This is a genomic window from Candidatus Clostridium radicumherbarum, assembly GCF_045310525.1.
GTDB classification, from domain to species: Bacteria; Bacillota; Clostridia; order Clostridiales; family Clostridiaceae; genus Clostridium_AT; species Clostridium_AT radicumherbarum.
In genome coordinates, this window is the sequence record NZ_JBJHZY010000002.1 from 115,343 (window position 1) to 847,816 (window position 732,474).

Sequence of the window (732,474 nt, forward strand, 5' to 3'; positions counted from 1 at the left end):
GTGAGATGAAGGTTTTTTTATTTATTAGCTAAGTATAGGAGGTTAAAGCCCTAAATGGGCTTTAACGAATAATTATCGAATGGAACGAGAGAGCCTAATTGCTCAGTCGTAACCACTAAAGGGAGGAATTAGAATGGCAAATTATAGTACAGCCATAGATAAAAAATGGCAAAAAAAATGGGAAGAAACAGAGCTTTACAAGTTTGATTATAAAAATGAGAAGAAAAAATTATATGTACTTGAAATGTTCTCTTATCCATCAGGCAGTAACCTTCATGCAGGACACTGGTTTAATTATGGTCCTGTAGATTCCTGGGCAAGAATGAAAAGGATGCAGGGCTATAATGTGTTTCAACCAATGGGCTTTGATGCTTTTGGCCTTCCTGCTGAAAATTATGCAATTAAAACAGGAATTCATCCAAAGGACTCAACATTAAAAAATATTGAAACCATGGAAAGGCAGCTTAAAGCCATGGGAGCCATGTTTAATTGGGATAATGAAGTTGTTACATGTTTACCCGAATATTATAAATGGACTCAATGGGTATTTTTAAAGCTTTATGAAAAAGGCTTGGCTTATAGAAAAAAGGCCCCTGTTAATTGGTGCCCTAGCTGTAACACAGTACTTGCAAATGAACAGGTAGTTGATGGACATTGTGAACGCTGCGATACTGAGGTTACAAAGAAGGATCTTACCCAATGGTTCTTAAAAATAACTGATTATGCAGATGAACTTTTAGATAAATTAGATACCTTGGATTGGCCTGAAAAAACTAAAGCTATGCAGAAGCATTGGATAGGCAGATCTACCGGTGCTGAGGTTAATTTTAAGGTTTGTGATTCTGACCTTGATTTTAATGTTTTTACTACTAGAGTTGATACCCTATTTGGTGTTACCTATGTGGTTCTGGCTCCAGAAAATGAGCTTGTAGATAAACTTACCACATCTGAAAACAAGGATGCAGTTGAGGAATATAAAGAAAATGCCAGAAAGCAAACTGATATAGAAAGACAATCCCTAACTCGTGAAAAGACAGGAGTATTTACTGGAAGTTTCGCAACAAATCCCATTAATGGAAGAAAGGTTCCAATTTGGGTTGCTGATTATGTGTTGGCTACTTACGGAACTGGCGCAGTTATGGCTGTTCCTGCTCATGATGAAAGAGATTTTGAATTTGCAACAAAATTCAAACTGCCTATTGAAAGAGTTATTGAAGGTGGAGATAGCCTTCCATTTACAGAATACGGAAGACTGGTAAACAGTGGAGAATTTAATGGTTTAACCACAGAAGAAGCTAAAAAGGCAATTGTCAATAAGCTTGAATTATCTTCCTTAGGTTCTTCAAAGGTAAATTATAGACTGAGAGATTGGCTTGTTTCAAGACAGAGATATTGGGGTGCACCTATTCCTGTAGTTCATTGTGAACACTGTGGAATAGTTCCAGTTCCTGAAGATCACCTTCCAGTAGAATTACCTTATAATGTAGAATTCGCACCAGATGGCAAGTCTCCACTTGCTAAAAGTGATGAATTTATGCATACCACTTGCCCAAAATGCGGCGGTGAGGCTCTAAGGGATCCTGATACCCTTGATACCTTTGTAGATTCTTCCTGGTATTTCTTAAGATATGCAGATAATAAAAACGTTGAAGAAGCCTTCAATTCAGAGCTGATTAATGAAATACTACCTGTAGATAAATATGTTGGTGGACCTGAACATGCTTGTATGCATCTTTTATATGCTAGATTTGTTACAAAGGCTCTTAGAGACATGGGATACTTAAACTTTGATGAACCCTTCCTTTCACTTACTCACCAAGGTTTAATACTTGGGCCAGACGGCCAAAAGATGAGTAAATCTAAGGGTAATACTATAAATCCTGACGATTATATTTCAGAATATGGCTCAGATGTTTTTAGAATGTATCTTATGTTTGGCTTTGGCTATACAGAAGGAGGAGCATGGAGTGATGATGGCTTAAAAGCCATTGCAAGATTTGTGGATAGAATTGAAAGATTGCTTGAGTCTTCAAGAGAAGTAATCAATGCAAAGGACAATAAAACTACTATAGACAAAGCTGAAAAAGAATTAAATTTCTGGAGACATTCAGCAATTAAAGGTGTAACGGAAGATTCAGAAATACTTCAATTTAATACTGCCATAGCAAGAATAATGGAGTTTACTAATGCTCTGTCAAAGTATCTAAATGAAGAGAAAAAAAATGGAGAATTTTTAAAAGAAACAATTATAGATTTAATTAAGCTTTTAGCACCATTTGCCCCTCACTTTAGCGAAGAACAATGGAGCCTTACTGAGATGAATTATTCAGTCTTCAATGAGAGTTGGCCAAAATTCCATGCTTCTGCTTTAATAAAAGATGAAATTGAAATAGCTATACAAATAAATGGTAAAGTTAAGGCTAGAATCAATGTTGCTTCAAATCTAGGGGAAGATGAAATTAAAAAATCTGCCTTAAACAACACTGAAATTAAAGAAATTCTTGCAGGAAAAGACATTGCCAAAGTCATAGTTATAAAAGGAAGGTTAGTTAATATAGTTGCTAAATAAATATTTTAGAACCTTATAGTACAATTAAAAATCTAAGACGCTGAAATAGTTTCAGCGTCTTCTTTATATAAAAATTTATTTGTATTTGTCCAAAACCTTTTCTGTAGCTTGCAGGAGATTGTTTAAATCATAAACCTCTCCTTCTTCAATAAGCTTATTTAAATGCATTTGAAACCTTGTAGATTCAGCCATTTTACCTATTGAACTTAAAGTTAAAATGTTATTCATTATATTTGAAATTAAATTTGACTTTACCTCAAATAACTTTTGTGCATCTTTAATTTCATCTTTAATTTCTAACATCATCTGATCTAAGTTAAAAGCAGCATCAGCGGCATTTTTTAACTTCTGCCTTATATAATCTGGTATCTCATGTTTATATTTATAATTTAATGAATGTTCAACTGTAGCCCAAAAGTTCATTGCAAGAGTTCTTATCTGAAGTTCAGCAAGGATATCCTTTTGTCCTTCTGCAAGGTTAACAGGATATTTTATTATCATATGATAGCTTCTGTAACCGCTAGTCTTATAATTAGTCACATAATCTTTTTCATACATTATTTGCATATCTTTTCTGTTTCTAATAAGCTCAACAACTTTATTAACATCATCAACAAACTGACACATAATCCTTATGCCTGCTATATCTTCCATTTCGTATTCTATGCGGTCTAGAGGTATATTAAATTTATTAGCCTTTTCAAGAATGCTTGCTATTTCTTTAACTCTTCCTGTAACAAGTTCAATTGGGGAATATTCATTTCTTCTTCTAAGCTCGTTTCGAATACTCCTAAATTTTATTTTAAGCTCATCAACAGCTTGCTCATAAGGTATTAAAAAAGTCTTCCATTCTTTAATTGCCATATCCATCGTCACCCTTTACAAAAAACTTCTCATATATATTATATTATATTTCTATAAATTAACAACTACAAATAGTTTAATAATTTTTTTATTACCTGCTTATTCAAACCAATAGATTATTATATTTTATTTGATATAATAGAACTAGTAGAAAAATTTATTTGACAAGGATGATGCAAATGAGTGACAAAATATTTTCTGGTTTAGAGGGCCTTGGCTTCGATGATATAAGTGATGTAAGCCTTTATAAAACAGATAAAGAAAAAGGGAAACAGGATGACAAAGAGAAAAAAGAAGATGAACCTAAAAATTATTTATATGACGTTACTGTAACCTGCCCTGTTTGCGGAAATAAATTTCAAGCAAGAGCTGTGAAAAGTTCTGCTTATAGAAGGCAGAAAAGTGACAGCGACCTTCATGTTCGATACTCTTTAATAAACCCATACTTTTATGAAGTATATCTTTGTAATGTTTGTGGATATTCTGCCATGAAACAAGATTTTGATAGAATTAGAGATTACCAGAAGGAAATTATACAAAAGAAAATAGCTCCAAAGTGGCGAGGAAGACGTTATCCTGAGGTTTATGATAATGATATTGCAATTGAAAGGTACAAGCTTAGCCTTTTAAACAATGTCGTGATGGAGGCTAAAACCAGCAAAAAGGCACTTAATTGTCTTAGGATAGCATGGATGTATAGGCTTAAGGAAGATGATGAAAATGAACAACTTTTTTTAAAGCAAGCCTTAGAAGGTTTTAATGAAGCATATTTAAGTGAGGACTTTCCTATCTGCGGAATGGATAAGTTTACAATGATGTATTTAATTGGCGAGCTCCATAGAAGAACTGAAAATTTAAATGAGGCTAATCTATGGTTTAGCAAGGTTATAACAACCCCATCCGTGCCCCAGAAGATAAAGGATATAGCTAAAGACCAAAGAGATTTAATTAAAGAAGCATTAGAACGCCCCATAGAAGCTGCTGAAGAATCAGAAGAAGAAGATAATAAAAAAACCGGTTTTTTCTCAAAGTTATTTAAATAATATGAAATTCTAGACATAAAAATACAGCATGTATTAGCTTTAAAGCCAGTACATGCTGTATTTTACAATTAAATATAAATTATGAGATCTACAATATTTTAATGGGATCAAAGTTTATGTAATCTGCTGAAGTTAGTATGTATTCTACTCCATCCAGGTTTCCTTCTAATATATTACTAAAATTTGGGCCGTGAATATGACCATAAAATACTTTCTCAACTCCATATTCTTTGAAAATTTTAGTAAACTCTGTCTCCGTAGAATTTTCATTGGTAGGAGGATAATGTACCATAACCAATAGTTTTTTGTATCCACCCTTTATAGCTGAATCTAAGGACAGCTTTAATCTAATAATTTCTCTATCATAAATTTTCCTATCATGACTTGTGAAATTCTCTCCAGGAGATACCCAACCTCTAGTCCCGCATATAGCATAGTCCTCATAAGAAAAATAGTTATTTTGAATAAAGTTCATATCCTCATATAATTTGTTAAGTTTAGAAATACTTTGCCACCAATAATCATGATTACCCTTTATTAATATTTTCTTACCTGGAAGATTGTGAATCCACATTAACTCCCTTAAACCCTCTTCCATTTTTATAGACCATGAAATATCACCTGCTATTAAAACTGTATCCTCATCTCTAATTTTTAAATGCCAATTTCTTTCAATTTTTTCATCATGTTTATACCACTGATCTCCAAAAACATGCATTGGCTTTTCTCCACCAAGTGCCAAATGCAGATCAGAAATTGCATAAAGGCTCATTTAGTCAACTCCTTTCGGTGGTCATCTTTTACTTCTATCCATATCCATAACATATACTATTATTTTAGCCACCGCTTCATATAATTCAGGAGGTATGCTTTCTCCTACATCCACATTTGCAAGAAGCTCAGCCATTTCCTTATTATATACAATTGGAACATTGCTTTCTTCTGCTTTTTTTATTATATTCTCGGCAATAATACCCATGCCTGCTGCTGTTACAATAGGGGTATCATAATTATTCTCATACTCAAGAGCAGCCGCCTTTTTAATGTTTTTCATTTTTAACCATCCTCTTAAACCTTAACGTTAATACTACTTAGGCTGCTGTCATCGAAAAAATCCCTGCAAGTTATTACATTGACTCCTAAGTCTCTTTTTTCTATATTTAAAAAGGTATTATAGCCTAATTCCTTAAGTTCATTCATTATTCTATTTTTGCCAGATGAAAGTAATTTAATCCAGTTTTCATCACATTTAATTGTTACATTCATATTTTGCTCTTTTACTTTCATATAGGCATCCACAACACCTATATTGCCCGTTTTTACACTTACTACCATACTGACATTTTTAGAATCTATTTTCTTTCCGGTTTTCCTATCATCTTTGATTAATAGCTTACAGTTATATTCCTCTCTATTCAAATTAATAGGAATATCTAAATAATAGTATTGATTTGAAATAGAATTAAAAACTTTAAAATCATTAATATTATCCTTTAATCCCTGTATTACTTTGTCCATTAACTCAGGCTTAGTTTTATCAATTTTATCTATAACTTCTTTAATTATATTTTTCATAGTCTCTGTTTTATTAGAAAACTCTTCTTTAACTATGTCTTCTAATTGATTTTTGACTAAGCTTATATTATCCTTCGATGAACTTTTAAAAGCTGTTACCTTATCTTCTACATCTTTATTTTCGCTGTTTTTTTCTAAGTTAATTACCTTATCTTTATCAATATCCGAATTTTTTTCACTTAATGCTTTAAAACTTTTATCAATTTTCTCAAATTCACTTTCCAGAGTTTCATTATTTTTATCCGATATTATATTGTTACTATCTTTATTTCCATTATCAGCAGTTTCTATAGTTTTTGGATTAATGTTGTCAAAGCTATTATCTTTTCCCTTAAGGTTTATTAATTTATTCATTTCCTTATTAGGCATGTTTTCTTGAAGCAGTTTTTTTATCCCATCAAAGAGGCTTGATTCTTTAGAATTTAAACTGCTGCTTTCATCCTTTAATTTTAATTCCTGAAAAAGCTTATTAATTTCTTCCTTTGCATTCGGTGCTTCTTTAATTCTAAGCAGAAGATTAGATATATCTTCTTCATGATTACCATTTATGTTCATCTGTTTACTTATTCCATATAGTTCTTTATAAATTGTTGAAGGCTCATTGTTTACTCTTAAGAAGCTTTTAATATTTTCTTCAGTTAAATCTATATTATTTTCAAGCATAGTTAATATTTCATCTTCTGAAATATTTTTTAGTGCATTAAAGAATCTATATAGAGTATCTTTAATTTTAATGCCTTCAGCAGAATCAGGCTCTATATTTTTACTATTTATAAATTTAAGTATAAAATTATCAGCTTCATCAGTATCATTAAGAAGCTTATCTCTAAAATCAAAAATAGTTTTAACCTTAGATATGTTTTCTTTCGTTAAAGGCATATTATGTTTTATCATATTATTTAAAATATCGTAATCTTCTTTATCTACATCAATTTTACTTTGCAGTAATAGATCTTCAATAGTATTCTTATCTAATTCATCCTGATCCTTACTTGAATTTACAAGCTTAATTTGAAGCTTACCGTCAGAAAACCCTTCTACCTGAAATTTTACTAAACCTTCAGGCGCAAATTCTAGCGGCATTTGAAGTTTTGCCGGAAATTGCCATCCATCTAATAATCTTAGTATAAGCTCTTTACTCAGTTCACCAGTTGAAACAATCTTTGCAGAAAAAACTTGCCCAACTTCAAATGAAAGCTTACTTGATATTCTCTTAGGATTAATATTATAGGCACCAATTATATTGCTAATACCCGACATTGCTTCACCACCTAAATTTACATTTGATATATAATTATCGTTAAAACTATGAAATACTTAATCATCATAAAAGGAATTAGACACTGAAATAGCAGAATTTGCGAAATCCACTGAGGAACTATTATAAATACACATTTATTAATACCTTCAGTTTATTCTGTAAATATGACCTAATTTTCAGTGTCTAATTTTATATTTTTATTCTAAAACTATTTTGTTGTAATTTTTCTTTCCTCTTTTCACCAGCATACCATCTTCTGAAAAATGCTCTTCTGTAACAATAAAGTTTACATCTTTTACTTTTTCATCATTAACAGTAAGTCCACCCTGCTGTATGAGTCTTCTTCCCTCTCCCTTTGATGGAAGTATTTTTACTTCTACTAATATATCTAATATGCTAGAACCTATTAACTCCTTTGAAATAGAGGAAGTTGGTACATTCGACATATCATTGCCACCTGAAAACAGTGCCTCTGCCCCAGATTTAGCCTTTAAAGCCTCATCTTCTCCATGAATTAGCTTAGTAACTTCAAATGCAAGAACCTTCTTAGCTTCGTTTATTTCAGCATCTTTAAGAGATCCTAATCTTCTAACTTCCTCCATAGGTAAAAATGTTAAAAGTCCAAGACACTTTTCTACGTCCGCATCATCTATATTTCTCCAATATTGATAGAAATCATAAGGTGAAGTTTTTTCCTTATCTAGCCACAGTGCTCCTTTTTCTGTTTTACCCATCTTCTTGCCTTCGCTGTTAGTTAATAAGGCACAGGTCATTGCAAAGGCAGGTTTATTTTCCTTTCTTCTAATTAGATCAGCCCCAGCTATCATATTAGACCATTGATCATCCCCACCTAACTGCATGATGCAGCCATATCGTCTATTTAATTCTAAAAAGTCATAGCCCTGCATAAGCATGTAATTAAATTCTAGGAAGGAAAGCCCCTTTTCAAGCCTCTGCTTAAAGCATTCAGCTGTCAGCATCCTATTAACTGAAAAATGAACTCCTACCTCTCTAAGAAAATCAACATAATTAAGATCTAAAAGCCAATTGGCATTATTTTCAAGTATAGCCTTGCCATCACTAAAGTCAATAAGCCTTTCAAGCTGCTTCTTAATTGATTCAGCATTATTGGCTATTTCTTCTTTTGTAAGCATCTTTCTCATATCAGTTTTACCAGAAGGATCTCCAACCATAGCAGTTCCTCCACCAACTAAGGCAATAGGTCTATGCCCTGCTCTTTGCATATGTGCCATCATCATCATTGCAATAAAATGACCTACATGTAAGCTATCTGCTGTTGGATCAAAGCCTATATAAAAAGTTATCTTTTCTTTTTCTAATAATTCCTTAATTTCTTCTTCATGAGTTAATTGCTTAAGAAAACCACGTTCTACTAATACGTCATATACACTAAACATTATAATCTCTCCTTCGTTTCTTCGCTTTATCTTATAATAGTATATATTTAAAACATTATTTAATCAATATTTGCTGTATACTAATTGAAGTTTATGATAAAATCATAGTTATAGATAATAAGCTTCTTACATTATTATCTAATAGAATCATGTTTGCTGCATTAATAAAAATATGCTATTGAAGCTTAAAGTTATATATAAAGGAGTGTTTACTATGCAGAGCTGGGTCTTTAAATCCTTGGTATTAAGTAATGAGATAAATTTAAACAAGTTAGCAGCTCATTTTGGTATAAATCATAAATATAAATGGGAAGACCCCCTGGTGCTGAGTGATAGTGCATTAAAGGGAATTATAAAAGGTGTAGAAAACAAGTGGGTTTACATATATTATTTTGGTTCTATGGTTTTTGTAAACATGGAACATCATGAAATAATGGATGTTACAAATTATATTAAAAAGATAGATCCTAATTTAAAAAATAACGCACCGGATAATTATATTGATGAATATAGGCTTGAGATATCACCGGAATATGAATATATGCTATATAATGACCTCATGACATCAAATGAATTTGCACCCTATTATCTTGATATATTGTCTGTGGTACTGGCAAAATCTACAGCACTTAGGAAAATAGAAAATGATACGGAAAAGCTCCTTGATAGCATTGAGGATGTCATAAATTACCTTGATACTGGCAAATTCAATATGTCTGATGAACAAATTGCAAAAATTTCAGCACAGGTTCTCAGGTTTAAGTATCATACTATTTCAAACCTTATGCTTCTTGATAAGCCAAAATCTGCCTGGGACAATGAAGACATAGAAAATTTCTTTGTTCAAGCTACTGAGCTCTTCGAATTTAAGGAAAGATATGCAAAGATTACTGGTAAAAGTGAAATCCTTCGAGATATAACAGATGTATTTGCTACATTATCTCATGAAAAAAGAGGTACTAAACTTGAAATTATGGTAATTATACTCATTCTTTTTGAACTAATTATAGGAATTTTAGAGTTTATTTATAGATTGCATTAATAAAAAAAGGCTGCATTTTAGCAGCCTTTTTTTTCTATGCAACATATTTTTTGATAAATTCCGGCATTTCCCGCTCTTCTTCATTAACATTTATATAGAAATCAACATTATTTTCAAGAGAAAGTTTTTCTAATTGCAAAAATAAATGTGCCGCATCACTTACAACGCCAGATACAATATTGAATAACCCATCAACATAAATGGTATCAACATCATAATCCTCCGAAATAATGCCGCACAAGAATCCGTAAAAACAGTTAAAATCTTTTAAGCCATATTCACCAGTTGAAATAAATCTAATTTTTTTGTCTAAATCAAAAAGTCTTCTTCTGTCACAATCAATATAAACTACATGTCCATTAGCCTCTAAAATTCTGTCATTTGCCAAATTAATCAGTGCTTTAGTTTTTCCTGAACCTCTTTTATTGCAGAATACATGAATCATGATTACCACCCCTTCAAGTTTTTTTTAGGTGCTATTTTCTACATTATATAATATTCAGAATATTTATTCAATATTCTGAATCATAATGTTTCTTAACAAATTGTTAACTTTAATTATGATCTATATACATTAGTTTTTATAGAAAAATTATACTTACTTCTATTTACTATTCTTATCATATTGTGGTGAATATATACATTATTTTCTTATATTATTATATTATATTAATTGTATTAAAAGACGGTGTAAATCCACCGTCTATGGTATATTTTTAATCATGTATTACGCTCCAATTATTATTAACCTCAGCCTCTATTAAGCCTCTATCCATAATGTAGTTTGCAATTAATTCTGAAACATCAGTTGTCATGTCTTTAATCACTGGCTTATTTTGGAACATTTCATACTCACCGCCACCGCCGGCCCTGTAATTATTCATGACTACATCATATTCCTTTCCCATTTCCAAGGGAAATCCTTTGTAATCCAGTTTAACAACTCTTTCTCCAATTGGCTTTGATATATTTAAAATATAATCAATGCCTTCCCACATATCATAATTATAATGCTGAATCTTATTGTTAAAAAACTCAGGATTTACCTTTATTTCTACGCCATTAAAGGTCTCAAAATAAGAAGCACTTCTTTCTAAGGCTGCCTTAATATCCTTTCCCATAATTCTAACTACTCTTAAGGTATTAGGATATATATAATTAGAAACTATATCTCTCATGGTAACTTCTGAAGGCAACCCTGGAGAATAGTTATCAAAAAGTGCTGTATTTGAAATGGAAGCTCCTGAATAGTACATTTGAACTTTATTTATAAACTCAATAAGTGCACTATCTTTTATCCTTATCTCCATAGGATCCTTTACAAGCATATCACCCTTAATCTTCCCAATTGGCATATCAAGCCATTTTTGAGTTTTCTCTTCATCTGTGATTACAATTTTAAGCAACTTAATATCAGTTTCAATATCTTTGGTACTTAAAAGCTTTGAAGATTTACTTACAATGCTCCACTCGTCTTCTCTCTTTTCAAATAAAATATCTATTTTTCCTAGGTGCGTTCCATTGGCACCTGGTTGAAGAACAAGTACACCATTAATAAACTTGTCAGATATTAACCTATGCTGATGACCAGTTAAGAGTACATCAATTCCCGGAACTTGCATACATAGTTCATATGCTTGATTTTCTCCTGTTAAGTTTTCTGCAGCTTCTCCAGTATCAATATCTCGTTCTATACCTCCATGGTATGAAACTAAAACTACATCAACCTTTTCTACCTCTTTTAAATGTTTAACAAGCCTTTCTGCATGAATTACTGGGTCTTCAAACTCAATACCTTCAATATTTATGGGATTCTCCCAATTGGGGATATACTTCGTGGTTAATCCAATTATAGCAACCTTTAATCCATTAGAAAATTCTTTAATAATATACCTCTTACCTGAATAGGGTTGTTTATTTACCTTAAAAACAGTATTTGATGAGAGCCATGGAAAGCTTGAATCTTTCATAGCACTCTCTAGAATTTCCTTACCATAATTAAATTCATGATTACCTATAACTGCAGCATCATAATTTAAATAATTTAATACCTTTATAGCTGGGTTTATATCCCTGCTGTCTATTCTTGCATAATGATATGTAATTGGTGTTCCCTGCAGCAAGTCTCCATTATCTATAAGCATAGTAAAGGGATTAATTAATCTCTCCTGCTTTATTAGAGTAGAGATTTTAGCAAGTCCTGCATCACACTTTTCATTTGTACCATAATTTATAGGAAATATACTGCCATGAATATCGCTTGTTTCTAGTATTGTTAATTTAATAATTTCTTTATGCCCCTTCATTTATCCATAAACCCTTTCCATTATATAGGAGTTTGCATTATATTAACTATATTATAATCATTATACATATAATAAACAACTAAATTAATCTTAGAAAAATTATTGCTTACAATATTTCCCTAAACAAATATTATATTATATATTCCCTTATGTATTACCTTGTATGTCAGGTGAACCTTCAATAGTTTCATCTATTTGAAGTTTAAGTTCTGCTATCTTTAATACATTTTCCACTTTTACATTTGGATACTTTCTTTCAAATTCCTCCTGTATATCAAAAATATCTAAATTTTCTTCTTTATATTTATTAAATAAAATTTTACAAGCCTCTTCAATATTTGATTTAGATTTCTCTTTAATTTTCTCCAATTCCCCATTACTAAAACTTATTTTTTTCTGAACTGACCCCATAGTAGTTTTAAGTTTTATACTTTTATTAAGGTAAATTGTTTCTCCGTCATAAGTTAGATTAGTTTTTGTTTTACTATTTAGAATTCTTAAGGTTACAAATCTATCAGGAACATCAGGATTAGTAATTTCAAGACTACCTGAAGCTAAATTATTCATTAGAAAATTATAACCTAAACCTAAGGTTTTGGGCATAAAATCAACCATCTTATCATTCTTAATTATTGTTCCTCCCTCTATTTCTATAATATCCTCCAATTGATCTTTTTTTAAGTCTATAGCCGTAACAATTCCAGTTCTGCTTCCAATTAATCTTTTATTTAGATAATCATTAACTGGAAGCTTAATAGCTCTTGGGGAAGATCCCACATTTTCTATTAAATCATGAATATAAATACCTATATATTCTTCTGATTTAATTTTAGCACCAAGTATTCTATCAGGTGAAGTCATTAACACGGCAATGTACGGTCTTACCAAAAACTGCTGCTCTCTATCAATGATGTCAATAAAATTGTCTATACCATACTTAGCTGCACATTGAGTGAACATAATAACTTTATTTTGTGTATAATTTAACCTTAAACTTGATGATAAGTTTATATCATTTAAAGCTTCAAAAACTGTTTTTCCTGTTCCTTTAAATAATAATCGTTCTCCCTTTTCTGATCCGCTTTGTGTTGTTCTTGTAGGCTTAAATGCTTCTAAATATATTATGGGCATATTATTTTTATCAACATCAATAATTACAGTAGTTACAAATAAGAGCCTATTAACATCATCATAACCTTTGCACCCGTTAAAAAATAAAGTAAAACTTAAAAAAAGTAATAAAATTATCTTTTTCATTTTGTTTTATCCTCATCTAAAATATTATTTGATATTTTATTTAAATCTCCTCTTAATAAAAGATCTTCAAATTTATACTGCTTAAGGGTACCTAAAGGAAATAAAAAAGGGTAACCGCAGCTATTTAAGCCTGCCATATGAGAAACAAATATGCAAAAGCCTATATAAAAGCCAGGAAGCCCTAATATAGTAGATGAAACAATAATTACTATAGACCAAAAAAATGTTACTCCATATAAATTAGGAATTAAAAAAGAACTTATTGATGCAATTGCTACTATGATTAGCGTAGTTTGTGAGGCAATGTTAGCACCTACTGTTGCATCGCCTAATATCAGCGAGCCCACTATGCTCATTGATAATCCTATTGGCTGAGGAAGCCTTATGCCAGCTTCCCTGCTAAGCTGAAAAAAAACCATCATAACCAGTACTTCTACTACTGTTGGAAAGGGAACTCCTGCCCTTGCTATAGCAAGTCTAAAAATAAAACTATAGGGAATTAAAGAAAAATGATGGGTAACTATAGCTACATAAAACCCTGGAAGTAAACTTGCCATTATAAATGCAAACCATCTAAATATTCTAATTCCATTGGCAAAATATTTATTAGAAGTATAATCATCTGTGACTTCAAAGTTTTCAATAAAAAAATGCGGTACTGTAGCAACAAAGGGACTGCCATCTACAATTATCCCCACCCTTCCCTCACATATTCTAGAAGCAATTTTTTCTGGTTTTTCGCTATAGCCCACAGTGTCAAAAAGTGTATATTTACATTGAAATTGTTCTTCAATATGATTAGATAATATTGGTCCATTAACTTTTATAGAATTAACTTGTTTTTTTACATAATTTAAAAGCTCTGGTGGTACTTTGTTTTGAATATAAGTAAGCACAACTATTGTCTTTGTTGAATCACCAACAAGAATATTTTCAAATTTTAAATTAGTATCCTTTATCCTTCTTCTAAGCAGTGATACATTATCAATAAAAGGTTCATTAAAGCCCTCTCTTGGGCCTTTTATATTGGTTTCAGTTATAGGCGTTGTTATGCTTCTCTTGCTGTATTCCTTTGCCTCACAATATATTACCTTACTATAAAAGCTAAAGAAGATGACCACATTACCTGATAAAATACTAATCAGAGCCTCCTCCTCCGAGTTTATGTCTCCAACTGTATCAGCCATTATGATTTCTTTTTTTACTTCTTCGATACTATTTTTTATGAATTTAGCTTCTTGTAGAGGAGCAACAATATACTCACTAATAAATTTACAATTACATAGAGTCTCCGCAAAAACCAAAGTTATTAAGCCCCTAGGACATTGTATTTCTCTATATTTTATATCAAAATTATGATCTAGCTTCTTTCTTATGCTGGCTAGCATTTCAATTCCGTTCATACCACCACCACCTTTTAAGAATAAATGTAATTTATTCTATTATTCGTAATAAAAATGAATAGTATTCTTATGAAGGGCAATAATTACTAACATTAAGACTTGCTATAACTATGTAATACTTTGTAAGTTTATATGTGAGGTTACATATATGGATAAATTCACTTCCAAGCATGTTGCCTTTTTTATATTGGGCACGGCGGTAATATCCCTAAAAACTTATCCTGCAATTTATATGAAAAGTGGTGGTAAAGACTCATGGGTGGCAGTTATTATTTCTTCTCTGCTAATAATTTTCTACTTTTTATATATTTTATATATTTGTAAAAAAACAAATAACTACAATATTTGTGACATTTATAAGAAGGCTCTTGGTAATATACTTGGAACCTTATTCCTACTTTTTTTTGTTATGACTTTAATATTGACCTTAGTAGAAAGCTCCTCCGTAGAAGCAAGTTCAATGCATACTAATATGCTGATACTTAATCCACCTTGGTCCTTACTTGTGCTTTTCATTTTTCCTGCATTATACACCATAAAAAAAGGCAAGGTAGCAATTATTATAGTAACCTTAATAGGTATAACCTTAATTATGTTTGCAGGGATAAATCTTAGTATTCTAACTGCAAAGTATAAACAGTTAAAATATTTATTTCCTATATTCACCAATGGAGTTACCTTAGGATTTATTTTTTCTTTAATAAAGTCTTTTGGCATGTATGGCGGTTTAGGGATTGTTTTACCATATCTTAATGAAATTGGAGATAAAGTTAAATTAAAAAGAGATTCCTTAATAGGCTTAATTATATTAGTTCAAATGGAAATTATTGCTTCCACAGGAATTATAATGACCTTTAGTATCAATAGAGCTAATAATATATCCTATCCAAAACTTATTCAAACCCAGCTAGTAAGCCATTTTGGTTTTTTAGAAAATGGTGAGCTTTATGTTATGCTTCAAATAGTAGGTGGATGGTTTATAAAATATATTTTATCCTTTTTTGCAATACTGCTTATTCTAAAACAACTGAAGATTAAGAATAAATATATGGATTATATCCTAACAATAGTAGTATTTATAATAAGTTATTACTGTTCAAAGAACTTATTTACACTATTTAAACTTTTAGATTATTATACATATATTTGCCTTCTTAACTATATTATAATTCCTACCATTGTCATTACCATTTTCTATATAAGAACAAAATCAGCTGAAGCTAAAGGTATAAAGCCTGCATAAGTATGATATGCTCTTTGTGGTATGTAGCTAATAAAACTAACTGCTACAAGGTTGCATATCAGCAAAATGCAGGCTTTATATTTTTATTTCAAATTAATAATTGGCTCTTCATATAATATTGTGGCATTTTTTCTTGAATAGGTTTTAAAATCAATTTTTTTAAAGTCTTTATAGCTATTCAAAATATTTATATCAGTAATCCAAAGCTTTTTTTCTTTGTCTATAGTTAATTCAAATTCATATTCATTAAAGCCAGGATTACTTTTATCCAATGCATAACACGATTTTTGGCAAATTGCTTTTATTTGCTTTAATAGAAGGTCAAGTTTACATCCAACTGGCAAAGCTTTTTTTAGTATATTCAAGTATTTTTCCTCTGAGGCATCCAATATCTTATTTAAAAGGATCTTATTTTTTCCCATTAAAAACTGAAGGGAAGAACACTTCCAATTTACTGCATCAGCTTTTTTCATGGTTACTTGTATATTATTAAGTAACTCATTTGTATTGATATAACTGATACCTTTTTGAAGAAAATAATCATCTACGGATACTTCCTGTAATTGAAATAGTTCCTTAAGTTCACTTCGACAATATAATATTTTTTTTATGAGTTGTAGTTTTTTGTTTTCCATAATTGTAATGTGATCATCTGCAGCTTCTAAAAAGAAAATTGGAGCATTTATACTGAAGTCTATGGGCCTTAAAATAACCCTCTCATATTCTTGTGTGAAATTTATGATTTCACGGTAATTATTAATTTTTTTAACAGGAGGAACATATTCTGAAAGCTCCTCTAACTTATTAATGAGCATGTATGCTTCATATTTATTAAAGCTAATTGTATTTAATAATTTGTCTTTTGTATTTATAAATGTTCCTTCTTTTAATTTGTTATTAATCATAAAATAACTTTTATAAATTTTATCATAAAGATGTACATTATTTCCTATTTTTTCCTGAGTTTCTGTTTTTATAAGCATAAGCTATCCCACCCCTATCAAAAGAGAATCTTATGCAAAGCATGTTGTATAAGATCTTATAGTAAATATCTTAAGTTATTTTTATTCATATTAGTTCAAGGAATATTTTTCCTATAATAGTTTATTTTGAATAGTAAATTATGTTACCAGATGGTTTTAATTGTAAAACAATTAATCTTAGGTTTATAAATTTAAAGCGTAAGCATAAAGCACTCATTTCTGAGTGCTCTATTTTATCCTTAGAATAAAAAGAAAGTTAAAGCTAATAATGCTAGTGGCGATATATCATTTCTTCTTCTACTTCTGCAGCAACATCTACAGCAGCAAGATCTTCTACCCATGAATGTCACCCCCAATTATATTGCTTGTCCATATATGATATAAGTTTTATTTAACTTTTGCTACAATAAATACTTCTGTATATCATCAAACTTTACTTGCAATGCATCACATGAACCGAAGTAAAAAAATGCAATGCTGTATAAAAGATTATCAGCATTGCATTAGGTTAAATTGTTATTAAAAATAAATCTTAAAATTAACGTCTGCGGCTCTCAGAACCATGGGCTATTGCCTTAGTTGCATGAACTGTTCCATGTGGGTGTTGCGGTGGAGCATAGATAGAATACATCTTAAGGGGTTTATTACCAGTGTTTTTTACGTTGTGCCATGTACCAGCAGGTATGAAAATTGCAAATCCATCATAAATTTTTCTTTGATAATTCAAGTTATTTTTACTAGGGCCCATTTGAGCAAGTCCTTGGCCATCTTCAACTCGTAAAAATTGGTCAACTGTTGGATGAATTTCTAAGCCTATGTCTTCCCCTGGCTTGATGCTCATTAATGTAAGCTGCAAATGTTTCCCCGTCCATAAAGTTGTACGATAATTATTATTTCTCTTAGTTGCCTCATCAATATTAACTACAAATGGTTCTGGTCCATAGTCCTTCAATTGAGCAGGGTCATTTTCCTCTGCTGTACGTGAATAATCAAAGGTTGAGTCATAATTTGCATTATCTTCATAAGGATAATATTGATTGTTATATTCTCTGGAAAAGTTTTGATTATATATTAGCTGATCACAGAGATATGGACATTGATATGTTCCATTGGCACAATAAGAACATGGATAGTTGTTATAATCATTGTACATAAATGTTTATTCCTTTCAAAGTATTACCATATTATATTATGCATTTTGCTTAGTAGGTGTGCAATTTGTTAAGAAGTAACAATTTTAGAGAAACAGCATAATATGTACTGGGACAAGTCATTCAACTATTTTAATATAATAAGGAGGGCTACAATATGCCAGATGGATTTGGTCTTGCAGGTGATTTAGCACGTCATATTGGACAAACAGTTACAATTTTTACAACCAGCGGTGGAGAATCTGGAGAAGGATTTACAGGAGTTCTTGCATCAGTTAGTAGAGGTTTTGTCAGATTAATTATTAATCTTGGTTCTGCTCCAGGATGTGCATTAGGTAATTGTTGTACAGATGAAAGAAGAAGGAGCACATCAAGAAGAAATACTGGAAATAATGAATTCTCAAATGAGTTTGATGAGATGAATAATGAAAGTATTAGAAATACAGAAATAAGGAGAACTACAGACAGATTCGATTGCAGTGGTAGAACACTTGGGGCAATAGTTGACATTCCAATAGATAGAATTGCAGCATTCGTTCATAACGCAGTTGGAAGCACTGGGTGGTAATAAATATATACCTTTATTATTATAAAATTCAGCTTAGAGGAATATTTTTCTCTAAGCTTTTTAAATTTTAGGAAATCTTATGTGTCAAATTTTAAGCTAACAGAATAATATATTAATGTAGGTAAATTTAATGGAGGTTAATCAATGTATTACAGAAATGATGCACTAGAGCCTAACAATTTTGATTCAAAAGAAATTAATGCTGAAAATAATCAACAGGACCGTCATAAACAAACAGATAAAAATTATATGGGAATGCCTTATAATATGTTTCCAATGTCTCAATGCCCATGGATGCAAACTTGCCCAATGAAGGAAACTTGTCCAATGATGGGAGAATCGAAAATGATGCCTCAAATGGATCCTGGTGACCCAGATCCACGTTTCCCACATTTTCACCATTTTCATCACCATTTTCATCATCATTTTTTCCATCCTCATTTCCCACATCATCACATGCGTGGATTTTAGAATAGAAAAAATTTAATAATTATATTATTTTTTAGTTCCAAAAAGATTACCTAATAATAAAAGCACTATCAAGTTTTTAATTCAATAGTGCTTTTATTTTTATTATGTCAATATAAAAAAATAAAGCCCTGATTATCAGAGTTTTATTATCCTTAATTTTATGTGGGCTATATTTTGCACACCACCCATAACACAAATTCAAGAGAAATAAAAAGCAGCTGGTGGATTAAGCAACCAGCCACTTTAATTTCTTGTCTTCAGTTTATAACCTTCAAACTTGATAAAAAATGCTTATACCTTGAACAAAAATATTACTACCAACTACATGTTCTTCTACGGCGTCTCCTTCTTCGACACCTAATACAGCAGCATCTAACACAACAACATCTTACGCAGCAACATCTGTCAGTACATCGTCTATCAGTGCGGCCTCTGTCAGTGCGGCCTCTATCTGAAATAAATCTATCAGAGAAAAGTCTATCTAAAAATCTTTCACTTTCAAATCTGCGCCTCAAAAACATCACCTCCTTTATATAGCTTGTCCTAGTAGCATAATATATTATTGATGTGAATTTTGTTACTAAGAAAGCAGCTGGATAGAGGACCTAACCAACTGCCTTAATAATCGGGAGTCATTTAATGTTTTTACCAGATTAAACTACATTTTAACTCTTATAAAAAATACTCCAAAAATAAAAATAACATATAAAAAAGCATTTAGTGATAACTTTTTTGCGGTCATACAACCTCTTTTTAATGTTGACCTTATAATAAAGATAGACATAAAAGTTATTACTGCTGCAAGCAAGAGGGACTTATCTAACATCCATGGAGTAAAAATTATACCTAATGCGCTGGGCACCGTAGCCTGTATCATCATAGAACCACTGATATTTCCAAGAGCCAAATTTTCTTTTCCTTGCCTTACCCATATTAGTGCATTTAATATTTCGGGTAATTCAGTTGCTACTGGACTTAATAGTAACGAGACTATATGGGGTGATACCCCAAGTGAAATACTTAATGTTCCTAGATTATGTACAAACATTTGTGAACCAATAAAAATTAGTATTAGAGATATTATTGTTTGAAGCAATATCAATGTTTTCTTTGGTTTTATGCTTTTAGGACTAAATCTCAGCGGTTCTAATTCTTCAGCTATATCAGCAGTGTCAGTATTCATTTCTTTGTAAAAGTATATCCCATAAGCTATTAAAAACAAAATACCCAACCATGGCTTTATTGTGAAAGCTACAAGGCCTAAACCTATTTTAAACACAAAAATGCTCATAAACCAAGTTTGGTCTTTTGCTAATTTTTTATAATTAACATTAATACAACTTCCAGATTTTCTCGTGCCACTAAAGATTAGTATACAAATACCTACAACAGCATATGCAAGTGTACTTAGAACAAGAGGTCCACCTAGCGCTGCTCCAACACCAATATCCTTTTGACTTGCATTTACGCCAAAAACTACTGCTATAAAAGTTACTATGCTTTCAGGAAGGGCAGTACCAAAGGCTGCAAGAATGGAGCCTACCGCATTCTGAGAAATATTGAATGTTTTACCCACCCATTCAACTCCATTTACAAATAGCTCACAACTAAAGTAAATTATTAGTGCTGAAGCAATCATAATTAAAAGTGTAATATACATATTATTCCTCCTTAACAAAAAAATAAAAAGACTCCCAGCGTACTAAAGTACGCTAAAAGTCTCGCTTCGCATTTTTGCGGATATTGCCAGGCTTCTTGCCAATATGTTGACAATATCTATCAAACTACTCCCTTTTAACTTTACAACATTTATTAATATGTATCACTAAGAGTTATAATAACAAAATAAAATTAAAAAGTAAATATCTTACTTAAATGATAATCATTTTCAATAGAAACTAAAATACATCGTAAGCCATACTACATGCGATATATTAATCAAAATATACAATCCTAATCCTGCATTAATAATAACAGCTGCTATCCTTATTTGTTTTTCACTTGCTAGCTTTAATCGGTGATATAGAAAGTATAAAAGCACAGCAGGAATGAAAGTTTTAACTGCTATGCTTATTAATGGAGCTTGTATTATATTTTGCATAAATATATTTACTTCTACACAGAAGCCAATATTAATGAGTATTAATGTGGCTAACACATCTGTAATATTTAATATGGTCAAGGCGATAAACTTCATTTTTATGCCGTATAGTAAATCTTCTACTGCTAACATAACAATCTCCTTTAAATTTATTATTTATATTATGATTAGTTTTGCATCCTTTTAAACTTCATCATCTGTATAATATTATAAAAACCTCTGAAATTACTCAGAGGTTTTGCTTTTTTACATATAAAATTTTAACCATTATTAATAATATATTCAATATCGCTGCATTTCTTACAGACTAAAGCTACGGTACCATCACCGCAGTTTCTGAATTGAAAACTTTCTAAGGGTTTGTCTGTTATAATATCTTCTACATTTCCGCATTTACATATAAGTTTCGTAAAAATCACTCCTTCTGTTAAACTATTATACCATACTTGATGAAAAATTGATATTTGGTTTACATCTTTCAAAAGCATGCCATAATGATTTATTATATGCAAACATCTGTTTGCAGTCAAGAGAAAAAATAAAGCCCTACAAAAGTAAAAAGCAGTCGGAAATATTAACAACCAACTGCTTTATATGTAAAAATTAGAAGGGGGACATTACTATTCTACATGTTTATTATTAAGCCAATGTTAAAATAATAAATATTATTGTTAATTAATCTTGATTAATTTATAAATATAGCAGCTGGAAAGGGGGCTAACCAGCTGCTATGGAATGGTATTTATTTTATGGGGGTAATTTGTTTTTTTAGTATATTTATATATTAACTGCGATTTGTGACAATTATATGTCGATAATAAATATTATTTGTTAATAACTTTTGAATAATCTGCAAATAAAAAGAAGCTGCTAAAAACGTCGTCAAAACTTTTTTACGGAGTTGCATTAATAAACTTTTTAACTAAAAATAAATAATATATACTAGTATATACATTAGCAAGATAACCATTCATTGTTCCGAAATATGCTACCACCCTTAATTTCTTTAATTGTTCCATAGGATCTTCTGCTATGTGTGAATAATGTAGGAAAATAAAAAAATACCAAGACCTACAAAACTGTAAATCTTGATATTTCAACATTTCTGGTGCACCCAACAGGAGTCGAACCTGCGACCATTGGATTCGAAGTCCACTACTCTATCCAGCTGAGCTATGGGTGCTTAAAATTTGGAGCGGAAGACGGGACTCGAACCCGCGACCTTCACCTTGGCAAGGTGACACTCTACCATTGAGTCACTTCCGCATATTGGTGCAGATGACAGGAATCGAACCTGCATGCCGTAGGCGCTAGATCCTAAGTCTAGTGCGTCTGCCAGTTCCGCCACATCTGCGTTATTTTATTTTGGTGGCTCACCGGGGAATCGAACCCCGGACACCATGATTAAAAGTCATGTGCTCTACCGACTGAGCTAGTGAACCATCTTGGTTGGGATGGCAGGATTCGAACCTACGGATACAGGAGTCAAAGTCCTGTGCCTTACCGCTTGGCGACATCCCACTATCTGGGGTGGACGATGGGACTCGAACCCACAACAGCCGGAACCACAATCCGGTGCTCTGCCAATTGAACTACGTCCACCATATGGTGCGGCTTAAGGGATTCGAACCCCTGGCCTACTGCTTAGAAGGCAGTTGCTCTATCCAACTGAGCTAAAGCCGCATAATCTGGAGCGGGTGAAGGGAATCGAACCCTCGTAGCTAGCTTGGAAGGCTAGAACTCTACCATTGAGCTACACCCGCATAGAAATAAAAAAAGTTACTTAAATAAATAGATAACTTTTAAAGTGGTCGGGGTGACAGGGATTGAACCTGCGACCTCATGGTCCCAAACCACGCGCGCTCCCATCTGCGCTACACCCCGGTATATGGTGCACCATCAGGGACTCGAACCCAGGGCCCACTGATTAAGAGTCAGTTGCTCTACCAACTGAGCTAATGGTGCATATATGGTGCGGCTTAAGGGATTCGAACCCCTGGCCTACTGCTTAGAAGGCAGTTGCTCTATCCAACTGAGCTAAAGCCGCATTTGGAGCGGGTGAAGGGAATCGAACCCTCGTAGCTAGCTTGGAAGGCTAGAACTCTACCATTGAGCTACACCCGCATAATTTGGAGCGGAAGACGGGACTCGAACCCGCGACCTTCACCTTGGCAAGGTGACACTCTACCATTGAGTCACTTCCGCATATTGGTGCAGATGACAGGAATCGAACCTGCATGCCGTAGGCGCTAGATCCTAAGTCTAGTGCGTCTGCCAGTTCCGCCACATCTGCATTATTTTATTTTGGTGGCTCACCGGGGAATCGAACCCCGGACACCATGATTAAAAGTCATGTGCTCTACCGACTGAGCTAGTGAACCATCTTGGTTGGGATGGCAGGATTCGAACCTACGGATACAGGAGTCAAAGTCCTGTGCCTTACCGCTTGGCGACATCCCATTACATGGGGTGGACGATGGGACTCGAACCCACAACAGCCGGAACCACAATCCGGTGCTCTGCCAATTGAACTACGTCCACCATATGGTGCACCATCAGGGACTCGAACCCAGGGCCCACTGATTAAGAGTCAGTTGCTCTACCAACTGAGCTAATGGTGCATATTTGGTGCGGCTTAAGGGATTCGAACCCCTGGCCTACTGCTTAGAAGGCAGTTGCTCTATCCAACTGAGCTAAAGCCGCATTTGGAGCGGGTGAAGGGAATCGAACCCTCGTAGCTAGCTTGGAAGGCTAGAACTCTACCATTGAGCTACACCCGCATAATTTGGTCGGGGTGACAGGGATTGAACCTGCGACCTCATGGTCCCAAACCACGCGCGCTCCCATCTGCGCTACACCCCGGTATCTCGGAAGTACTTGTTCAACTCCCGACGACATAGACTATTCTACACGATATAATTTAATTCGTCAATACCTATTTTCATTTTTTTTAAGTTAGCTCTCTGATACAGATTTTTATATCATCTTTATCAATATTAAGAAGAGCATAGCTTTTATATCTATTCCTTGGCAGTGCTAGACTTCCTGGATTAATAAACCATATTCCCTCTTCATACAGCTCAACAGCTTCATGTGTATGACCAAATAATACTATATCTGCTCCTACTTCCTTTGCCTTATATTTAAGCCTTAATAAGTCACTTTTCACACCATATTTATGGCCATGAGTAATAAATACTTTCTTACCATTAAGTTCCTCCAGCCTCTCACTTGGCACAAAAGCAGAAAAATCACAATTTCCTCTCACGTTAATAATACTACCCTTATATCCCTTCCTAAGCACCTCTACATCCTCCACGTTATCCCCTAGATGTATTATCAAGTCTGCAGCTACAATTTGCTTTAAAGCGTGATTTAACTCATAAGAATGCCTATGAGAATCGCTAAGTACAGCTATTTGCATTAAAGTTTACTCCTTTTTAATTCTACCTTAAGTTTTTCTAGAGCTCTTGCTCTATGGCTGATCCTATTCTTCTCTTCTTCAGTTAATTCACCAAAGGTTTTATTATACTTTGGATAATAAAAAAGCGGATCATAGCCAAACCCGCTATTTCCTGATTGTGCCTCCTTAATAAAGCCTTCAACTTCTCCTTGAACCTTTATTATTTTATCTTCACTTAAGATAAGTACTATTGCGCTTACGAAATGCGCTTTTCTTTCTTCCATTGGCTTTCCTTCTAAAAGCTTCAATAATTTTTCATTATTCTTCTTATCATTACCATGTTCTCCAGCAAACCTAGCAGAAAAAACCCCTGGAGCTCCATTTAAGGCATCAACCATAAGCCCTGAGTCATCAGATAAAACCATAGCATCCTTGCCTATTTCAAAAATTTCACTAGCTTTTTTAAGTGCATTTTCCATAAAAGTACTTCCATCTTCAACAACATCAATATCTATTCCAGCTTCTCTTAAAGATATTACTTCAATTGGGAATTCCTCTAATATGGCCTTAATCTCCTTAACCTTGTGAGCATTATTGCTTGCAATAATTAATTTTTTCATTTGCTTTCTCCTGTCCCTATCCATAAACAATCTGTTTTAAGTGCGTCCTTCTGTGCCTGCAGCATTTGTTTTATTCCCTTTTCTCCAAGCGCCAATAGTTCATCTAAATCCTTTCTAGAAAAAGGGCTCTCTTCTCCAGTTCCCTGCACTTCTATAAATTGACCTTCATCTGTCATGACTACATTCATATCCACTTTAGCATTTGAATCTTCAATATAACATAAATCTAACATTTTAACATCACTTACTATTCCTACGCTTACCGCAGTTACAAAATTTCTTATTGGATAAACCTGAAATGGAGTATGTTTGTGAAGCTTATTTACTGCATCTACCATGGCAACAAAGGCTCCTGTAATAGAAGAAGTTCTTGTTCCTCCATCTGCTTGTATTACATCGCAATCTATCCATATAGTTTTTTCACCAATGGCTTTTAAATCAACAACAGATCTTAAGGCCCTTCCTATAAGTCTTTGAATTTCCATAGTTCTGCCATCAATCTTTAATCTTGAAATATCCCTTGGTTTTCTCACTTGAGTTGCCCTTGGAAGCATATTATATTCTGCAGTAATCCATCCTTCTCCTGTCCCCTTTAAAAAAGGAGGTACTTTATCCTCTAAGGAGGCAGTACATATTACTTTTGTATCTCCAACTTCAATGAGAACTGAACCCTCTGCATGTTTTATATAATTTCGGGTTATTTTAACGGGCCTTACTGAATCATTCCTTCTATTATCATGTCTCAATTTTATTACCTCCAATAAAAATCATCAATTATGGATGCTTCCATAAAGAAAAATTTAATCCTTTTTATTTATACGATTTTGTTTAAATTATTTATAATTACTTAATAAATCCTCCAAGCTAAAAAGTTCGTCTCTTTCTGGCGGCTGTACTTCTATTTCAAAGCCTTTATAATCAACTAAAATACCTTTGTCCTTAGTAATATTACCTATAATTGCAGCCTTAATTCCTTTTTTGCTTAGCTTATTTATAAGCTCTGGCCCATTTTTAGTTGTAATAAGCATACTTCCAGAAGATATAAATCTTAAAGGGTCAATGTTAAGCTTATTGCATATCTTTTTTGCAACATTACTTAAAGGCATCTTTTCTTCATATACTCTAAAGCCAACATTACTAGCATCCGCCATTTCCCACAGTGCTCCTAATACACCGCCTTCGGTTATATCATGCATGGAATTTACTCCAAAATTTCCTGCTATTATACCTTCATCAACCACGCTAATATTTTCTATATACGTTTTTACTTCTTCTGCTTCTTCAGCTGTGATTATATCCTTAATAAATGGAAAATAATCGTTGACAATTATAGAGGTTCCCTCCATGGCCAAATTTTTAGTTACAATTATGTCATCATCTATTTTAGCACCACTTGTTGCAACTGCAATACCTTTCTTCCCCTTACCTATGGCAGTACAGGATACTATAAGTTTATTAACAGCTCTTGTTATTTCAGTATGACCACCTAGGATTTCAACATTTAATTTTCTGCATTCTTCATTTATTTCTTTCATTAAATCCTTTAATTCCTCTAATGTTGTCTTCTCAGGCGCAAGAATGGTTACAAGAATTCCTATAGGCTCAACGCCGCAGGAGGCTATATCATTGCAATTAATATGTACAGCAAGTTTTCCAATGTCACTTTCAGCTCCTGTTATAGGATCAGTTGAAACAATGCATTCAAAGTCTCCATATTCTATAACACTGCAATCTTCACCTACCCCGCTTTTAATCCTGACATCTTTTCTATCCACACTCTTATTACTATTTATTATTTCTTTAAGATCATCCCAATTTAATTTTCCAACTTTCATAAAAATCTCCTTTCTTTTTAGGTGGTCAAGCACTATTTTCCAAATTAAATCATATTATTTATATAAGGATTAATTTATGGTGGTGTATAGTTTGAAGTATATAGGTCCTTTTTTAAGGATGAATACCCTTAAAAGTAATATCATTGAAAAACAATTATTTTTCCTAGCAAAAGAATCATTAAAATATTTAGTTTTAAATTCCAAATGTGGAATAACTATTTCCTCTAAGGATCTAAAGATAAAAAATGTACCTAATTTTGATATTAGCACAATTGGTTCTTTTTCTCCACTTTTATGTATATATAAAAAAGGGAGTCCTAAATTAATAAATATCGGAGGCGGCCTATGCTTTGATGAAGACAGCCTGAAAAAAGAAATAAACATAGAAGGAAATTCACTAATGACCTTAGGTATTTTAGAATTAATAGATTATTATAAGAAGTTTGAGGGCATTGATAATAAAAAGCATTCTCTAGGAAACGTCTATTTATTGCTGGCAAAAAAGCAGCTCGAATTTTATGCTGCAAACTTCAGGAACATAGAAGGCTTATTTGTGGATAAAAAGCATACAGATGGAAACTCCTTGGAGGAATACAAATTTGAAGAAAAAAATAAAAAGTTCAAGTTTTCTGATCAAGCTTTCCTAATGGCTGCTTACTATAAATATTCTTTATTTGATGACAGTGCACTTGGTAATGAATATAAATCCTTTGCTTTAGATATCTTTAATATGTTTAATGAGTTAAAAGACGAACTCTATCTTAGCTCCTATGAGGAATTAACCAAACTTTCTTTTGCGATAAATCTATTTTACAGTTATAGTAAGCTGCCTGAGGCAAAACTATTATTTCTTGATATAATGGAATTCATATTAGAGGGCCGCAAAGATATCCTTCCTGATAAACTTAAAAATGAGCTAGAAACTGATTGCTTGTTCTTCATAAATTGCTTAGTTATCTATAAAGATACTGAAATTATAAAGTTCAAGGATACTTGTGATAATATTCATAATAAACTTCTGGAATTATATATGCCAGAAAAGGGACTTTTTTTAAAGGCAGAAGATAAAAAAGAATCACTTTATTCAAGCCTTGAAATTGTACTTTATCTATTATCCATTTTAAGTTATATGAAGTTTTTTGGTGAAAGTAAAGATGGTAATATGATTGCCGTAGATGTATATAAAAGACAGCTTATAGATTCAGGCATTATATTAAGCTGGCCTGTAAGCCCTGATTTAGACGACGTAGAAAGATATAGAAACTTCACCTCAAAATCTGAGGACATCATTGATGAACAGGAATTTAGAATGCCAAATGTACCTGCTCCTGATAGCGTAGATTTAGCTCCTATATTTATTAAAAATATATCCTATAATAAAAAGAAAGAAAGCTTTACTCAAAGCAAGCTTACCTTTGACAGCAGCAAGAATATGTTTATTTATTTGCTCATTATTTATTTAAATAAATTTACAGCTGACAATCCTTAGGTAATAATCTTCTTAATTAGTTAAAATAAAAGCTCCCAGAATAATAGGGAGCTTTTAGTTATTTGTATTGTCTGTATCATCTATAAAAGCCTTATCAAGTTTAACATTGCCTTCTTTTAAAATATAAATCCCTTTTATGTCTGATTTTTTGCACAGAATCATATTCTGAAAAAACAAGGGAATATTGGGCATTTCATTAAGTAGTATTGTCTCTCCATTTTTTATATAGTCTAATCTTTTTTGCTTATCTCCTTCTAATTTAGCCTTAAAAATAAGCTCATCATACTGGCTATTATTATATCCAAAAATATTTGACTTAGAAGTTGAAATCCATGGTTCTAGAAAAGATACTGCATCATTATTAGAGGATGTATATTCATTTAAAGCTATATTGAAATTGCCATTTACTAAAAGGTCATTAAACCCTTCTTCACTTAAGCCTTTGCAATCTAAATTAATATCTAATACCTCTTTGATATTCTTTGCTACAGCATCTGCAATTCGTTTATTTTCATCATTATCTAAATATATAAAACTTACTTTTTCTTTTTTATCATATTTGCTATTTGTAAGAAGTTCTTTACTAAGTGTATCATCATTTTCTTTTTTTATATATTTGCTTGCATTAAATACTTGTGAACTTGCAGTATCCTCCTTTGGAACATAAGTGAAAGCTGCTCTTGCAGTACTATTTAAATTATTTTCAGCTATTTTTTCTCTATTAATAGCTAAGCTTAATGCTCTTCGGAAGCTGATATCATTAACAATTCCTGATTTTTTGAAATTAAAATTTAAACTCCACCCAATGTTAACTGGTATAGTTTCTTCCTCTCCATTAATAATAAGATTTTTAATCTCACTAACAGGAGGATTTAAGAATAAATTGATTTTATTATTTTTAAAACTTGCCATAGCATTTTCAGTACTTACATTTGTGGTAATATATAATTTATCTGATTTTACATCATCTTTGCCATAATAGTTTTCATTCTTTAATAGTGTTAAACCTGCACTATTATCTACGCTATAAAGGCTAAAGGGGCCGGTATAATTAATACTCTTATATGCATTTTTCCAGTCCTTTAAATTAGTATCAATAATTCTAAGAGCAAACACTGGTTCGCTTAATATTTGCAGCAAGGAATTTGAAGGTGAATTTAGTCTTAATTCAAGAGTCTTTTCATCAACAGCTCTAATTGCAACTCCGCTAAAGCTTTTCTTACCATTATTATAATCTTGTGCGCCAAATATACTATATAATTCAATAGCATAATTATTCTTAAGTTTAGGATTTAATATATCTTTAAAAAAAGTTACAAAATCTTCAGCAGTTATTTCCTTTCCATCATTCCATTTTGCATTATCCCTTAACTTAAAGGTATAAGTAATATTATCCTTGCCTTTAGTAACACTTTCTGCTATCCCTGGAACTACATCTCCATTTTCATTTTGCTTTACAAGGCCTTCGAATAAGGCAAGAAGAATATCTTTGTCGCAGCTGCTGCTTGAATTTAATTGTAATAGATCCTCCGGATACTTATTGATACTATAAACTATATTAGTTTTTGTCTTATTATCTAATATAGTAGAAGTTGTCTTTTTTTCAACGCAACCACTTGCGAATATAAGCATGATTATTAAAATCAATATAAAACAAAACTTGCTTTTCATATGTAGTTCTCCCAAAAACTAGCTTAAATATTTTTATTAATAATTATAGTCATTATTTCAAAACTTAATCAAACTTAAGTTATTTGGGAAGATATTTATAGAAATTTAATTTTTTAATCATAAAATCATCCTTAGCTTTGCCTATTAGTCCAAGATTGTTTTTAATAAAAATGAGGCTGTCTTCAAGTATTAAGTCCTTTTTATTTAAGCTAAATCTAAGGTTTTTTTTATTTTTCCTTTCAAATTTACCTGTGGTTATATAAAATCCCTTATTTGCCTTAGTTTTATCAAGTTCATTTAAAAATAAATCTATTTGTTCTAAAGTAACCATATCTGTTTTATGATACTTAAGCATTACAACTTGATTATGACCGCTGAGCTTTAATTTAAGAAGGTAGTTAGTTTTAATTATTGTTTCCCATTGAATATTATAATTCCAGCATAGTTTACTCAAATTTTGAAATATTGTTTCTATATCTATCATCTTTAAAATTGTACTTGCTTTCTCTATTTCATCCTTTTTCAGCTGATAATAAAGAGAATCAAGTATATTAGCCATTCTGCCTCCTATTAAATTGATTTATCTCATACACTATATTATATGTATTTTATTTAATTTCTTAACAAAAATTCCTTATAAGAATTATTTAATTTTCCTCAAATTTCATATTTGTGTTATAATGTCTTTGTATTTATAATTAGGAGGGGTCTAGTTATGCTGCTTGTTATTGAACTCTTTGGAATACTTACAATGTTTACAATAGTATTTGTCCTGGTATGGGGATTTATTATTTTAAATCAGATTTTCGGTCAATTAAGATATAAAAACTATCTTATGGAAAAACTTATTCAAACCATTAGTCTGCAAAATAAAGTTGTTACTAAAAAAGAACAAGCTCAACCTGAGGATAATATAGCTGAAACTTAAGTTTAAAAATCTTTTTTAAGAAGGTAAAATTCAAACTGTTAAAGAAATACTAAGTACTAGATCGTAATAACTAAAGCCGCTGAGAACACTTATAAGGAATTTATGATGATTCCTTATGTATTCTCAGCGGCTTAATATATTCACATGGTCTATAATTTACTTAACTCTTCTTCCACTAATTTATTAGCTATTTGTGGATTTGCTTTGCCCCTTGTTTCTTTCATAACTAAACCAACTACAAAGCCAACAATTCTAGTTTTACCGCTTTTAAAGTCCTCTACAGCCTTAGGGTTGTTTTGAAGTACCTTAACAACAGCTTCACGAATAGCTCCTTCATCATTATTTTGAACAAGTCCTTTTTCTTCAACTATGGTACTAGGAGCCTTTCCAGTGTCAAACATTTCTTCTATTACTTTTTTGCCAATGTTATTAGATATAGTTCCTGAATTTATGAGCTTAATTAGCTGTGCTAGTGACTCTGGAGTAAACTTTAAGTTTTCAGGACTTACATTTTTTTCATTCATGAGTCTAGAAATATCACCCATAAGCCAATTTGATGCTGATTTTGCATCTTCGCTTAATTTAGCGCTAGCTTCAAAGAAATCAGCTAAGGCCATAGATAAAGTTAAAACAGAAGCATCATATTTTGGTATTTCAAATTCCTTAACAAACCTTTCAGCCTTTTCATGTGGAAGCTCTGGTATAGTGCTTTTTATTTCTTCAATCCACTTGTCACTAACATTAAGTGCTACCAAGTCTCCTTCTGGGAAGTATCTATAGTCATTAGCCTGTTCTTTGTTTCTCATAACTATAGTTTCACCTTTAGCATCGTCCCATCTTCTGGTTTCTACAAAAAGTTTTTCTCCACTGTTTACTGCCTTAAACTGTCTTTCATATTCATAGTTTAAAGCTTTTTCAAGTGCCTTAAAGGAGTTCATGTTCTTAATTTCAGACTTAACTCCAAAGTCCTTGCTGCCCTCTGGTCTTATGGAAATATTTCCGTCACATCTTAAGGATCCCTCTTCCATTTTAACGTCAGATACTCCAATTGAGCTTAAAATGCTTTTAAGCTTTTGAAGATAAAGTGTAGCCTCCTCTGGAGATCTTAAATCTGGTTTAGATACAATTTCTATAAGAGGAACTCCTGCTCTATTATAATCTATTAAAGTTCCAGCAGCTGTGTGTAATAGCTTCCCGGCATCCTCTTCAATATGAATTCTTTCTATCCCAATTTTTTTCTTTTCACCGCTTTGGAGCTCAATTTCAATATATCCTTCATAACATAGTGGAATCTCATCCTGTGTAATTTGATAATTTTTTGGATTATCTGGATAAAAATAATTTTTTCTATCCATTCTGCTTATATTATGTATTTTACAATTTAAGGCAAGTCCTGCCTTTACCCCATACTCCACTACCTTTTTATTAAGCTGGGGCAGGGAACCAGGTAGTCCTAGACATATAGGACAAACATGTGTATTAGGCTGTCCCCCAAACTCAGTAGAACAACTGCAGTAAATTTTTGTATTTGTTGAAAGTTCTGCATGAACTTCTAAGCCAATGACTGTTTCAAATTTCATATGTATTTTTTTCTCCTTTCAGTCGAAAACACGGGGCAGTTTAAGATTACTCACTCCCGCTCGCAAACTACCCGTAAAAGTCCATTTAGGACTTTTACCTCCTTTCAATATATTACCTGCATTAAATATTTGGTATAAGTTTGTGCCAATTTGTTGACTGTTCATAGCTATAAGCAAGATTAAATAAAGTATCCTCTCTAAAATAATCTCCTATAAACTGCAGTCCAACAGGTAAACCAGAAACCATACCACAAGGTACTGAAATTGCTGGAATTCCTGCAATATTTACAGGTACGGTATATATGTCAGATAAATACATTGAAAGTACATCATCCACTTTTTCTCCAATTTTAAAAGCAGTTGTTGGAGTAGTAGGTGAAACTACTGCGTCAAATTCTTTAAACACCCTTTGAAAATCCTGCTTTATTAAATTTCTTACCTTTAATGCCTTTTTATAATAAGCATCATAGTAACCTGCTGATAAAGCATAGGTACCAAGCATAATTCTTCTCTTAACTTCCTTGCCAAAGCCCTCATTTTTAGATTTATAATAAATATCAATAGAATCCTCAAACTCTTTAGCTCTGTGTCCATATCTAATTCCATCAAACCTTGCCAAATTTGATGAAGCTTCGGCGCTTCCTATAATGTAATATGCAGCAAGGGCGTACTCTGAAAGAGGAAGTGAACATTCTGAAACCTCTGCTCCGTTCTCTTTAAGTACCTCTATAGCCTCTAATACAGCCTTTCTAACTTCTTCATTTAAGCCTTCGCCAAAGAATTCCTTTGGAATACCTATTTTCTTACCCTTAAGATCTTTAGTTAGGCTGTTTTTATAATCCTGAACTGGCACCTCTGCAGTGGTTGAATCTCTATAATCATATCCTGCTAAATGCTGTGTTAATAGTGCACAGTCCTCAACATCCCTAGCAATAGGTCCTATTTGGTCAAGTGTAGAACCAAAGGCTACAATACCATATCTTGATATTCTTCCATAGGTTGGCTTTAGTCCAACAACTCCGCACAATGCTGCTGGCTGCCTAACAGAACCCCCTGTTTCAGAACCAAGTGAAAGTGGTGCTTCGAAGGCTGCAACTGAAGCTGCTGCTCCACCAGATGAGCCTCCAGGTACCCTTTGTAAATCCCAAGGGTTTTTAACTAGCTTAAATGCACTGTTTTCATTGGAAGAACCCATAGCAAACTCATCCATATTAAGCTTTCCAAGAACAACTGCATCTTCCTTTTTTAAGTTTTCAACAATATGAGCATCATATGGAGCTATGTAACCCTCTAAAATCTTAGAAGCACAAGTATTTTGCATTCCTTTTACGCTTATATTATCTTTAATTGCAATAGGAACTCCACCAAGTGCACCTATACTCTTACCATCACTAATTTTCTTATCTAATTCCTTTGCCGTTAAGCGTGCCTCTTCCTTGGCTACGTATAGATAGGCTCCAAGGCTAGCATCAACTGCGTCTATTCTATCTAGATAGCTCTCAGTTACTTCTTCTACCTTAACTTCTTTCTTATCTATTAGCTCTTTTATTTCATGAGCCTTAAGCTTATGTAATTCCATAAAATTCTCTCCTTTATTCTATAACCTTAGGCACTAAGAAATACTCTTCAAGCTTACTTGGTGCATTATTTAATACTTCACTAAGTTCCATTGATGGTTTAACTTCATCATCTCTAAGACGGTTTTCAATATAGTAGGGATTTACTATTATTTCTACATCTTCAGTATCAAGTTCATTTAATTTTTCAATATATTGAAGTACACTATTTAAATCCTTAATAAGCCCTTCTTTTTCTTCCTCTGAAAAGCTAAGTCTTGCAAGGTCTGCAACATATTCTACATCTTTCTTTGTAACTGACATATTTCCACCTCTTCCTACATACAAGTTAATATTTACTATTTTACCACAAAAAAATAATTTTAGGCTATTCATAATATAATTTTCTTAAGTAAATCCTTATTTTCGGTATATTTTTTTCTTAAGCCAAAGCTGATATTATGAAGCCTAAAAAAAATCTATTGAAAAAATAAAAATATATCAATAAAAATGGCATCCATATGATATGGATGCCATTTATCTTTTAATTAACCTTCATAAATCTAAAAAAAACTGCCACAAATGCCATGGAAAAACAAATTATAGTATAAATTACATCCTTAAAACTAGTCTTTAAAGATATAATTTTAATTCCCCACATAATCATAGTAAAAAACAAGCACCATTGCAGGGCATAATATCCATAAAAATATTTTATGTATGCAAAATGATAGGTAGATACCATAGTAAATATCAAGGCAAGCATAGTAATTGTTACACCTATCCAACCTAACAAATTTATGGCTTTTTTCATCTTAGCCGCCTCCGAAATAATTATAAGGTTAATATTTTAACCATTGTACAAGCTTTATATTAAGACAAAAATTAATAAAAGTAAAGGTTATTTCTATGTATTTACAAATAATTTACAACATTGAGTTAAACTCTTCTTCTGTAAGCACCTTTACACCAAGTTCTACAGCCTTATCATATTTTGAACCTGGTTCCTTACCAACTAGCACATAATCAGTTTTTTTGCTAACACTACCAGCCACCTTAGCTCCAAGTGTTTCAAGTTTTTCTTTTATTTCAGTTCTGCTAAAGCCTTCTAAGCTGCCGGTTACAACTATAGTCTTACCATTAAACACATTATTAATGGAGGTAGTTTCTTCAAAGACTGGTTTTATCCCTAGTTCCAAGAGCTCATTTATATTCTTTATTATTTTTTCCTCTTTAAAGAAATCTAGTACACTTTCAGCTACTATATCTCCTATATCCTGCACTGAAACAAGCTCTTCAAAGGAAGCCTTTTGCAGTGCCTCTAAAGACTTAAATTTCTTTGCTAAATCCGTAGCAGTTTTTTTGCCTACATTAGGTATGCCTAGAGCATATATAAAAGAAGATAAGTCGCAATTTTTACTATTCTCAATAGCCTTTAATAAATTATCAGCCTTCTTATCCCCAAACTTCTCTAAGGTAAGCAGGTCTTCTTTCTTCAACCTATATAAGTCAGCAATTGATTTTAAATCAAGCTTTTCAAAAAGCTGCTCTGCGGTTTTCTCGCTAAAGCCTTCTATATTAATAGCCTCTCTACTTCCAAAATGAACTATACTCTTAACCATTTGAGGCTTACAGGATAAGGTATTTTCACAAAAATAGTGGACACCTTCCTGAATTAATTCACTTCCGCAGGCTGGACAATACTTAGGTACTTCAATTTCAATGCTGTCATTAGTAGTCTCTTCTACTGTGCCCATTATTTCCGGGATAACATCATTAGACCTTCTAACAAAGACCTCACTGCCTATTCTAACTCCCTTTCTTCTTATATCGTCAATATTATTTAAAGTTGCCCTTTTTACAGTTGCCCCTGCTAGTTCAACTGGCTCAAGAAGTGCAGTTGGAGTAACCCTGCCGCTTCTTCCTACATTCCATTCAACCTCTAATAGCCTTGTAGTTGCCTCCTGTGCTTCAAACTTAAAGGCTATTGCCCACTTAGGAAACTTTACTGTATAGCCTAAAAGCTCTCTAGTTCTAGTATCATCTATAACAATAACCACACCATCTATATCATAGCCAAGGTCCAGTCTTATTCCCTCAATATAATTAATTTCCTTTTCAATTTCCTCCAAGCTGTAACATTCCTTTAAATACTCATCTACTGGAAAACCTTTATCCTTAATGAAGTTCATCATAGATATATAATTTTCGAAAGGCTCACCTTCAGTATAGCCTATATCATAAAAAAAGGCAGACAGGTTTCTACTTGCAGTTTCCTTTAAATTAAGATTTCTAAGTGCTCCTGCAGCACCATTTCTTAAATTTTTTAGTGGTACCGCTGCAGAGGCATTATATTTGTCAAAGGCTTTCTTCGTCATCATAGCCTCACCATGAACTTCAAAGCTAAAATCATTTTCTATTTTTAATGGAAGACTTTTTATAGTTTTTGCCTGTGCTGTAACATCTTCTCCTACACTACCTGTACCTCTAGTAGCTGCTTTTATCATGATTCCTTCTTCGTCATAGGTACAGTTTATAGTAAGCCCATCAAATTTTTTTGTAAGTACATATTTAAGCTTCGGAAGTTTTTCTTCACTTGAAGCGTTATATTCAGCTATAAACTTTCTATTTCTATTGTCCCATTCTCTTAGTTCTTCAATACTTTGAGCTTTATCAAGACTCCAAAGCCTTGCCTTGTGGGTATACTTTTGAAATTCAGATAAAGTTATATCTCCAACTCTTTGGGAAGGTGAATAGGTCAGTATGAAACCTGTCTCTTTTTCTAAATTTATAAGTTCATAATACTTTTCATCATATTCCTTATCTGACATAGATGGATTATCAAGCACATAATAATTATAAGCTTGCTTATTAAGTTCTTCCGTAAGTTCGTGAATCCTATTTATTTTATCTTCTCTATCAGACATGTAAAAACCTCCGGTATTGAATAATTAATATATGAATTATTATAGCAAATAAATACATTATTATTATGTTTATTAATATATTAAGTGTACACGTTCCGCATCTACTTTATTCTGTAAACAAAGGAAACGTCCCTCTGCCACCTGCCATTATAACAATTCGATTGGAGCTACACTTAGCATAAAGGTCTTAATTCCTTGTGTATCAAAGGCAATTGTAAGCCTTACATCGCTTCCATCCTTAGCTGCACTTACTATAGTACCGACTCCAAATTTTGAATGTCTAACCTTTCTACCAAGAGTTGCCTCTGACATGCTAATTGCACCTTGTGCTACAGGCTTATTAGTACTAGTTACAGCCGCACTGGCTAAATTATAATTCATGGCTCCTTGACCTACAGATCTAACAGAATTATTTCCAAACCCATTAGAATTGAATCTGCCTGTGTTTATCCCGCCATTACTGCTTAAGCTTTTGCTTCCTACATATTCCTTTAGATGCAAAGGAACTTCGTTTAAGAAATCAGAAGGTGAATAGGCCACAGTTCTTCCAAACACCCTTCTCACTTCTGCTGAAGTCATATATAGCTTTTCCTTTGCCCTAGTAATTCCAACATAGCAAAGTCTTCTTGACTCCTGCATTTCACTGTCATTATTAAAGGACATCATACTTGGGAATATGCCATTTTCCATACCAACCATGAAAACAACTGGAAACTCTAATCCTTTCGCACTATGAAGTGTCATCAATGTAACACTGTCAGCCTCTTCATCAAAATTATCTATATCTGAAACAAGGGTAACTTTCTCTAAGAAGGAAGATAAGGACTTATCCTCATTGCTCTGCTCAAAATCAACAGCAGCTGATACAAGTTCCTTTAAGTTTTCAATTCTGCTTTGATCTTCTATATCCTTAGAATTCTTAAGTTCATTTAAATAACCTGTGTCCTCTAATATTAGTTCAATAAGCTCAGAAACCTCAAGTTCGTCTTTTTTTACCATAAAATTATTTATAAGACTTGTAAATTTATTAATAATAGATATATTTCTCGATGTTAAACCTGGTACATACTCAGCATCTAAAAGAGTGCTGTAGAGTGGTTCTTCATTATTATTTGCCACCTCTTGAATTTTAGAAACAGTAGCATCACCTATACTTCTTTTAGGTACATTAATAATTCTTTGAAGGCTGATATCATCAAGGGGGTTATTAATAAGCCTTAAGTAGGCTAAAATATCCTTTATTTCTTTTCTGTCATAGAACTTAAGTCCGCCAATCAGTCTATAGGGTATATCTGCTTTTATAAAGCTGTCTTCAAATATACGAGATTGTGAATTCATTCTGTAGAGTACAGCAAAATCAGTATACTTTCTTCCTTCTTCCCTTACAATTCTCTTTATTTCAGAAGCTATAAAGCTTCCCTCATCATTATCAGAAAAGGCCCTGTAGATTTTAATCTTATCTCCTACCTCTTGGGTGGTTCTAAGTTCCTTATCTTTTCTTTCTATATTATTTTTAATTACCAAGTTTGCAGCATTTAAAATGTTTCCCTTTGATCTGTAATTTTGCTCGAGCTTAATTACCTTTGACTCAGGATAGTCCTTTTCAAAGTCCAGGATATTCCTAATATCTGCTCCCCTCCACTGGTAAATGCATTGGTCGTCATCCCCCACCACGCAAATATTCCTGTGAGCTGCAGATAGAAGCCTTACAAATTCGTATTGAGCAAAATTTGTATCCTGATACTCATCCACCATAATATATTTAAACTTTCTCTGATAAAACTCAAGTACATCCCCATGTTCCTTAAAAAGCTGAACAGTTTTAAATATGATATCATCAAAATCCAAGGCATTATTTTGCTTAAGCTTCTTTTGATAAAGCAAATATACATCAGCTATTTTATTCATTCTAAAATTACCTTGATTATCTCTTTTAAATTTATCTGCAGTAATTAATTTATCTTTAGCTGAGCCAATTTTATTAATAACTTCCTTTTCATCAATATCTTTATCATTGATATTTAATTCAGACATACATTGTTTTACCAAGGTTTTCTGATCATAGGTATCATATATTACAAAATTTTTATTATAGCCTAATTTATCAATTTCTCTTCTTAAAATTTTTACGCAGCTGGAGTGGAAGGTTGAAACCCACATATTTAAGGCTTCTTCTCCGATTAGTGCTCTTACTCTTTCCTTCATTTCCTGTGCAGCTTTGTTAGTAAAGGTTATGGCAAGTATTTGTGAAGGATAAACTCCTAAATCTTTAATCATATGTGCAATTCTATAAGTTAAAACCCTGGTTTTACCTGAGCCTGCACCAGCTAATATAAGCAGAGGTCCATTAACCGTAGTTGCTGCCTCATATTGTTCTTTATTTAAAAGCTTTTGTAAATCCATACTTTCTAATCTCCTTAAATATATAAACACTAGTTCTTATTATGCATTATTAATTATATCATATTTTAGCCGTATTAATACAAAAAGTATCAGCAGAATACTTTCTTCCACTGATACTTTTAATCATAATTATTTTATAAACTATTTATCTTTCCAATTTAATCTTTCAAATACAATATTATATCCATCGCTTCCATAATTTAAGGATCTATTGACTCTGCTTATTGTAGCGGTACTTGCTCCCGTAGAACTAGCAATATCCAAATAAGTTCTCTTTTGCTTTAGCATTTTGGCAACCTGTAATCTTTGTTCAAGATCTTTTATTTCGTTGATAGTGCAAATATCGTCTATGAACTTATAAACTTCTTCTCTATCTTTTAGACTAAGTATTGCATCACAAAGAAAATCCATATCCTTACTCTCAAGTTTAGATTTATATTCTCCCATCCGAACAGCCTCCAATTTCTTAAGTTAATCCCAAGCAATATTTAATTTAAATTAATTTATGATGAACTAAAAAATATTAAACGTTTACTTATTATCATTTTACCATGTAGTAAAACTATATTCCAGTGATATATTAATTTATTATTATAGTAATCAATTTATTTTATTAAAATGATTTATTTTAGACAAACAAAAACAGCCCTTGGGGCAGGGCTGTTTTTAATAAATAAAAAGGGGGCTATTTAATTCCTTTTATTTATCCTTGCATTGTTATTATATTAAAAATGAAATTAAAATGCAAGAGTTTTTGCAATTTTATTTGTGAACTATTTGTTAAATGAATGTTAATCCTTCATTTTTTTGTTAATATTTTAATTTTTAAGCATATTATAATTTATTTAAATTTTTTTTAAAATATCTACCTCTTCTTCAGTAAGTTCTCGACAATCTCCTTCAAATAGATCTTCAGGAAGTAAAATGGGACCGAAACTTATTCTTTTTAAAAAGACCACATTTTTTCCTAAGCTATTAAACATCCTTTTAACTTGATGAAATTTTCCTTCTTGTAAGGTAACTTTAACTTCAGAGCCATTTTTATCAGCTTTTAATATTTCAAGCTTTGCAGGCAAGCATTTATAGCCGTCATCAAGAATAACACCTTTATTAAAAGATATAATATCACTTTCAACTACTTCCTTATCTATTTCAGCATAATAAACCTTATCTACATGCCATTTAGGAGAAATAAGTCTATGGTTAAGTTCACCATCATTAGTCAAAAGTAAAAGTCCAACGGTGTCCTTATCTAATCTTCCAACTGGAAAGGGCTCAAATATTTTATATTCCTCATCTAGTAAATCAATTACAGTTTCATCATATTTGTCAAAGGTGGCGGATACTACTCCTGCTGGCTTATTCATTAACAAATAAATATATTTTTTGTATCTAACTACTTCCCCAGAAACCACAATACTACTTTTTTCCGGTTCAAACTGATATGCACTATCCTTTATAATTTCATTATCTATTTCTACCTCTCCAGCCTTTACAAGAGCCTTTACTTCCTTCCTGCTGCCATAACCCAAATTTGCTAAAACCTTATCTAATCTTTCCATTAAAATACCTCTCATTGATTTTACTATTCAAAATTAATTTATAATTAAAAATTAATTATTATAGATGTTTTCACAGATGAAAAACTGAATTAATTCTTAATTAATTAGACCAAGTTGTAATCAATATATATTATATCCTATTTAAAAAAACAAAACAGCCAAAAGTGGCTGTTATTTATTATTTGCGTAATATTGCATAACTTTTTTTACATAGTCCTTAGTTTCCTTATAATCCGGAACTCCATTGTATTTTGCAACTGCTCCGGGTCCTGCATTATAAGCAGCAAGAGCAAGTTCCTTCGAATTTCCGTACATATTCAATAGGTTTCTTAAATATTTAGTGCCGCCATCAACATTTTGTTCTACATTATAAGGGTCTGAAACTCCCATGGAAGCTGCTGTGGAAGGCATTAACTGCATAAGCCCCTCTGCTCCTGCACTTGATTTGGCATTGGGATTGAAATTTGATTCCTGCTTAATTACAGCCAAAATTAAATCTTTATCAACACCATACTTCTGGGCTGCTTTAGCTGCTGCAGCATCAATAGAACTATTATTAGTTTTTATATCATCATTAATATAGCCTTGTAGATCTCCTAAAAGATTATTTATGGGCATGCCATTGCCATAACCTAATTTGCTTAAATCAATATCCGATAATCCTAATAAATCTGCACTGCTATTATTATTTTGCATCGCACCAGTTAAGCTTTGCAAAACCAGCTGAAAAGAATTAGAGTCCTCTCCTAAAGTATTTTTAAGCAGCATAGACATTAATTGCAGCTGTAAGTATGCTTCAGCATTATTTTCAACCTTCAAAACTTTCACCTCTTATTTCTTCATAAGTATTCTAAATATTCTTCATCAAAATTAGGATATATTTCATAAGTTATCTCTATCCCACATTAAATTCCTGCAACGAATAATCCTCATATACACATTTCTTATAACTGCTTTTACAAAGTGCAAGTATTTTATAATTACCAGCAGCAAAGGGAATAAAGGTATAATTATTATTGCGGCTTAAATCCTGGGCCAAAATCCAATCCCCTTTTTCCATAAGGTAGAATTGGTATAATACTTCTTTTCCACCTTCAGAATCAGCTGTAAAAGTAATAGCCTTATTGACATAAAGATTATTTTTATCAAATTTTATTTGAGTATTTGTAATGGGCAGAGCTTCAGAGATATTAAAACGTACATCTTTTTTGCTGTCAAATTCTGCTTCACTGTCTTCGTTCTTTGCAAATACTTCTAAGGTATAAGCTCCGCTGCATTTTGGCCTTAAATCATACTTACTATATTTATCGAAGTTTGTTTCCTCAACTTTATGGCCATTAATACTAAGCACATATTTGAACAAGGTTTTTTTGGTGTTTTGAGCTATAACGCTGCAGGAAATTAAATCACCAACCAGATAATGCTCCTTAATAGGTATAAGTATCTGTTCGATTAATGCAGGTATATAGTTAAAAACTTCTATATAAATTATAGTATGACTATCATATAATCTATTTGAATATTTATCTTTTACTCTAACTTCAACTTCATAAGTCCCTTTTTCATTTTGAGAAAAATCTACCCAATTGCATGTACCATAATTTATACTATAAATTTCTTTTCCATCCTTTTTTTCTATGAATCTATATCTTAAATCAGTTCCTCCTGAAGCAACTGCCCTTATATTTAAAACCTCTCCTTTTAGGATTTTATTGCCCTTATCTAAAAGAACATTATTAATAACTATTGGATCTAAGCAAAGCTCTTCTACCTTAAAATTCATAGAAGATACTGCTTCAAAATCACCAATGTAAGCTGAATCTTTTACGTATACCTCTAATTTGTATTCACCTGCTTTTTCACAGTTCCATGTATAAGTATTATTTCTTGTATAGCCTGAATCTTCACTTAGATTACCATCAATTTTAAATTTGTATTGTAGTTCCTTACCCCCGTTTACAATAGCTTTTAAAGTAACTATAGTACTGCAGATTTGAGGAGAATTTAAATCTGTGGTAAAGCTATTAATAACTATGTCTTTGTATTCCTTAATTGTATAATTTAAGATTGCTCTATCATCATATTCCTTTTGGGAATACATATCTTTTGCAAGACATAAAAGTTTATACTCTCCGCTTATATTTTCAACGAAATTAACCATTCTTTTTGTTGAATAATCTTGTATGCAGGTAGCTATGCCCTCATCATTAATTTTAATAAACTTGTACAATATCATTCTTTGGTCATCCTGCACAGCTTCAACTTGAAAGACCAATTCATTTCCAACATACAAATCAGATATCAAGCATTTAAAATCTGTAATTTCTAATTTCTTTAATTGTTCCACTTTAAATTTTACTTTTTTACTATCATCACACTTATCTTTGGAATCAAGTGTCTTACATTCAACTAAAATTTCCTGTTCTCCTGAGTCCTTAACACTCCAAATTAAATTATTATCCGCACTATAATCTTTAATAATTTCATAACTTCCGTTTTTATTAATCCAATATCTAAAGACTACTGGCATCTTATTTGCTTCTACTGTTAAATTAAGCTTTTCTCCTAGAGTAAGCTTTTCTTTCTCTAAATAAATATCTTTAATTAATTTTTCTGCTTTTAAACCAACGATATAATCCACCTTTGTAACATAATCAAAGGCTTTTGTGGTTTTGACTCTCTTAGCTTGTACCATTATTGTGTATTGAGCTTCTTTCTTAGGTTTCCAAAGGATACTGCTCTCTTTACTATAATCCCTTAATGTTTCCCAGGTTCCATCTACTCCTAATAAAAATTTATATAAGAGATTTTCCTCTGGTTTTTCTATTACCTTTATATTAATACCAGCAATTTCTTCCCCTGAGTTTTGTGCTTCAAAACTTAATACTATTTCGTTCATCAAATCTCATCCCCTGTTAAAATAATACCTCATTTAATTATATATTATAACAATATTCCATAATTTACTATAAAATTTTAGAAATATTTTTACTTTTATAAGTGTATAGATTAAGTTATAATTTTAAGTATAACGATTGCACAATAAGTGAGGTAAAATAATGTTTAATGCGGTAGTAACTGATTTTAATTCTATCAAAATAATAATGGACGACTTCAAAGGCCTTGATAAAAATAATATTTCAATTAAAAATAATGAGAGATTAATAGATATACTTGAAATAAAGGAAAATAATGAAGGCTTAATTTTAACCTTAAAGGAAGCTTTAAATATTAAATCTAAATGTATAGTCATCATTAATAACCTTGAAGTTAAAGCTATTTGCAGGGAAATCTTTTGCAGCGCTAACTTCAATAATAAGTATGCTGCAAATGAAGCTTTGGGATGCTTTTACTCTAAAGAAAAGACCTCTTTTAAGCTTTGGTCTCCTGCAGCAGAGAAAATAAATTTACTTTTATATAAAAATGGAGATATTGAAATTCCAGAATCACCAATAAGATATGCAATGGTAGAGAAGGATGGACTTTGGAGCTTAACTATTTCAGAAGATTTAAAAGGTAGTTTTTATACTTATGAAGTTAAGGTTTATGGAAGACTTAATGAAGCTGTAGATCCTTATGCAAAGTCCCTTGGAGTTAATGGAAATAGAGGTGCTATTATTAATATAGAAGACACTAATCCACTAGGCTTTGAAATGGACATATCCCCCTTCATTGAAAACTTTACTGATGCCATAATTTATGAAACATCTATAAGGGATATTTCTATGCATCCTGAAAGCTTCGTTATTAATAAAGGAAAATTTTTAGGGCTTGCAGAGGAACATACAAGGTCTAGGAGTAACTTAACAACAGCCTTAAGCCATATAATAGAGCTTGGTATTACACATGTTCAGCTAATGCCAATATATGATTTTAGCTCTTTAAGCACTGATGAAAAGAATCCTATTAAATATAATTGGGGTTATGATCCACAAAACTTTAATGCTCCAGAAGGAAGTTATTCAACTGACCCTTATAATCCCTATACTCGAATTCATGAGCTTAAGACCTTAATACAGACTCTTCATAAAAACGGTCTGGGTGTAATTATGGATGTTGTATTTAATCATGTATTTAATCAAAAGACGGAGAATCTGGAAAAAATATTTCCTAGTTATTATTTTAGAATGCATGAAGATGGGAAGCCATCAGATGGAAGCGGCTGTGGTAATGACACTGCCTCAGAGCGTTTCATGATGCGAAAATTCATTATTGATTCAGTGTATTATTGGGCAAAGGAATATCATTTGGACGGATTTCGATTTGATTTAATGGGGCTTCACGATGTAACTACAATGAACGCTGTTAGAGAAAAATTAAATACTTTAAATAGACCAATAATGCTCTATGGTGAAGGTTGGATGCTGAATACTCTTTTAAAGGATGAATTTAAGGCCAATCAAGAAAACGCATGTAAAATGCCACATATAGGTCACTTTAATGATACTATAAGAAATTCAGTTCGTGGAAGTGTATTTATTAAAGAGGAACAAGGCTTTATTAGCGGTAAACTCGGCTTAGAAGAGAAAATAAAGGAATGCACCTCTGGCTGCATTGATTATGCTAATACAGGAAAGTCTCTTTTCAATACACCAGACCAAGCTATAAATTATGTTTCAGCACATGATAATAATACCCTTTGGGATAAGCTTAATTTCTCAAACCCTGGTGCTGATGAAGAAGCTTTAAAAGCTATGCAAAAACTTGCTAATGCTATTGTAATTACCTCACAAGGTATCCCATTTATTCATTCGGGCGCAGAGTTTTGCAGAACAAAATATGGAGTAGAAGATAGTGTACGTTCAGTGGATAAAATAAACTCACTAGACTGGGATAGAAAGGCTAAATACCTAGATGTTTTTAATTATTATAAAGGTATAATAAATTTAAGAAAAAGCCATCCTGCCTTTAGAATGAATAATGCAGAACAAATAAGAAAAAGCTTAGAATTTATCGCTAACACTCCTATAAATACAGTTGGATTTATGTTAAAAAATCATGCTAATAATGATGATTGGAAGGATATTCTTATAATTTATAATGCAAATAAAACTACGGTAAATATTACAATTCCTGAAGGTAGCTGGAATTTAGTAGTTGATAACGTAAATGCAGGAACCGAAATTATAAGAACAATTAACGGCAGTAATGTAGAAGTAGAAAAAATAAGCATGTTTGTATTGTACCGCTAAAAAAAGTAGCCGCTGGTAATATATTTTTTTACCAGTGGCTACTTCCTTGTTTAGGAATTTATTAGTTTAAGAAGATTTCTATAAAGTCTTTCATCATCTTCTTTATTTCTTTTTTTAGGGTTTGAAGTTTTTCCTCCTGACCTTCTTACCTTAGCTGATATATGCCTTTCAAATAATAGCTTATCAATATTATTATTATCATAAATATAGCCCTTGGGGCTTATTGCAAAGCACTTTTTGCCTAGTACCATTGCGGCAACTCCAAAATCCTGCGTAACTACAATATCTCTTTCCTTAGCTTCATTAGCCACAGCCATATCCACGCTTTGAAAGCCGCTGTCCATGTATTTTATAGTACTATAACTGCTGTTAAGCACATGGTTTATATCGCAGTACATTATTATTTCTAAGTCATGCTCTTTCCCTAAACTCTCAATAATATCCTTTCCAGGACATGCATCAGCATCTACTATGATTCTCATAAAGCACCATTCCTATAGTCTTTTTTCAAGTTCTGCCTTCATTGCTTCATAGCCTGGTTTTCCTAGCAAAGCAAACATATTCTTTTTGTAAGCTTCAACACCTGGCTGATCAAAAGGATTTACTCCATTTAAATAGCCACTTATTGCACAAGCTTTTTCAAAGAAGTAAACTAAATAGCCAAAGTAATAAGGTGTTAATTCAGGGATGTTTACAATAATATTTGGAACTCCACCATCGTTATGTGCAAGCACTGTTCCTTGGAAAGCTTTTTTATTTACAAAATCCATAGTTTTTCCTGCAAGGAAATTGAGTCCATCTATGTTTTCTGCACTTGCTTCAATTACAACTTCTTTTCTTGCCTTTTCAACATTTATTACAGTTTCAAATATATTTCTAAGTCCTTCTTGTATATATTGACCCATAGAATGAAGATCTGTTGAAAAATCCACAGCTGCAGGGAATATACCCTTGTTGTCTTTACCTTCACTTTCACCATAAAGCTGCTTCCACCATTCATTAAAATAATGAAGTGCTGGCTCATAGTTTACAAGTATTTCAGTGGCTTTTCCCTTTCTATATAGTGAATTTCTAGCAGCAGCATATTTATAGGCATCATTAGCATTTAAATCTGAATTACTGTAGGCTTCTCTGGAATCTGCAGCACCCTTCATCATTTCATCAATATTAATACCTGCTGCAGCAATAGGCAAAAGTCCAACAGCTGTAAGTACAGAATACCTTCCACCTACATCATCTGGAATAACAAAGGTTTCATAGCCTTCAGCATCAGCTAAGGATTTTAGAGCTCCCCTAGCTTTATCAGTAGTAGCAAATATTCTTTCCTTTGCTCCTTCTTTTCCATATTTCTTCTCAACATAATCTTTAAAGATTCTAAAAGCTACAGCTGGCTCAGTAGTAGTACCAGATTTTGAAATTACATTTACAGACAGGTCAAGTCCTTCAATAGCTTCAAGAAGATCGGTAATGTATGTTGAACTAATATTATTTCCTACAAAGTATATTTGTGGTGTGGTTCTCTTTCCCTTTGGCAAGGTATTATAGAAGGTATGCGATAAGCTTTCTATAGCTGCTCTAGCACCTAAATAAGAACCCCCTATACCTATTACTATAAGTACATCTGAATTCCCCTTAATCTTTTCAGCTGCCTTTTTTATTCTTGAAAATTCCTCTTTATCATAATTAACAGGTAAATCAACCCAGCCTAAAAAATCCCTGCCTGCACCAGTTCCATTATGAACCATATTGTGTGCTTCTTTCACCATAGACTGCAGATTTGAAATTTCATTATCGTTTAAAGTTGGTTTTAATTTACTTAAATCTAAGCTTAAATTTTTACCCATACTATTTTCCTCCTTATATAGATTATTAATTCCACTAAAAGAAATTTTAGACTAATAAACTAAATAAATCAATATGATATAAAAAGTTATTAGACTTTCACAATTATTAATCAATATTTTTTAATGTTTTACTAAACTTATCAGCATTTATTTGAATAAACTAGATTTATTTGTATTTCTACATATTATAATTGCTTTATAAAATCAATTTATGCAAAAAATGATAAAAGGCTTAGAAAGTTCTAAACCTTTTATCCTGCATTTTAAGCTGTTACCTGCTTATTATTTTCATTACTTAATTTCATCTTATTAAACTTCTCAAACCAGCTTTTTACACTTTCAAATATAATTACTACAAGCATAACCACTAGTATTGATGTAAGTACTGCTAGTATTGTATTTCCTTGTGGAATGTAGTTAGTAAATATATTTACAAAGGCTGCATAAAGTGCAGTAATAGTTATAAAGGCTAATGGTGCAACAGTTACCCATATATATTTTCTCTTTCCTAAATCTATAAGGAAGGAAGTACCTACTGCTAAGGCTATAGCTGCCATCATCTGATTAGCTATACCAAACAGAGGCCATATAGTAGAGATATTACCTGTATATAATAGATATCCCCAAGTACAGGACATTAATAAACTGAAGATTATAATATTTGTCCAAGAATTTCTTTCTTTAAATTTAGGGTTAATATTTGCAAATAAGTCTTGCATTAAATATCTTCCTATTCTATTTCCAGCATCAATTGTAGTCAATATAAATAGTGCTTCAAACATTATGCAGAAATGATACCAATATGATAGCAAGGATTCAAGTCCTGGTATTTTATAAAATACATAGGCCATACCAACTGCTAGTGAAACAGATCCACCTGGTCTACCTGCTAAGGTTTCTCCTACCATTTTTGAAAGCATTGGTAATTCTTTAGGTATCATATGAAGTTTTGCAAATAATGCTGGTGCTGAGTTTATTGCAAAATAATCTGCTGTTGGAAGTGCTGTGGCTGCAATTAATGCCATAAGAGCTACAAAGGCTTCTGTAAGCATTGCACCATAGCCTATTGCCAAAATATCTTTTTCGTTACTTACTAACTTTGGAGTTGTACCTGAACTTATTATGGCATGGAAGCCAGATAATGCCCCACAAGCTATGGTTATGAACAGGAATGGATATACCTTTCCTGGAATTATTGGTCCACCGCCATTAACAAACTGAGTAACAGCTGGCATTTGTAATACAGGTCTAACTATTATTATTCCTAATGCAAGAGCACCAATTACGCCTAGTTTCATATAAGTACTTAGGTAATCTCTTGGAAGTAGTAATAACCATACTGGTAATACTGCAGCAAAGAATCCATAAATAACAAGTATAATTGATAATTGCTTTTGATCAAGAGTTAATATGTTTCCTAATAGAGTATTTTGTAAATGTGGTCCAACTACTACAGCGGCAACGATTAAAATCATACCTATAAAAGTAGCTTCTCCAATTTTTCCTGGTCTAAAAAACTTAAGATATAATCCCACGAGCATTGCAATTGGAATTGTTGACCCAACTGTGAAGGCACCCCAAGGGCTTTTGTATAGTGAATTAACAACTGGAATACCTAGTCCAGCCATAGTTATTATTAAAATAAATATTACTGCTATAGAAGTTATTATTCCCATTTTAGGACTAATGTGCTTTTTAGCTATTTCTGCGATAGATTGTCCATCATGTCTTACTGATGCTAGAAGTACAACCATATCGTGAACTCCTCCGGCAAGCACTGCACCAATCAAAATCCAAAGTGTTCCTGGAAGCCATCCAAATTGAGCTGCTAGAACAGGTCCTATTAATGGTCCCCCTCCAGCTATAGCTGCAAAGTGATGCCCAAAAAGTATTAATTTGTTTGTTGGAACATAATCTTGTCCATCATTATGTTCAACTGAAGGTACAGTTCTAGTTTCATCTAAGGTTAAAACCTTAGCTGCAAGAAATGCACCATAAAATCTGTAAGCTAGCATAAGCACTAATGCACCAATAATAACTAGTACGATTGAATTCATTTTTCTTCCCCCTCAAATGATATCTTTAATTATAATTGCATGTCTAACTGCTGCTTAAATAATATAACGTTTTCAGTTTTAATGATATTGTTTTCAACTGAAAGGAAGAAATTAAGGGTTGTACAGAAATCTATAGATATTGAATATACATAAAATAATTGTAATGAAAAAAAGAACTTTTATATTTTAATGCAAAAAATATACCTAATTCAAAAGAACTAGGTTTAATTTTCAAAAAATTATTTCTTTTATTTCTTTTATTTTTTCTTTGCTCACAGGTATCTCAGCTTTATTTGCATCATTTATTACAACCCAGTAAGTGCCTTTAAACCATGGAATTACTTCTGTAATTTTATCAAGATTTACTATATAGCTTTTATGGATTCTCATAAACTTTTCTCCAAGCTTATCCTCAAGCTGAGATAGGTTAAACTCACACATAAAAGTGCCTTCACTTGTATAAGCTTCAGAAGTTCCTTGTTTTGCCTTAATATAATAGATTTTGTCAAAGCCTATTACCTTAAACCGTCCTTCATATATTACAGTAAGCTTATTTATTTTCCTTTTGGAAAGCATATTAACGGTTTTTGTTATTTCAACATCAGACTGTTTTTTATCCATCAACAGTCTTTCTATTCTCTGCAGGGATACCTTTACTCTTTCTTCATCAAAAGGTTTTAATATATAGTCAACAGCTCCGCATTCAAAGGCTTTTACTGCATATTCGTCATAGGCTGTGGCAAAAACTATAAGTGGTCTTTTACTAGTATTATCAGTATTTAATAACTTTTCAGCAACATCAAACCCTGTTATCATACCTAGATTTATATCAATAAATACAGCATCTGGCTTAAGTCTATTTATATCTTTCATAAAGGTATCTGCATCATCATAGGCACCTAAAACTTCACAAATGCTATGCTTTTCTAAGATATATTTCAATTCATCAACTATTGCTTTTTCGTCATCAAGTAACATTACCTTCATAATAAACTTCCCCTTCTGCCTTAGGCGGTACTTTAATAGTTATTGTAGTGCCTCTACCTTCTACACTTTCAATTAATGGAGCATATTCCTCTCCAAATATAGATACTATTCTTTGAATAACATTTTTAAGTCCTATGCCTGTGGTATTACCTTCCGTTATTTTTTGAAGCTCAAAAGGAGTAACACCAATTCCATCATCTGATACTTTAATTTGGCAGTAATCGTCTATTTTTTTTATTTGAATATATAAAGTACCACCACCTGCTTTGGGTTTTATACCATGCTTTATTGCATTCTCAATGAGGGGCTGCAGGGTAATTGGCGGCACTAGATAGTTTAAACAGCTTTCATCTATATCAGTCTTTATTTTAAGCTTTTCACCATATCTTGCTTTTTCAATTTCTATATAATCGCTTATTTGTGTCAATTCTTCTTTAAGGCTTATTAATCTATCAGTTTTTTGAATATTATATCTAAAAAAGTTTGAAAACTTTAATAGTAAATTTCTTGCCAAATCTGGATCCGTCCTAATTAACGAACTGATTGTGCTTATTGTATTAAACAAAAAATGTGGATTTATCTGTGCCTGCAGGGCTTTTATTTCAGCTTCCTTTGCCAAGCTTTCCTGATGTTCTATTTCATTAAGTTCCAGTTGCGTGGAAAATAAGCTCCCTAGACTCTTCGTAAGCTGAATGTCATAAGGGGTTATGGAATGTTCCTTGTCTTTATAAATTTTTAATAGTCCAACAACTTTATTCATCTTTATTAATGGAACAAGCACCACTGAAGAAAGACTGCACTTATGATTCTTACAAGCAATTTCCTTCTTCGTATTTGCTGCTACTAATTTTCCAGTTTGAATTGCTTTTAAACTAAGCTCTGTACCAAAGGGTTCTCCTACCTTGTGATGGTCACTTCCTAGACCAACAAAAGCTAATATTCTATCTTTATCTGTAATGCTTACTGCTGCAGCCTTTGTAATTTTATAAATAATTTCTGCAGTTTCTTTCGCAGTATATTCATTTAATCCCTGTCTTAAATAGGGTAAAGTTTCATCAGCAATACTTAAGGCCTTTTGAGCTTGAACTGCAGCTGCAAACTCAAATTCTCTGTGAATATAATCAATAATAAGCATAAAGGCACATACTGCTCCAGTATTAACAATTATCATGGGCATGGATATAAATTTAACCGCCTGCAGCGCATGTGTGAAGGGCTTAGCCAGTAGTAAAACCAATGCCATTTCTAAGCATTCCACAATAATAGTTACAATACCTGCATATCTCCAAGATACATTATTTCCTTTGTGCCTATATACCAATGATCCAATAACACCTTGAAGTATAGCAGCAATTCCGCAGGCTAAGCTTGTAAAGCCACCCATGAAATATCTATGTATTCCAACAATTATTCCAGTTGCAATACCAACAACAGGACCACCTAGAATACCTGCAGTTAAAGCGCCTACTGCTCTTGAATTTAAAATTGTATCATCTAACCTTATACCGGTATAAGAACCGGTTATCCCTAATATAGAGAAAAATATTATCATTATTATTTTATCTCTAGTTGTAAAGTCTCCAATAAAGATTTTTCTAAAGACTTTTGTGGTAGATAAAATAAAAATTATTATAATTATTATGCTCATTCTTTGTGCTAAGTAGACTATAAGCATTGTAATGCCTCCATTTGAAATGGTTAAGTTTTTTAAGCTTATTGCTTTAAAAGCTGCAATAAAATACTTTTTACATTATAGCAAATCTAAATGTAATTGTCTAAAGGCCATTTTGAAAAGTTGATAAGTGTCATATTACATCTAACTTTGTATGCTATTTTAATCCCTTCTATATTGCTTAAATTAATTAAAAAAACCAATCATAAAACATTAATTATGAAAGTATAATTTAAAGATAATTACTCAAAACGGTGGTACAATGTCAGAATTTAGTTCATTCAGCCCAAAGGATCTTTCCATTCTAGCAAGTGTAGTAGCAATTGCCATAGCTGAAAATAGGACACCTGCTGATATAAATATAATCGGTAACTTATTTACCGCAATTGGTAGCCTACTACTAACTATGGCAGCTCAAGAAGAATCACTAAAATCTTCCGGTGTTAATCAAAATCAAACTAAATGATATAAATTAAACGTTGCAACTAATATAATGACCACAAAAAAATAAAATGGGGTCAAATGTAGGTCAAAGCGCTACATAAGCCCCAAATGTTTAGGTATTTTTCTGCCTATTGCTTTATAAGAGCCATGGCATCAGAATTTAATATTTCTTTTGCAGCTTCAGATATACGGCAGCTCATCGGCGGATTATTAAGAAGCTTTAAGAAATCCTCCATATGATTTACAGCTTGCTCCTGTTTCTTTTCATTGAAAAACTTTTCTGCCTGAGTCAAACTATTGTTTAATTGTGGTACTAAAGGCCCAACTAATTCTTCTGACTTTTGATATCCATCGATAAGCCTTCTTATAGAAGCGACGCTTGTGGTAACCTTAACTACAGCTTTACTTGACTCTACAGTTATTCCATTAAGAGTTACTGAAGCATAAATGTCTGTTATTCCCACATTCTTAGCTGTTACTACGCCATTTTCTACTGAAGCTACCTCAGGATTTGTAGAGATGTAATTAACTGTTGCATTAGTCAGATCAACAGGAGTGCTTCCCTTACCAAATCCTGCTAAACTGATATTAGCGGTCTGGTTTCTCTCAAGGTTTGAATTGTCCAATGACAATTTTACACTGTTGAGTGGAGGCTTATCGGTCATAAGTGCTGCATAGATTCGCGCGCTAATAGGGCCAAAATCAGGAATTGTATAATTTTCATACCCCTCAAATCCGTTTGGAGGATTGTCTACTGGTGAATGCCTTTCGTTAGTAAGTATGGTAATGGTCATATTGTAAACCGGGTCGATGATTGTCAAAGTTCCAGTCCATCCCTGGTGCCCATAGGTGCTTCTGCTTGGTCCCCAATTAAAATAGAAATAAGAAGATGACTTTGAAGCCAATCTCCATCCCTGTCCATAAGTTGATGAATCCAAGGAGCTTTGTGTGCCGGAGACACTATAAGGTGCAGTAAACTGATCGGCAACTTCCTTCGTGAAGACCTGTGTTCCGTTATAAATGCCACCGTTGAGCATAAGTTGAGTTATAACGGCCATATCCCCTGTGGTAGAGAACAATCCTGCATGGCCGGATACTCCTCCCATTGTGTACCAGGCTTTTTCATCATGAACTTGGCCTTGAAGAGTGTATTTTCTAATATTTACAGGTGAACCATCCTCCATAGTTCCGAAATTGATATATCCATCACGAGTATTTCCATTTAACTCTGTTGCAGCAATTTCTGATTGCGAGAAACCTTTAGTTAACGGATTAAAAACTGTGTGTGATATTCCAAGCTTGCCGTAGATTTCATTTTCAACATATTTGTCTAAGGGCATTCCTGTAATTTGTTCAACTAGGAGGCCTAGTATCATAAAGTCGAGATCGCTGTAGATAATGTTTGTTCTAGGCTTGTATTGTAAAGGAGTTTTACAGATTTTATCTATTATCCCGGTACGATTTGTGATGTCACTGCTTTGATACCATAAATCTCCTGCTACAGTTTTGTTAGGATATTGTGGGTCAGGAATATTTCCAGCACCATGATGCAGTAAATCACGTACTGTTACATTTTCTTTACCTGTTACAGGTGTCTTAGGAAGTCCTCCGGGTCCGCCAAGAGTCCAGTTACCTGTGTATTCTACATAACTGTCTCTATAATTTTCCCAGCCTGGAAAGGTGCTTATTGGCTGATCAAGATTTAATTTGCCTTCAGAAACAAGCTTCTGGACTGCATAGTTAGTTGCATACATCTTAGTATTGGATGCCAAATCCCACAAAGAGTTTACTGTTGCTCTCTCCCATTGAGATTGAGGTAAAAGCTGAGCTGGCTGATAAACTCCATTTACAAATGGAGTATTATATTTTTTTAGATATCCGTATGCGGTATTTTTCACAGTTTTGCCATCCTTTGTTATGATGACTGCAGCACCAGGAAAACCATCGTTAATTTCATTGTTTATATAATCGTCAACCTTTTTTAGCTTTTCTGAATCAAAACCAACCTGTTCTGGAAAAGCAGTTGTGGTTATTTGATCGTAGGCTACATCCTGCCTTTTCAGCAAGTAATTGTTATTGTTATAAGACAAAGCTCCTATTTGAAATAACCTTTCCATATATGGCAGTGATAAATAATATTTATTATCCTGCTTAAATCCATCTACATCATTAAAAACCACATCTGTATAGTAAGTTAGCATACTAGTAGTAACATTAGCACCTATTCTGTTGGTATCAACATTTATTTCAAAATAGTCTTTATCGCGGTAAATAGTTAATATATCAACAGTTCCTTTTGCTGCACCGTCAAATTTATAACCATTTTTCCCATATTTGTAGGTCAGGTTTAATAAATTTGGTAAGTCCTCAACAGCAACGTATGCCTTATTGTTTTTGTTAACTATAAGGTCTGGATTTATGAGTTGTGGTTCACTGTATACTCTGGCATCTCCATCCTTAAGCCATACTTCTGCAACACCATTTTTTGCTCTAACATATTTTTTGTCATTTGGAAAAACACTATCCTCTTTTACTGTAAGACCTATGTAAGCATCATCTGCTGTGTTTGCAAAGCTGAAAGTCATTTTTAGTCCGTACGCATCTGTAGTTTTTTCTGACACTGTGCCTGGAACTTGTCCATTCAATAAAGCTGTTTCTATATTTCCAGTATATTTATTATCCAGCCTGTGATAATGGACAATGAGTTTTGTGCTGCCTGTTGCAGCAAAAATTGAAACAGATGGGATAATTGTAAATAACAGGGCTATAATTGTAAATACCGAGACCAGTTTCTTTTTTGTATGCATCTTTACACCTCTTTCTTGAATTTTTTTGATTTGTTTGATTTTTTTAAAATTCGAGCATAGGTGATTTTCACACCTAAATGTTAACCTTTACAGAGATAGTAAGTTCAACCATCTATCATGTATCTAATTTTACATTTGGCATTTTAATAATCCCTCCTTCTATATAGAAAGTTTTTAAAAATAAAAGAGCCCAAAAAATAAAATTATTTTTTGGGCTCATGCTTGACATTACTCAATAACACGCCTCAAATTGTCTGGATATTAATGATTTGAAACTCTTGATAATTATATTTTTCGGTACTGCAGTTCTTAATTTATATTATAGACTTATTTCCAGGTTATGTGAATATATTTATAATTAATTTCTTATTTTTACAAATATTTATATTTATATAGGAGAATAGGATTAAAAAAATGATTATTTACGTATGATTTAAGAAAGATTGGGAAAGTAAAATAATCAGAATAGAATAAGCTTTTCGCTTTTTTAAAACCATTAAATACCAAGTCATATGACAAATCAATTAAAAATATTATTTTAAACAGCAAAACAAAAGTCCACAAAACCTTATTTTATAAGGCTTGCGGACTTTAAACATTCTATTCCCATTCAATAGTAGCTGGTGGCTTAGAAGTTATATCATAAACAATTCTATTTACTCCATTTACTTCATTAACTATTCTTCTTGAAACCTTATCTAATACTTCATAAGGTATTCTTGCCCAATCTGAGGTCATACCGTCTGAGCTGGTTACTGCCCTTAAGGCTACTGTATGGCAATAGGTTCTTCCATCACCCATAACCCCTACTGACTGAATGTTAGGAAGGCATGCAAAGTACTGCCATATTTCATTTTCTAACCCATTTATTGAAACTTCTTCTCTAAAGATTGCATCTGCCTCTCTTACAATGCTAAGCTTCTCTTCTGTAACTTCTCCAAGTACTCTAATAGCTAGACCTGGACCTGGGAATGGCTGTCTCCATACTAGGTAATGTGGAATGCCAATTTCCTCTCCAACTTTTCTAACCTCATCTTTAAAGAGTTCTCTAAGTGGCTCAATAAGCTTAAAGTCAAGATCTTCAGGAAGCCCTCCTACGTTGTGATGACTCTTAATAACTGCTGAAGTGCCAGTTCCGCTTTCAACTACATCAGGATATATAGTACCTTGAACAAGAAAGTCAATTTGTCCAAGCTTTTTAGCTTCTTCTTCAAAAACTCTAATAAATTCTTCTCCTATTATCTTTCTCTTTTTTTCAGGTTCACTTACACCCTTCAATTTTCCTAAGAATCTATCCTGAGCATTAACTCTTATTAAATTCATATCAAACTGCTTTTTAAATATAGCTTCTACCTGATCCCCTTCATCTTTTCTTAAGAGACCATGATCAACGAATACGCAGGTAAGCTGTTTTCCTATTGCTTTGTGCACAAGCACTGCAGCTACAGAAGAGTCAACTCCCCCAGAAAGGGCACAAAGTACCTTTTTGTCTCCAACTACTTCTTTTATTGCTTTAATCTTTTCTTCTGCAAAAGAGGTCATAGACCAATCAGCCTTTACTTTACAGATTTCAAATAAGAAGTTCTTAATCATTTGCTGCCCAAAAGGTGTGTGTTCCACTTCTGGGTGAAATTGTACCCCATAAAGCTTCTTTTTTTCATTTTCCATAGCAGCTATCTCGCAGCCCTCAGAATTAGCTATGATCTCAAAGCCTTCCGGTACCTCTGAAACATAATCTGTATGGCTCATCCAGCATTTTTCATTTAAGGCAATGTTCTTAAAAAGACTTTTATCATTGTCTAATACAATATTGGCTTTGCCATATTCTCTAGTTTTTGCACTATTAACCTGGCCACCTAAGCTGTTAGCCATTAATTGATGTCCGTAGCAAATACCAAGCACTGGAACTCCAAGCTGAAAGATTTCCTTATCAATACCAGGTGCCTTGTCATCATAAACGCTATTTGGTCCACCAGTAAAAATAATACCTTTTGGTTCCTTAGATTTGATTTTATCTATAGTATAGCTATTTGGAATTATTTCGCAGTATACTCCGCATTCTCTAACTCTTCTTGCTATAAGCTGATTATATTGTCCGCCGAAATCTACTATTAATATTAATTCTCTCATTGAAATCCTCCTTTACTTAATTTACACTGTAGTTTGGTGCTTCTTTTGTAATTACTATGTCATGAGGATGGCTTTCTCTAAGGCCTGAAGCTGTTTGTACTACAAATACAGCTTTGTCATAGAGTTCATTAAGATTTTTAGCTCCGCAGTAGCCCATTCCTGAACGAAGTCCTCCAAGTATTTGGAATATTGTTTCTGTTACAAAGCCCTTATAAGGAACTCTACCTTCAATTCCTTCTGGTACAAGCTTCTTATTTCCCTCTTGGAAATATCTGTCCTTACTTCCACTTGCCATAGCACTAAGTGAACCCATACCTCTATATACTTTATAACTTCTTCCTTGATAAACTTCTGTATCTCCAGGTGATTCTTCGCAGCCTGCAAACATTGAACCCATCATAACTACCTTTGCACCAGCAGCCAGTGCCTTTACTACATCACCAGAATATTTTATTCCGCCATCAGCTATAACTGGAACCCCATATTTATCAGCTTCTTCTACGCAGTCCATAACTGCTGTAAGCTGAGGAACACCAACTCCAGCAACAACTCTTGTTGTACATATAGAACCAGGCCCAATACCTACCTTTACACAATCTGCTCCTGCTAATATTAGAGCTTTTGTTGCATCTGCTGTTGCAACATTTCCTGCAATAATTTGGAGTTCTGGATACAATTCTTTTATTTTTCCTACAGCTTCAAGGACTCCTGTTGAATGTCCATGAGCAGTATCTATTGTAATTACGTCTACATTTGCTTTAACTAAAGCCTCAACTCTATCAAGCATATCAGCAGTAACTCCTACAGCAGCACCGCATAATAGTCTTCCCTTCTTATCTTTTGCAGCATTGGGGAATTTTATAGCTTTTTCAATATCTTTTATTGTTATTAGCCCTCTTAGATTATTTTCATTATCTACAAGTGGAAGTTTCTCAATTTTATGCTTCTTAAGTATTGCCTTTGCTTCATCTACTGTTGTATTTTCATGAGCTGTAATTAGATTTTCTTTGGTCATCACTTCTTTAATAGCTCTAGTAAAATTAGTTTCAAAAACAATGTCTCTATTAGTAATAATTCCAACAAGCTTTCCATCGATAGTTATTGGAACTCCTGATATTCTGTACTTACTCATTAAAGCCTGGGCATCTTCAATTGTGTTATCAGGTGAAAGTGAAAATGGATCAGTAATTACACCATTTTCTTGTCTTTTAACTTTGTCCACTTCTATAGCCTGTTTTTCAATACTCATATTTTTATGAATTATACCAATACCGCCTTCTCTAGCCATAGCTATAGCCATTTTTGCCTCAGTAACAGTATCCATACCTGCACTCATAAGTGGAATATTAAGTTTAATTTTCTTCGTTAAATAAGTATTTAAAGCTGTATCTCTTGGTAATATTTTAGATTCTTGTGGAACTAAAAGTACATCATCAAAGGTATAAGCTTGTTTTAATATTTTTGCCATAACACAACTTCCTTTCATTAAATTAAGATTAGTTCAAAAACTTTAAATAACAAAAAAACATGCTCCCCACAAAAAATGTATAAGTGAAGAAAGCATGCTTTTAAAGCATAACAATCTAACACTCATAGTCGGAAATTTACGGCTTCCGGTAGATACTTCCTGCCATATTCAGGGGATATACGAGTTAAAATTGCAATATTTGATTTATTTCTCTTATTTTAATGAAAGATTTATGTTTTGTCAATGGAAAATTATATACTTTAAAATGTAATCCTTTTCTAGTTTGCTTGTGTTTATTTTCAAGTAATTAATGCTAAAAACCACTTAAATACCATGTAATTATTTGTTCACCATATAACATAGCTGCAATAGCACCTAAGGCAATATAGGGTCCAAATGGTATATAATCCTTTCTAGATTTTTTCTTTGAAATAATAAGTATAGCTCCAATAATGCCTCCAAATATAAATGAGAAGAATAAAGCAACTACCGTTAATTTTAATCCAAGAAAGACACCACAAAGCAGACATATTTCTACATCTCCCCAGCCCATGCCATTAGTAAGAAGTATAATAATAGTTATAACACCTCCACCAAGCAGTGCTCCCCAAAAATACTGCATAAAACCATATCCCAGGAAATACCCAACAGTAGCAAAAATAACTCCTGTAATTATTCCGCTAATGGTGGTTTTAAAATATACATCAGTGGTGTCATAATCAATAAGTCCAATGATAATTAAAAAACTGCTGAGCACTATGTATTTTATAAAAATAAAGCTAAATCCATAAATAATAAATAAAGCAGCATATAAAATTCCTGTCATTAACTCAACAACTGCATATCTTGCTGAAAAGTGCTGTTTGCAGTATCTGCACCTGCCTCCTAAAAATAAATAACTTAATACAGGTATCATATCAATAGCCTTAAGTCTTGTATTGCAATTTCCACAGCTGGAAGGTGGAAAAATAACAGACTTACCTGCAGGTATTCTATAAATACATACATTAAAAAAGCTGCCAAATATTGACCCGAGTATAAACACATATAGTATAAGTATAAAATTAAACATTTAATAAACACCCCATCTTTGCTTGATTATACTTTATAAGTTTTATTTTATCAAGAAAAGAACAGTTCCACAGAACTGTTCTAAATATATTATGATCTTAGTCTTGATAGTATAATAGACCGCCTGGTTCAGAAGTCATAGTCACAACTTCGGTAGTTGAAGGTGTAGCTGAAAGGTATTTGTAAAATCAAAAACATGAATAGTAAAAACTATTGCATAGTCCATTTTGTTGAGGAATTATATTTCACTGTATAGTCATAGGTATTTCCATAGCTCTCAGTACCCCCAAAAGTTACTCTGAATATTACCTGAGCCCCGTCGAGTGTACTATCTGAAGATATAGCAACTGTCTTTGTACCTGTTATTACTGCTTGAGGGTTTGTAACACCAACTGAACTTACAATAAATACATTCGTTATTTCTCTTCCAAAACTTATCCCCAAATTATTTTCCGTGTTTATTGTTAACTCTTGAGCAACAGGCTTAAGTAGTATGGCCATATAATCAGTTGCTGTTTTAAAGTATATTGCATCCCTTTTAGTCTTTAGTGTCGTGTTCCCTGTTGTTCCAGCAATTACCCCTCCAGTGCTTAGATGTAGGTCCATGCTAATGACCTCAGAATTTATATTATAGGATTGCCCCCGGTTCTCAGCCATTATATTGAAGCTCAAAAGCTTGAAGGGTGAAAGAGATGTAAATTCTACACTTCCGGGATGTCCTATTGGGATTGTTTTAGTAAAGTACTTATTTATATGAGTTATTGTATTATTGGTACTGTCAAAATAAATGTAGTTCTCATAGGGCTGTATATCGGAAAGTGGTGGTATGTCTGCATCATCCAAAATTTTTATTTCCGTTGAATACCTTATTTGTTGAGTGATGTAGTCTGAAGCAAGTCTTATGCTGCTTTGTATATCTGACTGCCTTGTTCCCCTGATGAAGGTAGTGTTCCCGACGCCAAATAGTGAGTATATACCCATTAGAACTATAGATAATATCGCTATAGTTATTATGAGTTCCAAAAGTGTAAGGCCCTTTTTACTCTCTGTTATCAGTTTCACCATACTTACACCTCCCTAGGGGATCAGGGAGGTAAGTTCTACGTATCTCTGTCCACCCTGATAGAAAACTGCAACTGTTATCCTTTTATATAAAACTGAGTTAATTGTAACGTTCTCAATAAAATATTTGCTTTCAATGCCTGAACTGAATGTATGAAGATCAGCAACCGAAGCTGCGCTGCTGCTCATTCCATTCAAGTCAGGATCTGTGGCGTAATTTATTCTTCCCGCACTGCACGCAGAATCAATGGCGGATTGTGCCTTTACTACGGCTTTGCTTTTGTTTCCCATTGTAAAAATATTTATATATCCATTAGAGAACATGCTCAGAAAAGAGACCGCGATTATACCCAGAATAGCAATGGAAATTATCACCTCAATAAGAGTTAAACCCTTTCTTATTCCCTTAAATTTCATTATTTTCACCTGCCCTACTTTTTGTTCCAGATATAGCCCGAACTGCTTGGTGATTGCCTAAACATTCCATTCAGAGCCTTGATTGCCGCATCATCATCTGCTAATTTAATAAAGTTCTTATAGCTTCCCGTTTCGCCGGCAGTTGGATTATGAAGGTCAACTCCACTTTTAAAAAAGTAATATCCCTGATTTAAAACTGGTACTATATCATCATCCCTTAATACAGGTCCGCCAAAATAAACAATTCCATACTTTGCTCCTGGATCGAACTGCGATGAGTAGGTATTGTGGAGATTTGAAGTATTAGTCCCAATGAAGGAAGAATAGCGGGCAAAATCTTCAAAACCCACATTACCAGAATATGCAAGATTGCCTATTCTGTTTGACATAACCGGATCTGTCATTGAAAATACAACAGGATCCTTGGTTTTGTTCAGCATTACTCCACTTTCAAAATAGATCACCTCTGCATCAAAGGTTATGGGAATGGAATTAGTAACCTGTTTAAAGCTGAGGCTTTGTCCAGCCTGTGTGTAGTTTCTGAAATGAAGGATTGATGCCTGATAAATGGAGGATCTGCTGGAACCCTGTGGCGATTGAACTGGTTTACCCTCAAACATTACTCCCTTGCCAAGATAATTTGTGCCTGTGGTTATTCCCTTTATAAGATTAACACCGTTAACCCATTCTGTAGGGTTAAGTGTCATCGAAATACCGGAGTTGATCTTAACAATATAGGTGACTAATTCTGTGGAATTGGGGCTTCCGGCTGTTATCCCCGTGGATTTTATCTTAACCTCTCCTGGATCCGTGCTTTCAAAGTTAAGGGAAAACTTGCCGCTCTCCCCAATTTTAAATGCTGTAGCGCTTGTATTTAATGATGCTACCTGCGTATTAAGTTCAGATGCTAGTACCCCAAGATCGGAATAGATCTTAGTATTCAGCTTATTCTTAATCAGCTCCAGGCCTACATACACACCTGAACGTCCTAAATAATGGGCCTGAACCCTGCTCTTCTGCCAGGATGCATTTTTAGTTTCTGACACTCCAACACTAAGAAGGGCTGTTCCCAGTATTACCAGTATTCCCATGATAATTATAACAGTGACCAATGCCACTCCTTTTTTACGAAATTTCTGCATAAAACCCCTCCACTTTTTACAAATCTGAAATATAATTACTATTTCATTTTAACTCATATTATCTTCATTTTGTATCAAGCTTTACGCTGTTCCAATTTTATTCATTCTTAATTAAAAGGGTTAACTTTGCTGTAATTTCCATTGTTGAAATCATAATTATTCTTAATAGTTGTGCCATCTTTAGCATAAAGAATGTTTGCATTTATTTCAACTGTAAGACCTTGTTTTCCCTTGCTTGAAAAATTCATGCTAGTTATATCAGCTATTCTCCCTGCAGTCTCTAAGGTATTAATAAAGGCAGTAGTGCTGGTAAAGTCTCCAGTGATATTTATAACAACTGGTATTGCCATTATCTTTTGGAGTGATGTATTTGCTGATGTATTTTGCTGATTATTTGCCTGAGTAGCATTAGTATTTTGATTTCCTTTTATTGCAGCGTTTCCATTAGCTCCATTTGTCTGTTTTTTGTAATCAATTTCTTTTCCAATAGTAAGGCTATTAATGATTACATCATTATCATCTGCATATTGTTTAATATCTCTTTCAATTTGTGCTGTCATGTTACTTTTAGGCATTAGTTTTAGATAATTATTATAATTTGCCTTAAGTTTTTCTAACTCCGAAGTCATTTTCTTATTACTTACAGCCATTATTTTTGAAGCATTTAGCTGCTGCTGATAATTTTCTATACTATTTTGAACTGTTCCTATCTTACTTGTTAATGGTTCAATGATGAAATTATAATACACATAGCCTACTACTACTATTGCTAGTAATGACAATAAAATTTTCTCACTTTTATTTAACCCATTCATTTTACTTCCTCCTCTACACTTGCGATAATTAAGGTGAAAGTATATACTTTATTCTTATCTTCTCTAGTTATATTTGTAACACTGCTGTTACTAAATTCCTTGGATTCCTGAAGATTTGCTTCAAATTCATTAATTGAATTATAGTCTTTAGCTGTAGCACTAATATTTATAGTACCAGCATTATATACCAAGTTTGAAATAACAATATCCTTTGGCATATACTTTATAAGACTCATAAAAACAGGATAAGCAGGTTCTTTTTCCTTTTGTATTTTGCTTACTAGATCAATATATTCCTTATAAGAGGCAGTTTCATTTCTCAATTTAGTGTTTTCTGTAATTACAGGTTTGGCCATGTTAACTTGAGCTTTCAAATTAGCTTCCTTATCATTAAGATTATTAAGATTAATATTTAGTAAAACAACCCCTGCAGTTAAAATTGAAACAATTATAAATACAATGAAGCCTATCTTAATGAAGGTTTTCCTTTGTATCCTCTTTTCTTTTATGTTATTAGGAATAAGATTAAGTTCCCGCATAGCTTACTCCTTTCTAAGCAACAATCCAATATTATTAACATAATATTTAAGACTGAAGTTCTTTGGAAGCTTTGTTTTTATGCCAATTTCATTTGAATTGTCAACAATTTCTACATTAGTTTTGAAATATTCTTGGACGTAATTATCTATCCCTTTTATTTCTGCACCCTCACCGATAATATATATTATATCTAAGGATTTATTAGTTTTTCCTGTAGTATAAAACTGAATAATTTTGTTAAATGAATAAAATATCTCATTGAAAATAGACTTTACTGAAAAATCCACTGAACTCTCTTCTTCTTGATAAAAATTAAATACTCTAATAAAGTTTTTCACAGATTCCTCAGTCCTAGATTTTCCAAAAGGAAATACTATTTCAGCTGCATCTTTTATTCCAAATAGAACTTCTCTTTCAATAAAAAGCCTGCCCTTTTCAAGGATTGTAAAGTTGCTGTTGTAGGTACCAATTTGTATAATCCCTATACTTTCCATTTCTTTTTTTTGTTTATGTACATTCCTAAAAACCCTGCTGACATTATTAGGTGCTATATCTATAGCATCTAAGTTCATTCGCAATTTACTTGCAAGCGCCACATATTTATCAGTTTTCTCCTTTGGTATAGAAACTACCATAACCTTATATACCTTTTTTTCTTTTGTGTTAATTTTGTCCAATATTTCATAATCCATATAGTAGTCCTTGCCCTCTTTGGGCAAGTATTGTGCAGTCTCCCATTGAAGTGTTTTAAGGATACCCCTATTATCCATAATAGGAACTTCTATGTGTCTAACTACAATGTCCTGACCTTGTACAGTAAAGGAAATCCTCTTTGTCCTGACGCTATTATTTTTCATAAACTCGGAAATCACCCTAGAAAGCTTCTGAATATTTATAATGTTGTCTTGATCAAAGGCCTCTTCAGGAGTTTCTATCATACCGCAGAGCTTAACCTTATTTTTTGAGCCTACTAATACTTTAATAAATTCATGTCCAAGCTCCACAGCCACTAATTCTTTCTCAAACATTAAATCACCACTTTCATTGCCTATTTATAATGAATAAAATTTTCATATAAACATTTTCATAAATATATTTAAAACATAAAATGTATTGTAATCAAATTCAGTTAGTTAGGCTTTAATGACGGCACCACTATATGTCTTCTTAAGTACCGCCATTAAAAGCCTTTACATAGTCAATTATCTTATGTATTATGGCTTATAAAATAATTCCTTTAAAATAAAATAAAGATAGTAAGAAATATAAGCCATAGTTCTCCAGCCTTTATACATAGATGATAAGGTCGGTTACACTATTAGCTCCCTACAACCCAAGTGTCCACGTACGGATTGTATTTCTTTGCTACCTTAGAATATTTATAATATTTTTATGAATTCTTTTCTTGAAGTTAATATTTCAAAAACTTAGTTTAGTGTTCACAACCCTTGGGAGCCTTTCGATAAGGCTTTCCTACAAGCTTGCTACTGTTCGTAGTTCACAATTTGTTCATGATCCCCGGGGGTTTTTGCGAACAAAATGAGCTTGCTAATTTTCTATGTGTAACCAGGTCTCAATCATTGCTCTAAAATTAACAAATTATTTATTTATGGTACCACTGTTGTAGTAAAGGCGCCATCTGCTCCTCTTACTGATTTATACTTACCATCATTAGTTACATAAGTAAACGCAACATGATTATTATCACTAGTAAGAGCAATGCCAGAAACTGTTCCATTTGTTCCTGCTATTACTTTAACAACAGCATCAGTAACTTTTGTTATATCACCATTATTCTCAACCAGTGTTGAATCTGCTGCAGTAGCCCAGTTTTTAGCTTCAACTAATGCCTGACTTGAACGTGCCTTATCCTGGAATCCAGTAAACTTTGGAATCATCACTGCTGCCAAAATACCAAGTATTGCGATAACAACAATAAGTTCAATTAGAGTGAATCCTTTCTTTTTTCTTTTACTCATCATTTTTTCCTCCTTTTTAATTAACATATTTTGTTTCCTCCTTATTTATATTTGAAAACCTTAACGGTTATTCATTCTACTGACTAGCAATTGCACCATACATATCAAATATTGGCAAAATCATAGCTAATACTATAAAACCTACACCTATTCCTAAGAAAACTATAATTAGTGGTTCTATTAAGGTGGAAAGGTTAGCTGTAGCATTATCTACTTCATTGTCATAAAACTCAGCAGTTTTTTCCATAATTGAATCAAGGGTTCCTGCTTCTTCACCTATTTTCATCATTTGAGTAAGCATTCTGGGAAAAACTCCTCGGCCTTCCAGGCTTGCTCCAATAGTTTGTCCTTTTTTTACAGCTTCAGTTGTGCTCGTAAGTAATTTACTAGCCATTTTGTTACCTACAACCTTTGTACATATATTTATTATTTCAAGCACTGGCACACCGCTTGAAAGTAAGGTGCCAAAGGTTCTTGTAAATCTTGCAGTGACTATTTTAGTTAAAATACTTCCAAAGATAGGCAGCTTAAGCTTAAGCATGTCTACTCTTTCTCCAAATTCCTCATTAGTTTTTATTATTACTCTTGCTATTATAATTAAGAGAACTACTGTTACCATTAATATTAGACCATATTTTTTCATAAAGTCTGCTAAGCCCATTACAATAATTGTAGGAAGTGGTAACTTTCCCCCTGCACTTGTTATCATCCCTACAAAGGTAGGAAGTACAAATATAAGCAATAAATTTACTACAATTATGGCAACAATACATATAACTAGCGGATAGGTTAAGGAACCCCTTATCTTTTTTTGTAGCTTATAGCTTTTCTCATAGTAATCAGCCATTCTAAGCATTACTTTTTCTAAGGTACCACTTACTTCTCCAACACTTATCATATTGACAAGCATTTCTGGAATATCTTTATATTTTCTAAGAGCATCTGATAAGCTGCTGCCTTTTTCAATATCGCTATGTACTACTCTCAGTATATTTCTTAATTTCTTATTTTCAGTCTGTTCTCCCACTACGTCAATTGCTCTTAAAATATTCATTCCTGCAGATACAGTAAATGAAAATTGTCTACAAAATATAGAAATACTTTGCAAAGGTACTCTTCTATATTCTGAAATGTTTATGTCTAAGGATTTATTTAATAACTTTATACTTTGAGGATAATAATCTCTTTCTCGAAGGCTCGCCCTTACCAAGTTTTCATTATCAGCGTCTATTTTGCCCTTGATTATGTTTCCATCTATTGTTCTTGCTTCATATTGATAACTAGGCATAACTTCCTCCTTTCTAGGTTTCTTTAACCTAACAAGCTTTTATTATTCTTTTAGATATGCCACCCTCATTAGCTCATCCATTGAAGTTATCCCTTTAAACACGTGGCCTGAACATGCATCTCTTAAGGTTCTCATTCCATTTTTAATTGATAAATCTCGAAGTTCATCAGTACTGCAGCCCTTTATTATCATTTCCCTGTGTTCTCTTGTAATTTCCATTATCTCGTATATTCCAACACGGCCTTTATAGCCAGTATTACCACAGAGACTGCAGCCTTTTGCTCTTTTTAGTTTTATATTCATATTCTGATTAATACCAAGAATATTTTTCTCATATGTAGTAGCCTCATATTGCTGAGCGCAGTTGGTACATAGCTTTCTTACTAGTCTTTGTGCAATAACTCCACTTACCGAAGAAGAAATAAGATAAGGCTCAATACCCATATCTATAAGTCTTAAAACTGATGATGGAGCGTCATTTGTATGTATTGTACTTAGAACCAAGTGACCTGTTATAGCTGATCTTATGGCTATTTCAGCAGTTTCATTATCTCTTATTTCACCTATCATTATTATATCAGGGTCTTGTCTTAGTATAGACCTAAGTCCTGCTGCAAAGGTTAGTCCAATCTTTGTATTGACACTTACCTGATTAATTCCATCCACAAGATATTCTACGGGGTCTTCTACAGTAATAATATTCTTATTTTCTGTATTCAGTTCACTAAGCATAGTATAAAGGGTTGTTGATTTTCCACTTCCTGTAGGTCCTGTTACCAGAATTATCCCGTTCGGGGTCCTAATAAACTTATCTAGCTTTTTCATTTCCTCAGGATCAATTCCTAAATTTTCTTTTTTAACAAGGAAGTTGTCCCTGCTTAGTATTCTAATAACTACCTTTTCTCCATTAACCTTTGGTAAAATAGAAACTCTAAGGTCAACTAGCTTTCCATCAATGGAAGTCATTATTCTTCCATCTTGAGGAAGCCTTTTTTCTGCGATATTAAGGTCAGCTAGAATCTTGATTCTAGTTATTAATGCACCTAAGGTATCTACCGGAGTTTTAAGAACTTCAAATAGATCTCCATCAACTCTGTACCTTACCCTTACATATTTATCAAAAGGTTCAATATGAATATCGGAGGCTCTGCCTCTTACAGCGTTTTCAATAATACTATCTACAAGCCTTACAACTGGAGCATTCTTTATCTCTTCGGCTGCATCTTCTTCTTCCTTTGTTTCAACCTTGCTGGATAGCTGCTCCTTTGATAAATCATCTGCAGCCTTCATAACATATTGTGAGGAGTAGTACTTTCCAATTGCCTCCTTTATCTCCGCTTCAGAGGCAATAAGAACTTCCACATTAAAGCCTGAAGTAATTCTCACATCATCTATAGCTATTATATTCAGCGGATCACTCATTACTACTTGAATTTTATTATTTTTAATAGAAATAGGTATTATGATATGTTTATTAGCTAGCTTAGCCGATATAGCCTTTACAGCCTCTTTGTCCACTTCAAGTTTATCAAAATTTACTCTCTTAACTCCTAATTGGATTTCAAGTGTTTTTAGCAAATCATTTTCTGATATTATTCCCTCATCAACAAGGAGTTTACCTAATCTTTTTCCAGTTCTTTTTTGTTTCTCAAGTACATCCTCAAGTTGCTTTGGAGTTATCATCCTTGCTTCGACAAGTAAATCTCCTAATCTTTTTTTAATGTTAAATTCCATATTTTTACCTCATATAAAGTGAATATAATATCTAATTAATTAATGTTATTGTTATGCATAAATTCCATAATTAACTATAAATCTAGTGCAGATATATATATTATATTATCTTATATCATCAAGTATTACAATAAAATGAACTGTGTTTTTTGATGGAAATTTTAATACATTTTCTGACATAGTTTTTATTTATTACCTTACTCAATGTTATTTAAAAATTGTTATTCACTGTATTTTAAGCATAAAAAAAGAGCCCCAAAGGGCTCTATTATTTTAGTACATTCCATCCATTCCCATTCCGCCAGCAGGCATTGCTGGAGCTGGGTTCTTTTCTGGTATATCAGCTACAACACTTTCAGTTGTAAGGAAAGTAGCTGCTACAGAAGCTGCATTTTGAAGTGCACTTCTTGTTACCTTAGTAGGATCAACTATACCAACTTTAATCATGTTAACATATTTTTCATGTAATGCATCGAAACCTATACCTGGTTCACTATTTCTAACTTTCTCAATAATTACTGAACCTTCAAGACCAGCATTAGTAGCTATTTGTCTAACTGGTTCCTCAAGTGCCTTAGTTATAATGTTTAAACCAACCTTAACATCAGCTTCCTCTGAATCAAGCTTAGCTACTTCTGGTATTACATTGATAAATGCAGTACCACCACCAGCTACAATACCTTCTTCTACTGCTGCCTTAGTAGCTGCTAAAGCATCTTCGATTCTAAGTTTTCTTTCCTTAAGTTCAGTTTCAGAAGCAGCACCAACTTTGATTACTGCAACTCCTCCAGCAAGCTTAGCTAGTCTTTCTTGCAGCTTTTCTTTATCAAAATCTGAAGTAGTTTCTTCTATTTGAGCCTTTATTTGTGCTACTCTAGCATGGATTTCATCCTTACCGCCTTTTCCATTAACTATTGTAGTGTTTTCCTTAGAAATTTTAACACTTTCAGCTCTACCAAGCATCTCTAAAGTAACTTCTTTTAAATCTCTTCCTAATTCTTCAGAAATTACTTCACCGCCAGTTAATATAGCTATATCTTGAAGCATTTCCTTTCTTCTGTCGCCAAAACCAGGAGCTTTAACTGCTACACAAGTAAAGGTACCTCTTAACTTATTAACAATTAATGTACCAAGAGCTTCTCCTTCTATGTCTTCTGCAATTATTAAAAGCTTCTTTCCTTGTTGAACAATTTGCTCAAGTATTGGAAGAATTTCTTGTATGTTAGAGATCTTCTTATCAGTTAATAGAATATATGGATCATCTAATATAGCTTCCATTTTCTCAGTATCTGTAACCATGTAGGAGCTTACGTAACCTCTGTCGAACTGCATACCTTCAACAACGTCTAATTCAGTTCCCATTGTCTTGGATTCTTCAACAGTAATAACGCCTTCGTTTCCTACCTTTTCCATAGCATCTGAAATTAACTGACCAATTTCTTCATCACCAGCAGAAATAGAAGCAACTCTAGCTATATCCTCCTTGCCTTCAACTGGTCTTGAAATCTTCTTAATTTCTTCTACAGCCTTATCAACTGCCATTTTAATACCACTTCTAATAAGCATTGGATTTGCACCGGCTGTAACATTTTTTAAGCCTTCTCTAATTATTGCTTGTGCAAGTAAGGTAGCTGTTGTAGTTCCGTCACCAGCAACATCATTAGTCTTTGTAGCAACTTCTTTTACAAGCTGTGCTCCCATATTTTCAAATGGATCTTCAAGTTCAATTTCTCTAGCAATAGTAACACCATCATTAGTAATAAGTGGTGCTCCAAATTTCTTATCTAATACAACGTTTCTTCCCTTTGGTCCAAGTGTAATTTTAACTGTATTTGCAAGGGTATCTACGCCTTTTTGCATGGATCTTCTTGCTTCTTCACCATAAATAATTTTCTTAGCCATTCCTATCCCTCCAATTTATTATTCAACTATAGCTAGTATGTCATCTTGTTTAACGATAGTGTATTCTTCACCATCAACTTTAACTTCTGTACCGGAGTATTTGGAGCATAGAACTTTATCTCCTACTTTTACTTCCATTCTTATTTCCTTGCCATCAACCATTCCTCCAGGTCCAACAGCAACTACTAAGGCTTCTTGAGGTTTTTCCTTAGCTGCACCAGTAAGAACTATGCCGCTCTTTGTTTTTTCCTCAGCCTCTAATTTTTTAATAACAACTCTGTCACCAAGTGGTCTAACTTTCATTTAAACCCCTCCTTAATGTATTTTTATTTATTATTAACATCATGTTGTTAGCACTCGGTATCGTCGAGTGCTAATATAATTATAATATAGTTAATAGTAATTATAAAATCAAGTCCCACCAGAACTTATCTATAACCAATTAGAAAGAAAAAGAGTGGATTATCTAGTTTTAGATTATTTTTTTACATTATTTCTTCAAATTTCATTATTAATCTTATATATAAATAATTTTACATAGTAATATTATCCAAGCAATTACTATTATAATCAAATTAAAAAGAAATATTCTTATAATTTTTGAATTTATTTTAAATATAATCTTACTGCTTAGTTAAGCCGTTGACTAAAATATTTAAATTCTATAAAATAAAATGTATATTAATAATGCACGGTATAAGGATTTCGGGAGGCACAATAATTAATAATTGTTGTGTGCTAGTATGGAATACGAGGAGGTTAAAGCCCTAAATGGGCTTTAACGAGTAGTTTACGAGCGGGAGTGAGTAGTTTCAAACTACTCAGTGTTCCGACTTAAGGGAGGAAACAAATGAGTAAGAGTTTTAGTAAATTTATTACAATTATTTTATCCATCTGCTTAACTTTATTTCTAATTTCTATTGCGGTTAAAGCAACCTTGGCCTTTAGGCAGCTTTATTTTTATGATATTGACCATTTAAACATTGCCAAGGACTATGGAATGTCTAAAGATGAAATCATGAAAAACTACAACATACTTATAGACTACACACAAAACAAGAACATTGCTAAGCTTCATATGCCATCTTTTCCAATGTCAGTACAAGGTGAAATTCATTTTACAGAAGTAAAAGCTCTATTTATGAAATTTAACTATCTTATGTACATAACTGGTGTCATCAGCATAATAGGGATAATTTTAATGATTAAGGAGAAAAGTTATAAATATCTGAAATATAGCTCTGCTTTACTTTTAGGACTTCCTATTATTTTAGCAATACCTTTTGCCATTAATTTTGATAAAAGCTTTACCATATTTCACGAAATATTTTTCAAAAATAACTATTGGGAATTTGACCCCGTTAAGGATCCAATAATCAATGTGCTTCCTCAAGAATTTTTCTTTCATTGTGCAGTTATGATTTTGTTACTACTAGCAATTTTTAGTTTAATAAGCTATGTAATTTATAAAAAAAACAATAAGTCTAAAAAGAGGGATTTATTTTATAGCTAAATAAAGGTAAAAAGATAGCTTTAAAATATAAAATACACCATTAGAGTATATTTTATATTTTGAAGCTATCTTTAATTTTCTATAATATTATTAGAAATCCTCTTGTTTTTCATTTCAGTTATAATAAATAGTGCCATTCCAAGTATTTCTGTTATGTCACCAATGCTGGCAATACCTGGCTTAGGAAACCTAATAGGAATAATATCCGCTAAAAAATAAAGTTTGGTGTTTTTATCAGTTAATTTATACAACCCCTGCAGAGCTACATCACCATGATAACCAAAAGCCTTTACTATTTCTTGTCTTACTGGCATTACTCCACCATTAGCAAAAATAACAACTGCATTAAGCATTGCACCAATTCCTAATAACAAAAGCCATTTGTTTCTTCTATTTGCATAAGTAAATATTAGTAAAAGTGCGTACATAATAACATCACTTAAATAGGTTAATATTCCTATGTGCAAATATCCCTTTTTTATTAATGTAAGCTGAATAAATTCCATAAAAAACGATATAAATACAAAGCTTATAAACTTAACCTTTGCGGCATCTATATTCTTAAGTCTACCATTTAAAGCATATCCAACAATTATGGCTATTATAAATGCTAAAAGAAACATTCTACACCGCCTTCTGATTTTTATGCTTCTCTAATATTTTTGTATAGGCATCTACAACCTTTGGATGAAACTGGCTTCCTCTAAACTTATTTATTTCAGCCATAATTTCTTCCTCACTTAATGCTTTCCTATAGGGCCTATCAGTTGACATGGCATCAATGGAATCTGCCAATTGAACTATAAAAACGTCTAAATTAAGGTCATTGCCACTTTTCCCATCTGGATAACCCTTTCCGTCATATCTTTCATGATGATTACGAACTATTGGTAATATATCTTGTAAATTTTTAATATCCTTAAGAATGTTGTAACCTATTCCTGGATGACTCTTAATTATTTCATATTCTTCGTTTGTCAGTTTTCCCGGTTTATTTAAAATTTTATCATCTATTCCTATCTTACCAACGTCATGTAAAAGTGACGCAATACGTATTCTTTCAATTTTCGTATCGCTGTATTTTAATTCTTTAGCAATTCTGCTGGAAATTTCGCAAACCCTTTTAGAATGACCTTCTGTATATTTATCTCTAGCTTCCATGGCATGCATTAAAGTGTCTACAGTTTGTATGTATTGATTTTTTGATTCTAAATATAGAGAGAAGGTGTATCTTACTAGAACTATTGGGAAGATTACTAATAGTACACCTATGTAATTGTATTTGTTAAACATATATGCTAGAACAATTCCAAAAGGTGTCATTATAACACTATTAAGAAGACTTAACCTAATAATGTTTATAAAAAAGAATAAACCTTTTTTATTATTTAATATGGAAAATAATATTGAAATTAAAAGAGTATTTAATACGAGATAAATAATGCTATATATAATTACTAAAGGAATCTTGCTCCATATACTACTAAGATCAAAATTTCCACCTAAACTTATATAAACTAATCCTCCATACATCATGGGTATAATTTGAGCACAGTAGTTAAATAAAACCTTATAAAAAGGTTCCTTGAATATATTATGATATTTACCATCTACTTTTTTAAAAGTTAACGAAAAGCCTATAACTATTATAATATTTCCGACTAATGGTCCAAATAATATAAAAGAAGCTACCAATACTGCAAGACTAGTACTTAATGCCATGTCTTTATACACAATCCTAAAGTTTTCTGATACAGCTAATACAATTGAAAAAAAAATTACCTTCATATAATTTTGTTGAACAATATGGAAAGCATTACTTTGATACATAAATATTATAGTAGCTATAGTAAAAATATATAATGAAGCTAAAAATACTTTAAGTTTTAATGGTATATCTTTCATAATATCCCCCTATATATATATAAAGACCGGTCATATCAGTGATTTAGTACCAACTCCAAACTGATCCACCTGCAGCTAAAAGTGCAAGTATAGCCAAGAATAATGGCATAAGCTTTTTCATTTCACATTCCCCCTATTGTAAAATTAACAGCATTCCGCTAAGAACTGTCATATTTCACTCCGCTAAGGGTAAAGAAAAAAAATTAACCGGTCTTTATTGGCTGTGTTAAATAGTGCCTCGTAAAATCATTCTGTTAACTGCGTCTAAGGCTGCTCTGGCAATTGCCTCGTTGGTATCTTGTTTAACTATTGCAGAACCTATTAAGGTTTCCTCAGTTTCATTTAAAACCATATTAATAATAACTGTAACATAACTTATATCTCTACTTGAATGAATATAAACGTCTTCAACATTAAATAAATAAGCTTGTCCTAAAATAGCTTCAATAGAACGCACTGTTGCAGCGGCAACTATTTTTTTTCTATTAGCTGCAGTTTTTATACCACTAGTCTTTTCTGAAAACTCTTCTCCGTCATGAATAAGGTATACAGCACATTCTAAGGCATTTCCATCTATTTTAAAGTCTATACCACTATACTTTATCCTTCTTATATGTGGAGCCTCGTCAGTATGTATTTGTGCAATACTTATTATCTTTCTATCAATTCTATAATCAAAGGCAGCTAGAAGTGAGGATTCTATATCTCTAACTATCTGCTTTGGAGCTCTTAAAGTATTTCCTAATATATGAACTTCTTGCAAGTTTTCTTCATCAATTACAAGCTTTGTGTTTAAGACTCCATCAATCTTACTAATAAGACTTTCTATTTCAGTAAAATCCATCTTGCGACCCCCATACATTTTACAATTTTATCTAAATTGTAGCACATTTAGTAATCAAAAACAATAATGCCTTATATTAAAACAATAATCTTTTTTAAGTAACCTTTTTTGTTAATCTTCTTATTATCTGTTCGCCTTTAAAGACACCAAATATAAATAATATTGTCATAACAATTGAAATAACAATGAGCATAATTTTATTCCCTACATAAATTTTGGCTCCAAAATATGCAGATATAAATATACCTGGTATTCTTCCTAAAGTAGAATATAGCAGAAAGTCCCGAAAGCTAATCTCAGAAATACCACATATGTAGCCAAGTACATCCTTTGGTATTCCAGGTATTAGATACAATAAAAAAACGACATAATTCATGCTTCCTAGCTTTAATACTTTGCTAAAAAAGGTCAATTGCTTTTCTGAAATTATTTTTTTTATTAAAGGTCTGCCGTATAATCTAGCTATACCATAAACAAGCCCGCTTCCTAAGGTTATACCTACTAATGATAATAGCCCTCCAAGAAAGGTTCCGTATATGTATCCTCCGGCAATTTGAATTACTTCTCCAGGTATAAAGAAAGCAATAACCTGCAGCATTTGAAGTCCTAAAAAGGCAAAAATGCTATACCTGCCATAAGATAAAATAATTTCCTTAATTTTCTTCGGACTCTTAAGGACATCAAAAAATCTTGAGTAATATTCGTAGCCAATATATATTACAAATATGGCAACTATTGATAAAATTATATAGGCTCTTTTTTGGTATAAGAAATTGAAACCATTTTTGATTGCTTTCTTTATTTTATTTAACATAATTCACCTTTTGTAATAAAGTACATTACACTACAATATACTTAAATTTTAATATTATTTTCTCTTGCATAATAAAATAAATATTGCTGAGAAAAACCTGAAAGCTCCCCAAATTTATTTCTTGCAAATTCTCTAATTTTTTTTAGTGAAACATCTGGTGCCAAATAAAAATGCTGCATTGCTCTTTTAACCCATATATCTACAGGAAATGCAGAGTATTTGCCCATTGAAAAAAGCATAATACAATCTGCAACCTTAGGACCAACACCACTAAATTCTTGCAATGCCTCATGACAGCCATCATCATTTTGTGCCTTAATCCAGTCTAAATCATATTCAAAATTACTTTCATTATTTACCGCATTAATTTTCTCCACTGTATCAGCAATGTATTTAGCTCTAAAACCAGTGCTGCAAGCGGCAAGATCAGCTGCAGTTGCTTTAGAAAGTTGCTTTAAGGTAGGAAAAGTATAATAGGTTTGATCCTTATATACTATAGCATTTCCAAATCTTCTGCTTATATTATCAATGGCTTTTTTAATCATAGGAATTCTATTATTTGAGGAAATTATAAAGGAAATGACAAGTTCAAAAGGCTCCTGCTGCAGCAGTCTAATTCCATGCCCAAATTCTACCGAAACCTTTAGGAGGCTATCTTTACTTAATATCTCCTTTATATTAGAATAATCTCTTTCTAAATCGAAATAATCCTTCCAGATTTCATAAAATTCCTTTTCATTAGTATTATAAATCAAAACATCTTTATCCTTTTTCTCAACCTCTATTACTCTGCCATAGGCTATTCCTATATAGTTCCCATTTTCTTGCCTATTCCACCTAAAACACTGTCCACAATCAAATATATGTGCAAGCTCAAAGTTTTTTATATCTTTAAGAATAACTCCATTATCAAAGTTCTCTAATCTTGAATAATCCATATTCCACCTCAATCTACAAATTTTGTCCTTCATACTACGAAATTTACTTTCAATAACTTAAGTATATAATTAATAATGACTATTATCAACAAAAAAAGGACAGCACATACTGTACTGTCCATTTACTTATTCTTCTATTTTGATAAAAATTCGTCTATTGCCTTTGCTGCTTTTTTACCTGCACCCATAGCCAAAATTACTGTAGCAGCTCCTGTAACTGCGTCGCCGCCTGCGTATACTCTTTCCTTTGTAGTAAGTCCTGTATCCTCTTCAGCAATAATACACTTTTTCTTATTTATATCTAAGCCTTCAGTAGTGGAAGATATTAATGGATTTGGTGAAGTTCCAAGAGACATTATTACAGTATCTAAATCCATAATAAATTCTGAATCAAGAATCTCAACTGGCTTTCTTCTTCCTGAAGCATCAGGCTCTCCAAGCTCCATTTTAACGCACTTCATTCCTTTAACCCAGCCCTTTTCATCTGCTAGTATCTCAGTTGGGTTTGTAAGCATGTCAAAGATAATTCCTTCTTCTTTAGCATGATGAACCTCTTCAACTCTTGCTGGAAGTTCTGCTTCAGAACGTCTATAAACTATATGAACCTCTGCACCAAGCCTTAATGCAGTTCTTGCTGCATCCATGGCCACATTACCGCCGCCAACAACTGCTACTTTATTTCCTACTTTTATAGGAGTAGCATAATCTTCCTTAAAAGCCTTCATTAAGTTGGTTCTGGTTAGAAATTCATTAGCTGAAAATACGCCGTTAGAATTTTCACCTGGAATTCCCATAAACTTTGGAAGCCCTGCTCCTGAACCAATGAAAACAGCATCAAAGCCTTCATTTTCTAGTAGTCCATCTATTGTTACCGTTCTTCCAACTATAACATTAGTTTCTATTTTAACTCCAAGCTTTTTAACATTTTCAATTTCCTTCTTAACTACAGTTTCCTTTGGCAATCTAAATTCCGGAATACCGTATACTAATACTCCACCTGGTTCGTGAAGAGCTTCAAAAATAGTAACCTCATAACCTAGCTTAGCTAAGTCTCCTGCACAGCTTAGGCCTGAAGGACCACTACCTATTACCGCAACCTTTTTTCCTTTTTTACTGCTTGTTTCTGATAAGTCTATGTTATTTTCACTAGACCAATCTGCTACAAATCTTTCAAGTTTTCCAATTGCCACAGGCTCTCCTTTAATTCCTAAAATGCATTTGCCTTCGCATTGCGTTTCTTGCGGACATACTCTTCCACATACTGCAGGAAGTGAGCTTTGTTTTGCAATTACCTTTGCAGCCTTTTCAAAGTCACCTGACTTAACATGCTGAATAAATTCTGGAATTCCTATAGTAACCGGGCACTCAGTAACACACATTGGATTCTTACAATTTAGGCATCTTGATGCCTCCTGCATTGCTTCTTCCTCTGTATATCCCAAACAAACTTCTTCAAAATTTGTCCTTCTTACTTCTGGATCTTGAACTTTTATTGGAGTTTTCTTCATTCTATCCATCACTTTTCCCCCGTCTATCTATTTGTTATCACTGCAGCTGCAGCATCCGCCGCCGCTGTGACTTTTTCTAAATTCAGACTTTGCCTCTTCTGTCTTATACATTGTCTGTCTTCTCATAGCTTCATCAAAGTCTACTAAATGAGCATCAAATTCCGGACCATCAACACAAGCAAATTTTGTCTCACCACCCACAGTGACTCTGCACGCACCGCACATCCCTGTTCCATCAACCATAATTGGATTTAGGCTGACTATGGTATGAATGCCTAACTCTTTAGTAAGCTTAGAAACAAATTTCATCATTATCATAGGTCCAATAGCAACTACCATATCATAATGTTTGCCTTGATTTAATACTAAGTCTTTAATTAAATCTGTAACCATTCCCTTAAAGCCATAGGAACCGTCATCTGTTGCAACAAAAACATTACCTGCAACCTGCTTCATATCCTCTTCTAAAATAAGCAAGTCCTTTGTTTTACTTCCCATTATAACATCTGCTTTAATTCCTCTTTCATTAAGCCATTTAACTTGAGGGTATACAGGAGCTGCACCAACCCCACCAGCAATAAACATAATTTTCTTTTGTTTTAAGGTGTCAATATCTTCATGAACCATTTCAGAAGGCTGGCCAAGTGGTCCTACAAAGTCACTAAAGCTCTCACCAATTTCGTATTCAGCCATTTCTTTTGTTGAGGTTCCCATACTTTGAAATACTATAGTAACAGTTCCTTTTTCTGAGTCATAATCACAAATGGTAAGGGGAACTCTCTCACCCTTTTCATCCATCTTAACTATTACAAATTGTCCGGGTTTTGCTGCCTTTGCTACTCGAGGTGCATCAACATCCATTAAATATATATTGGGTACTAAAAGTCTTTTTCCTACTATCTTGTACATAAAATCCTCCTTGTATTCCTTATAATTTATACAACAATTTTTAATTGCTCTGCTAATTGTATTTCATGTATTTATAAAGTTATTTATGATTTAATTGTCTTATTATGTCTATTGCAAACGTTTTTTGTCAGATTAAGATAAGCAGCAGTTATATTATATAATAAAATATTTAATTTTCAAATATAAAATTAACTTTAGGAAATATTAGTCATATTATTTTTGATTGATTAGTCAGTCAACTTTATAATACAATGTTATTATAGCATATTATTTTTTTTATGCATTATAATTTTTACTATATTCATAGATATATTTATTTTGCAGCATCAAAAAAAGCAGTGTTGTATGTTGTGCTTTTTCAGTAATTTATCTAAATAAGTTTTCAGGGCAGCTTATTTGTAGGAATAATATAAAAAGACAAAGAATAATCAGTCATTAATTATTCTTTGTCTTTTTATGCTTTTTATTAAATTTAAGCAAATTTATTTATAATTAAAGAAGCCCTTACCTGTTTTTCTCCCTAGATATCCAGCTCTTACATATTTTTTAAGTAAGGTATGTGGTCTATATTTAGGATCTCCAGTTTCATTATATAATACTTCCATAATAGCAAGTACAATATCATTTCCAATAAAATCTGAAAGTGTAAGTGGTCCCATAGGATGATTTGCTCCTAGCATCATTGCCTTATCAATATCCTCTGCAGAGGCAGTTCCTTCTGCCAGTACTCCTATTGCCTCATTTAGCATAGGTACTAAAATTCTATTTACTACAAATCCAGGAGCTTCTTTTACCTCCACAGGGTCTTTTCCAATTGCTGTAGAAAGCCCTTTTACAGCATTGAAGGTTTTTTCTGAGGTTGCAATACCCTTTATTACTTCTACAAGCTTCATTACTGGAGCTGGATTAAAAAAGTGCATGCCTATGAATCTGTCTGGTCTGTTGGTTGCTGATGCAATTTCAGTAATAGAAAGTGAAGATGTGTTTGTAGCAAAAATAGTTTCAGCTTTACAAAGCATATCCAGCTCTTTAAAAATACTTTTCTTTATTTCCATATTTTCTATAGCTGCTTCAATTATAAGGTCACAATCTTCAGCAAGCTCTAAAGCAGTTGTGCCAGATACTTTGCAAAGAATATCCTCCATAGCATCAAGAGTAAGCTTACCCTTATCTACGAGCTTTGAAAGGTTTTTCTTAATTCCAAGAAGTCCTCTGTCAACAAACTCATCTTTTATATCTCTTAAAATTACCTCATAGCCTTTAGATGCAAAAGCTTGAGCTATACCGGCCCCCATTGTGCCAGCTCCTAATACAAATATTTTTTCCATAGTACCCCCCTAAAATAAATTAAATTAACCATTTAATACACCTGATATCAATACCAATATAGTGTTACTTTAGCGAAGCTGCTTGATTTGTTCTGTGAGCTCTGGAATTATCTTGGCATAGTCGCCTACAATGGCTAAATCTGCAACCTTCATAAGAGGTGCATCAGCATCCTTATTGATTGCTATAATATAATCACTTTCCTGCATTCCAGCTAAATGTTGAATTGCACCTGATATACCGCAGGCAATATATACATTTGGCCTAACAGTCTTACCTGTCTGCCCAACTTGGTAATTCTTATCCATCCAGCCATTTTCTACTGCCGCACGGGAAGCTCCTACTGTACCACCTAGGGCATCGGCAAGTACCTTTAAAATTGCGAAATTTTCCTTGCTGCCAATTCCCCTGCCCCCTGAAACAATAAAGTTTGCTTCACTTATGTCTACTACATCTTTAGCTGTTTTAACAATTTTCTCAACAATAGTCTTGATATCTTCTTGTTCTAATTCTACATTAATAATTTCAATATCGCCACTACTATTTTCTGACTTTTGTAACTTCTCAAACACTCCTGGCCTTACTGTTGCCATCTGTGGCCTATGGTCTGCACATTCAATGGTAGCCATTAAATTGCCCCCAAAGGCTGGCCTTGTCATCATAAGGTTTTTAGTGTCACTATCTATATCAAGTCCTGTGCAGTCTGCTGTAAGTCCAGTGCTAAGTCTTGCAGCAGCCCTAGGGCCCAAATCTCTTCCTATATATGAAGCCCCTATTAATATTATCTCAGGTTTTTTAAGCTGAACTAAATCGCATAAAACCTTTGTATAGCCGTCAGTTGTATAATTTTCAAGTAGTGGATGTTCTATAATCAAAACTTTATGCGCCCCATAGGCTGTTAGCTCTTTACCTAAAGCTTTCACTTCATGACCAATAAGAACTGCTGTTAATTCAGTATCTAATTTTTCGGCAATCTCACGGCCCTTCCCAAGGAGCTCTAATGAAACCTTTTGAAGGATGCCGCCTCTCTGCTCTGCAAATACCCATACACCTTTATAATTAGTCTTATCCACCTTTAATTCCCCTCCTTTTATATAAAGTGCTTTTCCTTAAGCTTTGCTATTGCAAGACTTACAGCTTCTTTAGGAGGCATATTTATTACCTCTCCTTTACCCTTAGCCTCTTTAGTCATTGACTTTCTAACCTTAGTTGGTGAACCTAAAAGTCCAAGCATGGATTTATCTAAATCAATATCATTTGCGTTCCAAACTTTAATTTCTTTTTTAAAGGCCCCATAAATATACTTAATATTCATATATCTAGGTACATTTAATTCCTTAATTGCTGTTAATAGTACTGGTGTCTTCACCTTTATAATTTCATAGCCATCTTCTAAAGCTCTTCTAACTTTTAGTTCCTTTCCTTCAAATTCCACCTTTTCAACATAAGTAACTTGAGGAAGCTTTAAATGCTCAGCTATTTCAGGCCCAACTTGAGCTGTATCCCCGTCAATAGCCTGTCTTCCTGCAAATACAATATCATAAGGAATCTTTTTAATTGCCACCGCAAGTGCTCTAGAGGTAGCTAAGGTATCAGCCCCTGCAAAAGCCCTGTCTGTAATTAATATTGCCTCGTCAGCCCCCATAGCAAGGGCTTCTCTTAAAGCTTTTTCAGCTTGGGGCGGCCCCATGGAAATAACAGTAACATTAGCATTATATTTTTCTTTTAATACTAAAGCCTCTTCAAGTGCATTTTTATCATCTGGATTTATAATAGAAGGCACACCTTCTCTTATAAGTGTTCCAGTAATCGGATCTATCTTAACTTCATTTGTATCTGGTACCTGTTTAATGCATACAATTATATTCATAATAAACCCCCATTTCTACTGTTAATGTAGTGCACTTCCTGCAATAACCATCTTCTGAACCTGTGAAGTGCCTTCGTATATCTCAGTGATTTTAGCATCTCTCATCATTCTTTCCACTGGATAATCCTTTGTATAGCCATAGCCTCCAAAGATTTGCACAACCTTTGTGGTAACCTCCATGGCTGTTTCAGAAGCAAACAGCTTTGCTCTTGCAGCCTCTACAGAATATGGTACGCCAATATCCTTATTTAGGGCAGCCTTATAAACAAGAAGCCTGGCAGCTTCTATTTTTACATCTAAATCAGCAATCATCCACTGAAGTCCTTGAAAAGCACTTAAGCTTTTCCCAAATTGCTTTCTTTCCTTCATATATTTTAAAGCTTCCTCATAAGCACCTTCTGCAATTCCAAGGGCTTGTGCAGCTATACCTATTCTTCCACCATCTAAGGTTTTCATTGCAATACCAAAGCCCTTACCTTCTTGGCCAACTAGATTTTCTTTTGGCACGATACAATCTTCAAAAATAAGTTCAGTAGTTGAAGAAGCTCTTATTCCAAGTTTATTTTCTCTTTTGCCTATAGAAAAACCATTATAGCCTTTTTCAATTATGAACGTCGATATTCCTTTTACACCCTTACTTTTATCTGTCATTGCAAAAATTACAAAGGTATCTGCAGCTCCTCCATTAGTTATGAAGATTTTAGAACCATTTATTACGTAATGATCTCCTTCAAGGATAGCTGTAGTCTGCTGACCTGCAGCATCTGTACCTGCATTTGGTTCAGTAAGACCAAAGGCACCAAGTTTCTCCCCTTTTGCAAGGGGTATTAAATATTTCTCCTTCTGCATAGCATTTCCAAACTGATGAATTAAGCCAGCACAAAGAGAAGTATGCGCTGAAAGTATAACCCCTGTTGATCCACAAACTTTAGATAATTCCTCAACTGCAATTATATAAGAAAGATTGTCTCCTCCAGCTCCTCCGTATTCTACTGGAAAAGGTATGCCCAACATATTATATTTCGCCATCTTTTTTACATTTTCCATTGGAAATCTTTCAGTCTCATCTATTTCGGCAGCAATTGGTTTAACCTCATTTTCTGCAAATTCCTTAACCATTTGTCTGACAAATTCCTGTTCTCTAGTAAATGTAAAATCCATACATTTCCCCCCACTTCATACAAATCTATAATTGAAGATGATTATTGAAATTTCCCTTAAGGACAATTCATACTCTTCTTCATTTTCCTTGTAAATATTAATTATTAACTATTAGAAAACTTCTTGCTTCTCTTTTCTAAAAATGCTTCCATGCCTTCTTTCTGATCATTTGTTGAAAAACACTCGCTAAAGATATCCGCCTCATACATTATTGCTGTGTCTATGTCCACTTGCATACCATTATTAATTGCTGATTTGCATAGTTTTATAGCAATAGGCGCATTGGCAGCTATTGTATTAGCTAGATTTTTCGCCTCTTCCATAAGTATTTCTGGTTCTATGAGTTTATTAACAAGGCCAATTCTATAAGCCTCATTTGAATCTATGACTTTTCCTGTATATAGTAGTTCCTTGGCTATTCCCATTCCAACCAGTCTTGATAATCTCTGAGTTCCACCAAAGCCTGGAGTTATACCTAGTCCCACTTCTGGCTGACCAAATTTTGCCTTAGTAGAAGCAATTCTAATATCACAAGCCATAGCAAGTTCACAGCCTCCTCCTAAAGTGAAACCGTTTAACACTGCTATGACAGGTTTCTCCATGTTCTCTATCTTCCTAAAAACCTTATTACCAAACATACTGAACTTTCTTCCTTGCAATACATTTAAATCCTTCATTTCTGAGATGTCTGCCCCTGCAACAAAAGCCTTTTCTCCAGCTCCTGTAATTAATACTACGTAAATGTCCTCATCTTTAAGTAGATCGTCTATAGTTTGATCTAGTTCAAAAAGTGTTTCTGAATTTAATGCATTTAAAGCTTTAGGTCTGTTAATAGTCACAATAGCAATATGATTTTCCTTTTCAAATATAATATTATTCACCCATATCCCCCCAATAAACTTCACTATGTTAAAATATTAACAAAAGTGTATAAAAATAATTGAAGCATTTGCTCCAATTATCATTATACACTTTTAATTTTCATCTTTCAATTAAATGAGCGTATTATTTTTAATATTTGTAAAAGTTTAATTTTTCTGATAAGTTTATTCTTCGTTTCTATCCTTCAATAAATAGGAAAGAGTAAGCAAGCTTTCACTTAAATGTACATTTTCAACTACAACATCCTCAGGAATTTCTAAATCTGTAGGTGCAAAATTCCAAATAGCTTTAACTCCATTTTGAATTAAGGCATCACAAACCTTTTGTGCACTATTTTTAGGAACACATATTATTCCAATATCAACTTTATTTTTGTGCAAAAATTCAGGAAGAGTATCAATATCTTTAATTTCAACATCTCTTATACTTAATCCAGTTAGCTTAGGATTTGCATCAAAAATACCTATTAGAGAAAAACCTAACCTATCAAATCTAGTGTAATTAGCTATGGCTTGACCTATGTTACCAGCACCTATAATTATTGTGTTGTAATCTTTTGTCAGTCCTAAAATTGAACGTATTTCATTGCTTAAATCTTTTACATTGTAACCATAACCCTGCTGACCAAAATCACCAAAGCAATTTAGGTCTTGCCTTATTTGTGAAGCTGTAAAGCCTATCTTTTCACTAAGCTCTTTAGATGATATTCTATCGATATCATTTTCTAATAATTCTTGTAAATATCTATGATATTTAGGTAGTCTTTTTATAACGGCCATTGATATATTATTTTTCTTTTTATCCATTGTTTTCCTCACATCCATTAAGTTATTTGTTTAATAATTTATACTTTATAGTATTACCTAATTTTTTTTTACTGTCAATATTTTTGTAAATAAGTAATAAAACAATAGTAAAGCTTTATGCCCCTTTTAAATATTTCTATAACATAGTACAATATACACTAATGGATGAAAAAATTTTGGAGTGATTAAAGTGATAGTTTTAAGTTGTAAGGAAATAAATAAAAGCTATGGTATTGAGGTTATATTAAATACAATTACTTTTAATATAAATGAAGGTGAGAAAGCAGGTTTAATAGGTGCCAATGGTGCTGGAAAGTCCACACTTTTTAAAATTCTAACGGGTCAGTTTGAACAAGATAAGGGCGATTTATTTATTGATAAGAATAAGAGGATTGGCTACTTATCTCAGCACTTAGCCTTAGAAAGTACTAATTCTATTTATGATGAACTCTTAACAGTATTTAGCGAACTTATTGAAATGGAAAATAGAATAAAGGAGTTAACTGAAAAGTTAAATGAGCCCTATGACAGCTCAAGAAAAGAATATCATGAAAAAATTATTCATGAATACACCTCCTTATCAGATCTTTATAATAACAGAGGTGGTTTTACCTATCAAGCAGATATCAATAGAGTTTTTAAAGGTCTCGGTTTTATTGAAGAGGATTTTAATAAAAACATAAATATCTTAAGCGGCGGTCAAAAAACAAGAGTTGCACTTTGTAAACTGCTATTAACTAGCCCAGATATCCTTTTACTAGATGAACCTACAAACCATCTTGATTTAGATGCTATTGAATGGCTTGAAGAATATTTAAAAAATTATAAAGGAACAGTTATTGTAATTTCCCATGATAGATTTTTCTTAGATTCTATAACTAATAAGACTCTTGAACTAATTAACGGGCATGTAAACAGCTATAATGGAAATTATACTGCTTTTGTAGAATTGAAAAAGAAAAATTATGAAGTTCAGCTTAAGGCTTTTAATATTCAGCAAGCTGAAATTAAAAGGCAGGAAGAAATAATTGAACGCTACCGTTCTTTTAATAGAGAAAAAAGTATTAAGGCTGCTGAAAGCAGAGAGAAAGCACTTGATAAGATTGTAAGAATTGAGGCGCCTGATAAAGAAAAAAAAGCTGCTAAAATTATCTTTGAAACACAAATAAAATCTGGCAATGATGTTCTGTATATTGAAAATTTAAGTAAAGCCTTTAGTGAAAAGCTTTTGTTTAAAAACTTGGACCTAGATATTAAAAGAGGAGAAAGAACAGCATTAATCGGAGAAAATGGGAGAGGAAAAACCACCTTATTTAGAATTATTATGGATAACCTTGAAAAAGATTCAGGTGTTAAGGTTCTCGGCAAAAATGTTTTTATAGGCTACTACGATCAGGAGCAATCTAATTTGCATTCTGAAAAAAGTGTTATAGATGAAGTTTGGGATGATTTCCCTAATATGACTACTACAGAGCTTAGAAATGCTTTAGCAGCATTTTTATTCACAGGTGATGATGTATTTAAGAACATTGATACACTTAGCGGTGGGGAAAAATGCAGAATAAATCTATTAAAACTAATGCTGTCTAAATCTAATTTCTTACTTTTAGATGAACCTACAAACCATCTAGATATACCCTCTAGAGAAGCTTTAGAAGAATCCATACTTACTTATGATGGTACAGTACTGGTTATTTCCCATGACAGATATTTTTTAAATAAGGTAATTAATAAAATTTATGAACTTAAAGAAGATGGAGTTAAAGAATATTTAGGTAATTATAGCTACTATATAGAAAAAAAGAAAAATCCTTTAAGATTTGAAGAAGAAATAGCAGCACAGGGAAAAACTAAGACTCAAATTCAAGATGAAAGAAAGAAAAAAAGAGAACTGGAAAAGCAGGAAAAAGAAAAACTTTTAAAAGTTAAAAATATCGAAGCCGAAATAAGCAGCAATGAAAAAAAATTAGCAGACTTACAAGACCTTCTTTGTCTTAAGGAAACTTATTCAAACCCGCAAAAAAGTGAAGAGGTAAATAAGGAAATCGCCGCTGCAAACAGTATTTTAGAACAGTTATATGCCGATTGGGAACAACTTATATAATGCATGAATAATTTAATTACGACTGATATTTTAATATATAAATCTTTATCATAGTTTAAATATGAAAAATAATCACATACTATAATTGCAGGCATTATAAGGATGGTGATTAAGCTATGGGAAGAAAAGAAAATGAGCATCAGGAACCCTCAACTGGTCCTAACAGTTGTAAATATCATTCAAGAAGTGCAGCCTATAAACAAGATAACAAGGCTCAAGAAGAAAATACTAAAGAAAAGTTCAAAAATAATAGTAAGTAAAAAATTAAAGAAGGATTCTTCCTTCTTTAATTTTTATTACTCAGATGTTGATAAGCCCCATATTTTTTATAAAAAAATGTGGGGCTTAGTATATTTATAGCAAAATCTAAAAAATCAAAAAATAAATTATCGGAATAATTACTGCTGGAAGAAAATTTGCAACCTTTATTTTTGTTAGTCCAAGCATGTTAAAGCCAAGTCCCATTATGAGCACACTTCCCACTGCAGAAATTTCAGTTATTATAGCTGTCTGCGTTAAAATGCCTTGTAAATAGGAAGCTCCAATTGTTATAATTCCTTGGTATAAAAAGACTGGAATTGCCGATAAAGCTACTCCAATTCCTAAAGTAGAAGTAAACATTATTGCTGAAATACCGTCCAGCACAGACTTTGTAAAGAGTATACTATGATCTCCCTTTAAGCCGCTGTTTAAGGAACCAACAATGGCCATAGCTCCAACGCAATAAACTAAACTTGCTGTTACAAAGCCTTCAGAAATTTTCCCGCCTTTTCCTTGAAGCTTGCGTTCTATTGAATCTCCTAATTTAAATAATCTTGCATCTATATCAATGGCTTCACCAATAAGTGCCCCTATAACTATAGAACAGATTACCACCAGCATATTTTGAGATTTTATGGCTCCTGATATTCCTATTACCAAAATGCAAAGGGCTAAGCCCTTAATAATTGTTTCATTAATTTTCTTTGGAATCCCGCCTTTAAGAATAAAACCAACAAGGCTTCCTCCAATAATAGCTAAAGCATTTACAATAGTTCCTAACACCCCATCACGACCCTTGCTTCTTATCTATAGTTTGTAAACTGCATGTCAATTCCAAAGTCTTTACCCTTAAGTAAACCTATAATAGCCTGCAAATCATCCTTGTCCTTTGCAGAAACTCTTACTTGATTTTCCATGATTTGAGCCTGCACCTTAAGCTTACTATTTTTAATTTCTGCTACTATTTCTTTAGCCTTTTCCTTTGAAATTCCTTTTACAAGCTTTCCATTTTGTTTAACAGTACCCATAGTGGCTTTTTCTATTTTGCCCAAATCTAATGCTTTTGGAGATATTCCTCTTTTTACAAATTTAGCTTTTAAAATTTCAATAACAGCTTTTAGCCTAAATTCATCATCAGAGCTGACTTTTATTTCATCATTATTAACTTCAATTTCTGTTTTGCTTCCTTTAAAGTCATATCTCTGCTCTATTTCTTTCCTTGCTTGATTAACAGCATTGTCAACTTCTTGCATATCAACTTCTGAAACTACATCAAATGAATATGTACTTGGCATAAAAAATTACCTTCCTTTCCTTTTTCCATATGTTACTATAAATATATTAATCAAATTTTCATAGTTTAGCAACTAAAATTAACAAAATCTATTTATTTAAAAAAATTATCCAATATTTTCTATCTTCTTCTAATAATTGTATATATTTTTTATAATATAACTTTTAAGGTATATTGAATTTTATTATTGGTGTGATATAATTATTATTGAGCAAAGCTCATATATTTTTGGGTTAATTTTTCAAGGCACTTCTACCCCTTTAATCATTTTAAGGGAATGTGATCTATGAACAAATTAGTCCCTATGATTAAAGGAGGATTTTTAACATGGCAGATAGAAACATCGTTTGCAAAGATTGTGGAAAAGAATTTGTATTTACAGAAGGCGAGCAAGCTTTCTATAAGGAAAAAGGATTTGAAAATGATCCAGTAAGATGCCCAGAATGTAGAAGAGCTAGAAAGAACGAAAAGAATCAAAGAGAAAGAAGATTCTAATTTAGAGAGGTAGAGATACCTCTCTTTTAATTTTTGTATAAAAAATGGCTGTATCAAATTAATCATTATGATTATTTTGATACAGCCATTTTACTTAGAAAATTAAAGTTTGTTTTTGAAAATATTAGCTCTTTTCAAAGCCTTAATTAATGGAATTGAAAGTACAATTCCTGCTGTTATTTGAATTATATTTCCTGGTATATCTCCTAATGCAACAGCAAAGCTGCCATAAATAAGTCCTCCAGCAATATAGTAACCTAGTATCATCCAAAGTCCTGCAATTATAAAACCCAGAATGTTATTAAAGAGTTTTTCTCCATTATAGTCATTTCTAAGTGCTATAGAAGCTGCTATATAAGCCATAACACCCTTTATAACAAATGTAAATGGAGCCCAAATTGCATATGGTGATAATAAATCAAATAATCCCATTCCAAGAGCTGCAGCTAAAGCAGCCTTCTTTTTCCCAAGTAATATTGCTCCCGCAAATACAATAGTGTCTCCTAAGTGCAGTACTGCCTTTGTACCTACTGGTATTTCAATAGCATAAGTTACTACAAAAGCCATAGCTGCCATAAGTGCAACTTGTACGATATCAATAGTTTTTATTCTTGACTTTATTTGGCTCTTTTCCATGTCAAAATCCCACCCGTCCTTAATTAATATTAGTAATATGATGCATCTTAATTTCATTATACACAGAAAAATCTAATTTCAAAGTGTATGGATACACAAATAATAAAAAAATAAAGATTTTGTTATAATTAGTCGAATTGTTGTAAATACTATTTATATACAAAGGAGTTTAAAGCCCTAAATGGGCTTTAACGAGTAGTTTTACGAGCGGGAGCGAGAGGGCTTAATTGCTCCGTGTTTCCCACTGAAGGGAGGAAATTTAAATGGCTGTTTTGCGCTGGATAGGTGGCTTTGTAGTATTATTCTGGCTTATAGGACTAATATTCAGAATAGGCGGAAGCATGATAAATCTATTATTAATTGTAGCGGCGGTAGTATTTATTATTGACGCCATATTTGGCAGAAAAAAATCTGTGTGATAAAAAAGAAAAACCTTATTATTAAAAATGGTTTTTCATCAATTTAAAAAATGAAAGACATTGAGTCTTTCATTTTTTTATCCATTATTTTCTTAAGCATTAGCAAATAGTTGATTTATTCATGGACATAGGTACTTTGTTTTTATTCATTATTCTTTGCAATATCAGAAAGTATTAAACCTTTGTTATGCTCTAAAGCCCAGCTTATAGCCCAATCACTTTGGAATATTAAAAGATTCCTGTCTTTAAAATCCTTAACCTTCTTAGTATCACTAGTTAAATTTAGGCCTTCAAGAGCTATTTCAGTATTTTCAATCCATCTTATATATTTATAAGAAAGCCTATCCATTTTTATATCTACACCGTATTCATGCTTTAATCTATATTCAAGCACTTCAAATTGAAGTACTCCAACTACGCCCACGATGATTTCCTCAATACCAATGTGAAGCTCCTTAAATACTTGTATTGCGCCCTCTTGTGCAATTTGTGTTATACCTTTAATAAATTGTTTTCTCTTCATGGTATCAATAGTTCTAACTCTAGCAAAATATTCAGGTGCAAAGGTTGGAATTCCCTCGAATTTAAATTTTTTTGAATTTTCACAAAGGGTATCTCCAATGCTGAATATTCCAGGATCAAAGACACCAATTATGTCTCCAGCATAGGCTTCTTCCACAATTTCCCTATCCTGTGCTAAAAATTGCTGAGGCTGCGCCAGCTTTATCTTATTTCCAGCCTGAACATGGTAAACCTCCATGCCCTTTTTAAATTCTCCTGAGCATATTCTCATAAAAGCTATTCTATCTCTGTGTGCTGGATTCATATTAGCTTGTATTTTAAATACAAAGGCAGAAAACTCAGGACTGAATACATCTATTTCACCTTGATCCGACTGTCTTGGAAGTGGTTCTGATGTTAAATCAAGGAATACCTTCAAAAATGGCTCTACTCCAAAATTGGTTAAAGCACTTCCGAAGAATACTGGTGTAAGTTCTCCATTTCTTACCTTTTGAACATCAAACTCATCACCAGCTATATCTAACAGCTCTATATCTTCTATTAGTTTATTATGAAGGGCTTCTCCAAGTAAATCCTTGAAAACACCATCTTCTATATTGCCTTCTAAGGATTCTACCTGAGTCTGACCATGATTTCCACCATTAAAGGCCTGCACCATTTTATTTTCTCTTTCATAGACTCCCTTAAATTCAGCTCCTGTACCAATAGGCCAATTTACTGGGTAGGATTTTATTCCTAGTTCATTTTCTATATCCTCTAGTAGTTCGAAGGGATCTTTAGTTTCTCTATCCATCTTATTAATAAAAGTGAAAATTGGTATACCCCTAAGGCTGCATACATGGAAAAGCTTCTTAGTCTGCTCTTCTACTCCCTTTGCACCATCAATTACCATTACAGCACTATCAGCAGCCATAAGGGTTCTATAAGTATCTTCACTGAAGTCTTGATGTCCTGGAGTATCAAGTATATTAATACAATAACCATCGTAATTAAACTGCATTACAGAAGAAGTTACTGAAATACCTCTCTGCTTCTCTATTTCCATCCAGTCTGAAACTGCATGCTTAGCTGCCTTTCTAGCCTTAACAGAGCCTGCCATTCTTATGGCCCCCCCGTATAAAAGGAGTTTTTCTGTAAGTGTAGTCTTACCTGCATCTGGGTGAGAAATTATCGCAAAGGTTCTTCTTCTTTCTATTTCTTTTATAAAGTCCGCCATTTATATCCATCCTTTCTTGTTTAATAAATTAAATATGCAAAAAGTCTGTATGAAGGCAGACCTTAGATTTAATATTTATTATATACAAACGTCTTAAATTATATCAGTTTTTAAAATTCTTTTCAAATAATTTTTACCAAATCCTCTTGTGAACATTTACATTACAGTTTATTCCATTCATTTTTTTAGTTTGAATGCTATAATAATTATGGAATAAATATATTGTACTTTATACAGGAGTCTAAACAATTTTTAATTGTTTAGTGCGCAATATAGTAGGGGTGATAAAATGTATAAATTAATTGCAATAGATATGGATGGCACATTATTAAGAGAAGATAAAACTATTTCAAAAGAAACCTTAAGAGCAATAGATAGAGCCAAAGCTAAAGGAGTTAAAATTGTTCTTTCATCAGGAAGACCAATAGATGGAATTAGAAGGTACTTAAAAGAGCTTGATTTAATGCGTGACGAGGATTACGCTATAGCATTTAATGGAGCCTTAATTCAAGCTACTAAAACAAATGAAATTATTGCAAAAACACTAATGAAACTAGAAGATGTTTCTTATTTATATGAGCTAAGTAAAAAATTAAAGGTTAATATTCATATTCTAACTGAAAATTCCTGCCTAACACCCAAGTGGAACCCCTATAGTCAAATAGAAAAAGATATTAACGGCATTCCACTTGAAGTTATTGATTTTAATAATTTACCTTACGATACAACAATTGTTAAAATAATGATGGTGGATGATCCAGAAATTTTAACAGAAGCTATAACAAAGCTCCCCAAGGAGGTTTATGAGAAATATTCAGTACTTAGAAGTTCTCCATATTTTCTTGAGTTCTTAGATAAAAAGGTTAATAAGGGCTATGGTGTAGCTCTGCTTGCTAACAAATTAGGAATAAGAAGTGATGAGGTTATATGTATTGGAGACGCAGGTAACGATATTCATATGCTTCAGTTTGCAGGTCTAGGAGTTGCAATGGGAAATGCCTACCCTGAAGTTAAAAAAGCAGCTGATTATATTACCTTAAGCAACGAAGAGAATGGTGTAGCCCATGTTATAGATAAATTTGTTTTAAATAATGAAAAGGCAAGCTAAAATAAATATAAAAATAGTGTTAAAAATGTGTAAAGCATTAACAACACTATTTTTTATTTTAAGCAGCAGCCTTTTTACTTTGTTTTATAGCATATAATCTAAAGGCTGTAAGTAGTGCACCACTGGCACAAATTAAGCCTGCTCCTATGTATACCCACTTCATGCCATAGATAAAAATATCATCTCTTCCTTGTATATAGTTGACTACATGATAACCAGCCTTATTGCTCATTCTATTGTATAATAAGGTAGTAGAAAATGAAATTCCAACAACCATGCCTAAATTTCTAACTAAGGCATTAATGCTTCCAGCAATACCTAATTTATTTCTTGGTACTGTAGACATTATAAGTGAATTGTTCGGAGATTGAAATAATCCATTACCTACAGACATTATGCTTACATAGATAATTAAGAGTAAGATACTGGAATTAGCAGTTAAACTGGATAATAAAAATAAGCCTAAACTTGTAAATACAAGTCCTAAAAAAGTCAGGAACTCTGACCCTATCTTATCAGATAAATATCCGCTTACAGGTGCGGCAACGGATAGAACTAATGGATATACCGCCATTAAGATTCCTGTAACTGAAGCTGATAATTTTTGTGCATCCTGCAAATAAAAGGGTTGAATAATATTAGTACAGCTAATTGCTATAAAAGATATAAATCCACAGAATATACTTAAGGAAAAAAGCTTATCATCAAATATTGAAAGCTGAAGAAGAGGGTCAGTAATCCTTCTCTCAATAAAAATAAACATTATAAAGGTTACCACTGAAATTACTAATGCAATTATAATTAAAGGATTACCATATCCAGAAGTTTGCCCTTCAGTGATTGATCCAAAAAGCAGAACTATGCTTATAACAAAGAATATTGCCCCTTTTAAATCTAACTTTTCATCTAATGCCTTTCCTTTACCTGGAAGTATCTTAAGTCCCATAATAAAGGTTATTATACCTATAGGCACATTAATTAAAAATATATATTCCCAGCTAAAAGCTGATACTATAAAGCCTCCAAGGGGTGGACCAACCATAGTTCCAAGGGCTACAAAGGTTCCTGAAATACCTAACGCCCTGCCCCTCTCGGTACTTGGGAAAACTTGAGTTATGATTCCTTGATTAGCTGACATAGTAGCTGCAGCTCCAATACCTTGGAGTACCCTAGCTGCAACTAAAAATGATAGGGAGCTTGTTATTCCACACATTAAGGAACCAAAGGTAAATACTATAATCCCAAACTTAAAAACCTTTATTTTGCCTTTAATATCTCCTAGTCTTCCAAAAATTAAAATACTTGCTGATACGACAATTAAATAGCTTGTCACAACCCATTCAATGGATGCCATGCTTACATTGAGCCTTTCAGACATTTTAGGTAAGGCTACATTTACAATGCTGCTATCCAAGCATGCCATAAAGGTTACCAAAACCACATTAAAAAGAATTATCCACCTATTTTTATAAATTTTTTCATCGATATTTTCCATGTACAAAATTACCTTTCTTAAAATATTATGCTTATCTTAGTATCCCTAATATCTTTCCTTAAGATACAACTTTATAAAAATAATACATTAAAAAGTATATCATAAAAACAACATTATTTACTAATAAAAAACTTGAAAAAGATTATTTTTGAATTTCTATTAAAAAACCTTGGCAATATGATTAAATAACCATATTACCAAGGTTTCTTTAAAGATTTTGATTAAGCTGATAGATATTATTTTACCTAGCTACTGGTATAAAGCCTATTTTCTTTTGCATTTTTGATAAGGTTTTTCTTGCAACATAATTAGCTTTTTCTGCTCCAGCTTTATAAATGCTTTCTAGGTATTCCTTGTTAGATAGCAGCTCTTTTACCTTAATTTGAATTGGTTCTAATTCATCTACAATTGCTTCTGCTACATCCTTTTTAAACTGAGCATAGCCTTGGCCTTCGTATTTCTTTTCAATAGCTTCAATTGTTTCGCCTGTAATTGTGCTTAAAATTGTAATTAAATTTTTGACTCCAGGCTGCTCATCACAGTATTTAACAACTCCAATGCTGTCTGTTACAGCTCTGCTTATTTTCCTTCTAATTACCTCAGGAGGATCCATAATTAAAATGAAGCCATTAGGATTATCATCTGATTTAGACATTTTCTTTAGTGGATCCTGAAGACTCATTATTTTAGCTCCATTTTTGGCTATATAACCCTCTGGAATTACAAAGGTTTCACTATAGGAATTATTAAACCTTTGTGCTATATCCCTTGCGATTTCAAGATGCTGTTTTTGGTCGCTTCCAACTGGTACTAGATCGGTTTGGTACAATAATATGTCTGCTGCCATTAATACAGGATAGTTAAGTAAGCCTGCCGATATAGATTCACCATATCTTTGAGATTTATCTTTAAACTGTGTCATTCGATTAAGTTCACCAATGTAGGTGTTGCAATTTAATAACCATGCTGCTTCACTATGTGCCGGAACATGAGATTGAATAAAAATTGTATTTTTCTCAGGATTTATTCCAGCAGCAATATATATTGCCATTACTTCTAAGGTTCTTGTTCTTAAATCTTTTGGTACCTGTTTAACAGTTATAGCATGTAAATCAACTATGCAAAAATAACAGTCATAATCATCTTGAAGCTTTACCCAGTTTTTAACAGCTCCTATATAATTTCCTAAGGTTAACTCACCTGAAGGTTGAATTCCACTAAAAATTACTTTTCTTTTTTCTTCCACAATAGAAACCTCCTCAATTTAAATTAATTATCTTTGTTTTCACACAACAAATTGTAGCTTATAATATAGCTTTTTATAACTTTTTACATAAAGTTTATTCTTTATTAATTCTAATTTTTTAATTTAAAAAACGCCCTATAGTTTCTCAACCATAGGGCGTAATATACGCGGTACCACCTAATTTAAAAGCAATGCTTTCCTCATTACAGATACAAAAAATATCCTGCCTTTGTAACGTAAGACTAACGTGAAAGACTACTAAAGGTTCATCTTCAACCTAAAAGACCCATTCAGCTTAAGCATAATTACTGTAATCTCACCCACACAGCTCTCTTTAAATTTGTTTTTAAGCCTACTTACTTCTTTTTTAAACGGCAATATATATTATTTACTTTATGATATGCCTAAATAAAAAGATTGTCAATTGTAATCTTGACAATCTTTTAAAATTTATAACCTATTATTTTTTCCAAAGACCATGAAGATTACAGTATTCTCTTGCAAATAGAACATCTTCTTCAAGCTTAAAATATGCCTCAGGCTTTTCACCTGGTTTTAAATATTTTCTATAAACTTTATTAGCTGTAACAACTTCAATCCATTCAATATAATGAGTTTCTATCATTGGATGCTCTACAGAACCGATTTTAACAACTACTCCGTCATCTACCTTTTCAATAACTGGAATATGTTTTTCTAGGGCTGCCTCAGTGGTGTTCTCTACCAAAAGTTTCATTGGCTGATTGCAGCAGGATAAAGTTCCGCCTGAAGGATGAACCACTTCAACTATGTTTCCACATATCTCACATTTGTAAATTTGATTTAACTCTGTCATTAAAATCCCTCCAATTTTTATTTTTTGAAAATTTTAATATTTTAGTTTATAACTATTTTATACATAATATATACACTATTCAATAGATAAATTGTTAATTTTCTATATTTATTGGAAAAAGCAAGTAAACTATACCACATATAAAATTATTTAATCATTGAATATATAAAGAAAGGGCTGAAACCTGAAAGTACATTATATTAATTACTTCAGCTTCAGCCTTCTTAATGCATTTAGTTTTTATAATCTTTTAGGGTCAATTAATTATCACTTCAACTTTATGTTCCCCTTCTTCAAAATGTGGAATTAATTCCTGCTCTATTAGCTTTCCATCCACATATAATTCATTTTTATCCCCTCTTTTAACTAGGATGTTATAGCTGCAATTGTCTTTTTTAAAGTTTAGTTCATATTCCTTCCATTCCTTTGGTACAGAAGGCTCAATGGTAAAGCCCTTATCACCCTTAAGCTTAAGTCCAAGTATTCCTTCTATTCCAACCCTGTACATCCAGCTGGAAGATCCAGTATACCAGCTCCAGCCGCCTCTGCCTTCATGGCCGACCGTGTTATATACGTCTGCAGTTATAACATAAGGTTCTACCTTATATCTTAAACAATCAAGATAGGATTTAGTATGATTTATAGGATTTATCATGTGATAAATCTTCCAGGCCTTATTCCCATAGCCTAGTTTAGCCATGGCAAGTGCTACCCAAGTGGCAGCATGGGTATATTGGCCGCCGTTTTCTCTTACTCCAGGTACATAACCCTTTATATAGCCAGGTTCTAATTTTGAATTATTAAAGGCTGGTGTTAAAAGCAGTACAATGCCTTTATCCTCCTTAACTAAATTTCTTTCTAGTGCCTCCATAGCAACTTCTCTTCGGCCTTGCCTTGCTGCACCGGAAATTACTGACCAGGATTGGGATAGAGAATCAATTTGACACTCATCATTTTCCATAGAACCCAGCGGCGTTCCATCATCAAAATAAGCCCTCCTGTACCAGCCTCCGTCCCATGCATTTTTTTCTAGATTTACAGCTAAAAAGTTTTGCATTTCATCATACTTTTCTGCTCTCTCATCATCCTTTTTATATTTGCATAAATCCTTGAAACCATCAAGAATGCTGTAGAGAAACCAGCCAAGCCAAACACTTTCACCTTTTCCTTTATTCCCAACAGTACTCATTCCATCATTCCAGTCTCCGCTTCCCATAAGTGGAATATTGTGAATGCCGAACTTTAGAGAGACATCTATAGCTTTTATGCAGTGCTCATAAATACTGCCTTTTTTATCTGATGGAAGCGTTACTTTATATCTTTCGTCCTCTCCCTCCTTTAAGGGTTCTTCTTCTAAATAGGTGGTTTCTTCATCCAAAATACTGTAATCACCTGTGTTCTTAATATAATCAATAGTTACATAAGGCATCCATAATAAGTCATCTGAAAATCGAGTTCTTATTCCACTATTAACTACTGGGTGCCACCAGTGCTGTACATCACCCTCTAAAAATTGCCTTGTAGAGCTCTGAAGAATCTGCTCTTTAGTAATTTCAGGTTTTAAGTAGCCTAGAGCCATGGAATCCTGCAGCTGATCTCTAAAGCCTATGGCACCGCCAGATTGGTAAAAACCTGTTCTAGACCAAAATCTACAAGATAAGGTTTGATATATTAGCCACCCATTTAGCATTAGATCCATAGTCTTATCCGGCGTTTTAACCTGTATCCTGTGCAAGAGCTCCTTCCAATATTCCTTTACGCGAGTAAGCTCCCCACTCGCAACTTCAAAGTCCTCGTAAGTTTTAGTTATAGCTTTTATATGTTCTAAATCCTCATGTTCACCTAGCATTATTACTAAGTTAACTTCCTCACCTGAACTTAACCTTACCTTAGAATTTGCGGTAAGGCATGGGTCATAGCCGGAGCCCACTTTATTTGATAATGCATTATAACTTAAAGCCTGCGGGTTTTCTATGCTTCCACACCTTCCCATGAATTCTGTTCTGCTTCCAGTAAAACTTACTTCTTCTCCTCCAGCAATTTTTAAATAGCAAAAGCCCTTTCCAAAATGCTCACTATAGGGGTTTTGACCATAGATAAAATCCTTATTCTCCTCTAAATAGGTAGATATATATTGTGCTGTCTGCTGAGGATATACTCCTAAAGTAAGCTGAGCATAATAGGTTAACGAAAGCTGCCTTTCCTCCTTAGTATTGTTTTTTAACTTTATTAAGCACAGCTTAACACTTTCATAAAGAGGTACAAAAGCTGTCATTTCCCCAATAATACCCTTAGCCTCATGAACAAAATTAGAGTAGCCAAAGCCATGTTTAATAATATATTCACCCTCATCTCTTTTGGGCTTTGGTGTTATTCCCCAAATATCACCTGTCTCTTCATCCCTAATATATACTGCTTCAGTAATTGGATCTGTAACAGGATCGTTGGACCAGGCTGTAAGCTTATTTTCTCTGCTGTTTTTATTCCAAGTATAACTTACTCCACTTTCACTTATATGAAAGCCAAAATCCTTATTTGAAATAACATTTATCCATGGAGCAGGGGTATTTTTATAATCCTTTAATATTATTGTATATTCCTCAGTTTCTACGTTAAAGCCTCCAAGTCCGTTGAAAAACATTAAATCCGGCACCTCATAATTATAGGGTAGAATATTATAGCTTTGCTCCTTTACTACAAGCTTTTGCATTTCATCTTCAATTTCAGAAGCTCCATTTATTTGCTGAAGCAAGCTTCCTTTTTCAGAATCAATAACAAGTCTAGCTATAGCCCTTAGTAAATCGATGTCCTCAGCTGCCATTGTAGTCTTACTGTGCAGAAATACTCCTCCAGGTTTATTTTGTTTATCTCTAAGGTGCCCTGATGCTAAAATATCTCTAATGGAATCCTGCAGTGGCTGAAGATAAATGGTATTTTGAATGTTAACAATGACTATATCTATTTTCAGACCCTTAATACTCCAATATTCATGAGCATGCAGTACCTGCTTTATAGTATCTAGGTCGACCTCATTTCTAATAAGCACTAATACTATAGGTAAATCACCTGATATCCCATAAGGCCATAGGGCTGGCTGAGCTTTTTTAATATTTTTAATAAAAGCTTCTCTTTCTCTAAGATTTGGATTTAAGAATAATATCTTAGAGGCCATCAGCTGATATAAATTGGCTTGAGTAGACTTTATGCCAAGATAATTCATTTCAACTTGTGTTTGTGTCCAAGCAAGTTCAAAAACTCGATTAATATTATTATATTCATTATATTTTTTTGCAAGTTCTATAGATTCTTCCCTGGTTTCGCAAACAGCAGTAGTGTAAGCTACTTTTACAGTTTCTCCAGGTTTTATTTTCACTCTCTTCCTTATGCTTAGTATTGGATCTAAAACGGCACCAACTGTGTTCTTTAGCACAGTTTCATTGTCCATGGCCTCAGGAGCTTCTATATTTCTACACCTTCCTAAAAAATTTTCTCTGTTAGTTTCATATTGTACAGTTCCAATACTTTCGCCAAACACTGCACAAGTTTGAACTAAGTGAGGCTTCTTTTGTCCCTTTGCCCTAGGCCTTCTATTTGCAATTAGGCAGCAGGGATTATCAATATACTCAGTTCTAATAAAAAGATTACTGAAGGTAGGGTGTACAATATCAGCATTTAAAGGTGCCAAGGTAACTTCACAGTAGCTGGTTATTTCCAAGGTTCTGGAATGCTGACTATGATTAGTAAGTGTAATTCTTCTGACTTCAGCATTATCTTCCTGAGAAACGGCAATCTCTGTATGAGTGTCTATACTGCCATCTTTTCTTATAAACTCTGCCTTATCTAAGGAAAATACAGCTTCATAGCTTTCACCCTCCTTTCTAACAGGTTCATAGGAGGAACTCCAATATTCATTGGAATTCAAATTTTTTATGTAGAAAAATAGCCCTGTATTATCTAAGGTAACATCCTCTCTCCATCTATATGCTGTCATATCTTCAAGTTTTCCGTACCCACTGCCGCTGTTAGTTATCATTAATGAGTAGCTTCCATTTGATAAAAGATGTGCTTCCGGCATATCAGTTTTAGCAGTTTTAAAGCTTCGAAAAGCGATGTTATGATTATTATGATTTGTACTAAGGCTATCAAATTGCTGTTCTCTATCATAAACAATCTTATTAGATATTCTTTCTTGCAGCAATAATTCAGTAGCTTTAACATTTGGTATTCTATGAAACCTTTCCCTAAGTGTGTTTCCATTAAGCACATTATCAAGTGACATAAGGCTCATACCTTCATGATGCACCATAAAATTTTTAATTAAGGCTTTAGCTTTTCCATTCGGCATTCTTTCCTTTGTGTAATCTACAGCCTCATAAAAGCCATACCTTCCCTCCAGGCCTTCAGTTATGAGCCTTTTAATATTATCCATTGAACCTAAAAGGTCAATTTGCAGAGTTAATATTGTTGAATAAGGTGAAACCACAAGCTCATTTGATAAACCTCTCTTTAAGCCTATTCCTGGAACACCAAAGGCTTTATACTGGTAATTTTGTGCTGGATCAAAGGTATAGAAGGCTGATTCAGATATACCCCAGGGAATTTTTCTACTGCTGCAGTAGTTCTTTTGACCTTCAATTACAGCTAAATAAGTTTCATTTAATAAGGTGTCAGGATAGTTTTTCATAATTAAAAGAGGCATAAAATATTCGAACATTGTACCGCTCCAGGAAACTAGTCCCTTACTCTTTCCCATAATTGTCATCGCCCTATTTAGCTTAAACCAATGTTTTTGCTCCACATCACCTTTTGCTATAGCTATAAAACTTGCCTGCCTAGCCTCGGAGGCAAGTAAATCATAGTAGGAGTTTCCCAAGGTATCCTTTTCTACATCATAACCGATGGAAAAAAGCTGTCTTTTTTTACTATACAGCATTTTAAAATCAGTTCCATCAGCCATTAAATTTAACCTGCTTTTTAAAGCATTAATTTTTTCAAGGAGTTTAACTGCCTCTTCTTTGCTGTTTTCTAATAATGACCTTATCTTTGCTTTGCTATTTTTATCTGAAGAATCCTTTATTTCTTTAAAAAGCTTATCAATTTCACATGGTATATCATTAAGAGGTACAATGACTGGTAGGCTTATTAGCCTTTCGGTAAGCTTTAAGCCATCAGCTAGTATATTTTCTCCATGATCCCCCACTTTATCATTTATACCTGTAGCCCATGGAAAGAATCTTTCAATTTCATTTAGATAATTATTTATGGAAGCTTTAAGTTTAGGAGTCCAATATGCCCCCTCATAATCCTTTAAGCCTTCAGCCTCATTTATCTTATCTAAAACACTTAAGAGAAACCTTTTCCATGAAATTAAATCTAAATTTATATTCTTTGAAGCCTCAATAATTTCGGTATAGAAATTTTTATGTTTTAGTTCCTCCTCACAAAGATAAATATTATCCACTATGCCTTGTATTTTTTCCACAGTAATAACAGGTTCATGTACATATTCCCCCAGGCTTTCTGAGGTAACCCATAAATAGCCAACTAAATTGCCACTGTCAACTGTTGATACGTATCTAGGATAAAGGGGCTCCTTTGTTATGGTGTCATACCAATTATAAAAATGCCCCTTATAACCTTTAAGGCTTTCCATACTTGTAATTATGTTATCAAGTCTTTCAGTAAATTCTATTATTCCTATGTAACCTAAATCATAAGCAGCTAAGTTGCTGGTTAGCCCCATTCCCATATTAGTTGGTGAGGTTCTATGTGCCACCCCATTAGGAGGTGCCTCCTGATAATTATCGGGAGCCAAATAATTATTTTCTGCATTTACAAAGTCCTCAAAATAAGCCCAGGTTTTTCTGCTTAACTTTCTTAAAAGCTTTACCTCTTCTTCCTTTAAAGTGTATTCTTTTGCTTTTAATTCTTTACTAATGTAGTAGGCTATTATAGGACTTAAAAACCATAAGAAGGTTGAAGGTATGGTCAAAAGTCCAGATTCTAATGACACTCTAAAAGCCAAAATTTCTATAATAATTGCAATTAAGCTGCCAGGCCACATTGAATTAATAAAATTATTCATATTTTTCCCAAGTTTAGCTTCCACATCAGCAGCAGTTTGCCATTCTAATAACTTTTTTTTGCTAATTAATAATCTATATAGAGTTCTAATAATGGCATCCAGCATTAAATAGGCCTGATAAGGCAAAAAACAAAAAATCAAAAACACTTGTTCAATTGCAAGCTTACCTGTATTTACCCTTCCAGACAGACTTATTCCCTTAATTGGAGAAACAACTGATTCTGAAACATCAAATAGTATAGGGCATAGTACAGCTAAAAAAGCGACAATATTCCATGTCTCCCCTTTAGGCAAAATTGTAAAGGATAAAATAATTAAAATGATAATTGAAGGTGCAAGCAAGCTTCGCCTTAAATTATCAACAATCTTCCATCTTGAAAGTAAATCAAGTGGAGATTTCTTTGTTATCCACCTTAATATTTGCCAGTCTCCCCTAACCCATCTGTGAAGCCTCATTGAACTTGAATTATAAAAAGCAGGATAGCCGTCCATAAGTTCTATATCTGATACAAGTGCCGCTCTCACATAAGAACCTTCTAGTAAATCATGACTTAAAACTGTATTATCAGGAACTTCATCCATTAGCATAAAATTAAATACATCTACATCATATATGCCTTTCCCAGTGAAGATTCCCTCTCCAAATAGGTCTTGATAAACATCTGAAACAGCAGTTGTATAAATGTCGATGCCGGTTTCTCCAGAAAAGACCTTAGAAAACATAGTCTTGTTAGCAGCTAAGGTGCCCACACTTATTCTTGGCTGCATAAGACCATTTCCTCGAAGTATGCATTTTTTATCATAATCAATGTAAGGCCTGTTTAGCACATGGCTCATAGCACCAATAAGTCTTTTGGCAGTATCTCTAGTAAGCTTAGTATCAGCATCTAAGGTAATAACATACTTAACCTTTAAAAGTTCAGTTAAATCTCCGCTTATAACATTATAGCTTGTTGTATTATCACCTCTTAAAAGAGCATTAAACTCCATAAGCTTACCACGTTTTCTCTCATATCCAAGCCAAATACCCTCTTTTTCATTAAATTGCCTAAATCTATTAAAGAAATAAAAAATATCACCATTTTCTCCAGCATATTTTCTGTTTAATTCCTTTATTGCCTTTAGTGCTGCTTCATTTATTTCATTATCATTTTCCTCATGTTCTTTCGCACTATCTTTAAAGTCTCCTAGTAATGCAAGATATAGATTTTTTTCATGATTTGCAAGAAAATAGACTTCCATATCATTTATAAGCTCATATACCCTTTTTACGCTGCTTAGTAAAGTAGGAATTACTACTACTGTTCTGCTGCTGTCAGGAATACCTTCCTTGAAATCAAGCTTTGGTACAAACTTTGGTGTTATTAGATGGTTTATGCTCCAATTAAATATTGAAATTACTATTTCACTACAGGGTATTAATACAGCAAAAAATGCTGCAGCAAAGCGCCAGCTATAAATAGGTAACCTTAATTCGTAGTCTCCTATTAAAATAACAAGAAAACATAACAATACTGTGCAAAGAATTATATTTCCTATATAAAAATTTATTTTCTTTTTCTTAATAAACCTCCCGAAGCTTCCAAAGCCCCAGTCCTTGTAATTAATTAACTTTTTTAAATCCTCTATGCCCTCATCTATAAGATAGTAGCCAACATGCCTTACATAATCCTCATGAGTCTCAGGCTTCTCTGCACATTCCATAGCCTTTTTAGCTACATAAGCCTCTGAATTGTTTGAGTGTTTAGCTATTTTTTCAACTCTATGTCTGTAATTATCCCTGGACTCAAAATCCATATCTTCATATGTACCTAAAGGATCCTTTCTGAGTTCCTTTTCAACAAAGGAAAGCCTTTCGAAAATTTCCCACCAATTGAGAGCTACAACTTCTCTGATGCTGGTTATTGAATTTCCCATTGAAATTTGAAAATGCGCCTGCTTTTGATGTTCAGTATTTATGATTTTCTCAGCTGTAGTTTCCTTAACTTCAAGCCTTTTATCCAGCCAGCTGTATATATCAGAATTATCTACTCCATTATCTCTTAAAACCTTAATGAAGCTTTCAGTTAAATGGGAATTAAAGCTTATTTCACTTTCCTCTAGTTTGTTTAGCTCTTCTTCTAGTTTTCCAGAGTTAACTGCAGTAATAAGTCTGTCAGCCAGTAATTCACCTTTTAATTTTTCTTCTTCGGTATAAATAATATTTTCAGATATTTTACTTATATTTTGAATTAGTGCAATTCTAATCATTATCGGAAGAGCCCATAGTTCACCCATAAGTAAAATAGTATTTTTCTGATAGGCATTAATGAAACCTTCAATAGTATCTTCATCCAGCCTTCCATCTGAATGAGAAATAAGCTCCACAGCAATATGATAGGCTCTCGGATACCCCTTCATAATACCTCTCTTAATAATAGGGAGACCTTTATAATAAGCTGCGGGCATATTATGTTTAATATCCTTATATTCTTTTTCTATTAAGTAAAGATTATCAAGCATCCATTCAGCGGCAGGAACTATCTCATTATTATTTTTTACCTGTTTATCTATATATTCATATGTCTTAATTATCTGTTCATAGCTTTTATCTAAGCTTTTAATAAGCTTTCTTTTGCAATTAGATTTTTTTAACACGTCGGAATAATATTGAGAAATCTCTAAGGCGTGTCTTTCTAATTCTTCTTTGTTAATACTAATGGTTGGAACGTCTTCCATCAAGTTATGTTCATCTATATCTCTGTTTCTAATTAATATATATAGTATAAACAACCCTATGAATATTACTGCTGTTGTATAAACATAGAACATTCCATCAGCTCCTAACTTTTTTAATGCAAAACTTAGTATGCCCGATAAAATTAAAAAATATGAAGAAGCATAATAGATTTTTGTAAAATCTATTATGCTTCTTTATAGTGAAGCTCATTTTTTTAAGTTCCCATTATAAAGACACTCAATTATATTAATAAATGTAACCCCGCTTACTTTATATAATAAGCTAACCATCTAAAAAATCTCCCTATATTTCTAAAAGAGACTATATTGCATAATATTTCAGTAAGCTTTCCAAACTTTCTATAAAATAAATTAAATGCTAAAAATGGTATCCATTGTTTTTTAGATTTTGGTAGCCTTTTCATTATATTTTTGAAAGTGTACACTTCTTTATAAATCCATAGATAGCCATTATATAATTCTTCTGCTGTTATATTCTTGGGTTGATACACTACATGGGCAGTATTATAATTAGATAAGTTAAAATCTACAATCCTATTTTCCTCTATTAATGATGAGTATAACTTTGTACCAGGGTATGGGGTAAGGATATGTGAGGTTACTGTTTCAATCTTGTTTTTGACTATCCAATCTAATGTACTCTTAAAAACTGAGACATTATCTTCATCTAATCCGAAAACAAAACTTGCATTTATCATTATTCCTCTTTTGTGGATTTCATCAACAAGTTTCTCATATCTATTCACACTATTTTGCACTTTATGGACACTATCTAATGACTTACTATTTATACTTTCAAAACCAATAAATAGGCTTTGACAACCTGCCTCTTTCATTGCGTCTAATAATTCATGCATTTCCAATATATTAGAAGTAACCGCTGCATTCCACTTTAGTTTAAGAGGTTTTATTTCCTCTAATAATTTTTTTGTCCATTTGGGATTTCCAATAAAATTATCATCAATAAACATTATGTGTCTTGTTTTTAGTGCATTAATGTCTTTTATTACATCGTCTATAGGTCTGTTAATACAAGTTTTAAGTACATTTTTGCAACTATTATAACAGAAATCACATTTAAAAGGACATCCCCTACTTGTACTAATTATGTTAGTATATAAATACTTTTTATTATCAATAATGTCATAAGCAGGTGATACCATTTCTTTCCCAATAAAATTTTCCATATCATAATACATCTTCTTAAGTTCATTATTTTCTTTATCCTTAAGGATTTTTGCCCACACTCTCTCAGCCATTCCTACACATATTGCGTCAAAACTATTCAGAGCCCCATCTGGATCTGCTGTAATATGTATACCTCCTGCAATTACAGTTACTCCACGCTTTTGGAACTCCTTTGATATTTCTAATGCTCTATTCATAACATCAACAGTAACGGTTATTCCTATCAACTCTACAGGTTCATCAAAATCTATCTTTTCTACATTTTCATTTTGAATAATAACTTCATGTCCTTTTGGCGTAAGGTTTGCTATTGTGAGTAATGCTAAAGAAGGCGACATTCTAGTTTTTAGTTTTGTATCCATAGGTCTTGGCAGCATTTCAGGTTGAATTAATTTAATCTTCATATATTATCTCCTCAAATAAAATGGGAAATAGGTGTGGTATGAGCGCAGCATATAAAACACTAAAAATAACAACTATCTTTGCATTTAGTTTTACAAAATGACATCTCATCTTACTATTGAGTTTCACATTAATTTCTATGTTTAGAATAACATATAAATTATCGATTATCAATAAATTTTTATTGATTATTGATTTAATAATCAATTATATTTATTTAGAAAAAAGAAAGCTCCAATCAATGTATAACAACGACTGGAGCTTAAATAATAACATACTATGTTGTCCTGATGTTAAGACTTTTAAAGGTAATAACCAAAATAGAAACAACTTTTTATCTCAGAAAAGCTGCTATATCTCATTACTTAATAAATCTTCATAAGTTTGTCTCCTACAAACAAGGCGAGTTTTACTTTCATTAACGAATACTACTGCGGCCTTAGGTATTTTATTATAATTGCTGGACATGGAATATCCATAAGCCCCAGTTGACAAAACTGCTAAAATATCTCCACTTTCTGCTTTAGGTAAACTTACATCGCTTAAAAGTATATCACCTGATTCGCAGCATTTTCCGGAAATCGTAACCTTTTCTGCTAATCTATCTTCAGCTCTATTAGCAAGCAGGCACTCGTACTCAGCCTTATATAGTGCAGGCCTAATGTTATCTGTCATTCCACCATCTACTGCTACATATTTTCTTATGTCTTCTATTTCTTTTATGGAACCTATGGTGTATAAGGTAGTTCCAGCTTTTCCTATTATAGATCTACCTGGCTCAATAGTAAGGCTGGGCATGTTAATATTTAAAGCCTTTGCAGTTATCTCTGCCTTATTAATAATAGAGGAGCAAAAATCCTCTATACTCTTAGGCTTATCCCCTTCCCTATAATGAATACCAAAGCCGCCTCCTAAATCTAATTCTTTTATCTCATAATGAAGCTTTTCTTTAATATCTGAAATAAGTTTTAACATAATCTCAACTTCGTCCTCGTAGGGCTCAATATCAAAAATCTGTGAGCCTATATGAGAGTGAAGTCCAATAAGCTCTATATTAGGCAGTTCGATGGCCCTTCTTACTGCGTCTAAAGTATCATTATTTAAAATGGAGAACCCAAATTTTGAATCTATTTGCCCTGTTTTTATATAGTCATGGGTATGGGCTTCTATACCTGGAGTTATCCTTAAAAGTATCTTTTGTATTTTATTATAAGTTCTAGCTATTTCATTTATTTTTTCAATTTCGAAATAATTATCTACTACAAACTTTCCCACCCCATTTTTTATGCCAAGTTCTATTTCTTCTATGGTTTTATTATTTCCATGGAAATATACTTTTTCTAATGGGAAACCACTTTTTAAAGCTGTATAAAGTTCTCCACCTGAAACCACATCAAGGCAAAGACCTTCTTCCTTTATTAACTTGCACATAGCTAAGGTTAAAAAAGCTTTTCCAGCATAGGCAACTCTATTCCCAGCTTCTAATGCCTTAAAAGCACTGAGGTATCTTTTACATTTAGTTCTTACAAAAGCTTCATCTATTACATATAAAGGAGTACCATATTCATTAGCTAATTTAACTGTATTTACTCCTCCTATAACTAACTCATTATTTTCTATTTTTACATTTCCAAAAAACTGCATAGGGTGCCTCCTTAAAATATTTAAAGGTTGAATTCTTCTGCAACAATATTTATGGCTTTAAGCTTGTCATCTTGTTTAATAGCACAGGTAATTCTTATTTCTGAGGTAGTTATCATTTTTACCTTTATATTATTCTTACTAAAAAGCTTGAACATCTTCGCAGCAACTCCTGAAGTAGTTTTCATTCCAATACCCACCATAGAAAACTTTGTAATATCTTCATCTATACTAATACAATCTTTTTTAGCATAAATTTTTACCACTTCCATGCTTTCCTTTAAATCCTCTTTAGGAACTGTAAAGGAAATATTTACTCTTTCATTTATAGGTGAAGTCTGACTTATCATATCGATGTTTATTCTTCTGCTTGCTAAAGCTTCAAAGAGATTTGATAATACATTTATATCATAGCTAATGTTTTCTATAGTTATTGCCACATCATCATCACTAGTAGCAAGGCCTGTTACAGCTTTTCCTTCCATATTCATTTTATTATTAACCTCCTTAATTACTGTTCCTTTAATATCACTATTACTAAGGCCTACATAAATTGGCACACCATATTTTTGTCCCAGCTCCACTGATCTTGAGTGCATTACTTGAGCACCAAGGCTTGCAAGTTCAAGCATTTCCTCATAATCGATTTGTTTTATTTTATTTGCTTTGCTATATTTTCTAGGATCAACACTGTATATTCCATCAACATCAGTATATATTTCGCAGATTCCATTCAATTTAACTGCTATAGCAACAGCTGTGGTATCAGAGCCCCCTCTTCCTAAAGTAGTAATATCTCCTTCTTCATTTATTCCTTGGAAACCAGCTACAATCACTATTTTATCTTCCTTCAAACTGTTTCTAATTTTACTTCCATCAATATCGTCTATTAAGGACTTACCATAATTTCCAATAGTTTTTAAACCAATTTGATAGGCTGTATAACTTATAGCATCATATCCTAAGTCCTTAAGTGTCATAGCAAGAAGGGAGGAAGAAATCATCTCTCCAGTTGAAAGCAGTGCATCCAGCTCTCTTTTGTCAGGATTATCTGTTATTTTCTTTGCTAAAGCTATAAGCTCATCAGTAGTATCTCCCATTGCAGATACTACAACTACAAGGCTCTCTCCTTTTTCCTTGCGTTTTATAATACTAGAAGCAACCTGCTTTATTTTTTCAATTGTTCCCACTGAACTTCCGCCATATTTTTGAACCACAACCCTCATATTTTGTCCTCCTTTGAATCTTTATGCAATAGATTTTTGCTGGATAAAAAAATAAATGCAGCAAAGGAACACCCTTGCTGCATTAAATACAATAGTATTTTACAACTCTGTGTACCTTGTAGCTCTCCACTATTTTCATAGTGACAACAATACATATATTTTATGTATTGCCAGGGAATATATCTGTCGATATATTTCCTTCGGCCATAGCTCCTTTTACCATACATTTTCGCGTACCCGCTCCGAATGGCTACTAATAGTTACGGCGCCTCTACCCTAGGCAGATATTTAATTGTAATTTAAATTAATAATCTTAAATTGTACTTTATCATATTAAATCAGAAAATGCAAGTATAAAATATCTTAGTTGCATTTACAAAAATAATGTAGCACGAGAAACGTCCCCGTGCCACATGCCGCATTTTTAAATTTTATAGAATTCTTCAAAGGATTTTACAACATAGCTGTGGTCCATCACTCCTCCAAGCTCCCTGACAGAGTGCATTGCAAGTATTGGAGTACCCATATCCACTGAACGAATTGCAAGATGTGTGGAGGAAATTGGCCCTATAGTTGAGCCTCCTGGTGAATCAGAACGATTAACAAATCTCTGCACAGGAACTCCAACATTTAAGCATATTTGCTCATAAACTGCTGCTGTGTTGCTGTCAGTAGTGTAGCTTTGGTTTGCAGCTAGTTTTATTACTGGTCCCTTGTTTATTAGGGGTCTATTAACAGGATCTGCTTTTTCTTCACTGTTTGGATGAAGTGCGTGTGCTAAGTCTGCAGATATCATAAAGCTTCTTGCAATAGCTCTGAAAAAGTCCTCTCTACTACCACCTAAGGAAAAAACTATTCTTTCTAGGATATTAGAAAGCACCTCAGAATCTGCTCCCTGCTTTGTGTGGCTCCCTACTTCCTCATTGTCGAAGGCTATCATAACATTAGTAGCCTCAGAAGCCTCCGCATTTGTAATTGCCTTAATTCCAGCATGGATCATAGCTAAATCATCCAGCCTGGAACTGGATATAAATTCATTGTTTAAGCCTATTATTTTCCCTTTTTCAAATTCATAAAGGAATAAATCAAAATCCAATATATCCTTCATATCCACCTTTAGCTCATTTGCAATGACGCTTATAAGATAATTATTCTTTTCAAATTCATCATTTACCATAGCTATAATTGGAAGAGTATCCTTTTGTCCATTTATTTCATAGCCTTTGTTTACATTTCTATTAATATGTATAGCTAAGTTAGGTATTATTAATATAGGTCTGTTTATATTAATAAGCCTTGTTTCAGGATTAAGTACGTTTTTACCCTTTAAAATAACTCTTCCAGCAATTGAAAGCGGCCTATCAAACCAGGTACTTAATATTGGTCCTCCATAAATTTCAGTATTAAGCTTAACGTAATTATTTTCAGATACTATTTCTGGTCTTGGCTTAATTCTAAAACTAGGTGAATCAGTATGGGCTCCAATTAATTTAAAGCCATTATCTTCTATGTTTCCTTTCCCAACTACAAAGGCAATGATTGCTGAATCATTTTTAGTTGTGAAATATTTTCCACCTTTACTAAGCTTCCATGCTTCTTCTTCTTTTAATTCTGCAAAACCCTTTTCTAATAAAGTATTCTTTACACTCAAGGCAGCATGAAAGGCAGATGGACTTTCATAAATAAAATCAATTAACTCTTCTGCAAGTTTTAATTCCTGCTCCATTTTTAATTCCCCCTCTGTATTCCTTATATTGTACACAGATATTATTAATATTTGTGCCCTCTGGATTCCTTTTGTACCAATGGCTTTTATAGACCTATTATTACATAATGTTAGCTTTTAACGCAAATTATATTAAAAGTATAACAAATAAATATATATTTTTTCTACCCATTTAATAAATTTGTTCTCATCTTTGGTATAATATACTATATTTAAAATTTAAAAATCAACTAGCCAAATAGTGAAGTTTATCTAATATGCTTGAGACAGGAGTGCATAATATGTTTTCAAAATTTTTAATTTCAAAATTTATAAAAGATTATAATAATATAAAAAACGAAAAGGTTAGAAGTGCCTATGGATACTTGGGAGGGATAGTTGGCATAGCTTTAAATGCTCTTTTATTTTTAGTAAAGTTTTTCGTAGGACTAGTAACTCACAGTATAGCAATTACGGCTGATTCCTTTAATAATTTAACTGATACGGCTTCATCAATTATAACCATAGTTGGCTTTAAGCTCTCTAACAAGCCAGCTGATGAAGAGCATCCCTTTGGGCACGGTAGAATAGAATACTTATCTGCACTTGCAGTATCCTTTTTAATTATGCTTGTAGGTTTTCAATTTATAAGAGAATCCTTTAATAGAATATTACATCCTACTGAAGTTCATTTTTTATTTTTACCTTTTACATTAATCTTAGCTTCAGTAATAGTTAAAATCTGGCTTAGCAGTTTTAATAAGTTTATTGCAAATTCCATTGGCTCTAAGGCGTTAAAGGCTTCTTCCTTTGATGCCTTAGCTGATGTTATAGTTTCAAGTATAACATCCTTATCACTCTTACTTTCAAGATGGGTTTCCTTTCCTATAGACAGTTATCTTGGAGTGGTTGTGTCCTTATTTATATTGTATTCAGGTTTTTCACTTACTAAAGATACCTTAAATCCATTACTTGGAGAGGCTCCAGATCCTGAATTAGTAGAAAGTATTAAAGCTGGAATTTTGAAATACGACCATATAAGTGGTGTACACGATTTGGTAATTCATAATTATGGCCCCAGCCGCTGCATGGCTTCTATTCATGCAGAAATTCCCTGTGATATTTCTGTTGTAACAATTCATGAAATAATTGATAAAGCTGAAAAAGAGCTTTCAAAGGAGTTAAATATTTATTTAGTAATTCATATGGATCCTATTAATACCGAAAGCAAGGAAGTTAATAAGGCAAGGGAACTTATAGAGGAAATTCTAAAAAACTATTCAGAAGTTAGATCCATGCATGATTTCAGAGTGGTTGGAGAAGGGGAGTATAAAAATTTAATATTTGATTTGGTGGTAGAACAAAGTAGAGGTTTCAGTAATGAGTCTCAGGATAAGTTAAAAAAAGCTATAGATACAGAGGTTAAAAAATATTATCCGGAGTATAATGCAAAGATTACAATTGACAAGGAGTTTACGGTTTTATAGTACAAAATAAGTAATAACTCATATGGATGTCACTAATATAAATATTTAGATAGCTGCTCTTTAATGCCGTGCATTCCTGCTCTGCAGGTTTTAGTTTCCTATAAATTATTATTTATATTAGACATGGTGCGGCAGCTATGACACCATAATGTTAATTAACTGTTTGTTACATCTATTAGCTGAAAATTATTTTTATTTGCTTCTAACTTCTTAATTATGCTTAATTTTCTTTTATAATTTTTGCTTTCTTTTTCTATATTTATATTAATATAAAATTTCTCAATAAGAGCATCTAACACCTTCATAAATTCATCATAGCAATCAAAGGGATTAGAGGGATAATATTCAAGTCTTAAATCTTTATTAATAAATCTAATTCCACTTTCAGTACTTTCCACTAATATATTAATTTTATCATTTTTATATTGTAATAGTCTTCTTGCTAAGTTTAGACTTCCTGCTTTATCTATATTAATAGTCCTGCCGCAGGAGGTACATAACATTATCTCCATTGAAAACCTATTTGACTTTGATTTATTATGACAATATGGACAAGTATAAAAAATGCCGACTCCACTGACCCTTATTACTTTTCTAAGTCCGCTGCTTATTAGTTTATAGTTCATTATATTGTATAACTTATTATAATCACTGCAATTAATTTTAGGTATAAAGTTTTTTCCCTGCTTATTTTGAAAGGTCAAATTGTCTCCCTTATCAATAAGTTTTTCCATAATTACTTGGCATTTATTTTTTAGAGCAGTTTTCACTATGGTATTAGCAACTTTATTTAACATATCCTCAGTAATGCTACCTAGTATATCTTCATAACCTTCACAAATTAAACTGCTTTTATGATCAACTACAGCATAATTAATGGCATTTTCATTTCCCCTGCTTATCCCCATATAATTTACTGTTTCTACCATATCTATATTTTTAACTATATTTATAGATAAAAAGTATTCCTTCTTACGCTTTATAAGCCTTGCAGTTTTTAAAATTTCAGGATTGTAAATTGCATCTTTTAAATACTTCTCCTGCCATTTGCCAAAGGCCAATGGGAAAATCACATAGGTTTTTTTAACAGTAGCTTCTTTGTATACTTCCTTATTTTTATCCAAGTACTTAAGCTCATTATTATAAGCTTTTTCTGTCTTTATTCTTTTTTCATTTCTAACATTCATTAAATATATTTTTGCATAATACCTATCTCTTTCAGCATCATATAATAAGCTGTAATTTCTCACTTTAGAATATCTGCAAAAGAATATAGGTCTAATATTTGAACCATTTGATGCAGGAAAGCTTACACCTGAATTTTTTGATCTTAAACTAAGAAAGCCGGCTAGGGTAAATGAAAAATCTAATTTGAGGGAATCCTTAAAGGGTTCTACATTAAATATATTCAATTCCTTTAAGATATCTTTACCTATCCATTTAGTTATGTTATTTGCCCTATAATTACCACTATAATCTTTATAATTTTCCTCAATAAAATCAATTTCTTTTGAAGCTTTATCCATTAAATATTCATAAGCTCTAGTGTAATTCTCTAAAGCCTCTTCAATTATTTCTCGCTTAAGTAAACTAGGCTTAAATAACTTAAGCTCTATAGTTTTCATAGCTACATTCATATAATAATCACCACTTAGAAGTATTCTACAATTACACTTTTTCCTAAACTTTTAAGGTAGTTTTCCATATCATTAACAAGTTTAAGCTTCATCCCTAAATTCAAAGGAAATTCAGGATTTTGATGTGCTGGGTTTATTGCTCTACCTACAAAAAAATGGATAGATGTACTTTCTTCTAATAAAAGCTTGGCAAGTTTAGAAGCTCCGTCTTCCTTATTAATATCAACGAGATCTTCCATTATATTATCAGAGGAAATATATTTTTCAGCATATTCAAGAGCCTTATATAAAGTAAGCACACCTTCAGTAGTTAATTCCACCCCTTCTATTTTTGCCGTTGGCGGTATAGAGGGATCTATATAATTAAAACTTGTAATAATTTCTTTCTCTATTACTCTGCTGACAATTTGTGCAGTGGTACCTCCACAAATTACCTTTTTGCCCTCCTCCTTCATAAATTTATTTACAACATAATCATCAAGATTTTTATCTAGCGGAGGACCAACTAAAATATTTACAGGGGATGCGTTACGAACCTTAACAGCTACAACAGTTGTATCATCACCTGGCTTTCCAGAATACAAGCTGTCGCAGGCAGATAAAATTATATTTGAAATATTTTTCACTGAAATATTCTTCTTATAAATTTGTTCTGTATAATCCTTAAGGTTATCCCACTGCCAGCCTAAATTAAGACACTCTCCTATACCAGCATGAATTGCACCATCAGTTACTAAAACAAGAATATCCTCAGGTGCAACAATAAATCTGCTTTCTTTAATTAACTTTCCATTAACATCTCTATTTATTTTTTCTATAGCCTCAAACTTTCCCCTTTTAAGTCTTATTATGGAGGGATTATCAAACTCCACTAAATAAGCCTCTCCATCTTCATAGATTTGAAGTATTGAGAAGGTTGAATAGGCTAAATCTCTTACTTTGCAAACAGGTAGTGTAGAAGCAATAGTTTCTACGGCTTCCTCAAGGCTTGACCCCATAGAAAGCATTGTTCCTATTATTTTACTAGTTAAGGTTGCAAGAATATTAGCTTTGACTCCACTTCCAAGCCCATCAGCCAGTACAATTATTACAGAATCCTCATTTCTAATTACCTCAACCTTATCTCCACAAAGTTCTTCTTTATATTTTTTTAAGCTAGCATAATCAACATCAACAAAGATACTCATTTATCTTCACCCATGTCCGTTTGTATTGATTTCTTTAATTTTGTGAGAGCTACCTTCGTCTCTGCTGTAGTTTCACCTAAAAGACTTGCTATTTCTTGTGCCACCCTCATTTGTTTATCGATAACCTTTTGTGCAATATCTACAGTTTCATTTCTTACTTTCTTTATCTTTTCTAGTTGTTTTTCTTCTTTTGTTATGTCCTTCATTATTATAATTATCATATTATTTTCTTTTAAATATAAAATAGACTGTTCCACTACAACATCATATTTTAAATATATATATTTACTATTTAAAATATTAGCTTTTGTGTCATTAACGGTAATAATATCTATACAATCTAAAACTTCAAAAATATTTCTATTTTGAAGTTCCTCATATTCCAATTTAAAAAGCTTTCTTGCAGCCATATTGACTTCCTGAATTGTAAGATCCTCAGACAAAGCAAAAATAGCGTTTGGAGTTGAACCTATTATAACATTTGATATAGATTCTGCTCTTTCCCTCATATATGGAACACACATATGAAGCTCAGCTTTTTTGTTATAAACTGCAATAGCCTTATCTCTGCAGCTGCTATATCCACAGGCGCCGCAATTTAATTCCTGCTCTTTTGTGAATTTGCCTACTTTTCTTAAAATATCTCTAATTATACTTTCATCAGGTATAATATAAGATTCTGATCTATCCTTAAAATTTTTTACTAAATCAACCTTTGTTTCATAGGTATTTAATCTGCTAGGCTTAGAACTTGATTTATTAATATATTCAAGCAGCCTTTCTCTAAGTCCTAAAAAACCGGGGTTATCAGAATTCATGCAGGCCCCGCCTAAACAAGCCCCACTGCAGCTATTCATTTCTATGAAATAGTCCTTAACTTTTCCTTGTTTTATTTGTTCTAAAACATCTATGCAGCGATCTATTCCATCAAATTTTAGCATTTTGTATTTATATTCTCTTGTATTTCCAAGTGACTTAATTATGCCTCCAGGGGCAGGATAGTATCTTGCATTAAAATTAAAATGTACATCTTTAAGCTCTGCTTCTTCTTGAGTATCAAAGTTTAAATTTTCATCATTTATCCACTGCTCTAATTCCTCAAAGGTTACTACTGCGTCTACCACAGCCTCCTCATGAAGTTCCCTGCCTTCTTCCTTTTTAGAAAGGCATGGACCAACAAACACCACTTTTATCCTTGAGCCATATAGTTCTTTAAGCATTTTTGCATGAGCTATCATCGGGGATACCACTGGTGCCATTTGATCAATTAGTTCTGGATAATGTTTTTCAATTAAATTAACTACAGTAGGACATGCTGTAGTTATAATATTTCTCATATGATCTTTTTCCAAAAGTTTTTTATATTCAATTGATACTACAGCAGCTCCAACAGCTGTTTCTTCAATATATGCAAAGCCAAGTTTCTGAAATACAGAATAAGCCTGTTTTAAATCAGATAAATTAAAAGCTGCTGCAAAGGAAGGAGCTATACTCGCATATACTTTCAGCTTCTTATTCACAAAGCTCTTTACCTTGTCCACATCATTTCTAACGCTCTTAGCATTCTGAGGGCATACCTGCAGACACTTTCCGCAAAAAATGCAGCCTTCTTCAATTACTTGTGCATGATCATTTTTTAAGGAAATTGCTTTAACGGGACAACTTCTTATACATTTATAACAATTTTTACAATTAACTTCTTTAAATTGTATTGTATTCATAAATCCTCCATAATACATGCAGACTTACCTACAAAACAATAATAAAACATTGAAGTTCTTTAGTCAAATTTTTATCAAAGGTAATAAGTAATATGGCAGCAATTATATGGCTGCCACTAAATATTCCTTCTCTACTTTTCTTGTTTTAAGTTCATAATAATAACATGGATACTTCTCTAAATTATATTCTTCAGGCTTTTTATAAAAAACAAAGCCAGTAAGTTCGCACATGCATTTACTTACCTTAAGGCTCTTAACATGAGCTGTTTTATAATAATTACATTGATCACAATATAACATAATTATCGCTCCTTATTTTAATTTTCTTTATTAAATGAATTTGTATTTACCCTTAATTGGATAATAACAATTGTTAAAATTTCTTTCAAACAACTCTATATTTTTTCATTTTATAAATTTTTATTAATTTATTATTAGATACGGTTTTTTAGAATATTTTCTTTTAAGCCTTATTATATGCGGATTTATTAATAGAATACATGAAAATACCATTGATAATTTTAACTATAAAATTTTAATTTGATAAATAAATAACAAGGTGTTATACTTTTTGTATATTAATTACTGTTAGAGGTGAGATATATGACCATAACTGTATGTATAGGCAGCAGCTGTCATTTAAAGGGCTCTTATGACATAGTTCATATGCTGCAAAAGCTTATCAGTGAACATAATTTAGAAAACAAGGTTGAAATTAAAGCTTCCTTTTGTCTTGGTGACTGTAAAAATGGTGTATGCGTAAAAGTGGACGAAAGCCCTATTATATCTGTGAAAAAGGAAAATGTTAATGATTTCTTTAATGATTACATAGTTAAAAGCATTTAACAGCCTTTGTTTTAAGTTTGACTTCTTTAAAAAGCCTTAGAGCTAATTAATGAGATTTTGTATTTACCCTATAAAATCAATTAAGAGAGAAGTGAAGTCATGCGAAATTTTGAAAGTGATGTTCAACTTATAAAGCATGAAGTTTTAAAGGAAGTTGTTAAACATACTTTACAAGGTGATATTAAAAAGAAATATAGAGCAATTGCTAAAACTATTATCCCAGGTCCAAAACCCCGAACCCGCTGCTGCATTTATAAAGAAAGAGAAATTATTGTTGAAAGAGTAAAGCTTGCAATGGGTGGCAATAAGAAAAATAAAAATATTATAGAAGTAATAAATATAGCCTGCGATGAATGTCCTATTAACCGTTTTACAATAACTGAAGCTTGCAGGGGCTGTCTTGCTCACAAGTGTTCTGAAGCTTGCCCCGTAGGTGCAATTTATAATGTAAATCAAAGATCCTATATTAATACTGATAAATGTATTGAATGCGGCAGATGCAAAAGTGTATGCCCTTATAACGCAATTTCTGATGTAATGAGACCTTGCAGGCGAGCTTGCAGTGCAAAGGCCTTAAGCTTTGACGAAAACAAAAAGGCTGTTATAGATAATGATAAATGCATAGAATGCGGCACTTGTGTTTATCAATGCCCTTTTGGTGCTATAATGGATAAGTCTTTCGTATATCCAGTAGTAAATTTATTAGAAAAAACTAAGAGTGATAAGGAGTTTCATGTATATGCTGTTATTGCACCAGCAATTTCAAGTCAATTTACTTATGCAAGTATAGGACAAGTAGTTACTGGTATTAAAAAGCTTGGTTTTCATGATGTTGTTGAAGTTGCATTAGGAGCAGATATAGTTGCCCTTCAGGAAACGGAGGAATTTGCTCATAATGCTGAGAATAAAAAACCTATGACAAGCTCCTGCTGTCCTGCTTTTGTAAGTTTTATTAAAAAGAACTATCCTGAGCTTATGCCTATGGTTTCTACCACTGTTTCACCAATGATAGCTATATCAAAGCTCATTAAAAATATTGATGATAAAGCTAAGGTTGTTTTTATAGGTCCCTGCACTGCAAAGAAAGCCGAAATTAATGAGAAAGACATTAAAGGCATAACTGATTATGTAATTACCTTTGAAGAACTGGATGCAATGCTTGATGCCTACAATATTAATATTGAAGAATGTGAAGATACCCCTTTAAATAATGCTTCCTTCTTTGGAAGAATATTCGCTCGCTCTGGTGGACTAACTGAAGCAGTTAAAAATATTATTGAAACAAAAAACTTAGAGGTAGAATTTAAACCAATAAGCTGCGATGGATTACAAGAATGTGATAAAGCACTTAAACTCTTAAAATTTAACAAGCTAGCCTCAAATTTCATTGAAGGAATGGCCTGCACTGGAGGCTGCATCGGAGGAGCTGCTTCACTGTGTCATGGTACAAAGGACAAAAACGAAGTTGACAAATATGGTAAACTTGCATTTGAAAAACAAACTGCAGATTCTTTAAGAGTATTTAAATTAGATAAAATAAATTTAAAAAGAAAATATAAATAAAATTTATTTATAAAATGATAATTTCTCCTTAATTAAATTGTATCAATTTACGAAATCATCATCAATACATTTTATAGAATTTTTAAAATATTTCGAACATTAAGTTTAATAATGAACAATAAATGTTACAGATTTTAATATCTGTAACATTTTTTCATTATATTCATAAAATGAATTGATAAGCAATATGTAGCTCAGTATATGTAAGGAGGTTTAAATGAATAATTCACCATATTTTTGTCCTTTTCCCATTTCCCAAAACTATTATGAAAATGAAAATCTGAGAAGTTTTAATGATTCTAATGAAACTTATGAGAATGAAACCTTTGAAAACAACGAATCCCAAACTACACCCGCAGTTAATGATGCAGATGCCCCTATAGATGAAATGAATAATGTAAAAATTGGCTATAGTATTGGAAACATAATAATTGCACCTTCCCGTGACAGATGGAGCAGATGGCAAAATCTAGGCGGAGCTTTAGCTTCAGCTCCTGCGGCATCTTCTTGGGCTCCTAATAGACTTTATGTATTTGCTGCTGGAACTAATCATGCCTTATATCATAAGTGGTGGAACGGTTCTCGTTGGAGCAGCTGGGAAAGCCTTGGTGGGAGAATAACTTCAGCTCCTGCTGCAATTTCTACAAGAAACAATAGAATAAATGTATTTGCTAGAGGTACCGATAATGCTATGTGGCATATATTCTTGGACGGTTCTAGATGGAGTAACTGGGAAAGTCTAGGCGGATCCTTAACCTCAGCACCCGCAGCTGCCTCTTCTTCACCTGATCGAATAGATACCTTTGTTCGAGGCACAGACAATGCTCTCTGGCATAGATGGTGGAATGGCTCTCGTTGGAGTAATTGGGTAAGCCTTGGTGGAAGATTATTTTCTTCTCCTGCTGCTGTTTCCTGGGGAAGAAATAGAATTGATGTATTTGCACTTGGTCAAAATAACCGCCTGATTCATATTTGGTGGAATGGTTCTAGGTGGAGCAGATGGGAAAACCTTGGTGGAAGAATAACTTCAGCTCCTGCAGTTTCTTCTAGAGCTAGCAATAGACTGGAGGTATTTGCAAGAGGTCTAAATAATCAAGTGATTACCATGTCATGGAACGGCTCTCGCTGGAGTAATTGGAGGAGTATTGGCGGAAATATAACCTTGAGTCCAGCTGCAGTTTCCTGGGGGCCAAACAGAACCGACGTCTTTGCAAGGGGAAGAAATAATTCCTTATGGCATATTGGGAGAACCTAAAAGAAAGAATAAACCCAAAGCCTAAGTGTTGTTCGTCTGAATGAAATGAATTAAGGTCAACACTTGGCTTTGGGTTTATTTAAGCTTTGAACTTCTTTTGCAGCGATTCATAGATGCAGCATATTTTATATATTGCAGCTATTTTCCTTATCTTATTTTTCAGCTATTTTTCCTACTGGAGCAATATAAATTACAAACTCATCTTCACCATCAAGCTTTAATAATTCATTAGCCTTTTCCTGATTATAGTCTCCAACAGCAACAGTACCGCAGCCAATAGCTTCACTTGCTAAATAAAGATTTTGGCATAAGTGTCCGGAATCTTGAAGTATTGTTTTATGGGCAGCAATGTCATATTTCCACTCAGTTCTATAAGGAATGCAGCTCCACATAAAGATAACAGGTGCAGTACTTACATAACTTTGTCCTGAAACAGCATCAGTGACCTTTGTCTCCATGTTATCTTCATTAAATAAATAAACAAGCTTATGTTCTATTGGTAAGTATCTATATATTCCCTGTTTTAACCCCTCTACCTTATTAATTACTAAATAAGTTTCAAAGGGATGACATGCACCACCGGATGGAACAGGTCTAAAACTAGCAAAGTTCACCTTTCCAACAACCTTTTTAATTCCTTGAGTTACCCAGAGTAAGAATGAAAGTTCCTTAACTGTAAGACCTCCCTTTTCATAAACTCTGCTGCTCTTTCTATCCATTAAGCAGTCAAATATACTACTCTTTGTTATTACACTGTTATCTACCTTTGGAAGAGTGATCATTTCATGTCCTTCTGGAACCTCCTTTTGTATTAGAGGCTGCTTAATCTTCTTTTGCTTATCTGTTTCAATATCCTTTAAGGAATTAAAATTAGCCTTAAGCCATTGTCTTTGTGCTTTATTTTTATCCATAACATACTCTCCTTCATTTTAACTCTTCATTTTCAATATATTCTAAATTAATAATATAAACTTGTCAATTTTATTAATCTTACAACGGAAATCATTCCTCATTATAAATTTTTATTTTATATTTAAAATTATTAATTTTTCTGTATTTCCTTAATTTATAATTTGAAAATTCTTTGTGAAAAGTACCTTGCACCTTTTTAGCTGTTTCCGCATAAAATATATTGATTTTAATTTATAGGAGTGTGAATTATGAAAGGAAGAACCACTGATCTATTCCCAGGTGGCAATACCTCCAAGGGATTTTATTCCTTCTATAGGTATATATTAGGTCAAGATGAAGCAAGAAGGATAATTTGTATAAAGGGTGGACCTGGAACAGGGAAATCTTCACTTATGAAAAAGATAGCAGCCCATTTTAATGAGAAAGGCTATGACATAGAATATCACCACTGTTCCTCAGATAATAATTCTCTAGATGGAGTAGTAATAAAAGGAATTAATGTAGCAATACTTGATGGTACTGCACCACATGTAGTTGACCCTGTAAACCCGGGAGCAGTGGATGAAATATTAAACATGGGCGAATGCTGGAATGAGGAAGGCTTTACACAATATAGAAAAAATATTATTGACATAAATAAAGAAGTAGGAAAAACCTTTAGAAGAGCATATAGATTTATAGCTGCTGCTAAAGCTGTACATGACGACTTAAGCAATTATAATAATGAAGCCTTAAATAATGGTAAGTTAAATAAGCTAATGGAAGAATTAAAAGATAAAATATTTAAGACTCCAGTTACAGGTAATGCTTATGAGAGGCACTTATTTGCTACAGCCTTCACCCCAAATGGAATAATAACCTATGTAGATTCTATTCTTGATGGTTATAAGGAAGTGTATGTTTTAAATGGTGGACCAGGTACGGGTAAAACTGATGTTTTGGAATATTTAACAAAGGAAGCTTTAAAAAGAGGGCTTTCAGTTCAAATATTCCATGATCCTTTAATTCCAGAAAGACTTGAGCATATTATTATTCCTGAGCTAAGCACAGCAATAGTTACCTCCAATGAAATAAACCAAAAGAAATTTATAGGAAAACAAATTTATATGGATAATCTATTAAATTCTTATATAATTAATAAAAATAAAGAAGAAATAATCTATGATACAAAGCTGTTCTATGAGCTTTTAAATAAAGGGCTTAAGCTTATAGCATCTGCAAAGGTTCTTCATGATCAAATGGAAACCTATTATATTCCAAATATGAATTTTGATAAAATAGATGAGATAACAAAAAAGCTTATAGAAAAGCTAGAGGGTTATGAAAAAGAGTTCAAAGTAAGTGAGCAATAATCTAATCCTTAAGTACATGGCTATGTTACAATTAATTCAATGATATATAAAAAATAGCTTCAAGAGCAAGGAATTTATTCTTTGCTCTTGAAGCTTATAATGTGAAAAATTTTACGGCTTCAAAACCAATATTAAATTAAATTAATAGGATTTTAATGTCTATTTTGACCACTTATTAATAAGGGCCTGCGCATCAAGGTTTAAAGCTTCCATAGCTGAATCTGATATACGGCTGTCCATTGGAGGATTATTAAGATGCTTTATAAAGTCTCCCATATGATTTACAGCCTGATCAACTTTTTGTTCATCAATAAACTTTTTAGCCTGTGTAAGGTTATTAGTTAACTGTGGTACCAATGGTCCTACTAAATCTTTTGAATTAGTATAATTATTTATTAGTCTTGCAATGGATTCAGCACTTGTATCTACAGTAACAGTAATTTTGTTTGACTCTACCTTTATACCATCGAGGGCAACTACAGCATATACTTCTGCAGTGCCTACATTATGGGCAGTTATCAAGCCATTTTCAGTAGATACTACTGCTGGATTTGTGCTTAAATATTCTATCTTAGCGTTAGAACCGGTTAAGTCTGCAGCCTTTCCGTTGGAAAGTAATGCCTCAGTAATGTTTAATTTAGAGGTATCATTTCTTTCAAAGCTAGTTTTATCAGCTGAAATTTTAACACTAGATAGTTCCACTACGTTAAACTTAATGGAATTAGTATTCATTATCACACCATTTGAAGTTACCTTTGCAGTTATGTTGGCAATTCCTGCATCTACTGGTGTAACTGTTCCGCTGCTGTCTACCTTTGCAACACTCTCATTATCACTTGTGAACTGTACCTGCGTTCCATCCTGCTTCAAAAGATCAATTGTAGTGCCATCCTCAGTAACTGTATTTACTGAAAGCTTTGCAGTATCCCTGCCATTATTCAATTCTGTCTTATCAGAGCTTAGAAAAGCAGCCGAGTATAGCTCAAATTCGTAAATTCTTGTAGCCTTATCAGTGCTATTTGTAGGCTTAGTTACATAAAGTCTTGCATATCTAGCAGTTACAGGAGTATTCAGCATTCTGTTAGTTATATTAGCTCTATTCCCTGTTACAGTATCTGCATCAGTCCATGTATTTCCATCAGAACTTACTTGAAGTTTAAAGTCTTTTGTATTCCAATCTGTGCTTTCTCCACCGAAACCTGCATGTTTAACTACCCATCTATTAATTGTATACTCTTTACCTAAGTCTATCGTTAACCACTTATCATCGGTCTTGGTTCCATCAGGAAGAGTAGTTTGTGCTGCCTGACACCACTTTGTTTTTCCATTTCCATCTACGCCAAACTTAGGAAGCTCATTATTGTTCGTAGCTCCTGTTGCAGTTGCAGCTGCATTTAATGCTAGGTCTGGTCCTAAATAGGTTAATAGTGCTTTAACATTTATAGGATCTGTTCCTATAGTAACTGTAGTATCGCTTGACTTCTTATCTGCTACAGGTCCTTCCCACTCTTTAAACATATATCCTGCAGGAACAACTGCAGAAATGGATACCTGTGTACCTTCAGGATAGCTTCCTGCACCTGATCCGTTTTCTACTGAAAGTGGATAAGTCTTTGCAGCTTCTTTTACATCGTAAAGCGGAGCAGCTGACTTTGTATTTTCATTTTTGTTGTTTGCTGCAGTTATAGCAAATATTAAAATATTACTGTTGTTTGGAAGAGTTATGGTGTTATCGCCTTCTGGCAAATCAATCTTATACTTAAACATGTAATCAAAATCATAGGCGCTATTTCCAGGTGCAGAAATAGGTGATGAAGGTGTTTTAACATTTGGATTATGAGTATGAGTAGCTACCCAAGCCACATCGTCACGCTTAATACCCATATAAGTTCCTGCAGCTAAGTTATCCCATCCGCCTACATTCTGTTTATAATCTTCTATCTTTACATTTACAGGATTACCGTTAACTTTGAAGCTGTCTGTTAAATCTCCTGCAGTGGAGGCAGCAAGCACATATAACTGCTTATAACCGGTTGGTATTTTTATTTCCTGACCGCTGCTTACTACCGCATTATTTTGTCCATCTGCAGTAGGCCCTGTCTTAAAGCTTATTCCGCCGCTTTTTATTTCAGCTGGTATAAGTTCTGCAGGAATTGAATTTCCCAGTGTGTCTAGGGTTCCATCTGCCTTATTTCCATCAAAGCTTACAACGTCTTTATTATAAGGCAATGCCACGGAAGTTGAGGTTGGCGCATTTTCCTTAACTGACGGTGCAGCTAAAGTTATTGCAAAGGATTTAGGTTCATATTTTGTCATGTTAAATTTTAATTTGCCATTTTCTACTACAGCAGGTCCTATATTATCTTCATTTCCATTTACTTCTCTTGCGCTAGCTATACCGCTGCCCATAGATAAAGTAATGTCTGAAATCGGGCTTCCGCTCGTTTCCTGAACTCTAACTATATACTCATTGCTGTTTTCAGCTTTTTTAATAGCTTTAACAGTTACATTAGGATTGCTTATAGTTAAGAAGGATGTTTCTTTACCTAAGTTTCCGCCATGATTTACAGTTTGGAAGGCCTTTAATTGCTGATTAAGTCTTTCACCCTGAGTTACAGTATTTCCATTTACATAATTTCCGCTGTGTCCATAAATAGAATACATAAATCTATTTTCGCCAAAGTCCTGCACATCCTGCTTGTTAGCACCATAGGAACCTTGAGGGGTGTGTATTAAAGTAAGCCTAAGCAAATTATCTGCTGGCTTATCCCAGCCATATTTGCTGTCATTTAATATACTTACTCCATAGTCTCCTGAATTATCAGTAATATCTGCCCACTCCTGTGCTGGAACTTCATATTCGTTTGCAGTGTTATTCCCTCTTTGAATTGTTCCAAGTCCAAGGTCATAAGTAGCCTTAGGATTAGAAGCAGTAAGTGGGAAGGATACCTTTAAATTTGTAGCCTTGGTATTCCAATTTACATTATTATCTACATCTACTCGCTGTGCATCATCACCAGCACTCAATCTTATAGTCTGAGTAAATACAGAACCTAAAGTATTACGTGTAACCTTAAGTGCTACTCTTGCAGGTCCGTTTTCAACTACTTGAATGTCAGCAGGACCACCTACATATGCCTTTGGAGCAGCACTTAAATCACTAAGTTTTACTTCCCAAGAAGGCCATGTAGTAGAGGTGTCATTAAGCAGTTCAAGTCTTGATGGAGCAGAAAGAAGTTCTTTATTGTTTACTTTATCATAAACACTTGCTATATCTCCATCAGTATTAATAGTAACTCTATAGGAATTGTTCTCCAATGTAGAATTACTAACACTTAAACCTGTAGACATATTGCTTGCTGTAGAAGAAGGCTTTACATCATAAGTCTTATAGCCTACAGAAGGCATGTCTGCAAGAAATAAAATAGTGGCAGTGTTTCCCTCTGTTGCTTCAATTTGTGAAGGTACTTCCTTTCCCTCTGGGTCAAATACTTTTACTGCTTTTGGGGCTGCTTCTGGGAAGCTTACCTTTGCCTCAACTACATCCTTTCGTGCTTTTGAAACTGGGTTATACACTACTACAGGAATTCCAGATACTTGAGTATCCATTGCATTGGCAACTGCTCCCACACCGTTTGTAAGTTCCTGAGCAAACTGATTCAAAGATAATACATAATCGTTCCATGAGAAGTTGTATGCTGAAGGTATACTTGTACCAGTTAAATCATCATGGAATTGATGCCATAAAAAACGCTGCCAAGCTGTGTTAAGCTGTTCCTGAGGGTAAGGTGCTCCTCCCAGCCAATCTGCCATAACACTTGTTCTTTCTGTAGCATCTGCAAGAAGTTCATCTTCTCTGTTGAATCTTTTAGACACTGCTTTTGAGGTATAGGAGCCTGTACCGTGCTGTATAGCAACAAGCTCACCATCAAAGGAAGGCAGCTTGTCTGCCAGTCCCTGATCAGCTATGTCTCTATACATCTGATCTGCTGGTGCACTAACAACATTAACACCTGTTGTTGGATTTGTACCATTTTTAATATCTTGTTCTACATAATTTACTGAACCATCTGTTGGAGATCCACCGGTATCTCCTGTTCCATAATATTTATAGGCAGCATATACTCCAAAGTTACTTCCATTAGCATTAACTCTATTAACCCAGGTAGTATCACTGCTTACAGGCTTAGTTATGGAGGAGGAGTAACTTCCTGGATTTAATGCGGATATTAAGTATTTTCCATCTGGCCCATACCATCTTCCTATATCAAAAGGAATACCATTTGCAGAGCCCCAGGTTAGCTTCTGGGTTGAGAAGCCTGTTAATCCCATATGAGATGCAATGGATGGAAGAGCATAGCCAAATCCAAAGCAATCAGGCAGGAATATATCAGTACTTGTTTTCCCAAATTCTTTTTTGAAATACTGATTTCCATATAGAATATTACGCATTACAGCCTCTGGAGACGGAACATTAACATCCCCTGCATCCCAGGAACTTCCTGTAACATACCACCTGTTGTTTGCAATATAGTTTTTCAGTTGTTCATATTGAGCAGGAAAGTATTCCTTTGCAAGGGCATACCTGAAGGCTCCCTCAAAACTGAACTTATAGTCCGGATACTTTTCAAATAAATTGAAATTATTCACCAATGTCTTTGGAACATAGCTGTTAATGGTTGTTCTTATATCCCAGTTCCATTGGGTGTCAAGATGTGCAGTAGCTACAGTATAAACGGTTTTGTCTTTAGTTAGGTCATAAGCGTATAAATTAGTAGTGAACAGTGAAGATGTTAAGCAGGTTGATAAGGCAGTTGCTAAAGCAGCTTTTTTCTTTAGTTTTCTTTTAGCCTTTCCCATTTTTATTCCTCCTTTTAGTCGGAAACACTGAGTAATTAAGATTACTCGCTCCCGCTCGTTATCACTGGATAGTCTAGATTGCCGATTACTCATCGGCAGACTACCCGTTTAAGCCCATTTAGGACTTATACCTCGTTAAAGTCCCTTTAAGACTTTAACCTCCTTGATTAAATATTAATTGTTTTTTCATTTTGAACTATGTATTAAGGTAAATAAAAAGCCGCTCTTTATGGAAATTATGACTCTATCCTCAGGAGCGGCTCTAATCAGTATTTAATCTTATTATTAGCTACTTAGACCACTTATCAATAAGGGCCTGTGCATCAAGGTTTAAAATTTCCTTGGCAGAAGCTGATATGCGGCTGTCCATTGGAGGATTATTAAGGTGTTTTATAAAGTCTCCCATATGAATTACAGCCTGATCAGCCTTACGCTCACTAATAAAATTTTTAGCCTGTGTAAGGTTATTGCTTAACTGTGGTACTAGTGGTCCTACTAAATCATTTGATTTAGTAAAGCCAGCAATCAATTTTTCTATGGATGCAGCACTTGTATCTACAGTAATAGTAATTTTGTTAGATTCCACAGTTACACCATCAAGTGTTACTTTAGCATAAACTTCAGCAGTACCAACATTTGCTGCTGTTATAGCACCTGTGTTTTTATCAATTGCTGCAACCATAGGATCACTTGTAAGATACTCTACTGTTGTTTTAGTAATGTCAGTATCGGTGTCATTATCTAATTTTGCAGTAACAGCTGCTTTTGCAGTGTTGTTTCTTTCAAGAGTTGTGTTATCAACTGTTATTGCAGCACTTCCAAGTTTTACTTTAAAGTTTACTTTGTAGGTACCTACTGTTAATCCATCATCTGCAGTAACAGTAATTGTTGCAGTTCCTGGGAACTTGCTAGCCTGAGTTACAACTGCATATGCATTTGGGTCATCAGTTGTAACTGTAACCTTAGGTGCAGCTGTGGTTGAAGCAGGAAGCGGTACATTATACTCTAACGTACTCTTATCAAAATTTGCTAAAGGAGTATCTCCTATCTTTATAGTGCTTAAACTAGTATTATGAGATAAGGTATCAGGATCCACTAGATTTACTAAGGACACTGCAAATATCTTAGCTCCGCTCTTATTTGGCAACGTTATACTTGTAATTTGTTTTGAGCTGTCTACAACAATTGGTTGAATAAACAAATTTGTAGCCGGCCCGGTTATACCGGATTTAGTGTATATTCTATGATCCATAGAATATACTACCTTTTCGCTTGAGCTTGGGCTTTGACACCAGTCAGTAAAGTTCAATGATTTAGTTGTATTTGTTCCATCAGAATAATTCACTTTTATACTAACACCAGATTGCGTTCCCGCACCGGATTCAATTAGGTATATTCTATTAGCAGCCGTAGCAGTAGGCAGGGTTATAGTTTGACCTACACAGGAAACTATATTCTTATCAGTGTCTGCCATAGATCCAAGCATAAATTTAATATTAGCATAATTAATAACTGATGGCATTACAGCAGCGTCATAAGCCCATCCAACTGTATCAAACATACCTTCTGCTGGTTTATCAGGTGTACTTGCACCATCAAGATTGAAATAGCTAGATAAATCTACAGAGGTAGATTTATTTTGGAATACCTTAAAGCTTGTTTCTTGTGAAGCTTTACCTTCTCCTAAGATGTTATATGGAATAACTGTAAAGTAATAAGTTTTTCCTATAGATAGATTATTAACAGTTACGGTATTTGCCATTACTCCTGTGATTACATTGTCATATACCCCTGACTTTGTACCATATTTTACAGTAATGTTGTCTGTATCTTTGGCAAAATTAAGATTCAATACAGCAGAAGTGTCATTTTGCACTATACTTGTAATTTGTGGTGCTTCAGGCACAGCTTGTGGAAAATCTTTATCATCGCCATACACTTGAAGTTCATAGATTCTCGCTGCTACATCTGATGTATTTGTAGGCTTTGTAGCTTCAAATCTTACATATCTTCCTGTTACTGGTGTAGATAATATATCTTCAGTAATATTATCCTTGTTTCCAGTTCGTGTAACAGCTGTAGTCCAATTTGTATTGTCGCTGCTTACTAAAATTTTGTATGCACTAGTATTCCAATCAGTAGTTTCTCCACCAGCTGCTGCATGATAAATCTTGAAGCCATCGATTGTCTTATCAGTGCCCAAATCGATAGTATTCCAGTGTACTTTAGTTGTCCCATCGTTGTAGCACCATTTTGTTGATATATTACCATCGTTGATAAGTGAAGCTGCCTCACTTGCATTCATTTGACCATCAGCTGTTGTAGGTCTAAATAAAGCAATATTAGCTCCAGCATATACTGAGTTTATATTAGATAGAGGACCGATATTACCTGCCTCATCCTGAGCACATACAGCATAATAGTACTTATTTACACTTGCAAAATCTGAATCAGTATACTTAGTATCAGCTGTATTTGCAAGTAATTTAGCATCTGAAAGATCTTCTTTAGTTGCCCTGTAAATGAAATAATTAACAACACCTACATTATCGCTAGCTGCATCCCAGGTTAAATTTATTGAAGGATTATAATACTGTTTAGTTCCTGCTGCTTTTAAATTGTTAACCTTGGAAGGTGCCTGCTGATCTGCAGATATTACTACATTTCCATCTACAAAAGACATTGCAGCAATTTTAATAGCTTTTGAATCAGGGAGAGTTATATTCTTTATTGTCTTGGATGAATCAAGAACCATTTTATAAACATACAGGTTATTATCTATATCAAAGGTATTTCCATTTGGTGTATGTGTATGTGATAGGTTAAGTCCTATAGTATCCTTAATATAAGTCTTTTGAGCATAACCTACAGTGTCCTGCCAGCCCGCAAAACTAAAGGTTCTTGTTGAAGAAGTTCCATCTGTATAGTTGACTTTAAATTCTCCAATACCAACTCCTGCTGTAGAATTTCCAAGCATGAATAAGTATTGGTGTTTTCCGGCATTAGCAGTTTCAATTGTCTGGCCTGTTGCCTGAACAATATTTTTATTCCCATCTGCCTTTGGTCCAACATTAAATGTTACATCCTCACTGGTAACCTTATCAGGCATTAAATCTGCGGAATAGGTTTCACCATTTCCATTTAGATTTCCATCTTTTCTATTTGAATCAAAAGACATACCGTCTAAATTGTAGTAAGTTGCAAGGTCTACAGGTTGAGTTTGAGGTTTTTGATCTTTAAACATATCAACGGCATTAAACTTAACCAAGAATGTTTTTATTTCATACTTATTTAGTGTAGTTGAGAAACTCTTTCCGCTAACCTCAGGAGCAGCTGCACCTGCAATTGTGTCTTCAATTAAGTTAACTTCCTTTGCACCAGAAATTGCGGCTGGAAGAGTAACATTAACCTTTGTATTATCCTTTCCCTCTGTCTCAACAAGCCTTACAATATAACTGTTTGACCTATCTTCATTATTCTTTTGGTCTATCTGTCTTGTCTCTGCCTTCTTAAACACTGAAAGAACAGCATTGTTATCATCTGAGGCTGCCTTAGCAAAGGATGCTGATGCTGCTAAGTCACCTGAATGATTTGTAACTGCAAAACTTGAAATAGGATAATTGTACTCATAGGATTTTGCTTCAACGTCTGCAGTCTTCCAATCTCCGCTGTGTGGATAGAAGGAATATTTTATTTCTCTATTTCCTATATCAGTTGCTCCACCTCTATTGTCTATTGGTGATCTTAAGAGAGAAAGACGCAGCACACCATTTGGACAATCCCATCCCTCTTTACTATCACTTAATACAGCAACTCCAAAACCATCCTTGGACATGTCAGCAAACTTATAGCCTTCAACTTCAAACATGCCTTTTGTATTGGCAGCAGGTCTGCTTATTGTGGAATAAGCAATATCATAGGTAACATTTTGTGGATGTACACTCATTGGAAATGCTACCTTAAGCATGGTTTGCTTTTCATTCCAGTTAACTTTAAGATCTAAATCTATTCTGTTTGTAGTATTATAAAGAGTTATATACTCATCAATTGTTGAAAGTCCTGATGGAGAAACCTTAGAAACCTTGAAAGTAGCCTTTGTAGGACCATTCTCAACTAAGGTTACAGGTGCGGTTACAGCATTAACTTCCGTTGGAGTAGCTGACATATCGTCGTAATCAATATTCCATGATTCATATTCTCTTGGAGTATCAGCCAAGAATTGAAGTCTGTTAAACTGCTGACCAGCATCCACCACTTCTTTATTATTCTTTTTATCAAATATGCTTGCTATATTTCCTGTAACAGGATCTATACTTACCTTAAAGAATTGGTTTTCAAAGGTCTTATTTGCAGCATCAACTTTAATTGTTGATGAGAAATCTGCACTCTTTTTCTCTACAGCTCTGTAAATGGAATAACCTAAAGCCGGAATAGATGCTTCAAATGCTATAACTGCTTTATTTCCGCTCTTGTTTATTACTTGATTTGGTATCTCATTACCATTAACATCAAGTATAGTTATACTGCTGTCTGGAGATGATAAATTCACATCAGCTTGAACTGCATCTGTCCTGTCCCAGGATAATGCATTATAAAGCAATATTGGCTGACCATCACCTTGAGTATTTATCCTATTTGCAATTCCATTTATTGCAGTATTTTTTACGCTGTTTAATTCATTTAGGGCTATTTCTGCATCATTGAAGGCATCAGCATATACTGGTGCTATAGCAGATCCTGGAAGTACGTCATGGAATTGATTAAGTAGGGTCTTTTGCCAAGCGGCATTGATCTTTTGCTGAGGATATGCTGCTGAACCTAAAATTGAAGCAACAGAGCTAAATTTTTCTGCTTGTTCAGCTGTTTCTTCTGAATAGCGATTATATTTCTTCATTGGATCTGCTGTTGTCATTACGCCTCTATGATATTCAAAATACAGCTCATTATCTACGTTGGGCATTACTGTATTTTTATCTTTTACCTGCTGATCCAGACTTTTTAGAGTTTCAGCTGTTGTTGACATTTTTATTGTTGGATAAGAAGAATTGGTATTGATATTTCTGATGTTATTTATATCACTTTGTGTTGGACCTCCACCGTGGTCACCTGAACCATAAAGTACAAGGCTTGAGTTAAGGCCTAAACTTGAAGTATAGTTTAAGGTATTTGCTAAATTTGAACCACTAATTGAACCTCCGCTTAGGGAATAATCATTGGTTGGTTTATAACTAGTTACTGTGCTTCCATCCGGAGCTGTCCAGTTAAAATATTCATAGGGCCATTTATTTGTATCCTGCCAATTAAGCTTTGTGGTTACAAAATAGTCCATACCGCTTTTTTTAAGTATTTGAGGCATATTGTAATTGAAGCCAAAGACATCAGGAACCCAGCCAATATTAGGCAAAATTCCGTAATTGTCTCTAAAGTAATTTTGGGCAAGCAAGGATTGTCTTACTAAAGATTCACCGTTTGTATTATTTAAATCTGGTTCAATAACCTGTCCTCCTACAATTTCCCACTGACCATTTTTTACCTTAGCATCAATTCTTGCTGCTAAGTCAGGGTAGTATTCCTTTGCCCATTGATAAAGCTGAGAAGAAGATTGGCTGAAACGATAATCAGGGTTAGCATCCATTAAATCCAAGGCCCTTTTAAAGGTATCCGGGATTACTGTGCTGATTGTTTCGGCATATCTCCAATTCCATGCCGCATCAATATGTGCGTTGCCTATCATATTTACTGTAGAAGTTTTATCATATGCTTGAACAGTACCAGCAGGGAGTGTTGTAAGCAGCATTGATGCTGCCATCCCTGCACCCATAAGCTTTTTTATTCCTTTTTTCATACTATCCTCCCATTTTTAATTTACATACGCAGCTATACTGCATATATACTGAAACAAAAAACAATTTATAGAGGTAAAATACATTGGGTAACTTTTAGTCACCTCCTTCATTTTTAATAAAATACTTTACTGAAGCTTCTCGTTGTAAATTTATTTTAAGTTTTTCTTAAAAGTATCCCATTTGTCCATGTTGCTCTTACTTGCTGTAAGTTTTTCTCTTAAAGCTGTATCACTATAGGGTACAGAGCACACCTTAGCTCTAAGAGCATATTCCTTTAATAAATTGTAAATAGTTGGAGAAGTATTTTTTATAGTCTCCTCTGTAGCTTTGTCTGCAAATACAGCTCCTTCTTTTTCTGCTTCCTTGGAAAGTTTCACTAAGTCAGCATCCTCGGTTATATCAAATTGATACAACTGATTTTCCAATGCAAACCAGGTATATAATTCAAGCTCATAATCATTTAATCTTTTTACTATCTCTTTATCATCTTCATTTTTATTAGCCATTGTACTCCATAGGGGTAAAATTTCACTTCCATTTAAATATTTATTTACAAAGCTATTAGCATCCTTTCCTAAAAGTTTGCTGACAATTTTTTCAACTGTTACAGTAGTATCTCTGCTATTTTCCATTATGTAACTAATAATATTATTCTGCTTACCAGTTTTTTTGCCCACTAAATCCTCCATATAGCTTACAGTTAATGGCATCTGAGTATAATGAAGAAATTCTATCCTTGCAGGTGAACCCTGAAGCTGCACTTCCTGAAGAGGAATAAGAGATAGATTTTGTGGATCCTTTAATTTCATATAGGTATATCGTTCAAATAGATAGCCTATCTCCTTTTCAGGAGATATTTTCAAACTGGTTTTTATATTATCAGGAAGACTTTCTAATGCCATATTTTCATAATAGGTCGCAAGACCTTCATAGAATTCTAATAGAGGCGCTTTAAGATATCTGTCAGAGGGAATTTTAGATTCAAAAAATGAATGAAAAACTCTATGAGATAGTAACTGCCAATCTCTCTTATTTGCAGGATCGAATGTGCTGGCTACGTTTTGTGTACATAAGCCTCCAATAATATAGTTTTTATTTTCCTCATTTTTTCTAAGTAATACAATTGAGTAATTATCCATGTCATAATTAAATAGTTTAGTGTAATAATTATATAAATTTTCTATTCCCTTTTTTGCATTTTCATCGTAGTACTGTTCAGCATTATTATCTATATAAACGGTGTAGCCTTTTCCCTTGGAATCTAAATGCACATCCTTTTTAAAATTTCCAAAAGTAAAAGTTCCCTGTCTGATTTCATATAAATTCATCCAAGAAGGTTTATTTATTTCAGTTAGGGCATTATCACCTTTTTTTGCAAAAGGTATAATAGCTTCCCAAGTATTTGGTGTTAGGCACCTTACTGAAATTTTATTAATTATATCCTCCTTGACACTGTCATAATTAAGAGCTCTGAGAGGTAAAGCCAATACCGATTCACCTGCAAAGGTCAGCATATCTTGATAGGCTTGTCCATTATCTCCATGCTTACCTGCCCCACCTATAGTTACCTTATAGGAATAATTGAGATATTTAGCGCCATCGCTTAATTTATCCATGACTACAATACCATTTTCACTTTTAAAATTTACACTTCTATTTAAATCATCTGTACATTTCTCATCACTTGTAAGCATACTTCCTTTGACTAATGCAAAGGTTTTGCCATTACCTTTATTTAATGGCATAATTTTTACATTTACATTCATTATTTTTTCTTCTACAGAATATGGGCTCACAGTGTATTCTAATTCTATTTTTCTAGGATAACTGTAAATGGCGTATATGGCTATACAAGCTATTAAACACAGCAAAAATGTAATTAACTTAAACTTATAGTTTTTTTTCAACTTTATTTCTTTTTGCTTTCTTTTAGTTTTTCCCATGTTTTCCCCCATACTATTTAGAATTTATTTTAAAAGTATAAAGGGCAGGAATCAGCCTGTAGCTTTACTTCCCGCCCTGTATCTTTAAGACATATTTAATTAACTATTGGTTTAATATTTTAACCGCATCTTCTACAATAGCCTTAGGATTTTTTATAGCTTTTTGAGCCTCGGCTCTAAAAATTGGCTTATTTTTGAAACGTTTTTCTTCTTTTACTGCAACGTCTGCTGCAAAAATAACTAGATCAGCACTATCCACTTCCTTTTGTGTTATTTTATTTTCTATTCCTATAGAGCCTTGAGTTTCCACTTTTATTTGATGTCCCATACTTTTAGCCGCCTTTTCTAAGGCTTCTGCAGCCATATAGGTATGTGCTATTCCTGTGGGGCATGCTGTAACTGCAACTATTTTCATCTTTATCCTCCATAATAAATAAATATTACATTCCTAAGCCTTCGCTTTCTTCAACTTCCTGGGAAACTGGTTTCTTTAATGCATTAACTAGTAGCGATGTTACTGTAATGCCTACTAAAACAGCTATAATAAACATAACCTTGTTATCAACAACTGGTAATACAATTGGCCCTCCATGTGGTGCGTGATCAGCTACCTTACCTAAAGCAGCCACTGCTGCACCTATAGATGAACCTATCATTATTGATGGAATAACTCTTAATGGATCGGCTGCTGCAAAAGGTATAGCTCCTTCTGTTATCCCTATAAGTCCCATAGCAAGAGCACCTTTACCAGCTTCTTTTTCAGTCTCTGAATATTTCTTAGGTGCTAATAGTGTTGCTACTCCCATTCCAAGTGGTGGAATACATATTGCGGCTGCAACAGGTCCCATAACTGTAGATATACCTTCCGTAATCATTGCCGCTCCAAACATAAAGGCAACCTTATTTACTGGACCACCCATATCAAAGGCAATCATTGCTCCCATGATTAATGCTAAAAATACTGAACTTCCTTGACTCATGCTCTTTAATCCATTTGTCATGCTTGCCATTAAAGAACTTATTGGACCACCTAAAACATATATCATAAGTCCGCCAACTATTAATGAAGTTAATAGTGGAATAACGAATATTGGCATTATTGGTCTTAGATTTTTATTAACTTTCCATCCTTTTATCCATCTAGCAATATAACCAGCTAATAGACCAGCTATGATACCTCCTAAAAATCCTGCTTTTATGTTGTTAGCTAAAACACCACAAACCATACCAGGTGCTATACCAGGTCTGTCTGCTATACCATAAGCTATGAAGCCAGCTAATATTGGTACCATTAGCGAAAATGCAGCAGAACCGATATCCATCATATTTTTTAATACTGGAGCGGTAACAACGGCGCCTTTTCCTGGTTGTACTCCACTTAGAGCTATTGAGAAAGCAATAAGCACACCACCTATAACTACTATAGGTATCATGTAAGAAACTCCTGTCATTAGATACTCACGAAGTCTTTTAAGCTCGTCATTCATTTAAAATTACCCCCTGTTTAAATTTTTATTGCAAACCCTATAAAAATTAACTTCTAAGGGTCTTCAACCTTTTTAACTAACCTACTTCTATTTCTGACAAGGTATTATAAATTTCCTGCTTTGTCTGAGCCCCCCTTAATTTTTTTACAAAGTCTTCATCCATTAATTTTCTAGATAGCTGAGCTAGTATCTTAAGATGCAAATTTTCAGTATTTTTTTCCGGCACTCCAAGTAAAAAGATTAAATCCACCAGTTCATTATCTATAGAACTCCAATCTATTTTTTTATTTAGCTTTGCAAAGGCAACAATTGCTTCGTTAACTGTATCAGATTTACCGTGGGGTATAGCTATTCCATTTCCGACTCCTGTACTGAATTCACCTTCTCTATTTAAAACGCATTTATAAAATTCTTCTTCCGAACTAATTTTATTTTCTGTTTTAATTAAGGTAATAAGTCTTTTTATTGCTTCACTTTTATCCTCTACATCCATATCTGGTACAATAAGATTTTTATTTATCAACATATAAAAACTCCTCCATTATGCTATAGATCTCTTCACTATTCTTTGCCTTCTTTAAAATATCTCTGTTTTTATCATTTTCTATAAAGTTATATAAGCTTCTCACCCACTTTTTTGCTCTTTCTCTATCCTCTGTTTTTATGCAAAGAAGAAATATGGTGTCAACTTTCTCACTTCCCCAGGTAATAGGTTCCTTTAGCCTATTTACAGCTAGACATGAGTGATTAACAAATTTTGTATCTCCATGAGGGATTGCTATTCCCCAGCCTATTTCCGTTGGCGAAAGCACTTCCCTTTCAAAGACACTGTCCACAAATTCTTCCTGAATATAATCAGACTGTATTAAATCAGTGCACATCTCTCTAATTAATGCTTCCATATCCTTAAGGGTGCTGCTTAGCTTAATTAAACTTTTATCAATAATTTTAGGTGATGGATGATATTCAAAATCTTCCTTCGAGAAGTCTTCTATAAATAATTCAATCCTTCTTATATCATTTTGATTAAGCAGAGGGCTTATCATTAAAACTGGTTTAGTACATTCCACTGGAACAGTTGATATCACTAAATCAATATCTTCTGTTTTTCTACGCTTAAGCTCAATTATAGATATAACATCCACAATATCTATTTGCCTGAAGCTCCTTTCCAGCCTAGCGGAAATAAACTGTGATGTACCAATACCACTGGCGCAAACCACTAATACTTTAATAGGATTCTTATTGCGTTCAACTGCTGCTGCCAAATGAAGACATATATATCCTATCTCTTCCTCAGGCATTGTAATGCCTAAATACCTTTCAAAGATTGTATTTGTCATCCAAGCTGCTCCAAATATTTCAATGTAGTTTTCCTTAATTTCCTTAAGTATTGTATTATGCAAGGTTAGTCCATATTTTAATCGATTTATTGTAGGCCTAAGATGAAGTATCAATCCATTTAATAATTGTTTATCGCTGCTTAAATTAATGTGTAAAGCCCTTTGAGATACATTTATTATCTCCTTGGCCATTATAACTGCTAGCTCGCTTTCACTTTCATTCTCAAAATTGAAACCTATTTTACTGCTTTTGCCTTCCAAAAGCTTTGTCCCTAAAATATGAAGTAAGATATAGCCAATTTCTGATTCTGGAAGCTTTATATTAAAGGAGTTTTGAATATCAAGTGCAATTTGCAGTGCTGTTTCATATTCTTCATTTTCTTTTAGAGCACATAGCATTTCATCAGACAGCTTGACATCCTTTTCTTCATTTAATCTCTTAATTGCAATTGCAATATGTATAATCAAACTTACAAAGGCCTCATCTGAAAATTTAAAGTTTAATTTGGCCTCTGCATTAGTGACTATCTTTTCCAATATCCTATAATCAATATCTACCAGCTCCTTCAATTTAGAAATTGAGGTATAATCTATTATTCCATCATAGTCCTCGTAAATAATTTCCCTTAAAATATTATTGTATTCCTTATCGCTATCTAGAAGGCTTGCAATGGCCTTTCTTAAGTCCTCTTCCTTCCCGGTTACTTCTATGCCATAGTTGGTTTTTCTAATAAGCCTAAGCTTAAAGTTGGAAAGCCATTTATCCACTTTCTCTAAATCTTTTAAAAGTGTTGCTCGGCTAATATAGAGACTATCAGAAAGTTCTTTCATAGTAATTGAAGTTTTACTCATAAATAAAGCCTTTAAAATATAGTTCAGCCTATCCTCAGGTGAGTAAGGCTCTATGTAATTGATACTACTTCTTATATTATTTAAAACTTCTAATTTTTTTTCTTCTAAGCCCTCAATGGCTATACCAACACCAGGTTTCTTATTAAGAGTTAAATTTGACTCCTTAACAATTTTTTCTATTTTAAATAAATCATTTCGTATGGTTTTATTAGAAACCTTCAAATTTTCGGCAATAAAGTCAACGGATATGTAATTTTCACTTTTTAATATAAGTTCTAATATTTTAAATATTCTATCCATCACAATTCACCTTTTACATTTATTTACTGTTGCAATTTTATTATATCGTTTTCATCCAATTATATCAATATTCCCAGACAACCCATTTGTTTCCACAACATTGTGGTAAAACTGTACTAATAAAAAAATATGAGCAGTAATTAGTTTAATCTAATTGCTGCTCACACTTTTTCACTTTAAATTATCCTCAATATTCATTTTACTTTTAATTATGTATAAAGGCCGTCCTTTTATTTCATCATTCATTCTAGAGATATATTCTCCTACTACCCCTAGCGAAAGCATTTGAACCCCGCTAAAAAAGGTAATTGCAACCATTATAGATGTCCATCCACGCTCTACGTTTCCCGAGGCTATCTTAATTATTAATGAATATATCAATACAACGAAGGACAAAGCAACTGATAATATGCCTAAGTGTGTAATAATTTTTAAAGGCTTATTTGAAAAACCAATTATTCCATCAGTAGCAAATTTTATCATCTTTTTAAAGGGATATTTGGTTTCTCCAGCAAAGCGTTCATTTCTTACATATTCAATTGCTATTTGATTATAGCCTATCCAAGAAATCATTCCCCTAATGAACCTATTTTTCTCTGGCATTGCCAAAAATGCATCTGCTACCTTGCGATCTATTAATCTAAAGTCCCCTGTATCACTAGGGATATCAATATCAGACATTAAATTTAAAAACTTATAGAAATATTTTGCGGTAAATAATTTGATCCAGGTTTCCCCTTCTCTCTTTTTTCTCTTTGCATATACAACTTCATAGCCTTGTTTCCAAAGAACAATCATATCCTTTATAAGCTCTGGCGGATCCTGAAGATCAGCGTCTATAATTACTATTGCATCCCCATGTGCCATTTCAACTCCAGCAGTAACAGCAGCCTGATGCCCAAAGTTTCTTGCAAAATTTATTACCTTTACTCTGTTATCCTTTAATGCAATCTCTTCCAAAATTGCTTGGGTATTATCCTTACTGCCATCATTAATAAATATAAGTTCATAGTCTTGTTCATTTTTCTCCATTTCTAAGGTAAGCCTTTTATAACATTCCCCTGCAACAGCTTCTTCGTAGTACATAGGTATAACTATAGATAGTAAAAACCCCTCCACACTTAATCTCCCCTTTAAAAGTCTTTTTTATATTTAAAATGTAATATGTTTCTTAACTGGTATTTTGCAGCCATTCCCATTTTTAGCTGCAAAAATCACAATTAACCATGCTGCTATAAAGCTGTATCTTTCTTGGGTTTCTGTAATCAGATAAAGAAGTACAAACCCTCCAAAAAGTATAAAAAAGAAGTTCATTTTTTCAAAGTCCTCATACTCCCTTTTATACAATGCCTTAAGTATTCTTATTAATAGGGAAATATAAATTAAGTTAATAAAAATATTAATTTCCGATTTTGCATATTTCATAAAATTTGCTGCATTTGTATTGTCAGCATCCTCTACAGACCAGCCATATGCACCGAAATCTCCCAGCCCCCATTGCGTTGAAAGCTTTACTACATAATGAAAAATCACCTTATATATAGGAGTCTCTGTAAGTCTTTGTATTATAATTTCTTTTGAAGCCTTTTTAATAGCTTCTGGGTCAAAATTAAACTCATATGGAATAATAGCGTCCTCTTTATTCCATCTTCCAAAATGCTCCATATTTGTGCCTTTAAGAATAGAAGTAATAGCTGGTTCCTTTGAATTCCATAAATGAACTTCAGTGATTCCTGCTGAGAGTAATGACTGACTAACTACAAATAATAGTAATGTAAAACTTAATATTATTTTTACTGATGACTTTAAGCCTTCTTTAAATCCCTTATTAATCAATAAATATATTGCAAATGCAATTAAAAAAACTTCTCCTACCATTCTAAACATATTACCTATTGATAGTGTAAGTCCGCAAAGAAGCAAGAAAGTATTTCTATTGTTCTTTAAAGCTTTTAAAAATAAATAAACACTTAGCAAATAAAAAGGTAACGCAATATTCTCAGACATAGCCTCTGAAGTATACATTATATACGGAGGAAATACTGCTATAATCATTGAACCAATAATTGCGCTTTTCTTTCCAATGGCTTCTTTAATAACAAGATACAATAAAAAAACAGAAGCAGTTTCATAAATTATATTTAATAGTTTAATTAGAGGTTGTGGATTATTTGTAAGGTGATAAAATAATGAGAAATAAAACACAGTAATAGTATCATGAGCAAATCTAGCAAAATAAGAATTATCTTTAAACATATAAAATTGACCTTTAGCTGCATCAGCTGCAGATCTATACATTAATCCAAAATCTGAGGTAGGATTTGTAGGAATGTATATTACCCACAATATCCTAATTATTAAAGCTGCTATAACAATATAAACTATAACTTTTTCATTATTAAAATCTAATACTTCAATAATTTTATTTTTATATTTTCTATATATTATAAAAATAAAAAAATAGAGTGCTATTGTTAAAACGCAATATACCTTATTATTACTAATGTAAAAGAAGTAACCAACATAAAGTATAGACATGATTAAAGCAAAGAAAAGAACAATCATAACAGCATAATTTAGAAATCTGCTAAAGTATCTATTAAACATCAGTAACCCCCTAGTAAAATAATTCCCTATAATACATTCCTCTATAATATTTTTCTATTATTTACACTCTTAAACAATTTATACTTTTTTATACTATGTATAATAACATATTTTCTGAATTCTGGATACATTTTAGTTATATATATACATTTAGTGAATATTGTGTCAATATTTTGCTTAGACATAATTTACATGAAACTAAAAGTTAAATGCCCCCTTATTGATATATAAAATATAAATAAGGGGGTATATTTGACTCTCTTTCTCTATAAATTGAAAAACAGCATCATTAGTCATAAGTAAAGCATCCTGCTTTTCATAATATTATTAATTTCTAGTGTCTAATGACATTTCCTCAATCTCTTCTCCAATATCTATGGATAGTTTTATTTCTTCCGGAACATCATGCCAGTCTAATTTTACTTTTCCATTTTTCAGCAGTGTATTCATATAGTCATCTATATCCAACATGATTTTCTTCATAGCATAGGTTTTATATATGATACAGGGATTGCTTTCATTAAATAATTCAATACTTTTAGTTATAATCTTTTCTTCCTTAAGAGGTAATGAAGCTAATATGCCTTGAAAAACTACTTGTCCATTCTTCCCTATAAGAATTAAATTTTTAAATGCCATAGTTAATTCCACCTTTTAGAATTATGATTCAATGACTTCTTACTGTACTGCATTATAGGAATATCAGCCTTAGCAAACTTTCTCAGCCTACTCCAAGTATGCATAACTATTCCTAATAATATAATAGGGAATGCCACACCTAATGTGTAAGAAAACACCTTTGCTAACTTATTCCAAGTCAAAATGCTCACATTGATTTCTGCAAACATATCGATATAGTGAGAATCTATATTAGAAACCTGACTGTACATTATTAAAAGTCCTATGACCGCAGATATTAAATATCCATAACTACTGTTAAGTACATTTGCCAAACTTTTTAGAAATGATCTTGAAATCCTGGAAAATTTCACTTTACCATAAAACAATTTATTCATTGCTGCTTCTAAAATATTGTATAACAAATATATACTAAATAAGGTAAATGTAATCTTAAATATTGATATATATGATTTATTGCAGATTAGCGGAAGCTGCCCTTGCAATATAATTATATTCGTCATAAACATCCCTATAAAATAAGTTAATGTTATAAGTAATTTCTTTTTCTTTTTACTATCAATAAAATAAATATAACTTAAATAGCATAACAAGATTAAATAGAAATTTATGCTATCCCCAAGCCCGGACATGAAAATGTTAAAGGCCTTTGTCAACCTTTTTTCTATTGTTCCACTTCCATTATCGCTGACTCCATTTTTCTCAGTTTTATCTCCTGTATTTACCGTTATATTTCCACCATTGGGTACTTTCCTTCCATTTATAATGGCATCTATATCTTCCAATAGTTTTTTACTGATATCTGAATCATATCCTGCATAATAGTAAGTCTCATTGATGAATATACTTGGTACAGACCCTTTAGCAGCTGCCGGTATATTAACTTTATTCTCCAAATCCATTAAATGTGGTGCAGCGGTGCCATCATCGATTTGATAGATTCTCATGGCTACCTGCTCCTTGTGATATTTCTTATATATAATTTCAGGAAGCTCAGGTTTTAGCCTTGCACAACGGCTGCACCAGCTTGCTGTAAATATTTCAAGCCTTATAGGAGCTTTATTAAATTCCTCATTTGTATATATAGGAACATTTTTCAAATTAGTCAGTAACCCCGAATCTTCTGCAAAGACATTGACTCTCACTCCTATAAAAAATATAATAGAAGCTAACAAAAAAACTCCTTTCCTCCACCTATTCACTTAGATTTCCTCCAATCCATCTAACAGATGATCTTGACTAGCTTCGTAATGCTTGTCTAGAATTATACACTCTAAATAACCGATAAGAAATTCAATAACGTATAGCTGCCAAGAACAAGCATAATCACAGCTGTTATAAGCTTTATAATCCACATATTATCCAGTACAACTTCGGACATTGACATAACTTCTCTGCCTTTATATACAAGAAAGCTTAAAATTAATATAGGTATTATGAATCCAATGTTAAATACTACCAAATGTAATATCTTAATTATACCCAGCTCCATATTTACGGACATTAATGTTACAAGATAGATTTGACCGGTACATAATAATTCAGAAAGTGTCACTAAAAATCCCAGAAGAAATGCTACTAAATACCTAAATTTAAATAGTGCAATTTTACGAATTAAGTTGTGAATGAATTCTTTATTTTTAGACGGAAGCTTAAGTTTGATATCTTTTAGGTTATCTAGTTTTGCATTTATAGCATCGGCAATATTGAAGTATGCAAAAACAAATGCAAGTAGTGAAGCCAAAGCAAATAGTACAATATTTAAATATTTTACATACCTGGCATAGTAGATTATCTTGAGCAGCCCCAAACCCGCCAAAAAGTATGATAAAAAAGAACCTGCTGCAAACAAAATTCCTACTAACAACACATTTGATTTCCGGTCCTTAATTGAAATCACAAAAATTAAAAAGAAAAACAGCATTGATAAAGCACATGGATTTATTCCATCTATCATTCCTGCAATTAATAAAACTATAAAACCGATAGTTCCTCCTGAATTCCTGATGTTATTTACTATCAGGCTTTCCAAACTATCATTTGTCAAAACCCCTTGAAGATTTCCGAAGATTGTGAACTTACTACTTAAAAATATAATTGATCCAATCAAGAATAAAATAAAGAATAAGGCAATAAATTTCAAAGCCTTTCCGCTCATATCTGTTGTTCCTCCATCTATCTCTTTATATTAGTATCTGATTTTGTACAAGATTTTCAAGCATTTCCTTCCAGATCCAACGAGTTTTATCCACATATTACCATATATTTGAATTATAGCATATGTGAAAATCTGTGTAAAATTGATTTTTCATTAGATAACTGGAGGCACTATCAAACAATAAGCTCCAAGGCTTCTTTGGTGGTGTAACAAGTTAGTCATTCAAAGTAGAGGCTGTAGATGAAGTAAACCAATACTTTCCACAACCTCTTTAATTTTTTATCTTAATTCTATAGCTACAGTATTTATTGTTCCATCAGCTTGGTCAATCCTGATTTGGTAAGTACCTGCAGTTAAATCCTTAGTACTAAGATTAAAGATATACTGATTGCTTGCACTGTCATATCTGAATTTGTTTTCTTCTGAAGCGCCAGAAGTAGAAGTTGCTGGGTTTTCAGGTCCTACTTTGTTATCAACAACTTTTGCAATATACAATTTTGCAGTTGCATCAGCTACACAAGCATCTTTTGCATCCTTAAGCTGGAATTTTACAGGTATGGTGCTTCCAAGCTTGAATATCTTTGAGCCATCGCTATTTATTGGATCTAATACACCACTATAAACATATTGTACATTATATGTTATAGTCTTTGTTGCAATGTTGCCTGCATTATCCGTTGCTGTGAAAGTCAATGTTTTAGGTCCGATTTTGCTTGTATCTAATTTAGAACCGCTTGTTATACCTCCGGAAGCAGATGCCACTCCAGAGAGATTATCTGCTGCAGTCCAGGATACTGTTATATCTTGATTTAACTTAACAGCATCACCATCTTTTATTCCGGTAATGTCAAATGTTGGTGCTGTAACATCCGCTGTGATATCTATACTTGCTTCACGGGTTATTCCATCCTTAGTCACAGTTACTTTTATTATAGCCTTTCCGTCACCTTTTGCTGTAACCTTTCCATTTTCGTCTACCACAGCAATATTCTCGTCACTACTTGTAAATACTTTTGCAGCTCCACTAAGGTCTGCTGCTTCACCACTTACTACCGTGCCTGTTACACTAAGGTTTGCAGTATCCTTAGCTCCAATTAAGGTCTTATCTGTAGTTAAACTTACATCCTTTAAAGCAGCTTTTATCATGGCATTAGCCCAATCTCCATGGTCATTATTTATTCCATCTACGCCATTTGTTGCAACAAGCTTTAATAATTTTACTCCGGTAATATCTACATTTACAGGTATTGCAGGATCCCCTACTGTCATAGCAGGGCTTTCCCAAAGCTTAGTGCCATCTCCCCATACCTGGAATATTACAGAGGTTGGAGTCCCTGTCTTGCCGATTACTTCATCATCAATACCAACTGCGGCAGTAAATCTGCTGAAATTCTTGCCTATATGGTACTCAATTGTTGATACAGCATGCACACCTAAACCTTTTGCATATTTTACACCATTTATAGTTATAGTATTGCCGTCACCAGAAGCGGATTCACCGTTGCTCCTATCCTTTTCAACCGGTCCCCAAGCATTAATAGAACTTAACCAGTTTATATCACTTAAAAAAGCATCGTTCTTTGGTGCAATAGGTAAGGTGGTAATTTGTATTGTCTTAGAATATTCTCCGGTCTTATTGTCTTCACCATAGGTATAATTTGCAAATACCTTTATACCTGTAGTTCCTGTGGAAGAATTATAGTCCGCAGGTCTTGCAGCCTTCCAGGTTACTGTTACCTTCTGTCCTGCCTCTATACTGTCAAAAGAAGCTGGAGTTTGAGCTTCTGCAGACCATCCTTGAGGAAGCACTAAGCTAGCAGTAAAGTTTTTGAGTACAGCTAAACTTGTATTTGTAAAGCTGACAGTAACATTTCCGCTGCTTCCTGCATCTATACTGTCTGAGGTAACGGTCTCTAGCTTAACTTGTGCCGGAACTGCTTTAACAAATGCATTTGCCCAATCTGCATGGTCATAATTGATGTCATCCCCACCATTTGTAACAATAAGTTTCAGCATCTTTACTCCTGTAATATCTACATCAACCGCTTTGGCAGCCACTCCACCTTTTACGATACCGCTGTCATAGAGCTTAACACCGTCTCCAAATACCTGGAATACTACTGATCCTCTGCTTCCGACTTCAGAGTCTATACCAACAGCTGCAGTAAATCTAGAGTAATTTCCACCTAAATAATACTGGGTATCTGCTTCTGCATGCAGTCCTAAACCTTTTGTATAGGTTATGCCTCCTATTTTTATAGTATTGCCGTCAATACTCTTATCTTTCTTGACGGTACCCCATCCAACCTTGTTGCTAGTCCAAGTTAAATCACTCAGATATGCATCATCAGTTGGAGCCGGTGCAGGTACAGTAACCGTTGTCTCTGTAGAGAGACTTCCGCTATGATTTATACCATAAGCATAGCTCATATTAGCTTTAATGCTTGTGGCTCCAATCTGTGCATCAACAGGTACTGTGAAGGTCCATTGCACACTTAAGGACTGACCAGGTGCTAACTTATCAAAGGTTACAGGAGTTACAGCATTAAATGTCCATCCTGTTTGGCCTGCTAGATTTATGTTAACATTGCTGACTTCTGCAGTACCATTATTTGTTACTGTAGCTGATAGTTTACCTGATTTTCCTGTTTCTAATAAAGTGTCACCTGTGAAAGACATACTTAAAAGCGGTGATATTTCCTCATTTCCCTGAGCCTTGCTGATTCTGTACATTGCAACTCCATGTGATGGAACACTGGCACTTATAACTCCTGATGTAAGCATATCTGTATGGCTCCATAAATCACGTAACTTATAAGCAGCAGCTGATTCGATACCTATTTCCTGTGGAGTTGTGCTTATAGTTGCAGCAATGGCAGCCCTATTGAACAATACAACGGCTACATCACCATTTGCCAAAGGCTTAGCAAATACTTCCTGGTCACCATAATCATGAACCTTAACTCCCTGTTTTCCAAGTGAATCCTGATCCACTGCAATAACTTCCTTATTTAAAAGTATTTCTTTTGTTGCAGCAGACATATTAGCTAAATCATTACCGGTTATTAGCGGAGCAGCCATTATAGACCACAGACTAAAGTGCGAGCGGTATTCTGTGGTTGTCATACCGCCATTACCAACTTCCAGCATATCCGGATCATTCCAGCCGTTAGGACCTGCATATTGAGCAAGAACAGCATTTTGATCCGTAATGCTTGTCATGCTTGACCAATTATCACTTATATCACCGGTGGTTCTCCAGAGTTGCCCAACATTCTTACCCCATAGCCAAGGTTGACTTGATCCCCATTCACAAAGGCTGAATATAATTGGTCTTCCCGAGTTCTTTAATGCATCACTCATCCAGGAATACTGTTCTTCTGCTCTTTGCGCAGAAGTTGACATCGGATTATAAATGGTAATAGTATTCTCACCGGATTTTAAATCCACACTGAATGCCTGAGTTTGCACAGTACTCCAATTCCCACGTATTCCAGGGAAAAAGTGCTTAGTCCCTATGGCACCGTTTACACTAGTGTAGGCTATTCTGTTGTTATAATCACCATTAATGTAGGAAACCTTTACTGTGTATGTTCCATCTTCAGGTACAATAACTTTATTAAAGGTCAAAGTGCCTTTGTTATTTCCGATATTGCTGACTTTTTTTCCATTGGAGGTTCCAGTTGCAGTTACAACCTGGGCTCCACCTGCTAATGTATTCTCAACTGCCTCAGCCTCGTAGGAAGCTGTAAATGTTCCCTTAGTTATATCAATTTTATCAATATCCGGTGCATATTGACTTACAAATTCATTGTTGCACCAATCATATTTTAAGTAGTCAACTCCCCATTCTGCAAATGCTTTGGCAGTTGCTTCTTCATGCAATAGGGATGATGCCAAGCCCATGCAGGTTTTTGTTCCATTAGAAAGATAAATTCCAAGCTTTAAACCTTTGTTGTGTATATAATCTGCCAAAGGTTTGATACCATTTGGAAACTTCTTATAATCTATCTTTGGAACCCCATTTTCGTCCACTTCAGAGGTCATCCATCCATCATCCAAATTTATATACTCGTATCCAGCATCCTTCATACCTGAAGCCACCATGGCATCTGCCATACCTTTAATTAAATCCTCAGTAATGTTTCCACCGTATTTATTCCAGCTGTTCCACCCCATTGGTGGTGTTTCAGCAGTGGCCACACTTTGTGTCTGCGTCTCTGCCTTTACCTTTAGAGTTGGTGTTAAAATTCCCAGGTTTAGCTGAGTAATAGCTAGTGCTACAGTCAAACCTAAAGATAGAAATTTTTTCATTAAACAGTCCTCCTCAATTTTCTATGAATTTAAACAATACTCATAATACATATGCAAATGGTTTTCCTTCGTATTGTAGTCCTGTGAACGGCTTATGCTTTGTTTTTCAATAAATTCCCCTCATTTGTAGAAAACCTTTTCTATTTTCACCTCCTTTAACCTTGATATATTTTTATAAGCTTCAATTAATAAGTTTTAGTCTTACCTCTTTATTTTTACACCAATTTCTTCCTATTACAATATTTTATTTACGATTACATTATGTAAATAGCCCCATTTTTTGACTTGAAATGCCGCGAGAAGAATCATATTTATATATATAAATAGATATATTGCCCCATCCTGCTATAAAAAATGTTTATTTGCTTACATCAGTATTTAAAGAAAATAACCCCCAACTCCCACTTTCCCTGTATTACAAAGAAGCTGGAGGCGAGGGTTTATAACACTAATATAAAAGCCAAAGGCCATCATATTGACATAATAAAATATCAACATGATGGCCTTTATTTATAAATTGCTCATAAATTGAAAAATAGCATCATTAGTCATAGGTAAAGCTTCGTGTCCAAAGTCGCTATATATCCTTAATTCTTTTTTGCAGCAAAGTCTATTATATATAGCAAATTGTGTTGATGGAGGGCATATATTATCTAATAATGTTGCTGTAAATAATACTTCGCTTTTAATGTTTTTAGCTAAATTTTTTACATCAATATAGCCTAATTTAGTAAATATCTCATCTTCTCTTTTATGTAGTGGGTCAAAAAACCTAAAATAATAATTTAATTCCTCATAGGCCTCTTTTGCAAGATCCATTTGCCACACTCTCTTATAATCGCTTAAAAATGGATAAACTGGTGCTATTTTTTTAATCCTAGGTTCTAAAGCGGCACAAGCTATGGTTAAGCCGCCACCTTGAGAATAGCCAGTAACACCAACTCTGTTTGAATCTACATCTTCCATATCCATAACTATTCTTGCAAGTTGTGCAGTATCTAAGAATACATGTCTAAACAATAAATTAGATGACTTATCTTCAAGTCCCCTAATTATATGTCCCCCATAAGTGACACCGTTAAAATCACCTATATCTTGTGAAAGTCCTCCTTGTCCTCTGCAATCCATAGCTACTACAGTATAACCCATAGCTACATAAGGAAGCTTATCTACCCAATCACCAGAGTTTCCTCTATAACCATGAAACATTATAAGTGCAGGATGCTTTTCTTTTACATTTTTAGGCTTTAAATATTTAGCATGTATTCTAGCACCTTTGACTCCAGTGAAATACATATTGAAGCAATCTGCATAAGATGTTTTAAAATCACTAGGAATAAATTCTACGCAAGGCTTCACTGAATCTAGTTCTTTTAGTGCTTCAGCCCAATATTCATCAAAATCCTTTGGGCAAGGATTAATTCCTTTATACTCTCTTAGACTCTCTAAATCCATATCTAACATTGGCATTATTTAATCACCTCTAAAGATTTATTTTATTTGTATAAAAATAGGCATAGACTGCATTAAAAAGTGCAGCTACACCAAAATGTTATTTCTATTTATATTGTTTTAAGCAGAGTATTTTTCAACTGCCCTAATAATTTTTTCATATATAGCTTTTATTCTAGGTAAATCTTCTTCATCAATTGGCTCTAAGGGAAGTCTTGTGGTTCCAACATCTATTCCTCTTAATTTAACGATTTCCTTTGCAGCACCATATAGTGATGGAAATGAAAGTAAATCTCCAATTATTTCGTTTATAGCGTATTGTACTTCCTGAGCTTTGTCAATATCACCCTTTGAATAATATTCTTCGGCCTTTAAAAACAGCTCTGGCATGACCCCATAGGTACCACCAATTCCAGAATCTGCACCCATGATTCTGCCTGATATATATTGCTCATCAGGGCCATTAAATACTAATAAATTTTTTCCACCTATAGCTTTAAATTTTTGAATATCATAAGTACTCATGCTGCTATTTTTAATTCCGACAACCTTAGGATAAGATAACATCTTTTGTAATAGATTAATTGAAAGGTCATAGCCTGTGGTTTGTGGAATGTTATATATAATAAATGGAAGGTCTGCACTATCCATTATATTTTTCCAATGTAGTTCAATGCTTCTTTCAGGTATCTTATAATATACATTTGGAACAGCAGATAGGGCATAAGCTCCTACCTTTTCTGCATGTTTTGAAAGTTCAATACTATCTTTTGTTGCAGCAGCGCCTACATGAACAATAATCTTTAATTCAGAGCCCACTTCGCTCATTACTGCTTCAAGCATCTTTTTTCTTTCCTCCACAGTAAGAAGAAATCCTTCTCCAGAACTTCCACCTACATATAATCCCTTAACACCTTTATCTGCATAAAATCTAGCTAATTTTTTAGTAGCTTCTTCGCTTATATTGTTGTCTTTATCGAAACAAGCATAGAATGCAATGAATATTCCTTTTAAATCTTCTCTATTAAAATTCATAAAATTTACACCATCCTCTATTAAATTTTAGCCCTTTACAGCTCCCATAGTAATACCTTGTGTAAAGTAATTTTGGAAAACTATAAATATTATAATCATTGGTAATGAGGCAATTGCTGCACCTGCCATAATTGCTCCATAGTTTGTAGTAAATTCTTGCTGCATTAGTGCAACACCCAGTGGCAATGTCATCATTTTAGAACTTCTAATTATTATAAGCTGCATAAAATAATCATTCCATGAAGAAATAAATGTAAAAATAGCCAAGGCTCCAACTCCTGGTTTTACTAGTGGTATAACTACATTTATAAAAGTTCTTATTTCTGAGGCACCATCAATTTTTGAAGCTTCTAGAAGCTCTCCTGGTATGCCTTGTGAAAACTGCTTCATTAAAAATACTCCAAAGGGCCAGCCTGCTGCAGGAAGTATAAGAGCTTGGTAAGTGTTTATCCAATGAAGCTTAGATAGTATTGTAAAAAGAGGTATCATTACTACTTGCTTAGGAAGCGCCATAGCAATTATTAGTGACCAGAATAATATATTCCTACCTGGAAACTTTTTCTTTGCAAGTGCATATCCAGCCATAGTTGCAGTTAAGCATACAACAATCATAGTACAAAAGGATATAAAAAAGCTATTAAAGGTCCAGCTAATAAGTGGGTTTTTTGCAAGTTCCTTAAAGTTTTCTAAAGTAGGATTAGCAGGAAACCACTGCGGCGGTATTTGTATTGTTACATTTTGCGGCTTAAAAGCTCCAGTTACTATCCAATAAAAAGGAAACAAAAATATAATTGTAAGAACAATTATTATACTCATAAAAATTATTCCACGTGCTGAAAACTTTGTTTTTATCTTCAAGAAATTCACCTCCATATTTTAGTAATCAACTTCATTTCCAAAGAATTTGTACTGTATTATTGATATAACCATTATTATAACTGCAAGGACAACACCCATTGAGGATGCTAAGCCATATTTATTCAGGGTAAAAGCTCTTTCATAAACTAGATACATAATAGTTTCTGTTGAAAAAGCGGGCCCACCAGAAGTTAATAGCTGAATTATAGAAAAGCATTGGAAAGAATTAATTGTAGTTATAATAACTATATATAAGGTTGTTGGCATAAGTAATGGCCATGTTATTTTTCTAAATATCTGCCAAGATGTTGCACCATCAATTTCTGCTGCTTCTACATATGAAGCTGGTACATTTCCTAAGGCAGCAACATATAAAATTATTGGTTGCCCTACGGATAAGGTAATTAACACAGCGATTATGCATTTTAAGGCTGTACTTGGATCTCCCAGCCACCCTATGGGCTGCATGCCAATCTTTCCGGTTAAATAATTTAATATTCCATAATTAGGGTGGAAAATCCATCCCCATACTACAGTTATACTAACTACTGAAGCCACTGTAGGAAGGTAAAAAACTCCTCTAAAGAAAGATCGAATGCCGGTTGGTTTTTTATATATATTAACAGATACAAATAATGCAATAAGTATTACAAAGGGTACAGTTCCTAAAACTATTAATAAAGTATTTACTAAGGATTTCTTGAACACCTCATCCTGAAGTAAAGACCTGTAATTATCAAGCCCAATAAATTTAAAATTTCTAAGTGAATAATCAAAAAAGCTTATATAAATACCTTTAATCATTGGATAAACAACAAAAGTAATAAATAAAACCAGCATTGGTGCAAGGAAAAGGTAAGCTGAAATCCACTCTTTTACATCGGATTTACTTATTTTTTTCTTAATGGCCCTGTTGGTTTCTACTTTTGCAGGAATTTGTTGCATGTAACCACCTCCATTAAAATTATATGGAGTGGTTTTACCCACCCCATATTATTAACTACTTTTTTGTTAAGGTTGCGTTAGCCTTAGTAACAAAGTCATCTAAGCCTTTTTGTGCCGTTGTTTGTCCAAGTAATACTTGCTGCAGCATTGGGAAATAATAGGTTCTCATTTCAGCAAAACCTGGAACAGCATTATAATAGGTTCCTAAATATTTTATCATACTTTCACTATACTTTGCTTCTGCATCATTATATAAACCTGTTACTGAAGATCTTACTGAAAAACCACCTGTAGCAACTAAATTTTCTTTAAAAGTAGATGGATCATTTGCAATAAAATCTACAAGTTTTTTAGCTGCTTCAACTTTATCCTTATCTTTGTTATCAAAAATTCCTATTCCTCCAACAAAAGCTTCAAGGAAAGGTTTTTGCGAAGCACTTGGTGTTGGATATGGTACATACACTTCCTCAAAAGGAGCTGATTTCTTTGCCTGACTTGATGCCTTAAGTACTGGATTATATAAAATAGATACAGCTATCTTTTGTTGTAAGAACATATCAATCATATCATTAGAGGTAAGAGCTTCTCCACCTTTTAATGTTAATCCAGATTTTACTGAATCAACAATCCATTGAAGTGCTTTAACGTTATCAGCACTATTTATTGTATATTTGGATAAATCGCTTGCGATTACTTGACCACCACCCATATTTGCAATATAAGGTCTTGTTCCTTGGTCTCCAGCGCTAGACTTAGCATAAACTGCAGATGGTGCTGCTATTCCTGGAACCTTTTCCTTTATTGCCTTTAAAAGCGCATAATATTCATCATCTGTCCATAATCTATCTGGTTTATTTAATGGAAGCATGCTTGTAAGTCCTGCTTTGTCTAACATAGTTTTATTAAATACCATCATATTAGGTGCAGTATTAATTGGATACATATAATAGTGTCCATCTAATTTACATGCGTCAGTAATTGCCTGGGGAACATCCTTCTTAAAGTTATCTGTAAACATATCATCTAATGGTGCCATTACACCGTTTCTAGCATAGTCTATTATTCTACCTGGATAGTCATAAACTAAATCTGGGGCTGAATTTGATGCTATTGCAGTATTAAGTTTTTGTGGACCGCTTGCAAAGTCTATCATTTGAAGATTGACCTTAATATTAGGATACTTTTTGTTAAAGTTTTCAATAATCTTTTTCTCATAATCTCCTGCTGTGCCTGATTGATAATTTGGATAATCCCACCAAGTTATTTCCACTTGCTTATTATTTGTTGTTTTTGAAGTATCAGTAGATTGGGTCTTGCTGCAACCTGTAATAACAGTTGCTGCCGTAGTAATAGCTAGAACTAATGATAATAATTTAATATTTTTCATTTTTTCCCCCTTAATAAATATTTATTTTAGTTATTTTTTGAAATAACATGTTGTTTAAAGTGAGACTTCTTTAACTGTGTCTACAAATTTTTTAGTTATGAGTTGAGGTCTTGTTATTGCACCGCCAACAACTACTGACCAGGCTCCTGCCTTTAAGCATTCTGCTGCATAATTTGGAGTATCAACATTTCCTTCTGCAATTATTGGAATTGTTAAAACCTTACTTAATTCTTCTATTAATTTAACATCTGGTTTAGGTCTATCTAAAGTATAATCTGTATACCCGCTTAGTGTGGTTGAAACCATTTCAAAGCCAAGTTTTTCAGCTTCAATTGCTTCCTCGTAGGTAGATATATCTGCTAGTAACATTCCATTATATATTTTTCTAATCTCTCTAACAAATTCTTCAAGTGATTTACCATCTGGCCTAAGTCTTTTGGTAGCATCAACTGCGATTATTTCAGAATTAGCTGGAAGTAGGTCTTTGACTTCCTTAATAGTAGGAGTTATAAAAACATCATAAGTCCCATATATCTTTTTATTAATAGCTATAAGTGGCAAATCTATATTCTTTTTTATTTCAATACAATCCTCTTTTGAATTAGCTCTAATTCCCACAGCTCCGCCTATTTGAGCTGCCCTTGCCATCCGTGTCATAATAACTGAACTATGAAGCGGTTCATCTTCTAAAGCTTGGCAAGATACAATCAAACCTCCTTTTATTTTATTAAGTACATCCTCCTTAAAATCTTCCATCTTACCCTCCTGTATTCCTTAATTGTACACAACAATTATCAATTGTTGTGTCTCCTGTATTCCTTACTTGTAGAAAACAATTATTTGTGGAGTTTCCTATTTTTCTTTATTTTCAAGACAATCATATATTTTTCTAGAGAAATCATTTCTTACTTTTTTAATTATAATCAAGTAATTTTGAAAACCTTTACTTTATGTTCTCTGTCTAACTGTTAAATTAATTATAGCACCTTGTTTTATTTTTGTCTATACAAAGATAAAATTATATATACAATATTTTGATTATATATATAACACTATCCTTGTATATACAATAATAAAATTATAATTAAAAAAGGACATTTGCAAAATATTTAAATATTATGCAACCATCCTTTCAAATTAGCGATTATTATTAAGTATTATCATATCAAAAGAATATCTCTCATGATGATAAATAGTTTTTGTGTATTCAACAGGATTTTCATCCTCATTGTATATTATCTTAAAAGATACAAGTCCAACTCCCTTAGACTTGCCTAAGAGCATATCCGCTTCTTTTTTACTTATATTTATAGCTTTTATATTTTGTTTCATGTAGTTAAAAGCCACATTATATTCTTCCTTCATTATTGTATAAAGAGAACATTCTATTAAGTTATATTTAGTAAGACCTGGAAAATATTTTTCAGGAAGATAACAATATTCTATGGCCATAGGTTCATTATTTGCTAGCCTTAGTCTATTTAAAAAATAGACCTTCTCATCCTCTCTTAATTTAAGCTTTAGCCTAACTTCTTCATCTGGAGTTATTTTTTCAAAGAATATGACTTTGCTGCTAGGGGTAAGTCCTCTTTTTTTCATGTCATCACTAAAGCTTTCAATTTCTATCTTTTTTTCAATTAGCTCTTTTGATACGAAGGCACCTTTCCCTCTTATTCTATATAAAACACCTTCATAAACAAGATTAGAAATTGCTTGCCTTATAGTCATTCTGCTTACTCCAAAAAGTTCTGTTAGTTCTCTTTCAGTTGGAAGTGCTTCACCTTTCAGATAAACACCTTCCTTGATCTTTTGTTTAATAAGTTCCTCTAATTGAGCATAAATTGGAACTATTGAATTTTTATCTACCATATAATAACTCCTTTTCCAAGTGCTTTTTACAAATTATATTCTAACCTTAATAACTACTTTTTTAACTTTTAATTTTTCTGCAGCTTTAATGCCTGGCAAATGGGCATCCTCTGGAAAGAAAACAAAAAATTCCTTACTTCTAAGAAGAAGCATTTCTCCATCTCCATCTAGCAGAATATAATCACTTTCCCTATTGTAAGGTGTTGAAGTGGTAAGATTATCTATATTGCAATAACCAACCATCTCCTGCCCATAAACCATGTACTGTATATCAATATATTTTTGATGTGCCTCATATTTTACATTGTCTAATTCCTTAGTTTCATACTCTTGTACTAAAGCATATACATGATCACCATCTATTTCATACTTTCCTGGTAACAGCTCATTTAAACCTTCTCTATTTAAGAATTTAAATGCTTTTATAAAATTAATATTAAGATTTTCATACCTTTGTACATCTTTAATATTAGCAAATATCAATTCAATTACCTCTTTTACTTTAACTTTCTTCAAATCAGCCTAATTTTTGTAATTTAATTATATACTGTCAAAATTAACTTGTATATACATATCTATAATGTAAATACAAGTTAATTTATTTTATCCTACTATAGACAAATGTGCTGCCCCTAATATTCCAGCATTATTCCCGAGCTTTGCACCTATGACTTTGACCTTCTTATAGTTTTCCATTAGATATTTTGGCAGATTTTCATTTATATAATCAATTATATAATTTCTAGCCATTATTCCGCCTCCAAGCACTATTAGAGAAGGATTAAAAATGTGAACTATGCTAACTAGTCCTATAATTATCTCATACAACCATTCATGAAGTATTCTTTGAACAACTAAGTTTCCTTCTTCCAAGAGCTTAAAAATTATTCTCCCATCCACATATTCAATATTTAATTCCTTTTTCACCTTGTTTACTAATGCTGTAGTAGATGCGTAAGCCTCATAACAGCCTTGACCACCACAAGTGCAGTTTTTTCCACCGACATGAGTTATAATATGCCCAAATTCACCGGCAGACCCAAAAGCCCCTTTATAGACTTTACCTTCTTCAATAATAGCTCCTCCGATTCCTGTGCCATAAGCTAGACATAAAAAGCTTTTGTAGTTCTTAGCGGCTCCGTAGTAGGCTTCACCTATTGCTGCTGCATTTACATCATTTTCTACTGCAACTGGTATTTCATACGCCTGTTCTATTCTTCTTTTAATCTTCATTCCTGTCCAGCCCGGAATATTCTCTGTTGCAAATATGATTTTGCCTTCAAGAGTATCCACCTGACCAGCAGTGCTTATTCCAATCTTGTCCAGATTCTTATATTCTCCAATTACATTTAAAATTCTATTCATCAAAGCTTCACCACCCTCATTAGCTAAGGTAGGTATTTCTCTACTTTCATAAATATCTCCATATTCATTTATAATACCAATCTTAATAGCTGTACCACCAATATCTATACCTAAAATTTTCATTATTACCTCTCAAATAATATAATAACTTACTTAGAGTATAGCATTTGTTTTATTTTTTGTCTAGACAATAGAACTTCTATATATACAAAAATAAGATACAGTTATCTAGTTAAATAAAATTAATAAATGAGCATATAGTTAAATTTAGGAATACCTTATTTCTTTTTATTGGAGCTATTGTATTTGTATAAATTGCAAAGTAATATTATAATTTTAATGTAATTATTAAATTGAAGGAGATATTAAAATGTCCTTTTATAATGAAATACTTAATCATGTTGGATATGGAGGATATAACTCAATGAAACAAAATAACTCTATTATTATAGATGCTGTTGTAGGTGCTGGTAAGTCTGCGCTTATGCAATTATTAGAAGAAGAAAGAGGTTTTAAAGCTTTCCCTGAACCGGTAGTGGATAACCCTTTGCTGGATGATTTTTATCATGACAGGCAGCGCTACAGCTTTCCATTACAAATTTTCTTTCTAAATAAGCGCTTCAAACATATTAAGGAAGCTGCAGAGATTAAAAATGCAATTATGGATAGAAGTATTTATGGAGATGCGATTTTTTCTAAGCTGCTTCATGACAATAATGAAATGTCTACTGTAGAATTTGAACTATACTGTGAACTGCTGCAAAATATGCTGGAACATGTTCAAAAGCCCAAATTGATGATTTATCTTGAAATAAGCACAGATGAAGCCATAAAAAGAATAAATAAAAGAGGCCGAGCTTATGAGCTAATAGTTGAAAGAGATTATTGGGAGCACCTTAATAGGGAATATAGAGCTTATTTTTCACAGTATGATATATCTCCTCTGCTAACCATAAATGTCGATGGGCTTGACTTTATTGGAAATGAAAAGGATAAGGCCTATGTTCTAGGCTTAATAGATAATAAACTGAAGGAAATTGAAGGTAAAATTTAATCCTTTTATGTTACATAATTAAGGTAGTCGCAAAATGACTATTATAATACGAAATTTGGATCAAATATATAAAATTAACTTTTATATATTTGATCTATTTTTCTTATTAGTATATATTTTGCTACTGCCCCTAATTCATAGTGTTCTTATCTTGATAAAGCTGAAATAAATGATATTGATAATTATTGATTCATGGAAGCTGTAACAAATTCAGCAAATTCTCTGCCGAATTCAATGCATTCTTCTAAGTCCCTCTCATCAGGCATAAATTTTATTTTTAATCCTTCCTGTACAACTTTTATTTTAGCCTTTTGTAAATAATCAGTAAGGAGCTTTGGACTTTCTCCGCTCCAGCCATAGCTTCCAAAGGAGGTTCCTATTTTATTAATAAACTTAAGTCCCATTAAATCTTCAATAACAGGCGTTAAGGAGGTTAATAGTCCATTATTTACTGTTGAGGAACCTAGTATTACACCTTTAGACTTAAACACTTCTGCCATTACATCATTTCTATCAGCAGTGGAAATATTGAAGATCTTATAGCTTATTCCTGCCTGGCCTATTCCCTTACCTATAAATTCTGCCATTTTATGAGTTGCACCCCACATTGAATTATAGATTATTACCGCACTGTTTTCTGATTTACCACTGGCCCATTCATAGTATTTTTCTACAATCTGCATAGGATCCTTTCTCCATATTATACCGTGACTCGGCGCTATAATTTCAATAGGCAGCTTTAGCTCTTTAAGAATTTCTATTTTTTTAGTTACCATCTTACTAAAAGGAGTTAAAATATTTGCATAGTATTTCAAAGCTTCTTGATAGACCTCAGCTTCATCAACTTCATCATTAAAAATTCCTGAGGAAGCAAAATGCTGGCCAAAAGCATCATTAGAAAATAATATATTCTCACCATCTAAATATGTAAACATACTGTCTGGCCAATGGAGCATAGTAGCTTCAACAAAGGTTAAATTATTCTTTCCGATATTTAATTTTTCCCCGTTTGAAACTATCTTTAAATTCCAATCTTTATAATAATGTCTCTTAATACTTTCTTCGCCCTTTTTAGAAACTATAATAGTTGCATTTGGAATATATTCCATTATAGCTGGAAGTGCACCTGAGTGATCTGGCTCTAGATGATTCATAACTACATAATCTATTTCCTTAATGTCTACAACTTCACTTAAATTCTCTATAAATCTATCTGTCAGGGGCTCCCAAACAGTATCTATTAGAACAGTTTTTTCATCTTTGATTAGATATGAATTATAGGTACTACCTCTATGGGTAGATAGCTCATAACCGTGAAAATGTCTCACCTTCCAATCTGTTGCACCAACCCAGTAAACATTATCTTTTAACTTTTTCATAGCTTCAGCCTCCTTACACACTTCTTATATTTTTATCCACTTAAGCATAATTTATGTAAAAATCCAAGAATTAAAAATATCTCAAGTTAGAAAGCAAATTCTAACTTGAGATATTTTTTAAACTGAACGCTTTTTAATTATTTCTGCATATTTATAAAAACTATCCTTTTTTATACGCTGCTGTGTTTCAAAGTCTACATATACGATACCAAATCTCTCTGAGTATCCATGTGCCCATTCAAAGTTATCTAAAAGAGACCAACAATAATACCCAGCAACATTTAAGCCCAATTCATTCATTTTTGCTACTGCCTGTAGATGGCTTAATAAATAATTAATTCTTCCTGTGTCGTGAACATGTCCATTAAGAACAATATCTCTAAAGGAGGACCCATTTTCCGTAATATAAATAGGTAAATTAGTATATTTCTCTCTGACCATTTTTATTAAATCAATAAATTCATCAGGTGATATATCCCATCCCATGTCTGTTTTAGCATAGGAGGAATAAGCAGCGCTGCACAGGGAAAGAGCCAATGAATCAAATTTAACTAATGAGCGATTATAGTAGTTTACTCCTAAGAAATCACACTTTTCGCCTATAATATCAAAGTCACCCTCTTTTATAAAGGTAAAGTCTGAACAGCGTGATGAGTATAAGTTTACTATATCTATGGGATAACTTCCTTTAAATATAGGCTCCAAGAACCATCTGTTAAAAGTACCATCCATATTATTTGCAGCTAGTTTATCGGAAAAGCTACCACTGGCTGCATATGCTGGTGTAAGGTTTAGTGTAATGCCTATTGGCTTTTTAAAACCTAATTTATGATAGGCTTTTACTGCCATTCCATGGGATAAAAGTAGATGATGTGCAACCTTTAAAGCTGCAGATATGTCCTTTTTACCAGGTGCATGTTCACCAATGGCATTTGATAAAATTGAAGTACACCAAGGTTCATTATGAGTAATCCACATGTCTACTAGTTCATTAAGTTCTGTAAAACATTTTTCTGCATACTCTGTAAATAAATCAGCTGTATTTCTAACTTCCCAGCCTCCCATATCCTGCACCCACTGTGGTAGATCCCAATGATATAGTGTAACTGCAGTTTTAATACCTTTGCTTTTAAGCTCTGTAAGTAAATTTTTATAGAATTCCATTCCCTTCGGATTATATTTACCATACTCAGGAAATATTCTAGGCCAAGCTATAGAAAGCCTGTAAGAGTCTACACCTAAGTCCTTAATTATTGAAACATCTTCTTTATAGCGATGATAGTGATCACAAGCCACAGTACCATTATCCATATTAAAAACATTGCCTTCAGTTTTTGCAAATGTGTCCCAAATAGAAGGGGTTTTGCCGTCCTCATTATAAGCGCCTTCTATTTGATAAGAGGAAGTAGCTACACCAAAAATAAACTCTTTATTAAAATTCATATTTTTCCCTCCTGTATTCCTTGTACTGGGTAACCTGAACTCGCCACTTCCATTGGCTAGGTTACCCGTAAAAGTCCATTTAGGACTTTTACCTGTAGTCCTTATCTTTTTATATCCTCATGCAGCTGTTTCTTACTATTAATTTGGTAGGAACTCTATTTTCAAGATCTTCCTCAATAGGTCTGTTTTCAATTAGTTTAATCAGTATATCAGCTGCTTTTTTGCCAATTGTTTCTCTGTCCTGTTCTATTGTAGTAAGTGAAGGTGATGTAAGCCCTGATACTCGTAAATTATCGAAACCAACAACAGATAAATCCTCAGGAATTCTAAAGCCCTGCGCTTGAAAAGTAGTCATTGCAAATACTGCAGCCTCATCATAGGCTATATAAACAGCAGTAGGTAAATCCCCTATACACTGCTGCAATAGCTTACTAGCTGCTCTTGCGCCTGATTCTGGGACATAATCTTCAGCTTCAACAACATAATTAGGATTTTCTTCAAGTCCTTTTAATTTTAAAAATTCCTTATAAGCTGCATAACGTTCCTTACCAGCAACACTATAAAGAGGACAAGCTATATGGGCAATTTTTCTATGACCAAGAAAATAAAGATATTCCAAAGCCTGCATTGTGCCCATCCTGTTGTCTGAAATTACAGTATACTTTCCTGGGTACACCATTTCTACAGATACGCATTTAAGATCGCTGGATAGAACACATTGAATTTCATGTGTATGTGTAGCTCCAGCTGCAAGAAGTACTCCATCAACACCTCTGTATAAGCAATGTTCAAGATAGGATTCTTCCTTATTTCCTATCTTTTTATTAACAAAGAGCACATCATAGCCGTATTCCCAAGCTCTGCTTTGGAAGCTTTGCAAAATCCCGCTAAAATGGGGATGTGCTATACCTGTTCCTACATCTTCAGATAAAAGCACTCCAATAAGCCAAGTTTTTCTTGTAGCTAAGGCTCTTGCATTTGTATTGGGTATATATTCAAGCTCTTCTGCAGCATCCATTACTTTTTTATAGGTCAATTCGTTAACGCCATTATAGTTGTTAAATACCTTAGATACAGTAGCAGGTGAACAACCTGCTAGTTTTGCTACATCATATATTGTTACCACAATCTTCTACCTCGGTTCTTAAATTATATCTTACATTATATACCATGCAAATTTGTACTTCAATCTAATACCTTATACTTAAAATAATAGAAATCTGCATAGGAACTGTTACTTTCTAAGTCCTGAGAACTCATACCTACAAAGGCACCGGTAAAGCCCATAGGATCAGCATATTCATCAGATATGATGCTTGAATCAATTTTACAGGGTATTACCTGCCATTTTAAATCCTCTTTTGCATAAGAAAAGTATCCAAATCTATTTTTTACTGTAAGCTTTAAATAGACCTTCCCATTTCCTACAGGTATTTCTTTATCTAATAAAGGCATTGAAAAATTATTTTTATTAAAGCTAAGTATTGCTAATGACTTTTCTCCAAGTTCCTCATTATAAGCAAGCCTCAAGTAATACTGGTTTTCTTCATCATAGCGGTAAATAAGTCCTGCCATCTTTTGAAAATGATCGAAGGGCAAAGATAGGCAGGTTTCAACTTCAAAACTAAAAGCTGTCTGTCTTCTTACAAGCATATTCTGATTATGTACTGAGGATAAAGATTCCTTACCATATAATCTCAATATGTCATCTTTAAGAAGTTCATATTGTGCTGGAACACGCAGAGACATAAAATCATTTTTAAAGCTTTCATCATTAAAATTATATTTAATTTCTTTTTTTTCTAATTTTTTACCATAGCCCTCAAAGCTTTCTGGAGGAAGCATTGTAAAGTCTTTAAGATAAGGCCAGGCATCCTTCCAAACAACTTCAGCTATGGAGGTTTCTCTTCCAAGTGGGCATCGCATACTTTCATCAATAGGACGACCGCAGAGAAAAGCTGCGAACCATCTTCCATCAGGTCCTTCACATATGCTTCCATGTCCAGCTTTCTTAATATAAGAATTAAGAGCACCCTTAGAACTTACCAAATGTTTATTTGGATGAAGCTCAAATGGTCCTTCGATGCTTTTCGACCTTGCTGCAGTAACTGCATGATCATAGGAGGTACCTCCTTCTGCAGTAATAAGATAATAATAATCCTTTACTTTATAAAGATGAGGTCCTTCTACCAAGCCTCTATCAGAGCCTCTAAAAATCTTTACTGGTTTTGAAATAGGTTTTAAGGTTTTAGAATGGAGTTCAGTAAGCAGAATACCTGTAAATTGAGCGTCTCCCTGCTTTCTATAATCCCATTCCATATTAACTAAATATTTTCTTCCATCGCTGTCATGAAAAAGTGATGGATCAAAACCTGAACAGTTTACAAATACGGGGTCACTCCAGGGACCCTCAATACTTTCTGCTGTTGTAATATAATTTGGTGTATCTTTAAATGGACTAAAGGTCCATGTTTTTACATCTGTAAACACTAGGTAAAATAAGCCCTCAGAGTAGCTAAGACAAGGAGCCCAGATTCCTCCTGATTTAGGATTGCCCCTCATATCAAGCATATGAATATTATTAAGTGGTGCAGGGATACTGCTCCAATTTGCCAAGTCCTTTGAGTGGCTTATACAAACTCCTGGAAAATATTCAAAAGTAGAATTTGCAACATAAAAGGTTCCATCCACACAAATTATACTTGGATCTGGATGAAAGCCTGGAAGTACTGGATTTTTAATCATAATAGCACCAACCTTCTGGATAGTTTATTCTTTTACTGCTCCCATAGCTATTCCATTTACAATATACTTTGAAAAAATAGCATAAACAACTATTATTGGCACAATTGATACCGCAAGACCGAGATAAATACTGCCATATTCAGTTCTATAGGTATCACCTCTTAAGGTTTGTACAAGCATTGGCAAGGTGTAGAGCTTCATCTTTGATATCATGATGAAAGGTGTAAAGAAGTTGTTCCAAGATGCAACAAAGGCAAATATACCCATTGTGAAGGCGCCTGGTTTTGCAATTGGAAGCATTATCTTATGAAATATTTTCAATTCACTACAGCCATCTATTCTAGCAGCATCAATTAAGTCTCTGACAATTACAGCATCTAGATACTGTTTTGCAAAGAATATGGAGCCCGGTGCAGCAATTGCAGGTAAAATAAGTGGAATATATGAGTTAATTAATTTTAAATTCGACATATATCTATAGAAACCAATTATTGATACCTGTGTAGGTAATAGAACCAAAATAATTACAAAGCCATAAATCAACTTATTATATGAAAAATCGTAAACATGAATAGCATAGGCAAACATCATAGAGAAATATACTGTTAGAACAGTAACTGAAACAGAAATTTCAATGCTGTTTAAGAATCCACGTGAAATACTAAAGCCTCTGCCTGTAAGTGTATGCCAATTTCTTATAAGATTATGACCCGGAATTAAGCTGATTCCCTGCTGTATTTGAGCAGTAGTACGGGTAGAATTAACTAGTAATATCCAAAGAGGTAAAACACATATAACTAATAAAATAATTAATACAGCGTATACGAAGATTCTTAATAGTCTTGTTTTCATTTTATAACTCATGCTGTTATATCCCCCTTTACTGCTTTTTTAGCTGTACTTTTACCACCTTTAGGTTCTCTATCTCTAAGCAATCTTAATACTATTAGAGCTGCAATGCCTGTTACAATAAATATTATTATACCAACGCTGGCTGCTGCTCCAATATGGCCTTTGCTGCTTGAAAACTTCATATACATAAGCACACTCATAGTCATAATTGAACCATTTGGCGAACCTCTTCCATCAGTCAGCATGTATGGAATATCAAACATTTGCATACCACCTACTAAGGAAGTAACTAATGTATAAACAAGAATTGGTCTTAAGAGGGGCAGCGTTATTTTACTGAACATTTGCATACCGCTTGCACCATCAACCATTGCTGATTCATAATAGCTTGGGGAAATAGAAGTCATACCTGCCATAAGAATAATAAGGGTAGACCCAAACCACATCCACCACTGTACAAAAACAACGATTCCTTGTGTCCAACCGGTGCTTCTAAAATAATCAACAGCACTGTTTACAATTCCTGAACGTACAGTTATCTGATTAACAGGACCATAAAGTGAAAATAGATTGAAGAATAATACAGCTATAGTGGCTGGCATTAAAAGATTGGGTAAATAGTAAATAGCACGCCAAACCCCTACAAATTTTAGTTTAAGTCTAGTACTGGTAAACCAGACAGATAAAAGCATTGCAAAGCCGATCTGAGGAATAAAATTAAGCAGCCATATCTTCCATGTGTTTCCTAAGGCCTGAAGAAAGTAATTATCTTGAAATAGAGTTTTAAAATTATCAAGTCCTACGAACTTATAGCCATCACCCATAAGTGTCATATTCGTAAAGCTTAAATAAAAAGTATAAATCAAAGGATAGAAACTAAATGCTAAAAAGCCTATTATAAAGGGAGCAGTAAATAAATAGCCATAGTAATTCTTATTTATTTTACTGCTGCGTTTTTTTAATTTAGAAGTGCTATTTAACACGGCAAAACTTCCTTTCTTTAAAAATGAAACTTCTTAAATAACTTTATCTATTAAGGATGTAGATTATTAAAATTAATTTAAACTCTTTATATTTCTTAATATTATTGATAAAATCTGCGATGCTGCATAAGCACCGCAGATTTTCTTTATAATAAATAAGCTTAATCTACCTTTAAATCAGGTAAGGCATTTTTAACAGCATCCTTAAATTGCTTTACAGCCTCGTCCTTTGTAGCTTTTCCTGAAGCATAGTTAGTCATAGGATCATTTAAAGCACGCTGAATAGCATCATCTGAAGCTTGGATTAACTTAAGACTAATATTAGGTGCTATTTGTGCAAAGTTCTTATAGGAGTTTTGTCCAGCTAAGAATTTACTAGTTGTAGCATTATCAAACTCAGGTATTATTGCATTAACTACCTTTTGACTTGATACAAAGTCTCCAGCGCCTTGAGCTAGCTTATCACCTATAGTTGGATCTATTTTCTTTAAATAATCATTTGTGTAGACACCAGTTGCCCAATTTTTAAGAGTAGATTCATTTAAGGTACAGAATTTTATAAATTCCTTAGCTAAGTCCTGGTTCTTAGAATCTTTTAATGCACCTAAAAAAGTTCCGCCCCATTGATAAGGCATTGGTCCATCTATGCAAGCCCAGTCGCCAGAAGTATCTTTTCCAACTTTAGCAGTTTTGTCAGCATTGTCCTTAGGAGCAGCATTTGACATTAAAACATATGGAAGTCCCCAAGTAGGAAGCAGGTAACTAAATACTTGTTTTGCATTACCTTTTGCATCTACTAGAGAATCGTTCATTCCAGCAAACCAGCCTTCCTGCCACTGTGTTGCCTGAGCTTCATAACCATTTTGTCTGAAGGATTTTGCCATATCTAAAAGTTCATTAACCTTGGGATCGATTACAAGCTTGTTATCAACAACCCATGGAGACTTACGATTTGCAAAGTATAAATTAGCAAAGTCACCTGTAGAAGCAACCATATAGGTATTTCCATTGGACTTTTCTTTAACTGTCTTAGCTGCTGCTTCAAACTTACTCATATCTGAAACTAGTGCTTGAATTTTAACTGGGTCATCAGTCCCAAAATATTGTTTAGCAAGGCTTCTTCTATAGAACATTGCACCAGGAGTAGCCTGATAGGAGTATGCTTTTGTTTTACCCTGATAAGTTCCGATATCTAAAGTAAATTGGTATGTTCCAAGGTCTTTAGCTGTAGGTAATAAATCTGATAGGTCTGATAAATAATTACTTTCAACATATTCTCTTACAAAGGAAATTTCTAGTGAAACAACATCAGGTACATCTCCTGACTGAAGTGTTGATTTCAGTTTTGTTTGGAATTCGCCATTTGTCATTGGAATCATGGTGTATTCTATTTTTACGTCTGGATGTTCTTTTTGGAATGCCAAAGCCATGGTTTTTACTTCATCAGTAAAAGACCAAACCTTAAGTGTCTTAGTAGCAGTACCAGGTTTGTCAGTGCTTGGCCCATTTGTAGCAGCTGAATTAGAGCAGCCTGCAAACAGACCTACTGTCATTAGACAAGAAAGTGCTAATGCAAGAGTCCTTCTTTTCATTTTTTACCACCCCATAAAAATAATTTTAAACTAATGTCAATTATGGAAACCGGTTTCATTCCATAATTAAATATTATCATAGTTGCTTTTATTTTACAATATATTTTTGTAATTTTCTTAATAATTTGTTAATACTTCAAAAATCGGCTTTATATCTCAAATGTATATTAATAAGTTGTTGAAAAAATAACATGCGTCAATAATTTATATGTCAAATAATTAACAAATAATGTAAGCCTATATTATATGTTTCGAAACCGCTTTCTATGACTGTTTTCTATAAATTCTTAACTTCTTTCCTTCTTTTTAGAGAGAACATCAAAGGCCACAGCCCTTAAAAGTACAAAGCCATTAATAATCATCTGCATATCGCTGCCTACATCATAGAAATACATTTAATCCCTCTTAACCGATTTACAATATTAAATATTATAAATAATTTATCAATTAATAATCAATATAAGAAGAAAAATGTTTAGAAAGAGAAAGAAGCAGCTAAGTAAAAATTACTCAGCTGCTTTATAAGTTACATATTATAATAAATTTATGTAAAATCTTTTATTATATCATTAACATAATTAACATATTTAGTACTAGCTTTAATATTCATGTTTTGAAATGCGATACCATCAAATAGACTTAAGCCAAAATCATTAAAGAATTCTTCCTCATCGCTTAAATAATCTGAAGTTCTTTCAAGCAATTCATTCTCTTTAGTTTCATTAAAATCAAAGTAATAATAAATGTTGTAATCTTTGGTTATCTCCATTATCCTATTTAGACAATCAGGTGAAATTATGATCCCAAGTATCCATCTTTTTGCCTTGGTGCTGCCGGAAACTTTCATAGCTATACCTAGAACCTTAACTGCTTCATCCTCCTTTATTATCTTTTCTTCATATGGTATATTTTGTTCATCAAGTGAAAGCTTTAATTTCTCAAGGGAGCTATTAAGTTCCTTATACTGAAGCTTCGAATCTATAATAGTCAAACACAAGTTGTTTCCCAATAATTTCTCCAAAAGACTCTCTTTAAACTCTTCAATATTTTTAAGCTTGTTGTAATTAATGTTAAAATCTGACACTTCATTTGCATTATCAATTTTAACCTTTAATTTACTATTATTAAAGATACTCATCTCAATCTCCTTAGAATATAAGTACCCTCTATATTAGAAGGTAAAAAAAATTATTAATTTTTATTTTATATCTATTAAAGTCTTTCAAATGAACCTTATCCAAATTCAATTTACTATTTTTTTAATTATAGCACATAATGAAATTATAAAATATGTCTAACATAATTTTAACAAAATAATTAGTAATCAGAGCAAACTAAAGAGTTCTTCCTTATTTCTAGGTACCTTACCATCTGCAGATATCTTCTTACAGTTACAAAGAGTTTCAAACATGTCAAGTATTAATGGTTTTTGCAGATAACATTCATCTATTAGATAATCATTTGAAAAAATCTCATAGGGGGTGCCTTCCTTATATATTTCACCGTCTTTCATAACAATAATATAGTCAGACCAGGAATATGCCAATTCTACATCATGAGTTGATAAGATGACAGTTATACCTTTTTCATTAAGCTCATCAAAGATACTAACAATCTGTTTTGCATGCAGAGGATCAAGACTTGAAGTAGGTTCATCAAATACTATAACTTCCGGTTTCATTACAAGAATATCTGCAATTGATACTCTTTTCTTCTGACCATAGCTTAAAAAATGCACAGCTTTTTCCTTGTAATCATACATTCCTACATTTTTTAGAGCTTCATCAACTCTAGTTTTAACATCAGTATTATTTAGTTTTAGATTCATAGCACCAAAGGAAACTTCCTGATAAACACTTGCTGAAAAAAGCTGATTTTCAGGGTCTTGAAAAACTATACCTACTTTTTTTCTTAGCTCCAGTAATGACTTTTGATTATATTCTACTATATTTCCTTTATAAACTAAACTACCTTTACTAGGTCTCAACACACCATTTAAGTTCAAAAAAAGCGTTGATTTACCTGAGCCATTTACACCTATAAAGGATACCTTTTTACCCTTTTCAATTTTTAAATTTATGTTATTGAGAGCTTGAGTTCCATCTGGATATTGAAAGCTTAAATCTTTTGTTTCTATTATGTATTCCTTCATTAAAAAATGACTCCTTTGTTTCTTTAGAATATTTTACCAATGCCAATTGCTATTAAAAATATTTCTAGGAAAATTATGATAACTATATTTTTACTTGAAAACTTATAGTTGTTTTCAAGTAGATTAATTTCACCTTCATAACCTCTTGATTCCATTGCGATGTAAACATCCTGAGAACGCTTATAGGAGCGTATAAATAATGAGGTAATAAGTTGTCCTAAAGAATTATAAGAAAGTTTTATTGTAGAATATCCGAGTCTTGAACATTGTGATATAAAAATCATATTAGCTGTATCTAATAGTACGAAAATAAATCTATATATAAGGCTCATAAGTTCAATAAAAAGCTTAGGCATTTTAAGTTTTTTTAATACTGCTAAAATCTCGAAAACAGGAGTTGACAATGTAAGAAAATATAAACAGGACACTGAAGCAAGTGCCTTAAAAAAAATTCTTAAAGCAGTTACGAGACTATCTACTGATGTACCAAGTTTTAAATTAAATATGTTGAAGCTGAATAGTAATTCACTATTACTTTGAACTATATTTATAGCTATTGTAATGATTCCAATAATCAAAAATGTCATTGGTAGCAATATTAATTTCCAATAGGTTTTTACTGATAGTTTACCTATGCATATTGTTATGGCTGACATAAGTAATAATGTTATTATTGAAACAATTATGTTATTTAAACAAATACAAACTATCATAGTAAACATAGAGAAAATAAATTTCTCCATAGGGTTTATTTTTCTTAGTTCTGATATGTAAGATAGCTTATCTATAGAAATCATTGTTTCTCACTTTCAACTTTCCTTGATTTACCTCTTAAATAACCAAGGTAATAGCATACTACTCCCGAACCAATTGCTGCCTGTAGTGCAAATAGAAGGCTTTCAATTTCACTGCTTGGCGGCTGCCAAATTGGAGAAGACCAAGGTTTATAATTTACATCAATCTTAGTAATTTCAGCTTTTGCCTGATCATCAGAGCCTCCAAATTTTGCATTTTTTATAAACATTAGAGGAAGAACCGCTATGACTATTACTAAAAAAGCTAATATTAAATTTTTCCTTAGCATATTGTTATCTTTTTTGTCTTTAGCCATAGCCATTATGCCTCCTTTGATATTACATCTAATTCTATAAGTTCTTCCTTGTTGTAATTATATAAAAGATTAAAAATGATCACTGTTAATATTCCTTCGCTTATTGCAAGGGGAATCTGAGTTACAGCAAATATACCCATAAACTTTACCATTGAAGCTAAAATTCCTCCAGTTTTATCAGGAAAAGCTAATGCAAGTTCAATTGAAGTTACAATATAGGTCATTAAGTCCCCTAGCATGGCTGCAGTAAATACTGCTATTGATTGCGATACCTTAAGCTTCTTTAATAGCTTATAAAGAAAATAAGATACTAGTGGTCCGACCACAGCCATTGAAAAGGTATTAGCACCTAAAGTAGTTATTCCTCCATGAGCAAGAAGCAGAGCCTGAAAAATGAGAACTATAAGGCCTAAAATACTCATTACTGCTGGTCCAAAAAGTATAGCTCCAAGGCCAACTCCAGTTGGATGCGAACAGCTGCCTGTAACAGATGGTATTTTTAATGCAGATAAAACAAAGGCAAAGGCACCTACCATAGCTATCAGCATCTTGACTCTAGGATTTATTCTTACCTTTTCTTTTATAGAAAAGTAACCTACTACAATAAAAGGTATACATAAAACACCCCAAGCAATACACCATTTTGGAGGAAGAAAACCTTCCATAATATGCATTGCAAATACACCCTTAGGAATAAATGTTAATGCTAGAAAGATACCTAATGAAATTTGATATTTTTTTGGCATAATACACCCCGTCTTTTCTCGACTTTTTAAAGCGCCTAAAGAAACTTCATTAATCCGACTATAGTTCTAAAGTTCTAAAGACCTCTAAGAACTTATTTATGTGATGCTCCTCATGTAATACACACAAAAACATAGCTTCATACTGAGAAGGTGCTACGTAAATGCCCTTTGATAACATATGCTTGTAATACGATGCAAATATTGCTTTATTACAGGTTAAGGCATCACCATAATTTTTAACTGTTACATTATCAGTAAAGAAAATAGTCATCATAGCCCCGCATCTATTTATAACAACCTTTATTCCTTTTTCTTCAGCAATTTCAGAAATGCCTTTTTCTAAGGCTTCCCCCAGCTTATTCATTTTTTCATAAAGATCCTGGTTTTCATATAATTTTCTTAAGGTAGTAAGTCCAGCTGACATTACTACTGGATTGCCTGACATTGTACCTGCTTGATAAACAGGACCTAATGGTGAAAGATACTCCATAATATCTCTTCTTCCGCCATAAGCTCCTGATGGAAGACCGCCGCCCATTATCTTTGCAAAGGTTATTAAATCTGGTTTAACCTCAAAATAAGCTTGTGCACCTTTGTAGGAAGCTCTAAAACCTGACATTACTTCATCAAATATTAACAGAGAATCATGTTTTTTACATAGTTTATCTAATTTATTCATAAATTCATTATCCGCTTTTATTACTCCCATATTTCCAGCAATAGGCTCAATAATTACTGCTGCAATATCATCGCCATAAACCTTATATATACTTTCCACAGACTCTATATCATTGTACTGTGCAATTAAGGTATTACTAATACTTTCCGTAGTTACCCCTGCTGATCCAGGAATGCCTGCAGTCATCACTCCTGAACCAGCACTTACTAAGAAACCATCATAATGTCCATGATAGCAGCCAGCAAACTTTATTATTTTACTTTTTCCAGTATAGCCTCTGGCAAGTTTAATAGCACTCATAGTTGCTTCTGTACCTGAATTTACCATTCTAATCATTTCAACATTTGGTACAGTATTGCAAATGTGCTCTGCAAGTTCTAATTCCAGTTTAGTTGGTGCACCAAAAGCTATTGCTTTTTCTGCAGTTTTTCTGATAGAATTAACCACATCTTCGTCACAGTGACCAAGTATCATAGGTCCCCAAGCTCCAACAAAATCAATATATTCATTTTCATCTTCATCATAGATATAAGGACCTTTTCCAGTCTTTATTACTGGAGGTATCAAATCAAGATCCTTAAGTGATCTTACAGGACTATTTACTCCCCCTGGCATATATTCTTTTGATTTTAAAAATATTTCTTCATTTCTCATTATTCTCTCTCCTGTTACTTCATAAAATTAATATTACATCGCTAGCTAAATTTAACATTAGTTTGCATTAAGAAATATTCTTTCAATAAGTTCTAAACATTCCTTACTTTTTCCCTTTAGCGTTTCTTCCTTTAATACTTCTATAGCTTTGTTAATATAGGCATCTGAAGTGCTTTTTAAAAGTGTTTCTGCCAAAATGTTTTTATCTTGGGTGTAGGACTTTCTTTTGAAACTATTAAATCTATTTTTATAAACTAAGTCTCCCTGTATTTTTAACATTTTTATATTAGGAACAATAGTCTCTATGCTTTTCCACTGAATAAATTGTTCTATATGTTTTTTTAATATGTATTTACTGCTTTCCATTAAAACTTTTCTTTTCTCCTTGTTTTCAGCATCCATGGTACTAATATCATCTATATTAAAAACCTTAATCCAAGGCATTTCAGCTGCATCCTCAGATACATCTCTAGGAATTGCTAAATCAAAAATATACTGCGTTTTTTCATATGCAAAATCATCCTTTGAGATAATTGGATTCTCTGAAGAAGTTGCTGTTATTATGCAGTCAACCTTTGAAATAAAGTTATTTTTCTCATTAATATTTATAATTTTAATATTTTCAGCCTTAATCTGGATTTTTTCTGTATTCCTTACTGCAATATATATAATTTCATACTTAATTGAAGTTATATATTTATAAACTAATTGATTAATATTTCCAAAACCTATTAGCATAAAACTTTTAGCTCTCAATTTTTCAGCTTGCTTAACAGCTATAGAAGCTGAAGATACTGGTATACTATAAAGCTTGGTTCTATTTCTGAATTCTTTACCGCAGGAAACTGCATTTTCAAATAACCTTATTAAAATACTTGAAGCAGCCTTAGATTTTGTTGATATTTCAATAGCATTTTTAACTTGTCCTAAAATTTGATCTTCACCTAAAATTTTTGAATGGAAACCACAACTTACCTCAAACAAATGCTCTACTGCCTTTCTTTCACTGATGTTAAATATGAAATTTAAATACTTCTTGTCCCAATTTAAGGCTTTAAAAACATTTTCAGTTAAGCTCTCATCAATTAAGTCAGTAACTAAATACAATTCTGTTCTATTACATGTAGAAATTATTACTGCCTCATTACAAAAAACCTTTAGCCTTTGCAGACTTTCATCAACATTATCTTTTGTAACCGATAACTTTTCCCTTACATCTACTGTTATATTACTTCTAAGTCCGATTAACTGAAGCATAATTTTATCACCTGATTTTTTTAATTTATTTCAATTCTATTTTATTCATAAAACATCTTTAGAATAATATCTGCTTTTCCAAGCTCATAAAAATAATAAAAATCTTCGCTTGAAATAAAGCTTAAAACATTATCTTTAATATTACTATTTCTAAGTTTTTCTCTTAAGCTGCTTACATAGCTTACATAAGAATCATATTTACTTATGCCTTTTAAAATTTCATTTCCTATAAATCTAGAGGTAAATGGACTAGCATTTTTTATATTTAAGCCAAAGCATATTTTTTGACTATTCCTTTGATAGGGTGTTATAAAGTTTCCTTGTCTATAGTTACTGCAGGTAAGATAGATCTTGTAGTACTCTTCACAGTCCTTTTTGATTTCTTCCTCTGCTATGCCTTTTGGTAAGGCTATAACAACTAAATGTTTATCTTCCAAATAAGCTTTTTTATAGCTTCCATTTATTAAATTAACATTTTTCATATTCTTAAATTCTTCAAATTCATAACCAAATTCTTCAGCAACTACAACAACGCTGCAGCCCTTCTCAGAAAAAGTTTTACACTTTATGTAAGCACTACGCTTCCCACCAACGATTAGTACATTAATTTTATTTGAAAGTAAAGCCATATAAGTATATTCAGGTTCTAAAGCCTCACTTGTAATTTTATCTTCAATCATCTTTTTTTACTTGTCCTTATTTAAAATTAAGATTTAATATCAACAGTATTTACTGTATATATTTTATAAGCATCTTTATATTTATTATGTCTTTTTACATAATTCATTTTTTCTTCATCCTCAAAGATTATGCCTAGACAGTCTCCACTATGAGCCCCTATTACACCGAGACCTCCGTAATTACTGCTCACTTCAATAATATCCTCAAGAAAATCATACCTTAATCTATGCTGATTTCTTATAATGCTTTCAGTAGAAACAGTTCCAATTTTCCTTATATCTTTTTCTATTAATCCTTTTTTTAAGGCTGGAATTAAGTCTTCTATGTTTTTTTGCGGCAAAATTGCCCTTTTGTTAAACTCTATGGTATTTACAATATTACTGCCTTCAAATACCAAAATACTAAACTTAAGATATCTGCCAAGTACTTCATAAAAGCTTCCGGCTTTATAATCAAACATCGTCATTTCTTTAAATAATATACTGTCTGTAGGTTCTATTTTAATACATTCTTTTATTAGCTCAACTTCATTAAACTGCTTGTTAAACAGCTTTAAGAGTGCATAGTAAAGTGCACACAAGTCAGCAGTGCTGCTGGCAAACCCTTTGCCCTTTGGTATTTCAGAGCATATTTTAAAATCTAAAGTTTTTTCGTAACTTTCATAACCCCAGCTAGTAATTATATTATTTAAAAATACAGCTGACTTTTCATATTTGTATTTATTATTTGGTTTTGTACTTTCAAATACTTTAACCTCTGTATATAAATTAATTGGACAAGAAACAAGAATATCTTGTCCTTGTGCACTGCCCTGTATTATTTCCCCTATGCTGCCTGGGTAACAAGCTGTAGCTTCCATATTATCTTGCAGCTCCCTTTATTAAAGTTTTAAAGATTGCAAAGGATATTTTTAAAGCCTTACGTTAACACCTTTTACTTTTATCATTGAATTTTAAATTTAGTTTTTCTTCTATATATCTTACAAGTTCTTCTTCCTTATAAAAAACCTTGTTGTAAACTACTTCATCTCTTTCTATAACAAAAGCTTTTATCTTGCTGTCTGCAGCTGCTTTTAGCTTTTCATAAGTGCCGCCTTGAAGGCCGCTGTCTTTAAGTACAATTGCCTTAGCATCATATTCCTTTAAAAAGCTTAAATTAAGCTCATAGCTTATGGGACCTTTAATTGCTACAATATCCTCTGTTTTTATGCCAAGTGAAAAACACTTTTCCATTACCTTAACTGAAGGTAAAACTCTATGAACAATTCTGTTTTTAAGCTTCATCTCAATAAACTTTTCTATATTTCTGCTACCTGTGGTATTTAATATTGTACCTTCAACCATTGAAAGCTTTTCCTTTAGCTCTTCATAGTTTTTTACCTTAATTACTTCACCCTCACAATTATCAGCTACTGCTGGCCTTTCATATCTTAAGTATTCTATATTAAGCCTACTGCAAGCTTCTATAGCATTTTGGGTAACAACTATTGCAAAGGGATGAGAAGCATCTACTAAAAGTGTTATGTCGTTACTTTTAAGACATTCTACTAAATCCTCTAAGTTTAAAGGCTTTGTATTTAAAATCTTATATCTATATTCCTTAAGAAGCTCTCCGCCGTATTCCGTAGCAGTTGAAACAAAAATATCCTCAGTAAATTTATTTAAGAGTGCAAGAATTTTTTTGCCCTCAGAGGTGCCTAATATTAATCCAATCATAATTTATAGCCTCTTGGAGTAATGAATTTTCCATCCTTTATATAGCTTTGACTGTTTCCAATTATAACTATGGAAAGCATGTCTACTTCCTTATCCAAGAAGGTATCTAGAGTAAATAAACTTATCTTTTGGCCTTCCCTTAAGGCATTTTTTACTACAGCTACAGGCGTTTCTCCGCTTCTATATTCTTTAATAATTTCTATACACTCCATTAAATAATGAGGTCTGCCTTTACTTTTAGGATTATACAGAGATATTATAAAATCAGCCTCTGCAGCTAACTTAACTCGTTTCTTAATAAGTTCATAGGAGGTCATTAAATCACTTAAGCTAATGGAACAGTGATCATGCATAAGAGGTGCTCCAACTATTGATGCTGCAGCTGAGGAGGCTGTAACTCCTGGTATTATTTCTACCTCTTCCTCTTTTCTAAGCTCCAATATAAGTCCAGCCATGCCATAGATTCCAGCATCCCCTGTACTTATAACAGAAACTGTATTGTCCCTGCAAAGCCTTAAGGCCTCTTTACATCTTTCTTCTTCTCCCATCATCCCTGTAGAGAAAACTGTTTTTTCATTTATTAATGGTTTTATAAATTCTATATATTTTGTATATCCAACTATTATGTCACTTTCTTCAATTGCCTCCTTTGCACTTTGGGTCATGTGTGATAGACCCCCTGGCCCAATACCTATTACATATAACTTACCCATAGCTTTCTCCTTCCACTGGTTACAAGGGGCAACTTAATCGTGCTCGCTGCCCTACACTTTTCCGATACAAAGTGTCATTCCTTCTATACATAGTTTGCCTGTTTGTAGTTTTGCTCCGCATAACTCTGTACAGGGCTCACATACTGCCCTTACACCAACACTTTTAAAAACAAAGTTGCTGCCCTTATACTTATTCTGAGCTTCTTCTATTTCAGCCTTGGTAAATATCTTTAGGTCAGCATCTAAATATTTGCTAAGAGCTAAAATAGCTTTTTCATCCTTTTTAATCTCAATAGTAGCTATTGCTTTTACTGCTCTCTTATCAATATTGTATTCAGCAAGTTTTTGTAGTACTATGTCTTTCATTTTTTCTACTGGATAGTCCTTTCTGCAGCCAATACCTAAGATTATATTCTTTCTTATTAGCTTTAAAACTTTTAAAGCACTGTAATTTTTATCTTTAGCTTTATTACCTACTACAACTACTCCCTGAACATCCTCTAAGTCAGATGTGTAGCCCCTTGGTAGATTTATTAAGTTATCATCATCAATGAAAGCTGCCTTTTTATCATCTACAAGCAGTGCAGCAATATCTTTAGCTGCTTTCATATTGTCAATTATAAGTCCATTTTCTTTTGCTAATATATCAGGTGCTTTTATTCCTAAGCTGTCTGTTGCTGTTGTAATTATGGGTTCTGCACTTAAATATTCAGAAAGCTTCAGTGTTAAAGCATTTGCCCCGCCTAAATGTCCGCTTAAAAGACTAATTACATACTTTCCAAAAACATCAATTACTAGTACCGCAGGATCTACTTCCTTATTTTTAATAAAAGGAGCTATTGCTCTTACTGCTATTCCAGTAGAGGAGATAAAGATTATTGCCTCATAATCCTCTATAAGCCTTTTAGTCAGCTCACTAATATTAAAAGTCTCACCTTGATTTTTTTTATATAAATCAGCTTCATATAATTTATTAAGCTTATCAGCAATAATATGTCCCTTAGAATTAAAGCTTACTACTGCTGTTTTCATCTTTTGCCTCTCTAAACATATGTGTAAAGCTTTTATCATATAACCTGCTTTTTTCATAGCTGCAAGCTATAAAATCACCAACTAGAATTTGAGCACATTTTTTTATATTCACTGCCTTTACCTTTTCTGCAATATCCTCAAGAGTACCTATTATTACCCTTTCGTCCTCCCAAGTAGCTCTTTCAACAACTGCTATGGGAACATTTCTTCCATAGCCCTTCCTAAGCTTCTCAATTACCTTATCTATCATACTAATAGATAGAAAGATTGCCATAGAGGCACCTATGCTTGCTAATTTTTCTATATTTTCCTTTTCAGGTACTGGCGTTCTGCCTTCTATTCTTGTAAGAATAACTGTCTGGCTTACTTCTGGAAGAGTAAACTCCTTCTTAATTGACGCTGCAGCAGCTGTAAAGGAACTAACTCCAGGTATTACTTTATAATTAATATTTAGCTTGTCTAGTTCATCCATCTGCTCCTTTATAGCACCGTAAATGGCAGGATCTCCAGTGTGAAGTCTAACAATTGTTTTTTCTTCCTCTTCACCCTTCTTTATTACAGCAATAACCTCCTCTAAAGTCATGCTGGCAGAATTGTGAATTTCTACAGAAGCCCTGCAAAATTTCAAATGCTCAGAGCTTACTAAGGAACCTGCATATATAACTATATTAGCCTCAGCTAATATGTCTCTTCCTTTAACTGTTATTAAGTCCACATCTCCGGGACCTGCGCCTATAAAATAAACCATAACCTCACCTCTTAACTCCTTTATTTTCAGTAATTATGGAATCTCATTTTCTAAAAAAATTGCAAATATTAAAATAGAAACACTTTACTTTTTATTTGCAATAATTAAAGACATATACTCCCTATTTTTGAGTATTTCCTCTCTATTTCTAAGGACCTCTTGACCATCCCTGCCAGCTTTTTTTATATAAACATAATTAAAACCTCTTTTCTCAAGGGTATTAAGTATTTCCTCTTCCAGCTTATAAACCTTCATTACTACAACATGCTTTTCATCCTTAATGGTATTTATCTTATTTCCAGGCAAAATAAGAAGAGGTTCATCTCCAATTACAAGAGGCTCTTTTGCAAGGCTTGCACAGGCGCAAAAGGAGGTTATGCCTGGTATAGTTTCAGTTTCATAACCCATTTCCTCAATATATTTTAAAAGATATATATATGTACTATAAACAAAGGGGTCACCTAAAGTTAAAAAGGCAACATCCTTGCCCTTCTTAAGCCTATCTTCTATAGTCTTAAAGGCCTCATAAATTTTTCCTTCCTGCTCCTCTCCTCCCATTGGAAAGTGCTTAACTATTACCTCTGCATCCTTATTTATATACTCCTTAGCAGTTTCCAGCGCTATGCTACTTCCTCCTGCCATGCCGCTTGGGGCAACTATTATACTGCAATTTTCAATTGTCCTTACAGCCTTTAAGGTTAAAAGCTCCTTATCCCCAGGACCTACACCTATTCCATATAACTTTGCCATAAAATAAACCTGCCTTTCTTAGACTCTTTTTACTGCAGTTAAAATAAAAATAGGATTATTAGCCATTAGCATATAGCTTTTACCCTTAGTCTTACTAATTGCTAGCTGTAAGCATTCTATCTCATAATTAAGTGTTTTTAATTTTTCGCTGGCCTTATAAAAATTATCTATAGTTATAAAATTAAGTACCATATTTTTACCTGGTTTAAGCACTCTACTATATTTATCTATAATTGCCTCAATATTTCCACCACTGCCTCCTACAAATACTGCATCAAATTCTCCAGAAACTTCTGAATCTACTGCTTCACCAGGAATTATATTTAAATTAACCGCATTAAATTTTTCTTTGTTTTTATAAAGAACTTCTAAAGCTTCCTTATCCTTTTCAATTGCATAGACTTCCTGAGTTTCAGATATTAAAGCCATTTGAATCGCTACTGACCCAGTACCGGCACCAATATCCAAAGCTCTATAGCCTTTTTCTATTCCAAGCTTTGCAATACTTACAATTCTTACTTCTTCCTTAGTCATTGGGCAATTGCCTCTAATAAATTCTTCATCCTTTATGTAAATCATTTTCTATCACCACCACAGATAATTCACTGAATCTATTATTCATCAATTCTTCAGGATAGCCTGTTGAAATTTTCTCATCACTATAGGATAAATTTTCTCCTACATATACTTTAACCTTAAGCTTTTCCTCATAAAGCTTTTTGCATATAGCTTCCGGAGAATTTACCCTGTCTGTAAGCCATATAGAAACAGCATTTTCCTCTACCTTTTCTATAAAAGCTTCTTCCCTGCCATGAAGACTTCCTAAAAAGCTTCCCTGCCAGCATTTATTAAGTTTAGCTATAAGATACTGGAAGGAACTAATGCCAGGAATTACTTCAATTTGTCCATTATAATTTTTCCTGATGTAGTCTAATATTCCATAAAAGCAAGGGTCACCTGAGGCTACTATGGAAATTTTTCTATGTTCATTTTCTGTAAGCAGCTCCAAGGTTTCTTTTAAATCCTTTGCAGAAAGTTTTGGTACAGCTATAAAATCAATACTTTTTAAGGCTCTCTTAAAGCCTATTATTAAGTCAGAGCTTTCTAGAATTTCCGTTGCCTTTAAAAGCATATAGTCTTTGCTGCCTGGACCTAATCCAACTATATAAATCATTTATTTCACCTCCTGCTGTCATAAAGAACTCCTTTATCCATAGAAAACATAATTACTTCAGCCTTTAGACTATTATAGGTAAACTGCTCGATTCTATTTTTAACCTTTTCACCTATACTCTTATAAATATCCATATATCTATCTCCAAGAAGCTTTATTGCTCCTTCTGTAGTTTTTTCATTATAGACCTCTTTTACAAGTCTTGTATCCGCACCCATTAGTGCAAGCTCAAGTGCCATAACCTCAAGCCTAACATCACAAACTCTGCTGTGAGTATTAAAGCAGCCTGCCGCAATTTTACATAGCTTTCCTATATGTCCAACTATAATGATTTTATTAATGCCAAGTTCAAGGCAGCTGTTTAAGGCAAAACCTACATAATTTGACATAGTAACTATTTTGTTTTTATCTATATTAAGGCTTATTGCCTTATCTTCACCCATGTTGCCAAATACTAAAACCAAGTCCTTACAGCCTTCGGCACTCTTTTGTCTTATTTCAAGCTTTACAGACTCCTTTAGGGCCTCCTCTGACATAGGTGTTACTATTCCCGTAGTACCTAGAATAGAAATTCCCCCTACTATATTTAGTCTTGGATTAAAGGTCTTCTTAGCAATTTCTTCTCCCTTTGGAACAAAAATAGTTATTTCTACCCCTTTATCCTCTGGAAGGACCTCCTTAACAGCCTTTTCGATCATTACTCTAGGTACAGGATTTATTGCAGCCTCTCCTTTTTTAACATAGAGTCCTTCGCCCTTTACAACTCCTACACCTATGCCGCTCTTTAAAAAGTAGCCACTTTCTTTCTTTTCTGCTCTAGCCCAGATTTCAAGGCCATGGGTAACATCTGGATCATCTCCGCCATCCTTTATAATGCAGCATTCCACATAGTTTTCTCCCTTAATTACCTTCTCAATTGTTAGAAGTAATTCTATGCCTTTTGGGGTTTTAAGCTTTATTTCCTGTAATTCTGTTTTATTATAAAGCATAAAAGTTGCAGCTTTAGCAGCAGCCGCTGCAGAAGAACCAGTGGTATAACCACATCTTAATTTCTTCCCATCGCAATTTACATATAAATCCAGCATTTTATTACCTCTTATAAAGCATATACATAAGTGCATTTACAATAGCTGCAGCCACTGTACTTCCGCCTTTTCTTCCTCTTATGGTCATTAAGGGTAAATTAAGCTTTTCTATTTCTTCCTTGGACTCCGCAGCTCCCACAAAACCAATTGGTGAAGCTATAATAAACTGAGCCTTTGACTTTCCTTCCAAAATAAGTTCTTTAAGTCTATAAAGGGCAGTAGGTGCATTTCCAAATACAAAGAACTCTACCCCATCTTCCACTGCCTTTTCAACTGCCGCCATAGAACGGGTAATTCCTCTTTCTCTTGCTATTTCTGCTATATCTTCTCTGTCTACAAAGCACTGAGCACTACATTTTAAAGCCTTTAAAGCCTTCTTATTTATTCCTGACATAGCCATATTTGTATCTGTATATATTGTTATGCCTTTACTTAATAACTCTAAGGCCTTATCTATTGCACCTTCCCTTATGTAAAGCAAGTCCTTATATTCAAAATCTGCTGTAGTATGAATTACTCTTTTAACTATACTAAGCTCTCTTTCAGAAAAATTATGTTCACCCATCTCCTGTCCTATTATTTCAAAGCTTCTTTTTTCAATATCCATAGGTAATTTTATATACTCTGACATTTTTTTCTCCTTAAGATTATCTCAATAAACTATTAAGCATATCCATATTTCCAAAGAAGTGTACATGCCCGTAGGCAGCTAAGGTATTATTTTTCAAAAATCCACAGGTCCACTGCTTTATGGAGTCATCATATGCTTCTTTGGTTAAAGTATATATTTTATTCTCATTAATACTTACATTAGACTTATGAAACTCATGGCAATTAATTTTTAATCCCTGTGAAAGAATAGAATTTTTTGAGGTAACCTCAATTGAGGCATAACCAAAGTTTTGTAGTCTTTCAGTCATAAATGACTTTCCCTTAAAAAAGCCAACTGTTTCTTTTCCTTCTATCTCCTCAGTTAAGTACATGAGTCCACCACATTCAGCATAGCACTTAGTACCACTTTCTAAAGCTATTTTTATACTATGAAGCATGCTTTTATTATTACAGAGCTCATTAATAAAGACTTCTGGATAACCTCCCCCTAAATAAATAAAATCTATATTATCAGGAAGCTTATTATCCTTAAGTGGGCTGAAAAATATTACCTCTCCAGCTTCCTTAAGAAGTTCTATACTCTCCCTATAATAAAAGCTAAATGCCTTATCACAGGCAACAGCAGTTCTTAAGCCCATATTATTAATATGAAACTCATCCTTAAAGCTCATAGCCTCAGTAAAATACTCCATAAGCTCATCAATATTTACGTATTTTTCAAGTAAATTAGCACAGAGCTCAACTTTATTATCTAAATCTCCAATTTCACTGCTTTGAATTAAACCTAAATGTCTGCTTTTTATATTTAAATTCTCATTATGAGGCAGATATCCAAACACCTTAATGCTGCATTGTTTTTCTATAGCAAGCTTTAAAAGCCTATAATAACCTTCACTAATATTGTTTAAAATTACACCAGCTATATTTACCTTACCAAAACTTTTAAGTCCATTTATTTCCGCACAGAGGGTAGCTACTTGAGCCTTTGGAGATAAGACTAGGACTATTGGTAGGTTTAATACCTCTGCCAAATGAGCAGTAGAATACCTTGGAGTTATATCCTTACCATCATACAAGCCCATAACCCCTTCAATTATCCCAACATCTCCTTCTCCTCTTGAAAAGCTTGCTTTAACTCCAGTTTCGTCCATTAAATATAAATCTAAGTTTCTTCCAGGTATACCAGTTATATGACTATGGAAGGCGTTATCTATATAATCTGGGCCGGCTTTGTAGCTTTGAGTTTTAAACCCCCTATTTTTTAAAGCCTTTAAGAGTCCTAAGGTTACCGTAGTTTTGCCGCCGCCGCTTGTATTTGAGGATACTACCATACACTTCATTGCCTTATCTCCTTTAAAATTATGTAAGTATCATATTAAGGTATTTTCTAGTCATAAAAGTATTTGACTATTTTAATACTATTAAAATTCAATTCCCTTTCTAGGCGAAACACCTTTAGAGTAATAATGTTTTATCTCTCTCATTTCAGTAACTAAGTCTGCTTTTTCAGCTATTTCCTCTGGTACATTTCTTCCAGTTAGTACTAATTCAACGTTTTCGGGTTTATGTTTTATAAGTTCCAAAACCTGCTCCTTTGAAACAAGTCCATTAGATAAAGAACCCATTATTTCATCCATTATTAGCAAATCACAATTATCTTCCTTTAAAGCTTCTAAGCAAAAATTAAAGGCGGTTTGTATTTCTTCCTTAAGCTCTTTTTTTTCTTCATCATTTAAGGTCCAAAAAAATCCTCTTTTCTTTTCGAATCTGAAAATTTTAAAGTTAGGATCTAGCTTTTTAATACTTTCAAGCTCACCTGTGTGCATGGATTTTAAAAACTGTACCATATATACCCTAAGTCCTTCACCTGCAGCTCTTACTCCTAGACCAACAGCAGCAGTGGTTTTTCCCTTACCATTTCCGGTATAAACTTGTACATATCCCTTTTTTAATTGACCCTGAGACTTTTCTTTTACAGCTTTTTCACCATTTAAATTTAATTCCATAGTTATTCCACCTTTCTAAATATGGTGTAGTGCGGTGGCCATACTTTAACCACGCAACCATCCATTAACTTTTTTATATTTTTTTATAATTTTATTTGCATTAAAATTTGAAGTAATTTGTCATTTAAATTTCTATCCTTTATTGCAAGACGTACATAGCTTTCGTTAAGTCCCTTAAAGCTGCCTGCCTTTCTAATTACTATACCTTTCTTCATGCAGTAATTATAAAGCTCATTCTCAGTTATTCCTTTTAGCTTGCATAATAAGTAATTTGAAAAACTGTTATATATCACATCAACAAATGCTAGCTTTTTTAAATTTAAAGTAAAATAACTCCTCTCAATTTCTATCCACTGTAGCGATTTTTTTATGTATTCTTCATCCCTTAATACATACTTTACTGCAAGTTCTGCAAAGCAGTTTATATTCCAAGGATTTTGCTTTTGCTTTATTAGCTCTAAAAGGCTTTTATTTTTACTCATACCATAGCCAAATCGTACTCCTGGCATTGCGAAGAATTTAGTTAAGGCTCTTATAATAAAAATACAATCATATTCTTTTATTTCTTCAGAAAAACTATAGTTAGCATTACCAGTAAATTCTATAAAGGCTTCATCAATAATTACTGTTTTTCCTTCCCTTTCTGCATAATCCAAAATCGCTTTAAATTTTGTTTTATTTATAATGTTACCATTTGGATTATTGGGATTTCCTATTATTAAAGCCTCAGTATTTTTAAGCTTCTTTAAAATATCTTCATAGTCAAAATCCATATCTTCCTTAAGATAGGAATTTTCTATTTCACATTCCCACTTTTTTGCATCTGCTTCATACTCAGCAAAGGAAGGCACTACTATTAAAATGCTTTTTAAGCAGCTTATAACTAAATCAATAATTTCTGCGGCTCCATTACCTAATACAAAATGCTCTTCATTTATACCTGTATAATTTTTCAGGCAATTAAATACCTCTCTGTATTTTATATCAGGATATCTTTCCATGCATTTAATAGCCTCATTAATATTATCAATAAAAACCTTTGGAACACCTAAGGGGTTTATATTTGAACTAAAGTCTATAAGCTCAATTCCCTTTAGAAGTCCTTCGGAGTATATATCTCCGCCATGAATCATGCTATTACCTCCCTGGAATTTTCTCAACAATCTACTTTATGCTTAGCAGCAAAATTACATAAATACCAATTAGTATTAGCTCAGCTCCATACATTAACTTAATTACTTGAAGGATATGAATTGGTTGTAGGTCCTCTTTTTTATCCCCAATAGTTGGCTTGTACATCAATTCTCCAAAATAACTGTTTGTGCCTCCAAGCTGAATTCTCATGGCTCCTGCAGCAGCTGCCTCAGGATAAGCACAGTTAGGGCTTTTATGATTTTTCCTGTCTCTAAGCATTATTCTAAAGCTTTTAGTAAAATTTCCACCAACTATAGGTGAAACAATGGAAATTAATACTCCGCTAATTCTGGCTGGAATTAAATTAAATAAATCATCTGTTTTAGCAGGAAAATAGCCTATAAACCTGTATTTATCATTCAAATATCCAAGCATTGAATCCATAGTATTAATTCCTTTATACAACATAGCAAGTGGTGCTCCACCTATCATTGCAAACAACAGTGGCGCTATAACTCCATCTGAAGTATTTTCTGCAACAGTTTCAACATCTGCTCTTATAATTTCAGATGCATTTAGGCTCATTGTATCTCTTCCTACTATATAAGAAAGCTTCATTCTTGCCTCTTCAATATCATTGTTTTTGAGAGCTTCATATATTTTGCCTGCTTCCTTATGGAGACATTTAGCTGCTAAGGTAGTCCAAATAATTAATATGTTTAGAATATGATATATTAGTGGCAAAGCTTTAGTGAGTTTTAATAATGCAAAAGGTATTAGGAAACTAATTCCTCCAACTATAATGACTATTATTCCGCCATAGTATCTTAAAGCTTTTTCATCCTTGGCAGCTGCTCTAAACTTTTTTTCCAGAAAGCTTATAAGCTTTCCTATATATATTATTGGGTGAGGAAACCAATACGGATCACCTATTATAAAATCAAGCACTACAGCTAAAATAATATCTGTCATATTTTAATTCCCATAAGCTTGTATATACCTTCAATGTCAATAGAATTTCTTACAATATCAGCAAGCTTATCTAATTCCTTTTCCCTAATGTTTTCATAAATCTGTGATTTTTTAAAAGTTAAGCCTTTTTTCTCTCTTAACCCGTTGAGAATATATTGTCTAAAATAGGTGCTGTCAAAAATCCCATGGATATAGGTTCCAAAAATATTTCCCAGTTTATTAGCTGCACCGTCCTTATAACACATCTTCTCGCCATTTTTATAACTAAGATTAAAAAGTGCTTCAGTTTCTTTGCCATAGGTGCATATTCCCATGTGTATTTCGTAGCCATAGATTTCAAAACTTTGCATGTCCTTATCACTTATGTAATTATGATTATTTACTTTTAGGCTGTTAGAATTTAAAGAAGCTTTAACCCTAGTAGTAACCTTTTCCTTTTCAAATATAGTATCTATATCTAAAAGCTTTAAGCCTTCTATTTCCTTTAAATCTGTTTCAACTGCATAAGGATCCTTAATAGTATTTCCAAGCATTTGGTAGCCTCCGCAAATACCAATTATATTTCCTGTTTTGCTGTACTCTTTTATTTTTTCCTCAATTCCGTTCTCTCTTAGTGTAAGTAAATCCTCTATGGTATTTTTACTTCCTGGTATTATAAGCAAGTCTGGATGTGAAAATTCCTCTGCAGTTGTTATAAATCTAATAGAAACATCCTCTTCTATTTTTAGTGCATCTAAATCAGTAAAATTTGATATGTGAGGAAGTTTTATAACTGCTATATCAATTGGTGCTGTTACCTTTTTATTAAATTCTACGGCTCCATCCTCATCTTCTAGGGCAAGGCGAAAATATGGAACCACGCCAAAGCATGGAATATGAATAATATCCTCTAGCATATCAATTCCGGGCTTTAGAATATGCACATCACCCCTAAATTTATTAATAATTGTGCCTTTTACTCTCCTTTTTTCCTCATCAGTTAAAAGCAGTAAAGTACCTGCTAAGGAAGCAAAAACTCCGCCCTTATCGATATCTCCTACAAGAAGTACAGGCGCATCTACGAGTTCAGCCATACCCATATTCACTATGTCTCTATCTCTTAAGTTTATTTCTGCTGGGCTTCCAGCGCCTTCCATAACTATTATGTCAAAGTTCTTCTCTAAATCCTCAAACTGTTTTTTAAGCATATCCCTAAATTCCAGTTTCATATTATGGTATTCCACGGCAGTTGAATTACAATATACTTGCCCATTTACAACTACCTGGCATTTTTTATCAGAGGTAGGCTTTAGAAGTATTGGATTCATATATACTTCAGGTTCAAGGCCACAGGCATAGGCCTGTAATACTTGAGCCCTTCCCATTTCCTTTCCATCTAACGTAATATATGAATTTAAGGACATATTTTGAGATTTATAGGGTGCAACCCTGTACCCATCCTGCTTAAATATTCTTCCTAAGGCTGCTACTAGTATACTTTTTCCTACAGAAGAAGCTGTGCCTTGAATCATAATTTTAGCCATATTATCTCCCCTTTTTTGTCTCGCCTATAGTTATATAGTTTCCTAAGATAGAATCCTCAACATGCTTAGCAAAAATATCCTTAATTATCTTATTTTCACCTAAGCCATGAAGATAAAGTTTTACTTTAAAACCTTCCTTTTCTAAAGTACTCTTCCAAGAATCATTGTTATCTGAAGCCATGTCATTCATGCAGTGATCTCCTGCCACTATCATTAGGGGCATAAGAGTTACTTCCTTAACACTATGTTTTTTTAAATAAAATATTATGTTATCTAAAGTAGGGTATCCTTCCACAGTCCCAATATAAGCATTGTTAATCCCTTTATCTTTTAAAACAAATTGTAAACAGGCGTAGCAGGCATTAGCAGGATGTGCAGTGCCATGACCCATAAATACTACGGAACCGTCCTCTGGAAGCTGTAATTTTATGGCCTCTGCTGCAAGTGAATAATCATCTGGGATTTCTTCAGAATTTCCTTTATAATAAAGTATTGGCCTTCCAAGTTCTAATTTTTCAAATACCTTTTTATCCTTAAAAGCTTTTACAATCTTATTTAAGTAATCATACTCTTCACCAGGTATTATATGTAAAGACTGTACAATTACCACCTCATAACCTTCTTTCTCCAAATTCTCTAAGGCTTCTTCAGGAGTATCTATATAAATTCCATCTCTTTTTCTAAGTAAGTTGATTATCATATGTGAGGTAAATGCTTTTCTTATTTCATAATCTTTAAATCTAATACCAACATACTCCTCTATACTGTCTAGAGTTAATTTTCTAGTTTCCTCATAACTCGTCCCAAAGCTTACTAAAAGTATTGCCTTTTTATTTTCTTTTGATAAATTTATTTCTTCCATGTTATTTCTCTTACCTTAACCATTTAGAAGCTTCCAGTGCAAAATAGGTAATTATCATATCAGCTCCTGCTCTTTTTATTGAGAGCAACATTTCCATGGCTACCGCTCTTTCATTTATTACACCCATTTTAGCTGCTGCCTTAACCATAGAATATTCTCCGCTTACATTGTAGGCAGCAATTGGATGGTTGAATCTGTCTCTTGCCCATCTAATCACATCAAGATATGACATTGCTGGTTTCACCATAACTATATCTGCACCTTCATTAATATCATCTTCTATTTCAAGCATAGCTTCTCTTATATTTGCAGGATCCATTTGATAACCCTTTCTGTCCCCGAACTGAGGAGCTGAGTCAGCTGCCTCTCTAAATGGACCATAAAAGGCAGAACTATATTTTGCACTATAGGCCATAACAGGTGTATTTTCAAAACCATTATTATCAAGGGTTTTTCTAATAAACTCTACTCTACCATCCATCATATCTGAAGGAGCAACCATATCCGCTCCTGCCCTTACTTGTGAAAGTGCTGTAGCCGCAATGTATTTCAAGGTTTCATCATTATTGACCTTACTGCCACATAAAATTCCACAGTGCCCATGGCTTGTATATTCGCACATACAAACATCAGTGATTATATAAGTAGAAGGTGATATTTCCTTAATTTTTCGTACAGCCCTTTGAATTATTCCATTTTCATCGTAGGCTGAGCTTCCCTTTTCATCCTTATAATCTGGTATCCCAAATAAAAGTACACCTCTTACACCGCATTCATTTACTTCATCAATAACTTCCTTTAATCTATCTAATGACCAGTGATAATTTCCTGGCATAGAGGCTATTTCATTTTTTTTATTTTCTCCCTCAACTACAAAAATCGGATATATAAAGTCCTTTGAATTAAGCACTGTTTCTCTTACCATATCTCTTATTGCTATACTGTCTCTTAATCTTCTATGTCTTCTAAACATTGTCTTTAACCACCTTTATATTATTTAATTTATAGGTTTCCCTGCTGGCCTTGGCAAGCTTTAACCTTTCTATTATCCCATCCGTTGTGTATTCTTCTGCAACCATTGCATCTATATTAAATTTGTCTAGCTCTTTTTTAGTAATAGGACCTATGGCTATACAAAGCTTTTCTCTAATAAGTTCTACTCCTACCATATCAACTAAATTCCTAACTGTTGAAGGACTTGTAAAAGAAACTACATTGCAATTTTTAAAGGTTTCTACATTTTTCAAATCGCCTTTAATGACCTCATAGCTCTGCACTTCATCTATGCTGCAGCCTTTTTCTCTAAGTGCATCCGCAAGATAGGCTCTAGCATTTTTTGACCTTGGAATTAATATTTTATCCTGAGGCTTTACATCTTTACTTAAGCTATTAAATAAATCCTCTGCAACAAATTCCTGGCAGGTTATCTCAGGCACTATTCCCCTGCTTCTAATGGTCTTCTCTGTTGCTAATCCAATTGCAGCAAACTTAGCCTTTAGCTTTCTTATATCAAACTCAATATCCTTTAAATAATCAAAGAATATGTTGACTCCATTTACACTTGTTAGCACAATATAGTCATATTCAGGTAAATTATTAGTATAGGGTTTAAGGTTTTCACAAGTATTTTTTATTTTAATTGAGTTTATTTCAGTAACCTCTGCACCAAGTTCCAGTAATTTTTCACTAAAAGCTCCTGCCTGTTCCTTAGAACGTGTAACACACACATTTAAACCAAATAAAGGCTTTTTTCCATACCAATTTAAATAATTATTTAGCTCCACTACCTTACCCATAACGATTATACAGGGAGACTTCAAACCAGCCTCCTTAACTTTTATATATATATCTTCAAGCCTTCCAATAACACCTCTTTGCTTTGAGGTACTTCCTTTCATAACTACTGCACATGGAGTGCTTTTATCATAGCCATGATCTATAAGTTTCTCAGATATACTCTTTAGGCTTTCAAGACCCATTAAAAAAACTAATGTTTCCTTAAGCTTTGCTACTGCTTCCCAATCTATATTTAAGCTTTCTGCACTTTTACCAGTAAATACGTGAAAGCCTTGGGATACCCCCCTATGTGTTATGGGAATACCTGCATAATTAAGAACTGCTATCGGAGAGGTAATTCCTGGAATAGTTTCAAATTCTATATTCTCTTTTAGGAGACTTAAAGCCTCTTCTCCACCTCGTCCAAAAACATAGGGATCTCCACCCTTAATTCTTCCTACAGTATGTCCAGCTTTAGCCAGTAAAACAAGCATTTCGTTAATTTCATCTTGAGTTTTATAATGGCAGCCAGGCTCTTTTCCGCAATAATAAATTTCACAATTATCACTTATATATTTAAGAATACTAGGGCTGGCCAATCTATCATAAAGTATAGCTGTACATTTTTTTAAAATTCTTATTGCTTTTAATGTAATAAGCTCTTCATCACCTGGACCTGCACCTATTAAATAAACTTTACTCATCTTTTTCCCCTATCCTCTATCCTTGTTAATACTGATAGCTTAATTCAGTTGTATTCATACGAACTACATTAAACTATTAACCCTTTAAAATCTTTTTTGCAAGAGCTTTTCCTAGTTCCAAGTAATCCTCTAAGCTACCCGTTATATCTTTTTTAACAAGTCTTGTTCCTATATCAAATATGCCAACAATATTTATGGTATCTCCCTCAATAACAGCATACGCACCTAGGGATGAATGACAGCCGCCATTAAGTTCCCTCATAAAGCTTCTCTCAGCCTCTACGCATAACCTAACATTTTTGTTGTCAAGGCTTTTAAAAACAGAGTAAGTCTTACTTTCCTTTAACACCTCTATACCCAAAGCCCCCTGTCCCACTGCTGGAACAACTTTATTAATATCAAAATACTCTGCTATTTTATGTTCTAAATTAAGCCTTTTTAGCCCGGCAGCAGCTAAAATGATTCCATCTAAGCCTTGACTTTCTATTTTATTTATTCTCGTCTCTATATTTCCTCTTATAGGTACCATTTGAATATCAGGTCTAATAAGCCTCAACTGTGAAATTCTTCTATTGCTGCTTGTTCCAATAATGGCTCCCTTAGGAAGTTCTTTAAATTTAAGTCCTTCCCTTGAAACAAGAACATCCCTAGAGTCTTCCCTTACAGGCATTGCTGCTATTTCAAAAACCTCATTGATTTCAAATGGAACATCCTTCATACTATGTACGGCGGCATCTGCCCTGCCATCAATAAGAGCTAATTCTATATCCTTAGTAAATAAGCCCTTATCTCCTATTTTATCAAGACTTAAGTTTAAGATTCTATCTCCAACCGTATCTAGAAGATACATTTCACCTTCTACCCCATGTCTGGATTTTAGCATTTGAATAATTTCTTCAGTTTGAATTTGTGCCAAGGAACTTTTTCGGCTTCCAATTTTTAAATTCAACTTAATACCTCCAAATAACTTTTTTATAATAAAAAAAGGCTGTGAGCCTTCAAAATTGTTACCTTCAAAATAAAAAAACCGACATTACGTCGGAAATTTACTTGAAAAATATCTCTCCCACCGAAAGCTTTGTTAACTGTAACATAGGCAGGTCTCCTGGCTTGTGCATCATTCTCCCTTTAACCTTCCTCCATTTAAGTATTATCAATTTTCTTCTACTTAAATCTAGAGTGGTATACTAAAGTTTGTCTTCACTTACAGTAGCGTGTGGGCTGCTGCGGATTTAAACCGCATTCCCTTTTCACCTGATAACAGGCACCTAAGTTATTATTTACTTGTAACCTTAGCTTACCTTATATTAATAATTATGTCAATGACATTGTGTAAGTGCTAAATATATTTGCTCATTAGTTTAATACATCTTTTCTCAATTTTCAAACTCTTCTTCATATATTAATGTGGTTATAGATATGTATTTTTACAAAGGCTTAATAATTTCTACACAAAACTGCCGTATTAAGAATATAAGATATATATATCGAAGCTTTAGTAATATATGTAGTTTATTATTTGTTTTATCGCAATTAATAAAAAATTTTGAAATCACTATTTTAAGAAAGAGGTTAATAATTATGAATATAGCATTTTTCTTAACTCCAAAATCAGATGTTGTTTTTGAAAAATCCACGAATACCATGAGACAGGCTATTGAAAGAATGGAATATCATACTTTTACCGCTATTCCTATATTAGATGACAAAGGCAGATATGTTGGAACCCTAACGGAAGGCGACCTTCTTTTGAAGCTAAAAGATGACTCAAATTTAGATATAAAAAACACCTCAAAAATAAAGATTTCTGAGATTCCAGTACACTCTAATATTAAACCAGTGCATATTGATGCTAATATAGAAGATTTAGTTGCAACTTCAATAAACCAAAACTTTGTACCAGTGGTAGATGACTATAATGTATTTATAGGAATAATAAAAAGATCAGATATAATATCTTATTTTTACGAGAAAATGTATAAGGTATTTCGGAATAGTATCTTTTTTAAAGATAAAAAAGTTTATGCACTTTGATACCTTTATTAGAACCCACATTGAAAATGTGGGTCTCATTTTTATATTTTATTAATTATAGAGTTTTGTTTACTAATGTAATTTTATTAAGTCTCTATAAACCTGCTTTAAGTTATAGTACGCCCCCTCACCAAATATTTCCCATCTTAACCAATCATCAAGCCATATAACAGCTGGAGTTATTATAAACCACAAAATAGTGTAAGTAAGACATACTTGTCCCCTGATATTTCCATAATGCTTTGAATAATCCCAGATATTTAATTTAAGCCAAATATTTAAAACAACACCGGAAACAAACTCAATTGAAACAATTATTAAGGTTCCAAGCAGGCACTGCTGCCAAATTTTAAACTTATGCCGCTTTGGAAATTCATTTAGTAACCCTATAAGAACTGCACATAAGCCCCCCACAAAGAGCATTGAAATATTTGTCCAACCTCTCCAAAAACCCTCAGCAGTAAAATACATCATACCCATAATAAAGCCTAAGACAGCTAGCTTCTTCATCTTATGCACCTCCTAAGTTTTCAATTATTTGCACCTGTAATTTACATAAATAGTATTACCCTCTTAATACTACTTAATTTATTGTTTTATTATTTTGATAATTATATAATGTTAGTAATAATTTTAAAGGAGGTTTAAAATTAATGGCATATATTACTTGTAACTTTTCTTCAGAGGTGCTTGGCATTAATACATCTATTAATGTGATCCTGCCCCAAAATAAGACTTCTCAAATGAGTAAAGAAGGGCCCTTAGCTTCTAATAAATATAAAACCTTGTATTTGCTTCATGGATTAACTGGGGATCATACTGATTGGCAGAGAAAGACTTCTATAGAAAGATATGTAGATTCAATGGGACTTGCTGTTGTAATGCCTGATGCTGGAAGAAGTTTTTATACAGATATGAAGTATGGAGATAAATATTTTACTTACATAGCAGAAGAATTACCGGAGATAGTAAGACAATTTTTTCCCTTAAGTGAGAAAAGAGAAGATAACTTTGTAGCTGGACTTTCTATGGGAGGCTACGGAGCATTTAAAGTTGCCTTAAGCTGTCCTGAAAAATTTGCTGCTGCAGCAAGCCTTTCAGGAGCACTTGGTATTGCAGAAATTGTTGCTCAGGTGGATGATAATGATAAGGCTGGATTCTATAATATTTTCGGTGACTTGGATTTATTAGCAGGAAGCGAAAATGATCTTTATCACCTTGCAAAAAAGCTTTTAGCATCCAATGGGCCAAAGCCAAGATTATATCAATGCTGTGGTATAGAAGACTTTCTCTATGAAAATAACCAAAACTTTAGAAACTTTATTGCTGGAACTAACTTTGATTATACATATAATGAAGGCCCTGGTGAACATACCTGGGATTATTGGGATGCAGAAATACAAAAGATTTTAAAGTGGCTTCCTTTATAAGATTGAGAAGTAGGTTAATGGTGCAGCTCACAATTAACCTACCTCAACTTGCCACATTATATAAATTTATAGATGGTAGTATGCTTATACTCTTCCTTTGCCCTAAGAATTGGAGAAGGGAAATGCTTTATATTTATGGAATTAGTGAAAAATTGAGTTTCTAGGCATAAGCCGCTGTAATTTGAATATTTGGCTCCCTCTTTTCCTGGACCCTCTACAGCCTCTTCTATGAAGTTTCCAGTATAAAACTGTACTCCGGGCATAGTGGTGTATACTTCCATAGTTCTTCCACTGTTTTCATCCACTACTTCACTGGTCTTTATTAAGCTTTCATCCTCTCTGTTAATAATAAAGTTATGATCATAACCCTTTGCAAAAACTATTTGCTCATAACTGCTATTTATTTCATCGCCAACTTTTTTAAGCTTAGTGAAATCCATTGGAGTTCCTACTACGCCTCTAAGTTCTCCAGTAGGTATGGAATCTTTATAAGCTGCTGTAAATTTATCAGCATTTATATAAACCTTATGGTTTAAAATATTACCAGAAGCATGTCCTGATAAATTAAAATAAGAATGATTAGTAAGATTTACAATTGTATCTTTATCAGTAAGGGCAAAATAATCTATTTTAAGTGAATTATCATCAGTCAGGGTATATGTTACCTTAACCTCTAGATTTCCAGGATAGCCTTCTTCCATGTCCTTGCTGATATAACTTAGTTCTAAACTTTCACTTTCAAGGACTCTAGGCTCCCATATAACTTTGTCAAAGCCTTTTAAGCCCCCATGCAGGTGGTTTGAACCATTATTTACTTTAAGCTTATATTCAGTACCGTTAAGATTAAAGCTTCCCTTTGCAATTCTATTAGCGTACCTTCCAATAATGGCACCAAAATATGGACCTTCCTTCATATAGTCTTCTAATTTATCAAACCCAAGAACTACATCATCAAAACTGCCCTTGTCATTTGGCAGCTTAAGTGAACGAACTATGCCACCAAAATTAATAATTTCAACTGCTGTTCCCTTTGAGTTAGTTAATATAAATGAATAAACTTCTATACCATCTGCCATGCTTCCAAAATATTTTTTTTCAATACTCAATTAAACCCCTCATTTCTTTAACTTTTATAATAATTATACTTTTATACAAGCCTTAATTCTAGGAAAGTAATTGAAAAAATGAATATAATTTTAATATATACTTTTTCTAATTGACATCTTATAAAAAAATAATAAAATTTAACTATGCAAATAAATTTAGGAGGCTTTAATAAATGGAAAATAGCAATCAATATGCCTATGATAATAAAGAAGATTTAGTAAAAAAAATACTAGACAATGACACAGACCTTGCTCACTGCCAAATAGATGAGGAACTAATTCATGAATTATTAAGTGGAAAGATATCTAAAAATATAAACAATATCCACGATGAAAATTTAAGTTTAGGGCAGAGAACTGCTGATAAAATAGCTACTTTTGGCGGAAGCTGGACTTTTATAATAAGCTTTGGCGTTGTCCTCTTTCTATGGATTGTAATAAATACAATTATTTTATTTTCTCATCCCTTTGATCCCTATCCCTTTGTATTTTTAAATCTTGTGCTTTCATGTTTAGCTGCGATTCAAGCGCCCATTATTATGATGAGCCAAAATAGGCAATCAGAAAAGGATAGACTAACTGCTAATAATGATTATTTAGTAAATCTAAAATCAGAACTAATTATAGAAGATTTACATTATAAAATTGATGAAGTCATGGAAGCAAAAACTGAAATAGCAAGCTTAAAGGAAGAAATTAAGGAATTAAAAGCTGCGAATTCTGAAATATTGTCCTTATTAAAAAACAAATAATTCTATTTATTTTTAACCACTAATTAAAACATAAATACAAAAGCGCAGAAGTGATTCTTATCAGATGTTACTTCTGCGTTCTTTGTCTAAACTAATTTTTTAAAGGTATCCTTTAAAATTCCATATAAACTGCTGTATACCTTGTATAGTCTTTCATATTCTAAAAAGTTATTTTGGTTTGGATCTACACTTTCAGTAACCTTTATAAGTTTACTGCAGGCCTCATTTACTGAATTAAAGCTTCCTCCTGCCACAGAAGCTAGTATGGCAGCACCATAAGATGGTCCATCCACAGAATTTATCATATCTATTCTTGCCTCAAATACATCAGCAAGGATTTGTCTCCAAAGCCTGCTCTTTGCACCGCCGCCGCTCACTCTAACGTCATTAATAGGAATATTTAATGCCTTAACGAGCTCTAAGGAATCCTTAAGTCCAAAGGCAACACCTTCTAAAATAGCTCTTGTCATATGGGCTCTGGTATGTGTAATACTAAGTCCTATAAAACAGCCTTTAGCATTTGCATCACTATATGGGGTTCTTTCGCCAATTAAATAAGGTAAAAATATTAAGCCATCACTGCCAGCAGGTATTTTTTCAGCTTCCTTTAAAATTTCCTCAAAGGACTTTGAGATATCTTTATTTATTTCCTCTACCCACCATTTTAAGCAGGAAGCAGCCGAAAGCATAACGCCCATTACATGCCATTCATTATTAGCATGGCAGAAGGAATGAAGCCTATTTTCATCATCTACCTTATATTCCTTTTGAGCTGCAAAAATAACTCCAGAGGTACCCATGGCCACAGAAATAATACCTTTTTCTACAGTACCTGTTCCTACTGCACCAGCAGCCTGGTCTCCGCCGCCGCCAGCTACAAGAGTTCCTTCTAATAGGCCTGTAGAGTTTGCTGCTTCTTTATTAATTGCACCTGTAATTTCGAAGGACTCAAAACACTTTGGCATTACTCCTTCTGAAATATCAAGTATATTAAGCATTTCCTTTGACCAGCATCTATTTTCCACATCAAATAAAAGTGTACCTGAAGCATCAGAAACATCTGTAGCATACTCTCCAGTAAGTTTAAATCTTAAATAATCCTTAGGCAGCAGTATATGCCTTATTTTATTATAAATTTCTGGATTATGTTTTTTAACCCACAGAATTTTAGGTGCTGTAAAGCCTGTTAAGGCCTTGTTTCCAGTATATTTTGAAAGCTTTTCTCTGCCTACAAGTTCTGTAATATAATTACACTCCTTTTCAGTTCTTTGATCGCACCATAAAATTGCAGGAAAAAGCACCTCATCCTTTTCATCCAGCGCAACTAAGCCATGCATTTGTCCGCTAAAGCCTATAGCTTTTATGGTTTTATTATCTATATTATTTTTTTCAATAAGCTCTTTAATTCCATCTCTTGTAGCATTCCACCACTCCTCTGGATTCTGCTCTGCATAGCCCGGCTGAGGATAATAAACAGGGTAATCCTTGGATAAGCTGTAAGTAACCTTTCCTTCCTCTTCCATAACAATAATCTTAACTGAGGAAGTACCTAAATCTATTCCTAAATAATTCATTTTCTTAGCCCCCTCACAATAATATATTAATTAAGCTAAAAGCCAAAACTCTGAAAAATAGGTATCAAAGCTGCTCCTAATATATTCGAGTCTTCACCAAGACTTGAAAATAATATTTCTACGTCCCCAATTTTATAAAATTCATTATTTTTAAAAATCAGTTCAATAAGTTTATCTTGAAAAATGCTTGAATACTTGCTAATTTCTCCGCCAATAACAATATAATCTGGGTTAAAAATAAAAATAAGATTCCCTATACCCTCAGCTAAATCTTCTAAATATCTATTCATAACCTTTATTGCATCATTGTCATGTTCTTTGTATTTTTCTATAATTTCTCTAATGCTTAATGCCTTTATTTCACTTACTTCATTAAAATCATTTATAAGAGCTCTATTAGAAGCATAAGTTTCAAAACAGCCCTTTTTCCCACAGCTGCACTGTCTTCCACCCTTATTAATAGTCATATGACCTATTTCTCCGGCTCTTCTACTTTTGCCCTTATAAATTCTTTCATTTATAATAAGTCCGCCACCGATACCTTCTGTTATAGAAACATAAATTAAATTATTTAAATTCTTTGCTATACCTAAATTGGATTCAGCTAAGGCACCTGCATTGGCCTCATTCTCAAGAAAAACTGGTAAATTAAAATAGTCAGCAAGCTCCTTAAAGCACAAATTTTTAAGTTTAAAATTTGGTGCAAGCTCTAATTCTAATTTATCTTCATTTACTGTTCCAGGAAGTGAAATACCAATGCCTAAAACCTTGTTTTTTATATTTTCACGTGAATCTAATAGATCCATAATTAGATTCTTTATGTCCTCTAATACCTTTACCTTTTTTATTGACCTTTGAAAGAGTTTATTATCTTCTAAGATTCTACCGTCCAAATCTGTAATTATAGCTCTTATGTGATTTTTCTCTAAATCTATTCCAATGCTATATCTAGACTCAGGTAAAAACCTTATTATTACAGGTTTCCTGCCTCCTGTAGAAGTAGCCATACCTGCCTCTTCTACTAAACCCTCTTCAAGAAGTTCGCCAACAATTGTTGTTACTGTAGGAACACTAATATCTAGTTTACGGGAGATCTCAAGCTTTGTAAGTTCCCTTTCCTGAGCCAAAAGCTTTAGTATACTTTTCTTATTTGCAGTTTTTATTTCACTGTGATCCATAATAATCTCACTTTCTAGATTTATTACGACTTAAAGTATTAGGTGCTTATGATACAAAATAAGATGAACCGCAGAAAACGCTGATGATCTCTTATAATAATAACCATTTCGCGTCTTCTGCTGCATTAATCGTCTAGTAATAAGGTTTTAATTCTACAAGTCGTAATTTACCTTTTAGTTAAAGATATGTTGATTTACTATTGCTTCAAGCATCTCTTGTCTTCCTGATTTATTTACAATGCTTGGATTATTTAATGCGTAAGTTTCTAAAGCTTCAAAATCAACCTTATCTTCAACTATAGCTTTTCCAATTCCTTCTGTAAAGCTTTTATATCTCTCTGCTACAAAGTTCTCCAATTCCTTGCTTTCAAGTAACCCATGTGCAACTTTTAACCCCTTAGCAAGAGTATCCATACCTGCAATATAAGCAAGGAACAAGTCCTCCATCTCAAAGGAAGCTCTTCTAACCTTGGCATCAAAATTAAGTCCTCCTGGAGCTATTCCTCCTGCTTTCAGAACCTCATACATTAGCATAGTGGCATCATAAATATTTGTAGGAAATTGATCAGTGTCCCAGCCTAAATTGGGGTCTCCTTGATTTATATCAAGGCTTCCAAGTATTCCATTAACTCTAGCTACAGCTACTTCATGCTGGAAGGTATGTCCTGCAAGTGTAGCATGATTTGCTTCGATGTTAACCTTAAAGTATTTTTCAAGGTCATATTTCTTTAAAAAGGCCATTACTGCTGCAACATCAAAGTCGTACTGATGTTTTGTTGGTTCCATTGGCTTAGGTTCTATTAAAAATTGACCTGTAAATTCAATTTTTTTTGCATAATCTACTGCCATGTGAAAAAATCTAGCTAAATTATTTTGTTCAAGCTCTAAGTCTGTATTTAATAGGGTTTCATAGCCTTCTCTTCCTCCCCAAAATACATAATTTTCTCCACCTAGTTCTTTAGTTACCTCCAAGGCCTTTTTTACTTGAGCTGCAGCATAAGCAAAGACATCAGCATTACAGGTAGTAGCAGCACCATGAACAAATCTCGGATTTGTAAACATATTGGCTGTACCCCACAGAAGCTTCTTGTTATATTTTTTCATAAGCTCCTTACAATAGCTCACCATTATATCAAGGTTTTTGTTGGTCTCTGCAAGATTTTTACCCTCTGGTGCTATGTCTCTATCATGAAAAGCGAAGTAATCTATACCCATTTTATCCATAAATTCAAAAGCCGCTTCCATTCTCATTTTTGCCTTAGCCATTGGGTCCTCCTCAGCGTTCCAAGGTCTTTCCATGGTCCCGATGCCAAAGGGATCTGCCCCTTCACCAGTTAAGGTATGCCAGTAAGACATAGTAAATCTTAAATGCTCCTTCATAGTTTTGCCATCAATAACTTTCTCAGGATTGTAATACTTAAAGGCAAAAGGATTCTTAGACTTCTCACCTTCAAATTTGATCTTTGCTACCTTTTCAAAATACTCACCCATTATAACCCATCTCCTTATATTAATTATTTGTAATCATTTTCATTCGTTTACTATTATTTTACTTTTTTTAAAAAACTTTTTCAAGTAGTTTTAAAAAGTATTTTAATAACTTTCTAATCTGCTGCTTAAGTCTAAAAAAAGCAAAAAAAAAAGTTTTAACCATCCTATTCAATAGATGTTTAAAACCTTCGTTATTTTTATTTATTTACTGTCTTTTTATTAGGAGCCATTATCATGGTCATATTGCTTCCTTCTAATTTTGCCGACTTCTCAATTATACCGACTTCACCTATTTTAGAAGCAAACAGTTCCATTATTTCAAAACCTACACTGGTATTATTATGTTGTCTTCCTCTAAATCTTATGGAAACCTTAACTTTATCTTCAGCAGCAAGAAATTTCTTAGCATTATTAGCTTTAATATCTATATCATGTTCCTCGATAGTAGGACTAAGCCTCACTTCTTTAATGTCAACAACTTTTTGATTCTTTTTTGCTTCCTTTTGTTTTTTAGCCTGCTCATAAAGGAACTTATTATAATCCATTATTCTACATACTGGTGGTTTAGCATTTGGTGAGATCATGACTAAATCCAAGTCTCTCTCTATTGCCATCCTTAATGCTTCTTTTGTTTTAATAATTTGACTTTCTTCTCCTGTTTCACCAACAAGCCTAATCTCAACTTCTCTAATACCCTCATTAATGTTTAAATCTTTATTAATAATTAAACACCTCCAAATTTTTTGTATATATTAATATTTTATTTATAATCCTTAATTATGTTATTATTATAACCAAAAATTACAATTAAATATTTCTTTTTCTTGATTTTAATCATTTTAGTATACTGTATTTCTAAATAAATAGCAAGTCCTTGTGCTTTATTACCAGAAAAGTATAACTCTTTCAATAGTATAATAGCTTTTTCATATTACCTTTTGGATCTATAAGTCATTCCATTAACTATATCTAAATGTGCCTGAGAGACTGAAGGACACACTGTACATATTGTATCTATAATATAGTCAATATTCCCATCTTCTATAACCTTTGCAGCAATTTCATCAACCTCTATTTTCTCACTGTTCAAGGCCTTGAATATAGTATCTACTATTGGAGCCTGAACAGCATCAATACTTTCTAAGCACCCCTCTGAAAAGTATACTACCCCTTCATGAATAACTAACTGTCCATAAACATATTCTTTATTCATTATCTTTGTTTCAGTTCCAGAAGTAACGGCACATTCGTGGGTGGTATGTTCGATATGTTTTAAATTAAACCTATCGTTATTTTCTTTTCTCGTTAAAACACATCTTTCACCAAGCTCTAGCAGCCTAGCTTTTAAATGCTCTGAAAAATTGTCTCCAAACTCAGCTATAAATTGTTTCATTGATAATGTTTTTTTCATATTATAAATTCTTCTCATAAAAATCCTCCTTTCACTGGTAAGCAGGCAGCTAAAATCACTGACAGCCTTATGTGTTTAGTTTTATATACGATAAAAAACCACCTAAAAAGGTGGTCTGAATTCAAGCTATCTATATAAAAAGATAAATATTATAATTTTATAACGTTTGAAGCTTGTGGTCCTCTTGCGCCTTCTTCAACATCAAATTGAACTTTTTCGCCTTCTTCTAGATTTTTTCTAGCAGAATCATCTTGAATTGCACTGAAGTGAACGAATACATCTTTTTCACCTTCAACTGAAATAAATCCATAACCTTTTTCTGAATTAAACCATTTAACTGTACCAGTTTTCATATATAGTCCTCCTAAGGCAGAACACCTTATTCTTGATAAATCTAAAATTTTATATCAACAGTGTTTCACTACCAATTTTTAATTATACCATTTTAAATTTAAAATGCAAGCCTTTTTAAAAACTTCGACTTCCAGGTTTAACGTACTCCTTTCCTTCTTTGCAAAGGGGACAAGCTTCTTTCTCATAGGCCTTAATATTTAACTTTACAGCACTAAAAATTGGAAGTGGTGCTGCTGAAACACTTCTATCTGCTATGCAAGCAATTCCCACAACTTCTCCACCATATTGCTTAATTAATTCAGCCACTTCCATGGAGGACTTAGCCGTGGTTACAACATCCTCAGCAATTAGTATCTTTTCACCTGCTGCTATTTCAAAGCCTCTTCTGAGCTGCATAATCCCATCCACTCTTTCAGTGAATACAGCTGGCTTTCCAAGCTGCCTGCCTAGTTCATAGGCAACTATTATTCCTCCCATAGCTGGTCCAACAACTAAATCAAATTCTATACCTTTTAGTTTTTCAGCTACTGATTTTAAAACCTCTTCTGCTTTATCTGGATACATAAGCAGCTTTGCACACTGACAATATTTATCACTATGTTTTCCTGAGGACAATAGAAAATGTCCTTCAAGTAATGCACCTGTTTCAGTTAATATATCAATAATTTTATTTTCCAAAATAATTCCTCCTTTTAGTCGGAACACGGGGTAATTTAACCTCGTTCGCTCCGCTCACAAATTACCCGTCAAAGTCCATTTAGGACTTTGACCTCCTAAATTATCCCTCTAATTTCAGATAAATTCTTGATTCCTTGTGATTCCATAAATTCTCTTAAATCTTCAATAATTTCTAAGCCCGCATTAGGTTTAATAAAATTAACCGTCCCTATTTGCACTGCTGTGGCTCCAGCCATTATAAATTCAATTGCATTCTTATAATTCATAATTCCGCCAATTCCTACTATTGGAATATCAACTGCTCTTCGCACCTCATAAACCATTCTTAAAGCTATAGGTTTAACTGCTGCTCCTGAAAGTCCTGCAAAAACATTATCAAAAACTGGTTTTCTTTTATTTATATCTATTGCCATTCCCTTTAAAGTATTTATTAAGGAAAGTGCATCTGCACCAGCCTCACAGCAGCTATAGGCCATTTCCACAATATCTTCAGCATTTGGTGATAGCTTTACCATAAGCGGCTTTTTGCAAACTGACTTTACTTCTTTTACAATAGAATAAGCTATATCTGATTTTATGCCAAATGCCATTCCTCCGCATTTCACATTTGGACATGATATATTAAGCTCAAGCATATCAATATTAGTGTTATTTAATTTCTCTGCAGCCGCTAAATATTCTTCTAAGGATGCACCGCCTACATTTGCAATTATCTTCGTATTATACTTCTCCATCTTAGGAAGCTCATATTCTATGAAATGATCCACACCTGGATTTTGAAGTCCAACGCTGTTTAGCATGCCTGAGCTTGTTTCATATACCCTTCTTCCACTGTTACCTTCTCTTTTATACAGAGTTAAACCCTTTGTACAAATGCCTCCAAGCTCTCCTACATTATAAAGCTCATTAAATTCTTCTCCAAAGCCAAAAGTTCCTGAAGCTGCAATTATTGGATTTTTAAAATCTAGTCCACAAAAGTTCACCTCAAGCATTAAGCATCAAATCCTCTCCTAAAAATACAGGTCCTTCCTTGCAGGTTCTCTTATTACCATATATTGTACTGCAGGTACATACAAGGCAAGCTCCAAGGCCGCAAGCCATAAATCTTTCCATTGAAACATAAATTGGTACCTTATGCATTTTGCATGACTTTATAAGCTTTAGCATCATAGGTTCAGGTCCGCAGGACAGTACTACGTCATATTTTGAAGCATCAAACATTTCAGTTACATATCCCTTATGTCCTATTCTCCCGCTTTCAGTTGCAATATAAATCTTGTTAGCAAAGGACTCCAAACCTTGAATACCGTAAATATCATTTCTAAAGCCGCAATATAAATCTATTTCACAATTATAAAGGCTCTTTACAAGCAGCTTCATAGGAGCTATCCCCATTCCTCCTGTTACTATTGCAATTCTGCCACTAATTTTATCTATGTCAAAGCCATTACCCAAAGGGCCTAAAAGCTGTATACTATCATCTTCTTGAAGCTTACTCAGCACTTTTGTACCTTTTCCCTTAGCTTCATATAAAAAATAAATCCCTTTTTCATTAACCTCGTGTATGCTAATGGGCCTTGGAAGGAGGGTCTCCCCTTCTAAGACGCTTAGCATATAAAACTGTCCTGGTTTTACTTTATAATCCCCTTCAATATTAAGCAGAAACATCCCACTTGATACCTCAACATTACTAAGCACTTTGCCTGTTGTATATTTTAAACCCATCTATCTCTCTCCTTATTTTTAAGGCTTCCTCTCTTGCACATAGGTCAAAATCTAGTTCTCTTCCTTCCTGATTCTTATAGGCTAGTAATATACCTCTTGAAGAATTTACAATACCTCCATTGCCATTTTTTAAATAAGGTGCCACATCCTTTGCGCTTCCCCCTTGCGCCCCATAGCCTGGAATTAGAAAAAACATATTATGAAACTTTTCTCTTAGCTCTCTTGCTTCTTCTATATGTGTACATCCAACAACAGCGCCAATGTTACTGTAACCACATTGTCCTACATATCCATCAGCCATAGTTTTTATTTTATCCCCCACAATTTCATAAACCTTATTTCCATGCTCATTTTCAATATATTGAAGATCATAAGCTCCTGAGTTAGAGGTCCTCATAAGTGGAAAAACTCCTTTTTCTCCACTGCTTACATAGGATAAATAAGGTTCTATACTATCCATTCCCATATATGGATTCAAAGTTACAAAATCACACTGAAAGTCTCCTTCAAAGTGAGCCTTAGCATACATCCTTGCAGTGGCAGCAATATCTCCCCTTTTTATATCTCCAATTGAAATTCCACCTATACTTTTTATATATTCAAGGGTTCTTTGATAAACCTTAAGTCCCATTATTCCCATTGCTTCGTAATAAGCTATCTGCAGCTTATAGCATGCTGCTGTATCAAATGTAGCATCTATGATAAATTGATTGTACCTAAATATTGCATGCTCTAAAAAACTATATTTATTCAAGAATTCTTTAGGTATATACTCTACTGCAGTGTCTAGCCCGATGCAAACAGGGCCTCTTTTTTCTACGCTTTCATACAGTCTATCTATTATCATTTTAAAACCATCCTTTCACTTATTTACTATAAACAACCTTTCCGCCCTTAATGGTACTGGTTATAACTCCCGTAAGAACTTTTCCATTAAAAGGAGTGTTTTTTCCCTTTGAAACGAAGTCTTCTTTTTCTACCTTATAGCTTTGGTTAATATCAACAAGTACTAAATCAGCCTCACAGCCTATCTTTATTTCACCCTTATTCCTATTAAGAAGCTTGGCTGGATTTCTTGACATAAGCTCTGATAATTTATTAAGGGAAATATGTCCTTCAGCTACAAGCTTTGTATAGCACACAGAGAAGGCTGTTTCCAAACCAGATATGCCATTTGCTCCCTTCTTTTTATCTTCAGAGCTGTGAGGTGCATGGTCAGTAGCAATAGCATCTACATATCCTTCTTTAATTGCCTTTATTAGATAATTAATGTCCTCATCTTCTCTAAGGGGTGGATTTACCTTATATTCTGCATCCTTTGTTAAAGCTAAGTGATGAGGAGTAACCTCACAGGTTAACTTTACTCCATCCTGCTTTGCCTTTATTACATATTCCATTGCTTCCTTTGTGCTGACATGAGCTATATGAAGTCTGCAGCCTGTATATTTTGCTAAGGTAATGTCTCTCCAGGTCATGGTATTTTCTGCAAGCCTAGTGTCTATTTTAGTTAATTCTTCACTTTCAGCATGAGTTATTACAATTAGATCCTTCTCTTTTGCCTTTATCATGGCCTGAAGCATTAATTTGCTGTTTGCCACACCCTTGCCATCATCTGAAAGCATTTTGACTTCATCGCTTAGTCTGTCTAAATGACTTATGTCCGAACCCTTAAGATCCTTAGTTACAGAAGCACTTTGATGTATGTCTATAAGCCTTATTGCCCTGGCTTTTTCCAGCACATAATTTACAGTTTCCATTTCACTACAGACAGGCACTGTATTTGCCATAAGGTTAATCGTAGTGTATCCTCCTCTAACAGCTGCTAGACTTCCTGAATGTATATCCTCCTTGTAGGTTTGACCAGGATCCCTGAAGTGGCTGTGCAAGTCTGTAAAGGCTGGCATTAGAATCAAGCCTTCTCCATCTATAGTTTCGCATTTTTTATTAAGCTCTAAGCCTATTTCCTGTATAACCCCAAAATTTATATATATATCCCCCTTAAAATCCTGACTCCAATCTACTATTCTTGCATTTTTAATTAAAAGCTCCATTCTCTAGACCTCCTTGTATTCCTCTGAAATGGGCTCACCTCTCATTGGCTAGGTTATCAGTTATGCTGTATGCACTTCATCACAATACTCACATCTATACTCACCTTTTTCCCTATCTACAAGGTAAAAGCTTTGAGAAATATTGAGTTCAGTATTGGTTATACATCTGGGATTTTTACACTTTATTACTTCCTGTACCTTTTCAGGGAGCTCAAGCTTAAATTTTTTCGTAATAACTTCATTTTCTATTATGTCTACAGTTACATTTGGACAAATAAGTCCAAGCACCCGTATGTCAATATCAATTGCATTTTCTATTTTAATAATATCTTTTTTAACACATTTTTCACTTTCAGCATTCATTATTAGCGCTACAGTAAAATCTGCATTATCAAGTCCTAAATAATTAAATATCTTAATTCCAAAACCTGCTTTTATGTGGTCAATTACAATTCCGTTTTTTATACTATTTATAGTTAACATATTAAATCACCCCCAAGAGCTTAGCTATAAGCGCCATTCTAACATACATTCCGTACTTGGCCTGCTGAAAGTAGCGGGCTCTCGGATCATTGTCCACCTCGTAAGCTATTTCATTAACCCTTGGAAGAGGGTGAAGAATTATTAAATCCTTTTTTGCATTTTTTAACTTATTCTCATCTACTATATAGCTGTCTTTAAGCCTTATATATTCCTCTTCATTAAAGAATCTTTCCCTTTGAACTCTTGTCATATAAAGGATATCAAGCTTGTCTATAACATCTTCCATTCTTGAAGCTTCTATAAAACTTATATTATTCTTTTGTAATACTTCTTTTCTTATGTAATCTGGAATTTTTAATTCTTCTGGTGAGATTAGAATGAATTTATTGTTCTCATATCTTGAAAGTGCCTTTATAAGTGAGTGAACTGTTCTACCAAATTTTAAGTCTCCGCAAATACCGATAGTATGGTTATTAAGATCATTCTTTATAGATTTGATGGTTAATAGATCTGTTAAGGTTTGAGTTGGGTGCTGATGACCTCCATCACCGGCATTAATAACTGGAATATTAGAGTACATTGCAGCTGCCTTTGGTGCTCCTTCCTTTGGATGTCTCATAACAGCAATATCAGCATAGCAACCTACTGTTCTAATAGTATCTGCAACACTTTCACCCTTTGCTACAGAGCTTGAATTTGGTTCTGAAAATCCAATTACCTTGCCACCAAGTCGAAGCATTGCAGCCTCAAAGCTAAAGCGGGTTCTAGTACTTGGTTCATAGAATAATGTGGCTAAAAGTTTACCTTCACAGAGCCTAGTAAACTTTTCTGGAGATGAAATGATTTCTTCTGATAGGCTGAAAATTTCTTCTAATTCCTCTAAAGTAAAATCCATGGGGTCAATTAAATTTCTTCCCTTTAACATATATTTTCCTCCCTTTTTAACCTCGCAGGGCTAAATTAAAAGATTTTTTGCATTAAAAAATGCCCTCCAATAAGTGGAAGGCATAGTTATACAAAGTTAATAAAAGTATACAACTATTTCTACTATCCTTCCTGGTCTCTCTGGACCAAACTTAAAGGCTTTATAAGATAATAGCATATACTATGCATTTTAGCAATAGTAATTTTTATACCAGCAAGCATAAATGAGAAGTCTTTTAAATTTGAGCCTCCTAGAAATTATGATTCTGTACTTACATTTTCCTGAGCTTCTTCTTTCTTTATATCTGCTTTAATTAGTGGAAGCTTATATTTCTCTCTTATAATATTTTCTATTTCTACAGCAGTGTCATGATTATCTTTTAAATATAACTTTGAATTTTCTCTGCCCTGACCTAATCTGATGCCTTTATAAGAAAACCATGCGCCCCCCTTTTGGACTATATCCTCATCCACAGCTATATCTATCAAATTGCCTTCCTTAGAAATACCCTCATTGAACATTATGTCGAATTCAGCTTGTTTAAAAGGAGGAGCCACTTTATTTTTAGTTACCTTTATCCTGCTTCTATTTCCAATTACGTTATCACCGGCTTTGATAATATCAATTTTTCGAATATCCAATCTTATGGATGAATAAAACTTAAGTGCCCGTCCACCTGTTGTAGTCTCAGGATTTCCAAACATAATTCCTATTTTTTCTCTTAATTGATTTATAAATAATACTGTGCAGTTTGATTTGTTAATAGCTGCAGTAAGCTTTCTTAAAGCTTGAGACATTAGTCGAGCTTGTAGACCAATATGGGAATCCCCCATTTCTCCGTCAATCTCAGCTCTAGGTACAAGTGCTGCTACAGAATCAATAATAATTACATCTATTGCATTTGATCTTACAAGTGTTTCTGTTATCTCTAAGGCCTGTTCTCCGGTATCCGGTTGACTTACTAAAAGCTCATCTGTATTAACTCCCAATTTCCTTGCGTAAGAAGGGTCTAATGCGTGTTCAGCATCAATAAAAGCAACTGCTCCGCTTATCTTTTGTGCTTCTGCAGCTATTTGCAGTGTAACAGTTGTTTTACCAGAAGATTCTGGTCCATATATTTCTATTATTCTGCCCTTAGGAACTCCGCCAACGCCAAGTGCAATGTCTAAGGCTAAGCAGCCAGTTGGTATGACTTCAATATCCATTTTTGCTGCTGTTCCAAGCTTCATAATAGAACCCTTTCCAAATTGCTTCTCTATCTTATTCATGGCAGCTTCTATAGCCATAATTTTTTCATTATCAATACTCATTTATTATCAACACCTTTAATAAAATCTTTCTTTTTTATTATTAATCATCCTCAGATATCAAACTAGTTACCTTTTCATGTATAGCTTCATAGTCAGTATTCGAAGACATTGCCAATTCTGTAAACAATATATTTTCAATAAATTTCAAAAGTTTATTGTCTTGTTCGTGGAGTTTCTTACCATTAACTTCAGTTTTATGCTTTTTGCGAAGGAGAGCATTTAGCACTTTGGAAATTTCTTTACGGTTTCCTTTTTTAACAATTTCATAATATATTTCACTTCGCTGACTGCCTATTTCTACCCAACTTACACCTGGCAGTTTAAAAGATTCCAAGATTTCTTCTGCCTCATACTTATCAATAAGTTCAAGCATGGTTACCTTATTATTATCTACAGGGGTACTTATTTTTAATTTACAATCATCAATTGGATGTAAAATATAATAGTTACGGGTAATCCCTGAATAAGTTTTTTCACAAATATCATCAATATGACAAATACCATGTACGGAATAGATTATTAAATCTCCTATATTAAACATTTTTTTGCAATCACTCCTCGTTTAAAATTTAATTCTTCAGACCATATATCAATTATTATTCTATCTTAAAATCAATGTCGTTGTAATCGTTTACATATCTGCCTTTGAAAAATTTACTTCCCTGATTCTTATTAATTTATGCATAGAATAATGAAGAAAAATAATAGTGAACAATTAGTATTTTAGCACATTAAAACTGCTTAATGTAAGTAAAATTTTTTGTGCACAGCCTATCTTTACTATGAAGCAGGCAAATATCCTACTTTACCCTCTAAGCTGTCTTACCTTTAATTGTCTTGCTTAAATTAGAAAAAAAGTCAATAAAGGTGAAGCTTTACCTTTATTGACTTTTTACACTTTAATTTATTTCAATTGAATACTTGTTTATTTTTTACCTATATCTTTTCTATAGTAAATACCTTTAAAATCAATGACTTTAATTTCTTTGTAGGCCTTATCTGCTGCCTCTTCAAAGGTGTTTCCAATACAAGTAACACACAAAACTCGGCCCCCTGTCGTTAATAGCCCCCTATCACTTTTCTTTGCACCAGCAATAAATACCTTTCCTTTAACCTTCTCAGTTCCATTAATTGAAAAACCTGTATTATATTCACCTGGATAACCTTCAGAAGCAGCAACGATGCAGCAGGAATACCTATCTTTCCAGGCAATTTCAGTATTATGCAAAGCTCCATTTATCGCTTTATTAATTATATCCATAAAGTCACTTTCCATTAAGGGTAATACAGCCTGAGTCTCCGGATCTCCCATCCTTACATTATACTCTAATAGGTAAACTCCTTTTTCATTTATCATAACCCCGAAAAATATAATCCCTATATAATCCATATTTTCGTCTCTTATACCCCTTAGAGTAGGAGCTATAATGTCATGCTTAAAACTTTCATACATCTCATTTGTAAAGTAAGGATTTGGTGAAACTGCACCCATTCCACCGGTATTTGGACCTTCATTATTTTCATAAATAGTCTTATGATCCTTGGCTGAAAGCATTGGAATAATTGATTTTCCATCTGTAACAGCTAATATGGAAGCTTCAAAGCCTTTTAAATATTCCTCAATAACTAGCTTTTTCCCTGCGCCCTTAAATATATCCTTTATCATAAAGCTTTCTATAGTTTCTTTAGCTTCTTCATAGGAATTACAAATTACAACGCCCTTTCCAGCAGCAAGACCATCTGCCTTTACAACTATTGGAAAGGAACAGCTTTGTAAATATTCTTCTGCTGTTTTATAATCTTCAAAAACCTCATAAGCTGCTGTTTTAACCTTGTACTTTTTCATAAATTCTTTAGCATAGGCCTTGCTGCCCTCAAGCATAGCTGCTTTTTTTGAGGGTCCAAATATTTTAAGTCCTTTTTCCTTAAATCTATCTGCAATCCCGTTAATAAGTGGTGCTTCTGGACCTACAACAGTTATATCTATGTTATTTTTCTCAGCAAAGCTTAAAAGTCCATCTATTTCTGTTATATCAACATTCTCACACTTGTCTTCCATGGCAGTGCCGCCATTACCTGGAGCACAATAAATTTTATGAACCTGTTGACTTTGTGCCAATTTCCAAGCTATAGCATGTTCTCTACCGCCGCTTCCAATTAATAATACCTTCATACTTCACCTCCAATTAACAATTAACAATTAAGAAATAAAGTTTTCTATCCGGAAAAATATCCTTAATTTGTTCATAAAATAGATTCCAAAGCAATCTACTTTATCATTTTGTTCTTGTTATAACTTTTAATGTTTAAAATGTCTTATTCCAGTAAAGACCATTGAGATTCCATATTTATTGCATTCTTCAATAGAATCCTTATCACGTATTGAGCCACCTGGCTGGACTATAGACTTTATATTATATTTTGCTGCTTCCTCTACTACATCGCCAAAGGGGAAGAATGCATCAGAGGCAAGTACTACCCCATTCTTTGCCCTGTCAAGTGCCTGTACAGCTGACCATATTCTATTTGTCTGCCCCCCTGCAATTCCCTTTGCAGTTTTATCCTTTACAACTACAATTGCATTTGATTTAACGTATTTAGCAACCTTCATACCAAAAATCAATTCCTCTAATTCCTCTGAACTAGGAGCTTTATCTGTAACACAGTTTATTTCATCTATTAATTCATTATCCCTATTTTGTACAAGCATTCCACCATCAACAGAAACAAATTCAAGGCTATCTGCTGGTTTTATGCTGCAGCTAATAACTCTTAAATTTTTCTTCGAATATAGGATTTCCAGTGCATCTTTATCAAAATCTGGAGCTATAACAATTTCTAAAAATATTTTTACTAATTCCTCTGCAGTAGCCTTATCCACAACTTTATTAAAGGCAACTATGCCTCCAAAGATTGAAACCTCATCACAGGAATAGGCTTTGACATAAGCTTCCTTAGCGCTTTCTCCAAGAGCAACTCCACAAGGGGTATTATGCTTAACTGCACAGCAGGCTGTTTCTTCAAATTCATTTACTACTTTCCAAGCTATATCCATATCCTTAAAATTGTTATAGGATAGCTCTTTACCATGAAGCTTAACAAAGTTTTTCATGGCCCCTGTACCACAGGCTGCTTCGTAATAGGCTGCAGCTTGATGAGGATTTTCTCCATATCGTAAAGCAGTATTCTTTTTATAGGATATAGTAAAGTACTCTGGATATTTATCTTCTAATAAGAAATTACTTATAGCTGCATCATAAGCTGCTGTTAAATTGAATACTTTTCCAGCTAAAGTTTTTTTTGTATTAAAAGAAAGCTCCTTTTGTTCTTTTATTTCATTAATTACACTTTCATAATCTTTAACATCACTAAGAACAATTACATCTTTAAAATTCTTAGCTGCCGCCCTAAGCATGCTTGGCCCGCCAATATCTATAAATTCAACCTTTTCTTCAAAATCAATATTCTCATCTACTTTTTCAAAGAAGGGATATAAATTAACTACTACTAAATCTATTGGAATAATACCTTTCTCCTCTAGTTTTCCCATATGTTCTTCATTATCTCTAATGGCAAGGATTCCACCATGAATGAAGGGATGAAGAGTTTTGACTCTGCCATCTAATATCTCCTCAAAGCCCGTTACTTCTGAAACTTCAGTTACATTAATATTATTTTCTTTTAAATATTTATAAGTTCCCCCTGTTGATATTATTTCAACACCATTATTAACGAGAAATTCTGCTAAATTTAGTAAATTAGTTTTATCATAAACACTTATTAATGCTCTTTTCAAATTTCTGCCTCCTTATTCAAAACTTTTTATAACCTCTGATAGAGCCTTATGTTCCTCAATAAGCACTCTCTGTTGAAGCATCTCTGCTGTATCCTCTGGAAAAACAGGAACTACTCTTTGAGAAATTATTGCACCAGTATCTATACTTTCATCCACATAATGCACAGTACACCCTGAATATTTAACGCCATAGCTTATGGCACTTTCATGTACCTTTATTCCATACATTTTCGGTCCGCAAAAGGCTGGTATTAATGAGGGATGAATGTTTATAATTCTATTCTTAAAACAGTCTATTATTTCTTTATCCAAAATTGATAAAAAACCAGCCAGTACAATTAGATCAACTTTACCTAAGGTGATCTTAAGTATCTCTTTTGAAAGTACAGTACCATATATTTTCTTATCAAATACATAAGTTACTATGTTTTTCTTTCTCGCTCTTTCTAGCCCATAAACCCCTTCTTTATCGCTTATTACCATTTCAATGCTGCAATTTAAGTAGCCTGAAGCAATGTTATCAATTATCGCTTGAAGATTGCTGCCATTGCCGGAGATAAAAACTGCTATTCTAAGCACAATCCTTCGCCTCCAGCTTCTACATAACCTATATTATAAGCCTTAAGTCCAAGCTTTACTAAAGCCTCAATTACATTTTTCACCTCTGAATTTTTAATACAAAGCACAAAGCCAATGCCCATATTAAAGGTATTAAACATGTGTTTTTCATCTGCGCCAAGGCTTATAAGGTGCTTAAAAATATCTAAAACAGGGAAGCTATCTTTTTTAACAACAGCAGTATAATTATCCTTAAACATTCTTGGTATATTTTCATAAAAACCGCCGCCAGTTATATGAGCCATGCCTTTTATATCAAAGCTTTCCATAAGCTTTAATATTGGTTTTACATATATTTTAGTAGGTGTTAAAAGCTTCTCTCCAATTGGTCTTCCATTATATTCTTCCTCAATATCTTTTATAAGCTTTCTTACTAAGGAGTAACCATTACTGTGAATTCCAGAGGCTTCTATTCCTATAAGTGCATCCCCTGCTTTTATATCACTTCCATCTATTATTCTATCCTTTTCTGCAACACCAACTGAAAAGCCTGCTATATCATACTCTCCATCTCTATAAAAACCAGGCATTTCTGCGGTTTCACCACCAATTAAGGCGCATCCTGCCTGAAGGCATCCATCAGAAACTCCTTTTACAAGCTGCTCTGCTACTGTAGCTTCAAGCTTTCCACATGCTAAATAATCTAAGAAAAACAGCGGCTTTGCACCATGGCAAAGAATGTCATTAACACACATTGCAACACAATCTATTCCTACTGAATCATATTTCTTCATTTTAAAGGCTATATCAAGCTTTGTACCTACTCCATCTGTTCCAGATACAAGTACAGGATTTTTATAATTTCCAAGTTCAAACATTCCTGCAAAACTTCCAAGTCCATTTAAAACTCCAGGTATATAAGTTCTTTTAGCATGGTTTTTAATTAAATCTACTGCCTTATAGCCTTCTTCTATATTTACTCCAGAATTTTTATAATTCAACATAATTCCTCCTTATTTATCAAAGTTATTCTAAATGTTCCTTTGAAGCTTCTATTGGTGCAGCTACAGGATATATTCCATTAAAGCAGCCAAGACAGAACCTATTTACTCCTCCAAGTGAGTCTAGAAGCCCCTCTAAGCTAAGATAGGTTAAGCTGTCTGCACCTATTTCTTCCTTAATCTTTGAAAGCTCAAATTGCGCACCTATAAGTTCTTTTCTATAAGGAGTATCTATTCCAAAATAGCATGGATATTTAACCACTGGAGAAGCTGCCCTAAAATGCACCTCTGTAGCTCCAGCTTTTCTTAAAAGTTCTACAAGCCTTTTACTAGTTGTCCCTCTTACAATAGAATCATCTATAAGAACAACCCTCTTTCCGGAAATATTTATTTTTAAAGGGTTAAGCTTTACTGCAACAGCTTTCTCTCTTATACTTTGAGATGGGGCTATAAAGGTTCTTCCTACATATTTATTTTTTACAAAGCCCATACCATAAGGAATTCCAGAAGCCTTTGCATAACCCATAGCTGCTGCCATGCCAGAGTCTGGCACGCCTATAACCACATCAGCCTCCACTGGATTCTCTTTATACAATCTTTCCCCAGCTTTATATCTTGCTTCATAAACATTTATACCATCCATTATACTGTCAGGTCTTGCAAAGTATATATACTCGAAAGAACATATTTCATGTTTAGCTCTCTCGCTAAAATCAATAGATTTTAAGCCATTTTCATCTATAATAACTATCTCTCCCGGCCTTACATCTCTGATAAGTTCTGCACCTACAGCATCTAGGGCACAACTTTCAGAACATAGTATATAATTGTCATTTAACTTTCCAATACAAAGAGGTCTTATACCATTGGGATCCCTTACTCCTATAAGCTTGTCTCCTGTTAAAATTACTATGGCATAGGAACCCTTAATTGCCTGAATAGCGTCCACAACAGCTTTTTCTATTCCCCTTTTAGCTCCTCTTGCAATAAGATTTAAAATAACTTCAGAATCATTGGTAGTTTGGAAAATACATCCACCGTCCTCTAAAAGCTCCCTTATTATATCTGCATTTACCAGGTTTCCGTTATGAGCAATAGCTATAGAACCAAGCTTGTACTTTCCTATTATTGGCTGAGCATTAACTACGTTGCTTGAGCCAGTGGTAGAATAACGAACGTGTCCAATAGCTAAATTTCCCTCTAGGGGATCAATTAAATCCTTATTAAATACTTCAGAAACTAATCCCATAGCCTTATAGCATTCAATTTCACTATTTTTTGCTACAGCTATACCTGCACTTTCCTGCCCTCTATGCTGAAGTGCATAAAGTCCATAATAGGTTATAGAAGAAGCTTCTATAGGTTCTTTACCAAAAATACCAAATACTCCGCATTCTTCTTTCAGCTTATCATCCTCAAACATCATATTATTTTTCTCCACTAATTCTTTTTAATATTTCAACATAAGCTTCTTTTACGTTACCTAAATCTCTTCTAAATCTGTCCTTATCAAGCTTCTCATTTGTAACAGCATCCCAAAATCTGCAGGTATCTGGAGATATTTCATCAGCTAAAATAATTTCTCCCTCTTTTGTCTTGCCAAATTCCAGCTTAAAATCTATTAATTTTATGCCCTGCTTTAAGAAAAACTCCTTTAGCAATTCATTAATTTTAGCAGTCATTTCGTATATAAGTTTAAGTTCCTCAAAGGTTGCTATACCCATTGCTACTGCATGATAATCATTAATTAATGGATCTCCTAAGGCATCATTTTTATAGCTAAGTTCAAACACTATAGTTTTAAGCTCTGTACCTTCTGCTAGACCATATCTTTTAGCCATGCTTCCTGCAGCAACGTTTCTTACAATTACTTCTAGTGGAACTATATCCACCCTTTTGCAAAGCTGCTCTCTGTCGCTTAATTTTTCTATAAAATGAGTTCTTACTCCACTTTCTTCTAACAGCTTAAAAAGCATTGAGGTTATAGTGTTGTTAAATATACCTTTATCTTCAATTTGGCCTTTTTTCTCACCATTGAACGCTGTTGCATCGTCCTTATAATAAACTATAACCTTCTCACTATCCTCTGTTTTATATACCTTCTTTGCCTTTCCTTCATAAATCATTTCTAATTTTTCCATTAAAATTCCACTCCCTCATTATTTTCTCTTATAAATTTTTCTTTTAAATTTGCTCTATATAACTTTAATTTTTCCTTTATTTCCGGGTACTTTAATGCTAAAAACTGTACTGCCAGCATTCCTGCATTGTAGCTGTTATTAATACCAACTGAAGCAACGGGAATTGATTTTGGCATCTGAACTATGGAAAGTAATGCATCCATGCCATTAACTGCTGCATTTATAGGAACTCCTATAACTGGCAAGGTGGTATGTGAAGCGATAACTCCAGGTAAATGTGCTGCAAGCCCTGCTCCAGCAATAATTCCTTCACAGCCCTCCTCTTCTAGCTCTTTAATAACTTCTAAAAGTCTTTCAGGAACTCGATGAGCAGATAAAATAAAGGCCTTGTATTCAATACCAAATTCCTTTAAAGCCTCTGCAGCTCCCTTCATAATATCCTTATCCGACTTGCTTCCAAAAATAATAGCAATCATTACTAAAACCTCCAGCTTTAAAATTATAAGAAATAATTAATTCCTGCTTCAAAAATCTTCTGTTCATTAATTTCAGGTATATTTTTATAAAGGCCCATGCCTCTTCTCTCACTGTGAGCCATTTTGCCAAGTATTCTTCCATCTGGACTTGTTATAGCTTCTACAGCATAATAAGAACCATTAGGATTATGCTCAATGTCATAGGTTGCATTACCTTTAAAGTCCACATATTGAGCAGCTACTTGTCCATTATTTATAAGTCTTTTAATTTCCTCTTCACTGCACACAAAACGTCCTTCACCATGAGATACCGGCAGAGTGTGTATTTCTCCTAATGCTGCATTACTAAACCAAGGTGAAAGCTTTGAAACCACCTTTGTTCTAACCATGCAGGATACATGCCTTCCAATAGAATTATGAGTTAGAGTTGGGCTATTCTCGGATAATTCTCTAATGTCTCCATAAGGCACTAGACCAAGCTTTATTAGTGCCTGAAAGCCGTTGCATATACCCAGCATAAGCCCGTCTCTTTCATGTAATAGTCTCATCACAGCTTCTTTAATTCTTTCATTTCTGAGTATTGCTGTTATAAACTTACCAGAACCATCAGGCTCATCTCCAGCACTAAAGCCTCCAGGCAGCATCATTATCTGCGTGTCATCAATATACTTAACCATTTTATCTATAGCTTCTTCTATATCTTTGTGATTTAAATTTTTAAATACAAAGGACTTCACATCTCCTCCTGATTTTTCAAAGGCCCTTTGTGAGTCATATTCACAATTTGTGCCAGGGAAAACAGGAATAAATACCTTAGGTTTTGGAACCTTAATAATTGGTGAATTATTTAAGCTTTTTTCAAAACAAATATTTTGAAGTACCTCTTTATCTTCATGAACTTTTGTAGGAAATACTTCTTCTAATGGATTTGTATAGCTTTCTAAGGCTTCATTAAGTGAAATTATTTCTTCACCAATTTGAATTTTTTCTTCATCTATCGTGAAACCTAGATCTTCATATCCAGTTCCCTTTAGAAGCTCACTTATATTTACCTCACCGTCTAGCTCTAAGATTATTGAGCCATAATCTGGACAAAGTAATGTACTGCTGGAAAAGGATTTTGAAAATTGAAACCCTATTTTATTTCCAAAACACATCTTGCTTATTGCTTCACTTATACCTCCTGCTTTAACAGAAATTGCAGAAAGGATTTTACCTTTTGTATTAAGTTCTATTACTTTTTCGAAATTGCTCTTCAGCTTATTAAATACAGGAAGTTCTTTATCATCACGTTCTGCCTTTAATAAAACCACTTTACTGCCTGCTTTCTTAAATTCTGGTGACAAAACTGAATTTACATCACTTAAGCAAACTGCAAAGGCTACTACAGTTGGAGGCACATTTAGCTCCTTAAAGCTGCCTGACATACTGTCCTTTCCCCCTATTGCCGGTACCATCAGTTCTTTTTGAACATAAAGAGCACCTAGAAGAGCAGAGAAGGGTTTCCCCCATTTTGCTGAATCTTTACCCAGTCTTTCGAAATATTCTTGAAGAGAAAGCCTAGCCTTCTTATAATCTCCTCCTAAGGCGGTTATTTTCGTCAAAGCTTCCATTATTGCATATACCGCACCATGAAAGGGACTCCATTTACCAATTTTTGAATTATATCCAAAGCTCATTAAGGATACAGTATTGGTATCACCTTTTAATACTGGAATCTTTGCTGCCATTCCTTCTGCAGGAGTAACTTGATATTCTCCCCCATAAGGCATCAGTACTGAAGCAGCTCCAATAGTGCTGTCAAATCTTTCACCTAATCCCTTTTGCAGGCATATATTTAAGTCCTTTAAATTATTAAGCCAATCCTCTTTTAAATTTTTAATAATGTAGTTAGAATTATTAAAGTAGTTTTTCTCCTCCAGAGGAGCTTGTACTGCTACATCAATATTTTGTTTTGCACCATTTGTATCTAAAAAACTTCTAGCTATATCAACTATATATTTACCCTTCCAAAGCATTTTAAGTCTTTTTTCCTCAGTAACCTTTGCCACAATTACAGCTTCAAGATTCTCTTCCTTAGCAAGAGAAATGAAATTCTCTGCGTCCTCCTTAGCTGTAACTACTGCCATTCTTTCTTGAGATTCTGATATAGCAAGCTCTGTACCATCAAGTCCTTCATATTTTTTAGGTATTAAATTTAAATTTATTAATAAACCCTCTGCAAGTTCTCCAATAGCAACAGAAACTCCCCCTGCTCCAAAGTCATTACAGCATTTAATAAGCTTTGCCGCTTCAGGGTTTCTAAAGAGCCTTTGAATCTTTCTTTCAATAACAGGGTTTCCCTTTTGAACTTCTGCACCACAGCTAATAATTGAAGCTTCATTATGTTCTTTAGAAGAACCAGTAGCCCCGCCACAGCCATCTCTGCCAGTTCTTCCGCCTATTAAAATTACCACATCATTAGTCACAGGTGCTTCTCTTCTAACATTTTTCTTTGGTACTGCACCAATAACTGCTCCAACTTCCATCCTTTTTGCTACAAAAGCTTCATCGTAATGTTCAACTACTTGTCCAGTTGCTAAACCAATCTGATTTCCATAGGAGCTGTAACCCTCTGCAGCCCCTAGTGCTATTTTTCTTTGAGGCAGCTTTCCCTTAATTGTAGCCTCTATTTTAGCCCTTGGGTCTCCACTGCCTGTTATTCTCATTGCTTGATAAACATAGGCTCTTCCAGAAAGAGGATCTCTAATTGCTCCGCCAAGACAAGTAGCTGCCCCTCCAAAGGGTTCAATTTCTGTAGGATGATTGTGAGTTTCATTTTTAAACATTACAAGCCACTTTTCTAGTTTCCCTTCCACATCCACATCCACTTCAATACTGCAGGCATTAATTTCTCTAGAAACTTCTAAATCCTCAAGGAGACCCTTTTGCCTCATCTCCTTCATTGCAATAGTTGCAATATCCATAAGGCAAACTGGTTTTACTTTGTTTTTATAAACATTAGCTCTGCTATCTAAATATCCTTCATAGGTATCTTTTATAGGTTCAGTAAACTTATTTTTTTGAATCCTTACATTTTGAATATTGGTCATAAAGGTAGTATGTCTACAGTGATCTGACCAATATGTGTCAATAACCTTTAATTCTGTTATACTTGGATTTCTCTTTTCCTCATTTTTAAAGTAATCTCTTGCAAAGCTTAAATCCTCTATGGTCATTGCAAAACCATAATTAACCCTAAGCTTATTTAATTCATCCTCATTTAAATCAATAAAGCCTTCAAGGATATCCACTTCATTCTTAACTTGAACCTGCTTATTAAGCGTTTTTGGTTTTGACATTTCAGCTTCCCTAGAATCTATAGAGTTAATACAGTAATTCTTAGCTTTATCAAATTCCTCCTTAGAAATAACTCCCTTTAAAACTATTACCTTAGCAGTTTGAATTTGCACTTCATCTATGCTTAAAAGCAGTTGAATACACTGCAAAGAAGAATCAGCTCTTACGTCATACTGCCCAGGTAAATATTCATAGGCAAAAGCTATATCTCCTTCATCTATGTTTAAGTCCTCATAAGAATAATCAAGAGCGGCCTCGGAAAGAATATAATTCTTAACTACCTCAAACTCTTTTTCTGATATTCCACTAATATCATATCTGTTAATTACTCGAACTGCTGTAAGGCCCTTAATCTTAGCATTATACTTTAAGTCCTTAAGGAGACTTTGAGCTTCCACAGCAAAACTTGGCTTCTTCTCAACAAATAACCTTATTAATTTGTTTTCCATAGACAACACTCCTCTGCAAAATAAAAAATTCCAACACAGACTTAGGTAAGTCCATGCTGGAATTAAATAAAAAGACACATAACAAATAAAACTTAGTATATTTAGATAACTTTAATAAAAGCTGTCTAAACATAAGCTTTAATTTCCAGGACTCACCCATAGCCAGAAAATTTACGGTTTTCTCGTAGAAACTTTCGAACCCTATCATCGAAATTATATGGATGAATTATTAAGTTGTTTGATAAATACATAATAACATCTTAAATTACAAATTACAACATTCCTAACAAAATTATTTTTAATATTCGTATAATAACGAACTTTAACATTTGTGTAAATTCTATAATTCGTATTTTCTATGCCTTTTGCATATATCTTTAGCTATATAGAATTATGATATCTTGTACATCATAATTAGGTAACATTTGTAAAACAAACTAGAAATGCATGTGGGATTATATGGTATAATACTTATAGAAATAATTTTTAATACTTTTTATTAAAGGAGAAATCATATACATCACATTCTCTATTTGTATTAAATAATTCATTTAAATTTATATTTTGCTATAAAGACAGAAGAAAGGCAGGAATAACTATGAATCAAAAAGAAAGAATGCTTTCTGGTCTTCCATATAAGGCATGGCTAGACGGACTGGCTGAAGAACGAATGGAGAATAAAAAGAAGATATACGAGTATAATCATTGTAAGCCAGATGAAAGTGCGAAAATTGATAGTTTAATAAGAGATATTCTTGGTAAAGCAGGTAAAAGTGTATATATTGAAGCCCCCTTTCATTGTGATTATGGGAAGAATATTGAAGTCGGAGATAATTTTTTTGTTAATTACAACTGCACTATTTTAGATGTGGGAAAAGTAATAATAGGTAATAATGTACAATTTGCTCCAAATGTTTCGCTTTATACAGCAGGTCATCCCATACATCCTGCTTCTCGAAATTCTGGATATGAATACGGCATTGGTATAACTATTGGAAATAATGTTTGGCTTGGAGGTAATGTTGTCGTTAATCCTGGAATACATATTGGCAATAGCGTTGTTATAGGTTCTGGAAGTGTTGTTACCAAAGATATTCCTGATAATGTAATAGCAGTAGGAAATCCTTGCAAGGTTATTCGTGAGATAACAGAAGAAGACCGTAAGTATTATTATAAAAATTATGAATTTGATGTTGATGATTATAAGTAATAAAATTCCCACGTATGAATCAGCGATGGGTCTTCATATTATTTATTCGATCTCGTAAAATATTCATTTTAACTTCATCTTCTTTAAAAATCCTCTTTGGTAAAATCTGCGCAATATACTCTGTTTCATACAACAGAAAAGCTGTTTTTAGCTCCTTTGCCTTAACTAGATCGGACCATAATACCCTATGTTCTGTACTCTCATTTTGTATAATATAACAGTCTTCATAAATGCTATAGGTATATTCCTGCTTAAATGAGGCATCTTTTTCAAAGCTTTTTACCAATTTAAAGTAAAGCATAATCGGTAGAATAATTGCTAAGAAAAGTCCAATAAAAAGTCTTATTAATGCATTGCTGCCATTAGATATTGGAGCAATTATGTAGCTTATAATAAGAAGAATGCCAATAGCAGCCATTATAATAACTGTAGGAGAGGTGTAATAAAGCTTGTAATTAATTGCGATATATTCTTCCTTTGTAAAAGAAACTTGTAACTGAAGCAGCGGTGTTTGTTCTAAAGAAATTGAAGCATCATTGATAGTTTCAAAAGAGCTGTACTCAGGCTCCTCTTGAGAAACCTTTTCAAGGGGATAATGTTTTAATTTTAATTTTTTCTTATCAATGTTATGTGTAAGAGTGTTAAATACAAGCCCTAATTGTTCAGAATCGGCTAAACATCTTCTTGGTATGATAAAATACTTAACTGGTGAAGTATATATAACAAAACAGGGTTTTAACTCCAAAACTTTATAAATATCCTTCCACAGAACAGAGTTATTTCCTTTTGAAGAAGATATGATTAACTTATCTTCTTCAAATTCAAAACATAGTGGATCTTTCAAAAAATTGTTTTTTTTCATGGATTTTTTTAAGGTGTAATACTGCAAGTAGAAAGGTAAATGAGTGAAAGCTACGAACATAATAATGACGATAATAGAAGGCAGTATAATCAAAGGATTATTATCCCCGATTAAAAATATATAAGATAACACCATGACAATACATAATAAAGGTAATATGAATCCTGAGAATATATAATTGAATTTTCCTAGTATCCCACGGTAAGTTATAGAGAATACAAATGCTTTCAAATCCTTAAAAGTGTACTTTACAATAATCTTTTTCTGACTATCCATTTGATATCCCTCCTTAAGAATATATAGTATTTCCAATGGTTAGAATCATTTTTACTTAGATATTACTATTTTCGTCTTGGGGTGGATTTACTTTAGGAAAAGCATACATAAAGAATTATAATGTGAATAATGAAAAAACAATTAACAAGGAGGTATTATTGTGATTTGTCCATTTTGTGGAAGAGAAATGAGTATAGGAACACTGGATACGCCCTCAGGTTTTGGGAATATTGAATGGTATCCTGAAGCAGAGAAAAGTTACTTGGATAAAGCATGTAATAGTATAACTGTTCGGAGTTCTGCAAAATTTGAGTTTCCAATAGCAAATCTATGTTTTCATTGTCATAAATTGATAATAGACGTTCCTGAAAGAGCAAATTTTAAATTTACTGAGGAGTACTAATCATAAATTTAATTAATAATATAATAAGGTTTTGCCAAAGCAAAACCTTATTTTTTATTAAGTCTATCTATCGTATCCTTCTGGATGATTCAAATGCCAATTCCAAGCTGTTTTTATAATAGTTTCAAGAGAAGCAAATTTTGGCTTCCAGCCAAGTTCATCTATGGCCTTTTGTGAGGAGGCTATTAGAACAGCAGGATCCCCAGCACGCCTTGGTGCAACTTCAGCCTTTATTTCTCTTCCAGTTACCTTTCTTGTAACTTCTATAACTTCTTTAACAGAAAAGCCTTTACCATTTCCAAGATTAAAAATTCTGCTTTCTCCGCCTTTTCTTAATCTGTCAACTGCTAAAAGATGTGCCTGTGATAAATCCATTACGTGAATATAATCTCTTACACAAGTTCCATCCTCAGTATTGTAGTCATCTCCAAATATCATTATCTTTTCTCTTTTTCCTAGAGCTGCCTCAATAATTAAGGGAATAAGATGAGATTCAGGTCTGTGGTCTTCACCTATTTTTCCACTTTCGTGAGCTCCTGCTGCATTAAAATATCTTAGAGCAGTATATTTTATTCCATAGGCATTGTCACACCATTTTAGAATCTTTTCTACAGTAAGCTTAGATTCTCCGTAAGGATTGGTTGGAAAGGTCCTATCACTTTCTAATATAGGAGTACTTTCAGGTTCACCATAAGTTGCAGCTGTAGAAGAAAATACTATGTTTTTAACTCCATAATCCTTCATGGCTCTTAATAAACTTAAGGTTCCGCCTACGTTGTTTTCAAAATACTTTAAAGGCTCTGTTACACTTTCGCCAACAAGTGAATCAGCAGCAAAGTCAATAACTGCATCAATATTATTTTCAGTAAATACTTTATCCAAAACTGACCTATCCCTTAAATCTCCTTCATAGACACTTCCGCCTAAAATAGCCTCTCTATGACCCTTTTGAAAATTATCAAGAACTACAACTTCTTCTCCTTTTTCAAGTAGTGCAGCAACCATGTGACTGCCTATATATCCTGCTCCACCACATACTAAAATAGCCATATTAAAAACCTCCAATTATTTATAAATTTTAATTGTTTTTTATTTACCTGCTGTAATACCACATTATTTAGAATTCATTTTAATTCTAAATAAATATTTCATTCTTTATTCTAATAACATTTCTAATTACTATATTACCTCATGAGTTCCTTTGTAAGCTCCGCTTAAATAAAAGCTTGGTTCATAACCTATATTATTAGCATAGCCTTCTTTAACTTCGTGAGTAAAGCTCTCCACCTTATCCTTTTCTACAAGGGCAATGGCACAACCACCAAAGCCGGCACCTGTCATTCTTGCTCCAATGCAGCCAGCTGCCTTTAAGGACTCAGAAACTAAAGTATCTAGTTCCACCCCTGTAACTTCATAAAGATCTCTTAAGGAATTATGAGATTCTGTTAGAAGCCTTCCAAAATCCATTAGCTTACCTTCATTTAAATAACTGAAGGCTGCTTTTGTTCTTTCATTTTCGTATACTGCATGTTTTGCTCTATTTCTAACATTAATTTTAGTAATCTTATTTTCTAAAAGGTTAAACTCTTCTCTAGTTAAATCACAAAGAGCTTCTATAGGTTTTTCCACTTTTAGTATAGCTAGGGCTTCCTCACATTCAGCTCTTCTTTCATTGTATTTTGATTCATTAAGAGCTCTTCTCTTATTTGTATTCATAATAACAAGAGTAAACTCTCCCAGTTCAACCTTAGCATAATTATACTTTAAGGTACCGCAGTCTAATAATATAGCTTCATTTTCCCTTCCCATTCCCACTGCAAATTGGTCCATTATTCCGCAATTCACACCTACAAAGCTGTTCTCAGCCTTTTGAGAGATTTTAACTAATTCAACTCTATCAGCTTTTCCCCCATTAAATAAGGTATCAATAATAACTGCAGTAAGCACTTCTAGAGAAGCTGAGGAAGATAGTCCTGCGCCATTAGGGATATTTCCGCTAATAAGTATATCCATCCCTCCAAGCTTAAAGCCTTGATTTTGCATAACCTTCATAACACCCTTAGGGTAATTAGCCCAATCATCTTCCTTCTTATAAACTATATTATCTAATTCCACATTAACCTTTAAATCAAAATTTGTAGAAGCAAAGTTTACACTTTTGTCCTTTCTTGCTCTTACTAATCCATAAGTTCCAAACTCTAAAGCACAAGGAAACACATATCCGCCATTATAATCGATATGCTCTCCTATTAAATTTACTCTTCCTGGGGAAAAAAACTCTCTAATTTCTCCCTCTCCATAAAGCTCAACAAACTTCTTTTTTAACTCTTCTAACATCAAAACCCCTCCACAAGTTATAATTTTTTAATATACAGTTCCAAATTTTATTTCTTATTTACACTACACCACAGCAGTAAAACCTAGCTTGTTCATAAATCTTGTAAAGCCTTGAATACCGGCTTCATTTCTCTTATAAACTCCAGAATCTAAAAGCACCTTAAGGAACTTGCTTCCTACTTCGCTCTTTAAAATTTCCTCTGCTCTTTCCTTCGTGCAGCTTGTTCCATACTCTTTAATAAGTTCTTTTATCCAAACTGCATGTTTATGAAGCATATGCTTTTCATCTTCTACAGCAGCTTCTAGTGTAAGTAAATCACCTTGTAATACTTTTTCAATTTCCTTAAGCTCAGTGTTTAATCTTCCAGGAAGAACTGCAAGTCCCATGACCTCAATTAAGCCTATATTTTCCTTTTTTATATGATGGAGCTCCTTATGTGGATGGAAAATACCATCTGGGAACTCTTCACTAGTTCTATTGTTTCTAAGAACAAGGTCTATTTCATACTGTCCTTCCTTATTAATTCTAGCTATAGGAGTAATGGTATTATGAGGTACCTTTTCTCCATTTACCTCTGAATGTGCATAAATATCAACTTCCTTGTCAGTATAATTTCTCCATTCCTTTAAAGTCCTCATTGAAAGTTTTATTAGTTCTTCTTTATTAAAGGAGGAAAGTCTAATAACTGACATTGGCCATTTTACTATTCCTGCCTTAACATTTTTATATTCTTCATTTGTAAAATAAGTTTCTATAGATGCCTTAGCCATAGGAAACTCATGCCTACCGCCTTGAAAATGTTCATGGCTTAAAATTGATCCGCCAACTATTGGTAGGTCTGCATTTGAACCTATAAAATAATGGGGCAGCTTTTCCACAAAGTCGAACAGCCTAATAAAGGTTTTATCTGATATTTGCATTGGTACATGGTTCTCATGAAAAACTATGCAATGTTCATTATAATAAACATAGGGTGAGTACTGTAAATACCAATTTTCATTATTCAATTCCATTGGAATAACTCTATGATTTTGCCTTGCTGGATGATTCACATGTCCTGCAAACCCCACGTTCTCAAGGCACAATAGGCACTTTGGATAATTTGCTTGTGGTCTTAATTTTGAGGCTGCTATTTCCTTTGGATCTTTTTCTGGCTTGGATAAATTAACTGTTATTTCTAAAGCTCCATATTCACCATCCGAGAGCCAGTATAAATTTTTTTCAATTCTGTCCATTCTTATATAATTTGACGCTTTAGATAAGGCATAAAAGTCATCTGTAGCTTGCTTATTTCCTGCTTCAGAATAAGTTTTATAAAATTTTTGTACCACTTCTGACTGTCTTGGCATTAAAAATCCCATAATTTTTGCGTCAAGTAAGTCTCTGTTAGTAGTTGTATTCTCCTCTATAAGTCCAATATTAAAAGAGTAATCTAAGAGCTTTTCTAATATTTCCACTGGACTTTCAAGTTCCTCAAAAGCTATCTTTCCTGTATAGGGTTCCTCAAGTTTAAATAAATCAAGTAACAGATTTCTGCTTAAAATTAAATCCAACTGCTCTATCATCTTATGCCTTAAAGCAAACTGCAGCAGTCTTTCCACTTCGTAAGCAGCATTTATATTTTCCATTGTACCACATCTCCTGATCTGTATAAATTTATAAAATAATTATGGCCGAGCAATAATAGAAAACCTTTTCTATTACATTAATATAAATGAGTTTAAACCCATTCATATTTATAAGCTATTAATTTTACTGCAGCTTTCTCTAATAACTAAGTTCGTATCTAGTATAAGCTTTTTTCTGCTTTTACTGCTGTTTTCAATTAAATCTAAGAGCTCAGCTGCTGCCCTTGCCCCTATTTCCTTCATGTTTAAATCTACTGTGGTGAGCTTTGGCTGTGTTATACTGGCAAGCAAAGTGTTATCAAAGCCAATAATTGAAAGCTCCCTTGGAACCTTGATACCAAGCTTGTTACATGCATTAATTATACCTACAGCCATTAAGTCATTACAGGCGAAGACTGCAGTTGGTCTATCTTCTCCAGTTAAAAGTGATTCCAGCTTTTTTTGAGTTCTTTCAACAACCTCAATACTGTTTCCTCTTCCAACATTTACAATTTTCTCATATTGAAGCTTTTCTTTTTCTATTATATTCTCATATATTTTCTGCTTAATATCATAAGAAAAGCTCTTGTGCCCTCTGAGGAAGGCAATTTTCCTATGTCCAAGTTCCAGTAAATAATTAAAGGCCTCAATTGTTCCAACTTCTTCATCATAGCAAACAAAGCTGCATTTATTACTAGCTGCAGAGCCGCTAATAATTATAAGCGGCAGAGATTTTGAAAGCTTATCGTAAACACCCTTTTTTAAATTCTCTATTGTTGGATCAATTATTATAATGCCATCTACTTGTCTGCCTATGTGTTCTTCAACAAGTTTAAGCTCCTTTTGTGCTTCACCTTCAGTGTTAGAAAGAGAAATGCTATAACCCTTGCTTTTCACAGCCTCATCAATAGCTTCTACAATAGTTGGGAAAAATAAATTTGTTATCCCAGGAACAATAATCCCTATCATAGAACTTTTTTTGGTAATAAGGCTTCTTGCCATAACATTTGGCTTGTAGTTAAGTTTCTCAATGGCACTTTCTATTTTAACTCTAGTCTCTTCTTTAACAGGATAGTTATTGTTTAATACCCTAGAAACAGTTGTAATTGATACCCCGGCTTCTTTGGCAACATCATTAATTGTTATTGACATATCCTCACCCTTTAGAAAACCTTTTCTATAATTTGATTGTAACATATAGGAATTCTAAATTCAATACTAAGTAAATTTAATTTATTAAAAAATTTAGACAATAAAAAAGCCAATTTAAAACATAGAGATTAGATAAATGCACTATGTTATAAATTGACTTTTACATTATATATACAAAATTTTAAATAAGACTATAATTTTATCTGGATATGCTGCCATTTGGCTTTTTACTTTATTTATACAAGGGCAAAATTTAAGTATTTTCCCATAGCAGCTATTTGGTAAACTAGTCCATCGATCATAGCATAAAAAATTAATAGTAGTATTCTTCCTCTCCAAAATCACTAATTAATTCTATTATCTTTTCAGTAACCAGAGTGAAGATCTTTTCTCCCTTTTTCTTTGTTGCCAGGGTTGCATCACCAGTCAGTGCATTTTCAAATAACACCTTTCCTCTATCTTTATAGAAAACCTTCATACGCGGTTTTTTATCGTTCTTCATGGCATTGTCCATTTGTACGAGCGTTTCATCGTAGTATAAAATTGCAGAAGTTTCATCTTCGCCGCCATGACCTTGTCCTTCTGTAATAGTAAGTATTTCCTTGGAAAAGTCAAGCCACCAATTTATAATAATTACATCCATACCAAGCTGCATAAGCCGTTCTGCTGCAAGATTCAGTGCATTAATATTTCCTCCATGGCCATTTAATAGAACAAGCTTCTTAATTCCATTATCAAAAAGGCTCTTACAAGCATAATACACATAATTTGCCATAACCTCAGATGGTATATGGATTGTGCCGGCATAGATAGACAAATCATAGCTTTGGCCAAATGGAATTTCAGGGGCTATCCAAAGCTTATCACCCATTTTTTCATTGATTTTACTACAAAATAGTCGTGGTGAAAACACATCAGTTCCTAGAGGAAGATGGTGTCCATGTGCTTCCACAGAACCTATAGGCATAATAGCCATATTTGCTTTGTCCAAATTTTTCTTAAAGTCATCACTTGTATATTCTACTAAATACATTATAATCACCAACTTTTATTAAATATTATTCACAACTTTAGCTACAAACCTTTGTAAATACTGCTCGTTTAGTAAAAAGAAGATTAATTTTGAGCATAATAGTCCAAAAATAATTCCTGCCATTACGTCAGATGGATAATGCAGACACAGATAAATTCTTGACAGTGCAATTAGAAATGCTATAAATAAAAATATTAATCTATACTGAGTAAAATATACTGATAATACTCCCGAAACAGCAAAAGAAGAAAAGGTGTGTCCGGAAGGGAAGGAATAGGAAATTGGCTTTGATATTGAGGGTACTATATTGTTATGGGAATTAAAAGGTCTTGCTCTTCTTACAATATGTTTAATAATGCCCTCTCCTATAATTGTACTTATAATTAAAGTTACTAGTACAATTTTTCCAATATCCTGCTGATTATCCAAAATTAGTCCCATTGCAATTATAATCCAAACTACTCCTAAATTTCCGAGATCAGTCATTATTGGCATTAGAAAATCTAAAAACTTACTTTCCAAATGTCTATTTATAAATAATAATCCGTTTATATCAAATTTATTAATTTTTTTAGGAATATTATATTTCAATGCCCCACCTTCTTTACCCTTATTATTTTAAATATCATTTTTATATTATTTTAATATAAAAGTAAAACAAATAATAGATAAAAAATTGTAAAATAACAAAACTTAATATTTTTATAATAAATATTTAATATGGGCAATAAAACTGTTATAAAACACATCCTAAAATCAATAAAAACGAATCATATAGTCCATGGGCAATTCCTACCAATAATGTTGAGCAGTTTTTTACTTTGAACCTTGCAAATCCGAATATTTCTCCAATCAATACTGTGATAATTACCTGTAGAAAGTCTTGTCCATTTGGAAAATGCCAAATACCGAACACTATTGCTGATATAACTACAGCCCATACCTCTGAATTTAAAGCAGCTTAATTAAATCAATAGCTTAAATTGAAATTCTTTTAATTTAATAAGAATATATTGGTATTATTTTTATATCTAAGATATACTAATAGTGAAAGCTTTTTGTTTATTATGAAATAAATGGAGGTATTTTTGTGACAGATAAAAATAGAAATGTTTTAAAGTATAGAAAATTTGCTTTGGGTTGTCTATTTACTTCTATATTATTAAGTATATTAGCCCGAATTTTATCTTTTAGCGGCTCCTCAGTGTTAACAAAAATATTTCTATATCCAGGAATAGCACTATTAATAAGTTTCATTATTATATCTTTTGTTTTCTGGAGATGTCCCCGCTGTAAAGAAAGATTACCTATAAGATTTGATTATAAAAATAATGTTGATGAAGTTTTATGTCCTTATTGCAATATGAATCTCCTACATGATGATGTTAATAATAGATAAATTATAAAGATAAAGGTGGAATTGAAGCAAAAGGAGGATATGCCTAAGGCATAATATTCTTTTAAATATAAAAATAACTTTATTGATGATTCTGATTTTGAAAAGATCAGGGTAATTATTCAGAATGAGATGAAGGAAAAGTATGAGAAGTAAAAATTCTGGTATTTCTTTTATAAATATACCAGAACTTTTATTAAATTAGATGTTATTTAAAAATTCTTTATATAAAGGAGTAATATTTTATTTAATATAAATTGTAACTTAATTATGGTGCTCATTTTGCCAATTAATATCAATTCAATAAATTAATTATATCTTTTGGTGGTAACAGATTTGAAAGTGGCGATAAAGGAGATCCTTTACCGTCATCAATATATAAATTTACAGTTTCTGATTCGGTTAGTGGCATTAGCAATTTAACATATTGCTTAATAGGTGGAAGAAATTGATCATAAAATTGTGTATGTTTAGGTTCTTGATAAATGAATTCTAAAACCATCTCTTTTTCCTCTATCGTTTTTAAGGTTTCTGCGGTACTGATACATTTGAGTGGATATAAGTTGCTTACAAATCTTTCATTAGATAAATCTAATACCTGATTATATAAGTTATCATTACTAGTTACTGTTTTTATTATCTTTCCCTTATCTATCAAAAGTATCTTGTCTGGTAGTTCAAAATACTTATATTGCTTATTATTAATTTTATTTTGAGCTAATAATTTATTTTGATAATTATTTATGATATTTGATTTTGATAAACCTACAATAGTAATACAAAAAATTAATCCAACTATGAAAATTTTATCAATGTGTCTCATAATATCACCTCTTAATATCAATACGAAAATATATATACAAAGTTCTAACAAATTTAAGCATATAGCCAAAATTTAAAAAGGTCTTGCCCATAGGCAAAACCTTTTAACAACTCTACTTTTCTTTATAAACAACACCGCCTGTTGCTTGATTTGTTGGAGTTATTGTAACTTCACAGATTTGTACATGTTCTGGAACTGATGCTGCATATAGTGCTACATCTGCAATATCATCAGCTGTAAGTGCCTTAATTCCTTCATAAACCTCCGAAGCCTTATCCTCATTTCCGTGGAACCTTACAACACTAAAATTAGTTTCTACCATTCCAGGTTGGATGTTTGTTACTTTAATAGGGGTATCCACAACATCCATTCTTAAACCATCACTAATAAACTTAACTGCTGCCTTTGTAGCGCAGTAAACGGCACCATTTGGATAGGCGAAAATACCCGCAGTAGAACCAATGTTAATAACATGGCCTTTTCTGTTTTCCACCATAATTGGAACTATCTTTCTAGTCATGTACAAAAGGCCTTTAATATTTGTATCTATCATTGTATCAAAGTCTTCTATGCTTCCTTCTTGAAGCTTTTCAAGTCCTAACGCAAGCCCAGCATTGTTTACAAGTATATCTATATTCTTAAGTTCTTTTGGCAGGCTTTCACAAACCTTATCTACAGCATTTTTATCTCTTACATCAAGCTCATAAGCATAGACCTTTGCCCCATAGGTCTTCTCAAGCTCAGCTTTGAAGTCATTAAGCTTTTCCATATTTCTTGCACAAAGCAGTAATACTGCTCCTTCCTTTGCAAACTTTCTTGCAATGGCATTACCAATTCCGCTTGTAGCACCTGTAATGAAAACAATTTTATTTTTTTGCATAATTATTCCCCTTTTTAGTTTAATTTAAATTGGTCTACAATTTCTCTCATGGATTTTGCTTTATAATTAAGTCTTTCAGCTGATGCTGCTACTTCTTCTGAGGATGCATTCATTTCCTCCATAGAAGCTGTGATTTCTTCTGAGGAAGCAGATACCTCTTCAGCTGAGGCTAAAACAGTATCCATATTATTTATTATAGCATTCTTTTCCTTATCTATATTTATTACAGATCCATTAATATTTTCTATTTTCGGTAAAATATCCTCCACAGCATTTACGATTTTCTTGAAGGATTCTATAGAGTTTCCAATAATATCAATCTGGCTATTTAGCTTATCATTAACATTTTCGGTAGTATTTATAACTATATTACTCTTCTCAGATATCTTGCTGACTAAACTGCTTATGTCTTCAGAGGATTCCTTAGCCTTTTCTGCAAGCTTTCTTATTTCATCTGCCACAACAGCAAAACCTTTTCCAGATTCTCCAGCTCGAGCAGCTTCAATTGCTGCATTTAATGCAAGAAGATTTGTCTGCTCTGCTACATCCATAATTAAATTAGTAATTTCATTTATCTTAGATATATCTTGTCCAAGGTTTAAAACCTCATCCTTTGTTTCCTTAAAGCCAACGCCGATTTCTTCAATAGATTTTGCAACTAAATTCATATCTTTGTTGCTTTCGGCTGACATTTGATTAATTTTTTTTGCATTATCGTCCACGTCATCCACAGCATTAACAATTTTAACTATATCATTACCAAATTCATTCAAAGTATCATTTACCTCTGATACTTCTTTTGCTTGATTATTAGCACCACCTGCAACCTCCTGAATTGTTGATGCTACTTCTTGTGATGAAGATGCCATTTCTTCTGAAATTGCAGAAAGTGTCTCAGATTGGTTCATTATATCTTCTGAATTTTCTTTTATTTTTTTTATCATTGATGATATATTTTCCACTAACTGCAGTAGTTGTTTATTCATTTTCCCAAATTCATTTCTGCTGTCATCTTCTATTTTAATTGCGAAATCTCCATTAGAGACTTTAATTAAATTACCACCTATTTCTTTAATAGACATACTGATTGTTTTTGTTATCAAAATATATAATATTAATAAAATTAAAAAGGTGCCTAATGCAATTATAATAAATACATTTCTAGAATTATTAAAGATTAGACTCCCTTGATTATTAAGATTATCTGCCTCATCCACATTATATTTAACCAAATCTCCAAGCCTTGTAATTGTGGCATCAGCAATTTTTGAAGCTGCTTTTGACTCTTCTTCTGTTGGTTTTGTATCTATTGTTATTTTTGAACTTAAAATATTCCATTGCTGCATATAGCTAGAAATGTCATTTTTTACATCCGACATTATCTTTTTTTCATCATCTGACATATAGCCTTGATCTAATTGCTTTAAAATATTATTTATTTCTGAATAATATCCATTTATTGCTATACTTGTGTCAGCTTTATTACTGTACTCTGCACTAACTACTTTCATATTAATAAATATAAAGTCTCTTCTTATATCAGCAACCTTTGTAGATGGAAGTAACCTGTCCATATACATTTTATCCATGTTACCTTTAATTTGATTCATATCATTAATACCAATAATCGATATAGAAAGTATTGATATCAGAGCAAATATAGATAATAAGCGAACTGCGTTAGTAACTTTAAAGTTTTTAAAAAAATTCATTTTATACTCCCCCATGATCTATAAGTTAGTGTAAGGTTTAAATTGAAGTATCAATACTGTTGGTTTTGCTAGATTAAAATTACTTCTTAATATAGTTAATAAATTTTAATAATATCACCTATATCTTACACTTATTACTATAAAATATCAATATAATACAATTTTTAGCATATAGTGACACACTTTTGAATAAATAAAAGTAATGGCATCCATATAACTTATTACTTATTTTTGAATAAGTAATAAGTTATATGGATGCCATTTAAAATATATAATCTAATTTTTAGAATAAAACTCAAGAACCTTTGAATATTTAACTTCTACAGGAACCTCTTCTGTATTTGGAAGTTTTATAAGCCTGCCTGCAAAATGTCCCGGATCCTTTTCCATATAATTTACAGCCAGTCCAGAAGCTATGAAGTTAGATGCAAAGGTTTCTACCTTTTGAGACTTTTCACTTAAGGTTATAACATCACCTACACTTACTTTGTAAGAAGGAATATTAACCCTTTTGCCATTTACAAGTATATGTCCATGCCCAACCATTTGCCTTGCTTGTCTCAACGTTGATCCAAACCCTAATCTATATGCCACACTGTCAAGTCTTCTCTCTAGACTTTGAATTAAAATATCTTCAGACTTTTCTTTTGATTTTAATGCATCAAATACTGCTTTTTTAAATTGCTTCTCTAATACACCATAGTATGCCTTTAATTTTTGTTTCTCTAGTAACTGCTCTCCATACTCAGAAAGCTTGTTTTGTTTTTTTACACCCCTCTGTAAAGCCTTTGGGTGATTAAATACATTTACGCCTAGATGTCTTGCTAATTTAAACCTAGGTCCCATAAATTTCGCCATTTTTTACCTCCAATAATTGCAGGGCATATAATTAGTATCAACAGCCCTAATATTTTTTATCGCGGTAGTAATTTGGCGCCAGTCAGCCGTAAGTATATAATACCATATTGAAATCAAATTGTAAATGATAATATTTATCATTTGTAGAAATAAAGAAAAGTATACCTATCAATTAACAACATGTTTAATCTATATTTCATTTATTAATTAAATGATATACTTTAAACCTTATATTTATAATAATTTCATGTAATTTGTTACTTAGATAACACTATAGCTTATCCATATATTCTTCCACTAAATATAAAAATACAGTTACTCCGAGCAAATCAGCACTGCCTCCTGGGCTTATATTTCTCTCTATAAATTCATCACATAATGCATCTATCATCTCTTTGCCTTTAATAGTCCTCATTCCGCCATTATGAATTATTTCCTTAGCTTTCTCCTTTACTTCCTCCAGCACCTTAGGATTATGGCGATGGATTATTGTTGAATCATTGCATATTTGCATAATTCCAATTAAGGTATTAACTAATCTGTCATTTTCACTTAGGTCTAAGGATTCTTTATAGTAATCTAATGAAAAGTTAAAAACTGCAGGAATGCCTTTCTCCACTTCTCCGCGGACACCTTCATTTTTATATTTCATATACAGCTTTTCACCATGAGATAAATTGTTATTATCCTTTAATACAAAAAGCTCCTTTTCAACAATACCTGCTGTCATCTCTTTAATAATATTTTGTATTTCGTAAAAATCCTTTTTATTATAAATAGCCTTTGTAGATGCGGCACAGGCTATACCCATTAAAAACAGCATACCTTTATGAGTATTTATTCCATTTGTTTTATTGAACATATCCTTTTCAGCTTCTATGCCGATACCTCTTATAGAATCAAAAATACTTTTACTGCTCTTATCTGAATAGCCCTCCTCAGCAAATAATACAAAATATTTACTAAGTGCTGCTATGCTATCTATAAAAGTATAATAATTCATATCCTTATGTGCCCCATTAGATATGGGTGATACTAATCCTGGAGAAGGGTAACAGCTGACTTCGTAAAGCATTGCCTGTACAGCAAAGCTGCTAATAGTTTGAGATGCTTCCTTTAATGTAATTACTTTCTCAATTTTCATGTCTTAACTCCTGTGACAGCTGCAAAACCATTAAACTTCCAGCTGATATTCTATATTTATACTCTATTATAATTCATTTTTTTAATGGTATCTATATAACTACTTATTTTCTATTCAATATATCAAATATTGAGTTATGTTAATTACTTAAGTATAATTAAATAAAAAGACATAAGGAGGTAATATTTCCTATGCAGTTATATTTTATTTTATCTCTAATCGCCTCAGTTCTAGTTGTGATTTTTGCTGTTATGAACGCTGGGGCGGTTCCTGTGAGAGTTTTTTTTGCCACCTATGATTTTTCCCTGGCATTAATTATTTTTATTTCTACAGCCTTTGGCGCAGTAATTGCAGCAATGCTTGGCTTAGTGAATCAATTTAAGCTAAAAAAAGAAATAAAAAAACTTAATAATGATAACCAGGTACTTAAACAAGAAAATCAAAAATTAAAAGATGAAAAAGTACAATAAATGAAAATGGCATGTGTGCATATCACTCATGCCATTTTCCATTCACAAAACAAATATGTAATAAGTCTTTTGGATTCCATTTTATTAAAATCTAAGTGATAAGCAGCTTAATCCGCCGTCAAGCTTTCTATACTCAGAGGTATCAACAAGAATTATCTTGTATCCTGCGGCCTCAACAGCTTCCTTTACTGCAGGATAGCCTTCAGGTACAATTACAATGTCGTTAACCCAGATGCAATTTGCTGCATAGACTTCCTCTTCAGGAATTATTATTTTATTAAACTCTTTAAATTCTTCCTTATCAATGAATTCTCCGCTTACCAGCATATTATTGTTTTCAATATAGTTGACACCTGTTTTTAAATGAAGAACCTTTTCTAAAGGAACAATAGAACCTGTAAGTCCATGCTTATTTAAGGCTTTAATAAATTGTTCTGCCCCCTCTTTATTTGTTCTAGCAGACAGCCCAATATAGAAATGATCACCTACCATCATTATGTCCCCGCCCTCTAAAGTTCCAGGATTTTTTATATATTCTATTTTACCTTCAGGGTAGAATTTTTTAATTATAGCAATAATGCCCTTTGTTTCTTCATTTCTACTTTTAGCACCAGGGTTAGTGATGATAGCACATTTATGTGATAAGACAGCAACATCCTCAACGAAGCATGAATCAGGAAAAGCTTCATCAGCCTCAAGCACGGTTACAATCACCCCACAATTTTTGAGAGCTTCAATATATGCATCATGCTGCTTTAGAGCAAGTTCATAGTCAGGCTTGCCCAATTCTGGTGCAGAAGTAATGCCTTCTACCATAGATTTTGATGGTCTTTTTACAATAACATTTTTAAACATTTTTTATCCCCCCAAAACTATTATATTTTCCCCACAGAAAACCTGATTTAAGAGTATTAGTAATCAAAAAAGTATATGTAAAAAATTAATAATACTTTTTTAAATACAATTTATTATACTTAAATCATATATCTTTAAATTTCACTAAGCAATACAGTTTTTATGCCTTTAAAAAAAAAAATGACAGCCAAATAACTAATATGTCATATGGCTGCCATTATATTATATCTTAAAACTTAAAGCTAATCTGCTTAACTTATCGGCTATTTCTGCCTGACTTTGAGCGGTGTTTGCAACTTGTTCAATAGCTTTATTGGTTTCATTCATGCTTGCTAAAATTGCTTCTGAACTTTCAGTATTATTTTGCATATTTCCTGCTATTGTCTGTACCACACTGGATATTTCTTCTGTAGATGCATTTAATTCCTCAGTCATAGATGCAATATTCTGAGACAATTCATTAACATAAACTGCGTCTTTCTCATAATTGTTTCCAGTATCAATTAATAGATCATAATCTTTTCTTACCCTGCTATCAATATAATCTAATACATCCTTTGCATTAACTGATAGATTATCTACAGCCTCCTGCACATTTGAAACCACATTTTGGATTTTTCCTACATATTCTGAGGATTGCTCTGCTAACTTTCTTACCTCATCAGCTACAACAGCAAAGCCTTTTCCCTGCTCACCTGCCCTAGCTGCTTCTATGGCTGCATTTAAAGCTAATAAATTAGTCTGCTCAGCAATTGAAGCAATAGAATTAGCAATTATATTAATTTCACTAACAACTTTGCCTTTTTCTATAGCATTTATAATATTTCTTTGTTTTTCTTCGTATAAATCATCAGCTATATTTTTAGATTCAAATCCCTTTTGCTTTATCACAGAAGCTCTCTCTTTAATCTGGATTGATTCTTCGCTGCTTTCCATAGAATTTGTGGCTAATTGGGTAATCCCCGAATTAACTTCATCCATAGTCGCTGATAGTTCTTCAGTAATTGCATTTACCTCTTGTATATTCTGTACAATAATTGATGTACTCTGATCAATATTTTGAAAATTTGTTGTCATTTCTTCCATAGTTGCTGATAATTCTTCACTTGAAGCTGTAACTTCTTGAGATTGCTCTATTATGTTTTGAATCATTAATTTAACATTTTCTTTAGCAGTATTTAAAGCCTTTATTAATTTTCCTAGTTCATCATTGGTTTTAACTTCCAAGTTTAGTGTTAAATCGCCCTTCCCCATAGCCTCTGCAAAATCTAGTCCTGTTTTTATTGCTTTAGATATGTAAATTGCCAGCACTAATCCAACTGCAACTGCTAAAATTAGTCCAAAAGCAATAAGAGAATACATTACTATAAGTGCCTGGCTATAATAGGCTTTATTACTAGCATCAGCCTGTTTCGCCATTTCCTGATTTTTTGTAATTAATTCATCAAGCTTACTAAACATATTTTTTCTAACATCAGTTAATCCAGTAAGTCCACTAATTGCTTCGTCATATTTGCCCCGCTGCACTGAATCTAAGACAATTGTTCTTTTAGTTCTATAGTTATCCATTAAAGTATTAAAATCATTAAAGGTCTTTCGAAGATCCTCTGAGAGAGGTCTTTTACCGTAATCATCAATATATTTTGTATTTATATTTTTTAATGAATCTACTTGATTTATGGCATTTCCTGTTTCCGCAGCATCCTTAGATAAAGCTGCAATTTGAATATTTTCACTTATTTCTAACAAATTTTCTTTTATAAGATGTAACTCATCTATACTTTGAAGATTATAGCTATAAATTGTCTCTGCATTTTTTTCAATTTTACCTATACCGTAATTGGCCATAATTCCAACAATTCCAAGCAAAACAGCAATGGATATAAATCCAGCTAGTAATTTAGCTTTAATTGATAAATTTCCTATAAATTTCATCCATATTCCCCCAATATTCAATATCATTAACAAAATATTCATATACGATGCTATTATTACATTTTTCGCTATATTTTGTCAAATTAAAACCTTCCAGTGATAAAATAAATACAAGCAACATGAAATTAAAAAATACATCATGTTGCTTGTACTCTATAACAAAAATTAATTACATTTATATTTTTTGCTAAAAAGATAATTGGGGTTTAGCTTCTAGCACAATTACAATGTCTCTTAAGTAATAAGTCATATGGATACCATCATTTCATTTCCAATGTTAATAGCATTTCTTTTACGTCTAAGCCTCCAGCATACCCCACCAATTTTCCATTAGACCCAATAACTCGATGACAGGGTATGAAAATTGCGATTGGATTCTTGTTATTTGCCATACCAACAGCACGGCTTGCTTTCTCATTTCCAACTTTTATGGCTACATCCTTATAGCTATAAGTTTTGCCATATGGAATTTCCTGCAGTACCTTCCATACCTTTTTCTGAAATTCAGTACCCTCCGGTGCTAGTGGTAAATCAAATACTTGTCTTTTCCCATCGAAGTATTCTTGAAGCTCTTTGTATGCTTTTTTTAGTAAAGCTGTTTCAGCAAGGTTTACATCCTTAGGAATTATTTCTCCAAAATCAACACGTGTAATTGCAGTACCATTTTCAACAATTCCTATTTTCCCAATTTTAGTTTCGTAATAAAATGCATTATTCATCTACAAGCACCTTCCCAAAAATGTAATATACCACTTATTTTCAGTTTGTTTTAAAAATTTAAGTCTCTCTTTTTATAAAATACATAGGTCACATTTACTGATGCAGCTATTATAACTAAGGATAGTATAACATATAATTGGTCAAAACCTCCACCATACATTAGTTTTTGAGTTTTAAATATTTAAAGGCCGTAATATACTTAAGTCCGCTGAGATTGCTGTTTATATGAGTTACCATAGAAAGTATATCAAAGAATAGTGTATAAAATAATATACCGTAAATATACAAAATTAACCAATTAATGTATAATAGGATTAGGTTATAAATTTAAGCATATAATTACCTAAAAACGGAATATGGAACTTCAATATTTATCTTGATATTCCTACGATTATTTTATTAAAGGAGAGATTATAAATGTTTAAAAAAGGAATTGCTTTTATTTTATTTTTTTTAGTAATTCTGACAGGATGTACGGCTAAACCTTTGACAAATAATCAAAATAAGTCAATTCCATTTAAGTATCTTTATGCTGGCTTTGTATTGCAAACTAATACTGAACAAAGTAATAGTGATAATGGGTTTCCTGTAGGGACAATTGTTTTTAACACAAATAAAGAATGGATGGACTTTATAAACAAATATTTTATTGATAAAAATTCTGTAAATCATGATTTTAAATATGCTGATATGTCTTATAGGCTTCCTGGCGATAAAGTAGATTTTACAAAGGAATCTATAATTTATAATTCAGCGCTTAGTGCTAAAAACGATGTTTATGTGGAGGCATATCAAATATATAAGATAGAAATAGAGAAAAATCAGCCTAAGGTTATTATGAAGGATCTAGATAATAATTTAAGTATTAGCACTGCATGTTTGAATGGTTACCAAAGATATATTATTCTTGTTTCTGTATATAAATCCGACTTACAGAAATAGTAACTATTCTGCAGGATTGGATTACTAATAATAATATTCCATTAACAACACCTATTAATTTATAATCATTAGATGTATAATAAGGTTAAATTAATGCATTCTAAAGATAAAGGTAGGTGTGTTTTTATGAAACCTGTAACGATGTTTATAACTGATTGGTGTCCACACTGCAAAAGGGCACTATCTTGGATAGATGAACTAAAAAAGGAAAATCCAAAATATTCAAGTATTGAAGTAAAGGTAATTGATGAGGAACGGCAGCCTGAAATTGCTAAAAAGTACGATTACTACTACGTTCCAACTTACTACATTGATAAAACTAAAATTTTTGAAGGTGGTACTACGAAGGATGTAATTCGAAAGGTCTTTGAAAGAGCTAGTGAATGATTTGATTAAATATAAGTAGTTGAAAATAGCCTTAAAAAAATGAAATTTAGCATCAATTAAAGAGGGGAATTTACCCCTCTTTAATTTTATCTTTATATTCAGTACCCCAAGCTATCATGGCATCAAGAACTGTTTTCAAACTATAGCCAGTTTCAGAAAGGGTATATTCCACATGAGGTGGTACCTCTGCGTATACCTTTCTAGTTAGGATACCCGTTGCTTCCATTTCCCTAAGATTTGCAGTCAAAACCTTTTGAGAAATATTACCCACAGATTTTTTCAGTTCTCCAAACCGTTTTGTTCCATCTAGAAGATCACGGATAATAAGTACTTTCCATCTATCACCAATTAAAGATAAAGTCATTTCAACAGGACAAGCTGGCAGTTCTTTAGTCATTTAATTATTCCTCCAATTTTCAATAGTATCCTTTTAGTAACTATAGCACTTTAAGGTGCTTACTTTACAATTACACTATACAGCAATTATACTTATGCTAATAAACAAAGTCAATGTAGATAAATGCTTATGGAATAGCATTTTACATTTGACAAATAAATTTTATAAAGGAAAGTGAGGTCATTAAAATGACAAAAAAATTAACAATAGCTATAATCGGTGCTGCTGGTAAAGAAGGTAGCTTGCTGGTAAAGGAAGCTATAGCAAGAGGACATGAAGTTACTGCTATAGTACGTAATGCAAGTAAGGTAGATGCGCCAGAAGCAAAGGTTCTTGAAAAGGACTTATTTAAACTTAATTATGAGGATTTGAAGAAATTTGATGTGGTTATAGATGCCTTTGGCGCATGGACAGAAGATACATTACCATTACATCAGAGTTCTCTAAAATATTTAGCGGACCTTCTTAGTGGCAAGCCTAATCGTCTTTTGGTTGTTGGTGGTGCTGGAAGCCTTTATGTTGATCCTCAGCACAAAACTCGTCTTATTGATACTCCTGATTTTCCAGATATGTTCAAGCCTTTAGCTTCAATTATGAGTGCTGCTTTTGATGCTTTAAAGGTTAGAAATGATGTAAATTGGACTTACGTAAGTCCATCTGCAAATTTTGTAGCTGATGGTATTCGTACAGGGGAATATATTTCTGGCGGTGAGGAACTAATGGTTAACTCCATTGGTGAAAGTGTAATCAGCTATGCGGATTATGCTATAGCTATGATTGATGAAGCTGAAAATGCTACTCACCTAAAAAAACGTTATACAGTAGTTTCTAAATAACTAAAATTTACAGAAAAATACCCTGCTTGCTATTTAAACAAGCAGGGTTTTTAATTCAGCTTTATTCAGCACTCTTAAGAGATTCAATCATGTCTATCTTATCGAACTTTCCGTACATAGCAATATTTACAATGGCAGAAAATAAAATGGTAAGTAAAACTGAATATAGGAAATAAATTGGATCTATTGTTTTATAAAACATCATTACATTTGTTTCAGCAGCATTTAAAACAAAGCTGTTTAATATTATTCCAAAACCAATTCCAACTATGCTTCCTATAATAGTTAATAGAATGTTTTCCCTATATATATAGGCTGCAAGCTCGTTATTGTAGAACCCTAAAACCTTTATTGTGGCCAATTCTCTTTTTCTTTCACTGATATTGATATTTGTAAGATTATAAATTACAACAAAGGCCAGCACCCCTGCTGATATTATTAAGATCAATACCACTGAATTTATACTATTCATGCTCTTGTTGTAGTCTAGATGGACATTGTTTTTAAAGCTTACAGAACCTACATCTTTAATAGCTATAATTGCTTTTGAGGTTTCATTTTCCGAATTTTCAGAGGTATCCTTTATAAGACCGTAAAAACCGTTAAACTGTGCATTTTCACCTGTTATCTGCTTATAATAATCAGGGCTCATGTAAATAAAATGAGATAGATAATGCTCTGTTATAGCCGATATTTTTGTTCTTATTACCTTATCATTTATGGTGATTTCAATTGTATCTCCAATCCTTTTATTAATTAGGTTTGAAAGCTTTTCTGTAATTATTACTCCGCTGTCATCAAGCTTTAAGGACTTGCTATTTATTGTAAGATCAATATAATTGTTAAGCTCATCCTTATTTTCTGGAACTACTATATAGGCATCTTGGTTTTCATTATTTTTATTCTTAACTGTGGCATTTTTGGAATAGGTAAACAATATTGATTTTACATTTGAAATATCCATTACCTTGTTTTCTATATTATTTTTATCAGCCTCATCTATGGATTTTGTAAAGGAGGTTGTCATATCATATTTATAAATCTTACTAAATTGCTTTCCCATTGCATTTGTAACGCCGCTTCTTAGGCCGAAGCCTGTTAACATCAGCCCTGTACAAGCTGCAATTCCTATTACTGTCATAAGAAGCCTCTGCTTATATCTAAATAAATTCCTTGCAGTAACCTTTTCTGTAAAGCTTAGTCTTTTCCATATAAAGCTTATCCTCTCAAGTAAAATGGTTTTCCCTGACTTAGGTGCCTTTGGTCTCATTAAGGAAGCTGGAGCTTCTCTTAATTCCTCTAAGGTTGAAGCAACAGTCGCTACAGTAGTAAACAGCACAGCTATTAAGGAAGCCTGCAGAGCAAAATCATAATTAAAGGAAGTAATTACATAAGGTATAGTATATAGGGATTGATAGGCATTCATAATCAGCGGCGGAAATAGTCTAAAGGCAAAGGATAATCCTAGTAAGCTTCCTGTAAGACTTGCAATTAGTGCATAAATTAAATAATGGGACACTATTGCAAATCTAGAATATCCAAGTGCCTTAAAAATTCCTATTTCAGTTCTATTCTCTTGAACCATTCTTGTCATAGTTGTAAGGCTTACAAGAGCCGCTACTAAGAAAAATATAAGGGGAAATGCCTTTCCTATATTGCTAATTCTATCGCTGTCTTGTCTATAGGTTTCATATCCTATATTTGCAGACCTTCCAAGTACATAAATGCTTGGCATTTTAATATCTTTAAGCTTATCCTTATTTTTTTGGATTTCGGCTTCAGCATCGCTAAATTTAGTATTTGCCTTAACTTCTTCATCCTTTAACTCCTTACTATTCTTATCAAGCTCCTTTTGTCCGTCCTCAAGCTTTTTTCTAGCAGAACTTAGTTTATTTAACCCATCCTGCTTTGCACTATTTAATTCTGCTTCGGATGCTGCTAATTTATCCTTATTTTCTGAAATCTGTGTACTTGCATTATCAAAGTTATTTTTAAGTTCATCAAAATTAAAAAAGGAATTAATTTGTACTAAGGCACCATCAGCTTTTAATGCGCTATACATGCTATAGAAGTCTTTACCTTTAATGTCCTTTTCATATACTCCATTTAAGGAGTTGTACTGCAGAATATAACTTTCATTTTGCGGATCCGAGTCTAGGAGCATCTTTGCCTCATTTACCTTGGCTTCAATGCCTTTAGAAATATTAGCTGCTGCCTCTGAAATTCCTGAATTAAGGGAAGCATCACTTACTGAAAGCTGATTTTTGCCTTCTGACAATTGCTTTTGTCCATCAGCTATTTTCTTATTAAAAAGTGATTCATTATTTTTAAGCTCAATCTTCCCCTGATCTAATTTCTTTTGCGCCGCCTCAATAGCTTTATAACCTTCAGCAAATTTATCTGCAGCCTCTTTTTTCGAGGTTTCTAATTTTGCTTCTGCATCATTTATTTTACTTTCTGCATCCTTTAACACTTCATCATATCTAATTTTACCTCTATCAGCACCAATGTCCTTAAGCTTTTGTTCTATTTCATCTGCAGCATTTTTATAGTCCTCATTATTTAAGAGGCTGGTATTAGAAGTAATGCTGCTCATTTTTACATAGATTTCTGAATAGACATCGCTTTTAAACACAGTTGGTAGTATATAAACAAAACCTCTTACTGAGCCATTTCCAACTGAGCTAAGCTGTCTTTGTGCTGAAGAATACAGTGGAGACTGGGCTGTTCCAACTATTTTAAATTTATTATTATTAAGATCATCTAAAATGCTGGTGTCCTTGCCAGAATTAAGCTCTATTTCGTCTCCAATTTTCAGCTTATTATCCTTAAGAAATTTATCTTCAACAATAGCTTCACTACTATTTTCAGGCATTCTTCCATTAACAACTCTCATAATATTCATGCCGTCTTTAGCTGGTAAAGAATTAACGTTTAGCACTAGAGAATGCTTATCTTTTTCAAATACAGCATCTATCGAATGTGAACCCTCAGCTGCCTTTATACCCTTTAACTTTCCGATTTCCTGCACATCCTCTTTAGTTAGACCAAGAGTTGAAATTAATTTAAAATCCATAAGGTTGTTTTGGTTGTAGTAATAATCAGCAGAAATTTTCATATCTGGACTAGTAGCCCGCACACCAGCATAAAATGCTACTCCCACAGCTATAATTATTACTATGGATAAGAACCTAGAAATAGTCTTTTTTATATCTCTAATTAAATTTTTTATAAAAGTCAGTTTCATAATATCACTCTTAACTTCCTATCAACTTTATAAGTAAACTTACATCTAATTAACAAACTCTTTTTAATAGCACTTAGTACTCTCTTTAATTGAAAAACTTTTGTTTACCACTCGATACTCTCAATTGGTACTGGATTAGGGTTTTTCTTAACACTTGCAATTTTGCCGTTTTTAACAGTTATGACCTTATCAGCAATTGGAGTTATAGCTGAATTATGAGTAATAACAATAACTGTCATATTGTAATTCTTTGAGGTATCTGATAAGAGCTTTAGTATTGCCTTACCTGTGTTATAATCTAGTGCTCCTGTAGGCTCATCACAAAGCAGCAATTTAGGATTCTTGGCTAAAGCCCTTGCTATAGAAACTCTCTGCTGCTCTCCTCCAGAAAGCTGAGAAGGAAAATTGCTCATTCTCTCCATAAGTCCCACATCTTTAAGTACCTCTTCAGGCTTCATTGGTTTTTTGCAGATTTCCACTGCAAGCTCCACATTTTCAAGAGCATTTAAGTTTTGAACTAGATTATAAAACTGAAACACGAAGCCAATATCCTCACGTCTGTATTTTGTAAGCATTTTTTTATTATATTTACTTATTTCATTTCCATCTACGTATATGCTGCCGGAAGATACCTCATCCATACCTCCAAGAAGGTTTAAAATAGTAGTCTTGCCTGCACCGCTGGCACCAACTATAACTACGAATTCACCCTCTTCAATAGAAAAGGACACATTATCCACTGCTTTAATAATTACTTCACCCATTGAGTAGATTTTTTCAACATTTTTTAGTTCTATAAAGCTTTCCATACTATTCTCCTTTAATGGCATCCATATGAGTTATTACCTATTTTGTGAACCGCGGTTCTCTTTTAGTCCAAAAAAATTGTTACTTCCGTAACAGTTAATTTAATATTTCTATAACTTAATGCTTTTATTGATACTTTATATTCATAGTCTCACATGCTTTTTATACTTCATGTTTTTGTACTTTCATACTAAATTTTTCTTTTTCTATGCTTCTCTAAAGTTTAGCTTACTGTTAATATCCTTAAAAAGAATATCTATCATATTGATAATAAGTTCCCTGACTTCTCTGCCATCCTCTTTTTCTCTTAAAATTATAGAAATACTTTCCACAATATTGTTGGAAATAAGATAAATAATAAAGTTATCTTTAAGTTCTTTATTTTCAAGAGACAACTCATACTTGGATTTTTCAGTAACAATTCTTGTTATGAAATCAATAAAAGTACCTTTGCAATTCTCATATTTTGAGCCCTCACTTTTATTGAGCAATATAGTTAACTCAACACTATTTTCTTGAAAGATCTCCATTATTTTTTCCATAAGTTCATAAAATATGTTTTCTGTATTGTCATCAAATTCCACCTTATTAAACTGATTTGTATAATCCATCAGCTTAAGGTATACAGGTCCAATAAGACTTTCAAACAAATCGTCTTTGCTTCTAAAGTATTTATAAAAATTACCTACTGATGTAGCAGAGTTTTTAGCAATATCCCTTATAGACGCGCCTTTATAGCCCCTTAGCTTAAACTCCTTTAAGGCCTCTTCGGTTATTTTCTTTTTAATTTCCTCTTTCAAATATTGCATTAGAAAACCTCCGTTCTCTTTTAGTTTAATATAAGCAATGAAAACTGTCAATAAATTTAATTCGCAAAAAACACTACATATAAAAGTTTATTTAAGTTCATGAAGCTTTTTCAAGATAAAAAGCATATGTTTTTTTTCTTCTTCTATTAGATTATTAAACAAATTGTATTCCTCTGTATTCTTTTTAAAATTTTTTATAATTTCACTGTAAGTATCTATACCCTTCATTTCTATTGAAAAAGCAAAGTTGAAAAATTCCTTTTCTTTCCCAAAATTTATATTTTTATTATTATTTTTAATAAATTCCTCTTGCTCTTTAATTATCTCTTTAGCTTTCTCGCTTAAATCAAGATTAACATTTTCAATGTTTCCAAATAACTCCTTAATTATCTCTTTATGCATTTCTTCCTGCTTAGCAAAAGTTATAACTGTTTCCTTAATCCTATCCTCACAGAAACCAGCTAGCTCTTCATAAAACACTCTTGCGTTTTCTTCTATTTGAATCATATTTTGATAAAATTCATTAAGTCCCATTATATCTTCTCCTACTCTAATAATGTCATGTTGCCCTCCGAGATAAGTAATGGAGGTTTTTGAACATCTTCTTTTTCCAGGCACTCTGAACTTAACATATACCTGTTTTATAATAGCTTAAAGCAGCCATTTTAAAACAGGTATATTTTATATTTTAAAGCTAATGCCTCATTTTACTGTTTATTATCGCTTGCAAAAGAGGTTCTTTTTATATAACCCCAATTCTTGCTTCCTTTTTTAAAGTTAAAGAAAGCCTGTACACGCCAAAATACTGTTAATTGTCTATAAGAAAGTTGCTCAAAGAAACTATAAAATATTAATTTTATAATCTCAAAGGCCTTGTTATACCTTTTATAAGAAAGTTGTTCTAACAAAATTGCAAAAAGTGAAAATAGTAGGCCATATAAGTATGCCATTAAAAATACAAAAATGAAGAATTTTGATAGGATTCCAAAAACTATAGAAAGAATTAATATTATATACCCCATTGTTTCTATTACTGGTCCAAGCATTTCAACTAGTATAAAATATGGCATGGACAGCATACCTACTATACCATACTTAGGATTAAATAACATTTTCTTATACTTAAGCAATGAATCTATAAGCCCCCTATGCCATCTAACCCTTTGACTTCTAAGACTGCTTAAATTGGCTGGTGCCTGTGTCCAGCATACTGCATCTGAGGTAAAATCTATTTTGTATTGAAGCTTATTCCGTCTGTAATATTCATGAAGCTTTAAAGTTAACTCCATATCTTCACCTATGGTTTTACTATACCCTCCAACTCTAGTTACAGCTGACTTTTTAAAAACCCCAAATGCACCTGAAATTATTAGTAAAGCATTAATTCGTTCTAAGCCTATTCTGCTGCTTAGAAATGCTCTAAAGTATTCTACAATTTGAAATACAACAATAGCCTTTCTAGGAAGCTTAGCTTTTTGCAAATTTCCATCCTTAAAGGTACAGCCATTAGCAATTCTAACTATCCCCCCTACTGCTATAGTTTCTTCATGTTTTAAAAATGGTTTAACTATCCTTAATAAAGCATTTTTTTCAATTATACAATCTGCATCTATTCCGCAAAATAGAGGATATCTTGCTACATTTATTCCTGCATTTAGTGCATCTGACTTCCCTCCATTTGCTTTATCTACAACTACTAAATTAGTTATTTCAAAAGATCCATAAACCCCCTTAATTTCTTCACATGGAATTTGCATATTAACTTCTAGGTCTATTTTTCTTAAGTTAAAGTGATTAATTACCCTGCTTAAAGTTTCATCCTTTGAACCATCATTAACTAATATTATTTCAAATATTGGATAATCAAGGTCCAAAAGAGATTTTATATTATCTATTATAGTTTCTTGCTCATTATAGGCAGGAACCACTATAGAAATTGGTTTTGTATAATTGCTGATTATAGTAATATCATTATTAGCAACATTTATAAATTTTCTAAGTCGTCTTGTAGATAATACTATTAAAACAATATAAAGCATACTGATAATGAAAAAATAGGTAAGTAAAAAAATACTAATTACATTAATTATCTTTATTAATATATCCATCTATTATCCTCCTATATTCTTTACTGTTTCATAAATATCTTTGTTAGAATTAAGAAAATAATATGCTAGTGCAGAGGCATCTTCATCATTTTTATCTATAGACAATTCAATTAATGTATAAATTCCTTCTTCACCCATTGAAGATATAGCCTTAGCTGCATTAAACCTAACCCACCATTCCTCATCTCTTATCATATAAATTAGCTTGTCCTTAATCAGTTTTGAATCAAAGTTAGTCATTCCCTTTGTTATAGCAACCCTAACTTCCCATTCATTTTCTGACATAAACATGTCATAAAGCTTATCTATATATATTTGATTTTTACTGCTGCCTATAGCTGTTACAGCAGCTATTCTTACCTCTTTTTCGTCCTGTAAGAATTTTAGAAGCCTGTCAGAATATACTTCTGTTTTTAATTCTTCTCTGCCAGTTAAGATTTTTAAGAAGATTATTTTCCCAATTTCACTTTCTTCCCTTTCTAAAAGCTCAAACCACTCTTCAAATTTTAACTTAATTCTATTTAATATTTCAATAATTCTATCACTTAATATATCCGAATTTACTAATTTGTGAATTATAAAATACTTTTTATACTGCTCGACATTTAACATTGACAGTCCAAAATAACAGGTATACTTAATATCTAAGTCTTCCGAGTTTGAATACTGTAAAAGCATTTCATAGGCAGAAGCCACTTTCATAAATGCTAGCTTTCTTAGGTATTTTAAATTTGGACTTCTCTTAATTTTATTAATTAAAAATAAATCTAGTTTTAATTCTTCTATAATTTCACTAATGCTTTTACTATCCTTTTCCGAATACTCAATTAATATGTCAATAGCAATCATTTTTCTATAAGTACTATTTGTTACAGCTTTTAGCTCAAGTAAGTCTCCAGCTTCTTCTATATGTTTGGAAATAAGTGAGCTTATTTCAGCCATAATTTTACTATTTCTTTTTTCTACAATCTTTGTTTTAATAATTTGATAAAATATAGCTATAAGTATAAAAGCATTAATAACTAATAAAACATATATATTTATAAGTATAAAAGCTTGCATATTATTAGAAAACATAACCTATCACCACCTTATTTATTTTATCCAAGTAGGAAAACTTATTTTTCTTCATTTTCATAAATATCCTCCTTAATACTTACTGAAGGCATCTTTAAGAATAAAGTAAGACTGTTTTAACCTTTCATGATATACTGGAGTTTCCCAAGTCTTTAAATTATATAGCTTCATATCTACATTTTCACTACTATTATCCCTTTTTACACTAACACCAGCATAAATTCCATCAATTTTAATTGGTGAAATTCCACTTTTATGTAGGTCGTCAATAATCATCTTTGAAGAAGGATCCATAAAGTTCAGAAGCTGCCATGGTATTCTTACTTCTATTACATTATCCTTTACATAAAAATCAGCAAGTGAATTATAATCTTTGCTGCTAGGATTGCCATTACCATAGTTAAGCTTTCCGGTGTCAACCCTCTGAAATGGCACTACTATCTTGTCCTCGGGCAATGTTAAAGGTCTGCTTATGCATAAATACATCTGTGTAAAAATACCGCTATCCTTTGTATCATAATTTTTGTCTTCTGGAATCATATTAAGTTTTTTGTTATATAAATAGTAAAAACTATTATAATATGAGTCAACCATTATTCTTGAATTTTCTTTGCCGTCAATAACTATTGCAAAATCAGCAGCTCTTCCAAAACTTATATTATATTCTTTAAAGCTACTGTTTCCTTGATTTTGTATAGTATCAATAGGTATTATTACCTTGTCTTTACTGAAATCAAATTTATTAGCCTTTACCATAAAATAGACATAGGCTTCATCTGATTTTATATATAGCTCTGCATCTTTACTTTTAGAAATAGGAGTATCATTTTTAAAGTTATCAATATTTCCGTCTATATTGCAAATTGAAGTTTTATTGCCAGGATCAAAGGCAAGTAAACCAAAATGCTGCTCATTAGTTTCTACATTATCCCAATAAGGTCTTCTATCTGCTAAATCAAAGTCCATAGTATTCCAAGTTTTCTTAAACCATTCATCTTGCCAAGCAAAAACCATTCCTCCTGCATAACCCTCATCATAAATATCCTTAAGCATTGAGGACTCCATTTCACCTTGTTCAGCTTCAGTAATATTTCCTTGATTAAATCCGGTATATATATTTTTATGTGCTATTCCTCTACTAGAAGGTACTCCAAATTCTGCCACAAGTACAGGCATACTATGTTCTTTTCTAAGGTCCCTTAAATAAGCTTTATAGGTGTCTATTTTTCCTTTGTCATCTTTAAAGTTAGCATAATCCTTTTGATAAACTATACCATCAGGATAATATGGGTAAATATGATAGGAAGCAAATAACCCTGTTTTAAAGGTATCTTTCTTTTTTATGTGCTCCATATTTACTGATACCTTATCTTCATTTTCATTTGGTTCATTAGGGTGTTTAAGCATGTCTGTTGTAATCCAATTAGTAAAACTTACAGGCCTTTGCATTTTATATTTCCCTGTTTCATAGTCAATAGCGCTATCTCCAACTTCACATAATAAGGCTTCAAATGGAGAAGCTCCTTCTGTATATAGATATTTTCCATCAAACTTATTCTTGTCCTTATTTTTCTCATTTGTATTTATAACAAAGTCAGGATCCCATTCTATTCCTAATATAAATCCCATTACATAAGGGGATATGTCCTTCTCATATTTTCCGCCAGCATAGCCTGGAACTTTAGTAATAGTCTTATTGCCATGAATTAAATCTATTATGGTTTTAGTATCTTCAATGAACTTATCTTTAATTTTGGGATCATAACCATTATTTATATTAGCTATATCCTCTTCATTAACCCATATTCCTTGGAACAAATATAGGGGTTTTGGTGAATTTTGGTTAAATTCATACAGTGCATCGTAAAATTCAGGAGTTAGAATGGTATAAACTCTTATAGCATTAGCATTCATATCGCTAATTTCTTTAAACCATCTTAAATAATCCTCTTTAGTTATTCCAAATTCACCAGGAAAGCTTCCAGGTTTTCCTGAGCCAATATTCACTCCTTTTATAAACTCCTTATCCCATTTGTTATCTTTATAGCTATAAAAATTCTTTGAATCAACTTTAGATATGTACCTAATAGACTCACTATCTATAAACATATTATTATTCTTATTTTTGCTGTTATAAAACTTAATACCAACTACAGCAGCGGCAATTATAACTATTATGATTATGACTATTATGAAAGTTTTTTTCTTTATCTTCCCATTCATAAATTCACCTCTTAAATCTTAAACATTATTTTGTTAATACTTTACTTTTTTCATATGCTTTTACTATGAATCTTTATATGTTTATTAATTCATTTTATTGATAATGATTATTGTAAAATAATTATATCCTATTTAATAATTTCTCTCAAGTAATATTTTGAAATTTCTAAAAAATAAAAAAATGGCATTTATATGAGTTGTAATAACTCATATAAATGCCATTTTTTTATTATTAAATCTCATTTATAGCATGGTAAACTGCATCTTCATTATTAGTGTAGGAAGATACGTTGTCCCACTCTTTTAATAAACTTATGTCTGAGTTTTTCACAGCAATTCCTATACCTGCATATTTTAACATTTCGATATCGTTAAAGCTGTTCCCCATTGCTAAGATATTTTCTCTTTTAATATTTAATAGTTCTGCTATCATCTTAAGAGCTTTTCCCTTAGATATTCCTTTTGGAATTACGTCTAAAGCGAAAGGTGCTGATGTAGTAATAGCAGCATCTACGTCTCTTAGTTCATCATCAATTGCACCATTAATATCTTCATTATAATAGATGATGATCATATTTACATCTTCTTTAATATTTTCGCTTAACTTTCCAACAACCTTGTAATTAATATTTCTGCTCTTAGAAAAATCAATAGATCTCTTGTCAGGCTCTTTTATATACAAAACGTCATCAATATAAACCTTAACGTATAAATCTCTTTCTTCTCCGTATCTTATAACCTTCAATGCCTCTTTTAAAGGAATTTTATCGGTAAAAACCTCTTTTCCCCCTGGGATAATTATCCTACCTCCGTTATAAGCCACAATAGGTATATCTATATCTAAATCTTCTCTAACTAAATCGGCAGCTTTATAAGGTCTTCCCGAAACTAAGGCAATTTTTATTCCTCTATTAAATAAATTTTTTAAAGTTTCTTTTGTTCTTTGAGATATATCAAGATGGTTATTAAGCAATGTACCATCTAGGTCCAAAGCAACTAATTTAACGTTTTTCAAATTACAGCTGTCCTTAGTCACTTATGCTCCCTCCCCCTGTTGATTAAAGCATTAGTAGTTTTTGATTGCGTCCGCTAATGAAACAGCTTTTGTATCTGGTACTACTTGGAAAAATACTTCAATACCTTTACTTTGAATATCTTTTAGTACATCAAAATCAGTTGATTTAACTGCTACATTTGGTATTACAAATTTAGATTCCTTAGTTTTTGCAATTCCGCCAAGGTTCAATTTCTTAATAGGAAGTCCCTTGTCTATAACATCTTTTACATCAGCAATTGTCTTAAATAAGAGTATTGCCTTATGCTTTTCAAAATTCGTTGTATTCCAGTATTCAACAACTTCATCATTACTTAATACCTTTATTGTCATTCCTGAATTTGCAGTTGACATCATATATATATCTTTCATAAATGGATCTTTTGCTGTAGCGTTATCCACAACAAATAATGCATTTGTTCCCATTCCCTTTGACCACTTTGTCATTACCTGTCCATGAATAAGTCTGTCATCAATTCTAGCTAATACTACTTCACCCATTAATAATCACTATCCTTCCATATTAATCTCAAATTTTTTTATTCCTTCTGTGCCAGAATTAATCATTAAACTCATTAGATCATCTAATTCATTAGATTCTCTGGATTGTAAAAATTCTATTAGCACGAGCATATTTACGCCTGTAATTAGTTTAATATTATTATACTTCTTTAGCAAGTATAAAGCTACATTAGATGGACTTCCTCCTAATATATCTACCAATAATATTGTATCCATATCAGCCTTTTGGTTTTCAAGGATTATATTTTCTGCTGTACTTCTAAGTTCATCAACGCTTTCCCCTAGACTAAGGCCTAAAGCTTTTACATCTTCTTGTTCTCCCATAATCATCTCAACGCTATTTAGTAACTCTTTACCAAACAGTCCATGAGTAATTATTAGTCCAGCTTTTTTCTTCATATACTTTCGCCTCTTCTCTATATATTGTATATCATGTAATATCTTAAGCATGATTTAATTGTCTCCCTTCCAATTAAAGAATATTCCTTATGAAAGGGAGACATGTATTCTATTTTTTTAATTTTATATTATCTTATAGAATTCTTAAAACTGCAAGAATTGCTAAAACTACTGAAAGGCCAACAAGTGCTCTTGTAATCTTCAAGCCCTTCTTATCGAAGTATAGATAAACTCCACCAACAGTTAGTAATGGTAGTAAACCTGGAAGTATTGAATTTAAAATGTCTTGGAGCTTGAATGCCTTTCCAGAAATAGTCCATGCATAGGTAGCGCTTACTTTAACATAAGAAGCTGCTAAAATTCCCATCATGAATAAGCCAAGTATGGATAAGCCACTTATAATTTTTCTCATGTTCTTGCCGCCGATAATTTCAGATGCAGCAGTACGACCTAATTTAAAACCAAGTGTTGTAAAGTAATTTCCATATAAAAAGGTTACAAGAGTAAACATAATCCATGGGAATAGTGCACCCATAGCGCTTCCTGCCTGAGCCCAAGGTAGTGCAATTGCTATAAATATATACTGAACAGTACCTGAGTCTATGGCATCGCCTATACCTGCTAGAGGTCCCATTAATCCTATCTTTGTGCTATTTATTACCTCTGGTGTAACTGCTTCTTCTTCTCTTCCTTCTGCTAAAGCCTTAGCTCTAGCTTCTTCTAAAGATGAAGTTATTCCAAGGATAGTTCCACCGCCCCATTGAGCCTGAGTATTAAAGAATTGAGAGTGTCTTTCATATCCTTCTCTTAAGTCTTCCTTATTCTTATAGAGCTTTCTTAAAATAGGTGTAATAGCCCAAAGGAAGGAAGGTGCCAGCATTCTATCGTAAGTATGTGGAATTTCATTTGCATACCACCATCTAAACCAGCTCTTAGTTAAATCTCTCTTAGTAATTTCCTCAGGAGCTTCTCTTTTTCTATCTATAGTTTCTGCTACTTCAGAATCTTGAACTTTTATTCTTTTTTCGTCACTCATTTTAATCTTCCCTCCTTTTATTAAGCTTCTCTTGTAGTAGTTACAAGAGTGAATAGATATGCAACAATTACTCCAATAAATGCAAAGGTAACTGTGTTAATCTTAAGAGTTTGCAACATAACTGCCATGAAGTATGCCAATAAGAAAAATACAAGATATTCTTTTTTACCTATTACCTTTAGAATTAATGCAATACCTAATGCAGCAAGTCCACCACCTATTACATCAAGAACATGGAATAAAAGGCTTCCGGAAAGTGATGATGTAAAGCTAGCTATTACTGGTGCTCCAAAATAAAGAGCTATGAATACTGAAGGTATAAATAATACAAAACTTATTAATATTGGTATAATAATAATTGATAATGTCAGTCCTCTATCATTAGTTTCAGATGCATACTTATCTGTTAGACGTATAACAAATGTGTTAAGCAGGAATCTAGTCTGATAAAGGTAGTTTCCAAGTAAGCCTACAGGTACTGCTACTGCAATAGCAGCTGTTGGTTTTAAGCCTGCTAATATTGCAACTGGTACTGCTATAGCTGTTGCTACAGAAGGTTCAGCTGGCATAGCTCCTCCTGGAGCAATCATTCCCATATAAATTAATTGTATTGCAGCAGTAATTATCATTGCTTGAGGTACATTCCCCATAACAACACCAACCACCAAACCAGTCATCAATGGACTGAATCTAAGATTCAATGTTGCATAACCAAGACCACGTGATTCAACAAGAGCAACCCAAATAGCAATTATTAATGCTTGTGCTACACTTAAACTATGTCCCATTTTTTTATCCTCCTCATATTTTTAACTTAGTTTTTTAATATCTGAAAATTTGTGTAAAGATAAATGATAATGCCTAATTGCCACCCCCTTTTTATTTAATATTAGCCTTATTATTCTTAATTTATTAATCCGTTAAGTTTATCGTTTACACAAATTTGTGCAGTCTTTTCTATTCCCAATCCTTAGTATGGAAGATTCCTTCTTTATCAATTCTTTCATAAGTATGAGCCCCAAAGAAGTCTCTTTGTGCTTGAATAAGATTAGCTGAAAGATTTTCTTCAATCATACTGTAGAAATAATCTAAAGCTGTATTAATTACTATAACTGGCACATATGAATCCTTTGCAATAGTTGTGATGTCCTTTATTGAATCTAATTTTTCCATAAGAAAATCCAAGGACTTTTGATTATTTAAAAGATTAACATTTGTTTTGTCTTCATCAATAATGCTTCGATAGGAATCCAACATTTTTGATCTTATTATGCAGCCGCCTTTCCATACCTTGAGAACTTCTGAAAGATTAATATCAAATTGGTAAGCTTTAGAAGCATCTGCCATTAGCCATAAACCCTGTGAAAATAATATGAAATTTGTAAAAAGCAAGGTATCCTTCAATTCCTTTATAACCTTGTCCTTCTTATAAGAAGTTTCAGGGTATGCTTTTAATACTTTTTTTGATAAATTTGTTCTCTCTCCTTTAAAGTATGAGATTACTCTTTCTTCTACAGCAACTGTTAAAGAAGGTGTTGGTATTCCAAGATCAAGAGAAGTTTGTGCAGTCCACTTTCCAGTTCCCTTTTGACCTGCTTTGTCTAAAATTAAATCTACCAATGGTTTTGAAGATTCTTTGTCCTTATATCTCATTATTTTGTATGATATTTCCATTAGAAAGGAATTTAATTCTCCAATGTTCCATTCTTCAAATATATCTCCAATTTCTTCTGCTGATAATTTAAGAGCCTTGCGCATTATATCGTATACCTCAGAAATGGCCTGCATCATACCATACTCTATTCCATTATGAAGCATTTTTACAAAATGTCCTGCAGAACCGTTTCCAATATATGCACAACATGGCCCGGACTCTGTATTTGCTGCAATTTTCATAAGCAGCTCTTCAACTAAATCATAAGCTTTCCTTGAACCGCCAGGCATTAGAGAAGGCCCCTTTAAAGCTCCTTCCTCACCGCCAGAAACTCCTATTCCCAGGTAATCAATCCCATTATCTTTTAATTTCTTAAGTCTTCTATCAGTATCATGGAAATAAGAATTCCCACCATCCATAATTACGTCTCCCTCGTCAAGCAAGGGAAGTAACTGGTCTATCATATCATCTACTGGTTTTCCAGCTGTTATCATAAGAAATATTTTTCTTGGTTTCTTTAATGATTTTACAAATGATTCAATATCATAATATGCTGAAATATTTTTGTCTTTAGCTTCATTTTCCATAAAAGACTTTGTTTCATCTGGGGTATAGTTATAAGCTGATACGCAGTAGCCTTTGTCTTCTACATTTATTAAAAGACTTTTACCCATTACTCCAAGTCCAACTAAACCAAAATCATTCATCTTTATGCCTCCTTTTAGCTTACTTTAATAACTCCTTGTTAATAACATTATCAGGATTTTCTCCTCTAAGCACTCTTTCAACATCACTAACCACCTTATCACCCATGCCTTTAAGGCACTCATAAGTGTAAGCTGAGGTGTGTGGTGTTATTACAACATTTTTATAGGTTAGAAGCGGGTGATGTTCATCTATTGGTTCATTTTCAATCACATCTGCACCTAAGGCTCCTATAATGCCTTCATCTAAAGCCTTTAATAAGCTATTTTGCTCCATAAGCTCTCCTCTGGCAGTATTAACTATAATTACTCCCTTTTTCATAAGAGAAAACTCTTTTTCAGAAATCATATGATAGCTATTTTTATCTATAGAAGCATTTAAGGAAATTATATCTGCATTCTTGAGCAGCTCTTCTAATGAAACTGGCTCTGCTCCTTTTGCTCTTATTTCTTCATCAGTTAGGTTTGGATCATAAGCTATAAGTCTTGCATTAAATCCATATTTTAATATTTCACCTACTCTGCTTCCAATGTTCCCTAAACCAATTACTCCAGCTGTTTTATTCTTGATTTCATAGCCCATGAAATTGGCTCTCTCTGCCCATTTACTTTCCTTTACCTTTAATGATGCAGGTATAACTTGTCTTAAAATAGTCATTAGTAAAGCAACTGCATTTTCTGCCACAGCTTCTCTCTCAACAGGGGCATCAACCTTTGTAACAAGGGTTCCTTTCTCTGTAGCGGCATTTACATCAATGTTGTTGTAACCGATGCCATGACGTGTAATTAATAAGGTCTTATCTTTATAGTTAAAGAATTCATGATTATATAATGCAGTAACACTTGCTATAATAATGGAATATCCCATAAGCTTTTCAGCTAATTCCTTGCCACCCATGTCCTTTGGTAAGTCAAACCTGTCTACTTTACCTAAAGTCTTTAATCTTTCAATATGTTCCGGAAAAATTCTGCCAAAACTACTGGAATTAACAATTGCAATATTTGTGGTCATTTTATTGCCTCCTTCTGTCTTATAGCATTTTTAGTATTGTCTAATTTTAGATATAAATACTAAAGTGATTATGAAAATTATTTTTACATTTTCAATGTTTATGAAAAAAATTTATTTTCTTTATTATATATTACGTGAAAAAAAATATCAACTATTGTTAAAAAATAAATAATATTTTTAATAGTTATATTTTTCCATGACCTTATAGTGAATAAAAATGATGTAATTTATTTTCATAAATTCATATTGCATATAAAAAATTTTTAAAATATAATTAATTTGTTGTTAGTAAATTATCAATAAAAAAAGATTTCAACTTAGAATATAGTTATAAAAAATTTGTATGAAGGTGATGGCATGAAACCTGTACTTAATGTAATTCTTCAAATTAAATCTCAATATAATACCTTTAATGAAACGGAAAAAAAAGTTGCTGATTATGTTATTAATAATACTAGAGAACTCATTTACTCTACCATAAGCCAAGTAGCAGAAAGGCTTCAGGTATCTGATGCTACAATATTTCGTTTCTGTAAAAAAATAAATTTAAATGGCTTTCAGGAGCTTAAGATTACTTTAGCCACAGAATTTACTGAAGGACTTGATAATAATTATGCAAACGAACAAATAAATGAGAATGATACCGAACAAACCATTGTCAATAAAGTATTTAATGCAAACATTACTGCTTTAAATGATACCTTAATGTCTATTAATTCAAAGCACATTGAAGAAGCAAGTGATGCTATATTGGCAGCAGATCAAATAGTATTTTATGGTAATGGTGGTTCTGGCATAGTAGCAATGGATGCTCATCATAAATTTTTACGAACTGGATTAAAAGTTTCAGTTTACACAGATAATCACCTGCAGCTAATGTCTCTTGCTCAGCTTTCAGAAAAAGATCTTATAGTAATAATTTCTCATTCAGGTTCTAATTTAAATATGATAAACTTATTGGATATTGCTAAAGATAATGGTACAAAGTCCATTGCAATTACATCTTTCTCTAAATCTCCAGTTAGTGAAAAAGCCGACATTGCTCTTAATGCTATTTCTCAAGAAACTGGATATCAATTCGAAGCTTTTGCATCTAGAATTGCGCATCTAACTATAATTGATGCCCTATATATGAGTGTTGTGTTAAAAAGAAAAGATTTAACCCATGCCGCTACACAAAAAATGAGAAATGCAATTTCTTATACTAGAATGTAAAATTAATGGCATGCATATGAGTTATTACTTATTAGGAAAATACGTAATAACTCATATGCATGCCATTTTATACAATTAGTATTTAATAATCAAAATTATTAATCATATCACTGCCATTTCTATAAATTTTTCTGCCAAAGGAGAAATATACCTATCCTTTACCCATATGGCTGCTATTTTGGTTTTTAACTTTTCACACTTTATTTCTTTGTAAATAAGATTTCTGTTATCAGCTAGTTCAAAGGCGGACTTTGGAACAATAGCTACTCCAAGCCCAGCGTTTGCCCATAAAAGCGTTGTTCTAGCATCCTCATTTTTACAGAATATCTCTGGTTCAAAACCATACTCCATACAGGTTTCATAAATTAATTGTTCAAACCTTTTATAAATGATTAAAGGTTTATTTTTTAGTTCACTAATAGTTATTTGACTATTATCTAAGTCCCAATTGTGTTCCTTTGGTATTGCAGCTATCATAGGTTCAGCTTTTGCAAATTTACACTGGAAATTTAAAGAATTAAAAGGTGTTCTAACAATTCCTACTTCAATGATTCCTTTATTTAAAAGGTCAATAAGTTTAAAAGTATTCCCTTCATAAATTTCAAACTTAATTCCAGCATGTTCCTTGTGAAACTCAGAAATTTTCTCATTTAAAAGTATAGCACCTGAGGAAGAAACGGTACCTATGGATAAGGTTCCCTTTAGACCCTTACTGAAATCATTTATTTCATTTACAGTGGAATTGGTTAGCTCTATGATTTGCCGTGCCCTATTCATAAGGATTTTCCCAGTGTCAGTTAGCTTAATATGCCTTGAACCTCTCTCAACAAGCTTTACTCCAAGTTCTTCTTCTAAAAGCTTCAATTGCTGACTTAAGGGTGGTTGTGCCATATTCAGTTTTTTGGCTGCAGAAGTAATTTGACCTTCTTCAGCAATAGTGAGGAAATATTTAAGCTGTCTTATATCCATAAGAATCTCCTTTATTGGCATATGTTTTTAATATATTACATATATGTAACAGATATTTTTAATATAGTAACCCCTATGCTATAATCATAGCCGTACAAGGATAAATAGGCAATATACTTTTAGAATTTATATTACAGTGGAGGATGGTATTTTGTTAAAACTTGCAGCCTTTTTAAAGCCCTACAAAAAAGAATGTATAATTGGTCCAGCTTTTAAACTTTTAGAAGCAATATTAGAATTACTTCTGCCCACAATTATGGCACTAATTATTAACAATGGTGTGGATAAACAAAATATAACATATGTACTTAAAATGGGTATGATTATGCTGCTAATGTCAATTCTCGGTTTTTGCAGTTCTCTCATTTGCCAGTATTATGCAGCACGCACTTCTCAAGGCTTTGGAACAACCTTAAGAAATACTATTTTTAGGCATATATCTTCCCTTTCTTATACTGAAATTGACAGCTTTGGTACAGCTTCCTTAATAAATAGAATTACCAATGATGTAAATCAGCTTCAGCTTGCTGTTGCAATGCTTATCCGTCTAGTTATTAGAGCACCCTTTATATGTATAGGCGCAATCATAATGGCAATGATACTAGATCTTAGGTTATCACTAATACTATTTGCTGCCACACCTGTTTTTGCCCTTATTTTGTATTTTGTTATAAGTAAAGCTTCACCGCTTTACCGTAAATATCAACAGAAGCTTGATAAAATTGCGCTAATACTTAGGGAAAATCTCTCAGGAGTAAGAGTAATCCGTGCCTTTGATAAAACTGAAAATGAAAAGCAGCGTTTTTTTGCTGCCAATGATGATTTAACTGAAACAGCTATTAATGTTGGTAAAATATCTGCATTGCTTAATCCAATGACTTCCTTTGTAATGAATACAGTAATAATAGCTATATTATGGGCAGCAGGAATACATATAAATACAGGAAGGCTATCACAAGGAGCAATTATTGCCTTTGTGAATTACATTACACAAATACTACTGGCACTTATGGTGGTGTCAAATCTAGTGATTATTTTTACCAAGGCAATTGCTTCAGCAGGACGAGTAAATGAGGTTCTGGATGCAGTAACTTCAATACCAGACAAGACTCTAGAGGTTTCTTGCAGTACTAAAGGAAATACACTAGCTAAAACAGCTGTTTCATATGCAGCTAGCACTATGAACATTTTAAGTAACACTAATGCCAATAGATTAAATGATGCAGTTATTCAAGCTGAAACTGCTCCATCTATTGAATTTAATAAAGTTTCCTTTTCTTACAGCAATACAGGAGATATGGCTCTTGAGGATGTTTCCATAGCCATTAAACCAGGGGAAACCCTGGGACTCATAGGCAGCACAGGCTCAGGGAAATCTACCTTTGTTAACCTTATTCCAAGATTTTATGATGCTGTAAAGGGTAATATATTTGTAGAGGGAGTCAATGTTAAAGCTTACAGTCTTAAGAAGCTGCGCAGTAAAATTAGCATTGTACCTCAAAACCCATTGCTATTTACAGGAACTATAGCTGAAAATATACGCTGGGGTAAACAAAACGCCACTGAGGAAGAAATTATAGCAGCTGCAAAGATTGCACAAGCTCATGAATTCATATCAAAGCTGCCTGATGGATATAATACAAAGGTATCCCGAGGAGGATTAAACTTTTCAGGAGGCCAGAAACAGCGATTAACTATAGCCAGAGCTGTTGTAGCAAAGCCAAGTATATTAATACTTGATGATGCTGCAAGTGCCTTAGACTTTGCCACGGATGCTGCTTTAAGAAGGGCTATTAGAGAAAGCAGTAAGAACATGACGGTGCTCATTGTTTCTCAAAGAGTAAGTACAATAAAGCAAGCTGATAAAATTATTGTATTTGATGATGGACATATGGTTGGTATAGGCACACACAAAGAACTTATGGTAAGCTGTGAAGCCTATAGAGAAATATGTCTTTCACAGCTTTCAAATGAGGAGGCACATGTATGACATTAAAAAGAATTTTAAAATATCTAAATAATTATAAAATTTACTTATTTGGAGCACTTACATCTGCAATTTTAAGCGTGACAGCTAGCTTAATTGGCCCCCTTTTAATAGGCAGAGCTATCGACTATATGGCTGGATTTGGATCTGTAGATTTTAAAGACATATTAAAAATTTTAATTATTTTGGGACTAACCTATGTTTGTGGAAGCCTGTTTTTGTGGCTTTTAACATATTTTACAAATTGTATTTCCTATAAAACAGTTAATGCTATGCGCCATGAGCTAATGGAAAAAATTAATTCTTTGCCATTAAAATTCTACGATACCAATGCACACGGGGATACCATAAGCCGTTTTACAAATGATATTGATTTAATTTCGGATGGATTGCTGCAAGGCATATCAGCTCTACTAGCAGGTATTGTTACCATCCTAGGTGCAGTAGGCTTTATGCTTTATATAAGTCCCATTATGGCCTTAGTTGTGCTTTTGTCTGCTCCAGCTTCCTTTCTAATGGCAAGATTTATTACAAAACGTTCACAGCAAATGTTTAAGACTCAGGCAAAAAGCTTGGGGAAATTAAATGGCTATGTGGAGGAAATTATTGGAGGACAAAAGATTGTAAAGGCATTTAATTATGAAGAGCAATCTTTTAATGAGTTTAAGGAAATTAATGATGAGTTATATGCATCAGGGGTAAAATCCCAATTTTATAGCTCCTTAGCTAACCCTACAACTCGCCTTGCAAACAATTTTACCTATGCTATTATAGGGGTAATAGGAAGCCTTTTAGCTATTTTGGGAAAAATTACAGTTGGTGATATAACAAGCTTCCTTATATACTCAAATTTATTTGCAAAGCCCTTTAATGAAATAACTGGAGTATTTACTCAAATACAAGGGGCTATTGCCTCAGCCCAGCGTATATTTTATATACTTGATATGCCCTCAGAAAAATCTGATGATAAAGCTTCCCAAAAGCTTAAACATAGTGAAGGTAATATAAGCTTTAATAATGTTAACTTTTCATATACTACTGAGGTTCCTCTTATAGCAAATTTTAACCTAAAAGTTAAGCCTGGCAGCAGAATTGCAATAGTTGGGCATACTGGTGCAGGTAAAACTACTCTAGTAAATCTACTTATGAGATTTTATGAGATTAACAGTGGTACAATAACTATAGATGGCATTGATATTAAAGACATTACACGCAGCAATCTGCGCCGTAATTTTGGCATGGTACTTCAAGACACCTGGCTATTTGCAGGCAGTATAAGGGATAACATTGCTTACGGAAGGCCTAATACTTCAGAGGAAGAAATTATTGCTGCAGCTAAGGCAGCAGATGCCCATGGCTTCATAAGACGTCTACCAAATGGCTATAACACAATGATTACTGATGCCGGTGAAAATTTGTCACAAGGGCAAAAACAGCTTCTCACTATTGCAAGAGTGATGCTTGTTAATCCCCCAATGCTTATTTTGGATGAAGCTACAAGTAATATTGATACTAGAACTGAATTACACATACAAAAGGCCTTTATGAAAATGATAGAAGGAAGAACAAGCTTTGTTATAGCTCACAGACTATCAACAATAAAAGAAGCAGATCTTATTTTAGTCATGGACAAGGGCAATATTGTGGAAAGCGGAACCCATCAAGAGCTGTTAGATAATGGCGGCTATTATAAAAAGCTTTATTACAGTCAATTCGCACCTGTTTAAATATCCAGCATTATACTTACTTTACTTATGTCCTTTTTTATTTTAGGTGAACAATTTACCATGAAAACTTTAATTGCTGGTATTTTAATTACTGCCGGCACATTTGTAATGATATTTTAGAGTAGTGGCAAAATGGCATTCACATGAGTTATACTTTAACTCATGTGAATGCCATTATTATTTTATTAGATTATCTCAATTTACCCATTTGGCTTATAACCATATTGTAATATTGTCCCTTTTTAGCCATAAGACTTTCATGATTTCCTCTTTCTAATATTTGTCCATCCCCAATTACCATAATACAGTCTGCATCTCTAATAGTTGACAAACGGTGCGCTATTAGAAAGCTGGTGCGGTGTTTCATTAGGCTTAATAAGGCACGCTGAATATCCTTTTCAGTTTTTGTATCAACGCTGCTGGTTGCCTCATCTAGAATTAATATAGGGCTATCGCAGAGCACTGCTCTTGCAATGGCTAAAAGCTGCCGCTGTCCCTGGCTTAAATTATCTTGAGCCCCGGATACCATAGTATTGTAGCCCTGAGGTAATTTAGTAATAAAATCATGAGCACGAGCAAGTTTTGCTGCCTTAATAACTTTCTCATCAGAGGCATCACTTTGAGAATAGCGAATATTGTCCATAATTGTACCTGTAAAAAGGCAGGTGTCCTGCAGTACCACTGAAAAGCACTTTCTAAGGCTATTTCTTTTTAAATTTGTAATTGGTTCATTATCAATTAAAATTCTGCCACTGTCTGCATCATAAAAACGTGTTAAAAGATTTACAATAGTAGTTTTTCCAGCACCTGTTTCTCCTACTAATGCAACCACTTCTCCACTCTTTACCTTAAAGCTTACATTCTTTAATATAGGATTAGCTTTGTTGTAAGAAAAACATACATTTTCAAAGGCAACCTCACCTTTTGGCTGCTTTATATCAATAGAATCTTCAATGTCTGAAGGCTCCTCTTTATTATCCAGAATTTCAAAAACACGTTCTGCACCTGCAAGTGCGGATTGAATGGTATTAAACATACCAGCAACAGAATTAAGGGGTTGTGAAAATTGCTTGGAATAACTCATGAAGCTAACAACTGTACCTACTGAAAGTCCATAGCCTACCGACAATATACCACCAACAATAGCAACCAATGCAAAGATAAAATTGTTAATAACATTCATAAGCGGCATCATATACCCAGACCATATTTGAGCCATTTTACTGCTTTCATATAGCTTTTCATTAGTTTCTCTAAACTGGCTTAGAACCTCCTTCTGACGGTTAAAGGCCTTTACCATTTTTAGCCCCAATATATTTTCCTCAATTACTCCGTTAAGTGCACCAAGACTTTTCTGCTGTGACAAAAAATATGCACGGCTTCTGGTTGCTATTATACGGGTTAAAAGTACTACAAAAGGAATGCATAATAAAACCACAAGTGTAAGAGGCACATTTAGTGTAATCATAACTACAAAAGAGCCCACTAAGGTTAAAACACTTGATAATAGCTGTGTGGTAGTTTGCGCAATGGTGGAGCTAATATTGTCCACATCATTTGTAATTCTGCTCATGGTATCACCATGAGATCGTGTATCATAAAATTGCAATGGAAGCTTTTGCATCTTTTCAAAAAATTCTGTACGAAGTACAAATACCAATCTTTGTGAAACCTTAAGCATAATTACTCCATTAATAGTAGAAATGATCCAATTAGCTGCATATAAGGATATAATTATGAGTAAAAGCCATTCAAGCGTTTTTGTATCAACTGTTCTAGTTGCAATTTTAAAGCTGTTAAAGGTTTTTCCTGTATAATAAGGAATTGCAACAGAAATTAAGGATGAAAAAACTGTAAGCAGCATAGCTAAAAATATAGTTTTTCCAAAGCGCATATAAATTTGTACAATTCGCATTAGTGTACCTTTTGCATTTTTAGGTTTTGCAGTTGGTGCAAATCTATTTCCACCACCTCCACCTGGTCTTCCACCAAGAGAAGGAACCTTAGCCTGCTGGTTTGTAAATTGCTGTGACATAATTTCTAGTCTCCCTTACTGCTTTCTATTTGAGTTTTATAAATATCTCGATAAATCTCACAGCTTTCCATTAGCTCAGTATGGGTACCATATCCAACCTTAATCCCATTATCCATAACTAAAATTTGGTCTGCAAACATAGCTGTTCCGCAGCGCTGAGTAACGGTAATTACCGTTTGACTTCTTGTTTTAGAATTTATATTTTCTCTTACCTTAGCTTCAGTTACTGCATCAAGAGCACTAGTAGAATCATCTAAAATAAGCACAGATGAATTTTTAAGTATGCCTCGAGCTATTGAAATACGCTGCTTTTGTCCGCCTGAAACATTTACTCCGGCACTTCCTAAAAGGCTATCATAGCCCTCAGACATATACTCTATAAACCCTGCCTCAGCCTTAGCTGCCGCCTCATGCAGTTTTTCTAATGCAGCATCTTTGTCACCCCATCTAATATTCTCAGCAACAGTACCTGAAAAGAGCATAGGCTTTTGAGGAACAATAGCAATATTATTACGAACTACATCAATATTTAGTGCTTTAATATCATTGCCATCAAACAAAATTTTACCGCTATTTACATCATAAAAGCGAAGTAGCAGCCAAGCAATTGTAGATTTGCCGCTGCCTGTTGGGCCTATTATTGCAAGGCTTTGCCCCCTTTTAATTGAGAAGGATAAATCTTTAATTGCAGGTACACCACTTCCATTAGGATATGCAAAAGTGACATTTTTGAATTCAATATTCCCATTTAAATCTTTAATTTCACCACTGTGAGTAAAATCTCCATCACTTTCAATTATTTCTTTAATGCGCATTGTAGAAGCCTTCGTTCGCACAAAGGTATTAAATACGTTTGTTATCATAATTAAAGAGGTAAGAATTTGTGCCATATAAATTGTAAAGGCTGAAATATCACCTGGTTTTGCAAAGTTTAATGAAAAGAGCCTGCTTCCAATAAATATAACAATAACTGTACCAATTCCGACTACAAGTGTCATTAAAGGCGATACTAATGTAATAACCATTTGTGAGGCTATACCTTTTTCCATTAAGTTTTCATTTGCATTTTGAAATTTATCAGTTTCCTTGTCATAGGTTCCAAAGGCCTTAACTAAGCGTACTCCTATAAGATACTCCTGCACAGCGGAATTTACCTTATCCATAGCTTTTTGCAATTTATAAAACCTTGGATAGCTTAAGCTCATACTAATTATAATAAGAATGGTAACTACTATTACTACACCGTAAATTATAAGACTTAACCTGAAATTAAGCAGGCTTGCAAGTACTATACTGCCAATACAGGTAATAGGTGCTTTTAAAAAGATTCTCATTATTCCATTAACAAACTGTACTATTTGGGTGGTGTCGTTGGTCATACGTGTAATAAGTGAGCCGCTTTCAATTTTATCTGCACTTACTTCAGAAAAATTCACAATTTTTTCAAATAAGTCATATCTTAAATCTGCCCCCATGCGCTGAGATACAGTGCTTGCCAATATGCTTCGTGTTACAGCAAAGCAGGCTCCAATTACAGTAACAATAAGCATAAGGGCACCCCAGTAATAAACACCTGATAGCGCCCCCTGCTCAATTCCGGTATTAATGATATTTGACATAAGGGTAGGACCAAGCAAGTCGCAGATTGCCTCAAAGGCAACACAAAAAACAGCTATTAAAAAGGGAATTTTATATTTTTTGAAATACTTACTATATAAATTCATATTAATTATCCTCTTTTTCGTAAAAGTTATTAGTTATATATCTGAAACATAGTTAAATTCTATCTTGTTTTCTGCATTATGAATCTGACATTTTAACAAAAGAATATATGCTGTTATCAGTATAGTATTATTCTATAATAAATCCTATTCTTTTATCATTCAAGCTAATAAGGTGCAAATCTGTAATTGTTAATATTTTTTTAACCTTTATAATGGTGATTTTTCAATATATAAAGGGTAATGATGAATGGCATCCACATGAGTTACTACTTATTTAAAAATAAATGCCACCAGATTATAAATCTGGTGGCAGCCATATGACTTATTACTTATTCAAGGATATATTTGTGCTTGGCAATTTTTTTGTCTTAATATATTGTATCATAGCAGGTGTTACAAGCACAGCAATTTCCGGAAGTACATGAGGCAGCATATTGTCCATAGTTTTTGGCATTAAATCCGGCATCTGCTGTCTCATAAAATCAGGCATTTCAATCATGGTTTCAACTTCACGCAGCATATCCGGCATTACCTTTGGCATAAGCATTGGCATTAAAAGAGGCATCATCTTTGGCATTAATGGTTTAAATACCTTATCCATACCTGGTACTTTTACTAAGCCCATCATACCTCTTAATGGAGCTGGTAAAGCATCCATCATATTTGGAATAAGCTTAGTCATTAATTTAGCCATATTAGGTACCTGCATTAATGCTATTACCTTTTCAAATACACTCCACATTTCAAGGGCATAAGGAGTATAATCAGGAAGATCAATTCCAAGACCCTTTGCTGAAATAGCTGCAAGATCTTTAACTGGAAAATCAATATTATTTTCCTTTGCAGACACCCTCATTTGGAACTGACAGCAAGGGCATAGTGCAACAATTGCATCCGCACCAGTAGCCACAGCTTCATCCAGCTTTTTCTTGCCCAGTAGATTGGAAGTAGGATTTGGCTCACTTATACGTGTAAGGACAGAACCACAGCATAGTGAATTTTCCTTATTATGCTCCATTTCTACTAGTTCAACGCCAGGAATAGCCTTAAGCATTTCTCTTGGTGGCTCATAAACCCCACCAGCACGTCCAATATGACAGGAATCATGAAAGGTCAACTTCATATTTACAGGTTTTGTAAACTTCAATTCACCCTTTTTAAGTTTATCAACTATAATTTCTGAGTAATGTTTTGCTTTAAAATTATATTCAATACCTAATTTCTTTGCCCACTCTGGATAAATATTATTCCAGACTAACCAGCAGGCAGGACAAGAGGTAACAACAGTTTTTGCTTCATGTTCCTTCATATGTTTTACATTATGTCTTAGAATTTCCTCAAAAACATCCCATCTTCCTGATACCAGCATTGGTATACCACAGCAGGCCTCATCCTTCCCAAGAGTAGTAAACTCAACTCCTGCTGCATCTAATAATCTAACAGAAGCTTGACTGATATCATTTTCAACAAAAGCTGCTGTACAACCTGCAAAGTATGCTATATCAGCCTTATCCTTTATTTTAGGCTTAATATCTTCAGGTATCCATTTATCTCTATCCTTTGAAAAATTGGCCCAGATATTTTTTTCCTTTCTCGCACTGGATGCCATTAGCTCAAAAGCTGGAAAGGTCATTTGCTTTCCTGTATTAACTAATTCTCCACGCATTGCACCCCATGAAGGTTCAATTGGTAAATCAAGTTGGCAAACAAAATCACAGCGCTCACAGGTGGTACACATAAGAAATTTATCTGTCATTTCCTGATCAAATTTATCCTTACCTTCTGCGACCCTTCTTATAAAGGCCCATTTCCCCCTAGGACTGCTGGACTCCCATCCCTTGCCATCATAAAGCGTACATACATTTCTGCAATATCCGCATTTTGCACAGGAATAAGCGTACCATACAACATCACCTGGAACTCCTTTCTTAGACTTCCACTCTTCCTTTAATTTAGGTTTTATTCTATTCCCAACCATTCTAACCATAGGTTCAAACATTAAGGTCATAGTAATCATTTTGTTCATAAGCCAAATGCCTGAAAGCTTCCTTGGATTAAATATATCTTTCGGATCCATTTCCTTCTTAAAATTCTTCCACTGACTTATCTTCGTACCATGGACCTTATTAGCCTCACTAGCAAGATATAAACCAGAAGCATAAGCTCTTCCACCATAGCTTTTTGCAATCTTAAGTATAGATAAAGATAAAGTAAAAGCTAAATTAAAGGTAAATTTTCTAACATCGTGAGGAATTAGGCATAAAAGCACCACTTCGTTTTTACTTATCATAGTAGCTTCAATAAAAACTAAGGGTTTAACTAATGCATTAATCTCATTAATAACCATTGAAGCAGCACTTAATGGAACTAATACTTCAGCTGGAACGATTGAAGGCCCTATTCTTTTTATCTTCATAGGGTTAAATCTATCTTCCCATTCATGCTCGCTTATTTCACGTGAAAGCATTTTCGCTCCTGTTTTTTCAGTGAGTTCCGTAAGCTTTTTTTGAGTTTCCTTTGCTAGAGATTCTCTACAGGCAGCCATTATTATATAAGCTTCAGGAAGTATAGGCCTCTTCTCTATATGACCTTGATGTGTTTTAGGAGGCACTTTATTTTTAAGGGTTGAAGCTGTTGGGTTAAAAAATCCAATATGCCACAGAGGAACATTGTTTTCTCCAATTAGCTTTATAAGCTCTTGTACCATGGATGGTGTTTCAGCTTTAATCGCAAAAGGAACATATTTTTCAAATGCCTTGATTCTTAAGGTTATACTAGTTATTATTCCTGTGGTTCCCATAGCACCACTTACTAGTGAAAGTTCCTTACTTTGTAAAACCCTCTTTGTTCCATCTGGCAAAATAACTGCTGCAGACTCAACATTGTTTTCGAACCATCCATAAGAGTAGCTTCCAATGCCGCCGCCGCCCTGAGCTAGCCATCCACCAACTGTTGCAGCTGGAGCACTAGTTGGCATTAATCTTACAGAAAGATTTTTAGCATTTAGCCTAAATTCTAAATCTTTCCATATAAGACCTGGTTCAACAGTAACTGTATTATTTTTCTCATCAATTGCAATAATTTTATTAAAGTGAATTAACTCTAAAACAACACTTCCTTGAACTGGCACAACACCACCGTAGCCCGATGAAGCAGCTGCACGAGGTATTATTGGTACATTATACCTATTAGCCCATTTTACTACTTCTATAACTTGTTCTTCATTTTGAGGCTGAACAATGACATCTGGAGTTGTCTTCCCTACCAAAAGTTTTGGCATTGATGGTAGTTCACCCATATCTTCTTCATAAAGATGACGTTCTCTGATGTCGCTGTTAATTCTTAGTGACTCAATTTTTTTAAGTTCCTCAATTGCTTCATCCATTAATCCTTTATTTTTTTCCACCAAAATCCCACCTTAAATCGTTATCAGTTTAATAATACACTTTTTGTTAGTATATTTCAATATCGTAATATATAGATATATAGATTAATTTAATAACATTCACATTACTTATTACTTATTTAAAATAAATGCCACCAGATTAAAAATCTGGCGGCATCCACATGACTTATTACTTATTTAATTTTACCACTTGCCTAAACTCATATGACCTGCAAGTTCAGTCTTGCATCTCTGCTTAATAATCCATGCCTCATTTTTAGCTTGATTAAAGGCAGCTACACATTTTGGATCTAAGTTATCTTCAATACCTTCCTTGCTAAGAGCTATTATCTTCTCAGCTAAAGTAATTATTTCCATGTGTATTCCATTTGTCTTGTCCGAACGATATATTTTCCCAGCAGCTTCTTCACTAAGCTCTTCAAACTTATCTGGTCCTACACCACACTTAGGACACTTTTCCGGAGCTGCCTCACCTTCAAATATAAACCCACATACTGAACATTTAAATAATTTTTTCATAATCTTTTCCTCCATATCATAATTAATATTTTTCTTAATTTATTTACAATTTCATTTTTAATAATTATTTCTAATTAATAACTATTATCTATTTGATGTTTTCATTATTGCACTAATTCTCTTTTATGTCAATATATTTTTTGTATTTTTTAATGTCTTTCGTATTATTTAGTATTTTATATCTAATAAAAATAATACTCATACATATTTTTAACCATTTTACACATAAAAAACTCCCCTTTCGGTGTCAGATTTTTTATTATTTCATCTGTACACCTTAAGGAGAGCATATCATTATCTGGATGACCTATGGTACTATTTTAGAAATTTACTTCTGTGCCGTAATATGTGCACTTAAGCAGTTTTTCCATTTCAGCTGGAGTAATTGGCCTTGGATTTGAACCTGTACAAGCATCACCTACGGCAAGTTCAGCAATCTTAGCAACCTTTTCATTAAACTCTGCCTCGTTAATTCCAAATTCTTTTAAAGTCTTTGGAATGTTAAGTTTTACATTGTATTCGTCAATTTTTTCACATAGTTTTGCAGTAAGCTCTTCATCTGTTGCTCCTGTAAGTCCCACAGATTTAGCTATATCTGCATATCTGGAAGTTCCATTCTTTGCATTATACTTAATTACATATGGTAAATATATTGCATTTGCACAGCCATGAGGAATGTGACCTGTAGAGAAGGCAGCTCCGGTTTTATGTGCCATGGAGTGTACTATACCTAAAAGCGCATTTGAAAAGGCCATTCCAGCTAGACATTGAGCATAGTGCATTTGCTCTCTTGCGCCCATATCTCCTTTATAAGAATCTGGTAAATAATCAAATACCATATTTATAGCTTTTAATGCTAGTGGATCTGTGAAAGGACCATAGCAGGTAGAAACATAGGCTTCAATTGCATGTGTAAGAGCATCCATACCGGTATAAGCTGTAAGCTTTGCAGGCATTGTTTCTGCAAGGTCTGGATCAACTACAGCTACGTCTGGAGTAATGTTAAAGTCAGCAAGAGGATATTTAATACCCTTTGCATAATCTGTTATTACAGAGAAAGCAGTAACCTCTGTTGCAGTACCTGATGTAGATGGAATTGCTAAAAATTTAGCCTTTTGTCTTAAGGTTGGTAAGCTAAAGGGTTTGCATATATCTTCAAACTTTGTATCAGGATATTCATAGAAAATCCACATAGCTTTTGCAGCATCAATTGGAGAACCACCACCCATGGAAACAATCCAGTCAGGTTCAAATTCTCTCATTACTTCAGCTCCGCGCATAACAGTTTCAACAGATGGATCTGGCTCTACATTTTCAAATAACTTTACTTCCATACCTGCTTCTTTTAAATAACCAACAGCTTTATCAAGGAACCCAAAGCGTTTCATTGATCCACCGCCAACAACTACAATTGCTTTTTTGCCGCTTAAAGTTTTTAAAACTTCCAAGCATCCTTTTCCATAATACAAATCCCTTGGTAATGTAAATCTTGCCATTATTTTTACCTCCAATATATTTAATGAATTAATTAATTATTATTTGTTATTATTTTAACAAAGTTTTGCAGTTTTTGCAATATAAAAAAGCATCAAAATTAATTAGGTACCTTAAAATATTTCTTGACTTAGTTATCAAAACAGTTTATATTAAAATTATAGTTAGGTACCTTATTATATTTTGAGGAGGATTCAAATGGACAACAATACTCTTGATGAAAAGGATGAAAAAATAATTATTTCATCGAATGAATTACTATTTGCACTAAACAAATTTATAAATATGTACCAAAGAAGCTTATATCAAACACGAGTTCATTATACACCTTATCGTGGTCAGGTCAGACTTTTAAATATTATAGCTCAAAACGATGGATTGAACCAAAAAGAACTTACTGAAATATTGGATATCAGAGCAGCAACATTATCAGAGCTTCTAGATAAACTTGAACGTTCAAGCCTTATTAACAGAACAAAAGATGAAGTGGATAAACGTAAAATGCGAGTATTTTTAGCCCCTAATGGAATAGAGTTTTTAAAAAAATTTGAAAATCAGAATGATTTTTCAGAAGAAATATTTAAAAATCTATCCAGTGAAGAAAAATACTCATTTTATAATACCATTAAAAAGCTTTGTACTCATTTTGAAGCTCAGGCAATCCTTGAAGATTATGCTTTAAATGAACCATTACCACCTCACCTGAGAGGACATGTTCCACCACATGAAAGAAATGAACATAATTCAAATTCTCTTGATACAAAGACAATCCTTGAAGATTGTGATTTCAGTGAACCATTACCACCTCATCTGAAAGGACACGTTCCACCACATGAAAGAAATGGGCATACCCCAGATCTTCCATTAAACCATGACAAATAAAATGTATTTACATCATAAATCAAAATATAAGCTCTTTGCTAGATTTGTGCATAAAAAAGAAACTTTTACAAAACAATATCTAATTTGCTCATGCATTATAGATATTATTACAACATTTATTCCTATTATTGTTGCTTTGTCAAATCACCAATTCATATTTATTAAATGACCATAACCTATCTCGGTGGTTTAAATGAACATTTTTAATTATTTAATTGGTCCTAAAAAATATAGATATTATTATATATAAAATAATTAGAGAGGATTTATCTGTAATGAAAACTGTCTTAAATACTTTGTATGGATTTAAATCATTTTTATTAAATGAAAATTACGAATTTTTGATTAATATATTAACAAAAATAAAAGAAGTCTTGAAAAATGATTGGTTTTTATCCATTTCCTTATTTGCTGCTATTATAACTTCATTCTTCAACACTCCAAATTGGAGATACTTGGATTTCAAAGTGATTATTTGCTTGTTTGAATTGATGATTATTGTGAAAGCTTTTGAAGAATATTCCTTGATTAACCATATATCGTTATTGATTTTGAATCGGTGTAAAAATGAAAGAATTTTACTCCAGGTTTTGTGCTTATTTGCTTTTGTATCAGCCATGTTTCTAACAAATGATGTAACATTGATAGCAATTATCCCAATCATAATTAATATCTCTAGGAGAAGCAGTTATAATATTATTTTACCAACTATTCTTATAACAATTTCAGCAAATCTTGGAAGCTGCGCAACACCAATTGGGAATCCTCAGAATTTATATATTTTCTCTCATTACAAATTGCCTGTTGAGACCTTCTTTTCTTATTCATTACCGATTTGTATTGTAAGTTTGTTCTTACTAATTTGTATAACCTTCTTTATTAGACCTAAACGAATTTTTTTTACCATGAATGAAACACCAATACTTGAAAAAAAAATAATCGTGTTTTCAGCATTATTTGTTTTACTGATATTTAGTATTCTTGGTGCTATACCATATCTTGTAATTTTACCCATTTTAATATTAGTAACACTAGCTTTAAATAAAAGTTTATTTATAAAACTTGACTACCAGCTGTTAATTACTTTTATTTGTTTTTTCATTTCAGTAGGCAATATATCAAATATTGCTATAATACGAAGTTACCTAACATCTCTAACTCATACACCAGCAACTATTTATCTGTCTGCATTGCTATTAAGCCAAATCATAAGTAATGTGCCAAGCAGTATTCTGCTTGCACCATTTACATTCAACTGGCATGCATTATTTTATGGAGTAACTATTGGTGGACTAGGAACACCTGTTGCTTCTCTTGCAAGTATTATTTCTTACAAGATGTACATCCTTGAATATCCTTATAAAAAGAGAGAATATCTATTGAAGTTTATTTTATTAAACTTTTTTTGTCTATCAATTATAGGTTTAATTTTTTATAGCTATACTAAATAGAATTAAATTAAAACATAGCTACTAAACAATATCGTGAATAAGAGATCTAGGCTATTACAACTATGTTCTTAGCGGATGTAGCATACATGTAAAAAATAGGCCACATGATGGATATAAATTCCTCAATGTAGCCTATTCTTTTTTCATTAGTAGTTAGTGAACATTATCAGATTATACTATTGTATCCTTAATTTTAGTATTTTCAATTTTATAGGAATAGGTTGTACCATCTTCTTCAACTGAAACCTCTATAAGGTAAAAGTGAAAAATATATATTAACAATAAATTCTAACCTAGTACAGAAATCTGCTTAAAAAATTATTTAAATCATTGATTGCAGCATCGTCATTACTTTCAATAGCATTTTGTATGCAATTATTTACATGATCCTGTAGTATCAGTTTTGATACGCTTTCAAGAGCTGATCTAGCAGCAGATACTTGGATTAGTATCTCTCCACATTCTTTCTTTTCCTCTGTCATGCGTTTAACTGCCTGAAGTTGTCCTATTATTCTAGATAATCTATTTCCTATTTGTCTTATTTTATCTTCGTCGTATTTTTCCATGGATCTTACCTCCATTTTAATTTTAATATTGACGTAAAACAAATTATAAAATTATGAATATGAGACTTTTATTCCATAGTGATTTGGAGATACATCTATACTTTCAGCTTCTTTAAAGCCGGCCTGTCTACATAACTCAATCATTTCCACTTTAGATATTCTCTCATGAACAGGAGGCCCCATCTTCATTTCTTTTTTATCCCAATCAATTATTAATAAATACCCGTCCTTTTTTAAAACTCTTTTTACCTCCTTAAAATACTTTATTTTATCTTCAACCTCGTGAATTACATTTCCTATTAATACATACTTTACAGAATTATCTTCAATGGGAAATGAATATTCCTTACTTTCCTTAAACTCTATGTTTCTTCTTCCTTCAGCATTTTCTTTTGCAATTTTTAAAATCTCAGGCATTATATCTATGCCAATAACCCTATTGTTTTTAAGAATTTTGGCTGCTGGGATTGTAAAATAACCTATACCACACCCAACATCTAAAAGTACCCCATCATCTTCAATATTAAATTTTTTCAAGGTTTGCTCAGGAGGCATTGTTCTTCTTCTTTCCGGATTATCTAATTTTTCAATGTTTTTAACGTTAAATTTATGCATTTTATCCCTTCCTTTATTCAACTATCCATTTATGTGACATTACATCTAAAAACAAAATTAGTATTTGCTTGTTTAATAAATCCTATAATAGCATAATAGCAAAAAAGTGATAACCTCAATTTCTAGTTATCACTTTCTGACCGAAAATATTTACAAAACTTTTTTATGAGATAATTTATCTAAATAGGAAACTGCATTTAATGCTGCTACCTGACCTTCTCCCATGGATTTTAGATACTGATATGGCTTTCCTACAACATCACCAGCTGCATAGCATCCAGGTAAGTTGGTTTCCATATCCCTATTTACCTTAATATGCCCCTCTTCAACTAATAATCCAGGTACTAATTGATCCGGTGATATATTATCTCTTAAAATAAATACTCCATCTGTTTCTAATTCAATATTTTTTAATATAACTTTGCTGACATTATTATCACCAGTTATTTCTAATGGTTTATCATTTATGATTTCTATATTATTATTTAAATCATATTCACCTTTAAACATAGGTATAAAATAAACCTTAGAAGCTAGTTCACTAACATAGTTTGCTTCTTCTATAGATTCCTTATTATAACCTATTATAGTAACTACCTTGTTCTTATATAATGGAGCATCGCAGGTTGCGCAATATCCAACCCCTCTACCAAGAAACTCACTTTCACCTTTAAATGGCTTCCCAAATGACACTCCTGTAGCTAAAATTAAAGATGCAGCCTCATAGGTTTTATCGTTAATCATTAATGCATAATAATCTCCCATAGCATATATGCTGTCAACTCTTTCATAGGTTATCTGAATATCCATTTTATCTAAATGTTCTTTAAACCTTTCAGTTAAGCCCTTACCGCTGATTCCATAAAAGCCAACATAATTATTTATTTGAGGTGCAAGGTACAGCTTATTGCTTAAATTCTCGTATCCAAAAATTATTATCTTTTTATTTCTGATATTTGCATTGATTGCTGCTGTTATTCCTGCAGGCCCGCTTCCTACAATAGCTATATCATATCTATCACTCATCTTATTATTCACCTCATAAAAGCATTACTTTGACAAACTAAATATATTCTTTCTTTTATATATTTATATGTTTTTGAAGTTTAGCTAAAATAGGCCCCTTTGGCATAAATCCAACAAATTGATCAATAGCCTTACCATTTTTAAATATTATAACTGTTGGAATGCTAAAAACATTATATTGCATTGCAATATCTTGATTTTCATCAACATTTAGTTTCCCAACTATAGCTTTACCTTCTAATTCACTACCAATCTCTTCAATAACTGGCCCAAGCATTTTACATGGTCCGCACCATGGAGCCCAAAAATCTACTATTACTGGAGTATCACTGTTTATTATTTCATTAAAATTTGATTGATTAATATTCATTCCTAAAATTCTCCTCCTTGTATATAGAAACATAAGAATGTCTATATATTATACGTTCTATTTTATACGTATACGGGGTATATGTATATATTACAACTTTATATTTAATTCGTCAATACCCATATTTATTAAGAATAAATTAATGGCATCCATATGAGTTATTACTTATTAATAAGTAATAACTCATATGGATGCCATTTAGGTTTAGCAAGATGATGATCTTGCTCCTCTAATAACAAAGCCTCTTTCAAACCAACTATTTGCATAGTCAACAACTGAGTTACGTACATGATCTTCAAGATTTGAATCATATACAACAGTAATTCCCTGTGATTCTACAACAACATCATTCGGCTTCTTTAACTCATCCAGAGTTAATTCTAATCTTGGACCGCCTCATCCAAATCCTCCAAATACTATTCTAAGCATTTGATTATCAGAGTTTTTCTTTTTCTCTATAATCTCTTTGAGTTTTACAGCAGCTATTTCTGAAACCTTTACCATTTTGTTTTCACCTTCCCTTTGTCACATCATCACTAATTAATGCAACTATTACTTAAATCAAATTATGTACCCCCGTATGGTATATTCTAATTTTATTATTTTTCTCATAAAGTGTCAACATATTATTTTTAATTAATTACTTTATTAAATAAAATGCAAGCATCATAAATATAGATACTAGTCCAAAGGTAAGATTATATCCTAGTAAATTAATAAATAGTCCACCTGCCAAAGGAAGAAGTACAACTAAAATATTTAATGTTCCTCGTATTCCAAGATACAACATTCTTTTTTCAGTAGGAGCAATATCCAATATATAAGATTCAAAACCTACGTATCTGCCGCTAGTTATTACTCCAATAAATAAGAAGATAATAATATAAGCTAAAGGACCAAGAGTTTTAATAAGCAGTGCTAAAATCGGAAGGCTACCCCCAACTAGAATACAAAGCCTTATTACTGTTTTAGAACCAAATTTTCTAGATACATAAGCCCAAATAAGATTTGACATAATGCTTCCAATTTCTTTTGATATAACAAAGAGCCCAATATAATTCATATAATTCATAAATGAATTTTTAATAAACATCATATAGAAAGGCAGGATCATTAAACTGAAACTTGTTACATTCTCAGTAATAATAAATCTTAGAAACCTTTTATCTCCTTTAAGTATATTAAAAATATTTTTAACAAGATTATTTTTGTCATCAGCTATTTTATTATCAATCTCTGAGTAAGGCTCATTAAGTCTCCAAAACCCTAAAGTTCCAATTGTTAATCCCATTCCTCCAATGAAAAAACTTAAGGCATAGTTAACTGGAAAACCAAGGGTATTAGGTCTAAAAATCCAGGCTACTAAAAAACCTCCAATAAGCGAGGCAATTCCACCTACGAATTCTCTTGTAGCGTAAAATTTTCCTCGTCTTTCTGAAGGCAAAAGTTTCCCAACAATATCTGAATATGCAATACCTGCAAAACCACCACTTATAGAAAACAAGAATAGTAGAAAATAGAGACTAATTAAAACAATAAATTTATTACTATTACCAAAGACCAAAGTAGCTGCAGCAACTCCAAAAAAGCTTATACCTCTCATGTATATTCCAATTATTAAAAATATTTTTTTCTTCACAAATCTCCTTAAATAATTACTAAATAAAAGATTGAATATCAAAGGTGCTCCAAGCATTATAGAATATAAGGCTCCAAAGGCAATAGTATTATTTGTTAGATTAGAAACCAAAGCAGGTAACACCGTGTTTATTTCAATCATAGCCATAGTTAGGTCTATAAAAAAACCGTGCCACATAAATGGCATATATATATTTCTATATTCTTTATTGTAAATTGAGCTCCTGCAAAATTTCGTGATTTTCATTATCTTTTCTCCTACAAAGAGATTTTTTAATAAATAGATATATTTATATGTTTACTTTTGAGAAACATCGAATATACCCTATATGGGTATAATTATAACATTCAATATTATCCTGTCAATGAAAATAATAAACCCAAAAAGAAAAAAAGAGGAATGTCCTATGACACCCTCCGTTCAATCTTTTGATAGTACACAAGAAATTAATTGCTTGGTGCAGTAAAGCAGCCTCTTCCTTGGCCATTACCCATCATTCCAATTCCTTGACCTCTTCCATGGCCTTGTCCTTGGCCAAAATTCTCAGTGCAATTTTGAATATTAGTTTTTAAATTTGCTTTAATATCTTCTCCCTCTTCCATAGTAATTGTTCCTTTAGCTACAGCACCATCTATGGCCTTTGACTTATTATCCAGTAGAGCTGCTTTTAACTGTTCCTGAGTCATGCCCTTTTCAGCTGCTAATTCATAAGGCGTTTTACCTGAATTTATTGCATTTGTAATATCTGTATCAGATAAACCCAGCTTATTTTTTAGGATATTTCTTATATAATCATATCCTCTCATTGATGTTATTCTCCCTAGCCCCAGTCTTTGATTAGATGAAACTGCATTAATAGTGTTATCAGTAGATGCAGCATATGCAGTTGCTCCCATACCTATTGCCAAAGTAAGTACTAAGGCAGAAATAATGTTTCTTTTTTTCATTCTCAATTCCTCCTTTAGTCGGAAACACTGAGCAATTAAGCTCTCTCGCTCCCGCTCGATAATTGCTCGTTAAAGTCCATTTAGGACTTTAACCTCCTTTTAATATGTTTACCACTCTATGGTACATCTTTATAGTATCCAAAAGTTTTGGTTAAATATTGGTGTAATTGTGATGGAATTGCAAATTTAATAGTTATCATGTAAATTAATATCTATTGCTGTATTTTTCATATAAACCTTTATATAACTCTACATGCAGTTTTACATCAGGAATTAAAATAATTTCACAAATTCATCACATTTAAAACAATCTTTAGTCAAATGTATAAAATACAATTATAATATTAATAAGCTATTAAATAATAAGGAAGGTTCTTTTATGAATAAAAAAATACTTATTGTTGAAGATGAAACTAAGCTTTCTGATGTAATGACTATATATTTAAGAAAAGAAAATTATGATGTGGTTTGTGCTTCTAATGGTAAAACCGCTGAAGATATATTAGCTGATGAATCCTTTGATCTAATAATTCTTGATATTATGCTTCCAGGGAAAGATGGCTGGGCACTCTTAAGAAAAATCAAGGCCATAAGTAATACTCCAGTTATATTAACAACTGCAAGAGGAGAGGAAGATGATAGAATCTTTGGCTTAGAATTAGGAGCTGATGACTACATGGTTAAACCAATCAGTATGAGAGAACTGGTTTTACGCGTCAAATTAAGAATTAATACCAAAAATAGTAAGCAGAAATCTTTAAGTTTTGGGGATTTAACAATCTTAGAAGAAAGCAGAGAAGTTGTGGAAAATAATTATCCTATTTATCTAACTCCAAAAGAATTCGATCTTCTGCTATTCTTAAGTAAAAATACAGAAAAGGTTTTTAATAGAGAGCAGTTATTAAGTATGGTATGGGGATATGATTTTATGGGAGATTCTCGAACAGTTGATACTCATATAAAAAAGCTAAGAGAAAAAATAAATTTTTGTGAAACTCATCTTCAAACTGTCTGGGGAATTGGATACAAGCTTATGCCCTAAACAGATAGAAATTCCTTAACACCATGAAAGGAGTATTTATGGATAAAATCACAATAAAACTTACAAAATATTTCATGCTTATAATTGCTTCAATTGTTGCCTTATGCCTCATAACAAGCAGTATATTCTTATCTAAATTTTATATTAATCAGCAGTATGACACTTTAGAGTCCTCTGCTAAGGAAATATATAATTCATTAAGCAATAAAGAACAAATTACTGATACAAATATTAGCGCAGTACTTATAAATGGAAACAATATTACATCCTTAACTCACGGCAAATCAGGCATGATGCCATTTTTACGTTCTACAAGTGAAAATAACTTTAATACTAAAGGAGTTTTTCAAAATGGCATGGGCACGGAATTCTTATACTATAAACTACAAACTAATTTAGGGGATATTGTGGTTTTCCAAAACAATCAGTATTCTTCAGATTATTTAAAAATAGTTTACATTATTTTGTTTTTTATATTTATATCTTCAATTTTACTTTCCATACCCATAATATCTTATGTGGGAAAAAAATTTACAAGACCTATACTAAAGTTACAAAAGGTAGCCTCTTCAATCTCAAAGGGTAACTTTGATGTAGACTGCAAAGTTAATACTAATGATGAAATAGAAGCATTATCAAGTAGTCTTAGCCAAATGGCTGCTGATTTAAAAAAGAAGTATCAACTTCAAAGAGATTTTATTGCAAATGTATCTCATGATTTTAAAACTCCCTTAAGTGTAATTAGAAGCTATAGTGAAGTAGTTTCAGATGGAATAGTTGATGAAGAAACTTCTAAAAAATACGCTGGTGAAATTATTAAAGAAGCTGATAGATTAAACTCCCTAGTTATGGATCTACTGCAGCTTTCAAAGCTTCAAGATGGTGCTTTTTCCCTTACTAAGGAATTATTTAGTTTATCTGAACTTATACAAAATTGTGTTAATAAATTTTATCCTCTAATTAATAAAAAAAATTTATCCTTTGATATTTCTATTGAACCTGTAGAAATTTATGCAGATAAAAAGTATCTTGAAAGAGTTTTATATAATTTTATTGATAATGCAATTAAATTTAGCTCTGAAAATAACAAAATCGAAATCTATACCACTCTCACAAACAGCACTTTAAAATTATCTGTAAGGGATTATGGATTAGTAATCGAGAATCAATTACAAGAAGATATTTGGGATAAGTATTATAAAAATTCACAAAGCGGCGGTATGGGTTTAGGCCTTCCAATCTGCAAAGAAATTTTAAAAGCACATGGTTTTCAATATGGAGTCCATAGTTCTGCTTCAGCTGGCACTGAATTCTATTTTGTTATAAGAATATAATGGCATCCATATGACTTATTACTTATTTATGCAGCTTCATGGGAGCCTTGTATTATTAATGAATTTATTATTCCTATAGCAACAACATAGCAGCACTGAAGTCCATAAACAACGTCATTTAATAGGCTTGGACACTCTTTCATATACTGCCTATGCTTTAATTCAATAAAGTCTATTATAGAAACATTTATGTTATTGTAGGCTTTAAGATCCAAATTATTGTTTATAACTTCTAAAGGACTAGATACATATTTTCTTAATTCTCTATCTAAATTTAATTCATAAAAGAAATGAACCGGCATCTTATCAATCCTTTTATTGTTATGAGGATAGCAAAAATAATCAGTAATATAATGAAGTACAACACCTAGTTCAGCTGAAAAATGCTTAAGTTGTTTTGAATTAACAGGAAGTGGCGTATTTTGAAGTGCTAAGATCATATCTGATATAATTTCAAATGATTCGTTTTTATAATGTGGTATAGCAATTAATTTAGGTGCAAAATCAGGTTTCATGCAACCATACCTTAGGTCTCTAAGCTCCAGTCTAAATCCAAGGTTGTCTAAAATATATTTATGAATAGTTTTACCAATTAGATTATGACTATAGACAAGCACAAATATCACTCCCTTAAATACATTTCTAAATTTATTACAGTTTAAGTATAGAAGAGAGTTAATAAGTTCACATTAAAATTATGTTAATTGATTATTAAATTTAATAGTAATTAAAGCTATAAAAATATAGCTTTAATTACTATTAGTAAAAAATACTAACCGGTATCTTAATCTCCCATAATAACATCCATAACATCTCGCCGCATACTAAGTGGTACATCTTTTGTAGGTTTTCCTAAGCGAACCAGCATTTGAATAGTACCTCCACCTGAGGCAAATTCGCGTTGAATACTGTTGTAGGGTTCTTTCATTTCTGGAAATTCCTCTAGAACCTGACTTAAGGGCTGCATAACTAGACCTAAACCATGAGCTTCAAGTATAAATCTGCTGTACAGCATACCGCTTTTCACCTGACTCTCTCGACTATTATCCTTTGTAGTAATCATTGCATAAGCAGGTGTATTGTCAACTGACTTCTTGGTAGATTGAATAAACGTATCTGAAGCAGTTTTCCCGCTGTTCATGGAAGGAAAAAGAGTTACCATACCTTGCATAATGTGTACCATAATCCCTGAAGTGCCTTGTCCCTCCACTGAAAAGCCATAACGGTACTTATTTTTTTCATACTCGTTACCCCTAAAAATAACTCTTGATTCCTCCATAACTCGACTTACACCTGCTTCAATGTTTGCCCCCTTCATTGCATAGCCAGCAAGTTTATCAAGATTTGTTTTGTCTTGATAAATCTTTATGGACATATTTGCATCTGTATTTATAGCCTCCAATTGCCTTACCTGATCAGAGGTTAATTTGGCTTGCTGGTAAGCCTCCCTATTTGTATCAGGGAGAAATATGGAATCATATTGAGAATTGTTTTGAGGCTTAGCCTTTGCAATCGTAATTTTTGCAACAGGTTTTGTTTTCATACTTTCAGACAGTTTTTCCTCATTATAATCCCCCTCTGGAAATAAATCTATTGAAGTTTCATATCCTAATTCATCTCCAGCCACTTTCACATATTCCAAAAATGTACCTTGGGTAATCATCATTTGTCGTGAAAGAGGATCTACCTGATTTGTTAGCCGGTCACTGTCTGCATATAAATAAAATATCTTTGGATCATTCTTGTCCAGTCGGACTTTCCAAGGCTGCATATTATGCCCATTTGCTGCTAATAACCCATGGGCTACAAGGCGAATTCTTGGATCCTCAAATTTTTGTGAGTAAGTCTTTTGCCAAGGTTCTAAATATTTCTGTGATTGAAAAATACCGCTTATAAATAATAAAGAAATAAAAGTAAGTATTAATAATATCCCAATGCTGAGAAAAATAATAAGCATAGTTTTTTTCACCTTCCTTCCACTCATTAATGAATACCTCCAGTTTGTATTGACCTAATTACAAGATTAAATGCTTCTGATATCAATTCTTCTGATGTGGTATTATGATAATTCCTAATATAATTTTCCTTTTTCTTTGCGATATTAAACACGCCAATCATGCAAGCCCATAAAGCCAGGGCAGTTTTTATAACATCCAAATCATTGCGGAAAGAACCTTCTGCAATGCCATTTTCCAGTGCTCTTATCAAATATCTAAGTACTTCTTCTCCAAGTGCATAACATTCTTCTCTTGATTTATCTGGAATGCCCTTTTGAAAATCAAGTTCACCATTTTCATACTCCATAATAGCCTTAAAATATTCCGGGTAATCCTTGCTGAACCCATAAAGGATCAATGCCATCTGTCTTATTTCTTCAATGGCATTTATAGCTTTTTCTTTTTGCAATTTGTTTTTCAACATATTAATTAGAAGCTTATAGCCTTTAATCATTATTTCAAAGTATATCTGTTCTTTACTATTGAAATAAACATATACGGTTCTTTTACTAAATTCAGCCTCTTTGGCCACATCATCCATGGTAGAATTATCATATCCTTTTGTAAAAAAGATTCTCTCTGCAGCTTCAATAATATCCTTTCTGCGTATTTCCTTTTCTTTTTCCTTTCTTTCATTTATTCCCAAGAATTTCACCCCTTAAGTTCAATATGTTGCAATAAAGTAAACTGTTAGTTTACTTTATTTTATGATTAATATTATCTAATGTCAATATATAAATTACAATAATTAATTAAGTTGACCTCTGCAAGGTAAAATGATAAATTATGAAAAATGGCAATATATGAAAGATTATTATATCAATTATTTAGTTTGCAATAAAAAAAATATAGATTGAATACTCTGTCCAAGAATTCAATCTATAGGTCTTTTTTTATAAATTATTTTATTTAAAGCTATATTAGTAATATTTTTCAATACAGTTTATCTGTTCAATTAGCCAAGTTTGTGCTTAAATCTTTTGCTTCATAGGCCTCATCACATGCAAAGATAAGAAATACTGAAGCTGCAATTGTTGCTAAAATAATCACCGCAGCCATTAAATAATAATACTTCATCAAATCAAGCAAGATACCAAAAATAAGTGAGCCCAAGGGAATTGCGCCTTGAGAAAACATCCCAAGTATAGCGAAAAACCTTGATCTCATTTCTTGTGGCACAAGATTTTGAAGGTTGGTTGAAATCGGCGTGTTTACAAAGGCATTAAAAATGCCCATAAATGCAGCACAAGTAGCAATGAATGTAAATAGTTTTAGGCCTGCACCGCCTAAAAAACTTACCGATACCGGGAAAATTGATAAGCTAAATATTAAAGATACTATTGTTTCTATAATAAGTCCCAATCTCATAAGCTTTTTTAGACCAAGATTTTTGAATTTTATTGAAATTGCTACATTACCAATTAGTATTCCTACAGTAAAAAAGCCCATAACATAGCCATAATACTGGGAACTAAAGCCAATTCCTTTTTTTAGGGCATAAGGCATTACAATGTCAAATATTGGAGCTAATAAAAAATTCGAAATCATTGCAAAGCTAAAGAGCTGTATCAGTCCCTTCTTTAGTCTTATGAATTTTAGAACTTCAATATTCTCATTTAAAAACACCTTTGGGTTTATCTTCTCTTTTACTACATTAACATGTTTATAGATAATTAATAAAGTTAGGAATCCTGATATAAAAAAGGAAGAACCGTTGATGATGAATACCATCTTAATACCCCAAATTCCATAGATTACTCCACCTAAGGCAGGTCCTAATATATATGCCGCTGCATCCAGTCCCCCCTTTAAGGAATTACCCTCAATTAACTGTTCACTGGATATTAAATCAGGTAGCAATGCCTGTGAGGATGAATTAAATATGCTGTCCATAATTGAAATAAATACCTGTAATGCAAACAAAGTGTATATACTAAATTCTCCCATCATTGCAAGAAAGCCCATGATGCATATAAGAGCTCCTCTTCCAATATCCGTAGCTATCATTACGTTTCTTCTGTTTTTTCTGTCTCCTATAATTCCGGAGAATGGTGCAGTTAAAAGCATAGGAACTAATGTCAAAACTGAGAAAACCCCCATAAGGGTCCCAGAGCCTGTCTTATCAAGTATATAAAGCGGCAGCGCTATCATCTGCACTCCACTGCCTGTATAAGAAATAAACCTTGCAATTAAAAATAACCATAAATTCTTCTTCCCCATAAACCCACCTATTCTTGTAATTTCAACTACCAACAGTAGTGATATAAATTATAAATTCCTCATTATTCTATTATAATATTTTTCATTTCATAATTATAGTAATTTTGTAACAAAGTTATATAATTTATAAAAATAAAACAGTAGACATGCTCCATTAAAATAGTGAAACATGTATAGAAACCACATCAGTTCTTTTTATATGCAAATTAGTATTATAAAAGTATTACAGCAGAAGTATAAATATGGTCTTTTAGAGTAATTGTTATGGCAATTAATTACGAATTATAATTAACTCATAGAGAAAACTTAGTAATAATTTAATATATAAGGAGGAGAAATCCATGAAAATTAATACTGATTTACTACATGCTCATCAGATGCATGATCCTGTAAACGGCTCACATGTAAGTCCGCTTTATCAAACATCAACCTTTGTTCTTCCAAATTTTGATGAAGCAGTGAGACTCAATCAGAACATAGACCAAGGATTTGTATACAGCAGATTTGGGAATCCTACAGTGGATGAATTTGAAAAAAAGATGGCTCATCTTGAACATGCTGAGGCTGCTTTAGGTTTAGGTTCTGGACTTGGTGCTATATCAACTGCAGTGATGTCACTTATTAAGGGGGTAGACCATATTATTTTCGGTGACGTAATATATGGCTGCACCTTTGCATTATTTACAAAGATCCTCCCTCTTTTTAATGTAGATTATACAATTGTTGATACAACTGATGTATCAGCTGTTGAAGCAGCAATAAAGCAAAACACATCGATGGTATACGTAGAAACTCCGGCAAATCCAGTTCTTAAAATAAGTGATATAAAAGCAATAGCCACTGCAGTGCATAAACATGAAGGCATAAAACTTGTTGTTGATAGTACTTTTGCATCGCCATATCTTCAAAATCCTATTGATCTTGGAGCTGATTTAGTTGTTCATAGTGCTACAAAATATCTTTGCGGTCACGGAACAGTAACAGCAGGAGTTATTGCAGGAAGCAAGAAATTAATAGACAGAGCAAGAATGCCATATCTTCAGTGTTTTGGAGCGGTGCTTGATCCATTTGCAGCTTGGCAGATTATGCAAGGAATCAAGACACTGGGTATAAGGATGGAACGACACTGTGAGAATGCAATGAAGGTTGCTGAATATTTGTCCGTACACCCAATGGTGGAAAAAGTATATTATCCAGGATTAAAGTCACATATTGGTCACGAAATTGCTAAAAAACAAATGAGGGGCTTCGGCGGCATGATGAGTGTTGATCTTAAGGGTGGAATTTATTCTGCTAGGATAGTTATGAATTCAGTAAAAGTAATTAGTCTTGCAACAAGTCTTGGTAATGTCGATTCTTTAATACAGCATTCACCGACTATGAGTCATTTTGATATGACACCTGAGGATAGACACAAGGTTAGCATATTTGATGGTCAGATTAGGCTTTCTGTAGGTATTGAAGATGCTGATGACTTAATCCAAGATCTTGAACAAGCTCTTAATAAAATAAAGTAAGAAATAGTCATAAAAATACAGGGGAGATTACCTTAGGTGGTAATCTCCTCTGCATTTTATATCCTTGAATAAGTTTGTATTAACTGCAGCCTGTTTTTTACTGCGAGCTTGGCAAATATATGGTTTATATGCTTTTTCGTTGTATTTATGCTAATGTGAAGTTCATTACTTATCTCAACAGTATCAAGATTCTTAATAATAAGTTTTACTATGTCTATTTCTCTTGATGTGAGGCCTAGTCCAATTAATTTAAGAGTTTTGTCCTCAGCTAAGAATGAGGGCTCTTTAAGTTTATTTTCGCGTATTAACCTTATTTCAATATGCTTCTTTAATATATCAAGTATATATATTTCCTTGTCAGAAAAATCACCTTGCTCATCGGTTCTGAAAAGGGCAAGTTCAGCCATAAGACTACCTTTATCCGTAACTATTATGCCCCCTCCATAGAAAAGATCATGCGGATGCATAAATGATTTGTAAATATCAGATTCTGTAAGTAAAGATTCAGGAATAAGGTCCGAGTCCCTAAAAGCAATTGTACGTCTAGTATTAACAGCAACTCTTCCAAACCTTGAGCTTTTAAACATGCTTTTATATCCCGAAAAAAACTCTTCATCTGCATTCATCATTATGGGATCTGACATTACTATGTTGCTATTTTCCTCAGATAATAGATAAAAAATCGCCTTTTCAAATAAAATAAGAGGCTTTAGTGCTTCAAGAAAATAATTACACATGAATTTCAAATCATCGGTGGAATGTATAATAATTAATATATCATTTACTCTTAGCCATTCTTTATTATCTAACATTAACTTAACCCCCATATTTTTTTATATAATAAGCTGTTTTATAATATTAATTGAAAGTAGGATTAAAACTTTATTGTCACAAGGATCAAATAAAATAGTTCTATATATCGAAACATTTCTTTACATCACTATTGTATTATAATTTTTGCTGTAAATACATTCCTTTTTTAGTGTTACAAAGAAACTCTCAACACAAGAATTATCATATTGGCATCCTGACCTGCTCATACTATATTTAATTCCATTACTCTCAAGAATTTCATAGTAGTTTTGTAACAACATATATAATTTATAAAAATAAAACAACAGACATGCTCCAATATGGAACATGTCTGCTGCATTAAAAAATTTGTGTTATTAAATAATTCTCTTTTTTGATACTAAATTGATGAATTATATGGCATTCTTTTATATCTTACAACTATAAGAAAACAGTCAACCATAATACCAGTTGTACAACAGGCAATTATAGTTCCTATTCCTGCAACACCACCTAATAACAAACCTGATATTGTAAAAGTAATATCTATGATTGTTCTTCCTAAAATATAAGGAACCTTAAATTTATTTACAAAGAAATAAATTATGGCGTCAATACTATGCATTCCTTTTTGATATTGAATCAATATGGAATAACATAATGCAAAGCATAGCTGCGCAATAAGAATCATACCAATTTTCATTATAAAAGTATAAGTAGGTATTACTAAGGATTGAATAAAAGGGTAAACAAAGTCTATGGCATAACCTACAGTTAGTGTGAAAATTACAGTTGTAAGACCAATTTTTTTACGAGAAATTAGCAATGCTAACAACAACAATATGCTGTTACAGATACGGCTTGCTGTACCAAAGGAGATGTTGAAACTCTTATGAAGCCCTTGTAATAATACGGTTAAAGTATCTGAACCAAGTCCGCATTCAACAAATATAGCTACACCGATACCTGTTAATAATATAGAAATTAATACAACGCTAAAGGTGATACATAACTTCCTGACATTCATAATTACTCGCTTAGGTCTTCGCCATTGGTTTCAATTACTTTTTTCATCCAGTGGTAGCTGTCTTTTAAATAACGCTTGCCGCTACCTTTTCCATAATCATCAATATCAACATAAATAAAGCCATAACGCTTGCTCATTTCACTGGAAGAGCAGCTAACTATATCAATTGGGCCCCAAGCATAGTAACCTCGTAAATCAACTCCGTCTTTTATTGCCTCTTTCATTTGCTCAATATGTGCTTTATAGTAATCAACACGGTATGGATCATGAATTGTGCTATTGTCTTCTAATTTATCATGATAACCCACACCATTTTCAGTAATATATATTGGACACTGATAACGATCATAAAATAAATTTAAGAGTGTACGAAGGCCTATTGGATCAATACTCCAACCCCATGGATTAGCAGGTAATTCGGGATTCCTGTAGTCCCCTTGTCCATTTTTTGCACTTTCAGCATCACAGATCCTTGTGTAGTAATAAGAGAAGGACATATAGTCTGCAGTATTTTTCAAGGCTTCTTCATCGCCTTCACCGAATTCCACATGGATATTATTGTCCTCAAAATAACGGAAGGCATAACCAGGATAATAGCCACGTAATAATACATCTGAAAAGAAATATTCCATCTGGTTCTTTCTAAGAGTTGCAAATACATCTTCTGGTTTACAGGTTGCAGCATATGCTGGTCCTCCGCATAACATCATACCAATTTGATAATTAGAGCCTACTTCATGAGCATATTTAGTTGCTAAAGCACAAGCCACCATTTCATTATGGACTCCTTGGTATTTTGCACTTAGTAAATCATCTACCACATCTTCTGCAATTCCTAAATGGTTGAAGGATTCATGAACAATTAGGTTAATTTGGTTAACAATAATCCAATACTTAACTTTACCTTTGTAACGATCAAAGAGGGTTTTACAATATCTTACGAAGAAATCAATAGTTTCTCTTGAATACCACCCTTTATAAGCAGTTGTTAAATGTAAAGGCATTTCATAATGGGATATTGTAATCATTGGTTCCATGCCATTTTTAATAATTTCATCAATTAAATTATCATAAAACTTTAATCCTGCTTCATTTGGCTCACTTTCATCTCCCTTAGGATAGATTCTAGCCCAGTTAATTGAGGTACGAAAAGTTTTTAAGCCAAGCTCTGCTAATAATTTTAAATCTTCTTTATAAGTGTGATAAAAATCTATACCCCATCGTTTAGGAAATATGCGATCTTTACTTTCTAATGCTTCCTGTACAAAAGTTGAAGTTACTTCTTTATTATATTTTTTATCTAATGCAATACTATCAACAAATTCGTTGATATCAGCAATACATAATCCTTTTCCATCTAAATCATAGGCACCTTCTAGTTGATTGGCAGCAACGGCGCCCCCCCATAGAAAGTTCTTTGGAAACCCTGTTGGTACTCTATTCATGTTATTTTTCCTCCTTTAAAAAGCGCCTCCCTACTTGCTTTAGAAGACGCTTTATTTTTTATTTTTCTAATGCAGCTATTCTTTTTTCATAGCTTTCAAAAATTTTAATCATTTGTTTAGCAATATTAATCTCACTATTAATTGTCATAAGTGTATCTTGAGCATGGGCAAACAATATTGAATATTTACTTTCTTCTCCAGCACATTCTGCTTGAATAACATCGGTTTGTATTTTATGTGCTTCGGTAATTTTTGTTTGAGCATCCTCCATATTCTTTTTTGCTAATGTAAAGTCGGAAATAGCAATGGCATCTAATGCTTCCTTGCACATTTTACGTGCATCGCCTGCATTTAAAATTATCTGCATTGCTGCTTGTACTCTTTCTTCTTCCATGTATTATGTCTCCTTTATAAATTAAGCATATTAATTTGCAGCCTCTTGAGTTTCATAAGCTTTAACTTCTTGAGCCTCGTAGGCTTTAAAAAATGGATACCATATAGCTGTTGAAATAACAATGTTTACAATTAATAATATAATACCCCTAATTGATTCTGTTGTAAGCCAAGTTGCAATTGGGAACGGACAATACCACATCTCAAATTGTATAGTTGGAATTGGTGCAAAATGAATTACTTTTGTAAAGATATAAGTTACTAAAGGCAGTATAATCCCTTGAAGCCACATTGGAACCATTAATATTGGATTCCAGGCTATAGCTCCAAAAACTACAGGTTCATTTATATTAAAAATACCTGGCACAAGACAAGCTTTTCCTAAAGCACTTAATTTCTTTGATTTTGAACGCATTAGCATTATAACAAGTGGTAATGTACAAGCAATACCCCCAACCCAAAGATATGCTGAATATACAGTACTGCCAGTAACAAGATTTAAATTGGATACTGTAGCTGTACCTGCTTTTGCTAAGGCAATATTAGTAGTTATTGCTGCTAAAAAAACTGGTTGTACAACTGGTGTCAGTACCCAGCTTGAAATACCCATAGAATATAAGAAGCAAAATATAAACATAAGAAGAATAAAACCAAATGGTGATTCAATAAAATTCGATAATGGCATAAAAATTGAAAGTATGATGTGATATATGTCAACCTTCATAAGCAATACCACAATCCAGCCTGTACATACAACAATAGCAATTGGCAGCATTGCATCAAACCAAGACCTTACGAAATCCGGAATTGCTGAATCCTCTTTAAAAAATGAAAATTTACCAAATAAACTCATAATATATCCCGTATAAATTCCACAGAATATCGCAACAAACATTCCGCCAGCTCCTAAGGCATCATGTCCAAAACCAATTACTTTATCAATCTCAACTTGCGGTGTTATAACAATTAAGAACAACACTAAACTACTCATAGCAGCAATAAAACGCTGCTTACGAAGACGTTTCTTTTCCATCAAATTGAAAGGAATTAAAAAAGCAACAAACAAAGATATTTTTCCCATGGTCCATGAAAATGGAGTCCAGAAGCTTGGTAAGCTTGGGAAATAATCATTTAGAATTGCTAATAAGCAGAATACAGATCCCAAGAAAATAAAGGGTAACGTCTGCATAATAGAATCCTTAATTGTAACAACCCATACATTATTATTAATTTTGCTCATTTTTGGAGAAAAACTATTTTCAAGCCAATAAGTAAATTTTTTCATTAAAATGGCCCCCTTTTTATTTTATTTAATTAAATATTGATAAAAGATGATCTAAAGCTTTATTACCATCAAGGGTAGAATAATATTCCGGTTTCATTAAAATGGCCTTTACTGGTGCACCTTGTAAAATATCATCAATTTCGTCAAGTAAATAAGCCAAGTGTGGACCGATCATTAATGCATCCATTTCATCAATGTAATTTTCTATTTCAGATTCACTTCTTGCTTTAATAGAGATATCCATAGCTCTTTCTTTTGCTGCTTTTCTCATATTAGCAGCCATAAAACCACTGCTTGCACCTGATCCACATACTAATAAAACATTTAATTTTTTCATTTTTATCATCCTTCCCTTCAGCTGAATAAGTTAATAGTTAAATAGCTTAAAATAACGTTACACTCAGTGTATGATTACATTATTGCCTATCAGTATAGCCAATTCAAATAAATATTTACACCTTAAAAGTGCAATCATTTGTTGCACATTAGGGGTGCAAAATATTATTTGACGATTTTAAATTAGTATTATAAACTACAAATTAATAAAGTGTAGAAAAATATGAATTGTTACTACAAAGGTGAGGGATATTGTATTTTGAATGCAAAATCATTGAAATTATTAAGTTATTTACAAAGCCAAGATGACTGGATAACATCTTCACAATTATCTTTAAAGTTAAATGCTTCTTTACGCAGTATTAAGAATTACATTTCAGAAATTAAAAAGGTTAACACTGACTTAATTATTTCATCAAGAAATGGATATAAAGTAAATAAGCCTGAATTACAAGCTTTTTTAAAGACTATTAATTCTTCAATCCCTCAAACACCTGAAGAACGAATTGATTATATTATAATAAAGCTTGTTAAATCTATTGAGCAAGCTATTGATATTTATGACCTTAGTCAGGAAATCTATATTAGCGAAGCTACTCTAAAGGTTGATTTGCATAAAGTTAGGCATAAGTGCAATGAATTTGGCTTGACTTTAATAATTTGCGGTAACAATATTTCTTTAGAGGGATTAGAAAAAAATAAACGAAGAATTATGAATTCAATTTTTTATGCTAAATTGAACAAAAATCCTATGGATATCAATACCATACAAAATGTCTTTGTAGATTATGATATAGAGCAGATAGAAGCGATTATTGTAAACGTATTTAAAAGGTATCATTATTTTATTAATGATTATTCTTTAATTAATTTGATTTTACATGTAACCATAACAATCGAGCGAATTAAAAGCAATTATATTTATGATCATGTAGAAAAAAATAACAAACTAATAATTAAGCAGCATGAAAATAAAATAGCTCGGGAAATAGCTAGGGAATTAGAAATTGCATATCAAATAACATATAATGAGAACGAAATATATGAATTAACACTGCTAATAATAAGTAATGCTACCAATTTGGATTATAAAAGTGCTAATAAACTTAATCTAAATTACTTAGTTGGCGAAGAATGTATGGAACTTGTAAAGGATTTGGTTCAATATATTAATAATTATTACTATATTGATTTCAATGAATCTGAATTTCTGCTGCGTTTTGCTTTACATATTAAAAATCTACTTGTTCGCAGCAAAAGCAATCATTACAGTAAGAATCCTTTAACTGAATCTATTAAAAGTAATTTCCCTTTAATTTATGACTGTGCAGTTAATATTTCCTATAAAATTAAAACTTACACAAACTGTGAAATTAATGAAGATGAAATTGCTTATATTGCCTTACACATTGGTGCGGCCATGGTAAATCAGAAAAGCTTACAAAATAAAATTACTTGTGCAATTCTTTTTCCTCAATACTATGATTTAGATATAAAATTAGGAGAGAATATATCTTCAGCATTTCATGATTCTTTACTAATTAAATATATTGCTACAAAGGAAAAAGAGCTACAAAACGTTCCTGTTGATTTTATTATTTCCACCATTCAATTTAAAAGTTTTACAGCTTTACCATCCGTAATTATAAATACATTTTTAACAGAAAGAGATCGTAAGCTAATCTCAAACAAAATTGAGGAAGTAAAGAAAAATAAACAGAAATTACAATTTTTGAATTACTTGTATATGTTTTTTAATGATTCCCTCTTTCTTAAAGACAAGTATTTTAATAGCGAAAATGAAGCCATTGAGTTCATGTGTAATGAAATGCAGTTGAAAGGTTATATAAATTCAAATTTTAAGCAAGAAGTGTTTGAACGGGAATCAATGTCATCTACAGCCTTCAATGGCATAGCAATACCTCATTCTATGCACATGGATGCCATTAAAACAGGTATGTTTGCAATTGTTAATCAGCATACTATGAAATGGGGAAAGCAACAAGTAAATATTATTTTCTTATTGACCATTAATAAAGATGAGAAAAAAGTATTTAATGATATGTTTGATTCTTTGACAACAATTTTGTCCGAAGAAGTTAATTTAAAGAAACTAATTCATTGTAATTCATTTGAGGAATTCATTAATACATTAGTAGAATGTGTTTAAAAGTCCGCCATATTTCAGGCGGACTTTTTTTCTGCTATGTAGGAACATTAGAGTCAAGTGCCTTATAATTTTCCCATAGACATCATAATAAAGCCGCAGAAAGCAGCATTATCAGATTGCATTGAAACATGAACTTCATTTTTCATTTGATTGATTTGCTCTCGATAAGCTTTATAGAACTCAAAAGTTGGTTTTGGGCTGTATTTAATGCCCTCCAATTCAAAGATCTCAATTATCCATTTAACTGTTGTAGGTTTAATTAAAACTTCCACAGCTGGTCGATAATATACTGGGCAGACAGTTAACAAGGGCCATTTCGCAATCTTATATTCATTTAGTAGAGCTGTCATCATTTCGAACCCAAATTTTTGATCACCATGTAAGAATTCTTTAAGTCCATGGGATAACCGTTCTTTCTCATTCTCATTCATGGCCTTTACCAGGTCTCTAAACTTAGGCTTTTCGAAAATTGAAACCAAAGAAGACTGACTGACTACCTTATTCATGGAATCAATAATTCTGCTTGGACTTTCAAATTGCTCAATTGTAAAACTCTCCTGTGCTAATTTATTCATTTTCTCTACCTTATGCTTCTTTGCTATTTCAAGCACTTTGGGATTATTAAAGCCACCGGGGTATTGCATTAAAAATCTCTCCTCGGCCTCTTTCAATTTTTTAATGTTCAACTTAATCACCTCCGTTGGATGAGTATATGTTCTTATTATACACCTAATAGCATCCACATGACTTATTCCTTATTTTTTTAAAAAAACATTAAATCATATAATTGAGGTAATTAAATAAATGCCACCAGATCTTCTACAATCTGATGGCATCTTATTTAAATGCAAGTTAAAGCAAGCTTTTATAGGCACTTCTTAAAGATATTTTCAATATCCTGCTGATTTAAAGGTTTGAATCCAGGCATAACCCCGCCCCCGCATGCTTTCTTAGCCATTATACTAAAGTTCTCTTCATCAATACCTATTTCACTGAAAGTGCTCTTTAAACCCAGGGTGTTAAAGAAGAAGTCAGATAGCATCTCAATACTCTTCTTGGCAACAGCCATTGTCTCCATATTCTTATCAATACCAAATACATTGCACCCAAACTGATAAAATTTTGATACTGTTGTTTCATCCAATGTATATTCCATCCATCGAGGTGTTAAAATGGCAAGTCCTAGACCATGAGTAATATCGTAAAAGGCTGAAAGTTCGTGCTCAATTGGATGGCAGGTCCATGCCTGTCTCTTACCACCATTTATAAAACCATTAATGGCCCAGGAAGAAGTCCACATTAGGTTTGCACGAGCTTCGTAGTTCTCAGGTTCTTTCATTGCAATTGGAGTGTATTTGATGATAGTTTTCATTAATGCTTCAGCCACAGAGTCTAACATGTTCAAATCCTGATTCATGTTAAAGTACACTTCTATAATATGGGACATTATATCTGCTGCACCACAGGCAGTCTGATAGCTGCTTACTGTGTAAGTATTAGTTGGGTCAAGGAAAGATACTTTTGGAAGCAGCATTGGATGCATATAACCAATTTTATCTTTTGTCTCAAGATTACTGATAACACCACCTGCATCCATTTCAGAACCTGTTGCAGATAGTGTAAGCACAGTAACTATAGGCAGACAATTGGTAACTGGTGCTTTGCCTGTAAGTATATCCCATGTATCCCCATCATAGAATGTTCCTGCTCCTATGAACTTAGTAGCATCAATGGTAGAACCGCCTCCTACAGCCAGCAGCACATCTATTTTTTCTTTCTTACAGATTTCTGCACCTTTATTAACTGAGGTAATACGAGGATTTGGCTCAATACCCGAAAGCTCGAATAGTTCAAGTCCAGCATCTTTTATTTCTGCTACAATTTTGTCATATAAGCCAATTTTCTTAATAGAACCACCACCATAGGTTAAGAGTACGCGTCTACCATACTTTTTTAGTTCTCCTCCTAAGTTTCCAAGTTGGTTTTCTCCAAAGTATACCTTAACAGGTACATCATAAATAAAATTATTCATATAATTAACTCCTCTCTAATTTAAAATCAAAATGTTCTGCTTTATTATTCTTAAGCATTTGCCTTATCATAATCTTCATCAGATACTGGTTCCAGCCACTCAGCAGGTCCTTTTGAAGCATCAGCTTCTACTGCTAAATGGGCAAACCAACTGTCTTTTGCAGCCCCATGCCAGTGTTTAACATCTGCTGGTATATTTACCACATCTCCTGCATGTAATTCCTGTGCTGGCTTTCCACATTCCTGATAATATCCTTTTCCACCTGTTACAAGTAAAACTTGCCCACCTGGATGCTTATGCCAGCTGTTGCGGCATCCCGGTTCAAAAGTCACATTGCCAATAGGACAAGGCATACTTGTAAGCATTTGTAGATGCACTGTTCCAATAAAGTTATCACTTTTAAGTACCTCTCCTATTGGGAAAATTACACTATTCTTTAAAGCTTTTATTTCACTCATTTCTTTACTCCTTTCAGTCGTAAACACTGGGCAATCTAGCATGCTCATTCCCACTCGCAGCTTGCCCGTAAAAGTCCATTTAGGACTTTTACAACTCATTTAAATAATTGATTGCACTTAAGGTTCTCGGATAACCGATGTAGGGCAAGAGATTTGTAATAACAGTTAATAGCAATTGTTTTTCATTTCCTACATTTAAGTTTGCCATGATGTGCCCCTTCGCCTGAGGTTCACACCCTCCCATTGCTATGAGCATAGAAAATGTAAGCAGTTCTCTTGTCTTAATATCAAGTCCATTTCTTGTATAATAGTCTCCAAAACAGTTGCCTGATAAATATTTTTGAATATGAAGCTGACTTTCCGGAGAATTTTCATACATCTTATTAATTACTTCTGCACCAACAATTTCTTTTTGTACTTTCAATCCTTTCTCCATTCTGGTATCAGGATTTATAGTTGACTGCCCCTTTAATGGAAGCTCTATGCCTCTACTTGTAAGAACCTCATTTGCTGCGTGAATGAAATCAAAGGACTTTGCAATACCGCAGTAGGGCACGGACTGATAAACTATTTCTTTGATTTCTATTGGAGTGACTCCTACATTTAAGGCTGCTCCAAGCATTACCTTATATTCACTTAAGGTCTGCATGGCTATCATTGCTGCTAAGATTACTTTCATTCGTAACTTTACATCTAATTTTCCGTACTGAAGAACTTCATCAAAGGCGAAGTTATCAAATAATTCTATAAGCTCAGGATCAGTTACTTTTAGCGTTGACTTATGATTTGGAAACAATTCTTCATGGTTTTTATTTGCAGCTTCAGTTATGCTCATAATTTATCTTCTCTTTTCTTAAAATTATTTTTGAATCTATCTGCTTAACCCAGTTAAATATTCCACAGTTTCTGGATTATAATGTGAAAAGAATGCACTCTCTTCTTTATCTAACTTAGCTACCATATCCATATCATTCTTTGATAATTCAAAGTCAAATATATCAAAGTTTTGTTTCATCCTTTCCTTGTGCACTGATTTCGGAATTACCACTACACCTCTTTGTATGAGATATCTTAAAATAACCTGGGCAGTGGATTTTTTATATTTTTCACCAATAGTTTTCAAGGTTTCATTTGTAAACATACCATTTCTTCCTTCAGCAAAGGGTCCCCAGGATTCAATCTGTACTCCATATTTTTTCATGATTTCCTGTGCTTTTGCCTGTTGGTTAAATGGATGTGTCTCAACCTGATTGACTGCAGGAACAACTTCATTAAACTGTATTAAATCAATTAATCTGTCCGGATAGAAATTACTTACCCCGATGGCTCTGATTTTCCCCTCTTTATACAGTTCTTCCATAGCTCGATAGGTTCCATAATAATCATTAAATGGCTGATGAATTAGCAGCAAATCCAAATAATTAAGCTGTAGTTTTTTCAGTGATTCTTCGATAGATTTCTTTGCCTTTTCATAGCCAGCATTGGAAATCCATACTTTTGTAGTAATGAAAAACTCTTCCCTAGGTATACCACTTTTTTTTATTGCACTTCCTACAGCCTCTTCATTGCCATATGCTTGAGCAGTATCGATGGAGCGGTATCCAACACTAATTGCATCCAATACACATTTTTCGCATTCTTCTTGATCTTGGATCTGATAAACTCCAAACCCTAGAATTGGCATTGTTACGCCATTGTTTAATTTTACATATTCCATAATATTCACCCTTTTATCAATTAATAATTTCTTTTGTCTCTATTTCTGAAGCCACTTAAAAATTTCTTTTTCAGAGTGCTGCACATTACCCCCTTTAATTGGAAGACCTTTTTCCACCTTAGCACTAGTGCAAAGCTTTTTAATATCATTTTCACTGCGTCCCATTCCGCTTCCTTCATGGGTGCAGAACGGAATGATTGTCTTTCCTGAAAAATCATAGGCTTCTAAGAAGGTAAACACTGGCATTGGCATAGTGCCCCACCAGTTGGGATACCCTAGATATATCACATCATAATCATCCATGTCGTGAGCCTTTCTTGTTAACTCAGGTCTTGCGTTTTTACGGAGCTCTTCCTGAGCTACCCTTGTGGACTCATTATAATCCGTTGGATAAGAGCTTACGGCCTCAATATGAAACATATCACTTCCTGTTATTTTCTGAATCATGGTAGCTGCAACTTCTGTATTTCCTACTGTTAAATTTACAATGCTGCCATTAACATAGTTGTTACCTTTTCTTGAAAAATAAGCTATCAAAGATTTTTTACTCATAATTCCTATCACTCCTTTCCCGTCTATCACCACTCTACTCCTTGGAGTTAACTCTAAGTCAAGTGTTATTTATCACCTGATTTTTTTAGGCTTTCTTCTTTTTTCAATACTCTTTCTTCATATCCATCTATTTTTTTATTCAGACGCTCTAAGGTTTGCTGCATTTCTTTAACTTTTTCAGATAACTGACTGTGTTGTTCAATTAAAAGCTCTTTTCTAGCCTTAATTGTAGAATTTCCTTGCTGGAACATGGTTACATACTCTACTAAAGTTTCAATAGATAGTCCTGCAGCACGCATACATTTAATAAAATTAACCCATTCGCAATCTTCTTCCGTATAATCCCTGATTCCACTTGCATTTCTATTCACTGGAGGAATCAGACCAATTCGCTCGTAATAACGGAGCGTATCAGCTGATATAGCATATTTTTTACTTACTTCTGCAATGGTCATAATAAATTCTCCTTTTTCTAAATGTAGTTTTATCACTTTACGGCAAAGCAATACTTTCTTTTTATTGTTTGAAATATAATGAGCATCAGTTTGCTTAGCTTATCTTTCTTTTGATGCAACACAATTGTAGCTTATTTAATTATTTATCCAAATTATGATACTTTATATTCTTTTTGCCCGCATTGTTCCTTCATTCTAACTTTACCATCGGCTCTTAAAAACCAACGGGCAAAGTTAAAGACCAAGATTGCCAGTGCAGTAGATAAGGAGCTGATCCATGTGATTGCCATTATAGACCATCTCCCTACTACGATTCCCCCAATACCTGCACCCAAGGCAAATCCAAGCTGTACAAAGGTGCTGTTCAGACTAAGCACTATTCCAGAAACTTCAGGAGCAAGTGATACTAAATTGAAGTTTTGAGTCGGTCCAAAGGTCCAGCAAGCTATCTCCCAAATCATAAGCATTATAATAGTTACCACCGCCAATCCAGAACCTATAGATACCAGCACAAGGGTGATAACTTGAAGGAGCATAGCACTAAATATTGTGCGGGTGATACCAATCCTATCCGCCAATATTCCGCCAAGCTTGGACCCAATCAAGCTTCCTATTCCCAATATCATAAGAATAATGCTTATTTTATTTTCAATCATAGGCATAGCTGCCCTTAGAAATGGGGTGATATAGGTATCAATAATTGAAAAGCCTATAAACACCAATAAAGTCACACTAAGCATAAATGCTATTCTCGGATTCTTTAAGATGGCAAGTCTCTTAACAAGCGGCACAGATGCTTCACCTTCGAAAGCTGGAATTGTTCTCCTAATAATTAATAATGCAAGCAAAGTAAAGACTCCGATAATCCAAAATATTGTCTTCCAATTATATGCACCTGCTGCAATTCGTCCCAATGGAACTCCAAATACAAGAGATGAGCTAAAGCCCATTGCGACGTTGGACATAGCACTACCTTGACGTCCAGGTGCAGCTAACTTCGCAGCTATCCCATAAGCATTAACAAGGAATACACCTGTTCCAATCCCAAGTATACCGCGAGCCACCATTAGGAATCCAAAGCCTGGAAGTAACAGCATAGAAGCAATCCCTATTAATATGATTGCAAGTGCCATTAATAGCTGCTTACGCTGATTCATCTTAGCTATGGCCACAATAACTAGAGGCGTACCTATGGCATTACTAAGAGCGTATACAGTAACAAGTTGTCCAGCAGTGGATACAGATACGTTTACTGAAGCAGCGATTTTATCTAGCATTCCCACTATGCTAAATTGAGTAGTACCAACTATGAAGCAAATAATAGTGAGCATGTATATTTTCCAATTGTTATTAATTTTATTTTTCATTAAGTCTAGATTCTCCTATAATTATATTTTATAAGACTCGCTTTATTTGTAAGAAGCTTCATAAATAGCTATACAGTCTTCAATACTCAGTTCACATCTGTCAGCTAAAAACAGTCCACCCATTGCATCATTTGCATTATGGGCAAAGCTTTCAAATTCCTCTGGTTTGATGCCATAATCGGACATCTTAATATCATTAACACCGCATTCCTCCTGTAACTTAGAAAGCATTGTAATGAAATCCATAGGTTCTTTTGCATCATCCATACCCATTGCTTTTGCCATACGTATAAAACGGTCATCACAAACATGTTTGTTAATGAAATGAGTAAAATATGCTTTACTAAGTATAATAAGTCCTGCTCCGTGGGGTAAATCCTGATGGTATGCTGACATGGCGTGTTCTAAAGAATGTTGACTAGAAGTTGTCCCCACACACATTACCACTCCGGACAAGTTATTCGAAAAAGCAACCCTTTCTCTTGCCTCCATATCATTTCCGTCTTTTACTGCTCTTGCAAGATAGCGGCTTACATTTTCAATTGCAGTTATAGCATACATATCACTCATTAAATTTGTTTTATTATTAATATATCCTTCCATGCTGTGAGATAAGGCATCCCATCCCTGAAAAGCTGTGAATTTTGGTGGTACTGATTTCATCAGCTCTGGATCAACAATAGCAAACACTGGAAATAAAGCATTGTCCTTAATGCCCACTTTTTCTTTTGTTTCTTCATTTGTTATTACTCCACCTGCATCTGTTTCGGATCCAGTTCCTGCTGTTGTTGTAATTGCTACTATAGGAAGAGGCTTATTTTTAATTGCATTTCTTTTTCCTGTTCCTGATTGTACATAGTCCCAGAGGTCTCCGGGATTTGTTGCCATGATTGCAATTGCCTTTGTTGCGTCCATGGGGCTTCCTCCACCTAATGCTACAACAAAATCACAGCTATTTTCTTTTGCAAATGCAGCTCCAGCCATGACTGTTGATTTAAGCGGGTTAGGCTCAACCTTATCAAACACAACTGCTTCCACTTCTGCCAGTTTTAACTGTTCTTCTACTCTGGTAAGGTAGCCATTGGCTTTGGTTGATTTTCCTTTAGATATCACTATCATTGCCTTTTTGCCTGGCATAACCTGATCCTTTAGATTGTTTAACTGACCTGCTCCGAATAAAGTTCTTGTTGGTATATACATATTAAAACTCATATTAAATCCTCCAATTTATAGATGTAATAAAACAAAAATAACATTTGCTATTCCAATAGTTTATAATGTACAAATGTGCAGCCTTTAACGAATGAAATTTGTAAATGTGGCTTCTTCCCTTTCGGGCAAAGCAATTCCTGCTTTTATTCCTGCTTCCTTGCATTTTAGGAAGAACGCCATATTTCTTCCAAGAGTTCTCATAGTCTGAAGTCCTTCTAAATCCTGTTTTACCTGCTCTGGAGTTGCGCCATGTACCATATTCCAATACTGCGAAGAAATAATTGGCATCTGCATCAGCCCGAAATACTTATTCAGTTGGTCATAAGTTGCTGTAGTTCCAGCCCTTCTAGCTGATACTACACATGCTGCGGGTTTCAGATAAAATGACTGTCTGCCTCCATTTAAATCCGTATAAAATACACGATCCATAAAAGAAGAAATTTCTCCGCTGGCAGCTGCAAAGTGTACCGGAGAACCAAATATATAACCATCAAAATCTCCAGCTATTTCAAGAAATTCATTTACCTTGTCATTAAATACACATTTGCCTGTATTCACACAGCTTTTGCAGGCAATACATCCAGCTAATGGCTTTGTTCCAACTTGAAATATTTCTGTATCTATTCCTTCAAGCTTTAAGGCTTCTGCAACCTCATTCAATGCTGTATAAGTGCATCCTTTTGCATGTGGACTTCCATTTACTAATAATACTTTCATAATTTTTGCCTCCACTTTTATACTTTTATTTCTTTGTTTATTCATACTCTATCACTTGAAGTGAACTCCAAGTCAAGAACTTTTTTGCTGCAAATTTAAAATGAAAAAGTAAAACAATTTTAAACTTTATTTGAAAAAGATAATCTATTTTCCCCTGATTATACAAATCCATTCACAAAATACCTATAAAAAAAGCCAGTTAAAGTGAGTAACTGATCACCTTAATTGGCTTTTTAACATCTAAATAACATAAATCCTTATTTTTAGTGAATGGCTTATCACTTAATCGGATTATCTTTATATTTGTTTTTATTTCACACTCTATTGATGTCGTCTAGTAGAGCCTCTCTAACCTCAATTTACAAGTATTTTGCAGTAATTGACGCCTTGCAGTTTTTAAGTTCAGCAGGTACTCCTTCAAAAAGAATCTGTCCGCCTTTGCTGCCGCCCTCAACACCTACGTCAATAATCCAATCAGCATTACGAATTACATCCAGGTTATGTTCTATTACAATAACTGTATTGCCCTTATCAACAAGATGGTCAATAATGGCCAAAATACTTGTAATATCGGACATATGCAAACCAGTTGTAGGCTCATCCATTATATAGATATTACCCTTTTTACTTAATTCCTTAGCAAGCTTTAGGCGCTGACACTCTCCACCAGAAAGGGTATCTAAAGGCTGACCCAGGGTCATATAATGCAGTCCCACATCAACTAAATGCTTCAGCTTGTTTTTTATTTCTTTTTGGGTGAAAAATTCAACAGCTTCTGCAATAGTCATATCAAGCACGTCGACAATGGATTTGCCATTGTACTTATACTCCAAAACTTCCTGCTTAAACCGTTTGCCACCGCATTCCTCACAGATGGTTTCAACTGAATCCATAAAGGAAAGATCTGTTTCAATATATCCTCGCCCATTACAAGCCTCACATGCACCCTCTGAATTATAGCTGAATAGTCCGGCACTTACCTTGTTTTCTTCTGCAAATAATTTGCGTATTTGATCCATTATACCTGTGTAGGTGGCTGGATTTGAACGTAGATTTGCGCTGACTGCAGACTGGTCAATAATAATGGCATCTTCATATTGCTTAGCAAAGACACCATTAACAAGGGTGGACTTACCAGAACCTGCAACACCTGTAACAACAGTGAATATACCTTTAGGTATTCTTAAACTCACATTTTTTAAATTGTGTAAGTTACTTTTTTTAGTTTGAAAGTATTCATTGCTTATCCTCGGGTTGTTCTTAATGGGCAGTCTCCTCCCCATATATTCTCCTGTAAGTGTCTTGGATTTTAAAAGGTCGTTAAAGCTTCCTTCAAACATGATCCTACCGCCATTTGCACCGGCTTTAGGCCCAACATCAACAATATAATCTGCTGCCTTTATTACATCAGGGTCATGTTCAACCACAATAACCGTATTGCCTTTATCCCTGAGTTTAACCAGCAGTTCATTAAGTCTATGTACATCTCTGGGGTGTAATCCAATACTTGGCTCATCAAAAATATACATTGCATCCGTCAAACTACTTGTAAGATGTTTTACCATTTTTACACGTTGGGATTCTCCGCCTGATAAAGTAGAAGTTTCCCTATCTAAGCTTACATAGTCAAGGCCTATTTGAATTAAATCATTTAGACGCTCACTCAAATTCTTTATAATAGGTTTCACCTTGGGATCATCAATTTTTTTAATTAATTCTAGAAGTTCATCTACCTGCATAGCCGTAAAATCAGCTATTGAATACCCCATTATTTTTGATGATAAAGCACTTTCATTATAGCGTCTGCCACTGCAATCAGGGCACTGCTCTTCAGTTGTAAAAGGAGCAATTTTCTTCTGTGAGGCCTCCGATTTTTCGTACTCGGTTTTGATGAACTGACTTATGAATCTCTCAGCAAGACCAGCATAGGTGGTGTTAATTCCTTCCAAGAGGACCGACTTTATTTTTTCAGGTTTATGGTATACAAGCTTATGGTATTCCTCTTCTGTAAAATCCTTAATCTTCTTATCACAATCAAAAAAGCCAGATGCAGCATACATTTTCCACTGCCAATTACCAGGCTTATAACCCGGCAGCAAAATTGCCCCTTCGTTTAAAGACTTTTCTTTGTCCAAAGCTTTGTTAGGATCAAGGGTAACAATCCTGCCGATACCTTCACAGGTCTTGCACATTCCATTAGGGTCATTAAATGAAAAATGATTGGATGGACCTATATGGGGCTTTCCTATTCGTGAAAATAAAAGCCTTAGTAATGGATTGATATCTGTTATTGTTCCTAGAGTTGAACGTGAGTTACCGCCAATCCTCTTTTGGTCAACAATAATGGCTAAAGACAGATTTTCAATTGCATCAACCTCAGGATGACCATACTTTGGTAAAAAACCTTGAACAAATTTACTGAAGGTTTCATTTAATTGCCTGCCAGCTTCCTGAGCGATGGTTTCAAATACAATTGAAGATTTACCTGAGCCTGACACTCCAGTAAAAATTGTTATCTTCTTTTTGGGAATTTTCAAGTTGACATTCTTTAAGTTATTCGCACGTGCACCTACTATTTCGATAAACTCCTGTTCCATCTTTTGTCTCCTTTACTGAGTTTTTCAGATTTGCTTATATCAAGTATACTATTAAACATTAATGGTATCCACATGAGTTATTATTTATTAAAAATATTAAAGGCATCCACTTGACTTATTACTTATTTTGCTCATTTTTGAGTTTATATAAGTCATATGGATGCCATTATTATTATTTTAAATTTATTATATTGTCAACTACATTTTGTGGAACTGCCCCTGTTCCGCCAAGTATATATTTCATTTTTGCACTGCTTACATACTGTTTTAAAAAATTTCTATAATCTATATCGCTTAGATTCATACCTTTGTCTACAAGGAATATTCGCGAATTAAAATTTGATGCTAAAATTGACCCCGCTAGAGCATCAGGAAAATCTGCTCCAGTTGCAAAAAATACATGAGACCAATCATAATTTAAACTATAGTTTATAGATCCTATAGTACTGTTAATCTTATAGTTTGTGTCATACCTATTATTGCCACCAAACCTTTGAGGGTTTGGTAGAGAGCTTAAAACTTGATTCGAAATTACCCCGCTTCCACCAACTACTATTGTCTTTGAATAGTTTTCATATATTCTTTTATAGGAATTAATAAAATCTATTGTAGATTTAGGTATATTATTTTTATCTGTAAGCAATATTGGAGCCTGCATTTCAGCTGCCAATGGTGCTATTGATAATGCATCTGGAAAATCATTCCCTGTTGCAACAATGAAAGTGCCTCTAGACCCTACTTCATTTGCAATAGCAGTTGAAGTTTCATATCTATTGTTTCCCTGAATTCTTATACATTTTAAGCCACTTGAAGTTAGTGTATTCTCAATATCCTTTGACACTGCACCTACACCTCCAATAATATATACCTCTTGAGCCTTCAGCCTTTTTATCTCATTAAAAACCTGCGGATTTAAAGACTTTGAATTAGTAAGGAGAATTGGTGCATTATACTTTCTAGCCAAAGGAGCTGCACATAAGGCATCTGGGAAATCATCACCTGTTGCAAGTATTATATTATTTGCAGTATCAAAGCCTTCTTTTGAAATTTCAACAGAAGTAGAATATCTGTCATTGCCTGCTAATCTTTTTATTCCTCCGTCAGTGCTGAAGTTAAATGAATAGTCCTTATCCATTCCTACCCCATCTTGGCTTATTACACTATTATATGGAACATTTAAAGTAAAATTAGTTAAAGCAGGTAAAACACCAGTTCCAGAACTAATCATTATCTCATCATTTATTCCATTTTCGTCGCTTATTACTTGTATCCCAATATTACTAGTAACATTAGTCGTTTTATTCGTTATAGAAATAGTATGTGTTGTATAATTATTGGTTATAGCCCAGCTATCCAAAGGTCTATCGAATTTTAAAATAATTTTTGGATTTACTGGCATCGGTGATGTTTGAAGATTATCCGGTGAAATACTAATAATTTTTGGAGCAGGAATTGTGCAGTTGATATTTACCTGTTTTTCACTTACATTGGAAAATATATCTTTAACACCTATATTTACATTATTAATTCCAGACCTCAATTGATATGGTATTTCTGTATACATACCTACCTTTGATGGATATACTTGTCCATTTAGTAACACTATATTTCCAGGGTATGTTATAACTCCAAAAGTTTGTGTGCTTTTATTCTGCGTGGTGTCACTATCCGGAGATAAATTCATAAAAGGTTTCGGGTAAGAATCGAGAACTATATTACCCGTGATAGTTCCTGTATTGTATAAGTTTCCGATAGTACCTTGTCTTGAGGATGGATCAAGTTCTAATTTATTAAGAATGTAAATATTACCTGATACGTTTATTGTGCCGTAATTTACTATTCCTCCATAAACAACTAGGTTACCCTTTACATTTAGAGCAGAATTAGGGTTGATTACAAGAGTACTAGAACCTGCTATAAAAAGGTCTCCATCATATGACTTTTCACCATCAATCCATTTATTGCTTCCAAAATACTGTTTTACATTTTCATTTATTGTGCCTAGGCTTCCAGTTGAGAAAGTTAGCCTAATATCATCTGGATACTCAATTCCCGATAATTTTCCTGTTATGTCTCCATACCCTCCTGGTATTAGTAAATTATATACTTGACTATAGCTAAGTCCATCATTAAATTTTACAATAAGTTTGTTGCCTAGAACTGTAGCTGTTGTGTTAATCCTATTGTTCTGCGCATTTGTAACTTCCACCATATTTGAATTAATAATATTTATATCCTGATCGAAGTTAAGTGTAATATCATTTACAAGCGGCAGGTTCATTTCTCCATCCTCTATGCTTGTGGATATAAGCATGGGCCTTCTTGTAATATGGGCAGTATCCATGGTTTCAATATATGAAGGACCATTAAAATCTGCTGTTAATGCAATTAGCTTATTTGAGTTATAAAATGTTTTACCAATGGAATGATTCGTATGAAATGACCCAATTGTCGTTAGCGAATCATAATCATATATATTATATCCACCATAAAATACTCGGTCATCCATATTAAATGCCATTCCATTAAATTCGCCGCCAGAGGATAATTTTTTATAGTTTAACAGATCTCCTCCAATATCCTTGCTGCAGGTCAATATTTCAGCTGGTGATGTATAAAGAAATTTCCCATCTGGAGAAAGCATCAAATTGGGGTTAATTACAGATGTATTATCATCTTTATACTCATATTTTTTGCCGATTACCCCGTTACTTACAGGATATGCATATACATCCAAATTTGTTTGGCCACTGCCGGCAGTCCAAGTATTATAAATTACATTATTGTAGCTATTAAATAGTAGCTTTCCCGTCATACAATACAACTGACTTGATATTTCCTTCTGAGTATTTGGATCATAGCTCTCAATTTCAGAACCATAACCTGAAGTCCCACCTGATATGTAAATATAACCCTGATTATCAGTTGTTATACCATAAGGTTCTATGTCAACAGCAAATTGCTCTTTTGCTGTTGGATTCTGTGTATTGAATGCAGCTGTGTCTATTAGAGTAATTGCTCCAGGTAAAGCTGTGTCACTTTTAGGATTATGAGGACCGTTTATCAATGTCACATACAACTGATTTCTAGCTATCACAATGTGCTCAGGCTGCATATTAAACTGAATGTAACTGCTTTGTTTTGTAATATAATTGTAGGCTACTACTCTTTTATTCGTCATGTCTGTGATATATAATACAGGCTGCGTATCATCCTGTACTGCGTCTGCAGCATTGAACCCTAAATTATTGGAATCTGTTGAAGAATATTTAGGCAAACTATTAGCACTTACTTTAGTTACCGGCTGTAGCGTAATGATTAATATTATAGTTAAAAATATTGCAGTAAATCGTTTTATAGATCTTTGCAAAGTTACCCCCCCTAGATTTGTATATCACTGTAAACAATTTCTAATATAATTAAATCAATATTTATATAAAACCACAATATATTTTTAACGGATTAATTGCAAAATAGTGGCAAAGTGACATCCATTTTTAAGCCTTCGCTCAAATATCCCTATCTCTATTACTCTATAACCAACTTTTACTCAATTCTCCTTAATTCCGACTAAAACTTTAGCTCCAAATGCAAAATTTCCTCAGACTATCAGTCTGAGGAAATTTTTTACCTTGCCATGCCGAATATTGCACCTGAAATGAAAGGTATAAGCCATATAATCCAAACAACAATACTTAATTTGTGGAAGTTTGCCTTGGCTTTTGCATCGTTCTTAACCAATACTACAGTTGCCCAAAGTGCATGGAAAAGCATCAAAATAATTGCAAGCAAACCTGTAATGCCGTGGAAATTCAGTTTGAATCCGACTGACGCAATCTTGCTCATTATTGTTGTTCCTGTAGTGTCAAATATCAAGCCTAAATAAAACACAGCCAAATGCCATTTCTTAAGTTCCCCTTGAACCTTTTCACTCCATACACCTATGGTATAGAACACAAGAGCCATTGAAATTGTAATTATTGCGGAAATTAACATAATAAATTCCTCCTTTTAGTCGGAAGCACTGAGCAATTAAAAACTCTCGCTTCCGCTCGAAAATTGCTCGTTAAAGGTCATTTAGACCTTTAACCTCCTAAAATTAATCATTAATTTATTTTTTTGTTTTTCAACATTAATGATAAAATTAAGCCTGTTAAAGCTATTAAGACTGTTGCTATAAAAAGCTTGCTGAACCCGCTGTTCAAAGTGTTTTGGAAGGTTGCAATCTTTTTATTATTTTTATATTATCGCTCCTCTTGAACATTGTTCATTTTGAATTAAAAAAATATCCAAAAACTTAAAATTATAATAGCTTTCATTATTGCTGCATACATAATACACCTCCCCGTTGAGATATAAGTCTAATCTATAATTAAGCAAATTTAAACGAACAACGTTCATTTAAATTTATATTAAAATCATATCTATATGATATGATTTGTTAAAGCAGTTCTTTAAGAAACAGTTCAAAGTACAAATAACAGCATCTGAACTTAACTATAAATCTTACTGTTTCATATGCTTCTAAATTAATTTGAATATTTTTACCTTATTTTTTATTCAAAATATCTTTATTCAGATGAACTATGTTCATTTTATAATATTTTATAGAGTTTGTCAACATAATATCAGAAATAAAAAATAATGATATTCCCTCAATAACTTCTAGTATGAGGGAATTCAAAGATAAATTCATTTTAACCTAACCTTGCCTTTTCCAACGCAGCAAGATCAAACTTTTTCATTTTTAAAAATGCTTCAGTAACACATTTCACTTCTTCTTTTGTACCTTCCTCCAATATCTCCTTCATATTAGCAGGTACAATCTGCCATGAAAGCCCAAATTGATCTTTTACCCAACCACACTGTTCAGCTTCCGGAACAAAGGAAAGTTTATCCCAATACTTATCAATCTCATGTTGACTATCACACATAACCATAAAGGAAAAGGCTTCGTTAAAAGTAAAATCTTCACCAAAACCATGATCCATAGCAATTAATTGAGTTCCAAGGATATTAACCTCTGCATAGTTAACCTTTGCTCTAGTATCCGTTGCTTCACCATCTTCATAATAGTTAATAAAGCCTTTACTTGAATTTTCAAAAACAGAAACATAATAGTTAATAGCATCTTCGGCCTTACCACAGGCTATTCCGGAGAATAATAAAGTTGGCCTTATTTTTTGCTTATGTTCTTCAATATTCGGAACTAACATAAGCTGCCAGTTGACGTTAAACTTATCCTGCACCCAAGCATACCTCTTGCTGAAGGGATACTCTCCAAGGGGCATTAGTTCTGTTCCCTTAGAAGATAATTCAGTATGTAATCTATCCACCTCTTCCGAAGTGGCACAAGCTACCATTAAAGATACTGATGGATTTAGCTTAAAATACGGCCCTGCACTTATTGCTGAGAATCTAAGATTAGCAAGCTTAAAATCTACAAGTTCTGAATCGCCTGAAGGTGTATCCGAAATAGTTGCAATGTTAATTATTCTAGAGTCCTCAAACAAGCTAACATACCATTTTGCAGCCTCCACCGCCTCTTTATCAAACCATAAATGTGGAATTATCCTTTGCATAATATCGCCTCCTCATTACATTTTATAGCATTATTATCCCACAAAAGGTCGGTAACTTGCAAAGAATTATCTTTGAATAATGGTATCCATATGAGTTATTACTTATTTCGAAATTAGATGGCATCTCCCTAATAAAAAAGTCCCCCAAACTCTTTAGTCTGAGGGAGCATATTAAAAGGAAAAGCTATATAATAGTCCAGTTTAAATAACTTTTTTTGCATAGGGTATCAGGCGAATAAGATAGGCAGCTCCGAAACAGAGTGGTAAACCAACAATTGCTGCCAGGCAGAACTTTAACTGCGGCAGCATCTGCAAGCCGCGCATAGCCAGTATCAGGAAAACAATAATCGGCACGTGAATAAGGTATACTGTGAAGGAATGTTGTGAGAGAAACTGGCCGAATTTTTTTCCACCGTTGACAAAGCGGCGGAAGAAAGTAATTAATGCCATGCTCATTCCTACTGCGAAGATAGAATCCCAGAGCGCAAATACGGCAGACTGCCAGCTGCCATGACCTATGAAGGCGCTACCCCCACCGATAATCGCTACAGGGAACAATATAATCGTCGCAAGTACTGCAAAAACGAAGCCCAACTGGCCCAGGGAACCCTGTATGGACCGTAGCCAGTCCCTTTTAAATGCCACCATTCCTATAAGGAAAAAGCTCAGGTATTGCGGCAGATATCCAAGGGACGGAAAGCCTATTACAAAGGTTCCGTAGGGAATAAGGAAACGAATTAGGTAGCTCACTACTGCCAAAGCAACCATGAAGATCGTAACAGTACCAAGTGTAAGTGTCTGACGGTTTAAAGCAGTCGGATGCTCAGATTTCTTATTAGCAATCCTTTTCCAAGCCAGGTAACCAAGGTCGAATATAAGAAGCATTACTACAAACCACATTGGCCCCATAGAAAAGAGGCTGCCCGTTAAATCCCCCGCAAGCGCCTGCTGCATATGGGTGCTAATTCTAGAAATTGGACTTAATATGAACGCATAAATAAGCGTAGGGACTCCAAGTCTCAGTAGCCTGTCCTTTAGGAATTGACTAGGTCCCTTACGTTCATAGGACCCGGGGGTGAAATACCCTGAGAGCAGGAAGAGTAGACCCATAAAATATGCCTGGTTAAGCATCATAAACAAATACAACGTGTTGTTGATTTCTGCTATGTGCTGCAGTACTACAAGGACAACCATCCATGTGCGCAGGTTGTCTACAAAGTACAGACGTTTCCCCGGTTCTTCTACGGTCAGGCTTACCGCATGGTTTCCCTCGGTAAGTGCACAGGATAGAATACATGAAAGAGAAAGCAATATAAGCCCTAGACAAAAACCGATGGTAACAATCATACCCAGGTTGGAAGTTAGATTCTGCCCCGTCTGTTGTAGAACATTCGTTTTTCTCGTAAGGACAAAGAGGAGGACGAAAATTAAATAAAAGGGTAAGTTAGAAAAAATATATACCTTAGAGAAGGAAAATTTAAAATACAGTGGAAATATTACCGCGGTCATCAGGCATGCATAAAGGAAGCCAACTGATATATAGGTCAGAACTTCAAGGCCGTTCATACCCTTATTAGTGAAAATAGAAACACTAAATGCCACTATAGCCGCAATGATACCATTTAGAACGATGATGCACAGGGCGTACAGGTATCTTCCTATGACAACTTCGGATTTCCTAAGGGGTAATATTCCATATAGTTTTTCCAGATTGTCTTTTTCATATATATTAAAGTACTGACCAGTAATTGGAGTAGAAACCACCATGATAATCAGGGCACCATAAATGGGTACCTTTGTAAGAAAGGCGAATAAAACCCCTATAATGTCAATAGCGAACATGGGATAGCGCGACTTCATTATATTGTGATCCAGCTTTATGGATTTGAGAATATTATTCATAGTATCTCTCTCCTTTACTTATTGACACTAAAATCTCGTCTATAGAGGGTGTTTCCGTAACAATCTCTGGAGCTAGATTTTTCATCTCAGAAATCGGTAGCATCCCAGCAAATCCCGCTATATTTGTGGTAAGCCCAATAGTTTTTTCCTTCAGTGAATCTGTAAGGTCATGAGGCCCACCTCTTACAATGCAAAAGCTTTCCATCAAATCATCCTTTGTTCCAGAATAAAAAATATTTCCATGCTCAATTATAGTTATATAATCGGCGATCTTTTCAAGATCCGAGGTTATATGTGTTGAAAAAAGTATGCTCTTTTGTCCGTCGGCAATATATTTTCCCAATATTTCAAGAAGCTCGTCACGGGCAACAGGATCAAGCCCGCTGGTGGGTTCATCAAGTATTAAAAGCTTAGCCTCATGTGACATTGCAACAGCAAGCATCAGCTTCATTTTCATACCACGGGATAGTTCTTTTACCATTTTGTTTATAGGCAAGTGAAAGTCTTTTAGGTATTGATTAAATAGTTTGCTGCTCCAGCTCATATAGAAGCCTTTTAGGGCTCTTTCTACTTCTCTTACTTTCCAGCTGTCAACAAAATAAGTATCGTCAAAAACTACTGCAATGTCCTGCTTGATTTTCTGCTCGTCCTTCACATTATCCAAGCCAAAAATTTTTATTTTACCGCTATCCCTGTTAACCATATTAAGGATCAGCTTAATTGTAGTAGTCTTACCGGCACCGTTTTGCCCCACAAAACCCATAATATAACCCATTGGTAAAGAAAAAGAGACATTATTCAATGAAAATTCTTTGTATCTCTTACACAGTTCTTGTATTTCAATGGCATTATTCATATAAATCCCCCCCCAACATAGATTTAAATATTTCCAATAATTCATTTTGTGGCAATTTAGCTATCTTGGCAGCATTTATAGCAGCCATAAATCCATCTTCAATTTTACGAAGCAGCTGTTCACGTACAAGCTCACTGTCCTTCGGAGAAACAAAACAGCCTTTACCTTGTATATTTACAATAAAACCTTCCTGCTCTAAATCAGAATAAGCTCTTGTTGTAGTAACTACGCTTATTTTTAATTCACTGGCAAGCTGCCTAATGGATGGAAGCATTTCTCCTTCATTTAATTCATCGCTAAGTATGGCTTCCTTAATTTGTTCTTTAATCTGTTCATAAATTGGCTTTCCAGATGTATTTCTAATAATAATCCGCAATACAAAATCACCCTTCATCACGCTGGACGTGTCTTTATTTATTTATTGTCTTTAGTGTATTAACTGTATTTATCACATAATAACACTTGCTTTATTGTATGTCAATATTTTTGCTTTTATACTTGTTATCGCCTACCATATCTTCAATCTCTCATTTCTTATTCTGCCTTTACATTTGTATAAATATTTGTATAAAAATAAGACCACCAATCAAGGTTAATAACCCTCAATCAGCAGTCGTAATTTTTCTTATCATGGAATAGGAGTTGATTCAAAAAAGTAAGAAATTAATGAATAAAATACAATGTTCTCCTACGCAGTTTCATCTAGAGATAAAAGAGTCTTGTGATGGATTCCAGGTTAACCTTTCAACATATATTTGATCTTCAGCTACCACCATCATTAGGAATGTCCATGCAGGTACATAAGTACCCCAAATCAGGTTTTCCTTCCAAAGTATAAATTCTTTAAATTCAGGATGGAAAATGGAGTATGCAACGAACATGTCACTAATAAACATTAAGCATCCTGCCAACGCTATTAACCATGCTGACTTTTTAGAGAAATATCCTCTGTACATTGTGGAAACCATGGTTATTCCTGCAAAGCACAGTACAATTCCGGTAATAATCGCAGCTGGATACATAAAGCCTTTTGCATATTGTTGAAGGGATAAAAAAACATATGTGAAAATGCCAACAAAGGGAATTGACGTGATCAATTCAGCTTTTCCTATTTTGAAATTTCTATTAAACGCTGCTATTAAACACAGATATGCCACTATAAATCCAAGCATTCCATAAAGTTCACTGTTGTTAATAGACTGTGCTAAAGTCTTCGCATATACAAAATAATAATCTGAAATAATCGTAAATAAGAATGCCAGTACTATAAGTTTCTGTTCTTTATATCTCTTTAACATCACAACAACAGAAAGGAACATGGTCACCCTAACAGCAAACATTAAGTATAAAGCTGGTGCACCATTCTGATATAACATGCGGAATAAGAGAATTAGAACTGTCAAAGGTAAATACACAGAAAGCAATATTCGTTGGCTATTTTTCATTTCAGTCCCCCCAATAAATTATAAACTTCATTTTTAAGTGTTTTCTGGCTCCATCGCCTTGATAGATCCCAATCTATTAATTATTCTATGATATAATTTTACACTATATATATATCTGCACCTCTTATCATAAGCTATTGCTTCCATTCTTCCAAAAAATCAAGAATATAATTACTTGGCATAGCCATCCCGTAGATATGCTGCCGAAATATGTTCTTGCTTCCACCCAAATTTATTCCCACAATTTGCAGGTTTTCGTTAAGTAAAGCACTGCCGCTGCTTCCTTCGGATATTACAGATGTATGCCTAATAATTGGATACTGCATTTTTCCCGCTTCATCACCAAAGGGAATTGGTTTTATGCTGCTTATCTTTCCAGCAGTAACAATATTTCTTTTACCATATGGATTACTCATTGATGCCACTATGTCTCCATACTTAGGTGCTTCATTCGAAATAGGCAGTACGGTGTAGACTTTATCAGTAGTAAAACTAATTATGGCTAAATCATATTTATTATTTGAGTATTCGATTACAGCTTCGGGAAATTGCTGATAATAATTGGCTACTCCCTGAAATTTTCCTCCTTTTCTTAATGAATCTGCAAAATCCAGGTCATCGTATCTTATAACAATAACCTGAGTTTTATCAACATTGTCAAGTTCTTCAATCACATGCTCGGCTGTAAGAGCATAGTACTTATTGCCTTCCTTACGGATAATAACTCCGCTGGCACCTGCCGAAACCGCAGTGGAACTGCTGTTTCCATCATTCCTGTACTTTAGTTGAACTATCTTTATATTTGCTGAAAGTGCATACCTGGTAACTTTTTCTATTAATTCACCATTGGTCGATTGGTTTAAGAACGCTTTAATTGAGGGAAGGAAAAGGGAAATGAGCAGTATAAAAACGACTATTGAAATATTGAGTAATATTTTTTGATTTCTTTTCATATATATCCTCTTTCTATCAATTTTAATAACCATTCAGCTTCGCCAAAATACATTTTATAGAATTATTATCCCACAAAATGTCAGTAATTTGCAAAGAATTATCTTGGGAATAATGGCATCCATATGAGTTATTACTTATTTCAAAGTTAGATGTCATCTCCCTAAAAAAATGAACCTCTTTAGCTTACTTTACCTACCCTGCAATATAACTGCACTAAGATGCGATAAATAGCCTCTGAGTTGCCTTGATTAATAGCTAAACCCAGCATAAAATATTATTGTAGCTACAAGAAAAGAGGTGTTCCTTTGAAGATATTAATCAATGAGGGCTTTCCCGAAACCGAGATCGTTATAAACTGTAATAGTGCAAATGAGGAAATTTTAAAAATGGTATCTATTTTGCGTAGCTTTGATAACAAGCTAACGGGCTTAAAGGATGGAAAAACATATATCATTGACAGCAGTGATGTGTTTTATTTTGAATCCGTTGATAAACAAAGCTTTATTTATACTGCAAATGATGTATACGAAGCAGCGTTAAAACTATATGAAATTGAAGAGCGTCTATCTGGAGCAGGATTTTTCAGAAACTCAAAATCACAGGTAATAAACATATCAAAAGTATTATCGCTTCGCCCTGATTTCGGAGGTCGCATTGAGGTCACACTGCAAAATGGCGAAAATATAATTGTTTCAAGACAATATGCTAAGAATCTTAAAGAAAGGTTGGGATTGTAGTGAAAAAGTTTATGGGTTTAGTTTTTTCTATAAAGGCTTTTGCATCAATGATTTTTACAGGGTTAATACTTGCATACATGGCTGCAGGATGGCTTTATTCCACTTACAAACATGTATCTTTTATTTATACTGTTCCTTTAATTTTTATTGTTCAGGCTCTTATATTGGCATTGGCTATCTCTATACTATGGTATTTTATATTTACGGATGCAGTTTTTAAGAAACTGCGATATTCAATTAGATTAATGGGGTTTGTTTTATTACTTATTTTAGTATTGACAGGATTTCTTATGATGTTTTTTGCCCATCATACAAATTGGGCAAAGCTCTGGCTTATTGTTGCAGGATTTTTTGTTTGTATCACCGCAGGAATATCTATTTTAGGCGAATTTTATTTTAGAATTACTGGTAAGCGGTATACTGAAATCCTCGAAAAATACAAGGAAAAGATGGTCAGCGAAAAATAATAAAGTAACAACAAAATAAAATTATATCATTATTCAGCAATCATAGGATTTTTGTATGGTTGCTTTTTTGTAAGATGTACAAATCAACTGTAAAACACAAAAAATACGGGCTGAAAAATATACTTTTTCAGCCCAATTTTTGTTCATTTTATGCTCCAAAACCACATCTTTCATTCTCCACATTTATGATGTTATATTCCATAGTAATGGATGGCAATTTCTATCTTGGTATATCTCTTTTGCCAAGGCCTATAATACCAATAAGCACAAATATTATTGCAGCTGCTAGGTATCCGAAAACGGAAGCATCAAAGGCTTGATACGGAATTCTTGGTGTTCCGATAAAAGGTATAATATTTAACGCCCATTGAGGAAGCTTCAAAGCATCACTTAGTAAAACAGCAAAATACATCATTCCATAGATAAACCAGGTTACCGGAATAGTAGCACGTGGAATTATGCCAAAGAGCAGAACCACTACGCTGGTAATCGCCATGATTCCTGGCAGATAAATCAATGCATCAATTGCTAGCCTACCTACCTGTGACATATCATTTGCAGCTGCCCCGTAGGACAAACCGAAGGAGGCGCCGCCAAGCATCAGTAGTAAAGCTGTTACAAGAGTTCCTACAATAAATCTATCTAAAACCATTCTGCTCCGTGATATTCCTCCGGCAAGCTGTGATTCAAGCAAACCTTTTGCCTCATCAGAACGTAGTCCTGTCATAATCAGCATTGGTAACACCACGCTGACAAGCCCGATGAAGCACAGAAGTAATCCCATCAAAGCATCAATACCGCTGCCCTTAAGCATTGGGACATTGGCATCGGCAAACAGGCTGAGCATGGATTTTGCAACGGAACCGAACATGAGCCCAGCAATTACAATACCAATAGACCAACCGATAATACTGCCTTTATAAAGATGCAGAATGAGACCCCAGGAACGGCGCATAAGCGGTGTAGCTTCAGATTTTCCCTTTTTCTCTTTAAGTACGCCAGAACCGTAATCTCTACGCGATTCGATAACATATGCAACTGCAATAAGAGCTGCAGTGAGTATGATTATCGGGATAATCAGCCAGCCTCTGTTATATGCCCAAGGTTCCATTTTTTCGCCCCAACCGATGGGGGATAGCCATGTAAGAGTATCATTGCTGCCCATATCGCCGATCATACGCATACAATAGAAGACCATAATAATGATTGAACCGCTGGAATTTGCAATGCTTGCACTTGCCGATAACTGATTAGTCAAAGCGCCGATTCCCACACCCAGCCATCCGATTGCAGTAACTGACAAACCTAATATTAAAGATCCGGTTACTCCTTTGCCGGGGGGATCCAATTTAAGTGCAATACTAGCTATAGCGGTAAGTATGCCAATTACCGCACATAATAGAAGTGCTCCGCTGACAACTGATGCAAGTGTAGAATGTATTCCGAAAGGTCTTGAACGGAATAGCTCGGTACGACCGTTTTCTTCATCGGCTCTTGCACCTTTTGTAACCTGAAATACCATACCAATTCCAAGTGTCAAAGCCGAGAACATCCAGATCTTGGTCCACACAGCACCACCAATAGTAGCCATATTACTGATTTTACCAATCATAGCCACCATTCCGGCAGTAGAACCCACAGCAGCGAACTCATTAAGCTTCGCTTGAGTATCAAACATTGATTTGTAATATACACCCACATATGCAATAAGGAAAACGATTGTTGCAATCCAGACAATATATCGGACAAGATTGTGTTTTAAAGTAAAACGAAAATATTTCCCGAATCCTGCAAGTGTATTTTTCGGTGTTACTGCGGTACTTGAAACGGATTTGCTCATTTACCACTCACCGTCCCATCCCCACTCTTATAATGGCTTAAGAACAGATCCTCCAGACTCGGTGGATTGACAGTAAGGCCTATCGGATCCATTGCAGCAATTTGCCCTAACACAGCTGGCATAGCCTCATTGTCTAAAGAGAAGGAAATATGCTGCCCTTCAACACGGAAATCATGAATTCCATTAAAGCTTCTAAGTGCAGAGGCGTCTTTCTTTAAAATAACCGAAATATGAGTGCGTGTTAGATGGCGCAATTCTGCAAGTGTACCGGATTCTACAGTGACACCTTCCTTAATGATGGTGATTGTGTCAGCAAGCTTTTCTACTTCTGAGAATATATGTGAGCTCAGTAGAACAGAGCGTCCTTCTTTCTTGATTTCCTGGATGCAGTCAGTAAATGCAGCTTCCATAAGCGGATCAAGTCCTGATGTTGGTTCATCTAGGATAAGCAGCTCAGCACGAGAAGCCAGCGCAGCAACCAAAGCCACCTTCTGGCGGTTACCTTTTGAATATGTGCGGGCTTTCTTTGTGGGGTCAAGGTCAAACTTCTCAATCATTCTCTTTTTGCGTTCAGGTTCCAGGCCGCCTATTAAAGAACTCAGAACGTCGATAACCTCGCCGCCTGTCAGCTTTGGCCAAAGAGCAACATCACCTGGAACATAGACTAGCTTCTTGTGAAGCTCCACTGCATCCTTCCAAGGATCGCCTCCAAACAATGAAATTGTGCCCTTATCAGATCTTAAAAGACCGAGCAAGATACGGATTGTAGTGGTTTTACCGGAACCGTTGGGACCCAAAAAACCTAAAACCTTACCTTGTGGTACTTCAAGGTTAAGACCTCGCAGGGCCTGTACTTTTCCGAAACTTTTGTGTAATTCGCGAACTTCGATAACATTCATAGTCTTGATCCTCCTCCAATAATTTTAACTCTTAAAAAAGCATTTTTTTAATATTTCTAGATAGGTTCCCATTTCAGTAACCATATCAGAAAATTCATCTTCACCCATTGTCTTGAACTCAGGGATTTTACTGTTTGCATAACCTTCAAGTGCCCATACTATTAAATTAATTGCTTTTTGATGGTCAACACCATCCCTTACATTTGACAAATCCACGTTGTCATAAATTCTCGGAAGATTGATTTCCATCAGCTTCTGATTTCTATCAGCTACTTCATTTCTGACTTCACCATCAGTTTCAGAATAAGCAGTTAAGAAAAATTTGAAAATCAGCGGATATTTTCGGAAAAGCTCAAGCTTTGTAAGAGCTGCCATCCGCATTTTTTCCAGAAAATCCTTCTCATCAAGCCATAATTTTTGAAAATATTCCTCTTTCATAATTTCCATTAAATAATCGTATAAGAAAAGATAAAGCTGCTTCTTATTTTTGAAATAATGAAAAAGAAGGCCTTTTGAAATTCCGGCTTCCTTGACTATTTCATTTGTTGACGCGTTTTTAAAGCCCTTTTGTGCAAACTCATTAATAGCCGCGTTCAGGATTCTCTCCCGTTTTTCGGGTTCCAAATTTAAAAATTTTGAGATCACTATCACACTTCCTTTGTTTTGACCCTTTTGGTCAATAATAGCATAATTGACCACAGTAGTCAATAGATAAATAAACTTTTTACTTTTATTTCCAAATCTATTACAGCTACCAAGCAGCGCCAAATATTCTGGAAAACAGCTGAAGTCAATCTTGTTAATTATTTTGATTACAATTTAGAAATGTGAGGATTTAGCTAGAAAAATTGCATTAGAAATATAACTTTTTATGAATAATAGTCCTAGTTTAGCGTTTTCATATCTTGCTTCGATACGCCTTCATCGCGAATAGGTAAGCAACAACCATGATACCGACACACCAAGCTAGGGCTATCCATATATCGTTTCCTACGGGTTCGGAGTTCAGCAAAGCGCGTATGGTCTCCACGATTGACGTTACAGGCTGATTCTCAGCAAAAACACGGATGATTTTGGGCATCGTTTCGGTGGGCACAAAAGCTGAACTGAGAAAGGGTAGGAATAGCAGTAGATATGAGAACGAGGACGCGCCCTCCATAGACTTTGCAGTGAGCCCCGGAATGACCGCGATCCATGTCAGCGCAAGTGTGTATAGTGCGAGTATTCCCGCTGCCTCGAGCCAGTTAAGTATTCCCGCACTTGAACGGAAGCCCATAATAAGCGCAACGAGGATAATAATAACCACCGTAAGCATGTTGGACACAAGAGAGGTCAGCACATGACTCCACAGCACCGACGAGCGGCTGATAGGCATGGAATTGAACCGCGAGAAAAGCCCTTTCTGCATATCCAGAAACAGCCGATAGGCGGTGTAGGCTATTCCGGACGCGATAGCCATCAACAGTATGCCCGGCAGTTGGTAATTAATATAATTCACATCAGCGCCCAAACTCATTTTTACCGCGCCGCCGAACACATAGACAAACATAAGCATCATCGCAATCGGCGTTAGTGCCACCGTAATAATCGTGTCCGGGCTGCGCAATATGTGCTTCATTAAGCGCTCGGTCAGAACAACTGTATTGTTTTTCATTTTGTTTGACCTCCTTTACCGATGATCGCGAGGAAAATCTCCTCAAGTGTCGGCTGTTTTTCGATATATTCTTTCTTTGCGGGTGGGAACAGCTTTTTGAGTTCTTCAAGCGTCCCGTTAGCAATAATTTTGCCCTCCTTCAGGATCGCGATTTTGTCGGCAAGCTGTTCAGCTTCATCCAGATACTGCGTCGTAAGCAGAATCGTCACGCCGCTGCCGGCAAGCTCCTTAACGGTTTTCCAGACCTCAAGCCGCCCCTCAGGGTCAAGCCCAGTCGTAGGCTCGTCGAGAAAGATGATGGCTGGCTTTCCCACAAGGCTCATGGCGATGTCAAGCCTGCGTACCATGCCGCCGGAGTAATTGCCTACCCGTTTGTTTACCGCATCGCTTAATCCGAAACGTTCAAGCAGGTTGTCGGCGGTCTGAGAGGGATTTCGTATCCCCCGGAGTTTGGCAATCAATATAAGGTTTTCCCGCCCAGTGAGAATGCCGTCCACGGCGGCGAACTGCCCGGTGAGGCTGATAGATTGACGCACCTTGTCAGGCTGCGAAGCTACGTCAAAACCGTTCACTGTCGCGTTTCCCCCGTCGGATTTCAGAAGTGTCGAAAGGATGTTGATGGTGGTGGTTTTGCCCGCACCGTTGGAGCCAAGTAGAGCGAAAATCTCACCTCGCTTCACTTCAAAATCGACACCCTTTAGGACTTCTGTGTCCTTGAAAGACTTTCGCAGACCTCTGACTTCGATTGCTTTTTCCATCCTGATATCCCCCTTTTACTTTGTTTTATCCGTAACCTTTTTCATGGCCTTGTATACTTTTTGGTCAACAGATTCTTGATAGATGTCAGCGTAAGTTTTTGAATCTTTGATTAGATCATCGCAGAAAGCAGCTACGTCATTGCCCGTCACTTCAAGTACGCCTTTCCCCAAAGCAGCGCCCTCTTCAAAAAGATCGATAATCCCCGAGAGCAAACCCGTCCCCTCGGTTAGCTCAACAGGGCCGACCTTGAAGAGATATTTTTGAATCTCTTTATAAACAAGCTGATAATCTTGCGGGAGCACTTTGACACGTGCCACGTGCGCTCGCCACTTTTTTTTGCCTTCGATGATATCTTGTATGCTCATTTTATCCTCCTATTTACCTAATTTTTTTGAGATATTATTGTTGAGTTGCTGGCGCCACTTGTCGCGATAAGACTTTGCCCCTTCTTCGCCGGCCAGCGCTGAACAAAAGCCTTTGATATCGTCACCCAAAACCTCTTGGACACTTTGACCCTCCGCAGCCGTTTCTTCGAGCAGGCCAAGCACACCGTCAAGAATTGGCATTAGGTTGCGACCGGTGAAATCTGAGTGCTTCCAAAGATTGGTATTAATTTTTTCCCATGCCGCTTGATAATCAGTCGGTAGATTTTTGGCTCGCGATTCAAAAGTTTTCAATTCTTTTGTCATATCGCTGCCTGTGATTTTCTCCCAGAAATTCATTATATTTTCCCCTTTAACTCATTAATTTTTGATGATACGAACTCCCATTTTTCCCAAAACTTCCGTAGTTCCTTACGCCCTGCGTCGTTGAGCGCGAAAAACTTTCGCGGCGGCCCCATATCGGATGGTTTTTTCGTAATTTCCACCAAATTGTTTTTCTCAAGCCGCACCAAAATGGTATAAACTGTCCCATCCACAACGTCCGAGAATCCAAGGGCGTTCAGCCTCCGCGTGATCTCGTAACCGTAGATTTCCTCGTGGCTGATGATTTCAAGAACACAGCCTTCCAGCACGCCTTTGAGCATTTCCGTAAGGTTCTCCAATGTAATTCCTCCTTTTAGTGGTCAAGCACTGAGTAGTTTAGACTACTCGCTTCCTCTCGCTTTCACTGGCTAGTCTAGATTGCCGATTACTCATCGGCAGACTACCCGTATAAGCCCATTTAGGTTTTATACCTCGTAAAAGTCCGTTTAGGACTTTTACATCCTTGCTATTCTGTATAACTTGTATTCAGTATTACTTATTACTAGTATATAGTAACACAGAATAGTGTGGTTGTCTAGAGGTTTATTTTTTAGAAACTAAAATTCTCCCAACGAACATGTTACCGATGAGATTTATACAAAAAAACTGCCACTATCGTGACAGTTAACTATTATAATCAAATATTTTAAAGGGCTGAATTATAATTTTACCACCAAAGTACAGCTTCTTTTAATTTGACCACTTGAAGTTTTCTATTCCAGCACCAAGCTCAAAATGATATTTTGCTATTCCTAGATCAAGCTTTGCATAAAATCCCATGCCAGCTTTTGCGGTGACTTTATTCCCATCAAGAATAAAAAGAAATTTCTGCTGATTCATGGCGGTAGGCGCCAGCTGTGCTGCTTCCATTCCGCTGCGGAACCAATCAGGCATATTACTATTTACTCGACTTAATTCTTCTATACTCTTCGTTTTATGTGGAACGCCATCCTTGTCAAAGTACCCCAAAGAAATAACACAAATAAGCTTCTCGTCCTTATCTATTGCAGCACTGCACTTGCTTTTACTATAACTCATTGCTACCCAACAGGAACCTAGTCCAAGTTCTGTAGCCTTCAGAACAATTTTTTCACCATAATATCCTATTTTTTCATCAAAATCTTTAGACTTTTTCCCTATCAGTGCTATATAGTTTTTCACATTGTTGAATTTACCGTAATGTGCCATAAAGCCGTCAAAGGCATTGGGCTCATCAAGGCATAACTGGATATGTAAACCACTATCTTTATTACATTGATCAATAAGCATATGAAGTTCCTTTACAACATTAGGCTCAATTTTTCTGTTGTTATAGGTTCGTACCGAATGACGTGCTTTCATTGTTTCAAAAATATCCATACTAATTCTCCTATTTAATAAGATTTGTAGTCAGTTTTAAGCTAATTTCCAGTAGATAAACTAACTACAGAAAAGTAAAACTACTGGAAATCATATTGATAATGATGCTGGCATACCCTTATTTGCTAATATCTTTTTAGGAATTAGCTTCACATATTTCTTGTGGATAGCCAGTTTGAGCAGCCTTTTGCACAATTGCATGCACATGATTTATAAGGTCAGCTATTTTTCCCCATTCACTCTCATTTGCATCTACGTAATAAAAATTCATGGTACCCTCTCGGTGCATATTTATAATCCTTGCGTCCTTTAGTATTTGCAGATGATGAGAAATGCTTGGTTTTCTAATACAAAAATCGGATTCAACCTTATTTATATACATAATTATTCATATTATATATAATAGAATAAATTACATCAAGAAATTGATCAACGATTAATTAGTTCTTAAATAAGCATAATATTAATAATTTTTATAAAAAATGCCTCTGGTTCAGTTCAGACTGTACCGGAGGCATATAAATTATTATTTAATAGACACTCAAATAGGGGTATTAAGCCCTATGTTTACAATGACGCAGAGAACATTATCCCTCATTTGATTTATACTTATTTACTCAGTGGTGCTCCAGGGTGAAGAACTGAATCTTTTAATGGCACAGTTTTGTCACGTCCGAGGTACATCTGATAATACGGTGGTATGCTGTTAATTTTGTTAATAACAGCTTTCTTGAAAGCAGGAAGCATTGATGGATCAACATTTGGCAGATCTTCTTCCTTGACAGCACCCTTTATTCCGTTGAACTTCTTTGCGCGTTCGATCATGTAACGAACATCGTAACGGGAAGGATTGACCTCAATAATATCCTTATCCAAATTTAGAAGTTTATAAACTCCCTCAAGTCCAGTACGAACGGAAGTTTCAACTGTGAATACAACATCATCATCGACCTCTACAAACTGACCTAAGAATGCTAAATTAGTGCATCCATCAGGTACAACTCTTGGACGATCACTTACCTTCCGTGGCATAAACTGACTTGTAACATAAGGCATCATGGCAGTAGACATATAAGTATGAGCTAGAACTTGGTCTTTAATATCAAGCATACCAAGATGATACAGAAGTTCTGTCAGTATCTCATCACCGGTGCAGTCGCACATAGGCTTTTTAATATAGTTGCCAACGTTCTCACCATACAGGCCATAGCCCCAGCCGACTTCCTCATCGTCAGCCTGATATGAAAAAAAAGGCTTGTGATGTATTTCAAAGGATATATCCCAATTGGAATCCTTGAATGTCATCAGGCCACCAGTGCCTGCTGGGCTTCCGGACATCTCTTCAATTCTTTTAAAAAACTCAGGATAGCCCTTTACAGTCGGGAAGAAAGAAAGCCATTTTGTTCTGTCGATATCACCGAGGAATTTTTCTGGGTGACCAAATTTTTCGTCTTTTTTGGCAAGGTTCTGCCAGATAGTAAAGGTGCCCATGTCTTTTATGTCGCGGTTTGTAGGAGCAACAGTCTTGTTGTCACCAAAGCAGCTGTTTTCGCTTATTGAGCCGTTCGTTACAAATACTAAATCCTCAACGCCGACACGTATGGTCTTTTCGGTACCATTCTGGTTCATTAGGATAGCTTGTACCGTATTACTGTGAGCATCCATATCTAAATCATATACTGAGCAGCTGTTAACATAGTTTACACCCTTGTCAATGAGCCACCTTTCAACTGGGAGAATAATAGCATCATACTCGTTATATTTTGTATGGATAAAGCCCTCCAGATATTCATGGCGGTTTACGAATGTAAATCTCTGCCAGTAACGTCTGCACTCAATAACACTGTGGTAGTGCTTAAAAGCTAGCTGACTATGGAAGCAAGTCCAAAAGTTAGTTTTAAAGAAAGCTTCGTCAAAGAATTCATCAAGCCTTTTATCGGCAAGCTCTTCTTCGGATGAAGCAACAATCTTGTTCATAGCTGCAACATATTTTGGTTCAAGCTTATATTCATGATAGTGGCTGTCTATCTCTCCCTGATTTATGATAACACGGGACTCGGTGTGTATAGGTTCATCCCTGTTGAAGTCTACGATATCGTCAAGCACGGTACGTCCTTCGTTTTCTAGAGAAGGTATTTTGCTGCACAGATACCAGAGACACTCCATATATGGTTCAAGTTCACGCTCACCACGACAAAGATAGCCTTGTTCGTTTCTGGTTCCGTCCATTGAACCGCCCATGACTGGTTTCTTTTCATAAATGGTGATGTTCTTTCCTGGCATCTTGGCATCGTCAATCAAAAAAGCTGCAGTGGCAAGTCCGGCAATACCTCCTCCTACGATATGCGCTTTACGTCCATTAATCCCCGCTGGCTTGTGAGGATGATACATAGTTGTGTAAATATTCATAATAATATAACCCTCTTTCATCTTTATATTTTATTTGTAAGACATCGTCTTGTATATAATGTAAGTCATGAGGATTATTAAAACAATTTACAAATAAGGGGGAATGTAAACATTTTTTACACACCCCCTTATTTGTAAATTATGATCATTTTGCGTATTTTTTTAATGCTTTTTCAAAATCACCTTTTATTAATACAGCCGTTTGCTCTACTATATCTTCTGGTTTTTCTTTCATCCCATCCTTTAGCCACTCAAAAATGAGTGCTATAAAAGCTAGACTATAAAAATGTGCAATAAAATTTTTGTGTTTCTGATCAACAGACATTCCAATAGCTTGCCGTTCCACTACAGCAATAATCTGATCATAGATTACAGTATACATATATCTTTCTAAGGAATCACGATTAGTAGATCGATAGGTGTTTTGCACTAGAACTTTATTATTGAGAATGGAAATTAGCACCTGATAAAAGCCCCGCTGCCAGGTATCATAATCCTTCTTTTCTGCAAGTGATTTTTCAGTAGCCTGTAAGTAAATCCATTCAACAAGTTCATATATATCATAAAAATGGTTATAGAAAGTCTGTCGCGTTAGTCCACATTCATCAACAAGATCCTTTACAGTTATTTTGTCGATTGGTCTTTTTTGTAGCATAACTATTAAAGTATTTGCTAGTAAAGCTTTCGTCTCATTATGCAAAGTAGTAACCTCCCTTAATTGTCGGTATACATAAGATATTATACTTTAAGCTGAGGTGTAGTTCTATACATTTAGGCTAAGAATCTGCAAGAACTGATTAGTATCATTGCCATTTCTACCTTTACAATTTTATTGTTTTTGTTGCAACATTTTCACAAAATGCACTATCATGCTCAACAAACAAAATTGTAGATTCATGTTCAATTAACAATTTCTCAATTTGCATACGAGAAATTACATCAATAAAATTCAATGGTTCATCCCAAATATACAAATGTGCCCGTTCACACAAACTTTTTGCAAGCAAAACCTTTTTCTTCTGTCCTCCACTAAAATCCTCCATATTCTTTTCAAATTGTCCTCTTGAAAAATCAAGTTTTCTAAGTATCGATTTAAATAAACTCTCATCAATACAGTGTTTATCTGCATACTCAGATAAGTTACCATTTAAATCTGAAGTATCTTGTGAAACATAGGAAATGTTTAACTTATTATTCTTTCTTACAATTCCACTATGGGGGATGTCTTCTCCATAAATTAATTTCAATATACTAGATTTTCCGCTGCCATTCTTTCCTTGAATAGCAATTCTTTCTCCTTGCTCAATAGTGAAGCTTACTCCCTCACAGATAATTCTATCATCATATTCAATTGCAACATCCGTAAGTTCTACAAGCTTTTTATCATGGAAAGTAAGCGGTACTATTTTTAAACTTTCATTTGATTCAATATTTTTAAGAAGCTTTGATTTTTCCTCAATCATATTTTGTTGTCTAGTTTCTATATTTTTAGAACGCTTCATCATTTTTGCAGCTTTATGTCCAACATATCCTTTATCTAATTTGCTTCCAGAATTAGTAGTTCCATGCTTGGTGCTTTCAACGCTATCTGACCACATAGATGTACGTTTTGCCGAGCTGGACAGTCTGTTAATATCCTTTTTCAATTTTTCGTTTTCTGCTAGCTCAAAGCCATCTTGTAATTCTTTATTTCTCCACCATGAAGAAAAATTTCCTTTTTGTATTTCAATATTACTTTTATTAATAGACAAGATATGGTCAACACAATTATCCAAAAAATACCTATCATGTGAAATCAGAATAAATCCTTTCTTTTTTTTCAAGTAATTACTTAGTTTTTGCCTAGCTTCAGCATCCAAATGATTGGTAGGCTCATCAATAAGTAATAAGGAGTTCTCCTTCAAAAACATAGCAGCCAACAATGCTTTGGTCTGTTCTCCTTTAGATAGCGTATAAAACTGTCTATATAAAGCATCGTAGTCCATATCTAATAAAGATAATTCTTTTATTATTTCCCAATCCATTGAATTTGGACTAATCTCCCTTATGACATCTATGGTGAAATTACTTTGTTCCTGCACCTCATAAGGAAAATATTCAAAAGTCACATCAGCTGAAATGTTTCCATTATATTCGTATTTCCCAAGCAAAAGATTTAGAAAAGTAGTCTTTCCTCTTCCGTTTCTTCCAGTAAAGCCTAACTTCCAATCGGTATCAATTTGAAAACTTACATTTTCAAAAATATTATCATAGCTACCTTCATAAGCAAAGGTTAGATTTGTAATATTTATTAAAGACATATTTTTGTCCTCCTCTGTATTTAATAGTATAAATAACAAAGTCGGAACAATAGGCGACCATGTTATTACTCCATATAAGTGTTGCCTGCAGTATCCGACTTTATATGGAGATTATCATGTGTTAGCAAAGTGTCTTTATTTATCATAATATTATTTATCCTCCTTATTCGAATTATTTATAAAAAAGTAAGAGCCGCAAGAATTAATTATTCTTACAGCTCATAGATATACGTAGTTAAGCTAAAAATTATAGCATAACACAAGTGTATATATTAAGAGAAAAATAATAACTTTCTTGCATAAGTACAACAAAACAAACAGAATTCACCTGTTTATCTTTGTATTAAATGTACTTTAAAAATTAGCAAGAAAAATTAATCATTTTTTCACCTCAAATTTCAAATTTTCTATCAGTATACTATTATACATCGGAAAAGTCAATAAAGAGTGAATCAAGAAAATCTATTTCTTCTCTATATTCATAACACACTCCATATGCCTTGAACGGTTAAAAAAGATGCCATTTGAACCTGGTGGGACCTTTGCGGAAAGATATATAGAATAAAATAAATGTCTTTTTTAAAACTTAATCAATAAAACTTTTCTGCTGTAAAAGCTTTTTTGTTACATCCCACAGCTGGTTCTGCATTTTGATATCTCCTCCAGGATACCCCAGCGAACGCATTAATCTCCTTCATACTTGAGCCCTTCATATTTTTATTTTAATTTCATTATAATTAATATTTGTCTAGAACAACCATATTATAGCATTTTGGTTTTTAATGAGTGAGCTTAAACAGGGAACTGTATATAAGTGTGCAAACGTGCTATAATAAAATTTAAGATATCATTTTGTTTTTCGTAGAAAGGAGATAATTTAATGAATAAGGTGCAAACGGATCGAATCCATACAGGAAAAGGCTTTATAGCTGCCTTAGATCAAAGTGGCGGAAGTACTCCAAAAGCACTTCTTCAATATGGAATTAAGGAAGACAACTATTCTAATAAAGAAGAAATGTTTAACTTAGTGCATGACATGAGAAAACGGATTATAACAAGTACTACATTTACTTCCGAGTATATTTTGGGCGCCATTTTATTTGAGAACACAATGGACCGTACCGTTAATGATTTATTTACTGCTGATTACCTTTGGGAGAAGAAGGGCATCGTTCCTTTTTTAAAGGTTGACAAAGGACTGGCAGCTATTGAGAATGGTGTTCAGCTTATGAAACCAATCTCGGATTTGAACAATCTTTTAAAGCGGGCTGTTGAAAAGAACATTTTCGGAACCAAAATGCGCTCTGTTATTAAAGATGCCAACTACGTAGGAATAAAAAAGGTGGTTGAGCAACAATTCGAGATTGGTAAACGAATCATTGAGGCCGGGCTGGTTCCAATTATTGAACCTGAGGTGGATATTCACAGCCCGGATAAGGAAGAATCCGAAAAAATATTGAAGCATGAAATTTTTAATCAATTATCTAGTCTTAGACAAGATGAAAAAGTCATGCTTAAGCTATCCATACCAACAAAAGATAATTTCTTTAGCGATTTAATGAGTGATCCTCATATTGTACGGGTTGTGGCTTTGTCCGGGGGATATACTCAAATTGAAGCTAATGAAAAGCTATCACGTAATCAAGGATTGATCGCCAGCTTTTCGCGTGCTCTATCTCAAGGCCTGACAGCTCAGCAAACGGTTGAAGAATTTAATGGGACATTGTCAAGCTCCATTAAAGCTATTTATGCAGCATCAATTTCATAATGGTTTTACCGGATCTCCCTTCTATTTAATTAGAAAATAAAATAGAAGGGAGATTCGACATTTTTTGTTTCAAAACCACAACATTTTGTGGTCAAACCGTCTTATCTCTTCTTATCACCACAATACGTCATCATTGCTACACACTCAACGTGAAATGTTCCCGGGAACATATCCACTGGCTGAATTTCATTAGTTTCGTAGTTCAATTCCTTAAGTATTCCTAAATCTCTAGCTAAAGTTGCCGGGTCACAGGACACATAAACAATTCTCTGAGGCTGCATTTTGCTTATAGCCTCTAATAGACTTTTTTCACAGCCTTTTCTAGGAGGATCCACCACAACCACATCAGCACTTATTCCATGATCAATAAGCTCTGGAATTACCTTTTCAGCTTGCCCTACAAAGAATTCTGCATTAGTAATATTATTTTCTACTGCATTTTTCTTTGCATCCTCAATAGCCTGAGGTACTATTTCAACTCCATAAACCTTCTTGGCCTTTTGAGATAAAAATAGAGATATGGTTCCAGTCCCGCAGTATGCATCAAATACTGTTTCATTACCAGTTAAGTTAGCATATTCAAGAGCCTTCTTGTATAAAATCTCAGTTTGGACAGGATTAACCTGGAAGAAGGACAGAGGTGATATATTAAACTTAAATTGCCCAATATAATCAGTAATCTTATCTTGTCCCCATAAGGTTATATTTTTATCCCCAAGAATAACATTTGTTTTCTTAGGATTAATATTTTGCACAATACTTTTTATGCCTTCTATATTTTTAACCAAAATATCTATGAAATCTTTAGAATTAGGCAGTTTTTCTTCCTTGGTAATTAGAACTACCATAATTTCGCCAGTTTTGAAGCCTTTTCTCACCATTATATGCCTAATAAGCCCGCTGTCAGAATTTTCATCATAGGTCCTAACATTATATTTTGTTATCCATTCTCTAGTAAGCTTAACTACCTTATCTGCAGCTTCATCTTGAATAAGGCAGCTATCCATATCAATGATATCATGGCTTCTTGGAGCATAAAAACCTATTTGAGCCTTTCCATCTGCATATCCTACAGGAAGCTGCACCTTATTTCTATATCTAAAAGGCTCCTTCATTCCTAAAGCATCATGGACAACAACATTATAGAGCTTTCCAATTCTCTCCATAACCTCTTTTACTCTTTGAGTTTTAAATGCAAGCTGTGCTTCATAGGTCATGTGTTGAAGCTGGCAGCCGCCGCACTTTTTATATATTCCGCACTTAGGCTCAATCCTAAATTCAGACGGCTTTATAATCTCAATTAGCTTACCATGGGCATAGCTCTTTGCTACCTTTACTATCTTTACTTTAACTGTTTCACCTTTTAAAGCTCCCTGCACAAATACAGTAAAATCATTGATTTTACCTACTCCCTCGCCTTCAAAGCCAAGTGATTTTATTTCTATAATATATTCCTTATTTTTTTCAACTGCTATATTTTCAGCCATATTTTCTCCTTCGCAAAGGTGGCAGAGGGACGTTTCTGCTGCAACCTAATATATAAGATAGTGCAAGGTTCAATGTGTCGCAAGAGACATCCCAGCCCAAGCTAATGTGACAAGAGAAACGTCCATGTGCCACCACCACCTAGTCAAGTTTTTTCTTAAATCTTACAATACTTATTATAAGTAAAATTAATCCTAATGCAAATAGAAGAGCAACATCATTAAACAAATATTCCATTCCTACGCCCTTTGTTATTATACCTCTTAATATATTCAAGAAATAAGTTAAGGGAAGAACATAGCCGATAAGCTGTATTATTTTCGGCATAGCTTCTCTTGGAAATACAAAGCCTGACAAAAGAACACTGGGTAAAATCGTAACTACGCTAAGCTGCATTGCCTGAAGCTGAGTTTTAGAAACCGTTGATATAAGTATTCCAATGGCAAGAGCACATATTACAAAGCCGGCTCCTAAGAATAATAATAGTCCAAGACTACCGTGAATAGGCACATTAAACCACATCATTCCAAGTGCTAAGGAGAACAAAAAGTCTAAGAAGCCAATCATAACATAGGGTACAAGCTTTCCAAGTATAAGCTCAGTGGACTTTATTGGAGAGACAATAAGCTGCTCTATAGTTCCTCTTTCTCTTTCACGTACTAATGCAAAGGCTGTTAACAATACAGTTATATTCTGCATTACAAGCCCTACTAGCCCTGGTATTGTATAATTTTGATTTCTAAGGCTTGGATTATAAAGCACTTTTGTACTTACATCAATCCCGCCAAGCTGAGGTTTTTGTGATAACTTCTCACTTAAACTTGACATTACCTTTAGCCCCTGACTTTGTCCTGCCAAAACCCCATTGCTAAAAGCAGTTCGCGCTGTTGTAGGATCTGATCCATCTATTAAAAGCTGAATAGTAGGTTTCTCTTTGTTTAATAACTGGGTTGAATAATCAGGAGGAATTATAATAGCTGCATGAGCTGTACCGCTGTTTATTTCCTTTTCGGCAGTATCCACACTGTTGACCTCTTCCTTAATATTAAAATATAAAGTATTTTGGAAGCTTTTAATAAGTTCTCTGCTTTCAGCGGTTTTACTTTGATCCAGCACAACGGTTGAAATATTTTCAAGCTGAGTTGTTACTGCGTAACCAAATAAGAGTATCATCATTATGGGCATTCCAATAGCTATTCCAAAGCTTGCCTTATCTCTTTTTATTTGTATAAATTCCTTCTTTATAATAGACTTAAACCTCTGGAAATTCATCCCCATCACCTATCTTCCTTTATAATGCTTTTAAGCTCTTCAAAGGAGGCTTCTATTTTTTGATTCGTTGACTTTTCCACATATTTAATAAACACATCCTCCAAGTTGTTTACCTGTTCTCTTTCAATGAGCTCCTTAGGTGTGCCAGTAGCCATTATTTTACCATCAAATATAAAGCTTAATAAATCGCAGCTAGAAGCTTCATCCATATAATGAGTGGTAACTAGAATAGTTATTCCCTGCTTTGCTAAAGTATAAATCATCTCCCAAAATATCCTTCTTGATACGGGATCAACCCCAGCTGTAGGCTCATCAAGCACTAATAACTGAGGCCTATGAATAAGAGCACTACCTAGAGCCAGCCTCTGCTTCCAGCCCCCTGAGAGATTCTTAGTTATATTCTTTTCTCTTCCATTTAAGCCTGCCATAGCAATGATTGCCTTTTTTCTTTCTTCTCTAAGAGTCTTAGAAAGGCCATAGATGCCTGCATAAAAATCAAGGTTTTCATTAACAGTAAGGTCCTCGTAAAGGCTGAATTTCTGAGACATATAGCCAATATTTTGCTTAATTTTCTCTGCTTCTTTTTTTACATCGTAGCCAAGAACCTCTGCTGTACCTTTTGTAGGAGTAAGTACACCGCAAAGCATTCGTATTGTTGTGGATTTCCCTGAGCCATTAGGCCCTAAAAAGCCAAAGATTTTACCCTTAGGTACTTCAAAACTAATACCATCTACTGCAGTAAAACTGCCAAAATTCTTCGTTAAATCCTTTACTTCTATTGCATTCATTTTATCACCACATCCACCATCATACCTGGATATAAATCAGCAGCATCACTTAAACTAATCTTTACTTCAAACACAGTTTTATCCTTGTCGCTTTTACTTTCCGTGTTTTTAGGAGTAAATTCAGATTGAGGTGCTATAAATACAACCTTGCCATCTGCTAATTTTTTATCATTATAGTATATTGGTAAGCTGTCACCGAGCTTAACAGCATTTCTCTTTGCTTCTTCTACGTATACCTTAATATATTTATCCTTAAGATTTATTACCTTGGCAATATTCATTCCTTGAGCAGCCATTTCTCCTTTGTGAATAAATACATCTGAAACTGTACCATCAATTGAAGAAGTAATAGTGGCTTTTGAAATTTGAAGCTGAATTAAATCTACAGAAGCCTGTGCCTGATCCACCGCTGCCTGCGCCTGCTGCTTTATATTATCCGAAGCTTTGCTTGGCAAATCATCAAGCTTTAACTTTGCCATAGTTAGGTCTGCTTCTGCCTGCTTTTTCTGAAGCGCAAGAGCAGATGTATCCACAACTGCAATTTTATCACCGCTTTTAATTATATCTCCCTGCTTAATGGATAAATCACTTAACTTACCATTTGTCTCTGATGGAATATATACACTTTCAGCCTCAACTGTAGCTGTGTATTTATTGGTATCATCAGCTTGCTTTGCTGTGCAGCCTGTAATGGTAGCTAAAAATGTACAGGTCATTAATAAGGCTATTAATTTTTTCACCGTTACCCACTCCCTTTAATAAACTTTCATATTTATAATTAATTCTATTTCTTATTTGCTATGCCATATAAAAATATATCCAACATTATATCCAGCTGCTTATCATCCTCAACTGAAATTAGCTCTGGTATGAATTGTTTTTGTACAATAAACATTCCCATCATCCCAAGTAAGGATCTTATAGTAATATTTATGTCTAAATCTTTAAAAATCCCCTTTTCCACACCTTCTTTAAAATATAAAGATAAAAGGTCCTTGCCCTTTATAATAATATTATTAACAAAGGCTTCTTTTAAATCCTCATGATATTGAATTTCTGTTAAAACTACCTTAACCATATCAAAATATTTAAGAGCAATAGCAAGTCTATCCTTTAAAAGATATTTAAGCATTTCTCTTTCATTTAAATGCTTATTATTTTCAAAGATTTCTGTTAGCCTCTTGGACATTATTTTTTCACCCATAACAGTAACCATCTTTACCATTACCTTAGTTAGGATATCCTTTTTGGTTTTAAAATATCTAAATATAGTTCCTTCAGCAACTCCTGCTTCTTTTGCGATTTCACTAGTGGTTGCAGCACTGTAGCCCTTATCAGAGAATATCTTAACCGCAGCCTCTAGTATTTCCTCTTCCCTATTTCCTCGAGTCAAGTTATCACACTCCTTTAATTATGTAAAATACAAATATTAAATTACAAAATTTATCTAATGAGTCACTCCAAGTATTTTATTTATTAATGATAAATAAAATATGAGTGATTACTCACTTTTATTATAATTCCAATATTTACAATAGTCAATAATGTAGTTCATTAACAGAAAACTTTATTTACTTAAATAAAATTTAAATTAATTTGATAGAGTGGTCATCTTTTAGAATTATATAGCAAGGTGTTAAAAAATAAGAAAATATGATATAATTACCAATAAATTAATTCAACATGGTACTTAAATATGAATTAAACATAATTTAATGCTTGGGAGGTGGTTGTATGAATGAAAGTGACATTTGTGACATTACAGATATTTTATTATTAAATTTTAAAAGGAGATGTTTTCATGAGTTACAACCCCGAAATACCCAGAAATCATTATGACAATTATGGCGACAGAGAGTGGACTAGACTTGAAAGGGACTCACAGGGAGAACTTTTATATAATGTTCATTTAGATATTTTAAAGAGGTATATAAAACCATCGGATTGCGTATTTGAGATCGGAGCAGGGTCTGGAAGATATACGAAAGATATTGTAAAAATGTGCAAAGAACTTACTGTTGCCGATATATCATCTCATCAAGTTGAATTTAATAAAGAAAAGATGAAAGAATTATCATTGTATAATCGTATTAAAGATTTTTTAATACTAGATGTAGTTAATATGCCAACTATGAAGAATGAATCATTTGATTGCATAGTTTGTATAGGAGGTGTTATTAATTATTTGCTTGAAAAGGAATTAATGGGAATAGAAGAAATGCTTAGAGTATTAAGACCAGGAGGCAAACTGATTATCGGAGCCATGAGTTTCATAGGTTCATCATTATTTTATTTAGATGGTATCAGAGAGGAAAAAAACTTATTTGGAATTGAAGCAACTAAATGGTTATTTGATACAGGGGTTCAAGATGAACAACATTATCCTGTCCCAAGTAAGCACTATGTACATATGATGAGAAGTTCTGAAATGGATACTCTCTTTTCAAATTTTCCAGTAAAAGTTATAGAAAAAAGTTCAGCAGGTTTGTTTTCTCAATCAAGAAATGATGCGTTAGAAAATGCAAGACAAGATAAAGAGCTTTGGGAGCTTATTGTAAAGCAAGAGATTGAATTTACAAAACTGCCAGGAACTCTTGATTGCGGAATGAATATCATTTATGTAGTAGATAAATCCAAATAAATTACGTCATTAACAGCTACTAATAAGCATAACATTTAGTTAAGATGATTCTCTATCTTCATATATTATGGCATAATAGAAAATATTGCATTTCAAAAAATGAGTATGATTAGCCTGTGCTTTATTTTAGCATAGGCTTTATTTTTATTGCTTTGATAACTCCAATAAATGTATAAAAACAATGGTAAAATAAAGCGTCTCTTCTGTATTAAATTTGGAACTTTTTCTGTAATTAATCCGTCTCACTATATAAATATATTAGGAGAGCGATAAAATGAAAAGAAGGTTAATTATACCAGAAACTATAATCTTAGTATTGGCAATTACTTCAGCGATTCTTACATATAATGGAGGAAGGTTCAAAGTACCTGCTTATAAAGATATAAAATCTGTAAAAATAATACCTCCAACTTTAGGTAATGTCAGACTAGGAGAATATAAAGACTTGTACTTTGATTTGAACAAAAAAGAAGATAAATATATGGTCAATAATATTTTAAATTGGCTAAAGTTAGGGCGAATAATGGGTAATGCCAGTAATGAGGCTATCTCTAATGGAAGTACGCCAGCATATTTCATGATAGAATTGAAAAACGGAACAGAAATATTTATAAATTCGTCTGTGAGCGAAGGCTATATAAATAATCAAAAATTAATACCATCACAAAATATTAAAGGACAGGTTACTATTCGTACTAATCCTTCAAAACGGGAGGAAATTAGACTATTATCGCCTGAATTAAAATCTTTTATTGAGAGTGGATGGAAAGACTTTTTCGACTATACCAAATAATATGACTTTGTGATGTGACTGGCATCTATGTTGAAAATATAATTAAAATCACATTCATAGTGAAATGTTATAGGAGAGTTACTTCGCATTTTTCTTTTATAACGTCACAAGCAATAAGCGTTTGTGACGTTTTTAATGGTGGTGAAATAGGATAAAGGTATATAGGTTTATTACTACTTATGTTATAATTGGTGTAATATAGAAATAAAAAAATAGCTAACTATAATAAGGGAGGGTGGAATATGGCAAAGTATGAAACGACTGTTGTTGGCCAATTTGAGGAAGTGGTCAATCGTCTACAAAAGGATATTGGTAATAGTGGAATATCTATGAATTTAGTTGACGAAAGCAGTTACACTACTGGAGATACTAAAATAGCAGTTCAAGTTTACGATAAATATTTTGCGAGAAATGGAAACAGAGCAAGTTTAAGCCTTACCATAGTGGGCAATGGTAGCAATATCTTTATTTCAGCAATCGGTGCTGGAGGAGGAAAGGGCGTTTTTTTTAACTTTAGTCTTGGTGCAGAAGATGATATGGTGGCAATAGTAGAAAATAGTATAGAACAAATGAAATAATTCCTACTTTTTATCTTACCATATGCAAAAGAAATTTGTGACCGTTCCAGATAGTTAAGGGAGGATTTAAATTGAAATACCCATGCTTAATTTTAGACCACGATGATACAGTAGTTAAAAGTACACCCGACATTCATTACCCATCCTTTATAAATGCCCTAAAAGCCTTAAGACCAGATATGAGTTCTTTGAGTCTTGAAGAATTTGTCTCATATTGTTTTAGTCCTGGTTTTTCAGAGCTATGTAAGGATGTTCTAAAATTTAGCAAGGAGGAGCAAGATTACCAATATAAAATATGGAAAAGTTATACGAAAGAAAAATCCCCTGACTTTTATCCAGGTTTTCCTGAACTAATAAAAGAATATAAAAAATTGGGCGGCATAATATGTGTCGTTTCTCATTCAGAAAGTGAACAAATTTTAAGAGACTACACTTTACATTGTGATTTGAGTCCAGATTTAATATTTGGTTGGGAATTAGAAGAGTACCAGAGAAAACCAAATCCTTATCCAATTATTGAAATTATGAGAAGATTTAATTTAGACACCAATGATATATTGGTTTTAGATGATTTAAAGCCTGGATTAGATATGTCAAGAAGTTGTAATGTAAAATTTGCAGCAGCAGGATGGTCTCACATAATTCCCGAAATAGAAGATTACATGAGAAATAATTCAGATTACTATTTTTCAACAGTAGAAACATTTAAGAAGTTTCTATTATCCACAGATTAGCAGCAAATTGTATTCTTATATTGTTAAGCAGCTGTATTATAAAGCGAGCCAATGATAATTTAGATTTTATAGGAGTGATTTGAATGAAAATCAAAATAATAAGTATGCTTCTTGTGTTTCTGCTAAGTATTTCAATTACTGGGTGTTCTAGCAGTAATTTAAGTACAATCAGTAGTACAAGTAGTGCTAGTAATACAAATAGTGTAAGTAGTACAAATAATTCAAGTAGTACAAATAGTAACAAAATCACTGGCACCAATGTTTCAACAAATCCTTCTTCTACTTCTATAGAGGGTAAAAGTGAAAATACAGAAACTCAGGTTTCAACTTATAATCCTATATTGGCAGTATTGCAGAATAAGGCTGAATTTTTTAGTACAGATAACAAGAAAAATTTATACTTAAATGATTTTTTAACTAACATAGAAATTTATGGAACCATCTTCAAAGTAACGCATTTTACGGTACTGGACATGGACAGCGACAATAAGCCTGAAGTTGTTCTTGAATTGTCAGTTGGTAACGAGCCACAGTTTTATGAAATTTTGCATTATATGAATGGTATAGTTTATGGATACCTTATTGTATACAGAGGTTTAGAAGAATTAAAAGCAGATGGAACATTTCGTTTCTCAAACGGTGCAGCAGATAATGGCTGGGGAAAATTGAGCTTTGAGGCAAATGCCCCTAAAACTGACACATTAGGATACAGTAAGTCAAGTCAAGGTGATGCTAACTTAACCATATCATACTTCATTAATAATAAACCAGTTACAAAAGAATCCTTTGATTCTTTTGCAAATGAACAATCAGGGAAAAAAGCTGCAGTTTGGTATGAATTTTCTCAAAAGAATATTGAAACTATACTTACTACAAACCCATAACGTATTTTATTTTTGTATTAATCTATATAGAAAAATAAAAGTAATTAGAGTAAGTGAAGAATAATCATATATACATTTTATTCAAAATATAATGAGGTGTCTTTATGAGAGATAATAAAGAGCTTCCCCAGGAAAGCATCATTTCAGGAAAGGATGATTCCAAGTCAATTGAAAACAAATTAAATAATATTAATAAATCCAAAATAAGAAAATTTAAATCTGCACTTTTCCCCATAATAGCTTTTGTAATTCCTACTCTTCTTTTTTTTATACTTTCTCTTTTCCTTAATGAAGCGGGAAACAAGATTGCAGAAAAAGTAATTATATTTACATTTTTAAACTTGTTTATTTATGGAATATCATGGATCATCACCGGGAAATCAAGGGTTTCATTTACTAATGGAAGGCTCAGTGCACTTATTTTCCTAATTATGCTAATTACCCTATGCATAAATTTTCAATTCATCAATATGACCAATTCAGTACTTGCAAAGGATTATGGCAATGATGTTTTTGCCAAGCTAAAGGTATATTCGAAAATATATAACCAAAATAAAAATTCTTATAAGCAAAGTAATGATCTAAGCAGCTACAATACTTCCTTTTTATCTGTAACCCATAAAAATATTACGATTTATTACAACTCTGAACTTCAACCGGCACTGCCGTTAATAGAAGCTTATTTGGATGATGCCATTTCAGAAAATAATAAAATCTTTCCTAATGTTGCAATTTCTCCAATATCAATTAGATTTGATTATAACAAGGAGATATTCAGTAAAAGAAACCCCGGCTTTACAAATATGGACGGATTATATATTGATGATGAAGAAACAGCATATATTTATATAAATGATTGTTACAAAGATGCCCTAGCTCTTGGAATTAAAAGCGCGAATTTGAAAAATACTATACTTCATGAATATGCTCATCATTTTTATCTTGATTTTATGAAACAAAATCAATTACCATGGAAAAGCATCCCAGCATGGTTTGATGAAGGAATTGCCTCATATATGGGCGAAGAAGGAGGAGGGATAGATCCGCCAAAGCTTATGGTAGATCTCGATAAACTAGAAACAGAAAAGCAATGGGAAAATTATTGTAATGAAACTAATGTATATGCAGAAGGCTATTATGCGGTAGACGAACTGATTTTATTAAAAGGCAAGAATATAATAAAAGATATATTGCTAAAAACCAAAAATGAAGATTTTACTACTGCTTTTAATGATGTTGTTGGTTTTTCTGTTGAAGATTATGAAAAGAGCCTTCAAACAGATGCTAATAATGATTGGAAAAAATATTTTAAAATGGCTACTCCCTCTCCTTTTCCAGACTTACATTGGGATTTAAGGATTGAATGTCTAGAAAACTATATAAAATCCAAGCCTGATAACATAAATGCCCTGCTTGATCTGGGTGAATTATATGAGAATAAAGGTGAACTGGACAAGGCTAAGAAAGCAATAAATATAGTTCTGGAAAAAGAACCAGATAATTCTCTTGCCAAACATAGGTTATCCCTCTTAAAAAAAGAAATTGCTGATAAGCAATTATCTAAAGATAAAGCAGTAAATTAAAGTAAATATATCTTTTAGGGATTAATGTACTTTTATATAGTTCAATAAAATCTTCTTATCTGACGTATATATACAAGTTTTACGATATATATATTTTAAAATAATGTTTAATAAGAAAGGATTGATTGTGTTGAGAAAGTTTATATTGTTTATATTGTTTCTTATTTCAATTTTGGCAATCTTTATTCTATGGACATTATTTGATTTAAACATCATAAAATTTGGGTATGAATACAAACATAAAATTTTAACTAATCCGTCAGAATTTATTTCTTTCATAAAACAAAATAATTTGGCAATAAAGGTTTTTGCCTCAACCTTTATTGGGGTAGTAGTTTGGGGTATAGGACTAAGCGTGAGGAGAAAATAAAGAACAAGCAAACTATTCTTAATGATAGTTTATTTAATAATAGAACGCAGCAAAGGCAGCTCTGAAAGCTGCCTTTTAAATTCAATAAGTAATAACTCATGTGGATGCCATTATTAAATTTTTAAAAACTCCCTTGTACGCTCTACAGTAGGATTATTGAAGATTTGCTCGGGGGTTCCCTCTTCTGCAATAACTCCTTTATCCATAAATACAACACGGTCTGATACTTCTTTTGCAAAGCCCATTTCGTGAGTAACTACCAGCATGGTGAGGCCGCTTTGAGCCAGTTCCTTCATAACCTTTAGAACTTCCCCAACCATTTCAGGATCCAGTGCTGAGGTTGGTTCATCGAAAAGAATAACATCAGGTTCCATTGAAAGTGCTCTAGCAATGGCTACACGCTGCTTTTGACCGCCTGATAGCTGCTTAGGCTTAGCATTGACATACTGCTCCATGCCTACAATCCTTAAATATTTTAAAGCAACCTTTTTGGCTTCTTCCTTTGAGCGCTTCAGTACTTTTATCTGTCCAACCATGCAGTTATGCAAAACATTGTGATTGTCAAATAAGTTAAATTGCTGAAATACCATACCTAGCTTTGTACGATACTCATTTATATTATGCTTGTCATCTAAAATGTCTTCTCCACTGTAGATAATTTCGCCGCTAGTTGGCTTTTCCAAAAGATTAATACAGCGAAGAAGTGTTGATTTTCCTGAGCCAGAGGAACCTATTATGCAGACCACTTCTCCCTTTTTTACTGAGAAATCTATGTCCTTTAATACCTCATGAGTCCCAAAGAATTTACTTAAATGCTGAACCGCAATTACATTTTCCATTTTCTAAGTCTCCTTTTTATAAATCCTTGCACCTATATCTGCATCTGATTAGCATACATAGTGTAATTTTCTGGTCCGTCTAATTTCTTTTCTATAAAACGTAAGATTCTTGTTACTGTAAAGGTCATTATAAAATACAGAATACATGCAACGAAAAAGGATTCAAAATATCTAAAATTATTTCCTGAAATTGACTTTGTCTCGAAATAAAGCTCTGTTACAGATATTACGTTAAGCACTGATGTATCTTTTATATTGATGACAAATTCATTACCCATTGCTGGCAAAATATTGCGAATTGCCTGGGGCAGTACAACATTAAGCATGGTTTGAAGATGTGTCATACCAATAGCCTGAGCCGCCTCAGTTTGTCCCTTATCAATTGAAACTATTCCTCCACGGATAATTTCAGACATGTAGGCACCAGTATTAATAGAAACAATAAATATTGCTGCTGTTAATCTGTTCATATCTATTCCAAAAGCTAAGGCAGAACCATAGTAAATTACCATAGCTTGTACAATCATTGGTGTTCCACGGAATAATTCTATATATATGAAGAGAACAGCATTAATAACTTTAAGAATTACCTTTTTTATACCTCTTTCAGGCATTGGAATAGTTCGTACAACGCCTACTATAAGGCCAATAAAAAAGCCTAATATAGTACCAATCATTGAAATCAAAAGTGTCATGCCAGCTCCACGAAGGAGCATTGGCCAGTTATCTTTAATAATTCTTATTACCCATTGAAAACTCATTTTTAATCACTCCTGCTTTATTGTGCAGGGCAGCTTGTCCAATCTAATATCTATACTACAAACTAAGCCGCCTCTATAATGCCTTAATAAGTTTTGTACTGTTTATTTTGCTGCTGGTTGATTCTTAATAGCAGTATCCATGATAGATTTTTGCTGATCTACAGGAATAGTAGCTAGAATTTTATTGATTTTTTCAGTTAAATCGCTGCCCTTTGCAACACCTACTGCAATTGCTGTATCGTCTGGTGATGTAACAAAGCCATTTTTGAACTCTACCATTTTAAAAGCCGAGTTTGCTGCAGAAGCACTAACCCCTTCTGGACGTTCTGAAACATATCCGTCAATCATTCCAGATTGAAGAGCAACTCTCATTGCGGGGAAGTTATCCATAGCAGGTTGCTTTTGAACACCCTTAATTTGATCGATTACTGAATAGTGGAAGGTATTTAATTGAGCAGTTACCTTTGCCCCGCTGAAATCTTGTATTGATGCAGCATTGTCATACTTTCCGCCTTTTTTAACCACCATAACTAAATCTGATTTATAATAGTTATTTGTAAAATCTATAGTCTCTTTACGTTTTGCAGTTGGTGACATACCTGCAATAATTGCATCTATTTTACCTGAAGTCAAAGCTGGTACCAGGCCATCCCATTCAGTTTTAACTACCACTAATTTTTTTCCAAGACCATCTGCAATTTTCTTAGCTATCTCAATATCATAGCCTCCTGCATACTCTGAGCTGCCATCTATTTTAACAGCACCATTTGAACTATCTGATTGTGTCCAGTTAAAGGGTGCATATCCACATTCAAGTCCAATTCTAAAGGTTCCAGCATCATTTGCTGCCTGTGCCTTTGTATCCTTTGAGGTATTGCTTGTCCCGCATCCTCCTAAAACTAATACTGCTGTTAGTGACATTGCCATTAATGACCAAAATTTTCTTTTCATTTTACATATCTCCTTTTTCTTATATTTTCTGCTTTTGCAGTTAAAAAAGGCTAATCTTTCATTTGGATTTTCATATTTCTCATTTCGGTCTTTTTTTGAACAAAAAAAGACCTGAGGTAACCTCAGGTCGCAATGTGCACACTTGCTCCTAAACCCCTTCATTTCCCAAATGAGATAGCACAACTCAATAAACCGGGTAGTCTATTGAGACAGTCCTGCAGCTCTTAACTGCAGACCCAGCAAATAATATAGAGAATATTATAAGCTTCGGCGATGAATCCTTCTCCCTAGTTTCAATGTTTCTCAAGCTCCACTAAGGACTATTAAGCACCGCGCCTCTACCCCACCGTAAAAGTGAGGTCTTATTAAATTATAAAACTACTTTATAACAATATTTTAAATCTGTCAACAGTTTGTTGTAAAATATTGTCAAATGTAACTGTTTACAAATAAAATTTTTAGAACTTTTTTTCTTTTAATAATATATTTTGTAATTATTTCTTCATTTTTTTATTATTTTCATTACTCTTTATCTAACTTCACTTTAATGATATTTCATTAATTTTTATAAGTATCATTAACATAGGTATTATATTATTAGTAGTAGAAGCAGTGCTATTGTTGATTAATTTAGTTCTAATATTCTCTATTTTCTAAAAGTCTCACATTGGGTTCCTTCAGTTGAACTAGCATCCGGTCCGTGTACCTGTACGTGTGAGGCTGAGCAGGCTCTGTTATCATTATATGTACAATTAAGAGCATCACATTTAATTACAGGACTCATTTCAATTGAGGTATTAGTAAACACCTGCTTAACTTCACCTGGAATATTCATATTAGTAAGATGAGTAAAAGCATTTTTAATACCTTTTTCAGCAAAGGTATTGCACATTGTTTCTGCACTGCTGTAAGCGCTGCTGCCTATAACATGAATTTGGTTTGCTGAGCAAAGCCCAGTCATATTATGCACGCAATTAAGGGCACTGCAGCTTAAATCACCATTCATAAATAAAACCACCTTTCTCAATATCATTAGCCATATTTTGCACAATAATGAAAAATTTATTCTATTTAATGAATAGTAATTTTATAAAATAAATTATAAAGCAATGTAGATAATGGGGAAATTTAAATAAATTTAACAAAAAAAATAGCAGCTTAAGCTGCCAAGTAATAAAATGAATCAGTTGCACTAACATGCATTCTTTTATTTTTACCAATTATTAAATTAAATATACTACTTTTTAATATAATCCTTAATTATGATTTTAACAAATATAAACATGGCAGGAAGGCCATAGGCAAGCATTCCTACATGTTGTAACTGTGCTCCCCCACTTGGAAAAATAAGACTTATGCCTTCACCGAACATACTTGCACCCACATATATCATGAGTATTGAAATAAGATCAAATAGTAAGCCCATGCTTAACTTTATGCTTGTCTTATAGAAGACGAACATGACTAGTAAGGACATTGCGAAACCTATTAATGCACCAATAATTATAGCTAAAGTACCGTCTGTTAAAAGAGGAATAATAAAAATTATTATCTCAAGAGTTTCTCTAAATACTGTTAAAAAGGAAAATATGAATAAACCCAGTCCTGTAAGTTTAATATTATATCGTTCTTCAATTGGCAAATTATAATTTTTCTTCTGCCTTCTCATCCAGATAATATAATACACAACAATGGCAGAAAGGAAAAGCATAACTGAACCATTAAAGAGCTCTTTTGTATATCCGCTTAAGTATGCAGTTTGATTATACAGGAAAAAACTTGCAAGTAAGCTTAGGGCAAGGCCACCAAGAACACCAGAATATATATACTTAGTAAGTTCTCTTTTGTCTAGCTTAACAACATAGGTAGTTAATGCTGTTAAAACTATGAGCATTTCAATGCACTCTCTTAGAGTAATTATACTTACGTTCATCATCTTACATCCCTCCTTTTATATATACTTGATACATTATAAGCAGGAGGCATTATTTAGGTGACAAAAAAAGAAAGCAGAAGCCTTCTTTTTAATTTTACAATTCTTATTTTGTAACAGAGTCTGAACTTGGCTTAATATCCTCATAAATAAATTTATGAAGCTGATCTGTTGTTAGCTTTAAATCTGTTCCAAGGTAATATACGTTATTTATCATTAAATTTTTCCAATTGCCGTCTGCAGGGAACCTCTCTTGGTCTATGGTCTTCATGCCTGAGGATAAAATACCTGCACCAAGGGAAACTATTTCTCCTTTAGAGATGCTTGTTTCAACATATGGCAATAATGTGGAAACTAGTGATGGATACTTTGTTATTCCTGCCTCTTGTACTTTAGTTAGTATTTGAGTCAGAACCTTTCTCTGCCTTTCCGTCCTTTCAAAATCATTTCCTATATATCTTATTCTGCTGTAGGCCACAGCCTGAAGTCCATTTAAATTAATGCTTCCTGCGGTGGTTACAGGAGTAACTTTTTCCTTTTCAATATTAGTAACTTCCTTCATGTAGCCGTTTATGTAGGGGAGTTCCTCATTTCTCACATCAATATTGACTCCACCTAAGGCATCAATTATCTTTTCCAGGCTAAAGAAGTCTACAGTAACATAATCCTTTATATTAAGATTAAAGTTTTCATTTAAGGTCTTAATAGCCAGCTGCGGTCCCCCATAGGCATAGGCATGGGTTATTTTAGTCATTCCATGGCCCGGAACGTCAACGTAGGTATCTCTCATAATGGAGGAAAGCTTAATTTTATTATGGTTATAGTCAATAGAAGCTATTATAATTGAATCAGAACGGCTGGCTTCATCCTTTGATCTTCTATCTAAGCCAAATAAAGCGATGTTTACTACATCCTTCTTAGGATCTTCCTTTTCAATTTGCTGTACTGCCTCCTCTTTTATACCAAGAGAACTATTATCTTTTGGCAGTTCTGTACTCTTAACTTTATTTAAGAGTGAATAGGAATAGATACCTATTCCGGCAAATAAGGCTGCAAAAACAATAATAACTGAAATAATTATCCTTTTTCTTTTTCCATTTTCCTTCATTCTATTACTCCTATTTTATAGTCTTAATATAATCAGAAATAACCTGACTAAGCTTTTGATAGCCCTTTTCATTTAAGCTTAAATTATCTATGGTATACTGCTTTAGGTTATTTTCTGTTATGCCGCTTTTATTAAAGGCATCCAATACTAAAATATTATATGTGCTGCAAACAGCTTTAATGCCTTGTACATAATCCTCCATTTTATAGCCTGCTTTATTGGGATTTGGATATACTGGCTCATTCATAAAAGTCCCTCTTTTTAGAGGTGTGATGAAGACTATGTTAGCATCTGGTTTTGCTTTTAATATATCATTTATAACCTTCTTTACGTTTCCATAAAAAGTAGCTTGAGTATCATTATCCTCAATTGTTCCTAGAGGTGTATTATAAGCAAAGTCATTTGTACCAGCAAGAACAGTTATAAGATCCATATCTTTTAATTTTTCTGCTGATATATTTGAGGTTAAATCCTTCATAACTCTATTGGCAGCTGCATCATTTATTACCATATCCATACCAGTCATAGCTTTTACTTTTAATTGATAATTATTTGCTGCAGACATTCCATCCCCAATAGTATACCATTTTTTATTTTTCCATCTGTCATTATCAAAGTTTCCCAAGGCTTTGACACCTTTGTATGTACTATTACTTAAAACAGCTGTGGAAACAGGCTTAGATGCAGCCTCAGTATTATTTTCATTGCTGTTAACAGCTGGAGGATTATTTTTAGAAATATCCTTCTGCAAAGATGTAAGCTCCATAGTTAATTTATTTTGTTTTTTCTGTCCTATGCCAACTACAAATATTAGAGATAATACCAGAATTACAATTATAGTAAGCATAAAAGCACTGTGATTCACTACTTGTTTCATTAATTAAATTGCCCCCTATCCCCATATTATGTAAAGCAGTATAAATACCTTACTTTAAAGATATACGCTTACAATATGGTAATAATTATAAAAAAATACCCTGCAGGTAAAATTCAGCCAAAGTTATACTTAATAAAGAGAAATGCTGCAATCTTCATTAAATAGGCTTTAAATAAACTTTTTCAGGGTAGCTTATATTATTAAATTATTTTCTTAAACCCCAGAAATCAAATCTCTTCTTGTTTGGCTTAATATCTAAAACATCAACTTCTTTACCTTCTATAATTTTATATTGATTTTCATCCATCCATGCATAAAGCTCTGGATTCTTGTTCTTAATTATTTCTAAAGCATCTGCAAGCCTTGTAGTTCTGCGCTTATCATCATGGGCGTCGCTGCCTATTAGATGGATCATGTTTCTCTCTACTAAATTCAATGCAAAGGTCTGAATATCCTTGCCATAGATGCCTGTTAAGCTTCCGGAATTTATCTGTGCAAGGGTTCCTTGCTCTATGAGATTTTTAAGGAGACCCTCATCCTTCATTATTTTAAAATTTCTTTCTGGATGAGCAATTATAGGCATAGCTCCCTGGAGCCTAAGTTCATAAAACACTTCATCAGTATACATTGGGAACTGCTGCATAGGAAGTTCAATTAAAACGTAAGGGGTTAAATTAATCCCCCATATTCTTTTTTCGCTGTAATACTTTGGCAGCTCCGGATGTAAATATAATTCAAGACCTGGTAGAATATTGATAGAAATATTCTTAGTTTTAGCAAGGTTTATTATGCTTTCAAGCCTTTCATAGTAGTGCTTCTTATTCTGCTCCAATTCCTCCGGTATAAAATGCGAGGTAGCACATATAAATTCTGTACCTTCCTCTGCTGAAAGCTTAAGCATATCGAAGGACATGTCATAATTTTTAGAGCCATCATCAAGATAAGGTAGAATGTGACTGTGAAAATCTATCATTAAATTTCACTCCTGTGAATTTTATTTATACTCATAATTGTAGTAATAATAGGATCTTGAGTTATTTGGAATTTTATTTATTACAACTCCTATAAGCTTGCCGCCTACTTTACTTATTAGTTCTTTAGCAGTAACTAAAGCCTGTTTCTCAGCTTGCCTAAAGCTAGCTACAAAAACAACACCATCACAATAAGTAGCTAAAATCTGAGCATCTGTAACTGCTAAAACCGGAGGAGCATCAAATAAAATAACATCAAACTGACCTTTAAGTTCCTCAATTAAGGCTCTCATTTTCTTACTGCCTAAAAGCTCGGCTGGATTTGGAGGAATTGGCCCGCTGGTTAACACAAAGAAGTTATGAATATTAGTAGTTCTTATGGCTTCAAGAAAGCTTTTTTCTTTAGCTAATAAAGTTGTCAGCCCATCCTGATTGGAGATTCCAAGCTTCTTATGAATTGTAGGCTTTCTAAGGTCACAATCTATTAAAAGTACCTTCTTACCACTTTGAGCCATGGTTATTCCAAGATTTGAAATAACTGTACTCTTGCCTTCTCCAGGCTGAGTGGAAGTAATAACTAATGTTTTCAATTCCTCATCAAGGGAAGAAAATTGTATGTTAGTTCGAAGTGTCCTAAAGGCCTCAGCAGCGTGAGATTTAGGATTCTTTATTGAAATCATATCATTAAGCATACGTTCACCTCATTATTTTTCAACATCTGTAACAAAGGGGATTGTCCCAATAACTGGAATACCTATAAGCTTTTCTACATCCTCAGAGGTCTTAATGGTATTATCCAAATATTCTATTAAAAATACTACTCCTACTGAAACCATTAATCCAAGCAAAAAGGCAATAGCTATGTTAAGCTTTGTCTTTGGGCTGTCTGGAGAAATTGGAAGCTGAGCCTTGTCCAATATTCCAACATTATCGGATTTTGTTACATTCTTACTTACATCTTTTAAGGATACTGCTAGTTGATTAGCTATATCCATAGCTTGTTTTGGATCCTTTGATTTAACAGTTATGGTTAAAAACTCTGTAGTTCCCTGAGGAGCCGCTGTTACCATGTTTTGAAGCTGATCAGTGCTAAGCTTTAAGTTAAGATTTTGAATTACATCTTCTGCTACAGTTCTTGATTTAACAAATTCGCTATAGGTTTTTACCAGTTGCTGATACATCATAACATCATTGTAACTCATTGATGGGCTTTTTGAAGCATCTGTGCTTGTTTCCTTTTGTATTATAACTGAAATATCTGCCTTATAAGTTGGCTTTATTATAAAATAACTTACTATACCGCTTATTAAAGCAGCAGCTAAAGTGATTACAACTATTAAAGTCCATCTCTTCTTTAATATATTTAAATACTCAATTAATTCCATTGCCTTCCTCCTAAGCATTCAATATTACAAATAACCAACTTTTATTATATAATAAAATTGTCGGATTTTAAAGATTTTTCTCATAAAATATGTATAAATATAAAAAGGTATCCAATTAGATACCTTTTTATAAAATAGCTATGCGGTTTTGTTTAAGGCCTTCTTAAACAAGCAGCAATCCATTGAAGGTACATTTCTTATATACAGCTTTCCATCAGAAATAAGATAATTGTTGTCTGAATAAACCTCAGTTGCTACACCATCTGCCTCATGAATATAGGCTTGGCTTTCTAAATCACAATAGAATTTTGCGCCCTTATTCTCAAAATTAAATACCGCTATATACATGTTTTCAGTGCCTGTAAGGAGTAATCCAAATACTTTGTTTCTTCCTGCATAGGGTATAACAGCGAAATTATTTCCTATGTCTAAAGCCATTGCCAATAGATTTTTATTTGCTAAAGAATTAATATTAGCACCTGAAAGGATAATTGTCATAAGTTCATTTATTTTCTTATTACTTGTGGAGAAGCTTTTATGGCTGTAGGAAATAATTCTCTGCATTAAAAGTTTAAAGAAAAAGTCATAATTTATATTGTTATTATCCTTTTTAGTCAATTGACTTAATAATCCCTTGTGCTCCTCAAAGTCGAATATTCTATTTTCTACAGTAACCTTAAAGTTTAATAAGCCTAGTGGATAGTCATCAGAGAAAAATCTATATTCTTCAAATCGACTCTTAATAAAGGTTAACAGCCTGCTTAATTCATAATGAGCATTAAAAAGCTTATGTTCCTCAATTATGCTTATATACTGCCCTATGCCATTTATATCTAGTAAACTTACTTTGTTAATTACTGCATTGGCATTGGAGAAAACCTTATTTCTACCCTCTTCAGTTGATATGTCCACTGCATAAAGCTTCTTTTTGTTTACTTTAAGATATACGGGCTTATTATCTATTTTAAGGGTGCTGCTATTTACCTTATAAGTATAAAGGATACTATATACACTCGAACTTTCTAATTTTGCTTTAAGGTCATTATCATTTCTTAAATCATTATTAATAAGCATTTTGTCCATGAAGCTATTAAAAAGCGGAAAAATATCCTGACCTTCTGTAATAAATAAAGAATCCAGCATAAGTTCTTCCTCATGCTTTAATTCATAATTTATAAAATTATATACTGCCTCTACATGAAACTCATTTTTATTTAATACATTTTCTATATTATTTCTAGAGTATCTAGAGCCTAGGAAACCAAAAAATCTACAATTATTATTTTCATTGTCTATTAGGGTTTCAAATAAGTAGGATTGTATTCTTTCACTTTCGTTCACTCTATCAATATGTACACTGCTCATTTTTTCATAAATTGTCTTAGGGTTTATAATAATATTAGTTTTCTTAAAATCTCTCGTGGAGAATAATTCTAGATGCAGTTTATTTAATAGAATACTAGCACTTCCAATATTTTTAATGGATACCTTTAGTTCCTCATTACTTCTCTCAAAATATAAACTAATGCACTCATTAATTATAGAGCTTGTACTAATTTCCTTTAAATTAACTACAGAAGTAATTAACTTATTATTAACTTCCAATTTGTATTTTATTTCACTCATAGTCATACCTCGTCAAATTATAATATTGTCCAACTAGATTATAGCAAATCAGCCTGCATAAGTTAACTATTACTATTAGCAAATTAAACCATTAATCAACAATTTGTGTTATTTTCTATGTCGAAAATATTCATAAGTTGTAAAGTTTCTTAAAGTTACTTAAGAAATTAATGTAAAATTAAGAACTAAAGAAAATTTTATTTAGTTACCATTGCCTGTAAGTCCATGGCATTTTGAATATCTACATTTGAGAGTATAGCCTGTTTAACATGTGTTTTCTGATCTTTTGTAAGTGTGTTGTAGTACTTTTGGGTTTCATTAATATCTGCTGAAAAATTATAGGAAGGATTACTAATTACCCTTTGAACCGCTGTCTCCATCATGTTCATAACCTTAATTTCCTGGGAAGACTTAAGTGACATAGCTGCAGTAATTAGCTGGCTATTTAAAAGCCTTAATTTCTTATTATTATCAGCTTCAGGAGATGGTTTTTGTACACTATTACTTGAACCATTATTGCTGCTTGAATTATTATTGCTGTTTGCATTACTAGAACTATTTGTACCGCTGGAGGTATTGCTTGCAGTGTCAATATTCAGCATATTTCTAAATAATTCTGTAACTATATTTTTAGAACTATTATTCCCACCTTTTGCAGTAGCATTTGGATTTTCCTTGCTTGTTACAAGGCTCACTAAAAGCAAATTATCCTTAACTTTAAGTTCATTTATTTTTAGGGGCAAAATATTACTAAGCTGAATTTCTCCATTTATAAAGCAAATGCTGCTGCTGTTATATTTTTTTGCCATTGAAAACAAAAGCCCTTTAGGTATGGGAAGCTTGCCTAGCTTAATAGAAGTTAATTTATATACATATTTATTATTTTCATATGAGAGTGTCCCATTTGTGCTTACAGTTAGGTTTATATTATTAATACTAAATGGGGCAAATAAAGAAATATTGCTGCCCTCTATATCAGAATAAATGTCCTTTACTTTTAAGGGACCACTACTAAGTTTATTTTTAAAATATAAATTAATAAGTGCGTTTGTATCTTCGTTATCAAGGACTAGCTTTCCATTTCCTGTGGCAACTTTCACCTTTTCTAGAGTCTCTAATTCGGCTGATTTTTTACTAGAAAACTTTGGAGAACTAAATGTAAAAAAGGTTAATGCTGCAATAAGTAAAAGGAAAACGGATAAGCCTAAAAAAATATAATTTTTCTTTTTCCTCATGATCCACTCCTAAAATTTAAGTTAAATAAAATCCCCTGAAAAAATCAGGGGATAAAATAGCTACTTTATTGTAATAACTAAAGTATATTTTTTAACACTTCCTGAATTATCAGTTAAGGTTAATTGTGCACCATTTAATATGGTCTTTATGTTTGAAGTTAATACTCCATCATTAGGATTGTAGCCTGCTGCAGTCATAGCATTAAATATAATGTTTCCAAAGTTATCAGTTTTTCCAATTTTATTAACCATGAAATTAACCTTACTTGAGGTTAAAGCAGCATCCATTAAATCTTGTGACAATACTGCACTTCCTGAATCAACCTTTTGCACCGCAACAGGAATTACAAATTCAATTGTACCGGTTCCACCTGCTGTAGTAGGTTCAGTAATAGTTCCGTTAATAGTTACATTATCAGCCGTATTTTTTAAGCTAACTGACTTTAAGGCAGGAGCTGCTATCTTATTTACAACTTGAGTTACAATTGTATCAGGAACAACTGCACTTCCGCCAAGTGCTATAACCTTTGTATTTCCCATAATACTTGGATTTATGACATCAGCTAAGGAAGTATCTAGTGTTTTATAAACTAATACCATTGGTGAAGCTGTTTTTGCAGCTACAGGTGAACCTGATAAAGCATCTGCAAATTCGTCACCATTTGGACCATCTGCATTTGCTAAAAATACAGTATTGTAATTAAGTAAGCTCTTAAATTCACTTAAAACAGCAGCATTTGTTCCAAATCTATTTGCCCCGCCTAATCTCTTAGCACTTGGAAGAGTATTTTTTACAGAGTCAGTAATAACTCCAGTACCGCCAACTACATAAGTTTGTGCTATTGTGTTAGCTTTTATAAAAGATGAAATTTGACTTGGTACACTATATTTGCCTGTTAAAAGTATTGGCATACCTAAGTTTGCTGCTATAGGAGAAATTGATAAGGCATCCGGGAAATCAGAACCAGGAGCGACTGCTACATTTGTTATAGTTCCTAGTTTTGATTTTAATGCTGCTGCTACAGCTGCTGAGGTTCCATATCTATCACTTCCAGATAATCTAGTGATTTTAATACTTAGTGCCTTTAGCTGATTTTCAACATTTACTGATACTGCACCAGTTCCACCAATTATAAATACATTTTTAACCTTTAGGTCCTTTAGTAATGTAATTACATCTGGATCTAAACCCTTTGGAGCTGTTAAAATTGTAGGAGCATCATAAGCCTTTGCTAGTGGTGCAGCACAAAGTGCATCCGGAAAATCTATTCCGCATGCAATTACAGCATAATCAGAGCTTGTCCAATTTGCTCTTGCAACTGCTATAGCTGTATGATACCTGTCAGAGCCATAAAGTCTGGTACTTTGTGAAGCATCTGCTGCAAATACCTTGTTCACTGGAAGTACTGGGCTAAATGCCATGCAGCTTACAATTGCAGCTGCAATTAATCTTCTTGCGTTCTTCATTTATAAACCCTTCTTTCTAATATAAACTCAACTCCTATATTATAGCATGATTTACATAAAATTAGGAAATTATTATGTAAATAATTAAAAAAATGTGGCAGGAGAAACATCCCCATGCCACATCTTTCATATTACCAGCTCTTCACAAGAGCATTGGCATCAGAATTTAAGATATCTTTTGCTTCTTTAGAAATATTGTCACTCATAGGAGGATTGTTAAGATGTTTTATGAAATCACCCATATGCTTTTTAGCTTGATCTAATTTATTCTCCTTGTAGAATTTTTCAGCTTGCTCTAGACTGTTACTCAATTGAGGTACTAATGCTCCTGAAAGCTTTCCATTAGTTATATAATCCTTCATCAAACCATTAATGGAATCAAAGCTTGTAGTTACCACAACTGTAACTTTATTAGACTGAGCTGTTACGCTGTCAATGGTCACTGATGCATAAATATCTGCTGTTCCTGTATTCTTAGCTGTTACTATTCCATTTTCTACTGAAGCTACCTCTGGGTTAGAGGAAGTAAAGGTGATTGCAGCCTTTGCAAGGTCAAGAGGAATACCATTTAAATAAGCTGCTGTTAAACTTATGTTTGCAGTCTGATTTCTCTCTAAGGAAGAATTGCTTAGAGTCTCATTAATTGCCATAGGATAACTTAATCCAAAGCCAGTTCTATAAATATAGGTTTTGTTATTGTAGCCAGCTACTCCATCAGGTATGTCTGTAGGCAGTTTTCCACTTGGGTTAATTAGACCAAAGATAGCTCTTATACCAGATACCAGATTTGGCTGGTTTGCATATCTGCCATAGGTAGCTACATAGGCACCTACATTTGGTATAGACATAATATCATAGGGGTTAACCATTGAGAGTGCAACAAGAGGTGCATTTTTACTGATTAAATTATATGCAATTACATTCTGAGGGAATAAAGTATAGTAGTTATATCCTGGTGTAGTGCTGTTTTTATCATAACCATAGGTTCCTAATATTACATAATTAGCACTGTCTATAGCACTTTTCATAGCTACTGAAAGTGTACTGCTGCTATAGTTAAAGGACTTAATAGTAACACCAGTGAGGTTTCTTGCCTTAAATACCTCCTCCATTGAATTTACCAAAAGAGTAGTTCTGTCGGATAGTGGAGTGAATATTACTACAGTATCATTACTTTTTAAGTTAAAAGGTAACATATTATTATCATTTTTAACTAAGGTTACAGCTTTATTTGAGGCTTCAGTTTCAATTGCCTTGTGCTCAGCTGAACCAACTACTTTAAGTGCATCAGAAACCTTTTGGTCTGTTGTTCTGGTGTCAGTATTACCAGCTGGATTATATATATCTCTTTTTATTTTTAAAGCAATAATTCTTTGAGCTGATTCATTAATTCTTGCTACTGAAATTTCTCCATTGTTTACTGCATTAATAACTCCCATAAATACTTTATCAAGATTTCCGATTTGATTTGTATTTGTAACAGTTGCAGGCATAAGTAAAATATCAGTACCAGCCTGTATAGCCATTATTGATGCTTGTACATCGCCGAAATTTTGTGTAATGGCTCCCATGTTCATGGCATCAGTTGTAATAACGCCTTTAAAGCCCATTTCAGTTCTAAGTAAGTCAGTCAATACTTTATGGGAAAGGGTTGCAGGCAGATTAACGGTGCTGCCATCCTTGGCAGTAACTGTAGAATTATCAACAGCTGGGAATACAACGTGTGCTGTCATAATCATGTCGATTCCATTATTAATAGCAGTCTGGAAAGGTACTAAGTCCAAGTTGTGAACCGTGGCTAAATCGTGTGTTACAACAGGCAGTCCAAGGTGTGAATCTGTTGAAGTGTCACCATGGCCTGGAAAATGCTTTCCTGTAGCGCCTACACCAGCATCATGAAGCCCATTTATATAGGCGGTTCCCATTTTTGCTACAAGGTTTGGGTCTCCTCCAAAGGATCTTACACCGATGACAGGATTAAAAGGATTTATGTTACAGTCAAGATCCGGTGCAAAATCTTCATTTATACCTATAGCTTTCAATTCTTCGCCAGTTGCCTTACCAACCTTATAGGCTTCCTGAGGGTCATTGGTTGCCCCTAAAGCCATATTTCCTGGCATAACAGTACCTTGCCCTAGTCTTACAATTGATCCGCCTTCCTGGTCGGTGGTTGTAATTAATGGGATTTTAGCTCCTGTATTTTGCATGACAGGTGCAGCACTCTGCAGGCCGTCAATAAGCCTTACAGATGCATCTGTAGTTTTTACATTATTGGCAAATAATATTACTCCTCCAAGATGATACTGTTTAATGATATTTCCAACCTCATCATTATACACAGTAAGGTCACTGCCATTCCAGGTTCTGAAATCTGGCATAAACATTTGACCAACCTTTTCTTCTAGAGTCATATTTGCAACTATTGCAGCAGCTTCTTCCTCTGGTGTCTGTGCAGCAGCCTTTGTAATTCCATTACTTGAAAGCATGGGTTGTACATTTAAGACAAGCATTGAAGCCGAAAGAAGAGCAGTTATTAATTTTTTTGAATTTTTCCACCTAGACATTTTTAAACCTCCAATTAAATTTTTAATTAATACTCTCAATCATAAATTCATCATTAGTTATAAAACGTTTTCACCAAGATGAAGTGCTTGTCCACAAAATCGGCATCCCTCCCATCGCAATTACCTAATATTATAATGTGAAATAGAAAGAGTTATTAAATAAAAAAAGCCAAAAGAAAGTAATTGTTTTCTTTTGGCTTATGCCTTCAGTTAAGAAGTAACACGCCTTAATAATGTATTATTCATTTTCATACATTATTATATCATTTATTGAAAATATTGTAAATATAACTTTAAAAAAATCTAATTTACTAATTTTTTATCATTTCTAATTTAGAATAAATCAATATGTGCGTTGCCGTTAATAATGCTTATATTTTTAGTAACACATATAAGTAACCCATCATATATTTACCTTGCAGGCATATAATATATGGTCTAATTAATTGCTTTGCACAATTTATTACAAAATGCCGATTATTTATGCGGGGGTGAATTATCTTTTAAAAGAATTGAACTCTCTTTTATATCTTAATTCATTATTTAGGAGGTGATTATATGAAAAAGAAAGGTTTTTTTATATCATTAATAACAAGTTTAATGATGATTTTTTCTTTTTCAATTCCAACTTATGCAGATGTACAAAATGTACAAAATGGGCAAAATGGAACAACGCTTATTAATGCAAATGTAACTGCTGCTCCTTCTTGGGAGAGAGTTTTTGATTGGAGCATTAACAAATCTGTTACTCCAAATGTATGGAATTTGTTTCAAGGGGACACTGGTACCTCCAAATATAACATTGCTGTAACAAAAGGCACTGGAATAGATTATAAAAAAATTACAGGCATTGTAACTGTAACAAATGGGGGTGCCGAATCTACTGAAAATCTATCCATAACAGTAAGATTGACTAATCCTTCTGGTTCAGTGCTGTATTTATCAGTACCGGTTGATATAAGTGGAAATCCCGTTCTTGATCCAGGTGAAACAGGGAACTACAGCTATACAATTGATTATCCAGCTGCAAATCTTAGTTTAACTTACAAAGTTACGGCAGATATTACAATAACCAATCACTCTGGAAGTTTAGGAACCCCAAAGGGACCAAGTCCCAGCAGTGACGGTTTTAGCTTTCCTTCAAGCCCTGTCCTAGTGAATGATGTTATTCACGTAGATGATACTAATGGTAGCAGTTATTTGTTCAACACAAGCGGAAGTGTGTCTTATGATAAGACCTTCTCAGCTTTAGACAAAGGGACTAATGTAAATACAGCAACAATAAAAGAAACAGGTGCGGATTCAACAGCAAGTGTAACTGTTAACACCTATGCACTTGATGTATCAAAAACTGCAAACACTGCATTTACAAGGACCTATACCTGGACAATAAATAAAACAGGAGACCAATCAGAAATTACATTAGCATTAAATGAGATCTTCCCAGTTAATTATAAAGTTACAGTGGATGGGAAGTATACTGACATCAATTGGAAGGCCGCAGGAACTATAAGTGTACACAATCCTGCTCCTATGGCTGCTGTAATAAACAGTATAAGTGATATTGTAGCTCCTGATATTGCAGCATCAACAAATTTTGGAGTAACCTTCCCGTATATACTGGATGCCGGTGCAACCCTAAACGGTACCTACAGTGCTAACCTGCCGGATACAGCAGATAGAATTAATACTGCATCTGCAGTACTTCAAAACTATGCTTATGATTCAAATGGCAATACTGCACCAAATGGTACAACAGCCTTTTCAGGTACAGCCAATGTTAGTTTTGCCAATGCTTCTATAAATCTAGTAGATGAGAGTGTAAATGTAACTGATAGCCTTGCTGGAACTTTGGGAACATTATCTTATACTGATGTGCTGCCAAAAACCTATACCTATTTATGGACAGTTGGTCCTTATGCCAGCAGTGGAGACTATACAGTTAACAACACTGCAACCTTCACTACGAATGATACAGGCATTACTGGAAGTTCAAGCTGGAGTGTTATCATCCACCTTCCAAGCCACGGTGCAACCTTGACAATTGGTTATTGGAAAACCCATGCAGGCTTTGGTCCTCAAAAGGACGTAGTGACACAATATCTTCCAATATGGCTTGGTACGCCTAATGGAGCAAAGAGTGTTAATGTTACTTCAGCTTCTCTGGCTGTAAAGTATCTAAGCATGAACGGAGATGCCTCCAACGGAATAAATAAGCTTTACGCTCAGCTTCTTGCAGCTAAACTTAACATTGCAAATGGTGCTGATGGAACTGTTATTAATAAAACAATAGCAGCTGCTGATGCCTTCCTTTCAACCAATAATAGCTCTAGCTGGAGCAGCCTTTCTAAAACTAATAAAAACTTAGTATTAGGATGGGCTTCAACACTTGATAACTACAATAATGGTTTAATGGGAGTACCGCACGCAGTAGAATAAATAATAGAAAAAAATAAAACAGCTGATGAGAATTGCAAAAATAAATAATAAAAAGAGCTGTTAATTAAAATAAATAAAATTGCCATTAAAAAGGTACTGGATTAACTCCAATACCTTTTTTACTACTTATAGACTGACACAATTAATTTCCTGCTTAAAGTTAATGTATCTGTTGTTTTACTTAAGCTTACAGATGTTACATCTGCGCTTGTTCCATTAATATTAAAGTTACCATAACTTAAATCTTGATACTTGTTTGTAGAAGTATCTGTTCCACTTAATCCACTAGCAGTATTCCATACCTGCATAATGTTATTTGCATTATCAAATAAAACTATTTCTTCAATCTTCCAAGTTCCTGCTTCATCACTGTTTGTAATTATTTTACTTCCTACATATACGCCATTTTTTAAAGATAAAAAAATAGATTCTACCTTGTTTGTGATTGGTGTTCTATACGTAATATATATACTCTTTATTCCTGATATATCATCCGTGGCATTTACAGTAAAATTTATTGTATCTCCTACTGTTGCATTTTGCTTATCTATTGTTAAACTTTGAAATACTGGAGATGTTACATCTGCGCTTGTTCCATTAATATTAAAGTTACCATAACTTAAGTCTTGGTACTTATCTGTAGAAGTATCTGTTCCACTAAATCCACCAGCAGTATTCCATACCTGCGTAATGTTATTTGCATTATCAAATAAAACTATTTCTTCAATCTTCCAAGTTCCTGCTTCATCACTGTTTGTAATTGTTTTACTTCCTACATATACGCCATTTTTTAAAGACAAATAAATAAATTCTGCCTTATTTGTGATTGGTGTTCTATAAGTAATATATATACTCTTTATTCCTGATATATTATCCGAGGCATTTACAGTAAAATTTATTGTATCTCCTACTGTTGCATTTTGTTTATCTATTGTTAAACTTTGAAATACTGGAGATGTTACAACTGCAGTAATAACAGTTATATTACAATTGGCAGTTTTATTTCCATCTATTGTAGTTGCTGTAATTGTAGCTGTTCCTGCTCCAATTGCCGTTACTTTTCCTGCTGCATCAACTGTCGCTACATTACTATTTGATGTACTCCACTGTACATTCTTATTTGTAGCATTTGATGGTGATACTGTAGCTATTAAAGTGTCTGTATCACCTACTATAAGTGTGCTCGTAGTTTTGTTTAAACTTACTGAAGATGGAATAACTATGTTACCATTTATAACATTAGTAAGTACATCCAATACATTTCCACTAATGGCGCCAGTTCCACCTAAAATAGTTACATTTCTTACACTTTGACTCTTTATAAAATTAAGAGCATCTGATGTAATTGAATTTTTATCTGATAATATAATTGGAGCATTATTTTTAGCTGATAATGCTGATCCACTCAATGCATCGGGAAAATCATTTCCTGTTGCTAAAAAAACTGTACCAGTACTTAAATTTCCTACAAATTGATTATTAATAATTTGATTAGTTTCATATCTATTTTTTCCACCAAGTCTCTTACTATTTGGTACACTTGAAGATACTGTATCTCCTAAGACTCCTGTTCCTCCCACTATATATGAAACTGGTATACTCTTACCTTTAATAAATGATGCAATACTTGGATCTAATCCATCTTTCGGTGATAATAAAATAGGCATAGCCTTAATTCCTGCAATTGGAGCTATTGATAGTGCATCTGGAAAATCCAAACCTGTTGCTACTATAATTCCATTGCTTGTACCCAATTTTTCCGCAACTAATTTTGATGTTTCATATCTATTAATTCCACCAATTCTGGTAATATTAACTCCCATATTTTTTAGCTGGTTTTCTACATTTGTACTTATAACACCTGTCCCTCCAACTAAAATTGCATTTGCAGCTTTTAATCTTTGTATTTCAGCTATAGTATCTGAACTTAGTGCATTCTTTTCTGTCAGTAATATTGGAGCATCATATGATTTTGCTAATGGTGATGCTGATAATGCATCTGGATAATCTGCTCCAGTGGCTAAAATAACTGTATTAGCCTGCGCCCAACCGGACTTACTAATAGCCAATGAAGTTTTATATCTATCATTACCTGATAGCCTTGTAGTTCCTATATTAGCGTCCTGTGCAAAAACCTGAGTTACGTTTGAAACCCCACACAATAAAGAAACACTTAATATTACTGAAAAAATTCTTTTGTTTTCTAACATATAATCGTTCCCCCATTTAAAATTTTACAAACACTTTTACATATTACTACCAAAATTAGTATCTTCAATAATATATCAAATTTTTATGCTTTCTTCAATTTTTTTCAATTTCCAAAATTTCTACCCCTTTAACTTTTATTATATTTTGATAATATGATTACAAAATTTTTTTATAAGCTTATTGACATTTTCTTTAATATATACGATAATTAATATCAATAGATAATAATTATTAATTAGCTTTAAATTATACATATTTACTATTAAATGCATAGTCTTAAAGCTAAATCATAGGAGGTAAATTTATTATGTCATTAATAGGAACTGAAATAAAACCATTTAAAGCGGAGGCTTATCAAAATGGAAAATTCGTGGAGGTTACAGAAGCAGATTTTAAAGGAAAGTGGAGTGTTGTTTGCTTCTACCCTGCAGACTTTACATTTGTATGTCCTACTGAATTAGAGGACTTACAGAACAATTATGATACATTAAAGAGCCTTGGAGCTGAAGTATACTCAGTTTCAACAGATACTCACTATACACATAAGGCATGGCACGACAGCTCAGAAGCTATAAGTAAAATCACTTACACTATGGTTGGTGATCCATCACATACACTATCAAGAAACTTTGATGTACTTATAGAAGCAGCAGGTAATGCTGACCGTGGTACTTTTATCATAGACCCAGACGGTGTAATTCAAGCTGTTGAAATCAATGCTGGAAACATAGGTCGTGATGCAAGCATATTAGTTAACAAAATTAAAGCAGCACAGTACGTAAGAAATAATCCTGGTGAAGTTTGCCCTGCTAAATGGAAAGAAGGAGCTGCAACACTTAAGCCAAGCCTTGATCTAGTAGGAAAGATCTAATAAAGGGGGTAAAAACATGATACTGGACGCAGATATAAAAACCCAATTAGCTAAATATCTACAGCTTATTGAAAGCGATGTGGTTCTGAAAGTAAGTGCTGGGTCCGATTCAGTATCTAATGACATGCTAGCTCTTGTAAAGGAGCTAGCTTTAATGTCATCTAGGATAACTGTGGAGGAAACTAAGCTTGCAAGGACACCAAGCTTTAGTGTAAATCGGGCAAGTGAAAATATAGGGGTAACCTTCGCAGGTGTTCCTTTAGGCCAGGAATTTACATCCCTTGTGTTGGCTCTACTACAGGTCAGCGGTAGGGCTCCAAAGGTTGATGATAAGGTAATTGAACAAATTAAAAACATTAAAGGTGAATACCACTTTGAATCCTACATCAGTTTAAGCTGCCACAACTGTCCTGATGTGGTTCAGGCACTGAATATCATAAGCATTATCAATCCTAATATTACTCATACTATGATTGATGGTGCAGTTTTCAAAGAGGAAGTAGAAAGTAAAAATGTTATGGCTGTACCTACTGTTTATATGAATGGCGAATTCTTCAGCAGCGGCCGTATGTCCATAGAGGAGATACTTGAGAAGCTTGGCAGTGGATTTGATGCTTCAGAATTTGAAAGTAAAGAACCCTTCGATGTACTTATTGTTGGAGGCGGCCCTTCAGGAGCCAGTGCAGCTATCTATGCAGCACGTAAAGGCATCCGTACAGGGATTGTGGCTGAACGCTTCGGCGGTCAGGTGCTGGAAACTATGGGTATTGAAAATTTCATAGGTTTAAAATATATCGAAGGCCCTAAGCTGGCAGCAAGCCTTGAAGAACACGTTAAAGAATACGATATTGATATTATGAAGGCTCAGCGTGCTAAGGGCATAATCAATAAGGATTTAATAGAAGTGGAACTCGAAAATGGAGCCGTTTTAAAAAGCAAAACCATAATCATCTCAACAGGTGCCCGCTGGCGAAATGTAGGTGTACCTGGTGAAGTGAAATTCAAAAATAATGGTGTGGCCTACTGTCCTCACTGCGACGGTCCCCTATTTAAAGGAAAAGATGTAGCAGTTATCGGCGGTGGCAATTCCGGTATTGAAGCAGCCATAGATTTGGCTGGAATAGTTAATCATGTAACAGTACTTGAATTTATGCCGGAACTGAAGGCTGATGCTGTACTTCAGCAGCGCCTTTACAGCTTGCCTAATGTTACTGTTTATAAGAATGTTCAAACAAAGGAAATAACAGGTACTGACAAAGTAAATGGTATTACCTTCACAGACCGTGCTACTGGTGAAGAACGTCATATTGGGCTTCAGGGTGTGTTTGTTCAGATAGGGCTTGTACCAAATACAGATTGGCTTGGTGATACGGTGGAGCGCAACCGAATAGGTGAAATAGTTGTAGACAAATATGGTGCAACAAATGTACCAGGAATATTTGCTGCAGGCGACTGCACCAATAGTCCATACAAACAGATTATTATTTCTATGGGTTCTGGTGCAAGTGCAGCCTTAGGCGCCTTCGATTATATAATACGAAACTAATTTTTAAATCATCACTTTAATAAACTCTAAATGCTGATAAAACCATTTCAATTTATATATTGAAATGGTTTTATTTTTATGAGAGGCCTACATGGAGCAGCATCTCTTTAAAAGTTACTTACATATTTTTCAAATAAGACAAATAGTATTATAATAAAGTTAATGGACTATTCATTTAATGTTATTAATGTTACAACAAAGCTAGAACTAAAAAAAGTTAATTTTGGATTTTAGGATGTTTCTTTTAGAATGTGGAGGCGAGCTTTATGAGAAGCAGTGAATTTATTATTATAATGAAGGATGGACAGGAAAATCATATCTACAAGTGGGAGCCAGAAGAGGATATAAATGTATTAGGAGTAATTCAGCTAGTACACGGTTCCTGCGAACATGCTAAAAGGTATATTAATTTTGCACAATTTTTGACAGACAAAGGTTATGTGGTTTATGCAAATGATCTAAGAGGACACGGTTTATCAGTTAAAAGCAATGATGACTTGGGATATTTTGCAGAAAAAAACGGGTGGCATATTCTTGTTGAGGATTTGAATGAGCTAACAAAGTTTATAAAAAAAGAGCAGGAAAGCTTAAAATTTTTTATTTTAGGACATAGCATGGGATCTTTTCTAGTAAGGCATTATGCAATAGAATATGGCACAGAAATTAATGGATTAATAGCAATTGGTACAGCACATAATCCTAGGGCAATGCTGAAGTTTGGAAAGTTTTTAGCGGAAAGAAGTATAGAAAAAAATGGTGGTAAATATAGAAATTATACATTAAATAGGCTATCCTATGACTCTTTCTGTAATCAATTTAAGCCTATAAGAACGAAGCAGGACTGGCTTTCTAGTGACGAAAAAGTAGTGGATAGGTTTATAGCAGATGAAAAGTGCGGCTTTGTGTTTACATCCAGTGCCTTTAGAGATATGTTTGATGGTCTGCTTTTTATTACTGATAAAAATAATATTATAAAAACCCCGAAAGATCTGCCTATTTTTCTCATTTCAGGAGATAAAGATCCTGTAGGGCGTAATGGTAGGATGGTTAATAAAGCCTATGAGGAATATAAGAAAGTCGGCATAAATAACATACAGATGAAACTTTATAAAAATATGAGACATGAAATTTTAAATGAAATAGGAAATGAAAAAGTGTATGAAGACATTATTAAATGGATTAACAGCCAGATATAATAAAATAGTCAGCGTAAATAGCTTATTTATTTAAAGCTATTTACGCTGACTATTTTATTAAGAAAAGAAGTCCCATTTTCTATTCCGCTTGATTTAAAATATTCCATTGCTGAAGCGCCTACATCAGATAATGTAGTTCGATGCCCAATAAATCCTTCCTTAATATATTTTCCATAAACAAGAATTGGTACATTTTCTCTTGTGTGATGACTGTGGCCAATAGTTGGATCATTGCCATGATCAGCCATAACAATTAATATATCATTACCTTCTAGCTTGTCCATAATATGTCCAATATATTTATCTGCAACCTGTAATTTTTCTGCATATCTTTCTACATTTTCTGCATGCCCTGCTAGATCTGTTTCTTGTACATTGGTGCAGATAAACCCAGATTTAATTTTATCCATTTCATTAATTGTAAGTTTCATAACTTCTTCTGTATCAACACAAGATATGCTTTTACCATAATTATTTTCGACTATGTCTGCTACCTTTCCTAAAAGTACTGCAGGTATTGCTTTTTTCCCTAAAATTGTAGGCACTTGAACTTCTGGATTTATTCCGTAGCCTAAATGAATTACTTGATAGCCTTCATTATAAACCCCTGATTTTGGTGCATTTATGCCAATAAACTTATCTTCCTTTTCTTCTACAGCTGCTAAAATATTCTCCATAGTAACATTTGTTCCTCCAAAAGGAATTACCCTGGATACTTCTACAACCTCACGAACTAATTTCCCAATCTTAAGTACTTCACTATAAGGTATTAAATCCAATGAAGCCGTTAGATTATATATTTGTCCAAAATCAGCTTCAATATTATCTGCAACTGTAACACAGCCATTTACAAGTAAAAACTTAAGCTTGTCTCCTTTATACTCTACTTTATAACCAGCATTCACCAGTTTCTCATAAACTCTATCAATAGATTTTGAAAAAGGCTCTTTTATTGGCTTTTTAGGTTTTGTTCCCATTATTTCCTGATGACCATAGAAGGTATCAGCTCCATAATGCATTAAGCTAGAGATTCCATAGACCGCTTTAGGATTTTTCTTCATAAGCTCAGTTTCTCTTCCTAAGGTATTCATAATACCTAAGGTCTCTAAATTAGGCAGCTTTAAATGAGGAATACTATCAAGTATATGACCAAAAGTGTTTGAGCCCACATCCTCCGGCCTTACTATCTTTGCATCCTCCATTGCCCCTACACCAAAGCTATCTAAAACAATCACAATAAACCTATTCATATAACCGCCCTCCTTCCAGCAGTTTTCCTTGGCTGTCATATATACCGACAAGTTCAGGTTTACCACTCTGAATTCCTTTTATTACAGCTACTCTACTTCTTGTTACAAAAATTTGAGTTCTAAAGGACATAATAACTGTATCACCTACAGAAGCCTTATTTTCTAGAGTGAAATAGTAATCTATACTTTCAGGAGCCAGAGTTCCAACCTTATATTTTTTAGAATCTTTTATGCTTTTTCCTACTAAAGCATTTTCCATATGCGATCTTCTATAGTGCCCACCACCATAACAAAAGCTTTCATTTCCTAAGTTATGTGAAATCTCGCTTACATAAACTATAGCCGGTCTCTCAACTTGTTCACTTACTGCATGGATAGGTGTTGTTCCTAAAAGTCCATGCCCAGGCTCTCCATGTGTCCCGCCAAGCCTTGCTATGTTATCCATATTAATGCAGCAAGTAGCTGAAGGCATGTTCATTTGCTGTATTTTAATTCCAAGCTTTTCTTCTAATAATTTCTTGGCTTTTTGCAAAGTGTAGACATTAGAGGTTTCCTTTATACTACCAATTGCACTATTATATAAGAAGCAAGGAAATGAAGTTAACCCCGCTAATTTTAAATTTGGAAGGCTTATTATTTCGTCAGCTGCCTTTAATAATTCCTCTAAATAGAAGCCTCCATATTGTGCAGGATAAAGTATATCTCCTTTATCAATCACCCTAATCATTATCTTTTGTGTAAATCCAAGTTTAACAGCTGCCTCTGATACCTCTTTAGCTTTTTCCAAGGAATAAACAGTAATAAATTCTGGTTTTGACTTAAGTATTGCTTCTATCTTATATTTTGGTATTTGAACTAAGTGTCCTACATGACCAAGCTTTATACCATTTGAAGCTAAAGTTTCTGCTTCTCTATAATCTACTGCTACGGCACCTTCATATCCCAGCTTTATTAATTCTTTTGATATATAGGGATTTCTTCCAAATTGTTTGGTCATAAAATATAGCTTTATATTATTTTTATCTGCTTCATTTTTTATTTCCCTGGCATTTCTTAATATAGTGTCTAAATCTAATATATAAGTGTCAGGCTCTATTAAACCCTCGCTGTGCAGTTTAAATGCAGTTTCTATAAGTTTTGGGTTTCTCTTTAATGCGGTTTCTAAAAACATCTGTTTTCCTCCTTCCAGTCTTAAATACGGGTAGCCTAAACTCATAATGCTGTTTCAAAATACCCGTCTTCAAACCTTCCTTATAGAGACTTTGCTAATGCTTCTCTTAAAATTCTAATAACTGTATCTGCTCCAGAACGCATAGGATTAATTCTAATCATTCTAGTTTCTAAGGTACTGTCTGCTGCTCTGAAGGTTCCTGATACTCTATAAAACATTGGTACAAATTCATACCTTGATTCTGCTCCTACTGGGTTTGGTGCTGCTCCAAGTTTTTCAGCCTCTTCAATAACCTTTTGAGCAATAGGTTTTTCTAATTCTACTAACAGTACTTTTGATTGAGCGTTTGCTAAAAAAGCACTTTTAACTTCTTTTACTTCTCCAAGGTTTAATCTCTCAACAAGCTCATTGTTTACTTCTCCTTGCAGGGCTAGGGCTACAGGTGCGTAAGTAAGTCCTCTTAAAACTGCCATTGCTTCATGCCCCTGTACCTGACCGCCGCCGGAATAATTGCTCTTTATTATTTTATCTATGTAGCTTTTCTTTCCTACTACACAGCCTATTCCTTCAGGCCCAAGCAGTTTAAACATTGAAAAAGCTGAAAGATCTGCTCCAAGCTGAGCACCAATCTTTTTTACTTTCATTACTACATAGTTATCATCCGTAATAATAGGAACTTCTCCTAAATTTTCGCGAATTTGCTTTATTACCTCTTCAATATCATAGCAATCTTCTATTTTTTGTCTTGTGTATTGTATAAGAACTCCATCAATTTTATTTTCCTTTAAAGTCCTTATAAGTTCTTTACTGTTATTAAAATCCGCTTTAATAGTATTCAGTCCCATGCTCTCTACCGTAACTCCTGTTGTGGGATATATAGGAGCATCATGAATAAGAAGAGTTTCATTGGCCTTCATTATGCTATAGAGTCCCCACCTAATAGCAGCAGTTCCCGCACCCCTTACTAATACGGCAGCCTCCTGTTCAAATATGTCAGCTAATACACACTCAGTTTTAAGGGTTGTTCTAGGCTTATTTAGTCCTTGTACTACTCCTAAGTCCCCAAGTGATAATATCTCAGTACCCTTGAAGTATCTTGTTACTGCATCAACAACCTTAAACTGAAGTTTCTTTGCTTCTTCTAATGTTATAGATTCTAATGGATAAGTTTTCATAATTTTGGCCCCTTTCTGTCATAATTGCCATATAGCCTAGCCTCTTAAATAAGATTTATAATCTGCATTTTGAAGCGAATCTATCTATTTAAGAATCTCTCTTGCATTTTTAATAAGCATATTTTCTATGTCACTTTCAGCTATTCCATTTTCCTTAATAAAGGGAATAAAATAATCTAAAAGATAGCTATAGCCAAGGCCACCTTTATTTTTCAAATGAGACTTTCTTGTTATGTCCATTGACATGACTACCCTATTTGAAAGCCCTCTTTTGCAAATTTCCTTAAGCATTACAAGTCTTTTTTCTTCAGGCATATAATTAACCTTTCCTATTGTATCAAAGGCTACATAAGCGCCTTTATCAATTAGCCTTAGTATATAATCAAAATCACCGCTTAGGTCAACATGTCCAATAATGACTTTATTTAAATTTGCTCCATTTTCCCTTAGTATCTCCAATTGTTCAAGCCCTAAAGTTCCAAGAGTAGTGTGAGTGGATATAGGTTTCCCTGTTTCATCTTGAACCCTGGCCCCCAAAGAGAGAAGCATCCTTTCAATAGGTGTAATTTTATCTTTGCTTGTTCCTATTTCTCCTATTACCTGTGCTTTTATATTTGTGTCATCTATTCCTTCAATAATTTCCTTTAACATAATATCTTTTAACTCATGCTCAGATAGCCTATAAACTTCTTCTGGCAGAAAAGGTTCTTTATAATAACCAGTTGAGAAAATTATATTTACTCCTGTCTCTTCCTTAACCTTTAGAGCATATTCAATATTTCTACCCATACCTCTATTAGTAACATCCAGGACATTAGCTACTCCTTTTTTCTTAAGTTCCTTAAATTCCTCTATAGTTTCATCTAATAAATCAAGTTTGCAGTCTAAATCTTTTTTTACCCCAGATAAATCTATGGTTACATGTTCATGCATATAGGTAATTCCTTCTTGCAATTTCATCTTTACCTCCTTTAGTTATTTACAGCGAAAATATAAGGTTTTCCTGTTTTCTCTTATAGGAATCCTTAAAATACCTGTAATAAAGCTCTGGCAGTTTGTATAGGTCACTTAAGCTTTTAGCAATTTCAATAGCAGTTAGACCTTCATCTATTCCCTCTCTGGAAGTTATAACAATTCCTGATGAAATCTCGGAGGAAGGTAAGGTAACTGCTGTAGCATTTATCATATTTGCTATTTTTACCATATACTTTCCACCTAATCCTTGAATTCTTGAGGCTAAATCTCCAAAGCCTCCAAATACAGAGTCTCCCATACCTAACAAATCTATGGGGCCTTCATAGGTTATAAGAATATTGTATTTTTTTAATAACTCTTTTACCCTAATTATTGAAATTTCCCTCTGCGTAAAATCAGGAAACTCCTCTTCACTTACTGAAACACCTAATTTATTTAATCTATCATAAACTAAATTTAATTTCTCTCTCATATCGCTGCCATCTGGAAGCGTAATATTTCCCTTTTTACATATAGCAATATTAATATCATTAATACTACCTTTTTTACATTTTATTTCTGCCATCTCTTTTACTGCAGCTTCTGCTTTTTCAAGATAATGACTTATAACACCTATACCCGGCACAAAGCTTATGCCATCTGTTGAAACTCTATTTGACAAGCCCTTTAATCCCATTCCCTTTGCCATAATTGAGTACAAATTTAAACTTAAGGCAGGTGCTAGTACCGAACCTCCGCCATCTGTACCGATACCTAAATCATTAATTCCATAAAGCACATTTATTGCAGTACAGCTTGAGGAACCAGTCATAATTTTCCCGGTAATAGGATTTAATATATTCATATCTACAGCTCTTCCGCCTACAGCCATACTATCAATTGTATGCCATAAGTACTTTTTACTATCAATAAGCCTTTTAATAAACATTCTATTAATTTGAACTGAATTTTTCACTCCTAGGGTATATACCTTTGAGCCCTTACTAAGTAGCTCCTTTGCTTCTACAAGCATATCCTCATTTACATCTATTATTGTTTTATTTTTGTAATTTAATGCCTTAATGGTTGCCCTGGATAACCTGAATAATTCATCTAAAAGCAATTCATTCATAATTTTTCTCCCCGTCAAAGAGTTATTATAAAATGGAGGCCTTTAGCCCCCATTTATTATTTCCAATATAAACCTAATACAGCTAAAACATTAACAAGAATTCCTACAAAAATTGCTCCTACTGGACCAACAGCCATACTTACTATTGGTTTTTTTGCTGTTTGATTTAATACATAGATACCTGCTACTACAAATAGCCCAAGTCCAGGAGCCATAGCTTGAGCTGCCATCATACCACCAACAAGCAGTGCTATTTCTAGAAGCTTAGACATAGCTGTTCTAATATTATCTCCACATTTTCTAACACCTGGGAACTTGTCCAACATTTTTGCAAGTATATCTAAAAGCATAACTTCTGCACTAATAACAACACCGCCAAGAACAAATGCCAGTATTGGATTCTTAACAAGCAAACCTACAACAAATACAAAAGTCATTCCAGCTGGCCCATAAACACCAGTTGCTATAGCTGTTGTAGCTACTAGCGGAATAAACCCTATACCTCTTGCAAAGGCAGTCATAGCTGCTTCTAGATGCTGTCCTTTAGCTAATAGATTTAAAGATATTGGATCTCCAGCTACAATACCATAGCTTGTAGCTGCTGCAATTAAGCCTCCTATTGCAGCTAAGTAAGGAAGGTTTTTCTTTATTTTCTTAACTCTTTCACTAAAAATAGCTGTTAAATCCACAGTAGTTGCGTTTGGATCAACTTTTTCATTCATTGCAAAGATTAACATAATAATCATACCTGCAAGAAGTGCCATTCCTTCTGGGCTCAAAGCTACAGCACCAGAGCCAATTTTAAACTTTCCATAATATTGTACATACTGTCTAACTAAGAAGGAGATTACTAAAGTTATTCCACCTTTTAAAATACCATATTGGTAAGCTACAACTATTGCTGGAAAAGCTGCGAAGGCTGCAACAATTGGAGTACCAACTTGTCCAAGTTGTGGTAAGAAATTTATTGGTAAAAGCTTAAATATATTTACAATAAACTGCAGTCCAGCTACTATACCAATTCCGTATACTGCTCCAACTACGCCAGAAATAACCATACCTTTTTTGCCATCTGGAGACCAAGTACCAATAATATCTGTACCAAGTAAAATACTATGAATTAGTATAATACTTGCAGCAATTGATACGGGAATACCAAAGCCAATAACAAGTCCAAAGCCTAAAGCAAAGCTTGTAGCTGCTATGGCCTTTTTGTCCATTCTGCCTTCAAGGTATTCAGGAACAATAGGTCTAAGACCGTCATTAAAAACTGCAACACCTTTGTTTGCTAAAATTGACGCTAAAGCACCTATTAAAGCAACAATTAAAAATTTCATAATGATTCCCCCTATTTATTTAATATTTTATTCATGATAACAGGTATAACCTGTTCAGCATGCTGTGGTGTAAAGCCAAAAGCCTTTTTCCCAGACTCAATCTCTTTTATAATTTCTTCATCAGTCTTTCTATTACCAGGCATGGAAACAGTAGAACAAAGATTCATCCCTAGAAGTGCTATAGCCATTGCAAGAGCTCCGCCACCTCAAGTGTTACAAGCTCCAAAATAATAATCAGCTTGATTAGTCTTAATTGCCATAGCTGCTTCAATATCAGATTTGATTGTTAATGTGATATCCTCTCCTCCTATTTTTTTTATGATATCAGCCACTCTTTGCTTGTCAATTTGTCCACCAACTACTATCCTTAGCATTTAAAAAACTCCTTTCATATAATTTATATATTTATATATTCTTTAATTATTTGATTCAAACAATGCACAAAGATGCATCATAATAAAAGTTTCTTCATTTATAGGTATTTCTATTGCAGCCTCTTTCATTATGTCCTTAAATATATTTTTACATTGCTCATATTGACAGTGATTTTTTATTTCCTTATAGGTTTCTTCTTCTATACCATCTACTAGTTCATTTTTCTTTATTCTTTCTAAGGCTATAGAAAGATGAGTAATTAGCATAGCACCATTCTCTTCCGTTAATTCTATTTCCCATTTATTCTTAAACATCTTTATTATTCTTAATAGAGCGTCATAGGTTTCCTCAGAAATTTGCCCAGCATTTTTAAGAATATCTAGTCTCATACTTAATTCCATAGTCCATCCTCCAATGTACAATATTTTGTATTTTGAGAGTAAAAATTTTTTGTTTTATTTATATCTTAAAATAAATTCTAATAGTTAGGGATTATTTCCCCTATTACTACTTCTTTTTGGCAGGTTCTAACTCTATCACGGTTTATAAACTGCTGGAGTAAATTCTTTATACCATAATTGTTTTTATTAACGATTATAACAGCTTCAGTGTCCTCACCTAAAAATTCATTTGTAGTTAGAGGATAATATTTCATATTTCTTTTCTTTTCAATTATTTCATCAATATTCCAAACAGCTGCATCGATTTCTCCCAGCATTAGCTTCTTCACTACCTGATTATATGGTAAATCAATTATCTCTACAACTTTATCCTTGCATTGTGAAAGTGTAAGTAAATAATGGTCAATAGAGCTTCTATCAACCCCTATTCTCATGCCATTTTCAACAGTTCTTTTATAAGGATCTTTAAACACCATACCATGCTCATTTACATAACTATATTCCCCAAACTCTAGTGCTATATCAATAACTCCTCCATTCCTAATACTATGATTAGCTGCAAGCCTAGAAACAACTGCAAAATCATAACGACCTGTACTTAATGCATTAATTCTATTTTCTGCACCTCTCATATAGGCAAGACTAAAGGGAAATTTTCTTTTTTCGGCTTCCTTATAAAGAGCCGTAGCTAGCCCTTCATAAAGTTTGGAATAGGGAAGCGGCATAGCTCCCATTATGGTGCCAAAATCAGTAAAGTTCCAAAGCATTTCATAATCTATAAAGCTAATAAAGCTGCCAAGATGACCTCTTGCCTCAATACTTATAGCCTTTGATTCTTCTAATAGCTTTAAAGCAGATTGAACAGTACCCCTAGCGGTTTCATACTTAGCAGAATATTCTGCAATAGTACTTATTCTGTCTCCTTCCTGCATTGTTATTAGCTCTCTTGACAATTTTATTGCTACTAGACCATTTTTTTGCATTAGTTGTGATTTAATATCCATAACAGCACCTTAATGTACAATATTTTGTATTTTGATATTATAATAGCACAACTTAATATCGTTTTCAAGGGACTAAATAAATATTCTGTTATGTAAAAAAACAAAGGTTATCAACTTTTCTTTATCCCACCTTCTGATAGTCACTGCTTTTCTTTGTTTATAAATTATTAAAATGTAATTAACAGTTAATATTTATTATTGTCACATTACTGACATAACAAGAAGATAATATTAACATAGCAAGACAAGAGTTACCCCTCATAAATTAATATAAAATATAGTAGAGCAGTTGAAAAGCCCCTCTTTCAACTGCTCTACTATATTTTGCTATCTTAATAATTCCAATACATTCATGACCTATAAAACACACTGAAGATGCTCTTTATAGTGTTAATGTTTCATTGGCTCAAATATATTTAGTTTTTTATCTTTTATAATTGGCATGCTAGTCATATATTTTAATAAGATAAAATATCTATAAATATATCTTGTAAAAAGGTGGTGCTTAGGATGATAATTTTTAAAGTACTTAAGTGGATGGTTGAAATAGTAGTTTGTTTTATATTAGTTATTTTTGCAGTATTTGTTTTTATACCTGCATCCAATCCCAATAACATGGACAACAATAAAGGTATAATGCCATTTTCATTAAATAATAATGATATTACTTATAACAGTGATAATAATAAAAACAACAATAATCCTAATAATAAACAAGTTAATCCAGGTTTAACTGATGAACAAAGAAAAGAAGTACTTGAAAGAGCAAAAGCCATGACAGAGGTAAAATGGATTCCAAGCCATAACTTGATTGATAAATATGGATATTACGTATTTATAAAAGGGAAGACTTATTATGGTATACCCTATAGCATGGATTTATACCAGACTAAGTCTCCAGAGGACTTTCTGAATAAAATAAAAGGGAGTAATACATTATACGGCAACGACTGCTCAGGGTTTGTTAGTGCTGCTTGGGGGGTAAGAAGACAGACTACATTGTCTCTTTATAATGCTGTTAAAAATGGAACGAAAATAGATGGACGAACTGTGTGCGAAATTTCCTGGGATGAATTAAGGCCTGGAGATGCGTTACTTATCGATAACGGAGAGGGGAAAGGCCATGTCATGCTGTATATAAGCACTGATAATAAGAAAAGTGATAACATAAACGTGTATGAACAAGACATACAAACCATAATTCCTTTTGAACCAATTCCGGTTGCCAGAAAAGATGAGAGGTCTATAAGCACAATTACGAAAGAAGGATATATACCTATAAGGCTTGTTTAGGAACGTACAAGTACCACATATTAAGTAGAGCAGCTGAAAGGTCCCCCTTTTCAACTGCTCTACTATATTTATTATCACTATACTTTAATTAAATATTTTTCATATAAATTTATCTTCTTACATAATCCTGTGTAGTACTTATTTACTCTTTATTATTTAAAGCTCATACTTATTCCTTTAAATATATGCACTACTGCTACAGCACCGGAATCTGGTCTTCCAAGTGATTTTTCTCCATAATAAGCCGCTCTTCCATGCACTGATTTTAATTGCTTTGTGTATTCAACTCCAGCTTCTGCTGCTTTGTATGCTTTTTCAAAGGCTTCCTTTAAGCTAAGTCCACTCTTTGAAGCTTCAGCTAGTGCTTCCACTGCAGGATTCAAGGCATCCAGCATGGTTTTATCCCCTAGATTAGTTTTTCCTTTTTCCATTACTCCTTTTACTGCAGCTCTACCTACAGCTGCTAAATCCTCCAGGGTTAACTCTTCTTTACCTTTAGCCTCTTTTGCTCCCTTTATAAGGCATATCGATATCAAAGTTCCCATAGTGGATGGAACATTTGTATTCATAGTCATTCCAAGTTTCATAAGTACATTGCCCATATCAGCAGCTTCTATTTTATCAAATTCATTGTAAAGACAGCCAAAACCATTAGTCATAGTTAAACCTAAGTCGCCGTCTCCCATAGCTGAATCTAGTTCTGTTAGGTAATCCTTTGCTTCATTCATTGCATTTACTATGTTTCCTAATATATCTTTAACAAATGGCTTTTTTATTGCTTCCATGCTTATTCCTCCTTTTAGTCGGAAGACGGAGCAATTAAGGCTTGCTCGCTCCCGCTCCCTAATTGCTCGTTAAAGCCCATTTAGGGCTTTGGCTCCGCCCACGGGGCAACTTAACTCACTCGCTCCCGCTCGTAAGTTGCCCGTTAAAGCCCATTTAGGGCTTTAACCTCCTATGATTATCTAAATTGTTGGAAAAATGGTGAGTAAGCATTAAAATCTAACAATTCTTCCAGTTCCTTATCTAATTTTAATAATGTTATAGACATACCAGCCATTTCAAGGGAAGTAGCAAATTCTCCAATATATGGCCTATATACCTTTATTCCATTTTTCTCTAATATGCTGTGAGCCTTTTTATAAGCAATATATAGTTCTTCCTTTGGGGTAGCACCTAAGCCATTTACCAATATTGAAACATTGCATCCCTCTTCAAATCTCATGTCTTCTAGTATCTTATTTAGCATAACTTCTACAACATCATCCACTGGCTTAAGTTCACTTCTTTTAATTCCTGGCTCTCCATGGATTCCCATACCTATTTCCATTTCATTTTCACCTATGGAGAAAGTAGCTTTACCTACCTCTGGAACTATACATGGAGTAAGAGCAACACCCATAGTTCTTGTATTGTCTACTGCCTTTTGAGCTAGTCTCTTTACTTCTTGTAAATTATACATCTTTTCTGCAGCAGCTCCCGCTATTTTGTATGCATAGAATAATCCAGCCACTCCTCTTCTGTTTGCTTCCTGTCCCTTAAGAGCTGAAGCTACATCGTCTGTTACAAGCACTTCTTCAACTTCTATATCATCCATCTCTACCATATCTTTAGCCATACCAAAGTTCATTATGTCTCCGCCATAATTACCATATAGATGAAGTACTCCTGCTCCATTGTCTATTGCTTTATCTACCTCATACATGCATTCTGCGCTTGGTGATGCAAAAACATTTCCTACAGTTACTCCGTCTGCTAGTCCATATCCAACATATCCAAGGAAGGTTGGAAGGTGGCCAGAGCCACCTCCTGTAGCTATAGCTACCTTACCTGGCTTCTTTTCATCGGCTCTTACTATACATCTAAAATTATCATTTACCATTTTTAAGCTGTCGCTGTGAGCTGCTAAAATGCCTTCTATAGTCTCTCTTGCAAAATCTTCTGGTTTATTAATTAGTTTCTTCATAGCTCTATCCTCTTTTTACTTTATCAAATTTTATTTCTGAAGGGTAAGCCCAGCTTTGAAGCTCGCTTTGTGGCAGTACATTAGGCTCTTTTCCTCCGTTAATAAGTAATGCTCTAAAGTAAACTTCAGCTATTTCTTCTACATAGTGTGCATTTAAAAGTGTATCATCTGGATCTGAACCTACAACAACTACTCCATGACTTTCAAGTAATATTGCATTTGACTGCTTTAATGGCTCTATTAAACTTTCTGCAAGTTGTCTTGTACCAGGTCTTCCATAAGGAGCTACTGGAATTCTTCCTCCATAGGACATTCCTTCATATACAACAGCTGGGATTTCCTTTCTTAATACTGCAAAGGAAGTAGCAAATCTTGAGTGAGTGTGCACTACAGAATTTATATCTGGCCTTGCCTTATATGCTTCAAGATGCATCATTACTTCACTAGAAGGTCTTAAGCCTGTTTCCATCTCTATTACATTGGCATCTACATCTATAACACATATATCTCTGTAAGTTAGCTTTTCTCTTGCTATACCTGCTGGTGTGATTACCACGTATCCAGTTTCTTTATCTCTAATACTAAAATTACCTGATTTGTGCTTGCACAATCCTGATCTATCTGCTTCCTGCGCTATTTCTACTACTTTTTTCTTTAATTCTTCTAACATAATGTATGCCTCCTCAAAATTACAAGTTATTTACCCACGCTTGTCTTAATATTTCTCTTATGCTTCTATTCTTTCATCCATTTTCTTCATGTACTTTATATAGAAGAAGAAGCATGCAGCAAGCACTGCTAGTACAACTACTCCAAAGAATTCACCATGAATTACATTAAATCCATGTGCAAGTCCCCATCTTAATGCCGGTATTTCAAAGGAGAACCAGCTCATAAATTGTCCATTTGGAACTTGGATGCTGCCTGTTGCTTTAGCAAGGTTAGTTACTGTTCCTGCAAAGCTTGTTCCTACTAGTAAGAAAATAGGAGTTGTTACTATGCATAATATAATCATTCTTATAATATTTCCTCCAGTTACTATCATAGCTGGAACTACTAGTGAAATATTTATTATTGAACCTAAAGGTAATACGTTGTTTGAACCTGTTTTTGCCATAACAACTGCTAGTATTAATTCTATTGGAACGATTAATATTGCAACGACCCAGATTTCTGATAATCCAGCAAGAAATGGCCAGTCAAGTCCAATGTAGAGCTCTCTATCTTTGAATTTCTTCTTCATGAAATCGCCAACTGCGTCTGCTATAGGTGCTAATGCTTGCATAAATAACTTAGCAACCATTGGGAAAAGTACTAATGCTGTAGCAACTTGAACTGCAGTATTTAATATACCTTTAAGATCATACTTTGCAAATATAGCAATTAGTGCACCAACTATAAAGCCCATAACACTGTTTTCGCCAAACACACCAATCTTTTCTTTTAATTTAGCTGCATCTATATTACTCTTATTAAGTCCAGGTATAAAGTCAAGTAATCTATTAATTGGAGCTAATACTACACCTGTTAATGTCATACAGTGAGTACATGCAATTCCAGGTATTTTAGTTAATTCATATAACTGCTTTTGTGTTATATCTGCATTCTTAAGTTCTAAAATCGCTTGTATTGAAGCACCGACAAGTCCTAATGCAATGCTTCCAGTAACTGCTGCAATTAGTGTTGCTGTAAAAATCTTACCCCAAACATTCCATAAGTCTACGTTTAAACAGTTTGTCCAACCTAATATTAACATTACTATATTTATTCCTATGCAAATTGGGAAAAGTAGTAATGCATATGGCCATGCCCAAGCAATCGCTGACATTGGAGCCCAACCTGCATCAATTGCATTTAACTGTATTCCTGTATTTTTTACAAATGCACTAGCCGCAGGACTTATTGCACCAAACATGAAGTTTATAATTTCACTCATTCCAGTAAATGCTATACCTAAAGTTAAACCAGCTATAATTGCCTTTTTAGGTTTCATCTTCATACTAAGACCAAGAATTATCATAATAATTGGGAGAAACACCGCTGCACCTAGGTTAAGGATATAATGTATTATTGCGCTCATTTATATTAACCTCCTAAAGTTTGTTTATATTTTTACTTTTTTGTGATAAAATAAAATAACATATTTTTTTATTTTTATATTTATATTTATTTTTATCTCCTGGATTTAATCTATTATTTCTTGGAGATATTTTTTTATATTTTTCTATGCATTTTGATACTTACTTTGCTTTAACTATTTCTTTTAGCTTTTCAAATTCAGCATCGATTCCCATACCTGTTAAGAATGGTATTCCGCTTAGTGTTGGTTTTCCCCACTCCTTTGTCTTTAATGGAACTATAGATACATAAATGTCACATTGGTCTATTATGCTTTCCAGTGACTTGATGTCCACAGCTTCTACACTTACTGGTAGATTTTCATCCTCGCACATACTAGCGATTTTTGATGCTACTGTTTGTGATGTTGCTACTCCTGATCCGCAAGCTACAAAGATTTTTTTAATTTTACCCATAATTTTTTCCTCCCTTTAATTTTTATATAATTAATTTTTAATTATATCTTAGTTATCTTTTTCCAATACATTCTTAATAGTTAGGTATATATCATGCTTTTCTTTTGCATTATATATTTCTAATAGAGTTTCTTCCTTTGAGAATATTGACATTAGCTTACTTAAGGTTATAACCTGTTGATCTGGATTTTTAATAGCTAGCATGAAAATCAGCTTAGCCTCTACATCGTTTTCACCTGAACCCATCTCTTTAAATACCACTGGCTTTTTTAGCTTTGCCACAAGAATAGCTGGCTTTTCTACATGTATTGCATAAGTATGTGGTATTGCTACGCTTACTCCTGGAGTATTAAGTCCTGTAGGAAAGGTTTCTTCTCTTTCCAGTAGTCCATCGATATAAGTTTCTTTTACATATCCCTTTTCTCTTAGTATTGTTCCTAGGCCCCTTAGTAATTCTTCTTTGTTATTAGCTCCATAATCCATTAATATTAAATCTTCATGTAATAAAGCTACATTTTCTTCCATGAAATCATTCTCCTTTAGCTAATTTTCTTTGTACCTATATTCTTAGCAAATACCGTGCCAACTTTAGTGCATAGGTTTACAATTCTGAATTTTGAAAATGTTTACTTAAAAAGTTATGCACTATAATTTTAAAAAAACTATAGTGCATAACTTTTAACCATTTCTTATGCTATTAATAATGCTTTTATATACTGCATATGGTACATTAAATTCACCATTGCCTATTCCAAGTCTTATGTCAGCTCTATTACCTCCATGAAAATCAGTTCCTCCAGAAGCCAACAGCTTGTACTTTTCTAAAAGATAATCTGCAAACTGCTCATCCTCTAGAGTAAAGCTTGGGTAATATTTTTCAATTCCATGGAGCCCTAAATCCTTTAAATTTTTAATTTCTTTTTCCATATCTGACTTTCTAAGACCACCGAGGCCAATATTTTTATTATAATGTGCTAAGAAAGATCTGCCGCCCGCCTTTTTTATTATATAAATAGCTTCTTCAGCACTTAGTATTTCTTCTTTCTTGTATGGAATTGGATCCAGATATTTATCCCATACCTCTTGAGCACTACTACATAGCTTCTCTTCCATAAAGTATCTATGGATGTCATATCTATCTAAGTTCTTCTTTAAACTTCTTTTTATCAAAACCTCGATGCTTATAGCTATGCCCTTCCCCTTTAGTATTTCTAGAATTTCACCTACACTCTTCTCCCTAGCTGTCCTAATTCCTTTATAAACCTTTAGAAATTCCTCATTGTATATATCTATGCCAAGTCCCAATATATGCAGTAATCTGCCTTCACCATAGGATACACTTAATTCTACTCCACTCAAGTAATCTATAGAACATTTCTCTGCTTCCTCCCTAGCTTCCTCATTTCCTTCAATGCTGTCATGGTCCGTTATAGAAATAGCACTTAATCCTGTTTTTTTTGCAATATTAATAATTTCTTTAGGGCTATTTGTTCCATCTGAATTATAGGTATGTACATGTAAATCAATGCCATTCATAGTATATTCAAGCTCCTTTCAACTTTTATTTAAATAATTTAACAACTATTGTTGTCACAGTATAAAAATTAATAACAGGTATATTTCATAAAATTGCATTTGTATTTACAATTTAATTATATTATGATAAAAATGAATATAATAGCAAGGAAAATTTTATGCTTAAGGAGGTGAATGTTGTGAAGATAGCTTTATGGTACATTTCCGTATTTGTTGCATTAGTGCTTTTTCTATTATCACTAGTATATAAAAACTTTTACCTAGCAATCATAGCCTTTGCTGTAGCACTATTCCTAGAAAGGTACACTAAAAAAATACCACCTCCTAAGGCCTTTGATAAGTTTAAAAGTACTAACTTTAAGAAGAAAAAATAGTAGGTGATATTTTGAAAAACATCGATGCAGTAAACGATTATATAACTAATAAACTAACTCTAGACTACATTAATGATTGCATAAAAAATCAAAACTATTTTGGAGTATATACAAGTGATATAGAAAAGAATCTGCATATTGTAAGAAATAATGCCAGCACTATTTTAAATACTCTTTTTAAACAGAATAAACTTGTAAAAATAAATTCAAGACCTGTTTCCTTTTTTCCAAAAGCTATTTTAGCTTCTTTAAATTTGATAAATAGTGAAGAAACAAACCTTGTATATAGCCTGCAAGATTTTAAGACCTTGCTTAGCTCACTCAAATCTGGGGAAGCCACAGGCAAAAGTGAAGATAATATCTCTGAAGACCCCTTCACTCAATTAGTTGGTGCTAACAACAGTCTTATAAATCAAATCGGACAAGCTAAAGCTGCGCTTATGTATCCTCCAAAAGGACTTCACACTTTGCTGCTTGGAGAAAGCGGTGTTGGTAAGAGCACCTTTGCCTCCTCCATGTATGAATATGCTAAAGTAAATAAAGGCTTAGATGAAGGTTCTTTTCCTTTTGTAGCTTTTAACTGTTCTGACTACTTTAATAACCCTCAGCTTTTACTTTCTGAGCTTTTTGGACATGTTAAGGGCTCCTTTACTGGTGCAAATTCTGATAAAGAAGGCTTAGTAGCCAAAGCAAATGGTGGTATCTTATTCCTTGATGAAGTGCACAGACTTCCTCCTGATGGACAAGAAATGCTTTTTTATCTTATTGATAAAGGACAGTATCACAAATTAGGAGAATCCGGTAATACAAATAAGAGCAATGTGATGATAATTGCTGCCACTACTGAAGAACCAAATGAGGCACTTTTAACAACTTTTTTAAGGAGAATTCCTGTAGTAATAACCCTGCCCTCATTTAGAGAAAAGGCTATAGAGGAAAAGATGGAGATTATAGAAACTCTCTTTTATTATGAGTGCATAAATCTAAACAAAGATATTAGAATTTCCCCGGAGGTTTTAAAAGCCCTAGCCCTATATCCATTTAAGGGTGGTAATATAGGACAGCTGAAGTCAGAGATAAAGCTAGTTTGTGCAAAGTCATTTTTAAATTACATTAAAAATAAAAATAACATTTCAATAGAGTTTGAAATGCTTAGTAAAGATATTATTGATTATGTTTTTAGCAATAATAAAATAAATATTAACGATAAAAACTATATGGATATGATTAATGAATACTTAGTTTTATTCCCTGGAAATAAACGATATTCTTATGTAGAAAAAGCAAACGATAACATATATGATAAGATAAATGACTATATAAAGAAGCTTAAAGATTCTGAGCTTAGTAGTCAGCAGTTTGATTTAAAAATCGAAAACTTAATTGATGAACATTTTAAATATATGCTTAATAATATTAGTGCAGCAGGACTCAATAAGAGTACATTATACAAGGTAATACCAAAAGAAGTAGTTGATTTATCTGCTGGCCTAATAAATATAGCTGAAGAAGAACTAAACGTTAGCCTTAATCCAAAATTTATTTTTGCCTTTGCTTTTCACATAAATGGTTTACTACAAAGAATCAGAGAAGGAAAGCTAATAGTTAATTCCAATATACTCAAGGTAAGATCTGAATATCCTAGCGAATATAATGCTTCTAAAGTTCTAATAAAAAAAATCAGTGACACCTTTGGTGTAATAGTGCCCGAGGATGAAAAAGGATTTTTATCAATATTACTTGCAAACAACAAACTAGACTCCTGCATTGATTCAAAAATAGGTATAATAGTTATCTGCCACGGCCAAAGCACTGCATCCAGCATGGCAGAAGTAGCTAATAAGCTGCTTAACACCAACATTGTAAAAGCTATAGATATGCCTTTGGATTCTAGTGTTGACAGCATTTATAATGCGCTGAAGAATACTGCCTTAGCTGCAAATAAAGGACATGGAATCTTGCTTGCAGTAGACATGGGTTCGCTATGTAATTTTGGAGATAAACTAGAAAGGGAAACTTCAATAAAGATAAAAACAATAGCTAACATCTCTACCCTTCTTCTTTTAGAAGCTGTGAGAAAAATAATGTACAGCAATGACGATTTAGACACTATATATACCTCACTAGCAGCAGTTGATACTATTACAGCTGTAAGTGCTTCTGAAAAAAAGAAAGCTATTGTTACCTTATGCGTAACAGGGCAAGGCACAGGCATGATGGCTAAGCAGATATTATGTCAAAATCTTGATGAAAAATATAAAAAGGGTATCGAATTAATAGTTACAAACTACTCAGAAGTAAAAAATAATATAAAAAGCCTTACAGACAAATATGATATTTTAGCCTTTGTAGGAAGCATAAATCCTAATATCGGTATACCTTACTTTCCAATTAATAAAATTTTAAGTTCTCAGTTTAAAGAGGAATTTTCAAAATATCTAGATACAAAAATTCAGGGCACAAGCCATAATCAATCTTACGAAAAGAATGTATTTAAAAGTGTTTATGAGCTTTCTAAGGATATGCTGGAGCAATACTTAAAATTTGTTAATCCAAAGATTGCAGTAGCCAATATTAAAAATTTTATCATTAAAATGGGCCTTGATGATTCTATCAGCAATAAGGACAATATAATGGACTTAATTCTTCATATGGGCTGTATGCTGGATAGATGTATTCACGGCGACAAGGTCAGATTTGATAATGTTGAAGAGTTTAAGCTGAATAACCCAAAGCAATTTGCAGCTGCAAGAGAAGCCTGTGACATACTTGGTGCAGAATACGATATAGACATCAATGATGATGAGGTGTGCTATATTATAAAAGTCATTAATAAATAAGCTGTTTATTAACTCAACTTTCGCAGTAACCTCTTTGTTTATAAATTATTTAAAAGTAATTAACAGTTAATATTTATTATTGTCACATTACTGACATAATGAAAAGCTAATATATAAACATAGCAAGACAAGAGTTCCCCATTATAATAAATATTATTTTTTAAGCAGCTGATTAGTCCCCCTTTTCAGCTGCTCTTTATTTTTTCATTTATCTATTCCTTTAACATTTATTATATTTTGATAATATGAGAATAAAGGTATATCCAAACCATATGCCTTAACTTCGTATTTTTTATGAAGTCCCAATCCCCAATAAATATCTTCAGACAAAAATTTTAATTCTAGCAAACTATTAGTATCTTGAAATATTTTTATTTTACCATCTTCAGTTTGAGAATATATTAAATACTTGTCAGTGTTATTACTTTTTATTATTCTTTTATTTGTAATGGTTACTATATAAGTATTTCTCAAAAAATGCGGAAAAACCATAATTACACCTATAATTACTATAATACTAATTATTACTGCTCCAATCCTAAATTTAATAAAATTATTATTTCTAAAATGATAATTACTTCTTTTTATCATGTACTCTCCTTAATATTAATAATTTTATTCTCTTTAATACTTATTCCTTTTCTTTTAACATTATTATATTGTAGGTGTAAATATTTAGATAAAATTAGAACCCTGCAATATATATCCTTATAACTGTACATATTATTTATGAGTTTATAAACCTCTTTACATCAGTTAATTCTATATTTTACAACAATAATATAATAAATTGTAAGAATAAAAAATAACTTCAACTTGCAAAAAGCTGAAGTTATTTTTTATTTAATATAATTTATATATAACATTGACGCATGTAAGGCATATATATTTTAAGAAAACATATTCTAAACTCTGTTTGCACTTCCACAAACTTCAATTTTATGTTTAATAATTTCTTTCATTGCTGCTTTAGCAGGTGTTAAGTATTTTCTTGGATCACTTTCATCTGGATTTTCCTCAAAATATTTTTTAATTGCATTTGAAAAAGGAATTTTTAGGTCTGTGGCAATATTCACTTTGTTTATACCAAGCTCTATAGCCTTTCTTACCAACTCATCTGGGACATCGGATGCTCCGTGAAGTACTAAAGGAATATCCACAATTGCTCTTATCTTTTTTAATCTTTCAAAATCTAGCTTAGGCTTCCCTTTATATAAGCCATGTGCTGTCCCTATTGCAACAGCCAACGAATCAATACCAGTTCTCTTAACAAATTCAACAGCACTATCCGGGTCCGTATAAGCAGCATCTTTATTATCAACTACCAGATCGTCCTCTTTCCCGCCTAGCATTCCAAGCTCTGCTTCCACAGTTGCTCCATAAAGGTGTGCATATTGGACAACAGCTTTTGTAATTTTAATATTTTCTTCAAATAATTCACGAGACGCATCTATCATACATGACTTAAAGCCTGTATTTATATTCTTTTTAATCTCTATTGGATTTTCAAAGTGATCTAAATGGATTGACATAGGTATATCATATTTATTAGAAGCTGTTTTGACAATAGAAACAACATATTCTGCCCCTGCATAATCGATGGTTCCTGGTGTTCCAGCAAGAATTACAGGAGACCTCATTTCAAAAGCAGTTTCTACAACCACCTGAATAGTTTCCAGATTATGAATATTAAAAGCAGGAACTGCATAATGATCCTTCATTGCGTTTATCAAAATATCTTTTGTAGATAAAATTTTATTCATTCTGAACCTCCACTTTAATTAATGTAATGATGTTTCTGCAAGTAAAATTGACCCTCATGTTATGGATTTGTTGCATATATATAATCTTCTATGCAATCAATTATTATACCCTTTAATAGAGCTTCTGGATCATTTTTAAGTTTGTTATTTCTTATTTTTTCATACTGCAAAGGCATAAACTGCTTAATCAGTGTCAATGGAATTTCTCTTGTTCTCAAATTATCTATTAGTAACTTAACTGATTCCTTTACATCTTCTAAAGGAAGATAATATCTGCATCTATCTGAATAACTATACTTTCTAGCAAACCTTACTTTTTCTGAAGTACCATGGTAATGCTTTTGCCAGTTATCAGGCTTTTTCAACATTTGCTTATCAAGTGTTTCAATAAAATTCGAGAGTTGAATTTCAGGATTATACCTAAACAATTCATTTTCCATATAATTCAAAGAATATAACCCTTCTCTAAGAGCAAATGTCAGAGCAGGCCCAACTTTTAATATAGCAATACCATCTTGTACCATAGCTTTTAAAGAATTTGCAGTTTGATAATCTGTAGAATGGCCTTCAAATACAAAATTGGGATACTTTTTAAGTGTCTCTATCAAATTCTTTGCTTCTTCCCTATTGTAATCATGAACAGATTCATCCCCAAATTCTACGCCAGGCTGTACAACCACTGCAATGACATATTCCCAAGCCTCTATCAAATTATTCATAACAAATGCTTCTTTAAAAGTATCAACGGTATTTTCAAAGTCAGACACCTTTGTAACACTCACCAAATCCTCTTCTTCCTGACTTCCCCCTGGAATAGGCACCTCACTTCCAATTATGTAAACAGGATGTATAGCGCCAGCATCTTTTTTTATTAACTCTCCAAAAGCTTTTTCTGCTTCTAAGCAAAGTTTAGATCCTCTTTCTGCTATAATTTTTGTATTAAACTGAGCAGAATTATTGTCTTCCTTCAATTTCATACTTGTATCTATGTGTATTTTTGTAAAACCTGCAAGTACATATTCTCTAATAAGTTCTGCAGACTTTTGCATTGCTTCTATAGTATTTTCATTCTGCCATGTAAGTGGGCCTAAGTGATCTCCACCTAAAATTATTTTTTCCAGTGGAAATTTAACCTTTTCTGCAATTGAATAAACAAACTCTTTAAAGTCTTTAGGCTTCATCCCAGTATATCCACCAAATTGATTTACCTGATTAGCAGTAGCTTCTATTAATGCATAATCACCATTGGAAAGTGCTCTCTCTAAAACTGCTTCAATTACATATTCATTTGCACTGCAAGCCGAATATATACCTTTTTTAATGCCTTTTTTTTGACTTTTTACTATTTCTATCAATGGGTTTACATTACTCACAATACTCCTCCTGACTATTATTCTAAATGCCTTAATAAATCTAAAGGCTGACTTAATGTTAAATCAAACTTTTCTATCTCTTCTTTACTCCCAAAACCGTAAGCTGCCCCAACAGTAATAATATTATTTGCATCTCCTGCTTCATAATCTTTACACTTATCGCCCATAATTATAAAGCCACCCTTTGGACCGCCTTTTATTATTTCTTCTACCATTTTTATTTTCTCTGGTTGATTACATTTTATATTGTCAAAAAAAGAATATATATTACTGTTTCTCAATGCAAAATTCACGTGCTGAGTTGATCCCGTGCTAGCAATAAAAAGATTATATCCTTTTAACTTTAATACACTTAGCATTTCCATTACTCCTGGAAAAAGAAGCTTTTCTTTTAATTTTTCCATAATAATATGTTCTTTCTCACATACTAATTGGGCATATTTTTCTAATAAATCTTCTTCAGCTTCTGGATATAATTTAGGAAAAAAATCACAATTTGCCCAACCTATTAAGCCTGTAATTTTTTCAGCATGAGGAATAGGTAAATCAAATTCTAATGCAGCTTCCTGACATGCTTGTACAGCTATTTGAGCTGTATTAATAAGCGTTCCATCCATGTCAAATATTATATTTCTAACCTTTTTTATTTCTTGTAATAAATCTAGTTTACTCACCATTGAAAACTAACTCTCCTTCAATATAAGTTGCATGAACCTTTAATTCCCTAATGATATACCTATTTATTTTCACATAAAATATTTTTATTACTTTTTAAATTTAAAATTCAAAATTTATTTAGTGTATTTATGAATAAATACACCTTTAACAACCCTGTTAACTGTACCATCAGGTCTTGGATTATCTGGTGAAATAGATAATCTAAGTGAGTTTAATAATCCAAACACTTGTCCAAACAGCATATAATTAAATATTGTATAAACTTCTGGAACTTCTTCTCCATTTACTTCTATATATTTATCACATAAACTATTTAATTCTTCATTTTTAGCATAACTTACAACTGCTAATTTATGATTTCCAGTATCACCATGAATTTCTCTTATAAGATCCATATCATAAAGGTTAGTATATTTATTAGTAGAATTCATAAATATAACTAAAGTATCATCATTAATTATTGATTTAGGGCCATGTCTAAATCCTAATACAGATTCGCAAACAGTAACTACTTTTCCACTTGTAAGTTCTAAGTCTTTAAGAGCCATTTCTTGTACTAGTCCTTTTAGTATTCCAGATCCTAAATAAACTACTCTTGATGCATTAAAATCTACTAATTCTTTTACATCCTCCCAATTATTTTCTAAAATTGAGTTTCCTTGATTAACTACTGTATCAACATATTTTTTATTTTGTTCTAAGTTATTAATATCAAATATTAATAATGATGCTAATAACATACAACTAAAAGAACTTGTCATTGCAAAACTCTTATCATTTGAAAGTTCTGGCATTAGTACACAAAGATTATCATTACTTGAAGCTGCTTTCTTTGCAAGTTCTCCATCTTTATTACATGTAATAACTAATTGTGCTATGTCCTTTACATTTTCTTCAAATATATCATAAACTCCAACACTTTCAGGACTATTTCCTGATCTAGCATAAGATACAAGGATTGTTGGTACATCTTCTTCTACAAATTCTGCTGCATTTGATACTAAATCGGTTGTAGCTATAGCTTCTACTCTTAATTTTAACTTTTTTGCTAAGTATAAATAAATTGTATCTCCAACATAGTCTGAAGTACCAGCTCCAGTTAAAATTATTCTAGTATTACTTTTTAATTTTCTATTTAAAAAATCTTTTATTCTTTCTTCATTTTCTTTTACTATATTGTAAGTTTGTTCCCACAACTTAGGTTGTTGTCTTATTTCTGTAGCAGTATAAACTGCTCCTAGTTCCTTAATTTTGTCATCGCTCATTCCAAATAGCATTTTAATACCTCCTCATATAATTTGATTTTTAGATATCTATAAAAACAGTTATATTGCTGTTCTTTGATAATTAATACATTGGATTTTCTATTAATTCTTTATTTTACAAATTTTCAAGTCTATTAAACTAATTTTCTTAAAATATTACCTTATATTTTTTTCATTTTACTAAAGGCAATAATATTAATAATTCCTATATAAAAACTATACATTGCCCCTAATACGCTTAATGTTAAAAATAATGTATTAAAATTTTTTTGTATTGCATTCAAAACAATAAGAACACTTAACAAAGCATAAGCACCTGCTCTCATTACTGTTTTTTCTTTTTCCTTACTATTAATAATACTTTCTAAATTTGAAGTCTTACGTTCTCTTTTAAATTCTTTAATTACCTTTAGATTCTTTAGAAAGAAGACTCTAAAGTATAGTTCCACTAAAACTATGGCTCCAATTCCAACTAGAAAGGTATTCTGCAAAGATTTAAAATAATCTCCAAGCAAAATCATAACAATAAATATAATTGAGTATCTATAATAAAAAAGCTTAAACTTTGATTCTAATTGCTTAGATACAATATAACCATTTTTATCAAAGATATTATAATAAACTATATCTCCATATTTATCCAAGTATAAGTTGTTTCCAGATAAATTTACATCATTCTTTTTCACTTTAACATCTCCTTTCCTAAACAATATGTTTGATGTACTGAATAGTCATCATTAAGAATTACTAAATCACTATCATATCCAACCCCTATTCTTCCTTTGCGTTTATCAATCCCTAAACACTTGGCTGGATTTATAGTACAGGAATTAATAGCATAATTAAAAGGTACCATAGCTTCTTCAACTAATATTCTAAGTCCATCATTCATCTTTAATGTAGAACCAGCTAATCCTTTTGTTTCTACTAAATGAGCACTTCCATCTTCATAAATTTCTATTTCATTTCCTCCAAATATAAATTTAGAACCTGGCTCATATCCCTTAGCCATTAAAGCATCTGTAATCATAATTCCATAATCTGGTCCCTTTGCATTGAAAAAATTGTATAGAGCTGCAGTTGTAGAATGATTTCCATCACAAATTATTTCACCATACATTCCTTTAACCCTTAGTGCTGCTCCTACTAGTCCATTATTTCTATGATTAAATGATGTCATCCCATTATAAACATGAGTTTGTGATCTGGCTCCATGAGCAAAAGAAATTATTGCATCTTCATATGTTGAAGCTGAATGTCCTATACTTACTACTACATCATTATCAAACAAATATCCTGTAAGTGAATAATCTTCATCTGTTTCAGTTGCCAAAGTTACATATTTTATTAATCCTTTTGCTGCCTTTTGATAACTTTGAAATTCTTTAATAGTAGGCTTAACTATATATTCTTTGGGCTGAGCTCCCTTATATTCCATATCAAGATAAGGGCCTTCAAAGTGAATTCCTAATATTTCTGCTCCTTCATATCCTTCTTCCACTACTTTTGCAATATTACCTAAAGCCTTAGTAAGTACTTCTTTGCTTTGAGTTATAGTAGTAGGTAATATTGAAGTAACTCCTTCATTTGCAATCTTCTTCGTCCAATTTCTTAATCCTTGCTCATTTGCATCATTTGTATCAAAGCCATATGCTCCATGGCAATGCACATCTATAAACCCTGGTAGAATTCTCTTTCTACCATAATCATAAGCACCTTCTTTTTCTTTATATGTATAAATATTAACTATTTTATTATCATCAATCTCAATTTGTGCTGGTATAAATTGATCTGCAATCCAAACTCTTTTACTTTGTATTAACATACATATACCTCCTTGCGTAAGTTATTTTAATTATACATGAGTTTATCAATCTAATATTTGCACTTTTTAACAGACATATTACATCTTTCACCACTCTAATTGAAATTAAATTACTCTTCATTATAATTATAATGGAGAGTAATAATTTATTATTTATATGTACAATCTATTTTAGGAGATGGTAAAATGATAGGGTTAATAATTAGTGGACATGGTAACTTTGCATCAGGATTACACACATCTTTAAAGCTAATTGCAGGTGAACCTTGCAATGTAGAATTTGTTGACTTTGAAGGAAAAGATTCAACAGAAGATTTAAAGAAAAAATATTATGCTTCATTAAAAAACTTAGATAATTGTGAAAGTATTTTGGCTCTTAGCGATTTAGCTGGAGGTTCACCCTTTAAAACCTTAGTTGAAGTTAAAACAGAAATAGAGAAACCAATGGAAGTAATCGGTGGAACAAATTTACCTATGCTTCTTGAAATATCTATGACTAGAGATATTATAAAAGATTTACATTCATTATCTGAATCAGCAATTGAAGTAGGTAAAAGTGGTGTTGTAAAATTTAAACTTATAATTCATAAAGATGAAGAAAGTGAGGATGGCATTTAATGATGATAAATTGGGAAGTAGTTCTGTGGACCTGTATCACCGTTGCAGTATTAGTTGGTATAGGTGCTTTAATACTAATATTTATATCTGCAAGAAACCTAAAAAAAAGGACTTCTGCACTTAAAGATGTACATGTTGAATTAAAACCAGGTATGAATGTAATGTTTTGCGGTGGGATTTATGGTAAAGTTGTATCTGTAGGAAAAGAAAAAGTAGAAATTGAAATTGCTAAAAATACAGTTATAAGTATATCTAGATATTCAATTCAAAATATTGTATAAATCATAAAATAAAGAGCTGTCGCAAAACAGCTCTTTTTCATTTAAATAAAGTTTGTGCATATTCACTAGGACTTATTTCATAATGTTGTGTAAATGCTCTTGAAAAATAATGTATAGAGTTAAAACCTAACATAAATGCTATTTCACTAATAGTATGTTTGTTTTCCTTAATTAATTGCTTACTCTTTGCTAATTTCAAATCATTAATATATTTCTTCGGTGATGTATTTAAATTTTCTTTAAATAGTGTTTGCAAAGATGACCTTGAAACTGAAAATGCAACACAAAGTTCTTCTATAGTTATTGGAGTATAAACTTTCTTATCTATATATGCTAATATCCTTTCTAATAATTCATCTTGAAAATGCTGATGTGGCTCTTTTGGTAGCTTAATATCATCAATGTCCAAATAATCATATTGGAATAATCTAATTATAATTTCATGAAGATTACTTAAAATAAGATTTTCTGAATATGGCATTGTACTTGACATATCTTTTGATAAGGTTCTTATAGCCGTATATAATTCCTTTCTGCAATGAAATACTCTATTACATATTAAACTAGAGTCATCACATTCCATATCAAAAACAATTGTTAAATACGAACAAGATGAATCATTATTTACAGATTGTGTATGGAATTGATTTTTACCATATATAATTAAATCAGATGAGTTTATTGTATAATCAACTCCATCAATAGATGTATTTAAGGTTCCATTATCTACAAATGTTAATTCAAATAAATTATGTCTTTCTCCTTTAAAATTATAATGTGGGCTTTTAATTGTATAATAATAAGCAATTATTTCAGGAATATTTATAGTAGACAATATTCTATTATAAACATATGGACGATTTAAAAATTCAAGTTTAAGGTTATATCCACATGGTATTATTAAATTAAAAGTGGTCTGATTAGTCATTGGAACAATATTGAAATACATATTTGGCTTGATTTCTAATTTTCTATGTATTGCAAATAATTTAAAATCACCGTTACTTGAATCGCTTATTAATATAGATGCCATGCCATCAATAATTTCTATGTATGTTGCTTCTGAAAAATTATATAAGCTAGAAATAACCTTATCACTAGTTACAATTTGCTTTAATATTAGATCCCCTTTTTCTACATCCTTAGCGTCATCATAAATATAACCATACTTTCTAAATTTAGCACTAGTTGTTTTATCAAACATATTAAATCACCCCATTATAAATTGTATGATTATTTTACTATATATATTGTAATAAATATCTTACATCAAACTATTAACTATGTTTTTACACTATTATAAAACTATTAATATATACCATATAATATCACTAAAATCATACTTTTACAAAACTAAAATAAACTCTATCTTGTAAACGTTGTTAAAAAAAATAAAACAAGTACTAAAAAGTATAAAGATTCCTATTTGTATATAGTGTATAATCCTATTAACGAAAACAAAATGTTTTCAAAAAAGGAGGTGATACTATGCCAAATATTATATTAACAAGAATAGACAATAGATTAATTCATGGACAAGTTGCAACTCAGTGGTGTGGTTCTATTGGTGCAAATTTAATCCTAGTTGCAAATGATGTTGTAGCTGGAGATAAACTAAGACAAGGTTTAATGGATATGTGTGCACCATCTTATGCTACAACTCGTTATTGGACATTAGAAAAAACTATAAGTACAATTCATAAAGCTAATGCTAGACAGCTTATATTTATAGTTTGTGAAACTCCTTCTGATGTGTTAAAGCTTGTTGAAGGTGGAGTTCCAATAAAGAAAGTTAACATTGGAAATATGCACATGGCAGAAGGGAAAAGGCAAGTTGCTGGTTCTGTCGCAGTAAATGACAAGGATGTAGAAGCATTCAGAAAGTTAAGAGAACTAGGAGTAGAGCTTGAAATAAGAAGAGTTCCTACTGAAAGCTCAGAGAATATTGAGAAAATATTTAAATAATCAAATAATATAGGGGGGAATGCCAAATGGATTTTAATATTATACAAATTCTATTGGTTGCAGTCTTTGCATTTATAGCAGGTATTGACCAATTCAGTTTCTTAGAGTCATTATATCAACCAATCGTATCAGGAGCTGTTATTGGTGCAATTCTTGGAGATTTACAAACTGGACTTATTGTAGGTGGAACTTATCAATTAATGACAATTGGAAATATGCCTGTCGGAGGAGCTCAACCTCCAAATGCTGTTATAGGAGGAATAATGGCAGTAGTATTTGCTATTTCCTCTAAATTAGAACCAGCTGCTGCAGTTGGACTTGCAGTTCCTTTTGCATTAATAGGACAATATTGTGTTACTTTACTATTCACAATTATGTCACCATTAATGTCAAAAGCTGATAAGTATGCTGAAAAAGCAGATCCAAAAGGTATTGTAAGAATTAACTATTTAGCAATGGCTGCTTTGGGAGGATTTTTTGCCCTTGTAGTTGTTATAGGATTAGTCGGCGGTAACGCTGCTGGTGCTAAATTAACAGCACTATCAACACAATATGCTTGGATCATGGGTGGTCTTAGTGCCGCTGGTAAAATGATGCGTTATGTTGGATTTGCAATCTTATTACGTATTATGTTATCAAATGACTTATGGGGAATTTACTTTGCAGGTTTTGCACTTGCAACTATCATAGGTAAAATAGACGGTTTAGGTGGATCAGCATTATTATTAATTGCACTCATTGGAATTGCCGTATGTATTTACGACTTCCAAATTAATGTAAAAATGAAGTCTGTTACAGCAAATATAGGAATAGGAGGAGATGACGAAGATGGAATCTAATAATACATTATATAATGATTTAACTCCTGCCAAACAACTTGATAAGAAAACTCTAAACAAAATGGTTTGGCGTTCATTATTCTTACAAGCTTCATTTAACTATGAAAGAATGCAAGCTGCTGGCTGGCTATATGGAATATTACCTGGATTAGAAAAGATTCATACTGATAAAGATGACCTTGCAAAATCTATGAAACACAACTTAGAGTTCTTTAATACTCATCCATTCCTTGTAACTTTTGTTATGGGTATAATTTTATCATTAGAGGGACAAAAGGCTGATACTAATACTATCCGTGCTGTCCGTGTTGCTGCAATGGGACCTTTAGGGGGAATAGGAGATGCTATTTTCTGGTTCACATTAGTTCCAATTACTGCTGGTATCACTGCTAATATGGCTATTGGTGGATCTTTAGCTGGTCCAATACTATTCTTATTAATATTCAATGCTGTTCAATTTGGAATTAGATATTGGTTAATGCACTGGTCATATAACTTAGGTTCAAAAGCAATTGATATTTTAACTAGAAATGCAAAAGAATTTACACGTTCAGCTTCTATGCTAGGTGTATTCGTAGTTGGAGCCCTTACTTCAAACTATGGTGCAACAAAATTAGGTATTGTAATACCAAATGGAAAAGCTCCAATCGATATACAAAAGATATTAGACGGTGTTCTTCCTCAAATGCTTCCACTACTCTTCACATTAGGTTTATTCTTCCTAATTAAAAAGAAGAAATGGACTCCAGTTAAATGTATAGGTTTATTACTTGTAATTGGTCTAATTGGTGGATTCTTTAAAATATGGGGTTAATATAACTTATAAAAAAAGAAGATGCTATTTAAAATGGATTCTATAGAATGGACAGTTAGAAAAAAGGGGCATAAAGCCCAACTTCATACTGACTCTATTCTATAGGGTCTTTTTTTAGCTGATTAGTCCCCCTTTTCAGCTGCTCTTTATTTTTCTATTTTTCTATTCCTTAAGCTTTTATTATATTTTGATAATATGAGAATATAGGTACATCCAAACCATATGCCTTAACATCGTATTTTTTATGAATTCCCAAGCCCCAATATATAAAAATTTTAATTTCAACAAATATTAGTATCTTTAAATATTTTTTTATGACCATCTACAGTTTGAGAATATATTAAATACTTGTCAGTTTAGTGGGATTGTTTATGCTTGCTACAATTTACCGAGAATCTTTACGAGTATGCAACGTAACTGGATTACTACTTGAACTTATAATGAATTGAATTCTTATATTGTTCATATAATTTTTCATTCAATTCATCTCCACCATCAATGTTTGCACTATAAAATATTGGTGGATTTTTCATGCCTTTCTTAACTAAATTTTGAGCCGTAGCTGCTATAATAGAGTTTAATAGAGTTGCGCCAATAACTGTAGAAGTGGGACCTACCTTTTGCTCTAAGCCTTCTAGAGCGACACATGCATCACCAATATCACCATGATTGTCAAGAACTATATCGCAAAATTCATAAAGATTATTTCCTGAATGATGTCTTGATGAAACAGATTTTGAATACTCCAGGTTTGTTAGTCCTACTATTTTTACGCTTTTCTCCTTCGCTGCAATAGCTAATTCAATGGAAACAGGATTTCTCCCTGAAACAGAATGAATTATAAGTAGATCATCCTTCATGAAATTGATTTTACTTGCCAATATTGTTCCATACCCAACACATCTTTCCATCTTGCTTGTTATTGTAATTGGAGAAGTATCTAGCATGATTTCTCTTCCGAATATTGGATTGATCATCATAAGACCGCCTGCTCTGTAATACATTTCTTCGCTTAAAATTCCTGCATGACTTGCACCAAAGGTATAGATGGATCTTTTTTCTAAGATCGTTTTTGTGATCAGCTCAACACACTTTTCCATATTATCTTTTTCTTCAATTTCTATAGTTTTGATAAGCTCCAAGATCCTATCAACATAATCAAAATTCATTTTAACCCTCCTCGTATACAGTACATAAAGATTACTAATCTTTATGCCTCCAAAGAGAAGACATTTCAAAATGAAATGTCTTCTTTAAAAAATTATTATTTTAGTTTAGGATATCAATTTAGCAATTAATCCTTCAATAATTCCCCACAATGAGAAGTCCTGACCGCCATATACAAGCATCCATGATTGAATAGTGTGGCTGAAGAAGTATGAACCAAATCCAACTAGGAATACCATTATAATTCCGCTGACTGCTGCACCAACGACACTGCCTCTGATTCCGCCTGTTGCATTTCCAATGATAGAAGCAGTTCCTATTTCAAAGAAACAGGTGAAGGTTAGAGGAATGATAACCGTTGGGAACATGCCGGCTGTTAAAATAATTGTAACAACTGAAGTAATCATAGCTACTATGAATCCAAGAATTAAAGCATTTGGTGCATATGGAAATACGATTGGGCAGTCAAGTGCAGGAATAGCACCAGGAACAACCTTATCAGCTATACCTTTAAATGCTGGAACGATTTCTGAAATCAACATACGTACACCTTGAAGCAATACGGTAACACCAACTCCAAAATAAATTGCATGTGTAAAAATATAAGTGAATATACCAGTTTTCGCGCCTTCAAAACCCCAAACTTTTGCTGGATTAAAACCATTGGCGCTTAGAACAATTGCCATAACAATATACGTTATACAAATAGTAATTGAACCAGTAATTGATACTTCTCTGAAAAAGCCTAATGATTTAGGGAATTTTAAGCTTTCAGTAGACTTTGACTTATCACCTATTACTCTACCAAGAGATCCGGATATTACAGACAATATTGTTGTTGGATGTCCTATAGTAAAGGAATCGTCACCAGTAACTTCTTTAACAAATGGACGCATTAAATTTGGAGAAACTAACATGTATGTTGCAGTAAATATCGTAGCAAGTATAATTAATTTAGATCCGGTTAATCCAGCATCGACTCCTGCTGCTATGAATACGAATGGGAACCAGTATAGCATGTGTCCTGTTAAGAATACGGATTTCCATCTTGTAAAACGTGCAAATAAAATATTAATAAGGAATGCAACTACCATTACAATACCAATTTGAGTACCATATTGTGCTCCGATATCTACTGAGGTTGCAGCTTTTGCTTGTGGAAGTATTGTATTAAATGCTTTTGCCAAACCATCAATAGAATTTCCGGTAACTATACCGGTACCAGCAGATAAAACGAAGAATCCAATTGCTGTCATCATTGTTCCACGAACAACTTCTGTAAATGATTTTTTCTGTAATAATAAACCTATTAATGCTATAAGAGCTAAGAATATTGCGCCTTGACCGAAAATCTCGTTAATTATGAAATTTAACACTGACATAAATTAACCCCCCTTATTTTTTCAGCGTTTCAAAATAGGATAAAACATTTCCCTCAACTTCAGCTTGATTCATAAAGTTATCGATGCTAACAACAGGTACTTTTGCTCTGTCAATAATTCTTTCAGCTAGCTCTGTTGAAATAAATATAACGTTGCAGTTATTAGATAAACAAGTTCCAACATCGCCGCAAAATACTTCTGCCTCCAGCTTGTGTTTCTTTAGAATGCTTTCTATCTTCATTCTGAGCATTAATGAAGACCCGCATCCAAATCCACAAACTGTTTGAATTACTACCCTGTCCACTTTATCCCTCCTTTCTAATTTGATATAAAATGCATAAACATTAAAGTCCTATTCATTTATTAGTGAGTAAATTTCCTGTTCACTTTCACAGGAGGCAATTCTATCAATCATTCCTTCTATCATAAGCTTCTCAGCTACTGCTTGAAGAATGCTTATATGTGAATTACTATCTGTACTTGCCAAACATAATATTACATTTACAGGGTCATTTACACTGCCAAAATTAACTGGATTTTTAAGATTAATAATTGATACGGCATCCTCTAGTACAGCCGGAGACGGCTCTGCATGTGCCAATGCAAGCCCTGGTGTGATAACTATATACGGTCCCATATCTATAACAGCTTTTATCATATTGTCAACATATTCTCTTTTTATCTTTCCACTTTTTAATAACAGATACCCTGCTATTTCTATTGCTTCCTCCCAATCCTTAGCTTCAGCCTTAACCTTAATATTCTCAAAATTAATTAGCTCATTCATACTATCCCTCCAAACTATGCATATTGAGAATAATATCTGTCGTTATTCTTTTGGATTTTAACCTCAACAAATTTAATTCATTTTCAAAAATATATAACAGCTTTAACAACGAGTCTTCATTTTTGTTCTTAACTCCAAGAACAACTAGGTTTCTAACTACCTTACTATTTTTACTACCAAATATAATTGGATCTTTTAATATCAATATTGCAGTACAGTTTTCATTGATTCCATCTTCTGTTCCTGCATGAATAAATGCTGTTTCAGGTACTAAAACCATATAGGTTCCAAACTGTTCTACTGCTTCTATCATTTTATTAATATATCTCTGTTTTAATTTGCCTTTATCAAGCAGAGGCTTTGCTGCCAGTCTGATTGCATCCTCCCAAGTCTTGCAGGAGTCAACAATTTGAATATCTTCCCTGGCTACGTAATCCCTCATATATGTCTGCACTCTTTCTTCCTTTTCACAATTTGCATAAGATTTAATAAAATGATTGCACATCATTGCATAGGAAAGCTGGAACAGACGATTCTTTATGAAATCCACATCTTCAGGATAAAGTAAAGGATTAACCGTTATGGATGGAATATCATTTACATGATAATCGTTTGTAGAAATAATTAGATTAACTTCATTTTTGCTAACATAATTCTTTGCATCCCTTTCCGGCAAAGGCCCAACAATTTTACATTCCGGAATAGCCTGCAAGATTCTTGTCTTTAAAATAGACGAAGTAGCTATACCAAAGGAGCAAACCAAAAGTACAGTCATCTTTGACTTTGTCATAAAGCTATCTTCATAGGCTGATGCAATATACATTGCAATAAATGCAATCTCATTTTCATCAAATTCCAAATGGAATCTTTTTTCACATTTTAATAACTGCTTCTTGGTAAATTCATATATAAGTGGAATACTTACTTTTATTTGAAACAGGAGTTCGTTTTGTATTGTTATTTTATTTCTAATGCGATATATAGCGACTCTTAAGTGAAGGGTTAGGCCGTGAATAAAGCATTCCATGCTGCTATTATCCAAAGGCTGAATTTCTTGCAGTTCTTCAAACAGATATTTTGATATTATATTTGCTTCATCCATGTCATCATGATAGACTTTTAAGTTATAAGGGTTTTGTTCTGTTATCTTTGCATTCATTAACAAACTACAGAAGTAGGCTTTATCACCCATTGAGTATGTATAGCCACATAAGGCCTTAATTAAATTTTCATACTTAGTGCCTTCCTCATGTTCATGCAAAATGTTGCCACCATCAATTCTAAGCAGTGAATACTCAAGCAGAAGCTGTATGTTCGCTGCCTCAGCAAATCTTACATTAAGTTTATTTTCAACTAGCTCCATTATCTCATTCGCAGTTTTATCAAACTCCATTAATCTGGAATTTTCCATAACAACGTTCACTATTACTTCATCTGAGATTAATGAGGACAATATATTTTCAAAACATTTACGAATTCTATTTTCGACTCCTGAGACTTTAATGCCCTTACCTTGAATTTTATGAATTTCAACACCTTCCCTTGTAAACTCTTTCTCAACCTGCTGGAAATCAGAAATTACTGTTTGTCTACTTACACAGCAGGCATTAGCCAGCTGATCAAAGGTATTAATAGGATTACATAACAAAAGTAATGAAATAATTGAAGATCGTTCATAATTATCTAGGGTTCTAAAATTTAGTGAGTTCAGACCCCTTCGCAAATTAGAGATTTCTGAATCATCAGCACTAAGCTTTATACCTTTGCTTGATTTTCTATCAACAATTATTTTTGAACCTGATAGAAATGAATCAATAAAAGAAAAATCATTTTGTATTGTTCTAGGACTAACACTAAACTTAACTGCTAGTTGCTTAATTGTTACATACTGCCTTTGAGAACATAAATAAATTAAAATATCCTTTTGCCTTTTTGTTAATATCATTTCATTATCTCCTTGATTATATGATAAACGGTTAAAAACATCCGTTCAATACTAATAACCAGCAACCATTATAGCAATTATTATATTATTTGAGATTGATCTTGTGTCTAAATTATTTTCTATTAAGCAATATATGATATGTTAAACGTAAGCTATAAATTACCTAATGTATACCTATAATAAAAGTGCCATCCGATTGAGGATGGCACTAAATTTCTTAACTATTCTTTTTACAGTATTCCTGAATCCATGGATTCCAAGGAAGAAATTCTTCTAAGAACTCATACTATATTTCATATTAATATCAAGAATAATAAAAATTTCAAAATAATCTCCTACAATTATGTCGCGATTAGTATGTAATGGAGTTGCTTCGTCACTTTTATTTTCTGTTTTTCAGAATATTGGAACGGCTATAGTTATAATGACAATATCAGGAATTACCTTGCCCTTTATGAGCTATGGCAGAAGGTCAATATTAGCAAACTTTATTTCCGTTGATTTAGTATTAAGTTTAGGAATGAAGAAGAGTAAAATAAATTTTTAGCCTTTAAGGACTAGCTTAATACTTTAAAGAATGACTTCGAGAGCAAGCAAAAAACATTGTCTCCGGGGATCTAAATGTACCACCCCGGGGACCTTTGTTTTTAATACCCATTAAGGTAATCTATTTCGTTAGCCAGTCTTCTCTGCGTATCCCATTTTGCTTTTAATACCCATGTAAATCATCTAAGCTATAACCTTGAGTTAGCCCAATATGCCATTTAATATTTTTATCCATGGCTGAATAAAACAATTTATAGACTCCATCCACCTTTACAAAGGTAGATCTGTAAATTTGTTTATTGTCAAAGGCTAGACTATCATTGGTTGCTTGCAAGATAACCTTTGATCTGCCAAAATTTACTCCGTCCTTTGAAACGCTCCAGAAAAGAATTCTATTGTTTTGATTCATTTCCTCTTTCTTAGCCCCACAAAATACAGCTTCATAGCCTAAGTCCGTATGAACTACATCTATATGCCAGGGCACATAGGTATCCGTTAAATTGAAGTTAACTTCAACAGGGTTTGTCCAAGTCGAGCCCCCATCTGAGCTCTCTATATACATGCATTTATATTCCTCACTTATATACCACATTTTATATTTATTGTCTTCCCAAATAATTGCAGGGCTTAAACACTCTTTATTTTTAAAAGAAATTATAAATTGTGGAGTTGACCAATGGATTCCGTCTGCAGAAGTTATTTTATAAATTCTGTCTTCTTGATTTCTTAAAGTAAGCCTGTACCAAAGCTCTAATTCATTTGTACTCTGATTAAATACTAAGTGCGGATCACTATTATGTTGAGTTCTATCTGGAGGCAATGGAGTAAGAGGATTAACTAGTCCTCTTGGTACTTGCCACTGAGTACCTGTATTTGAAACAACTATTGAAGGATTTTCCCAGGTATCTACACCATTAGGGTAAGGTGTCATTACCATCCAGTATTTCCACCCATTCCATCCATCTTGAAAATATAATACCTTAGGATGTACAGCTTGATTACTTCCTTCATATGTTGGGATGTTTAAAGGATTTCTAGCATTAGGACCCTGAGGTGCAGTTTCAACTATGTTGCTTGGAACAACAGCTTCTCCACCAAGTAAATTTAAATTTTTAATAAATGGTTTTATAGATTTATAAAAATTCTTTGTTACCTCTTCTCCTTTTATATTAGTTAAAATAATAGGCGCTGAATTAATACCAGCGAAGGAAGAACAGGAAAGTGCATCAGGAAAATCTTCTCCTGTAGTAATAAAAACTTTACTTAGATTCAATACATCACTAAAGGTATTTAATACATTCACATTAGTTTCATATCTGTTTTTACCATATATTCTAGTACAATTAGGCAGCTGGTTATATACATTATCACTAATTAGAGTTGGTCCACCAATTACATAGGACTTTGTTATATTATTGTTGACTAAATAATTCATGAAGTCACTGCTAATGCTATCTTTTTTTGTAAGTATAATAGGATCTCCTCTTTTAGCAGCGATAGATGCTACAGATAGCGAATCTGGAAAATCATCTCCTGTAGTAACAAAAGCCTCTTTAGGATTATCCATAAACTTAGCTACCTGAATGGAGGTTTCATATCTATTGCTTCCAGCAATGCGGATAGTATTTATGTTCATTTTTCGAATTTCATTTTCTGTAGCTACTGATACTACACCTTGTCCACCTATAATATATACATTTTTAGGTTTAAGCCTTGTAATTTCATTTTTAGTAAAGCTATTTAAGGAATTCTTATTAGTTAATAGAATTGGAGCATTTAGTTTAGCAGCTAAAGGCGCAGCACATAGGGAATCTGGAAAGTCTTCTCCTGTGGCTAAAATTACATTATCTGAAGTATTACTCCACCCATATTTACTTATTATGCTTGAAGTTTCATATCTATTTGCTCCTGCTAGTCTTTTAATAGCTATATTGTTTTGAACTGTATCTGCAGATACCTTCCCTGTAAAGGCCGCAGAAATCAAAACTGAACTAATAAAAATTGTAATACTTTTATTAAATAAAACTCTTTTTCTATTCATTTTGCCCGTCCCTCTATAATTAACCCCTATGGGTTTACTTTATTGTAATTACTATAGTGTATTTTTTTACCCCTCCAGATTTATCGGTTAATGTTAATACTGAACCATTTAATAATGTTTGTATGTTTGAGGCTAAGATTCCATCAGCTGGATTATAACCTGCGGAAGTTACAGCATTAAATATTAATTGTCCGAAGTCATCACTTACTTTTATATTAGAAACTGTTTTATTTATATTTGGAGAAATTAAAGATGCAGAGCTTAAATCTTCAGATAAAACAGCGCTTCCAGTATCAAACTTCTGCAATGATGAAGGAATTGTAAACTGCACAGTACCAATACTAGAATTAGCTGAAGGCTCTTTTATTACTGCATTTATAGTTACATTACTAGCTGTATCTTTTAGTGCTATTGACTTTAGCACTGGGGCAGCAGCCTTACTCACTAATAAGTCCACAATTGATTGAGGTACCACCGCTGTACCGCCAAGTGCTATAACCTTTGTATTTCCCATAAGTCTTGGATAGATAAAGTTACCAATAATATCAGGCAAAGATTTATACACTAAAATCATAGGTGAAGCAGTCTTTGCAGCTGCAACTGAACCTGATAATGCATCAGCAAACTCATCATTAGAAGTTCCATCTGCTACAGTTACATAAATATTATTGTAATTAAGTACACTATCAAACTGATTTAATACAGCTGCATTAGTAGCATATCTGTCGGCTCCTCCAAGTCTTATTGGACTTGGAAGCTTATTTTTTACTGCATCACTAACTACACCTGCTCCTCCAACCACATAGGACTGGGTTATAGAATTAGCACTTAAAAATTGAGATATTTGACTGGGCATACTATTTGTATTTGTAAGTAGTATTGGCATACTTAAATTTGATGCTATAGGAGAAATTGATAGTGCATCTGGAAAATCAAGACCTGTTGCCACAGCTACCTTTGTAATACTGCCTATCTTTGACTTTAGTTCTTCAGCTACTTTTTCTGAAGTTCCATACCTATCGCTGCCACTAATGCGATTAACATCTATATTAAGATCAGTAATCTGTTTTTTCACATTATCAGATACAGCGCCAGTTCCTCCTACTATAAATACTGTTTTTACCTTTAAATTATTAAGTAGTGTTACAACATCTGGATCTAATTTACTAGGTGCTGTTAACAATATGGGAGCATTATAAGCCTTTGCTAAAGGGCCAGCACAAAGTGCATCAGCAAAGTCATCTCCTCTTGCTATAACAGCGTAATCAGAGGTTGTCCAATTTGCTTTAGCCACCGCTATGGCTGTGTGATATCTGTCAGCACCAAAAAGTCTTGTGTACTGAGATGAATCAGCAGCAAGCACCTTGACTTCTGAAACCATTGAATTTAGAATTAAACAGCTTATAGCAGCTGCAATTAATTTATTGCCTCTTTTCATCTATTAAACCTTCTTTCAGTTAGGCTATTATTGTACTCCCATATTATAGCATAATATTCAGCTTAATGGTAAATTAGTATAAGAATTTTTTAAGGTATTAACTTCCACTTTAAAGCTACAGCTCTCGATTATTCTTTCTTCTTCCCTAAAGGGCTTAATGAGGGTATTTAAAATTCATATTTGCTAAATAATAAATATAGTTTAACAGTTTATAAATTATTAAAATCTAATTAACAGTTAATATTTATTATTATCATGATATTGTCATAATTCAAAGCTATTATATAAACATAGCAAGAAAAAATTAATTCCCCATAATAAATAATTAAGAGCAGCTGGTTAGTCCCCCTTTCCAGCTGCTCTTTCATATTTTCTATTAAAACAAAATTTCACAATTTGGCAGTGCAGTTTTTAGTTTTTGTTGGTCTACAGCACTTATTTGATTGCCAGTTAAACCAAGGTCCAGTAAATTAGTTAATCCAGTTAAGGCATTAATATCACTTATTTGATTATTCATTAATTCAAGTTGATGTAAATTAGTTAATCCCCTTAAAGCACTGATATCACTTATTTCATTATTACTTAAATATAGTTCCTGTAAATTAGTTAATTCTTTCAAAACACTAATATCACTTATTTGATTGTCAATTAATTTAAGATACTTTAAATTAATTAATCCTTTCAAGGCACTAAAATCACTTATTCGATTACTATCTAAATATAGGTCCTGTAAATTAGTTAATTCTTTTAATGCACTAATATCACTTATTCCATTTAAGTCTAAATTAAGAAACTGTAGATTAGTTAATCCGTTCATAGCACTAATATCGCTTATTTGATTATTCTCTAAATCAAGTGTCTGTAAACTTGATAGGTTTTCAATTCCACTAATATCACTTATATTCTTATTGTATAAATGTAGATATGTAATATGAGCAACATCGCTTTTAAATATAGTACCTGTTGGTTTATTTATAGCATTTCTTACCGCTTGTTCTAAATTCTTATCTTTAAATGTTACTATATCAGTTACAGTAATAGTACAGCTTGCTGCCTTATTTCCATCTATAGTAGTTGCTGTAATAGTTGCTGTTCCTACCCCTATTGCTGTTACTTTTCCTGCTTCATCTACTGTGGCTACATTACTATTTGATGTACTCCACTGTACATTCTTATTTGTAGCATTTGATGGTGATACTGTAGCTATTAAAGTATCTGTATCATCTACTGTAAGTGTATTCATAGTTTTGTTTAAACTAACTGATGATGGAATAACTATGTTACTATTAATAATATATGACTATCAAGATAAGTCAGTAATTTTTCATTTTTAAAGGAACCTAACATTTGGGGTGCACTTCAATTGAGGTTCCTTTCGTTCGCTTATTCAAAAGATTGTTCATGAACTGATATAAATACTTGTATCGACCTAAGGATTTTGAGAGAGTTTTGAATACGTCCTTTAACGCTATAATCAATTATCGAAGTATCATAATCATAAACAATATCTAATTTATAACCCTTCTCGCCGTGGCGTAATCTGTCCGGGTCATCGGAGATATTTTTACAACATCCCCTGTGTGTGGACTATTTATAAAAGTATTATTACCAAGATATATACCTACATGAACTGGCGCTGTCAGACTTCCAAAAAATACAATATCTCCTGGCAATAAATTCTCCCTCGAAATCTCATTCCCGACCTTGACCTGGTCATAAATAGTTCTTCCTACCGTAATGTTAAAATGAGCAAATATATATTGTACGAAGCCTGAAGCATCGAAGCCATTTGGCGAATTACCACCCCACAAATAAGGTGTCCCCAGAAAGTTATAAGCATAAGAAATTACCATATTAGCAGGTACAGATGGATTTATTACTGGATTTTGAACTGTAATATTGCAACTTGCTGTCTTATTTCCATCTACTGTAGTTGCTGTAATTGTGGCTGTTCCTGCCCCTATTGCAGTTACTTTTCCTGCTGCATCTACTGTGGCTACGTTACTATTTGATGTACTCCACTGTACATTCTTATTTGTAGCATTTGATGGTAATACTGAAGCTATTAAAGTATCTGTATTACCTACTGTATGTGTACTCGAAGTTTCGTTTAAGCTTACTGATGAAACATTTATTACTGGATTTTCAACTGTAATATTGCAGCTTGCGGTCTTGTTACCACTTACTGTAGTTACTGTAATTGTTGCTGTTCCTGCAGCTATTGCCGTTACTTTCCCTGCTGCATCTACTGTTGCTACATTACTATTTGATGTACTCCACTGTACATTCTTATTTGTAGCATTTGATGGTGAAATTGTAGCTATTAAAGTATCTGTTGCACCTACTGTGAGTGTATTGGTGGTTTTATTTAAGCTTACTGCTGATGGATTCACTATGTTATTATTAATAGTATTAGTAATTACATCTTGTACACTATTACTAATTGCACCAGTTCCACCTAAAATAGATACATTCATTACGCCTTCACTCTTAATGAAGTTAAGAGTTTCATCTGTCATTGAATTTTTATCTGATAATATAATTGAAGCATTATTTTTAGCTGCTAAAGCTGATCCGCTCAATGCATCAGGGAAATCATTTCCTGTAGCTAAAAAGGCTGTTCCAAAACTTAAGCTTCCTACAAATTGATTATTGATAATTTGGTTAGTTTCATATCTATTTTTTCCGCCAAGTCTCTTACTATTTGGTACACTTGAAGCTACTTTATCTCCTAAAACTCCTGTTCCTCCCACTATATATGAAACTGGTATGCTTTTATCTTTAATAAAGGCTGCTACACTTGGATCTAATCCATCCTTTGGTGATAATAAAATAGGCATGGACTTAATTCCTGCAATTGGAGCTATTGATAGTGCATCTGGAAAATCCAAACCTGTTGCTACTATAATTCCATTGCTTGTACCTAATTTTTCAGCTACTAGCTTTGATGTTTCATATCTATTAATTCCACCAATCCTGGTAAAATTAACTCCTATATTTTTCAGCTGATTTTCTACATTTGTACTTATAACACCTGTCCCACCAACTAAAATAGCATTTGTAGCTTTTAATCTTTGTATTTCAGTTATTGTATCTGAACTTAGTGCGCCTTTTTCTGTCAATAATATTGGAGCATCATTTACCTTTGCAAATGGTGCTGCTGATAATGCATCTGGATAATCTGCTCCTGTAGCAATAATAACTGTATTAGCCTGCATCCAACCAGACTTACTAATAGCTAGTGCAGTTTCATATCTATTATTACCTGATAGTCTTGTAGTTCCTGTATTTGCTTCTTGTGCAAAAACAGGAGCCACGCTTAAAACTCCACACAATAAAGAAGCACTCAGGATTACTGAAAAAATTCTTTTGTTTTTTAACATATAATATTTCCCCCCATATAATTTTACAACATTGAAATTTGAATTCATAGGCCTGGGCACATAAGTTATAATACTATTTTCTTATGTCTTTAATAAAATAGTATCCTTTATCAGCAAGTAACTATATCCCTTCAACCCTGAGTTTATCTTTCGCCTTTGAATCTATGTTATACAGTTGTCCTTGATCTGCAGGACAGTTTATATTTACTTATCTAGACAAGATTATACATTTTTTAAGTAAACATTTTTACATATTATTAATAAATCACTAGTATTATTTACTTATTCTTAAAAAAACTAGCATTTTCAGCATAATTCTGTTAACAGTATATTAATAATATATCAAATTTTTATGTATTTCTCAATTTTTTTCAGTTGCCAAATTAACACAGAATATACTACATTACGTCAATTTTTTATTTATTTGATAAAATAAGTAAATATATACCAAATTAATTTACCTATTTATTATTTTTAGTGTTTTCATCTAAATCTATTCTATTTTGTTTTTACAAACTAGAACTTATACAATTAAACTCGCCTCACTAAATTCTTTAGAATTGTTGCAGTCCCCTGTCCAGTATTTAAAAACCTCTACGGCTTGTTTTATTTGTTCATCTGTCATTTGTTTTGTTTCTCCAACTGCTCTAGCAGCTAAATAGCATTTTGCTGCTTCTTCCATATATACAGCAGCGTAAAGTGCTTGTTTTAGAGAGTTTCCAACTGTCATTACACCATGGTGAGCAAGAATAACAGCTAAACTATCACCTAAATATTTAACAGTGTCTATCCCCATATCAATACTGCCAGCAGAACTAAATGGAGTAACCTTTACATTTCCACAAGCAGCATTAGCCTTATTTTTACTTTGTTATTATTACTTAATTGCTTTAATTTTTAAATATCTGTAATGAGTATGTGCACCATTGAGTGCTGAAAATCCTACTTGTCCCGTAGTGTAAGGATTACTAGTATCAGTGTAATCTATCATTTCCTTTTCATTTATGTATACAGCAAATTGATTCTTAATAGCAGTAATACGCAATTTATAAGATTGTTCATATTTCCATTCGAAGCTTCTGGAAGCAAGCTCTATATAGTTTCCGGCAACATTCTTATATAATATTAGCTTGCTGTCTTCACCAAGTCCTGCGGCATAGGACCGCATTGCCCCCAAAACCCTGAAATTAAGATTATGTTTTTTGCCCCACACAGGCATTAATTCACATTCCGCCTCATAATCTGCCCATTTCCTGCTGCCGGTATAACTTTCAGAGTTTCCAAAACCACTGCCGCTTAGCCAGCCATGCTCAAGGTCCCATATACCTCTTAAATAAGTTAGCTGTGATGGCGTTTTACGAATAGGGCTCCATTTATGAACAGTTTCTTTAGAAAAATCTAAAATGTATTTTGGTGATACTTTAAAAGCTATCTCATTTATATAAACATTACTATTAATTGGAGAGTTAGAATAAAATTCTACACCCATTTCATCTAAACATACTGCTTCTTGTTCTGGAATGTGAAAGAATAAACTGCTCCACTTTTCCTTTGAAAGTTCCGTTTTATCTCCGTATATATATGTATTTGTATTTCCATCCTTAACATATAATCTTGCGTTAACTTGACAATTACCTTCAGTTTTAATTTCTGCTGATATAGTGTAGCCGGGATAAATTATTGGAGAAAAGTCCGGTGAATATCTGTCATCTTCAAAATCATAGGGTCTGTAATAGGTTTTTCTGAATACTTTAACAGAATTTTCATTATTAATGCTTATTCTAAGACGCTTATTATTATTTTCTAAAATCACGTTTTCTTCTAATGCTTTAAATCCATGGGTGGAACCGGGCAAGTTAAAGTTATAAATTTCACCGGTTTCATCCAAGTTTTTTATTTTTTCAGGTATTTCTTCTTTGGCCAAAATATAGCCAATTCTAGCTAAATATGCGGAAAAAATAGGTATATCAGTTATATTTAAATCTCCAATCAATGATGAACTTACAAAAACATCATTTATTGGTTTCCTCCAAAAGTATGGTATTCCTACAAGTCCGCACCTTACTCCCATAATACATCCAACATTGCCTACATTGCAGTCTGTATCCCATCCGCAGAAATTGCAAATACGTATTGTCTTAGAAAAATCTCCTTCACCATACAATAAGGATAAAATTATAACTGCAGCATTAGGAATTATATGGCATCCACCTTCATATTTGTCATAACCATAATTATTGAGGATGTATTCAAAGCACTTTCTCCAATCATATGGGTTCTCATCATAAAACCTCATTACCTCTCTTGTAACTTTAGCATATTCACAATCTTCTGGTATTACAGAAAGCCCTTTAACGATTATTTTTTTTATATCCTTTTCTACAAATGCTTCTGCAATACATGCTGCAATAAACATCCCACCATATTTTCCATTCCCATCATGGGATACACTAGCTGCTTTTTCTGCATATTCCGCAGCAAGTGAAGGGTTGCCCGGAGCTATAAGTCCCCATACGTCAATGAATATTTGCCCGCCAATTTGTTCCGAAACAGTAAGTCCGTTCACATCCATAGAGCCAGAAAGAGGGGCTTTAATGCCATGCTGCAGATTCATATAAGCTGTATGCTCAGTAGATACTCCATAGCCTCCCCACCAAAACATACCGTGAGTATCACCTATATAATTAAGCCATGTATCACCAATCTCCTCTGAAGTTGCATTAATTGAAAAATCCTCTAAGGCCCTTATAAACACCTCAGGACCATTGGTATCATCATCTGCAGCAAACATTTTGTAATCATGAATATAGCCCTCAGGTTCACCTATCTCCTTACTTATTCTTTCATAAGTCCAGTTTTCAATTGGAGCTCCAAGTCTAACTCCTATTGTTTTTCCAAGCCATCCTGAATAAACTTTTTCAATATAATCTTTTTGAATCATATAATTCTTACTCCTATAGCTTAAGTCTTTCATCCAATATTTCCAAACTTTCAATGAAGAACTTTACAAACTGACATCTTAGAACTTCAGTGAGAACTAGAGTATTGGGTGCTTTGTCCGGGACAGGCCTTTTATCGGCAATGGTCATTCCTCTTGTTAACTCTCCACTGGTTTCAACATCTACATGATATTTCACACCCTTGAAGAAATCCGGTCTTAGTAAATATACTATTGTACAAAGATCATGCAGGGCACTTCCTTTAAACCCAAATCTCTTGCTGGCTATTGAATAAAACTGTAAAAGCTCCCACGCCAACCTAGATGCCTTTCCTTTATCCTCTAAGGATTCAATTTCATCGTCCATTATCATGGCTTCTTCAGTTACGTCCAAGCCAGCCATTACTATTTCTACTCCAGAATTAAAAACTATTTTTGCAGCTTCCGGATCAACATAAATATTAAACTCTGCAGTAGGAGTTCTATTACCTCTGTTTATACCTCCACCCATTAAACATATTTCCTCGATTTTATCTTTTATTTCAGGAAAAGTCCTAAGTAAAAGTGCTATATTAGTAAGAGGGCCTATAGCTACAATAGTGACTTTTTCTTTTGAAGCTGAAATTAAATCATACATATACTTTACTGCGTTATTACTTTCAATTTGATAATTGTAGTCTTCAAATTTGGGACCGTCCATACCAGTCTCACCATGTGCGTCTGCCCCAGTATGAATTAGCCTTACTAAAGGAGTTGCCTGTCCGGATGCTAAAGGTATATCTTCTTTTATATAAGAAAGTATCTTTTGAGCATTAGCGGTAACCTTATCCAATATTTGATTACCTCCCACAGTAGTAACTGCCAGTGTGTTAAGTTCATCTCTGTGAGCCGAAGCAGTCATAATTGCAAATGCATCATCATGTCCCGGATCGCAATCTATTATTATTTTTCTCATCACACTACTCCCTTTTCATTTTTCTTGTTAGTTTCCCTTATAGCATAAATTACAAGTCCTACTACAGTAGCTACATAGGGAATAATTGTAACTAGTTCAACAGGCATATTTACCAATTGAAGTACATTTGATAATGCAGAAGCAGCTCCAAAAAGTAGTGATGTTAAAACAGTTCCAACTACTGAACCTAATCCCATAGCTTCTGCTGCTAATGCTATCCATCCTCTGCCTGCTGTCATATCCCTTGAAAACCATGATACATATCCCATAGAAAGAAATGCTCCTCCAAGTCCTGCAAGAATACCACTCATAATTAGGGCAATATATCGATTTTTGTTTACATTAATACCTACAGACTCTGCTGCATTAGGATTTTCACCTACAGCCTTCAGTCTTAAGCCAAGAGATGTATGTTTAAACATATACCATATCGCTATAGCCAGGATTACTAAAAGATAGGTAAGCACATTATGCCCTGATACTATTTGTCCAATTACTGGTATATCCTTAATTAATGGAATATTTATATTGGGAAGAACCTTACTAGCCAATGAAGCTGAAGTTCCTTTGTCCCCTGTTAGATAATACAATATGAATATGGTTGCACCTGAGGAAAAAAGATTAAGAGCTATACCTCCTAATATTACATCTGTCTTGAGCTCAAGTGTAAAATAGGCAAGCAAATATGACATAAGTATGGCTGCTGCTATAGCCACAAGTAATCCTACAATAGCACTTCCGGAATAAGCGCTGCCTACTACTCCTGCAAGAGCAGACATTAACATTATTCCCTCTAATCCTATATTGGGTATGCCTGCTTTGTCAGCTATTACAGAACCTAATGCCGGATAAAGTATTGGTGTTGTAACTCTTATTATGGAAAAAACAAAACTTGATGAAAATATTAGATTCACAATTTTATCCATGCACCTTTACCCCCTTTAGAAGCATTTTATTTCTATAGCCTTGCATAAACTTTCTACCAGAAATAAGAAGTATGATAAGTCCCTGCATTATTCCCACCATTTCTGCCGGAACATTTGTCATTCTGGCCATTAAATCCGCTCCAATCCTTATATAAGCTAAAAACAGTGCTGAGAATATAACATTTGAAGGTTTATTTTTTGCAAGCATTGCTATAAGTGCGCCATCAAAGCCTAATCCAGGAAGAGCAGCCCATTGGAACCTATCATACATTCCTATTATCTCAACAGAACCACCAATTCCAGCAACACATCCTGCAACTAAGCTTGCAATAATTATTGCTTTCACTGTATTAATACCAGAATATTTTGCAAACTCTTTATTGTAGCCTGTCATCCTTAGAGCATATCCCCACTTTGTCCGGTACATAAATAAATGAATCACAAAAACAACAACAAGTGCAATTATAAGCCCGCTGTGAATTCTTGTGCCAGGAACTATTTTATTAAGTAATACCGTATCCTGCATTTTTACAGACTGAAGATTAGTTGTATTAACCTCTTTAAAATAGTAGTTAAGTATATACAAACCAATTCCATATAATATACTATTAAACATTAATGATATTACAAGCTCACTGGCATTCCATTTAGCTTTGAAAAAACCTATTATAGCCATTACAACTGCACCGGCTACACAGCCTACAATAATAGCAACTGCAGGATGGATATACCACGGCAAGGACAACTTAATACCTACTATTGCTGCCAAGAGACCACTGAAATAGTATATACCCTCTGCACCAAGATTGAATAATCCTGTCTGAAACAGTATAGCTGTAGCTACACCAGAGAATATCAGGGGAATAGCCTGCTCAATTACATTCCCCATATATCTGCTTTTTAGCAGTGGTCCAATAACAAAGTATTTAATTGTAGAAATAGGCTTATCACTTACAAATAAAATTATTATAAAAGCTATAATTGTGGCAATTAAAACTGCTGTAATGGTTCTTATCATCTCAAATTTAGATTCCTTATCCACAAAAAGCCCTCCTTATTTCTTCATGACTTTGTTTTTTTATGCCAAGCATATATTCACCTAATTCTTCTTCAGAAATTGAGGATGGATTATCAATAAATGCTACTATTTCTCCTCCATACATAACTATTAAATAATCACTTACTTCCATAGCCTCCGATATATCTGCACTTATAAGCAAAATACCAGTTTCATTGTCTCTCATATGTATAAGTTTTTTGTGTATTAACTCTGCTGCTCCCATATCAACTCCACGAGTTGGTTGTTCAGCAACAAGTACCTTCGGAGCAACAGAACATTCTCTGGCAACAACCACTTTCTGAATGTTTCCTCCTGATAAATGTTCGATTAACTGGTTTTCATTCTTGCAAGCAACATCATAATCTTTGATGAGATTTACTGTGATTTCATCTATCTTCTTTTTATTAGTAAGTATCTTTCCATTAATATCTTTTGACTTATATCTGTTACTGATGATATTTTCACTTATTTTGGCTGCTCCAGCAATTCCAAGACTCATTCTATCTTCAGTAATAAATGATAGTCCTTTGTTTCTCAGCTGAGCTATGGATAGCTGCCTTATATCTGTATCCTCCAGCAAAACCTGCCCAGTATATGCTTGTCTTCTCCCTGTAATTATATCTATAAGCTCACCTTGTCCATTCCCTTCAACTCCAGCTATTCCGAGTATTGTACCTTTCCTTAAAGAAAAACTTACATCATCAAGAACTTTATTGCCCTCATGGGAATTCGCAAAAAGAGATTCTACCTTTAGAATTACATCACCAGGTACAGCTTCTTTTTTATCGTACTTTAAGACAACATCTCTTCCTACCATAAGATTTGATATTTGTCTTTCCGTTACATCCGCTATATTATATACACCCTTAGTTTCACCTTTTCTCATAATGGTAACTCTATCACATATAGCTTTAACTTCTTTTAACTTGTGAGATATGAAAATAATTGTATGCCCTTCATTTTTAAGAAGTTTTAACTGCTCAAATAATTCTTCAGTTTCCTGTGGAGTTAATACCGCTGTAGGCTCATCCAGTATTAATATTTCAGCTCCTCTTATTAAGGCTTTTACTATTTCTACCTTTTGTTTCATACCAATAGATAAATCTCTTACTTTATCATTAGGTTTAATTCTAAAATTGTACTTTTCTGCAAACTCGCTTACCATTTTTTCAGCCTTTTGGTAATCTATTTTTATTCCCTTTTTAGGTTCCATTCCTAATATGATGTTTTGGGTAACAGTAAAAGTTGGTAAAAGCATAAAGTGTTGATGTACCATTCCTATTCCTAGTTCTATAGCCTTGTTTGCATTATCAATTTTTATCTTCTGTCCTTTTAAATAAATACTTCCTTCATTTGGCTGTTCCATGCCAAATATTATTTTCATTAATGTAGACTTACCGGCACCATTCTCACCTACGATAGCATGAATTTCTCCTTTTCTTATGTCCAGATTAACGTTATTATTGGCTAATACACCATTTCCATAGATTTTTGTAATATTTTCTAGCTTCAATATACTATTATCCAAAGTTACCCCTCCTAAAATAATTAGGTAGGGGATTTCTCTCCTACCTTTTACCTATTATCTAAGAAAAGCTAAGCAGTTATGGTTTTACAGAGTTTCTAAAGGCTTCTATCTCTGATGTACTCATAGTAAATCCAGACTTAACTTTTATTTCACCGCTAGAAACTTTAGTTGTCAGTTCATCTAATTTATCCTTTATATTTTGTGGAAGAGCATTATAGTATTCATTTTTTGCAAGACCAACGGCATTTTCCTTTAACCCAAGTGTATCATTTACTCCATACTTTAAGGTTCCATCTTGATATCTCTTCACAGCATCTAATAATGCCTTATCTATGTTCTTTACTGCGGAAGAAACAATATGACTAGCCTTGTTAGCATCTGTTGCTTTATATATCATTGCCTGATCGGAATCCACACCGATAGCATACTTATTATTTTCTGTAGCTGAATCTATCAGTCCTAGTCCTGTTCCTCCAGCTACGTTGAAGCTTATATCAGCCTTTGAACTATATTGAGCATTACTTATTTCTTTTCCTTTTGCTGGATCTGTAAAGCTTCCTGCATAAGAAGTAATAACCTTCACATCAGGATTTACATATTGTGCTCCCTGGATATATGCCACAAGAAAATCATTGATTCCAGGTATATCCATTCCTCCTAAAAATCCTATAACATTATCCTTATTTGCTAAAGGCATATCGGATTTCGTAACCAGTCCAGCTAAAGCACCAGCCAAGAATGACACTTCGTTAGTTTTATATGACATTGCATATACATTTTTTGAAGCCTTATTTGTTGCATTATCAAAGTTTATATATTTCTTATCAGGATACTTATCAGCAATATTGTTAAGAAGCTCACTTGCTGAATTTCCTGATATTATTATGTCCCAATCACCTTCAGAGATATCTTGTAGTGTAGGTTCCCATTTAGTTTGGTCAGTTCCCATTTCTACAACTTTAGTTTCAGCACCTAATTCATTTTTAATTAGCTTTAGTCCATTATTTGCAGCATCAAAGAAGGACTTGTCCCCAAGATTTCCAGGTATAAGTAATGCAACCTTTAAAGTTTTCTTAGATGATCCTGAACTATTTGGATTACTTGAGGCAGGTTTTGAGCATCCTGCAAATAACATAGTAGAAAATACTACTAACATGATTAATGATATTAACTTTTTCAAAATCTTTCACCTCATCACTTTTATTTTTTCAATTTAGACCACTTTCTTTTTATGTATCCTCTAACTAAACTTCCCTAAAATAAGTTTCAACCTCCTCCTTTGTTGGAATAGAGTTTTGAGCGCCTTTTTTGGTTACACTCAAAGAAGCTCCCTTATTTGCATAAATTATTGCTTCTTCTATAGTTTTTCCTTGTGCCAATGAGCTAGCTAGATACCCATTGAAACAATCACCTGCTCCAGTTGTATCAATAACCTTGCTTTTAAATGAAGAATAGCTTTTTATATATTCTTTATTTATTTCTACAGCACCCTTTTCCCCAAGTGTTACTATTACACTCTTAACTCCTTTATCTATTAGTGTCATTGCTTTCTCGCTGTAGCTTTTACTTTCATCCATACCTACAAGAATATCTAATTCCTTTTCATTTGGAGTCAATATATCTATGTATTTATACAAATCTAAAGAAATATGAGCTGCCGGTGCAGGATTTAAAATAGTGATCAATCCCATTTCTTTAGCCACTTTTAGCGAATATTCTACAGTTTTCATAGGAATCTCCAGCTGAATCAATAAAACCTTGGCTTCCTTAAATAGGTATTTATTCTTGCTTATATCCTCTATAGACAAATTATCATTTGCTCCAGGAACTACGATTATAGCATTATCTCCATTCTCAGCTACTGTAATAAAAGCTTGTCCTGTAACTAATGCCTTTTTTTCAATAATTCCATTAATATTAACTGATGAATTTATTAATGATTGTTTTAGTTCTGCTCCTTCAGCATCATCTCCTAATGCACCTATTAAATACGTGGTAGTACCAGATTTAGATGAAGCCACCGCCTGATTGGCACCCTTGCCGCCATAATGATATTCTATCTTTGTACTTTTAATGGTTTCTCCACTCACCGGAATCCTATCCACAACTATTGAAGTATCATAGTTGATACTCCCTATAACCAGAACATTATTCAAATTGTTTACCTCCCTAAGACGATTCCCTAATAACAAGCTTGGTCCTAATAATCTTATGTCTCTCTGCTTCCCTGTTTTCTAAAATATCTATTAGCATTTTCACTCCCTCACAGCCGATATCGTAGCTTGGCTGCCTAACAGTGGTCAATTCTGGAGATATGAATGTGCATATGTCTATATCATCAAATCCCATAACTGAAGTATCCTTTGGTATAGCAATACCTTTCTTTTTAAGAACATTGACTATTCCAAATGCTATTAAGTCATTTCCACAGAATATGGCTTTATCTTTGCATATTTTATATATTTTTTGTGCTATTTTCTCTCCAAATTCCTTTGTATATGTACCACTATAAACATTGTCAGTATTAAATTCTAAATTATTATCTAAAAGAGCTTTTTTATAGCCTTCATATCTGTCTATAGTTGGTTTGGTATCCCAAGGACCTGAAACGAAAATAATGTCTTTGTAGCCCTTCTTTATCAAGTAGTTCACAGCTTCATAAGAACCATTAAAGTTGTCTACCTCTACTATTCCTTTTATTTGTTCATAATAGACATTCCTATCTATGGCAACTGTAGGAACTAATATATTCAAATTTTTCTCTTTCTCTTTGTTTCTTATTGCTGCCCCTGCTAATAAAATACCATCAACTTTTTTCCCCTCTAATGTCTTTATGTACTTTATCTCTTTATCAATATCATCATCAGTATTCCCAATAAATATAGTATATCCATACTGGTTTGCAGTATCTTCAGCTCCCCTTACAAGGTTAGTGAAGAAGGGGTTGCTCACATCCGGAATAATAAGTCCAAGAGTTTTTGTAGCCTTTGTAACCATACTTCTTGCTATAGAATTTGGAACATATCCACTTTCCTCAATAATCTTTTTAATTCTATCTATTGTTTCTCTTCCGATATCATCAGACTTGTTGTTTAAAATTTTAGAAACAGTAGCAATTGATACTCCTCCAAGCTGTGCAATATCTTTTATTGTAACTGCCATATATCTCAGCCTTTCAATCTTACTTAAACGTTTTAGGAAAACGTTTAAGTAAATTTTATCATTCACTGAAACAGTTGTCAATATTATTGTTATAAAAATTAAGGCAAGTGTAAAAAGATTTTTTCACTATAATAAAGGGCAATAAATCATGTATTTTGATTTATCACCCTTTTGTAATTTGTCATTTTTTTAGTTTATTAGCTTCCCCAACGGTTCCCCCAAGTTTATTCCATAAATAATTATGTTCATCAACGGACTGTGAGAAATCTCCTTGCTCCCATCTGCTCAAAGCTCCTAGTAAATATTCTCTATCAGGATAGTTAATCTTTTCAATAGTCTGTTTAAGAGTTTGAATTTGCTCTTTGCCCATGGGTAATGTTCCCCATATTTGCCCATCCTTTGCAATAATTTTAGAATTAGTCATTCTGTGCATAATGTCGTATATATTTGATTCAGGATAATAGTCTGCTGGCTTAAGTTCAGTTGATGTATCTTTGGAAATTTCCTGGCTGACAGATTTAATATTTTGTTTAGCTTCGAGATTTCCCGAAAGCTTATCTATAATATAATTAATCAGAAAGAAGGCTCCAATAATCAATCCAATAGAAATGGCTATTATAATGATAGTTTTCTTACTATAGATTTTTTTCATATCATGTGTTGCCCCCACTTAATTGGAATCTTTCTTTAAAGCTGTAGCTTTACCAGTCTCGCCACCTTCAAGTTGCCATATATAGTTATGAACATCAACTGAGTTTGAAAAATCATTACCTTTCCATTTGTTTAGATTATCTAAGAGGTAATCTTTATCTTTCCAATCTGTATTGCTTATAGCTAATATAAGAGCATCTACTCTGTCAGGGGTTATTTCCACATATCTGTTACTTACTTCAGCCTCAACTTTAGTATGAGTCATTTCATGAATTAATCTAAGTACTCTGTCTCTATCATGTAAATCATATTCCTGGCCCCCAATTTTTAAAAGCATTAAGTTATCTGTACCTTGCTTAATTGATTTTGTTTCTGCATAAGTTGGGGTTTCTTGCTTTACTTGTGCATCTTTATGATTAGGTTTAATCAAAATCCCAATAAAAAGTGCTACACCACCTATTACTAAAGTAATGGATGCTGCTATAATTCCCCATTTAAAATATTTATTCATATTAAGATCCTCCAAATAAATATGCTATTATTTCATTTTACCATTAATGTTAATTAAAGGTAAATACTTCATTAGAAAATTCACCCTCAAAAGTCTTTGATAAAATGTATATTTAACAAAATTTAAAGGTAAAGTATAAGTGTTATTTATTAACTGTGCGGGTAGTATGAATCAATGGAGGACACTGATATGACTAATGAGGAAGCAATAAGTTTTAAAAGCATATTAAATAGTTATAATGATATAGATTATTTATTTTCAACAATAATATGTAGTGCTGCCCCAACCTTGGCAAAAGAAAAAGTATCCTCTTTGCTTAATTTCAGTAATAATAATCATAATCTACAAAATACATGGAAAGCTTATAAAGGATATATAAAAGAAATACTTAATATTGACTTTTGTGAGTTAAAAAAGGGTCAAAAAAATACTGTAGTGTTATTTTATAATAAAGAGAAATTAGAAACAGTTATAAAAGATTATAAAAATAGCGAATTTCTGACCAAGTTTGGCTACTGTAAAGAGATGAATATTGAACAATGCTTTTCACATTTATCTACGCGGTTTAAAAGTACTTGTCCTCATGAAATAGGTATTTTCCTAGGATATCCAGTAGAAGATGTAGCCTTCTTTATTGATTATCCTGATGAAAAGTGTAAGCTAGTTGGATACTGGAAAGTATATGATAATGTAGAAGAGGCAAAAGTAATATTCGACAAATATGATCAATTAAGAAATAATAATATAAGAATGATGCTGGATGGGATAAAACCTTTGGATATTATAGAGATGTATTGATCAACGGTGTTGTTACAATAGAAAACCACTTAACGGTAGACGGTTTGGGTACAGCTGTTGCCGATGTTATGGCTGAAAATGGACTAGGAAAGCGTTTAATTAAAATTGGATTCACAGTTATACTCACTGCGCATCCAAAATGTACTTAATGAAGAAATATGGTATAGGCGCTATGAATCTTGTAAAAGCAGTTGAAAATTTAACTAGTAAATCATATGGTATTAAGGAATCTAATTTAGAAAAAGTTAGATTTGTTGACCTTTTGGAAGTGTAATACTATATTTAAAAAATCAGCTTCGCAGAATTGATGTGAAACTGATTTTTTAATAAAATTCTTCTTATTCAATTTTCTGTATGTAACTATATTTCCTTGTATAAGCTTCTTATAATCAGAAAGTTCATTACTAAGAGCGCCCATCTATGAGTACTTCTTTGTCAAAGTTATGTTTTAGCCCCACATCTAAATTTTACTTTTTACTATTTATCCCTCATCACATGAATTTAAATTTGTATAATGATTTCCTATCATCTTTTTTATATAATTAAAAATCTCTATAATGCTACTTTTATTAGCAAATAATATAATAATAATAATAATTAAATTAATTAAAAAGTTATTTATTGTTATACTCATTATTGATAATAAAAGTAATAAAATAGTATTTATCAAGTAATCTCTAATTTCAAACTTAAACCATAGTTTTCTTGAAATTAAGGTTCGACACCAAAAGAATATAATGTAAGCAATTCCTGTTGAAATAGATGCCCCCATTGCTCCAAATTTAGGAACTAATAAGTAATTTCCTATATAATTTGAAATTGCTGCTATAACAGAAATTATAATATTATATGAGGTTTTACGGGAAAATAAAATACCTAGTGTAGTAGTTTCTGATATTGTGTACATTATAGGAAAAAATAAAGAAAAGGGTATGCTTTTGGAAGCACTAATGTAATTAGATGAAAGCAACTTAATAATTATATCTTTAAAGAGTACAATACTTGAAAATACAAGAACCATTATTGTCAATAATAATTTACTTACCTTCATATATGTACTGTTTTCTATTCCCTCCTTATGCCATCTAAAGGCTGTTGGAGTCCAGAAGGTTGTGAAAGCCTGCTGTATTAAGGTTAAAATTGCTACTATCTTAAATGCTGCTGAATAAATTCCAATTTCATTAAAGGTTGACCATTGTCTTAATGCTAACCTGTCCATTGAACTTAGAAACCATCCGATAATTGTTGCAGGCACTAAAGGTAACCCAAATTTAAACATTTTTATTAACATTGCCTTATTAATTATAAATTTTCTTTTCCATACATGCTTAACAAAATAACTTTCTACTATACAAATAATTATCAAATTAATAAATGTAGCATTTATAATTCCCTTAAAACTTCTATCGATAAATATTAAATATGGTATTAATACTAAAAGTGCCAAAAGTTTATTTAATATACTAAATAATGAATATATTTTTGCTTTTTCCTCCATTCTTAGCACAAGCATATTAAATCTATCTAATACTGCGAAAGGTAATGATACTGCTAAAATTATTATTATATATTGTTCAACACTATCAAACATAAGTATTGATATAGCTTTATAAAATACTACATAAAATCCTCCTATTAGAATAGAAAATATTAATGGAATTATTAAAGAATTCCAAAATAACTCGCTCTTATCTTTATATTCATTAAATTCTCTAACAAAAGCTTGATCAAGACCTAAAAAAATAAATAAAGTACTTATAGAATATCCCATGGTGTACATGGCAGACTTTCCAAAATCAGCAGGCGACACCAAGTAGGTTGTAACTGGCACAGTTATAAATCCAAATATTGCTGCTATAAAAGGACCTACCGAAAATGATGTTAATCTTTTAATAAACTGCCTAGGGTTTTCTTGCATTCCTAATTCTCCAATCATAGTCATTTTATATAAACATGTTATTTATTTATTTTTATATTCTATTTTTAATTTTTTTAGCAGGAATTCCTGCATAAACGGAATACGGTTCAACATTTTTAGTAACAATAGCTCCAGCAGCAATTACAGCTCCATTCCCAATTGTAACTCCACTCATTATCTGAGCCCCAAACCCTATCCATACATCATCACCTATTACAATATTATTTTCTTCAAATCCTTGAGTATTCATATTGTTTTGTTTATTTATATATATATGTTTATCAGTTCTAATATGAACATTATACGATATCATACAATTTTTCCCGATTATAATTTTGGCATTTTCCGATGCCATAATACAACCGCCATTTATAAAACTATTTTCACCAATTATTATATTGCTTGGAAATTTAATAATACAAGTTCCAGTAATAATACCGCCATTATTAATTATAACACTATTATAATAATCAGATTTATATTTATTTTTTATTTCTTCAAATCTAATAATCAACTTTCCAATTAAAACTTTTAGATTCATACTTAGTCAATCTCCATTATAAATATTATAGTAATAAATTAAACAGATTAAATTTTCTGTGATAATAAACATTTTTAATAACTAATTTCTTTTATATGTATATTCATTCAAAGTAATACTAACTAAATTATAGCTTCTAATCCTAATATAAAGGATTTTTATTGTATTAAAATAGCATTGTTTTTTACATCAGGTACCATACTATAAGGCTGTGTTATTTTAGCATTAGTATATTAGGCTACTTCAAGCATTATATCACTTAAATTCATACCCATTTTATTACTTGTATTTGTTTCATTTATACTTATTAAATTATTCCATGTAGTCATAGATTCCCCCCTTCCTAAATGAATAATAGTATTCAATTGAGAATTAAACGTTTTTAATAACTTTCTTAGCAGGCACACCAACTATTGTTGTATTTGGTTCTAAAAAAGATCTATTAACAACAGCATTTGCACCAATTTTTATTCCATCTGCTATTTGTATTTTGCCAAACATCTTTACTCCAGGAGCTATATATACATTATTACCGATAATAGGCGCATCATCAAGAAATCCACCAATATTCACATCAACATGTATTCGACAGTTTTTACCTATCTTTGCTTTATTATTAATTACAATAGTACCTTGATGTGCAATGCTTAATCCTTCTTCACAAATATTTATAGGTATCGTAAAACCTAATTTCATGCTTATTTTTTTATACCTATATTTAGTAAAATAGAAATATGGCTTATATAAAACTCCTTTGCAATTATTTATATATTCTAATTTTCGCAATAGTCTTTCAAATTTCCATATTTCATCACTAAAAAATTTTGGCTTTTTTCTGTTAATCGCCAGTGCTTTTCTATCTTCCTCTAAATATCTCAAATAATCTTCCTTACATTTTATCATAATACAGGACCTCCTACTTAATTAATTATTCATAACTTAAAATTCTCTATAAATTGTCATTCCAGCTATAGTATACTTCGTACCATCTTGGGTAATTGTTAAATTTGATAAAGATAATGAATCGCTTTTGAAAATAATTTTCTCGTTGCTTACAGTAAGGAATATTTCAAATACAGCATAACATGCTTTTTCTAAAATTATATTAAAGAAATTAGTTGAAACATTTACTATGGCAGAAATTATAAACATTATTATATTTTATATGGTATGAATCTCCAGACATAAACCCTACATAAAATAAAAGAGGTGAAATAAACCACCTCTAAATTTTAAGTTTCTGTAATATCATCTAAGCTGGTCATAGCATTGCTAGTTAATCAGCCTAACTTATTATAAAGGAATAGAATAGCTTCGTAAGGATCTGTACCGTATACTCTAGTAAAATAATATCTTTAAAAATCAAACAATGGCAAATAAGAAATTAGTCAATATCTTGCGTACAAACAAATTTCTTATTATATTTCTTTCTATAATAGAGTTTAGATATAAAATATATTAATAGAAGAGTTAGTAAATTTATAATATTCCACCCTACCATAATAAAGGATAATGTCTCATTTCGAGGTATATATAATATATTTCTAATAAGTAACAATGTAAGTGTACTTTTCCACCAAGAAATATTTGTAAAAAGTTCAGCAAATTTGATTAATATTATTCCTACAATTATGTTAAAAATAACAACCCCAAAATACCCATAATCTTGATATAATTCTGCTACATAGTTAGTACCAGCACCATATCCTGATAAATATGCAGTAGGACTTATCATGTATGTTATCGTATTAGCAAAACTTGTACCATTTAATGCCATTTCAATTGTTTGAGGTTTATATATCTGAAAATTAAATAATAATTTAGAAAATACATTGTTTTTTAAGAATAACATTATAGGATTTAAAGTATATAATCCATTATTAGGAATTTGATTTTTCATTTCCTTACCATAAGATATTATATTTACACTCAACCCTTGATTTTTCAAAAATTCTTCAATGGAGCTACCTGCACCTTGATATTGAAATGTCTGTTTATTTCTAATATAAGATAATGAATTCATTGCGATTGTAAAACAAGGTAGAATAACTAATAGTATCAAAACTGATCTTTTCTTTATCCAAATCTCATATTTCTTATCATCTAAAAAGTTTCTAATAACTATATAAATTAAAATTACTAATATATCTAATACAAATATATTTCTTTGACCTGAAAACAAACTAATTACTGAAGCAATTAATGATAGCAATATTGGAATAATAACTTCCTTTTTTCTAGGTTTTGTACATAAAAAGGCATAAAAAGAAACATTACACATATCATTAAATTTTATAAACAAATAAGGTAAATTACTTTGAAAATCAAGATAATATGATATATAGCTATGTTCCATAACAAATTTTACTCTTTCTAGTATAAAAAGCATTTTAAATGGAAATAAAACAAAGAAAAAAATTAAGCATACTCTCCTGACAACTAATAGCCAATTTACTTCTTCATAAATAATTATTTGATTAGTATACTTTTGCTTATTCCAAAATTCAATAATTAATACACCAACATTTATAAAAAATAGACTTAAATATAAAGTTAAAAGAGTATGCAAAATGATATCATCTGAAAACTCAAGTAGCCTAGTTCCATTTATAAAGTTTACAAACATCAAGCCAATTTCAAAAACAAAAAATGTACAATTAAAAGTAAAATATACTATTCTATCTTTAATATTTTCAATGCTATATATCATATTAGAAATGAATAGTGATAATATCGAAATTAATATTATATTTTCTATATTATAAACACTTCCAAGGATCACTAAATATATAGAAGCAAATATTAATAAATATCTTGTTGTTTTAAGAAGTTTTTTCATTAGTAACATTTTACTCCTCGGTTATAATTTTCGCATGATTTTTTCTGTAGTAAAGTCCAATCAAATTCTTTTGCTCTATTAATTAATTGATTTTTATCTACAAATATTTGATTGTTTAAATATTGAATAACTCTACTAGAAAAGCGTTCTTCAAAGTTAATATCTTCATTTACAATGAAATCATTATTATTGATGGCCTCTGGAATCCCACCCCTATCACTACCTATAACTGGAACGCCGCAAATATGAGCTTCCAAAACAACGCATGGCCATCCCTCATTTCTACTTGGAAGTATTAATAAATCAAGCTGGCTCATAATATCTGGTATTATTGAATAATTTACACTTCCATAAAACTTAACATTATAATGTTTTAATTCAACTTTTAACTGTTCTTCATATTTACCTGAACCTACAATAATAATCTCGATTTCTTTTTCATATCCATTAACTATATTGCTTATTATTTTTCCAAGTTTATCAGCTCTTTTAACATCAATAAGATTCCCAACAAAACCTATTTTTTTTATAGTATTATTAGTATTTTTCTTATGAACTCTAATAAATTTATCTATCCAAATTCCATTTGGTATAATCTCATAATTATTACCCTTATAACCGTACTTCTGTGCAGTATGTAATAGTTTTTTACTCACAAATTCGACCTCTGTAGCTTCGTGCAAGGTTCTAATTGCTTGATAGCGAATTTTTTTATTATTCAGGATGTAATTAACATCACTTCCATGACATGTTACAAAATAAGGCTTTTGACTCTTCAAACCAATTATTCTAGCTACACTTCCTGTTCTATGTAACCAATGAGCATGTATAATATCAAAATAGTAATTACTTTTAGAAACACTTTTAGCAATCTTCTTCGTAATATAAGAATCTCCTAAAATATAATTTACTATTTTAGTTATTATCCCGACTTTATAGTATACAACATTGTATTTTATATCATCTTGAACATATTCTTCTTCTCCATAATTTATGAAATCATATATATTATTACTTTTGAAAATATATTTTTTAAAAAGATGATAAATTGTAGTATCCTTTTGAATAATTGCAACCGGTATTACCTTTATTCCTAATTTATTCAATGCCTTTACTCTTTGTGTAATAAATATACCTCCATTATAATTTGAACTAACAGGATACATCGAAGTGAGATATAATACATTCATCATTTCTCTCCTAAATTCAATAGAATATTTTTAAAATATTTATACGAAATAGAAATATCGAAATTCTTTATTGCAAAATCTCGGGCTTGTTGTATTACCAACTCTTTATTATTGTCACTACTTTCTATATAATCAATAATTGATTTTGAAATACTTTTTTCATTTAATTCTACCAACTTACCAAATTGTTCTTTAACAATACACTTTGTATCACCTTTGTTAGAAGCCACTATATAACATCCACTTGAAATTGCTTCTAATAGTGACTGAGATGGATAATTTTCATTAATTTGAAGAGACATAAATATTCTTGAAAAAGGCAAAATATCTTTAGGGTTAATATATCCTTTCAACTCTACAATATCGGAAATATTCTTATCTTCTACATATTTAAGCAAGTTACTGAATTCTGGACCATTACCACACAAGTAAACTTTATATTTTCTTTCCCTTATTATTTCTTTGCATAACACAATACTCTCTAAAAAAAGTTTTGCATTTTTATCTTTTACTAGTCTTGAAACAAAAGAAATTATATTTTTCTTTTCATTAGGAATAAATTTGTTTAAGTCTGTAAAAGAATTAGGTGTTGTTGTAAATTTCTTATTTGGATATACTTTCCTTAACATCGGTACTTTTGAAGGATAAAGGACATCAATATGTTTAGATATCTTTATTGTGAAATTAAATACTAATTTTGCTATATAATTTTCAAATTCAAGTTCAGACAATTTTATAGATGCAATTATCATTAGTCTTTTAGTTCTTGTAACCATACTTATTAATAAGATGGGAAGATATAATAGACGAGAATCAGTAAAACATATTACCCTGTATTTTCTTTTAAAAATAATCTTAATAGCTTGCAGTACGTTCTTACAAACTACTACTTTTAAATAGCATTTATCAACATTACTTTTTATAAATTCTTCTACTATATTTCTATCACCGATAATTAACAAGTCAAAGTCTAACCCATCTTCTGCAATTTTATTAAACACTCTAAATAATCGTCTTTCCGCACCCCCATAATATTTAGATAAATAAAAGAAAAAAACATACATTTATTCAACACTCCTAAACTAAAGTCATTAACATTTTTATTATCTGATATACATCGTAGCTTGAGTTTGTCTTACTTTATTTAAACTAACTCTTTAGTTAAGTTCCACAGGAAACCTAAATTTATCAATTCTTACTACACATCTCCTAAATTCTATGGGTTTCTTGCCTTCTGTATATGTGATTCTTTCTGTTAAAAACAAAGGCGTGCCCATATTAACACCATATTACTCCACTAATTAATTTTCAGCTAGCAGCTGCTCATTAGGCTTGTACACCATATGTTAGTATTTCAACTATGATCTTATTCTTATATCACAATTTTAATCTCTTAACTAATTTTAAGAAATAGTAATCTGAATCACAGTATCTAATACAGCACCATTCTGCTTCCTGCTCTTTTATAAATCGTATGCGTAGTGAAATAATTTATATCAACGATGCATTTTAGACTATTTATCTGATATTATTTTTATATCATCTTCATGGTAAACACATATATCATTACCTGAATAAGCAATTATAATGTAACAAAATATGTTCTAAAAATATGATATTGATTTAATATTTTTTAATACACCATTATATTGATTATTTCGCATTTCAACTTGAGCAATGTAAACTAATTTTTTCATCAAATTATACTTCCATATTATGATATTTTTGCATGTATTAATAGCAGAAAGTTTTTTATTAAATCAATATAAATGACTAGCTTTCAGAAAAGACAGTAATGCTAGATCTCATTGAAATTTTTTTAATTTACCCTATGTATATTGCTATCTATAATCTGTTTTATTTCATTTGCTAGTTCTTCATATTTAAATGGATTAAAAAATCTTACTTTCTCATAATCATCCAATATTTCATGCGAAAATGCACAATCCGAACACAATATTGGAGTTCCATGCATTTTTGCTTCTGTTAACGGTAATGGTGAACTTTCAATATACGATGGAAATATCAATACAGATTCTGAATAATAATCATATACTTTTTCTCTTGATATATTTCCAATAAAGTCTATAGGTAATTTATGTAATTTTACCTGTTCAAATAAATCTGATATAACTTCATTTTCTCTTCCATCTAATGTTAATATAATCCTATAATTATCTATTCCTAATGCTTTCAGTTCTAAACAAGTATTAATAAAAATTTTATGATTTTTAAAATCAAAACCACTTGCAGGATAAAAAAAAGTAGATAAACTTTCTTTTGTATGTTTAAAATATTTCTTTACTTCAATATTAATTTTTGGTGGCATAACCTCTACCTTTTCTGATTTTATTTTTATCTTTTCTATACATGCTTTCTTCATCCATTCAGTTTGGACTATTACTTTGTTAGCTTTCTTCATCGAATAAAACATTATTTTACTCAATATATTTTGATATACCCAAAGTAGCCTGTTCTCAGTGAAAGTAAACCTATACTCTACAAACGGTAGCGAATTATGTACATAAACTTTTTGCTTAACTTTAGTATTGGGGATAATAACATTTTGTAATGAAAGTACTTCGTCTACTTTGTGCACTTGTATCAATTTAGGCGCAATAAAATTATCAAAATAAAGACGATGTAACCAGCTCTTTTTAATCCACGGATACCGCAGTACCTTTATGTTTTCCATTTCTCGTAACTTTGGCTTACTTACAATAAATATATACTCATTTTCTACGTCAGCTTTAAAATCATTGTAAAAATCATTTAATACCGATAAGGCACCAACTGTTTCAGCCGCTACATCAAAAACCATTATTTTCATGATTTCCTCCACACCATTCTATTAACAATTCCAGTATAGCTCTGAATAATTTTAACAACTTTAACACTTACATTCTCATCAACATAATTAGGTACATCTACACCTAAATCAATATTTCTATTCATGCCTACAGCCAAATCTACTGCTTGCAATACCTGCTCTTTTGTAATACTACCAATAATAAAATTTCCCTTATCTAATGCCTCTGGCCTTTCTGTACTAGTTCTTATAGATACTGCAGGAAATTTAAAATAGGATGCTTCCTCTGGTATAGTTCCACTATCTGATACTACACATAATGCATTAAGTTGTAATTTATTATAATCTGCAAACCCAAAAGGTTTTACACTTCTTACATTGGGATGAAACTTAAAATTACGTTGCTCTATAAACTTCTTACTCCTTGGATGAGTGCTGTATATAACAGGTATATTAAAATTTTCAGCCATTGAATTAACGGCATTCATCAATTCCAAAAAGTTTTCTTCAATATCAATATTTTCTTCACGATGTGCTGAAAGAAGAATATATTTCCCTTTTTCTAACCCTAAGGTTTCTAGTATTTTGCTACTTTTTATCTTTTCAATATTTGCTGTAAGAACCTCAGCCATAGGTGAACCAACCACATATGTTCTTTCTCTTGAAACGCCCTCATAATTTAGATATCGTCTTGCATGTTCTGTATAGCATAAATTTACATCGCTTGTATGATCAACAATTCTTCTATTAATTTCTTCCGGTAAATTCTCATCAAAACATCTATTACCTGCTTCCATATGGAATATTGGAATTTTCAATCTCTTAGCGGATATTACACTGAGACATGAGTTAGTATCCCCAAGTACAAGTATAGCATCTGGCTTTACTTCAGTTATTAATTCATAAGACTTAGATATAACATTTCCCATAGTTTGTCCAAGATTATCACCTACAATCCCAAGATAATAATCTGGAGCTCTAAGACCTAATTCTTCAAAAAATACTCCATTTAATGTGTAATCATAGTTTTGACCTGTATGTACCAATATATGTTCAAAGTATTTATCGCATTTCTTAATAATTTCTGATAATTTAATAATCTCTGGACGAGTCCCAACTATTGTCATCAATTTTAACTTACTCAACAATGTCACTCCTCTTTATTTAAAATAATGTGGATATAACTCTTTATGATTATAAATCCATTCTTTCATCTCTATAACCATTTGTTCATAACTAGGTACTTTGAATGAAAAACCTTTTCGATTATTAACAAGAGATTTATTTAAATTAACAGCATCACTTGGTGAAATAATAATATTCCCATCCCTTAAATGTTGATTAAATAAACCAAGCAAATCAAATTTGCTTATGTTTTCGTTATTTACAAGATTATATATACCTTTTAGATTTTCTAATGCAGCTCTTTCCATAGCTTTAGCTAGTGATAAAGTTGTAACTCCTGTCCATATAGCTTTCGAATATCCATTTATATTGCCATTTTGCTTCATAAACCAGTTAAATAGTCCTATCCCATTTTCTTTCATATCAGGGCCAACAATTGAATTTCTAAAGGTTAAGTTTTTATTATCTTTTATTTCCCCCAATGCCTTAGTCCTATCATAAAGAGAATCACCATCTGGGAAACTATCCTCATTATAAGTACCATCCTTACCAGAAAATACACAATCTGTACTCATGTGAATTAATTTAGATTTTGTTTCATTAAGTAAGTCCGCAATTAAGTGTGGTAAATAGCTATTAAGATATACGGCTTTTGATGGAGCTCTATCACACTCTTGGTTTAATACACCAATACAATTAATAACCACATCATAGTCTACTTTTTTCAACATTGATGTTATAAAAGCCTTATCCATAGCATCTCCAGTTATATTATTGCAGTAAAGAAAAGGATCTCTTGAAAAAGTTGTTACATCATGACCTTGTTCATGTAAATATATTGAAATAGTATGCCCTGCCATACCAGTAGCACCTAATATAAGAAATTTCATCTATTATTCCTACCTTTCACTTATCTTATTAAAATTCTTCTTTAGTAATAGCAGCTTCTTTCATAGAATGCCACATCTCTAATTCTTGTCTTATATATTCAAGTTCTAATAATTTTTCTTTAATCTGTTCAATATTTAAAATCCTTGTGTTATGTGAATTATATTCTTTCTCTATCGATAAGTTTTCATTTCCTATTTCAAAGTACTTATCATAGTTCAAATCTCTTTTATCAGCTGGAACCCTAAAGAACCTTCCCATATCTTCTGCATGAAGATATTCTTCTCTTGTTAATAAGGTTTCATAAAGCTTTTCTCCATGACGAGTACCTATTATCTTAATTTCATTATCTGAATTAAATAATTCCTTTATTGCTTCTGCTAAATCTCCAATTGTTGAAGCAGGTGACTTTTGAACCATGATATCCCCAGACTCGGCATTTTGAAATGCAAATATTACAAGCTCTACTGCATCATCTAAACTCATTAAAAATCTAGTCATATCTGGATTTGTCACAGTTAGTGGTTGTCTATTTTTTATTTGCTCTACAAAAAGTGGAATAACTGAACCACGAGATGCCATAACGTTACCATACCTTGTACCACAAATTACAGTTTTGTTTGGAGATACAGTTCTTGACTTAGCTACAAATACCTTTTCCATCATGGCTTTTGATATTCCCATTGCATTTATTGGATAAGCTGCTTTATCAGTTGACAAACATATTACTTTTTTTACACCATATTCTATAGCAGCTGTAATTACATTATCCGTTCCAAGTATATTTGTTCTAACAGCTTCAAGTGGAAAGAATTCACAGGAAGGAACTTGTTTTAATGCAGCTGCATGAAATATATAATCTACTCCGTGCATAGCATTTTTTATAGAAGCTAAATCCCTTACATCACCAATATAAAATTTGATTTTATCATTTTTATACAGTTTTCTCATATCATCTTGTTTTTTTTCATCTCTAGAAAAAATACGAATTTCTCCAATATCTGTATTTAAAAAACGGTTAAGTACTGCATTTCCAAAACTTCCAGTACCACCTGTTATTAGCAAAGTTTTCCCCTTAAACATATCTATCTAGCCTCCACCAACATATTCAACTCATTTTGAAGTTTTATTATATACTTTTCTTTGGTGAAATGATTAATAAAATATCTTCTACCATTTTCGCCACATTCCTTATATTTATAAGAATTATCTATAAAGTCTTTCATAGCCTCTGCCAAAGCTTTATAATCACTAGCATTAACGCAAACACCACATTTGGACTCATTAATAACATCTTGAGCAGCACCATTAATTGCTCCTATTACTGCTTTCCCTGCTGCCATATAACCCTGTAACTTTGAAGGCATTGTTAAACCAACCATATTATCTGCCTTTAAAGTTAAAAGGCATACATCTGCTAACTTGTAAAATTCAGGCATCTCATTTAATGGATGCCTTCCATGAAAAACAACAATATTCTCAAGTCCCTTATTTTTAACAATTGACTTGCTAGTTTCCAAATAAGATCCATCGCCTACAAAATGTACTTTAAACTTAGGTATATGCTTGATTTTTTCAGTTGCATCTAAGATACACTTAATATCCTGAGCTATTCCAATATTCCCCATAAATACAAAGTCAGTTATATCATCACTTGGTGCAAAATCCATCTTTAGATAAATATCTTCAGCATGCTGAGGAATATATGAAATCCTATTAATTGGTATTGAGTGTACTTGATTGAAATACTTAATAAAAGGTTTTGAAGTAACAGTTATAGCATCGCACTTAGAATAAAGATATCTACTGAATTTCTTAACCATTCTATAAACAAAATTGTTTTCATCTGATATAATGTTTTTTATTGATTCAGGCCAAATATCACAGCAATATAAATATAATGGCTTCATTGAACGTTTTTTCATAATTACTGCTGGGAGTACCATTGTCACAGGGGAAAGTTGATATGCAAATAAAATATCAAAATCCTTTTTTAAAAATAATGCTCTTAAAGAAGCTGATAGCATATAACTCATATAATTTAATGCCATCCCAACAGCACCTTTTCTTCTACCTATTTCAAAACAACGGAATATTTCAACTCCATTAATATTTTCTTTTCTCTTTCTACACCATCTATATTCATCTGGAATATTTCCAGCTGGATAGTTTGGTAAGCCTGTCAGTACAGTCACTGAATGACCATTTTGCACCAATTGTTCACATATATCATTGATTCTAAATTGTTCTGGAAAGTAATACTGACATACAACTAATATCTTCATTAAATGTAGACTCCCACATATTATTTTTTATTTATTAAATAATCTTCAACTTCTATTTTTAGTCCCTCTTCAAATAGTATGGGTCTATATCCAAAGTCTCTTTCAGCTGCATCATGAGGGAAACTTCTGTCTTCTCCCATTCTCTGAATTTTTTCTATATAATCTACTTTGCCAAATGTACATACCTTAAGAAATCTTCCCATAAAGACTCCTAGCCTTAAAGGTATACTAATAAATGTTGTCTTCTTATTTAAGTTTTTACTAATTAATTTAAACATTTCTAGCATTGAGATTGGTCTTTTACCAGATAAAATATAATCTCCACTCATAATTTCTGAATTGCTTAATACCTGATAATAAGCTTTTCCAAGATCTTTTCCGTTCACTGGTTGTAATAAATTCTTTCCATGTGAAATAACTGGAAAAAGTCTAAGCTTATCAACCATCTTTATAAATACAATCATATTTCTATCATTTAAATAGCCATATATCATTGTTGGTCTTAAGTAAATAAGTCCTATTTGGGAATTGTTCTCTTTAATAATTTCTTGTATCTTCATTTCAATATTCTTATACTCTTCAGATGCACTTTTATACTTAGAATAAATTCCAGTCGTATGAATAAATATTGCTCTTTTGACATTGTTTAATACTGCTGATTTCATCACAACAATTGAGTAAAAAATTGAACCTATATGAACTACCGTGTCTACTCCTACCATCGCTCTGTTCATAAGCTCCTGGTCAGTTAAGTCTCCAATAATCTTCTCTATTCTAAGTCCACTACTATCTAACATTGAGGTATCAGATGTGTCTCTAACGATGCAGCGGATATTATCTTCATATTTATTTTTTATAAGTTCTTGCAGAAAGTATTTTCCGCTATATCCCGTAATTCCTGTAATTAATAACATCTTTTCACCTCATCCCATAATAATTTCTATTTCACATTACAAATGGTAGCCTCTCAACTACCACTTACCCCTACATACTCGCTTTTTTATCCTCAACAATTCGTTTTTTTCCACCCTCTAAAATTCCATCAGCTTTTAAAACTTTAAACACAGTTTTAACTAATATCTTAAAATCAAATAAAATTGATCTATTTTTCAAATATTCTACATCAAAATATGTCTTAATTTCATCACTTAATTTATCTCTTCCATTTACCTGAGCCCAGCCAGTAACTCCTGGAAGCAATCTATGTACTCCTGTCTTTGTTCTAAGTACTTTCAATTCATATTGATTAAAAAGTGCTGGTCTAGGGCCAACAAAGGTCATGTCCCCTTTTAAAATATTTATTAATTGTGGCAGTTCATCTAGGCTTGATTTTCTTAATATCTTTCCAAAGAATGTAATATAACCCTTTGTAGTATCAAACTTTTCAGTTGCCACATTGGGCGTGCCTACCTTCATGGTTCTAAACTTATAAAATTTAAATAGTACATTATCCTTGCCGATCCTCATTTGGGTAAAAAATACTGGACCCTTTGAATCCAATTTAATTATTAATCCGATTATTAAAAAAACTGGAGATAAGACAATCAATAAACTTAAACTTGATACAATATCAAGAACCCTCCTCATAAATTTTCCTTCCCCCCAATTAAATTATGTCTTTAATCCTTATGACATTGCTGATTAAGCTTCATTTTTTATTAGCATTAGTTTATTAACTAAGCTCCACAGAAAACCTAAATTTATCGCTTCTTACTACGCATCTTCTAAATTCTATAGGCTTCCTGCCTTCTGTATATGTAATTCTTTCCGTCAAAAATAAAGGCGTACCTGTATCCACCTTAAGCAACTCTGAACTATATTCATCAGCTATTACAGGATCAAAATATTCTGTAGCCTTTACAAGCTTTATGTTATATTTATCTTCCAGTAAATTGTAAATAGCACATTTATCCATATCAGAAGCTGTAAGTCCCGGAACGATATTCATTGGTAAGTAAGAGGCTTGTATTACTACTGGTATATCATTTATTTTTCTAAGAATTTTTATTACAATTACTTGTTCATTAGACATTAACTGAAGGTGTTTTCCGATTGTTTCATCGCAAAGCTCAGTGTGAACCTCAATAAGTTCACTTTTTATTTCATGGCCCTCTTCATTAAAGTCTCTGGCAAGGCTATATATTTTGTCTAAGTTTTGTATAAGCTTTGGCGGATTAACATAGGAGCCCTTGCCTTTTTCTGTTCTAATTCTGCCTTCATCCTTTAACTTCTTAATGGAATTTCTAATAGTTACTCTTGTAACCCCATATTCCTCTACTAATTCATTTTCTGAAGGCAGCAGATCATTAGGTTTGTACACCATTGCCTCGATTTTATTTACCAGCTCATAATAAATTTGCAAATAATAGGGCATGAAGCTTTTCCTATTTAACAATTCATTCACCTCTAATGTATACTTGTCTATACAAGAGTATACCATTTTTAAGCATATCATTCTACATATTATTGACAATTTATTAGTTTTATTGGCTACTATTGAAAAAACTAGTTATTTCAACATAATTTTCTTACCGGCATATGTATAATATATCAAATTTTTCTGTATTTCACAAATATTTTGATTGTCAATTTATCACAAAATATAACACTTTACGTCAAGTTTTTGTTACTTTCATAAAAAATCCCTATATAAAACATATAGTTTGTATATATGCCATAAAAACATTTTAAATATGAAAAAAGAAAGCTGTGGCTTTCTTTTTAATCAAACTTTATTGTATTATATTCTTCCATATAAATCCATTGAGCTTACTTTATGTAAATTATAATTTCTAAATAGGGTTTGTCCTCATTTTATATAATAGTTTCTCCAAAATCTTATTCTTAAATCTAATTGCCTGTATATAGCTTAATCCTTTCTTCTCAGCATAGGTTTTTACTGTTGCATTACAGAAATATACCATTATGACAAATTCTAACTCAGCTTCTGAAAGTGAAGCTATTGCGCTTTTAAGTCTTTTATTAACTTCAAGTTTTATTAGTTTTTCTTCTATATTCTCTGTAGAAGCTATACATTCTACATATTCACTGCTTTCAAAATCATCATTTTGGACAGGTGCATTAAGGCTATATTCCTCCGAGTATTTATTATTTTGCCTAGCTGCATATCTAAAAGCATTTTTAATTGCATTAAAAGCATAGGAACTAAAGGTGTGAGAGCCTATCTTATATTTTTCTGCACAGTTTATTAAGGTTATATAGCCAATTTGAGCAAGATCATATACGTCAAAGCCTTTAATATTGTAATCCTTGGCGGTCTTAAAAATAAAAGGCTTATACTGCTCAATAAGCTCCAGTAGAGCCTCTGTATTTCCAGTCTTTGCTTTAATAACACAAGTTTCGATTTCGTGATGATTCATTAGTATATCCCCCTATTAAAATTTTAATATAACTATTCATATTTATTTCTACTAAATTCTCATTCTTTTCCCCATTAAACAAAGCTTTCATTTTTCACCTCATTTCTGTTTTTCCTCACACTGTATTACTTTATATTACATATATGGAAATATTTATACTTTCCATGTAATGTATATTATAATGTCCAAATTTATCCTTTGTCAATAACTTTTATTAATTATTATTTTAGTTCATTTTTTATTCATATATTTTAGTTTATTATTAATGCAAACCATTAATATATCTGAATTGATTTCATAGCCAGTATATTCCGTAATGCATTAAATAAGATTTTATGTTAAATAGATTCCATATAAGTAACATTTACATTATTTGGAAAAAGTTAAATATTGTGCTGTCTGAATACTTCATAAAACCTCAAATTATCTTATTAAATGTCTAAAAATATAGGTATACTTAATAATATGCGAAATTTACAAAGTTTTACAGATTTCTAAAATGTTATATTTTTAATTTTATTATGCCTATCTTTAATATTAATTGTTCTAAAAAACATTAATACAAAATATCTATAGTAATGATAAATGGTCATCCATTATTCGAAATGATAATGAGGGGGTTTTTAAATGAGGTTTAACAAAAAAGTGCTGGCTTTAATGCTGGCTGTTACTACTGTGGCTACACTCGCAGGTATCAAGAAGCCTGTAATAGCTAAGACAGCTTCAGACAGCTGGAACGCTGCTAGATACGGAGATACAATGGATATAGGTCCAAAGCTCCGTGCTATGGATTCTAGTGCAGATGCACAAGCAAAGTTTGATGAACAGCTTAAACAATCTGCAGCAGAAATTAAGGCAAATGGAGTAACTACAAAAGCTGCTGCTGTTAATGGCAATAGTGCTGCTGCCCTTGGAACACAAATGACTTTCCCTGCAAATAACTCTGCAACAGGTAAGGTTTATCTTAAGACCTTTACCTTGAAATCTATTGGAGACAAATGTGAAGTTTGGGTTGCAAATAACATAGCATATCCAGTTGGAGATACTAGACCAACTCCTGTTATTACTCAAGAGCAGGTGGATAAGGTTCGCGACACCTTTGATAACGATATTTATCAAAAGGATACAGAATTCTTTGGAACTCCTGATTCACATACTGGTGTAAATGCCACACTTCCAGGTCTTGCTGGACTTCCAAAGGATTATTACAAGCCGATAGATGGCACTGAAAGGGTAATAATTCTTGTTGATAATGTAAGAGATGAAAATTATTATGATCCCACCTATCCATTTTTTGTTGCAGGCTTTTATTGGGGAACTATTGAAAAATATACAGACAGAAATATTATAACTATTGATACTAACAATTGGGCAACTAGACTTGATAATACGTTCCTACCTACTCTTGCTCATGAATTCCAGCATCTTATTCATGCAGATAACGATCCTGCAGAAGAAACCTGGATAAATGAAGGTATGGCAGACTTTGCAGAATATCTCTGCGGCTTTGGACAGCCAATGGGTCATATAAACTACTTCCTAGATCATCCAGAAAATTCACTGGTAAGCTGGGATGAGTACTACAGCTATCCAACTGGTCCAGAAACCTTAGCAGACTACGGTCAAGCATATTTGCTTCAATTATATTTAAATGACCACTTTGGTAAGAATTTTATTCAGAGCTTGGCAAAAGACAAGGATCATGGAATTGCAAGTGTAAATAAAATATTGAAACAATACAATACAGGAATCGATTTTAACGAACTCTTCAGAAGATTTACTGTAGCACTTTCAGTAGACAGCAAGAATCCTGGAAATGGTATTTATAACTTTGACAGTATTGATCTTAAAGTAAACTATGACAGCGCCTTAAAATATGAAAAACCTGGTGTACCTGCTTGGGGAGCAGATTATATTAAACTTAATGATACCAAGAACATAAAGGATATTAAATTTAATGGAATAGATTTTCTTGGAGTTCCTTGGAAGGTTGCAGATGATCCTTCTAGTGCCGGAAGCAAGGTGCTTTGGGGTAATGTAGGAGATGAAATGGATAATAAACTAATCTTTTCTGCAGATCTAACAGGGAAACAAGCAGCTACCTTAAAATTTGATACTAAATACGATATAGAAGAACAATGGGACTTTGGTGCAGTACAAGTTTCAACAGATAACGGTGCAACTTGGAAGAGTCTAAGTAATGAAAATACTAGATCTGATGTGGTAGATGAAGGCTATCCAACTATCAAAGCAAATATGCCAGGGCTTACAGGTGTTGCAAAAGACTGGACTACTGAAACCTTTGATCTTACTCCATACGCTGGAAAGAAAATTTATATCAGCTTTAGATATATGACAGATTGGGGAAGCAACGGAAACGGCATCTTCAAAAATCCAGGCTGGTATATTAAAAATATAGCAATACCTGAAATTGGTTATACAAATAACGGAAGCAGCCTAAGCGGTTTTGAAAGCTTAGATAAGGTATTAGGCAGACATGTAGATTATATGGTAACCTTTGTTAATGAAAAGTATACAAACAAGGGAACCGAGCCTCAGCATTATCAGGTAAAAACTCTTAACCCAATTAATGTTACTGAGCAGGATGCTGCTGAAATTCAGAGCTTCCTAAGCAGTGGAAATAACTATATGCTGGTTTGGTATGCTGCACCTATTGGTGTAACTTCGCCTGTAGATTATAGTTATGAATTAATTCAAAAAAATAAATTTGTGAAAGTTAAGTAAGCTAATAAAATTATACCCTAGATATATAATTTTTCTATTAAATAAAAACATGAAGTTAGTACATAAACTGTACTAACTTCATGTTTTATTTGCTACTTTAATTTCAATTCTTCAACCATTAGCCTGGTTTCCTTTAAGTATCTATCAACCCTTGAAAAATCGTTTTTTGCTACTCCAATAAATAGTATATCAACCAGTGTTAGCTGAGCTATTCTAGATGATATTGCCCCGATTCTCAAATCCTTTTCAATACTAGGAACCTTAAAATTAATATCTGCAACTTCGCTTATGGGGTTTGTTCCGTATTTTGTTATAGAAATACATTTTGCCCCTTTTTCTTTTGCTTTTGATATGGCTTTATAAACTTCTTTCGTCTTGCCGGTGAAAGAGATTGCTATAGCTACATCCTTAGGTTCGATAAGTGCTGCCATTGACAGCTGCATATGGCTGTCAAGATGCATATGAGCGTTTCTATTTATTCTTAAAAGCTTTGATTGAAAATCCATTGCTGTTAGTGCAGAAGACCCTAATCCAAAAAGGTATATATTTTTCGCCTTTTGTATAGCTGCCACTGCTTCTTTAACTTCTTTTTCATCTAACAATTCAAGTGTGTCTTCTATTGATTTTATATTTTTCCTACCTGTTTTAATAATAACCTCTTTAATGGTATCTTTCGTATCTATATAATCATAATCAACTTCTTCATTTCTTTCTTGAACATCATCTTTCGCAAGAGCAATCTTAAACTCTGGAAAACCCTTAAATCCTATTTTACGAACAAATCTTATGACGCTTGCTCCACTTGTTCCTGTTAGCGAAGCCAGTTCATAGGCTGAAAGCTGATATATTTTGCTAGTATTATTTAAGATATATTCAGCAATTTTCTTTTCTGATTCAGTCATATTTTCATAACTCTGCTTAATTATTAGTGAACAATTCATATTCTCTCTCCTTTAAATTTAAACCTACCCTCATCTCCAATTTATTTAGCAGAAAGATTCCTCTTGTTTTATCCTCCTAATAACGTCTTTAACTTTCAGTGCAAAGAGATGTTCGAACTTATTTCAGTCCCTAGATACTTAAGGTTTTTTCTTCATTTATTATAGTAAATTAATTATAATTATATCATATTTTGCCTCTGAAATATAAAGCTATGTAAATAACTTTTAAATATATAAAGTCTCCCAATAAGGAAGACTTAAAGGTTTACACTCAATATGTAAAATATTAGATCTTAATACTTTATATTTTCCAAAGCTTTTGATATAAAGCCTTTATTAATAGAAAGCAGCTTAGAAGCTTCTTCTTTCGAAAGTCCAGATTTAATAATCATAATGGTAAGCTTTACATTTAATTCATTTTCTGTTAAAACCCTCTCAGCTTCTTCTCTACCTGCACCAGTTGCCTCAATTACAAGCCTTATGGCTCTTTCTACTAGTTTTTCATTACTTGCCTTTACATCTACCATAAGATTATTGTACACCTTGCCGAGCTTTATCATAGAACCAGTAGTAAGCATATTAAGTACCATTTTTTGTGCTGTGCCTGATTTCATTCTTGTGGATCCGGATACTACTTCTGGACCAACCACAGGAGCTATAGAAATTTTCGCTATTTTTGATATTTCAGAGTCCGGATTGCAGGTTACACCTATTGTAACTGCTCCAACACTATTAGCATAATTAAGTCCTCCAATGACATAGGGTGTTCTGCCGCTAGCTGCTAGTCCAACTACTACATCCTTCTTAGTGAACTCAATGTTTGTTAAATCCTCTTTGCAAAGCTCTAGGTTATCCTCTGCTCCTTCTTTTGCTTTAAAAATTGCTTCCTTTCCTCCTGCAATTATGCCATGTACCATTTCATATGAAACACCATAAGTTGGTGGGCATTCTACTGCATCAAGTATTCCTAATCTTCCGCTAGTACCTGCTCCTACATATATGAGCCTGCCCCCATTTTCAAAGGCTTGTACTATAGCGTCAACAGCCTCTGCTATTTTGGGTAACTCATTTTCTACTGCGAAGGCAACCTTTTTATCCTCAGTATTTATCATTGCTACCATTTCCAGAGTTGAAACCTTGTCTATATTACTGGTAGATTGATTAACCTTTTCAGTAACTAGGTTATCTAAATTAGTCCTTTTCATTTTGCCACCTCTATATAATTTAATGTTGCAAATATATTTAATCTTACAAATATATTAACATTTCTGAAATTCCATTTCAATATATTTTAATTATATATAAATTTAATTTCACTAATTGTTCTTAAAATATACCTTTAAAATTTGTAACTTAATTTGGTTCTAGTTGTGTTTAATTTTTCCTTCTATTTCTTTTAGTACCTCTTTTTCATAATACATAACTATATAGCATATCAGACTAGACAAAATAAATGCGGTAAAGACACTAATCAAATTCATCAAAAGATACTCCAAAATAAGTACGGATATTATAAGTATAGTTATCTTAAAATTCTTAACTGAGTAATAAATAGAAAGCTTAACTGCATCTTTTAAGCTTATGTAAAATCGGGATATTATAGGAAACACGTACAGGCTAATGATTATTGGAATAAATAAACTTGTAAATAATAAAGGCCTCATAATTGTACTTGTACTATTACTTGATCTTATGATAGATAAATCATGGGATACAAAGGCTAGAAGCATTGATAAAACAAGGGATATACTTAAAGCTTGCAGAAAGTTGTTTTTATAGTCTCTAAAGTAATCTTTTACTATAGCAATCTCCTTCTCCCTAATCAATCTTCCCATGACACTTAATAAGGCAGTAACGGCGGGGCCTTCTAAGGAGAGAGAAATTACAAAAAATATTATTCCATCAGTAAAAAGGTTATCCCCATAAACTAGTACTGTTAAAATTAAAAAAATACTACATATTGAAAATAAAAAAGCACCCGCAATAAAATACCAAATATAACCTGTAATAGTATAAAGTTTGTTATCAATAAAATCTTCTTTTGCCATACAATGCACCTCTCTATATAAACATGATTTAATTATAATATAAGTTTTTAAAAAATACAGAAAATTTAATGAAATTTTCTTACAAGATTTAAATAAATTATTGAAAAAAAGATTTAGAAGGTATATTATTATACTATAATGAAATTTTAGAAAAGTCGCTCAAGTTCGTATAATATAAAACGTTGACATTGACCTAAATGTTTACGTTTTCAATTATAAAATAATAAAAATAGAGGGGGATATTATGAAAAACGTGAAGAAAATCATGGCATTGGCAATGTGTTCTGCAATCGTTGCTTCTACTTTTGTAGGATGCCAGAGCAAAACTAACCAAACTTCAGCAGGAAGCTCAACTAAAGAAGACACTATTACAGCTCTTCTTCCACCAGTTTCTCCAAATTATCAAAAGAACTTTTCTCAGATGGAAGCTGATTTCCATGCTAAGTATCCAAACCTAACGCTTAAAATTGAGTCCGCAAGCTGGGAAGATATGACCCAAAAGCTGGATGTTCAAGTTAACGCTGGCACTCCTCCAGATATTGCATTTATTGGATCAGATGGTATATCTAAATATGTTCAAACAGGTGAACTTGTTGATATAAGCAAGTATGCCACCACTGATATGATTAATGACTTTGAACCTGGTCCTTTAGCCTATATGAAAAATGGGAAAGGGCTTTACGGCTTCCCAGCATATATGGAAATTCACGCTTTAGGAGGAAATAAACAGTACTTAGAGGCTGCAGGAATAGATTGGAAGTCCATTCAGAAAAATGGCTGGACCTTTGATCAATTCAGAGAAGCTATTAAAAAAGGTGTAGTAAAGAGCGGCAGCAAAACCTCCCGTTATGGTTTTGTATTTGCATGTTCTGGAGTTGCAGCAAAAGACTATTTAAACATACTAGTAAAAGAAGCTGGAATGCCATCTCCATTTACTAAAGATTTGAAATATGCTTATACCAGCAAGAATTACTTACAGGTTCTACAGGGAATAAGAACATTAATAGATGATGGTTCAATGCCAAAGGAATTAAGCTCAGTTACAGCAGGTATGCGTTGGAACATGTTCTTAACTGGTCAAACAATGATTACTGGTAAAGGACTTGCTGTATTTGAAAACTCTGCTAATACAAATAATAAGAAACTTGATGCCAAAGACACAAGTGCTGTAAAAGACAGTATCAAGGTAGATTATGTAGTTCTTCCAGTTCCTACTTTTGGAGATAATAAGCAGCAGGCTTCACCAGCAGTAGATGGATATGTAGCATTTCAGGGCAAGAAAGCTCCAACTGAGGAACATTTACAAAACGTAGCTAAAGCAGCTTACTTCTTGTCATCAGGCAAGGTTGCAGCACAAACAAATAATGACTTATTTGTAGCTCAAATTACTAAGAGTTCTGCAGAAGCTGCAAAGAGCATGACAGTTGCTAGAAGTGCAGAGAATGCTGCTGCAGTAGAAACTTTATTAAAACAAGCTGTAGAAGCTCGTCCTGACATTCCTTCAGAGTTAGGTGATAAGAATATACAAATTGAAAACACAGTTATAGTTCCAAAATTCCAAGCACTGCTTGCAGGAGAGATTACGCCACAGCAAATGTATGATGCAGTTAAAGCTGCAGCAGTTCAAGCATTTGGTGATAACGGCATAGTTAAGGACTAACAAATTTTAATATATCTCACCTAATTTATTAGGTGGGATATATTTTTACTAAGTGAAAATTAAAATATATAAATGCGATAAATAGGAGGCACTATGGATACTTCAATCAAAAAAAAGAAAAGAGTAAAAGGAGACGGCATTTGGGGCTATATATTTATAATTGTTGCATTAATAGTGTTCTGCATGTTTACACTGTATCCGGTAATTAGTGCATTTATTATAAGCTTTCAAAAGTATAGACCCCTAGGTCCTGAGTGGATTGGTCTAGATAATTATAAAAGCTTATTTACAGATGCCCTATTTGGTAAATCAATAATAAATACAGTTGTTTACACTGTTTGCTCAGTACCAGTATCCCTCGGTATTTCCTTTATTATAGCCATATTAATATACCCTTTTAAAAAATGGCTTCAGACCGTTTTCAAAGCTGTTTTTTATCTTCCAGCAATAGCATCGGGGGTAGCCTTATCAGTTGTGTGGCTATGGATTTATGATCCCCTGCCTGAGGGTTTATTTAATAAAATTTTAGAATTATTTGGAGCTACAAACCAAAATTGGCTTGGATCAAGCAAGACCGCCATGTTATCCTTGCTTATAATGACTTGGCTTTCAAGCCATGGGACAAGTATCATTATATACATTGCTGCATTGCTTGGCATACCTGACAGTTATTTTGAAGCCGCTGATTTAGATGGAGCAACCTTCCTAAATAAATTAAGATATATAGTAATACCCCTTGTTAAGCCAACAACTTTGTTTCTCTTGGTTACAGGTATTATAGGTTCCTTCCAGGTATTTATGAATGCCTACATGATGACAGGAGGCGGACCAGATAATGCTACCACAATGGTTGGATTATTAATATTTAATAATGCCTTTGTGTATTCAAAATTTGGAGTAGCGGCAGCTCAGTCCTTAGTATTGGCGTTTATTATTGTAATTATTTCTATAATACAGTTTAAATTTCTTGGCAGTGATGTGCAATTTTAATGGAAAGGGAGGTTACCATAAATGTCACTATACAGTTCCTACAAGAAAAATAAGTCCAGATTTATTTTAAACAGATCCGCATCAATAATTGTTTTATTGATATTTGCTTTATTTACTATTTTCCCAATATATTTTATGATTATCTCTTCTTTTGCAGATCCTGTAGAAGCAGGCGCTGCAGCTATGAGCCTTCTGCCACAAAAATTTACACTGGCTTCCTATAAGTTCTTTTTTGAGTTTAGCCCAGATTCCATCAGATGGCTTATAAACTCTTTAGTTGTTGCCAGCCTTGTAACCCTTTCAAATGTTGTATTTGCAGGAATGGCAGGCTATGCATTTTCTAAAATAAATTTTAAAGGTCGAAATGCATTATTTTATCTCCTCCTTTGCTCTATGATGATACCCTATCAGGTTGTACAGGTTCCGCTGTATATACTTGTAGTTAATGTGTTCAAGCTGTCAAATACCTATGCTGCTTTGGTCCTTCCTGACTTATGTACAGTGTATAATATCTTTTTGACAAAGCAGTTTATGTCATCTATACCTTATGAGATTATTGAAAGTGCAAAAATCGAAGGCTGCAATCAATTTCAAATATATACCAAAATAATAGCACCTATTTCAAAGACTATTTTAGCTGTAATGGCTATACTTACCTTTATGGGTAGTTGGAATTCCTTCTTCTGGCCTTTCCTAGTTACTAGTCAAACTGCAATGCAGACTATTCAGGTAGGACTTAAGAGCTTCCGTTTCGCCAACACAACTTATTTGGCACCTATGATGGCAGGAGCGACCATATCAGCACTTCCTATGTTTGTATTATTCTTCAGCCTGCAAAAGTACTTCCTTGAAGGCGTAGTTGTTGGTGCTGTTAAAGGTTAATAGAGAGAGAAGGATTATGAAAATGGAGTTATGTTATAGGAAAATAGCTGAGAAAGAATATCCTAAGGTAATAGAATTGTGGAATAGAAACCTGGGAATTCTTTTTCCCATGGATGAAAAACTATTCTATGGCAATTTGGAAATGGATAAGAATTATAATCTTCAATATATTCTAGGTGCATTTAATGGAGAGGAGCTGGCAGCCTTTATTATATACAAGCGGCAAGTTTCCCCCTTAGGGCTCCTGCCCCCTTCTAAAAATAAGGGTAATGTTAACTCTATTGTTGTAGATTATAAATACAGAAGTCAAGGGATTGGTGGCAAGCTATTAAGCTTATGCGAAGCTGAGCTTAAAAATGAAGGAGTAGAGACTCTGTCCATTGGAAGGGATACCTTTCATTTCTTTCCAGGTGCCCCAACTGAGTATATACAATCTGTAGCCTTTTTTAAGAAAAAAGGCTTTATAGAAGAAAATATAGAAAGCGATTTAGTATGCGACATAAGTAATATAGACCTAGAGGAAATAGTCCTTAAACGTGGTCTGAAGCTTAATAGAGATGAACGCTTTGAATTTTGCTTTCTTACTGATAAATATCTATCCAGTTTAATGGAGTTTTTCAAAAGGACCTTTCCCGGCAGGTGGTATGGGGATATGTGCCTTTACCTTAAGTATGATATGGAGTACAGAGATTTAGTCCTTATAGTAGATAAAAATGAGGATAAGGTTGTAGGCTTCAGTCATATCTTTGATAAATATTCAAAGGTAATAGGGCCGGGAATTTATTGGAGAGAACTACTGGGCAATAATTTCGGCGGACTAGGACCAATAGGAATTGATGAAGATTATAGAAAATTAGGACTTGGAATTACTCTGCTGCAGAAATGCATTGACATTCAAAAGAAGCGTGGAGTAAGTAAAATGTGTATTGATTGGACGGATCTTTTAGATTTTTACGAAATATTTAATTTTATGCCCTGGAAAAGTTATGTGCTTATGAATAAAAAGATATAAATTATATTATTTATTAAGCTGGGAGGCTTTATTTTGAATATAAAAGCTATGTCATTAGAACAAAAAATTGGTCAGCTGTTTGCTGTAGGTTTTGAATCACCTTATATAGATGAACATGTGGCTAAGGTTATTAAGGAATATCATATAGGAAACTTAATTTATTTTTCAAGAAATATAAATAGTGCAGAGCAGTTATTTGAAATGAATAAGGAACTTCAAAGAATGGCAATTAAAGAAAACAATGTTCCCCTATTCATAACCATAGATCAGGAAGGCGGAATGGTTACAAGAATACCAAAGGGAGCCACCTTCTTCCCAGGAAATATGGCTCTTTCTGCCGGTGGAACCACTGAGGATGCATATAATGAGGGCTGCTATTCTGGTGAAGAACTTAAGGCCTTAGGAATAAATATGAATATAGCCCCTGTTTTAGATGTAAATAATAATCCTGATAATCCAGTAATAGGTGTAAGGAGCTATGGAGAAGATCCTAAAAGAGTTGCTGCACTGGGAACTGCCTATATCAAAGGGCTTCAGGAAACCGGAGTAATAGCTACTGCTAAGCATTTTCCTGGTCACGGTGATACAAGTACTGACTCTCACCTAGCTTTAAGCAGCGTTCCTCATGATAAAGTAAGGCTCAATGAGGTTGAGTTATATCCATTTAAGAAGGCAATTGAAAGCGGTGTTAATGCCATAATGACCGCTCATGTAATCTTCCCTGCCTACGAAAGTGAAGACCTGCCTGCTACCTTATCAAAGAAGGTATTAAATGGGCTTTTAAGAAATGAACTTGGGTTTAAGGGATTAATAGTTTCTGACTGTATGGAAATGAAGGCAATAGATAATTATTTTGGAACGGAAAATGCTGCAGTTATGGCAGTTGAGGCCGGAGTTGACTTAATCTTTATTTCACATACTCTTGAGAAGCAGGTTAAGGCCTATAATAATCTATTAGAAGCAGTTAAAAGTGGTAGGATAAGTGAGGAAAGAATAGATGAATCTGTAAGCAGAATAATAAGCTTAAAGAATACCTTGGAAGTTGACAAGTTCTTGAATTCAAGTTTTAGGGATATTGAAGATGTAATAAACAATGAAGTTCACAAGGAATTTTCACAGAAAATAAGTGAGCAAAGTATTACACTTGTAAAAAATGAGCAAATGCTCCCCCTTAAAAATACAGAAAAGGTGTTAACAATCTCAACAAATGCAGTATCTACCACAGGCGCCGATGATTCTTTATCTGAAAGAAGCATAGCCAAAGTTATTGGAAAGAATTTTAAAAACTTTTATAATGAAGTTATAGACATAAAGCCCACAGCTGAGCAGACTGCACATATTAAAGAAATAGCAGGCAGTTTTGATAAGGTTATAGTATTTACCTATAATGCACATCTTTATAAAGAGCAGTCAGCACTTGTAAGCGAAATTTATGAGAAGAATAAAAATTTAATAGTGATTTCTATGCGAAATCCATATGACCTAAAAGCATTTAATTTTGTTCCATGCTACGTGGCTGCATATGAATATACTCCAATTTCCTTAAACAGCCTTATAAAGTTTTTAAAAGGCGAAATTCAAGGGACAGGAAGGCTTCCAGTAAGCCTATAATAAATATAAATATATTTATATTTTTATATATTTATATATTTATATATATGTGCATATAAGAAATGCCGCTTTGAAATTTGTTAGACAACCTTTAAAAAACATTGCTAAAGTGAGGTTTTATCTTGGGAAAAATTAAGAATCTACCTCCAAAAGAAAATCTGGAGAATATTTGGTACTACTATAAATGGCATATATTTGCCTGTATCTTTGCTGTTTTAGCAGCAGTAGTATTAATAGGCTCATATTTAACAAGAGAAAAATATATAATTAATCTTAGTATGGTAGGCTACTTTGACAATTCAAGAAGCCAAGAAGTAAGTAATTTTCAAAATGATATTACTAAGCTGCTTGTTCCTGAAGCTAATAAAAGAACCTCTGCATTAGTAGAATTATATAGATCTAAGGATTCCAGCGGCAAGTTAAAGGAGCTAGAACCTGCTGATGTGGAGAAGCTGTCTGTGAAAATTGCAGCTAAAGAGGTAGATATCTTAATTATGAACAAGGATGATTTCAATAACTACATGAATGAGGACACATTTTTGAAACTTGATGATTTGAAGCTTGACAATGCTAATAAAGCCTATAAGCTAGTTAGAGCAAATTCCTCAGTGTATGGCATTAGTGTTGAGGGCAATAAGCTTCTAGATAAAATCGGATACGATACAAAGGACAAAGTTATAGGTATTGTTGTAAATACCAAAAATAAGGAAAGCTCAGAAAAAGTGATAAATTGGATACTGAAGCTTCAGTAAAAATGGACCATAAGCTAAAATATTCTATTAGCGAGGTGAATTATGGAAAAGTATGTAGTTGGTCTAATGTCAGGTACATCACTGGATGGTGTAGACGCAGCTCTTGTAAAAATCGAAGGCTTTGGCGAGGAAACTAAGGTTCAGCTTATAGAATTCATAAATGAAGATATACCTATGGATTTAAAGAGGGAGATTTTGGACTGCTTCAGCGTTGAAAGGTCAAATGTAGAACTTATATGCAGTGTAAACTTTAAGCTTGGATATCTGTTCTCTGAAGCAGCTAAAAAGGTTTGTCAAAAGGCTAATTTTGATATAAAGAAGCTTGATTTAATAGGCTCACATGGTCAAACTGTTTATCATATACCTGTACCCTATAAAAATATGGTGCTTTCTACTCTTCAAATAGGAGAACCTTCTGTTATAGCCTATGAAACTGGTGTAACAGTAGTTTCTAACTTCAGAACCATGGACATGGCAGCGAAAGGACAGGGAGCTCCGCTGGTACCATACACAGAATATCTGCTTTATAGAAGCGATAAAAATAGAGTACTGCAGAACATAGGAGGAATTGGTAATGTAACAGTGCTGCCTACTAATTGCACTCTAGATCAGATGTATGCCTTTGATACAGGCCCAGGAAATATGATTATAGACGAAGTTACAAAGAGACTTAAGGGACAAAAGTATGATAAAGGCGGCTATTTTGCCTCTCAGGGTAAAGTAAATGAAGAGCTGCTAAATGAGCTTATGAGCATAGAATATATCAATGCTGCTCCTCCAAAAACAACAGGCAGAGAGTTCTTTGGAAGTCAATTTGTAGATGTGCTGCTTGAGAAATGGAACAACCTCTCAGCTGAAGATTTAATCGCCACAGTAACTATGTTTACTGCAAAGTCTATAGCAGTAAATTACAGAAATTACGTATTTAATAGATATCCTATTAATGAGGTTATTCTTGGAGGCGGAGGAAGCTATAATAATACACTTGTTAAAATGCTTCAGGAGCTTCTTCCTGAATGCAAAATTATGATTCAGGAAGACCTTGGCTATTCCTCTGATGCAAAGGAGGCTATTGCCTTTGCAGTTCTCGCTAACGAAACGGCAAACGGGATGGCTTCAAATGTACTGGGAGCAACGGGAGCTAAGGAAAGAGTTATATTAGGAAACATAACACCTGTGCCCTACCAAAGGTAAGTTTCTTGCAAAGTTACAAATAGAAAAAGACATGTAAATTTATCATTACATGTCTTTTTTAGCATTTATTTCTAATTACAGAAGGAAAATCTCATTTTCTAAATTATAGTTCAAATAAACTATGCTGCATTATAATACTTATCAACAAAATTAAAAACTTTCATTTAAATAAATAGGCTTCCTTTTAAAATAACTTGAAAGCAGATTAAAGTTTCCAATCACCTTTAAATCCTGACTCCAAATTAGATCCTCTAAGGACACATATCCGGTTATAAGCTGGGTAAGTACTTGTATGCTGCAGCTTAGGTCCGGTGAGCAGTCTTTTTTCTCCACTTTAACCCCTTCTTTATTCCAGCTAACTACAAAGCTTCCGTTATTCCATTCCAGAAAATTATCCTTAACCTCAAAGGCTAAGGTCCCCTCACCTTTAGGGCAGAGTTTAAGCTTTAATACCTCTTCTAAATCCACAATCCTGCTCATTCCGAAATTAGATAATTCTATTTTTACGCTGGAGGAATCCGGGAAAAGAAGGCCCAAATTATAAAACTCGGTAGTTTCCCATATAAAATCCTTGTAGTTTGGTGCAAAACCGCCAAGAAAATTAAAAATTCCGGTCAATGCTTCATTATCAATCCATATAAGCTCTTTTAGAATCATGTCTGCACCAAAGTCATATCTCTTCTGACACTTAAAGGTGACATATCCCATAGGCTTTTCCTCGGTGTTATACCATATGTACGTAAAAATGTTGTTCTTATAAGGATCTTCACCAATATGCCTTTTCCATAAAATATCATTTCTAAGCACTGCAAAATTCCTTTTTGAAACAAAGTTGTCATAAATACTCTTGATGTGGCTATCATCAGTACCAGGGATATACAGTTTTAGCTGACCACTATTTGTAAAATGCCTGAAGGAGGCAAGTGGTACAATATATTTTACCTTTCCAACACTTGTTTCATAGCCAAATTTTCTATAATATTCACTTGAAAATGGATAGAGAAAAGAAAACCATTGCTTGTTTTCTCTCATTTCACTAAAACAGTACTGGAACAGCTTTCGTATATAGCCCTTATTCCGCTCCTCAGGAAGGGAAATCACTCCACCAACTCCTGCCATGCATGCAACTTTATCTTCAAATATAACCTTGAAGGGGGATATTTCCATGGCAGAGCACATCTTACCATCATCATTGAAAAATGCTCTCCAAGTCTCATAACCATTATAAAATCTCTCAGGTTCCTTATCAGAGCCGCTAAAATCCTTACTCCATCTAAAGGCAATAGAAAGTATCTTAAGCGCATCTATGTGTTCTTCAGGTCTAATTTTTCTAGCTTTCATGTAAACCTCCCCATTATTTATGAAGTCTTTGTTCAAGTATAACATGTGGGATTTCAATATGATTCTCTAACAGAGCCTTTATGAAAAACCAACCAAGTACTTAACCGTTAATTGCCATTAAAACTGCTCCGAAAGCAGCATCATTCTTCATATTGACCACTTCAACAAGAGGGTAATTTCTGCTCATTAATCTCTTAAATTCAGAGGATATCTTCTCATTTTTTTCTATAACGCTTCCATTAACCGCAAGTACAGCCTTCTTTCCGGCTAATTTCAGGCCATCTAATACTGCCTTGCTAATTAAGAAAAGCTCATATGCTGCTTTTGCCAGTATTTCTTCTGCTGCAATATCACCTTGTTTGTAGGCTTCATCCGCAAGCCTTGCAAGAGACGCTATTTCGCTTTTGCCTGCACCACTTCTATAGACATACTCGATTAGTCCTGATGCATTTTCTAGCTTTAGATGCTTAAGGATTAAATCTGTCATGATTGTTTCTTCTTCAAGACCGTCATAAGCTCTAGCTATTCTGTTTATGGCACTAATTCCGATATAATATCCGCTGCCTTCGTCTCCTATTAAATGTCCCCAGCCACCTGCTCTTTTCGTTTCCCCATCAGCATTTCTGCCGTAGCAGATTGAGCCTGTGCCTGATATGAGGATAACACCTTCAGCTCCACCTACTCCTCCATAAAGGGCTGTAACCGCATCATTGGTTATAATAGTTTTACCTTGAAAGCCAGTATTTCTTATTATTTCTTCCATAATAGCCTTGTCAGAAGGTCTGTCAACTCCAGCTGTACCTATGCATAAGGTTTCTATGTCCTCCATAGATAACTGTGCTTCTGTAAGGGTATCCTTTAGCAGTTCCTTCAGCATATTTGAAACAGCTTCTTTCCCCATTGAGTTTATATTGCATGGTCCTCCTTCTTTAGTTAAAATTATCTTCTCATTATTATCAGCAAGTTTAAGAGCAGTCTTTGTTCCACCGCCATCGATTCCTATAACGTAACCCATATTATCTTCTCCTGTCTAATTTAATTTATTTTTTCAGCTTCTTAATAACCTTCCATATCTCCTCAACCTCATGAGTAAGCATCCATGCCGCAGCACCAGCCAGATCATACTTTTTAACCAGGTCAATTCTCTTTTTCATGGACATTTCATTTTCAACCCAAACAAAATGCGTATCTCCGGTTTCATCTTTATAGATTAATTTATCTTGTCCGGAATAATCGTCATACACTAGCTGAGAACTTTCTTTTTTATCTTGCATTTCCTTTATGCTTATGGGGACAACTTCTACTGCCTTGTATATTTCCTCACCAGGATTAAGTAGCCTGCATATATTCCTATTTATATAGCTTTCCTTACCGTTAATCAGGACTTTGTAATAATCGTTAGTTTCACCAATATAGTCAAACATATCCCCAGGCTTAATAACAATTTTCTTTGAAGTTTCCTTAGGCTCTAAATAAGCAGAAATTCCTTCCCATTCCACAACTACCACAGATTTTGCTTTAGGCTGAAGCTTTATGAGCTTCCAATCTCTGCTGTAAAAAGGAACTCCCAGGATTAGCTTTCCCCTTGGAATACCCATATTTAGAAGCTCTATTATTCCATCTTCCACCCATGGAAGTGAGCCTGTGGAGCCGGGAACTACATCCAGCCTTCCGTTCTCGTCATAGGCCATTAAGCATACATAATCCACATGCTTTGAAATTTCCTTTCTGTCATAGCATTTTCCCCAGGCATCGGATTCAGACTCCCTTGTTATATCGATGGAGGAAACCAGGTTATGCTTTTTAAGCTCTGCACAAAGCTTCTTTACATAGATATTATACGCATTTTTGCATCTGCTTCCAAAGCCTTCATAATCTATGTTAATCCCATCTAAATCATATTCCAAAGCATACTTAATTATATCCTTAATCTCATTATCAACTAAAGCTTCATTTGTGTAAACAGCATAGTTTCTGTCAGCGTTAAAGTCTGCAATAAGTCCCCAAACCTCATAGCCATTACTGTGGGCAAGCTTTACATATTCTCTGTCGCATCTTTCCACAACTCTTATGCTGTCAACATTATTAGCATCTCCTTCCCTTGTAAACCAGGTAGGTGATATTACATCCAAGCCTTGTTCCATACAATTTCTGTTTATATATTTGTCATAATGCCCTTTATTATTTTCTCTGCTTTGAATAGAGTCCCAGGCTATCATTATTTTCTGAGGTTTTTTGCTCCTGCTTACCTTTGCATGTTCCTTAGGTATATACCCATATTTGCTGCCAAGTGCAGTATCCATAAATAACAACTCCTTTTTTAATAAGAGCTTTAAATAAAATTCCCCTTAAGTTCCAGATAATTTATCAGCACAATCAAGAATTCAGATTCCAGTTTTCAGTTTAAGGGTTATATTTAATACATGTGATAACTTTCTTTTATTCTTCTAAACCATTCATTTTCTTTTTTCCACTTCTCAACAAACTCTTCAGCTTCTAGTCTTCTTAACCTAACTTCATCAGTGCCCGATAGAGAATCAATGAAGTGATTTAGCCCTTCCTTAAAGGGAGGCAGCCACTGGAACTTTTCCCTATCCATATCCATCACTTCATAGAGAAGGTGTATTCCTACCTCTAAGGCCTTAACCTTTCTTTTATCTGTAACATGAATTTGTACACCTCTGCATAGCTCTCCTTTGTGCTTTGAGAAGGTAGGCTCAAAGTATGTTGGCCTGAAAATTACACCATCAAGACCTTTTCTGTTCATAGCCTCTGCCAGCTTATAGGCATATAGCCAAGGGGCACCAATAGTTTCAAAGGGTCTCGTGGTGCCTCTTCCCTCAGAGATGTTTGTCCCTTCGAAAAGACAAGTTCCACTGTACAACACTGCTGTATTTACCGTAGGAATATTGGGACTTGGATTAATCCATAGTAAATCAGTATCATCAAAGTAAGCTTCTCTTTTCCAGCCTTGAAGCTTTACTACTTCTAGATTACAGTTTATATTAAATTCCTTATTCAAAAACTTGGCCAATTCACCTATTGTAAGCCCGTATCTTGAAGGAATAGGATACATGCCTACAAAGGACTTAAATTTTACATCAAGTATGTTTCCTTCTACAGCTTCTCCCCCTATTACATTTGGCCTGTCCAAAACTACAAATGCTTTATTATTTTCTGCGCAGCTTTCCATGCAATAGGCCATGGTATAAAGGAAGGTATAGTATCTTGACCCAATATCCTGCAGATCTAATACCAATACATCAATATTCTTTAATATCTCAGGTGAAGGCTTCTTATTCTTGCCATAAAGGCTGTACACTGTTATGCCGGTAGCCTCATCTATGTAGGTATCAACTGCTGCTCCTGCCTGGAGATCTCCTCTTATTCCATGCTCAGGAGAATAAAGTGCAGTGAGCTTAAACTTTTCATTTAATATATCTATAGTAGATCTAAGACCCTTATTAACTCCCGTAGGACAAGTAACAAGCCCTAGTCTTTTCCCCTCAAAAAGATGGCTATAGCTTTCTATTACATCTATACCATTTTTCACTATTAGTTTTTCCACATTATCACCCCATAAATTTATCCTTCTATTGCTGACATAACTGCATTATGAAATATTCTACGAAATCTTATTATATTAGTATTTTCCCTGGTAGGATGAACTCTATTTGTTAAAAGCACAATATAAATATCATTTTCTATATCTGTCCAGAGGGATGTACCTGTAAAGCCTGTATGCCCAAAGGCCTTGGGAGAAATAATATCCCCACCTGAGGACACTGCTGCGCCCTTCACGCACCATCCTAAAGCTCTGTTTTCTTCCAAGCCTTCTGTATAATTATGTATCATAGCCTTAAAGGCCACTTTTGAAATTAATCTCCTGCCTTTATAACTTCCTTCATTAATAAGCATGGAGGCAAACTTAGTGATATCTTCAAGGTTTGAAAACAAGCCTGCATGGCCTGACACCCCATTAAAGAATCTCCCATTTTCGTCGTGACATATGCCCATTAAGACTTCTCCACTTTCTGAATCTACCTCTGTAGCAGCAACATTGCTGCTTTTAGGGTTAAAGCAGGTATCCTTCATTTCCAGGGGCTCAAATATATTTTTTCTGCATAAATTGTCCAAGGAATCCTCTCCAACTTTCTCCAAAATATATTTAAGCAAAATAAAGCCGTAGTCACTGTATACAACTCTACTTCCAGGCTCATAAATAAGCTTTTCCCTGGAAATAAACCTAACTGCGTCCTGGAAATCCCTGCAAAGTCTGTAAAGAGGTCCAAAGGCAGGAAGTCCGGCAGTGTGAGTAAGCAGGTTAAAGATAGTTATATCTACTTTTTTCTCATCCTTGAAATATTCAACATACTCGCTTACCTTGTCGTATAGCGAAATAAGGCCTTTTTCTAAAAATATCATAAACAAGGTGTTAGTGGCTATCACTTTGGTTAAGGAGGCCATATCAAACAAGGTATCTCTTTCCATTGGAAGCTTCTTTGGAATTAAGCACCTATTTCCGTAATGCTTAATTTTATATATTCCATTTTTATATCCAACAGCAGCAGCGGCACCTGGAAAATAGCCCTTTGAAATACCATATTCTATAAGTCCAAAGGCGTAATCCAATTTTTCCATACTAATTGGCATAGAGCATCACTTCCTAAAAGGATTCCTTTACTTGCTTAATTGACAGTGGATCTACTGCAAAGGCCTGTGCTCTCGGTTTTCTCGCTTCACAGCCTCTTACCTTACTTAAGGCATCATAATATTCATAATACTTAAAGGAGGTACTATTTGTAACAAACCATATCTTCTTTAAGGCTTCCATCCACAGCTCGTAGCCCTTTGAAATATCTATATATGTATAAGGCTTGAAATCATAGGGATCTTCCCAATTTTCCGCAAAATAAGGACCTGCTGCAAAATGCCTTGGGTTTTCCCTTTTAAAACCTGCTATTCCTGCATAGAATTGTGCATCTACAACAATTCTGTTAGTTGCAGCATGGTCTTTATGCATACTGTTTTTCCAGTGTGTTATGAGAATATCCGGTTTATGTTTTCTTATTAGATCAGCAACCTTAAATCTTGGTTCATCTGTGTCCGGCAGTTCCCCATCTTTATAATCCAGTACTATACTTTGTCCTCCAAGCATTTCAGCAAATTCCCTAGCTTCTCTTATTTTCTGTTCTGCATATTCCTCAACTGATAGATGAGGTGGGTTTCCCTTTTCACCAGGTGTCATATTAACTATTGTAATTTTATCTCCCATCACTGAATGTGATGCAAGAACTCCCCCTGCAGTAAGCTCCATGTCGCCAACGTGTGCACCGATAGCCATTATATGAAGTTGTTTTCTTTCCATGCTAGATCTCCTTTCTCATAACTGCCCAAGTTTTTACCACATTAAAGCCGGCAGCATCATACATCCGTTTTGCATTATTCTCGATTCCCGTAAATAGGGACATAAAGCCTGCACTTTCTGCTTTAAAGCTTTCACAAAGCATAAAGAATAGCAGCTTTCCAATTCCAGCTCCCTGATGCTTCGAATCAACTCCTATTCCTGAGAATTTTCCTCTTCCACTTTGCTGCACCTCTATAGGGCCTGCAAATCCACAAATTTCTCCTTTGTCTGCGGCAACTACTATTGGAAAAGGCTTTTCAAGTGAAAGGTTGTCCTTTATCTCTTTTCTCCAAAGCTCATGCTTTAAATCGTCATATAAGGCATCGAAGCCCTGATGCTTATTAGCGTCATAATATTCTATAATAATCCCTTTTTCTCTCAGCTGAGCAAGCTTTTTAAGAGACTTTTCATCAAACTCAAACTTTGCTAAATCAAGGTACATGGCAGCTTCCTTTGTTCTTACTGTGTAATCATGCTTCTTAAAAAATTCAAAAGCATAGCTGTCTGCGTCAACCCCAGGAGCATTTGGATGATCATGCTTATTATCTGAGCCTGGAATATACCATTCTAAGTTTATTGGATTAAAGAAGATTATTTGGATCATTTTCTTACCGCGACCTATAAGAAAATCCTCTACAGCTTTTAATAGGAAGCTTCCATAGCCTTTGTTCCTGTACTCCCTGTCAACAAGTACAAAAGTTAAGTATCCAGGTGTATTTTCAAAGCTCTCCCCTGGAAGAAATTCCTTCTTAAACAGGCCATTGGCAAAACCTATTATCCTTCCATCTTCAATTACAACAAAGGTTCCTTCATAACTAAAATGAACATTATTTATAAACTTATCCCTAAAGCTTTCTTCTGTAAAAGGCTTGTAGGTTATTTCTGTACCGCAGGACTTATTCCAAAGTTCTACAACTCCATTAATATAAGAATCATTAAATCTTTTAATCTCCATTTATAATACCTCCTAGCATTTCTGCAAATTACTAATTGATATTCTTATTTATTTCTGCTATTTAGTTATAGTTCTTATAAATGTATAATATACCCTATAGTAAAAGTTTTCAATATAAAATTTCATATTTTTCTGCTTTTTCTGAAATTTATTTTCAGAGGGTTGCTTTAGTAATATATAAACTTTAAGGTAGGTGGAACTTGATTTTATAGAATTAAGTAAAAAATAAAGTGGTATCAAGTTGATACCACTTTATTATTAGTGACATTTTAAATTTATACTAAATTAAAACTATAATAAGTTGACAGGCTTTGCGAAAGAAGATAAAGTTTAAAGTGAATTACTAAGTTATGGGGTGGATGAATGACTTTTATAGATTATATTGATACTGAAAGACAATTCCTTAATAAAAAAATTACAAATGGACTTAAGGGAATTGCAATACTATTAGTTCTTCTTGGTCATTTAGGCTTGATTAATCATTCAGGAGCCTATGGTGTTGCAATTTTTTTATTCCTTTCTGGGTTTGGCCTAACTCAATCTTATCTTAAATCGAGTACAAAGGATTTTATAAGTAAAAGGTTAGATAAAGTAATATTACCATATTTTTTAATAACCTTATTATGGTTTTGCATAGACAGGCTTGCTTTAAACAAGGCTTATCCAAAAGTGACTATTTTAAAAACATTATTTGGAATACAGCCTCAATCACCTTTAGATCCTAGTATGTGGTACATCACTTATTTATTAATATGGTATTTAGCTTTTTACTTTATATTTAGTTTACCACAAAATAATTTTTCAAAATTTATACTTCTTTCTATTATTACTTACTTTATTTATGTACATAGTAATATATTTTCAGGCGATAGCGGTGCGGGGCTTTACTATATAGAGTTTCCTTTGGGTGTGTTAATAGGGTTGCTCTATAAAAGGATAAAAAAAATAAATATAGTATTATTGTATAGTGTTATCAGTATTGTATCAGTAATATCTATAGTTTTATTCAGTAAGTATGTTGTTAAAGTTAATCTAAGTATGAATTATTATACTTTAGCTGCATTTATGGCAGCTGTGGCTATTGTATCTTTGTTTAGTATTTTGGCATTAATAAAATCAAAATTGGTTTCAATTTTGTTATATATTCTAGAAGTAATAGGCAATATTTCATATGAAATATATCTTTTAGAATTTATGATATTAATGAGATATTTTAAATTTTTTAAATTAATAAATAATGAATGGCTTCGTTTTATTGCCTTTACATTAGTTGTAAGTTTCTTAGCTTTTGTACTAAAAAAGGTGGTTAAAATTATTAGAAACTACATATTCTTATTTTATAATAAACTCATTATAGTAAAATCAAAGCTTAACCTAATTTTTGAGTAATAGTTCTTTATTTCGTTAATTAAAAAGAAAAGTTGTATCAATGAGTTGATACAACTTTGTTTATTTTAAAATATAGATTACTTATTTTTTAAGCTTGACCTTTCTCAAATTTCCAGGCATCCTCGCACATCTTTATAACATCAAATTTGGCTTTCCAGCCAAGTTCTCTCTCAGCTTTACTCACATCTGCATAACAGGAAGCTATATCTCCTTGCCTTCTAGGTGCTATTTCATAAGCAATCTTAATACTATTTGCCTCTTCAAAGGCCTTTATTAGCTGGAGCACTGAAGTGCCTTGACCAGTTCCAAGATTATAAATATTTACACCTAATTTAAGCTTATTTAGGGCTGCTACATGACCCTCTGCTAAATCCATTACATGAATATAATCTCTAGTCCCAGTACCATCAACTGTAGGATAGTTATCGCCATATATATACAGCTTTTCAAGTTCACCTTTTGCAACTTTTGTAATAAAAGGCATTAAATTATTAGGTACACCATTTGGACTCTCCCCAATAAGACCACTCTCATGGGCTCCAACTGGGTTAAAATATCTAAGAATCGCTAATGAGAAGTTTGGATTTGCCTTGGCTATATCTGATAGAATCCTTTCAATCATAACTTTTGTTTCCCCATAAGGATTTGTAGTAGGTAGAAGCTTCATTGTTTCCACAAACGGAACTTTGTTATCGCCATAAACTGTTGCTGATGAGCTGAAGACAAATTTGTTAACATTAAACTTCAAGCAAAGCTTTGTTAAAACCAATGTGCTTACTAAGTTATTATAGTAATATTCCAAGGGCTTTTCTACAGATTCACCTACTGCTTTAAGACCTGCAAAATGGATAATACCATCTATTTTATGCTTTGCAAATATGCTTTCCATTGCCTCTTCATCAGTTACGTCTGCCTTATAAAAAGTTAATTGTTTATTAGTTATTTTCTTTACATTATCTATGGTTTCAGCTTTGCTATTATAAAAATTATCAACTGCAATAACAGAATAATTATTATTAAGTAGCTCCACACAGGTATGTGAACCTATATATCCTGCGCCTCCGGTTACAAGTATATTCATTGAAATATTTCCCCTTTCCAAATAAAACTAATAGATTTAACTTAATCTATGTAAATATACCAAAAATAACTATATTCCTTCTTTTTTTAATTTTAGCAAATTTAATTTATATAGAATAGAATTTATTAAGTCTTTTTCGTAGGAATTCATGCTAAATTTCCACATGGCAATTATATAAATGCCCAAATAAAGGAAGCACTTTATTGCAAGATTAGTAAAAGAGGTTCCAGCAATTATATAATTTAAGCCTACGCCAATTAAAGCACATCCTAATGTAGGAGCAGCTATAGTCAGCATCTCCTTCCAAAACAACTTTATATCTATATGGGTAACCTTATAATAATAAATATTCATTATTATAGCGTTTCCAACGAAGAAAGAAACTCCCGCAGCTAGTGCACATCCTATAACTCCAAAATAAATAGTAAGTGGAATAGAAGCTATTACGTTTATTATAGCTATTATTAAAAATACTACAGAGCGGTATGCAAGCTTATTTTTAGCTTGGAGTATTGTTAAACCTATATTTTGAATCAAATCTATTGTAAAAGGAATAATCAAAATCAAAGTAACAATATAGGTATTTGAAAAACCAGCACCTGCCCATACATTTATAAATTGTCTTCCATAGATAATAAAGCCGCTTAAGACACAGGCCAATATCAAAAATTGTACCCTTCCAATTTTAATAAATAAATCTGAGATTTCTTTATCTGATACCTTATGAGTAACTAGACTTGTAATTCTAGGTAAAAATACACTTGTAATGGCAGTTGATAATGACATGTAACTATTTGATATAGTTGTGGCAACTCCATATACTGCCACTGCTGCAGTATTTATAAACATTCCTAGTACAATCTGATTACTCTGCCAAAAGAGCTGATCTAATATAGCTCCTAAGAAAATGAAGAATGAAAACTGCATCATTTCCGTAAATAGGCTCTTGTTAAAGTGATGTAATTTGATTTTCATGGAAATTTTATAAAAACAATAATATGCCTTTACAAGAATTACAGCCATACTAAATATTGTCTGAACTATTACCATAGCAAGTGCAGTAGGCCACTTATTCATTACAGCTATAACAAATACTGGCTGAGTAACAATTTGTATTAAAGTCAAAACTCTTATAAACACAAACTTCTCATGTGAGGTAATAACAGAATCAAATACTTTTGAAGGAATTGTGATTCCAAGGTATATAAGAAAAACTATAAAAATCTTCTTTGCACTAACTAACTGATCACTTGTAAGTGAATTCTTAAATAGCAAACCTAAATTAAAATATACCCCTATACCCACTATTAGTAATACTATAGTTATTAATACATAAACTAGACCTGATAAAGCCAATACATTTTCCATATTGTCTTCATCTTCTAAGCTCTTGTATTTTGAATAATACCTAGTAACGGTTGCAGATAAGCCAAAATCCATAACTGATAATAGTGCAATGATGGATCCCATCAACTGATATAAGCCATATTCGTTTTTACCCATGTATCTAAGTAGTAATGGGACATATAAAAATCCTACAACTGCATTAACTGCAGTTGTGGCGAAAGATAGAACCGCTCCTATTTTTCTTTGGTTTGACTGCATCAAATCACGTCCTTAAAATGTTTTGCCAATAAGCTATTATTTATTTCTCATTAAAGCTTTCTTGATCTTCTTTAAAGTTATGGATAAAAATAATATAAATGTGGATATATTTAAATCCTTTATTATTTTCTCTTTTGACAGGCCTAAGGAAGTACCTATTTCAAAATACATAGCATAATAAGCCATTTTTTTTAATCTTGATAATTTAAGATTATCTAAATCACTTAACATTGATATTAAATAACCTTTGGGGTTACTCTTAAAAATTGTATTTTCGCTGCTTGTTAGGCCATCGGGTAAATATTCAGCAATATAAATTATATCATTAAACCAACGCAATTTATAGCCTGCCTTACCTATTGCAAACCATACTACGGACTCCGTTATAAAATTTTCGCCTTCAATTTCAGGGAAAGGAAATTTCCTTAATATATCTGTATAAAATACCTCTGCCTTATCTCCCGTTATACCACACGTAAATCGTTCTTGTGAGGTAGAGTCAATATATGCAATATTGGAGCTTGTACCTATTATGTTTTTTTCACTTGTTCCCTTTGCCCCGGCAATACCTGCAAAATTTGTTTGGTCCTTAGATAAGGTTGCCTCCCATTTTACTACTTTTTCTAGTGCATCATCTGTTAAGTAATCATCGCTATCAACTATAAAAAATAACTTACCCTCAGCCAGTGTTACACCCTTATTTATAGCACGATGTTTACCTCCATTGTCAACTTTTAAATACTTAATATTAAAAGAATTTGCTTCCAATTTCCACTTTTCAAATAAATCAATAGTATTATCTAATGATCCATCATCAATTACAATCCATTCAAAATCACTATAAGTTTGTCTTTTTAGAGATTGATATAAAGCATTTAATCTATAAGCTCTATTATAGGTTGGAGTAAATATAGTTATAAAAGGCTTTTCCATGTTAATCGAACAGCTCCTTAACATCCTTAATAGTTTTTTCTAAATTAAAGGTACTACCTCTTTCCTGAGCTTTTAGCTGCATCTCCTTTAAAAGCTCCTGATTATCTAGTACACTCTTTATACCGCTATAAATGCCATCTGTAGAATTCTCAACTAGCTTGCCATACTTTCCCCCATCTAGAAGCTCAATAGGACCTGAGCAGTTAGTAGATATTACTGGTATTCCTAATACAAGTGCCTCTGCAACAGTCAAGCTGTAACCTTCATTTCTTGAAGAGCAAATGTATAAATCAGAGCTTGCTAAATAAGAATATACATTTTCTTTAAAGCCTAATAAACTAATGTAATCCTCAACACTGTTATCAATTATTTGTTTCTGTAGGGAGTCCCTTAGGTGGCCCTCCCCGATTATCCAAAGCTTAAAATTATAACCTTCATTTTTCAAATTTATTACTGCTTCTATTAAACGATCAAAGCCTTTTTGAGGTACAAGCCTTCCTATAGCAGAAATAGTAAATTTGTCATTACTAATTTCCTCTATGGGAGATTTAGACTTATTTATAATATCTTCAGCATCAATAGGATTATAAATAACAACAGCCTCATTATTTGAGCCAATTTTGTTAATGTAGGACTTTTTAACATCTTCTGATACACAGATTACATGATTTAAGGAATCATAGTATATCTTAGCTAAATTCTTATTTATAAATTCCCAATTCTTCTTTTTAATTAATTCAAGGTTAAGATGAATCCAGCCAATTTTTTTTGTAGTATTGTCTGCGGCACTAACGATTTTTGTGCATATGCCCTCTAAAAATCCTACTTCGATATCATAATGGTCTTTTATAAAGATTTTATGAAGAAGCTTCGCCGGTAAATATTTCAAGAGCCTAAACATAATTCTTTTTTTATTTAAAGTAGGCCTTTTAATAATTGACTTATAGCTTATTCTATCATTTAATTGCTTTATATATAAACCCTCATTATATATTGTCATAATGGTAATAGCATAGTTTTCTGAAAGATTGTTAGTTAAGGTAGTTAGAACCTTCTCTGCTCCACCACCTTCAAGGCTATTAATTAAAAAGAGTATTTTCTTCAATTTATGTCACCCTTTCGCTGAGCTAAATATATAGAATATCCTAAATAATTCCAAAATATTGGTACAATAAACAAACACATAAAGTACACTATGTTAGAATCAAAGAAATTTTCTACGCAGAGGGCAACAATCATAGAAAATATATAAATATTAATAGCGCTGCTTTTACTTTTAATTTCTTTAGCGAAGGAACCAATATTTATTAATAAATATCTAAATAAAAATGCTAATATTGCTATTAAAGCAAATAATCCGCTGCCAGCTAGTATTTGAATATATATGTTATGCATATTACCAAGTATCCCAGGATCACTAAAATCACTAGTCGCAACCTTAATAGCTGCATCATGAATATTTTCACTGCCGACTCCTAATATAGGATTATTTTTAAAGACCTTAAATCCAATTTTCCATATGTCAAAACGCGAATTGGAAATATCAGCACTATTATACTTTCGATTCGCATCCACTGGTGCAGTTATCTCAGGAGTGTTATGAGTAGAACCTGTATTTGTGCTTGTATTTTCATTCTCACTGCCAGCTGCATTCTTTTGAACTGATACCTTTGATTTGCTTGAACTCATAGCTTCTATTTTGCTTACAACTTCAGGAAGATAGCTTACTATTTTATTGGAGGCTTTAGAAAGGAGGTATAATCCTGATAAGGTAATAACGCAAATTAAAAGAATAGTTATAACCTTTGTAATAATACTTTTAACACTCTTATTAAATTTTCTTAAATAATTATAGGTAAAAATCAGTAAAAATGCTGCACAAAGTGAAACGAAGGTAGATCTTGAATTTCCTAAAAAAAGTATAATAAATTGCAATATAATATTTACTATTAAAAACACCTTCATTATTTTACCTATTCTTAATAGCTTATATTTTCTCATGGCCAGAATTATTAATGAAACAATAATAGCAATTAATGCTATTAAAGAACCGCTGTTAGGATTACCCATTATTCCAAATAATCTACCTTCAAATATACCAAATAGATATTCCGCATTGTTTACAGTTACAGAGCCCTTGAAATCTTTGAGAAATATTATGAAGGAAGATGCAGCTACAAAAAATGTTATAAATATAGTCAAAAGGCTCATGATGTATATTTCTTTATATACCTTATCTTCTTTTAAATTTTTATCTACAGTAAGTGGTATTATAGTCTGTATTGCTAGATACAATAAAACCATAAAATTATGGGTCTTATTTGGATTTAAAATAACAGATAAGAAGGATAAGATTAAAAACAAAAAAATAAACCAATTAATTTTATTTTGAAAAATTAGTCTCTTTGTTATTAAATCAAAAATAATTATTATAATTCCCCAAATTAAAAAGATTTTAGCAATATTTTGTGAAATATTTATGGTATAAGGAAAAATATACAGGAATGAAAATAGTAAAAAGCATAACTTAAAAATAAAAGAATTTAATATTGTTTTTTGTAAAATATTTTTCATGGTTATATACCTCTTTTAGGATAATTATTTAATACTATCAGCCATAAGCTTATTTAAAATATGATAAATCAGTAAAGTTATTAAGCTTTTTATTTACATTGATAAATATAGGCTTTCTAGCTTTGAAGAAACATCTTTTATATCAAATCCTGCATTTATAATATCATTTATTTTATTTTCACGTTGATAGCTATTTACCTTGTAAAGAATATGTTCTGCCCAAACCCTCGGGTTATCTGATAAAGATAAATAGTCTATTGCCTTGGTAATCCTTGTTTCTTTTGTAATAACATCAGAAATAAAGATAGGTAAATCTGCAGCTTGAGCTTCAACTGTAACAACAGGAAAACCTTCATAAAGGGATGGAAGTATTAAGCAGTCCATTCCTTGCATAAGAGAATTTATGTTAGAAACATTTCCCTTAAAGTCAACATGTTCTACTAAGTCTAACTTTATTACTTGTTCTTTTACTTCAGACATCATGTGTCCAGAACCGCATAAAATAAGTTTGCTATTGGGATGTATTTGAATTAGTTCATTAAATATCTTTATTACAAATTCATGATTTTTAGGATATAAAAAGTTACCTATATGTCCTAGAATCAATTCATCCTTCCAATCATTAGCTTCACGAACTTCATCTCTCACGGCCTGCTTAAAACTAAATTTTTCTGTATCAATGCCATTATATAAATAAAAAACATTGCTTAAGTCATTATTAAATAGGTACTTAGCAGAAACCTCACTACAAGCAAACTTATGTGTAGCAACTTTATTCATATTTTTAATTGCATATGGATAAATAAATTTTCCTAGAAATGAAGGAGGCATTGATGTACTGTGAGCATGTGCAATTCTATTTTTAGCACCTGCTTTTTTTGCTTCTTTTAAAGCAAACATACTCATGGCATCTTGATGTGAATGCACTATAGAATAATGATTGTCTTTTATAACAGAGTTAATTTCCTTTAAGTTTTTTATAAAACTCTCACCTTTAGGTGTTACATGATAGATCCTTCCACCTAATTCAGAAATTTCATCTTCAAAATGTCCTTTGTTACTTCCATGAACTATAAAATCAAATTGGATTTTATTTCTATCTATATTTCTATAAAAGTTCATAATCATGTTCTCTACTCCGCCGCGCTGCATTTCACTGACAATGTGTAAAACCCTTATAGAATCCATATGAAACCTCCAATTTAGTCATTAATAAATCTTTTAACTATTACTTTTTCTTTATTTTAACAGCCTATATTATCAAATTCCTATAAATACTTTCTTCGACTGTTTAATAATTTAGCTGTAAATAAAATTAATGCAGCATTATTTGTATTTAATACTGCCTTTATAAATGTTGCAGTTATACCTTCACCTTTTATTTTTTCTAATGCTACTTTAACTTCTTGAATTTTAAGAGTATCATGAATCTTACTTATTTTAACAGTTTTGGTAAACACACACCCTATTTTATAGAAATCCATAAAATAAGCCATTACATCTTTAATTACAATTTCAAATAGAGAATTTTCAATTTCCTTTGAATATAAACCCCAATATTTATATAAAGCCACAAATTCATGATAAATACCTAATCTTATATCCAACCTGTTTTCTCTAAACTTAGCTGATAATCCTTTGTTTTTTTCAATAACATAATGAATTAATTTATCATTTATAACTGACATGTTATTTATATCTTTTATATAATTTATATTAAAAATTAAATCTTCAGCAATATCAATATCATTTGGGAAGACTATATTATTGTTATCAATAATATCCTTTTTGTAAACCTTATTCCAGGGAACATTTAGTAGTGAATTATTAATATATATAATTGCATGGTTTCTAATATCTTCTTTACTAGAATAAGTACATTCCTCAATAGCTTTATTACTTAAGAATTTCCCATCCTTATATTCTGTAAATCTATTAAATATTAAGAGGTCAGTATCCTCTTTTATATTATTCATAATAATCTCAAGAGCCCTTGGCTCATAGTAGTCATCTGAATCTAAAAATACAAGGTATTTACTCTGTACATACTTTATACCTGTATTTCTAGCATTGCTAACTCCATTATTTGCTATTGATATAATTTTAATCCTATCATCCTTTGATGCAAAAAGGTTTGCAAGCTTTAATGTTTCATCAGTAGAACCATCATCAACAATAATAAGTTCAAAATCTTGAAAACTTTGGTTTAAAACACTTTGTATTGATTTAGTTATACTATTCTCAGAATTATAAGCAGGCATAATAATACTGATTCTACTCATTTACTAACCGTCCTTAATCTTGGCCTAACTAAAAATCGACCATTTTGTAATTTAAATATAGCAGTAGAGTGAATAAAACATCGATTATATGAATTTATATATTACGATATATTTCCTCCATACTTTTTTTAATATTATTGATGTCGCATTTTTTAATAGCTTTCTTGTTAAATTCACCTAATTTTACTCTAAGTTCAGGATTTTCAAATAACCTTTTAATTGATCTGGCAAAACTATCAGTATCATTTGGTTTTATTAAATATCCGCCATTACCCTCTTCAATTAAGTCATTATTCCCTCTTATATTTGAACAAACAATTGGAAGACCAGCAGCCATAGCTTCCATTAATGCAACTGATAATCCTTCTCGATAAGAAAGAAAAGCAAACATATCTGCTGCTTTACTGATCTCGTCAATATCTCGGCGATAACCCATCAGTTTAACTTGTTTAACTAGGCCAAGTTCATTTATTAGTCTTTCCAAATAGTTTTCTAGCTTTCCTTGTCCACAAATTATACAATAAATATTGGGGTTGTTCAATTTTGCCATACCCCTTAATATTGTCTCATGATTTTTATTCTTATTAAGCTGTCCTACTGAGAGTATAAAAAAAGCATTGTCTGGTATTTCCAGTTCTTTACGCTTATCTAATTTATTAATGCGTATATTTGAGTATCTTTCGGTATCTAAACCTACACCGGGAATATACTCAATTTTACCAGCTTTAAATGATTTCTTAGCAAGTTCATAATCTTCTTTATTAATAGTAATAATCATATCTGTGTATTTTGCAAGCCATTTCTCAATTGGATAGAATAGTATCCAATTTCTAAGTGGAGCACCCTTGAAAAAATGAAAACCATGGGCGGTATATATAACCTTTGTACCATTTTTACGGGCCTTTTTTGCTGCTAATCGTGTCAGTGCACCACCTACTGGTGTATGGCAATGTATAATATCATAATTATTTGACTTAATTATCTGATTTAATTTATTAAAAGCAGTAATATTTCTCAAATTAAAAGGCATACTTTCAAAGGGCAAATCATAATATTTATCACAATATGGTATAATGCAATCTTCTTTATTTTCATAATCATTTCTTGAACAAACGTGTGTTTCATATCCATTCTTTTTAAACCACTCTAAATATGGAAGATGAAAGGTCATTAAATGATGTTTCACTACGTGGGCTACAAACAATACCTTTTTCATAGTCATATCTCCATTATCCTTCTAACATGTAGATAACAATTACTCTTGTTAGCTTTAATACTATAATTAACTGTTAAATTACCAAATCAGTGTGTTTATGTGATTCTAGATCAACCACTAATTCCATTTCATTATCTTTAATAAAATCAGAAAATTTTACGGTATCCTTAACACCCTCTGTGCTGTCTTTAATAAACATAATTTTAACAGTTAAAAGTAGAAGCTTTAAATCAAGAAATATTGAATAATTTTTAATGTACATTAAATCATATTTTGCTTTATCAACTGCTGTAGTATTATATTTTCCATATATTTGCGCAAATCCTGTTAACCCAGCTTTTACTAATGTTCTGTATTTATAGTCCTCAATTTGATTCTCAAACTTCTCAACAAAAAAAGGTCTTTCAGGTCTTGGACCTACTACACTCATATCCCCTTTTAGGATATTAAAAAATTGTGGTAGTTCATCTAGTCTTGTCGCTCTAAGTATTCTTCCAATCTTGGTAATTCTAGGATCATTTTCACCTGCTAATACTGGTCCTGTTTGCTTTTCTGCATTTATAACCATTGTCCTAAACTTTAATACTTTGAAGGTCTTTTTCCTAATAGTAACCCTTTCTTGTCCATAAAATACATGCCCACCATCGCTGAGTTTAATCGCAATAGCCACAATAAGCATAATAGGACTCGTTATTAATAAACCAATGCTTGAAACTATAATATCTAATATTCGTTTCATTACCCTTTGCTCAATAGTAAGCCCTATTGAATTTAAGTTTAATAGAGGTGTGTCATCAGCTCTATTAAGCTTAGAATTAAGCAACATGACTTCATAACTGTTTGGTATTATATAAACGCTTTTACCCTCAGGAATACATTTATTTAATATTTTATATCTTGTTGAGTAGCTAACATCGCTGGTGATAAACACTACCTTTACATCATTAACATACTTCATAATATTTTGGCTTTTATCACTACATAAATATTTAATTTTATATAGATCCTTTTGTTTAATAGTTATCTTTTGTGTTAACTCCTCAACTGATGTATTACCTACAATTAAGCAATCCTTAATACCATGCTTCTTTCTTATTATCTTCCATACTATATATCTCCAAATAGATAGTGAAATAAACTGTGGTATGCTGCTTATTAATATAACAGTTCTAGGGTAAGAGTATAGTTGCAGAAAAAAGGCGATAAAGGATGTTGTAATAATTAAGCAAATAACAGTTAAAGATATAGAATATATTATCTCACCAATATCCTTTTTTAAAATATCATCAATTCCAAATACATACATAAATATGATATATGAAAAAATCATCAAAAGGTAAATATATAAGAATGATGATAAATCAAAATTATTAATATTATTTCCAAACTTAATAAAAAAAGATAAATATACCGAAACTATTATTAGTAAAAAATCAACAATATAAGTTAATATTTTATAAATCCTTGTTTCGAATAATTGATTTTCCAACTATTAAACACCTCAATAATCATTTATTATTAATAATAACGAATAGTTTATAACTTTTATTACAAAACTTGTTTGAATTTTTGCTTCTAAAGGTCCCTTCCAATTATATTATTTTAGTCCTATAAATATACCTTTAAAAGCTAGCTCTATTCCGATAAATATATAGTCTCTTCCAAGTCTCATAAATCTTGTACACTATTTGAATATTTTCTCAATTAAGTTTATTAATTATAGCAAATTCTCACTTTAAATATATAAAGCTTTTTCTTAATAAACAGCTAAAATTATTTCCTGCCTAAAAAAATTATAACATTTTCTAATATATTTTTCTATATTATTGCTGTTGTTTAAACTTTGTGAAATTGGATAAATATAGAAAATAATATCAAATTTTGTTGAAGTTCTTTACTAATATATCATACTTCCCTTTAATTCTCAATTATTTATAAATATTAAATTGTCACATAATTTGACTTTATCCGATAAATTTTTTGACTTAATAAGATACGGCTTTAGGAAATATTAAATATATTTAATATTTCCTGAGGTATTCGATTATCTTTAGGATATAAAATAAGATTTTGCAACATGTTATTATTAATTGAATCTATTATTTCGGTAAAGACATATTAAGTTATATGTTGGAATACTATATATTATATTTTTTTATTTTATGTTATAATTTTGTTTATGCCAGTAATTTGATAAATGATACGATATTTATTAATTAAAGGAGAGTAATATATTTTGGGACAAAACAATAATACAAGAAAAAGATCAAATAAAAAAACTAAAAAACATAAAAAGCTAAAAATTTTTCTATGGGTGCTGTTATTTATAATATTACTTATAGGTGGTGTAGGTGGAGGATATCTCCTTTCTCAGCTTGGTAAAATTCAAAATACCAAAATATCTCAGAGTAATGAGGATTTGGGAATAGATCAAAGTACAATAGATAATATTAACAAAGCTGGTGATGATGTTATTAATGTTGCCTTATTTGGAGTGGACAGGCGTAATAAGGGAGAAAACGGGAACTCAGATGCCATTATGGTGGCTTCTATTGATATGACAAATAAAAAAATAAAACTTAGTTCCTTAATGCGTGATTCATACGTCCATGTTGACGGGTTAGGAATGACAAAGCTTAACGCAGCCTATTCCTATGGAGGGCCTCAATTAGCAATTAAGACTATTAATCAAAATTTTAAACTTAATATTAAGGATTACTTTACCGTTGACTTTTTTAGTCTAGAAAAGATAATAGACGCACTTGGTGGTGTCCAAATAAATGTTAAGCCAGCCGAAGTCGAATATATAAATGAAAGCGTAGTTGAAGTGGCTAAAATTAATAACCAAACTCCAAAGCTTGTTACTCACAGTGGGTTGCAGACTTTAACTGGTAGGCAAGCTGTTTCATATGCTAGAATAAGACATGTTGGTAATAACGACTTTGAAAGGACAGATAGACAAAGAACAGTACTAAACCTATTATTTCAAAAAATACAGAATGGTGGTTTAGCAAATTACACTAAAACCGTAAACACAATACTCCCTTACACTGAAACAAGCATGTCCAACATGGACATTATTTCACTAGGTACTAAAGTACTTACCTCTGGAACACATTCGTTGGATCAAGAAAGATTTCCTGTAGACGGATATTGGAGTGACTATGTGTATAATGGAATTGATTATTTAAAAATTGATTTAAATGCTACATCAGATCAGTTGTTTAACTTCATATATAAAGACATAAAACCAACTCCGAAGAAATAAAATAATAATAATCCATATGAGTTATTACTTATTAGTACGTACCACATTTTAAGTAATAGAAATATTAGAATATAATTTTAAAAAAAGAAATAACATGAAACTAAAAAGAAGTTATGTGACTGTCACATAACTTCTTTCATTTTAGTAAAAAAAGAATACTGATTTAACAGCATTCTTTAAAAACAATTAAGCTAAATTAACATTTATTTACTGATAATATTATCTGGAATAACTCCAGTTCCACCTAATATATACATTGTAATTCTACCATTTGACTTAATGTAATTTGCCATACCAGGATCTATAGTTTTATTTTCTGCAAGTAGGATAGGAATTTTCTTCTTAGCTGCTAGTACTCCGCCAGATAATGCATCCGGGAAGTCTTGGCCTGTTGCTAGTATTACGTCATAGTCAAAGGAAGCCTTATATTTATTTACTATATTTAATGCAGTTTGGTATCTATTTATGCCGCTTGTCCTATCTACTGTAATTCCGTTGCTAGTAAGTTCATTTGCAACTGCTGCGGAAACAGCACCTTCTCCACCTGGTATTATTACCTTTTTAATTCCATTTTTTATTAAAAATGCCTTAGTGCTTGGTGTAAGTGTCTTTGTATCCGTATAAAGAACAGGATATTTTTTTATCGCCGCATAAGGACTTATAGCTAGAGCATCTGGGTAATCATTGGCTGTTGTAAGTATTGCAGTGTCTGTATTATTTGACTTTAGTACTTCATTTCCAATAGCAATAGCTGTTTCAAACCTATTTATACCAGATACTCTTATTACGTTATACCCCCTTGCCCTAAGTGAATCTTCTATATTTTTCCCTACTACTCCAGTTCCACCGAGAATGTATATATTCTTTGCATTAAGCCTAATAATTTCACTATTAGTTGCATTAGGTATGGAATTTGCTTCAGTAAGAAGTATTGGTGCATCTTTAATATATGCCATAGGAACTCCAGTTAATGCATCAGCAAAGCCTAAACCATTAGCTAGAACTACATTATCAGAGGTAGTCCATCCGGCTCTGCTTACAGCCGTTGCTGTTTCAAACCTATCTTTTCCGCCTAATCTGCTGTTTGTTATGGAGGAATCCTCAGATACTGTTATTTTGCAGTAGGCAGCATTATTTGAAGATACCGATTTTGCAGTTATGGTAGCAGTACCTCTTGCAAGCGCTGTTACTTTTCCATTAGAGTCAACTTGAGCTACCCCTGAATTATCAGAACTCCATGTAACTCCTTTATCAAATAAGGTGTCGCTTGGACTAACTATTACACTTAGTGTTATACTATCTCCTTTTTTAAGGCTGCCCTGGGTATTTACCCCCTGTGGAATATTGGTACCTGTTATAGCTACTGATGAAACTCCATTATCAACATTTACTGTACAGGCTGCTGTATAACCACCATCTTCTGAAGTTGCTGTAACTACTGCTGTACCTGGCTTAAGAGCATTAACTATGCCATTACTTACTGATGCCACAGTAGGGTTGCTGCTGCTCCAAGTTATATTTTTATTGGCAGCATATGAAGGCTGAACAATAGTTGACAATGTTTCCTGACTGTTAGGTTTAAGTAATACACTAGTTTTATTTAATGAAATACCTGTAACATGTTGGTTAATATACACCTGGCATACTGCACTATAACTTCCATCCTCAGTAGATACGGTTATAGCTGCTGTACCTTCTTTAAGTGCTGTAACTTTACCAGTATTATCTACTGACGCTACTGTAGAATCACTGCTAGTCCAAGTGACATTCTTATCCGATGCATCTGATGGATTTACAGCAGCTTGAAGAGCTAAACTATCTCCAATTTTTAAAATTGCTGAAGTTGTATTTAAGCTTACTCCAGTTACCTTTTTCGTTACAAGCAGTGAATATTTTTGAGTTGTACTAAAGGCACCATAGGTATAAACCCTTATGTAGTAGTCGTCGCCTGCATTACCAGCAAATTCAATGCTATCAGGTAAGGTACCTAGATTAATCGAGGATTTAAGTAATTCTCCACTTGAATTATATAAATCTAAATCAAAATCATCAGGCAAATCTGAAAGTAAGATCTTAAAGCCTCCAGTAGCGGTAACATGAAGCTTATAATAATCTTCATCAGTATTTGTTGAAATGTATGACTGATAAGTAGTACCTATATTTATTGGGTATGCCGAAGCTATTGTACTATTAGGCTCATAAGGATCATCAATTGATGGGGCAATTACTCCAACATTAGTAAATGCAGTATTAATGGCTGTAACTTCCGTAGAATTTTGCCCATATAAATCTGCGGCAGCTAGTACAAGACAATCTTTAGCTCCTTCAAAGTCTGTATATGTACTCATATAATTTGTTAAAGCTCTATAATAAATTTTTGCAGTCTTATCCATTCCAATAAGGCTTGCAATATTATATGCTGCTTTATTAGGTATACCTGAATTTATATGAACACCACCATTATCTTCATCTGTTGTGTCTGCCGAGGTTATATAATGACTCATATTATCAGGCTGACCATCTAGAGTAGGATTTGCTAGGCTTCTTACGGAATCTCCTGGGATATTTGGAGTGTATACATCGTCACCTACAACCCAATCAGCAGGATTAAAGCTCCAGCTTCCTCCATTAGCTACATTATATTTATTATAGGTTTCAATAAGAACACCAAATACATCTGCTATTGATTCATTTAAGGCACCTGATTGATTGTGATACCATAAATCTGCAGTGCTGCTTATTACTCCATGAGTCATTTCATGTCCAACAATGTCTAAGTCACCACTGAGATAAGTATATTCAGTTTTATCTCCATCTCCGTAGATCATTTCCGCTCCATCCCAAAAAGCGTTGTTGTAGTTATTATCATAGTGAGTAAAGGAATTAATAGCCATTCCATTGTTATCTAGGCTGTTCCTGTTAAACAAATTCTTGTAGAAATTAATTACTTGTTCTGCATTATAGTGGGCACTAACTGAAGCTTTATAGTCTTCGCTATTAAAGCTGTTAGTACTATTAGAAACAATATTTCCCTCTGTAGTGCCATGATTGGAGTCATATGTACGGATGCCAGCTGTCGCTGGATTTGTTAAATCTTTCATTTGATATGAGGCTCCAGATTGATACAATTTTAAGTCCCTTTGGGTTCCATTTACATCTATACCAGTTCCAGATACTGGCCCATCATACCTTAAATTGCTTTCTGTCTTAATAACTTGACCTGAATGAGCCTCAACATAAACATCATTATTTTCTATAGTTGGCTCCATGTAAAAAATATTAACCTTATATACTTCGTAATTCTTATTATCTTTAGTTAATATCATCTTTTCTGCTTTTGGAGTATTTCTTAAGCTTTTATATGTAAATTGTTTTTTAGCAATTTCAACTGCGTCACTTTCTGAAACAGCTTCATTTCCCAATGTAGTTATGGACTTATTTTTTTCTAGCTTACCATTTACACTTACGATAACTCCTTTCTTATCAAAATGTAAATTTAATGTACTTCCATCAACCTTCAATCCATTAATAAGCTGTTCAAGTTTTACGTAAGTGTGTCCTAACTCATCTTTCTTAACATCTGTAACTTTTAATTCCTTTGCAGCATTATCAATTCCAAATATAAACTTGTTTTCATCCATAAATTTCAATGCTGAACTTTCTCCAGGAACTTGTTTCGTTGAAAGATTTCCTGTAAGGAATACTTGTCCACTTTTTTCACTTAGTTTTAACTTACCATCACTTAAGCTATTAAGCTTTTCAATGGTTTGAGCCTTATTATTAATTTTTGAAGGCTCTGCACCTTTGGTAACAATTGGCGAATAGATAGTTAAACCCATCGTCAAACTTAAAAATGTTGAAATAATTTTCTTGTTCATAGTAACCCCCATCTTAAATTAAAAATTTAAATGGCATCCACATGAATTATTACTTAATACAAATAGTAATTCATCCACATGCCTTATAAAGATAAAGCACAAGGCTTCAATTTATATATCGTATAAAAAATAACAACCTTTAATTTACATATTGTTAATTTTATGACAAATTAATGGCATTCACATGAATTCTTACTTATTGTAAATAGTAATGGCATTACATGAGTTGTTACTTAATGCGGAATTGAAGTATTTCTCATTACACATTAAGTCAATAAATATATTTCAGTAGAAATAAAAAATATTAGATTAAAAAACTTATGAAGTTAAAAGAAATATTAAATCCAAAATAAAAGAAGTTATGTGTTAGCCACATAACCTCTCTTTTATTTAAGCTCTATTAAACTAAATTAACCTTACCGCTATATATAATTCCTCTTCTTACATCTAAGGTAATAAAAGAACCTGTTTTAATTATCTCTGAAGCATCTGGTGCACCACATATTAATGGAATTTCCTTTATCATACACTCGATAATTATTTCGGAATCCACTTTTTCCTGTTCAGTAACTATACCTGATAGTTTATCTAAAAGCTCAAGATAATTTTTATCAAGCTCTTTTACGACAAGAATGTCACCGCCCTCAATATTCTGCTGAGCCTCTTTAAAGTTCTTAACTACATTCGCATTTCCATAACCGTGAATAGTTCCGTTAGCTTTACCTTGAACTAGAATATCTCCAACTATATGTACTTTCATCATATTTGTAGTGCCTACGTAATTAGCAGGTATTCCTGCTGCTATTACCACAACATCGCCTTTTTTAACGTAACCAGTTGCAAGTGCAATGTCTACTGATTTATCAATTAATTCATCAGTTGACTCTGTTTTTTCTGCAACTATAGGGAACACACCCCAGTTAAGAGCCAGCTTTCTTGCTACCTTATCATAAGGAGTAACTGCTATAATAGGACACTCTGGTCTAAATTTAGAAACTATTTTTGCTGTATGACCACTTTGGGTAGCCGTAATTATTGCTGAAGCCTTTAAATCCATTGCTGTATTACAGGTTGCAAGGCTAATAGCATTTGGCACGTTTGGAATATGATTTCTTCTTCTTTTTTTAAGCTTTTCCTCATAATTAAGAGCTTTTTCTGCACGCTCAGCAATTTTGGACATTATTAATACAGTTTCTACAGGGTACTTGCCATTTGCAGTTTCGCCACTAAGCATAATAGAATCAGTACCGTCAAATATAGCATTAGCAACATCAGATGCCTCTGCTCTAGTTGGCCTTGGATTCTTAATCATAGAATCCAGCATTTGAGTAGCTGTAATAACAGGTTTGCCTGCCTCATTACATTTTTCTATAATCATCTTTTGAACTACAGGAACTTCCTCAGTAGGTATTTCAACTCCAAGATCACCTCTGGCTACCATTATGCCGTCAGAGAACTTTATAATTTCATCTATGTTATTTAATCCTTCATGATTTTCAATTTTAGAGAAAATAAGGATATCTCCTCCTCCGTTTTCCTGAAGTACCTTTCTAATTTGTAATACATCTGCTGCCTTCCTAATAAAGGAAGCAGCAACTATATCTATGCCCATTTCAATTCCAAACTTAAAATCAGCCTCATCCTTTTCAGTAACAGCAGGAAGTGAAGTAATAACCCCAGGTACATTTACATTTTTATTATTGCCAAGGGTTCCGCTGTTTTTTACAGTGCAATAAATTTTATTGCCTTCTACTGACTTTACTTCAAGGCCAACAAGTCCATCAGCAATAAGTATGAAATCTCCTAATTTAACATCCTTGTATAAATCAGCATAGCTTACGGAACATATAGTATTGTTACCCAATACCTCCTCCCCACAGACTACTGTATAGGGACTCCCTTCCTTTAGCTCAACTGTGCCGCCTTCAAATTTTCCAGTTCTGATTTCTGGTCCCTTTGTATCTAAGATTATTGCTATAGACTTCTTGTATTTTTCCCTAAGCTTTTTAACTAGCTCCATTCTTACCCTATGTTCTTCATGATCTCCATGGGAAAAATTATGTCTTGAGGCATTCATTCCAGCTTCTATAAGCTTTGATAGTGTCTCCTCACTATCACTTGCAGGGCCAATTGTACAAATAATTTTAGTTTTTCTCATAAATTCTCAACCCCTTTGTTATTTTAAGTGGTACGCAAAGATTATTAATCTTTGTGTGCTCCATATTCTCTAATCTTCTGTTTCCCATATAGTATACAACAATTATTTATGTTATGCATTCTAATATGATAAAACTCTAGCTACATTAAATAATTTTTCATTAAAGGTTCTCTTAAAATTTAAGGCTTCAATAGTATCTAAATCCATTATTTCCCCGCCTCTAGTTCCTATAACTCTGGAAGTTTTACCCTGTACTAATAATTCTACGGCATGAGCTCCCATTTCTGAAGCTAAAATCCTATCAAAGGCAGAAGGGCTTCCTCCCCTTTGAATATGTCCAAGGATTGTGGCTCTAGTTTCTATGCCAGTGATATCCTCGATTTTTTCTGCAAGCTCATTGGCACCGCCAACACCTTCAGCAAGTATTATTAGATTGTGAAGTTTTCCTTTAAGCTTTCCATCTAAAACAGTTTTACAGATATCATCTAAGTCATAGCCTTTTTCAGGTACTATAATGCTTTCAGCACCGCCTGCAAGCCCGGCATATAACGCTATGTCTCCGCAGTTTCTTCCCATAACTTCAACAATACTGATTCTTTCATGAGAAGTTGAGGTATCTCTTAATTTATTAACAGCATCTAGTACTGTGTTTAATGCTGTATCAAAGCCGATAGTGTATTGTGTATAAGCTAAGTCATTATCAATAGTACCTGGTATTCCTATAGTCTTAACACCAAGCTCAGATAAAAGCCTAGCTCCAGTAAAGGAACCATCTCCACCAATTACAACTAGTCCATCTATTCCAAACACCTTTAAAATCTGTGCTGCTTTCTTTCTAATTTCTTCTTTCTTAAATTCCTCACATCTGGCAGTCATAAGCATTGTACCGCCTCTATGGATTATATCAGAAACGCTGTGTCTATTCATCTCAAAAATTTCGCCATTTAAAAGCCCACTGTAGCCTCTTTGTATTCCCATAACCTTAAGGCCCTTATCTAGTCCTGTTCTAACTACAGCTCTAATGGCAGCATTCATTCCTGGCGCATCTCCGCCACTTGTTAAAATTCCAATAGTCTTCATAATAAAACTCCTCCTAATATAAAATCCAGTGTCCCTTATTACTGTGAGGTACTGAATAAATAACTTTAATCTTATGGAAAGCTGTATCATTTTTAAACCACCATGGTCAATTTATGTCCCATTAGGATTTTAAAACTAATACTACTAATCCTATTATATTTTAAACTATGGATATGATTATTTCAATTAATATTGTGAATTTTAACATGTAATTTGAGGTAATTTGTCAAATAATGTGTTTCAGTATGGTAGAGGGACGTTTCTTTAGGCACATGCATCCCTCAGTGCATCAAGTATCGTCCCAGTGCCACACGTCCCCATTCCACATTACTGAACTTTTACGTTGTCTTCTCCAAATTCCTTTTTAAGAAAATCTAGGACTTCCTCATTTAAGGTAATCCAGTAATCACTATCTACTCTAAATTTTTGTCTTTCCTTTTTGGTGCAGATATACACCATTTGGTTTCCTTTATTTTTTTGGAGGACAGCCTTCATTTTCTCGAAGGCTTCTTTTCTTAGTCTTTCATTTTCTATTAAAACATATACTTTTTCCTTTGAAAGTTTAACAAGGGGTTCAATTCTTTCGCATAAAAGCTTTGGCTGTTCTTCTTCCCTTATGCTTACTCTGCCGCTTAAAATGACCACACTGTCGGGTTCTAAAAGATATTTGAAATCATGAAATACCTTTGGAAATACTATGACTTCAATATCGCCATACATGTCTTCCAGCCTAATAAAGGCCATCATATCATTCTTTCGAGTAACCTTTTTGTTGACCTCAGCAATTAAACCACCAATTACTACCCTATCACCATCTCTAATCTTAAGAGCTTCCTCTAGCATCCCTTCCTCAAGACTCTCGCCTGTAACAATTTCCGAAATTCTTGTATTGGTCATTTGATTTAAGGTATCTTCATATTCCTCAAGAGGATGGCCGGATATATAGAGTCCAGTCATTTCCTTTTCCATAGCTAAAAGATACTTTTTCTCAAATTCTTTTATCTTTGGAAACTTCACTTCAAAAACATCTGCAGTTTCTGCAAAGTCTGTAAATAGGCTAAGCTGACCCTCAATATTCCTTCGCTTTTCACTATGAATGCCATCAAGAAGCTTTTCATAGACAGCAAGCATTTGTGATCTGTATACCTTAAAGCAGTCAAAGGCGCCAGCCTTTATAAGACTTTCAATGGCTCTTTTATTAACAAGAGCAGCATCAATTTTATTATAAAAATCAGTTAAGCTTGTAAATTTACCTTTTTCAATTCTGGACTTAACCATGCTATCAATAACATTCATACCTACGTTTTTAATAGCAGCCATTCCAAACCTTATCTTCCCATCTTTAACTGTAAACTTGGAGTAGCTTTCATTAATATCTGGCGGAAGCACTTCTATTCCAAGTTCTTTAGCAAATCTGATGTAAAATGCTACCTTCTCGCTAATACCCATGACACTGTTTAGCATTGCTGCTATAAACTCTGTTGGGTAATATCTCATAAGGTATGCTGTTTGGAAGCCAACTACTGCGTAGGCAGCTGCATGGCTTTTGTTGAAGGCGTACGATGCGAAGTCCATCATTTGATCAAATATTTTATTGGCCGCATCTTCGCTTATTCCATTGCGAATACAGCCTGGTACTTCAATGTTTCCATTTTCACCTACAATGCCATGGATAAAATTATGCCTTTCTTCTTCCATAACCTTATGTTTCTTCTTGGACATAGCACGTCGTACTAAGTCCGCTCTCCCCATGGAATAGCCAGCTAACTTTCTAACTATTTCCATTACTTGTTCTTGATAAACCATTACCCCATAGGTAACATCTAGAACTTCTTCCAGTTGAGGAGTTACATATTCTATTCTATCAGTATTTTTCTTTCCTTCTATATATCTTGGAATTTCGGCCATTGGGCCTGGTCTGTAAAGACTTATACCTGCAATGATATCCTCTAAGTTATCTGGCCTTAGGTCCTTCATAAAGGAGGTCATACCTGGAGATTCAAGCTGGAATACGCCAACAGTTTTACCTTCACCAACCATTTTGTAAACTTCTTTATCTTCAAAGTTTATTTTGTCTAAGTCTATTTCTATTCCGCTGCTTTGCTTAATCATTTCAACAGCATCGTTCATGACGGTTAAGGTTCTTAAGCCCAAGAAGTCCATTTTTAAGAGTCCAAGCTCTTCCAGTGTTCCCATTGTAAATTGAGTTACTATATTCCCCTCATTTTTTTGCATTGGAACATAGTTTACTAAAGGCTGAGATGCTATTACAACTCCGGCAGCATGGGTTCCTGAATGTCTTGGCAACCCTTCAAGCGATCTAGATACATCTATAAGTTCCATCACTCTCATGTCATCATCATAGGCAGCCTTAAGCTCTGGATTTATGGTTAATGCCTTATCTATGGTTATCCCAAGCATTGTTGGAATCATTTTAGCTATTTTATCCACCTCAGCATAGGAATAGTTCATGGCTCTTCCAACATCTCTGATGCAGGCCCTGGCCGCCATGGTTCCAAAGGTTATTATCTGTGATACGTTGTTTACTCCATATTTATCAACAACGTAATCTATTACTTCTTGTCTTCTTTCGTAACAAAAGTCAGAATCTATCTAAACTACCCTCTCTTTCGAGATACTTTAGCACTACATAGGTAGTGGGTATAGACTATATCTTCACCTACCGACCTTTACGGTTTAGGTTGCCCCGCTTCGAGGTAAAAATTTCACCCCTACGTGCCCCTGCACTAGTCGTTGGACCTTTCTCTCTTCAAGACTTGGCTGCTGGTTATCCAGTAAAGTCTGACTAACTTAAATCCTCATAATTTTTATGGTCAAGCCACCTTTACACTTAGATTTCTCTCAATCTTTCGCTGTGGTTTATGAGGCTCTCAGGACTTTCCAGCAATTCAGGGCTCTTTAAGCACAATATTTCTAAAGTGCACGACTATGATTAATTGTTATACAAGTTCTTTAATATCAAATATTTTTCCATTTTTCTATCAAGATATATTTTTGAATTTTCATAGAGATAATTCATAATTGGATAAATTTTATATTTACCACCATATGATATATAATAGTTGTTTTTATCATCATTTCTTCTTTTGAATAATTTATATTGAAATTTATAATCAGAAATTTCATTGAATATATTTATTAATACTGTTAAAAACTCTTTAGTCCCACAGATTTTAAAATTAATTGAATGTACTGATAAAATCAAGCTACCATCACCATCAAAATACCCTCTTATAAAGTGTCTATATAATTGTTTTGGCAGAATGTCTTCATTAGGGTAATCCAAAATTAGTGACTTTTTAAGATGAACGCCCTTATTCTTAAGTTGATTAAATATATTTGAATTATTTACTAAAAATCTTGTATATTCAGTTTTGCCATAATCACTTTTGCTTTGATAGTTTTTTAAAGGATAATCCGACTTCATGTGTATTAACAACTTCTGTAAATGTCCTATATCCTTCTTTGCTAAAGCTATCCCAAAATGATTTGGTAAACTTATATATCCATCCGCATAAATAAATCCTAACCAATAAGCTTTTTCTTCAGTATCAATAATATCAAAGAAATTTTCATCAACTTTGTATTCTCTATGACTCAATGATAAATCTCGAGTACTTATTCCCCATCTTCTTAATGCATCGTAAATACCACATAAACTTGCATTAATTTTTAAGGAAATTTTTTTACAGGATAACTTTTCTTCAACATATAACCTTATAATTTCACTTTTATATTGATCAAGTTCAAATCTTCTCATTTTTACACCTCAACCTGAACAATATACCTTGTTATAACAATTAATTCTTAATCTGGCATAGATACTCTATCTGGATTTAAGAACATTAGTTATTAACCACAGGCTCTTTATCCTGTGCTCTGGAGATTTCCCTCATTTTCATCTGTTGGTTACTTCCAACCCAGATTGGACTATATCACTAAACAAGAATATATGTTCTGAATTTATTATCTTCACTTACAGCTTTTTTATTCAAAAATACATCTTGCTTACTGGGCGCTCTTGGAGAGAATTATTAATTGGCTATTCATCTCTCTAGTCTCTGAACCATCTTGGTACTGTTATGCCATTCCCAAGCTTGGCTGCTGATTAGCATGCTTTTTCAAGTTTAGCTTTCCAGCAATTCACCCAGTTTAAAGAGCGCATCTCTTTACGCTCAAAAATCAATCCATACTTAAGAGGATCTATTTTAGTAATTCCTAAGGTATAAGCAACCAATGAACCTGCTGCTGACCCCCTTCCAGCGCCAACCGGTATTCCACTTTCTCTTGCAAACCTAATAAAATCCCACACTATAAGGAAATAATCTACATAACCCATATTTTTAATAACCCCAAGCTCATATTCGAGCCTGTCTTTAAGTTCAGAAGTTATTTCCTCATATCTTTCCTCTAACCCCTTATAACAGGTATCCCTTAGGTAAATATAGGGATCAACCTCTTCAGGCAGTGGAAATTTAGGGAGCTTGGAAACGTGAAATTCATAATCAAAATTGCACATTTCAGCTATTTTTACTGTGTTTTCTATGGCTTCTGGCACATAGGAGAAATTCTTATACATTTCCTCAGGTGACTTTAGGTAAAACTCAGTGGAAGGATATCTCATTCTATCTTCATCCTCTACAGTTTTACCTGTCTGAACGCATAATAGAATGTCGTGGGCCTTTGCATCCTCTTTATTTATATAGTGAACATCATTGGTGCATATTAAAGGGATATCCAGCTCCTTGGAAAGCTTTTGCAGTTCTTCATTTACCTTAAGCTGCTCATCTAAATAGTGATATTGAAGCTCTAAATAAAAGCCATCTTTAAATATATCCTTGTATAACAGTGCAGTTTCTTTCGCCTTTTTTATGTTTCCATTTAGAATATAAGATTGAACTTCTCCTCCTAGGCATGCACTAGAAGCTATTATTCCTTCGCTGTGCTCCCTTAGAAAATCATGGTCAACCCTTGGCTTATAATAAAATCCGTCAATGGAAGCCTGTGAAACAATCTTCATTAGGTTTTGATAGCCAACTGCATTTTTAACTAGTAAAACCAAATGATGTGTTTCATTTTCTTTGTTGTTTGTTTTATCGTACATGGATTTTGCCGCTACATATGTTTCACAGCCTATAATTGGCTTTATGCCCTGAGCCATTGCTTCTTTATAAAATTCTACACAGCCATACATGGTTCCATGGTCTGTTATTGCTATGCTTTTCATGCCGAGCTCCTTTACCCGGGCAATCATGTCAGGAATTTTTCCAGAGCCATCTAAAAGGCTGTATCCAGTGTGTACATGCAAATGTACAAAATCCCCTTTAAATTCTTTCTCCAATAATCTATCTCACATCCTTTCAACGGGCGTAACACAAAAACGGTACCACCCCTTTATTCATTTGCCTTATATAAATTTATTGTTTATAAGGATACTATTATTTTATATTTAAGTTGTAGTATTTTCAACTTGTAAGTAATAAGGTGTAAAATAAAAAATATCATAAATAACAACATAAAAACAGCGTTAATATTCACATATATTAACGCTGTTTTTTGTCCCTCTACTTATCTAAAAAAGGTACATAATCGCAATTACGGCATATACACAGGATTCTAATTTAATAGCAAAGTATCTACACCATTCTTTTACTTTCTTTTATCAATAAACCATTCATTTGTAGATTTTGCCACGTCACTTGGAAGTATTTTATTATATACCTCATTGTAAAGCCACCCTATAGTCTTATTACTTAAATACTTTCTCATTTCATTTTCTGCTTCTAGCATTACTACTTTTATTGTGCAAGGACTCTTTGTAACTGTGTCCGGTAAATTATCCTTATCTAATAATATATTATTTTGCCTGATTTCTGCACATTGAAAAAATGGTTCACTTCCTTCTACTGCTTCAACAACATCCCAGAATGTTATTTCTTCAGCACTCCGAGCTAGTGCATAACCACCTTTTACCCCAGGTATGGATTTAATAATTCCGGCCTTGCTTAATTTTGCATAAACCTTTGACAAGTATGTTTCAGAGACTCCCTGAAAGGTGGCTAAGTCCCGTATTCCTACTGATTTACCCTCTTCTAAGTTCACCATATATAATAAACAATGTATTGCATATTCTACTCCAATTGAAAATTTCATTTTTCCTGCTCCTTGGTATATAGTCTTTTAATAATAATATCTTATAATTTATACTCATTCAAGATACTGTTATTATACCCTCTTACAAAATGTTTCCATTGACACCGAATGAAAATAATTATATTCTAATTATAGACAATTATTATCCACGATACAGATTGTCCACATTTTGAGGAAAGAAGGAATATAAAATATGTTTACAGAAAAGTTTTTAGAGGTACTAAATCACGAAGGCGTAGTTTCTATCGTAACTTGTGCTAACAATGAAGCTCATGTTGCCAATACGTGGAACAGCTATTTAATTGTTACAGATGACAATAAAATTTTAATTCCTGCAGCTGGAATGATTGTTACAGAGAAAAATATTAATGCCAACCCAAAGGTTAAATTAACTCTTGGCAGCAGAGAAGTAGCGGGCTATAGATATATGGGAACTGGCTTCTTAATTGAAGGCAATGCCAAGTTTCTAAAAGAAGGAGATAACTTTAACAAAATGAAAGAAAAGTGCCCATTTCTTTCTAGAACCTTAGAAATTACAGTTACCGCCTGCAAGCAAACACTATAAGGTGTTAGAAGCATATTGAATGTATGTTGAAATAACTGTAACCTGCTCAGACATTATTAGAAATATTGATTTCTAATGTGTAAAATCTGCCTAGATAAATCTGAATATTATTTTTTAAGTTTTCCTATGTCAGATTTATTTAGGCATATCATATAAATGTCCTTAACTATTTCATTGTAGCCTGCAGACCTAACATAGTATGTTTTTGATGTGTCTAAATTATTTTCATACTGCACATTTAACATGCCATTTTCAATTCTCACATCCGAAACTTGCGGTAAAAAGGAAAAGTATCCTTTTGCAGCATAACCCTGCAGCACTACTATTCCTTCTTTATCCCAGTCTACATTCTTAATTACCGAATCAACAATTGAGTTAGGCAGGTTATCATTAGCATATTTTCTCCATTCATCTTCATTATTAAATACTATCTGATATTTAATATCAGGCATATCTTTTTGTATTAATGAACCAATGTAAACACACTTCCAGTCAATTCCTGACTTTGCAGCAGGTTTATTATCTTCTACTGTTACTGGAGAAGTTTGAGTTTTATCTTTGTCCTCTAATAAAGCCTTATACTTGTCTTCATCACCATATGGATTTTTAAAATATCCTGGAGTAGTACTTATGTTCTTCATTTGAATTGGATTCCCATTATTAAGCTGTTTAATTATAATGTTAAATGCGTTTTTAGCATTTAATGCAACTTCAAAATCTTGCTTGTTACTTTTAATTTGATATAAATTATCTTCAATTTTTTTATAAGTGCCTCTATCAACCTCCCTGCTGTCAATATATTCAACAAAACCACTGTCATCTGGTTGAAATGATATTAAAACTACGTAGCCAACCCCTTCTCTATCACTTTGATAGCCGCCTTTTAAGGCAGGAATGGGCTTAGATGTACATCCTGTCAATAGTAGAACAACGGCCAATGATAAGATTGCAAATATTTTTCTCATAGTATTAACCCCCCCAAGGCTTTTTTGATCTTAATCCAGCTAAAGATTTAGCAGCCTGAGTTTGGCACTAAGCTTCTGCGGACATGCACATCGCCTTCCATGGAGATGCTGCTGTGTCACAAGAAACGTCCCCATCTCATATGTCACTTAGGTTTAATTCAATAAATGAACTATAAAGCTTAACTTTAGCTACCATAAAAAATTCTACTGATATCATTTTTGTTACTATCTCTAAAAAAGATAACTGGATATACAATATCTTTATAGGTGTTTAAAAAATATGTTTCATCATGTATATCAATGCTAATTAACCCACCGTTGTTTGTTTTTACCTCATAACTTGCCGCCTTCAAATCTCTATTATATCCATAAACCACATAAAATTGGTCATTATTTTCATTATTCATAAAGTGATCTATCATTCCATACAAGGAATTACTTTTTCCTTGAAATGCACCATAAGTTGGCTTATAATACAAGCCTCTCATTTTTTCTTCAAAACAATTTGCATATAATTCATCATCTTTATTTTTAGGAGTACTTAATACAATTGTATAATTTTTATTAAAATATGTGACTTTTAATTCTTTCTTTATACTCATTTGCTTTCCAGCTACTTTTTCAACATACCTTTGAAAATTAGAATTAAAAACTATATCTCCTTTTAATATTCCTACATATAAAAAATAAGCAGCAATAAGACCAATGAGTAAAGTAAGAGCAATTATATTTCTTCTAGTTATATTCATATACTTTCCTCCATAACATATATGATTAATTATGGCTATCATTAAAAATAAAACAATACCCGCTGGTAAGCTATTCTAAAAATTAATTAAGTAAAAATTATTCCTTTATAACATTATACAATAAAAAATTACAAATCCAAATATTAACATATGAAATAAGGAATATGCTCATTGTAATACATACCTTAGCAATCAATCTGGACATGCTAATGTGGCACGAGAAATTTCCTCATGCCACATTATTTACTCATAACATGCCTTTCCACTTTTTGTCCTTCTCTGATAGAATTATTTCACTGATATTACCTATAGGCCATTTAATGCCGATTTTTGGATCATTCCAGGCTATTCCGTCTTCATCTTCAGGATGATAAAACTCAGTACACTTATAGCAAAACTCGGCAGTTTCTGATAGTACAAGAAACCCATGTGCAAAGCCTTCCGGTATATAGAACTCCTTTTTGTTCTCTTCACTTAATATAACTCCAACCCATTTTCCATAAGTTTCAGAGTCCTTTCTTAGGTCTACTGCCACGTCAAATACTTCTCCTTTTATAACTCTTACCAGCTTTCCTTGAGGATGATTTTTTTGAAAATGCAGCCCCCTAAGAACTCCCTTTGAGGAGCTTGATTGATTATCTTGCATAAACACCATACCAAGCCCCGCTGCTTTAAAATCCTCATAATTGTAGGTTTCCAAAAAGTAACCTCTTTTGTCTTCGAAAACCTTAGGCTCTATTGTATAAACACCTTTTATAGAAGTTTCTAATATATTAAACTTATCCATTTTTTATTTTCCTTCATACATATTTTTATAATAATTTTGATAATCGCCGCTTGTTATATTATCCATCCAAGCCTTGTTATCCAAGTACCATTTTATTGTCTTTTTAATTCCATCTTCGAAGGTGGTTTCAGGGAACCAGCCAAGTTCTTCTTTAATTTTAGTAGGATCTATACCATATCTTCTGTCATGGCCAAGTCTGTCCCCAACATACTGAATAAGGTTCTCAGATACCTCACTCTCTAAATTTTTATTAATATATTCAATGATTGTTTTTACTATATAAATATTGGTTCTTTCATTATGACCGCCTATATTGTAAACTTCTCCTAGCCTTCCTCTTCTAATTACCATATCAATTGCCTTGCAGTGATCTTCTACATATAGCCAGTCTCTTATATTTAATCCATCACCATAAACAGGAAGTGATTTTTTACCTAAACAATTATTTATTATTAATGGTATTAATTTCTCTGGAAATTGAAACGGGCCATAATTATTTGAACACCTAGTAATATTTACAGGCATTTTATAGGTATCATAGTAGGCCTTTACCATAAGGTCAGCTCCTGTTTTGCTTGAAGAATATGGGCTGTGTGGATCAAGGGGTGTAGTTTCCATAAAATAACCTGTTTCTCCAAGAGAACCATATACTTCATCAGTAGAAACCTGAAGGAATTTCTTACCCTTTTTAAAGCTAGTTCCTTCCTGCCAATTATCCTTTGCAATATTTAGTAGATTTACTGTTCCAAGTACGTTAGTTTTCACAAATACCTCAGGCTCTTTTATACTCCTGTCCACATGTGATTCTGCTGCAAAATTAACTACATAGTCAATATCCCATTCTTTAAAGATATTGATTATTGCCTCCTTGTCACAGATATCAGTTTCAAGGAAGCTGTAGTCAGGATTATTCTCCACAGCTTTTAAATTTTCTAAGTTTCCTGCATAAGTTAATTTGTCTATATTAATGACTTTAATATCCTTGAATTTACTTAACATATAAATGATAAAATTTGATCCAATAAATCCCGCACCGCCAGTTACTAAATAAGTTTTCATATTCCCACCTATTTACTTAAATTATTTATAAACATTTTAAGAGCTTCCTGCCAAGGTCTCATTTCATCCCCAATTGTGCATCTAAGCATCATATTATCAAGTGAGGAGAAAGCTGGCCTCATAGCTATTTTCTTATATTCATCTGTAGTTACTGGCTTTACTGTACAGTCAAGCTTTGAATATTCTATAATTTTACATGCAAAATCATACCATGAACATTCTCCAGAACCTGTACAATGATATATACCATATTCTTCTGTAAGCGCTAACTTTAGTATGTGATAAGCTAAGTCTTCTGCATTTGTAGGATTTCCCCTTTGATCATTTACTACATTTAAGCTGCTGTTTGCATTTGCTGCTTTTAGTATGGTCTTTACGAAATTGTTTCCGCTTAAGCCGTATAGCCATGCAGTTCTTACAATAAAATATTTTCTACACTGCTGCTGCACATATCTTTCACCTAAGAGCTTCGTTTTTCCATATACATTAATTGGATTTGCTAAATCATATTCTCTGTATGGTTTATCTCCTCTGCCTGCAAATATATAATCAGTGGATATGTGTACAAGCTTAGCCCCAATTTCTTCACAGGCCATTGCTAAATTTCTAGGTCCTATTGCATTTGCTTTAAAGGCCACATCTTCGTTAGCTTCACAACCATCTACATTTGTATAAGCCGCACAGTTAATCACTAGGTTTGGTGCAAAATCCAATATTATCCTTCGTACATCATTTAAATCAGCTACGTCAAGCTCATCTAAATCAATGCCCTTTACTAAAGCATCATTGTATACTGTATTTATTTTTCCAAGCTCCGATTCCTTAGCATTTATAATGTTTGTTATTTGAGTTCCTAGCTGACCTTTGCTTCCTGTAATTAATATTTTCATATCCATCACCCGCTATATAACAAGCTTCATTAAATACTTGCCATAATCTGTTTTCATTAAGGGTTCTGCCAATTTCTTAAGCTGCTCACTATCAATGAAACCTTCTCTATAGGCTATTTCCTCTATGCAGGACACGTATAGCCCTTGTCTTGTTTGAATTGCTTCTACAAAGTTTGCTGCATTTAAGAGTCCGCTGTAGGTTCCTGTATCCAGCCAAGCCATGCCTCTTCCAAATAGCTCTACCTTAAGTTTGCCTCTTTTTAAATATTCATTATTAACTTCTGTAATCTCTAATTCTCCACGGTCAGATGGTTTAAGCTTCTTTGAAATCTCAATTACATTATTGTCATAAAAATAAAGTCCTGGTACTGCATAGCTTGATTTTGGTTTTAATGGTTTTTCCTCAATTGATAGGGCATTAAAAGCCTCATCAAATTCCACCACTCCAAATTCTGACGGATTACTTACATGGTAGCCAAAAATTGTAGCTCCATCTTTTCTTACAGCTGCATTTTGAAGTCTCTCCGAAAAACCAAAGCCATAAAAAATATTGTCTCCTAGTACTAAACATACATTATCCTTTCCAATGAACTTTTCACCTATTATAAAGGCCTCTGCTAAGCCCTTAGGCTCATATTGAAGGGCATATTCTATGCTAAGTCCTATATGGCTTCCATCCCCAAGCAAGTCTTGAAATATTGAAACATCTCTTGGGGTGGATATTATTAAAATCTCTTTTATTTTTGCAAGCATCAAAACAGACAAGGGATAATATATCATTGGTTTATCGTAAATTGGCAGTATCTGCTTTGACACTGATTTTGTTATTGGGTAAAGACGTGTACCTGAGCCACCTGCTAAAATAATTCCTTTCACTTGTAGCACTCTCTCTTTCAAATAAAATCTTTTTATTCGATATAATATATGCTTAATAACTAAAATGTTATTAGTATTTTTTATAAGAAAGCATAACAATACTGACTAACAATTAAACACACTACTTTAGTCAAAGTGAAATATAAGTAAATAATCTGCTGCTAACAAAAAAACACGCTTTAATGCGTGTTTTTTGTTAATTTGTAGTGGCATGGGGACGTTTCTCGTGCCACATATTAGATATTATCAGAAATGATAGCAAATGTCTGATGGTCTTCCCATTGACCATTAATCTTTACACCCTTTTGTTCTATCCCTTCCCTATGAAAACCTGCCTTTTCTAATACTCGCATAGAACCTACATTGCTTAACATAACACCTGCATCGATGCGGTGTAGTTTTAATTCATTAAACGCAAATTCAACTGCTAAAGAGACTGCTTCTGTTGTATACCCCTTACCATTATATTGCTTGTCCAACGAATAACCAATTAAGCACCTTTGGAGTGCACCTCGAGCTATATTAAACAGATCCACATCACCAATCAATTTCCCGTTATCCTTTAAATAAATACCAAAGCTATAACTTTTGTCTTCTTCCCTATGCTTTATTGAGTTAGTAATATATTTGCGTTTTGAATCAAGTGTATAGTAGTCGTCAGCATAAGTCGGGGAATATTTCTGAAATAGCTCACTATTTCTTACATGCAAATCAAGTAAAGCTTCTGCATCTGAATTCTCAAAAAAGCGAATATAAATTTTATTTCCTGTAAGATCCATATTAATATACCCTCCATTATACAAATCCATTATAAATTTATTGATGAGTGATTAACTAATATCTATATATATTATACTATTAGTTACTTTTCCCTAACAACTATACCTTAAGATTGCCTCCTTTTAAATATTCATTGTTTGTTGAAATGATCTCAATTTCCCTGCAAGCAGGCGGTTTAAGATTCTTTGAAATTTGTAAATTTGATATTTAAAGATTAATATGTGTTATAATTATCTAAGTTAGTCTTTTTTTGACTTTATTTAAAGATACAGATAATAATTTATTATTTGTATTATAAAATTAAAATTGATTTTTTATGAGTTAGTTTAAGGGGGATGAAGATGGAAGAAAATAATTTATATTTTTTAAAACCTTGGTTGAAAATTTTGGTTAAAGTATTAGCTACCCTATGTATGCTTACATTTGTTATTATTTATAAAAAAAATGCAGATGGCAATATTCTAGATATTATCTTAATAATCGTTGCTATTATACTAGCTGTATATGTATATATTTATTTCATTCTCAATAAAAATAAAAAATACATATATAAGGGATTCCAAACTGAAACTTCTAGAGAACTATTAAATTATTACGATAACATTTTTAGTAAAACAAATACAAAAATTAGTGATAATGACGCTGTGTTAGTATCCTGTAAATGTTTAATATGTTGCTTTTATGGCGAGTTTGATAAAGTTAAGCAAATGTTAAATGAGATAAATTGGAATGCTAGAAATCCATACGTCCAATCTCAAGAGCTGTTGGTTAAAGCAACAGTTTGTTATCTAGAATCAGAAAACTATGAAGAGGGTCTAAGATTATCAAGGTTAAATGAAAAGTTAGGAAATATATCAATTCCGATTCCTGGCAAAAAAATAGAACAAAGCATTTCTAAAACATATATAATAATTGGCGAATTATTAAATGGTAATTTAGACAATAATTTAATTGAGTCTTTGGAAGCCTATTACAAGAAATCTCAAATACCTCATAAACTTTTAATTGCTTCTTGTCTTGCAAAAGTATATTTAAAAATGAACATGACTGAAAAAGCCGAAGATAAAATTCTATACTGTAAACAAGTTGCACCATATTGCAAAATCTTATTTAATTAAACAATAATGATTGTAAGTGATATTTTAGCTTAAAAGTCACTTACAATATAAATTTTTCTATGGCTTTTGCCACTCCATCATTATCATTGTCTGAAGTTATATATTGAGCTTCTTCTTTGACTTCCTTTATAGCGTTTTCAAAATTAATAATATCCTTATTTTTTAAAATTATTTTGTGATAATAAACCTATTACTCCTGAAAGTATAAACAAAACTATTCTTCATAATAAATCCACCTTTATTATCAGTTAACCGGTAATATTAACTCCAATACCCTCTTTTCAATATTTATATTGGGATTGTTTTTGCACCTCTCAATAATAAGTCTAATCAATATTTCATAATCCTTTATAAGATACCTAATACCTATTGTTCTAAGTGGTCTATAGACTGCCATATCTTCAGATGTTAATAGCCATACTGTGATTTGGAAATCCTCCATGCCTTTTTCAAATATAACAGCTTTTATATCTTTCCAAAATATAACTCTTGTCCTAAAAGATTGCTTATAAATTAATCTATCTTCTTCAACAATTATTTTTGTATTAATTGAATCAATTATAACCAGTATACCAAATATATAAGAAGAAATAACAAATAACCATGACCATATTGTACTATAAAGTAAACTTACTAATGCTAATCCTGCAAACATTATTAAAACATATTTATATGTTCTAAATGATAATTTAAAAGTTTTCATATGCGCTCCTTGTACCTTGCAATTACATAATTTCCTTATAAAAAGCACTCTGACTTATCTTTATTTATTCTGAATGACTTGCAATCAATTGCTCTTTGAACAGCTAATATGCCATCAAGATGATCATACTCATGTTGTATTAACTCTGATAAATCACCAGTAACCTCTAAAACGCAATCCTTCCACTCCAATTCTTTGTAATAAATTTTGCACATCTTATGCCTATATAATCTAACTTCTACCCCGGGAAAACTCATACAATCATCCCACATTTCAAATTCTTCATCATCAAAAAACTTAAGTATTGGATTGATTAAAATTATTGAGCTGTCATTAAAATTGATATATATTATTCTAAATGGTTCATTGATTTGAGTTGCAGCTATTGCCCTTCCAAATCCGTATTTTTTTCTGAAAGCCATCATTGTATCATGTAAATCAGTAACTAATTTGTTTAGCTTAATCAATTTCTTCTTTTAATATTTCTTTACAGGTTTTATACAAACTTCCATTTCCTAATAAGAGTATTTCTCTTAAAGCCATTTTTTTTGCTCCTTAGTTTTATTATATTGTAACTATCAGTCTTTTTTAATCTTTCTTTAATCTTACAAAAACCAATATTACTATTACGAAAAAAATCATAAAAATATAGGGATAAATGCTTTTAATACCCATAATAATAATGGAATCTTATATATTATATTCTGTGTTCCATCTGGAGTAATTTTTATTACTTTTGTATATCCCAAAACATTACTTAGCTCATATTTATTTCCTTTCGAATCTGTTTTTATTTTATCAGCCATTTTATATTCATAATAAGCTTTATTATCATAATCCTCTTTCTCTTGTGTTATATAACCTTCCTTATTATAAACTATTATCTTATCTTCCCTAACAAGAGCAACATTTAAATTGTCATTACTGTCTATTTTCATTTCAAAAACTCCATAAGTTTTAACTCTAATGCTATTATTAAAGACTCCTGAAGCATTGTAAATGTTTATTTCTCCAGCCAAACCTATGTAAATATTCCCTTTGGAGTCTACTTCTAAGCCTTTAGGAATAAATGGCATAATCTGTTTATTTGTCTTGTAACTTTCATTATTTATCAGTTGTTCCGCTTTAACATTACTAATACTTATGTTGAAAAATATTATTACCACAATAAGTGATGATAGCCTTTTAATTACTGAATTAATAAATTTCATTTATCCGCTCACCTTCTTTATTCAAAGCTGTTTTTATAGTTGAATATTAAAGAGTTTGTCTATCTTGTGAAAAAAACAGCCTTACAAAAAAGAGACCTCTGTTTTGAAGTCTCTAACATTGCGCATTAATCCTAATTTCATAACCATATAAAAGCATTTTCTTAAATTAAACTAATGCCTTTAGTTGCAGAAATTTTAAAGTAATTCTTCATAACTATATTATATCATATAAAAATCGGAAATTATATGCATGCATTTTTATTTATTATTAACGATGGACATGCTAATGATTCACAAGAACCATTCCATGCCACACAGGTGCCTACAGTATAAATTTTTCTATGGCTTTTGCAACTCCATCATCATCATTGTCTGAAGTTATATATTGTGCTGCAGCTTTGACTTCCTCAATAGCATTTCCCATGGCTATTCCTAGTCCAGCATAAGTTATCATTTCAATATCATTAGCTTGATCCCCTATGCATATAACTTCTTCCTTTTTAATCCCTAGCTTATCTGCTAAGACTTTTACACCATAGCCCTTATTGCAATCTTTATCCATTACTTCTAATATTATTGGCATTGTTTGTACCACATTATAGTCACTGAAAAATTTCTTTGGCAGTTCCTGTATTTTTTGAGGAAGCATGTCTTCTGTTTGAGATAATAATATCTTTGCAATCTCAGCCCCATCTTCAAGATCTGCATCAATATCAACCACTTTAACAGGAGTTCCAACAAACTTTGTCTCAAACCTTGAAAGTTCATTTTCTTCTGCTGCAATTACACCTTCATGGGTATATCCGATCATATTTAGTCCAAATTTCTTGCTTAATGAATGAACTTTTTTAAAGTCCTTGCCCCTTAAGCCTTTATAAGCAATACATTTAAAATCACTAGTTCTGTAAATTGTGCCGCCATTATTTGCAATAAGGTATTGATTTTCTCCTGTTAAATTCACTTCCTTTAGATAGTTTTCCAGACCCTTTAGTCCTCTTCCAGAGGTTATAACAACCTTAGTACCCTTTTTTATGGCCTTTTTAATTGCTTCTTTATTAGTACTGGAAATTATTTTATTACTATTTAGTAATGTACCATCCATATCAACTGCTAAAAGTTTATACATATAAAAATCCCCCGTCCTTCCACTTTTGCATTAATTAGGCATCTTCTTACGCAGCTATATTGCTGCGCAAAAAGATGCCTATAATATAATGTATAACGCTAGGCCTGACCCTATTACGCTAGATTATATCAGCCATTAAAGCTTGAATATTAATTATCATTTGTTAATGTTTAATATCATTGTATACCATTTATAATTATTTTTCAAGGTATTTTAATAATTTAATAATAATGTTATAATAATAATAAACAATAATACTAAATGATAATAATGAGGTACAAAATGTTTACTGAAGAAAGACATGAACAGATCTTAAATTTACTTAATAAAAATGGCAGAGTAAAGGTGAAAGACCTAAGTGAAATCTTTAAGGTTACTGAAGGTATGATAAGAAAGGATCTTCAAAGATTAGAAAAAGAAGGTGCTTTAAAGAGGACCTATGGTGGAGCTATTCTTAATAGAGAAATTTCCAAAAGCAGCCCTATTACTACTAGAATGAACGTAAGCTTAAACAGTAAAGAGATAATTTCCAAGAAAGCCTTCGATTTAATTGAAGATGGGGATGTTATTTTTATTGAAGCCTCTAGTATAAACTATTTGTTAGCCAAGTTAATAGCTAACAGCACTAAAAAGCTGACTTTAATAACTAATATGGTTATAATCACTCCCCTTTTTTATGATAATGAAACCGTAACCTTAATTTGTATCGGCGGGATTTATGATAATAAATCCGGTGGAGTTATGGGTTCAGATGTAATTAAAGGTGTATCAAAATATTACTTCAATAAAGGTTTTTTAGGAAGCTCAGGTGTGAATTTAAATTCAAGCAGTGTAGGTACCGCCACCTCAGAAGATGGTAATATTAAAGAGCTTATAGTTAATAATAGCAAAGAAGTATTTTTACTTGTAGAAAAGGATAAATTTAATTTAGATTGTACCTATAACTATGCTTCTTTAGAGGATTTTGATGCTGTAATTACAGACTCAGACATTACTGAAGAAATTAGAGATCAGTTAAAAAAATTAACTGTTAAATTAGTATAACTGAGGTTATCAGTAACTTGGAAGAACATTTTTAAGAGATATAGCCTTAAGAGGAGTTTTTAATACATGAGAGAATTAAAGAGTATAGAAGAGAAAATTTTAGATAGAGCGTTGTATTTAATAAGTAAAAATAGATCCAGTGATGTATCCATACGTGCTATAGCAAAAGAAGCAAAGGTGAATGTAAGTGCCATTAATTATTATTTTCGCACAAAGGAAGAAATGCTTAGACAGGTAAAGGAATTTTATATCACTAATACCAGTATTATTTCTTCAATGCTGGATAATGAAGAATCTGATGAAGAAGAACGACTTATATTAACTGCCAATGAAATAATGGAGTATACTTTAAGATTTCCTGGAATAACTGCAATATTACGAGAAGCAGCAAGTTTAAAAGATGAGGATGACATATCTAAGAAAATAATGAAAGCCTCAAAAGATATGAATGATAAAATAGAGAAAATATTATGTAATATTATTAAAGGTAATAGCCTTAGCTGTAAATATAATCAAATGATTTTTATGTCTTCTATTATTTATCCAATTGAAAATGAAGATATTATTAATTTTGAGGAAACTATTATAAAAAGCAGAGATAGCAGAATAGAGTATATCAAATATATAATAAATGCTTTAAAGAGAGCTTAATATTTTAGCTGTAAAAAGGCTATTGAGCAAATAGTCTTTTTATTATATAAAAAATTAAAACAAAATGTTTTAAACATATTGATTTAGATTGTTAAATATTCTATAATTCACTTATAGATAAACTATATATTTTAAGAATATAAGCCATTAATAAATATATTAATGGTGATTTTTAAAAGAAATAATGTTAAAAAAATAACTTTTGGAGGGTTCTTATGGTATTCAGCAAACTTTTTAGTCCTGTAAAAATTAGAGGTTTAGAGTTAAAAAACAGAGTAGTGTTTCCTGCAATGGGAACAAAAATGGCTTCTGAGGATAAATTCGTTACAGAGCAGCTTATTAATTATCACACAGCTAGAGCAAAAGGCGGATGTGGATTAAACTTTACAGAGGTATGCTCAGTGTATGCTCCTGCTTCACCTAGAAAATTCCTTGCAATATGTGATGATAAATATATTCCAGGGTTAAAGAAGCTTACAGCTGCTATTCATGAAGCTGGTGGAAAAGCAGGTGCTCAGCTTTGGCTTGGCGGAACTGCTGCTGCTCACGGCGATCCAACACAAATGATAGTTATACCTAGTGATTTGCAGGTTCCGGGAACAGAGTATACAATACCTGGTGCAAGCCTTGAAACAATTGTGGAAGCAGTTAAAGCTTTTGGCAAGGGTGCTAAAAGAGCAGTTGAAGCTGGGTTTGATACTGTAGAATTTCATGCTGGACATAACTACACCCCTCATTCATTTTTAAGTCCATTTTTTAATAAGAGAACCGACGAGTATGGTGGAAGCTTAGAAAATCGTGCAAGATTTTTAATTGAATGTATACATGCTATCCGTGAAAATATACCTGAAGCTATGCCGCTATTTATGCGTCTTGACGCCCAAGACGACTATTTAGAGGGCGGCCTCACCATTGAAGAGGTTATCGAATTTTGTAAATTAGCTAAAGAAGCTGGAGTTGATGTGCTGGATGTATCTCGTGGAAACTTCTCCAGTGCTGCAATTAAGTACGAGGTTCCACCAATTGATTTACCAAGAGGCTTTAATGTAGAAAATGCAGCAAAAATAAAGCGAGAGACAGGTATGCTTACAATTGCAGTAGGAAGAATAAATGATCCTCTACAAGCTGAAGAAATACTTGAAAGCCAAAAGGGCGACATGGTTGTAATGGGACGTGCTCAACTTGCAGATCCAGAGTTTTGCAATAAAGCTGAATCAGGAAGAGTAGACAGCATAGTTAGGTGTGTTGGCTGTAATCAAGGCTGCTATGATGGTTTTGTATCCACTGAAGCACCTTTTATAACTTGTATGAGAAATCCAGCATTAGGCAGAGAAGCAGACAATGCTCTTGTAAAAACTGATACTCCAAAGAAGGTTTTAATAGCTGGAGGAGGTGTGGCCGGACTTGAAGCTGCATTGACTTTAAAAAGAAGAGGACATAATCCAATAATATGTGAAGCTTCTAATTCTCTTGGAGGGCAGTTTGTACTTGCAGGTGCTGCTCCTAGAAAGGAAGAAATGAAGGAAGCTGCTATTTCCATGGGTGAACAGGCAGCACGAGAAGGAGTTGAAATTAAACTTAATACTCCTATCACCACAGAACTTATTGAAGAAATAAAGCCTGATGAGGTTATTATAACTATAGGTGCTGCTCCTATGAATTTAAATATACCAGGTGGAATCTTGCAAAAGGTAACAAACTCCCACGACGTACTATCAGGAAAATCTGCTCCTTCCGGTAAGGTTGTAATTATAGGTGGAGGTCTTGTAGGACTTGAAGTTGCTGAATACCTTCATGGAAAAGCAGAGGAAATTACTGTAGTTGAAATGCTTGATAGAGTGGCTAAGGATTTAGGTCCTTTACGTAATATATGCGTTATGGAAAATCTATACTCATCTGGTATAAAGACAATAACAAATGCTAAGTGCATTGAAATAACAGAAGCTGCTGTTGTTATTGAAAGAATGGGAAATAAAGAAGAAATTGCATGTGATTCAGTTGTTGTTGCCATCGGAGCAAGAGCACGTAGCTTTGAAACTATAAGCAAGTATTGTGAGCTAAATGGAATACCATGTCATGCAGCGGGTGATGCAGTACGTGCTCGCAGAGCTCTTAATGCAGTGGCTGAAGCTAATGAAATTGCAAGAAGAATTTAGTTATAGAATTAATCTACAAAAATTCTCTTCAAAGTAATTTAGCGAGATAAATACAGATAAGCCCTAATTTATAAAATTAATATAAGTAAATAGCATGGAAGAAGCCTCCCATGCTATTTGTCATATTAAATTATTTTTAATTTTTTTTAGGCAAATATTATTGTATAATCATTAAAGAAGCACAATTTTATATGAAAATATTTAGCGATGTGATAAATATACATTTCAACAAAAACACTACAGTATATTTTAGAAGTGATAAATACACATTTAAATTTATTTCCACAAGAGTATAAAGCAAGAAAGAATTAGGTATAGTTTGATAAAGTATTTTTACTTGTAACAATGGATATATTTAGATTGTACCTATAACTATGCTTCTATAGAGGATTTTGATGTCCTAATTACAGACTCTGACATTACCGAGGAAATAAGAGAAGATATAAAGAACCTTGATGTTAAGTTAATATAATTTTAAATATAATAATTTATTTATGGAGGTATTTTTATGACAAAGCGTTTATTAGATTGCAGTGCTTCTGATTTTACTAAGATGAATAAAACAAATATATTACAATCAATTGAGGCAAGTGAAGGAAGAGTTTTAGTTTCAGAAATAATTGGTGTATTCGATCATGACTTTTCTTCTATTAGCTGTGCAGAATATGCTGCTGCCTTTGGTGCAGATATTTTATTATTAAATGTATTTGATGTTTTTAACCCTGTTTTTCATGGAATTCCAAAGGTGGACAAAGAAAATATAATTAAAGAAATAAAGAGACTTACTGGAAGATTAATTGGCATTAATTTAGAGCCTGTAGAAAATGAGCAAGAGACAATTGGAGAAATTTCTGCTATATCAAAGGGAAGACTAGCAACTGTAGATGCAGCAGTTACCGCTAATAAATTAGGTGCTGATTTGATACTTTTAACAGGAAACCCTGGTACAGGAGTATCAAACAAGGCTATTATCAGCTCACTAAAAAGCATTAATGCAGCTCTAGGAGATAAGATTATTTTAGCAGCTGGAAAAATGCATGCAGCTGGATCCCTAAAGGAATCCGGGGAAAACATTATTACAAAAGAAGATATAAAAGAGTTTGTTAATGCAGGTGCAAATATAATTTTACTGCCTGCACCTGGTACTGTTCCTGGCATTACCATGGAATATGTCAGAGAGCTTGTAACTTATGCACACAGCCTAGGCGCTCTTACCTTAACTTCAATAGGAACCTCACAGGAAGATGCCGACTCCGAAACCTTAAAGCAGATTGCCCTAATGTGCAAAATGACTGGAACAGACTTGCATCACATTGGAGATGCCGGTAGTAAGTCTGCTCCACCAGAAAATATTATGAATTATAGTATAGCAATAAGAGGAAAAAGACATACTTTTAACAGAATGGCACGATCAATTAATAGATAGGTATCGACAAACGGGCTTTACCGGGTTGCTTGTAAATGGAATGAGCGCTCTTAAACTGCCCCGTGTTTCGACGAAAGGAGAAAAGATAATGTTCAAAAGTGCAAATACAACTATAGAAACAGCAAATTTTAAAAAGGCAGTAAAGTTTTACGTGGAGACTTTAGGGTTAAATTTGCAATCTGAGATAGAAGGACATTTAGCTCAGGTTGAGGCACCTGGTTTAACAATTTGGATAATACATCCTGATGGAGTAGAGGATCTCCAGCCTGTGACAACAGAAAATATTTCTTTTGGCTTTGAAGTAGAAAAACTAAATTTAGAAGTAGAACATCTAAAAGCTAAAGGCATTAAATTTAACCGCTTCATGGATTCTGAAACAACTAGATTTGCCTATTTTAATGATCCTGATGGTAATTTACTTTACTTAATTGAGTTAAAGCCTCAAGCTGGTGAAGCTATAAAATAAAGGAACTCTTATTAGTGGTACACCCCAAATGCCAGTCATTTGAGGTGTTTTTTATTTTTGGAGTTACTAACTGTAGGTTGTCCAAACTAGCGATTCTAATTTTTTTCATGTCTTTATATTCTTGAACTTTCCAGCTCTCTTACCTGTTTTTTAGTGAAGAGTCTGCTCCCATAGGCAAAAATTACTGTTATTATAGGTGACAAATAACATAGTACGGAATAAGGTCCATAGGCCAAAGTTGGAATACCTGTGGTTATAACTATAAATATTGAATTTACATTCCAAGGAATAAGGGGCGATATAATTGTTCCTGTATCTGCAATAGTCCTAGCTAAGGTTGTATTCTCAATACCTAATTCACTATATTTATAGCTCAAAAGCTTTCCAGGCAGAATAATGCCAATAGTTTCATCACTTATTAGCGTCATAATGCAGCTTATAAGCCCAGTTTTTATAATTAGCCCTTCCTTTGTTTTAATAGTTCCTGTAAGCCTATTAATTATAGGAATTATAAGTCCGGATTCTTGAAAAATGCTGCTTAGGCTAATTGCGCCAGTTATAATTAAGAGAATGTCTATCATAGACCTCACCCCTCCGCTGACTAAAACTGTATTTAATACAGCAGAATCAGTGACAGCCTTATATCCATTAAATACTGCAGCTATAACAGTATAAAAGTTTCCCTTCTGCAGGCCAATAGAAACAGCAATTCCAGCTATTAAGGTTAAAGCTACTGCCTTTACCATTTTTACTCCTAGAAAGGCCATTATTATAATGCCTAAAGGCAGCATTAATACAAAGGGTGATATAACAAAACTTCTGTTTATTGCGGTGGTAAAATTGTCAATGCTAGAATTTACAAGCACCGCAGTATACCTTTTCCCTGCAAAATAATATATAAGAGCAGTTAAAAAATAAGTTGGGAGAAAGGTCTTAAGCATGGAGAGCAGCGTTTTTTTACTGCCTACTTGTACAGACTCAAGTGTGAGATTAAAAAGACTTGATATAGGTGAAATCTTATCAGCTATAAATGCTCCTGATACTATAGCTCCCATAAGAAGATATTCAGGTATCCCAAATACCTTTGCTAGTCCTAATAATGCAATGCCTACACTGCTTACAGTTCCTATAGCAGTTCCCATAAAAATTGCAACTATGGAGGTTAAAATAAAGGCTGCAAATAAAAAATTGGTGCCCTGCATATATTTTAGTCCATAAAATAACATAGTTGGTACAACCCCTGAGGTCATCCATATAGAAATCATGGCCCCTATTAATGCAACTAAAATAAACAATGAGATGCATTCAGAATTACCCTTTTTAATCATATTGAATATTTCAGATATGGAAAATCCGCTTTTTATAAGTATAAAGGAAGCGGCAGCAATGCTTGCCAGAAAGCCGTAGAATAAAAATATTTTAAATATAATACAACTGATTATTGAAATAAGTGTAAGAATTAAAATTATATATATATTTCTTTCTGAAACTTTATTTTCTTTCATGATAATCCCCCTATGTAGAAACGTCCTAATTATATAATATCATTTAAAACTATGCTGTGAAAGCGGTGGCTGCAGCTTTATGGATAATATAGTAAATGTTTAGCTAACTTCCACTTTTGCTATCAAAAAATGCCGATAGAATGTATCTATCGGCATCTTTACATTGATTAATTTATAGAACCTGGACAGCAAAGGCTGTAGATTGCGGAGGAATACTGAGTGTCATAAAGGTTGCAAAATCTATTCTTACAAGCTGACCTACCCTTATATCTCGTAAGCTTATTCTATTGCCGCTTCTATCCAAAATAAGTGTTGAATTTGTTATGACAAATCGCATTTGACTATATATATCATCAGCAAAACCTGTGTAAAGAAATCTATTTATAACATCAACCTCCAGCACTCTGTCCGTTTTAGAATTGAAAGGCCAATTTTTATAACTGACAACTATCTTAAAAGCCTCTGATTGTGGAGGAATGCTTTTTGTCATTTTAGATGAAAAATCAGCATCTACTATCATCCCTACTCTCAAATTATTAAATGAAAAATTTTCCCCAAATGGGCTTAGTATTATTGTATTGGGTCCTACAGTCAAAGTAACAAGATTATTCTGAAGCATGTTATTGGGGCCTACAGTTACATATGATATTGTTACATATCCTGTCCCGCCATCTGTATAAATTCTTGTAATAGTACTATCTCTAACTCTAATAACATTTTCATTTTCTTGGTTAGAAACCCTTAAATTATCCATATTTCACCTCATAAATAGTTGCTTTTATGTTGAAAGTACGCCAAACAATTACACATAATTTCCTTTATATATTATTACTATCCATAATATCTTATGGATTAAAGTGGAAAAGTGCTACTATTCCTGTAACAAGTTTTGCAGCTAACCATAAAATAAATGTGATGAGGATTTTTATCCATAGCAAAAACTACTGGAGGTTTCAATGTATAATAATCATTATTTTTATTGTCCTTATTACACACCTGAAGATGCTTACTCTTTTTTAGATACACAGCTAAGAAATTCTGGTTACAATGATGCTTATGATGGACCTGAAGATATTGATTCATTTTATGAAGAAGATGTAGAAGAGGTTGTAAATGGTGATTCAGATGCTGGCAGCATGAATGATCCTACTACCTTAAGCAGCAGATGGAGCAGCTGGGAGAGCCTTGGTGGTGTTTTAGCTTTTGCGCCTGGTGCTTCTTCACGGGCATCTAACAGACTTGATACTTTTGCAACTGGAACTGATAGCGCTTTATATCACAAATGGTGGGATGGTTCTCGCTGGAATGGCTTTGTAAATCTTGGTGGAATATTAACATCTGCCCCTGCTGCTGTTTCCTGGGGAAACAATAGGATTGATGTATTTGGCAGAGGTAGAGATAATGCACTTTGGCATATTTTCTGGAACGGCACCAGGTGGAGCAGATGGGAATTCCTTGGAGGAAACTCAACCTCTTCTCCTGCTGTTTCTTCGTGGGCACCTAACAGGCTAGACACTTTCGCAAGAGGCGTGGACAATGCCCTATGGCATAGATATTGGAATGGCTTACGATGGAGTAATTGGATACGTATAGCTGGGAGATTAACATCTTCTCCTGCTGCTGTTTCCTGGGGAAACAATAGAATTGACGTATTTGCACGTGGTCAAAACAACCAGCTCATTCATATATGGTGGAATGGAACTAGCTGGAGTAGATGGCAAGACCTTGGTGGGTTCTTAACTTCAGGACCTGCAGTTTCTTCTAGGGGCTCCAATAGACTTGAAGTATTTGCAAGAGGCCGAAACAATGAATTAATCACAAGGTCTTGGGATGGTTCTCGCTGGAGTGGCTGGAGTAGCCTTGGCGGTAATATAACCTCCGATCCAGCTGCAATATCTTGGGGTCCAAATAGAACTGATGTATTTGCTAGAGGTAAAGACAATGCAATGTGGCATATTTGGAGAAACTAGCTGCAAAGCAGCATCTGGCATGGGGACATTCCCTCTGCCAGTTTTTTTACGAATAGAAATTTAATACATATATTGTATATATGTTATAATTTAACTTAAAGAGGTATAAATACTATATGATTCTATCATAATCCTAAAATTTAGTTAATTAGTACTAATTATGAATGGAGTGAACAAAATATTTAATATAACATCATCAATCACTGAAGCATATGTCAGTAAATCAGTTGTTGAGCAGCCAATTGAGGCAGTATAATATTCAATGGGAGGTTTTTAAATTTAATGGCAGATGTTGACTATGCTGCATGTAAGCAAATGTCTTTAGATGAGTGTAAACAGATTACAAAAATGACTAAAGATTTTATAGTAAAAGAAACTGAATCCCATCCGATAATGGATAGTGGTTATGATCAATTAAACATTAGGCTCAAATTTGACATAAACAGAGATAGCTATGTTTTTGAAAGCCCTTATTGGGTTTCTACTGAAATCCCCAATGATAATCCAAATACTTCTGTAGAGAATAACTATACGAAATGGTACTTTAATATTAATGATATATTACAAACTACATTTGAGTTTTAAGTGAGGTATAATTATGTTTCGAGAAATGAGAAGAAAAAAACAATTATTATCCAAGGAAGAGACAATTGAAATTTTAAATTCATGCACATCTGGAGTTTTAGGAGTAATAGGTGACAATGATTATCCTTATACCGTTCCAGTAAGTTATGCTTTTAAAGATGACAAACTATTTATACATAGTGCTAGACAAGGACATAAGATTGATAGCATAAAAAGAAATGATAAGGTAACATTTTGTGTGATAGATAGAGATGAAGTAGTACAAAAAACATTTACTACCTATTTTCGTAGTGTTTCTATCTTCGGCAGGGCAAGGATTATTACTGAGGATTCAGATAGGCGATATGCTCTTCAATCCTTAGTTGAAAAATATTCACCTGATTATATTAAAGAAGGACAGCAAGAAATTGAAAGAGAATTGGATAGAGTATGTTTAATCGAAATCAAAATCGAACATATGACCGGTAAAGCAGCTATAGAAATTGTCAATAGTAATTAGAAGTTTTTTTTAATGATTTATTAATCTAAATCTAATAAAAAAGTATTAATATATAAATAGATTAGTGTTTCTTAATAAAAGGAGCATAATAAATTTTTATAAGCAAGGTGAAAATAAATGTCAGTAAAAAATGTAAACAGAAAAGATGCAGCTAAATATATGAATAACGATCTAATACATAAAAGTTTTGAAATTGGAATTTTACTAAAAGCCATTGATGGGATTTTAGAAATAATAGGTGGAATCTTATTAAAATTTTTCACTCCGGCATCATTAAACAAATTAGTTGTTTTACTAACACAGCACGAATTATCTGAAGACCCAAATGATATTATATCTAATATGATGATTAAAATGAGTGCTAGCTTCTCTATTAGTACGCAAAATTTTGGTGTGTTCTATTTAATTTCTCATGGTCTAGTTAAATTTATTCTTATTATTTTTTTATGGAAAAGAAATATTTGGGCCTATCCCCTTACTATTGTTTCATTAGTTTTATTTATTATTTATCAGATTTATCGTTATACAATTGATCATTCAGCCTTTCTAATTGTCCTTACAATTTTTGATATTATAATGATATTTTTAACTTACATAGAATATAAGAGAATGAAGGGTGAATTTTCGTTATAAACGGCCCTTATCACATCTTTTTCATTAATTTATTAAAAAATTTCACTTTAATATTGAAATTATATTATATGTGCTATATTATATATGTATAAGGTATTAATTATGTATCATTTTTATATTGTACTTTACATATAATATATCACATATTTTATAAAGGAGAGTCTGTTATGAACAGTACAGTTGGAATTTCAGAACAAATATTAAATGAAATTGATAATTTAATGGAAAAGTCAGGTGTATCTAAAGAAACCTTCTTAAAGCACATTGCTGACTATTACAACATGAATTTTGTTTTAGACAAGAAAATTAACGACCTAAATGCCTACTATGATAGTTTCACTAACTAGAAATAAGTGAGACATTCATTATCAAAATATTTACTGTTTACTACTATAGTTCCACTTCCAATGCGGCACGGGGCGTTTCTCGTGCCACACATTAAAAAATATATATTATAAAAAATATTAAGGGCAGCTAAATAAAGCTGTCCATTTTTTATATGTATAGAAATATTAATACATATTTTTAAATATATGTTATAATTTAACTACATGAATTTAAGATATTAAAGTGTGAATTTGAGGTGTATAATGAACAAAAAGATTTATATAGTACAGCTTATTTTAATTTTAGGAGTATCATCTGTTTTAACAGGTTGCTCACCAGCAAAAAATTCAAACCCTACTAAAAGTGAAGAAATAACCGTTATAAATCCTACTGCTCAGAAAGAGGTAAATGAGATAAAAACTTCTTCAGTACCTAACTTCCAAGGAATTTATAATAATACAATAGAAATAGATGTCAAGTTTGATTCTAGCAGTATGTATAGTAATAAAGCTGTCAAAATCAAAGATGGCAAAATGATATCTGATATCTTAACAATGATTGGGAAAAGCCAACTGATACAAGATGAGTCTAAAATTAATAATATGAGTGGAATGGCTGCTAAGAATAACAGCATGATTTTGGTTCAAAGTGACAAAAGCAAAAAGGAAATTAAATTTGCCTTTGATGATGCAGCATTTGCATTTGGATATATACAAATTGATAATAATAAGTTTGACCCTGGTTTTAGTTTTTGTAGGTATATAAGGGACCTCACTGAATATAGACAGTTTGATACTAACATTGATAAGGCGTCTGAGGAATTATTTAAAAAGTATAATTGGACTATCGATTATAGAATCAATACAATAAATGAAACACTTCCTTCTAACTTAAAATATGAGGCCGGAGAGTATCCAGTAAAACTATATTGGGCTTATAATAAGGAGCTTTCAAAGAGTATCGGACTTGATTATAGTGAATATCTAGGTAAGAAAGTTCAAGTTGACATTTATAGACTAAGGGAGCCGCTGCCTGACTATATGAGCCCTCGAATGGATTCACGAGGAATCCTAGTGAAATATGATAATAAAATTATTGGGGCATTTATTGATGCTGGAAGGCATAGTAACTTTGCCTGTTCACTGAATAGAAAAAGCCTAGCAGATATAACAAATAAAGAATGGAATAGCTGGGTTAGCGACTACATGGATTATAATAATGAGCTAGAAATAAAACTGTCTAAAATGAAGCCAGAGGACATTATTAAAGAGTATTATGCTGCTATTAACAGCCATAATGAAAAGCTGCAGTATGCATGCATGACTACGCAAAATGTATCCAGTTATCTTGCAATGAATATGGACAATAATCAGCTGATTAATGGTAGTTTTAAGGATGCCTATGTTCTAGAAACGCAAAACACTGCACCATGGAAATTAATAAGTATTAAACAATTAAATATTCCTGATAACAAAGCTGGAACTTTAGAGTATGCAGTTACAGATTTAAAATTTGAAACTAGATATATTATATTGGAAAAGGAATCTGATAAAATAGGCTGGCGCATTCAGGGTGTAGGAACAGGGCCTTAGAGTATAAGTGCATTAGTAGCATATTGTAACAAAATTTGAGCTTTAATATTAATACAGTAATCATTGATAAGATGAGATAAAATTAATACTTGGGGGTTATTATGTATAACTATATTATATTTGATATTGATGGAACACTTTTAGATACGGAATTTGCGCTTCTTTCATCACTTCAAAAATTGGTATTGGAAGAGCTTAATAAGCATATGAGCTTTGATGAATTAAGATTTGCCTTGGGTATTCCAGGAGAAGTAACCTTGGAAAAACTGAAAATATCAAATGTTTCAGCTTGCATTATTAAGTGGAATCAGTATATAAATGATAGTTTCCATCTTGTGAAGGTTTTTGATAAAATTGAGGAAACTTTAGCTGCTTTAAGTAAAATGGAAATTTCAATGGGTATAGTTACTTCAAAAACAAGAGAAGAATTTGAAAATGACTTTATACCTTTTGGGTTGCCTAAATACTTCGGTTCAGTGGTTTGTGCAGATGATACTGAAAAACATAAGCCCAATCCAGAGCCAATTTTAAAGTTAATTGAACTAACAGGTATTGATAAATCGAAAATAATATATATTGGTGATACGAAATATGATATGGAGTGTGCCTACAGTGCAGGCATAGATTTTGCATTGGCCTTATGGGGTGCAAAATCCTCAAATGGAATTAATGCAAATTATGTCCTTGATGATCCTAAAAAAGTATTAGAACTTGTAAAAATTTAAATTTTGAAAATATTGTTACCTTCAATAAACTTTTACAAAAAAAAATTAAACTGGTACTAAGATAGTGCCAGTTTTTTTAATTTAATTCTACGATAATGCTTTCTTAAAACATAAGTGAAAATTAACACTGCTTTATAATTAACTCATCAAGGGGTAATCTTGGTCTTTGAGAAGGTGCTTGATCTGAATAGCCTATTGGAACTAGTGCAACTACATCATACCTGTCATCAAGCTCTAATATACTTTTTGTCTTTTCGCCATCAACCATCATTATCCAGCAGCTTCCAAGGCCTAAATCTGTTGCTCTAAGTATCATATGTTCAACAGCTATTGCTAAATTTAAACTCATATATGCTTTTAAAGCAGCTTCACTCATGTTGCTTCTTCTTTTATTATAGTCATCCTTATCTTTGTTATCACCAGTTTTTTTATCTAATGGTGTATCTTCAAAAGCTTTTGCTTCAGTTAACTCTTTCATTCTCTCTCCTGATGCCATAATAGAATTCTTATCAACACAACATGCAATAACAACAGGTGCCTTTGTAACAAAAGGAAGAGGTGTACCTTCGTTTAATTTCTCTCTCATTTCTTTACTTTTAATTACTACAAAACGAGTAGGTTGTAGATTAGTTCCTGAAGGTGCTAAACGTGCTGCTTCTATTATTTCTGTTATATAGTCATCAGGTACGGCATCTTGTTTAAACTTTCTTATACTTCTTCTTGATTGTATTGCTTCCTTTACTTCCATTTTAAAATACTCCTTTAACAACAATATTTTTAAAGTGTTCTTAAATTTGTTTTATAGTTTTAGCTTAATTACACTTTACATGCATGATGCATTTATATAAAATATTATATTGATGTAAATAAACTTGAACAAGTACGCAAAATTTCTTTAGTAGGTTACATAAATGTAAGTAATGGAGGCTAAAATGAACAAGCGCTCAATAGAAAAAGTATCTATGGATGAAAATGCAATCCATTATGCTCTGAATATAATAAGTGGAAAATGGCGTTTGAAGATTCTTGGGGAGATCTCTAAAAATGAAACTATAAGATTTAATAAATTACAAAAGAATGTAGAAGGAATCTCTAGCTTGATGCTAACACGTTGTTTAAAGGAGTTAATTGAATATAAACTAGTAGATAGAAAACAATTTGATGAAATTCCACCCCATGTAGAATATTCATTAACAGATTTGGGAAGGTCTTTATGCCCTATATTACATTCTTTAGAGGTTTTCGGATTAAATGTAATTGAAGAAACAAAAAATTCACAGAAAAAAAGCTGATCTGCCCTTTATAATCTCTAAAATTATATTTATTAATAAAAGCAGCCCTTGAAATCAAGGGCTTGCTTAAAAATTAGGCTTGCTTATTATTTTATTTGACATAGGAACACTTAAGTTATTTATAAATTACTTTAATCAATATTAAAATCTTCCCTTACTAATTGCATAAATAGCAACATTGCAGGACTAAGCCATTTGTTCTTATGATAAGCGTAAATAGCTGTTATTTCGGTATCAGAGCAGCCTATTTCAAGCTCCTTTAACTTACCATTTTTCAGTTCTCCTTCTACTGTAAAACGAGGCAGCAAGGAAATCCCCAAATTACTTGCAACACATTTTTTTATCGCTTCTATACTCCATAGTTCTATTGTATTTTTTAAACATATATTATTTTCGCAAAAATAATCTTCAAGTATTTTTCGATAAATGGATTCAGGCTCATTTATAATAAGACTTGTATTTATTTCTTGATTAGGTTTGCATAGATCAAATTTATCTTTCTCTAATAATGGCGGGCATATTAAAGCTAAGGGGAAATCAGCTAGTTTAACAGTAATCAAACTATCAATTTCACTTCCCACCTCATACATCAAACCAAGGTCTATCTCTCCCTTGGATAAGATATTTTTTATGGCAAGGCAATTGAGCGAAACTATAGAAAGTTTTACATTAGGAGCCTTTTCTTTAAATAATCTAAGCACATTTTGTAATTTATAAGATATCAAGGATTCTGTAGCAGCAATCTTCAATTCTCCTGTAAGATTACCACCTGATTTTCCAATGCTCTCAATCTTTTTAACTGTATCAAGTAACTCATTTGTATAAGGTATCAATTCTTTGCCTAATGTGGTTAATACCATGTTACGACCAATTTTCTCAAATAGCTTGATGGAGAGCTCCTGCTCCAGCTGTTGAATTTGAGCTGTTACAGTAGATTGTGTGTAGCCTAGCTTCATTGCAGCATTTGAGAAATTGCCTTCCTCTATAATACTCTTAAATGTTTTAAAATGTCTAATATCCATTTCTTCACCCCATCTCTATATAATAAATAATATATTTGTAAAAATGAATTGTCAATTCGAATCTATCAATTTTACAAATATATAGAAGTTTGATAGTATAAATTAATGGAAGGAGTGTAGGCGAAATGAGTTTATTAGCAGAACAAATAAAAAGTGCGGCACTTGAAATGGGCTTTGAAAAGTGTGGCATTATTAGAATATCTGATATGTCCGGTTATGAGGAAAAACTTAATGAAAGAATTGAGCGTATTCCAGAAACAAAAGAATTTTACAAGAAATTTTATCGTTTTGCCCATTTAGAGGACTCCTACCCCTGGGCAAAATCAATAGTAATCTGTGTAAAACAATATGGAAAGTATCATATTCCTGAACATTTGAAAGGTTTGATTGCTAAATATTATTTAGTAGATAGCAGAACAGACGAAAACTCTGAAGAGTTTAAAGAAAGCTTGAAATTTCAAGCCTACTTACGAGCATTGGGGCTTAAAACAGCTACTGAAAGAAAATTTGGTATTACTGGATTACGCTGGGCGGCATTAAAAGCTGGACTTGGAATAGTACGTAAAAATAATTTCTTCTATACAGAATCGGGTTCATGGGTTCATTTAGAGGCATGGCTTATAGATAAAGAGCTGGAGTTAATTGAAACACCAACATTGAAGCAATGTCCTGAACACTGCAATTTGTGCATTAAATCCTGTCCAACCTCTTCTTTATCCCAGCCCTATACTATGAACCGCTCCACATGTATCTCTTGCCTCACGACATGGGAAGGTTGGGATTTACCTAATGAAAAATTCAACAAGCAGATGGGTAGCTGGGTATTTGGTTGTGATGTTTGTCAAGATGTATGTCCATTTAATAAAAATTCATGGACGGAGGATGAAGAGTTTCCATATCTTTCTGAGCTCAGTGAAAAATTATCCCTAGAGCAAATAATCGAAGCAGATTACGAGTTTCTAGGAAATGTTGTACAGCCGAAACTCTGGTACATTCCTAAGGAAAAGGTTTGGCGTTATAAAACAAATGCACTTAACTCCATGCTAAATGCTTATAAGCCTGAGTATTTGCCATTTATTCAAAAGGCCTGTAAGGATGAAAATGAGAATGTTCGAAATATGGCAAAATGGGTTTTGTCAAAGTTATAAATAATGGCAGTAAACTTTAAGCCCAGGCTTCTTAGCAGTATGAATTTTAATTACTGATATTATTCCTTACTAAAAAATCCACCTAGAATTTTGATTCTAGGTGGATAGCCTATTTTATTGTGTACTTGACAAAGGGGTTTCTTACTTATTTAATATACTCATTACCAACTAAAATATTGTGAATTACATCAGTAGGGATTACAAATTCAACAATGCCCATAGCTCCTGGAGCAACCTCGTATTTATCAAAGGATATTACTAATTTACCTTCTGGATTTATATAAAAGTTCTGATTTTCTGATATTTTATCAAAAGGAGAAAAGATATCCTTGATGCCATCTACATGAACCCAATAAGTTTTATTATTATCAGCTTTCATCTGCTCTATCATCTGCTTCTTAATGTTTTCACTTATTATATTTACATAGCTGTTATCTTTAAATAAGCTCGGAAGTGTTATTAAAACCTGATTTTTCTTATCTATAGTATCATATTTCATTGTTGTTGATGAAGAGCCCACTGTATTTACAACATAACGGCCTACTGATAATATATTATCATTGTCTGTTTTTACTGTATAGCCACTATCTACGCCTAAATGGCCGCCCCCATTTTCTTTTAATTTTTTCATATCTTCAGTAAATTGTTCATATAGTTTTTTATTTTCAGCAAGATATTTTTCATTTAAGCTGTTTTGCAGAGTTTTATTATCTAAGCCTTGTATAGAAGGGGTTTTTAAGCTTGCTTTATACTCATCCTGATTTATAGTATACTCCTTGAAGGTTATTACTTTTACAATACTTCCCACAACAGGGACCTTAGAAAGGGTTTGCGCAAGAACAGGGCTGCTGTTAACCCCAATTGTTAACGCTGCTGCACAAATAGCTATTGAAGCTGCCGTAATACTTATTTTTCTAAGAGCATTTTTTCTTCTGGTGTGTTTTTCCGCATTCTTTAAAGCCTTTTTTACATGAAAGTCCAGTTCTTCTGGAATTGGAGTTTCAATATACTCCTTTTTAAGCTTATTTAAATCTTCATTCTTCATACTAAACCTCCTTAGTATCATCCATTTTAATGCGTAATTTATCAAGTGACTTATATAAACGAGCTTTTACTGTATTCACATTGACCTTAAGAACTTCTGCTATTTCTTCTAATTTTAAATCTTCAAAATATCTTAAGATTACTACAATTCGAAAGTTTTCAGGTAAACTATCTAATGCTCTTTGCAGGTCAAAGTTTTCATAATTATCAATTGTACCAGAATCAAAACCTTCTAAAGTTTCATCATCTACAACAGTGAGTTTATTTTGTTTCCTCAGAAAATCCAAGGAAGTATTTACTATAATCCTATAGAACCAGGTCTTCATATAGCGTGGTTCTTTCAAGGAATCCTTAGATGCTATTGCTTTATATATGGATTCTTGGATAATATCTAAAGCATCATCTATATTTTTCACATAGCTGTAAGCCAGCCTATAATGATTTTCCTTGTATTTAATAACATATTCTTCTATTTGCTTTTCTAAAATGTCCCTACTCATTCCATATAGAACCCCTTCCTAGTTTTGATACGTATCTTAACTACTTACACTCTATAGACGTTTGCATATTATAAAAAGTTTTCTTATATAAAAACCAATAATACTTCTATCAAAAGTATATCAATAAAGTTTAGCAGGTAGTAAATTTGTCCTCACCTTGAATATATCCGTACTTTATGAAACCTATTCGGTTATAGAAATCATTTTAAGCGTTAAGATCAAGTTATACTATACAATATAAACCATTTGTTAAATAATTGACACAATCACTCTTACAGGAATTCATTTACGACATATTTTTACAAATTTGCCTTTTATCTTTTATTCAGGATTCCCCTATTTTTCTTTCCTATTAAGTTTCATTTATCATATCACTGCTAAATGAGGCTTACCCTGGTTCTTGAAGTGTCTCAATATCACGTACCACTTTAGCCCCTTTTTCAAGAATAGACTATTTCCAATGATTCCCGCATTACCATGTCCAAGCTATTGAGCTAGTATAAACATCCCTTTTCCCCACCCCGTTTCATGTTAAATAAAATACAATCAAAAATAAAAGCGAATAAAATTTTCCAAATTCCTTCATTTTTCTATTGAAGTATACATTTACATGTGCTAGAATAAGCCCATGTGATAAGTAAATATATAAGGCTGAGATTAAGAGAGCCAAATTTAAAGTTGTACTTTAAGTTGGGGCTTTTTTGCTTTTTTAACCCCTCTTTAAGGTCATCTTGTTGAAATTATTCACATTATGAATGGGAAAGATTAATAGTCTTTTAGGGCAGAATAATGAATACAGGGAGCGTAAGGATTAATAATCCTTACGTACAATATGAAGAATACAGGAGGCGCAACAATTAATAATTGTTGTGTGCTTGAGAGGAATTCAGGAGGGGTTTTGGAATGTTTGATGTAACTATTATTGGAGCAGGAGTTGTAGGCTGTTCTATTGCCAGAGAGCTTTCAAAATACGAGCTAAAAGTTTGTGTTCTTGAAAAAGAAGTAGATTTAGCCTCTGGTACAACTAAGGCTAACAGTGCTATTATTCATGCTGGTTTCGATGCTAAGCCGAATACTTTAAAAGGTAAGTTAAATGCCAAGGGAAATTCAATGTTTGATAAGCTTACAAAGGAGCTTAATTTCCCTTTTATAAGAAATGGCTCATTGGTGCTTTGCTTTGACAAAAATGATTATTATAAGCTTATAGAGCTTAAAGAGCAGGGTGAAAAAAATGGAGTCCCAGATTTACAAATATTAGATGCTGCAGAGATTCACAAAATAGAACCTAATATTTCCCAGGAAGTAGTGGCAGCACTATATGCGCCAACTGGCGGAATAGTTTGTCCATATGAATTTACCATTGCCCTTGCCGAGAATGCATATTTAAATGGCACCGAATTTAAGCTTGGCACAAAAGTCATGGATATTAAAAAGAATGAAAATAGCTTTGTAATTAACACTAATAATGGCGTGATTGAAAGCAATTTAATAATAAATGCAGCTGGATTATTTGCTGATGATATTAATAATATGGTAAGTGCTAATAAATTGAAGATCATTCCTAGAAAAGGTGAATACTGCTTGTTTGATAAGGCTGCTGGTAGCTTAGTTAGCAAAACAATATTTCAGCTGCCATCTGCATTAGGCAAAGGAGTTTTAGTCACCCCAACAGTAGATGGCAATTTACTTATAGGTCCTAATGCAGTAGATATCGAAGATAAGCTTAATTTAGCCACTACTAAAGAAGGCCTTGATGATATTCTCCAAAAGGCAAAAAAATCTTTAAAAAATATACCAATGAATTTAATTATTACCTCTTTTACAGGCTTAAGGGCCAGAACTGAGGCTGATGATTTCATAATAGGTGAAACTAAAGACGTAAAGGGCTTCATTAATGCAGCTAGCATTGAATCTCCCGGTCTTTCTAGTGCACCTGCTATAGCAGAGATGATAAGAAATATAGTTTTAGAATTATTACCCACCTCAGAAAAAGAGAATTTTAGAGCAGTTAGAGAAAAACCTGTAAAGTTTAGAGAATTAACAAATGAAGAAAGAAAAGAGCTTATTGCCAGAATACCTGAATACGGTAAAATAATTTGCAGATGTGAGGTTGTTACTGAGGGTGAAATATTAGATTCAATACGAGGTCCATTAGGTGCAACCACTCTAGATGGAGTAAAAAAAAGAACACGAGCTGGTATGGGCAGATGTCAGTCAGGCTTTTGCACTACAAGAATTGTAGATATATTATGCAGGGAGCTTAAGGTGCCTAAAACTGAAATTACTAAGTTTGGCGGAAACTCCAAGCTCCTGGTTGGCAGAAACAAAGATAATATATAATAATGTAGTGGAGGGCTTTAAGATGATGGAATTTGATATCGTAATAATTGGTGGTGGTCCTGCAGGACTTGCCGCAGCTATAAAGGCCAAAGAAGAAGGAATTGATAATATATTAATACTAGAAAGAGAAAATCAGCTTGGTGGAATATTAAATCAATGCATACATAATGGTTTTGGACTACATACCTTCAAAGAAGAGCTTACAGGACCAGAATATGCACAAAGATTCATTGATAAGGTTTTGGAATTAGAAATACCTTATAAACTAAATACTACAGTGCTGGATTTGAATAAGGATAAGTTAATTACTGCAGTTAATGAAGAAGATGGAATACTTGAAATTAAGGCAAAGGCTATAATTTTAGCTATGGGCTGCAGGGAAAGGCCTAGAGGTGCCATAAATATTCCTGGAGGCAGATGTGCTGGCATTTATACTGCTGGTGCGGCTCAAAAGTTTGTAAACTGTGAGGGCTTTATGCCTGGAAATGAGGTTGTAATATTAGGCTCAGGAGATATAGGTCTTATTATGGCACGAAGGATGACCCTTGAAGGTGCTAAAGTAAATGCTGTTGTTGAGCTTATGCCCTATTCTGGTGGTCTGAAGAGAAATATTGTACAGTGCCTTGATGATTTCAACATTCCTCTTATGCTTTCTCACACAATAACTAATATTAAAGGTAAAGAAAGAGTTGAGGGAGTAACTATTTCAGAGGTAGATGAAAATAGAAGACCTATTAAAGGTACTGAACAGTTTATTAGCTGTGACACTCTCCTATTATCTGTTGGATTGGTACCGGAAAATGAACTTTCCAGAAAGGCTGATATAGACCTGTCTCCTATTACCAGCGGTCCTATAGTTAATGAAATTATGGAAACAAGTATTGAAGGTGTATTTGCCTGCGGAAACGTGCTCCATGTACATGACCTAGTGGATTTTGTTACTACCGAAAGCTACAATGCAGGTAAAAATGCAGCGCTTTTTGTTAAGGAAAATGGCTGCTTAAATAGAGTTTCTTCTATTAATATTGAGGCAACTCAAGGCGTCAGATATACCGTACCTCAAAGCATTAATATTGAAAATATAAATAAGAATATTGATATTAGATTCAGAGTAGGCGATGTTTATAAAAACAGCTATATATCCGTTTATTTTGGAGATACCCGGGTAATGCATATTAAAAAGAAAATACTTACTCCAGGAGAAATGGAAAGTGTCAGACTCACAAAAGATCTGTTAGAAAAACATAAGCCCTTAAGTAAAATTACCTTTAAGGTTGAAAAAGACTGAAAGGATGAAAAGTTATGGAAAAGAGAGAATTAACCTGCATTGGATGCCCCTTAGGCTGTAATTTAGAAGTTGAAATAGATAATGGAAAAGTTGTTAAGGTATCTGGTAATAGCTGCAATATAGGCCATGATTATGGTATAAAGGAATGCACAAACCCTACCAGAATAGTAACAACAACTGTTTTTGTAGAAAACGGACAAGATCTTGTTGTATCCGTTAAAACGGAAAATGATATTCCAAAGAATAAAATATTTGACTGCATAAAAGCATTAAAAGATATTAAGGTTAAGGCTCCAATAAATATTGGAGATGTTATTGTTTCAAATGTATTAAACACAGGCGTAAATATAGTTGCTACAAAAAATGTGAAGTCATAAATATTAAAATATGTTAATTAAGCTCATAACCAAGCCTAACCAATATTTAATAGAATACTGGAGGTCATTAAATGAAGTTAGAAGAATTGTTAATAAATAATCCTGTGGTAGCAGCTATTAAAAATGATGAACAGCTTGAAAGTGCTCTTAATAGTTCTGTTCATATAGTATTTGTTCTTTATGGAAACATCTTAAACATAAAGGATATCTGCGAAAAATTAAAGAACAAAGGAAAGCTTGTATTTGTTCATGTGGATATGATAGATGGTCTTAAAGGTGATTCTAAAGGAATTGAATTTATTAAGCATTATGCTGATCCTTATGGAATTATAAGCACTCGCCCAAGCAATATAAAATATGGTAAGCAATTAGGACTTTCCACCATAATTAGAGTCTTTGCAATTGATTCCTTATCTTTAGACACCGGAATAAAAAATGTTCATACTGTAATGCCTGATGCAGTTGAAGTTATGCCTGGCATTGCAAGTAAAATTATTAGAGCCATGGAAAAGGAAGTTCACCTTCCTATAATTGCAGGAGGCTTAATTCAAACTAAGAAAGACATTATGGACTCCCTGTCTGCTGGCGCTGTAGCTATATCAACTACTGCTATCAGCTTGTGGGATATAAGTTAAGAGACATCCATATGAGTATCAAAGCTATTTTATTAAATATCATAATTTATAGCTTGTTCAAGTTAAAATAGAGCCATGCTTCTAAAGAAGCTTCTTTAAATCGTGGCCTTTTTAATAAATTTTTATTAAAACGTTTCCAAAATTTTTAAAATGGGGGTTTTTACAAATGGCAAAGTATGTAATGGCACTGGATCAGGGCACAACAAGTTCAAGATGTATACTGTTTAATGAAAAGGGCTTAATTGAAAGTGTAGCTCAAAAGGAATTTACTCAAATCTTTCCTAAGTCTGGCTGGGTAGAACATGATGCAATGGAAATTTGGTCAACTCAAATTGGCGTTGCTAGCGAAGCAATGGCTAAAATCAACGCAACTGCAAAGGATATTGCAGCCATTGGTATTACTAATCAAAGAGAAACCACTGTAGTTTGGGACAAGAGAACTGGCTTGCCAATACATAATGCTATTGTATGGCAGTGCAGAAGAACTGCTGAAAGATGTGATGAGTTAAAGGCAAAGGGCTTTGACAAGGTTGTTAGAGAGAAAACCGGACTTATTTTAGATGCTTATTTCTCAGCTACAAAGGTTGAGTGGCTGTTAAATAATGTTGAAGGTGCTAGAGAAGAAGCTGAAAAAGGTAATTTATTATTTGGAAACATAGACACTTGGCTTATTTGGAAGCTTACTAACGGTAGAGTTCACGTAACTGATTACTCCAATGCTTCAAGAACTATGCTGTTTAACATCCATGATCTAGAGTGGGATGATGAAATTCTAGCTGAATTAAACATTCCAAAATCAATGCTTCCAGAGCCTAAGCCTTCAAGCTGCGTATACGGACATACTGACGGCTCCCTACTTGGTGGAGAAATTCTTATTGGCGGTGCTGCAGGAGATCAGCAGGCTGCTTTATTTGGACAAACTTGCTTTGAACCAGGAACAGCTAAGAATACTTATGGTACAGGCTGCTTCATGTTAATGAACACTGGTGATAAGGCAATAGAATCTAAAAATGGACTATTAACAACAATAGCTTGGGGTATTGATGGAAAGGTTGAATATGCTCTTGAAGGAAGCGTTTTTGTAGCTGGAGCAGCTATTCAATGGTTAAGAGATGAACTTAGAATGATTAAAAACGCTGCAGATTCTGAAAGCTATGCTACTGCAGTTGAAGATACAAATGGCGTTTATGTAGTTCCTGCCTTTGTAGGACTTGGCGCACCATATTGGGATCCATATGCAAGAGGAACTATAGTAGGACTTTCAAGAGGTTCTAAGAAGGAACATCTTATAAGAGCTACCTTGGAGTCCCTGGCATATCAAACCTCTGATGTTTTAGACGCAATGCAGGAGGATTCTGGAATAACTCTTAAGGCACTTAAGGTTGATGGAGGTGCATGCGCTAACAACTTCTTGATGCAATTCCAATCTGATGTTCTTGGAGTTCAAGTTGACAGACCTGAAGTTATAGAAACTACAGCCTTAGGAGCTGCTTACCTTGCTGGCCTGGCAGTTGGCTATTGGAAGAACAAAGATGAAGTAAGAGCAAACTGGGCAGTTTCAAAGGCTTTTGAGCCATCAATGGAGGCTTCAAGAAAAGAAGAATTATTAGAGGGCTGGCATGAAGCTGTAAAGAGATCACAAGGTTGGGTTAAGTAATAAAATCCTTGTATTAACAATTATGTAGTGTGGAAGTAAAACCTTCTGCACTACAAAAAATAAATAAATTATAGGGGGAATCATTTATGTCTCATTTTTTAGCTGAAATGCTAGGTACCATGATACTTGTTCTTCTTGGTGATGGCGTAGTTGCAAACTGTTTATTAGGGAAAACAAAGGGAAATAATGCAGGTCTTATAGTTATAGCAACTGGTTGGGCATTTGCAGTTGGTATTCCAGCTTGGATTTTTGGAGCAGCAAGCGGTGCTCACTTCAATCCAGCATTAACTCTTGGCTTAGCTACAATTGGCAAATTCCCATGGGCAGATGTTCCAACATATATCGCAGGACAAATGCTTGGAGGCTTCTTAGGTGCTTGTCTAGTTTATATTCATTACTTACCTCACTGGGCAGCTACAGAAGATAAAGATGCTAAACTAGCTGTATTTTGTACAGGCCCTGCTATCAAAAGTACTCCAGCTAATTTTATCTCAGAATTTATTGGAACCTTCATTTTAGTATTTGGAATATTAGGTCTTGGCGCAGTTCAAATGGCTCCTGGCTTAAATACACTAGCAGTTGCATTTTTGATTTGGGTAATTGGTGTATCTCTAGGTGGAACTACAGGTTATGCAATTAACCCTGCCAGAGACTTAGGACCTAGAATAGCTCACTTCCTGCTTCCTATACCAGGAAAAAGAGATTCAGATTGGGGATACTCTTGGATTCCAGTTATTGCTCCAATTTGCGGTGCAGTAGTTGCAGCTCTTTTCTATCACGCTATATTTTAAATAAATTAATAAATGGCAGCCATATGAGTTATTACTTATGGCTGCCATTTATTATTTCCACATATCTTCATAAAAAATGTCAAAGCGTACTATTGCCTTTTCTGTTTTTCCGTTCAGAGAATAATTAACACAATAAAGTTTTTCTCTCATCGATAATTTCTCAATATCTAAAACCTGTCCTCCAAGGTCATTTATATGATTATATATCTTTCTATTACAAATCTTTGGTCCTACCAAAACCTCAAATAATATCAATGGTCCAAATATTATAATTAACAATACAAGTTCCAAAATAAATCCTCTCTTTCTTTATGAGCTTTAAATATCATAATAACTCTGAGATGGTTTATAAGGTCATGCTGCATTAAGATATTATCATAGCCCTATATCTTTTAATAATTCTTTTGCATGTTCAGCATTTGATATTTCTACTTGGACCTGCGCAAATATGCCTGCTGCAATGTGACTGGGCATATCATTTATATAATATTTTATGCCTTCAGAATCTAAAATTGATTTTGCTAAGGCTATTAAGCCCCAATTGTTTGTTTCAGCAATTGTAGTAAATTCTATATATTCAAATTCTGCTTCATTTGATAGTTCTTCTACCAATTTAGTGCCGCAATCAGCACAGGTAGTATACCCCTCACTATACTCACTCTTACATTTTGGACAGAACATTTTTCATACCTCCCTCTTATTTTTAATTAACCATGATTATATTTAATACGCTCAGAACCTAAAAACATAGGAATTTGATTTTTAATGATTTTATCAATATTTCCATTCAATACTTTTGGCAGAAGACGAATTTTATCTAAATCTTCTATGTTAATCCATTCACTGCCAACTTGCATATCATCAATTTCTATTGGTTTTTTTGCTGTTTCATCACTTAACTCACATATAAAAATATGATACATCTTATGAATATATTCTGGATATAATTCCCTTGTTTTTGGATTTTCACATATTTCTTCACAAAGTGCTGCAAATACCTTAGGTGTAACACTGTAGCCAGTCTCTTCAAGACATTCCCTAATTACAGCTTCCTGCAATGTTTCATAGGTATGCTGTCCACCACCTGGTAATGAGTAATATTCCCCATTATATTCATCAAAACACTTATTTAATAGCACCTTTCCTTTATTAATAATAATTGCTTTTGCTGTACTTCTAACGCTCATCTTTAAACACCTCATATCTTTTTACTTCTCAAAATATACTTTAAGAGAATATTTTTTCTTTTGCTACCTTATGTGGAATGTACCACCTTGGAATATAGGAACTGAAATCATCGTACCATGCTAAAACATTTTGAGCTTGATTTAGCATAGTTTTAACTTCTGCATCTCCAAAAGGAATTGCCCATGGCAGGGAGGACAATGTATTGTTTCCAATGTACAATGCCATTAATCTAAAAAATGCTTCAGGAACCTCTCCTTCAAAATATCCATTAATACGACCTGAAGAAAAATGTGTGCTTATTCCAGCACACCATACAATTCGGTTAAATTCCTCCCAGGGGTCGCCAAAATCATATCTATTAAAATCAATTATTCCAACCTCATTTTTAACTGTAACAACCATATTCCCTACATGGAAATCGCCATGCTGGAAGGTTTGTATTCTATTTTCAAGAAGAAATCTATTTTCATTTATGTAATCAATTATTTTATCAGCCTTATCTATTTTTATGGGACATGCTTTGTAATTTTTAATTTTTATATCAATTTTTTTATTGAAACGTTCTGCCCAATTCTCTCTAAATACAGGTACAGGAATCTTATGAAGCTTAGCTAATACTTTGCCAGCATTATAGCCAAGATTGTATTGTTCTTTAGGGGTTAATACAGGTAATACCACTTCAGCATCGCTGCCTTCAATCCAAGTAAGCAAAGTAAAAACACTTTGCTTATTATTGCACATGCCAAAATCGATAGGCCTGGACATCAGTATGCTGCAGCTATCAAGCATTTTCATAGTTTCAAATTCTTCTTTTTTCCTGTCATAGGATGAAATATTAGAAATGCGAAGTAAAAGCTGGCGATTTTCATTTGTTACGATATGATACTTTATATCACTTGACCAGCCTTTATTAACTAATTCAACTTTTCTCCAATGCATAGAGTCCGGTATATCCTTGAATATATCCAGCATAATTTTCCACCTTTCGGTCACAACAATGGGTAGTTTATATAAGCTTTTATTGTTTAATTATACCATTATTCCCTTCAATTATATATAGAAATGGCGGGAGAAACTTTCTCCTGTTATCTAAACAGTTTATTTAAATTACACTATATGGAATGTTCAGGTTAATTTTTTTTAAAATATTAAGGTACTGCCACCATGTGCAGTACCTTAAATTTTCTTTATTGAAATTAAACTATTTTCCAAAAAGTATAGGCAAGGAATATTGTTTTCCTTCCATTAAATCGTATTGTATCAGCTTGTAGTCCGATAAAAGCTGTTTCTCATCCTCTGTAAGGCTTGTCTTTACATTTCCCTTTGAATCTACCTGAACACTTGATTTGAGACCTGGGATTGTTTGTTTTATATCTTCAAGCATTGTGTAATATGGGGTTAGAGGCTTATTTAACATATCAAATAAGGTTACACCTAAAAATGCAGGACTTATAGTTTTTAAATCAGTCTTTTGTAACCCAAAATTTGAATATATAAGTAATGGTGTTTCTGATAATGCTTTTTCATTTGATAAGGCATCACTTCCTGTGCCAAACTTTGCAGTATCATATATGGAATTAGATAGTGCAGGAAGATGGTCACCGAAGAAAACTACTATGGTTGGCCTGTCCATCTTTGCTAAGCCGTCAAACAAGGTTTTCATTGCTTCGTCAGTAGATTTTATGCCTTGGGTATAAGTTTCTAACTCATTAGTATCTGCTGCAGTGCTTAAACCTGAAACTGTCACAGTATTTTGAGGATATTTTCCCTCATTAAATGGAAAATGATTCTGCATTGTTACAGCATGTATAAAGGTTGGCTTACTGCTTTGATTTAATTGATACAATATTTCATTTACTACAGATTGGTCTGAGATGTATCCTCCAGGAACCTGGGTGTCCTGATACTTCATATCGGTATCCCCAATAAATTTATCAAAGCCTAAGGTTTTATAGGCCACATCTCTTTTATAAAATATTTTTTCATAAGCATGGATAGCAAGAGTGTTATAGTTTTGCTGCTTTAAAATGCTTACAATAGAAGGCACGGATTTTTCCTTATCCATTGATTGCTGGTAGGGTATAGTTCCAGCAATGTTATTATACATTGAAAATCCAGTAAGAGCTTCATACTCAGTATTTGCAGTACCCCCGCCAAAAACCGGCGATAAAAGATATCCTGAAGAATTACTTGCCATTTCAGTTCTTATATTTTTCATTGGATCTTCACTGAAGCTAAGGGACGTCATTCTTGTAGGATCCCAAAAGGCTTCATCCATAATGTAAATTATATTTGGCTGTAAATTACTATCTGAAGTTCTAGTTGCATTTAGCTTGTCTGCCTCCTGCTTATATTTTTCTGCTACCTTTGTTACTTCAGCTTCACTGTAATTGCTTGGTTTTTCCATGACCTCACTTTTAATATTAGATAATAGCCCAAACATAAAACCATTTTCATCATAGTTCTCACGTTGATCCCAGAGAACTTCTGAAACTCCAGATTTTATATAATACCTATTAATAAAGGTGTTTTTATAATTCACAAAAGTATATATGAAAAATAGAGATATTAATGTTAGTAAAATTCTTGAAGGTAACTTAAGTGGTTTATTCTTGGGCAATAGTTTTACTATGAATTTAATAATAGTAAATACTATTATAATTCCAATAATAATCAGAACAACAAATTTTCCTCCAAGCATACTAAGTATAGTGCTTGCATTCTTTATTTCAAGGAAATCCACAGGATATATTGGTGCTCCAAGTATTTTTAACTTCTCAATGTTTGCAAATGCAGTAATTCCAAATAAAAGAAAGCATAAAATTATGCCTTTATAATAATTGCCTAATAATGATGTGAAAAATAGGTAAATAAAGAATATAAATGCCGTGCTTATCGTAAAAGTGCCAGCATTCATTCTTATCCAACCAATTGTCTGACCATAATTCCCTAGCCTTTCTGTAATTTCAAATATAAAACTTGATATTAACGCCATAGTAATACATAATTCAATAACTACTAAAACGGATTTTTGATCCTTTATTTTTTTTAAAAGCTTCTTCATATTTTGTCCTCCTTTTATTGAATAGTAAGTAACATACTATATATTCATATAAAAGGTCCTATTTATGACCCACTTAAAACTTTATAATCTTTATGTGGCAGTGATGTATTCATTTTGTTAATAAAGTATTAACTTTATTGGCAGCTTAGTAAGACATTACTTATTACTTATGAGTTGTGACCCCATATATTTAATTTATAAAGCCAATAACTCATAACTCGTATGGCTGCTACTATTTCGAATATTTAATTTTGTAAAGGCAATAATAATAACAGAATAAAATTCATTTTTGGAGGCGCTTTATGAGCAAGAATAATGACAAGACAATAGGTTCTAGCACCAAATCTAAATCAGATACTAAAAACAGAAACCCTCAAAACGACAACAGGAATAAAGAAACAAGTAAACCTAAAATGAAATAATACAACATTAAGGAGAGAGTGTTCTCTCCTTTTTTATTTAGAGATTTATACCTGAATTAAAGTAATTATTTGCTATATAATGTTATTAATGTTATAATATTGTATATTGTTTAAATTGTAATTTAAAAAGATTAGTCAAACTTATTGTAGTTATATAAATTTCATTTATGAGGAGGGATTTTTATGTTAAACCCTAATGCTATAGAAATCATAGAAATTATTATTTTAATTTCTACATTAATATTTTATATAAAAAACTATTTTATTGACTTTAAAGAAAGTACTAATTCTTTTAAAAATATATTATTTCTTTTACTAGGTCTAGTATTAGTAGTTAGTTCTGCTCTTTCTATTCTCTATAGTATTGATTTAAATGGTATAGTTATGGATCTTGCCTCTGATCAATACAAGTATTCTATTGAGTTGTTGGAATATTTAAATAGTCAAAAACTTCAATATGAGCATATAATTACTGTATTAGGTATATTTCAAGGTATTAGTTTATCTATAATAACCATATTGTTTATAAGTATAATAAAAGAAATAAAAGAAGCCTCTGCTAAATTTAAAAGTCGTTGGGATTGGGATAATATAAAAAAAAATATCTTATAAATTAAGGCTATGTAAAAGAATAGTGTTGAAATTTTATTCATAAAACCCGTATATATTACGGGTTTTTCTAATTGTGTTAAAAATCAACACTATTCTGAAACAGAGCCTTAATTAAAAAAATTTTTTATTATAAAAAATTATTATACTTTCTTCAGCTTGTATTTTATCTTTTTATATTAGTTAAATTTAAAATATAAATATGATAAATTAGTATTGCATGAAAAAGATAGTGTTTAGTAAGCTATGAAAAAGTTTATTAGATGAAGTTATAAATCTGGACATCATAAAACAGGGGGATTAAAAAATTGAAAAAAGAAATAAGCATTAAAAAAATTAAAAGTGAAGCTGAAGAATTATATAGGAAAGGTGACTTCTATTGCTCTGAAGCAATTGTAAGTGCCATAAAAAATAATTTTGAATTAGATATGCCTGATGAAATGATAGCTATGGCCTCAGGATTTCCTATAGGAATTGGCAAGTCAAAATGTGTTTGCGGTGCTGTATCAGGCGGTGTAATGTGTTTAGGTTATTTCTTTGGAAGGACAAAAGGCGGAGATACAAAAATTCAAAAGACCTTTGCCCTTGCAAATGAGTTACAGGAGAGCTTTAAAAACAATCATAAAGTGTTATGCTGTAAGGTCCTTACCCATGGTATGGACATGGCTTCAGGGGAACATAAAGAGCAATGTATTTCCTTTACAGGTGAAATAGCTGAAAAAACTGCTGAGATTATAGTTAGAGAACTTGGCCTTGTAAATATTGATGATTATGAGGTTTAATAATAATGAAAAATGTAATTAAAAAAGTGCCAATACCACTAGCAGGGTTAATATTAGCATTTGCTACAGTAGGTAACCTTGTTCAATCCTATGGAGCAGTTTACAGAAATATTTTCGGAAGTATAGCTGCTTTATTATTACTTCTACTTTTAATAAAGCTAGTAACTTACCCAAAGGACATAATTGAACATCTTCAAAATCCAATAGTAGCAAGCGTTTCGCCTACCTTTGCAATGGGTTTAATGATTTTATCCACATATTTAAAACCTTATTTTCCAAAAGCAGCTTTTGGAATGTGGGTTATGGGTCTTATATTAAATATAATTTTAATTATCTATTTTACAAAAAAATTTATTTTCAACTTTAATATACAAAGGCTTTTTCCAAGCTATTTTATAGTTTATGTCGGTATTGTAGCTGCAAGTGTAACTGCTCCAGCCTATAACCAAAATAGCATTGGACAAGCAGTATTTTGGTTTGGTTTTGTGCTATACTTATTACTGCTTCCAATAGTAATATATAGGGTATTTGTAGTTAAGTCTATTCCTGAACCTGCTATGCCTACTATTGCTATAATGGCTGCTCCTGCAAGCCTTTGCCTTACTGGGTACCTAGCATGCTTTCAGGCTAAAGATTTCAGTATAGTGGTTTTCTTAGGTATATTATCCTTTATAATGTTTCTTGGTGTGCTTTTGTATTTACCAAAACTCTTAAAGCTTAAATTTTATCCAAGCTTTTCTTCCTTTACTTTTCCACTTGCTATAAGTGCAGTTGCCATGAAACAAACTAATGCGTATTTACTAAAGCTTCATAAAACTTTATATTTATTAAATTATATAGTTAAATTTCAAGAGATACTGACTATAGTGATTATTTTATATGTTTTAATTAAGTATTTACAATTTCTTTTTATTGAATAATGTGACAGAGGGACGTTTCTTGTGGCTCATCTAAATGTCATGAAGACCTTTCCCTTAGAAATACGAGTGGCATCCATATGAGTAAGTAATAACTCATATGGATGCCATTATATTTATTTTTTATTTAAGTCTTCAATAGCCTTTTTTATTTTGTCTGCATCTTTAACATAACTGGAGGCCTTTGTCCACAACTCTTTTGAAGGAATTATTCTTTCGATGGCCGTGTAGGATTGTTTTACTAAAGGAATGTTCACAAGATTTGTACTTTGAACGGACATTAGTATAAGCCAGCAAACTGCAAGAAAAGCTATTATTTTTATTACGCTGCTTATAACCTTTATTAAAACATAAATAGCAATTATGGCGACTATTATTAAAATTATTGTATTAGTTGTTATATGAGGTAATTGTTGATTGATTAGATTATTCACATCTGGCATTTACTCATCTCCTTTTTGAGGCTCATAAAATATCATCATTTTTTCAATAGCTTGTTTACATTTCTTAGATTAACCTTGCTAAAACTATATAGATTTTTAACAGCTATATACTAGATTTTCTTTATTAGTCTTCTAATTATTATGGTCGAAATGGGTTATATTCCGTAAAACTGATAAATGTCCATTTAGGATTAGTTCCCCTTATACCATTGTACTTAAATCTTAAGTATAAAGGAAGTCCATCTATTAATTTGTTTGGTATTATTAAATCATCAAATTGTTTTTTAGTCAATTGAATTTTTATGTCATTATTATTAATTCCATTAATATCTACAGGTGCATTTTTCATGAGTATATAAAATTTATTTCCCTCTTGTACCTTTGTAACTTTCTCGTTATCAAATAAACCTAATGTATTTGTATCTACTCCTGATTTAGTATAGATTGTAACAACATATTCTCCCCCATATGTTGTACAATAATGAATAAGCATTGATAAAATCAGTACGCCAATTAGTACAGCTGAAAGCTTTAATAATTTTTTAGATTTCCCCGTTTCCCCAAACATAAAAACCTCCATAATAAGTGTCATATATTATATTTTAACATGTCATTGAAATAATTACCAACTGCTTTACTATATAATTGCTTTTATTATAATACTGAAATATAGGCAAATGAAAACAGCAGTAATATCTTTTCTGATATTACTGCTGTTTAAATCAGTAGGGACAGTCCCCAGTGATTCCAGTGATTCAGTGATTTTATGCTAAGCATAAAACTTTTTATATTGTTTTTCTAAGCTGTAAAAACCAATAATGCTTATTGCGTTGTCTTGTACAAGTTTCTTAATTGCCTCTTCATCCTCTTTATTATATTTGATGGAGACACCGCAGGGCACAGTGAGTTCTCTTGGAGTAGGAACAATAACATATATCAGTGTTTATGTGTTAAGAGATGAAAGTGATTTTGGTGGTTTAATTGGTTATATTGGCATTGATTATTCCTGGGATGGTAAAATGTATAAACCAAAAACACTAGTATTTAACCCCACTATACCCCCATCACCCTTATAAAAGATTTCATAGAAATTTGTTAAGAGAATTATGTACATCAAAAAAGCTGAAGTCATTAGTGACTTCAGCTCTATTTAGTGTCAAAGTATGTAAAGATTAAACCTCAAAATCCACAGCTGCTGAGCCTTCAAGCATTGGCTTAAGCTTTGCAAGCACCTCATTAACATGATAAGGATGAACTTGATATTTATCCATATCCTCTTGATTATCAAATCTAGTAATAAGAGCTAAATCATAGGAACGGCCAGTATGAAGAAGATCCACGCCAACTTCCAGCTCTTTAAGCTCTGGAATTTTCCCTTCCATGGCAAGCAAAATCTTCTTTCCTTCTTCTGCATGCTGCAATTTTGGTTCAGTAAATTTAAAAAATACAATATGAGTAAACATTGTTTCCCTCCTTAGTGAATCTATAATTTATATTTCCCCTACTTCCTCAGCACCTTAGCTGACAGCAGTGCCTTTCCAACGAGCTCGCTTTTGTTGTCCAGCATGGTGATTTCAACCTTGCAGAAACTTCTTCCCATATCAATGATTTCAGAGAAGATCTCGATGTGACTGTCTATTTGTACTGGCTTAACAAAATATGTAGAAATGCTGTCTACAGAAATATTTATATTGTTTCTTTGTCTCAAATTCATAATTCCCATGGTGGATAACAGCATATTTAAAGCGCTCCAAGAGGCAGTTCCTATTGGATCAAGCATTTCTGGAATTATCTTTCCCCAAAAATGCATTTTTCCCTCACTGTCTTCAAACTGGAAATTTTTAAGTACTAAATCTTCAATTGTTTCTCCAACTTGAGGCTGTCTTGAAATGTACTGAAGGGCTTTAATGACATCATGTCTGCTTACTACTCCAATAAGCCTTCTTCCATCCACTACAGGACAAAGTTCAATACCCTCCCAGCCCATAATGTGTGCAGTATAAGCAGCTGTAGTTTTTGTTGTTACATTGATTATTTGCTTTGTCATGTATTTACTAACAAGGTCATCATCATTAGCAGCATTAATTGGCATATCCTTTAAAGTAATAATTCCTACTACCTTCATTTCTGAATCTACCACTGGATAACGTTCATGTTTTGTTTCAGTTATGAGGCCCTTCCAATGGGAGACCAAATCTGTATCTCTTAAAAATATAGGATCTGTTATCATAATATCTTCTACTAAAATAATATCCTTCTTTATTAAGCTCTCAGAAATGGCTTTATTAATCATACTTGCAATGGTAAAGGTATCATAGGAGGAGGAGATTATAGGAAGGCATTTTTCATTTGCTAGCCTTTTAACTTCCTCACTGCAGCCAAAGCCTCCTGTAATAAGCACTGCACATTCATTTTCAAGAGCAAGCTTTTGAACCTTTTCTCTGTTTCCCACAATAACAAGGCAGTTTGGGCTAATATATTTTGTTATAGCATCTAGAGTCATGGCTCCAATGATGAACTTGCTTAAGGTCTTGTGAATACCGTCTTTTCCACCAAGCAGGGAACCGTCAATAATATTAATTACTTCCCCGTAGGTTAATGCCTCTATGCTTTTCTTTTCAACCTTCTCAATTCTCACTGTGCCTACTCTTGGTATAGTTGTTACTATTCCTAGTGCATCACAATCTTTAATGGCACGATAAGCAGTACCGTCACTTACCCCCAAGGCATTAGCTATGCTTCTGACTGAGATTTTATTTCCAACCTCTAATGAAAGTATATACTTAATTATATCCTCATGCTTTGACATAATAATTACCTTCCCTCTCTCCTTAGTTCCTCTGCAATTTTCTCTATTTTTCTAAGTCTATGATTTACTCCAGATTTTCCAACTGGTGGATTTAATAATTCTCCTAATTCCTTTAAAGACTCATCAGGAAAGCTAAGCCTTAGCTCAGCTATTTCTCTTAAATTTTTAGGAAGTCTTTGAAGCCCTAGTTCCTTTTCAATTAATTTTATGCTTTCTACTTGTCTTACTGCTGCATTTACAGTTTTGCTTAAATTAGCTGTTTCGCAGTTTACAAGCCTGTTTACATTATTTCTCATTTCCTTCATTATTCTAACATTTTCTAGTTCAAGCAGGGATGTATGTGCTCCGATAATATTAAGAAGATCAATTATTTGCTCTCCTTCCTTAATATAAACTACATAGCTTCCTTTTCTTTGAATAACCTTAGAAAAAAGTCCGTAGGTGTTAATGACTGCTGAAAGCTGCTCTGCATAATCAATATTATGCGTTACAAATTCAAGGTGATAGGTCTTTTCTGGATTGCTTATACTTCCGCCTCCTAAAAAAGCACCTCTAATATATGCCTTTTTAGTACTGTCTTTTGAAATAAAATCCTTTGGAATCTCATAATCTAAGGATATTATTCCTTCTGTTTTACTTAAAACCCCTACTTCCTTTAGTAGATCCCTTACACCCATTTCCTCGGTAATAATAACCATATATATATTATTCTTCTTGAAGGAATTGCTTCTTTTTACAAAGAGATTTGTGTGTATATTAAAAAATTGCTTTAAGAGTTTAAATACTCTTCTAGCTATAGATGGATTTTCGGTAGAAATTCTAAAGCTAAGCTGTTTACTGCCTCCAAGGGATAAGGTGCCGCTTACCTTCATTATTGCTGAAAGCTCTGCTCTAGCTTCATTTTTAGTTATGTTTCCAATTCTACAAATCTCACCTTTCACTTTCGCTGAAAATGACATAATTCTGCTCCTTTAAGTAACTATTAAGTTTCATGAACATTAAACAATGAATTAAAATATCAGTAATCTAGCTGATATTTTAATTCATGAGTTAATTATAAAGCATAAGTTTTAATGATATTTAATTCCCTTTGATTCCTTTAATCTTTCAGATAGATAGAAGTATTCTATAATCTTCTTCTTATCAGATAATAACTGCTTTTCCATTATGGTTTCTATTAATATCCCTGCTAATTTCTCTGAATCATGTCTAATTAGTCCATTGTGTACCTTTATAAGATCTCCTCCAATAATCTTAACATTTAAGGCAGCAATCTCCTTTTCATCAAGATTAACTAAGGTTGAACCCTCTTCAAGATATTTTTTCTCTAATTCTTTATTGATTCTACCATTGTTTACAATTACATAATCCACCATATCACTACTAGTATGCTTAAATATAGCCTTTAAGTGGTCTTGTACACTAAAATTATCTGTTTCTCCTGGCTGAGTCATTATATTAGAAACGTATATTTTCAAGGCCTTTGTCCTCTGTACAGCTCTTCCAATATCATCTATTAATAGATTTGGTATAACGCTTGTATAAAGGCTTCCTGGTCCAAGAATAATTGCATCAGCATCTTTTATAGCCTGCAGAGATTCATAAAGAGCTCTTGCATTAGAAGGCTCTAAAAATATTTTATCTATGGGGCTGTTATTTTCTAGTGCAGCCACAGGTATTTTTGATTCACCTTCAATTATTTCACCATTTTTAAGCTTTGCCTTAAGCATAACATTATCTAAGGTAACTGGAAGCACCTTACCTGTAACCGCTAAAACTGAACTCATCTTCTGGACAGCCTGTTCAAAATTAGAAGAAATTCCATCCATGGCAGCGAGAAACAAGTTCCCAAAGCTTTGGTTTTCAAGCCTGCCCCCAGTAAATCTATATTGAAGCAGCTCTTCCATTAAAGGCTCTGTATCTGCAAGTGCAAGAATACAGTTTCTTATGTCACCAGGAGGAAGTATTCCTAAATCCTCTCTTAGATCCCCGGAGCCGCCGCCATCATCTGCCACTGTAACAATAGCAGTAATATTACTTGTATAATACTTAAGACCTCTAAGCATAGTAGAAAGCCCAGTTCCTCCACCGATTGCAACGATCTTAGGTCCTTTAACTAATAGTCTTTTTTCATAAATTAAATTTTCAAGTTTTCTAGAATCCAAAGATACATTAATATAACCCCTGTTAATTAAGAAAATAAAAGATTTCATTCCTTGGGAAACCGCTAAATATAGAATAAAAGCACCTGCAACCATTAAGAAAACATAGAAAGCTATATAATAAAAGCTATAGAACTTATGTTGAATCCACTCCACAAGTCCGAAGGCTATCATTAATATTCCTAGAGCTCCAAACATAACCCATCTTTTAACCTTAATTCCAGGCTTAAGCCAGTCAATAAACCTCATAGCTTCATTCCACCTCTGTTAATATCTTCATTAATATCTCTATGGTCAATGGTTACCTTATGCTCCTTTTCTTTAAGCCTATTATATACTTCATTAGCTATGGCTACTGATCTATGCCTGCCGCCTGTACAGCCAATTGAAATAATAAGCTGTCTTTTACCTTCCTTTAAATAGTTTGGTATGAGAAATTCCACCATATCCTGCAGCTTATTAATGAAGCTATTTGTAACCTCAAAGCTAAACACGTAATCCCTAACTTCCTTGTCATTTCCTGAAAACACCTTAAGATCAGGTATATAAAAGGGATTAGGCAAAAATCTAACATCAAAAACCAAATCTGAATCCACCGGGATTCCGTACTTAAATCCAAAAGAAAGCACAGTGATCATAAGCTCATTTTCAATCTGCCCTTCCTCAGAATATATAGAAGTAAGCTTTTCTCTAAGCTCTCTAGTAGCAAGCTTTGTTGTATCAATAATATTATTAGCCCTATCTTTAACTTCCTTAAGCCTGTTTCTCTCCTTAATAATGCCATTAAGAATTCTTCCATCTGGTGCTAAAGGATGCTTTCTTCTAGATTCCTTAAATCTTTTAATGATTGTTTCATCGCTTGCATCTAAAAATAATATTTCATAGCTTAAGTCCTGTTCCTTCAAATAATTTAAGCTTACGAATAAATCATCAAAGAATTGCCCGCCTCTAATATCTATAACTAATGCAATTTTATCAATTTTGCCTTCAGTTTGATAACATGCTTCTGCAAACTTCGGTATTAAGGTAGCAGGTAAATTATCAACGCAAAAGTACCCTAAATCTTCTAAACATCTAATAGCTTGTGTTTTACCAGCACCTGATAGTCCTGTTACTATTACAAAACGCATAACTTACCTCCAAATATATAAGAATAAAAATTAAGTCTCTATTATACTATTTAATTATTTGTTTATTAGTACAGTTTTATTATTAAATTATAACACAAATTAGTACATAGTTTAATTATTATAATTTAAATATATTCTTATAATATTAAGCTTTAACCTCTTTACATTTATCTTCTTTTAACCGATTTTCTTCATTAACTGATAATATCTTAACTACATACATCACAATAGTAGCTATAGCAGATATTATAAATGTCAATGACCATATATAATTGAGTCCAAAACTATCTATGAACTTTCCGGCTAGGGATGTGCCAAGGGCACCTCCAATACTCCAGCTTAACCCTCCAACTGCGTTAAAGCTTGCTCTATAGTTACTTGGGCTATTATTTGATATATAAACTCCAAAACTAGTAGTTACTAATATTTCACCAATTGTCCAAATTACAGTGGATAATATAAATAAAGCGAAATTATGTATAATTCCTATCATACCAAATCCAACAGCATAAAGTATTCCCGCAATAATTATCTTTGTAAGAGCATGAAACTTGTGAGTTAAACTAGTTATTGTTAAATATAAATACTTTTAGGAAGCCCCCTATAAGTTTTAAAAATTTTGAGCATGGATATTCCCCCTCTTCACATGGTAATTTTATCATATTAATAAAGTAGAATAAATAAAAAAGTCCAAGTTCCCTTATAGGAAACTTGGATATTTAATTAAATTATCTCAGATTAAGTTATATCGCTTATTAAGAGGTGGCTGCTAGTTTTCATGGTATTCCTTTTTTCTATAAAAAGTCAAAATCATCATTCCCATTAACGCAGAAATACCAGTTGCAAGATAAACCTGCTTGAAGCCTTCATTTAAAGTGCTTTGAAACTCTGATTGGATTTCAGGCGAAAGTTTATCTATCTGTGAAAGGTAAGCATTATTTGCCTCTCTAAAAGTTTTTGGTACAGCGCCACTAAGTGCTGTCATTTTACTTAAAGTATCATTCATATCAGCTTTAGCTGCTTCTACTCCGGAAATTGCAGTTAACATTCCTTCACGCTTAGCTTTAGTTTCATTAATCTTGGCAAGCATTTCACTGCGCTGTTTTTTAAGCTTAGCAACCTGCAAACTTAATGTTTTCTTTGCATTTGTAAGTTCATCTATCTTAGACTTAAGATCTTGAGGGGTTTTAACATCCTTCAGCTGATTAAGTGTACTTTCAGGGATCTTTGCCTTTACCTCCTGTGGAATCATATCTATTATGGACTGAGTTTCCATGCCAGTTGGCATTGTTCCTGAGCTCTGGGTTCCAGCTGGATTACCTTGAGGAGCAGTTCCCTGAGGCATAGCTCCACCTGTTGAAGTATTTGTTCCCTGTCCCATAGATTGATTCATCATTTTTATCATCTGATCATAAAGGCTGTTAAGCTCAGTAATTCCCTTTTCCTGTGAAGATATAGCATTATTCATCTGTGCTATTCCTGTATCCATACCTACTAAAGCCTTATTCATTCCAATTATGCCATTAGTTACTCCATCAACACCTTCCTTAAGGTCTGCAATGCTTTTATCCATAGTAGGTATACCTGATTGAATACCATCTATACCCTTTTGAACACCATTTTGAATTTTGGCTATTACATCAGGAGTCGTATTACTGAACATTGTTGATGAAAGAGTTTTGATTCTTTCGGTAATATTTGTTACATCAGCAGTTTTCATAAGCTCAATTAAGTCAGTAGGCAATTTAGAGCTGCCATCACCCTTCATATTGACTTCTATTTTTGTCATTGAAGAAAGGTCTGGAAATTGCAAGTCTGCCATCTTATCCTTCATGTTCGGATCCGATTTTAGCTTAGTTAGCTTTTCATTAAGCTCCTGAGCATATGGCAATTGTTGTACAGTAATCTCTTTTGGCAAAAGTGCTAATTCTCTAGCCTGTACAGCACCTCCTGCATGAGCAATAAAACCTACCATAATTGCAGGTGCTATAGTTGTTCCAATAGACCTAATCAGGGATAGAGCAGCCAGTGCTGAATTTGATTCTTCTTTTTTTGTATTCTCAAGCATCATGTAATTTAAAGGGGCACCCATAGTAAAGCCCATTCCAAGTCCTATTAAAATAAGGCTTATTATTACAGTTGCAAATCTCGGATATTTAGTTGTTACAAGTATCAAAAATGCTGATCCAGCCATTGAAATGGTAAAGCCCAGCATCAATATACTTTTAGCTCCAAATTTATCAACAAGCTTGCCAGAGAATGGAGCCCCAACACCTGCAAACAATCCAAGTATTATAACAAAATATCCACCGCTGCCTGCAGATATTCTCACAGCATTTTCCGAAAATTGAGGTATGAATATTACCCCCATTAAAATGATTCCTGTAATGAAGCTAATTACTAAGGTTACAACTATACGTAAATTTGTAAAATAACTTAGATTCATCACTGGATCCTGAGCTCTCTTCTCTGCCAGGACAAAAAAAGGAAGCAGTATTACAAATATAATTATAAATGGATAAACGGATGTACTTTTAATACTCTCACTAAAATTAAAGAAATCAATATTCTTAAGTCCATATAGCAGTGATAATATCATAGAAACAAGAAATAGAATTCCTAAGGTATCTATCTTGCTTATGTTCTCAGTCTTATTATTCTGAAGTGTAATTAATCCGGCGATAATGATGAATATTGTTATTGGCACATTTATATAGAAAATAAACTGCCAATTATTTTTACCAAATATATCTAGTATTGCACTGCCTGCAGAAGAACCGAAAATATTTGCAATTCCGTATACTCCACCAACAAGCCCTAATGCCATTCCACGCTTTTCAGGCGGAAATGTAGTGCCAAATTCTGCAGTGGCTATGGGAACTATTCCACCTCCACCAATGGCCTGCACAACTCGTGCAGCAAGAAGTATTGTAAAGCTTCCGAAATTTTGTGAAAGACCGCAAAATAAGGAACCCGTTCCAAAAAGAAATATTGCTGTAAGATAGACATATTTTCTTCCAAATTTATCAGCTAGTTTACCCATAATTGGTATGCTTGCTGCATATGCAAGGGTATAAATTGTTATCATCCAGATGCCTGTTTTTTCATCAACCAGCAGGTTATTCTGAATAATTGTCCTTGCTGGAGTTACTATACCTGTGTCAATTGCCCCCATGAATAGCCCTAAAAGATAAACTGAAGCTATAAGCCATAAGCTGCGGTTAATGTTAGTCTTGCTGCTTTTTATTTGTGTTTTTGTTGACATACTTCCTTTCCTCCTAAATCTTAATACAATCCGTCATTTCATCAAAGGTTAGATAGTATACCAAACCTCCCTATTATTGATAATCTCAGGCATGCAACCATTTTTATAGTTGTATGAACCCTGTTCACGAACTATGTTCATATTATAAATTTAATAAGGAAATTAGTCAATAATATTATTGGATAAAATTGAATTTTTTGAAAATATTTATTTGTTTACTTTTACTAAATATATTAAACTTTCCATATAGATGTGTAATTAGTTAACCACTAAGCTGCATATCTAAATATATTATAAAGTGAAAAAGGCAAACCATGGGAAACCATGAGACGCAAAGCCAAGGGCCTGAACCACGAATATATTTTTACGTGGATGGCAGCCGGTTGCCACAAGAACATAGTTTTTTTAACTTGTGGATCTTGTTTACGATTCATATCTTTTTCCTTTTTCACAGTGAAAGGTAGGAAAATATCATGAAAAAGCGTTTCTTTAGCAGTGTTCTATTTTTTGTATCACTGCTGCTGGCATTGCAGCTTGCATTTCCATCGGTATATGCTTCGGCATTAACTACTGATAATACGGTGCTGCCGCCCAGTAATCTCTCCATTCAGCTCACAACACCAAGTGATGTAAAACTTACATGGAGTTCTGTTTATCAAGCCACTGGTTATAATGTTTATGGAATTCTTGACGGTCAGCTCAAATTACTTGGTACTACAACATCAACATCTTATACCTTTAGTAACCTTCCAGAAGGCTCCTTTAGCTATGTTGTTTCAACATTAAGTGCTGTTGGAGAATCTGGTCCCTGTGCTCCTGTTTCAGCTAATATTACTTATCCTACTATGGCAGCACCAACTAATTTAACTTACAAAATACAAAATGGTAATGATGTTGTTTTAAGTTGGACAACCTCTCAATATGCTCAGACTTATAATGTATATCAAATTACAGCAGATGGTCAGCAAACCTTAGTTGCATCAACAAAAACCTCCTCATATACCCTGACAAATACAGCTGAAGGAAACTACACCTATGCAGTTTCTTCTGTAAATTCACTTTATGGTGAATCTTCACTTTCAGGAAATATACAGGTTCAAGTGACTTTCCCAATTATGACAGCTCCAAATAATTTTAACTACTCTATATCTAATGGTAATGACATAACATTAAAATGGAATGCTGTCAGTTATGCTGCAACCTACAAAATATATCAAATTGTGGATGGCCAAAAGGTTCTTAAAAGTACAGCTACAGGAACAAGTATATCCTACACTAATATGCCTGCTGGTGATTATGTGTATGAGATTCACTCCTTTAGTGATCGTTTTGGTGAATCACAAGATGGAAGTCTAGCTTCCTTCACTTTAGTTCTCCCAATAATGCAGACACCTGGTAATTTAACATATACCATGGCTAATGGGAATGATATCACCTTAAAATGGGGAACTGTTCCTTATGCAACTGCATACAAAGTATACCAGATTGCAAATGGCCAAGAAACCTTAATAAGTACATTGACTGGTACAACAGTCACTTACACCAATAAGCCTGCTGGTGATTATGTTTACGAAGTTCGCTCATATAGTGATCGTTTTGGTGAATCACAAGATGGAAGTCAAACCTCCTTTACTTTGATTCTACCAACAATGCAGGCACCGGGTAATTTAACATATAGTATTACAAATGGAAATGATATTACCTTAAGCTTTGGAACTGTTCCTTATGTAACTAACTACAAAGTATACCAGATTGTTAATGGTCAGAAAGTCTTAAAAAGCACCTTAACTGGTACAACTATCACATATACTAATATGACTGGTGGAGATTATAATTTTGAAATTCACTCCTATTCCACCCGCTTTGGAGAATCCATAGATGGCAGCAGTATAGCCTTCACTTTAGTAACTCCAGTTATGCAGCCGCCTGCTAATGTAATGCAAACTATTAAAAATGCAACTGATTTTACATTAAGCTGGGATGTATCCACCTATGCAGCAAGCTATAAAATTTATCAGATAATTAATGGAGTGCCAATTTTAAAAAGTACTGTAACTGGAACAACCGTTTCATTTACAAATATGCTGCCTGGTCAATATGATTATGAAATTCACTCATATTCTGCCCGCTTTGGAGAGTCAGTAGATAGCAGCAATGTCACTGTTAACTTAAATGGGCAAGTATTACAGGCACCTACTAATCTAACTTATAGCATTTTAAACGGAAACGACATAAATTTAAAATGGACTGCTGCCCCCTATGCCACAAGTTATAAAATTTATCAAGTTATTAATGGACAAGCAGTTTTAAAGCAAACAGTGACTACTACTTCAGTAACCTTCACTAATATGCCTGAAGGTGATTATGACTATATTGTTGATTCTGTATCTACACTTTTAGGAGAATCTCCTATTGGAGCAGAAACTACTTTTTCATTAGTGCTTCCAACAATGACTGCACCAAGCAATTTTGCATATAAGCTTCAAAATGTTAATGATGTTGTATTAACATGGTCACCTGTAACATACGCTGGTAGTTATAAAATCTATGAGTTAATTGATAATCAATTAGTTCTTAAGACTACGGTAACATCTACAACAGCTACCTTAACTAACGTGGCTGAAGGTAATCATACTTATGTTGTTACTTCAGTAAGCAGCAGATTTGGTGAATCAGCAGATGGAAGCCAAGTATCACTTTCTGTTTTCTTCCCAATAATGCAGGCACCAGCTAACTTAACCTATACTATTGCAAATGGTAATGATATTACTTTAAAGTGGACCGCTTCTACCTATGCAGCATCTTATAACGTGTATCAAATTATTGACGGTCAAAAGATATTGAAGCAAACTGTAACTGGTACTTCTGTAACCTTTGCTAATATGCCTCAAGGGGATTACAGTTATGAAGTAGATTCCTATAGCACACGCTTTGGTGAGTCTCCAATAGGAAGTCAAGTAAACCTTACATTGGTTTATCCTACAATGCAGGCACCAGCTAACTTAACCTATACTATGGCAAATGGTAATGATATTACCTTAAAGTGGACCGCATCAAGTTATGCAGCATCTTATAAAGTGTACCAAATTATTAATGATCAAAAGGTATTAAAACAAACTGTAACTGGTACTTCTGTAACCTTTACAAATATGCCTCAAGGGGATTACAGTTATGAGGTTGATTCCTATAGTACCCGTTTTGGTGAATCTCCAAAAGGAAGTCAAATAAACCTTACATTGGTTTTCCCAACAATGCAGGCACCGACTAACTTAACAAATAGTATAGCAAACGGAAATGATATTACCTTAAGATGGACAGCTTCAAGCTATGCTACAGCTTATAATGTATATCAAATTATTGATGGACAAAAGGTATTAAAGCAAACTTTAACTGGAGTTTCTATAACCTTTACTAATATGCCGCAGGGTGATTACAGTTACGAAGTTGATTCATTTAGTACGCGTTTTGGTGAATCTCCAATTGGCAGCACGATAAATTTTACATTAACTTGGCCAGTAGTATCCTCACCAACTTTATCAGCAGCTGTTATAAACGTTAATAACATTACTTTTTCATGGCAGGCTGTTAGCTGGGCTAATGAATATCGTATTTATGAAGTAACAAATGGCACATTACAGTTGATTTATAAAGGGACAGCCTTAACTTATAAAGTTTATAATTTGTCAGAAGCAACTCATGTTTATCAAATTACTGCCTATAGTACTCGATTCGGAGAATCAGCGTTATCTAATCCACTGACTGAAACTATTATCTATCCTATAATGCAGTCTCCGGCGGTAAACATTAATGTCCTAGACAAAACAAGCGCTCAGCTTACTTGGAACTTTATAACCTATGCAAATGGATATAATATATATGAGATAATAAATGGTGTTCCTGCTTTACTTGTAAAAAACCTAAATAATTTATCCTATACCTTTTCTAATCTTTCATATGAAAATCATCAATATTATGTTACTTCTTACAGTAATTCATTTGGTGAATCTGATCCATCTAGCATTGTTTTAGCAAAACTAGTTGTTGATACCGTACCACCAATTACAAGTATTAATGCACCAACTAATTGGACAAATCAAAATTCACTTAATATTACTTTAACAGCAACTGATAATGAAACTGGTATTGCTAAAACCTTCTACTCTATTGATGGTTCTGGCTACATTGAAGGTAATTCTTTCATTGTACAAGGTGAAGGAATTCATAAAATATCCTTCTACTCAGTTGATAATGCTGGAAATGTTGAAGCTATCAATACTGTTTATGTAAAGATTGATAAGACTGCACCAGTCACTACATCAAATTCACCTGTTGGCTGGTCAAAGGATGATGTAACTATAAACTTAACTACAGCAGATTCACTAAGTGGCGCTGCTAAAACCTTCTACTCAATTGATGGTTCTGACTACATTGAAGGTAATTCTTTCATTGTACAAGGTGAAGGAATTCATAAGATATCCTTCTACTCAGTTGATAATGCTGGGAACGTTGAAGCTATCAATACAGTTTATGTAAAGATTGATAAGACTGCACCAGTCACTACATCAAATTCACCTGCTGGCTGGTCAAAGGATGATGTAACTATAAACTTAACTGCAGCAGATTCACTAAGTGGCGCTGCTAAAACCTTCTACTCTATTGATGGTTCTGACTACATTGAAGGTAATTCTTTCATTGTACAAGGTGAAGGAATTCACAAAATAACCTTCTACTCAGTTGATAATGCTGGGAACAAAGAGGCTTTAAATACTGCTTATGTAAAGATTGATAAAACTGCACCAACTATTACAATGAATCTATCTAACGAGTATAAGCTTGGTTCTACTTTACTATTAAACTATATAGCAAATGATAATCTTTCAGGAGTAGTTAACGAAAAAGTAATTGTTTTTGGACCTAATGACACTATTGGAAAAGTTATCACTAATGGTTCAAGTATTCAATTTGATAAACCTGGTGTTTATACTATTATCATTACAGTAACTGATGCTGCAGGTAATAGCACTACAGTTCAAAAACAATTTACTGTTTATATCCCGGCTACTATTGAAATAACACCTATAGTTGTTAAAGGAAATAATGGGGTATTTACAGTTCGTGTTGATCTTCCATCAGGATATAGTACCCAAGGATTTGACCTTAATACTGCAACACTAAATGGTGTAAATGCGCTTACAAGCAACAATGGATACTATAATCAGGCAAAGCTAGGCCAGTTCAAGTTTGAGCGTTCAGATTTCAATTTGACTGCACCTGAAATGGTAGTTGAGTTCCGATGCTACATTAATGGTTATCTTGTAGTTGGACAAACTACAGTTAAAGTACAGAAATAACATTTTAATAATCACATACCATAATAAAAGGAAGGCAAATGCCTTCCTTTTATTATGGTATATTTTATTAATTATTTTCAAAATAATTTAATTCTATGTTTAAAATATTTACTCATATTAAAAATTTCATATGTCATTATTGACATATTATTAAAATTGATATATTATATTTAATGTTATTTCAATATGTCACTATTGACATATGATAAATGTTTAAAATGCATACACTAAATTAGATAAGAAACAATACTAATAGGAGATGAGGTTTATGAATAAATTGTCTTATGGGCTTCTAAGCCTATTATCAACTGAACCAATGACAGGATATGATTTAACAATAAAAATAAATAAGTTCTGGCGCTCAACTCACAGCGCCATTTATCCTTTGCTTTCAGAATTAGAGGAAAAAGGATATGTTGAATTTATATTGGAAAAGCAAACTGGTAAGCCTGATAAGAAGATATATACCCTTACAGTACGGGGTAAGGACCTTTTACATGACTGGTTCACCTCTGAAACTGCCGAGGAAGTTGTTAGAGATGAAATGACGTTAAAAATATATTGCATAAACTGTATGGATACTGAGGCTGCAGAAAAACTTCTCAATGAACTTGAAACAAGGTATAAGAAAAAAATTGAAGAACGTAAAAACTCTATAAAAAAAATCAAACTCATATGTTGTGAGCATTCCGAAGCAGCAAGTCCCTCAAAGTTTGGTGGATATATATTAACTCAAAAAGCATTGAATGAGGCCATTTTGGATCTTAAATGGTGTGAATGGGTGAGAAAGATATATAAAAACAAGGATTTCAGTTTTTTAGATGAAGGTTTTAATTAAAAGAGGATGATGAAATAGTGGGAGAAAAAGTTTTAAAAGAAAAGTTTATTAATAAAGATATACAGGGAAAAGAGTATAACAAAATGCTGCTTATAATTGCAATGATGATCGGATCATTTGTTACAATTCTAAACCAGACAATACTTTCTACTGCGCTGCCTCAGATAATGGGGTATTTTAAAATAACTGCAAGCACAGTACAGTGGCTTACAACAGCATTTATGCTTGTTAATGCCATAATGATTCCTTTAACAGCACTGCTGCTTGAGAAAATATCAACCAGAAATTTATTTATGTTTTCTATGTTTATGTTTGGCATTGGAACTATTCTATGCGCCCTATCTACAAGCTTTGAATTTCTTCTTATTGGAAGAATAGTCCAAGCCATTGGAGCAGGAATAATAGCACCTTTAATAAATACAGCGCTTCTTATGGTTTTTCCACCTGAAAAAAGGGGCTCAGCTATGGGTATGTATGGCTTAGTTATATGTTTCGCCCCTGCTATAGGACCTACTCTATCTGGACTCATAATTGATAGATGGAACTGGCATTATTTATTCTATATTTTAATTCCTATTGTGGTTTTAGATATAATTTTTTCATATTTCTTTATGAAGGATGTTATACCATTGAAAAATCTTAAGATTGATTTCCTATCTATTATTCTATCAACAGCAGGGTTTGGATTAATGCTGTATGGATTTAGTAATGCAGGAAATAAGGGATGGTCTGATATAAGTGTTATTTCAACTATAATTGTTGGAACGATAATAAGTGCTTTATTTGTATGGCGTCAGGTTTCAATGGATCATCCAATGCTTGAAATGCGTGTCTTTAAATCCGAAATCTTTACATTGACTACAGTAATAGGAAGTATTTTAAATATAGCATCTGTGGGAGCAGGTATTATAATGCCTATTTTCCTTCAAAATATTCTTGGAAAATCTGCCTTTACCAGCGGTCTAACTCTTCTGCCAGGTGCACTACTTATGGCATTTATGATGCTAGTATCAGGTCGTCTATTTGATAAGTATGGTGTAAAGAAGCTTGCCATACCCGGAATTATTCTATTGGTTATTGCTTCTTTACCTTTCTCAAAATTGCATAAGGATACATCCGTTACATTTATTGCTGTGCTATATGCTATTAGATATATTGGAATTGCACTTGTTATAATGCCAATGCAAACAGCTGGAATGAATGCTTTGCCTAATAAACTCCTGGCACACGCCTCCGCTGTAATTAATATGGCTAAACAAGTAGCAGGATCTCTTGGGTCTGCAGTGCTGATAACTGTAATGTCTAATGTTACTGCTTCTAATGCTCCTGATAAAGCCCTTATTAAAACAAATGCGGCACTATATAAGTCAGGAATGCTTGATGCTGCACTAAAGGGTGTTAATACTACATTTATATTAGTTATAGCTATAACTGTGTTTTCTTTAGTTCTGTCCTTCTTCTTAAAGGATAAAGAGAAAAACAAAATACCATTTAAAAATAACAATAATGTAAACCAAGAAGTGGCAGTATAATTGAACGCAAATAGTTAAAGAGAGGATATCCTCTCTTTTTCGTTTATGCTCTCACAAATAAATTTCTTATGGCTTTATGCATGCCTTATATTTGTAAATTCAGATATTTCCTTGTTAATCGTACACAAATCATCCAAACAAATGTCATGAATATTTGAATGTCCAGTAATTCTTCCAAAGGTTTTAACCTCTTCGAAGGAAACATTTAAAAAATTTGTTAATCTCTTAGCTGCAGCTTCTATATTTAGTCTTTTTCTAATTTCCGGATCTTGCGTTGCAATACCTACAGGGCATAATCCACTTCCACAAATTCGATACTGTTGACATGCTGCTGCCATTAAAGTTGCTGAAGCTATTGCAACTGCATCTGCACCCATAGCCAGTGCCTTTACAAAATCAGAAGATACCCTTAGTCCTCCAGTAATTACAAGTTGTATATCTGATTGAAGGTCATCTAAATATTTTCTTGCTCTATATAATGCATAAATTGTGGGAACACTTGTGGCATCCCTAATTATCTGAGGACTTGCTGCAGTTGCTCCGCCTCTTCCATCAATTGTAATGAAATCAGGTTCGGCAAAAACACAATATTCCATATCACTTTCAATTTTGCATGCAGCAATTTTAATTCCAATTGGTCTTCCGCCTGATTCATTTCTTAGTTTACTTACTAACGCTTTCAAATCTTCTTTTGAATTAATATTCTCAAATCTAGATGGACTAATAACATCCTTTCCCATTGGTTTATTTCTTATTTCGGCTATTTCCTTAGTTACTTTGGGACCTGGAAGAAGTCCGCCCATTCCAGGTTTGCTTCCTTGTCCGATTTTAATTTCAATTGCATCTGAATTTTGAAGATTTTCCTTAGTAACGCTATAAAGATTAGGCACATATTCAAATATGTATTTATAAGAAGCATCCATTTCTTCTTTAAGAATTCCACCTTCGCCGCTGCACATAGCAGTTCTAGCCATTGCACTTCCTTTTGCTAATGCAATTTTTGTTTCTTTAGATAAAGCTCCAAATGACATATGTGAAATATAAACAGGATTCTCAAGTATCATAGGCTTCTTTGCATTTTTACCAATTATTGTTGTGGTGTTAACTTCAGCAAATTCATCTAAAGGAGGTGGATTTAGCTGATTTCCCAAAATAAGAATATCGTCCCAATTAGGAATATACATTCTAGTACCCATTGAACCAACGATTTGCTTTCCTGTAACTGCCATCTGATGTATTTCATCCATATAACGGTTACTTTTATCATCCCTTGCATATTCCTTTGGATAAGATAAATCATCTTCATTTTGATACACCTGAATATCCCCATTTTCTTTTTTGTTTATTTCTTTAATGTCTGTTATTTTTTCAAAAGCACTTGCTGGCTGCTTACACACAGGACATTCTTCAGGTGGCGTTTCCCCTCTATACACATAACCGCAAACTTTGCACTTATAAGTTGCCATACATCCATTCCTCCTGTTATTATTATGAGTGAATATTATCCATTTTTTTACTTTTATATGTATTAGCCAATATTATTTAAGGCATATAAAAACTACATTCATTAATATTCTGAATGTAGTTTTTACTTTTGGTATTATTTTATACAACAGAGAGCTATTGCTATATAACCAAGGTAATGATAACTGGATATATACTGACAATTATGAGTATGTAATTTAAAATATGAGTATATATAAAAACAAATTAGATATACTAAACACAGAAATAAAAAAGGAAGGTGTGTAATTATGGCAAATGTTAAGATTCAGGCAATTGATGACGGTCCATTTATGGTTAAGGGTGAAGTTGAAATAGTTGATGGTGAAGGAAATACAATGGATACGAAGGAAGAATGTTATTTATGTAGATGCGGCTTATCGAAAAATAAACCCTATTGTGACGGTTCTCACAAGGATAAGTTTCAGAGTAGAGATAGGGCAAAATAATCTTAATAAAAAAGTCTATGTTAATTTATAGACTTTTTTAGTTATCTTTTCATTTATTCAATAAGTACTTTTCACTCCATTCACCTATTTCTACTATTATAGGTATAAATGCTTGTCCAACTTTCGTAAGTGAATATTCAACTTTAGGAGGTATTTCATTATAAATCTTACGTGTAATTATCTCTTTACTCTCAAGTTCTCTTAGTTGCTTTGTTAATACCGATTGAGAAATATTTTTAGGCAGCATTCTATGAAGTTCATTAAATCGTACTGCACCATTTCTTAAATTCCATATAATTGCAATTTTCCATTTTCCGCCTATTGCTGAAGCTCCAGCACCAACTGGACAGACTCCATTAATATATTCAAAATCCCTCATAATTCCTCCAATAATGCTAAATTAGCACTAACACTTAAAAATATCAGTACTTGATATAATTATTATACATTGCTAAACTGACATTAGCAAATCACAGTATTATATTTGTAAAAAAATCAAGGAGGAAATATTATGTCAAACACATTTGAAACAATGAGTTCTTACCTCAAACAACACTCAATTTTAACATTATCAACCATAGGTACTAATGGTACGCCAGCTTTAGATACTGTTGACTATATGTGGACAGGTGAAAAGCTATTTTTCTTTACTGATATCCGTTCAAGAAAAGCTGCTAATATGAAAAATAACCCATCAATAGTCGCTATAGTTGCAGAAAAGGATACAGAATTTTTCTCAGCAAAATCTGTTGAAATCTATGGTACTTCCAGAATATGCGAAGATCCAGCTAAAATTAATGCTTACATGCAAAATTTCATGGCTCGCAGACCTCAGTTTGCATCACAACAGCCAAATCCTGAAATGCAGAAGAATATGGTAGTATATGAAGTGATTCCTACAAAGCTGCGTATGTTAGACAACACAATTGCACCTGGTAATATTGATGAACTAGAATTGGTTTAATTCATTTAATAACCAGACTATTTAAAAATCACCGTATAAAATATACGGTGATTCTCAATACAAAATCCATGTTATTTTTAGGCTTGCACCTGTAATAAGAACCTAAACTGCAACCCTTGCCTGTTCTAATATATTAGTCAGGGCATATATGAAAGCTTCGTTCTGCTCCATAGTTCCGATTGTAACTCTCATCCACCCTGGCATTCCAAGTAAGAAACCTGGCCTTACAATAATTCCTCTTTTTAAGAGCTCGTTAAATACCAGTTTATCATCTAATTTTGAACTAACCATAATGAAGTTAGCATTGGTTTCAATGTATAGAAGTCCCAACTTCTTAAATTCAGAATATAAATAATCCCTTCCTTTTATGTTCGTTTCATAAACATAATTTAAGTATTCACTATCATTTATTGCAGCTGTAGCAGCCTTTTGAGCAAATAAATTTACATCAAAGGGACCTACTACAGTATTGAAGTATTTTACTATTTCCTCATTGGCAATTCCATAACCGCATCTTAGTCCTGCTAGTCCATAGGCCTTTGAAAAAGTTCTTAATATTATCATATTAGGGTGACTTTCTAAAAGCTGAAGGGTGTCTGGATAATCTTCATCTGTAACATATTCAATGTAGGCCTCATCCATAATCATGAATACGTTTTCAGGAATTTTACTGATAATTCCTTCTAAGTCTTGTTTCTTGAATATAGTTCCTGTAGGGTTGTTTGGATTACACAGCCATATTAATTTAGTTTTTTCATTTATACAATCAACCATAGCGTCAACATCTAAACCATGATTCTTCATGGGCACGATTATTGATTTTCCCCCCATAAGCTTTGTAGCTGCATCGTAACGTGAAAAAGTTACCTCAGCCATTATGCTTTCATCACCAGGTTTTAATAGTGTATCACAAATAACTCTGATAAGCAGATCTGAACCTGCTCCACAGAAGATTTGAGATGTTTTTACCCCTAATTTTCTAGAAATAGCTGCTTTCAGTTCAAAATTTGATGCGTCTGGATACAGACAAGTTTCATCAATTGTTTCCTGTAGTACCTTTTTTACCTTAGGAGAACATCCAAGTGGGTTTTCATTTGATGCAAGTTTAATAACTTCCTCAAGCCCAAGTTCTCTTTTAACCTCACTAATGGGCTTGCCAGCAACATACATCTCCATGCTGAATACTTCTTCCCTTATACCATACCCCATTAAAAATACCCCCATAATTATATTTATAATTAAAAATTAATAATTAAAATTTTGTTTGATCCCCCATAATTGTTAATTATTAATTGTAATTACCTTAAATTATGTGCTACCCTAGTTGCTATTTTTCTTCCCCAATAATTCTCACTTCTGGATGAAGTTCTACGTTGTATCTTTCCTTAATCACTTCTTGAACATATTCTATAAGTGATAAAACGTCCTTTGCAGTTGCGCCGCCTTTATTTATAATAAAGCCTGCATGCTTTTGTGAGACCTCAGCTCCCCCGATACTGTAGCCTTTTAAAGCACTTTCTTCTATAAGTTGTCCTGTAAAATATCCTTCGGGCCTTTTAAAGGTGCTGCCTGCTGAAGGGTACTCCAATGGCTGTTTATCTTCTCTTCTTCTTGTTAATTCATCTATTCTGTTTTTAATTTTCTCATGATCACCTTTTTTTAATTTAAAGCTGGCTTCAAGAACAGCATAGCCATGTTTTTGGACAGCACTTGTTCTATAGCCAAGATCAAGCTGCTCTCTATCTAAATTTATAAGATTTCCTTCTTTATCAACTACAAGGGCACTGTATATTACTTGGCTTACTTCTCCATTATAGGCTCCTGCATTCATTGTAACAGCTCCACCTACTGTACCAGGAATACCACAGGCGAATTCAAAGCCTGTTAGGTCATTAGTAAGTGCTGCATCAGAAACCTTGCATAGGTCAGCGCCGCCTTGAACAATTACCATTTCTTCCTGAACCTTTATAGTATCAAGTTTTGTAAGCTTAATAATAACACCTCGATAGCCACCGTCTCTTACTACAAGGTTAGATCCTCTTCCTATTATATAAAAGGGTATCCTATCTTCATTGCATAACTTTATAATATTAACAACTTCCTCGAAAGTTTTGGGGTATACTAATATATCAGCAGGACCCCCAACCTTAAAAGACGTATGGTTCTTCATTGGCTCATTTATTGCTATATCGTCAACTTTCAAAAGCTTTGAAAGTTTACTACTAAAGTTTTCATATTGGTTCATCTTAAATCTCCTCAACATTATTAAAGACTCACATTTCTAGTATAATTTTTCTAGCTGTATTAATCAAGTTTTAGTTTTTTATATTTTCTAATACTTCAAGTTTCTTACATATCATATATTAATCTTTTCCAGCATTTCTAAAATAATCGAATATACTTTGTGCAGCTCTTTTATCAATTGCAGGTGTTTCTAGTAATTCTTCTACCTTGGCATTCTTTATGTTTTCAATGCTGCCAAACTTTTTTAGAAGCTCTTTCCTTCTCTTTTCTCCTACTCCCGGAATATCTTCCAAAACTGAGTGAAGGACTCTCTTATCTCTAAGGCTTCTATGATAAGTAATTGCAAATCTGTGAACCTCATCCTGAATTCTCGTTATAAGCTGCATAACATTTGAACTTGGCCTAATAAGCACCTCATTATTATTATATATTAAACCTCTGGTATTGTGCTTATCGTCCTTAACCATGCCGCATACTGGTATATCAATATTTAAGCTGGCTAAAACTTCAAGGGCAATATTTACCTGACCCTTTCCACCGTCCATCAGTATTAAATCTGGAAAAACACAAAACTTGCCTGCACTTAATTCTAAGTTTCTTTCCTTTATCTTCTCTATTTCCTCTAATCCATGTTTAAAACGCCTTGTTAATATTTCTCTCATGCTGTCATAGTCATTAGCACCTATAACTGACTTTATTTTAAATCTTCTATAATCACTATTTTTAGCCTTTCCGCCCTCAAAAACAATCATACTTCCAACAGAGTCTACCCCTTGAATATTAGATATATCATAAGCCTCAATTCTATTAGGAAGCTCTTCTAAGTCTATAACAGAAGCTAATTCTTTAAGAGCAGTTTTATGAATTTCCTTGTCTTGAAGCAGTTTAAGCTTAAACTGTTCTAAGGTTAGTTTAGCATTTTTTGTAACCATTTCAAGTAAATCTTTTTTGTCACCTCTTTGAGGAACCTTAATTGAGACTTTTGAGCCTCTTTTCATGGTAAGCCACTCCTCTATAAGCTCACTATCCTCTATGTTTTGAACAAATATATTCTTTGGCACAAAGGCAGTACCACCATAAAACTCCTTAACAAAATCAGATATTATTTCTCCATTTGAAATACCTGCTGTATTTTCAAGCATATAATTTTCTTTGCCTAAAATTTTGCCATCTCTTAAGAAAAATATCATAGCACAGGTGTCTTTCTCATCGCTGTAAATACTTATAAAGTCTTCGTCCTCAAAGTTTCCTGTTATAATCTTCTGCTTTTCTACTATTTTTAAAACCGCAGCTATTTTATCTCTATAGGAAGCTGCATTTTCAAATTCTAATTTCTCTGCCGCTGCTTCCATTTCAATCTTTAATTCCCTTAACACATGCTTATCTTTTCCCGAAAGTAGATCAATAATATCTTGTACAAGCTTTCCATAGTCTTCTTTGGAAACTAAGCCTGCACAGGGAGCGTTACATAAGCCAATATGATAATTAAGACAAGGTCTTATGTTAGTTTCACCTTCTTTAATCACCATTTTACAAGTTCTTATTGGAAATACCTTCTTTATTAAATCAAGTGTTTCGTAGACTGCAGAAACATCAGTGTAAGGTCCAAAATATTTAGCACCGTCCTTAGCTAATATTCTTGTCATAAATACCCTAGGATAATCCTCATTTGTAGTAATTTTTATAAAAGGATAGTGTTTATCGTCTTTTAGCAAAATATTATACTTTGGCCTATACTTTTTTATAAGATTGCACTCTAAAATAAGTGCTTCCATTTCAGAATCTGTAACTATATTTTCAAATTCAGCTATATTTTTTACCATAGCTTTAACTTTTTCAGAATGATTCTTTGAACTCTGAAAATATTGTCTCACTCTATTTTTAAGAATCTTAGCCTTGCCAACATAAATTACTTCTCCTAAGGAGTTTTTCATTAAATACACTCCAGGCTTATCTGGCAATATTTTTAGTTGATATTCGAAATCAAACATGGTTTACCTCCATGGAAATCATTTGTGTTTTAATCTATTTATCTATGTAATTGTAGGGATTTTATAAATCACATAAAGAAGTCCAATAACTACAAGTACCAGTTCGATAAATGTTCCAAACTTTGAGCCTACTTTATAGGTCAGCGGCAGCTTAATTTTCTTATTTTTAAAGGGGTAAAAAAGAGGTATTCCTCTGTTAGTTGCCATATCCCCTAAAAGATGTGTGCTGTAACCTATAATAAAATAAGAGGTTAGATGCTTTAAATTGTATTTATCTCCAATATATCCTGCTATAAATGTAAAAGTAATCATTCCTAAAAGGCTGTGAGTAAGTCCTTCCCTATGAGAGGAAAGTCCAATTGCGATAAGAGCTGCCCCTAAAGCCTTGTAGGCGGGTTCATTTGTATATAAATAATCAAACCACAGCACTATTATACCACTACAAAAGTATAAAGTAACTTTTGTATTCTTGTTTTTAAAGGGCAGTATATATTTATTTACAATGCTCTTGGGGTGATCTAAATCTGGCAGCAGCGAGGCAGCCAAGACAACTGTCATTCCCAAATAGCTGAAGCCACCAGGTAATCTGTTACATAGAGCAATATAGGCTGCTACTCCAATTCCCGCATGTGTTTTCCCTGTCATAATTTCTCCTACATATACTATACGAATAAAGATCTATTTTTTATAGTGTAAAATAAAAAGCTTAGTATCTCTTAAACAGCATAGATACTAAGCTTCATTATAACATAGAAACATATGTTCACAAAGGGAATCCATTATTTTTCAGGAAATACTTTAATAAGTCCCTTTATTAAAAGAAATATTATAAATAATACTACAAATATTCCACCCATTCCTGATAATAAAATATTTATTGACTCTTTAAAATTAGAAGCAATTATACTATCCATATAAGCCACCTGCCTTATCTTTCTTAAAATTTAACTAGGTTTAGTATTAAGCCACCTGCTATAACAGAAGCAATTTGTCCTGCTACGTTGGCTCCAACAGCATGCATTAATATGAAGTTTTGATTATCTTCCTTTTGAGCCATTTTTTGAATTACTCTAGCTGACATTGGAAAGGCTGATATTCCTGCAGCACCTACCATTGGATTTATCTTTTTCTTTAAGAAAAGATTTAGGAACTTTGCAAATAATACTCCACCGATGGTATCAAAAATAAAGGCTACAAGACCAAGTCCAATTACAAGAGCAGTCTTTAAGGTTACAAATTGTTCTGCCTTCATGGAAGATGCAATTGTTATTCCAAGTAATAGAGTTATTATATTTACTAGTTCATTTTGAGCAGACTTAGATAACTTGTCTAAGACACCGCATTCTCTAATAAGGTTACCGAACATTAAGAATCCTACTAAGGAAACAGAAGTCGGTGCTATAAGACCAGCTATTATTGTTACTAGTATAGGAAATAGTATTCTTGTCTTTTTAGATATGCTTTCTGCCTTGTAAGGCATTCTTATTCTTCTCTCTTTTTTAGTGGTAACTAATTTAATAGCAAAAGGCTGTATTACCGGTACTAGTGACATATAAGAATATGCAGCTACAGTAATTGGTGCTATAAGGTTACTCTTAAAAAAGTTTGCCACAAATATTGACGTAGGGCCATCTGCTGCACCTATAATCCCTATGGATGCTGCATCCTTTAAATTAAAGCCTAAAAGCACTGCAGCGCAAATGGTAAAGAATATTCCAAACTGTGCTGCTGCTCCAAATAGAAGCATAAATGGATTTGATAAAAGAGGTCCAAAGTCTATCATTGCTCCTATTCCTATGAATAACAGCAGCGGGAACATTTCTGTAGCTATCCCACCATTAAATAAAACATCTAAGATTCCTTCTATTTTAGTACCATTTAAGACTTGAGTTACAGCTCCGGACATAGGTATATTTACAAGTATTGCTCCGAAACCTATTGGCAACAATAAGGCTGGTTCAAAGTCTTTTGCGATTGCCAGATAAATAAGTATGCCCCCAATCACCCACATAACAATCTGTTTAATGGTGATTGCAGCTATACCCTGAAGTAAAAATTCCATTTATATTTCCTCCCTGTTATTTTGCTATTTGTACAATAGTTATTTAACTTTAGTATTACCTTGCTTATATGCTTATCCTATTTGTACAAGCATTTCTCCAGGATTAACAGATTGTCCATTTGAAACTCCAATTGAAGTTACCCTTCCATCAACAGGTGATACTATTTCATTTTCCATCTTCATTGCCTCTAATATTAGTAATGGCTGATTTTTCTTTACTACATCTCCAACCTTTACTTTTATAGCAATAATAGTACCTGGCATAGGTGCCTCTATGGTTGTTCCTACAGAAACATTATTTTCAATAGGTGCCTTAGCTGATGCTATTAAAGCTGCTGATGTATTTTTTTCATTATCTGCAAGTGAAGCAGCAGTTTCTCCAGTTACTTCTTCAATTTCTACTTCATATACCTTTTCATTTAATTTTATTATATATTTCTTCATGTATAGGACTCCTTCCAAATTAATAATCTCTATTTAACTCTTCTGATTTTTGAAATGTGGAAATGTGAATCAGGCTTATCCTTACCAGCCATTATTGAAGCTGCAAGAGCCACAACTACCTTTTCTTCCTCTTCTATTTCAAGCTCAGTATCATAATTTGAGTCATTTTCCTGTAAACTATCATTTTCTTCTTCTTTACTAAAAAGTCCTTTAAAAAAGCTGCCTATTCCCACTCTAATCACTCCCTTGGTTTACATTGTTACATATATATAATGAGGCTTATCCTCATCACTGCTTTCACTGTCATTAGCTGTACCCTTAAGCCTATCTTCGAAGAATTTCTTTGCTACCTGCGGAAATAAAATATAGGATAGTAAATCTTCCATTGAGTTTGCGAGGCTTCCTATTTCTTCTCTATATTTTTCAATTTCTGGCTCTAACAAATCTGCAGGTCTTACTGTTATAACCTCTTCATCACCAATAATTATCTTTTTAATTTCATCCTTTATTGGCGCTGGTGACTTTCCATATAGGCCCTTTACATATTCCTTTATTTCCTTAGGAACCATTTTATATCTTTCACCGGCTAGAATATTAAATACAGCTTGGGTTCCCACCATTTGGCTAAGTGGGGTAACTAATGGAGGAAAACCTAAATCCTCCCTTACCTTAGGAATTTCTCTAAGGACTTCTTCGAATTTATCTTCTGCCTTCTGGGACTTAAGCTGTGACAAAAGATTTGAAAGCATTCCACCTGGAACCTTATAGGTTATAGTTTTAGGCTCAACATCCATAACCTTAGGATTTAATATTCCTGCTTCCCTGTATTTTTCTTTTATAGGCTTAAAATAATCTGCAATTTCTCCCAGTAAATTTATGTCTAATTTTGAATCCCTTTCACCCTCTTTAAGAGTGAGTACCATTGACTCTGTAGCTGGCTGTGAAGTACCTTCTCCAAATGGTGAAATTGCAGTATCTATTATATCTATTCCAGCTTCTACCGCTTTTAAATAGGTCATAGATGCAATTCCGCTTGTACTATGAGTATGTAAATCTAAAGGAACACCTATATTCTCCTTTAGCTTCTTCACAAGCTCATAGGCTGAGTTAGGAGTCAATATGCCCGCCATATCTTTTATGCAAATGGAATCTGCTCCTAAAGTCTCCATCTTCTTTGATAATTCAACATAATAGTCTAAGGTATGAATGGCGCTTGTAGTATAGCTTATTGCACACTGGCAGTGAGCTCCTGCTTCTTTTATAGCCTTAATGGAAGTTTCAAGGTTTCTCACATCATTTAGTGCATCAAAAACTCTTATAATATCTATTCCATTTTCCACCGACTTTTTAATAAAGGCTTCTACAACATCATCAGGATAATGCTTGTAACCTAAAAGATTCTGTCCTCTTAAAAGCATTTGAAGCTTTGTATTTTTAACCCTTTTTCGAATTTCCCTTAACCTTTCCCAAGGATCCTCATTAAGAAATCGAAGACAGGCATCAAAGGTTGCTCCTCCCCAGACCTCCAGTGAATAATAACCTACGTTGTCCATCTTTTCTAGAATTGGTAGTATTTCTTCTGTTTTAAGTCTTGTAGCAATTAATGATTGATGTCCATCTCTAAGTGCTGTTTCAGTTATTTTAACTGGATTCATTTTAATTCACCTTCCTAGTATTCATCTCTAATGAGCAGTCTTACTAGCTTAGTTTAGTATGCCCATTTCGATTTAAGTAAATCTATTAAATTGCTTTATAACTTTATGTTTTTAAAATAATCTATTGCCATTTCTTCTATTTTTTCTATTAACTCACTAACTTCATGTTTTCTTGATCTGCCGCATTCAAAGGCATTACTTTTACATATAAGGCATTTTCTTGGCTGAAGACCTAAGTCTCTCCTTGAAACTTGGTTACCCGATGCATCTAAAACGTCAAAATCATATAGTCTTCCAAGGGGATGAATTTCTTCAATATCTGCAGCTATTTTTTTAATTAATTTATCTTTTTCATAAAATACTGCAAAATACTCTGGACCGCTGTTTTTATATAAGATTTTTTCATGTACAATATCAATTAAAAGTTCCCCCAATTTTTGTTTAAAGGCTCTTAACCCTTCATCAAAAATATTTTTTACAAGTGGGTTATACTTAACGGCTCCTGGTATATTTAATTTATAAGAAACTATGGTACTTCCATATTTATTTATTAAATATTGCTGATAATCAACTCTTATATCTCTTGCTTCCAATATATCTTCAAGGCTTTGTTTTTCACCGCTAAAGTACTCACTCACTTATAATCACTCCTTGCTAACAATTATGAGACGATGCAATTGTCTGTAAAATCTGCTATGCGGCAGAAGAAACGTCCCCGTTCCACGTCTATTTTACCTTTTTAACTACATCAATAATGCTTCCATCTCTATATTCAATTATACCAACAACTTCACCTTCGTACTCAATCTTATCTGGAATACCAACTATACTGTAAGCTTTATCCTTTAGTTCTTCTATGCTCTTTACTGGAAGATTAACTGCTTTAAAGCTTTCTAATAAATCAGTTCTCCTTGGATTTACAGCGATACCTACTTCTGTTACTACAACGTCAATGCTTTCACCTGGTGTAATTACAGTGTTTACATCTTCAACGATGCAAGGTATTCTGCCGCGGATTAATGGAGTAACAATAACAGTAAGCTTTGCACAAGCAGCTGTATCTGAGTGTCCTCCAGAAGCGCCTCTTAAAACTCCATCTGAGCCAGTCATAACATTTACATTGAATTTTGTATCTATTTCAAGTGCTGATAATACAACTACATCAAGCTTATTAGCTATGCATCCCTTATTATGAGGATTAGCATAAAAGGAAGCATCTATTTCATGCTGCATTGGATTATTTCCAATAGAATTTACTGAAACCAAATCGAAGTCTTGTACATCATAAATATGTTTAATTAAGCCTTCTTCAAGCATCTCTATCATAGGCTTGGTTATTCCACCTAAAGCAAAACTAGCTTTTATATCTCTCTTAAGCATCTCTTCTCTTAAAAATCTAGTTACTGCAAGTGCTGAACCACCTGAACCTGTTTGAAAGGAGTAACCATCTTTGAAATAAGGTGAAGCAGTTATTGCCTTACTTGCATTCTCGGCTATTAAAAGCTCCTTTGGATTCTTAGTATACCTTGTAGCACCAGAAGCTATTCCTGCAGGATCTCCAATTGAATCTATTTTAACCACATAATCAACATAGGTTTGGTCAATGCTAGCAGGCATGTTTGGGAACTCTACCAAGCAATCTGTAAGTATAACTACCTTGTCTGCATATTTGGCATCCACCATAGCATAGCCTAAGGAGCCGCAGTTTGCCTTTCCTCTAGTACCACTTGCGTTTCCATACTCATCAGAGGCTGGGGCACCTAAAAATGCTACATCTATTTTAATATCCCCACACTCTACTGCTCTAGCTCTTCCACCATGAGATCTTACAATAACAGGCTCCTTTAAGATTCCACTGGAAATAGCTTCTGCCAATGCTCCTCTTAGCCCGCTTGTAGTTATTTTAGATATTACTCCATTTTTTATATGTTCAATAAGAGGCTTATGTACACTTCCAAGTGAACTGGTAGCTAGTGTTAAATCCTTTATTCCAAGCTTTGCAATTACCCCTAAGACATTATTTAAAATATAGTCTCCTTCTCTAAAGTGATGATGAAAGGAGATTGTCATACCATCCTTTAAACCAGTTTTTAATATAGCTTCTTCAATACTTCTTAATAGTTTATTTTCACCAGGTTTAACTGGCTTTATCTTAGGAGTTGTTTTTACTATTTCGTCACTAAAGGCAAATTGACCTTCAAAAGGTTTTCTGTCCTTTAATATTCCATCTGGAATCTCTCTTCCAATAATGTTTATCATATTTTTTAACCTCCTTATGCATTCACATTTAGGCCTGATGCAGCAGCTAACTGAAGTATTCTTTCAGCTCTTTCCACTATAGGCTTATCTACCATTTTTCCATTTACAGAAATAACTCCAAGGCCTTTTTCTTCTGCTTCTTTAGCAGCTCTTACTATAGAAATTGACTTATTAATTTCTTTTTCTGATGGTGTGTAAATCTCATGTACTGGCTTAATCTGTCTTGGATTAATAACAGACTTACCATCAAATCCAAGCTGTTTAATAAGTTCTACTTCTCTTCTAAAGCCTTCCTCATTATCAACCTCTGTATAAACTGTATCCAAGGCATAAATTCCTGCAGCTCTTGCAGCAATAACAATCTGGCTTCTAGCTCCTAAAAGCTCCATGCCGTCAGGATACCTCTTTGTCTTAAGATTTGTTACATAGTCCTCTGCTCCTAGAGCTACTGCTATTAGCCTTTTACTTGCAGTGGCAATTTCAAAGGCATTAATTATCCCAATTGGGCTTTCAATTGCCGCCATCATCTTTGTACTTCCAACATCTCTACCGCACTTTCTTTCTACTTCTTCTATAACAGCTTCTACTGCATGTATGTCTTCCTTTCTTTCAGTTTTAGGAAGTCTTATAACATGTACTCCAGCTCTAACAACAGCCTCTATGTCCTCTCTTCCAAAGGGAGAATCCAGTCCATTTATTCTTACAACTAATTCTGTATTTCCATAATCTATAGTTTTTAATGCATTATATATTAAAAATCTAGCGGAATCCTTTTCAGTTAAGGCAACTGCATCCTCTAGGTCAAACATGAGAGAGTCTGCACCATAAATGTAAGCGTCCCTAACCATACTTGGATTACTTGCTGGAAGGAACATCATTGTTCTTCTTAATCTCTCCATAACTATACGGCCTCCCAATCAAATTTCTCTTTTATACCTGCTGCTCTATAGGCTGCACATTGTACTCTTGCCTTAATTGTGCAATCTAAAGCCCCTTTATCTGCAGCTATTATTCTAGCATTCTCTACTTTTAGATTTTCTAAGGTTTCAGTTATTACCTTTCTTATTTGTCTCCCATACTGTCTTTCTACACTACTGTTAAGCTCAATTTGTATTCCAGCTTCTTCTGTAGGTTCTATAATTATTTGGATGTCACTAGATTCTAAAGTTCCAGCTATTGAGTTTTTCATTAGCTTCATGATTTCCCTCCTGTTTTCCTCTGGGGTACATGAAGATTATTAATCTTCATGCCTCCTGTATTCCTTTGAAGCACAAAACAATGATTAATTATTTTGCGTCCTGCTTTTTTTATTGTATTAAGCAATTATTAATTCAATACGCTAAATTCATTACCGGCCAGTATTTAAGTTAATTATAAAATAAACATAGTTCCCACTAAAGTTTTTTTGATGTTCTTTAGTGTATTTTTTGTGTTTTTTTACATATAAAAAGAAGAATAACCATGAAGGGTTATTCTTCTTTTTATATGTTATATGCTTTATAAATTAGCCTTCTAACTAATCTTTAATCTCCGAGGTTACTATAATTAGTGAGTATTCCAGGTGCTTTTTTATAATAAACTCTATGCCTTCCTTATCTTTTTCTATTATGGCCTTTAAAATTTCTCTATGCTCCTTAATGCCTTCTTCTCTTCTTTCATTTTCCGAAATGGAAATATTCCTAAACCTTTGAAGGTATTCGTTTAACCTGCTGATCATACTTTCTAATCTTTTCATTCTGCTGGCTCTATAAATTCTAGTATTAAATTCACCAAATAATTTAATTACCTCTTCAACCTTACCTGCTCTGTTTTGTTCTTCAGTTAAATCAAGGAGTTTTTCTATTTCATTAATCTCTTCTAAAGTTATATTATCCATGGCATTGATTGCAGCTAGTACTTCTAAACTGTGTCTTATTTTATAAATTTCTATGACGTCTTCAGTAGAAATCTTTTTCACCACAACACCTTTTCTTGGCAGATATTCTACTAATTCCTCCATTTCAAGTCTTCTTAGTGCTTCTCTAATTGGGGTTCTGCTTATATTCAATCTTTCAGCATATTCTTTTTCTATAATTCTTTCACCAACTGGAATAATGCCACTTATTATGGTTTTTCTTAAGCTTTCATAAACAACATCACTTATAGGTTTATTCTGACTGAAATCCGTGCTTTCAACTAGTTTATCTATATAATCCATTATGAAAACTCCCTCTCTTTATTAAACAGAATATATTATATATAGATTTTAGCATAAATTTTAATGTGATATGCAACTTTTCTATGCTAGTTCTAACTTTTATTCAAAAGCAGAAAAATAATAGAAAAGATTTTCTAAGAAATCTTTTCTATTAAACTTGAAAGCTTGGCCAATTCTATAGGTTTTAAAATGTAAGCATCAGCAGCCTCATTGTTATTTATTTCCTTTTCGTTTCCGTCAATATATCCAGTCATAATAATTACTAACGCATCACTTCTAAGTTCCTTCACCTTTGCTGCTAGCTCACTTCCATTCATGTTAGGCATCATATAGTCAGTTATAAGTAAATCAAATCTATTAGTATCTGCTTGAAAAAGCTTTAGAGCCTTTAAGCTGTCTGTTTCCGAGACCACATTATAGCCTAGGTGCTCAAGTCCCTTCTTCAGCACTTTAGTGACCTTTACATTATCATCAACTAGAAGTATTTTTTTATTTTTAGTTTGAATACTTTTAATGTTTTCAGTGCCTTCAACTATTACTTCTTCCTCTACCAGCGGTAAATAAACCTTAATAGCAGTACCTACTCCCACCTCACTGTCAACAGTTATAATACCCTTATATTTGTCTATTATGTTGTGAACGACAAAAAGTCCAAGGCCTGTTCCTTCACCCATGGCTTTTGTGGTAAAGAAAGGGTCAAATATTCTTTCCTTAGTTTCTTCATTCATACCGCAGCCATTATCTTCAACAGTAAGTTCAATATAATTATTTTGCCTATGCAGGGCTTTATTTATTTCCTGTGCTTTTGTACCATTAATATTGGTTAAAGTTATTTTTATCAAGCCCTCTTTGCCTTTAATAGCTTGAAAAGCATTAGTACATAAATTAAATATAACCTGGTGTATTTGTGTAAAATTAGCTTTCACATACCCTGCTGCGTTATTAAAATCTAACTGAAGTTTTATATTCTTAGGTAAAATTGCTTTCAATAACTTTATTGTTTCTTTTGTCACTTCATTTACATTAATAAGTTCCAGCTTAGTTATTTCTTTATCACTTCTGCTGAAAACTAAAATCTGTTCGATTAAATCCTTACCTTTTTTTGAAGCCTTAAATATCTCGTCAACATCCTCATAGTATTCACTATCTTGAGGCAAACTCATAAGCATTAGCTCTGAGTAACCAAGAATAGGGGTTAGCAGATTGTTTATATCATGAGCTATTCCACCTGCAAGAGTTCCAATCATTTTTAATCTCTCTGAATGAAAAAGCTCTGATTCCTTTTTTCGCAGCTGCTCAGAGGTTTCATTCAGCATCTTTAAATATTTAGTTTCTTTTTCAAGCTCTTCCTTGTTCCTTTTCATTCTGATTAATGTTGTTACAAATATATATATAAGGATTGCTATTAAACCATCTATAGCAATAATTTTTAGTAAAAATTTGTTTATAGGACCTTGAATCTCATCATAGGACATAGTTAGTGCAACCACCCAAAAGTGATCTCCTAGCTCTACAGGTGTATAGGCATTAAGCTTCTTTGCCTTAGTCAGTTCCTTATTACCTGCATCTGCCCACCAGTATGAATGATAAATTGCGGTTCCTTCCTTGCCTGTAAGTTGGTCTTTAATTAAATTTTCCAGTTCAGTATAATCCAGGCCAGGAAAAACTTGCTTTCTTGATTCAATAACATCCATTCCCACCTGCTCTTTTACTTGATGCATAATTATGATGCCCTCTTGATCCTTTACCATGGCATAGCCTTTTTCTCCAATTTTTACAGGCGCAATTAATTTATCATATAAAACATCTAGATTTACTGTTGCCGAGATTATTCCCCTGAAAGTTTCTCCATCGTAGATTGGTTGATATATATTTAAAATAAAAATATTTCTGCCTTTATCCATATAGGCATTTCCTATATAGGTGCTTTTTTTATTAATTGCCGTTTTTAAATCCTCATTTATTGCAACGTCATTATTTTTAAGACCTTGAGGATATTCTGCTATAGCCTTTCCTTCTTTATCAAAGATCCTTACGGTATCAATAGCCTCTCCCTGTGCAAGATAATAAGACTTTAATTCCTCCATAGAAGCATTAATCCTTTGAGTCTTGTCAACACCAGTAAAAGTCTTAACAAATTTATTATCTAAAGTGATTATTTTCATACTATCAGCAACTTCGTTTATAAAAAGCTCTATACTCCGAGAAATGGACCTGGAGGTACCAAGCATACTTTGCTGCTGCTGAACTACAATTGTATTTTTGTATTGATCATAGGTAATATAGGTAAGCAGGCATAAAATTGCCACTAATGCAATACCTATACAAATTCTAGCCTTTACAAATCGAAAATTCACACTATCCATGAACTTCTTTAACAATGATTTTGCCACCTCTGCACACCCCATAAATTATATTCTTCTATGAAAACAACTTAATAATAATTATAATATATCTTAGGCTTCACATAAAGCTTTTAATGTTATATTGAAATTTAGTATTTTAGTTATTGATTTTTAAAGCTTATTTTTAATATAATTAAATTAATCAATATAAGATGATAATTTAATCTTTTTATGATACGAGGTAATTATGGAACAAACTAAAATTCTCATTGTTGAAGACGAAGAACCTATAAGAAAATTAATCTGCAAGATATTAGCAAATGAAAACATGATGGTTTTTCAAGCTGAAAACGGTAGGCAAGCTCTTGAAATGATAAACAAATATAACTTTAATTTAATTATATTAGATATATTAATGGATGATATTTCAGGGTATGAAGTAGCAGAAGAAATTAGAAAGCACAATTTACAAATACCTATTATATTCTTAAGTGGTAAAAATCAAGATGAAGATATTATAAAGGGTCTGGACTTAGGAGCTGACAGCTATATTACTAAGCCCTTTAGTCCTACTGTGCTATTTGCTAAGGTTAAATCCCAACTTAAAAGGCACAAAGAAATTTCTCAAAATGATATTCCTAGTAATCTTATAATTAATGGATGCTTTAAATTTGATTTAAAAAGCTATAAGTTCTATAAGGAGGAGGTAGAAATTAAATTATCCTCAAAGGAAACAAAGCTTATAAAATTCTTCATGGAACATCCAAATCAAGTATATTCAAAGCAGGAACTATATCAGCAGGTATGGCAAGATAATTCTTCTGATGATAATAGTATTATGGTTTATATAAAATATTTAAGAGACAAAATTGAGAAGGTTCCAAGCAAGCCAAAATTTATTAAGACGGTTTGGGGGATTGGCTATCAGTTTACTGCAAATTAGTTTATAATTACAGTGAGCTGATAAACTTAACTAAAAATGGGAAAGTGGCTATTACGCATACATATCGTGCAAGCTGGAGAATAGCTACTTTAGGTGCATCTCCGCCAAGATCCTTTGCAATAAGAGCCATATCCGATACCCCTCCTGGTGCACTTGCTAAAAGTGAAGTAATTAATTCCAGTCCGCAAACCTTGGTTATAAAAATACCTATACATAGGTTTACCAGAATTATTCCCACTAAAAGTATTAATGCCGGCAAAATAATTCCTTTAAGTTCTACTATATTTCCATAGGTCATTCTTTCTCCAATAAGTATCCCGGCAAATACTTGGGTAAGTCTGCGTAAATTTAAGGGCATATATCCCCTATTAAAAATCACACTGAAAGCCCCAACTGAAAGCATGGAAAAAGTCAATGCCCCTGCAGGAATCTTCAGTTTATAGCCAATTAAACCTGCTGCTAAAGCCACAGTAAGTGTAAGTATAAGATTACTTACTTTTTCTTTTGAGCTGCTTTTTTCCTTAGTGGCTGCTGCAGCCTGCATTGATGCATCAACGCTATTGCTGCAGATAATTAAATCTGGGTTTTCATCACTTTTTTCAGATTTATTTATTCGTGAGGACAAGAATTTCAAAGATGGCGGAAAAATAATAAATACGCACATAAGTCTTACCATTTGCAATATAGCTACCTTTGAGGAATCTGCACCTAAATCATTGCTTATAAGTGACATATCAACAATTCCACCTGGAGCACAGGCAAAAAGAGCTGTAACTAAATTAATGCCTGTGATTTTATACATAATAAGCCCCATAAGTAAATCTAAAACTATCATAGTGGTAACCATTAAAATCGCTGGTTTTAGCATTTTTTTTAAATCTAATACATCTTTGTATTTAATGCCTGATCCAATAAAAGCACCTGCTGCAATTTGGGTAATTATTCTTACATCTTGAGGAAGATAAGCGCTTCCTGTTATTACGTTAAATATTGCTACTGACAGCATTGCTCCTACCATAGCACCTGCAGGAACTTTTAAACGAAGTGCTGTAAGTCCTCCTATTAAGCCTATAATTAAAGTTATTATCAAGTTAATCATCTATTAAGCCTTTTCCCTCTCTACAACGTCTTTTTTTACCCTAGGCAATTCTTGTTTACTCTATCATTAATTAAGTAATCGCGTGTCATGCTCCCACCACCTACGCTATGCTTAGAGAATGGGAGATTTCTACTGTGTTAGGTTATATTATACTTTCTTTACAATTGTTTTCTTCTTATATTTATTGTATCATTGAAATTGTAATATAACTAATACTATAATCTTTATAATTTATATAGGTTTTTACCTATACAGAGAGCATAACAATTGATAATTGTTGTGTGCAGGCAAAAGTCCTAAATGGACTTTTGCGGGTAACCTAGCTGGTGGGAATGGTTGTGTACAGGTTACCCAGTAAAGAGGAATACTAGGAGGTTACTATGGATTTTCGTCAACTTAAATATATGCTTATGGTGGCAGAAGAAAGAAGTTTTTCAAAGGCTGCGCAAAAGTTATATATAGCACAGCCCTCACTTAGTCAATATATTCAAAAATTAGAACAGCAACTTGGGGTGGAACTCTTTGATCGATCTACCTCCCCCCTTAGACTTACCTATGCTGGGGAACTATACGCTGAAACAGCCAAACACATTTTAGATTTAAATATGCAGTTATCACAGCAAATGGAAGACATCGTGGATTTTAAAAAAGGCAGACTTGTTATAGGCCTTTCCACTTTTCGAAGTACCTATATTATGCCAATGCTTCTTCCTTCCTTTTATGAGAAGTTTCCTGGAATAGATGTAGTTCTTATAGAAGGAACCTCACCAGAGTTATACGATCTGGCCGTTAAAGGAGTTACAGATATTTCTATTATGACTTTGCCAATAAATGAGGATCATTTTTCTTATGATCCAATTATGGAAGAAGAAATCTTGCTGGCCCTTCCACCTCACCATCCCGCATGTGAAAAATTTAAGGCTAATGAAATAGATATGAAGACTAGGCATAAGATTGAACTAAGCAGCCTGCGTGATGAACCTTTTATTCTTCTTAAACAAAATCAAAAATTACATCAAATTTCAGCCTATCTTTGTGAGCAAGCAGGTTTCAGGCCTAAAATCATACTTGAGACAGAAAGTATAGAAGCAGCACATGCCTTTGCTGCCGCTGGAATGGGAATTACCTTTATACCTGATACAATAGCAAGCTTTAACAGGTTTTTAGAACATCCCATGTATTTTTCATTAGAAGAGTTTAAGGCAACAAGAACACTGGTGGTTGCATACAGAAAGGGTAAATATATATCCAAAGCTGCCAAGGAATTTATCAACTTAGCACAAACAGTTTTAAAGCCACATAACAGTATAAAATAGCGGAAATATATAAAATATGCTCATTCCACATATTTTATATATTTCCGCTAATTTCGTTTTGTTTAATTTCAACTATTTCTTTATTACTAGCAATTAATTAATGTTACTTACCAAGTGCGGTTTTCATTACCTGGCCAGCTATTTTTGCAGCTGCTATACCTCCTTGGCCCCCATCTTCCACAATTACAGCAACAGCAATCTGAGGATTATCATAGGGAGCAAAGCCTATAAACCAAGAATGAGGTGGTTTACTTGGATCATTATCATGTTCAGCAGTACCTGTCTTTCCAGCTGCATTTATTCCTGGAATAGCTGCAGCTGTTCCTGTACCGCTGGTTACAACGCTTCTCATCATATCTTTCATAATAGCATCATTGTCTTTTGATAATATTGTCCCAATACCCTTAGGAGAAATATTTCTAATTGGATTTCCCTTGCTGTCCATAACCTGACTTACTATGTACGGTTCCATCATTGTACCGTCATTGGCTATTGTGCTTGCAATTAAAGCCATCTGCATTGGTGTTGCAAGTACCTCCCCTTGACCTATAGCAGTCATAGCTAAGTTTCCTTTTTCATTACTTTTTAAAGTAGGAAACTTACTATTTTCAATAGAAATGCCATCAGCAGGAATATTTTTATTAAAATAAAATTGTTCAGCTGTTGCCTTTAGTTTTGTATTTCCTAATTCCATGCCTAAGGTACCGAAATATACATTGCTGGATTCATAAAAGGCCTGTTTAAAGCCTATGTTTCCAAGTACTTCTCCATTAAAGTTGGAAAGGGACTCTTTTGAATTAAAAACAATCTTACCCTTATCTTCAACATGTTTATTTGTAACATTATTTATATTTTCCAGAGCACTTATTGCAGTAATAGTTTTAAAGGTTGAGCCTGGAGGGTACATTCCAGAGGTTGCTCTGTTAATTAGTGGGAGACTAGGATCCTTATTTATTGCTGCCCAGGTGTCAGATAAGTTATTTGGATCAAAGGAGGGCTTGGAAACTAAGGCTAAAACCTCTCCTGTTTTTGGGTTTAAGGCCACCACCGCACCTCTATTGTCTCCTAAAAGGTCATAAGCTGTTTTTTGAATATTGTAGTCTAAAGTAGTTTTTAAATTATCCCCTACTTTTTCTTCACTTTTTCCCTTATTTTTTATAAGAGTTAAAAGATCTGGTGTTTGTGTCTGCATAAGCTCCGAGTCATATTTTCTTTCAAGACCTGTAATTCCATATTTAATATCCACATAGCCAAGAGCATGTGCAAATAGGGGTCCTCCAGTATAGGTTCTCTTTTGAGTCTCCGTATTAACTCTTTCACTTGTAGTAAGTGCTTTCATATTTCTATCATAAATAGTCCCTCTAAGCACCTCATTTCTAATAGCCCAAAGCCTTTTATTATATTGGCTTTTAGCTATATCTGGTGCTTTATAAAGCTCAAAATAAGTTATATATGAAATAATCACTAAAAAGCAAAGCAGGAATACTATCAATACTTTTTTAATGTTATTGGAAATATCACCATCCATAAAAAGACCTCCGATTTTAATTTATAATTAATAAGTAATAACTCATATGGATGCCATTACTCTCCTTCTGAAATCTTCTGCAAAATTCCAAGTGAGAAAAATGTTATGAGCATGGAAGTTCCACCGTAGCTTATTAGAGGCAAAGTTATACCTGTAAGAGGTATTAAATTAATAACTCCTCCAAGTATTACTAAGGCTTGAGATGCAATTATGGCACTATAGCCCACTGCAACCAGTCTAGAGAAATTGTCTTCTACTAAAACAGCGGCTCTCATGCAACGATAAAATAGCAAGAAATAAATTATTATAAGTCCCAGTCCTAAAATAATGCCAAGCTCTTCACATATAACTGTAAAAATAAAGTCAGAAACATTTACAGGAATATATTGTGGGTAGTCAAAGCCGATTCCTCTTCCAAAAAGTCCTCCCCAGGAAATAGCAATTAAGGATTGAACAATTTGGTAGCCATCCCCATTTGCATAAGCCCATGGGTTCTTCCAAATCATGAATCTTACTCTTACATGACCGAAAAGTTTATAGCTTAGGTATCCACCAATTACAAAAAGAACTAAGCATACTAGAACATATTTAAATTTTGAAGTTGCTATATAAAGTATAGTAACAGATAGTGCAAAAACAATAAGCGCAGTTCCTAAATCCTTCTGCAGCATCATAAAACCAAGACAAATCATAACCACTATAGCTGGCTCTATTAAGTTTTTGCGATTCTTATAATCCTTTAAGGCAGTTGCTAAATATGCAACTAAAAAAAGCTTTCCAAATTCTGAAGGCTGCAAACTAAAGCCTCCAATTTTAATCCAGTTTTTTGCTCCCAATTCCTCAGTTCCTATGAGCAGAGAAGCGCCCATAAATATAATAGTTAAGGCTAAATAAAAATATTTATATTTAGCAAACCGCTTTAAATCAGGCAGCATTACAACTATAATAATGAAGCCTGCAACTCCTAAGGCAAACCACATTACTTGCTTAACTGCCAGTGATTGATTTATCCTATAAATTACGGCAAGACCTATTACAGAAAGAGCACTTGCTAAAACGAATATGTATTTATCCCCATCAGGATAAAATCTTCTAATTATAAAATGAGAATATGCTATTAAGGTAATTATAATAGCTGCAATAATGAGTGCCCCCTTGTCAATGGGCTGTTTTACAAGTGCAAGGTTTACAAAACAAACGATACAAAGCAGGTATACATACCTTAAGAGCTTCTTTTCGTCCTTTATGTTATCCATTCTATCACCTATCCTATAACCTTAAATAAAGCACTTCCTATTTTAATTTCATCTCCAACTTTAAGAATAACCCTATCTTCAAGTCTTTCTTCATTTAACTCAGTACCATTTGTGCTTCCTAAATCCTCTATCATATTATCTGTATTTTTAATAAATATTCTAGCATGATTTCCAGATACAAATTGATCATCTAATACAAGCATGTTGCTGTCTCTTCTGCCAATAGTCAGTTCTCCGTGAATAGGTATTATTCCACCTCTTTTTAAAATGGAGTTCTCACCTGCATCCAGCACTTCAAGGCCAAAAGCTTTCTTCTTACTAGTAGTTTTCTTCTTTCCTCCTGATTTTATATCCTTATACATGATGCTAAGAGCATAAAAAATTATAATATAAACAATTCCGATTATAATAAACCTAAATATCGTAGTCAGTCTGCTAAAGTCCAATATTTCCACTTCCTTTCGTAAATTGAATTAATGATTTACATTAACAATTTATCATAATAATTAATAATTGAATCATTTCTTCTAAAAAAGACTCTAATAAATAATTATAGTTTTACATTACAAAACATGCATCATTTTTTTATTGTTAATTAAATAAGGCTAGCATATTATCCTATGCTAGCCTTACTTAAACCATTATAACATCTTTTTTAAATATTGTCCTGTGAAGGATTTTTTAACTTTTGCAATTTCTTCTGGGGTTCCGGAAGCTATAATTGTTCCGCCTTTTTCTCCTCCTTCAGGTCCTAGATCAATGAGGTAGTCTGCTGATTTAATTACATCTAAGTTATGTTCAATTACTATAACTGTGTTTCCCCCATCAGTTAACCTTTGGAGAATTTGAATAAGCCTGTTGACATCATCTACATGAAGCCCTGTTGTTGGCTCATCAAGTATATATAAGGTTTTACCAGTACTTCTTTTTGAAAGCTCATAAGCTAGCTTAATTCTTTGAGCTTCTCCTCCTGATAATTGAGTTGACGGCTGACCAAGTTTAACATAACCTAGTCCAACATCCATAAGTGTTTCCATTTTATTTTTAATTCTAGGAAGGTTTTGGAAGAAATCTAAGGCTTCCTCAACAGTCATATTAAGTATTTCGTCTATATTTTTACCCTTATATTTTACCTCCAAGGTTTCCCTATTATACCTTTTACCCTTGCAGATTTCACAAGGTACGTAAACATCAGATAAAAACTGCATTTCTATTTTTATAATACCATCGCCGCTGCAGGCTTCGCAACGTCCACCCTTTACATTGAAGCTGAATCTTCCTGGTTTATAGCCCCTCATTCTGGCCTCAGAGGTTGTAGAAAAAACCTCACGGATAATATCAAACACTCCAGTATAGGTGGCTGGATTTGATCTTGGTGTTCGTCCAATTGGACTTTGATCTATATCTATAATCTTATCAATATATTCTACACCTAATATTTCCTTATGCTTACCTGGTATGTCCTTTGAATTATTAAGCTTTTTATTTAAACCCTTATAGAGTATTTCATTTACAAGAGTACTTTTACCTGAACCTGAAACTCCTGTTACTGCTGTAAATACACCTAGTGGGAATTTCACATTTATATTCTTTAAATTGTTTTCCCCTGCACCTTGAACAGTAATATAATTGCCGCTTAGCTTTCTTCTATTGTCAGGTACCTGAACCTTCTTCTTGCCGCTTATATATTGGCCTGTAATTGAATTTTCACATTTAGCAATTTCATCTAAGGTTCCTACTGCAACAACTTCACCACCATGTTCTCCTGCCCCAGGGCCAATGTCCACTATGCAGTCTGCGGCTCTCATGGTATCCTCGTCATGTTCAACTACAACAAGAGTATTTCCTAGGTCTCTTAAATGTTTAAGGGTTCCGATTAACTTGTCATTATCTCTCTGGTGAAGCCCTATACTTGGCTCATCAAGTATATAAAGTACTCCTACAAGGCTTGATCCTATTTGAGTAGCAAGCCTGATTCTCTGTGCTTCTCCTCCCGATAGTGTACCAGCATTTCTCCACAAGTTTAAGTAATCTAGGCCAACATCCACTAAAAATCTCAGCCTGCTTTTAATTTCCTTAAGTATTTGATTACTTATTATGGTATCCTTCTCAGACAGCTGAAGGCTTTCAATATATTCTAGTTCATCCCTTATAGATAAGAGGCAAAGCTCATAAATATTTTTGTCTCCCACAGTAACGCCTAAAACTTCAGGTTTAAGCCTTGCACCCTTGCACTTCGGACAAGGAGAATTACTCATATAGCTTTCTACTTCGTTTTTAATGTAATCAGAATTACTTTCAAAGTATCTTCTTTTTAAGTTGTTAATAACTCCTTCGAAAGTATGGTTGAATTCCCCAATACCGGTTTCCCTTTCATACCTTACCTTAACTTTCTTTCCATTAGTACCGTACAAAAGTATCTTTACAATTTCAGGGTCCAAATCCTCTATTGGAGTATCTAAGCTGAAATTATATTCCGCAGCCAGTGCTTTTAGAACACTGTAAGTCCAGGAATCATCCTTTCCGCTGGTACCGCTCCAAGGAATTATGGCACCTTCAGAAACACTCTTGGTCTTATCAGGTATTATTAGGTCTTCATCCAGCTCCATAAGTGTTCCAAGTCCATCACACTCATCACATTTTCCAAAGGGAGAATTAAAAGAAAACATTCTTGGTGCAAGCTCTTCTATACTAATGCCGCAGTCTGGACAAGCAAACTTCTCACTAAATAATATATCTCCCTTATCTATTAAGTTTACAATAACAAGGCCTTCTCCTTGAGCCAAAGCCGTTTCCAAGGAATCTGCAAGTCTGCTCCTAATATCTTCTTTAACTACAAGCCTATCAACCACAGCCTCAATATTATGCTTCTTAGTTTTTTCAAGCGTTACTTCATCTTCTGATAGTTCAACAATTTCTCCATCTATTCTTGCTCTAACAAAACCATTCTTTTTAATATTTTCAATTGCCTTAATATGCTCACCTTTTCTTCCTCTTATAATAGGAGCAAGTATTTGCAGTTTTGTTCTTTCAGGCATCTCCATAATTTTATCTACCATTTGATCTACGGTCTGCTGCTTAATTTCCTTACCGCATTTAGGACAATGAGGCACACCTATTCTTGAATATAAAAGTCTTAGGTAATCGTAGATCTCAGTTACGGTACCTACTGTAGAACGTGGATTTCTGCTGGTAGTTTTTTGATCTATGGAAATAGCAGGGGATAAGCCCTCTATATAATCTACATCTGGTTTATTCATCTGTCCTAAAAATTGTCTCGCATAGGCAGAAAGTGACTCTACATATCTTCTTTGACCTTCTGCATATAAGGTATCAAAAGCTAGGGAAGACTTTCCAGAACCAGAAAGGCCAGTAAACACAACAAATTTATCTCTAGGTATTTCAAGGCTAACGTTCTTTAGATTATGAACCCTAGCACCTTTTATTATTATTTTATCTTTCATGTAAACCTCCAGGTAATTTTGTAAATTGTGAATGATGAATTTCTTTCTTTGTAAAAAAACATATTTATATGGAATTATTCTTCATTCTTCATTTATTTCTTTGTTTTTTGTTTCTTCAGCTTAAATATCATATCTCTAAGCTGTGCTGCTCTTTCAAACTGAAGATCCTTTGCAGCCTGAGACATCTCTATTTCATATTTATCAATAAGCTTTTGTATATTTTCATTGCTGCCCTCTATTGCCTCTTCAAGGCTGTCATATTTAGCTTCCTCTTCAGCAACCATTGATACTTCAAGTATACTACGTATCTCTTTTTTAATACTTGTAGGAACAATACCATGTTTCTCATTATATTCCATTTGAATTTTTCTTCTTCTGTTAGTTTCATTGATAGCTTTGTCCATGGATTTAGTGATTACATCTGCATACATAATAACCTTGCTTTCAGAGTTTCTTGCAGCTCTTCCAATGGTTTGAATCAGAGAGGTTTCAGAACGTAAAAAGCCTTCCTTATCCGCATCCAAAATTGCCACAAGTGCCACCTCTGGTATATCAAGGCCTTCTCTTAAAAGGTTAATTCCTACTAAAACATCAAATTCACCCATTCTTAAGTCTCTTATAACCTTCATTCTTTCAATAGAATCGATGTCTGAGTGAAGATAGTTTGTCTTTATGCCCATTTCCTTAAAATACTTGGTAAGATCCTCAGCCATTTTCTTGGTTAGTGTGGTTACAAGTACCCTAAAGCCGCGTTCTATCGTGCTTTTAATATTTCCATATAAATCATCTATTTGTCCCTTTACTGGCCTAATTACTATTTCAGGATCTAAGAGTCCTGTAGGCCTAATAATCTGCTCTGCTGTATTGGTTGAGTGTTCCTTTTCATAAGGACCTGGAGTAGCACTTACAAATAAGACTTGATTTATTTTCTTCTCAAACTCTTGAAATTTTAAGGGTCTGTTATCAAAGGCACTTGGAAGTCTAAAGCCGTAGCCTACAAGGGTTTCCTTTCTTGAACGGTCACCAGCATACATTGCTCTTACCTGAGGAAGAGTAACATGACTTTCATCTATAAATATTAACAAATCCTTTGGAAAATAGTCAATTAAAGTTTGAGGTGGTGTTGCAGCCGGTCTTCCGTCTAGGATTCTTGAATAATTTTCTATACCGCTGCAGTAGCCAACTTCTCTAATCATCTCTATATCAAAATTAGTCCTTTGCTTAAGCCTTTGAGCTTCTAAAAGCTTATCCTGAGAGGTGAGCTCCACAAGCCTTTCCTCAAGCTCCTCCTCTATTTTTTTAATAGCTACTTCAAGCTTTTCATAGGAAGTAGCAAAGTGAGAAGCTGGGAAAATAGATATATGATTTCTTGAGCCTAAAATTTCTCCAGTAAGCACATCAAATTCTCTTATTCTATCAATTTCATCTCCGAAGAACTCTACTCTCACTGCCTTACTTGTAGACCCTGCTGGAAAAATATCCAGCACATCTCCCCTGACTCTAAAGGTTCCTCTTACAAAGTTAATTTCATTTCTTTCATATTGAATCTCAATAAGCTTCTTTATTACCTCGTCTCTGTCCTTTTCCATGCCCTCCCTTAAGGAAATAGTTAAGTTCCTGTATTCCTCAGGATTACCAAGTCCATATATGCAGGATACTGAAGCTACAATTATAACATCTCTTCTTTCAAAAAGAGCTGCAGTGGCTGAGTGGCGAAGCTTATCAATTTCATCATTAATAGATGCATCCTTTTCTATGAAGGTATCAGTTTGAGGTACATAGGCTTCAGGCTGATAATAATCATAATATGATACAAAATATTCTACAGCACTATCTGGAAAGAAATCTCTAAATTCCGAACAAAGCTGTGCTGCAAGAGTTTTATTATGAGCAAGCACCAAGGTTGGTCTTTGAACTCTTTCAATTATATTAGCCATGGTAAAGGTTTTGCCTGAACCAGTTACTCCAAGAAGAGTCTGACAGTGCTCTCCTCTATTTAATCCATCTACAATGCTATCAATAGCCTCAGGCTGATCTCCTGTGGGTTTAAATTTTGAATTAATCTTAAATTCATTCATTTGGACCTCCGTACATTTCATATGTAAAATATGAACACATGTTCGATATTTATTATTTTATACTTATACCTTTTCACTGTCAAGAAATTTAATACTCTTAATTTTTTAGTTTTACAATGTTTTTTTACTAAATTAAAATTCAGAAAACACAGAAGACACTGAAGGGTTTTAGCAGTAGTACTCCTAATAATCCCTCAGCGTCCTCCGTGTTATATATGACAGGAGTAACGTCCCCATGCCGCATTATTTTTTCTTCATTTTATCTAAAATATCTTGGAATTTATTTTCATCGTATCTAACTACAGTACTGTCACCTGGGATATTTTTAGGGACAAGAACTATACCCAGCCTTGATTCACTGTTTAGCTTGTTGTAGCTTACCTCTTGAAGCTTTCCAAGCCCTCTTTTAAGCTTAAAGCTTATATAGGTAAAACCAGCTTTTCCTGCAGTTACAACATCTCTTTCATCTAATATCTTCTTATCGTTAAGCTCAACTAGTAAGTCGCCGCTTTTAATTCCCATTTCGAAGGCTGGAGAATTAGGCGCAACTTCTAATACCATTATTCCTTCATCACTGCTTACATACTTTGGTTTCCCATTTACTTCGAAGTATCTTTGAATATTCAGTATAAGTTCATGTGATACTGGTGTTATTATTATTATTATCAACTTATAAATATATCCTAGTGGCGCAAGCTGTGCCATTAGAAATATAAAAATACTGTATAATAATAGAGCAATTCCAGAGCTTGCTGCTTTTTCTTCCTTGTTCTTGGTAAAGGTTATGGAATTATAACCAATAACTCCATAATAGGCTAACATTGAAACAGCTGCATCCTTTGCCATATGCAGAAGGGATGAGGATTTTAAAAGTGGCCACCAATTCGGAGTGGCAATATTTTGTGTAGTACCTAAGCTTTGGGCATTGCTAACTATGAAGAATAAGGCTATTGGAAGTACCCAGCTTCTTCTAAGTGCGAACCCTCCAATTATTCTATCATTCTTATTGGTGAAAACAGGAATCGCTCCACTTTTCCCATCAATTATTACAAGCAGCCCTTCCACAAAATGAAGTACCGCTATCATTGTTATTAATGCCCAAATATCTATCTTAAGCACATTTACATCTGATAAATTTATTACAGTCCCTAATATATTAACTTTTACTCCAGCATAAACCTTAGATACTAACTCTAAAAATAAGCTTACAAAGCCTAAAATGGCTCCTGAATAGGAAAAGCAAGTATATCGCGGTTTCCAAAACATAAAAAATATGGAGATCAGAAAAATTAAGAATATGGAGGAATCAACATCAAAAGCTACTCCTAAAAAGGACAACATAAGACTTCCAAGGACTCCAGCAAATATACCAATAACAATTTGTGAAATTGTTAATTCAAGAGCAGAATTAAGGCTATCTCCTATAATCATTTTCTGCATTACAGTTGTTTTTTTATTTTGTCTATATAGCAGCACTGCCAATATTAGTAGAATAAACGCCAGCTCTGGATCCAGTAAAGTGGCAGCAATAGACCTTAATGTGCCTAGTAAAATGTTCATTAAATATATTCTCCTATATATAGATTATTTAAGCTTTCCTTTAATGATCTCTAATGCCTTATTAAACTGTGGATCTGTACTTCTGTTATAAGGCTGACTTAATAGATTTTCAGGATATTTTACAGTTATATCAGGCTGAATGCCCTTCTTTTGAATATTTTCTCCATTAGGAGTATAGTATTTAGCCATTGTAACCTTTAAGGCAGTTCCATCTCCAGTATCAACAAGAGTCTGGACAACGCCTTTTCCAAAGGTCTTTTCTCCTACTAAGGTTCCTATTTTATAATCTCTTACAGCTCCGGATACTATTTCAGATGCACTTGCAGTATTGCCATCTGTTAAAACTACAAGAGGTAAACCTATAGCGCTGCCACCCTGTGAAACATATTCCTGTTTTTTGTTATTCTTATCAATTGTAGATACTATTACCTTATCCTTTGGGATGAAGTTAGATGCCACTTCAACACAAGTAGTTAAGAGTCCTCCGGGGTTCTGTCTTAAATCTAAAATGAGGCCCTTTGCTCCCTGACTCTGGAGTTCCGTTAGTTTCTTATTGAAATTTTTGCCTGTATTTTCATCAAACATTGAAAGCTTAATATAGGCAATATTGCCAGCAAGCATTTCTCCGCTGACAGTTTCTAAAGCTATGGTATCTCTCTTCATTTTATATGTATAGGTATTCTTTGAGTTTCTAAGTACAGTAATGCTAACATCTGTACCTTTAGCTCCCTTCATCATTGTAACTGCTTTATCATATTCTTTACCGTTAACATCTGTATCATTAACTTTTTCAATTATATCTCCAGGAAGTACTCCTGCCTTTTTTGCAGGAGAGCCCTCAAAGGTGCTGAGTACTACTATATTGTTGTCTTTAACTTCAATTTGTATTCCTACGCCGGAATAACTTCCCTCTGTTTGACTGCTAAAGTTCTCATATTCCTTTTGATTCATAAACACTGTATAAGGATCATTTAGAGAAGCTGCCATTCCCTTAATTGCACCTTCCACCAAGGTATTGTCATCAATGTTTCCATCATATAATTTATATAAAAGATTTCTCACATCAAAAAGCTTCTGAAACTTGGAGGCGTCCGAATATTGCTGAGCACCTATAATCTTGCCGTTTGGCAGAACTAATGATAATCTTTTTGTTCCATAATAAGTCAAAATATTGGTCACTAAAACTATAGCGACAGTCCATGCTATCCACTTCTTTTTCTTGTTCAATTCTTTTCCCTCCTCTTGTCGGAACACTGAGTAATTTAAGATTACTCGCTTCCGCTCGCAAACTACTCGTAGAAGCCCATTTAGGGCTTCTACCTCCTAATTCAAAAACAATCAGTATCATTCATTATTTTCTTTTTCTATATGTAAAGCAGACCCATCCATGCATTATTCTTAAACTATGTAACTACTATTATTATATCTATCTTCACTCTATATATTTATATAAATACTAAATAATTATAACACTAAAAAAAATAAATTTGCAAAAACATTTGCAAATTTATCACATTATTCATTATATTATTTCATATTAGTTACTTGTCTTTACTTCACATAATAAGGATTTGGATCCGTGGTATCACCATTTGCCTTCCTCATCTCAAAATGCAAGTGAGGTCCGCTTGATAGTCCCGTATTGCCAGAGTAGCTAATAAGCTGTCCGCCTTTGACTGCTTGTCCTACTTTTACAGCTAAAGAGGAATTATGTCCGTATAAACTAGTTAAACTACCATGGTTTATCATAACTACGTTTCCATAGCCCTCCATCCAGCCTGAATATATAACTACACCATCAGCAAGTGCATATATAGGCGTGCCTGAGGAAACACCTAAGTCTATTCCAGCATGGAATTTCTTGGTGCCAAGTACTGGATGGACCCTCCAGCCATAAGGAGAAGTAATAAGGGCAGGTTTTCCCGTAACACAGTAAAGTTTTCCAATACTTGAAGAATTACCTGATAGAACAGGACCATTGGATCCACCATTGTTAGGCTTATTTTTAGCTGCTTCTCTTTGAGCCTGAATGGTTTTAATTATTTGCGCAATCTGCTGAGACTCCTTTTGCTCCTGTTCAATCATTTTTTCATAGGAGACTTTGTCTTTTTCTAAGGAGGTCATTAATTCCTTTTTCTTATCAGAACTATCTTGCAATTCTTTTAAATTGCTGTCTGCCTGCTGCTTAACCACTGTAGTTTCAGTTTTCTTCTGATTAAGTTCAGATTTTTGAAGAGCTAAGGCTTTACTTTTAGTTTCAATAGTGCTAATCAACTGATTATCATAATCCATAAGCTTAACAACCGTATCCATTCTGCTTAGAAAATCAGAAAAATCCTTTGAAGTTAGTAAAAGCTCTAAATACCCTTCATTTCCGCTAATATACATTGCTCTGACTCTTTTTTTAAATAGCTCTTTTTCTTCATTTAAACTATTATTGCTTTCATCAATTTGAGTATTAAGTGTACCTATTTGTGTGCTTAAAGCTGACAGTTTATTATTTAATTCACCTAAATTATTTGAAGAAGCTGTCATCTTCTTGTCTAATTCATTAATATTTGCTTGTGTATCAGACCTTTGCTTATTAATTTCATTTAAAGTGTCTTTTTTATCGTTAATAGAACCGTTTATGTTATTCATTTTTTTCTGTGCGTCAGTTAGTTCATCTGCTTTAATACTATTAAAGGATAAAATACATAGCATTAAAGATAAAGTAATACATAACCCTTTTTTCATTTTGAACTCCCCAATCATAAAACTAATTATAAAATCATAAAACTACGTAGTTCAATAGGTGCAGCAAAAGCCCTATGAATTAATTACGCAAAGTAAGTCATAGGGCTGCAGCTTTTTATTATACTGATAGGAACTTTCTCATGGCAATAATACTTCCTAATACACCGATGAAAATTCCTCCTAAAATAAACTCTATACCCATGGTACCAAGCACATAGCCTGGGCTAATTAGCTGTACTAATAAAAGACCAGTTGTGGTTTTACCATAAATAAAGTTATATCCAAAGTATAAAACAACGGTTGATAATATACCACCTAAAATACCAATAAAGGCACCTTCAAGTATAAAAGGCCATCTAATAAACCAATTAGTAGCACCGATAAATCTCATAATTCCTATTTCTCTTCTTCTAGCATATACAGTAAGCTTTATAGTATTGCCTATTAAAAATAGGGAAACACCAATTAATATTATGAACATGGCAATTCCAACATACTTTATTGTATTGCTTATAGAAATTATTTTATCTACAAATTCTCTTCCATCCTTAATTGTATCAATACCTGAATCATCTTTTATGCTGTTAACTACTGAAACCACCTGCTGCGGGGTCTGCACCTTAACAATATACGAATTTGGCATTGGATTGTCTTTATCTAAACCTTCTACTAAAGCTTTATTTTTTTCACCTAATTGAGATCTTAAATTTTCCAAAGCTTGCTCTTTTGTTTCATAACTTACATTTGTAACTCCTGGAGTAGCTTTTATTGCACTTTCCAAATTATTTTGCTGAGAGTAAGTTATATTATCCTTTAAAACTACCTTAATTTCTACTTTAGATTCAACTTCTTTCATAAGCTGTTGAATATCTAATATTGTAAGTAAAAATACTCCCACTATAAATAAGGTTGCCGCAACTGTAGCTATTGAGGCTGTAGTAATGGTCCTGTTTCGTCTTAGATTTTTTTCTGCATCTCCTACAAAAAGCTTAAAGGTATTAATCTTCATATCCGTATAACCCCCTCTTTTCGTCTCTGACTATCTCACCCTTTTCAATAGCAATAACCCTTTTTTTCATAACGTCTACTATTTCTTTAGCATGAGTAGCCATTACCACTGTTGTTCCAGCACTATTTATGTCACTTAATATTTCCATAATACCCATTGCAGTTTCAGGGTCCAGATTACCAGTAGGCTCGTCCGCAATTACTATAGCGGGGTTGTTAACAATTGCTCTTGCTAAGGCAACTCTCTGCTGTTCACCACCAGAAAGTTCATGGGGAAAGGACTTAAATTTAGTTGATAAACCAACTAAAGAAAGCATCATAGGTACTCTTTTTCTTATATCCTTTGTAGAAGCCTCAATGACTCTCATCGCAAAGGCAACATTTTCATATACATTCATCGTTGGAATAAGTCTAAAATCCTGAAATACAACTCCTATTTTTCTCCTATAGAATGGTATCTCACTTTTTTTAAGCTTATTTATTTCAATATTGTTATTAATAATTATATTTCCTGAAGTAGGTTCAACTTCCTTTAAAAGCATTTTCATCATGGTTGACTTACCAGCTCCACTAGGGCCTACTAGGAAAACAAATTCTCCTCTTTCGATTCTTAAATCCACATTTTTAAGGGCAGTTACATTATTGTTGTAAATTTTACTCACGTTATTAAACTCAATCATTGTAGTGGCTCCTTATTTAATCATAATTTTACACAAAAATGCATAAAGTTCTTTACTATTATAACATAAAATTTTAGGTTTTTTAACGTTTTACAACTTTTTATTATTATTTTAGTCTAGATTCCTCCATTATTTTCGCTGAATTTACAATATTCATATATTCGCTGAGCCATTAATATAACTAACCTTAAAAAGGATTACAATCACACAACCTTTTTTTATAATTATACTAAAATTTTCATATGTTAATTTTTAATGAATGTGACGGAGGGACGTTTCTTTTGGCATATACATGTGTCAATTCGACTTTTGTAACAGCTTATGCTATAAAACTGCACAATTAATTGGAAGATACTAATTTAAGTCCCACTATACCTGTAATAATAAAACCAATACAGATTAATCTTGCAGCATCAACTGGTTCCTTAAAAAGGATTATTCCTAAAATTGCTGTACCAATTGTTCCAATACCTGTCCATATTGCATAGGCAGTTCCTAAAGGTAGGTTTTTTAAAGCTAAAGATAGGAAATAGAAGCTTGCTATCATACCTAATATGGTAATTAAACTTGGGATAAGCTTTGTAAATCCCTGTGAATACTTTAAGGCTATAGCCCACCACACCTCAAATAACCCTGCGATAATTAATAGTAACCATTGCATAATTTTTTCTCTCCTCATAATAATATTAAAATAAAAAAAGCCAAGGGATATTTAAAAAATATCTCCCAGGCTTTTATCCTTCCGTGAACACAGCTGAGCTGTGCGTTCTATCTTGGACCAGACCAGCTGTTAAATAGCTGCGGAACCCTATAGAACAATAACTAAATTCAGTTTGTTTTTTAAGTATAACAAAAGTTTAGAAAATAGTCAATTTTGTTTATTTTTTTATTACAGGTTTTCATTTAATAAAACCATATGGATGTGATCCTCCCACTTGCCATTGATTCTTAAATATTTATAAGCTAGTCCTTCATTGTAAAAGCCCAATTTTTCCACAACTCTTAAGGAACGCTTATTTTTAGGCATAATATTGGCTTCGATTCTATGGAGTCCATATTCATTAAACATGATGTCAATTCCTTTTTTAATTGCCTCGGTAATATATCCCCTGTTTAACTCATCCTTATCCAATTTATAACCAAGATGACAGGAAAGAAAGGCACCTCTAACAATGTTGTTAAAGCCAACTGAACCAATTATTCTGCTCCTATCTTCCTTTTTAAAAAGCCATAATCTGAAAGCTCTATTATTTTCAATAACAGCTAACTCATTATACAGCTGTTCTTTCTGATACTTTATTGTATAAAATTCTTTATTCTTTACAGGTTCCCACTCTTCTAAAAAAAGCTTATTTCTTAAATAGTAATCTAAAACCTGCTGTGCATAGGATTTATCCAAAACTTTTAACACAAGTCTTTCTGTTTCATAAATTCTTGTCATATATAACACCTTTCAATCATTTTAATATTTAAAAACAATATTGTAACCAACTAATACAATTATACTCTTATTTGATACTTGTTGATGTTATTGCATTAAATATTATGGGGATTTAGGATCCTATCTTACCTTTTATAAAAAGAATAGCCTTTTTATCTTGAACTATATTAAATTTAGTTTCTTCTCTATTAAATTTAATATAATTTGTTAAATCAACTCCACCATAATTTCTTGGTAGTTCCACAAATCTAACTAACCTATCTGCTTTGACAAACCCAATCATATTTACGGAATCAGAAACTTCTATATTGAAGTGAGAATTACTAGTTTTTATTCCGTCTTTCTTAAGAATATCTTTAGGGGTTGAGTAGGGAGGAAATATATACATTTTATCCACATGTATTCTCACTCAAATATGGATTGTATGTCATATAGGCATGATTCTCCGTAAGATATTCATCTTTTATAAATCCTATATTATCATAACACTTCCTATATATCACATTATTCCTAATATAGCCACCAAAAACCCCTGAGGTTATTGAGTGTTCCTTTTCATATACTTCATACTTATGGAAAGAGATTTCTGAGCTTCTCCACTGGCCTACCAGACTCTCATCCGTCAAATAAACTACAAGTTGAAATTGCTTATCAGTATTATTATGTATTTGTAAGTCCAAAGAACTATATGAACAGGTAGCCCCTGTTCCGAAAGGCTGTGTTCGATTAACATCAGGAAATATGTCATGACTATGTCTGTGCCTTTCAGTTACTATTAAATCAGTATGTAATGTCATCCAATATATGAGATTCGATAGCTGACAGAGCCCTCCTCCTACGCCTGCTTTAAAAGTACCATCGGCACACAATACAAGACCATCTAAGTAGCCTTTTTTATAGGTAGGTTTCCCAACAATATTCCAATATGAAAATGTTTCGCCACTTTTTATAACAATCCCATTAAGTTTCTCTACAGCAAGCCTAAGGTTTGTTATTTTATTATATTGTAGATACATATCTACATCCTTTAGTTTTCGAATTAGAGGTGTTCTGTGTTCAAAAATAACACAGGGATATCTCTCTTCAACAACAGTACTGGAATATTTTTTTTCGCTAAAATACCATTGCTTATACCTTGCTGCGGAATAATAGACCTTGCCAAGAAGTAATCTGATTTTAGACCTTTTTATGAATTTCTTTTCTATATAAACCATACCCCTACCCCTTTTGTTAACACCCCAAATTACCATGTTCTTGTCTAACTAACCCAATAATTAGACATACAGGTATAATAAATATATTCCAATATTTATGAATAATTCTTATCATTTTTCACCCCAGTAAAAATTCAATCTATCTAGAATTTTTATTATGACTATTACTCCAAAATGAACTCCTCTATATTTATAATAGCTTGACCCTCAAAAGTAAAACAAACAACAAAGGGCATTAGATCCTTAATCATTTCAAAATCAGCATATGCAAATTCTCTATTAAAATAGTTTATTATTGTACTTAATGCGGTACCATGGGAACCTATAGCAATGTTGCGTTCTGAATTTTCAGCAAGTATCTGCATTAGAGCCCTTATATTTCTATTTTGAACCTCATATAGGCATTCACCATCATCTAATTTATAATTAAAATCTAACCACTGCTTTTTTGAAAATGTATTAAAATCCTCTATCCATACACTATCAACTTTTCTTTCTCTAAAATCATCAATAATATCAATGTTTAAATTCATACTTTTTGCAAAATGCTTTATTGTATCAATAGCTCTCTTGTATGGGCTGGAGAATACTCTCTTAATATCTTTATCTTTCAAAAATTCTGTTACTTTTTTTCTTTCCTCCATAGCTTCTTCAGTTAGTGGACGTAATAAATCATCCTTAACAGAAAAATCAGGTTTAGCATGTCTTACAAAATATACTTTTGTCACATTATTTCCTCCAACTTTATTTTCTCTCTCATAAGCCTATCTCATAAGAATAGTTTTAAGCTATAATTTTATCCAATACCTTTGTACAATATTTCCGTCATCCTCGATCAGTTCATTTTCAAATATTCCACCATTAGCCATGATAGTTTTTGCTGAAGCAATATTATCTTTATCGCAAGTTATTAGAACTCTTTTTATATCTTTATCTATGCATTTTTCAAGAGCCATTTTTAACATTAACTTGGCATATCCCTTTTTTCTTTCAGAAGGACAAATTCCATACCCAATATGTCCACCAAATTTGAAAAGCTGCTCACTTAAGTAATGCCTTATACTAATTGCTCCTAGAATTTTACCATTTTCATTTAACAGAAAAAATGTATCAGATGGTACAAAATTATAAGGGCAAGTTTCTTTACTCCTATATATTTCTAAATTATCTAGCCAATCTGAATAACACATTCCATTTGACCTAATGGCACCAGGATAAATATGTTCTTTTATTTGTACCCATTCAAACATCATTTCTTTATATGCTTGTTCATGTTCCATAGAAGGAACAGCTAAATATGGTTCTACCATTTTTATACACCTTCCTTTATACGATGGCTACCTTCATAATTTATAATTCAAATACAGAATATTATTATATTTACAATTATAACATATTTAACCTGTAAATATGATTAAATAAAAATACCGTAAAATTCAAATGAATAATACGGCATCCCTATCGATTATTATTTACACTAATTTATTTGTTTTTCTACGGTTATTTCTATTACACTTTTTTTCTTATAGATAAAAAACAACATATAAGCACAAATACACATAACAACACAGGTTATAAATGCTAATGGTATAGAAATATCTGCTGTCTTACCAATAATTACGTTGGTTGCTGCTGCAGTTAAATCTCCAAACATGGAAAATACAGATAAGAGAGTGGCTCTATCCACATTACTTATTCTTCTATTTTCAATATTTAAAACTATAGGATAAACAAACGCTGAACTGCTAGAAATAAATATTATTGAAAGAATAGTAAACGCAGCATTGGATGTGAAAACAAGTGTTATACAGCATATAACAATGATAGCATATGAATTTTGAATGCTCCTATTTTCACCTAGCTTACTACTAAATTTATATGCTTTAATTGAGCTTAGTCGAACTATTTGCATAACAACTGTCAATATACCAAAATATTTAATATTTATTCCACTTCTTAGGTATTGTGACTGGCTTAAAAATACACTTACTACCTGAACTACCTCATTTATTAAAGCAAAAGAAATTACTAGTATTATTATACTTTTGTTTTTAAGAGCTTTTAGCAAGCTTTCCTTAAGCTTAGGTTTTTCTACCTGCTGCATATTAACTTCTTTTATGAACAAAGTTAATATTGCTGCTACTGCATAAGGTATAATTGTATAAAACACAGTACTATTCATGGACTGCCTGACAAGTAATGAAAAGAAAATTGATGCAATTAAATAACCACTGGTGGAAAATGCATTGTATCTGCCAAATACTTTCTCATTCTCATCTTGCTTAACAGATGAATATATTAGCGCTATATCACAACCTGAGATTCCAGCTAAAGCAGCAGATAACAATACTCTTTCTAAAAAGAACATCTCAAATGAATTTGCCTCATAGAAAACTATTTTAGATATAAAAAATATAAAATTTGAAATTACAAGTACTTTCTTGTATCCAAATCTATCCGCAAACCATCCCCATGGAATTTCAAAAATAATCATTAATATCCACGAAATGGACTCAATTAAAAACATACCTGACAAAGATAAATTTCTACTTTGTCTGTACAATGTAGCAATAGGCCCATAAAAAACAAGTCCTTGAAGAAATACAATAATGTACATCAAATAAACATTAACTTTTTTATTCAATTTTAATACCCTCCAAAATTACATGGAAAAAAAGCCTTGATTAAGAGGCCCTTTTCGGAATTTCCTGTAAAATTAGGATGTATTAAATCGGTCTGTACATTTACTTATCTCCTTCAAATCTAAATTTCTTCAACATTTATACCTTTCTCATTAAGATACTCATCAAAATATTTCAAAAGATAACTACCGGCAGTAATAAATATTATCATACCTAAAAAAATTATAAAAATATTAAATTTAAATGTTAAGTATCCTGAAAATAAAGCAATAGTATTGTTTAAGGCATGTGCACAGATACATAAGATTAGTGACCTTGTTTTATAATATATTAACGCCAAAATTATACCTATAATCGTAGTATTAATAAATTGAGGGATATTTAAATGAATAAATCCAAATAAAAGTGCTGAAAGAATTATCGCAGTTACTGGTTTATATTTGTTTAAAAAACCTTCTAAAATAATTCCTCGCATTATAATTTCCTCAAATATTGGAGCTATTATTACAACAGTTGCTATTAATGAGTATTCATTTACGGCCAATGTTTCAAATGCACTTTCAATGAATTGCGGTAGGGGGATCCTTTGTATTAGTATCCCAAATGAATTTTGAAACCATAAATAATACCCAATTATTAAAAGTAATGTACATAATATAATCTTGAAGTTCAATTTATCAATAAAGCTTATTTTAAAATTATTTTTATTCTTCTTTCTTATTTTTCTTAGAATTAATTTTATTGTTATTACATAAGAAATTAAACTTCCTAAAAACATAACAACAGCTTGCAAAACTTCTTGGCTTTTAAAGTAGTTAAGTTCAGAAATAATTGCAAAAGGAATGTTAAAAATTCCTGCTATTAGTACATAATATATTAATATTATTCCAAAGGCACCTATTAGTGACAACTTAAATCTATTATCAACTGACTCAACCTTCATACCTTTCCCCCTAAATTTAATTAGCTTAGAATAAACTAATTTTCAATATTACTCTCTTTTTCTACTTTTAGGTCTATCTCATTAATAAATTCTTCTTTCAGTTCATTGGATGCTTCTACTACAGCATTTTTAATAGCAGCTAAAATAATTATGAATAATAAAATAGCTCCTGATGCTATTATTATAATAATACCTATAGTAATCCACATACCAAACACTCCTTTACTTATTCAGATTTCATATTTCTTAACCTTCTATTCTGGGTAAACCAGTAAAATTTAATAATATTTACAATTATAGCATACTTAACTAAATTACATCTATGATTTTACTAAAATATAAAATTAAACTTTATATGCTTTCAAGCTTTTGAGGCATTTCTTAAAAGTAAGAAGGACCCAGCTAATGGTAATTTAATTTGCCATTAGCTGGATCCCTATGAATTTGAATAGTTTATGTTAAGCGGGCAACCTCCTACTTTTAGCATATAATCTAAAAACTACTTCCTCTAAAAATGAAAATAAGCTAGTAGCAATTAAATATAGTGTCATAGCCACAGGGGCTTTGAAGGTTATTAAAGCACTCATAATACTTGTTATAATTATATTAGTTTTGCTTATATTAGCTTGTGCTTTTATTTTGAGGAAAGGTATATAGGCTAATAAGTTTGGACTAAGAGCTGAAATTACATATAAAATAGGTATAATATAGTAACTATCTGACATTTTTAGACTAGCTACCCATGGAACAAGTATAGTACCTACCTGCATAGGCATCTTTAAAACTACATTATATAAAGAAAAAATAACAGGTAGTTGCAGTAAGCCTATTAATGATCCCAACATTCCTTTTGCATTTTTCTCATAATATTTTTTGGTTTCACAGTCCAATTTCTCTTTATTATTTTTGTACTTTTCTTTGATTTCTTCCAAGCCTTTAGAAAGCTTTTGCTGATCCTGCATGCTGAGTTTTTGTTTAATAGAAAGCGGCATAAATAACAATCTGACTGTTATTGTTAACAGTATAATAGCTATTCCTAAATCTCCAGTAATATTAAAAAAATAGTTAAGTGAAAAATTTAATACATTTGAAATGATGTTCATAATTATCCTCCTAAAATTAAAAGTGTATAAAGAAACATCATTCCAATTAAAAGTGTACACAATACCGCCAAATATCATATTTTTCAAAGGAAATATAATCATTTATTTTCATAAGTCTTGAATAATCTAAAGACTTTGTAAAAATCCTTTTTATAATATTATAATTAAACTTTTTTATAGATCTTTTTAAGGCTGCAACTGTATAAGTTATAATTCCAATAAAAAACATTAAGAATAAAAGTATATGGAGTATACTTATTAAATCCGCTTTCATGAAACTACCTCACGAATAATATTTTGTATATATATTACCATACTATGAGTTATTTACAACTACTTTAAAATCAATACTTTGTAAATAATATATTAATTATTATTCGTCTCCCAAAATATCTCTAAAGCCTTCCCCAAGAACCTCATGGGCCTCACTTACAGTGATAAAGGCTCTGCTGTCCACTTCTTTTATAAACTTCTTTAATAATATAAATTGTTTTCTGCTAAGTACGGTATATAAAATGGAGGCATCCTTTTCGCTGTAGCCGCCCTTACCATTAAATATAGTACAGCCTCTTTCTAATTCATCAATAATATATTTGCTTATTTCTCTATTTTTACTGCTTAAAATCATAACTTCTTTACAGGTATTCATACCTTCAATAACATTATCAATTATAAAGCCATTCATTATAACACATAATAGAGCATACATACCCACATTTGCACCAAAGGTAAGTGCTGCAAAACAGGAAACTATAAAGTCTACAGATAATAGTGATTTACCAATATCGATGTGAAAATATTTGTTTAGAATTTTAGCAAGTATATCTGTACCTCCGGTAGAGGCATTTTGATTAAATACTATTGCCATTCCTATACCAGAAATCAGTGTTCCAAAAACAGATGCAAGAAATAGATCCTTTGTCAGCACCAATTTATATAGCTGAAATTTGTCCATTAACCAAATAGTGCCCGAAAGGCCTAAACTTGTATAAATACTCTTCCCGCCAAATTTATTTCCTATAAATATAAATGCTACAATGAATAATATAACATTCATTATTAACATAAGAAGTCCTACATCGAGAACAGGAAAAATACTATTAATTATTATTGCTATTCCAGAAACACCCCCTGCTGCAATTTTATTAGGAACTAAAAAAAGCTCCAATGACAGGGCTACCAGAATAAATCCAATAGTTATTAATATGTAATCCTTTGCTTTCTTCATAATATCCTCCCCTTCATCCTTAATGATGAATTAACGAAAAATTCTTCATTAATTTTTAATTGTTAATTTAAAAAAAGGGCATTAAGCCCCTTTTTTATAACCCAACACTTATAGTAAGTGCTTCATCTACCTTTTTGGTATCACTTTCAGTCATGTGACCAATTTTTTCTTTAAGTCTTTTTTTATCAAGGGTTCTAATTTGCTCCAGCAAAACAACAGAATCTTTGTTTAAACCATATTCTTCTGAGGAGATTTCAACATGTGTTGGAAGTTTTGCTTTATTTATCTGTGAAGTAATCGCGGCTACGATTACTGTTGGACTGTATTTATTCCCTACATCGTTTTGTATTATGATGACAGGTCTTATTCCGCCTTGTTCAGATCCTATTACTGGACTTAAATCAGCATAGAATATATCTCCTCTTTTCACTACTATTGTCATTTGGAAAATCACTCTCCGCAAGCTTCGCTTCATACTTTTTAAACTCTTCTACATCATTTGCAAAGCCCATATCTGCAATTTCAAGATTTAACTGAGCCATCTCCATATATCCCTTTTTCATCTGGTCAAAAGCATCATGTCTTTTCTTCTCCTCAATATATAATATTATAGCATCTCGAATAAATTCACTTCTTTTTTTGCAATCTTCTTCTAAAGCTTTATTAAATTCATTATATAGTGACTCATTAAGGTTAACAACTAGCTTTTTTGACCCTGACATGGGAATAACGCCTCCTAAAGGTATGTGTACTAAGTACTCATCCGCACGTTTTATACTTTATTGTCATTTCACGCATAAAGAGCGCAAATATGTATAGCATTCTAATTATAGTTATATTATATTATTATGTCAAAGTAAGATTTTGTCTTTCCCATCTTAAGTCCATCAGCTTATACATAGTTTCTTATTTTTACAACCTTTCCAGCTTTCATATACACCCTGGGGACTCTCTTGCTTATCATGCAGGTAACTTCATAATTAATTGTCCCAATAAGTTCTGCTATATTATCAGCTGTAAATTTCAAGCCACCCTGCTCGCCCATTAAAGTAACTTCATCTCCAACATTAACATTACCTATATCAGTAACGTCCACCATACATTGGTCCATACATATTCTACCTATAACCGGTGCAAAGCTACCATTTATAATGACCTTTGCCTTATTGTAAAGAAGCCTTGTATAACCATCTGCATAGCCTACAGGCAGAGTTGCTATAATACTTTCCCTATTTGTTTTAAATTTTCTTCCATAACTTATATATTCTCCAGCTGGAAGTGTTTTTATGTGTACAACATTAGTTTTTAATGACATAACTGGCCTTAAATCTATATTATTTTTATCCACCTCATTAGATGGGTAATAGCCATATAGAATAATGCCAGGTCTTACTGCTTCAAAATGTGACTCTGGAAAATCAATAATTGCAGCGCTGTTTGCAATATGTCTTATATTTATTTTTATTCCCTTTTGTAATAATTTTTCATAAAATTTATTATAATTATTAAATTGATAGGTTGTATAATCTTTATTTTCTTCATCAGCAGAAGAAAAATGAGAAAATAGACCTTCAATTATTATATTTGGCAATTTACTGATTTTATATACCTCATCTGCACTTTCATCATTAGGAAGAAAACCGATTCGTCCCATACCAGTATCTAAGGCAATGTGTACTCTTGCTATTTTATTTTTTCTTTGTGCCATTAAAGAAATTTCTTTTGCTAAATCATAAGAATAAACAGTTTGTTCAATATCATATCTAATTAACATATCTATTAAGCTAGGAGGGGTAAAGCCTAAAACCATAATAGATTCCTCTATACCGCCTCGCCTAAGTTCTATTGCCTCACTAAGTACTGCAACAGCTATTCTAGTAGCCCCATTTTCTAATAGAGTAGGTGCAATATCCAAGGCTCCATGCCCATAGCCATCAGCTTTAATGACAGCTATTATGTCTTTACTTTTTGAAACTCTACTTATTTCTCTCATATTATGGGCAAGTTTATCTAAATCCACCTCTGCCCAAACTGGTCTTAAGTGCCTAAACATTTTTTAACCCCCATCTTTTGTTAATGATGAATTCTACATTAATTATATTCTACTCCAAAATTACTGAGTTTTAAACATTTTTTCATCAAGTGCAGGGTTTGCTTCAAAGTTACTATAGGTAATTTTTCTTCTTTCACTGCCTTTCTCGTCATAAACTATAACCATTTGAGGATGATAAGTTTTCATGTTTACATACATCACGGCTCTGCTCATTTCTCTGCTGCCTCCTGGTATTGTAAGATGTATGAGCTGAAGCTTCACATTATCTACTGTCTTATACTCAAATTTTATTTTCTCATCTGTATATAAAAGCTTTATATACTCCTTAATGAAACTAATTTTATATATATCATCAAAGTCCTTTTCTAATATGTAACTAGAATTGTTTTTTATATCATGGGCATAAATCTTATCATCTTTATAAATAAACACCCTGTCTTCTCCAAGTTCAAGTCTGTAACCTAAATTTTTGTCAAAATATTGTTTTCCCTCATAAGTTATGGTCTGCTTATTATTTATTATTTCCATCTTATAACTTGTACTATAACTATTTAAGACTTTTAAAAAATCCATAGCTTCATTTGGATCATTTTTATCTTTTCTACAGCCTGAAAATAATATAGAAAATATTAATGCAAGTACTGATACTATTAATAATTTTTTCTTCATGCTTTCCTCCAATAATGCTTCTCTCATTATTAATACTATTCAGCTTGTCTATGCAATATTCGTAAAAACTTACAGCTTCTTCATTTCAAATGATTACTTGATTTAATGCAGCTCCTAAGAATAACTTTATAAAAATTACAGCTCTAATTTATTTCTGCAGCAGCTCTTTAATTATGTAGGGTATACTCTCAAGGAGGCTGCTGGCACTGACGCAGAACATTTCTTCCGCAAGCTTATCTCCTGAGTAGCCATGGATATATACTGCTAGTGCAGCTGCTTCTACTGGCTTATAACCTTGCCCTATAAAGGAAGCAATTATTCCTGTCAAGCAATCTCCCATGCCGCCTGAAGCCATTGAACTATTTCCTGTTGGATTAATTATTACTGTTACTCCATCAGTAATTACAGTATTATAACCCTTTAATATAACTACAACCTTATACTCTTTAGCAAAATTTTTAGAAACTTCTATTCTGTTTTCTTGAATATATTCTATGGATAACCCAGTAATTCTGGACATTTCACCAACATGAGGTGTCAAAATTACTGGCATTTCCCTATTCTTTAATAGATCAAGGTTCTCTTTAAGAACATTTATGCCGTCAGCATCTATAACAATTGGACAAGCTGACTTTTCAAGAACAAATTTAACTGTATTTAAGGTAGATTCCTTATTTCCCATTCCAGGTCCTACTGCTATACAATTACTCTTATTAAGAATATCCATGAGTCTTTCAGTTTCACTAAAATTAATAGTCATTGCCTCAGTAAGCTTTGTGCTTAATATAGGCTGAATGTCTTCGCTGCAGCAAAGAGTTATGAGACCCGCACCGCTTCTTACAGCAGCCTCTGTTACAAGATATGCCGCTCCAGTAAAGCCCTTAGAACCTGCTATTAGAAGCACTTTTCCATAATCACCCTTATGTCCATAAATGTCTCTTGCCTTAAGCCTTGCTTTTATCATAGCCTCATCCAGCATAAATTCTTTCTCATGAAATCTATCAACAGCAGAGCTTGGAATACCAATATTTTCGACAACTACTTCACCAGTATATCTATTGCTGCCATAATTTAAGAACCCCTTTTTATATAGCTCAAAGGTAATAGTTTTATTTGCTTTTACTGAATTGCCCATAATCTTGCCGCTGTCATTATTAAATCCAGAAGGCACATCTATGGATATGGTATAAGAACTATTTTCATTAATTATAGATATAACTAAATCATAAATTCCTTCCAGGCTTCTTACTAAACCAGTTCCAAAAAGAGCATCTACTGTAACGCTGCTGCGCTCAATAGAATCTCTCAGCTCATTTGCATCTTCTAAGTTATGAATGCTCCTTATTCTTATTCCCATGTTTTTTAGTATGTTATAGTTTGCTCTGCAGTCCTCAGTCATGCCCTCTTCAGAACCTACTAAAAAAACCTCAATATTCTTTTGGAGGATGGCTAAATGCCTTGCAACCGCAAAACCATCGCCTCCATTGTTCCCCTTACCGCAAATTATTGCAAAGGAATTGTATTTTTGTAGTTCAAGATTCTTTAATACTTTCAGGGCAGCATTTTCCATAAGTACAATTCCGGGAACTTTTAATTTTTCAATGCAGTATTTATCAATTTCCTTCATTATTAGCCCAGTTGCTATTTTCACTATCATCATCCTCAACTTTACATTCTTCTATAATTACATAGGCAATGGCACTGTCTTCTCCGTGAGAAATACTAATATCTATTTTATAACCATTCGCTCCAAGTTTTTTTGCTATTTCCTTTGCCTTTCCCTTAAGCAAAGCAATAGGTTTACCAAGAGTTGTTCTGTCTATTACAATATCTTTAAAGCCAAAGCCTCTAAACCCTGTACCAAGTGCCTTGGACACTGCTTCCTTTGCTGCAAATCTGCCTGCTACAAATTCAGGTCTGAAACCCCTCAATTTTAAATATTCAATTTCTTCTTTATTAAATAGCTTATTAATAAAATTATCATTTCTCTCAATAGCTTCTTTTATCCTGCGTATTTCAACTATATCTACACCGATTCCTAAAATCATTCAAATCACCACCAGAAATATTTAAAAATTAAATGTACTTTTTGAGTTTTAAGTTTCTTTAGTCGAATCTATTTTATCATATTTAGGGGACAAAAAAAGAGGCTTCCCCTCTTTTTTGTTGTTAATTAGTTGCTATATTATTTAAATCTTCATTAAAGTCTAATATGTATTCGTCGATATATTCTCCTAAAATTTCAATTAAATGAATTGGAGAAACACAGTTATCTGATAAAAGTTTTAGCAAGTCATGAACTTTATGTCTATATGGGCTGATGCTTTCAACACTTTCTCTCTCAATATTAATAATACAGTCATCGAGAATATCCTGTCTTTCTATTTCGATGCCGTAGGTTTGGACTTCCATTTTGTCTTCACTTAAGTTTTCAGCATCCAATGATATTGAGAAGTTGTTTTTCGTTAACCTATAGATGTAATTTTTCATAATACCTTCAAAATTTTCATTTCTGGTTATGCATTCAACTACCACCATAAATCCCTGATCTTAGAAACTTATTTAAGGAACTTGTACACATTATACACAATACTTATCAACAATTGTGTATAACTACTCTTGTTTCATAAACTGCTCTAGGATACAGTTTTCACCCCCTCAAAGTATCTTTGTCACAATACTAACATTATTCACAGAAAAATATTGTCATAATCTGATAGTTATCCACAATTATTTATCTCTATATTGTGACAAATTTAACGGTGAGGGGTAAGAAAATATACCAGTTATTTGTAATTGTTAGAATATTTGGATAACTTCCTAATAATTTTGTCGAATTCTTACAGAAAATGAATTATGATTTTTTATTCAAAATTGCATCTTTTACAGCTTCAACCATCAAATTTTCTTGAATTCCTATATATTTACATATATCTTCTACAATTAAGATGCAAGCAACTACTGCTCCAATATCATTTTCAGTATAATCTTCTAAAAAGAAATTTATTTTATAGATGTCCACCGTTTCCTTCTTACACTTTATTTCACTGTATATACCAGCCAAGGCACTGTATAAGATTGAATAAGAAATATCAATAAAATCCTTTTTAGATTTATCGCTTCCGTTTATTACATCTCTTACTATTTTATTTAATGAGGTATTTTTATAATATTCTTCTATTGTTAGGTTATATTTGTTTCCAATGTGCTTTCCAATTATATCTCCATTAATAAGTGCAACTTCACCGTTGGTATTAAAGAGTATAGTTAAACCAAGATCCCCATTTTTCTCTTCTTTTATTTCATCAATGAGTTTCTTCATATTATAATTAAAAGCTGAATTAAACTTTGAATCTAAAATAAAATACTCAAGCTCTCTAGCTGAGGCAACAGCAACAAAATCAGAAAACTTTCTGTATAATTTTTTCATGAATTCCTTGCTTCTCACATAAAATCTCCCCTTCCGTACAAATTTATTTTGCACAGCATAAAGAGAAACTATACTATAGTAATTTACAAAGGTCGAAAAGGCTATTAAAGCTGTTTCTTAACCTTAGCAAAACTTTCTTTTATTACTTCAACTTTTTCCTTACTAATCTTATGAGAAGAAAACTTTGCTTCATTGTAAATATCTGTTAGATTGTTTATTCCTTCAGGCATCTCAATATAAGTCTTTGTAATATTCTCCAATTGCTTTGCAGTCATATGTTTCCTAAATATGCCCTTTTCATTTGTCTTCTGCTCAAATTTTTTATAAACATTTATTGCCTGTTCTCTTAAATTGCTTATTTTAAATATTTTCTTAAGTGTTCTTTTTATAGAATAAGTATTATAATTTTTGTCTTTTGAAAGCTTTTCTCTTTCCAGAAATGCTTCCTTTGAATTCCTGCTTTTCCTTGCCTTTAATCTACTTAGTGATTTATATGCAAGATAAATTAATGCTAGAAGAAGAATAACTTTTATAATATTACTAAGCCAAATAGTCCAAACTGCATTACTTGCCATATTTGCAACCTCATTATTCTTAAGCTGCGGATTATTTTGGCTAATATTTATTTTATCTATTGAGTTCAGCTTATTTGAAAAACTACTTTTTAAATAATTAATCACGATTTCAAGTGGTTTATTTATTAAAATTACCAGTACACCTGTTAGCCACTCTATTACTTTGTAAATAATATTTTCTAAGAATTTTAAGCAAATAAGTACTCTTTTAAATACGCTGTCAAGTGAAAAAAATATTACTATAGCAGCGATAGCAATATTAGTTTTGAAGCTTTTATTATTTTTAAGGCTGTAATAATAATTTCTTGCCTCTCTCATTAAAATACTAGTGGAAATTAGAAAAATTAAATAAAACTTTAATAGGAACTGTTGTGTACTTAACCTTGCAAAAGTACAAATGAAGCCTAAAACCACAAGAATGGCAATTGCCTGCTTTGCTTTATTTTTATAAACCTCATAATTTACATCTTGCTGTTCATTCATATAAGTTATAAATAATATAAAGCAGATATAGCAACTGCTATATAAAAGGTTCGGCTTGTCAGTAATAAGAAAAAGTATTGCTTCTGAAATAATAAATACAGAAAAAGCTGAAATGGCAGGTTTATTTGTTTTATCTAATATATAAGTCAGGATAAAGGCAGAAAAAAGGGATAACAAAAAAAGTTCGTAATGAACTTTTCCTCCTAAAAATCCATTTAGCAGACTTCCAAAAATAATAAAAAAGAAGGTATTGCTGCTTACTGTATAAAGTATTTTAATTTGCCTGTACCAGCTCATTTAGAAAGCTCCTTTGTGTAAAGTTTACTTAAATATTGCCTTTTCTATTCCCTTTATAATTGGCAGAGTTGATTTAGAAGATATATCTATAAGCTTGATGATAAAGCCGCTTCTAGCTAGCCTTGAAATTATGGTTATACTCTCCTCATTTAAAAAATCTGCAACTACAATATAAGTAGTATTTTTGTTAAAAAACTTGCTCTTTTCAATTAAATACTCATTAAAACTAAGCCTTGGAGTATAATCTATGCGGGCGCAAAGCTCCATAATATGCCTTAAGGAATTTAAAGAAGGTACTATTTCATTAACTGCTTCCCCTCCATAACTTATAAGCTGAGAATTACACCAAAAACCTACAGATACCCCTTCCTTAATACTTTGCCTTGAAAGTGCAGCAGCCAATGCTATGCCTCTTTCTATAGCTTTGTCATCAATAGAACTATAATAGGGCTCCCCGCATTCCACACATAAAATTATCATTAATTCCATTTCAGCAGTATAATCATAGTCTTTAACCATAAGCTTATTCATTTTTAAACTGGATTTCCAATGTACATCCTTCATTCTATCTTCTACATTGTATTCACGAATACCCTTAATATATAAGGGATCCTTATATATCCATCTTTTAATAATGGAATCTCCCTGAAAATTTGTAGTATTAAACTCAAGCTGTTTTAAGTCTATAACTTTTGGATAAACCAAAAGCTCTACATAATCCTCAAAGTCTCTCTCCCTAGTATTGAGTCCAAAAGCATCACCTATAGCCATCTTTACCTCTCTTAATAGGTAAGTTCCCCTTTTTAAGGCTCTAATGCTGTAGGTTCTTCTTACCCTTTCATGGCCTCTTACATTAAGCTTTGTAATATGATAATTTGACTCACCAGAGTTTACTAGGTTTTCTTCTTCAAAAACAACTAATTCCATAGGCAGTTTTTCAGTAATAAGCATAAAGGATATAGGCAGCCATTTATTATTTTCAATAATCATGGACATCTTGAAACTTTCACCTTCTAGAATAGAAGAAGAAACAGTTTCTCTTTTTAAGCTTAAGTTCCGAAAGCCTCTTTTAGCTGTAAATTCTGCCAGTAAAAGTATTAATAATAATATAAAAATAAAAATATAGTATCCTGTCATAACTTCACCTTGCTTAAAGCTGTTCTAGAGGAGTATGAACTGTATTTAAAATATCTGTAATTATTTCATCTGCCTTACTTAAGCTTCCCTGAATGTCATTTTTCAAAATAATTCTATGACTCAAAATAGGTATTGACATTTCTTTTATATCCTCTGGTATTACATAATCTCTGCCGCTTATTGCTGCTAAGGCTTGGCTTCCCTTCAATAGATTCAAGGAAGCTCTAGGACTTGCTCCAAGCTCAATTTTTTTGTGTTTTCTTGTGGCATTTACAAGCTCTATAATATAATTTTTAATTTCTTCACTTACATGAACCTTTGTAAAATTAGACTGTACATAGGCAACTTCTTCGAAAGAAACAACTTCACTTAACTCCTCAAGAGGATCCTCTTCCATAAATCTATCTAATATATTTTTTTCCTCCATAAATTCAGGGTAACCCAGGCTTAATCTTATAAAAAACCTGTCCAGCTGAGCCTCAGGTAACGGAAAGGTTCCAAATTGTTCCACAGGGTTTTGCGTAGCCATAACGAAAAACGGCTTACTTAGCTTAATTGTCTCTCCTTCAACAGTTATCTGCCTTTCTTCCATGCATTCTAAGAGAGCTGATTGAGTCCTTGGAGTTGCTCTGTTTATTTCATCTGCTAAAACAAATTGACTAAGCAGTGGTCCCTTTCTAAATTCAAACTCCCCGCTTTTTTGGTTGTAAAAATAAATTCCTGTTAAATCTGAAGGTAAAAGATCTGGAGTAAACTGAATTCTTTTAAAGCTTAGGTTTAAGCTTTTAGCAAGGGCCTTTGAAAGCTTGGTTTTACCAAGTCCAGGTATATCTTCTAAAAGCACATGTCCAGAGCAAATAAAGGCAACAATAATTTTATCAATTTGAGTTTTCTTTCCGATAATAACCTTACCAACATTTCCATTAATTTTATCCCTAAATTCTTTGAATTTTGAAACATCCATTTTAAAGCCTCCGGTCTTATCCTTCTTCATAATTTTGACTAATATATATTGAGAATTAATTTTTAATTATTAATTAATTGCAAAATATTAATATTAATTATATCACTTTTCAACAAATTTGTATGTAATTCTACAAGGTATGTTTTTTAATTTACGCAGTCATAAGTACAAAATGTAATGAATTGATTTTGTGCATAATTCCATAGGGTACTATTATTAAAGAAGGTTTTTTTGTATATAATTATAAAGCTTAATAATTTTAAAATACCATATTAACCTTTGGGCTTATCTATGCTATACTAGAAAGTACATAAATGCTAACGTATGCATTAGCGCATTAACAAAGGGGGATTATTGTGGCTGAAATTAAGGCTTGCCTTTTTGATTTAGATGGAGTTATTGTGGACACTGCAAAATATCATTACTTGGCTTGGAAAAGGCTGGCGCAGGAATTAGGGTTTGAGTTTACCAAGGAAGATAATGAGAGACTTAAGGGTGTAAGCCGAATGGAATCCTTAAATATATTATTAGAAATCGGCGGAGTTTCATTTGATGCTGCTAAAAAAGAAAAACTGGCAGAGATGAAGAATAATTGGTACGTGGAATATATATCAAAGATGGATTCCTCTGAGGTTCTGCCCGGTGTAATAGATTTTATAAAAGAACTTAGAGAAAGTGGCATTAAGACTGCACTAGGATCAGTAAGTAAAAATGCAATGCTTATATTAAAGAATATTGGAATACTTCAATACTTAGATGCCGTAATTGATGGAACAAAAATAACAAATGCTAAGCCTCACCCAGAGGTTTTTCTAAAGGGTGCAGAGGAGCTTAAAGTAGCTCCCTTCGAATGTGTGGTTTTTGAAGATGCCAAGGCAGGAATCGAAGCTGCTATAAATGCTGGAATGTACAGCATCGGAGTTGGATCTCCTAGGATTTTAAATAAAGCTGATTTTGTTATAAGTTCCTTTAAGGAAATGGATATAGGGAAGCTAAATAAAATAACAAATAAAATTTAATGGGTAGCATAAGCTGCCTAAATTTTATACTCATTATGCAAACGATTGTCTTTAGTTTTTTCTTTAATTGAACTTGGCTTTTTATATAAATCTATTAAGCATCTCTGTGAAAATTTTTATAAATGTTGAAAGGAAGATAGCTCATGAAGCAGTATTTTAAGATTGATGAATGGCGTATTATAGAAGAAGGTTTTTGCCCGGAGCAAAACAAAGTTGCTGAAAGTGTATGTAGTATTGGAAATGGTCATATGGGCCAAAGAGCTAATTTTGAGGAGTATTACAGCGGCGATTCCCTGCAGGGCAGCTACATGGCGGGAGTTTATTATCCTGACAAAACAAGAGTTGGTTGGTGGAAAAACGGATATCCAGAATACTTTGCAAAGGTACTCAATTCTATAAATTGGATAGGTATTAATTTTGTAGTCAATGGTTTGTCCTTAGATCTTGCAAAAGCTAAAATAAGTAATTTTAATAGAATACTTAACATGAAAGAAGGAACCTTAGAGCGCTCCTTCACAGCTGAGCTTTCAAATGGAAATATAGTTAAGGTTAATACAAAGAGATTTGTAAGCGCAGTATATCCTGAAATAGGAGCAATTCGTTACTCAATTATTCCAATTAATTTTGATGGTGAAATAAAAATAACACCTTATTTGGACGGGGATGTTATAAATGAGGATTCTAATTATGAAGAAAAATTCTGGGATGAAGTGAAAATTATCCCCTCAGAGGATATATCAGCTTTAGTTATGAAAACAAAGCTTTTGGACTTTTATATTTGTTCCTCTATGAAATTTGATATTTTTAAAGCTGGAGCCATGGTTTCTGAAGATATAGAGGTAAATACAAAGAAAAAGTTTGTATCTAATACTGTAATAATTAATGCCTTAGTAGGTGAAGAAATTACTGTTTATAAATATGCCTCTAATATTACTTCAAGAGACTTCGAAAAGGAGAATTTAATCTCCAAATCAAAGGAATTGCTGCTTAGAGCTTATAATGAGGGATTTGAAGAATTGCTTAAAAAGCAAAAAGAAGCCTGGGCTATTAAATGGAATAAAAGTGATATCGTTATTGAAGGAGATCTGGAGGCTCAGCAAGGTATTAGATTTAATATTTTTCAGCTAAACCAAACCTATACTGGGGAGGATGAAAGACTGAATATAGGTCCAAAGGGCTTTACTGGTGAGAAATATGGTGGAAGCACCTATTGGGATACTGAAGCCTACTGCATTCCCTTTTACCTTTCAACTGCTGAGGAAAGTGTTGCAAGAAACCTTTTAATTTATAGATACAAGCATCTTGAAAAAGCTAAGGAAAATGCTAGAAAACTTGGTTTTAAAAAAGGCGCACTATATCCAATGGTAACTATGAACGGTGAAGAATGCCACAACGAGTGGGAAATAACCTTTGAAGAAATTCATAGAAACGGTGCCATTGCCTATGCTATATATAATTATGTAAATTATACCGGAGACAAGGCATATTTAAGTAAGTATGGTTTCGAAGTTTTAGCAGAAATAAGCCGCTTTTGGGAAGAAAGAGTTCATTTTTCACAAAGAAAAGGCAAGTATGTAATTCATGGAGTTACCGGTCCTAATGAATATGAAAACAACGTTAATAACAACTGGTACACAAACAGGATTGCCTCTTGGACATTAGAATATACCTTAAAGGTACTAGATTATCTTAAAAATAATGAACCAGTAAATTATGAGACATTAAGACATAAGCTTCAGCTAAAAGATGGGGAAACGGATAAATGGCAGAGTATTATTGACAATATGTACTACCCTGTTGATGAGGAATTAGGAATTTTCCTTCAGCAGGATGGCTATTTAGATAAGGAGCAAATTTTAGTTTCAGAGCTGCCAGATGAAGAAAGACCAATAAATCAAAAATGGTCTTGGGATAGAATACTTCGTTCCTGCTTTATAAAGCAGGCTGATGTCCTCCAAGGTTTATATTTCTTAGAAGATGAGTATGATGAAGACATCATAAGAAGAAACTTTAATTTCTATGAGCCAAGAACTGTTCACGAATCTTCACTATCTCCCTGTGTTCACTCAATACTAGCTTCTAAGCTTGGTATGAAGGAAAAGGCTTATGAAATGTATTTGAGGACCTCAAGACTTGATTTAGATAACTATAACAATGACACTGAAGATGGCTGTCATATAACCAGCATGGCAGGTACCTGGCTTTCAGTAATTCAAGGCTTTGCAGGTATGAGAGTTAAGAATGGACATCTAACCTTTAACCCCTTTATTCCTGGTCATTGGAAGTCCTTCTCCTTTAAGATTATGTTTAGAGGAACATTATATGATGTAAAGGTGAAAGACGGAAGTTTTAAGTGTACTGCACAGTAAGTTTGTGATAACACAAAGTGTGTCAGAGTGACGTATCTTGTGGCACATCAGTTTGGACTTATATTAATGGGATTAACTCCATAATCAGGATTTAATCCCATTTTATCTTTTTAACATTAACAATTACTTCTTAATGTTTCATTTTAGTTGTTAATCAGTCTAATTTTCTAATAGTTTTTTAGCTAAATAAAAGGCTCCTTTTGCTGGAGAAACTTCTTCATCCACAATAGTGAAGCTTCCTACCCTTAAGGCATCTTCAAAGGAATTTCTCACAAGCTTTACTTTTGTTAAAATACTACCTTTTATTCCAATCTCAACTTCATTTTTAAAATTTAATTTTTTATATAAATTATTAGTCATTTCTGCCAGGTCTTTTCCAGCATTTATTAAGATTTCCCTGGCAATTGAATCACCACCATCTGCTAGTTCAACAACGATAGGTACAAAGCTAGCAATATTTCCTTTACCAGAAGAATAAATAAAATCTATAATATCTACTGCCTTTTCGATAGAAAGCTTTTTCATAAAGGCTTTTGAAAGTGGACTAGTCGGTAAATTATGTTCATCTTCAAAAATCATATTTTTAAAGGCATTTATTGCTATATGATAGCCGCTGCCCTCGTCACCTAGTAAGTGTCCCCATCCCCCTGACCTTTCTGTCCTGCCATTAAGCAATCCATAGCTTATGGAGCCTGTACCAGAAATAGTAAGAATCCCATCATCACCCTTTAACAGTGATGCAAGTGCTATCTCAGCATCATTAACAGCTTTAACAGGCAGATTAAAATCCTCTTTTAGTACTTTTTCAAGTTTAGTTCTCGCACTTTCCACTTCTATACCTGCAAGCCCAAGATAGATAAACACACAACTTGCTTCATTATAGCTTTCTTCTACACTTTTTATACAGTTTTTCAAGGACAACTCTATATTTTCTATGGCTTGCTCAAAGCCAAGTAATGCATTCCCAAAACCACCGTAGCCTCTTCCAAGTTCTTCACCCTGGAGATTGAAAGCAATTGATTCTGTTTTACTACCGCCTCCATCAACACCTATAATATATCTCATTTTTATCACCTTCCTTATAAATTAATATTTCTAAAACTTAATTTAAGTTTCCTCCTTTGTTAAGAGTTTTCACATAATTATATAGAGCAACTTTCGTGCCAACCTTTCTAAATCTTGATATATCTATGTCCCACTCATTGTGTATCATGCCTTACAAAACTTAATACACTAATTTTATACACAAGTATGACATAGGGAGGTTTTTTTGCCACAATAACTTGGACGCACCCCCTTGCCACATACTAAAAATAAACCTTTTAACTAGTTGATTTTTATTTAACAATGTATTATAATGAACTTAATTAATAATAATTATTACTTAATAATATAATTTTGATTTATTTATGAGAGGTGTTATAGAATGATGAAGGCTTTAGAGGTTAAAAAAGATATATATTGGGTTGGTTCATTAGACCCTGAGCTTAGAATTTTTGACATTGTTATGTATACGCCGTACGGTTCAACTTATAATTCCTATGTAATTAAAGGCAGTGAAAAAACTGCAATATTCGAAACTGTTAAAGAGCATACTTTTCCCCAGTATTTAGAAAGATTAAAGTCACTTAATGTAAATTTTGATGAAGTAGCTTATATTATAGTTCAGCATACAGAGCCAGATCATGCAGGTTCAGTGGCTAAGCTTTTAGACTATGCTAAAAATGCAAAGGTAGTTGGCTCTGCCCCTGCAATTAGATTTTTAAAACAAATTGCTAATAGGCCTTTTGAATCCATAATAGTTAGACAAGATGATATCTTAAGTCTTGGTAATAAAACTTTGAAATTCATTGAGGCACCCTTTTTACATTGGCCGGATACCATTTATACTTATGTAGAAGAGGATAAAGTACTTTTAACCTGTGATTCCTTCGGCAGCCATTACTGTTTTGATGGAATGTTTAATGATTTAATTCCAAAAGATAAGGAAGAGGAATATTTAGAATCCTTTAAGTATTATTACGACTGCATTATGGGACCTTTTAAAACACATGTGTTAAAAGCTCTAGATAAAATACAAGATTTAGACATTGATACAATTTGCACAGGACACGGTCCTATATTAAGAAGTAATATTAAATATTATTTCGACAACTACAGAAAATGGAGTACTGAAATAGCCCCTAATGATGGAAAGACAAGAGTAGTTATCCCCTATGTTTCAGCTTATGGTTTTACTGAAGAGATAGCTAAAAAAATAGCTGAAGGCATTAAGTCACAGATAAAGGATGCAATTATAGACCTTTACAATGTAATTTATAATAAGCAAGAGGAAATTTTAGATAAAATTTATGAAGCAGATGCTGTACTTTTTGGTTCTCCTACTATTAACGGTGATGCACTTGAGCCAATAATGGAGCTTTTAATAAAAATGAACCCGTTAGTACACGGTGGTAAGGTTGCAGCTGCCTTTGGATCCTTCGGCTGGAGCGGAGAGGCTGTTCCAAACATTGAAACTAGATTAAAGGCCCTCAGAATGAAACTGGTAACCCCTGGCCTAAGGATTAATTTTAAGCCGGATGAAGAAAAATTGAATAAAGCCTATAATTTTGGCGAAACTATAGCTGAAAAAATAAAGGAAAATTCAAGTAAAGGAGTTAAGAAGATGAGTAAAGGAAGTCTAAAGCTCTGGAAATGTATCGTCTGTGGTGAAGAATATGAAAGTGAGAAGGCCCCTGAGGTATGCCCTGCTTGTGGTGCAACAGCTGATCAATTTATTGAAGTTAAAAGAGAAGAAGTTGAATTTAAGCAAGGCAAAAAAGAAAAGTATGTAATAATAGGCAACGGTATTTCTGGATATTATGCAGCTGATTCCATTAGAAAGAGAAATAGTGAGGCTGCTATTCAATTAATAAGCAGCGAAAAGGTACTGACCTATTATAGACCTCAGCTTTCTGATTATTTGACTACAGATATTTCTGATAAGCGCTTCTTCGTATCTCCTAAGGAGTGGTATGAAAAAAATAATATAGACGTTCTGCTTGGTAATAAAGTAGAAACTATTGATAAAGAAAATAAAGTATTAATTATGGATAATAACGAAAAAATATCTTATGATAAGTTGATTTTAGCTACTGGTGCTAGAAATTTTATTCCACCTATGAAGGGTTATGATATGCAAGGCATATATTCAATAAGAGATTTGGAAGATGCTAAGAAGGTTAAGGAAGAAATTAAAGTAAGTAAAAATGCCATAGTTGTGGGCGGTGGCTTGCTTGGACTTGAAGCGGCCTGGGAAATGAAAGAAGCAGGGCTAAATGTAACAGTAGTAGAACTAGCACCAAGCCTTTTAAATATTCAATTAGATGAAAAAGCCTCAAAACTATTTGAAAAATCAGTTCAGGATGCTGGAATAACTGCCTTGACTAACGAAGCTGCCGAGGAGATTCTAGGTAATTCTAGAGTATCAGGATTAAAGTTAAAAAGCGGAAAGGTACTGCCTGCCGACTTAATTGTCTTCTCTGTAGGTATAAGATCTAATATAGGTTTAGCTCAAAATGCTGGTATTGCAGTTAATAGAGGAATAATTGTTAATGAAAAAATGGAGACAAATATTAATGATATTTATGCCTGCGGCGACTGCGCAGAGCTTAAGGGCAGAGTATATGGCACTTGGCCTGCTGCTTCAGAAATGGGTAAAACAGCTGGTGCCAATGCTTCTGGAGAAGATAGCCTTCTTAAATCCTTTGCAAATTCGGTAATTTTTAATGCCATGAACACTCAAATATTCTCTGTTGGCGAAGTAAAACCAAATGGAGAAAGTGTTGAGGTCTTAGAACATGAAGATGCTGAAAAGAGAATTTATAAAAAGCTGTTCTTTAAGAATGGGATTATAATTGGTGGAATTTTAATGAATGATACAAGCAAGTCAGTCAGACTTATGAAGGCTGTTCAGGCTGGAAAAAGCATAAGTGAAGTTTTGAAAGCAGAAATTTAAGGGATGTGGCACCGGGATGTTTCTCGTGCCACATTTGTTTTGTCCTATTCTTTTTTTGTATTACTTTCAAAATACCTAAAAAGCACAAAAAGTAATTCACAAATAAGCTTCCAAACTATTATAATTACTACAAAATATAATATTCCCCCTATAAATCCCTTAATGGAATCAAACCAAGTAATGCCGTACATATTAAAATTACTTGGATCTATATTGATGCTTCCCATTCCAACTTTATTAACAATACTTTGTAACTTCATTGCCTTTCCAAACTGAAAAGCCTTAAATAGTATAATTGGGAACCCCATATAATACAAAAAGTGTACTATACTAAATACATCATTCTCACCTAGTCTAAAAAATTCTTTTGATTTAAAAAATTCCATCCCATACATCCCTTTCAAATAAATTATAAAAATTGGAGTCTAATCTCTTAAGCATTATTTACTTAATTATACAAAATGTTATAATTAATTTCAAATATTTAACAAAATTGTTATGTGGTAAGTGCAAACAATACAATTATAGGAAATATTAGAATTATATTCGTGCATAAGATATACTAATATTATTATTTGGTATTTTATATCATATATTCAAAATTATAAATTTTAAAAATAAAAAATCATAAAAATGAATATTGTATATTGAATAAGCCAAAAAGGAGGTTAAATTTATGAAAAAACAATTTAAGGCAGATATATTACTTATTCTTATAACATTTTTTTGGGGATCATCTTGTTTAATGACAAAGATTGGACTTGACGAAATACAAGGGTTTAATCTTATTGCACTGAGATTTATCATAGCTTTTCTGTTGTCTGCTAGCGTATTTTGGAAAAGGTTTATGACTATTAATGTTAAAACAGTAAAATATGCAGCAATTCTAGCAGGTATACTTAGTGCAGTCTTTGTATTTATGACATTTGGAGTTAAGTACACTACTGCTTCAAACGCTGGATTTCTTACATGTCTTGCTGGTGTATTTATTCCTCTGATTTTATTTATTTTACTAAAGCAGACACCTAAAATTAATGTAGTTATAAGTATATGTCTTGCTTTTTTGGGAATATGCCTTCTGTCTTTAAATCAACAGCTTCAATTCAACAAAGGTGATTTGTTATGTATTTTATGTTCTTTAGCATTTGCTGTACATATTATTGCCACAGGAATTTTGACTCGAGGAGTCGATTCTGTTTCACTGGGGGTACTACAACTTGGTTTTGTTGGGGTATATAGTATGATTTTTTCATTTATTTTTGAAAATCCCAAGTTACCAAGCACAAATCAATTCTGGTTTACAGTTTTAGCATTAAGCATTTTTTGTACTGCTATTGCTTTCATTGTACAAACAGTGGCCCAAAAAGATACAACATCAACACATACTGGTCTAATATTTTCTTTAGAGCCTGTATTTGCTGCAATTCTTGCTTTTATTTTTGCAGGAGAAATCCTATCCATTAGAGGTTATTTGGGAGCTGTAATATTGATAATTAGTATATTACTTGTAGAATTTGATTTTAAATATAAATTTAATAATTTAAAAGATGTGAATTGCTCTTAATGACGCATTATATATGATTTAGAAGACTTCGGCCTGTAATTATTTTGTCATTAAATGACTTTAAAATGAGGTGTGAATTAATATGAGAAAGCCGATTCTTATTCTCTGTCTGATTATAGCGGTATTTTCTTTCGTGGCTTATAGTCGAACTGGCAAAACTAATAATGCTGAGTTGAGTATTGGAAAATCCGATAAATTTAGTGAACAAGAAATAAACGATGCAGTAAATTGTGTAAAGAAAAAATTCAAGGGTTTTAACGGATGTAATCTTACAAAATTATGGTATGATGAAGAAAGATCAAATATATTAATTGGAGGATATCTTTCAAATGGCAGGGGTTCAGTGAATGGTGTCAAGTCTGAAAATGTAATTGTTTTGATGTCTAATTTTGATGTAGATTCTTCAGGGGTTGATAAAGGTTTTAATCCTAATTCCTCTTATTCCAATTGGAATTGGATATTAATAAGAAATAATAAAACAAGTAATTGGAAGGTAGATGATTGGGGATATTAAATTACGCAAGTAATCGCTAGCCATCAAGAATTCTTAATATCGGAAGAGAAATGAAAAAGGACGTTACCAATGTCATGAGAAATTACATGATCATTGGCGGTGTCCCTTTTTTAGCTTAAAACCCAATTGTTCTATTCTTTATTTTTTAAAAATCAATTTGTCATTTAATTCATGAGCTGTGGCAAAAGAAACGGACTCATGCCACGTCCAACTTAATTAGTTACGCCAGTTAAAGATTTAAGTACAGTATCACTTACAGCACCAGTTTGTCCAAATACAGTTGCATCTATGCTGTTTGCATTGCTGGCAGCAAATTTTATATAATTTTGAGCTTCTGTTACCTGATTTGGATCTGCAAGCACTATTGGTGCCCTATAAAGAGCAGCATAAACACTACCTGAAAGTGCATCAGCAAACTGTTGACCTGTAGCAATACCTATCCTATTTGGAGTATTAAATAAGGCACTATTAATTTTTTTGCTTGTTTCGTATCTGTTACTTCCTCCAAGTCTTATAACTTTATCATCCCCGTAGCCAAGCATTGTTTTTACTTTATTAAGAACATTGTCCGAAACAACTCCATTACCACCAGCAATATAAACCTTATCAGGTTTCATTGATGAAATATACTTCTCCTCATCTGGAGTTAGACTATCCTTATTAGATAAAAGTATAGACCAACCATTTAATGCTGCTGCAGGAGAAATACTTAAAGCATCAGGGAAATCATTTGCAGTTGCTATAACAAGTCCAGTTGAACTTGCTGCATTTAATGCATTTAACTGATTTACTATCTGTGTATTAGTATCAAATCTATTTGTGCCGCCTAATCTTCTAAAATTATAGCCCATTGAAGTAAGCTTTGCTTCAAAATCCTTACTTATAACTCCTTCTCCACCTAATAAATATACATTGCCTCCTTGATTTAAATGGCTTGCAATATAATTTAGCGCTGGTGAGCTTCCAGCTGAAGTTGGTTTAGCATCAACCAAAAGAATTGGTGCTGATACTGCTTTTGCAAGTACTGAGCCAGATAATGCATCAGGGAAGTCAGCACCTGTTGCTAACACAACATTGTTTATTTTGCCGCTGTACATATTTTCTGCAATTTGTACTGAGGTTTCATATCTATTTTGTCCGCCGAGCCTTGTTGGTGCTCCATTTATTATAGTTCCGCTTGCATTGGCATTAAGATAGTCAATATTACAAAAATAAAACTTCAATATAGAATCATAATTCAAGCCCGCATTAGCCCTTGAAAATGCGCCCCATTGACTCATTCCCATTCCATGCCCGTATCTTACATTAAAGACAAAACTGCCATCATTTTGTTGTTTTGCTGTAAACCAATTACTTAATAAATTAAAAAAGCTTTTAGGATTATTTGTGGCGTCATTAATATCTAAGACTAAAATAGCATCATTGGTACCATTATTATAAGTTATATTAAGAGTGTTTACATTTTGTTTGCCAGCTACATTAACTATATCCATACTTTTAAACTGTACAGCGTTTAAGTTTTTATATTTATCATTATTTTGAATTAATTTTAATATATCTGCCGGTGTATATGTAACAACATTACGAACATCATAGGTATCTTGTGTTTGACTTGGTAAATATGGATAACCAGTATATGGCTCAGTCCATCCTCCATTACTTGATGAATACAAAGCATCTATAATGCCTCCATTATAAGTCAAAACCTTCCCATTGGTGTCTGTTACAGCTTGATTAGATTTAGTGCTTGATGGGCTATATCCATTATATACCTGGGAATTTGTATCGTCACTTACATTGAAACCCTGACTAATATATTTACCTGAATTCTTAATAGCCCATGTCCTTGAAGCTATAGCTTGAGCCTTTAAAGCCTCTGATGGAAAAGTATCCCCTTCTTCATAAGGAACTACACCTTTAACATAATCTTCCATCTTTAAATTATTAATTGGAATAAAGCATGTCCCATTATTTTTAAAGGTCATGTTGCCAGCAAATTGTCTCATGTAAATTTGATTATTATATTTTTTATTAAATTTAATAAATGTATCCGTATTTAGCGGTTTTATTGTTATATCACTGTTTGTTGAATAAAATAAAACACCATTTTTATATAAATTTAACGCAGAATTTTCTAAACGAATACAATAACTATTATTTCCATTAATAATTATACCTTGTCCATCAATTATGTAATCACCTGTTAGCGTAAAATCCAAGGTAGTAATGCTACCCATGGAAGTAAATCCTACAGAAATTCCCTTCATGTAAGTATCAGAAATTGTTGCAGCTTGTCCAATAATTGGACTGCTAATTAAAACAGCTGCAATAGTAGAAATCGCTATTAACTTATTAAATCTTTTACTAAACATTAATCATCCTCCTTAGATTGTTAAGTTTTTATCTAAAAACTCATTAATATTTATTATATCATATTATGTATTTTAATGTAAAATCATAAAAATTATAAAAATTACTTTACCTGTCGTAGTAATTATGCTATACTAATTATACTACGACAGATGAAGTACGACAGACGTAGTAGTCATTTAAAAGGAGTGACAGACTTGATTAGTAGCGATGTAATACGAGGATACAATGACACAATTATATTATACCTTCTTTTAGAAGGTGATTCTTACGGCTATGAGATTTCAAAGAGTATACGTTCAATTACAAATGAACTGTATGTTATGAAGGAAACTACACTTTATTCAGCCTTTAATCGTCTGGAGAAGAACGGATATATTGAGTCTTACTACAGTGATGAAACTTTCGGAAAAAGGCGAACCTACTTTAAAATTACCCAAAGCGGCATAGATTACTATAAGGAAAAATGCGAAGAGTGGAAAATAACTAAAGATGTTATAAATAAATTTATAAAGGAGTTTGATAACAATGGAGACCATTAAAAGTTATTTGGAAAACATGTTTAAGGCATTACCTAAAACAGAAGAAATTCTGCGCTTAAAAAATGAGCTTTTGAATAATATGGAAGAAAAATACCATGAGCTAAAGGATGAAGGAAAAACCGAAAACGAAGCAATTGGAATTGTTATTTCAGAGTTTGGAAATATTGATGAATTATTAAATGAAATGGGAATAAACATCACAAAGGCTGAAGAAACACTTACAACCATTGGCATAGAAGAAGCCCGTGAGTTTATATTTTTAAAGCAAAAAACCTCAAACCTTATTGGCATAGGAGTTTCATTAATATTGATTGGAGTGTCACTTCTAGTATTCTTGTCACAATTAGTGGAAAATAAGCTAATATTTCAAGCTCTGCCAAGGGATGTCCAAAACACTCCTTCTGTAATTTTACTGTTTCTATTTATTGTTCCAGCAGTAGGTATGTTTATTTATTCAGGAACTAAACTAGAAAAATTTAAGTATATAGATGAAGGACAGTTTGGAATTGACTTAACTACTAAATCTATATTATCTAACGAGTATTCAGTAATTTCACCCAAAAAAACTATTGGAATAATTACAGGTGTTTGCCTCTGCATCCTATCTCCAGTTGTTGTAATCATAGCTTCCCTATTTGGCAGTAATGCCTCAACTTATGGTGCAAGCCTGCTTTTAATAATGGTAGCAGCTGCTGTATTTATCTTCATTAGAGTTGGAAGTCTATCTGATGCCTATAAAAAGCTTCTAAAAAAAGATGAATTTAGTCCTATTCGTAAACAGGAAAATAAGGTTATCGGCGCTGTAGCTGCACTAGTATGGCCTCTAGCTACCTGTGCATTTTTGGTGGCAGGTCTTGTGTTTAATCTTTGGTATATATGCTGGATTATCTTCCCTGTTACTGGCATATTATTTGGAGCCTTCAGCGCATTTTACAGCACATTAAAAACTAAGGAATAGCAGGCATTTAAGGAATATGGAACAAAATTGCAGTCGTAAAATTATATACTAATAAGAAAAATAGCTAGAATATATAAAATATGTTACATGAGCTGATGGTTTACATTAGCTCATGTTTTTTTGATTAAAAATTTTGATAATAAAATCTTTTAGTGCATATTTATGTGTGTCAAGAGAAAAGAAAAAAGGAGGTGAAGCTTTATGGCTCTTCAAAACACATTAGCACAATCTGCCGTTACTATAAGATATAAGAACGGCATAGATTCAACAGGAAAGGACATCATTAAAACTAAGAAATTCTCTAATGTGAAGGTAACTGCAACTGATCAAAATGTTTATGACACTGCAGCTGCTCTTGCAGGTCTTATGGAATATGAGCTAAATGACATTTTAAGAAGCAATGATTGCTTTCTTATTAATGGCTAGTTCCATAAAACCATCACCTTAATTTAATGAAAGGGGGAAAATGATATGGCTGAAAAAACTTTAGTTATGACATTCTTAAATAGCTCAGGTTCAAAAGCAAGCATTTCACTTCCTGGTGTAAGAGATAATGTTACACAAGAAGAAATATCTGCTGCTATGGATGTTATAATTACAAAGAATATATTTCAATCTTCAGGTGGAGATTTGATAACCAGACAAGCTGCTCAGATAACTGAGAAGAATGTTACCACACTGGAAGTTAGATAAGAAAAAGGGGTACGCTGTACCCCTTTTAGTTTTGTGCCTAAAATGTTTATTGAGAACCTAATGGTATCACCTGCTCAAATGCTGTTAGGCCATTATACGGATAATTAAGCTAGGTACGAAAGTTGCTACCGCTATTCCGTAAAGCAAATCCAGCCAAACAACTGATCCCATGGCGCCAATATAGATTAAAAATACAATAGGTGCACCTAAAATCTTTGAAAGTAAGGGAGTCTCCTTATCTTTAACTGTATTCCAAAGACTTTGTGCATCTCCTGTGCTTGGAAAGGAATGCATTGCTATTGAAACCCCAAGCCAAATTAGAAAAAAGTCTAAAATATTGGTACCTGTAAATTTATCACCAAAATATAATATTGGTATTGCTGCTGGAAGCGCAATTAATGCTCCCAAAATAGTATTTATAAGGAATGGTCCAATTCCTATCAAGATTTGCTGAAATGAACTTTTAGGCCTTTCATGTATCACATATCCTGCAGGATTACCTACCCTTATATAGCAAACATCAAGAACAGCAACCCTACATATTCTGCAGAATAATTGGTGAGCAATTTCATGAACTATAACCCCAGGAAAAGTTAAAATTGTTATTATAAATCCAGGTATAAGCATTTTTTCATTCTCCTTTTATCCTAAATTTGCTTTTGCCATTGCAAAGTGCCATCAAAAATTGATTTCAGCAGGTTATCAGTATATTTATCTGTATTATTCGAATTCTGATAAATTTTGTAGTATTTATCTCTTTCACTAATTAAATTATTATAATGATAAGCTAATGCAAGATTTGCAGTTACAGTTGCATCCTGACTATCTAAATTATATGCTGTTTTAGCATATTCAAGGCCTTTAGCATTATTTCTTCGTTTCAGCTCGATCTTAGATAGTGTTATAAGAGCACCTACATCTTCAGTATTATGCTTAAGAACCTTATTACAATACTCTACACCTTCATCGTACTTACCTAGTTCCCTATAAGTAGCAGCCTGAAGAAGATATCCTGCATAAAAATCAGGATAATTACTAATTACTCTAGACAAAACTTGACTTGCTTCATTAAAATTTTTCATATCAAAATATAAATTTGCAAGGTAATAAGCACCATATACCTCTTTAGGATTTTTATCCACAATCGGCTTAACTATATTCACAATATCCTCAGTCTTAGAATTCTGCAGGTTTTTTATTTTATCATATAATTCACTGCTTGGATTATAATATGTATCAAGCTTACTGGTTGTTGTATTAACTTCATCAACTAATTCTTTTTTCATTTTTTTATTAGATGGCGATTCACCTGTAATCTGATCAAATACCTTGTATGCTTCCTCTATTCTTTCATCTTCATAATATGATACATATAACCTTACTAATGCCTTATCGGATTCTGGATGCTCCTTTAATGCATTTTCATAATGATAAATTGCTGTAGCATATTTTGCAGCTTTTTCGGCTTGAAGTCCTCTTTCATACTCAACTCCTGAGCTAATACTTTTTGGAAACTTCCATAGAGAAAAAAGTATAACTAAAATGATAAATAAAGAAACCAACTTTATTTGTTTAGGAATAGGTCTTCTAGAAAGCTTGTCCCTACATTCCTTACATAGTTTTAGGTTATACCCCTCCTCAATATCCAAATTCCCACAGTTCTTGCATCCCCAAAAATTATCCGTAGGGTCCTCATTAATTCCATCAGAAGACTCTTCCGATGCCTTCTGCTCTTCTACTGAAGCCCTAGTATCATCATTCCCGTGTTCGTTCTCCACACTCATTTAAATAACATCTCCTTTTCTAAATCATATGTGCAAATAAGATGGTTTAAACCTAAAAAGTATAAAACTTGCCCAATAACTAAATTGTAAATCACACCATATAGAAAATAATGTGTTTGATTAGATGTTGAACCCATAAATGAGCATAGATAAGGATAATCACGACATGAAAAAAAATCCTACTTAGGAAGCCCGGCTGTCATAGAATATTCCTTAGACCCGCAGCTTTGCGTCTTTACCTTTCGATAAATTTGCTATTATCTATGGACTTTATGTAAAATTAATGAATTTTTTGTAATATTTTAGGCTTATATTTAACATATTACCATATATATCTTGTAAAATAAATACTATTTAGAGAGGTTAAGTATTAGAAAAACTATTATTTCTTCTCACTATTTTGATACATAACAAAAATTAATAATTGTTAACATTTAAACTTTATTAACTATTGAAAAAATTCTCATAAAATAATATACTAATATAAACCTAATTCAATTAAAAATTTATACAATCCAACAGGGGGCAAACAATTAATAATTGTTTTGGCATAAATCCTAAATGGACTTTTAGGGTAATCTAGTTCATAACAATGGACGTGTTAAGTTTACCCCACCAGAATAAGAAATACGGGAGGGATATTATGAATTTAGAATTTTATGGTGCAGCTGGCTGTGTTACAGGTTCTTGTCACATTTTAAATGTAAACGATAAGAAAATACTTTTAGACTGCGGCATGTATCAAGGTAAAGATGAGAAGGAAAGAGGAGGAAACGAATTCTTTAACTTCAATCCTAAAGATATAGATTATGTTATCTTGTCTCATGCTCATATTGACCACAGCGGCAGAATTCCACTTTTATATAAGCAGGGCTTTAAAGGCCAGGTTTTATGCACTGAGGTTACAAAGGATCTTTGTAGTGTTATGCTTCCTGATTCAGGACACATTCAAGAAATGGAAATCGAATGGAAAAACAGGAAAAGGATGAGGCAAGGTCTAAAGCCTCTTGAGCCTCTATATACTGCTAAATTAGCTGAACTGTCCATGTATTTATTCTATGGTCATTCTTATGATGAATGGGTAGAGGTGTTTGAGGGTTTTAAAATTAGATTCAGAGATGCAGGTCATTTGCTAGGATCTGCAATGGTTGAACTTAGAATTAAAGAAGCTAATAAGGATGAAATAAAGTTAGTTTACAGTGGTGATATTGGAAATAAGAATATTCCTATAATAAAGGATCCTACCTTAATAGAAGAAGCAGATTACGTTATAATGGAAACAACTTATGGAGATAGGCTTCATGATAATATTAATTCTGAGTTCGAGCAGCTTGTACAAATAATTAATGATACCTTTAAAAGAGGCGGAAACGTTATTATACCTTCCTTTGCAGTTGGGAGAGCTCAAGAAGTCATTTATGCATTAAATAGATACATTGAGAGAAAGCTTTTAAAGGATTTAACAGTATATGTGGATAGTCCTTTGGCATCTGAGTCTACAAAAATCTTTAAAAAATACAGTGACTACTATGATGATGAGGCTATTAAAATTGTTAGAGAAGGCATTGATCCTTTGGACTTTGATGGACTAACCTTTACAAAATCTCCAGATGAATCAGCAGCTATTAATAAAATTCAAAGTGGTGCTATAGTTATTTCTGCAAGCGGCATGTGCGAAGCTGGTAGAATAAAACACCACTTGAAACATAATTTGTGGAGAAAAGAATGTTCTATAGTATTCGTAGGGTATCAAGCTGTTGGAACCCTTGGCAGGACGATACTTGATGGCGCTAAAACAGTAAAATTATTTGGTGAAGAAGTTGCTGTTAATGCACAAATTCATGTACTGCATGGCTTATCCGGTCACGCTGATAGAAATGGACTTTTAGAGTGGGCACAAGGCTTTAAGAATAAGCCTAAGGAGATACTACTTGTTCATGGTGACAGAGAAGCACAGGTAAGTTTTATGGAGTTATTGAAATCAAAGGGTATTAAAACAAGAATTATGCAGCTTGGTGATAAATATTATCTTGAGGAAGGTCTTGTTAAGAACAAAGAGATTATTGCCTCTCCTACAAGTATTAAAGAAAGAATACTAAAACTTCTTGATTCCATAGACGATGTAGATTCCATGGATAAAGATGCCTTAACTAAGGAGTTAAATAAGATTATTAACGGATAATAAAATTAAGGGACGATATTCCTGCTATAATTTAGCATGGATATCGTCATTTGTTTTCTGCGGCTTGAAGGTTTTTTCCATGTGGTAGAGGGATGTTTCTAGTGCTATACTTATGTGGCACTAGAAACGTCTCTCTGTCACATAAACCTTACATAGTTTACTTAATTTCTTTTCAAAATCTTTACAGGACAAGGGCTTACCGTATAGAAAACCCTGTGCCTTATCACATTCATGCTGCTTAAGAAAGTTTAGTTGATTAATACTTTCTACCCCTTCTGCAACTACTTCAAGACCCATATTATGGGCAAGCTCGATTACTGCCTTTGTTATTATTTCATCCTTTGTATCAATATTAATATTATTAACAAAGGACTTGTCTATTTTTAATGCATCTATAGGTAATTTTTTTAAATAATTTAAAGAAGAATAGCCTGTTCCAAAATCATCTAGTGAAACATGTATATTCATTTCTCTAATTTTGTTTAAAACATCTATTGAGAAATCAAAGTCCTTCATTATTATACTTTCTGTAATTTCAATTTCTAAATACATAGGATCTAATTTTGTTTCTTCCAGTACGGCCTTAATTGTCTCTAATAAGTCTTCCTGTTCAAATTGTTTTGCAGAGAGATTTATTGCTACTCTTAATGGAGGATAACCTTTACTTTGCCATTCTTTATTTTGTCTGCATGCTTCATATAATACTTTGTTTCCAATTGGTATAATAAGCCCCGAAGCTTCTGCAATATGAATAAATTTATCCGGAGATATCATCCCCTTTTCCGGATGAATCCAGCGTATTAAAGCTTCCATGCCATCCACTTCATTAGTTTTTAAATCTATCTTAGGCTGATAATAAATTTCAAAGGTATTATTTTCTATAGCATTCCTAAGTCCTGTTTCAACCTCAATTCTTTCTTTAGTTCTTTCACTTAAGTCCTTTGTAAAAAAGCAGTATCGGTTTTTGCCTAGTTCCTTGGCATAATAGGTAGCTGTATCAGCATTTTCTACAAAATCATCAAAATTATCTCCATGTTCATTATATATTGCTATTCCAATACTGGCTGTTATATAAAGTTCTTTTCCTGCTATTAATATAGAATGATTAATAACGCTCATTATCTTTTCAGTAAAAGTCTTAACCTCTTCTATATCCCCATTATAGGTATAAATAATAGCAAATTCATCCTCTCCTATACGAGCCAGGTTCTTTGAATCCTTCATTATGAATTTAAGTCTTGCAGCTATTGCTTTAAGAAATCTATTTCCAACAGAATGTCCTAATGTATCGTTTATGTTTTTAAAATTATCCAAATCGATATATAATAGTGCAAGCTTTTTACCATTTTGTTTTAAATTCAAAATTTCAGCAGAAGCTTTATTGCTTAATGAACTACGATTTTCCAGGCCTGTTAATTCATCTCTTTTTTGTGAGGTTATATTCATCCCTAGACCAACTATAAATTCAGGATCTCCATTTGTATCATACATTAAATAGTTTGACCACAGTATATCTATATAACTTCCTTTTTTACAAAAAAACTTGCTTTCTAAGTCAGAGTCATAAAGAGGTTCATTACTTAATAATTTATGAAATACCTTAAGGGTCTTTGTTTCCAGCCAAATATCAGTAATGGTCTTTCTCCATTTATTACCCAAAACTTCCTTTTCCTTATAGCCAGTTATTTCTTCAGCATAATTATTAAACTTTACTAGAGTCCCATTTATTCTCCATACACATATGATGGTTTTTGCGTTATTAACTAAATTCACGCAAAAATTTCTTGTGTTACAGGAACTACTATTTTTACAGTTTATCACCTGGTCAAATAAAGTAAAATCCTCCATTTAATATCCCACCATTTTATATATTTTAACTAAATAGTACAACCTTATTTCTGCCTGTCTTCTTTGCCTTATAAAGGGCTGTATCTGCCTGTTCTATCAATACATTTGTGTCAGTTGTTGTATCGGGATAACTTGAAATTCCAACAGAAATTGTAATTTTTATCTTCTCTTCGGTTAAAAGGGTAAATAAGGCTTCTTCAACATTTTTTCGTATTTTTTCACCGATTTTAAGGGCATAGCTAGATGGGCAATCTAGTAAAATTACTGTAAACTCTTCCCCACCATTTCGAGATACTATGTCAAAGCTCCTGCAGGTTTTTGTAAGTAGCAAAGCTAATTCTCTTAAAATAACATCACCGTTTGAATGACCATAAGTATCATTAACCTTCTTAAAGAAATCTATATCTATGTATAAAAGTGATAATTTTTCTCCCTTTAAGGCAGCATTTTCTGCTAAAGAATTAAAAATTGAATCGAAGCTTCTAACGTTATTTAACCCAGTTAAGAAGTCCTTAGAGGAATCCTTTTTATATTTTCTATATAGAGAAGTCATACCTTCAAGATATTCATTAAAATAATAAACTAAGAATGATATTATTATTGTACTTATACAATAAACAAGAAGAAAATTGATTAAATTTCTGCTTTTAAATAATAGTATTATAAAACATGTTGTGCTTACTAAAAGTGAATATATTACTGAATAAATCCACTTTCTCTTAGTATTCATATTTAATACACCAATGATACTGAGGCCGATACCCATTAATAAAGCAGATAAAAGCCCTATGGCAGAAGGGACATTTATACCAAAATTGAAGAATCGAAAAAGTCCTATCATTATAGCAGCAATAAAGGTTGTTATTGTACTGCCTTTTACTGCTATCATTATTAATGGTATGCTTCGAAAGTCTACAATAATGGAATTACCTGCTTTAACGGAATAAATCATAAGCAAAATGGAAAGAAGTCCACATATTACACCTGTAACTATTTTCATTTTAATAGAAGAATCTTTACTAAAGCCTTCCTCTCTAAATATCTGTGTGGCAATGCTGATAAATGATATTAAAATCATTGCATTTATAAACAAGTCTTGAACCATTTTGCACCTCATTTTACTATTTTCTGCTATTATTTTACCATATTCGCCAAAAAAGGAAAAGAAAAAACAAATTTTAATTAAAATAAAAATGCCCTCACTTAGCAAATGATAAATATATTTTGATTTTGTAATTTGCAATGGATTATTAAATATTTCTGCTATTACAAACTTGCATTATACATTTATTATCTTTTAAGTAAATGGCACTTATTTATACTCTAAATAACTAATTTATTAGTTATTTCACATTTATATTCTTTACATAGCAAAGCCCTTATATAGCCTTGATCCTTAGTGGTTGATTCAATATAAAATCCTAATCCATAATAGAATCTAACAAGAGAAAACATTCTAGAAGCAGTATTCAGATACAAATTGGCAACACCTAGCTTTTTCATTTCAATATCTACAGCTTTAATTAATTGCTTACCAATACCACGGCTTTGATATGTACCTAGAACTCCAAATCTGCTTAAATACGCAGTTTTATCAGCTTTAATTTCAACTCGCACACTGCCAACTATTTGTCCATCTGCTTCAGCGACTAAAACCAATTTGTTATTAATTTCTTTTTCCAAATCCTCATGGGTTTCCTCAAGTGTCCCAACTATTTCTGCAATACCCGCTCCTTCAGCATATAGCCTAAAGGCTTCCCTTGCTACTTCCTTTAATTGAGGAATATCCTCATATTCAGCCTTTCTAACCACAAAGACCATTTTGTCCATCGATCTACCCCCATTACTTTTTATTTGTATAATATTTTATATTATTAATATGTATATATATTGCTAAATTAAGAATAAGGTAAAGGAAACTTATGAAGAACAAAAATAGTGGATCTCCACTCTTTTCACCCAGCATAAGTTTATCATAAAACAGTATATCTAATATTAATAATATGTTAAATAAAAAAGCAGCCACCACATGTGGCATTGCTTATTTTTTTCTCTGTGAATGATTATACAAGCATATGGTTAAAAATACAATAGTAAATTAACGAATTACAGTTCTAAATTTTATTATATTGTTTAAACATTATCTCATCATAATTAAATTTAAAAGTGATATAGATAATTTTTTTATAATGCCATAGATAAAAACTCCAGACCAGTTGTTTCTTTAAAACCAAACAATAGATTCATGTTTTGAACAGCTTGCCCCGCTGCCCCCTTTATCAAATTATCTATAGCAGAGACTACAAGCACTCTGCCTGTTCTCTTATCTATTCTAAAGCCTATATGACACAAATTAGAGCCTCTTACCCACCTGGTTTCAGGCAGTGTCTTTAATATTTTAACAAAGTACTCATCCTTATAAAATTCTCTATAGATTTCTTGAAGTTCTTCCTCATCTATAGCCTTAGTTAAAGAACCATAACAGGTGGATAAAATTCCTCTATTCATTGGTACTAAATGAGGTGTAAAAGAAACCATAAGGTTTTCTCCTGCTATTTTACCTAACTCCTGTTCAATTTCCGGAGTATGTCTATGCAAAGGTGCTCCATAAGCTTTTATGGATTCATTACATTCACAGTAAAGTGATGCAATGTTTGCAGATCTTCCAGCGCCAGAAACTCCTGATTTTGCATCTATAATTATAGAATCAGTTTTTATTAATTTATGTTTTAAAAGAGGTGCTAAAGCTAGTATCGTTGCAGTTGGATAGCAGCCTGGATTTGCTATTAAATTACTCTCTTTAATTTTTTCTCTGTTTAATTCGCAAAGCCCATATACAGAATTACCTAAAAGTGAAGGAGCTAAGTGGTTTACACCATACCAAGTTTCATAGATTTCCTTATTATTAAGTCTAAAATCTGCTCCTAAATCTATAACTTTTACTCCAAGACTTAATGCCTTCTCTGTAATTTCAAAGGCTTTTCCATGAGGTAGTGAAAGAAATATTACATCTACTTCATTTAGACTATTTATAGCTTCATCCATATCTACATATTTTTCTTCAATAAAGCCATTGAAGTTACCATATACTTGATTTGTCTGAAAATTTGTATAATTATGCGAATTTAAAAATTTTATGTTAATCTCTGGATGATTATGCAGTATCCATGCAAGCTGCTGCCCTGCATAGCCTGTAGCTCCAAATATGCCAGCGTCTATCATGATTCCACCTCATTTATCCTAAGTTTAATAACAAAAAATATTATGCTACAAATGTTAAAAAAAATCAATAAAATTATTGAATAATTATAATTCTGGGGGTATAATTATTCCTGCATAAAAGTATTAGGAATACTAGGGGCTCAACAATTAATAATTGTTGGGTGCAGAATAAAAAATATCAGGAACATAAGCATTGATAATGCTAGTGTGCTATTTAGGAATACTAGGGGGTTAGCCATGAACAGTGTAGATAACTACTTAAATATCGAAACCTTTTTACAGATAAATAAGTATAAAGGTAAAACTTTCGTTATTAAATACGGTGGAAGTATTATGAATAACAAAGATGCTCAAGAAGCATTTATTGAGGATTTACAACTACTTACAAGCATTGGTGTAAAAATAGTTATTGTTCACGGCGGTGGTCCTGAAATTTCAAAGTGGCTTAATAAGGCTGGTGCTGAAAATAGATTTATTAAAGGACTTAGAGTAACTAACAGCACTACAATGGAAATTGTTGAAATGGTACTGTCTGGAAATGTAAATAAGAAGCTTTCTTCAAATATAAGTAGGAAAAATTTAAATGCAGTTGGCATTAGCGGAAAAGACTGTAATTTAATTAAAGCTAAAAAGAAATATATTTATGAAAATGGAAATAAAATAGATATAGGCTTTGTTGGTGAAGTTGTAAGCATTAATAAGGAGCTTTTGGTAAATCTTATAAATAATAATTTAATACCTGTTATTTCTCCAATTGGCTGTGATGCTGAAGGAAACAGTTATAATATCAATGCAGATTATGCGGCATCCTTTATTAGCGGTGTATTAAAGGCTGAAAAACTTCTTATTATGACTGATATTGATGGTGTTTATACAGATATTAAAGATCCTTCAAGCATACTTGAAACTATTACAATAGATGAAATAAAGGAATTTACTGAAAGCGGCATTATAACAGGGGGAATGATTCCTAAGCTGGAATGCTGCGTAGATACATTATACAAAGGCACTAAAGGCGTTCATTTAATAGATGGAAGAAAGGCCCATAATTTGTTATTTAATTTACTAACAAACAGCGGAACAAAAATTATAACTGAAAGAGAGGAAGCAAAATGTCAAAAGATAGTGTAATGAATACTTATGGAAGATTTGATGTAGTTTTTGAAAAGGGATTAGGCAGCAGAATTTATGATATTAATGGAAAAGAATATGTAGATTTTGTATCTGGAGTTGCTGTAAACTGCTTAGGTCACTGTCACCCTTCAATTATTAACGCTATTAATGAGCAGAGTAAGAAGCTTATGCATATTTCAAATTATTATTGGAATACTGAACATACTGCCCTTGCTGATAAATTAGTAAAAAACTCCGACCTTAGCAAGGTATTCTTTTGCAACAGCGGTACTGAGGCTGTGGAAGGATCACTAAAGGTTGCTCGAAAATATGGCAAACTTAATGGAAGTGAAAATAAAAATATAATTCTTTACATGGAAAATTCCTTTCACGGAAGAAGTATTGGGGCTCTTTCAGTTACTGGTCAGCCAAAATATCAAATGGACTATACGCCCTTAATGAACGGAGTTAAAGCTGTTAAGTTTAATGATATTCAGGATTTAAGAAAAAACTTTAATGAAAATGTATGCGGCATTATAATTGAGCCAATTCAAGGTGAAGGCGGAATTGTTACAGCTGAAGTGGATTTTTTACAAGAGGCAAGAAGCCTTTGTGATAAATATGATGCACTATTAATTTTTGATGAGATTCAATGCGGTATGGGAAGACTGGGAAGCCTTTTTGCCTATAAAAAGTTTGGAGTAGTTCCAGATGTTGTTTCCATAGCTAAGGCACTAGGCGGCGGCTTCCCTATTGGAGCATTTATGGTTAATGATAGGGCAGCTTCATTAAATCCTGGAGATCACGGAAGTACCTATGGCGGTAATCCACTTGGTTGTGCCGTTTCCTTAGCTGTACTTAATGAACTTATTGAAGGAAATGTTATTGCTTCCGTTGATGAAAAAGGTGAATATTTAAAAGAAAATCTATTAAAGCTTAAAGATAAGTATGGAGTTATTAATGAAGTAAAAGGCATGGGTCTTTTAATCGGTATTAGCATGAAGGATCCAAAAACCTTTATGAACGCTTGCTTTGAGCATGGATTATTAGTTGTTACTGCAGGTTCAGACGTAGTTAGATTACTGCCTCCACTAAATGTTTCAAAGGAAGATATGGATGCTGCATTAAATATAATAGAAAAAGTAATGGCATCTATATAAGTTATTACTTATTAGTGGCTAATTTTTTGGAGGTCACTAGCTAAATGGTTAGAATGAGCCACAGGGACGTTTCTCGTGGCTCATTTTTTTACAGAAAGGTGGGTAAATACTTGGATATAAAAAAGTTAATTAATGAAAATATTGATACATTAAAGGAGCTTAGAAAAAAACTTCATGATAATGCAGAATTATCTCATAAAGAATTCAAAACCCAAGAGATTATTATAAAGTTTTGTGAAGACTTAGGTTTAAAAACTGAGAAATTAGCTAAAACAGGAGTAGCAGCCACCCTAAATGAAGGAGAAAGCTGCATTGCAATTAGAGCTGATATGGATGCACTGCCTGTAAATGGAGTTTCTCACGCCTGCGGACACGATTATCATATGGCCATTGTATGCGGAACTGCATTAATACTTAAAAAGTTAGGCTGTGAAAAGTGCGTGAAATTTATATTTCAGCCGGCAGAAGAAGCTGATGGCGGTGCTCTTCCTATGATAAAGGAAGGTGTGCTTTTAAATCCTTCAGTCACAAATATGATTGGCTTTCATGTTTGGCCTGAGGTAAAGGTTGGTACCATTGAGGTTTCCAGCGGAGCTACAATGGCCTCGGTAGATGACTTTCATATAAAGTTTATTGGTAAGGGCGGTCATGCAGCTATGCCACATTTGTGCAAAAACCCACTCTATCCTGCCATTGATTTTATTGAAACCATGAATTTAAAATCCAAAATTGAAGCTGATCCCTTAGCTTCACATGTAATTACCTTTTCCTCCATGAAGTGTGGAGATGCTCCCAATGTTATTGCTGATGAATGCTTACTTAAGGGAACTGTTAGAACCTTTAACAAGGAATTAAGAAATAAAATTCATGAAGATATATTAGAATACTCAGCCTTAGCTGCAAAAAAATACGGATGCATTAGTGAAATACATTATGACTTTCAATATCCAGCATTAATAAGTGATGCTTCTTTTACAAAAAGCTTTATTGACATTACTAGAAAGCTAATTGGTGAAGAAAATGTTCTCCCAGCTGAAAAAACCTTTGCTGCTGAGGACTTTGCATTTTTTTCAGAAAAGGTTGCTTCAGTGCATTTTAGGCTTGGAATAGCAGATGAAAAAAAGGGGCATTATCCCCTTCATTCTCCAAACTTTGATGCCTCAGAAGAAGCTCTGTTTAATGGAATTTATTTAATTAGTGCTGCTATTGGCCAGTTTTAAGAGATTTATTAACAAAAGCTAATATTTGGGTCACAGGCTGAAAGTAATGAACCCGCGGCGGGGCTTTTATATGATTCCCTTCCGCGGGTTCCGCTATTTCTGCCAGTTCAATGTCAAAAAACCTTATCAGTCAAAGAAAAGTCCCCGCGACTTAATGGTTCCTACATTTGCTTCTTTATTCCTCTATTTAAAGTATTTTTATAATCCACAAAATCAAAAACATCCTCTTGGAATTTTTCACTAAACTGTTTTAACTGCTCTAGGCTTAATTCCTCTATACTTGTGTCATTAGCCTCACAATAAATAACTATACTGCCTACTATTCCGTGTGCGTCTCTAAAGGCTATGTCCTTATTCACAAGGTAATCGGCTAATTCAGTAGCATTTAAAAAGCCTTTTTTAACTGCCTCATACATATTGTCCTTATTAACCTTCATAGTTCTGAGCATTTCAGTCATAACTTCAATGCAGCTTAATACAGTATCAAATCCATTAAAAAACTGCTCCTTATCTTCCTGCATATCCTTATTGTAGGCTAGGGGAAGCCCCTTCATGACAGTAAGTAAAGAAACTAAAGAACCATATACTCTCCCTGTTTTTCCGCGAATAAGTTCAGCAGCATCTGGGTTCTTTTTTTGGGGCATTATGCTGCTGCCTGTTGCAAATTCGTCATCTATTGTAGCAAAATTAAATTCTTTACTGCTCCATAATATAAGCTCTTCGCTTAATCTGCTTAAGTGCATCATTATTATTGAAAAACAAGCTAACAGCTCTAATAAGTAATCTCTATCACTTACCCCATCCAAGAAATTATTTACAGGCTTTTTAAAACCTAGTTCAACTGCAGTAAAATTTCTATCTATATCATAGGTTGTTCCAGATAGAGCGCAGCAGCCAAGAGGGCTTTCATTAAGTATTTCCAAAGCATTAGAAACTCTTTTTGTATCCCTCTCAAACATATTGTAATAGGCCATTATATGATGCTTAAAAGTAATTACCTGTGCCCTTTGAAGATGAGTGTAGCCCGGCATAATAAAATTATTATTTTCCCCTAACTTTTCAATTACATTGTTTAATTTCTCTAGACTATTAATTACTTCTTCTGCTGCTTTCCTTGCATAGATTTTCATATCCACAGCTACTTGATCATTTCTGCTTCTCGCAGTGTGAAGCTTTTTACCTAAATTACCTATTCTATTTATTAAGTTTATCTCTATAAAGCTGTGTATGTCTTCATAATCTCCCTCAATTTTAAGTTTATTGAGCTCTATATCTGAGAATATAGATTTTAATCCATCTAAAATAGCTTTTGCTTCCTCAACAGATAAAATGCCGCATTTAGAAAGCATCTTTACATGTGCCATGCTGCCATTTATATCCTCTTCATATAATCTTTTATCAAAGCTTAAGGAGCTATTAAACTGCTCCATAAGCTGGCTTTCTTTTTTGCTAAACCTTCCACCCCAAAGCTTCATTGACATCAACCTTTCTTATTAAGTAAATATAAATCAAACCTACTAAAACTTATAAAAAAATAATAAACATCATCTTTCATAAATAAAGCAAATGTGGAAACTGCAAAGGCTTAAGTTTCCACATTATAAGTTATTTGCTATTAATTAATGCATTAATCTTAGTTGGAAGTCCAAAAAGATTTATAAAGCCTTCTGAATCCTTGTGGTTGTAAAGGCTAGCTCCAAAAGAGGATATAGCTTCATCATAAAGTGCATAAGGTGTATTAATTCCAGCTACCTTAAGATTTCCTTTGTAAAGCTTCAATTTTACTGAACCAGTCACCTTTACCTGAGTAGCATCTACAAAAGCATCAATAGCTTCTCGTATACCAGAAAACCATAAACCATTGTATAAAATTTCTGCATACTTTTGAGCCACAACTTGTTTAAAATGAAGAGTCTGCTTTTCAAGAGTTACATATTCAAGTTCTTTATGTGCAGCATAAAGTATGGTACCTCCTGGAGTTTCATAAACTCCTCTTGACTTCATTCCAACTAACCTATTTTCTACTATATCAATAATACCTATACCATTTTCTCCTCCTATTTTATTTAACTCTTCAACTATTTTAACTGGCGATAGAACTTCTCCATTAACTTTTACAGGTATTCCTTTTTCAAAATATATTTCCACATAGGTTGCTTCCTCTTTTGCCTTTTCTGGCGGAGTTACCATTACCAACATATCGTCCTTATGTTCATTTTTTAAATTTTCTAAATCACCACCCTCATGACTTATATGCCATAGGTTTCTGTCTCTTGAATATATCTTTTCTTTAGTTACAGGTATGGACACACCCTTTTTAGCGGCGTAATCAATAGCATCCTCTCTAGACTTTATATCCCATATTCTCCATGGAGCAATTATCTTTATACTTGGATCGAAGGCAGTAATTCCCAACTCAAAACGCACTTGGTCATTACCTTTTCCAGTACATCCATGGCAAATATACTTTGCTCCCTCCTTATGTGCTATCTCAACCAATTTTTTTGCCATTGATGGTCTTGCAAGGGCGGTTCCTAACATATATTTTTCTTCATATAAAGCTCCAGTTTTTATCGCTTTGTATAAATATTCAGTTACAAATTCTTCCTTCAAGTCTTCAACATATACTTTGGAGGCCCCTGTATTTATTGCCTTTTGTTTTACTTCCTCCATATCATCGCCCTGCCCCACATCCATACAGGCAGCAATAACTTCCAAATCATAGTTTTCCATAAGCCAAGGTACAATTATTGATGTATCAAGACCTCCTGAATAAGCTAAAATAACCTTTTCTTTCATTAGTATCATCTCCTGCAATTATTAAAAAAGTGTTTTAATTAGTATAAAGTTTTATATATAAATACTGTTTATATTAATAATTATACATTTTAAATTATAAATATTCAATAATACTAAAAAATAAAATTTGCCTTCTATTTTTAATGTAAAGGATTAAATCTTTGTTTTATTTAATTTTCCACGCTTATGCAAAAGATAGCGGCATCCTATGACCTAAAATTAAGTCACAAGGTGCCGCTGACTTCTATAATTTAATAAAATGCATCATATATCCTATTTGTGCAGCCATAATCAACTAAAACATATCTTCCATTGTATTTGCCCCAAGAACTTATATTCAGTAAATCCACATAGAGCAAATCATAAGTATTTGCCAAATATCTTAAATCATATCTATATTCATTTCTATCTTCCCAATATAATAGATCATAAATACGAAAACCTCTCGGATATAAAGACTTTTTTAGTGGAACAGCTTTTTTCATTAGCAATCTATTATTTTCAAATAATTCTATGGGGCAAAGATATTTTTTATAATGTTCATCTACAATTGAATGTAATTTATATTCCACCCTAGATTGATAAATACCCTTTTCTGAGGTTGGTACCTTTAAAACATAATTTTTATCAATTTCAAAAACTGCCCTGCTTGACCCTCGTCCAATTAATTTGTATTTTCTTGAAAGCTTTTCCCTATCCATAAAAATAACATCTTTAAATTCATCAAAAATGCTGTCCATATGCTGCATTCTGCGTTACCCCCATATAAATGGATAATAGGAGATGGACTCAATAAACTTAAATTCATCTTCCCTATAATATATGAAAGTAACTATTAAGGGTGACAATTGATGACGAGGCTCATGTGTTTCTTTTACAACCTATAATGTTGTATTTCCTATTTTAAAATTTTATTTATTAATTTATTTTGAATAAAGAACTACAAACTTCTAATAATAAGTACATGGCATTTGATTAGGAGGCATAGTGTTGAAAAATTATATAAAATTTTTTATATATTTTCTAAGTATATTTTTTATAGCTTTACTTCTGCAGCAAAATATAAAAAGCAGCGAAGCATTAAGTGCTAATCGCCCCATAACAGATCTAGCTGCTTATCAAAAGGATATGGGTAACGGTAAGAAAATTATATATTTAACCTTCGATGATGGACCAAGTAATGATGTAACTATAAAGATCTTGGATATTTTAAAAGAGAATAATGTAAAAGCTACCTTTTTTCTTATTGGAAACCAAATTGATGATTGCAAAGATGTAGTACTTAGAATTCATAGTGAAGGGCACAGCATGGGATTGCATACCTACACTCATAAATTTAAGCGAATCTATTCAAATAGAAATACCTTTATACAAGAAATGTTAAAATGCAATGATAAAATTAAAGAAGTTACCGGGGTTTCCTCCAATATAATCAGATTTCCTGGGGGAAGTCAAAAACATCTTACTAATTCATTTGTTGATAAACTTCACAGCTACAATTTTAAAATTTATGATTGGAATATGGAAACCGTTGATGGCTTAAGACCTAAGGCATCACCAGATAGATTATACAGAGAAGCTACAAAAGGCAGCGAAGATCTATCCAATATCATATTACTTTTACATTGTGATTACACTCATAAAAATACCTGCAGAGCATTGCCTAGGATAATTAAATACTATAAGGACAAGGGCTATGAGTTTAAAGCCATAACCGATGATACTCCTGAGCTTTATTTCCCAATAACATATAAACGTTAGATGTCTTAAATAGGTACCACTCATTTTATAATGGGTGGTACCTTATTTATGAATTACATTGATGACAGTAAATTAGCCATTTCAATAGCTGTAACTGCTGCATCATAGCCTTTGTTTCCTGATTTAGTTCCAGCTCTTTCTATTGCCTGTTCAATGGTGTCTGTAGTTAAAACTCCAAAGATTACAGGCACTTCAGTTTCTAGTGAAACACTTGCAATACCCTTTGATACTTCATTGGATACAAAATCAAAGTGCGGTGTAGCACCCTTTATTACCGCTCCAAGGCAAATAACTGCGTCATATTTTTTAGACTTTGCCATTTTCTTTGCTGCCAAGGGGATTTCAAAAGCTCCTGGAACCCAAGCTATTTCTATTTCACTTTCCTCCACTCCATGGCGTTTTAAACCATCTAGTGCTCCGGACAAAAGCTTCCCGCCTATAAATTCATTAAATCTTCCAACAATAATTCCAAATCTTAAACCTTCTGCTATTAATTTTCCTTCATAATTTTTCATTTTTATTTCCACCTTTCACTATTTGTACTGGCTTTCTATAATTAAAATACTGCTAATTCTAATTATCTCCTATCAAAATTCAGCATATGTCCCATCTTCTGCTGCTTTGTTTTTAAATAGAATTCATTTCTTTCATTATGGTTCATTTGTATTGGAACTCTATTTGAAATTTCGATGCCATAACCAGTTAAACCAGCTATTTTCTTAGGGTTATTTGTCATTAGATTGATTCTTTTAACTCCTAGGTCTACAAGTATTTGAGCTCCTATTCCATAATCCCTTAAATCAGCTGGAAAGCCTAAGGCTATGTTTGCCTCTACAGTGTCCATTCCTTCATCCTGAAGTGCATAGGCTTTAATCTTATTAATAAGACCTATTCCTCTGCCTTCCTGTCTCATATAAAGTAGAATTCCCCTCCCTGCTTCATTTATCTTCTTCATAGCTGCTGCAAGCTGCTGCCCGCAGTCACATCTTAAGGAACCAAAGGCATCTCCAGTTAGACATTCAGAGTGAACTCTAATAAGCACAGGCTCACCATCTGAAACATCACCTTTTACTAAAGCGACATGATGTTCACCATTTAATATATTCTCATAGCCTATCATTTTAAATTCGCCATACTTAGTTGGCAGTTTCGCTTCGGCCGCCCTTTTGATAAAAATTTCTTTCTCCTTGCGATAGGCTATTAAATCAGCAATAGTTATAATTTTCATATCATGTTCTTTTATATACTCCATAAGCTGGGGGGTTCTTGCCATAGTACCATCTTCATTCATTATTTCACATATAACCCCAGCAGGATACAACCCAGAAAGTCTAGCTAAATCCACGGCTGCCTCCGTATGTCCAGCTCTTTTTAATACTCCTCCTTCTTTGGCCTCCAAAGGAAATACGTGTCCAGGCTTATGGAAATCCTTTGAGGTTGAGTTTGAATTTATAACCTTTAAAATTGTAGCCGCTCTTTCATAAGCAGATATTCCTGTTGTACTGTCAGCAGCATCTATGGACACTGTAAATGCGGTTTCATGAGAGTCTGTATTGTGGCTTACCATTGGAAGAATATCAAGCTCCCTTAATCTCTCTCCTATTGTGGGCATGCAAATTAGGCCTCTGCCATACATAGCCATAAAGTTAATAGCCTCAGCTGTGACCTTTTCGGCTGCCATTAAAAGGTCTCCTTCATTTTCCCTATCATCGTCATCAATTACAACTACCATTTTTCCTGCTTTAATATCTTCAATTGCTTCTTCTATTGTGTTAAATTTGTACATGTTTTTCATCCTCCTTTATTGGTCATTCAAGCAGCTTGAACTTTCTCATCCAATTCTCATCACGGGGTAGTCTAGCTTGCCGATTGTTCATCGGCAGACTACCCGTAGAAGTCCATTTAGAACTTCTACCTCGCAAACTGCCCGTTAAAGTCCATTTAGGACTTTGGCTTCGCCCACGGGGCAGTTTAAGATCACTCGCTCCGCTCGTAAGCAGCCCGTTAAAGCCCATTTAGGGCTTTAACCTCCTTATACAAAGCCATTGTCACTAAGAAAATTAAAATCTATAGCTTTTTTAGTTGCTGGCTGCTCTTTCGTCTGCAAAAACTTTTCAATATATTTCCCTATCATATCGCACTCCAAATTAACAATTTCACCAATTTTCTTCTTTAGGAGAGTTGTAGCATCTTTTGTATGAGGAATTATGGAAACTTTAAATACCTTATCATCAATATATGCTACAGTTAAACTTACTCCATCTATTGCAATGGAGCCCTTCTGCACAATATATTTTAAAAGCTCTGGTGGAGCATCAATAGTCAGCCAAACCGCATTATCTTCCTCCTCAAAATCTTTTATAGTTCCTGTGCCATCAATATGGCCGCTTACCATGTGACCTCCTAGCCTATCGCTGGCTCTTAATGCTCTTTCAAGATTTACCTCTGTGCCTGGTGAAATGTTCCTTAAATTGCTTCTTCTCATGGTTTCTGCCATTACATCAACAGTAAATTTCCCATTATTAAAAGCTGTAACTGTAAGACACACACCATTTGTACATATGCTGTCTCCAAGCTTCACATCCTCTAGTACCTTATGTGCCTTTATAGTTATCCTTGCAGATTTTTCGGATTTGATAATCCCTTCAATCTTTCCAATCTCCTCAACTATCCCTGTGAACATTAAGTTATAATCATCTCCTTTTTAATATATCCTTCAACCATAATGTCATTTCCAAAAGTATAAATATCTATATCCTTAAGCTCAATTGCATCCTTCATATATGCTTTTCCTAATCCTCCAACAGGGCTTTTGGCAGCTTCACCTCCAATGAGCTTAGGTGCAATAAAGGCGTTTACCTTATCTACAATGCCTTCTTCTAATGCTGCATAGTTTATTTTGCTGCCGCCTTCAAGAAGTATACTATCAATCTTTCTTTCACCAAGACTTTTCATTAAGAAGCTTAAGTCTACCCTATTATTTTTAAGAGGAGTTATAATAATTTCCGCCCCCTTTTCCTCTAAGGCTTTTAATTTCTCTTTATCTGCCTTCTCTGTGGCAGCTATAATTGTTACAGCCTTAGAACTTAAATTTAATGCCTTAGCTTCAAGTGGTATTCTTGCACTACTGTCTACAATTATTCTTATGGGGTCACTTCCTTCCTCATTATCTAATCTAGTATTTAACATAGGATCATCTGTTAATACTGTACCAATTCCAACCATAATCCCGGCCATTCTATGTCTAAGCCTATGAACATATTTTCTTGAAAGTTCTCCAGTAATCCATTTTGAATCACCTGTATGGGTTGCTATCTTTCCATCTAAAGTCATAGCAGTTTTCATTATGCAAAATGGAAGCTTTGTAGTTATATATTTTAGAAATATTTCATTTAATTTTCTGCCCTCATTTTCAAGCACTCCTGTAATTACCTCAATACCATTGTCTTGAAGGATTTTTATTCCTCTGCCTGCTACAAGAGGATTAGGATCCTTTAGTCCAATTATTACTTTTTTAATTCCCTTTTCTGCAATAGCATTTGCACAGGGAGGGGTATTGCCATAGTGAGAACAGGGTTCTAAGGTAACATATAAGGTGGCTCCTTTTACATCTTCAGAAGCATTTTTAAAGGCATTCACCTCTGCATGGCTGCTTCCATAAACCTCATGATAGCCTTCGCCAATAATTTTCCCATCCTTTACAATAACAGCCCCTACTAAAGGATTTGGATTTGTGTATCCTATGCCCTTTCCTGCAAGCTCAAGGGCCCTTTTCATATACTTTATATCCATTAGAACTCTCCTTTCAATTAGAACATTGAGCAGTTAAGCTAAATGCCTAATAAAGTGAATTTAGTATACTTTCTTCTAATAAATCTAATATAAAAATGTTATTTCCACTTTTATGAAACATATTCTTTATTTATCTTCTAGTTTTGAGTAAAATAAAAAGCCCTGAGATTTTATTCTCAGGGCGTAAAATACAAGACATCTAATTTAATACTATTAAAAAATAGTATTATAAATTAAACTTATACTTTTAATCTTCTTCCATCCAGACTTTACTGTCGGCTTCGGAATCTAACCGAATCTGCCATAAGGCTCGCGGGCTGTACCGCCGGTAGGGAATCTAACCCTGCCCTGAAGATTTATTTAATTTTACAATTTCATAATAACAAAGTGTCTATCTTTTGGCAAGTTCTAATTTAATAATTTTTTCTAAATTATTATATCTTCTAAAGCTCTCTTAGGTACATGATGAACCTTATTTTCATCTCTCCAATATTTAACATCACCTGAAGCTCCCATTTCTTCAAGTACTACTTCTTCTTTTGGAGTTCCTAAAGCAATAACAAGTGCTATTTCATAATTATCATCTAATTTTAATTCCTCTGATAACTTTTTCCTATTAATATTAAATATAAAACATCCACCTAATCCTTTTTCTGCAGCCCCTAATAATATACTTTGTCCTGAAATACCTTCATCATGAGCCATTCCACTGCCAAGAGTCTTGTCCTTAAGCATAACTATATAGGCACTTGGTCTTTCACCCTCTTCAGGACCATCCCAATCCTTTAAATATCCAGCCCAGCCTAAAGTAGCAAATATTTTTTCATTGGTTTCCTTTGTATTTGAGAGAAAATATTTTAAGACTTGTTTATTGGCTCCAGAAGGACTTAGTCTAGCCAAATCAACTAATTCTCTTAAGGTCTCCATTTCAATTTGTTTATCTTGATAAAACCTTCTATATGATCTGTTTTTTCTTATTAAATCTTCAATCATTCTAATCACCTCATTAATTTATTATTATAAATAAATATTAATATTAATATGCTTGAAAATCAAGTTGCCAGTATTTACTTTACCTTCTCTTACACTAATGATCCACAAGCAGCATCTCAATGTTATTGTACAAGCTACTGAGCCACGAGAAACGTCCCTATGCTAAACTAAAATTTATTTAACTATGACTTATATCCCTAAGGTGACACTATGCAAAAAAATAGCATATATTAAAGTGATGTAATATTTTAAAGGGAGCTTAACTATGTATAAAAAAAACGAAATACCAGATTATGTAGAAACTAGTTATCCAGTAATGTGCCCCATGATGGATAATGGGTGGTATAGGGCGGAGGATAGAAATATAAAGCCACCAATTCAGCCAATACCACAGCCAGCACCACAGCCTATGCCTCAAATGCCGCAAATGAAGCATTCAATGCCAGCACCTCAGCCTATGCCTCCAAAGCATGTTGAGCCAATGAAACCACTGCCGCCGCTAAAACAAGAAATTACTTTACAGCCAAAGGTAGAACCAACACAATTTCAATTAAATATTGAGCCTAAAGTGGAACCTCAAAATTTCGGATTAACCATACAACCAAAAATGGATCCAAGTAAAATGGAATTAGATATTGAACCAAAAATTACCCCAAAAATGGAGCCAAGTAATATGGAACTTAATATAGCACCAAAAATGGGCGCTATAGTTATGGAACCAATAAAAATACAGTTAAAAATAGAGCCTGTAGTACAACCGGCAAATTTAAAGTTAAATGTTGAGCCAATTGCAAAACCAATGCCGATGCCAATGCCTCAGCCAAAGCCACAGCCGAGGCCTCCAATGATGCCTTGTCATCCAATGCACCCATGCCATCCAATGCACCCGTGCCATATGCCTCCAATGCATCATGGACATCATAATACAAGCTCAGACTCCAAGCACATGCACCACCATCACCCTATGATGATGGATCCTATGATGATGGATCCTATGATGATGGACCCTATGATGATGGACCCTATGATGATGCAGCCTATGATGATGCAGCCTATGATGATGCAGCCTATGATGATGGATCCTATGATGATGTGCCCTATGATGATGCATCATGGACATCATAGTTCAAGTTCAGATTCCAAGCACATGCACCACCATCACCCTATGATGATGCAGCCTATGATGATGGACCCTATGATGATGGAATCCATTGGAATGAATCCAATGATGGATCAAATGCCTATGAATATGATGGAACCTATGTCAATGCAGCCTACACCTATGATGCCTCCAATGAATCCAATGATGATGCAGCCTGTTAAAATGAAGGATATTTTTGAGGATTAAAATTAAAATCACAAAGAAGGCAGAATGAGTTATAAAACAATTTCTGCCTTCTCTGTGATTTCTGCTAGAACCTATTTGTATTCTTAATTATTTCTCATGACTGTAATAAAACCATTAAGTATTTCATGGCTAATTTTGAAGCCTTTTGCCTCGTAGTACTTTAACCCGTTATCATTACCGTTTGATACAAAGATAAAAATATCATTTATTTCCTTAAAGGAATTTAGCCAATCCATAGACTTTTTAAATAGCACTGAGCCAATACCCTTATTGCGATAAGACTCCTTTATATTAATTCATTAACTAAAGCCTTTATACAAACAGTATTATCCTCGGAAATAACTTCATAATTGATAATCATTTATAACCCCCCAAAAACAAATTAAGAATTAATCTGCGCTATTAATCAAATTATTATAATTATATCACTAAGTCAGAACCTCTACATACTCACTTAATACATTTGCTTTGAATATACTGATAATGGTGTAAGTAATTAATTTAGGAGTATATTATGATAACAAGGCAAAAATTTATAAATCAATCACTACAATTAAACTTATTTTTCCTTAGAATAATGAAGGAGCATTCAATATTTTTAGAAGCAGCATTTACCTTAAGAGACAAAAACTTAATAGCACAGGCTGACAGCTTTAAAAATGAATTTACAAGATTATTATCTCATGCAGCAGCTCTTTCCAAGGGAGTTTTTTCAGAAAAAATATTAAAATCTAATGAGTTTGTAACTAAATATACAATGGCTGCAGAAAAAGCAACTCAATTTTATACTGGAATTTTCATAGACTCAAACTTAACTTCTATGGAAAACAACTTAATGCCAGGAGCAGATAGCAAAAATATAGCTATGCTTTCAGAACAGGTTTATATGTTAAATAACAATTCTATAGCAGCTACTAATAAGATTGCCAGCTTTAAAAGAAAGCTTAAAGCTGATGTACTTGCCTGCAAGGTATTCACAGCAAATTACCCACTGTTAATAGATCACATTTTAAGAGAAGCAGTATTCTTTGCTGAGCTTTTAACAAGATTACAAAACGGAAATGAAATAAACATGAAAAAAGACATATTAGAACAGGAAACCTTCTGGAACAGAATAATGTCTGAACATTCCTTCTTCATAAGAGGACTGCTTGATCCTACTGAAGAGGATTTATTCAATATAGCAAATAACTTTGGAAAAGAGTTTGAAACCTTAAGAAAAGAAGCCTCAGAGGCAAACAAGTCCTCCTTAGATTTAGTTGGCCTTACTGCCAATACTGTTAAGGAAACTACTAAGCTCAGAGATTTTAAGGCCCAGGCCACAGAAGGGCTAATTGGCTGCAAGATTAAATCCATAATTCTTCCGCTTTTAGGTGATCACGTGCTCCGTGAGGCAAATCACTATTTAAATCTTTTGGAAGATTACATCGGCAAATAAATATTATAAGATAAATGGCATCCACATGAGTTATTTCTTATTATGAATAAGTAATAACTCATGTAGATGCCATTAAAATAAAGTAATTGCTATACATTTATGCCATAACATAAGAAATTAATTCTTTTATTTTATCCCTATTTGTAAAATCAACTGGCTTGTTATATACTGCAAGCATGCCAATTTCATCATTAGTTAATTCTTCTTTCTTTTTCTTTTTTATTTTCCATTTTAATAAGGACATAAGGAATTTATCAAAAGAGTTTAATTTACTATAATCAAATCCACCTCTTAAATAGAAAAATCTAATAGACCTTTGCTGCTCTTTTGTAAAGTTCTTATCCATAACTTCATCTATGGCAGCTTCCCTTGAAGGTGTTGCCCCAGTTGCAAAGACCACTATTTTTTTATCTTTTAATTTATGAAGGTTTTGTGTTATCAGCTTTATACCCCTAATACCTACGGCATGTAAGGAGCCTCCAAAAATTATGGTATCATAGGTATCCATCATATTAGCTGTTACCTTTGATGCATCGAAGATATCCGCTGACAAATCCTTTGCAATCCATTCTGCATATTTCTTCGTAAAGCCTGTACTTGATTTATAAATTACTACAGCTTTCATTTTATCATCTCCTATAAACTAACCTAAGCCATATTGTATATGGGTTCTTTTACATTTTTAATAATAAGAGTCAAAAGATATATTACAATTAAATTAGCTGCAGGAAAAATAATAATTTCTGCAAAGCTTAACTTTACACCTGCTAAAGACTGTCCAATTATCATAGCAGTAATTGCAGTAAGCATGGTAATGCACTTAACTGTAATAACTGAAGATAATAGGTAGCCAAAGGTTTCTCGCTTTATTGTTAGCACTCCAGATATTATTGCAGTAGGCACAATAAATCCAAGATCCAATGCCTGAATAGGCAAGGTAGTGTACTGCTCTATACCTACGGGCTCACTGCCATTTATAAGAGATGGCACAATCCTTCCAAGCCACATAAGTCCAATGGCTGTTCCAAGAAAAATGAAGAAGGAACCAAGGAGTCTTACTGGTAATTTTTCATTAAAACTTATTTTTAAGCTTTCCATGTCAAAGGACATCATTGTTAGCAGGAAGGCGAAGAAACTACTAGACATAAGTATTACATAAATAAGAAACAGAGAGTTATACATCCAAACAAAGCAGTAGGAGGTATAGGTATATAAGAAGTAGCCCAGGGTTCCTGCCAGCAGAAGTCTTCCTTTTAATAGATCCTTTCTTGATAAATAAAGTGAGACAACTAGAAGTGGAACGCCAACAATTATTGTAACTATATCCTGAGCTATTCCTTGAGCTGCTACAGAAACTGAATCATTTCGGTATAGGCCCTTACCATATATTGATACTGTTTCCCCATAAAAGGATTTTATTTTATAGGATCCACTGCCGCCAGTTGAAAATACACCATAAAAGGATGCAGCTAATGCCAAAACTACGATAAGTATAACAAGGATACTTATTGCTTTTTTATTTTTCATAACTAAATTCCCTTTCTTTAATAGCAGCTTTTATTACTCTTAACAGCTACTTAATGTTTTCCTATTATCATGGCTGTCATAAGCTCAACATGATGGCTTATAAGTTTTTCCTTTTGTTCTTCCTTAGTGTCCTTTTCCGTTATTAGTCTTATAATAAGTCCAAAAGTTGCCGCCCATACAATCTGTGCAGTAAGTTCTGCAGCTTCATCTTCTAGCTTTTTATTCTCACTTAAGTCCTTCACAAAATTACAAAGCAGTGCTAAAGCCTTCCTTTCACTTGTTGCTCCCTTAAAAAGCACTGAAGTATGTGAAAGCACTTCTGGTGAAGCATTTAGCATTACGGTCTTGTACTCATCAGACATACTTAAAGCCATAAGTATATATCTCTTTAGTACTTCTCTTAATCTCTCTTCAGGTTTATTTGATAAATCTTCTAAGGAAAATAATCCACTTAAAATTTTTTCATAGCCCTTTTTCATAAGTATGTTTATAATATCTTCCTTATTCTTGAAATAATGATATATTATTGCTGGGGAGTACTCTATTTTAGCCGCAATTTTTCTGATTGAAAGCTTATCTACACCTTCTTCTTCCATAATTTCACTAGCAGCCTTTAAAATAATTTCGCGAAGTTCATCTTTTTCCCGTTCTTTACGTTCTTGAATTCCCATATAAGTTTCCCTTTCATTAAACATGTTTTAAATATTAAACACTGTTCAATAAAATATTAACACTTATTTACATTTAAGTCAACAGAAATTTAAAATAAAAAATGAGTATAAAAAAAGGGTGCAAGCAAAGTGTACATCTAAAATAAACACTAAGCTGGCACCTCATTAAATAATGTTATTTTCATATAAGAATTCAGTGTCTCCCATGATTTCTTCGTAGTTACCATCTCTAATAATGGTATGGTCATTAGAAAAAACAATTGCTCTTTTAAATACCCCTTTTACATATTCAAAATCATGGGTGGAACATATTATAGTTTTTCCTGCCTTATTAATAGCTATCATAAATTCTCTTAAAAATCTTTTAGTTTTAGGATCAAGTCCATTCAAAGGCTCATCAAAGACATATACCTCAGGATTTAAGACTACAACAGAGGCAATAGCCACTTTTTTCTTTTCACCGCCGCTTAAATGATAGGGCTGCCTATCTTTCAATTCTTCTATTTTTAGCAGCTTTAAGGTATCTTCTACTCTCTTTTTAACTTCATCTTCCCTCATTCCCATTTGCCTAGGTCCAAAAGCAATTTCATCATAGACATCCGCACAAAAAAGCTGAACCTCAGAATTTTGAAATACAAAGCCTACTTTTTTATGAAAGGCTTTAGAAAATTTTTCATCTTGTAATCTCTTAGTATTTATTTCTTCACCCTCAAAAATAAAACTGCCGCTTATTGGTGATATTAAACCATTAATAAGCTTCATAAAGGTAGACTTGCCGCTGCCATTTACACCTACTAAGGCAATTGCCTCACCATCATTGACGGTAATATTAATGTCTTTAAGTGCTGATGTCTTATTATCATAGGAATAAGAAACATTCCTAATATCAATCATGTAATCACAACCTATCTAAGTAAAAATATGCTAGTATAAACACTTCAAAATTATTAAATATAGAAACAGGCTAGTTTTAATGCTTTCAAAAACTATTAAATTTAAAATATGTTAGTACAAATGCGGCCATAACTATTATACAAATAAAATCAGCCAAGCTAAATTTGAACTTTTTAAACGCTCTATATTCTCCAGTAAAACCCCTACATTCCATAGCGCCATACATTTCTTCTGACATTTCCTTTGATTTTATAAACATAGTTCCCACAATGCCTGAAAGTGATGCATTTTTGCTATTGTTTTTTCCTACTGATCTTAATTTAAGTGCATAAATCATACTTAATGAAAATTCACCTAAAAGAATTATATATTTAATGGTTATATCTAGTACAAAAATAAACAAATCAGGTACTTTAAATAATTTTAAAGCTACTAATAGGTCATTCCACTTAGTGCTGCAGGATAGTATATTAACAAAGGCAACTGAGGAGAAAACCTTTAATGTAATCATTAATGCATTATTACCATAGCCTAATAAAATGGAGGGCAGAAGGATAAGCAAAGTAATTACAGCCATTACAAAACTCACTTTTAAAACATACTTTATTTCATCAATGTTAAGGACATTAATTAATACTAGTAAAAATACATTAGCAATTAAAACATAAGTTATGCTTTTACTTAAGGATACAAAAATAATCATCAACAGTACGGAAACAAGTTTAGTAAAATCATTTACACCTAGCTTGGATGCTGCTGCATTAGATTGCAGTCTTATCCTAGTTAGTATATTCAATATAGCTAAAATACTCTTATTAATAAAATTAACTGAGTCCTTTTCAGGTATATAATTATCATTTTCTAAAAGCCATTCAGGCATTAGTGACTACCTCTCTTAATTTAAGAATTAATTCTGGATATTTTACATCTTAATAAAAATGTCACATTAACATGAAACTTAATATATAAGCTTTAATTCTTAATGTCCTTCCGTGTATTTGCAATAATTCTAAATACAATTAAAAGTATTGCCACCCCTGCAATTGCTGATAAAATATAGCCAGCTTCTCTGGAAAGCCCATTAATAGAATAGCCAGACATCATTGAACTAAAGCTAAATCCATTTTTCATGCCCTTTGGAACAAAGCCTAAGGTCTTACCTCCTGCTGTGACAGAAGCTATTTCGTTAGTGCCCCATTCACCAAAGGCTGTGCCTGGTGCTAAGAGACCTAAGGGTGACAAACATATAAGTGCAATTAAAAGAGCATATATGGGGCTCATTTTCTTACTAGAACCTTCATAAATAATTTCAGGTGAAACCTTCTTTATAAAGCTTAAAACCCCAACCGTTATTATTCCTTCCAAGAGTCCTGCAATAGCCAGATGTGGTATGAGCATTGAAGGTATAGTTATATAAAAAGGATAGGGACAGTATAATGGCATACCAGCTGCATCTTTAAAAAGCAGGGGCTGCAAGCCAAATTCTATAGCCGCGCATAGTGCTGCCAAGTTAATAGCAATGTATGAAGCTAAAAAGGCAGAAAATTTTTCTCCTTTTCTTAGCTTTAGGCCTTTCTTTAGAAAATTATAAATATAGAAGCCTGCAAAGGGCATAACAAAAGCCATATTAAAGGAATTTGCAGCAAAAGCCAATATTCCTCCATCACCAAATAATAATGCTTGAATTAGCAGTGCGATAGATATAGAAATGCATGCTGCTTCAGGCCCCAGAAGTATAGCAAGCAAGGTGCTTCCTACTGCATGGCCGGAGGTTCCCCCAGGTAAGGGTATATTAAACATCATTGTTAAAAAGGAAAGTGCTGCTCCTATTCCCATAAGCGGCATTTTCTTTTTAGTCATTTCTGTCTTTACCTTCTTTATGGCTCTTCCCCATATAGGAATCATCACTGCACCCATCACAGCACATGTGGAAGGACTTAGATAATTATCCGGAATATGCATTTTATCTTCCTTTCATAAATACTAAATTTATTAGCTTCTAAATTAACCTTTAATTTCACTTCAAATCGATATACATTCTACTTTAAACTCTATATATTAAATCAAAAAAATAATACCACAAAAATTGATAAACGGTAATCAACCTTCGTGGTTAGTAATCATATCTTCTACTGCTAGTAAAAATAATGCAGCAGCTTTTGTCTTTCTATTAAAAAAATTGTCATGAATGTATATGTACGCCTTCGTGGCACACAAATTTATAATACTATATGAGAGACAATTTGTAAATATTACTTTTAGCTCTTTGTTTTGCCTATCTATATATTTTATTAATCAAAATTTATTTTAGCTTTATGTATTTAATTGCTTTTTATATCCTTATGTATTTACTTCAATTTAGTTTTAATTTTACCTTCAATAAAGTTTAAAAGTAAATTTAACCCTTCCCCTGTTTTCGAGGATACTCTAAATATATCCCCTTCGGGGTTTATTGTTTTAAGGTGTTTTTCTACTTTCTCATCAGCAAACTCAAAATAATCCATCATATCATATTTATTTAAAACTGTTGCATCCGCCTTAGAAAATAGTAATGGGTATTTAATTGTCTTATCGTCCCCTTCAGGAATACTTAAAATGGCTATTTTCAAATCCTCTCCAAGTTCAAATTCTGCAGGACATACAAGATTGCCTATATTTTCTATAAAAATTATATCAATTTCCTCTAAATCAAAGTATCCTAATATATTTTTTATTGATAAGGCTTCAATATGACAGGCACCTTCAGTATTAAGCTGCACAACAGAAATTCCTAAGGAATCTATTTTTTCAGCATCTATCTGCCCTGCTATATCCCCTTCAACAACTGCAATATTATATTTATCCTTTAATTTTTTAATAAGTTCTATTATAAGGCTAGTTTTACCTGCACCAGGTGAGCCCATAACATTTATTAAACAGACTTTATTTCTATTAAGACTTTCCTTAATTTCATTACTGCAATCTTCATTCCACTCTAATATCTGTCTTACAACTTTAATGTCCATAAACTCCCTCCTGTATTCCTTATTCTGCACACAACAATTATTAATTGTTGTGCCTCCTGTATTAAAAATAGAATATATCTTTATATTATAGTATAATAATGTTTATGTATATATGGACAAAACTTATTTTGCAGCCATATAAATAATAATTTTTAGGGCTTATAAACACTGCCAGGAGGTATGGCCATGAAAATTGCAGTATTAGACGCTCAAGGTGCAGGCCTAGGACAGACAATTATAAAAAAAATTCATAAAGAAATACCTCAGGATATTTATATAATAGCCCTTGGAACAAATACCTGTGCTTCCTCAAACATGGTAAGAGCAGGTGCAAATGTAGGTATAAGTGGAGAGCGTGCAATTTGTACCTTTTGCAGAACAAATAAAGTTGATTGTATAATAGGCCCCATAGGTATGCTTTGCAGCGGCAGTATTAATGGAGAAATTACCCCAATAATTTCTAATACAATATTTGATATGGATTGCACTAAATACATACTTCCTCTTCAAAAACATGGAATTTATATACCAGGAACCAGAAAGCTTCAAATAAAAGATTTAATTGAAGAAATTGTTCTAGATATAAAAATGTCTATAAATAATGCTATAAAAAAATAAGCCAAGTGTTTGAAACTTGACTTACTTATGTATTAATTACTTATCTTCACGTAATAAATAATCATTTCCATCTTGGTCTTTAAATGAGAACATCTTTCCATAAGGCATATTCATCATTTTATCTACTTCAACAGAATTGCTCTTCATTTCGTTATAAGCACCTTCTATATCAGTAGTACTTAAAATTATTGAGGGATGGGAAACATTTGCTAATGGGTTTTGAGCCAGCATTGTGTTTTTTTCATATAAAATAAAGGTAGTAAATTCACTTTCGCTTGGACCTACCTCCAGCCATGTCATATTTGGTCCCATTGGCTGCTCAAATTTAACTACGAAGTTTAATTTTTCTGTCCAAAATTTCTTTGCTTCCGCTTGATTATTTACATACAGAGTTATTTTACCTATTTTGTTAATCATTTGTATTCCTCCTGTTATATTAATTATAAAGTTACTTAAGTCTTATATTTACATTATATATTTTCATAACTAGGTTATCAATAATAGTCAGTTATTATTAATTAACCTAGCATCAATTACTGTTTTCGCAGCAAAAGTCAATAAAGGAATCAATAAATTCATCTTCCTCAAGATATACAAAATTGAATTCCCGAAAAATCTTAATATCCTTAATAGCTACTGTTTTTATAGTTCCTTGACTTAATTCCTTTTTAATTGTTTCCCTAGAAATTATTGAATACCCAAGATTTAATTCTATTAAAGATTTGATGCCGCTAATATTTCCTATTTCCATGCAGCCACTTAAATCATTTAAACTGTAACCAAGTTCTATAAGCTTATTTTCAAATATTTTTCTAGTACCAGAACCTTCTTCTCTTAAAATAAGGTTTCCCTTTAGAATCTCTTCTACAGTTACTTCTGTCAACTTTGTAAAATTATTATTTGCAGATACAGCTAAAACTAATTCATCATCTTTAAATTTCTTATATTTAAATTTATTTTTATCAAAAGGTCCTTCTATCAAAGCAAAGTCAAGCCTTCCATTAATTAGCTTTTCTAATATTTCCTCTGTATTGTTTACTTGAAGAAAAATATTTACATTTTCGTTTATCTTTTTATATTTTGCTAAAATGTATGGCAAAATATAACCTCCAATGCTCATACTAGCACCTAAGTTATATTTTTTTATAATTCCTGATTTATGCTTTAATCTCATTTCTAATGCGCTGTACAACACTTTAATTTCTTCTGCATAGTCAAATAGAATTAAACCTTCCTCTGTTAAATCAAGACTCCTGCCCGACTTTTTAATTAATTTAACATTATATTCCTCTTCTAAAAATTTAATATGCTGAGAAACCGCAGGCTGTGTTATATTTAACAGCTCTGCAGCTTTCGTATAGCTTTTTGTTTTACTTACTGTGATAAATGTAAGTAGTCTAATATCCATCACTTGTATCACCTTAATATAATAATTATTTATAATTTATTATAACACATAAGCTTTACTTATACTTATATAAAAATGTATAATTTGATTTTACTCTAGGCTGCCATTATTATTATAGATAGAATTAATTCTATTTTATATATAAATGTTATGACACAATTAAGTAAAATAAAAATTAACCTGTATTAAGAATTTAAGACTAAGAAAATATTGGAGGAATGTTACTTTGAATTGGATTAAAACAAATATAACTGGAATATTATTTTCATTTATTCTAGCATTAATTGCCACATGGCTTGGAGGTTTGTTACCTATTATAGGAGGGCCGGTAATTGGTATAGTACTTGGAATTATCATTAATAACACATTAGAAAAGCCTAAAAGTACAATAAGCGGAATAGGCTTTACTTCTAAAAAAATACTTCAATGGGCCATAATAGTACTTGGCGCTGGATTAAATTTAAATCAAGTATGGAAAACAGGACTCGATTCATTATCTGTAATGCTATTCACTATTGCAGCTGCATTTATTTCTGCTTACTTCTTTGGAAAGTTGATGGGAATTCCTACAAAATTAAAATCATTAATTGGTGTAGGTACAGCAATTTGCGGGGGCTCAGCCATAGCTTCAGTAGCACCAATAATAGAGGCTGATGAAAGCGAAGTTGCCTATTCTATTTCTACTATATTTTTATTCAATATTATTGCCGTTCTTATTTTTCCACCACTTGGGCATTTGCTGCACTTTTCAGATAAGGCCTTCGGGCTTTGGGCAGGAACAGCTGTAAATGATACATCTTCAGTAGTAGCTGCAGGCTATGCTTTCAGTAATACTGCTGGTGCCTACGCTACCATTGTTAAACTTACAAGAACTACTATGATTATACCAATATCAATTATCTTTGCTATTATTACAGCTGTGAAGAAGAAAAGGGATTCAAATAAGAATAAAACTGTTAACTATAGCCTTAAAAAAATATTTCCTTGGTTTGTGTTGTGGTTTTTAGTTGCTTCACTATTAAATACTGTTGGTCTATTTAATACAAACGCTGTTCATTATATAAATATTTTAGGTAAATTCATGATTGTAATGGCTCTATCAGCAGTTGGACTTACCTGTGACTTTAGAAAAATGATAAAAACAGGTGTAAAACCAATATTTCTAGGACTTATTGTCTGGTTTACCGTAGCTGCTACAAGTATAGTTGTTCAAATTATAACCAAACAAATTTAAAGTGTCAGGTTGACTATTAAATCAGAAATTTAGGGTAGAGTATGATGTTCAAAAGCTCTACCCTCTAAATATACTTTAAGGCTTTATATATGCATATCCTTTCTTCTGTTTAATTACTAATTCTAAAACTCCAACTGGTACTATGTCTATAAAATCTATTAAATCTTCCTTCTTTATACTATAGGAATTTAATGCATTATTACACGCGGCAAATCTAACTCCTTTTCTGTATAATTCCTTCATTGCAGAAATTTCTGTATTTCCCTCTTCATTAATATAAAACTTAACTGCTTCTGAGTTGGCAAGAACTTCAATATTGGACTCTTCAATATCTACGCCATGTAATAAATTGCTTACATTCTTTAAAGTAAGCTTCCACTTACTTAATTCATCAATGTGAAAAATAACATTAATTTCTCCCATTTCAATTCCCTCTTTTTCTATTTTTATAATTGTTTAATTATTGCATAAATAGCCTGTATTATGCAATACCTAAATTTACCATTAATAATACCCCTTAAAAATTAATTACAAATGCGTATATGTTATGGAAATTGACAGCAGTTGAGGTTAAGAAAGAGGTAAATAATGCTAAAAAGACGTAGCGAAAGAAAACATAAAGTAATTAAGGTTTTACAATTTCACAATATGAAAATGGATCATTACAGGGATACTAAAAAAGATGATTGTACAAAAGAATTAGAGGAAGAAACACTAGAAAAGTATGTAAAGGATAGAGATTCCTTGAACTCAAAGGACATATATAACATTACCCTTAGCATATGTGAAACCGTAACCAATTTGACTAGTTTAAAATATTATATTCAGTGTTGTCAGCTTGATCCTTCAAATATATTAATATCAAAAAACGAGAAAATTTTTATAAAGGATTTCGGATTTTCAAATGGTCTTTTAATTAATAACAATTCAGTGACCTATTTACCAAACTTAGTTTCTTCATATGTAAAACAGCAGAGTATTCAAGAGGACTCCAATGAAAAGATTATTTGTACTATTGGGATGCTTATGTATTATATGGCTACAGGAAAGTCAATGATTACAAGTTTGGATCCACTTTTAGAGGATAGTTATGGCAGTAATGTAGATAGCAATTTAAAAAGGATAATTCAGAAATGTTTTCATATTGATATAACAAGAAGATATGTTTCAGTTGAAGAATTAAAAAATGAAATTATTATAGAACATCTTAAAAAAAGTAAATATAGAAAAACAGAAAAAACAGAAGATCGTACTAATGCTTCTGAAATTGCTCCAGAATATCATTATTCTAAAAGAGTTGACAAACATAAACATAACAATTTAAATTCAATATTTTCAAAGATTAGTTCTACTTTATCAACCTTCTTTTAGAATTTGCAAATAATAGCAGATTTAAGTTTAGGTTTTTATCCTAATCAATTTACAAGATGGCATCTATAACTAATTGCCATCTTGTTCTATTATAACAATTAAGATTACTCTGCATCTTTCACTTTATTATAAAAAACATGAAGCCATGCTGAAAAATTCGCTGCATTAACTTCATGTTTATAGGTAACTTCATAAATTACTACTACTCATTCTACCTAAAAAAAGGCCTTCTTCGTCTTCTTCCACGTCTTCTTCTAAAAAGCTCTTCTAAAAGAAGTATGGATGCTAAATCACCTAGAAATCCTCCTCCAAACTGCCTTGTTTCTTCGCCACTAATGTTACCCATACTGTCATTTAACCTATTTTGAATATCATCTGTAATTCTGCTAAGTTCACTCTTTGTTGGAGAATACATTACTCCATGTCTTGATTCTAATTGGTCACAGTGATGCATTACTAAAGGCATTACCCTAAAGTATATTTGAGGATACAGCATTTCTAAATCTCTATCTACATCCTCCGCTACCATTGCTCCTTGATACCACATCATACAGGGTGGGGTTGGCTTATAATACATACTTCCTCCTATAATAACTTAAAATTGTTACTCATTTTATCCTATGATTTTTACAGCAATTTGTGATAAATATTTACTCTAATTTACAGCCAAATCAAAGGATGTTGATAACTTTACATTAAGTATAAGTAAAGGATCCTGTATGGGTCTCTGGAGCTTTTTTTCTAACATGCTTAATTAAAACAAGATGGCACCAATAATGTAGTGCCATCTTTAATATTAGAAACTTGTATTTTCTATATAATGACAATTAACATTGATATGGTTTAAGAATAACAATAATCTTTCATAAAGCGGGTAAGCTTTATCACCATACTTTACTTCTAGATTTTCACCAATATCTTTAACAGTTTTCTTGCCATCAATTTGTAAAAACACATAACTTCCATATTCATCTAGAGAAGTTTTTTTATATTCTGGAATTCTAAATTTAAGTTTTCTAAAGAACCTTTGCACCTTATGATCTTGTTTTTCAAGTATAGTTACAATATTATCTTTATCAACTTCATATTCTAAGTTTTCGGAGATTTTAAATATTATATTTAAAACCTCTTCATTACTATTCGGCATCTTTCACTTTACTGTTTTTTATAGGTATTGTTGTTGCTATTACCATAACAATTATTAGTATAAATGCCATTGTATTAGAACCAGCAAATCCAGTTAAATCAGTAGGTTTTATAACACCTGTTACTTGAAGTATTATACCTACAAGTCCTATTATAGAACCACCAGCAACAAGTCCAGAGGATAAACTTACTCCATTAGCAACTTTAACTTCCTTCTCTTTTTCAGACTTAGAACCTTTTTCAATAAATACACGAATTAACGCGCCAATTAATATTATTGAAGTTGTAGCTATTGGTAAATAGAAGCCTATAGCAACTGTCATAATAGGAAGGTCTAATAAGAATAAAACAATTCCCATAACAGCACCAACAATTATCATTGACCAAGGTAATTGACCTGACATTATACCAGCAGTTAATGTTGACATTAAGTTAGCCTGTGGTAATGCAAATGGAACGTTATCACCAGTCATTGCAAGTTGGCTTGAAAGTAATAATATAACACCTACAACTACTGCAACACCAATTATACTAGCTATAGCGTAATATTTATCCATTTCATTTTTGTCTCCGCCAATTATGAAAGTAACCTTTTGTGATTGACAGTAACCACCAGCTATAGATATAGCTATAACTATAAATGTACCAAATAGAAGTAATGATCTGTTGCTTTCAGGATTTTTCCATCCCATTGCAACGAATAATAATGTTACAAGAACTAATGAAGCTATAGTCATTCCGGATACAGGAAGGTTTGAAGTTCCTATAGTACCAGTTAAACGACCAGAAACAATAACAAATAGTAATGATAAGAATAATGATAATACAGAAGCAATTATTGCCATTAATATATTACCACCTGATATCATAAAAGCTGCTACAAAGGTTATTATTACACCACCAATTAATATAGTGTTTGCAGATGATTTACCATTTGAAGATTTAGCATTAAGAGTTTCTTTTATTGAAGATACTATTGTAGGTATAAGCTTTATAGCTCCAATTAAACCACCTGAAAGCATCATGCCAGCACCGATGTATTTTACATAGCTGCCAGCTATATGCTTAACTTTCATAGCATTAATAGCAACACTTGGATTATTCCATACTGTTACACCATCTTTTGCAAAAGCAGAGAAGTACCCTATTAAAGGCAAAACACCGAAGTTAGCTAATATGGAACCAGCAAACATAGTTAAAGCCACTTCTAAACCAACTATGAATCCTATACCTAATAATAGAGGATTACCTTCAATTTCAAATTTCCATTTGTAGAAGGATTCGTTTACAAAGCTTACAACGTTATTAGCCACATTTAAAAATGAACTAGTTACAACAGTTATAATACCACCTATTCCGAATCCAATTCCCATGAACTTCATTGAATCTCCAGCACCTTCTGAAGCAACAAGTGTTTCAGATATAGCCATTGACTCAGGGTACATTAACTTACCATGTTCCTCAATTAATAAGTATTTGTAAACAAGAGAAGCTATTCCTATTCCGAATAGAACTCCAGCTACACCAACAGCAAAGCCTTCTAAGAAAGAAACTTTGGACCCTATAAGAAGAACTGCTGGTAAAACGAATATCATACCACTAGCTACTGATTCTCCAGCACTTGACATACCTTGAACCAAATTTTTGCCAAGGATGCCCTTTTGTTTAGCAAATGCAGCTATAAATGCTGAACCTATTATAGAACCAGGTATACCAGCCGCAACTGTAAGTCCTGATTTCATACCTGAATAGGCAGTGGATGCAGCGAATAAGGCAGCTAAAATAATACCAATTATTAATACAGCAGTATTCCCGCCTTTTTTAGAACCACTAGAAATATATGGAACATAATCTTTACCAGCTACGTCACCATAGGCACCTTTTGATAGTTTATTGTGCATTGTACATACCTCCTTTTATCTTAAGTAAATATTATAACATAGCTTTCGCAAAAAAGAAAACCTTGTCATTTTATAAATAAAAAAGTCGCTTCATGTCGGAAATTTTGCATATTAATAAAAATAGTGTTATCTAGAGTCATCAGAATACTTTCTATCAATCTTTTGACCTCAACCTTAGCATAGCAAATAGACTGTATATTGATTTGTTTCTTACAAACCTTCACACAGTCTTATTATACTTGCAGATTAATATTAAATAGTTATAAATTTATTATGTCAATATAACCTTAATTATAATCTACATGAATGGTTACATAGGTGTTTCTAATTTTATCCTCCAGACTTTTTTCTATTTTTTCTATAAGCTGATGGCTATCTTTTGCTGTAAGGTCTGCCTTTACAGTTATGTGAAACTCAACATAGCGTATATGTCCAGACTTTCGTGTTTTAAGCCCATGGAAGTCTATTATATCTGCTTTATATATTTCCATAACTTCTTTTATTTTTTGTTCTTCATCCACAGAAAGTCTTGAATCTATAAGTTGATTAAAGGCGCTTTTGCACAAGTGCCATGCTTCTCTTACAATAAGGCATGCAACGATAATAGCAACAATAGGGTCGAGGATACTAATTCTAGTTAATTTTATAAGAACTAATCCTATAGCAACTCCAAAAGAAGTATACACATCAGTTTTTAAATGCAGAGCATCTGCCTCCAATGCAAGAGAATCCTCTTCTTTTGCTACCTTGTAAATTGTTCTTGAAACAAGGGCATTTACCACTGCTGATATGATCATCACTATTATAGCTATACCTGTTTCTACTATTTGTGCAGGATGTATTATTTTTAAAATGGATTCCTTTATTATTAAAAAAGCTGCAACAAATATTAATAAACCTTATGCCAGTCCAGAAATGTTTTCAATTTTCCCATGACCATACGGATGTTCTTCATCTGCTGGTTTTGAGGAAATACGGACAGATAAAAATGCAATAATGGATGCTACTAAATCCATGCCTGAATGAATAGCTTCTGAAACAATACTAACAGAACCACTAAGTAATCCTGCAATTATTTTTAGAATAATTAAAGTTGTATTAGAGGCAATTGACAAGACAGCAACTTTAACTTTTCTGTTTGATAATGCCATATGATTAAATCCTCCTATAAAAAAATTATACAGTTTAAAAAATCACATCATACCTGCTGCTTACACTAACCTCTTCACATATTGTTTGTAAACCATGTAATATTATACTTAAGCTGTAAACCTATACAAAAACAAATTGAAGCAAGTTTGACTTTTATATCTGTAAAATTTATACTAATTCTATTAATTCAAAGCTTTGAAATTTGAGAGGTAACTTTTATGCTTAAAACTCTAAAAAGTAAATTTCTAACTGTTTATTTATTATTAGTTTTTATTACTGCTTTATTAGGAATCGTTTCTGTTATTAACGTCTACTCATTAAGCAGGGGCATTCAAAATTTAATGACTGATAATTATAAAAGTATTAATGCAGCCAGTTACATGCTTGAAGCCTTAGATGGCCAGAACGCAGCAACTTTATCTTATATGAATATAGATAAAAATAAGGCAATTAGTGATTTTACTAATTACAGCAATGATTTTTATAAGTGGTATTACGTGGAGTCTTATAATATAACAGAACCAGGTGAAAAAGATTTTGTTAATAAGATAGAGGCTTCCCATGTAAAATATTTAACCTTATTCTCTGATCTTCAAAGCATTATGCTTCAGTCTAATACAGATAAAGCAATAACCTTTTACAAAAACGAAATTTACCCACAATATACTGAACAAAAGAAGCTTCTTAGAGACCTTTCACTTCTTAATGAGAAGGCTATGTTCAATGGTAAGGAGAATGTAATTAAGGCCTCTGAAAGGGCTATGTACATCCTATTAATTCTTTCAGCACTTTTCGTTTTAGGAGGCTTTATTGCTGCATGGTTATCATTAAAAAAGTTCTTAAGTCCTTTATATGCTCTCAGAGATAATATGAAAGCGCTTAAAGAAGGTGAATTAAATAAACATACAGAAATAGTTAGTGAAGATGAGATAGGTGAATTATCTAAAGAATTCAATGATATGACAAAAAGACTTCTTCAATTTGAGCAAAGTACCTTAGGAAAGCTTTTAAGTGAGAAGAATAAATCCCTAGCTATAGTAAAAAGTATTTCTGATCCAATACTTGTTATGGATACAGATTATAAAATAGTATTGGTAAATGATTCCTTCGAGGAATTATTTAATCTTAAAGAAGAGAATATATTAAATAAGTATTTTCTTGAAGTAGTTAGAAACAGTGAATTATATGATTATATAAAAAACATATATAGTACACAAGAAGATGAAATACAACAAAAGATATTTTACTTTAGTTATAAGAATAAAGATTACTACTATAATGTACTAGTTACAAAACTTAAGGAATTTGATAATAAAAAATACGGACTTGTTGTACTCTTCCAAAATGTAACTGGACTTAAGGAAATAGAAAGGCTTAAAAGCAACTTTATTGCTACTGTTTCGCATGAGTTTAAAACTCCACTAACATCTATAATGATGGGTTCTAGTTTAATATCTGAGGAAACTGCAGGAACTTTAAATAGGAAGCAAAAGGAAATTATGGGCTCTATAAATGAGGAAAGTGAAAAATTATTAAACTTAGTCAATAACCTTCTACAGCTTTCTAAACTAGAATATAGTGAATCTATATTTAAAATAGAAGTTTATTCTATAGAAACTATTATTGATAATAGCATTAAAAACTTTGTTGATTATGCAATGGATAAAAATATTAGTTTAATATATAATGTTATGAATAATGCTCAAAAGGTTAAAGCTGATATTGATAAAACAACCTGGGTTTTAAACAATTTAATATCAAATGCTTTAAAATTTACTCATTCAGGAGGTCAAATACTTATAACGGCTTTTATTAAGCAAAATAAGATGTGTGTATCTGTAAAGGATAATGGTGAGGGTATACCTAATGAATATATAGAAAAGATTTTTGAGAAGTTTGTACAAGTTAAGGGTACCGAACATAAGGGCACTGGTTTAGGTCTTGCTATTGCTAAAGAGATAGTTGAGTGCCAAGGCGGTGAAATATGGTGTGAGAGTGTATTGGGCGAAGGAAGCACTTTTACCTTTACACTGCCATTGGATGAAGAGAATTAATAAAATGAATACATGGAGGTTATCATGAAGAAAGTTCTTGTTGTGGATGATGCAAAAAATATAAAGATGCTGCTAACTACCTGTTTAGAGTTTAATGGATACGAGGTTTTAACAGCAACCCTAGGCACTGAAGCTTTAGAAATTCTAAAGTATGAAAAAGTAGATTTAATCTTTTTAGATATAAAAATGCCTGAAATAAGTGGTACTGAAGTCTTAAGAAGGATGAGGGGAATAGGTATAGAAACACCTGTTATTATAATGACAGCCTATGGAACGGTGAAAAATGCAGTGGAGTGCACTAAGCTTGGCGCTGTTGCATATCTTCAAAAACCCTTTACTGTAGAAAAGGTTAGAAATGTACTTAGCGAAGTAGAACCATATTTAGAGGATGATAAAATTTCAACAGAAAATTATATTAAAAGGGTTAAAGAGTTTTTAGAAATCGGAGAGCTTGATGAAGCTTTTAATCTATTAAAAAAAGCCTTATCACAAAATGTAAATAATGGAGAAATATATGAACTAATTGCAAAAATATATGAGCTTAGAGGAGACTTAAAAGATGCTGAAAGGTTCCACAATATTAGTAAGCAGTTTAAATAATACTAAGCGTAAATAGAAGCAACAGGATTTAAAATTGAGTTTAAAAGATATATTTGCCTTTTTTAACTTTTATAAATGTGGATAAATAATTTTGCCGTCTGACTTTAAAATTGGTGTTTTAGCTATAAAATACTATAATTAAATTAAATAAAACTCTTAATGGAAGGCGGTATGAATGAAAAAATTTATAGTATTAATTGCATTTACAGCATTGATTGCATTTATCGTCTTTAAAAATAGTGTATATAATCCTTATTCGGGGTACTATGAATGCAAAAGTAATTCCAATCTAGTTCTAAAATTAAATAAAGATAATAGCTTCTTGTTATCCTATTCTGTAGGTAAAGCAAGTGAGTCTGTTAATGGTAAATATCAGGTTGAAGATAATAATATTACTTTAACTACTAGCAAAGACAATGTGGATACACTATTCACTAATACTTTACATGGAAAAATAGATGGTTCAATGATAAAAGTTACAGAGCTAAATGATGAATTCATAAAATACTAATTAAGTATGTATTTACGAAATAAAGATTAACTTAAATATTAACGGTGGAAAAGCATTAATAAATCGATTCCATGGAGTATTGGAAGGGTTTTTGATGGTTTTTATTGAAGAAACAAGCTTTGTATTTAAGTTTTATGCAATATAAAATATTTATATGACATACTAAAGCAGAAAGTCCTTATGGATTTCTGCTTTATCTTTTAATAATAAAAGATAAAATTACGGGGGCGGAGTTCTAATTATGAAATTATTAGATATTCTTAGAATATCAGTAATAAGCTTTATACAGTTTACAAAAAAATATGATTTAGTAAGCAGAAAGGACTCTAAAGAGTATACTGCTATTAGCAGTCAATCACCTATGGTAAAGCTGATTGGTAAAAACGGTAAGATTAAATTTGTATGCAGTTCTTCTCTAAAAAAAGGAGACATTATAGAAATTTCAAATGGAGAAATTATACCCTGTGATGGTGAAATAATTGAAGGTTATGCTACAGTTGATGAATCAGCTATTACCGGTGAGTCTTCTTTTGTAATTAGAGAAGCCGGCGGGGACTTAAGTAAAGTAATTGGCGGCACCAAGGTTATGTGTGGTACTATAAAGATAAAAATAACTTTTTCTATTAAGCCTGCTAACAAAAAAGAATATCCTTTCAGGGCATCATTTAAAATTTGATTGAACTTTAAGTGATCCCTTGTTTTTCTGCAATATAGAAAAGCCTCACCAAAAATTTTTTTAAGGTGAGACTTAATGTAAACTACAATATACCTTTCTTTATAAAATCTTCTAATTGCTTATTCCTTATTAATCTAATAAAATAATAAACAATAATTATAAACCCTATTAATTCAGGCATATAGTAACTTGGATCTGTAATAAGTCTAATAATATCACTTACCACCCAATTACCTTCCGGCCTTACAGGAAACTTCCATCCAAAGTATGGCCAAAATAATATAGCAGGAAATTGCCACATACTATCCAATATTAGGTGTATTGAACTGCAAACTCCAAGTATAAAAATATTATTTTTACCTTGTTTATACAACATTAGTAGACCTATACATATCAATAAAACTGAGAATAATAAAGTATGAGCAAAAATACGACTATTATGGAATATACCTCGAAACAAACCAGCACCAATAGGTTTATCTATAATATCAGGCAAAATTGAACCAACCAAAACAAATCTATAATCAATTGAAGGCTTCTCACTTATCTTTTTGTCTTTATTCAATATTTCCTCATATGTTTTTATTACCCCTGTAGTTAGTCCTAAATGTCCGAAAAAAATCATTCTTATCTCTCCTATTATTAATGAATTCATTATATTTTATCAATAATTGGACAAGAAATCTATATGCTCCATTAGTATCTATTATTCATCCTTTGAATATATACTTTAAATGTCTTAAGTAAGACTATTGTTAAACCTATATTGTTAGGTTTTGTTGCAGGAAATGTAACCTAACCTAAAAGAACGTCTTTATATTCATTTGATTTTGTCATAACACTTTTGGCAAAGGGGCAAAGAGGAATAATCTTTTTATTTTCTTCACGAGCATATTGGACCACTTTATTTACCAATTGCCCCCCTATGCCTTGACCCTTTAGAGATTCTGAAACATAGGTATGGTCAATAATTATTTTATCCTCACCTGTTGGAACAAATGTTATTTCAGCTATAGCATGTTCTGTGTCATCCCCAATATAAAATTTATTTTTATCTTTTTTTATAAGCTCCATCATTATACCTCCTACTTTTTCTCAATGTACTGCAGTGCTCCGGTTGGGCAACGCAATATTGTTTCCTTTAGGGTCTCCTTTTCAGCATTGTCTGCCATAATCCAGGGAGTTTGTTTTACATCAAATACCACCGGGAGCGTTCTAACACAATTGCCTGAGTGTCTACACATAGACAGATTAAAATATACATCAACCTCTTCTCCCTTATATAGGCGATAACCTTTTTTCAGTAACTCTTTCTCAACCATCTTTCTCTCCCTTTCACTGTATATTATTAGTAAATATTATATCACACTGTAAGTGGTAAAATATTAAATTTCTAATTCTTACTGACTAGCTTCTTTGTTTTACAAGTCTTTAACCAACTATAAATAATTAAGTAACAATATAATCATACTTTACCCAATGTAGAATAAAATGAATTATATAAAACCAAATAATACCATATAAGACATAGCTCGTCTCAATCAGTATCGTGTTATAAGAGGAGGAAAAGTTAAGAATGGGTACAGGTAATTTAATAATACAAGCCCGCACCGCCGATAATGCGTTACCTTTAGTGGGTGTACGGGTGAGAATCATGGACCAGGAAGGGACGGTGCTCTTTAATCTGACCACGGATGAAAGCGGTGAAACCGAACAGATTTCCTTATATGCTGTAGACAGAAGTTTGTCGCTAGATCCAAGCTATATAGGTATACCATATTCTACCTATGGTTTAGAGGCGGAGGCGGAAGGATTTAACAGCTTGTATATTGCCGACGTACAAATTTTTGACGGCGAGAACGCCATTCAGCATGTGGCATTGATTCCGATGCTGGCAAGCCAGAGAATTCCGCTCAGGCATGAGATCTTCATTGGAAGACATGCACTTGCAATGACAGAACCCAGGAATCAGGCTGGCCCCCTTAAGGAGCCCACTATATTTCGCCACGTCATCATTCCCAATCCGATTACCGTACACCTTGGAACGCCTGATTCGTATGCAACCAATGTACAAATATCCTTCCCAGATTATATCAAAAATGCTGCCAGTAGTGAAATTTATGCCACTTGGCCGCAGACGTCACTGGAGGCAAATATTTATGCCATCATCACATTTGCTTTAAACAGGGTATTTACACAATGGTACAGAAGTCGGGGATATAATTTTGACATCACAAATAGTACTGCTTACGACCAATATTTTGTATATGGGAGAACCATTTATGAATCCATTAGCCGAATCGTGGATAAGATCTTCAACCAATACATTCGCAGGCAAGGGCAAATTGCGCCGTTCTTTACGGCTTTCTGCAATGGTACGACCGTTACTTGCCCAGGGCTATCCCAATGGGGAACGGTAACCTTAGCCAACCAAGGCTTGTCGACGATGCAGATACTGCGCTATTACTATCCAAATGATATTGAATTTTCACAAACCAATATCATTACTGGTATCATTATAGCATACCCTGGTACAACGCTGCGATTAGGAAGTAGAGGTCTTGCCGTGCAGGTCATACAAACCTATTTGAACAGGATCAGAGGAAACTTTCCCGCTATTCCGCTTATAACCGATGATCCCGGTGTGTTTGGCAGCAGTACACAAGCGTCAGTATCAACATTCCAGAACGTATTTAGTCTCACTGCCAACGGTATCGTTGAACAGGACACTTGGAATAAGATCTCTTTTATTTACGTTGCCGTAGCAAGGCTGGCAAGTCTGGAAAGCGAGGGTACGGCTCTAGGGATTGGAACGATACCACCCGATTCAATTCTTAGGGTGGGTTCCAGCGGAGTCGATGTGATCATTCTGCAATATATACTTAGCTTTATCAGTGAGTTTTACCCCACTATTCCTGGGCTGACGCAGGATGGTATTTTGGGAAGCGAAACCGTTCAGGCTGTGATAGCGTTTCAGCAGATGAAGGGACTGCCTGCCAACGGTATCGTAGCTCAATCCACCTGGAATGCGCTTTATGATACTTATTGGGGGATCAAGATTAATGTTCCCATCCCGGAGCCCGGTCCTGGAGTGATTGTATACATAGTTCGGCCGGGTGATACGCTTTGGTCACTTGCCCAGAGATTTAATACCACAGTTGACGCCATAAAGGCTCTGAACAACCTGACAAGCGATGTGCTCAGGATTGGACAGGTGCTGCGGATTCCAAGTACGGTTATTACCTATATCGTCCAGCCGGGGGATACACTTTGGTCACTTGCCCAGAGGTTTAACACCACAGTTGAAGCAATAATGACTCTAAACAACCTGACAAGTGATAGGCTTATGATTGGTCAAACTCTGCTTATCAGGCAATAGGAAGACAGGGCAGCAAAGTGGGATTATCTATATTTTCTCAAATCATTTTACATTGAAAATAAGGCTGCTAACATAATACTTTTGCTAGCAGCCTTACTTATACCCATTTCATTTAAAGCCATGGCTCCAACAAGGCTTTCTGCCCTATTTTCACCATGACTTTTAATAAATGAACATTAAAGCTTTAAAAGCTATTTTATTTATCTGGTGCATCTGTTTGAATCAATGTTAATTGACCACCTGGATATACTCCATTATTGGTAACCTTGTAGTCATCGTGATTATGCATTGGATAATATTGCGGGAAGAATCTATCATTTGGATTGTCATGCGACTGATTACAAATTTCTGTATAGTTTATTAATTGTGGATTAGTGCAGTGTACTGGTTCTTCAGGAATATCAAATATTGCTGAAGAATCAATGCTCTGTATTTCACTGAGCTGTTTGCAAAGAGAAGGGAAACTATCCTGACCCTTAACAATATACTTTCTGTATAATTCTCCCTTATCTTCCGCAGTAATAATTAAATCATAGGTTTCTCCGGATCCAATGGTTGCAGTAAATCCCATCTCAGTTAGTTGATGATTAAGATGTTCACTATTTTCACTAAGTTTTAAAAATGAACTTAGATGGGCATCTTTTCCTACCACCATAAAGTGCCAACCATGAATGTGCCATGGAACCACTTGATAGCCCATATTAATCTTGTAAAAAAGTTTAATCAAAACTAATTCTGTGTGCTAAGTGCGTATTTACGAACAATAAGTATATCTACACTTCGATTTTTAGCCCTTCCTGCCTCATTGGAATTATCATATTTAGGTCTGTATTCGCCATAAGCTTGAATTGTGAATTTATTAGGAGCAACATGGCCTGTATCTACCATAAAGTTCATAACATTTGAGGCACGCATATAACTCAAGTCCCAGTTAGAACGAAATTGATTATTTTTTATAGGTACATTGTCAGTATGTCCACTAATTCTTATCTCATTATCTAAATTTTTAATCATATTTGATATTTGGATCAGTACTGGATCAAAGTTCGCTAATACATCTGCATCTCCAGATTTAAAAATAACCGTATCCTGTATTGAAATATTCAATCCTTCTGCATTTAAATCCACTTTTATCTGATCTGCATATCCATTGCTTTTAATCTCTTGCTCTAAGATACTCTTAATTCCAATCATCTTGTCCTGTTCTACTATACTATTCATTTTATCAGTTGCAACAAAGCTGTTATTCTGAGCTAGATTTGTGCCACTACCACCGCTGTCTTTTAATACTCCGTTACCACCTGAGAAAATAGTGTTGAATTGCAGACTAATCTGTTTTAATTTTTTGTTATCCACATTGCTCATTGCAAACATAACGATAAAAAGTGCCAATAGTAGTGTCAGCATATCTGAATAAGGAAGTAACCATGTTTCATCAACATGCTCTTCATGATGTTGTTTTTTACGTTTCATCATTTATCTCCTTTAGTTTCTCCATCTATACTCATATCTTCAAGTTTCTTTCTATCTTTAGGTTTTAGCATAGTTATAAGCTGCTTTTGAATAGTTTTTGGATTTTTCCCTTCTTGAATTGCTAAAATACCTTCTACCATTAATAGCTTATTGGAGACCTCTTCATGTGACTTTCTCTTCAGTCTTGATGCAAATGGGTGCCAAATAACATATCCGAAGAAAATTCCATAGAGAGTAGCAACGAAAGCAGCAGCTATAGATTCCCCAAGTTTTGCAGTATCATTTAAGTTTCCAAGTGCACCTATAAGTCCTATAACTGCACCTAGAACTCCAAGTGTAGGAGAAGCTCCCCCTGCTGTTGTGAAAATCGAAGCTCCGATTCGATGCCTTTCTTCCATTCCCTCAATATCACCTAAAAGGACTTGTCTAACATATTCCGGTTCCTCACCATCAACTATCATTTCTAATCCTTGTTTCATAAATTCATTATCCAGTTCTTGAGTCTTAGTTTCTAATGATAATAGTCCATCCTTTCGCGTTGATTGTGCCATATCAACAATTTGATTAATTATTTCTATAGGATCTTCCTTCGACTTATCACTAAAAACAACTCCTAATATTTTAGGAATATTAAGAAATTCCTTCCTTGTGAAAGAATTCATTACCGCAGCTGAAGTACCTACTAGAATTACCATTATTGCTTCAGGACTAAATAATATAGAAACACTAGCACCTTTCATAAGCAATCCAGAACTAACTGCAGCCAATCCAACAATAATGCCAATTAATAAGAATATATCCATTTCTTCACCTCTAATAATAATAACAATAATATGATTTCAGCCCATAATAAATAAAAGGCCAATATAAGATAATCTATAAGAGACTAATCCTATATTGGCCGGTTGCACTATATACTCCAAATTTCTAAAGTGCCCAGATTAAAGAAATTCTTCAAAGCATCCAATATTATTATTACTTTTAATGTTTTGCTAATAACGATATTCGACAATAATATATAAATCCCTCTTTATTTTAGCATTTTTTTCAAAAATTAATTTTAGAATCGCTCAATCTCTCTTCAAAAAATAAAGAAACCAGGCAAGAAACAGGAATTTTTTCTCCCATTTCTGTCTGGTATTTAGAACGACTTTATTGTCTGTTGAATGACTTCAGTACGTGTTGAACGAGTTTTTTACCTAGATACAACAACATTCTAATTTGAACAAGTCCTCTACCTATTCAACAGTAACACTTTTTGCTAAATTCCTAGGCTTATCAACGTCGCAGCCCTTTTGCACTGCCATATAATAGGAAAGTAATTGCAGTGGTATTACAGACAATACTGGTGCAAAGATTTCTACTGTTTTTGGAATATATAATGCTGAATCTACTGTTTTTTCTATAGTTTCATTACCTTCAAAGGCGAAGGCAAGAACATTGGCACCTCTTGTTTTAACTTCTTTGATATTGCTAACCATCTTGTCAAAGAGTTCTTCTTGAGTTGCGAGTGCTATTACTACTGTACCATTTTCTATTAATGCTATTGGTCCATGCTTAAGTTCACCTGCTGCATAGGCTTCTGAGTGAATATAGGAAATTTCCTTTACCTTTAAAGAACCCTCCATTGCTACAGCGTAATCTAAGCCTCTTCCTAAGAAGAACATATCCTTGTGCATATAGGTCTTTGATGCAAATTTTTGAAGTACTTCCTTATGCTTTAATGCCTCTTCAGCCTTTTCTGGAAGCTCAAGCATTTCCTTCTTAAGAGCTTCTATTTGCTCTAAGGTTAGAGTGTTTTTATATTCAGCAAAGAATAGTGCAACAATATACATAGCTATTAGCTGGGTTACATAAGCCTTAGTTGAAGCTACAGCTATTTCAGGACCTGCCCATGTATATAATACATCGTCAGCTTCTCTTGAAACTGAGCTTCCAACTACATTTGTTATAGCTAACACTCTTGCTCCATGTTTTTTTGCTTCTCTAAGTGCTGCTAAGGTATCTGCTGTTTCACCAGATTGGCTCATAACTATCATTAATGTCTTTTCATTTATTATAGGATTTCTATATCTAAACTCTGAAGCTATATCTATTTCAACTGGGATTCTAGCTAATTTCTCTATTACATATTTACCTACTACTCCAGCATGGTAAGCAGTTCCGCAGGCAACTATATAAACCTTATCTATATTCTCAAGTTCTTCTTTAGTTAATTTTATTTTGTCTAAGGTAATTGGCTTTCCAAGAGCTATTCTAGAAGTCATAGTATCTCTAATAGCCTTTGGCTGCTCATGGATTTCCTTTATCATGAAGTGCTCATAACCGCCTCTTTCAGCAGCATCTGCATTCCAGGTTACATGGAAAATATCCTTTTTAATTTCTTCTCCATCTTCAGTAAGAAGTTTAATTCCATCTCTTGTTAAAACAACGATTTCCTTATCATTTAATAAATATACATCTCTTGTATAGTTTAGTATTGCAGGAATATCTGAAGCTACAAAGAATTCATTTTCTCCTAATCCAGCTATAAGAGGACTATCCTTTCTAACAGCAACTACTTTTTCAGGCTCGTGAGTGGATACTACGGCAATAGCATAGCTTCCTTCCATTTTTGAAATTGCCTTCATTACAGCTTCTTCTAGATTACCTTCATAGAAATAATCTACAAGGTGAGGTATAACTTCAGTGTCAGTTTCTGACATGAATTTATAACCTTTTGCTGAAAGCCATTCTCTTAAGCGGATATAGTTTTCTATAATTCCATTGTGAACTACGCTTATAGTTCCATTTGTATTAGAATGTGGATGTGAGTTTAAGTCTGATGGCTCACCATGGGTAGCCCATCTTGTATGACCAATTCCTACGGTTCCGTGAATTGGTTCATTTTTTAGTTTTTCTTCTAAATTTGCAAGTCTACCTTTACATTTTGTAACCTTTAAAATTTCATTTTCAATTATAGCAACTCCAGCTGAGTCATAGCCTCTATACTCTAATTTTGAAAGTCCGTTTATTAAAACTGATGCTGCCTCTCTTTTTCCTACATAACCTACTATTCCGCACATATTAATATACCTTCCTTTTTTATTATTAGACGACGCTAATAGACCTTAGCTTAAAACCAATTTAAACTAAGGGTCATACAAAGAAAGGCTTTAACACCTGACTGATGTTGTTCTGAAAATCACTTTTCAGGTTTATCAGTCTTTAACGGTAGTGCGGTACCGTGGGACATCCGCCGAATATTTCGATACTTCCCATCCTCGTCAACTTAAGTCTTGTAACTCTGCTTAAGTTCTGGCGCTTAATGTTACTATGCTTTCTTCTATCCTCCTTTAATTATACTTTACCTTCTTCGTAATAACATCGTCCTATATATTATATTTAATTAAAGTCTATTTAGTCAATGAAAAATTAAAATTTTATACAATATTAATTTTTCAGTGATGTTTCCATATATAATATGACAATATAAACTCACTTGTGTATGTACAAAATATTTTCACAAAAAAATAATAATAATTAAATTATGATTTATGTTATAATTAACCATAATTTGATTATTATTAATATATTATAGAGGCGTACATATGGGAAAGTATATTCAATTCATAAAATTCGGCATCGTGGGATTAGGTAACACATTAATAACCTTTATAGTTTATTTCCTTCTTGTAAAGTTACAGGTTTATTATGTAACTGCTAACGTAATAGGCTATATTGCCGGTATTATTAACAGCTTCTTTTGGAACAGCAGCTGGGTGTTTAAAAAGTCTTCAAGAAGTTTTAATTTACTTATTAAATTTGTAATAGTAAATTTAATTACCTTGGGAATAACTTCAATGATATTGTACATTGGAGTCGACAGATTTAATTTAAGTAAGTACATAGCTCAAATAATATCCACATTAATAGGTATTTTGATTAACTATACCTTAAATAAATTGTGGACATTTAAATAAGAAATAGGTGTGGCATGGGGACGTTGCGTGGCATCAAAAACGTCCCCGTACCCCTTATTTACCTATTGCTTCCTTTAGTGTGTGCCAAGCAAGCACAGCACATTTTACTCTGGCAGGCATGTTGGATATATTTTTAAGTACCATGGCATCTTCTAGCTTTTCAAGTTCTACGTCATCTGTAATTTCTCTTTTTATCATGCTTATAAAGGTTTCAACCAAGTCTAAAGCTTCTTCCTTTGATTTTCCTGTAATTAGGTCTATCATCATGGAGGTTGAAGCTTGAGATATGGCACAGCCGCTGCCAGTGAAGGCTGCTTCTTCTATAATGTCTCCATTAAATTTTACCTCTAAGGTTATATCATCTCCACAGCTTGGATTATGCCCTCTTTCACAGGCGTCAACATGATCTAAATGCCTTCTATTATGTGCGCTTTGGCTATGCTCCATAATAAGTTCTGTGTAAATTTGACTAAGATCCATAACCTAACCACTTCCTTACGCTTTTTAAACTTTCTATAAATATATCTATTTCTTTTTTTGTATTGTAAAAATAAAAGCTTGCTCTTGAAGTTGCTGGTGCTCCCAGGTATTTCATAAGAGGCTGTGCACAGTGATGTCCAGCTCTTATAGCTACTCCATAGGTATCTACAATACTTGCTGTATCGTGAGGATGACAACCATCTATACTAAAGGATATTACTCCACCTCTGTTTTCTAAATCAGTTGGTCCATAAATTTTAATATTGGGAAGCTCCCTCATTTTTTCTAATGCATAGCCTGTAAGCTGAAGTTCATATTCATGAATTTTATCAAGGCCTATACTCTCTAAATAGTCTATGGCCCCTGATAAGCCTACAGCTCCTTCCACGTTTTGAGTACCTGCTTCAAATTTAAAGGGAAGCTCTGCAAAGGTAGTATCCTGCTCCTCAACGTATTCTATCATATCTCCACCCATTAAGAATGGAGGCATTTTTTCAAGTAAGCTTTCCTTTCCATAAAGTACTCCAATTCCCATAGGAGCTAACATCTTATGACCGGAAAATACAAAGAAATCTGCATCTATAGCTCTTACATCCACCTTCATATGTGGTACTGCCTGAGCTCCATCTACTATTACTACTGCTCCCTTTGAATGTGCATACTCAGCTACTTCACGTACAGGATAAATAGTTCCAAGCACATTTGACATAAAGGCAAGACTCACAAGCTTTGTCTTATCTGTTATTTTTGCCTTAACTTCCTCCATAGTAAGCCTATAATCACTACTTAAATACATAAACTTTAAAACTGCACCTTTAGCTTTAGCTACCTTCTGCCAAGGCACCAAGTTGCTGTGATGCTCGGATATGCAGAGTACTATTTCATCGCCTGTATTAATAAAGTTCATGCCATAGGAATAAGCTAATAAATTTAAGGACTCTGTTGCATTTTTTGTAAATATTATTTCCTTTGTAGAAGCTGCATTTATAAATTTTCTTACCTTTTCTCTAGTGTTTTCATAATCCTCTGTAGCTTTAACAGAAAGATAATGAGCACCTCTATGTGGGTTCCCATTATGCAGATGATGATAAGCACTCATAGCTTCTAATACCTGTATTGGCTTATGGGTAGTAGCTGCATTATCAAGGTAAACTAATGGTTTATCATTTACAGTTTGAGAAAGAATAGGAAAGTCTTTTCTTATTTCATCAACCTTGAATTCACGCATTTAAAAGCCTCCTGTGTATTTCCTCACTGATAATATTTCTTAAATCTTCTAGAGGAATTTTATCTATAATTGGCGCATAGGAAGCCTCTATTATAAGCTTCTTTGCCTCTTTTTCATCTAGCCCGCGGCTCATTAAATAAAACAATTTATTACTGTCTATCTGCCCTGCACTTGCTGCATGCTGGCCTTGAACATCATCTTCTCTGCAAAGGAGCAGTGGTATGGCATCTGATTTAACAGTTTTATCTAAAAGAATAGCAAATTCTTCTTCATTTCCCTTAGAGCTTACGGCTCCTTTTTTAAAATCAAGGGTGCCTCTAAATACTTTTTTAGCTTTATCCTTTAAGGCTCCTCTTGTTTCTATATTGCTTATACTTCTTCTGCCTCTATGATTCATTAAGTAGCTTAAATCAACATTTCTATCACCATCGGCAAAATATATAGAGCTAATATTTGCCTCACTATTTTCTTCATCTAAATTATTAACATAATTGGTAACGCTGTTTTTAGCTCCAAGTTCAATTTGCAGCCAGTTTACCTTTGCATTATAGCCGCTGTAAGCTATGTGAGAGTCGAAGTGATAGCTTTTATCATTCATCCTCTGAACCTTTATTACATTGACTATAGAGTTGTCCTTTGCATAAACTTTAATAACTCCATTATGGAAGGCTTCTGCCTTATCATCCGTACTGTAATCTATAACTAGGGTAATTTCACTGTTTTCTTCAGCAACTATAAAATTCAAGTCCATTACCATAGGATTTTCATTATCCATGTTATATGAAAGCCTAATAGGCTCAGTTAACTTTGCATTTTTAGGAGCATGCACATAGATTCCTGTGTTATAATGTTTTTCACCAAGTGAAGTGAACTCTTCTGAAACCCCATAGTTTTCTTCCTTATTAATAAAATATTTTATATTTTCATTAGACTTTAGCTTAGAATTCATCTTTTTAACTATAACATCTTTGAAGTCCATTTCATTAATATAGGACTTATTATAAGCTGGAATCTGAGAAAGCTTAATATCTTTTAAATTTAACTCATTAACCTTAAGCCATCTCCAAGTTATAACTGGGAGGGTATTTAAGGTTTTACTTTCTTTTTCATTGAATTTAGTTAAAGTACTATTAGTCATTAACCGTCCCTCCTTTATCCAATTGCACCTTCAAGTTCTATTTTAATTAAATTATTCATTTCAACTGCATATTCTAGTGGAAGTTCCTTAGCTATTGGCTCAACAAAGCCTCTTACTATCATAGCTTTAGCTTCCTTTTCACTTATGCCTCTGCTCATCAGATAAAATATAGCTTCATCGCTAATTCTACCTATCTTTGCTTCATGTCCAATATCCACTTCATCATTCATCAAATCAATTACTGGAATGGTATCTGATCTGGATATATTATCAAGCATTAAGGATTCACAGGCTACTGTGGCTTTAACATGATGAGCATTTGGTGCTACTCTTAGTGCTCCTCTATAAAGTGCTACTCCTCCATCCTTAGATATGGACTTTGAATTTACATTTGAAGTGGTATAAGGTGCTGCATGCACAACCTTACAGCCTGTATCTAAGTGCTGACCTTTTCCTGCAAAAGTAACTCCTGTAAATTCTGCTCTAGCCCTTTCTCCTTTAAGTATACTCATTGGATAAAGCATGGAAACCTTTGAGCCGAAGGAGCCTGAAACCCATTCTATTAGTCCGTCCTTTTCAACTATGGCTCTCTTAGTATTAAGGTTATACATATTCTTAGACCAGTTTTCTATGGTGCTGTATCTAAGTCTTGCACCTTCCTTTACAAATAGCTCCACGCAGCCGGCATGAAGATTATTTACGTTATACTTTGGTGCCGAACAGCCTTCTATAAAGTGAAGCTTTGCACCCTTTTCAACTATAATTAATGTATGTTCAAACTGTCCTGCTCCCGGTGCATTTAATCTAAAATAGGATTGTAGTGGAATATCTACCTGAACCCCTTCCGGAACATATACAAAGGAACCACCTGACCAAACCGCTCCATGAAGGGCTGCAAATTTGTGATCGCTAGGAGGTACACAGGTCATAAAGTATTCTTTAACTATATCCTCGTAATCTCTTATGGCAGTTTCCATATCTGTATAAACAACACCCATTTTAACTAAATCTTCTCTAATGCTGTGGTAAACCACCTCTGAATCATATTGTGCACCAACACCAGCAAGAGATGTTCTTTCAGCCTTTGGTATACCTAGAAGATCAAAGGTTTTTTTAATATCCTCAGGTACCTCCTCCCACTTGCCCTTCATCTCTGTATTTGGCTTAACATAGGTTACAATATTCTCCATATGAAGATCAGTTAGATCTGGTCCCCAAGGGGGAGTATCAATGTTGTTGTATATTTCAAGAGACTTTAATCTAAAATCAGTCATCCATTGAGGCTCATTTTTTTCCTTGGAAATCTCCATAACAATTTCCGGAGTTAAACCGCTGTCAGCCTTATAGCTAAAATTAAAATCATTTTTAACATCGTAAATGCCTCTATCTAAATCATCTATATAAGTTTTCTTTTTAATTTTCTCTTCCATGTAATTACCTCCTTTATTGAATCTAATCTCGCTGATTACTCCTTATAGCTCTCATACCCATTTGCTTCTATTTCTTTTGCTAAAGAGAAATCTCCTGTTTTAACTATTTTTCCATCTACAAGAATGTGTACATAATCTGGTTTTAAATAATCTAATATTTTATTGTGATGAGTTATTATAAGTATGGAGTTTTCGCTGTTTTTAAGTGCATTTACTCCTTGTGACACAATTCTTATGGCGTCTACATCAAGTCCTGAATCAGTCTCATCTAAAATAGCAAGCTTAGGTTCAAGTATGGCCATTTGTAGTATTTCATTCTTTTTCTTTTCACCGCCGGAAAAACCTAGATTTAAATATCTCTCAGCATATTCTTCTTTCATTTCAAGCAGCTCCATCTTTTCCTTTAAGGCTCTTTTAAAGGATAGAATCTTTAAAGGTTTTCCTGTAACCGCCATCTTAGCAGTTCTTAAAAAGTTTTCTACAGTTACACCAGGAATTTCTTCTGGATATTGAAAGGATAAGAAAATCCCTTTTTTAGCTCTTTCATCTGCCTTTAATTCATTTATTTCTTCATTTTCAAATAAGATCTTACCATCAGTTATTTTATATTTTGGGTGTCCCATTAGTGTATTAGCTAAAGTAGATTTTCCCGCTCCGTTTGGTCCCATTATTACATGAACTTCACCTTTTTTAATTTCTAAATTTAAACCCTTTAAGATTTCCTTACCTTCTATTTCAGTTTTTAGATTTTCTATTTTTAAAAGCTTCTCTTCCATTTTAATTCTCCTTTATATCCGACTAATTTACTATGATTTAATTATAAAATTTATTTCCAATCATTACTGTGATTGAAATCAAATTTTAATTATTATATAATATATCCGATAATTTTACTCGGATTACATGATTAAGTATATCTTACTATTTTGCTCTGGATTCGTCAAGTATTAAGACTTCAGTTATTATTCCTACTCAGCATTATCCGTGTATTGTAAAAAAGTATTTAATAATAATTGAAAAACTGTTGACCATAATGAATTATGGCCATATAATGAAGGTGTAAGATTGATATAAAATGATAATATACATTTTATATTAAACTTAATGTACATAATTTAATAATCTTGTTAGGTGAGGTTACTGTATTAGACACACGCTACTGCCCAGAAATGTCGAGAGACGCCAATGGGTCAGCAGGTACTACCGGATTAAGGTTTTACCTAATGTAGCTGAGTAAACATCTCTAAGCTATACAGTGCTAAAACTCAACGAGTGGAGAAGGTTTTATTTGATTCGTTTTGAGAATCTCTTCGCTTGTTGCGAAGAGATTTTTTATTTTATGTGAAATTCAAGAAGCTAAATGATTAATAATCATTTAGGGTAAAAAAGGATACCAGGAGGCTGAACAATTGATAATTGTTCAGTACAGTATAAGGAATACAGGAGGGGATTGGATATGGACGATGGTCCTTATAATAGTAATTTAATAAGCCGAATTAAGAAATTTAGTACCATAACCATAGCCAATCCCTATTTTACATATAGGTTTGTTATGGAAGGAGTTAAAGTTCATAAAAAATGAAGTTTAATTAAATTACTATGAAATGTGTTTATTTTAATTAATATTACAAATTATAAATACAAATCATAGGAGGATTTTAAGATGAAAATTACAGCAAATATTATTAAAAGGAAATTTGGACTACTTGATATTATTATATTTTTAGCAATAATTGGCCTATTATATATTTTTGTCTCACCAAGTATTAACCATGCTGCCAGTGGACAAAATATAGAAATTTCAACTAGTCTTTCAAAGCTTCCTATTTATGCTTTAAAGTCAATTGGGCGAATGACAGCAGCCTATATTTTATCCTTGCTGTTTACCTTCATATATGGGTATGTAGCCGCTCATAATGAAAGAGCAGAGAAGCTTTTAGTACCTATACTTGATATATTGCAATCAATTCCTGTACTATCATTTTTACCCGCAGTTGTCTTGGGATTAATATCAGTATTTCCCAGTAGCAACGTAGGAATTGAGCTTGCTTCAATTATTCTTATTTTTACTGGGCAAGCGTGGAATATGACCTTTAGTTTTTATCATTCAATAAAAATTATACCTAAGGATCTGAAAGAAGCAACTAGGGTTTTTCAATTAAATAAATGGCAGCAATTTAAAACACTAGAGCTTCCATTTTCAGCTATAGGTCTTGTTTGGAACAGTATGATGTCTTGGGCAGGTGGCTGGTTCTTTCTTATGGCATGTGAAATGTTTACTTTAAAGGGTAAAGATTTTAGACTTGAAGGGCTAGGTTCATACCTTCAAACTGCAGCTAATAAGGGAAATACAAAAGCACTTTTATGGGGATTATTTACATTGATTTTAGTAATTGTACTTTTAAATGAACTAGTTTGGAAGCCTGTAACTGTATGGGCAGACAAATTTAAAGTAGAGCTTACTGAAAATGATGAAAAATCTCATTCCTTAATTCTTACAATGATAAGGCGTTCAGTTATTATTGAATTTATATCAGAAAAGATAATTAGTAAAATCAGCTTTAGAATAAACAATGCTATTGATAAAATGGTAAGTAAACTTAGTACCAAAAAAAATGAAAAGTCCAGCCTTTTAGGAATGTCTATTAAATGGCTGGTACGAATTCTAGCAATTATTATATTTGCCTATTCACTATTTAATGCTTTAAAACTTATAATTACCGTTTCCCCTAATGACTTAAGTAAGCTTCCTAAAGCCGCTCTTGCCACATTATTAAGAGTTTTAGCAGCACAGCTTATAGCACTAATATGGACGGTACCAGTTGGTGTTGCTATTGGAATGAATAAAAAATTGGCAAATATACTTCAGCCAATCATACAAGTTATAGCTTCAGTTCCTGCTACAGCACTATTTCCAGTAGTATTAGGCTTTTTTATGAGTGCAGTAGGAGGCCTGAACATAGCTTCAGTTTTCTTAATGTTAATGGGAACCCAGTGGTATATATTGTTTAACGTAATTGCAGGAGCAATGGCTATACCAGATGATTTAATTGCAGCTAGTAAAACCTTTAGTCTTAAGGGTTTTAAGAAGTGGAAAACATTAATACTTCCAGCAATATTCCCTTATTTAATAACAGGAATGATCACAGCCACAGGCGGCTGCTGGAATGCTAGTATAGTATCTGAATATGTAAACTTTGGCAGCAATTCTGTTAGTACTGTTGGTCTTGGAGCCTTAATATCAGATGCCACTAATAAGGGCGATTTTCCAATGCTTTTACTTAGCACTATTATTATGTGTGTAGTGGTAGTCAGCTTTAATAAATTGATATGGAAAAGATTATATACCTTATCGGAAGTTAAATATAAAATAGAGCTTTAATAGAAATAGGAGGAGGGATAATAATGGCTAAAGAATTTATAAAAGTAAATGGAATAACAAAATATTTTGGTGGTTCTGATAAACCAACAATTGAAAATATAAACATAAATATTAATGAAGGTGAATTTGTTGCGATTCTAGGGCCTTCTGGCTCTGGTAAATCTACAATTTTAAGAACAGTAACAGGGTTAATTCAGCCAGATAAGGGTGAAGTTATATTTGATGGAAAAAGAGTTAATGGGGTAAATCCATATGCCTCAATAGTTTTTCAAAGCTTTGCATTATACCCATGGTTAACAGTACTTGAAAATGTAGAACTTGGACTAAAAGCCAAGGGATTTCCTAAAGACTATGCTAGACAAAAGGCAGAAGATTTAATAGATTTAATAGGCTTAGATGGCTTTGAGGAAGCCTACCCTAAAGAACTATCCGGTGGTATGAGACAAAGAGTTGGTTTTGCTAGAGCACTAGCTGTTGAGCCTAAACTTTTATGTCTAGATGAGCCTTTTTCAGCACTGGACTTTTTAACAGCTGAGAATCTAAGAACTGAACTTATAGATTTATGGACAGATAAAAGAATGCCAATTAGAAGTATTATTATGATAACTCATAATATAGAAGAAGCTGTGCTTATGGCTGATAAAATTATTATATTAAGCAAGAATCCAGCCAGGGTTATTAAAGAATTAAAAGTTGATCTTCCTCATCCAAGAAATAGAAAGTCTCCAGAATTTGAAAGCATCAGTGATACTATTTATAATATATTAACTAGAGGAAGATTAGATGAAAAGGCGGAAAAGGAAGCCGTTGAAGTTGTAAATGGAAATAAAGGGACCATGGAAAAGCCTGTGTTAATACCAAAGGCATATATAGGTGTAATGTCAGGGCTTCTAGAACTTATAGATGATAATGATGGTAAAATGGATATTTACCAGCTAGGCAGAGACCTATTAATGGAGATTGATGATTTGCTGCCAAATATAGAAGGAATCTGTATGCTGAATTTTGCAGAAATAAAAGAGGGGGATATTCTAATTACAGAGCTTGGTAAAGAATTTGTTGAAGCTGATATCGATGATAGTAAATTAATATTTAAAAATCAAATCAAAAACATTTCAACCTTTAGAGTTATTGAGAATGTCCTAAATAGTAAGAAAAATAAAACTATGAAGGAAGAATTTTTTGAAGAGTTATTTATGCAGCATTTTTCAACTTATGAGGTAGAAAATACTATGGACCCAATTATTGATTGGGGCAGATATGCTGAATTATTTAATTTTGATCATGATTCCAGAGAATTATATATTGATATTGAGGATAATTTAATGTAATTTGGCAAAGGGTGGTACGAGACTATTTCACGTACCACCTAATTAATTGCATTTTATTAAATTCAAAACTTCCTGCTTATCAGGCATAACCCGAAGTGCTCCCTTTTTAGTAGTAATCAGTGATGCAGCAGCATTAGCAAATGTAAGCATTTCTGCTAGGTTATCCTCTGAAAGATTATCTAGTCCATGCTCTAGTACATAATTTATAGTACAACCAAAGAAAGTATCTCCAGCACCAGTAGTTTCAATGGTGTTTTTCTGAAGGAAGGCAGGCTTTTCTACCTTTAAATTTTTATAAAATGCAATACTGCCCACCTGTCCAAGGGTTACCAATATAAGAGGAATAGAATATTTGCTTTTTAGTAATTCTGCAGCTGCATATATATCCTTAACTCCAGTAATGAATTCAAGCTCTTCTTCTGAAATTTTTAATATATCACATTGCTCCATTCCAAAGAGCATTTGTTCTTTAGCTAGGTTAAGTGATGTCCACAGCGGTTCTCTTAAATTTGGATCAAAAGTGATTATCAGCTTATTTTCTTTTGCAATAGTAATTGCTTTTTTAGTAGCTTCTTTAACCTTTTCATCTGTTAAAGAAAGTGTTCCAAAATGAAAAATCTTTGAAGACTTTATTAAATCTTCACTCACATCTTCTTCTGATAGCATCATATCTGCGCCAGGCCTGCGATAGAAGGAGAAGTCTCTGTCCCCATTTTCAAAGGTGTGAACGAAAGCTAAAGTTGTATGCACTTCCTTATCAAAAATCAAATTAGCACTATTTATGCCCACTTCATCTAAAGCAGCTTTTAAAGTATATCCGAATTGATCATCTCCAACCTTTCCAATGAAAGCTGTTTTTTTTCCCAGCTTTGTAAGCATTGCCAATACGTTGCAGGGTGCACCCCCTGGGTTTGCTTCATATAGCTGATTTTCTTGAGCACTAGTGCCATTTTGCGTAAAGTCTATTAATAGTTCACCAAGAGCTACTACATCATATATTTTTTTACTCATTTTTTCCCTCCTTATTTTAAACGCTTCTCTTATTACTACATAAATGATTAACACCAAAAGAGCAAACTAATGATACTAAAGCTTTCACCATCCAGTGGTCGATAAATCCTACTTTAAATTTATCATAAAAACGAGTATAAAAAGTTACATATCCAGGATATTTAATACCTACCTTAGATGATAAATAGCACCCGATTATAATATAAGTTATAAAAAAAGTTATAAAAAACCACTTATTTAATTTCATATACAGCCCCCCTTAGTTATTATGTAATTACATTATATATCTTATATGTTTGCAGATTCCACAAGATAGATAAAAAATAAAAGACTTTGCCCTAAAGCAAAATCTTTTATTTATATAAGTTTTATTAACTACCTGACCTGGCTTCCAGTAGGCAGTTCTCCAGGAATACTTACAGCAAACAGCTTGCTGTCGTCATCTGTAGCAGCTGCTAGTATCATACCTTGAGATAGCTCTCCTCTTAAAGTAACTGGTTTTAGGTTAGCTACAAGTACTACATATTTTCCTACTAAGTCATCTGGTTTGTAATACTGAGCTATACCAGAAACAACCTGTCTTTCTTCACCAGCTAAATCCACCTTAAGTTTTAAAAGCTTCTTTGCTCCTTTAACTGGTTCGCAAGCTAAAACCTTAACAACTCTTAAATCTAATTTATCGAAATCATCTATTGTAATTTCTTCTTTAAGAGGCTGCATAGTGGGCTTTGGCTCTTCTTTAGCTTCTTCCTTTAAGGCATCTAATTCCTTAAGCTTAGCATCTACATCAATTCTTGGGAAGATAGCATCTCCCTTTTTAACCTTTATATTAGCTTCAGTTCCATCAAAGGCAGCAAGACTATCCCAAGCTGTAAGATTTACATTAAGCTGCTCATTAATCTTTTCAGCAGTTGAAGGCAGGAAGGAGGAAACTAAAACTGAAACAAATCTTAAGGTTTCAGAAAGATTATATAAAACTGTTCCTAGTCTTTCTTTCTTACTTTCTTCCTTTGCTAAAATCCATGGAGTTGTTTCATCGATATATTTATTTGCTCTTCTAATAAGAGCCCAAACTTCTCCTAGTGCCTCTGGAATTCTTAAGTTATCAATATGAGCTTCCACCTTTTTAGGTGTTTCAAGTGCCAGTTCTATAAGTTCATTATCAATAGCATCCTTTGCAGTAGGGGCTGGAATAATACCATTAAAGTATTTTTCAATCATTGCTACTGTTCTTGAAAGCAGATTTCCTAAGTCATTGGCTAAATCAGAATTTACCTTTTTAATAAATATTTCATTGTTAAATAGTCCATCTGAACCAAAAGGTATTTCTCTAAGAAGGTAATATCTTATAGCATCTACTCCAAAGTGCTGTGCTAAAATCACTGGGTCTACCACATTACCCTTGGATTTAGACATCTTTCCACCATCAACTAAAAGCCAGCCGTGTCCAAATACCTGCTTTGGAAGCGGAAGATCTAAAGCCATAAGCATAATTGGCCAATAAATTGTATGGAATCTTATAATGTCCTTTCCTACAAGATGAACATCTGCTGGCCAAAATTTTTCATAAAGTTCTGTATCTTCGCCATTGTAGCCAAGGGCAGTTATATAATTAGATAAGGCATCTATCCATACGTAAACTACATGACCTGGATCAAACTCAAGAGGAACTCCCCAGTTAAAGGAATTTCTTGAAATACATAAATCCTGAAGTCCTGGTCTTAGGAAATTATTTAACATTTCATTTTTTCTTGATTCTGGCTGAATAAACTCAGGATGAGTTTCTATATATTCAATAAGCCTGTCAGCATATTTTGACATTTTGAAAAAGTAAGCTTCTTCAGTTCTTTTCTCTACTGGTCTTCCACAATCAGGACAGTTGCCGTTTACAAGCTGAGTGTCAGTCCAGAAGGATTCACAAGGAACACAGTAATTTCCTTCATAGGCGCTTTTATAAATATCTCCCTGCTCATAAAGCTTAGTAACTATCTTTTGAACTGCTTTTTCATGATAATCATCAGTAGTTCTAATAAACTTGTCATAGCTTATGTTCATTAGTTTCCAAAGGTCTTTAATTCCTGCTACAATTTCATCCACATAGGCCTTTGGAGTAACCCCTTTTGCTTCTGCAATTCTTTGAATTTTTTCACCATGTTCATCTGACCCAGTTAAAAAGAACACCTCATAGCCTGTAAGTCTTTTAAATCTAGCTAAGGCGTCTGCTGCTACAGTAGTATAAGTATTTCCAATGTGAAGGTTTGCTGATGGATAATATATTGGTGTTGTAATGTAAAATGGTTTCTTAGTCATTCTTATCTCCTCCAATTTCATAATTAAATTTTTTCCAATTTCCTCTGCAATATGCATAAGTAATGTCTATAGTGATGTCTCCAATAAAATAAAAAAGTCCCTATGCAGAAAAATCCACATAGAGACGTAATGTACGCGATACCACTCTAATTTATACCTATGTCGCCATAGATAACCCCATAAGTGACTCCGCTTTATAAAAGCTTTTATCACCCTGCAAGATAACGGCTGCTTCCGTATTGTCCTACTTACAATATTTTCTTCAGACAATCTGCTCTGGGGCCATGTTCGTAAATTTTCATACTGCCAGTTTTCACCATATCCAGCTCTCTTTAAGTATTTCCCTTTACTACTCTTCCCATCACTGCATTTATTAATTATTATAATATTCCATTATACTTATTATGTCAATAATGTTTTATTAAACCCTGAATAATTCTTCAATATCCTCCTGTGACATTTGTGAAATTAGACTTTCTTCTGTGCTTTCCTCGCTCATTACAGAATTTATTATGGCCTTTTTCTTTTCCTGGAGATTATATATTTTTTCTTCTATGGTACCCTGTGCAATTAGCTTTATTACCTCTACAGTTTTATGCTGTCCAATTCTGTGAGCTCTGTCTGTAGCCTGCTCCTCAACTGCTGGATTCCACCATGGATCAAAGTGTATTACCACATCTGCACCGGTGAGGTTTAGGCCAGTTCCTCCTGCCTTTAGTGATATTAAGAATACACTGCCTTTGCCCTCATTAAATTCCCTTACTCTAATTCCCCTCTCCTCAATTTTAGTTTGCCCGTCTAGGTATTGATAGCTTATTTGGTTTTTATCAAACCTTTTTGCAATATTTTTAAGTACAGAGGTAAATTGAGAAAATAAGAGTATTCTATGTCCTTCATTGATGCTTTCCTCTAATAAATCATCTAAGGCCATAAGTTTGCCGCTTTCGCTTTTGTAATTTTCAACAAAGGTAGAAGGGTCGCAGCAAATTTGTCTTAGGCGGGTAAGAGTAGAAAGTATTTTAATTTTACTCTTATTAAAGCCCTTTTCTTTAATTTCGCTATCTATTTCACTTTTAGCTTCTGCTATATAGGCTGCGTAGAGCTTCTTTTGCTCCTCTGTCATTTCTACTATGAGTTTATGCTCTATTTTTGGAGGCAGCTCCTTTATTACATCCTTTTTTAGCCTTCTTAAAATAAAGGGTTTAACATGCTTATTTAATTCTTCTAAAGCTGTAATATCTTTATTTTTAACTATTGGAGTTTCATATTTCCTTAAAAATTTATTATGATTTAATAGGTAGCCAGGCATTATGAAATCAAAAATTGACCAAAGCTCAGTTAAAGAATTTTCAATTGGAGTTCCTGTAAGGGCAAAGTAGCCTTTAGCCTTTATTTCTTTTACTGACTGAGCATTAATGGAGGTTGGATTCTTAATTTGCTGAGCCTCATCTAAGATGCAGTACCTGAAACTTATTTCTTTATATTCTTCAATATCCCTTCTAATAAGTGGGTATGAGGTTATAACTAGATCTGCTTCTTCAATTTCCTTTCTTTTTTCTTCTCTTTCATCCTTTGAGCCTGAAATAATCAAGGTTTTTAAATTAGGTGCAAATTTCTCTACTTCACTTTTCCAGTTATAAACTAGTGAACTTGGTGCTATAACTAGGGATGGCTTCTTTTCACCTTCATTTTCTATAACCTCTGCTTCTATAAAGGCTATTGTTTGAAGGGTTTTTCCCAGCCCCATTTCATCTGCCAGTATTCCACCAAAGCCGCAGCTAGCCAAGGTTTTAAACCATTTAAATCCAAATTTCTGATAACCTCTCATTATTTTTTCTAAATGCTCTGGAACCTTAAAATCCAAGTCTTGAACTTCCTTTATATTGTTTACTAGCTCTCTAAATTTTTTATTTCTTTCGATTATCGCTATATTGCTGCCTTTTAAAGCCTGATCCACATAAAGTGCATTGTATTTTGCTAATATTATTTTATCCTTTTCTAAATCAGAATCCTTAACATCTAAATAATCCAACATGCTGCCCATATCCTGCAGTTCCTTACTTTGAAGGGCAACAAAGCCGCCTTTTTTTAGCTTATGGTACTTTTTTCTTTGCCTTAAGGCATCAAGTATGTCCTTTAGCTCACTTTTTTCTACTCCTTCAATATTGAAGGAAAACTCTAAAAGGTCTTCATCATTTAGCTTTATGCTGGATTTTATATTTGAAGAGGTATAGATTTTCATGTTTCTAAAGCTGTCAGAATAATAAACTTCAGCAATTTCCTGAATCTTATTTATACCCTCTGCCAAAAATCCTACTAAAGCTTCCTCATCCATTAAAAGATAATTAGTTTTTGTCTTTTCAAAGCCAGCCGCTTCTAATATTGATGTTAAATGAAGTTCTTTATTAATGTCTCTTACTAAAACCCTGGAGTTTTGTTCCATATCTTTTTCATTAAAGGGACTTATTTCATCTTCTCCATATTTAAATATTATATCGGCAGTAATTCCTTCATTAGGTCTATCTAAATAGATCATGGCACTTAAGGGTTCTTCATAAAGGCTTAATTCAAGTGTCTTATCAATATTAATATTTTTGCTTATATATTTTAAGTTGGGCAATATATAGGAAGCAATTTTGCTTAGTTCCTCTTTATTAAAGGATAAGTTTTGAGTTTTAGATTTATTAATTTCATTAAGAAAAGGAAGATAAACCCTTGATTGCTCACTGCCTACATTATATATATTATTCTCATAAAAAAAATAGCTTCCATCTTCCGTAAGGGGCACAGGAATATCCTTTTCCTGTTTAATAATTAATGAGTCTTTATTAAGTCTAATATCGAATTCTAAGGGCATATTTTCTTCCAGCACAGAAATATTATTAGAAGAAATTTTATTTATTATGGCATCAAAGCTTCTCTTTTTCATAATTTCGAAAAATCTCTTTGTATGAGAATCTGTTAAGTAAATTTTCTTGCCCGAAATTGCTGCTGGTGGCGCACCCCAATACCTAGAAGCAGAACCTCCATTAGAAAACAAAGCATCAAATTCATATATTTCAAGGAGCAAATCAATAAGCTCCTTATCAGCTGCTTTAAATCCTTGATTTAGGGGATTAAAGGTGAAATTCTTTCCATACTCTATCTCTCTATCTTTTTTAAATATTGCTGATAAAAAATCCCTCATACCTCTTACTACATAGGTTCTTTCTTCTCCAACCTTTAGTTCAATTGAGGAAACTCTTTCATATTCAGCCTCAAATTCATATTTCACCTCTAAATTGAGCTCTTTATTGGCCGCCATTTCCTTATTCTTCATAGAGCTTTTAAAATATTCTATAAGTTCCTCCGTTCTTCTGCTTAGGGCTCTATTTTCTTTTTTTAAAATTCTATCCTTTTCCCTTGACCACTTCAAAAGCACTGCCACTGCATGCTTGCATAAGCTATCATTATTTTTTCCATAGCTGCAGTCACAGGCATAACCTAAAGTTCCAAGGTCTTTAGGAATACTTACCTTAACATTGTAACTATCCAAGCCATAGGAGGATTGTACAACTGATTTTACAATCAGCTTTTCCCTGCCATTTATCTCTTCATTCTCAGTATCCAAACTCCTTATTTTATTTCTTAAGTAAACATCCAGGCCCCTAGCAAACGTCACCTTACCTGCTGCCTCTTTAAGCCTATTTTCATCTATATCAAACATTAGCGCACCTCAAATTTTTATTCACAACTTATATTTTATACAAAAAAGCAAAATAATAAAATATATTACCAAATATTTAATTTATATTTTGAAAGTAATTGCTTAAAACAGTCTATAACATTAATATATATATATATAACTAAAATGGAGGATTTTATGAAGAATGTTAAAATTATTATTATTTCCTCAATCAGTGCTATTACTATTTGCACATCACTTTTATTTTTGTTTGAAAAAATAAATAATATAAATAAATTTACTAATAATCATGATCATATTGCTGACACCTATGATTTACATGGGAAAGAAAAAGATGAACATATAACTAATCTTGAAACAAGTATGGAAAAAACTGCTTTAAAGCTCTTTTATGAAGGCAATTCTTTAGATATTGCATCACCTATTTTTATTTTAAGGAATAGTTATTGCCTTCCTTTAGTTGAAACAATAAATAAGTTAAATGGCAGCTCCTTAATTAAAGATGAATTTATAACTATTAAATTTAATAATAAGACAATTGAACTTAATACAAAAAATAATACTTATAAAAAGGATAACAATACTTATTACCTCTTTAAAAGCATTATATCCCAGCACAGCATTACTTATATTTCATTATTTGATTTTACTAATATGTTTGACTTAAAGCCCGTTTTTGAATATGATAAGAATATTGTTATATTTTATAATAACAAAGAAATTTTTCCAGCTTCTGTAAAAGCAAGATCAAAGAAAGAGGCACTTATAAGACTGGAGGATATCTCTGCCGGAAAAACTTATAGATATGATGATGCTGATTCTAAGTATAAACTTAGAATAGTCGCAGATTATTTGTACTCTGAAGGCATACCCTTTCATGTTGCGTGGGTTCCAAGATACATAGATAAAAATAGTGGTTCTAATATAGATAATGACTTAACAATGATAAACTCCATGAACAACGCAGATTTTCTATACACCTTAGATTATTTTATTAATAAGGGAGGCATTATTGGACTTCATGGCTATACACATCAAGCTGGCAATGATAGAAGTATAGACAGCAAAGAGTTTGCAAATCCAAAAGACAAAAATTCATATACAAATGATTTCGCCTTAAATAGGATTAATAGGGCTAAAGAAGATGCAAGACTGTTAGATATTCCCATTGGTTTTTTTGAAGCACCACATTATTCTGCAGCTCCCAATCAACTAAAGATTATGGAAAATAATTTTGATTACCTTTATGAACCATATGTAGGCTCTGGACCAAGAGAAAGCATGAACTTAGTTATAAAAAAGAATGGGAAAAGAACTGTTAAATACATACCTACACCTTTAAATTATTTAGATGGAAAAAGTGATCTTCCAAATATGTTTAAAAAAATAAACAATTTGAAACCAGGGATTATAGCAAGCTTTTTCTTTCACCCAAGCATTGAATTTGAAGACATTAAAATAATAAGAGAAGCAAATGGCTACCCTGCCTATACCTATTCTAAGCAGTCAGCGCTTCATCAGATTATCAATCTTATAGAAAGTAAAGGCTACAGCTTTGAAAGCATTAATAATTTTTAATAAATTTAATAAATTAATAAATATAAGTTCCATATAATGAACATCATAGATTTATATGGTAGTGAAAGGAGAGCTATTTAATGAGTTTAGAAATAAATAAAGTATATAACGGTTTCAAACTTCTTAGAGAAAAACAAATTAAAGAATTAAATTCCACGGCAATGTATTTTGAGCATATAAAATCTGGAGCAAAGCTATTTTATCTTCAAAATGAGGATGATAATAAGGTTTTTTCCATAAGCTTTAGAACTCCTCCGGAGGATAACAGCGGACTTACGCATATTTTAGAGCACTCCGTGCTTTGCGGTTCAAGAAAGTTCCCTTCAAAGGAACCATTTGTTGAGCTTGTTAAAGGATCTCTTAATACCTTTTTAAATGCCATGACCTTCCCAGATAAAACAATGTATCCTGTAGCAAGTAGAAATCAAAAGGATTTCAATAACTTAATGGATGTTTATTTAGATGCTGTATTTTATCCAAATATTTATAAAACTCCAGAAATCATGATGCAGGAAGGCTGGCATTATGAACTTGAAACAAAAGAAGGCGAACTTACATACAAAGGTGTAGTTTATAATGAAATGAAAGGTGCCTTATCTTCCCCTGAATCCATACTTATGAGAAAGGTGCAAGAAGCCCTATTCCCGGATAATTCCTATAGCTTTGAATCCGGTGGAGACCCTGAATTTATTCCGGAATTAACACAGGAGCAATTTATTGCCTTTCATAAAAAATATTATCATCCGATTAACAGCTATATCTTCTTATATGGAGATATGGATATATTAGAAAAATTAAGATTTATTGATAATGAATACTTAAAGGATTTTAATAAGATAACAGTTGACTCTTCTATTAAAGACCAAAAACCTTTTAAAGAAGAAAAAAAGCTTATTTTAAATTATCCCGTATCGGAAAATGAAAAGGAAGAAGATAAGACCTTTTTAAGCTTGAACTTTGCCATAGGAAAAGCAACTGATAAAGAGCTTTATTTAGCCTTTGATATTTTGGAACACCTGCTCCTAGAAACTCCTGCTGCACCATTAAAAAAGGCACTTATAGCTGCAAGGCTTGGCAAGGATGTTTTTGGTTCCTATGACAACAGTGTACTTCAGCCAACCTTTAGTGTAGTTATAAAGAATTCCAATGAAGATAAAATTGAGGAATTTAAGAAAATAGTATATAAAGTCCTAAAGGATTTAGTAACTAATGGTATTGATAAAGCTCTTGTAGAATCTTCAATTAACATAAAAGAATTCCAGCTTAGAGAAGCAGAATTTGAAGGTTATCCAAAGGGATTAATATATGGAATAAAGTGCATGGACAGTTGGCTTTATGATAGCGATCCAGTTATGCACCTAGAATATGAGGAAACTTTAGAAAAGGTAAAGCAGGCCTTAACAACCAATTATTTAGAAAAGCTTATAGAAAAATATCTTTTAAATAACAATCATTGTGCTTTAGTAGTTGTTAAACCAATGAAAGGCTTGTCGGAGAAAAAATCTGAAGCCTTAAGAAATAAGCTTGCTTCCTATAAAACAAATCTATCAGAAGCAGACTTAAATAAAATAATAGAAGAAACTAAAAATTTAAAAAAGAGACAGGAAACTCCTGATAGTCAAAAAGATTTAGAAAAACTGCCCCTTTTATCCTTAGAGGATATAGCACCTGAAGCAGATGTCCTTCCAACTATAGAAAAAAATATTGATGAAACAAAGGTTTTATTTCATCCAATATTCACAAGCGGCATAGGTTATATTAATATTTATTTTGATTCAACTGTAGTTCCTCAAAACAGACTTCCATTCATAAGTCTATTATGCTCAATGCTTGGAAAACTCGGAACTGAAAACTACAGCTATGAGGAGCTTTCAAATTTAATTAACATTAATACAGGTGGAATAAGATTTTCAGGTGATAGCTTTGCTGAAAATGGCAGCAGTAAAACCTATTATCCTAAATTATCTATAAGAGCAAAGGTACTTATAGATAAGCTTCCAAAGTTAATGGAAATCATAAATGAAATTACTAGAAATACAAAATTTGAAGATAAGGATAGAATGCGTGAAATTATTGAAGAGCTTAAATCTCGTATTGAAATGAGAATGCTTCAAAGAGGGCACACTATAGCTTCAAAAAGAGCTACTTCATATTTTTCACCAGTAGCAAAGTATGAAGAAATCTTAATGGGACTTTCCTACTATAAATTCATAACCGATATTGAAAAAAATTATGATGAAAAATTCGAGGAAGTTTCTAAAGTACTTACAATTATGTGCAAGTGCATATTCAATAAGACAAATTTACTTCTAAGCTTTACAGGTGAAGAGAAGGACTACTCAAATTTTGAAGAAAGCTTTAATATCTTATATGGTAACTTAAATGAGGAAGATCTTCCAACTGTACAGTACAGCTTTGATCTTAAGGCTCTTAACGAAGGACTTATGACTTCTTCTGATGTTCAATATGTAGCAAAGGCCTTTAACTTTAAGGAACTTGGATATAGCTATTCTGGCAGTCTTCAGGTCCTAAAAACTATAATAGGCTATGATTATCTATGGAACAGAGTGAGAGTACAAGGTGGTGCATATGGAGCCTTTGCCAGCTTCCAGTGGGGTGGTAACACAGTATTTGCCTCCTATAGGGATCCAAATATAGCTGAAACCTTAGATGCTTACAATAAAGCAGGAAGCTTTGTAAAAGGCTTTAATGCAGATAATAGAGAAATGACAAAATATATAATCGGGACTATTAGTGAGCATGATTCACCTCTTACTCCAGCTATGAAGGGTATAGTTGCTGATGAATATTATATAAGGCACATAAAGCAGGACGATATTCAAAAGGAAAGAGATGAGATATTACATACAAAGGTAGAAGATATTAACTCCTTTTCTCAACTAGTTGAAGAAGCTATGCAGAAAAACTATTTCTGTGTTCTAGGAAACGAAGAAAAAATTAAAGCAAATAGAGAAATCTTTGAAACAACAGTAAGCGTATTTGAATAAAAAAAAGTGGAGATTACCTCCACTTTTTTTATTATTTTAGATATTCTTAAATTTATTAACACCATAGGTGCTTACAAGCCAATACAAAATACAGTCTAGAACTCCGAAAACTATAACTATCGCTCCAAAGGCTTGCCATAAGCCTAATTTAGTGAAAATTATAGCAGCTATAGTTAGGCCTGCTATTACAACACCTAAAAGCATTGTAATAATAACATTCATATTTTGTTTTACAGCTCTTTGTTCATTATCCCAATCCAGCTTTGGATAGGTTAAGTCAATTAAAATTCCTAGAAAAGCTGAAAATAAAACTACTAAAATTGCAATTACAATTAACTGAAGTAATAAATATACTGGCGGTATAAATATTACCATTGCTGCTATTATTAAAAGTCCTACACCTATAAGATTTAACATAATTGCTGATAGTAGTTTAGCAGCTATTTGCTTTCCATAGCTTATAGGCATGTACTTGCATGTAAATAAATTCTTCCCTTCCCTGGATATTGCAGTACAAGCAGTTGGATTTGTAACAGAAACAAATATCATTACTCCGAAAGCAATTGCAATTAAAACTCCAGGAATTACGGGCTGATTAAGAAACGTTCTTGCCGCGTTTAACTGAAGGCCTAGTTTCTTCTCTGAAAACAACGGAATTAATAAAAATATTGGTAATAAGAAAGTTATTAGCACGCAGTTCATAAAGTAGGCTGGTGTCCTATATAAAAGCTTTAGTTCCTTTATAGTATAGGACTTTAAAGCAGAGCTTTGAACAGTGCTTTCATCTAATTCTTTACTGCTGAGCTTCTTCCTCTTTGAGGCTGCTTCCGAAATCCCAATTACTCCCTTAAAATATAGAGCTTCGCCTAAAATTAATAGAACAGCTAAAAGGGCAATTGTAATTACTAAATATAAAAGCATATTTAGTAACCCATTTAAAGTTGTATTAAAGACTAATGCAGTAGTTGCAAGATTAGCAGTTGGAAATAAGCTAGAGGTTGTTTGAATTAAGGAATTATTCCCCTTTGTCATAAGTTCAAGCATTTGCTTTTCATTACTCATACTAGAACCAAGCCTTTGAAAGGCAAAATTAACGCCTAAGGCAATTGCAAGTCCCAATATGCCTGCGATAGTTTTAAAGGCATCTTTATTCTTTGCAAAAGGAGTAAACCTCATAATAATCATACTTATAAAGCTTGCTATTACGAGTGGTACTATAGGCAAGGTTAAAAATACAATTATTAAATATAGGTAAAATACAATTCCAGAGCTGCTTAGAACTCCATAAGTAACACACATAGGAAGCATAAACAATAGTTCTGTTAAATATTCATATATTAGTACCACGGTAAATTTAGCACTCAAAATTGTTGAAGGTTTAAGTGGCAGTGGCAGAAGGCTTTCAATGTCCGAGGAAAAATAAAAAGTAGCCATTACATAAAAAATACCAAAGATAAATACAATTAAACAGGAAGCCACTATTCCAAAGGAAATTATAAGACCTTCCTGACCCATAGTCGCTAGTCCATTATAGGAGGCTGCAGCCATGGCAACAAAGGAGATTATCATTGGTATAAAACCTATGGCAAGTAATACTAAAAGTCCAATAGTTCTTGGGAGCTTCTTTTTGTCCTTTTGTATTAAACTCTCACCAGTGCTTTTAAAAAGTACCTTTGTTAAGGTCAAAAACTTATTCATTTTCAGTAAGCTCCAAGAACATATTCTCTAAGGATTCATTTGATTTAAAGTGCTCCCTCATTTCTTCAAGTGTTCCACAGAATAAAACATTTCCCTTGTTTATAATTGCGACCTTATCACAAATCTTTTCAGCTACTTCTAATACATGAGTTGAGAAAAATACAGTCTTTCCACTTTCAGCATGTTCCCTCATCATTTCCTTTAAGGTAAAGGATGCTCTAGGATCAAGACCAGTCATCGGCTCATCTAACACCCACACAGAGGGATCATGAATTAGTGCGCCCATTAAAACTATTTTTTGCCTCATACCGTGAGAATAGCTTTGTATTTTATCTCCTAGTGCATCAGAGAGCTCAAATCTTCTCGCTAGGTTTTCGATTCTTTCCTTTCGCACTTCTTTAGACACCTCATAAATATCTGCCATAAAGTTTAGATATTCTAAGCCCTTTAGTCTTAAAAACATATCTGGATTATCTGGAACATAGCCAAAATGTTTTTTAGCCTCAAGGGGTTTTTGTTTTATACTTATATCATTTACTTTGATATCCCCGCTGTCTGGATTTAAAATACCAGTTATCATTTTTATTGTTGTGCTTTTCCCAGCTCCATTAGGTCCTAAGAATCCAAACACTAAACCGTTTGGTATTGTTAAATTTAAGTTGTCTACAGCTTTTGTAGTACCGTTGTAGCTTTTACTTACATTACTGATTTCTATCATAATTTTCCCCCGTATTTTCTCTGCTTATAAATATTATTAATACTTACCTACAGAAAATAAATATTATAGTGTTAAATTTTGTAATTATGTAAATACTTTAACAACTATGTCATTATTATATATGTACTTTCCCATGGAATCAAGCTATGCTAATCAGCGTTAAGAAGTATCTAATACCTTATTTCCTTTTGATAGTTAACTTTTAATATTTAAGCTATTTCAAGCTTATATTATCTCCAGCTTTCTTGATTTTGCAACGTTTCCACTATTACCGAATTATTATTAATATTTCCTTTCTGCAATATAAAATTTTAAAAATAATTAGCTAAAAAATTAATCTTGTTAAAGTTATAGCCATAATTATTGCAACAAAATCAGCTAACATTGCTGCCCACAGGGTGTGCCTGATTTTTTTTATTCCTATGGCCCCAAAGTAGATGGTAAGGGTATAAAAAATTGTTTCAGTAGTACCCATGATTATAGAAGAAAGTATACCTATGTGGCTATCTGGTCCATATTTTAATAATAAATCAGAAAGAACTCCAAGTGCTCCACTCCCTGAAAGAGGCTTAACAAGCACCAGAGGTACTATTTCCGGAGGAAGCCCTATCAGTTTTACTACTGGTTTTACAATAGCTATAAAGTAATCTAAAGCCTTTGATTCTCTAAATACAGCTATGGCTACCAGCATTGCTAATAAGTAAGGAAAAATCCTAAGGCAGATGGTTAAGCCGTCCTTAGCACCCTCTACAAAACATTCATACACCTTAACTTTTTTTATCATTCCATAAACTACAATTGCTAAAATTATTATTGCCATAATTGATTTAATTATATAATCAAAAATCATAAAAACCTCCATTAAAAATACCTTTGCAGAATTTTAGCAAATATCACTCCCATAACAGCTGCTGTTGCTGTAGCAAATATGGCAGGAATAATAATTGCACCTGGATTTGCTGAACCAGTTGCTGCCCTTATTGATAATACAGTAGTTGGCACTAGCTGAATACATGCAGCATTTAAAACTAAAAAAAGTGCCATATCATTACTTGCTATGCCTTTGTCTTTATTTAATCTATCCATTTCTTCCATTGCTTTTATTCCAAAAGGAGTTGCTGCATTTGAGAGGCCCATCATATTGGCAGTTAAGTTCATAACAATAGCTCCCATAGCTTTTTCATCCTTTGCTGCTTCCTTAAAAATATGTTTTAGTAACGGTCTTAGAAGCTTGGCTAATTTATCTGTAAGGCCGCTCTGTTCTGCTATTTTCATAATTCCGCACCAAATGCACATAAGTCCCGCAAGCTTAATTATAAATTCTACAGTTGAACCTGCCGTAGTAACCACAGACTTTGAAACTATATCTCCCTTACCTGTAAGAAGACCAAAACCTAAGCCAAAGGTTAAAATTACAAACCAAATTACATTTATCAACTTTTATCCTCCCTAAATAAATTTTTTTATATCTATAGTTATTTTTATTAAATAAACTTAGTTACTTTAATATATATGAATCTTAAGGGGAAATTAAGAATGGAGAATGAAGAATTATTGCATTTGTAATAATAAAGTGATACCATTTAGTTATTCTAATGATTTGGAGCTCTACAATTAATAATTGTTGAGTGCTAATAAGGAATGCTAGGAGGATAATATGACCGTAAGGGAAATAATGAAATATATTGAAAGTGAATATAAGGTAATAAATCATACCCCCTGTGAAGTTTGTGGCGGAGATTTCATCACTGAGGAAATAGAGCTTGCTCTTATTGACGATATACCTTTTGATATTTGTTCTTGTGTTTGTTCAAACTGTGGCCACGAAAGGGCCTTTGAATTCATCGCCCCATTTATTGATGAGAAACATACCAGCAAATTGAAAATGAATTTAAATTAGAGGAGAATACAATGAAGGAAGACAATTTAAAACAAGTTCAGAATGATATTAATGAAGCATTAGAAACTATTGAAGAAATGGAAAACAATTTAAATGGTGAAGTTCTTGTAAGAGATGATGTTAAGGAAAAGTTTTTATTCTTAACTAAAAAACTGACTGAACTTGAATCTATTTTAAAATCTGAAGGAATTATATAAAAAAGTGACTCGATGTCTCGAGTCACTTTTTATTTATTTAATTTTATTTAAAATATCTGTTTAATAAACCTAGGAATGCTTTTCCATGTCTAGCTTCATCCTTTGCCATTTCATGTACAGTATCATGAACTGCATCGTAACCTAATTCTTTTGCTAATGTAGCTAGTTCTTTCTTTCCAGCAGTAGCTCCATTTTCTGCAGCAACTCTCATTTCTAGATTCTTCTTTGTTGAATCTGTAACAACTTCACCTAAGAGTTCACAGAATTTAGATGCATGTTCTGCTTCTTCATAAGCTGCCTTTTCATAATAAAGACCAACTTCTGGATAACCTTCTCTAAATGCCTGTCTTGCCATTGCTAAATATAGACCTACTTCAAAGCATTCTCCTTGAAGATTAGCTTTTAATCCTTCTACAACTCTTTCATCTAAATCCTTAGCAATACCAACTCTATGTTCATCTGCCCATACTAAATCACCTGCTTGTTCTTCAAATTTATCGCTAGGTGCTCCACATACTGGACACTTTTCTGGTGCTGTTTCTCCTTCATAAATATACCCACAAACCTTACATACAAATTTTTTCATTTTTCATTCCTCCACTTTCTTTTTATAATTAATAATATTTTTTAACAATTAAATTTTTAATAGTAATTATTAATTAATAATCACTTCCTACATGTATTATGATATCACATTTGGAAACTTTGTCAATATGGAAAATAAAAAAAAGTTACATTTTCAGTAACTTTTTTTATTGCCGTAATAATTCACAGCCTAAGATGCTATAACTAATAAAAGTATCTAGTCTTTAATTATAGGCCTAAAATTGTGTCTATTTTTTCTTTGTCAAAGCCTAAAACTGTTTCATCTTCAATTTTTATAACTGGAACACTCATAAAGCCCATAGCCATTAATTCTTTTCTGAAAGCAGGATCTTTAATATTCCTTTCTTCATAAGCCACATTGTTATCTTTTAAATATTCCTTTGCTTGTGCACAATATGTGCATGTATTTGAAGTATAAACTACTACATTTTTCATTACAATTCCTCCTTCATAATAATCATACATGAATATCAATTGATAATTATTATTAATTATATTTTATACCTAGTATATTTCTTTGTCAAATATTATTTTTAGGTTGGATTATTGATAAGAATTTTATACAATAATATAAGATATATAATAAATATTATTTCTATTTAGAGTCTGAGAGGTTAATATGACCAAAATAAATAAAACTATTAATAAAGGAAATATCATAAATCACAAGGAAAAAACTTCTGAAGTAAGAATTAATAAATTCATTAGTGAAATGGGCTTTTGCTCTAGAAGAGAAGCTGATAAGTTTGTAGAGCAAGGCAGAGTCACAATAAATGATGTAAAGGCACTTACTGGATCAAAGGTTAAACCTTCTGATACAGTTAAGCTAGATGGCAAACTTCTGCAAAATAGAGAAGAACTTGTGTATATAGCTTTTAATAAGCCTGTTGGCATAACTTGTACTACGGAGCATAAGATAAAAGGCAACATAGTAGATTATATTAATCATGAAAAGAGAATTTTTCCTATAGGAAGGCTGGATAAAGACTCTGAAGGTCTGATTCTACTAACTAATGATGGAGATATTGTAAATAAGATATTAAGGGCAGGAAATAATCATGACAAAGAATATATAGTTACTGTGGATAAACCCCTGACTGCAGAATTCCTAGAAAATATGTCGAAGGGTGTAAGAATATTAAATACTATTACAAAACCTTGTATTATAAAAAAAGAAGATAAATATACTTTTAGAATTATTCTTACTCAAGGTTTAAACAGGCAAATTAGAAGAATGTGCGAGGCCTTAGGCTTTACTGTAACAAAGCTTGTAAGGCTTAGAATTATGAACATCAACCTAAAAAATCTGCCTATAGGTAAGTGGAGAGACTTAACAAGTGATGAATTAATAACCTTAAATAAACTAATTACTAACTCAATAAAAACAGAAGATGCTTCTAAAAATTATTAACATTATCCACAGTAGGAATGTTGATAAGTTGTTATTTTTACATAATAATTACTATTAATTATCAGTAAAATAGAAATACCTGTAAGCTTACAGGTATTTTTTCTAAAATTTGCACATATTATTTCATGAATTATCTTAATTTTAATTATTCTTTCAACATTATCCACATTATACTGTGTGTAACTTGTTAATAGGATGTTAATATTCAAAACTGTATTAGGAATATTAATTCTTTTTATACATTATAACAAAAATTATAGTATATATTCTATGTTTTTAACTAAATATTTGCGGATTTATACACATTATTAACTTATATGTGGATAAACTGTGGATAACTTTTTATCCTTCCAGTTTTCCTTTAATGATAAGTCTATGAGTAGCAATTCTTATAGGAGTACAGGTAACTAGAGTAATAGTTGCATCTTTAGTACTGTTAAGTACAGATACTTCAGTAGGCTCAACTACCTCTTTTTCGTATATTTTATAAGTAAATTCTCCTTTTTTAGATTGTACAATAATTTCGTCTCCTTCTTTAAGTTCATCCAATCTATTGAAATATTCACTATAGGTATAGCTTCTATGACCTGCTACAGAAAAGTTTCCCTTTTCTCCAGGCATGGCAGTACCTATAAAATGTCCTACAGCATATTTTAAGGTGTTATTATCTACCCCTTCACCAATTGCAACCTTTAAATTAATTTTAGGGATTTTCATAATACCAATAGCTGCACTAATATCATCTGTCGGCGGCTTTTCAGAAGGGGATGCATCATTATTGCTTTTATCAATATCTTCTATAGTATGCTGAAAACTATCTATCATTGCCCTTTGAACTTTTTCTGCACTATATCTCATATAAAAAGCGGTTCCAATTACTGCTAGTCCAATTATAATAAAAATAATACCAATATTTCTTCTCATTTCTTCACCCCATTATTATAGCTATTTAAATAATAGATCTAAAATATTACATATTTAGTTATGTTAATTATATCATAAAGGAATAAAATTTGTCAGAAAATTTTGGAAATGCATTCCCATATTTATATGAACATGCTATAATAGGGAAAAGGGGATTTTATATTGGGGGGCGGTGTTTTTATGAGAAATAATATAATTAAAGTCAACTTCACTGCAGCACAAAAAAGAAGGGCTAAGGTTAAAAAGTTCTTTATTTTATTACTTAGTAAAATAAAAAATCTATTTTCTTCTAAAAATAGACATAATAATAAACCGCAGTACAATAACAATTATAATAAATCAACTATGTAAAAAGCTCGTCCTAGGACGAGCTTTTTAGGTTCTAAAAATAACAGCTTCTTTACTAAACATATACCTTGCAAATAAAACAGCTGTAACAATATATACTGCTATCCAACCGAAGGTAATTCCAATGTGTGAATAATTATAAATGCCCGCTATAAATTCTTTTAATAGACATACAGCATTTGCAAGAGGTATATGAAAATAGAAATTATCTATACTCTTTGCATCCAGCATATAAGTAGCATAGGTAGGGATAAAGGATAGCATGAGTAGCGGAGCTATATAGGTTTGTGCCTCCTTGAAGGATCTTGCATAAATGCTTATTGATAATTCAAGGGCCCCAAATACCATTGTAAGCAGCAATGTTACTAAGCCTATTAATAAAATAACTTCTGTGCTTAAGCTTCCTTGGGCCCCGTTAAAGAATCCACCCTTTTGATTCATTGCAATAAAAAGGCCAGCTAAAGATGCTAAGGTGCTTATAAGTCCCATTATTGTAATAGCTAAAAATTTCCCCCATAATAAGGACATTCTGCCCGCTTGAGTAGTTAATAATGGTTCTAAGGTGCCTCTTTCTTTTTCTCCAGCACCTAAATCTACAGCAGCGCTCATAGGTCCAGAAACACTGTATACAACAAGGAGTAACGGAAGCATTAATGAAAGCATTAACTTTCCAGTCCCTTCGCTTTCTTTAACGGAGGTTATAGTTTCTACCTTAATTGGATTTATTATTTCGGCACTAATGTTTCTTTTTCCAAGTCTTTCAGCAACAATAGCCTTTGAATAGGCATCAATATAGGAATTAATACTGCTCATGGTCATTTGAGACTGCTGACTTGAGTTGTCATATGTTAATTTTATATTTACAGCTGCTTCCTTCCCAATATTCTCATCAAAATCCTTTGGAATTTGTAAAGCAGCTAAAATTTTTCCGTTTTTAACATCTTCAGAAATATTTGCTGAATCTATGACATTTATATTCTTTTGCTCTTTTAAAAACTTCGCCAAACTACTATTTCCGTTTTCATCTATAATTGCGATCTTTAAATTATTTTCTACCTGCTTCGTATTTTTATCCATGCTTTTCCCAATGACTCCAAAAAGAACCGGAAAAATTATAAGAGGAATTAATATGCTCATAATGAGTGTTTTTTTATCTCTAAAGATATCTATCAATTCTTTTTTAAAAACTATCCAGATAATATTAGTTCCCATTTCTATCACCCACTAACTGCATAAATATATCTTCCATGTTTTCATTATTATATTTTCTTTTAAAATCCTCTACTGTTCCTTCTTCGAAAATTTTCCCTTTATGAATAATAACTATTCTATCACATAATTTCTCAACCTCAGACATGCTGTGGCTTGAAAAGATTATGGCTTTGTTATCTTCCTTGCATTTTATTATAAAATCCTGTACAATCCTTGAGGCAGTTACATCTAATCCTGCAGTAGGTTCATCAAAAAGCATTACTGTTGGTCTATGAACTATGGAGCGTGCCACTGCAACCTTTTGCTTCATACCTCTGGAGAACTTTCCAACTCGTCTATTAATGTAATCACCCATTTCTAGTATTTCCACTAAATTATTTATACTTTTATCCGTTTCCTCTTTGCTCATTCCGTTTAGCTCTGCAAAATATTTTATATTTTCTTTGGCAGTAAGCCTGTCATAAAGTCCTACCTCTCCTCCAAAAAGAATTCCAATTTCACCTCTTACTTTATTTGCATCCTTTACAATATCATATCCATTAATAGCTGCAGTACCGCCTGTGGGTTTTAACATAGTAGCTAAGAGTCTTAAGGTGGTTGTTTTTCCTGCCCCATTTTCGCCTAAAAGTCCAACTATTTCACCATTGTTAACCTTAAAACTAATACTGTCAACAGCCTTTATGTTCTTAAATGCCTTACTTAAGTTTTTTACTTCAATCATACTTTCCCCCGCCACATTTAATTATATATATCTGAGAATTCGATATGAATTCTCTCAACCTTTTCCTCTCTAATATCTATAGCTGCTGCTACCTCATCTTCTGCTGTTAGAGTTACAGGAAGCTTTATAATAAATTCACTTCCAACCCCTTCAGTGCTATAAGCCTTAATTTCTCCTCCATGTAGTACAATAAGTGATTTAACTAGGTTTAATCCGATTCCGCTTCCCTCAGTATTTCTTGTAAGAGATTTATCCACCTGCCTAAAACGGTCAAAAATCATTTCAAGTTTATCTTCAGGAATTCCAATACCTGAATCCTTAACGGATATAGTAATAAATTTATCCGCATTACTTATACATACTTTAATATTACCTCCGGGTGGTGTGAATTTTACTGCATTAGATAGTAAATTAAGAATAATCCTCTCAATCATATCCACATCAAAGGCCATATATTTTTCTTCTATATCTGTATCAAATATTAAATTAATATTTTTATTTTCAATATATTCTGCAACAGAAAGAGTTATGTCCTCCACAATATTTACAATATTATGATTTTGCATATTAAGCTTTAAGAAGCCAGAATCAATTTTAGTTAAATCTATGAGATTATTAACTAACCTCAGCATTCTGTTACAATTTTGCTTTAGACTCTTTGAATACTTTAATATATTTTTACAATTTTCATTGTTATTATTGTTTTGTGAATAGAGCTCTATAATCTGAGCAGAACTAAATATTACATTAAGAGGAGTTCTAAGTTCATGAGATATGTTCGCCATAAACTCATTTTTAATTCTATCGTACTCTTTTGCTTCCTTCAAGGCTTCTTCCTTTTTTAATGCCTCTTTTCTTTCACTTATATCTCTTATTACTATTAGGCTAGAAACCTTATCGTTAAATATATGAGGAACAGCTTTTATTTCTACATCGATCACTGTATTATCCATTGCAATAAATTTAAATTCATGCATTTCTTTAGATTCATTTTCATAGCCTTCTTCTATAGATTGGATGGATAAATCGCGAAATTCAGGATGAATTATATCTGATATGTCCTTCCCCAAAAGATCTTTATACTTTTTTGCTTTTAAAAGACTTAATGTAGCATTATTGACATATGCTATTTTTCCTTCTGTATTTGTAAGTACTGCAAATGGTAGGTAATCTAATAGTGCCTGATACTTTCTTTTGCTTTCTCTTAATTTTTCTTCAATTGATTTACGCTCATTTATTTCATCATTCAGCTTTTTATTTATTTGCATTAAGAGTCTGGTTTTAATTTCAAGGCTGCTATTTGTCTCTGTTAACTTATAAAATAAAATGTTATAGGGATTTTCTAGTGTAGTCTGAATAATCGCCTTATAAATAAGATAATAGCTGATTAATTTTGCTATATGTTCAGAAATATATAGAATATCGTAGCTGCCTTTAGAAAAGGTAAAGCAAAACTCGGAAAATAATAAAAATGAAACTGCTAATAACAAATATAATATTATGTCACTATGCATCTTCTTTTTATTCTTAATAATTAATATTAATGCAATAAGAAAGAAGATACAAATAATTCCTTCACTTATATATTTAAGAGGTAAATTTCCTATACTATAATAGTTATAATTAAAAACCAAATTTCCATATACTATTTCAATAAAGAATACTGCAGCTGTTATAAAATATATGTTTATTAAGCGATCAATTTTAATTGGTTTTTCTTCTCTAGATATGAGTATACTAAAAACAACCAAGGAAATTGCTTGAAAGCATCTGGCTGCAGCTCTTAATTGCAGAGAAACATCATCAGCATTAAAGGTAAATATTGATTTGTTCATAATAGTCAAAAGATGTAATATATCAAAGGCAGATACTATGAAGAAAGTAGTCCCTAGAAATAAAAAATAATTATTTTGTGATACTTTATGAGTATTTTTTGCCATTATATAAATGCTGAAACCAATGACAATAGTAACTAATTCAATTGCATATTGAAATAGATTATAACTTTCAGTGCTGATTATATAAGTAATAATTATAAATAAAATGAAAGTAATACCAACGATGGCCTTCTTCCCCATAGGCGACAGTTTAGACTTCATCCTTATCCTCCCGTTATTACCGCCAAATACTGCTTCTTTAAATTTCATGTTTAAATTTCAAATTAATTTATTATTTTCATAGCTAATATATCTATTTTATATTTTACCTATTAATCCCTTTTATTAAAAGCTATTTAATGATTTTTATTCTTAAATTCGTTCCTTATTTTTCATGGTTTCTCGACCTTTTTCATTCTTCATTTCAAAATTTACTTATGTTAGAATATAACTATAATTTATTAAGGTGCAGAATAATGGTGCAAATGACGTGATTATCAATAATGATAATTACAAAGAAAAAAGAAATTTTTAGAGGTGGATATTATGAGAATAGGTATGGGTTATGACGTTCATAGATTAGTTTATGAAAGGCAGCTTATAATTGGAGGTGTTGAAATTAAATATGAAAAGGGACTATTAGGCCATTCAGATGCAGATGTACTTTTGCATGCCATAATGGATGGTCTGCTTGGTGCTGCTGCACTTGGAGATATCGGTAAACATTTTCCTGATACTGATATAAAATATAAAGGAATTTCTAGTTTGCTTTTATTAGAGGAAGTTGGAAGGCTTGTAAAAGAAAAAGGCTACGAAATAGAAAATATTGATTCTACAATAATTGCACAAAAACCTAAAATGGCGCCTTATATTCCCACTATGGTAGAAAATATATCGAATGCTTTAGCTATATCTAAGGATAAAGTTAATGTTAAAGCAACTACAGAGGAAGGTTTAGGATTTACAGGAACAGGTGAAGGTATTTCCTCACAAAGTATATGTTTATTAAAATAGTATTATAAACCTTAACTTTAGGAATAATAATTTTGAATAATATTATTAATAAAGGAAGTGGATTTCATGGAAACAGGTGTTGTAAAATGGTTTGATCCAAGAATAGGTTTTGGATTTATATCACAGGATGGCGGAGATGATGTATTTGTTCATCATAGCCAAGTTCTTATGGAAAAGCAATTAGAATCTGGTCAAGAAGTTCAATTTGAACTTGTGGAAGGTAAAAAAGGTCCAATGGCCGCTAATGTAAAAATCTATTAAGATTTAAATGCCTATAGCAGATTTCCACATAAGAAATATTAAAAAAGCATGAGTAAATGCGGGAGACACTAAAGGATTTTTATTAATTGTAAAAGGTCCCCAGTGTCCTCCGTAACTTCTATCTATACAGAGACAAAAAAATTTTTAAAACTAGTTCATATATATACTTTTATTTTACAAGTATACTACGCTGCTGCTGCCTATGTATTTTTTTATGATTCCGTCTTTATAAACTGGTACAACCTTAGTTAAATCCTTTCTGCAGCAATATTCCAAATCCTCATTTAAGCCAAGCTCTACTATTCTTTTATAATGGCTTGCATTTTTAATAAAGCTAACTATATCTCTATTCATTTTATATATGTAATTAGCTGTTTTAGCTATATCACTTAATTCAACATTTATTTCAGATAAATCTTCACTTTTTAAATTTAAGCCATGAGAAGATAAGTCAGTAAAGCTTACGAGGCAATCAATAATATAGCCACTGCAAATAAAATCATCCATAGAAAATTCATCATAGGTTCCTGCATTGACTATTACTATATCTTCTTTTGAAAAGGCAAGCAATGCTGCTACTGCTTTTGCATTTAGCATAGAGCCAATATATATATTTTTCGCTTCTTCACAGCCTTTAATGGCACGAGTTCCATTAGTTGTAGTTAAGATTATGCTTTTATTTCTTACTACTTCCCTTCCATATTCAAGTGGGGAATTAGAACAGTCAAAGCCTTCTATTTTTAAAGCCTTTCTTTCGCCTCCAAGTATATAGTTTTCACTATCCTTCCTGGATAACTCCATAGCCTCTTCTATTGTAAGAACTGGTATTACCTCTCTGCAGCCATTAGCAATGGCAGTTGTAATAACTGAGGTAGCCCTAAGCATGTCAATTATAACTACTGTTTTATCCTTAACCTTTTCCTTTTTAATATCTCCTGCTGAAATAATTATATCTACTTTCATTGCAAGTCACCTTTCTTTTGAGTCTTTCTCATCTTTATTTCTGCTGCAATTAAAATAATTATTGGTAAAATAACCTGAAACAAAAAAGCGTAAATTGGGTAAACATGTGGAGCCCAATCTATAGTTTCTGTAATATTATTATAAACCAAAAATGAAAAAGATAAAATCATTAAGATAACAGGAGTAGATATAAATCTATAATCTTCGACCCCTAATAGCTTTGCTATGCCTTTGCAGGCAGCGAAATTACAACAGCTAACTTTTATAAATCCTGCTACAAGAAAGGCTATAACTATTGTAGTTTCTATTCTTTGTATAAAACTACCTACCTTTATTCCAGATACTACCACGTAGGCTGGAAAGTAATTTTTATCTAAAACATCAGTTCCTAAAAACATAGTATTTCTAGCTGCTAATATACTTAAAGTAATTCCAGCCATAAAAAGTCCTATCCAAAATACCTTAAAGCTGGAATTTTTATTTTTTAAATTTGAAAAGAGCATAAGAAAAATTACATTTTCTGCAAAGGGGAAAGAAAAAGCTGAAAATGTTCCTCTCATTATTGGAACTATGCCTTCATACATAAATGGTCTAATATTATCAATATTCATCTGATGAATAGATAATCCTAAAGTAAGAACAACTGTGAAAATATATAGTAATATTAATACGCTTCCAAATCTTCCTAATACTTCAAATCCAGCCTTAACTGACCATATGGATATAATAGTTGCAAATAATATTGGAACAATTTTTGGTGTATCTGGCAAACCCACAGTACTAGTAAATTCTGAGAAGTTATTTGTCACAAGAGCCCCAAGATGAAAGGCATAGAAAATAAAAATTATGTTTATAATATTGCCTATTATTTTTCCGAACAATATAATATTTATATCGAATAAATCTTTTTGAGGAAAATTATATAATATTCTTGAGTACATAGTAGCTACTATCATGCCAAATAGCATACCAAGTAAAATAGCAAACCAGGTATCATTTTTTGCATCTTGGCCAGTTCCAATTATAAGAGCGCTTCCATAGGTAAATATAACAATAAGACTTATAGCTTCTTTATCTGATATAATTTCTTTAATGATAATCAACTCCCATAAATTTTATTGCTTATGGGCGCTAATACTTTTTGGATGATAGAAGCAAGGCTTACTTTATCATAAGTAAGACTAGTTATTATAGAACCCATTAAAGCTGCACTCATAAATATAATAAAAAAAATAAGTTCTCTTCGATTTCTATTCTTAAATGCTGGCAGTTCAATTAGCAAACATAATAAATATCCAATAACAATTAATACTATCTTCAAAATTTATTTCTCTCCTTTAATATTTTTTGAAGCCATTGCACTACCTCTGATATACACATCTGCCTTCACAATGACAGGTATGCTGCTAAATTCTTCTCCCCAATTTGAAGAAACTTTTTTATAGTAATTTTTATCATAGATTCTTACCTTATTATAAAAATTAAATACGTCTGTTTTATTTTCAACTTGGACCTTTTTAATTGTATTAGTAAGCCTTTCTTCTATACTTTTTCTTATACCTTCTTTTAACTTTTCCATATCTTCTTTTTTTTGAAAAGGAATATTATCACTTAACTCTGCAAGACTTACATCAGCTTTAATATTAACCATTATCTCTTTCTTATTATTTGTATTAATAAATTTAGTTTTTGTTTTACTATTAAAAATCTCTATGGTAGCATCTGCATTAGGTTTAATTAAATTCTTTATTACAAAGGTACCGGTCTTTACCTTTCCTTGAAGCCATAAAGCATTAAAGGTGTCCTCAGCTGATAAATATCCTACTACCTTTTCCCGCTTTAATATTGCACTACCTTCTATTGTTATATTATCTGAAACTCCAATTTGCCTTCCTGCAAGAGGTATAAGGATTATTCTTTCTTCTTTAGTAAAGTTACCTACAACATCTGAAACCTCTGCCTTAGGAAATCTATTATTGTTTTTCTGATTGCTGATAGTCTTACTTATGTCAAGTCCTACAATATTATCAAGTGATGGTGATAATTTTAATATGTCCTCTGCGGTTGTATCCTTTGAAATAAGGACATTCATATCAAGTCTTGGTTCCTGATCTCTAAAAAGCCAATCTAAAACTGGACTTAAATCACTTTCAGCAATGCTTTTGCTAATAATAACAACTTCATTGTGACCCCAATATGCTTTTCGTCCAATGGTACTTATAGTATTCCTAACAGTTTCAAACAAGGTATCTCCTTGATTTTGATATATTTTTGAACTTATAGTTCCCCCTCTTTCTCCATGTATTGCTCGTATAACTTCCAATGAAACAATATATTTATTATTTGAGTAATTCTTATCTATTGAACATGCAGTAACTATTGCCATTTCATTAATTTCTCTGTAATTCCAGCAGCCAATGAAGGTAGTTGAAATTATAATAATAAAAATTATAAGTAAATTTCTTTTAAATTTACTCATTATAATGCTCTCCTTCTTTTCCTACGTCATATTACTCCTTCTTTTAATGTTTTTCTTACTTGAAAATTTAGAACGGTTATACATCATATACCAAGGAACTCTTACAGCTGTACTCTTTATGTCCTTTAACTTTATATTCATTGAATAAAGCATATAAGGAACGCCAAAAGACCTAAGTGTCATAAGATAAATAAATAATCCTACTATGCAAAAAAAATAACCATATATGCCCATAAAACCACTTACTAATAAAAAAACCATTCTCAATATTGTAAATACAGGCAAGAATCTAGGAACTAAAAATGAAGAAATTCCAGTAATAGCTGTAATAATTACCATTGGCGCACTAACTATTCTTGCATTAACTACAGCTTCACCTAATACCAGTGCACCCACTATACTAACAGTCTGCCCTACAGGCTTAGGCAGCCTAACTCCTGCCTCCCTTAAAATATCAAACCCCAAAATCATTACTAAAGCCTCTAAAAGAGTAGGAAAAGGCAAGCCATCTCTTGCTATGGCAATACTTAATAGTAAAGGTGTTGGAATAAGCTCTTGATGAAAGTTAACTATAGCAGTATATAGAGCAGGAACACTAATTGCTATAAAAAAAGCAAGCAATCTCAATATACGATTAAAAGCTGCAAATAAATAGTTATTTGTATAGTCATCTACTGTCTGAAAATATTCAATGAAAAGATGAGGTATTGTTAATGCAAATGGGGTCCCATCTGTTAGTATACCTATTCTGCCTTCAGATATTTTGCTGCAAAACACATCTGGCCTCTCTGTATTTCCTATGGTGTCAAATAAAGAAAGTGGAGAATCATTTATGTATTCATTAATACTCTGATTATAAAATATTTCTCCATTATCAATCTTCTTAAGCCTCTCTTTAAGTTCTTGAAGTATCTTTTCAGAAGCTATATCCTCAATATAGCAAATTGCCATTTTAGTTTTTGTATTTGCACCAACTTCCATAAAAAGAATCTTTAGCTTAGAAGTCCTTATTATTTTTCTTACTAAGGATATGTTTGTAGACAAACTTTCATTAAATCCTTGTCTCGGCCCTTTTATAACACTTTCCGTATCTGGTTCATCTATTGATCTTGATTTAATCTCTTTTGTATTTACAATGACTGCCTCGTCACAACCTTCTATAAGAAAAGCAGTATAACCATAAAGTATTTGATCTATTATATCTTGCAGACTTTTACTAGTACTTATCTCAGCTTCGGTTACCACTTTTTTTATAATTAATGATGTAAAGCTGTTATATTTTTTATTACTTTGTTGTAAAATACTTTTAAAATCCTTTTCCATTAAAGGTTTTATAGCAAATTCATCTAATATTTTTTTATCTACCAAATCTGGAATATAAATTGCACAAAAATTTATATTTAATAAAGTATTATTATCAAATTCTCTAAAAAATATAGTTTCATCATTAATAAATCTCTGCCTAAACAAATTAATATTATTAGAGAGAACTTTTGTTAATTTTACATTATTGGTATTTGTTAGCTTATCCATTTTATACTCCATTTAGAATTTTTTATTTAAATTAGTATTTGCAGTAATGTAAGCAGCTATTCAAAAAAGATATAATTTAAGTGATTGCAATAAAAAAAAGTTATGTTTCAGTAACATAACTTATTTTGAAGACTCTCTATATATAATTTTTGTAGGAATTATGACTTTATCTTTGGTATCTTTGCCCTCGATTTTTTCTATAATAAGCTTTGAAGCCTCATACCCAAGAGAAAATGCATCTATATCTACAGAAGTAAGACTTGGCTGTGTGAGTTCAGCAGAGGGTACATTATTAAAACTCATTATTTCTATATCCTGTGGTATTTTTAAACCCTTTTCCTTTATAGCATCCATGGCGCCGAAGGCCATAACGTCATCTGTTACCACTAAAGCTGTAGGCCTTTCTTCTAAGTCTAAAAAACCTTTTGCCATATTATAGCCGCTTTCTTTTACGAATTCCGAAAGTTCTGCTATATATTCCTTTTTAAATGGAATCTTATATTTATTTAACGCATTCATATATCCATCAAGTCTATCTAATGAAACTACAAATTTAAAAGAACCACTCATAATGGCTATTTTTGTATGCCCGTTCTTTATTAATTTCTCTGTTACCGTAAAAGCAGCTAAAACATTATCATTATCTACAAAAAGAGTATCTTTTGCTTTAATTGGCTTCCCTATAACTACAACAGGAATATTCATCTTTTTTAAGGTATCCAGTACTATGTTGTCTACTGCAGAATACATTATTATAACTCCATCTACTCTCCCGCCCATAACTATACTTTCTATTGATTCAAGTTGTTCAGCTTCATCATTACCTGTAGATAGTAAAATGCAGTACCCTTGTTCATGAGCTGCAGCTGATACCCCACTAAGAGCCTGAGGAAAAAATGGATTTAGAAATGCACTTTCTGTCGATTGCGGCATTACTATACCTATTGTTTTAGTAGCTTTGCTAACCAAGCTTCTTGCAATGGCATTAGGATGATAGCCTAAGCTTTCCATGGCCTGTCTAACTGTTTTTTTAGTCTCCTCACTAATTCTTGGGCTATCTGATATTACCCTTGATACAGTGGATGGTGAAACCCCTGCCATTTTAGCTACTTCTTTTATGGTTACATTCATAAAATTACCCTCTTTATATTATATCAATAAATTTTCCTTCCAAACTAAGAAAGCTATTATAAAAACTGTTGCCTCTTTAAAGTTTCTAATATCGAAGCCTGTTTCCTTTGTTATTTTATCAAGCCTGTAAATTAGTGTATTTCTATGTACATATAGCCTCCTGGCTGCATCGCTAATATTAAGCCCACAATTAATAAATTCCTCAATAGTATTTATTAGCTCACTATCGAAAAGATTAAACTTCTCCTTAAATTTAGTTAAAAGTTCTAATTTTACTTCGGGGCTTATATTAAATACAATTTTTTCAAACAACATTTTATCATAAAAGAATATTTCTTCCTTTATGCCAAAGTTTTTGCCCAAAATAAAACATCCTTTTGCTTCTTCAAAGGCCTTTTTTAAATCTCTTGTATTAAAGATTTTATTCCCATATCCAACACTGCATTTACAATATAGATCGCTGACAATAGATTCCCTTATGCTTCTAGCATGTTCATTTATTTCTTCGAAAACTCCAAGTACTATTATATTATCACCGTACACAAGACTCAAAACTTCACCCTCTGAATACAGCTGTCTTATAATATTTAAGGCTTCATATTTGCTGCCATCTACTGTAACTAAAAACAAAGTGCTCCCCTTTGAAATAAAAGGAAATTCCCGATCTATTTTATCCTGAGAAATATTTTTTCCCTCTAAAATTCCTACAAGTAACTGCTCCCTTTGTGTGAATATTTCCTTATACTTGTTTTCAATAGTATATTTTAGAAGTGTAAAACAATTCTCAAACTCCTTAGGCAGCACTATAGATGTTCTCAAATTTGCTAAGTTTAATTGTCTTATAATTAATTCAGAGCTTTGAGCCTTATTTATTCCAGAATATAGAGTACTTTCATCTTCAGTTACTATATTAAATTTTATTCCAGTATTTAAGCTTAAATCTTGTAAGTAACTTTGAAAATTATGCATTTCTCCCACCCTCAATTATATTAAAATCAGCCTAGCTCATATTAGCCAGGCTGATTATTTTTCATAATATATTTATATTACTGTATTTTCAGTTTCTTTGTCAAATACATGTATCTTTGAAGTATCTATAGCTACCTTAAGTCTATCTCCAGCCTTTGCCTTTGAACTTCCATTAACTCTTGCAATAATATTAGAATTTCCCTTTGCAAGATATATATAGGTTTCAGCTCCCATAAGCTCTGTAACTTCAACAGCGGCATCTATTACAGAATCTTCATGTTTAGTAATAAATTCATCGTTGTCATCCAGGTCTTCAGGTCTGATTCCCATAATAATTTCTTTACCTAAATAGCCTTCCTTCTTAATAACAGCAGCTTTATCTTCAGGAAGTGTTATCTTATCATCACCAAAGGAAATAATCACTTTTCCATTTACCTCTTCAGCTTTTGCATCTATAAAGTTCATCTGTGGTGAGCCTATAAAGCCTGCAACAAATATATTAGCTGGATGGTCATATATCTTTTGAGGAGTATCAACCTGCTGAATAACTCCATCCTTCATAACAACTATTCTTGTACCCATTGTCATAGCTTCTGTTTGGTCATGGGTAACATATATAAAGGTTGTCTGCAGTCTCTTATGAAGCTTTGAAATTTCAGTTCTCATTTGAACCCTAAGCTTAGCATCAAGATTAGATAATGGCTCATCCATTAAGAAAACCTTTGGCTCTCTTACAATAGCTCTTCCAAGTGCAACTCTTTGCCTTTGTCCACCAGATAGTGCCTTTGGCTTTCTATCTAATAAATGTTCAATATCAAGTATTTTAGCTGCCTCTTTAACCTTCTTATCTATTTCAGCTTTAGGCACCTTTCTAAGTTTAAGTCCAAATGCCATGTTATCATAAACACTCATATGTGGATACAATGCATAATTTTGAAATACCATTGCAATATCTCTATCCTTTGGAGCTACATCGTTTACAAGTTTATCAGCAATATAAAGTTCTCCATCAGATATTTCTTCAAGCCCTGCAATCATTCTAAGAGTGGTAGATTTACCACAACCAGAAGGTCCTACAAACACTATAAATTCCTTGTCTTCTATATCTAAGCTAAAATCTTTTACTGCAGTTACATTACCTGGGTACACCTTAAAAATATGTTTTAATGATACGCTAGACACTAATAAATTCCCCCTTGCATTCTATATATAGTACTCCAATCCCACATTTGTAGAAATCATTGGGTATATTTATATTCTAGCATCTATATTATTTTAAATCTATTCGTAAACTACACAAAAGTATTGTAATCATTTTGTAGAAAAATACAAACCCTGAAACATGTCTTTTTCTATAAGTTTTCTATCAATGGCATTTAATATTTCCCATTTCTTAAGGCTCCACATTGGTCCAATTAAAAGTTCTCTTGGTGCATCACCAGTGAGTCTATGAATTACTACATCTTGCGGCAGCATAGTCAAAGCTTCACAAAGAATTTCAATATATTCCTCTTCTTCTAAAAACTTAAGCCTTCCTTGTTCATATAATTTTACGAGAGGAGTGTTCTTCATTAGATGAAGCAGATGAAACTTTATGCCTTTAATAGGTCTATCACCAATATATTTAATAGTATTTAGCATATCCTCTTTATCTTCCTCTGGTAATCCAAAGATGGTATGAACCACTACATCTATTTTTCTTTCATTAAGTTTTCTAAGAGCTGTATCAAAGATTTCTAAGCTGTAGCCCCTATTTATTAATCTTGCAGTCCTTTCATTACTAGTTTGAAGCCCGAGCTCCACCCATAAATATACTTTTTTACTTAATTCCTCTAGTAAGTCTAGTGTTTCCTCTGATAGACAATCTGGCCTGGTAGCTATTGCAAGTGCAACTACACCTTCCTCTTTCAAGGCAGTTTCATAATTCTCTCTTAATATATTTACGGGAGCATATGTGTTTGTATAGGCTTGAAAATAAGCGATATACTTTCCTTCCTTCCATTTCTTATTCATCATTTTTTTTATATCTTCAAACTGTTTTTCAATGGAAAAATTTCTATCCCCGGCAAAGTCCCCAGAGCCTCTTTCACTGCAAAAGAGACAGCCACCACTGCTTATGGTTCCATCTCTATTTGGGCAGGAGAAACCTGCATCTAAGGATATTTTAAATACCTTACCTCCAAATTTTTCTCTTAAAAAATAATTTAAACTTTTATATCTCTTTCCGCCCCAATCCTTTTTCATATTATTATCCTTCCAAAAATATATATAATGCAAAAGTTCTAATACATTAATGATGTCCTAAAAATCCTTGAAGATTGGATATTTTATGACATCATTAATGTAAGAACTTTATTGCATTATATGTAGTTATAGTCTTTTTATCTTAAATCCCTTTAGATCTAATTGATATTTTCCAGCCTGTTCTGCAGCTGATTTATCTTTCATATCACGTTGAATTACATCATAGTTTAGTACATCTTTATCAAAAGATGAAAATACAATTTCTACTTTTCCATAGGAATATTCATTCTCAAAATTAACTTTTATTAAATCTCCACTATCAGTATTATAAACTCTTATGCATCTTCCTGCATTAGTTTTATTGTACTGAGCAAGAATAAATTTTTCACCGTTTGAAAAGGTCATAAATTCAATTTTTGAATCCTTTATAAGATCAAGTGCTGCCATTTGCTTTCCAATGGGTTTTTCCCTTCCAATAGCTGTTCCTCCGCCTGCTCCTCCGCCTTTACCTTGATCACCTTGTGATTGATCGCTAGCGCCTCCAGTAGAGCCTCCTTGAGTTGTCATGCTTTCATCAATTTTTATTAATCCAAGAAAGGAGTCCTTATCAAAGGTAGAAATAGCTATTTTTTCACCTCCATAACCAAAATTCATAACTGAATAACTGCTTCTAGGTACTGGAAGCTTAGTTAAGTTTCCCTTATCATCCTTTGAAAAAACATATTGGGGGAAGCTGCTGCTGTCTATTAAAAGATTAGTTTTTAAATTGTCCTTGCTTCTCAGCCTAAGGGTATAATTTTCAAGAAATGCTTCTTTTTCAGCTTCATTTTTAACCTCACCTATTTTATAATCTGAACCCTCCATAATAACCTTTATACTACAATCATCCAAGGTAGCAACTGGCTTTGTTAAATTCATTCTTGTTACTTTAACTTTAAAAAGACCACTTTTCCCTATTTCACTAGTTTCATCTATACTGTAGCCCTTAACCTTTAAATCGCTATTGCCCTCATCCTTGGTTTTAAGAGAAAGATCTTTTGTCAGCAGCTTTCTAGCTCCTTCCAAATCATCCTTCATTAAAGACTTCATATATAACTCAACTACATTTTGTGCAACTTTAATTTCAAATTCGTTTTCCTGGGCTTTAGGTTTTTCTTCATTTTTACTACCGCAGCCTGTTACACACATAAAAGCAAGCATTAAAACTATATAGCAAGCAGCTTTCTTTATATTGAGCCTCATCTAAAATTCCTCCTTTTAGTCGGAAACACTGAGTAGTTTAAGACTACTCGTTAAAGCCCATTTAGGGCTTTAACCTCCATTTCTCAAGTCTTTATTTATATAGTTTACCAAAAAACAAAAATTTAATTTGTAAATACATTATTTTTAAAATTTTTTATATATTTATATAGAGAGAATGGACAAGAATAGGGGGAATTTCATTGAAAAAGGGAGTAGTAACTGCTTTTCAGATAGCAGCAGTGTTTATTGGAACAATTGTTGGTGCTGGCTTGGCATCTGGACAGGAAATAAGACAGTTTTTTACTGAATACGGCTATAAAGGTTTTTGGGGAATACTAATATGCTGTCTAATCTATATATTAATTGGCTATATGATAATGTGTATAAGTATAAAATATAAACTAAAATCCTATAATGAGCTTATTAATCTAGTACTTGTTCCAAGGTTTTTTGCAAAGTTTACAGAGGGCATTACAAGCCTTTTTCTAATCAGCGGAGCTGCTATTATTTTAGCTGGCAGCGGTTCATTAATACATCAATATTTTGGAGTTTCAAAATGGATTGGAATTTTTGTAATGGCTGTGATTTCTCTTTTAGTACTTTTAAGAGATACCAAGGGTCTTATTGAAGTAAACTCCATAATTGTGCCTTCACTTATTATAGTTTTACTCACCTTATTTACTCTATACATATTTTTCTACAAGGATATAGTAAGCTGGAATTACATAAAAGCAGTTCCACTATATAAAAATAACTGGCTTGTATCCTCCCTAATATACAGTGGATTTAACATATTGGGCTGCAGCGGTGTGCTCGTACCGCTAAGTTCAGAAATGAAAAATAAGAAAAGCTTATTCTTTGGAATAATATTAGGGGCTGTTACTTTAACCGTTCTTTCTATAATTATTAACTTCTTATTGCTTCTGAATGTTCCATACATATTTAAATACGAAATTCCATTACTCTATATTGCAAATAGATTTGGTAATATAATTCAAATGATGCTACTATGCATAATTTGGCTTGAAATGTTTTCAACAGAGGTTTCAGATATTTACAGCGTTGGAAAAGCTATAACACAAATTTTTAACTTAAGTTACAAAAGAGCAGTATTTTTAGTTATTCTTATAGCTCTTCCTATATCCCAAATAGGTTTTGTAAAGCTCATAAGCGTTATTTACCCTGCCTTTGGAGTTATAAGCCTTATATTTATGTTTGAATGCATCTATTTCTATTTTAAGGAATGCAGAGGAAAATGAGTCACGGGATGTTTCTCGTGGCTCATTTTCATATTCCCTCTCAATCTGCTTTTATGCAGTTACTGATTCTTTTACTACTTTACCAATTGATGGTTTAAGCAGCTTATTTGAAAAATATATCATTGTAGATAACATTAACAATGAAGAAATAAGTATACATAGGTTTGGAGAAAGCTTATCAAAAAGAAACCCAAATACAAACCTTCCTAAGGGCACTGCAGCCATGCTTACAGTGTTTAAAAGTGTCCCTACTCTTCCCATCATTTCAATAGGAACTTCCTTTTGAAAAAGAGTTCCTAAACAAATATTAGATATAGTACTAAAAATGCCAATTATAAACACAATACAGAGCATAGCTATATATGGTACTATATTAGTATTAAAAAGCTTTACGAAAAATTGGGCTGGAACTATAGAAAGTGTGCCTACAAAAACGCCTACTAGAAGAAAACTCCAAAAAGCCACCCGAGATATTTCGTATCTTTTAACTATTTTACTGCAAATAAAGGGTGAAAATAGCATAGAAACTACAAATATAGACTCTATCATTCCATATTGAAAATCTGTAACCTTTAAAACTTGTTTTGATATAAAGGCAAAGCCAACAGAAAAAATTGGATCTGCTGCAAAGTTAGCAATAAGGGCAATTATCATAAGCATAATAATTAAATCTTTATGCTTAATAAAACTAAGGCCTTCAGAAAAATCCTCAGAAAACTTTTTAAAGCTAAGCTTTTGTATATTTCTATTTAATTTTGGTATTTTTATAAACACTTCACATATTGAAGAAGCAAAAAAACTTAGACAGTTTATAATAAGAATTGGAAATAATCCATAAAGTCCAAATAAAACACCTGCTATTGCTGGAGATAATAGATTTCCTATACTGGAGAAAAAAGAATTAATACCATTAGCATCTACTAATTCCTCTCTATCAATTATAGCTGGAATTACAGTTGACACGGCAGGTTGAAATAAAACATTAATGATTGATAGTATTATTACTAGAGAATATACACTTCCTAAAGTCAACCCCCCATTAGCTATAAAGACAAATGCATATAAAGAAACAACTATACCTGCTGCTAAATCTAAGTATACAAGAATTCTTTTTCTATCGAACCAATCTACAAAAACACCTGCAATAGGTCCAAGTATTAGCTGCGGAATTATTGATATTACTAATGTAGCTGCAAATTTAATTCCAGATCCTGTTAGCCTTAATACATATAAAGATAATGCAAAGCTTTGTATGCCGCTTCCCAATAGTGAAGTTAGTTTTCCAGTCATGAGAAGAGACAAATCCTTTTTCTTTAATAATTTAATGTTCATTTGTTAACCCCCCACCCCAAGTATCATAGTTTATATAATATCATAAAATTATTTATTTTTGTATAAAAATAATAAAATAAATAATTTTTTACAATTTTGTATTTAAAAACTCAAGTCAATACAAAATATTTGAGAATTAGACAACATGTTTCATTTTATACTATCTTAATTTAAGCCTAAATTCCACTTACAAACTGTGATTTTTTTAATCCAATTATTTTGAAAATAAGAGATTGTATAGTTTTAAAAATAGTATTAGAATCTATAAGAGGTGTTTTTTATGCTTGAAGGATTAAGAAATTGTATGCTTTGTCCAAGAAATTGCTCAGTTGACAGAACATCTAATAAAGCAGGCTTTTGCAGGTCTGGTTCTAAGATTACTTTAGCTAGAGTTTCACTGCATTATTGGGAAGAACCTTGTTTATCCGGTAAAAACGGCTCTGGTACTATATTTTTTTCTGGCTGCAATTTAAAATGTGTCTTTTGTCAGAACAATGCTATAAGTCATAAAGGAGTAGGAATGGAAATCTCCGTAGAACGGCTTTCTGAAATTTTTTTAGAGCAGCAGTCAAAAGGTGCTCATAATATAAATCTAGTGACACCCACTCATTTTGTGCCCCAGATAATATACGCAATTGAAATCGCAAGAAATAAAGGTCTTAAGCTTCCAATAGTTTATAACAGCAGTGGCTATGAAAATATTGAAACTATAAAAGCTTTAAAAGGATATATAGATATTTATCTTCCTGATTTTAAATATTTTGACGATAAATATTCAATTAAATACTCCAATGCTCCTAATTATTTTTCTATAGCCTCAAAGGCAATAGAAGAAATGTATAACCAAGTTGGTAGTGCTTCCTTCGATTCTGAAGGAATGATGAAAAAAGGTGTTATTATTAGGCATTTAATGCTGCCAGGACTCTTGTTTGATTCAAAAAAAATAATTGACTACATATATAATGCCTTTACTGATAATGTATATATAAGCCTTATGAATCAATATACCCCTGTAAATAATTTGGAAAAATACCCTGAAATAAATAAGCCCTTAAACCCAAAACATTACGAAAGCCTTATTGATTATTGTCTATCATTAGGTATAAAAAATGCATTTATTCAAGAAGAAGGTACAGTTTCTGATAGTTTTATACCTGAATTCGACTTAAGAGGTGTAAGGAAGCTTTAAATGTGGCAAAGGGATGTTTTTCGCGGCACATTGGTGTTGTATCTAATTACCAGCACTGACAAAAAGGGAGGTTTAAAAACCTCCCTTTGTTATCTGCTATATAATAAATAAATGGGCCTAACTAAATCTTGTATTTTGATAAGTCCCCTTTAAAGTTCTGAGTTATTTTCTTAAATTCATGAATATTGTCTAGAAGTTTTCTTATTTCATTAGTATAGTTAGAAACACTTGCACTAACTTCTTCAGAGGAAGCAGAATTTTCTTCAGCAATAGCTGCTAGTGATTCTAATGTTTCATAGATCGTTGCAATGGAGTCTGTTTCCTTTGTTAGTTCATTAATTGTAATAATAGTTGACTTAGCTACTGTATCAACTGAAGTAGTAGCTTCATAGCTAATATTTCTTACCTCCTGAAGGTTATCCGTTTCCTTTTGAAGCACATCATATTGAGTTTCTATTTTGTCAACTAATGTTTTAATTTCTTCAACAAATTGGGCAAGATTTGAATTAATTTCTTGAACTGCATCATTGGATTGTTCAGCTAATTTTCTTACTTCTTCAGCTACTACTGAAAAGCCTCTGCCTGCCTCACCAGCTCTTGCTGCTTCAATAGAAGCATTTAATGCCAATAAATTTGTCTGTTCAGAAATTCCTGAAACAATTGATACAATGCTTGTTATATCTTTTGCTTTGCTTTCAAGATTGATGCCCTTGTCCTTAACTTCTTGGAACATTTCAAGACTATTTAATATGTTTTTACTAGTTCCTTCTACATTTTTATAGCTATTATTTATTTTATCAATTGCTTTTTCAAGTTCCACCTTATTAATATTTTCATTGTTAACTATTCCTCTTAAAGCTTGTATATTATCATTTAAAATTGAAACAGCCTTTTCTGTATTTTCTGCTTGACTAACTGAACTATCCGCAACTTGTTCAACCACTCCTGTAATTTCTTCAGAAGTCTGATTCATTGAAGTAGTTATTATATTAATCTTATCAGCAAAGGTATTCATTTCGTCAGTAATACCCTTAAAGCCAACAAAGTCAGCTCTAACAGCTTTTTTATGCTTTGAAAGCTCCATTATTAAATTTTCAAAAAAGTCCCCTGTTTCTATCTCCATATCTTCTACAAAATCACTATTATTAAGCTTTAGTATGCTTTCTTCCAATAGCTTCTTTGGTCTTATTAAGGCAGAGGTTGCTATAAATGAAGCTGCTGTTGGTATTAAGGCTCCTAATAATGCTTTTAATATATTACTTGTCCCCATAAGCGGAATAAGTCCTGCTGCTGAAAAAACAAAAGTAAATAATGCAACCTTAGCACCAAGGCTTCTTATAAAACCTAAGGATAAAATTTTACTAAACTTATATTTTTTCTTATATAATATACTTTTTTCAAAGGTTAATTTAACCTTTAAGGAATTACTGCTTCTTTCTATTTCGTCTATGCCAACTTTTTCTCCAAAGGTTTCAATGGCTCCATCCAACATTCCTAAAAAATAATCAAACATACCACGTTTTGATTCATAACTAAATATAGCCTCATTATTAGAAATTGGTTCAATTACCACATGAGGTGGTGCAGCATCAGGAAATCTTTTAACCATGACTACATGTACATCATACATTGATTTCAAAAAAGAGTATAAATTTTCATGTTCAAAGAAAGCTGGAAAGTCCTCAGCAAAGGATTTTAAATTAAATCTTCCGATGCTCCTCCACAAGTCTTTAATATCTAAGTTCTGGCTCTTTGCAATAGCAGAAATAGCCTGTTTGATCTTATCATCATCAACATTTTCCGCAGGTGAAAAAATTTTACCGCTGCTCCATCCGCCAGCTTCCATTGCCCTATCAACAACTGAGTCTCCATATAATTTTCTACTTGTTTTCATCCAGGTTGCAACAACAGTTCCTTTCATAAAACCCTCCTGTAATTCTCCGGGGTACTGAACAATTATTAATTGTTCAGGTCCTTTATTTCTCTGGAGCACGTAATAATTATTAATTGTTACGCCTCCTGTATTCCTCTGGGGTACGCAATAATTATCGAATATTGCGCCCCCTGTATTATTGTTAAATTGTCATTATTGGTAATATAATCTATTATACAGTAATAATGACTTTTTGTTAATGTTTTCTACAAATTATGACTAATTAATTTATAATAAGTTCCTGTCTCCCTAATTACTTATTTAAAATTAATTGTATTATATTCCATATTATATAATATAATAAGTACAAGGAACTTAATGATTAAGATCCAAGGGGGTTCATATGAAAAAATTATTAGCAGCATTATTATTAATTCTATCAGTTATTGTTTTTATTATATTTTTTCCTAGAAGTGTAGAAAATGCTATCATAATAGGTACATCTGATCAAAATGTAACTATGCTTATAGATGGTAAAACAAAAATCTTTAAGTCCTCAGTGACTTATCCAAAACTTACTGTTGTAAATTTTAAATATAATTTGATTAAGGTCTACGGCTTTAAAGTACAGAATCCAATCCTTGATAGAGTTATGCTTAAGTCCAGTTATTTTTATGATTTAGAAACCTTAGGTAAAACTGACTTAGCTTCAAAAGCCTACTTTTATTCAGTTGACAAAGATAATAATATTAAAAGTACTAGCAGCAAAGAGGTTATTGTAGGTAAAAGTAATGTAAAATGTTATAAAAATAATAAAGGTGATCTTAAAACGTTTATAGTTTTTCCTATTGATTACACTTCAATGAGAGTAGGTTTATCAACAACTAACTTTACATCAGTATTTCATAGCCAAATTCAAATAAAGACTTCAGCCGAAGCAAAGCTATATAGTAAAAGAGATAAATTATCCATAGATTTGCCAAAAAATAGCATTATTACTATAACTAGCGATGGTGATAGTCTATATTTGCTTTTAGATAATAAAAAAACTACTTTTAAAAATAGAATTTATATTAGCGGTAAGGCACTAACTATATTAAGTATTAGAAGAGGTTCAAATACCTTCAATCCAACTTACAGCGGTATATTAGAATTTAATAATTTAGATAGCGGAATGACTGTAATTAATGAAGTAGCCTTAGATGAGTACCTAAAAAAGGTAGTGCCCTCTGAAATGCCTTTATCAGGAGGTATAGAAGCACTTAAATGTCAAGCTATTGCTGCCAGAACCTATGCCATATCTGATATGATAAATAATAGATTTGCTGATAAGGGCTTTTATGTGGATGACAGCACCAGAAGCCAGGTATATAATAATTATCCTATGCAGGCTTTAAGTTCTGAGGCTGTTGATGAAACAATGGGAATGATTATGACCTATGAAGGTGCTCCTATCGATGCAAAATATTACTCTACCTCCTCTGGTACAGGTGAAGATTACAAGGACATATGGTTTAAAAGTGACGGCAGTTCAGAAAATCGACCTTACCTTATTGTCAATAATTATTTAAATCCTAAAAAAGAGCTTCCTAAAACTGAAGCCGCCTGGCTAAATTTTTATAAAGACACTACTATAAAAGCAATAGATAGTGATTATCCTTATTTTAGATGGAGAATCGAATATTCAGATACTGGTATAACCAATATGCTCAATAAGACCTTAAAAAGCTTAGTAGAAGGAAATTCCAGCAAAGACTATGTTGAAATTTATGAAGACTCTAAAGTAGTTACAAAGCTGCCTCAATTAGATAAGCTTCAAGATATTAGAATCTTAAAAAGAGGTGCAGGTGGTATTGCCATTGAAGTATCCTACATTTTCTCAAATGCAACGGTGAATGTAAGAGGAGACTCATATATTAGAAGTTCAATTAAGTGTAACAAGGATTATACAAATGAAGAAACTAAGGTGATAAGACTTAAAGGTGATCCCTTAACTAACTTTGCTTCCCTGCCATCTTCCTTTTTTTCAGTGGAGAAAAAGGATGGAAAGTTCACTATTTATGGCGGAGGCTTCGGACATGGGGCTGGCATGAGCCAATTTGGTGCAATAGAACTTTCTAAAAACGGTGCTAAATATGAAGATATATTAAATACTTTTTATAAAAATATAAAAATAGATAAAATATATTAAAAAAACAAGGGGGCTACCCCTTGTTTTAATCATTTACAGCTCCTAATTCTCCTTCATTAAGCATATTAACAAATACATCAACTATTAATGGGTCAAATTGCTTTCCCTTATTTCTTATAAGTTCATCTATTGCTTTTTCTTTTGACATTCCTTTTCTATATGGTCTATCAGCTATCATTGCATCAAAGGCATCAGCTACACAGATAATTCTAGCACCAAAGGGAATATCATCCCCTTTTATTCCTTCTGGATATCCAGTTCCATCATATTTTTCATGGTGATACTTGATTATTTTTCTTTCTTCTTTTAAGCTTTCTATATCTTTAAGTGCATAATACCCCTTTACTGGGTGAGTTTTTATAACTTCATATTCATTGTTTGATAGACAGTCAGGTTTATTAAGTATTTCTTTTTCAATACCAATTTTGCCGATGTCGTGAAGTATTGCAGATACCTCAATACTTTCCATATCAAGATTAAAACCATATTCATTATTAAGTCTTTCCGCAATTTGCTCTGCGTAAAAAGTAACAGCCTTAGAATGACCAGCAGTATATTCATCTTTAATCTCTAAGAGATTAACCATGGTCCATATAATTTGAAGATACTGATCCTTTCTATCTTTTTCATTTTTACTAATAGTGGCAAGCATAGTCTTTATTTCATCATTGGCTGCAACCAATTCTTCATTATAAGTTTGCAGTTCCTCTTCCCTTTGCTTTATCTTATCCGCCATATTAGCAAAGCTCACTACAATGTCATTAATTTCTTCATGTGGATATAGATTAGTAACTTTAATATCATAGTCTCCAGTTGTTATTTTCTTTAAATGACCTTTAAATATATTTATATAGTTAGTAAAAATATTGGACATCTGCACTGAAAAGATTATGATAAAAGTCAGAACAAATAATGTGGTTAAGACTAGGAGAATAATTAACCCATTGATAAGCGCCTCATTGCTGAATATATTATGCTGAATCAAAACATACATTAAAGTAACAGGTTCTTTTATTATAGATCCTAATACATATTCTCCGGTTATTTTATCTTGATAAAACATTGGCTTTTTACTATTAATACCTTCATTCATTATTAATGAAGTCTTAATATTATCTTCCTTCGATAGAACATTGCCATCGTTACTTTGAAAAATAATATCTCCATTAGAATCCACAAGGTAATATACCAGGCCTACTAGATCCTTGTTTTCTATAATGCTTGGATTTATTATTAAAACTACCAAACCCATAATTTTATTATCTTTTATTATAGTGCTAACAATATTTAAGGTTACCTTTTTAGTTTTATAAGATATACCTGAAGGAGGAATAAAGGTTGTCCTTTCATTTTTTTTAACTGCCTCACTATAATAAGTTTTGCCGCTAAGATCAATTCCAAGAAAGTCCTCATAGTTATCAGAAGTCTGTGTTACAATGCCTTTATCATCTAATATTAAAATACCCTGAATATCCTTTGAACTATCAAAGGACTTCTGCAAAAAAAATGATTTTTCACTCTTTGAGCTATCACTTGCCATGATATCAGCTAACGTACTAGAAGTATCTTTTAATCTTAAATTCTTCTCTGTAAGATTATTTATTAAAACTTTTGATAAATTATCCTCTTGCCAGCTCATTAGTAAAAATACCATGGTTATTACAAAGACACATAATATTAAAAAGTTTATTACTACAAAGAATACGCTGCCACCAAGCAAACTTAGGAAGGAAGCCCTTTTTATGCTTCTAGTTTTTTGAACTTTCATAGCTGCTTCCTCCTATTTTTATAAATTGTGAATTCTTTACAGTAAATATGTACTCTTCACCTTGTGCATCTCCGTAATTATTAAATTTAAATTTATTGTCTATGTTATCGAAGGTATGATTTTTATCAATGGCCTCTTTTAAAGTCAAGTGATACTTATATTTATCCTCATAACCCTTTTTCAAAACCACAAATGCATTATATACTCCGTATGGTATTAAGCCATTATCCTTCTTATATTCTTCCAATTCCTTTGTAAATTCACCGTATTTACCACTGCTTTCAGTTAAATTTGCAGGTGTTACAAATTTAAAGTTTTCAGCAGCTCTGCCGCCGTAAAATATTAAATTTTTATCTCCACTCCAATTTAATCCGAAAATATTATTTGTTATTCCTGCTTGGCTTAATTTTTGAAGAACAATTGCAGTATCTCTAGCAGAAGCCAATATCAAAACGGTCTTGCTCTTAAAGATATCAATATTGCTAGGTTTATAATATAAGGAAGAACTGCCGAAACTTTCTTCAAAAGAAACCTTCCCTTTTAATTGCTTAATATTATTAACTATAGAATCCTTATATAGTTTATTTGCATCACTATATATAACTGCAAAGTCTGTATTAATTTTATTATTGTTTAAATAGTCAAATAAAGTCCTTACCTCATTTGAATCATCTGGAAGAATTCTATAAATATAATCATCTTCATTATTAAAGACAGAAGATGTGGCACCTACAGACAGGCAGACAATTTTGTATTTATCTAAATAAGGCTTAAGTTTTACTATTTCATCACTTGTGGCAGTAGTTATAATTGCTTCTATCTTATTTTTTATCAAATACTGTATTGTTACTTCTGGATTAGTAAAATCGTCATTTTTAACAACAAGCTGAATACTCTTTCCTCTAATTCCTTGGCCATCATTTATATCCTTTTCAGAAATCCTAGCAGCAATAACTGAATTAGTAACAAAATCATATCTTTCTTCCTCAAATTTTCCAAGAAGAGCGACTTTAATAGGAGTTTTTAAATTAATGTAAAATAAACCCACAGAAAAGATTATCAAAATAAGGAGAAGGACTATATATAACTTTTTCATACCCTAACCTCAATTTCTATAATTTTATTTCAACTCGTTCAAGCTTTGCAATTACATTAATATCTTTAATATATACAGTTTCAGTTCTGAGGCTTCCTTTATTGCTTATTAATAGCACCTTGTTATTATCTAATTTCTTAATCTGTCTTATTATTCTTTCTGAATTAAGGTCTATTAGGCATATTGCATTATTTTCTACTTCATGTGTTAAATGAGCAAATGCAATATCTCCCTGGGCTATTCTAAACATACGCATATCATCATTTTCTACTAAAAGATACAAAACCTTATCTTGTGAAAAACCTTCAATTTTATTAGATATAACTGGCAACTGCCTAGATCCAATTACACTTTTTAGATCATATTTATATATTGGAACTGTTTTTATTACTGAGCTTAATGCACTGCTCCATTGGTCATTTATCTCTGCTAAATCCTTATTTGAAGCTTTTCCTGTATATGACCTGCTGACCTTGACTGTCTCTGATTTTATGCCTACTTCTCCTCTGTCTGCTTCTTCTTCCATGGACATATTTACATCATTTATATCTTTGCCAACAATTTTCGAAACCTTAGCTAGCATACTTTCATTTAATATCTTTCTCCCAAGCTCTACTTCATTAATAAAACTTTCAGCAACACCAAGCTTTTTAGCCAACTGTTTTTGGCTTAATCCAAGCTTTTCTCTCGAATCTTTCAATTTTTCTCCAACTCTACTCATTGTCAATCCCTCATTTCAGCAATATTATATATAATAATACATATATTTTATTACAGAATTTTCAAGTTGGCAAGTAAAGACTCTTTTTATACATAAATAAGTGTTTAAATTATTTATATTTAATTATAAAAAAAGAAGAGGTTAGAAATTTAAATTTCTAACCTCTTCTTTTTTGGAGGCGCCATCCAGATTTGAACTGGAGAATAGAGGTTTTGCAGACCTCTGCCTTACCACTTGGCTATA

649 protein-coding genes, 21 tRNA genes, 9 pseudogenes, 12 riboswitches and 3 other annotated features (1 of these 694 running past the window's edge) are annotated in these 732,474 nt (G+C 32.9%); of the genes and pseudogenes, 147 read left to right on the plus strand and 532 right to left on the minus strand.

Annotated features, from left to right (window positions below; all coding sequences use genetic code 11):
• Position 1, plus strand: a binding site (T-box leader) (it extends 223 nt beyond the left edge of the window).
• Positions 2 to 133: 132 nt separating this feature from the next.
• Positions 134 to 2,569: a leucine--tRNA ligase gene (gene leuS / locus ACJDUH_RS10375; protein ID WP_406765143.1), complete on the plus strand. Its 2,436-nt coding sequence runs from the start codon at positions 134 to 136 to the stop codon at positions 2,567 to 2,569.
• Positions 2,570 to 2,644: 75 nt separating this feature from the next.
• On the opposite strand, the gene yjbM is transcribed toward leuS, so the two are convergent.
• The gene (gene yjbM / locus ACJDUH_RS10380) at positions 2,645 to 3,433 is read right to left on the minus strand and encodes a GTP diphosphokinase (RefSeq protein WP_406765144.1); all 789 of its coding nucleotides are present in this window, start codon (positions 3,431 to 3,433) and stop codon (positions 2,645 to 2,647) included.
• Positions 3,434 to 3,612: 179 nt separating this feature from the next.
• Here yjbM and ACJDUH_RS10385 point away from each other — a divergent pair, with 179 nt between their 5' ends.
• Entirely contained in the window at positions 3,613 to 4,476 is an 864-nt protein-coding gene (locus tag ACJDUH_RS10385; RefSeq protein ID WP_406765145.1) for a DUF2225 domain-containing protein, read from the plus strand.
• A gap of 88 nt (positions 4,477 to 4,564) precedes the next feature.
• Here the strand turns inward: ACJDUH_RS10385 and ACJDUH_RS10390 are convergent, their stop codons facing one another.
• The 4 genes from ACJDUH_RS10390 to tyrS form a co-directional block, all read right to left on the minus strand.
• On the minus strand, positions 4,565 to 5,248 hold the full coding sequence (locus ACJDUH_RS10390) for a metallophosphoesterase (protein ID WP_406765146.1): 684 nt from the start codon (positions 5,246 to 5,248) through the stop codon (positions 4,565 to 4,567).
• Between the two features lie 21 nt (positions 5,249 to 5,269).
• Positions 5,270 to 5,530, minus strand: coding sequence for an EscU/YscU/HrcU family type III secretion system export apparatus switch protein (locus tag ACJDUH_RS10395; protein ID WP_406765147.1), 261 nt, complete (start codon positions 5,528 to 5,530; stop codon positions 5,270 to 5,272).
• Positions 5,531 to 5,544: 14 nt separating this feature from the next.
• Positions 5,545 to 7,311, minus strand: coding sequence for a hypothetical protein (locus tag ACJDUH_RS10400; protein WP_406765148.1), 1,767 nt, complete (start codon positions 7,309 to 7,311; stop codon positions 5,545 to 5,547).
• Positions 7,312 to 7,509: 198 nt separating this feature from the next.
• Entirely contained in the window at positions 7,510 to 8,730 is a 1,221-nt protein-coding gene (gene tyrS, locus ACJDUH_RS10405; RefSeq protein ID WP_406765149.1) for a tyrosine--tRNA ligase, read from the minus strand.
• A gap of 214 nt (positions 8,731 to 8,944) precedes the next feature.
• Between tyrS and ACJDUH_RS10410 the strand changes: the two genes are divergently transcribed.
• The gene (locus ACJDUH_RS10410; RefSeq protein ID WP_406765150.1) at positions 8,945 to 9,772 is read left to right on the plus strand and encodes an RMD1 family protein; all 828 of its coding nucleotides are present in this window, start codon (positions 8,945 to 8,947) and stop codon (positions 9,770 to 9,772) included.
• A gap of 34 nt (positions 9,773 to 9,806) precedes the next feature.
• Here the strand turns inward: ACJDUH_RS10410 and ACJDUH_RS10415 are convergent, their stop codons facing one another.
• The 4 genes from ACJDUH_RS10415 to ACJDUH_RS10430 all read right to left on the minus strand — a co-directional run bounded on the left by ACJDUH_RS10415 (position 9,807) and on the right by ACJDUH_RS10430 (position 14,738).
• Positions 9,807 to 10,217, minus strand: a complete 411-nt coding sequence (locus tag ACJDUH_RS10415; protein WP_406765151.1) for a P-loop NTPase family protein — start codon at positions 10,215 to 10,217, stop codon at positions 9,807 to 9,809.
• Positions 10,218 to 10,488: 271 nt separating this feature from the next.
• Positions 10,489 to 12,078 (minus strand): bifunctional metallophosphatase/5'-nucleotidase, encoded by a 1,590-nt coding sequence (locus tag ACJDUH_RS10420; protein ID WP_406765152.1) that lies wholly within the window; start codon positions 12,076 to 12,078, stop codon positions 10,489 to 10,491.
• 147 nt (positions 12,079 to 12,225) lie between these two features.
• Complete coding sequence (locus tag ACJDUH_RS10425) at positions 12,226 to 13,335, minus strand: Ger(x)C family spore germination protein (protein WP_406765153.1); 1,110 nt, start codon at positions 13,333 to 13,335, stop codon at positions 12,226 to 12,228.
• Positions 13,332 to 14,738 carry a spore germination protein gene (locus tag ACJDUH_RS10430; RefSeq protein WP_406765154.1) on the minus strand — a complete coding sequence of 469 codons (1,407 nt, stop codon included), beginning with the start codon at positions 14,736 to 14,738 and terminating at the stop codon, positions 13,332 to 13,334. The genes ACJDUH_RS10425 and ACJDUH_RS10430 overlap by 4 nt, the downstream gene beginning before the upstream one ends.
• Positions 14,739 to 14,886: 148 nt before the next feature.
• On the opposite strand from ACJDUH_RS10430, the gene ACJDUH_RS10435 reads away from it, so the two are divergent.
• Complete coding sequence (locus tag ACJDUH_RS10435; protein WP_406765155.1) at positions 14,887 to 15,981, plus strand: GerAB/ArcD/ProY family transporter; 1,095 nt, start codon at positions 14,887 to 14,889, stop codon at positions 15,979 to 15,981.
• Between the two features lie 83 nt (positions 15,982 to 16,064).
• Here ACJDUH_RS10435 and ACJDUH_RS10440 read toward each other — a convergent pair whose 3' ends face one another.
• Positions 16,065 to 16,964 (minus strand): YheC/YheD family protein, encoded by a 900-nt coding sequence (locus ACJDUH_RS10440; RefSeq protein ID WP_406765156.1) that lies wholly within the window; start codon positions 16,962 to 16,964, stop codon positions 16,065 to 16,067.
• A gap of 538 nt (positions 16,965 to 17,502) precedes the next feature.
• Positions 17,503 to 18,117, minus strand: a complete 615-nt coding sequence (locus ACJDUH_RS10445) for a cupin domain-containing protein (protein WP_406765157.1) — start codon at positions 18,115 to 18,117, stop codon at positions 17,503 to 17,505.
• 155 nt (positions 18,118 to 18,272) lie between these two features.
• Here ACJDUH_RS10445 and ACJDUH_RS10450 point away from each other — a divergent pair, with 155 nt between their 5' ends.
• Positions 18,273 to 18,683 (plus strand): hypothetical protein, encoded by a 411-nt coding sequence (locus ACJDUH_RS10450; RefSeq protein WP_406765158.1) that lies wholly within the window; start codon positions 18,273 to 18,275, stop codon positions 18,681 to 18,683.
• Positions 18,684 to 18,827: 144 nt separating this feature from the next.
• The gene (locus tag ACJDUH_RS10455) at positions 18,828 to 19,154 is read left to right on the plus strand and encodes a hypothetical protein (protein ID WP_406765159.1); all 327 of its coding nucleotides are present in this window, start codon (positions 18,828 to 18,830) and stop codon (positions 19,152 to 19,154) included.
• A 658-nt stretch (positions 19,155 to 19,812) separates the two neighbouring features.
• Here the strand turns inward: ACJDUH_RS10455 and ACJDUH_RS10460 are convergent.
• The 28 genes from ACJDUH_RS10460 to ACJDUH_RS10595 all read right to left on the minus strand — a co-directional run bounded on the left by ACJDUH_RS10460 (position 19,813) and on the right by ACJDUH_RS10595 (position 27,113).
• Positions 19,813 to 20,814 (minus strand): sodium:calcium antiporter, encoded by a 1,002-nt coding sequence (locus tag ACJDUH_RS10460; RefSeq protein WP_406765160.1) that lies wholly within the window; start codon positions 20,812 to 20,814, stop codon positions 19,813 to 19,815.
• A 228-nt stretch (positions 20,815 to 21,042) separates the two neighbouring features.
• Complete coding sequence (locus ACJDUH_RS10465) at positions 21,043 to 21,387, minus strand: DUF5658 family protein (protein WP_406765161.1); 345 nt, start codon at positions 21,385 to 21,387, stop codon at positions 21,043 to 21,045.
• A 128-nt stretch (positions 21,388 to 21,515) separates the two neighbouring features.
• Positions 21,516 to 21,737, minus strand: coding sequence for a hypothetical protein (locus ACJDUH_RS10470; protein ID WP_406765162.1), 222 nt, complete (start codon positions 21,735 to 21,737; stop codon positions 21,516 to 21,518).
• A gap of 624 nt (positions 21,738 to 22,361) precedes the next feature.
• Positions 22,362 to 22,438: transfer RNA gene (locus tag ACJDUH_RS10475), tRNA-Arg, on the minus strand.
• A gap of 8 nt (positions 22,439 to 22,446) precedes the next feature.
• Positions 22,447 to 22,521, minus strand: a tRNA-Gly gene (locus tag ACJDUH_RS10480).
• Positions 22,522 to 22,525: 4 nt separating this feature from the next.
• Positions 22,526 to 22,609 (minus strand) — tRNA-Leu (locus ACJDUH_RS10485).
• A gap of 12 nt (positions 22,610 to 22,621) precedes the next feature.
• Positions 22,622 to 22,697 (minus strand) — tRNA-Lys (locus ACJDUH_RS10490).
• A 4-nt stretch (positions 22,698 to 22,701) separates the two neighbouring features.
• Positions 22,702 to 22,776 (minus strand) — tRNA-Gln (locus ACJDUH_RS10495).
• A gap of 5 nt (positions 22,777 to 22,781) precedes the next feature.
• Positions 22,782 to 22,857 (minus strand) — tRNA-His (locus ACJDUH_RS10500).
• A 4-nt stretch (positions 22,858 to 22,861) separates the two neighbouring features.
• A tRNA-Arg gene (locus ACJDUH_RS10505) sits at positions 22,862 to 22,938 on the minus strand.
• A gap of 6 nt (positions 22,939 to 22,944) precedes the next feature.
• Positions 22,945 to 23,018 (minus strand) — tRNA-Gly (locus tag ACJDUH_RS10510).
• 45 nt (positions 23,019 to 23,063) lie between these two features.
• A tRNA-Pro gene (locus tag ACJDUH_RS10515) sits at positions 23,064 to 23,139 on the minus strand.
• A gap of 5 nt (positions 23,140 to 23,144) precedes the next feature.
• A tRNA-Lys gene (locus tag ACJDUH_RS10520) sits at positions 23,145 to 23,220 on the minus strand.
• Between the two features lie 5 nt (positions 23,221 to 23,225).
• A tRNA-Arg gene (locus ACJDUH_RS10525) sits at positions 23,226 to 23,302 on the minus strand.
• A gap of 3 nt (positions 23,303 to 23,305) precedes the next feature.
• Positions 23,306 to 23,379: transfer RNA gene (locus tag ACJDUH_RS10530), tRNA-Gly, on the minus strand.
• Between the two features lie 6 nt (positions 23,380 to 23,385).
• A tRNA-Gly gene (locus tag ACJDUH_RS10535) sits at positions 23,386 to 23,460 on the minus strand.
• A gap of 4 nt (positions 23,461 to 23,464) precedes the next feature.
• Positions 23,465 to 23,548, minus strand: a tRNA-Leu gene (locus ACJDUH_RS10540).
• Positions 23,549 to 23,560: 12 nt separating this feature from the next.
• Positions 23,561 to 23,636 (minus strand) — tRNA-Lys (locus ACJDUH_RS10545).
• Positions 23,637 to 23,640: 4 nt separating this feature from the next.
• Positions 23,641 to 23,715: transfer RNA gene (locus ACJDUH_RS10550), tRNA-Gln, on the minus strand.
• A 5-nt stretch (positions 23,716 to 23,720) separates the two neighbouring features.
• Positions 23,721 to 23,796 (minus strand) — tRNA-His (locus ACJDUH_RS10555).
• Positions 23,797 to 23,800: 4 nt separating this feature from the next.
• Positions 23,801 to 23,876, minus strand: a tRNA-Lys gene (locus tag ACJDUH_RS10560).
• A 5-nt stretch (positions 23,877 to 23,881) separates the two neighbouring features.
• A tRNA-Arg gene (locus ACJDUH_RS10565) sits at positions 23,882 to 23,958 on the minus strand.
• Positions 23,959 to 23,961: 3 nt separating this feature from the next.
• Positions 23,962 to 24,035 (minus strand) — tRNA-Gly (locus ACJDUH_RS10570).
• Positions 24,036 to 24,041: 6 nt separating this feature from the next.
• A tRNA-Pro gene (locus ACJDUH_RS10575) sits at positions 24,042 to 24,117 on the minus strand.
• An 88-nt stretch (positions 24,118 to 24,205) separates the two neighbouring features.
• On the minus strand, positions 24,206 to 24,679 hold the full coding sequence (locus ACJDUH_RS10580; RefSeq protein WP_406765163.1) for a metallophosphoesterase: 474 nt from the start codon (positions 24,677 to 24,679) through the stop codon (positions 24,206 to 24,208).
• Entirely contained in the window at positions 24,679 to 25,278 is a 600-nt protein-coding gene (locus ACJDUH_RS10585) for an XTP/dITP diphosphatase (protein ID WP_406765164.1), read from the minus strand. Before ACJDUH_RS10585 ends, ACJDUH_RS10580 begins: the two co-directional genes overlap by 1 nt.
• The gene (gene rph, locus ACJDUH_RS10590) at positions 25,275 to 26,024 is read right to left on the minus strand and encodes a ribonuclease PH (protein WP_406765165.1); all 750 of its coding nucleotides are present in this window, start codon (positions 26,022 to 26,024) and stop codon (positions 25,275 to 25,277) included. The genes ACJDUH_RS10585 and rph overlap by 4 nt, the downstream gene beginning before the upstream one ends.
• An 87-nt stretch (positions 26,025 to 26,111) precedes the next feature.
• Entirely contained in the window at positions 26,112 to 27,113 is a 1,002-nt protein-coding gene (locus ACJDUH_RS10595; protein ID WP_406765166.1) for an AIR synthase family protein, read from the minus strand.
• Between the two features lie 91 nt (positions 27,114 to 27,204).
• Here ACJDUH_RS10595 and ACJDUH_RS10600 point away from each other — a divergent pair, with 91 nt between their 5' ends.
• Positions 27,205 to 28,602, plus strand: a complete 1,398-nt coding sequence (locus ACJDUH_RS10600) for a hypothetical protein (RefSeq protein ID WP_406765167.1) — start codon at positions 27,205 to 27,207, stop codon at positions 28,600 to 28,602.
• 54 nt (positions 28,603 to 28,656) lie between these two features.
• On the opposite strand, the gene ACJDUH_RS10605 is transcribed toward ACJDUH_RS10600, so the two are convergent.
• Entirely contained in the window at positions 28,657 to 30,273 is a 1,617-nt protein-coding gene (locus ACJDUH_RS10605) for a peptide ABC transporter substrate-binding protein (protein WP_406765168.1), read from the minus strand.
• Positions 30,274 to 30,352: 79 nt separating this feature from the next.
• Positions 30,353 to 30,832, minus strand: a complete 480-nt coding sequence (locus ACJDUH_RS10610; RefSeq protein WP_406765169.1) for a hypothetical protein — start codon at positions 30,830 to 30,832, stop codon at positions 30,353 to 30,355.
• Positions 30,833 to 30,988: 156 nt separating this feature from the next.
• On the opposite strand from ACJDUH_RS10610, the gene ACJDUH_RS10615 reads away from it, so the two are divergent.
• Positions 30,989 to 31,201, plus strand: coding sequence for a hypothetical protein (locus ACJDUH_RS10615; protein WP_406765170.1), 213 nt, complete (start codon positions 30,989 to 30,991; stop codon positions 31,199 to 31,201).
• Between the two features lie 149 nt (positions 31,202 to 31,350).
• Here the strand turns inward: ACJDUH_RS10615 and gatB are convergent, their stop codons facing one another.
• From gatB to ACJDUH_RS10665, 10 genes are all read right to left on the minus strand, one after another.
• Positions 31,351 to 32,781 (minus strand): Asp-tRNA(Asn)/Glu-tRNA(Gln) amidotransferase subunit GatB, encoded by a 1,431-nt coding sequence (gatB, locus tag ACJDUH_RS10620; RefSeq protein ID WP_406765171.1) that lies wholly within the window; start codon positions 32,779 to 32,781, stop codon positions 31,351 to 31,353.
• Between the two features lie 121 nt (positions 32,782 to 32,902).
• Positions 32,903 to 34,360 (minus strand): Asp-tRNA(Asn)/Glu-tRNA(Gln) amidotransferase subunit GatA, encoded by a 1,458-nt coding sequence (gene gatA, locus ACJDUH_RS10625; RefSeq protein ID WP_406765172.1) that lies wholly within the window; start codon positions 34,358 to 34,360, stop codon positions 32,903 to 32,905.
• 13 nt (positions 34,361 to 34,373) lie between these two features.
• A complete protein-coding gene (gene gatC, locus ACJDUH_RS10630) occupies positions 34,374 to 34,661 on the minus strand; it encodes an Asp-tRNA(Asn)/Glu-tRNA(Gln) amidotransferase subunit GatC (RefSeq protein ID WP_406765173.1) in 288 nt (95 codons plus the stop codon).
• A gap of 220 nt (positions 34,662 to 34,881) precedes the next feature.
• Positions 34,882 to 35,151 (minus strand): hypothetical protein, encoded by a 270-nt coding sequence (locus ACJDUH_RS10635; RefSeq protein WP_406765174.1) that lies wholly within the window; start codon positions 35,149 to 35,151, stop codon positions 34,882 to 34,884.
• Between the two features lie 112 nt (positions 35,152 to 35,263).
• Positions 35,264 to 37,264: an NAD-dependent DNA ligase LigA gene (gene ligA / locus ACJDUH_RS10640; RefSeq protein WP_406765175.1), complete on the minus strand. Its 2,001-nt coding sequence runs from the start codon at positions 37,262 to 37,264 to the stop codon at positions 35,264 to 35,266.
• A 147-nt stretch (positions 37,265 to 37,411) separates the two neighbouring features.
• Positions 37,412 to 39,667, minus strand: coding sequence for a DNA helicase PcrA (pcrA, locus tag ACJDUH_RS10645; protein ID WP_406765176.1), 2,256 nt, complete (start codon positions 39,665 to 39,667; stop codon positions 37,412 to 37,414).
• Between the two features lie 141 nt (positions 39,668 to 39,808).
• Complete coding sequence (locus tag ACJDUH_RS10650; RefSeq protein WP_406765177.1) at positions 39,809 to 40,114, minus strand: YerC/YecD family TrpR-related protein; 306 nt, start codon at positions 40,112 to 40,114, stop codon at positions 39,809 to 39,811.
• Between the two features lie 398 nt (positions 40,115 to 40,512).
• Positions 40,513 to 41,229 (minus strand): pseudouridine synthase, encoded by a 717-nt coding sequence (locus tag ACJDUH_RS10655; RefSeq protein ID WP_406765178.1) that lies wholly within the window; start codon positions 41,227 to 41,229, stop codon positions 40,513 to 40,515.
• A 171-nt stretch (positions 41,230 to 41,400) separates the two neighbouring features.
• Positions 41,401 to 42,003, minus strand: coding sequence for a lytic transglycosylase domain-containing protein (locus ACJDUH_RS10660; protein WP_406765784.1), 603 nt, complete (start codon positions 42,001 to 42,003; stop codon positions 41,401 to 41,403).
• A 121-nt stretch (positions 42,004 to 42,124) separates the two neighbouring features.
• Positions 42,125 to 44,128: a triple tyrosine motif-containing protein gene (locus tag ACJDUH_RS10665; RefSeq protein ID WP_406765179.1), complete on the minus strand. Its 2,004-nt coding sequence runs from the start codon at positions 44,126 to 44,128 to the stop codon at positions 42,125 to 42,127.
• Between the two features lie 160 nt (positions 44,129 to 44,288).
• On the opposite strand from ACJDUH_RS10665, the gene pulA reads away from it, so the two are divergent.
• Positions 44,289 to 46,421: a type I pullulanase gene (gene pulA / locus ACJDUH_RS10670; RefSeq protein WP_406765180.1), complete on the plus strand. Its 2,133-nt coding sequence runs from the start codon at positions 44,289 to 44,291 to the stop codon at positions 46,419 to 46,421.
• 50 nt (positions 46,422 to 46,471) lie between these two features.
• On the opposite strand, the gene ACJDUH_RS10675 is transcribed toward pulA, so the two are convergent.
• From ACJDUH_RS10675 to ACJDUH_RS10695, 5 genes are all read right to left on the minus strand, one after another.
• Positions 46,472 to 46,903, minus strand: a complete 432-nt coding sequence (locus tag ACJDUH_RS10675; protein WP_406765181.1) for a YaiI/YqxD family protein — start codon at positions 46,901 to 46,903, stop codon at positions 46,472 to 46,474.
• Between the two features lie 12 nt (positions 46,904 to 46,915).
• Positions 46,916 to 48,265, minus strand: coding sequence for a glucose-6-phosphate isomerase (locus tag ACJDUH_RS10680; RefSeq protein ID WP_406765182.1), 1,350 nt, complete (start codon positions 48,263 to 48,265; stop codon positions 46,916 to 46,918).
• A 263-nt stretch (positions 48,266 to 48,528) separates the two neighbouring features.
• Positions 48,529 to 50,322, minus strand: coding sequence for a carbon starvation CstA family protein (locus ACJDUH_RS10685; protein ID WP_406765183.1), 1,794 nt, complete (start codon positions 50,320 to 50,322; stop codon positions 48,529 to 48,531).
• Between the two features lie 231 nt (positions 50,323 to 50,553).
• Positions 50,554 to 51,309 carry a LytR/AlgR family response regulator transcription factor gene (locus ACJDUH_RS10690; protein WP_406765184.1) on the minus strand — a complete coding sequence of 252 codons (756 nt, stop codon included), beginning with the start codon at positions 51,307 to 51,309 and terminating at the stop codon, positions 50,554 to 50,556.
• On the minus strand, positions 51,290 to 52,984 hold the full coding sequence (locus ACJDUH_RS10695; RefSeq protein ID WP_406765185.1) for a LytS/YhcK type 5TM receptor domain-containing protein: 1,695 nt from the start codon (positions 52,982 to 52,984) through the stop codon (positions 51,290 to 51,292). Before ACJDUH_RS10695 ends, ACJDUH_RS10690 begins: the two co-directional genes overlap by 20 nt.
• A gap of 259 nt (positions 52,985 to 53,243) precedes the next feature.
• Between ACJDUH_RS10695 and ACJDUH_RS10700 the strand changes: the two genes are divergently transcribed.
• On the plus strand, positions 53,244 to 53,447 hold the full coding sequence (locus tag ACJDUH_RS10700) for a hypothetical protein (RefSeq protein ID WP_406765186.1): 204 nt from the start codon (positions 53,244 to 53,246) through the stop codon (positions 53,445 to 53,447).
• 106 nt (positions 53,448 to 53,553) lie between these two features.
• Here the strand turns inward: ACJDUH_RS10700 and pbp4b are convergent, their stop codons facing one another.
• From pbp4b to groES, 15 genes are all read right to left on the minus strand, one after another.
• On the minus strand, positions 53,554 to 56,232 hold the full coding sequence (gene pbp4b, locus ACJDUH_RS10705) for a penicillin binding protein PBP4B (RefSeq protein WP_406765187.1): 2,679 nt from the start codon (positions 56,230 to 56,232) through the stop codon (positions 53,554 to 53,556).
• Positions 56,233 to 56,832: 600 nt separating this feature from the next.
• Positions 56,833 to 58,362: a glutamine-hydrolyzing GMP synthase gene (gene guaA, locus ACJDUH_RS10710; RefSeq protein ID WP_406765188.1), complete on the minus strand. Its 1,530-nt coding sequence runs from the start codon at positions 58,360 to 58,362 to the stop codon at positions 56,833 to 56,835.
• 16 nt (positions 58,363 to 58,378) lie between these two features.
• Positions 58,379 to 59,830 carry an IMP dehydrogenase gene (gene guaB / locus ACJDUH_RS10715; protein WP_406765189.1) on the minus strand — a complete coding sequence of 484 codons (1,452 nt, stop codon included), beginning with the start codon at positions 59,828 to 59,830 and terminating at the stop codon, positions 58,379 to 58,381.
• Between the two features lie 105 nt (positions 59,831 to 59,935).
• Positions 59,936 to 60,033, minus strand: a riboswitch (purine riboswitch).
• A 110-nt stretch (positions 60,034 to 60,143) separates the two neighbouring features.
• Entirely contained in the window at positions 60,144 to 60,902 is a 759-nt protein-coding gene (locus tag ACJDUH_RS10720; RefSeq protein WP_406765190.1) for a prepilin peptidase, read from the minus strand.
• A gap of 209 nt (positions 60,903 to 61,111) precedes the next feature.
• Complete coding sequence (locus ACJDUH_RS10725) at positions 61,112 to 61,966, minus strand: PilW family protein (RefSeq protein WP_406765191.1); 855 nt, start codon at positions 61,964 to 61,966, stop codon at positions 61,112 to 61,114.
• 12 nt (positions 61,967 to 61,978) lie between these two features.
• Positions 61,979 to 62,380 (minus strand): prepilin-type N-terminal cleavage/methylation domain-containing protein, encoded by a 402-nt coding sequence (locus tag ACJDUH_RS10730; RefSeq protein WP_406765192.1) that lies wholly within the window; start codon positions 62,378 to 62,380, stop codon positions 61,979 to 61,981.
• Between the two features lie 14 nt (positions 62,381 to 62,394).
• Complete coding sequence (locus ACJDUH_RS10735) at positions 62,395 to 63,522, minus strand: hypothetical protein (RefSeq protein ID WP_406765193.1); 1,128 nt, start codon at positions 63,520 to 63,522, stop codon at positions 62,395 to 62,397.
• Between the two features lie 107 nt (positions 63,523 to 63,629).
• Positions 63,630 to 64,337 carry a type II secretion system protein GspM gene (gene gspM, locus ACJDUH_RS10740; protein ID WP_406765194.1) on the minus strand — a complete coding sequence of 236 codons (708 nt, stop codon included), beginning with the start codon at positions 64,335 to 64,337 and terminating at the stop codon, positions 63,630 to 63,632.
• Positions 64,334 to 64,876: a PilN domain-containing protein gene (locus ACJDUH_RS10745; RefSeq protein WP_406765195.1), complete on the minus strand. Its 543-nt coding sequence runs from the start codon at positions 64,874 to 64,876 to the stop codon at positions 64,334 to 64,336. Before ACJDUH_RS10745 ends, gspM begins: the two co-directional genes overlap by 4 nt.
• A 3-nt stretch (positions 64,877 to 64,879) precedes the next feature.
• Positions 64,880 to 65,905, minus strand: a complete 1,026-nt coding sequence (gene pilM / locus ACJDUH_RS10750) for a pilus assembly protein PilM (RefSeq protein WP_406765196.1) — start codon at positions 65,903 to 65,905, stop codon at positions 64,880 to 64,882.
• A 267-nt stretch (positions 65,906 to 66,172) separates the two neighbouring features.
• A riboswitch (cyclic di-GMP riboswitch) is annotated at positions 66,173 to 66,256 on the minus strand.
• Positions 66,257 to 66,484: 228 nt separating this feature from the next.
• Complete coding sequence (locus ACJDUH_RS10755) at positions 66,485 to 66,883, minus strand: type IV pilin protein (protein ID WP_406765197.1); 399 nt, start codon at positions 66,881 to 66,883, stop codon at positions 66,485 to 66,487.
• 49 nt (positions 66,884 to 66,932) lie between these two features.
• On the minus strand, positions 66,933 to 68,144 hold the full coding sequence (locus tag ACJDUH_RS10760) for a type II secretion system F family protein (RefSeq protein WP_406765198.1): 1,212 nt from the start codon (positions 68,142 to 68,144) through the stop codon (positions 66,933 to 66,935).
• Positions 68,145 to 68,186: 42 nt separating this feature from the next.
• On the minus strand, positions 68,187 to 69,878 hold the full coding sequence (locus ACJDUH_RS10765; protein WP_406765199.1) for a GspE/PulE family protein: 1,692 nt from the start codon (positions 69,876 to 69,878) through the stop codon (positions 68,187 to 68,189).
• Between the two features lie 273 nt (positions 69,879 to 70,151).
• Positions 70,152 to 71,780, minus strand: a complete 1,629-nt coding sequence (gene groL / locus ACJDUH_RS10770; RefSeq protein ID WP_406765200.1) for a chaperonin GroEL — start codon at positions 71,778 to 71,780, stop codon at positions 70,152 to 70,154.
• A gap of 18 nt (positions 71,781 to 71,798) precedes the next feature.
• On the minus strand, positions 71,799 to 72,083 hold the full coding sequence (gene groES, locus ACJDUH_RS10775; protein ID WP_406765201.1) for a co-chaperone GroES: 285 nt from the start codon (positions 72,081 to 72,083) through the stop codon (positions 71,799 to 71,801).
• A gap of 547 nt (positions 72,084 to 72,630) precedes the next feature.
• On the opposite strand from groES, the gene ACJDUH_RS10780 reads away from it, so the two are divergent.
• Positions 72,631 to 73,293: a TIGR01906 family membrane protein gene (locus ACJDUH_RS10780; RefSeq protein WP_406765202.1), complete on the plus strand. Its 663-nt coding sequence runs from the start codon at positions 72,631 to 72,633 to the stop codon at positions 73,291 to 73,293.
• Between the two features lie 71 nt (positions 73,294 to 73,364).
• Here ACJDUH_RS10780 and ACJDUH_RS10785 read toward each other — a convergent pair whose 3' ends face one another.
• The 13 genes from ACJDUH_RS10785 to ACJDUH_RS10845 form a co-directional block, all read right to left on the minus strand.
• Positions 73,365 to 73,916 (minus strand): DUF5317 family protein, encoded by a 552-nt coding sequence (locus ACJDUH_RS10785; protein ID WP_406765203.1) that lies wholly within the window; start codon positions 73,914 to 73,916, stop codon positions 73,365 to 73,367.
• Position 73,917: 1 nt separating this feature from the next.
• Positions 73,918 to 75,198 (minus strand): HD-GYP domain-containing protein, encoded by a 1,281-nt coding sequence (locus ACJDUH_RS10790; RefSeq protein WP_406765204.1) that lies wholly within the window; start codon positions 75,196 to 75,198, stop codon positions 73,918 to 73,920.
• A gap of 226 nt (positions 75,199 to 75,424) precedes the next feature.
• Positions 75,425 to 76,042: a hypothetical protein gene (locus ACJDUH_RS10795; RefSeq protein ID WP_406765205.1), complete on the minus strand. Its 618-nt coding sequence runs from the start codon at positions 76,040 to 76,042 to the stop codon at positions 75,425 to 75,427.
• Positions 76,043 to 76,136: 94 nt separating this feature from the next.
• Entirely contained in the window at positions 76,137 to 76,856 is a 720-nt protein-coding gene (locus ACJDUH_RS10800; protein ID WP_406765206.1) for a TVP38/TMEM64 family protein, read from the minus strand.
• Positions 76,857 to 76,897: 41 nt separating this feature from the next.
• Complete coding sequence (locus ACJDUH_RS10805; RefSeq protein ID WP_406765207.1) at positions 76,898 to 77,794, minus strand: DNA-3-methyladenine glycosylase family protein; 897 nt, start codon at positions 77,792 to 77,794, stop codon at positions 76,898 to 76,900.
• 134 nt (positions 77,795 to 77,928) lie between these two features.
• A complete protein-coding gene (gene gltA / locus ACJDUH_RS10810) occupies positions 77,929 to 79,311 on the minus strand; it encodes an NADPH-dependent glutamate synthase (RefSeq protein ID WP_406765208.1) in 1,383 nt (460 codons plus the stop codon).
• Positions 79,312 to 79,329: 18 nt separating this feature from the next.
• Entirely contained in the window at positions 79,330 to 80,211 is an 882-nt protein-coding gene (locus tag ACJDUH_RS10815; protein WP_406765209.1) for a sulfide/dihydroorotate dehydrogenase-like FAD/NAD-binding protein, read from the minus strand.
• A gap of 482 nt (positions 80,212 to 80,693) precedes the next feature.
• Positions 80,694 to 81,539, minus strand: coding sequence for a 3-hydroxybutyryl-CoA dehydrogenase (locus tag ACJDUH_RS10820; protein WP_406765210.1), 846 nt, complete (start codon positions 81,537 to 81,539; stop codon positions 80,694 to 80,696).
• A 69-nt stretch (positions 81,540 to 81,608) separates the two neighbouring features.
• Complete coding sequence (locus tag ACJDUH_RS10825) at positions 81,609 to 82,610, minus strand: electron transfer flavoprotein subunit alpha/FixB family protein (protein ID WP_406765211.1); 1,002 nt, start codon at positions 82,608 to 82,610, stop codon at positions 81,609 to 81,611.
• 17 nt (positions 82,611 to 82,627) lie between these two features.
• A complete protein-coding gene (locus tag ACJDUH_RS10830; protein ID WP_406765212.1) occupies positions 82,628 to 83,407 on the minus strand; it encodes an electron transfer flavoprotein subunit beta in 780 nt (259 codons plus the stop codon).
• A 21-nt stretch (positions 83,408 to 83,428) separates the two neighbouring features.
• The gene (locus ACJDUH_RS10835; protein WP_406765213.1) at positions 83,429 to 84,568 is read right to left on the minus strand and encodes an acyl-CoA dehydrogenase; all 1,140 of its coding nucleotides are present in this window, start codon (positions 84,566 to 84,568) and stop codon (positions 83,429 to 83,431) included.
• 104 nt (positions 84,569 to 84,672) lie between these two features.
• Positions 84,673 to 85,455 carry a short-chain-enoyl-CoA hydratase gene (locus ACJDUH_RS10840; protein ID WP_406765785.1) on the minus strand — a complete coding sequence of 261 codons (783 nt, stop codon included), beginning with the start codon at positions 85,453 to 85,455 and terminating at the stop codon, positions 84,673 to 84,675.
• A 159-nt stretch (positions 85,456 to 85,614) separates the two neighbouring features.
• Positions 85,615 to 86,256: a redox-sensing transcriptional repressor Rex gene (locus ACJDUH_RS10845; protein ID WP_406765214.1), complete on the minus strand. Its 642-nt coding sequence runs from the start codon at positions 86,254 to 86,256 to the stop codon at positions 85,615 to 85,617.
• 190 nt (positions 86,257 to 86,446) lie between these two features.
• Between ACJDUH_RS10845 and ACJDUH_RS10850 the strand changes: the two genes are divergently transcribed.
• Complete coding sequence (locus tag ACJDUH_RS10850; RefSeq protein ID WP_406765215.1) at positions 86,447 to 88,360, plus strand: ABC-F family ATP-binding cassette domain-containing protein; 1,914 nt, start codon at positions 86,447 to 86,449, stop codon at positions 88,358 to 88,360.
• 116 nt (positions 88,361 to 88,476) lie between these two features.
• A complete protein-coding gene (locus ACJDUH_RS10855; RefSeq protein ID WP_406765216.1) occupies positions 88,477 to 88,620 on the plus strand; it encodes a hypothetical protein in 144 nt (47 codons plus the stop codon).
• 106 nt (positions 88,621 to 88,726) lie between these two features.
• Here the strand turns inward: ACJDUH_RS10855 and ACJDUH_RS10860 are convergent, their stop codons facing one another.
• Together ACJDUH_RS10860 and ACJDUH_RS10865 are read right to left on the minus strand one after the other, a co-directional pair.
• On the minus strand, positions 88,727 to 89,404 hold the full coding sequence (locus ACJDUH_RS10860) for a DUF554 domain-containing protein (RefSeq protein WP_406765217.1): 678 nt from the start codon (positions 89,402 to 89,404) through the stop codon (positions 88,727 to 88,729).
• Positions 89,405 to 89,424: 20 nt separating this feature from the next.
• On the minus strand, positions 89,425 to 89,916 hold the full coding sequence (locus tag ACJDUH_RS10865; RefSeq protein WP_406765218.1) for a YajQ family cyclic di-GMP-binding protein: 492 nt from the start codon (positions 89,914 to 89,916) through the stop codon (positions 89,425 to 89,427).
• Positions 89,917 to 90,242: 326 nt separating this feature from the next.
• Here ACJDUH_RS10865 and ACJDUH_RS10870 point away from each other — a divergent pair, with 326 nt between their 5' ends.
• Positions 90,243 to 90,410: a zinc-ribbon domain-containing protein gene (locus ACJDUH_RS10870; protein ID WP_406765219.1), complete on the plus strand. Its 168-nt coding sequence runs from the start codon at positions 90,243 to 90,245 to the stop codon at positions 90,408 to 90,410.
• A gap of 102 nt (positions 90,411 to 90,512) precedes the next feature.
• On the opposite strand, the gene ACJDUH_RS10875 is transcribed toward ACJDUH_RS10870, so the two are convergent.
• Complete coding sequence (locus tag ACJDUH_RS10875) at positions 90,513 to 91,046, minus strand: ECF transporter S component (protein WP_406765220.1); 534 nt, start codon at positions 91,044 to 91,046, stop codon at positions 90,513 to 90,515.
• Positions 91,047 to 91,309: 263 nt separating this feature from the next.
• On the opposite strand from ACJDUH_RS10875, the gene ACJDUH_RS10880 reads away from it, so the two are divergent.
• The gene (locus tag ACJDUH_RS10880) at positions 91,310 to 91,465 is read left to right on the plus strand and encodes a DUF5670 family protein (RefSeq protein WP_406765221.1); all 156 of its coding nucleotides are present in this window, start codon (positions 91,310 to 91,312) and stop codon (positions 91,463 to 91,465) included.
• A gap of 142 nt (positions 91,466 to 91,607) precedes the next feature.
• Here ACJDUH_RS10880 and ACJDUH_RS10885 read toward each other — a convergent pair whose 3' ends face one another.
• Positions 91,608 to 93,203: a peptide chain release factor 3 gene (locus ACJDUH_RS10885; RefSeq protein ID WP_406765222.1), complete on the minus strand. Its 1,596-nt coding sequence runs from the start codon at positions 93,201 to 93,203 to the stop codon at positions 91,608 to 91,610.
• Between the two features lie 289 nt (positions 93,204 to 93,492).
• Here ACJDUH_RS10885 and yidA point away from each other — a divergent pair, with 289 nt between their 5' ends.
• Positions 93,493 to 94,311, plus strand: coding sequence for a sugar-phosphatase (gene yidA, locus ACJDUH_RS10890; protein ID WP_406765223.1), 819 nt, complete (start codon positions 93,493 to 93,495; stop codon positions 94,309 to 94,311).
• Positions 94,312 to 94,369: 58 nt separating this feature from the next.
• Here yidA and ACJDUH_RS10895 read toward each other — a convergent pair whose 3' ends face one another.
• The 8 genes from ACJDUH_RS10895 to ACJDUH_RS10930 all read right to left on the minus strand — a co-directional run bounded on the left by ACJDUH_RS10895 (position 94,370) and on the right by ACJDUH_RS10930 (position 112,894).
• Positions 94,370 to 95,806 carry an MFS transporter gene (locus ACJDUH_RS10895; RefSeq protein WP_406765224.1) on the minus strand — a complete coding sequence of 479 codons (1,437 nt, stop codon included), beginning with the start codon at positions 95,804 to 95,806 and terminating at the stop codon, positions 94,370 to 94,372.
• Positions 95,807 to 96,047: 241 nt separating this feature from the next.
• Positions 96,048 to 97,052: a tryptophan--tRNA ligase gene (trpS, locus tag ACJDUH_RS10900; RefSeq protein WP_406765225.1), complete on the minus strand. Its 1,005-nt coding sequence runs from the start codon at positions 97,050 to 97,052 to the stop codon at positions 96,048 to 96,050.
• 149 nt (positions 97,053 to 97,201) lie between these two features.
• Positions 97,202 to 97,433: a binding site (T-box leader), on the minus strand.
• 79 nt (positions 97,434 to 97,512) lie between these two features.
• On the minus strand, positions 97,513 to 97,887 hold the full coding sequence (locus ACJDUH_RS10905; protein WP_406765226.1) for a desulfoferrodoxin: 375 nt from the start codon (positions 97,885 to 97,887) through the stop codon (positions 97,513 to 97,515).
• A gap of 256 nt (positions 97,888 to 98,143) precedes the next feature.
• Positions 98,144 to 106,783: a glycoside hydrolase family 94 protein gene (locus ACJDUH_RS10910; protein ID WP_406765227.1), complete on the minus strand. Its 8,640-nt coding sequence runs from the start codon at positions 106,781 to 106,783 to the stop codon at positions 98,144 to 98,146.
• A gap of 173 nt (positions 106,784 to 106,956) precedes the next feature.
• A complete protein-coding gene (locus tag ACJDUH_RS10915; protein WP_406765228.1) occupies positions 106,957 to 108,303 on the minus strand; it encodes a B12-binding domain-containing radical SAM protein in 1,347 nt (448 codons plus the stop codon).
• A gap of 349 nt (positions 108,304 to 108,652) precedes the next feature.
• Positions 108,653 to 109,945, minus strand: a complete 1,293-nt coding sequence (gene lysA, locus ACJDUH_RS10920; protein WP_406765229.1) for a diaminopimelate decarboxylase — start codon at positions 109,943 to 109,945, stop codon at positions 108,653 to 108,655.
• 20 nt (positions 109,946 to 109,965) lie between these two features.
• A complete protein-coding gene (locus ACJDUH_RS10925) occupies positions 109,966 to 111,168 on the minus strand; it encodes an aspartate kinase (protein WP_406765230.1) in 1,203 nt (400 codons plus the stop codon).
• Positions 111,169 to 111,279: 111 nt separating this feature from the next.
• A riboswitch (Lysine riboswitch) is annotated at positions 111,280 to 111,450 on the minus strand.
• 142 nt (positions 111,451 to 111,592) lie between these two features.
• Positions 111,593 to 112,894: a M18 family aminopeptidase gene (locus ACJDUH_RS10930; RefSeq protein ID WP_406765231.1), complete on the minus strand. Its 1,302-nt coding sequence runs from the start codon at positions 112,892 to 112,894 to the stop codon at positions 111,593 to 111,595.
• A 281-nt stretch (positions 112,895 to 113,175) separates the two neighbouring features.
• Between ACJDUH_RS10930 and ACJDUH_RS10935 the strand changes: the two genes are divergently transcribed.
• Positions 113,176 to 114,360, plus strand: coding sequence for a cation diffusion facilitator family transporter (locus tag ACJDUH_RS10935; RefSeq protein WP_406765232.1), 1,185 nt, complete (start codon positions 113,176 to 113,178; stop codon positions 114,358 to 114,360).
• A 155-nt stretch (positions 114,361 to 114,515) separates the two neighbouring features.
• Here ACJDUH_RS10935 and ACJDUH_RS10940 read toward each other — a convergent pair whose 3' ends face one another.
• From ACJDUH_RS10940 to ACJDUH_RS10955, 4 genes are all read right to left on the minus strand, one after another.
• Positions 114,516 to 115,997: a transposase gene (locus ACJDUH_RS10940; protein ID WP_406765233.1), complete on the minus strand. Its 1,482-nt coding sequence runs from the start codon at positions 115,995 to 115,997 to the stop codon at positions 114,516 to 114,518.
• A 14-nt stretch (positions 115,998 to 116,011) separates the two neighbouring features.
• Positions 116,012 to 117,184, minus strand: coding sequence for a SpoIIE family protein phosphatase (locus ACJDUH_RS10945; RefSeq protein WP_406765234.1), 1,173 nt, complete (start codon positions 117,182 to 117,184; stop codon positions 116,012 to 116,014).
• A complete protein-coding gene (locus ACJDUH_RS10950) occupies positions 117,181 to 118,905 on the minus strand; it encodes a [Fe-Fe] hydrogenase large subunit C-terminal domain-containing protein (protein ID WP_406765235.1) in 1,725 nt (574 codons plus the stop codon). The genes ACJDUH_RS10945 and ACJDUH_RS10950 overlap by 4 nt, the downstream gene beginning before the upstream one ends.
• 102 nt (positions 118,906 to 119,007) lie before the next feature.
• A complete protein-coding gene (locus ACJDUH_RS10955) occupies positions 119,008 to 119,205 on the minus strand; it encodes a hypothetical protein (RefSeq protein ID WP_406765236.1) in 198 nt (65 codons plus the stop codon).
• 303 nt (positions 119,206 to 119,508) lie between these two features.
• Between ACJDUH_RS10955 and ACJDUH_RS10960 the strand changes: the two genes are divergently transcribed.
• The 3 genes from ACJDUH_RS10960 (at position 119,509) to ACJDUH_RS10970 (ending at position 122,569) form a co-directional block, all read left to right on the plus strand.
• Complete coding sequence (locus ACJDUH_RS10960; protein ID WP_406765237.1) at positions 119,509 to 119,751, plus strand: (2Fe-2S) ferredoxin domain-containing protein; 243 nt, start codon at positions 119,509 to 119,511, stop codon at positions 119,749 to 119,751.
• Positions 119,752 to 119,850: 99 nt separating this feature from the next.
• Positions 119,851 to 121,314: a 4Fe-4S dicluster domain-containing protein gene (locus ACJDUH_RS10965; protein ID WP_406765238.1), complete on the plus strand. Its 1,464-nt coding sequence runs from the start codon at positions 119,851 to 119,853 to the stop codon at positions 121,312 to 121,314.
• A gap of 217 nt (positions 121,315 to 121,531) precedes the next feature.
• The gene (locus tag ACJDUH_RS10970; protein ID WP_406765239.1) at positions 121,532 to 122,569 is read left to right on the plus strand and encodes a PLL family lectin; all 1,038 of its coding nucleotides are present in this window, start codon (positions 121,532 to 121,534) and stop codon (positions 122,567 to 122,569) included.
• A 152-nt stretch (positions 122,570 to 122,721) separates the two neighbouring features.
• Here the strand turns inward: ACJDUH_RS10970 and ACJDUH_RS10975 are convergent, their stop codons facing one another.
• The gene (locus ACJDUH_RS10975) at positions 122,722 to 123,480 is read right to left on the minus strand and encodes a SagB/ThcOx family dehydrogenase (RefSeq protein WP_406765240.1); all 759 of its coding nucleotides are present in this window, start codon (positions 123,478 to 123,480) and stop codon (positions 122,722 to 122,724) included.
• Positions 123,481 to 123,729: 249 nt separating this feature from the next.
• On the opposite strand from ACJDUH_RS10975, the gene ACJDUH_RS10980 reads away from it, so the two are divergent.
• Complete coding sequence (locus tag ACJDUH_RS10980; RefSeq protein ID WP_406765241.1) at positions 123,730 to 124,833, plus strand: PRK06851 family protein; 1,104 nt, start codon at positions 123,730 to 123,732, stop codon at positions 124,831 to 124,833.
• Positions 124,834 to 124,992: 159 nt separating this feature from the next.
• On the opposite strand, the gene ACJDUH_RS10985 is transcribed toward ACJDUH_RS10980, so the two are convergent.
• The 22 genes from ACJDUH_RS10985 to ACJDUH_RS11090 form a co-directional block, all read right to left on the minus strand.
• A complete protein-coding gene (locus ACJDUH_RS10985) occupies positions 124,993 to 129,693 on the minus strand; it encodes a glycoside hydrolase family 38 N-terminal domain-containing protein (protein WP_406765242.1) in 4,701 nt (1,566 codons plus the stop codon).
• A 289-nt stretch (positions 129,694 to 129,982) separates the two neighbouring features.
• On the minus strand, positions 129,983 to 135,538 hold the full coding sequence (locus tag ACJDUH_RS10990) for a glycoside hydrolase family 38 N-terminal domain-containing protein (protein WP_406765243.1): 5,556 nt from the start codon (positions 135,536 to 135,538) through the stop codon (positions 129,983 to 129,985).
• A gap of 150 nt (positions 135,539 to 135,688) precedes the next feature.
• A complete protein-coding gene (locus ACJDUH_RS10995; protein WP_406765244.1) occupies positions 135,689 to 137,482 on the minus strand; it encodes a hypothetical protein in 1,794 nt (597 codons plus the stop codon).
• Positions 137,483 to 137,585: 103 nt separating this feature from the next.
• Positions 137,586 to 137,897: a PTS fructose transporter subunit IIB gene (locus tag ACJDUH_RS11000; protein ID WP_406765245.1), complete on the minus strand. Its 312-nt coding sequence runs from the start codon at positions 137,895 to 137,897 to the stop codon at positions 137,586 to 137,588.
• Between the two features lie 25 nt (positions 137,898 to 137,922).
• A complete protein-coding gene (locus ACJDUH_RS11005) occupies positions 137,923 to 138,969 on the minus strand; it encodes a PTS fructose transporter subunit IIC (protein ID WP_406765246.1) in 1,047 nt (348 codons plus the stop codon).
• 76 nt (positions 138,970 to 139,045) lie between these two features.
• Complete coding sequence (locus tag ACJDUH_RS11010; protein ID WP_406765247.1) at positions 139,046 to 139,495, minus strand: PTS sugar transporter subunit IIA; 450 nt, start codon at positions 139,493 to 139,495, stop codon at positions 139,046 to 139,048.
• The gene (locus ACJDUH_RS11015) at positions 139,482 to 141,464 is read right to left on the minus strand and encodes a BglG family transcription antiterminator (protein WP_406765248.1); all 1,983 of its coding nucleotides are present in this window, start codon (positions 141,462 to 141,464) and stop codon (positions 139,482 to 139,484) included. Before ACJDUH_RS11015 ends, ACJDUH_RS11010 begins: the two co-directional genes overlap by 14 nt.
• A gap of 171 nt (positions 141,465 to 141,635) precedes the next feature.
• Positions 141,636 to 142,583: a glycosyltransferase family 2 protein gene (locus ACJDUH_RS11020; RefSeq protein ID WP_406765249.1), complete on the minus strand. Its 948-nt coding sequence runs from the start codon at positions 142,581 to 142,583 to the stop codon at positions 141,636 to 141,638.
• A 33-nt stretch (positions 142,584 to 142,616) separates the two neighbouring features.
• Complete coding sequence (locus ACJDUH_RS11025; protein ID WP_406765250.1) at positions 142,617 to 144,071, minus strand: glycosyltransferase family 39 protein; 1,455 nt, start codon at positions 144,069 to 144,071, stop codon at positions 142,617 to 142,619.
• 327 nt (positions 144,072 to 144,398) lie between these two features.
• Positions 144,399 to 144,710: a hypothetical protein gene (locus tag ACJDUH_RS11030; protein ID WP_406765251.1), complete on the minus strand. Its 312-nt coding sequence runs from the start codon at positions 144,708 to 144,710 to the stop codon at positions 144,399 to 144,401.
• A gap of 2 nt (positions 144,711 to 144,712) precedes the next feature.
• Positions 144,713 to 145,912 carry a hypothetical protein gene (locus ACJDUH_RS11035; protein ID WP_406765252.1) on the minus strand — a complete coding sequence of 400 codons (1,200 nt, stop codon included), beginning with the start codon at positions 145,910 to 145,912 and terminating at the stop codon, positions 144,713 to 144,715.
• A 71-nt stretch (positions 145,913 to 145,983) separates the two neighbouring features.
• On the minus strand, positions 145,984 to 146,868 hold the full coding sequence (locus ACJDUH_RS11040) for a cytochrome c biogenesis CcdA family protein (RefSeq protein WP_406765253.1): 885 nt from the start codon (positions 146,866 to 146,868) through the stop codon (positions 145,984 to 145,986).
• Positions 146,869 to 147,147: 279 nt separating this feature from the next.
• Positions 147,148 to 151,182: an NPCBM/NEW2 domain-containing protein gene (locus tag ACJDUH_RS11045; RefSeq protein WP_406765254.1), complete on the minus strand. Its 4,035-nt coding sequence runs from the start codon at positions 151,180 to 151,182 to the stop codon at positions 147,148 to 147,150.
• A 510-nt stretch (positions 151,183 to 151,692) separates the two neighbouring features.
• The gene (locus tag ACJDUH_RS11050) at positions 151,693 to 152,652 is read right to left on the minus strand and encodes an alpha/beta fold hydrolase (RefSeq protein ID WP_406765255.1); all 960 of its coding nucleotides are present in this window, start codon (positions 152,650 to 152,652) and stop codon (positions 151,693 to 151,695) included.
• A gap of 102 nt (positions 152,653 to 152,754) precedes the next feature.
• Positions 152,755 to 153,669, minus strand: a complete 915-nt coding sequence (locus tag ACJDUH_RS11055; RefSeq protein ID WP_406765256.1) for a dihydrodipicolinate synthase family protein — start codon at positions 153,667 to 153,669, stop codon at positions 152,755 to 152,757.
• A 27-nt stretch (positions 153,670 to 153,696) separates the two neighbouring features.
• The gene (locus tag ACJDUH_RS11060) at positions 153,697 to 154,542 is read right to left on the minus strand and encodes a carbohydrate ABC transporter permease (protein ID WP_406765257.1); all 846 of its coding nucleotides are present in this window, start codon (positions 154,540 to 154,542) and stop codon (positions 153,697 to 153,699) included.
• 3 nt (positions 154,543 to 154,545) lie between these two features.
• Complete coding sequence (locus tag ACJDUH_RS11065) at positions 154,546 to 155,472, minus strand: carbohydrate ABC transporter permease (protein WP_406765258.1); 927 nt, start codon at positions 155,470 to 155,472, stop codon at positions 154,546 to 154,548.
• Between the two features lie 55 nt (positions 155,473 to 155,527).
• Positions 155,528 to 156,859 carry an ABC transporter substrate-binding protein gene (locus tag ACJDUH_RS11070; protein WP_406765259.1) on the minus strand — a complete coding sequence of 444 codons (1,332 nt, stop codon included), beginning with the start codon at positions 156,857 to 156,859 and terminating at the stop codon, positions 155,528 to 155,530.
• A 54-nt stretch (positions 156,860 to 156,913) separates the two neighbouring features.
• Positions 156,914 to 157,615 carry an N-acetylmannosamine-6-phosphate 2-epimerase gene (locus ACJDUH_RS11075; protein WP_406765260.1) on the minus strand — a complete coding sequence of 234 codons (702 nt, stop codon included), beginning with the start codon at positions 157,613 to 157,615 and terminating at the stop codon, positions 156,914 to 156,916.
• Between the two features lie 381 nt (positions 157,616 to 157,996).
• Positions 157,997 to 158,728, minus strand: coding sequence for a GntR family transcriptional regulator (locus ACJDUH_RS11080; protein ID WP_406765261.1), 732 nt, complete (start codon positions 158,726 to 158,728; stop codon positions 157,997 to 157,999).
• Positions 158,729 to 158,761: 33 nt separating this feature from the next.
• Positions 158,762 to 159,244, minus strand: coding sequence for a NanQ anomerase/TabA/YiaL family protein (locus ACJDUH_RS11085; RefSeq protein ID WP_406765262.1), 483 nt, complete (start codon positions 159,242 to 159,244; stop codon positions 158,762 to 158,764).
• A gap of 87 nt (positions 159,245 to 159,331) precedes the next feature.
• Complete coding sequence (locus ACJDUH_RS11090; protein ID WP_406765263.1) at positions 159,332 to 160,216, minus strand: ROK family protein; 885 nt, start codon at positions 160,214 to 160,216, stop codon at positions 159,332 to 159,334.
• A gap of 247 nt (positions 160,217 to 160,463) precedes the next feature.
• Here ACJDUH_RS11090 and ACJDUH_RS11095 point away from each other — a divergent pair, with 247 nt between their 5' ends.
• On the plus strand, positions 160,464 to 161,147 hold the full coding sequence (locus ACJDUH_RS11095; RefSeq protein ID WP_406765264.1) for a deoxynucleoside kinase: 684 nt from the start codon (positions 160,464 to 160,466) through the stop codon (positions 161,145 to 161,147).
• Positions 161,148 to 161,329: 182 nt separating this feature from the next.
• Here ACJDUH_RS11095 and ACJDUH_RS11100 read toward each other — a convergent pair whose 3' ends face one another.
• The 34 genes from ACJDUH_RS11100 to hemC all read right to left on the minus strand — a co-directional run bounded on the left by ACJDUH_RS11100 (position 161,330) and on the right by hemC (position 195,176).
• The gene (locus ACJDUH_RS11100; protein WP_406765265.1) at positions 161,330 to 162,526 is read right to left on the minus strand and encodes an oxygen-binding di-iron domain-containing protein; all 1,197 of its coding nucleotides are present in this window, start codon (positions 162,524 to 162,526) and stop codon (positions 161,330 to 161,332) included.
• Between the two features lie 117 nt (positions 162,527 to 162,643).
• On the minus strand, positions 162,644 to 163,969 hold the full coding sequence (locus ACJDUH_RS11105; RefSeq protein WP_406765266.1) for a GH1 family beta-glucosidase: 1,326 nt from the start codon (positions 163,967 to 163,969) through the stop codon (positions 162,644 to 162,646).
• Positions 163,970 to 164,078: 109 nt separating this feature from the next.
• Entirely contained in the window at positions 164,079 to 165,095 is a 1,017-nt protein-coding gene (locus ACJDUH_RS11110; RefSeq protein WP_406765267.1) for a LacI family DNA-binding transcriptional regulator, read from the minus strand.
• A 59-nt stretch (positions 165,096 to 165,154) separates the two neighbouring features.
• On the minus strand, positions 165,155 to 166,714 hold the full coding sequence (locus ACJDUH_RS11115; protein WP_406765268.1) for a glycoside hydrolase family 43 protein: 1,560 nt from the start codon (positions 166,712 to 166,714) through the stop codon (positions 165,155 to 165,157).
• Between the two features lie 24 nt (positions 166,715 to 166,738).
• Positions 166,739 to 167,578: a carbohydrate ABC transporter permease gene (locus tag ACJDUH_RS11120; RefSeq protein ID WP_406765269.1), complete on the minus strand. Its 840-nt coding sequence runs from the start codon at positions 167,576 to 167,578 to the stop codon at positions 166,739 to 166,741.
• A complete protein-coding gene (locus tag ACJDUH_RS11125; protein WP_406765270.1) occupies positions 167,575 to 168,549 on the minus strand; it encodes a carbohydrate ABC transporter permease in 975 nt (324 codons plus the stop codon). Before ACJDUH_RS11125 ends, ACJDUH_RS11120 begins: the two co-directional genes overlap by 4 nt.
• A gap of 161 nt (positions 168,550 to 168,710) precedes the next feature.
• The gene (locus ACJDUH_RS11130) at positions 168,711 to 170,141 is read right to left on the minus strand and encodes an ABC transporter substrate-binding protein (RefSeq protein WP_406765271.1); all 1,431 of its coding nucleotides are present in this window, start codon (positions 170,139 to 170,141) and stop codon (positions 168,711 to 168,713) included.
• A gap of 544 nt (positions 170,142 to 170,685) precedes the next feature.
• On the minus strand, positions 170,686 to 171,279 hold the full coding sequence (locus ACJDUH_RS11135; protein WP_406765272.1) for a hypothetical protein: 594 nt from the start codon (positions 171,277 to 171,279) through the stop codon (positions 170,686 to 170,688).
• A gap of 186 nt (positions 171,280 to 171,465) precedes the next feature.
• Positions 171,466 to 172,293, minus strand: coding sequence for an energy-coupling factor ABC transporter ATP-binding protein (locus ACJDUH_RS11140; protein WP_406765273.1), 828 nt, complete (start codon positions 172,291 to 172,293; stop codon positions 171,466 to 171,468).
• A gap of 23 nt (positions 172,294 to 172,316) precedes the next feature.
• The gene (gene cbiQ / locus ACJDUH_RS11145; protein WP_406765274.1) at positions 172,317 to 173,090 is read right to left on the minus strand and encodes a cobalt ECF transporter T component CbiQ; all 774 of its coding nucleotides are present in this window, start codon (positions 173,088 to 173,090) and stop codon (positions 172,317 to 172,319) included.
• Positions 173,087 to 173,404, minus strand: coding sequence for an energy-coupling factor ABC transporter substrate-binding protein (locus tag ACJDUH_RS11150; RefSeq protein WP_406765275.1), 318 nt, complete (start codon positions 173,402 to 173,404; stop codon positions 173,087 to 173,089). Before ACJDUH_RS11150 ends, cbiQ begins: the two co-directional genes overlap by 4 nt.
• 5 nt (positions 173,405 to 173,409) lie before the next feature.
• Positions 173,410 to 174,150, minus strand: coding sequence for an energy-coupling factor ABC transporter permease (locus ACJDUH_RS11155; RefSeq protein ID WP_406765276.1), 741 nt, complete (start codon positions 174,148 to 174,150; stop codon positions 173,410 to 173,412).
• A gap of 58 nt (positions 174,151 to 174,208) precedes the next feature.
• On the minus strand, positions 174,209 to 175,483 hold the full coding sequence (hemL, locus tag ACJDUH_RS11160; RefSeq protein WP_406765277.1) for a glutamate-1-semialdehyde 2,1-aminomutase: 1,275 nt from the start codon (positions 175,481 to 175,483) through the stop codon (positions 174,209 to 174,211).
• A 57-nt stretch (positions 175,484 to 175,540) separates the two neighbouring features.
• Positions 175,541 to 176,740, minus strand: a complete 1,200-nt coding sequence (hemA, locus tag ACJDUH_RS11165) for a glutamyl-tRNA reductase (protein ID WP_406765278.1) — start codon at positions 176,738 to 176,740, stop codon at positions 175,541 to 175,543.
• A gap of 41 nt (positions 176,741 to 176,781) precedes the next feature.
• Complete coding sequence (locus ACJDUH_RS11170; protein ID WP_406765279.1) at positions 176,782 to 177,420, minus strand: NAD(P)-dependent oxidoreductase; 639 nt, start codon at positions 177,418 to 177,420, stop codon at positions 176,782 to 176,784.
• Positions 177,421 to 177,446: 26 nt separating this feature from the next.
• Positions 177,447 to 178,280: a GHMP family kinase ATP-binding protein gene (locus ACJDUH_RS11175; protein WP_406765280.1), complete on the minus strand. Its 834-nt coding sequence runs from the start codon at positions 178,278 to 178,280 to the stop codon at positions 177,447 to 177,449.
• A 64-nt stretch (positions 178,281 to 178,344) separates the two neighbouring features.
• The gene (locus ACJDUH_RS11180) at positions 178,345 to 179,136 is read right to left on the minus strand and encodes a cobalt-precorrin-6A reductase (RefSeq protein ID WP_406765281.1); all 792 of its coding nucleotides are present in this window, start codon (positions 179,134 to 179,136) and stop codon (positions 178,345 to 178,347) included.
• On the minus strand, positions 179,133 to 179,849 hold the full coding sequence (cobJ, locus tag ACJDUH_RS11185) for a precorrin-3B C(17)-methyltransferase (RefSeq protein ID WP_406765282.1): 717 nt from the start codon (positions 179,847 to 179,849) through the stop codon (positions 179,133 to 179,135). Before cobJ ends, ACJDUH_RS11180 begins: the two co-directional genes overlap by 4 nt.
• A gap of 51 nt (positions 179,850 to 179,900) precedes the next feature.
• A complete protein-coding gene (gene cbiG / locus ACJDUH_RS11190) occupies positions 179,901 to 180,881 on the minus strand; it encodes a cobalt-precorrin 5A hydrolase (protein WP_406765283.1) in 981 nt (326 codons plus the stop codon).
• Positions 180,856 to 181,629 (minus strand): precorrin-4 C(11)-methyltransferase, encoded by a 774-nt coding sequence (cobM, locus tag ACJDUH_RS11195; protein WP_406765284.1) that lies wholly within the window; start codon positions 181,627 to 181,629, stop codon positions 180,856 to 180,858. Before cobM ends, cbiG begins: the two co-directional genes overlap by 26 nt.
• 84 nt (positions 181,630 to 181,713) lie before the next feature.
• Positions 181,714 to 182,379, minus strand: a complete 666-nt coding sequence (locus ACJDUH_RS11200) for a cobalt-factor II C(20)-methyltransferase (RefSeq protein WP_406765285.1) — start codon at positions 182,377 to 182,379, stop codon at positions 181,714 to 181,716.
• Between the two features lie 18 nt (positions 182,380 to 182,397).
• Entirely contained in the window at positions 182,398 to 182,958 is a 561-nt protein-coding gene (gene cbiT / locus ACJDUH_RS11205) for a precorrin-6Y C5,15-methyltransferase (decarboxylating) subunit CbiT (protein ID WP_406765286.1), read from the minus strand.
• Positions 182,939 to 183,553, minus strand: a complete 615-nt coding sequence (cbiE, locus tag ACJDUH_RS11210) for a precorrin-6y C5,15-methyltransferase (decarboxylating) subunit CbiE (protein ID WP_406765287.1) — start codon at positions 183,551 to 183,553, stop codon at positions 182,939 to 182,941. Before cbiE ends, cbiT begins: the two co-directional genes overlap by 20 nt.
• Positions 183,554 to 183,558: 5 nt before the next feature.
• Positions 183,559 to 184,638, minus strand: coding sequence for a cobalt-precorrin-5B (C(1))-methyltransferase CbiD (gene cbiD, locus ACJDUH_RS11215; protein WP_406765288.1), 1,080 nt, complete (start codon positions 184,636 to 184,638; stop codon positions 183,559 to 183,561).
• Between the two features lie 4 nt (positions 184,639 to 184,642).
• On the minus strand, positions 184,643 to 185,269 hold the full coding sequence (locus ACJDUH_RS11220; protein WP_406765289.1) for a precorrin-8X methylmutase: 627 nt from the start codon (positions 185,267 to 185,269) through the stop codon (positions 184,643 to 184,645).
• Between the two features lie 16 nt (positions 185,270 to 185,285).
• Positions 185,286 to 186,590: a cobyrinic acid a,c-diamide synthase CobB gene (locus tag ACJDUH_RS11225; RefSeq protein ID WP_406765290.1), complete on the minus strand. Its 1,305-nt coding sequence runs from the start codon at positions 186,588 to 186,590 to the stop codon at positions 185,286 to 185,288.
• An 81-nt stretch (positions 186,591 to 186,671) separates the two neighbouring features.
• The gene (locus ACJDUH_RS11230; RefSeq protein WP_406765291.1) at positions 186,672 to 187,256 is read right to left on the minus strand and encodes a cob(I)yrinic acid a,c-diamide adenosyltransferase; all 585 of its coding nucleotides are present in this window, start codon (positions 187,254 to 187,256) and stop codon (positions 186,672 to 186,674) included.
• An 83-nt stretch (positions 187,257 to 187,339) separates the two neighbouring features.
• Entirely contained in the window at positions 187,340 to 188,389 is a 1,050-nt protein-coding gene (locus tag ACJDUH_RS11235) for a pyridoxal phosphate-dependent aminotransferase (RefSeq protein WP_406765292.1), read from the minus strand.
• Between the two features lie 31 nt (positions 188,390 to 188,420).
• The gene (gene cbiB / locus ACJDUH_RS11240) at positions 188,421 to 189,362 is read right to left on the minus strand and encodes an adenosylcobinamide-phosphate synthase CbiB (protein WP_406765293.1); all 942 of its coding nucleotides are present in this window, start codon (positions 189,360 to 189,362) and stop codon (positions 188,421 to 188,423) included.
• Positions 189,359 to 190,885, minus strand: coding sequence for a cobyric acid synthase (locus ACJDUH_RS11245; RefSeq protein ID WP_406765294.1), 1,527 nt, complete (start codon positions 190,883 to 190,885; stop codon positions 189,359 to 189,361). Before ACJDUH_RS11245 ends, cbiB begins: the two co-directional genes overlap by 4 nt.
• A gap of 1 nt (position 190,886) precedes the next feature.
• Positions 190,887 to 191,747, minus strand: coding sequence for a sirohydrochlorin cobaltochelatase (locus ACJDUH_RS11250; RefSeq protein WP_406765295.1), 861 nt, complete (start codon positions 191,745 to 191,747; stop codon positions 190,887 to 190,889).
• Between the two features lie 10 nt (positions 191,748 to 191,757).
• Positions 191,758 to 192,720, minus strand: a complete 963-nt coding sequence (hemB, locus tag ACJDUH_RS11255) for a porphobilinogen synthase (protein WP_406765296.1) — start codon at positions 192,718 to 192,720, stop codon at positions 191,758 to 191,760.
• Complete coding sequence (gene cobA / locus ACJDUH_RS11260) at positions 192,713 to 194,227, minus strand: uroporphyrinogen-III C-methyltransferase (RefSeq protein WP_406765297.1); 1,515 nt, start codon at positions 194,225 to 194,227, stop codon at positions 192,713 to 192,715. Before cobA ends, hemB begins: the two co-directional genes overlap by 8 nt.
• Before the next feature lie 76 nt (positions 194,228 to 194,303).
• Positions 194,304 to 195,176, minus strand: a complete 873-nt coding sequence (hemC, locus tag ACJDUH_RS11265) for a hydroxymethylbilane synthase (protein ID WP_406765298.1) — start codon at positions 195,174 to 195,176, stop codon at positions 194,304 to 194,306.
• Positions 195,177 to 195,305: 129 nt separating this feature from the next.
• Positions 195,306 to 195,514, minus strand: a riboswitch (cobalamin riboswitch).
• 294 nt (positions 195,515 to 195,808) lie between these two features.
• On the opposite strand from hemC, the gene ACJDUH_RS11270 reads away from it, so the two are divergent.
• Positions 195,809 to 196,261: a CBS domain-containing protein gene (locus tag ACJDUH_RS11270; RefSeq protein WP_406765299.1), complete on the plus strand. Its 453-nt coding sequence runs from the start codon at positions 195,809 to 195,811 to the stop codon at positions 196,259 to 196,261.
• Positions 196,262 to 196,333: 72 nt separating this feature from the next.
• On the opposite strand, the gene ACJDUH_RS11275 is transcribed toward ACJDUH_RS11270, so the two are convergent.
• Positions 196,334 to 196,771, minus strand: a complete 438-nt coding sequence (locus ACJDUH_RS11275) for a putative ABC transporter permease (RefSeq protein ID WP_406765300.1) — start codon at positions 196,769 to 196,771, stop codon at positions 196,334 to 196,336.
• A 143-nt stretch (positions 196,772 to 196,914) separates the two neighbouring features.
• Between ACJDUH_RS11275 and ACJDUH_RS11280 the strand changes: the two genes are divergently transcribed.
• The gene (locus tag ACJDUH_RS11280) at positions 196,915 to 197,691 is read left to right on the plus strand and encodes an alpha/beta hydrolase (RefSeq protein WP_406765301.1); all 777 of its coding nucleotides are present in this window, start codon (positions 196,915 to 196,917) and stop codon (positions 197,689 to 197,691) included.
• Positions 197,692 to 197,747: 56 nt separating this feature from the next.
• Here the strand turns inward: ACJDUH_RS11280 and ACJDUH_RS11285 are convergent, their stop codons facing one another.
• Entirely contained in the window at positions 197,748 to 198,797 is a 1,050-nt protein-coding gene (locus ACJDUH_RS11285) for an aldose epimerase family protein (RefSeq protein WP_406765302.1), read from the minus strand.
• A gap of 173 nt (positions 198,798 to 198,970) precedes the next feature.
• On the opposite strand from ACJDUH_RS11285, the gene ACJDUH_RS11290 reads away from it, so the two are divergent.
• Entirely contained in the window at positions 198,971 to 199,549 is a 579-nt protein-coding gene (locus tag ACJDUH_RS11290) for a DUF1003 domain-containing protein (RefSeq protein WP_406765303.1), read from the plus strand.
• A gap of 86 nt (positions 199,550 to 199,635) precedes the next feature.
• Here ACJDUH_RS11290 and xylB read toward each other — a convergent pair whose 3' ends face one another.
• From xylB to ACJDUH_RS11405, 23 genes are all read right to left on the minus strand, one after another.
• Complete coding sequence (xylB, locus tag ACJDUH_RS11295; protein WP_406765304.1) at positions 199,636 to 201,123, minus strand: xylulokinase; 1,488 nt, start codon at positions 201,121 to 201,123, stop codon at positions 199,636 to 199,638.
• Between the two features lie 35 nt (positions 201,124 to 201,158).
• A complete protein-coding gene (locus ACJDUH_RS11300; protein ID WP_406765305.1) occupies positions 201,159 to 202,301 on the minus strand; it encodes an ROK family protein in 1,143 nt (380 codons plus the stop codon).
• A gap of 174 nt (positions 202,302 to 202,475) precedes the next feature.
• Positions 202,476 to 203,792, minus strand: a complete 1,317-nt coding sequence (gene xylA, locus ACJDUH_RS11305; RefSeq protein ID WP_406765306.1) for a xylose isomerase — start codon at positions 203,790 to 203,792, stop codon at positions 202,476 to 202,478.
• A 197-nt stretch (positions 203,793 to 203,989) separates the two neighbouring features.
• A complete protein-coding gene (gene infC / locus ACJDUH_RS11310) occupies positions 203,990 to 204,532 on the minus strand; it encodes a translation initiation factor IF-3 (RefSeq protein ID WP_406765786.1) in 543 nt (180 codons plus the stop codon).
• 191 nt (positions 204,533 to 204,723) lie between these two features.
• A complete protein-coding gene (locus ACJDUH_RS11315) occupies positions 204,724 to 205,221 on the minus strand; it encodes a hypothetical protein (RefSeq protein WP_406765307.1) in 498 nt (165 codons plus the stop codon).
• A gap of 131 nt (positions 205,222 to 205,352) precedes the next feature.
• Positions 205,353 to 205,556, minus strand: coding sequence for a cold-shock protein (locus tag ACJDUH_RS11320; RefSeq protein ID WP_406765308.1), 204 nt, complete (start codon positions 205,554 to 205,556; stop codon positions 205,353 to 205,355).
• A 115-nt stretch (positions 205,557 to 205,671) separates the two neighbouring features.
• Positions 205,672 to 206,235 (minus strand): orotate phosphoribosyltransferase, encoded by a 564-nt coding sequence (gene pyrE, locus ACJDUH_RS11325; protein ID WP_406765309.1) that lies wholly within the window; start codon positions 206,233 to 206,235, stop codon positions 205,672 to 205,674.
• A 95-nt stretch (positions 206,236 to 206,330) separates the two neighbouring features.
• A complete protein-coding gene (locus ACJDUH_RS11330; RefSeq protein ID WP_406765310.1) occupies positions 206,331 to 207,227 on the minus strand; it encodes a dihydroorotate dehydrogenase in 897 nt (298 codons plus the stop codon).
• Entirely contained in the window at positions 207,220 to 207,960 is a 741-nt protein-coding gene (locus tag ACJDUH_RS11335; protein WP_406765311.1) for a dihydroorotate dehydrogenase electron transfer subunit, read from the minus strand. Before ACJDUH_RS11335 ends, ACJDUH_RS11330 begins: the two co-directional genes overlap by 8 nt.
• On the minus strand, positions 207,926 to 208,807 hold the full coding sequence (gene pyrF / locus ACJDUH_RS11340; protein WP_406765312.1) for an orotidine-5'-phosphate decarboxylase: 882 nt from the start codon (positions 208,805 to 208,807) through the stop codon (positions 207,926 to 207,928). Before pyrF ends, ACJDUH_RS11335 begins: the two co-directional genes overlap by 35 nt.
• Before the next feature lie 19 nt (positions 208,808 to 208,826).
• Complete coding sequence (locus ACJDUH_RS11345) at positions 208,827 to 210,011, minus strand: dihydroorotase (protein WP_406765313.1); 1,185 nt, start codon at positions 210,009 to 210,011, stop codon at positions 208,827 to 208,829.
• A gap of 60 nt (positions 210,012 to 210,071) precedes the next feature.
• Positions 210,072 to 210,494: an aspartate carbamoyltransferase regulatory subunit gene (locus tag ACJDUH_RS11350; RefSeq protein WP_406765314.1), complete on the minus strand. Its 423-nt coding sequence runs from the start codon at positions 210,492 to 210,494 to the stop codon at positions 210,072 to 210,074.
• Between the two features lies 1 nt (position 210,495).
• The gene (gene pyrB, locus ACJDUH_RS11355; RefSeq protein WP_406765315.1) at positions 210,496 to 211,419 is read right to left on the minus strand and encodes an aspartate carbamoyltransferase; all 924 of its coding nucleotides are present in this window, start codon (positions 211,417 to 211,419) and stop codon (positions 210,496 to 210,498) included.
• 257 nt (positions 211,420 to 211,676) lie between these two features.
• Positions 211,677 to 212,729: a recombinase RecA gene (gene recA / locus ACJDUH_RS11360; RefSeq protein ID WP_406765316.1), complete on the minus strand. Its 1,053-nt coding sequence runs from the start codon at positions 212,727 to 212,729 to the stop codon at positions 211,677 to 211,679.
• Between the two features lie 40 nt (positions 212,730 to 212,769).
• On the minus strand, positions 212,770 to 213,270 hold the full coding sequence (locus ACJDUH_RS11365) for a CarD family transcriptional regulator (RefSeq protein ID WP_406765317.1): 501 nt from the start codon (positions 213,268 to 213,270) through the stop codon (positions 212,770 to 212,772).
• Between the two features lie 384 nt (positions 213,271 to 213,654).
• A complete protein-coding gene (purD, locus tag ACJDUH_RS11370; protein WP_406765318.1) occupies positions 213,655 to 214,902 on the minus strand; it encodes a phosphoribosylamine--glycine ligase in 1,248 nt (415 codons plus the stop codon).
• Between the two features lie 126 nt (positions 214,903 to 215,028).
• Positions 215,029 to 216,525 carry a bifunctional phosphoribosylaminoimidazolecarboxamide formyltransferase/IMP cyclohydrolase gene (gene purH / locus ACJDUH_RS11375; protein ID WP_406765319.1) on the minus strand — a complete coding sequence of 499 codons (1,497 nt, stop codon included), beginning with the start codon at positions 216,523 to 216,525 and terminating at the stop codon, positions 215,029 to 215,031.
• Positions 216,526 to 216,537: 12 nt separating this feature from the next.
• Positions 216,538 to 217,104 (minus strand): phosphoribosylglycinamide formyltransferase, encoded by a 567-nt coding sequence (gene purN, locus ACJDUH_RS11380; RefSeq protein WP_406765320.1) that lies wholly within the window; start codon positions 217,102 to 217,104, stop codon positions 216,538 to 216,540.
• Positions 217,092 to 218,087 (minus strand): phosphoribosylformylglycinamidine cyclo-ligase, encoded by a 996-nt coding sequence (gene purM, locus ACJDUH_RS11385; RefSeq protein WP_406765321.1) that lies wholly within the window; start codon positions 218,085 to 218,087, stop codon positions 217,092 to 217,094. The genes purN and purM overlap by 13 nt, the downstream gene beginning before the upstream one ends.
• A gap of 22 nt (positions 218,088 to 218,109) precedes the next feature.
• Complete coding sequence (purF, locus tag ACJDUH_RS11390; protein WP_406765322.1) at positions 218,110 to 219,510, minus strand: amidophosphoribosyltransferase; 1,401 nt, start codon at positions 219,508 to 219,510, stop codon at positions 218,110 to 218,112.
• A 1-nt stretch (position 219,511) separates the two neighbouring features.
• Entirely contained in the window at positions 219,512 to 220,225 is a 714-nt protein-coding gene (gene purC / locus ACJDUH_RS11395; protein ID WP_406765323.1) for a phosphoribosylaminoimidazolesuccinocarboxamide synthase, read from the minus strand.
• The gene (gene purE / locus ACJDUH_RS11400; protein ID WP_406765324.1) at positions 220,225 to 220,701 is read right to left on the minus strand and encodes a 5-(carboxyamino)imidazole ribonucleotide mutase; all 477 of its coding nucleotides are present in this window, start codon (positions 220,699 to 220,701) and stop codon (positions 220,225 to 220,227) included. The genes purC and purE overlap by 1 nt, the downstream gene beginning before the upstream one ends.
• Before the next feature lie 23 nt (positions 220,702 to 220,724).
• Positions 220,725 to 224,489, minus strand: coding sequence for a phosphoribosylformylglycinamidine synthase (locus tag ACJDUH_RS11405; protein WP_406765325.1), 3,765 nt, complete (start codon positions 224,487 to 224,489; stop codon positions 220,725 to 220,727).
• A gap of 139 nt (positions 224,490 to 224,628) precedes the next feature.
• A riboswitch (purine riboswitch) is annotated at positions 224,629 to 224,730 on the minus strand.
• A gap of 357 nt (positions 224,731 to 225,087) precedes the next feature.
• Here ACJDUH_RS11405 and ACJDUH_RS11410 point away from each other — a divergent pair.
• Positions 225,088 to 225,699, plus strand: a complete 612-nt coding sequence (locus tag ACJDUH_RS11410; protein ID WP_406765326.1) for a sugar O-acetyltransferase — start codon at positions 225,088 to 225,090, stop codon at positions 225,697 to 225,699.
• 19 nt (positions 225,700 to 225,718) lie between these two features.
• Here the strand turns inward: ACJDUH_RS11410 and ACJDUH_RS11415 are convergent, their stop codons facing one another.
• Positions 225,719 to 226,837, minus strand: a complete 1,119-nt coding sequence (locus tag ACJDUH_RS11415) for a YcxB family protein (protein ID WP_406765327.1) — start codon at positions 226,835 to 226,837, stop codon at positions 225,719 to 225,721.
• A gap of 160 nt (positions 226,838 to 226,997) precedes the next feature.
• On the opposite strand from ACJDUH_RS11415, the gene ACJDUH_RS11420 reads away from it, so the two are divergent.
• Positions 226,998 to 227,240 carry a PF20097 family protein gene (locus ACJDUH_RS11420; protein ID WP_406765328.1) on the plus strand — a complete coding sequence of 81 codons (243 nt, stop codon included), beginning with the start codon at positions 226,998 to 227,000 and terminating at the stop codon, positions 227,238 to 227,240.
• A gap of 63 nt (positions 227,241 to 227,303) precedes the next feature.
• On the opposite strand, the gene galE (ACJDUH_RS11425) is transcribed toward ACJDUH_RS11420, so the two are convergent.
• The 7 genes and pseudogenes from galE (ACJDUH_RS11425) to ACJDUH_RS11455 form a co-directional block, all read right to left on the minus strand.
• Positions 227,304 to 228,290 (minus strand): UDP-glucose 4-epimerase GalE, encoded by a 987-nt coding sequence (gene galE, locus ACJDUH_RS11425; RefSeq protein WP_406765329.1) that lies wholly within the window; start codon positions 228,288 to 228,290, stop codon positions 227,304 to 227,306.
• 129 nt (positions 228,291 to 228,419) lie between these two features.
• A complete protein-coding gene (locus tag ACJDUH_RS11430) occupies positions 228,420 to 229,577 on the minus strand; it encodes a galactokinase (RefSeq protein ID WP_406765330.1) in 1,158 nt (385 codons plus the stop codon).
• A 63-nt stretch (positions 229,578 to 229,640) separates the two neighbouring features.
• A complete protein-coding gene (locus ACJDUH_RS11435; protein WP_406765331.1) occupies positions 229,641 to 231,206 on the minus strand; it encodes a UDP-glucose--hexose-1-phosphate uridylyltransferase in 1,566 nt (521 codons plus the stop codon).
• 108 nt (positions 231,207 to 231,314) lie between these two features.
• On the minus strand, positions 231,315 to 232,337 hold the full coding sequence (locus ACJDUH_RS11440) for a LacI family DNA-binding transcriptional regulator (RefSeq protein WP_406765332.1): 1,023 nt from the start codon (positions 232,335 to 232,337) through the stop codon (positions 231,315 to 231,317).
• Between the two features lie 313 nt (positions 232,338 to 232,650).
• Positions 232,651 to 233,370, minus strand: a complete 720-nt coding sequence (locus ACJDUH_RS11445) for a creatininase family protein (protein ID WP_406765333.1) — start codon at positions 233,368 to 233,370, stop codon at positions 232,651 to 232,653.
• A gap of 18 nt (positions 233,371 to 233,388) precedes the next feature.
• Entirely contained in the window at positions 233,389 to 233,961 is a 573-nt protein-coding gene (locus ACJDUH_RS11450) for a phosphatase PAP2 family protein (RefSeq protein ID WP_406765334.1), read from the minus strand.
• Between the two features lie 145 nt (positions 233,962 to 234,106).
• Positions 234,107 to 234,307 (minus strand): annotated as a pseudogene (locus ACJDUH_RS11455) (CPBP family glutamic-type intramembrane protease); the annotation flags it as partial.
• 153 nt (positions 234,308 to 234,460) lie between these two features.
• Between ACJDUH_RS11455 and ACJDUH_RS11460 the strand changes: the two are divergent.
• Positions 234,461 to 234,769 carry a hypothetical protein gene (locus ACJDUH_RS11460; protein WP_406765335.1) on the plus strand — a complete coding sequence of 103 codons (309 nt, stop codon included), beginning with the start codon at positions 234,461 to 234,463 and terminating at the stop codon, positions 234,767 to 234,769.
• Between the two features lie 292 nt (positions 234,770 to 235,061).
• Here the strand turns inward: ACJDUH_RS11460 and ACJDUH_RS11465 are convergent, their stop codons facing one another.
• The 5 genes from ACJDUH_RS11465 to citG all read right to left on the minus strand — a co-directional run bounded on the left by ACJDUH_RS11465 (position 235,062) and on the right by citG (position 240,183).
• The gene (locus ACJDUH_RS11465; protein ID WP_406765336.1) at positions 235,062 to 235,589 is read right to left on the minus strand and encodes a hypothetical protein; all 528 of its coding nucleotides are present in this window, start codon (positions 235,587 to 235,589) and stop codon (positions 235,062 to 235,064) included.
• Positions 235,590 to 235,701: 112 nt separating this feature from the next.
• Entirely contained in the window at positions 235,702 to 236,469 is a 768-nt protein-coding gene (locus ACJDUH_RS11470; RefSeq protein WP_406765337.1) for an SDR family NAD(P)-dependent oxidoreductase, read from the minus strand.
• 14 nt (positions 236,470 to 236,483) lie between these two features.
• Complete coding sequence (locus ACJDUH_RS11475; RefSeq protein ID WP_406765338.1) at positions 236,484 to 238,181, minus strand: methyl-accepting chemotaxis protein; 1,698 nt, start codon at positions 238,179 to 238,181, stop codon at positions 236,484 to 236,486.
• Between the two features lie 276 nt (positions 238,182 to 238,457).
• The gene (gene rpsD / locus ACJDUH_RS11480) at positions 238,458 to 239,039 is read right to left on the minus strand and encodes a 30S ribosomal protein S4 (RefSeq protein ID WP_406765339.1); all 582 of its coding nucleotides are present in this window, start codon (positions 239,037 to 239,039) and stop codon (positions 238,458 to 238,460) included.
• 271 nt (positions 239,040 to 239,310) lie between these two features.
• The gene (gene citG, locus ACJDUH_RS11485; RefSeq protein WP_406765340.1) at positions 239,311 to 240,183 is read right to left on the minus strand and encodes a triphosphoribosyl-dephospho-CoA synthase CitG; all 873 of its coding nucleotides are present in this window, start codon (positions 240,181 to 240,183) and stop codon (positions 239,311 to 239,313) included.
• Positions 240,184 to 240,374: 191 nt separating this feature from the next.
• Here citG and ACJDUH_RS11490 point away from each other — a divergent pair, with 191 nt between their 5' ends.
• Positions 240,375 to 240,653, plus strand: coding sequence for a LapA family protein (locus ACJDUH_RS11490; protein ID WP_406765341.1), 279 nt, complete (start codon positions 240,375 to 240,377; stop codon positions 240,651 to 240,653).
• An 84-nt stretch (positions 240,654 to 240,737) separates the two neighbouring features.
• Here the strand turns inward: ACJDUH_RS11490 and ACJDUH_RS11495 are convergent, their stop codons facing one another.
• The 3 genes from ACJDUH_RS11495 to ACJDUH_RS11505 form a co-directional block, all read right to left on the minus strand.
• Positions 240,738 to 241,508 (minus strand): dimethylarginine dimethylaminohydrolase family protein, encoded by a 771-nt coding sequence (locus ACJDUH_RS11495; RefSeq protein ID WP_406765342.1) that lies wholly within the window; start codon positions 241,506 to 241,508, stop codon positions 240,738 to 240,740.
• A gap of 222 nt (positions 241,509 to 241,730) precedes the next feature.
• Positions 241,731 to 243,443 carry a methyl-accepting chemotaxis protein gene (locus ACJDUH_RS11500; RefSeq protein WP_406765343.1) on the minus strand — a complete coding sequence of 571 codons (1,713 nt, stop codon included), beginning with the start codon at positions 243,441 to 243,443 and terminating at the stop codon, positions 241,731 to 241,733.
• Positions 243,444 to 243,703: 260 nt separating this feature from the next.
• Positions 243,704 to 244,162 (minus strand): methylated-DNA--[protein]-cysteine S-methyltransferase, encoded by a 459-nt coding sequence (locus tag ACJDUH_RS11505; protein ID WP_406765344.1) that lies wholly within the window; start codon positions 244,160 to 244,162, stop codon positions 243,704 to 243,706.
• A gap of 418 nt (positions 244,163 to 244,580) precedes the next feature.
• Between ACJDUH_RS11505 and ACJDUH_RS11510 the strand changes: the two genes are divergently transcribed.
• Together ACJDUH_RS11510 and ACJDUH_RS11515 are read left to right on the plus strand one after the other, a co-directional pair.
• On the plus strand, positions 244,581 to 245,105 hold the full coding sequence (locus tag ACJDUH_RS11510) for a hypothetical protein (protein ID WP_406765345.1): 525 nt from the start codon (positions 244,581 to 244,583) through the stop codon (positions 245,103 to 245,105).
• 126 nt (positions 245,106 to 245,231) lie between these two features.
• Positions 245,232 to 245,492 carry a glutaredoxin family protein gene (locus tag ACJDUH_RS11515; protein ID WP_406765346.1) on the plus strand — a complete coding sequence of 87 codons (261 nt, stop codon included), beginning with the start codon at positions 245,232 to 245,234 and terminating at the stop codon, positions 245,490 to 245,492.
• 70 nt (positions 245,493 to 245,562) lie between these two features.
• Here the strand turns inward: ACJDUH_RS11515 and ACJDUH_RS11520 are convergent, their stop codons facing one another.
• Positions 245,563 to 245,889 carry a winged helix-turn-helix transcriptional regulator gene (locus ACJDUH_RS11520; RefSeq protein ID WP_406765347.1) on the minus strand — a complete coding sequence of 109 codons (327 nt, stop codon included), beginning with the start codon at positions 245,887 to 245,889 and terminating at the stop codon, positions 245,563 to 245,565.
• A gap of 188 nt (positions 245,890 to 246,077) precedes the next feature.
• On the opposite strand from ACJDUH_RS11520, the gene ACJDUH_RS11525 reads away from it, so the two are divergent.
• Positions 246,078 to 246,725, plus strand: coding sequence for an NAD(P)-dependent oxidoreductase (locus ACJDUH_RS11525; RefSeq protein WP_406765348.1), 648 nt, complete (start codon positions 246,078 to 246,080; stop codon positions 246,723 to 246,725).
• 61 nt (positions 246,726 to 246,786) lie between these two features.
• On the opposite strand, the gene ACJDUH_RS11530 is transcribed toward ACJDUH_RS11525, so the two are convergent.
• The 14 genes from ACJDUH_RS11530 to ACJDUH_RS11595 all read right to left on the minus strand — a co-directional run bounded on the left by ACJDUH_RS11530 (position 246,787) and on the right by ACJDUH_RS11595 (position 263,377).
• The gene (locus ACJDUH_RS11530) at positions 246,787 to 249,972 is read right to left on the minus strand and encodes an FtsX-like permease family protein (protein WP_406765349.1); all 3,186 of its coding nucleotides are present in this window, start codon (positions 249,970 to 249,972) and stop codon (positions 246,787 to 246,789) included.
• 104 nt (positions 249,973 to 250,076) lie between these two features.
• Positions 250,077 to 250,781, minus strand: a complete 705-nt coding sequence (locus ACJDUH_RS11535) for an ABC transporter ATP-binding protein (RefSeq protein ID WP_406765350.1) — start codon at positions 250,779 to 250,781, stop codon at positions 250,077 to 250,079.
• 204 nt (positions 250,782 to 250,985) lie between these two features.
• Positions 250,986 to 251,588, minus strand: a complete 603-nt coding sequence (locus ACJDUH_RS11540) for a TetR/AcrR family transcriptional regulator (protein ID WP_406765351.1) — start codon at positions 251,586 to 251,588, stop codon at positions 250,986 to 250,988.
• Positions 251,589 to 251,675: 87 nt separating this feature from the next.
• The gene (locus tag ACJDUH_RS11545; protein WP_406765352.1) at positions 251,676 to 252,122 is read right to left on the minus strand and encodes a hypothetical protein; all 447 of its coding nucleotides are present in this window, start codon (positions 252,120 to 252,122) and stop codon (positions 251,676 to 251,678) included.
• A 173-nt stretch (positions 252,123 to 252,295) separates the two neighbouring features.
• On the minus strand, positions 252,296 to 253,696 hold the full coding sequence (locus ACJDUH_RS11550; RefSeq protein WP_406765353.1) for a glycosyltransferase family 2 protein: 1,401 nt from the start codon (positions 253,694 to 253,696) through the stop codon (positions 252,296 to 252,298).
• 3 nt (positions 253,697 to 253,699) lie between these two features.
• Positions 253,700 to 254,773: a HEAT repeat domain-containing protein gene (locus ACJDUH_RS11555; RefSeq protein WP_406765354.1), complete on the minus strand. Its 1,074-nt coding sequence runs from the start codon at positions 254,771 to 254,773 to the stop codon at positions 253,700 to 253,702.
• A 72-nt stretch (positions 254,774 to 254,845) separates the two neighbouring features.
• On the minus strand, positions 254,846 to 256,996 hold the full coding sequence (locus ACJDUH_RS11560) for a family 2 glycosyl transferase (protein ID WP_406765355.1): 2,151 nt from the start codon (positions 256,994 to 256,996) through the stop codon (positions 254,846 to 254,848).
• A gap of 232 nt (positions 256,997 to 257,228) precedes the next feature.
• Entirely contained in the window at positions 257,229 to 258,032 is an 804-nt protein-coding gene (locus ACJDUH_RS11565) for an HAD family hydrolase (protein WP_406765356.1), read from the minus strand.
• Between the two features lie 30 nt (positions 258,033 to 258,062).
• On the minus strand, positions 258,063 to 258,551 hold the full coding sequence (locus ACJDUH_RS11570; protein WP_406765357.1) for a PTS sugar transporter subunit IIB: 489 nt from the start codon (positions 258,549 to 258,551) through the stop codon (positions 258,063 to 258,065).
• 9 nt (positions 258,552 to 258,560) lie between these two features.
• Positions 258,561 to 258,971, minus strand: a complete 411-nt coding sequence (locus ACJDUH_RS11575) for a PTS sugar transporter subunit IIA (protein WP_406765358.1) — start codon at positions 258,969 to 258,971, stop codon at positions 258,561 to 258,563.
• Positions 258,972 to 259,104: 133 nt separating this feature from the next.
• Complete coding sequence (locus ACJDUH_RS11580; RefSeq protein ID WP_406765359.1) at positions 259,105 to 260,007, minus strand: PTS system mannose/fructose/sorbose family transporter subunit IID; 903 nt, start codon at positions 260,005 to 260,007, stop codon at positions 259,105 to 259,107.
• Positions 260,008 to 260,027: 20 nt separating this feature from the next.
• Positions 260,028 to 260,795, minus strand: coding sequence for a PTS mannose/fructose/sorbose/N-acetylgalactosamine transporter subunit IIC (locus tag ACJDUH_RS11585; RefSeq protein WP_406765360.1), 768 nt, complete (start codon positions 260,793 to 260,795; stop codon positions 260,028 to 260,030).
• Positions 260,796 to 260,964: 169 nt separating this feature from the next.
• A complete protein-coding gene (gene gndA, locus ACJDUH_RS11590) occupies positions 260,965 to 262,368 on the minus strand; it encodes an NADP-dependent phosphogluconate dehydrogenase (protein WP_406765361.1) in 1,404 nt (467 codons plus the stop codon).
• Between the two features lie 19 nt (positions 262,369 to 262,387).
• Positions 262,388 to 263,377 carry a D-isomer specific 2-hydroxyacid dehydrogenase family protein gene (locus ACJDUH_RS11595; RefSeq protein ID WP_406765362.1) on the minus strand — a complete coding sequence of 330 codons (990 nt, stop codon included), beginning with the start codon at positions 263,375 to 263,377 and terminating at the stop codon, positions 262,388 to 262,390.
• A 357-nt stretch (positions 263,378 to 263,734) separates the two neighbouring features.
• On the opposite strand from ACJDUH_RS11595, the gene ACJDUH_RS11600 reads away from it, so the two are divergent.
• Positions 263,735 to 264,592 (plus strand): MurR/RpiR family transcriptional regulator, encoded by an 858-nt coding sequence (locus tag ACJDUH_RS11600; RefSeq protein ID WP_406765363.1) that lies wholly within the window; start codon positions 263,735 to 263,737, stop codon positions 264,590 to 264,592.
• A gap of 102 nt (positions 264,593 to 264,694) precedes the next feature.
• Here ACJDUH_RS11600 and ACJDUH_RS11605 read toward each other — a convergent pair whose 3' ends face one another.
• Complete coding sequence (locus ACJDUH_RS11605) at positions 264,695 to 265,561, minus strand: LysR family transcriptional regulator (protein ID WP_406765364.1); 867 nt, start codon at positions 265,559 to 265,561, stop codon at positions 264,695 to 264,697.
• 151 nt (positions 265,562 to 265,712) lie between these two features.
• Between ACJDUH_RS11605 and ACJDUH_RS11610 the strand changes: the two genes are divergently transcribed.
• Positions 265,713 to 267,551, plus strand: coding sequence for an ABC transporter ATP-binding protein (locus ACJDUH_RS11610; RefSeq protein WP_406765365.1), 1,839 nt, complete (start codon positions 265,713 to 265,715; stop codon positions 267,549 to 267,551).
• Positions 267,548 to 269,275 carry an ABC transporter ATP-binding protein gene (locus ACJDUH_RS11615; protein ID WP_406765366.1) on the plus strand — a complete coding sequence of 576 codons (1,728 nt, stop codon included), beginning with the start codon at positions 267,548 to 267,550 and terminating at the stop codon, positions 269,273 to 269,275. Before ACJDUH_RS11610 ends, ACJDUH_RS11615 begins: the two co-directional genes overlap by 4 nt.
• A gap of 190 nt (positions 269,276 to 269,465) precedes the next feature.
• On the opposite strand, the gene ACJDUH_RS11620 is transcribed toward ACJDUH_RS11615, so the two are convergent.
• From ACJDUH_RS11620 to ACJDUH_RS11640, 5 genes are all read right to left on the minus strand, one after another.
• A complete protein-coding gene (locus ACJDUH_RS11620; protein WP_406765367.1) occupies positions 269,466 to 271,310 on the minus strand; it encodes an ABC transporter ATP-binding protein in 1,845 nt (614 codons plus the stop codon).
• Between the two features lie 5 nt (positions 271,311 to 271,315).
• Complete coding sequence (locus ACJDUH_RS11625) at positions 271,316 to 273,034, minus strand: ABC transporter ATP-binding protein (protein WP_406765368.1); 1,719 nt, start codon at positions 273,032 to 273,034, stop codon at positions 271,316 to 271,318.
• A gap of 325 nt (positions 273,035 to 273,359) precedes the next feature.
• Positions 273,360 to 276,440 carry an FAD-binding and (Fe-S)-binding domain-containing protein gene (locus ACJDUH_RS11630; RefSeq protein WP_406765369.1) on the minus strand — a complete coding sequence of 1,027 codons (3,081 nt, stop codon included), beginning with the start codon at positions 276,438 to 276,440 and terminating at the stop codon, positions 273,360 to 273,362.
• A gap of 183 nt (positions 276,441 to 276,623) precedes the next feature.
• A complete protein-coding gene (locus tag ACJDUH_RS11635; protein WP_406765370.1) occupies positions 276,624 to 276,959 on the minus strand; it encodes a rubredoxin-like domain-containing protein in 336 nt (111 codons plus the stop codon).
• A gap of 320 nt (positions 276,960 to 277,279) precedes the next feature.
• The gene (locus tag ACJDUH_RS11640) at positions 277,280 to 278,455 is read right to left on the minus strand and encodes an iron-containing alcohol dehydrogenase (protein WP_406765371.1); all 1,176 of its coding nucleotides are present in this window, start codon (positions 278,453 to 278,455) and stop codon (positions 277,280 to 277,282) included.
• 196 nt (positions 278,456 to 278,651) lie between these two features.
• Between ACJDUH_RS11640 and ACJDUH_RS11645 the strand changes: the two genes are divergently transcribed.
• Together ACJDUH_RS11645 and ACJDUH_RS11650 are read left to right on the plus strand one after the other, a co-directional pair.
• On the plus strand, positions 278,652 to 279,335 hold the full coding sequence (locus tag ACJDUH_RS11645) for a MarR family winged helix-turn-helix transcriptional regulator (protein ID WP_406765372.1): 684 nt from the start codon (positions 278,652 to 278,654) through the stop codon (positions 279,333 to 279,335).
• Positions 279,336 to 279,550: 215 nt separating this feature from the next.
• Entirely contained in the window at positions 279,551 to 280,786 is a 1,236-nt protein-coding gene (locus ACJDUH_RS11650; RefSeq protein WP_406765373.1) for an SLC13 family permease, read from the plus strand.
• 293 nt (positions 280,787 to 281,079) lie between these two features.
• Here ACJDUH_RS11650 and ACJDUH_RS11655 read toward each other — a convergent pair whose 3' ends face one another.
• The 7 genes from ACJDUH_RS11655 to ACJDUH_RS11680 form a co-directional block, all read right to left on the minus strand.
• Positions 281,080 to 281,352, minus strand: a complete 273-nt coding sequence (locus ACJDUH_RS11655) for a metal-sensing transcriptional repressor (RefSeq protein WP_406765374.1) — start codon at positions 281,350 to 281,352, stop codon at positions 281,080 to 281,082.
• A 51-nt stretch (positions 281,353 to 281,403) separates the two neighbouring features.
• Positions 281,404 to 281,967 (minus strand): class I SAM-dependent methyltransferase, encoded by a 564-nt coding sequence (locus tag ACJDUH_RS11660; protein WP_406765375.1) that lies wholly within the window; start codon positions 281,965 to 281,967, stop codon positions 281,404 to 281,406.
• A gap of 150 nt (positions 281,968 to 282,117) precedes the next feature.
• Positions 282,118 to 282,993 carry an NAD(P)/FAD-dependent oxidoreductase gene (locus tag ACJDUH_RS11665; protein WP_406765376.1) on the minus strand — a complete coding sequence of 292 codons (876 nt, stop codon included), beginning with the start codon at positions 282,991 to 282,993 and terminating at the stop codon, positions 282,118 to 282,120.
• A 55-nt stretch (positions 282,994 to 283,048) separates the two neighbouring features.
• On the minus strand, positions 283,049 to 283,363 hold the full coding sequence (gene trxA, locus ACJDUH_RS11670) for a thioredoxin (protein ID WP_406765377.1): 315 nt from the start codon (positions 283,361 to 283,363) through the stop codon (positions 283,049 to 283,051).
• 204 nt (positions 283,364 to 283,567) lie between these two features.
• Positions 283,568 to 283,867: a HesB/IscA family protein gene (locus ACJDUH_RS19735; protein WP_479723055.1), complete on the minus strand. Its 300-nt coding sequence runs from the start codon at positions 283,865 to 283,867 to the stop codon at positions 283,568 to 283,570.
• A gap of 136 nt (positions 283,868 to 284,003) precedes the next feature.
• Positions 284,004 to 285,248 carry an MFS transporter gene (locus tag ACJDUH_RS11675; protein WP_406765378.1) on the minus strand — a complete coding sequence of 415 codons (1,245 nt, stop codon included), beginning with the start codon at positions 285,246 to 285,248 and terminating at the stop codon, positions 284,004 to 284,006.
• 200 nt (positions 285,249 to 285,448) lie between these two features.
• A complete protein-coding gene (locus tag ACJDUH_RS11680) occupies positions 285,449 to 285,949 on the minus strand; it encodes a hypothetical protein (protein WP_406765379.1) in 501 nt (166 codons plus the stop codon).
• A gap of 379 nt (positions 285,950 to 286,328) precedes the next feature.
• Between ACJDUH_RS11680 and ACJDUH_RS11685 the strand changes: the two genes are divergently transcribed.
• The gene (locus tag ACJDUH_RS11685; RefSeq protein WP_406765380.1) at positions 286,329 to 286,991 is read left to right on the plus strand and encodes a response regulator transcription factor; all 663 of its coding nucleotides are present in this window, start codon (positions 286,329 to 286,331) and stop codon (positions 286,989 to 286,991) included.
• Positions 286,992 to 287,029: 38 nt separating this feature from the next.
• Entirely contained in the window at positions 287,030 to 288,325 is a 1,296-nt protein-coding gene (locus ACJDUH_RS11690; protein WP_406765381.1) for an ATP-binding protein, read from the plus strand.
• Positions 288,326 to 288,351: 26 nt separating this feature from the next.
• Here ACJDUH_RS11690 and ACJDUH_RS11695 read toward each other — a convergent pair whose 3' ends face one another.
• The 4 genes from ACJDUH_RS11695 to ACJDUH_RS11710 form a co-directional block, all read right to left on the minus strand.
• Positions 288,352 to 288,942 carry a zinc dependent phospholipase C family protein gene (locus ACJDUH_RS11695; protein WP_406765382.1) on the minus strand — a complete coding sequence of 197 codons (591 nt, stop codon included), beginning with the start codon at positions 288,940 to 288,942 and terminating at the stop codon, positions 288,352 to 288,354.
• Positions 288,943 to 289,109: 167 nt separating this feature from the next.
• Positions 289,110 to 290,309: an Acg family FMN-binding oxidoreductase gene (locus tag ACJDUH_RS11700; protein WP_406765383.1), complete on the minus strand. Its 1,200-nt coding sequence runs from the start codon at positions 290,307 to 290,309 to the stop codon at positions 289,110 to 289,112.
• The gene (locus tag ACJDUH_RS11705) at positions 290,309 to 290,968 is read right to left on the minus strand and encodes a TetR/AcrR family transcriptional regulator (RefSeq protein WP_406765384.1); all 660 of its coding nucleotides are present in this window, start codon (positions 290,966 to 290,968) and stop codon (positions 290,309 to 290,311) included. Before ACJDUH_RS11705 ends, ACJDUH_RS11700 begins: the two co-directional genes overlap by 1 nt.
• A gap of 305 nt (positions 290,969 to 291,273) precedes the next feature.
• The gene (locus tag ACJDUH_RS11710) at positions 291,274 to 292,542 is read right to left on the minus strand and encodes an MFS transporter (protein WP_406765385.1); all 1,269 of its coding nucleotides are present in this window, start codon (positions 292,540 to 292,542) and stop codon (positions 291,274 to 291,276) included.
• A gap of 341 nt (positions 292,543 to 292,883) precedes the next feature.
• Between ACJDUH_RS11710 and ACJDUH_RS11715 the strand changes: the two genes are divergently transcribed.
• Positions 292,884 to 294,059 (plus strand): trans-sulfuration enzyme family protein, encoded by a 1,176-nt coding sequence (locus ACJDUH_RS11715; RefSeq protein ID WP_406765386.1) that lies wholly within the window; start codon positions 292,884 to 292,886, stop codon positions 294,057 to 294,059.
• Positions 294,060 to 294,115: 56 nt separating this feature from the next.
• Here ACJDUH_RS11715 and ACJDUH_RS11720 read toward each other — a convergent pair whose 3' ends face one another.
• The 6 genes from ACJDUH_RS11720 to ACJDUH_RS11745 form a co-directional block, all read right to left on the minus strand.
• On the minus strand, positions 294,116 to 294,871 hold the full coding sequence (locus tag ACJDUH_RS11720) for a helix-turn-helix domain-containing protein (protein ID WP_406765387.1): 756 nt from the start codon (positions 294,869 to 294,871) through the stop codon (positions 294,116 to 294,118).
• Positions 294,872 to 295,251: 380 nt separating this feature from the next.
• The gene (locus tag ACJDUH_RS11725) at positions 295,252 to 295,878 is read right to left on the minus strand and encodes a YczE/YyaS/YitT family protein (RefSeq protein WP_406765388.1); all 627 of its coding nucleotides are present in this window, start codon (positions 295,876 to 295,878) and stop codon (positions 295,252 to 295,254) included.
• 2 nt (positions 295,879 to 295,880) lie between these two features.
• Positions 295,881 to 297,323, minus strand: coding sequence for a glycoside hydrolase family 1 protein (locus ACJDUH_RS11730; RefSeq protein ID WP_406765389.1), 1,443 nt, complete (start codon positions 297,321 to 297,323; stop codon positions 295,881 to 295,883).
• A gap of 58 nt (positions 297,324 to 297,381) precedes the next feature.
• Positions 297,382 to 297,717 (minus strand): PTS lactose/cellobiose transporter subunit IIA, encoded by a 336-nt coding sequence (locus ACJDUH_RS11735; RefSeq protein ID WP_406765390.1) that lies wholly within the window; start codon positions 297,715 to 297,717, stop codon positions 297,382 to 297,384.
• Between the two features lie 30 nt (positions 297,718 to 297,747).
• Positions 297,748 to 299,001, minus strand: coding sequence for a PTS sugar transporter subunit IIC (locus ACJDUH_RS11740; protein WP_406765391.1), 1,254 nt, complete (start codon positions 298,999 to 299,001; stop codon positions 297,748 to 297,750).
• A 25-nt stretch (positions 299,002 to 299,026) separates the two neighbouring features.
• Entirely contained in the window at positions 299,027 to 299,338 is a 312-nt protein-coding gene (locus tag ACJDUH_RS11745; protein WP_406765392.1) for a PTS sugar transporter subunit IIB, read from the minus strand.
• Between the two features lie 258 nt (positions 299,339 to 299,596).
• Between ACJDUH_RS11745 and ACJDUH_RS11750 the strand changes: the two genes are divergently transcribed.
• Positions 299,597 to 301,507, plus strand: a complete 1,911-nt coding sequence (locus ACJDUH_RS11750) for a BglG family transcription antiterminator (protein ID WP_406765393.1) — start codon at positions 299,597 to 299,599, stop codon at positions 301,505 to 301,507.
• Between the two features lie 62 nt (positions 301,508 to 301,569).
• On the opposite strand, the gene ACJDUH_RS11755 is transcribed toward ACJDUH_RS11750, so the two are convergent.
• The 19 genes from ACJDUH_RS11755 to ACJDUH_RS11845 form a co-directional block, all read right to left on the minus strand.
• Positions 301,570 to 302,193, minus strand: coding sequence for a hypothetical protein (locus ACJDUH_RS11755; protein ID WP_406765394.1), 624 nt, complete (start codon positions 302,191 to 302,193; stop codon positions 301,570 to 301,572).
• A 179-nt stretch (positions 302,194 to 302,372) separates the two neighbouring features.
• Entirely contained in the window at positions 302,373 to 303,539 is a 1,167-nt protein-coding gene (locus ACJDUH_RS11760; protein WP_406765395.1) for an iron-containing alcohol dehydrogenase, read from the minus strand.
• A 50-nt stretch (positions 303,540 to 303,589) separates the two neighbouring features.
• A complete protein-coding gene (locus tag ACJDUH_RS11765; RefSeq protein WP_406765396.1) occupies positions 303,590 to 303,997 on the minus strand; it encodes a cupin domain-containing protein in 408 nt (135 codons plus the stop codon).
• A gap of 88 nt (positions 303,998 to 304,085) precedes the next feature.
• Complete coding sequence (locus ACJDUH_RS11770; protein WP_406765397.1) at positions 304,086 to 304,832, minus strand: carboxymuconolactone decarboxylase family protein; 747 nt, start codon at positions 304,830 to 304,832, stop codon at positions 304,086 to 304,088.
• Positions 304,833 to 304,868: 36 nt separating this feature from the next.
• Complete coding sequence (locus tag ACJDUH_RS11775; protein ID WP_406765398.1) at positions 304,869 to 305,714, minus strand: aldo/keto reductase; 846 nt, start codon at positions 305,712 to 305,714, stop codon at positions 304,869 to 304,871.
• A gap of 39 nt (positions 305,715 to 305,753) precedes the next feature.
• Positions 305,754 to 306,266, minus strand: a complete 513-nt coding sequence (locus ACJDUH_RS11780) for a flavodoxin (protein WP_406765399.1) — start codon at positions 306,264 to 306,266, stop codon at positions 305,754 to 305,756.
• 65 nt (positions 306,267 to 306,331) lie between these two features.
• Positions 306,332 to 306,721 (minus strand): MerR family transcriptional regulator, encoded by a 390-nt coding sequence (locus ACJDUH_RS11785; RefSeq protein WP_406765787.1) that lies wholly within the window; start codon positions 306,719 to 306,721, stop codon positions 306,332 to 306,334.
• Positions 306,722 to 306,873: 152 nt separating this feature from the next.
• Entirely contained in the window at positions 306,874 to 308,088 is a 1,215-nt protein-coding gene (locus ACJDUH_RS11790; protein WP_406765400.1) for an MFS transporter, read from the minus strand.
• Between the two features lie 42 nt (positions 308,089 to 308,130).
• Positions 308,131 to 309,300 (minus strand): iron-containing alcohol dehydrogenase, encoded by a 1,170-nt coding sequence (locus ACJDUH_RS11795; protein ID WP_406765401.1) that lies wholly within the window; start codon positions 309,298 to 309,300, stop codon positions 308,131 to 308,133.
• 84 nt (positions 309,301 to 309,384) lie between these two features.
• Positions 309,385 to 310,017, minus strand: a complete 633-nt coding sequence (locus ACJDUH_RS11800) for a flavodoxin family protein (protein ID WP_406765402.1) — start codon at positions 310,015 to 310,017, stop codon at positions 309,385 to 309,387.
• A 359-nt stretch (positions 310,018 to 310,376) separates the two neighbouring features.
• A complete protein-coding gene (locus ACJDUH_RS11805; RefSeq protein ID WP_406765403.1) occupies positions 310,377 to 312,614 on the minus strand; it encodes an ATP-binding cassette domain-containing protein in 2,238 nt (745 codons plus the stop codon).
• Between the two features lie 172 nt (positions 312,615 to 312,786).
• Positions 312,787 to 315,984 carry a cell wall-binding repeat-containing protein gene (locus ACJDUH_RS11810; RefSeq protein WP_406765404.1) on the minus strand — a complete coding sequence of 1,066 codons (3,198 nt, stop codon included), beginning with the start codon at positions 315,982 to 315,984 and terminating at the stop codon, positions 312,787 to 312,789.
• Positions 315,985 to 316,241: 257 nt separating this feature from the next.
• A complete protein-coding gene (locus ACJDUH_RS11815; protein WP_406765405.1) occupies positions 316,242 to 316,610 on the minus strand; it encodes an HsmA family protein in 369 nt (122 codons plus the stop codon).
• A 701-nt stretch (positions 316,611 to 317,311) separates the two neighbouring features.
• On the minus strand, positions 317,312 to 318,196 hold the full coding sequence (locus ACJDUH_RS11820; protein WP_406765406.1) for a VOC family protein: 885 nt from the start codon (positions 318,194 to 318,196) through the stop codon (positions 317,312 to 317,314).
• Positions 318,197 to 318,397: 201 nt separating this feature from the next.
• A complete protein-coding gene (locus ACJDUH_RS11825; RefSeq protein WP_406765407.1) occupies positions 318,398 to 320,098 on the minus strand; it encodes an acyltransferase family protein in 1,701 nt (566 codons plus the stop codon).
• Positions 320,091 to 320,954: an ABC transporter ATP-binding protein gene (locus tag ACJDUH_RS11830; protein ID WP_406765788.1), complete on the minus strand. Its 864-nt coding sequence runs from the start codon at positions 320,952 to 320,954 to the stop codon at positions 320,091 to 320,093. The genes ACJDUH_RS11825 and ACJDUH_RS11830 overlap by 8 nt, the downstream gene beginning before the upstream one ends.
• Entirely contained in the window at positions 320,947 to 321,330 is a 384-nt protein-coding gene (locus tag ACJDUH_RS11835; RefSeq protein WP_406765408.1) for a GntR family transcriptional regulator, read from the minus strand. The genes ACJDUH_RS11830 and ACJDUH_RS11835 overlap by 8 nt, the downstream gene beginning before the upstream one ends.
• A gap of 322 nt (positions 321,331 to 321,652) precedes the next feature.
• On the minus strand, positions 321,653 to 322,399 hold the full coding sequence (locus ACJDUH_RS11840; RefSeq protein WP_406765409.1) for a lysoplasmalogenase family protein: 747 nt from the start codon (positions 322,397 to 322,399) through the stop codon (positions 321,653 to 321,655).
• 134 nt (positions 322,400 to 322,533) lie between these two features.
• The gene (locus ACJDUH_RS11845) at positions 322,534 to 323,352 is read right to left on the minus strand and encodes a S1 family peptidase (protein ID WP_406765410.1); all 819 of its coding nucleotides are present in this window, start codon (positions 323,350 to 323,352) and stop codon (positions 322,534 to 322,536) included.
• Between the two features lie 306 nt (positions 323,353 to 323,658).
• Between ACJDUH_RS11845 and ACJDUH_RS11850 the strand changes: the two genes are divergently transcribed.
• Both ACJDUH_RS11850 and ACJDUH_RS11855 read left to right on the plus strand, forming a co-directional pair.
• Positions 323,659 to 324,090, plus strand: a complete 432-nt coding sequence (locus tag ACJDUH_RS11850) for a LytTR family DNA-binding domain-containing protein (RefSeq protein WP_406765411.1) — start codon at positions 323,659 to 323,661, stop codon at positions 324,088 to 324,090.
• Positions 324,090 to 324,557: a hypothetical protein gene (locus tag ACJDUH_RS11855; protein WP_406765412.1), complete on the plus strand. Its 468-nt coding sequence runs from the start codon at positions 324,090 to 324,092 to the stop codon at positions 324,555 to 324,557. Before ACJDUH_RS11850 ends, ACJDUH_RS11855 begins: the two co-directional genes overlap by 1 nt.
• A 220-nt stretch (positions 324,558 to 324,777) precedes the next feature.
• Here the strand turns inward: ACJDUH_RS11855 and ACJDUH_RS11860 are convergent, their stop codons facing one another.
• From ACJDUH_RS11860 to ACJDUH_RS11920, 13 genes and pseudogenes are all read right to left on the minus strand, one after another.
• Positions 324,778 to 326,397, minus strand: coding sequence for an ABC transporter permease (locus tag ACJDUH_RS11860; protein ID WP_406765413.1), 1,620 nt, complete (start codon positions 326,395 to 326,397; stop codon positions 324,778 to 324,780).
• Positions 326,394 to 327,296, minus strand: coding sequence for an ABC transporter ATP-binding protein (locus ACJDUH_RS11865; protein WP_406765414.1), 903 nt, complete (start codon positions 327,294 to 327,296; stop codon positions 326,394 to 326,396). The genes ACJDUH_RS11860 and ACJDUH_RS11865 overlap by 4 nt, the downstream gene beginning before the upstream one ends.
• A 24-nt stretch (positions 327,297 to 327,320) precedes the next feature.
• Positions 327,321 to 328,064 (minus strand): TetR/AcrR family transcriptional regulator, encoded by a 744-nt coding sequence (locus tag ACJDUH_RS11870; RefSeq protein ID WP_406765415.1) that lies wholly within the window; start codon positions 328,062 to 328,064, stop codon positions 327,321 to 327,323.
• A gap of 130 nt (positions 328,065 to 328,194) precedes the next feature.
• Entirely contained in the window at positions 328,195 to 328,950 is a 756-nt protein-coding gene (locus ACJDUH_RS11875; protein ID WP_406765416.1) for an ABC transporter permease, read from the minus strand.
• Positions 328,947 to 329,708 carry an ABC transporter ATP-binding protein gene (locus tag ACJDUH_RS11880; protein WP_406765417.1) on the minus strand — a complete coding sequence of 254 codons (762 nt, stop codon included), beginning with the start codon at positions 329,706 to 329,708 and terminating at the stop codon, positions 328,947 to 328,949. The genes ACJDUH_RS11875 and ACJDUH_RS11880 overlap by 4 nt, the downstream gene beginning before the upstream one ends.
• Positions 329,709 to 329,726: 18 nt before the next feature.
• A pseudogene (locus tag ACJDUH_RS11885) lies at positions 329,727 to 330,074 on the minus strand (DUF1048 domain-containing protein); the annotation flags it as partial.
• A gap of 9 nt (positions 330,075 to 330,083) precedes the next feature.
• The gene (locus ACJDUH_RS11890) at positions 330,084 to 330,431 is read right to left on the minus strand and encodes a DUF1048 domain-containing protein (RefSeq protein ID WP_406765418.1); all 348 of its coding nucleotides are present in this window, start codon (positions 330,429 to 330,431) and stop codon (positions 330,084 to 330,086) included.
• Positions 330,431 to 330,754 (minus strand): PadR family transcriptional regulator, encoded by a 324-nt coding sequence (locus ACJDUH_RS11895; RefSeq protein WP_406765419.1) that lies wholly within the window; start codon positions 330,752 to 330,754, stop codon positions 330,431 to 330,433. The genes ACJDUH_RS11890 and ACJDUH_RS11895 overlap by 1 nt, the downstream gene beginning before the upstream one ends.
• Before the next feature lie 391 nt (positions 330,755 to 331,145).
• Positions 331,146 to 331,814, minus strand: a complete 669-nt coding sequence (locus tag ACJDUH_RS11900) for a nitroreductase family protein (protein WP_406765420.1) — start codon at positions 331,812 to 331,814, stop codon at positions 331,146 to 331,148.
• 136 nt (positions 331,815 to 331,950) lie between these two features.
• A complete protein-coding gene (locus ACJDUH_RS11905) occupies positions 331,951 to 332,085 on the minus strand; it encodes a hypothetical protein (RefSeq protein WP_406765421.1) in 135 nt (44 codons plus the stop codon).
• Positions 332,086 to 332,423: 338 nt separating this feature from the next.
• Positions 332,424 to 334,244 carry an oleate hydratase gene (locus ACJDUH_RS11910; RefSeq protein ID WP_406765422.1) on the minus strand — a complete coding sequence of 607 codons (1,821 nt, stop codon included), beginning with the start codon at positions 334,242 to 334,244 and terminating at the stop codon, positions 332,424 to 332,426.
• Between the two features lie 124 nt (positions 334,245 to 334,368).
• Positions 334,369 to 334,923, minus strand: coding sequence for a TetR/AcrR family transcriptional regulator (locus ACJDUH_RS11915; RefSeq protein ID WP_406765423.1), 555 nt, complete (start codon positions 334,921 to 334,923; stop codon positions 334,369 to 334,371).
• A 121-nt stretch (positions 334,924 to 335,044) separates the two neighbouring features.
• Positions 335,045 to 336,523 (minus strand): Lsa family ABC-F type ribosomal protection protein, encoded by a 1,479-nt coding sequence (locus ACJDUH_RS11920; RefSeq protein WP_406765424.1) that lies wholly within the window; start codon positions 336,521 to 336,523, stop codon positions 335,045 to 335,047.
• Between the two features lie 880 nt (positions 336,524 to 337,403).
• Here ACJDUH_RS11920 and ACJDUH_RS11925 point away from each other — a divergent pair.
• On the plus strand, positions 337,404 to 338,291 hold the full coding sequence (locus ACJDUH_RS11925; RefSeq protein ID WP_406765425.1) for a fructose bisphosphate aldolase: 888 nt from the start codon (positions 337,404 to 337,406) through the stop codon (positions 338,289 to 338,291).
• A gap of 101 nt (positions 338,292 to 338,392) precedes the next feature.
• On the opposite strand, the gene rlmD is transcribed toward ACJDUH_RS11925, so the two are convergent.
• The 5 genes from rlmD to ACJDUH_RS11950 form a co-directional block, all read right to left on the minus strand.
• Entirely contained in the window at positions 338,393 to 339,778 is a 1,386-nt protein-coding gene (rlmD, locus tag ACJDUH_RS11930) for a 23S rRNA (uracil(1939)-C(5))-methyltransferase RlmD (RefSeq protein ID WP_406765426.1), read from the minus strand.
• Between the two features lie 139 nt (positions 339,779 to 339,917).
• Positions 339,918 to 341,048 (minus strand): ABC transporter permease, encoded by a 1,131-nt coding sequence (locus ACJDUH_RS11935; protein WP_406765789.1) that lies wholly within the window; start codon positions 341,046 to 341,048, stop codon positions 339,918 to 339,920.
• Positions 341,049 to 341,053: 5 nt separating this feature from the next.
• Positions 341,054 to 341,836 carry an ABC transporter ATP-binding protein gene (locus tag ACJDUH_RS11940; RefSeq protein ID WP_406765427.1) on the minus strand — a complete coding sequence of 261 codons (783 nt, stop codon included), beginning with the start codon at positions 341,834 to 341,836 and terminating at the stop codon, positions 341,054 to 341,056.
• On the minus strand, positions 341,833 to 342,576 hold the full coding sequence (locus ACJDUH_RS11945) for an HlyD family secretion protein (protein ID WP_406765428.1): 744 nt from the start codon (positions 342,574 to 342,576) through the stop codon (positions 341,833 to 341,835). The genes ACJDUH_RS11940 and ACJDUH_RS11945 overlap by 4 nt, the downstream gene beginning before the upstream one ends.
• A 44-nt stretch (positions 342,577 to 342,620) precedes the next feature.
• A complete protein-coding gene (locus tag ACJDUH_RS11950; protein ID WP_406765429.1) occupies positions 342,621 to 343,229 on the minus strand; it encodes a TetR/AcrR family transcriptional regulator in 609 nt (202 codons plus the stop codon).
• Between the two features lie 408 nt (positions 343,230 to 343,637).
• Between ACJDUH_RS11950 and ACJDUH_RS11955 the strand changes: the two genes are divergently transcribed.
• The 6 genes from ACJDUH_RS11955 (at position 343,638) to ACJDUH_RS11980 (ending at position 349,049) form a co-directional block, all read left to right on the plus strand.
• Positions 343,638 to 344,477: a class I SAM-dependent methyltransferase gene (locus ACJDUH_RS11955; RefSeq protein WP_406765430.1), complete on the plus strand. Its 840-nt coding sequence runs from the start codon at positions 343,638 to 343,640 to the stop codon at positions 344,475 to 344,477.
• Positions 344,478 to 344,751: 274 nt separating this feature from the next.
• On the plus strand, positions 344,752 to 345,270 hold the full coding sequence (locus ACJDUH_RS11960; RefSeq protein WP_406765431.1) for a hypothetical protein: 519 nt from the start codon (positions 344,752 to 344,754) through the stop codon (positions 345,268 to 345,270).
• Positions 345,271 to 345,512: 242 nt separating this feature from the next.
• Positions 345,513 to 345,848, plus strand: coding sequence for a DUF6054 family protein (locus ACJDUH_RS11965; protein WP_406765432.1), 336 nt, complete (start codon positions 345,513 to 345,515; stop codon positions 345,846 to 345,848).
• A gap of 71 nt (positions 345,849 to 345,919) precedes the next feature.
• A complete protein-coding gene (locus tag ACJDUH_RS11970) occupies positions 345,920 to 346,582 on the plus strand; it encodes an HAD family hydrolase (protein ID WP_406765433.1) in 663 nt (220 codons plus the stop codon).
• 83 nt (positions 346,583 to 346,665) lie between these two features.
• On the plus strand, positions 346,666 to 347,466 hold the full coding sequence (locus tag ACJDUH_RS11975) for a hypothetical protein (protein ID WP_406765434.1): 801 nt from the start codon (positions 346,666 to 346,668) through the stop codon (positions 347,464 to 347,466).
• Positions 347,467 to 347,570: 104 nt separating this feature from the next.
• Positions 347,571 to 349,049, plus strand: a complete 1,479-nt coding sequence (locus ACJDUH_RS11980) for a tetratricopeptide repeat protein (RefSeq protein ID WP_406765435.1) — start codon at positions 347,571 to 347,573, stop codon at positions 349,047 to 349,049.
• A gap of 483 nt (positions 349,050 to 349,532) precedes the next feature.
• Here the strand turns inward: ACJDUH_RS11980 and ACJDUH_RS11985 are convergent, their stop codons facing one another.
• The 14 genes from ACJDUH_RS11985 to ACJDUH_RS12050 form a co-directional block, all read right to left on the minus strand.
• Entirely contained in the window at positions 349,533 to 350,258 is a 726-nt protein-coding gene (locus ACJDUH_RS11985; RefSeq protein ID WP_406765436.1) for an amino acid ABC transporter ATP-binding protein, read from the minus strand.
• A 32-nt stretch (positions 350,259 to 350,290) separates the two neighbouring features.
• Positions 350,291 to 351,019, minus strand: a complete 729-nt coding sequence (locus ACJDUH_RS11990) for an amino acid ABC transporter permease (protein ID WP_406765437.1) — start codon at positions 351,017 to 351,019, stop codon at positions 350,291 to 350,293.
• A gap of 102 nt (positions 351,020 to 351,121) precedes the next feature.
• Positions 351,122 to 351,970, minus strand: a complete 849-nt coding sequence (locus ACJDUH_RS11995; protein ID WP_406765438.1) for a transporter substrate-binding domain-containing protein — start codon at positions 351,968 to 351,970, stop codon at positions 351,122 to 351,124.
• 167 nt (positions 351,971 to 352,137) lie between these two features.
• Positions 352,138 to 352,319, minus strand: a riboswitch (Lysine riboswitch).
• 297 nt (positions 352,320 to 352,616) lie between these two features.
• Positions 352,617 to 352,976, minus strand: a complete 360-nt coding sequence (locus ACJDUH_RS12000) for a DUF1540 domain-containing protein (protein WP_406765439.1) — start codon at positions 352,974 to 352,976, stop codon at positions 352,617 to 352,619.
• Between the two features lie 231 nt (positions 352,977 to 353,207).
• Complete coding sequence (locus ACJDUH_RS12005; protein WP_406765440.1) at positions 353,208 to 353,906, minus strand: FTR1 family protein; 699 nt, start codon at positions 353,904 to 353,906, stop codon at positions 353,208 to 353,210.
• 103 nt (positions 353,907 to 354,009) lie between these two features.
• Positions 354,010 to 355,011, minus strand: a complete 1,002-nt coding sequence (locus ACJDUH_RS12010; protein WP_406765441.1) for an LCP family protein — start codon at positions 355,009 to 355,011, stop codon at positions 354,010 to 354,012.
• Positions 355,012 to 355,021: 10 nt separating this feature from the next.
• Positions 355,022 to 355,888, minus strand: coding sequence for an SGNH/GDSL hydrolase family protein (locus ACJDUH_RS12015; protein WP_406765442.1), 867 nt, complete (start codon positions 355,886 to 355,888; stop codon positions 355,022 to 355,024).
• 205 nt (positions 355,889 to 356,093) lie between these two features.
• Positions 356,094 to 356,861: a tyrosine-protein phosphatase gene (locus ACJDUH_RS12020; protein WP_406765443.1), complete on the minus strand. Its 768-nt coding sequence runs from the start codon at positions 356,859 to 356,861 to the stop codon at positions 356,094 to 356,096.
• Positions 356,862 to 356,882: 21 nt separating this feature from the next.
• Complete coding sequence (locus ACJDUH_RS12025) at positions 356,883 to 357,551, minus strand: CpsD/CapB family tyrosine-protein kinase (protein WP_406765444.1); 669 nt, start codon at positions 357,549 to 357,551, stop codon at positions 356,883 to 356,885.
• 12 nt (positions 357,552 to 357,563) lie between these two features.
• Positions 357,564 to 358,244, minus strand: coding sequence for a YveK family protein (locus ACJDUH_RS12030; protein ID WP_406765445.1), 681 nt, complete (start codon positions 358,242 to 358,244; stop codon positions 357,564 to 357,566).
• 138 nt (positions 358,245 to 358,382) lie between these two features.
• Positions 358,383 to 359,870 carry a hypothetical protein gene (locus ACJDUH_RS12035; RefSeq protein WP_406765446.1) on the minus strand — a complete coding sequence of 496 codons (1,488 nt, stop codon included), beginning with the start codon at positions 359,868 to 359,870 and terminating at the stop codon, positions 358,383 to 358,385.
• Between the two features lie 197 nt (positions 359,871 to 360,067).
• The gene (locus tag ACJDUH_RS12040; protein ID WP_406765447.1) at positions 360,068 to 361,105 is read right to left on the minus strand and encodes a hypothetical protein; all 1,038 of its coding nucleotides are present in this window, start codon (positions 361,103 to 361,105) and stop codon (positions 360,068 to 360,070) included.
• A 60-nt stretch (positions 361,106 to 361,165) separates the two neighbouring features.
• Entirely contained in the window at positions 361,166 to 362,572 is a 1,407-nt protein-coding gene (locus ACJDUH_RS12045) for a cell wall-binding repeat-containing protein (protein ID WP_406765448.1), read from the minus strand.
• Positions 362,573 to 362,703: 131 nt separating this feature from the next.
• Positions 362,704 to 365,136, minus strand: coding sequence for a glycoside hydrolase family 3 protein (locus ACJDUH_RS12050; protein ID WP_406765449.1), 2,433 nt, complete (start codon positions 365,134 to 365,136; stop codon positions 362,704 to 362,706).
• Positions 365,137 to 365,694: 558 nt separating this feature from the next.
• On the opposite strand from ACJDUH_RS12050, the gene ACJDUH_RS12055 reads away from it, so the two are divergent.
• Positions 365,695 to 367,575 (plus strand): autotransporter outer membrane beta-barrel domain-containing protein, encoded by a 1,881-nt coding sequence (locus ACJDUH_RS12055; protein WP_406765450.1) that lies wholly within the window; start codon positions 365,695 to 365,697, stop codon positions 367,573 to 367,575.
• 122 nt (positions 367,576 to 367,697) lie between these two features.
• Here the strand turns inward: ACJDUH_RS12055 and ACJDUH_RS12060 are convergent, their stop codons facing one another.
• Positions 367,698 to 369,785 (minus strand): cell wall-binding repeat-containing protein, encoded by a 2,088-nt coding sequence (locus ACJDUH_RS12060; protein WP_406765451.1) that lies wholly within the window; start codon positions 369,783 to 369,785, stop codon positions 367,698 to 367,700.
• A gap of 308 nt (positions 369,786 to 370,093) precedes the next feature.
• On the opposite strand from ACJDUH_RS12060, the gene ahpC reads away from it, so the two are divergent.
• From ahpC to ACJDUH_RS12075, 3 genes are all read left to right on the plus strand, one after another.
• Positions 370,094 to 370,657 (plus strand): alkyl hydroperoxide reductase subunit C, encoded by a 564-nt coding sequence (gene ahpC, locus ACJDUH_RS12065; RefSeq protein ID WP_406765452.1) that lies wholly within the window; start codon positions 370,094 to 370,096, stop codon positions 370,655 to 370,657.
• Between the two features lie 16 nt (positions 370,658 to 370,673).
• Positions 370,674 to 372,203 (plus strand): alkyl hydroperoxide reductase subunit F, encoded by a 1,530-nt coding sequence (ahpF, locus tag ACJDUH_RS12070; protein ID WP_406765453.1) that lies wholly within the window; start codon positions 370,674 to 370,676, stop codon positions 372,201 to 372,203.
• Positions 372,204 to 372,469: 266 nt separating this feature from the next.
• A complete protein-coding gene (locus ACJDUH_RS12075; protein ID WP_406765454.1) occupies positions 372,470 to 373,399 on the plus strand; it encodes an alpha/beta fold hydrolase in 930 nt (309 codons plus the stop codon).
• A gap of 26 nt (positions 373,400 to 373,425) precedes the next feature.
• Here ACJDUH_RS12075 and ACJDUH_RS12080 read toward each other — a convergent pair whose 3' ends face one another.
• From ACJDUH_RS12080 to yhfZ, 9 genes and pseudogenes are all read right to left on the minus strand, one after another.
• Positions 373,426 to 374,649, minus strand: coding sequence for a phosphopentomutase (locus tag ACJDUH_RS12080; protein ID WP_406765455.1), 1,224 nt, complete (start codon positions 374,647 to 374,649; stop codon positions 373,426 to 373,428).
• Positions 374,642 to 375,820, minus strand: coding sequence for a YhfX family PLP-dependent enzyme (locus ACJDUH_RS12085; protein ID WP_406765456.1), 1,179 nt, complete (start codon positions 375,818 to 375,820; stop codon positions 374,642 to 374,644). The genes ACJDUH_RS12080 and ACJDUH_RS12085 overlap by 8 nt, the downstream gene beginning before the upstream one ends.
• An 80-nt stretch (positions 375,821 to 375,900) precedes the next feature.
• Positions 375,901 to 376,995 carry an aminotransferase class V-fold PLP-dependent enzyme gene (locus tag ACJDUH_RS12090; protein ID WP_406765457.1) on the minus strand — a complete coding sequence of 365 codons (1,095 nt, stop codon included), beginning with the start codon at positions 376,993 to 376,995 and terminating at the stop codon, positions 375,901 to 375,903.
• A gap of 84 nt (positions 376,996 to 377,079) precedes the next feature.
• Positions 377,080 to 377,955, minus strand: a complete 876-nt coding sequence (locus ACJDUH_RS12095) for a phosphotriesterase family protein (RefSeq protein ID WP_406765458.1) — start codon at positions 377,953 to 377,955, stop codon at positions 377,080 to 377,082.
• A 19-nt stretch (positions 377,956 to 377,974) separates the two neighbouring features.
• Positions 377,975 to 379,081 (minus strand): amidase, encoded by a 1,107-nt coding sequence (locus ACJDUH_RS12100; RefSeq protein WP_406765459.1) that lies wholly within the window; start codon positions 379,079 to 379,081, stop codon positions 377,975 to 377,977.
• Between the two features lie 56 nt (positions 379,082 to 379,137).
• A complete protein-coding gene (locus tag ACJDUH_RS12105) occupies positions 379,138 to 380,418 on the minus strand; it encodes a YhfT family protein (protein ID WP_406765460.1) in 1,281 nt (426 codons plus the stop codon).
• 11 nt (positions 380,419 to 380,429) lie between these two features.
• Positions 380,430 to 380,792: pseudogene (locus tag ACJDUH_RS12110) on the minus strand (DUF2620 domain-containing protein).
• A gap of 42 nt (positions 380,793 to 380,834) precedes the next feature.
• Entirely contained in the window at positions 380,835 to 381,194 is a 360-nt protein-coding gene (locus ACJDUH_RS12115; protein ID WP_406765461.1) for a PRD domain-containing protein, read from the minus strand.
• 77 nt (positions 381,195 to 381,271) lie between these two features.
• A complete protein-coding gene (yhfZ, locus tag ACJDUH_RS12120) occupies positions 381,272 to 382,177 on the minus strand; it encodes a GntR family transcriptional regulator YhfZ (protein ID WP_406765462.1) in 906 nt (301 codons plus the stop codon).
• Between the two features lie 531 nt (positions 382,178 to 382,708).
• On the opposite strand from yhfZ, the gene ACJDUH_RS12125 reads away from it, so the two are divergent.
• Positions 382,709 to 383,491 carry an NlpC/P60 family protein gene (locus tag ACJDUH_RS12125; RefSeq protein ID WP_406765463.1) on the plus strand — a complete coding sequence of 261 codons (783 nt, stop codon included), beginning with the start codon at positions 382,709 to 382,711 and terminating at the stop codon, positions 383,489 to 383,491.
• A gap of 152 nt (positions 383,492 to 383,643) precedes the next feature.
• On the opposite strand, the gene dhaL is transcribed toward ACJDUH_RS12125, so the two are convergent.
• The 7 genes from dhaL to ACJDUH_RS12160 form a co-directional block, all read right to left on the minus strand.
• A complete protein-coding gene (gene dhaL / locus ACJDUH_RS12130; RefSeq protein ID WP_406765464.1) occupies positions 383,644 to 384,276 on the minus strand; it encodes a dihydroxyacetone kinase subunit DhaL in 633 nt (210 codons plus the stop codon).
• Positions 384,277 to 384,452: 176 nt separating this feature from the next.
• On the minus strand, positions 384,453 to 385,457 hold the full coding sequence (locus ACJDUH_RS12135; RefSeq protein WP_406765465.1) for a dihydroxyacetone kinase subunit DhaK: 1,005 nt from the start codon (positions 385,455 to 385,457) through the stop codon (positions 384,453 to 384,455).
• 4 nt (positions 385,458 to 385,461) lie between these two features.
• Positions 385,462 to 386,127, minus strand: coding sequence for a class II aldolase/adducin family protein (locus ACJDUH_RS12140; protein ID WP_406765466.1), 666 nt, complete (start codon positions 386,125 to 386,127; stop codon positions 385,462 to 385,464).
• Positions 386,128 to 386,184: 57 nt separating this feature from the next.
• On the minus strand, positions 386,185 to 387,537 hold the full coding sequence (locus ACJDUH_RS12145; protein ID WP_406765467.1) for a PTS galactitol transporter subunit IIC: 1,353 nt from the start codon (positions 387,535 to 387,537) through the stop codon (positions 386,185 to 386,187).
• Positions 387,538 to 387,697: 160 nt separating this feature from the next.
• On the minus strand, positions 387,698 to 387,991 hold the full coding sequence (locus ACJDUH_RS12150; RefSeq protein WP_406765468.1) for a PTS sugar transporter subunit IIB: 294 nt from the start codon (positions 387,989 to 387,991) through the stop codon (positions 387,698 to 387,700).
• Between the two features lie 48 nt (positions 387,992 to 388,039).
• Positions 388,040 to 388,516 carry a PTS sugar transporter subunit IIA gene (locus ACJDUH_RS12155; RefSeq protein WP_406765469.1) on the minus strand — a complete coding sequence of 159 codons (477 nt, stop codon included), beginning with the start codon at positions 388,514 to 388,516 and terminating at the stop codon, positions 388,040 to 388,042.
• Between the two features lie 153 nt (positions 388,517 to 388,669).
• Positions 388,670 to 389,527 (minus strand): PHP domain-containing protein, encoded by an 858-nt coding sequence (locus ACJDUH_RS12160; RefSeq protein ID WP_406765470.1) that lies wholly within the window; start codon positions 389,525 to 389,527, stop codon positions 388,670 to 388,672.
• Positions 389,528 to 389,706: 179 nt separating this feature from the next.
• Here ACJDUH_RS12160 and ACJDUH_RS12165 point away from each other — a divergent pair, with 179 nt between their 5' ends.
• On the plus strand, positions 389,707 to 389,901 hold the full coding sequence (locus ACJDUH_RS12165) for a hypothetical protein (protein WP_406765471.1): 195 nt from the start codon (positions 389,707 to 389,709) through the stop codon (positions 389,899 to 389,901).
• Between the two features lie 11 nt (positions 389,902 to 389,912).
• A complete protein-coding gene (locus ACJDUH_RS12170) occupies positions 389,913 to 392,741 on the plus strand; it encodes a sigma-54-dependent transcriptional regulator (protein WP_406765472.1) in 2,829 nt (942 codons plus the stop codon).
• Positions 392,742 to 392,945: 204 nt separating this feature from the next.
• Here the strand turns inward: ACJDUH_RS12170 and ACJDUH_RS12175 are convergent, their stop codons facing one another.
• The 7 genes from ACJDUH_RS12175 to nagA all read right to left on the minus strand — a co-directional run bounded on the left by ACJDUH_RS12175 (position 392,946) and on the right by nagA (position 399,645).
• Positions 392,946 to 393,332: a DUF1523 domain-containing protein gene (locus ACJDUH_RS12175; RefSeq protein WP_406765473.1), complete on the minus strand. Its 387-nt coding sequence runs from the start codon at positions 393,330 to 393,332 to the stop codon at positions 392,946 to 392,948.
• A gap of 314 nt (positions 393,333 to 393,646) precedes the next feature.
• Positions 393,647 to 394,504: a tagatose bisphosphate family class II aldolase gene (locus ACJDUH_RS12180; RefSeq protein WP_406765474.1), complete on the minus strand. Its 858-nt coding sequence runs from the start codon at positions 394,502 to 394,504 to the stop codon at positions 393,647 to 393,649.
• Between the two features lie 59 nt (positions 394,505 to 394,563).
• On the minus strand, positions 394,564 to 395,877 hold the full coding sequence (locus tag ACJDUH_RS12185; RefSeq protein ID WP_406765475.1) for a class II D-tagatose-bisphosphate aldolase non-catalytic subunit: 1,314 nt from the start codon (positions 395,875 to 395,877) through the stop codon (positions 394,564 to 394,566).
• 17 nt (positions 395,878 to 395,894) lie between these two features.
• Entirely contained in the window at positions 395,895 to 396,554 is a 660-nt protein-coding gene (locus ACJDUH_RS12190; protein WP_406765476.1) for an HAD family hydrolase, read from the minus strand.
• A gap of 114 nt (positions 396,555 to 396,668) precedes the next feature.
• On the minus strand, positions 396,669 to 397,832 hold the full coding sequence (locus tag ACJDUH_RS12195) for an SIS domain-containing protein (protein WP_406765477.1): 1,164 nt from the start codon (positions 397,830 to 397,832) through the stop codon (positions 396,669 to 396,671).
• Positions 397,833 to 397,981: 149 nt separating this feature from the next.
• Positions 397,982 to 398,506: a hypothetical protein gene (locus ACJDUH_RS12200; protein WP_406765478.1), complete on the minus strand. Its 525-nt coding sequence runs from the start codon at positions 398,504 to 398,506 to the stop codon at positions 397,982 to 397,984.
• Complete coding sequence (nagA, locus tag ACJDUH_RS12205) at positions 398,503 to 399,645, minus strand: N-acetylglucosamine-6-phosphate deacetylase (protein WP_406765479.1); 1,143 nt, start codon at positions 399,643 to 399,645, stop codon at positions 398,503 to 398,505. Before nagA ends, ACJDUH_RS12200 begins: the two co-directional genes overlap by 4 nt.
• Before the next feature lie 186 nt (positions 399,646 to 399,831).
• Between nagA and agaF the strand changes: the two genes are divergently transcribed.
• On the plus strand, positions 399,832 to 400,263 hold the full coding sequence (gene agaF / locus ACJDUH_RS12210; RefSeq protein ID WP_406765480.1) for a PTS galactosamine/N-acetylgalactosamine transporter subunit IIA: 432 nt from the start codon (positions 399,832 to 399,834) through the stop codon (positions 400,261 to 400,263).
• On the plus strand, positions 400,263 to 400,544 hold the full coding sequence (yajC, locus tag ACJDUH_RS12215) for a preprotein translocase subunit YajC (RefSeq protein WP_406765481.1): 282 nt from the start codon (positions 400,263 to 400,265) through the stop codon (positions 400,542 to 400,544). The genes agaF and yajC overlap by 1 nt, the downstream gene beginning before the upstream one ends.
• 37 nt (positions 400,545 to 400,581) lie before the next feature.
• Here the strand turns inward: yajC and ACJDUH_RS12220 are convergent, their stop codons facing one another.
• Positions 400,582 to 401,748 (minus strand): helix-turn-helix domain-containing protein, encoded by a 1,167-nt coding sequence (locus ACJDUH_RS12220; RefSeq protein ID WP_406765482.1) that lies wholly within the window; start codon positions 401,746 to 401,748, stop codon positions 400,582 to 400,584.
• Positions 401,749 to 402,032: 284 nt separating this feature from the next.
• Between ACJDUH_RS12220 and agaV the strand changes: the two genes are divergently transcribed.
• From agaV to ACJDUH_RS12235, 3 genes are read left to right on the plus strand one after another with little or no spacing between them, the layout of a single operon-like run.
• Positions 402,033 to 402,509, plus strand: a complete 477-nt coding sequence (agaV, locus tag ACJDUH_RS12225) for a PTS N-acetylgalactosamine transporter subunit IIB (protein WP_406765483.1) — start codon at positions 402,033 to 402,035, stop codon at positions 402,507 to 402,509.
• 26 nt (positions 402,510 to 402,535) lie between these two features.
• On the plus strand, positions 402,536 to 403,348 hold the full coding sequence (locus tag ACJDUH_RS12230; RefSeq protein WP_406765484.1) for a PTS mannose/fructose/sorbose/N-acetylgalactosamine transporter subunit IIC: 813 nt from the start codon (positions 402,536 to 402,538) through the stop codon (positions 403,346 to 403,348).
• Entirely contained in the window at positions 403,338 to 404,162 is an 825-nt protein-coding gene (locus ACJDUH_RS12235; RefSeq protein WP_406765485.1) for a PTS system mannose/fructose/sorbose family transporter subunit IID, read from the plus strand. Before ACJDUH_RS12230 ends, ACJDUH_RS12235 begins: the two co-directional genes overlap by 11 nt.
• A gap of 425 nt (positions 404,163 to 404,587) precedes the next feature.
• On the opposite strand, the gene ACJDUH_RS12240 is transcribed toward ACJDUH_RS12235, so the two are convergent.
• The 5 genes from ACJDUH_RS12240 to ACJDUH_RS12260 form a co-directional block, all read right to left on the minus strand.
• Complete coding sequence (locus ACJDUH_RS12240; protein ID WP_406765486.1) at positions 404,588 to 405,331, minus strand: sugar isomerase domain-containing protein; 744 nt, start codon at positions 405,329 to 405,331, stop codon at positions 404,588 to 404,590.
• Positions 405,332 to 405,436: 105 nt separating this feature from the next.
• Positions 405,437 to 406,711, minus strand: coding sequence for a PTS ascorbate transporter subunit IIC (locus ACJDUH_RS12245; protein WP_406765487.1), 1,275 nt, complete (start codon positions 406,709 to 406,711; stop codon positions 405,437 to 405,439).
• 13 nt (positions 406,712 to 406,724) lie between these two features.
• Entirely contained in the window at positions 406,725 to 407,015 is a 291-nt protein-coding gene (locus ACJDUH_RS12250) for a PTS sugar transporter subunit IIB (protein ID WP_406765488.1), read from the minus strand.
• Between the two features lie 48 nt (positions 407,016 to 407,063).
• Positions 407,064 to 407,498, minus strand: coding sequence for a PTS sugar transporter subunit IIA (locus ACJDUH_RS12255; protein ID WP_406765489.1), 435 nt, complete (start codon positions 407,496 to 407,498; stop codon positions 407,064 to 407,066).
• Position 407,499: 1 nt separating this feature from the next.
• Positions 407,500 to 409,443 (minus strand): BglG family transcription antiterminator, encoded by a 1,944-nt coding sequence (locus ACJDUH_RS12260; RefSeq protein ID WP_406765490.1) that lies wholly within the window; start codon positions 409,441 to 409,443, stop codon positions 407,500 to 407,502.
• 343 nt (positions 409,444 to 409,786) lie between these two features.
• Between ACJDUH_RS12260 and ACJDUH_RS12265 the strand changes: the two genes are divergently transcribed.
• Positions 409,787 to 409,990, plus strand: a complete 204-nt coding sequence (locus ACJDUH_RS12265; RefSeq protein ID WP_406765491.1) for an FtsW/RodA/SpoVE family cell cycle protein — start codon at positions 409,787 to 409,789, stop codon at positions 409,988 to 409,990.
• Positions 409,991 to 410,152: 162 nt separating this feature from the next.
• Here the strand turns inward: ACJDUH_RS12265 and ACJDUH_RS12270 are convergent, their stop codons facing one another.
• The 15 genes from ACJDUH_RS12270 to ACJDUH_RS12340 form a co-directional block, all read right to left on the minus strand.
• Entirely contained in the window at positions 410,153 to 412,030 is a 1,878-nt protein-coding gene (locus tag ACJDUH_RS12270; protein WP_406765492.1) for a cell wall-binding repeat-containing protein, read from the minus strand.
• A 34-nt stretch (positions 412,031 to 412,064) separates the two neighbouring features.
• Positions 412,065 to 413,468 (minus strand): cell wall-binding repeat-containing protein, encoded by a 1,404-nt coding sequence (locus ACJDUH_RS12275; RefSeq protein ID WP_406765493.1) that lies wholly within the window; start codon positions 413,466 to 413,468, stop codon positions 412,065 to 412,067.
• A gap of 376 nt (positions 413,469 to 413,844) precedes the next feature.
• Positions 413,845 to 414,762, minus strand: coding sequence for a leucine-rich repeat domain-containing protein (locus ACJDUH_RS12280; RefSeq protein WP_406765790.1), 918 nt, complete (start codon positions 414,760 to 414,762; stop codon positions 413,845 to 413,847).
• A 214-nt stretch (positions 414,763 to 414,976) separates the two neighbouring features.
• Positions 414,977 to 416,851 (minus strand): cell wall-binding repeat-containing protein, encoded by a 1,875-nt coding sequence (locus ACJDUH_RS12285; RefSeq protein WP_406765494.1) that lies wholly within the window; start codon positions 416,849 to 416,851, stop codon positions 414,977 to 414,979.
• A gap of 523 nt (positions 416,852 to 417,374) precedes the next feature.
• Positions 417,375 to 417,647 carry a class II aldolase/adducin family protein gene (locus tag ACJDUH_RS12290; RefSeq protein WP_406765495.1) on the minus strand — a complete coding sequence of 91 codons (273 nt, stop codon included), beginning with the start codon at positions 417,645 to 417,647 and terminating at the stop codon, positions 417,375 to 417,377.
• Positions 417,648 to 417,728: 81 nt separating this feature from the next.
• Positions 417,729 to 419,792 carry an ADP-ribosylglycohydrolase family protein gene (locus tag ACJDUH_RS12295; protein ID WP_406765496.1) on the minus strand — a complete coding sequence of 688 codons (2,064 nt, stop codon included), beginning with the start codon at positions 419,790 to 419,792 and terminating at the stop codon, positions 417,729 to 417,731.
• Between the two features lie 13 nt (positions 419,793 to 419,805).
• Positions 419,806 to 420,744 (minus strand): nucleoside hydrolase, encoded by a 939-nt coding sequence (locus tag ACJDUH_RS12300; protein ID WP_406765497.1) that lies wholly within the window; start codon positions 420,742 to 420,744, stop codon positions 419,806 to 419,808.
• Positions 420,744 to 421,670 carry an ABC transporter permease gene (locus ACJDUH_RS12305; protein WP_406765498.1) on the minus strand — a complete coding sequence of 309 codons (927 nt, stop codon included), beginning with the start codon at positions 421,668 to 421,670 and terminating at the stop codon, positions 420,744 to 420,746. The genes ACJDUH_RS12300 and ACJDUH_RS12305 overlap by 1 nt, the downstream gene beginning before the upstream one ends.
• Positions 421,663 to 422,712, minus strand: coding sequence for an ABC transporter permease (locus ACJDUH_RS12310; RefSeq protein WP_406765499.1), 1,050 nt, complete (start codon positions 422,710 to 422,712; stop codon positions 421,663 to 421,665). The genes ACJDUH_RS12305 and ACJDUH_RS12310 overlap by 8 nt, the downstream gene beginning before the upstream one ends.
• The gene (locus ACJDUH_RS12315) at positions 422,705 to 424,258 is read right to left on the minus strand and encodes an ABC transporter ATP-binding protein (RefSeq protein ID WP_406765500.1); all 1,554 of its coding nucleotides are present in this window, start codon (positions 424,256 to 424,258) and stop codon (positions 422,705 to 422,707) included. The genes ACJDUH_RS12310 and ACJDUH_RS12315 overlap by 8 nt, the downstream gene beginning before the upstream one ends.
• 76 nt (positions 424,259 to 424,334) lie before the next feature.
• Positions 424,335 to 425,414 carry a BMP family ABC transporter substrate-binding protein gene (locus ACJDUH_RS12320; RefSeq protein WP_406765501.1) on the minus strand — a complete coding sequence of 360 codons (1,080 nt, stop codon included), beginning with the start codon at positions 425,412 to 425,414 and terminating at the stop codon, positions 424,335 to 424,337.
• Between the two features lie 88 nt (positions 425,415 to 425,502).
• The gene (rbsK, locus tag ACJDUH_RS12325) at positions 425,503 to 426,414 is read right to left on the minus strand and encodes a ribokinase (protein WP_406765502.1); all 912 of its coding nucleotides are present in this window, start codon (positions 426,412 to 426,414) and stop codon (positions 425,503 to 425,505) included.
• Positions 426,415 to 426,427: 13 nt separating this feature from the next.
• A complete protein-coding gene (locus tag ACJDUH_RS12330; protein WP_406765503.1) occupies positions 426,428 to 427,420 on the minus strand; it encodes a LacI family DNA-binding transcriptional regulator in 993 nt (330 codons plus the stop codon).
• 181 nt (positions 427,421 to 427,601) lie between these two features.
• A complete protein-coding gene (locus ACJDUH_RS12335) occupies positions 427,602 to 428,072 on the minus strand; it encodes a DUF6241 domain-containing protein (RefSeq protein ID WP_406765504.1) in 471 nt (156 codons plus the stop codon).
• An 18-nt stretch (positions 428,073 to 428,090) separates the two neighbouring features.
• Positions 428,091 to 428,582, minus strand: a complete 492-nt coding sequence (locus ACJDUH_RS12340; protein WP_406765505.1) for a DUF6241 domain-containing protein — start codon at positions 428,580 to 428,582, stop codon at positions 428,091 to 428,093.
• 189 nt (positions 428,583 to 428,771) lie between these two features.
• Between ACJDUH_RS12340 and ACJDUH_RS12345 the strand changes: the two genes are divergently transcribed.
• Positions 428,772 to 429,380 (plus strand): DUF3793 family protein, encoded by a 609-nt coding sequence (locus ACJDUH_RS12345; RefSeq protein ID WP_406765506.1) that lies wholly within the window; start codon positions 428,772 to 428,774, stop codon positions 429,378 to 429,380.
• Positions 429,381 to 429,519: 139 nt separating this feature from the next.
• The gene (locus tag ACJDUH_RS12350; protein WP_406765507.1) at positions 429,520 to 429,654 is read left to right on the plus strand and encodes a hypothetical protein; all 135 of its coding nucleotides are present in this window, start codon (positions 429,520 to 429,522) and stop codon (positions 429,652 to 429,654) included.
• A 207-nt stretch (positions 429,655 to 429,861) separates the two neighbouring features.
• Here the strand turns inward: ACJDUH_RS12350 and ACJDUH_RS12355 are convergent, their stop codons facing one another.
• The 17 genes and pseudogenes from ACJDUH_RS12355 to ACJDUH_RS12435 all read right to left on the minus strand — a co-directional run bounded on the left by ACJDUH_RS12355 (position 429,862) and on the right by ACJDUH_RS12435 (position 446,355).
• Positions 429,862 to 431,298 carry a lipopolysaccharide biosynthesis protein gene (locus tag ACJDUH_RS12355; protein WP_406765508.1) on the minus strand — a complete coding sequence of 479 codons (1,437 nt, stop codon included), beginning with the start codon at positions 431,296 to 431,298 and terminating at the stop codon, positions 429,862 to 429,864.
• 58 nt (positions 431,299 to 431,356) lie between these two features.
• Positions 431,357 to 431,515 (minus strand): annotated as a pseudogene (locus ACJDUH_RS12360) (DapH/DapD/GlmU-related protein); the annotation flags it as partial.
• A 696-nt stretch (positions 431,516 to 432,211) separates the two neighbouring features.
• The gene (locus ACJDUH_RS12365) at positions 432,212 to 432,742 is read right to left on the minus strand and encodes a serine O-acetyltransferase (RefSeq protein WP_406765509.1); all 531 of its coding nucleotides are present in this window, start codon (positions 432,740 to 432,742) and stop codon (positions 432,212 to 432,214) included.
• A 36-nt stretch (positions 432,743 to 432,778) separates the two neighbouring features.
• The gene (locus tag ACJDUH_RS12370) at positions 432,779 to 432,991 is read right to left on the minus strand and encodes a hypothetical protein (protein ID WP_406765510.1); all 213 of its coding nucleotides are present in this window, start codon (positions 432,989 to 432,991) and stop codon (positions 432,779 to 432,781) included.
• 232 nt (positions 432,992 to 433,223) lie between these two features.
• On the minus strand, positions 433,224 to 434,678 hold the full coding sequence (locus ACJDUH_RS12375; RefSeq protein ID WP_406765511.1) for an O-antigen polysaccharide polymerase Wzy family protein: 1,455 nt from the start codon (positions 434,676 to 434,678) through the stop codon (positions 433,224 to 433,226).
• Positions 434,678 to 435,868 carry a glycosyltransferase gene (locus tag ACJDUH_RS12380; RefSeq protein WP_406765512.1) on the minus strand — a complete coding sequence of 397 codons (1,191 nt, stop codon included), beginning with the start codon at positions 435,866 to 435,868 and terminating at the stop codon, positions 434,678 to 434,680. The genes ACJDUH_RS12375 and ACJDUH_RS12380 overlap by 1 nt, the downstream gene beginning before the upstream one ends.
• The gene (locus tag ACJDUH_RS12385; protein ID WP_406765513.1) at positions 435,868 to 436,869 is read right to left on the minus strand and encodes a glycosyltransferase; all 1,002 of its coding nucleotides are present in this window, start codon (positions 436,867 to 436,869) and stop codon (positions 435,868 to 435,870) included. Before ACJDUH_RS12385 ends, ACJDUH_RS12380 begins: the two co-directional genes overlap by 1 nt.
• A 156-nt stretch (positions 436,870 to 437,025) precedes the next feature.
• Positions 437,026 to 437,145, minus strand: coding sequence for a hypothetical protein (locus ACJDUH_RS12390; protein WP_406765514.1), 120 nt, complete (start codon positions 437,143 to 437,145; stop codon positions 437,026 to 437,028).
• 542 nt (positions 437,146 to 437,687) lie between these two features.
• The gene (locus ACJDUH_RS12395; protein WP_406765515.1) at positions 437,688 to 438,698 is read right to left on the minus strand and encodes a glycosyltransferase; all 1,011 of its coding nucleotides are present in this window, start codon (positions 438,696 to 438,698) and stop codon (positions 437,688 to 437,690) included.
• Entirely contained in the window at positions 438,695 to 439,822 is a 1,128-nt protein-coding gene (wecB, locus tag ACJDUH_RS12400) for a non-hydrolyzing UDP-N-acetylglucosamine 2-epimerase (RefSeq protein WP_406765516.1), read from the minus strand. Before wecB ends, ACJDUH_RS12395 begins: the two co-directional genes overlap by 4 nt.
• A gap of 15 nt (positions 439,823 to 439,837) precedes the next feature.
• Positions 439,838 to 440,692, minus strand: a complete 855-nt coding sequence (locus ACJDUH_RS12405) for an SDR family oxidoreductase (RefSeq protein ID WP_406765517.1) — start codon at positions 440,690 to 440,692, stop codon at positions 439,838 to 439,840.
• Positions 440,693 to 440,720: 28 nt separating this feature from the next.
• Entirely contained in the window at positions 440,721 to 441,773 is a 1,053-nt protein-coding gene (locus ACJDUH_RS12410; protein ID WP_406765518.1) for a polysaccharide biosynthesis protein, read from the minus strand.
• Positions 441,774 to 441,775: 2 nt separating this feature from the next.
• Positions 441,776 to 442,975 (minus strand): glycosyltransferase family 4 protein, encoded by a 1,200-nt coding sequence (locus ACJDUH_RS12415; protein WP_406765519.1) that lies wholly within the window; start codon positions 442,973 to 442,975, stop codon positions 441,776 to 441,778.
• 20 nt (positions 442,976 to 442,995) lie between these two features.
• Entirely contained in the window at positions 442,996 to 443,889 is an 894-nt protein-coding gene (locus ACJDUH_RS12420) for an NAD-dependent epimerase/dehydratase family protein (RefSeq protein WP_406765520.1), read from the minus strand.
• 70 nt (positions 443,890 to 443,959) lie between these two features.
• Entirely contained in the window at positions 443,960 to 444,562 is a 603-nt protein-coding gene (locus tag ACJDUH_RS12425) for a sugar transferase (protein ID WP_406765521.1), read from the minus strand.
• Between the two features lie 85 nt (positions 444,563 to 444,647).
• Positions 444,648 to 445,370: a GntR family transcriptional regulator gene (locus tag ACJDUH_RS12430; protein WP_406765522.1), complete on the minus strand. Its 723-nt coding sequence runs from the start codon at positions 445,368 to 445,370 to the stop codon at positions 444,648 to 444,650.
• Between the two features lie 397 nt (positions 445,371 to 445,767).
• Positions 445,768 to 446,355: a sigma-70 family RNA polymerase sigma factor gene (locus ACJDUH_RS12435; protein WP_406765523.1), complete on the minus strand. Its 588-nt coding sequence runs from the start codon at positions 446,353 to 446,355 to the stop codon at positions 445,768 to 445,770.
• Between the two features lie 627 nt (positions 446,356 to 446,982).
• On the opposite strand from ACJDUH_RS12435, the gene ACJDUH_RS12440 reads away from it, so the two are divergent.
• Entirely contained in the window at positions 446,983 to 449,100 is a 2,118-nt protein-coding gene (locus ACJDUH_RS12440) for a choice-of-anchor J domain-containing protein (RefSeq protein WP_406765524.1), read from the plus strand.
• A gap of 92 nt (positions 449,101 to 449,192) precedes the next feature.
• Here the strand turns inward: ACJDUH_RS12440 and ACJDUH_RS12445 are convergent, their stop codons facing one another.
• The 3 genes from ACJDUH_RS12445 to ACJDUH_RS12455 all read right to left on the minus strand — a co-directional run bounded on the left by ACJDUH_RS12445 (position 449,193) and on the right by ACJDUH_RS12455 (position 452,089).
• Positions 449,193 to 450,041, minus strand: a complete 849-nt coding sequence (locus ACJDUH_RS12445; RefSeq protein WP_406765525.1) for a MurR/RpiR family transcriptional regulator — start codon at positions 450,039 to 450,041, stop codon at positions 449,193 to 449,195.
• Between the two features lie 293 nt (positions 450,042 to 450,334).
• The gene (gene murQ / locus ACJDUH_RS12450; protein WP_406765526.1) at positions 450,335 to 451,246 is read right to left on the minus strand and encodes an N-acetylmuramic acid 6-phosphate etherase; all 912 of its coding nucleotides are present in this window, start codon (positions 451,244 to 451,246) and stop codon (positions 450,335 to 450,337) included.
• A gap of 159 nt (positions 451,247 to 451,405) precedes the next feature.
• Positions 451,406 to 452,089 carry a DUF624 domain-containing protein gene (locus ACJDUH_RS12455; RefSeq protein WP_406765527.1) on the minus strand — a complete coding sequence of 228 codons (684 nt, stop codon included), beginning with the start codon at positions 452,087 to 452,089 and terminating at the stop codon, positions 451,406 to 451,408.
• Positions 452,090 to 452,333: 244 nt separating this feature from the next.
• Between ACJDUH_RS12455 and ACJDUH_RS12460 the strand changes: the two genes are divergently transcribed.
• From ACJDUH_RS12460 to anmK, 7 genes are all read left to right on the plus strand, one after another.
• Entirely contained in the window at positions 452,334 to 453,749 is a 1,416-nt protein-coding gene (locus tag ACJDUH_RS12460) for an ABC transporter substrate-binding protein (RefSeq protein WP_406765528.1), read from the plus strand.
• Between the two features lie 93 nt (positions 453,750 to 453,842).
• Entirely contained in the window at positions 453,843 to 454,739 is an 897-nt protein-coding gene (locus ACJDUH_RS12465) for a carbohydrate ABC transporter permease (protein ID WP_406765529.1), read from the plus strand.
• Positions 454,740 to 454,760: 21 nt separating this feature from the next.
• Complete coding sequence (locus ACJDUH_RS12470) at positions 454,761 to 455,621, plus strand: carbohydrate ABC transporter permease (protein ID WP_406765530.1); 861 nt, start codon at positions 454,761 to 454,763, stop codon at positions 455,619 to 455,621.
• Between the two features lie 22 nt (positions 455,622 to 455,643).
• Positions 455,644 to 456,633 (plus strand): GNAT family N-acetyltransferase, encoded by a 990-nt coding sequence (locus ACJDUH_RS12475; RefSeq protein WP_406765531.1) that lies wholly within the window; start codon positions 455,644 to 455,646, stop codon positions 456,631 to 456,633.
• A gap of 33 nt (positions 456,634 to 456,666) precedes the next feature.
• Positions 456,667 to 458,244, plus strand: a complete 1,578-nt coding sequence (nagZ, locus tag ACJDUH_RS12480) for a beta-N-acetylhexosaminidase (RefSeq protein ID WP_406765532.1) — start codon at positions 456,667 to 456,669, stop codon at positions 458,242 to 458,244.
• Positions 458,245 to 458,366: 122 nt separating this feature from the next.
• Positions 458,367 to 458,996, plus strand: a complete 630-nt coding sequence (locus tag ACJDUH_RS12485; RefSeq protein WP_406765533.1) for a hypothetical protein — start codon at positions 458,367 to 458,369, stop codon at positions 458,994 to 458,996.
• A 42-nt stretch (positions 458,997 to 459,038) separates the two neighbouring features.
• On the plus strand, positions 459,039 to 460,190 hold the full coding sequence (anmK, locus tag ACJDUH_RS12490; protein ID WP_406765534.1) for an anhydro-N-acetylmuramic acid kinase AnmK: 1,152 nt from the start codon (positions 459,039 to 459,041) through the stop codon (positions 460,188 to 460,190).
• A gap of 150 nt (positions 460,191 to 460,340) precedes the next feature.
• Here anmK and ACJDUH_RS12495 read toward each other — a convergent pair whose 3' ends face one another.
• The 7 genes from ACJDUH_RS12495 to ACJDUH_RS12525 all read right to left on the minus strand — a co-directional run bounded on the left by ACJDUH_RS12495 (position 460,341) and on the right by ACJDUH_RS12525 (position 467,893).
• On the minus strand, positions 460,341 to 461,531 hold the full coding sequence (locus ACJDUH_RS12495) for a GNAT family N-acetyltransferase (RefSeq protein WP_406765535.1): 1,191 nt from the start codon (positions 461,529 to 461,531) through the stop codon (positions 460,341 to 460,343).
• Positions 461,532 to 461,631: 100 nt separating this feature from the next.
• Entirely contained in the window at positions 461,632 to 462,546 is a 915-nt protein-coding gene (locus tag ACJDUH_RS12500; protein WP_406765536.1) for a BadF/BadG/BcrA/BcrD ATPase family protein, read from the minus strand.
• 25 nt (positions 462,547 to 462,571) lie between these two features.
• The gene (locus tag ACJDUH_RS12505) at positions 462,572 to 463,834 is read right to left on the minus strand and encodes a glycosyl hydrolase family 18 protein (RefSeq protein WP_406765537.1); all 1,263 of its coding nucleotides are present in this window, start codon (positions 463,832 to 463,834) and stop codon (positions 462,572 to 462,574) included.
• 113 nt (positions 463,835 to 463,947) lie between these two features.
• Complete coding sequence (locus tag ACJDUH_RS12510; RefSeq protein WP_406765538.1) at positions 463,948 to 465,099, minus strand: exo-beta-N-acetylmuramidase NamZ family protein; 1,152 nt, start codon at positions 465,097 to 465,099, stop codon at positions 463,948 to 463,950.
• A gap of 17 nt (positions 465,100 to 465,116) precedes the next feature.
• A complete protein-coding gene (locus tag ACJDUH_RS12515; protein WP_406765539.1) occupies positions 465,117 to 466,184 on the minus strand; it encodes a serine hydrolase domain-containing protein in 1,068 nt (355 codons plus the stop codon).
• Between the two features lie 13 nt (positions 466,185 to 466,197).
• On the minus strand, positions 466,198 to 466,899 hold the full coding sequence (locus tag ACJDUH_RS12520) for a PIG-L deacetylase family protein (protein ID WP_406765540.1): 702 nt from the start codon (positions 466,897 to 466,899) through the stop codon (positions 466,198 to 466,200).
• Between the two features lies 1 nt (position 466,900).
• Complete coding sequence (locus tag ACJDUH_RS12525; RefSeq protein ID WP_406765541.1) at positions 466,901 to 467,893, minus strand: GNAT family N-acetyltransferase; 993 nt, start codon at positions 467,891 to 467,893, stop codon at positions 466,901 to 466,903.
• A gap of 363 nt (positions 467,894 to 468,256) precedes the next feature.
• On the opposite strand from ACJDUH_RS12525, the gene ACJDUH_RS12530 reads away from it, so the two are divergent.
• Positions 468,257 to 469,282: an acyltransferase family protein gene (locus tag ACJDUH_RS12530; RefSeq protein ID WP_406765542.1), complete on the plus strand. Its 1,026-nt coding sequence runs from the start codon at positions 468,257 to 468,259 to the stop codon at positions 469,280 to 469,282.
• Between the two features lie 88 nt (positions 469,283 to 469,370).
• Here the strand turns inward: ACJDUH_RS12530 and galE (ACJDUH_RS12535) are convergent, their stop codons facing one another.
• The 9 genes from galE (ACJDUH_RS12535) to ACJDUH_RS12575 form a co-directional block, all read right to left on the minus strand.
• Positions 469,371 to 470,363: a UDP-glucose 4-epimerase GalE gene (galE, locus tag ACJDUH_RS12535; protein WP_406765543.1), complete on the minus strand. Its 993-nt coding sequence runs from the start codon at positions 470,361 to 470,363 to the stop codon at positions 469,371 to 469,373.
• Positions 470,364 to 470,432: 69 nt separating this feature from the next.
• Positions 470,433 to 471,968 (minus strand): oligosaccharide flippase family protein, encoded by a 1,536-nt coding sequence (locus ACJDUH_RS12540; protein WP_406765544.1) that lies wholly within the window; start codon positions 471,966 to 471,968, stop codon positions 470,433 to 470,435.
• A 36-nt stretch (positions 471,969 to 472,004) separates the two neighbouring features.
• Positions 472,005 to 472,901 carry a glycosyltransferase family 2 protein gene (locus ACJDUH_RS12545; RefSeq protein ID WP_406765545.1) on the minus strand — a complete coding sequence of 299 codons (897 nt, stop codon included), beginning with the start codon at positions 472,899 to 472,901 and terminating at the stop codon, positions 472,005 to 472,007.
• A 1-nt stretch (position 472,902) separates the two neighbouring features.
• Positions 472,903 to 474,006 carry a glycosyltransferase gene (locus tag ACJDUH_RS12550; protein ID WP_406765546.1) on the minus strand — a complete coding sequence of 368 codons (1,104 nt, stop codon included), beginning with the start codon at positions 474,004 to 474,006 and terminating at the stop codon, positions 472,903 to 472,905.
• Positions 474,003 to 475,265: an O-antigen ligase family protein gene (locus ACJDUH_RS12555; protein ID WP_406765547.1), complete on the minus strand. Its 1,263-nt coding sequence runs from the start codon at positions 475,263 to 475,265 to the stop codon at positions 474,003 to 474,005. The genes ACJDUH_RS12550 and ACJDUH_RS12555 overlap by 4 nt, the downstream gene beginning before the upstream one ends.
• 303 nt (positions 475,266 to 475,568) lie before the next feature.
• Entirely contained in the window at positions 475,569 to 476,663 is a 1,095-nt protein-coding gene (locus ACJDUH_RS12560; RefSeq protein WP_406765548.1) for a glycosyltransferase family 1 protein, read from the minus strand.
• 80 nt (positions 476,664 to 476,743) lie between these two features.
• The gene (locus ACJDUH_RS12565; RefSeq protein WP_406765549.1) at positions 476,744 to 477,757 is read right to left on the minus strand and encodes a glycosyltransferase family 2 protein; all 1,014 of its coding nucleotides are present in this window, start codon (positions 477,755 to 477,757) and stop codon (positions 476,744 to 476,746) included.
• Between the two features lie 94 nt (positions 477,758 to 477,851).
• On the minus strand, positions 477,852 to 478,973 hold the full coding sequence (locus tag ACJDUH_RS12570; protein ID WP_406765550.1) for a glycosyltransferase family 4 protein: 1,122 nt from the start codon (positions 478,971 to 478,973) through the stop codon (positions 477,852 to 477,854).
• Between the two features lie 73 nt (positions 478,974 to 479,046).
• Positions 479,047 to 480,462, minus strand: coding sequence for a sugar transferase (locus ACJDUH_RS12575; protein WP_406765551.1), 1,416 nt, complete (start codon positions 480,460 to 480,462; stop codon positions 479,047 to 479,049).
• Between the two features lie 747 nt (positions 480,463 to 481,209).
• Here ACJDUH_RS12575 and ACJDUH_RS12580 point away from each other — a divergent pair.
• Complete coding sequence (locus ACJDUH_RS12580) at positions 481,210 to 482,241, plus strand: LCP family protein (RefSeq protein WP_406765552.1); 1,032 nt, start codon at positions 481,210 to 481,212, stop codon at positions 482,239 to 482,241.
• Positions 482,242 to 482,444: 203 nt separating this feature from the next.
• On the opposite strand, the gene ACJDUH_RS12585 is transcribed toward ACJDUH_RS12580, so the two are convergent.
• The 7 genes and pseudogenes from ACJDUH_RS12585 to ACJDUH_RS12615 all read right to left on the minus strand — a co-directional run bounded on the left by ACJDUH_RS12585 (position 482,445) and on the right by ACJDUH_RS12615 (position 495,531).
• Complete coding sequence (locus ACJDUH_RS12585; protein ID WP_406765553.1) at positions 482,445 to 486,119, minus strand: cell wall-binding repeat-containing protein; 3,675 nt, start codon at positions 486,117 to 486,119, stop codon at positions 482,445 to 482,447.
• Between the two features lie 400 nt (positions 486,120 to 486,519).
• On the minus strand, positions 486,520 to 488,277 hold the full coding sequence (pyk, locus tag ACJDUH_RS12590; RefSeq protein WP_406765554.1) for a pyruvate kinase: 1,758 nt from the start codon (positions 488,275 to 488,277) through the stop codon (positions 486,520 to 486,522).
• Positions 488,278 to 488,397: 120 nt separating this feature from the next.
• On the minus strand, positions 488,398 to 489,357 hold the full coding sequence (pfkA, locus tag ACJDUH_RS12595; protein ID WP_406765555.1) for a 6-phosphofructokinase: 960 nt from the start codon (positions 489,355 to 489,357) through the stop codon (positions 488,398 to 488,400).
• 327 nt (positions 489,358 to 489,684) lie between these two features.
• A pseudogene (gene dnaE / locus ACJDUH_RS12600) lies at positions 489,685 to 491,970 on the minus strand (DNA polymerase III subunit alpha); the annotation flags it as partial.
• 340 nt (positions 491,971 to 492,310) lie between these two features.
• The gene (locus tag ACJDUH_RS12605; RefSeq protein ID WP_406765556.1) at positions 492,311 to 493,138 is read right to left on the minus strand and encodes a hypothetical protein; all 828 of its coding nucleotides are present in this window, start codon (positions 493,136 to 493,138) and stop codon (positions 492,311 to 492,313) included.
• A 411-nt stretch (positions 493,139 to 493,549) separates the two neighbouring features.
• A pseudogene (gene dnaE, locus ACJDUH_RS12610) lies at positions 493,550 to 494,719 on the minus strand (DNA polymerase III subunit alpha); the annotation flags it as partial.
• A 308-nt stretch (positions 494,720 to 495,027) separates the two neighbouring features.
• Entirely contained in the window at positions 495,028 to 495,531 is a 504-nt protein-coding gene (locus ACJDUH_RS12615) for an RrF2 family transcriptional regulator (protein WP_406765557.1), read from the minus strand.
• 193 nt (positions 495,532 to 495,724) lie between these two features.
• Here ACJDUH_RS12615 and ACJDUH_RS12620 point away from each other — a divergent pair, with 193 nt between their 5' ends.
• Positions 495,725 to 496,096, plus strand: a complete 372-nt coding sequence (locus tag ACJDUH_RS12620; RefSeq protein WP_406765558.1) for a pyridoxamine 5'-phosphate oxidase family protein — start codon at positions 495,725 to 495,727, stop codon at positions 496,094 to 496,096.
• Between the two features lie 107 nt (positions 496,097 to 496,203).
• Here the strand turns inward: ACJDUH_RS12620 and ACJDUH_RS12625 are convergent, their stop codons facing one another.
• The 7 genes from ACJDUH_RS12625 to ACJDUH_RS12655 form a co-directional block, all read right to left on the minus strand.
• On the minus strand, positions 496,204 to 497,061 hold the full coding sequence (locus tag ACJDUH_RS12625; RefSeq protein ID WP_406765559.1) for a hypothetical protein: 858 nt from the start codon (positions 497,059 to 497,061) through the stop codon (positions 496,204 to 496,206).
• A 185-nt stretch (positions 497,062 to 497,246) separates the two neighbouring features.
• Positions 497,247 to 497,810 (minus strand): hypothetical protein, encoded by a 564-nt coding sequence (locus ACJDUH_RS12630; RefSeq protein WP_406765560.1) that lies wholly within the window; start codon positions 497,808 to 497,810, stop codon positions 497,247 to 497,249.
• 247 nt (positions 497,811 to 498,057) lie between these two features.
• Positions 498,058 to 498,597 (minus strand): dTDP-4-dehydrorhamnose 3,5-epimerase, encoded by a 540-nt coding sequence (rfbC, locus tag ACJDUH_RS12635; RefSeq protein WP_406765561.1) that lies wholly within the window; start codon positions 498,595 to 498,597, stop codon positions 498,058 to 498,060.
• Positions 498,598 to 498,600: 3 nt separating this feature from the next.
• Entirely contained in the window at positions 498,601 to 499,656 is a 1,056-nt protein-coding gene (rfbB, locus tag ACJDUH_RS12640) for a dTDP-glucose 4,6-dehydratase (RefSeq protein ID WP_406765562.1), read from the minus strand.
• A gap of 8 nt (positions 499,657 to 499,664) precedes the next feature.
• Positions 499,665 to 500,546, minus strand: a complete 882-nt coding sequence (rfbD, locus tag ACJDUH_RS12645) for a dTDP-4-dehydrorhamnose reductase (RefSeq protein ID WP_406765563.1) — start codon at positions 500,544 to 500,546, stop codon at positions 499,665 to 499,667.
• A 12-nt stretch (positions 500,547 to 500,558) separates the two neighbouring features.
• Positions 500,559 to 501,422 (minus strand): glucose-1-phosphate thymidylyltransferase RfbA, encoded by an 864-nt coding sequence (rfbA, locus tag ACJDUH_RS12650; RefSeq protein WP_406765564.1) that lies wholly within the window; start codon positions 501,420 to 501,422, stop codon positions 500,559 to 500,561.
• A gap of 236 nt (positions 501,423 to 501,658) precedes the next feature.
• Positions 501,659 to 502,201, minus strand: coding sequence for a GNAT family N-acetyltransferase (locus tag ACJDUH_RS12655; RefSeq protein ID WP_406765565.1), 543 nt, complete (start codon positions 502,199 to 502,201; stop codon positions 501,659 to 501,661).
• 342 nt (positions 502,202 to 502,543) lie between these two features.
• On the opposite strand from ACJDUH_RS12655, the gene ACJDUH_RS12660 reads away from it, so the two are divergent.
• Positions 502,544 to 503,320 carry a hypothetical protein gene (locus ACJDUH_RS12660; protein ID WP_406765566.1) on the plus strand — a complete coding sequence of 259 codons (777 nt, stop codon included), beginning with the start codon at positions 502,544 to 502,546 and terminating at the stop codon, positions 503,318 to 503,320.
• Positions 503,321 to 503,360: 40 nt separating this feature from the next.
• Here the strand turns inward: ACJDUH_RS12660 and ACJDUH_RS12665 are convergent.
• The 5 genes and pseudogenes from ACJDUH_RS12665 to ACJDUH_RS12685 form a co-directional block, all read right to left on the minus strand.
• Positions 503,361 to 503,456: pseudogene (locus ACJDUH_RS12665) on the minus strand (HAD hydrolase family protein); the annotation flags it as partial.
• A gap of 108 nt (positions 503,457 to 503,564) precedes the next feature.
• On the minus strand, positions 503,565 to 504,023 hold the full coding sequence (locus ACJDUH_RS12670) for a hypothetical protein (RefSeq protein WP_406765567.1): 459 nt from the start codon (positions 504,021 to 504,023) through the stop codon (positions 503,565 to 503,567).
• A gap of 35 nt (positions 504,024 to 504,058) precedes the next feature.
• A pseudogene (locus ACJDUH_RS12675) lies at positions 504,059 to 504,566 on the minus strand (peptide deformylase).
• A gap of 95 nt (positions 504,567 to 504,661) precedes the next feature.
• Complete coding sequence (locus tag ACJDUH_RS12680) at positions 504,662 to 505,234, minus strand: NHL repeat-containing protein (protein WP_406765568.1); 573 nt, start codon at positions 505,232 to 505,234, stop codon at positions 504,662 to 504,664.
• 322 nt (positions 505,235 to 505,556) lie between these two features.
• Complete coding sequence (locus ACJDUH_RS12685) at positions 505,557 to 506,360, minus strand: Cof-type HAD-IIB family hydrolase (RefSeq protein ID WP_406765569.1); 804 nt, start codon at positions 506,358 to 506,360, stop codon at positions 505,557 to 505,559.
• A gap of 282 nt (positions 506,361 to 506,642) precedes the next feature.
• Between ACJDUH_RS12685 and ACJDUH_RS12690 the strand changes: the two genes are divergently transcribed.
• The 5 genes from ACJDUH_RS12690 to ACJDUH_RS12710 all read left to right on the plus strand — a co-directional run bounded on the left by ACJDUH_RS12690 (position 506,643) and on the right by ACJDUH_RS12710 (position 512,103).
• Complete coding sequence (locus ACJDUH_RS12690; RefSeq protein WP_406765570.1) at positions 506,643 to 507,404, plus strand: DeoR/GlpR family DNA-binding transcription regulator; 762 nt, start codon at positions 506,643 to 506,645, stop codon at positions 507,402 to 507,404.
• A gap of 66 nt (positions 507,405 to 507,470) precedes the next feature.
• On the plus strand, positions 507,471 to 508,055 hold the full coding sequence (locus tag ACJDUH_RS12695) for a TetR/AcrR family transcriptional regulator (protein ID WP_406765571.1): 585 nt from the start codon (positions 507,471 to 507,473) through the stop codon (positions 508,053 to 508,055).
• A 215-nt stretch (positions 508,056 to 508,270) separates the two neighbouring features.
• Positions 508,271 to 510,211, plus strand: a complete 1,941-nt coding sequence (baiCD, locus tag ACJDUH_RS12700; RefSeq protein WP_406765572.1) for a bile acid Fe-S flavoenzyme BaiCD — start codon at positions 508,271 to 508,273, stop codon at positions 510,209 to 510,211.
• A gap of 508 nt (positions 510,212 to 510,719) precedes the next feature.
• Positions 510,720 to 511,637: a DUF7916 family protein gene (locus tag ACJDUH_RS12705; RefSeq protein WP_406765573.1), complete on the plus strand. Its 918-nt coding sequence runs from the start codon at positions 510,720 to 510,722 to the stop codon at positions 511,635 to 511,637.
• 88 nt (positions 511,638 to 511,725) lie between these two features.
• Positions 511,726 to 512,103: a VOC family protein gene (locus ACJDUH_RS12710; protein WP_406765574.1), complete on the plus strand. Its 378-nt coding sequence runs from the start codon at positions 511,726 to 511,728 to the stop codon at positions 512,101 to 512,103.
• Between the two features lie 113 nt (positions 512,104 to 512,216).
• Here the strand turns inward: ACJDUH_RS12710 and ACJDUH_RS12715 are convergent, their stop codons facing one another.
• The gene (locus ACJDUH_RS12715) at positions 512,217 to 513,608 is read right to left on the minus strand and encodes a Na+/H+ antiporter NhaC family protein (protein ID WP_406765575.1); all 1,392 of its coding nucleotides are present in this window, start codon (positions 513,606 to 513,608) and stop codon (positions 512,217 to 512,219) included.
• 172 nt (positions 513,609 to 513,780) lie between these two features.
• On the minus strand, positions 513,781 to 514,362 hold the full coding sequence (locus ACJDUH_RS12720; RefSeq protein WP_406765576.1) for a hypothetical protein: 582 nt from the start codon (positions 514,360 to 514,362) through the stop codon (positions 513,781 to 513,783).
• Between the two features lie 202 nt (positions 514,363 to 514,564).
• On the opposite strand from ACJDUH_RS12720, the gene ACJDUH_RS12725 reads away from it, so the two are divergent.
• From ACJDUH_RS12725 to ACJDUH_RS12755, 7 genes are all read left to right on the plus strand, one after another.
• Positions 514,565 to 515,578 carry a PLL family lectin gene (locus tag ACJDUH_RS12725; RefSeq protein ID WP_406765577.1) on the plus strand — a complete coding sequence of 338 codons (1,014 nt, stop codon included), beginning with the start codon at positions 514,565 to 514,567 and terminating at the stop codon, positions 515,576 to 515,578.
• A gap of 282 nt (positions 515,579 to 515,860) precedes the next feature.
• Positions 515,861 to 516,163, plus strand: a complete 303-nt coding sequence (locus ACJDUH_RS12730; RefSeq protein WP_406765578.1) for a hypothetical protein — start codon at positions 515,861 to 515,863, stop codon at positions 516,161 to 516,163.
• Positions 516,164 to 516,176: 13 nt separating this feature from the next.
• A complete protein-coding gene (locus ACJDUH_RS12735; protein WP_406765579.1) occupies positions 516,177 to 516,662 on the plus strand; it encodes a pyridoxamine 5'-phosphate oxidase family protein in 486 nt (161 codons plus the stop codon).
• Positions 516,663 to 516,779: 117 nt separating this feature from the next.
• Positions 516,780 to 517,295, plus strand: a complete 516-nt coding sequence (locus ACJDUH_RS12740) for a DUF2127 domain-containing protein (protein WP_406765580.1) — start codon at positions 516,780 to 516,782, stop codon at positions 517,293 to 517,295.
• 167 nt (positions 517,296 to 517,462) lie between these two features.
• Positions 517,463 to 517,642, plus strand: a complete 180-nt coding sequence (locus tag ACJDUH_RS12745; protein WP_406765581.1) for a RidA family protein — start codon at positions 517,463 to 517,465, stop codon at positions 517,640 to 517,642.
• A gap of 243 nt (positions 517,643 to 517,885) precedes the next feature.
• Entirely contained in the window at positions 517,886 to 519,214 is a 1,329-nt protein-coding gene (locus ACJDUH_RS12750; protein ID WP_406765582.1) for a DUF4830 domain-containing protein, read from the plus strand.
• A 101-nt stretch (positions 519,215 to 519,315) separates the two neighbouring features.
• Positions 519,316 to 519,939, plus strand: a complete 624-nt coding sequence (locus tag ACJDUH_RS12755) for an HAD family hydrolase (RefSeq protein WP_406765583.1) — start codon at positions 519,316 to 519,318, stop codon at positions 519,937 to 519,939.
• 121 nt (positions 519,940 to 520,060) lie between these two features.
• Here ACJDUH_RS12755 and ACJDUH_RS12760 read toward each other — a convergent pair whose 3' ends face one another.
• The gene (locus tag ACJDUH_RS12760) at positions 520,061 to 520,687 is read right to left on the minus strand and encodes a nitroreductase family protein (protein ID WP_406765584.1); all 627 of its coding nucleotides are present in this window, start codon (positions 520,685 to 520,687) and stop codon (positions 520,061 to 520,063) included.
• A 184-nt stretch (positions 520,688 to 520,871) separates the two neighbouring features.
• On the opposite strand from ACJDUH_RS12760, the gene ACJDUH_RS12765 reads away from it, so the two are divergent.
• Positions 520,872 to 521,231, plus strand: a complete 360-nt coding sequence (locus tag ACJDUH_RS12765) for a winged helix-turn-helix transcriptional regulator (RefSeq protein WP_406765585.1) — start codon at positions 520,872 to 520,874, stop codon at positions 521,229 to 521,231.
• Positions 521,232 to 521,362: 131 nt separating this feature from the next.
• On the opposite strand, the gene ACJDUH_RS12770 is transcribed toward ACJDUH_RS12765, so the two are convergent.
• Positions 521,363 to 522,253: a LysR family transcriptional regulator gene (locus ACJDUH_RS12770; protein WP_406765586.1), complete on the minus strand. Its 891-nt coding sequence runs from the start codon at positions 522,251 to 522,253 to the stop codon at positions 521,363 to 521,365.
• 125 nt (positions 522,254 to 522,378) lie between these two features.
• On the opposite strand from ACJDUH_RS12770, the gene ACJDUH_RS12775 reads away from it, so the two are divergent.
• Positions 522,379 to 523,401 carry an epoxyqueuosine reductase gene (locus tag ACJDUH_RS12775; protein WP_406765587.1) on the plus strand — a complete coding sequence of 341 codons (1,023 nt, stop codon included), beginning with the start codon at positions 522,379 to 522,381 and terminating at the stop codon, positions 523,399 to 523,401.
• Between the two features lie 145 nt (positions 523,402 to 523,546).
• On the opposite strand, the gene rsiV is transcribed toward ACJDUH_RS12775, so the two are convergent.
• Positions 523,547 to 524,446, minus strand: coding sequence for an anti-sigma-V factor RsiV (rsiV, locus tag ACJDUH_RS12780; protein WP_406765588.1), 900 nt, complete (start codon positions 524,444 to 524,446; stop codon positions 523,547 to 523,549).
• Between the two features lies 1 nt (position 524,447).
• The gene (locus ACJDUH_RS12785; protein ID WP_406765589.1) at positions 524,448 to 524,945 is read right to left on the minus strand and encodes a sigma-70 family RNA polymerase sigma factor; all 498 of its coding nucleotides are present in this window, start codon (positions 524,943 to 524,945) and stop codon (positions 524,448 to 524,450) included.
• Positions 524,946 to 525,848: 903 nt separating this feature from the next.
• Here ACJDUH_RS12785 and ACJDUH_RS12790 point away from each other — a divergent pair.
• From ACJDUH_RS12790 to ACJDUH_RS12815, 6 genes are all read left to right on the plus strand, one after another.
• Complete coding sequence (locus ACJDUH_RS12790; protein WP_406765590.1) at positions 525,849 to 527,285, plus strand: NAD(P)/FAD-dependent oxidoreductase; 1,437 nt, start codon at positions 525,849 to 525,851, stop codon at positions 527,283 to 527,285.
• A 22-nt stretch (positions 527,286 to 527,307) separates the two neighbouring features.
• Complete coding sequence (locus ACJDUH_RS12795; protein WP_406765591.1) at positions 527,308 to 528,573, plus strand: NAD(P)/FAD-dependent oxidoreductase; 1,266 nt, start codon at positions 527,308 to 527,310, stop codon at positions 528,571 to 528,573.
• A gap of 14 nt (positions 528,574 to 528,587) precedes the next feature.
• Positions 528,588 to 528,950 (plus strand): DUF1667 domain-containing protein, encoded by a 363-nt coding sequence (locus ACJDUH_RS12800; RefSeq protein WP_406765592.1) that lies wholly within the window; start codon positions 528,588 to 528,590, stop codon positions 528,948 to 528,950.
• 71 nt (positions 528,951 to 529,021) lie between these two features.
• Positions 529,022 to 529,585: a glycerol-3-phosphate responsive antiterminator gene (locus ACJDUH_RS12805; RefSeq protein WP_406765593.1), complete on the plus strand. Its 564-nt coding sequence runs from the start codon at positions 529,022 to 529,024 to the stop codon at positions 529,583 to 529,585.
• Between the two features lie 166 nt (positions 529,586 to 529,751).
• A complete protein-coding gene (glpK, locus tag ACJDUH_RS12810) occupies positions 529,752 to 531,242 on the plus strand; it encodes a glycerol kinase GlpK (protein WP_406765594.1) in 1,491 nt (496 codons plus the stop codon).
• Positions 531,243 to 531,328: 86 nt separating this feature from the next.
• Positions 531,329 to 532,033 carry an MIP/aquaporin family protein gene (locus tag ACJDUH_RS12815; protein ID WP_406765595.1) on the plus strand — a complete coding sequence of 235 codons (705 nt, stop codon included), beginning with the start codon at positions 531,329 to 531,331 and terminating at the stop codon, positions 532,031 to 532,033.
• 51 nt (positions 532,034 to 532,084) lie between these two features.
• On the opposite strand, the gene ACJDUH_RS12820 is transcribed toward ACJDUH_RS12815, so the two are convergent.
• The 5 genes from ACJDUH_RS12820 to ACJDUH_RS12840 all read right to left on the minus strand — a co-directional run bounded on the left by ACJDUH_RS12820 (position 532,085) and on the right by ACJDUH_RS12840 (position 536,285).
• Complete coding sequence (locus tag ACJDUH_RS12820; RefSeq protein WP_406765596.1) at positions 532,085 to 532,324, minus strand: hypothetical protein; 240 nt, start codon at positions 532,322 to 532,324, stop codon at positions 532,085 to 532,087.
• Positions 532,325 to 532,408: 84 nt separating this feature from the next.
• Positions 532,409 to 532,714 (minus strand): putative signal transducing protein, encoded by a 306-nt coding sequence (locus ACJDUH_RS12825; protein WP_406765597.1) that lies wholly within the window; start codon positions 532,712 to 532,714, stop codon positions 532,409 to 532,411.
• Positions 532,715 to 532,740: 26 nt separating this feature from the next.
• Complete coding sequence (locus ACJDUH_RS12830) at positions 532,741 to 533,220, minus strand: NUDIX domain-containing protein (protein ID WP_406765598.1); 480 nt, start codon at positions 533,218 to 533,220, stop codon at positions 532,741 to 532,743.
• 40 nt (positions 533,221 to 533,260) lie between these two features.
• Positions 533,261 to 534,193, minus strand: a complete 933-nt coding sequence (locus ACJDUH_RS12835) for an aminoglycoside phosphotransferase family protein (protein WP_406765599.1) — start codon at positions 534,191 to 534,193, stop codon at positions 533,261 to 533,263.
• 229 nt (positions 534,194 to 534,422) lie between these two features.
• Positions 534,423 to 536,285, minus strand: a complete 1,863-nt coding sequence (locus ACJDUH_RS12840) for an LTA synthase family protein (RefSeq protein WP_406765600.1) — start codon at positions 536,283 to 536,285, stop codon at positions 534,423 to 534,425.
• A gap of 605 nt (positions 536,286 to 536,890) precedes the next feature.
• Here ACJDUH_RS12840 and ACJDUH_RS12845 point away from each other — a divergent pair.
• From ACJDUH_RS12845 to ACJDUH_RS12855, 3 genes are all read left to right on the plus strand, one after another.
• A complete protein-coding gene (locus ACJDUH_RS12845) occupies positions 536,891 to 537,319 on the plus strand; it encodes a hypothetical protein (RefSeq protein WP_406765601.1) in 429 nt (142 codons plus the stop codon).
• Between the two features lie 305 nt (positions 537,320 to 537,624).
• Positions 537,625 to 538,098, plus strand: coding sequence for a C-GCAxxG-C-C family protein (locus ACJDUH_RS12850; RefSeq protein WP_406765602.1), 474 nt, complete (start codon positions 537,625 to 537,627; stop codon positions 538,096 to 538,098).
• 5 nt (positions 538,099 to 538,103) lie between these two features.
• Entirely contained in the window at positions 538,104 to 539,018 is a 915-nt protein-coding gene (locus ACJDUH_RS12855; RefSeq protein WP_406765603.1) for a TDT family transporter, read from the plus strand.
• Between the two features lie 113 nt (positions 539,019 to 539,131).
• Here ACJDUH_RS12855 and ACJDUH_RS12860 read toward each other — a convergent pair whose 3' ends face one another.
• The 3 genes from ACJDUH_RS12860 to ACJDUH_RS12870 all read right to left on the minus strand — a co-directional run bounded on the left by ACJDUH_RS12860 (position 539,132) and on the right by ACJDUH_RS12870 (position 540,359).
• Positions 539,132 to 539,458, minus strand: a complete 327-nt coding sequence (locus tag ACJDUH_RS12860) for a hypothetical protein (protein ID WP_406765604.1) — start codon at positions 539,456 to 539,458, stop codon at positions 539,132 to 539,134.
• A 139-nt stretch (positions 539,459 to 539,597) separates the two neighbouring features.
• The gene (locus ACJDUH_RS12865; RefSeq protein WP_406765605.1) at positions 539,598 to 540,026 is read right to left on the minus strand and encodes a hypothetical protein; all 429 of its coding nucleotides are present in this window, start codon (positions 540,024 to 540,026) and stop codon (positions 539,598 to 539,600) included.
• Positions 540,027 to 540,227: 201 nt separating this feature from the next.
• Positions 540,228 to 540,359, minus strand: coding sequence for a putative Se/S carrier-like protein (locus tag ACJDUH_RS12870; RefSeq protein WP_406765606.1), 132 nt, complete (start codon positions 540,357 to 540,359; stop codon positions 540,228 to 540,230).
• Here ACJDUH_RS12870 and ACJDUH_RS12875 point away from each other — a divergent pair.
• On the plus strand, positions 540,340 to 540,534 hold the full coding sequence (locus ACJDUH_RS12875) for a hypothetical protein (protein WP_406765793.1): 195 nt from the start codon (positions 540,340 to 540,342) through the stop codon (positions 540,532 to 540,534). The genes ACJDUH_RS12870 and ACJDUH_RS12875 overlap by 20 nt on opposite strands.
• 96 nt (positions 540,535 to 540,630) lie before the next feature.
• Here ACJDUH_RS12875 and ACJDUH_RS12880 read toward each other — a convergent pair whose 3' ends face one another.
• The 7 genes from ACJDUH_RS12880 to ACJDUH_RS12910 form a co-directional block, all read right to left on the minus strand.
• On the minus strand, positions 540,631 to 540,921 hold the full coding sequence (locus ACJDUH_RS12880; protein WP_406765607.1) for a Dabb family protein: 291 nt from the start codon (positions 540,919 to 540,921) through the stop codon (positions 540,631 to 540,633).
• A gap of 38 nt (positions 540,922 to 540,959) precedes the next feature.
• The gene (locus ACJDUH_RS12885; RefSeq protein WP_406765608.1) at positions 540,960 to 542,267 is read right to left on the minus strand and encodes a DRTGG domain-containing protein; all 1,308 of its coding nucleotides are present in this window, start codon (positions 542,265 to 542,267) and stop codon (positions 540,960 to 540,962) included.
• A 5-nt stretch (positions 542,268 to 542,272) separates the two neighbouring features.
• Positions 542,273 to 543,226 carry a DNA-binding protein WhiA gene (gene whiA / locus ACJDUH_RS12890; protein ID WP_406765609.1) on the minus strand — a complete coding sequence of 318 codons (954 nt, stop codon included), beginning with the start codon at positions 543,224 to 543,226 and terminating at the stop codon, positions 542,273 to 542,275.
• Between the two features lie 111 nt (positions 543,227 to 543,337).
• Positions 543,338 to 544,678: a gluconeogenesis factor YvcK family protein gene (locus ACJDUH_RS12895; protein WP_406765610.1), complete on the minus strand. Its 1,341-nt coding sequence runs from the start codon at positions 544,676 to 544,678 to the stop codon at positions 543,338 to 543,340.
• Positions 544,675 to 545,559 carry an RNase adapter RapZ gene (gene rapZ, locus ACJDUH_RS12900; protein WP_406765611.1) on the minus strand — a complete coding sequence of 295 codons (885 nt, stop codon included), beginning with the start codon at positions 545,557 to 545,559 and terminating at the stop codon, positions 544,675 to 544,677. The genes ACJDUH_RS12895 and rapZ overlap by 4 nt, the downstream gene beginning before the upstream one ends.
• 145 nt (positions 545,560 to 545,704) lie before the next feature.
• Positions 545,705 to 546,130 (minus strand): MFS transporter, encoded by a 426-nt coding sequence (locus ACJDUH_RS12905; protein ID WP_406765791.1) that lies wholly within the window; start codon positions 546,128 to 546,130, stop codon positions 545,705 to 545,707.
• A 198-nt stretch (positions 546,131 to 546,328) separates the two neighbouring features.
• Positions 546,329 to 548,824 carry an MFS transporter gene (locus ACJDUH_RS12910; RefSeq protein WP_406765612.1) on the minus strand — a complete coding sequence of 832 codons (2,496 nt, stop codon included), beginning with the start codon at positions 548,822 to 548,824 and terminating at the stop codon, positions 546,329 to 546,331.
• Positions 548,825 to 549,120: 296 nt separating this feature from the next.
• Positions 549,121 to 549,215: riboswitch (cyclic di-GMP riboswitch) on the plus strand.
• An 82-nt stretch (positions 549,216 to 549,297) separates the two neighbouring features.
• On the opposite strand from ACJDUH_RS12910, the gene ACJDUH_RS12915 reads away from it, so the two are divergent.
• From ACJDUH_RS12915 to ACJDUH_RS12925, 3 genes are all read left to right on the plus strand, one after another.
• Complete coding sequence (locus ACJDUH_RS12915; protein WP_406765613.1) at positions 549,298 to 554,175, plus strand: OmpL47-type beta-barrel domain-containing protein; 4,878 nt, start codon at positions 549,298 to 549,300, stop codon at positions 554,173 to 554,175.
• Positions 554,176 to 554,443: 268 nt separating this feature from the next.
• Positions 554,444 to 555,013 carry a PadR family transcriptional regulator gene (locus ACJDUH_RS12920; protein ID WP_406765614.1) on the plus strand — a complete coding sequence of 190 codons (570 nt, stop codon included), beginning with the start codon at positions 554,444 to 554,446 and terminating at the stop codon, positions 555,011 to 555,013.
• A 17-nt stretch (positions 555,014 to 555,030) separates the two neighbouring features.
• Positions 555,031 to 556,545, plus strand: coding sequence for a DHA2 family efflux MFS transporter permease subunit (locus ACJDUH_RS12925; RefSeq protein ID WP_406765615.1), 1,515 nt, complete (start codon positions 555,031 to 555,033; stop codon positions 556,543 to 556,545).
• A 74-nt stretch (positions 556,546 to 556,619) separates the two neighbouring features.
• Here the strand turns inward: ACJDUH_RS12925 and ACJDUH_RS12930 are convergent, their stop codons facing one another.
• Positions 556,620 to 558,011: a glutamate synthase-related protein gene (locus ACJDUH_RS12930; protein ID WP_406765616.1), complete on the minus strand. Its 1,392-nt coding sequence runs from the start codon at positions 558,009 to 558,011 to the stop codon at positions 556,620 to 556,622.
• 288 nt (positions 558,012 to 558,299) lie between these two features.
• On the opposite strand from ACJDUH_RS12930, the gene ACJDUH_RS12935 reads away from it, so the two are divergent.
• On the plus strand, positions 558,300 to 558,497 hold the full coding sequence (locus ACJDUH_RS12935) for a CDGSH iron-sulfur domain-containing protein (RefSeq protein ID WP_406765617.1): 198 nt from the start codon (positions 558,300 to 558,302) through the stop codon (positions 558,495 to 558,497).
• Between the two features lie 49 nt (positions 558,498 to 558,546).
• Here the strand turns inward: ACJDUH_RS12935 and ACJDUH_RS12940 are convergent, their stop codons facing one another.
• A complete protein-coding gene (locus ACJDUH_RS12940) occupies positions 558,547 to 558,876 on the minus strand; it encodes a winged helix-turn-helix transcriptional regulator (RefSeq protein ID WP_406765618.1) in 330 nt (109 codons plus the stop codon).
• Between the two features lie 132 nt (positions 558,877 to 559,008).
• Between ACJDUH_RS12940 and ACJDUH_RS12945 the strand changes: the two genes are divergently transcribed.
• Entirely contained in the window at positions 559,009 to 559,461 is a 453-nt protein-coding gene (locus tag ACJDUH_RS12945; RefSeq protein ID WP_406765619.1) for a pyridoxamine 5'-phosphate oxidase family protein, read from the plus strand.
• 102 nt (positions 559,462 to 559,563) lie between these two features.
• Here the strand turns inward: ACJDUH_RS12945 and hisC are convergent, their stop codons facing one another.
• From hisC to ACJDUH_RS13020, 15 genes are all read right to left on the minus strand, one after another.
• A complete protein-coding gene (gene hisC / locus ACJDUH_RS12950) occupies positions 559,564 to 560,670 on the minus strand; it encodes a histidinol-phosphate transaminase (protein WP_406765620.1) in 1,107 nt (368 codons plus the stop codon).
• Between the two features lie 118 nt (positions 560,671 to 560,788).
• On the minus strand, positions 560,789 to 561,706 hold the full coding sequence (gene murB / locus ACJDUH_RS12955; RefSeq protein WP_406765621.1) for a UDP-N-acetylmuramate dehydrogenase: 918 nt from the start codon (positions 561,704 to 561,706) through the stop codon (positions 560,789 to 560,791).
• Positions 561,707 to 561,824: 118 nt separating this feature from the next.
• Entirely contained in the window at positions 561,825 to 563,696 is a 1,872-nt protein-coding gene (gene uvrC / locus ACJDUH_RS12960; protein WP_406765622.1) for an excinuclease ABC subunit UvrC, read from the minus strand.
• A 42-nt stretch (positions 563,697 to 563,738) separates the two neighbouring features.
• The gene (locus tag ACJDUH_RS12965) at positions 563,739 to 564,341 is read right to left on the minus strand and encodes a metal-dependent hydrolase (protein ID WP_406765623.1); all 603 of its coding nucleotides are present in this window, start codon (positions 564,339 to 564,341) and stop codon (positions 563,739 to 563,741) included.
• Positions 564,342 to 564,475: 134 nt separating this feature from the next.
• Positions 564,476 to 564,610: an OadG-related small transporter subunit gene (locus ACJDUH_RS12970; protein WP_406765624.1), complete on the minus strand. Its 135-nt coding sequence runs from the start codon at positions 564,608 to 564,610 to the stop codon at positions 564,476 to 564,478.
• A 23-nt stretch (positions 564,611 to 564,633) separates the two neighbouring features.
• Positions 564,634 to 565,758: a sodium ion-translocating decarboxylase subunit beta gene (locus tag ACJDUH_RS12975; protein ID WP_406765625.1), complete on the minus strand. Its 1,125-nt coding sequence runs from the start codon at positions 565,756 to 565,758 to the stop codon at positions 564,634 to 564,636.
• Between the two features lie 72 nt (positions 565,759 to 565,830).
• Positions 565,831 to 566,202 carry a biotin/lipoyl-containing protein gene (locus ACJDUH_RS12980; RefSeq protein ID WP_406765626.1) on the minus strand — a complete coding sequence of 124 codons (372 nt, stop codon included), beginning with the start codon at positions 566,200 to 566,202 and terminating at the stop codon, positions 565,831 to 565,833.
• A 29-nt stretch (positions 566,203 to 566,231) separates the two neighbouring features.
• Positions 566,232 to 566,435, minus strand: a complete 204-nt coding sequence (locus ACJDUH_RS12985) for a hypothetical protein (protein ID WP_406765627.1) — start codon at positions 566,433 to 566,435, stop codon at positions 566,232 to 566,234.
• An 18-nt stretch (positions 566,436 to 566,453) separates the two neighbouring features.
• Positions 566,454 to 567,857: an oxaloacetate decarboxylase subunit alpha gene (locus tag ACJDUH_RS12990; protein WP_406765628.1), complete on the minus strand. Its 1,404-nt coding sequence runs from the start codon at positions 567,855 to 567,857 to the stop codon at positions 566,454 to 566,456.
• A gap of 95 nt (positions 567,858 to 567,952) precedes the next feature.
• Entirely contained in the window at positions 567,953 to 568,495 is a 543-nt protein-coding gene (gene citX, locus ACJDUH_RS12995; protein ID WP_406765629.1) for a citrate lyase holo-[acyl-carrier protein] synthase, read from the minus strand.
• 88 nt (positions 568,496 to 568,583) lie between these two features.
• A complete protein-coding gene (gene citF, locus ACJDUH_RS13000; RefSeq protein WP_406765630.1) occupies positions 568,584 to 570,116 on the minus strand; it encodes a citrate lyase subunit alpha in 1,533 nt (510 codons plus the stop codon).
• A 14-nt stretch (positions 570,117 to 570,130) separates the two neighbouring features.
• Positions 570,131 to 571,015, minus strand: coding sequence for a citrate (pro-3S)-lyase subunit beta (gene citE, locus ACJDUH_RS13005; RefSeq protein ID WP_406765631.1), 885 nt, complete (start codon positions 571,013 to 571,015; stop codon positions 570,131 to 570,133).
• Positions 571,016 to 571,017: 2 nt separating this feature from the next.
• The gene (citD, locus tag ACJDUH_RS13010) at positions 571,018 to 571,314 is read right to left on the minus strand and encodes a citrate lyase acyl carrier protein (RefSeq protein WP_406765632.1); all 297 of its coding nucleotides are present in this window, start codon (positions 571,312 to 571,314) and stop codon (positions 571,018 to 571,020) included.
• A gap of 318 nt (positions 571,315 to 571,632) precedes the next feature.
• Entirely contained in the window at positions 571,633 to 572,313 is a 681-nt protein-coding gene (locus tag ACJDUH_RS13015; protein WP_406765633.1) for a GntR family transcriptional regulator, read from the minus strand.
• Positions 572,314 to 572,447: 134 nt separating this feature from the next.
• Positions 572,448 to 574,679 (minus strand): cache domain-containing protein, encoded by a 2,232-nt coding sequence (locus tag ACJDUH_RS13020; RefSeq protein ID WP_406765634.1) that lies wholly within the window; start codon positions 574,677 to 574,679, stop codon positions 572,448 to 572,450.
• Between the two features lie 226 nt (positions 574,680 to 574,905).
• On the opposite strand from ACJDUH_RS13020, the gene ACJDUH_RS13025 reads away from it, so the two are divergent.
• Positions 574,906 to 575,601 (plus strand): response regulator transcription factor, encoded by a 696-nt coding sequence (locus ACJDUH_RS13025; protein WP_406765635.1) that lies wholly within the window; start codon positions 574,906 to 574,908, stop codon positions 575,599 to 575,601.
• Positions 575,602 to 575,608: 7 nt separating this feature from the next.
• On the opposite strand, the gene ACJDUH_RS13030 is transcribed toward ACJDUH_RS13025, so the two are convergent.
• Positions 575,609 to 576,700, minus strand: a complete 1,092-nt coding sequence (locus ACJDUH_RS13030) for an AbrB family transcriptional regulator (RefSeq protein ID WP_406765636.1) — start codon at positions 576,698 to 576,700, stop codon at positions 575,609 to 575,611.
• A 380-nt stretch (positions 576,701 to 577,080) separates the two neighbouring features.
• Here ACJDUH_RS13030 and ACJDUH_RS13035 point away from each other — a divergent pair, with 380 nt between their 5' ends.
• Positions 577,081 to 578,016 carry a LysR family transcriptional regulator gene (locus ACJDUH_RS13035; protein ID WP_406765637.1) on the plus strand — a complete coding sequence of 312 codons (936 nt, stop codon included), beginning with the start codon at positions 577,081 to 577,083 and terminating at the stop codon, positions 578,014 to 578,016.
• Between the two features lie 103 nt (positions 578,017 to 578,119).
• Here the strand turns inward: ACJDUH_RS13035 and ACJDUH_RS13040 are convergent, their stop codons facing one another.
• The 33 genes from ACJDUH_RS13040 to ACJDUH_RS13200 form a co-directional block, all read right to left on the minus strand.
• Positions 578,120 to 579,544: a peptidoglycan D,D-transpeptidase FtsI family protein gene (locus tag ACJDUH_RS13040; protein WP_406765638.1), complete on the minus strand. Its 1,425-nt coding sequence runs from the start codon at positions 579,542 to 579,544 to the stop codon at positions 578,120 to 578,122.
• Positions 579,545 to 579,600: 56 nt separating this feature from the next.
• The gene (locus tag ACJDUH_RS13045) at positions 579,601 to 580,800 is read right to left on the minus strand and encodes an FtsW/RodA/SpoVE family cell cycle protein (RefSeq protein ID WP_406765639.1); all 1,200 of its coding nucleotides are present in this window, start codon (positions 580,798 to 580,800) and stop codon (positions 579,601 to 579,603) included.
• An 8-nt stretch (positions 580,801 to 580,808) separates the two neighbouring features.
• Entirely contained in the window at positions 580,809 to 581,246 is a 438-nt protein-coding gene (locus ACJDUH_RS13050) for an FHA domain-containing protein (RefSeq protein WP_406765640.1), read from the minus strand.
• A gap of 195 nt (positions 581,247 to 581,441) precedes the next feature.
• Positions 581,442 to 584,264: an excinuclease ABC subunit UvrA gene (gene uvrA, locus ACJDUH_RS13055; RefSeq protein WP_406765641.1), complete on the minus strand. Its 2,823-nt coding sequence runs from the start codon at positions 584,262 to 584,264 to the stop codon at positions 581,442 to 581,444.
• 92 nt (positions 584,265 to 584,356) lie between these two features.
• Positions 584,357 to 586,342 (minus strand): excinuclease ABC subunit UvrB, encoded by a 1,986-nt coding sequence (gene uvrB / locus ACJDUH_RS13060; protein ID WP_406765642.1) that lies wholly within the window; start codon positions 586,340 to 586,342, stop codon positions 584,357 to 584,359.
• A gap of 243 nt (positions 586,343 to 586,585) precedes the next feature.
• Positions 586,586 to 587,902 carry a PDZ domain-containing protein gene (locus tag ACJDUH_RS13065; protein ID WP_406765643.1) on the minus strand — a complete coding sequence of 439 codons (1,317 nt, stop codon included), beginning with the start codon at positions 587,900 to 587,902 and terminating at the stop codon, positions 586,586 to 586,588.
• A gap of 24 nt (positions 587,903 to 587,926) precedes the next feature.
• Positions 587,927 to 589,129: a S41 family peptidase gene (locus tag ACJDUH_RS13070; RefSeq protein ID WP_406765644.1), complete on the minus strand. Its 1,203-nt coding sequence runs from the start codon at positions 589,127 to 589,129 to the stop codon at positions 587,927 to 587,929.
• 324 nt (positions 589,130 to 589,453) lie between these two features.
• The gene (locus tag ACJDUH_RS13075; protein WP_406765645.1) at positions 589,454 to 590,638 is read right to left on the minus strand and encodes a murein hydrolase activator EnvC family protein; all 1,185 of its coding nucleotides are present in this window, start codon (positions 590,636 to 590,638) and stop codon (positions 589,454 to 589,456) included.
• 118 nt (positions 590,639 to 590,756) lie between these two features.
• Entirely contained in the window at positions 590,757 to 591,647 is an 891-nt protein-coding gene (ftsX, locus tag ACJDUH_RS13080; RefSeq protein ID WP_406765646.1) for a permease-like cell division protein FtsX, read from the minus strand.
• Entirely contained in the window at positions 591,637 to 592,326 is a 690-nt protein-coding gene (gene ftsE / locus ACJDUH_RS13085) for a cell division ATP-binding protein FtsE (RefSeq protein WP_406765647.1), read from the minus strand. The genes ftsX and ftsE overlap by 11 nt, the downstream gene beginning before the upstream one ends.
• A gap of 340 nt (positions 592,327 to 592,666) precedes the next feature.
• Positions 592,667 to 592,987, minus strand: coding sequence for a quaternary ammonium compound efflux SMR transporter SugE (gene sugE / locus ACJDUH_RS13090; RefSeq protein ID WP_406765648.1), 321 nt, complete (start codon positions 592,985 to 592,987; stop codon positions 592,667 to 592,669).
• A 60-nt stretch (positions 592,988 to 593,047) separates the two neighbouring features.
• Positions 593,048 to 593,149: riboswitch (guanidine-I (ykkC/yxkD leader) on the minus strand.
• A gap of 66 nt (positions 593,150 to 593,215) precedes the next feature.
• On the minus strand, positions 593,216 to 593,767 hold the full coding sequence (locus tag ACJDUH_RS13095) for a GNAT family N-acetyltransferase (protein WP_406765649.1): 552 nt from the start codon (positions 593,765 to 593,767) through the stop codon (positions 593,216 to 593,218).
• Positions 593,768 to 593,879: 112 nt separating this feature from the next.
• Positions 593,880 to 594,164: a hypothetical protein gene (locus ACJDUH_RS13100; protein WP_406765650.1), complete on the minus strand. Its 285-nt coding sequence runs from the start codon at positions 594,162 to 594,164 to the stop codon at positions 593,880 to 593,882.
• Positions 594,157 to 594,981, minus strand: a complete 825-nt coding sequence (locus tag ACJDUH_RS13105; protein ID WP_406765651.1) for a VanW family protein — start codon at positions 594,979 to 594,981, stop codon at positions 594,157 to 594,159. The genes ACJDUH_RS13100 and ACJDUH_RS13105 overlap by 8 nt, the downstream gene beginning before the upstream one ends.
• A 164-nt stretch (positions 594,982 to 595,145) precedes the next feature.
• On the minus strand, positions 595,146 to 595,709 hold the full coding sequence (locus tag ACJDUH_RS13110; protein ID WP_406765652.1) for a histidine phosphatase family protein: 564 nt from the start codon (positions 595,707 to 595,709) through the stop codon (positions 595,146 to 595,148).
• Between the two features lie 60 nt (positions 595,710 to 595,769).
• Entirely contained in the window at positions 595,770 to 596,291 is a 522-nt protein-coding gene (locus tag ACJDUH_RS13115) for a GNAT family N-acetyltransferase (protein WP_406765653.1), read from the minus strand.
• A gap of 167 nt (positions 596,292 to 596,458) precedes the next feature.
• On the minus strand, positions 596,459 to 597,625 hold the full coding sequence (locus tag ACJDUH_RS13120; RefSeq protein WP_406765654.1) for an MFS transporter: 1,167 nt from the start codon (positions 597,623 to 597,625) through the stop codon (positions 596,459 to 596,461).
• A 119-nt stretch (positions 597,626 to 597,744) separates the two neighbouring features.
• Positions 597,745 to 598,566 carry a CPBP family intramembrane glutamic endopeptidase gene (locus ACJDUH_RS13125; protein WP_406765655.1) on the minus strand — a complete coding sequence of 274 codons (822 nt, stop codon included), beginning with the start codon at positions 598,564 to 598,566 and terminating at the stop codon, positions 597,745 to 597,747.
• 35 nt (positions 598,567 to 598,601) lie between these two features.
• A complete protein-coding gene (locus ACJDUH_RS13130; RefSeq protein WP_406765656.1) occupies positions 598,602 to 598,775 on the minus strand; it encodes a hypothetical protein in 174 nt (57 codons plus the stop codon).
• Positions 598,776 to 599,024: 249 nt separating this feature from the next.
• Positions 599,025 to 599,669 (minus strand): membrane protein insertase YidC, encoded by a 645-nt coding sequence (gene yidC / locus ACJDUH_RS13135; RefSeq protein WP_406765657.1) that lies wholly within the window; start codon positions 599,667 to 599,669, stop codon positions 599,025 to 599,027.
• 46 nt (positions 599,670 to 599,715) lie between these two features.
• On the minus strand, positions 599,716 to 599,898 hold the full coding sequence (locus tag ACJDUH_RS13140; protein ID WP_406765658.1) for a hypothetical protein: 183 nt from the start codon (positions 599,896 to 599,898) through the stop codon (positions 599,716 to 599,718).
• Between the two features lie 144 nt (positions 599,899 to 600,042).
• The gene (locus tag ACJDUH_RS13145; protein WP_406765659.1) at positions 600,043 to 600,897 is read right to left on the minus strand and encodes a YitT family protein; all 855 of its coding nucleotides are present in this window, start codon (positions 600,895 to 600,897) and stop codon (positions 600,043 to 600,045) included.
• Between the two features lie 94 nt (positions 600,898 to 600,991).
• Positions 600,992 to 601,339 carry a type II toxin-antitoxin system PemK/MazF family toxin gene (locus ACJDUH_RS13150; protein WP_406765660.1) on the minus strand — a complete coding sequence of 116 codons (348 nt, stop codon included), beginning with the start codon at positions 601,337 to 601,339 and terminating at the stop codon, positions 600,992 to 600,994.
• Positions 601,299 to 601,619, minus strand: a complete 321-nt coding sequence (locus ACJDUH_RS13155; RefSeq protein ID WP_406765661.1) for a CopG family ribbon-helix-helix protein — start codon at positions 601,617 to 601,619, stop codon at positions 601,299 to 601,301. Before ACJDUH_RS13155 ends, ACJDUH_RS13150 begins: the two co-directional genes overlap by 41 nt.
• A 170-nt stretch (positions 601,620 to 601,789) precedes the next feature.
• Positions 601,790 to 602,950, minus strand: coding sequence for an alanine racemase (gene alr / locus ACJDUH_RS13160; RefSeq protein ID WP_406765662.1), 1,161 nt, complete (start codon positions 602,948 to 602,950; stop codon positions 601,790 to 601,792).
• Between the two features lie 60 nt (positions 602,951 to 603,010).
• Positions 603,011 to 603,619 (minus strand): germination lipoprotein GerS-related protein, encoded by a 609-nt coding sequence (locus tag ACJDUH_RS13165; RefSeq protein ID WP_406765663.1) that lies wholly within the window; start codon positions 603,617 to 603,619, stop codon positions 603,011 to 603,013.
• A gap of 148 nt (positions 603,620 to 603,767) precedes the next feature.
• Positions 603,768 to 605,270 (minus strand): NAD(P)H-hydrate dehydratase, encoded by a 1,503-nt coding sequence (locus ACJDUH_RS13170; RefSeq protein WP_406765664.1) that lies wholly within the window; start codon positions 605,268 to 605,270, stop codon positions 603,768 to 603,770.
• Positions 605,233 to 605,667, minus strand: coding sequence for a holo-ACP synthase (gene acpS, locus ACJDUH_RS13175; RefSeq protein WP_406765665.1), 435 nt, complete (start codon positions 605,665 to 605,667; stop codon positions 605,233 to 605,235). Before acpS ends, ACJDUH_RS13170 begins: the two co-directional genes overlap by 38 nt.
• Before the next feature lie 121 nt (positions 605,668 to 605,788).
• Complete coding sequence (locus ACJDUH_RS13180; protein WP_406765666.1) at positions 605,789 to 606,157, minus strand: DUF6514 family protein; 369 nt, start codon at positions 606,155 to 606,157, stop codon at positions 605,789 to 605,791.
• A gap of 316 nt (positions 606,158 to 606,473) precedes the next feature.
• Complete coding sequence (locus ACJDUH_RS13185) at positions 606,474 to 607,049, minus strand: hypothetical protein (RefSeq protein ID WP_406765667.1); 576 nt, start codon at positions 607,047 to 607,049, stop codon at positions 606,474 to 606,476.
• 104 nt (positions 607,050 to 607,153) lie between these two features.
• Positions 607,154 to 608,404, minus strand: coding sequence for a hypothetical protein (locus tag ACJDUH_RS13190; RefSeq protein WP_406765668.1), 1,251 nt, complete (start codon positions 608,402 to 608,404; stop codon positions 607,154 to 607,156).
• Positions 608,405 to 608,428: 24 nt separating this feature from the next.
• The gene (locus ACJDUH_RS13195; protein ID WP_406765669.1) at positions 608,429 to 609,541 is read right to left on the minus strand and encodes a DUF58 domain-containing protein; all 1,113 of its coding nucleotides are present in this window, start codon (positions 609,539 to 609,541) and stop codon (positions 608,429 to 608,431) included.
• 13 nt (positions 609,542 to 609,554) lie between these two features.
• Positions 609,555 to 610,505: an AAA family ATPase gene (locus ACJDUH_RS13200; protein ID WP_406765670.1), complete on the minus strand. Its 951-nt coding sequence runs from the start codon at positions 610,503 to 610,505 to the stop codon at positions 609,555 to 609,557.
• Between the two features lie 356 nt (positions 610,506 to 610,861).
• On the opposite strand from ACJDUH_RS13200, the gene pgmB reads away from it, so the two are divergent.
• Both pgmB and ACJDUH_RS13210 read left to right on the plus strand, forming a co-directional pair.
• Positions 610,862 to 611,524: a beta-phosphoglucomutase gene (gene pgmB / locus ACJDUH_RS13205; RefSeq protein ID WP_406765671.1), complete on the plus strand. Its 663-nt coding sequence runs from the start codon at positions 610,862 to 610,864 to the stop codon at positions 611,522 to 611,524.
• A gap of 143 nt (positions 611,525 to 611,667) precedes the next feature.
• A complete protein-coding gene (locus ACJDUH_RS13210; RefSeq protein WP_406765672.1) occupies positions 611,668 to 613,893 on the plus strand; it encodes a glycoside hydrolase family 65 protein in 2,226 nt (741 codons plus the stop codon).
• Positions 613,894 to 614,052: 159 nt separating this feature from the next.
• Here ACJDUH_RS13210 and ACJDUH_RS13215 read toward each other — a convergent pair whose 3' ends face one another.
• Positions 614,053 to 614,958, minus strand: coding sequence for an N-acetylglucosamine kinase (locus ACJDUH_RS13215; RefSeq protein ID WP_406765673.1), 906 nt, complete (start codon positions 614,956 to 614,958; stop codon positions 614,053 to 614,055).
• Between the two features lie 361 nt (positions 614,959 to 615,319).
• On the opposite strand from ACJDUH_RS13215, the gene ACJDUH_RS13220 reads away from it, so the two are divergent.
• A complete protein-coding gene (locus tag ACJDUH_RS13220) occupies positions 615,320 to 617,890 on the plus strand; it encodes an FAD-dependent oxidoreductase (protein ID WP_406765674.1) in 2,571 nt (856 codons plus the stop codon).
• 44 nt (positions 617,891 to 617,934) lie between these two features.
• Here ACJDUH_RS13220 and ACJDUH_RS13225 read toward each other — a convergent pair whose 3' ends face one another.
• A complete protein-coding gene (locus tag ACJDUH_RS13225; protein ID WP_406765675.1) occupies positions 617,935 to 618,276 on the minus strand; it encodes a hypothetical protein in 342 nt (113 codons plus the stop codon).
• A gap of 290 nt (positions 618,277 to 618,566) precedes the next feature.
• On the opposite strand from ACJDUH_RS13225, the gene ACJDUH_RS13230 reads away from it, so the two are divergent.
• Both ACJDUH_RS13230 and ACJDUH_RS13235 read left to right on the plus strand, forming a co-directional pair.
• Positions 618,567 to 619,454 (plus strand): DMT family transporter, encoded by an 888-nt coding sequence (locus tag ACJDUH_RS13230; RefSeq protein WP_406765676.1) that lies wholly within the window; start codon positions 618,567 to 618,569, stop codon positions 619,452 to 619,454.
• A gap of 82 nt (positions 619,455 to 619,536) precedes the next feature.
• Positions 619,537 to 619,968 (plus strand): DUF4829 domain-containing protein, encoded by a 432-nt coding sequence (locus ACJDUH_RS13235; protein WP_406765677.1) that lies wholly within the window; start codon positions 619,537 to 619,539, stop codon positions 619,966 to 619,968.
• 212 nt (positions 619,969 to 620,180) lie between these two features.
• On the opposite strand, the gene ACJDUH_RS13240 is transcribed toward ACJDUH_RS13235, so the two are convergent.
• A complete protein-coding gene (locus tag ACJDUH_RS13240) occupies positions 620,181 to 622,340 on the minus strand; it encodes a cell wall-binding repeat-containing protein (protein ID WP_406765678.1) in 2,160 nt (719 codons plus the stop codon).
• Positions 622,341 to 622,526: 186 nt separating this feature from the next.
• Here ACJDUH_RS13240 and ACJDUH_RS13245 point away from each other — a divergent pair, with 186 nt between their 5' ends.
• The 4 genes from ACJDUH_RS13245 (at position 622,527) to ACJDUH_RS13260 (ending at position 624,531) form a co-directional block, all read left to right on the plus strand.
• Complete coding sequence (locus tag ACJDUH_RS13245) at positions 622,527 to 622,880, plus strand: PadR family transcriptional regulator (protein WP_479723056.1); 354 nt, start codon at positions 622,527 to 622,529, stop codon at positions 622,878 to 622,880.
• Positions 622,867 to 623,838: a permease prefix domain 1-containing protein gene (locus ACJDUH_RS13250; RefSeq protein ID WP_406765680.1), complete on the plus strand. Its 972-nt coding sequence runs from the start codon at positions 622,867 to 622,869 to the stop codon at positions 623,836 to 623,838. Before ACJDUH_RS13245 ends, ACJDUH_RS13250 begins: the two co-directional genes overlap by 14 nt.
• 201 nt (positions 623,839 to 624,039) lie before the next feature.
• On the plus strand, positions 624,040 to 624,264 hold the full coding sequence (locus ACJDUH_RS13255; RefSeq protein ID WP_406765681.1) for a DUF1659 domain-containing protein: 225 nt from the start codon (positions 624,040 to 624,042) through the stop codon (positions 624,262 to 624,264).
• Between the two features lie 45 nt (positions 624,265 to 624,309).
• Positions 624,310 to 624,531 (plus strand): DUF2922 domain-containing protein, encoded by a 222-nt coding sequence (locus tag ACJDUH_RS13260; protein WP_406765682.1) that lies wholly within the window; start codon positions 624,310 to 624,312, stop codon positions 624,529 to 624,531.
• 84 nt (positions 624,532 to 624,615) lie between these two features.
• Here ACJDUH_RS13260 and ACJDUH_RS13265 read toward each other — a convergent pair whose 3' ends face one another.
• Positions 624,616 to 625,158: a DUF3267 domain-containing protein gene (locus tag ACJDUH_RS13265; protein WP_406765683.1), complete on the minus strand. Its 543-nt coding sequence runs from the start codon at positions 625,156 to 625,158 to the stop codon at positions 624,616 to 624,618.
• 20 nt (positions 625,159 to 625,178) lie between these two features.
• Complete coding sequence (locus ACJDUH_RS13270; RefSeq protein WP_406765684.1) at positions 625,179 to 626,315, minus strand: tetratricopeptide repeat protein; 1,137 nt, start codon at positions 626,313 to 626,315, stop codon at positions 625,179 to 625,181.
• Between the two features lie 183 nt (positions 626,316 to 626,498).
• Positions 626,499 to 626,581: riboswitch (cyclic di-GMP riboswitch) on the minus strand.
• Between the two features lie 377 nt (positions 626,582 to 626,958).
• Between ACJDUH_RS13270 and ACJDUH_RS13275 the strand changes: the two genes are divergently transcribed.
• Positions 626,959 to 628,497 (plus strand): MBL fold metallo-hydrolase RNA specificity domain-containing protein, encoded by a 1,539-nt coding sequence (locus ACJDUH_RS13275; RefSeq protein WP_406765685.1) that lies wholly within the window; start codon positions 626,959 to 626,961, stop codon positions 628,495 to 628,497.
• A 120-nt stretch (positions 628,498 to 628,617) separates the two neighbouring features.
• Here the strand turns inward: ACJDUH_RS13275 and ACJDUH_RS13280 are convergent, their stop codons facing one another.
• The 4 genes from ACJDUH_RS13280 to argC form a co-directional block, all read right to left on the minus strand.
• On the minus strand, positions 628,618 to 630,345 hold the full coding sequence (locus ACJDUH_RS13280) for a sensor domain-containing protein (protein ID WP_406765686.1): 1,728 nt from the start codon (positions 630,343 to 630,345) through the stop codon (positions 628,618 to 628,620).
• Positions 630,346 to 630,370: 25 nt separating this feature from the next.
• Entirely contained in the window at positions 630,371 to 631,450 is a 1,080-nt protein-coding gene (locus tag ACJDUH_RS13285) for a diguanylate cyclase (RefSeq protein WP_406765687.1), read from the minus strand.
• Between the two features lie 218 nt (positions 631,451 to 631,668).
• Entirely contained in the window at positions 631,669 to 632,175 is a 507-nt protein-coding gene (locus ACJDUH_RS13290) for a GNAT family N-acetyltransferase (protein WP_406765688.1), read from the minus strand.
• 354 nt (positions 632,176 to 632,529) lie between these two features.
• Positions 632,530 to 633,567 carry an N-acetyl-gamma-glutamyl-phosphate reductase gene (argC, locus tag ACJDUH_RS13295; RefSeq protein WP_406765689.1) on the minus strand — a complete coding sequence of 346 codons (1,038 nt, stop codon included), beginning with the start codon at positions 633,565 to 633,567 and terminating at the stop codon, positions 632,530 to 632,532.
• A 237-nt stretch (positions 633,568 to 633,804) separates the two neighbouring features.
• Between argC and argB the strand changes: the two genes are divergently transcribed.
• From argB to ACJDUH_RS13310, 3 genes are all read left to right on the plus strand, one after another.
• The gene (gene argB / locus ACJDUH_RS13300; RefSeq protein WP_406765690.1) at positions 633,805 to 634,698 is read left to right on the plus strand and encodes an acetylglutamate kinase; all 894 of its coding nucleotides are present in this window, start codon (positions 633,805 to 633,807) and stop codon (positions 634,696 to 634,698) included.
• Positions 634,680 to 635,840 carry an aspartate aminotransferase family protein gene (locus tag ACJDUH_RS13305; RefSeq protein ID WP_406765691.1) on the plus strand — a complete coding sequence of 387 codons (1,161 nt, stop codon included), beginning with the start codon at positions 634,680 to 634,682 and terminating at the stop codon, positions 635,838 to 635,840. Before argB ends, ACJDUH_RS13305 begins: the two co-directional genes overlap by 19 nt.
• 110 nt (positions 635,841 to 635,950) lie before the next feature.
• Positions 635,951 to 637,060 carry a M20 metallopeptidase family protein gene (locus ACJDUH_RS13310; RefSeq protein ID WP_406765692.1) on the plus strand — a complete coding sequence of 370 codons (1,110 nt, stop codon included), beginning with the start codon at positions 635,951 to 635,953 and terminating at the stop codon, positions 637,058 to 637,060.
• 161 nt (positions 637,061 to 637,221) lie between these two features.
• On the opposite strand, the gene argH is transcribed toward ACJDUH_RS13310, so the two are convergent.
• The 3 genes from argH to ACJDUH_RS13325 form a co-directional block, all read right to left on the minus strand.
• The gene (gene argH / locus ACJDUH_RS13315; protein ID WP_406765693.1) at positions 637,222 to 638,535 is read right to left on the minus strand and encodes an argininosuccinate lyase; all 1,314 of its coding nucleotides are present in this window, start codon (positions 638,533 to 638,535) and stop codon (positions 637,222 to 637,224) included.
• Positions 638,536 to 638,665: 130 nt separating this feature from the next.
• Positions 638,666 to 639,859, minus strand: coding sequence for an argininosuccinate synthase (locus ACJDUH_RS13320; RefSeq protein ID WP_406765694.1), 1,194 nt, complete (start codon positions 639,857 to 639,859; stop codon positions 638,666 to 638,668).
• Positions 639,860 to 640,110: 251 nt separating this feature from the next.
• Positions 640,111 to 640,608: a hypothetical protein gene (locus ACJDUH_RS13325; RefSeq protein WP_406765695.1), complete on the minus strand. Its 498-nt coding sequence runs from the start codon at positions 640,606 to 640,608 to the stop codon at positions 640,111 to 640,113.
• A 241-nt stretch (positions 640,609 to 640,849) separates the two neighbouring features.
• Between ACJDUH_RS13325 and ACJDUH_RS13330 the strand changes: the two genes are divergently transcribed.
• A complete protein-coding gene (locus ACJDUH_RS13330; protein WP_406765696.1) occupies positions 640,850 to 641,620 on the plus strand; it encodes a polysaccharide deacetylase family protein in 771 nt (256 codons plus the stop codon).
• A gap of 53 nt (positions 641,621 to 641,673) precedes the next feature.
• Here ACJDUH_RS13330 and ribH read toward each other — a convergent pair whose 3' ends face one another.
• The 5 genes from ribH to ACJDUH_RS13355 all read right to left on the minus strand — a co-directional run bounded on the left by ribH (position 641,674) and on the right by ACJDUH_RS13355 (position 646,405).
• Positions 641,674 to 642,135: a 6,7-dimethyl-8-ribityllumazine synthase gene (ribH, locus tag ACJDUH_RS13335; RefSeq protein WP_406765697.1), complete on the minus strand. Its 462-nt coding sequence runs from the start codon at positions 642,133 to 642,135 to the stop codon at positions 641,674 to 641,676.
• A gap of 62 nt (positions 642,136 to 642,197) precedes the next feature.
• Positions 642,198 to 643,406, minus strand: coding sequence for a bifunctional 3,4-dihydroxy-2-butanone-4-phosphate synthase/GTP cyclohydrolase II (locus tag ACJDUH_RS13340; protein ID WP_406765698.1), 1,209 nt, complete (start codon positions 643,404 to 643,406; stop codon positions 642,198 to 642,200).
• 246 nt (positions 643,407 to 643,652) lie between these two features.
• The gene (gene ribE / locus ACJDUH_RS13345) at positions 643,653 to 644,303 is read right to left on the minus strand and encodes a riboflavin synthase (protein WP_406765699.1); all 651 of its coding nucleotides are present in this window, start codon (positions 644,301 to 644,303) and stop codon (positions 643,653 to 643,655) included.
• Entirely contained in the window at positions 644,303 to 645,412 is a 1,110-nt protein-coding gene (gene ribD / locus ACJDUH_RS13350) for a bifunctional diaminohydroxyphosphoribosylaminopyrimidine deaminase/5-amino-6-(5-phosphoribosylamino)uracil reductase RibD (protein ID WP_406765700.1), read from the minus strand. Before ribD ends, ribE begins: the two co-directional genes overlap by 1 nt.
• 246 nt (positions 645,413 to 645,658) lie before the next feature.
• Positions 645,659 to 645,772: riboswitch (FMN riboswitch) on the minus strand.
• A gap of 66 nt (positions 645,773 to 645,838) precedes the next feature.
• The gene (locus ACJDUH_RS13355) at positions 645,839 to 646,405 is read right to left on the minus strand and encodes a nitroreductase family protein (protein ID WP_406765701.1); all 567 of its coding nucleotides are present in this window, start codon (positions 646,403 to 646,405) and stop codon (positions 645,839 to 645,841) included.
• A gap of 265 nt (positions 646,406 to 646,670) precedes the next feature.
• On the opposite strand from ACJDUH_RS13355, the gene ACJDUH_RS13360 reads away from it, so the two are divergent.
• Positions 646,671 to 647,753: a hypothetical protein gene (locus ACJDUH_RS13360; protein ID WP_406765702.1), complete on the plus strand. Its 1,083-nt coding sequence runs from the start codon at positions 646,671 to 646,673 to the stop codon at positions 647,751 to 647,753.
• Positions 647,754 to 647,836: 83 nt separating this feature from the next.
• On the opposite strand, the gene ACJDUH_RS13365 is transcribed toward ACJDUH_RS13360, so the two are convergent.
• Positions 647,837 to 648,049 carry a GNAT family N-acetyltransferase gene (locus tag ACJDUH_RS13365; protein ID WP_406765792.1) on the minus strand — a complete coding sequence of 71 codons (213 nt, stop codon included), beginning with the start codon at positions 648,047 to 648,049 and terminating at the stop codon, positions 647,837 to 647,839.
• 218 nt (positions 648,050 to 648,267) lie between these two features.
• On the opposite strand from ACJDUH_RS13365, the gene ACJDUH_RS13370 reads away from it, so the two are divergent.
• Entirely contained in the window at positions 648,268 to 649,191 is a 924-nt protein-coding gene (locus tag ACJDUH_RS13370; protein ID WP_406765703.1) for a DUF2935 domain-containing protein, read from the plus strand.
• Between the two features lie 97 nt (positions 649,192 to 649,288).
• Here the strand turns inward: ACJDUH_RS13370 and ACJDUH_RS13375 are convergent, their stop codons facing one another.
• The 7 genes from ACJDUH_RS13375 to hypB form a co-directional block, all read right to left on the minus strand.
• Positions 649,289 to 649,816 (minus strand): flavodoxin domain-containing protein, encoded by a 528-nt coding sequence (locus ACJDUH_RS13375; protein ID WP_406765704.1) that lies wholly within the window; start codon positions 649,814 to 649,816, stop codon positions 649,289 to 649,291.
• 23 nt (positions 649,817 to 649,839) lie between these two features.
• Entirely contained in the window at positions 649,840 to 650,718 is an 879-nt protein-coding gene (locus ACJDUH_RS13380) for a hypothetical protein (protein ID WP_406765705.1), read from the minus strand.
• A gap of 50 nt (positions 650,719 to 650,768) precedes the next feature.
• Positions 650,769 to 651,413 carry a TetR/AcrR family transcriptional regulator gene (locus ACJDUH_RS13385; RefSeq protein ID WP_406765706.1) on the minus strand — a complete coding sequence of 215 codons (645 nt, stop codon included), beginning with the start codon at positions 651,411 to 651,413 and terminating at the stop codon, positions 650,769 to 650,771.
• A 141-nt stretch (positions 651,414 to 651,554) separates the two neighbouring features.
• Positions 651,555 to 652,283, minus strand: coding sequence for an energy-coupling factor ABC transporter ATP-binding protein (locus ACJDUH_RS13390; RefSeq protein ID WP_406765707.1), 729 nt, complete (start codon positions 652,281 to 652,283; stop codon positions 651,555 to 651,557).
• Between the two features lie 85 nt (positions 652,284 to 652,368).
• Positions 652,369 to 653,163, minus strand: coding sequence for an energy-coupling factor transporter transmembrane component T family protein (locus tag ACJDUH_RS13395; protein ID WP_406765708.1), 795 nt, complete (start codon positions 653,161 to 653,163; stop codon positions 652,369 to 652,371).
• Between the two features lie 92 nt (positions 653,164 to 653,255).
• The gene (cbiM, locus tag ACJDUH_RS13400; protein ID WP_406765709.1) at positions 653,256 to 654,245 is read right to left on the minus strand and encodes a cobalt transporter CbiM; all 990 of its coding nucleotides are present in this window, start codon (positions 654,243 to 654,245) and stop codon (positions 653,256 to 653,258) included.
• Between the two features lie 386 nt (positions 654,246 to 654,631).
• Positions 654,632 to 655,288: a hydrogenase nickel incorporation protein HypB gene (gene hypB / locus ACJDUH_RS13405; protein ID WP_406765710.1), complete on the minus strand. Its 657-nt coding sequence runs from the start codon at positions 655,286 to 655,288 to the stop codon at positions 654,632 to 654,634.
• A 186-nt stretch (positions 655,289 to 655,474) separates the two neighbouring features.
• Here hypB and ACJDUH_RS13410 point away from each other — a divergent pair, with 186 nt between their 5' ends.
• Positions 655,475 to 655,906: a DUF3842 family protein gene (locus tag ACJDUH_RS13410; RefSeq protein WP_406765711.1), complete on the plus strand. Its 432-nt coding sequence runs from the start codon at positions 655,475 to 655,477 to the stop codon at positions 655,904 to 655,906.
• A gap of 36 nt (positions 655,907 to 655,942) precedes the next feature.
• Here ACJDUH_RS13410 and ACJDUH_RS13415 read toward each other — a convergent pair whose 3' ends face one another.
• A complete protein-coding gene (locus ACJDUH_RS13415; protein ID WP_406765712.1) occupies positions 655,943 to 656,323 on the minus strand; it encodes a VOC family protein in 381 nt (126 codons plus the stop codon).
• Positions 656,324 to 656,435: 112 nt separating this feature from the next.
• Positions 656,436 to 657,314 carry a LysR substrate-binding domain-containing protein gene (locus ACJDUH_RS13420; protein WP_406765713.1) on the minus strand — a complete coding sequence of 293 codons (879 nt, stop codon included), beginning with the start codon at positions 657,312 to 657,314 and terminating at the stop codon, positions 656,436 to 656,438.
• 226 nt (positions 657,315 to 657,540) lie between these two features.
• Here ACJDUH_RS13420 and ACJDUH_RS13425 point away from each other — a divergent pair, with 226 nt between their 5' ends.
• Complete coding sequence (locus ACJDUH_RS13425; RefSeq protein WP_406765714.1) at positions 657,541 to 658,548, plus strand: YeiH family protein; 1,008 nt, start codon at positions 657,541 to 657,543, stop codon at positions 658,546 to 658,548.
• Between the two features lie 75 nt (positions 658,549 to 658,623).
• Here ACJDUH_RS13425 and ACJDUH_RS13430 read toward each other — a convergent pair whose 3' ends face one another.
• Positions 658,624 to 658,971, minus strand: coding sequence for a DsrE family protein (locus ACJDUH_RS13430; RefSeq protein WP_406765715.1), 348 nt, complete (start codon positions 658,969 to 658,971; stop codon positions 658,624 to 658,626).
• A 165-nt stretch (positions 658,972 to 659,136) separates the two neighbouring features.
• On the opposite strand from ACJDUH_RS13430, the gene ACJDUH_RS13435 reads away from it, so the two are divergent.
• Positions 659,137 to 659,919, plus strand: a complete 783-nt coding sequence (locus ACJDUH_RS13435) for a protein kinase family protein (RefSeq protein WP_406765716.1) — start codon at positions 659,137 to 659,139, stop codon at positions 659,917 to 659,919.
• Positions 659,920 to 660,130: 211 nt separating this feature from the next.
• Here the strand turns inward: ACJDUH_RS13435 and ACJDUH_RS13440 are convergent, their stop codons facing one another.
• From ACJDUH_RS13440 to ACJDUH_RS13455, 4 genes and pseudogenes are all read right to left on the minus strand, one after another.
• The gene (locus tag ACJDUH_RS13440) at positions 660,131 to 660,469 is read right to left on the minus strand and encodes a hypothetical protein (RefSeq protein WP_406765717.1); all 339 of its coding nucleotides are present in this window, start codon (positions 660,467 to 660,469) and stop codon (positions 660,131 to 660,133) included.
• A gap of 246 nt (positions 660,470 to 660,715) precedes the next feature.
• On the minus strand, positions 660,716 to 661,066 hold the full coding sequence (locus ACJDUH_RS13445; protein ID WP_406765718.1) for a PqqD family peptide modification chaperone: 351 nt from the start codon (positions 661,064 to 661,066) through the stop codon (positions 660,716 to 660,718).
• The gene (locus ACJDUH_RS13450) at positions 661,056 to 662,966 is read right to left on the minus strand and encodes an OPT family oligopeptide transporter (protein ID WP_406765719.1); all 1,911 of its coding nucleotides are present in this window, start codon (positions 662,964 to 662,966) and stop codon (positions 661,056 to 661,058) included. Before ACJDUH_RS13450 ends, ACJDUH_RS13445 begins: the two co-directional genes overlap by 11 nt.
• 287 nt (positions 662,967 to 663,253) lie before the next feature.
• A pseudogene (locus ACJDUH_RS13455) lies at positions 663,254 to 664,117 on the minus strand (cation diffusion facilitator family transporter).
• A 219-nt stretch (positions 664,118 to 664,336) separates the two neighbouring features.
• Here ACJDUH_RS13455 and ACJDUH_RS13460 point away from each other — a divergent pair.
• The 4 genes from ACJDUH_RS13460 to ACJDUH_RS13475 all read left to right on the plus strand — a co-directional run bounded on the left by ACJDUH_RS13460 (position 664,337) and on the right by ACJDUH_RS13475 (position 667,959).
• The gene (locus tag ACJDUH_RS13460; protein WP_406765720.1) at positions 664,337 to 666,172 is read left to right on the plus strand and encodes an ATP-binding protein; all 1,836 of its coding nucleotides are present in this window, start codon (positions 664,337 to 664,339) and stop codon (positions 666,170 to 666,172) included.
• Between the two features lie 24 nt (positions 666,173 to 666,196).
• Positions 666,197 to 666,772, plus strand: a complete 576-nt coding sequence (locus ACJDUH_RS13465; protein WP_406765721.1) for a response regulator — start codon at positions 666,197 to 666,199, stop codon at positions 666,770 to 666,772.
• A gap of 175 nt (positions 666,773 to 666,947) precedes the next feature.
• Complete coding sequence (locus tag ACJDUH_RS13470; RefSeq protein ID WP_406765722.1) at positions 666,948 to 667,283, plus strand: hypothetical protein; 336 nt, start codon at positions 666,948 to 666,950, stop codon at positions 667,281 to 667,283.
• Positions 667,284 to 667,524: 241 nt separating this feature from the next.
• Entirely contained in the window at positions 667,525 to 667,959 is a 435-nt protein-coding gene (locus ACJDUH_RS13475; protein ID WP_406765723.1) for a P-type ATPase actuator domain-containing protein, read from the plus strand.
• 82 nt (positions 667,960 to 668,041) lie between these two features.
• Here the strand turns inward: ACJDUH_RS13475 and ACJDUH_RS13480 are convergent, their stop codons facing one another.
• From ACJDUH_RS13480 to ACJDUH_RS13490, 3 genes are all read right to left on the minus strand, one after another.
• Positions 668,042 to 668,584 carry a metal-dependent hydrolase gene (locus ACJDUH_RS13480; protein WP_406765724.1) on the minus strand — a complete coding sequence of 181 codons (543 nt, stop codon included), beginning with the start codon at positions 668,582 to 668,584 and terminating at the stop codon, positions 668,042 to 668,044.
• Between the two features lie 170 nt (positions 668,585 to 668,754).
• Positions 668,755 to 669,033 (minus strand): GNAT family N-acetyltransferase, encoded by a 279-nt coding sequence (locus ACJDUH_RS13485; RefSeq protein WP_479723057.1) that lies wholly within the window; start codon positions 669,031 to 669,033, stop codon positions 668,755 to 668,757.
• An 11-nt stretch (positions 669,034 to 669,044) separates the two neighbouring features.
• Positions 669,045 to 669,281, minus strand: a complete 237-nt coding sequence (locus ACJDUH_RS13490; protein WP_406765726.1) for a (4Fe-4S)-binding protein — start codon at positions 669,279 to 669,281, stop codon at positions 669,045 to 669,047.
• Between the two features lie 254 nt (positions 669,282 to 669,535).
• Between ACJDUH_RS13490 and ACJDUH_RS13495 the strand changes: the two genes are divergently transcribed.
• The gene (locus tag ACJDUH_RS13495) at positions 669,536 to 671,338 is read left to right on the plus strand and encodes a LysM peptidoglycan-binding domain-containing protein (protein WP_406765727.1); all 1,803 of its coding nucleotides are present in this window, start codon (positions 669,536 to 669,538) and stop codon (positions 671,336 to 671,338) included.
• 196 nt (positions 671,339 to 671,534) lie between these two features.
• Here ACJDUH_RS13495 and ACJDUH_RS13500 read toward each other — a convergent pair whose 3' ends face one another.
• From ACJDUH_RS13500 to glmS, 4 genes are all read right to left on the minus strand, one after another.
• The gene (locus tag ACJDUH_RS13500) at positions 671,535 to 672,038 is read right to left on the minus strand and encodes a cupredoxin domain-containing protein (RefSeq protein ID WP_406765728.1); all 504 of its coding nucleotides are present in this window, start codon (positions 672,036 to 672,038) and stop codon (positions 671,535 to 671,537) included.
• A 29-nt stretch (positions 672,039 to 672,067) separates the two neighbouring features.
• On the minus strand, positions 672,068 to 672,811 hold the full coding sequence (locus tag ACJDUH_RS13505; RefSeq protein WP_406765729.1) for a flagellar motor protein MotB: 744 nt from the start codon (positions 672,809 to 672,811) through the stop codon (positions 672,068 to 672,070).
• Positions 672,811 to 673,614 (minus strand): flagellar motor stator protein MotA, encoded by an 804-nt coding sequence (gene motA, locus ACJDUH_RS13510; protein ID WP_406765730.1) that lies wholly within the window; start codon positions 673,612 to 673,614, stop codon positions 672,811 to 672,813. Before motA ends, ACJDUH_RS13505 begins: the two co-directional genes overlap by 1 nt.
• 87 nt (positions 673,615 to 673,701) lie before the next feature.
• Positions 673,702 to 673,785: riboswitch (cyclic di-GMP riboswitch) on the minus strand.
• Positions 673,786 to 674,049: 264 nt separating this feature from the next.
• Entirely contained in the window at positions 674,050 to 675,876 is a 1,827-nt protein-coding gene (gene glmS, locus ACJDUH_RS13515) for a glutamine--fructose-6-phosphate transaminase (isomerizing) (protein ID WP_406765731.1), read from the minus strand.
• 525 nt (positions 675,877 to 676,401) lie between these two features.
• Between glmS and ACJDUH_RS13520 the strand changes: the two genes are divergently transcribed.
• The gene (locus ACJDUH_RS13520; protein WP_406765732.1) at positions 676,402 to 676,773 is read left to right on the plus strand and encodes a GtrA family protein; all 372 of its coding nucleotides are present in this window, start codon (positions 676,402 to 676,404) and stop codon (positions 676,771 to 676,773) included.
• A gap of 54 nt (positions 676,774 to 676,827) precedes the next feature.
• Here ACJDUH_RS13520 and sufU read toward each other — a convergent pair whose 3' ends face one another.
• The 5 genes from sufU to sufC are packed head-to-tail and all read right to left on the minus strand — an operon-like array spanning position 676,828 to position 681,825.
• On the minus strand, positions 676,828 to 677,253 hold the full coding sequence (sufU, locus tag ACJDUH_RS13525) for a Fe-S cluster assembly sulfur transfer protein SufU (RefSeq protein ID WP_406765733.1): 426 nt from the start codon (positions 677,251 to 677,253) through the stop codon (positions 676,828 to 676,830).
• Positions 677,243 to 678,481, minus strand: coding sequence for a cysteine desulfurase (locus ACJDUH_RS13530; protein WP_406765734.1), 1,239 nt, complete (start codon positions 678,479 to 678,481; stop codon positions 677,243 to 677,245). Before ACJDUH_RS13530 ends, sufU begins: the two co-directional genes overlap by 11 nt.
• A complete protein-coding gene (sufD, locus tag ACJDUH_RS13535; protein ID WP_406765735.1) occupies positions 678,474 to 679,619 on the minus strand; it encodes a Fe-S cluster assembly protein SufD in 1,146 nt (381 codons plus the stop codon). The genes ACJDUH_RS13530 and sufD overlap by 8 nt, the downstream gene beginning before the upstream one ends.
• Positions 679,620 to 679,633: 14 nt before the next feature.
• Positions 679,634 to 681,049, minus strand: a complete 1,416-nt coding sequence (gene sufB / locus ACJDUH_RS13540; RefSeq protein WP_406765736.1) for a Fe-S cluster assembly protein SufB — start codon at positions 681,047 to 681,049, stop codon at positions 679,634 to 679,636.
• A gap of 35 nt (positions 681,050 to 681,084) precedes the next feature.
• Positions 681,085 to 681,825: a Fe-S cluster assembly ATPase SufC gene (gene sufC, locus ACJDUH_RS13545; RefSeq protein ID WP_406765737.1), complete on the minus strand. Its 741-nt coding sequence runs from the start codon at positions 681,823 to 681,825 to the stop codon at positions 681,085 to 681,087.
• Between the two features lie 340 nt (positions 681,826 to 682,165).
• Positions 682,166 to 682,334: riboswitch (M-box (ykoK) riboswitch) on the plus strand.
• Positions 682,335 to 682,505: 171 nt separating this feature from the next.
• Between sufC and ACJDUH_RS13550 the strand changes: the two genes are divergently transcribed.
• The 3 genes from ACJDUH_RS13550 to ACJDUH_RS13560 all read left to right on the plus strand — a co-directional run bounded on the left by ACJDUH_RS13550 (position 682,506) and on the right by ACJDUH_RS13560 (position 685,762).
• Positions 682,506 to 682,631, plus strand: a complete 126-nt coding sequence (locus tag ACJDUH_RS13550) for a hypothetical protein (RefSeq protein WP_406765738.1) — start codon at positions 682,506 to 682,508, stop codon at positions 682,629 to 682,631.
• An 81-nt stretch (positions 682,632 to 682,712) separates the two neighbouring features.
• Positions 682,713 to 684,431: an ABC transporter permease gene (locus ACJDUH_RS13555; RefSeq protein ID WP_406765739.1), complete on the plus strand. Its 1,719-nt coding sequence runs from the start codon at positions 682,713 to 682,715 to the stop codon at positions 684,429 to 684,431.
• A 23-nt stretch (positions 684,432 to 684,454) separates the two neighbouring features.
• Positions 684,455 to 685,762, plus strand: coding sequence for an ABC transporter ATP-binding protein (locus tag ACJDUH_RS13560; RefSeq protein WP_406765740.1), 1,308 nt, complete (start codon positions 684,455 to 684,457; stop codon positions 685,760 to 685,762).
• Between the two features lie 42 nt (positions 685,763 to 685,804).
• Here ACJDUH_RS13560 and ACJDUH_RS13565 read toward each other — a convergent pair whose 3' ends face one another.
• The 4 genes from ACJDUH_RS13565 to ACJDUH_RS13580 form a co-directional block, all read right to left on the minus strand.
• A complete protein-coding gene (locus ACJDUH_RS13565) occupies positions 685,805 to 686,773 on the minus strand; it encodes a carbohydrate kinase family protein (protein ID WP_406765741.1) in 969 nt (322 codons plus the stop codon).
• A gap of 16 nt (positions 686,774 to 686,789) precedes the next feature.
• Positions 686,790 to 687,020, minus strand: a complete 231-nt coding sequence (locus tag ACJDUH_RS13570; protein ID WP_406765742.1) for a hypothetical protein — start codon at positions 687,018 to 687,020, stop codon at positions 686,790 to 686,792.
• Positions 687,021 to 687,148: 128 nt separating this feature from the next.
• Positions 687,149 to 689,083 carry a methionine--tRNA ligase gene (metG, locus tag ACJDUH_RS13575; protein ID WP_406765743.1) on the minus strand — a complete coding sequence of 645 codons (1,935 nt, stop codon included), beginning with the start codon at positions 689,081 to 689,083 and terminating at the stop codon, positions 687,149 to 687,151.
• A 117-nt stretch (positions 689,084 to 689,200) separates the two neighbouring features.
• Positions 689,201 to 689,457, minus strand: a binding site (T-box leader).
• Between the two features lie 47 nt (positions 689,458 to 689,504).
• Positions 689,505 to 692,789 (minus strand): SNF2 helicase associated domain-containing protein, encoded by a 3,285-nt coding sequence (locus tag ACJDUH_RS13580; RefSeq protein ID WP_406765744.1) that lies wholly within the window; start codon positions 692,787 to 692,789, stop codon positions 689,505 to 689,507.
• A gap of 156 nt (positions 692,790 to 692,945) precedes the next feature.
• Between ACJDUH_RS13580 and ACJDUH_RS13585 the strand changes: the two genes are divergently transcribed.
• Positions 692,946 to 694,346 (plus strand): DUF2334 domain-containing protein, encoded by a 1,401-nt coding sequence (locus ACJDUH_RS13585; protein ID WP_406765745.1) that lies wholly within the window; start codon positions 692,946 to 692,948, stop codon positions 694,344 to 694,346.
• A gap of 80 nt (positions 694,347 to 694,426) precedes the next feature.
• Positions 694,427 to 697,354, plus strand: coding sequence for an insulinase family protein (locus ACJDUH_RS13590; protein WP_406765746.1), 2,928 nt, complete (start codon positions 694,427 to 694,429; stop codon positions 697,352 to 697,354).
• 36 nt (positions 697,355 to 697,390) lie between these two features.
• Here ACJDUH_RS13590 and ACJDUH_RS13595 read toward each other — a convergent pair whose 3' ends face one another.
• From ACJDUH_RS13595 to ACJDUH_RS13610, 4 genes are all read right to left on the minus strand, one after another.
• Entirely contained in the window at positions 697,391 to 699,052 is a 1,662-nt protein-coding gene (locus ACJDUH_RS13595) for a putative ABC transporter permease subunit (RefSeq protein WP_406765747.1), read from the minus strand.
• Positions 699,045 to 699,770 (minus strand): ABC transporter ATP-binding protein, encoded by a 726-nt coding sequence (locus ACJDUH_RS13600; protein ID WP_406765748.1) that lies wholly within the window; start codon positions 699,768 to 699,770, stop codon positions 699,045 to 699,047. Before ACJDUH_RS13600 ends, ACJDUH_RS13595 begins: the two co-directional genes overlap by 8 nt.
• A 325-nt stretch (positions 699,771 to 700,095) precedes the next feature.
• Positions 700,096 to 700,620, minus strand: a complete 525-nt coding sequence (locus ACJDUH_RS13605) for a spore maturation protein (RefSeq protein WP_406765749.1) — start codon at positions 700,618 to 700,620, stop codon at positions 700,096 to 700,098.
• 11 nt (positions 700,621 to 700,631) lie between these two features.
• Positions 700,632 to 701,207: a nucleoside recognition domain-containing protein gene (locus ACJDUH_RS13610; protein ID WP_406765750.1), complete on the minus strand. Its 576-nt coding sequence runs from the start codon at positions 701,205 to 701,207 to the stop codon at positions 700,632 to 700,634.
• A gap of 220 nt (positions 701,208 to 701,427) precedes the next feature.
• Here ACJDUH_RS13610 and ACJDUH_RS13615 point away from each other — a divergent pair, with 220 nt between their 5' ends.
• Both ACJDUH_RS13615 and ACJDUH_RS13620 read left to right on the plus strand, forming a co-directional pair.
• Positions 701,428 to 701,670, plus strand: a complete 243-nt coding sequence (locus tag ACJDUH_RS13615) for a metal-binding protein (RefSeq protein ID WP_406765751.1) — start codon at positions 701,428 to 701,430, stop codon at positions 701,668 to 701,670.
• Positions 701,671 to 701,681: 11 nt separating this feature from the next.
• On the plus strand, positions 701,682 to 701,867 hold the full coding sequence (locus tag ACJDUH_RS13620) for a hypothetical protein (RefSeq protein WP_406765752.1): 186 nt from the start codon (positions 701,682 to 701,684) through the stop codon (positions 701,865 to 701,867).
• Between the two features lie 43 nt (positions 701,868 to 701,910).
• Here ACJDUH_RS13620 and ACJDUH_RS13625 read toward each other — a convergent pair whose 3' ends face one another.
• Complete coding sequence (locus ACJDUH_RS13625; RefSeq protein ID WP_406765753.1) at positions 701,911 to 702,453, minus strand: NADH peroxidase; 543 nt, start codon at positions 702,451 to 702,453, stop codon at positions 701,911 to 701,913.
• Between the two features lie 227 nt (positions 702,454 to 702,680).
• Positions 702,681 to 702,908 carry a glutaredoxin family protein gene (locus tag ACJDUH_RS13630; protein ID WP_406765754.1) on the minus strand — a complete coding sequence of 76 codons (228 nt, stop codon included), beginning with the start codon at positions 702,906 to 702,908 and terminating at the stop codon, positions 702,681 to 702,683.
• 184 nt (positions 702,909 to 703,092) lie between these two features.
• Between ACJDUH_RS13630 and rluF the strand changes: the two genes are divergently transcribed.
• On the plus strand, positions 703,093 to 703,884 hold the full coding sequence (gene rluF, locus ACJDUH_RS13635; RefSeq protein ID WP_406765755.1) for a 23S rRNA pseudouridine(2604) synthase RluF: 792 nt from the start codon (positions 703,093 to 703,095) through the stop codon (positions 703,882 to 703,884).
• A gap of 342 nt (positions 703,885 to 704,226) precedes the next feature.
• Here the strand turns inward: rluF and ACJDUH_RS13640 are convergent, their stop codons facing one another.
• The gene (locus ACJDUH_RS13640; RefSeq protein WP_406765756.1) at positions 704,227 to 704,808 is read right to left on the minus strand and encodes a class D sortase; all 582 of its coding nucleotides are present in this window, start codon (positions 704,806 to 704,808) and stop codon (positions 704,227 to 704,229) included.
• A gap of 180 nt (positions 704,809 to 704,988) precedes the next feature.
• Here ACJDUH_RS13640 and ACJDUH_RS13645 point away from each other — a divergent pair, with 180 nt between their 5' ends.
• Positions 704,989 to 705,159, plus strand: a complete 171-nt coding sequence (locus ACJDUH_RS13645; RefSeq protein WP_406765757.1) for a hypothetical protein — start codon at positions 704,989 to 704,991, stop codon at positions 705,157 to 705,159.
• A gap of 24 nt (positions 705,160 to 705,183) precedes the next feature.
• On the opposite strand, the gene ACJDUH_RS13650 is transcribed toward ACJDUH_RS13645, so the two are convergent.
• From ACJDUH_RS13650 to ACJDUH_RS13660, 3 genes are read right to left on the minus strand one after another with little or no spacing between them, the layout of a single operon-like run.
• A complete protein-coding gene (locus ACJDUH_RS13650; protein ID WP_406765758.1) occupies positions 705,184 to 706,368 on the minus strand; it encodes an ABC transporter permease in 1,185 nt (394 codons plus the stop codon).
• Complete coding sequence (locus ACJDUH_RS13655; RefSeq protein WP_406765759.1) at positions 706,358 to 707,089, minus strand: ABC transporter ATP-binding protein; 732 nt, start codon at positions 707,087 to 707,089, stop codon at positions 706,358 to 706,360. The genes ACJDUH_RS13650 and ACJDUH_RS13655 overlap by 11 nt, the downstream gene beginning before the upstream one ends.
• Before the next feature lie 17 nt (positions 707,090 to 707,106).
• Positions 707,107 to 709,188 (minus strand): sensor histidine kinase, encoded by a 2,082-nt coding sequence (locus tag ACJDUH_RS13660; RefSeq protein ID WP_406765760.1) that lies wholly within the window; start codon positions 709,186 to 709,188, stop codon positions 707,107 to 707,109.
• A gap of 324 nt (positions 709,189 to 709,512) precedes the next feature.
• On the opposite strand from ACJDUH_RS13660, the gene ispF reads away from it, so the two are divergent.
• On the plus strand, positions 709,513 to 709,980 hold the full coding sequence (gene ispF, locus ACJDUH_RS13665) for a 2-C-methyl-D-erythritol 2,4-cyclodiphosphate synthase (protein WP_406765761.1): 468 nt from the start codon (positions 709,513 to 709,515) through the stop codon (positions 709,978 to 709,980).
• A gap of 66 nt (positions 709,981 to 710,046) precedes the next feature.
• A complete protein-coding gene (locus ACJDUH_RS13670) occupies positions 710,047 to 710,241 on the plus strand; it encodes a cold-shock protein (protein WP_406765762.1) in 195 nt (64 codons plus the stop codon).
• A gap of 174 nt (positions 710,242 to 710,415) precedes the next feature.
• On the opposite strand, the gene ACJDUH_RS13675 is transcribed toward ACJDUH_RS13670, so the two are convergent.
• The 10 genes from ACJDUH_RS13675 to ACJDUH_RS13720 all read right to left on the minus strand — a co-directional run bounded on the left by ACJDUH_RS13675 (position 710,416) and on the right by ACJDUH_RS13720 (position 720,802).
• Entirely contained in the window at positions 710,416 to 711,204 is a 789-nt protein-coding gene (locus ACJDUH_RS13675; RefSeq protein ID WP_406765763.1) for a 2-phosphosulfolactate phosphatase family protein, read from the minus strand.
• Positions 711,201 to 712,307 (minus strand): GerAB/ArcD/ProY family transporter, encoded by a 1,107-nt coding sequence (locus tag ACJDUH_RS13680; protein WP_406765764.1) that lies wholly within the window; start codon positions 712,305 to 712,307, stop codon positions 711,201 to 711,203. Before ACJDUH_RS13680 ends, ACJDUH_RS13675 begins: the two co-directional genes overlap by 4 nt.
• Positions 712,304 to 712,525: a hypothetical protein gene (locus ACJDUH_RS13685; RefSeq protein WP_406765765.1), complete on the minus strand. Its 222-nt coding sequence runs from the start codon at positions 712,523 to 712,525 to the stop codon at positions 712,304 to 712,306. Before ACJDUH_RS13685 ends, ACJDUH_RS13680 begins: the two co-directional genes overlap by 4 nt.
• Before the next feature lie 3 nt (positions 712,526 to 712,528).
• Positions 712,529 to 713,683 carry a Ger(x)C family spore germination protein gene (locus ACJDUH_RS13690; protein WP_406765766.1) on the minus strand — a complete coding sequence of 385 codons (1,155 nt, stop codon included), beginning with the start codon at positions 713,681 to 713,683 and terminating at the stop codon, positions 712,529 to 712,531.
• Between the two features lie 21 nt (positions 713,684 to 713,704).
• Positions 713,705 to 715,216: a spore germination protein gene (locus tag ACJDUH_RS13695; protein WP_406765767.1), complete on the minus strand. Its 1,512-nt coding sequence runs from the start codon at positions 715,214 to 715,216 to the stop codon at positions 713,705 to 713,707.
• A gap of 120 nt (positions 715,217 to 715,336) precedes the next feature.
• Entirely contained in the window at positions 715,337 to 716,347 is a 1,011-nt protein-coding gene (locus tag ACJDUH_RS13700; protein WP_406765768.1) for a LacI family DNA-binding transcriptional regulator, read from the minus strand.
• Positions 716,348 to 716,365: 18 nt separating this feature from the next.
• Complete coding sequence (locus ACJDUH_RS13705; protein ID WP_406765769.1) at positions 716,366 to 717,316, minus strand: PucR family transcriptional regulator; 951 nt, start codon at positions 717,314 to 717,316, stop codon at positions 716,366 to 716,368.
• 72 nt (positions 717,317 to 717,388) lie between these two features.
• A complete protein-coding gene (locus ACJDUH_RS13710) occupies positions 717,389 to 718,498 on the minus strand; it encodes an ABC transporter ATP-binding protein (RefSeq protein WP_406765770.1) in 1,110 nt (369 codons plus the stop codon).
• 129 nt (positions 718,499 to 718,627) lie between these two features.
• Positions 718,628 to 719,560 (minus strand): tRNA modification radical SAM protein MnmL/YtqA, encoded by a 933-nt coding sequence (mnmL, locus tag ACJDUH_RS13715; RefSeq protein ID WP_406765771.1) that lies wholly within the window; start codon positions 719,558 to 719,560, stop codon positions 718,628 to 718,630.
• A gap of 126 nt (positions 719,561 to 719,686) precedes the next feature.
• Positions 719,687 to 720,802 (minus strand): hypothetical protein, encoded by a 1,116-nt coding sequence (locus tag ACJDUH_RS13720; RefSeq protein ID WP_406765772.1) that lies wholly within the window; start codon positions 720,800 to 720,802, stop codon positions 719,687 to 719,689.
• A 200-nt stretch (positions 720,803 to 721,002) separates the two neighbouring features.
• Between ACJDUH_RS13720 and ACJDUH_RS13725 the strand changes: the two genes are divergently transcribed.
• Positions 721,003 to 722,061, plus strand: a complete 1,059-nt coding sequence (locus ACJDUH_RS13725) for a YkvI family membrane protein (RefSeq protein WP_406765773.1) — start codon at positions 721,003 to 721,005, stop codon at positions 722,059 to 722,061.
• A 51-nt stretch (positions 722,062 to 722,112) separates the two neighbouring features.
• On the opposite strand, the gene ACJDUH_RS13730 is transcribed toward ACJDUH_RS13725, so the two are convergent.
• Positions 722,113 to 723,393 (minus strand): MFS transporter, encoded by a 1,281-nt coding sequence (locus ACJDUH_RS13730; RefSeq protein WP_406765774.1) that lies wholly within the window; start codon positions 723,391 to 723,393, stop codon positions 722,113 to 722,115.
• Between the two features lie 280 nt (positions 723,394 to 723,673).
• Between ACJDUH_RS13730 and ACJDUH_RS13735 the strand changes: the two genes are divergently transcribed.
• Positions 723,674 to 724,582, plus strand: coding sequence for a radical SAM protein (locus ACJDUH_RS13735; protein WP_406765775.1), 909 nt, complete (start codon positions 723,674 to 723,676; stop codon positions 724,580 to 724,582).
• Between the two features lie 121 nt (positions 724,583 to 724,703).
• Here ACJDUH_RS13735 and ACJDUH_RS13740 read toward each other — a convergent pair whose 3' ends face one another.
• On the minus strand, positions 724,704 to 726,503 hold the full coding sequence (locus ACJDUH_RS13740) for a heme NO-binding domain-containing protein (RefSeq protein WP_406765776.1): 1,800 nt from the start codon (positions 726,501 to 726,503) through the stop codon (positions 724,704 to 724,706).
• 355 nt (positions 726,504 to 726,858) lie between these two features.
• Between ACJDUH_RS13740 and ACJDUH_RS13745 the strand changes: the two genes are divergently transcribed.
• Positions 726,859 to 728,646, plus strand: coding sequence for a SpoIID/LytB domain-containing protein (locus tag ACJDUH_RS13745; RefSeq protein ID WP_406765777.1), 1,788 nt, complete (start codon positions 726,859 to 726,861; stop codon positions 728,644 to 728,646).
• 25 nt (positions 728,647 to 728,671) lie between these two features.
• On the opposite strand, the gene ACJDUH_RS13750 is transcribed toward ACJDUH_RS13745, so the two are convergent.
• Genes ACJDUH_RS13750 through ACJDUH_RS13760 form a run of 3 tightly spaced genes read right to left on the minus strand, consistent with a single transcriptional unit; the run spans position 728,672 to position 732,231 of the window.
• Positions 728,672 to 730,414, minus strand: a complete 1,743-nt coding sequence (locus tag ACJDUH_RS13750) for an HD domain-containing phosphohydrolase (protein WP_406765778.1) — start codon at positions 730,412 to 730,414, stop codon at positions 728,672 to 728,674.
• Entirely contained in the window at positions 730,395 to 731,510 is a 1,116-nt protein-coding gene (locus ACJDUH_RS13755; protein WP_406765779.1) for an ABC transporter substrate-binding protein, read from the minus strand. Before ACJDUH_RS13755 ends, ACJDUH_RS13750 begins: the two co-directional genes overlap by 20 nt.
• A 16-nt stretch (positions 731,511 to 731,526) precedes the next feature.
• Positions 731,527 to 732,231 carry a S24 family peptidase gene (locus ACJDUH_RS13760; protein WP_406765780.1) on the minus strand — a complete coding sequence of 235 codons (705 nt, stop codon included), beginning with the start codon at positions 732,229 to 732,231 and terminating at the stop codon, positions 731,527 to 731,529.
• Positions 732,232 to 732,474: the final 243 nt, after the last annotated feature.

What these genes read in the sequence shown, in the direction of transcription:
- ACJDUH_RS11985 (WP_406765436.1), bottom strand. Translation starts at nt 350,258, where the DNA reads ATGGAAAATGTAATTGCGGTTCAGCATTTAAGTAAATTCTTTGGGACT.
- ACJDUH_RS11745 (WP_406765392.1), bottom strand. Translation starts at nt 299,338, where the DNA reads ATGAAAAAATTAAATGTTTTATTAGTATGTGGATCAGGTGCAAGCAGT.
- ACJDUH_RS11050 (WP_406765255.1), bottom strand. Translation starts at nt 152,652, where the DNA reads ATGCCAATGTTAGATATGGATTTAGAGAGTCTAAGAGAGTATAAAGGA.
- ACJDUH_RS12940 (WP_406765618.1), bottom strand. Translation starts at nt 558,876, where the DNA reads ATGAGGGATTTTGAATATATTAATGGAGTCTGTCCAGTTGGTGCTGGA.
- ACJDUH_RS11465 (WP_406765336.1), bottom strand. Translation starts at nt 235,589, where the DNA reads ATGAGACACATTGATAAAATTTTCATAGTTGGATTAATTTTTTGTATT.
- ACJDUH_RS13625 (WP_406765753.1), bottom strand. Translation starts at nt 702,453, where the DNA reads ATGAAAAAATTTGTATGTAAGGTTTGTGGGTATATTTATGAAGGAGAA.
- ACJDUH_RS10735 (WP_406765193.1), bottom strand. Translation starts at nt 63,522, where the DNA reads ATGCAGAAATTTCGTAAAAAAGGAGTGGCATTGGTCACTGTTATAATT.
- ACJDUH_RS12255 (WP_406765489.1), bottom strand. Translation starts at nt 407,498, where the DNA reads ATGAATGAGCTAATTAATTTTGAGAATATTAAGGTTAAGGCTGAAGCT.
- cbiB (WP_406765293.1), bottom strand. Translation starts at nt 189,362, where the DNA reads ATGACAGATATTATTTTAGCTGTAGTGCTTGATTTTATAATAGGTGAT.
- ACJDUH_RS12605 (WP_406765556.1), bottom strand. Translation starts at nt 493,138, where the DNA reads ATGAGAAGATTTGAACTTGATCAATATAAAAGTGAAATTATAAGGTTA.
- ACJDUH_RS12330 (WP_406765503.1), bottom strand. Translation starts at nt 427,420, where the DNA reads ATGGCAGTTACAATAAAAGATATTGCACAGCTTGGAGGAGTATCAATT.
- ACJDUH_RS11820 (WP_406765406.1), bottom strand. Translation starts at nt 318,196, where the DNA reads ATGCAAAGGATAATTCCACATTTATGGTTTGATAAAGAGGCGGTGGAG.
- ACJDUH_RS13420 (WP_406765713.1), bottom strand. Translation starts at nt 657,314, where the DNA reads ATGGATATTAGACTACTTACATTTATCACAGTAAGTAAAACAAAAAGC.
- citD (WP_406765632.1), bottom strand. Translation starts at nt 571,314, where the DNA reads ATGAAGCTAATGAAAAACTCAATAGCTGGAACTTTAGAATCTAGTGAC.
- gspM (WP_406765194.1), bottom strand. Translation starts at nt 64,337, where the DNA reads ATGAATGGGTTAAATAAAAGTGAGAAAATTTTATTGTCATTACTAGCA.
- ACJDUH_RS11740 (WP_406765391.1), bottom strand. Translation starts at nt 299,001, where the DNA reads ATGAAAAAATTTACTTATTGGCTTGAAAATAGTTTTTCTCCAAAAATG.
- ACJDUH_RS11475 (WP_406765338.1), bottom strand. Translation starts at nt 238,181, where the DNA reads ATGAATTTTTTTAAAAACTTTAAAGTTACTAACGCAGTTCGCTTATTA.
- ACJDUH_RS10450 (WP_406765158.1), top strand. Translation starts at nt 18,273, where the DNA reads ATGCCAGATGGATTTGGTCTTGCAGGTGATTTAGCACGTCATATTGGA.
- ACJDUH_RS13200 (WP_406765670.1), bottom strand. Translation starts at nt 610,505, where the DNA reads ATGGATGTTTCAAAATTCAAAGAATTTAGGGATAAAATTAATGGAAAT.
- ACJDUH_RS10745 (WP_406765195.1), bottom strand. Translation starts at nt 64,876, where the DNA reads ATGCGGGAACTTAATCTTATTCCTAATAACATAAAAGAAAAGAGGATA.
- ACJDUH_RS13720 (WP_406765772.1), bottom strand. Translation starts at nt 720,802, where the DNA reads ATGAGGCTCAATATAAAGAAAGCTGCTTGCTATATAGTTTTAATGCTT.
- ACJDUH_RS11430 (WP_406765330.1), bottom strand. Translation starts at nt 229,577, where the DNA reads ATGTTAGAAGAGTTAAAAAAGAAGTTTGTTGAGCTTTATGGAGAGGGA.
- cobM (WP_406765284.1), bottom strand. Translation starts at nt 181,629, where the DNA reads ATGGTTTATTTTATAGGCGCAGGTCCCGGAGATGTGGACTTAATAACA.
- ACJDUH_RS13585 (WP_406765745.1), top strand. Translation starts at nt 692,946, where the DNA reads ATGAAGAATGTTAAAATTATTATTATTTCCTCAATCAGTGCTATTACT.
- ACJDUH_RS11555 (WP_406765354.1), bottom strand. Translation starts at nt 254,773, where the DNA reads ATGTTTTCTAATAATATGCAAGCTTTTATACTTATAAATATATATGTT.
- ACJDUH_RS12305 (WP_406765498.1), bottom strand. Translation starts at nt 421,670, where the DNA reads ATGGATAAAATTGTGAATCTAATATTTTCATCAAGTTTTGTTTTTTCC.
- ACJDUH_RS12970 (WP_406765624.1), bottom strand. Translation starts at nt 564,610, where the DNA reads ATGGATAGTATAATTGCTTCTAATTTTAAAGAGTCAATAAATATTTTA.
- ACJDUH_RS13650 (WP_406765758.1), bottom strand. Translation starts at nt 706,368, where the DNA reads ATGGGAACTAATATTATCTGGATAGTTTTTAAAAAAGAATTGATAGAT.
- ACJDUH_RS10430 (WP_406765154.1), bottom strand. Translation starts at nt 14,738, where the DNA reads ATGAACGGAATTGAAATGCTAGCCAGCATAAGAAAGAAGCTAGATCAT.
- ACJDUH_RS11955 (WP_406765430.1), top strand. Translation starts at nt 343,638, where the DNA reads ATGAGTTACAACCCCGAAATACCCAGAAATCATTATGACAATTATGGC.
- ACJDUH_RS11975 (WP_406765434.1), top strand. Translation starts at nt 346,666, where the DNA reads ATGAAAATCAAAATAATAAGTATGCTTCTTGTGTTTCTGCTAAGTATT.
- ACJDUH_RS11600 (WP_406765363.1), top strand. Translation starts at nt 263,735, where the DNA reads ATGAAACCTGTACTTAATGTAATTCTTCAAATTAAATCTCAATATAAT.
- ribD (WP_406765700.1), bottom strand. Translation starts at nt 645,412, where the DNA reads ATGGATATAAAGTATATGAAAAGGGCCCTTGAGCTTGCAGGAAAGGGC.
- ACJDUH_RS12585 (WP_406765553.1), bottom strand. Translation starts at nt 486,119, where the DNA reads ATGAACAAGAAAATTATTTCAACATTTTTAAGTTTGACGATGGGTTTA.
- ACJDUH_RS11095 (WP_406765264.1), top strand. Translation starts at nt 160,464, where the DNA reads ATGTCCTTTTATAATGAAATACTTAATCATGTTGGATATGGAGGATAT.
- ACJDUH_RS12030 (WP_406765445.1), bottom strand. Translation starts at nt 358,244, where the DNA reads ATGGAATTAATTGAGTATTTAAATATATTAAAGAAGAGATGGACTTTA.
- ACJDUH_RS13015 (WP_406765633.1), bottom strand. Translation starts at nt 572,313, where the DNA reads ATGGATTATATAGATAAACTAGTTGAAAGCACGGATTTCAGTCAGAAT.
- ACJDUH_RS10410 (WP_406765150.1), top strand. Translation starts at nt 8,945, where the DNA reads ATGCAGAGCTGGGTCTTTAAATCCTTGGTATTAAGTAATGAGATAAAT.
- lysA (WP_406765229.1), bottom strand. Translation starts at nt 109,945, where the DNA reads ATGCAGTTTTTTGGAAATGTAAAAATAGAAAATAATGAGTTAGTTATA.
- ACJDUH_RS11840 (WP_406765409.1), bottom strand. Translation starts at nt 322,399, where the DNA reads ATGAAAAATAGCCAACGAATATTGCTTTCTGTGTATTTACCTTTGACA.
- ACJDUH_RS13595 (WP_406765747.1), bottom strand. Translation starts at nt 699,052, where the DNA reads ATGAATAAGTTTTTGACCTTAACAAAGGTACTTTTTAAAAGCACTGGT.
- ACJDUH_RS12245 (WP_406765487.1), bottom strand. Translation starts at nt 406,711, where the DNA reads ATGTCAGTGTTAAATTTCATAATTAACGAGATTTTCGGTCAAGGCGCA.
- gatB (WP_406765171.1), bottom strand. Translation starts at nt 32,781, where the DNA reads ATGAAATTTGAAACAGTCATTGGCTTAGAAGTTCATGCAGAACTTTCA.
- whiA (WP_406765609.1), bottom strand. Translation starts at nt 543,226, where the DNA reads ATGTCATTTTCAGCGAAAGTGAAAGGTGAGATTTGTAGAATTGGAAAC.
- ACJDUH_RS11230 (WP_406765291.1), bottom strand. Translation starts at nt 187,256, where the DNA reads ATGGAATTAAATTTAAATGGTGAAAAAGCTGTAAAAGAAAAGTCTCAG.
- ACJDUH_RS12685 (WP_406765569.1), bottom strand. Translation starts at nt 506,360, where the DNA reads ATGTATAAACTTTTAGCAGTTGATATGGATGGTACATTACTAAATAGT.
- ACJDUH_RS12680 (WP_406765568.1), bottom strand. Translation starts at nt 505,234, where the DNA reads ATGAAATTTATTAATTCAGTAATTAAAAGGCTATCATCACTTATTGTG.
- ACJDUH_RS13040 (WP_406765638.1), bottom strand. Translation starts at nt 579,544, where the DNA reads ATGGATGGTGATATTTCCAATAACATTAAAAAAGTATTGATAGTATTC.
- ACJDUH_RS10780 (WP_406765202.1), top strand. Translation starts at nt 72,631, where the DNA reads ATGAGTAAGAGTTTTAGTAAATTTATTACAATTATTTTATCCATCTGC.
- ACJDUH_RS11225 (WP_406765290.1), bottom strand. Translation starts at nt 186,590, where the DNA reads ATGAAGTGTATGGTAGTATCCTCAAATACAAGCGGCGGCGGCAAAACT.
- ACJDUH_RS12465 (WP_406765529.1), top strand. Translation starts at nt 453,843, where the DNA reads ATGGATACTTCAATCAAAAAAAAGAAAAGAGTAAAAGGAGACGGCATT.
- ACJDUH_RS13735 (WP_406765775.1), top strand. Translation starts at nt 723,674, where the DNA reads ATGCTTGAAGGATTAAGAAATTGTATGCTTTGTCCAAGAAATTGCTCA.
- ACJDUH_RS10875 (WP_406765220.1), bottom strand. Translation starts at nt 91,046, where the DNA reads ATGGAAAAGAGCCAAATAAAGTCAAGAATAAAAACTATTGATATCGTA.
- ACJDUH_RS12840 (WP_406765600.1), bottom strand. Translation starts at nt 536,285, where the DNA reads ATGAAGAAGCTTTTAAAAAAAATAAAGGATCAAAAATCCGTTTTAGTA.
- ACJDUH_RS12080 (WP_406765455.1), bottom strand. Translation starts at nt 374,649, where the DNA reads ATGAATAGGTTTATTGTGATTGTTTTAGATAGCTTTGGTGTAGGGGCA.
- ACJDUH_RS11800 (WP_406765402.1), bottom strand. Translation starts at nt 310,017, where the DNA reads ATGAAAGTATTATTAGTAAATGGAAGTCCACATGCAAAAGGATGCACT.
- ACJDUH_RS12715 (WP_406765575.1), bottom strand. Translation starts at nt 513,608, where the DNA reads ATGAAAGAAAATAAAGTTTCAGAAAGAAATATATATATAATTTTAATT.
- ACJDUH_RS13165 (WP_406765663.1), bottom strand. Translation starts at nt 603,619, where the DNA reads ATGAAGAAAAAATTATTAATAGTATCAGTACTTGCATTAATATTTTCT.
- motA (WP_406765730.1), bottom strand. Translation starts at nt 673,614, where the DNA reads ATGGATATATTCTTATTAATTGGCATTATTGTTGGATTGGCTGCAGTT.
- ACJDUH_RS12825 (WP_406765597.1), bottom strand. Translation starts at nt 532,714, where the DNA reads ATGTTCTGTCCAAAATGTAAGAGTGAGTATAGTGAGGGGTATACTACC.
- ACJDUH_RS12910 (WP_406765612.1), bottom strand. Translation starts at nt 548,824, where the DNA reads ATGTCAACAAAAACACAAATAAAAAGCAGCAAGACTAACATTAACCGC.
- ACJDUH_RS13130 (WP_406765656.1), bottom strand. Translation starts at nt 598,775, where the DNA reads ATGTGGATTACTATAGGTATTATTATAATAATAGCATCAGGAGCTATT.
- ACJDUH_RS10685 (WP_406765183.1), bottom strand. Translation starts at nt 50,322, where the DNA reads ATGAATTCAATCGTACTAGTTATTATTGGTGCATTAGTGCTTATGCTA.
- ACJDUH_RS10805 (WP_406765207.1), bottom strand. Translation starts at nt 77,794, where the DNA reads ATGGATTATTCAAGATTAGAGAACTTTGATAATGGAGTTATTCTTAAA.
- ACJDUH_RS13195 (WP_406765669.1), bottom strand. Translation starts at nt 609,541, where the DNA reads ATGACAGGATACTATATTTTTATTTTTATATTATTATTAATACTTTTA.
- ACJDUH_RS13550 (WP_406765738.1), top strand. Translation starts at nt 682,506, where the DNA reads ATGGACGATGGTCCTTATAATAGTAATTTAATAAGCCGAATTAAGAAA.
- ACJDUH_RS12615 (WP_406765557.1), bottom strand. Translation starts at nt 495,531, where the DNA reads ATGAAATTTTCAATTGGAGTAGAATATGCAATACATTGTTTATTATAT.
- murQ (WP_406765526.1), bottom strand. Translation starts at nt 451,246, where the DNA reads ATGAAAAGGACTAATTTAGATAACCTAGTTACTGAAAAGGTTAATCAA.
- ACJDUH_RS10870 (WP_406765219.1), top strand. Translation starts at nt 90,243, where the DNA reads ATGGCAGATAGAAACATCGTTTGCAAAGATTGTGGAAAAGAATTTGTA.
- cobA (WP_406765297.1), bottom strand. Translation starts at nt 194,227, where the DNA reads ATGAGTAAAGTTTATTTAATAGGTGCAGGTCCAGGTGATGAAGAGCTT.
- ACJDUH_RS12930 (WP_406765616.1), bottom strand. Translation starts at nt 558,011, where the DNA reads ATGGCAACTTATAAGTGCAAAGTTTGCGGTTATGTGTATAGAGGGGAA.
- ACJDUH_RS11330 (WP_406765310.1), bottom strand. Translation starts at nt 207,227, where the DNA reads ATGCTTGAGGTGAACTTTTGTGGACTAGATTTTAAAAATCCAATAATT.
- ACJDUH_RS12865 (WP_406765605.1), bottom strand. Translation starts at nt 540,026, where the DNA reads ATGTTTGGGGAAACGGGGAAATCTAAAAAATTATTAAAGCTTTCAGCT.
- ACJDUH_RS11070 (WP_406765259.1), bottom strand. Translation starts at nt 156,859, where the DNA reads ATGAAAAATATTAAATTATTATCATTAGTTCTAGCTATTACTACGGCA.
- ACJDUH_RS12425 (WP_406765521.1), bottom strand. Translation starts at nt 444,562, where the DNA reads ATGAGGAGGGTTCTTGATATTGTATCAAGTTTAAGTTTATTGATTGTC.
- ACJDUH_RS13645 (WP_406765757.1), top strand. Translation starts at nt 704,989, where the DNA reads ATGAGAAATAATATAATTAAAGTCAACTTCACTGCAGCACAAAAAAGA.
- guaB (WP_406765189.1), bottom strand. Translation starts at nt 59,830, where the DNA reads ATGGCAAAAATATTAAAACAAGCTTATACCTTTGATGATGTACTTTTA.
- ACJDUH_RS10440 (WP_406765156.1), bottom strand. Translation starts at nt 16,964, where the DNA reads ATGCTTATAAAAACAGAAACTCAGGAAAAAATAGGAAATAATGTACAT.
- ACJDUH_RS10425 (WP_406765153.1), bottom strand. Translation starts at nt 13,335, where the DNA reads ATGAAAAAGATAATTTTATTACTTTTTTTAAGTTTTACTTTATTTTTT.
- ACJDUH_RS12440 (WP_406765524.1), top strand. Translation starts at nt 446,983, where the DNA reads ATGAGGTTTAACAAAAAAGTGCTGGCTTTAATGCTGGCTGTTACTACT.
- ACJDUH_RS11200 (WP_406765285.1), bottom strand. Translation starts at nt 182,379, where the DNA reads ATGGCAAAGTTATATGGAATAGGTGTAGGTCCTGGGGATAAGGAGCTT.
- ACJDUH_RS12500 (WP_406765536.1), bottom strand. Translation starts at nt 462,546, where the DNA reads ATGGGTTACGTTATAGGAATCGATGGCGGTGGAACAAAGACTGCTCTT.
- ftsX (WP_406765646.1), bottom strand. Translation starts at nt 591,647, where the DNA reads ATGAAGATTAATACCTTTAAGCTTTTTGTAGGAGATGCAGAAAAAAAT.
- ACJDUH_RS13475 (WP_406765723.1), top strand. Translation starts at nt 667,525, where the DNA reads ATGAAATTATTAGATATTCTTAGAATATCAGTAATAAGCTTTATACAG.
- leuS (WP_406765143.1), top strand. Translation starts at nt 134, where the DNA reads ATGGCAAATTATAGTACAGCCATAGATAAAAAATGGCAAAAAAAATGG.
- purE (WP_406765324.1), bottom strand. Translation starts at nt 220,701, where the DNA reads ATGATTGCTATTATTTTTGGAAGCAAGTCGGATAAGGATATTATGAAG.
- ACJDUH_RS12005 (WP_406765440.1), bottom strand. Translation starts at nt 353,906, where the DNA reads ATGATGAACGTAAGTATAATTACTCTAAGAGAGTGCATTGAAATGCTC.
- ACJDUH_RS10420 (WP_406765152.1), bottom strand. Translation starts at nt 12,078, where the DNA reads ATGAAGGGGCATAAAGAAATTATTAAATTAACAATACTAGAAACAAGC.
- ACJDUH_RS11720 (WP_406765387.1), bottom strand. Translation starts at nt 294,871, where the DNA reads ATGTTAGATAATAAAGAATGGCTAAGAGTAAATGATATATTAATTATT.
- ACJDUH_RS12775 (WP_406765587.1), top strand. Translation starts at nt 522,379, where the DNA reads ATGAGTTTATTAGCAGAACAAATAAAAAGTGCGGCACTTGAAATGGGC.
- ACJDUH_RS13445 (WP_406765718.1), bottom strand. Translation starts at nt 661,066, where the DNA reads ATGCCGAATAGTAATGAAGAGGTTTTAAATATAATATTTAAAATCTCC.
- ACJDUH_RS12655 (WP_406765565.1), bottom strand. Translation starts at nt 502,201, where the DNA reads ATGGATCTTACAGGAAATAAAATTTATATTCGCTTTTTTGAGAATTCA.
- ACJDUH_RS13125 (WP_406765655.1), bottom strand. Translation starts at nt 598,566, where the DNA reads ATGAAGGTTGAGTCAGTTGATAATAGATTTAAGTTGTCACTAATAGGT.
- ACJDUH_RS13640 (WP_406765756.1), bottom strand. Translation starts at nt 704,808, where the DNA reads ATGAGAAGAAATATTGGTATTATTTTTATTATAATTGGACTAGCAGTA.
- ACJDUH_RS13690 (WP_406765766.1), bottom strand. Translation starts at nt 713,683, where the DNA reads ATGAGTAAATTTAAAAGAAATTTACTTATAATTTTTATTATTATAATT.
- yidC (WP_406765657.1), bottom strand. Translation starts at nt 599,669, where the DNA reads ATGAACATCATTTCAAATGTATTAAATTTTTCACTTAACTATTTTTTT.
- ACJDUH_RS13740 (WP_406765776.1), bottom strand. Translation starts at nt 726,503, where the DNA reads ATGAAAGGAACTGTTGTTGCAACCTGGATGAAAACAAGTAGAAAATTA.
- ACJDUH_RS10585 (WP_406765164.1), bottom strand. Translation starts at nt 25,278, where the DNA reads ATGAAAAAATTAATTATTGCAAGCAATAATGCTCACAAGGTTAAGGAG.
- sugE (WP_406765648.1), bottom strand. Translation starts at nt 592,987, where the DNA reads ATGCAATGGTTACTATTAATTATCGCAGGGTTATTTGAGGTGTGGTGG.
- sufC (WP_406765737.1), bottom strand. Translation starts at nt 681,825, where the DNA reads ATGGAAGAGAAGCTTTTAAAAATAGAAAATCTAAAAACTGAAATAGAA.
- ACJDUH_RS11250 (WP_406765295.1), bottom strand. Translation starts at nt 191,747, where the DNA reads ATGGAAGAAATAAATTTATCAAAAGAAAATAAAAAGGCAATACTTTTA.
- ACJDUH_RS11405 (WP_406765325.1), bottom strand. Translation starts at nt 224,489, where the DNA reads ATGGAAAACAAATTAATAAGGTTATTTGTTGAGAAGAAGCCAAGTTTT.
- dhaL (WP_406765464.1), bottom strand. Translation starts at nt 384,276, where the DNA reads ATGGAAGCAATAAAAAAGCCATTTGTTAAAGATATATTAGGAAACATA.
- ACJDUH_RS11025 (WP_406765250.1), bottom strand. Translation starts at nt 144,071, where the DNA reads ATGTTTAATAGATACTTTAGCAGATTTCTAAATTATGCTGTTATGATT.
- ACJDUH_RS12160 (WP_406765470.1), bottom strand. Translation starts at nt 389,527, where the DNA reads ATGAATGGCATTGATTTACATGTACATACCTATAATTCAGATGGAACA.
- purD (WP_406765318.1), bottom strand. Translation starts at nt 214,902, where the DNA reads ATGAAGGTATTATTAATTGGAAGCGGCGGTAGAGAACATGCTATAGCT.
- ACJDUH_RS11910 (WP_406765422.1), bottom strand. Translation starts at nt 334,244, where the DNA reads ATGAAAGAGGGTTATATTATTATGAATATTTACACAACTATGTATCAT.
- ahpF (WP_406765453.1), top strand. Translation starts at nt 370,674, where the DNA reads ATGATACTGGACGCAGATATAAAAACCCAATTAGCTAAATATCTACAG.
- groL (WP_406765200.1), bottom strand. Translation starts at nt 71,780, where the DNA reads ATGGCTAAGAAAATTATTTATGGTGAAGAAGCAAGAAGATCCATGCAA.
- pyk (WP_406765554.1), bottom strand. Translation starts at nt 488,277, where the DNA reads ATGAGAAAAACTAAAATTATTTGTACAATTGGCCCTGCAAGTGATAGT.
- ACJDUH_RS12495 (WP_406765535.1), bottom strand. Translation starts at nt 461,531, where the DNA reads ATGAAAGCTAGAAAAATTAGACCTGAAGAACACATAGATGCGCTTAAG.
- ACJDUH_RS12525 (WP_406765541.1), bottom strand. Translation starts at nt 467,893, where the DNA reads ATGGAGATTAAAAGATTTAATGATTCTTATATTAATGGAGTTGTAGAA.
- ACJDUH_RS13560 (WP_406765740.1), top strand. Translation starts at nt 684,455, where the DNA reads ATGGCTAAAGAATTTATAAAAGTAAATGGAATAACAAAATATTTTGGT.
- ACJDUH_RS11440 (WP_406765332.1), bottom strand. Translation starts at nt 232,337, where the DNA reads ATGTCAATAACAATTAATGATGTTGCCAAAGAAGCCGGGGTATCAATT.
- ACJDUH_RS13360 (WP_406765702.1), top strand. Translation starts at nt 646,671, where the DNA reads ATGTATAAAAAAAACGAAATACCAGATTATGTAGAAACTAGTTATCCA.
- alr (WP_406765662.1), bottom strand. Translation starts at nt 602,950, where the DNA reads ATGTTTAGGCACTTAAGACCAGTTTGGGCAGAGGTGGATTTAGATAAA.
- ACJDUH_RS12800 (WP_406765592.1), top strand. Translation starts at nt 528,588, where the DNA reads ATGGAAAAGAGAGAATTAACCTGCATTGGATGCCCCTTAGGCTGTAAT.
- sufB (WP_406765736.1), bottom strand. Translation starts at nt 681,049, where the DNA reads ATGGAAGAGAAAATTAAAAAGAAAACTTATATAGATGATTTAGATAGA.
- ACJDUH_RS12410 (WP_406765518.1), bottom strand. Translation starts at nt 441,773, where the DNA reads ATGTTTAAGGGGAAAACTTTGCTAATAACAGGTGGTACTGGAAGTTTT.
- ACJDUH_RS12570 (WP_406765550.1), bottom strand. Translation starts at nt 478,973, where the DNA reads ATGAAAAAGGTATTGTTTGTAGCCCACGTAGTGAAACATCATTTAATG.
- ACJDUH_RS11640 (WP_406765371.1), bottom strand. Translation starts at nt 278,455, where the DNA reads ATGGCAAGATTTACATTACCAAGGGATTTGTATTATGGAAAAGGATGC.
- ribE (WP_406765699.1), bottom strand. Translation starts at nt 644,303, where the DNA reads ATGTTCACAGGGATAGTTGAGGAGATTGGAAAGATTGAAGGGATTATC.
- ACJDUH_RS11710 (WP_406765385.1), bottom strand. Translation starts at nt 292,542, where the DNA reads ATGGGGAAGAAGAATTTATGGTTATTTTTAATTGCAAGGTTTATTTCT.
- ACJDUH_RS13185 (WP_406765667.1), bottom strand. Translation starts at nt 607,049, where the DNA reads ATGAAAAAATTATACAGAAAGTTTTCTGATTTTGTTGCTGTTGCCTCA.
- ACJDUH_RS11055 (WP_406765256.1), bottom strand. Translation starts at nt 153,669, where the DNA reads ATGAATTTTAATAGAGAAGATTTAAAAGGAATATTCATTGCATTCTAT.
- ACJDUH_RS11500 (WP_406765343.1), bottom strand. Translation starts at nt 243,443, where the DNA reads ATGAAATTTATAGGAAATTTATCAATTAAAGCTAAATTACTAGCTGGA.
- ACJDUH_RS13590 (WP_406765746.1), top strand. Translation starts at nt 694,427, where the DNA reads ATGAGTTTAGAAATAAATAAAGTATATAACGGTTTCAAACTTCTTAGA.
- ACJDUH_RS13655 (WP_406765759.1), bottom strand. Translation starts at nt 707,089, where the DNA reads ATGATTGAAGTAAAAAACTTAAGTAAGGCATTTAAGAACATAAAGGCT.
- ACJDUH_RS13380 (WP_406765705.1), bottom strand. Translation starts at nt 650,718, where the DNA reads ATGAAAAATAAAAAAGCAATAAGTATCCTTGTTATACTTATCGTAGTT.
- ACJDUH_RS13530 (WP_406765734.1), bottom strand. Translation starts at nt 678,481, where the DNA reads ATGCGTGAATTCAAGGTTGATGAAATAAGAAAAGACTTTCCTATTCTT.
- rapZ (WP_406765611.1), bottom strand. Translation starts at nt 545,559, where the DNA reads ATGCGTTTTGTAATAGTAACAGGACTATCAGGTGCTGGTAAAACACAA.
- ACJDUH_RS11685 (WP_406765380.1), top strand. Translation starts at nt 286,329, where the DNA reads ATGAATAAAAAAATACTTATTGTTGAAGATGAAACTAAGCTTTCTGAT.
- ACJDUH_RS11010 (WP_406765247.1), bottom strand. Translation starts at nt 139,495, where the DNA reads ATGTTGATAAATAAAAATCTTATTGTACCAGATATGGATGTAGAGGAT.
- ACJDUH_RS11940 (WP_406765427.1), bottom strand. Translation starts at nt 341,836, where the DNA reads ATGAATGCAATAGAAGTAAAGGATTTAACGAAGAATTTTGGCAGTTTT.
- ACJDUH_RS11905 (WP_406765421.1), bottom strand. Translation starts at nt 332,085, where the DNA reads ATGAATTTTTATTACGTAGATGCAAATGAGAGTGAATGGGGAAAAATA.
- ACJDUH_RS12395 (WP_406765515.1), bottom strand. Translation starts at nt 438,698, where the DNA reads ATGAAAATAATGGTTTTTGATGTAGCGGCTGAAACAGTTGGTGCCTTA.
- sufD (WP_406765735.1), bottom strand. Translation starts at nt 679,619, where the DNA reads ATGACTAATAGTACTTTAACTAAATTCAATGAAAAAGAAAGTAAAACC.
- ACJDUH_RS11005 (WP_406765246.1), bottom strand. Translation starts at nt 138,969, where the DNA reads ATGAATGACGAGCTTAAAAGACTTCGTGAGTATCTAATGACAGGAGTT.
- ACJDUH_RS10660 (WP_406765784.1), bottom strand. Translation starts at nt 42,003, where the DNA reads ATGTCTATGCTGCTTAAAAATACTTTAGGAGAGGACTCTAATTCTTTT.
- yajC (WP_406765481.1), top strand. Translation starts at nt 400,263, where the DNA reads ATGATGATAAATTGGGAAGTAGTTCTGTGGACCTGTATCACCGTTGCA.
- ACJDUH_RS11445 (WP_406765333.1), bottom strand. Translation starts at nt 233,370, where the DNA reads ATGTATTTAGTAGAATATACAAGTGATGACTTTAAGAAAAATTTGGAC.
- ACJDUH_RS11605 (WP_406765364.1), bottom strand. Translation starts at nt 265,561, where the DNA reads ATGGATATAAGACAGCTTAAATATTTCCTCACTATTGCTGAAGAAGGT.
- ACJDUH_RS12540 (WP_406765544.1), bottom strand. Translation starts at nt 471,968, where the DNA reads ATGCAGTCAAACCAAAGAAAAATAGGAGCGGTTCTATCTTTCGCCACA.
- ACJDUH_RS12390 (WP_406765514.1), bottom strand. Translation starts at nt 437,145, where the DNA reads ATGGGCACGCCTTTGTTTTTAACAGAAAGAATCACATATACAGAAGGC.
- ACJDUH_RS12455 (WP_406765527.1), bottom strand. Translation starts at nt 452,089, where the DNA reads ATGGCAAAAGAAGATTTTATTGATAACAAACTTTATACTATTACAGGT.
- ACJDUH_RS12885 (WP_406765608.1), bottom strand. Translation starts at nt 542,267, where the DNA reads ATGTCAAAGCATGAGGATATAATTAAGTATATACTTTCATTAGAGGTT.
- agaV (WP_406765483.1), top strand. Translation starts at nt 402,033, where the DNA reads ATGCCAAATATTATATTAACAAGAATAGACAATAGATTAATTCATGGA.
- ACJDUH_RS11875 (WP_406765416.1), bottom strand. Translation starts at nt 328,950, where the DNA reads ATGAAAAACAATACAGTTGTTCTGACCGAGCGCTTAATGAAGCACATA.
- ACJDUH_RS13565 (WP_406765741.1), bottom strand. Translation starts at nt 686,773, where the DNA reads ATGAGTAAAAAAATATATGATGTAGTAGCTCTTGGTGAACTATTAATA.
- ACJDUH_RS13265 (WP_406765683.1), bottom strand. Translation starts at nt 625,158, where the DNA reads ATGCTTATACCTGGATTTATAATAACAATTTTAACTTTTCCTGGGGTT.
- cbiQ (WP_406765274.1), bottom strand. Translation starts at nt 173,090, where the DNA reads ATGATTTCTATAGATAAGCTATCTTACATATCAGAACTAAGAAAAATA.
- ACJDUH_RS13385 (WP_406765706.1), bottom strand. Translation starts at nt 651,413, where the DNA reads ATGTTTAATGAAAGGGAAACTTATATGGGAATTCAAGAACGTAAAGAA.
- ACJDUH_RS13430 (WP_406765715.1), bottom strand. Translation starts at nt 658,971, where the DNA reads ATGGGAGAAATTAATGTTATTTTTCACATTGATGAATTAAGTAAGTGG.
- ispF (WP_406765761.1), top strand. Translation starts at nt 709,513, where the DNA reads ATGAGAATAGGTATGGGTTATGACGTTCATAGATTAGTTTATGAAAGG.
- cbiD (WP_406765288.1), bottom strand. Translation starts at nt 184,638, where the DNA reads ATGCTGGATTTATATGTAAATTGCGATGGGAAGAAATTAAGATGTGGT.
- ACJDUH_RS13145 (WP_406765659.1), bottom strand. Translation starts at nt 600,897, where the DNA reads ATGAAGAAAGCAAAGGATTACATATTAATAACTATTGGATTTATTCTG.
- ACJDUH_RS10460 (WP_406765160.1), bottom strand. Translation starts at nt 20,814, where the DNA reads ATGTATATTACACTTTTAATTATGATTGCTTCAGCACTAATAATTTAC.
- ACJDUH_RS11030 (WP_406765251.1), bottom strand. Translation starts at nt 144,710, where the DNA reads ATGGCATTTAAAAATTTAATTCTTATAGGGAAGAATGGACAAGTAGTT.
- ACJDUH_RS10830 (WP_406765212.1), bottom strand. Translation starts at nt 83,407, where the DNA reads ATGAATATAATTGTATGCATTAAACAGGTACCAGATACAAATGAAGTT.
- ACJDUH_RS10765 (WP_406765199.1), bottom strand. Translation starts at nt 69,878, where the DNA reads ATGGAATTTAACATTAAAAAAAGATTAGGAGATTTACTTGTCGAAGCA.
- ACJDUH_RS13280 (WP_406765686.1), bottom strand. Translation starts at nt 630,345, where the DNA reads ATGGAGGATTTTACTTTATTTGACCAGGTGATAAACTGTAAAAATAGT.
- ACJDUH_RS12760 (WP_406765584.1), bottom strand. Translation starts at nt 520,687, where the DNA reads ATGGAAGTAAAGGAAGCAATACAATCAAGAAGAAGTATAAGAAAGTTT.
- ACJDUH_RS12195 (WP_406765477.1), bottom strand. Translation starts at nt 397,832, where the DNA reads ATGCTATTTGGAATGAGCGATGACAAAATTAAGGAACTAGGAGCAGTT.
- ACJDUH_RS10910 (WP_406765227.1), bottom strand. Translation starts at nt 106,783, where the DNA reads ATGTTCTATGTTTATACAACAGCAGTAATATTCATAGGGTTGTTTATA.
- ACJDUH_RS12965 (WP_406765623.1), bottom strand. Translation starts at nt 564,341, where the DNA reads ATGACAGGGAAAACACATGCGGGAATTGGAGTAGCAGCCTATATTGCT.
- ACJDUH_RS12025 (WP_406765444.1), bottom strand. Translation starts at nt 357,551, where the DNA reads ATGCTTAATGATATGATTTCAATAAAGAATCCTAAATCTCACGCTGCT.
- ACJDUH_RS12705 (WP_406765573.1), top strand. Translation starts at nt 510,720, where the DNA reads ATGACAAAGCGTTTATTAGATTGCAGTGCTTCTGATTTTACTAAGATG.
- ACJDUH_RS12190 (WP_406765476.1), bottom strand. Translation starts at nt 396,554, where the DNA reads ATGGTGAGTAAACTAGATTTATTACAAGAAATAAAAAAGGTTAGAAAT.
- mnmL (WP_406765771.1), bottom strand. Translation starts at nt 719,560, where the DNA reads ATGAAAAAGGATTGGGGCGGAAAGAGATATAAAAGTTTAAATTATTTT.
- ACJDUH_RS11765 (WP_406765396.1), bottom strand. Translation starts at nt 303,997, where the DNA reads ATGAGTGAAATAAAAGCTTTAAAGAATAGTGTAATTTTCCCAATAGGA.
- ACJDUH_RS10950 (WP_406765235.1), bottom strand. Translation starts at nt 118,905, where the DNA reads ATGAATACAATACAATTTAAAGAAGTTAATTGTAAAAATTGTTATAAA.
- ACJDUH_RS13305 (WP_406765691.1), top strand. Translation starts at nt 634,680, where the DNA reads ATGTCAAAAGATAGTGTAATGAATACTTATGGAAGATTTGATGTAGTT.
- ACJDUH_RS12475 (WP_406765531.1), top strand. Translation starts at nt 455,644, where the DNA reads ATGGAGTTATGTTATAGGAAAATAGCTGAGAAAGAATATCCTAAGGTA.
- ACJDUH_RS10455 (WP_406765159.1), top strand. Translation starts at nt 18,828, where the DNA reads ATGTATTACAGAAATGATGCACTAGAGCCTAACAATTTTGATTCAAAA.
- ACJDUH_RS13230 (WP_406765676.1), top strand. Translation starts at nt 618,567, where the DNA reads ATGAAAAAACAATTTAAGGCAGATATATTACTTATTCTTATAACATTT.
- ACJDUH_RS11525 (WP_406765348.1), top strand. Translation starts at nt 246,078, where the DNA reads ATGACAAAAAAATTAACAATAGCTATAATCGGTGCTGCTGGTAAAGAA.
- ACJDUH_RS13730 (WP_406765774.1), bottom strand. Translation starts at nt 723,393, where the DNA reads ATGAACATTAAATTATTAAAGAAAAAGGATTTGTCTCTTCTCATGACT.
- ACJDUH_RS10680 (WP_406765182.1), bottom strand. Translation starts at nt 48,265, where the DNA reads ATGGGTAAAAATTTAAGCTTAGATTTAAGTAAATTAAAACCAACTTTA.
- ACJDUH_RS13180 (WP_406765666.1), bottom strand. Translation starts at nt 606,157, where the DNA reads ATGGTGGTAGTTGAATGCATAACCAGAAATGAAAATTTTGAAGGTATT.
- ACJDUH_RS12335 (WP_406765504.1), bottom strand. Translation starts at nt 428,072, where the DNA reads ATGAAAAAAATCTATAGTAAGAAAACTATCATTATAATAGCCATTTCT.
- ACJDUH_RS10595 (WP_406765166.1), bottom strand. Translation starts at nt 27,113, where the DNA reads ATGAAAGTTGGAAAATTAAATTGGGATGATCTTAAAGAAATAATAAAT.
- ACJDUH_RS13220 (WP_406765674.1), top strand. Translation starts at nt 615,320, where the DNA reads ATGATGAAGGCTTTAGAGGTTAAAAAAGATATATATTGGGTTGGTTCA.
- cobJ (WP_406765282.1), bottom strand. Translation starts at nt 179,849, where the DNA reads ATGGGTAAGTTATATGTAATAGGTATTGGGCCAGGGGGTCTATCACAC.
- ACJDUH_RS10785 (WP_406765203.1), bottom strand. Translation starts at nt 73,916, where the DNA reads ATGTTTCTTTTAGCATTTATAATAGCCATAATTGTTGGATATGCTTTA.
- ACJDUH_RS13675 (WP_406765763.1), bottom strand. Translation starts at nt 711,204, where the DNA reads ATGAAAGTAGATATAATTATTTCAGCAGGAGATATTAAAAAGGAAAAG.
- argB (WP_406765690.1), top strand. Translation starts at nt 633,805, where the DNA reads ATGAACAGTGTAGATAACTACTTAAATATCGAAACCTTTTTACAGATA.
- ACJDUH_RS12725 (WP_406765577.1), top strand. Translation starts at nt 514,565, where the DNA reads ATGTATAATAATCATTATTTTTATTGTCCTTATTACACACCTGAAGAT.
- ACJDUH_RS13660 (WP_406765760.1), bottom strand. Translation starts at nt 709,188, where the DNA reads ATGAAGTCTAAACTGTCGCCTATGGGGAAGAAGGCCATCGTTGGTATT.
- ACJDUH_RS11995 (WP_406765438.1), bottom strand. Translation starts at nt 351,970, where the DNA reads ATGAAAAGAAAATTTTGGTCATTAATGGCAATGTCACTAACAGCAGTA.
- ACJDUH_RS13490 (WP_406765726.1), bottom strand. Translation starts at nt 669,281, where the DNA reads ATGGTTGAGAAAGAGTTACTGAAAAAAGGTTATCGCCTATATAAGGGA.
- ACJDUH_RS11825 (WP_406765407.1), bottom strand. Translation starts at nt 320,098, where the DNA reads ATGAATAATATTCTCAAATCCATAAAGCTGGATCACAATATAATGAAG.
- ACJDUH_RS12415 (WP_406765519.1), bottom strand. Translation starts at nt 442,975, where the DNA reads ATGAAGATATTAGTTGTATGTCAGTATTACTTTCCAGAACAATTTAGA.
- ACJDUH_RS12745 (WP_406765581.1), top strand. Translation starts at nt 517,463, where the DNA reads ATGAACAGTACAGTTGGAATTTCAGAACAAATATTAAATGAAATTGAT.
- ACJDUH_RS12085 (WP_406765456.1), bottom strand. Translation starts at nt 375,820, where the DNA reads ATGTTTTTAGAAACCGCATTAAAGAGAAACCCAAAACTTATAGAAACT.
- ACJDUH_RS11100 (WP_406765265.1), bottom strand. Translation starts at nt 162,526, where the DNA reads ATGAAAAAGTTAAAAGATAATGTTTACTGGGTTGGTGCAACAGATTGG.
- ACJDUH_RS13320 (WP_406765694.1), bottom strand. Translation starts at nt 639,859, where the DNA reads ATGAAAGAAAAGGTTATTTTAGCTTATTCAGGAGGTCTTGATACATCA.
- ACJDUH_RS11900 (WP_406765420.1), bottom strand. Translation starts at nt 331,814, where the DNA reads ATGGATATTTTTGAAACAATGAAAGCACGTCATTCGGTACGAACCTAT.
- ACJDUH_RS12435 (WP_406765523.1), bottom strand. Translation starts at nt 446,355, where the DNA reads ATGAATCATCACGAAATCGAAACTTGTGTTATTAAAGCAAAGACTGGA.
- ACJDUH_RS11830 (WP_406765788.1), bottom strand. Translation starts at nt 320,954, where the DNA reads ATGAATAATGCCATTGAAATACAAGAACTGTGTAAGAGATACAAAGAA.
- ACJDUH_RS13600 (WP_406765748.1), bottom strand. Translation starts at nt 699,770, where the DNA reads ATGATAGAAATCAGTAATGTAAGTAAAAGCTACAACGGTACTACAAAA.
- ACJDUH_RS12295 (WP_406765496.1), bottom strand. Translation starts at nt 419,792, where the DNA reads ATGATTCAAAAAGATTATATTGAAAAAGTTTATTCAGGATGGCTTGGA.
- ACJDUH_RS11635 (WP_406765370.1), bottom strand. Translation starts at nt 276,959, where the DNA reads ATGAAAAAATTATTTAAATGTTCAGTATGTGGGTTTATATTTGAAGGT.
- ACJDUH_RS12270 (WP_406765492.1), bottom strand. Translation starts at nt 412,030, where the DNA reads ATGAATAGAAAAAGAGTTTTATTTAATAAAAGTATTACAATTTTTATT.
- rfbB (WP_406765562.1), bottom strand. Translation starts at nt 499,656, where the DNA reads ATGAAAACTTATTTAGTAACTGGCGGTGCGGGATTTATTGGATCAAAT.
- ACJDUH_RS10655 (WP_406765178.1), bottom strand. Translation starts at nt 41,229, where the DNA reads ATGGAAAGATTAGATAAGGTTTTAGCAAATTTGGGTTATGGCAGCAGG.
- ACJDUH_RS11725 (WP_406765388.1), bottom strand. Translation starts at nt 295,878, where the DNA reads ATGAATGTCAGGAAGTTATGTATCACCTTTAGCGTTGTATTAATTTCT.
- ACJDUH_RS11655 (WP_406765374.1), bottom strand. Translation starts at nt 281,352, where the DNA reads ATGGAAAAATACGACGAAGATAAAATAAGACAAATAGGAAATAGATTA.
- ACJDUH_RS12045 (WP_406765448.1), bottom strand. Translation starts at nt 362,572, where the DNA reads ATGAAGAACGCAAGAAGATTAATTGCAGCTGCAATTGTAAGCTGCATG.
- ACJDUH_RS11275 (WP_406765300.1), bottom strand. Translation starts at nt 196,771, where the DNA reads ATGAAGAAGCTAGCTGTCTTAGGCTTTATTATGGGTATGATGTATTTT.
- ACJDUH_RS12145 (WP_406765467.1), bottom strand. Translation starts at nt 387,537, where the DNA reads ATGAGCGCAATAATACATTATATCCTTAACCTAGGTGCAGCGGTGTTT.
- pbp4b (WP_406765187.1), bottom strand. Translation starts at nt 56,232, where the DNA reads ATGCATACAAAAAAGAAACTGGTCTCGGTATTTACAATTATAGCCCTG.
- ACJDUH_RS13025 (WP_406765635.1), top strand. Translation starts at nt 574,906, where the DNA reads ATGGAACAAACTAAAATTCTCATTGTTGAAGACGAAGAACCTATAAGA.
- ACJDUH_RS13620 (WP_406765752.1), top strand. Translation starts at nt 701,682, where the DNA reads ATGAAGGAAGACAATTTAAAACAAGTTCAGAATGATATTAATGAAGCA.
- rfbD (WP_406765563.1), bottom strand. Translation starts at nt 500,546, where the DNA reads ATGAAAATATTAATTACAGGAAGCAAAGGTCAGCTAGGAACTCAAATA.
- ACJDUH_RS11235 (WP_406765292.1), bottom strand. Translation starts at nt 188,389, where the DNA reads ATGATTCATGGCGGAGATATATACTCCGAAGGACTTCTAAAGGGAATT.
- ACJDUH_RS13480 (WP_406765724.1), bottom strand. Translation starts at nt 668,584, where the DNA reads ATGATTTTTTTCGGACATTTAGGACTAACTACAGGGGTAATAAAAACA.
- ACJDUH_RS10955 (WP_406765236.1), bottom strand. Translation starts at nt 119,205, where the DNA reads ATGTTATATTGTGATCAATGTAATTATTATAAAACAGCTCATGTTAAG.
- ACJDUH_RS11780 (WP_406765399.1), bottom strand. Translation starts at nt 306,266, where the DNA reads ATGAGTAAAAAATCTTTGATAGCTTATTTTTCAAGAAAAGGTAACAAC.
- ACJDUH_RS11470 (WP_406765337.1), bottom strand. Translation starts at nt 236,469, where the DNA reads ATGCAAAAAAATAAAATTGTTTTCATTACAGGTGCTACAAGCGGAATT.
- ACJDUH_RS12175 (WP_406765473.1), bottom strand. Translation starts at nt 393,332, where the DNA reads ATGATAAAAAGAAGTAATTATCATTTTAGAAATAATAATTTTATTAAA.
- ACJDUH_RS12765 (WP_406765585.1), top strand. Translation starts at nt 520,872, where the DNA reads ATGAACAAGCGCTCAATAGAAAAAGTATCTATGGATGAAAATGCAATC.
- pyrB (WP_406765315.1), bottom strand. Translation starts at nt 211,419, where the DNA reads ATGTTAAAGGGAAGAAATTTAATTGACCCCATGGATTTTACTTTAGAG.
- ACJDUH_RS11935 (WP_406765789.1), bottom strand. Translation starts at nt 341,048, where the DNA reads ATGAATTTCCAGAGGTTTAAGTCTATTATAAAGAAGGAATTTATACAA.
- ACJDUH_RS12805 (WP_406765593.1), top strand. Translation starts at nt 529,022, where the DNA reads ATGAAGTTAGAAGAATTGTTAATAAATAATCCTGTGGTAGCAGCTATT.
- ACJDUH_RS12140 (WP_406765466.1), bottom strand. Translation starts at nt 386,127, where the DNA reads ATGTTAGAAGAATTAAAGAAAAAAGTAGTAGAAATAGCGCAGGAAGCA.
- gatC (WP_406765173.1), bottom strand. Translation starts at nt 34,661, where the DNA reads ATGTCAGTTACAAAGAAAGATGTAGAATATGTTGCAGACCTTGCAAGA.
- ACJDUH_RS13435 (WP_406765716.1), top strand. Translation starts at nt 659,137, where the DNA reads ATGCTAAAAAGACGTAGCGAAAGAAAACATAAAGTAATTAAGGTTTTA.
- ACJDUH_RS12155 (WP_406765469.1), bottom strand. Translation starts at nt 388,516, where the DNA reads ATGGAAGAAAATGTAGCTTTATTACATGAAGATTTAATATTAATGGAT.
- ACJDUH_RS11540 (WP_406765351.1), bottom strand. Translation starts at nt 251,588, where the DNA reads ATGCAATATTTGAAAGAGGAAATTAAAAAGAAAATAACCGAAGAGGCC.
- ACJDUH_RS11545 (WP_406765352.1), bottom strand. Translation starts at nt 252,122, where the DNA reads ATGGGACTTAATGAATTTTATCAAAATATGATTCAAATAGAAGAAAAC.
- ACJDUH_RS12975 (WP_406765625.1), bottom strand. Translation starts at nt 565,758, where the DNA reads ATGGAATTTTTACTTCAGGGTATAGCTGCAATCACCATTAAACAGATT.
- ACJDUH_RS10845 (WP_406765214.1), bottom strand. Translation starts at nt 86,256, where the DNA reads ATGGATAAAAAGAAAAATAATATATCAATGGCCGTTATAAAAAGACTA.
- ACJDUH_RS13075 (WP_406765645.1), bottom strand. Translation starts at nt 590,638, where the DNA reads ATGAAAAAAGGGTTATGTATTACTTTATCTTTAATGCTATGTATTTTA.
- ACJDUH_RS11775 (WP_406765398.1), bottom strand. Translation starts at nt 305,714, where the DNA reads ATGGAATATGTAAAATTAAACAATGGCGTAACAATGCCAATTCTAGGG.
- ACJDUH_RS11350 (WP_406765314.1), bottom strand. Translation starts at nt 210,494, where the DNA reads ATGTTAACTATAAATAGTATAAAAAACGGAATTGTAATTGACCACATA.
- citF (WP_406765630.1), bottom strand. Translation starts at nt 570,116, where the DNA reads ATGATAAACATTATTGGAAGAGAGATTCCAGATGGAATATTAAAGGAC.
- ACJDUH_RS11065 (WP_406765258.1), bottom strand. Translation starts at nt 155,472, where the DNA reads ATGCAACAAATTCCTGCAAAAGTAGAAACCAACAGGGCCATTAAGAAA.
- ACJDUH_RS11155 (WP_406765276.1), bottom strand. Translation starts at nt 174,150, where the DNA reads ATGCCAAAAAAATATCAAATTTCATTAGGTATCTTTCTAGCATTAACA.
- ACJDUH_RS13760 (WP_406765780.1), bottom strand. Translation starts at nt 732,231, where the DNA reads ATGAGTAGAGTTGGAGAAAAATTGAAAGATTCGAGAGAAAAGCTTGGA.
- ACJDUH_RS10605 (WP_406765168.1), bottom strand. Translation starts at nt 30,273, where the DNA reads ATGAAAAGCAAGTTTTGTTTTATATTGATTTTAATAATCATGCTTATA.
- ACJDUH_RS11530 (WP_406765349.1), bottom strand. Translation starts at nt 249,972, where the DNA reads ATGAAACTGACTTTTATAAAAAATTTAATTAGAGATATAAAAAAGACT.
- tyrS (WP_406765149.1), bottom strand. Translation starts at nt 8,730, where the DNA reads ATGTTTAGTGTATATGACGTATTAGTAGAACGTGGTTTTCTTAAGCAA.
- ACJDUH_RS12230 (WP_406765484.1), top strand. Translation starts at nt 402,536, where the DNA reads ATGGATTTTAATATTATACAAATTCTATTGGTTGCAGTCTTTGCATTT.
- ACJDUH_RS11220 (WP_406765289.1), bottom strand. Translation starts at nt 185,269, where the DNA reads ATGTCAGAGTATATAAAATTACCTATGGATATTGAAAAAAGAAGCTTT.
- ACJDUH_RS11320 (WP_406765308.1), bottom strand. Translation starts at nt 205,556, where the DNA reads ATGAAAACTGGTACAGTTAAATGGTTTAATTCAGAAAAAGGTTATGGA.
- ACJDUH_RS10815 (WP_406765209.1), bottom strand. Translation starts at nt 80,211, where the DNA reads ATGTACAAGATAGTAGGAAAAAGACTTTTAGTACCCAATATATATTTA.
- ACJDUH_RS12695 (WP_406765571.1), top strand. Translation starts at nt 507,471, where the DNA reads ATGAGAGAATTAAAGAGTATAGAAGAGAAAATTTTAGATAGAGCGTTG.
- cbiM (WP_406765709.1), bottom strand. Translation starts at nt 654,245, where the DNA reads ATGCATATTCCGGATAATTATCTAAGTCCTTCCACATGTGCTGTGATG.
- ACJDUH_RS12470 (WP_406765530.1), top strand. Translation starts at nt 454,761, where the DNA reads ATGTCACTATACAGTTCCTACAAGAAAAATAAGTCCAGATTTATTTTA.
- ribH (WP_406765697.1), bottom strand. Translation starts at nt 642,135, where the DNA reads ATGAAAAATTATGAAGGAAAATTAATAGCAGAAGGTTTAAGATTTGGA.
- ACJDUH_RS12015 (WP_406765442.1), bottom strand. Translation starts at nt 355,888, where the DNA reads ATGAAACAAGTAGTGAATCACAGTGCTTTTATGCTTACTATAATTGTA.
- ACJDUH_RS12125 (WP_406765463.1), top strand. Translation starts at nt 382,709, where the DNA reads ATGATAATTTTTAAAGTACTTAAGTGGATGGTTGAAATAGTAGTTTGT.
- ACJDUH_RS11495 (WP_406765342.1), bottom strand. Translation starts at nt 241,508, where the DNA reads ATGTTTAAAAATGTTATTGTAAAAAGACCATCAAAATCTATGGTAGAA.
- ACJDUH_RS13270 (WP_406765684.1), bottom strand. Translation starts at nt 626,315, where the DNA reads ATGAGTGTGGAGAACGAACACGGGAATGATGATACTAGGGCTTCAGTA.
- anmK (WP_406765534.1), top strand. Translation starts at nt 459,039, where the DNA reads ATGGAAAAGTATGTAGTTGGTCTAATGTCAGGTACATCACTGGATGGT.
- ACJDUH_RS13290 (WP_406765688.1), bottom strand. Translation starts at nt 632,175, where the DNA reads ATGGACAAAATGGTCTTTGTGGTTAGAAAGGCTGAATATGAGGATATT.
- ACJDUH_RS13065 (WP_406765643.1), bottom strand. Translation starts at nt 587,902, where the DNA reads ATGAACATTTTACTAGGCACATTAAGGTCTATTGCTGCCACTTTACTG.
- xylB (WP_406765304.1), bottom strand. Translation starts at nt 201,123, where the DNA reads ATGAATTATTTAGGAATAGATTTAGGTACTTCCTCAGTTAAGATTATT.
- ACJDUH_RS11715 (WP_406765386.1), top strand. Translation starts at nt 292,884, where the DNA reads ATGAAAATTAATACTGATTTACTACATGCTCATCAGATGCATGATCCT.
- ACJDUH_RS10990 (WP_406765243.1), bottom strand. Translation starts at nt 135,538, where the DNA reads ATGAAAAAAGGAATAAAAAAGCTTATGGGTGCAGGGATGGCAGCATCA.
- ACJDUH_RS10650 (WP_406765177.1), bottom strand. Translation starts at nt 40,114, where the DNA reads ATGGGAGAATATAAATCTAAACTTGAGAGTAAGGATATGGATTTTCTT.
- pyrF (WP_406765312.1), bottom strand. Translation starts at nt 208,807, where the DNA reads ATGATAATAGATAGACTGTATGAAAGCGTAGAAAAAAGAGGCCCTGTT.
- citE (WP_406765631.1), bottom strand. Translation starts at nt 571,015, where the DNA reads ATGGAGAGATTAAGAAGAACAATGATGTTCCTTCCAGCAAGTAATCCA.
- ACJDUH_RS10615 (WP_406765170.1), top strand. Translation starts at nt 30,989, where the DNA reads ATGCTGCTTGTTATTGAACTCTTTGGAATACTTACAATGTTTACAATA.
- ACJDUH_RS12460 (WP_406765528.1), top strand. Translation starts at nt 452,334, where the DNA reads ATGAAAAACGTGAAGAAAATCATGGCATTGGCAATGTGTTCTGCAATC.
- ACJDUH_RS12565 (WP_406765549.1), bottom strand. Translation starts at nt 477,757, where the DNA reads ATGAGTAGAATCAGTATTATTATGCCTGCTTATAATTCTGAGAATAGT.
- ACJDUH_RS12420 (WP_406765520.1), bottom strand. Translation starts at nt 443,889, where the DNA reads ATGTTATTAATTACAGGAATTACGGGATATAGCGGAAAATACTTTCTG.
- ACJDUH_RS13355 (WP_406765701.1), bottom strand. Translation starts at nt 646,405, where the DNA reads ATGATTGAAGATTTAATAAGAAAAAACAGATCATATAGAAGGTTTTAT.
- ACJDUH_RS13340 (WP_406765698.1), bottom strand. Translation starts at nt 643,406, where the DNA reads ATGTACAAATTTAACACAATAGAAGAAGCAATTGAAGATATTAAAGCA.
- gltA (WP_406765208.1), bottom strand. Translation starts at nt 79,311, where the DNA reads ATGGATAGAATGAAGAAAACTCCAATAAAAGTTCAAGATCCAGAAGTA.
- ACJDUH_RS11865 (WP_406765414.1), bottom strand. Translation starts at nt 327,296, where the DNA reads ATGAATGTTATCGAAGTTCGCGAATTACACAAAAGTTTCGGAAAAGTA.
- ACJDUH_RS10695 (WP_406765185.1), bottom strand. Translation starts at nt 52,984, where the DNA reads ATGCTTATAGTCTACTTAGCACAAAGAATGAGCATAATAATTATAATA.
- glpK (WP_406765594.1), top strand. Translation starts at nt 529,752, where the DNA reads ATGGCAAAGTATGTAATGGCACTGGATCAGGGCACAACAAGTTCAAGA.
- ACJDUH_RS11090 (WP_406765263.1), bottom strand. Translation starts at nt 160,216, where the DNA reads ATGAAAATTTTAGGTATAGATATTGGTGGTACAGCTATTAAGATTGGT.
- ACJDUH_RS12150 (WP_406765468.1), bottom strand. Translation starts at nt 387,991, where the DNA reads ATGGGTAAAATTAAAAAAATCTTTGTAGCTTGCGGATCAGGAGTAGCA.
- ACJDUH_RS10400 (WP_406765148.1), bottom strand. Translation starts at nt 7,311, where the DNA reads ATGTCGGGTATTAGCAATATAATTGGTGCCTATAATATTAATCCTAAG.
- ACJDUH_RS11730 (WP_406765389.1), bottom strand. Translation starts at nt 297,323, where the DNA reads ATGAATAGAGTACCAACAGGGTTTCCAAAGAACTTTCTATGGGGGGGC.
- ACJDUH_RS12000 (WP_406765439.1), bottom strand. Translation starts at nt 352,976, where the DNA reads ATGAATGGTGATTTAAGCTGCAGTGCCCTTAATTGCGTGCATAATATG.
- rsiV (WP_406765588.1), bottom strand. Translation starts at nt 524,446, where the DNA reads ATGAAGAATGAAGATTTAAATAAGCTTAAAAAGGAGTATATTGAAACT.
- ACJDUH_RS12860 (WP_406765604.1), bottom strand. Translation starts at nt 539,458, where the DNA reads ATGCCAGATGTGAATAATCTAATCAATCAACAATTACCTCATATAACA.
- ACJDUH_RS11280 (WP_406765301.1), top strand. Translation starts at nt 196,915, where the DNA reads ATGGCATATATTACTTGTAACTTTTCTTCAGAGGTGCTTGGCATTAAT.
- ACJDUH_RS13700 (WP_406765768.1), bottom strand. Translation starts at nt 716,347, where the DNA reads ATGAATGTAACCATAAAAGAAGTAGCTAAAATGGCAGGGGTTTCACCA.
- ACJDUH_RS10390 (WP_406765146.1), bottom strand. Translation starts at nt 5,248, where the DNA reads ATGAGCCTTTATGCAATTTCTGATCTGCATTTGGCACTTGGTGGAGAA.
- ACJDUH_RS13505 (WP_406765729.1), bottom strand. Translation starts at nt 672,811, where the DNA reads ATGAAACGTAAAAAACAACATCATGAAGAGCATGTTGATGAAACATGG.
- ACJDUH_RS13210 (WP_406765672.1), top strand. Translation starts at nt 611,668, where the DNA reads ATGAAGCAGTATTTTAAGATTGATGAATGGCGTATTATAGAAGAAGGT.
- ACJDUH_RS11315 (WP_406765307.1), bottom strand. Translation starts at nt 205,221, where the DNA reads ATGAGAAGAATTTATAATATGAAAAAAACATTATCAATGAAACAATTT.
- pfkA (WP_406765555.1), bottom strand. Translation starts at nt 489,357, where the DNA reads ATGAAGACTATTGGAATTTTAACAAGTGGCGGAGATGCGCCAGGAATG.
- ACJDUH_RS10935 (WP_406765232.1), top strand. Translation starts at nt 113,176, where the DNA reads ATGTTTTCAAAATTTTTAATTTCAAAATTTATAAAAGATTATAATAAT.
- ACJDUH_RS11570 (WP_406765357.1), bottom strand. Translation starts at nt 258,551, where the DNA reads ATGGGTGAAGTAGTATTAGCTAGAATTGATGACAGACTTATTCATGGA.
- ACJDUH_RS10930 (WP_406765231.1), bottom strand. Translation starts at nt 112,894, where the DNA reads ATGGAGCAGGAATTAAAACTTGCAGAAGAGTTAATTGATTTTATTTAT.
- ACJDUH_RS10755 (WP_406765197.1), bottom strand. Translation starts at nt 66,883, where the DNA reads ATGTTAATTAAAAAGGAGGAAAAAATGATGAGTAAAAGAAAAAAGAAA.
- ACJDUH_RS12875 (WP_406765793.1), top strand. Translation starts at nt 540,340, where the DNA reads ATGGAGACACCGCAGGGCACAGTGAGTTCTCTTGGAGTAGGAACAATA.
- ACJDUH_RS12235 (WP_406765485.1), top strand. Translation starts at nt 403,338, where the DNA reads ATGGAATCTAATAATACATTATATAATGATTTAACTCCTGCCAAACAA.
- ACJDUH_RS11505 (WP_406765344.1), bottom strand. Translation starts at nt 244,162, where the DNA reads ATGAATAATGCATTTTATTACGAAACTAAAATTGGGAAAATAGGAATT.
- guaA (WP_406765188.1), bottom strand. Translation starts at nt 58,362, where the DNA reads ATGAGAGAATTAATATTAATAGTAGATTTCGGCGGACAATATAATCAG.
- ACJDUH_RS13375 (WP_406765704.1), bottom strand. Translation starts at nt 649,816, where the DNA reads ATGAAAGCTGTAGTAATTTATAAATCAAGTACAGGCTTTACGAAGAAA.
- ACJDUH_RS12720 (WP_406765576.1), bottom strand. Translation starts at nt 514,362, where the DNA reads ATGGATAATTTAAGGGTTTCTAACCAAGAAAATGAAAATGTTATTAGA.
- ACJDUH_RS10690 (WP_406765184.1), bottom strand. Translation starts at nt 51,309, where the DNA reads ATGAAGGTAATGTTACTTGATGACGAAAAAGCAATAGTTGATGAATTG.
- ACJDUH_RS11335 (WP_406765311.1), bottom strand. Translation starts at nt 207,960, where the DNA reads ATGGGTTTAAAATATACAACAGGCAAAGTGCTTAGTAATGTTGAGGTA.
- uvrC (WP_406765622.1), bottom strand. Translation starts at nt 563,696, where the DNA reads ATGTTTGATTTCGAATATCAACTAAAAATATTGCCAGATAAGCCTGGA.
- ACJDUH_RS10985 (WP_406765242.1), bottom strand. Translation starts at nt 129,693, where the DNA reads ATGGGAAAGGCTAAAAGAAAACTAAAGAAAAAAGCTGCTTTAGCAACT.
- ACJDUH_RS11515 (WP_406765346.1), top strand. Translation starts at nt 245,232, where the DNA reads ATGAAACCTGTAACGATGTTTATAACTGATTGGTGTCCACACTGCAAA.
- ACJDUH_RS12620 (WP_406765558.1), top strand. Translation starts at nt 495,725, where the DNA reads ATGTTTACAGAAAAGTTTTTAGAGGTACTAAATCACGAAGGCGTAGTT.
- ACJDUH_RS12815 (WP_406765595.1), top strand. Translation starts at nt 531,329, where the DNA reads ATGTCTCATTTTTTAGCTGAAATGCTAGGTACCATGATACTTGTTCTT.
- ACJDUH_RS12010 (WP_406765441.1), bottom strand. Translation starts at nt 355,011, where the DNA reads ATGAAGGAAAATGGAAAAAGAAAAAGGATAATTATTTCAGTTATTATT.
- ACJDUH_RS12095 (WP_406765458.1), bottom strand. Translation starts at nt 377,955, where the DNA reads ATGAAATTGCAAGAAGGAATTACCTATATGCATGAACATGTAACCATA.
- ACJDUH_RS11115 (WP_406765268.1), bottom strand. Translation starts at nt 166,714, where the DNA reads ATGATTAAAAATCCAGTACTTCCAGGCTTTCATCCAGATCCAAGTATA.
- ACJDUH_RS11170 (WP_406765279.1), bottom strand. Translation starts at nt 177,420, where the DNA reads ATGATTGAAGATAAAATTACAAGTGAGGCTTTAGAACCTGAATATACT.
- pilM (WP_406765196.1), bottom strand. Translation starts at nt 65,905, where the DNA reads ATGTTTGAGAAAGAATTAGTGGCTGTGGAGCTTGGACATGAATTTATT.
- ACJDUH_RS12855 (WP_406765603.1), top strand. Translation starts at nt 538,104, where the DNA reads ATGAAAAATGTAATTAAAAAAGTGCCAATACCACTAGCAGGGTTAATA.
- citG (WP_406765340.1), bottom strand. Translation starts at nt 240,183, where the DNA reads ATGAAAATTGAGAAAGTAATTACATTAAAGGAAGCATCTCAAACTATT.
- ACJDUH_RS12285 (WP_406765494.1), bottom strand. Translation starts at nt 416,851, where the DNA reads ATGTTAAAAAACAAAAGAATTTTTTCAGTAATCCTGAGTGCTTCTTTA.
- ACJDUH_RS11585 (WP_406765360.1), bottom strand. Translation starts at nt 260,795, where the DNA reads ATGGGACATAGTTTAAGTGTAGCACAAGCATTAATAATTGCTATTTGG.
- ACJDUH_RS11245 (WP_406765294.1), bottom strand. Translation starts at nt 190,885, where the DNA reads ATGGCTAAAATTATGATTCAAGGCACAGCTTCTTCTGTAGGAAAAAGT.
- ACJDUH_RS12115 (WP_406765461.1), bottom strand. Translation starts at nt 381,194, where the DNA reads ATGGAATTAAGTATGAGACTAGATATTCTTAAAAATGCTGGGCAAATT.
- ACJDUH_RS12690 (WP_406765570.1), top strand. Translation starts at nt 506,643, where the DNA reads ATGTTTACTGAAGAAAGACATGAACAGATCTTAAATTTACTTAATAAA.
- xylA (WP_406765306.1), bottom strand. Translation starts at nt 203,792, where the DNA reads ATGGGTGAGTATTTTGAAAAGGTAGCAAAGATCAAATTTGAAGGTGAG.
- ACJDUH_RS11795 (WP_406765401.1), bottom strand. Translation starts at nt 309,300, where the DNA reads ATGAGTTTTAATATGTATATACCAACAAGAACTTTATTCGGAGCAGGT.
- ACJDUH_RS12750 (WP_406765582.1), top strand. Translation starts at nt 517,886, where the DNA reads ATGAACAAAAAGATTTATATAGTACAGCTTATTTTAATTTTAGGAGTA.
- ACJDUH_RS11175 (WP_406765280.1), bottom strand. Translation starts at nt 178,280, where the DNA reads ATGGAAGCTACAGCTTGTTACCCAGGCAGCATAGGGGAAATAATACAG.
- ACJDUH_RS11790 (WP_406765400.1), bottom strand. Translation starts at nt 308,088, where the DNA reads ATGAAAAATAAAATTAATAACAATTGGAAAATATACATGCTCACTATT.
- ACJDUH_RS13140 (WP_406765658.1), bottom strand. Translation starts at nt 599,898, where the DNA reads ATGTTTTTTATTGGAATTATAACTTATACAGTTGCAGCCTTAAAAAGA.
- ACJDUH_RS11625 (WP_406765368.1), bottom strand. Translation starts at nt 273,034, where the DNA reads ATGAATTTATATAGTAAGTATTTCAAAAAATATAAAATTCCCTTTTTA.
- pulA (WP_406765180.1), top strand. Translation starts at nt 44,289, where the DNA reads ATGTTTAATGCGGTAGTAACTGATTTTAATTCTATCAAAATAATAATG.
- ACJDUH_RS12670 (WP_406765567.1), bottom strand. Translation starts at nt 504,023, where the DNA reads ATGAAAACTTTTAAATTATCATTTAGAACATATAAATATGTTTTAATA.
- ACJDUH_RS11490 (WP_406765341.1), top strand. Translation starts at nt 240,375, where the DNA reads ATGCAGTTATATTTTATTTTATCTCTAATCGCCTCAGTTCTAGTTGTG.
- ACJDUH_RS12020 (WP_406765443.1), bottom strand. Translation starts at nt 356,861, where the DNA reads ATGATAGATTTTCACAGTCACATTCTACCTTATCTTGATGATGGCTCT.
- ACJDUH_RS11290 (WP_406765303.1), top strand. Translation starts at nt 198,971, where the DNA reads ATGGAAAATAGCAATCAATATGCCTATGATAATAAAGAAGATTTAGTA.
- ACJDUH_RS12880 (WP_406765607.1), bottom strand. Translation starts at nt 540,921, where the DNA reads ATGTTTACTCATATTGTATTTTTTAAATTTACTGAACCAAAATTGCAG.
- ACJDUH_RS12365 (WP_406765509.1), bottom strand. Translation starts at nt 432,742, where the DNA reads ATGATAAAATGTAAGGAAGATTATTTGAGATATTTAGAGGAAGATAGA.
- ACJDUH_RS13240 (WP_406765678.1), bottom strand. Translation starts at nt 622,340, where the DNA reads ATGTTTAGTAAAAGATTTAATAAGTTAATAGCGATTTCTACTATTGCA.
- ACJDUH_RS12545 (WP_406765545.1), bottom strand. Translation starts at nt 472,901, where the DNA reads ATGGAAAAGCCTTTTATAACTATATTTACTCCAACCTATAATAGAGCT.
- ACJDUH_RS12290 (WP_406765495.1), bottom strand. Translation starts at nt 417,647, where the DNA reads ATGGGGATAGACACTGTTAAATATTTAGGTGATAGTTTAGCTGTTATT.
- ACJDUH_RS10925 (WP_406765230.1), bottom strand. Translation starts at nt 111,168, where the DNA reads ATGAGGGTTGTGGTTCAAAAATATGGCGGAAGTTCAGTGGGAACAATT.
- ACJDUH_RS13460 (WP_406765720.1), top strand. Translation starts at nt 664,337, where the DNA reads ATGCTTAAAACTCTAAAAAGTAAATTTCTAACTGTTTATTTATTATTA.
- ACJDUH_RS11965 (WP_406765432.1), top strand. Translation starts at nt 345,513, where the DNA reads ATGGCAAAGTATGAAACGACTGTTGTTGGCCAATTTGAGGAAGTGGTC.
- ACJDUH_RS11925 (WP_406765425.1), top strand. Translation starts at nt 337,404, where the DNA reads ATGAATAAGGTGCAAACGGATCGAATCCATACAGGAAAAGGCTTTATA.
- ACJDUH_RS12375 (WP_406765511.1), bottom strand. Translation starts at nt 434,678, where the DNA reads ATGAAAAAACTTCTTAAAACAACAAGATATTTATTAATATTTGCTTCT.
- recA (WP_406765316.1), bottom strand. Translation starts at nt 212,729, where the DNA reads ATGAGTATTGATAATGAAAAAATTATGGCTATAGAAGCTGCCATGAAT.
- ACJDUH_RS11345 (WP_406765313.1), bottom strand. Translation starts at nt 210,011, where the DNA reads ATGGAGCTTTTAATTAAAAATGCAAGAATAGTAGATTGGAGTCAGGAT.
- ACJDUH_RS12350 (WP_406765507.1), top strand. Translation starts at nt 429,520, where the DNA reads ATGTACTTAATGAAGAAATATGGTATAGGCGCTATGAATCTTGTAAAA.
- metG (WP_406765743.1), bottom strand. Translation starts at nt 689,083, where the DNA reads ATGACTAAGAAACCATTTTACATTACAACACCAATATATTATCCATCA.
- ACJDUH_RS10635 (WP_406765174.1), bottom strand. Translation starts at nt 35,151, where the DNA reads ATGAAAAAAGCCATAAATTTGTTAGGTTGGATAGGTGTAACAATTACT.
- agaF (WP_406765480.1), top strand. Translation starts at nt 399,832, where the DNA reads ATGATAGGGTTAATAATTAGTGGACATGGTAACTTTGCATCAGGATTA.
- ACJDUH_RS12830 (WP_406765598.1), bottom strand. Translation starts at nt 533,220, where the DNA reads ATGAGCGTTAGAAGTACAGCAAAAGCAATTATTATTAATAAAGGAAAG.
- ACJDUH_RS12895 (WP_406765610.1), bottom strand. Translation starts at nt 544,678, where the DNA reads ATGAGGTTTATTGACTGGCTTAAGCCTGGAATTAAGGTTAAAAGATGG.
- ACJDUH_RS12035 (WP_406765446.1), bottom strand. Translation starts at nt 359,870, where the DNA reads ATGAGTGAAATAAAATACAAATTGGAAGTTAATAATAAGTTAATTACT.
- ACJDUH_RS12060 (WP_406765451.1), bottom strand. Translation starts at nt 369,785, where the DNA reads ATGTTAGAAAACAAAAGAATTTTTTCAGTAATATTAAGTGTTTCTTTA.
- ACJDUH_RS12630 (WP_406765560.1), bottom strand. Translation starts at nt 497,810, where the DNA reads ATGAATATAACTAGAAGAAATATAATTGCTCTTACTTTACTCATTGGT.
- ACJDUH_RS13255 (WP_406765681.1), top strand. Translation starts at nt 624,040, where the DNA reads ATGGCTCTTCAAAACACATTAGCACAATCTGCCGTTACTATAAGATAT.
- ACJDUH_RS13500 (WP_406765728.1), bottom strand. Translation starts at nt 672,038, where the DNA reads ATGGGCTATCAAGTGGTTCCATGGCACATTCATGGTTGGCACTTTATG.
- ACJDUH_RS11675 (WP_406765378.1), bottom strand. Translation starts at nt 285,248, where the DNA reads ATGAAAATCACGAAATTTTGCAGGAGCTCAATTTACAATAAAGAATAT.
- ACJDUH_RS12515 (WP_406765539.1), bottom strand. Translation starts at nt 466,184, where the DNA reads ATGCCAATTAGTATGGAAAAATTGGATTACGCCTTTGGACTTATAGAA.
- ACJDUH_RS10975 (WP_406765240.1), bottom strand. Translation starts at nt 123,480, where the DNA reads ATGGATAAAAATAAAGCACAAAGACAATGGCTTAAGGCTAATTTTAAT.
- ACJDUH_RS11845 (WP_406765410.1), bottom strand. Translation starts at nt 323,352, where the DNA reads ATGAAAAGAAATCAAAAAATATTACTCAATATTTCAATAGTCGTTTTT.
- ACJDUH_RS10395 (WP_406765147.1), bottom strand. Translation starts at nt 5,530, where the DNA reads ATGAAAAACATTAAAAAGGCGGCTGCTCTTGAGTATGAGAATAATTAT.
- ACJDUH_RS10730 (WP_406765192.1), bottom strand. Translation starts at nt 62,380, where the DNA reads ATGAAATTTAAGGGAATAAGAAAGGGTTTAACTCTTATTGAGGTGATA.
- ACJDUH_RS12505 (WP_406765537.1), bottom strand. Translation starts at nt 463,834, where the DNA reads ATGGATACTGCACTTGGCAGCAAATATGGGTATATACCTAAGGAACAT.
- ACJDUH_RS10700 (WP_406765186.1), top strand. Translation starts at nt 53,244, where the DNA reads ATGTCAGAATTTAGTTCATTCAGCCCAAAGGATCTTTCCATTCTAGCA.
- ACJDUH_RS10945 (WP_406765234.1), bottom strand. Translation starts at nt 117,184, where the DNA reads ATGAGTATCTTTGTTGATGTTGATTATGCTAGCTTAAAAAAATATAAA.
- ACJDUH_RS10960 (WP_406765237.1), top strand. Translation starts at nt 119,509, where the DNA reads ATGACCATAACTGTATGTATAGGCAGCAGCTGTCATTTAAAGGGCTCT.
- ACJDUH_RS11510 (WP_406765345.1), top strand. Translation starts at nt 244,581, where the DNA reads ATGTTTAAAAAAGGAATTGCTTTTATTTTATTTTTTTTAGTAATTCTG.
- ACJDUH_RS10880 (WP_406765221.1), top strand. Translation starts at nt 91,310, where the DNA reads ATGGCTGTTTTGCGCTGGATAGGTGGCTTTGTAGTATTATTCTGGCTT.
- ACJDUH_RS11130 (WP_406765271.1), bottom strand. Translation starts at nt 170,141, where the DNA reads ATGAAAAGAAGGACTCTTGCATTAGCACTTTCTTGTCTAATGACAGTA.
- ACJDUH_RS12240 (WP_406765486.1), bottom strand. Translation starts at nt 405,331, where the DNA reads ATGAATTTTGATTATGTTGATAGGATCTTGGAGCTTATCAAAACTATA.
- ACJDUH_RS10445 (WP_406765157.1), bottom strand. Translation starts at nt 18,117, where the DNA reads ATGTACAATGATTATAACAACTATCCATGTTCTTATTGTGCCAATGGA.
- ACJDUH_RS13485 (WP_479723057.1), bottom strand. Translation starts at nt 669,033, where the DNA reads ATGGAGCTTATAAAAAAAGATAAAAATAAATTTTATATTGGGGATGAC.
- ACJDUH_RS12300 (WP_406765497.1), bottom strand. Translation starts at nt 420,744, where the DNA reads ATGAGAAAAATAATAATAGATTGCGATCCGGGACATGATGATGCATTT.
- ACJDUH_RS12560 (WP_406765548.1), bottom strand. Translation starts at nt 476,663, where the DNA reads ATGGATTCTATAAGGGTTTTACACATTGTCAGTGAAATGCAGCGCGGC.
- ACJDUH_RS12405 (WP_406765517.1), bottom strand. Translation starts at nt 440,692, where the DNA reads ATGAAATTTCTTATATTAGGTGCTACTGGTATGGCAGGGCATACTATT.
- ACJDUH_RS10580 (WP_406765163.1), bottom strand. Translation starts at nt 24,679, where the DNA reads ATGCAAATAGCTGTACTTAGCGATTCTCATAGGCATTCTTATGAGTTA.
- ACJDUH_RS13250 (WP_406765680.1), top strand. Translation starts at nt 622,867, where the DNA reads ATGGAGACCATTAAAAGTTATTTGGAAAACATGTTTAAGGCATTACCT.
- ACJDUH_RS12370 (WP_406765510.1), bottom strand. Translation starts at nt 432,991, where the DNA reads ATGTTTATAATTTCTGCCATAGTAAATGTTTCAACTAATTTCTTTAAT.
- ACJDUH_RS10820 (WP_406765210.1), bottom strand. Translation starts at nt 81,539, where the DNA reads ATGGAAAAAATATTTGTATTAGGAGCTGGCACAATGGGGGCCGGTATA.
- ACJDUH_RS12180 (WP_406765474.1), bottom strand. Translation starts at nt 394,504, where the DNA reads ATGAATAAAATTTTATCTACAAAAGATATTTTGATAAACGCAATGAAG.
- ACJDUH_RS11920 (WP_406765424.1), bottom strand. Translation starts at nt 336,523, where the DNA reads ATGTCTTTAATAAATATTACAAATCTAACCTTTGCTTATGAAGGTAGC.
- ACJDUH_RS12735 (WP_406765579.1), top strand. Translation starts at nt 516,177, where the DNA reads ATGTTTCGAGAAATGAGAAGAAAAAAACAATTATTATCCAAGGAAGAG.
- ACJDUH_RS13020 (WP_406765634.1), bottom strand. Translation starts at nt 574,679, where the DNA reads ATGGATAGTGTGAATTTTCGATTTGTAAAGGCTAGAATTTGTATAGGT.
- ACJDUH_RS10760 (WP_406765198.1), bottom strand. Translation starts at nt 68,144, where the DNA reads ATGCCTAGTTATCAATATGAAGCAAGAACAATAGATGGAAACATAATC.
- ACJDUH_RS13030 (WP_406765636.1), bottom strand. Translation starts at nt 576,700, where the DNA reads ATGATTAACTTGATAATAACTTTAATTATAGGCTTAATAGGAGGACTT.
- ACJDUH_RS11270 (WP_406765299.1), top strand. Translation starts at nt 195,809, where the DNA reads ATGAATATAGCATTTTTCTTAACTCCAAAATCAGATGTTGTTTTTGAA.
- ACJDUH_RS12770 (WP_406765586.1), bottom strand. Translation starts at nt 522,253, where the DNA reads ATGGATATTAGACATTTTAAAACATTTAAGAGTATTATAGAGGAAGGC.
- ACJDUH_RS13225 (WP_406765675.1), bottom strand. Translation starts at nt 618,276, where the DNA reads ATGGAATTTTTTAAATCAAAAGAATTTTTTAGACTAGGTGAGAATGAT.
- ACJDUH_RS11560 (WP_406765355.1), bottom strand. Translation starts at nt 256,996, where the DNA reads ATGAATGGGAAGATAAAGAAAAAAACTTTCATAATAGTCATAATCATA.
- ACJDUH_RS12340 (WP_406765505.1), bottom strand. Translation starts at nt 428,582, where the DNA reads ATGAATAAATATTTTAAATGGGGAATTATAGCAGCATCCATTACTTTA.
- ACJDUH_RS11135 (WP_406765272.1), bottom strand. Translation starts at nt 171,279, where the DNA reads ATGAGTATCTTTAATAATAGTAAATTAAAGGTTAAAATTGATAATGCA.
- ACJDUH_RS11435 (WP_406765331.1), bottom strand. Translation starts at nt 231,206, where the DNA reads ATGGAAAATATAAATGCTGCTTACGAAGTGGAAAGACTGCTGCAGTTT.
- ACJDUH_RS11700 (WP_406765383.1), bottom strand. Translation starts at nt 290,309, where the DNA reads ATGAGTGGAAGGAAGGTGAAAAAAACTATGCTTATTATTTTTCTCAGC.
- ACJDUH_RS11000 (WP_406765245.1), bottom strand. Translation starts at nt 137,897, where the DNA reads ATGAAAATAGTTGCAGTTACAGCATGCCCCACAGGAATAGCACATACC.
- glmS (WP_406765731.1), bottom strand. Translation starts at nt 675,876, where the DNA reads ATGTGCGGAATAGTAGGTTATGTAGGAAAAAGAGAGGCAGCATCAGTT.
- ACJDUH_RS10725 (WP_406765191.1), bottom strand. Translation starts at nt 61,966, where the DNA reads ATGGTGAAACTGATAACAGAGAGTAAAAAGGGCCTTACACTTTTGGAA.
- ACJDUH_RS12105 (WP_406765460.1), bottom strand. Translation starts at nt 380,418, where the DNA reads ATGAAATTTTTAATTGTTGCTTTAATAGGTGCTTTAGCGTCAATTTTA.
- hypB (WP_406765710.1), bottom strand. Translation starts at nt 655,288, where the DNA reads ATGGACATTAAAGTTGTAAGACAGATATTAGAGTGGAATGAAGATTGC.
- ACJDUH_RS11960 (WP_406765431.1), top strand. Translation starts at nt 344,752, where the DNA reads ATGAAAAGAAGGTTAATTATACCAGAAACTATAATCTTAGTATTGGCA.
- trxA (WP_406765377.1), bottom strand. Translation starts at nt 283,363, where the DNA reads ATGAATATTAATCAATCAAATTTTAATGAAATAATAAACAGTGATACT.
- ACJDUH_RS11990 (WP_406765437.1), bottom strand. Translation starts at nt 351,019, where the DNA reads ATGAGTTTTCAATGGGTAATAAGAATTATTAAAGATAACTGGCCAATG.
- ACJDUH_RS13215 (WP_406765673.1), bottom strand. Translation starts at nt 614,958, where the DNA reads ATGAGATATATTATAGGTGTTGATGGAGGCGGTAGTAAAACAGAATCA.
- ACJDUH_RS12980 (WP_406765626.1), bottom strand. Translation starts at nt 566,202, where the DNA reads ATGAAGAAATATATAATAAAATTAAATGAAAAGGTATATGAAGTAGAA.
- ACJDUH_RS12785 (WP_406765589.1), bottom strand. Translation starts at nt 524,945, where the DNA reads ATGAGTAGGGACATTTTAGAAAAGCAAATAGAAGAATATGTTATTAAA.
- ACJDUH_RS11045 (WP_406765254.1), bottom strand. Translation starts at nt 151,182, where the DNA reads ATGAAAAAATTTCTATCTTTAGGTTTGACTGTAGCACTAGCTATTACT.
- ACJDUH_RS12790 (WP_406765590.1), top strand. Translation starts at nt 525,849, where the DNA reads ATGTTTGATGTAACTATTATTGGAGCAGGAGTTGTAGGCTGTTCTATT.
- ACJDUH_RS12660 (WP_406765566.1), top strand. Translation starts at nt 502,544, where the DNA reads ATGGAAGAAAATAATTTATATTTTTTAAAACCTTGGTTGAAAATTTTG.
- ACJDUH_RS10970 (WP_406765239.1), top strand. Translation starts at nt 121,532, where the DNA reads ATGAATAATTCACCATATTTTTGTCCTTTTCCCATTTCCCAAAACTAT.
- sufU (WP_406765733.1), bottom strand. Translation starts at nt 677,253, where the DNA reads ATGGATCTTAGTCAAATTTACACAGAACTTATTATGGAGCATAGCCAA.
- hemL (WP_406765277.1), bottom strand. Translation starts at nt 175,483, where the DNA reads ATGAGAAATGAAGAAATATTTTTAAAATCAAAAGAATATATGCCAGGG.
- ACJDUH_RS13695 (WP_406765767.1), bottom strand. Translation starts at nt 715,216, where the DNA reads ATGGATAAGCTAACAAATACCAATAATGTAAAATTAACAAAAGTTCTC.
- acpS (WP_406765665.1), bottom strand. Translation starts at nt 605,667, where the DNA reads ATGATTTTAGGAATCGGTGTAGATATAGTTGAAATACGCAGGATAAAA.
- ACJDUH_RS12795 (WP_406765591.1), top strand. Translation starts at nt 527,308, where the DNA reads ATGATGGAATTTGATATCGTAATAATTGGTGGTGGTCCTGCAGGACTT.
- ACJDUH_RS13095 (WP_406765649.1), bottom strand. Translation starts at nt 593,767, where the DNA reads ATGACAAGAATTTATGAAACAGAAAGACTTGTGTTAAAAGTTTTGGAT.
- ACJDUH_RS13115 (WP_406765653.1), bottom strand. Translation starts at nt 596,291, where the DNA reads ATGGTAGAACCATATTTAGCTGTTCCTTCTATGGAACATGAACAAGCA.
- uvrA (WP_406765641.1), bottom strand. Translation starts at nt 584,264, where the DNA reads ATGAAAGATAAAATAATAATAAAAGGTGCTAGGGTTCATAATCTAAAG.
- ACJDUH_RS12835 (WP_406765599.1), bottom strand. Translation starts at nt 534,193, where the DNA reads ATGCTGGATATATTCAAGGATATACCGGACTCTATGCATTGGAGAAAA.
- ACJDUH_RS11120 (WP_406765269.1), bottom strand. Translation starts at nt 167,578, where the DNA reads ATGAGTTATAAAATGAAAACAAGACTATTAAGAATCTTCGTATACGCT.
- ACJDUH_RS11365 (WP_406765317.1), bottom strand. Translation starts at nt 213,270, where the DNA reads ATGTTTAATATAGGAGATTTAATAATCTATTCCGTACATGGTATTTGT.
- ACJDUH_RS11880 (WP_406765417.1), bottom strand. Translation starts at nt 329,708, where the DNA reads ATGGAAAAAGCAATCGAAGTCAGAGGTCTGCGAAAGTCTTTCAAGGAC.
- ACJDUH_RS12380 (WP_406765512.1), bottom strand. Translation starts at nt 435,868, where the DNA reads ATGAATGTATTATATCTCACTTCGATGTATCCTGTTAGTTCAAATTAT.
- ACJDUH_RS13260 (WP_406765682.1), top strand. Translation starts at nt 624,310, where the DNA reads ATGGCTGAAAAAACTTTAGTTATGACATTCTTAAATAGCTCAGGTTCA.
- ACJDUH_RS11300 (WP_406765305.1), bottom strand. Translation starts at nt 202,301, where the DNA reads ATGGATCACAGTGAAATAAAAACTGCAAATAAGAAAAGTATACTAAAG.
- ACJDUH_RS12740 (WP_406765580.1), top strand. Translation starts at nt 516,780, where the DNA reads ATGTCAGTAAAAAATGTAAACAGAAAAGATGCAGCTAAATATATGAAT.
- ACJDUH_RS10465 (WP_406765161.1), bottom strand. Translation starts at nt 21,387, where the DNA reads ATGTTAGCAGTAGAAGATTTACTATACGGCATAAAAATGAAGTTTATC.
- ACJDUH_RS12445 (WP_406765525.1), bottom strand. Translation starts at nt 450,041, where the DNA reads ATGAATTGTTCACTAATAATTAAGCAGAGTTATGAAAATATGACTGAA.
- ACJDUH_RS11760 (WP_406765395.1), bottom strand. Translation starts at nt 303,539, where the DNA reads ATGAATAATTTTATTTATGATGTACCTGTTAAGGTATACTTTGGAGAA.
- ACJDUH_RS11060 (WP_406765257.1), bottom strand. Translation starts at nt 154,542, where the DNA reads ATGGAGGTGAATTTCTTGAAGATAAAAACAAAGTTTTCAGCACGTGGA.
- argH (WP_406765693.1), bottom strand. Translation starts at nt 638,535, where the DNA reads ATGAAGCTTTGGGGTGGAAGGTTTAGCAAAAAAGAAAGCCAGCTTATG.
- ACJDUH_RS13755 (WP_406765779.1), bottom strand. Translation starts at nt 731,510, where the DNA reads ATGAAAAAGTTATATATAGTCCTTCTCCTTATTTTGATAATCTTTTCT.
- ACJDUH_RS13555 (WP_406765739.1), top strand. Translation starts at nt 682,713, where the DNA reads ATGAAAATTACAGCAAATATTATTAAAAGGAAATTTGGACTACTTGAT.
- ACJDUH_RS10895 (WP_406765224.1), bottom strand. Translation starts at nt 95,806, where the DNA reads ATGGAAAATATCGATGAAAAAATTTATAAAAATAGGTGGATAATTCTT.
- ACJDUH_RS13390 (WP_406765707.1), bottom strand. Translation starts at nt 652,283, where the DNA reads ATGATTGATATTAGGAATGTTTCTTATTCCTATGATAATAAGACATCA.
- ACJDUH_RS11770 (WP_406765397.1), bottom strand. Translation starts at nt 304,832, where the DNA reads ATGAGCATAACTGAAGCTGCAAATAAAAACCATGAAGAATTGTTTCCA.
- ACJDUH_RS12920 (WP_406765614.1), top strand. Translation starts at nt 554,444, where the DNA reads ATGAATAAATTGTCTTATGGGCTTCTAAGCCTATTATCAACTGAACCA.
- purM (WP_406765321.1), bottom strand. Translation starts at nt 218,087, where the DNA reads ATGTTGAATTATAAAAATTCTGGAGTAAATATAGAAGAAGGCTATAAG.
- ACJDUH_RS11980 (WP_406765435.1), top strand. Translation starts at nt 347,571, where the DNA reads ATGAGAGATAATAAAGAGCTTCCCCAGGAAAGCATCATTTCAGGAAAG.
- ACJDUH_RS13415 (WP_406765712.1), bottom strand. Translation starts at nt 656,323, where the DNA reads ATGATTAACAAAATAGGTAAAATAACTCTGTATGTAAATAATCAAGCG.
- cbiG (WP_406765283.1), bottom strand. Translation starts at nt 180,881, where the DNA reads ATGAAAACAGCAGTAGTAAGCTTTAATTCTAAGGGACATATTATTGCT.
- ACJDUH_RS11860 (WP_406765413.1), bottom strand. Translation starts at nt 326,397, where the DNA reads ATGAGCAAATCCGTTTCAAGTACCGCAGTAACACCGAAAAATACACTT.
- rfbC (WP_406765561.1), bottom strand. Translation starts at nt 498,597, where the DNA reads ATGGATAAGTTTAATATATTAGAAACTTCTATAAAAGGTGTTTATACA.
- ftsE (WP_406765647.1), bottom strand. Translation starts at nt 592,326, where the DNA reads ATGATTGAGTTTAATAACGTGAGTAAAATTTACAACAATAATGTAACT.
- ACJDUH_RS11805 (WP_406765403.1), bottom strand. Translation starts at nt 312,614, where the DNA reads ATGGAACAGGAGTTTATCGAAATAGTAGGTGCACGTGCGAATAACTTA.
- ACJDUH_RS12530 (WP_406765542.1), top strand. Translation starts at nt 468,257, where the DNA reads ATGACTTTTATAGATTATATTGATACTGAAAGACAATTCCTTAATAAA.
- ACJDUH_RS11680 (WP_406765379.1), bottom strand. Translation starts at nt 285,949, where the DNA reads ATGAAAAAAAGAAACATTATTTCTGCCTTAGTACTTACTTTGGCAATA.
- yidA (WP_406765223.1), top strand. Translation starts at nt 93,493, where the DNA reads ATGTATAAATTAATTGCAATAGATATGGATGGCACATTATTAAGAGAA.
- ACJDUH_RS11580 (WP_406765359.1), bottom strand. Translation starts at nt 260,007, where the DNA reads ATGAGTGACGAAAAAAGAATAAAAGTTCAAGATTCTGAAGTAGCAGAA.
- ACJDUH_RS11785 (WP_406765787.1), bottom strand. Translation starts at nt 306,721, where the DNA reads ATGACCATTGCAGAAGTAAGTAAAAAATATGCTATATCAGCTGATACG.
- cbiE (WP_406765287.1), bottom strand. Translation starts at nt 183,553, where the DNA reads ATGATTTATATAGTTGGATTAGGTCCAGGCAGCAAAGACTATATGCTT.
- ACJDUH_RS13275 (WP_406765685.1), top strand. Translation starts at nt 626,959, where the DNA reads ATGAATTTAGAATTTTATGGTGCAGCTGGCTGTGTTACAGGTTCTTGT.
- ACJDUH_RS11645 (WP_406765372.1), top strand. Translation starts at nt 278,652, where the DNA reads ATGGACAACAATACTCTTGATGAAAAGGATGAAAAAATAATTATTTCA.
- ACJDUH_RS12935 (WP_406765617.1), top strand. Translation starts at nt 558,300, where the DNA reads ATGGCAAATGTTAAGATTCAGGCAATTGATGACGGTCCATTTATGGTT.
- ACJDUH_RS11180 (WP_406765281.1), bottom strand. Translation starts at nt 179,136, where the DNA reads ATGATTGGATTAATATTAGGCACCTCTGAGGGCAAAAAAATTCTTGCA.
- ACJDUH_RS12710 (WP_406765574.1), top strand. Translation starts at nt 511,726, where the DNA reads ATGTTCAAAAGTGCAAATACAACTATAGAAACAGCAAATTTTAAAAAG.
- ACJDUH_RS13035 (WP_406765637.1), top strand. Translation starts at nt 577,081, where the DNA reads ATGGATTTTCGTCAACTTAAATATATGCTTATGGTGGCAGAAGAAAGA.
- ACJDUH_RS13745 (WP_406765777.1), top strand. Translation starts at nt 726,859, where the DNA reads ATGAAAAAATTATTAGCAGCATTATTATTAATTCTATCAGTTATTGTT.
- ACJDUH_RS11015 (WP_406765248.1), bottom strand. Translation starts at nt 141,464, where the DNA reads ATGGATAGAATATTTAAAATATTAGAACTTATATTAAAAAGTGAAAAT.
- ACJDUH_RS11105 (WP_406765266.1), bottom strand. Translation starts at nt 163,969, where the DNA reads ATGAATTTTAATAAAGAGTTTATTTTTGGTGTAGCTACTTCCTCTTAT.
- nagA (WP_406765479.1), bottom strand. Translation starts at nt 399,645, where the DNA reads ATGTTAATACAAAGTAAAAGAGTTTGGATTGCAGATCAATTTATACCA.
- ACJDUH_RS10800 (WP_406765206.1), bottom strand. Translation starts at nt 76,856, where the DNA reads ATGTTAAATAAAATAAAGAAAGCAATCAAAAATGGTTTCAATTTCTTA.
- ACJDUH_RS12100 (WP_406765459.1), bottom strand. Translation starts at nt 379,081, where the DNA reads ATGAATGAATTGCTTTTAGATGAATTATTCAGGTTATCCAGGGCAACC.
- ACJDUH_RS13580 (WP_406765744.1), bottom strand. Translation starts at nt 692,789, where the DNA reads ATGTTTGATATAGATGAAAATAGGCTTAAAGAGGCAGCAGGTAAGGTG.
- ACJDUH_RS10995 (WP_406765244.1), bottom strand. Translation starts at nt 137,482, where the DNA reads ATGGGAAAAACTAAAAGAAAGCAAAAAGAAATAAAGTTGAAAAAAAAC.
- murB (WP_406765621.1), bottom strand. Translation starts at nt 561,706, where the DNA reads ATGAACCAATATGAAAACTTTAGTAGTAAACTTTCAAAGCTTTTGAAA.
- ACJDUH_RS13495 (WP_406765727.1), top strand. Translation starts at nt 669,536, where the DNA reads ATGGGTACAGGTAATTTAATAATACAAGCCCGCACCGCCGATAATGCG.
- ACJDUH_RS13520 (WP_406765732.1), top strand. Translation starts at nt 676,402, where the DNA reads ATGGGAAAGTATATTCAATTCATAAAATTCGGCATCGTGGGATTAGGT.
- ACJDUH_RS10435 (WP_406765155.1), top strand. Translation starts at nt 14,887, where the DNA reads ATGGATAAATTCACTTCCAAGCATGTTGCCTTTTTTATATTGGGCACG.
- ACJDUH_RS10415 (WP_406765151.1), bottom strand. Translation starts at nt 10,217, where the DNA reads ATGATTCATGTATTCTGCAATAAAAGAGGTTCAGGAAAAACTAAAGCA.
- ACJDUH_RS12755 (WP_406765583.1), top strand. Translation starts at nt 519,316, where the DNA reads ATGTATAACTATATTATATTTGATATTGATGGAACACTTTTAGATACG.
- ACJDUH_RS12135 (WP_406765465.1), bottom strand. Translation starts at nt 385,457, where the DNA reads ATGAAGAAACTAATTAATAAACCAGAAGATTTTGCAAGAGAGACTATA.
- ACJDUH_RS12090 (WP_406765457.1), bottom strand. Translation starts at nt 376,995, where the DNA reads ATGAAAACTTATCCATTAGAATCTATAACATTAGAAGAAGCAAAGAAA.
- ACJDUH_RS13235 (WP_406765677.1), top strand. Translation starts at nt 619,537, where the DNA reads ATGAGAAAGCCGATTCTTATTCTCTGTCTGATTATAGCGGTATTTTCT.
- ACJDUH_RS10675 (WP_406765181.1), bottom strand. Translation starts at nt 46,903, where the DNA reads ATGAGAATCATAGTAGATGCTGATGCATGTCCTGGAAAGGATATTATT.
- ACJDUH_RS13570 (WP_406765742.1), bottom strand. Translation starts at nt 687,020, where the DNA reads ATGAAATTAAATAAGTGGTTTTTTATAACTTTTTTTATAACTTATATT.
- ACJDUH_RS12520 (WP_406765540.1), bottom strand. Translation starts at nt 466,899, where the DNA reads ATGGAAAGAAAACAACTTCATATAATGGCTATCGGTGCACACGTTGGC.
- ACJDUH_RS13440 (WP_406765717.1), bottom strand. Translation starts at nt 660,469, where the DNA reads ATGATGTGGTATCAAGGAGCAATGGTAGCGGAGGATGTAGATAGAGAT.
- pcrA (WP_406765176.1), bottom strand. Translation starts at nt 39,667, where the DNA reads ATGGATTTACAAAAGCTTTTAAATAAAGAACAATATGAGGCAGCAACT.
- ACJDUH_RS13155 (WP_406765661.1), bottom strand. Translation starts at nt 601,619, where the DNA reads ATGTCAGGGTCAAAAAAGCTAGTTGTTAACCTTAATGAGTCACTATAT.
- ACJDUH_RS13325 (WP_406765695.1), bottom strand. Translation starts at nt 640,608, where the DNA reads ATGCAGCATATGGACAGCATTTTTGATGAATTTAAAGATGTTATTTTT.
- ACJDUH_RS10610 (WP_406765169.1), bottom strand. Translation starts at nt 30,832, where the DNA reads ATGGCTAATATACTTGATTCTCTTTATTATCAGCTGAAAAAGGATGAA.
- ACJDUH_RS12355 (WP_406765508.1), bottom strand. Translation starts at nt 431,298, where the DNA reads ATGCAAGAAAACCCTAGGCAGTTTATTAAAAGATTAACATCATTTTCG.
- ACJDUH_RS12990 (WP_406765628.1), bottom strand. Translation starts at nt 567,857, where the DNA reads ATGAATCCAGTTAAAATAACTGAAACAGCACTTAGAGATGGACATCAA.
- cbiT (WP_406765286.1), bottom strand. Translation starts at nt 182,958, where the DNA reads ATGATTTACATAAAGGATGAAGAATTTATTAGAGGCAATTGCCCAATG.
- ACJDUH_RS10795 (WP_406765205.1), bottom strand. Translation starts at nt 76,042, where the DNA reads ATGGATTTTACTGAAATAGAAAGTCTTATTAGTAAGATTGATGGAGTC.
- ACJDUH_RS12050 (WP_406765449.1), bottom strand. Translation starts at nt 365,136, where the DNA reads ATGTCTAGGTGGAAAAATTCAAAAAAATTAATAACTGCTCTTCTTTCG.
- ACJDUH_RS12915 (WP_406765613.1), top strand. Translation starts at nt 549,298, where the DNA reads ATGAAAAAGCGTTTCTTTAGCAGTGTTCTATTTTTTGTATCACTGCTG.
- ACJDUH_RS11075 (WP_406765260.1), bottom strand. Translation starts at nt 157,615, where the DNA reads ATGGAAGATTTTAAGGAGGATGTACTTAATAAAATAAAAGGAGGTTTG.
- ahpC (WP_406765452.1), top strand. Translation starts at nt 370,094, where the DNA reads ATGTCATTAATAGGAACTGAAATAAAACCATTTAAAGCGGAGGCTTAT.
- ACJDUH_RS11575 (WP_406765358.1), bottom strand. Translation starts at nt 258,971, where the DNA reads ATGAAGAAAAAAGCTGGACTAATAATTACTCATGGACTGTTTGGTAAA.
- ACJDUH_RS10965 (WP_406765238.1), top strand. Translation starts at nt 119,851, where the DNA reads ATGCGAAATTTTGAAAGTGATGTTCAACTTATAAAGCATGAAGTTTTA.
- ACJDUH_RS11520 (WP_406765347.1), bottom strand. Translation starts at nt 245,889, where the DNA reads ATGACTAAAGAACTGCCAGCTTGTCCTGTTGAAATGACTTTATCTTTA.
- ACJDUH_RS13395 (WP_406765708.1), bottom strand. Translation starts at nt 653,163, where the DNA reads ATGCCTGAATGGCTTTTAGAAAATGATAATTATATACCTGAAAAGGAC.
- ACJDUH_RS10885 (WP_406765222.1), bottom strand. Translation starts at nt 93,203, where the DNA reads ATGGCGGACTTTATAAAAGAAATAGAAAGAAGAAGAACCTTTGCGATA.
- ACJDUH_RS13285 (WP_406765687.1), bottom strand. Translation starts at nt 631,450, where the DNA reads ATGGTTCAAGACTTGTTTATAAATGCAATGATTTTAATATCATTTATC.
- ACJDUH_RS13615 (WP_406765751.1), top strand. Translation starts at nt 701,428, where the DNA reads ATGACCGTAAGGGAAATAATGAAATATATTGAAAGTGAATATAAGGTA.
- ACJDUH_RS13370 (WP_406765703.1), top strand. Translation starts at nt 648,268, where the DNA reads ATGATAACAAGGCAAAAATTTATAAATCAATCACTACAATTAAACTTA.
- rpsD (WP_406765339.1), bottom strand. Translation starts at nt 239,039, where the DNA reads ATGGCGAAATTTATGGGACCTAGGTTTAAATTAGCAAGACATCTAGGC.
- ACJDUH_RS11595 (WP_406765362.1), bottom strand. Translation starts at nt 263,377, where the DNA reads ATGACCACAAATATTGCAATTGTTAATTCCAGTAGTTTTGGCAGAATT.
- ACJDUH_RS13705 (WP_406765769.1), bottom strand. Translation starts at nt 717,316, where the DNA reads ATGCATAATTTTCAAAGTTACTTACAAGATTTAAGCTTAAATACTGGA.
- ACJDUH_RS12845 (WP_406765601.1), top strand. Translation starts at nt 536,891, where the DNA reads ATGTTAAACCCTAATGCTATAGAAATCATAGAAATTATTATTTTAATT.
- hisC (WP_406765620.1), bottom strand. Translation starts at nt 560,670, where the DNA reads ATGGGGTATGGTATAAGGGAAGAAGTATTCAGCATGGAGATGTATGTT.
- ACJDUH_RS12220 (WP_406765482.1), bottom strand. Translation starts at nt 401,748, where the DNA reads ATGTTTGATAAAACAACTAGTGCTAAATTTAGAAAGTATGGTTATATT.
- ACJDUH_RS13190 (WP_406765668.1), bottom strand. Translation starts at nt 608,404, where the DNA reads ATGAGCTGGTACAGGCAAATTAAAATACTTTATACAGTAAGCAGCAAT.
- ACJDUH_RS12320 (WP_406765501.1), bottom strand. Translation starts at nt 425,414, where the DNA reads ATGTTAGTAGTATTTTCTACTATGTTATTTGCAGGATGCTCAAAACCT.
- ACJDUH_RS11815 (WP_406765405.1), bottom strand. Translation starts at nt 316,610, where the DNA reads ATGTTAATTTCCGCAATAATTACAATTTCAATGGCTCTTGTGTTCTAT.
- ACJDUH_RS11415 (WP_406765327.1), bottom strand. Translation starts at nt 226,837, where the DNA reads ATGGATAGTCAGAAAAAGATTATTGTAAAGTACACTTTTAAGGATTTG.
- ACJDUH_RS11620 (WP_406765367.1), bottom strand. Translation starts at nt 271,310, where the DNA reads ATGTCACAGCAATTTACAAACCAGCAGGCTAAGGTTCCTTCTCTTGGT.
- purF (WP_406765322.1), bottom strand. Translation starts at nt 219,510, where the DNA reads ATGATGTTTGAGGATGATAAGCTGAAAGAAGAATGCGGAGTATTTGGT.
- ACJDUH_RS13470 (WP_406765722.1), top strand. Translation starts at nt 666,948, where the DNA reads ATGAAAAAATTTATAGTATTAATTGCATTTACAGCATTGATTGCATTT.
- purC (WP_406765323.1), bottom strand. Translation starts at nt 220,225, where the DNA reads ATGGAAAAATTAGAAATGATTTATGAAGGAAAGGCAAAGAAGGTATAT.
- hemA (WP_406765278.1), bottom strand. Translation starts at nt 176,740, where the DNA reads ATGCTTCAGTTAATCGGACTTAGAAGTAATATAACAGTAGATGTAAGG.
- uvrB (WP_406765642.1), bottom strand. Translation starts at nt 586,342, where the DNA reads ATGAATGAATTTAAGATTAATTCAAAATTTAAACCCACAGGAGATCAG.
- ACJDUH_RS12265 (WP_406765491.1), top strand. Translation starts at nt 409,787, where the DNA reads ATGTCGCGATTAGTATGTAATGGAGTTGCTTCGTCACTTTTATTTTCT.
- ACJDUH_RS11550 (WP_406765353.1), bottom strand. Translation starts at nt 253,696, where the DNA reads ATGGATATATTAATAAAGATAATTAATGTAATTAGTATTTTTTTACTT.
- gatA (WP_406765172.1), bottom strand. Translation starts at nt 34,360, where the DNA reads ATGGAATTACATAAGCTTAAGGCTCATGAAATAAAAGAGCTAATAGAT.
- gndA (WP_406765361.1), bottom strand. Translation starts at nt 262,368, where the DNA reads ATGAATGATTTTGGTTTAGTTGGACTTGGAGTAATGGGTAAAAGTCTT.
- ACJDUH_RS11660 (WP_406765375.1), bottom strand. Translation starts at nt 281,967, where the DNA reads ATGCATAAATTTAACGTTAAAAACATTGAAAAATTAGATAATCCGGAA.
- hemB (WP_406765296.1), bottom strand. Translation starts at nt 192,720, where the DNA reads ATGTTTAGAAGACATAGAAGATTAAGAGACAGTATAGCAATAAGAGAT.
- ACJDUH_RS11150 (WP_406765275.1), bottom strand. Translation starts at nt 173,404, where the DNA reads ATGGCTAAAGACAAAAAAGATAACAATATGCTAAGGAAAAATTTAATA.
- ACJDUH_RS11735 (WP_406765390.1), bottom strand. Translation starts at nt 297,717, where the DNA reads ATGGAAGAAGAAAGAGTACAAGCAGCAATGCAGATAATTTTAAATGCA.
- ACJDUH_RS12260 (WP_406765490.1), bottom strand. Translation starts at nt 409,443, where the DNA reads ATGATATTAACAAAAAGGCAAAAGGATATTTTAATTTATTTATGTTCT.
- ACJDUH_RS10790 (WP_406765204.1), bottom strand. Translation starts at nt 75,198, where the DNA reads ATGAAAGATATACCATTAAAACTTAAAGTATTTTTAGCTTCATTATAT.
- ACJDUH_RS13605 (WP_406765749.1), bottom strand. Translation starts at nt 700,620, where the DNA reads ATGATTTTTGATTATATAATTAAATCAATTATGGCAATAATAATTTTA.
- ACJDUH_RS11615 (WP_406765366.1), top strand. Translation starts at nt 267,548, where the DNA reads ATGACATTAAAAAGAATTTTAAAATATCTAAATAATTATAAAATTTAC.
- ACJDUH_RS10865 (WP_406765218.1), bottom strand. Translation starts at nt 89,916, where the DNA reads ATGCCAAGTACATATTCATTTGATGTAGTTTCAGAAGTTGATATGCAA.
- ACJDUH_RS11140 (WP_406765273.1), bottom strand. Translation starts at nt 172,293, where the DNA reads ATGAAGGAATACATAATAGAAACAAAAGATTTAAGCTTTCAATATCCA.
- ACJDUH_RS10855 (WP_406765216.1), top strand. Translation starts at nt 88,477, where the DNA reads ATGGGAAGAAAAGAAAATGAGCATCAGGAACCCTCAACTGGTCCTAAC.
- ACJDUH_RS13750 (WP_406765778.1), bottom strand. Translation starts at nt 730,414, where the DNA reads ATGAAAGTTCAAAAAACTAGAAGCATAAAAAGGGCTTCCTTCCTAAGT.
- yhfZ (WP_406765462.1), bottom strand. Translation starts at nt 382,177, where the DNA reads ATGCAAAAAAATGGTCTAGTAGCAATAAAATTGTCAAGAGAGCTAATA.
- ACJDUH_RS10665 (WP_406765179.1), bottom strand. Translation starts at nt 44,128, where the DNA reads ATGAACGAAATAGTATTAAGTTTTGAAGCACAAAACTCAGGGGAAGAA.
- ACJDUH_RS13410 (WP_406765711.1), top strand. Translation starts at nt 655,475, where the DNA reads ATGAAAATTGCAGTATTAGACGCTCAAGGTGCAGGCCTAGGACAGACA.
- galE (WP_406765329.1), bottom strand. Translation starts at nt 228,290, where the DNA reads ATGGCTATTTTAGTATGTGGTGGAGCAGGATATATAGGCAGTCACATG.
- ACJDUH_RS13465 (WP_406765721.1), top strand. Translation starts at nt 666,197, where the DNA reads ATGAAGAAAGTTCTTGTTGTGGATGATGCAAAAAATATAAAGATGCTG.
- ACJDUH_RS10915 (WP_406765228.1), bottom strand. Translation starts at nt 108,303, where the DNA reads ATGAAGATTAAATTAATTCAACCTGAAATGCTGCCAAGACCTATGGAT.
- ACJDUH_RS11890 (WP_406765418.1), bottom strand. Translation starts at nt 330,431, where the DNA reads ATGAATTTCTGGGAGAAAATCACAGGCAGCGATATGACAAAAGAATTG.
- ACJDUH_RS12040 (WP_406765447.1), bottom strand. Translation starts at nt 361,105, where the DNA reads ATGAGGAAAAAGAAAAATTATATTTTTTTAGGCTTATCCGTTTTCCTT.
- galE (WP_406765543.1), bottom strand. Translation starts at nt 470,363, where the DNA reads ATGAATATACTTGTAACCGGAGGCGCAGGATATATAGGTTCACATACC.
- ACJDUH_RS10905 (WP_406765226.1), bottom strand. Translation starts at nt 97,887, where the DNA reads ATGACAGAGTTAAATCAAATTTACAAATGTGAGATATGTGGAAACATA.
- ACJDUH_RS13105 (WP_406765651.1), bottom strand. Translation starts at nt 594,981, where the DNA reads ATGGTTTATATAGAAAAGAAATTCATAAAAAGGTCTAAAATCAGATTA.
- yjbM (WP_406765144.1), bottom strand. Translation starts at nt 3,433, where the DNA reads ATGGCAATTAAAGAATGGAAGACTTTTTTAATACCTTATGAGCAAGCT.
- rlmD (WP_406765426.1), bottom strand. Translation starts at nt 339,778, where the DNA reads ATGGCTGAAAATATAGCAGTTGAAAAAAATAAGGAATATATTATAGAA.
- ACJDUH_RS12275 (WP_406765493.1), bottom strand. Translation starts at nt 413,468, where the DNA reads ATGAAAAGAGGCAATAAATTAATTGCAGCTGCTATAAGCTGTTTAATT.
- ACJDUH_RS12945 (WP_406765619.1), top strand. Translation starts at nt 559,009, where the DNA reads ATGTCAAACACATTTGAAACAATGAGTTCTTACCTCAAACAACACTCA.
- ACJDUH_RS12625 (WP_406765559.1), bottom strand. Translation starts at nt 497,061, where the DNA reads ATGAGAAAAATATTTGCAATCTTATCATTGGCCGTTGTTCTACTATTG.
- ACJDUH_RS11665 (WP_406765376.1), bottom strand. Translation starts at nt 282,993, where the DNA reads ATGAGTGATAGATATGATATAGCTATTGTAGGAAGCGGGCCTGCAGGA.
- ACJDUH_RS12075 (WP_406765454.1), top strand. Translation starts at nt 372,470, where the DNA reads ATGAGAAGCAGTGAATTTATTATTATAATGAAGGATGGACAGGAAAAT.
- ACJDUH_RS11535 (WP_406765350.1), bottom strand. Translation starts at nt 250,781, where the DNA reads ATGGAAAGCTTTATAGAACTAAAAAATGTTGAAAAAATCTACTCAATG.
- ACJDUH_RS11040 (WP_406765253.1), bottom strand. Translation starts at nt 146,868, where the DNA reads ATGAGCGGAAAGGCTTTGAAATTTATTGCCTTATTCTTTATTTTATTC.
- ACJDUH_RS11410 (WP_406765326.1), top strand. Translation starts at nt 225,088, where the DNA reads ATGAATCAAAAAGAAAGAATGCTTTCTGGTCTTCCATATAAGGCATGG.
- ACJDUH_RS13450 (WP_406765719.1), bottom strand. Translation starts at nt 662,966, where the DNA reads ATGCACAATAAACTATCAAAAGGTGCCTATGGTGACGTAGCTGGTAAA.
- groES (WP_406765201.1), bottom strand. Translation starts at nt 72,083, where the DNA reads ATGAAAGTTAGACCACTTGGTGACAGAGTTGTTATTAAAAAATTAGAG.
- ligA (WP_406765175.1), bottom strand. Translation starts at nt 37,264, where the DNA reads ATGTCTGATAGAGAAGATAAAATAAATAGGATTCACGAACTTACGGAA.
- rluF (WP_406765755.1), top strand. Translation starts at nt 703,093, where the DNA reads ATGACCAAAATAAATAAAACTATTAATAAAGGAAATATCATAAATCAC.
- ACJDUH_RS12055 (WP_406765450.1), top strand. Translation starts at nt 365,695, where the DNA reads ATGAAAAAGAAAGGTTTTTTTATATCATTAATAACAAGTTTAATGATG.
- ACJDUH_RS13670 (WP_406765762.1), top strand. Translation starts at nt 710,047, where the DNA reads ATGGAAACAGGTGTTGTAAAATGGTTTGATCCAAGAATAGGTTTTGGA.
- ACJDUH_RS12730 (WP_406765578.1), top strand. Translation starts at nt 515,861, where the DNA reads ATGGCAGATGTTGACTATGCTGCATGTAAGCAAATGTCTTTAGATGAG.
- ACJDUH_RS10720 (WP_406765190.1), bottom strand. Translation starts at nt 60,902, where the DNA reads ATGTTTAATTTTATACTTATACTATATGTGTTTATACTCGGGTCAATA.
- ACJDUH_RS11690 (WP_406765381.1), top strand. Translation starts at nt 287,030, where the DNA reads ATGGATAAAATCACAATAAAACTTACAAAATATTTCATGCTTATAATT.
- ACJDUH_RS13150 (WP_406765660.1), bottom strand. Translation starts at nt 601,339, where the DNA reads ATGACAATAGTAGTGAAAAGAGGAGATATATTCTATGCTGATTTAAGT.
- ACJDUH_RS10980 (WP_406765241.1), top strand. Translation starts at nt 123,730, where the DNA reads ATGAAAGGAAGAACCACTGATCTATTCCCAGGTGGCAATACCTCCAAG.
- argC (WP_406765689.1), bottom strand. Translation starts at nt 633,567, where the DNA reads ATGATAGACGCTGGCATATTTGGAGCTACAGGCTATGCAGGGCAGCAG.
- ACJDUH_RS13045 (WP_406765639.1), bottom strand. Translation starts at nt 580,800, where the DNA reads ATGGATAACATAAAGGACGAAAAGAAGCTCTTAAGGTATGTATACCTG.
- baiCD (WP_406765572.1), top strand. Translation starts at nt 508,271, where the DNA reads ATGGTATTCAGCAAACTTTTTAGTCCTGTAAAAATTAGAGGTTTAGAG.
- ACJDUH_RS11080 (WP_406765261.1), bottom strand. Translation starts at nt 158,728, where the DNA reads ATGGTAGATAAAAATTCAATAGTTCCAATTTATGCTCAATTAGAGGAA.
- ACJDUH_RS12345 (WP_406765506.1), top strand. Translation starts at nt 428,772, where the DNA reads ATGACTAATGAGGAAGCAATAAGTTTTAAAAGCATATTAAATAGTTAT.
- ACJDUH_RS10940 (WP_406765233.1), bottom strand. Translation starts at nt 115,997, where the DNA reads ATGAATGTAGCTATGAAAACTATAGAGCTTAAGTTATTTAAGCCTAGT.
- ACJDUH_RS10385 (WP_406765145.1), top strand. Translation starts at nt 3,613, where the DNA reads ATGAGTGACAAAATATTTTCTGGTTTAGAGGGCCTTGGCTTCGATGAT.
- ACJDUH_RS13630 (WP_406765754.1), bottom strand. Translation starts at nt 702,908, where the DNA reads ATGAAAAATGTAGTAGTTTATACTTCAAATACATGCACATATTGTGCA.
- ACJDUH_RS10835 (WP_406765213.1), bottom strand. Translation starts at nt 84,568, where the DNA reads ATGGATTTTACATTTACTAGAGAACAGGAATTTGTCAGACAAATGGTT.